The organism is Serratia nematodiphila DZ0503SBS1, assembly GCF_000738675.1.
Taxonomy (GTDB): domain Bacteria; phylum Pseudomonadota; class Gammaproteobacteria; order Enterobacterales; family Enterobacteriaceae; genus Serratia; species Serratia nematodiphila.
The window spans coordinates 1-773,290 of the sequence record NZ_JPUX01000002.1 but is presented as its reverse complement, the minus strand read 5'-3'; the positions used below and the strand labels follow the sequence as shown (position 1 = coordinate 773,290).

Below are 773,290 nucleotides of genomic sequence, written 5' to 3'. Positions count from 1 at the left end.
TCCATCCGCTGGGCGAGAAACACATTGCTGCGATCGCCAAGATTCAGCTGTCGCGTCTGTACAAGCGTTTGGAAGAGCGCGGTTACGAAGTGACCATGACCGAACCGGCCCTGGCACTGTTGAGCAAAACCGGTTACGACCCTGTGTATGGTGCGCGTCCGTTGAAACGTGCTATTCAGCAGGAGATCGAGAACCCGTTGGCGCAGCAAATCCTGTCCGGCAAGCTGATCCCCGGCAAGCTGGTGACGCTGGATGTGGAAAACAACCATATCGTTGCACGCCAATAACGGCAATTAAGCCTATTAAGATGAAAGGGAGCGGGTGACCGCTCCCTTTTCTTTATCTTCTTCTTTATCTTCGTTTGTCCCTATTTACAGAGGTTGCCGCTATTACTGTGCTAAAACCGGTGTTTTTCGACTAATAAACATCCTAAAAAGGCGTTTTTGGTGATTATTTGAGCGCTTGAAAAGTTTTTTGCAATTAGGGGTTGCGGCTCGCCGAGAACTCCCTATAATGCGCCTCCACTGACCGGGACAACGACTGACAAGCCGCCGGGTCAGCGAGAAGAAAGCGAAATAAACGCTTGACTCTCCGGGCGAAAAGCGTAGTATACGCAGCCCGCGCCGATGAGTTTCTCGGCGCTGCTCTTTAACAATTTATCAGACAATCTGTGTGGGCACTCCACAAGACGATATCCAGCATCTTCGGATGCAAAAAATATCAAGTCTTGAAGAGTGACTAACTGAAGTAAAAATTCATGCAGTAAATCTTTGAGCATCGCTTCTCGAGTGGAAGCAAATCAAGCCTTTTAATTGAAGAGTTTGATCATGGCTCAGATTGAACGCTGGCGGCAGGCTTAACACATGCAAGTCGAGCGGTAGCACAGGGGAGCTTGCTCCCCGGGTGACGAGCGGCGGACGGGTGAGTAATGTCTGGGAAACTGCCTGATGGAGGGGGATAACTACTGGAAACGGTAGCTAATACCGCATAACGTCGCAAGACCAAAGAGGGGGACCTTCGGGCCTCTTGCCATCAGATGTGCCCAGATGGGATTAGCTAGTAGGTGGGGTAATGGCTCACCTAGGCGACGATCCCTAGCTGGTCTGAGAGGATGACCAGCCACACTGGAACTGAGACACGGTCCAGACTCCTACGGGAGGCAGCAGTGGGGAATATTGCACAATGGGCCGCAAGCCTGATGCAGCCATGCCGCGTGTGTGAAGAAGGCCTTCGGGTTGTAAAGCACTTTCAGCGAGGAGGAAGGTGGTGAGCTTAATACGCTCATCAATTGACGTTACTCGCAGAAGAAGCACCGGCTAACTCCGTGCCAGCAGCCGCGGTAATACGGAGGGTGCAAGCGTTAATCGGAATTACTGGGCGTAAAGCGCACGCAGGCGGTTTGTTAAGTCAGATGTGAAATCCCCGGGCTCAACCTGGGAACTGCATTTGAAACTGGCAAGCTAGAGTCTCGTAGAGGGGGGTAGAATTCCAGGTGTAGCGGTGAAATGCGTAGAGATCTGGAGGAATACCGGTGGCGAAGGCGGCCCCCTGGACGAAGACTGACGCTCAGGTGCGAAAGCGTGGGGAGCAAACAGGATTAGATACCCTGGTAGTCCACGCTGTAAACGATGTCGATTTGGAGGTTGTGCCCTTGAGGCGTGGCTTCCGGAGCTAACGCGTTAAATCGACCGCCTGGGGAGTACGGCCGCAAGGTTAAAACTCAAATGAATTGACGGGGGCCCGCACAAGCGGTGGAGCATGTGGTTTAATTCGATGCAACGCGAAGAACCTTACCTACTCTTGACATCCAGAGAACTTTCCAGAGATGGATTGGTGCCTTCGGGAACTCTGAGACAGGTGCTGCATGGCTGTCGTCAGCTCGTGTTGTGAAATGTTGGGTTAAGTCCCGCAACGAGCGCAACCCTTATCCTTTGTTGCCAGCGGTTCGGCCGGGAACTCAAAGGAGACTGCCAGTGATAAACTGGAGGAAGGTGGGGATGACGTCAAGTCATCATGGCCCTTACGAGTAGGGCTACACACGTGCTACAATGGCGTATACAAAGAGAAGCGACCTCGCGAGAGCAAGCGGACCTCATAAAGTACGTCGTAGTCCGGATTGGAGTCTGCAACTCGACTCCATGAAGTCGGAATCGCTAGTAATCGTAGATCAGAATGCTACGGTGAATACGTTCCCGGGCCTTGTACACACCGCCCGTCACACCATGGGAGTGGGTTGCAAAAGAAGTAGGTAGCTTAACCTTCGGGAGGGCGCTTACCACTTTGTGATTCATGACTGGGGTGAAGTCGTAACAAGGTAACCGTAGGGGAACCTGCGGTTGGATCACCTCCTTACCTAAAGATATTAGTTCGCGTGGCGTGCTCACACAGATTGTCTGATAGAAAGTAACGAGCAGAAATACCTTTATAGGCTTGTAGCTCAGGTGGTTAGAGCGCACCCTGATAAGGGTGAGGTCGGTGGTTCAAGTCCACTCAGGCCTACCACTTCTCATGAAGTGGAAAAGGTACTGCGCGTGACTGTATGGGGCTATAGCTCAGCTGGGAGAGCGCCTGCCTTGCACGCAGGAGGTCAGCGGTTCGATCCCGCTTAGCTCCACCATATAGTCCGGTATTTCAATACTTCAGAGTATATTGGCGACAGTATGCTGCGAAGTATTTTGCTCTTTAACAATCTGGAACAAGCTGAAAATTGAAACATGACGGCTGAAATTTATCCCTCCGTAGAAGTGCCGGGATAAAGAGTAACCTGTCATAGAGTCTCTCAAATGTTTGCAGCGCGAACGATGGAAACATCTTCGGGTTGTGAGGTTAAGTGACTAAGCGTACACGGTGGATGCCTAGGCAGTCAGAGGCGATGAAGGGCGTGCTAATCTGCGAAAAGCGTCGGTAAGGTGATATGAACCGTTATAACCGGCGATACCCGAATGGGGAAACCCAGTGTGTTTCGACACATTATCATGTCATGAATACATAGTGGCATGAGGCGAACCGGGGGAACTGAAACATCTAAGTACCCCGAGGAAAAGAAATCAACCGAGATTCCCCCAGTAGCGGCGAGCGAACGGGGAGGAGCCCAGAACCTGAATCGGCTTGTGTGTTAGTGGAAGCGTCTGGAAAGTCGCGCAGCAAAGGGTGATAGCCCCGTACACTAAAATGCACAGGTCGTGAGTTCGATGAGTAGGGCGGGACACGTGACATCCTGTCTGAATATGGGGGGACCATCCTCCAAGGCTAAATACTCCTGACTGACCGATAGTGAACCAGTACCGTGAGGGAAAGGCGAAAAGAACCCCGGCGAGGGGAGTGAAATAGAACCTGAAACCGTGTACGTACAAGCAGTGGGAGCACCTTCGTGGTGTGACTGCGTACCTTTTGTATAATGGGTCAGCGACTTATATTTTGTAGCAAGGTTAACCGTATAGGGGAGCCGTAGGGAAACCGAGTCTTAACTGGGCGACTAGTTGCAAGGTATAGACCCGAAACCCGGTGATCTAGCCATGGGCAGGTTGAAGGTTGGGTAACACTAACTGGAGGACCGAACCGACTAATGTTGAAAAATTAGCGGATGACTTGTGGCTGGGGGTGAAAGGCCAATCAAACCGGGAGATAGCTGGTTCTCCCCGAAAGCTATTTAGGTAGCGCCTCGTGAACTCATCTTCGGGGGTAGAGCACTGTTTCGGCTAGGGGGCCATCCCGGCTTACCAAACCGATGCAAACTCCGAATACCGAAGAATGTTATCACGGGAGACACACGGCGGGTGCTAACGTCCGTCGTGAAGAGGGAAACAACCCAGACCGCCAGCTAAGGTCCCAAAGTCATGGTTAAGTGGGAAACGATGTGGGAAGGCATAGACAGCCAGGATGTTGGCTTAGAAGCAGCCATCATTTAAAGAAAGCGTAATAGCTCACTGGTCGAGTCGGCCTGCGCGGAAGATGTAACGGGGCTAAACCATGCACCGAAGCTGCGGCAGCGACGCTTAGCGTTGTTGGGTAGGGGAGCGTTCTGTAAGCCGTTGAAGGTGGCCTGTGAGGGTTGCTGGAGGTATCAGAAGTGCGAATGCTGACATAAGTAACGATAAAGCGGGTGAAAAGCCCGCTCGCCGGAAGACCAAGGGTTCCTGTCCAACGTTAATCGGGGCAGGGTGAGTCGACCCCTAAGGCGAGGCTGAAAAGCGTAGTCGATGGGAAACAGGTTAATATTCCTGTACTTGGTGTTACTGCGAAGGGGGGACGGAGAAGGCTAGGCTAGCCGGGCGACGGTTGTCCCGGTTTAAGCGTGTAGGGGGTGTGACCTGGTAAATCCGGTTGCATGTTAACCCTGAGGCGTGATGACGATGCACTACGGTGCAGAAGTAGTTGATGCCCTGCTTCCAGGAAAATCCTCTAAGCTCCAGGTAACATTAAATCGTACCCCAAACCGACACAGGTGGTCAGGTAGAGAATACCAAGGCGCTTGAGAGAACTCGGGTGAAGGAACTAGGCAAAATGGTGCCGTAACTTCGGGAGAAGGCACGCTGGCATGTAGGTGAAGTCCCTTGCGGATGGAGCTGAAGCCAGTCGAAGATACCAGCTGGCTGCAACTGTTTAATAAAAACACAGCACTGTGCAAACACGAAAGTGGACGTATACGGTGTGACGCCTGCCCGGTGCTGGAAGGTTAATTGATGGGGTCAGCCGCAAGGCGAAGCTCTTGATCGAAGCCCCAGTAAACGGCGGCCGTAACTATAACGGTCCTAAGGTAGCGAAATTCCTTGTCGGGTAAGTTCCGACCTGCACGAATGGCGTAATGATGGCCAGGCTGTCTCCACCCGAGACTCAGTGAAATTGAACTCGCTGTGAAGATGCAGTGTACCCGCGGCAAGACGGAAAGACCCCGTGAACCTTTACTATAGCTTGACACTGAACATTGAGCCTTGATGTGTAGGATAGGTGGGAGGCTTTGAAGCGTGGACGCCAGTCTGCGTGGAGCCATCCTTGAAATACCACCCTTTAATGTTTGATGTTCTAACTCGGCCCCATAATCTGGGGTGAGGACAGTGTCTGGTGGGTAGTTTGACTGGGGCGGTCTCCTCCCAAAGAGTAACGGAGGAGCACGAAGGTTAGCTAATCACGGTCGGACATCGTGAGGTTAGTGCAAAGGCATAAGCTAGCTTGACTGCGAGAGTGACGGCTCGAGCAGGTACGAAAGTAGGTCTTAGTGATCCGGTGGTTCTGAATGGAAGGGCCATCGCTCAACGGATAAAAGGTACTCCGGGGATAACAGGCTGATACCGCCCAAGAGTTCATATCGACGGCGGTGTTTGGCACCTCGATGTCGGCTCATCACATCCTGGGGCTGAAGTAGGTCCCAAGGGTATGGCTGTTCGCCATTTAAAGTGGTACGCGAGCTGGGTTTAGAACGTCGTGAGACAGTTCGGTCCCTATCTGCCGTGGGCGTTGGAAGATTGAGAGGGGTTGCTCCTAGTACGAGAGGACCGGAGTGAACGCACCACTGGTGTTCGGGTTGTCATGCCAATGGCATTGCCCGGTAGCTAAGTGCGGAAAAGATAAGCGCTGAAAGCATCTAAGCGCGAAACTTGCCTCAAGATGAGTCTTCCCTGGGCCTTTAAGGCCCCTGAAGGAACGTTTAAGACTAAGACGTTGATAGGCTGGGTGTGTAAGTGCAGCGATGCATTGAGCTAACCAGTACTAATGATCCGTGAGGCTTAACCTTACAACACCGAAGGTGTTTTGGTGAGACCGAGACAATATTCAGCTTGTTGACAGATTGGATTGACAGGCTTCAGCGATGAAGCGGGTTGATCAAAACGAATTTGCCTGGCGGCAATAGCGCGGTGGTCCCACCTGACCCCATGCCGAACTCAGAAGTGAAACGCCGTAGCGCCGATGGTAGTGTGGGGTCTCCCCATGCGAGAGTAGGACACTGCCAGGCATCAAATAAACGTTATCAGTGTGACGACTGGTAATGCGCAAGTCGCAGAGCGCGATATTGCCGGTATCGAAAGATACAACGTAAAAGAATCGGTGGAGCGGTAGTTCAGTTGGTTAGAATACCTGCCTGTCACGCAGGGGGTCGCGGGTTCGAGCCCCGTCCGTTCCGCCACTTAATTGATAAGCCCTGAGTTTCGACTCAGGGCTTTTTCATATCTGCATTTTGCGCTTTTCAGACTGGAATTGTTCCTCTTTACCGCCTCGCCTTTCTCCATATTATTGCCTTTAGATCAAAAGTCTTATGCCGAACCAGGCGTTTTTGATCAATAAAAAAGTTGCCATAATCTTCCTCATACCACATCTACCTGTTAATGAGAGAAAACATTATGAGCATCCCTGCATTTGGTTTAGGTACTTTCCGCCTTCAGGATCAGGTTGTTATCGATTCTGTCAGCACTGCACTTGAGCTGGGCTATCGCACTATCGACACCGCGCAGATCTATGAAAATGAAGCGGCTGTTGGCCAGGCTATCGCTGCCAGCGGCGTGAAACGTGAAGACCTGTTCATCACCACCAAGATTTGGATCGCGAATCTGGCGAAAGGCACACTGATCCCAAGCCTGCAAGAAAGCTTGAAAAAACTGCAAACCTCCTACGTTGATCTGACGCTGATCCACTGGCCGTCACCCAACGACGAAGTGCCAGTTGCCGAATTTATGGCTGAGTTGCTGGAAGCGAAAAAGCTGGGGCTGACTCGCCAAATTGGCGTATCTAACTTCACTATCGACTTGATGCAGCAAGCGATTGACGCGATTGGCGCCGATGAAATCGCCACCAACCAAATCGAGCTGTCACCGTTCTTGCAGAACCGCAAGGTGGTAGAATTCGCGCAGCAGCACGGCATCGCCATCACCTCTTACATGACGTTGGCCTATGGCAAAGCGCTGCAGGATGAAACGATTAAAAGCATCGCCGCTCGTCACAATGCAACTCCTGCACAGGTTGTCCTGGCTTGGGCATTGAAGCTGGGTTATGCAGTTATTCCTTCCTCGACCAAACGTGAAAACCTGGCGAGCAACCTGTTGGCACAGCAACTGATGCTGACCGACGAAGATATGGCGCAGATCGCCGCACTGGAGTGCAACGGCCGTCTGGTTAGCCCGGAAGGCCTGGCGCCAAACTGGGATTAATCTTTCCTCGCAGTGGTTAGCATAAGGCGTCCATCAGGGCGCCTTTTTTATCGTTTCAGGTATTCACTCACAAAATCAATAAAGCTGCGCAGACGGTTGCTAACGGCGCTGTCGCTGTAATAAACCGCGTTGATCGGCATGGCGACCGGCAGTGTCGCTTCCACCAGAATCGGAACCAAATCTCCACGTTTGATATCTTCGTCGCTCATAAAGTCCGACAGGCAGGCGATACCGTTGCCATGCAGACAGAGATGGCGCTGGGTTTCTCCACTATTAGTGGTCAAGCCGGGAGTGATTTCCAACTGGCTGCCATCTGAACAAGCCAGTGGCCAGCGGTTCAAACTGGGCAGGTCGTTGAAGCCGATGCAGCAGTGATGTGCAAGATCTTCTACCGTTAGCGGCGTGCCGTGCTGAGCCAGATAGGCGGGGGAGGCGAGCACATGCCGGTAGCTGGTCATCAGTTTGCGCGCTTTCAGCGTGGAATCGGTCAGCTCTCCTACGCGGATCGCAATATCCACTTTTCGCTCGATCAAATTGATAAAGTTTTCCGAAGACACCAGCGATAACGACATTTCAGGATAACGTTCGCGGAACTCCGCCACTAAAGGCGTCAGCATGTGCAGCACCACCGGCGTTGCCGCGTCGACGCGCAGCAGGCCTTGCGGGCGTTGACGGCTTTCCATCAGCGCATTTTCTGCCGCGGCCATATCGTTCAGTACCTTCTGCACCTGGCGAAAGTAATTCTCTCCTTCCTGAGTCAGGCTGATTTGGCGCGTGGTGCGGTTGAGCAGCGTAACGCCCAGTTTGCTTTCCAGTTTTTTCACCGTTCGGCTAACCACGGAATTCGCTTGTTCCAGGCGTTCAGCCGCCCGGCTGAAACTGCCGCTTTCCACGACGGTGACAAAGGTGATCAGCTCGTCTGAGTTTGCTTTCATTTTTGCTCCAATGGCAAAGTTAATTTGAAATTTTGAGCATTTTTATCATTTAAGCATAGGCCGATAATAGCCGTCATCAACTTGAATGCTATTTCGGAGTAAAAAATGCCACTCGCATTACTTGCCTTAACCATCAGCGCTTTTGCTATCGGCACGACCGAGTTCGTGATTGTCGGGTTGATTCCGACTATCGCGGAGCAGTTGGGAGTGACTGTACCGTCCGCTGGGTTGCTGGTGACTATCTATGCCCTCGGCGTAGCCATTGGCGCGCCGGTGCTGACGGCCCTGACCAGCCGTATACCGCGCAAACTGCTGCTGGTTGGCCTGATGGTGCTGTTCACTCTCGGCAACCTGCTAGCCTGGCAGTCACCCAGTTATGAATCGCTGGTAGTGGCTCGGTTGTTGACCGGCCTGGCGCACGGCGTGTTCTTCTCTATCGGTTCCACTATCGCCACTAGCCTGGTGGCGAAAGAGAAGGCGGCCTCCGCCATCGCCATCATGTTTGGTGGCCTGACGGTGGCGCTGGTGACCGGCGTACCGCTGGGGACGTTCATCGGCCAGCAGTTTGGCTGGCGTGAGACCTTCCTGGCCGTTTCTCTGATTGGCGCTGTCGCCACGCTGGCCAGCATTATTCTGGTGCCGAGCAATATCAAGAACCAGGGCAGCGCCGGCGTGCGGGAACAGCTGAAAGTGCTGACTCATCCTCGTCTGCTGCTGATTTACGCGATTACCGCATTGGGATACGGCGGGGTCTTCACGACCTTTACCTTCCTTGCGCCGATGATGCAGGAACTGGCCGGCTTCTCTGCTCCGACCGTGAGCTGGATACTGTTGGCTTATGGCGTCGCGGTGGCGGTGGGTAACATCTGGGGAGGCAAGCTGGCCGATCGTCATGGGGCCGTGCGTGCGTTGAGCTTTATCTTTGCCGCGCTGGCCGTTTTGTTGCTGGTGTTCCAGTTTACCGCCAGCCACAGTATTGCCGCTTTGCTGACGGTGATTGTGATGGGCGTGTTCGCTTTCGGCAACGTGCCGGGGCTGCAGGTGTATGTGGTGCAGAAAGCCGCGCAATACACGCCAAATGCGGTGGATGTGGCGTCCGGTCTCAACATCGCGGCGTTCAACATCGGCATTGCGCTCGGCTCGGTGATTGGCGGCCAGACTGTTGCCTCACTGGGGCTGGCGCAGACCCCCTGGATTGGCGCGCTGATCGTGGTGGTTGCATTGTTGCTGGTTAGCCTCAGTGGCCGCCTGGATAAAAAGTCTCAGCTGCAAACGGCTTAATTCGTAAAACCCTTGCTGCCTGGCCCGCATTTTGCGGGCCTTTTCGCATTTTTCACCTATTACCCCTCACCTTTACACAGCTATACCGTCAGAAGATTGAAATCGCTGCAGGCGGCCCCTATAACTGAAAAGGTGATGCCCGCAAAAGCCATGCCCTCTATGCAGGGTAGGCGTATAATCAATTCATCGTTGGCGAGTGTTCATCGCCAGTTTTCATGTTAATGGGTAATAGGCGAATCGCGTGCCGAAACGAACTTATGCAATGAGGTATGTTGCAGGTCAGCCAGTTGAGCGAATCTTTCCTGGCGCCGTTAACCAGCCGTTGCCGCCAGGGGCGGCGCTGCCGACGACCGGCGCCTTGCGCGTTATGGTGTGGAATATTTTCAAACAGCAGCGAGCCGACTGGCTTTCGGTGCTGAAAAACCATGGCAAAGACGCGCAGCTGGTATTGTTGCAAGAGGCGCAAACCACGCCAGAGTTGGTGAGCTACGCTACCGCCAACTATCTGGCGGCCGATCAGGTGCCGGCCTTTGTGCTACCGCAGCACCCTTCCGGCGTGATGACGCTGGCGGCCGCTCATCCTGTTTACTGTTGCCCGCTGCGCGAGCGAGAGCCGCTGCTGCGGCTGTCCAAGTCGGCCCTGATCACCGTTTATCCGCTGTACAACGGCGAGCTGTTGATGGTGGTGAACATCCATGCGGTGAACTTTAGCCTGGGCGTCGACGTCTACAGCAAGCAGTTGGGGCCGATAGGCGAACAGATCGCCAGTCACCGGGGGCCGGTGATCATGGCCGGGGACTTCAACGCCTGGAGCCGCAAGCGCATCAATGCGCTGTATGACTTCGCCGGAGAGATGGCGCTGCGCGAGGTGAGTTTCACCGACGACCATCGCCGCAAGGCCTTCGGTCGTCCACTGGATTTCGTATTTTACCGCAATCTGGGGGTGGTGGAGGCGTCGGTGCTGGTGACCAGCGCGTCGGATCACAACCCGCTGTTGGTGGAGTTTCATCCGGAGAAAGACTCGCCGGTATGGTGAATCGCAGCTAATAAAAAAGCACCCCGAAGGGTGCTTTTTTTGTGCCGAACATTTAAGTATCCGGCGTTAGCTTGTTGCCGACAAACAGGGTCAGCTTCAAACCTGGCTGCAGGTTGCCTTTGGCGAGCGTTGAATTCCAACGCATCACGTCGTTAATATCGACGCCGTGACGACGTGCGATACTGGCGAGCGAATCACCTTTACGAACCTGGTAGGTGATACTGCTGTTACTGCCAGTATTGCTGGCCACTTGCAGGGTTTGCCCAACTTTTATGGCGCTCTTGGCGCGTAAGTTGTTCCAACTCTGCAAATCGCTGGTCTTAACGTTCAGCCGCTTGGCAATGCCCGATAAGGTGTCGCCGGAGCGCACTTTATACGAACTGCCACCGGTCAAACCGCTGTTCTTCGCCAACTGCGTCGTTGGCTGAGTCACGGCGATCTGGCCATCGGCCAGCGAGTCTTTCAGTTGCTCGGCATGTCCTTTGGGAACCATGATGTAATGGGGCCCGTTGGGTGCCGTAACGCCTTTTTTGTAGCCTGGGTTATACGCTTTCATCTTGGTGACTGAAAGCCCTGCCATCTCAGCCGCCTGAGTCAGCTGGATCTGCTGTCCGACATCGATACGCGCCAGCGCACGGGTTTCATCCGTTTTCGGGAGTTTCACGCCGTACTTCTTACTGTTCTTGATGATGTCGCTCAGCGCCAGCATTTTCGGGACATAGATTGACGTTTCACGCGGAAGCGACAATGCCCAGAAATTGGTTGGCTTACCCTGGCGTTTGTTTGCCTTCACCGCTTGCATCACGCGGCCTTCACCACTGTTATAGGCGGCTACGGTCAGTAACCAGTCGCCGTTAAACATGCGGTTCAAGCGCTGCATCATGTTAAGCGCAGCGGTTGTCGAGGCGACGACATCGCGTCGGCCGTCATACCACTGATTGTTTTTCAAACCATAATTGCGACCCGTTTGCGGCACGATTTGCCATAGCCCTGCGGCGTTGGCACTTGACGTGGCGTGTGGGTCAAAAGCGCTCTCCACTATGGGTAGCAGTACCAGTTCCATCGGCATATTACGTTTCTTAATCTGCCCGACTATCCAGTACATGTACGGCTCTGCCCGTAATGTTACATCGTGGAGATAGCTCTTACTTTTTAAGTACTTTCTTTTCTGATCACGGATCCGGGAATTTTCCGGAACCTCCATCTTCAGCTCGTCGCTAATGAAGTTCCACAGGTCCTGTTGCGCGGCGGGACTGTTGTTATCCAACCACCGCGCCGAGCTCGCTCGGCCATTTGCTGTGTACTCTCCTGCTTCACCATCTTGACCAGCCGAAGACAAACTCTGTGCATGCTGTTCTGGCGCCGGTGCGTCCTGCCTGGACGACTGGCAACCCACTAGCAAGACCGAGGCGAGAAATATCGCTTTAGCCTTCATGTGTGTGTCAATGTAGTTGCTTAAAAGACGAGCAATAATACTTTGCTTCGCCAAATAACACAACTAAAAGCTTAGAAGTTATCTTTCCGCAGGCGTAATTCGGAAAAAACTGAATGAAGGCTTTTCGGTGGTGAATTAAAGCCTAATTTCTTTTGTAAATCAGTGTCATGGCAACGTAAAAACAGGTTAATTTTGCGCTCTAATAGCAATGTAGTCGGCACGCTGGCTTGGCCTTTTGCCCTTAACGCTTCAACATGTTGTTGATATGTTTCAATCTCTCGATCTTCCGGCAAAATAGCCCGCGCAAACTTAAGATTTGAAAGAGTATATTCATGCGCGCAGCAAATTAAGGTGTTATCGGGAAGTTGCGCGAGTTGTTGAAATGAGTCGTACATTTGTTTGGCGGTGCCTTCAAACAGCCTGCCGCAGCCGGCGGAGAAAATGGTGTCGCCGCAGAACAGATAAGGGGCACTATAGAATGCCACATGGCCCAGCGTATGGCCGGGAACGGCGATAGTCCTGTATTGGCGGCCATCGATATCAAAGGTGTCGCCGTCATGGACGATGTGGTTGGCGCCTTTGTCCGCGGTTTCCTGCGGCCCATAGACGGCCAGGCCAGGGTACTGCGCGACAATCTGCGCCACGCCACCGACGTGATCGTGGTGGTGGTGGGTCAGCAGGATCGCCGCCGGCGCCAGCTGCAGGCGCTGCAGCGCCTCGAGCACCGGCTGCGCTTCACCCGGATCGACGATAATGCAGCGCCCCTGTCGGTCATCCAATAACCAAATGTAATTGTCCTGGAAGGCGGGAATGCTGATAAGATTCATGGTGTACCTCTCGTTGGCAACGGCTTGAAAGAAGATAATAAATCATGAAACCAGCCCATACTCTACAAAAGCTCACCGGCCCGCAGTCCTGGGCTGAGCTGCCGTGGGGGGAGTACTATCGTGAAGCGCTCGAACGGCAGTTGCAACCCTGGTGGCCCAAGCTGTTCGGTTTCCATCTGCTGAAGATGGGCATGCTCAGCGCTGAGCTGGCCACGGATAAATGCGCAATCTCCCATCAGGTTAACGTAGGGCTGGAGGGGGAAGGGCTGCAGGTGGTCGCCGACGCTTATCAACTGCCGTTTGCCGCCAAGTCGGTAGATGCCTGCCTGTTGGCGCATACGCTGTCCTATGCGGACGATCCGCATCGCATGCTGCGTGAGGTGGACAGGGTGTTGATCGACGACGGCTGGTTGGTCATCAGCAGTTTCAATCCGTTCAGCCTGCTGGGGTTGGGCAAGCTGGCGCCCGGGTTGCGTCGTCGCCAGCCCTATGTCAGCCGCATGTTTACCCAGATGCGGCTGCTGGATTGGCTCAGCCTGCTGAATTACGAGGTGTTGCACCAGGCGCGTTTTCACGTACTGCCGTGGCACCGCAAGGGCGGCAAATTTTTATGCACCCATTTGCCGGCGCTGGGCTGCATGAGCGTGATTGTGGCGCGTAAGCGCACCTTGCCGCTGACGCCCACGCCGATGAAACTGGGGGCGAGAAAGCCGTCTCTCAGCCGCGCGGTGGGCGCGACCAAGAGCTATCGCAAGCTGCCTTAGGCTTCCGGTTGGTAACCGACGTCTTCCTGCGTCGGTTTACCGGCCGCTTCGCGCGCCAGCACGTCACAACGTTCGTTCTCCGGATGGCCGGCGTGGCCCTTGACCCATTCCCATTTCACCTCGTGGCGCTGAATGGCCTGATCCAGCCGCTGCCACAGATCGACATTTTTGACCGGTTTTTTGTCGGCGGTTTTCCAACCGCGTTTCTTCCAGTTATGGATCCAGCTGGTGATGCCCTGGCGCACGTACTGGCTGTCGGTGCTGAGCGTCACGGCGCAGGGCACGGTCAGCGCTTCCAGCGCCACGATCGCCGCCATCATTTCCATGCGGTTATTGGTGGTAAGACGGAATCCTTCGCTGAAGGTTTTTTCCGTCTGCTTATAGCGCAGTATCGCGCCGTAGCCACCGGGGCCAGGGTTGCCAAGGCAGGAGCCGTCGGTGAAAATTTCTACCTGTTTGAGCATCTCTGGTAGACTCTTCCTATCAGTTTTATAAAAGCCAAGTCTGACATAAACGAGCGCTGTGAGCACTGCAATATGATCTCTACAACCACCAGACAGATTGTCCTCGATACCGAAACCACCGGTATGAACAAGCTTGGGGTGCACTACGAAGGGCACCGCATCATCGAAATCGGTGCGGTGGAGGTGATTAACCGCCGCCTGACCGGGCGCAACTTCCACGTATACATCAAGCCGGATCGGCTGGTGGATCCGGAAGCCTACGGCGTACACGGCATCAGCGACGACTTCTTGGCCGACAAGCCGACCTTCGATCAGGTTGCCGAGGAGTTCCTCGACTTTATCCGCGGCGGCGAGCTGGTGATCCATAACGCGGCGTTCGATATCGGCTTTATGGATCACGAATTCCGCATGTTGCAGCAGGGCATCCCGAAGACCGAGACCTTCTGCACCATCACCGACAGCCTGTTGATGGCGCGTCGCCTGTTCCCGGGCAAGCGCAACAACCTCGATGCCTTGTGCAGCCGTTATGAGATAGACAACAGCAAGCGTACGCTGCACGGCGCATTGCTCGATGCCGAGATCCTGGCGGAAGTTTATCTGGCGATGACCGGCGGTCAGACCTCGATAGCGTTCCAGATGGAGGGGGATACCCAGCAAAATGACGCCGCGCAAGAAATACAACGCATTGTCCGCCCGGCGACGGCGATGAAAGTGGTCTACGCCAGCGACGAAGAAGTGAAGGCGCATGAGGCGCGTCTGGATCTGGTGGCGAAGAAGGGCGGTAGCTGCCTGTGGCGCGGAGCGCCGGCGGAATAACGGCGTTTTTGCGTGAAAAAACCTCACCGGATGAATCTTCGTTGAAAAACTGTGCAAACGGTTCATTTGCGGAGAAAAAGGCGTTGACGGAACCGAGAGGCGTCCGTAATATGCGCCTCGTTCCCCCGCAAGAGGGAATGGCGCGGAGCGGTAGTTCAGTTGGTTAGAATACCTGCCTGTCACGCAGGGGGTCGCGGGTTCGAGCCCCGTCCGTTCCGCCACTATTCAGAAGCCCTGAGTTAGCGATAACTCAGGGCTTCGTCGTTTCCGTTCTCTGAAAAACGGCGCGGCCCAATGAACGGGGCCGGCAGACCGGCCCCTTATTCTCAGAATAACACCGAATAGTTCAAGCCGAAGGTGCGTCCGCGGCCTTTATAGCTGTACAGCTCAGGCGATCCGTAGGTCGGGCTGTACAGGATCGGCGCGCGTTGGCCCCAAACGGTGGTGTATTCCTTGTCCAGCAAGTTTTCCACGCTGAAGCTGATTTTCCCTACCGGCAGGGTATAGCTGCCGAGGAAATCGAGGGTGTTGTAGCCATCGATTTTGCGCCCCTGGGTGGAATTGGCCTTGGTGTAATCGCCATCGTCCGACACGTCGAAGGTTTGCTGCGACTGTAAACGCAGATTCCAGTCGCCCGGCGCCCAGCCGACATAAGCGGTGACTTTCGATGGGCTGGCGGTATCGACCACCAGCTTCTTCCATTCGCCGTTGACCTTGGTTTCGGATCGGATAACGTTGAAGTTGGTGCCGGCGCTCCAGTCGCTGTCTTCAAAGAAGTAGTCCACCGCCCCTTCCAGCCCATAGATGCGCCGCTTATCCGCATTGACGTTAATGGTCATGTCGGTTTTGTTGATGGCGATGCTCTTGTCGGACAGCGAGTAGTAGGCGGCGATTTGCGTGCGCAGGTTATCGCCGGTATAGCGCCAGCCCAGCTCGTAGGCATTGACCTTGATGCCTTCCAGCTTGGAGTCGCCGACGTTGACACTCTTCAGCAACTGGTAATGTCCGCCGTTCAACGCGTAGGTGCCGTTACCGTAATATTTGCCCGGATCCGGGATCTCAAAGCCCTGAGAGAAGTTGAACCAGGTTTGCTGGCGCTCGGTCAGGTGCGCCAGCAGGCCGGCATTGAACAGCGCGTTGTTGTAGTCGGTTTTCCCGCCCGGTATAGCGTCGGCGGACGTCGCGGCGCCGGTGGCGATTGCCTGCTGCTGGTTATAACCGACGAAGTCATCGATCTTGTTTTCGGTGTACTGATAACGCACGCCGCCGCTCAGGGTGAAGATCGGGTTGATGTCGTAGCTGGCCTGCAGGAACGACGCCAGGTTGCTGGTGGTATAGCTCGGGTAGCGGCCGGTGCTGTAAGCGTTCTCCAGCGTCATGCCGCCCGACTGCTGAGCCTTCGCCAGGTTGAAGAACTGCTGGTTGGCGTTGAAGCTTTCATGCTCGGCGTCAATGCCGTAAGTCAGCGTCAGTGCGTCGACAGGTTTGCTGTTTAACGTCAGCTTGCCACCGTAGAAATCGGTTTTTTGCTGCGAAGCGCCAATGCTGCTGACGTAATAGTTCGGCGCTTTGCCCGCCAGCGTCGGGAACGGGTAGAAGGTCAACGTTTCGTCGCGGTAGTAGACCTGCGCCACCAAATCCTGGCCGAGGAAATCAGTGTTGGAATACTGCAGGTTGATGAGATGTCGTTCGGTGCCGGGGATGCGATCGGAGTTTAAGTTACCGCTGTTATATGCCTTGGCATTGCCGGTCACCGCCGCAAAGTTCTCTCCCAGGAACAGGCCGTGATCGCCGTCGGATTGGCTTTTGTAGTATTGGGTGGTCAGCTGCAGCTGTTGATGATCGTCGATGTTGAGGGTGCCGGTGCCCATCACGTCGAGGCGATCGGAATACTGCAGGCCGGTTTGGGTATTGTCGATCAATACCTCATTGCCTTTGCCGTCATACCAGCCGCCATAGCGCTGGTAAGAAACGGACAGGCGCCCAGAGGCATTGTCGTTGCCGCCGCTGACCGCCGCCGCCACGTTCTCGTCGTGATCGTTATGGCTGCCAAAGCCGGTTTTACCGCCGACCTGCAACTCGACCTGCTGTTCCTGTTGTCCTTTTTTGGTGACGATATTGATCAGGCCGCCGGTGCTGCCGCCGCCGTACAGCGAGGTCGCGCCGGAAATCACCTCGATATGATCGATATTGAACGGATCGATCGAATCCAACTGGCGGCTGTCGCTGCGCGATGAATTCAGGCGCACGCCGTCAATCATCACCATCATCGAGCGGCCGCGCATATTCATGCCATAGTTGGTGCGGCCCTGGCCGCTGACGTCCATGCTGGGGATCAGCTGCGCCAACATGTCCTTGATCTCTTTGCCGCCCTGAACCTGCTGTTCGATCTCCTGGCTTTCGATCACCCAGGTGGTCTGCGCCATTTCCGCCGTGCTGCGGTGTGAACGGCTGGCGGAGACCACCATCTGCTCTTCGGCGCCGGCTTTCTGATCTTCTGCCCAAGCCGTTGGCGCAAGCATCGCCAGCAGACAAGGATTCAAAACCCAAAGGTGTTTGCGTTTCATCGTTATTTATTTCCCAGGTGATATTGTTATTGCGTTATTTTTGAGAATGATTCTTTTATCAATAACGTTTCTTGTTATCAATAAAATCATGATATGATTTTTTGCGATACATTAACGTAATTAATTAGTTTTATTAACATTTTACTCGCTGCGCGATCGAGCAACCCACGCCGTCAACACGGCAGCCGATCGGCCATACGTTCAAGCGACAGCCGTTGCCGGAGAATCGAGAACATGTCCGCCAGCTACAGAATTTTTGATATCACCTTGAAAAGCAAAACGCTGATTTCACCTTCGCTGGTGCGCTGCGTGTTTGAAGGTGCGGATATTCATCGGATGAAGTTGGAAGCGCCGGATCAGCGCATCAAACTGTTGTTCCCGGCGGCGGACGGCCAGATCCCGCAGTTGGCCAATAGCCCGGACTGGTATGGCGATTACATGGCGATCCCCAAAGAGCGACGCCCGGTGATGCGCACTTATACGCTGCGTGCGCTGCGCCGTGAGCAGAATCAGATGGACGTCGAGTTCGTGCTGCATGGCGTGAACGGCCCGGCCTCCGCCTGGGCGACTCACGCCGAGCCGGGTGATGCCATCCAGACCGTCGCCCCCAACGCTGACTTCGACGGCGACAGCGGCGGCTACGAATGGGCGCCGCCGGCGCAGTTGCAGCAGGCGCTGTTGATCGCCGATGAAACGGCCGTGCCGGCGGCGATGGGCATTCTGGAGCAATTGGCGCAGCAGACCAATCCGCCGCGCGTGCAGGCGTTCTTCGAAGTGCCGCAGGCGGGGGATTGCCTGGATTTGACCCGCTTCCCGTTCGCCGAGGTTTACTGGCTGCCGCGCGATGTGGGCCGCCAGTTGGCGCACGGCACGTTGCTGGTGGAAGCGGTGCGCCAGCGGGTGGATATTCCCGCTTCGGCGTGCGCGCAAGCGCAGTCTCTGGCGGAAAGCAGCCTGAGCGATGAGGTGTTGTGGGAGCGGGCGGCGGGCGGCAACGCTTTCTATGCCTGGGTGGCGGCCGAGTCTTCGGCGGTGAAAACCCTGCGCCGTTATCTGATCGGCGAACGCGATCTGGACCGCGCTACCGTTAACTTTATGGCCTACTGGTGCTGAGTCGGCCGCTGTCGCCGCGCGATTGCATCATGGGTTCTACCGCCTGGAGCCCTGTGAAGGCTAAGGCGCGTCGAGCAGGCTGACGTGCGCCGCTACGATGCGCCAGCCACAGGGCAGTTTGACCCAGGTTTGCATTTGCCGCCCCCTGCGATTGCTGCCCGGCCGATGAAATTCCGTGCTGGCCACCGCCATATCTTCACCAAAAGTCGTGATTTGGGTGTTTTCCAACAGCCGCTCCAGTCCGTTGGCCGGGCGCCGTTGACGAAAATCGCGGATCTCGTCGATACCGTAGAGGCTTTCGGTGGCGCCATAGCGCACCGTGCGCGCGTCGTGCCAGAACAACTCGTCCAGCACATCGATGTCATTGCTGATTAACGCCTGCTCATAGCGGTAAAAGGCGGCGTTGACCTCCGCCAGCACCGCCGGCCGATCGATATGTTCATTGTTCATTGATTACTCCTGTTTGCAGACGCAAGTGGCGATGCCGGCGCATTCCAGCGCATAGGCGGCGCGCAGCGCCAAATCTTCGCGCCACGGCGGGGCGATCAGTTGCAGGCCGATCGGCAGACCGGATGCGCTTTTCAAAGGAACCGTCACGACCGGCAGGCCAAGGAAGGAAATCGGCTGCGTCAGCAGGCCCATACTGGCGCGGATCGGCAGATCGACGCCGTTGATGCGCATCGTTTCCTGGCCGATCGGCGTGGCGCTGCATGGCGTCGCCGGGGCGATCAAAATGTCCCAGTGCTTGAACAGCGGCGCGGCTTGCCGGCGAAACGCGTGACGAAAGCGCTGTGCCTGCAAATACCAGGTGGCGGGGAGCATGGCGCCGGCCAGCAGTCGTTCTCGCGACAGTGGCTCGAAGCGTTCGGGTTGGCTGCGCAACTGCGGCAGATAGCGATGGCCGCCCTCTGAGGCGCTGAGGATAAAGGCCGCCGATCGAGCCAGCTCGGCCTGCGGCAGCTCGACTTCGGCGCTGGCTGCCAGCGCTTGCGCCACCTGGTTGACTGCGGCTTTGGCGTCATCATTGCACCATTGCAGGAAATAGCCGCCTAACACGGCGCAGCGCAGGTTCTGGCTGCCCTGCGTCAGCAACGTTTCGGTGCGGGAAATCGGCCGATCGCTCTGGAACGGATCTCCGGCGTCGATGCCCTGCATCGCGTCATACACCGTCGCGAGATCGTGCACCCGGCGGGCGAACGGGCCGATGTGATCCAGGCTGTCGACAAACGGCTGGCTGCCGCTGCGCGAAAGACGGCCGAAGGTCGGTTTCAGACCATAAATGCCGCACAGCGAGGCGGGCACGCGTATTGAGCCATTGGTGTCGCTGCCGAGCGAAAAGGTCACCAGGCCGGCAGCCACCGCTGCGGCCGAGCCGCCCGAAGAGCCGCCGGCGATGCGTCCGAGGTCATGCGGGTTTCGGGTGGCGCCGTAATGGCTGTTCTCGGTGGTGAAACCGTAGGCGTAGGCGTCCATGTTCAACATGCCGCAAAGCAACGCGCCTTGATCCGCCAGCCGGGAGACGCCCCAGGCGTCGCGGCCGGCCGGTGGCCGCTCGCTGAACAAGCGGGCGCCGGCCAGCGTGGTTTCACCGGCGACGTCGAACAGGTTTTTTACCGCATAGGGAATGCCGGCCAAAGCGGGCAGCGTTTGCCCAAGCGCGCGCGAACGGTCGAGGCGATCGGCTTCTTTTTGCATGCGTTCCCGGGTGATGTGCGTAAAGGCGTTCAGCGCGGGATTCTGACGGTCGATGTGATCGAGCGTATGCCGGACGATCTCGCGCGCCGAGAGCGCGCCGCGTTCAAGGGCCGTACGGATCTCGGCGAGCGACAGGGCGCTTAAGGGGTTCATGGGCGATATACCCCTGCGATTTCCTGGCGCGGATCCAGCGGTAAGGCCATCAGCGGTTCGGCCAGCGCGGCGATGCGTTCGATCTGTTTCAACAGTTCCCGGCGGCGGACATCGTCCAGTTCAACGGCCAGCACGGTTTCCATCTGGTGGATATAGGCCGCCCAATCGGCGGCGTGTTGATTGTTCATAAGCGATCCCGATAAACAAGAGAGTCAGAAGCCGGCGGCGCTGCCGTTGCTTCGTGGATCGAAAGCGCCTTCGAACATGCCGTTGGTGTGGCGTACGATGGCGCCGGCATGGCCGACCGTTTCGCTGAACGCCGGCAGCAGTTCAACGGCGTGGCCGCGCTGTCGCAGATAGTCGAGGGTCGCCGCGTTAAAGCGCCCCTCAAGCTTCAACGAGTCCGAACTTTCTCCCCAGGTTCGCCCCAGCAGCCAGCGCGGCGCGCTGATCGCCTGCTGCAGCGGCAGCCCTTGCACCACATGCCGCACGAATAACGCCGCTTGAGTCTGTGGCTGGCCGTCACCGCCCATCGAGCCGTAGATCAGCGTGCGTCCGTCATACAGCCGGGCGGCGGCCGGGTTCAGCGTATGAAACGGCTGCTTGCCCGGCGCCAGCGCCAGCAGATGATCGGCGTCCAGGCTGAAAGAGGCGCCGCGGTTTTGCCACAGGACGCCGCTGTTCGGCAGAACCACGCCGCTGCCGAATTCGTGGTAGATGCTCTGAATGAAGGAGACCGCCAGCCCGCTGCTGTCCATCACCCCCATCCAGACCGTATCGCCGGGGCCTTTGCCCTGGCCCCAGTCGGCCGCTTTTTGGCCGTCGATGCGCCCGGCCAGCCTATCCAAATGGTCGGCCGCCAGCAGCGCCTGCGGATCCTGCGTCATGTGGCGCGGATCGGTGATGAAACGGTCGCGCAGATCGAACGCCAGCTTGGTGGCCTCGACCACGGCGTGCACCACGGCGCCTTCGCTCTGTCCGACCAGCGGCAGGCGGTCGGTCAGCCCGAGGATGGCAAGCGACACCAGCCCTTGGGTCGGGGGAGCCAGATTGAATATTTCACCTTTTTGGTGTTCCAGGCGCAGCGGAGGACGGCGGCATGGCCGATAACTCGCCAGATCCTGAGCGGTAAGCGGCATGCCCAACATCGCCATGTCCGCCGCCATGCTTTCAGCCAGCGGGCCGCGATAAAAACTGTCGAGCCCGTCCTCACTCAGTGCGATCAGCGTATCGGCCAGCTGCGGTTGGCAGAATCGTTGGCCGGCAAGCGGGATCTTTCCCTGCGGCAGGTAAATGCGGGCGAAGGGGGCGAACTCCTCCAGCTCGTGGCGTTTGCTGCGCGTCGCCGCCTCTTGGGAGGCGGTGACCGGAATGCCGTCGGCGGCGTAGCGTATGGCGTCGGCGAGCAGCCGCGACAGCGGCAGCGGCGTTTCGCCCAGTTCGGCCGAATAGGCCAACGCCTCCTGCCAGCCGCCGACGGTGCCGGCCACGGTCAACGCCGCTTTTGGGCCGCGCTGCGGGATGCGGCTTTCTCCGGCGTACAGCGCCGGCGTCGCCAGCGAGCCGGCGGCGCCGCTGGCGTCGATGGTCAGCGGCTCGCCCTGCGGCGGCACGATCAGCCAGAAACCGTCACCGCCGATGCCGTTCATGTGCGGATAGACCACGGCGATGGTCGCGGCGGCGGCCACCATCGCCTCAATGGCGTTGCCGCCTTCGCGCAGCACCGCCAGCGCGCTTTCGCTGGCGAGATGGTGTGGCGTGACCGCCATGCCCTGTGGCGCGGTATTGCTGTTAATCATGTTTCTGCCCTTGTCTGAGGTGAGCGTTTGGATAACAGAAGCAAGAGGCGTTCCACTTTTAATCAGGACGATTAATTGCTTGTCAGTGAGGGGCCGGGGCGTGCTATGTTCCGGTGAAACAAAAGTTACAGCGAGAGTGATGATGCAGCCCTTCGATGAACGCCTGCGCAACGAATATCCGCAATTGGCGCCGCAGGAACAGCGCGTCGCCGACTTTATCCTCGATCATTTCGATGACCTGATCAGTTACAACAGCGCCGAGCTGGCGCGCTTGAGCGGGGTTTCTAAAGCCACGGTCAGCAGGCTGTTCAAGCGGTTGGGGTATCGCAGCTACAAGGACATGCGCGCTGAGCTGCGCACCCTGCGCCAGAGCGGCATGCCGGTGACCGACGAGAGGCATGCGGTGCAGGGCAATACGCTGCTGGCGCGGCATTACAAGCAGGAAATGGCTAACCTCTCGCACTGGGTGAGCCATCTCGATGTGGAGCAATTCGGCGCGGTGATCGCCGCGCTGGCGCGGGCGCGGCGGGTCGCGCTGCTGGGATTTCGCAACAGCTATCCGATAGCCATGCATCTGCGTCAGCAGCTGATGCAGGTGCGGGAGCGGGTGCTGCTGATGCCGCAGCCCGGCCAGACGCTGGCGGAGGAGCTGGTCGATCTCGCGCCGCAGGATATGGCGGTGGTGGTGGCGTTTCGGCGCCGGCCGCGTCAGCTCAAGGCGATACTGACGCAGCTGCAAACTCGCCGGGTGCCGACGCTGTTGATCTGCGAACCGCAGGCGCAGGCGCTGATCCCGCTGGCGGACTGGCATTTGGCCGCCTCGCTGGACAGCGTCTCCGCCTTCGACAGCTATTCAGCCGCCATGAGCTTATGTAACCTGCTCAGCAACGCCCTGCTGCATGAGATGTTGGAGCAGGGGCGATCGCGTATTCATCATATTGCCGGTCTGTATCAGGATTTGGACGAACTGGAACCGCGCTAACCGGCGCTTTTTTGGTGCTGATGCACATTTTTGGTGCAGCTCTGGCCTGCCTGCCTTCCCTTTCTCCGTCGCCGGCCCGCTGAGGCCGGCAGGTTTTTTCTCGTTAATCAGCGCCAGTTAAGGCATGGGTTCGACGTATTTTCGATTGGCACATTAGTTGCAGAGGTTGTGGTGTAAGAATCTTTTGTTTCATCTTTTCACCATCGGGGATACGCTATGAACATCAAAAAAACGCTGTGGACGGTTTTCACCGGGATCGCCTTGCTGGCGCAGGCCGCGCCGACCATGGCGGATCAATTGCAGGAGATCCGGCAGCGCGGCGTCCTGCGCGTGGCGGTGCCGCAGGATTTCCCGCCATTCGGCTCGGTGGGCACCGATCTGCAGCCCCAGGGTTATGACATCGATATGGCGCGTTATCTGGCCGATAAGATGAAACTTAAGTTGCAGTTGGTGCCGGTCACCAGCGCCAACCGGGTGCCTTATCTGCAGACCAATAAAGTGGATCTGGTGATCTCCAGCCTGGGCAAAAATCCGGAGCGTGAAAAGACCATCGCCTTCAGCCGCGCCTATGCGCCGTTCTTCCTGGGGGTCTTTGGTCCGAAAGACGGCGCGTTGGCGAACATGGCGCAGCTCGATGGCAAGACCGTCGGCGTCACGCGCGGCGCGGTGGAGGATATGGTGCTGAGCGACGGCGCGCCTAAAGGGGCGCAGATCAAGCGTTATGAGGATAACAACACGACGCTGTCGGCCTATCTCTCCGGGCAGGTGCAGTACATCGCCACCGGTAACATGGTGGTGAGCGCCCTTGCGCGCCAGAATCCGGGCAAGGCGCCGGCCGCCAAGTTCATGTTGAAAGATTCGCCGTGCTTCGTGGGGTTGCGCCAGGGAGAACCGGCCTTGAAAGCCACAGTGGATGCGCTGATTGGACAGGCGCTGGCGGACAAGACGCTGAATGGCCTGTCGGAGAAATGGTTGAAGGCGCCGCTGCCCGATGGTTTTGGCGCATAACGGGAGCGGCGGATGACCTATCAGCTGAATTTCTCCGCGCTCTGGCCCTACATGCCTGAGCTGTTGGCGGGGTTACTGACGACGATGGCGCTGACGGCGCTGGCGACGTTGATGGGGGTTGCGTTGGGCATTTGCGGCGCGGCGATCCGCAGCGGCCGGGCCGGCGCGCTGAGCCGCCTCTGGGGCGTTTACGTCGAAGTGGTGCGCAACACGCCGTTCGTCGTGCAGTTGTTCTTCATCGTGTTCGGCCTGCCGAGCCTGGGCTGGAAACTGACGGCCGGGCAGGCGGCGCTGCTGGCGATGGTGATCAACCTTGGCGCCTACAGCACCGAAATTATTCGCGCCGGCATTCAGGTCACGCCGAAGGGGCAGTGGGAAGCGGGACGCGTGTTGGGGCTCAGCCGCAGCCAGACCTTTTTACGCATCGTACTGCCGCCGTCGCTGCAGCGTATTTATCCGGCGTTGGTGAGCCAGTGCATCATCGTGATGCTGGGATCCTCGGTGGTGTCGCAGGTCTCGTTCGAAGAGCTGACCTTCGCCGCCAACCTGATCCAGTCGCGCACCTTCCTCAGCTTTGAAGTCTATCTGGTGACGGCGCTGCTTTATCTGTTGTTGTCGCTGTTGATGCGTCAACTGTTGCTGGCCGCCGGGCGGCGTTTTTTAGGGAGCCGAAACTGATGCTGACGTTTACCGATTGGGACATCGTGCGCAATCTGCTGTTGGCGGCTCGCTGGACGCTGCTGCTGTCGTTGACGGCGTTCTTCGGCGGCACGCTGGTGGCGCTGCCGCTGGTGTTGATGCGCCTGAGCAAGCGCCGCTGGGCAATGCGTTTTGTCCGCGTTTACGCAGAACTGTTTCAGGGCACGCCGCTGCTGATGCAGCTGTTTTTAGCGTTTTTCGGTCTGGCGCTGTTCGGCGTCGACGTCAGCCCATGGACCGCGGCCGCGCTGGCGCTGACGCTATTCACCAGCGCTTTTCTGGTGGATATCTGGTCCGGCAGCATCGCCGCCTTGCCGAAAGGTCAGTGGGAGGCAGCCCGTTGTCTCGGGCTGAGTTTCGCGCAGACGCTGATGCGCGTCATCACGCCGCAGGCGGTGCGTATCGCCATTGCGCCGACCGTCGGTTTCTCGGTTCAGGTGATCAAGGGCACCGCCTTGGCGTCGATCATTGGCTTCGTCGAGCTGACCAAGGCCGGCACCATGCTGAACAATGTGACTTATCAGCCCTTCAAGGTGTTTGGTCTGGTCGCGTTGGGCTATTTCCTGATGTGCTATCCCTTGTCGCGTTACAGCCATTATCTGGAGAAGAAATGCCATGCCGATCATCACCATTAATCAGGTTCAAAAATATTACGGTCAGAATCATGTGTTGAAGGGCGTGGATCTGGATATCGACATGGGACAGGTGGTCTCGATCATCGGCCGCAGCGGGTCTGGTAAAAGCACGCTATTGCGCTGTATCAACGGGCTGGAAGGGTATCAGGAAGGGAGCATCAAACTGGGCGGCATGACCATCACCGAACGCGATTCGCAGGCGCGTGAAATCAGCCGCTCGATTGGCATGGTGTTTCAGAACTTTAACCTGTTCCCGCATATGACGGCGCTGGAAAACGTGATGCTGGCGCCGCGCCGGGTGCTGAAAAAAAGCGCTGCCGAGTGCCGCGAGTTGGCCGAACAGATGCTGAACAAGGTGGGATTGGGTGAGCGCATGCATTACGCGCCGGCCAACCTTTCCGGCGGGCAACAGCAGCGGGTGGCGATCGCTCGGGCGCTGGCGATGAAACCGAAGGTGTTGCTGTGCGATGAGATCACCTCGGCGCTGGATCCCGAGCTGGTGGGTGAAGTCCTGAAGGTGCTGGAACAGTTGGCGCGAGAGGGCATGACGCTGATTCTGGTCACTCATGAAATGAGCTTCGCCCGCGAGGTGGGCGACCGGGTGGTATTCATGCACCAGGGCAAGGTGTGGGAGCAGGGAAATAGCCGCACGCTGTTCGCCAATCCGCAAACGCAGGAATTGAAACAGTTTATCGCTTCTGTGCGCGGGTTGTCAGAAGCCTGATCTCGGCAAATAAAATGACAAGTTATTAAGCTGGTAAGGAAATAACATGCTAACTACTCCGCAGTTCGAACAGATTAACCCGCCGGCGCGCCTGTTGATGGGGCCGGGGCCGATCAACGCCGATCCGCGCGTGCTGCGCGCCATGTCGAGCCAACTGATCGGCCAGTACGATCCGGCAATGACCGGTTACATGAATCAGGTCATGGCGCTGTATCGCGCGCTGTTCCGCACCGAAAACCGCTGGACGATGCTGGTGGACGGCACCTCGCGCGCCGGCATCGAGGCGCTGCTGGTTTCTGCCATTCGTCCGGGCGATAAGGTGCTGGTGCCGGTATTCGGCCGCTTCGGACATCTGCTGTGCGAAATTGCCCGCCGTTGTCGCGCCGAGGTACACACGATCGACGCGCCGTGGGGCGAGGTGTTCAGCGCCGATCGCATCGAAGACGCGATTAAGCGGGTGCGCCCGCGTCTGCTGCTGACGGTGCAGGGCGACACGTCCACCACCATGCTGCAGCCGCTGCATGAGCTGGGCGATATCTGTCGCCGCCACGGCGTGCTGTTCTATACCGATGCGACGGCGTCCTTTGGCGGCAACCCGCTGGAGACCGACGCCTGGGGGCTGGATGCGGTCTCCGCCGGGCTGCAGAAGTGCCTGGGCGGCCCTTCCGGCAGTTCGCCGGTCACCCTCAGCCCGCAGTTTGAAGAGATCGTGCGTCGTCGCAAATGCGTGGAGGAGGGGATCCGCACCGCCGAACATGCCGACGGCGACGACGAGATGATCTACTCCAACTATTTCGACCTCGGCATGATCATGGATTATTGGGGGCCGGAACGCCTGAATCACCATACCGAAGCCACCAGCATGTTGTTCGCGGCGCGAGAATGCGCGCGGGTGATCCTCGAGGAAGGGCTGGATCAGGCCATTGCCCGCCACCGGCTGCATGGCGCGGCGATGCTGGCGGGCATCCAAGGCATGGGGCTGGCGGTGTTCGGCGATCTCGAGCACCGCATGAATAACGTGCTCGGCGTGATGATCCCGCCGCAGGTGCACGGCGAGCAGGTGCGGCAGATGATGCTGAACGATTTCGCCATCGAAATCGGCACCTCGTTCGGCCCGCTGCAGGGCAAGATCTGGCGCATCGGCACCATGGGCTACAACGCGCGCAAAGATTGCGTGCTGCAAACGCTGGCGGCGCTGGAGGCGGTGTTGAACCGGTTGGGCTTCGCCACGCAACAGGGGGAGGCCCTCCAGGCGGCCTGGAAGCTGTACGATGCAGGACGGCCAGAATGACGCCGCAGGAGGCGCAGCAGGCCGCCGCGCGGGTGATGGCGCGCTGTGACGAGCTGGCGGCGATCAGCGCGGAGCCCGGTAAACTGACGCGTCTTTATTTGTCTGCGGAACATCGGCGCGCCAACGTTCTGGTGGGCGAATGGATGCGCGAGAGCGGCATGCGGGTGTGGCAAGACAGCGTCGGCAATATCTGTGGCCGTTATGAAGGGCTAACGCCCGGCGCCTCCGCGCTGCTGCTCGGTTCGCATCTGGACACGGTGCGCAACGCCGGGCGTTATGACGGCATGCTCGGCGTGCTCACGGCGCTGGAAACGGTGGCGCAATACCACCGCCAGGGGCGCCGTTTGCCGCTGGCGCTGGAGGTGATCGGCTTTGCCGACGAAGAGGGCGCTCGCTTTGGCGTGACGTTGCTGGGCAGCCGCGGCTTGACCGGCCAATGGCCGCAGGAATGGCTGGCGCAGACTGACGCGGACGGGGTGAGCATCGCGCAGGCCATGCGCGACTTTGGGCTGGAGCCGACGGCGATCGCGCAGGCGCGCCGCGCGCCGCAGGAAATCCGCGCTTATCTGGAATTGCATATCGAACAAGGCCCATGTCTGGAGGCGGCCGACCTGGCGCTGGGCGTGGTGACGGCGATCAACGGCGCACGTCGGCTTAACTGTGTCTTTAGCGGGGATGCGGGGCATGCCGGTACGGTGCCGATGGGGCAGCGCAAAGACGCGCTGGCGGCCGCGGCGGAATGGATAACGGCGGTTGAAACGTTGACCCGCGACGCCGATCCGCATCTGGTGGCCACCGTCGGCTGCATCGAGAGCCTGCCGGGCGCGGCCAATGTGATCCCGGGCGAAGTGCGATTGACGCTCGACGTGCGCGGCCCGCAGGATGCGCCGCTGGCGGCGCTGTTGGAGATGTTGCTGGCGCAGGCGCAGACGATCTGCGCACGCCGCGGAGCGCGCTTCGCCAGCGAGGAGTTTTACCGCATTGACGCCACCGCCTGCGATAGCGATCTGCAGCGCCGCTGGCAGGCGGCCGTCGAGCAGGTACAGGGGCAGAGCCTGGCGCTGCCGAGCGGCGCCGGTCATGACGCCATCGCCGTGGCGGCGCAATGGCCGGTCGGCATGCTGTTTGTGCGTTGCGCCGGCGGCGTCAGCCATCATCCGGCCGAAGCGGTGCGGCAGGCGGACGTAGCGCTGGCGATCCAGGCCTATTGCCTGACGATCGCCGGCTGGGACCGCGTTTAATCAGTCAAGACGCAGAAAGCTGTCGGCGTCGCGCCAGGCCGGGAAGGCGCTGCGGTAACTTTGCAGGTTTTCCAGCGACAGCTCGGCGTCTAGCCGCGCGGCCGCGCCGGGCTCGGCATCCGCCAGGATCTCGCCCTGCGGGCTGATGATCAGGCTGTCTCCGCTGTAGTTCAGGCCGTTAGGGTCTTCGCCCACCCGGTTGCAGCCCGCCACATACACCTGATTTTCAATCGCCCGCGCCGCCAGCAGCGTTTGCCAATGGCGGCTGCGCGGCGCCGGCCAGTTGGCGACGTACAGCGCCAGATCGTAATCCTGCTGATAGCGCGCCCAGACCGGGAAGCGCAGGTCGTAGCAGATCTGCGGCAGGATGCGCCAGCCGCGCCACTCGAAGATTTCACGCCGGTTGCCGGCCTGGTAGTGCAGGTGTTCGCCGGCCATGCGGAACAGATGGCGTTTGTCATAGGCATGCACCTGGCCGCCCGGCTCCACCAGCAGGAAGCGATTGACCGCGCCTTCGGCGGTTTTCAGCGCCACGCTGCCGCCGATCAACGCGTGGCTTTTCACCGCCCAGCCGTGCAGCCAGTCGATCACCTGCTGTTCGGGCAGGGCGCTCTCGCCGGCATCCATGGCAAAACCGGTGGTGAACATTTCCGGCAAGACGATGAGATCGCGCCCGACGATCGGCGCCAGCAACGCGTCGAAGGCGGCCAGGTTAGCGAGGCCGTCGCGCCAGACCAGCGGTTGCTGCAACAGGGTAATTTTTAAAGTCGACATAACCGCTCCGCAGCTGCATCCAGCGTGGCGTCCTGTTTAGCGAAGCACAGCCGGATCAATTTATGAGGGAAAGGATCGGCACAGAAGACCGACAGCGGAATGGCCGCCACGCCCACGTGCTCAGTTAACCAATGGCAGAACGCCACATCGTCCAGATCGGAGATGGCGCTGTAGTCCGCCAGCAAGAAGTATGTACCGGCGCAGGGTAAAATTTCCAGTCGGCTGCTCGCCAGCGCCTGCACAAAGCGATCGCGCTTGGCGCGATAGAACGCCGGCAGCTGTCGCCAGTGCTCCGGTTCGGTGCGCAGGCTATCCGCCAGCGCCAACTGCGCCGGAGTATTGACCGAAAAGGTCAGGTATTGATGCACCTTGCGCACCTCGGCGCTCAGCGCGGCGGGCGCCACGCAGTAACCCACTTTCCAGCCGGTCATGTGGAAGGTTTTGCCGAAAGAGGAGACCGCGATCGCGCGTTGGCGCAGCTGCGGGTGGGCCAACACGCTGGCGTGGCCGCCTTTGGCGAAGCAGATATGTTCGTAAACCTCGTCGCTGAGTACGTAGATTTCGCGTTCGGCGATGGCGTGCCACAGCTGCTGCATGTCTTCCGCCTGCCAGGCGGTGGCGGACGGGTTGTGCGGCGTGTTGACGATCACCAGGCGGGTGCGCGGCGACAGCGCGGCGGCGAACCGGTGCCAATCCACGGCAAACGCGGGCGGCTGCAGGGCGAGGCGTTTGAGTACGCCGCCGGCCAGCGTCACCGCCGGCGCGTAGCTGTCGTAGCTCGGATCGAAACAGACCACCTCATCGCCGGGGCGCACCAGTGCCGTGATGGCGGCGAACAGCGCTTCGGTAGCGCCGGCGGTGACGGTCACTTCGGCGGTGGCGTCCGGCTGCCAGCCATACAGCTCGGCAGTTTTGTCGGCGATGGCTTCGCGCAGCGCCGCCACGCCGGTCATCGGGGCATACTGGTTGGCGCCCTGGGCGACATGCCAGGCCAGGCGTGCTTTCAGGTAGTCCGGCCCGTCGAAATCGGGGAAGCCCTGCGACAGGTTGATCGCCTGATGCTGCTGCGCCAGCGCGCTCATCTGGGTGAAGATGGTGGTGCCCAGGGCAGGCAGTTTACTTTCGGGAATCAATGCGGAAGTGCTCATAGCAGGTGAATACTCCAGGCGCTTATATTGCCGTCAATATAACACGATGCTAGTATTTGGCAATCAAGACGCTTAGATGGCTAAATGCGAAAAAGTGCTTAGCCTGTCGCGCAGCCGGCTAAGCCTCACCTGCTGACCGCTATACCGAACGGGAAACGATAACAATGACGGAGAATCCGCAACTTACCGCATTACTGGCGGTCTGCCACTGGATTGGCGACAAAGGCTGGTGTCCGGCGACCGGCGGCAACATGTCGTTGCGCCTCGACGAACGCCAGTGCCTGGTCACCGAATCCGGCAAAGACAAAGGCAGCCTGAGCGCCGCCGATTTTCTGCGGGTGGATATTGCTGACAATCACGTGCCGAGCGGCCGTACGCCATCGGCGGAAACCGGGCTGCATACGCTGCTCTATCGCTTGTACCCGCACCTTGGCGCGGTGCTGCATACCCATTCCGTCAACGCCACCGTGTTGTCGCGGGTGGAACGCGGCGATGCGTTGGTGCTGCAGGGGTACGAAATGCAAAAGTCGCTCGCTGGCCAGCGCAGCCACCTGGACAGCGTGGCGATCCCCATTTTCGATAACGATCAGGACATCCCCCGGCTGGCGGCGCGCGTGGCGGCCTATGCCGAGGTCACGCCGCTGCAGTACGGTTTTCTGGTGCGCGGCCACGGTCTCTATTGCTGGGGAAGCCAGGTGGCGGAAGCCCGCCGCCATCTCGAAGGGCTGGAATTCCTGTTCCAGTGTGAACTGCAACGTCGTTTGCTGGAGGCGAAATGATCCGCGCTATCGTGACCGATATTGAAGGCACCACCAGCGATATTCGCTTCGTGCATCAGGTGCTGTTTCCCTATGCCCGTGAACGGCTGGCGGATTTTGTTCGCCGTCACGCCACGGAGAGCGAAGTCGCCGCGCCGCTGGCGGCGCTGCGCGCTGAAATTGACCAGCCACAGGCGGATCTCGACGCGCTGATCGCCGCGCTGTACCGCTTTATGGATGAAGACCGCAAATCCACCGCGCTCAAGGCGCTGCAGGGCATCATCTGGCGTAGCGGCTATCGCGAAGGGGATTTCCGCGGGCATCTGTACCCGGAGGTCGCGGGGCAGCTGGCCGCCTGGCAGCGTCAGGGGCTGCAGCTTTACGTCTATTCCTCCGGTTCGGTGGAGGCGCAGAAGCTGCTGTTCGGCCACAGCGACGCCGGCGATCTGCAGCCGCTGTTTAGCGGCTATTTCGACACGCACGTCGGCGCCAAGCGTGAAACCGCGTCGTACCGCAACATTGCGCAGGCTATCGGCATCGCGCCCGACGAACTGCTGTTCCTGTCCGATATCCACCAGGAGCTGGACGCGGCGCAGGCCGCCGGCTGGCATACCTGCCAGCTGATCCGCGATGAGGCGGACGCACAAAGCCGGCATCCACAGGTCAGCCGTTTTGATCACATCGATTTAGGGGAGTTTGTCTCATGAGTGGATTGACCATTTTCAGTGATACAGCGCCGCAGCAGCCGCTGTGGCAGAGCCGCGACGCGCAGGAAATCCAGCGCCAGCTGGCGCAGATCGGCGTGCGCTTTGAGCGTTGGCAGGCGGATCGCGAGCTGGGCGACAATCCGCAGCCGGAGGCGGTGATCGCCGCCTACCAGCATGAGATCGACCGGCTGGTGGCGGAAAAGGGCTACCAGAGCTGGGACGTGATCAGCATGCGACCGGACCACGAACAGCGCCAGGCGCTGCGTGAAAAATTCCTGTCCGAACATACGCACGGCGAAGATGAAGTGCGCTTTTTCGTTGAAGGGGCGGGGCTGTTTTGCCTGCATCTGGACGGCAAGATCTTCCAGATCCTGTGCGAAAAGAACGATCTGATCTCAGTGCCGGCCAACACCCGCCACTGGTTCGATATGGGCTCGGCGCCGCACTTTACCGCGATCCGGGTGTTCGACAACCCGGAAGGCTGGGTGGCGCATTTCACCGGCGACAAGATCGCCGATGCCTATCCGCGTCTGGACTGATCGTTAACCGGCGGGCGTTAACCCAGCGTCCGCCGGAAAATCCCCGCTTCAACCTGTTGCGGCGTGATCACGCCGCTGTCGAACACCCACCCGCTGATGAGTTTTGCCGGCGTGACGTCGAACGCCGGATTGTAGACCGGCGCCTCGGCCGGCGCCCACTGGCAGGCGCCGAAGCTGCCTGAAACGCCGGTGACTTCGGCTGCTGCTCGCTGCTCGATCGGGATGGCGGCGCCGTCCGGACAGTGCGGATCGTGGGTGGTGTGCGGGGCGGCCACGTAGAATGGAATGCCATGGTAGTGCGCCAGCACCGCCAGGCTGTAAGTGCCAATCTTGTTGGCGACGTCGCCGTTGGCGGCGATGCGATCCGCGCCGACCCACACCGCATCGACCTGGCCCTGCGCCATCAGGCTGGCGGCCATCGAATCGCAGATCAGGCGATAGGGAATGCCCAGCTCGCCCAGTTCCCAGGCGGTCAGACGGCCGCCCTGCAGCAGCGGCCGGGTTTCATCTACCCATACCTGTTGCACCTTGCCCTGCTGGTGGGCGCGCAGCAGCACGCCGATGGCGGTGCCGACGCCGGCGGTGGCCAACCCGCCGGTATTGCAGTGGGTCAGCAGGCGGCTGCCGGGCTTGACCAGACCAGCGCCGCGATCGGCGATGCGATCGCACAGCAGGCGATCTTCCTCCACCAACCGCAGCGCTTCGTTCACCATCGCCGGCGCCCAGTCAGGCTCCGCCAGCGCCAGCTTCATGCGATCCAGATTGTTCATCAGGTTAACCGCCGTCGGGCGGGCGGCGCGCAGCGTGTGCAGCGCCTGCTCCAGCTCGGCGCGCGTCAGACCGCGTTCCGCCAGCAGCGCCAACAACAGGCTGGCGGACAGCCCGATCAGCGGTGCGCCGCGCACCCGCAGGCTGTGAATGTGCCCGACCAACTCCTCCACGCTGTCGCAAGCGCGCCACCGCTTTTCCTGCGGCAGGGCTTGCTGATCGAGGATCCAAAGGCGGTTGTCCTGCAGGGTCAAACTGGTGGTGTTAAGCGCTTGCATCGGCGGTTAATTCCTTGTTGCGAGGTTATTGCATCTGAAACGCTATTCTGCCAACATGACTTCCAGATGTATAGACGTCCAAATGCTTTTACGTCTAAATAAACAGAATCGCTGGGGGCAGCGAGAGAGAACAGAGGGGTTGGGGAATGTCGCTTTATCGTACGTTTACGGCTGCCGATGCCGTTGAATACGCCCGCCAATACGGGCAGGTGGCCGATCCGCAGGCGCTGGTCAGCGCCGACGAGATCGGCGACGGCAACCTGAACCTGGTGTTCAAGATCCGCGATCGCGAAGGCGTGAGCCGGGTGATCGTCAAACAGGCGCTGCCCTACGTGCGCTGCGTGGGCGAATCCTGGCCGCTGACGTTGGATCGGGCGCGCATCGAAGCGGAAACGCTGTTGATCCACGGCGGTTTCTGCCCGCGGCATACGGTAAAAGTCTTGCATCACGATCCCGAGTTGGCGGTGATGGTGCAGGAAGATCTCTCCGATCATCGCATCTGGCGCAGTGAACTGGTGCAGGGGAACTATCATCCGCTGGCGGCCGGGCAGCTGGCGGAATACCTGGCGCAGACGTTGTTTCACACCTCCGATTTTTATCAGCCGGCGCAGCAGAAAAAGGCGGAAGTCAGTCGCTTCACCAACCCCGAGCTGTGCCAGATCACCGAAGATCTGTTCTTTACCGATCCCTATATCGACCATGAGCGCAATCAGTTCGAGGCGGCGCTGTTGCCGCAGGTGCAGGCGCTGCGTGAGGATGCGCCGCTGAAGCTGGCGGTCGCCGGCCTGAAACACCGCTTCCTCAGCAAGGCGGAGGCGTTGTTGCATGGGGATATCCACAGCGGTTCAATTTTCGTGGCGGAAGGGCGATTGAAAGCGATCGACGCTGAATTCGGTTTCTACGGCCCGATCGGTTTTGATGTCGGCACTGCGTTAGGCAATCTGCTGCTCAACTATTGCGGCCAGCCTGGGCTGTTCGGGCCGCGCGACGCCGCCGCCGGGCGCGAGCAGCGTCTGCAGGATGTGCGCGAGCTGTGGCTGATCTTTGCCGATCGTTTCCTGGCGCTGTGCCATCAGCAAAGCCGCGATGCGGCGCTGGCGACGCCGGGTTACGCCGAGCAGTTCCTGCTGCAGGTCTGGACTGATGCGATAGGGTACTGCGGTACCGAGCTGATTCGGCGCACTATCGGCCTGGCGCACGTCGCCGATCTGGACAGCATCGCCGACGCCGACATGCGCCTCGGCTGTCAGCGTCATGCGCTGGGCTTGGGGCGCACGCTGATCGTCAATGCGCCGCAGATCGAGCATATCGATGCGCTGTTGGCGCGTATTCGTCAGCAAGGCTGAAAAGGCGGGTGCTCGTGGATCCTGCCTGACATCATCAGCCAACGGGCGGGGCGAACCCCGCCGTTGGGTTGCCTTACCGTTCGGATTCGTAAGCCAAAGTGGCCGCAACCTCCGAGTCTCCCAACCTGATGCGCAGTTCGCACAGCGAACCGCGGGTGAGCCAGATGAACGCGATCAGCGTCATACAGACGATCACCAGTTTAAGCACGACCCGTTTTTGCTGCATTTTTGACCTCCCTATCCTTGCCTTGCGGCGGGTAAGAGGCTAACCTGATGTTGCTAGGCATCAGAGTGGCCTCGGGTTGATAATATCGACTCGGGGCCTTTCTCTTTCTCTCCTTTGCCAAGGCGCCGGACAGAAAGATCCAGAGCACCCGCTGCGCAGTCTACCCGAACTTCCTTCCCGTTAAATCCGCCGTTGCGCCAACCTGCGGCGCGGTGCGCAGTTTGTCATGAAAGCAAAAGAAAAAGGGGCGATGATGATCGCCCCTTGGATACGTGAAGTGAACCTTAAGCCGCTTCGGTCTGCTGCTGGCGCTTAGACTGCGCCGCCGGCTTTTCCGGCTTGGCGGCCGCCAGCGCATCCGGCGCAAAGTCGTCCACGTTGATGGAGCGCAGGCGGCTCTCTTCGGCTTTCACCAGGATCTTCGCCTCGTCGGCGCTGATCTTGCCTTCTTCCAGCGCGCGCTCCGCCAAACGATCCAGACGGGTGAACGGCAGGTTTTTGCCGACCGCCTTGCACAGGCGTTCGTGAATCGGCTCGGCGGCCATCACGTCGGCCAGCGCCGCTTCCAGCAGGCCGATTGGGTTATGCTCGCTCGGCGTCAGGTACTGGCCGCGTCCCAGACGGCTGCGGGTGGCGGAAGGCACCTGCAGGATCTTGGCCAGCTGATGATCCAGGCGATCGGACGGTGCGGTATGCACGCGGCCGAACGGGAAGACCACGAAGCGCAGCGCGCCGGCGATAAAGCGGTTCGGGAAGTTGCGCAGCAGATCATCCAGCGCCTGTTCGGCTTTATGCAGGCTGTCTTGCACGCCCCAATGCACCAGCGGCAGATCTTCTTTCTGACGGCCTTCGTCGTCAAAGCGTTTCAGCACGGCGGAAGCCAGGTACATCTGGCTGAGGATATCCCCCAGGCGAGCGGAGATGCGCTCACGGCGCTTCAGGCTGCCGCCCAGCACGCCCATGGAAACGTCCGACAGCAGCGCCAGGTTGGCGCTCAGGCGGTTCAACTGTTGATAGTAACGGCGGGTCGCGTCCTTGGTTGGCGTGGCGCTGGTGCGGCCGTTGGTCAGGCCCAGCCAGAAGCTGCGTACCTTGTTGCTGCCGACGTGGCCCAGGTGACCGAACAGCGATTTATCGAAGGCGTTCAGATCGTTGTTCTGCGCCGCCGCCATTTCATCCAGCACATAAGGATGGCAGCGGATCGCGCCCTGGCCGAAGATCATCATGGTCCGAGTCAGGATGTTCGCGCCTTCCACCGTGATGGCGATTGGTGCGCCCTGATAGGCGCGAGCCAGGAAGTTGGATTCGCCCAGCATGATGCCTTTACCGCCGGCGATGTCCATGGCGTCAACGATCGACTGCTGGCCGCGGTGCGTACAGTGGTATTTGACGATGGCCGACAGCACGGCCGGTTTCTCGCCCTGCACCAGCGCATAGGTGATCAGCGAAGCGGCGGCGTCCATCACATAGGTGTTGCCGGCGATGCGCGCCAACGGTTCTTCGATCCCTTCCATCTTGCCGATGGAGATCTTGAACTGACGGCGAATGTGCGCGTAGGCGCCGGTCGCCAGGGCGATGGATTTCAGGCTGCCGGTGGAGTTGGACGGCAGGGTGATGCCGCGACCGACCGACAGACATTCAACCAGCATGCGCCAGCCCTGGCCGGCCATTTTCGGCCCGCCGATGATGTAATCGATCGGCACGAACACGTCGGTGCCGCGGGTCGGGCCGTTCTGGAACGGCACGTTCAGCGGGAAGTGGCGGTTGCCGATTTCCACGCCCGGCGTGCTGGTCGGGATCAGCGCACAGGTGATGCCCGGGGATTCGTTGTCGCTCAGCAGGCGGTTCGGGTCATGCAGTTTGAACGCCAGGCCCAGTACGGTGGCGACCGGCGCCAGCGTGATGTAGCGCTTGTTCCAGGTCAGGCGCATGCCCAGCACCTGCTTGCCTTGCCATTCGCCCATGCACACGGTGCCCACGTCCGGGATCGCGCCGGCATCGGAACCCGCTTCCGGGCTGGTCAGCGCGAAGCAAGGGATTTCGTCGCCGCGCGCCAGGCCCGGCAGGTAGTGGTTTTTCTGTTCTTCGGTACCGTAGTGCTGCAGCAGTTCGCCCGGGCCGAGGGAGTTTGGCACGCCGACGGTGATCGCCAGGATGCCGGAAACGCCGGCCAGTTTTTGCAGCACCATCGCCTGAGCGTAAGGGGAGAATTCCAGGCCGCCGTACTCTTTCTTGATGATCATCGCGAAGAAACGGTGTTCTTTCAGGTACGCCCAGAGTTCAGGCGGCAGATCGGCCAGTTCATGGGTGATCTGGAAGTCGTTGGCCATGCGGCAGGCTTCTTCCACCGGGCCGTCGATAAACGCCTGCTCTTCTTCCGTCAGGCGCGGTTTCGGGTAGCTGTGCAGCTTGTTCCAGTCCGGCGCACCGCGGAACAGATCGCCTTCCCACCAGGTGGTGCCCGCGTCGATCGCTTCCTTCTCGGTGGTGGACATCGGCGGCATCACCTTGCGGAAGGCGCGCAGCGCCGGCGCGGAGAGCAGAGAGCGACGCACAGAGGAAAGGTTCAGCGGCAGCAGCACGATCGCCAGCGGCAGCAACAGCCAGAAGCTCCACAGGCCGATCGCGCCCATGGCGGCGGTGTACGCCACCAGGATCAGGCTGCTGAGGGTAAGGTTCACTCGGTGGTAGAACACCACGCCGAGGAGAGCCAGGAAAACGACGATACTAAGAACCATCATAAGAAGCTCCGAAGTAGTAAGAGGTCTGACCTGTTGTGTGTATGTAATAGGTTTTAGTACAAGGCAGAATTTTTATCAATGCGTTTACAGTTTAATTACAACTCAGGTCACAAACTGACAGCACCAATCATCAAAAACCTCTCCGCTTCCTTAACCGACGCGCTGTTTGGCTGAGAATGCTTCTCGCTGTTTCCGCGATCCGGTACACTGCGGAGCGGAAGATTTGACGATAACAAGAGGTTCCTCATGTACCACGACCTTATTCGCAGTGAACTGAACGAAGCGGCTGATACCCTGGCGAAATTTATCAATGACGACGCCAACATCGACGCCATCCAACGCGCGGCGGTGCTGCTGGCGGATTCCTTCAAAGCCGGCGGTAAAGTGATTTCCTGCGGCAACGGCGGTTCCCATTGCGACGCGATGCATTTCGCCGAAGAGCTGACCGGCCGCTACCGCGAAAACCGCCCGGGCTACCCGGCGATTGCCATCTCGGACGTGAGCCACCTGTCCTGCGTCAGCAACGACTTCGGCTATGAGTATGTGTTCTCGCGCTATGTGGAAGCGGTGGGCCGCGAAGGCGACGTGCTGCTGGGCATTTCCACCTCCGGCAACTCCGGCAACATCATCAAGGCTATCGACGCGGCGCGTGCCAAGGGGATGAAAGTGATCACCCTGACCGGCAAGGACGGCGGCAAGATGGCGGGTTCCGCCGATGTGGAAATTCGCGTGCCGCACTTCGGTTACGCCGATCGCATTCAGGAAATCCATATTAAAGCGATTCACATCTTGATTCAGCTGATCGAAAAAGAGATGGTTAAGGCGTAATAGCCTTCGGGGGGCTGCGGCTCCCCATGAATAAGACTGCGGGCGCCGCATGTATGCCGTGCCCGCACAGCCTGTGTCAGTGTGGTTAAGGAGTGCTGGCGATGTGTGAACTGCTCGGGATGAGCGCAAACGTACCGACCGATATCTGCTTCAGCTTTACCGGCCTGGTACAGCGCGGCGGCCGCACCGGGCCGCATAAGGATGGCTGGGGCATTACCTTCTATGAAGGGAACGGCTGCCGTACATTCAAGGATCCGCAGCCGAGCTTCAACTCGCCGATCGCCCGCCTGGTGCAGGACTACCCGATCAAGTCTTGCGCGGTGGTGTCCCATATTCGCCAGGCCAACCGCGGCGAAGTGGCGTTGGAAAACACCCATCCGTTCACCCGTGAACTGTGGGGCCGCAACTGGACCTATGCGCACAACGGCCAATTGAAAGGCTATCGCCAGCTGGATACCGGCACGTTCCGCCCGGTCGGCCAGACCGACAGCGAATACGCGTTCTGCTGGCTGCTGCACCAGCTGGCGCTGAAATATCCGCGCACCCCGAGCCAGTGGCCGGCGGTATTCCGCTACATTGGCCTGTTGGCGAGCCAGCTGCGCAAGAAAGGGGTATTCAATATGCTGTTGTCGGACGGGCGCTTCGTGATGGCGTATTGTTCCACCAACCTGTATTGGATCACGCGCCGCGCGCCGTTCGGCAAGGCGACGTTGCTTGATCAGGACGTGGAGATTGATTTTCAGCAACAGACCACACCGAACGATGTGGTCACGGTGATTGCCACCCAACCGCTGACCGCCAACGAAACCTGGCACAAGATTGAGCCAGGCGAGTTCGCGTTATTTCACTTCGGTGAGCGGCTTGTTCTGAGCGAAGGGGTTGGTGTTGGGCGTCGGGCTGGCTGACGCGTACTGCGTCATCATGCCGCCGCTGCTCATCAGCGGTTGGCCCAAGACGTACTGGCCATTGACCACGCCCATTGTCGGCGGTTGGCGGTTCTTCGCGAAGTAATCGTAGCCCGGCTTCAGCTGGCGCCAGAAGGCGATATAGCTGGATGACGCATGGCGTTTCAGGTTCTGTTCGGTCATGCGGAACGGGTAGATGCTGATGTCGACGCGGCTTTGGCCATAGGCGAAGGCGGCTTCGACGTAGCGATAGATCTCATCCATATAGGTGTTGGTCATCGCGTAACAGCCGATCGATTTACATTCGCCGTGGATCATCAGATAAGCGCCGGAATAGCCCTGCGACTTATCGTAATCGTTAGGGAAACCGATATTGATCGCCCGATAATACTTGCTGTCGGGTTTCAGATGGCGCGCGTCAACGCTATAAAAGCCTTCAGGACTTTTAAAGTCGCCTTCACGACGTTTAGGACCCAGCCCGCCGGAGAAATTACAGATCGGGAACGTGTTGACCAGGCGGAATTCATTGCCCATTCTGGCATACAATTCCAGCTTGCGTTCCTCTTTGAAGATCTGAATATAGACCGGCGAACCCAATAATTGCTGTTTAACTACCGGCGCTTCGGGTACCTGCTCGCTGGCGCTGCAGGCCGTGATCATCGGCATAGAAACAAGCATCGCAAACAACAGCGCGATTTTGCTCATTATAATTCCTGCTTATATTTATCTGCCGGCGCAATCAACCTGGCCAGCATGCCACTGATTATTGTTTTTACTGCTGCAAAACACCGCCAGATTACCAGCGCGTTTATTTTTAGCAATACGTGATATGTATAAAAAAACGACAAAGCTCGATAAAAGTGAAATGACCGGCAGATTTTAACGATAAGTAGTGAAAAACAGGCGAAATTTAATTGCGTTTGCTTGACCCAAGTCACGACGGAACGCAGAACAATGTTGCGAACAATGTTAATATTCTCTCTTCAATTTAACGCGCGGTAGCGATTGAAGCGGCGGGGGTTATGGCATATAACCCGGCCGTTTCGATGGTTATTTGGCTACAGGCCGTTAACACATCGATTGTCACGCAAATAACGGAGAGGGGGGGAATCAAGGGAATGCGCGTTACCCCATATATTCACTGCGAGAAAGTTCATGTTGGGCGTGCCGTCGTGCGCACTGCCCGGCAATCCTGGCATCGCCCGCACCCGCCTCTGGGGCCGGGCAGACGTGTAAACCAAACTACATCGTATAAATCCTATGATTAAGATCAGAAAAGGGTTAGATCTGCCGATAGCCGGGGTTCCGGTTCAGGCGATCCAAGATGGCCCGAACATTCAGCATGTCGCCCTGCTTGGGGAAGAGTATGTCGGAATGCGCCCCTCCATGCTGGTGCAGGAAGGCGATACCGTTAAGAAAGGCCAGGCGTTGTTCGAAGACAAGAAAAACCCCGGGGTTTTCTTCACGGCACCCGCCAGCGGCCGCATCGCCGCGATTAACCGCGGCGAGCGGCGCGTATTGCAATCGGTGGTGATTGCGCTGGAAAACGGCGGCGACGATCAGCTCGAGTTCGCGCACTACCCGCTGGGTGAACTGAGCCAGCTGCCGCGTGAACAGGTCGAAAGCGAACTGATCGCCAGCGGCCTGTGGACCGCGCTGCGCACCCGCCCGTTCAGCAAAACGCCGAGCCCCGGCAGCGAGCCGCGCGCCATTTTCGTCACCGCGATGGATACCCAACCGTTGGCCGCCGATCCGCAGGTGATCATCGCCGAACAGCAGGCGGCGTTCAACGCCGGGCTGGTGGTGCTGGCGCGCCTGACGGCGGGCAAGGTGCACGTGTGCCATGCCGCCGGCGCCTCGGTTGGCCAGCAGAGCGGCCCGCAGATCGCCTACAGCGAATTTGCCGGCCCGCATCCCGCCGGGCTGGCGGGCACCCACATTCACTTCCTTGAACCGGTCAGCCTGAAGAAAACCGTTTGGCACATCGGTTACCAGGACGTGATCGCCATAGGCACGCTGTTCACCACCGGCAAGCTCGATACCCGCCGTGTGGTGGCGCTGGCCGGGCCGCAGGTGGCGCAGCCGGCGCTGCTGCGCACCCGCCTGGGGGCCAGCCTCGATGAGCTGACCGCCGGCCGCCTGAAAGGCGGCGAGAATCGGGTGATCTCCGGTTCGGTGCTGAACGGCATGCACGCCGCCGGGCCGAACGCCTGGCTCGGCCGCTTCCACTCGCAGGTGTCGGTGCTGGAAGAAGGGCGCGACAAAGAGCTGTTCGGTTGGATCGTGCCCTCGCCGAACAAGTTTTCCATTACCCGCACCACGCTGGGCCACTTCCTGAAGAACAAACTGTTCGCCTTCTCAACCACCACCAACGGCGGCGAGCGCGCCATGGTGCCGATCGGCAACTACGAGCGGGTGATGCCGCTGGATATTTTGCCGACGCTGCTGCTGCGCGATCTGCTGGCGGGCGACAGCGACAGCGCGCAGGCGCTGGGTTGTCTGGAGCTGGACGAGGAAGATCTGGCGCTGTGCACCTTCGTTTGCCCCGGCAAGTATGAGTACGCGCCGGTGCTGCGCGAGGTGCTGACCAAGATTGAGCAGGAAGGATAACCGATGGGCCTGAAGAATTATTTCGAGAAGATAGAGCATCACTTCACGCCGGGCGGCAAACTGGAAAAGTGGTACCCGCTGTATGAAGCGACCACCACGGTGTTTTACACCCCCGGCACGGTGACGCGCGGCGCTTCGCACGTGCGCGACGCCATCGATTTGAAACGCATGATGATCCTGGTGTGGCTGGCGGTGTTCCCGGCGATGTTCTGGGGCATGTACAACGTCGGCCAGCAGGCGATCCCGGCGCTGCACCATCTGTACAGCGGCGACGCGCTGCAACAGGTGTTGGCGGGCGACTGGCATTATCGCCTGGCGCAGTGGCTCGGCGCCTCGCTGGCGGCCGACGCCGGCTGGGTCAGCAAAATGGTGCTGGGCGCCTGTTACTTCCTGCCGATCTACGCCGTGGTGTTCGTCGTCGGCGGCTTCTGGGAAGTGCTGTTCGCCATTATCCGCAAGCATGAGGTCAACGAAGGTTTCTTTGTCACCTCTATCCTGTTCGCGCTGATCGTGCCGCCGACCCTGCCGCTGTGGCAGGCCGCGCTGGGCATCACCTTCGGCGTGGTGGTGGCCAAAGAGATCTTCGGCGGCACCGGGCGCAACTTCCTCAACCCGGCGCTGGCCGGCCGCGCCTTCCTGTTCTTCGCCTATCCGGCGCAGATCTCCGGCGATCTGGTGTGGACTTCCGCGGACGGTTTCTCCGGCGCGACGCCGCTGGCGCAGTGGAGCGCGGGCGGGGCGCACAGTCTGAGCAACGTAGCCACCGGCCAGTCCATCAGCTGGATGGACGCTTTCCTCGGCAACATTCCCGGCTCGATCGGTGAGGTGTCCACGCTGATGATCCTGATCGGCGGGGCGATTATCCTGTTCGGCCGCGTGGCCTCCTGGCGCATCGTCGCCGGGGTAATGCTCGGCATGGTGGCTTCCGCCATGCTGTTCAACGCCATCGGTTCCGATACCAACCCGATGTTCGCCATGCCGTGGTACTGGCATCTGGTGCTGGGCGGCTTCGCCTTCGGCATGATCTTTATGGCGACCGACCCGGTTTCCGCCTCCTTCACCAATAAGGGGAAATGGTGGTACGGCATTCTGATTGGCGTGATGTGCGTGCTGATTAGGGTGGTCAACCCCGCCTATCCGGAAGGCATGATGCTGGCGATCCTGTTCGCCAACCTGTTCGCGCCGCTGTTCGATTACCTGGTGGTGCAGGCCAACATCAAGCGGAGAAAAGCCCGTGGCGAATGAAGCGAAAAATGACGGCATCGGTAAAACGCTGCTGGTAGTGCTGCTGCTGTGTCTGGTGTGTTCAGTGGTGGTGGCGGGCTCCGCCGTCGGCCTGAAGTCCAAACAGCAGGAGCGAAAGCTGCTCGACAAGCAGCGCAATATTCTCGACGTAGCCGGCCTGTTGCAGCCGAAAATGGAGAGCGAGCAGGTCAAGCGCCTGTACAGCGAGCGCATCGAACCGCGCCTGGTGGATCTGAACAGCGGCGAGTTTGTCGCCGGCAAGGCGGCGGCGTTCGATCTGGGCGCCGCGCTACGCGACGACGCCAAAAGCGTGGCGCTGGCGGCGGGCGACGATCCGGCCGGCATCAAGCGCCGCAGCAACCAGGCGGAAATCTATCTGGTGCGCGATGAAAGCGGCCAGGTGAACAAGATTGTACTGCCGGTATACGGCACCGGCCTGTGGTCGATGATGTACGCCTTCGTGGCGCTGGATAACGATGGCAATACGGTCAAGGGCATCACCTACTACGACCAGGGGGAAACCCCGGGGCTGGGCGGTGAGGTCGAGAACCCGTCCTGGCGCCAGCAGTGGGTCGGCAAGCAGCTGTTCGACGACAACGGCCAGCCGGCGCTCCGCGTGGTGAAAGGCGGTGCGCGTCAGGGGGACGTACACGGGGTGGATGGCCTGTCCGGCGCCACGCTGACCTCCAACGGCGTGCAGCATACGTTTGATTTCTGGTTGGGCGAGCACGGCTTCGGCCCGTTCCTGAAAAAAGTTCGTGAAGGAGCGCTGAAAAATGGCTGATTCCAAAGAAATAAAGCGGGTCCTGCTGGGGCCGCTGTTCGACAATAACCCGATCGCCCTGCAGGTGCTGGGCGTCTGTTCGGCGCTGGCGGTGACCACCAAGCTGGAGACGGCGGTGGTGATGACCATTGCGGTGACGCTGGTGACCGCGTTCTCCAGCTTCTTCATCTCGCTGATCCGTCACCATATTCCCAACAGCGTGCGCATCATCGTGCAGATGGCGATCATCGCCTCGCTGGTGATCGTGGTCGATCAGTTGCTGCGCGCCTATGCGTTCGAGATCTCCAAGCAGCTGTCGGTGTTCGTCGGCCTTATCATCACCAACTGCATCGTGATGGGGCGCGCCGAGGCCTACGCCATGAAGTCGCCGCCGATCGAGAGCTTTATGGATGGCATCGGCAACGGGCTGGGCTACGGGGTGATCCTGGTGCTGGTCGGTTTCCTGCGCGAGCTGATCGGCTCCGGTAAGCTGTTTGGCGTGCCGGTGTTGGAAACGGTGCAGAACGGCGGCTGGTATCAGCCGAACGGCCTGTTCCTGCTGGCGCCGAGCGCGTTCTTCATCATCGGCCTGCTGATCTGGGTGCTGCGCACTCTGAAGCCGGCGCAGATCGAAAAGGAGTAAAGGCCGATGGAACACTATATCAGCCTGTTTGTGCGCGCGGTGTTCGTCGAGAACATGGCGCTGGCGTTCTTCCTCGGGATGTGTACCTTCCTGGCGGTGTCGAAGAAGGTCTCGACCGCCTTTGGCCTGGGCATCGCGGTGACCATCGTGCTCGGCATTTCGGTGCCGGTGAACAACCTGGTCTACAACCTGATCCTGCGCGACGGTGCGCTGGTGGAAGGCGTCGATCTGAGCTTCCTCAACTTCATCACCTTCATCGGCGTGATCGCGGCGCTGGTGCAGATTCTGGAGATGATCCTCGATCGTTTCTTCCCGTCGCTGTATAACGCGCTCGGCATCTTCCTGCCGCTCATCACCGTGAACTGCGCCATCTTCGGCGGCGTGTCCTTCATGGTGCAGCGCGACTACAACTTCGCCGAATCGGTGGTGTACGGCATCGGTTCCGGCACCGGCTGGATGCTGGCGATCGTCGCCATGGCGGGGATCCGCGAAAAACTCAAGTATGCCAACGTGCCGGCAGGGCTGCGCGGCCTGGGCATTACCTTTATCACCACCGGACTGATGGCGCTGGGCTTCATGTCCTTCTCCGGTGTTCAGTTGTAAAGGCGGGAAGAATTTATGGAAATTATTTTAGGCGTAGCGATGTTCACCGCCATCGTGATGGTGCTGGTGTTGCTGATCCTGTTCGCCAAATCGAAGCTGGTGAACACCGGCGACATCGCGGTGGAAATCAACGGCGATCTGGATAAGAGCTTCCATGCGCCGGCGGGCGACAAGCTGCTCAACGTGCTCTCCAGCCAAGGGATCTTCGTCTCCTCGGCCTGCGGCGGCGGCGGCTCCTGCGGCCAGTGCCGGGTGGTGATCAAAGAGGGCGGCGGCGATATCCTGCCGACCGAGCTCTCGCACATCAACAAGCGCGAAGCGAAAGAGGGTTGCCGCCTGGCGTGCCAGGTGAACGTGAAGCAGAACCTGAAGATCGAGCTGCCGGAAGAGATCTTCGGCGTGAAGAAATGGGAATGCGAAGTTATCTCCAACGATAACAAAGCCACCTTTATCAAAGAGCTGAAGCTGAAGATCCCCGATGGCGAAGACGTGCCGTTCCGCGCGGGCGGTTTCATCCAGATCGAAGCGCCGGCGCACGACATCAGCTACGCCGACTTCGACGTGCCGCAGGAGTATCGCGGCGACTGGGACAAGTTCAACCTGTTCCGCTACCGTTCGACGGTGAACGACACCACGGTGCGCGCCTACTCGATGGCCAACTACCCGGAAGAGAAGGGCATCATCATGCTCAACGTGCGTATCGCCACGCCGCCGCCGAACAATCCGGACGTGCCGCCGGGCATCATGTCTTCCTATATCTGGTCGCTGAAGCCGGGCGATAAGGTAACCATCTCCGGGCCGTTCGGCGAGTTCTTCGCCAAGGACACCGACGCCGAAATGATCTTTATCGGCGGCGGCGCGGGCATGGCGCCGATGCGCTCACACATTTTCGATCAGCTCAAGCGTCTGAACTCGAAGCGCAAGATCACTTTCTGGTACGGCGCGCGTTCGCTGCGTGAGATGTTCTATGAAGACGACTTCAACCAGCTGCAGGCGGAGAACGAAAACTTCACCTGGCACGTGGCGCTGTCGGATCCGCAACCGGAAGATAACTGGACCGGCTACACCGGCTTTATCCATAATGTTCTGCTGGAGAACTACCTGAAGAACCACCCGGCGCCGGAAGACTGCGAGTTTTACATGTGCGGGCCGCCGATGATGAACGCCGCGGTGATCAAGATGCTCAAAGATCTGGGCGTCGAAGACGAAAATATCATGCTGGATGACTTTGGTGGCTAAATTGCGCGCATTGGCGATGAAGAACTGGCTGACGGGCGTGGCGCTGAGCGCCACCCTGCTGCTGACCGGTTGCGGGCCGGAACAGGTGGATCTGACGGGTAAAACCATGGGCACCTCGTATTCGATCCGTTACGTGACCGGCGACGATACGCCGTCGGCGCGCGAGATGCAGGCGGAGATCGACAAACGGCTGGAACAGGTGAACGATCAGATGTCCACCTACCGGCCGGATTCCGAGCTAAGCCGCTTCAACGCCAGCCGCGACATTGACCGGCCGTTCCCGGTTTCGCCGGCCACCGCCGAAGTGGTGCGCGAAGCGCTGCGCATCAACCGCGTCACCGATGGCGCGCTGGACGTGACCGTCGGGCCGCTGGTCAACCTATGGGGTTTCGGCCCGGAAGGGCGGCCGGACAAAGTGCCGAGCGAGGCGGAACTGGAGCACCGCCGCGCCTGGACCGGCGCCGATAAACTGGCGGTGCAGGGCAGCGCGCTGGTGAAAAGCATCCCCGAGCTGTATGTCGACCTGTCTTCGATTGCCAAAGGATACGGCGTGGACGTGGTGGCGGAGTATCTGCAATCGCAACACGTGAAAGACTACATGGTGGATATCGGCGGTGAAGTTCGTACCCGCGGGCGCAACGGCGAGCAAAAGCCGTGGCGCATCGCCATCGAGCGCCCGACCGCCGGCGCGCAGCAGCAGGCGCAGCTGGTGATCCAGCCGGGGGAGATGTCGATCGCCACCTCGGGTGACTATCGCAACTACTTCGAGCAGGACGGGGTGCGCTATTCGCACACCATCGATCCGGTCACCGGGCGGCCGATCCATCATCGGCTGGTGTCGATCACCGTGCTGAGCCCGACCTGCATGACCGCCGACGGCCTGTCCACCGGCCTGAACGTGATGGGGCCGGAGCGCGGCATGGCGCTGGCCAACCTGCTCGGTATCCCGGTGTTCATGATCGTGAAAACCGCCGACGGGTTTGAGGAGCGTTATTCGGACGCGTTCAAACCCTATCTGAAAAAGCGTTCGTGAGGTTGCTATGTTGACGGTATTCGCCGCTACCTTCGTGTTGTTCCTGCTGATCGTCGGCGGGATGTCGCTGGGTTACGTGTTCAAACGCAAAAGCCTGCAGGGCAGCTGCGGCGGCATCACCGCGCTGGGCATGGAGAAAGTCTGCGACTGCCCGGAGCCGTGCGATGCGCGCAAAAAGCGCGAAGCCAAAGCGGCGCAGCGGCGCGAGCAGTTGGACAAGCACCGCATTCTGTAGCGAAGCGAAAACCCGGCCTTGGCCGGGTTTTTTTATTTGGGGCCTTGCCGAAAGGCGCATGAACGTTTGGCTGGGCGCGATTAACAATGGCGTGAATTTTCAGGGCGTAACGGATAAAACGATCGCCAGAAAATACGAATATACGCTTTCTCAGTTTCTTAAGCAGAGGTAACAGGATGAACCGCATTATTTTGGTTGGAACTCTGGCTTTGCTGCTCGCCGGCTGTATGCACATGAACGATCCGAGGCCAAAAAACTACTTGGCCAACGCCACTGTCGTTGATAACCACGTTTGTGTGCGGGTTCAACCTGAAGGGGACGAGCGGTTGGCCGGCGTTATTATCGAAGAAATCGGCAACGCCAACGCTATCTTCGGCAAGCACTTCACGGATAACGAGATGCCTGCGGTCACCGCAGCTACGTGTATTCCCGACGATAATTATAAATTCGAAGACGGGAAGTCTTATGGGGTATCGGTGACGCTGTTGTCGCCGGATAAACGAAATAAAGGTCTTGAGCCTGCCGCCCGGCTATTCGGCGCTGGGTTTAGTGTTCGCAATGAAAATGGCATCATCCAGGTAGTTTCTGCTCACTAACGGATGTTGAAAGCCATAAGGGCATAAGGTGGGATGTCGAACCGCCTTATGCCGTAGCCGGTTATTTATTTCGCCTTGCGGAAGCTTTTCGCCTCGGCCGGCGAGTTGACCATCACGCCGTCGGCACCCAGCGCCAGCGCCTGCTGATACTCCTGCGGCGTGTTGACGCCGAACAGAATGATGTGCGCCGGGCCCTGCGAGCGGAAACAATCCATCGACTCTTTATCCCAGGTCAGAAACGCCTTCGAGCGCCCTTCGCCGAGGGTGTACTTCTCTACCACTTCCACCTCGCGCTTCAGCTCCAGCCCATACCAGCGCGGCTGTCGGTTGTCCGGTTTGACATCGCACTGGTGCGCCATGGTGACGTTGGCCAGCAGCGTGCGGGTCTCGTCGCGGCTTTCAAAGCGCGGGACGGCCGGCGGCAGCGCCTGCAGGTATTTGGCATCGGTAGAGTAAACGCGGGTGCGGTTCAGGCTGTCGGTGCTTTCCAGCGTCGCCAGCAGCGCCTGGCCAAACTGCGCCGGATCGGCGTCCGGGGATTTGATGTCCAGATAGAAGGTGACGTGCGGAAACGCCTTTAGCACCTCGTCCAGCCGCGGAATGCCGATGCCCTGGCCGCGGAACGGATGCGCATCGCCTTTGGCGAAGGTCCAGCCGGCATCGGTCTCGGCCAATTGCGCGGCGGTATACGCAGAAACCGGGCCCTGCCGGTTGGTCAGCGCCTTCAGATCCGAGGGGCGATACAGCACGATGACGCCGTCTTTGGATGCTTGCAGGGTGATCCAAACGGCGTCGGCACCGTTTTTCAGCGCGGTTTCGATGGCGATGCGGGTGTTTTCCGGCGCATCGGCGGTGCCGCCGCGATGGGCGACGATCGCCGGCGCGTGACCGGCGGCGCTGGCCGCCAGCGCGCTCAGCGACAGCGCGGAAGCCAGCAGCCAATGAGAAAATCTGTTCATGTAGAGTACCTTGTCGTTATCGTTGTGGTGAGCCGCACGGGATGGCGGAAATCATACTATTGAAAAATTAAGCTTTTTTAACAACGCGGAAATATCTGGCGGAAACGGCGCTTTCATCGAAGCCTGCGGCCTTGAGCTTTTGGTATATGACTGTATACTTATACAGTGTTACTGGAGGGTGCGATGCGTAAAATCATTCATGTCGATATGGACTGCTTCTTCGCGGCGGTGGAAATGCGCGACGATCCCAGCCTGCGCGATATCCCGCTGGCGATTGGCGGCAGCGCCGATCGGCGCGGGGTGATCAGCACCGCCAACTACCCGGCGCGGCGCTACGGCGTGCATAGCGCCATGTCCACGGCGATGGCGCTCAAGCTGTGTCCGCATCTCACCCTGCTGCCGGGGCGCATGGCGGCCTACAAAGAGGCTTCGCTGCATATCCGTGAAATCTTCGCCCGCTATACCCCGTTGATCGAGCCGCTGTCGCTCGATGAAGCCTATCTCGACGTGACCGACAGCCCGCAATGCAACGGCTCGGCGACGCTGATCGCTCAGGAGATCCGTCAGGCGATCGCCGATGAGCTGAATCTCACCGCGTCGGCCGGCGTCGCGCCGATCAAGTTTCTCGCCAAAATCGCTTCCGAGATGAACAAGCCGAATGGGCAATACGTGATCACCCCGGCGCAGGTGCCGGCGTTTTTGCAGCAGCTGCCGCTCAGCAAAATCCCCGGCGTCGGCAAGGTGACCGCCAAACGGCTGGAGGAAGTGGGGCTTATCACCTGCGCCGACGTGCAGCAATACGATTTGGCGCAGCTGCTCAAGCGCTTCGGCAAGTTCGGCCGGGTGCTGTGGGAGCGGTGTCAGGGCATCGACCGGCGCGAAATCTCGGCGGAGCGGCTGCGTAAATCGGTGGGCGTGGAGCGCACGCTGGCGGAAGACATTCACGATTGGGAAGACTGCGAAACGCTGATTATCGACAAACTCTACCCCGAGCTGGAGATGCGGCTGCGTAAGGTGAAGCCGGATCTGCACATCGCCCGGCAGGGCGTGAAGCTGAAGTTTCAGGATTTTCAGCAAACCACCCAGGAGCACGTGTTCCCGGTGCTGAACCGGCAGGATTTGCTGGCGGTGGCGCGGCAGGCGTGGCGCGAACGGCGTGAAGGGCGCGGCGTGCGGCTGGTGGGGCTGCATGTGACGCTGCTCGATCCGCAGCTGGAGCGGCAGCTGGCGCTGCCTTGGGAATAAAAAAGCCGGCGATCGCCGGCTTTTTGCGTTAAGCGCGCAGATTACGCGCGCTCAGGGATCGCTTTCAGCAGCGAGGTCAGCAGCTTCCAGTACAGACCGACGCTTTCGATATGCACCTGCTCATCCGGCGAGTGCGGGCCGGTGATGGTTGGCCCGATCGATACCATGTCCATGTTTGGATACGGCTTTTTGAACAGACCGCATTCCAGGCCGGCGTGGATCACCATGATGTTCGGCGTCTTGTTGAACAGATCCTGATACAGCTCGCGCACCAGGTGCATCACCGGCGAGTCAGCGTCCGGCTGCCAGCCCGGGTAGCCGCCCTTCGGCGCCACCTTGGCGCCGGCCAGCTGGCCCAGTGCGGTCAGCATCTCGACCACGTAATCTTTGCCGCTGTCGATCAGAGAGCGGATCAGGCAGATGATTTCCGCTTCGTTTTCGCTGGTGGTGACCACGCCGACGTTCAGCGAGGTTTCCACTACGCCTTTGACCGCGTCGCTCATGCGGATCACGCCGTTCGGCGTGCCGTTCAGCAGCGCCAGGAAGCGTTGCTGGCTGTCGGCGCTCAGTGCCTGCGAAGCGCTGGTGGCCGGCTCCAGCAGCACGGTGATGTTCTTCTCTTTGGCGGAGAGTTCGTTCTGCAGCACCGCCAGGAACTCCTGGCTCAGCGCTTTCAGCGCGTCGGCTTTTTCCGCCGGCACCGCAACCACCGCGGAGGCTTCACGCGGAATGGCGTTGCGCAGGGTGCCCCCGTTCAGATCCAGCACGCGCAGGTTCAGCGCCGCCGCATGGGCGAACAGGAAGCGCGCCAGCAGTTTGTTGGCGTTGCCCAGCCCGACGTGGATCTCGGCGCCGGAGTGGCCGCCTTTCAGGCCCTTGAGGGTCAGCTTCAGGGTTTGATAACCGGCCGGCACCGCTTCGCGCTGCAGCGGCAGGGTGGTGATGAAGTCGATACCGCCGGCGCAACCCATGTAGATTTCGCCTTCTTCTTCGGAATCGGTATTGATCAGGATGTCTGCCTGCAGCCAGTTTGGCTGCAGCCCGAAGGCGCCGTCCATGCCGGCTTCTTCGGTCATGGTCAGCAGCACTTCCAGCGGGCCGTGCTCAACGCTGTCATCGGCCAGCACCGCCAGGGCGGAGGCCATGCCGATGCCGTTGTCGGCACCCAGCGTGGTGCCGCGCGCTTTCACCCACTCGCCGGCGATATAAGGCTGGATCGGATCCTTGGCGAAGTCGTGCACGGTGTCGTTATTCTTTTGCGGCACCATGTCCAGGTGCGCCTGCAGCGCCACCGGCTTGCGGTTTTCCATGCCTTTGGTGGCCGGTTTGCGCAGCAGGATATTGCCGACCTGATCGCGCTCGGCGTGCAGGTTCTTCTCTTTGGCCCAGGTGAGGATGTGCTGCGCCAGCGCTTCTTCATGATAAGAAGGGTGCGGGATAGAACAGATCTTGGCGAAAATATCCCACAGCGGCTGTGGCGAAAGCTGAGACAATTCAGACACTATAAGTCTCCTGTGACGGCAGGCTCCGACAGGACGGGCGTGCCGCGCGGTTGAGGTGAGCGGGTATCTGTGCGTCGTGGCACGATAGTTAGAGAATATCACTTTATTTCCGGCGGCGCGCGCCCCGTATTGTGCGGTTTAAGCGCTTGATCACACGGCTTCGCGGCGGGAACGTTCGCTTTTTCAGCATCAATCACCGAAAAGCCGCGCGGCGGAAATCGCGAGGTTTTCCTCGGTACAGCTGGAATTCAACGCGGCCAGTCTCTATAATCTCGCGCAACCTTTTTTCCCCTGAACTATAAAGTAAGCCGCTTCACCAGCCGGCTGGGACACGATTCTATGAGCGAAAAATACGTTGTTACCTGGGATATGCTGCAAATACATGCACGCAAGCTGGCGCACCGCCTGCTGCCTGCCGACAAATGGACCGGCATCATTGCCGTCAGCCGCGGCGGCCTGGTGCCGGCGGGCCTGCTGGCGCGCGAACTGGGCATTCGCTATGTGGATACCGTCTGCATTTCCAGCTACGACCATGACAACCAGCGCGAAATGAAAGTGCTCAAGCGCGCCGAAGGCGACGGTGAAGGCTTCATCGTAGTGGACGATCTGGTGGATACCGGCGGCACCGCAAAAGCGATCCGCGACATGTACCCGAAAGCGCATTTCGTCACCATCTTCGCCAAGCCGGCGGGCCGTCCGCTGGTGGACGACTATGTGATCGACATCCCGCAGGATACCTGGATCGAACAGCCGTGGGACATGGGCGTCAGCTTCGTTCCCCCTATCGGCGGCCGCTAAGCCCAGCCAGTTCCAAGTCAACGCCCGGTTATGCCGGGCGTTTGTTTAAGGATAAACGTGATGGCGTTGTCAGGCTTACCGAAGACAAGATATAAAAAATAAGGAAAATCAATTTATTGATTTTCGGCCGTTGACCACAAAGGAGGAAAAACCACGTTTTTTCCTCCTTTGTCAGCCGCCTGACGCCCGGTTATGCCGGGCGTTTGCGTTATCTTGGTTTATCCCGCCAGAGTTAGGTACACTACCTCCAGTTAAGTAGGCCTGTTGCGGCCTATCGCCAGATTTACGGAGGCTGTTGTTACCATGGCACAGGCCAACCTTTCTGAAATTCTTTTCAAGCCCAAATTCAAACACCCTGAAACCTCGACGCTAGTGCTGCGCGCGCGCAACAAAGTGAGCGCCGCCATGCATTCCGCATTGGAAGGCGACACCACCGGCAGCTGGTACCGCATGCTGAACCCGCTGCTGTGGGCCTGGCGCGGCGTCAGCCCGATCGAAATCCACGAAGTGCTGGCGCGCATCGCCGCCTCCGACGCCGAGCGCAGCAACCCGCAGCGGCTGGATACCGTGGTGGGCTACCGCAACGGCAACTGGATCTACGAGTGGATCCATCAGGGCATGCAGTGGCAACAGCGGGCGACGGAGCAGCAGGATCCGCTGCTCGGCGGCGAATACTGGCTGAAGGCCGCGAGCCTGTACAGCATCGCCGGCTACCCGCACCTGAAGGGCGACGAACTGGCCGAACAGGCGGAGATGCTGGCTAACCGCGCGTACGAAGAGGCGGCGCTGCTGCTGCCGTATCAGCTGAAAGAGCTGGAGTTTCGCATCGAAGGCGGCGGCAGCGTCACCGGGTTCCTGCACATGCCGGAGAAGGGCGAAGCGCCGTTCCCGACGGTGCTGATGTGCGGCAGCCTCGATACGCTGCAGACCGACTATCATCGCCTGTTCCGCGACTACCTGGCGCCGCACGGCATCGCCATGCTGACGCTCGACATGCCGTCGATCGGTTCTTCCTGCAAATGGAAGCTGACGCAGGACTCCAGCTACCTGCACCAGCAGGTGTTGATCCAGCTGGCCTCGGTGCCGTGGGTGGATCATCAGCGGGTGAGCGCCTTCGGCTTCCGCTTCGGCGCCAACGTGGCGGTGCGATTGGCCTACCTGGAGCCGCAGCGGCTGCGCGGCGTAGCCTGCCTGGGGCCGGTGGTGCATCGCCTGCTGTGCGACAGCAGCACCCAGTTGAACGTGCCGGACATGTATATGGACGTGCTGGCGAGCCGCATGGGCATGGCTAACGCCTCGGACAACGTGCTGAAGGTGGAGCTGAACAGCTACTCGCTGAAAATGCAGGGGCTGCTGGGGCGCCGCTGCCCGACGCCGATGATCTCCGGCTACTGGGAGCGCGATACGCTCAGCCCGAAAGAGGAGTCGCAGCTGATCGTCACCTCCTCGGTGAGCGGCAAGCTGGTCGCCATCCCGCGCACCCCGGTCTACGACAGCTTCCACCGGGCGTTGCTGCAGATGTCCGGTTGGCTGAGGGACAAAATGCGTTAATTAGTTGCTAAATTTTAACAGTTTGTTAAAAAGAGTGGTCTACATTGAGGAGGTGAGAGAATGACGTTACCGAGTGGTCACCCTAAAAGCCGACTAATGAAACGTTTTGCCAGCTTGGGGCCGTACCTGCGTGAAGGGCAATGTGAAAACGACCGTTTTTTCTTTGATTGTTTGGCCGTCTGCGTCAATGTAAAGCCCGCTCCGGAGAAGCGCGAGTTCTGGGGCTGGTGGATGGAGCTGCAGGCGGAAGAGGCGCGCTTCACCTATTCGTACCAATTCGGCCTGTTCGACAAGGAAGGCGACTGGACGGCGCAAAACATTAAGGATGATGAAGTGAACGCCAAGCTGGAAGACACCCTGCGCGACTTCCATCGCCGCCTGGGCGAGCTGCTGGCGACCATGGAGCTGGGGCTGGAACCCGCCGACGATTTCAAAGAAAAACTGATCAAACTCTCCGCCTGACCCCGTTTGACCACGTATTGTGCTGATTTCGCGTTGTGCCTGTTGGCATAACGCGTCTCTCCTGTTACAAAGACCTTTGCACTCTTCTTCTCATCATTACACACGGCAGAAATACTATGAACGGCAGCCAGACATTGGTTGTGAAATTGGGCACCAGCGTGTTGACCGGCGGATCGCTGCGTCTGAACCGCGCCCACATCGTCGAATTGGTGCGCCAGTGCGCGCAGCAACACGCCGCGGGCCACCGCATCGTCATCGTCACCTCCGGCGCCATCGCCGCCGGGCGCGAACACCTGGGCTACCCCGAGCTGCCCGCCACCATCGCCTCCAAGCAGCTGCTGGCGGCGGTGGGGCAGAGCCGGCTGATCCAGCTGTGGGAACAGCTGTTCTCCATTTACGGCATCCACGTCGGGCAGATGCTGCTGACGCGCGCCGATCTGGAAGACCGCGAGCGCTTCCTTAACGCGCGCGACACCATGACGGCGCTGCTGGACAACCGCATCGTGCCGGTAATCAATGAGAACGACGCCGTCGCCACCGCCGAAATCAAAGTGGGCGACAACGATAACCTGTCGGCGCTGGCGGCCATTCTGGCCGGGGCCGACAAACTGCTGCTGCTGACCGATCAGCAGGGCCTCTACACCGCCGATCCGCGCAACAACCCGCAGGCCGAACTGATCCGTGAAGTGCACGGCATCGACGACGCGCTGCGCGCCATCGCCGGCGACAGCGTCTCCGGTCTGGGCACCGGCGGCATGGGCACCAAGCTGCAGGCGGCCGACGTGGCCTGCCGCGCCGGCATCGACGTGGTGATCGCCGCCGGCAGCAAGCCGGGCGTGGTGGCGGACGTGATCGAGGGCAAACCGGTAGGCACCCGTTTCCACGCGCTGGAAACCCCGCTGGAAAACCGCAAGCGCTGGATCTTTGGCGCGCCGCCGGCCGGTGAGATCACCGTCGATGACGGCGCGGTGGAAGCGATGATGGCGCGCGGCAGCTCGCTGCTGCCGAAAGGCATCCGCGAAGTGAAGGGCGACTTCTCGCGCGGCGAAGTGATCCGCATCCGCAACCTGGCGGGGCGCGATCTGGCGCATGGCGTCAGCCGCTACAACAGCGATGCGATGCGCATGATCGCCGGGCACCACTCGCAGGAAATCACCGAAATCCTCGGTTATGAATACGGTCCGGTGGCAGTGCACCGCGACGATATGATTGTCAGTTAAGGAGTGAGCATGCTGGAGCAGATGGGGAAGACCGCCAAGCAGGCCTCCTGGCAGCTGGCGGTGCTGAGCACGGCGAAGAAGAATCAGGTGCTGTCGGTAATGGCCGACAGTCTGGAAGCCAACAGCGAAGCGATCCTGCTGGCGAACGAACAAGACATGGCGCAGGCGCGCGCCACCGGCATGAGCGAAGCGCTGCTCGATCGCCTGCTGCTGACTCCGGCGCGGCTGGCGGCGATCGCCAACGACGTGCGCCAGGTGTGCCGCCTGAACGATCCGGTCGGCCATGTGCTGGACGGCAACCTGCTGGACAGCGGGCTGAAGCTGGAGCGCCGCCGGGTGCCGCTCGGCGTGATCGGCGTGATTTACGAGGCGCGGCCGAACGTCACCATCGACGTCGCCAGCCTGTGCCTGAAAACCGGTAATGCGGTGATCCTGCGCGGCGGTAAAGAGACGCACAACACCAACCAGGCGACGGTGAAAGTGATCCAGCAGGCGCTGGAACAGTGCGGCCTGCCGGCTGCGGCGGTGCAGGCGATCGACAGCCCGGATCGCGCGCTGGTGAACGAACTGCTGCGCCTGGACCGCTATGTCGACATGCTGATCCCGCGCGGCGGCGCCGGCCTGCACAAGCTGTGCCGCGAGCAATCGACCATCCCGGTGATCACCGGCGGCATCGGTGTGTGCCACACCTACGTGGATGCCGACGTCGATTTCGACAAGGCGCTGACGGTGATTGAAAACGCCAAGATCCAGCGCCCCAGCGCCTGTAACTCGCTGGAGACGCTGCTGGTGAACCGCAGCATCGCCGCCGAGTTCCTGCCGGCGCTGAGCGCCAAAATGGCGGCGGCGGGCGTGACGCTGCACGCGGCGGAAAACGCGCTGCCGCTGCTGCAGGGCGGCCCGGCGACGGTGGTGCCAGTGAACGCGGAAGATTACGACGACGAATGGCTGTCGCTGGATCTGAACGTGCTGCTGGTGGACGATATCGATCAGGCCATCGACCACATCCGCACCCACGGCACCAACCACTCCGACGCGATCCTCACCCGCTCGCTGAGCAGCGCCGAGCATTTCGTGCGCGCGGTGGACTCCTCGGCGGTGTACGTCAACGCCAGCACCCGCTTCACCGACGGCGGCCAATTCGGCCTGGGCGCGGAAGTGGCGGTGAGCACCCAGAAACTGCACGCCCGCGGCCCGATGGGCCTGGACGCGCTGACCACCTACAAGTGGATCGGCTACGGCGACGATCTGGTGCGCAGCTAAGGCCGGATTGCGGTCATAAAGAGGTCAGGGCGCAGCGTGCTGCGCCCTGATTGTTTTTGGGGAAGAGAACTTAAGCTGAGAATCCGTTTATCTGAGAAGCGGGCTCCCCTTTATCTCAGCTTTCTAGCGTTACGTCCAATGCGTTCCATAATTGGCCCGGTATTTACATCCAGTAACCGTGCGATCAAGGCAAATTCCACGACATCCAATTTCCTTTCGCCATTTTCAACCTTAGCGATAAAGGATTGTGGGCGGCCAAGTGCTTCGGCTAACTTGACCTGAGTGATGCCTTTTTCTATACGAGCGTCTCGAAGTATTTTTATAACCAATTGATATTCTGCTGAATAAACTGAGGTCATGACGTTTTCCGCGAGTGATATCCCAAAATCGAATATCTGCGATTGTCGTAATTATCCCAAAACGGGATAATTACGAGGCAAGGTAATCAGGAGGATTAAACATGATGGATAAACAAGATTGGCATCCGGCGGACGTCATCGCCGCTTTGAAGAAGAAGGGCACGACTTTGGCTGCTGTTTCCAGAAAAGCCGGATTGGCATCTTCTACGTTAGGCAATGCTTTGGCTCGACATTGGCCAAAAGGGGGAGAGGCTGATCGCTGAAGCATTGGAGTTGGCGCCGGCGGAAATATGGCCTTCAAGATATGGCGGTATGAAGCGCCTTGAGTGAATGACGGGAGCTGCACGAGCCGCGTTGATGCTCGTGTGGTACGACCTTCAAATCGCCACTGATGATAAAACAACCAAACGCCCCGGCGGCTATTGACTCATTTCGTGCACAGGTCTACCTTGTTCAACGCACTTCCGGCTTGCCCCGCAGGCCCGGCTCGATGCCGATATAGCTCAGTTGGTAGAGCAGCGCATTCGTAATGCGAAGGTCGTAGGTTCGACTCCTATTATCGGCACCATCCTCTCTTCCTGTAACGTCCGTAATCATCCAAAAATACATTAAATAACAATGCATTGATTGGGTTTTATGTCCGTGATTGTCCGGCGCCGTCCTGTGGAATCCAATATCAGGTGTGTGTAGAATTGCGTGTACTTCTGTTCGGTCTTGAATTTCTATACACATGCGACTTAATAACTTACAAATCCGGAATGCTAAGCCCACCCCTAAACCTTACACGTTGAGTGATGGGTTGGGCTTATCCCTTTTGGTTGAACCCAATGGCAGCAAGAGCTGGCGCTTTCGTTATCGCTTTGCCGGTAAGCCCAAGATGATTTCATTCGGCGTCTATCCTGCCGTTTCGTTGGCCGATGCTCGGTCAAAGCGCGATGAATCCAGAAAGTTAGTTGCTGAGGGGCAGAACCCCAGCACAGTTCGTAAAGAGAAAAAGCTGGCGCAGCTATACGGGAATGCAAACACCTTTGAAGCGATCGCGAAGGAGTGGCATCAGTCCAAATTGGCGACGTGGTCAGCAGGGTATGCGGCCGATATCATGGACGCGTTCAACATTGATATTTTCCCCTATCTGGGACAGCATCCCATTTCGGCGATAAAGCCGCTTGAGCTACTCACAGTGCTTCGCAAAATTGAGGCGCGTGGGGCGCTTGAGAAAATGCGTAAGGTCAGACAGCGCTGCGGTGAGGTCTTCCGATATGCCACGGCAACCGGGCGGGCGGAGTTCAACCCAGCCGCCGATCTCTCCAGCGTTTTGATTAGCCCAAAATCTACTCATTATCCTTTTTTATCCGTTGACGAAATCCCCGATTTTCTTGCGGCGCTGGAGATGCACTCCGGCAGTCGGTTGGTACAGCTGGCGACGAAGTTACTGATGTTGACCGGAGTCAGGGGGATTGAGCTGCGCATGGCGCAATGGCATGAGTTTGATCTGGATAACGCGCTTTGGGAAATTCCGCAGGAGCGCATGAAAATGCGCCGGGATCATCTCGTGCCGTTATCGACGCAGGCGGCGGCCATCCTGAATGAACTGAGAACCTATACGGGCAACTATCGCTATGTTTTCCCGGGCCGTAATGACGTCAACAAGCCGATGAGCGAAGCGAGTATCAACCAGCTCCTTAAGCGTATCGGCTATCACGGTCGACTCACCGGCCACGGCTTCAGGCACATGATGTCCACGATTTTGCATGAGCAGGACTTCAATACAGCCTGGATAGAGATGCAGCTCGCCCACGTGGACAAGAACGCCATTCGCGGCACTTACAACCATGCTCAGTACCTTGAGAAGCGTCGTGACATGTTGCAGTGGTACGCCGATTTTATCGCGGGCCTTGCTCGCCAGTCTCACAGCCAATAAAGCGTTAAAACCCCCTGGCGCGCAATGCTACCCCCGCCTCGCCTGCGCGCTTTCTGTGTCGCTTTTCATGCACCCGCATGAGAGACCGCAGGCCGCGCCAGTACTGGCTCGGATGGGGATGAAATGTGCATTTTCTTGCATGCAAAATCATGCACCCTATGCATGCACGCGCAATTTGTGGCTGGCTAGCCAGGAAAAAGGCTGTTTTGGGTGAGGCGGAAGGAGAATGCCCCGCGATGCTGGCGAGAGCGGCGGGGCGGAGTGTGATTAGTGCAGAGTAGGATTGCTGTTGTAACGGCGATAGCGCTTCAACGTCCGTTTCTCCGGCGGTGGCAAGGCGTTCTCATCGACCGGTTGCGCTTGTATCGGCTGGCACAGGATTTTATCGACGCTTTCCACCGTCTTGAATGTGCAAGAACAGGTCAGGCTCTGACATTGGTAATACGCCTCTTTCGTCCGCTCCGTGATATAGCGGCTGGTTCGTGTATAGGACGCATGAGTGCACAGCGGGCAGCGCATCATGATTTGGCCCCTTTCTGCTGCATGCATTGACGTTTTTCCGCTAATTCTGTTACCCCTTGCATCTGGCGCATCGGGCATCTTTGTCGTTCCCGCAATACGCCGGTTTCTTGCGGTATCGTCAGGCCAATCTCATTCAGCACCGGGTGGTCGATATTTTGTGTAGCCATGGTAGCGCGAATGCGGCCTTGTAGCGTGCCCAGTACCTGTTGCTCAATCATTTTCATCGGATTGTCCGCATAGACGCCGTAAGCCCGTGAAGCCAGTGCACACGCCTTGATAACGTCAGGGCTGATAAGCGCCTTGCTCAGCGCATCCACTGCCTGATGCATCGCATGAGCCGCAAAGGTCGTGAGGGCGTCTTTGTGCGCGCTCACCACCTTCGGGGCTGTGCCGCCGCAGTTGAGGTGAAACTGCATTTTGTCCAGCTCCATCTCCTCAATCAGGCCGTCGAACTCTTTCGCCAGTTCCCGCTTGGAAATCCGACTGTGGTGCTGCGCTTGCAGTTCCGGCGTCATTTCTCCGCACAGTTTGCGAAACGGAGTGCGCCACTGGCTTTCTGCCTCCTGGCTCTGCACTTCGGTGTCTTTCTTCTGTTGGTGGCAGCGGGCAATGCCGGTTACGACGTCGGTCAACGCCTGGTAGTTTTTGTCGTGGGCGGCGCGAGCGTCGCGCAGGGCTTGCAGTTTATCGGTGATGTATTTCGGTAAGGCGGTGGTGCTCATGGTCGTGTCTCCGGTGTCAGTCAATGTGAGGCTATTCTGCTGACCGCCGTACAACATCGCCATTCATCCCGGTTGGACTGTCCCCAGGACAACAGCCTTGGGCACTGATGAGAAAACCATCAAGCCGTTTTTAGTTTTACCTAAAACTATTCACTACTGTTCACCTAAATAAAAAATATAGATAAATCAGTAAATAAGAGGGTGAACAGTTTTTTATAAACTCTTCATCCAGTGTTCACCACTGTTCACCCGGCCCAAAACGACCTTTTCCCTGGCTAGCGGTGTTTGGCGGTTTTTCCCTATTAATCAACCGTCCATTCATCGTTCAGGCTTTCCGGCCGGTTTGCCAACAAAGGTCAATAAATGCCAATAAAGGCCAGTATCGGCCAACGCTGTCCACTTGATTGAAAAGTAAGCATAAAATCTGTTCCATCACACAACAACGCCTTGTTGCCACCCCGGTAAATATTCACATAATAGGGCGCTACCGAAGTTCACACAGTCCCGGCCAGCGTTGGCCGGACACAAAGAGGTAGCGTTTTATGTTGACCGTTTCCACTCCCACCCCATTTACCCCGTCGCCGGTGCTTCCTGGCGGTTACACCCCGCGCGAACGTTTTATTCGCCTGCCGGAAGTGCTCTACACCACCGGCCTGTCTCGCTCCACCGTGTACGAGATGATGAGCCGCCGGCAGTTCCCGGCTCAGGTCTCCCTCGGCGGTAAAAACGTCGCCTGGCTGGCCTCCGAGGTCGAGCAGTGGATGGACGAGTGTATCGCCAACCGTCACCAGGGGGCCGCCGTATGATGCAGCTAACCTTTGGTCGCCAGCATTTCACCCTCGATGAGCGCGACGCGCTGTTTGTGGCGGAAGCTATCCTGTTGCAGCGTAAAGAGCCTGGCGTCGTCTTGCCGGATCACCGCAGCGAAAAACACGGCGTTATTCGTCTGGCGAGTCGCCAGGCTGAGCCGCGCCTGTTCCGTGCCGGGCCGGTGCCGCTGACTTGCGCGGCGACCGATACCCGCAACGACCAACTGACCGACTGTTGATCACTATGCGATCGATTGAACGTCCGGGGGCGTCTTACGGCTTGCCCCCACGTCCGGCCCTGCGCTATAGTCCTCCCGCTGTCGCAAAATCGGCAGCCGGGCGTAGGAACCCGTGTTTAATCTTGGCGACAAATGAACACGCGCCACGCGTGTTTTTTTATGTCACAGCCTTAGTGCGCTCATTTTTTGCGCGGTGGATGTTATGCTACCGCAGCAGTCAATCAATGGTGGCTCAGGCGGGGCAGCCTTCGGGCTGGCCGGTTTCCAAGGTTGCCGGTATTCCTACCCCCGTCTGGGCTACCACCATTGAGTGTAGGAACTCCGGTGGTAGCGGTAATTCGCTAACCTTGGAGGCTGCCGTTATGGCTACGACCCTCACCCCGACTCACCCGACATTTTGCTTTTTGTTTGCGGCCGTGCGTCGTTCTGCGTTGACTGCCGCCCCGCGTATCGTGCGCACCGTGGCGGATTCTGAGCACAACGCTCGCCGTCTGCTGGCCCGTGATTATGTGTTGTCCTTTGCCGGTCGTCTGCCGGTTAAGGCGGCAGCATGAATACCCTGGCCGACCGCTACTACCGCGACACCCATTACCCAATCCCGCATGCCGATTTTCTGCGTCTCCAGCATGCGCACGCCACCGGCGTGCTGTTCCTTGACCTGCTGGACACCCTCGACCTCGGCGGGCAGCGCCCCGACGCCGTGCAACAGGCATCGTTTGCCTCGGTCATTGCCTTGCTGACCGACCAGCTCGGCCACGTCGTCAACACCTGTGAAACCCAAATCCTTGCCCGCATGGAGGCCACCGCCGCATGAACACTGCATCCTGTTTACCGATTGAAGTCCGTACCGCCGTTTTCCGCCGCGCCGTGGCGCAAGCCTATCTGGATACCTGCGCCTTTTACCGGGTGAGCCTGGGGTACACGCTGGACGAGCTGCAGATGACGATTGCCCTGCGCCTGGAGGGACATTTTGTGCGGCAGTACGGCGTGGATGACGGCATGGACATGGCGTGCACCATGCTGAGCGACATGGTGCAGCCGGACGTTCTGGTGGCCGCACCGCGCTTGACCGCGCTGGGGCAAAAGATGATGGACGAGCTGTGCTGCGAGCGCCTGTCGGCGGCACAGAACGCCACCGTACACTGAGGAGAGAAAGGATGAGCGCCCAGTTCGTTTCCCAGACCGTACGCACCGCCACCGGCCACTGGTCGGTGATACTCCCGGCGCTCGGCATTGCCTTGCAGCCGAACGGCAAGCCGCAGCCGTGCCCAACCTGCGGCGGTAAAGACCGCTTTCGCTTCGACAACCAGGACGGACGCGGCACCTGGTTCTGTAATCAGTGCGGGGCCGGTGACGGCCTCAATCTGGTGGAAAAAGCCCTGTCACTGTCTGCCAGGGCCGCCGCCGAACAGGTGGCCGCCGTGATGGGGAATAACGCCAGCGCCTTGCCACCGGCCGCTGAGGCCCGCCATGCATCACAGAAGGACGGCGGGCAAGACAAGGCCGAGACTCAGCGCAAGACCGCGCGACAGGCACAGGCTCTGGTGGCTGCTGCTCGGCTCCAAACCGGCAACGCCTACCTGAGCGCCAAAGGCTGGCCGGAGGCAGAAACCCTGACTCTGCACGGCCAGCCGCTGCGTGTTGGCGGTATCACCTTCCAGCCCGGCGACCTGCTGTTGCCGCTGCACAATGCCGGGGGCGAGGTGGTTAACGTGCAACTGATTAACGCCAGCGGGGACAAGCGCATGTTGGCAGGCGGGCAGGTGAAAGCCACCTGCCACACCCTCTGCGGCCCGGACAACGCGGTTATCTGGCTCACTGAAGGCTACGCCACCGGCCTCACCGTGCATCGCCTGACCGGCGAAACGGTGTGCGTGGCGCTGAGCGCCAACAACCTGGCCACTGTTGCACAGCAGTTGCGCAGCCACTACCCGGACGCACGGCTGCTGTTGGCGGCCGATAATGACCGCAGCGGCACCGGGCAGACCCGCGCCGCCGAGGCGGCACAATTGACCGGTGGTGTCCCGGCATTGCCGCCCACGGAGGGCGACTGGAACGATATTTACTGCCAGCAAGGCGATGAGACCACGCGCACGCAGCTCCAGGCGCTCAGCCAACCGCCGCAGCCCAGCCCGTTCGACACGCTGAGCGATGCTGACCTGAAAGCCATGAGCGCCAGCGAGAAGGCCGAACTGCTGGCCGAGCATTACGGCAACACCCTGGCGGTGCCGCCGGTGGGGGAAGAGCTGTGCCGCTATGCGCGCGGCGCCTGGCAGGTGCTGCCACACCGACAGCTGAGCCGGGAGATTGCCGCGCTGTTCCAGAAGGTGCGCGCGCCGTTCTCCGCCGCCGGTATCAACAGCATTTTGGACACCCTCAAGCTGATGGTGCCGCAGATGGGCGAGCCTGCCCGCCGGTTGATTGGTTTTCGTAACGGGGTATTCGATACCGTCAGCGGCCAGTTCAGCGCCCACCGCCAGGAACACTGGCTGCGCACCGTCAACAGCGTGGACTACACGCCGCCGCGTGCCGGGGAGAACCTGGCCGATCATGCGCCGCACTTCTGGCAGTGGCTGGCGCGGGCCGCCGGGGGCAATTACGACAAACAGGAACGTATTCTCGCGGCGCTCTTTATGGTGCTGGCCAACCGCTATGACTGGCAGCTGTTCCTTGAAGTGACCGGCCCCGGCGGCAGCGGCAAGAGTGTGATGGCGGCCATCGCCCGGCTGTTGGCCGGTGCCGACAACACTACCTCGGCCACCATCGATAACCTGGAGTCGGCACGCGAGCGTGCCAGTGTGGTCGGCTTCTCGCTGATACTCCTGCCCGACCAGGAAAAGTGGAGCGGTGACGGGGCGGGCATCAAGGCCATCACCGGCGGCGATGCGGTCGCCATCGACCCCAAATACCGCGACGCCTACGCGGCGCACATCCCGGCGGTGATTTTGGCAGTCAACAACAACCCGATGCAGTTCAGCGACCGCAGCGGCGGCATCTCGCGCCGCCGGGTTATTTTGCCGTTCCCGGAGGCTATTGCCCCAGAGGAGCGCGATCCGCTGCTGCTGGCGAAGATCACCGAAGAGCTGGCCGTGATTGTGCGTCACCTGATGCAACGCTTTACCAACCCGAATGACGCCCGCGTACTGCTCCAGGCGCAGCAGAGTTCGGCGGAAGCCCTGGAAATCAAACGGCATGCCGATCCGCTGGTCGATTTTTGTGGTTACCTGACGGTGCTGGGCACCCCGGAAGGGATGATGATCGGCAATGCCAACATCACCCCGCCGAACCCACGTCGCTACCTGTACCACGCCTACCTGTCGTTTATGGCGGCACGGGGCTATCAGCACGTGATGAACCTGACGGCGTTCGGCCAGGCGGTGCCGCAGACGCTGAAAGAGTATGAGCATACGCTGCTGAAACGCCGCACCAAGCAGGGAATACAAACCAACCTGATATTGAGTGACGACTGCGAAGCGGACTGGTTGCCGAAATGTAGTTCACTATGAGCGGATATTTATTCAGCACTTTGGCCAGATTTTTAGGAATTGATGAATCAGGGGCTGCTTTTTAACCAGAGAGAGACAGGGGGATGATATCAAGATGGATTGCGGAATTTGTAACGGAATGGCGGCAATAAATAACCATGTGTTCGCTTTAATTTTAAACTCCTCGGGTGCGGAATTGGTTAAATCTTGGGCGATTTAGGGTTATGTATTAATTAATACCATTGCAGTTGTCGTGTTGGCCACATGATGAGTTTCATGAACAAAGCTCCTCATCGAGTTGAATCCAGCTGAGCTGCCAACGCGACAAAAAACAGAATTAACTTGAGGCGCCAGATATATAACTATAAATAAAATAGTTAAATTTTACGCACTGAGTCAAATTAGAGAGACTATAATCAAGCCACCTATGACTGACAAGTGCTCAAGCGCAATGTTAAATTCAATCTCTCTCTTCTCTCCAGTGAAGGTCCAAAATGGGTGCCCAAGGGGTATTGTCAACAATGTAAATATTATCAATGTGCAGACACCAAGCCACCCTAATCCGTATATATCTAAAATAATTGTTAATGATCCCATTAATTGAATTATTATGGTGAAAATTGAAGATAAAAAAGGAAAAGGGATTCCAATTTTTTTATTGGTTAATACGAACTTGTTGAAATTAAAAGTCAAAATGAAACCGCTAATCCAAAAAAATGATGTCAATAATATTTTAGCTAAAAATAAAATGTGAAATTCTTTTAGAAGGTCAGTAAACATAAGTAGGTCCTATATTAGTGTTATTTACGAAAGTAATCGCATAAGAAATCAATAAATAAAGATGTCTTAGCGGGAGTTAGTTTGTTTTCCGTTAGTATATATACAGATAGATTTTCTACAGAACATGAAGGTAGTATTTGTTTCAATTTACCTAACTGAATTTCTGGCTTTGCAATTTCTTCTGCCATTAATGTTATTCCTTCCCCTAGAATAGCGAATCGACATAGCATACCAACATTATTTATTTTGTAACGACTTTTACCTTTGATTTTATATAGTATGTTGTCAAATACAATATTCCACCCATCGTTTTCCAGAGGAGTATTCATAACTAAACATGAATGCTTTTCCAAATCTAAAGGATGGGCTGGCTCGCCATTTTTTCGTAGATACTCTGGTGATGCGTACAAATATCTATTCATACTTAACATATGTCGAGATATGAGTCCGGAATTTGGCATTTCGCCAATTCTAATAACTAGGTCAAAAGGTTCATTTATTAAGTCAACCTTTCTTGGAGTCATATCCAATTGAAATGTGATATCTGGGTGTTTTTTTGAAAATGCTACTATTGCTGGGGCGATGTAATATATTGAAAAGTCAGTGGGCAATGAAATCCGCAAGTTTCCAACTGGTTTTGATAAAAGGTCATTTAACAGAAAATGTGCATTTCTAGCTTCATCTATAATATTATTGCTACGTTCAAAGTATAGCTTTCCAGCCTCTGTTAATTCTAATTTTCTTGTTGAGCGACGAATAAGGCGTAGCCCAATTTCTTTTTCAAGCAGTGAAATTCTTCTCGATAGTGTCGATGATGGCATACTTAGGATCTCTGCTGCTCTTTTAAAGCTTTTATTTCTTACAACCTCAACAAAAATAGCTATGTCATCAAGTCTAAACATATTCCACACCCATGATTCTATGTATTAATAGGTAGTGCATCTATTTATAACTAAAGGTTACTAATCTGACAATGTCAAGCTAACCATCACTATAGTGTGAGGATTGTTATATTTACTATGAAAAAAGTGTTATTAACTAGATTAATGGAATTGTTTGTTTCAATAATCATCTTTATTAATTTATAAAAAAGGATTGTTGACATTTAATTAATTCGGGATTTATCATGTGGGTAGTATTTAATTTATAAAAGGGTTGAAACTATGAATGGTTATAACATCCTTATTTTATCTGGCTCAACAAGAGCTGGTTCGTACAATCAGCAACTAGCGGATTTATTTGGCGAGTATATAGAATCCAAAGGTGCAAAAGCCATAATGCTTTATCTGAGTAAATATCCATTACCTCTATATGAACAGGATATAGAGGTAAGTTCATTTCCAGAAAATGCATTCATATTGCATGAGATATTTTCACAAAGTGACGGCGTTGCTATTTTTTGCCCAGAATATAATGCTAGTTATCCTCCAATTATTTCAAACTTACTCGCATGGCTTTCACGAGTGGAAGGTGGTGGGGCCGCAATATTTAGTAAGCCCTATGCATTAGGTAGTGCATCACCGGGGAGTTTGGGTGGGTATCGAGGATTAATGTCACTGAGACAATCCTTGGTTTTACAATTAGGTTCAATGGTTTTACCTGAAGTGATTACTTTACCTTTCGCGCATCACGAATTTACAACTCAAGGGAGAATAAAAAATGAAAGAGCTATTGAACATCTTGAAAAAATGGCAATCGCCCTATTAAAATATGTTCAGGTTTTCTCTGGGAAATAAGTAGTCTGGCGCTGTAATATAAAGACAGTGCCTGGCTACATGATATCACATCATATTTTTTGATAATCTTTTAGATAACGCCAATATTTTTGCTATAACTGGATCTCTATTCATCTTTTTCATGAAATTAGCCAAGTTACTATAATTTCTCCAATTCTTGGGAAAACTATCTGTCCATCGTAACATTACAAATGCATATGCATCTGCCACTGTGCGTTTGTTTTTGAATATGTATTCATTTTTACCAATTACCAAATCAAGGTGTTCCATAAAAAAAAGTATCTTGTAGAAAGATGACATGGTTATTTCGTGAATAGAAGATTCATTGCGGAAAATATTAAACGTATCAGGTGAAAAATATGCTTTAAGTATAGGGTGAAACTCAGATGATAAAAAACTCATTATCTCGTCAAATTCAACTTTGTTTAAATAGAGGTCGTGTGCTGATGAATCTATATTAATATATCTGTCGGTAATGAAATTTAATATGGCATGGGTTTGGGTTATAATTTTACCATTTCCAAGATCCAATGCGGGAACTGTAAGTAGTGAGTTTATTTCTTTGTACTCATCTGATTTTGGATCAACCGGAATAATTTCATAATGTTCTACATTAGCCCATTCTAAAGCAATCCAACATGCGAGAGAGCATGTTCCTGGAGAGTGGTATAGTTTCATTTTAATTCCTTGGTTATAAACATTAGTGTATATTTCTAACGTTTTATTGTTTTTTAATTAACAAGTGTGGAATTCGGTTAATCAAAAATTAGTATCAATCCATATTGAATGTGCTAACTCAGGTCTATTTAATGCTGGTGCCATATTTAAGTTTGCGTTAGAAATTGAAAAGTAGAGTAGCAAGAAATCTTTAATTGTAAAATTATCATAAAATAAGACAAGAGTGGTTTGTGGGACTCCATTCCCACATTATACTATTACGAAAGTGAGTCAGCCATTATTGTTACTAATTTTGAACCTTCAGGCGTTGCCCAACTGACCGCTAGCTCAGCAATCAACTGATTAGTACTAGTCAAAACTGCGCCTGCATTCTCCATCCTGCGCAAAGCAATTTCATCAGCTATTTTGCTTGGTGAGCCCCCCGCATCCGCAACAACTTGAACTTCGTATCCCTCTTCCAAAAGCGTGAGAGTAGGATAGACAGTACATACATCGTTCGTCACCCCTGCTACAATAATTTTTTTTCGTCCAGTGTTCTTAACTGCCTGCGCGAAATTTTCATCGTCCATCGCATTAACTATTCCCTCACGTTTCACTCTATTCTTGAAAGATGCAGGAAGAATACTTTCCAACTCGGTTAGTAAAGGCCCTTGCACATTCTCTTCCATACTAGAAGTTAATATTGTAGGGATTCCTAATATTTGAGCTGCTTTTGCCAGCATCAACGCGTTACGTTTCAGTTCTTCAAATTGGATAGATTTAACCCAACTCATGGTTCCGACTTGGTGATCAATCAACAACATTGATGCATTTGATGAGGTAAATTGATTTCTAATCATAGGTTTATCTCTATTGGTTTTTAATTAATGCCTATTGGGTTAGGCTCCGTGCTATGCAAACATTCTACATATTATACAAACGAAACAAACACAAATAATGGATTTTATAATTCCATTTTCATGAGGTTACTCTGTGTCCTTAAATAAATACGACATGATTTTAAACGCAAGAGGCCTAGGTAAGTGCTCTGAATCTCCAGAAAGCTAGTAACACTAAGGAGATAGTTTTATTGCTAGCTTTAGATTGGTGGTTGGAGCCCGTCAAGATTGACGTTTTAGGTCCGGGTAGACGTAGATGGAGCACCGTTCATAGTTAGGAGATTCAATCGGCCTTTTTTGAATCCCTTAACCATGAACGGTGGCGAGGATAATGCAGGCGTTTAAATGCATTCCGGAACAAAGAAATAGACTAACATCAGGACAAAAAATTTCATGTTCCTTACGTCGTATTAATGCGACAGAACCCTAATAGGTTCCAGTTGAACAGAAGAAATCACATGATATCGTGCCAAAAGTTGCCAACCACCTCACAAATTTTTCGCCTTTCTACTGACCTGCTCCCCGTTGATTAATACACCGCGATGTTAGTAATGTCTTCATAAGCCACATGAGGACATCCCCATGAAGAAGCGTTTTTCCGACGAACAGATCATCAGTATCCTCCGCGAGGCTGAAGCCGGGGTTTCTGCCCGTGAGCTCTGCCGTAAGCACGCCATTTCCGACGCCACCTTTTATACCTGGCGTAAGAAGTATGGTGGTATGGAGGTGCCCGAGGTTAAGCGCCTGAAGTCGCTTGAGGAAGAGAACGCCAGACTCAAGAAGCTGCTTGCCGAAGCCATGCTCGATAAGGAGGCACTCCAGGTGGCTCTGGGGCGAAAGTACTGACGACAGACCAGAAGCGGGAAGCCGTTGAGTTTATGTGTGATGCGACCGGTCTGTCGCAACGTCGTGCCTGCAGGCTTACAGGTTTGTCCCTGTCGACCTGCCGCTATGAGGCTCAGCGTCCGGCGGCTGATGCGCATTTATCAGGGCGGAGCGCAGGCGTTTTGGCTACCGCCGCATCTGGCAGTTACTGCGCCGTGAAGGCCTTCATGTTAATCACAAGCGCGTGTACCGCCTTTATCATCTGAGAGGGCTGGGCGTAAAACGCAGACGACGTCGTAAAGGGCTGGCAACAGAACGTCTGCCGCTGCTCCGCCCGGCGGCGCCCAACCTGACCTGGTCGATGGATTTTGTCATGGACGCGCTCGCCACCGGTCGCAGGATCAAGTGCCTGACCTGTGTGGACGACTTCACGAAGGAATGCCTGACGGTCACTGTTGCCTTTGGGATTTCAGGCGTGCAGGTGACACATTCTGGACAGCATTGCGCTGTTTCGGGGCTATCCGGCGACGATAAGAACTGACCAGGGGCCGGAGTTCACCTGCCGCGCACTGGATCAATGGGCTTTTGAGCATGGTGTTGAGTTGCGCTTAATCCAGCCGGGCAAGCCAACGCAGAACGGATTTATTGAGAGCTTTAACGAACGATTTCGCGATGAATGTCTGAATGAGCACTGGTTCAGCGATATCGTTCACGCCAGGAAAGTCATTAATGACTGGCGGCAGGATTATAACGAGTGTCGTCCACATTCAGCACTGAATTATCAGACGCCATCAGAGTTTGCAGCACGGTGGCGGAATGGAAAATGTGAAGGTAAACAAACCGACATTATGGACTGCCCCCACGACAGTAGACAAATTCTGTCCTCACGACGAGGCCTGTTCGAAGGCCTCCGGACTGACGCCGCCGAGATGACTGTGGCGCCGGGCCCGATTGTAGAACACTTCAATGTAATCGAAGATATCGGCCCGGGCCAGATCCCGGGTTTTGTATATTCTCTTCCTGATGCGTTCTTTTTTTAGTGAACTGAAGAACGATTCGGCCACCGCATTATCCCAGCAGTTGCCACGTCGGCTCATGCTCGGAGCCAGGTTATTGGCCCGGCAGAAGCGCTGCCAGTCGTCACTGCCATACTGGCTACCCTGATCGCTATGTACGATGACTTCACTGTCCGGTTTTCGACGCCAGACGGCCATCATCAGCGCGTCGAGCGCCAGTTCGCGTGAGAGAGTCGGCTTCATCGACCAGCCCACCACGTTACGAGCGAAGAGATCGATAACCACCGCCAGATACAACCAGCCCTGCCAGGTGCGGATGTAAGTGATATCGGTGACCCAGACCTGATTGGCCCGGACAACAGTAAACTGCCGTTGCACGCGATTAGGGGCAACCACCGAAGGTCTGCCAACGATACGACGGGGAGCTTGATAGCCGCGTACGGCTTTGATCCGATTCAGCTGCATAATGCGACTTACACGATTTTTACCGCAGGTTTCCCCGATTTCATTCAGATCGCCATGAACCCGGCGATAGCCATATACGCCACCACTCAAGGAATATGAATCGCGGATGAGCGTCAGCAGACGCTGGTTATCTTTATCCCGCGCGGAGACCGGGTGATGCAGCCACGCATAAAACCCGGCCCGGGCAACGCACAACACCCGACACATCGTCATCACACCCCATACAGTGCGGTGCTCATTGATAAAGCGGTACTTTAGTCGGGCTCCCTTGCAAAGTACCGCGCGGCCTTTTTCAGGATATCCCGTTCTTCTTCGGTTCGTTTTAGCTGCGCCCGTAGTTGCAGGATCTCGCTTTTGGCTTCCAGTAAATCCCGGGCATGCTGTTCGCTGTTATCAGGCTTGATGGCCCGTAGCCACTTATAGAGGCTGTGCGCAGAAACGCCCAGACGGTCAGATACTTCAGCAACGGAATAACCGCGTTCCGTTATCTGACGGACGGCTTCTTCCTTAAATTCAGGTGTAAATCGTGGTGTGCCCATACGCTTCTCCTATGCTCAAACTATAGGGCAGGATCGTCTACCGGGGTGGGGTCAGTCCAACTATAGGGCAGGATCGTCTACCGGGGTGGGGTCAGTCCATTACTAACTGATGGCTGTATCTAATACTGGGGGCAGGTCACCATTTTCGAAGTTGACAAGGATCTAGATCTAGTTTCAATGCTAGAGCAACGTCAACGGCCCGTGGCTGGTACTCAAATATATCGGCGCTGAGTTTGGGCGAAAAACGGCTTTTAGTTCGTTTACGTTTAGTCATGAACCACTTAACCCAATTCTATTGTGTTGTATTAGCAATCCACGCAGTAATATGAAATTATGGAAGTTATGCATGATGGCGATATGTTAATGTTATCCCTAGCTAAACTTATGGAAAACTGTATGCCTTACATGTCTAAAAAGATGAAGAGATACAATATATTATTTTCGTTGATGGAGCGATGCTGTAGATTATATGAATTATATGTATATAAAATCATAATGAAACTAAATTTTTAAATCTGTAATGTGATAGTATTGAAAACTCCTCACTCCTCACTCCCCACTCCTCACTCCTCACTCCTCAAGAGTTTATTTATGCCTATGTGTTATTACTCAAACTTATAGAGCAATAGCATGTGTCTTAACGAAAAGGCGTATAGAATGGAAATGATAATTCCATTATTAGGTATTTACTTCATGAACTAAGTAAATGTATGCTTAATAAGCAAGCGTTTTTCATTACGCTGTCTTAACGGCCAAAGGAAAGAATACATGTCATTGTCATTAACTCCAGAACAACGATTTCGTCAATGGACATTATTAGGCATGTTGTTGGGGCTTGCATCTATTATATATTTTGTCATTTCAGACATTTCACACCCATTTACACCTCATTCTAGGCTAATATATAAAGTAATTACTGTGTCGCCAGAAGTCAGCGGCAAAGTGATCAATGTCGCTGTGAAGAATGATCAAAAAGTAAAAAAAGGTGATGTTCTATTTTATATAGATCCTACTGATTATATCTTAAATTTAAATTCGGCAAAGTTAAAACTTGAACAAGCCTATGAAGATAATAAAACATTAGACTCGAAAATTAAAGAGGCCGAAAATGAACTTAATTCTGCGGAAATATCATTGAAATTGGCTAGGGACGATGAGGACAGATATCTAAAACTCAATGCAATTGCTATATCCAAACAGCAAGTAGATAAAGCAATAGGTGACAGAGAAAAAAATGAAGCAAATGTAAAGCAATTGAAATATAATATCCTGTCATTGGTTACGCAACGGGGTTTATATGGTGATGAAAATCTTCAGATTAGGAAGGCTATGAATGATCTGGCTGTTTCTCGAACAGAATTAAATAAAACCACCGTGACCTCCCCCATATCTGGAACGATTAGCAATATGAATCTTAATACAGGACATGTTGTGTCACCTGGCGTTCCATTATTGAGCATAGTTAGTGATTCCGGTGTAATTTATGCCGATTTTCGTGAGAAATCATTATCCAAATTGAAAGAGAAAATTAGGGCTTATGTCGTATTTGATGCTATTCCTGGCAAAGTATTTAACGGCAAAGTTATAGGTAAAGACTCCGGTGTAATTAACGGTCAGTTATATGCTGATGGCAACCTAGCTAGTACAGAGCAAAGTGATCGATGGATTAGGGATGCTCAAAGAATTAGGATATATATAAATCTAGACGATCCTTTGCCTGATGGACTAACATCTGGAGCTAGAGCGACAGTCCAAATTTATTCAAGTAATGATACGCTAACAAAGTACTTATCAAGATTGCAAATAAATGTTATTTCTTGGCTGCATTATATTTATTAAGATGAATATTATGACTGAAAATGACTTGCAGCAAATAAAAAGAGTATTATTTGGTTCGTATTTAGGGTTTATTTTGCCTAAGATTTTCGATTGGGATTATGGTACTTACTTTTCACTATACCCAATACTTATTATGGGCTTATCTCCGGTAATTAATGCTCATATCATAAGACAGTTTTTGTTTAGTGGAGTGTTTAGCGTTGCTGTTGCTTATTTTATAACTGTTAACTCCTCTGTATCTATAGTCACAACAATAACATTATCATTTAGTATAAATGTATTTTGCTTTTGGATTATGTCTACAAATACCGCATTTTTAGCTGGCGCACAATCCTTAATTTCAATACATACATTAACTCATCTGGGCAGTTATCAATCTACAAATTTAAGTGATGTTTATACATCGGTGATTCTGGCAACATTTATTACAGCTGCTATTGTTGCCATTTCATTCTACTTCTTCCCGGATAGACACGAAAGGACTATAATCCAGAAATCTGTGCAGAGTAACATTGATAATATAAAGAAAACCATGTTGGGTTCTGTTGTGTCTTCGGTATCTTTAATGTTTTTTATGCTGTTTGATGAGAAAGATTCAATAGCAGCCCAAGTATCGTCTTTATTAGTGTTGTTTCCTATCAATTGGAATTTGATTTTTCATTCAAGTATAAAAAGAATATATGGGACAATTATTGGTTCATCTACTGCTTTAATTATACAGGTAATAGTTAGTGTCTTTAATGAAAATATTTTCATCATTTCATTTCTATATTGTTTCTGTATTATGCTATATACATCAGCACATATAAAAGAGAATGCTGGACCTGCAAAATGGTTTGTAGCCTTAACTACACTTAGTGTCATTGTTGGCATGAAAACTATGAATAGCGACATATCTTATTCATCATTGTATCGTTTAACGTCAGTTCCAATAGCGATTGTAGTAACCATAATGATAACTTATATAATTCACTTGGTTATTAATCAATTGTACTATTTTTTTTTGAGGATGAATAGATAATGTCTTTTCTAATTTAAGTTTTAATTGCTTGTTTTATAATGGCAGGAATAATGTAAAAGCATACCCATTATTAATACTAAGTTATCTATTGAACTTATAGTCATTGACTTTGAGTCCGCTCCTCTGACTAGCTACTTATACATTTCACTCTGAAGAAGAAATAGATGTCAGGGGCATTAAATGTTAAAATTTTTAGGTGTTAGGAATACTGGGTTAAGGGGAGGGAGTGGTAAAAAGGAATAGAGAGTTATTCAAGATAACTTAGCACGAGGGTACTATAACGTAGGTTGTGGATAAAATATTTTTATATATATCACTTGACGCCAAAATACTTTTCATGTGATGAAATGATAATCATTTTAGGAATTAATCACACACTCAATTACAAGATGTTTATCAAAGTATCCGCTCACTGTAGAAGTGGGTTTTTTATAAAAAAAACCTGCCTCTAGGGCGATTGAGGTAGGCTAAAATACACCAGGTTAATCATGATAAGATATATCATACTGTGCTTTTAAATATTAACATAAAATGCTCAGAAAAGGCCTTAAATAAGGTGATGAAAACCCATGCAAAAGAAAATTTTAATCTTTCCCAAGAGTTGTTAACTAAAGAAATCAAGAAATAACTTTGTTAGCTTTTCTGGTTGCTCTTCTGGAATCCAATGCCCACATTGTTCAATGACCGCCATTTGTACATTTTCAGCAAGTGGGTACATCATTTCGCCCACTCTTTTACCCATTCCATGAGAGCCACCAATCGCTAATATTGGCATGATTAACTTTTTTCGCGCATTTTCACGATTATTTACAGCATCCTCGGGAAATGCACGATAATGTTTCAAGCTTGAGCTTAATGTTCCTGGAGCGCTCATACTTTCAGAGTATTCATTGAAGTCATCATCAGTAAAGGCAGACGTGTTGTAAGATAATTCTTTAATGAAATGGGTTAAGAATATTTTTTCACGGCCGAAAATAAGTGACTCGGCAACACCTGGGGCAATGAAAAAACCGAAATGCCAAAGATGTGGGAATTTTGCCGAGTCTTGCAAAGTCTCAAGGCCTAAACCGGGAATAGCCGCTTCCATCAGGGCAAGTCGTTTCACATCTTCTGGATGAGATGATGCATATTCATACGCAACCATCATTCCAATATCATGCCCAACTAAGTAAATTTTCTTAAAGCCTAATTGATGCACTAATTCATAAATATCTTGTGCCACCTCGCGCTTATTGTAGCCACTTACTGGCTTGTCAGAGTCACCAAAACCGCGCATGTCAGGAGCAATTACAGTAAAAATAGATGACATGCTTTTGATCACATGCCGCCACTCCTTCCAATTTTGTGGCCAGCCATGTAGTAATACTAAAGGCTTCCCCTTACCTGCAATGACATAACGTAACCGGATCCCATTCACTATTGCAGTATGGTAGCTGGGGGCTATATTTCTCTCCATAAATACCTCTGGCTTTAGTTTGAAGTTTTAACATCTATGATAGTGACGTAATTGTTACTAAACAGTTCTAATTAAACTAACCTATAAGGTTAAATTGGTGGGTTAACAAGTAAATGAGTTGATTTCATGATGTTTCCCTAAAACAACCCGCCATTAAGTAACATAGCTAAGTTACAGGGAAGTTCTTCCCCCTTCAGCGTTAATATTACTTGTCAATAAGATTTTATATGTTTTACCATTCAGCGTGTTGCTTGTGATGCTACATATTGGTGCGTTAATGGATTACTGAATTTCAAAGCAATCCTGTTTACTCTAAGTAATAATATTGTTATTGTATATAGTATTTAAATAAATTCTGAGTCATAGGATTTGGAGGCGGTTTGATTCACTCAATATTGAGCCTTATAGGGCTAGCTCCGAAAAGACATGAATATGAAATAGTTGAGAAGCTAGGTAGTACTTATAAAACATTAAAGGTGATAGGGCGAGGTACTGTAACGGTATCAATAGTGGAGGTTGTTAATAATAAAGAGTTTGAGCACTTGCATCTCATCATTGATGAGATCAGGATGAGAATTAACAAATTACCTTAGTCGGTATCATGTTTGTTTTATTGGTTATACCTATATTGGTTAGTGGTTTTTTGCTTATTCATATTCATCCTATATATAAATATAAATTATATCGTTATGAAGGGCAATTTCTTTATCTGAAGAGTGCTTTATGGGGGGGCTTTTATTGCTTGTAAGTATTGGTTTATTGTTGACTACTTCTGGTGAAATAAAAATGCCATTTGTTGAGTATAGGTTTTCTATTATTGATTTTATTTCTGAGACTTTAAACCCCTTTATTCTTGAAGGTGAAAACAAGAAGGCAATTTCAAAAGAATTATCATGCTTGATATTCATTGCTCTATGTACATTAATTATACCAGTGATATGGTCTATATTTCCTACAATTAGACTAATAATAAAATACAAAACTCTTAATACAAAACCATATGTTATTTATGATGCATTAAGAGGAAATTCCTTAGATAGCTGTCTTTTTATATCACTAATAAGTACAAATACGAATGAGGCTTTCATTATGCTAACAATGAAGGACAGAAAGGTCTATGTGGGAAATGTTATTTCTTTAGGGGAACCTAATGAAAAAGGAGGTCCTGAACAGAGTGTGGTTATATCCCCCATTATTAGTGGTTATAGAGATAAAGATACATTAGATATTTTCCTTACCACTAATTACAGTAGGTTGGATGACACTACTAAATTAATCTTAAACAAAAGTGAAATATTATCAGCAATAAATATACCTGTTTTTAAAAATAGACAGACTAATGATTATAATTAGTTTTGTACAACACCAATGTTATTTTATATAACACGATGATTTATAATAGTTAGATGTTTACATTACAAAATAAAATGGTGAATATTTTACTGTTTTTATTTTTAGGTGATGAATTTTGGAAAATGTGGAGTGACCTCTTTCTGTAGATAGTTTCTGTCCTTGCGGAGAGCATTTTTCGAAGATTACAGGATAATACTGTAAGCTTGTTAGGAAATTAGCGGCAGTCGTCTAAGTGATGCCATAGATGCTGAGAGTGATGTTGCTGAAACGTCGTATCAAGCAGGGAATACAAATAACCTGATATTGAATGAGTAATGTGAGGCCGATAGACATACTGAATATGTAAGCGCACCCGTTTTAGTTCCACGCACTTTTTGAGATTTCCGGGGGTTCAGCCATCAGCCGGTACTCTTCCGGCGTCAGGTTGTTCAGGGATTCATGAGGCCGCTCGCTGTTATATTCAGTCAGCCAGCGCTCCGTAATTTCCCGCGTTTCATTCAGGGTTCTGAACAGATAAAAATCCAGTCCGGTATGTCCGATTAAAACGCTCTATAAACGCATTCTGCGTCGGCTTTCCCGGCTTGATAAATTCCAGCAACACACCATGTTCTTCGGCCCATTGCGCCAGTGCCAGTGAGACCAGTTCTGGCCCGTTATCCATACGCATCTTCCGCGGATAGCCGCGGTTTGCCACTATCCTGTCCAGCACTCTCACGACACGTTGCGCCGGGATACTCAGGTCAATTTCGATCGCCAGTGCTTCGCGGTTAAAATCATCCACCACGTTGAACGTCCGGAAGCGTCTGCCGCACACCAGCGCATCGTGCATAAAATCGATGGACCAGCTCTGGTTCATCGCCTCTGGCGTCGCCAGCATCGCCGGATTACGCACCGGCAGGCGCTGTTTTCCCTTACGGCGAAAATTCAATTTCAGCAGGCAGTAAATCCGGTGAACGCGCTTATGGTTCCAGCTGTTACCCTGCCTGCGCAGTAACTGGAACAGTTTCTTAAAGCCGTATCGCGGATAGCGCTCCGCCAGTTCAGTCAGCGCCCGGATCACCGGCTCATCGCGCCGGGTATCAGGCTGGTAAAAATAGACCGTCCTACTCAGCGATAATGTCCTGCATGCCTGGCGTACGCTCATCGAAAACATCTCTTTCACATAGTTGACGAGCTCACGCTTTATCGCTGGTTTTAAAGCTTTTTTTCAATGACGTCTTTTAACGCGCGATTTTCCAGACTCAGGTCGGCAAACATCTGTTCGAGACGGCGGTTTTCGTCCTCAAGATCCTTCATCTTTTTGATATCAGAGGCTTCCATGCCACCATACTTCGCTTTCCAGTTATAGTACGAAGCCTCAGATATTCCCGCTTCGCGGCAGACATCTTTGACGGTACGTCCGGCTTCAACAGACTTCAGAACGGTGATGATCTGGTGTTCGGCAAACCGGGCTTTACGCATGGTGATCTCCTCAGGGACATAATCAGTATGTCGGAAGATCTCTAAAAGTGAATGGTTAGGTTAAGCGGGATACTTACAATACCACCTCCGCCATCATTGATATCCTGGAGTCGGCGCGCGAGCGTGGTCGGCTTCTCGCTGATTATCCTACCTGACCAGGAAAAGTGGAGCGGTGACGGGGCGGGCATCAAGGCCATCACCGGCGGTGATGCGGTCGCCATCGACCCGAAATACCGCGATGCCTACGCGGTAAACATCCCGGCGGTGATACTGGCGGTGAACAACAACCCGATGCAGTTCAGCGACCGCAGCGGCGGCATCTCGCGCCGCCGGGTGATACTGCTGTTCCCGGAGGCTATCGCCCCCGAAGAGCGCGATCCGCTGTTGCTGGCGAAGATCACCGAAGAGCTGGGGGGCATTGTGCGTCACCTGATGCAGCGTTTCGCCATACCCGAATGATGCGCGTGCACTGCTTCAGGCGCAGCAGAGTTCGGCGAAAGCCCTGGAAATCAAACGGCATGCCGATCCGCTGGTTGATTTTTGTGGCTACCTGACGGTGCTGGGCACCCCGGAAGGGATGATGATCGGCAATGCCAAAATCACCCCGGCGAATCCGCGCCGCTATCTGTATCACGCCTACCTGTCGTTTATGGCCGCTAGGGGGTTATCAGCACGTGATAAACCTGACGGCGTCCGGCCCGGCGGTGCCGCAGACGCTAAAAGAGTGTGAGCATGCGCTGCTGAAACGCCGCATCAGGCAGGGAATTATTGAGTGACGAGTGCGAAGCGGGTTGGCTGCCGAAGTGCGGCGCGGTGTGACGATGACCGAGTCGATCGGCCGGGCCGATCAATAGGCAATTATTGATCTGCCGAACCCATTGGACGCTCAATCGCCGCGCCGCTTATAGTGGCAGTGACCCGAATACATGCAGCAACACCAGGGCTTCCTATCGGCCGCTGAACGGCCAATATCATAATGACAAGCGCTCACCAAACCGGCTCAGGCCGGTTTTTTTGTGCCTGCGATTCAAACTGTTCACCCTGTAGGTGAACAGGGGTGTACACCTAGAAGGTGGCTATACACCCATCAATGCATTGAAATAAAAGGATAAAATAAAAAAGTGTATAGGGTGAACAGTTTTCCTATAAATCTCTTTTTAATATGATGAGCACTGGGCGAGTACTAGTTGCTTATAATTTATTCTATGTATTGTGTACCATTTTATTGTGTATAGATATATGTATTCATTGCTGCCTTGTGTTTTTAAAGGTCTTTTAAAACAGCATGATATGCGTTGTATTCCATTCCTATTATCGGCACCACCTCATTTTTTAACTTTTCCTTTCGTACGCTCCGTCACCGACTCTGCCGCAACGCTAAAGCCCATTAATCCGGTGCATGATGCAATACCTGGGCTTGTGTGCCATAAACCGCACAACACACAAACGTCGTAAACGGGAATATGCGTTGCTACGTTGGGACCTCACCGTCTTTTTCTTCTCTGAGAATAAGGCATTGACGCGATTAATTCATTTAAACAAGTGAGGTTGTTATGTGTGAAGATTTAATTTCAAGAACGAAGTGCTTTGTCTTTAATGGTCAAAGATACAGAGTCTTTATCTCTCACCGCAGGGGGACTGGCGGTAATTTGAACCCGCTGTATCTTTTGGATGCTAACTCCCAGTTTTCGGTCGTGACGGAACGTAACAACAGAAAACGCGATGGGGATATTCTTTATATCGGCATTGGCTATCAAGACGGGGTGGATATATTGAAGGCAAGAACCCGTGATTATACGGTTCCCTCAGGAGAGAAAGAGTTTGCGGAGGGGGGCGGAGCGGCAGCGTTTTATCAATTTATTGCCGCATGCGTTAAACCATGGATCGAAGCGCATTATCCTGTCAACGTAGACCAGCAAACGCTGGCAGGCCACTCGCATGGTGGTCATTTTGTGTTGTATACCCTGTTTAATCATCCTGATGCATTTCAAAATTATTTAGCGGCCAGCCCATCCATTTGGTGGGGCAATGGGGCGTTGATTCCTGACGGCAAGTTAACCATTGATGAGCATGTCAATCAGGTCACGCTGATGGTGGGAGAGTATGAAGAAAAACTTCATCCCCAAAGTAATGAAACAGAGAAAATGCAGATCCTTAGAATGAACGCCACGCCTAATCTGCGAGCCAGAAATCTGGCGGAGAAGTTGATCGGTAATGAACAGCGCTGTAGCTTTGTTTTTTGCACCGGGCGGCGCCATCCCGGCGTTATTAAGGATTATGCACAGGTGGCAAACCTGATCGCTGGGCATCGTCCCCAGAATGACGGGCTTTAGAATAGACATCGCGTTATTCAAGATCGATTTTATTGCTGTTAGTCCGGGCTGACGCTGCGAATCCTATCAATGCGAGTCACCTAGATTGCCAGTGGGAAGTCACCAGGGAAAATAAAATAGTCGACAGGATCTGGCCCCCGAAGAGGCAACACGCTTAGCGCGGCGTCAACGGCTGGCGTGATAGTCATGAATGTATGCGAATGATTTAATTTAAAAACAAAAAGATATTAAAGCATTGAGCCTTCGCCGCAGGAATATTCCTCCTCTTGCCGTACGTCTTTTTCCTGCCTTTCCCCGGTTAAACAACCGTTTAATTAATCACTGTTATAATTACCCCTGTTGAGCCTTGATGGGTGAATTTTTTCCTCCTCAAGCATTGCGATGCGGCGCTCTGTGGCGCGGCATCCGTTTTTGGACATGCCGGTGGTTCGGTGAGAAGTAAGGAGAAGTGCACTATGAGCAGAAAAGACAAGCTCGCGGCGGCCCTGCTGGCCATCTTCCTGGGTGGGCTGGGCATTCACAAGTTTTACCTGGGCATGAAGTGGTGGGGGTTGTTCTACCTGCTGTTCTGCTGGACGGGGATCCCGGCGATTGTCGGCTTTATCGAAGGTATTATTTATCTGTTCCAATCGGAAGATAAATTCAACCAGAAATATAATTCTGGCCTGATTTAATGCTTTTATGACGGTGCTTCCTGTTAAGGAACGCGCCGTTTTTCATTCCATTACTGTTTTTTATCATCATCTTACCGTGTATCTCTTTGCTCATCATTTTATTCGAACTGGAGAGCACGCGGGTTGACCATCATAATCCGCCAGGCCCAGCGCGGTGAGATCGGTCGCCAGTTCCATCGGCTGTTTGTCGTTTGGCGTTGGGAACATCGATTTGGCCGACATCATCATGGTGCAGCTGTTGATGGTGTAATCGGTTTTGACCTTCATGCCGATATATTTCGACTCCGGCATTTGCCGGCGACGTCGTGCTGCGGCGCCGGGCTGCCATTTTCCATCACGGCGTGCGCGTGTTCCGGCATTACTTCCGCGCTGCCGGTAGTGGGTTCTGCATCGGCCACGTAGGACGCGCCGCTAAAGGCGGCCACAGAGATAAGGATAATGCCTGTAACGATTTTAATCGTCGCTCCCCAGAATATTGTTGATGAAATATTTTATCGCCCGATAAAAACGGACTTTTTAAATTTCTGCAAGTGTGCTTGCGTGTGTTTGGATACATGTAAATAGTATATCTAAACATAGTCAATGATTGGAGTGTGTACAAATTATTGCGGTTTTTTTTCGCTTTCATTTTCCAGTTTTTTACAAGGAGTAAATGTTATATTGAAATGCGGGGAGTTATCTTTTTACGTTAAAAGCACTCTGTGAAGCGTTATTTATGTGATCTTCATAGTCACAGAAATAATGCTGAAATTACTACCTTTCTATCTAACGGCTAATTATTCATGGCATAGGCTTCAACCCCTTGCGTTTCCTGCGCTAGAATCAGGCGGTTTTCTCTTAGAAAAGGATATCGCCATGGCCGCCTGGGCCCTTTTGATCGTCGGTTGGGTGTTGATTTGGCAGGATCACCCGATTATCGGCGTGCTGTGCATCGCGCTGTTTGCCGTGCTGCAATGGGTGAAGTACGCCGCTAAAGGCGCGCAAGACCCCGCAGAGGCGGCAGAATGGCGCAAGACCGACTGGCATTCGCAGCCGATTGAAATGGCGCACGCCGGCGACAGCGATCGGCAGATTGGCGGCGTGGGGGAGTTGGGCATGGGCGGCCCCAATTTTTGGACGCTGCTGCTGCGCGACGGGGCGATGGTGCATGGCGCCTGTGCCGAGCCACAGGACGTGGACGGCGGCAGGTTGCGCCTGATCCCGACCCGCAGCCGCGAGGGAGAGGGGCTGACGGTGTACGAGCCTGCCGCCCGGGTGATGTACGCGCTGCCCGCGCTGACCGATCGTGAGCAGGGAGCCTTGGCCGCCGGTTCCGCCGAGGCGCTGGCGCGGCTGCGGGTGAAGTGTCGGCAGGTGGAGGCCACGCCGTTGCGGCAGGTGCGCGGTCTGTGGGTGCCGCAGTGGATAGAGGAACCGGCGGATCGTCTGGAGATCACCTTGCCCAGCGGCCGCGCGCTGGCGGCGCGTTTGATGTTGCCGCCCGATCTGCGCTATGCAGACGATCCCGCCGCGCTGCTGCACGCACCGCCTTATGCGTTGTGGCTGGATAACCGGCCGACCGAGCGCTTCGTGTGCGATCTCGAACGCGTGGCGGAATCCCCGGCGGGTGATGCCTTCAGCGTCGGCGGTTGCCAGTTCCGCGGTGAGCATATCGTGGATGGCCTGTACCACCTCTATTTCGCCGGCGAGTGGTTCTGCCTGCTTTCTTATGCGCACAAACCTGCAGGTGGGCGTGGTTCAGACACCACCTTTTTCGTTGAACGGGTCGAGCCGCAAGACGGCGGCGTGTTCGTGATTGAATGGGATGCCTACAGCGTGGGGCCCGACGGGCGTGAGCCGCGCGTGCCGGCCCCGCCGGTCTTGGTTATCGCGGTGAGCTGGCAGGAAGCGCCGCTGCAGCTGCCCACGGCCAATAACCGCGTGACCGTGCGCCTGCCCAACGCTACGGCGTAATGCAACATGGTGAGCTCGCCGGCCTGCAAGGCGCGCGTTAATGCTCACACTTTGATTCGCTTAAGGGCGTTTCTTCCTGATCTTGCCGGGAGACTCGCCAAAATAGGTTTTACACACGCGATTGAAGTGTGAAACATCGACAAAGCCTGCCCGTTTGGCGATATCTGCGATGGAGAGTTCGTCAAATTCTTCGGTATTGAGCATACGTAATGCGGAGTTGGCGCGGTAGTTGATTAACGCCTGGCCGAAACTGGTGCCTTGATTGGCCATCACGCGGTGTAATGTTCTGGTTGAAATGCCGACCTCTCGCGCGATATCCGTTGCGGTCAGAACTAAATTCATGTGTCTTTGATGCAGACTTTCCACGATTTTCTGATAATTTCTATCGCGGCTAAATTTGCGGGACAAGGCATCTTCGCTAACCAAATCGTGATAGAGCAGCGAGAGCAGCATACCGATTTGATCCAATATCATTGGCGGTTGAAAGTCGATTGTGCTCAGATAAGGCGGAGAAATCTGTTCCAGATAGGCGGCTAATACTTTCCCCCAGCCTGAAAGCTCGCTCAGGTTTTGTTCGATCATTTTTTCGGGATTGGCGACCCAGGTGTTGAGCCATTCAGCAGGCAAAGCCAGCGTGCGATTAAGGAAACCCTCCGGCAAAAGTGAAATATATTCCTTGCGCGTATCGAGCAAGATTGCGCTTCCCGCAGGCACGGTGATCTCTTGGCCGTATCGATTAATAAATCGCCATGTGGCGCCGGCATACACGAGGTGGTATTCGTCGCTGGCGCTACGTAGAATATTCTTTCTGTCACGCTGTGAGCGTTTGGCTGAACCATTAATGTCAGTAATGGAGAATTGCCCGGCCTTGAGCGTTGACAGATGGCACCAGAAGCGGGAGTGATCGTCGATGGTGGTTGTAACGCTGATCAGGCTTTGTTTCAGCAGGCGATCAAATTCACTCAGCCGCTCTTCTGCAAGCATGCCGGCAGTTGACCAGTTAAATAAGGAGGACTTGTCCTTTCGCATTGCACCGCTCTCCATTTTACGTTGTCCGTTAACGTTTATTTTTCTCACATTGCCTAAAAAATGACTGTCTGACTGGGAATGTTCCTATTGTCTTCTATTAAAGCTGCACTCCTTTTCCTCTGCGCCGTAAGCCATCATCCTATAATGATAAGAGATAGGTTCCTTCTTAAGATGTAAATATCATAAATTATAGTTGATTGCATCGCTTGAACGGGGATTTATCAGATGATGTTTCTGATGTCATTAAGTTCTCTTATGTAATACAAGGGGGGATTGTTTTAAGGGGCTTAAGTAAACCGCCGTGATGATAATTATTTAAACCGGAATTTGCTTTGGGCGTCACTCAATTGGCTGTGAGTGACAGGTTGCGGGATAATTTGACAGCACATTCTTTTTCTGCCATTGGTTATTTGTGCAATGAAGTTAATTAAATGAGGAGGGAGAAGATGTCTGACGAATTTAACGGAAAGATCAGCGAGCGCGTCGTTCGAGAAATTATTATTTGGATTGATAATAACTTAGGTGGGGATTTGAGTATTGATGCCATATCCAGAAAGTCAGGTTATTCTAAATGGCATCTGCAGCGAGTGTTTAAAATGCGGGCCGGTATCAACCTGGGCGGTTATGTCAGAGAGAGAAGGGCGCTCTTTGCGTACTATGCTTTGACGGAAACGGATATACCAATAATTGATATTGCTTTTATGTTAGGCTTCAATAGTCAACAGGCATTTAGCCGAGTGATTGATAAAACATTCACGCTTTCACCCGGTGTTATTCGTCGGTTAAGCAGAAACGGCACGGTTTCTTTTCCGGCATTGATTAATAACAGCCATTGTTCAACGACCTCCATGAATCCCGCCATGCGGGTCTCTGCCATGGAGGGAATGCGTAAATTATTAATATAGTTAAATTCTAATTTTAATTGACGTCTGGTGATTGCCCCTTTTGCTTTTGATGCCTTGTCACTTTGAGCAAAAAAAATGGCACGTTTAACCCTATTAAAAAGGACGCTCTCCATTAGACTGAAAACAGTGAAATTCACATGGCGATCATGGAAAGGTAACAATTTGATTTTTAAATGTTTTTGTCAATTTTTACCGGATTTTAAGAGCTGATAACCTCCCCTGGTTATATAAGAAAACGTTGATTTTCTTTCAAATTTATTCACAAGACAATTCAATTTTGTTTCAGGGGGAGGTAAATGATTGATGAAGTGGGTTATTTAATCAGCTTTTTGTTAATATTCCGATTTTGTGTCTTCAATTTGCTTCTCTGCTGAAAGAGACTAAAATTGATTCTATGCTTTGTCATCTTTCAGCTTGCCTTAACGCTGTAGTACTGTGCCCAGTCCGTTCAGTCCATTTGAAGGAGTGAGATATGTCAAAGAAATATGTTCGCCTTGATAAAAATGATGCCGCTGTGCTATTGGTCGACCATCAAACGGGGTTGCTTTCACTCGTCCGTGATATCGATCCCGACAAATTCAAGAATAACGTTCTGGCGCTTGCCGATCTGGCAAAATACTTCAATTTGCCTACGGTGTTAACAACCAGTTTTGAGATTGGCCCGAACGGCCCATTAGTGCCTGAATTAAAAGAAATCTTCCCCGACGCTCCGTTTATTCCCCGCCCTGGTAATATCAACGCTTGGGATAATGACGATTTTGTTAAAGCCGTCAAAGCCACCGGTAAAAAGCAATTGATTATCGCCGGGGTCGTTACGGAGGTTTGCGTCGCATTTCCTGCGTTGTCAGCGCTAGAAGAAGGTTTTGATGTATTTGTCGTGACTGATGCATCGGGAACCTTCAATGAAATCACGCGTCATTCCGCATGGGATAGAATGTCTCAGGCCGGTGCGCAGTTAATGACCTGGTTTGGCGTTGCCTGCGAATTGCATCGTGACTGGCGTAATGATATTGAAGGCTTGGGCAAGCTGTTCTCTACGCATATTCCGGATTACCGTAACCTGATGACCAGTTTTGATAAAATGAATGGGAAGTGATATTGACCATTCTCAATGGATGTTAGTGGGAAGGTAATTTGGCATGACGACGATGCTGAACACGTATGCATCATGCCAATATCGTTTCCTTTACCACGAAAATATCCGTGATTGAGCCTAAATCTAAATTTGGCCTTTTTTATTTATATTCATCCATAAAAGTTTCTGGGCATAGGATGGGAAATTATGAATAACAAATTCAGTGTGATGTTCAACGCGATTGCCATATCTCTGATGACCTGCGGTATGGCCTATGCAGCGGATACTTCTCACTCGCCGAAAGGGGAACAAGCGGTTGTTCAAACGGCAGAACCTTTCAAGGCCCATGTTTTGATTAATGGGCTTGATGCGCCCTGGGACATGATTTGGGGGCCGGATGGCGACCTCTGGGTGACGGAGCGCAAGGCTGCGTCAATCGTTCGTATCAACCCGCAAACGGGTGAAAAGCAGGTGGCGATCAAGATTGACGGCGTGCATGTCGGGCCGCAGCATGAAGGGGTATTGGGGCTGGCGCTGTCCCCGAACTTCATGAAGCCGGGAGGGGATAACTATGTCTACGCCTCCTATACCTATATGAATGGCAATGACGAGCACGCAAAAATCGTCCGTTTCGAGTACGACGAGAAAACCAAAAAACTGGGGAATGAGAAAGAAATTCTGGCGGGTTTCCCGGCAGGCAACGATCATAACGGCGGGCGCCTGCGTTTTGGGCCTGATGGCAAGTTGTATTACACGATCGGCGAGCAGGGCCACAACCAGGGTGCCAATTTCTGCAAGAAAATTGACGCTCAGCGAATCCCGACCGAAGCCGAGCTGGCTAAAAAAGATTATTCCTCTTACGCCGGTAAAGTCATTCGCTTAAATGTCGACGGCACTGTTCCAAGTGATAATCCGGTGATTCACGGGATAAAAAGCCATCTTTTCACCTACGGTCACCGTAATCCGCAAGGTCTCGTTTTCGTCGGCAATACGCTGTACGCCACAGAACAAGGGCCTTCATCCGACGATGAGTTGAATATCCTCGAAGCCGGCGGCAACTATGGCTGGCCTCATGTCGCAGGCTATCGCGACGATCAAGCATATGTTTACGCGAACTACTCCGAGGCTAAAAATTGCCCGTCTCTGCAATGGGATCCGAACCATATCCCGGCGGGCGTACCGATCCAGAAAGAGACCGAATGGAGCGCACCTGATTTCAAAGCGCCGTTGAAAACCTTCTTTACCGTAAGAGAAGGGTTTACTTATAACAACGCCAGTTGCCAGGGCGATTCATCCTATATGTGTTGGCCGACAATCGCGCCTTCCAGCATTGCGTATTATCCTGAGAATGGCGTGATAAAAGCTTGGCGCAACTCGGTTATTATCACTTCCATGAAAATGGGGGCATTGTACCGAGTGCCGTTAAATGCGGATAAGAAGGATGTGCAGGGGGATGTGATTAAATATTTCCACACCGCGAATCGTTACCGTACGGTGTTGGTGAGCCCTGATACGCGGAAAATCTATGTAGCGACAGATAATTTTGGCAACGTTATGGATGAAACCAACCATCCTACGCACGATCACAGCAACCCCGGTTCGATTCTGGTCTTTGAATATACCGGGCAGTAGTAGTGAATAAGGGAGATATCTGATGATATCTCCCTGAATTGAGCCGGAATAGAACGGATTTTTTGGCTTAGCTGCCGTTACTTTACATAAAGAGGGTAAACATCATGCTGTTATGGCAAAAACCTGAGTTTGTTGACCTGCGCCTGGGGCTGGAAGTGACGCTGTACATTTCCAACCGTTAATCGCCCGTCTGCCCGCCTTTCGCGCGGGCATTTCTTTCCTTCTTTTTCTGGTTCAGACATGCAGATAAAAGTTCTCGGCTCGGCAGCGGGCGGCGGCTTTCCCCAGTGGAATTGCAACTGCGACAACTGCCGCGGCGTTCGCGACCACAGCATCACCGCCACGCGCCGCACGCAGTCCTCCATCGCCGTCAGCGATGACGGTAAAAACTGGGTGCTGTGCAACGTTTCCCCGGACATTTGCCATCAGCTGCTGGCCTCGCCCGAATTGAACAATCCCGACGTGCTGCGCGGCACCGGCATCGGCGCGATCGTGCTGACCGACAGCCAGATCGATCACTGCGCGGGCTTGCTCAATTTGCGTGAGGGCTGCCCGCATCAGGTCTGGTGCACCCCTGAAGTGCATGACGATCTCAGCACCGGTTTCCCGCTGTTTCCCATGCTCTCCCACTGGAACGGCGGGTTGATTCACCACCCGGTGACGCCCGGCGAACCGTTCCGCACGGCGGTCTGCCCAAGCGTGCGCTTCACCGCCATTCCGCTGCTCAGCAACGCGCCGCCCTATTCGCCGTACCGCGATCGCCCGCTGCCGGGCCACAACGTGGCGCTGTTTATCGAAGATACCGCGCGCGGGGCCGGTCTGCTGTACGCACCGGGCCTGGGTGAGCCGGACGAGGCGCTGATGCCCTGGCTGCGCCGCGCGGATTGCCTGCTGATCGACGGCACGCTGTGGCGCGACAATGAGCTGGCCAACGCCGGCGTGGGGCGCAATACCGGCAAGGACATGGGGCACCTGGCGCTGGCGGAAGAGCACGGGCTGGCGGCCCTGCTCAGCGCCTTGCCCGCCAAACGCAAGATCCTGATCCACATTAACAATACCAACCCGATCCTCAATGAAGACTCCGCGGAACGGCAGAGCCTGACCGCCGCCGGCATCGAAGTGAGCTGGGACGGCATGAATATCGAACTGTAGGGAATCGCCATGACGCAACCACGCCCCCTGACGCCGCAGGCATTTGAAGCGGCGCTGCGCGCCAAAGGCGCTTATTATCATATCCATCACCCGTATCACATCGCGATGCACAACGGCGAAGCGACCCGCGAGCAGATCCAGGGCTGGGTGGCCAACCGCTTCTACTACCAGACCAGCATTCCGATCAAGGATGCGGCGATCATGGCCAACTGCCCGCAGCCGGAAACCCGCCGTAAATGGGTGCAGCGCATCCTGGATCACGACGGCTACGGCGGCAGCGAAGGCGGCATCGAGGCCTGGCTGCGCCTCGGCGAGGCCGTCGGCCTGCAGCGCGACGCCCTGCTTTCTGAACAGCTGGTGCTGCCCGGCGTGCGCTTTGCGGTGGACGCCTACGTCAACTTCGCGCGCCGCGCCTGCTGGCAGGAAGCGGCCTGCAGCTCGCTGACCGAATTGTTCGCGCCGCAGATCCACCAGTCGCGCCTCGACAGCTGGCCGCAGCACTATCCGTGGATCGACGCCGCCGGTTACGACTATTTTCGCAGCCGCCTCGGCCAGGCCAACCGCGACGTGGAACACGGCCTGGCGCTGGCGCTGGACTATTGCGATACCGTTGAAAAGCAGCAGCGCATGCTGGAGATCCTGCAGTTCAAGCTGGACATTCTGTGGAGCATGCTGGACGCCATGAGCATGGCCTATACCCTGAACCGCCCGCCTTACCACAGCGTGACCGCCGCGCGGGTCTGGCACAACCAGAGGCTGGTGTAATGACGCTGAACCCTGAACATACCCCGGTATTCCGCCGTGGCTACCGCCTGCAATGGGAGCCGGTGCAAAACAGCCACGTGATCCTCTACCCGGAGGGCATGGCCAAGCTGAACGACAGCGCCGCCGCCATCTTGCAGCTGGTCGACGGCCACACCACGCTGAACGGCATCATCACGCAGCTGAACGCCCGCTTCCCCGGCGCCGAAGGGTTGGCGGACGACGTGCTGGAATTTTTCCAGCGCGCCTACGAACAAAAATGGGTGACCTTCCGTGACTGAACCACGTGCGCCGGCGGTGAATCCGCCCCTCTGGCTGCTGGCGGAGCTGACCTACCGCTGCCCGCTGCAGTGTCCGTACTGCTCCAACCCGCTCGATTTTGCCGCGCAGGAAAAAGAGCTGACTACCGCGCAGTGGATAGAGGTGTTTCGCCAGGCGCGGGCGATGGGCAGCGTGCAGCTCGGCTTCTCCGGCGGCGAGCCGCTGGTGCGTAAAGACCTGCCCGAGCTGATCGCCGCCGCGCGCGATCTCGGGTTTTACACCAACCTGATCACCTCCGGCATCGGCCTGACCGAGAAGAAACTGCAAACCTTCGCCGACGCCGGGCTGGATCATATTCAGATCAGTTTTCAGGCCAGCGACGAAACGCTGAACGCCGCCCTGGCGGGCTCCGCCAGGGCGTTTCAGCAGAAGCTGGCGATGGCCAGGGCAGTCAAGGCGCTCGGCTACCCGATGGTGCTCAACTTCGTGTTGCATCGCCATAACATCGGCCAGATCGACCGCATCATCGAACTGGCGATCCAGCTGGATGCCGACGACGTCGAGCTGGCGACCTGCCAGTTTTACGGCTGGGCGCACCTGAACCGCGAAGGGCTGCTGCCGACCCGCGAACAGATCGCCGAGGCAGAAGCGGTGGTGAAACGCTATCGCGAGCGCATGGCCGCCGACGGCAAACTGGCCAACCTGCTGTTCGTCACGCCGGATTACTACGAGGAGCGGCCTAAAGGCTGCATGGGCGGTTGGGGGGCCATCTTCATGAGCGTGACGCCGGAAGGCATGGCGTTACCCTGCCACAGCGCCCGTCAGTTACCGATTACGTTTCCGTCGGTGCTGGAGCACGATCTGCAGCATATCTGGTACCACTCCTTCGGCTTTAACCGCTATCGCGGCTATGACTGGATGCCGGAGCCCTGCCGGTCCTGTTCGGAGAAAGAGCAAGACTACGGCGGCTGCCGCTGCCAGGCGTTCATGCTGACCGGCAACGCCGACAACGCCGACCCGGTGTGCGGCAAATCGCCGCACCACGGCACCATTCTGGCGGCGCGTGAAGCGGCGAATCGCTCGCAGATCGGTATCGATCAGCTGCGTTTTCGCAACCAGACCAACTCCCGACTGATCTTCAAGGGATAGCGTTGGTGCTGTCTTCACTGAGATCTGCCGGAACGGCCTTTTGAAAATTACGCCACGGTCTAACGCTTAAGGCAGCACCCTGACTTCGCCGTTGTGCAAGGTCAGCACCGCGATCGGGCTGCCGGAGAAGCACTCCTTAAAGAGCCAGCCGCTGGGACGAAACGCCGCTGCGGGCAGCCCGGCCTGCCACTCCTCCCACTGCGGGGCCGGCTGATCCGACGGCAAAGAGAAAGAGACCAGCCAACCGGCTTCGCAGTGCGCCCTTTGGCCGGTTGGACGGGTGAAGGTATGCGCATCTGCCAGCTCCATCACCGGCGGTAAAACCTCAAAAGCGATGATCGGCACGCCGGCCACGCTTTGCGGCTGAGGGAAGCGCACGGCGGTTACACCGTCCATCGTGATGGGGCTGTCTTCGGTGCCGGGCTGGCGCGGCTCCTGCCGGTTTACCCAGCTTCCCTTTGGCAGGGTGATTTCGCCGAACGGCCTGGCCGCCTCGAGCGTCAGGTAGCTGCGCCGATTCCAGCGTTCTTCCGCCCGCTGGCTCTTGAGATCCTGGATGGCAATGTCGATCAGCATCAGCGCGAACGCTACCGGGTAGATCGCCAGCGCCGAGGCCAATAGATAGCCGCCCCAGGAAAGCGGCGGGCGCGGGCGGCCGCAGCGGGCGGCGGCATATCGCCAGCCCCACCAGGCGAGCAGGATGCCGGCGAGCAGCAGGGCCAATAACAGCGCCAGCAGGCCGGCGACGCCGGCGCCATAACCTAACAGCATGGCAAGTTCCTTATGTTCACGGCGTGGTGGAGCGATAGCGAATGAAGTAGGGCAGCGCCGGGGTCTCCCCGTCATCGCCATAGTGGCTTTCCGGTTCGATCACGGTTTGGCGTGCGTCGTCGCGCCCGTTGTAGCGGTACTCCAACGGCTGTCGGTAGCGCACTTCGGATGAACGCAGATCGAAAATCAGCGAAAGACGGGCATCGCCGTTATCCGTTTGGGCGACCAGCTTATCGTTGCCCGCCCAGAGCTGATACAGCGATTTATCGCCGGTCTCCAGCAGCACCTTCAACTGCCCGTCGGATTGATAACGCAGAAGCTGATACAGTCCTCTGTCCAGCGTTTGGGCGATCAGGTAGATGCCGCCGTCCGGGGCCTGCGCGCTTTCCTCCACGCGCACCAGCAGCCAATGCAGTTCAATCACCTCGCCGGTTTTACCGTTAACGGCGATGTGTAACGCGCCGGATCCGAGCACCGGGTTCATCCAGAAATGCACGCGATCGCCATCAACGGCGGTGAAGATTTCGGGTACGGATTTGCGCTTACCGGAGGCGTAAGCCGTCGGTGAGTCCTCCTCGCCGCGCTCAAAGCCCAGCAGTTGCCGCGCGTCCAGCAGCGCCGGCAGATCCAGCGTCTGCCGCCAATGGGCGCCGAAGTCCGGGCTGTAGAATACGCCTTCGGTGCTGATGAGATACAGCGCGCGTTTTCCCGGTTGCGCCACCAGTTTGCCGCCGACAAAGGAAGGCCGGTTGTCGTCGCCCTCCGGCCAAGGGATCAGCGCCCCGATGGTGCCCCGTTGCACATCGATCAACCGGCGTCCCTCGAATAGAAAAAGCACGCACTCCTGCCCGCCGCAGACCGTACCGTAGATCAAATCGTTAAGTTCCCCCAGCATCTGCACTCCCTTTGGGCCAGCGAACAGCACCTGGTTGACATAGTCGGCTGATGCACGTCTTTTGCTGGTGATCAGCAGAGTGCCGCCCTGAGCCGGGTAGCTGTCGATGAGATCGTAATGGGCTATCGTCGGCAACGCCTGGTCGCCCTGAGTCCATTGCCACTGCGCATAGCGTTGCTCAGGGGCGAGCAAATAGACGCCCAGCGCGCTGGCCAAAAACAGCGTCAGGATAATAAGGGGTCTTTTATAAAGCGCTAACGTCATCATTTCAGCTCCGTCACCTGAGCCTGCCGCCATAAACTGCGGCGCAGATTTCGCAGGTATTTAAACGTTTTAAACGTGCGGTGCTGGTCAAAAGAGTACAGGCGGCAGATCTGGGCGAACCCCTCGATCAACAGCGCCAGGCCGCTGACCATCAGCATCAGCAGCAGAATAATCGGCGGCAATTCGCTGCCGAGACGCTTCAGGGTCCAGGCATCCAGGTGAAAGCCGGCCGGGGTATCGGCGTTATCCACCACCGTCATGCCGATTACAAAACACGCCACGATTGCCCCAAAAATGAAGACAACGCGCGCGCACAGGTTAAGACCGGCTTCGGTGAAGTAGCGGCTGCCGCCGATGAGATAGGTTTGGCGATCGCGATGATTGATGATCCCACGCACTTTGGGCAACTCGGGAATGACGTCGTTCTCGCAATACAGCACCTGCAGCGGATCGCCTTTGGCGATGAAAAGCGGATGTTGCCGACGAAATACCGGATGCAGTTTGGTATTGGGGACATTGAGCGCGCGGGTCGTCAACGCGAAGTGCGTCTCCTTCTGACGCCACGCATACGTATCCAAATACTGCACCTGCCGCGGGATTTCATATTGGCAGAGTTCGTAGTTCAGGGCGTTGACCGTCTCGATGCCGGAGGTCTCGACGCCGTCCGGGAGGGGAGGCGCGGTCTGCAGCAGTGCGGTCGCCGGCACAGCGTCTGCGCGGACGGCCCGGTATTTGATGCCGGGGATTTTCAGGCTGAGCGAGCCGGGCGGTGTGACGTCTTGCCCCAGCAGCACGCGATCCAGCGCCCGGAGCAGGCGCCTGCGGCCGCGGTGCCCGATCAGCAGGAGCTCCGAACCGACGAACAGCGCCATGCCGATGCCGATAAGGCCGGCGATGATGGCGATAAAGAACAGGACGATGGTCAGCCAGGAATCTTCCCCGTCCATGATGAAAAAGGCCGCCGGGAAACCGCCGGCCAGCACCGCGCCCAGCAGCAGCAGGGCGAAGTATTTCAGCTTGTATTTCAGCGTCCTGTCAGGCTCCAGCCGGCCTTTCGTGCCGTGCAGCAGCCAGTGCAGCCAGTAGCTGCCGTCTTGCAGGCGGTGGGCACCGATCTTCACCCGATCGCCGGCGGCGAGCCTGGCCAGCAGATTTTCGCTGTCGCTGAAGTCGTCGCGGTAAAAAAAGAACGTCTGGCCGGAGGCGATGATCCTCACCAGGTTGTCGGGCGCCGTCTGCTGGCAGGCGCATTGTTCGACGGTCACATTAAAAAATTGGGTTTGCATGTCATTCCCTGTCAGTGGGCGTGGCCCGAAAATTCATCCCTGGCGCCGGGTATTCAGCGTTTTTTCATCAGCGGCAGCATGCGCACCAGCGCATTGTCCTTGACGATATAGTGGTGGAACAGCGCGGCGGTGGCATGCAGGCCGATCAGCCAGTAGCCGAATGACGCCAGCGTTTTGTGCCAGCCGATAATCATTCGTGCCTGCGGCCGATCGGCCACGTCGGCGAACGGCATCGACAGGCCGAACAGATACCACTCCTTGCCGCCCAGATAGCGCGAGTACACCCCCAGCACCGGCAGCGTCAGCAGCAGCAGGTAAATCAGGACGTGCATCAGGTGCGCCAGGCCGGTTTGCCACTTCGGCGGTTTGGGCGCGATGGCGGGCGAGGGGTGGCGCCAGCGCAGGAGCAGACGGGCGATCATCAGCGCAAACACCGTTACGCCGCAGCTGAAGTGGGTGACAACCAGCGCGTACCAGGGGGCGCTGCCCGGTTCGGCATAGCCGCGCAGCTCGATGGTGACGCAGGTGATGACCAGCAGGATCGCCACCAGCCAGTGCAGGCGAATTTGCAACGGCATGTAGGTGTTCTGCACCGGGTTACCTTTTGATGTTAAAGGGTCTGTGTGCCGATGGTAACGAAATGTTACATCGGAGGAAAGCGCGTGCGCGCAATTTAGGCAAAACGCCAGGGGTTACGCCGCTTATTAAGCTATGAATTTAGTGGGTTAAGTGCCTGGCGACAGGGGAGGCAGTTAGCATCGTAAGTTGTGAAGTTAATGCGCGGTAGGTTCAGAGGCTGGCAGCTTATTAAGCGATGAAGCGGGTAGCGCCGCAGCCCTCGCTGCGGCGCCCGGGATCAGTTCAATTTGGCCTTGGCGAAGTCGCTGCCGTTCACGTCCACCACGTAGCCGCTCAGGTTGCTGCGGGTGGCGTAGAACACTTTGCCGGTGGCCAGCGGCAGCCACGGTGCCTGTTTGGCGAAGATCACCTGCGCCTGTTGATACAGCCTGGCGCGCGCCTGCGGCTGGTTCTCCTGGATCGCCTGCTGGATCAGTTTGTCGTAATCCTTATCGCACCAGCGCGCCACGTTGGCGCCGCTCTGCACGCCGGCGCAGCCGAGCAGGGTGGCGAAGTTGTCCGGATCGCCATTGTCGGACACCCAGCCGTACAGCGCGCTCTGTTGCTCACCTTTGCGCAGCCCGGCCAGATACTGGCCCCACTCCCAGGTGACGATCTTGGCCTTCACGCCCACCTTCGCCCAGTCGCTCTGAATCATCTCGGCGATGCGCTTCGAGTTCGGGTTGTAAGGGCGCTGTACCGGCATCGACCAGATGTCGGTCTCAAAGCCCTGCTCCAGCCCGGCTTGCTTCAGCAGTTCGCGCGCCTTCTGCGGATCGTAGGCGTACTCCGGCAGTTTATCGTTGTAGCCCAGCATGCCCGGCGGCAGCAGCGAGTTGGCCGGGGTGCCGCTGTCTTTGAACACGGCGGCGACGATCGCTTTCTTGTCTACCGCGTAGCTCAGCGCCTGGCGCACCAGCAGGTTGTCGAACGGTTTTTTCTGGGTGTTGAACGCCAGATAGCCGACGTTCAGCCCGGTAATGTCGTGCAGTTGCAGGTTGCCGTCGGCCTTGATGGCGGCGAATTGCTCCGGCAGCGGTGCCGGGATGATCTGGCATTCGTTGGTTTTCAGCTTGGCCAACCGGGTTTGCGGATCCGGCGTAATCGAGAAGATCAGGTGCTTGCTGGCCACGTCGCCCTGCCAGTAGTGCGGGTTGGCGATGTAGCGGATCAGCGAATCCTGCTTGTACTGCTGCAGCGCGAACGGCCCGGTGCCGATCGGCCAGTTGTCGACGTATTCCGGCGTGCCCTTTTTCAGCATCGCGTCGGCGTACTCGGCGGACAGGATCGAGGCGAAATCCATCGCCCAGTCGGCGACGAAGGCGGCGTTGGGCTGGCTCAGCGTGAAGCGCACGTGGTGTTCGTCCACCGCTTCCACCTTGGTGATCAGCTTATCCAGACCCATGTCGGTGAAGTATTCATAGTTGCCGCCGGAGACCTTGTGATACGGGTTGGCGGGATCCTTCTGCCGCATCACGGTGAACACCACGTCTTCGGCGTTGAAGTCGCGCGTTGGGGTGAAGTATTTGTTGCTGTTGAATTTCACGCCCTGGCGCAGGGTGAAGGTGTAGGTCTTGCCGTCCGGGCTGACGCTCCACTCGGTGGCCAGCGAAGGGGCGGGCGTTTTATCGCTTTCGCGCAGCGTCACCAGGCGGTTGTACAGCACCTGAGAGGTGGCGATAAAGGTCGGCCCGGAGCTGGAAAGCTGCGGGTTGAACGATTCCGGCGAGGCGACGGTGCAGTACACCAGCGCATCGGAAGCGGCCAGCGCGCCGCCCGCCGACAACAGGCCGCAGCCGGCCAGCGCCAATCCGGCGATAGGGTGTTTTAAAAACGTCAAGGCAAGATCCTCAGGTGGAATGAGCCGTTACCGGCGAATTGATTTAACTATAGATAACGGATGGCGAGATGGGGAACAAGCGCCTCATCGGTGCATTCTGTGCGCCCCGCGTTGCCTGCCAAACCGCTTTAATCGGCCTTGCGTTTGCGGTCTGCATCATAGCGTTCGCGGGCGGCGTCCAGCTCGGGGAAGTGGTATTCCGCCCACTTATCCAGCGCCGTCAGCGTCTCGACCAGCGAGCAGGCGACGGCGCTGAGGCGGTATTCCACATGGGCCTGATTCTTTTCACTTAAATCCAGCCGCTCGAGCAGCCCGTTGCGTTCCAGCTGGCGCAGCGTTTGCGTCAGCACCTTCTGCGAAATGCCGTCGATGCGGCGCAGCAGCTCGCCGTTGCGCATCGGCCGCTGCGCCAGCGCGGGCAGGATCAACATCACCCACTTGCCGGAAATCAGCGCCAGCGCATCGCGCGCGGAGCACTTGCTCGAATAGACGTCGCCGGGATAAGCCATTGGGGGTTACCTTCAGGTGCGTAATTGCCAAGGGGGCGATAAAGCCACAGCATAACAGCACCACCTTACAACGGGAGAAACAGGATGAACGTGCTGATTGTGCTGGCTCACCCCGAGCCGCATTCTTTCAATGCCCATTTGGCCGAACAGGCGCGGCAGGCCTGGCTGGCGCAGGGGCATCAGGTGAAAACGGTCGATCTGTATCAGGAGGGGTTTGATCCGCGCGAGGGCGCCGGCCACTACCCCAGCAGAAAGCAGGCGGACAGGTTCGATGCGATGCAGGAGCAGCGCCATCACTGGACGATCCAGGCGCTGCCGGCGGAGATCCGGCGGCATATCGAGCTGCTGCGCTGGGCGGATACGCTGGTGCTGCAGTTTCCTTTCTGGTGGTTCGGCGCGCCGGCCATCATCAAGGGCTGGATGGATCGGGTGTTCGTTTACGGCGGGCTCTACGACAGCCGCCACCGCCATGAGAACGGCGTGATGCGCGGCAAGCGGGCGCTGCTGACCGTCACCGCCGGCGCTTCCGCACAGGCCTGCGCGCCGGACGGGCGCGACGGCGACATGCGGCTGATGCTGTGGCCGATCATGCATGCGCTGCACTATATCGGCTTTAGCGTGCTGGAGCCGTTCCTGGTCTATGGCGTGCGCGGCGGGCTGGCGGGCGAGGAGCGGCAGGCGCAAAACGCCGCGTTGGCGCAGGTGACGCAGGCGTATCGGGCTGGCTTAAGCGACCTTGCCGCCTGGCCGGCGGTGCCGTTCAACCGTAATGAAGATTTTGACGCCGATCTGGCGCTGAAGCCCGGCGCGCCGGTCTACAGTCCGTTCGTGCGGCACCGTGTATAGGCTAAAACCTCATTCGGAGACTATAGAAAGGTGCTGGCGAGGGGCTATTGTTTGCTTTCGGGCGTTTTTCCTGCCTCTGACAATGCCAGTACGGTGCCAAGCAGCATCAATGTGCATAATAGTGTAAAAAACAAAAACAATGTCATCCCGGCATAAAAGTTGAATGGTTCGGTGGCTCGCACGATGTGGGACAGACAAGCTACGTGTGGACGGCAGCCAGAACGGAAAATTAGCTCTCCGGTTTGCAGACCGTGCCAAAATATCCTACCGGATGCCCATAGCCCATATAAAGACAGTGGAGCACACACTACCAGTAATATCGCCATGCCTTTGCCGGTTAACGGGGGAGTGTTTGAACGCATTCTTTTCATCCGCTGCAACCTTTGCGCATTGGAAGCACTCCGTTTTTTTTCACGTTGCGCGTATTTTATTTCAGCGTCCTGCAACATTTTCACATGACGTAATGCAAACTCACGTTGTATTTCCTCCATTGCCACCAGCCTTATAGCGTTGGAGTATTCTTTGATACGCGCTTTTTTTTCTTTCAATATCAGTCCTGCTTGGGCAGATATCATTTGGTGTGCCTGTTTCTGGCTTTCTGCTATGGTTTTCTTTTTGGCGCGGAGGCTGGCTGGTGTGTTGTCCAGTGCGTGCAACTGTTGCTGTAGGTCAGCAGCCCATTCTTCCGGTGTTTTCATTCCCTGTATACCTTATGGTTAGTGTGTGTAGGTAAGCCTTACAATTTATTTAGACTGGAGGGACTGTCGATAAAATTACTACTTTCTTACTCTTTCATATTGCTATGGCTTTTCCAACTCACTGTTGGTGTCTTGCGTTAGTGCGCACTTTGACGTCGATCTGTCGCTGAAACCCGGCGCGCCGGTGTACAGCCCGTTCGTGGGGCACCGGGATATTTGTCAAATACAACCTGGCTACCGAAAACACACTGGGAATCAGAGTGTCATTGTTTTTTTTCAGGCGTATTTCCAGCTTGTGATAAGCTCAGAGCAATGCCGAGCAACATCAATGCGCATAACAGCGTTGCGAACAAGAAAACCGCCATCCCGCTATAAAAATAGAACGGTTCATGGGCTTGCACGATGTGGGAGAGGCAAGACGACAGAGGAGTGCGGCAGGAATTAAAAATTAATTCGCCGGTTTGCAGGCCAGCCCAAAATACAGAGCCGAATTGCCACAATCCGCATAAAGACAGCGGGGCAAATAAGAACAGTAAAATTGCTATGCCGCCGCTGGTTAGCGGAGCTGTATTTGAACGCATTTTTTTCGTGCGACTCAGCCTGCGTGCATTGGAGGCGGCCCATTTTTTTTCTCGCTGTTCACGTTTGGTTTCAGCGCGTTGCAACATTTTAGCGTGCTGCAATGTGAACTCACGTTGCATTTCCTCTATCGCCACCGTTCTGATGGCTTTGGAGTATTCCCTGATGAGCGCCCTTCTTTCCACCCCGGTCAGCGCTTGAGAGCGCACTAATTGATGTGCAAGCCGTTGGCTTTCTTTTATTGTTTTCTTTTTGGCGCGAGTACTGGCAGGCGTGTCGTCCAGCGCGCGCAGTTGTAGTTGCAGGTCAACGGCCCATTCTCCCGGTGTTTTCATTCCCTGAATACCTTATGATTAGTGTATGTAGTAAGCCTTTCGATTTAGCCTGGGGTGTAGAATTATTGGTCTCTCACTTTTTCATAACGCTATGGCCTTTTCAACCCACTATTAGCGCCCTGTGCTAGCGGGCGCTGTGTGCTGAGATATCGCGATCCGGCTTAGAACCCGGCCTTCAGCAGTTCCTCGCGCAAATCGTCGATAATCGCCGGTTCGATGTCGGGGAACTGCTGCTGAATATCGGCGATGGCTTCGGCCACGCTCGGGCCGGCGAAGGTGCCGGAGAAGGGCAGCAGCGGCAGATTCGCGTCGCTGTCCGGCAGTTCACCGCGGATGGTGCCGGTGATCATGCCCGCTTTTTTTTCCGCCGTGAGGTCGTACTCCCCCACGCTTTTGTCGATCGGTTTCATTGGCCGCCTCGCTGTCGGTGAGTGTTTACCCTGTTCTGTTAAAGCATAGTGTTTCAGGCAATGAATACCAATCAATGTATATAATATTAATATAAAACAAAGTGATGCGTATTTTTGTCGTTTGACGTTCACCGGGGGCTGGCGCTATGCTCTTGGCGCTAAAGGAACCTTCCTCACTGACAGGGACAGACGACATGAAAAGACTGAAAAGCGCGGCGCTGCTGTTGCCGCTGTTGGCGCTCAGCGCCTGCACTCACTCCCTCAGCAGCGCAGAGCAGCATGCCAAACACTACGTTTATCAAACCCGCGACGACTTCGATCCGCAATTCCGCACCGATGTGAACGGCAGCATTAAAAACGCCGTGCCGATGTTCGAACAGTTCTATCAGCAGGGGAAAAAGGATCGCGCGGCGGGCGTGGCGCGCAGCGAAGCGCAGAAAAAGGCCGACTACCTGGCCAGCGCGGAATTTCAGCAGAACATGCAACACAAAACCATTTTCATCAATCGCGCCTACAGCAGCACCGACAATCCTAAACGCCGCCAGGTGCTGTCGCAGGAAGCGGTAGGCGCCTATTGGGACGGCTACGAAGGGCGCTGACTTAATCCCACATAAACAGAAGGTAATAAAAACTGGCCTTCTGGCGGTTATTTGATTATAAAAACCGTCGCTAAGGACGATGTTCATAGAAGAAACCAGGAGTGTTTATGTTGGCAAAAGTTAAGCGTTCGTTCGCCGCCGCCGTCGTATTGATGTTGGCGCTGCCCGCGGTGCAGGCCGCGGATTACCGTGCGGGCGAGCAATATACCCGGCTGGATAAGCCGGTGGCCGCCGCACCGGCGGTGGTGGAGTTTTTCTCCTTCTACTGCGGGCCTTGCTATCAGTTCGCCGAAACCTACCGCGTAGGCAGCACCGTGGCGCAGGCGCTGCCCGCCGGTGAGAAAGTCACCAAATATCACGTCAGCCTGATGGGCAAACTGGGCAATGAGCTGACCGAAGCCTGGGCGGTGGCGACGGTGCTGGGCGTGGAAGACAAGATTGAAGGCGCGATGTTTGACGCGGTGCAGAAACAGCGCGCCGTCAACGGCGCCGACGATATTCAGCGGGTGTTCACGGCGGCCGGCATCGATGCCGCCACCTACGAAAACGCGCGCCACAGCCTGCTGGTCAAAGGATTGATCGCCAAGCAGAACGAAGCGGTGAAAGCGTTCGAGGTGCGCGGCACCCCGTCGTTCTACGTGGCAGGCAAATACAAGATAGATAATGCCGGCATGGCCAGCACCAGCGTCGAAGGTTACGCCAAAGAGTACGCGGCGGTGGTGCGCCATCTGTTGGATACGCAGCCTTAAGGCGATGCCTCCCCGGCGCCCGGTGATCTGTGATCGCGGCGCCAAATCCCCCGCTCGCCATTGATTGTGTGTTAACGGATTGTTATGGTGTTTTTCTGTTCAACGGCGCAGCACCGCTGCTGTTTGAAGGGAGAGATCATGACGGCATTGGCAACGCTCCGGGACGTCGGCTTCGAAGAGTGGCTGGGGAAAATCAACACCGCCTGCGGCCGATTCTGCGCGAAAACGTTGGGGCCCGGCTTTCGCGGGGCGATGCAGGAGTTTCGCGCCCATGCCCTGCGCCTGAGTGTGGTCGACGTGTCTCAGGCCCGGTTGTACCGCACGCCGCGTGAGATCGCCCGCAGCGACGGCGCGCACTTTTTCACCGTCATCCAGCTGCGCGGCAGCGCGTTGATGGAGCAGGGCGATCGCCAAACGCTGCTCTCCCCCGGCGACATGACGCTGATCGATGCCTCACGGCCCAGCAGCTTCACCTTCCAGCGCGATTCGCGCCAAATCTCTCTGCTGTTGCCGCGCGGCTGCCTGCCGCTGCCGCCGCCTGGTGCGCAGCGTCTCGGGGCCGAGCTCAGCGCGGTGCGCCTCAGCCGCCAGCTGGTGCTGAGCAGCATGCAGGATCCTCAGCTCGCCGCGGCGGAAAGCGAGGCGGTGCTGAATGCGCTGGCGGCGCTGCTGCGCCCGGCGTTGGCGCTCGAACAGGCGCGTCCGGAGGGGCAACAACCGGTCTTCGACAAGGCGCTGGCGTTGATCGACAGGCATATTCAGTCGGCGCAGCTGCGCCCTGAGTGGGTGGCGGCCGAGTTGGGGGTGTCGCTGCGCAGTCTGTATCGGCTGTTCGCCCGCCAGGGGCTGGTGGTGGCCCAGTACATCAGGAACCGCAGGCTGGATCTGTGCGCGCAGGCGCTGCGCAGCGCCGCCGGGCAAGAAAAGCTGGCCGGAGTCGGCCTCGACTGGGGCTTCGCCGATCACAGCCATTTCTCGACCGCTTTCAAGCAGCGTTTCGGCATGTCGCCGAGCGAGTACCGTCGGCAGTATCAGTAAGTCAGGGCGCGGGCCAGGCCCGCGCCGCTTCACTCAATAGCGAATGCAGACCGATTTCGACTCGGTGTAAGCGTCCAGCCAATCCGGGCCGAAATCACGGCCGCTGCCCGACTGTTTGAACCCGCCGAACGGCATGTTCGGGTCGATCAGCGTATGGGTGTTGACCCACACGGTGCCGGCCTGAATGCGCGGCGTCAGCGCCATCGCCTGCTGCAGGCTGGTGGTCCACAGGCTGGCGGTCAGCCCGAAGTCGGTGTCGTTGGCCTTGCTCAGCGCTTCTTCGGCGCTCGCCACCCGGATCAGGTTGACCACCGGGCCGAACACTTCCTCGCGCGTCAGGTTCAGCCGATCGTCCGGGTTGATCACCAGGGTCGGCGGAATGTAGAAGCCGTTGGCGTCCGGCCCGGCCGCGCCGCCGATAAGCTCGGCGTTTTTCGCCCGGGCGTCGTCCAGGTAGGCCGCCACCTTGTTGCGGTGCGCGAGCGATACCAGCGGGTTGATTTGCGCGCCGGTATCCATCCCCGGCCCGACCGACAGCGATTTCACCGCCTGTTCGAATCCGGCCACCAACCGATCATAAATCGGCGCTTCGATATAGATTCGCGAGCTGGCGGCGCACACCTGCCCCTGGTTGAGGAAGCTGCCGAGCATCAGGCCTTCGATCACCTGCTGCGGATCGGCATCTTTCAGCACGATGGCCGGGTTTTTGCCGCCCAGCTCCAGCGTCACGCGGGTCAGGCGATCCGCCGCTGCGCGCGCGATGCTTTTGCCCACCGGCGTGGAGCCGGTAAAGCTGACTTTGGCGATCAGCGGATGTTCGGTCAGCGCCTTGCCGCACACGGTGCCGCGGCCGGTGACCACGTTGAACGCGCCCGGCGGCACGCCGGCTTCGCTCGCCAGTTCGGCCATGCGCAGCAGGGTGAGCGGGGTGGTTTCCGACGGCTTGATGACGATGGAGCAGCCCGCGGCCAGCGCCGGCATCACTTTCCACATGCCGATCATCAGCGGGAAGTTCCAGGGCACGATGCCGGCGACCACGCCGATCGGCTCTTTGCGGGTATAAACCTGATATTTGGCGCCCGGTGGCATCGGAATGGAGACATCCAGCGTCTGGCCGGTGATTTTGGTCGCCAGCCCGGCGGTGTAGCGCATCCAGTTCAGGGTGCTGCCGACTTCGAAGGCGCGGGCGATGTTGATGGATTTGCCCTGCTCAAGGGTTTCGAGCTGCGCCAACTCTTCGGCGTGCTGCTCCACCAGATCGGCGAAGCGCAGCAGGATGCGCTCGCGCTCGACCGGCAGACGCTGCGCCCAGACGCCTTCGCTGAAGGCTTTGTGGGCGGACTGCACCGCCAGCGCGACGTCGTGTTCATTGGCGTCGGCGGTGGTGGCGATCTGCTGCCCATTGGCGGGGTTGTACACCGCCAGGCGGCCTTCCGCGGCGGACGCGCGCCACTGGCCGTCGATATACAGCCCATGCTGACGATCGAGAAAACGCGACACGCTATCCAGCACGGCTACGGTATTGTCAGACATACATCCTCCGATCAGGCTCATCAGGTTATCGTTAACCCTGAGAGTCTAGATCAGCGGGAAAGCGGCGGCTTTGGTCTGCCTGACATTCGGTTTGTCCTGCGTGTCATTTTGCCGTGACGGGAGAGTAAACCGCGGCCGGCGGGCGCCGGCCGGGAGGGATCACGAGCTCAGGGTCGCCAGACGGGTGGCGAAACCGAGGAACAGCAGGCCGATCAGGCCGTTGCCGAGCTTCGCCAGGCCTTTCTTGTGGTTGAAGAAATGCGCCAGCATCGCGCCGGAGAAGATCAGCGTGCTCATGTAGATAAAGCTGACGGCTTCGAGGATCAGCGCCAGAATGGTGAACGACAGCCCGGTGTGCGCGTAGTTGAAGTCGATGAACTGCACGAAGAACGACACGTAAAACAGAATGGCTTTCGGGTTGGTCAGGCTCAGCGTCAGCGACTTGCGCAGAATGCTGTGGCCGCCTTCAATTTGCTGCTGTTGCGCCTGCGCCTTCTGCACGAAGGTGGCGTAGAGGATTTTTGCACCGAGGAACAGCAGGTAAATCGCGCCGAGAAAACGCACCAGGGTAAACAGGAACGGCGTGGTGCGGATCAGCGACGCCACGCCGATATAGGCGCAGAAGATCAGGATCGCATCGCCGATAAACACGCCCAGCGCCGCGGTGTAGCCGGCGCGCACGCCGCGCGATATGCCGGTTTTCAGCACGTACAGCGTATTCGGCCCCGGCAGAATGATGATGAAGACCACCCCGGCCAAATAGGTCCATAAATTCAGGACGCCAAAACTCTCTAACACAATAACCTCTCCATACGCGCAACTAACAGGCAAAAACACTGGCCACGCCCGTGACCGGCCGCGATCCTAACGCCGTGCAAGCGGGTTGGCAACGTAATAAACTTCATGTTGTTGGTTAAAAATTGTCGAAACATTGTTGAAAACGTCGGCGTCGAATTAAAAAGCAAGAGTCGGCGTGTTTCGCCAACGGCCCGTCACTATGCTGGTTAACATCGAAACCGCAGTGAGGAACGGATGATGAAAAACGTAATCGACAGCGCCGATCCGCGCTGGCTGGCGATCGTCAGCCGCGACAAGCACGCCGACGGCCGCTTTATCTACGCGGTGAAAACCACCGGCGTGTATTGCTCGCCTTCCTGCCCGTCACGCCAGCCGAATCGGCAAAACGTGGAGCTGTTCGACGATGCGGAACAGGCGGAGGCGGCGGGTTATCGGCCCTGCAAACGCTGCCGCCAGGGGCTGACGCCGTTGACGGAGCAGCATGCGCGGCAGATCGCCGAGGCCTGCCGCTATATCGAACGGGCGGAGAAAGCGCCGTCGCTGCAGACGCTGGCGCGCCACATCGGGTTGAGCCAATACCATTTCCACCGGCTGTTCAAAGCGATCACCGGCCTGACGCCGAAAGGCTACGCCGACGCGCAGCGTAGCCAGCGCTTGCGCACCGGTCTTTCGCAGCAGGAGACGGTGACCGACGCGATCTTCGACGCCGGCTATGGCGCCAACGGCCGCTTCTACCAGCAAGCCAACGCCGCGCTGGGCATGACGCCGAAGGCCTACCGGGCGGGCGGCAAAGGCATGCGCATCCATTTCGCCGTCGGGCGCTGTTCGCTGGGCGAGATCCTGGCGGCGCAGAGCGAGGTGGGCATTTGCGCCATTCTGCTGGGGGACGATGCGCAGCAGCTGGTGCAGGATCTGCAGGATAAATTCCCCAACGCCGAGCTGATCGGCGGTGACGCGCAGTATGAAGCGCTGATGGCGCAGGTGGTGGGCCTGATCGAAGCGCCGGAGAGCGGGCTGGCGCTGCCGCTGGATATTCGCGGCACTGCGTTTCAACAGCGGGTCTGGCGGGCGCTGCAGGCGATACCGGTCGGCGAAACCGTCAGCTATGCCGATATCGCCCGGCGCATCGGCGCGCCGAAGGCGGTGCGCGCGGTGGCCGGCGCCTGCGCCGCCAACGTGCTGGCGGTGGCAATCCCCTGTCACCGGGTGGTGCGCAACGGCGGCGCCTTGTCCGGTTATCGCTGGGGCGTCGAGCGCAAGAAAGCCTTGCTGGAAAAGGAGGCGCAGCGATGAGCGGCGCGCTGGCGGCGCGGTTGGCCGAATTGGACTGGGCGGCGATCGAACGCGAACTTGATGCGCAAGGGGGGGCGCGCCTGCCGGGCGTGCTCAGCGCCGAGCTGTGCCGGCAATTGGCGGCGCTTTATCCGCATGGCGAACATTTTCGCAGCCGCATCGTCATGGCGCGCCACGGTTTTGGCCGCGGCGAGTACCAGTATTTTGCGTATCCGTTACCGCCCCCGGTGGCCGAAGTGCGCGGCCTGCTGTACGCGCGGTTGGCGCCGTTGGCCAATCGCTGGAACGCCATGCTGGGTCTGACGGCGCGCTATCCCGCCGAACACGAGGCTTACCTGACTGAATGTCATCAGGCCGGCCAGCGGCGGCCAACGCCGCTGCTGTTGCGTTACACGGAGGGGGATTACAACTGCCTGCATCAGGATCTGTACGGCGAACGGGTGTTTCCGCTGCAGGTGGCGTTCCTGCTTTCCGCCCCCGGGCAGGATTTCACCGGCGGCGAGTTTGTGCTGACCGAGCAGCGGCCGCGGATGCAGAGCCGGCCGGAGGTGGTGCCCTTGCAGCAGGGGGACGCGGTGGTGTTCGCGGTGCACCATCGGCCGGTGGCCGGAGCGAGAGGCTACTATCGGGTCAATCTGCGCCACGGCGTCAGCCGGATACGCACCGGCCAACGCCACACGCTAGGGGTGATCTTTCACGACGCGTTATAGCTTGCGCGCCAGCAGGGTGGCGAAGCGCAGCGAGATGCGGTTGCCGGCGGCGTCGGTCTTGTGCAGTTGGCCGACGTCCTCGTTGTATTTGAGGATCTGCCAGTCGCGGTAATAGTGCTTCAGCTCGCCCGGCTTGAAGGTGAACGGGAACGGCAGCGGGCAGGGATAATCTTCGGTATCCATCGCCGCCACGATCAGATTATGGCCGCCGGGCACGGTGCTGTCCTGCATGTTTTGCACGATATGCGGGATCTGCTGGCGCTCGAGAAACATCAACACCACGGTGGACAGGATGAAGTCGTACTCGCCGCTGAAGCGGTGAGTATTGAGATCCTGCACCCCGGCGCTCAGGCGGGTCAGCTGCTCGGCGTCGATGATCTGATTGAGGCGAGCTATCGACGGCGCGTGCTTGTCCCAGGCGGTGACGTCGAAACCTTTCAGATTGAGATAGAGCGAATTGCGGCCGCCGCCGCAGCCCAGATCCAGCGCCTTGCCCGGTGCGATGCGCGCCGCCGCCTCGATCACTTCGGAGTGGGTGCGCGTCAGTTCGTATTTCTTGTGGTAGTAATCTTCCGGCGTGCAGTAGAACGCCAGCCGGCAGGTCATGTCGTCCGAGAAGGAAACGATGCGATGCCACTGCTGCGGTTCGATAAACGGCGGCTGGCTTTCGGGGCTAAACTGCCAGGTCTCGGTGGTGGCGCCGTCTTCGGTCATCATGGCGAACGTCAGGTTGCCGCTCAGCACGGTGAGCTTCGCCCAGGTGCCGTTCTGGGTGTTGTGGCGCTGGCGAAAGGCTTCCGGCAGTGTGTCGCTGTTCCATTCCGGCAGGGTTTTATAGCAAAGCAGCTGCTGCTCCATAGGGGGCTCCTCTGGCTGGGCAAACAAAGTGATTTATATGATGCATATAAAATACATCTTTATCGATCGTTTGAACATAGCGGCCTGACGGAAAGGCGCGGCGATATCTTTATACTGGATTGTGTGCGGCGGCTGGGCTAATTTCAGTGCTGTTCATGTCATCACGTTCAGGGAAAAGATGCCGATATCTCGTTTATTCCACCCGATGCCCTTCCGTTGGCTGAGCCTGGCCGCGCTGCTGGCGCTGGCGGGCTGTACCAGCAAAACCACCACCACGGCGCCGGCGGCGCGCCCCGCCGACGTCAAAGCCCGACTGATGACGCTGATCCCGGCCAACGCCGGCGATCGTCAGGGCTGGGCCACCGATATTACCGCCGCCTTCGCCGCGCAGGGCATTGAACCGAGCGATGAGAACCTGTGTTCGGTGCTGGCGGTGACCGAACAAGAGTCGACATTCCAGGCTAACCCGCAGGTGCCGGGGCTGCCGAAGATCGCCTGGAAAGAGATCGACCGCCGTGCCGATCAGATGCACATCCCGAACTTTTTGGTGCATACCGCGTTGAAGATCTCGTCGTCGAACGGCCAGAGCTACAGTGAGCGTCTGGATAAGGTGCGCACGGAGAAGGATCTGAGCGATATCTTCGATGACATGATCGACCGCGTGCCGATGGGACAGAAGCTGTTCGGCCATTTGAACCCGGTACATACCGGCGGCCCGATGCAGGTGAGCATCGCCTTCGCCGAGGCGCACGCCAAAGGGTATCCTTATCCGGTCGACGGCTCGATTCGCCGCGAAGTTTTCAGCCGGCGCGGCGGCATGTACTTCGGCATTATGCATTTGCTGGGGTACCCGGCCGATTACAGCCGGCCGATTTACCGCTTTGCCGACTTCAACGCCGGCTGGTACGCCAGCCGCAACGCGGCGTTCCAAAACGCGGTCAGCCGGGCGAGCGCCATTCCGCTGGCGCTGGACGGCGATCTGATCGACTTCAGCAGCGACAAGCCCGGCTCGACCGAGCTGGCGGTGCGCACGCTCGGCAAGCGCCTGAACATGAGCGACAGCGCCATTCGCCGGGCGCTTGAGAAAGGCGATACGGCTGACTTTGCCGATACCGACCTGTATAAGAAGGTCTTTGCGTTGGCGGGCGGCAAGCTGCCGCGTGAGATGCTGCCGGGTATTCAGCTGGAAAGCCCGAAAATCACCCGCAAGCTGACCACCGCCTGGTTCGCCAAGCGGGTGGATGAACGCCGGCAGCGCTGCATGGCGCGCGCCGGCGGGTAACGGCATGAAAAACGCCGCCGGAGGCCTGAACCACCGGCGGCGCGATCATCGCGCCTCAGGCGCTGCGGCGCGGGTTGGTCAGGCCGAAGTTAAAGCTGTTGCAGCGGTTACAGAACTCTTTCATCACCGGCGGCGTGTCCATCATCGGCACTTTCACCTCGATAAACGCCAGCCGATCCTGCCGTGAGGCGTGTTCCAGGGCCATTTCCAGCTGTTGTGTGGTTTCCACCGCCACGCTGAACGGCTGCGCCTGGGTATTCAATACCGCCGGCAGTTTGGCGTAGTCCCACGGGCTGATGTCGTTGTAGGACGAGTTTTCGCCGAGGATATAGCGTTCGATAGTGTAACCGTCGTTGTTGATCAGGAAGATGATCGGCTTTTGTTCGCAGCGCAGCAGAGTGGACACTTCCTGCGCGGTAAGCTGGAAGGAGCCGTCGCCGATGAACAGCAGGTGACGGCGCTCAGGGGCCGCCATCAGGGTTCCGAGCAGCGCCGGCAGGGTATAACCGATCGAGCCCCAAATCGGTTGGTTGACCACCTTGACGCCGCCCGGCATGCGCATGCCGCCGATGGCCGCGCCCGAGGTGCCGTTTTCCACCACCACCACATCATCCGCCTGGATGAAGCGTTGGATCCGCTGCCACAGATAGGCCTGGTCGATAGGCGCGTCGCTCGGCGTCGCCAGCTTGTCACGCGGATCGGCCAGCGGTGATAAAAGCTGCGCCGGCGCGTCTTCGCTCAGATCCAGCAGCGCCTGCAGCAGATCCGCCGTCGCTACCGCCGGGTAGGAGGTGTTGTCCAACGTCATCGAGAACGGCTGAATATCCACCTGAGCGGCGGCGGGAATTTGCTGCGAGAAATAGCCGGTGGTGGAGTCCACCAGACGCACGCCGAAACTCAGCACGCAGTCTGAGTGGGCCATGCGTTCATACAATTCGGGGCGCGACAGGTTGCCGCTGTAGCCGCCCATCCAGCCGGCGGTATTTTCCGGGATAATGCATTTGGCGGTTGGCATGTTGGTCAGCGGTATGGCGAAGCGGTGAGCGACATCGATAACCAACTGCTGCAACCGGTAGCGATCCACCATTTGGTCGACCAATATGATCGGGCGCTGCGCGCGCTTTATTTTGGTTAACAGCGCCATTGCCGCCAATTGCACATTGTATTTATCGCTCGCCGGCAATTGCGGCGCTGCTGCGGCTTCGGCGACTTCAATTTCGATATCGCAAATATCAGACGGCAGCTGTAAATACACCGGTTTCTTCTCTATCCAGGCGCGAGAAATAACGCGTGGAATTTCCTGCGCGGCATTTTCCGGCGTGATAAGAGCCTGAGCGACGGTGAATTGTTTAAAGCAGTTCATGACGTTGTCGAAATTGCCGTCGCCCAGGGTATGGTGCAATAGCTGATGATTCTTCATCGCGTGCAGCGGCGGCGTGCCGGCGATGCAGACCACCGGCGAAGATTCGGCATAGGCGCCGGCGATGCCGGACAGCGCGGCCAGATCGCCGACGCCGTAGGTGACGATCAGCGCGCCGGCGCCTTTCATCCGTGCGTAGCCGTCGGCGGCGTAGGAGGCGTTCAATTCATTGCAGTTGCCGACGAACGCCAGCCGTTCGTCGCTTTCCAACAGCTCCAGCAGGCTGAGGTTATAGTCGCCGGGCACGCCGTAAATACGATCGACGTTCAGGGCGTGAAGCTGTTGCAGAATGAATGACCCGATAGTTATTTTCATTGATTGCTCCGGATTATTTATCTTTATTTTGTCAGGCGAAAATCAGCAAAAATAAATTGCTGGCGATGTTGTGTCGTTAGCATTAACAGTTATTTAAAGTGCCGGCTTGTTCAAGATAGGGGGAGCGGCCGAGGAAGAGGCGGTTTGTATTCGGCGCTTTACGCGATGGGTTTTTCCATAAATAGTGTGGCTATTGTGCATTAGGGCGGGGCGGTATTTTTCGTTGACGGCATATCGGCAGAAAAACGGCGGCGCATTGGTATTTATCATGATGCAGGGTGAATCATCCGGTACTTTTGAAGCCGTGTTAAATCCCATTGAGCGGTGCAACGCTTTTTGCCTGAGAAAGAAAAGCACAACTTCATGTAAAGGTGCATTTTGGTGATCCGCCGCACGCTTATTTAAAGAAACCTTCCAGCAACCAATTAAAAACAAAAAATTAACAATAAGGTTTTTTTATTCGGTCATAGTTGTCAGTTTTGCTTTACAGATGCCGCAATGCGCGCCGCGTCGGGCCGGTGTAAAAATGGGCCGTCACGGGCGCTAATATAACGTGGCGGTCATCACATTCTGTGGGAAGTGATACGTAAACTTTTCTCTACGTGCGCACGGATGGCGTATACCTACCAGAGGGGCTCATGTCCCAGCGGTGCTGGCCTGAGAGGGGGGCGTGTGATGAAAGGCTATCGACATATTCTGGTGCTGATTCATAACGAGCGTGATGGGTTGCCGTTGCTGCGTCAAACGGCGGCGATGGTGCGCGGTAAGCCCATCGCCCTCACCGTCGGCCATCTTAACGCCGACTACGCCGAGCTGGAGTACGGCAGCGATGCGTTAATCAAGGATCGCCAGGCGCAGGAAGTGATCGCCGCCAAGGCGATGCTGAGCCGGTTGGTGAGCGCCGTCGATGTGCCGGTCGCGGTCAAGGAGATTGTCACCATTCGGCGCTTTAAGGACGTGAGCGATTTTATTCACCAGGCCGGCATCGATCTGGTGGTGGTCGGGCACCAAAACCGCCTGTTCGGCCTCTATTCCTCGTATTCCCTGGAGTTTGTGAACCGTCTCGATGTCGATGTGTTGGTCAAGCATCTTGCTCGCGAGTAGCGTGCGACAAAGCGGATTTTTCCCACGGTTTTGCCGCCCGAAAGGCAATAGCATGCGGATACCGGTACGGTTTGTCCTGAATTATTGGGCATTTTCCGGTGCTAAACTTAACCAAAGCACAACGGGCGTTGGATAAATTAGATACGGCTTGATCTTGCCTGGGCTATCGGTAAAAATCTGCGGCCGTATTTTTACAGGAGCTTTACGATGTTTCTAAAACGGACCCTTTTGGCGTGTTCTCTGGCGTTGATATTTCCTGCACTGCCTTCTTATGCTGAGGTTGGTACAGAAAGTGGCAATGCCGCACAGGCTGAAAAACCGGGTTTATGGCAGCGTTTTACCGATAACGTGGCGGAGACCTGGAACAACTCGCCTAACCACGATCTCTATATCCCGGCCATCACCTGGCACAACCGTTGGACTTATGATGATGAGCATATCGATAAGTACAACGAACGTCCGTGGGGCGCCGGTTACGGCATCTCCCGCTACGACAGCGACGGTGACTGGCACGGCATCTACATCATGGCGTTCAAGGATTCCTTCAACAAATGGGAGCCGATCGGCGGCTACGCCTACGAGAAGATCTGGCGCCCGCTGGATGACAAGGATTTCCGCCTGGGGCTGGGCTTCACCGCCAGCGTCACCGCGCGCGATAACTGGAATTACATCCCTATCCCGGCGCCGCTGCCGCTGGCCTCTATCGGCTATCAGCGGCTGACGTTCCAGGCGACCTACATTCCCGGCACCTATAACAACGGCAACGTGTTCTTCGCCTGGCTGCGCTGGCAGTTCTAAACTTCCTGAATTCCGAAAAACGGCGCGGCGGCGAGATAAAAGGAACTTGTCGCCGCAGGCGGCGTCGGAGAGGTATCCCGGCGCGCTGCGCCGATTGCATGCCGTTATGACAGGAGTTTCACCACTATGATCACCAAACATCGTTTATTGCTGGCTTTGGCGCTGTCCGCGACCCTGGCCAGCGGCGCCACCCAGGCCGCCGGGCTGATGGATTCCCTCAGCAGCGCGGCGGGCGAACTGAGCAAGTCGGGCGGCGACAGCAGCGGCGGCATGTCGCTCTCCTCGTTGACCGGCCTGCTGAACGGCGGCGACAAGGCGTTGAGCTCCAGCAGCATGACCAATGCCGCCGGTATCCTGCAGTACTGCGTGAAAAACAACGTGCTGTCGGCTAACGGTGCCGAAGGGGTGAAAGATCAGCTGCTCAGCAAGCTGGGCATCACCAGCACCGAAAACGCCAAGAGCCAGGATTATCAGCAGGGCCTGGGCGGCTTGCTGCAGACCGGCGAAGGCAAGAGCCTGGATCTCAACAGCCTGGGCACCTCGCAGATCACCGAGAAGGTGAAGCAAAAAGCCTGCGATCTGGTGCTGAAACAGGGCAAATCCTTTATTTCATGATCTAAGAACGGCGGAGCGCTCCGCCGTTCGTTTTTGTATAAGCTGGAAAAATGAAAAAAACGTTGATGCTTTCCCTGCTGGCAGGGATGACGATGTTGCAGGGGTGTTCCGTGAAATCTAACGAGGCGCCGCCACCGCCGCAGGTGAAACCGATCGGCATGGCGAACCCGGCCGACGTGTACTGCACCCAAATCGGCGGCAAGCTGAACGCCAAAGAGAATGCGGCAGGCCAGTATTCCACCTGTACCTTGCCGAGTGGGCAGGAAATTGAAAGCTGGGAACTGTTCCGCCGCGATCATCCGGTGAAAAAGTAACCCTATGCGGCGCCGGCTCTGCTGCCCGGCGCCCGCTCAGAATTGGCGATCGCCTATCGGCTGCAGCTGCAGGCTGCCGTCCTTCCGCAGCGTCAGCGGCATGCGCCAATCACGCTGTTTATCCAGGTTGAACGGCCGGGAGCGGAACATGCAGCCGGTCTTGATATTCTTGATTTTCATCACGTGTTCCGCGTTCGCATTGATTTTCACCTCGAAGCTGCCGGCGGGCGGAATAAAGACTTCCGCCAGCTGTTGCGGCGCCGCTGGCGTTTCCAGCTTGACCAGCACCGCGAAATCGTTGCCCTGATTATCCAACGTCAGCCGATGCAGGCCGGATGCGGGCAGCCGCGTTGGCTGATGCAGATAACCCGCTGAGGCGGGCCACGGCTGCCCGGCATTGTCATGCAGCGGCCCGCCGCACTGTTCGCGCGCCTCCCGCAGCGGCATTTCGCGCTTGATGGCGCGATTGTAATCGGCGGGGGCGGCGAGACTGAACTCGTCGTCATATTGGTGGGCGCGCAGATAGCGCTTGGCGCCGAGCACCCCAACGGCGACCAGCATGAAGAACAAAAATATCCTCAGGCGATTTTTGAAAATCAGCCCGAACAGCTTCCCGGGGAGCTGAAACAGCCACCTTGCGATCGTCAATAACATCGTTTTCCCTTAGCGTCCAAGCCGTTACGTCTGCGGTAACTTCGCTTGCCTCAGTATAGCCAACATCCCGCAGGCGAAAATCCTGCCCGGCGATTTTTCTTCCGCTCTGCATTGTACGTTTGTGTTTGTTTGTGTACATTTATGATCACTTTAGCGTCACCGGATTGACATGATGTCCAAACTGTTACCGAATGAGCGTCACCAGGCCATTCTTGACACGCTCCGCCAACAGGGGCGGGTGCTGGCCCTGGAGATGGCGCAGCGGCTGAACACCACCGAAGCGACCATCCGCCGCGATCTGCGCCAGCTGGCGGCGCAGAACTTGTGCAAACGCATCTATGGCGGCGCGTTGGCGCCGACGCCGGCCGAGGGGCCCGTTGCGGCGCGCATTGCGCTCAGCGGTGACGAGAAGCTGGCGCTGGCACAGACCGCGCTGGGGGTGATCGGTGAAGAACAGCTGATCTTCCTCGACGCCGGCAGCACCCACCTGTATCTGGCGGATCTGTTGCCGCGCGACCGGCGTTTGACGGTGGTGACCAATGCATTGAGCATCGCCGGCAAAATGCTGGAGCGGCCGGGGATCCGCACCATCCTGATCGGCGGCGAGTTGGATGCGCAGGTCGGCGGCTGCGTGGACGCCAAGGCCGCGGAAGAGATCGACGGTTTCCATTTCGATTTGGTGTTTACCGGCATCTGCGCCTACGACCCGGCCGGCGGCTTCTCCGCGCTGAGCTACCAGGACGCCACCTTTAAAAAGCGGCTGTTGACGCGCGCCGGCAGCGTGGCGGTGCTGTGCACCCGCGACAAGCTCAATACCTACGCCCCTTACCCCTTCCTGCCCGCCGGGCGGGTGGATCATCTGGTGACGGCGCGCGGCGCGCACCCGCAGCTTGAGCTGCAGGTGGCGCAGGGCGGCGGCCAGGTTTGGCACAGCGATTTACCGACCGGAGAATGATGATGAAAATAGCCCATGTTGCTCTGTGGACCCGTGACATCGACGCGCAGCTGGCATTTTGGCAGCGTTATTTCAATGGTGCCGCGGGGGAGGAGTATGTCAGCCGCAACCGGCCGGGGTTCGTTTCCCGCTTCGTCAGCCTGGCGGCCGGGCCGTCGCTGGAGATCATGCGCGTGCCGACGTTGCTGCTGGCGCAGGAGCAGGAGGAGCGGGTCGGTTGGGCGCACATCGCGCTGTCGCTGGGGGATGAGCGGCAGGTCGATCGGTTGGCGCAGCGCGCGCAGCAGGAGGGCATTTTGCTGTCCGCGCCGCGCTGGACCGGCGACGGCTTCTACGAGGCCGTCATTCGCGATCCAGACGGCAACGCGATCGAAATCACCGCCTGATCACTCTTCTTCAATGCTGGCGAACTGCTCGCCCAGATAGTCGAGCAGCAGCCGCACCGCCGGCAGCAGGCCGCGGCGCGACGGGTAAACCGCATGCACCACGCCGCCCTGCGGCTGCCAGCCCGGCAACAGTTGCACCAGCTCGCCGCGCAGCATGTCGTCGCGCATCATCATCGCCGGCAGTTGTACGATGCCGGCGCCGGCGATGGCGGCGGTGCGCAGCATCAGCATGTCGTCGGTGACCAGCCGCGGCGTGTGTTCCCACTCCACCCGTTCACCCTGTGGGCCGGTCAGCCGCCATTGGTGCTGACCGCGCGCCGGGCCGAGATCGAGCGTCGGGTATTTACGCAGGTCTTCCGGCGTGTGCGCCGGCCCGAGGGTGCGCACTAGTGCCGGGCTGGCGGCGACGCACCAGGTGCGCTGCGCCAGGATTTTCAGCACCAGATCGCTGTCCTCCAGCGGCGGCGGCCGCACGCGGATCGCCAGATCCAACCCTTCCCCCACCACGTCCACCCGGCGGTTGGTGGCCTCCAGATGCACCGTCACCTTGGGATAATCGGCCATAAAGGCCGCCACCATGCTGCCGACGCGGGTGTGCAGGATCGCCACCGGGCAGGACATGCGCACCGTGCCGCAGGGCTCGGCGCGCGTCTGCTCGATCGCCTGCTGCGCCGCTTCCGCTTCCACCAGCATTGCCTTGCAGTGCGCGTAATAAGTTTGGCCGACCTCGGTCACCGAGAAGCGCCGCGTCGAGCGCTGGATCAGGCGCACGCCCAGCCGCTCCTCCAGCAGCGCCACGCGGCGGCTGAGCTTGGATTTGGGAATGCCCAGCGCCCGGCCGGCGGGGGCGAATCCCTGGTGATCGACCACGCTGGCGAAGAAAAACAGATCGTTCAGATCGGTCAGCATCGTATCCCTTATCGTTCTATCAGTAGAACGCTGAGTGTACATCTTGCCTACTACTGCAGCAAACCCCGGCGGATTAAACTTCTGACATCAACTTAAGGCCGTGAGGTCTGAAACGGGAGTTCAAGATGAAAAAAATCCTCGGTATTCACAACAGCCCGGAAGCACACTGGGTCGGTAACGGTTTCCTGGTGAATTCGCTGTTCTCTTATAACGATTTGGGGGCGGAAATGAGCCCGTTCCTGCTGCTGGATCACGCGGCGCCGACCAAATTCCGTTCCGCCTCCGGCACCCGTGGCGTGGGTCAGCACCCGCATCGCGGGTTTGAAACGGTGACCATCGTCTATCAGGGCGAAGTGGAACACCGTGACTCGACCGGCAGCGGCGGGGTGATTGGCCCCGGCGACGTCCAGTGGATGACCGCCGCCTCCGGCATCCTGCACGAAGAGTTCCATTCGCGGGACTTCTCGCGCAACGGCGGCACCATGGAAATGGTGCAGCTGTGGGTCAACCTGCCGGCCAAGGACAAAATGGCCGAGCCGGGTTACCAGACGCTGCTGAACGCCGATATTCCGGTGGTTCCGCTGGCGGACGGCGCAGGGCAAGTGCGGGTGATCGCCGGTGACTTCGGCGGCCATGCCGGCCCGGCGCGCACCTTCAGCCCGCTCAACGTGTGGGATATGAAGCTGAATGCCGGCCATACCACCACGCTGACGGTGAAAGAAGGCCATACGCTGGCGCTGGTGATGCTGCACGGCGCGATCCTGGTTAACGGCGAAGATGTGGTGCGTGAAACCCAGATGGTGCGTTTCGACCGGGCGGGGGATTCGATCACTATCGAAGCCAACAACGATGTCGCGCTGTTGGTGCTGAGCGGCGAACCGATCGATGAGCCTATCGTCGGCTACGGCCCGTTCGTCATGAACAGCGAAGCGGAAATCCAGCAGGCGTTCCGCGATTTCAACAGCGGCAAGTTCGGCAGCATGAACGCCGAAGCGAGCGCCGGTTGAACCTTGGCATCTGGGGCGGGAAGTGTTCTCGGTTCCAGACGCCACACTTAAACCTCAACGCCCCGCCACACCGGTGGGGCATTTCATCCGCAACATCAAACCCCACAGGAGTAAAACCATGACTGCAAATTACAAACGCCTCGACAAAGATCAGGCCGCCGTATTGCTGGTGGATCATCAGGCAGGGCTGCTTTCGCTGGTGCGCGACATCGATCCCGATCGGTTTAAAAACAACGTGCTGGCGCTGGGTGATTTAGCGAAGTATTTCAACCTGCCGACCATTCTGACCACCAGTTTTGAAAACGGCCCCAACGGCCCGCTGGTGCCGGAACTGAAAGCCCAATTCCCCGATGCTCCTTTCATTCCGCGCCCTGGCCAGATCAACGCCTGGGACAACGACGACTTCGTCAAAGCGGTAAAAGCCACCGGCCGCAAGCAGCTGATCATTGCCGGCGTGGTGACCGAAGTGTGCGTGGCATTCCCGGCGCTGTCTGCGCTCAATGAAGGGTTCGAAGTGTTTGTGGTGACCGACGCCTCCGGCACCTTCAATGAACTGACCCGTCAGTCGGCCTGGAGCCGTATGGAAGCCGCCGGCGCGCAGTTGATGACCTGGTTCGGCGTCGCCTGCGAGCTGCACCGCGACTGGCGCAACGATATCGAAGGCCTGGGCACGCTGTTCTCCAACCATATCCCGGACTACCGCAATCTGATGACCAGCTACAACACGCTGACCAACGGTAAGTAACGCGACGGCCCTTTACCCAACCTTTCGTCTTTCATCACGTTAGACGCGGGATGTAAGCAAAGCGCAGCGGGGCGAAAAGGTAGCGAAAAGCGGCTTTCTCATTGGCCGGGGGCGGGGTAGCGTAATCCCGAACCCGGCAAATGAGGCTAATTCAATGAAACAAGCAATCAAGATCCTGGCGCTGCCCTGCATGGGCATGGCGCTGTTGTTCAGCGCGAGCGCGATGTCGGCGCCTGAGAAGCCAGCGGCCAACGCGTTGCCGCCTTTGATGGATGCGCCGATGCGCATGCCACCTTTCCCGGGCGGGCACCAGCCCAAGCCGGGGTTCTGCCACGGCGGCGAGCTGTTCTGCGCCACCTCGGCCAGCGACAATCCGGTGGAAACCATCAACAAACTGACGGCGGTGATCCCGGCGGGCAGCGCCAAACATTACGAAGTGCGCGTCGCGGTGGTGGCCGTGCCTGACGCACCGCCTGCGCCTTAACGGACTCTGTCATCCCGCTCTGGCCTGAGCGCGCCAGGCGCGTTAGGCTAAGGAGAGCGTTTTACGGGAGGCGGGATGACCCCTTTATCACAGTTGCCTTATCTCCAGCCCGGCGAGCGCGCGCTGTTGTTCGACGGCGAATGCAATCTGTGTCACGGGCTGGTGAGATACCTTATTCGCGCCGATCGGCAGCGGCGTATTCTGTTGGCAACGGTGCAATCCGTCGAAGGGCAGGCGATCCTGCTGGCGTTGGGGTTGCCGACCGATCGTTTCGATTCCGTGGTCTATGTTGAGCAGGGGCGCTATTGGCTGCGTTCGGCGGCGCTGTTTCGGTCGCTGCGCCAATTGGCTTGGCCATACCGCGCGCTGGCGCTGGGGCGTTGCCTGCCACCGAAGCTGGCGGACAAGGTGTACGACGCGGTCGCCGGCAATCGCTACCGGCTGTTTGGCCGTAATGACGGCGCCGGTCTGCCGGGTGCCGATCAGCCCGGGCGCTATCTGCCGCGGCGACGGGAACCGCCGGCCTGAGCTTTACGCTTCTTTACCATCCAACCGCTTGAAATATCAGCACTCCAACTCCATATAATGGAACATTCAACCAACAAGGAGCGCGTATGGGAATCAGTGAAGAAGAGCGCATTCGCCGTTTGACCCAGGAGAAAAACGACATGGGCAATACGGCGAAATGGGTGGCGATCGTTTCCGCCGTGTACTTTGCCTTGATGGTGTTTTACGGCCACCCGACCGGCGTGTTGGCGATGTCGGGTGCGGTGTTCATCGTGTCGACCACCACCTGGCTGAAAAAGCGTAAGAAGGTCAAATCTTATCGCATGGCATTGGCCAGAATCAGCGACGATCAGCCCTGATAGTCGCCGCGCTTTAGTGTATACACCAGGCTCGGCGCCGCGCCGGGCACGTCATCCAGCGTATCCACCCGCCGCATGCCGATCTTTTCCAGCACTCGCCACGACGCCTGATTCTCCGCGCGCACAATGGCGGAAATTTCCTCCATCGCCAATCCGACAAAACCATATTGCAGCGACGCCCGCGCCATCTCGGTGGCCAACCCCATGCCCCAGACGCGAGTATCGAATCGATAGCCGAGGTTCACGGTGCGCTGCGCGCCGAGCGGTTTCCAGGACAATCCGCCAAAGCCGATGATCCAATCCGGCCGTTCGCGCAGGGCGATCGCCCAGGAACCGTAACCGTGTTGTTGCCACCCGGAAATTCTCTCTTGCAGCGCCGAGATAGCCTGCGCTTCGCTGGTGAGCGGGCCGGCGGGGTTGAAACGCTGGGTTTGCGGATCGCCGAAGATGGCGTAGAAGCGTTCGAGATCCGCCATCACCGGCGGGCGCATCTGCAGGCGTTCGCTGAAAAAAGGGTCTGAAGGAGTCAGGCTCATCATCGTTTCTCCCGGCTGGATAAATGAACAGTGTTCACTGTAGACCAGATTGGTGAAACGGGAAATCCCCCTCTGCGGGTGAGAGGGGGCGAAGGGAATTACAGGAAGGAGTCGTCGTCGCTGTAATCGTCGTCGGCGTAATCCGTGTCGTCCTGATAGCTGGCGTTCTGGAAGCCGTTGTCCTGGTTCAGGAAGCTGCCACCATCGCCGTTGTTGAAGGTATCCAGGTTGTTGGAGGCGTCGAAATTGCGCATTGCGCTGTCGTCCAGCGGCGCCGGGGTTTCCTCGATAATATTTACGATTTCCTGTGGTTGCGAATGGCGGAACATGCCGGTCAGCATGTCGGCCAACACCACGCCGCCGGCGACGCCCGCCGCCGTTTGCAAGGCGCCTCCCAGGAAGCCGCCGGCGCGTGAGGGCGCCGCCTGCTGCGGTTGGGCATAGGCAGGCTGCTGCTGCGCGTAGCCCCCCTGCTGCGCGTTGTTCCAGGCCGCCGTATTTTGCTGCTGCGCCTGATACTGTTCACGCGGGCTTGGCGTGCGGCTGCCGCCGCCGAACAGACCGGCCAGGAAGCCGCCGCTGCTCTGCTGGCCGTTGGCGGTTTGCTGCAGCTGCGCCACCTGGGCCTCCAGCTCTTTGACCCGCTGATCCATCTGCTTGAGCGCCGCTTCCTGAATGATCATCGCCTGCGCCATGTAATAAGGGGCGGAAGGCTGCTCGCGAATATGCTGGTTGATTTGCTGCTCTGCCTGGAGATCCCGTGGGCCCGTCTTGGTCTCGGCTTCTTTCAGGCGGCCAAACAGACCATCGATAAGGCGTTGTTCTTCGGATTGCATAGGAGTACCTCAGGAGATAAATAACGGTGCTGGATGATCATTATCATCGGTATCAATTACCCTAGCGCGTTTACATGAACCTATAAATAAATGGCGGGTAAACTTGCCTATGAATTTGTTACCAATTGCGGCAGCGGGATCAGCATCACCAGCTTCAGACCGGCGTGCTCTGCCGGGTGGAAGGTCAGTTGGCGATAGCGCAGTGCGCCTTGCCGAGAATGCTCGAACGCGCGTTCGCCGCCTTCGCGCGCCATGACGTCATGTTGCTTCCACCAGTGATTAAAGTCTGCGCTGTTGTGCGTCATGTTGCGCACGAAGGCGCGCATCTCTTCGGTATTTTGATGATGGCTGGTCTCGGCGCGAAACTCGGCCACCACGCGGCGCGCGCGCTCTTCCCAATCGCTGACCAGCGTTTTCGCCAACGGGTGGAAGAACATGAAGTGCAGCAGGTTGGGGCTGTTGGCCACATCCAGCCAGCCGCTGAACAGCGCCGCCGCCTGCGGGTTCCAGGCGACGACATTCCAGGTCACGTCCAGCAGGTAGCAGGGCACCGTCATCTGATGCACGCTTTGCAGCACCGCGTCGTTGGCGGTTTCGCGGTGTGTTTCCTGCTCGGGGTCGGCGATGCGCGCCAGGGTAAACAGGTAATGGCGTTCGGCCGGGCCGAGCCGCAGCGCCTTGGCGATGCGTGCCAGCGTATAGGGGGAAATGGATACCTCGCGGCCCTGTTCGATCCAGGTATACCAGGTGGCGCTGATGCCGCTGATTTGCGCCAGTTCTTCGCGCCGCAGGCCGCTGGTGCGACGGCGCGAGGAGCTGGGCAGGCCGAGCATTTCCGGCGTGATGCGTTCGCGGTGCGCCCGCAGGAACGCGCCGAGGGCCTTTGGCCCGGATAAGGCTTCTGATGTCATAGCGTGGTACCTATTTATACCAGGATAACTGCTCATATTGTACCCGTATAGTAGCCTGATTATAGTAGCCGAAAGCCTTCAGGCACAGGCGCAAGCCGGATAATAACGGGAGCAAACATGAGCATCAGCAACAGCCATAAAAACGCGGTAGACCGGCAGTTCGGCGAGCAGGCCAACGCCTACTTAACCAGCGCGGTACACGCGCAGGGCAAGGATTTGCAACGCCTTGCACAGTTACTGGAACCGCACGCCGACGCGCGCCTGCTCGATCTGGGCTGCGGCGCCGGGCACGCCAGCTTCACGGCGGCGGCCAGGGTGGCGCAGGTGGTGGCCTACGATCTGTCGGCGCAAATGTTGGCGGTGGTGAAGCAGGCGGCGGCGGCAAAAGGCCTGAATAACATTCAGCTGCAGCAGGGCGTGGCGGAGTCTTTACCGTTTGAAGACGCCAGCTTCGATCTGGTCATCAGCCGCTATTCGGCGCACCACTGGCACGACGTCGGCCAGGCGCTGCGCGAGGTCAGGCGGGTACTCAAACCGGGCGGCAGAGCGATCATTATGGACGTGGTCTCGCCGGGGCATCCGCTGCTGGATATCTACCTGCAAACCGTGGAAGTGCTGCGCGACACCTCGCACGTGCGCAACTATGCGCCGGGCGAGTGGTTGAGGTTATTGACCGAAGCCGGGTTGGTGGTGCGTGAGGTGACGGCGGATCGCTTGATGCTGGAGTTCGGTAGCTGGGTGGCGCGCATGCGCACGCCGGCGCATTTCGTTACCGCGATCCGCGCGCTGCAGCAAAGCGTGTCGGAAGAGGTAGCGGCGCATTTCGCCATTCAGCCGGACGGCTCCTTTACCAGCGATATCATGATGTTTGAAGTGACGAAGGGCTGAAAGCAACGGGGCAGCCGATGAAGGCTGCCCCGTGAAACGCGATCGACTGCGATACGCTTATTTTTTGTCTTCCAGCAGGCAGCGGTAGATCAGGCCGCCGATAATGCCGCCGACCAGCGGCACCAGCCAGAATACCCACAGCTGCTGCAGCGCCCAGGTGCCCTGGAAGATCGCTACGCCGGTGCTGCGCGCCGGGTTGACGGAGGTGTTGGTCACCGGGATGCTGATCAGGTGGATCAGCGTCAGCGTCAGGCCGATAGCCAGCGGGGCAAAGCCTGCCGGCGCGCGCTTGTCGGTCACGCCGTGAATAACGATCAGGAAGAAGGCGGTCAGTACCAGCTCAATCACGATCGCGGCTTGCAGAGAATAACCGCCCGGTGAGTGTTCGCCGTAACCGTTGGAGGCGAAGCCGCCTGCGGTGGCGTCGAAACCGGCTTTGCCGCTGGCGATCAAATACAGCACCGCCGCTGCGGCGATACCGCCGATGACCTGAGCGATAACGTAAGGAATAACGTCTTTCGCCGCGAAACGGCCGCCGGCGAATAAGCCGACGGTGACGGCCGGGTTAAAATGCCCGCCGGAAATATGGCCGACGGCATAGGCCATCGTCACCACGGTCAGACCGAAAGCGAGCGCGACGCCGAGGAAACCAATACCCAGCTGTGGGAATGCCGCTGCCAATACTGCGCTACCACAACCACCAAACACCAACCAAAATGTGCCAAAAAATTCAGCAAAAAGTCGCTTTGACATAGATTCCATCCTGCGGAATAGACTAACGGGCGTTAGCACTAAAAACTATAGAACAGCTTTTTGAGTTCATGCAGATATTCTATAGAATTTTCTTAATGCACCTTGAATAACGGCGGTATTAAATCCCCGGTATTTTATTTTGTCTATGAGAAAAACACCGTTTTTCCCCGTGCCGACGCGCGTTTGCCGATTTTTTTATCTTTGCTATAAGAATTTACCCTAAGCAAAATGGCGGGCTATTTTCGGGCGGTTTTTTCCAGCGGTTTTATCCATTCAATACGCTCAGGTTAATTGCTAATTTCTATTTGCCAGCCAACCTTATTGCTTGTTTTACATTTGACGAAGCGCCTGTTGTCATCTAAGTGTCATGCAAAATTAATATCTTCTTCTGCCTGATAACGCTTCATTCAACCTCGGGTAAAAAACATGAGAATAAAATCGCTCTCCCTGCTGTTGGCTTCGCTGTTTCCGGTATTCACCTACGCTGCAGATATTGAGGTGGCGCGTTATGTGGTCGGCTTCCCCGGCGGGGAACGCGTCGCCTATCAGGGGGCGTTTGCCAAGCATTTCCCGCAGGGGTTGCCGGTGGGGATCGGCTCAGGGCTGTCGTTCAATCGCAAGCAGGGCGACGATCTGGTGCTGACGACGCTGACCGATCGCGGCCCGAATGCTGATGCCCCTGCGGTGGGCAAGCAAGAAGCCAAGATTTTCGCCAATCCGCAATTTACGCCTCTGTTGATGGACATTCGTATCGGCGGCGGCAAGGCCGTGGCCGAGAATGCGCGGCCCTTGCATGACGAAAAAGGGCCGATTAGCGGGCTGCCGCTGCCGAGCGAACTGATTGGTTCCACGAACGAAGTGGCGTTGAACGACGCGCTGCAACCGCTGTCCGGCGATCGCCGTGGGTTGGATACCGAAGGCATCATCGGTGACGGCAACGGCGGCTATTGGCTGTGTGACGAGTATGGCCCGTTTCTGATCCATGTCGACGACAAAGGCAAAATTCTCGCCAAATATGGCCCAACGCCGCAGGCCGGCGAGCAGGCGGTGGCGAGCGGTTTGCCGAACATCCTGAAGTGGCGCCAGCCCAACCGCGGTTTTGAGGGGCTGACCCGGATGCCGGATGGGCGCATTCTGGCGGCGGTGCAGAGCACGCTGGATGTCGATGGTAAAAGCAAAAACAAGGCGCAGTTTACCCGGCTGGTGAGCTTCGATCCGCGCAGTGGCAAAACTGCGATGTATGGCTATCCCATCGATATCGACCGCTATAAAAAAGCCAAAGACGCCAAGATTGGCGATATCGTGGCGTTGGACAACCAGCGCATCCTGTTGATTGAACAGGGAACCGATAAAGATAAGACGATGATCAACAAGATCTATCTGGTGGATCTCGCGCAGGCCAGCGATCTGAGTCCGTTTGACGGCCAGGGCAAAGCGCTGGAGTTCGACGACGCGCAAGCTCTGGCTAAACGCGGCGTGAAGCTGGCGCAGAAACGGGAAGTGGCGGATCTGCGCCAGTTGGGCTGGCGCCAGGAGAAAGCGGAAGGGCTGGCGCTGATCGACGATCGCACGCTGGCGGTGATCAATGACAACGATTTCGGCTTGCAGGCGAAGCTGGTGGATGCGTCGCCAAAGAGCAAAAAAATCGGTGACTACCAGCTGGAGAAAGGAGGGCGGTTGAGCCTCGACGGCGACAAGACCGATGCCCGTATCGAATTGCGCCCTCTGGAGCAGCCGGAGTCGCTGAGTGAGCTCTGGGTGCTCACCTTGCCGCAACCTTTGAAGTGATCGAGAGGGGGCGACAGCGCCCCCGTCAGACCGTTGAAAAAGGAGGAAAAAACGTGGTTTTTCCTCCTTTGTGGCCATCAGCCGAAAATCAATAAATTGATTTTCCTTGTTTTTTTATCCGCTGCTCTCTGCAAACCCGGCAATGGCATGAGGTTTGTCATCAATCTCACAGCGGGGGCGGTGACGCCCCCGTTGGCTTCAGGTCTCCGCGTGCCGCTGCGGCGCTCTGCCGCGCGAGATGCTCTCCCACACCGCCACCACCACCATGATCAGCGTCGTCAGGCCATTGACCATCAGCAGATCGGTTAAATAGGCGGCGGGGGCCAATACCGCCAGCGCCAGCAGCCCAACCAGGTGCGACAGCGGGAAGCGGCGATACACCAACCGTTTATACAGCGCGTTGGCGAACAGGTAAATCGCCGGGCCGAGCAGCAGCACCGCCGCCGTGGCGTGTTGGATGCGGCCGTCAGGATGGGCGATCACCAGTTCGTTGGCCACGGCGCAGACGATGATGGCCCCCACCAGCGCGACGTGCACGTAGTGGAAATAAGCGCCCAGCTGGCCGGGGTTTTCCGCCTGGCTGATGGCGTGGCTGCCGGCTTTGCTGCTGGTGTCGAAGTAAACCCACCACATCGCCAGGCTGCCGAGAAAGGCCACCAGCGAAGCGATGAGCACCGGCAGGCTCCAGCTTTCCATTTCGCTCAGGGTGGCGCCGGTGATCAGAATGGTTTCCCCCAGCGCCACGATCACGAACAGCTGGCAGCGCTCCGCCAGATGGTGGCCTTCGATGGTCCATTCGCTGCTGCTGTCCGAGCGCCCCAGCACCGGCAGACGGAAGCCGAACATCGGCGAGACGTATTCGCACAAGACGGCGATCGCCCACAGCGCCAGGCGAGTATGGCCTTCCGCCAGCCCGCCGGCGATCCAGAAGACGGCGGAGATGCACAGCCAGCCGAGGATGCGGCGAAAGTTTTGTTTCAACGGGTGGCCAGGCGCCAGCAGGCGCAATACCGTGGCGGAGCGGCCGACCTGAATAGCGACATAAAACAGCGCGAAGATCAGGCCGCGCTCGCCAAACGCCTGCGGCAGCGCGGCGGCGGCGAACAGCCCCAGCAGCATGATCGCGAACAGCAGCAGGCGGATCTGGCGGGTATCCGGATTGAACCAGTTGGTGACCCAGGCGGTGTATTGCCAGGCCAGCCAGACGGCGAACCACAGCAGCAGGGTTTCCAGCGCGCCGGTCAGCGTCAGGTGATGCAACAGATAGTGGGAAAGTTGGGTCACGGCGAAAACGTAGATCAGATCGAACAGCAGCTCGGAAAATGAGACCGACGCGCCCTGACCGTCACGCACGCGCAGCAGGTTTTGCGACATAAGCGTTCTTCCTTAAAAGGGTAAGCCACAAAATCAGCGTAGCTCAGCGCGCTCCGGCGGGTAAAAAATCTTAAATAGACGCGGCGCGCATGCTTTATCTCGCACCGTCTTTAATTGTTCATCAAATAGGGGTAAGGTGAGGTTTATAAAGTCATTCCCGCCTGAAAATACACACCCGCTCTCACTTCCTCCTTATTCTCCTCACAATGATTGATGTTCTTTACGTTGCATGACGTCCGTTTTCATTGGCTAGCGGATAATTAACATCACTGACCACGAGCTAATAAACAAGAACACCTGGAGTCAATCATGAAACTCATCCCAAGCATCGCAGCCGTATTGATCGCCGCCGCTTCTTTCTCCACTTTCGCCGCGCCGCTGTCGTCGGTAAAACAGGTCAACAGCGAGCAGGCCGCCAATCTGCAAAGCCTCGGCGTTGTGTCGGTTTCCGGCGTTAGCGGCTCACCGCATGACGCCATCACCGCCCTGAAAGAAAAAGCTGCGGCGGACGGCGCCAGTCATTATCGCATTATCGGTCTGGACACCCCCGGGGACTCCAGCAACTGGCGCGGCAATGCGGAAATTTATCGCTAAGCGTTAGCTTTTTACCCTCTGGCCGCGGCAACGCGGCCAATAAAATAAACGGTCGCAATAATTATCTGAATAGTCGGTGTATAAACGACTTATTCTCAGGTCATTATTACGGCCGTTTTTCTTTGCGTGCCGTTGATGAGGTTGCATTTTATTACAACTGTGTCTGCCGCTTTCGGAATCATGTTAATGATTACTTAAGAAATTCGGCTCACATTGAGGGCTTAACCCAAGGAGGCCTCAATGTTAAATGCGACCCGGCTGCAACTGATGAATCACTTCGCTTACCTGCAGCAATTTATGGCTTCACCGCGCACCGTCGGTACGCTGGCGCCTTCTTCCCCGTGGCTGTGTCAGGCGATGCTGAACCAGATTGAATGGACCCGGGCGCTGTCGATCGCGGAACTGGGCGCGGCCGACGGGGTGTTGACCAAACGCATTCTGGGGCGGATGCGCGCCGATGCAGCGCTGGAGGCTTTCGAAATCCAACCCCATTTCGTGCATCGGCTGCGCGGGATAGACGATCGGCGGCTGCAGGTGATGGGCCACTCTGCGACCCGGATGGCCACGGATTACGACGTGGTGTTTTCCTGCCTGCCGCTGCTGTCGATCCCGGTCAGGATCAGCGTGCGCATTCTTCAGCAGGCCCGGCAGCGGCTGCTGGCGCGCAACGGCACGCTGGTGTTGTTTCAATACAGCCACCTGTCGGAAAAATTGCTGTCGCGCTATTTTCACTGGAAGCGCCTGCGGGTAGTGCGCAACTTCCCGCCGGCGCTGGTGTATGTCTGTACGCCGCGTTAGCTACAGCGTTTTCGCCATCACCACCACCTCTTCGTCATGCTGCCGCCGGCGTTCCACGGGATGCCAACCCCAGCCGGCGTACAGCGCTTCCGACTTGTCGGTAATGAGATGCAGAACCGAGTGATGGCGTTGCCGCGCCGCCTCGACGATGGCCATTTCAAGACGGTGGGCGATGCCCTTGCGGCGGTGATCGGGATGCACGAAGACGCCGGCCAGCCACGGAGTGAGATCCTGACGCTGGCGATCGTCGCTGGGCCACAGGCTGGCCATGCCGACCGGACGATCGCCGTCGATCATCATCAGCGTCAGGTGATCGTCGCTTGGCCGGCTGCATTGGGCGAAACGCAGCTGGGTGCGCGCCAGCGAACCGCCGCGCTGTGAACCCCATTGGCCGAAAGCCCAGGCGGCGCACACATCGGCAAACTGCGGGCACTCCGACAGCGGAATGATGCGTTGAGTCATGGAGGTCTCCCGGTTTTTTTGCTGTTTCCCCCTCCTATTTAACCGATTTTTCCGCCATTTTTTTAACTTTTTAAAGCCGCTATTTTAGCGGTTTTACGGTGTTTTACCGCGTGCCCGGCACCGTTTCCCGGATTTCTTTTGGCAATCGCGGCGTGGGATTGCAAGTGCTAATGAGAGTGATTATCATGCGCACACTATTTCCCCCGTTTCGGCTCAATCATGCGCAATTCCCTCATTTTACTGCTGCTTTCCCTGTGGTTCGGCATGTTCTCCGCCCAGGCGAAGACGGTGACCGATATCACCGGCCGCCAGGTCGCGGTGCCGGACAACCCGCAGCGCATCGTGGTGGGGGAGAGCCGCATGTTGTATACGCTGGCGCTGCTGGAGCCGGGCAACCCGGCGCAGCGCATCGTCGGCTGGCCGGCGGATCTGGCGCGCTTTGATGCGCAAAGCTGGCAGCTGTATACGCAGACGTTTCCACAGATAGCCCAGATCCCCGTCATCAGCGGTAATAACTTTCGCCAGGTCAACATCGAAAGCCTGCTGCAGCTGAAGCCGGATCTGGTGATTCTGGCGCGCTACGCGCGTGAAGACGGCGACAACGATCTGCTGGTTTCCGCACTGAGCAAGGCCGGCGTGGCGGTGATCTACGTCGATCTGCGCATCGATCTGCTGAACAACACCGTGCCGAGCGTGCGGCTGCTGGGCGAAGTGCTCAATCGCCAGCAACGCGCCGAGCAGTTCATCGCGTTTTATCAGCAGCATATGACGGTGATCCGGCAACGGTTGGCGGGCTATCAGGGGCCGAAGCCCAAGGTGATGCTGCACCTGCATCTGGGGCGGCGCGACACCTGTTGCACCACCGCCGCGCACGGCAACCTCGGCGATCTGCTGACCTTCGCCGGCGGCGACAACATCGCCAACGCCAGCGTCAAAGGGGTGTATGGCGAGCTGAACCCGGAAACCATTCTGAGCGCCAATCCTGACGTGTACCTCGCCACCGGCATGGCCGGCCCGCAGGGCAAACGGCTGTCCGATCTGCGTCTCGGGCCGCAGGTCAGCCCACAGGAGGCCGCCGACAGCTTCCGCCAACTGATCGCCAAACAGCCGATGCTGGCCAGCCTGCAGGCGGTGAAAAACCACCGCGCCTGGAGCGTCTGGCACAACTTTTACCTCAGCCCGTACCATGTCGTGCTGGTCGAGATGTTCGCCAAAGCGTTTTACCCGGATCTGTTCGCCGACATCAACCCGCAGCAGACCTTCCAACAGTTGTATCAGCAGTTTTTGCCGTTACCTTTTTCAGGGACCTATTGGAGTCAGTTAGATAATGAATAACAACAAGCGCGGCTGGTGGTGCGCATTGCCTTTGGCAGCCTGCGCGACATCGCCGGCGTGGGCGGCGGAAAAAGCCGCGCCGCAAGAAGAGAGCCTGGTGGTGGTCGGCCGCAAAGACGCCGACGGCGTGCAGAGCTATCAGCCGTTGACCAGCGTCACCGGCACCCGCAGCGAAACCAACCTGCTGAACGTGCCGCAGGCGATCGACGTGGTGCCGCAACAGGTGATTACCGATCAGGCGGTCAGCAGCCTGGACGAAGCGCTGTACAACGTCAGCGGCATAACCCAGGCCAACACGCTGGGGGGCACCCAGGACGCGGTAATGAAACGCGGCTTCGGCGACAACCGCGACGGCTCCATTCTGCGCGATGGCGTGCGCTCGGTGCAGGCGCGCAACTTTACGCCGACCACCGAGCGGGTGGAGGTGCTCAAGGGGCCGGCCTCGATGCTGTACGGCATGGGCGAGCCGGGCGGGATGATCAACATGATCACCAAAAAGCCCCAGCTGCAGCAGCATACCCACGTGGAAGGCTGGGGCAGCAGTTTCAACGGCGGCGGTGGCCAGCTCGACGTTACCGGGCCGCTCGGCACGTCGGGATTCGCCTATCGGATGATCGTCGATCACGATGAAACCGATTACTGGCGCAACTTTGGCCGCAATCGTCAGACGGTGATCGCGCCCTCGCTGATGTGGTACGGCGAGAACACCACCGTGCGGCTGGCCTACGAGCATATGGAATATCTGGTGCCGTTCGATCGCGGCACCATTATCGATTCGCGCACCGGCAAACCGGTGAATACGCCGCGCGATCGCCGTTTCGACGAGGCTTATAACGCCACCCGCGGCGATCAGGACAGCGTCACTCTGCAGATCGATCAAACGCTCAATGAGCGCTGGAAAAGCTCGCTGACCTACGCCTACAGCCGCAACAGCTACAGCGACAACCAGGCGCGCGCCACGGCGCTGGACCCGGAGAGCGGCGCATTGAGCCGCCAGGCCGACTCGACCGCCCATGCCGTCAGCCACGCCAACGCGGTGCAGCTGACGCTCAATGGTGACGTGGACTGGGGCAGCATCAATCACCAGATGCTGTTCGGCTTTGATTTTGAAGATAACCGTACCTACCGCGGCGACATGATCCGCGGTAAAAAGAACAGCGATTTCAATATTTATCATCCGGTATACGGCCTGATGCCGCCGTCGACCGCGGTCAGCGCCAAAGACAGCGACCAGCGGGAAAATCTCACCAGCTACGGCTGGTTTATGCAGGATTCCATCCAACTGACCGATAAATGGCTGGTGATGGGCGGGCTGCGCTACGACGCTTTCGACGTCTATGCCGGCAAGGGGCGGCCGTTCCAGACCAATACCGACAGCTCGGACGGCAAGCTGGTGCCGCGCGCCGGGGTGGTCTACAAGCTGACGCCTTACGTGTCGCTGTACAGCAGCTATACCGAGTCGTTCAAGCCGAACTCTTCCATCGCCACCCAGATTGATTCGCTGCCGCCGGAGCAGGGCAAGTCGTGGGAAGTCGGCGGCAAGCTGGCGCTGCCGAACGGTGTTACCGGCACGTTGGCGCTGTTCGACATCACCAAGCGCAACGTGATGGTCAGTGAGCTGGTGGCGGGCGAAACCGTGACGCGCACCGCCGGACGCGTGCGTTCGCAGGGCGTGGAGCTGGACGTGGCCGGTAATCTCACCGACTCGCTGAGCCTGATCGGTTCCTATGCGTATACCGACGCACGGGTGGTGGACGATCCGGACAACAAGGGCAAAGAGATGACCAACGTGGCGCGCCACACCGCCTCGCTGTTCCTGACCCAGAACCTGGGCAGCCCGGGTCTCTACAGCGGCGATGAGGTGCGCATTGGCGCCGGTGCGCGCTACGTAGGGCGCCGCCCGGGTGACGCTGCCAACAGTTTCTACCTGGATAACTACACCGTTGCCGATGCGTTCGCCGCTTACACCATGCCGATCAACGGCTATCGGGTGAAATGGCAACTGAACGTGAAGAACCTGTTCGATAAAACCTACTACCCGTCCAGCGGCGGCAATTTGCGCGTGGCGGTGGGGGAACCGCGTGAGGTGGTGCTGCGCGGCAGTGTCGATTTCTAAGCCACGGGCGGTGAAATTTGCTTAAATAACCGCCCCAACGTTAAGGAGAACCCATGAGCCTGCAGATTCGTTTGGCGCAGCAGCGGGATATCGCGCATCTGATGGCGGTTGAACGCTCGGCGGCGCAGTTGTTTCGCCAACAGCCGGAATGGCGCTTTATTGCCGAAGGCGAGGTGATGGCCCCGCAGCAGCATGCCGCGTTTATCGCCGAGCGCCGTGAATGGCTGGCGGAAAGCGACAACGGCGAGTGCGCCGGTTTCATCGCCGTGCTGGCTCAGGGGGAAGATTGGCACATCGCCGAATTGTCGGTCGCCGGCACCTGGCAGCGGCAGGGCGTCGGCCGCCGCTTGATCGGCGCGGTGGCGGAAGAGGCCAAACGGCAGGGTGCCGGCCGCCTGACGCTCACCACCTTCATTGAGGTGCCGTGGAATGCGCCTTACTACCGGCGGCTGGGATTCCGGCCGCTTGAGGGCGCGCAGCTCACGGCCGCCTTGCGGCGGCATCTGGATGAGGATCTGGCGCACGGCTTTGCCGTCGGCAGTCGCTGTGCCATGGAATTTACACTATCGTAAATATTGAAATACAGAGCGGGCAGGGTATGATGCTGCCACCACGCCATCGCACCCGCTCGGCATTTTGGTATGCAATGCACTCAAGTCACCGCATAAGGGACAACCCGTAATGACACAAACCCTGTTCATGATAGGCGCTCGCGGAGCCGGCAAGACCACGGTAGGCCACGCATTGGCGCTGGCGTTGGGCTATCAATTCGTCGATACCGATCTGTTTATGCAGCAGGCGGCGCAGATGAGCGTGGCGGAAATGGTCGAGCGCGAGGGTTGGCTGGGGTTCCGCCGCCGTGAGACCGTCGCGTTGCAAACCGTGACTAAGCCGTCAACTATAGTTGCCACCGGCGGCGGGGCGATCCTGGCGGAAGAGAATCGTCAGTTTATGCGCCAGCATGGCACCGTTATCTACCTGCGCGCGCCGGCCAGCGTGTTGGCGCAGCGGTTGGAAGAGTACCCGGAAGATGCGCAGCGCCCGACGCTCACCGGCAGGCCGATCGCCGAAGAGATGCGCGAGGTGCTGGCCGCGCGGGAAGCGCTGTATCAGGATGCCGCACATTACGTGATGGACGGCGCCGCCGATCCGCAGCGGGTGGTGGAACAAATCCTCGCGGTGCTGCCGCGTGAGACGGTGAAATAACCTTTTCTTCTCTTCGGGCGCTGTGCGCCCGTTTTTCTATTCCGTTTGCCGAGCGGCCGCAAAGTAGGCTCCGGGCGTGACGCCGAAGCGGCGGCGAAAGGCGGCGATATAGGCGCTGACGTTGTCATAGCCACAGGCGTCGGCCACCTCGCCAACCGCTTTGCCGCGTGATAACTCCTCCAGTGAACGCAATACCCGCGCCTGCTGGCGCCACAGCGCGAAGCTGATGCCGGTTTCCTGCAGAAAACGGCGGCTCAGGGTGCGCGGGCTGAGCCCGGCCCAGATGGCCCAGTCGCGCTGGCTGCGCGGGCTGGCGGGATCGTTCAGCAGCGCCCGGGCGATGTTCAGCAACCGGGCGTCCTGCGGCAGCGGCAATTGCAACGGCGCGCGGCTTGCCGCGTGCATTTCGTCCAGCAGCACCTGCAGCAGCCGCCGTTGCGGCGCACTCAGCGGGCCGGCGGGGAACTGCGCGATGCGCTCCACCAGGGCCTGCAACAACGCAGAGGCCGTGAACAGCTGCGGCAGCGGCGGCATCTCCGGCACGCTTTCCATCGGCAGATACAGGCTCCAGCCCGCCACGTCGCCACAGGCCAGCGCCTGATGGGCGCATCCCGGCGGCAGCCAGCCCAGCGTGCCGCCGGTGATCGCCCATTGCCGGCCCGGGAGTTCCATTGCCAGCATGCCGCGCGTCAAGAGATAGATCTGGCCGCCTTCGTGCCGGTGCCAGGGCGTCAGGTGCTTTTTTTCATGCTGAAGGCGTTGGCTGCGGATCTGCGTCATGTTGGCCGTTTAACGTTATTGAAAGTCTTGATGTGGTTATTATGCCATCGCCTGGCCGGGATAGGATCGCCGTTCACCCTATTTCGGAGAAATGTGATGACTCAACTTACCCCATTGAACCTGGTGCTCGATACGCTGCAGCAGGTGGTCGCCAGCCCGGAGCATCGGCCGACGCAGCTCGCCGCCCGTTTCAGCGCAGGCTACCGCCAGCAGGTGGATGGCAAAGTGCTGAACTTCGAGCAGTTTGAGCAGCATATGGCGCTGCTGAAGCGGCAAACTCGCCGCATGACGCTGAGCGTGATCGCGGCGGCGGAGCAGGGCGAGGCGGTACTGACTCACCATCTGGTCGAGGTGGAAAAGCGTGACGGTTCCCGCTGCCGCGTGCGGGTGCTGGCGCACTTCACCGTACGCGAAGGCCGCATTTGCGCCTGCGACGAATTGACCGAGCTATTGGCGGGCCCCCCTGGCGATCGCGATCTCGGCTCGCGCGTGTCGGAATGAGGACGGCTGCTATACTTGCTACTGTGTGAAACACACGGGAGAACGGCATGCGCGAAAATGATCAACCTGCTTATCCACGGAGCGCCCGCGTCGTAGAGGTGTTTCGGGGGGACCCGAACCTGCATCTGCGCCGTTTTGAGGTGCGCACCGACGACATTGAGCCAAATACGCTGCTCAGTGAACATGAAACCGAGCAGGAAGCGCTCGACGCCAAGCACCGCTATGAAGACGAGGCGCTAGAGCACTGACCTGCAGCCCAGCGGAAACCGGCGCCAGGCCGGTTTCCTGTTTATCCCCCCGCGTTAGCACATATTTCCCAGAACAATATTGATAATGATAATCATTTATGTGATTTTTATCGCCCCTATTGGGTGTTTCACTTCTGGGAAAAGAGATGTCCAATTCCGAGTTGCAGGCGCTGTTTCTGCGCCATATGCGGCCGCTGCAAGCCTATTTGAACGCCAAACTGCGCGACCCTCAGCTGGCCGCGGATTTGGCGCAGGAAAGTTTTACCCGCCTTACCGAGCAATATCCGCAGGGTAACATTCTCGATATCGAAGCCTACCTGTATAAAACCGCCAAAAACCTGATGTTCGACCATCTGCGCCAGCAGCAGCGGCGGCAGACCGAAGCGGTCGAAGACGACATTCTGGCGCAGTATCCCTCCGGTGAACCGGCGCTTGAACAACTGGCGATCGATAGCCAATTGCTGCAGCTGTTGCAGCAGGCGCTGGCGGACATGCCGCCGCGCACGCAGCAGATTTTCCGCCTTAACCGGCTCGATGGCCTGACCCAGGCGCAGGTGGCGGCGCAGCTGGGCGTGTCGCTCAGCACGGTGGAAAAACACCTGGCCAGCGCGCTCGAGCGGCTGATGGCGCGGATGGAAGAACAATAATGGCAATTTTTTTACGGGTTTATCCGCGCTCAGACGTCTTAACCTATAACCAGAAAAAACAGAGGTCCATGCCATTATGAAACCGCTAACCGCACAGGCGCGACAGCAGGCGGCCGCCTGGGCCGTGAGCCTGGCCGAAGGGGCGCTGCCGGCCGATCGGCGGCGAGCGTTGGACGCCTGGCTGGCCGCCGATCCGCAGCATCCGGCGGCGCTGCGTCAGGCTCGCCTGCTGTGGACGACGCTGGGACAGCTGCCGCCTGAGCAGCGGCAGGCGTTACAACCGCAGGTGGCGACGCTGAAAACGTCATCCCATCGCAGGTGGCCCCGCTGGGCGGTGGCGGCGGCGGTGGTGATCGCCGTTTCCTTCGGCGTTTATCGCGGGCCGGATCTATGGATTGGCATGCAGGCGGATTACCAAACCGTTCGCGGCGAGGTGCGCGAAGTTGCGTTGCCGGACGGCAGCCGGGTGGCGCTGGACAGCGACAGCGCGATCGCACTGGCGTATTCCGCAGGCGAACGCAAGGTGCGGCTGCTTAGCGGCGCCGCCTATTTTGTCGTCGCGCCGTTGGGCGGGCCGGAAAGTCGCCCGTTCAGGGTGGAGGCGGAAAACGGCGTCACCCAGGCACTGGGCACCGAGTTCAGCGTGGCGCGCACCGAGCAGGGCGTCGACGTCAGCGTGCATCAGCACAGCGTGCGGGTAACGCTTGAGCGCGGTGAGCGTTCGCTGGTGGTCGCGCAACGCCAGGCGGCGCATTACCGCAACGGGCAGCTGCAGCTGACGCGGCAAACGGCCGGTGATGACGCCTGGCGGCGCGGCTGGCTGGTGATCGACCGCCAACCGCTGACGCAGGCGCTCGCGCAGCTCAACCGCTATCGCGAGACCCGCATCGTAGCGATCAATCCCGAACTCAGATCGCGTACGGTCAGCGGCGTGTTCGCGCTCAATAAACTCGACGACGGCGTCGGCGCCATTCGTCAGGAACTCTCCGCCCGCCAGCTGAATCTCCCCGGCATTACGCTGCTTTACTGAGCGGTGCAGGCGGGCCGGGATGCCCGTCTCGCCGCTATTTTCACTTTCTGTAAAAAATCTTTACGGGTTTTTGCCTCCCGGAACGTCCTTATGTTTAAACGAGATTGATTTCCATTATCACTTGGTTTGACATTCTTTCGGGTGGAACACACACGCATGCTTATTCACAAGGGAACCACGCCGGCCGGCCGCTTGGCCACGGCGGTACGCGCCGCGCTGGCGGCGATGATGTTGACTCAGCCGGCTGTGGCGCTCGCCGTCCAGGCTGAGGCGAACGGTGCGCAGGCTGCACAGCAAAAGCATTTCAACATTGCGGCGCAGCCGCTGCAGAGCGCCATGTTGCGCTTCGCCGAGCAGGCCGGCATGCAGGTGTTTTTCGACGAGGTGAAGCTCGATGGCATGCAGGCGGCGGCGCTGAACGGCAGCATGAGCGTTGAACAGGGCCTGAGGCGCTTGATCGGCGGCAATCCGGTGGCTTTCCGCCTGCAGCCGCAGGGGCAGATCGTATTGAGCCGGCTGCCGACGGCGAACGGCGATGGCGGCGCGCTGGCGCTGGATAGCCTGACGGTGCTGGGCGCCGGCGGCATCAACGCCAACGATTGGGTTTACGACGAACCGCGCTCGGTCAGCGTCATCAGCCGCGAACAGATGGACAACCGCCCGGCGCGGCACGCGGCCGATATTCTGGAGCAGACTACGGGGGCCTATTCCAGCGTCAGTCAGCAAGATCCGGCGCTGTCGGTCAACATCCGCGGCATACAAGACTATGGCCGGGTGAACATGAACATCGACGGCATGCGGCAGAATTTTCAAAAGAGCGGCCATGGCCAGCGTAACGGCACCATGTACATCGATTCTGAACTGCTGTCCGGCGTGACCATCGACAAGGGCACCAGCGGCGGTATGGGCAGCGCCGGCACGCTCGGCGGCATCGCCACCTTCAATACCGTCAGCGCGAGCGATTTCCTGGCGCCGGGCAAAGAGCTGGGCGGCAAGCTGCACGCCAGCACCGGCGATAACGGCACCCACTTCATCGGCAGCGGCATACTGGCATTGGGCAACGAAACCGGCGATATCCTGCTGGCCGCCAGCGAACGCCACCTCGGCGACTATTGGCCCGGCAACAAGGGCGACATCGGCAACATTCGCATCAATAACGACACCGGCAATTACGATCGCTACGCCGAGAGCATCAAGAACAACAAAATCCCCGACACCCATTACCGCATGCACTCGCGGCTGGCCAAGGTGGGCTGGAATCTGCCCGCCAACCAGCGCCTGCAGCTGAGTTATCTGCAGACCCAGACCGCATCGCCGATCGCCGGCACCTTGACTAACCTGGGCACTCGCCCGCCCTACGAACTGGGCTGGAAGCGCACCGGCTACACCGACGTGATGGCGCGCAACGCGGCGTTCGACTACAGCCTGGCGCCGGAAGACGTCGACTGGCTCGATTTTCAGGCCAAGCTGTATTACGTCGATACTCAGGATGACAGCGACACCTACAGCACCAGTTCGCTGCTGGACAACGGCTACGCGACGCGCACCCGCCTGCGTACCTATGGCGCACAGGCGCAAAACACCTCGCGCTTCAGCCTGGCGCCGGGGCATGACTTCCGCGCCAATTACGGGCTGGAGTTCTATTACGACAAAGCGACCAGCGACTCTTCCCGCCAAGGCATGGAAGGGGTGACGCCGGCCGGCAACCGTTCGGTAGCCAGCCTGTTCGCCAACCTGACCTATGACTACGACGGCTGGCTGACGTTGGAAGGTGGGCTGCGTTACGACCGCTATCGCCTGCGTGGCCAGACCGGCCTGAGCTACGCCGACTTCCCGTATACGGCGGAGAATCCCTGCAAACAGCTGCGGCTGCGCAACTGCCTGGCGACGACCACGCAGCAGGAGTGGAACGTCGATCGCGATCAGGGCAAGCTGTCGCCGACGCTGGCGCTGGCTGTGCGTCCCGGCGTGGAGTGGCTGGAGCTGTATACCACCTACGGCAAATCCTGGCGGCCGCCGGCGATCACCGAAACGCTGACCAACGGCAGCGCGCACAGCACCTCTACGCAATATCCCAACCCGTTCCTGCAGGCCGAGCGCTCGCGCGCCTGGGAAGTGGGGTTCAACGTGCAGCAGCCTGACCTGTGGTTTGAGGGCGATCGGTTGGCAGCCAAGGTGGCCTATTTCGACACCAAAGTGGATAACTACATCAACCTGGCGATTAACCGCGACAAGCCGGGGCTGGTGCAGCCGAGCATCGGCAACGCCGCCTACGTCAACAATCTGTCGAAAACCCGTTTCCGCGGGCTGGAGTACCAGCTCAACTATGACGCCGGGGTGTTCTACGCCGACCTGACCTACACCCACATGATCGGTAAAAACGAGTTTTGCTCCAGGAACGCCTGGCTGGGCAATCGCCTGCGTTACGGCGCCAACTCCCGGCCGGGCAATTTCTACGCGGAGCAGGATCCGACGGCGAATGACGCCGTGTCCTGCGACGGCGGCTCGCAGTTCGGCACCGCCGCTTACCTGCCGGGCGATCGCGGCTCGGTGACGCTGGGCGGCCGCGCTTTCGATCGCAAGCTGGACGCCGGGGTGACCGTGCGCTTCGCGCCGGGCTATCAGGACAGCTCGGTGCCGTCCAACTACCCGTATCTGGCCGACTGGCCGAAGTACACCCTGTTCGATCTGTACGCCAGCTACAAACTGACCGACAGCCTGACGCTGCGCGGCTCGGTGGAGAACCTGACCAACCGCGCCTACGTCGTCAGCTACGGCGAGACGCTGGCCAATACCCTGGGGCGCGGCCGCAGCGTGCAGGGCGGGGTGGAGTACCGTTTTTAAGCAGTAAAAGGGCGTTGCTCATCGTTGAGCACAGAGGTCGCCTCGCAAGGGGCGCCGTTCATCAATGGAGATAGAGAAATGGCATTTTCAGTCAACTATGACAGCAGTTTCGGCAGCTACAGCATCCATAACTATCTGAACGAGTGGGCGTCGTCGTTTGGCGATATCAACCACACCAACGGTAATGTCACCGACTCCAACAGCGGCGGTTTCTACGGCGGCAGCCTGTCCGGCAGCCAATATGCCGTGACCAGCACCGCCAACAACATCACCTCGTTCGTGGCGGGCGGCAACCTGACCTACACCCTGTTTAACGCACCGGCGCACACCCTGTACGGTCAACTGGATTCCCTGTCGTTCGGCGACGGCCTGAACGGCGGCGGCTCTACGCCGTACAACATCCAGGTGCCTGACGTCAGCTTCGGCGGCCTGAATCTCAGCAGCCTGCAGGCGCAGGGCCACGATGGCGTGGTGCACCAGGTGGTGTACGGCCTGATGTCCGGCGATACCGGCGCGCTGGAAACCGCGCTGAACGGCATCCTCGACGACTACGGTCTGAGCGTCAACTCCACCTTCGATCAGGTGGCGGCGGCGACGGCGGTGGGCGTGCAACACGCCGACAGCCCGGAATTGCTGGCGGCCTGATCGCGGCCGTTTGCCCGCCGGCGCCGTGTGCCCCGGCGGGCGTTTTCTCGTTTTTAGCCGATGGAAAACGCCATGAAAAACGCCGTCAGGCGCGGAGAAGTGATGAGCGTGCTGGCAGCATACCGGCGCGGATTTTGGGGCATTGCACTGTTTACCGCAGTGATCAACCTGCTGATGCTGGCCCCGGCGCTGTACATGCTGCAGGTCTACGATCGCGTGTTGCCGTCGGGCAACCGCATGACGCTGGCGATGCTGACCCTGATGGTGGTCGGCCTTTACCTGTTTATGGGCCTGCTGGAGTGGGTGCGCAGCCAGGTGGTGATCCGCCTTGGCGCCCAGATGGATATGCGCCTCAATCAGCGAGTCTACGACGCCGCCTTCGAAACCAATTTGAAAACCGGCAACCCGCTGGCGGGGCAGGCATTGAACGATCTGACCAACCTGCGCCAGTTCGCCACCGGCAATGCGCTGTTCGCCTTTTTCGATGCGCCCTGGTTCCCGGTTTATCTGCTGGTGGTTTTCCTGCTCCACCCCTGGCTTGGCGCGTTGGCCAGCGCTGGGGTGATCGTGCTGGTGCTGCTGGCCTGGCTCAACCAGCGGGTGTCGCAGGCGCCGCTGGCGGAGGCCGGCCGCGTCGCGCTGAGCGCCACGCAGCAGGCCAACGGCAACCTGCGCAATGCCGAAGCCATCGCCGCCATGGGCATGTTGACCGACTTGCGCCTGCGCTGGCTGCGGCAGCATCAGCAGTTCCTGCTGCTGCAGAACCGCGCCAGCGAGAAAATCGCCGCGGTCACCGCCTGGTCGAAAACCGTGCGGCTGGCGCTGCAGTCGCTGATGTTGGGCTGCGGCGCGCTGCTGGCGGTCAACGGCGACATTACGCCGGGCATGATGATCGCCGGATCGATCCTGATCGGCAGGGTGCTGGGGCCGATCGATCAGCTGATCGGCGCCTGGAAGCAGTGGTCATCGGCGCGCCAGTCCCTGCAGCGGCTGGAGGTGATGCTGGCCGCTAACCCGCCACGAATACCGAGTCTGCCGCTGCCGGCGCCCGGCGGTAAATTGGCCGTGAATCAGTTGACCGCCAGTGCGCCAGGCGGCACGGCGCCTGTGTTGCACGGCGTCAGTTTTCGCCTGGAGGCCGGCGAGGTGCTGGGTGTGATTGGCGCGTCCGGCTCCGGCAAAACCCTGCTGATGCGCCAACTGGTTGGCGCGCTGACGCCGCTCAGCGGCGACGTGCGGCTGGACGGTGCAGACATTCAGCAGTGGGACAAGCAACAACTCGGGCCGCATATCGGCTACTTGCCGCAGGATATCCAGCTGTTCGCCGGCACCCTGACGGATAACATCGCCCGCTTTGGGCAGGTCGACGCCGAGAAGGTGGTGGCCGCGGCGGCGCTGGCCGGCGTGCATCAGCTGATCCTGCATTTACCGAAAGGCTATGAGACCGAGCTGGGTGAAGGCGGCAGCGGCCTGTCCGGCGGCCAACGTCAGCGGGTGGCGCTGGCGCGCGCGCTGTATGGATCTCCGGCGCTGGTGGTGCTGGACGAACCGAACGCCAACCTCGATCGCGAAGGGGAAGGGGCGCTGCAGCGGGCGATCGAAGCGCTGAAGGCGCGCGGCACCACCATCGTGTTGGTGACCCATAAACCGGCGATCCTGGCGACCACCGACAAATTGCTGGTGCTGAGCGCCGGCCAGATACAGCACTTCGGCCCCAGCGACGCCATCCTGAAAAAACTGCCTGGTTTTGCGCCCGCCGCTGCCGCCGCACCGGCCAATGCCGGGCGCAGCAACGGCGGCTTCAACGTCAATTACGCCAACTTCGCCAAAACGGCCAGCGGTGAACGAAAAGTATGAGCAATCAGAGTGTGATCCCCGGCGATATCGACGCCCTTTCCCGGCAGTTCGACGAAGGCCGTTATCTGCGGCTGGGAGGCTGGCTGGTGCTGTTGGGGTTTGGCGGTTTCCTGCTGTGGGGGCTGTTGGCGCCGCTGGACAAAGGCGTGCCGGTTTCCGGCAGCGTGGTGGTGGCCGGCAACCGCAAGGCGGTGCAGCACCCGAGCGGCGGCGTGGTGTCGCAGATTCAGGTGCATGAGGGCGACCGGGTCATCGCCGGGCAGGTGCTGTTGTTGATGGATACCGTCGACAGCCGCACCCAGCGCGATGCACTGCGCAGCCAGCAGTTGAGCAACGCCGCGCAGCAGGCGCGGCTGCAAGCCGAGCGCGACGGTCTGCAAGCGATCGCTTTCCCGCCATCGCTGCAAGCGCAGCGAGAAGAGCCGGAGGTGATGTCGCTGATGCTGCTGCAGCAACAGCTGTTCACCAGCCGCCGTGCGGCGCTGCAGAGCGAGCTGGCGGCGATCGCGGAAAGCATCGCCGGATCGCAGGCGATGTTGGAAGGGGTTCGGCAGTCTTACGCCAGCAAACAGCGGCAAAAGGCCATGCTGCAGGAGCAGCTGGGCGGCATGCGCAAGCTGGCGGCGCAAGGGTATGTGGCGCGCAATCGGCTGCTGGATCTGGAGGGGCAGCATGCGCAGATCGACGGCCAGGCATCCGAGGACAGCGGCAATATCGGCCGTCTGGGGCGCCAGATCCTGGAGCTGAAACTGCGGGCGATCCAGCGGCGGGAGGAGTATCAGAAAGAGGTCAGCAGCCAGCTGGCCGAGGTGCGGATGAAGCTGGACGAGCTGGATAACCGCCTGGCCAAGGCGGAGGCCGATCTGGGGCATACGCAGGTGAAAGCGCCGGTGGCGGGCACCGTGGTGGGGTTGAGCGTGTTCACCGAAGGCGGCGTGATCGGCGCAGGTCAGCAGCTGATGGAGATCGTGCCCAGCGATCGCGGGCTGCAGGTGGAGGCGCGTATTCCGGTCGAACTGATCGACAAGGTGCAGGTGGGACTGCCGGTCGAACTGTTGTTCTCGGCGTTCAACCAAAGCACCACGCCGCGCGTCGAGGGTGAAGTGACGCTGGTCGGAGCCGATCGCCTGACCGACGAGAAAAGCGGCGCGCCTTATTACAGCGTGCGCGCCAAGGTCAGCGAAGAAGGATTGCAACGCTTGAGCGGGTTGGAGATCCGCCCGGGGATGCCGGTCGAAGGCTTCATCCGCACCGGTGAGCGTTCGATGATGAACTATCTGTTCAAACCGCTGACCGATCGCCTCCATTTGGCGCTGACGGAAGAGTGAGCATGTCGGTTTCGCCGCTGCCTTTCGCCGCGCCCGGCACCGCCATGCCCTGGCGCCGTTGTCTGGTGTTGGTGCTGGCGCTGCATCTGCTGGTTGCCGCGCTGTTTTGGTCCTGGAGATACAAGGCCGAGCCGCCGTGGGTGCCGCCGCCGGCGGTGATGGTGCTGATGGCCGCCGCGCCGCAGGCCCCGGCCGAGGCGAAACAACCGCCGGGACAAAGGACGCCGCCGCCTCAGGTTGAACCGCCGGCGCCACCGGAGCCGTTGCCGCTAGTGAAAGCGCCTGACGCCGCGCAGCCGAACATCGCCGTGCCGCCGAAACAGAAAAAACCGCCTAAGCCGGTGAAGAAAAACAACCTGCCCCGCACGACGCCGCACGAGAGAATCATCGCGCCGCCGAAGGTTCAGGAACAAAGCGTCGGCGCGCCGCCGCCGGGCCGCGCGGATAAAACGGCCGCGCCGCAAACCCGCCTGACGCCCTATGCTCAGGCGGGGGAGGACAACTGGCGCAGCCGCATCAGCGGCCGCCTGAATCGCTTTAAGCGTTACCCCAAAGACGCACTGCGGCTGAAGCGCCAGGGCGTCGGGCAGGTGCGTTTCACGTTGGACAGACAGGGCCACGTGCTGGCGGTGACGCTGGTCAGCAGCGCCGGGCTGCCGTCGCTGGATCGTGAAATCCAGGCGCTGGTCAAACGCGCTTCGCCGCTGCCCACGCCGCCGTCGGACGCCTACGTCAACGGCACGGTGGAATTGACGCTGCCGATCGATTTCAGTTTGCGCGGCGCGGGTTTTTGAGTCGCGACGAGATATCCCCCGAACAAAACCATTTTTCAGCAGCTTGTCCTGCTATTCATTATTTTCAAAGCGTATCGTTATTTTAATCAACGTGACGAAGTTGGCGTTCTGCGCGATATTTTAATTTAAAAAGCACGAATGCCTTTTATTTTTCTGCTGATAAAAAATAAACAGCTTGACGCTGTGGAGTTCGGGTTTTAGTTTTTAATTATAAAACAGGAACTGAGTTCCATATAGTGGAACAAGGCGGATCATGACAACGCTGGAAAATGCCGCTGCGGTATTAAAACTCTTTTCTCAACAACGCGTGATGCATGGCCAGCCGGGTATAGCATTCAGCGACGTGGTGGATCAATTGGCGCTGCCGAAAAGCACGGTGTCGCGCCTGCTGCAGACCATGGAAAATCAGGGCATGCTGGAGCGCGATCCCGATAGCCGGCGTTACCGCATCGGCGCGCTGTTGCTGGCGGTATCCAGCCACTATCTGTCGATGCCGCTGGTGGACAGCCTGGCGGCCAGTATGGCGCAGCTGTGCCGCCAGACGGCGTGTACCGGCTACCTTTCGGTATTGGAGGGGCAGGAGATCATGGTGATGCGCATGTTTCCCGGCCGCCACTTTTTGCAGGTGGTCACTCCGGCGGGTTACCGTTCACCGGCGGCGGAAACCTCGGTCGGCCGGGCGATACTGGCGCGTGAAAGCGACGAGCAGGTTCGAGCGCGTTATGCCGGCGGTTACCGGGCGGCTTCGCCCAATGCGCCGCAAACGCTGGATGCGCTGTTGCAGAAGTTGCAGCAGGTGAGGCACCAGGGATGGTCGTTGGCACGCAATGAAACTTTGAACAGCATCAGTTCGCTGGCGACCGCGCTGGTGAACAAGCACGGCAGCGAGACGGTGGGGCTGTGTCTGTCCTTCCCTTCGCAGGGTGAGGAACAGCCGTTCGTACCGGAAGTTCTGGCCGAATTAACCGCAGTCACCTGCCAACTGGCGGAAAAATATGGCGATGATTATTGGCAGCAGATCAAATAACGCGTCAGAGCTGTAGCATTCCATCATAATTAACGAGTGCCGACACCAGGGAACTCATTAGTTATATTCCACCGTATTTTATTGGTGGGAATAGATAGGCTGAGTAAGAGAATAATAACGTTATGACGCCAGCAGTTCCAAATAATGGAACTGCTGCGGCGAGCTATAGCCTGGCGTTATTTCCGTCATGCGGCAGGGAATATTCAGGGAAACCAAGCATGAAATCAAATAATCCGCTAAAAGCGGCCGGCACGCTGTTGGTCATGGCGCTACTTTCGGTGATGGGGGCGATCATCGGCGTTCAACTGATCACCACGCTGGGCGTGACGCCCAACACTTCGATCATCGGCGCGCTGATCGCCATGCTGTTGGCGCGCATCCCGCTACAGATGTTCCAACGCTATCGTTCGGTGCATACCCAGAACCTGGCGCAAACGGTGATCTCCTCCGCCACCTTCGGTGCAGCCAACTGTCTGCTGATGCCGATTGCGGTGCCTTACGTGATGGGGCAACCGCAGCTTATTTTACCGATGTTCTGTGGCGTGGCGGCGGCGATGCTGCTCGACGCCTATCTGCTTTATCGTCTGTTCGATACCAAAGTGTTCCCCGCCGCCAATGCCTGGCCGCCGGGCGTCGCCGCCGCAGAGGCGATTAAAGCCGGCGATCGCGGCGGCAAGCAGGCCTGGCTCCTGGTGGTGGGCGTAGTGGTGGGCATCGCCGGATCAATGCTCAAGATCCCCATGGCGGCTTTCGGCACCGCCTTTATCGGCAATATTTGGGCGCTGAGCATGTTCGGCGTCGGGCTATTGCTGCGGGCCTACGCCGAGCCGGTGGCCGGATTCGATATTAACGCCCATTTTATTCCGCACGGCGTGATGGTCGGCGCTGGACTGGTGGCGCTGATCCAGGTCGCGCAGGTGATCCGCAGCCGCCGCGCCGATAGCGCCGGTTATACCCAACCCGACAGCGCCGTAAGCAAAGCGCTCGGTCTGGGCGCGGTCGGCTATATCGTCATCGCCGCTTTTTTGGCCCTGGTCGGCGGGCTGTTTAGCGAGATGTCGCTGCCGATGTTGGCGCTGTTCGTGATTTACGCGGCGTTTGCCGCTTTCGTTCATGAGTTGATCGTCGGTATCGCTGCCATGCACTCCGGCTGGTTTCCCGCGTTCGCGGTGGCGTTGATCACCCTGATAGTCGGTATCCTGATCGGTTTCCCACCGCTGGCGCTATGCATCCTGACCGGTTTTACCGCCGCCACCGGGCCGGCCTTCGCCGACATGGGCTTTGATTTGAAAGCCGGCTTCATCCTGCGCGGCTACGGTAAGGATCTGCAGCAAGAGCTGCTGGGGCGTCGCATTCAGCTGTTTGCGGCGTTGATCGCTTTCATCATCGCCATTCCGGTGGTTTACCTCTCTTACCACAGCTATTTCCTGCAGGATCTGATCCCGCCGGTCGCGCGCGTTTACGCCAAAACCATCGAGGCCGGCGCGCAGCCGGGCATCGCCTGGAGTCTGTTGATCTGGGCGATCCCCGGCGCCTTGGTGCAGCTGGTCGGCGGCCCTAAACGCCAGCTCGGCGTGCTGCTGGCAACCGGCCTGCTGATCAACAACGCCTTGGCCGGGTGGGCGGTGCTGGTCGGCATCGCGCTGCGCGTGGCGATCCTGCGACGTTGGGGGGATCGTGGCCGCACGCCGATGGAGATTATGGCGGCCGGGTTTATCGCCGGCGATGCGCTCTACAACTTCTTCAGCTCGATTTTTTCCAGCAAGGGCAAATAGCTCCTGCCGATGACATTGGTGAGGTAAAACGACCATGAGTTTGCAACAAACGCTGCAGGTTTTTGAATTGATTGATAGCGCATTCGTCAGCGGCCAGGACGTCGTCGACCTGTTTGCGTCTTACCCGGCGATCCGGGCCAGCACCTTGCGCGCCGAGGGGCCGAAGGGCGGCACCGATTTCGTGCGTATCGAGATCCCCGGCAGTGCAGGAAAATTCGGCGGTGGTGCGGCGCCGACGCTGGGCATTATCGGCCGCCTGGGCGGCATTGGCGCGCGGCCGACGCGAATCGGGCTGGTGTCCGACGGCGACGGCGCGATCGCCGCCATTGCCGCCGCGCTGAAGTTGGCGGAGATGCAGCGCAAGGGCGACATGCTGCCGGGCGATGTGATCGTCACCACCCATATTTGCCCGAACGCGCCGACCCGGCCGCACGATCCGGTCGATTTTATGGATTCACCGATCGATGACGTGACGATGAACGATAACGAAGTGGTGCCGGAGGCTGACGCCATCCTGTCGATCGACACCACCAAAGGCAACCGCATCATCAATCATAAAGGCTATGCGCTGTCGCCGACGGTGAAAGAGGGGTACATCCTGCGGGTGGCGGAAGATCTGCTGCGCATCATGGAGATGACCAGCGGCCGGCCGGCGGTGACTTTCCCGATCACCACGCAGGACATCACCCCTTACGGCAACGGTGTACATCACCTCAACAGCATCTTGCAGCCCTCGACCGCTACCGCAGCGCCGGTGGTCGGCGTGGCGATCTGCAGCGAATCAGTGGTGCCGGGCTGCGGTACCGGCGCCAGCCACGAAACGGACATCGCGCTGGCGGTCAAATTCGCGGTGGAGGTCGCTAAAGAATTCGGCCGCGGTACCTGCCGGTTCTATGATGCCGCCGAATACGACCGGCTGCTGGCGCTGTACGGCAGTCTGAGCCACCTGCAAAAAAGGAGATAGACCCATGACGGCTTCATTCGCCACGCTGACCATCGGTCAGGCGCCGCGCAGCGATATCATGCCGCTGCTGTCTGCTTATCTGCCGGCGGAGCGAGTGAGGCACGTCGGTTTGCTGGACGGCCTGGATATCGGGCAGATCGCCGAGCGTTATGCGCCGCAACAGGGCGACAAGCTGCTGGTGTCGCGTCTTTTGGACGGTACGCAGGTGACGCTCGGCGCCGCTCGAGTCGAAAGCGGGTTGCAGGAGAAGATCCGCGAACTGGAAGCGACGGGATGCGAGGTGATTCTGTTGCTATGCACCGGCGAATTCGGTCGATTGCAGGCGGAACGGGTGCTGTTGCTGGAACCGGATCGCATTATCCCGCCGTTGATCTCCGCGATCGTCGGCACACACCGTGTCGGCATCGTGGTGCCGGTGGCTGAACAGGTTGGGCAGCAGGCGCGCAAATGGCGGCAGCTGGCGGCGCCGCCGATCTATGCCGTCACCAGCCCCTATCTGGCGGATGACGCTGCGCTGGAGCAGGCGGCTTGCACCCTGCTGCGGCAGGGGGCGGAGGTGGTGGTGCTCGATTGTATCGGTTATCACCAGCGTCACCGCGCTTTTCTGCAGGCGCGTCTGTCGGTGCCGGTGCTGCTGTCGAACGTACTGGTCGCCAAGCTGGCCGCAGAGTTAATCGACTGATTCAAATAGCCATAAATCTGCGCTCGACGCGACTACGGGCGTTTTGCGCCCGTGAGGCGCCCCGGGCTTCAGCAGCCCTGACTGTCGGCGAGAGGGCCTGTAGCATTTTACTCTGCGCCGCGATCGCATTTCGCGCGAAAAACCAGTGACAGATCAACCGCAATCCCCCAATATGGATTTTCCATCAAGATGATTACGCGGGTGCCAGTCTATGCTGAAAGTGAATGAGTATTTTGCCGGAAAAGTGAAGTCTATCGGTTTTGACAGTAGCAGCATCGGTCTTACCAGCGTGGGTGTGATGGAAGAGGGCGAATACACCTTCTCCACCGCGCAGCCGGAAGAAATGACGGTGATCACCGGGGCGCTGAAAGTGCTGCTGCCGGGAGCGCCGGACTGGCAGGTGTTTACGCCGGGCGAGAAGTTCTTCGTGCCGGGGCACAGCGAGTTCAACCTGCAGGTGGCCGACGCCACCGCCTATCTGTGCCGCTACCTGAGCAAATAAATTTTGTTCGCTAGGGGAACGCAGGGCTCAGCGAAGGCTGGGCCCTGGTCGTTTCTGCGGCGAGATTAACGCTGGGCTTCGCCGCCGAGCGCTTCGATGGTGTTTTTGATCAACGCCGCCAGCTCGCTGGTCATCAGGATAAAGTCGGCGTCAAAGCGCTGGGCGAAGTCGTCGCGATCGATATCGTCGTTCTGCTCGCGCAGCGTGTCGGCGAACTTCAGGCGCTTGAGCGAACCGTCGTCCGACAGCATCAGCTGGATGCGCTCCTGCCAATCCACCGCCAGCTTGGTCACCAGCTTACCGGCTTCGATGTGCACCGCGATTTCGTCGCTGATCAGATTCTGTTTCTTGCAGCGGATCACGCCGCCTTCTTCCAGAATCGCTTTCAGTTCCGCTTCATCCTGAATGGCGAAGCCGGCCGGCATCTCACCGGAACGCACCCATTCGGTCAGCGTCAGTTCGATCGGGCTTTCCATGGTCAGCGGCACCACCGGCAGCGAGCCGAGGCTTTTGCGCAGCAGCGCCAGCGTGTCTTCAGCGCGTTTGGCGCTGGCGGCGTCGACCATGATCAGGTCGTTGACGGTGTCTATCCACATGAAGGTCTGGTTGAAGCGGCTGAACGCGCGCGGCAGCAGGCTGTGCAGCACTTCATCCTTCAGCGCGTCCTTCTCGGTTTTCTTCAGTTTGCGGTGTTGCTCCGCCTCCAGGCGCTCAATCTTGGCCTGCAGCTCTTGCTTGATCACCGGCGACGGCAGGATTTTCTCTTCCTTGCGCGCGCAGATGATGATCTGGCCGTTGACCGCGTGCGTCAGCGCATCGCTGTGCGAACCCATCGGGGAGACCCAGCCGGTCTTCGCCATGTCCTGGCTGCCGCACGGCGTGAAGGCGAACGCGCTGAGTTGTTTTTCCATTTCATCCGCGTTTAACGCCACTTCGCGGCTCAAACGGTAAACCATCAAATTCTTAAACCACAGCATAATGTTATCCCTGGCTGGGCGTGCGTTCGGCACGCTGATTCGTCAAAAGCAGGGCGGCATGATAACGAATTGACGCTGAAAAATCGCCCCATTCTCTCCGAATTGCGTCGCTTTGCGCATCGGGAAAGGACGGGACGGAGAATGGGAAACAGGTGATTCATTCGCGCGCTTACATTAGGCTGTGACAACGCTGCGCGGCATCGAGGAGAAAAAATACGTGCGCATTGGCATCGACTTGGGTGGAACGAAAATTGAAGTGATCGCGTTGGCGAATGACGGGCGGGAGCTGTTTCGCCATCGCATCGCCACGCCGCGCCATGACTACCGGCAAACCCTGGCGGCGATCGCCGGGCTGGTGAAACTGGCGGAGGATCATACCGGCGAACGAGGATCGGTCGGGATCGGCATTCCCGGCACGCTGTCGCCGTTTACCGGGCGAGTAAAGAACGCCAACTCGGTGTGGCTCAACGGCCAGCCGCTGGATAAGGATCTGTCGGCGCTGCTGGCGCGCGAAGTGCGCATCGCCAACGACGCCAACTGCCTGGCGGTGTCGGAAGCCACCGATGGCGCCGGCGCCGGCGCGAAAACCGTGTTTGCGGTCATCATCGGCACCGGCTGCGGCGCCGGCGTGGCGCTGAACGGCCAGGCGCATGCCGGCGGCAACGGCATCGCCGGCGAATGGGGCCACAATCCGCTGCCGTGGCAGGATGACGATGAGCTGCGCTACGCCCGCGACGTGCCGTGCTACTGCGGCAAGCCGGGCTGCATCGAAACCTTTATTTCCGGCACCGGTTTCGCCACCGACTATGCGCGCCTGAGCGGCAACGCGCTGCAAGGGCATGAGATCATGGCGCTGAGCGAGCGGGGCGATGCGCTGGCGGCACAAGCGATTGAACGTTACGAAATGCGATTGGCGAAATCGCTGGCGCACGTGATCAACATGCTGGATCCGGACGTGGTAGTGCTCGGCGGTGGCATGAGCAACGTGGATCGTCTGTACCGCACGGTACCGCAGTTGGTGAAAGACTGGGTGTTCGGCGGCGAGTGTGAAACGCCGATCCGCAAGGCGGTTCACGGCGATTCCAGCGGCGTGCGCGGTGCGGCCTGGCTGTGGCCGCAACAGCAGCGCTAAGCGTTGCAACAAAGCGCGAGGCTGCTCGCGCTTTAAACCCTTCGCTGTACAAAAACTGGACGGCGCTTTATGCTTTAGCTAACTTAGCTAAGGAGAACGCGTATGCCGATTCAGGCCAATATGCACGAAGCCAAATCCAATCTGAGCCAACTGGCGGACAGAGCCGCGGAGGGAGAAACCGTGATTATTGCAAAAGCAGGGAAGCCGTACGTACAGCTGGTCGCCATCAAGGGGGAAGCGCGCCGCCCTGGCGCTGCCAAGGGCAGGTTCACCGTGCCGGCGGATTTCAACGCCGGGGATGCGGCCATTGCGGCGCTGTTTGAGGGCGATGAATGAAGCGCCTGCTGCTGGATACCCACGCGTTGCTGTGGTGGCTGATCGATGACGCCTGCCTGGGCGCGAACGCCAAAAGGCAGATCGCCGATCCGGGCAATGCGGTGTACGTCAGCGCGGCCAGCATTTGGGAGATCTCGATTAAGCAGGCGCTGGGCAAGCTGGCGCTGCCGGAAGACATCTTTGCGATCATCGAGGGCGAAGATTTTCTGTCGCTGCCGATGGACGCCTTTCATTGCCAACAGGCCGGGCAGCTGCCGCCACACCATCAGGATCCTTTCGATCGCATGCTGATCGCCCAGGCGCAGGCCGAGGGGCTGACGCTGATTTCCGCCGACGCGGTGTTTCCGCAGTACGGCGTGCGGGTGGCGGACGCCCGCCGTTAAACCGGCTTTTCCTCGCTTTCGCTGCGCACCCGTTCGATATGAATGGTCAGGAACATCATCTCTTCCGTGGTGAGCTGGTGCTGATAGTGCTTTTCGATGTGGCGGTTGATCTTGCCGGCGCAGGCGAATGACTCGCGGTACTTCTCTTTCACCACCTGATACAGCGAGTCGTCGTCGCTGTCGACGTAGTTTTTCCCCAGCAGGCGCTGGGCGAAAAATTTCAAGTGGGTGACGAACCGGTGGTAGCTCAGGGATTCCTCGTTGTAATCAAAGCGGAAATGGTATTTGACCAGGTTGAGGATCTCTTGCATCACGCGGGTAATGTGCAGCGTGTTGTGCATCTCGTCGTTAAGCTGGGCGTTGACCAGGTGCAGGGCGATAAATCCGGCTTCGTCTTCCGGCAGCGCGGTATCCAGCCGCTGGGCGATCAGAGCCAGCGCCTCCAGCCCGACGGCGAATTCGGCCGGGTAGAGCTTTTTAATCTCCCACAGCAGCGCATTTTTGATATCCAGCCCTTGCGCATGGCGCTGCAGGGCGAAATGGATGTGATCGGTGAGCGTGATGTAGACGATGTTATGCAACTTGCCCGGCAGGCGTTCGCGGGCGAGGGTGATGATCCTGTCGGCGGTGGTGACGCAGGCCAATGGGATCTCGGCGAGCAGCTCTTTATAGCGCTCGGCGATTTCACCGCCGTTATGGGTGAACACCTTTTCGATCAGGCTTTCGTCCAGCGTATCGCCGGGCTTCTTTTTAAAGCCGATTCCTTTTCCCATCACCACCGTCTCTTCCTGACGGTCGTCCAGCGTAATCACCACGTTATTATTGAGTATTTTAGCGATTTTCATGGTTTTTCCCGGTGTTTCAGCATCCTGAAAACGAAAAAACCTGACGCCCGGAAGCGATCCCGGGCGTCAGGTTTTGCCTGTATTTTATGTTTCTGTCCTGCGGCCTGAGCGGCGAAGGGGATACAGTAACAATCCTGTTATGCCTGCATAATAACCCGTGCCCGCCGCAGCTCAACGCTTTTCACTGCGGAGTGCCGCCGCGGTCACACTTCTGCGCCGCGCGCGGCGGGATCATTCCAGCCTGAAGTGCGCTTCCAACCGGCTGACGCCGAGCCCGTTGACCTTTTTCACTTTGATCTGCACCGGAATACGCTCTTTCATCGCCTCGACGTGACTGATCACGCCAATGGTTTTGCCGGAGGCGTTCAGACTGTCCAGCGCGTCCAGCGCGGTATCGAGGGTTTCGGCGTCCAGCGTGCCGAAACCTTCGTCGAGGAACAGCGAGTCGATGCTGGTTTTGTGGCTGACCAGATCGGACAACGCCAGCGCCAGCGCCAGGCTGACCAGGAAACTCTCGCCGCCGGACAGGGTGCGGGTATCGCGCAGCGCGTCCGCCTGCCAGGTGTCCACCACCTGCAGCTCCAGCGCGTCGCTGGTCTTGCGCTGCAGCAGGTAGCGCCCGTGCAGCCGGCCGAGCTGAAGGTTAGCCAGATACACCAGATGATCGAGCGTCAGCCCCTGAGCGAAGCGGCGGAACTTGTCGCCTTCTTTTGAGCCGATCAGCTGGTTGAGGTAGCTCCAGTCGTCGTAGTCTTGCTGGCTGCGGGCGATCTGCTCGAACAGCGCCTGCTGATTGAGACGGCGTTCGGCGTCGCTTGCCAGCTGGTTGCGCAGTTCGCCCTGGCGCAGCTGCAGCGCCTTCAACTGCTGCGCCAGCTCGGCCAGCGATTGGGTGAGCGCGTCGAGATCCGCGTTGGCTTCATCCAGCCCTTCAGGGCGGTTCTGCCGGTGCTGCTCCAGCGTTTGCGTCGCCTGTGTCAGCAGGGCGGCGGCCTCCACTTGCCGCTGTTGCAGCTGCTCTTTGCGCTGCTGCAATTCGCGGCGCAGGGCGTCGTCCAGCAGCGCGGCGGCGAAGGCGGTTTCATCGGCGAATTCGCTGTCGGCCAGCGCCTGCTGCCACTGCTGCTGCGCCTGCTGCAGCCGCTCCTGCATCTGGTTGTGTTGCTGTTGCAGCCCGGCCTGCTGGCCGGCCAGGCGCTCGCGCAGTTCCTGCGCCTTTTGCCACTGCTCGGCGGCCTGCAAACTGGCCTGTTCACAGGCGGTTTGTTTGACGCGCAGCTGTTCGCGCACCTCGGCGACCTGCTGTTCGCCGAACAGCGCCAGCCGCTGCGCGCGTCGTTCGGCAAGGGTCTTCTCGCCTTCTTGCCAGCGTTGATGCAGCTCTTGCTGCTGTTGCAGGCTGTCGGCGTGGGCTTTCTGCAGCAGCGTAAAGCGTTCTTCGAGCAACGCCAGCTGTTGCTGCGTCTGCTGCTGCTGCGTTTGCAGAGCGATGAGCGCATCCTTCGCCTGCTGTACCGTCTGCGCCGCCTGTTCATGCTGCTGCAGCGCCTGTTGCCCGCGCCGTTCTTCGTCGTCGCAGCCACTCAGCCAGGCGCTGAGTTGCTCGCCATCCGCCAGCGTAAAATCGAACGCCAGCGGCGCGCTGAGCTGCCGCCACTGCTGCTGTTGGCCGGCCAGCTGTTGTTCATCCTGCGCGATGGTTTGCTGCTGACGCTGCAATTGCTGTTGCAGGTTGTCGTAACGGGCTCGCAGCTCGACGCCTTGTTTTTGCAATGCTTCGGTCTGGACTTTCATTTGCTCCAGACGTTGCGCGGTTTCTGACAGTTTTACCTCTTGGTATTGTTCTACCGCCGGGTGCTCGCATGAGCCGCACAGCGGGCAGGGGGAGCCGGGTTGCAAACGGGCGCGCTCGGCCTCCAGACCCACGATCCGTTGTTCCAGCGCATAGGTTTTTTCAACATCGGCCTGGTGGGCTTTCTGCTGCTTAAATCGCTGACGGATGAGTTCTAGCTGCGGTTCCAACTGGGTAAGTTCATGTTGACCGCTGTTTAGCTCTTGCCGCTGTTGTTCCAGCCGTTTAACGATTTGCTGCGATAAAGAGGATAGAGTAAACAGCTGCTGGCGCGTCGGGCGCAGATCCGCCAGGACGCTCAGGCGCTGGCGCAGCGGGGCCAGCGGCGTTTGCGCCTCCAGCGCTTGCTGCTGCTGTTGTTGAGCGGCCAGCGCTTCGGTCAGCGCGTTCAACTGCTGCTGATGCTGTGCGGTCTGCGTCGTCAGTTGATTGCGCTGGACGGTGAGCTGCTCCAGCGCGGTCTGCTGCTGGGCGCACTGCTGCGCGGCGGCATCGCCGGCCTGTCTACGTTCGGCCTGTGTCGACTGCAGTTGGGCTATTTGATGGTCGAGCGGGGCGACCTGCTCGTCGATCAACTGTTGCTGTTGCCGCATGTGTTCGGCATGCGCTTGCTGCGCCAGACGGGCTTTTTCCACCGTCTGCTGCAGCGGCGCCAGCTGCGCCGACTGCTGTTCCTGCTGTTGCGTCAGCTGGGCTGCCTGCTGTTGTATCGTCTGCAGCTCGGCGCGGCAGCGATCGCGTTCACCGCGCAGCGGCCGCAATTTCTCGGCCGGCTCGCTGAGCGCCAGCCGCTGCAGCTGCGGGGCGGCCTCCGCCTGCTCGCGCTGGGCGGTGTCCAGCCGCAATTGCCCCTCGCTTTGCTGTTGCCGGAGGCGTTGCCATTGTTGCAGCCAGCTCAGCGCCTGTTGCTGCCGCTGGGTTTGTTCGCCGAGAGCGATTTCCTGCGCGCTCAGCGCCGCCAGCTGTTCGGTCAGAGACTGGCGCTGCTCGTCGTTCAGCAGTTCGATGCCGCTGGCGCGTTGGTGCAACGCATCCAGGTCGGTTTTGGCCTGCTTGTGCGACTCGAACACCTGTTCGGACAACCGCCCATAGATTTCGGTGCCGGTCAGCTCTTCCAACAGCTCGGCGCGATCGTTGGCGTCGGCGTTGAGGAACGCGGCGAACTGCCCCTGAGACAGCATCATCGATTTGGTGAAGCGGCCAAAGTCCAGCCCGGTGATGGCGGCGGTAAGCTCCAGCTTGTCGCGCACTTTGTCCGCCAGGATCTTGCCGTCCTCGCGGCGCGCCAGTTCGACCTTCGGCGCCTGCAGATTGCCGTCCGGCGCGTTTTTGGCGCGGCGCTGGCTCCAGAAGGCGCGATAGCCGATGCCCTTGACCTCGAACTCGACCTCCGCCAGCGATTCGGCGGTGTGGCGGGTCATCAGTTCATTCTGGCTTGGCGTGACGTTGAGACGCGGCGTCTGGTGGTACAGCGCCAGGCAAATGGCGTCCAGCAGGGTGGTTTTGCCCGCGCCGGTCGGGCCGGTAATGGCGAACAGACCGTTGCTGGCGAACGGCTCGGCGGTGAAGTCAATTTTCCATTCGCCCTGCAGCGAGTTGAGGTTTTTTAACCGCAGGCTGAGGATTTTCATGGGTTGCTCTCTTCAGGGGTGTGCTGCACCGCCTCGACCACCTGGCGGAACAGTTGGCGCATCCGCTGTTGGCGCGTTTCGGGCATCTCAGCCTCCTGCGCCAACCTGCGTTCGAACACCTCGTTGACGCTCAGCTCGTTCAGCGTTTCCTTATCCTGCTGCGCGATCGCCTGGCGGCGCTGCTCTTTACTGCGCCGCAGCAGCACCACTTCCACCGGCAGCGCATCCGCCAGCAGCTGGATGCGGCGCTGGATATCGCTGAGGTAGTCCTGCGTCGCCACTTCGATATCCAGCCACACCGGCAGCTCGCCGGCATAATCGGCAAATTGCCGCAGCTGCCGTTCGATCTCGGCCAGATCGCCTTTGATCAGTTGCATGGGCTGAAACTGCGGGATCGTTAACGCGTCTACCCGTTGCAAAGCGCCGTCGGCGAAATCCACCAGGAAGACGCTTTTGGCTTTGCCCAGCTCATCGAAGCTGAGCGGGATCGGTGAGCCGCTATAGCGAATATGCTCCGATTTGGCGACGTTCTGCGCGCGGTGAATGTGCCCCAACGCGATATAGTCGGCGGGCGGGAAGGCCTGCGCCGGGAAGGCGTCGAGGGTGCCGATATAGATGTCGCGCACCGAGTCGGAGGTGGTGACGCCGACGGTGGTCAGGTGGCCGGTGGCGACGATCGGCAGCGGCAGGCCCAACTGGTCGCGGCGCTCGCAGGCCGCCTGATACAGCGCTTGATAATGTTCGGCGATGGCTTCCTGCAGCGCCTGCTGTTTCTGTGCGCCGGATTCGCCGGCGCGGCTGGTGAGCAGATCGCGCGGCCGCAAGAACGGGATGGCGCACAGCACCGCGCCCGGCTGGCCGTCGCGTTGGTTAAGCACCACGATCTGCTGCTCGACGGCGCCCTGCGCGCTGGCGATCACCGTGGTGTTCAGGCAGGAAAGCAGTTCACGCGATTCGTTCAGCGTCGCGACCGAATCGTGGTTGCCGCCCAGCACCACCAACTGGCAGCCGGTGCGCTGCAGTTCCACCACGAAGCGGTTGTACAGCTCGCGGGCATAGCTGGGCGGCGAGCCGGTATCGAACAGATCTCCGGCGACGATCAGCGCATCCACCTGCTGCTGATCTACCTGTTCGATCAGCCAGTTCAGAAAAGCCTGGTGCTCGGCGGCGCGGCTTTTGGTGAAAAAGTACTGGCCAAGGTGCCAGTCAGAGGTGTGGATCAGGCGCATGACACTCCCGGATGTAAAGATAATGGCGATGATTATAAAGGCGGCGGCGGCGGCTGTCCCGGCGCAATGATGATGACAACCGGATGATTTTTCGTTACTGCGGGAAATAATCGCTATGCTTACTGCCTATAACAGCCGGTTTTTTTCATAAAAGTGTCACAAAACTGACGCATAATGGCGCCCGAAAAGTCGCTAACACATTGGCAGGATTGACGATGGCAAGACGCATACTGGTGGTGGAAGACGAAGCGCCGATCCGTGAGATGGTGTGCTTTGTGTTGGAACAGAATGGTTACCAACCGTTGGAAGCCGAGGATTATGACAGCGCCGTGACGCGTCTGTCTGAGCCGTTCCCTGATTTGGTGTTGCTTGACTGGATGCTGCCCGGCGGTTCCGGCATTCAGTTTATCAAACATATGAAGCGCGAAGCGCTGACCCGCGATATCCCGGTGATGATGTTGACCGCGCGCGGCGAAGAAGAAGACCGGGTGCGCGGCCTGGAAGTGGGGGCGGATGATTACATCACCAAGCCGTTCTCGCCCAAGGAGCTGGTGGCGCGCATCAAAGCGGTCATGCGCCGCATTTCGCCGATGGCGGTGGAAGAAGTGATTGAAATGCAAGGGTTGAGCCTGGATCCGTCCTCCCACCGCGTAATGGCGAACGATCAGGCGCTGGACATGGGGCCGACCGAGTTCAAGCTGCTGCACTTCTTTATGACCCATCCGGAGCGGGTTTATAGCCGCGAGCAGTTGCTTAATCACGTCTGGGGCACTAACGTTTATGTGGAAGACCGTACCGTTGACGTGCATATCCGTCGGCTCCGCAAGGCGTTAGAAACCAGTGGGCATGATAAAATGGTTCAAACCGTTCGGGGCACCGGCTACCGGTTCTCAACGCGCTACTGATCGCGCCGCGCTGGAGAATATGCCGTGTTAGAACGTCTGTCGTGGAAGAGGCTGGCTCTGGAGCTGGCTCTTTTCTGTCTGCCCGCCTTACTGCTGGGGCTGATTTTCGGTTATCTGCCCTGGTTCCTGCTGGCCTCCGCGCTGGCTGCGCTGGTGTGGAATTTCTACAACCAGCTCAAACTCTCCCATTGGCTGTGGATCGACCGCAGCATGACGCCGCCGCCCGGCCGCTGGAGCTGGGAGCCGCTGTTCTATGGCCTGTATCAGATGCAGCAGCGCAACCGCCGCCGCCGGCGCGAGCTGGCGCTGCTGATCAAGCGCTTTCGCAGCGGGGCCGAATCGCTGCCTGACGCGGTGGTGATGACCACCGTCGAGGGCAACATCTTCTGGTGCAACGGGCTGGCGCAGCATCTGCTCGGCTTTCGCTGGCCGGAAGACAACGGCCAGCACATCCTTAACCTGCTGCGTTATCCGGAATTCAGCCACTATCTGCAACAGCAGGAGTTTTCGCGCCCGCTGACGCTGCAGCTGAACAACGAACACTACGTCGAATTCCGCGTGATGCCGTATTCCGAAGGGCAATTGCTGATGGTGGCGCGCGACGTCACCCAGATGCGTCAGTTGGAGGGCGCGCGGCGCAACTTCTTCGCCAACGTCAGCCATGAGCTGCGTACGCCGCTGACGGTGCTGCAGGGCTACCTGGAGATGATGGGCGACGAAGAGCAGGATGGCTCGCTGCGCAGCAAGGCGCTGAGCACCATGCAAGAGCAGACCCGCCGGATGGACGGGCTGGTCAAGCAACTGCTGACGCTGTCGCGCATCGAGGCGGCGCCCAATGTCGACATGAACGAGCGGGTGGATATTCCGCTGATGCTGCGGGTGTTGCAGCGTGAGGCGCAATCGCTGAGCGGCGGCAATCACGAGATCACCTTCCGGGTGAACGAACAGCTCAACGTGTTCGGCAATGAAGACCAGTTGCGCAGCGCGGTGTCTAACCTGGTGTACAATGCGGTCAACCACACGCCGAAGGGCACCCATATCGAAGTCAGCTGGCAGCAGACGGCGCATGGCGCGCAGTTCCAGGTCAGCGACAACGGGCCTGGCATCGCCGCCGAGCACCTGCCGCGCCTGACCGAGCGTTTCTACCGCGTCGACAAGGCCCGCTCGCGCCAGACCGGCGGCAGCGGGCTGGGGCTGGCGATCGTCAAGCACGCGCTCAGCCATCACGATGCGCGGCTGGAGATCCTCAGCGAACCGGGGATCGGCACCCGCTTTATCTTTACCTTACCCAATCGGTTGATTGTTCCGGCCGCTTTATCAGAGAATGCGGTGAAAAATTAACGCGAGACACCGGTATGACCCGAATCACCCGAGGGCTGTTGCTTTGCCTGGCGCTGCTGGCCGGACGCGGCGCGCTGGCGCAGCCTGACGGCATGTTGGCGGGCAACCTGTCCAGCGTCGGCTCCGACACGCTGGCGAATCTGATGGCGCTGTGGGCGCAGGATTTCAGCCAGCATTATCCCAACGTCAACCTGCAGATCCAGGCCGCCGGTTCGTCGACCGCGCCGACCGCGTTGGCGGCGGGCGCCGCGCAGCTGGGCCCGATGAGCCGGCCGATGAAGGCGGCCGAGGTTTCGGCGTTCGAACACCGTTACGGCTATGCGCCGCTGGCGGTGCCGGTAGCGGTGGATGCGCTGGTGGTGTTGGTGCATCAGGACAATCCGCTGCGCGGCCTCAACCTGCAGCAGCTCGACCGCATTTTCTCCGCCACCCGGCGCTGCGGCGAAAGCCAGCCGCTGACGCGCTGGGGCGAGCTGGGGCTGCGCGGCGACTGGGCGACGCGCTCGCTGCAACGCTTCGGCCGCAACTCGGCGTCCGGCACCTACGGCTATTTCAAACTGCGCGCGCTGTGCGGCGGCGATTTCATGCCGCGCGTCAATGAGCTGCCCGGTTCGGCCTCGGTGGTGCAGGCGGTGGCCGGTTCGCTCAACGGCATCGGCTACGCCAGCATCGGTTTTCGCGCCAGCGGCGTGCGGCTGCTGCCGCTGGCGGAGTCGGGAGAAGACTATGTCGCGCCTACCGCCGCCAACGTGCGCAACGATCGCTACCCGCTGTCGCGCTATCTGTATATCTACATCAATAAAGCCCCCCATCAACCGCTGGAGCCACTGACCGCCGCGTTTCTCGATCGCGTGCTGTCGACACCAGGGCAAAGCCTGGTCAATCACGACGGCTATCTGCCACTGCCGCCGGCCGCCCTGCAGAAGACCCGCCAGGCGCTCGGGTTGCCACCGCTCGCGCCGGCCACGGTGCAATAAGCGACAAAAAGCGGCGTAATTTTCGCCTTTTTTCACGGCAAAACGGAGCTTATGCCACGCGAAAACCGGGCATTTATTGGCGTTTTCGCGCGGTAAAGTGATATATGCTTCACGTTTCGTGAATTCATTGTTCAAAAATGATACAAATCATGTGGTGTATATTTATTGATAGCCAATATGATCGACTGGTGGCTAAAGTTTATATGGTCGATAGCTCTGCTTTTCGCCGTGCGTCTTGCCTTGAAGCGCTATAAACGTTTACCTTAGCCTTCGTTGTCGGATTAAACCTCCATTTTTATAACTCCTAAAATTTTGCCCATCTTCATGAGCGGCCACTTTCGAATAGGGACATAAACGCCGGATCGACTGCGTTTAGGGTGCTTATTTGGCGCTGCGACGATCGGGCATGCCGGCAACCGGGTGGGGCGTTTTGCCACCACGCTATCGGACAATTTTTTTCATTTGAACAGGCAACACGACATCGTATGAGTCATCGTTTAACGTCAAAAGATATCCTGGCACTGGGCTTCATGACCTTTGCCTTATTCGTTGGGGCCGGGAACATCATCTTCCCACCGATGGTCGGCTTGCAGTCCGGTGAACACGTTTGGATCGCTGCGCTGGGCTTCCTGCTCACCGCCGTGGGCCTGCCGGTCATCACCGTCATCGCGCTGGCGCGCGTCGGCGGCGGCATCGACGCCCTCAGTTCGCCGATCGGCCGCGGCGCCGGCCTGCTGCTGGCGACCGTCTGCTACCTGGCCGTCGGCCCGCTGTTCGCCACGCCGCGCACCGCCACCGTGTCCTTTGAGGTGGGCATCGCCCCGCTGACCGGCGACGGCGCCATGCCGCTGTTCATCTACAGTCTGGTGTACTTTGCGCTGGTGATCGGCATCTCCTTGTATCCGGGCCGCCTGCTCGATACCGTCGGCCATGTGCTGGCGCCGCTGAAGATCGTCGCGCTGGCCGTACTGGGCATCGCCGCGCTGCTGTGGCCTGCCGGCGCGCCGATTCCAGCGACGGCGGCTTATCAGAGCGTGCCTTTCTCCTCCGGTTTCGTTAACGGCTATCTGACCATGGATACGCTGGGCGCGCTGGTATTCGGCATCGTTATCGTCAACGCGGCGCGTTCGCGCGGCGTGAAAGACGCCGGTCTGTTGACCCGTTACACCATTCTGGCCGGTTTGATCGCCGGCGTGGGCCTGACGCTGGTTTATCTGAGCCTGTTCAAGCTGGGTTCCGGCAGCGGCGCGCTGGTGCCTGACGCCACCAACGGCGCGGTGATCCTGCACGCTTACGTTCAGAACACCTTCGGCGGCCTCGGCAGCTTCTTCCTGGCGGCGCTGATCTTCATCGCCTGTATGGTGACCGCGGTGGGCCTGACCTGCGCCTGCGCCGAGTTCTTCGCGCAATACCTGCCGTTCTCTTACAAGACGCTGGTGTTTATCCTGGGCCTGTTCTCGATGGTGGTGTCCAACCTCGGCCTGAGCCACCTGATCCAGATCTCCATTCCGGTGCTGACCGCGATTTACCCGCCGTGCATCGTGCTGGTGGTGCTGAGCTTCACCCTGCGTTGGTGGCACAGCGCGCCGCGTATCATCGCGCCGGTGATGCTTGTCAGCCTGTTGTTTGGTATTCTTGACGCGGTGAAAGCGTCCAGTTTCCAGCAGCTGCTGCCGGCCTGGACCACTCATCTGCCGCTGGCGGAGCAGGGGTTGGCATGGTTGCCGCCTTCGCTGCTGATGCTGGCGCTGGTCGCGATTTATGATCGGGTGTGCACGCGTTCCCAAGTGACCGCGCACTGATAATCCCCCGGCTTAATCCAGGGCCACGGACATGTCCGTGGCTTTTTTACGTTTAAAACTATGGGTCATCTTCATGCAACAACAGTCACCCACCACCGCCTCCGACAATAAGCTGAAACGCGGCCTCAGTACGCGCCATATTCGCTTTATGGCGCTGGGATCGGCCATCGGCACCGGGTTGTTCTACGGCTCGGCGGACGCCATCAAAATGGCCGGCCCGAGCGTGCTGCTGGCTTACCTGATCGGCGGCATCGTGGCCTTCATCATCATGCGCGCACTGGGGGAGATGTCGGTCAATAACCCGCAGGCCAGCTCATTTTCCCGCTACGCGCAGGACTACCTCGGCCCGATGGCGGGTTACATCACCGGCTGGACTTACTGCTTTGAAATTCTGATCGTCGCCATCGCCGACGTGACCGCCTTCGGCATCTATATGGGCGTCTGGTTCCCGGAAGTGCCGCACTGGATCTGGGTGCTGAGCGTGGTGCTGATCATCGGTGCCATCAACCTGATGAGCGTCAAGGTATTCGGCGAGCTGGAGTTCTGGTTCTCGTTCTTCAAGGTCGCCACCATCATCATCATGATCGCGGCCGGCATCGGCATCATCATCTGGGGTATCGGCAACGGCGGGCAACCGACCGGCATTCATAACCTGTGGTCGAACGGCGGCTTCTTCAGCAACGGCGTTATCGGCATGATCCTGTCGCTGCAGCTGGTGATGTTCGCTTACGGCGGCATTGAAATCATCGGCATCACCGCCGGCGAAGCCAAAGATCCGAAAAAATCGATTCCCAAAGCCATCAACTCGGTGCCGTGGCGCATTCTGGTGTTCTACGTCGGTACGCTGTTTGTCATCATGTCGATCTACCCGTGGAACCAGGTGGGCACCAACGGCAGCCCGTTCGTGCTGACCTTCCAGCATATGGGCATCACCGTGGCGGCAGGCATCCTCAACTTCGTGGTGATCACCGCTTCGCTGTCGGCGATCAACAGCGACGTGTTCGGCGTTGGCCGCATGCTGCATGGCATGGCCGAGCAGGGCCATGCGCCGAAGATGTTCAGCAAGGTGTCGAAACGCGGCATTCCCTGGGTGACGGTGGTGGTGATGATGCTGGCGCTGCTGCTGGCGGTGTACCTCAACTACATCATGCCGGAGAGCGTATTCCTGGTGATCGCCTCCCTGGCGACCTTCGCCACCGTGTGGGTGTGGATCATGATCCTGTTCTCCCAAATCGCCTTCCGCCGCAGCCTGAGCAAAGAGCAGGTGAAGCAGCTGGCGTTCCCGCTGCGCGGCGGGGTGTTCACCTCGGTGGTGGCGATCGTGTTCCTGGTATTCATCATCGGCCTGATCGGCTATTTCCCGACCACGCGCGTCTCGCTGTACGCCGGCCTGGTCTGGGTGGTGTTGCTGCTGGCGGGGTACTGGTTCAAGGTCAACCGCCAGAAAAAACGCGCGCTGTTGGCGACGCAGCAAGACTAAATGGAAAAACACCGGCTGAGGCCGGTGTTTTTTTAGGGTTTATCTTCCACTTCCTCATCCCCGGCGGCGCGCGCTTCGATGCGCATGCCGCCGTCGTTCAGGCGTTCCTCCTCTTCCTCGCCGGCGCAGCGTGCCAGCACTTCGCGAATGTCCTGCAGATTGCTGCTAAGGGCGCTCAGCGAAGGTTGCAGATTGCGGGGCATGCGGCTTTCATCCAGCGATGCGCTGTGCAGGCAGCCGATAAACAGCAGCGTGGCCATCAGGGTGAACAGCCGATGACGTAACCGTTTCAGCAAGGGCTTTCCCTCTCGGTGGTGAAGGTGATGGCGCATTAACGCCGTTTTCGCCGGGGAAAAGAAGGGGATGGAGATATCTGCTGGCAATTGAAAGCGAATAATTACCAGCAGACACAGTTACGTCAGCTGACGTCAGGAAGCGTTCGCGCTTTGTCGCAGCATGCCGCGCAGGTCGTTGCCGGTCGGCGTCTGATGCACGCGCAGGCCGAACTCGTCGATCACCGCCAGGATATGGTCGAAAATATCCGCCTGAATGCTTTCATACTCCGCCCAAACCGTGGTGTTGGTGAAGGCGTAGATTTCCAGCGGCAGGCCCTCCGGCGTCGGCGCCAGCTGGCGTACCATCAGCGTCATGTTCTGGTGAATACGCGGATGAGCGCGCAGGTAGGCTTCCAGATAGGCGCGCAGCGTGCCGAGGTTGGTGAGACGGCGGCCGTTGAGCGGCGAGGCCAGATCGACGGCGATCTCCTGGTTGTGCTGGCTCAGTTCCTGGGTCTTAACGTTCAGGTAGCTGTGCAGCAGCGGGTTGCGCTGCAGGCGGCGCTGTTCCTCTTCCGACAGGAAGTGCACGCTGCCGGTGTCGATATTCAAGCTGCGCTTGATGCGGCGCCCGCCGGATTCCGACATCGAACGCCAGTTTTTGAACGAGTCGGAGATCAGCGCGTAGGTCGGTATGGTGGTGACGGTGTTGTCCCAGTTACGCACTTTGACCGTGGTCAGGCCGATGTCGGTGACCGCGCCGTCGGCGCCGTATTTCGGCATTTCCAGCCAGTCGCCGATCTTCAGCATATCGTTGGCGGAGAGCTGAATGCCGGCCACCAGCCCGAGGATCGGATCCTTGAACACCAACATCAAGACCGCGGTCATGGCGCCCAGGCCGCTGAGCAGTAGCAGCGGCGATTTGCCCATCAGCAATGAGACGATCATGATGCCGATCAGGATCGCCGCCACCAGTTTCAGGCCCTGGAAAATGCCGCGCAGCGGCAGCTGATTGGAAATCGGGCTTTGGCGCAGCAGCGCCAGCAGCGTATCCAGCAGCGAGAACAGCGACAGCAGGGTGAAGGCGAGGATCCACACCTGTGCGGCGGTAACGATCACCGCCTGAGTCTGGCTGCCGCTCTGCAGCCACAGCGTCGCCTGGATACTGATGATCACCCCTTGCAGCAGCAGCGCCACGCGCTGGAACAGTTTGTATTGGGTGATGGCCTGTTGCCAGACGCGCTGCGATTGCTGGCCACGGCGCTGAAGAGCAGCCAACACCACCCGGTGCAGCACTAGGTGGATCGCCACCGAGATCAGAACAATCAACCCCAATACCATCAACAGCGACATCACTCCGCCGAATTCCAAACCAAACTGTTCCAGCCAGCGCGTTATCTGTTGTTGCATTACCGCTCCTTAAAAAATGCGCAAAAAATATCCTGTAAACTTAAAACGCGTTAGCCTAAGGGGTAACGTGCAGGATTTGTGCCTGTTTACCTTTTTTTACATCAAGTTAGCGCTATTTTTCGGTCTCCGCCCCCCGGCTCATCCCCGGGTTTTGCGGCCAGAGAGGAGGGGGAGTTGCACTTAACGTGGCATTGTTCGTTTCTTGAAGAACGCCGTCGATTTCGTTTGGTACAGCAGGAGAACAGTATGCTTAACGCCTGGCATCAACCGGTCCCGCCTTTTGTGGTGAAGCAAGGGCAACGTTTGGATATCACGCTGTGGTTACAAGGGGATGAACTGCCGGAACGGGTGTTTTTGCGCGCCGAACCGGACAATGAAGAGTGGCTGCTGGTGATGAAAGCGCAGCGCCACGAGGGGATGCGGCGCTACCAGGCCAGCCTGACGCTGAATGAGGGCGAGCCGACGCGGCGTTACTGCTTCAAGCTGCTGTGGGCCGATCGCCAACAGTGGTTCGGCCCGCAGGGCTGGTCGCCAACGCCGCCGGGCCAGCTGGCGCAGTTCGCCGTCGACGATCCTGACAATGGCCCCGAGTGGGTGGCGGATCAGCTGTTCTACCAGATTTTTCCCGATCGCTTCGCCAGCAGCGGCGGCGAGCACGGCATCCAGAGCGGCAGCTATCGCCATCATGCGGCCGGCGCCGAGGTGATTCGGCGCGACTGGCAGCACCCGTTGGAGGATCGCCACGCCGCCTCGACCTTTTACGGCGGCGATCTGGACGGCATCAGCGGCAAACTGCCGTACCTGCAGCAGCTGGGCGTGACGGCGCTGTACCTGAACCCGATTTTTACCGCGCCGAGCGTGCATAAGTACGATACCGAGGACTATTACCAGGTCGATCCGCACTTCGGCGGCAACGCGGCGCTGCAGCGTTTGCGAGTAAGCACTCACAAGGTGGGCATGAAACTGGTGTTGGACGGGGTCTTCAACCACACCGGCGATTCGCACCCGTGGTTTGACCGCCATCGTCAGGGCGAAAACGGCGCCTGTCACCACCCCGATTCGCCGTATCGCGGCTGGTTCAACTTCTACCCGGACGGCCGCGCGCTCGACTGGAAGGGCAACGCCAGCCTGCCGAAGCTCAACTTCGCCGAGCCGCAGGTGGCGGAAGCGATTTATCAGGGCGAAGGCAGCGTGGTGCGTCACTGGCTGCGCCCGCCGTACAGCATCGACGGCTGGCGGCTGGACGTGGTGCATATGCTGGGGGAGAACGGCGGCGCCACCGGCAATCTGCGCCACCTGGCGGGCATCTATCAGGTGGTGAAGCAGGAGAATCCGCAGGCCTATGTCTTGGGCGAGCACTTCGGCGACGCGCGCCGCTGGCTGCACGCCGGCGTGGAGGATGCGGCGATGAACTACATGGGCTTCGCGCTGCCGGTGCGGGCGTTTTTGGCGGGGCTGGACGTGGCCTACCACCCGGTGCGGCTGGACGCCGCCGGGTGCGCGCAGTGGATGGACGGTTACCGCGCCGGGCTGCCGCACAGCCGCCAGCTGATCCAGTTCAATCAGCTGGACAGCCACGATACCGCGCGTTTCCTCACGCTGTTGCAGGGGAACGCGGCGCGCATGCAGATGGCGGCGGTGTGGCTGCTGAGCTGGATCGGTGTGCCTTGCCTCTATTATGGCGATGAGATTGGGTTGGACGGCGGCAACGATCCGTTCTGCCGCAAGCCGTTCCCGTGGGACGTCGGCGACTGGGACCGGCCGCTGCTGGCGCTGTTCCAGCGCATGGCGGCGCTGCGTAAACAGAGCCTGGCCTTGCGCCGTGGCGGCTGCCAGGTGTTGTACGCCAGCGGAGAAACGCTGGTGTTCGTGCGCCTGTATCAGCAGGAGCAGGTGTTGGTGGCGCTGCAGCGCGACGGCAGCGGCCAGGCGCAGCTGCCGCATAACCCGCTGTTGGCGCGCGGCCCGTGGCGGCGTGTGGAAGGGCGGGGAGAGTTGAGCGAAACGGCGGGCGGGTTGCGGCTGCAGTTGGCGGAAGAGTCGGCCACCGTATGGCGCTGCGAGGGCTAAAGGGAGTGCGGGGGCAGAAACGCCCCCGCGATTAAGGTGAGTGGGTATTTACATCAGTAACCGACCGCGGAGCCTGCCGGACGGCGCACGTCGTTGGCGCCGTACAGATAGCCTTCGCGCACTTTGCCGGAAACCGCCGAATCGTTGCCGGAGTTGGCCGGAGTGACGCCCGCCGCGCCCGGCAAGCCGACCAGAATCAGTTCGGCGGCGCCCCACGGCGTTTGCTCGACCATCTTATAGCCCATGCCGCTCAGCAGCTTCAGCGTATCGGCGGAAACGCCGCGCTGTTCGTAGTACACCTCATCCGGCAACCATTGGTGATGGATGCGCGGCGCGTCCACCGCTTCCTGCGGCGCCATGCCGTGGTCGATCACGTTCAACGCGGTCTGCAGGGTGATGGTGATGATGCGCGAACCGCCCGGCGAACCCAGCACCATAAAGATCTTGTTGTCCTTGGTCACCAGCGTCGGGCTCATCGACGATAGTGGGCGCTTACCGGGGGCAATGCTGTTGGCGGTGCCCTGCACCAGCCCGTACAGGTTTTTCTCGCCCACTTTGACCGTAAAGTCGTCCATCTCGTCATTGAGGAAGAAGCCGGTGCCCGGTGCGATGACGACAGCGCCGAAGCGGCCGTTGACGGTATAGGTGGTGGAGACCGCGTTGCCGTCGTGATCGACAATCGAATAGTGGGTGGTTTCCGGCTTCTCATGCGGCTCCATGCCGGGCTGCACGTTTTCCGACGGCGTGGCCTTGTCCGCGACGATTTTCTTGCGGATCTGCTCGGCGTAGCTCTTGCTCACCAGCCGGTCGATCGGGTTCTTGATGAATTCCGGGTCGCCCAGGTAGGTGTTGCGATCCATGTAGGCATGACGCATCGCTTCGGTCATGGTGTGAATGGCCGCCGCCGAGTTGAAGCCCATGCTTTTCAGATCATAGCCTTCCACCACGTTGAGGATTTCGCACAGCGTCACGCCGCCGGAGCTGGGAGGCGGCGCCGACACGAACTTGTAGCCGCGATAGCTGCAGGTGATCGGCGGCGTTTCGGTGACTTTGTAGTTGGCGAAGTCGGCCGCCGTCAAAATGCCGCCGCCCTGTTTGGCTGCCGCCTCCACCGCCTGCGGGATCTTGCCTTTATAGAAGGCGTCGGTTCCGCCTTTGGCGATGGCCTCCAGCGTGTTGGCCAGATCGGTTTGCACCAGTTTATCCCCCGGCTGCAGCGGACTGCCGTCCGGGCGCAGGAAGATTTTGGCCGATTCGGGATCCTGCTTGAAGCGTGCGATGGTGGTGTCGAGGATATCGGTGTCGGCGCGGGTCAGCACAAAACCTTCGCGCGCCAGCTTGATCGCCGGCGCCAGCACCTGTTCGCGGCTCAGCTTGCCGTACTTCTCACGCGCGGTTTCCATCCCCAGCACGGTGCCCGGCACGCCCGCCGCCAGATAGCCGTACAGGCTGGCGTCTTTTTTCACCTTGCCGTCGGCCTCCAGATACATGTTGGCGCTGGCCGCCGCCGGCGCGGTTTCGCGGAAGTTGATGAAGGTATCGGTGCCGTCCGCCAGGTGGACGGTCATAAAGCCGCCGCCGCCGATGTTGCCGCAGCAGGGGTTAACCACCGCTTGCGCATAGCCGACCGCCACGGCGGCGTCGATGGCGTTGCCGCCCATTTTCAGGATATCCACCCCGACCTGCGAGGCCAGATGCTGCGAGGTGACCACCATGCCGTTTTGGGCCTCCACCGCTGGGTTGGATGCCGCGTACAGGCTGCCGCTGACCAGCAGCGCCGCCATGGTCAGGGGTTTGCTCCATTTCTGTAAAAACATAGTTATTCCTACCCTGTCAGTTTTTTATTGTGTTGTGTTTGCTTGCCGTTACTCGCTTGCAAAGCGCGAGCCAGCGTTATTGATAGTAGCCGCAGATGGGCGTACGCGCGGTGAACAGGGTAGGAAATGTGAGCGGAAACAGGGAAATAAAGCACTGAAGGCGGGCGGGCTGCCCCAAAATGGAGCATAAAAAAACCGGCCGCGGGGGCCGGTTGATTCACTATCAGGCTGAAATTACAGCTTGGCAGCGTTTTCAGACAGGTATTTTGCCACGCCGTCTGGGGAAGCGCCCATACCTGCTTTGCCTTTTTCCCACTGAGCCGGGCACACTTCACCGTGCTCTTCGTGGAATTGCAGCGCGTCAACGGTACGGATCATTTCGTCGATGTTACGGCCGATTGGCAGGTCGTTAACCACCTGAGCACGCACGATGCCGTCTTTGTCGATCAGGAAGGAGCCGCGCAGCGCAACGCCGGCTTCCGGGTGTTCGATGCCGTAAGCTTTCTGGATTTCACGCTTAACGTCAGCAACCATTGCGTATTTCACTTCACCGATGCCGCCTTTGTCGACAGGGGTTTTACGCCATGCGTTGTGAACGAATTCTGAGTCGAAGGAAACGCCAACCACTTCAACGCCACGCTTCTGGAACTCTTCATAGCGGTGATCGAAAGCGATCAGCTCGGAAGGGCATACGAAGGTGAAGTCCATTGGCCAGAAGAACAGGACGGCTGGTTTGCCGTTCAGGTGCTTCTTCAGGTTGAAGTTTTCAACGATTTCTCCGCTACCCAGTACGGCAGCTGCAGTGAAGTCAGGGGCTTGACGAGTTACCAGGACCATAATTACTCCTGTAATAGGTGTTAAAGGGTGGATGTAAAAGCAAGGGCCAGTATAGGGGCCGTGACTTGGTGAATAAAGGGTAAAAGACCAATCGATGAGATAGCTTTCACCTATCAAAGTCGTTGATATATTTTATCGAGCTTTAAAAATAACCTTTTCCCACAAAAGGGCAAGCGGCAAAACGTAAATTCTTGCAAGGCGCAGCAATTTCAAACGCTTGGGCTTGACCTCAGAGCGTTTTTTCCTTCGCCTGCCGCATCATTTGCGGATAAAACTGCCAGAATTGTGTTTCAAGCTGATGATAATGTTGTTCGACATCGGCGAACGAGCCGGCCAGCGCTTCGAGGCGCGGGCGGCGGCTGGCCATGCCCTGCAACACTCGGGCGATGAACGGCAATTCGGCGTAGCGTTCCAGCCAGCGCTCCGGCCACAGATAGCCGTTCAGGTTCTGAAAACGCGGCGGCGTGAGCGGCAGGTAAGGTTCGATCTGGCTGCGGGCTTCCTGGGTAAACTGGTGCAGATCGCGCGAGGGCTCCAGCTGCTGCCAGTGGCGCGCCAAAAAATGGTCCCACACCACGTCGAGGGTGATCGGCGCCACGCGGCGGTAGGGGGCGCTGAAATAGTCGCGGCTGGTTTTGACCTGCGGCAGGCTGTCGGTCAACACGTCGACGCGGCGGTGCATCATGATGCCGGCCACCACATCGGGCTGGTAGTCGGCGGCGGGGTTGCCGCGCACGAAGTCGGCCAGCAGGTTGCCCAGCAGCGAGCTGTCCGCCAGCATGGCCAGGTGAAGATGAGCGAGAAAATTCATCCCTCAACTATACCTGAAGTCAGGCAAATCCTCCTTATTTCTTGCCGCTGACCGCCCCCGGCTTTAGACTAGGCCGCCTGTTTTTTACCAACCAGCCCTAAATTGAAGAAGTGAATACCCATGCGCGTCGCTGATTTTTCGTTTGAACTTCCCGAATCCCTGATTGCCCATTATCCCCAGGCCGAGCGCAGCGCATGCCGCCTGCTGCAGCTGGACGGGCCGAGCGGGGCGCTGACGCATGGTGTATTCACCGATCTGCTGGACAAGCTGGAGGCCGGCGATCTGCTGGTGTTCAACAATACCCGCGTGATCCCGGCGCGCATGTTCGGCCGCAAGGTCAGCGGCGGCAAGATTGAAGTGCTGGTGGAGCGCGTGCTGGACGACCATCGCGTGCTGGCGCACGTGCGCGCGTCGAAAGCGCCCAAGCCGGGCGCCGAGCTGCTGCTGGGGGATGACGAGAGCATCGCCGCCACCATGGTGGCGCGCCATGAGACGCTGTTCGAGCTGCGTTTCAACGACGAGCGTGACGTATTCACCATTCTCAACGCGGCCGGCCATATGCCGCTGCCGCCGTATATCGCTCGCCCGGATGAAGACGCCGACCGCGAGCTGTATCAGACGGTTTACAGCGAGAAGCCGGGCGCGGTCGCCGCGCCGACCGCCGGCCTGCATTTCGACGAACCGCTGCTGGCGGCGCTGCGCGCCAAGGGCGTGGAAATGGCGTTCGTGACGCTGCACGTCGGCGCCGGCACCTTCCAGCCGGTGCGCGTGGAAACCATCGAAGATCACGTGATGCACGCCGAATACGCCGAAGTGCCGCAGGAGGTCGTGGATGCGGTGCTGGCCTGCAAAGCGCGCGGCAAGCGCGTGGTGGCGGTGGGCACCACCTCGGTGCGTTCGCTGGAAAGCGCCGCGGCGGCCAGCAAAGAGGCGCTGATTGCGCCGTTCTTCGGCGACACCAGCATCTTTATCTATCCGGGCTATCACTACCAGGTGATCGACGCGCTGGTGACCAACTTCCACCTGCCGGAATCCACCCTGATCATGCTGGTGTCGGCCTTCGCCGGCTATAAAAATACCATGAACGCCTATCAGCAGGCGGTGGCCGAGCAGTATCGCTTTTTCAGCTACGGCGATGCGATGTTCATCAGCCGTAATCCGCAGGCGGAAAACGAGTCCGTCGGCGGCTAAATTCCCGGGCTGCGCGCACGGCGCGGCCCCGTTTCAACGACATCAGACTGTTTCTCTGATGCTGGAGGCTTTGTGAAGTACGAACTACAAACTACCGATGGCCGCGCTCGCCGCGGCCGCCTGATTTTCGACCGCGGCGTGGTGGAAACCCCGGCCTTTATGCCGGTCGGTACCTACGGTACGGTCAAGGGCATGACGCCGGAAGAAGTGAAAGAGACCGGCGCGCAGATCCTGCTGGGCAACACCTTCCACCTGTGGCTGCGCCCGGGCCAGGAGATCATGAAACTGCACGGCGATCTGCACGACTTCATGCAGTGGCCAGGTCCGATCCTCACCGACTCCGGCGGTTTCCAGGTGTTCAGCCTGGGGGCGATGCGCAAGATCAAAGAGGAAGGCGTGTACTTCCGCAACCCGATCAACGGCGACAAGGTGTTCCTGAGCCCGGAAAAATCGATGGAGATCCAGTATGACCTGGGCTCCGACATCGTGATGATCTTCGACGAATGCACGCCATACCCGGCCGACTGGGACTACGCCAAGCGTTCGATGGAAATGTCGCTGCGTTGGGCACAGCGCAGCCGCAAGCGTTTCGACGAACTGGAAAATAAAAATGCGCTGTTCGGCATCATTCAGGGCGGCGTTTACGAAGATTTACGTGATGTTTCCGTCAAAGGGCTGGTGGATATCGGCTTTGACGGGTACGCTGTGGGCGGCTTGGCTGTAGGCGAGCCGAAAGAGGATATGCATCGCATTCTTGAACACGTTTGCCCGCAAATTCCGGAAGATAAGCCACGCTATTTGATGGGTGTCGGCAAGCCGGAAGATTTGGTGGAAGGCGTGCGCCGCGGCATCGACATGTTCGATTGCGTCATGCCGACCCGCAACGCCCGCAACGGCCATTTGTTCGTGACTGACGGTGTGGTAAAAATCCGTAATGCCAAGCACAAGGATGATACTTCTCCGCTGGATAAGGACTGTGATTGCTACACTTGTCGCCATTACAGCCGCGCCTACTTGCACCATCTCGACCGTTGCAACGAAATATTGGGTGCTCGACTGAACACGATTCATAACCTGCGTCACTACCAGCGCCTGATGGCGGGTTTACGCCAGGCTATCGAAGAGGGTAAATTAGAGCAGTTTGTTGCGGATTTCTATGGTCGGATCGGCAAGCCGATTCCGCCTTTAAACGCTTGATCTAATAATTGATAACTTAATGAGGGAATTTCAATGAGCTTTTTCATTTCTGACGCCGTCGCATCCGCAGGGGCTCCGGCTCAGGGAAGCCCGTACTCTCTGATCATTATGCTGGTGGTGTTCGGCCTGATCTTCTACTTCATGATCCTGCGCCCACAGCAGAAACGCGCGAAAGATCACAAGAAGCTGATGGACTCCATCGGTAAAGGCGACGAAGTGCTGACCACCGGCGGCCTGATCGGTCGCGTGACCAAAGTGGCCGACACCGGCATCATCGCCATCGCGCTGAACGACACCACGGAAGTGATGATCAAGCGTGACTTCGTGGCGGCCGTTCTGCCGAAAGGTACCATGAAGGCCCTGTAATCTTTTTTCCCGAAGGGAATTGCCGTGCTAAACCGTTATCCTTTGTGGAAGTATCTGATGTTGATCGTCGTGATCCTCGTCGGTCTGCTTTATGCGCTTCCCAACATCTACGGTGAGGATCCGGCCGTACAAATCACTGGCGCGCGCGGCGTCGCCGCCAGTGAAACTACGCTGGACCAGGTCCGTACCGTATTAGAAAAAGACAACATCGCGAGCAAGTCGATTGCGCTGGAAAATGGCGCCATCCTGGCTCGCTTTAAAGATCCTGACGTTCAGCTGCGCGCCCGCGAAGCGCTGGTGACCGAGCTGGGTGACAAATTCGTCGTGGCGCTGAACCTGGCGCCGGCCACGCCGACCTGGCTGGCCATGCTGGGCGCAGAGCCGATGAAACTCGGCCTGGACCTGCGCGGCGGCGTGCACTTCCTGATGGAAGTGGACATGGACACCGCGCTGAGCAAGCTGCAGGAACAGACCATGGATACCCTGCGCAGCGAGCTGCGCGAGAAGGGCATTCCTTACGCGTCTATCCGCAAGCTGGACAACAACGGCGTGGAAGTTCGCTTCCGCGACGATGCGGCTCGCGACCAGGCCATCAGTTACATCGGCCCGCGTCAGCGCGATCTGGTGCTGTCCGCCAATGGCGCCAACACCATGAAAGCCAACCTGACGGACGCCCGTCTGAGCGAAGCGCGCGAATACGCCGTACAGCAGAACATCACTATCCTGCGTAACCGCGTCAACCAGCTCGGCGTCGCCGAACCGCTGGTGCAGCGCCAGGGCGCCGACCGCATCGTGGTTGAGCTGCCGGGCATTCAGGACACCGCGCGCGCCAAAGAAATTCTGGGCGCCACCGCGACCCTGGAGTTCCGTCTGGTGAACACCAATGCGGACGCCACTGCGGCGGCCAACGGCCGCGTGCCGGGCGACTCCGAGGTGAAATACACCCGTGACGGCCAGCCGATCGTGCTGTACAAGCGCGTGATCCTGACCGGTGACCACATCACCGACTCCACTTCGAGCACCGACGAATACAACCAGCCGCAGGTTAACATCTCGCTGGACAGCGCCGGCGGCACGTCGATGTCCAACTTCACCAAGGACAACATCGGCAAGCCGATGGCGACCCTGTTCGTGGAGTATAAGGACAGCGGCAAGAAAGACGCCAACGGCCGTGCGGTGCTGGTGAAACAGGAAGAAGTGATCAACGTGGCGAACATTCAGTCGCGTCTGGGCAACAGCTTCCGCATCACCGGCATCGGCAACCCGAACGAAGCGCGTCAGCTTTCGCTGCTGCTGCGTGCGGGTGCGCTGATCGCGCCGATTCAGATCGTCGAAGAGCGCACCATCGGTCCAACCCTGGGTCAGCAGAACATCACCCAAGGTCTGGAAGCCTGTCTGTGGGGCCTGGTGGCGTCCATCGTCTTCATGGTGGTCTGGTACCGTAAGTTCGGCGTGATCGCCACCACGGCGCTGGTCGCCAACCTGGTGCTGATCGTCGGCGTGATGTCCCTGTTGCCGGGGGCGACGCTGACCATGCCGGGCATTGCCGGGATCGTGTTGACGCTGGCGGTGGCGGTCGACGCCAACGTACTGATTAACGAACGTATCAAGGAGGAGCTGAAGAACGGCCGGTCCGTTCAGCAGGCGATCCATGAGGGCTATAAAGGCGCGTTCTCCAGTATCGTCGACGCCAACATCACCACCCTGATCACCGCGGTCATCCTGTACGCAGTGGGCACCGGTTCGATCAAAGGCTTTGCGATCACCACCGCTATCGGTGTGGCGACGTCCATGTTCACCGCGATTGTCGGTACCCGTGCCATCGTCAACCTGCTTTACGGCGGCAAACGCATTAACAAGCTGTCTATCTGAGGAGTGCGTTGTGGCACAGGATTATACTGTTGAGCAACTCAACTACGGCCGTAAAGTCTACGACTTTATGCGCTGGGACTATTTGGCCTTCGGCATCTCGTTGCTGCTGTTGGTCGCGTCGATTGTCACCATGTCGGTGCGCGGGTTTAACTGGGGTCTGGATTTCACCGGCGGTACGGTGATTGAAATCAACCTGGAGAAGCCGGCTAACCTCGACCTGATGCGCGATACGCTGGAGAAGGCCGGGTTCCAGGATCCGATCATCCAGAACTTCGGCAGCAGCCGCGACGTGATGGTACGCATGCCACCGGCGACCGGCACCGCAGGCCAGGAACTGGGCAATAAGGTGATCGGCGTGATCAACGACTCGGTGGATAAAAACGCCACCGTGAAGCGCATCGAGTTCGTCGGCCCGAGCGTGGGCAGCGAACTGGCGCAAACCGGCGGCATGGCGCTGCTGGTGGCGTTGATCTGTATCCTGATCTACGTCGGTTTCCGCTTCGAATGGCGCCTGGCGCTGGGGGCGGTTATCGCGCTGGCGCACGACGTGATCATCACGCTGGGCGTGCTGTCGCTGTTCCATATCGAGATTGACCTGACCATCGTCGCGTCCCTGATGTCGGTTATCGGTTACTCGCTGAACGACAGTATCGTGGTATCCGACCGTATTCGTGAGAACTTCCGCAAGATCCGCCGCGGCACGCCTTACGAGATCATGAACGTGTCGTTGACCCAGACGCTGAGCCGTACGCTGATGACTTCCGGTACTACCCTGATGGTGGTACTGATGCTGTACATCTTCGGTGGCGCGATGCTGCAAGGCTTCTCGCTGGCGATGTTGATCGGCGTGTCGATCGGTACCGTTTCCTCCATCTACGTCGCGTCCGCGCTTGCGTTGAAGCTGGGGATGAAACGCGAGCACATGCTGCAGCAAAAAGTGGAAAAAGAGGGCGCGGATCAGCCTTCGATTCTGCCTTAACCGCCGCAGTATTCAGCGAAATGAGAAGGAGCGCCGATGGCGCTCCTTTTTTTTGCCTCGAGTTTTCAGTGTTGCTGCACCACCGCCGGTTGGGCAGTCGAAACCAGACTGTGCAGACGGATATAGCCGAGCTGTTCCGGCGTCAGGCCGCTGAAGCGCAGCTCGAAATCCTGACCGGGTTTCGGCAGCAGCGAGTCGGCGCTGACGATCGGTTGCGACAGCGCCTCGGCGGTCAACGGCCGGCCGGTGGCCTCATCCAGTTGGCCCCACTCCACCACCGCGTTGAACGGCGGCAGCGTGGCCTGTGAGAGGATGCGCACATGCAGCTGCGCCTGCGTGCCGTTGGCTTCGCTCTTGATGTGGCTCAGCGAAACGCTCAGCTCGCCGATGCCGCTCTGCAAACGGGCGGCGCTTCGGGCCGCCGGCAGCAGGTAGACGCCGTTGTCGGAGTGCTGATTGAGCATATTCTGCCGCTCCAACGCGGTGGTTTGATCGGTCAGCACGCTCACTTTCTGGTTCAGCGCGGCGACCTGATGGCGCAGTTGAGGGACGGCGGCGTTGTGCGCGCAGCCTGCCAGCAACACGGCGGCGGCGAGCAGGGTGATTTTGGGGTAACGGGTTGTCATGACGGCGATTTCCTATGCTGAATCTCCTGTTATCAGCTTAGTCCGCCCGGAGGGGAAAGTCATATCGGCGCCGCTTCCCGGCTGCGTGTCGCAACAAATGGCCGCCGCCCTTTGTTGTCGCTGCACTTCGGGGTAAACTGCATTTATCTATAAAAACGTTTATCAGGACGTGTTATGCATTGCCCTTTCTGCGCCGCCGTTGATACCAAAGTCATTGATTCCCGCCTGGTGGGGGACGGTTCGCAAGTGCGCCGCCGCCGCCAGTGTCTGGTGTGCAATGAACGCTTCACCACCTTCGAGGTGGCCGAGCTGGTGATGCCGCGAGTGATTAAAAGCGATGAGGTGCGCGAGCCGTTCAACGAAGACAAACTGCGTCGCGGCATGCTGAAAGCGCTGGAAAAGCGCCCGGTAAGCTCGGACGACGTGGAAAACGCCCTTAATCATATCAAATCCCAACTGCGCGCCACCGGCGAACGCGAAGTGCCGACCAAACTGGTGGGCAACCTGGTGATGGACGCGTTGAAAAAGCTGGATAAGGTCGCCTACATTCGCTTTGCGTCGGTGTACCGCAGCTTCGAGGACGTGCGCGAGTTCGGCGAAGAGATTGCCCGCCTGCAAGACTAAAGGATCTTTCATGCATCACGACGAATTTTATATGGCGCGCGCCTTCGAACTGGCGCGCCTGGGGCGTTTCACCACCGCGCCCAATCCGAACGTCGGCTGCGTTATCGTGCGCGACGGCGAAATTGTCGGTGAAGGCTATCATCTGCGCGCCGGCGAGCCGCACGCGGAAGTGCATGCGCTGCGTATGGCGGGCGACAAGGCGCGCGGCGCCACCGCCTATGTGACGCTCGAGCCGTGCAGCCATCACGGCCGCACGCCGCCCTGCGCCGATGCGCTGGTGGCCGCCGGCGTAACGCGAGTGGTCGCGGCGATGCAAGATCCCAATCCGCAGGTGGCGGGGCGCGGGCTGTACAAGCTGCAGCAGGCCGGCGTCGAGGTGCGGCACGGCCTGATGCTGGCCGAGGCCGAAGCGGTCAACCTGGGCTTCCTCAAACGCATGCGCACCGGTTTCCCCTATGTGCAACTGAAGCTGGGCGCGTCGCTGGACGGGCGCACGGCGATGGCCTCCGGCGAGAGCCAGTGGATCACCTCACCCGAAGCGCGTCAGGACGTGCAGCGCCTGCGCGCGCAGAGCGCCGCCATTCTCAGCACCAGCGCCACCGTGCTGGCGGACGATCCGTCGCTGACGGTGCGTTGGGATGAGTTGGATGCGGAGACCCAGCGCCTCTATCCGCGCGAAAATCTGCGTCAGCCGCTGCGCATCCTGCTCGACAGCCAAAACCGCATTACCCCGCAGCACCGCGTGGTGCAGCAGCCGGGCGCCACCTGGCTGGCGCGCCTGCAGGCGGATGAACAGGCCTGGCCGCAAGACGTTGAGCAGTTTATCTGCCCGGCGCACGGCGGCGGCGTCGATCTGGTGGTGATGATGATGCTGTTGGCCAAGCGCCAGGTGAATTCAATCTGGGTGGAGGCGGGCGCATCGCTGGCCGGCGCGCTGCTGCAGGCCGGCCTGGTGGATGAGCTCATTTTGTACATCGCGCCAAAACTGTTGGGCGATAATGGCCGTGGCCTGTGCCACCTGCCGGGCCTGGAGCGGTTGGCCGACGCGCCGGAATTCGTCTTTAGCGACGTGCGCCAGGTTGGCCCCGATCTGCGTTTGCGCCTGCGGGCGAAACACTGAATCTCGCGCCCGCGCGCCGGTTTTACAAAAGCGCCGCGCAGGCGATGAAAGAATATGATAGAATCCGCCCCCCTGCGGGGTATTGAACCCATTTTTAAGGAAAGCCCATGAAAGTTATCGAAGGTGTTGTTGCTACTCCAAATGCCCGTGTGGCGATCGCAATTGCACGTTTTAACAATTTCATCAACGACAGCCTGCTGGAAGGCGCCATCGACGCGCTGAAACGCATTGGTCAGGTTGCTGACGACAACATCACCGTTGTCTGGGTCCCGGGCGCTTACGAGCTGCCGTTGACGGCGAGCGTATTGGCCAAAACCGGCAAATACGACGCGGTTATCGCGCTGGGCACCGTTATCCGTGGGGGCACCGCGCACTTCGAATATGTGGCGGGCGAAGCCAGCTCCGGCATCGGCAACGTTGCGATGAATGCCGAAATCCCGGTTGCCTTTGGCGTGCTGACCACCGAAAGCATCGAACAGGCGATCGAACGCGCCGGCACCAAAGCGGGCAACAAGGGCGCTGAAGCCGCGTTGACCGCACTTGAAATGATTAATGTTATCAAAGCTATTAAAGCCTGAATTTAGTTAAGGGGAATTCCGTGAAACCTGCTGCTCGTCGCCGCGCTCGTGAGTGCGCTGTTCAAGCGCTTTACTCTTGGCAGTTGTCTAAAAACGACCTTGCCGATGTTGAACACCAGTTCCTGACGGAGCAGGATGTCAAAGATGTTGACGTCGCCTATTTTCGCGAGTTGCTGTCCGGCGCGGCAGTGAATGCAGGTATGCTGGACGAACTGATGGCGCCATACCTGTCGCGTCAGCTCGAAGAGCTGGGCCAGGTGGAGCGCGCAGTGCTGCGCGTCGCGCTGTTTGAACTGAAAATGCGTGAGGATGTCCCTTACAAGGTGGCGATCAACGAAGCGATCGAGCTGGCGAAAACCTTCGGCGCGGAAGACAGCCACAAGTTTGTGAACGGGGTGCTGGATAAAGTGGCGCCAACCCTTCGCAAGAAAAAGTAAAACATTAAGGCCGGCATTCCCGGCCTTAATTTCTTCTCGTGGAATATCGATATGGCATGCGGTGAATTTGACCTCATTGCCCGCTATTTTGACCGGTTTAAGCGCGTGCGCCGGGATGTACAGTTGGGCATTGGAGATGACTGCGCACTGCTGGCAGTGCCGGAAAAACAGCTGGTGGCCGTCAGTACCGATACGTTGGTGGCGGGCGTGCACTTCTTGCCGGATATCGATCCGGCCGATCTCGGTTATAAAGCGCTGGCGGTCAATCTCAGCGATCTGGCGGCGATGGGCGCCGATCCGGCGTGGCTCTCGCTGGCCCTGACCCTGCCGGAGGTGAACGAGCCCTGGCTGAAGGCCTTCAGCGACAGCCTGTTTGATCAGCTCAACTATTACGGTATGCAACTGATCGGCGGCGATACCACGCGCGGCCCGCTGAGCATGACCTTGACCATTCAGGGCTTGATCCCGGCCGGCCGGGCGTTGACCCGCAGCGGCGCGCGCATCGGCGACTGGATCTATGTGACCGGCACGCTGGGCGACAGCGCCGCCGGTTTGGCGATCCTGCAGGATCGTCTGGCGGTGACGGATACGGCGGCGCGCGATTACCTGATCGCTCGCCATCTGCGCCCGCAGCCGCGGGTGTTGCAGGGGCAGGCGCTGCGCGATCTGGCCAGTTCGGCGATCGACATCTCCGACGGCCTGATCTCCGATCTGAAACACATCCTGAAGGCCAGCGACTGTGGCGCACGCATCGTGCTGGACGAGCTGCCGATGTCGCAGGCGCTGAGCAGCCACGCGGATGCCGAGCAGGCGCTGCGTTGGGCGCTGGCGGGCGGCGAAGATTACGAGCTGTGTTTCACCGTGCCGGAAATCAACCGCGGCGCGTTGGAAGTGGCGCTGAGCCACCTCGGGGCCGACTACACCTGCATCGGCCAAATTGGTCCGCTGTCTGAAGGCATTCGCTATTATCGCAACGACGAGGCGGTGGAGCTGGACTGGGTCGGGTTCGACCATTTCAATGCGGAGCCGGGCAACCATGGATGAAGCCAAGCGCCGGCTGCGGATGAGCAATCCGTGGCACCTGCTGGCCACCGGTTTTGGCAGCGGTTTGTCGCCGGTGATGCCGGGTACCATGGGATCGCTGGCGGCGATCCCGTTCTGGCTGCTGCTGATCCAACTGCCGTGGCAGCTCTACTCGCTGACGGTGATGTTCAGCATTTGCATCGGCGTCTATATTTGCCACCGCACGGCAAAAGACATGAAGGTGCACGATCACGGCAGCATCGTCTGGGATGAGTTCGTCGGCATGTGGATCACGCTGATGGCGCTGCCGGTCAACGACTGGCGCTGGGTCGCCGCCGGTTTCGTCATCTTCCGCATTCTGGATATGTGGAAGCCGTGGCCGATCCGCTGGTTCGACCGCAACGTGCATGGCGGCATGGGCATTATGGTCGACGATATCATCGCCGGCGTGCTGTCTGCGGGCATCATCTACCTGATTGGCCACCACTGGCCGATCGGGCTGTTCTGACAGACGGGCGCGGCGTTTCGCGCCCGCTTCCCTTTATTCAAATCCCGTCACCCGATGCGGTACGTAAGCCGTCTCCAGTTCCGCCACCTCTTGCGGCGACAAACTCAAATCGACCGCGGCGATGGCGTCATCCAACTGCTCGCTGCGTGACGCGCCGACGATCGGCGCGCTGACCGCCGGTTTGTTCAGCAACCAGGCCAGCGCGATCTGCGCGCGTGAAACGCCGCGTTCTTCGGCGAGGCTGGCGACGCGTTCGGCGATGATGGCGTCGATGCCTTCAGTTTCCTCGTACAGGCTTTTGCCGAACTGGTCGGAGACCAGCCGCGCGGTGGTTTCGCCCCAGGGGCGGGTCAGGCGGCCGCGTGCCAGCGGGCTCCACGGCAGCACGGCGATGCCTTCGGCGGCGCACAGCGGGTGCATCTCGCGCTCTTCTTCGCGCTGGATCAGGTTGTATTGATCCTGCATGCTGACGAAGCGCGTCCAGCCGTGCAGATCGGCGGTATACAGCGCCTTGGCGAACTGCCAGGCGTACATCGAGGAGGCGCCGATGTAACGAGCCTTACCGGCTTTCACCACGTCGTGCAGCGCTTCCAGCGTCTCTTCCAGCGGCGTTTCGTAATCCCAGCGGTGGATTTGCAGCAAATCGACATAGTCGGTGCCGAGACGGCGCAGGCTGTCGTCGATGGACTGCATGATGTTGGCGCGCGACAAACCGCGCTTCAGATTGCTCAGCGGGAAATAGACCTTGGTGGCGATAACGACGTCCTCGCGGCGTGCATAGTCGCGCAGCGCCCGGCCGAGGATCTCCTCGCTGCTGCCGTCGGAATAGCTGTTGGCGGTGTCGAAAAAGTTGATGCCGGCTTCCAGCGCCTGTTTCAGCAGCGGGCGGCTGCTCTCTTCCGGCAGCGTCCAGGCGTGATTGCCGCGGTTCGGTTCGCCATAGGTCATGCAACCCAGGCAGATGCGCGAGACGTTCAGATCGGTGTTGCCCAGTTTCAGGTACTTCATGCTTGCCTCCCATTCACAGCTCAGACAGTAACTGTAGCGCGGATCCCGGAGGGCGGAAACGAAAACGCCCCCGAAGGCGGAGGCGTTTTATCAGGCGCGGGCGGCGATTACTGCGCCAGCCAGGTTTCGATTTGGCGTTGAATGCCGGCGGCGTCCAGCCCCAGATCGGCGCGCAGTTCTTCCTGGGTGCCCTGTGAGACGAAGCTGTCCGGCAGGCCGAGGTTCAGCACCGGCACCGGACGGCGTTTGGCCATCAGCAGTTCGTTGACGCCGCTGCCGGCGCCGCCCATGATGGCGTTCTCTTCCAGCGTGACCAGCGTTTCATGGCTGGCGGCCAGTTCGAGCACCAGCTGCTCGTCCAGCGGCTTGACGAAGCGCATGTCGACCAGCGTGGCGTTGAGCGCTTCCGCCGCTTGCGCGGCCTCCGGCAGCAGGGTGCCGAAGTTGAGAATGGCGATCTTTTCCCCCTGGCGGCGCACCACGCCTTTGCCGATCGGCAGCATGTTGAGCGGCTCCAGCGCCGCGCCGGTGCCGGTGCCGCGCGGATAGCGCACGGCGCTCGGGCCGTCGTTATAGTGATAGCCGGTATACAGCATCTGGCGGCATTCGTTTTCGTCGCTCGGCGTCATGATCACCATGGTCGGGATGCAGCGCATGAACGACAGATCGAACGCCCCCTGGTGGGTCTGGCCGTCGGCGCCGACGATGCCGCCGCGATCGATGGCGAACATCACCGGCAGGTTTTGGATCGCCACGTCATGGATCAACTGATCGTAGGCGCGTTGCAGGAAGGTGGAATAGATCGCCACCACCGGCTTGTAGCCGCCGATCGCCAGCCCGGCGGCGAAGGTGACCGCGTGCTGTTCGGCGATCGCCACATCGAAATATTGCTGCGGATAGTCGCGAGAGAACTGCACCATGCCGGAGCCTTCGCGCATCGCCGGCGTGATCGCCATCAGTGAGCTGTCTTTGGCGGCGGTTTCACACAGCCAGTCGCCGAAGATTTTCGAATAGGTCGGCAGACCGCCGGCGCTTTTCGGCAGCGTGCCGCTGGCGGGATCGAACTTCGGCACCGCGTGGAAGCTAATTGGGTCCTTCTCCGCCGGCGCGTAACCGCGGCCTTTCTTGGTCATGATGTGCAACAGCTGCGGGCCTTTCAGATCGCGCATGTTTTTCAACGTGGCGACCAGCCCCTGCACGTCGTGGCCGTCTACCGGGCCGATGTAGTTGAAGCCCAGCTCTTCGAACAGCGTGCCTGGCACCACCATGCCTTTCAGGTGCTCTTCGGTGCGTTTCACCAGCTCCTTGATCGGCGGCACGCCGGCCAGCACTTTCTTGCCGCCTTCGCGCAGGGTGGAGTAAAGCTTGCCGGACAGTAGCTGCGCCAGATGGTTGTTCAGCGCGCCGACGTTTTCCGAGATCGACATCTCGTTGTCGTTCAGCACCACCAGCATGTCCGGATTGATATCGCCGGCGTGGTTCATCGCTTCGAACGCCATGCCGGCGGTGATGGCGCCGTCGCCGATCACGCACACCGTGCGGCGGCCCTTGCCTTCACGCTCTGCCGCCACCGCCATGCCGAGGCCGGCGCTGATCGAGGTCGACGAATGGCCGACTGACAGCACGTCGTATTCGCTTTCGGCGCGCCACGGGAAGGGGTGCAAGCCGTTCTTTTGCCGGATAGTGGCGATCCGGTCGCGGCGGCCGGTCAGAATTTTGTGCGGGTAGGCCTGGTGGCCGACGTCCCACACCAGATGATCGAACGGCGTGTTGTAGACGAAATGCAACGCCACCGTCAGTTCGACGGTACCCAGCCCGGAGGCAAAGTGGCCGCTGGAACGACTGACGCTGTTCAGCAGGTATTGCCGCAGCTCATCGCACAGCTTCGGCAAGCTCTCTTTGGGCAGTGAGCGGAGTTCCTCGGGGTTTTCCGCTAGCGCCAGGGTTGGGTATTTGGCTATATCAAGACTCATTCGATACTCATATCAGAGGAGTTAACGTCACACGTTAATTGTCGCGTTCAATAATGAAGCTGGCTAACGCTCGCAATGGCGCTGTGTTATAAGATTGCGCTGCCAAAGTGTCTAATGCAGCTAATGCTTCCTGATAGAGATCCCACGCTTTTGCTTTCGCGCTGTCAAGCCCGAGCAACGCCGGGTAGGTACTCTTTCCGTGTTGTTGGTCCGCGCCCTGGCGCTTGCCGATCTTTTCAGTCTCGCCGACAACGTCCAAAATGTCATCCTGCACCTGGAACGCCAGGCCAACCGCGGCGGCGTAACGATCCAGCTGCGGCAGCGCCGCTCGCCCGGCTTCGCCGGCGCTCAGCGCGCCCAGGCGCACCGCCGCGCGGATCAGCGCGCCGGTTTTGTGGCGGTGGATCTGTTCCAGCGCCTGCAGATCAACGCGCTTGCCTTCAGCTTCCAGATCCAGCGATTGGCCGCCGCACATGCCGGCGACGCCGCTGGCGGTCGCCAGTTCGGAGACCATCGCCAGCCGATCGCGCAGCGCCACGTCGGGCATCTCGGCATCGGCCAGGATCGAAAACGCCAGCGTTTGCAGCGCATCGCCGGCCAGGATCGCGTTGGCTTCGCCGAACTTAATATGACAGGTCGGCTGGCCACGGCGCAGATCGTCGTCGTCCATCGCCGGCAGATCGTCATGGATCAGCGAGTAGGCGTGGATGCATTCCACCGCCGCCGCCGGCGCGTCCAGGTTGCTCAGCGACACGCCGAACATCTGGCCGGTGGTGTACACCAGGAACGGACGCAGGCGCTTGCCGCCCAGCAAGGCGCCGTGACGCATCGCCGCCACCATGTTGCCGTCGTTGAACGGCAGCGGGGCGATGAAGTCCAGCAGCGCGCGATCGGCCCGCTGGCGGAAAATCTGCAGTTGATCGGCAAAAGCGGCCGATGGGGCGATCTCAGACATGTCGGTTACTCGGCATCCGGTGTGAAAGGCGCCAGCGCCGCATCGTCGGCGCTGTCGTTAAGAAGTATCTGCACACGCTGTTCCGCCTGTTGCAGTTTCTGCTGGCCTTGGCGCGCCAGCTGCACGCCGCGTTCGAATTCGTTCAGCGCGTCTTCCAGCGGCAGTTCGCCCGACTCCAGACGCGTCACGATGCTTTCCAGCTCGCCGAGGGCGCTTTCAAAGCTGGCTGTTTGCTCTGTACTGGCTGATTGTGCTGGTTTTTTCGGCATAATTTTCTTTTTACGTCATCATGTGAACCGTGGCGCCAGAGCCTATCCTAGCGGATCTTGATTAGCAAATCATGGCGCTCATGTGTGGTTTTGTGCGCAGAGCGCGGCGATATGGTGATATACTCCGCGCCGTAATTCTTATCTGACAACAAAGACCGCCATGAAGTTTATCATTAAATTGTTCCCGGAAATCACCATCAAGAGCCAATCTGTGCGCTTGCGCTTTATCAAGATTCTCTCGACCAATATTCGCAACGTCCTGAAGCAGTATGATGAAACGCTGGCGGTCGTCCGTCACTGGGATCATATCGAAGTTCGCGCCAAAGATGAAAACCAGCGGCCGATCATCGCCGACGCGCTGACGCGCATTCCCGGCATCCACCATATTCTGGAAGTGGAAGATCGCGCTTATACCGACATCCACCACATCTTCGAGCAGACGCTGGAAGCCTACCGCGCCCAGCTGGAAGGCAAAACCTTCTGCGTGCGCGTCAAGCGTCGCGGCAAGCAGGCGTTCAATTCGCAGGACGTGGAGCGTTACGTCGGCGGCGGCCTGAACCAGCATATCGAGAGCGCGCGCGTTAACCTGACCCGCCCGCAGGTCACGGTAAACCTCGAGATTGAAGACGACAAGCTGATGCTGGTCAAACGCCGCCTCGAAGGCATCGGCGGTTACCCGGTCGGCACCCAGGAAGACGTGATGTCGCTGATTTCCGGCGGTTTCGACTCGGGCGTGTCCAGCTATATGCTGATGCGCCGCGGCTGCCGCGTGCACTTCTGCTTCTTCAACCTGGGCGGCGCCGCGCATGAGATTGGCGTGAAGCAGGTGGCGCACTACCTGTGGAACCGTTTCGCCAGCTCGCACAAGGTGCGCTTCGTCGCCATCGACTTCGAGCCGGTGGTGGGCGAGATCCTGGAGAAGGTCGACGACGGCCAGATGGGCGTGGTGCTCAAGCGCATGATGGTGCGTGCCGCTTCGCAAGTGGCCGAACGCTACGGCGTGCAGGCGCTGGTAACCGGTGAGGCGCTGGGGCAGGTGTCCAGCCAGACGCTGACCAACCTGCGCTTGATCGACAATGCGTCCGATACGCTGATCCTGCGTCCGCTGATTTCGCACGATAAAGAGCACATCATCAAGCTGGCGCGCGAAATCGGCACCGAAGACTTCGCCAAAACCATGCCGGAATATTGCGGCGTGATTTCGAAGAGCCCGACGGTGAAAGCCGTCAAGGCCAAGATCGAAGAGGAAGAGAGCCACTTCGATTTCAGCATTCTCGATCGGGTGGTGAGCGAAGCGAAGAACGTCGATATTCGCTCCATCGCCGAGCAGGCGCAGGAGCAGGTGACTGAAGTGGAAACCGTTGCGGCCTTCGGCGCCGACGAGGTGATCCTGGATATCCGCTCCAACGACGAGCAGGAAGAGAAGCCGCTGCAGCTGGAACAGGTTGAAGTGAAAGCGTTGCCGTTCTACAAGCTGAGCACCCAGTTCGGCGATTTGGATCAGAGCAAAACCTATCTGCTGTACTGCGAGCGCGGCGTAATGAGCCGCCTGCAGGCGCTGTACCTGCTGGAGCAGGGCTTCAGCAACGTGAAGGTTTATCGCCCGTAACGCACAGGCATCGCGTCTTCGATGCCCTGATATTGCTTGCATGAAACTTGCCGCGAACGGCTTTTAACGTCGTTTCGCGGCATATCTCTATATGCGTCTCTGCATTTTATTTCTATAATTATTTAATATATTAAAAAATTATTATCCAATCTTTTTTTTCTGCTCTTATTAATGAATTGGTCGAAAGTATTTCATCTGGTTGTTTTAAGTGTTGCCTTGCGGTTATTGTCGTGCAATTAATGTTTTGCGCTCCAGGCCTATCTTATTTGTAAGTTAGGGGTTTGAAGTGTTTTTTATTTTCTGGGTTTATGAGTTTATCAGTGTTAATAAAACGGATTGTATTAATAAGGAATTATTTAATGAAAAGATCATTTATTCTATTATCGATTGTCGCTTTGGCGGCGCAAAGCGCTAAGGCCGAAATCGTCCCACAAACGGGGGCAGTCAATCAGAATGGTCAGGTTCCGGTAGTAAACATCAATGCGCCGAATTCTGATGGCGTATCGCATAATCGTTACTCGCAATTTGACGTGGGCTCTCAAGGTGCAATTCTCAATAACAGCGTATCCGGCGCGCATACCACATTGGCAGGGGATGTGGCGGGCAACGGCAATCTGGGCGGGCGCAGCGCGACGGTTATTTTGAACGAGATCAATTCCGCCAATAAAAGCATACTTAACGGTATGGTGGAGGTTGCAGGGCAACGTGCCGATGTCGTCATCGCGAATAAATCCGGTATTACCTGCAACGGATGCGGATTTATCAATGCTGGTCAGGGAGTGCTAACCACCGGCGAACTGCAATTTAAAAACGGTGTTTTTGACGGCTACCGCGTTGAACAGGGAAATATCCTAATTGATGGTCAGGGCATGCGTAAAGGCGATGTCGATTATACTGCAATCCTGGCCAGGACTGAGCAGATCAATGCCGCTATTCACGCTAATGACTTGTTGGTTTCAGCCGGGAAAAAAACGATTTCTTCAGATTTATCCAAAACAAAAAATGTGAGTTTTTCTCTCGATAAGCCGGCCGTCTTGCTCGATGTCGCCGAGCTTGGCGGTATGTATGCCGGCAAGATAACGCTGGTCGCTACTGAAAATGGTGTGGGGGTCAACGGCACCGGCACGTTGGTTCCGGTCAGTATCGCCAATCAGGGCAAAATACAGGCGCGTGGCGATGTGTCTGTCATGGCGGATGTGCTGAACAACGGTGGAGCGATGGTTGCTCAGGAACAATTGAGCGTAAACGGAGGCACCTTGAACAACCGAGGACGTATGGAAGCCGATAAGGCGGCGTTTACCTCCGTGGTGTTCAGTAATAGCGGTGACATACGCAGTCGCAGCGGGAATATAGCGCTGGCGGTGAACAGCTTCAGCAATAGTGGCAAGCTTCAGGCGGCTGGCGATCTACATCTTAGCGCCACCCAGTTGAACAACGTCGGTTTGTTGCGAACAGAGGAGGGCTCGATGGTGCTGGCCACCTCCAGCATCAATAATGCTGGTCAGATCGCTGCGGCGAAGGGGATGCATATCAGCGCCATTCAACTGAGCAACATTGGCGATGTCAAAACTGAAAACGGCATGATGACGGTAAGGACGACCAGCCTCAATAATACTGGAAAGATCCGAGCTGGAGGGGCGCTGCAGATCGATAGCTCAAACGTATTGAATATCTTTAATGGCGTTATCGAGGCTCAGAATGAGCTCGGCATTCAAGGGTCTTCCATTGATAACTATGGCCGTCTCGCTTCTCTCTCCTCTTCGGTTAACCTCAATAGTTTGCGTTTCAACCAGCGTGGCGAAGTTGCGGCATTCGGCGATATTCGCTCCCACGGACTGATTTTTGGCAATCACGGAAAAATGACTTCTGAGGCCGGAACAGTGACGCATAACGGTAAAGTCATCAAAAACGCCGTGCGCTGATGCATTCCTAATGGTTTACCGGTATCCAGACAATATTCTCAGGAAACGACAAGGACCCCGCCTTTGGGCGGGGCTAGCGTGTATGTATGAAAAGGAATTTTCCCCTGACGCTTTTGGTGATGCTGTATTGCTTCGGTAGCCAGGCGAAGCCCGCATTACCCTCCATAAAACAGGTTATCGGTCAGGAAAATATTATTAGTGAAACACAGCGACAATTGCTGCCGACGGCGCCAACGACCCTGGTGGCAGCACTTGAGCGGGAGACGATGAGCGATGGGATTGCCAACGAGTCCCCCTGTGTCTTGATCGCCGGTGTTGAGTTGGTCGCGACACCGGCGATGCCGGCTGGTTTCAATACATTGGCGCAATCCGTACAAGGGCGTTGCATGGGGAAGCACGGGTTGATGCGTCTGCAAAAGCAGTTGCAAAATAAGGCGATCCTCCTGGGTTACGTGACCTCACGAGTTCATCTGCTGCTCGATGGGCAAGCACCGGGCATGATCACCGTCAACGTCCAATATGGCCGCGTTGGGCAATTACGCCTGAAGGCCGGCAGCAGTGAATATTTTCATCCCGGTTTTACTTTCCCAATCGTGTCGGGCGAAGTGTTCAATCTGCGACGTGTGGAGCAGGGCGTGGAAAATATTGGCCTGATCCCGGATGTCGACAGCGAGGTTCGCATCGTTCCCGGCAGTTTGCCGGGCGAAAGTGATATTGAGGTGTTTCGCCGGCAAGATAAATATTGGCGCGTTACCGCATGGGCGGACGATGCGGGAGCCAGTTCTACCGGGCGTTATCAGACAGGCGGCGCGTTATATCTCGACAACCCGAGTTCATTGAACGATGTCTTATACCTGTCGCTGGCGGGCAGTGTCTTAGCCCCACACGATCGAGGCAATGAGAGCCGCGCCTGGTTTTATAGCCTACCTTTCGGATTTTGGAACTTCAGCGCATTGGGCGGGGAGAGCCGTTACCATCAGACGATTGCCGGCAGTGCGGTGAGTTATCGCTATCATGGCCGTTCAAAATATTGGGGATTGCAAGCGAGCTACACTCTGGCGCGAGGGATGAGCGATAAAACCTCGTTGAATGCTCAGTGGCTGCAGCGTGACTATCGATATTATCTGAATGATACCGAAATCGCGTTGCAGCGTACGCGCTTGACCAGCCTTAAGTTAGGTGCGAATCATTGGCGCTATGGCTCCCGCGCACGGTTGGCGTTTTCCGCCGATGCTATCGCCAACATCAGGGAAGAAAGTGAGACTCTTGAACCGATGTTGAAACTGGGAGCCAGCGTGTTGAACCCTTTCAACTTATCTGACCATCGCCTGACTTACTTTGCAGAGGTGTCGGGGCAGTTGGGTAAAGCACAGCAGCCAATCCAGGATAAACTATTTATTGGCGATCGTTCAACTGTGCGGGGTTTTCGTGGCGACGATAAACTGCTTGGCAGCAACGGTGGGTATTGGCGTAACACGCTGTTGTGGCAATCGAAGCCACTTCAACCGTATGTCGGCGTTGATTATGGACAATTAGCCAGACAGCAGGGGGAGGGCGGGAGGTTGATGGGGAGCGTTATCGGTTTACGGTTGAATGAGGGGCGTATTGACGCTGACATTTTCGCGGGCGCGCCCGTGATTAAACCCGGCTATTTGCCGGCCGATCGTCTGGTGTTGGGGTTTTCCAGTCAACTCAGCTTTTAAAAAGGCTATAAGGGCCGGATTGCGGCCCTGTTTTATCTCCGGTGCGTCAGCGTTGTTCACTGTCGCGGAAATCGTACATCCCAGGGATCAGCACCAGCTGCGCGGCGATCTCCGCCGCTTTGGCCTTGCCGAGCAGCAGATCGATCAGCTTCAGCGCAAACTCCATCGCGGTGCCCGGCCCCTGGCTGGTGAGCAGGTTGACGCGCGCGTCATACACCACGCGGCGTTCCATCCATTTATCCGCCGGTATCTGGTCTTTCAGGCCCGGGAAACCGGTCATGTTGCCGACCGGGAACAGATCGTGGTGCTGCAGCACCAACGCCGGCGCCGCACAGATGGCGGCGACGATATTCCCCTGCAGGTGCATCTGCCGCACTTTTTCCACCAGCAACGGGCTGTCGCGGAAGCATTCTGCGCCTTTCAGGCCGCCGGGCAGCACGATGGCGTCGAAAGGCTCATCGACGATCGCCACCAGCGGCGCGTCGGCCAGCAGCTTGACGCCGCGCGAACAAACGATAGTCAGCTCGCCGTCACCGGCGACGCTGGCGGTAGTGACTTTAACGCCCGCCCGCACCAGCAGATCGATGGTGGTGACGGCTTCGGTTTCTTCGCTACCAGGTGCCAGGCAAACCAGCGCCGATACGCTCATATTCATTTTCCTTTCGTTTAATCAATTCAAACAGCCGCGCATTCTCCGGCAGCGTGAGGCCGTGACTGCGCGCACGGCGCAGCAGGTAGCCGGTGATGTAGTCGATCTCGGTATGCCGCTGGCTGCGGATATCCTGCAGCATCGACGAAACGTTGTCGGCGGTGCTGTGGATCACGTCCATCACATATTGCATCAGGCCTTCGCAGGAGGTGTGGTAGCCCTCCATCGCCATCACGCTGGCGACTTCACGACACAGCGTTTCGATCTGCTCCGGGTAGCGCTGCAGATCGCCGTTGCGGCAGCCGTACAGCGCCGTCAGCGGGTTGATCACGCAGTTGACCGCCAGCTTGCGCCAGTTGGCCGAGGCGATGTTGTTGTGCCAGGCGACGTCGGGCAGCGCCTGATGCAGCACTTCCGCCAGGTGGCTGAAGTGCTGTGCGGCCGGTGAGGTGGGGCCGATGTGGGTGATGCCGGTGGCGACGTGGATAATGGTGCTGCCTTCGTGGCGCGCGGCGTGGGTGGTGGTGCCCTGCAAGATGGGCTGGCCGTTCGGCGGCAGCTCCTCCTGAGTGCCCATACCGTTGTGCAGCAGCAAGATGGCGCAGCGGGGGTTCAGCTTCGGCAACAGCGCGCCGACCGCGCTGGATACCTGCCAGGCTTTCAGCGTCACCAGCAGCAGTTCGCTCTGCGCGAGGTGCTCCGGATCGTTGGTGGGCAAATTGCGATTAAACGAGACGCCTTCCGGCTCTATCACGTTCACGGCGCAAAAAGGCTGCGGCACTCTTAGCCATCCCTGTACATCGTGGCCCTGCTGATACAGCCGGGAGAGCCACAGTTGTCCGAGCGCGCCGCAACCAAGAATGGTTATTTTCATTCAGTCTCCTTGGAAACACGGGAATACCGCTCAATTACCGTGATCTAACTATAGGCTTTATGGCAGCCTGAAGCGCTATCCCTGCGTGCGTTCAGCAGATTTTGTCTGAGGCGGCAAAGCGGTTATCATGCTCGGCATCAAAATCGCCTAAGCTATTAGGCACTCATTCAGGAGGAAGAAGTATGCCATCTTTCGACATCGTTTCCGAAATTGATATGCAGGAAGTGCGTAACGCCGTTGAGAACGCCACCCGCGATCTCGGCACCCGCTGGGATTTTCGCAACGTGCCGGCCAGCTTTGAGCTAAACGAGAAAAACCAAAGCATCAAGGTTGCCACCGAGTCTGATTTCCAGGTGCAGCAGTTGCTCGACATTCTGCGCGAAAAGCTGAGCAAGCGCAGCATCGACGGCGCCGCGCTGGAGATCCCGGAAGAGTTTACCCACAGCGGTAAAACCTACAGCGTGGAAGCCAAGCTGAAGCAGGGGATTGAAACCTCTGTAGCGAAGAAAATCGTCAAGCTGATCAAAGACAGCAAGCTGAAGGTGCAGGCGCAGATCCAGGGCGAAGAAGTGCGGGTGACCGGCAAGTCACGCGACGATTTGCAGAGCGTGATGGCGTTGGTGCGCGGCGGCGATCTGGGGCAGCCGTTCCAGTTCAAGAACTTCCGCGATTAATCTCGACGGGGCCGGCATTGCCGGCCCCGTTTCTTTACAGCGAATTGACCAGCGCTTCCAACTGACCGCGATTGGTCTGCTTGGTGTCCACCTTGACGTAGGCGCTGCGCTCTTCCGGCACCACGATCGCCTCGGCCACGCCGGGCTGCGCCCTCAGGCGGCTTTCCAGCGCCGAATCCTTCACCGCCAGTTCAGACAGCGTAATGCGCAGGCTGCTGACATACGGCGGCTCTTTCATGGTGCTGCTGACCAGGAACCAAACGGCGGCCAATACCGCGCCGGCGATAAACACCAAGCCTGCCCCCTGCAAACCGTACAGCCAGCCGCCGAGGCTGCCGCCGATCGCCACGCCGATAAACTGGCTGGTGGAGTAGACCCCCATCGCGGTGCCCTTATAGCCGGCCGGTGATTCTTTGCTGATCAGCGAAGGCAGAATGGCTTCCATCACGTTGAAGGCCATGAAGAACAGCTGCACGCCGGCGATGATGCCCCACAGGTGCGCGCCGGAGAGCCACAGCAGCACTTCGGCGAAAAACAGCACCGCCACGCAGCCCATAAACACCTGCTTCATGCGGCGATATTTTTCGGCATAGATGATGAAAGGCACCACGGCAGCGAACGACACCAGCATGGTCACCAGGTAGACGATCCAGTGTTCGCTGGCCGCCAGCCCGGCTTTCTCCATCGCCAGCGGCAGCGCCACGAAGCTCGACATCAGCAGGATATGCAGACACATGATGCCGAAGTTGAGTTTCAACAGGCGCGAGTTGCTCAGCACTTTGCGGAAACTGCCGCGCACGATGCTGGACTCGCGGTTCAACAGGTGAGTATCGGCGGAAGGTACCACCGCCAATGTGATGGCGATCCCGGCCAGCGCCAGCACGGCGATCATCCAGAACAGCGCATGCAGGCCGAAGGCGTGGGTAATTATAGGGCCCAACACCATGGCGATGGCGAAGGTGATGCCGAAGCTGACACCGATGAACGCCATCGCTTTGGTGCGGTTCTGCTCGCGGGTCAGATCGGAGAGCAGCGCCATTACCGCGGCGGCGATCGCGCCGGAGCCTTGCAACGCGCGGCCGAGGATCACACCCCAGATAGAGTCGGTCGCGGCGGCGATCACGCTGCCGAGGGCAAAGATCAGCAGGCCGCCGACGATCAGCGGCTTACGGCCGATGCGATCGGACACCAGACCGAACGGGATCTGAAACACCGCCTGCGCCAGGCCGTAGATGCCGATGGCGATACCGATCAGCGCTTCGCTGGCGCCGTTGAGCGCCATGCCGTAGGTGGTCAACACCGGCAATACCATAAACATGCCGAGCATGCGTAGGGAGAATACGGTGCCCAATCCCCAGGTGGCGCGGCGCTCCTGCGGGGTCATTGAATTATCGTTCACATCAAACCTCGGTAAAAACCATGCCATCAGACGTTGCGACAGCGCCTGATGGCATGATTTCTGTAAAGCTGCGTCATTTTAGTGTGCAGGGCAGGGGGGGTAAATCGAATGTTGTTTAACAGATATTACAGTTTGGCCGCTTTTCGGCGTGACAAATAAAATGGGCCGCATACGCGGCCCATTGACAGATGATTTGGCTTACCAAACGTAGGTCACCAGCGCTTCAGGCGCCGCCGTGGCGCTGAAGTCGATCGACATCATCACGCTCAGCGAGGTGATGGCGACGATGGAGAACACGAACAGTTTACGCGCCCAGACGCTGTCGTTTTCGGTTTTATAACCGCGCAGCGCCATGCCCAGCCACCATACGCTCACCGCCGCAGCGACGATCAGGTATTTGTAGCCGGCGTAGCCCACCAGGGTCAGCATCAGCGTGGCGATCATAAATGCCAGGATGTAGACCGTGATGTGGTTCTTGGCGACGGAAATGCCTTTCACCACCGGTAGCACCGGAATGTTGGCCGCCTGGTAATCTTTAAAGCGGAAGATAGCGATCGCATAAGAATGCGGCATCTGCCACAGGCTAAAGATAGCCAGCAGGATCAACGCGCCGGCGTCGAACTCGTTGGTGACCGCGCAGTAGCCGATAACCGGCGGCGCGGCGCCCGACAAGCTGCCGATCAGCGTGCCGTAGACCGAATGGCGTTTCATGTACAGGCTGTAAACGCCGACATAAACCACGAAGCCCATCACCGCCAGCCACATGGCCAGCGGGTTGGCCGCGATATACAGCAACGCGAAGCCCGCAATACCCAACACGGTCGCATAAACCAGGGTGACACTCGGCGCGATCAGGCCTTTTACCAGCACCCGATTCTTCGTTCTCTCCATTTTCTTGTCGATATCGCGGTCGATGTAGTTGTTAAACACACAGCCCGACGCGACCACCAACGAGACACCCACCAGGGTGGCGAGAAACAGGGGATAGTCGATGCTCCCTTTGGAAGCGAGCAGGAATCCCCCAACGACAGAAATTAAATTGCCGAAAATAATTCCTGGTTTAGTGACTTGCAGGTATTGCTTAATCATCACGTGCAGCTCAGCTCTTAATCGACCATCATATTGATGTTGAGGTTGTACATAATCCAGAGTGAACCTACAACAACGATACCGATGATCATAGCGGTGAACAGCAATGCCACCAGGTTCCAGCGCTCTTCCGATGAGGTGTTCATGTGCAGGAAGTAAACCAGGTGAACAATCACCTGGATAACCGCCATACCGACAACAACCGCCAGGATGGTGGAATGAGAGGCAGTGCCGTTCATTACCATCGCAAATGGAATTACCGTCAGGATGATCGACAGGATAAAGCCGATCAGGTATGACTTCACGCTGCCGTGGCTTGCGCCGCCGTGAGAGGTTTCATGGGATGAATGGCTCATTACATAACCCCCAGCAGGTAGACAACGGTAAATACGCAGATCCAGACCACGTCCAGGAAGTGCCAGAACAGGCTCAGGCACATCAGACGGGTTTTGTTGGTCGCGGTCAGGCCGAACTTGCTCACCTGAATCATCAGCACGATGATCCAAATCAGGCCGGAAGTCACGTGCAGACCGTGGGTGCCGACCAGCGCGAAGAAGCTGGACAGGAACGCGCTGCGATCCGGCCCGAAGCCTTCGACGATCAGGTGATGGAATTCATAGATTTCCATCGCCACGAAGCCCAGACCAAACAGGAAGGTCAGGAACAACCAGGTGTTTACACCGCCAACTTTACCCTTGTTCATGGCGATCATCGCCATGCCGTAGGTGATGGAGCTGAACAACAGCAGGAAAGTTTCGACCAGGACAAACTTCAGGTCGAAGATGTCTTTGCCTGAGGGACCGCCAGCGGTCCCGTTCACCAGGACTGCATAAGTCGCGAACAAGCTCGCAAACAAAATACAGTCGCTCATCAGGTAGATCCAGAATCCGAAGACTTTGGTCTCTCCCGCGTCGTGGTGCCCATGCTCTGCATGGGCTGCGTTATGATTGGTCAGAGTTTCAGTTGACATGGTTCACGCCTGCTTTACGGATTTGTTCGTAGTGTTGGTTCTCAATGCGCTCGATTTCATCAACCTGCACATAGTAGTCAACATCGTGATCGAAGCTCTTGCCGATCCAGACAACGATCATACCGATGAAGCCGGCCAGAGCCATCCACCAGATTTCCCAAATCATTGCGAAACCGAATACCAGGCTGAAGAAGGCGATGATAACGCCGGCGCCGGTGTTCTTAGGCATATGAATCGGTTCGTATTTAGCCGGTTTCTTATAAGCTTCGCCTTTTTCTTTCATGTCCCAGAATTCATCGCGGTCATGAATCTGCGGCACTACGGCAAAGTTATAGAACGGCGGTGGAGACGAGGTTGACCACTCCAGAGTACGAGCACCCCATGGGTCACCGGTCAGATCGCGGTTTTGTTCGCGGTCACGGATACTGACGAAGATCTGGGTCAGCTGGCACAGGATGCCGCAGGCGATCAACGCCGCACCGCCGGCTGCAACCAGCAGCAGAGGGTGGAACTCAGGGTTGATGTTCTGGCTGATACGACGGGTCATGCCCATAAAGCCCAATGCGTACAGCGGCATGAAGGCGGTGAAGAAGCCGATGATCCAGAACCAGAACGCGCGGATGCCCCATTTTTCGTTCAGCGTGAAGCCGAAGGATTTCGGGAACCAGTAGGTCAGGCCTGCGAAGCAACCGAACACCACGCCGCCGATGATGACGTTGTGGAAGTGCGCGATCAGGAACAGGCTGTTGTGCAGCACGAAGTTCGCGCCCGGCACCGCCAGCAGAACGCCGGTCATACCACCCACGGAGAAGGTGATGATGAAGCCAACGGTCCACAGCATTGCGGAGTTGAGCTTGATGCGGCCCTGATACATGGTGAACAGCCAGTTGAAGATTTTCACCCCGGTCGGGATGGAAATGATCATGGTGGCGATACCGAAGAAGGCGTTAACGTTCGCGCCGGACCCCATGGTGAAGAAGTGGTGCAGCCAGACGATGAACGACAGAACGGTGATCGCGATGGTTGCCCATACCAGTGAGGTATAGCCGAACAGGCGTTTTCTGGAGAAGGTCGCGGTGACTTCGGAGAATACGCCGAACACCGGCAGAACCAGAATGTACACCTCTGGGTGACCCCAGGCCCAAATCAGGTTGATGTACATCATCATGTTGCCGCCCATATCATTGGTGAAGAAATGGGTGCCCAGATAGCGATCCAGGGTCAGCAGCGCGATGGTGACGGTCAGAATTGGGAAAGAAACGATGATCAGGACGTTGGTGCACAGCGCCGCCCAGGTGAACACCGGCATCTTCATCATAGGCATGCCAGGGGCACGCATCTTCAGAATGGTGGCGAAGAAGTTCACGCCGGTCAGCAGGGTACCCAGACCGGAAATCTGCAGACTCCAGATCCAGTAATCGACCCCGACGCCAGGACTGTACTCTTTACCCGACAGCGGCGGATACGCCAGCCAACCGGTCTGAGCGAACTCACCGACCCCCAGGGAGATGTTGATCAGCACCACACCCACCACGAAGAACCAGAAGCTCAGGGAGTTCAGGAACGGGAAGGCGACGTCGCGCGCACCGATTTGCAGCGGCACCACGACGTTCATCAGGCCAACCACGAAAGGCATCGCCATGAAGAAGATCATGATGACGCCGTGCGCGGTGAAGATCTGGTCGTAGTGGTGCGGCGGCAGGAACCCGGCTTCACCGGCGGACGCCAACGCCTGCTGGCTACGCATCATGATGGCGTCGGCAAAGCCGCGCAGCAGCATGACCATCGCCACGATGATGTACATGATACCAATTTTTTTATGGTCGACCGAAGTCAGCCATTCGCTCCACAGCCACTTCCATTTACCGAAATACGTCAGCAGCGCCAGCACTGCCAGGCCCCCGACAATAATTGCGGCTACGGTGACCATGATGATCGGTTCGTGGTACGGAACCGCATCAAGTGTTAATTTTCCCAACATCAGTTATTCCTCGGCTCCGGCGTGAGCAGCATGTTCACCCATGTCCATACCTTGGCTCATGTCCATGCCTTCGTGCGCGCCAGCGCCCTTGTGCATATCCATGTCGCCCATGAATTTGGCAATTGTTTCTTTGAACAAATTCGGTTTGACAGCGGCAAAGTACTCAACCGGGTTGTTTTCACTCGGCTCTGCCAGTTTGTTAAAGTCGTCGGTGGTGTTCAGGTTTTTAGACGATGCCTTCACCTTGGCCACCCACTGATCGAAGTCGCCTTCGGTCGGGGTAACGATCGCGGTGAATTTCATACCGGAGAAGCCTGCGCCGCTGTAGCTGCTGGAGATGCCTTTGTAGGCACCGGCTTCGTTGCCGATCAGGTGCAGTTTGGTCTGCATGCCGGCCATCGCATAAATCTGTCCACCCAACTGCGGGATAAAGAACGAGTTCATTACCGAGTTAGAGGTGATCTTGAATTCGACTGGAACATCTTTCGGGAAAGCCAGCTCATTAACGGTCGCAATGCCTTGTTCCGGGTAGATGAACAGCCATTTCCAATCGAGCGACACCACTTCGATCGTCATCGGCTTCTTGTCGGTGACAATCGGCTTGAACGGATCGAGTTCGTGGGTGGTCTTCCAGGTAATGGTGCCAAGGATGGCGATGATAATGATAGGAATGGTCCAGACGACCGCTTCGATCTTGTTGGAGTGGGCCCAGTTCGGACTGTACTTGGCGTCTTTGTTGGAAGCGCGATACTTCCAGGCAAAGGCGAACGCCATGAAGATAACTGGCACCACTACGATCAACATCAATGCGATTGCAGTGATAATCAGTGTCCGTTGCTCAACACCAATTGCTCCTTTGGGATTCATCAAAACCATATCGCAGCCACTGAGCAATACAGTGCCTGCGATTAATGACAGCATCCCAATACTTTTATTGTATTTCTTAAGTCTCATCTAACGACCTCAATAACAAAGGCTCAATTGTCGTTTCATGTGTGCGGGCATTTTACGGGAAGGTTGCAGTACTGTAAACATGCTTAAGGGAGTGTCAGCGGCTTGTTGACACTTTCTGTTAAGGGGGTCACAGATGTAACCCTGCGTGACAATTTACCAATGACAACAACGCGTTGGCACGCTGAATCGTGACGAGCAGCCCGTATGTTAAGGAAAACTAAAGGTATGATGAATTTGGCGAAGAAATGCGCGGCGGGGAAATACGCAGAAAAGGTTTATTTAATGTAAAATAATTGTGTCTTAAAGGTGAATTTAATTTTATTTCCGAGTGCGGCAGTCGGATAAAAAAATAATTTCCGCGCCGATTATCTTTTTTTACCGAAATAAATATACCCCCGGATCGCTTTTTTTTCGGCCGGTGAAATCACCGGCCGGTCAGATTATGCCAAACGGGTGCGGCGCAGGGCGAGGTAATCCAACGTACTGCCCATGGCGACGCCGAGCAGGCTCAGCGCGGCGCCGACCTGCAGCAGCCGATCGGCCAACTGCGGGGCCTGCGTCCAATCCAGCGCATTGGTGATAAGCAACAGCAACCACAGGCCCAACAGCGAACAGCCTAGCGTCAGCAAGCGCAGCGCCCAACGGTAAGATTCTGAAAACTCGGTGCGCGGCATAAAATTGCCATGCTGCTGGGTGTGCTCCAGCGTCTGACGACAGATACCGAGCAGCAGTAAGCCGGGCAGGGCAGCGGCGATAGAGAACAGGTAGAATAACGGCCAACCGTGGGCTTCAACGAACCAGCCGGCGATCGGGCCGACATAGACGCGCCCTACGGCGGACAGCGCCGACAGCAGCGCGAACTGGGTGGCGGAGAACGACCGGTTGCACAGCGTCATCAGCAGCGCCACGAAGGCCGCGGTGCCCATGCCGCCACACAGATTTTCGAGGAAGATGGCGCTGCCCATGGTGAGCAGGCTCTTGTCGGTCACCGCCAGGATCCAATACCCGAGATTGGAGACCGCCTGCAGGACGCCGAACAGCATCAGCGCGCGGAACAGGCTGAGACGCTGCATCAGCACGCCGCCGAACAGGGCGCCGACGATGGTCGCGAACAGGCCGAGGGTTTTGTTCACCAGCCCGACTTCACCGGCGTCGAACCCCACGCCGCGGATCAGGAAGGTGGTACTCAGGCTGCCGGCGAAGGCGTCGCCCATTTTGTACATCACGATCAGCAGCAGGATCAGCCAGGCGTTGTTGCGGCCGAAGAAATCGCGCAGCGGCGCGACGACCGCCTGTTCCATGGTGCGCGGCGCCGGGATGCTTTCATCCGGCTCCGGCGCCAGCAGCGTGGCGGCCACGCCGATCAGCATCAACCCGGCCATTAGCCAGTAGGTGGCTTGCCAGCCGAAATAGCGATCCGCCAGCCACAGCGCCAGGCCGCCGGAAACCAGCATCGCCAGCCGATAACCCAGCACCGAGATCGCCGCGCCCGTGCCGCGTTCTTCGGCTCTCAGCAGATCGGTTTTATAGGCGTCGAACACGATATCTTGCGAGGCGGAGCAGAACGCCACCAGCACCGCCAACGCCGCCAGCCACCATAGGTGCTGCGCGGGTTGCATAAAGCCCATCGCCACAATCGCCGCCACCAGCAACAGCTGGCTGATCAGCAGCCAACCGCGCCGCCGCCCGAGAAACGGCGGGGTATAGCGGTCCATGAACGGCGACCAGAGGAATTTGAAGACGTAGGCCTGGCCCACCAGCGAGAAGATGCCGATGGTTTTCAGATCGATATTTTCGACGGTCATCCAGGCTTGCAGCGTGCCGGAGGTCAATGCCAGCGGCAGACCCGACGCGAAGCCCAGCAGCAGCAGAATGGCGGAGTTACGCTGGGTGAAGATGTTCAGATAGTGTTTCGACATGAGTTCCCTGTCTGCGCCGCCCGATCCGCCGGGCGGCACAAGGCGCGGCGATTAACGCGCGTTTTGCTTGATGAAATCGTTGACGCTGGTGTCCTGAGCCATGTCGGCGATCACGTCGCCCAGCACGGAGTTGACGGCGTCGGTGATCTTCTCGTTGGTCGCCGTGAAGGCGCCCTGCACGTTATAGGTCGAGCGGTAATTCTTCACCTGCTTGTTGCCGTTCTTCGCTTGGGCGATGATCGAAATGTCGGCTTTGGTGGTGATGTTGTAGCGCAGGTTACCTTCGGATACGTCCGCGTACAGATTATTGACGACGATTTGCAGCGCCACCGGGCCGTCGGCACCGATCATGTAGCCGCGTGCGCCCATCTGTTTCTCCAGCACTTCCTGCAGCAGGAAACGCAGATCGCGCGATGGCGTCAGCGTGACCAACTGGCCGTCGCGGTTCACCTTGGCCAGCGCCTGGTCGGTGCGCTGATCCGCGCCGTTGATGCTGACAGTGATGCCCTGCAGGGTAGGATCCTGCTGCGGCAGAACGATTTTCGGCGTGACGTTCAGGGTGTTGCTGCTGGTCGCGCAGCCGGCCAGCAGCAGGGCGGCCAGCAAAGGAAGACAAAGTTTCTTTAACATGTTTTCTGTCTCATTCTCGATGGATTAGCAATAATCAGAGCGGGATAGCCGACAACAAATTGCCGACATCATAGCATCGCCGCCGTGCGGTGGAAGCGCGGAAGGCGTCTGAGTGACAAATTTTTACCTGCCGTTGATAAAAACACGCTTTTTTGGCCCGCTCAATCGGATAATCCCCCAAGCGGCGGGGATGGCGCTCATCATTTGACCGCAGAAAAGAGAAATTTGTCCCGGCGATGGTCTAAACGGGGGAAAACCGGCTAATATTGAACTAGATGGGCACGGTCCTCTGCCGGTGTTGTAAGGAGATCCTATGATTCGCGAGCAAATAGAAGCAAAGTTAAGGGCGGCGTTTGAGCCCGCGTATCTGGAAGTCGTTGATGAAAGCTATCGTCATAACGTTCCGGCGGGTTCAGAAAGCCATTTCAAAGTGGTATTGGTCAGCGATCGCTTCGTCGGCGAACGTTTTTTGACGCGCCACCGCTCCATCTACGGCGTATTGTCGGAGGAGCTGGCGGACGGCGTACACGCGCTGGCGCTGCACACCTATACGCTCAAAGAGTGGGAAGGTCTGCAGGATACCGTGCCGGCCTCGCCGCCGTGCCGCGGCGCCGGCACGCTGGCCTGAGGGGGAAATTTTCAGGTATCAGTGGAACTTTGCCCTTGAATTAGGGTATTACTACTGACGAATTTTGAAACGGCCTGCGGGCCGTTTCTGTTTTTGACGACGACACGGCCGACGCGCAATGTGGCCAACGTTCGGTCTGTTTTGGCGGCCTTTGGGCGATCGAATCGGCAAAAGTGTGAGTTTTAGCGCGCCTGCGCCGCCTAGCTTTCCTCGACTCGCCACGCATGCGCCGCTATAATGTCGCGTCTTATTTTTCCGGAATGGTTTCGGGACGCTTCTGTCATCAGGGAACTCGGTTCTTATCTGTAGCCGTCCTGGTTCTTGGAACGGAGTTGACCGAGCACTGTGATTTTTTTGAGGTAACAAGATGCAAGTTTCAGTAGAAACCACTCAAGGCCTTGGGCGCCGTCTCTCTATTACTGTACCGGCTGATACTATCAAGCAGGCGGTGAAGAAAGAGCTGATCAACGCAGCGAAAAGCGTGCGTATCGACGGCTTCCGCAAAGGCAAAGTGCCGATGAACATCGTGGAACAGCGTTACGGCGCCTCTGTTCGTCAGGACGTGCTGGGCGAAGCGATGCAGCGCAGCTTCGTTGACGCGATCATCAAAGAAAAGATTAATCCGGCTGGCGCACCAAACTACGTGCCGGGCGAGTACAAAGAAGGTGAAGACTTCACTTTCGCCGTTGAATTCGAAGTGTATCCAGAAGTTGAGCTGAAAGGCCTGGAAAACATCGAAGTCGAAAAACCCGTAGTTGAAGTGAACGACGAAGACGTCGACGCGATGCTGGATACCCTGCGCAAGCAGCAGGCCACCTGGAAAGAAACCGATCGCGCGGCGGAAGCTGAAGATCGCGTGACCGTTGACTTCACTGGTTCTATCGACGGTGAAGAGTTCGAAGGCGGCAAAGCGTCCGACTTCGTGCTGGCAATGGGCCAGGGCCGCATGATCCCAGGCTTCGAAGAAGGTCTGGTCGGTCACAAAGCGGGCGAAGAGTTCTCCATCGACGTGAACTTCCCGGAAGACTACCACGCGGAAAACCTGAAGGGCAAAGCGGCCAAATTCGCTATCGTGCTGAAGAAAGTTGAAGAGCGCGAGCTGCCGGAACTGACCGAAGAGTTCATCAAGCGTTTCGGCGTGGCGGACGGTTCCGTTGCCGGCCTGCGCACTGAAGTTCGCAAGAACATGGAGCGCGAGCTGAAAGGCGCCGTGCGTAACCGCATCAAGTCTCAGGCGATCGAAGGCCTGGTGAGCGCGAACGAAATCGACGTGCCTGCTGCCCTGATCGACGGCGAAATCGACGTGCTGCGTCGTCAGGCTGCACAGCGTTTCGGCGGCAACGAGAAGCAAGCGCTGGAACTGCCACGCGAGCTGTTCGAAGAGCAAGCCAAACGCCGCGTAGTGGTTGGCCTGCTGCTGGGCGAAGTGATCAGCACCAACGATCTGAAAGCTGACGAAGACCGCGTGAAGACGCTGATCGAAGAAATGGCCTCCGCCTACGAAGATCCGAGCGAAGTCATCGAGTTCTACAGCAAAAACAAAGAGCTGATGAACAACATGCGCAACGTGGCTCTGGAAGAGCAAGCGGTTGAAGCCCTGCTGGCAAAAGCGAAAGTGACTGAAAAAGCCACTACCTTCAGCGAGCTGATGAACCAGACTCAACAGGCGTAATGCCGGCGTGCCGGGCGCGATGAACGGCGCCCCCTGTTTCGCCTGGCGAACCGGCGCACGATGAAAAAGCCCGCAACCTCAGGTTGCGGGCTTTTCTTTTTGCCACGTTGCTGATTAATCTCAGGTTAAGCGGGGCAATATGCACTATATTTACCCTGTTGCCTGGGGAACTGGCTGGCATGATAACGGTCAGAATAACGGCATCGTTTCCGGCGCGCGGAGAAAATCGGCTCCTGGGCTTGAAATCGCGCCGGGATCCCCCCATCTGTAGTGAATAATTCTGGGGCTGTTTGCCAAAGTGCGCGGGATAAAACAACCGTCGGGTACGTGCGGCGCGGGTCGAATGCTTGAGCATAGTCATCATGGCCGTTCTCAAGTAGAATCGGCGTATTAGGGTGACACCCTGGCCGCCAAGGCAATTTCTATTAGGAGACGGTAATGTCATACAGTGGCGAACGAGATCAATTTGCACCGAACATGGCGCTGGTGCCGATGGTGGTAGAGCAGACTTCACGCGGGGAGCGTTCTTACGACATTTATTCCCGCCTGCTGAAAGAGCGCATCATTTTCCTGACCGGCCAGGTGGAAGATCACATGGCCAACCTGATCGTGGCGCAAATGTTGTTCCTCGAAGCGGAAAGCCCGGAAAAAGACATTTACCTCTACATCAACTCGCCGGGTGGGGTAATTACCGCGGGCATGTCGATTTACGACACCATGAAGTTCATCAAGCCGGACGTCAGCACCATCTGTATGGGCCAGGCGTGCTCGATGGGCTCCTTCCTGCTGACCGCGGGCGCCAAAGGCAAACGTTTCTGCTTGCCGAACTCGCGCGTGATGATTCACCAGCCGCTGGGCGGCTACCAGGGCCAGGCGACGGACATCGAAATCCACGCGCGTGAAATCCTGAAGGTGAAAGCGCGCATGAACGAACTGATGGCCGAGCATACCGGCCAGCCGCTGGAGCAGATCGAGCGCGATACCGAGCGCGATCGCTTTATGACCGCGGACGAAGCCGTGGAATACGGCCTGGTTGACGGCATTCTGACACACCGCAGCTAGAACCACGCGGCGCCGATGGACTATAGTAATCAGAGTGGGCAGGGGCTCGTTCTGTTGCGGTCCCTCGGCGTTCCCGATATGAGTTTGGGCGCACTGCCGCCGTGATTTTCCTGCGGGACAAGACTAAAGAAGAGGTTTGACTGATGACAGATAAGCGCAAAGACGGTTCAGGAAAGCTGCTGTACTGCTCTTTTTGCGGCAAAAGCCAGCATGAAGTGCGTAAGCTGATTGCCGGGCCGTCAGTGTATATCTGCGATGAATGTGTCGATCTGTGTAACGACATTATTCGCGAAGAGATTAAAGAAGTTGCCCCGCATCGTGAGCGCAGTGCGCTGCCGACGCCACACGAAATTCGCCACCACCTGGATGACTACGTCATCGGCCAGGAGCAGGCGAAGAAAGTGCTGGCGGTTGCGGTGTACAACCACTACAAACGCCTGCGCAACGGCGATACCAGCAACGGTATCGAGTTGGGCAAGAGCAACATCTTGCTGATCGGCCCGACCGGCAGCGGCAAGACTCTGCTGGCGGAAACGCTGGCGCGCTTCCTGGACGTGCCGTTCACCATGGCCGACGCCACCACCCTGACCGAAGCCGGTTACGTGGGCGAGGACGTGGAAAATATTATCCAGAAGCTGTTGCAAAAATGTGACTATGACGTGCAGAAAGCGCAGCGCGGCATCGTTTATATCGATGAAATCGATAAGATTTCCCGTAAGTCCGACAACCCGTCGATCACGCGTGACGTCTCGGGTGAAGGCGTGCAGCAGGCGCTGCTGAAGCTGATTGAAGGCACCATCGCCGCGGTTCCGCCGCAGGGCGGGCGCAAGCATCCGCAACAGGAATTCCTGCAGGTCGATACTTCCAAGATCCTGTTTATCTGCGGCGGCGCATTTGCCGGCCTGGATAAGGTGATCGGTCAACGCGTCAACACCGGCTCCGGCATCGGCTTCGGCGCGACCGTCAAGGGCGAGTCCGAGAAGGCTACCGAAGGCGAACTGCTGCTGCAGGCCGAACCGGAAGATTTGATCAAGTTTGGTCTGATCCCTGAGTTCATCGGCCGTCTGCCGGTGGTGGCGACCCTGAGCGAGCTGAGCGAGGACGCGCTGATTCAGATCCTGAAAGAGCCGAAGAACGCCCTGACCAAGCAGTATCAGGCGCTGTTCAATCTGGAAGGCGTGGAGCTGGAGTTCCGCGACGAAGCGCTGAACGCCATCGCCAAGAAAGCCATGGCGCGCAAAACCGGTGCCCGCGGCCTGCGTTCCATCGTGGAAGGCGCGCTGCTCGACACCATGTACGATCTGCCGTCGATGGACAGCGTAGACAAAGTGGTGATCGACGAGTCGGTGATCGCCGGCCAATCCAAACCGCTGCTGATTTACGGCAAGCCTGAAGCCCAGGCGTCTGGCGAATAATTAGCCAGTTAAACCAGCGCGTTATCAGTAAAATGGGGGATTTCATCCCCCATTTCTTTTTCCTGCATTCTTGCCGTTGAATGTAAGAGATTCATCCCCATATACTCATTAACCAGATTTTATGAAACGTTAGATGCTTGCGTCTCATGAGATTCCCCCTCAACCTGGCGGAAATTAAACTAAGAGAGAGCTCTATGAACCCTGAGCGTTCCGAACGCATTGAAATCCCCGTTTTGCCATTGCGCGACGTGGTGGTTTATCCGCACATGGTGATCCCGTTATTTGTTGGCCGGGAAAAATCGATTCGGTGCCTCGAAGCCGCAATGGATCACGATAAGAAGATCATGCTGGTGGCACAGAAAGAGGCCTCAACGGATGAACCTGGCATTAACGACTTGTTCTCGGTCGGCACCGTAGCGTCGATCCTGCAGATGCTGAAGCTGCCGGACGGCACGGTAAAAGTGCTGGTCGAGGGGCTGCAGCGCGCACGCATCACTACGCTGTCCGACAGCGGTGAGCATTTCGCCGCGCAGGCGGAATACCTTGAGTCGCCGGCTATCGACGAGCGCGAGCAGGAAGTGCTGGTGCGCACCGCGATCAATCAGTTTGAAGGCTATATCAAACTGAACAAAAAAATCCCGCCGGAGGTGCTGACTTCACTCAACAGCATCGACGACGCCGCGCGCCTGGCGGACACCATCGCCGCCCACATGCCGCTGAAACTCAGCGACAAGCAGTCGGTGCTCGAGATGTCCGACATCACCGAGCGTCTGGAATACCTGATGGCGATGATGGAGTCGGAGATCGACCTGCTGCAGGTTGAGAAACGCATCCGTAACCGCGTCAAGAAGCAGATGGAGAAGAGTCAGCGCGAGTACTATCTGAATGAGCAGATGAAGGCGATTCAGAAAGAACTGGGGGAGATGGACGACGCGCCGGACGAGCACGAAGCGCTGAAGCGCAAGATCGATGCGGCGAAAATGCCGAAAGAGGCGCGCGAAAAAACCGAAGCGGAACTGCAAAAGCTGAAGATGATGTCGCCGATGTCGGCGGAAGCGACCGTGGTGCGCGGCTACATCGACTGGATGCTGCAGGTGCCGTGGAATGCGCGCAGCAAGGTGAAAAAAGACCTGAACAAGGCGCAGGAAGTGCTCGATACCGATCACTACGGCCTGGAGCGCGTGAAAGATCGCATCCTCGAGTACCTCGCGGTACAGAGCCGCGTCAGCAAAATCAAGGGGCCGATCCTGTGTCTGGTGGGGCCGCCGGGCGTGGGTAAAACCTCGCTGGGGCAGTCGATCGCCAAGGCGACCGGTCGCCAGTACGTGCGCATGGCGCTGGGCGGCGTGCGTGACGAAGCGGAAATCCGCGGTCACCGTCGTACCTACATCGGTTCGATGCCGGGCAAGCTGATCCAGAAGATGGCCAAGGTGGGGGTAAAGAACCCGCTGTTCCTGCTGGATGAGATCGACAAGATGTCTTCCGACATGCGCGGCGATCCGGCCTCCGCTCTGCTGGAGGTGCTGGATCCGGAACAGAACGTGGCGTTCAACGACCACTACCTGGAAGTGGATTACGATCTGTCCGACGTGATGTTTGTCGCCACCTCGAACTCGATGAACATTCCTGCGCCGCTGCTGGATCGTATGGAAGTGATCCGCCTGTCGGGTTATACCGAGGACGAGAAGCTCAACATCGCCAAACAGCACCTGCTGCCGAAGCAGCTCGAGCGCAATGCGCTGAAAAAAGGCGAGTTGACGGTCGACGACAGCGCCATCATCGGCATTATTCGCTTCTATACCCGCGAAGCCGGGGTGCGCAGCCTGGAGCGTGAAATCTCCAAACTGTGCCGTAAAGCGGTGAAAACGCTGCTGATGGACAAGAAGCGCAAGCACATCGAGATCAACGGCGACAACCTGAAGGATTACCTGGGCGTGCAGCGCGTCGATTACGGCCGTGCGGATACCGAAAACCGCGTGGGCGAAGTCACCGGGCTGGCGTGGACGGAAGTGGGCGGCGATTTGCTGACCATCGAAACCGCCTGCGTGCCGGGCAAAGGCAAGCTGACCTACACCGGTTCTCTGGGTGAAGTGATGCAGGAATCGATTCAGGCGGCGCTGACCGTGGTGCGCGCGCGCGCGGAGAAATTGGGCATCAACGCCGATTTCTACGAGAAACGCGACATCCACGTGCACGTGCCGGAAGGGGCGACGCCGAAAGATGGCCCGAGCGCCGGTATCGCGATGTGCACCGCGCTGGTCTCCTGCCTGACCGGCAACCCGGTACGCGCCGATGTGGCGATGACCGGCGAGATCACGCTGCGCGGCCAGGTGTTGCCGATCGGCGGCCTGAAAGAGAAACTGCTGGCGGCGCATCGCGGCGGCATCAAAACCGTGCTGATCCCTTACGAGAACAAGCGCGATCTGGAAGAGATTCCGGACAATGTTATCGCCGATCTGGAGATTCATCCGGTGCAGCGAATCGATGAAGTTTTGAACATTGCGTTGCAAAACCCGGCCTTCGGCGCACTGCCGGTAGCGGCAAAATAGTGACGAATCGCAAAAACCATTGATAAAACTTATACTGGCAAGCCATTTCGGACTTGCCAGTATTTTTTTGTACCGCTAAGTTAGATCTCTGTCGGCCCGCGTTTTGTCACCCAGTCGGTGGCTTGCCAAGGTTCGATGGGATTGATATAACAGCTGCGCTGTCGCAACCGTAGGGATTTTTCGGTGCGACGATAGAATTCTAGAGGGGATGATAGAGTGAATAAGTCACAACTGATCGACAAGATTGCCGCAGGTGCTGATATTTCCAAAGCGGCAGCGGGACGTGCTTTAGACGCAGTAATCGCTTCCGTTACCGACTCCCTGAAAGCAGGGGATGACGTGGCTCTGGTAGGTTTCGGTTCCTTTACCGTGCGTGAACGTTCGGCCCGTACCGGCCGCAACCCGCAAACCGGTAAAGAGATCAAGATCGCGGCAGCCAAAGTACCTGCCTTCCGTGCAGGGAAAGCGCTGAAAGACGCTGTAAACTGATTTAGCGTCTAACCGTTTAGCGTAACAGGGTTTTGTAATAAACAATCACCTGACGCAGCGGTGCTGGTAAGGTAAGATACAAGGCGCATCGGACTGATGCGCTTTTTTTATTTTTGTCGCAGGGAACGCGCCTGCGCAAGGGTTGTTAATCCACATCACAGCGGAGTGTTGTCACACTATGATGGACAATTTACGCGCGGCTGCCAATCACGTCGTGCTCAAAATCATCCTGGCCCTGATCATCCTGTCATTCGTTCTGACCGGGGTGGGTAACTACCTGATCGGCGGCTCCGGCGATTATGCTGCGAAAGTAAATGGTCAGACGATCGAACGCGCTCAGCTGGAACAGGCTTTCCAAAGCGAGCGCAGCCGCATGCAGCAGCAGCTGGGTGACCAGTTCTCTGCGCTGGCCGGCAACGAAGGCTACATGCAGCAGATGCGCCGTCAGGTGTTGTCCCAGTTGATCGACAACATGCTGCTCGACCAGTATGCCAAGAAGCTGGGCCTAGCGGTCAGCGACGATCAGATCAAGGACGCCATCCGCAAGGCGCCTTACTTCCAGACCAACGGCCAGTTCGATAACGCCAAATATCTCGATCTGATTGGCCGCATGGGCTACACCGCCGACAACTTCGCGCAGTCGATGCGTCAGCAGTTGGTCAATCAGCAGGTGATCCAGGCCTTCGGCGAGTCCGGTTTCGTGCTGCCGTCTGAATCGCAAGCCATGGCGGCGCTGGTGCTGCAGGAGCGCGACGTGCGCCTGGCGACCATCGATTTGAAAGCGCTGCAGGCGAAACAAAGCGCCGGCGACGACGAACTGAAGGCGTATTACGATCAGAACAAGAACAGCTTCATCGCCCCGGAGCAGGTGAAGGTGAGCTATATCCCGCTGGACGCCGCGTCCATGCAGGACAAGGTGAAAGTGAGCGAAGAGGACATCAACGCTTACTACGACCAGCACAAGAGCAGCTACGGCCAGCCGGAGCGTAAAAACTACAGCGTGATCCAGCTGAAAACCGAGGCGGAAGCCAACGCGGCGCTGGACGAGCTGAAGAAGGGCGCCGATTTCGCCACCCTGGCGAAAGAGAAATCCACCGACATCATCTCACGCCGCACCGGCGGCGAGCTGGGTTGGCTGGAGCCGGAAACCACCGCCGACGAGCTGAAGCAGGCTAACCTGACCGAGAAAGGGCAGCTGTCCGGCGTAGTGAAATCCTCCGTCGGCTACCTGATCGTGCGTTTGAACGACATCGAACCTGAGAAACTGAAACCGCTGAGCGAAGTGCATGACGCCATCGCCAAGCAGGTGCAGCAGGAGAAAGCGGTAGACGCCTATTACGCGCTGCAGCAGAAGGTGAGCGAAGCGGCGACCAGCGACAACGAATCTTTGGCCTCGGCTGAGGAAGCGGCCGGCGTGAAAGCGGCGCAAAGCGACTGGTTCACCCGCGACAACATCCCTGCCGCGCTGAACTTCAAACCGGTGGTGCAGGCGATCTTCGACGGCTCGCTGATCGGCGAGAACGGCGCGCCGGGCAGCAACTCCGACGTGATCACTGTAGACGGCGACCGCGCTTTCGTGGTGCGCGTGAGCGGCCACAAGCCGGAAGGCATCGAACCGTTCGACCAGGTAAAAGACCGCGTGGCGGAACTGGTGAAACGCAACAAGGCGCTGCAGGCAGCGAAGCTGCAGGGCGAGAAGCTGCTGGTTGAGCTGAAGCAGGGCAAGGGCGACGAAGCGATGAAAGCCGCCGGCCTGAGCTTTGGCGCCGTGCAGAAGATGGCGCGCGCGCCGGAAGACAGCCAGCTGGTGGAGAGCGTATTCGCGCTGCCGCACCCGCAGGACGGCAAGCCGGTGTACGGCATGTCGCAGGATCGTCAGGACAACGTGGTGCTGATTGCGCTTGATGCGGTGAAGCCAGGCACGCTGCCGGAAGATGAAATGAAAACCTTCGTCGGCAAGATGGAAGAGGGCGCGACCGGCGTTTCCTTCGATTCGTTGCTGGCGAGCCTGCGTAAAGAAGCCAAGATCAAAATGGGCGCCGCTGAGCAACAGCCTCAGTAATCGCCGCATTTTTCTGCAACGCAGTGCAACAAACAAAGGCCGCTTTCGCGGCCTTTTCCATATCTGACATCCGTCGATTGCTGAATATTCGCCGCCGCGGCAAGGTAGCCGTGCTGTCACACACAAGGAGGATACAGCATGCAATATTCAGAGAAAAAAGCGTTTTTCGGTTACCGTCGTCACGTTAACGCCGCGCTGACCGCGCTGTTGTTATGCCTGGCCGGGCCGGCCGCCGCGGTGGAAAAAAACGAGGCGCCGATGCTCTCAACACCGGCGAGCCATGGCGGACAATCGGTGATGACCAAGGCAACCGAAGAGGCGGCGGTCAGCATCAATCAGGCCACTGCCGAACAACTGGCCGCCGCCTTGAGCGGCGTCGGCCTGAAGAAGGCGGAAGGCATCGTGCGCTATCGCGAACAGAACGGGCCGTTCACCCAGGTTGAGCAGTTGCAGGAGGTGCCGGGCATCGGGCCGGCGCTGTTTGAGAAGAACCGCACCCGGCTGAAAATGTGATCCCGGTCGCGGCTGCGTGGCAAAATGGCGCTGAGGCCGTGACTCCTCTGCTACATTTTACAGGTCTTACCAGTTTGGCGCGTTGACCAAACGGGCGAGGGAGCCCACGCGGCTCCCTCTTTCTGTAATCACCAGGCAGGAGCGATCGTTCCCTATGCAAACCTTTATCAAAGTTCGCGGTTATCACCTTGATGTCTACCAGCACGTTAACAATGCCCGCTATCTGGAGTTTCTGGAGGAGGCGCGCTGGGAGTGGCTGGAAAACGAGCCAGGGTTCCGCTGGATGACGGAAAACAACATCGCTTTCATCGTGGTGAACATCAATATCAATTACCGCAGCCCGGCGGTATTGGGGGATAAGCTGCGTATCGACAGCCAGATGGTGCAGCTCAACGGCAAGAGCGGGGTACTGAGCCAAAAGGTGACGCAGGATCCGGCGGGGACGCCGGTGGCAGACGCGCTGCTGACTTTCGTGTGCGTCGATCTGAAAACGCAGCGTGCGCTGCCGATCGAAGGAGAATTGCGCGAGCACCTGGAGGCGCTCACGCTGAAGGAGAATCCGCAGTAAGCTCACGGGCGGCATAGGCTGCCGCCGTCACTGCCCTCAGGCCAGGCCGGCTTTCTGTTTCAACGCCGCCATCACTTCCGCCTGGTTGGCCCGGTACTGCGTCAGGCCATTGGCGCGCAGGTTGCAGGCGGCGCACTCGCCACAGCCGTCACCCTTGATGCCGTTGTAGCAGGTCAGCGTATCCTGGCGTACGCGATCCAGCTGGTGGTAATAATCCGCCAGTGCCCAGGTCTCGGCCTTGTTCAGCCACATCAGCGGCGTTTCGAAGCGGATATCGCGGGCGATGCCCAGCGTCACCGCCTTGTTCAGCGCTTTAACGAACTCGTCGCGGCAATCCGGGTAGCCGGAGAAATCGGTTTCACACACGCCGGTGATCACCGCTTCCGCTTCGACCTGGTAGGCGTAGATCGCCGCCAGCGTCAGGAACAGGATGTTGCGGCCCGGCACGAAGGTGCTCGGCAGCGCATTTTTCTGGTTGGGATCGTAGGCGGGAACCGGAATATTGTCGCGCGTCAGGCTGCTGACGGCCAGCTCATTGAGCAGCGTTACGTCCAGCACCTTGTGCGCCTTGGCGCCGAGGGCTACCGACAGCTCTTGAGCCACTTCAATCTCGGCGCGATGGCGCTGGCCGTAATCGAACGTGACGCAGTGAACTTCGTCATACTGTTGCAATGCCTGTATTAAGCAGGTCGTGGAGTCTTGTCCACCGCTGAAAACGACAACCGCGCGCTTCATAAAATCACCTTTTTGGGCTTTGGCCTCTCCCGATACACATTCGGGCGGCAGGATAAAAATTGCGTTGCGGCGACAATAGTAGCAGAAAGGGCCGTCAGACGCAGGGCGGTTCGGTTCAGGCCGCTCCGTCGTCCACCGGCGGCGGCAGCCACGCCTGGCAAAAATCGAACCAGCCGTGGGCGGTCAGCGTGACGCCATGCATGCGCGGCGGCGCGCTGATCTGATACTGGTAGTGAAACAGCGGCGTGATGATGGCGGCGGCCATCAGCTTTTGATAATAGGCCTGCAGCCGTGCGAAACGCGGTTGCTGCGCCTGCAGCTGCTGGATCTGCCGCAGCGTATCCTGTTGCTGCTGCCAGCGGCTTTCCGTCAGGATGCCGCGCCACAGCGTATCCTGCCGCAGCCAGCTCTCCAGCGTCGCCTCCGGCGCTTCGCCGATCAGGTTGTCCGCCAGCAGCAGATCGGCCTGGGCGATCTGCTCCTCGCTTTGCCAGCGCTTGCCGGCATAGTAACGCACTTCCAGCTCGCAGCCGTGCTGCGCGAGCAACCGCTGTAGCGCGGCCGTCACCGTTTCCAGCTCGACCGGCGGCCGATACAGCAGCGTCAGCCGGGCGGGCAGGGCGACATCCTCTTCGACCTGTTGGCGGGGGATGCGCCAGCCGGGCAGCATTTCATGGCTGGGGGTGATCACACTGTTGGGGATCGGCAGATGGCTCAGCAGGCCGGACTGCTGGATCAGCATCAGCAGCTTTTGCCCCTGTGCTTCGTTCAGCACGCCGTGGCGCAGGTTCAGCGCCAGATAACACCAGCCCAGGCTCATGCTGCGCTGCACCGGCCGGGCCTGCGCTAAATCGTCTTGCTGGCCTATGGTGATGCGCACCGGATGCTGGCAACTGGTGTAGGTGCCGGCGGTAGGTAAATCGGGGGTGATCCAGTATTCGATGGTATCCAGATACGGATGCTGCAGATGATAACCGGCGTGCTGTTCCAGCCGCACCAGTTGCGGCTCATTCAGTGTCAGCTTGAACGGGCCGGCGCCGATGGCCGGCAGCTCCGGGTGAGTCATCAGGCAAGGCAGCTCCGCCAGACGGTGGGCCAGCCAGTAGTCCGGCAGGTGTAGATCGAACTGAATGCACAACGGATGCGGCAGGCTGATGCGCGCGACGTTGGCCAGGCTGGGTTGGCTGCGCGGATGGCGCTGCAGTTTTTCCAGCGTTTGCAGCAGTTGGTGGCCGGTCAACGGTTCGCCGTTGTGCCAGCGCAGCTGGCTGCGCAGAAAGAAGCGCCAGCGCAGGCCGCGATCGCTAATCTGCCAATGGTGCGCCAGATCGGGCTGCGGTTCCGGGTTACCGGTCATCAGGCGCGTCAGTCCGGCGTGCAGGGTCGACACCAGATGTTGTTCGGCGCGGCCGGTCAACGTGAGCGGGTCGAGCGCTTCCAGCGTGCGGTAATAGGGAATGCGCAGCGTCGGGCTGCCGGCCTGCCATTGCCCGCCGAGATGCGGGCTGAGCAGATCCTGCAGGTGCTGCGGATCGAGCTGCGCCATCTCCAGCGCCCCCTGATGATTGCCCTGTTGCAGCAGCTGTTGAAGTAGCTGCGCGCGCAGTTCATCCGGGGTTTTCAGGCAGTGCAGGCGAGCGCGCTTACCGCGGCCGGGCTGCGAATGCCAGCTCAGCCAGCCCTGATCCTGCAGCTGCTGCACCAGCGTGCGGGCATGGCGTTCGCTGCAGTAGAACATCGCCGCCAGCTCGCCGATGGTCACGGCGACCGGCGCGCTGCCGAGCTGTTGATACAGGCGTTGATATTGGCTGAGGCGGTGAACCAGGCGCATGGGCAGAAATCCGGAACAGTTTTCTCAAATTGTTCACTATTACTTCCGCAAATGCCATCCCATACTGCAGTGATTGTAATCGTGTTCACATTCATGAGGTCTTTATGTATCGCCTGGCAGCTTTCGATATGGACGGCACGCTGTTGATGCCGGATCACCGGGTTGGCCCGGAAACGCTGGCGGTGCTGAACCAGCTGGTGGAGCGGGAGATGGTGGTGACGTTCGCCACCGGGCGCCACTACCTCGATGCGCAACCGATCATGGCGCAACTGGGGCTGCAGGGGTACCTGATCACCGGCAACGGCACGCGGGTATATGACAACCGCGGCCAACAGCTGCACGCCACCGACCTGCCGGCGGCGGTGGCCGAAGAGGTGCTGCATCATCATTGGCGCACTCGCGCCAGCATGCATGTATTCCGCGACGAAGGTTGGCTGACCGAGTTTCCCGTGCCGGAAGAGATGCTGCGGGCGCATCACCTGAGCGGTTTTCGTTTTCAGCTGGCCGATGTGCGCCGTCTGCCGGCGTTCGGCAACAGCAAGGTGTGCTTTGTCGCGCCACATGAGGAGTTGCTGGCGTTGCAGGTGCAGCTGCGGGCGCAATTGGGCGACGAGGCAGACCTGTGCTTTTCCGCCTACGACTGTCTGGAGGTGCTGCCGCTCGGTTGCAACAAAGGCACGGCGCTGGAGCGGCTGAGCCGTCATCTGGGGCTGACGATGGCCGACTGCATGGCGTTCGGCGACGCGATGAACGACAAAGAGATGCTGGGAGCGGTGGGGCACGGCGTGGTGATGGGCAACGCCCTGCCGCAGCTGAAATCCCTGCTGCCGCAGCTACCGGTTATCGGCCATTGCCAACAACAGGCGGTGGCTCACTATTTACAACATTGGCTGCGTTCACCTTGCCTCACCTATTCCCCCGAAGAATGAGGTTCTCCTTACAGCCGGCCGGGTATGACTACCCGGCTTTTTTTTACCCGAAGCCTGGCGTTACAAATCCGCCAGCTGCGCGAGATACGGCTGCAGATCGCCGATGTTGTTGCTGACCCAATCCGGGTTGTAATAGGTATCCAGATAACGCTCGCCGCTGTCGCACAGCAGGGTGACGATCGCCCCTTGCTCGCCGTTTTCCCGCATCTGCTTCGCCAACTGCAGCGCACCCCAAACGTTGGTGCCGGTAGAGGCGCCAACCTTGCGGCCCAGCACGCCTTCCAGCCAGTGAATGGTGGCGACGCTGGCGGCATCCGGCACGCGCAGCATGTTGTCGACCACCGAAGGGATGAACGACGGCTCGGCGCGCGGGCGGCCGATGCCTTCGATACGGCTGCCGCAGCTGCCGATCAGGGTGCGATCGCCGTGGTGGAAGCAGTCATAGAACACCGAGTTTTCCGGATCAACCACCGTCAATTGGGTGTCGTGCCCCTGATAGCGGATGTAGCGCCCCAGCGTGGCAGAGGTGCCGCCGGTGCCGGCGCTCATCACGATGTGTTTCGGCACCGGGAAAGGTTCGCGCGCCATCTGGCGGAAGATGCTGTCGGCGATGTTGTTGTTGCCGCGCCAGTCGGTGGCGCGCTCGGCGTAGGTGAACTGATCCATATAGTGGCCGTTCAGCTCTTTCGCCAGCTGTTCGGAGGCAGCGTAGATCTGGGCGGCATGATCGACGAAGTGACAGCGGCCGCCGTAAAAGGCGATCTGCTCCACCTTGCGGCGCGCGGTGCAGGACGGCATCACCGCGATGAACGGCAGGCCGATCAGACGGGCGAAGTAGGCTTCGGACACCGCGGTGCTGCCGGAAGAGGCCTCGATGATGGTGGTGTTCTCGGTGATCCAGCCGTTGCACAGGCCATAAAGGAACAGCGAGCGCGCCAGGCGGTGTTTCAGGCTGCCGGTCGGGTGGGTGCTCTCGTCTTTCAGGTACAGGCAGATGCCGGGAAACGCCGGCAGGTTCAGGCGAATCAAGTGCGTATCGGCGGAGCGCTGAAAATCCGCTTCTATTTCACCGATAGCATATTTTACCCAAGAGTTTGTCATGATATGGCCTCAGAATAGGGGGCTGGTTTATGGCGTAGCATAGCCTGTCGGCGGGAAAAAAGGATTGCCATTTTCCCTGTTTAATCGCCTAATGGGAGAAAATTTTTCTCCGGGTGGCCGCTATGTTAGATAAAACAGACCGTAAGCTGCTGTGCATGCTGCAGCAAGATTGCACCCAGTCGCTGCAGGCACTGGCCGATGCGGTCAATTTGACTTCGACGCCATGCTGGAAACGGCTGAAGCGCCTGGAGGACGAAGGCTATATCCGCGGCCGGGTGGCCTTGCTGGATAATGAAAAGCTCGGCCTGGGGTTGACGGCGTTCGTGCTGATCAAGACCCAGCAGCACAGCAGCGAGTGGTATCAGGCGTTTGTGCAGCTGACCAGCCAGATGCCCGAGGTGCTGGCGTTCTACCGGATGGCAGGAGAGTACGACTACCTGATGCAGGTCGAAGTGGCGGACATGAAAAGCTACGACGGCTTTTATAAGCGCCTGGTGAACGGCGTACCGGGCCTTATTGACGTCACCTCGAGCTTTGCCATGGAAAAAATCAAATACACCACCGCGCTGCCGGTGCCGGAGTGAAAAGTTAACCGGACGGGCGGCTCAACGGTGGTATCCTGCTCTGCTGAAGCAGAAAAAGAGACAAATCCCATAAAATCCTGGAATCAAACTGCGTGAGATTATTTGCACAAATCGGCTGGTACTTCCGCCGGGAGTGGCGCCGCTACCTCGGGGCGGTGGTGCTGCTGATCGTCATCGCCATCCTGCAACTGTTGCCGCCTAAGCTGGTCGGCATCATCGTGGACGGCGTCACCGAAAAACAGATGTCCACCGGCGTGCTGTTGGCCTGGCTCGGGCTGATGATCGGCACCGCGATCGTCGTTTATCTGCTGCGCTATGTGTGGCGGGTGCTGCTGTTTGGCGCTTCCTACCAGCTGGCGGTCGAACTGCGCGAAAACTTTTACCGCCAGCTCAGCCGACAAAACCCGGCGTTCTACCTGCGTCATCGCACCGGCGACCTGATGGCGCGCGCCACCAACGATGTGGATCGCGTGGTGTTCGCCGCCGGTGAAGGCGTGCTGACGTTGGTGGATTCGCTGGTGATGGGGGTGGTGGTGCTGGTGGTGATGAGCACCCAAATCAGCTGGCAGCTGACGGTGTTGGCGTTAATCCCGATGCCGCTGATGGCGATCGCCATCAAATATTACGGCGACCAGCTGCACCAGCGCTTTAAATCGGCGCAGGCGGCGTTTTCCAGCCTGAACGATCAGGCGCAGGAAAGCATGACCAGCATCCGCATGATCAAGGCCTTCGGGCTGGAAGATCACCAATCCAACCGCTTCGCCGACGTCGCGGCGCAGACCGGGGCCAAGAACATGCACGTGGCGCGGGTGGATGCGCGCTTCGATCCGACCATTTATATCGCCATCGGCGCGTCTAACCTGTTGGCCATCGGCGGCGGCAGTTGGATGGTGGTGAACGGTTCGCTGACGCTCGGGCAACTGACCAGCTTTGTGATGTACCTCGGCCTGATGATCTGGCCAATGCTGGCGCTGGCCTGGATGTTCAACATCGTCGAGCGCGGCAGCGCAGCCTACAGCCGCATCCGCAGCCTGCTCGACGAGGCGCCGGCGGTGCAGGATGGCCCGCAGGCGTTGCCGGCCGGGCGCGGCGTGCTGGAGGTGGATATCCGCGCGTTCCACTACCCGGAAAACCCGCATCCGGCGCTGCACGATGTGGCGCTGACGCTGAAACCAGGGCAAATGCTGGGGCTGTGCGGGCCGACCGGGGCCGGCAAATCGACGCTGCTGTCGCTGATCCAGCGCCAGTTCGACGTCGATCAAGGGCAGATCCGCTATCACGGCCTGCCGTTGCCGCAGGTCAAACTCGACGACTGGCGTTCGCGGCTGTCGGTGGTGAGCCAAACGCCGTTCCTGTTCTCCGATACCGTGGCGAACAACATCGCACTGGGCCATCCGGGGGCGACGCAGGCGCAGATCGAACAGGCGGCGCGGTTGGCCAGCGTCCATGAGGACATTCTGCGGCTGCCGCAGGGCTATGACACCGAGGTGGGCGAACGCGGCGTGATGCTGTCGGGCGGACAGAAACAGCGCATCTCCATCGCGCGCGCGCTGCTGCTGGATGCGGAGATCCTGATCCTCGACGATGCGCTATCGGCGGTGGATGGCCGTACCGAACACCAGATCCTGCACAACCTGCGCAGCTGGGGCAAGATCGCACGGTGATCATCAGCGCACACCGGCTGTCGGCATTAACCGAGGCCAGCGAAATCCTGGTGATGCAGCATGGCGGCGTGGCGCAGCGCGGCGATCCGGCGGCGCTGGCGGCGCAGCCGGGCTGGTATCGCGATATGTACCGCTATCAGCAGCTGGAAGCGGCGCTGGACGAAGCGCCGGAAAACGGTGAGGAGGCGTTGGCCGATGAATAAAGTGCAAAAGCTGTGGCCGACGCTGAAGCGCCTGTTGGCCTACGGTTCGCCGTACCGCAAACCGTTGGGGGTGGCGGTGCTGATGCTGTGGGTGGCGGCGGCGGCGGAAGTCGCCGGGCCGATCCTGGTGAGCTATTTTATCGATAATTACGTCGCCAAAGGGCAACTGCCGCTGATGATCGTCGGCGGGCTGGCGGCGGCCTACATTCTGCTGGAGCTGCTGGCGGCGGCGCTGCATTACTTCCAGGCGCTGCTGTTCAACCAGGCGGCGGTAGGCGTGGTGCAGCGGCTGCGCACCGACGTGATGGACGCCGCGCTGCGCCAGCCGCTCAGCGCCTTCGACACGCAACCGGTCGGGCAATTGATCTCGCGCGTCACCAACGACACCGAAGTGATCAAGGACCTGTACGTGATGGTGGTCTCCACGGTGCTGAAAAGCGCCGCGCTGATCGGCGCCATGCTGGTGGCGATGTTCAGCCTCGACTGGCGCATGGCGTTAGTGGCTATCTGCATCTTCCCGGCGGTGTTCGTGGTGATGGGCATCTATCAATATTACAGCACGCCGATTGTGCGCCGGGTGCGCAGTTATCTGGCGGACATCAACGACGGCTTCAACGAAGTGATCAACGGCATGGGCGTGATCCAGCAATTCCGCCAGCAGGTGCGCTTCGGCGAACGCATGAGCGCCGCCAGCCAGTCGCACTATCTCGCGCGCATGCAGACGCTGCGGCTCGACGGTTTCCTGCTGCGGCCGCTGCTCAGCCTGTTTTCGGCGCTGGTGCTGTGCGGTTTGCTGATGTTGTTTGGCTTCAGCGGTGAAGGCGTGATTGGCGTCGGCGTACTCTATGCCTTCATCAACTACCTGGGGCGTTTGAACGAACCGTTGATCGAGCTGACGTCACAACAGTCGATCCTGCAGCAGGCAGTGGTGGCCGGCGAACGTATTTTCGAACTGATGGATCGCAGCCAGCAGAGTTACGGTACCGACGATAGTCCGTTGGCTGGCGGCCGCATCGACATCACCGATCTGAGCTTCGCTTACCGCGCGGACAAAAAGGTGCTGCAGCATATTTCGCTGTCGGTGCCGTCGCGCGGCTTCGTGGCGCTGGTCGGGCACACCGGCAGCGGCAAGAGCACCTTGGCCAACCTGCTGATGGGTTATTACCCGGTCAGCGAGGGAGAAGTGCGTCTCGATGGCCGCCCGATCTCCAGCTTGTCGCACCGCACGCTGCGCCAGGGTGTGGCGATGGTGCAGCAGGATCCGGTGGTGATCGCCGATTCGGTGCTGGCCAACGTCACGTTGGGGCGCAATATCGAGGAACACGCCGTTTGGCGGGCGCTGGAAACGGTGCAGCTGGCGGATCTGGTGCGTGGCTTCCCACAGGGTATCCATACCCGGCTGGGGGAGCAGGGCAATAACCTGTCGGTTGGGCAGAAACAGCTGCTGGCGATGGCACGGGTCTTGGTGCAGGCGCCGCAGATCCTGATCCTCGACGAGGCGACCGCCAATATCGACTCGGGCACCGAACAGGCTATCCAGCGCGCGCTGCGTGCGATCCGCGAGCACACCACGCTGGTGGTGATCGCTCACCGCCTCTCGACGATCGTCGATGCCGATTCTATTCTGGTGCTGCATCGCGGCCAGGCGGTGGAGCAGGGCAACCATCAACAGCTGCTGGCGCAGCAGGGGCGCTACTACCAGATGTATCAGCTGCAGCTGGCGGGCGAGCAGTTGGCGGAAGCGGTGCGCGACGAGAGCCAACCCGCCTGATCCCACGGGCCGCGATCGCGGCCCTTATTTTTCACAACGCACCACAAGCAGGCAACTCCGCCAGGCTACGCCCCCTTTCTGCACTTTTTCGACGCGACGCGCACCAAATCAGTGCGCATTATTTAACCCATTCAAGGTATCGGTACTGCACCGCGCCGCGGCGCCGCCCGCGTGCTCGCTAATCCGCTGAATCGCCATGCAAAATAAAATTTGGCACAGCCCTTGCTACATATGAGGCGTACCGGGGTGAGTTTGGGCTTAATTCGTGGAGAGGCAATATGAAGCTGGTGACCGTGGTAATCAAACCGTTCAAGCTGGAGGACGTGCGCGAGGCCTTGTCCTCCGTGGGCATTCAGGGGTTGACCGTAACCGAAGTGAAGGGCTTTGGCCGCCAGAAAGGGCACGCCGAGCTGTATCGCGGCGCCGAATATAACGTCAACTTCCTGCCCAAGGTCAAAATCGATATCGCCATCGCCGACGATCAGTTGGATGAAGTGGTTGATGTCATTAGCAAAGCCGCCTACACCGGCAAAATCGGCGACGGCAAAATTTTCGTTGCCGAATTGCAACGCGTGATCCGTATTCGCACCGGCGAAACCGACGAATCGGCACTGTAACCGCGAACTCAGTTAAGTGATGGGGATGATTGATAATGAAAAGACTGTTATCCATGTTGGGCCTGAGTTCGGTAACCCTGGTTCCTTCTTTGGCCCTGGCCGCCCCGGCGGTCGCCGATAAGGCCGACAACGCCTTTATGATGATCTGCACCGCGTTGGTGCTGTTCATGACGCTGCCCGGCATCGCGCTGTTTTACGGCGGCCTGCTGCGCGGCAAAAACGTGCTGTCGATGCTGACGCAGGTCACCGTCACCTTCGCGCTGGTCTGCGTGCTGTGGGTGTTGTATGGCTATAGCCTGGCGTTCAGCGAGGGCAATGCGGTGTTCGGCGGATTCCAGACGGCGATGCTGAAAGGCATCGGCATCGACAGCGTCACCGGCAGCATCAGCCAGATGATCCACGTCGCCTTCCAGGCCTCCTTCGCCTGTATCACCGTGGCGCTGGTGGTGGGTGGCTTCGCCGAACGCATTCGCTTCTCGGCGGTGCTGATCTTCGCGATCCTGTGGTTCACGCTGTCTTATCTGCCGATCGCGCACATGGTGTGGGGCGGCGGTTACCTGGCCGCCGACGGCGCATTGGATTTCGCCGGCGGCACCGTGGTGCACATCAACGCCGCCAGCGCCGGGTTGATCGGCGCCTACCTGATTGGCAAGCGCGCCGGCTTCGGTAAAGAGGCCTTCAAACCGCACAACCTGCCGATGGTGTTTACCGGGGCGTCTATCCTGTATATCGGCTGGTTCGGCTTCAATGCCGGTTCCGCCAGCGCGGCCAACGGCATTGCGGCTCTGGCATTCCTCAACACCGTGGTTGCCACTGCGGGCGCCATTCTCTCCTGGACCTTCGCCGAGTGGGTGCTGCGCGGCAAGCCTTCATTGCTGGGCGCCTGCTCCGGCATGATCGCCGGGCTGGTAGCAGTGACGCCGGCGGCGGGCACCGTGGGCGTGGGCGGGGCGTTGATCATCGGCCTGGTGGGCGGCGTCGCCGGCCTGTGGGGCGTCGTGACGCTGAAAAAATGGCTGAAAGTGGACGACACCTGCGACGTGTTCGGTGTGCACGGGGTGTGCGGCATCGTCGGCTGCCTGTTGACCGGGGTGTTCACCGCCTCTTCACTGGGCGGCACCGGTTACGCCGAAGGGGTGACGATGGGCCATCAGGTCTGGATCCAGCTGGTGAGCGTGCTGATCACGCTGGTGTGGTCGAGCGTCGCCGCCTTTATCGCCTTCAAGATCGCGGGCGCCATGGTTGGATTGAGAGTGCCGGAGGAGCAGGAACGCGAGGGGCTGGACGTCAACAGCCACGGCGAGAGCGCCTACAACCAGTAAGGCTCAAAGCAGGGCAGTGCGCTAAAGACTAAAATAATGATGAAGCCAAAAGGGGCGATGGAAACATCGCCCCTTTCTTTATGCTGCGGATCAGGCGTCGCGTTGGCGAATCACCCCTTCCTGCACGGTGGTGGCGACCAGTACGCCGTCGCGGGTATAAATCTGGCCGCGCACAAAGCCCCGTGCGCCGGAGGCAGAGGAGCTCTCCACCGCGTACAGCAGCCAGTCATCCATGCGGAACGGACGGTGGAACCACATTGAGTGGTCAATGGTGGCCACCTGCATGCCCGGCTCGAGGAAACCGACGCCGTGCGGCTGCAGCGCCGTCGGCAGGAAGTTAAAGTCCGACGCGTAGCCCAGCAGATATTGGTGGATGCGCTGATCGTCCGGCATGCTGCCGTTGGCGCGGAACCACACGTAGCGATGCGGTTCTTCCACGCTGCCTTTCAGCGGGTTATGGAATTTCACCGGGCGCATTTCGATCGGCTTCTGGCCGATAAATTTTTCGCGCACTTTTTCCGGCAGCATATGCGCCAGCTTCTGGGCGATCTCTGATTCAGACAGCAGCCCCTCTGGCGGCGGCACGTCCGGCATCAGATTCTGATGCTCGAAACCCGCTTCCGGACTCTGGAAGGAGGCGGTCATATAGAAGATAGGTTTGCCGTGCTGGATGGCGCTGACGCGGCGCGCGCTGAAGCTGTTGCCGTCGCGCAGGGTTTCCACGTCGTAAACGATAGGCTTGCTGCTGTCACCCGGGCGCAGGAAGTAGCTGTGGAACGAATGCACGCTGCGTTCGTCCGGCACCGTCTGTTTGGCGGCGTACAACGCCTGGCCGACCACCTGCCCGCCGAACACCTGGCGCAGTCCCAGATCTTCACTCTGACCGCGGAACAACCCTTCTTCGATTTTCTCCAGATCCAGCAGATCGAGGAGGTTTTGCAATGCCTGGCTCATAAAGTTGTTACCTTTCTAATAATCATTTTGCGCAGTGTGCGGAATATCACGGCGCGGCGTCAACATTTTGCGTTAAGGGGCCGATGAGAATGCTCTTAATCATGGACGCCTTGGGCTGTTTAAGTGATTAATAGGCGGGGTAAAGTGGATTTATCAGTGTTTTGTGCTAGGTTTAATAGGTGAGGTGGTGAAAGCCACCAACATGTTGATAATAAAAAAGGAGACCGATCCATGAAACTCTGGCAAATCGTAGGCGGTGCTGCGGCACTGACGATCACGCTGGCAGGATGCGCGCAAAAGAGTGCCGATGTGCCTACACAGACGGCCGGTAACCCGGCGGCTGCGCAAACGCAGATTCAGGGCCCGGCGGTGACAGGTTCGGTTAATATACGTCAGCGCATTGCGCTGCCGCCGGACGCCGTACTGACGGTCACCCTCTCTGACGCTTCGCTGGCAGATGCGCCGTCCAAAGTGATTGCACAGCGCGCGGTGCGTACTGAAGGGCAGCAGGCGCCATTCAGCTTTACGCTGCCGTACAACCCGTCCGACATCCAACCGAATGCGCGCATCATTCTGAGCGCGGCGGTGACGGTCAACGGGCGCCTGATGTTCATTACCGACACCATCCAGGAAGTGGTTAACCGCAACGGCACCCGCGCCGATCTGCTGCTGGTTCCGGTTCAGGGTGTGCCGATTCAGGCTGCGCCAACCGCCATGCAGTAAACTTACTGCGGTACAGCAAGATGAAATAAACAGCCTTTGCGCTTCGGCCAAAGGCTGTTTTGTTTTACCAGCGCCAGCCGTAGCGTTCGAAATCGACCGTGCTGTGCGGGCCGAAAATTATCCCCTCCGCCAGCAGTGCCTGCCGTTGCCGTTGAAAATCCTCCCCCTGCTGCGAGATCTGTCCGTGGCGGTTGATCACCCGGTGCCAGGGCAGTGCGCTGCCTTCCGGCAAACGCCGCAGCACGCCGCCAACCTGACGCGCGGCGCGCGGCGAGCCGGCCAGCCGGGCGACTTCACCGTAAGTGGTGACTTTGCCGAACGGGATGGCGGCCACGATATGGAAAACCCGCTGGCTGAAAGAGGCGTCTTCTGGTTGCATATTGCTGTTCCTGCACGAGTCAAAACCCAGGCGAAGAGTGTGCCACAATGCAGGTGGGCAAGAAAACAGCGGTTGGCCCCGGTTGGCTTGCTATTTGGTGGGGCATCGCCGATAATGCCCACCGCTTCGGAGTACAGAAGCCGTCAATGGGGGCCCTGTTGGTTCTCCCGCAACACTAACTTGTGAACTCGGTCAGGTCCGGAAGGAAGCAGCCGCAGCAGGTGACGTGTGTGCCGGGATGTAGCTGGCAGGGTCCCCACCCATTTGGGCCCCCATTTTCCGCCATCGTTCGCCCTGATTACCGGGCAGGCACGCCGCGCGAACTTTCCCTGATAACCAACCGTGGCTCGAGCTTCAGCGACGCCGGCGTTTCTCCTTTCATTTTTTTCAACAGCAATTCCATCGCGCGGTAGCCCATATCCCGCATTGGCGAGCGCACGCTGCTCAGTGCGATCGGCAACTGAGCGGCCAGCGGCGTATCGTTGAAGCCGACGATGGCGATATCGCGGCCTGGCGTCAATCCGCAGTCTCGCGCAGCGCCCATTAAGCCAATCGCCAGAAAGTCATTGACGGCGAAAACGGCGGTTGGCGGCCGCGGCCCGGAGAGCAGCGAAATGCCGACCTGGTGGCCGGATGCTGTATCGAAATGGCTGGGGATGATGTTGGCGTCCGGCATTTCAATGCCGGCCTGGCGGCAGTAACGGATAAAGCCGGCTGTTCTATCCAGGCCGGTGCTGGCGAAGGGTTCGCCGGAGACGACGGCGATGCGGCGATGACCTTGCTCGATCAGGTGCCGCGCCGCCAGCTCACCGCCGAGATAGTCATCGCACGTGACGGCGCAATGCTCGCCGGCGCGCCGACTGACCAGCACGAAAGGCACGCCTCGCGCGGCGATGTCCGCCAGAAAACGATTGTCCGACGTCAGGTGAGCGTCACCGATGATCAGGCCGTCCACCCGCCTGGCCAGCGCCATTTCCCCGCGCTCTTGTTGCGTGTTCGGCCGATCGTGGGTATTGGAGACAAAGGTGGATATGCGGTTTTTGGCCGCCGCCTCGTCAATGCCCTCGTAAATGGTGGCCAGCACCAGATCGGAAAGGCGAGGCACCAGGACGCCAATCACCTGGCTGCGCTGCGTTTTCAAGCTGGTGGCGTGTGGGTTGGGGCGATAGTTCAATTCTGCGGCGAGCTGTCTGATGCGTTGCACGGTTTCCGGCGAGGCGGCCAGAGAGGCGTCATCTTGCGAGCCGTTCAACACGCGGGAAATGGTGGAAACATGCATGCCCAGGCGAGCGGCGAGCGCTTTCAGCGTAATGGGTTTATCGGTGTTCTCCATGTTTTCCTTCTCGGCTGGGCGAATTGGCGGAAACAGCGCAGGGCGGCATGCCGCCAAGCCTCGACATCATGCCACGAATTCGATCACAACACGGCTCTTGTTTATTTATTAACCATGATGCGGCTCACGTTATTTAACAAAACAACAACAACCCGTATTGACTTGGTTGGCTTACGATCATAAACCTAGCAAACCCAAACGTTTGGGTAAAGGCGTATTGGTTAACCCAAACGTTTGGGTTGATGATAAAAACAATCGGGGAAAAGAGAATGAACGAGAATAACAAAACGTGTGTCAGTCCGGTGCGGGTTGCCGTCGTTCAGTTCGATCCGCAGGTGGGCACGGAGAACCGCGAACGCAACTTGCGATACGGGCTGGGGCTGGCGCAGCAAGCCGCTGCGGCAGGGGCGAATTTGATCGTGCTACCCGAACTGGCCAATACCGGATACCTGTTTACCCACCGGCAAGAGGCGTTCGACCATGCAGAAGAGGTGCCAAACGGCCCCAGCGTTCAGGTTTGGATGGACTTCGCCAGAAAGCACGATGTTTATCTGGTCGCCGGCGTGGCGGAGCGCGATGGCGCACAGCTGTACGACACTGCCGTGCTGGTTGGCCCCGACGGATTCATTGGTCACTACCGCAAGGCGCACCTGTGGAATCTGGAAAAGCTGTGGTTTACTCCAGGCAATTTGGGTTTCCCGGTGTTCGATACGCCGATAGGGCGTATCGGCATGCTGGTGTGCTGGGACATCTGGTTCCCGGAGGTGCCCCGCCTGTTGGCGCAGCAAGGCGCAGATATCATTTGCAGCGTGAACAACTGGGTGTGGACGCCTCCGCCGCTGTTTGATGAAGCCGGCCGCTGTATGGCGTCTTATCTGACGATGACCGCCGCACACGTCAACAATGTCTTTATCGCTGCGGCGAATCGGGTGGGGAGCGATCGCGGCGAACGTTTCCTGGGGTGTTCGCTGATTGCCGGCACCAACGGTTGGCCGATCGGCGCGATCGCGTCGGCGGAAGATGAAACCATTTTATATGCGGATATCGATCTGTGCGCGGCCCGCAGCGCACCAATCTGGAACAGCCTGAACGACCTGCATCGCGATCGCCGCACCGATGTTTACGACGCGATGTTGGGTTATCGCATTCATCCAGCGTTCCCTCGGTGAGGCGGCCCTTATGGAGAACAGGTCGGTTTCAATCCGGGGAATAAAATGCGGGACGGTGGCGCTGAATATCGCGGCGGCCGCCGCGCTGGCGGCCGCATTGGCGCTCGCCGCGCAGCTGGCGACGGCGGTGGGGCGCACGGCGCATTGGCCCGATTACACGTCGATGTTGGCGCAGTGGCCGGCGCCGTTAGCCTGGCTGAGGTGGGTGCTGGGGGATATGAGCGAGGCGACGTTCTACAAACATGAGCTGGCCTCTCTCGGCATGTTGGCTGGCGGCGCGCTGGCCTGGCGGGCGTGCCGCAGGGGCAGTCAATGGCAGGGGTTCGCCATTTCTTATGCGACGGGGCTGTGGCCCTGGCTGCTGCTCAGTTCAACGCTGGGATTGGTGCTCAGCAACCTGTTATGGGGATGGACGATCCGCGACGGGCAAGGGTGGCAACCGACCTTTGTCGCCTTTGTTTCACTGCCGGCCGCGACGGTGCTGATGTATGGCCGGGGATGGAAAATAACCGTCGTTGGCGCGGTGCTGGGGGCATTGTTGGTGACGCCGTCGTCGCTGTTGTTGGTTAATTTTGTCTTTGCGCCGTTGGCGCTGCCGGGCGTGATCGGCAACGTTGGCGGCATGGCGTTGGGAAGCGTGGTTGCGTTTATGCTGTATCGCCGCCTGCCGTGGCTGACGACCCACGACAACGCGCCGCAGATCGTCGCCGCACTGCCTCCCGAACAGGTTTTTGGGCCGGTCTGGACCGTGCGCAGGATGCTGGCGGACTTTACCGAATCACCTTTTTTCGGCAACGAGTGGGCGAGCGCCGGCCTCATTGCGGGGGTATTGTTGGCCACCGCGCTGAACGCCTTGTCGCCCGCTTACGGTTCCGGACTTCTGGCGGAAATCTTGACGGCTCAGGCGCTGGCCGCCGCGATTGCTGTCGTGGTCTGGCGCCGTCAGTGGATTGCCCAAGGCTGGTATCCCACCTACATCCCGGTGGTGTCGGTGGCGCCGGCCGCCGTGTTGGCCTACGGCGGTACCGCGACGGCGATCGTCGGTGGAGCCTTGCTGGGGGCGCTGTTGGGACCTCCTTTGGCCGCGGCGTTTTCTCGCCGTTTGCCCAAGGACTTTCACCCTTATGTGGGCAATGTGTTGTCGATGGCGTTCAGCACGTTGCTGATCGTGCCGGCGTTGGGGCTGTTGCCGGGGAGCGGCGGTCATTAACGGCCGCGTGCATCGTTTTATCTGTAGGAATTCATTATGTCGCTAACGACTCCGAATGTTGCTTTAACAGACGGTTATTTCGCGGGGAAAAGCCTGGAACAGCTGGCGCAGGCGCTGCGCAGCCGGCGAACGAGCGCGGTTGAGCTGACAGAACACGCGTTGGCCGGCATCGCCGCGATCGAGCCTGAGCTGAATACCTTCACCCATATCGCCGCGGAACAGGCCCGGCGCAGCGCTGCCGAGGCGGATACCCTGCTAGCGGCGGGGAAGGATTTGGGCATATTGCACGGGGTGCCCGTCGGCATTAAGGACAACATTATGACGGCCGGTATGCCAACGACCATGGGGTCCGCGCATTTTCGGGACTTTGTGCCGGAACAGGACGCCGACTGCGTTGCGGCCTTAAAAAAAGCCGGCGCCATCATACTCGGTAAGACGACGACGCACGAGTTTGCCTATGGTCCGACCGGCGATTGCGCTTTGCAGGGGGCGACCCGTAATCCCTGGGACAAGTCGAAAATGACGGGGGGCTCGAGTTGCGGCAGCGCCGCTGCGGTGGCCGCCGGCATCGTGCCCGTCGCGTTGGGTACGGATACCGGCGGTTCGGTGCGGATCCCCGCTGCGTTGACCGGCACGGTGGGGTTTAAGCCCAGCTATGGCGCCATCTCAACCGAGGGGGTTTTTCCGCTCTCGCGCAGCCTGGATCATGTGGGGATCATCGCCGGCTCTCCCGCCGACGTCGCCGCCGTTTACGCGATATTGGCGCCCGACGATGCGCCATCGCCTGCGGCCGATGTCGCTGGGCTGCGGCTGCATTGGGTGCCGCCAGCGGCTTTTGGCCCGCAGGATCCGCAGGTCGTCGCGCTGGCGGAGGCTTGGCTGCGCGCAGCCTGTGGGCGGAGGTTGCCGTCTGCCGTCGAGATCGCCCCGTGGGCAAGCGAGATGCAGCTGGTTCTTGGGCAGATACAAAAGAGTGAGGCCTATGAGGTGCACGCCGAGCGCGTGGCCGAGTGGCCGGAGCGCTTTCAACCCGAAGTGTTGCAGCGGCTCATCGCTTCGCGCGAGGTCAGAGGATGGGAATATGTGCGTGCGCTGGCGCGTCGCGAGGCGCTGTCGCGCCGTTTCGCGCGCGTGTTCGAATGCTGCGATGTGCTGCTGATGCCGACGGTGCCCGTTTGCGCGCCTGCGTTGCATGCGCGGACGCTGTTTCTCGGCGGACGTGTCTGCGGCGTTCGCGACGCACTGCTCAGCCTGACCAGCATATGGAATCTGCTGGGGCTGCCGGCGATCACTATCCCGTGCGGGTGGCTGAACGGGCTCCCTGTGGGGTGTCAGTTGATCGCGGCGAAAGGGAGGGATCGGTTGCTGATCGACGCGGCGCGGCAGCTCCTGGCCGCCGCGCGGTGAGTGGACGGCGCAAGGCGATCCGGCAGATCGCCTTGCGTAATGTAATGCGATTACACTTGGTAGTGAGGGTAATCTTCTATGCTGAATCCGCCGTTGAAGTGCGCGCCGGTGTTGTTGCAAAGATTGATGATGGTATCAATGGCGCCGCGCAGCGAAGGCTCCGTCCAGCCGGCATCGACGGAGAAAGACTCGCCGGCCAAATAGAGCCCGGAGTGCGCTGCGGTATCGCGGTTGTAGGCCAGCAGGCTCATGGCATCGGCATAGGTTCCTGCGCGGTAAAGCTTAGCGCAGCCGAGCGAGTTCGGCTCGGTGATCCAACGTACGACGCGCGCGTGCTCAGTTTGAATGTAGGGCGAAATAGGTTGGCCGATATTTTGTGAACGCAACAGGATGCGGTCCAGCTCCGCCACGCATTTTTCGACCAGAGCGGCGTCGCTGAAAGACGCCAGCTTGGTGGCGTCGTCTTCCCAAGTATAGCTGAGAAGAATACAGGGTGTTTCATAACCGCCGACGCTGTATTGATAGGCGTAAACGTCGTGAACGAAGGTATCGGTCACCAGGATTTGAGGGATTTTATTGCCGGGATCGGTGAAAAATGTCGGATCCAACGGCGCATAAACTTTACAGCTGGTTTCCCAGTGGGCGGTTTTGTAAGCGCGGGTGATGGTTTGCGGTAACTGTTGTGGTGAGAAGCCTTGCAGTTCCACGTCGACTTCCAGGATCCAGGATGGCACCGTCACCACGACCGAGTCGAAATCTTCATACGCCATTGCGGTGTCTGCGCCCACGGTATAGTGAACGCGAATGCCGTTTTCCCGCTTCTCGATGCGCTTCACGCGCTGCTGCGTGCCAAACCCGGCCTGGCGCTGCATGGCGTGCTCATAAAACGACAGCGCCTTGCCCTGCGGCGGCAGGAATAGCATGCAGTCGTCAAACGTGCGCACCCCACGATAGCGGGGGCCTTCAAAACGGCGGCCATAGGCATCCGGCAGCGTCAGCGCCTCGGCAAAGGGGCCGGGATTAAAGGCACCGTCTGGATCATAACGCCCGTGGATGAGTTGCAGCTGGCTGCCGAAACCGAATATCGCCGTGCGCAAGGGGTAGAGGGTGCAAACATCGTAGAAGGCGCCCCAACTGCCATCGCCAAAGCCGATGGAGTAAAAAATGTTGGACTCTTCATCGCTCATTGCCAGCCCGCCGAAGTTTCCCGGGTTCTCCGGATCCCAATGCTCGATGGCCGGCGCCTTGACAAAGTCGCGGAAGGCCGTGCGGGAATAGGTCTCGACAATGGCTTGCCACATGACCTCCCAATCGTCTGAACCATAAGTTTCACTGACTTTGTCGACCATTAGTTTTTCAAACGTCTTCCACTTGTCGAATACCGCCTGCAGTTGAGCGGTCGGCGGAGGCGTCGTGCCATCCGGGTTGACCCATACCTGCATGATAGGTTCAGCGCCGCCGTGCACCAAGCCTTCTTGCAGGTAAATGCCGGTTGAAGCGACCCATCGCGTGCCGGGGTTGGGGAAATCTTGAATCGAAAGCCCAAATTCACTGGCGTAGTAGGCCAGCAGCGAGCAGCCATCGTCAGGCGTTTCTCCGGCCAGATTAAAGTAAGGCATGCGCATCGCCGCCATCTCGAAGGGGGCGTAGCGGGTTGCCAATCCCTGGTTTGCGACGTCGGTAATGGTGTAATGGCGGCCGGCGATGCGGTCGCCCGCTTCCATGACGGTCACGTTATTGAAGCCACAGCGATACAGTTCGCGCGCCGCCGTCAGGCCGGTGATGCCTGCGCCTATAATGCAGATTTTATGGTCTGGCGCCGTCGCCTGAGCAATACCGCCGGTTTGCTCTACCAGCCGACGGTAATCGAACGACAAATCGGGCGGGTTTGGATAACGGCCGCCCCAGGCGCCGGAGGTATGCAGTTTTTGCGCGGCGGCCAGTTGTGCGGCGCGCTGTGCGGGATAGTTATAGCTGCTGCCAATCGTCATCGTGTTTCCTTTAGGGTTGGGTTTAGGTTTTTAGACGCTATCAGCAGTTGAATATAGTGATTTTTGTTTATGATTACTTACTTGTTTGGCGCTAAATGATCCAGGTCAACCCGCGTTGAAATTTGGTGATTCTGGCTTGATGAAAGTTATTTAATGTATTACTTGTTGTTATTTTTGTATTTTTTTGATTTTGTGGTGCTGGTTCTGATTTTTTGGTAATTATTTTAATGGTTATAGTTTCTAATGTTTTTGCGGGCGAGTGAAGGGCGCATGTGCGTTGAAAGAAGCGTAGGTGTGATGCGGCTCATCGTGCGGAGACAAGTGAGCCGATGAGACTTTTTGGCACGGATATTCAGGAAAAAGGTAAGGTGGTCGTGTGCAGCTATGAGCGGCTCAATGAGCTGCAGTGCTATCAATTCTTGCTGAACGTGCTGGATGTGTATGACTATGCAGTGATCGGTATGCCGAATAACGTGCTGAAAGTGATTGCGGCCAAAAACATCTCTCCGATCCTGACGCCGTTGATGGCCGTTCGTTTCGCCTGGCGTTTTTACCTGCCTGCGGCTCCCTATAGCGAAATGCTGAAAGGGTATGAGAAGGGCTGATACATTTGCTTCTATCTGCTTATTTGCCTGGTACTGATTAGCGGATTTTTAATGCTGGAGAACGGATTCGCCGTGTTCGGGTTTATCGATTTCCCCTGCCCGGTCAATAATCTCGAGGTGAATCAGTTCTTTCTCGCCGCACACCGTTATTCATGCATTGCGTTATCGGCCATGATGGTGATTCATGTATCGGCGGTGATAAAACACCACTGCTTCGTCAAACGGACTATTCTGCGCCGCATGTTCTAAAGCGCATGGCCTTATATTGACAGGAGAGGTTTTTATCGGCCGTGGCCGCATGAAAATAGGCCACCGCCGCGCGGCTTTGTCGGTTTTGCTTCGGCGCCGCGCAGACAATGCGTATGCGAATCTGACATATTAAGAGTGGCGTTCGGCAATGATTATTAACAATGGAAAAGAGAAGCGTTGGCGTTTTTGTTGTCAATAGGAAAAGTACGTATTCAACTTGAACATTGAAGCCGATAAAAGCATCGGCTCAACGCGTTGGGGGCTGATTATCTGACATATTTCCAAACGGAGGTGGGGATTTTGTCATACAGTTTGTTCATGGTGAGCTCTGCCAGACGATGATCTGCCGCTGAGTAAAACAGCTCCAGTTCATCATCGGAAAGCTCGTACTTATTTTTCTCAATAACACGTTCGAGAGTATCAATCGTGGTGCATTTACGTAAACGCATCAGATAGTCGGTTTTAGTCATGGTGGCCTTTAGTTTAATAACCGTAAAATAGCTTGGGAATAATTATCCCCTAAGTTTTCATTGTCGTACAGATGTCCTCTCCTGAGAACATTCTGAATAATCTCGCCTTGGTTTTTTGCCAGCGGCGCAGGTCGGAATCATTGATACCATAGCTGCTGAACAGCGTATAGGTATCGTCGAGATATTCTTCGACTAACTCCGACAGGTCAGATTCGTCCATGTATTTAATTTTATAACTCATCACAAACGAAGCGATATGTTCGATCAACTCATTAAGCTGCAGGTTGACGGAGGACGTCGGATCGTTGACCCACCCATGATGACTGTCTCCCAGGGTAGCGATACCTTCATCATACAAATTTTCGCACAAGAATTTGAGCTGAGCAATGTCGTGTCGCTTAGGCGAATACTCATCCATATCATCCCCTCCGTAAGTCTTAATTGCGGTGTGATAACACTATGTGAGTAAGCTGATTTACATCATGAACGGAGGCAGCTTAACGGTGGTTAAATAAACTTCCCGTAAAATGAATATAAATCATTTTTTCGCGTTTGGCCTGTAGTTATTACTTAAACTTACAATTCATCCGCAGTTGATGGGCGTGAGTTATCAATGATGTCGAAGATTAAACCCCGCGCCGTCACTCGAAACCGGACGCTGTCGTTGATGATATCTTCGCTGTTGATATCCAGGCAGGCATTAAAAATGCCCCACTTATAACGATAACTCATTGAATAATCGCTGTCACCTTGCTGCACTATATCAAGTATTTCTAATGAATCTTCGGCATAGCGTGCGCTTTCAGAATAAAAGCTGAGTCCGCTGGTCAGCGCCGGCACTAACTCCGCAATATTGTCATGAACCACTTTCTTTAATTTTTTAACAGAAAGTGCGTTGACGTCCAGGTTACAGGCAAGGGTAACAAGCATTAATCTCGGCCAACAACAATGTTATCTGCTTATCTTACTCCTTTTCCGCCCTCGTCGGTAAATTTTTCGATTTACCGCTGTTCTTTACCTTACGCCAACATTCCAACCGAATGGAAATATCCCTGGGTTTTGTAAGGAGGACGGGGGGGAGATCCGCTGTGCTAGGGATTGTTACGTTCCGTTGCATTATTGTCGCGCCCTAGCTTGAGCTACGGCAGTTGTTGTGATGTTATATTGTAACCATTAACCCATCATTTTGGTCATCACATTGATTCCCACTTCACGACATGGCGCCGCGCCGTCACTGAATTCGTTGTTCACCACCTCCGCTGCCGCGCGTTGTGCGGGGGCCGTTGTGCTGCTGGCTCTGCTGTGGCTCGGCATCTTTTGGGCGGTATCGCTGCCATGATCATGCTGCGTCAGCTGGTGCTAGGCTATGGCGCCACGCCGCTTTTCCCGCCGCTGAGCGGGCAGTTTACCGCCGGTTCGTTAACCGCGGTGGTGGGCGTCAATGGGGCCGGAAAATCGACATTGCTGAAAGCGCTCGCCGGTTTGTTACCGCCGATGGGCGGCAGCCTGAATTTCAGCGGCGGAAAGCCGCCGCGCAGAGCTTACTTACCGCAGCAGGCGGAGCTGGATCGGCAGTTCCCGATCGCGGTAAGCGATCTGGTGGCGATGGGCTGTTGGCCGCAAAGCGGCATGCTCGGCGGTATGAACAAGCATGCGGCGAGCCAGGTTAATGAGGCGCTGGCGAGCGTCGGCATGAGTGCGCTGGCGCACAGCCCGGTGGGCGAGCTCTCCGGCGGCCAGCTGCAGCGGGTGTTGTTTGCACGCCTGCTGGTCCAACAGGCGCCGCTGATTTTGCTGGATGAACCTTTCACCGGTATCGACAGCGCCACCACGCAGATCCTGCTGCAGGCGATCGCGCAACTGCACCGGCAGGGGAAAACGGTGATCGCCGTGCTGCACGATATGTCGATGGTCGCCGAGCATTTTCCGCAGGCGCTGTTGCTGACGCCGCAGGCTTGCCACTGGGGCGCGGCCGAGCAAGTGCTGGAACAGGTGCCGAGGTATCACGCCGCCGACCGGCTGCCGGATCTGCGGGCGGTGACGCCATGATGCTATTGCATGGGCTTATCGATCCTTTTCTCTCTTTCGGTTTTATGCGCCGCGCGCTGATGGCCTGCCTGGCGTTGTCGCTCAGCGCAGCCCCGCTGGGCGTGTTTCTGTTGCTGCGCCGCATGAGCTTGGTTGGGGATGCGTTGTCCCACGCGGTGTTGCCCGGCGCGGCGATCGGTTATCTGATTTCCGGCATGTCGCTGGTGGCGATGGGCGTAGGCGGCTTTATCGCCGGGCTGGCGGTGGCGATGCTGTCCGGCCTGGTGAGCCGCCGCACGCCGCTGAAAGAGGACGCCAGCTTCGCCGGATTCTATCTGGGCTCACTGGCGCTGGGGGTCACGCTGGTCTCGTTGCGCGGTTCCAGCGTGGATCTGCTGCACGTGTTGTTCGGTTCGATCCTGGCGGTGGATGCGCAGGCGATGCTGATGGTCGGTGCGATCGCCTCGGTTTCGCTGCTGGCGCTGGCGGCGCTGTACCGCGCGCTGGTTATCGAATCCTTCGACGTCACTTTCCTGCGCGTTAACGCGCCGCGCCGGTTGGCGCTGATCCACGGCCTGTTTTTGTCGCTGGTGGTGGTCAATCTGGTGGCGGGATTCCAGATCCTCGGCACCCTGATGTCGGTTGGGTTAATGATGTTGCCCGCCGCCAGCGCGCGCTTCTGGGCGCGCAATCTGCCGCAGACGCTGGCGACGGCGATGGGCATCGGCGCGCTTTCCAGTCTGATTGGGCTGGTGTGGTCCTATCACGCTTCGCTTCCCGCCGGCCCGGCGATCGTGCTCAGCGCCAGCATCCTCTTTTTTGTCTCGATCCTGTTTGGAACGCGCGGAGGCATTTACGCCTTTGCGCGCCGTTGAGAGTGCCATTTGCAAGGAGAAAATATGAAACGTTTACCTATATCGCTGGCGGTAGCTGCTCTGCTGGCCAGCCCATTGGCGATGGCGAAGACTGTCGACGCCGTCGCCAGCTTTTCCATTCTCGGAGATATCGTCAAGCAGGTGGGCGGCGATCACGTCAAGGTCAGCACGCTGGTGGGGCCGGATGGCGATCCGCACAGTTTCGAGCCTTCACCGCAGGACGGCAAGAAGCTGGCTCAGGCTGATGTGGTATTTGTCAGCGGCCTGGGGCTGGAAGGGTGGATCGATCGCCTGGTCAATGCTTCGGGTTATAAAGGGCAGGTGATCACCGCTTCACAGGGCATCAACACCCGCCAGATGGAAGAGGATGGAAAACCGATTACCGATCCTCACGCCTGGAACAGCATGAAAAACGGCGTGCAGTACGCCACCAACGTGATGAACGCCCTGATCGCCGCCGATCCTGAGGATGCCAACTATTTTCGCCAGCGCGGCGCCGACTACATTCAGCAGCTGCAAAAGCTGGATCTGTGGGCCAAAACCCAGTTCGCCGCAGTGCCGCCGCAGAAACGTAAGGTGCTGACCAGCCATGATGCTTTTGGCTACTTTGGACAAGAGTATGGCGTCACCTTCCTTGCCCCGGTCGGATTTTCCACCGAAGCGGAAGCCAGCGCCAGCGACGTGGCGAGCCTGATTAAGCAGATTAAACAGGAGAAGGTTAACGCTTACTTTATCGAAAACCAGACCGATCCGCGGCTGGTGAAGCAGATTGCCGCCGCCACCGGCGCCAAGGCGGGCGGCGAGCTGTACCCTGAAGCGCTCTCCCGCGCTGGCGGCCCGGCGGCCACCTATGAGCAGGCGTTCAAACACAATGTCGACACGTTGCTGAGCAGCATGAAGTAATCTCTGCCCCCGCCCGCGGGTGGGGGGCAGCTTGCAGGCACTTTCTCGCCATAAAAAAAAGCCCCGTTGAGCAGCAACGGGGCTTTGCGACAGATGACACTTGGGAGTTAACGCTTTTTCTTACGTCCCTGTACCGCTTTGAATCGCGGATTGCTTTTACAGATCACATAGATGCGGCCACGACGACGCACGACTTTGCAATCCGGATGGCGATTTTTCGCCGAACGCAATGAACTCAATACCTGCATGGGGTTTCCTTGTTACTTATTGCCGATAAAGCGGCCAAAGCGCTGCTGGAAGCGCGCCGTGCTGCCTTCTTTGGAATAGTCTTTCTGCTTACCGGTGTAATACGGATGCGAAGCGGAAGAGACGTCGAGGGTGACATACGGCCAGCTTTCGCCGTCCAGTTCGATAGTGCGATCGGTTTTGATGGTCGATCCCACTTTGAAGTAGGCATTGGCACTGACGTCGTGGAACACCACGGTGCGATAATCGGGATGGATGCCGGGTTTCATAATGGTCTTCTCATGCAATGTTATATTATAACAATAATTATGCGCCGACCTGGCATCATGATCAAGCGTAAATTGCACTCACGAGCGAATTAATGAGAACGGTTTGCATTAACCTGCTGAAGCAAAAGAAAAAGGCCGCATGCGCGGCCTTTCGATTATCGGGTGGAGCTCACATCACTGAGCGATCAGTGGTGCTCTACCGGATGGCTGTGTTCCAGGTCTTCGTTCTTCTTGCTGAAGCGGCGGCGAACCACCACGAAGAACACCGGTACGAAGAAGATCGCCAAGACGGTAGCGGTGATCATCCCGCCCATAACGCCGGTACCAACCGCGTTCTGTGCGCCGGAGCCCGCACCGCTGCTGATAACCAGCGGCAGAACCCCGAGGATGAAGGCCAGGGACGTCATCAGGATTGGACGCAGACGCATACGCACTGCTTCCAATGTCGCCTCGATCAGGCCTTTGCCTTCTTTTTCCATCAGGTCTTTGGCGAATTCCACGATCAGGATGGCGTTCTTCGCCGATAGACCAATGGTAGTCAGCAGCCCTACCTGGAAGTACACGTCGTTGTTCATGCCGCGCATTGTCGCGGCCAACAACGCACCGATAACCCCCAGCGGCAATACCAGCATGACCGAGAACGGCACGGACCAGCTTTCATACAGCGCCGCCAGACACAGGAACACCACCAGAATCGAGATAGCGTACAGCGCCGGCGCCTGGTTGCCCGACAGACGTTCCTGATAGGACATGCCGGTCCAGTCGTAACCGATGCCGCTTGGCAGTTTGGACGCCAGCTGTTCCATCAGGTTCATCGCTTCACCGGTACTCTTGCCCGGTGCGGCCTGGCCCAGAATTTCCATCGACGGCAAGCCGTTATAGCGTTCCAGACGCGGTGAGCCGTATTCCCATTTCGCCGAGGAGAAGGCGGAGAATGGCACCATCTGGCCGCTGGTACCGCGCACGTACCACTTGTTGATGTCTTCCGGCAGCATGCGGAACGGCGCTTCGGCCTGTACGTACACCTTCTTCACACGACCGCGGTCGATGAAGTCGTTGACGTACGAGCCACCCAGCGCGGTGCTCAGCGTGCTGTTAATGGTGGTGATGCTGACACCCAACGCCTTGGCTTTCTCCTGATCGACGATCAGTTTGAACTGCGGGGTATCTTCCAGGCCGTTCGGGCGCACGCCCACCAGCACATCCGGATGCTGAGCAACCATGCCCAACAGCTGGTTACGCGCTTCGGTCAGTTTTTCGTGCCCCAGGCCGCCCTGGTCAATCAGCTCGAAGTCGAAGCCGGTTGCGGTACCGAGTTCGATAATCGCCGGCAGGTTGAACGGGAACACCAGGCCTTCTTTAATCTGTGAGAAGGCGCCCATGGCGCGACCGGCGATCGCTTCGACCTTGTTCCCGGCCCCCGGACGCTCGCCCCAGTCTTTCAGGCTGACGAATGCCAAGCCGTTGTTCTGGCCGTTACCGTTGAAGCCGAAGCCCGCGACGGTAAACACCGAAACCACGTTGTCCTTTTCCTTGTTCAGGAAGTAGTCAGAGACTTCTTCCAGCACTTTGTTGGTGCGGGACTCGGTGGCGCCGGCAGGCAACTGCACCATGGTCAACAGGATGCCCTGATCTTCGTCCGGCAGGAACGAGGAAGGCAGGCGCAGGAACAGCAGGCCCATGCCAACCACGATCAGCAGGTAGATGATCAGATAGCGGCCGGTGCTGCGCAGGATGTTGCCCACGCTGTCGGTATAGTGATGCGTGCTCTTCTCGAACATGCGGTTAAACCAGCCGAAGAAGCCTGTTTTAACCCCGTGATCGCCTTTCGGGATCGGTTTGAGCAGGGTGGCGCACAGCGCCGGCGTCAGGATCAAGGCCACCAGCACCGACAGCGCCATCGCGGACACGATGGTGATCGAGAACTGGCGATAGATGGCGCCGGTTGAGCCGCCAAAGAACGCCATCGGCACGAATACCGCTGACAGCACCATGGCGATGCCCACCAGCGCGCCCTGGATCTGGCCCATCGATTTACGGGTGGCTTCTTTCGGCGGCAGCCCCTCTTCGGACATGACGCGCTCGACGTTTTCCACCACCACGATGGCGTCATCCACCAGCAGGCCGATCGCCAACACCATGCCGAACATCGTCAGGGTGTTTATCGAGAAGCCGAACGCCGCGAGTATCGCAAAGGTCCCCAACAGTACTACCGGCACCGCGATGGTTGGGATCAGCGTCGCGCGGAAGTTCTGCAGGAACAGATACATCACCAGGAACACCAGGATGATGGCTTCGATCAGCGTTTTCACCACTTCGTTGATGGAGATTTTAACGAACGGGGTGGTGTCGTACGGATAAACCACTTTCATCCCTTGCGGGAAGAATGGCTCCATCTTGGCCAGCTCGTCTTTCACACCTTTGGCGGTGTTCAAGGCGTTGGCGCCGGTTGCCAGTTTGATACCCAGGCCGGCGGCAGGCTTGCCGTTATAACGCGCGGTAACGGCATAGCTTTCCGCGCCGCGCTCGATGTGAGCGACGTCGCGCAGGCGCACCTGGGAACCGTCGGTATTCACCTTCAGCAGGATCTTGCCGAACTCTTCCGGCGAAGTCAGACGGGTCTGCGCGATGATCGAGGCGTTCAACTGCTGCCCCGGCACCGGCGGCAGGCCGCCCAGCTGGCCAGCGGCGATCTGGTTGTTCTGCTCGGTGATGGCGGAGGTCACGTCCGTGGTCGTCAGCTGGTAGTTGTTCAGCTTGTTCGGATCCAGCCAGATACGCATCGCGTACTGGGCACCGAACAGCTGCACCTCACCCACGCCGGACGAACGGCTGATCGGATCCTTGATGTTGGACGCCACGTAGTCCGCAATATCGTCCTGCGTCATGTTCGGATCGTCGGAAACGAAGCCGGCCACCATCAGGAAGCTGCTGCTGGATTTTTCTACTTTCAGGCCCTGTTGCTGAACTTCTTGCGGCAGCAACGGGGTGGCCAACGACAGTTTGTTCTGAACCTGAACCTGCGCGATGTCAGGATCGGTACCGGATTCAAACGTCAGAGTAATGGTGACGCTACCAGAGGAATCACTGGTGGAGGACATGTACATCAGGTTATCGATACCGTTCATGTTCTGTTCGATAATCTGCGTGACGGTATCCTGCACCGTTTTGGCATCTGCGCCCGGGTAGGTGGCGGAAATACTCACCGCCGGCGGTGCAATAGTGGGATACTGCGCGATCGGCAGTTTCATTATTGCAAGCACCCCCGCCAACATGACGATGATGGCGATTACCCAGGCGAAAATTGGGCGGTCTATAAAGAACTTAGCCATGTATTACAGGCTCCTTTTTATGACTTCTGCGCTTCAGACTGCGGCTGTTTTTGCGCCTGAGTGTCAACTTCCTGCACCTTTACCTGCGCGCCCGGATGCACTTTCATCAGGCCGGAGACGATCACGCGATCGCCGGCTTTCAGGCCATCGGTAACCAGCCATTTGTCGCCAATCGCCTGATCCGCCTTCAGCGTGCGCAGCTCAACTTTATCGTCTGCACCGACCACTAACGCCGTCGCTTCACCACGCGGATTGCGGGTGACGCCTTGCTGCGGCACCAGCAGCGCATCGCTGCGCACGCCTTCGTCCAGACGGGCGCGCACGAACATGCCAGGCAACAGCGTATCGTTCGGGTTAGGGAACAGGGCGCGAATGGTAATGGAGCCGGTGGTCTCATCGACGGTGACGTCAGAGAATTCCAGCGTGCCTTCCTGCGCATATTCGGTGCCGTTTTCCAGCATCAGTTTCACCTTGGCCTTGCCATTTTCCTGCTTCAGCGCGCCGCTGGCCAGTTCTTGCTTCAGGCGCAGGAAGTCGGTGCTCGACTGGGTGACGTCGACATACATCGGATCCAACTGCTGCACGGTGGACAGGGCGGTCGCCTGGCCGTTGCTGACCAGCGCGCCTTCGGTCACGGCGGATTTGCCGATGCGGCCAGAGATCGGGGAGGTCACTTTGGTGTACGCCAGATTAATGCGCGCGGTTTCGACGGCGGCCTTGGCGGCCACCACGGCGGCATCCGCTTGCTGCAGCGTGGAGACGGCGTTGTCGTAGTCCTGCTTACTGATATAGCTGGTACCCAGCAATGGCTTGTAGCGGTTTACCGTCACGCGTGCGATGGAAGCGCTGGCCTGTGCTTTGGCCAAATCGCCTTTCGCGCTGTCGTAGCTGGCTTGATAGGTTGCGGGATCGATTTGGTACAGAGACGTCCCGGCCTTGATATCGCTGCCTTCGACGAAGTTGCGCTTCAGGATGATGCCACTGACCTGAGGGCGAACTTCGGCGATACGATACGCAGCGGTGCGGCCAGGAAGATCGGTAGTGATGTTGAGAGGCTCGGCCTTCAAGGTGACTACGCCCACTTCAGGTGCCTGTTGTTGGGCACCTTGCTGTTGGGTTTCTTTATCGTTACATCCTGTTAGCACTAAGCTGCCTGAAAGCATCAGAACGGCCGCCAGAGGCGTTAACCCTCTGTTTTTGTTCATAGAAAAACCTCAAGTGTCCGATTTTAAAATGATCAATGGATCACAAGCTTTAAAACCCATTGCTGCGTTAATTATATGTGCGTGCTATGGTACATACATTCGCGAATGTATGTAAATCACACTCCCCCTAAATAACAATGCCATGGCACGAAAAACCAAACAGCAGGCGCAAGAAACCCGACAGCAAATCCTCGATGCTGCGGTGAGAGAGTTCTCTGAACGTGGCGTTGCTGCAACGTCACTGACAGATATTGCCACCGCTGCTGGGGTTACGCGTGGAGCCATTTACTGGCACTTCAAGAATAAGGTAGACCTGTTTAATGAAGTTTGGGAATCTACCGAGCCGAAAATTGACCAGCTCGAAACAGAGTATCAGGCAAAGTTTCCCGATAATCCACTGCGGGTTATCCGGGAAATTCTGATTTACATTCTGACGTCTACGGTTGAAGACGGCCGCAGGCGGGCGTTGATGGAAATTATATTCCACAAATGCGAGTTTGTCGGTGAAATGATGCCGCTGCTGGATTCGCGCAAGGTGCTGTACCTCGCCGGTTACGAACGCATCGAAGCGGTGCTGTACAACTGCATTCACCACGGGCAATTGCCGGCCGATCTGCACACTCGTCGCGCGGCGATCATCCTGCGCGGTTATATCACCGGCCTGCTGGAAAACTGGCTGTTTATGCCGGAAAGTTTCGATCTGCGGGCTGAAGCCGAAGCGCTGGTGGATGCGTTTTTGGAGATGCTGCAGTTTTGCCCCACCTTGCGCCTCAGATCCGATATGCCGACGGCAGCACCGTCCAACGCCGGCTCCCTGCCTTTATAAGGAGAGATTTCATGTCATCAGTCGTTCTCATCGCCAACGGCGCCGCCTATGGCCACGAATCCTTGTTCAATGCGCTGCGGTTGGCCATCGCCATGAAAGAGCAGCAGAGCAGTCTCGATCTGCGGCTGTTTCTGATGTCCGATGCGGTGGTGGCCGGGCTGGCCGGGCAGCAGCCGCACGAGGGGTACCACCTGCAGCAGATGCTGGAAATCCTCACCGCGCAGCAGGTGCCGGTCAAGCTGTGCAAGACCTGCGCCGACGCGCGCGGCGTCAGCCGTTTGCCGCTGGCGGACGGCGTGGCGATCGGCACCTTGGTCGAGCTGGCGCAGTGGACGCTGGCTGCGGAGAAAGTGCTGACTTTCTGATTTCGCGACAATGGGACATCACCGGCAACGCTTTTGTTGTTCGTTGCCTGCCGGCTGTCGTGATAATCTTCAGGCTTCTTAACCGATCCGAAGCTAAATCATGCATCGCTGGTTGACTCTGCCTTCTCTGGCGCCGCTCTCGTTTGTCGGCGCATGTCGGCGGCGCATCGCCGCCGCGACACGCCTTTTTTTCCTTATTTGCGCGTTCATCTTTCCGGCGCAGGCGGCGCTGAACGGCGATCTGCCGCAGCGCAGCGACGTGCAAAGCCAGCTGGAAACGCTGAACAAGCAAAAAGCCCTGACGCCGGTCGAAAAGCTGTCCCAACAGGATTTGACCCGCACGCTGGAACTGCTGGATGCCCTCGAGCGCAACCGGCAAGACGCCGCGCAGCTTAAACAGCAGGTGCAGCAGGCGCCGACGAAGCTCAGTCAGGTCACTGCCGAACTGGATGCGCTGAAGCAGCCGGTGGACAATGCGGCGGCGCGCGCTGCGCTGTTGCCGCTGTCGCTGCGCCAACTGGAAAGCCGGCTATATCAAACGCTCGACGAGCTGCAAAGCGCGCAGGAGAGCCTCTCCACCTACAACAGCCAATTGGTGTCGCTGCAAACCCAGCCCGAACGGGTACAAAGCACCATGTACGCCGCCTCGCAGCGCCTGCAGGAGATCCGCAGTCAGCTCAGCGGCCAGACGCCGGGGCAAGATTCGCTGCGCAACAGCCAGCAGGTGATGCTGACCACCGAGCAGGCGTTGCTCAACGCACAGCTTGAGCTGCAGCGCAAAAGTCTGGAAGCCAATACCACGCTGCAGGATCTGCTGCAAAAGCAGCGCGACTACACCACGGCGCATATCGACGCGCTGGATCGGTCAGTGCAGCTGCTGCAGGAGATCGTCAACAGCAAACGTTTGACGCTGTCTGAAAAGACCGCCAAAGAGGCGCAAAACCCGGAAGACGCCACCGATATCCAGCACGATCAGCTGGTCAGCAAGCAGCTGGATGTCAACCGCCAGCTGAGCCAGCGGCTGATCGCCGCCACCGAAGAGAGCAACACCCTGTTCCAGCAGAACATTCGGGTCAAGAACTGGCTCGATCGCGGGCTGCAGGCGGAGCGTAACCTGAAAGAGCAGATCCAGGTGCTGAAGGGCAGCCTGGTGTTGTCGCGCATCCTGTATCAGCAGCAGCAGAGCCTGCCGCAGGGCACGCTGTTGGCGGATATGGATACGCGCATCGCCGATCTGCGGCTGGAGCAGTTCGATATCAATCAGCAACGCGACGATCTGTTCAAGGGCGAGGATTACATCAACCAGCTGGTGGCCGAAAGCAAGGAAAAGGCCGGCCCGGAGGTGATCGACGCGTTAAACGAGATCGTCGATATGCGCCGCGAACTGTTGGATCAGCTGAACAAACAGCTCAGCAACCAGCTGTCGTTGTCGATCAACCTGCAGATCAATCAGCAGCAGCTGACCAGCGTCTACGGTTCGTTGCAGGATACGCTGACCCAGCAGATCTTCTGGGTCAACAGCAACAAGCCGGTCGATCTGGCGTGGGTTAAGGCGATGCCGGAGGCGGTGCGCGATCAGCTCGCCGGGCTCGATATCAAATTCGACGGCGGCAAGCTATTGCAGGGCGGGTTGAATGCGCTGGTGTTCCTGATCCCGATGCTATTGGCGATCGGGGTATTGCGCTGGCGCTACCGGCTGATCGACAACCATTTACAAAAGCTGGCCAACGATGTGGGGCAACTGAAGCGCGACGGCCAACTGCATACGCCGAAGGCCATCGCGCTGACCTCGCTGAAGGTATTGCCCGGCGCCGCGCTGCTGCTTGGCGTCGGTTTCTGGATGTATCGCGCCGATTTCGGCATCAGCGACTTTATCTGGGCATTGTCGCAGCAGCTGGCGCTGTCGTGGCTGGTCTTCGGCTTCAGCTATCGGATGCTGAAACCGGGCGGCATTGCCGAGCGGCATTTCAACTTCGGCGCCAATCTGTGCGCGCATTACCGCCGGCAGACGCTGCGGCTGGGATTGGCGCTGCAGCCGCTGATCTTCTGGTCGGTATTGGGCGAAAAAGCGCCGCTGCGCCTGGTGGAAGACGTTATCGGCCAGATCGTGGTGATGCTGACGCTGGCGCTGCTCGCGGTGCTGGTGTTCCCGCTGTGTCGCGACAGCTGGCGCGAAAAGGGCTCGCACGCCGTGCGGCTGATGGTGGTTACAGCCATCGCCGCCACGCCGCTGATCCTGCTGGGGCTGATGTTCGCCGGTTACTTCTATACCACGCTGCGACTGGCCAGCCGCTGGATAGACAGCCTGTATCTGTTTTTCCTGTGGAATATCGTGTACCTGACCGCGCTGCGTGGTCTGAGCGTGGCGGCGCGGCGTCTGGCCTACCGGCGCGCGTTGGCGCGGCGGCAAAACGTGGCGAAAGAGGGGGCCGAAGGCGGTGAACCGGTGGTGGAAGAGCCGCCGCTGGCGCTCGATCAGATCAACCAGCAGTCGCTGCGCCTGACCACCCTGGTGCTGTTCGCCATCTTCGCCAGCGCCTTCTATGCCATTTGGTCGGATCTGGTGACGGTCATCGCTTATCTGGACAGCATCACGCTGTGGCATTACACCAGCACCGTGGCGGGCAGCAGCGTGGCGCAGGCGGTGACGCTGGGCAACATGATGGTGGCGATCGCCGCAGTGATCGTCGCCTACGTGCTCACCCGCAACTTGCCTGGTCTGCTGGAGGTGGTGGTGCTGTCGCGGCTGCAGCTGCGGCAGGGGGCGTCCTATGCCATCACCACCGTGCTCACTTACCTGATCACCGCCGTGGGCGCCGTGGTTGCGCTGGGATCGCTCGGCGTTTCCTGGGACAAACTGCAATGGCTGGCCGCCGGTCTGACGGTCGGGCTGGGCTTCGGGTTGCAGGAGATCTTCGCCAACTTCGTCTCCGGCCTGATCATTCTGTTCGAACGCCCGATCCGCATCGGCGATACCATCACCATCGGCACCTTCTCCGGTTCGGTCAGCAAGATCCGCATTCGCGCCACCACCATTACCGACTTCGATCGCAAAGAGGTGATCATTCCGAACAAGGCGTTCGTCACCGAGCGGCTGATCAACTGGTCGCTGTCCGACACCATCACTCGCGTGCTGATCAAGGTCGGCGTGGCCTACGGCTCCGATCTCGACAAGGTGAAAAAGGTGTTGCTGCAGGCGGCGCACGACAACCCGCGGGTGATGACCGATCCCGAACCGCAGGTGTTCTTCCTCAACTTCGGCGCCAGCACGCTGGATCACGAGCTGCGGCTCTATGTGCGCGAACTGCGCGATCGCAGCTACACGGTGGATGAACTGAACCGCTCAATCGACCGCCTGTGCCGGGAAAACGACATCGACATCGCTTTCAACCAGCTGGAGGTGTATCTGCATAACCAGCAGGGCAACGAAGTGCAGGAAGTGAAAAGAACGCTGTCGCCGGACGACGGCGGCCAGACGGCGGGCTTATGAACGTTGAAAGACGAAAGGGACAGCGCGGCGCTGTCCCTGGTTACTGTCCGGCGGGCAGATAGGGCGAGGTGACGCCGGCGCGCTGCAGCTTTTCCTGATAATCCCGTTTGACGATATCCAGCGCCGCCAGTGCGGTGACCGGATCGATCTCGTTGCATTCCAGCAGGTAAATCAAGTCTACCGCCAGCTGCAGTTCGGGTGAGGCGTTTTCCAGAGACATAGCACCTGCGCTTATTAATTAATGGGATGAATAACTCGCATACCGGCAGAGTATAGTGAACCCGGCGCGCAACCGGGAATAATCATTAAAATATTGTGATAAATCTTCAAAAACCGTTTTCTTTGCGCTCGATATTGCGCTCGATGCGCGCCAACGCCTGACGACAGCGCATCAGCCGCCCCTCCAGCGCCGCCAGCTCGTGCTGCAGTTTTTGCTGCGCCGCCAGCGTGGTTTGGCGGCCGAGCAGGCTTTCCCGATCCTGAATCATGGCGATCAGCCGGCGTTCGTAGTCCTGATGCTCGGCCAGCTTGTGGTAAAGATCGGCCTCGGGGGCTTCTTTCGGCTGGTTCTTGCGCCGCAGCGCCTGGGTCGCCAGCTCGCGCTGCAGGGCGGCGATCTGAGCCACCAGTTTTTCGGCCAAAAAGGCCACCTGGCTGGTGCGGTTGTCGTTGGCGGCGCTTTGCAGCTGGGCGAAATTCTTCTCCACCTCGGCCAGGTAGTCGCGCAGCCGCGTGCCGCGATTGGCGAACAGGGCGGCGTCGAAGCGCGCCTGCGGGATCGGAACGTCGCCGCGCGGGGTCACTTCGGCCGCCAGCGCCGCGATCTGCTGTGCCAACACCTGTAATAGACGCTGAGTGCTCACATAAGCTCCCTCTTGATTTCAACAGGCGTAAGCTTGCCCGCGATGCTGTTGTGAAACAAGCGCCGCATGCATATTCCGCCGGCGCGGCGCCGATGCTACAGTAGGCCGCAACCGATTGAGGAGCGAAGAGCCGCATGACGCGTGGGTTATTGATCATTTTGGGCTGGTTGGCGGTGGTGCTGGCGACGTTGGGCGTGGTGCTCCCGCTGCTGCCGACCACGCCGTTCCTGCTATTGGCCGCCTGGTGCTTCGCCCGCTCTTCGCCGCGCTTTCATCACTGGCTGCTGTACCGTTCCTGGTTTGGCCCTTATCTGCGCCATTGGCAGCAGCATCGCGCGCTGCCGCCGGGGGCGAAGTGGAAGGCTGTGCTGGTGATCGTGCTGACCTTCGCCTGTTCGCTGTGGCTGGTGAAAATCTGGTGGGTGCGCGGGCTGTTGCTGCTGATGCTGGCCATTTTGCTGACCTTTATGCTGCGTCTGCCGGTTATTGACCTGCCGCAACAAAAACAGCGCTGATTGTACCTTACACTCCTCAATAGCTTTCAAGCCGCAGCCAGGCGACAAACGCAGGCATCCCCGGAAGCTTACTTAGGTAAGTGACCGGGGGGAATGCGTGCAGTCAACAACGCTGCGGGTTGAAAGATGCAGGGGAGAGTTGCATTTGTCCGCCAGTTTGCATAGATTTGGGCGTTTTCGTGCGCGGATCGCCTGCCATTTCTTCTCCGGTGTGTTTCTCCCGGGGGCGGCGGGTGAGCGGCGCGCCGGTTTTCAGGCAGTTTTATCAGGCAACAATTATGACCGCTACTGCGCAGCAGCTTCAGTTTATTAAAGACAGTATCAAAACCATCCCGGATTATCCGAAGCCGGGCATCCTGTTCCGCGACGTGACCAGCCTGCTGGAAAACCCGTTGGCCTATGCCGCCAGCATCGAGCTGCTGGTTGAGCGCTATCGCGAAGCGGGCGTGACCAAGGTGGTGGGTACCGAAGCGCGTGGTTTCCTGTTCGGCGCGCCCGTCGCGCTGGCGCTGGGCGTCGGTTTCGTGCCGGTGCGCAAACCGGGCAAACTGCCGCGCGCCACGCTCAGCGAAAGCTATGAGCTGGAGTACGGCACCGACAAGCTGGAGATCCACACCGATGCCATCACCGCGGGTGACAAAGTGCTGGTGGTGGACGATCTGCTGGCGACCGGCGGCACCATCGAAGCGACCACCAAACTGATCCGCCGTCTGGGCGGTGAAGTGAACGACGCCGCGTTCATCATCAACCTGCCGGATCTGGGCGGGGAAGCGCGTCTGAACAAGCTGGGCATCGATTGCTACTGCCTGGTGGACTTCGCCGGCCATTGATGCGGCATTGCCCCTTGGGCACAACGGCCTCGCGGATCGCCGCGGGGCTGTGTTAGCATGACCCTCCAGATTCCTCGACTTCTCCGGTATTAATGAGCTATCAGGTTCTCGCCCGTAAGTGGCGCCCTCAAACGTTCGCAGACGTGGTCGGCCAGGAACATGTCCTGACCGCGCTGGCCAACGGCCTCTCACTGGGGCGGATCCATCACGCCTATCTGTTCTCGGGCACGCGCGGCGTGGGGAAAACCACCATCGCCCGCTTGCTGGCCAAAGGCCTGAACTGTGAAACCGGCATCACCGCCACGCCATGTGGCCAATGCGACAACTGCCGCGAGATCGAGCAGGGGCGCTTTGTCGATCTGATCGAGATCGACGCCGCTTCCCGAACCAAGGTGGAAGATACCCGCGATCTGCTGGACAACGTCCAGTACGCGCCGGCGCGCGGCCGCTTCAAGGTCTACCTGATCGACGAAGTGCACATGCTCTCGCGCCACAGCTTCAACGCGTTGCTGAAGACGCTGGAAGAGCCGCCGCCGCACGTCAAATTCCTGTTGGCCACCACCGATCCGCAAAAGCTGCCGGTGACCATTCTCTCGCGCTGTCTGCAGTTCCACCTCAAAGCGCTGGACGTCGATCAGATCCGTCAGCAGCTGGAAACGGTGCTGACGGCGGAGCAGATCACCAGCGACGCCCGTGCGCTGCAGCTGCTGGCGCGCGCCGCCGACGGCAGCATGCGCGACGCGCTGAGCCTGACCGATCAGGCGATCGCCATGGGGCAGGGGCAGGTGACCGCCGCTACCGTCAGCCAGATGCTCGGCACGCTCGATGACGAGCAGCCGCTGGCGATCCTCGAAGCGCTGGTCAGCGCCGACGGCGAAAAGGTGATGGCGCAGGTCGCGCAGGCCGCTTCGCGCGGCGTGGACTGGGAAAACTTGCTGGTGGAGACGCTGGCGCTGCTGCATCGCATTGCGATGGTGCAGCTGTTGCCTTCGATGCTCGACAACCACTACGCTGCCGTGGAGCAACGGCTGCGCGAGCTGGCGCGCACCCTGCCGCCGGCCGATGTGCAACTTTACTACCAGACGCTGTTGGTGGGCCGCAAAGAGTTGGCCTATGCGCCGGATCGCCGCATGGGGGTTGAGATGACCCTGCTGCGCGCGCTGGCGTTTCACCCGAAAGCGGTGATCCCGGAGCCGGTGGCGTTGGTGCAGACCGCGCCGGCGCCGATGGCGCAGCCGCAGCAGGCCGCATCGCCACAGCCGCCGCAGTTTCAGGACGCGCCGCCGCCGCTAGGGCAGCCGGCCGCGCCGCAGCGACAATCATCGGCCCCTTTACCGGATGCCACCGCCCAGCTGTTGAAAGCGCGGTCCCAGCTGCAACGGCAGCAGGGGGCATCCACACCAAAAAAGAATGAGCCGGCGGCGCCAGGAATAGCGCGGCCGGCAAACTCGGCGCTGGGGCGTTTGGCTTCGGTGACCGAGCGCAGCCAGCAGCGCCTGGCGGAGAAGAAGGTGCCGGAAAAACCGGCGAAACCGGAAGCCTATCGCTGGCGCGCGCAAACCGAGCCGGAAGCGGCGCCGGAACCGCTGGCGACGCCGAAAGCGCTGCGCACGGCGTTGGAACATGAGAAAACGCCGGAGCTGGCCGCCAAGCTGGTGGTGGAGTCGCTGGAGCGCGATGCCTGGGCGGCAGAAATCGATAAGCTGAAGATCCCGAAATTGGTGCAGCAGCTGGCGTTGAACGCCTTCAAGCAGCAGCCGGAGCCGGGCAAAATTAACCTCCATCTGCGGTCTTCGCAGCGCCATCTGAATTCGCCTTCGGCGCAGAAGACGCTGGCCGACGCGCTCGGTGAGCTGTACGGCGGCCCGATTGAGCTGACCGTGGTGGAGGACGATAATCCGGCGGGGCGCACCCCGCTGGAGTGGCGACAAGCCATCTATGAAGAAAAGCTGGCGCAGGCGCGCCAGTCCATCGAAGCGGATACCAACATTCAGACGCTGCGCCGATTCTTCGACGCGGATCTGGATGAAGAGAGTATTCGCCCCCTTTAAACGCCGCGCGAGGTGCGCGGCCCTAGCGACGAGAGACGACTATGTTTGGTAAAGGCGGTCTGGGCAACCTGATGAAGCAAGCCCAGCAAATGCAAGAAAAAATGCAGCAGATGCAGGAAGAAGTCGCCAAATTGGAAGTGACCGGCGAATCCGGCGCGGGCCTGGTGAAAGTCACCATCAACGGCGCGCACAACTGCCGCCGCGTGGAGATCGATCCTAGCCTGATGGAAGACGACAAAGAGATGCTGGAAGATCTGATCGCCGCGGCGTTTAACGACGCCGCGCGCCGCATCGAAGAGACTCAGAAAGAGAAAATGGCTTCCGTCTCCAGCGGCATGCAGTTGCCGCCTGGCTTCAAGATGCCGTTCTGATGCAAACCAGCCCGCTCCTTGAATCCCTGATGGAGGCGCTGCGCTGCCTGCCGGGCGTCGGCCCGAAATCGGCGCAGCGCATGGCGTTTCAGCTGCTGCAGCGCGATCGCAGCGGCGGCATGCGCCTGGCGCAGGCGTTGACGCGCGCGATGTCGGAGATCGGCCACTGCGCCGATTGCCGCACCTTCACCGAGCAGGACGTCTGCACCATCTGCGCCAATCCGCGCCGCCAGCAAAACGGCCAAATTTGCGTGGTGGAAAGCCCGGCGGATATCCACGCCATCGAGCAGACCGGCCAGTTCGCCGGGCGCTACTTTGTGCTGATGGGGCATCTGTCGCCGCTGGACGGCATCGGGCCGGGCGATATCGGTCTGGATCGCCTGGAGCAACGGCTGGAAAAGGAAAGCATCACCGAAGTGATCCTCGCCACCAACCCGACGGTGGAAGGGGAGGCGACCGCCAACTATATCGCCGAGATGTGCGGCCAGTATGGCGTGCTCGCCAGCCGCATCGCCCACGGCGTGCCGGTGGGCGGCGAGCTGGAGATGGTCGATGGCACCACGCTGTCGCATTCGCTGGCCGGGCGCCACGCCATCAAGTTCTGATGTTTTCCCGGATGGGGCCGCCCGGCCCCATTGTTTTTTGCCAAAAAAATCCCGCCGTCCGCTTGAAAAACAATACCCTGACCCTCATCTGATTCTCATTGTTCGATTTTGGTAGCCATTGTCTTTTGAGGTAATCAATGAGTATGAAAGGTCAAGAAACCCGCGGGTTCCAGTCTGAAGTAAAACAGCTGCTTCATTTGATGATCCATTCGCTGTACTCCAACAAAGAAATTTTCCTGCGCGAGCTGATTTCCAACGCCTCTGACGCCGCCGACAAGCTGCGCTTCCGCGCCCTGTCCGCGCCGGAGCTGTACGCCGGCGACGGCGAGCTGCGCGTACGTTTGTCCTTCGATAAAGAGCAGCGCACCCTGACCATCGCCGACAACGGCATCGGCATGCGCCGCGAAGAAGTGATTGAAAACCTCGGCACCATCGCCAAGTCAGGCACTAAAGCGTTCCTGGAATCCATCGGTTCCGATCAGGCGAAAGACAGCCAACTGATCGGCCAGTTCGGCGTCGGTTTCTACTCGGCGTTCATCGTGGCGGACAAAGTGACCGTGCGCACCCGCGCCGCCGGCGCCGCCGATGACGAAGGCGTGTTCTGGGAGTCCGCCGGCGAAGGCGACTACACCATCGCCGACATCACCAAAGAGACCCGCGGCACCGAAATCACCCTGCATCTGCGCGAAGGCGAAGATGAGTACCTCGACGCCTGGCGCCTGCGTTCGGTGATCGGCAAATATTCCGATCACATCGCCTTGCCGGTGGAGATCGAAAGCAAAAACGAAGAAGACGACACCGTCACCTGGGAGAAGATCAACAAGGCGCAGGCCCTGTGGACCCGCAGCAAGGCTGACGTGACCGACGAAGAGTACAAAGAGTTCTACAAACACATCGCCCACGACTTCACCGATCCGCTGAGCTGGAGCCACAACCGGGTTGAGGGCAAGCAGGAATACACCAGCCTGCTGTACATCCCGGCGCAGGCGCCGTGGGACATGTGGAACCGCGATCACAAGCACGGCCTGAAGCTGTACGTGCAGCGCGTGTTCATCATGGACGACGCCGAGCAGTTCATGCCGAACTATCTGCGCTTCGTGCGCGGCCTGATCGATTCCAACGATCTGCCGCTGAACGTATCGCGCGAGATCCTGCAAGACAGTCGTGTGACGCAAAACCTGCGCGGCGCGCTGACCAAGCGCGTGTTGCAGATGCTGGATAAGCTGGCCAAAGACGACGCCGAAGGCTACCAGAAATTCTGGCAGCAGTTCGGTCTGGTGCTGAAAGAGGGCCCGGCGGAAGACAACGGTAACCAGGAAGCGATCGCCAAACTGCTGCGCTTCGCCTCTACCCACGGTGACAGCTCGGCGCAGACCGTATCGCTGGAAGAGTACGTCGGCCGCATGGCGGAAGGGCAGGAGAAGATTTACTACATCACCGCCGACAGCTACGCCGCGGCCAAGAGCAGCCCGCACCTGGAGCTGTTCCGCAAGAAAGGCATCGAAGTGCTGCTGCTGTCCGATCGCATCGACGAGTGGATGATGAGCTACCTGACCGAGTTCGACGGCAAGCCGTTCCAATCGGTCAGCAAGGCGGATGAAGCGCTGGATAAACTGGCGGATGAAACCGAAGAGCAGAAGGCCGCCGAGAAGCAACTGGAACCGTTCATCGAACGCGTGAAAACCCTGCTGGGCGATCGCGTGAAGGATGTGCGCCTGACGCACCGCCTGACCGATACGCCGGCGATCGTGGTAACCGACGCCGACGAAATGAGCACCCAGATGGCCAAGCTGTTCGCCGCCGCCGGTCAGCAGGCGCCGGAAGTGAAGTACATTTTCGAGCTTAATCCGGAACATGCTCTGGTCAAACGCGCATCTGACGTGGGCGATAACGAACATTTCGCCGAATGGATCGACCTGTTATTGGATCAGGCGCTGCTGGCTGAACGCGGCACGCTGGAGGATCCGAACCTGTTCATCCGCCGCATGAACAAGTTGCTGTCCGCCTAAAGTTGAAGATATGCGCCCTTAACGGCACCGTTAGGGGCGCATTTTCGGTTTTTCCCCGCCTTTTCTCGCCTTTTGTTCGTCGGTTTTTTTGCACATTCCGCAATCGATTTCCTTCGCGCGCCTTGAGCCTGCCCCCCCTGAAATGGTATCGTTGAGCGTTTTCGCAATTTTATAAAAACTACATAGCAAGGGGATTTACGCAATGCGTATCATTCTGCTGGGCGCTCCGGGCGCTGGTAAAGGTACTCAGGCTCAATTCATCATGGAGAAATACGGCATTCCGCAAATCTCCACCGGTGATATGTTGCGCGCAGCCGTGAAGGCCGGCAGTGAACTGGGCAAGCAGGCGAAAGAGATCATGGACGCCGGCAAGCTGGTGACCGATGAGCTGGTGATCGCGCTGGTCAAAGAGCGCATCGCTCAGGAAGATTGCCGCAAGGGCTTCCTGCTGGACGGTTTCCCACGCACCATTCCGCAGGCTGACGCGATGAAAGAAGCCGGCATCAACGTGGACTTCGTGCTGGAGTTCGACGTGCCGGATGAGCTGATCGTTGACCGCATCGTTGGCCGCCGCGTGCACGCGCCATCCGGCCGCGTATACCACGTGAAATTCAATCCGCCGCAGGTGGAAGGCAAAGACGACGTGACCGGCGAAGAGCTGACCACGCGCAAGGACGATCAGGAAGAGACCGTGCGCAAGCGTCTGGTGGAATACCATCAGATGACCGCGCCGCTGATCTCTTACTACAGCAAAGAAGCGGCAGCGGGCAACACCCAATACCGCAAAATCGACGGCACCCGCAAGGTGGCCGAAGTGAGCGCAGAGCTGGCGACCATCCTCGGTTGATCGCAAGCGCATCGTGCATGACGCCGGGCCCGTGGCCCGGCGTTTTTTTTGCCGTTTTGCCGTCAAATTGTGATCGCGGCGGCTTGTTGCAACCGTGCCCGTTAATCGCCCGCGCCAAATGGCGTATAACAAGCCTGCGTTTTCACCCTCAGCAGGGAGCCGGGCATGCTCAGACAAACCATTCTTCTGGCGGAAGCCACCGCGCGCCAGATCGTCCAGCGGGCGATGGGCATCATCAGCCATTCCGTCAACGTGATGGACAGCAACGGCGTGATCATCGCCTCCGGCAATCCGCAGCGTCTGTTTCAGCGCCATGAGGGCGCGGTGCTGGCGTTGGCGGAGAATCGGGTGGTAGAGATCGATCGCGCCACCGCCGAGCATCTGAAAGGGGTGCGGCCCGGCATCAACCTGCCGTTCAGCTTTCGTAACCAGCGAGTGGGAGTGATCGGCATTTCCGGCGAGCCGGCCGAGGTGCGCGCCTACGCCGAGCTGGTCAAGATGGCGGCGGAGATGATGGTGGAGCAGGCGGCGCTGCTGGATCAGCATCAGTGGGAAAAGCGCTACCGGGAAGAGCTGGCGAACCAGCTGCTGCAGCCGCAGCCGAACACGGCATCGCTGGAAGCGATGGCGGCGTATCTGGGATTGGACCTGCGCCAGGCGCGCATCGTGTGGATCGTCGAACTGCAAGAGGCGCAGCCGCACCTGCTGCGCGAACTGTTGGCGGAGCTGGAGGCCACCCAGCGCGATGCGTTGATCGCCATTACCGGCTTCAATGAAATGACCCTGCTGCGCCCGGCCTGCATGGCGCAAGGTGAGTGGAGCCTGAAGCTGGAGCGCCAACAGGCGCAGCGTCTGCAAAACCAGCTTAAACACCGTTTTCGGGTGCGGCTGATCGTCGGCGGTTTCTACGACGATCCGCAAAGCGCCTACCGCTCCAGCCTGACGGCGCGCGCCACCCAGGCAATGGCGCAGCGCCTGAAACTGCGTCACGCCACGCTGTTCTACCACGACTATCCGTTGCCGTCGCTGCTGTGCGATCTGGGAGAGGACTGGCGCGCGCAAGAGCTGGGGCGCCCCTGGCGGAAGCTGGGCGAACAGGATGAAAAAGGCGTGCTGCGCGCCACGCTGCGCCACTATTTTTCGCAGAATTGTGATCAGACGCAGGCCGCCGCGCAGCTGCATATTCACGTCAATACCCTGCGCTATCGCCTGCAGCGCATCGAAGCCATAACCGGCATGAAAATCAATCAATTAACCGACTCTCTGCGGTTGTATATCGGCATGCTGATGCACGACTGAGTTGTGCCAACCCACAAATTCCGCGCCGTTCCCCCGGCGATTTTTTGTTGTTTTCCCTCAGGTCAACGCCGGGCGCGCGGGATATGTTGGCCTGCACATCAACCACGGAGAAAACAACAATGACAACCGTATCCACTCTGGGGGCGCTGGTGGCGTTAGCCGTCGCCATCGTCCTGATTCTACGCAAGGTGCCGCCGGCTTACGGCATGATCGCCGGCGCACTGGCGGGCGGGCTGTGCGGCGGCGCCGATCTGGTGCAGACCGTGACGCTGATGATCGGTGGGGCGCAGGGCATCACCAACGCCGTGATGCGCATTCTGGCGGCGGGGGTGCTGGCCGGGGTGCTGATCGAATCCGGCGCGGCGCACACCATCGCCGAAACTATCGTGCGCAAGGTGGGCGAAACCCGCGCGCTGCTGGCGCTGGCGGTAGCTACACTGATCCTGACGGCGGTGGGGGTGTTTATCGACGTGGCGGTGATCACCGTCGCGCCGATCGCCCTGTCGATCGCCCAGAAGGCCGGCATTTCACGCGCGGCGATCCTGCTGGCGATGATCGGCGGCGGCAAGGCCGGCAACGTGATGTCGCCCAACCCGAACACCATCGCGGCGGCGGACAATTTCCACGTGCCGCTCACCTCGGTGATGATGGCCGGCATCGTGCCGGGGCTGTGCGGCCTGGTGGTGGCCTATCTGCTGGCGCGCCGCCTGAGCGATAAAGGCAGCAAGGTGATGGCCGAAGAGCTGACTCAGCATGCCGAAGGGGCGCGGCCGGGCTTCGCGGCGGCGATCAGCGCGCCACTGGTGGCGATCCTGCTGCTGTCGCTGCGGCCGATCGCCGGGATCGCCGTCGATCCGCTGATCGCGTTGCCGGCCGGCGGTTTGGCGGGCGCGCTGTTGATGGGGCGCATTCGCCAGTGCAATCAGTTCATGGTCTCCGGCCTGTCGCGCATGGCGCCGGTGGCGATCATGCTGCTCGGCACCGGCACATTGGCGGGCATTATCGCCAACTCGGCGCTGAAGGATGTCCTGATTAACGGTTTGACGCATACCGGGCTGCCGGCCTGGCTGCTGGCGCCGCTGTCCGGCGCGCTGATGTCGATGGCGACCGCGTCGACCACCGCCGGCACCGCCGTCGCCTCCGGGGTGTTCAGCTCCACGCTGCTGGAACTGGGGGTGAGCGGGCTGGCCGGCGCGGCGATGATCCACGCGGGCGCCACGGTGCTGGATCACCTGCCGCACGGCAGTTTCTTCCACGCCACCGGCGGCAGCGTCAATATGGCGGTGCACGAGCGGCTCAAGCTGTTGCCGTATGAAACGCTGGTGGGGTTCACCATTGCAGCAATCTCGGCGCTGATGTTTGGCGTATTTAACCTGGCGGGATAAGGAACAGTGATGAAAACGCTGAAAAAAGTGGTTATTGCTCCGGATTCTTTCAAAGAGAGCCTGAGCGCGCTCGGCGTCGCCGACGCCATCGAGCGGGGATTCCGTCAGATTTATCCGCAGGCGCACTACGTGAAGCTGCCGATGGCGGATGGCGGTGAAGGGACGGTGGAGTCGATGGTGGCGGCCACCGGCGGCGAAATCGTCCAGGTGACGGTCACCGGGCCGCTGGGGGAGCCGGTGCAGGGATTCTATGGCCTGCTGGGCGATGGCGAAACCGCGGTGATTGAAATGGCCGCCGCTTCCGGGCTGCATCTGGCGCCGCCCGATCGGCGCGATCCGCGCATCACCACCAGTTACGGCACCGGCGAACTGATGTTGGCGGCGTTGGATCGCGGCGTAAAGGCGATCGTTCTCGGCATCGGCGGCAGCGCCACCAACGACGGCGGCGCCGGGATGATGCAGGCGCTGGGCGTTAAACTGCTGGATAAGGATCGTCGCCCGCTGCCGGTGGGCGGCGCGGCGCTGGCGCAGCTGGCGCACCTCGATCTCGCAGGGCTGGATATGCGCTGGCAACGGGTGAGCGTGACCGCCGCCTGCGACGTCGATAACCCGCTGTGCGGCGAAAAGGGCGCGTCGGCGGTATTCGGGCCGCAGAAGGGGGCGACGCCAGAGATGGTGGCGCAGCTCGATGCGGCGCTGCATCACTACGGCGAGCTGCTGGAACGGGAAACCGGCCGTGCCGTGCTGGCCCAGCCAGGGGCGGGCGCGGCGGGCGGCATGGGGGCGGCGCTGCTCGGCATGCTCGACGCGCGCTTGCGGCCGGGCATCGAGATCGTTACTGAAACCCTGCGCCTGGATGAGGCGGTGCGCGATGCAGATTTGGTGATCACCGGAGAAGGGCGGCTGGATAGCCAGTCGATCCACGGCAAAACGCCGATCGGCGTGGCGCGGGTGGCCAAGCGTTATGGCGTGCCGGTGATCGCCATCGCCGGCAGCCTGACGCCGGATTATTCGGTGGTGCATCAACACGGCATCGATGCGGCGTTTTCGGTGCTCGATCGCATTGTGACGCTGGAAGAAGCGCTGGCGGGCGCCGATCGCAATCTGCAGGTGACGGCGCGCAACGTGGCGGCGGTATGGCAGCTGGCGCAGGGAAGAAGCCCACAGGCATAGCCTGTTGCTGTTATCGGTTTCGATGCAGGACTTTTCCGTTACAATAGCCGGCATTAATGGCTGCTGACATCCCGACCCAGAACGGAATGCCGGCCGGAAAGGAAATGAGGGGAACTGAGATGAAGCAAGAGAAACACGGCGTATTGCTGGTGAACCTGGGCACGCCAGATGCGCCGACCTCGTCGGCGGTCAAACGCTATCTGAAGGAATTCCTCAGTGACGATCGCGTGGTCGACACGGCGCCGCTGATCTGGTGGCCGATCCTCAACGGCGCGATCCTGCCGATCCGCTCGCCGCGCGTGGCGAAACTCTATCAGTCGGTGTGGATGGAAGAGGGCTCGCCACTGTTGGTGTACAGCCGCCGCCAACAGCGGGCGCTGGCGGCGCGCATGCCGAATACGCCGGTGGAGCTGGGCATGAGCTACGGTTCGCCAAGCCTGGCGGAAGCCATCGACAAGCTGCTGGCGCAGGGCGTGACCAACCTGGTGGTGCTGCCGCTCTATCCGCAATATTCCTGTTCCACCAGCGCGGCGGTATGGGATGGCGTGGCGCGGGTGCTGAAAGGCTATCGCCGCTTGCCTTCTGTGGCCTTCATTCGCGATTACGCCGAACACCCGGCCTATATCGCCGCGCTGCAGCAAAGCGTGGAGCGCTCGTTCGCCGAGCACGGCCAGCCGGACCGGCTGGTGTTGTCGTTCCACGGCATCCCCAAGCGCTATGCGCGGCTCGGTGACGACTACCCGCAGCGCTGCGAGGATACGCTGCGTGCGCTGAGCGCCACGCTGCCGCTGGCGCCGGAGCGGGTGATGATGACGTACCAGTCGCGCTTCGGCCGCGAGCCGTGGCTGACGCCGTACACCGATGAAACCCTGAAGGGATTGCCGGCGCAGGGCGTGAAGCACATTCAACTGATTTGCCCCGGCTTCTCGGCAGACTGCCTGGAAACGCTGGAAGAGATCAAAGAGCAGAACCGCGAGATCTTCCTCAAGGCCGGCGGCGAGAAGTTTGAATATATCTCGGCGCTGAACGACGAGCCGGCGCATATCGACATGATGCAGCAGCTGGTGGCGCAGCGTCTGTAATCATCCATAATCTGTCTATTTAGGTGCATCGTGATCGGGCGGGGATGTGTTAACATTCTCCGCTTGTTAAACCGTCACCACCGCCAATCACATGAAATTTCCTGGTAAACGCAAGTCCAAACACTATTTTCCGGTGAGCGCCCGCGATCCGCTTCTGCAGCAGGTCCAGCCCGAAAGTGAAATCAGCACCTCGTATATTGTCGGCATCGACCAGACGCTGGTGGATATCGAGGCAAAAGTGGACGATGCTTTTGTCCAGCGTTACGGCCTGAGCCTGGGCCACTCTTTGGTGATCGAAGACGACGTCGCCGAGGCGCTGTATCAGGAATTGAATGAAAACAACCTGGTCACCCATCAGTTCGCCGGCGGCACCATCGGCAATACCATGCACAACTATTCGGTGCTGGCGGACGACCGTTCGGTGCTGCTCGGCGTGATGTGCAGCAACGTGAAAATCGGCAGCTACGCCTACCGTTATCTGTGCAATACCTCCAGCCGCACCGATCTTAACTATTTGCAGGGCGTTGATGGCGCCATCGGCCGCTGTTTCACGCTGATCGGCGAAAGCGGCGAGCGCACCTTCGCCATCAACCCCGGCCAGATGAACCAGCTGCGCCCGGAAAGCATTCCTGAAGAGGTGATCGCCGGCGCGTCGGCGCTGGTGCTGAGTTCTTACCTGGTGCGCTGCAAGGAAGGGGAGCCGATAAAGGACGCTACCCTGCAGGCGATCGAGTACGCCAAAAAACACGATGTGCCGGTGGTGCTGACCCTGGGTACCAAGTACGTCATTGCCGACAACCCGCAGTGGTGGCGCGACTTCCTGAAGGAAAATGTGACGATTCTGGCGATGAACGAAGACGAAGCGCTGGAGCTGACCGGGCTGAGCGATCCGCTGACCGCCTCGGACATGGCGCTGGAGTGGGTGGATCTGGTGCTGTGCACCGCCGGGCCGAATGGCCTGTATATGGCGGGCTACACCGAAGAAGCCAATAAGCGCCAGACCCAGCACCCGCTGCTGCCGGGGCATATCGCCGAGTTCAACCGCTACGAGTTCAGTCGCGCCATGCGCCGCGAGCACTGTGAAAATCCGCTGCGCGTTTATTCGCATATCGCGCCGTATATGGGCGGGCCGGAGAAGATCATGAACACCAACGGCGCCGGCGACGGCGCGCTGTCGGCGTTGCTGCACGATATCGCCGCCAACGGCTATCACCGCCACAACGTGCCGAACTCCAGCAAGCATGTGCGCAGTTACCTGACCTACTCCTCCCTGGCGCAGGTGTGCAAATACGCCAACCGCGTCAGCTACCAGGTGTTGAACCAGCATTCGCCACGCCTCACGCGCGGCCTGCCGGAGCGGGAAGACAGCCTGGAAGAGTCCTACTGGGAGCGTTAACCCGCTGAAAAAGAAAAGGTCCGGCATGCCGGACCTTTTTTTATGCGCGGTGCCTCAGATCGGGCAGCCGCCCATTTTTTCTTCTTCGCTCAGGGTGTCCAGCTGCAGGATGTTCAGCATGCTGTTGGCGATCTCGCGTTCGCCCATTACCACCTGATTGGCGCCGCGATCGGTGATGTAGGCCACTTCATCGTCGTAGTGGGCGCGGGCGATGATCTCGATGTTCGGCCGCTTGGTGCGCGCCGAGGCGACGATCTCACCGGCCTCGTAGCCATTCGGGATGGTCAGCAGCAGCCAGCGCGCGCAGTCGAGCCTAGCCAGATCCATCACTTCCGGATTGGCGGCGTTGCCCAGCACCGTCTTGATACCCTGTTCGCGCAACGCTTCCACCCGCGGGCGGGAGTTCTCGATCACCACCAGCGGGATGCCTGCTTCGGCCAGTTTGCCGCCCAGCAGGCTGCCGACGCGGCCGTAGCCGACCACCAGCGCGTGATTGCACATATCCACCGGGATCTGTTTCTCTTCTTCCACCGCCTCTTCGAGGATTTGCTCTTCGATGGTTTCGGTTTTGGCCAGATAGCGTTCCAGCAGAGTGAACAACAGCGGGTTGAGCATGATGGACAGAATGGCGCCGGCCAGCACCAGATTGCGGCCGTGCTCCGACATCATGCCGAGCGCGATGCCGAGGCCCGCCAAAATAAAGGCGAACTCGCCGATCTGCGCCAGGCTGGCGGAAATGGTCAGCGCGGTGCGCTTGGAGTGACCGAACATTTTCACCAGCAGGAACGCGGCGGCGGATTTGCCGAACACGATGATCGCCAGCGTCGCCAGCACCGCCAGCGGTTCGTTAATCACGATCATCGGATCGAACAGCATGCCAACCGAGACGAAGAACAGCACCGCGAACGCGTCGCGCAGCGGCAGAGTGTCGTGCGCCGCGCGGTGGCTCAGCTCGGACTCATTCAGCACCATGCCGGCGAAGAAGGCGCCCAGCGCAAAGGAGACGTCGAACAGCTTCACCGCGCCGTAGGCGATGCCGAGCGCCAGCGCCAATACCGCCAGGGTGAACAGCTCGCGCGAGCCGGTGCTGGCGGTTTTCGACAGGATCCACGGCACCAGGCGGCGGCCGACCACGATCATCAGCGCGATGAAGGCGATGACTTTACCGATGGTCAGCGCCAGCTCCATCAGCAACTGGCTGCTGCTGGCATTGTCATTGCCCAGCATATTGCCGAAGGCCGGCAGCAATACCAGCGTCAGCACCATCGCCAAATCTTCGACGATCAGCCAGCCGATGGCGATTTGCCCGCGCTGGCTGTCGATCAGTTGCCGTTCCTCCAGGGCGCGCAGCAGCACCACGGTGCTGGCGGTGGAGAGGCAGAGGCCGAACACCAGACCGGAGATCAGATCCCAGCCGAGCAGCTTGGACAGCCCCATGCCGAGCAGGGTAGCGACGGCTATCTGCGCCACGGCGCCGGGAATGGCGATAGATTTTACTGCGAGGAGGTCTTTCAAAGAGAAGTGCAGGCCAACACCGAACATCAACAGGATAACGCCGATTTCCGCCAGTTCCGGCGCCAGTGAGGTGTCGGCGACGAAACCGGGGGTGAACGGGCCGGCGAGCACCCCTGCGGCCAGATACCCCACCAGAGGGGAGATGCGCAGGCGGTTCGCCAGCATGCCGAGGAGGAAGGCGAGTACTAACCCTCCGACGATGGTGGTGATGAGCGGTGTTGAATTATGCATCCATACTCCTTCTGGCTATGCATCGCGGCACGGGAGAAACGCAACAAAGTTACGAAAAGATACATTTAGTTTATTGCATTTGTTCGCGGCTTGCTTGGCTAATTTGGCCTTTTTTGTAAAAAAGCAGAGGATTTCACTTAAGGCATGGCAATGAGGGGGTTTTGTGGCAGATAAACCAAATAACATTGATTTATCCGTAGGATAACCCGGATGAATAAATAATTTCATCCGGGCAGACAGCGGGGTTATTGCGCTTTATGCTCCATATTGGGCAGTAGCGCGGTAATAATGCCGATCAGTGGCAGGAAAGCACAGATTTGGTAGACCAGTTCGATACTGGTCAAATCGGCGACATAACCAAGAACTGCCGCACCTAACCCGCCCATACCGAAAGCAAAACCGAAGAATAAGCCGGAAACCATGCCCACTTTACCGGGGATCAGCTCCTGAGCGTAGACCAGAATGGCGGAGAACGCCGAGGCGAGAATAACCCCGATGATCACCGTCAAAATGCCGGTCCAATAGAGGGATGCATAGGGTAAAACAAGGGTAAACGGCGCAGCGCCGAGAATAGAGCCCCAAATTACGTATTTACGCCCTATCTTGTCGCCAAGAGGCCCGCCGATAATGGTGCCTGCTGCTACCGCAAACAGAAAGGAGAACAGGTGAATTTGGGCATTCTGCACCGAAACGCCGAACTTATGTATCAGATAAAAGGTGTAATAGCTGCTGATGCTGGCCAGATAGAAGTATTTGGAGAAAATCAGCACCAGCAGGATGCCCAGCGAGTAGGCAACGGTACGTTTTGGCAGCGGTTTCAGCAGCGACGGGCTTTTCGGCTGCCCTTTAGTTGCCCGATGCTGATGTTGATACCACTTGCTGACCTGCAGCAACACCACGATCGCCAGCAGCGCCGCCAGCGAGAACCAGGCGACGTTGCCCTTGCCGTAAGGCGCGATGATCAGCGCCGCCAGCAGCGGGCCGAGCGAGCTGCCGAAGTTGCCGCCGACCTGGAACAGCGACTGCGCCAGGCCGTGCCGCCCGCCGGAGGCCATGCGCGCCACGCGCGAGGATTCCGGGTGGAAGACTGATGAGCCGGTGCCCACCAGCGCCGCCGCCAGCAGCACCAGTGGGAAGGTGCTCGCCACCGACAGCAGCAGCAGGCCGGACAGGGTAAAGCCCATGCCGATCGGCAGCGAGTAAGGCTGCGGGTGTTTATCGGTGTAATAGCCGATCAGCGGTTGCAGCAGCGAAGCCGTTAGCTGATAGGTCAGGGTGATCATGCCGATCTGCACGAAGCTGAGATGGAAATCGGCTTGCAGGATCGGGTAAATCGCCAGGATCAGCGACTGGATCATATCGTTGAGCAGGTGAGACACGCTGATGGCGCCGAGGATGGAGAAAGCGGTCCTCTTTACCGTACTGCCCTTGGCGGGCGGCATCGCGCTTTGGCTACTGTCGGTCATATTATTATTAGCCTGATAAGTTGTTGAGCACAGAGATGACATCTTAGGCAGGGCGTTCAATTTTTACCATATCTGAAATAATCAGACTCACATCGCAAAAAATTGAAATCAGCTGTCATTAATTCGCGCTACAATTTCGCCCTCATCATAAAAGCCATTTAATACACGGAGATCCGCCATGCGTTTTTCGCTGAAAACCACCGCATGCGCGTTGGCCGTATCCCTGACGCTGCTGTCGGGGCCGCCAGTGCCTGGGAAAAGGATAAGACCTACGCCATCACCATTCTGCATACCAACGATCATCACGGTCACTTCTGGCAGAACGATCACGGTGAATACGGTCTGGGCGCGCAGAAAACCCTGGTGGACGGCATTCGCCGCGAAGTGGCGGCGCAGGGCGGCAGCCTGCTGTTGCTGTCCGGCGGCGATATCAACACCGGCGTGCCGGAATCGGATCTGCAGGACGCCGAGCCGGACTTCCGCGGCATGAACCTGGTGGGTTACGACGCGATGGCGATCGGCAACCACGAATTCGACAACCCGCTGAGCGTGCTGCGCCAGCAGGAGAAGTGGGCGACCTTCCCGCTCTTGTCCGCCAACATCTACCAGAAAAGCACAGGCCAGCGCCTGTTCAAGCCTTACGCCTTGTTCGACAAACAGGGTATCAAGATTGCCGTGATCGGCCTGACGACCGACGACACCGCCAAGATAGGCAATCCGGAGTACTTCACCGACATGGAGTTCCGCGTGCCGGCGCAGGAAGCGAAGCAGGTGGTGGAGCAACTGCGCAAGGACGAGAAGCCGGACGTGATTATCGCCGCCACCCACATGGGGCACTATGACAACGGCGAACACGGCTCTAACGCGCCGGGCGACGTAGAAATGGCGCGCAGCCTGCCGGCCGGATATCTCGACATGATCGTCGGCGGCCACTCGCAGGATCCGGTGTGCATGGCCGGCGACAACCGCAAACAGGCGGATTATGTGCCGGGCACGCCGTGCTCGCCGGATCGCCAGAACGGCACCTGGATCGTGCAGGCGCACGAGTGGGGCAAATACGTGGGGCGCGCCGACTTCGAATTCCGCAACGGCGAGCTGAAGCTGGTGCATTATCAGCTGATCCCGGTGAACCTGAAGAAGAAAGTGGAGAAAGCGGACGGCACCAGCGAGCGGGTGTACTACACCCGGCAGATTGCGGAAGATCCGGCCATGATGAAGCTGCTTACGCCGTTCCAGGATAAGGGCAAGGCGCAGTTGGACGTGAAGATCGGCAGCGTCAACGGCAAGCTTGAAGGCGACCGCAGCAAGGTGCGCTTCGTGCAGACCAACCTGGCGCGGGTGATGCTGGCCGCGCAGAGGGAGCGCGCCGACGCCGACTTCGCCGTGATGAGCGGCGGCGGGGTGCGCGATTCGATTGAAAGCGGCGATATCACCTACAAGAATGTGCTCAAGGTGCAGCCGTTCGGCAACACCCTGGTGCATGTCGATATGAAAGGCAGCGAGGTTGAGCAGTACCTGGCGGTGGTGGCCAACATGAAGCCGGATTCCGGCGCCTACGCCCAGTTCGCCAACGTCAGCCTGGTGGCGGACGGCAAGGGCGTCAGCGAGGTGAAGATCAACGGCCAGCCGCTGCAGGCGGATAAAACTTACCGCATGGCGACGCTGAACTTCAACGCGCTGGGCGGCGACGGCTATCCGAAGCTGGACGGGCTGCCGAGCTACGTCAACACCGGCTTTATCGACGCCGAGGTGCTGAAGCAATACATCGAGAAACACTCGCCGCTGGATGCGGCGGCTTACGAACCGAAGGGCGAAATCGTGTATCGCTAGAAGCGTCGCGGAACGGCGCTCTCGCTTGTCGCGGGGCGCCGTTCCCGCCGTCGCTTTTCTCCTCTGAATCAACGCCTTTTGTCAGCGTTGCCGTTTTAAACGGCGTCTTACTTTCTTCTCTCCATATACGCCCTCGGCGGGCAGCCCGCCATATTCTTGAAAAAAGTGGCGAAGGCGCTGTCGCTGGAAAACGCCAGCCGACCGGCGACGTCGGATTGGCTCAGCCCTGCGGCCAGCATCTCTATCGCTTTGATCAGGCGCCATTGCTGACGCCATTGTTGATAACCGAGCCCGGTTTCACGGCGGAAAATCCGGCTGATGGTTTTCTCGGAAGCGCCGCTATAGCGCGATAGCTCGTGCAGCGGCGGAAGCATGTCCAGATTGGCCAGATGGCGCAGGCGGCGGTCGCTGGGCAGCGGCAGCAGCGTCAGTTCGCGCGGCGCGGCGGCGATCTCGTCCAGGCAGACCGCCAGAATATTGGCGTAAGGCCCATGCTGCCAGTCGGTGTCGAAGGCGGCGAACGCGATGCGTTCCAACACCTCGCGCAGCAGCGGCGAGGCTGTCAGTACGGCAAGCTGCGCAGGCAGACAGGCATAGCGATCGGCGTCGAGATAAAGCGAACGGTAGCCGACGACGCCGTTGACCTGAACGCGGTGAGCCACCTGCGGCGGGATCCAGGCGACTCTGCCCGGCGGCAGCATACAGATGCTTTGGTTGAGCGTGATGCGCATGCTGCCTTGCTGACAGAACAGCAACTGCCCCCTGTCATGCCAATGCGTGCCCGAGTCGTGCTGCGCCAGTTCGGCTGCGATCCCGAGCACCTCGTTGTCGAGCGTATCCGGATTAAAACTGTCCTGCGCCTGAAGCCACGCCATAGTCTGTCCGATTTTGTAAATTTATTGTCTTTTATATTGTAATCGGCGATGGGACCAGATGCTACCTTGTGCAGCCTATTCTTGGCTACAGGATCTGTTATGCAACGTAAACTGACGCTGACGTTGGCGACGTCGATGATGATGTTTCCCCAGGTGGTGGAGACCATCTATAGCCCGGCATTGACGCATATTGCGCACGGTTTCCGGGTCAGTGCGGAGATGGCGGCGCAAACGCTCTCTTGCTACTTTTTCGCCTTTGCGCTGGGCGTGGTGGTATGGGGGCGGATGTGCGACGTCATCGGACGCCGTCCCACCATTTTGGCCGGGCTGACGCTCTATCTGCTGGCTTCTCTCGTTGCGCTGTTCAGCGGCAGCTTCAGCGTGCTGCTGGCCGCGCGGGTGCTGGCCGCCTTTGGCGCGGCGGTCGGTTCGGTCGGGACGCAAACGGCGATTCGCGATCGCTTCGACGGTTATGAATTGGCGCGGGTGTTCTCGGTGATGGGGATCGCCATGGCGATCAGCCCGGCGGTTGGCGTGTTGAGCGGCGCAGTGCTGACTCACTATTGGGGCTATCAGGGGGTGTTCGGCGGTTTGGCGCTGTTGGCGGCGCTGTTGCTGGGCTATGCCGGTTGGCAACTGCCGGAGACGCGTCCGCAACAGGTGGTGAAGAATTCATTTTTCGGCACGCTGGGACGGATGGTCAAGGACGGGGATATTTGGCTCAGCGCGCTGTTGGTGGCGTTGTTCAATATTTGCATGTTCAGCTATTACCAGCTGGCGCCATTCCACTTCTCGGCGTTGGCGCTGCCGGCGCAGTGGTTCGGTTATACCGGTTTGGTGTTGGCGGCCGGGGTGGGCATCGGCGCGGCGATCAACAAGTTTTTGATCGGTAAGCACTGGTTGTTCCCCGCACTGTTGATGCTGGCCTGCGGATTATCGCTGATCGGCGGCCTGCTGGTACTGCTGCTGGAAGGGAGCTTGTGGTTCGTTCTGCCGATGATGCTGGTGGTGATGGCGTACGGCATCGCCATTCCCAATATTCTGGCGCGCGCGCTGCGCCATTATAAAGACTGCATGGGCACCGCCGGCGCCATCCTTGGCCTGATGTATTACCTGATGCTCGGCGGTGGCTTGGTGTTGGCGGGGCTTTCGCAGCACCTGGGCGCCGTGCTGTCGCTCTGCAGCCTCTGCGTGCTGCTGTTGGCGTGGCGGGTGGTGCACAACGAGCGTCGTCTGGCGATGCCTGAGAGTGAAAACGCCTGACGGCTATATGCTGGCTGGTTCACTCAGGTGGCCTGCCAGCAACTGGTGAATGCCGGCTATCACGGCGTCGCGCTGCGTGGTGATATACATATGTCCGCCGGCAAAAGTGCGCTGCTGAAAATCGCCTTGCGCGATCCGGCGCCAGTCGAGCAAATCCTGCCGATCGATCAGCTCGTCGTTTTCACCATAAAACATCGCCAGCGGGGCGGGGTAACCCGGCTGCTCAGGAAAAAGCAATTGGCTGGACAGCATCAGATCGGCACGGATCAGCGGCAGATAGTAATCGAGCAGCGCGCTGTCGCCGATGAGCGACGCATCCAGACCCTCGCCGGCACATAGCGCGTTCAACAAAGCGGCACGCGGCATTCTCAGCAACGCACTGTGGCGCGCCAGGAAGGGCGATGAACTGGCGGAAATGATCAACTGCAGCGGCGGCTGAGGCAGCGCTGTCGCTAACGCCAGCGCAACCCGTCCGCCAAGACTGTGGCCGAAAAAGATCAGCGGTTTGTCCTGCAGTGGCTGCAGTGCCGGCATCAGTTGATTGATGAGTGATTGGGGGTGACAGAGCGGCGCTTCGTTTGCCCGCTCCTCTCGACCGGGGTATTGCACGGCATAGAGTTCGATGTCCTGATGCAACGAGGGGCTCCACCCCTGAAAGGCAGTGGCGCCGGCGCCGGCATGAGGAAAAGCGATCAGCCGCAGGCTGCCCTGGCGCCCTGGCGTCAGCGGTTTCAAGCTGCGTGGGGCGTTGGGGAAGTGGGTGCAATGCATGGCGAAATCCGTATTTTCAGGAGGCCAAGGAAGCCTGAGCTTCCTTGGCGTTAAGGAACGCATTCAGTTGATGGCGTTCCACAATTCATCGAAGATCGGCGTGAACAGCGTAGATTTCAGATAGTCCGAACCCGATGAACCGCCGGTACCTTTCCGCTGCCCGATAGTACGTTCCACCAGTTTCACATGGCGGTAACGCCACTCCTGCAGCAGTGAATCCAAATCCAGCAGTTGATTGAGCAGCAGCGACTCGCAGCTCGAACGCGTCAGCGATTGCCTGATGATGTCGTCGAAGCCCCGCGCCGCCTGATTGGGCTGGTCATTGAGACGCATCAAATGGCCGCGTATTGCCTGCCATAGTGAAACCGGTTGGATGATAGCCGCCAATCGGCGCTGTGCCTCTTCATCACCCTGATACTGCTGTAGTTTTTTCGGATTTTCCTTGCCGAGCAGCGCTTCTATGCCGGCGAACTGGTAGGATTGAAAACCGCTGGCGGTGCCGAGATAGCTGCGAAAACGCTGGAATTCGTGAAACTTCAGCGTGCAAATCACGGCGATCTGATTCACCACGGTTTGGGTAATGGCATTGACGCGCGTCATCGTTTCGATCGCCGCCGGTATATCTCCTTCTTCGATCTGCGCGATCGCCAGATGAAGCTCATCGATCAGCTGCTTGAACCAGAGCTCGTAGGTTTGATGAGTGATGATAAACAAGTTTTCATTGCGGTGTTCCGCAGACGGCGAGGCTGGCTGTTGCAGCGACAGCAGCTGGTTTAGCTGCAGATAGCTGGCGTAATTCATGATGTCACTTTCCCTGTAGAAAACGAAAATAAGATGGGCCGGCTGGGAAGGGCATCCCCGCTCAGATCCGGCAGTTGAATGGTCAGAAAATAGTGTCCCGCCGTGGCCTGCGCGGGAACCTGAATCAGCTCGGTCACGGAGGCGTATTTGCGCCCTTCTTGCGGCCTGTCGGGGGCCTCAAGCCCCCAAAAACGGCGATGGTTGTCCATGCGTCCGCCGTCGTATAGTCGGTCGATCGACGGAATGTCCACCAACAGATGCTGGACGCCGAGTTCGACGATGCGCGCCAAGGCTTGATGGCTGAAGTAGGGCGCGCAGGACGCGGCGCGGAATTCGCTCGGCGCCTCGATCGCAATCACCAAAGCCTGCAGGTAGTCGCCCGACAACGGCGCCAATGCGTCATCGAGCGCCGCCCGGGTAATCAGCCAGTCTTCGCAGACAGCGCTGGCGTTATAGCTTTCCGCGGTCGCGTCCGCTCGCTGCGGCCTGACGCGAATCAGGGTGGCGGCGATGAACGGTTCAAGCGGCAAATCAGCCACGTTGTGCGTTTCAGGAAGAATATGGCCGATGCATTCGGTGTGCGTACCATGGCAGTGCGGCACCAGGCTGATGCGCTCGGCGTTGCAGACCCCGCCATGACGCACGCTGGCGACGGTATCACCGTAACTCAGCGGCGCCGAGTCGGCGGGGGCCACACCATAAAGGTTGGTTGAGTTATCGGCGAAGTCCAGCCTGGCCGAGAGCCGCAGCGGCTCTCGGTGGTCAAGGTGATGACAACGCCCTTGGTGGTACACCTCAATGCGTTTCATCGGCGACCTCGGCAGTTTTGCTCAAGGCCAGAGCGGTAAGTTCGCGGATCTGGCTGTGCATGATGAATTCGCGGATAGTCAGCGAGACGCCCATCTGTTGACGAATGGCGTGCAGCAGCTGCGGGATCTGCAGTGAATTTCCACCCAGGCTGAAGAAGCTGTCGCAGACGCTGATCTGCGTCTGCGACAATACTTGTTGCCAGATATGCTGCATGGCGCTTTCCGCCTCGTTGGCCGCAGGCGTGTAGTCCGCTTCGGAAGCCGAGTAGCGGGTTTCCGGCGCTGGCAGCCGACGAATGTCGATTTTGTTGTTGTTGGTGAGCGGGAAGGCCGACAGCACCACAAAACCGGACGGGATCATGATATTCGGCAAACGGGCTTTCAGCGCCGTGCGTACCGCTTTTTCATTCAGCTCTTCGCCCGGCGTTAACTGCAGGTAGCTGACGATGCGGGCCTGCTGGCCTTCACCGACAATTAAACTGAGTGACCGCTCGATATTGTCGAGGGACGATAGACTGAGATCGATTTCGCTCAACTCAATACGGTGGCCGCGAATTTTGACCTGGTGATCGTTCCGGCCGAGATACTCCAGCTGCCCCTGTCGATTAAAACGCACAATGTCGCCGGTGCGGTACATATAGCGCTCGGCGCCGAACGCCTGACGCCGTAGAAAGACCTTATCGCTCAGCGTCGGGTTGCGCCAATACCCCGGCGATACCCCTGCGCCGCCCAGCCACAGCTCACCAAATGCGCCGCTTGGCAGCGGGTTGCCGGCCTGATCCATGACCAGAACCTCAGTCTTCTGGATCGGCGTGCCGATACAGTCGCTTGCGCCTTCGTGAGTCAGATCGGCGCAGGTCGACCAGATGGTGGTTTCCGTCGGGCCATACACCTGCAGCACCCGTGTCGCGATGCGTCGCAATTGCGTCAATAGGGCCGCCGGCATCTTCTCGCCGCCGCATAGCACGGTCAGGGGGCGTTGGCTCGCCGCCGGCAGATGGTGGGCGATGGTACTCCAGACGGTAGGTGTCGCTTGAATCACGCTGGGCTGCTGTCGCTCGATAAAGTGATACAGCTTGACCGGATCCATGGCGGTTTCTCGTGGACACAGCGTGACGTGCGCGCCGCCGGCGAGCGAGCAGAAAAGTTCCAACCCAAAAATATCGAAACTGATGCTGGTCAGGCTGAGCACCTTATCGCGCGCGCTCAGCGCCAGCCGTCCGACGAAGTCGTTGGTGAAATTGTTCAGGTTGCCGTGCGTGATCATCACCCCTTTGGGGTTACCGGTTGAGCCTGAGGTGTACATGATGTAGGCCAGCGTATCGTCGGCTGGGATCGGCAACGCGTCGGCCGCTGCAGGATGAGAAACCAGCGAGTCGAAACCGACGGCGGGACTGGCCCAACCTTGCTCTGGCTCACCATCGGTCACCAGCAACCGGGCTTGCGCGTTCTCGATCATGTAGCTCACGCGGTCGGCCGGGTAGTGTACGTCAATCGGCACGTAGTGTTTGCCGGCTCTCAGCACGCCGAGCAGGAGCACGGCGACGTGGCAACTTTTCTCCATCATGACGCCGACCGAGAAAGGCCGGCTGTCGATGCGCAGCAATGCATGCGCGACGCGCTCAGACTGCGCCCACAGCTGACGGTAGCTGTACTGTTGCCGTTCGCAGCTGACGGCGAGGCTGTCAGGCTGAGTATGCGCCAACCGGCCAATGTGCATCAGCAGCGAGTCACGTGAACCTGCGTCGGCGTTGACGGCCAACTGTTGCAGCCAATGTTGTTCCCGTTCGCATAGCGGGTTGAGGGCAAGCTGCGCCGTATTGGCCGGCAGGGTGAGCAGTTGCCGCAGCGTTTGCTGATAGTTGTCCAACAGCATTTGCATGCTGGCGGGATAAAACAGTTCGCTGGCGTAATCGAGCTCGATGGCGACGGCGTCCTGTTCCACACTGAAGTTCCAGGTCATATCGAACATCGAGAAGCCGGACGAAAGCGGCAAGCGATGCAGCGTGCAATCGCGCAGGTTTTGTTGGCATACGTCACCGGCGTTCTGCAGGATAGCCATGATCTGGAATAACGGATTTTTGTTCGACATCCGTTCGTATTCGATCTGGTGCAAGATCCGGTCGAAGGAGAGCTGCTGATGCTGGTAGGCGCCGATGCAGGTTTCCATCATGTTACCGATCAGTCCGGCCAGAGTGTCCTGTTCGCTCAGTCGGATACGCAGCGGTACGGTATTGACGTGGAAGCCGCTGACCTGCGCCTGATCCAGGTTATCCCGCGCTGCGATGGCGGTGCCGATGACGATATCCTGCTGCTGGGTATAACGGCTGAGCAGCAAACTTAATGCCGCGCAGAGCAAGGCGAAAGGCGTGGCGCCCAGCGCTTTGCCTCGTGACGCCAGCAGACCGGCCACGTCAGGCTGCAGCTGATAATGGATGCGCTCTCCGGCGTGCGTCGGCATCAGCGGGCGCGGTTTATCCAGCGGGAAGTCCAGTTCGCGGCAGTCTTGCAGTTGCTGTTGCCAATAAGCGACATCCGCCGGCGCAGGTGACGCGATGCCGCTATTGACGATGTCGATAGTTTGAATCTGCGGTTGCGGTGCGTCCAAGCCGTGGTGATCGTCAAGCTCGTTATAGCGCTGCCACAGATCGTTAAGGATCAGTTGTTCGCTCCAGGCGTCGGTAATAATGTTGTGTTTTACCCAAATCAAAACATGGTGCTGCTGATGATACTGGACCAGCCGAAGCACCAGCGGCGGGCGAGCGGTGATGTCGAAAGGCGTGGCACACAGTTGGCGCACCCACTTTTCTGCCGACAGCGTTTGGCCGTCCACCCAGTGATCGGCAAGGCGAATCGGGGTATGCGGTTCTGCCAACTGATAGGCGACACCGTCGGTTTCGCTGAAACGAGTGCGCAGGCTTTCATGTTTTTCATAAATAAAATTGATCGCCTGCTCAAAGCGCCCCAGATCAAGCGGGCCCTGGATGTCTATCGCCAGCGGCAGGTTGTAACTGCAATCGTCAGGATTCAATGCGCTCAGGTACCAAAGCAGGTTCTGCTGTGGGCTGAGCGGCGCGCGGCGTTCGTCGCAGATCGCGATGGCGCGCTCTGCGGCAACGGCCTTATTCTCGATATATTCGGCCAGTTTGCGCACCGTATTGTGGCGGAACAGATCGGCGATGCTCAGGTGGCAGCAAAGATCGCGTGCGACGAGCGCGACGATTTTGCTCATTGTCAGCGAGTGCGCGCCCAGGTTGATGAACTCCTGGGTGACGTCGGCTTGCGGACAGCCGATCGCGTTGGCCACGATGCGCTCGAGAATGGCCTCCGTTTCGGTTTCCGGCGGCGTCAGGCGCTCATTCCGCTCATCCAGTGGCCAGTTTTCCAACTGTTGGCGGGCGATCTTGCCATTGATGGTCAGCGGCAGCGCCGGCAAGAAAATAAAGACGCTGGGGATCGCGGCGGGGTGGAGCAGTGTGACCAACGCGTGACGCAGCGCGTCGATCGTCAGCTCAGGCGAAGCGGGTTGCACGAAGGCGGCGAGAATTTTGCCCGAGGGCTGGCTGCGAGCGACCACGCAGGCGCTTTCAACCAGTGGATGACTGCGGACGGCGCTTTCCACTTCTCCCATCTCGATGCGCACTCCGCGTATCTTCACCTGGTGATCACGGCGGCCGACGAAAATAATGTTGCCCTGTTCGTCCCATTTGGCGATGTCGCCGGTTCGATAAAGACGCTCTTCGGCCGCCATATACGGCAGCCGACAGATAATGAACTTCTCTGCGCTCAGCGCCTCTTGATGCAGGTAACCGTGCGCCAGGCCGCTGCCGGCGATGCACAGTTCGCCCTCAAAACCGACCGGCAGTGGATTATGGTGGAGATCAAGGATGTGGCAACGGTAGTTTTTCAGCGGTTTGCCAATGCAGTTCCAGGGAACGCCGGGACGATACTCGCACAGCGAAGTGGCAATGGAAGCCTCGGTCGGCCCGTAACCGTTGCACAATCGGGTGCGCTCGGCCCACCAGGCGACGACGTCCGCAGGCGGGGCGTCTCCCATGACGATCATCGTCCGCAGTCCCGGCCACATTTCGCGGGGCAACAATTCCAGAATTGCCGGCGTAATAGTGATATGGCCGATATCGTGTTGAGTCAGATAGTCGTGCAGCGCGCCGACATCGGTATGCAGCTCCGAGGGCGCAAGATAAAGCGTCGCGCCGCTGACTAACGCGCCATAGACGTCCCAGCCGAAGGCGTCGAAACCCAGCGAGGCGATGGCCAGCACGCGGCTGCCTTGCGCCAGTCCAATGAAATCGCGGTGGTTTTGCGCCACGTTGCTCAGGCCTTCACGCCCGATCATGACGCCTTTGGGCTTGCCTGTCGTCCCGGAGGTATAGCAGACGTAAGCCAGAGCGTCTCGCGATTGAGGGAGTTGCTCCGCATGGATGTTCAGCGAACGGTAATCAATGCTTGATGGCGCAATGCACGGCGCGTCGCCGGAGTGCAATGGCGAGTCGGCCAAAATCAGCGCGGGCTGTACGTCGTCAAGAATGCTTTGATTGCGTGCCGCTGGCGCCTGCGGGTCGAGCAGTACATAGGTTTTATTGCTTTTCAGTATCCCCAACAGCACGATCAGCAGCGTCGCTGACTTGTCCATCGAGACGGCGACGACCGAACTGGCGGCGCCGCTGTGTTCAAGCAGCCAACAGGCAAACTGATCCGAGGCGCGATCGATTTCTCCATAGCTGTATGTCTGGCCATCGGCATGCAGCGCGGCCTGTTGCGGATGAGCGGCGGCGGCGTGGCGGAACAAAGCGATGACGTCGTGCGCCAGGAGCTCGGCATCGTCGGTTGCGTTGAATTGGCTCAGGCGATGTAACGTTTGAGGTTGAGTAACAATGGGCGCGGCGACGGGATCGGCCGGATCTGCCAATAGCGCGTCAAGATAGTCGGTGAACGCGTTGAAACGCATGTCGTCGCCATACAGGGTAAGCTGAGTGCCGTCACCGCAAGCCGCTACGTCGACCATCACTCGTGGCTGGGCGTAGCGTCCCTGTTTGAGCGCGCCGGTTTCATTAAAGAAGAAATGTTGCAGCTGTGCGGGGGACGTGATGTCCGCTACCGGCACCGTATGGAAGTCGGCGCCGGGTTGCCAGGTGAGATGGCAGAGATCGCTGCCGCAACGTCCCTGCATCTGATCGCCAAGACGTTCCATCAGCAATGCAGTCAATTCGCGCATGCGCGTCGGTGATTCGGCATAGTATTTACGCGCCAAGCGGTAGGGAAGTTCTTGTACCGGCGGTATACCGCCACGCGACAGCTCGACCACAATGTCGACAAGCCTTTCCTGCAGCAGGGGAAGTTGGGCGTCAGCGGCCATATCCGACAGCGCATCGCACAGATAAGCGGCCTGGCCGGCGGAGCTAAAGTACAGAGAAAAGTGTTCTTGGTTTTGCAGGGTGTCAATGTCGTTAATATTTTTTTTATTGGTTGCGAGCGTCAGCAGATTTTTTCCCTGCTGTTGCAGTCGTCGTATTGTTTCAGCGTTATTTTCAGTGGTGATAATAAGGTCGAGCTTTTCGGTTGGACGGTGTTCGAGACTGATAAAGCTAACCTGATGGCCGTATTCCCGGATTTCGTCGGTTAATAATTTACCGCAGGCACTGTCGCCGAAATAGCCAATATGAAGTAATTCCATTTTTGCTTCCTGAGAATAATGGTTTCCCTTGCGGAATATCAAAGGTGCTGGATTTTTATACCGGTTAATTAGATTGTTGCATGCAGCGCATCGGCGATAGGCAAATCAGCCAGAATGCCCGATTTATTCAGCGCCACCAACATTTGCTCCGTGACGATATTATTGGTTTCCCACGGTTTAACATGCGTTGCTGGATAAGTGTCTGCGATGATGTCGATAATTTCCGCTTCTGTCAGTCCTAGTTGGCGCAACATGCAGGCGCTGAAATCTTTGGCGATAGCGTCGGTTGCGTAGCCTTCCAGGAAAGCCAAAATCGGTTGTTGCAACGCTTGCTTGGTCGCCGCGTCGCTGTGGCGCCAGATATGGCTCAGCACCTGCTGTGAGAAGCGGGCATGGCGGCCTTCATCCGCAACGTGATCTTTCATCACCAGATAGAAGGTCGGGAAAATATCTTCGTTGTTGATCACATCGATCAGATCGGTCGTCAGCGCCTGCTCCGACAGGGACACGCAAACCAGTCGCAGCAGTTCGCGCAGACGTTCGTCCCCCATTGCCAACGATTGAGCCAGGGCATAGGAGGCCTCGGTATCTTTTGGCATCGGCAGCGGCGCAATGGACGTCATCTGCTCTACCTGATTGATCAGATCCAGCGCCACCAGGGCGTGATAGGACTCATCCACGACCACAGTCAGCGCGTCTAAGCGCATTTCAAGCGGAAAGTCTACGCCGACCGCGTTTTTATAGAGCTTGTAACTGGAATCATTGATGATATCCAACTCGATGTTGGCGATGCCATTCAGGTAATGGTAGAGGGTTTGTACCTGAATATAGCGCAAGGCTTGTTCACCGAGCGCGGCAACGCGCGGATGGAGGCACAGCGGCAGACGTTCGAGGGGGAAGAAAAGGGTTGATTGGCTGTCCTGTTCGTTGAGAAGGCGACGCGGGCGGGAGCGAACAATCGCGGCGCGATCCCATTTTTTCAACGTGGTTTCAATGAGGCTCATCGGTTAATCCTTATTAATAGAGTTCTATTTCAATATCCGATTGTGAATAGGCGCAGCAGGCCAGAATAATATTCTCTTCTAACTCCTCTTCGCATAAGGCACTCTGTTTTTCATGGCGTATATTTCCGCTGATTAGAAGTAATTTGCAACAGCCGCACCTCCCCTTTCGGCATAGGTTGGGAATGTCGATATTTAATCTTTCAAAGTTTTCAAGCAGCGACGTTTCAGGACAAAAGTCACCGATGCCCGCGCCATCAAAAATAACTTGATGACCATCGGGCCCTGTATTTTCAGACATGGCGTGTTATTCCCTATGGAAGTCAGTGAGTGAGATCACATTTTAAAATTCATATAAGTAAATTGTTATTAATAATAGGTTGTGAGTTTTAATGGGGAGTAACGATAGCTTTGGCTTTGTTTATTGTCAACAAGACACATTAAAAACATTAACATTATATTAAAGGTTATTTCACATAATATAGTTCATATTCAAACTTTATTGCCTTGATTGTTTAGCAATTCTTATTATTGCTTGTTTTATAATATCAATAAGCAAAAATCGTTGTTTAGTGAATGGAAAACAGGACGCCGCCGCCTTCCAATGATAGCCTGAGCGACAATTTGGTTTTGATAACGCAAACAGGAAGATGACATGTTGAAAACCGCAGGCTGGCTGCTGCCCGCCATCGTGGCGCTGGCGGGGTGTTCGTCATCCGGCCAACGTCACGAACAAACCCTCAGCCAGGCGCTGGCGGCCCTCGGCCAGGACAAGGCGCTGGTTGGGGCGTCGAGCGGCGTGATGGTGCGCGATGCCGAGAGCGGCGCCGTGCTGTATCAGGCGCACGCGGATCAGCGTTTGGCGCCAGCTTCCAACATGAAGATGTTCACCTCTCTGGCGGCGTTCGGCGTGCTGGGGGCCGATTACCGCTTTGAAACCCGGCTGTTGACCGCCGGTAAACAGCGTGGCGACACCTTGCAAGGGGATCTCTATCTGCAGGGCAGCGGTGACCCGACGCTGCATCCGGACGATCTCGACACCTTCGCCGCAGCGCTGGCACAGCGCGGCATCCGTCATATACAGGGGCGGTTGTTGCTGGATGCCGGCGCCTTCGATCAGACGCCATTCGGCGCCGGTTGGAGCTGGGACGATGAACCTTTCGCCTTCGCTGCGCCGATCTCGGCGCTGAACTACGCCTTTACTCCCGGCGGCGATATCAACGTGGTGCAGGTGGCGGTGCGGCCGGGCGCCCGCGCCGGCGCGCCGGGACGGGTGAGCTTCTATCCCGCCAATGACGCGGTGACGCTGGTCAACCGCACCACCACCGGTAGTGACACCGCGCTGACGTACGAGCGCCGGCCGGGCAGCAACCGGATCGTGGTCAGCGGCACCATCGCCGCGCAGGCGGAGGCCAACTCGCGATTGATTACCGTCGATCAACCGTCCCTCGTCGTCGGCGCCTTATTGCAACATGCTCTGCGCGCGCACGGCATCACTCTGCGCGGCAAGGTTGAAGAGGGCGTGACGCCGGCCGGCGCACAGCTGCTGGCGGAAAAAACCTCTCCGCCGCTCTCCCGCCTGGCCGTCACCTTCCTGAAAGTCTCCAATAACGGCTACGGCGAGATATTGACCAAGGCGATGGGCCGCAAGACGCAGGGTAAAGGGGATTGGGCCGCCGGCCTTCGGGCGATAAACGGATTTGTGCAAAGCCAGGGCGTCGCGGCCGACGCGTATCGCCAGGTGGACGGCTCAGGGCTGTCGCGCATGAACCAGATCACGCCGCAACAGCTGACGACGCTGCTGCTGGCGGCCAGAAAACAGCCGTGGTTCGCCGACTGGTATCACGCCTTGCCCGTCGCGGGCGAGCCGGGGTTGCTGGTGGGCGGCACGCTGCAAAGCCGCATGGTGAACAGCGCGGCGGCGGGGCGCGCCCACGCCAAGAGCGGTTCCATGACCGGCGTATCGTCGCTCAGCGGCTATGTCGATTCGGCGACCGGGCGGCCGCTGGCATTCGCCATCATCAGCAATAACTATCTGGTGCCGGGCGCGCAGGTGAAGGCGCTGGAGGACCGCCTGGTGGAAACGCTGGCGGCCTGTGACGCCACGGTGGCGTGCCGCTGAGCGCGCGGCGTCAGTCGCGTTTGGCGATGTCGGCGAAGCTGCCGGCCAGCAGGCGGCACAGATCGGCGGCGGCCAGTTCGATGTCCAGCCCGCGTTTGCCGCCGGAAACGTAGATGGTGGTGAACGCTTGCGCCGGGCTGTCGATCACCGTCGGCAGCCGTTTTTTCTGCCCCAGCGGGCTGATGCCGCCCACCAGATAACCGGTGACGCGCTGCGCCAACTGCGGATCGGCCATCTCGGCCTTTTTGGCGCCGAGCGCGCGGGCGACCTTCTTCAGATCCAACTGGGTCGCGACCGGCGTGACCGCCACCGCCAGGTGTTTGGCGTCGCCGTTCAGCGCCACCAGCAAGGTTTTGTAAACCCGATCGGCATCCAGCCCCAGCTTTCTCACCGCCTCGTCGCCGAAGTTGGTTTCGTCGCTGTCGTGGTGATAAGGATGGAGGGTGAAGGCGACCTTTTGTTTCTCAAGCAGAACGACTGCGGGCGTCATGATGTGTTGTCCAAAATGTCCCCGGTGGGGAAAGGGTGATAACCAGCCTTAAAAATACAAAAATCCAACCTGCCCGGCAACCTGAGCGGCTGTTACATAAAGCGGGTTGCCAAGATATTCACCGGGTTGCTACCCTGTTTACTGTAACCGTTAACACGGTTGCTATGCGTATAACTAGAATACAAGAAATTCCTCTTTGACTGGCCAATAGCGATATTGGCCTCTTTTTTACCCCTGCGGCTGCAGCATCGCCGGCAGGTTATCCTCGCCGTACAGGTGCAATGCGCCAACCGCCACCACATAGTCACCGGCAGGCAGCGCCTCCAGCTGATGCCGCCAGTCGCGATTGCGCTGATGCATCAGCACGTCATACAGCCCGGCGCTGAAGGTGGCGGGCAGCGTGTCCAGCGTACCGCGCGGTTTGGCGTCCAGCCACCAGCTCACCATGGTTTGCAGCAGCCGCGCGTTGGTATGCCAGTGCTCCAGCGTATCGCGCAGCAGCGCAATGCCGCCCTCCGGCAATTGTTCCAGCATCGCCAGCTGCTGCTGCGCGCCTTCCAGTTCGATCACCGGTTTGTCCTGCGCCCGGGCGGCTTGCAGCAGCTGATAGTCCACGCCATATTCCGCGCGCAGCCCCAAACGCTGAGCCTGGCGCGCCTGCATCATCAGCGCCACCTGCCAGCCGGGCAGGGTAGCGAAGGCGTGCGGGTCGGCACCCAGCTCATGGCACAGCGCCAGCAACCGTTGATATTCTTCGGCGGACAGGCGCTGTTCCAGCTCCGGCTGCAGCTCGGCGTGGTCGAAAGGGGAGGCGGAGTCGGTGATATCGGCTTCGACGATCAGCGCGTCGGCCTGCTGCAGCCGGGCGGCCAGCCGGGGCGGCAACGGCGACATATCGACGGTGCCCATATGGATGCTGCCCACCAGATGCAGCCGACGATCGCCAGGCAGGGTGATGTCCAACGCCGGATAAGCGTAACGCTTGGGCGAGATCAGACCGAGAAAGGCGGCGAGGCGGCGTAACAGTTGACCCATACGGCGTGGCTCCTGAATAACGGGTGCGCGTTTCAGCATGAAAGGCGAGGGGAAATCGTTATTCATGCTAAACGCTATCCGCCGCGCAGGAAAGCCCGGAAAACAGCGGGGCGCCATGACGGCGCCCCGGCGATCACTTCTGCGGTTTAAAACGCAGCAACCGGTTGGCGTTGCTGACCACGGTAATGGACGACAGCGCCATCGCCGCGCCCGCCACCACCGGGCTGAGCAGCGTGCCGGTCAGCGGGTAGAGCACGCCGGCGGCGATCGGAATGCCCAGCGTATTGTAGATAAAGGCGCCGAACAGGTTCTGCTTCATGTTGCGCAGCGTCGCCTTCGACAGCGCTACCGCATCCGCCACGCCGTGCAGGCTGTGGCGCATCAGGGTGATGGCGGCGGTCTCGATGGCGATGTCGCTGCCGCCGCCCATCGCGATGCCCACGTCGGCCTGCGCCAGCGCCGGGGCGTCGTTGATGCCGTCGCCGACCATCGCCACGCGCTGGCCCTGCGCCTGCAACTGTTTGATCGCCGCCGCTTTGCCGTCCGGCAGCACGCCGGCAATCACCCGATCGATACCGGCCTCTTTGGCGATGGCGTTGGCGGTTACCGGGTTGTCGCCGGTCAGCATCACCAGCTGATACCCCTGTTGGTGCAGGCGCTGCAGCGCCGCGACGCTGTCCTCGCGCAGCGGATCGCGAATGGCGAACAGCGCGGCCGGTTTACCGTCCACGGCCAGCAGCACCGGCGTCACGCCGCGTTCGGCCTGGGCGCGCATCGGCGCTTCCAGTTCGGCGGTCGCGACCTGATGCTGTTCCAGCAGCGCGGCGTTGCCCAGCAGCACCTGCACGCCGTCGATCTCCCCGCTGACGCCGGCGCCGCGCAGGGTGCGGAACTGCGCGACCTGCGGCAGCGTTTGCCCAGCGGCGCGTTCCATGATGGCGCGCGCCAGCGGGTGGTTGGAGCCTTGTTCCAGCGCGGCGGCCCAGCCGATCGCCTGCTGTTCGCTGACCTGATTGAAGGTCAGGATCTCCACCACCTGCGGTTTCCCTTCGGTCAGGGTGCCGGTTTTGTCGAACACCAGGGTGTCCAACTGGCTGGCCTGCTGCAGGGCGTCGGCGTCGCGCACCAGCACGCCGAACTCCGCCGCGCGGCCGACGCCTGAAATGATCGACATCGGCGTCGCCAGGCCCAATGCGCACGGGCAGGCGATGATCAGCACCGTGGTGGCGATCACCAGCGTATAGACCAGCTGCGGCTGCGGGCCAAAGAAGTACCATATCGCCGCGCTGAACAGGGCGATCGCCACTACCGCCGGCACGAACACCGCCGAGACGCGGTCAGCCAGTTGGCCAATCGCCGGTTTACTGCTCTGCGCCTGACGCACCAGTTTGATGATGCGCGCCAGCGTGGTTTGGCTGCCGATGGCGGCGGCGCGGAACAGCACGCTGCCGTCGTCGACCACCGTCCCGGCATGCACCGTGTCGCCGGCGCCTTTCTGCTGCGGCACCGCTTCGCCGGTCAGCATCGCTTCATCGAGCCAGACTTCGCCCTGTACGATTTCACCGTCGACCGGCACGCGATCGCCGGTGGTCAGCCGCAGCGTCATGCCGAGCTGCACCTCCGCCAGCGGGATATCGCGCTCGCCGTCGTCGGTCACCAGGCGCGCGGTGGGCGGCGTCAGATCCAGCAGCCGCTCCAGCGCCTGTGAAGAACGCTGACGGGCGCGCTGCTCCAGCGCATGGCCGAGGTTGATCAAACCGATGATCATCGCGCTGGCCTCGTAATAGAGGTGGCGCGCTTCCATCGGGAAGAAATCGGGCCAAACGTTGACGGCGATCGAGTAAAGCCAGGCGGCGCCGGTGCCGAGCGCCACCAGGGTGTCCATGGTGGCGCTGCCGTTCATCAGCGCGCGCCAGGCGTTGCGGTAGAAGTGCCCGCCGGCGAACACCATCACCGCCAGGGTGATGACGCCGACCAGCAGCCAGGGGCGCTGGGTTTCCGGCGTCAGCGTCATGCTGCCGCCGAACAGCCCCCAGGCCATCAGCGGGATACCCAACGCCAGCCCCAGCGCCGCCTGCCAGCTAAAGCGCTTCATGTTGGCGCGTGCGGTCTGCTGCTGGCGTTCGCGGCGTTCGGTTTCGTCCTGAATCATCTCGGCGCCGTAGCCGGCTTTTTCCACCGCCGCCACCAGCGCTTGCGCATCGGCGGCGCCGGTCACCAGCGCGCTGCGTTCCGCCAGGTTGACGCGCGCGTGTTCTACGCCGGGTACGCTTTGCAGCGCCTGCTGCACTTTATTGACGCAGCTGGCGCAGGTCATGCCGCTGAGCAGCAGCTGTACGCTGTCGTCCGCGCTGTCGGTTGCCGGAAGGGAAGGTTGCGCCGCTGGCTGAACGTCCGGCAACGAAGGTGTTGCGTCAGCCAACGGCTCAGTTTTTGGGACGACGGCGCCCGCCACGCTGGCGTGATAACCGGCATCTTCCACCGCAGCGATCAGCGCCTGCGGATCGGCATCGCCGTACACTTTCGCGCTGTCGATCTCGACGTCGGCGGCGAACACGCCCGGCACCGCTTCCAGCGCCTTGCGAGTGGTGCCGACGCAGTGCATGCAGCTCAGGCCGCTCAGCTGCAGTTCGGTATCGGCGTGCGGCGCGACTTCGGCCTGATAACCGGCGGCGATCACGCTGTCGATCAATGCGCTGTCCGGCGCCTCGCCGGTCACTTTGGCGTAATGCACGTTAACGTCCGCCTGTTCGACATCGCTGCGGCTTTCCAGGGCTTTTTTCACCCGCTGCGCGCAGTTCATGCAGGACAGCCCCTGCAATGCCAGCATAGTGGTGTGTGACATGATTGGACTCCTTGCTTAGAAGGCGGTGTTTAAAGGTTGACCGCCTGACCTGTTTTCACTAAGAAGGGAGCTTAAACCTTCCCGCAAGGGTAAGGTCAAGGCGGTTTTTACTTGCGCGGGCGTGACGGTCGTTTTGTGTTGTATAACAAGGTGTTTTATCGGCGGCAACGCGGTCAGCTTGCCCGGACCGCGCTGCCGCCTTGGGGTTACAGCACGAAAGGAATGAAACACTTAACCTGACGTTTATAGTTGCGCCAGACCTCGCCGTAGCGCTTCTCGGCCATTTTCTCGCTTTTGGGAATGGCGTCGGCGAAATACTGCACCAGGTTAGTCAGCGGTGCGATCAGGCCAAACAGGTTGCCGGCAAGCAGCCCGAAGCTGACGAAAATAAGAAAGTCGCCGAAATAATTCGGATGGCGCGCCAACCCCCAAAAGCCACTGTTCAGCAGCCGGCCTTTATTGTTCGGATCCTGTTTGAAGCGCCGTTTTTGATAATCGCTGCCGAAGTGGAACAGCGTGCCTATCAGGTAGACCCCAATGGCCAGCCATTGCAGCGCGCCCCACGGCCCCTGCAGTTGGCTGGCCCAATAGAAGGGCAGGCAGTACAGGCCGCCGAAGATCATGACCATCATCACCGCCAGCCATGGCACCTGCTGCGTGGGCATCACGTCCTTGAGTTTGGCCGCGGCGGTATTGCCGTACCAACGTGTCAGCACGATGTTCATGCGCAGCAGGTACAGGCCGACCATGACAAGGATCAGGGCTTTGTGGCTCAGATCGCCCTCGCCGAAATAGCAATAGACCAAGGTAACCGGCCCCATGGCGTTGAACCCCCACAGAAACATCGGGCGAGTGTCTTGAGCGCCGCGGCTGGTAATAAACGCCAGCAGGGCAAGGATCAACAAAACAGCGGCCAAAGCAATCCATACGTTCATTGTGTTCTCCTCAGCGGATTAGGGGGAATCGTTCCCCGGGGGCGCGCATTCGCCGGATGGCGGCGCGGTCAAAATGCTTTGCCAGCTGCGTCTGGGCGCTGCGCTGCCCCATTGTTGCAGGTGGCCGAAGCGGGCAAAAAACACCGGGGGAGCGCTGAGCGCCAGGGTTGCTGCGAGCTCGCGACGCGCCTCGGCGTGTTGCACCAGAACGCTGATCGGATGCAATCCCCAACCCCAGTGTTGCAGCGTGAGCCACAGACGTCCAAGCCGCATGCCGGTGGCGAACAGGTGCTCGGCACTTTCGTCGTTCAGACACAGCGCCAGGTATTGCGGGCCTTCCGCGACGCGTTGCGCCAGCCCTTGCGCCATATAAGCCGGCAAGCGCAGCCCGGCCGCCAGCCGGCTTAAGCGAGGATGAAACGCCACTTGGAAGAAGCGCTTGAATGCTGGGGATACCGGGCCAAACAGGTGGTGCAGGTGAAAACCGTCGTCGGTAGGCTGCCGTTCGTTGAAGCGGATGTATTGATAGGTTTCGCGCCAGGCTTGGCGATCCGAGAAATCGAGCGCGGCGTGACGAGCGGTGAGCTGCGCGACCCGGCGGCGAGCGCGTTCGTCACCTGCGATACTGAGCGAACTCGCCGTTCCGTCGAACAAGGTTTGCAGCTGCATCCGCTGCGCTTCATTGATTGGCGTAGGCTGATAGGCCGCCCGTGCGGTATGCCGCTCGCCGATCAGCTGCGCCAATTGGCGATGGGCGGCGCGATCGGGCGCGGCAGGCGCGGCAGGCGCGGCGGGGGCAAAGCTCAGTAAATGCGTGGGGCCATGCTCCCAACGCCAGGCGAGAGGCGTGCCTGCACAGTTGAGCAGCGCGCTGAGGTACTCGAAGAAAATCCCGCAGCTCATCAGCATCTCGCGTTCCAGCGAAGGCAGACTCTGCAAGGCGCGACGGCGGTCGATAGCCAACCGGCCACATCGGGCGTCGGCGTCATAGTGGAGAGACCAGGGTTGGCAGTTGTGTGAAGAGGGCGCCTGCCGCGCGATGTCCACGGCCTGTTGCAGCGCCGCGGCGAAAAGGTCTTGGGTCATGATAAGGCTCCGAAAGCGGAAGGGGCGGGCAGGGAAAATACGGTAACGTTCGCTCTGAACGACATGCTTTCCTCCGCCGGAAAGCAGAGTGCGCATGCCCAGTCCAGGCTGCGCCACAGCCAGAAGCGTCTGCTCGCCAAACTGCCGTCTGCGCTTGAGACCAACCCGGTGTGCCAGTCGATGCCGAGCGTCCGCAATTCGTAGGGCAGGCCGCGGCCGTGGCTTTTTAAAAATGCTTCGCGAATGGCCCAGACGGCGCAGGCCTGTATGCGTCCCAATCGCTGCTCCGCCTCGCCAAAGGCCCAGCGCAGCGCCGCGCCGGAGAAGGGGCGATAATGCTGCAGATCGATGCCGAGCGGGATATCGCCGGTGGCGCTGGCGTACCAGGCATGCGAATGGCTGAGAGAAACGTGGCGGCGTCCCAGCAGGAGGTGTTCGCCGAACGGTTGTCCACTCGCCTCATGGCGCAGCGTAAAGCCGGTCGCGTCCCCCCGGCACCATGTCCGGTTCAGCAGCGCGATGGCCTGTGCCCGCGCGTGGTTTTTCACCGCCGACAGATGCCGCAATCCCCGAACGGCGGCGCAGCGGTGGGGGCCGCCCAGCGCGATGACGATACGCGGCGCCACGCTAAGCTCGATAACCATCGGCGATGCGTTCTCCGCTGATTTCGTCAACGACTTCCGCCAACTGATTAAAGCGTTCAACCAGGCTTTGAAACAGCGGGGTTTGCATCTCGCGCTCGAACATTTTCAGCGAGTTCAGCTGAATGATTTCGATAAAGTGAAACGGCGCCTCCGCCGAAGGGCTGACTTCGATGACATCGAAGGCGCGTACCGCATCGAGGTGGCGGCAAGCCTGGTAATCGGTCGTCTCCACCCAGTCGCGAAACGCGGCGCGGTGGGCGATGTCTTTTAGCCGAATCTTATGGACGATAATGTGCATCTGGGCGGCCTTTTTAAATGGGTTGATGGATAAGCAAATGGTAATTGATGCCACCGGTGCCAAAGCCGTTGATCGCCGCCCGACGCCCGTCTTCACCCTGTGGCCAGTCGAGCGCGATTTGCGGGATTTCGGCCGGGATCGCCGCCAGCGGCAGTTCGGCATTCAATGTCGCCACCGGCGTGGGCGGGATTTGACCGTGTTCGAAAGCGCTCAGCACTTTGCACAGGCTGAGCGCGCCGGCGCCGGCGAAACAGTGGCCGAAGTTGTACTTCACTGAACCGATGTACAAAGGGGCGCGCGCGGCGCGGCGATACCCCTGATGCAATGACGCGACTTCTGCCCGATCGCCCAGTTCGGTGCCGGTGCCGTGCGCTTCGAGATACTGTATCTGGCGCGCTTCGACGGCGCTCAGGCTCTGGGTTTTTTCGATTGCCAACGCCTGGCCCTCGGGATCGGGCGCGGTCATGGAATAGCTGTCGCAAGATCCCGATATCGCTTCGATGGTGGCGATGGCCCGCGATGTCGCCTGGCCGGTCAGAATGAAGAAGCCGCCACCGTCGCCGGGAGTAAAACCGTCGGCTTGTCGGGCGAAAGGTCGCATACGCGAAGCGGAAAGCATCATTTGCGCGCTGCACAGCACCATATCGCGTTCGAGCGTCGCCGTTTCTATGCCGCCGACGAGCACCGCATCGTAGCGGCCGGCCTGTAACGCCCTGACCGCATTGTGCAAGGCGGCCAGCGAACTGGCGCAGGCTGCCTCGACCGCGTAGCAGTCCGCCTCGACGCCGAGCTGTTGCGCCAACAGCTGCGCGGTGCCGAGGCCGCAGGCGCCATGCCAGCTCCAGCGGTTGATCGCGGGTTGGGGCGGTGGCGAAAGGGGGACGCCGGCGGAAGGCAATGCCGGCCACAGCGCGCTCATGGCCTGTTGTCGATCGGCGCTCAAAGACAGGTTGCTGGCGACGATAATGGCGATGCGTTCAAAGCGTCGCAGGCTGTCGGGCCACGCCGCGCAGCCGTTGAGGGCGTGCAGTTGTGTGACGTCGAGGCGCTGCTTTTTGGCCGGCATCATAGGCCGCGTCAGCTCAAGCCGCACCGGATCGTGCGTTGGGAAGCACATGGCATGAGCGGTGTAGGCGCTGAGCTTTTGCGGCGTGGGGCGCACGAAGGCGCCGGGGTGCAACTGCTCGGGGCTGTGATCGCGCAGGGCGTCCTCACCGTTGCGCAAGGCCTGCCAGAAACGCGCTTTATCCAGCCCCTGCGCGGTGATGGGCTGATAGTCGATGATGCTGATGCGTGGCGAAGCCGTCGGTTTTAATGAGGGGGGAGACGCCGCGTCAATCCGCCAGCGATAGCCGGTGAACGAGTGGCCGGCGCACGTCTGTTGCCGTTGCAACAGCATGTCGAGGAGATGGCAGAAAACCTGATTGGCGCCGGCAAAATAGCCGGCGCTCGGCGCGGCATCCTGTCGTTCGGCGATCAGGGTCGACAATTGTGCGATCGCTGGCCATCCCTGTTCCTGAGCGACGTCCAGCGGGCAAACGACCAGGCTGATCGCCCCCTCCAGCCAACAGGCCGAAGAGGAAACGCCCTGCGCCAACAGCATGTCCGCCTGGGGTTGATGGTGGAAGCATTGTACGGCGGTCAGCACCGCCATGCGGCTGTCGGCATGGCGAAAACAGTCTTGCGCCAACTGCAGCAAGCGCAGGCCGCCCAGATCGGCGCCGTCGAGGGTTTGGCATTTACCGCGCGTGCGGGCGAAATGGGCGATGCGCGCGGGAATGCTGGAGGCCATTTCCCCTACGCGATCGTGGGATGAACTGCCGAACGCCTGGGCCAGCGGCTGTTTGTAATCGTCAATCCGGCGCATGACCGCTGCCGGTGAGAGCCCCTGAGCGTCAAGCCGTTCGGCCAGCCTGCGCAGCGCGCCGATTTTGGTGGCGTTGCGATAGGCCGCATCACTGCCCAAATGGGTGGCGCAAAATTGATCGCAGCGGTCGCGCAACGCGTCGGATAACGTCAGATGCTGCATGGCGGCGGAGGCGGCCTGCAGCGCCAGGCGGGTCTCGCGGCTGACCGCCAGTCGAAACAGCGGCGGGATGGCGAATTTTTTGAAATCAAACGCGGCGTCGTCGATCTGGCGACCGCGGATCGGCGCGGCCGCATCGCTCCACGGCATCGGCGGCGGGGCGTCGAACAGCGCCGACCAGGCGGCGCCGTTGGACAGATCGATACGATCGATGCCGGGCAGTGCGCAGCCGATGCCGACCAGCGCCAGCGGCGCGGCATGAATTTCCTGGTTCATCGCGCGTTCACCTCGGACAAACGTCCTCTGTCCACCTTGCCGTTGGCGTTGGTGGGCAGGCTGTCGGCGACCACCAGTTGGCTGGGGAGCATATAGGCGGGCAGCCTGGGCTGCAGGAACTGCTTGAGCTCCAGCAGGTTGGGGCGGAGCGCGCCGGGATGGAGGGTGATCACGGCGATCAGTTTTTGCTTCAGCTCGCCGAGCTCGACATACAGTGCGGCCTGGCTGACCGAGGGATGGTGATGAAGGATCGATTCAATCTCACCCAATTCCACCCGGTAGCCGTTGATTTTCACCATGTCGTCCAGCCGGCCGCGGTAGACCAGCCCATTCGCCGTCGTCTCCACCCAGTCGCCGGTCGCGTGGCATTGGCGCGGATGCCATTGCGCTTGCCGCGATGAGGCGACGTTGCTGTAGCCGGGGGTAACGCACGGCCCGCCGATCAGCAATTCTCCGCGTCGGCCCGGCGTACCGTCAATCGGCTGCAGGCGCCCCTGTTCATCGACCAACTGCGCCGTCAAGCCGGGCAACGGATGGCCGATGGGGATCTGCTCCAGCGTCGCCAACTGCGTTCGATCCAGCGCGTAGGCGGTGCAGACATTGGTTTCCGTCGGGCCATACCAGTTGCTGACGCGGCACCGGGCCGGCAGATGCGCAACCAGACGCCTCAGCGCGGCGGCCGGATAAGGCTCACCGGCGAACGTGACCTGGCGCAGCGTTTTCACCGTCGACGGCGCCAGCAACGCGCTCTTTTCCAGCATGGCTAAAATCGAAGGCACGCTGTACCACAGAGTGACGCCGTGCGTTTGCAATCCGCGAACGAGAGCCTGGCAATCTTTCTGTTCATCTTCGCGCACGAGCCAGGTCGCGGCGCCGGCGCAAACGCCGGCGAACAGATCGAAGGTGCTCAGATCAAAGGCGAAACTGGCATGATTGGCCAGCACGTCGCGCGCCGTCAGTTGTGTATCGCTGACGGCCCAGCCGATGAAAAACGTCAGCATGTCATGGGTGATTTGCACCCCTTTCGGGGTGCCTGTGGAGCCTGAAGTATAGAGAATGGCGGCGAGGGGGGAGCCGAGCGCGATGATCGCTTCCGGCCAGGCGCCATCGAGATCGGTGCGGCCATCGAGCGCGCTCAACCAGCCCTCATCGACGATCAGCGCGGGTGAGGCGGCGGCGATAATGCGTTCGATGCGCGCCGTCGGTTGGCTGAAATCGATAGGGACATAGTGGTTGCCGCTCAGCCAACATGCGTACATGGCGGCGACGGCGTCGGGCCCTTTCTGCAGGTTGAGCAGCACGGCCTGCTGCTTCAACCCGGCATGTCGCAGCGCCGCCGCCATCATGCAGGCGCGATCGGCCAGGCGACGATAGCTCCAGCGCCGATCGCCGCACAGCAGAGCGGTGCTTTCCGGCGCTTGGCGGGCGTGCCGGAACAGGGCCTCCAGTATCGGTGAAATGAAGGTTGCCATGATGTCAGACCTCGGCGGCGCGTGCGCGCTCTTCCCGTCGGACATCGCCGTTGACCGGCACGCCGGTCTCCAGCGCCGCCGCCACCAAAATGGCGTAGGCTTCATCCAGATCTTCACGCGTGTGTTCACTGGTCACGCTGATGCGTAAGCGGGCGTCACCCACGCTGACGCCCGGGAAGACCACGGTCTGGCAGAATAGCCCGCGCGCCCGGACGGCGCGGCCGAACAGCAGCGTTTTGGCGTCGTCACCCACCACCACCGGAATGATGGCCGAGTCGGAATGCTCAAGGTCAAAGCCGGCGTTAAGCAGCAGCGTGCGGAAGTAGTAGATGTTGTCCCACAGCTTGGCCAGTCGCTCGGGTTCACGCAGCATCACGTCGATGGAGGCGATCACGCCGGCGGCGACTGCGGCGGGGATGGTGGCGGCGAAAACATAGGAGTTGGAGTAGAAACGCAGGTATTCGACCACTTCGCCATCGGCGCAAACGAAGCCGCCTAATCCCGACAGCGCCTTGCTCATGGTGCCCAGCTCGAGATCCACCCGGCCTTTCATATTGAAGTGTTCCGCCGTGCCCGAGCCGGTTTTGCCCAAGACGCCGGTCGCGTGCGCGTCGTCGACCAATACGCGTGCGCCGTAGCGTTCGGCCAGCTTCATCAGGCGCGGCAGATCGACGATATCGCCGTGCATGCTGAAAACGCCATCGGTGACGATCAGCTTGCCGCCGGGGTGATCGGCGTATTTGGCCAGCGATTTCTCAAGACTGGTCAAAGAGTGATCATAAATTTTCCGCTGCGCGCCCGCCAACTTGCAGCCGTCCTGGATGCTCATGTGGTTGATGGCGTCGGTGAACACCAGGTCGTGTCGGCTGGTCAGAGCCGAGATGCATCCCAGGTTGGCCGAGTAGCCGGACGGATAGACGATGCAGTCTTCGCGCCCTTTGAGCTTGGCCAGTTTGCGCTCCAATTCCAGATGCAGCACGTTGCTGCCGGCGATGATGCGGCACCCGGTATTGGTGGCGCCGTACAGGCCGGCGGCGTCCTGGATGGCGTGGATCACTTCCGGATGGTTCGACAATCCCAGATAGCTGTTGGAGCCGAACATCAGAAATTCGCGGCTTTTGCCGGTGACCTCGTCGAACATGACCGCGCGGTTTTTGCACGGCGTTTCAAGCGGCATGCCGTACCAGTAAAGCTGACGCTGTTTTTTATCGCGATAAAAAGCGCCGAACTCACGCGTTTTATGGAACAAATCCGGGTGCTCGATGCCGACGAAGTCCCGCATGGTGCGCGGATCGCCGAGCTCATCGCGCGCGTCCGGCGACGCGGGCGCCTTGGTGGGCTGCGGCGCAGCGGATGCGGCGGTGTGCTGGCCAAAGCGGCTGAACCACGCTTCGCCCTGTTCCTGAACCAGCCGCGCCGTCAGGTTGTGCTCCAGCTCAGCCAACGTGCGGCACTCCGCCAGCGCTGCGTTATCGTCCAGGCCCAGCGTTTTGAGCAGCTCGTTGCGCGCCATCACCACCGCGACGGAGTCGATGCCCAGGTCGCCTTCGATGGCGGCGTCGGGGGGCAGATCACGCACTTCATATCCGCTGTGGGTGGCGAACACCTGGCGCACGAGAACGCTCAACCAGGCCTGAGGCGTCTCGGGGGCAGGTTGCGCGGCGGCGTTCGGCGTCGGCAGCGTGAAACCGCGCTGCAAAATACCGTCGAGCGCATCCTGAATGGTTTTGATCTCCTGGATCTCCAGCGGCGTATTTAATTGAAACTGACGGTTCAGCACCATGGCAATTTCCGCCAGCGCGATGGAGTCGACGCCCAAATCGTTTTCCAGATGGCTGGTCAGGGCCAGTGCCGACGGTTCATACTCGGTCAGCCGGGCGAAGGTGTGCAGCACCGACTGCCGGACGGCTTCATGCGCGTTTGCGGCGCTATCGACGGCGTGAACGCTCATGCGACACCCCCTGCGGCGACTTGCGCTTGCAACCGTTGCACCAGCGCGACCATCGCCTGCACCGAGGCGAAATTCGCCGGATGGATCTCATGCATGCCGATGGCGACATGAGACTCCTGACGCAGAAAATCCACCAGATCGAAAATGGAGGCGGAATCGACGACGTTCAGTTCAAACAGCGGGGTTTGAGCGTTCAGGCCGTCGTGATCGCCATCCAGATACTGGGTGGCGATATGCTGGATCAATTTGCTTTCTAACATTGCGAGCTCCCGTTGCTAACTGGTTATTTTTCGCCGACGATCAGGGTGCGTGGGCCGGCAATTTTCATGATGCGCGCGTTGCTGAACCCCGCCAGACGGAATCTGTCCAGGTATTCCTGCGCGCTGCTCTCTATGCCACCGTCGGTGGAGACCAGCATGTTCAGCGACAGCAGGGCGGTAAATTCCGGCCCTGATTTGTCTTCGTTCAGCGGCGTTTCGGAAGCGATGAAGCGGCCGCCGGCCGGCATCGCCCGATAGATGTTGCGCAGGATGGTCAGTTGGGTTTCCGGGGCGTAGTCGTGCAGCATCCATCCCAGGTGGATCAGGTCATAGCCGCCGATCGGCAGATCGCCGCTGATGACATCGCCCTCCACGACGTCAATGCGTTCGCCATAGCCTTGCAGCATCAGCTTGTCGCGCAAAAACGCCGAGGCCTGCGGCAGTTCGCAGATCGCCAGTGCGATCCCCGGATAAGCGTCGGCGATCGCCATCGGCAGGCTGCCGATCCCGCTGCCGATGTCCAAAAACGCACGGTGTTGCGAGAAGTCGTAATCGCGAACAAAGCCGGCGATAAAGGGCGCGGCGAATTTACCGAGAAACTCCTGGAAGTCCGCCACGTCGTCCGGATTTTGGTACAGGATGTCGAACCAACTGCGGTCATCGCCGAATACCGTGCGGCGCTGGTGGGCATCGTTTCGCACCGCCGTTTTCAGCTCGCCCCACAGCGGATACAGGAAGGTATCGATGTGGCGGCCCAGCCATCCCAGCCACTGCGGTTCGTCGCTCAACAGAAAAGCCCGGTGGGCGGCGGGCAGATGATAAAGGCCGTCTCGTTGGTCGAGATACCCCATGGCCCGCAGCGCGATGAGCAACTGTTCGGTCGAACGCGCCGGGCAGTCAAGCCGCGCGGCGATGTGCGCCGCGTCGGCGTCCCGATCGCGCAACTGATCGAACAGCTTCAGCGCCAGCGCGGCGGTCAGCGCCTTGGCCTGGAAAAAGCCCATCATCTGATTGACGGCATCTTGCTTGGTTAAAGGCATTGCTGGCTCCCTAGTCTAAAAAGGTGGAGAGTTCCTCGCACACCGTGGCAAAGGCGCCGACGAAACGGTCGATCTCGGCTTTGCTGATGATGAGCGGGGGTTGAATACGGATCACCGTCGAGCTGTTGGCGGTAATGAAGGTCAGGATCTTGTGGTCCTGGCACAGCTTGGTGACGAATTTCATGCAGAACATTTCGCCGAGCGCCTGTTCCATGCGATCCATCGCAGCCCGCAGATGGGCTTGCACCGGATCGGGCAAGAATTTCCAGGTGGTGTGCCAATCGCCGGGCAGCCGGGTGGCGAATTCGCGGGCGGAGGCGTTGACCGCGCCGGTGAACGCCTGGTCGAACTGGATCCCCAGCATCAGGCCGCGGCCGCGCACCTCGCTGACGAACGGATAGCGGGCGGCGATCTCGCTCAGTGCCTGCTTAAAGTAGGCGCCCATCCGTTCGGCATGGCCGACCAAATCCTGCGCCAGGATCTCGCGCAGCGCGCTGAGGGCGACGACCGAGGCGAGGTTGCCGCCGCCGTAGGTGGAGCTGTGCACCAGGAAGCGATCCGCCGTGCCATAGGCTTTTTGCCAAAGATCGGCTCGGCACAGCGTGGCGCCGATGGGGATCAGGCCGCCGGACAGGGATTTCGACAGCATCAGCACGTCCGGCTCGATACCGTCCCATTCGCAGGCGAAAAGTTTGCCGGTGCGCCCAAGCCCGGTTTGCACTTCGTCCACCATCAGCAGCACGCCGGTCTCGCGGCAGAGCTGCTGCACCGCCTGCAGGTAACCGGCGGGCGGGATATGCACGCCGCCTTCGCCCTGGATCGGTTCGATCATCAGCGCGCCGACGTCTTCACGGTTCAGCGCTTCCCGCAGCGCGGCGAGATCGCCGAACGGCACCTCCACCATCGCGTCCAGCAGCGGTGTGAAATAGCGGCGGTGTTTGTCTCGTCCGGTGATGGACAACGCACCCAGCGTTTTACCGTGGTAACTGTTGCGCAGATAGGCGATGCCCGGCTTGCCCGTCGAGGCCTTGGCGATCTTCATCGCGGCCTCGACGGCTTCGGTGCCGGAGTTGCTGAAGAACACCCGGCCCATGTTGCCCGGCGCCAGACGACAGAGCACTTCGGCCAGCTTGGCGGTCTGTTCGGGAATGGAAATGTATTGAATGAAGTTGGGGCCTTGAGCGTCGAGGTAGTTTTTCAGCGCGTTGACCACTGGCTGCGGGTTGTGGCCCAGGTTTAGGCACCCGTAGCCCGCCACCATGTCCAGGAAAGCCTCGCCCGCATCGTCATACAACTGGGTGCCGGCGGCGCTGCGGAAAACGTTGTCGCAGCGCTGCAACTTGAGGAAGTCCACCATCATGGGGTTGATGTATTGATGATAGCGGTCGAGGGTGTCTTCCCTGGCCGGCGTTTGGGCGATGACCGCGTCGATAAACGCCAGGCGCGATGCGGGCAACGCCGCATCAGCCGATTCCCCGGCATAGATGTCATGGTGGTAGTAGCGCTTGAGATTGATCACGCTCTGCCGATCGATGCGCTCGCCGTACGAGGCCAGCGGATAGGCGAAGAACCCGTGGCGCTCGGCGATTTCACCGATCTCCAGCACTTTTTCCGGCGCCAGATAGCGGCCCAGCGAAAAGTTTTCCCGCCGGTTTTCCAGTGCCAGCACAATGGTTTCCGCCATGCAGCCGTTCAATTGTTGCTTGATGGTGACGTTGAGCGATTCTCCTCCCAACTTGACCGCATCGGTGGCGGTGACGCAGCCGCCGTCGATGATCAGAATGTCATCCCGCGCCGGGCGCGTTTCCGAAGCGATATCGCGCGGCAGCGCCACGTCGATGAAGATCGAGCCGGGTTGCAGTCTGGCGGGGTCGATCACGCCGCCGGCGGAGGTCGCGGCGGCAAACAGTTTGCAGCGCGGGTAGAGATCTTCGGGATCGCTGGTCAGGGTGACGCGCGAGTGATACTCCTCGGGCAAATGGCTGAGCAGTTCGCTGCGATCATGGTGGCCGGCGCGGTGCAGCAAATGGAGAGAGAAACCGTGCGCCAGCAGCAGACGGCTTAGCGCCAGGCAGATCGACCCCGGATAGCCGACGATGGCGACGGGTTCCTCCTCCGGGCGGATTTCCAGCCAGGACTGGATCTGCATCAAGGCCTTGTAGCCGGCGTAGGTGGTCAGCGAGTTGCCGGAGGTGACCGGCACCGGCGACTTTTCCGCAGTGGCTTCGCCGCGTCGCCCAACGATAGAGGTAAAACCGCCGAGACCGACCAGTTCGGCGCCATCGCCGGCCAGCTCTTCGATGCCTTGGACCACCCTGGCGGCGATACCGCGTGCGTCGGCCAGCATCTCATCCGCCACCAGCGGCATGTATTTGATCACCCCTTCGCAAGTGGCGCCGGTCGCCGAGGTGATCCTGGCGAAGTTCATAAAGGGAACCAGGTTTTGTCGTTCCCACAGTTCACGCGTATAGCCGCTGTGCTGCTCGGTCGAGTTGCGTTGCAGCAGATCGAGCATTTTGACGTAACGTTTCAACCCCAGCGAGGTGGGATGAGCGATGAATCCGAATTTCATGAGGTGGCTTCCTGTGTAGGATCTTGGTCGAAGGCGGTGCTGGTCGATTCGGGCTGTTGGGCCGCCCAGGCTTTGCGCTCCTGCAGGGCGTCGTGGTCGCTCGGATCGCGCTGCCAGCCTTTGGCGGTGGCCAGCGAGATACCGTCGCCTTCATTGTTGTGCCCCAGCACCACGGAGAACAGATTGAGTCGGTGCGGCGTGGTCAGCGCCTGGCGAATGACGTCTTCGTCGAAATGCGTAAGCGTTTTGCTCTGGATATGGAAGTTATTGACCGTTTGTTCGACGTCCGGCTGTTCGACGTTCACCAACCGCATTTGCCGCGAGGTGCGATTGAACAGAATGCGTTCCTGATAGGTATTGATGACGGACAGCCCGCCGTTGCATAAATAGAAGACGGTGATGCTTTTATTCAGCAACTGCGGATGGGTGAGAATGTTGTCGATAAAGGCCGGCAGGATGTCCGGTACGATCCCTTTAGCACCGTCGCCGATAAACGCCATCACGTGGCTTGGGCTGGTGTAAGCCAGGTAGCCGGTGGCCAGTAGAGCGTCGCCCATCAGGGCGCGGCCATACCAGCCGGAAAAGCCGCGGCGCGTTTTGGCGACGTTGCGCGCGGCGGAGATGCCGCACCGGCCGACGTCATATACGCCGGTAAAATCGAATCCCTCCGTTTCGATCAGTTCTTCAATCACTCGGTTCAACTGGCAGAAGAAGTAGTTGGCCGACATGGGCAGACTGGGAAGCTGGCTGACCACGTCGGAAGGCGAATCGAGATAGGCGGCGATCAGCGCGCGGCGTCTTTCCCGCAATGCCGGATCGACGTCGAGATGCGCTTTCACCGTGCGCAGGAACGCCAGACAGTTCATGTGCAGGTGCAGATCGGCATAGGGCGACAGATGGCGCTCATCGTGCGTAAGCTGCACCAGGTGAACCTTGCGCTCCAGCCTGCCGTCGGAGAAGGGGGTGGTGATCTGAGCGACGCGGCTTTTGATCATAAACAGGCTCTGCTCGCTCATGGCGTTGAGCTTGTCGTTGGTGTGCAGGAAGTTGTAGACGCGCGGGCTGTAGCCGTAAATCGCCAGGGTGCCCAGGTAGTGGGGATTGCGCCGGCCCTGATAATATTTCGGCGCCGAGCCTGGATGGGCCAACGAGTCCACCAGGGCGATGCCGGCGGCGTCGGCGATGTCATGGATCAGGGCGTATTCGTCGTCGCTGACCGGGCCCAGCTGCCACACCAGCCGTTCCGGCCCGCGGTTGATCAGCGCTATCGCCTGTGCCAGGCTTTCGCTCATCGGCAGCGGATCGTCCGCCGACAGAACCGGGATCGGCGAGGGATCGCAGACGGCGCCCTCCAGCGACAGGGTCGACTCCAGCACGTTTTGCGTTGCCAGAATCACCACCGGGCCCTGGCCTTGATGATAAAGGCGGAAGGCTTCCGTCAAACCGGTGCCGATCGTTTCGACGTCATCGATATAAACGAACGGGATGCGGCGGGCGACAAGCACTTCACGCATGTCTTCCGTCGGCGTCAGCGTTCCCTGGAAGCTGTACCATTGATTGCCGCGGTTTTCCGCCGCGACGATGATGCCCTGGGCGGCGGTTTCCTTGAGGTTGGCCAGCGTCCCCTTGAATTCATCCATCATTCCGGAGGTCACTACGCCGAGGAACGGCATGCGATACAGCTGCCAGTTGGCCATGGCGCCGCAGGCGATGGCGTGTTCGTTAGGGCCGCGCAGGATCAGCGCGCCGCGCGCCTCCGCATGCCGATCCAGATAGCCGATCAGATTGGAGATGATCGACCCGGTGTAATAGGACACCAGCCAGCGTTCGGCGGCGGTACGCTCGAAAAATTGAATCAGCTGCTCACCCAGCGTGTTGTGCAGCGCCAGCGCGCCGATCGGCTTGACCCGGCGGTTGGTGTAGTTCATCTCGAAGAAGTCCATCCACAGGCACAACAGCTCGGTTTGGAAAATCGCCGGATCTTCGCTGCGCACGATTTCGCGGTATTGCTGCGGCAGGTAGCGGAAGGGCGATCGCAGCTGGCGAATGAACGCAACGGTGGAGAAGGTGGTGTAAAACGCGGGAATGCCGCTGCGCTGCAAGGCGCTGTAAAAGGCGTCCAGATCGCGATCGATCTGTTCGATGCTGTCATCGACGCCGGCCGGCGTGGTCTGATCGTAGAACAGCATGCCCAAATGAAATTCGGGACGCTGTTCCAGCGCATGGGTATAGATGATCTTGCCGGTGGCCTCGGCCAGGCTGGCGCATTGGATGATGCGAACGTTGATAGCCTTGTTTTGGCCTTTGAGAAAGTGCAGCGCCTTTTCGCGCGCGGCCAGATAAAGCGAGTCCGCCGCCAGATCCAACAGTTTCAGCGGCATCTCGGACTGGATATGCACGCGGTTGAAAACATAATCGCGGATATCGTTCAGTACGCTGAGCCCGGTTTGGAAAAACGCCGGGTTGCGCGTCACCACCACCACGCCGACCGTCAGGGTATCGGGATCTGCGTCGGTGCGGCAGGCCTGGCGTTCCGCTTGCCACACTTGCTCGTAGGCGGCGGAGTTGGTGAGTCTTGCTTGTCCTGTCAGGGTCGTCATGATGAGTTCCTTGTGCAGCCAAAATGGAGTGACGGCTTCAGCCAGGCGGGCAAATTCGGCACGACAAAGCCCGCGACGGTCTCTGCAGGCGGCGGTTGCCGCGCGCATCACCTTCGTTGAATTGTGCTGTTTTCAGGCGGATGGTTTACCTTCGCCGGATGTGGTGCTGACTAGCCATCGGCACGTTCTCCGCGTTGAATAATGACCGTCCCGCTGTCGCCGTCGAGAATCAAGGTGTCGCCGCTGTTGATCAGCTGGGTGGCGTTCTTGAGATTGACCGCCGCGGGGATGCCGAATTCGCGTGCGACGATGCAGCTGTGGGACAGCGCGGAGCCGATATCGGTGACGATGCCCGCCGCCAGCGCGAAGAGCGGGGTCCAGCTGGCGTCGGTAAAGCGCGCCACCAGGATTTCGTTGGGCTGCAGCTCGCCGGCCTGCGCCAGCAGATCGGTGATGACGCGCGCTTTCGCCACCACTTTGCCAGGGCTGGCCGCCAGGCCGGACAGCATGCCGGCGGCGTTTTCCGCCGTGGGGGCTTTCATCCTGGGCTGATACCCCCCGACGATCGCCATCGGCGGCTCTTCCGCATGCAGGTTCAGCAGATGCTGGTGGCGATTGCGCTCGATCAGATCGGCGGCGAACGCCTCCTGCGCCGACTGTTCCCCCGCCATAAACGCGCGGAAGCGCTCGAAGTCCACATAGGGCAGATCGGCCTGTTTGACCAGGCCTTGCGCCTCCAGGCGCCGCAGCACTTCCAACATGATGCGGCGGTAGAACCAGGTTTCGGTGACGAAGGTTGGCCGGGTCGCTTCGCGGCGTTCGGCCATCACGCCATACAGTTTGGTGATGAACTTCAGCTTCATCCGGCCAAACCAGGGCATCGCTTTAAGCAGCGTCTCGCTGTCTTCATGGCGCAGCCGCTCTGTTTCCCGCAGTTTCGTGTGCAGATCCACCGGATGTTGCAGATACATTTTCATCACTTGCAGCAGGTAGCTGGGATCGTCGTTCCAGCGCGGAAGACTCAATTCGAACTCCTGGCGGCCACGGGCGCCGAACTCGAACAGGAAGGCGCTGAAGTCGCTTTGCCAGAAGGCGCGCGATTCGGGATCGATGGGCAGGACGGTGACCAGTTCCTGTGCGCTGTGTCGCTCGAACACGGCCTTCAACGCCGGTTGACGATTGACCGTCTCCACCAGGCTGAGAATGCCCAGCGTGACTTCGATGGTGCGCAGGTTGTTCATCGACGCCTTGATGCGATTTTGCAATCCGTTGCCTCGGCCTTTGAGGTAACGTTCGCAGGTCAGTGCCAGCGCATCGTAGAGCGCGAACGACTGAAGGAAGAAGGGCATATAGGCGGCGCAGCTGTCGAGGAAGTAACCGTCGATGCGGCTGAGTTCCCGCTTCAGCTCCTGATGCGTCATGGTGGTCAGATCCAGCGCCAGAAAGCGGCGCGTCTCGCGCTGGCGCAGGGCGATCATGGCATCGACGGTCGCGCCGGCGCTGCGCAGGTTATGCCTCTGCTGTTTCAGCCAATGCCAGGCGCTCTTGAGATAAGCCCATCCCTGTACGCCGGGGCCATAGGGGTTTTTGTACCCGCTGAAATCGATATCGGCGGTGGCGTAGCGGGTCGTGAACTTCATTTCGTCGCGGGTGGGCGGGCATTGGCGGAGCATGTAGGCCGATCCGGAGATATTCAGATAGACGTAGCCTTGCAAATACCCCATATAAATCTGCCAATCGCCGATATCCGCCAGCCCCATGGTTTTGATCGCCGGGCCATGAATATGCTTTTGGTAGAACTGGCAAAACGACAGCCCCAGCGGCGTCATCAAGCCGGTGACGATCTCGCCGGTGTCCATTCGGGAGAAAAAGGCCTGTTCCTTGATCGTCGGATCGCTTTCCCACGGGTTGGCGTAAAGCATCTGAACCGGTTTGGCCTGCGTGGTGATCGGCCGCGCCTGCAGGAGCCACACGCGATCGTCTTTCACCGCCCATTCGATATCCAGTTCCGCGCCGTAAATCATCCGCGTTTGCCTGGCCAGCCTGGCAAGCTGTTGCAGCTGTTCCGGGGTTAGGCTGGGAGCGTCTCGCCTGGCTTCGGGCGTTTGCAGCAGCGTGACCTGTCCCTGCGGATCGCGTTGGCAATAGTGCGGTTTGTGACGAATTTGCCGCTCGCGGATCTCGCCGCTCGCCTTATCCAAAATGAAGCTGTCGGTGGTGACCTGTCCGGAGACCACGCCTTCCCCCAGTCCCCAGCAGCTGTCGATGACGATGTGGTTGGCATCGCCTGTCAGCGGATCTTGGGTAAACATGACGCCGGCGGCGTCCGCATCCACCATGATTTGCAAGACGACGGCGATATCGCTCTGCGCCGCCGATGTCCGGCTATACTGGGCGGCGCGTTCCGCCCAGAGCGACGCCCAGCAGGATTGCACCTTGCGCACCACCTCGTCATCCCCGCGCACGTGCAGGTAAGTGTCGTATTGCCCGGCGAAAGAGTGGGTCAGGCCGTCTTCTTCCAGCGCCGAAGAGCGCACGGCGAGCGAGGCGCCGTCGCCCAACTGTTTGCAGGCGTGACGGATCGCCAGATCGAGCGGGGCGGGGATGGCGGCGCTCAAAATCATATCGCGCACGTTGCCCGGCGCGCCCGTGTCGAGCAGCGCTCCCGGCACGGCGAATTCGATAAACTGCCGGTAAGCCTGCGCGGTGATGCAAAACGCCGGCGGCACCGGCAAGCCCGCCTGAATCAAATGATTCAACGAATGGGCTTTGCCGCCCAGGCGATGGGGTTCCAGCGTTTTATCGCCGGAAAGCTCAACCACCAGGGTAGGATTCATGACATCACCTCCGCAGGCGTAACGGGCATTGCGAGGCGTTCTCTCACCGCTTTGGCGGCGTTCAACCCGGCTAACACCGCGCTTTCGATATTACCGATGCCCACGCTGTCCTGATTGGCGAAGTGAATATTCTCAAACGGCCTGCTGGCCTGGTGAAACACGCCCTGAGCCTGTTGTCCGGCGACCGAGGTCACCAGACCCGCGGGCCAGAACCAGATTTGAATGTCTTCAATGATGTCGGCGTCAATGCCCATGTTGCCCAGCACTTTGGCGATTTCGATATAGGTCTGTTGCTGCAGCGCCGGGAACTCGTTCTGCGCGGTGCGACCTTGCCGCTCTGGGCGAGTGGTCGGTTTGAGCAGGGTTAATACCCCGGTTTCCGCGCTGAGGCGATTGTCCATCCAATTGGCGATCAGGCAGGTGCCGGCTTTGCTCCAATAGTAAGGTGTGCGGGTGTTTTCCGGCTCGATCAGATAGCCGCCGAACGAGTGTTCGAGGATCGGTTTTTTCAACAGCACGTTCGCCAGGTAGTAATCTTCATGGCGGATCTGACGGATCGCCGCCAATTGCTCTTTGGGCAGGGTGGGCAACCAGGTGGGCAAATGCGTTTTGGGGGCGGCCCAGATCACTTGTTTGGCTCTGATTTCGCTGGCCGCGCCATTGACGCTGAACCGGATCACCGTTTCGTCGCCGCCGGGCGTGATGCTTTGAAGCTGTACGCGGCTTTGCAGCCTGACGTTGTTTTGCTCCTCAAGATAGTCGAGCAGCCCGGCGCTGATGCTGCCGTTACCGCCCGGCAGCGTGACCAGATTGCCGCGTAAATACCCCACCAGGAAGTGCAATCCGACATAGGCGGAGACTTCGCGAATATCGAGACATTCCACGCGCAGCGTGGTGCTGACGGCATTCTCTACCAGCTTGCCGAATTTTCTCGGTGGCCGCAGATCCGCCGGGATCTGATCCAGTTTGTGCGGTTCGAACAGATAAGTGTACAGCGGGATAGTGTCGAGCAGCGCCATATTCGCTTTGCTCCAGGTGCTCTGCGGCGTCCAGGGCAGGCTGGGGTACCGCTCGCCGCGCGGCGAGAAGGTATCGAGGAAGGCGTACAGATCGGCAAAGATCGGATCGCCCAGCTGTTTTGCCGCGATAACATAAGGTTTACCGATCAAGGCATGCAGGAATAGTTGTCCCGTCAGGCGCCAGACGGCAGGTTTCAGCAGGTAGACCGGCTGTTTGAGAAAACCAACGACGACTTCACCCAGGCATCGGAGCAGCAAGAAGGTGTCGAAAAACACCAGCGTGTCCTTTTCATTGGACTTGTAGGCGCCGCTCAGACCGATTTTCTTCAGCAGTTGCAACATGAACGAACCCGGCAATGGCTCCTGGAAGCAGACGCCGGCGATGGGAAACTTCAGGCGATTCACCGCGCGGTAGCGCGCGTTGCCGCCAAAGGAAGCGCTTTTTTCCAGCACCAGAACCCGGCGTTCGGTCAGTTCGCTGGCCGCGGCCAAACCGGAGACGCCGCCGCCGATGATCACCACGTCATACTCGCCGTCCAGCGTGGGGGTTACCGAGCCGCCTGACGCCGGCGTGGGCGTGGAAAAGTCGCGCGTGGGGAACGTGCGCGGCTTGGGTTTGCGGTGGTGTTGCTGCCGCAGCATGTACAGCGCCGCCAGCGCGAAAATCGCATCGAGCAATATGACCTGCGGCTGGGCGCGGTGCAGGATCGTGACAAATCCCGCCATCATCAGCAGCTGGCAGTAGATGATCAATGTCGTCCAACGCGGGTTGAACATCAAGACCGCACCGGAGGCAAACAGCGCCACGCCGATCAGCGCGTTAACCGCTGTACCCTGCGCCGCCAGCCAAGCCGTCGCTCCGGCGTACCAGGTGCCCTGGTTCGCCACGGCCGCCTGCTGCAGAATATCGGCGACGTTTTCCAACTGAGGGAAGGCTTTCGCCAGGCCGGCCAACATATAGAGCACGGCAAAAACGCGTTGAACGATCATCATGCGCCTCCCCGCAGACCCAGCTTGCGGGCGACAATTTCTTTTTGTATCTCGTTGGTGCCGGAGAAGATCCGGCTGGGGATCACGTTCAGCAAGTGGCGCACCAGACCGAGTTCTTGATCCATGCCGGCTCCGCCGAAGATTTGAATCGCGTCCAGCGCGGACTGCACGGCATATTCGGAAATCAACAGTTTGCTCATGGCGATGTCGATCTCGGCGTCCTGGCCCCGATCGTGTTTCCAACAGGCGCGGTAGAGCATTAGCCGACACTGTTCCAGACGCAGTTTCATCTCGATGATGCGGTTGGAGACGGACTGAAATTGGCCGATCGCTTTGCCGAATTGTCGGCGTTGTTTGGCATAGTCCAGCGCACTGTCGAACACGCGCTCCATTGCGCCGATAAACAGAGCCGACAGGCAGCCCTTTTCCCAGATCATTGAATCGTGGAAGATGGCGCCGCCGGCGCCCGGCATGCCGAGCCGTTGGGACTCTGGAATGAAGACGTCGTTGAAGGTCAGTTCGCTCCACGGGCAGTTGGAGAGGCAATCTTTCGGGCTGACGGCGCCTACGTTTAAGCCTGGCATCCCTTTCTCGAGCACAAATGCGGACACGCCCATAAAGCCATGTTCGGGATGGGTTTTCGCATAGACGATGAAGATGTCGGCAATCGGCGCGTTGGTGATGAAAATTTTGTTTCCGTTGAGCCGGTAGCCGCCTTCACAGGGTTGAGCGGTTGATTTCATGGCATAAATATCGGAACCGGCGTCCGGCTCCGTCGCCGCATTCGCCGCGATCAGTTTTCCGGCCGCCAACGCTTCGAGATACTGCGCTTTTAATGCTTCGGAACCGAAGCGGGAAAGCGGGATCACGCAGGCGCACAGATGGGCGCAGAGCGAAAAGGACATGCCGATGTCGCGGCTGCCTTTACCCAGCGCCTCAATCATCAGCGCAGTATCGAGCGCGCTCATGCCCAATCCGCCGAACGCGCTCGCCACGGGGGCTCGGGTAAAACCATAGGCGGCGGCTTGTCGCCACAAATCCAGGCTTAATACCTGCCGTGAAAGCCGATCATGCGCATCCTGATCCAGCACCTCGCGGGCAAAACGCTGAGCGGATTCGCTTAGAGCCTGCTGCTCGCTTGATAAGTTAAAATCCATGACGAACTCCGCCATCGGGTTGAGAGATTAAATTAGCTAATATTTCTAGTTTGGAGGTGGCCAAAACTCAAACAGGCGCAGTAATGGCAAATGTAAACAAATGTTTATTTATGTGGTCTATTATTACAATTTTGTTAATTTGTGTTTTTATTTTGTTGTTTTAATTGTGTTTTATTTTGTGTTATTTATACACAAAAATTTACATATAATAAAAATCTTAATTTGATCAAATTTTAATAGGTTAGATTGTCTATTGTTTTTTGATGAATACTTTGCAAGTGAAGTATCTATCTTTTGGCTGTGGCTATCGGTTTCTCATCGCTATCGACGGTAGGGCGTTGAGGCTTGGTGAGTGGCGGAAAGCGGCTTAAGATAGGAGGTGAGCAGGAGCATTCCGGAGGAAAAAATGAATATTAGCGACGTCGCGAAAAAGACCGGGTTAACCAGCAAGACGATTCGTTTTTACGAGGAGAAAGCGCTGATTACCGCCCCGATCCGCAGCGATAACGGTTATCGCCATTATTCCGCCAGGCACGTTGAAGAGCTGACGCTGCTGCGCCAGGCGCGGCAGGTGGGCTTCAACCTGGACGAGTGCCGTGAGCTGGTGGCCTTGTTCAACGATCCGGCCCGTCACAGCGCCGACGTGAAGGCGCGCACGCTGCAGAAGGTGGCGGAGATCGAAAGGCACATCAGCGAACTGGGAGAAATGCGCCAACGCCTGTTGACGCTGGCGGAACAATGTCCGGGCGACGAGGGGGCCGAGTGCCCCATCATCAATAATCTGGCGGGATGCTGTCGTTCGAATTAACGGCTGATGGCGCGGATCACCAGTGTGACCCCTTCCACCGCCACCACTTCCACTTCGGTGCCGGCGGGCAGATCTTCCGCCGCCTGCGCGCGCCAGCTGCTGTCGCCGATATTGATGCGCCCCATGCCGTTGTGCATCGCCTCCGTCAGCGTGGCGCGGGTGCCGATCAGCTGACGGTTGCGCTGGTTGAGCACCGGTGAACCGCCGGACACGGCCGCCGGGCGGTGACGCAGCCAGTACCACCACAGGTAGGCGACGACGACGGTCAGGACGGCGAAGATCACGCCTTGCCATTCCCAGGTGAGCGTCGGCAGCAGCCAGATCAAGGCGCCGACCAACAGCGCCGCCACGCCGCTCCACAGCAGGTAGCCGCCGGCGCCGAGCATTTCCGCCGCCAGCAACACGCCCCCGAGGGAGAGCCAGAACCACAGCGGATTCGCCGCGATCAGTTCGAGCATGATTATTTGCCTTTGCTTTCTTTCAGCAGTTCGGTAATGCCGCCGATCGAGCCGAGCAGGCTGCTGGCGTCCAGCGGCATCATCACCACTTTGCTGTTGTTGGAGGAACCGATCTTCTGCAGCGCGTCGGTGTATTTCTGCGCCACGAAGTAGTTCACCGCCTGAATGTTGCCGCTGGCGATGGCGTCGGACACCAGCTGGGTGGCGCGCGCCTCGGCCTCGGCGGCGCGCTCACGCGCTTCCGCCTGCAGGAACGCCGACTGGCGTTCGCCCTCGGCCTTCAGGATCTGCGATTGTTTCTCACCCTCGGCGCGCAGAATGGCCGCCTGGCGCACCCCTTCCGCCTCCAGGATGTCGGCGCGCTTGGTTCGCTCGGCCTTCATCTGGGCGTTCATCGAGGCGATCAGTTCCGCCGGTGGGCGCACGTCGCGGATCTCGATACGGGTGATCTTCACCCCCCAAGGATTGGTCGCTTCATCGACGATGTGCAGCAGGCGGCTGTTGATGCTGTCGCGCTGCGACAGCATTTCGTCCAGCTCCATCGAGCCGAGCACGGTGCGGAAGTTGGTCATGGTGAGGTTGACGATCGCCTGTTCGAGGTTGCTGACCTCGTAGGCGGCGCGCGCCGGGTCGACGACCTGGATAAAGCACACCGCATCGATGGCGACGTTGGCGTTATCGCGGGAAATCACTTCCTGCGAAGGGATGTCCAGCACCTGCTCCATCATATTGATTTTACGGCCGATGCGGTCCATGAACGGCACCACCAGGTTCAGGCCCGGCATCAGCGTTTTGGTGTAGCGGCCGAAGCGTTCTACCGTCCATTGGAACCCCTGCGGCACAATTTTGACGCCGGCGAACACCACAATCAGCGCGACGACGATCACGATGGGAATAAAAGTAAGCATGCAAACCTCCTGTCAGACATATGTAAACAGATATTACGCCAGCGCCGGAAAAATGCCTACCGATACCGCGACTTAATCCAGGGCGTTGGTGATTCCGCCATAAGCGGAACCGCTGTTCCGAACAGGGAGAAAAACGTTATTGAAATAAGTCTGGCACAGTTGGCAGATAAGTATGCCTAAATGGCATGATTTCAATAATTTTTATTCATTTCATGATGTTGCTCGCCTTGGCTAGAGTAAAAACACCCCCGTGTTTACCGTCAAAAATTTGTCATTTTTATTTGCGACTATGCTTTTTGAAATGACATTTCGGCCAAGGATTGTTATGGATTCGCTCAGTGTTGATGAACTCGCCCAGAAGAAAGACCGCTGGTATCGCATTGTAGAGGAGATGCTGGCCGAAGCCGGCGTCGCCATCAACGGCCCGCGCGCCTGGGATATCCGGGTGCATAACCCGGCGCTGTTCAAACGCATTTTGCAGGAAGGCTCGCTCGGCTTCGGCGAGAGCTATATGGACGGCTGGTGGGAATGCGAACGGCTGGACATGCTGTTTACCCGCATTCTGCAGGCCGGCGTCGATGAGCGGCTGCCGAAAAGCCTGAGCGACATCGCGCGCATCGCCTATGCCCGGCTGTTCAACCGCCAATCGCGCAAGCGCGCCTGGCAGGTGGGCAAAGAGCATTACGACATCGGCAACGACCTGTTCCGGGCGATGCTCGATCCTTACATGCAATACTCCTGCGGCTACTGGAAAGAAGCGCAGACGCTGGAGCAGGCGCAGCAGGCCAAGCTCAGGATGATCTGCGAAAAACTGCAGCTGAAACCGGGCATGACGCTGCTGGATATCGGCTGCGGCTGGGGCGGGTTGGCGCAGTTTGCGGCGCAAAACTACGGCGTCTCGGTGCACGGCGTGACCATTTCAGCCGAGCAGCAGAAGCTGGCGCAGGCACGCTGCGCCGGGCTGGACGTCGAGATCTTGCTGCAGGATTACCGCGATCTGGATCGTCAGTTTGATCGCATCGTGTCGGTCGGCATGTTCGAGCACGTCGGGCCGAAAAACTACGAGACCTATTTCAGCGTCGCGGCGCGCAACCTGAAGCCCGATGGCCTGTTTTTGCTGCACACCATCGGTTCCAATCAAACCGACCTTAACGTCGACGCCTGGATAGACAAATACATCTTCCCCAACGGCTGCCTGCCTTCGGTGCGGCATATCGCCGAGGCCAGCGAAGGGCGTTTCGTGATGGAGGATTGGCACAACTTCGGCGCCGATTACGATCGCACGCTGATGGCCTGGCTGGAGAATTTCAAACGGGCGTGGCCGGAATTGGCGGGCGGTTATTCCGAGCGCTTCGAGCGCATGTTCACTTATTACCTGAACGCCTGCGCCGGCGCGTTTCGTTCGCGCAACATTCAGCTGTGGCAGGTGTTGTTCAGCCCGGCGGGCGTGGAGGGCGGGGTGCGGGTCTATCGCTAATTCCCGTCATCTTTCAAGCTGCTTCTGTGTTGGCTGTGTTTGCGCGTCCCGGTCACTGACTTGAGTAGGTTCCCGGGGACTTGCAAACACAGCCAACAACGATGCGGCTGGAAAGAAGCAGGGTATATCAGTACAGCAGGGAGTACAGCTGGCGGCGATATTTAGCGGCCAGCGCGTCGCCGGTGCCGAGTGCGGCCAGAATGTCCATCAGGGTCTTGCGCGCGTTGCCGTTGGCGGCGGCCAGATCTTTCTTCAGATGCCCCATCAGCAGTTCCAGCGCTTCTTCGTTACGCCCGACCTGATGCAGTTGCAGCGCCAGCTGCACCGCCAGCTCGACGTTGTCCGGCTCTTGCTGCACCTGCTGTTGCAGCTGTTGGATTTCCGGCGTGTCCGCTGCCTGCTTCAACAGTTCAATCTGCGCCACCAGGCCCTGATAGCGCGTATCGCGATCCTGCAGCGGGATGGTCGCCAGCACCGCTTCGGCGTCTTCGCTGCGGCTGAGGGCGATCTGCGTTTCGGCCAGCGTCAGGCCGATGTCGCTGCGCTGCTGGCTGCTCTGCCAGGCGTCTTTCAGCAGCGGCAGCGCTTCGGCGGCGTTGCCGGCGGCCAGCAGTTCCTGCGCCTGCGCCAGTTTCAGATCTTCTTCCTTCGGCAGGAAACGCTGCAGCAGGTCGCGGATCGCTTCTTCCGGCTGCGGGCCCTGGAAGCCGTCGACCGGTTGGCCGTCTTTAAACAGGTAGACCGTCGGAATGGAACGCAGCCCGAACTGGGAGGCGATCATCTGCTCGGCGTCGCAGTCCACCTTGGCCAGAATGAACTGACCGGCGTATTCCGCCGCCAGCTTGTCCAGCACCGGCGTGAGCTGCAGGCAGTGTTGGCTGCGCTCGGACCAGAAGTAGAACAGCACCGGAATGGACATCGACTGTTCCAGCGTCTGGTGCAGGTTAGTTTCGTTAATATCAACAACAGCTTGAGCTAGCATCTTTTTTCTCTCTGATCGTGCGGAGCCATGGGGTGTAAATGGGGGCGCGCCGCCATTCTTCAACCCCGTCGGGCGAATTAAGCGTTGCTGCGCAGCAGCCAATCCAGACAGCGGCCCGGCAAAATGCGGCGCAGCACGCTCATCGCGTGCGCCAGCAGGGTGACCGGATAGCGCAGTTTGGCGCGCGGGCTTTCCAGCGCGTGGCGCAGTTTGGGCAGAATGGCCTCCGGCGGCAGCGTCAGGCGCTTGGCGATGCCGGGGTTGTGCACCGGCTTGTCGCTCTGCGCCTGGTTGACGTTCTGGCTAAAGTGGGTGGAGATTGGCCCCGGTTCGATCAGGCTGACCTGAATGCCGCTGCCGTGCAGCTCCATGCGCAGCGCGTCCGACCAGGCTTCCAGCGCGAACTTGCTGGCGGCGTAGGCGCCGCGCCCGGCGCTGGAGACCAGACCCATCACCGAGCTGGTTTGAATGATGCGCCCTTCGCCGTGCGGCAGCATTGCCGGCAACAGCAGCTGGGTTAGCTGGTGGGTGCCGAACAGGTTGGTGGCGAACTGCCGCTCCAGCTGGCTGCGCGAAATGCGGCTGAGCGGGCCGTAAACGCCGAACCCCCCGTTATTGAACAGGCCGTACAGGCGGCCGTCGGTCAGCGCGATCACCTCGGCGGCGGCGCGCTCGACGCTGGCGCTGTCGTCCAGATCCAGCTCGATGCCTTCCAGCCCGAGCTGGCGCATGTTTTCCACGTCCTGCGGCTTACGGCAGGCGGCCAGCACCCGGTAGCCGCGGTTGCGCAGATCCTGCGCCGCAATCAAGCCAATCCCGCTGGAACAGCCGGTTATCAATACCGCTTTTTGCATAACTTTACCTAGTGTACGACCCTAATTTAGTGAGACTCATGCTTTACTAGCGGTTCCAGGCGCTTCGCCATCCAGGTGGCGATAAACGGCTGAGCGTCCCCATTGGGGTGCAATCCGTCATCCTGCATCCATTCCGGCTTTACCACCACCTGTTCCATATAGAACGGCAGCAGCGGAATGTTGAACTGCTTGGCCAGCGCCGGGTAGACGGCGCTGAACGCCTCGGTATAGCGGCGGCCGTAGTTAGGCGGGATGCGGATCTGCATCAGCAGCGGCTGCGCGCCGGCCTGCTGCACCCGTGTGATGATTTGGCCGAGATCGCGCTGTACGTCCTGCGCCGGGAAGCCGCGCAGGCCGTCGTTGGCGCCCAGCTCGATCAGCACCCAGTGCGGCTGATGCTGTTTCAGCAGCGCGGGCAGACGCGCCAGCCCCTGTGCGGCGGTGTCGCCGCTGATGCTGGCGTTGACCAGCTGCGGCGCGCCCGGTTTTTTCTGCCACTGTTCGGCCAACAGCGTCGGCCAGGCCCGCTCGATCGGCAGGCGATAGCCGGCGCTTAAACTGTCGCCCAAAATCAATAAGGTATCGGCGGCGGCAGCGCGTAAACTGAATAATCCCAACAGCAAAAGGAAGGGAAGATGCCAGCGGAAAACGTTCTTGAAGTTCATCATCTTAGTAAACACGTTGGTCAGGGTGAGCATCAGCTCACCATCCTCACCGGAGTCGAGCTGCTTGTCAAACCCGCGCAGACGATCGCCCTGATCGGCGAATCCGGATCGGGGAAATCGACCTTGCTGGGCATTTTGGCCGGGCTGGACGACGGCAGCGAGGGCGAGGTGCGTTTGCTCGGCGAGTCGCTGACCGCGTTGGACGAAGAGGGGCGCGCTGCGCTGCGCGCCAGGAACGTCGGCTTTGTGTTTCAGTCGTTCATGTTGGTGCCGACGCTGAACGCGCTGGAGAACGTGCAGCTGCCGGCGCTGCTGCGCGGCGAGAGCGACAGGCAGAGTCGCGAGCAGGCGGTGCAGTTACTGGAACAGCTGGGGCTGGGCAAACGTCTCGATCACCTGCCGGCGCAGCTGTCCGGCGGCGAGCAGCAGCGCGTGGCGCTGGCGCGCGCCTTCAGCGGCCGGCCGCGGGTGCTGTTCGCCGATGAACCGACCGGCAACCTCGATCGTCAGACCGGCGATCGCATCGCCGACCTGCTGTTCTCTCTCAACCGCGATTTTGACACCACCCTGATCCTGGTGACCCATGACGAAACCCTGGCGGCGCGCTGCCAGCGGCGGCTGCGGCTGCGTGAAGGCAAGCTGTGGGAGGAAGCATGATCTGGCGCTGGTTCTGGCGCGAATGGCGCTCGCCGTCGCTGCTGATCGTGTGGCTGGCGCTGACGCTCTCCGTCGCCTGCGTGCTGGCGCTTGGCAGCATCAGCGATCGCATGGACAAAGGGCTCAGCCAGCAGAGCCGCGATTTTATCGCCGGCGATCGGGTGCTGCGCAGCGCGCATCCGGTGCCGGAAGGCTGGCTATTGGACGCGCAGCAGCAGGGGCTGAAGGTGAGCCGTCAGCTGTCGTTCACCACCATGACCTATGCCGGCGATCGGCCGCAGCTGGCGGACGTGAAAGCCACCGATTTGGCCTATCCGCTGTACGGCAAGCTGGAAACGCGCCCGGCCAACATCAAACCCGAACCGGGCAGCGTGCTGGTGGCGCCGCGTTTGTTGGCGCTGCTGAACGTGAAAGTGGGGGATTCGCTGGAGGTGGGCGACACTACGCTTCGCATCGCCGGTGAAATCATTCAGGAGCCGGATGCCGGCTTCAATCCGTTCCAGACCGCGCCGCGCATCATGATCAACCTGGCGGACGTCGATAAGACCGGCGCGGTGCAGCCGGGCAGCCGCCTGACCTACCGCTACATGTTCGCCGGCGCTGAGCCGGATATTCAGCGTTACGAGGAACGGCTGGCGCCGCAGTTGACGCCGGATCAGCGCTGGTTCGGGCTGCAGGAATCCGGCAGCGCGCTCGGCAAGTCGCTGCAGCGCTCCCAACAGTTCCTGCTGCTGTCGGCCCTGCTGACGCTGCTGTTGTCGATCGCCGCCGTGGCGGTGGCGATGAGCCACTATTGCCGCAGCCGTTACGATCTGATCGCGGTGCTGAAAACCCTCGGTGCCGGGCGCGGCGCGCTGCGTAAATTGATCGTCGGCCAGTGGCTGGCGGTGATGGCGCTGGCGGCGGCGTGCGGCGGGGCGATCGGGCTGGCGTTTGAAGCGTTGCTGATCCGCCTGCTGAAGCCGGTATTACCGGCTGCATTGCCTGCCGCCGGCGCCTGGCCGTGGCTGTGGGCGCTCGGCGCGCTGGTGCTGATCTCGCTGCTGGTCGGGCTGCGGCCGTATCGCCAGCTGCTGGCCACCCAGCCGCTGCGGGTGCTGCGCCGAGACGTGACGGCCAACGTCTGGCCGCTGCGCTACTTCTTGCCGGTGACGGCGGCGATCGTGGTGGCGCTGTTGGTGGCGCTGATGGGGGCCAGCACGCTGCTGTGGGCGATCCTGGCTGGCATGGCGGTGCTGGCGCTGCTGCTGGGCGGCATCGGCTGGGGCAGCCTGCTGTTGTTGCGCCGCATCACGCTCAAGAGCCTGGCGCTGCGGCTGGCGGTCAACCGCCTGCTGCACCAGCCGTGGGTGACCATCAGCCAGCTGGCGGCGTTTTCGCTGTCGTTCATGCTGTTGGCGCTGCTGTTGGTGCTGCGCGGCGATCTGCTCGAACGCTGGCAGCAACAGCTGCCGCCGGACAGCCCGAACTATTTCCTGCTCAATATGACCGAGGCGCAGGTGCCGCAGGTGAAAGCCTTCCTGCAGCAGCACCAGATCAAGCCGGAAACCTATTATCCGATCGTCCGGGTGCGCCTGACCGAGATAAACCAGCAGCTGGCGACCGAGCGGGTGCATGAAGACGATCCGGGCGGCGAGGCGGTGAACCGCGAGCTTAACCTGACCTGGTTGGCCGATCTGCCGGATCACAATCCGCTGGTGGCGGGCAATTGGCCGCCGAAAACCGGTGAGGTTTCAATGGATGAAGGCATCGCCGGGCGGCTGAAGATCAAGCTGGGCGATACGCTGACCTTCAGCGGCGATACCCAGGCGTTCAGTGCCAAAGTTACCAGCCTGCGCCAGGTGGATTGGGAAAGCCTGAAGCCGAACTTTTACTTTATCTTCCCGCCGGGCGCATTGGACGGCCAGCCGCAGACCTGGCTCACCAGCTTCCGCTACGACGGTGACGGCCAGATGCTGACCCAGCTCAATCGCCAGTTCCCGACGCTCAGCCTGCTGGACATCGGCGCGATCCTGAAACAGGTCGGCGGCGTGCTGCAACAGGTCAGTCGCGCGCTGGAGGTGATGGTGGTGCTGGTAGTGCTGTGCGGCGGCCTGCTGCTGCTGGCGCAGGTGCAGGTCGGCATGCGTCAGCGGCGGCAGGAGTTGGTGGTGTACCGTACGCTGGGGGCCGGCAAACGGCTGCTGCGCCGCACGCTGTGGTGCGAGTTTGCCCTGCTGGGGTTGGTAGCGGGCATCGCGGCGGCGGTGGGCGCCGAGGCGGCACTGTGGCTACTGCAGAGCCGGGTGTTTGACTTCCCGTGGACGCCGACGCCGGTGCTGTGGTGGGCGCTGCCGCTGGCCAGCGCGCTGCTGCTGTCGCTGTGCGGCGGCTGGCTGGGCGTGCGCCTGCTGCGCGGCAAGGCGCTGTTCCGCAGTTATGAGGGCTAGTTGATATCGAGGCAGGTAGCGGCCGAAAAGGGTGAGTCTCTTTGATCCGGGCAGGGGACTCAGTAAGCGGCGGGCATTTTCCCCGCCGCTTACCTTAATAGAGTTTTGAATGCTTATTAACTGTGAAATCTTCATTTATTAAGTAGTAGTAGTTAAAACAATCTTCGAATGAAAACCCTCCTGTTTTTTGACAGTATTTCGTTATTCTACCTTTTTTATTGCTGAGGGATTGGCTTGTCATTGTCATTAGTAATGTTATTACATTCCGGTTGAATATATCGTTGTGGTTAGAGATAAAAGAATCAGGTACTGAAATGAAATCTATAGGATCGTTGTCGAAACAAGGGAGTCTATCATGGTGATATTGTTCTTTCTGGTGCAGGGTACGGGTACAATAAGAATTAAATTTCCATGGTCCGATAATGCCGGAATTGATAGCTTCCGATATCAATTGCTCAATGTCTAACAGGTCTTCTTTTTTTGATATTTGCGCGGGAATATGGTACTGAGATGTCCTGGTGTCGCTCACGGTATGTTCTTTATTATACATGTAACCCGTGGTAAACATTTTAAAGTTGCCTACCGTTATATCGTCAAGATCCTGCTCTTTTATTTTATATTTTACCCCGAAGTAATCTCTTTCTATCTCTACCTGTGACCATCTTATGTTTTTGCCAAAAAACTGACCTACCGGGAATGCCACGTTGGTAGGGATATCAGCGCGAGAACTGATGACATACATCAGTGACGGCATGGGTTTTCCTTGAGCGCCCAGTCTCATGCTGCTCTCTTTTAAAAGGAGGGCTTGGTTTGCTTCTACCGCAGGGTTTAAAAGAATCAAGCCGTCGCCAAAGGGTTTCAATGTACTATTATTTTCAGCTGTTCTCATTCTCTCCAGCAGGTTATCGTTCAAAGCGGAAAGTAAAATATCGGCACCAAAGCTGTGTCCCACTGTGAGCATAAAATTATTGTTATTTTTACCAACGATTGACTCCAGCTTGATGAGAAAATCTTTTACTCCGTTGCGGCCCACCTCCTCTGCCACGGATTTACGATCCCAAAAAGTGAGGTTTTCAAGCTCTGCGCCATGAAAGCTCATTCCGCGCCAGCCAATGTAGATCCCCAATAGTTTTCTTTTTCCTATTATCCTTGGGGCAGCAACGTAGGAGAGCGTTTTTTGGAAGTTTTTTACATTTTTATCAAGTACGGATGCATTATGCTTCCAGCCATGGATAAACACGATGACACCAACGTCTTCTTTCTCTTCCATACGCGCTATATTTGATAAAAGCTGCGCTGTTTGCTGTGGAGCAAAATCATGGCCGCGCTCACTAAATTCGATAAACCCCAAATCATAGCCGGTGTGTGTCTCATAGTTACTGCCACACCCTCTCCAGTGGTCGCAGTTTTTCCCATCGGAAGTACGAAATGGTGCATTGGCCACACATCCGCTTAGCATTAAAATGAGGGTGAGAAATATAAGCTTCATTTTGTCACTCCGGAAGATATCAGTGCTTCAGTTGTAGCTCAGACCTTTTGGATGGTTGTTTTTAGAATGAATAGGTCAGTATCTATTTTAATGCATATAGTAATGACAATTTTTTATAATTTCATGTCATTAATTATTTTAGGTTTACAGACCCCTCATACTTTTATTTAATTATCATGTATAGTGTAAATTTAGCTCTTGATTTTATTTTTTCAAATTAGAATGATGCAGATTGATAGTGCAATGATTAAATGTTGGTGTTCGTCTTATTTTTGATGTTTTATTCAATATCTCATGCCGATATTGCTCATTGTTTATATATATTATGCTGTTGATAAATGACGCTATCGGGCGGTTTTTTTGATTGTACCAGGCCTAAAAAAGGGTTCAGCCAAAGCTGAACCCTTTTACTTTCGGCGGCGTGCGCTTTAGGCCAGCTTCTGCTGTGCCCAGGCCAGCCCGCTTTGGTATTCGCCCGGCAGCAGCGGTGCCAGCGCTTGCAGCGCCTGGCGCAGATCGGCGGTGTTCGGGTCGTTCAGATTGAGGTGGCCGACCTTGCGGCCAGGGCGCACCTCTTTCTCATACCAGTGCAGATGCACCAGCGGCAGCGACAGCCACTGTTCGTTGACGGCGGTGCCGATCAGGTTGACCATCACCGACGGCGTGCTCACCACCGGCTGCGGCAGCGGCAGGCCGAGGATGGCGCGCAGGTGCAGCTCGAACTGGCTGATGGATGCGCCGTTTTGCGTCCAGTGGCCGCTGTTGTGCACGCGCGGCGCCAGTTCGTTGATCAACAGTCGATCGCCGACGATAAAGCACTCCATCGCCATCACGCCGACGTAGTTCAGCTCGTTCAGGATCGCCGCCAGCATCTGCTCGGCCTGTTGCTGCAGCGCCGGATTGGGCTGCGGCAGCGCCACGCTGGCGCGCAGGATGCCGTCTTCATGCAGGTTGTGGGTCAGCGGGTAGAAGACCGAACGGCCGTCGTGGCCGCGCGCGCCCACCAGCGACACTTCGCCGGAGAAATTGATGCCTTGCTCGACGATGCACTCGCCATAGGCATCGGCCGGCAGTTCGGCTTCCTGGCCCGGGCGCAAGCGCCACTGGCCGCGGCCGTCATAGCCGCCGACCCGGCGTTTGACGATCGCCAGCTCGCCCAGCGCAGCGAACACCTGCGGCCATTCGGCGGCGCTCGCCAGCAGCTGCCACGGCGCGGTCGCCAGGCCGAGTTGATCGAGCAGCTGCTTTTGCGTCAGGCGATCCGCCAAACGCGGGAAGATGTCGCGGTTGACGAAGGCGCTGTGAGTCGCCAGTTCGCGCGTCAGCGCGGTTTCCGGCCAGCGTTCAATCTCGGCGGTAATGACGCTGTTCTGATACGGCACCGCCTCGGGTTCGGCATCGATGCCGACAGGGTAGACGGCGATGCCCAGCGGTTCGCCGGCCTGGCGCAGCATGCGCCCCAGCTGACCGTTGCCCAATACGCAAACCGGCTTCATGCGTCCTCCCGCGGATCGGGGTGGTTCAAAACGTCTTCAGTCTGCGCCTGACGCCAGTCCGCCAAACGCTGCGCCAGCGCGGCATCGTGCAGCGCCAGGATCTGCATCGCCAGCAGCCCGGCGTTGGCGGCGCCGGCTTTGCCGATCGCCAGCGTCCCCACCGGAATGCCGCGCGGCATCTGCACGATGGAGTAGAGGCTGTCCACGCCGCTCAGCGCGGCGCTTTGCACCGGCACACCCAGCACCGGCACCAGCGTTTTCGCCGCCAGCATGCCCGGCAGATGCGCGGCACCGCCGGCGCCGGCGATGATCACGTCAAAGCCGTTGGCGGCAGCCTGCTCGGCGAAGCTGAACAGCTTGTCCGGCGTGCGGTGAGCGGAAACGACTTCGACATGGAAGGGGACATCGAGCTGGGTCAGGACTTCGGCGGCGAACTGCATGGTGGCCCAGTCACTTTTCGATCCCATTACAATTGCGATTTTAGCCCCGGCATTGGCGGCTGAAGCGGCGTTGGCTCCCATGGGTGTAAGGCTCCTGTGATTTGTCTGGCGTCGGCTGAGGGCCGAATGAGGGCGTAGAGCATACCATGAGCGCACGGTAAGGAAAACGGTTGCGTCGCCGGTTTTCACCGGCGAAAGCGCGAATTTTCACCCGCGCGCCAGTGCGGCACTCAGAACGGGAATTGGATCAGCTCGACGGCGTCGGCGCTGACTTTGATCATCGATCCTTCGACGTGCCAGGCGCCCAGCACCGCGCGATGGGCTTCGCCGTTGCTCAACGCCAGCCGGTGCACCGCCGGACGATGGGTATGGCCGTGGATCATCCAGTGCACGTCGTGGCGCAGCATCGTTTGCTCGACCGCCTGCGGGTTGACGTCCATGATGGCTTCCGACTTGTACTGGTTGGATTGCTGGCTGCGGGCGCGCATGTTGGCGGCGATCTTCAGTCGCCAGCGCAGCGGCAGCGCGAGGAACAATTTTTGAATCAGCGGGTTGTGCACTTTACGGCGGAATTGCTGATAGGCTTGATCGTCGGTGCACAGGGTGTCGCCGTGCAGGATCAGGATCCTGCGGCCGTACAGCTCCAGCACTTTTTCTTCCGGCAGCAGCTGCATGCCGCTGGCGCGGGCGAAGCGCTTGCCGAGCAGAAAATCGCGGTTGCCGTGGATGAAATAGCAGGGCACGCCGGCCTGTTGCAGCGCTTTCAGCGCCGCGGCGATCTCCGCGTGCAGCGGCTCGGGATCGTCGTCGCCGATCCAGGCCTCAAACAGGTCGCCGAGGATGTACAGCGCGTCGGCGTGCACCGCTTCGCGCCGTAAAAAACGCAGAAAACCGGCAGTGATTGCCGGTTCCTGTGCGCACAAGTGCAGATCTGCGATGAACAGCGTACTCATGCAGCCGCGATTACTCGCTGACGGTCACGCTGTTGATGACGACGTCTTCTACCGGTACGTCCTGGTGCATGCCGCTGCGGCCGGTTTTCACGCCTTTGATCTTGTTGACCACGTCCATGCCTTCAACCACTTCAGCGAACACGCAGTAGCCCCAGCCCTGTACGTTTTCGCCGCGGAAGTTCAGGAAGTCGTTGTCGGCCACGTTGATGAAGAACTGTGCGGTGGCGGAGTGCGGATCGTTGGTGCGCGCCATTGCCAGGGTGCCGATGGTGTTTTTCAAACCGTTGTTGGCTTCGTTCTTGATGGCCGCGTTGGTCGCTTTCTGGTTCATGCCCGGCTCGAAACCGCCGCCCTGGATCATGAAGCCGTTGATCACACGGTGGAAGATGGTGTTGTCGTAGAAACCGGCGCGGCAGTAGTTCAGGAAGTTTTCAACGGTAACCGGCGCTTTGTCAGCAAAGGTCTTGATAACGATATCGCCGTGATTGGTGTGGAAAGTAACCATAGTTTTAATCCTAACAAGGTGAAGTGAGACGTCACGTAAAGCGAGTGAACATTCAGACCGCCCTTATAACATATCCGCCCCAGCGAGTCAGCAGCGGCTCAACCGCGCACTGTCTGTGGTAATTGCATTTGTGTTATATTATAACAATTGTGCTGGCCGGCGAATTTCGCGCATTTTATTCGCGTGAAGTCAGCAAAGCTTGGCCTTAACCTTGCAATAGATCAGGCTTCAGGTTTCAATACGCTACCGGGCGTAAAACCTGAAGCCCGGTTATCTTTTTTGTTATCACGCACACCACGGAATCTCCCGATGCTAAAGATTTTTAATACCCTGAGTCGTCAAAAAGAGGAATTCAAACCCATTCATGCCGGGAAAGTGGGCATGTACGTGTGCGGGGTAACCATCTATGACCTGTGTCACATCGGCCACGGTCGTACCTTTGTCGCTTTCGACGTGGTGGCACGTTATCTGCGCTATCTCGGCTATTCGCTGAACTACGTGCGCAACGTCACCGACGTAGACGACAAAATCATTCGCCGCGCGGCGGAAAATCATGAGACCTGCGACCAGCTGACCGAACGCATGCTGGCGGAAATGCATGCCGACTTCGACGCGTTGCTGATCGATCGCCCGGACAGCGAACCGCGCGCGACCCAGCACATCGCCGAGATCATCGAGATCACCCAGCGCCTTATCGATCGCGATCACGCCTATGTGGCCAGCAACGGCGACGTGATGTTCTCCATCGACAGCGATCCGCAGTACGGCCTGCTATCGCGCCAGGATCTGGAGCAGCTGCAGGCCGGCGCGCGCGTGGAGATCGACGACGTGAAGCGTAACCCGATGGACTTCGTGCTGTGGAAAATGTCCAAGCCGGGCGAGCCGAGCTGGCAGTCGCCGTGGGGGCCGGGCCGTCCGGGCTGGCACATCGAATGCTCCGCCATGAACTGCAAACAGCTGGGCACCCACTTCGATATCCACGGCGGCGGTTCCGATCTGATGTTCCCGCACCACGAGAACGAGATCGCGCAGTCAAGCTGCGCCCACGACGGCCCGTACGTCAATTACTGGATGCACTCCGGCATGGTGATGATCGACAAAGAGAAGATGTCCAAATCGCTGGATAACTTCTTCACCATTCGCGACGTGCTCGGCCATTACGATGCGGAGACGGTGCGTTACTTCCTGATGTCCGGGCACTATCGCAGCCAGCTGAACTACAGCGAAGAGAACCTTAAGCAGGCGCGCACCGCGCTGGAGCGCCTCTATACCGCGCTGCGCGGCACCGACGCCGATGCCGAGCCGGCCGGCGGTGAAGCGTTCGAAGCCCGCTTCCGCGAAGCGATGGACGACGACTTCAACACTCCGGAAGCCTACTCGGCGCTGTTCGATCTGGCGCGCGAGGTTAACCGCCTGAAGAGCGAAGACATGGCGGCGGCCAACGGCATGGCGGCGGAGCTGCGCAAGCTGGCGAAAGTGCTCGGCCTGCTGCAGCAAGAGCCGGAGCAGTTCCTGCAAGGGGGCGCACAGGTTGACGACGGCGAAGTGGCGGAGATCGAAGCGCTGATCAAACAGCGTAACGAAGCGCGTGCCGCCAAGGACTGGGCGCTGGCGGACGCCGCTCGCGATCGCTTGAACGAGATGAACATCGTGCTGGAAGACGGGCCGCAGGGCACCACCTGGCGCCGTAAGTAAGCCGGCCGAAGTGAAAACAAAAAAGGCGCTGAATTCAGCGCCTTTTTCTATGGCTGCAGGTTAGGGTTTAACCATGACCTTGCCGCCGTTGAACTCCACCACCTGATCGGCGACGATCTTGCAGCGCTTGCGGGTTTCGACCTTGCCGTCGACTTTCACCAGCCCTTCGGCGATGACTTCTTTGGCGGCGCCGCCGCTTTCACACCAGCCCTGGAACTTCAGCAGATCGCACAGTTCGACGTGGGGATGATTGTCCAGATTGAAAATTTCCATACTGCCTTACTTATTTAGGTTGAACGTCGTGATATTCCTCGCAGGCCTGCAAGGTATTTTGGATCAGTGTAGCCACGGTCATCGGGCCAACGCCACCCGGCACCGGGGTGATGTAGGCGGCGCGCTCGCTGGCGGCGTCGAAATCGACATCGCCCACCACTTTACCGCTTTCCAGACGGTTGATGCCGACGTCCACCACGATGGCGCCCGGTTTGATCCAGTCGCCCGGAATGAAGCCCGGTTTGCCGACCGCCACCACCAGCAGATCGGCGTTCTCGACGTGATGACGCAGATTTTTGGTGAAGCGGTGGGTGACGGTGGTGGTGCAGCCGGCCAGCAGCAGCTCCATGCTCATCGGGCGGCCGACGATGTTGGAGGCGCCGACCACCACGGCGTTCAGGCCGTAGGTATCGATGTTATAACGCTCCAGCAGGGTGACGATGCCGCGCGGCGTGCATGGGCGCAGCTTGGGCGCGCGCTGGCACAGGCGGCCGACGTTGTACGGGTGGAAGCCGTCGACGTCTTTGTCCGGATGGATGCGTTCCAGCACTTTGACGTTATCGATGCCGGCCGGCAACGGCAGCTGCACCAGAATGCCGTCGATTTCCTCATCGGCGTTCAGCTGGTCGATCAACGCCAGCAGCTCGGCTTCACTGGTGGCAGCGGGCAGGTCGTAGGAGCGGGAGAGGAAGCCGACTTCATCGCAGGCGCGGCGCTTGCTGGCGACGTAAATTTGCGAAGCCGGATTCTCGCCGACCAGCACAACCGCCAGCCCTGGCGCGCGCTTGCCGGCCGCCAGACGTTGTTTCACTTGCTCAGCCACTTCGTTTCTAACCTGCTGCGCAATCGTTTTACCATCAATAATCTTTGCTGACATCAGTGTGGAAATCCATCAATTAAGAAAAGCGGGGATGCCGCTATTCTGTCAGAAGCTGAGCGCGCTGTCAGGCGCAGAATCACCCTCGCCGCCGTTGGCGAGACCGATTTATGCTTTTTTTATGCCGGCTTCAGGAACCTCTACACCATTTTTACCGGCATTTGCCTACGCTGGGGCCATACACAGGGCGAAAGAGGGCAGGATCATGAGAGCGATAACCCGGCTTTATCCGTTGCATCATCAGCCTGATCAGCAACCGGCGCAGCCTAAACATGTGGGGGAGACGGTGTTCGATTCTTCGCTGCATCCGGCGGACAGTGAGCAACTCACCGCGCTGCATCAGCTCGGCAAGCATGAGGCGGCGCCGTTGTGGCGGGCACGCCTGAATGCGCTGTGGCGGAAGTTATGCGTATGAAGGGCTGCGCCTGGGCAGGCTGCACGCTGTTGCTGGTTTGGGCATCGGGGAGCCAGGCTTCTTTAAACAGCGCACGCCCTGACGCCGCATGGGTTGAAAACGTGGCGGCGACTTGCAACACACGGGTGATTGAGCATGCCGATTGGGGGGACATTGCCGCAGTGGTTATGTCTGCTCGCCTCTGCCAGCGGCGGGACAACGGGCGGCAAGGGCGTGAGCACGCGCCGATTTACGTAGGCGCCGGGCTGGCTCAGCGTAACGGCGCCCGTTGACGAGAACCCTCACCGCGCGGGCGCTGGTGGAAAAAACGCCATAAAGCACGGCCGCCGCCGTAACGTCATGAAAAGGCATTGACTCGCTAACCTCTGACCGTATAATCGCAACCCGCAGCCGCAGGTTGCCGCATCTCAATGCGCCCTTAGCTCAGTTGGATAGAGCAACGGCCTTCTAAGCCGTAGGTCATAGGTTCGAATCCTATAGGGCGTGCCATTAACACTTCTCCTGATGTCTACTACAGTCCATAAATCCCCCGTATTTCTGCAAGTTCTCGATTATTCCTATGTCTGCTCGCATTTATTGATAGCACTTCTTATTTTATTGTATTGGGATATTGTTATCAGGTATATGACGTACAGATGTCCTAAATAAGCGACGCGTAGAGAGGCCTGACTCTTATCTCAAGTATGACAAGAATAATGTCAGTATTTTACTTCGTGATTTTTCGACCTGACTCTACTTAGACACCCGATCGTTTAGACGAGAGAAGGATTAACTCGGTACACGATATGAATGGGAAGAATTTTCCCATGATGATTAACTTGTTATATTATTTTTTGTCATTGTGCTTCATTTTTATTTTTCCGGGAGAGATGCCATAGCATTTTTTGAAGCTCCTAATAAAGGATTGTTGAGTCTTGAATCCTACAGCACAAGAAACAGCAAATACGGATAATTTTGTTGTAGAAAGCAAGTTATAAGATTTTTTTAATTTTCTTTCAAGAATATAGTCACCAAGGTTTTTTCCCGTATGTTTCTTAAATAACCTTTGAAAGTGCCAGTTTGAATAGCCTGATACCTTGGAAATGTCTGCAAGACTGATGCGATGTTCAAGGTTGTTTTCTATCCAACTCATGATCTCTGTGGTGACTTTTTTTTGAAAGCAAGTGTTTTCTTTCATGATATGCCTGAGTCATATTTTCAATTGATTATGCGTGTTTTTTTAATTGATCTATTTTAAATCTAATTATTGCAATTGAGTTTGTTCTTTAAGGAAGTTGGATTAAAGGGCTTAGCATATGCTGCCCTTTGTGATGTTATCATGCTTAGCGCATTGTTTCTTTATGTGATAAAACAAGTGCGCAGGTTGAAAAAATAAATCCAACCGCCCAAAAAAGAGGCCCTAAAATCCCTGGCCAAATAGGCGTGTAACCAGGGATTAGAATGTAAATAATAAAGCCAATATCAGTGGCGCTGACAACGGCTAAATTTATCCACCATCCTCTGATGTCATTGCGCCAATTCAAGAAAATAGACGTCAAGGCAGCGCAAAGTGCAAAGCAAAATAAATTCCATGCATCTTGTTCTACTCGCCCACTTGCCATTCCTGGTGGCATGCTATCGCCTAATTTATAAACTCCCCAGGCAGCTTGAAAATGTAGAAGAGCCCAGATGAAATAAGCAATAGCCCCCCCTTTGGCGAACCAGGAAGATAAGTCTTTTTTCTGCATTGTCATGATACCTCAAGTTTGTTAATTATCGATCATCAACTGTTGACGGCATTCCTATTTACCACTCACTGCTTTTTAAAACTCTGGCTGGGCAGTGTAATAAATATATTTTCTTTTGTTGCTAGTGTTTTAAATGTATTATATGAGTCTGGAAGTATGGCTAATTATTTATGACAAAAACAATCCGATTGAAAAACGTCCTGTGTTCGCTGGTTGTTTTTGATGATGCAATGATGTGACTGAGGATATAGTTTTTAATCAGGTTATATCCTCAATCGTTATATCGCTCTCCCTGTATCAAATTTCCACTGTCGAACCACTGGGATCGGCTTTGATATGGTAGGTTCCACTCTCGCGAAAACTTCGTACTGTGGCGAAGGTATCTTCCATGAACTGTACGAAAGTTAACTTACCGTCCTTGGCGCGAGCCAAAATCGAGAGGGGGGAGGTGACCGTCTTACCCAAAACAGTAGAGCGATAAGTAAAATAACCGAAGACGGCAGCACCGTCGGCATTCTCAAAAGTGTCCTGTAATTCGAATGCCAGTGTAGACCAGTAGGCGTTCACATCCTTGAAGGTCTGGACCAAGCCTTCGGTTCCTGCTGTCGTCCCTGCCCAAGGCATGATGGCTTTTAGTTCCGGATGTTCATAATTGAGTGAAACATAGATGAAATTGTCCGCCGTAAATTGGCGGACATGCTCGAGATCCGCGGGTTTTTTCAGAAGGTCCAGCAGGAGAGCCAAAGGGCTGCTGAACGTGGCCGGCTTCGCGAGGCTACCAGCCTGCGCTTCTTTTATGTTAGCGGTTTTCTTGTAGACGTTTGACATGGTCTCCCCTTATTCCGGGAACGGCACGCTGAAGTGTGCCGTTCCCTTCAATAATCAATCTTCTGCTAAGACAGTTCTCTTGTCTTTTCCAATATGGTGCGCTGAATCGCCGAGTATGGTTGGCTGGCCAGACAGTGTTGACACGACGGCCAGAGGATTCTTCAACCAGCAATTTGCCAACCGCATTTTAGCCTTTGAAATCTTTCTCTGGATTAAAGCCGTCCCAGTTCTCGAATACGTCCATGAAACCAGGAACGGTCTCTTGGCGAGCCCAGTCTCGCTGCAGCTCGCACCAGAGCTGTGTCTTGGAAATCAGTTTGCCACCCGCTTGTTCGACGCGGCGTAGAGCCAACTCATGAGCCGCTACTGAAGTTCCGCCGATGGCGTCGGCGACGACATAGACCTCGTACCCTTCCCTGAGTGCATCCAGAGCGGGGAAGGCCAGGCAGACTTCGGTCCAGAGTGCCGTCATGATCAACTTCCGCCGTCCAGTTGCCTGCACTGCCTGCTTGAATTCGACGTCTTCCCAGGCATTAACCGTCGTACGATCAATAACGGGGTCATTAGGGAGTAGCGCCATGATCTCTTTAATTGGCGGTTTGTTTAAGCCCGTCGCAATATTTACCGCCGAATGAATAATAGGTACGTTATAATTCTTCACAGCTTTAATGCTATGGGTGATGTTGAAAACCAATTCCTTTTGGTCCATCGAACGGATCGAACTCACCTGAATGGGTTGATAGTCGATCACGATGAACACGCAGTTCTCAGGGGTCAGGAGGTGGTCAGCCTTAGGATCACGGATAGATTCACTGGTCATTAGATAACTCTCTTTCACGTTACAGATTAGGTTAGACTCATCGCAATCGCGATAGGCCAAAGAAGGGATCTCAACATCGCCTTCAATGAAAGCAATCTTAATTGGGGTCATGTAATTGTGAGATATCATGCTAAGTCGATACAGCGGACCCGACAATCCCAATTCCGGAGAACATATTGTTCTCATTTTTGGGCTGTGAGAGTAGATCGTAACTTTAGTTGGGTGGGTTTAAGTCCTCGTCATTCACCCAGTCCTAACGCTGTACTTAAATAAGAGAACACAGTGTTCTTTTATTGAGGCTTTCTAATTTTTGTAGAGGAGGTAATGTTTGTCCTTTGTGGGGAGAAAGAACCGTCAGCACAAACGAACATTGTCATCTGCAGTAACGACAGTCATTCCATTGCAAAAAGCGAGTAGATCATGACCCATATCATTGGAATTTCAGGAAGTCTTCGCAGCGCTTCCTTTAACCATTCACTTCTTCAGGCTGCTGTGCAATTGGCACCCGAGAGCGTGACTCTGGATGTTCGTCGAATCAATGGGATACCGCTTTATGATGCTGATGTTGAAGTTAAATCTGGCATTCCCGCTTCTGTTGTCGAATTGAAGGAGGCGATCGCGGTAGCCGATGGCGTGCTCCTTGCCACCCCTGAGTACAATAATGGTATTCCAGGGGTATTCAAAAACGCCATTGATTGGGTTTCGCGTCCAGACAGCGATATACGACGCGTTTTCGGCGGAAAACCTTTCGCCTTGATTGGTGCATCGCCGGGGGGATTTGGCACAATCCTATCTCAGGAAGCTTGGCTACCCGTGTTGCGAGCACTTGGAACCCGACCTTGGTTCGGCGGACGGCTTCTCGTTTCCCACGCCAACCAACAATTCGACGTCGATGGCAATCTGACCGACGAGTCGACGCGTCTTCGCTTGGAGGGATTCTTGAGTGGGTTCGTGGAGTTTATTCGTTCGAACGAGCCTTCCATCCGTTAGAGAGTATCGCGCTACCCTGGATCCAGCAGCGCCTGCGCATAATACATTTTTCGGCATCGTCTGACGTGGGGGGCGGAAAGCGTGCGTCTCGATGCCGTTCCTCGAGAGGAATAGCGGTCGCTAAGTGATGCCGTATCATTGTGATTGACATATTTGGAATTGAAAAGGTTGCGGAAGCATGGCCGATCGCTTTGAGGAACTGAAAACTTATATTGCTGTTGTTGAGGCTGGCGGTTTTGCGGCGGCTTCAAAGCGCTTGGCCTTGGCTAAATCTGCGATCAGTCGCCGCATACGAGATTTGGAAATTCGGCTTGGTGCCCCGTTGCTGAACCGGAGCACCCGACAGATCCATCTGACGGACACAGGGCTGAAGTTTTATGAGCAAGCCAAACGCATACTGACTGAGTTGAATGAGGCTGAAAATGCCGTTGGAGGGCGACATAACGATTTACAAGGGCGGTTGCGAATCGCCGCTCCCGTTTCGCTGACCGTACATTGCCTTAGCCGGGTGGTTGGTCAATTTATCGAGGCGAATCCGAATCTGGCACTGGAGTTTGATGCCGACGACAAGATGGTTGACATCATTCGTGATGGATTTGATCTCGCCATCAGGATTTCTAAATTGCGCGACTCTTCCTTGGTAGCCAGGCGGATCACAACCATTCGCCATGTCTGTTGCGCGAGCCCGTCTTTGCTAGATCGGTACGGTCGTCCAAATAGAGTGGAAGACTTGGCGGCATTGCCGGGCATTCGCTATAGCAACGTTGAAGAAAGTTATTATTGGCGCTTTGCTGGCGGTCATACGCCAATGGTGAAATCGCGGCTCTGTTTTTCCAACGGTGATGCTGTTCGTGAGGCCGCCATCGCGGGTTTGGGGATCGCTATGTTGCCCACTTTCATCGCGCATGAGGCGATCAGAAAAGGTGAGCTCGAAGTTGTATTACGTGAGCATATGCGTCCTCCCATTGGTATGTATGCGGTTTTTCCTTCATCACAAAACATGCCTGCGAAAATGCGCGCATTCATTGATTTTTTACTTGCTAATTTCAGTGATGAGCCTTTTTGGGATCGCGATATATTGACCAATGAGAGATGAATCGCTTTGAAAAGAAGGCGTTTGCTTGAAAGTCGAATTACTCTAGCCGTTATGCTGCCGTCTTTCTGAATGAGCGCGAGGCTCTCGACCCGCCGCCAATTGAACCTTCGTTTAGTTTGTCGCGCTACAATAGGCGAAAATTTCCCCATGGAGCCTATCGTGCGCAAATCCAGATTCTTTCTCGTGACCTTGCTGTGCCTGTGCGCCGCCGCCGTGCTGTACGTGATGGCATATCGGGCGCTGGGGCATTACCTCAGTGACGGCGAGAAGGCCTACCCGGATATCAGCGTTGAAATTCGCTGAGAGCCGTGCGGCCTGAAGGGGACTGCGCCGACTTTTTCGCACTGATTTACCCGCCATTTACCCGCCGTCGGCAATGATGACGCTGCGTCTCCACATTGTGTGGTTCTCTTGGGCGGAATGCGGTTATGTCACTGCAGCAGGTTTCGAATGTCTCTTTAAGCAACAACGGCTTAAAGGGCATCGATTACAAACATTATGCGTTGGTGATCGTGGCGTTTTCGGCGCTCGTACGGTCTATATCCTTAACCGACAGGTATTTTTGGTGCGATGAAGCCTCCAGCGTGCTGACCAGCCGTTACGATGTGGGCGCGTTGCTCTATCACGCTTCTTTCGATGTTCACCCGCCGCTTTATTACCTGCTGTTGCATGGCTGGATGGTGCTGTTTGGCGATGGCATTCTGGCGGCCCGCTCGTTGAGCCTGGCGTTCGGCGTGGTGACGGTGGCACTGGCGATGCGCTTTATCCGTTGGCTGGCCAATGAACGGGCGGCGCTGATCGCGGGCTGGCTGATGGCGATCATGCCGATGGCGGTGCGCTACAGCCAGGAGGCGCGCATGTATGCGCTGATGGGGCTGCTGGCGATCGCCGCCGCCATGGCGTTGGCGAAGTGGCTGAAAACGCCGGATAACCGCCGTTATCTGGCGCTGTATGCGCTGTTGATGACGCTGAGCTTTTATACCCATTACTTCACGATTTTCACGCTGATCGCGCATTGGCTGGTGGTGTTGGCGCTGTCGTGCCGCCGCGAAGGCGAGTGTTATATCAAGCGACCGGCATGGTGGCTGGCCAATGCGGCGATCGGGGTGGCCTACATTCCCTGGCTGCTGGTGTTGTTCAATCTGCTGGCGCATATCGCCGAGCTGAGGGTCGGCGGCGACGTCGGTTGGATCCCTCAGGTTTCCTGGAGCGATCTGCCGGCGATGTTCTGGCGTTTTCTCACCGGCCATGATGGCAGCAACTATCCCACGATCATTCTCTGGCTGTTGCCGGCGATGTTTGTCGCTTTATGTTCACTGCTGCTGTGGCGGCGCCAGATGCCGAGAAAATTCTCTCTGCTGCTGCTCTGCGGCATTCTGATCCCGGTAACGTTGGTATTCGCCATTTCCTGGCGCTCGCCGCTGTTTGTCGATCGCTATCTTTATTCCGCCGCGCTCGGCATTCCGCTGGTGTTGGGCGTGCTGATCGCCGGAACGAAAAACCGGGTGCGCGGGATCTCTTTGCTACTGTTCTTCAGCCTGCTGTTCGGCTACGGCGTACGTAACGACTACCCGGTCGAAAAAGATGAGTTCAAGGTGATGGTGCACTATATCAACAGCCACTATCAGCCTAACGATGCGGTGGTGGTCAGCAACATGTTCAACTACCTGAGCTATGTGTATTACAACAAGCAGGGCTACCGCGCCTTGCTGTATACCCCGGCCAGGCCCAACGGCATTTCAGGCAAGCCCAACGCCTATGGCTTCGGCACCTTTTTCCACGATCGGGCGGCGCAGACTTACGTCGATAAGCTCAGCGTTTTATCGAAAGGCCATCGCCGGGTCTGGCTGGTCAGCGGCGGCGATTTCAATCAGGACTTCGGCCGTTCGCCGCCGGGGTGGGTCAATACCGGCACCTTCAAGAGCGGCGGCTTTGAGTCGCGCCTGTTCGTGGTGCGTTGAGCAAAATGTCATATTTCCCATTCGGCGTTACATCTGGCCGAGCAAACTTACGCGGGGATGACAGTTCTATACATTGAGATTGGTACTGTAGCTCTACCCGATGATGTTGTGTGTTATCCATTCCCTGTAGTGTATTACCCCATCCCTGTTAAGTTTATCCCGCCTTGTGCGGGATTTTTTTTATCTGAGCATGCCTGGCGCGCAACGCGATTTTTTTGAATAACACCGTCAGTTTTATTCGGTATTCAGTCGCTGTGCGCTTGATTAGATTGAACGCGAGAGGGGCGCCGTCGGCGCCTTTGTGCAATGAGTGGAGAATTTCTATGGCGAAGACAGTAGTGGTGTTTCATTCCGGCTACGGCCATACCGAGCGTTTGGCGAAAGTGGTGGCGGAAGGCGCCGGGGCGGAACTGATCGCCATCGATCAGAACGGCGATATCAGCGACGAAGCCTGGCAGACGCTGGATGAGGCGGACGCCATCATCTTTGGTTCGCCGACCTATATGGGCGGCCCATCCTGGCAGTTCAAGAAATTCGCCGACGCCAGCTCCAAAGCCTGGTTCGGCCGCAAGTGGCAGGATAAAGTGTTCGGCGGTTTTACCAACAGCGCCAGCCTGAACGGCGACAAGCAGGTGACGCTGATCGCGCTGCAGACGCTGGCTTCGCAACATGGCGGCCTGTGGGTCAGTCTGGGGCTGCTGCCGGCCAACACCAAATCGGCGCAGCGCACCGACGTCAATAACCTGGGCGGTTCGGTGGGGCTGCTGGTGCAGACCCCGGCGGATGCCGGCGTGGATGAGATGTTGTCGGGCGATCTGGCGACCGCCAAGCTCTATGGCCAGCGCGTAGCGGGCTTTGCCGCCAAACTGGCGTAAGACCTATCGTGTAGATGGGACGGTGGTGCGGTTGAACGGATGCCGCGTTCATTTTCTCTGCACAATTGGCGTGTAATTTACGAAATGTTATTAGCCTGCTTGGGCTAACGCTGCATTTCGTACAAATATTCCCGGTTCCTAGGCCGGGTTTTTTGTTGCTAAGGTCTGCTTAAGCTTTCACCGCTATACTGCGCGTCAGCACGGTCATGCAATGCATGGCCGTGTCGTAACTGTCGATTTGCTGTTGTTCAAGCAAGCCCGCTTCATGCGGGCTTTTTTTGGGTTGTTATTGCACAGGCGGCCCAGTTGCAGGAAAATAATCGCGTAGTCATTCAAATATCATTCAACGAGCAATAACCACAATCTTATTAATGTAATTAACGTCGGTCGGCGGCCTATTACGCTATGCGCTATGCTGACAGCAGAGCTGAGCATTATTTTCCGACGGTATGCGGGGGAGTCCACCGCCGCCACATTAGGTTAAGAAAAGTCTGTTAATTAATTGTTAATGCTTTTTATTATTGATTTGTCTGGCTTTTTTGGTTGAAATCCGGGTTGATTATCCCTCACTGGCCGGGCGAGAGAGTATGCACATTATTATTCTGGTTATTAGCAAAATATGGGCGAGGCGATGAACGCCAGAATAAACGCCAGGCATGGCCTGCCGCTTACGGTTCAGCTCATCAATCTTTTCATGCTGGCCTTTTTACTCTCCCTGGTGGGCATTCTTAGCCGGCCGATTGGCTCGCTTTCTTTATTTTGGCCGGTGAATGCGATTTTGCTCGGCCTGCTGCTGCGCAAACCCGCTTACGCCACGCCGCTCGGCTGGCTCACGACCTACCTGGGCATGGTTGCCGCCGATCTCAGCACCGGCGAGGGCTGGTCTTTGGCGCTGTGGCTGAACGCCTGCAACATGTCGCTGATCGTCGTCGGTTACGGCATCATGCTGATGTTGCCGCAATCTCAACGGCGCATGGGCAAACCCCAGGCGATACTCTATATGTTCAGCGCCAGCCTGGCCGGTGCGGCGGTGGCGTCGACGCTGTCGGTGCTGCGTAACGACAGCCTGTACAACAATACGGTGGTGGTCGCCTGGTTGGCCTGGTTCAGTGAGCAGTTCTCGACGACCTTGTTGCTGTTGCCGGTGCTGATGGCGGCGCCGCGGTTGAAACAGCTGTTTCGCATGCAGGTGCGTTGGCGCCTGAAAGGCTGCCTGCCGCTATTGGCGCTACTGCTGTCGCTGGCGTTCAGCGTCTATATCGGCGGGCCGGGCGCCATCGCCTTCCCGATCCCGGCGCTGCTGTGGTGCGCAGTGCGCTACCAGTTGTTCCCCGTGACGCTGTTGACGCTGTTGACCGGCATGACCGAGATCAGCAACATTTCAGCCAACCTGGTGCTGTATGAAACGCCGAACAATCACAACGCCTTCCTCGACACCCTGATGTCCGCCCGCTTGGGCATCGCCATGCTGGTGATGGGGCCGCTGATCCTCGCCAGCTCTATCGCCGCCAATCGCAAGCTGATGCGGCGTCTGGAGCACAGCGCCAACCACGATTTCCTGACCGGGGTGCTGGCGCGCAGCGCGATGACGCGCAAAGCGGGCGAGCTGCTGGAGCACAAGCACCGCTCGAAAGAGGCGGTGTCGCTACTGCTGATCGACATCGATCATTTCAAGCAGATCAACGATACGCACGGCCACAGCGCCGGCGATCAGGTGTTGGCGTCGTTCGCGCACATCGTGCGGCGCGAGCTGCGGCACGATCAGCTGTTCGGCCGCTTGGGCGGGGAAGAGTTCGCCATCATGCTGCCGCGCGCGCTGGCGGCGCAGGGCGTGGCGCTGGGGGAGCATCTGCGCCGGTTGGTGGAGCAGGCGGAACTGCAGGCGGAAGGCAAACAGACGCTGAAAATCACCATCAGCGTCGGCGTCGCCAGCCTGGCGATGAACGAAGTGAAATCGCTGGAGCAACTGATGAATATGGCGGATATCGCGCTGTATCGCGCCAAATCGCAGGGGCGTAATCGGGTGGAGTCGTTCAACGTGGTGAACGGCAACAGCGTCGAGCATATTCTGTTCCGCTAACCGTTTTCAACCTTGCCTGGGCTCGAAGCGGGTTTCGCAATTAGGGCAAATCAGTATCACGTCTTGCAGCATTGCCGCGCATTTTTGCCGGGTAACATAGCCGCATTTAGGGCAGACGATTTGGGTGGAGCGGTTGATAAAACCTTTGACGCTGCTGGAATCGGACATATCAATAGCCTGTGTCAGGTGAAAACTCACGCTAACACAGGCGACGACAAATTTCGTTGGTTATTTTCTGTACGCAGAGGCTTACAGGCTTTTCAACGCCTTGATGGTTTCATCCATGTCGATCTCGTGCTCGGAGAAGGTATGGGTGGTGTTCTGGAAGGTGGTGATGGTCAGCATGCGCAGCGTTTGCATGGCCTGCGCCTGGTCTTCGGACTGCGGGCGAATGCGGTTCATCAGCAGGCCGACCGACAGCACGGTGTTCTCTTTATCCACATCGGCTTTGACCGGCACTTCCTTGGTGAAGGTATTGAAAGACTTGATGCTGGCGATCTTGATTCTTTCATTGGCGATGATGATGTATTTGCTGGGCGCCAACACTTTGACCGCATAAGCCGACGGGCCTTTGGTGTTGTTGGTCGGTTCGAAGGTCACCGCCGCGTTTTTCTTAATCAGCTCCGGATTCTGCACTTTAATCACGTGAAAATAACGATTTTCTCCGTTCTCGTCGGTAATAAAGCCGAAGCCTTTGTCTTCAAAAAAAGTCGTTATCTTGCCGTTCATCGTTATTCTCACAAAAGGGATCAATACAGCGCTTATGATAGCGCGGAATGCCTTGCAGCGACAGATTGCGCGGGCGGCATTTAGTCATGCGATAACGGCATTTAGCGGCTTTCCCCCCACATGCTATGTTCATGCTGACTTCATTCAATGCGAAAAAGGAATATCGATGGGCATCAAACGTCTCAATCACGCCGTGCTGTATGTCAGCGACGTGCGGCAGAGCGCCGACTTTTATCATCAGGTATTGGGCTTCAAGCTGAAGCCGTCCGACAGCCCCGATCGGGCGGTATTTACCCAGGCCGCCGATTCGGACAACGATCACGATTTGGCGCTGTTCAGCAAGAATCTGGGCCAGCAGCGCGCCGGGGTGTTTCGCGCCAACAACGAGCCGCCGGCAGAGCATGAGCCACCGGCCGGGCTGTACCATCTGGCCTGGGAAGTGGACAGCCTGGAAGAGCTGGAGCGCATTCGTCACCAGCTGGCCGAACGCGGCATTCTCGGGCTGGAAGAGGATCACGGCGTGCACAAAAGCATTTATGGCCACGATCCGGACGGGCTGCTGTTTGAGGTGACCTGGTTTATTCCGCCGGCGCTGCTGACCGAAGAGGATAAAAACCAGCAGGGGATCCGTCCGCTGGATTTCGCCGCCGAGAAGCGGCGTTTCGCCGGTCTTTAACCTGCTCCTGAGCGGGGCGCCGCGGCGCCCCGACGATCACAGCACTTTGTTAAGGAAGTTAACGGTGCGAGGGTGCTGCGGCTGAGCCAGCACCTGCCTGGCGTCGCCCTGTTCGACGATCTGCCCGTCGACCATAAACACCACCCGATCCGCCGCTTCGCGCGCAAAGCCGATTTCATGCGTGACGACCACCAGCGTGACGCCCAGATCTGCCAATCCCTTAATCACGTCCAGCACTTCGCCGACCAGCTCGGGATCGAGCGCGGAGGTCGGCTCATCGAACAGGATCACCTTCGGGTTCAGCGCCAGCGCGCGCGCGATGGCGATGCGCTGCTGTTGGCCACCGGAGAGGTGGCGCGGGTAGGCATCCGCCTTGTGACGCAGCCCGACGGTATCCAGCAGCTCATAGGCCACCGCCTTCGCCCGTTCGCGGGAGTGAATTTTGTGCACCACCGGCGCTTCGATGATGTTTTCCAGCACCGTCAGGTGCGGGAACAGGTTGAAGTTTTGGAACACGTAGCCGACGTTGATGCGCTGCCGGAGGATGGCCTTTTCCTTCAGCTCGTACAGCCGGTTGCCCTTGCGGCGGTAACCGACGTAGTCGCCGTCGATGCGGATAAAGCCTTCGTCCACGCGCTCCAGGTGGTTGATCGCCCGCAGCAGCGTCGATTTGCCCGAGCCGGAAGGGCCGAGGATCACGGTCACGGTGCCCGGCTGCAGCGTCAGGCTGACGTCGTCCAGCGCCTTGTGTTTGCCGAAAAACTTGCTGACATTGCTGATTTCGATCAGGCCGCGCGCCGGCACCGGGGTGAGGTTGCGTGCCGGCTGCTCGGGCAAGGCGTAATAATCAATGGCTTCAGACATGCGGGTCTCCTAACGTTTTAGCCAGCCGGCCAGTTTCTGCCAGGGCGTCGGCGGCAGTTCGCGCACCGCGCCCCGGGCGAAATAGCGTTCGATGTAGTATTGGATCACCGACAGGGCGGTGGTGATGAACAGATACCAGACGGTGGCCACCATCAGCAGCGGTATCACCTGCTGGGTGCGGTTATAGATCACCTGGATGGTGTAAAACAGCTCCGGCAGCGCCAGCACATAAACGATCGAAGTGCCTTTCGCCAGACTGATGATCTCGTTGAATCCGGTCGGAATAATGGAGCGCAGCGCCTGCGGCAGAATGATGCGGAAGGTGCGGCGATAGCCCGGCAGGCCCAGCGCCGCCGCCGCTTCGTGCTGGCCGTAATCCACGCCCAGGATGCCGCCGCGGATGATCTCGGCGGTATAGGCGGACTGCACCAGCGTCAGGCCCAGCACCGCCACGGCGAACTGGCCGAGGATATCGATGGTCGGGTAGCTGGCGAACACCACCGAGGTAAAGGGAATGCCCAGCGAGATGGCGTCGTACAGATAGGAAAAGTTATACAGGATGATCAGCACCAGGATCAGCGGCAGCGAGCGAAACAGCCAGATATACCCCCAGGCCAGTGACGCCAACAGGTAAGAGCGCGACAGCCGCGCCAGCGCCAGCAGGGTGCCGAACAGGATGCTGAACAGCGTGCCGAGCAGCGTCAGCAGCAGAGTTTGCCCCAGCCCGGCCAGCACCGCCGGGGCGAAGAACCACTCGGCGAACACGCCCCATTCCCAGCGCGCGTTGCCCGCTACCGATTGCACGATGGCGGCCAGAATAAACAGCGAGAACAGGGCGCCGATCAGCCGCAGCGGATAGCGGGCGGGCACCACTTTCAAGACTTCTTGTTTGGACATGTCATGTCTCCTGACTACAGATAAAGGGGGTTTAGGCGATTTTCCTTTCCGACGCGCAACAACACGCGTCCTCTGCAATCAGGCTTTTGCGGAACGGCAGGCGGCCATCGTAGGGCGGGTGGCTGTAAACCTCGCTGTCAACGGTGGGATCGAACTGCGGCTGATAACCGTTGCTCAGGTACAGGCCCACCGCTTCGGGCTGGCGAAAGCCGGTGGTCAGGTAGAGCCGGCGATACCCCTGCGCCAGCGCCAGCGTTTCCAACTGCTGCAACACCCGCTGCGCCAGGCCCTGGCGGCGCAGATCGCCCCGGGTCCAGATGCGCTTCAGCTCGGCGGTTTGCGCGTCATAGCGTTTGAAGGCACCCATGGCGATCGGCGCACCGGCGCGCAGCAGCACGATGAAGGCCCCTTGCGGCGGTGCATACAGGTCCAGCGGTTCCGGTTCCTGGTCACCAAAATAGTCGCCGTAACGCTGGCGATACTCGCCGAACAGCCCCTCGATCACCGGGGCGATCAGCGGGTCGGTCGGCAACGTCTGAATGAAGGTGTCTTGCGTCATTGCGCGCTCCTAATCGCCCAGGCCGGGCGGGTTGATTTCCGACTGCGCAAGGCGTTCGACGCTCTCGCCCCAGCGATTGAGCACCTGATCGTACTGTCCGCCGCGGATCGCGCCGTTCAGCGCTTCGTTCACCGCCTGCACCAGTCCGTTGCCTTTACGGGTGGTGACGGCGATGTGCGCCGCCTTGGGCCAACCGCCTTCCACCGTGCCAGCGAGCCGGGTGCGGCCGTTCAGCGCCGCTTTATAGGCGCCCAGCACGTTCGGCCCGAAGTAGGCGTCGGCCCGGCCGGACTGGATCGCCAGCGTGGCGGCCGCATCGTCGGTCACGTAGATCGGCTGGAAGGGTTTGAGCCCCTGTTGCCGGTTCTGTTTGTCCCACTCCAGCAAGATGGCTTCCTGGTTGGTGCCGGAGCCGACGATGATCTTTAATCCGGCGATATCGGCAGGCTGTTTGATCGTTGCGATCTTGCCGCCGGTTTTGACGTAAAAGCCGAGCGAGTCGATGCGGTAGGTGGCGAAGTCGAAGCGGGTTTTGCGCTCTTTGGTCACGGTGACGTTGGTGATGGCCGCGTCATACTTGCCGGAAACCACCCCCAGCGGCCAGTCTTCCCACGACGTTTGCACTACGTTCAGCTCCAGGCCCAGGCTGTCGGCCACCAGCTGCGCGATATCCACTTCGCTGCCGATAAGCCGCCGGTTGTCGGCAGCGAACAGCGCCAGCGGCGGCGTGTTGAGCGCGGCGATTGCAACGGTGAATTGGCCCGGCTTCACGAAGTGGAAATCGGCCGGCAGTTTGGCGATCGCCTGCGGGTTTTTCGGCGCGTGGATCGGGGTTTCATTGGCCTGTAAATCGATGCCGGTGCCCGCCTGCGCGGCGCCGGTCAGGCTCAGCAAGGCCGCCACGAGAGCGGCGGTAACGGTTTTCTGCATAGCGGGTATCCCTGAAAACGATCTTATTATTGGGTGAATCTGTTCAACGGGCGCATGAGGCCCAGGTGTTCGCGCAGCGTATCGCCGTGGTACGCCCGGCGGAACAGGCCACGTTGTTGCAGGATGGGCACCACCCGATCGACGAAGTGCCCGAAGGCGTTGGGCGTACCGCCGCTGATGATGAAGCCGTCGGCGGCTTCGCCGTCGAACCAGCGTTGCAGGCCGTCCGCCACCGCTTCCGGCGTGCCGCTGAACACCGGGCGTGGCGAGGCGGCTTCCAGCGCCACCTGGCGCAGCGTGAGGTTCCGCTCGCGGGCGTTGCGCTTGATGGCGTCGGTGGTGCTGCGGAAGCTGTTTTGCCCCAGATCGCCGATGTCCGGGAAGGGGGCGTCCAACGGATGGCGGGAAAAGTCGTAATGTTCGAAGTAGCGGCCAAGGTAGTTGAGGGCGTTCTCGATGCTGACCAGGCGGGCGGTCTCCTGGTACTGACGCTCGACGTCCGCGTCGTCGTCGCCGACGATCACGCTGACGCCCTGGAAGATGCGCAGATCGTCCGGCTCGCGCCCCTGTTCCACCAGTTGCCGCTTCACGTCCTGGTAGAAATCCTGCGCCTGCTCCAGCGTGTCGTGATGGGTGAAGATCGCATCGGCGTGCTTGGCCGCCAGCCGTTTGCCGTCTTCGGAGGCGCCGGCCTGGAACAGGATCGGGCGGCCCTGCGGCGTGCGGCCGATGTTCAACGGCCCCTGCACCGAGAAGAACTCCCCCTGGTGATTGAGGGTGTGCAGTTTCCCGGCGCGGAAAAATTCGCCGCTGGCCTTATTGCGCACGAAGGCATCGTCTTCCCAGGAGTCCCACAGTCCTTTGGTGACGTCGAGAAACTCGCCGGCGATGCGGTAACGCAGGCTGTGCTCCGGGTGTTCGGCGCGCGAGAAGTTTTTTGCCGAACCTTCCAGCGGCGATGTCACCACGTTCCAGCCCGCGCGCCCGCCGCTCAGGTGATCGAGACTGGCGAACTGGCGGGCGACGGTGAACGGATCGCTGTAGGAGGTGGAGAGCGTGCCCACCAGGCCAATTTTGTCGGTGGCGGCGGACAGTGCGGCCAATAAGGTCAACGGCTCGAAACGGTTAAGAAAATGCGGAATGGACTTTTCGTTGATATATAAGCCATCGGCGACGAAGACGAAATCGAATTTGCCCTGTTCGGCTTTTTTCGCCGAGGCGATATTAAATTCGAGGTTGATGCTGGCGTCGGCGGTGGCGTCCGGGTGGCGCCAGGCGGACATATTTCCCGATGCGCCGTGCAGAATGGCGCCCAGCCGTAATTGCCGTTGATTATTCGCGTTGTCGCTCATCGTGATTATCCTGTCATGCGCCGCAAAGGCGCGCGGTGTCTGATGCGTCCACTATTGATGAGCGGCAACGGGATGTAAAACAACAAAACAGCATATTCAAATGTTGAAAACTGCAAATATCACGGCGAGCGAAAATAATAATCCCCGACGCGGCATCAGCGGCGTCGGAGAAATACTATTTCACGTTATTCAGGCGTTGCTGAGGGCTTTTTTCGCTGCGGTGGTTAATTGTTGCAGCGTGCGCTCCGCCAGCAGCGAAAAATAGTGGGCGGCAGGGAAGAGGGCGCGCTCATCGGGATTGAAACGCGGATGATGCAGTCCGAATTCGCTGGCGGAGCCGATGCTGACGAACGCGCCCGGCACGTGATGCAGATACAGCGCGAAATCTTCGCCGCCCATCTGCAGCTCCGCCTCTTCGACCCGGTAGCCGGCTTCGGCGGCGACGGTTTTGCTGAACGCCGCCCAATGGGCGTCGTTGATCACCGCCGGCGGCCCCGGCTGCCAGTGGAGTTCGGCCTGGGCGCCCAGCGCGGCGGCGACGCCGTCGATCACCTGGCGAATTTTATCCGGCACCTGGCGGCGCACCGCGTCGCTGTGGGTGCGCACCGTGCCTTCCAGCTCGACGGTTTGCGGCAGCACGTTCCAGGTATTGCCGCCTTCGATGCGCGTTACGCTCACCACCAGCGATTCCAGCGAGCTGAAGCTGCGGCTGGGCAGCGTCTGCAGCGCGCCGACGATCTGGCTGGCGGTGACGATGGTATCGACGCCCTGTTCCGGTTTGGCGGCGTGGGCGCCTTTGCCGGTGATGCGGATCTGGAAGCGATCGACGTTGGCGTAGAACGGTCCGGCGCGGGTGGCGAAGGTGCCGGTGGGCAGCTCCGGCGCGTTATGCAGACCAAATACCGCCGCGACGTTATCCAGCGCGCCGGCGTCGATCAGGTGCCGGGCGCCGTTGAAGGTCTCTTCCGCCGGCTGGAAGAAGATGCGCACCGTGCCGGGCAGCTCGGCCTCACGCGCTTTGAGCAGGTGCGCGGCGCCGAGCATCACCGAGGTGTGAAAGTCGTGGCCGCAGGCGTGCATCACGCCGCTGTTTTGCGAGCTGAAGGGCACGTCGGCGATTTCGTCGATTGGCAGGGCGTCGATGTCGCCGCGCAGGGCGATGATCGGCCCCTTGCCGCAGCCGATCTCCGCCACGACGCCGGTTTTCAGCGCCAACGGCAGAATACGAATGCCCGCCTCTTGCAGCCAGCGGGTCAGGCGGGCGGTGGTGGCGAATTCGTGATTGGAAAGCTCCGGGTTTTGGTGCAGTTCACGCCGATAGGCGATGATCTTGTCTGCCAACTGGCTGGTCATAGGCTTGGCTCACAGTGGGAAATAAACCCTAACCCTAGTGCAGGGGGCGCCGAAGCAAAAAGACCATCTGGTTATATTTCATAGCGATTGTGTCTGCACGGCGCGTCAACGATCGGGGGAAGGGGCAGGTTTAGGCGTTCGCGCGTTGTTTGCCGGCGCAGGGAGAGGATTGGCCTGGAACGGTAACGTATCGCAACCGGTGCAATGCATTTACACCGGGCAACACGGATTTTTTCACTCTTTATCGGATTTCTGTGATCGCGGTGGTGGACAAAATCCTGCCTGCTTGCTGTACTGTAATCGACACAGGTTTTGTGTCTTTCATTCACGTTAAAGGTAAGTTTGATGTCTAAGATTAAAGGTAGCGTTAAGTGGTTTAATGAATCCAAGGGCTTCGGTTTCATTACTCCGGAAGATGGTAGCAAGGACGTTTTCGTTCACTTCTCTGCCATCGTTAGCAACGGTTTCAAAACGCTTGCTGAAGGCCAGCGTGTAGAATTTGAAATCACGAACGGTGCCAAAGGCCCATCTGCCGCTAACGTTACTGCTATCTAAGCTGCGTAGCTGAATTTCTTAAAACCCGCTCATTGAGCGGGTTTTTTATTGGGCGCGTTATGCTTCGCTGCGGCGGGCCAACTGGCTGAACAGCAGGATGGCGATGGCGTAACAGCCGACGATGGTCAGCGCCATCGACAGGCCTGAGGTGCCGCCCAGCCCGGTGAGCGGCACGGCGCAGGCGCCGAGCGCGAACATGCACACGCCGATCAAGGCCGACGCGCTGCCGGCTTTGTCCCCCTGGCTTTGCATCGCCAGCGACGAGGCGGTCGGGCCGACGATGCCGATCACCGCCACCGAGAAGAACAGCGGCACCAGCAACACGACCAACGGCGCATGCAGCGCGGCGGCCAACAACAGCAGCAGCGATGCGACGGCCGCCAGCGTTAACCCGCCCCTCAACACCCGGCGTTCCCCCCAACGTGAACTGAGACGGCTGGCCAGCTGCGCCGCAATGATCAGCCCGACGCCGTTAATGGCGAAGCACAGGCTGAACATCTGCGGGCTGAGGCCGTAGATCTGCTGCAAGACGAAAGGCGAAGCGCCGATATAGGCGAACATGCCGGCCATTACGAAGCCCTGCGTCAGGCACAGCCCCATAAAATAGCGCTGGGTCAGCAACCCGCCGAGTGACATCAGCATCGCCAGGATACCGCCCTGGCTGCGGCGCTCTACCGGCAGGGATTCGCGCAGCTTCAGCGCCGACAGGCTGAACAGCAGCACCGCGATGGCCGCCAGTACGCCGAAGATGCCGCGCCAGTTCATCACCTGCAGCATCACGCCGCCCAGCACCGGCGCGACGATCGGCGCCAGGCCGTTAACCAGCATCAGCAAGGCGAAGAAACGGGTCAGCTCATGGCCGGCGTACAGATCGCGGGCAATGGCGCGGGAAATCACCGCGCCACCGGCGCCGGCGATGCCCTGGAGCAGGCGGGCGATCAGCAACTGGTCGATGGTGGGCGCCAGCGCACACCACAGCGAAGCGCCCAGCAGCAGGATCAGCGACAGCAGCAGCGGACGCATACGGCCCAGCTTGTCGCTGTAAGGGCCGAAAATCAGCTGGCCGACGCCCAGGCCGAGCAGCCCGGCGGTCAGGCTGAGCTGCGCGGCGGCGGTGGAGGTATTCAGCTCGCCCGCCATTTCCGGCAGGGCGGGCAGATAGAGATCGGTGCACAGCGGCCCCAGCGCGGCCAACAGGCCAAGCACGACGGCGTACACCAGACGTTGTCTGGCTAAGTGTTTGGTCATGGGAGATTAAGATTTCCTGAACAGGTGAGAAATGGCCTGCTGATACAGATCGCGCAGCAGGGACGCATCGGCTTTTTGCGTGGTAAGGATCCGGTAACCGGTGCCTTCGCTCATGACGGCGATAAACTCCACCCGGGCGGCGATCTCTTCCTCGCTGAAATGGGGGTACAGCCGCTGCAGATTGTGGCACACGTGGCGAAACAGCCGCGCTTCCGCATCGCTGAGCATTTTGGCCACCACCGGGTTGCGCGTGGCCTCGGCGGTCACTTCCAGCATCAGCATGTGATCGGTTTCGCTCTCGCCCGGCTGCTGAAACAGCGTGCGCGCCGCCAACGTGCCGGCGATCAGGTTGATGTGATCGCCAAGGTTTTCCAGCCGCTGCATCTTGTTGGTGATGATGCGGTTGACGATCTCTTCGATGATCGCGTCTTTATTGGCGAAATAGCGATAGATTTGCCCGACGCTAAGCTGCGAGCCCTGGGCGATCTCCGCCATGCTGGCGGCGTGGAAGCCGTGGCGGCGAAAGCTGGTTTTCGCCGCTTCGACGATCTGATCGCGGCGAGCCTGCACTTTGGCCTGTTTACTGTCGTTGGGGGGGAGCATCTGCCCGATCCTTTGCTACGCGTGAGCCGGGTTCACATTTTTGGGTGTGAACGTTCATTCTCAATTGTAGTGTAACCGACCGGAAAGACGCAAGATGAACGCGTGCTGCGATAAAAGGCGTTTAAGCGAACAGGTAGGATTTGATAAAGGCGGCGACGATCAGCACGCACAGCGCAACGGCGATCGCTTCGGCGGCGGTTTTCGGCAGGCTAAACATAGCGATTTCTCATCCAGTCAGGGGTACTGGATGAGATTATGCGCATGCAAGATTAAGGAAACATTAAGGCCTTATCGCCCGTTGACCCACATCACCAGCATAAAGGCCAGCAGCGTCATCGCCAGCGAGCCGGCCAGGTTGAGCAGCATGTTGGCCAGCGCCCAGCCGAAGCGGCCATCCTGCATCAGGTATACCACCTCCAGCGAAAAGGTGGAGAAGGTGGTCAGGCCGCCGCAGAATCCGGTGGTGATCAGTAATTTCCAGGTGGGATCCAGATGCGTCATGCGGGTGAAAATCGCCATCGCCAGGCCGATGATAAAACCGCCGATCAGATTGACCATCAGCGTACCGAGCGGAATGTGGGCGTTCAGCGGATTCATTTTCATACTTACCGCCCAGCGCAAAACGCTGCCGACGCCGCCGCCGATAAATACGGCCAGTAAAGAGCTCAACATGGGACAACTACCTTTCAATCAGAGAAATTCACGAGGCTCGGAAAGGGACAGGCGTAACGCTACGCGCCTCTCTCCGAGAGGTTACGTAGACATCATCAGCCTGTGAAGGCGGTTAGGGAGGAATGTCATCTCCAGCGTGCCGCACGGCCTTTTTCGCCGCACCCGGTGGATGTTACACCTAATGCCGCCTATTTTGTAGTATCGACACTCTGCGAGGTAAAACGGATGGAAATCAGAACGGCGCGTCTGAGCGACCGGCACGCTATCGCTGAATTAATGGCGGCGCTGGATTATCCCGGCACCGAGGCGTTTCTGACACAGCGGATGCACCAACTTCTGGCGCACCCGGACGAGGCGTTGCTGGTGGCGGAGCAGGGCGTGTTGTCGTTGCATTTTCTGCCGCAGTTGGCGTTGGCCGGCGACATTGGCCGCATCAGCTATTTTTGCGTCGACGAACGGGCGCGCGGCGCGGGAGTAGGGCGGCGGTTGCTGGCGGCAGGCGAGACGCTGGCGCACCGTCGCGGCTGCGATCGGCTGGAAGTCCATTGCCACAGCCGCCGCGAGCGGGCGCATGCGTTTTACCGGCGTGAAGGCTTTGTCGAAGCGCCGAAGTATTTTGCCAAGTTATTAAGTCAGTAAGTTACTCCCCTGGCGGCGCCGCCGTTTCCAGCCGGTTGCGGCCATTCTGCTTCGCCCGATAGAGCGCGCCGTCGGCCGCTTTCAGCCAGTCCAGATAACCGCCCAGCGCGGGGTGGAAGTTAGCGATGCCGGCGCTGATCTGCAGCCGCAGCTGCGGCGCCTCCTTGAAGCTGACCGCGTCCAGCCGCTGCTGGATGCGGCGCAGAACGATTTCCGCCTGTTCAGCACTGGTGTTCGGCAGCACTGCGCCAAACTCGTCGCCGCCGTAGCGCCCGACGATATCCACGTTGCGCATGCCGATCAGCAGCTCTTCCGCCAACGCCGCCAGGGCTTCATCTCCCAGCGGATGACCGAAGGTGTCGTTGATGGTTTTGAAGCGATCGATATCCATCAGGATCAGCGTGGCGTTGTCCTGGTAGCGGCGGCAGCTGTCGAACTGGCGATGCAGCAGGTGCTCCCAGTGGCGGCGGTTATATAAGCCGGTCAGCCCATCGCGGGTGCTGATGCGCTGCAGCTCCTGTTTCTTTTCCGCCAACCGTTTGGCGGTGCGGTAGGTCACCAGACCAAGCAGCGTCGGATAAAGGTAGATCATCGGCAGGCACAGATAGATTTGCAGTGCCGTGCTGTGCGGGTGAAACGGGAAGCCGAGCAGCGCGGCGGTGAGCATCGCCGTGGCCAGTTGAATGACCAATCCTTTCACAAACAGCGTTTTGCCGGCTGAAGCGATGTTATTCATGCTCATCATCGACAGGATGACGATGGCGGGCAGCGCGTTGAACGCCATCATCGCCGCCCAGAAGCCGCCGAAGGCGGAGTCGATCAAGAGGTTGCGGATCTCGGCTTTGAACGGATCTTTGGCGCGGCAGGCCAGGCGATAGGCGAGATGCGGCCAGAGAAAGCCGTGAAAGGCCAGCAATAGCCAGACCGCCGTGGGCGGAGCCAAGGGGTAGAGCGCGGCGCAAACGCAGATAAAGCCGAGCCCCAGACCGGCGACGCGGGGCAGATAGGTGCGTTTGGCGAAGCTGAGGCCGGATTTTCGGGCATCGAAAATGGGTGGAGCAATATACATCCGGCATCTCCCTGATAGGCATCACGGCAGAGTAGCATGCGGGTGATAAACTAAGAATAGTCTGGGATTCACGCCGCGGGGGCGCGTGGCATTCCTGCGACCGATCTCACTCTGTTACATGTTGCGGTTGTGCAAGCCGAAGGAAAGTCGCTAAATATTCGCAGGCAAGGTCAGTTTTTCTCGCTGTTCACGCAGCGTTTTATGATAAGAAGGTGAGTATGGAAGGTATCAGCATTACCAAACTTCTGGTGATTGCGGTGTTGGTGATTTTACTGTTCGGCACCAGCAAACTGCGCACGCTCGGCGCCGATCTTGGCGCGGCGCTGAAAGGCTTTAAAAAAGCCGTAGGCGACGACAGTACGCCGCCGGCCGCCGGCAACAATGCCGCCGAAAGCCAGTCCGCGCAGCAGAGCGTCGAGAAGAAAGACGTTTAATCTCGTCTGATGGCGCACAATAAAAAACGGATGCCTTGCGGACATCCGTTTTTTGGCGTTTTCGCCGTCTTTAGCGTAACAAACTATTACGCGTTATTTCACTTCCATCCCTTTGGCCTGCAGATCGGCGTGGTAAGACGAACGCACGAACGGGCCACAGGCGGCATGGGTGAAGCCCATCGCCATCGCTTCTTCTTTCATCTCGTCAAACTCGGCTGGGCTGACGTAGCGCTGCACCGGCAGGTGGTGACGGCTCGGCTGCAGGTATTGGCCCAGCGTCAGCATGGTCACGCCGTGGCGACGCAGATCGCGCATCACTTCAATGATTTCCGCGTTGGTTTCGCCCAGGCCAACCATCAGGCCGGATTTGGTCGGGATATCCGGGTGCGCTTCTTTAAAGCGCTCCAGCAGCTTCAACGACCACTCGTAGTTGGCGCCCGGGCGCACCTGGCGGTAGACGCGCGGCACGTTTTCCAGGTTGTGGTTGAACACGTCCGGCGGCGTGGCGGTGAGGATCTCCAGCGCGCGATCCATACGGCCGCGGAAGTCCGGCACCAACGTTTCAATTTTGATGTTCGGGCTCTTGGCGCGGATGGCCGAGATGCAGTCGGCAAAGTGCTGAGCGCCGCCGTCGCGCAGATCGTCGCGGTCAACCGAGGTGATCACCACATAACGCAGCGCCATGTCGGCGATGGTTTGCGCCAGCTTTTCCGGCTCGTTGGCGTCCGGCGCGATCGGGCGGCCGTGGGCCACGTCGCAGAACGGGCAGCGACGGGTGCAGATGGCGCCGAGGATCATAAAGGTGGCGGTACCGTGGTTGAAACACTCGGACAGGTTAGGGCACGAGGCTTCCTCACAGACGGAGTGCAGGCCGTTTTTACGCATGGCGGCTTTGATGCCCTGAATGCGCGTAGAGTCGGCAGGCAGTTTGATCTTCATCCACTCGGGTTTACGCAACAGCTCCTGCCGTTCGGTGACCACCGTTTTGACCGGGATCAGCGCCATTTTGTCAGCATCGCGGTATTTGACGCCGCGTTCCATCTGAATTGGTTTACTCATAATCGTGCAGGTTCCAGTTACGAAGCTCGACCGTCTGGTAGCCGAGTAAATGAACAAATTCCTGTACCAGGATTGGGTGTATGTCTTCAATGCCAACGCCGGGCGCCAGCGCGCTGACCTGCGTCATCTGCATGCCGGCGTAACCGCAAGGGTTGATGCGTTGGAAGGGGCTGAGATCCATCGCCACATTCAGGGCCAGGCCGTGGAATGAACTGCCTTTGCGGATCCGCAAACCCAACGAACAGATTTTCTGCTCCCCCACGTACACGCCGGGCGCATCCGGACGGGCGCGCGATGCGAGGCGGAAGTGGGCGAGGGTGTTGATAACCGTATCTTCTATCGCCGTGACCAATTGGCGTACGCCGACCTTATTGCGTTTCAGATCGACCATCACGTACATCACCTGCTGGCCCGGCCCGTGGTAGGTCACCTGGCCGCCGCGATCGCTCTGGACAACCGGGATATCGCCGGGCATCAGCACGTGTTCGGCTTTGCCGGCCTGGCCCTGGGTGAATACCGGGTGATGCTGCACCAGCCACAGCTCGTCCGGCGTAGTCTCGGTACGACTGTCGGTGAAGTTATGCATGGCTTGGGATACAGGCGCGTAGGGCTGCAACCCCAGCTGACGCAAAATGATCTTGTCTGGTTGCAAAAGAGTCATCGTCAGGTTACAGAAGTGGTAAAGCCATTATACCGGGCGCTCCGGCTTGCGGCCAGCCTTTCGCTGACCAAAAATGCGCAACCCGGGAAGACGCTGCGCCATCCCGGGTTGATAAGCAGGGTTTTATGCTGGAATTACAGCACCATGCGAACAATTTCAATGTTGCCCAACTCCTCGTACAGGGTTTCGACCTGCTCGATATGAGTGGCGTTGATGGTGATGGAGACCGAGTGGTAGTTGCCTTTACTGCTTGGCTTAACCTGCGGGTTGTAATCGCCCGGCGCATGGCGCTGCACCACTTCAACTACCTGGTCAACCAGCTCAGGCTGCGCCAGGCCCATCACCTTGTAGGTAAACGAGCAAGGGAATTCGAGCAGTTCGTTCAGTTTAGTTTTTTGCATGTGCGTGCGCTCCAGAGTGCTAGCTAATCTATAAATTATAACTCCCGCCGGGGCGGGAGTTAATGTTATTCAGTATATGGGGGCAATTTCGCCCGTTTCAACCGTTAACCGAACCAGTGGTGGAACATCAGTTTGATGTAGTCCACGATGCGGCTGAAGAAACCACCTTCTTTCACTTCGTTCATCACCACCAGCGGACGCTGGTCGATGGTTTTGCCGTCCAGCTGGAAGTTGATGCTGCCCACCACCTGGTTTTTCGCCAGCGGCGCGTGAATTTCCGGCGTGTTCAGCACATAGCTGGCCTTCAGATCTTTCATGCGGCCGCGCGGGATGGTCAGGTAGACGTCTTTATCCACGCCCAGCTCAACGCGATCGGCATCGCCGAACCAGACCGGCTCGGAGGCGAACTCTTTACCGACTTTCAGCGGCGCCACGGTTTCGAAGAAGCGGAAGCCCCAGGTCAGCAGCTTCTTGCTCTCGGCTTCGCGGCCTTTGTAGGTGCGGCCGCCCATCACGGCGGAGATCAGACGCATCTGGCCTTCGGTCGCCGAAGCCACCAGGTTGTAACCCGCCGCGTCGGTGTGGCCGGTTTTGATGCCGTCGACGTTCAGACTGTTATCCCACAGCAGACCGTTGCGATTCATCTGGCGGATATTGTTGAAAGTGAACTCTTTTTCTTTGTAAATCGCGTACTCTTCCGGCACGTCGCGGATCAGCGCCTGGCCGATCAGCGCCATGTCGCGCGCCGAGCTGTACTGGCCCTGGGCATCCAGGCCGTGTACCGTCTGGAAGTGAGTGTTCTGCAGGCCCAGCTTGCTGACGTAGGTGTTCATCAGGTTGACGAACGCGTCCTGGCTGCCGGCGACGTAGTCGGCCATCGCCACGCAGGCGTCGTTACCGGACTGCAGGTTGATGCCGCGGGTCAGTTTGGAGACCGGCACGCGATCGCCCGGCTTCAGGAACATCAGCGAGGAACCTTTGAACACCGGGTTGCCGGTCGCCCAGGCGTCCTGGCCGACGGTCACCAGATCGTCCTGGCCGATTTTACCCGCTTTCAGCGCCTGGCCGATGACGTAGCTGGTCATCATTTTGGTCAGGCTGGCCGGATCGCGACGCGCATCGGCGTTCATCTCGGCCAGCACCTTGCCGGAGTTGTAATCAATCAGGATGTACGCTTCCGCATCGATCTGCGGGACACCTGGGATCATGGTTTTGATGTTAACGTCATCGGCATGTGCAACGGAGGCTGCGCTCATTGCGATAACGGTGCCGAGTGCGATGCTTTTGATTAAGCGAAAAGAAGTTACTTGTTTCATGATCGGGACTACAACATCCGTGAAAGTAAAGTTAAAAAACGAGCCACACTATAGCAGATGCGATCCCGGCAGGCATTATCCATTCATCTGACTAATTGCGGTTAGTGCCCTTTTAGCTGCAAGAAAATGTTTCAGCTAAATAACCGCTTAACAGCCGTGAATGCCCGCCGGGTTTAACGCTCAGGGTGCAGCAGTAACGAAAGACTGTTGTTGCGCTTCGCTGGCCAGGCGTTGTTGCAGTTGGGCCGCCTGCTGACGGCTGCTGAACGGGCCGAGCTGGACGCGGTAAACGTTGCCGCTGGCCGCCACTTTGCCCGGCACGCCAAACTGTTGGCTCAGGCTTTGCTGCCAGCTCTGGGCGCGCTCGGCGCTGCTCAACGCACCGACCTGCACCACGTAGCCGCCGGAGGAGGAAGCGGCAGCCATGCCGGCAGCGGCAGCGCCGGCCGCGACCGGTGCGGCTACTGCGGCGGCTTCAGGCTCGGCACTTTCCAGCACGCCGGCCGGTAATGCGCTTGGCGCGCCGAGGAAACCACTGCGGCCGTTGGCGGCGTTGCCGGCGTTCGCAGGCGCGTCGTCATCGGTGCGCAGGGTGCTGTTATCAATAGGGCGCACCGCCGCGCCGCTGGCGACCGGCACGTCCTGTTGGATCGGGGTGCCCATGCCGCTGGAGCCAAGATCCGGGCGCGCCGGCAATGCGTAGCTCTGTTTCGCCACGATGGTGCCGATGGTGCCAGGGCCGCTCAGCGTGCCGTCCGGCGCCACGTTGATGAAATCGACTTTGACCTTGGTGTTGTTGGACAGGTTGAGACGATCGGCAGCGGCTTTCGACAGATCGATGATACGGCCCTTGGTGTAAGGCCCGCGATCGTTGACGCGCACCACCAACTGACGGCCGTTGGCCAGGTTGGTGACGCGCACGTAGCTTGGGATCGGCAGCGTTGGGTGGGCCGCAGTCAGGCCATTAGGATCGAACTGCTCGCCCAGCGCGGTGGTGTTGCCGTTGGCCTCTTCGCCATACCAGGCCGCCAGGCCGGTCTGCGAGAAGTTCTGCGGATCTTTTACGATGCGGTAAGTATCGCCATTAACCTTATAATCCTGCATGTTATTAGGGTTATAGGGTTCATATTGAGGCTCGACGCCGCCGATTTCCACCACCGGGCCGTTGTACGGCTGCGGAGGGGCTTGCTGTTCCGTGGTCGGGGCGGTACAGGCGGAGAGCAACACCGCCGCGACGCCGATCCAAAGCCATTCCTTACGCATTACTCACCTCTTATAAACTTTTAGACAGCATTTTCCGATGCGTGTGGATCGACATGATGATGCCGAAACCGGCCATCAACACTATCAGCGCCGAACCCCCGTAACTGACCAGAGGCAAAGGTACGCCAACTACCGGCAAAATGCCACTGACCATACCGATGTTAACAAAGACATAAACGAACAAAATCAGCATCAAGCCGCCGACCATCACGCGGCCGAAGGTGGTTTGCGCCTTGGCGGCGATCATCAGCCCGCGGATGATCACCAGCAGGTAGAGCGCCAGCAGCACCAACACCCCGATCAGACCCAGCTCTTCGGCCAACACGGCGAAGATAAAGTCGGTATGGCGCTCCGGCAGGAACTCCAGCTGCGACTGGGTGCCGTGCAGCCAGCCCTTGCCGGACAGGCCGCCGGAGCCGATGGCGATCTTGGATTGAATGATATGATAACCGGCGCCGAGCGGGTCGCTCTCCGGATCGAGCAGCATCATCACGCGGTCGCGCTGATAGCCGTGCATCAGGAAGAACCACAGCACCGGGATGAAGGCCGCCAGCGCGACGGCGGCGACGGCGATCAGCTTCCAGCTCATGCCGGACAGGAACAGTACGAACAGGCCGGAAGCGGCGATCAGGATAGAGGTGCCCAGATCCGGCTGCGCGGCCACCAGCAGCGTCGGCAGGAAGATCAGCACCAGCGCGATGGCGGTGTTTTTCAGCGAAGGCGGGCAGACATCGCGGTTCATAAAGCGCGCCACCATCAGCGGCACGGCGATCTTGGCGATTTCCGATGGCTGGAAGCGCACCACGCCGAGATCCAGCCAGCGCTGCGCGCCTTTACTGATCTGCCCGAAGGCGTCCACCAGGATCAGCAAAATCACGCAGAAAATATACAGATAGGGCGCCCAGCTTTCGTATACGCGCGGCGGGATCTGCGCCATGACGGCCATCACGATCAGCCCCATGACGATCTGCCCGATCTTGCGCTCCATCATGCCGATGTCCTGGCCGCTGGCGCTCCACATCACGAAGGCGCTGTAGACCAGCAGGGCCAGGATCAGCAGCAGGAACGTCGGATCGATGTGGATTTTGGTCCAGATCGAGCCTTTTTGTTGGCTTTCAGTCATGTTCTACCTTAGTCACCTTCTACGCCAGGCGGCAGCGGGGCCTCGCTTGGCAATTGCGTATTGTTGTCGCCCAGCAGAATATGGTCGAGGATCTGGCGGGTGATGGTGCCCACCGCCGGACCGGAGCCGCCGTTTTCCAGAATGATGGCGACCGACACCGTCGGGTTGTTGAACGGCGCAAAGGCGGTCATCAGCTTGTGATCGCGCAGGTGCTCCGCCAGTTTATGGGCGTTGTAGGTTTCGTAACCGAAGACCTGTGCGGTGCCCGATTTCGCCGCGGCTTTATAAGATGCGTCCGCAAAGTACTTGCGCGCCGTCCCGTTCGGACGGTTGGCCACACCGTACATGCCGTCTTTGGCGATTTCCCAGAAGCCGGAGTGAATATCGCCGATCTGCGTGCTTTCTTCCTGTTTGAACGGCACCAGCGCGCCGTTAACGCGGGTGCTCTGCAGCAGGTGCGGCGTTTTGACGGTACCGTCGTTGATCAGGGTGTTCAGCGCCTTGGCCATCTGGATCGGCGTGGCGGTCCAGTAACCCTGGCCGATGCCCACCGGAATGGTGTCGCCCTGATACCACGGTTTTTTATAGCGTTTCAGCTTCCATTCGCGCGTCGGCATCAGGCCGGAGCGCTCTTCGGCCAGATCGATGCCGGTGTACTGGCCGTAACCGAATTTGGTCAGCCAGCTCGACAGCCGATCGATCCCCATATCATAGGCGACCTGATAGAAGTAGGTATCCGCGGATTCTTCCAGCGCTTTGGTGACGTTCAGGCGGCCGTGCCCCCATTTTTTCCAGTCGCGAAAGCGTTTTTCCGAGCCGGGCAGTTGCCACCAGCCGGGATCGAACACTACGGTGTTCTTGGTGATCACCCCGGCGCTGAGTGCCGACACGGCGATATAAGGTTTCACCGTCGACGCGGGCGGATAAACCCCCTGCGTGGCGCGGTTGATCAGCGGGCGATTCGGATCGTTCAGCAGACCCTGATAGTCCTTGCTGGAAATGCCGTCCACGAACAGGTTCGGATCGTAGCTCGGATTGGACACCATCGCCAGGATGGCGCCGGTGCGCGGATCGCTCACCACTACCGCGGCGCGGCTGCCAACCAGCAGCTGTTCGATATAGCGCTGCAGATCAAGATCGAGCGTCAGGTAGACGTCCTGGCCGGCGGAAGGCGGCTGCTCGTGCAATTGGCGGATCACCCGGCCGCGGTTGTTGACTTCAACCTCTTCGTAACCGGTTTTACCGTGCAGCGTGTCTTCGTAATAGCGTTCGATGCCCAGCTTGCCGATATCGTGGGTGGCGGCGTAGTTGGCCAGCTTGCCGTCTTTGTCTAGACGTTCAACGTCGCGGTCGTTGATCTTCGACACATAGCCGGTGACGTGGGTGAGGGCGGATCCGTAAGGATAGTAGCGGCGCTGGTAGCCTTTCACTTCCACGCCGGGGAAGCGGAACTGATTGACCGCAAAGCGGGCGACCTGCACCTCGGTCAGCGCGGTTTTCACCGGAATGGAGACGAAACGGCGCGAGCGCTTGCGCTCTTTTTCGAAATTGGCGATGTCGTCGTCAGTCAGATCGACCACAGTGCGCAGCGCCTGCAGCGTGGCCTTGAGATCGTCGACCTTCTCCGGCATCAGCTCCAGCTGATAAATGGTGCGGTTGAGCGCCAGCGGGGTGCCGTTGCGATCGTAGATAATGCCGCGGCTGGGCGCGATGGGCACCAGTTTGATGCGGTTTTCGTTGGAGCGGGTGCGGTAATCCTCGACGCGGACCACTTGCAGATTATACAGGTTGGCGATCAGGATGCCGGACAGCACCAGGATGACCAGGAACGCCACCAGGGCGCGGCGTACAAACAGGGCGGATTCAGCCGTATAGTCGCGAAAAGGGTTACGTTCTATTTTCATCCCGCTGCTTTATTTCACTCTGTCACGGTCACCACCGGCTATTCCCGGTGGTAAGGATGATTTGTTGTAATACTCCAGGCGCGGTAGAGGCTTTCTGCCACCAGGACGCGCACCAAAGGATGCGGCAGCGTCAACGGAGAAAGCGACCAGCTCTGCTCGGCAGCGGCTTTGCAGGCGGGCGCCAGCCCTTCCGGGCCGCCGATCAGCAAGCTGACATTGCGGCCATCCTGCTTCCAGCGCTCAAGCTGCTGTGCCAGCTGCGGCGTTTCCCACGGCGTGCCTGGGATATCCAGCGTAACGATGCGGTTGCCTTTGCCCACCGCCGCCAGCATCTGTTCGCCTTCCTTGTCCAGAATGCGCTTGATGTCGGCGTTTTTGCCGCGTTTGCCGGCCGGGATCTCGGTCAACTCAAACGGCATGTCTTTGGGAAAGCGGTGCAGGTAATCCATAAAGCCGGTTTGCACCCAGTCTGGCATTTTGGTGCCGACCGCCACCAATTGCAGTTTCACCGCTTAGCTCCAGAGTTTTTCCAGCTCGTACAGGCGACGGCTCTCTTCCTGCATCACGTGCACGATCACTTCGCCCAGATCGACCACGATCCAGTCGGAGGCTTCCTGGCCTTTCATGCCGTACAGCTCCATGCCCGCGGCGCGGGATTCCTGCACCACGTGGCTGGCGATCGACATCACGTGGCGCGTTGAGGTGCCGGTGCAGATGATCATGCAATCGGTGATGCTGGATTTGCCCTGGACGTCCAGAGCGACAATGTCTTGGCCTTTCAGATCATCGATTTTATCGATGACGAAATCTTGGAGCGCTTTACCTTGCAAAGGTTCCCCCTCGGGTGTGTTCTGTTCAGTCGGCTGCGGCGGGCAAAATGCGCGCGCCGCGGCGTAACCGGATAATGGTTTCGGCAGGCTGCCGCTGAAAGCCAGCTAACTGGTGACTGCCCGGCCAGCTAAGGTTTCCGGGGTTTTCAGCGGATACCTGAAAAATAGCGGCGCAGTATATCACGCACCTTTCACTAGCGATATAAACCCTGCAACTCGATATAGCGCTGCACCGGGCGCGGCAGCAGGTCGTCGCAGTTGAGGCCCTGATGGCGGCGCTGGCGGATCTCGGTGGCGGAAATTTCCAGCTCCGGCGTATCGGCCAGATAGATATGGCCGTGCGGGCGACGGCTGAGCAGCGCCGGGTCGGCGGTGCGATGGCGTTCCAGCCACTGCTGCAGTTCCGGCGTGTCCATGCGATCGTTATAGCCCGGGCGCGCCAGCACCAGCAGGTGGCAGACGTCCAACAGCGCCTGCCAGCGGTGCCACTTATGCAGCGTCAGCAGCGAGTCCTGGCCAATAATAAACGCCAGCGGCTGGGCGGCGCCACGCTCTTTACGAATCGTTTCCAACGTCTCGATGGTGTAGGAGGGCGTGGTGCGGTGCAGTTCGCGATCGTCGACCGCAAACAGCGGGTTGCCGGCGATCGCCAGCTCGACCATCTTCAGGCGCTGCTGCGCATTGGCCTCCGGCTGCGGGCGGTGCGGCGGCACATGGTTAGGCAGCAGCGTGACGCGATTCAGGCCCACTTCGGCGGCCAGCGCCTCCACCGGCCGCAGGTGGCCATAGTGGATCGGATCAAAGGTGCCGCCGAACAGCGCGTGCAAAACGGTGGGGTGTTCCGGGTTAGTGGGCATCGCTAAAACTCGTGGCCAGGGGTTTGCCGCACAGCAGCATCGACAGGGTTTCCAGTTCCGGCCAGACCGACTGGCCATAGTCCTGCTTGAGGGTCAGCTCGATTTGCGTCAGCAGCTGTACCGCCTGCTGCAGCTGGGGGCCGGACAGGCGTTGCAACGCCTGGGTCACCAGCGGGCGGCGGTTCTGCCAGACCTTGTGCTGATCGAACAGCGAGCGCAGCGGCGCGGAAGCCATGCGGCGCTGCAGCGTCAGCAATAGCAGCAGTTCGCGCTGCAGGGTGCGCAGCAGGATCACCGGCTCCACGTCCTCTTGCTGCAGCTGCTGCAAAATATGCCAGGCGCGCTTGCTCTTGCCGGCCAGCAGGGCATCCAGCCAGTGGAACGGCGTGAAGTGGGCGGCGTCGTTCACCGCCTGCTCGACGCGCGGCAGGGTGAGCTTGCCGTCCGGGTGCAGCAGCGACAGCCGCTCCAGCGCCTGCGACAGCGCCAGCAGGTTGCCTTCGTAGCAGTAGCACAGCAGCTGATTGGCCGCGTCGTCCAACTCCAGTTTCATCGACTTGGCGCGCGCGGCGACCCAGCGCGGCAGCTGCGCCTGTTCAGGCGTCTGGCAACTGACGAGAGCGCCGTGCGGGCTGAGCGCCTTGAACCAGGCGCTGTTTTCCTGCGCTTTGGTGAGGCGCGGGCCGCGCAGGATCAGCAAAATATCCTCGTGCAGCAGCGTGGCGAGCTTGGTCAGCTGTTCGCCGATCGGCGCCGTCGGGCCGTTTTCCGGGAAGATCAGCAGCAGCGTCTGGCGGCTGGCGAACAGGCTCATCGCCTGGCAGATGCCGAAGATGGCGTCCCAGTCAGTATGGGCGTCGAGGGAAATGCTGTAGTGCTCGCTGAACTGCTGCTGTTGCGCGGCCTGCCGGAGCAAATCCTGGCTTTCCTGCAGCAGCAGCGGTTCATTGCCGCTCAATAAATAACAAGCGCGCAGCCCCTCTCGGAGCTGCGCGGCAAGTTGTTCCGGATAAATGCGGATCATTGTGCGGTTTGGCTTGCCGCTCGTTCGCCGACGGCAGCGGCTTTCTGCCGGTTTTCTTCTTCCGCCGCGTGCACGGTCAGCAGTTTGCGCACCAGTTGCTGCGCCGCCTGCTCACGCATTTCCTGGCGAATGATCTCCTGCTCGGAGTCCTTGGCCAGCGCGGTCAGCGGGTTGTCGAAGAACGAACGGAACACTTTCACCGACAGCGGATACAGGTCGTGGCCCGGGATCAGCACCTGGGCCTGCACGGTCAGCACCAACTGGTACTCGGCGGTTTTACCGTCCTGGAAGATCGAGGCGGTATCCTGGCTTTCCGTCGCGCCGACGATGCGCAGAGAAGGCACGTCTTTACGCTTCGGATCGCTGACGATGGTCACGGCGTTCAAACGCAGTTGCTCACGCACCGCGCGCGTCAATGGCCCGTAAGGATCCGAACTGTCCAGGATCAGCGTTTTCATTTCATTAGGCACCTGCGTGGTGCCACGCAGGTGAAAACCGCAGCCGGCGGTGACCAGCACCGCCAACCCCAGCAACAGCGTCAGAATACGTTGTCGCACAACTCCTCCTTGTGTTAACCCACAACCAGGTTAAGCAGTTTGCCCGGAACGTAAATCACTTTGCGAATCGTGACGCCGTCCAGATATTTAGCCACCAGATGCTCTTCGGCAGCGCGCGCGCGCACTTGCTCTTCGGTCGCATCGGCAGATACGGTGATTTTAGCGCGAACCTTGCCGTTCACCTGCACCACCACCAGCTTGGAGTCTTCGACCATCGCCTGCTCGTCGGCAACCGGCCATGGCGCGGTGTCCACGTCGCCTTCGCCACCCAGCGCCTGCCACAGGGTGAAGCACACGTGAGGGGTGAACGGATACAGCATGCGCACCACGGCCAGCAGCGCTTCTTGCAGCAGCGCGCGATCCTGCTCGCTCTCCTGCGGCGCGCGGGCCAGCTTGTTCATCAGCTCCATCACGGCGGCGATTGCGGTGTTGAAGGTCTGACGGCGGCCGATATCGTCGGTCACCTTGGCGATGGTTTTGTGCAGATCGCGGCGCAGCGCTTTCTGATCTTCGTTCAGCGACGCCACGTTCAGCGGCTGCACCGCGCCTTTTTCCACGTGATCATAGGCCAGTTTCCACACGCGTTTCAGGAAGCGGTTAGCCCCTTCCACGCCGGATTCCTGCCACTCCAGCGTCATTTCTGCCGGTGAAGCGAACATCATGAACAGACGCACGGTGTCCGCGCCGTATTTTTCCACCATCTCCTGCGGGTCGATGCCGTTGTTCTTCGACTTCGACATTTTGCTCATGCCAGCATAGACCAGTTCACGGCCTTGCGGATCCGTAGCCTTGATGATGCGGCCCTTGTCGTCGCGCTCGACGGTGGCGTCAACCGGGGATACCCAGACGCGCTCGCCGCTGTTGCCGGTGTAGTAGAAGGCGTCGGCCAGCACCATGCCCTGACACAGCAGGCGCTTGGCCGGCTCATCGGAATCCACCAGGCCCGCATCGCGCATCAGCTTGTGGAAGAAGCGGAAGTACATCAGGTGCATGATGGCGTGCTCGATGCCGCCGATATATTGATCGACCGGCAGCCAGTAGTTGGCGGCGGCCGGATCCAGCATGCCCTGGTCATACTGCGGGCAGGTGTAGCGCGCGTAGTACCAGGAGGACTCCATAAAGGTGTCGAAGGTGTCGGTTTCGCGCAGCGCCGGCTGGCCGTCGACGGTGGTTTTCGCCCACTCAGGATCGGCCTTGATCGGGCTGGTGATGCCGTCCATGACCACGTCTTCCGGCAGGATCACCGGCAGCTGGTCTTCCGGCGTCGGCATTACGGTGCCGTCTTCCAGCGTCACCATCGGGATTGGCGCGCCCCAATAACGCTGGCGGGAGACACCCCAGTCGCGCAGACGGTAGTTAACCTTACGCTGGCCTACGCCCTTGGCGACCAGTTTGTCGGCGATGGCGTTGAAGCCCGCTTCATTGTCCAGACCGTCGAACTCGCCGGAGTTGAACAGCGCGCCTTTGTCGGTCATCGCTTCGGCGCTCACGTCAGGCTGGCTGCCGTCGAGGTTCAGGATCACCGGTTTGATCGGCAAATCATATTTGGTGGCGAATTCCCAGTCGCGCTGGTCGTGCGCCGGTACTGCCATCACGGCGCCGGTGCCGTATTCCATCAGCACGAAGTTGGCGACCCACACCGGCAGCTTCTCGCCGCTCAGCGGGTGGACCACGAACAGGCCGGTCGGCATGCCTTTCTTCTCCATCGTCGCCATTTCTGCTTCGGCCACTTTGGTGTTGCGGCATTCGTCGATGAACTCGGTCAGCGCCGGGTTGTTGCGCGCGCCCTGTTGCGCCAGCGGGTGGCCCGCGGCGACCGCCACGTAGGTGGCGCCCATGAAGGTGTCCGGGCGGGTGGTGTAAACCGTCAGCTTCTCTTCGCTGTCCGCCACGTCGAAGGTGATTTCCACGCCTTCGGAGCGGCCAATCCAGTTGCGCTGCATGGTTTTCACCTGCTCCGGCCAGCTTTCAAGCGTGTCCAGATCGTTCAGCAGCTGATCGGCGTAAGCGGTGATTTTGATGAACCACTGCGGGATCTCTTTACGCTCGACCTTAGTGTCGCAGCGCCAGCAGCAGCCGTCGATAACCTGTTCGTTGGCCAGCACGGTCAGATCGTGCGGACACCAGTTCACCGCCGAAGTCTTCTTGTAGACCAGGCCTTTTTCATACAGCTTGGTGAAGAACCACTGTTCCCAGCGATAGTATTCCGGCTGGCAGGTGGCGATTTCGCGATCCCAGTCGTAGCCGAAGCCCAGCAGTTTCAGCTGGTTCTTCATGTATTCGATGTTGTCGTAGGTCCACGGGGCCGGCGCGGTGTTGTTTTTCACCGCTGCGCCTTCCGCCGGCAGGCCGAACGCATCCCAGCCGATCGGCTGCAGTACGTTTTTGCCCAGCATGCGCTGATAGCGCGAGATCACGTCGCCGATAGTGTAGTTACGAACGTGGCCCATGTGCAGTCGGCCGGACGGGTAAGGCAGCATGGATAGGCAGTAGTACTTTTCCTTGCTGTCGTCTTCGGTAACTTTGAAAGTCTGCTTCTCTTGCCAGTGAAGCTGTACGTTCGATTCTATGTCTTCTGGACGGTATTGCTCTTGCATGGCGGCCGGTGGTCCTGTAGGTGTAAACCGTTGCCCCGGTCAGAGGCAACGCAATGAACATTTAGTATTCGTAGATCCGCATAGCATAGCTGATAAGACCTCCCGGCAACAACTCCAAGCGCCTGACTCGGCGCATTTAAAAAAAACGCCGTCATGACGCGGCTCACAACCTGCGGATCCCGCGTCTTGCCAAGTGACATCAGTCATTTACGGCTAAAATAAGAACAAGTAGCTTAGGGGGGATCCCTACAGCCAAGTCCGGCGCAGCGTTTATCGAGGAGAGTCTATGAACAAGGTTGCTCAGTATTACCGCGAATTGGTGGCATCGCTGAGCGAACGCCTGAAAAACGGCGAACGCGATATCGATGAACTGGTGGCCAGCGCGGAGCGGCGCTTGAACGAGGCCGAAGATTTGACCCGCGACGAAGTGCGGCAGGTGACGCAGGCGGTGCGGCGCGATCTGGAGGAGTTCGCCCGCAGCTATCAGGAGAGCCGGGACGAGTTTACCGACAGCGTGTTTATGCGCGTGATTAAAGAGAGCCTGTGGCAGGAACTGGCGGATATCACCGACAAAACCCAGCTGGAGTGGCGCGAGGTGTTCAAGGATGTCAGCCACCACGGCGTTTACCACAGCGGTGAAGTGGTGGGGCTGGGCAATCTGGTGTGCGAGCAGTGTCACTACCATCTGGCGTTTTACACGCCGGAGGTGCTGCCGCTCTGCCCGAAATGCGGTCACGACCAGTTCCAGCGCCGGCCGTTTGAACCTTGAGGACGTTCCCCGCCAGGGCGGGGAACGCTAAGGCCGGCGTTTAACGGAACAGTTTCTTCAGCAGGTTGCTCAGGAAACCGCCGCTGACGGTTGCCGGGGCAACGTCCGCCTGCGCCGGTGCGCTGGCCGGTACGGCGACGCCGGCCGGGATTTTCTGCACGACCGCGATGCGGCTGTCCTGGGCGGCTTTCTCCGCCGCTTCCGGGCCATAGGCGAAGCCTTCCGCCAGCACGAATTCAACGTCGGTGATGCCGATAAAGCCCAGGAACAACTTCACGTACGGCGTGATCAGATCCGTCGGCATGTCGGCGTGGATGCCACCGCGGCTGGAGATGACGATCGCTTTCTTGCCCGTCACCAGCCCTTCGGCGCCGGCGGAGGTATAGCGGAACGTCTGCCCGGCGCGGGCGATAAGATCGAAGTAGATCTTCAGCTGCGTCGGGATGTTGAAGTTGTACATCGGGGCGCTGATGATCAGCGTGTCGTGCGATTTCAGCTCGGCAATCAGCTCATCGGACAGCGCCAGGGTGCTTTGCTGATGCGGCGTCAGCGGTTTGTCGCCGGCGGTAAAGCCGGCCATCACTTCACCATCCAGCTCCGGCAGCGTTGGGTTGGCCAAATCGCGCACGGTAAACGTGTCTTCAGGGTGAGTTTCACGCCATTGTTCAACAAAAAAATCGACTAATTTTCCAGACTGGGAATATTCACCCAGAATGCTTGATTTCAGGACCAGTACGCGGCTCATTGGCTTATCTCCAGGCGAAGGCTAATCGGTAACGATGTCAGTCGGTGTAAACGCATGGTAGAGGCAAGCCATGAACAGTGATAGCGCAAAAATTCGCTGAGTTAAATCAAAAAAGTTGAATGAGGGGCGCGAGCGCGCCCCGATAGGATCAATAACGCGCTACGCGCTCGGCCAGCAGATCGATAAAGCCCTCGCGGTTGATGCCGGTCAGCACTTCCACGTTGGCCGCGTTGCCGGTTTGCTGGAAATAGTCCACCACCGTCATGCCGACGGTGTATTCCCCTTTGGTCTCCACGCCGACCCAGCGTTCTACGCCGGTGAACAGCTGTGGCGCCAGCAGCCAGGCGATGGTGCAGGGATCGTGCATCGCTGCGCCGGGCAGGCCGCGCGGATGGCTGAGGTACAGCGGCAGGTAAAAATCGAGCATCTCCGCGACCGCCTGCGCGACCGGATTGTCTATCTGACGAATGCGCTCGATATCCTGCGGCAACACCAGCGCCTGATGGGTGACGTTCAGCCCGGCCATGGTCAGCGGCACGCCGGATTTCAGCACCATTTCGGCGGCTTCGGGATCGACGAAGATGTTGAACTCCGCCACCGGCGTAGTATTGCCGGCGTTCATGCCGCCGCCCATGAATACGATGCGCTCGATGCGGCTTTTCAACTCGGCATGCTGGGCCAGTAGCAGGGCGATATTGGTCATCGGGCCGGTCACCACCAGGGTGATCGGCTGCGGGCTGGCGCGCAGCAGGTCGGCGATCAGCTCGACGGCGCCGCGGGGATCGGGTTTGAGGGTCGGCGTCGGCAGGTGGGTGTTGCCCATGCCGGTTTTGCCGTGGACATAGTCGGCGATCACCAGCTCGCGCATCAGCGGGCCGCCGGCGCCGGCGGCGACCGGGATGTCCTCGCGCTGCATCAGGGTCAGCAGGCCCAGCGCATTATGCAGGGTTTTCTCCGGCGTCTGGTTGCCGGCGGAGGTGGTAATGGCTTTGACGTCCAGCTCCGGCGAACGCAGCGCCATGGCCAGCGCGATGGCGTCGTCGAGGCCGGGATCGCAATCGATGATAATAGGGCGGGGCATGTTCTTTCTCCTCTGTTTGTTATCCAGCGAGCATCGGATCAAAACCGGGGAGAAACAAGCGCTTTTAGTGCCGGGAGAAAAGATGCGCCCCTGGCGGGGCGCATCGAGAGCGTTTAGTGCAGGATCTTGGCCAGGAAGTCCTTGGCGCGATCGGACTCGGGGTTGTTGAAGAAATCGTCTTTGTTGCGGTCTTCGACGATTTTGCCTTCGTCCATAAAGATCACCCGATTCGCCACCTTGCGGGCGAAGCCCATTTCGTGGGTTACCACCATCATGGTCATGCCTTCGTTCGCCAGTTCGACCATCACGTCCAGCACTTCGTTGATCATTTCCGGATCGAGCGCCGAGGTCGGTTCATCGAACAGCATGGCTATAGGATCCATGCACAGCGCGCGGGCGATGGCGACGCGCTGCTGCTGGCCGCCGGACAGCTGGCCGGGGAACTTGTTGGCATGGGCGGAGAGGCCGACGCGTTCCAGCAGCTTCAGGCCCTTCTCGCGTGAGGCTGTCTTATCGCGCTTGAGCACTTTCACCTGCGCCAGCGTCAGGTTGTCGATGATAGACAGGTGCGGGAATAGCTCAAAATGTTGGAACACCATGCCGACTTTGGCACGCAGCTGCGCCAGGTTGGTTTTCTTGTCGTTGACCGGGGTGCCGTTCACCAGGATGCTTCCCTGCTGGATCGGCTCGAGGCCGTTGACGGTTTTGATCAGGGTGGATTTGCCGGAACCTGAAGGACCGCAGACGACGACCACTTCGCCTTTTTTCACTTCGGTGGTGCAATCGGTCAACACTTGGAAGTGACCGTACCACTTGGAAACATTTTTCAGGGATATCATCAAACAGTCCTTTTCTTCAAATAGCTTACCAGCGCAGAGGCGGCGAGGCTGATAACAAAATAGACAAAACCGGCGAACAGGATCATTTCAACCTGGGTGCCGTCGCGTTCGCCAATGGTCGACGCGGTGCGGAAGAAGTCGGCCAGGCTCAGTACGTAAACCAGCGAGGTATCCTGGAACAGTACGATGCCCTGGGTCAGCAGCAGCGGCACCATGGCGCGGAACGCCTGCGGCAGGATCACCAGCCGCATGGACTGCCAGTGGGTCATGCCCAGCGCCAGCGCGGCGGAGGATTGGCCGCGCGAGATGCTGATGATACCGGCGCGGATGATTTCCGAGTAATAGGCCGCTTCAAACAGGGAAAAGGCTACCATAGCCGAGATCAGGCGAATATCGGTTTTCGGCGACAGCCCTAGAACCTGTTGTAATAAGCTTGGAACCACCAGATAGAACCACAGCAGCACCATCACCAGCGGCACCGAACGGAACAGGTTGACGTACAGGGTGGCGAACCAGCTTATCGGCTTGAACGGCGACAGACGCATCACCGCCAGCACGGTGCCCCACAGGATGCCGACCACGATGGCGGTCACGGTGATCTTCAGCGTGATCACCATGCCTTGCAGCAGATAAGGGAAGCTTGGGACGATCGACGCCCAGTCAAATTCGTACATTATTTACTCCCCAGGTTGCCAGGCAACTGCACTTTCTTTTCGACCAGACGCATAAACAGCATGATAACGGCGTTGATGCCGATATAAGCCAGCGTGATGGCGGTAAAGGATTCATAGGCGTGTGCGGAGTAATCCAACAGCTTGCCGGCCTGCGCGGCCATGTCCACCAGGCCGATGGTGGAGGCGATGGCGGAGTTTTTGACCAGGTTGAGCATCTCCGAGGTCATCGGCGGCACGATCACCCGGTAGGCGTTCGGCAACAGCACGTAGCGGTAGGTTTGCGGCAGCGTCAGGCCCATCGCCAGCCCGGCGGCTTTCTGGCCGCGCGGCAGGGACTGAATGGCGGCGCGCACCTGTTCGCAAACGCGGGCGGCGGTAAACAGCCCCAGGCAGAGCATGGAAGAAACAAAGAACTGCACGTTGGGATCCAGCTCGGTTTTGAACCAGGTGCCGATATTGGCCGGTAGCAGCTCGGGGATCACCAGATACCAGGTAAAGAATTGCACGATCAGCGGCACGTTGCGGAACAGTTCGACGTAACAGGTGCCGAGGGTGGAAAGAAAGCGGTTGGGCACGGTACGCAAGATACCGAACAGTGAACCGACGAAGAAAGCGATAATCCAGGCACAGACGGAGAGGGCCACCGTGACCTGAAAGCCGGACCAGATCCAGCCGAGGTAAGTGGTGTTCCCAAACGGGGCCTGCTGCAGGAAGATACCCCAGTTCCAATCTATTGACATAACAAACTCCGATAAACGGGCGCAGGGCGCCGAAGATTGATGACTTGATGAGCTCCGATCGCCGCGCGGCCAGTCTGGCTGGCTTGTTGTGTACGGGTGTCGGTGATGCGCCTTGGGGAAAATGAGGGAGGGGAACGGCCCCCCTCATTTCTGTCTGTCCCAGTCATCAACTGGGCCGGTTTGGCCTGGCGGCCGCGCCGGCTTTTGTTCTATTTAGTTCAACGCTTTGTCGTTTGGCTCTTTGAACAGTTGCTTCATGTCGTCCGACAGTTCGAAGTTCATGTTGAGGTTTTTCGGTGGAATAGGCTGCTTGAACCATTTCTCAAACCACTTGGCCGCTTCACCGGAGGTTTGCGCCTGGGCGATAGTGTCATCGACCAGCTTTTTAAACTCAGGATCGTCTTTGCGCAGCATGCAGCCGTAGGCCTCTTTCGACTGCGGCGTGCCGATGATTTCCCACTGATCCGGTTTCTTGGCCTTGGCGCGTTCGCCCGCCAGCAGGGCATCATCCATCATGAAGGCCACGGCGCGGCCGCTTTCCAGTGTGCGGAAGGAATCGCCGTGGTCTTTGGCGCTGATGATGCGCATGTTCATCTTGTCGCTGTCGTTCAGCTTGTTCAGCAGCACTTCGGAGGTGGTGCCGGAGGTGACCACCACCGGTTTGCCGGCCAGGTCTTTAAAGTCTTTGATGTCGGAGCCCTTTTTCACCAGCAAGCGGGTGCCGACCACGAAAATGGTGTCGGAGAAGGCGGCCTGTTTCTGGCGCTCGAGGTTATTGGTGGTGGATCCGCACTCGAAATCATAGGTTCCGTTTTGCAGCAGCGGGATGCGGTTCTGCGAGGTAATCGGCAGCATTTTCACCTGCAGATTCGGCGCATTCAGCTTTTTCTTAACGGCTTCAACGATTTGGTTGGAGTAGTCCTGAGAGTAGCCCACAACTTTTTGTTGGTTGTCGTAGTAGGAGAACGGCACTGACGATTCGCGGTGGCCGACAACGATCACGCCATTGTCTTTGATTTTCTTCAGCGTACCGGTCAGGTCTTCCGCATGCGCCACGCTACCTGCCGCACCGAGCAGCAGTAACGATAACGCCAATTTACGCATTTGCATGGTCCAACTCCTTTGCTGTTGTTGTGGCTCTGACTAAAGAGCGTCAGGTTAAATCGACTGTTTATTGCTCAAGTTATAAAGATAGTCTTATGAACTGAACGCTGTTAAAAAATAACCGATTGTGAACACCTTGAAACTAAAATGTTTCATTTTTTGAGACGCCGCGCGCACCAAATCAATGCAACAAAACGTCGGCGCACCCGCGCGGTGCGCTTAATGCACCCAAAATGTGCGCAGGTGCGACAAAACGTCAGCAAAAGTAAACCGGCGCGCGATGTCGCCATAGATAAAAGCAAGGAGTGTGCCAGCCGCGTTGATTTAACGACGTTTTCTGACTGAGGCGGGGATATTGACGGGAACGCGGGGCGCGGCGGGCGCGCCCCGGCGAAGAGGATTATTTGCGGCGCAAGCCCAACATCAGCGCCCAGCCGCCCAGCAGCAGGGTAATCACCCACAGCGGTGTGGCGCCGAAGCGCGCATAAGGCGTGACGCCGGTGGTCGGCGTGACCTTCACTTCGAGCACCTGGCGGGTAAACTGCGGGATCTCGGCGATCACCTCGCCGTTTGCATCCACCGCGGCGGTGACGCCGTTATTGGTGCTGCGCAGCAGCGGCCGGCCGAGCTCCAGCGCCCGCATGCGCGCCATCTGGAAGTGCTGCCACGGGCCGATGGAGTGGCCGAACCAGGCGTCGTTGGAGATGGTCAGCAGGAAGTTGGTGTCCGGGCGGAAGTTATCGCGCACCTGCTGGCCCAGCACGATCTCGTAACAGATGGCCGCCGTCAGGTTGTAGCCGCGTACGCTGAGCTGCGGCTGCACGTAGTCGCCGCGGCTGAAACCGGACATCGGCAGATTGAAGAACGGCGCGATAGGGCGCAACAGTTCACCCAGCGGCACGAATTCGCCGAACGGCACCAGGTGATGCTTGTTGTAGCGATCTTTGGCCGGGTAGCTGTACGGCGTCGGTTCGCCCAGCACGATGGCGCTGTTGTATTCCTGCACGCCTTGTGGGGTGGCGCGCGCATCGACGATGCCGGTGATCAGGCTGCTGTTCTTCGCCCGCATCAGGTCATCCATCATGGTCAGGAAGCCGTTCTGACGCGGCTCGAAGTCAGGGATGGCGGACTCTGGCCAGATGATGATCGGCGCCTTGCCCATGTAAGGGCGGGTTTCGTCCAGATAGGTTTGCAGCGTGCTGAGCAGGATGCTCGGATCCCACTTCATTGACTGGGGAATGTTGCCTTGCACCATGGCGACGTTCACCGCTTTCTCCGGCTGCGGGGTAAACCACTGCAGCTGGCGCAGCGGCCACGGCAACAGCAGCAGCGCGGCGGCGATCACGGCTGCCGACAGGCGCCGTTGATTGACGGCGTACACCAGCAGGCCGGCGATGGCCATCAGCACAAAGGTGATGGCGTCAACACCCAGCAGCGGCGCGATGCCTTTCAGCGGGCCGTTGATCTGGCTGTAGCCGAACTGCAGCCACGGGAAGCCGGTCAGCACCCAGCCGCGCAGGAATTCGGTCACCTGCCACAGCGCCGGCGCGGCGATGGCCAGCCGCCACCAACTGGTGGCCGGCCACAGGCGCGTCAGCAGCCCGGCGAACAGCCCGGTGTACAGCGACAGGTAAGCGGCGAGCAGTACCACCAGGAAGACGTTGACGGCGAACGGCATGCCGCCGAAATCGGCGATGCTGACATACACCCAGTTGATGCCGCTGCCGAACAGCCCGAAGCCCCAGACAAAGCCGAGCAGGGCGGACTGTTTGGTGGTGCGATTGAGGGTAACGGCCAGCAGGCCGAACAGGGAGACGATGGCCGCGGGCCAGAAGTCGTAGGGCGAGAACGCCAGCGTCCCGCCGGCACCTGACAACAGCGCCAGCAGGGCGCGAACCCGCTGGCGTTCAAGTAATGAGGCTTTAGCCATGTTGGATTTAATCTTCCAGTTTCGGTGGTGGAGAATCGTCCGGAATTTTTACATGAACCTGGATGATACGTCGACTGTCGGCCATGGCAACTTTAAATAGGTAACCTTCGATTTCAATGGTTTCCCCGCGCGCCGGCAGGTGGCCGAAGGCCTGCATCACCAGACCGCCGATGGTATCGACCTCGTCATCGCTGAAGTGGGTGCCGAAGGCTTCGTTGAAGTCTTCGATCGGGGCCAGCGCGCGCACGGTGTACATGTGGCGGCTGAGCTGGCGGATATCCAGATCGTCTTCGTCGTCATATTCGTCTTCGATCTCGCCGACGATCAGTTCCAGGATATCTTCGATGGTGACCAGGCCGGACACGCCGCCGAATTCGTCAATGACAATCGCCATGTGATAGCGCTGGGAGCGGAATTCTTTCAGCATCCGGTCGACGCGCTTGCTTTCCGGCACCACCACCGCGGTGCGAAGCACCTTGTCGATGCTGAACGGCTCGGAATCTGCGCGCATGAACGGCAGCAGATCCTTGGCCATCAGGATGCCTTCGATGTGATCTTTGTCTTCGCTGATCACCGGGAAACGCGAGTGGGCGGAGTCGATAATCACGTCCAGGCACTCTTCCAGCGTCTGGTTGCGCTTGAGCGTCACCATCTGGGAGCGGGGGATCATGATGTCGCGCACGCGCTGTTCGGCGATATCCATCACCCCTTCCAGCATGTCGCGGGTATCGGGATCGATCAGGTCGTTTTGTTCGGAATCGCGGATCAGCTCGACCAGATCGCCACGGTTTTTGGGCTCGCCGTGGAACAACTGGTTAAGGATAAGAGTAAAGAACCCCTTCTTGGGACTGGGGCTGTCATTGCTTTGTGAATGGTCGTCGCTCATGGCGTTTTCGTTACTGTCACTCATGTCAGAGTTAAGGGGCGTCAGCGACAGCCCCGCAGAGGGGCTGTAGGGTAAACGGCTGACGTCAGACGGGGTCTTTTTCCGCCAGGTACGGATCAGGATAGCCCAGTCCGTGCATGATTTCGGTTTCCAAAGACTCCATTTCTTCGGCTTCATCGTCTTCGATGTGGTCATACCCTAGCAGATGGAGGCTGCCGTGGACAACCATATGCGCCCAGTGGGCCTCCAGCGCCTTGCCTTGCTCAATCGCTTCCTGTTCAACCACCTGGCGGCAGATGATCAGATCGCCGAGCAGCGGCAGCTCGATGCCCGGCGGGGCTTCGAACGGGAAAGAGAGCACGTTGGTCGGCTTGTCTTTGCCGCGGTAGGTCAGGTTCAGCTCGTGGCTTTCCGCTTCGTCCACCAGACGCACGGTCACCTCGGCCTCTTCCTGAAATTGCGGCAGCACGCCTTCCAGCCAGCGCTGGAAGGTGGCCTCGTCCGGCAGGCCGTCGCTGCTTTCACAGGCAATCTGCAAATCCAAAATCACCTGGCTCATGGTGTCTCCTGCTCGGAGGCGGCGAGCGCCTCGCGCTTACGTTGTTCGGCAATCGCGTCTTTGCGTTTCTGTTCGGCCGCTTCCCAGGCCTCATAGGCGATGACCACGCGGGCCACCACCGGGTGGCGCACCACGTCTTCGCTGTGGAAGAAGTTGAAGCTCAGCTCTTCCACGTCCGACAGCACTTCCACCGCGTGGCGCAGGCCGGATTTCTGGTTGCGCGGTAGGTCGATCTGGGTGACGTCGCCGGTGATGACCGCCTTCGAGTTGAAACCGATGCGCGTCAGGAACATCTTCATCTGTTCGATGGTGGTGTTCTGGCTCTCATCCAGAATGATAAAGGCGTCGTTCAGCGTGCGGCCGCGCATATAGGCCAGCGGCGCGACTTCGATCACGTTGCGCTCGATGAGCTTCTCCACGCGCTCGAAGCCCAGCATTTCGAACAGGGCGTCGTACAGCGGGCGCAGATAAGGATCGACCTTCTGGCTCAGATCGCCCGGCAGGAAGCCCAGCTTTTCGCCGGCTTCGACCGCGGGACGGGTCAGCAGAATGCGGCGAATTTCCTGGCGTTCCAGCGCATCCACCGCGGCGGCGACCGCCAGGTAGGTTTTGCCGGTGCCCGCCGGGCCGATGCCGAAGGTGATGTCGTGATCGAGAATGTTGGCGATGTATTGCGCCTGGTTAGGCGTGCGCGGTTTCACCATGCCGCGCTTGGTTTTAATGGTGACCGCCTTGCCGTAATCCGGCACGCTGTCGGCGACCTGTTCCAGCACCCGGCTCTCTTTGATCGCCAGATGGATTTGCTCCGGATCGATATCCGGGATCACGCCGCGAATCGGCGCGGTATCCACGTAAAGATGGCGCAGGATATCGGCGGCGGCGACCACGCACAGGTTCTTGCCGACCAGCTTGAAACGGTTGTCGCGGCGATTGATTTCGATGCCCAATCGGCGCTCGAGTTGCTTGATGTTGTCATCAAACGGGCCGCACAGGCTGAGCAAACGCTGGTTGTCTGCGGGCTCTAACAAAATTTCTTGTGTTGCGACGTTCAAACTATTCCTCTAGGTCACATCGGGCCTGGTTGATGTCACATAGCGCGTCCGGGACGCGCGCGTTCAGGGCGAGCCTGAATACTCTCTTTCTTGAATTATTCATGGTGCGCCGCAACGGCGCAAGTTTACCGCTGATCTATCTGTGCGCCGTCGGCGGAATTCAAGGGAAGACAAGGAAAAAACGCGGCGGGGCGCAAAGCCCGCCGCGTCATCACAGGACAAGACCGCCGGGAATCAGTTCTTTTTCACGAATTCGGACTTCAGTTTCATCGGGCCGAAACCGTCGATTTTGCAGTCGATGTTGTGATCGCCTTCCACCAGACGAATGTTTTTCACCTTGGTGCCGATTTTCAGCATCGAGGAACTGCCTTTGACCTTCAGGTCCTTGATCACGGTGACCGCGTCGCCGTCCGCCAGCAGGTTGCCGTTGGCGTCTTTGACGATCAGCGCGTCCTGATCTTCCGCCGGGGCGCTGTCGCTCCACTCATGGGCGCACTCAGGGCAGATGAACAGGGCATTGTCCTGGTAGGTGTATTCGGAGTTGCACTTCGGGCAGTGTGGGAGTTGCATGTTATGTCGCCTCTTCAACAAAAAAAAATAAAAAAGAACATCACCGAGCGCGGGCGCCCGGCGGAGAAACGGTAAGGAGTAGCGCGAACGGGCGGCGATAAGGCGGCCGCCGCGGCGTCAGGGCTGGTAAATGCCGACGCCCAGCGCGTTTTCTTTGCGGGTACGGGCGATCACCGACTGCGGGGATTCATGTACGCGCAGATCCATCTGCTGTTCGGTGCGCACCACTGCGCCACGCAGGGTGTTGGTCAGCACCTCGGTAATTTCCACGTCGACAAACTGGCCGATCATGTCAGGCGTGCCTTCGAAGTTTACCACACGGTTGCACTCCGTGCGCCCGGCCAGTTCCATTACGCTTTTGCGCGAGGTGCCTTCCACCAGAATGCGCTGGACGGTGCCGAGCATGCGGCGGCTGAACTGCAGCGCCTGCTGGTTGATGCGATCCTGCAGAATGTATAGCCGCTGCTTTTTCTCTTCTTCGCTGACGTCGTCAACCATGTCCGCCGCCGGGGTGCCCGGGCGCGACGAATAGATGAAGCTGAAGCTGACGTCGAAGTTGACGTCGGCGATCAGGTTCATGGTCTGTTCGAAGTCGGCCTGGCTCTCGCCCGGGAAACCGACGATGAAATCGGAGCTGAGCTGAATGTTCGGGCGCGCCTTGCGCAGCTTGCGGATAATCGCCTTGTACTCCAGCGCGGTGTGGGCGCGTTTCATCATGGTCAGGATGCGATCCGAACCGCTCTGCACCGGCAGATGCAGGAAGCTGACCAGTTCCGGCGTGTCTTCGTACACCGCGATGATATCGTCGGTGAACTCGATAGGGTGGCTGGTGGTGAAGCGAATGCGATCGATGCCGTCGATGGCCGCCACCAGGCGCAGCAGTTCGGCGAACGAGCAGATATCGCCGTCATGCGTGGCGCCGCGGTAAGCGTTGACGTTTTGGCCGAGCAGGTTGACCTCGCGCACGCCCTGCGCCGCCAGCTGGGCGATTTCGAACAGCACGTCGTCGCTCGGGCGGCTCACTTCTTCACCGCGGGTGTAAGGCACCACGCAGAAAGTGCAGTATTTGTTGCAGCCTTCCATGATCGACACGAACGCGGTCGGGCCTTCGGCGCGCGGTTCCGGCAGACGGTCGAATTTTTCGATCTCCGGGAAGCTGATGTCGACCACCGGGCTGCGGGTGCCCTGGACGTGGTTGATCATTTCCGGCAGGCGGTGCAGGGTCTGCGGGCCGAATACCACGTCGACGCAGGGCGCGCGGCTGCGGATCAGTTCACCTTCTTGCGAGGCCACGCAACCGCCGACCCCGATGATGACAGACGGGTTCTTTTCTTTCAGCAAGCGCCAGCGCCCCAGCATGGCGAAAACTTTCTCCTGCGCTTTTTCGCGGATCGAGCAGGTGTTAAGCAACAGCACGTCCGCTTCTTCGGCGTTTTCGGTCCACTCGAAGCCGTGCGTGCTGTTCAACAGGTCGGCCATTTTCGATGAATCGTACTCATTCATCTGGCAGCCCCAGGTTTTGATATGTAGTTTTTTCGTCATTGACTTGCCATTACTCAGTGCGGAGCGAAAGTTGCGTTACGCGACATGCAGGGCGCGTATTGTAATCATTTGCCGCCGTTGTGACCAGCGCGGGGGAAAATGGCACGCAACCTGAAGCCGAAGCGAAAATCCGGTACACTGCGCAAAACGCCATGCCGGGTGGGATGGCGAGCATTCACACAGAAAACATAGCCAATATGAAGACATCTCAAAATCGGTATGACGCGGTGGTGGTGGGCGGCGGCATGGTCGGCGCGGCGGCGGCCCTCGGGCTGGCGCAGGCGGGCTGGTCGGTGGCGTTGCTGGAACATCAGGCGCCGCAGGCGTTCGAGGCGCAAAGCCCGCCGGATCTGCGCATTTCCGCTATCGGCTGCACCTCGGTGGGGCTGCTGAAACAGCTTGGCGCCTGGTCCGCAGTGACGGCGATGCGCACGGCGCCGTATCGCCGGCTGGAGACCTGGGAATGGGCATCGTCGCGGGTAGCGTTCGACGCGGTGTCACTGGGGCTGCCGGAGCTGGGCTTTATGGTGGAAAACCGCATTCTGCAGCTGGCGCTGTGGCAGCAGTTCGCGCAGTGCGCCAATCTGACGTTGCTGTGCCCCGCCAGGCTGCAATCGCTGCAGCGGGCGGACAAGGCCTGGCAGTTGACGCTGGACAGCGGTGAAACGCTGCAGGCGCGGCTGGTTATCGGCGCCGATGGCGCCAACTCGCAGGTGCGCAAGCTGGCGGCGATCGGCACCAACGGCTGGCAGTATCGTCAGGCGTGCATGCTGATCACCGTCGATACCGGCGCGCCGCAGCAGGATGTGACCTGGCAGCGCTTCTTCCCGTCCGGGCCGCGCGCCTTCCTGCCGCTGTACGACAGCTGGGCATCGCTGGTGTGGTATGACAGCCCGCAGCGCATTCGCCAACTGCAGGCGATGCCGCCGGCGCAGCTGGAGCGCGAGATCGCCGCCGCTTTTCCAGCGCGGCTGGGCCCGGTCAAGGTGCACGCCGCCGGATCGTTCCCGTTGACGCGGCGTCATGCGCAGCGCTACGTGCTGCCGGGGTTGGCGCTGCTGGGGGATGCGGCGCATACCATCAACCCGCTGGCCGGACAGGGCGTCAATCTGGGATATCGCGACGTGGATGCCTTGCTGAGCGTGTTGAGCGAGGCGCGGGAGCAGGGAGAGGACTGGAGCAGCGAGGCGGTGCTGCTGCGCTATCAACGCCGCCGCCGTACCGACAATCTGCTGATGCAGAGCGGGATGGATCTATTTTATACCGCCTTCAGCAATAATCTGGCTCCGCTGAACGTGGCGCGCAATCTGGCGCTGATGGCCGCGCAGCGGGCGGGCAAGTTGAAAGAACATGCGTTGAAGTACGCCTTAGGATTGTAACCGACAGGGCTCAGCTGCGGCTGGGCCTATTAAGGATGGCAGAACGCCAGACAGCAAAAAGCCCGCCGAAGCGGGCTTTTCTAAATATGGCTGGGGTGCCAGGATTCGAACCTGGGTATGCTGGTATCAGAAACCAGAGCCTTACCGCTTGGCGACACCCCAATTATGGTGGCTACGACGGGATTTGAACCTGTGACCCCATCATTATGAGTGATGTGCTCTAACCAGCTGAGCTACGTAGCCGATGTTACTTTTTACTTCTTTGATTTGCAAGCAGTTTGTTATGGCTGGGGTACCTGGATTCGAACCAGGGAATGCCGGTATCAAAAACCGGTGCCTTACCGCTTGGCGATACCCCACCTGCAAACAAATCTTATGTTGAAACCCCGTTCCCGAAAGAATATGGCTGGGGTACCTGGATTCGAACCAGGGAATGCCGGTATCAAAAACCGGTGCCTTACCGCTTGGCGATACCCCATCAACATACTGCGCCGACGATGAAGAGAAATGGTGCGGGAGGCGAGACTTGAACTCGCACACCTTGCGGCGCCAGAACCTAAATCTGGTGCGTCTACCAATTTCGCCACTCCCGCAAATGCAAAAAAGAGATGGTGGCTACGACGGGATTCGAACCTGTGACCCCATCATTATGAGTGATGTGCTCTAACCAGCTGAGCTACGTAGCCCTCTTTTTTTGCTTTGCCTTCATCGGCGTTGCGGGGCGCATTATGCGTATATGACCGATTTGCGTCAACAAGTTTTTTCCCGAAAAAGCGCCCGGAAGCGCCGTTTGTCTGGGTTGTGAACATTATGGCGATAAAATCGGCAATTCAGGCAGTTGGCGGGCGGAAAAGGCAACAAAAAGGCGGGCCAAGAGGCCCGCCCCAAGGGAAAACGCCGCGCGATTATTTATAGGCGGCCTGGTGCACGCCGACGGCGCGGCCGGAAGGATCGTCCATCTTCTTGAACGATTCGTCCCATTCGATGGCCTTGGCGGACGAGCAGGCGACGGACGGGCCGCCCGGCACGCATTCGGCGGCGCTCGGCAGCGGGAACAGCTCCTCGAAGATTTCGCGGTACAGGTAGCCTTCTTTCGAGGTCGGCGTGTTGTACGGGAAGCGGAAACGCGCGGTTTCGAGCTGTTGATCGCTGATTTGCTGCGCAGCCACCTCTTTTAGCGTGTCGATCCAGCTGTAGCCGACGCCGTCGGAGAACTGCTCTTTCTGGCGCCAGGCCACGCTGGCCGGCAAATAGGACTCGAAACATTCGCGAACGATGTGTTTTTCCATTTTGCCGTTGCCGCACATTTTATCTTTCGGGTTGATGCGCATCGCCACGTCGAGGAATTTCTTGTCCAGGAACGGCACGCGGGCTTCGACGCCCCAGGCGGACATCGCCTTGTTGGCGCGCGCGCAGTCGAACATGTGCAGCGCCAGCAGTTTGCGTACGGTCTCTTCGTGGAATTCGCGGGCGTCCGGCGCCTTATGGAAGTACAGGTAGCCGCCGAACACTTCGTCCGCGCCTTCGCCGGAAAGCACCATCTTGATGCCCATCGCCTTGATTTTGCGCGACATCAGGTACATCGGCGTCGAGGCGCGAATGGTGGTGACGTCGTAGGTTTCGATGTGATAAATCACGTCGCGGATGGCGTCCAGGCCTTCCTGTACGGTGAAGTGGATTTCATGGTGCACGGTGCCCAGATGGTTGGCCACCTCTTGCGCGGCGCGCAGATCCGGCGAGCCCTCCAGGCCGACGGCGAAGGAGTGCAGCTGTGGCCACCAGGCCTCGCTGCGTTCCTGATCTTCCACGCGGCGCGCGGCGTACTTCTTGGTGATCGCCGAAATGACCGAGGAATCCAGCCCGCCCGACAGCAGCACGCCGTAAGGCACGTCGGACATCAGGTGGCTTTTCACCGACTCTTCCAGCGCGGTGCGCAGGGCGGCGGCGTCGGTCACGTTGTCCTTGACGCTGTCGTAATCGAACCAGTCGCGGCGATAATATTCACGAATCTCACCGTCCTGGCTCCACAGGTAGCTGCCGGCCGGGAATTCCTTGATCGTGCGGCACACCGGCACCAGCGCTTTCATTTCCGAGGCGACGTACAGGTTGCCGTGCTCGTCGTGGCCCATGTACAGCGGAATGATGCCCAGGTGATCGCGGCCGATCAGGTAGGCGTCTTTTTCGGTGTCATACAGGGCGAAGGCGAACATGCCTTGCAGATCGTCGAGGAAGTCCGGGCCTTTCTCCTGGTACAGCGCCAGGATCACTTCACAGTCGGAACCGGTCTGGAACGCGTAGCGGTCGCTCAGCTGTTGGCGCAGCGCCTGATGGTTGTAAATTTCGCCGTTGACCGCCAGAACGTGGGTGTGCGCAGCGTTGTACAGCGGTTGAGCGCCATTGTTGACGTCGACGATCGACAGGCGTTCGTGAGCCAGAATGGCTTTGTCGCTGGCGTAAACGCCGGACCAATCCGGGCCGCGGTGGCGCATCAGACGTGACAGCTCCAGCGCTTTCTTACGCAGTTCAACGGGATCGGACTTCAGATCGAGCACACCGAAAATAGAACACATACAACTCTCCTAACGGGCTTTTATGACTGTGATGTTGTTTTTTACTGTTATGGGCAGCATTGCCGATTTATCAGCGATAACCCGGTTTTGCTGCGCTGTGGTTATGAAAATGCGCCAAAAGCTGCGGGAGATGCAAGCGTTTTAGCCATGCGTTGAGAAATAGTTGTTTGCTTAGGTGTGGTTTTTAACGGATGTTCAGTTATCGACGCGAAAAATTATCGATTATGCAATTTTTAGCGTGATGGAGGGATTGCCGGCCAGTTTGACCGGCAATCGATTAGCGATTAGGCGATGAGCTGCCACAGGGTGAAGGCGGCGTCCGGCGTCCAGCCGGCGTTGGAGGTGTGCGCCTGGATACAGGTATATTTCTTGCCTTTATAGCTCACCACGTCGCCAGCCTTGTAACTGTGGTTGTTCTGCCACTCGGGCGCCCCCGGATCGGGCGGCGTGCCGTCGTTGGCGGTTTTGACCGCCAGCGCGCTGCTCGGCAGCGAGGTATTGCCCTGGCTGTCGGTAGCGGTAACGAAGTAGCTGTACTGGGTCGCCGGCGTCAGACCGCCGTCGGCCAGCGACAGACCGGCGGTTTGGCCGATCGGGTTGCCGTTGCGGTAGACGGTGTAACTGGCGATCGGTGAGGCGCCGGTGGCGGCGGCCCAGCTCAGTTTCAGCGAGGTGGCGCCCAGCTCGGCGACCGTCAGCGCCGTCGGCGCATTAGGCTTTCCCGGCGGTGGGGTGACGCCGCCCTGAATCAGCGGCGCATAGCGGGTTTTGAACTCCCAATTGTAGGCGACGCCGGCTTTGCTCTTGCCGTTGTCCCAGTTGATTGACCAGGTCATCAGGCCCTTGATCGACAGGTTTTTGGCGTCGAGACGCGAGAAAGCGTTATACACCGCCTGTTTGTCGATCACGTAGCCAGTGGCGGCGGCATCGTTGTTGCTTGGCAGGCCGATGACGAATTTCGCCGCCGGGATCTTCGCATAGCCGCGGGTGCCGGTGACCAGGCTTTCCGTCAGATAGTAGAGGAAGTCCTCTTTCATGGCGTCGTTATTCTGCGTGATCCAGGCGTTGAGTTCATCCACCCAAATACCGTCGCCGCCCTGATTGTAATATTGCGGCGCGATAAAGTCGTAATAGCCTTCTAGGGCATTAATATAATCCAGGTAGGTGCCGTTGGTGCGTAAATACGGGAATTCCGGCGCCATGCTGATAATAAAGTTTTTTCCCTGCGCGGCGTAATGGTCTTTTACTTTTTTCAATGCCGCAGGCAAGACGGTTTTATTATTGGCTGCACCGATCGCCGCCTGTTCCAGATCGATATCCAGGCCGTCGAAGCCATAGACTTCCACCAGGCGAATAATCTCGTCTTTCAGCTTGTCTTCATCGCCGGTCTTTAGCTCGATATGCGCGTCTGCGCCGCCGAGGGAGATCAGCACCGCGCGGCCCTGGCTGTTCAGCACGCCCACCTGGCGGCGGAACTCGGCGTCGGACAGGTTGTAAGGCTTGAAGGTCGGGATGCCCTGGCCTTTCATAAAGGCGACGGCCACCACGTTGTATTCGGCGGGAATGTCGGTCAGGTTCATCGTGGCGAACTGCCCTTGCTGGTAGCCGTCACTGGCGCCGGCGGCCCAGTTGTGCCAGAAACCCATCAGGATCTTTTTATTGGCGATAGACGGCATAATGGCCGCGTCATCGGCGGCGACGGCATTAATAATGTTATTGGTGCTCATGGTAGCCTCATTAATTAGGGGTAAGAGTTTTCCGCTCGCCGGCAATATCAGCTATTGGCGGGGCGTAAATTTATAATGAGGATTTTTAGCGCAGGCAGGCTGAAACCTTTTGTGGCCATGAACGAATTAAATTCAAACTGACGCTGAGGGAGAAGGAAATAATGGCGGCCGGGCGGCCGCCATGGCCGCATCAGAAGATGGTGATATCGGCGACGGAAGGGTAGACGTAGCTCGGACGGAACGGCATGGTTTCGATGTCGCTCAGCGTGGAGACGCCGGACAGCACCAGCACGGTTTCCAGGCCGGCCTGGAAGCCCGCCAGAATGTCGGTGCGCAGGTTGTCGCCGACGATCACCGTCTCTTCCGAGTGCGCCTGCATTTTGTTCAGTGCGGCGCGAATGATCCACGGGCTGGGCTTGCCGACATAAAACGGCTTGCGGCCGGTGATCTTCTCGATGGGCGCGCACAGGGCGCCGCAGGCCGGCGAGAAGCCGTGGCCGTGGCTATCCGGATTGGTCGCGATAAAGCGCGCGCCGTTACTGACGAAGTAGGCGGCTTTGTGCATCATGTCCCAGTTGTAAGAGCGAGTTTCACCGACGATCACAAAATCCGGGTTGATGTCGGTGATGGTGAAACCGGCTTTGTACAGCTCATGGATCAGCGCGCCTTCGCCGACCACATAGGCTTTTTTGCCTTCCTGACGGCGCAGGAAGTCGGCGGTGGCCATCGCCGAGGTATAGAACGCGCTCTCCGGCACTTCCAGCCCGGCGGCGGCGAAGCGGTTCGCCAAATCCTGTGCGGTCTGTGACGGGTAGTTGGTCAGCACCACCAGCGGCATGCCTTGTTCCTGGATGCGCGCCAGGAACAGATCGGCGCCGGGCACCGGCGTATTGTCATGCAGCAGCACGCCGTCGATATCGCATATAACGTTTTTGATTTTCATTTGTCGCTGTTTCTCATGATTACGGCAGGCAAGAAGTGACGATAACACACCTGCCAGAAGCGGCGGATCAGCTTTCCAGCAATCGCTGCAAGAGCACGCCGTTGAGCATCGCGCGTTTGGCCAGGGCGAAAGCGCCGATCGCCGAGCGATGATTGAGTTCGGAGGTCACCACCGGCAAGTTTTTGCGGAAGTCCTTCAGCACCTGGGTATTGATGCAGCTCTGGATCGCCGGCAGCAGCACCTTGTCCGCTTCGGTGATCTCACCGGCGATCACCACCTTCTGCGGATTGAACAGGTTGATGGCGATGGCCACCGCCTTGCCCAGATAGCGGCCGACGTGCTCGATCACTTCGCTGGCCAGCAGATCGCCGCGGTTGGCGGCCTTGCAGATGGCGTTGATGCCGCAGTCTTCCAGCGTCAGTTTGCTTGGGTAGCCCTGGCTCAGCAGTTGGCGCACGCGCTGTTCGATCGCCGCGTTGGCGGCCACCGTCTCCAGGCAGCCGAAGTTGCCGCAGTGGCAGCGTTCGCCGAGCGGATCGATCTGGATATGGCCGATCTCACCGACGTTGCCGTTGTTGCCGAGAAAAATCTGCCCGTTAACGATGATGCCGGCGCCGGTGCCGCGGTGCAGGCGCACCAGAATCGAGTCTTCACAGTCGCGGGTGGCGCCGAAGTAGTGCTCCGCCAGCGCCAGGCTGCGGATGTCGTGGCCGACGAAGCTGGTGACGTTAAAGCGCTGCTGCAGGTTGTCTACCAGCGCCCAGTTGCTGACGCTGATGTGCGGCATATAGCGCACCACGCCCAGCGCCGGATCCACCAGGCCAGGCAGGATCACCGCGATGGCGATCAGTTCGCGCAGGCGGCGCTGGTTCGCTTCGATGAATTGGGCGATGGCGGCGAACAGCGCATTTTCCAGCGTTTCCTGGGTGCGTTCCGGCAGCGGATAGTGTTCTTCACTGAGCGATTTACCGCTCATGTCATACAGCGTGATGGTGGCGTCGTGGCGGCCGAGGCGCACCGCGACGGTATGGAAATGGCGGGTTTCCGACACGATGGAGATCGCGCGGCGGCCGCCGGTGGAGGCTTGCTGATCGACTTCTTTGATCAGCCCGCGCTCCAGCAGCTGGCGAGTAATCTTAGTGACGCTGGCGGGGGCGAGCTGGCTGAGTTCGGCGATTTGAATGCGCGAGATCGGGCCCTGTTGGTCGATCAGGCGATAAACTGCCGCGCCGTTAAGTTGTTTGACTAAGTCAACGTTCCCTATTTGTGCTTGTCCGCCAGTGCTCATCAATAATGTTACTCGCTGTTCATTGAATTAAACCTCGTTACCGTTAACGAGCGTTTTGGTGATCTTGAAATCACGGGTGAAGGCGGTCAGGTTAGCCACCTTGCCGGCTTCGATGGTGCCCAGACGGCGATCGGCGCCGATCGCGCGCGCCGGGTACAGCGTCGCCATGCGCAGCGCTTCGTCCAGCGCGATGCCGATATGCTCGACGCTGTTTTGCACCGCTTCGATCATGGTCAGCGCGGAACCGCTAAGGGTGCCGTTCTCATCCACGCACAGCCCATCCCGATAGTATATTGTTTTACCGGCGAAAATAAATTGGTCAATATCTGCACCCGCCGGTGCGGTCGCGTCGGTGACCAAGACCAATTTATCACCTTTCAGGCGTTTGGCGTTACGGATACTCGCCCAGGCCACGTGATGGCCGTCGGCGATGATGCCGGTATAGACCTCCGGCGTGTCGAAGATAGCCCCCATCAGCCCCGGTTCGCGGCCGGTGATATACGGCATGGCGTTGTACAGGTGGGTGGCGAAGCTGATGCCGGCGGCGAAGCCGGTGCGCGCCTGATCGTAGGTGGCGTTCGAGTGGCCGGCGGAGACCACGATGCCGGCCTCGGTCAGCTGCTTGATAAAGTGCGGCTCAACCATTTCCGGCGCCAGCGTCACTTTGGTGATCACGTCGGCGTTGGCGCACAGGTAATCGATCATGTCCTGGGTCGGCTTGCGAATGAACGCCGGGTTGTGGGTGCCTTTTTTCACCGGGCTGAGGTACGGCCCTTCCAGGTGCAGGCCCAACGCCTGGTTTTGGTGCTTTTTCAGATAAGCGCGCATCACGTCGACGCTGTGCTTCATGAATTCGTCGCTGCTGGTGATCAGCGTCGGCAGATAGCTGGTGCAGCCGGATTTCTCGTTGGCGCGCTGCATGATCTCCAGCGTTTCTTCCGAGATCGCTTCCAGCGAATCGTTGAACTGGACGCCGCCGCAGCCGTTCAGCTGCACGTCGATAAGCCCGGGGGCCAGGATGGCGCCACCCAGGTCGCGCGTTTCGATGCCGGCGGGCAATTCAGCCACCGGGCAGACTTTCTCGATCAGCCCATCAGCGATAATGACTGCATGGTCATCAAGTACGTCGTGGCCGGTATAGATTCGGCCGTGGGTTAAAGCGAACATCGTAGCCCCCTGCAAAGATTAAAGACTTTTCACGCTTTCCGCTTCTAACTCGCGGAAGTATTTGACGGTTTTGACTTTCAGTTCCATGGTGGCCGGTTCGTCGCACACCACCACCGCTTTGGCGTGCAGCTGCAGGCAGCTGATGGTCCACATGTGGTTGATGTTGCCTTCCACCGCGGCTTCCAGCGCCTGCGCCTTGGCGTGGCCGGTCACCAGGATCATCACTTCTTCCGCGTCCAACAGCGTACCCACGCCGACGGTCAGCGCATATTTCGGCACCAGGCTGACGTCGCCGCCGAAGAAGCGCGAGTTGGCGATGCGGGTGTCTTCGGTCAGCGTTTTGATGCGGGTGCGCGAAGCCAGGGACGAAGCCGGCTCGTTGAACGCGATATGGCCGTCGATGCCCACGCCGCCCATGAACAGGTTAATTTTGCCGTAAGACTTGATCTTCTCTTCGTACTGGCGGCACTCGGCGTCGACATCCGCGGCGTTGCCGTTCAGCAGGTTGATATTTTCACGAGGAATATCAACGTGATCAAAGAAGTTGCGGTACATGAAGGTGTGGTAGCTTTCCGGGTGTTCCTGCGGCAGGCCAACGTACTCGTCCATGTTGAAAGTCACAACATGCTTAAAGCTTACTTCACCTGCTTTGTGCATCGCAATCAGATGTTTGTAGGCTTCCAGCGGCGTGCCGCCGGTAGGCAGGCCGAGTACAAACGGGCGCTCTGCGGTTGGCTTGAATGCGTTGATGCGTTGAACGATATGACGCGCGGCCCATTTGCCGACTTGTGCGGTATCTTTCAGTGGGATAAGTCTCATCTAACACCTCTTGGGATAAGTAAACTAAAGCTATACTGTACGGGCCTGCGGGAGTCCTAAGCGTAACCCAGCTTTATGATTCTCGCGTGAATCGTCCGTCCGGTTGATTTTTTGAATGATAAAATAAGTTTTGTGTGATGGCCAGCAATCTGGGAGGTAAAGACTACTTTTTGGTGATATTTATCACAAAAAGGGAGGTTTTAATTTGCGATACAAAATAAATTTTTTACACTCGGCATGAGTGATACGTGCCATGCGTTTTTTCTAAAAAGGTAGTGAGAGCTCCAAATAAACTACTAATAGGGTCCGTCCGCGGACAACATAGGGGGAAAAGGTGAACATTCTTAGTTATTTGCAAAAGGTGGGACGGGCGCTGATGGTGCCGGTCGCCACGCTGCCCGCCGCCGCCATCTTGATGGGCGTCGGGTACTGGATTGACCCTGTTGGTTGGGGCGGCGACAACGCGCTCGCCGCTTTCTTCATTAAATCCGGCTCCGCTATCATCGACAACATGTCGGTGCTGTTCGCTATCGGCGTGGCCTACGGCATGTCCAAAGACAAGGACGGCGCCGCCGCGTTGACCGGCTTCGTCGGCTTCCTGGTGCTGACCACCCTCTGTTCGCCGGCCGCCGTGTCGATGATTCAGAAGATCCCGCTGGATCAGGTGCCTGCCGCGTTCGGCAAGATCCAGAACCAGTTCGTCGGTATTCTGGTGGGCATCATTTCCGCCGAAGTGTACAACCGCTTCAGCGGCGTCGAGCTGCCTAAGGCGCTGTCGTTCTTCAGCGGCCGCCGCCTGGTGCCGATCCTCATCTCCTTCCTGATGATCCTGGTGGCTTTCATTCTGATGTACATCTGGCCGGTGATCTTCAACGGTCTGGTGAACTTCGGTGAACACATCCAGAAAATGGGCTCGGTCGGCGCGGGCATCTATGCCTTCTTCAACCGCCTGCTGATTCCGGTTGGCCTGCACCACGCGCTGAACTCGGTGTTCTGGTTCGACGTGGCCGGCATCAACGATATTCCTAACTTCCTCGGCGGCCAGCAGTCGATCGAAGCCGGTAAAGCGGTTGTCGGCATCACCGGCCGTTATCAGGCGGGCTTCTTCCCGATTATGATGTTCGGTCTGCCGGGTGCGGCGCTGGCCATTTATCACTGCGCGCGTCCTGAGAACAAAGCCAAAGTGGCGGGCATCATGCTGGCGGCCGCTTTCGCCGCCTTCTTTACCGGTATCACCGAACCGCTGGAATTCTCCTTCATGTTCGTGGCGCCGGTGCTGTACGTGATCCACGCCGTGCTGACCGGTATCTCGGTGTTCATCGCCGCCAGCATGCACTGGATCGCCGGTTTCGGCTTCAGCGCCGGCCTGGTGGATATGGTGCTGTCTTCCCGCAACCCGCTGGCGACTCACTGGTACATGCTGATCCCGCAAGGCCTGGTGTTCTTCGTCATCTACTACGTGGTGTTCCGCTTCACCATCAATAAGTTCAACCTGATGACCCCGGGCCGCGAACTGGCGGTTGCCGGTGACGAAACCGACGGCTACGACGTCAACGTCGACAGCAACGCCGGTAAAGACGAGAACGAAACCACCACGCTGGCCCGTCGCTACGTCGGCGCGATCGGCGGTTCCGACAACCTGACCGGCATCGATGCCTGCATCACCCGTCTGCGCCTGAACGTGAAAGACTCCGCGCTGGTGAACGACGCATTGGCGAAACGCCTCGGCGCATCGGGCGTTATCCGCCTGAACAAGCAAAGCGTGCAAGTGATCGTCGGCACCCGTGCCGAACTTATCGCCAGCGCGATGCGCAACGTGATCGCGTCCGGCCCGGTAGCGGCAGCGGCGGCTCCGGCGGCGGCCCCTGCTGCAGAAGCCAAACCGCAGGCGGTGCCGAACGCGCCGAAAGCCGCGTTTGAAACGCTGGTGGCGCCGGTAACCGGTGAAGTGGTGGCACTCGATCAGGTGCCGGACGAAGCCTTCGCCAGCAAGGCGGTAGGCGACGGCCTGGCGATTCGCCCGACCGACAACATCGTGGTGTCGCCGGCTGACGGCACCGTGGTGAAAATCTTCAATACCAACCACGCCTTCTGCCTGGAAACCGACAAGGGCGCTGAGATCGTGGTGCACATGGGGATCGACACCGTCGCGCTGGAAGGCCAGGGCTTCAAACGCCTGGTGGAAGAGGGCGCGGAAGTGAAAGCCGGTCAACCGATTCTGGAACTGGATCTGGATTACCTGAACGCCAATGCGCGTTCGATGATAAGCCCGGTGGTAGTCAGCAACTCTGACGACTATGCCGGCCTGGCGGCGCTGGCCAGCGGCTCTGTGGTCGCCGGTCAGACCAAGCTGTACGAGATCCAGAAATAAGGCTGTTTTTACCTGAGTAGTACCCGGGGCCGGTCACGCATCATGGCGGAGTTTGCCCCGACTTGGCGGGAAGAGAGCGATCTCTTCCCGCTTTTTTTATCCCATCTCGCTCCACGGCGGTGCGCTGCGCGCCGATGGTGCAATATGCCGCATTTTTCGTGAAACAAACGGTTGTTTCCAGACGTGGCTTGTTGGATCATAGGCGGTTATGTGTAGCGCTTTGCATTGAGGAACAGTGAAATGAGTGAGGCTGAAGCCCGCCCAACCAATTTTATCCGTCAGATCGTCGATGAAGATCTGGCGTCGGGGAAACACACGTCGGTACATACCCGTTTCCCGCCGGAGCCTAACGGCTATCTGCATATCGGCCACGCCAAGTCCATCTGCCTGAACTTCGGCATCGCCAAGGACTATCAGGGCCAGTGCAACCTGCGTTTCGATGACACCAACCCGGTGAAAGAAGACATCGAGTTCGTGGAGTCAATCAAGCACGACGTGGAGTGGCTGGGCTTTGAGTGGAGCGGCAACGTTCATTACTCCTCAGACTATTTCGATCAGCTGCATCAGTATGCGGTTGAGCTGATTACCAAGGGGCTGGCCTACGTCGATGAGCTGTCGCCGGAGCAGATCCGTGAATATCGCGGCACCCTGACCTCGCCGGGCAAAGACAGCCCGTACCGCGACCGCAGCGTGGAAGAGAACCTGGCGCTGTTCGAGAAGATGCGCAACGGCGAGTTCGCCGAAGGCGCCGCCTGCCTGCGCGCCAAGATCGATATGGCTTCGCCGTTTATCGTGATGCGCGACCCGGTGCTGTACCGCATCAAGTTCGCCGAACACCACCAGACCGGCGACAAATGGTGCATCTACCCGATGTACGATTTCACCCACTGCATTTCCGATGCGCTGGAAGGGATCACCCATTCGCTGTGCACCCTGGAGTTCCAGGATAACCGCCGTCTGTATGACTGGGTGCTGGATAACATCACCATTCCTTGCCACCCGCGGCAGTACGAGTTTTCGCGTCTGAACCTCGAATACGCCATCATGTCGAAGCGCAAGCTGCACCAACTGGTGGCCGAGAAGATCGTCGAAGGTTGGGATGACCCGCGCATGCCGACCGTCTCCGGTCTGCGCCGCCGCGGTTATACCGCCGCCTCGATTCGCGAGTTCTGCCTGCGCATCGGCGTGACCAAGCAAGACAACAACGTCGAGATGGTGGCGCTGGAATCCTGCATTCGCGACGATCTGAACGAGAACGCCCCGCGCGCCATGGCGGTGCTGGATCCGGTGAAAATCGTCATCGAGAACATGGGCGATGCGGTGGAAATGGTCACCATGCCTAACCACCCGAACAAGCCGGAAATGGGCAGCCGCGATGTGCCGTTCAGCCGCGAGATCTATATCGATCGCGCCGACTTCCGCGAAGAAGCCAACAAGCAGTACAAGCGTCTGGTGCTGGGCAAGGAAGTGCGTCTGCGCAATGCGTACGTGATCAAGGCCGAGCGCGTCGAGAAGGACGAAGCGGGCGAGATCACCACCATCTTCTGCAGCTACGATGCGGAAACGCTGAGCAAAGATCCTGCCGACGGCCGCAAGGTGAAGGGCGTGATCCACTGGGTGTCCGCGGCGCACGCGCTGCCGGCGGAAATTCGCCTGTACGATCGCCTGTTCAGCGTGCCTAACCCGGGCGCGGCGGAGGATTTCCTCTCTACCATCAACCCGGAATCGCTGGTCATCAAGCACGGTTTCGTTGAGCCGAGTCTGGCGGCAGCCCAGCCGGAGAAGGCCTACCAGTTCGAGCGTGAAGGCTACTTCTGTGCCGACAACCGTTACTCGTCGGCCGACCATCTGGTGTTTAACCGCACCGTTGGCCTGCGTGATACCTGGGCGAAAATCGAAGGCTAATCTTATTCGCCTTGGAAATTAATGAATCAGCGCGGCTTAGGCCGCGCTTTTTTTATGTCTGCCATTGAGCAAATCATCTATTCCTGCAGCGTTATTCCGGGCTGTGCTTAATTAACCTCGGTGCGTTAATCAATAAGTTTTCTGATATTGGACTTAATAGCCTTAATTTTTACTTATATATTCGTGATGCGAATTAATTTCATTTGGAGAGCGCTCTCAATTTTTATTGTCTGAATGACGGATTTGGTCAGGCTGAAACCATTAATCGTCTCTGGTTGACCTTGTATCTCAATTTATTCTGATTTAATTGAATTTTTTATTCGACACCTTCCATGAACACTGGCGTAACAAAATCTCACTGATATGTGCTCCTTGTCATATTTTGACAAATCTCCCGCATTTTTCATTTGATAATTCGCGTCGCGAAAAATAGTCTGTCTGTAGCAATTAGTGCTGTGGGAATAACATCTCGTCGGCAATTTTTTTTACCCGTTCGGGTTTTTTATTGGCAGTCGTGCAGGGCAGTGGTGAACACAGGCGGCTGCAACTTTTAAGTTAAGTCAAAGAGGAATTTCAATATGGGTACGCACGGTGCTCAGCGTAAAACGCTGGCGCTCGCAGTCGCGGGCGCGCTGTTGGGAACAGGGTTTGCCATGGCGCCTGAGGCGAAAGCCGCAGGGTTTATCGATGATTCCACGCTGACCGGCGGCATCTATTACTGGCAACGTGAGCGCGACCGTAAAGATCTCAATCCGGACAGCAAGGATTACAACCAATACACCACCAACCTGTCGCACTCTACCGCCAACCTGAGCCTGGATTTCGCCTCGGGCTACGCCTGGGACATGTTCGGCTTGGATGTCGGTGCCTTTACCGCCATCGAGCTGGCTGAATCCAGCGCCAGCGGCCACCCGAACGAGATCGCGTTCTCCTCAAAAAACCGTACCTACGACGAAGACTATTCCGGTGACAAAGGCGGCGTCAGCCTGTACAAAGCCGCCGCCAAGTTCAAATACGGCCCGGTCTGGGCTCGCGCCGGCTATATTCAGCCGAGCGGCCAAACCCTGCTGGCGCCGCACTGGAGCTTTATGCCGGGCACCTATCAGGGCGCCGAGGCCGGCGCCAAGTTCGACTACGGCGATGCCGGCGCGTTGAGCTTCTCCTACATGTGGGCCGACAAATACAAGGCGCCGTGGCATATCGAGGTGGACGACTTCCGCCAGAACGATAAGAAAACCCGCGTCTCCTACCTGCACTCGCTGGGCGCCAAGTACGATTTCAAAAACGATCTGGTGCTGGAAGCCGCCTTCGGCCAGGCCCAGGGTTACGTGAATCAGTACTTCACCAAGGCGTCTTACAAATTCGATGTGCTGGGCAACCCGCTGACCACCAGTTACCAGTTCTACGGTGCGGAAGATCGCCTCAGCGACAAGAACGATCCGAACAGCATCTACGACGGGCTGGCCTGGCTGCAGGCGCTGACCTTAGGTTACACCACCGGCCAGTTCAACTGGCGTCTGGAAGGCACAATGGTCAAGGCGGAAGGCAACCAGGGCTTCTTCCTGCAGCGCATGACCCCGACCTACGCCTCGTCTAACGGCCGCCTGGATGTGTGGTGGGATAACCGCTCCGACTTTAACGCCAACGGCGAGAAAGCGGTGTACGCCGGCGTGATGTATGACCTCAGCAACTGGAACCTGCCGGGCATGGCGGTCGGCGGCTCCTACGTTTACGCCTGGGACGCCAAGCCGAGCACCAACCCGATCTACGATCAGAGCCAGCGCCTGAAAGAGAGCGCCTGGAGCTTGGACGCGATGTACACCATCCAGGAAGGGCGCGCCAAGGGCACGCTGATCAAGCTGCACTACACCCAGTATGACAACCACACCAACATCCCGAGCTGGGGCGGCGGTTACGGCAACATCTTCCAGGACGAGAAAGACGTCAAGTTCATGGTCATCGCGCCATTCACCATCTTCTGATGCGTTCCCCGGCCTCGTCGCCGGGGGCAGTTAAGGGAATTCAACGATGAAAAAAATCATGCTGATGTTGGCGGCCGCCGCGGCCTTGAGCGCCTGCGCGCAACCCGCCGCGCCGCCGGAAGACGCCAAATTGAAGCAGGCTTACAGCGCCTGTATCAACACCGCCGAAGGTTCGCCGGAGCGTCTGCAGCCCTGTAAGGCGGTGTTGAACGTGCTGAAACAAGAGAAACAGCACCAGCAGTTCGCCGCGCAGGAAACGGTGCGGGTGATGGATTATCAGAACTGCATTATGGCGGTTCACAGCGGTAACGGTCAGGCTTACGACGCCAAGTGCGGCAAGCTGTGGCAAGAAATTCGCGATAACAATAATTAAGAAGGACGAGAAGATGAACACATTCAAACTGAGCGCACTGGCCGCTTTGACGGCAACGATGGGATTCCTGGGCGGCATGGGTAATGCCATGGCCGATCAACAGCTGGTGGATCAGCTGAGCCAGCTAAAGCTGAACGTGAAAATGCTGGATAACCGCGCCGGCGAAAACGGCGTGGATTGCGCGGCGCTGGGCGCCGACTGGGCCTCATGCAACCGGGTGTTGTTCACCCTCAGCAACGACGGGCAGGCGATCGACGGCAAGGACTGGGTCATCTATTTCCACAGCCCGCGCCAGACCCTGCGGGTGGATAACGATCAGTTCAAGATCGCGCATCTGACCGGCGATCTGTACAAGCTGGAGCCGACCGCCAAATTCAGCGGTTTCCCTGCCGGCAAGGCGGTGGAAATCCCGGTGGTCGCCGAATATTGGCAGCTGTTCAGAAACGACTTCCTGCCGCGCTGGTATGCCACCTCCGGCGACGCCAAGCCGAAAATGCTGGCGAATACCGACACCGAAAACCTGGACCAGTTCGTGGCGCCGTTCACCGGCGATCAGTGGAAGCGCACCAAGGACGACAAAAACATTCTGATGACGCCGGCTTCGCGCTTTGTCAGCAATGCCGATCTGCAGACGTTGCCCGCCGGCGCGCTGCGCGGCCAGATCGTGCCGACACCGATGCAGGTGAAGATCCACGCACAGGACGCCGACCTGCGCAAAGGGGTATCGCCGGATCTGAGCACGCTGGTCAAGCCAGCGGCGGACGTCGTCAACCAGCGCTTCGCGCTGCTGGGCGTGCCGGTTCAGGCCAACGGTTACCCGATCAAGACCGACATCCAGCCGGGCAAGTTTAAAGGTGCGATGGCCGTGCCGGGCGCTTATGAGCTGAAAATCGGTAAGAAAGAGGCGCGGGTGATCGGCTTCGATCAGGCCGGGGTGTTCTACGGGTTGCAGTCGATCCTGTCGTTAGTGCCGAGCGACGGCAGCGGCAAGATCGCCACGCTCGACGCCAGCGATGCGCCGCGCTTCCAGTATCGCGGCATTTTCCTCGACGTGGCGCGCAACTTCCATAAGAAGGACGCGGTGCTGCGTCTGCTGGATCAGATGGCGGCTTACAAGCTCAATAAATTCCACTTCCACCTGAGCGATGACGAAGGCTGGCGCATCGAGATCCCCGGTTTGCCGGAGCTGACTGAAGTCGGCGGCCAGCGCTGCCACGATCTGAGCGAAACCACCTGCCTGCTGCCGCAGTACGGCCAGGGGCCGGACGTCTACGGCGGCTTCTTCAGCCGTCAGGACTATATCGACATCATCAAATACGCCCAGGCGCGCCAGATTGAGGTGATCCCGGAGATCGACATGCCGGCGCACGCCCGCGCCGCGGTGGTGTCGATGGAGGCGCGCTATAAAAAGCTGTATGCTGCCGGCAAAGAGCAGGAGGCCAACGAATTCCGCCTGGTGGATCCGACCGATACCTCCAATACCACCTCGGTGCAGTTCTTTAACCGCCAGAGCTACCTGAACCCGTGCCTGGATTCCTCCCAGCGCTTTGTCGACAAGGTGATTGGCGAGATTGCCCAGATGCATAAAGAAGCTGGGCAGCCGATCAAAACCTGGCACTTCGGCGGCGATGAGGCGAAAAACATCCGCCTGGGCGCCGGCTATACCGACAAGGCGAAACCGGAGCCGGGTAAAGGCATCATCGACCAGAGCAACGAAGACAAGCCATGGGCCAAGTCGCAGGTTTGCCAGACGATGATCAAAGAAGGCAAGGTGGCCGACATGGAACACCTGCCGAGCTACTTCGGCCAGGAGGTCAGCAAGCTGGTGAAGGCGCACGGCATCGACAGAATGCAGGCCTGGCAAGACGGCTTGAAAGACGCCGAGAACGCAAAGGCGTTCGCCACCTCGCGCGTGGGCGTCAACTTCTGGGATACGTTGTACTGGGGCGGTTTCGATAGCGTCAACGACTGGGCCAACAAAGGATATGAAGTGGTGGTCTCCAACCCGGACTACGTCTACATGGACTTCCCTTACGAGGTGAACCCGGACGAGCGTGGTTACTACTGGGGCACCCGCTTCAGCGACGAGCGCAAGGTGTTCAGCTTCGCGCCGGACAACATGCCGCAGAACGCGGAAACCTCGGTCGACCGCGACGGCAACCACTTTAACGCCAAAAGCGACAAGCCATGGCCGGGCGCCTACGGTTTGTCCGCTCAGCTGTGGAGCGAAACCCAGCGCACCGATCCGCAGATGGAATACATGATCTTCCCGCGCGCGCTGTCGGTGGCGGAACGCGCCTGGCACCGCGCCGGTTGGGAGCAGGACTATCGCGCCGGACGTGAATACAAAGGCGGGGAAACCCACTTTGTCGACACCAAGGCGCTGGAGAAAGACTGGCTGCGCTTCGCCAATATCCTGGGCCAACGAGAACTGGCCAAGCTGGACAAGGGCGGCGTCGCCTACCGTCTGCCGGTGCCGGGCGCCCGCGTGGCGGGCGGCAAGCTGGAGGCGAATATCGCGCTGCCGGGATTGGGCATCGAGTACTCCACCGACGGCGGCAAGCAGTGGCAGCGTTATGACGCCAAGGCCAAGCCGGCGGTATCGGGTGAGGTGCAGGTGCGTTCGGTCAGTCCGGACGGTAAACGCTACAGCCGCGCCGAGAAGGTCTAAGCCCGGCACATCGGCCTGTCGTCATGGCGGCGGGCCGCTTAACGAAGGGGGAATGCGTTCGCCCCCGCGCGTGCCGGCGTGGGGCGGATGTTGAAGTGAGAGCAGTACGTGGAGTCGCAGTGCCGCTGCAATTGTAGTATTTCATGACATGATCTTTCCCCGGCTGGTCCGGGGATTTTTTTGCCCGTTGTACGGCGGGCATAAAAAAACCGCCTCAATGTGAGGCGGTTTCTCATAGCCGGTGAGGCTTATTTCTTGTCGTGCAGCGTTTCGTCTTCGCGGCAGTCACCGGTTTCACAGTGGCCGTACAGGTACAGACTGTGGTTGGTGAGCTTGATGCCGTGCTGCTTGGCGATATCACGCTGGCGCACTTCGATGGATTCGTCGCTGAATTCGATCACTTTGCCGCAGTCCAGGCAAATCAGGTGATCGTGGTGATGCTGTTGGGTCAGCTCGAACACGGACTTGCCGCCTTCGAAGTTGTGACGTGTCACAATGCCCGCATCGTCAAACTGGTTCAGTACGCGATAAACCGTTGCCAGGCCGATCTCTTCGCCCATATCAATCAGTTTTTTGTACAAATCTTCCGCACTGACGTGATGGCATTCCGGATTTTGCAGTACTTCCAGGATTTTGAGTCGCGGAAGCGTGACTTTTAAGCCGGCCTTCTTCAATGCGATGTTGTTGTCGGTCATGCGAATTCAGTCCTGTTACTATGCTAATCAAGTTGAGGCGTACTCGCCTGTGGCATCGGTCGGCACAAAGAGTTAATGCGTCTCATTATAGAACCGGTTGTACTAAATGGAAACCGCCGGTTGTTAACAAAGATATAATTGCACTATTGCATGTTTTGCATGCAACGCCTTGATGGATGGGATAAACCGATATCTCAGTCTACCGTGACGGGGTGGGAAGTTACAAATCTGTAGCTTCTATCGCAGCAATCCCTGTTGCCGATGACGGCCCTGTCGGCACACTATGCACTTTACAGGGCCTTTGTTCAACCTTTCGCCAGTCCCGGCGTTTAGCCGACGATATCGGCCAGGCTCAGCTCTTCGACGATCTGTTTGACCCAGGCGTCGACGCGCTCGTTGGTCAGCTCCGGCTGACGGTCTTCGTCGATCGCCAGACCGATGAAGTGGTTGTCGTCCGCCAGGCCTTTGGAAGCTTCGAAGTGGTAGCCTTTGGTCGGCCAGTGGCCAACGATGGCCGCGCCGCGCGGTTCGATGATGTCGCGGATGGTGCCCATCGCGTCACAGAAGTATTCCGCGTAGTCTTCCTGGTCGCCGCAACCGAACAGCGCCACCAGTTTGCCGTTGAAATCGACTTCTTCCAGCGTCGGGAAGAAATCGTCCCAGTCACACTGCGCTTCACCGTAGTACCAGGTCGGGATACCCAGCAGCAGGATATCGAACCCTTCCAGGTCTTCTTTGCTGCTTTTGGCGATGTCGTGCACTTCAGAGACGTCGTCGCCAAACTGTTTCTGGAGAATTTTCTGGATCATTTTGGCAATGTTTTCGGTATTGCCAGTGTCGCTGCCAAAGAAAATGCCTACAGTAGCCATATCGCGTATAACCTTTAAATTCAATTAATTGCATTACTCGGCGCCGGCACTGCCGCCGATTAAAATGATGCCATGGCAAGAGCCTTTCGCCACGGTGGCGGGCGCCGACAGGCGCAGTCTCTTACCGGTAAATGCGTATCATGCCAGAAAGTGGCGCCGGGGTTTTATCGCATTTATGCGATGCCGAAGGATGAAGAAAAGCGTGGTCGATCCGGCGTTGTCCTTAACGCCGCGCCGCGCGTGCGGCCGAAGAGATCAATGTTCCGGCTGTTCTTCCGCCAGTTGCGCCAACAGCATCTGCTCGATGAGTTCGCTGCGGCTGATGTTGCGCTGTTCCGCCAGTTTGTTCAGGGCGTCCACCGCATCCGCGTTGATTTTCAGCTCTACGCGCCGCAATCCGCGCACTTTATCGCGCCGTAACTGATTGCGCTTATTGATTCTAAGCTGTTCATCGCGGGAAAGCGGGTTGGTTTTCGGGCGCCCCGGACGGCGTTCATCTGCGAACAGATCCAGCGTCGTGCGATCCGTTTGTTCTTTTGCCATAGGTAGCGGTACTGCAAGGGAGTTTGCATCAAAAAGCGCTCGCACGCTTCCGGAGGCATCGGTTAACACACTTCGGGCCAATAAACCCTAACCCAAATTCACCCCCGAACCGGCGTTCGCGAACGCGCTGGCGCGGCGGCAAAATTATAGCGCGCCATATTACCCCAGCAGATGGAGCGGCGACAATGCCTAACTGCGGGCTAAACGCGCTAAGCCGTTATCTTTAGCGCGTTTTTTCGCCAGGCGAGCGCGTTTTTCAGGCTTCGCTGAGAAAACGGTGGATGGCGCGCAGCACCGCTTCCGGTTTTTCGGCGTGCACCCAATGGCCGGTGCCGGCGACGACGTGCGCGCGTGCCTGCGGGAATTGGCGGGCGATGTCTGCACGGTAGCTGTCCTGCACGTACGGCGACAGGCCGCCGCGAATGAACAGGGTCGGGTGTGGCCAGGCCGGCACGTCCTGCCAGCCGGTGATGTCTTCGTAGCGTTCGATCAGCACCGGCAGGTTGAAGCGCCATTCACCGTTATGGAAGGACTTCAGCAGGAACTGGATCACGCCTTCTTCCTGCAGGTAGTCGCGCATCAACTGGGCGGCCGCCTGGCGCTGGGTAATGCCGGCGGCGCTGACGGCCTTCAGCGCGGCGAAGATCTCGTCATGGCGTCGGGTCTGGTAATCCACCGGCGCGACGTCAATGACGATCAGCTTGGCGATGCGCTCGGGCGCGATGGCGGTCAGCGCCATCGCCGCTTTGCCGCCCATCGAGTGGCCGATGACGATCGCTTTCTCCAGCTGCAGGTCGTCGAGCAGCGCCAGCAGATCCTGCGCCATGGCGGGGTAGTTCATGTCGTCGGCGCGCGGGGAGAGGCCGTGGTTGCGCAGATCGACTTTGATCACAGTGTGCTGTTTATGCAGATCGCGCGCCAGCACGCCCAGGTTGTCGAGATTGCCGAACAGCCCGTGGATCAGCAGCACCGGCAGCGCGTCTGACTCGGCGGCCAGCAGTTGATAATGTAATTTCATGGCGAAGTTCATACTGAGAGAGATTCAGATTAGGGTATCATGATTGAATCGCACGATGAATCATGCGGAATTTTCGCGGCGCGGGCTTGGCAGTGCCGGCTATAGGTATTAGTCTGCATTTGCCGTCCGGAGGCACATTGTTGTGTTCGCCCCAGCGCTTTTAACCTTATAATCCCATGGCTTGAATGCAGGATCTGGCTTCAGGTTCTAAGTAGAAAAAACAGTATTGGATAAAGATGAAAACTATTGAAGTCGACGAAGAGCTTTACCGTTATATTGCCAGCCACACGCAACACATCGGTGAAAGCGCGTCCGATATTTTACGCCGCATGTTGAAATTTACCGCCGGCCAGCCGGTGCGCGCGTTGCCTGCCGCCAGTGCGTCGCCGTCCGTCGAGCTGGAAAAAACGGCGCCGGTTCAGCGTCCGCGCGATCGCGTGCGCGCCGTGCGTGAACTGCTGCTGTCGGATGAATACGCCGAGCAGAACAAAGCGGTCAACCGTTTCATGCTGGTGCTCTCCACGCTGTACACCCTTGATGCCGCCGGTTTTGCCGCCGCCACCGAGGCGTTGACCGGCCGTACCCGCACCTATTTCGCCGGCGATCAGCAGACCCTGCTGGCCAACGGCACGCATACCAAGCCGAAGCATGTGCCGGGCACCCCTTACTGGGTGATCACCAATACCAATACCGGCCGCAAACGCAGCATGATCGAACACATCATGCAGGCGATGCAGTTCCCGGCGGAACTGATCGAGAAAGTTTGCGGTACCGTCTAATTTAGCGAACAGCCCGTCATGATGGCCGTGCGCGACGTATTTGCCCGGTCACCGACAGGGATGAGGGAGATATGTCGATGGCGAATAATCCACGTGCCGGGCAGCCCGCCCGCCAAAGCGATCTGATCAACGTAGCCCAGCTGACGTCGCAGTACTATGTGCTGCAACCGGAAGCCGGCAATGCCGCACATGCGGTGAAGTTTGGCACCTCCGGCCACCGCGGCAGCGCGCAGCGCCACAGCTTCAACGAAGCGCACATCCTCGCCATCGCCCAGGCGATCGCTGAAGTTCGTCATCAGCAGGGCACCACCGGCCCGTGCTACGTGGGTAAAGACACCCATGCGCTGTCCGAACCGGCCTTTATTTCCGTGCTGGAAGTGCTGACCGCCAACGGCGTCGATGTGATCGTGCAGGAAAACAACGGCTTCACGCCAACGCCGGCGGTATCGCACGCCATTCTGTGCCACAACCGCCGCGGCGGCGCGCAGGCCGACGGCATCGTCATTACGCCGTCCCACAACCCGCCGGAAGACGGCGGCATCAAGTACAACCCGCCGAACGGCGGCCCGGCCGACACCAACCTGACGTCGGTGATCGAAAAACGCGCCAACGATCTGCTGGCGCAACAGTTGAAAGGCGTTCAGCGTCAGTCGCTGGACAAGGCCTGGAACAGCGGCCACCTGCACGCCAAAGATCTGGTGCAGCCTTATGTCGAAGGCCTGGTTGACGTGGTCGACATGCCGGCCATTCAACGCGCCGGCCTGAAACTGGGCGTGGATCCGCTCGGCGGTTCCGGCATCGCCTATTGGCAGCGCGTGGCGGAACACTACAAGCTGGATCTGACGCTGGTGAACGACTCCATCGATCAGACCTTCCGCTTTATGCACCTGGATCACGACGGTATCATCCGCATGGACTGCTCGTCCGAGTCAGCGATGGCCGGCCTGCTGGCGCTGCGCGACAAATTCGATCTGGCGTTCGCCAACGATCCGGATTACGACCGTCACGGCATCGTCACGCCGAAGGGCCTGATGAACCCGAACCACTATCTGGCGGTAGCCATCAACTACCTGTTCCGGCATCGCCCGCAGTGGGGCGCCGATGTGGCGGTAGGTAAAACGCTGGTGTCCAGCGCGATGATCGATCGCGTGGTGGCTGACCTGGGCCGCAAGCTGGTGGAAGTGCCGGTCGGTTTCAAATGGTTCGTGGACGGCCTGTTCGACGGCAGCCTGGGCTTTGGCGGCGAAGAGAGCGCCGGGGCCTCGTTCCTGCGTTTCAACGGCCAGCCGTGGTCGACCGACAAAGACGGCATCATCATGTGCCTGCTGGCGGCTGAAATCACCGCGGTAACCGGTGAGAACCCGCAGCATCACTATGACGATCTGGCCAAGCGCTTCGGCGCGCCAAGCTACAACCGTATCCAGGCGCCGGCAACCCATGCGCAGAAAGCGGCGCTGTCCAAGCTGTCGCCGGAGATGGTCAAGGCCAGTACGCTGGGCGGGGACCCGATCACCGCGCGTCTGACCGCAGCGCCGGGCAACGGCGCGTCGATCGGCGGCCTGAAAGTGATGACCGACAACGGTTGGTTCGCGGCCCGTCCTTCCGGTACCGAAGAGGCATACAAGATCTACTGCGAGAGCTTCCTCGGGGCGGAACACCGAGAGAAAATCGAGCACGAAGCGGTTGAGATCGTCAGCGAAGTGCTGGCTTCCGCCAAATAATCGCTGTTCTCGTCTGATAAAAAGCGCTGTTTTTACAGCGCTTTTTTTATGCCTGTAATTTAGATATATCTTTTTTTCGGCGCAGGCTTGCGCATTTAGATATATCGATCTAGATTAGCGTTATCGACGCTGTTTAGATATATCTAAACAACCTCATATTGATGTTCACTGTTAGAGCGAGGTATCACCCTATGTTTCATCGATTAGGTTTACACCGGCATCATCACCATCATGAATGTGAAGAGGGGCGCCGTCATCGCGGTGGGCGCCATCACTTCGGCGGCGACGGCGAAGAGCATGGCCGTGGCGGACGCGGCGGCCGGGGCGGGCGTCATCGTCTGTTCGAACACGGCGATCTGCGCCTGGTGCTGCTGGCGCTGGTGGCGCGCAAGCCCAGCCACGGGTACGAATTGATCAAGGCGATCGAGGAAGCCTCTTCCGGCCTGTATGTGCCGAGCCCGGGGGTGATTTACCCCACGCTGACGCTGCTGGAAGAGCAGGATTTCCTCGAACCGCTCACCACCGGCAACGGCCGCAAAAGCTACCGCATCACCTCGGCGGGCGAGGGCGAGCTGCAAAAGCATCAACAGGTGGTTGAGGTCATTCTGGCGCGTTTGGCGGGCGCCGGCCGCGAGCATCATCGGCACGGCAACCTGGCGGAAGGCATTTACGACGCCATGAACCGTCTGCGCAGTCTGCTGCGCGGCAACGTGATGCGCGCCGATCTTACGCCGCAGCAGGTGGAGCGCATCAACGCTGCACTGTTGACCGCCGTGGCGGCGATCGAAAGCGAAATGCACATTCAACCCACGCAGCAGGAGGAGAACTGATGCCCGGCTACCGTTTTAACATTACCGTTGAAGCCCTGAGCGACCGCCAGGGCAACCCCGTCGAGAAGGCACCGCTGAGTTTTGAGGTGACCAACCATGACGATATTCTCGAGATCGTCGAGCGCATTCGGGCGCGTGACGATCTGAACTTCGGCCCTGAGCAGAGCGCGGCCTTCGCCGTGGGGTTGAAACTGTTCTCCGAAGTGATGATCGAAAACCGCAAACACCCGGTGTTCGCTCCGCTGCGCGAGGCGTTCAAGGAATTTATGGTCGGATTGAAGAAGGGCCCGGCGGCGTAACGGCGCGGCAAACCGCGCCCACCGGGATTAAGGCATGAAACGGTAGCCGACGCCGGTTTCGGTCAGCAGGTGTTTGGGCCGGGCCGGATCGGCTTCCAGCTTCTGCCGCAAATGGCCCATGTAGATGCGCAGGTAGTGGCTGTGCTCCACGTAGTTCGGCCCCCAGACGTGGCTCAACAGCTGGCGTTGGGTGATCACCTTGCCGGCGTTGGCCAGCAGCTCCGCTAACAGGCGAAACTCGATCGGCGTCAGATGCAGATCTTCGTCGTTGCGCAGCACCCGGCGATTCACCAGATCGACGGTGATAGCCGAAAAGCTCACCAGCGGGCTTTCCTGTTGGTTGGCGGAGTGGCGGCGCAGCGCGACCCGCACCCGCGCCAGCAGCTCACCGATGCCGAACGGCTTGCTGAGGTAGTCGTCGGCGCCGGCGTCCAGCGCGGCAATTTTGTCCTCTTCGGCGTTGCGCGCCGACAGCACGATCACCGGAATGGCGCTCCACTGCCGCAGATCGCGGATGTAGCTCAGCCCGTCGCCATCCGGCAAGCCCAAATCCAGGATGATCAGATCTGGTTTGCGCGTGCCGGCCTCAATCAGCCCACGCTGCAGGGTTTCACTTTCAAACACCCGCAGGCCTTCGCTCTCCAGCGCGGTGCGCACGAAGCGGCGGATCTCTTTTTCATCTTCAACAATCAGAATGTTGGTTGGCGTTATGCTCACGTTTCCCCTGCGTTGATTACAGATCGAAGGCGTCGCCGTCGATCTCGGGCGGTTTTTCCAGCGGCAGCACGAAGCGGAAGCTGGCGCCGCCGTTGGCGCCGTTTTCCGCCCAGATGCGGCCGTCATGCACTTCAATAATGGCACGACAAATGGCTAACCCCAAGCCGACGCCGGGGATCGCCGACTCTTTATTGCCGCGTGAAAACTTGTCGAAAATCAGCTGCAGCTGATCGGCGGGGATGCCGGGGCCGTTATCCCAGACCTCGACTTCCAGCCACTCGGGCAGCGTGCGGGCGCGAATGCCGATGGTGGCCTCGGCGCCGGCGTATTTATTGGCGTTTTCCAACAGGTTGGTGAACACCCGTTCCAGCAGGCTGCCGTCGCAGTTGACCAGGATTTGTTCCGGCGGCAGCTCGACCTCGATCGGATGCTGGCTGAGCAGCGGCTCCAGCATGTGCAGCGAAGCGCCGACGATCTCTTCCAGCGACTGCCACTCTTTACGCAGGCTGAAACCGCCGGACTGGATGCGCGCCATATCCAGCAGGTTGTTCACCAGCCGGGTGGTGCTCAGCACCTGCTGGCGGATCTGGCTGGCCTGGGTGGCGTGATTGGAGCCTTCGGCCGCCAGGTCCAGCGTGAGAATTTCCGCCTGGCCGAACAGCACGGTCAGCGGCGTGCGCAGATCGTGCGACAGCGCCGCCAGCAGCGAGTTGCGCAGCTGTTCGCGTTCGGCGTCCAGCTTGGCTTCTTCGGCGCTGCGCGCCAGGTGCAGCCGTTCCAGCGCGCTGGCGATCAGCACTGCGAAGGTTTGCAGCAGCCGCTGTTGTTCCGGCACCATCAGCTGGCGCAGGTTGTTGGGTTCGATCGCCAACAGGCCGAAGGTCTGTTTGGGGGTATTGAGCGGCAGCAGCTGGTAAGGCACGCCGGGCAGAGTGTCGGTGCCGGCGCCGGCCGGCAAGCCTTTATCGAAACTCCAGCGTGCGATGGCTTCGTCTACTGACAGCAGCCCGCCTTCCTCGCCGATCATTTGCTGCAGCCGGCCGTCTTCCTGCGGCAGCAGCAGCACGGTTTTCGCCTGGAAGCTGCTGGAGAGGAAATGACGGCTGGTGTTGGCGATGTCGGCCACGGTCAGCGCGCGGCTCAGCCCGCGTGACATTTCGTACAGATGGCGCGCCCGCTGCTCGCGGTAGCGCGCCACCCGGGCCTGATAACGCACCCCGGCGGTCAGGTTGCCGATGATGATACCGACGGCGAGCATCACGCCGAAGGTCAGCAGATACTGCATATCACTGACGGCGAACGACCATTCGGGCTGGACGAAGAACAGATCGAAACTGGCGACGTTGATCACCGCCGCCAGCACCGATGGCCAGCGGCCGAAGAACAGCGCGACGATCGCCACGCCGAGCAGGTAGACCATCACCAGGTTGGCCTGATCGAAGCCCGGTAGCAGCCACTGCGAGAGCAGGGTGATCAGTGCGCACAGCGCCACCGCCACCGCGCAGCCGCGCAGCTGCATGCGCCATTTCTCATTGAAGCTGCGGCCGTCGTGCTCCTTGCCCGGCGGCGGCTGTGCGGCGTCGCTGTCCAGCGCGACGATCACCAGATCGAGATCCGGGCCCAGCCGGCCGAGGCGATCGGCGAAGCTGCCGCGCAGCTTCCAGCGTTGCTCGCTGCGGCGGCCGATGATGATTTTGCCGAGGTTATGTTCGCGGGCGTAGCGCAGCACTGCGCGCTCTTCGGACGGATCGGCCAGGGTGGCGGTTTCGGCGCCCAGCTCCTGCGCCAGCCGCAGCGCGCGCAGAATGGCGCGGCGCTGGTTTTCCGGCAGCCGGTGCAGCTTGGGGGTTTCCACGTAGACCGCATGCCAGTGGCAGCCGAGCCGCGCCGCCAGGCGGGCGGCGATGCGCACCAGCTTTTCGTTGCCGCTGTTGTGGCCGACGCACAGCAGAATGCTGTCGCGGGTGTGCCACACTTTCTCGCGCCCCTGGGTGTCGCGAAACTCGCGCATCTGGTCATCGACTCGATCGGCGGTGCGGCGCAGCGCCAACTCGCGCAGGGCGATCAGGTTGCCTTTACGGAAAAAATGCTCGATGGCGCGCTCGGCCTGGCCGGGAATATACACTTTGCCTTCGTGCAACCGCCGGCGCAGATCGTCCGGCGGCAGATCGACCAGCACCACTTCGCTGGCCTCGTCAAACACGTGGTCGGGCACCGTTTCGCGCACCCGCACGCCGGTCACGCCGCCCACCACGTCGTTCAGACTTTCCAAATGCTGCACGTTGACGGTAGTCAGCACGTCGATGCCGGCGTCCAGCAGCTCTTCCACATCCTGCCAGCGTTTGGGGTGGCGCGAACCGTGGGCGTTGCTGTGCGCCAGTTCGTCCATCAGGATCAGCGCCGGATGGCGCGCCAGCGCGGCGTCGAGATCGAATTCATGCACCAGCCGGCCGCGATGCTGGATGCGCTTTTGCGGCAACAGCGCCAGGCCATCGAGCAGGGCGGCGGTCTCGCTGCGGCCGTGGGTTTCCACCACGCCGACCAGCACGTCCAGCCCCTGAGCGCGCAAACGCTGGGCCTCCTGCAGCATGGCGTAGGTTTTGCCCACGCCGGCGCAGGCGCCGAAGAATACCTTCAACCGGCCGCGCGGTTTTTCATTGGCCAGCGCCAGCAGGCTATCGGGATCGGGACGCTGCTGTTCTTCTTCGACCATGACAATTCCTTGTGTTACCAAGCAAAAAGGGGTTCGGCATGCCGAACCCTATCACTATGCTGAATACGGCGCGTTACTTCAACGCATCCAGCGCCAGGTTCAGCTTCAGCACGTTGACCACCGATTCCCCCATGAAGTTGGGCGTGGCCCGATCGGTGTTGTCTTCGATCAGTTTGGCGACCTGTTCCGGCGGCAGATGGCGCGCCGCCGCGACCCGCGCCAGCTGATAACGCGCCGCGGCGATCGAAATCTGCGGATCCAGCCCGCTGCCGGAGGCGGTCAGCAGATCCACCGGGATCGGGCCGCTCATGGCCGGATTGGCCTGGCGCAGCTGCGCCGCGCGTTCGACGATAGCCTTATCCAGCGCCGGGTTGGTGGCCGCCAGGTTGCTGCCGGCGGAGGCCTGTGGATTATAAGCCGAATCGCCGGTGGCCGACGGGCGGCCCCAGAAATAGTCGGCGCGCGTGAAGTTCTGGCCGATCAGCGCGGAGCCGACCGCCTTGTCGCCCTGGTACAGCAGCGAACCGTTGGCCGCGCCCGAAAACAGCAGCTGCGCCAGCCCGGTGGTCAGCAGCGGATAGGCGATGCCGGTGATCAGCGTCAGCAGGATCAACATCACCAGCGCAGGTCGTAAATACGTCATGTTCATTTCCCTCAATGGTTAACCGGCGACGTGCAGCGCGACCAGGATCAGGTCGATCAGTTTGATGCCGACGAACGGCACTAGCAGACCGCCGACCCCGTACAGCCACAGGTTGCGGCGCAGCAGGGCCGCGGCGCTCATCGGTTTGTAGCTCACCCCTTTCAACGCCAGCGGGATCAGGAACACGATCACCAGGGCGTTGAAGATCACCGCCGACATGATGGCGGAGGCGGGGGAGTGCAGGTGCATCACGTTCAGCGCGTTCAGCTGCGGATAGGTGGCCGCGAACGCCGCCGGAATGATGGCGAAGTACTTGGCCACGTCGTTGGCGATGCTGAAGGTGGTCAGCGAGCCACGCGTCATCAGCATCTGTTTGCCGATATGCACCACTTCGATCAGCTTGGTCGGGTTGGAATCCAGATCGACCATGTTGCCCGCCTCTTTGGCGGCCTGGGTGCCGGAGTTCATCGCCACCGCCACATCGGCCTGCGCCAGCGCCGGGGCGTCGTTGGTGCCGTCGCCGGTCATCGCTACCAGACGGCCTTCCGCCTGATACTGGCGGATCAGCGCCAGCTTGGCTTCCGGCGTGGCTTCCGACAGGAAGTCGTCCACCCCGGCTTCGGCGGCGATCGCCGCTGCGGTCAGCGGGTTATCGCCGGTGATCATCACCGTTTTGATGCCCATCTTGCGCAGCTCATTGAAGCGTTCCTTGATGCCGCCCTTGACGATATCCTTCAACGCCACCACGCCCAGCACCCGGGCGCCTTCCGCCACCACCAGCGGCGTGCCGCCGGTGCGCGCCACGCTTTCCACCAGATCGTCCACCGCCCGCGGGAAGTGCCCCTGATTGGTTTCGACGTGACGGCGAATGGCGTCCACCGCGCCTTTGCGGATCATGCGCTCCTGCACGTTGACGCCGCTCATGCGGGTCTGGGCGGAGAAGGGCACGAAGGTGGCGTTCAGCGCCTGCAGATCGCGCTCGCGCAGGTTAAAGCGCTGTTTGGCCAGCACCACGATGCTGCGGCCTTCCGGCGTTTCATCCGCCAGCGAAGCCAGCTGCGCGGCGTCCGCCAGCTCTTGCTCTTTCACGCCCGGCGCCGGCAAAAACTCCGAAGCCTGACGGTTGCCCAGCGTGATGGTGCCGGTTTTATCCAGCAGCAGCACGTCCACATCGCCGGCGGCTTCCACCGCGCGGCCGCTGGTGGCGATCACGTTGGCGCCGAGCATGCGGCTCATCCCGGCCACGCCGATGGCGGACAGCAGGCCGCCGATGGTGGTGGGGATCAGGCAAACCAGCAACGCGACCAGTACGGTGATGGTGACCACGCTGCCGCTGCCGGCCGCCTCGACGCTGTATTGCGAGAACGGGAACAGGGTGGCGGTGGCCAGCACGAACACGATGGTCAGCGCCACCAGCAGGATGGTTAAGGCGATCTCGTTCGGCGTTTTGCGGCGCTTGGCGCCTTCCACCATGGCGATCATGCGATCGAGGAAGGTTTCCCCCGGGTTGACGCTGCACTGCACCACCAGCCAGTCGGACAGCACGCGGGTGCCGCCGGTGACCGAGGAGAAGTCGCCGCCGGATTCGCGGATCACCGGGGCGGATTCGCCGGTGATGGCGCTTTCATCCACCGAAGCGCCGCCTTCCAGCACTTCGCCGTCGCACGGGATGGTATCGCCGGCTTCCACCAGCACGATATCGCCTTTGCGCAGGCTCTCGGCGGCCACTTTCTCCGTGGCGCCGTCACGGCGCGGGCCGGCCAGCTTTTTCGCCCAGCTGGTTTTCTTGGTGCCCTTCAGGCTTTCCGCCTGGGCTTTGCTGCGGCCTTCGGCCAGCGCTTCGGCGAAGTTGGCGAACAGCACGGTGAACCACAGCCACAGGGAGACGCTGCCGGTAAAGGCGGCGGCGCCGTCGGTTTGGCCGGTGAGCATCGCCAGCCAGATAGCGGTGGTCAGCAGGCTGCCGATATACACCACGAACATCACCGGGTTGCGCCATTGAACGCGAGGGTCCAGTTTTTTCACCGCATCGATCAGCGCGGTGCGCACCAGAGCCGGTTCAAACAGCGCGCGTTGTTTGCGAGTCATCTCTTATTCTCTCTCTCTGACGTCGGTTAGTTTGCCAACCAAAGCTGCAAATGCTCGGCCACCGGGCCCAGCGCCAGCGCCGGCACGAAGGTCAGCGCGCCCACCAGCAGCACGGTGCCGATCAGCAGGCCGATAAACAGCGGCCCATAGGTTGGCAGGGTGCCGTTGCCCGCCGGCTGGCGTTGCTTGGCGCTCATCGAACCGGCGATCGCCAGCACCGGCAGGATCACCCCGAAGCGGCCGACGAACATGGCGAAGGCCAGCAGCAGGTTGTAGAACGGCGTATTGACGCTCAATCCGGCGAAGGCGCTGCCGTTGTTGTTGGCGGCGGAAGACAGGGCATACAGCACTTCGCTGAAGCCGTGGGCGCCCGGGTTGAGGATGCCGGCGCGGCCAGCGTCGGTGCCGATGGCCAGCGCGCTGCCCAGCAACACCAGCGTCGGCGTGACCAGGATCGCCAGTGCGGTCATCTTCATGTCGTAAACGTCGATTTTCTTGCCCAGGTATTCCGGGGTGCGGCCGATCATCAGGCCGGCGATAAACACCGTCAGCAGCACGAACAGCAGCATGCCGTACAGGCCGGAGCCGACGCCGCCGAACACCACTTCACCGATCTGCATCAGCCACATCGGCACCATGCCGCCCAGCGCGGTGAAGGAATCGTGCATGGCGTTGACCGCCCCACAGGACGCGGCGGTGGTCACCACCGAGAACAGGCTGGTGGCGAGAATGCCGAAGCGCGACTCTTTGCCTTCCATATTGATGTTGCTGTCGGCGCCCAGCGCGCTCAGGTGCGGGTTGCCCGCCAGCTCGGCAACCATCACCACCACCACCGCCACCACGAAGATCAGCGCCATCGCCCAGATCAGCGCATGGCCCTGGCGGTTTTCACCGGCCAGCTGGCCGAAGGAGAAGCACAGCGCGCAGGGGATCAGGAAGATGGCCAGCATCTGCACGAAGTTGGTCAGCACGGTCGGGTTTTCGAACGGGTGCGCCGAGTTGGCGCCGAAGAACCCCCCGCCGTTGGTGCCGAGCATCTTGATCGCTTCCTGCGAGGCGACCGGCCCCATCGGCAGCGTCTGCTGCGCGCCTTCGAGCGTGGTGACGTGCAGGTAAGGCAGGAAGTTTTGCAGCGTGCCCTGGCTGACGAAGAACAGGGCGATCGGCAGCGCGATCGGCAGCAGCACATACAGCGTGATGCGGAACAGATCGGCCCAGGCGTTGCCGACGGTCTTGCCGGCGCGGCGGGTAAAGGCGCGGATCAGCGCAAAGGCCACGGCGATCCCGGTGGCGGCGGAAACGAAGTTCTGCACCGCCAGCCCGGCCATCTGGCTGAAATAGCTGAGGGCGCTTTCGCCGCTGTAGGCCTGCCAGTTGGTGTTGGTGACGAAGCTGACGGCGGTGTTGAGCGCCAGATCCCAGGAGAGGCCCGGGAAGCCTTGCGGGTTGAGCGGCAGCGAGCCCTGCGTCATCAGCAGGGCGAACAGCAGCGCCAGGCCGAGCAGGTTGAACGCCAGGATCGCCAGCGCGTACTGCCACCAATTCATCTCGGTGGCGCGGATGCCGCAGGCGCGCCAGACGCCGGCTTCCACTGCGCGCAGCGCAGGCAGCGGCTCACCTTCGATCAGGCGCGCCATAAAACCGCCCAGCGGCCGGGCCAGCAGCAGAAGCACCAGCAGGAAGCTGGCGATCAGTAAAAAGGCTGAAGCCGCCATCAGAAATCCTCCGCGTTAAACAGGGCGTAGACCAGATAGGCCAACAGCAGCAGGACCAACAGCGCACCACCAATAACGCTGAAACTCACGGGACACCTCCAGAGGTGTTGTTTTTGATAGAGGCAGTGTAGGGAGAGGGGTAGAAAGAAGATGAAAAAATCGCGCGGGCAGGTGTAAAAAAAGTATAAAAATGGCTGAAATTTCAGCGGAAATTGGCCGTTTCAGGCAGCCTGCTTGCGGCGAAATTGCGCCTGATGTGTGAATAAGCCGGGGCTGAGGCGTGGGATGAAGAACCGAATAATAACCACAATGTAACCCATGTTTAGTTAAAAATTAACTTGATTGTAACAAAATTACGAATCACTGCGGTGATTAGCGATTTTTTGTGCGATTTAGTGGTCGGATGAGTAGTAAACTTTCATCAAGTGCGCTAAAATTTTGTCCAGTTACCAAATTACCGATTGTTCATTTGATACGCCGACGCCGTTTTCCCTGACAAATCAACGGCAGGCGTTTTTAAGGAGGTTCGCATGTCTACGACCTATCACGCTTATTCACTGCATCGGATTCTCCTGCGCCGCAGCGCAGTGGTTATCGCGGGCATTTTAGCCCTGCCGGTGATGCTGTTCCGCAGCGATCGCGGGCGTTTTTACAGCTACCTGCACCGCGTCTGGTCAAAAACCAGCGACAAGCCGGTCTGGCTGCAGCAGGCGGAACTGGCGTCCTGCGACTTCTACTGAGTCACTGCCGACTCACGAACAACCCTCGCCCTGCGGCGGGGGTTTTTTTATGCCCCGAGCCCGCTGCCGTCAAGCGCAAGGTCGTATTTGGCAAGCCATTCTTCTACACTTTCCTCAATCGGCTAACAACGCGGGAGAGCGGTATGAGCGACAAGATCCCTATCGGCATCAGCGCCTGTTTACTGGGCGAGACGGTGCGTTTCGACGGCGGCCACAAGCGGTTGGCCTTTGCGGTGGAACAGTTGGCGCCCTATGTGCGCTTTGAGCCCGTTTGCCCGGAAATGGCGATCGGCCTGCCCACGCCGCGCCCGGCGCTGCGCCTGGTGAAACAGACGCAGCCCTGGCCGGCGATGCGCTATAGCAACGACGCGAGCGTGGATCTGACCGAGGAGATGCGCAGTTTCTCCGCGCAGCGCGTGGCCGCGTTGCAGCACCTGTGCGGTTATATTGTCTGCGCCAAGTCGCCGAGCTGCGGCCTGGAGCGGGTGCGGGTCTACAGCGAGAACGGCAAGGACTCGCGTAAAAACGGCGTCGGGCTGTTTACCGCCGAACTGCTGCGTCAGATGCCGTGGCTGCCGGTGGAAGAAGACGGACGATTGCAGGATGCGGCATTGCGGGAAAACTTCATTGAACGGGTGTACGCGCTGTATGAGTTGAATATGCTGTGGCGCCAGGGGCTGACCCGCGGCGGGCTGATCGCGTTTCACAGCCGCTACAAGCTTTCACTGCTGGCGCATTCGCAGCCGGCTTATCGCGAGCTGGGGCGCTTCGTCGCCGATATTCACCGCTGGGACTCGCTGGAGGCCTTCGCCGTGGAATACCGCAGCCGCCTGATGGCGCTGTTGGCGCACAAAGCGACGCGCCGCAACCATACCAACGTGCTGATGCACGTGCAGGGGTACTTCCGCCGTCAGCTCAGCGCGGCGCAGCGCCAGGAGCTGGCGCACCTGATCGACCGTTATCGGCAGGGCATGCAGCCGCTGCTGGCGCCGATCGCGCTGCTTAAGCATTACATGGCGGAATACCCCGACAGTTATCTGGCGGAACAACGCTATTTCGAACCTTATCCGGAGGCGCTGCGTTTGCGTTACGGCCATTGATTGACAAGGAGTTTTATGACCACGCATCTGGTCTGGTTGCGTAACGATCTGCGTATCACCGACAACAAAGCGCTGCACGCCGCCTGCAGCGATCCCAAAGCCCGGGTGCTGGCGGTGTTTATCGCCACCCCGCAGCAGTGGCGGCAGCATGAGATGGCGCCGCGGCAGGCGGCGCTGATCCACGCCAGCCTGCGGGCGGTACAGCAGGCGCTGGCGCAAAAGGGCATTGCGCTGCATTGCCATGCCGGCACGGACTTTGCCGCGTCGATTGACTGGTTGGCGGAGTATTGCCGGCGAGAGCAGGTGGACGCGCTGTTTTACAACCGCCAGTACGAACTGAATGAACGGCGACGCGATGTGCGGCTGGAGCAGCAGTTGAATGGACAGGTAACGTGCCACGGTTTTGATGACAGCCTGCTGTTGCCGCCGGGCAGCGTGCTAACCGGCGGCGGCGAGATGTACAAGGTTTATACGCCGTTTCGCAACGCCTTCATTCAGCGCCTGACTGAGTCCGACGTGAGCTGCCTGCCGGCGCCGAAGATCCGTGCCGATGGCGCGTTGCCTGCGCCTGAAGCGCCGGCGGCGTTCGATTATCCCGCGGCGGACATCGGGGATGACTATCCCGCCGGCGAGGAGGCCGCGCTGCAGCGGCTGCGCGCCTTTTGTCGTGAGCAAGTGCAGGATTACCTTCGCCAGCGCGATCTGCCCGCCATCGCCGGCACCAGCAGCCTGTCGCCCTATCTGGCGATTGGCGCGCTGTCGCCGCGCCAGTGCTTCAATCGCCTGCGCGCCGAATGCCCGCGGTTGCTGGAAGATCGCGAGAGCGGCGCTTTCGCCTGGCTGAACGAGCTGATTTGGCGCGAGTTCTACCGCCATCTGCTGGTGGCCTATCCCGAGCTGTGCCGCCATCGGCCGTTTATCGCCTGGACGGACAAAGTGCGCTGGTGCGATGACGCGGCGAAGCTGCAGGCCTGGCAGCGGGGCGAGACCGGCTATCCGATCGTCGATGCCGCCATGCGCCAGCTGAACGCTACCGGCTGGATGCACAACCGGCTGCGCATGATCAGCGCCAGTTTTCTGGTGAAGGATCTGCTGATTGACTGGCGGGCCGGGGAGCGCTACTTCATGTCGCAACTGCTGGACGGGGATCTGGCGGCCAATAACGGCGGCTGGCAGTGGGCGGCCTCCACCGGCACCGACGCCGCGCCGTATTTCCGCATCTTTAACCCGACCACACAGGGTGAACGTTTTGATCCACAAGGCACTTTCATCCGTAAATGGTTGCCGGAACTGGCGGATGTGCCCGACAATGACATCCATTACCCCCACCGCTGGGCGGAAAAGCAGCGCCGTACGCTGAACTACCCGCTGCCGATCGTCGATCACAAACAAGCCCGCGTGGAGACGTTGGCGGCGTTCGAGGCGGCGAAACGGGGAGAGTCTTGAGGCAACTGCAAGGAGCGACGCAATGATGAAAAAGGTGCTGGCCCTGTGCCTGAGCGGCTATTCCGCGCTGGCGATCGCCGGCTTTGACGTGGTGGCGCTGGGCGTCGACGGCGGCGTCAGCGACGGCAACCTGACTTCCTACCTGATCCGCAGCGATAATCAGCCGCAGTATGTGGCGCTGGACGCCGGCTCGCTGCTGCCGGGCATCGCCAAAGGGCTGGAGAAGGGCAGTTTCCCGCAGGTGACGCCCGAGCTGGCCGCGCCTTACACGCCGCAGGGCTACGTGTTCCGGCAGTTGATCGGCAGTTACTTTATCAGCCACGGCCATCTGGACCACGTGGCGGGGCTGATCGTCGGCTCGCCGGAAGACAATAAAAAAACCGTTTACGCCCAGGCGGACACCGTGCTGACCCTGCGCAACCATTACTTCAACTGGAAGGCCTGGCCGAACTTTACCGACGCCGGCAATGGTGCGCGGCTGGGCACCTACCGGCTGCAAACGGTGCGGCCGCAGCAGCGATTTACCCTCGGCCTGACCGGGTTGACCGGCGTGATGTATCCGCTCAGCCACGATCGCTATCCGTCGTCGATGCTGCTGATTTCCAACGGCAACGAGTTCTTCGCCTATTTCGGCGATACCGGGCCGGACAAGGTGGAGCAGTCGCGCGATCTCGATACCGTCTGGCGCGCGCTGGGGCCGCTTGCCGAGCAGAAAAAGCTCAAGGGCATGATTATCGAAACCTCTTACCCTAACGGGGTGGAGGACAAACATCTGTACGGCCATTTGACGCCGGCCTGGCTGCTGAAGGAGCTGAAGAATCTGACGCAGTACAGCGGCGGCGAAGGCTCGCTGAACGGTCTGCCGGTGGTCATCAGCCACATCAAGCCCAGCCTGAAGCAGGGCGAAGAGGCGCGCGCCGCCATTGCGCAGCAGCTGGCGCAGGGCAACGATCTGGGGGTGAGATTCATCCTGATGGCGCAGGGCGACCGGCAGACATTTTGACTATGAAGAGAGAAGAGAATGCGTAACCTCGATCTGGAACAACTGATCAACACAGAACTGAACGCCGCGGCGTTTCAGGACTACGCCCCCAACGGTTTGCAGGTAGAGGGGCGTGCGCATGTACAGCGCATCGTGACCGGCGTCACAGCCTGTCAGGCGCTGCTGGACGCCGCGGTGGCGCATCAGGCCGACGCGATCATCGTGCATCACGGCTATTTCTGGAAAAACGAGGCGCCGGCGGTGCGCGGCATGAAGCGCAACCGCCTGAAAACGCTGTTGACCCACGACATCAACCTGTACGGCTATCATTTGCCTCTGGACGCGCATCCGGTGCTGGGCAACAACGCGCAGCTGGCGCAGGCGCTGGGCATTCGGGTGATTGGCGAAGTCGAGCCGCTGGTGCCGCACGGGGAATTCGAACAGCCGCTGACCGGCGAAGCGCTGCAACAGCGCATCGAAAGCCGGCTGGGGCACGCGGTGCTGCACTGCGGCGATAACGCGCCTGAGCATATTCGCCGAGTGGCCTGGTGCACCGGCGGCGGCCAGGGCTTTATCGACAGCGCGGCGCGCTTCGGCGTCGATGCGTTCATCAGCGGTGAAGTCTCTGAGCAGACCATTCACAGCGCGCGCGAAATGGGCGTGCATTTCTTCGCCGCCGGTCACCACGCCACCGAGCGCGGCGGCGTGAAGGCGTTGGGGGACTGGCTGGCCCAGCACCACGGCTTTGATGTGACCTTTATCGATATCCCGAATCCCGCCTGATCTTTTTCTTCCCCGGATCCAGCCCGGCCTGCGCGCCGGCTGAATCCTTTTATCGCGCTATTTCCTTATTTTCCTTATGGTTGCGTTCTATTGACAGCCGGGGCCGCGTCACGCATAACTGGTGTGTTTTTCAGCGCGATAATAAGGAGAATAAGGGTGCAACAAGCACGTTATTACCTGTTGGGTGAAAGAGCGGTAGTGCTTGAACTGTCGCCGCCGGTGACGTTACCGAGCCAGCAGCGCATTTGGGCGCTGGCGGAAAAGCTGAATCACCACCCCGACGTGCGGGAAGTGGTGCCGGGGATGAATAACCTGACGCTGTTGCTGCATACGCCGCAGGCCGACGCCGAGGCGATGCTGGCATTGCTGCAGCAGGGGTGGGAGAGCAAAGAGCGCCTGACGCCGGAATCGCGTCAGGTGGATATTCCGGTTATCTACGGCGGGGAACAGGGCCCCGACCTGGATGAGGTGGCGCGTCATACCGGCATGACGCCGCAACAGGTGGTGGAATGCCACGCGGCGGCGGCCTATGTGGTCTATTTCCTCGGCTTTCAGCCGGGCTTCTCCTATTTGGGCGGCATGCCGGAACAACTGGCGACGCCGCGCCGCGCTGAACCGCGTCTGGCGGTGGCGGCCGGTTCCGTCGGTATCGGCGGCGGCCAGACCGGCATCTATCCGCTGGTGACGCCCGGCGGCTGGCAGCTGATTGGCCGCACGCCGCTGGCGCTGTTCAATCCGCATGAAATGCCGCCGACGCTGCTGCGCCCGGGCGATAACGTACGCTTCGTGCCGCAGAAGGAGGGCGTATGCTGATTATTCTGCGCGCCGGCATCTATACCACGGTGCAGGATTTGGGCCGCGAGGGATTCCGCCGTCTGGGCATCAGCACTGGCGGAGCGCTGGATCAACCGGCGCTGAAGATCGCCAACCTGCTGGTGGGCAATGCGCCGGAGGCCGCCGGGCTGGAGATCACCCTCGGCCAGTTCAGCGCCGAGTTTACCCGCGCAGGCTGGATCGCCCTGACCGGCGCCGGCTGCGACGCGCAGCTGGACGGCAAACCGCTGTGGACCGGCTGGCGCTATCCGGTGAAAAAGGGGCAGCGGCTGGCGCTGGGCACGCCGAAACGCGGCATGCGTAGCTACCTGGCGATCGCCGGCGGCATCGCCGTGCCGGAAATGCTGGGCTCGCGCAGCACCGACATGAAAGCCGCCTTTGGCGGATGCGAGGGGCGTAATCTGAAGGACGGCGACCGGTTGCCGCTCGGCAACTCCGCCGCTGAACCGCAACATTCCTGTGGCGTGAAACAGCTGCTGTTCACCAACCGCATCCGCGCGTTGCCGGGGCCGGAGTACGCTGAATTCAGCGAAGAGGCGCAAGATACGTTCTGGCGCGCCGCCTGGCAGCTCAGCCCGCAGAGCAACCGCATGGGCTACCGTCTGCACGGCGGCACGCCGCTGGCACGCACCACCGAGAGAGAGATGCTGTCGCATGGCCTGATGCCCGGCGTGGTGCAGGTGCCGTACAACGGCCAGCCGATCGTGCTGATGGCCGATGCGCAAACCACCGGCGGTTACCCGCGCATTGCCTGCGTGATCGAAGCCGATCTCTACCATTTGGCGCAGATCCGGCTCGGCGAACCGATCCACTTCGTTCTCTGCTCACTGGCCGAGGCGCAGCGCGCCAAGGCCGAGCAGGATCTTTTCCTTCGACAGATTGCCTGGGGGTTACATGATCGTTGATTTGAACGCCGATCTCGGCGAGGGCTGCGCCAACGACCAGGCGCTGCTGCAATTGGTGAGTTCGGCCAACATCGCCTGCGGCTTCCACGCCGGCGATGCGCAGACCATGCGTCAGTCGGTGCGCTGGGCATTGCAGTACGGCGTGGCGATCGGCGCCCATCCGAGTTTTCCCGATCGGGAGAATTTCGGCCGCACTCGCATGCAGCTGCCGCCGGAAACGGTCTACGCGCAGGTGGTGTATCAGCTCGGGGCGCTGGCGGCCATCGCCCGCGCCGAGGGCGGGGTGATGGTGCACGTTAAGCCGCACGGCATGCTGTACAACCAGGCGGCGGTTGAGCCGGCGCTGGCGGAAGCGATCGCCCGGGCGGTGCAGGCGGTCGATCCGGCGCTGCGGCTGGTGGGGCTGGCCGGCAGCGAGCTGATCCGCGCCGGGCAACGGCTCGGTCTGACCACCCGGCAGGAGGTGTTCGCCGATCGCGGTTATCAGGCCGACGGCACGCTGGTGCCGCGCGGTTTGCCGGGGGCATTGATCGAGGATGACGAACAGGCGCTGGCGCAAACGCTGGAGATGGTGCGCCATCACCGGGTGCGCAGCGTGGATGGCGTCTGGGCCCCCGTACAGGCGGAAACCGTCTGTCTGCACGGGGACGGCGAGCATGCGCTGGCGTATGCGCGCAAGCTGCGTGACAGTTTTGTTCAACAGGGGATCCGCGTCAGCGCGGAGCAGTAAAGCCGTAAAGCAAGACACAACATCACAAGCAAAAAACTATTAGAAAATATCGAGGGAAGACTATGGAACAGGCCGTGAATCTCTGGCCACTGATCGGCATCGCCGCTATCGTGGTCGGGTTTGTATTGCGTTTCAACCCGGTGCTGGTGGTGATCGCCGCCGGCATCATCACCGGTCTGGCGGCGCTGATGCCGCTGGACGTCATTCTGGAAAAGCTCGGCGAGGGCTTTCTCAATACCCGTAACCTGCCGCTGATCCTGCTGCTGCCGCTGGCGGTGATCGGCCTGCTGGAGCGCCACGGGTTGAAAGAGCGGGCGCAGGCGTGGATCGCCAGGATCAAAAGCGCCACCGCCGGCCGTTTGCTGATCGTATACCTGTTCGTGCGCGAGATCACCGCGGCGATGGGGTTGACCAGCCTGGGCGGGCACCCGCAGATGGTGCGGCCGCTGCTGGCGCCGATGGCGGAAGGAGCGACGGAAAACCGTTACGGCGAGCTGCCGGAGCGCACCCGCCACCGCCTGCGCGCCATGTCGGCCGCTACCGACAACGTCGGGCTGTTCTTCGGCGAGGATATCTTCGTGGCCTTCGGCGCGATCATCTTCATGCACAACTTTATGCTGGAGTCCGGCGGCATTCAGACCGAGCCGCTGCATATCGCGCTGTGGGGCATTCCGACCGCCATTTTCGCTTTCCTGATCCACGCCTTCCGGCTGTATCGGATGGATAAACAGCTGAGCGCCGAGCTGGCGCAGCTGAATCAGGCGGCGCTGCAGGCGAAGGGGGAAGCACGATGAACTTCCAGCAACAATATCTCTACTGGCTGGCCGGCGCGGTGCTGCTGATTGTGGCGGTGATGTCCTTCCGCGATCGCGCCAACCCGCGCCGCATCACCACCGGGCTGTTTTGGGGGCTGTACGGCCTGGTGTTCCTGGTCGGCGACTGGACTTACCGCCTGCTGGGTGACGTGCTCGGCGAAGGCAGCAACGAGAAACGCATGCTGCACATCATCGTTGGCGTGGTGGTGGTGGTGATGGCCCTGATCGCCGGCTTCGGCGGCGTGCGCCTCGGCAGCTATCATCAGCGAACGCCGCAGGAGCGCGAGGCCAGCGCCAAGCGCCTGGGCAACAAGCTGTTTATCCCCGCATTGGCGATCCCGGTGGTGACGGTGATCGGCGTGCTGCTGTTCAACAACATTCCGGCGTTGCAAAGCGCGGTGTTCGGCAGCGGTAACCATGCGACGCTGATCACCCTGTTCTCTATGACCGTCGGCTGCCTGATTGGCCTGGCGATCGCGGTGAAAATGACCCATGAGAAGGCCTTGCAGCCGGTGCAGGAAGCGCGGCGCTTGCTGGATTCGATCGGCTGGGCGTTCATTCTGCCGCAGATCCTCGCCACGCTTGGCCTGCTGTTTACCGTCGCCGGCGTCGGCACCGCAATCTCGCATTTGACCCAGGAGTATTTGGCGGTGGATAACCGCTTTATCGCCGTGGCGGTCTACGCTATCGGTATGGCGGTGCTGACCATGGTGATGGGTAACGCCTTCGCCGCGTTCCCGATCGTCACCGCCGGCATCGGCATTCCTATCCTGGTGTTGCAGCACGGCGGCAACCCGGCGGTGATGGCGGCGATCGGCATGTTCTCCGGCTATTGCGGCACCCTGATGACGCCGATGGCGGCGAACTTCAACATTGTGCCGGCGGCGCTGCTGGAGCTGCCGGACAAGAATGCGGTGATCAAGGCGCAGGTGCCGACCGGCGTGCTGCTGCTGTTGGTTAACGTGTTCCTGCTGTATTTCCTGATGTTCCTGTAGGAGTAAGGATGCAAAAAGTATTGATTACCGGCTTCGAGCCGTTTGGCGGCGAACGGCTCAACCCCTCCTGGGAAGTGGTGAAGCAGCTCAACGATTTGGAGCTGGTGGGTACGCGCATCGTGGCGCGCCAGCTGCCGTGCGTGTTCGGCGCGGCGCTGGAGGCGCTCAATGCGGCGATCGACGAGGTGCAGCCGCTGATGGTGCTGGCTGTCGGCCAGGCCGGCGGCCGCACCGATATCACGATTGAGCGGGTGGCGATCAACGTCGACGACGCGCGCATTCCCGACAATCAGGGGCAGCAGCCGGTGGATGAGCCGATCGTCGCCGGCGGTCCGGCGGCCTATTTCAGCAACTTGCCGATCAAGGCGATGGTCAGCTCGATGCGCGAGGCCGGCATTCCGGCCTCTGTTTCGCAGACCGCCGGCACCTACGTGTGCAACCATGTCATGTACGGCCTGCTGCACCGGTTGAGCGGCCAGCGCGAGGTGAAGGGCGGGTTTATTCATATCCCGTACCTGCCGGAACAGGCGGCGGCGCACCCCGGCGCACCGAGCATGGCGGCCTCGACGGTGCTGTTTGCGCTGGAGCTGGCCGTTTCCATCGCGTTGCAGGTGGAACACGATCTGAAAGTGGCGGGCGGCGCAACGCATTAATCAAGAGAATCCCCGGCGCATCGGGCTGCGCCGGGTCTACGCAAGGAGTGGTCTATGCCGGAAGGACCGGAGATCCGCCGGGCGGCGGACAAACTGGCGGCGGCGGTGATCGATCAGCCGCTGACCGCCGTCGATTTCGCTTTTCCCCAGTTGAAGCACTATCGCCAGCGTCTGCTCGGCGAGCGTATCGTCGCCATCGAGCCGCGCGGCAAGGCGCTGCTGACCCATTTCTCCAATGGGTTGACGATGTACAGCCACAACCAGCTGTACGGCGTGTGGAAAGTGGCGGCGGCGGGGGAGGCGCCGGAGACCAAACGCGATCTGCGGGTGCGGCTGGAAACCGCTCATAGCGCGATTTTGCTCTACAGCGCTTCCGACATTACCGTCGGGCCGCGCGAGGAAATAGAGCAACACCCGTTTTTGCAACGCATCGGCCCCGACGTGTTGGACATGTCGCTGACGGTGGATGAGGTGCAGGCGCGTTTGCTGATGCCGCGTTTTCGCCGCCGGCAACTGGGCGGCATGCTGCTCGACCAGGCGTTTCTTGCCGGATTGGGCAACTATCTGCGCGCCGAAATCCTGTGGCAGGCCGAGTTGGCGCCGCAGCACAAACCGCAGGATCTGGCGCCAGATGCGCTGCGCCACCTGGCGGAGGCATTGCTGGCGGTGCCGCGCCTTTCCTACCAGACGCGCGGGCAGGCGGATGACAACCGGCATCACGGCGCGCTGTTTCGCTTCAAGGTGTTTCATCGCAGCGGCGAGCCCTGTGAACGCTGTGGTGGGATGATCGTGCGTACCGAGCTGTCTTCGCGGCCGTTTTATTGGTGCCCAGGCTGCCAGAAATAGCCAAAAAAAACGCCGCCCGAAAGGGCGGCGCTGTGCGTTTCAGCCGGTAAAACGGCTTACTTGTTTTTCAGCTGGGATTTGAAATCACGCTCGGCATAGCCGGTGTACAGCTGACGCGGACGGGCAATTTTGATGCCTTCGTCGTGCATTTCGTTCCAGTGGGCGATCCAGCCGATGGTGCGCGCGATGGCGAAGATCACGGTGAACATGGAAGAAGGAATGCCCATCGCCTTCAGGATGATGCCAGAGTAGAAGTCGACGTTCGGGTACAGTTTCTTCTCGATGAAGTACGGGTCGTTCAGCGCGATGTGTTCCAGCTCCATCGCCACCTGCAGCAGGTTGTCGTCCTTCTTGTTCAGCTCTTTCAGCACTTCGTGACAGGTCTCGCGCATCACGGTGGCGCGCGGATCGTAGTTCTTGTACACGCGGTGGCCGAAGCCCATCAGGCGGAAGGAGTCGTTCTTGTCCTTGGCGCGCTTGATGAATTCCGGAATGTGCTCGACGGTCTTGATCTCTTCCAGCATTTTCAGCGCCGCTTCGTTGGCGCCGCCGTGCGCCGGCCCCCACAGAGAGGCAATGCCGGCCGCGATGCAGGCGAACGGGTTGGCGCCGGAAGAGCCGGCGGTGCGCACGGTTGAGGTAGAGGCGTTCTGCTCATGGTCGGCGTGCAGGATCAGGATGCGATCCATGGCGCGTTCCAGCACCGGGTTCACCACGTACTCTTCGCACGGGGTGGCGAACATCATGTGCAGGAAGTTGCCGGCATAGGACAGATCGTTGCGCGGATAAACGAACGGCTGGCCCAGGGAGTATTTGTAGCACATCGCGGCTACGGTCGGCATTTTGGACAGCAGACGGAACGCGGTGATTTCACGGTGACGCTCGTTGTTGACGTCCAGCGCATCGTGGTAGAACGCCGCCAGCGCGCCGGTCACGCCGCACAGCACCGCCATCGGGTGCGAGTCGCGACGGAAGCCACGGAACAGATGGGTGATCTGGTCGTGGATCATGGTGTGACGGGTCACGGTGGTCTTGAAGGTTTCGAATTCTTCCGGCGTTGGGGTCTCGCCGTACAGCAGGATGTAGCACACTTCCAGGTAGGAAGATTCTTTCGCCAGCTGCTCGATAGGGAAGCCGCGGTGCAGCAGCACGCCTTTGTCGCCGTCGATGAAGGTAATCTTGGATTCGCAAGAAGCGGTGGAGGTAAAGCCGGGATCAAATGTGAAATAACCTTTGGAACCCAGAGCGCGGACATCGAGGACATCGGGGCCCAGTGTCGGTGTCAATACGCCCAGTTCGATCGGAGCTTCGCTGTCGTTAATGGTTAGCGTCGCTTTCTTATCAGTCATTTACTGTCTCCTTAGCGCCTTATTTTAAAAACCACTAACAACTGAAATACCTTAAATCTCTGCAGGTTGCCCGCAAAAAAATGGTGCGGACGCTAACTCTGTGAGCGACTGCGCAACTGTGCGCGGGTAGGGTACAGAGTGCTGACCAGGCGAACGAGACGGGTGACCAGTTGTTAACGATTCATAGTAATTCGTTATAGTCTGTTAATCTTACCTATGAGCTGTTCGAAGAGATGTGAACCTATCCCAATAATCTGTTTTTGTGTGCTTTATTTGCTTTTGACGCCGGCAAACTCGAGCGGGAAACAACGGCTATTGGGATAGGTTCGCCAAATACACTGTTGCATAACTCGAACCCGGGAGGAAGTGTATCTGCTGACCCATAGCGCATCATAGGACCGTTTGTGCCCCTATATGTAATGGAAATGTTGATCTCTTGTCAAATCAGATAATTAATTTTGCACTAATTGTGAAATCCGTGATCTGAATCACTGTTCGGGGGAAATGTTATCAAAGCGGTTGTATGAGAATTGTAATCAGAATGTGATCCTCCTATACTGCCGCCAGGTCTCCGGATTACCCTGAAGTAGGAGCACCCAGCGTTATAAATGCGCGCCGTTTGAGCACAGAGGATGTTGATGTTTGAGCGCGTGACGTGTAAGGGTTTTAGGCTCTTAACGCTGTCTGATCCCCGCCCAGGCCCGGAGGAAGGAAAATAATAAGAGCTGTGTGGGCAAATACGTGAAAAAACAACGACCTGTCAACTTGGATCTGCAAACGATCCGGTTCCCCGTAACTGCGATAGCGTCTATCTTACACCGAGTCTCTGGCGTAATTACCTTCGTTGCCGTGGGTATCCTCCTCTGGCTGCTGGGCCTGTCACTCTCTTCCCAAGAGGGATTCCTGCAGGCGGCCGCCATCATGAATAGCTTCATCGTCAAATTCATATTCTGGGGCATCCTCACGGCGCTGGCCTATCACATTTGCGGTGGCATCCGTCACTTGTTAATGGATTTTGGCTACATCGAAGAGAGTTTGGCCGCCGGCACCCGTTCCGCCCAGGTGGCGATCGGTCTGACCGTCGTGCTGTCAGTTCTGGCTGGAGTCCTCGTATGGTAAACAACGTTTCTGCATTAGGGCGCAACGGCGTGCACGATTGGCTGCTGCTGCGCGCTTCCGCTATCATCATTACCCTGTACGTCCTGTATATCCTGGGCTTTTTCGTCACGGCTCCGGAACTCACTTATGACATCTGGCGCGGTTTCTTCGCCACTTCCATTACGAAAGTGTTCACTCTGCTGACCCTGCTGTCGATTCTGGTGCACGCCTGGATCGGGCTGTGGCAGGTGCTGACGGACTACGTCAAGCCGCTGGCGGTTCGCCTGGTGTTGCAGCTGGCTGTCGTGGTCGCGTTGCTGGTCTATTTACTGTACGGAACAATCGTAGTGTGGGGTGCTTAAATGAAACTGCCAGTCAGAGAGTTTGATGCCGTCGTAATCGGCGCCGGCGGTGCGGGCATGCGTGCCGCGCTGCAAATTTCCCAAGCGGGCTCGACCTGTGCCCTGCTGTCCAAAGTTTTCCCGACCCGTTCCCATACCGTGTCCGCACAGGGCGGCATCACCGTCGCGCTCGGCAACAGCCACGAGGACAACTGGGAATGGCATATGTACGACACGGTGAAAGGTTCCGACTATATCGGTGACCAGGACGCCATCGAATATATGTGTAAAACCGGCCCGGAAGCGATTCTGGAACTGGAACACATGGGTCTGCCGTTCTCTCGTCTGGACGACGGCCGCATCTATCAGCGCCCGTTCGGCGGCCAGTCGCTGAACTTCGGCGGCGAGCAGGCGGCGCGTACCGCAGCCGCAGCCGACCGTACCGGCCATGCGCTGCTGCACACCCTGTATCAACAGAACCTGAAAAACCACACCACCATCTTCTCCGAGTGGTATGCGCTTGATCTGGTGAAAAACCAGGACGGCGCGGTGGTCGGCACCACGGCTATCTGCATCGAAACCGGTGAAGTGGTTTACTTCAAAGCCAAGGCCACCGTGCTGGCGACCGGCGGCGCTGGCCGCATTTACCAGTCCACCACCAACGCCCACATCAACACCGGCGACGGTGTCGGCATGGCGCTGCGCGCCGGCGTGCCGGTGCAGGACATGGAAATGTGGCAGTTCCACCCGACCGGCATCGCCGGCGCGGGCGTGCTGGTGACCGAAGGCTGCCGCGGCGAAGGCGGCTACCTGCTGAACAAGCACGGCGAGCGCTTCATGGAGCGTTATGCGCCGAACGCCAAAGATCTGGCTGGCCGCGACGTGGTTGCCCGTTCGATCATGATCGAAATCCGCGAAGGCCGCGGCTGCGACGGTCCTTGGGGCCCGCACGCCAAGCTGAAGCTGGATCACCTGGGCAAAGAGGTGCTGGAATCCCGTCTGCCGGGCATTCTGGAACTGTCCCGCACCTTCGCGCACGTCGATCCGGTGAAAGAGCCGATCCCGGTTATCCCAACCTGTCACTATATGATGGGCGGCATTCCGACCAAGGTGACCGGCCAGGCGCTGACCGTGAACGAGAAAGGCGAAGACGTGGTGATCCCGGGGCTGTTCGCCGTGGGCGAAATCGCCTGCGTATCGGTGCACGGCGCCAACCGCCTGGGCGGCAACTCGCTGCTGGATCTGGTGGTGTTCGGCCGTTCCGCCGGCATGCACCTGCAGGAATCGCTGGAAGAGCAGGGCGTGAGCCGTGACGCCAGCGACTCCGACGTGGAAGCCTCGCTGGATCGTCTGAACCGTTGGAACAACACCCGTTCCGGCGAAGACCCGGTCGAAATTCGCAAAGCGCTGCAGTCTTGCATGCAGCACAACTTCTCGGTATTCCGCGAAGGCGATGCGATGGCCAAGGGCCTGGAAGAACTGAAAGTGATCCGTGAACGTCTGAAGAACGCACGCCTGGACGATACCTCCAGCGAGTTCAACACCCAGCGCATCGAATGCCTGGAGTTGGATAACCTGATGGAGACCGCGTATTCCACCGCCGTGTCGGCCAACTTCCGTACCGAGAGCCGTGGCGCACACAGCCGCTTCGACTATCCGGAACGCGATGACGCCAACTGGCTGTGCCATTCGCTGTATCTGCCGCAATCGGAAAGCATGACGCGCCGCGAAGTGAACATGCAACCGAAGCTGCGCCCGGCATTCCCGCCGAAAGTGCGTTCTTACTAATTGCGGAGATCGACAGATGAAACTCGAATTTTCCATTTATCGCTACAACCCGGATGTCGATGACGCGCCACACATGCAGGATTACACCCTGGAAGCGGAAGAAGGTCGCGACATGATGCTGCTGGATGCGTTGATCCAGCTGAAAGAAAAAGACCCGACCCTGTCATTCCGTCGCTCATGCCGCGAAGGCGTGTGCGGTTCCGACGGCCTGAACATGAACGGTAAAAACGGCCTGGCGTGCATCACTCCGGTTTCGTCGCTGCGCAAAGGCAACGGCAAGATCGTGATCCGTCCGCTGCCGGGCCTGCCGGTGGTGCGCGATCTGGTGGTGGATATGGGCCAGTTCTATACCCAATATGAAAAGATCAAGCCATACCTGCTGAACGACGGCAAGAACCCGCCGGCGCGCGAGCACCTGCAGTCGCCGGAGCAGCGCGCCAAGCTGGACGGTCTGTACGAGTGCATCCTGTGCGCCTGCTGTTCGACCTCTTGCCCATCGTTCTGGTGGAACCCGGACAAGTTCATCGGCCCGGCCGGTCTGTTGGCGGCGTATCGCTTCCTGATCGACAGCCGTGACACGGAAACGCAAGAACGTTTAGATGATCTGGACGACGCTTTTAGTGTTTTCCGCTGCCATAGCATTATGAATTGTGTCAGTGTATGTCCTAAAGGCTTGAACCCGACGCGTGCGATCGGGCATATCAAGTCCATGCTGCTGCAACGCGGCGCATAAACGGAATGAGATGCTGCGCCGGGCTCTTTTCCGGCGCACATCCCATAGGGGAGGGAACCTCTAAAAACTGACCCGCGGCTGCGGCGCTATGCAGCCTGGTTCTTCCGCCGGTTTTTAGAGGTTCCTTGTAAGGGACCGCAAGGTCCATAACAGAACGTATCGGGCCGACATGGCCGCAAGTACGTCGAGTGAACCGTTTTACGGCAAACCGTATTCATCACGGTAATTATGTTAACCACGGCGAAAACTAAAGCTTCAAAGCTTAAGGGATCATGATGCAGAACGGCGCAATGAAGGCCTGGCTGGATTCCTCCTATCTGGCGGGCGCGAACCAGTCTTACATAGAGCAGCTCTATGAAGACTTCTTAACCGATCCGGGTTCCGTTGAAGATAGCTGGCGTTCCATTTTTCAACAGCTACCAACCGCGGGTGTCAAACCCGATCAGCTTCACTCTCAAACGCGCGATTACTTCCGCCGCCTGGCGAAAGACTCCGCGCGCTACAACACCACCATCACCGATCCGGAAACCGACGCCAAACAGGTCAAGGTACTGCAGCTGATCAACGCCTTCCGCTTCCGCGGGCATCAGCATGCCAACCTCGATCCGCTCGGCCTGTGGCAGCGCGAGCAAGTTCCTGACCTTGATCCCGCTTACCACAACCTGACCGAAGCCGATTTCCAGGAAACCTTCAACGTGGGCTCTTTCGCCATCGGCAAAGAAACCATGAAGCTGGGCGATCTGTACGCCGCGCTGAAGCAGACCTATTGCGGGTCGATCGGCGCTGAGTACATGCACATCACCAACACCGAAGAGAAACGTTGGATCCAGCAGCGCATCGAGTCGGTGGTGGGGCGCGCCAGCTTTACCGCCGACGAAAAACGCCGTTTCCTGAACGAGCTGACCGCGGCGGAAGGCCTGGAGCGCTACCTGGGCGCCAAATTCCCGGGCGCCAAACGCTTCTCGCTGGAAGGCGGCGACGCGCTGGTGCCGATGCTGAAAGAGATGGTGCGCCACGCCGGCAAGAACGGCACGCGCGAAGTGGTGTTGGGCATGGCCCACCGCGGCCGTCTGAACGTGCTGATCAACGTGCTGGGCAAAAAGCCGGCCGATCTGTTCGACGAATTCGCCGGCAAGCATAAAGAACACCTCGGCACCGGTGACGTGAAATATCACCAGGGCTTCTCCTCCGACGTGGAAACCGAAGGCGGCATGGTTCACCTGGCGCTGGCGTTCAACCCGTCGCACCTGGAGATCGTCAGCCCGGTGGTCATGGGGTCGGTACGCGCCCGTCGCGATCGTCTGGACGAAGCGCGCAGCAACATGGTGCTGCCGATCACCATCCACGGCGACGCCGCCATCACCGGCCAGGGCGTGGTTCAGGAAACCCTGAACATGTCTCAGGCTCGCGGCTACGAAGTGGGCGGCACCGTGCGTATCGTCATCAACAATCAGGTTGGCTTCACCACCTCCAACCCGCTGGATGCGCGCTCTACCGAATACTGCACCGACATCGCCAAAATGGTTCAGGCACCGATCTTCCACGTTAACGCGGACGATCCGGAAGCCGTGGCCTTCGTCACTCGCCTGGCGTTGGATTTCCGTAACACCTTCAAGCGTGACGTGATGATCGATCTGGTCTGCTACCGACGCCATGGGCACAACGAGGCCGACGAGCCGAGCGCCACCCAGCCGGTGATGTATCAGAAGATCAAGAAACACCCTACGCCGCGCAAAATCTATGCTGACGTTCTGACCGAACAGAAAGTGGCCAGCCTGGAAGATGCCACGGAAATGGTCAACCTGTATCGTGATGCGCTCGACCGCGGCGATTGCGTGGTTGAAGAGTGGCGTCCGATGAACCTGCACTCCTTCACCTGGTCGCCGTACCTGAACCACGAGTGGGACGAAGAGTACCCGAGCAAGGTTGAGATGAAGCGCCTGCAGGAGCTGGGCCGCCGCATCAGCACCGTGCCGGAAGCGATCGAAATGCAATCGCGCGTGGCGAAAATCTACGCGGACCGCGCCGAGATGGCCGCAGGCAACAAGCCGTTCGACTGGGGCGCTGCCGAAACGCTGGCTTACGCCACCATGGCGGATGAAGGCATTCCAATCCGCATCTCCGGCGAAGACGCCGGCCGCGGCACCTTCTTCCACCGTCACGCGGTGGTGCACAACCAGAAAAACGGTTCGGTCTATGTTCCGCTGGCGAACATCCACAGCGGCCAGGGCGAATTCAAGGTCTGGGACTCCGTGCTGTCTGAAGAAGCGGTGCTGGCGTTCGAATACGGCTACGCCACGGCGGAACCGCGCACGCTGACCATCTGGGAAGCGCAGTTCGGCGACTTCGCCAACGGCGCACAGGTCGTTATCGACCAGTTCATCAGCTCCGGCGAGCAAAAATGGGGCCGTATGTGCGGCCTGGTGATGCTGCTGCCGCACGGCTATGAAGGCCAGGGCCCTGAGCACTCTTCCGCGCGTCTGGAACGCTATCTGCAGCTGTGCGCAGAGCAGAACATGCAGGTGTGCGTCCCGTCTACGCCGGCGCAGGTTTACCATATGCTGCGTCGTCAGGCGCTGCGCGGTATGCGCCGTCCGTTGGTGGTGATGTCACCGAAGTCACTGCTGCGTCACCCGCTGGCGATTTCTTCGCTGGACGAGCTGGCTAACGGCACCTTCCTGCCGGCGATCGGCGAGATCGATGACTTGGATCCGAAAGCGGTCAAGCGCGTCGTGCTGTGCTCCGGCAAGGTCTACTACGACCTGCTGGAACAGCGTCGCAAGAACGAGCAGAAAGACGTGGCCATCGTGCGCATCGAGCAGCTGTATCCGTTCCCGCATCAGGCCGTGCAGGCCGTGCTGGAGCAATACTCGCATGTGCATGACTTCGTCTGGTGTCAGGAAGAGCCGCTGAACCAGGGAGCCTGGTACTGCAGCCAACACAACTTCCGTGAAGTGGTGCCGTTCGGGGCTTCTTTACGTTACGCAGGACGTCCGGCCTCCGCTTCTCCGGCGGTGGGCTATATGTCCGTACACCAGAAGCAGCAGCAGGCTCTGGTGAACGACGCGCTGAATATTGACTAATGTTCGCTCGCTTGCCGGCCGAGGGGCCGGCAAGCAGATGATAAAAAACTTAAGGGAAAGCTAAATGAGTAGCGTAGATATTCTGGTTCCTGACCTTCCTGAATCGGTTGCCGATGCGACCGTAGCCACCTGGCACAAAAAACCGGGCGACAGCGTGCAGCGTGATGAAGTTCTGGTTGAAATCGAAACCGACAAAGTGGTGTTGGAAGTGCCGGCCAGTGAAGCGGGCATTCTCGATGCTATCGTGGAAGAAGAGGGCGCGACCGTGCTGTCTCGCCAGCTGCTCGGCCGCATCCGCCCAGGCGACAGCTCCGGCAAACCGACCGCCGAGAAGAGCCAGGAGAAAGAGTCCACGCCTGCACAGCGCGCGACCGCGAGCCTGGAAGAAGAAAGCAATGACGCGCTCAGCCCGGCGATTCGCCGCCTGATCGCCGAACACGACCTCGATGCCGGCGCCATCAAAGGCACCGGCGTGGGTGGCCGCATCACCCGTGAAGACGTGGAAGCGCACCTGGCCAAAGGCGGCGCCGCCGCCAAACCGGCCGCCGCCGTTGAAGCCGCACCGCAGCCGGCTCTGGCCGGCCGCAGCGAAAAACGCGTGCCGATGACCCGCCTGCGCAAACGCGTCGCCGAGCGTCTGCTGGAAGCGAAGAACAGCACCGCGATGCTGACCACCTTCAACGAAATCAACATGCAGCCGATCATGGATCTGCGCAAGCAGTACGGCGAAGCCTTCGAGAAACGCCACGGCGTGCGTCTGGGCTTCATGTCCTTCTACATCAAGGCGGTGGTTGAGGCGCTGAAGCGCTTCCCGGAAGTGAACGCGTCGATCGACGGTTCCGACGTGGTTTACCACAACTACTTCGACATCAGCATCGCGGTTTCTACCCCGCGCGGCCTGGTGACGCCGGTACTGCGCGATGTAGACGCCATGAGCATGGCTGACATCGAGAAGAAAATCAAAGAGCTGGCCGTTAAGGGCCGCGACGGCAAACTGACCGTGGAAGAGCTGACCGGCGGTAACTTCACCATTACCAACGGCGGCGTATTCGGCTCCCTGATGTCCACCCCGATCATCAACCCGCCGCAGAGCGCCATCCTGGGCATGCACGCCATCAAAGATCGCCCAATGGCGGTCAATGGTCAGGTGGTGATCCAGCCGATGATGTATCTGGCGCTGTCTTATGACCACCGCCTGATCGACGGTAAGGAATCCGTCGGTTATCTGGTGACGGTCAAAGAGATGCTGGAAGATCCGGCTCGTCTGTTGCTGGACGTCTAGTAACCCTTGCCGGGCGCGGCGTGCCGCGCCCGCACTCTGTGCTATGTGGCCGGAAAACCATGCGGTTTACCGCGTAATAATGGTCCGGCTAAAAACCTTCAGAACTGAATGGATAGAACATCATGAATTTACACGAATATCAGGCAAAACAGCTGTTTGCTCGGTATGGCATGCCGGCACCGACCGGTTACGCCTGTACCACTCCGCGTGAAGCAGAAGAAGCCGCATCCAAAATCGGCTCCGGCCCGTGGGTGGTGAAATGTCAGGTTCATGCTGGCGGCCGCGGTAAAGCGGGCGGCGTTAAAGTCGTCAACAGCAAAGAAGATATCCGTGCTTTCGCGGAAGCCTGGTTGGGCAAGCGTCTGGTGACTTACCAGACTGACGCGCTGGGCCAGCCGGTTAACCAGATCCTGGTTGAAGCGGCGACCGACATCGATAAAGAACTGTACCTGGGCGCCGTCGTAGACCGCGCGACCCGTCGCATCGTATTCATGGCGTCTACCGAAGGCGGCGTGGAAATCGAGAAAGTGGCGGAAGAAACCCCAGAACTGATCCACAAAATGACCATCGATCCGCTGGCGGGTCCACAGCCTTATCAGGGCCGTGAGTTGGCCTTCAAACTGGGCCTGACCGGCAAGCAAGTCAGCCAGTTCGCCAAGATCTTCATGGGTCTGGCGACGCTGTTCCTGGAGCGCGACCTGGCGATGGTTGAGATCAACCCGCTGGTGATCACCAAGCAGGGCGATCTGGTGTGCCTGGACGGCAAACTGGGCGCCGACGGCAACGCCCTGTTCCGTCAGCCTGAACTGCGTGAAATGCGTGACCCTTCTCAGGAAGACGAGCGTGAATCCCGTGCGGCCCAGTGGGAGCTGAACTACGTTGCCCTCGACGGCAACATCGGCTGCATGGTGAACGGCGCCGGTCTGGCGATGGGCACCATGGACATCGTTAAACTGCACGGCGGCGAACCGGCCAACTTCCTGGACGTGGGCGGCGGCGCGACCAAAGAGCGCGTGACCGAAGCGTTCAAAATCATCCTGTCCGACGACAAGGTGAAAGCGGTTCTGGTTAACATCTTCGGTGGTATCGTACGTTGCGATCTGATCGCCGACGGCATCATTGGCGCAGTGGCTGAAGTGGGCGTTAACGTCCCGGTCGTGGTGCGCCTGGAAGGGAACAACGCCGAACTGGGCGCCAAGAAACTGGCGGACAGCGGCCTGAATATCATTGCTGCGACCAGCCTGACTGATGCGGCTCAGCAAGTTGTTGCAGCAGTGGAGGGTAAATAATGTCCATCTTAATCGATAAAAACACCAAAGTAATTTGTCAGGGCTTCACCGGTAGCCAGGGGACTTTCCATTCCGAACAAGCTATCGCTTACGGCACCAAAATGGTTGGCGGCGTCACCCCAGGCAAAGGCGGCACTCAGCACCTGGGTCTGCCGGTGTTCAACACCGTGCGCGAAGCGGTTGAAGCGACCGGCGCGACGGCCTCTGTCATCTACGTTCCAGCGCCGTTCTGCAAAGACTCCATTCTGGAAGCGATCGATGCCGGCATCAAACTGATCATCACCATCACCGAAGGCATCCCGACCCTGGACATGCTGACCGTGAAAGTGAAGCTGGACGAAGCCGGCGTGCGCATGATCGGGCCGAACTGCCCTGGCGTGATCACCCCGGGCGAGTGCAAAATCGGCATCATGCCTGGTCACATCCACCTGCCGGGCAAAGTGGGCATCGTTTCCCGCTCCGGCACCCTGACCTATGAAGCGGTGAAACAAACCACCGATGCCGGTCTGGGCCAGTCCACCTGTGTGGGCATCGGCGGCGACCCGATCCCGGGCTCCAACTTCATCGATATCCTGAAGATGTTCCAACAGGATCCGCAGACCGAAGCGATCGTGATGATCGGTGAGATCGGCGGCAGCGCTGAAGAAGAAGCGGCGGCTTACATCAAAGAACACGTCACCAAACCGGTTGTCGGCTACATCGCCGGCGTGACCGCGCCGAAAGGCAAGCGTATGGGCCACGCAGGCGCCATCATCGCCGGCGGCAAAGGCACGGCGGACGAGAAGTTTGCTGCGCTGGAAGCGGCGGGCGTGAAAACCGTTCGCAGCCTGGCGGACATCGGCGATGCGGTAAAAGCGGTGCTGAAGCGCTAAGAACCTAGTACGAAATAACAATATCTCGACATGTTTGGCCACCCATTGGGTGGCCTTTTTTATGGGCGAAACTCAGAAAACGTTGAGCGCCTTGATCAGCGCGATCCGATCCTGCAGGCGGCGCTGCTGCACCGGATCCGCGGCGGCTTGCCGCTGCTGCTCCAGCGAGGCGAGGGCGGCGCGGTAATCGTCGGCGTTGCGGAACAGCGCGTCTTTGACGTTGATCGACGCGACGTTGGTGTAGCGGCCATCGTCGGTGGTCGGCACCTGGATAACGCCTTCATTCAGCAGCCGTTTAACGATCGCCCGCTGCGGTTCGTATCCCTCTATGCCGATCAGTTTCCAGCGCTGCGGCGGCACGCCCTGGTATTGGCCGTGTTTCACTTCCGTCAGGTAGCGCAGGGCCAGGTGGCGAATGGTGCCTTCTTCTTCACCGTACTGCGCTTTGCTGTCGAACAGCAGCGGGAAGGATTGCCCTTCCAGCGCGCCGCCCTTTTGCGTCAGGTGGCCCATGCGGTAACTGTTCATGCCCAGACGGATCGGCATATCGTCCGTGACCGGCGTGCCGTCCGCCAGGCGCAGATCGACGATGCGTGAACCGGCGGGTTGGCGCAGATCAATGGTATAGGTGACGCCATCGAAGAAATCGTTGGTGGAATATTTGGACGAACGCCGCGCCGGGTTAAAGCTGTAGGTGACGTCGCCCGGCTGCAGCTGATTGAAGTAGCCGGCGGACCACTCCATGTAGCGTTTAAGCGCTTTACCGTTAAGCTGATAAACGGTGATCTCGCCACCGGCGTATTGGTAGTTAAAGGCGATATCCTTGGCCTTGATGTCGCCGACGTCCAGTTTGGCGCGATCGTTGTCGATCTGCAGGGCGATCACCTGCGCCAGCGGCGCATAGTGCCGGGCGGCTTGCTGGAACAGCGCGCTGATGCCGGTGTCCTGCACGTGCACCTGAGGAATGCCGCGGAACTCGTCGGCAGGCACCAGATCGCTGCCGCTCAGCTTCGCTACCACCCGGTTGGCGTTGGCGCGCAAAATGTCATGATACGGCTGGTAGAGAGCCTGCATGGCGCTGTCCGGCGTCAGCCCTTTGATCGGGTAGGTGTAGCTGTTTTTGTCGATCAGCGTGAATTTGCCGTCGCGGCGTTCAAATTGCAGATCGATGCGTGACAGCGCGCGGCCGTATTTGTCCGGTTCGGTGATGATGACGCCGTTGACCACCGCCTTGTCGATCTTCACATGCATGTGGCCGGCGACGATTGCCGCCAGTTCCGGGTTGGCGTTGGCAATGTCGGCCACGCCGGTGCCCGGGCGCTGGTTCTCGTTGTCGATGCCCATATGCGCCACCAGTACGATGGCGTCGACCTGGCCGTCGATTTGTTTGATGACCTGTTTCACCGCCTGCACCGGATCGGTGAAGTTCAGCCCTTTGATGCGATCGGTGCCCTTGGCGAATTCAGCGGTCATCGGCGTGTCCATGCCGATAATGCCGATCTTCACGCCCTGGCGTTCGAGGATGGTGTAGGCCGGCAGATAAGGCTTGCCGTTGTCCCAGACGATGTTGCCCGCCAGCGCCGCGCCCTTGAACTGCTTGAGCGGGGTGGCCAGCACCGGCAGGCCGAAGTCGAACTCGTGATTGCCCATCACCCAGACGTCGTAATTGAGCGCATTGAGGCCCAGCATCATCGGGCTGACGGCCTCATGCTTGAAGGTTTCAACGAAGTTGCCCTGAATAGTGTCGCCGGCGTCCACCAGGATCAGGTTAGGCTGCTCGGCGCGCACCTTTTTGACTTGAGTGGCTATCTGGCTCAGGCTGCCCGCCAGGTTTTCCGTGTCGCTGGCGTAGTCCCAGGGCACGAAGGTGCCGTGCAGATCGGAGGTGCCCAGCAGGGTGATGTTTACCGTTTCGGCGGCCATGGCGTTTCCCGAGAGTCCCAAGACAGAGGCAAAGATGATTTTTTTCATAACTTATTGTCACTCAATGGAATTTTAACATAAGTGGTCATTTTGCTACAAAATCGCAACCTTTACGATCCCATCGCGAGAAATAGACTAATATTGGAGAGAGATTTGTTGTTTTGTGACTGCAATCACTGTCACGGCTTAATGGAAATAAAAGGTTAATTATGTCGCAGAATAAGCGCGTAATAATACAATGGTGGCTCTTTTAAATTACATTTATTTAACACAAAAATATCATTAAAAAACAATTAAACCATTGCGCAACATGCCCTCAAGAAAAATAGGCGAAATGTGCTGATGAATATGGAAATAATATGCGGATAGGCTTAAATTGTCTCAGATCAAATTAGCCCGAAGTACCTCTTTCGGCTAAGATTTGACCTGTAACCAAAAGTCCAACCCACGTCACGTAAAAACCTATTTATTGTGTGGGATTGGGCGAGTATCATCCATGTTGTGATTATGGATGGTTGATCTTGTTGCATTTGTTACCCGTTGTCGGTTTTCAGTGGCGTGCTTGTCGGCGGCCCGAGGGGCTATTGGCCGAGTGTGCGGTTGAAAGCGGAGAAGCTGGATCAAATTTGTTGTGTTTAAGGGCATTCACTGCGGGGCGTTACTGGCGGCTTTGAAAGAAGTATGCCGATAACCGCGTGTCGGAGTCTTCCTGCGAGGAGCAAGGAGTCAAGATGTTTGATATTGTCGAACTGTCGCGCTTACAGTTTGCTTTAACGGCGATGTACCATTTCTTATTTGTCCCATTAACGCTCGGTATGGCGTTCTTGCTGGCAATTATGGAAACGGTATATGTCCTGTCTGGCAAACAAATCTATAAAGACATGACCAAATTCTGGGGAAAGTTATTTGCGATTAACTTTGCTCTGGGTGTGGCCACCGGTTTGACCATGGAGTTCCAGTTCGGGACTAACTGGTCGTATTTCTCTCACTACGTCGGCGATATCTTCGGGGCCCCACTGGCCATCGAAGGTCTGATGGCGTTCTTCCTTGAATCGACGCTGGTCGGCCTGTTCTTCTTCGGCTGGGATCGTCTGAGCAAGGTGCAGCACATGGCGGTAACCTGGTTCGTGGCCCTCGGCTCAAACCTGTCCGCGCTGTGGATCCTGGTCGCCAACGGCTGGATGCAGAACCCGATCGCGTCGGATTTCAACTTCGAAACCATGCGCATGGAGATGGTCAGCTTCTCCGAGCTGGTGCTTAACCCGGTTGCGCAGGTGAAATTCGTTCACACCGTGGCTGCAGGCTACACCACCGGCGCCATGTTCGTGCTGGGCATCAGCGCTTACTACCTGCTGAAGGGCCGCGACATCGCTTTCGCCAAACGTTCCTTCGCCATCGCCGCCAGCTTCGGCATGGCTGCTGTGCTGTCGGTGATCGTGCTGGGTGACGAATCCGGTTACGAAATGGGCGACGTACAGAAAACCAAACTGGCCGCCATCGAAGCGGAGTGGGATACCCAGCCGGCGCCGGCGTCCTTCACCCTGTTCGGCATTCCCGATCAGGACAAGATGGAAAACTCCTTCTCTATTCAGATCCCGTATGCGCTTGGCCTGATCGCCACGCGTTCCACCGACACGCAGGTCACTGGCCTGAAAGATCTGCTGGCGCAACATGAAGTGCGTATCCGCAACGGCATGAAAGCCTACCAGCTGCTGGAAGAGCTGCGCGGCGGCAATACCGATCCTGCGGTGCGTGCGGAATTCAACAAAACCAAGCAAGACCTGGGCTACGGCATGCTGCTGAAGCGTTATACCCCGAACGTCAGCGACGCGACGGAAGCGCAGATCCAGCAGGCGACCAAGGACTCCATTCCACGCGTGGCGCCGCTGTACTTCGCCTTCCGCATCATGGTGGCCTGTGGCGTGCTGATGCTGCTGATTATTGGCCTGTCCTTCCTGAGCGTGGTGCGCGGCCGCATCGGCCAGAAGAAATGGCTGTTGCGTGCGGCGCTGTATGGCCTGCCGCTGCCGTGGATCGCGGTGGAAGCCGGCTGGTTCGTGGCGGAATACGGCCGTCAACCGTGGGCGATTGGTGAGGTGCTGCCGACCGCAGTCGCCAACTCTTCGCTGACCGCGGGCGACATTCTGTTCTCGATGGGGCTGATTTGCGGCTTGTACACCCTGTTCCTGGTGGCTGAAATGTACCTGATGTTCAAGTTTGCGCGTCTGGGTCCAAGCAGCCTGAAAACCGGCCGCTACCACTTTGAACAACCGACTGCCGCCGTGCAGGAAGCGCGCTAAACAGGAGTCCACGTATGTTTGACTATGAAGTACTGCGATTTATCTGGTGGGTGCTGGTTGGCGTACTGCTGATCGGCTTCGCCGTCACCGACGGTTTCGACATGGGCGTCGGCATCCTGGTGCGCATCATCGGTAAAACCGATACCGAGCGCCGGGTGATGATCAACTCCATCGCCCCGCACTGGGACGGTAACCAGGTGTGGCTGATCACCGCCGGCGGCGCGCTGTTCGCCGCCTGGCCGATGGTCTACGCAGCGGCCTTCTCGGGCTTCTACGTCGCCATGATCCTGGTGCTGGCGGCGTTGTTCTTCCGCCCGGTCGGTTTTGACTACCGTTCCAAGCTGGAGAGCAGCCGCTGGCGCAACATGTGGGACTGGGGCATCTTCATCGGTTCCTTCGTGCCTGCGTTGGTATTCGGCGTGGCGTTCGGCAACCTGCTGCAGGGCGTGCCGTTCCATGTGGACGAATACCTGCGTCTGTTCTACACCGGCAACTTCTTCCAGCTGCTGAATCCGTTCGGTTTGTTGGCGGGCGTGGTCAGTCTGACCATGCTGGTCACTCAGGGCGCGACCTACCTGCAGATGCGCACCACCGGCGAGATCCACCTGCGGTCACGCGCCGCAGCGCAGATCGCGACGCTGATCATGGCGGTATGCTTCCTGCTGGCGGGTGTATGGCTGGTGAAAGGCATCGACGGCTACGTGATCACTTCGGCGCTGGACACCATGGCGGAATCCAACCCGCTGCGTAAAGAAGTGGCGCATCAGGCCGGCGCATGGCTGATCAACTTCAACAAGTATCCGCTGCTGTGGGCATTGCCTGCACTGGGCGTGGTGCTGCCGTTGTTCACCATCCTGTTCTCGCGTCTGGAGAAAGGCGCGCTGGCGTTCGTCACTTCGTCGCTGACCATCGCCTGCGTCATCCTCACCGCCGGGGTCACCATGTTCCCGTTCGTGATGCCGTCCAGCACCGTGCCTAACGTCAGCCTGACCATGTGGGACGCGACGTCGAGCCTGTTGACGCTGAAAGTGATGACCGTCGTGGCGGCGATTTTCGTACCTATCGTTTTGGCGTACACCAGCTGGTCGTACTACAAAATGTTCGGTCGCCTCGACAAGAACTACATCGAAAACAACAAGCATTCGCTGTACTAAGGATAAGGAGCTAAACCATGTGGTATTTTGCCTGGATTCTCGGAACGCTTCTTGCCTGCGCCTTCGGCATCATCACGGCGCTGGCGCTTGAGCAGAGCGAAGCGACCAAAGCTCAGCAAGACGGTAAGTAATGAGCTCGTCCGTGATTGACAAGCTGTACGCTGTCACCGACAAGGGCCCGGTTCGGGCCCTTTCCCTGGTGCTGGCGTTGATTTTGGCGGGGTGCGTGTTCTGGGATCCGACGCGTTTCGCCGCCAAAACCAGCTCGCTGGAGATTTGGGAAGGGCTGTTGCTGATTTGGGCAGTGTGCGCCGGAGTGATCCACGGTTTCGGATTCCGCCCGCAGCGCAGCGTCTGGCGCGCTTTTTTCGCGCCGCTTCCTGCAATTGTGATCTTGTGCGCAGGATTACTTTACGTTTCTTTATAATCTCCCTGATGTCCCCACGTTATGGGCCCTCACGGCCCATAATTATTTTCATTCCCATCTTGTAACCCATTCCCAACCCGATCCGTCTTGCGTATAGTAGCAGCGTTAAATTGCATTGCTGGGAAGTAGAGTGAGTAATACGTTGTTTCGATGGCCGGTTCGCGTTTACTACGAGGATACCGATGCCAGTGGTGTGGTCTATCACGCCCGCTACGTCGCCTTTTTTGAAAGAGCGCGCACAGAGATGCTGCGTCAGCACAACTTTCATCAACAGCAGCTGCTCAGTGAACAAGTCGCTTTTGTCGTCCGGCGCATGACGGTGGATTATCTGGCTCCGGCTCGTCTCGACGAGCAACTGGAGGTCCAAAGTGAAATCACCTCTCTGCGCGGGGCTTCTCTCACGTTTGCTCAACGCATTGTCAATTCTGACGGGGCCCTACTGAGCCAGGCAGATGTCCTGATTGCCTGTATTGATCCACACCAAATGAAGCCAAGAGCGCTTCCTAAGTCTATTGTCGCGGAGTTTAAGCAGTGACTGACATGAACATCCTAGATTTATTCTTGAAGGCGAGCCTGCTGGTTAAGCTTATCATGTTGATTTTGATATGCTTCTCGGTAGCCTCCTGGGCGATCATCATTCAGCGCACCCGCATCCTCAATGCGGCGACGCGTGACGCCGAAGCCTTTGAAGACAAATTCTGGTCCGGTATCGAGCTTTCCCGTCTGTACCAGGAAAGTCAGGCGCGTCGCGATAGCCTGACCGGTTCCGAGCAGATCTTCCATTCCGGGTTCAAAGAGTTCGCCCGCCTGCACCGCGCCAACAACCATGCGCCGGAGTCGGTGATCGAAGGGGCGTCGCGCGCGATGCGCATTTCGATGAACCGCGAGCTGGAAACGCTGGAAACCCATATTCCGTTCCTCGGCACCGTCGGTTCGATCAGCCCGTACATCGGCCTGTTCGGCACCGTGTGGGGGATCATGCATGCCTTTATCGCGCTGGGCGCGGTGAAGCAAGCCACGCTGCAGATGGTGGCGCCGGGTATCGCCGAAGCGCTGATCGCCACCGCGATCGGTCTGTTCGCCGCCATCCCGGCGGTTATGGCCTATAACCGTCTCAACCAGCGCGTCAACAAGCTTGAGCAGAATTACGACAACTTTATGGAAGAGTTCACCGCTATTCTGCATCGTCAGGCCTTCTCCAGCGACAGCAAATAAGTAGGAGGTAGCATGGCGAGAGTACGTGGACGTAGTCGGCGTGAGCTGAAGTCCGAAATTAACATCGTTCCGCTGCTCGACGTGTTGCTGGTGCTGCTGCTGATTTTTATGGCAACCGCGCCAATCATCACGCAGAGCGTGGAGGTTGACCTGCCGGACGCCACCGATTCCAAGACGGTGTCCAGCGATGACAATCCGCCGGTGATCCTCGAGGTTTCCGGCGTAGGTCAATACACCCTGGTGGTGGATCACAACCGTATGGAGCTGCTGCCGCCTGAGCAAGTCGCGGCCGAAGCCAAGTCGCGTTTGGCGGCTAACCCGAAAACGGTCTTTTTGATCGGCGGTGCGAAGGAAGTCCCTTACGATGAGATTATCAAGGCATTGAATATTCTCCATCAGGCGGGCGTGGCTTCCGTGGGGCTGATGACCCAGCCGATCTGACCGTAAGGCCAACGGCAACCCGGTTCCTGCGCTGCGGCCCAGGAACCCCGTATAAGCAACACCAGTTTTTGGGAATCTATTTTGGTAAAGGCAACTGAGCAAAACGATAAGCTGAACCGCGCCGTTATTGTTTCGGTCGTTCTGCACTTCATACTGATTGCCCTGCTGATTTGGGGATCGCTGCAGGAAAAGGTCGACATGGGCGCCGGCGGCGGCGGCGATGGCACCGTGGTGGGGGCGGTGATGGTCGATCCCGGCGCGGTGGTGGAACAGTACAACCGCCAGCAGCAGCAGAGCAACGATGCGCAGCGTGCCGAGAAGCAGCGCCAGAAAAAAGCGGAGCAACAGGCCGAAGAGCTTCAGCAGAAGCAGGCGGAGCAGCAGCAGCGCCTGAAAGAGCTGGAGAAAGAGCGTTTGGCGGCGCAGGAGAAAGCCGCGCAGGACGCCAAGGCGCAGGCTGAGCAACAGCAGAAGGCGGCGGAGCAGCAAAAACAGGCCGCCGAGCAGCAAAAAGCGGCGGAAGCCGCCGCAGCCAAGGCCAAAGAACAACAGAAGGTCGCCGAAGCCGCTGCCGCCAAGGCGAAGGCCGAAGCGGACAAGGTCGCCAAGGCGCAGGCGGAAGCCCAGAAGAAAGCCGAAGCGGAAGCCAAGAAAGAAGCGGCCGCCGCCGCCGCCGCCAAGAAACAGGCGGAAGAGGCGAAGAAAGCCGCCGCCGCTGCGGCAGAAAAGAAAGCCGCAGAGGCCGCGGAGAAGAAAGCGGCCGCTGAAGCTGAGAAAAAAGCCGCAGCGGAAGCCGAGAAGAAGGCTGCCGCCGAGGCAGAGAAGAAAGCGGCCGCCGCTGAGAAAGCTGCGGCAGCCAAGAAAGCCGCTGCAGAGAAGAAAAAAGCCGCCGCCGAGGCTGCGAAGCAGTCGGCGGAAGTTGATGACCTGTTTGGTGGCCTGGCGGATGGCAAGAACGCGCCGAAAGGCGGCGGTGCCAAATCGAAGGGCGACGGTAAACCGGCCGGCCAGGGCAATGCCAAGACGGCTGGCGCCAGCGGGGCGGATATCAACGGTTATATTGGGCAGGTTAAAAGCGCGATTGAAAGCAAGTTCTATGACGCCAGTTCGTTCGCCGGTAAAACCTGTGACCTGCGTATCAAGCTGGCGCCGGACGGCCTGCTGATAAGCGTACAACCGGCTGGTGGCGATCCGGCATTGTGTCAGGCCGCGGTCTCTGCCGCCAAGTTGGCGCACATACCTAAGCCGCCGAGCGATGCCGTTTATCAGCATGTTAAGAATGCTACCCTTGAATTCAAACCTTAATAATGGTTGTTTGAGCTGAGTGACATCACAGGGATGTACTAAGGTAACCAACAGGGATTATGTAGTTTTGCGTAAGTTGGTTTGTTAAAATTCTGCTAATTTATCGCAGGCATCCCGCCTGGATAAGGGAGATGAGATGAAGCAGGCATTTCGAGTAGCGCTAGGTTTTTTAATTCTGTGGGCGTCCGTGCTGCACGCGGAAGTTCGCATTGAAATCACCCAAGGGGTCGACTCCGCTCGCCCGATTGGCGTGGTGCCATTTAAATGGGCGGGCCCAGGCACGCCGCCGGAAGATATCGGCAAGATTGTCGGCGCGGATCTGCGCAACAGCGGCAAATTCAACCCGATCGACGTGGCGCGCATGCCGCAGCAACCGACCTCCGCGTCTGAAGTGACGCCGGCGGCCTGGACTGCATTGGGCATCGACGCCGTGGTGGTCGGCCAGGTTCAACCTGGCGCCGACGGCAGCTACCTGATTTCCTACCAACTGGTGGACACCTCGGGTTCGCCGGGCACCGTCTTGGCGCAGAACCAGTATAAAGTGACCAAACAGTGGTTGCGTTATTCTGCCCATACCGCCAGCGACGAAGTGTTCGAGAAGCTGACCGGCATCAAGGGCGCGTTCCGCACCCGTATCGCCTACGTGGTGCAGACCAACGGTGGAAAATTCCCGTACGAGCTGCGCGTAGCGGATTACGACGGTTACAACCAGTTCACGGTGCACCGTTCGCCTGAGCCGCTGATGTCGCCGGCCTGGTCGCCGGACGGCAGCAAACTGGCTTACGTGACCTTCGAGAGCGGCCGCTCTGCGCTGGTGGTGCAGACCCTGGCTAACGGCGCTATCCGCCAGATCGCCTCGTTCCCGCGCCACAACGGTGCGCCGGCGTTCTCGCCGGACGGCAGCAAGCTGGCCTTCGCGCTGTCCAAGAGCGGCAGCCTGAACCTGTACGTGATGAACCTCGGCTCCGGCCAGATCACGCAGCTGACCGATGGCCGCAACAACAACACCGAACCGACCTGGTTCCCGGATGGCCAGTCGCTGGCGTTTACCTCCGACCAGGGCGGGCGTCCGCAGATTTATAAAATCAGCGCCAGCGGCGGTGCCGCGCAGCGTCTGACGTGGGAAGGCTCTCAGAACCAGGATTCTGAAGTCAGCTCCGACGGTAAATTCCTGGTGATGGTGAGCACCAACAGTGGTGCACAACACATCGCCAAACAAGATCTTGGATCGGGCGCCGTTCAGGTTTTGACCGGCACCTTCCTGGATGAAACGCCTAGTATTGCGCCAAACGGCACCATGGTGATCTATAGCTCCACGCAAGGTATGGGCTCCGTGCTGCAGTTGGTGTCAACTGATGGGCGTTTCAAAGCGCGTCTTCCGGCAACTGATGGACAGGTCAAATTCCCTGCCTGGTCGCCGTATCTGTGATGCATGTGTAAATATGTATGGCAAACTATAAAAGGATCAAAGAAATGCAACTGAACAAAGTGCTGAAAGGGCTTCTGCTGGCACTGCCAGTTCTGGCTGTAGCAGCTTGTAGTTCTAACAAAAGCGCGAACAACGACCAATCTGGTATGGGCGCTGGCGCCGGCACTGGTATGGAAAACGGCAGCAGCAACCTGTCTTCCGAAGAACAAGCTCGTCTGCAGATGCAAGAACTGCAGAAGAACAACATCGTTTACTTCGGCCTGGACAAGTATGACGTAAGCTCCGAATTCGCTCAGATGCTGGACGCGCACGCTGCATTCCTGCGTAACAACCCGTCTTACAAAGTGACCGTTGAAGGCCACGCTGACGAACGCGGCACGCCGGAATACAACATCGCTCTGGGTGAGCGTCGTGCTAACGCCGTTAAAATGTACCTGCAAGGTAAAGGCGTTTCCGCTGACCAGATCTCTATCGTTTCTTACGGTAAAGAAAAACCAGCAGTACTGGGCCACGACGAAGCGGCTTATGCTAAAAACCGTCGTGCCGTTCTGGTTTACTAAGAGAATCGCATGAACAGTAACTTCAGACGTCACCTGTTGAGTCTGTCGTTACTGGTTGGCGTAGCGGCCCCTTGGGCCGCTACTGCCCAAGCGCCAATCAGTAATGTCGGCTCCGGCTCGGTCGAAGACCGTGTCACCTCGCTTGAGCGCATCAGCAATGCTCAAGGCCAGCTTTTAAACCAACTCCAGCAGCAACTCTCTGACAATCAACGCGACATTGATTCTCTCCGTGGGCAAATCCAGGAAAGCCAGTATCAGTTGAATCAGGTCGTTGAACGCCAGAAGCAAATCTATCAACAGATGGATAGCCTCAGCCAGGGCGGCGCTCAGAGCGCCTCTGCGGCAGCAGGCGCTGCCGGCGGGGCAGCCGCAGGCGCATCTTCCGATGCGGGCAGCAGCGCGCCTGCAGCCGCTTCTGCAACGCCGAGTGGCGGTGATGAGAACAGTGACTACAACGCCGCTGTTTCTCTGGCGCTGGAAAAAAAACAGTATGATCAGGCGATTTCCGCCTTTCAGTCCTTCGTAAAACAGTACCCGAAGTCTACTTACCAGCCCAACGCCAACTATTGGCTGGGTCAGTTGTTCTACAACAAGGGTAAAAAAGACGATGCGGCCTATTATTTTGCGGTGGTGGTGAAGAATTACGCTAAATCACCGAAGGCGCCGGACGCCATGTACAAGGTGGGTATCATCATGCAGGAAAAAGGGCAGGCTGATAAAGCCAAGGCCGTGTTCCAGCAGGTGATTAAACAATACCCAACCAGTGCGGCGGCCAAGCAGGCGAAAAGTCGCGTAGGCGGTTAACGGTTAGAAAAATGAGCCCAGAAGTTAGTCGATTTGACCGATTTCTGGGCTCATTCGCGTGAAGAACAAGCAGTTGAACGCATCAGTAAAAAATTTAGGTTGCGCTGCCAAGATAAATTAGTAATATATGCCGCCGTTGCCAAGACATCTTGCAAGATGTTAAAGCGGCAGGGAAATTGGGTCGTTAGCTCAGTTGGTAGAGCAGTTGACTTTTAATCAATTGGTCGCAGGTTCGAATCCTGCACGACCCACCAATTTCTGAAGTAGCAGTAACCACAACAGTGGGTGATTAGCTCAGTTGGTAGAGCATCTCCTTTACACGGAGGGGGTCGGCGGTTCGAGCCCGTCATCACCCACCACTGTTATGGGTCGTTAGCTCAGTTGGTAGAGCAGTTGACTTTTAATCAATTGGTCGCAGGTTCGAATCCTGCACGACCCACCATTCTTAGAGAATGGCAGCTTCAGAATCGGTTTGATGTGGCAAAGTAAAGGTCCGAGTCGAGTACCCGTCGAGTTGTCCTGAACATCCCCATCCTTGTTTTCCGCGAGTCGGTTTTTGTAACCTATTCGCCATCAGCAGTAAACCACATCAGTGGGTCGTTAGCTCAGTTGGTAGAGCAGTTGACTTTTAATCAATTGGTCGCAGGTTCGAATCCTGCACGACCCACCACTCTTTGATAGAGCAAGGTGTTAAATCGTCAGGATGAGACAAAAGCGTTTACGCTTTTGAACAGCGCTTGCGCTGGCCCGAAGGGGCCGTCTATGAAATAGACGGATAGCCGTAGAGGTTCGAGTCTCGCGAAGCGAGACAACATCACCCCGGTGATGGCCCGTTAGGGCGAGGCCAAAGGCCGAGTTATCCTGCACGACCCACCACTCTTTGAGAACAGGATGTGAAAAATAGCAGTACCACAGCAGTGGGTGATTAGCTCAGTTGGTAGAGCATCTCCTTTACACGGAGGGGGTCGGCGGTTCGAGCCCGTCATCACCCACCACACTGCGGGTCGTTAGCTCAGTTGGTAGAGCAGTTGACTTTTAATCAATTGGTCGCAGGTTCGAATCCTGCACGACCCACCAATTCAGAGAAAAGCGCCTTTTGGCGCTTTTTTCGTTTCTGTAACACCCAAACCTGACTTATCCTCTTGCCAACAGAGTTTACCGAGTTGTGCAGGATGAGACAAAAGCATTTATGCTTTTGAACAGCGCTTGCGCTGGCCCGAAGGGGCCGTCTATGAAATAGGCGGATAGCCGTAGAGGTTCGAGCATCGCGCAGCGATACGACAACGCGCAGCGTTGCCCGCAGGGTGAGGCCACAGGCCGAATCAATCCTGCACGACCCACCCATTCAGAAAAAGCGCCTTTTGGCGCTTTTTTCGCATCTGTAATCCCGCACCCGAATCTTCTGCTTTCTCGTTTCAACACCGCAACGTTCTGCATCTCGTCGTTCTCTGAACGCTATACGTTCTCTCCGGGGCATTATCTGCAGCGATTTGCGTGGTCAACGCCTATGTTTTTTAATCCATTAAACACTGAGTGCGCAAATATGAAAATATCAGCGGACTTTTCGCGCGATTTTAGGTATTTTGTTTAGTATATAAAACGATGGGCGTTGCGGCAGGCGATATTCACGCGGCAGGCGCCTAGCCTAGCATGAGATTGCAGCGATGAGTGAAATGTTTGATGTCAACGCGGCGGTGTATCCCTTCCCGCCGAAACCGGTACCGCTGGACGTAGCGGAAAAAGCCTTTTATCGCGAGAAGATCAAAACCCTGCTCAAGCAGCGCAATGCGGTGATGGTCGCCCACTACTATACCGATCCGGAAATCCAGGCGCTGGCGGAAGAAACCGGTGGCTGCGTGGCGGATTCGCTGGAAATGGCGCGCTTCGGCAGCGCCCATCCGGCTTCCACGTTGTTGGTGGCCGGCGTGCGCTTCATGGGGGAGACCGCCAAGATCCTCAGCCCGGAAAAACAGGTGCTGATGCCGACCCTGTTTGCCGAATGTTCGCTTGACCTGGGTTGCCCGGAAGAGGAGTTCCATGCGTTTTGCGACAGCCATCCCGATCGCACCGTGGTGGTCTATGCGAACACCTCGGCGGCGGTCAAAGCGCGCGCCGACTGGGTGGTGACCTCCAGCATCGCCGTCGAACTGATCGAGCATCTGGATAGCCTGGGCGAGAAAATTATTTGGGCGCCGGATCGCCATCTCGGCAGCTATGTGCAGAAGCAGACCGGCGCCGACGTGCTGTGCTGGCAAGGCGCCTGCATTGTCCATGACGAGTTCAAGACCCAGGCGCTGCGGCGCATGAAGGCGCTCTATCCGCAGGCGGCTATCCTGGTGCATCCCGAATCGCCTCAGGCGGTGGTCGAGCTGGCGGATGCGGTGGGGTCTACCAGCCAGTTGATTCAGGCGGCGAAAACATTGCCGCATCAACAGCTGATCGTTGCTACCGATCGCGGTATCTTTTACAAGATGCAGCAGGCCTGTCCGGACAAGGAGCTGTTCGAAGCGCCGACCGCCGGAGAAGGCGCGACCTGCCGCAGCTGCGCGCATTGCCCGTGGATGGCGATGAATGGCCTGAAGGCGATTGCCGAAGGGCTGGAGCAGGGGGGCGCGCAGCATGAGATCCACGTGGACGCTGCGTTGCGTGAAAAGGCGCTGGTGCCGCTGAACCGCATGCTGGATTTCGCCGCTCAGCTTAAGATGCAGGTTAAAGGCAACGCTTAACCGTTTAAAAGGATGACCTCATGAGCTTCTTCAGTACCAGCAATATTCTGGTGCATATTCCGCTTGGCGCGGGCGGTTACGATCTGTCGTGGATCGAAGCCATCGGCACCCTGTTCGGATTGCTGTGCATCTGGTACGCCAGCAAGGAAAAAATCATCAACTACCTGTTCGGCCTGATCAACGTCACGCTGTTCGCGGTGATTTTCTTCCAGATCCAGCTGTACGCCAGCCTGCTGCTGCAGCTGTTTTTCTTCGGCGCCAATATTTACGGTTGGTATGCCTGGAGCCGCCAGACGCAGGATAATCAGGCTGAGCTGCAGATCCGCTGGCTGCCGCTGCCGAAAGCGCTGGCTTGGGCGGCGGTGTGCGTCATCGGCATCGGCCTGATGACCTTCAACATTGACCGCGTGTTCGCCTGGCTGACGCAGATTGCGGTGGCGGTGATGCAAGGGCTGGGGCTGAACGTACAGATGCCGACGCTGCAGCCGGACGCTTTCCCGTTCTGGGATTCGGCGATGATGGTGCTGTCCATCGTGGCGATGATCCTGATGACGCGCAAGTACGTGGAAAACTGGCTGCTGTGGGTGGTGATCGATGTCATCAGCGTGGCGATCTTCGCTTACCAGGGCGTTTACGCGATGGCGCTGGAGTACGTCATTCTGACGTTGATCGCGCTGAACGGCTCCTGGCTGTGGATCAAGAGCGCCGGGCGCAACCATTCCAATCCGCTATCTTCCGCGCCGTAACAATGCAGAGGGCGCCGTGATGGCGCCCTCTTGGCTTAGTGGCGATGCCCCAGGTGCGAATGCGCTTCGGCATGTGAGTGTTCACTCGGCTCCGGCGCCCGATTGATACCGCAGTCCGGCGTCTCGCAATGCCGGTACTCCATCTGAATGGTCACGTGGCCGATCTTGTAGTGTTGCAACAGATAAGCCTGGATGCGTTGCAACAGCCCATCGTGGTCATGTGGCGGGATCACCTGCGCATGCAGCGTCATCAGCTTCTGTTCGCCGATCTGCCAGACGTGTACGTGGTGGATATTGCGCACTTCCGGGATGTTCAGGCACAGGTCTTTTTGCAGCTTGGCGATATCGAACTCCTGCGGTGTGCCTTCCAGCAGCTCGTGGAAGCTCTCCTTCAGCAGCCGCCAGGCGCTGCGCAGTACCAGACAGGAGACCAGTACCGACAGGATCGGGTCAATCGGCGTCCAGCCGGTGGCGAGAATAACGATGGCCGCGACGATAGCGCCCACCGAGCCGAGCAGGTCGCCCAGCACATGCAGCGCGGCGGCGCGCACGTTGATATTTTTCTCTTCGCTGCCGCGATGCAGCAGCCAGAAGGCGAACAGGTTCGCCAGCAGCCCCGCTATGGCGATGATCAGCATCGGGGTACCCATCACCGGCTGCGGTTCGAAGAAACGCCGTATCGCCTCCCACAGGATGAATACCACGATCACCAGCAGCGCTGCGGCGTTGAGGAAGGCCGCCAGCGTGGTCAGGCGCAGGTAGCCGAAGGTGTGGCGCGCGTTGGGTTTGCGCTGGGAGAAGTGTACCGCCATCAGCGCCACCAGCAGCGCGGCGGCGTCGGTCAGCATATGGCCGGCGTCGGCCAACAGCGCCAGCGAGCCGGACAACAGGCCGCCGACCACCTCGGCCACCATAAAGACGGCGGTGACTAAAAAAGCGGTCAGTAGGCGTTTACTATTACTGTCTTTCGGCAGGTGTACGTGTGGAGTGTCCGACATTATTCATCCTTATGCATAGCGAAAGAGGGGGCAGCGGCGAGCAGAGCGCCCAGCTCCGGTTCTATCTGCGCCACTAACGCCTTTAATTTAGTATAAGCGGCGGCGGCAAGCTCGCCCCGACGTGCGGTATCCACCAGCTGTTGGCACAGTTGCGCAGCTTCCGGCAGCTGCAGCATCAGCAGGCTGCCCTTGATGCGGTGTGCCGCCTGCTCCAGGCGAGGCCAGTCGTTCGCGGCGACGGCGTCCGCGAGCCGCTGCCGGTCTTGCCGCAGCGTATCGCCGAGGGTCTGCGCCAGCCGCTGCATCATGGCGCGATCGCCGCCCGCCATTTCGGCCAGCGTTTGCCGCAGGTCAGTAAGGACTGACTTTTCTTCCTGAACCTGCGGTTGCTGAGCCAATACCTGGCCGATCGCCGCCAGTGAAATCGGCTTGGTCAGGAAGTGGTCGATCGCCACCAGCCCTGGCGGGATGCGGGTAAACTCCTGCACGTCTGCCGAGCAGAGCACGATGCGGCAAGGCGGGCGCCGTAGCCGCTGTTCGTCGCGGCGGATCAGCCTGGCCAGCGTCAGGCCGTCCGGGCGCGGCATGTTATAGTCGATAAACAGCAGATCGAAAGGTTGCCGGCGCTGAGCCTTCAGCAGCGCATAGCCTTGTTCAAAGCGGGCCGGCTGCAGCCCGAAGTGGCGCAGCTGGCGTTCCAGCAACAACAAATTGGTGGGATGGTCGTCGATCAGCGCGGTACGCAAGGTGGAAGACGGCAGAGCAAAGGTGTGCTCCTCCTGGGCGCCAGCCGTCGCGGCGCCGCTCAGCTCGACCGGTATCGCGACCTCGACGCGGGTGCCGACGCCCGGCTGCGAGTGCAACTCGATGCGGCCGCCCATCTGTTCGACGATTTCTTTGCAGATCGACAGGCCCAAACCGGTACCTTGCACCGAGATGCGTTGCGCGCCGCGCGCGCGGTAAAACGGTTGGAACAGTTTGCCTATTTCATCGGCGGCGATGCCGCAGCCGCTGTCGTTCACCGTTAATCGCAATTCCCCCTGCCGCTCATCCTGCGCGCGCCAGCCGACGTAGACCTGAATGGCGCCGCGCGGCGTGAACTTTATCGCGTTGTTTATCAGGTTGTTAGCCACCTGAAGTAAACGCTCACCATCAATAATCACCGCCTCCGGCAGAGCCGGATCCGCCACCACGCTCAAGGTCAACGGCCGTTCGCCGATCAGCGGCCGGTAAAGGGCGTCGATGCGCGCGACCCAGGGGCGCAGCGCCACCGGTTTCGGCGCCAGCGTCAACGACCCGGTTTCCAGCCGCGCGTGATCCTGCAGGTCGTTGAGCAGGTTGAGCAGCGATGAGGCCGAACTGTAAATCACCGGCAGGCCTTCCGGCGCAGGTTGGCGTTTGAGCTCCAGTTCCAGCAGGCCGAGGATGGCGTGCATCGGCGTGCGCAGTTCATGGCTGACGGTGGCGAGGAATTTGCTCTTCATGCGGTTTTCCGCTTCGGCGCGGCGGCGCGCCTGCTCGAGCTCTTCGCGTTCGCGTTTTTCACGGCGCTGCAGCATGAAACGGCGCAGCGTCAGCGCCAGCAGCAGCACGGTGGCGGCGGCCAACAGCGCCAGCAACCAGGTGGTCTGCGGCGGCATGCGGTTGTCGTTCACCGCGTCGATCAGGTTGCTGCGGTCGACGATCCACTCGTCGCGCAGCGATTGCAGGGTATCCGCCGGGATCTGCATCAGGTTCTTATCCAGGATCGCCAGCAGCAGCGGCCGATCGCGGCGCACGCCGAAGGCCACCGGATAGGGGATGTTGTTGGCGGCGAAGGCCAGCTTGATGGCGCCGGAATAGCGCGACAGCGCCAAAAAGTTGGCGGAGATGACGTTATCCACCAGCGCATCCAGCTGGCCGTTGGCCAGCGCGTCGTACATCGACTTGCTGTCGGCGAAGCTGACGGTCTGTTCCTGCTCCGGCACCAGCCCCTGAGCCAAATCGCCCTGCAGCACGCCGATGCGCTTGCCGGCCAGATCGCTCCAGGTCGAGACGCCGTTGGCATACTGGCCGACGTAAACGCCCCACAGCGAACGGTGGATCGGCATGCTGGCGCCGTAGCGCGCCTTGACGCCGCGCGCCAGCGGCAGGGCGGCGCGGAAGCTGGCCTGGCCGGACTGCACCAGCTGATCGGCCTGCTCGGCATTGCGCGCCCACAGCGGCGCGAAACGCAGCCCGGTGTTTTGCGCGATGATGTTGAGAATATCGATGGCGTAGCCGCGCGGCTGGCCGTCGGAACCGCGGTAGGCGAACGGGAAGTTGTTCTCGATGGCGGCGTAGTAAACCACGCGGTGGCTCGCTACCCAATTCTTCTCCATCGTCGTCAGATCGGCATTGCCGGTATCGAGGTAGCTGGGGATCTTTTTGCTCCAGCGGCTCTGCAGGGCATTCATCAGTTCCATCGGCGCGTCGGCGATGGCGGTGTTCAGCGTGTCTATCAGCCGCGGATCGGCGGCGGCGAACACGAAGGAGAGGTTGCCCAGGTTCTCGTTGCTTTCAATCTGATAGAGCTGGCCAAGCTGCAGCTGGTCGATGATAAAGCTGGCGCTGGCCTCGTCGGCGATAAAGTAGTCGCTGCTGCCGTTCAGCAGCGAATAGACCGCCTGCAGGTTGTTGTCGTAGCGCTGGATCTGCGATGCCACCGCCTGCAGGGCGCCGCCGGACTGCATGTCGGTCAGCGCGCCGATCGCGACGCGGGCGTTGGCGGAATTGAGCATCACCGGCCGATCGTTGCTGCGATCGCGCAATACGCGCAGGTTGCTGACGTAGTAAGGCTGGGAGATCTCCAGCCCGTGCAGCGCTTCGCTCTGCGGGATGCCGTACAACAGATCGACCTTGCCGTCGTGCAGCGCCTGCTCCAACTGGGTCAGGTCGGCGAAGCCGTAAATGGCGAAGCGGATGCCGGTCACCTGCTGAATATAGCCGAGGTAGTCGGCGTTCAGCCCATACAGATCGTCATCCACAATGATGTTGTACGGGCTGGTGTTCTCACTGATGATGCCGACGCGCAGCGTGCGATCGCGCCAGGGATTTTTCTCGCCGACGATCAGCATATTCTCGGGGGGATTCAGGTTGCTGACCAACTGATAGCGCACCGGCTCCCCCGCCTGCGCCAGGCCGCACCACAGGATCAGCAGCAGCAGGGCGCGGCGCATCATGGCGCCAGCTCTTTAAACACCGCTACCAGCTCCAGCAGATTACCGGCGCCGGTTTTGCGCTGGATGTTTTTCTTGTGGGTGCTGACGGTCTTGTTGCTGATGTGCAGCCGGTCGGCGATCTGCAGGTTGGACAGCCCCTGGCTCAGCAAACCCAGCACCTCGAGCTCCTTGGGCGTGAGCAGCCCGCCGTCCGCCGTCGGCGCTTCTTCGGCCAGCGCGGCGGCGGGGAAACTGGTTTCACCGTCCAGCACCTGCTCGATCGCCTGCACCAACTCCGCCAGCGAGCTGCCTTTGTTGACGAAACCGTCGGCGCCGGCGGCATGCGCCATGCGCGCATACACATCGGCCTCTTGCGCGGTATAGATCAGGATCTTCTGTTGCGGGTAGCGGCGGCGGATTTTTTTCAACAGCTGCAGCCCGTCGACCTGCGGCAGGCCGATATCCAGGATCACCAGGCTGAAAGCGGTCTCGGCCAGCAGAGCCAGCGCCTGGACGTCGTCCTGCGCCGCCTGCAGACGGTAGGGGCGGGATGATTTCATTAGCGCCGCTTCCAGTGCGACATGAACCACCGGGTGGTCATCAACTAATAACAGAGAAGGCATGTTCAACTCGGGTCGCTTTATATTCCGATCGCTAGCATAGCGAAAAAGGAGGCTCTGCGCTCCCCTGATGAAACAGCACAATCTGCTGTTAATTTGGCGGTTCCAGCGGAGGGGGGCAAAGGTGATTTACAGCGCCATTCCCACAGGCTAGATTGTTGGGATCTACACCGTTACGCACTGCGAAATACCCCTCGATACCGAATGGAAAAGCTATGAATTACCAAAACGACGACTTACGCATTAATGATATTAAGGAACTCCTGCCGCCGGTGGCTCTGCTGGAGAAATTCCCGGCCACTGAACGCGCGGCAAAGACGGTGTCCCAGGCCCGCAGCGCAATTCACAATATCCTTCGTGGCAGCGACGATCGCCTGCTGGTGGTGATTGGTCCTTGCTCCATCCACGATACCCAAGCCGCCAAAGAGTACGCGGGGCGCCTGCTGGCGCTGCGTGAAGAACTGAGCGGCGAGCTGGAAGTGGTGATGCGCGTATACTTCGAAAAACCGCGCACCACCGTGGGCTGGAAAGGCCTGATCAACGATCCGCAGATGGACAACAGCTTCAACATCAACGACGGCCTGCGCCTGGCGCGCAAGCTGCTGGTGGAGATCAACGACAGCGGCCTGCCGGCCGCCGGCGAATTCCTCGACATGATCACGCCGCAGTACCTGGCGGATCTGATGAGCTGGGGCGCCATCGGCGCGCGCACCACGGAATCGCAGGTGCACCGCGAGCTGGCCTCCGGCCTCTCGTGCCCGGTCGGTTTCAAGAACGGTACCGACGGCACCATCAAGGTGGCGATCGACGCCATCAACGCCGCCGGCGCGCCGCACTGCTTCCTGTCGGTGACCAAGTGGGGCCACTCGGCGATCGTTAACACCAGCGGCAACGGCGACTGCCACATTATCCTGCGCGGCGGCAAAGAGCCGAACTACAGCGCGGCGCACGTGAAGGACGTCAAAGCCGGCCTGAGCAAAGCCGGGCTGCCGGCGCAGGTGATGATCGACTTCAGCCACGCCAACAGCAGCAAACAGTTCAAAAAGCAGCTGGACGTGAGTGCGGACGTGTGCGGGCAGATCAGCGGCGGTGAAAAAGCGATTATCGGCGTGATGATCGAAAGCCACCTGGTGGAAGGTAACCAGAGCCTCGAAAGCGGCGAGCCGCTGGTTTACGGCAAGAGCGTCACCGACGGCTGCATCGGCTGGCAGGACACCGAAACCGTGCTGCGCGATCTGGCGGCGGCGGTGAAAGCGCGCCGCGGTTAATCGCGTAAAGAGGGGCTCGCCAGCGGGCCCTTTTTCTATTTACCTTAAAATTTTATATCTCCTGTCAATTTAAGGCCTACAGTCAATAGGCTTACTAAATCTTTAAGCGACCCCCTTCGCATTATTCCTATTTAAGAAAAGAATAATTGTCACTGCTCGCGGCATTGTGCTTATATAAGACGCTTTTTTTATTCCATAAACCCCGCAGGCCTAATAAGCGGGGAGTGGTATGACCTTATTCCTTTCAGGATGAAAGAATTATGACAAACAATACCTCGCAGCCGCTGGGGCTGCACCGGATTAAATTCCATGGGAAAGGTGGTGAGTACTTCGCTATTTGGTTAGTCAATGCATTATTGACCGCCCTGACCCTGGGAATCTATTCCGCCTGGGCGACGGTGCGCCGTCGCCGCTATTTTTACGGCAACACGGAATTGGACGGCGATCGTTTCGACTACCATGCACAACCGCTGCAAATTCTGAAAGGGCGGCTGTTGGTGATCGGCGGCATCATCGTGTTTTATATCTTGCTGGCGATAACGCCACTGTTGGGGCTGCTGGCTTTGCTGGTGTTGCTTGCCCTGCTGCCGTGGATCGTTATCCGCAGCTGGCGCTACAATGCGATTATGTCGAGCTATCGCGGCGTGCGTTTTAATTATGTCTGCCGCACCGGGCGCGCCTATTGGGCTTTACTGTTCTGCCCGTTATTGCTGATTATCGGGCTGTATGTCGGTCTGATCATCTTGCTCGGCATTGGCAGCGGTCTTGGCAGCATCAACGCCATCGCTTTTATGCTGGTGCTGACGCTGATTTTGGCCGTGCCGGCATTTGCGGCGGTAAATGGTATTATTAGCGCACTGCAGCATGATTTGTACGTTAATAACCTGTTCTTCGGGCGCACTCCGTTTATTGCCGAACTGAAGAAATCGGCCTTTATCAAATTTGCCTTGATCGGCCTGCTCATATTCCTGCCATTCATGTTGGTCGCGTTGGTGTGCATCGGTTCGTTCTTCTTTACTCTCTATCAGATGGTGTTGATGGGGATGTTAACCAACGAAGCCATTGATGTGCTGGTGCTGGACAATATCAGCAGCCTTCTGCTGATGATGGTGGTGCTGTTAATCGGCGCGCTGGTGGCCAGCAGCTACCAGGTCGTTGCCCAGCGCAACTATCTGTTTAACCAGGCAAGGCTGAACGGCGACATCAAGCTGCATTCCTCAATGAAAACGCTGCCATACATGGGATTGTTGATCACCAATACCCTGATTACCCTGTTCTCGCTCGGTTTGGCGGCGCCGGTGGCGGAAGTGCGTCATGCCCGTTATCTGGCGGCCTGCACGGCGGTTGAAGGCGATCTGGCGCTGCTGGACATTACGGCGCATCAGGAAAGCGCCAACAGCGCGGTGGCCGAAGAAGCGCTGCAGGCGCTGGATCTGGGCGGCAACTTCTGAGGCGCCGATGATCCTTGAAGGCGCTTATCAGTTGCCGGGACGGGCCGCACGTGAGGCGGCTCGTCTGCTGGTGAACGAAAGCGGCGAAGGCGTGACGTTGCAGCGGCAGGATGAACAGCGTTACATCCCGCTGACGGACATTACCGTTTCTGCCGCGCTGGGTAATATTCCGCTGACGCTCACCTTCAAGGGCGGCGGGCGCTTTGTGCCTGACGACGACGCAGCCTTTCGCCGCTGGTTCTATCAGCGCCGTTCGCCAGGGTGGGTGCATCGCCTGGAACGCCATAAACGCGGCGTCGCTCTGGCGCTGCTGATGACGCTGCTGGCGGTAGTGGCTTACGTTTACGTGGTGCTGCCGTGGGCGAGCAGCGAGATCGCCATGCGCATCCCCACCTCGGTGGAACAGACGCTGGGCAAACATACGCAGACGTTTTTGGACCAGAGCGGCTTCGCGCCCTCTGCACTGCCGGCCGAGCGGCAACGGGCGTTGCAGCAGCTATTTCGGCAGGTGATGCCGGCCGAGATGCGCCAGGAGCGCACGCCGCTCTCGCTGAAGCTGATGGCGGCGCTCGGTGCGCCGAACGCCTTTATGTTGCCCGACGGCACGCTGGTGCTCAGCGATAGCCTGGTCACCTTGTCAAAAAACGACGATGGCCTGGCGGCGGTGATGCTGCATGAGATGGGGCATCACGCTCATCGTCACCCGATGCGCATGTTGGTGCGTTCGTCACTGGTGGCGTTGACGCTGATGTGGATGACGGGTGACGTCAGCGGCATCGGCGATACGCTGCTGCAGTCTGCGTCCTTCGTGAATGAGATGCAGTTTTCTCGCGGGATGGAGCGTGAGGCGGATGCGTTTGCGATAGCGGAAATGCAGCGCCAGGGGCGTTCGCTGGCGGAAATGGCGGCGATCTACCGCGCGTTGGCGCAGGCGCCTGAACGAGAAAAGACCGATGACTGGGCGCTGCCGGCCTGGCTCAGCACCCATCCGGCGATGCAGGAACGGCTGGACGCGGTGAATGAGGCGATGGCGCAGCAGCAATAAAAAAGCCCCCGGTGAAAACCGGGGGCTTTTTCGTGAACGGGCGAAATTACTTCGCTTTACCCTGGTTCGCTACGGCCGCTGCTTTTGCTGCGATCTCGTCGGCGTTACCCAGGTAGTAACGTTTGGTCGGCTTGAAGTTCTCGTCGAACTCATACACCAACGGCACGCCGGTTGGGATGTTCAGCTCGAGGATTTCATCTTCGCTCAGGTTATCCAGGTATTTCACCAGCGCGCGCAGCGAGTTGCCGTGCGCCGCAACGATCACGCGCTCGCCGCTCTTGATGCGTGGCAGGATCTCTTCGTCCCAGTAAGGGATAACGCGATCGATGGTCAGCGCCAGGCTTTCGGTCAGCGGCAGCTCTTGCTCGGTCAGAGAAGCGTAGCGCGGATCGTGGCCAGGGTAACGTTCGTCTTCTTTGGTCAGCTCAGGTGGGGTCACCGCGAAGCCGCGACGCCATTGTTTCACCTGCTCGTCGCCGTATTTTTCTGCGGTTTCCGCTTTGTTCAGACCCTGCAGCGCGCCGTAGTGACGTTCGTTCAGCTTCCAGGATTTTTCGGTTGGCAACCAGGCCTGATCCAGCTCGTCGAGGATGTTCCACAGGGTGTGGATCGCGCGCTTCAGTACGGAGGTGTAAGCGAAGTCGAAAGTGAAACCTTCTTCTTTCAACAGCTTGCCTGCTGCTTTCGCTTCGGTGCGGCCCTTGTCGGACAGATCAACATCATACCAACCGGTGAAGCGGTTTTCTTGGTTCCACTGGCTTTCGCCGTGACGCACCAGAACCAGCTTAGTTACAGCCATAGCTTAACTCCTTAATAATCTGACATTTCAATGATAACGAAAATCATTATATTGCCGCGGGCCGGGGCTCGGCAATCGATAGTGTCTAACCATAGCCAATTTCTTGCCGCAAAGTAAGGGCTGGCGAAAGGAAAAAGCTGAATCGTTCAGGCTGATGCGGAAGGGGGAGAAACGGCACGTCGGAATCGCTCCGGACGCGCCGTGGCGTGGGGAAAATCAGGCCGATTTTTTCAGGCAGTTGCTCATGAAGGTTTTACGCGCGTCGCCCTTCAGATCCTTGGTCTTGGCGTCGGCATTGCAGCTTTTCATTTTCTGCTGCTGCGGCGTCAGGGTTTTGCCGGACGCAGCGGTGCCTTCGGACTTCAGGCAGGTGCTCATAAAGGTGGAGCGATCGGCGCCTTTCAGCGACTTGGTGGATGCCTGCTGGTTGCAATCGGTCATGCGTTTCTGTTGGGCCGCCTGCGCCGGCGAAGGCGTTTTCGTCGCCGTCGTCGCGTCGGCCGCCATCAGATTGGTGCTCAGCATTAAGCCCGCCAGCAATGGAAGTGCAGTAATCAGACGCATAGGTGTTCCTTCAGCTATTGATTGGCCGCCATCGGCCGAAAATTGTGACGTTGCACAAGGCGTTGTGCTTATCACGGTAGCCTGAGTGTAGTGTGCGCTTTGGAATAAGGGAAGGTGGGCGCCGTTGGGGGGATGGCGCTAAAAGGTAAGCATTTATAACAAATTGCCCCCGGCCGCGCGGCGAGGGGCGTAGCGGGTCAGATAGGATAAAACTGATAATGCGTGGCGCTGCGGTAGCGGCTCCCCGGTTGCAGCCAACAGTCCGGCTGCGGCCACTCGGGATGGTGCGGGCTGTCCGGCAAAAACTCGCTCTCCAACGCCACGCCGGCATGGTTGGCGTAGCTGCCGCCATCGCGCGCCGGCGTGCCGGCCAGATAATTGCCGCTGTAGAGCTGCAGCGCAGGCGCGTCGGTGAACACGCTCATTTGCACTTGCCCGTCGGCGGACCACAAATGCGCCGCCGGGCTCTCCAGCGCCCCGCAGGTACGATGCAGCAGAAAGGCGTGATCGTAGCCTTGCACCCGCTGCTGGTCGCGATCGCGCAGGAAATCCTGCAGCAGCGTTTTCGGCTGGCGGAAATCCATGCCGCTGCCGTCCACCGGCGTCAGATCGGCGCAGGGAATGCCCTCGGCGTCGACAGGCAGGTAGCGATCGGCGAACAGCTGCAACCGTTGGGCGCGGGCGTCGGTGCCGGCGCCGTCCAGATTGAAATAGGCGTGGTTGGTCAGATTGACCGGGCAGGGGCGATCGACCTGCGCCAGATAGTTGATTTCCAGGCGATTATCCGAGGTCAGGCGGTAACAAACCTGCACGTCGAGATTGCCGGGGAAACCCTGATCGCCCTCCGCCGAATGCAGCGCATAGCAGACCTGCTGCGCATCATGCTGCACCCGGCGCCAGCGGCGGGCATGAAAACCGTCGGGGCCACCGTGCAGCTGATGGGCGCCCTGATTGGCGGCCAGCGCATGGGGTTTCCCGCCGATGGGCAGACTGGCGTTGGCGATGCGGTTGGCGTAACGGCCGACGGTGGCACCCAGATAGGCGCCCTGACGTGGGTAGTCCGCCGGGCTGTGGCAGCCCAGCAACAGCTCGCGCTTTTCACCGGATTTGAGCGGCAAGACGGCGGACAGCCAGGTGGCGCCCCAGTCCATCAGCGTCACCGTCATGCCGCCGGCGTTTTGCAGCAGTGTCAGCTGGTAAGGTTGCCCATCGGGCGCCGCTGCCGCGGTTGCCGTCAGCATGTACCGGCTCCCTGCGAAGCCTGGCAGACATAGAACGTTTCCTGCAATCCGCCGGTTTGCCGCGGATACTCGTGCGCCACGGCGGCACGCACCGTCTCCACGAGATCCTGCGGCATCAACGCGACGATGCAGCCGCCAAAGCCGCCGCCGGTCATGCGCACGCCACCGCGCGGGCCGATCGTCGCTTTGACGATCTCGACCAACCGATCGATCGGCGGTACGGTGATTTCAAAGTCATCGCGCATCGAGGCGTGGGATTCCGCCATCAGCCGGCCCATGCGCTGCAGGTCGCCGGCCGCCAGCGCGTCGGCCGCCGCCAGCGTGCGGGCGTTCTCGCTGATGACGTGCCGCGCGCGTTTGGCCACCAACGGATCCAACTGATGTTGACGCGCTGCAAACTGTTCGGGGCTGACGTCGCGCAGCGCCTTGACGCCGAAGAACCGCGCCGCTTCTTCGCACTGTGTGCGGCGGGTGTTGTACTCGCTGTCCACCAGCCCGCGTTGCACATTGGAGTTGATGATCACCACCGCGACGCTGCCCGGCATCGGCACCGCACGGGTCTCCAGCGAGCGGCAGTCGATCAGCAGAGCGCTGTCGCGCCGGCCGAGCGCGGAGATCAACTGGTCCATGATGCCGCAGTTGCAGCCGACGAACTGGTTCTCCGCCTCCTGGCCGTTCAGCGCCAGCGCCACGCCGTCCAACGGCAGCTGATAGAGCGCCTGCAGCGCCTGGCCCACCGCCACCTCCAGCGCGGCGGAGGAGCTGAGCCCCGCCCCTTGCGGCACATTGCCGGCGATCACCAGATCCGCGCCGCCGAAGTCGGCGTTGCGGCGCTGAAGATGTTTCACCACGCCGCGCACATAGTCGGACCAGCGCTGATCGGGGTGGCTGACGATCGGCTCGTCGAGCGAGAATTGATCCTGCTGATTCTGATAATCGGCGGCCAGCACGCGGATCTGACGGTCGTCGCGCTTGGCGCAGGCGATGACGGTTTGGTAATCGATGGCGCAGGGCAGCACGAAGCCGTCGTTGTAATCGGTATGCTCGCCGATCAGGTTCACCCGCCCCGGCGCCTGGATGGTCAACGCCGGCGCGTAGCCGAAGTGTTCGGTAAACAGGGAATGGGTAAGCGGTTTCAGGCTCATGCTTGGGCTCCGGCTTCACGGTAATGTATATCGCTGACGGCGCGCAGACGCTCTGCGGCCTGTTCAGCGGTCAGATCGCGCTGGGTTTCCGCCAGCATCTCGTAACCGACCATAAACTTGCGCACGCTGGCTGAACGCAGCAGCGGCGGATAGAAATGGGCGTGCAGCTGCCAGTGCCGGTTGTCGGCACCGTTGAACGGCGCGCCGTGCCATCCCATCGAATAGGGGAAGGAACACTGGAACAGGTTGTCGTAGCGGCTGGTCAGCTTCTTCAGCGCCAGCGCCAGATCTTGGCTTTGCGCCGCGCTGAGATCGGTGATGCGCTGCACCGCCGCTTTCGGCAGCAGCAGCGTTTCAAACGGCCAGGCGGCCCAGTAGGGCACTACCGCCAACCAGTGTTCGGTGTTCACCACGATGCGTTCGCCTGCGGCCAGCTCGCGCTGCGCATAATCCAGCAGCAGCGGGGAGGCGTGTTCCCGAAAATAGTCGTGCTGCAGGCGATCTTCGCGTTCGGCCTCGTTCGGCAGAAAGCTGTTGGCCCAGACTTGCCCGTGCGGGTGCGGGTTGGAGCAGCCCATCGCCGCGCCTTTGTTTTCGAACAGCTGTACCCAGGGATAGTGCTTGCCCAGCTCATCGGTTTGCGCCTGCCAGGCGGCGACCACCTGTTCCAGCGCCGGCAGCGCCAGTTCGGGCAGGGTCTTGCTGTGATCGGGAGAGAAGCAGATCACCCGGCTGACGCCGCGCGCGCTCTGGCTGCGCATCAGCGGATCCTGGCTATCGGGCGCCGGTGGCGTATCGCTCATCAGCGCGGCGAAATCGTTGGCGAAAACATAGGTACCGCGATAATCCGGATTGCGATCGCCGGTGACGCGCGCATTGCCCGGGCACAGGAAACAGTCGGGATCGTGCGTTGGCAGCGTTTCCGTCGGGACGGCTTCTTGTTGGCCCTGCCAGGGGCGCTTGGCGCGGTGCGGTGAAACCAGCACCCACTGGCCGCTGAGCGGGTTGTAGCGGCGGTGCGGATGATCGATAGGGTTAAATTCCGTCATACGGTTCCTTTCTAGGCGCCGACGAAAGTGTAATCGCTTCCAATTACCGTCTTGAGACGCCCGTTGCTGAACAGGGAGAGGCTATTGCGCAGAAAGATAGCACGCCTGCGGCGGTAAAAAGGTGATCTAACGCGAAAAAATGGAATCGTTTACACTTCATAGAAAAGCGCAGGAAGGGCGAAGAAAAGCGGGCGACAACGTGATTGAGGGCATTGCGGTGAGGTGCTGGTGATAGCGTTTTCACCCGACCAGCCGGCAGAGAGGGGGCTCTCTGCCGGCTTCAGCCGTTAAGAATGCTGGTACAGCGGATAGGTGAAGAACAGCAGATGGGTCAGATTAAGCCCGAAATGGAACAGAATCGGCACCCACAGACGGCCGCTCCACATCCACGCCAGGCCGTAGATCACCCCGGCGAGGGTCGCGAAGATCACCATCAGCGTACCGCCCGCCAGATGCGCGGCGCCGAACACCAGGGAGGCGACGATCAGCGCCGGCCAGGCGCCCAGCCACTGGCTGAGACGCTGTTGCAGGTAGCCGCGAAACAGCGCTTCCTCGGCCATGCAGACGAAGAACAGGTTTGCCATCACGAAAGGCAGGATCCAGGCGGGCGCATGCAACTCGATTTTTAAGCCGCCCAGCGCGACGGCCAGCAGCAACAGCGCCGGCACGGCCAGCAGCAGCGCAATCCAGCCCGCTTTGCCAGCGTTGCCGCAGCGTTCGGCGGAAAACAGCGTGGGCAAGCAGGCGAACAGCAGGAAGGGCACCATCGCCTTATCGAAGTTGTAATACATCGTGAACGGCGCGCTGAGCGGGCCGGCTTTTTCGCCGTCGATCATCAGTTGATTGTGGATGCCCGGCACCAGATGCAAGAACAGCGCCACGCAGCCGGCGACCACCAGCCCTTCGAGCGCAATCGCCAGATTACGCTGCTCGCGAAAATGGTGGCGCAGCCCCGCCAACGCCACGATGGCCAACAGGCAACCCAGGCTGAGCGGCGTCAGTACCCCATGATAAAGCCCCATGCCCGCCGAGGCGGCCAGGATCACCCAGGCTATCAGCCGATTAAACGGCAAGAAAAATAACGAAGCAGCCAGTACGCCCCACATAATATGTCCCTTTAAATATGTACACGGCGCTCAGCGCCTTTGCGGCGTGCGATGATGGCGAAATTGAGCGCTAGAGCGGATAGTAGCACACCAAGATGACGCTAAAGGTCGGGGCAGTGATGCATTTGTGCATGATGCTGGCCCACACGACCGGCGGCGATGAGGGTTAGCCTTTCATCCAGGCCTGCGAACGGGTGATTTCGGCCAGGTTTTGCAGGGTATCCAGGCTCTGCTGGTGGATCTCCTGCGTGGGGGCTGCGCACAGATCGTGCAGTACGGTCACCTGGAAACCGGCGTCATGCGCCTGCCGCGCGGTGCTCTCGATGGCGAGCGGCGTGCTGACGCCCGCCAGCAGCAGATGGTGGCACCGATGTTGCCGCAGCCAGGCTAACAAATTGTTACCGGAGAAAGCGCTGACTGCCGTTTTTTCAAACAGCAGATCGGTCTCTTCCTGATGCAGTTCGGGCATCCAGCGGCAGCCCGGGCCGTTTAACCGCAGTGCGCCGATCTGCTTGAGATGGTTGAACAGCGGCGAATGGGGCGGAATGTCATGATAATCGTCGGCGAATCCCACCCGCACCCAAATCACCGGGATTTTTCGCACCCGGGCATAGGCCGCGGCGGCATTGACGTTGGCGAGCAGGTGGGTCGCCGCCACCTGTTCGCGGCAGTGGTTGGCGCGCCCTTTGGGCCCGATCAGATCTTCGATCAGGTCGATGATAATCAACGCAGCGGACATGGCGTCTCCAAAAATGGCCTTCTTCCTTTCTATGATAAAAGGCCAAATGTGATGTGCTGCGGTGAAGTGTTGCCGGATATGTTTACGCCGCGTTTCAGGCGGAGGCCGCCTCCAGCCGTTGCTGTTGGTAACCATAGCCGCCTTCGCCGTCGGGCACGAAGCTGAGGCGGTGAGTGATGCACTGCGGCGCATCTTCGGCATGGTGCGAGACGAACAGCAGCTGGGTGGCGCCCTGGCCGATCAGCACGTCGATGAAGCGGCGCACCAGCTGGCGATTGAGCGGATCCAGCCCCTGCAGCGGCTCGTCGAGGATCAGCAGTGCCGGGTGTTTCACCAGCGCGCGGGCGATCAGCGCCAGCCGCTGTTGGCCCCAGGAAAGGCTGTGGAACGGGGCGTCACCGCGCGCGCCGTTGAGCCCGAGCAGCGCCAGCCATTGTTCGGTCAGCTGCCGCTGACGATCCGAAACCGCCTGATAAATGCCGATCGAATCGAAAAACCCTGACATCACCACGTTGCGCACGCTGGTGTTGACGCGATAATCCAGATGCAGGCTGCTGCTGACGTAGCCGATATGGCGTTTGATTTCCCAGATGGTTTCCCCGCTGCCGCGGCGGCGGCCGAATAGCGTCAGATCGTTGCTGTAGCCCTGTGGATGATCGCCGGTGATCAAGCTGAGCAATGTGGATTTGCCGGCGCCGTTCGGGCCGACGATCTGCCAGTGTTCGCCGGGATTTACCTGCCAGTCGAGGTGATTGAGGATCGGCCGATCGTCATAACTGACCACGCCGTCACGCAGGACGATCAGCGGCTGATCCGCCTGCAGGGCTACTTTTTGCGTCGGATCCTCGGTTTCCGGCAGCGCCAGCCCGCTGAGATTTTCGCTGTGCGCCAGCTGCGCCACCAGCGCGTCCGCCATCACCTGGCTGCGCGGCCCGCGGCTGGTCAGGGTGCAGTCCGCCAGCACGCCCACCCGCCGGACAAAATCCGGGATTTCGTCGAACCGGTTGAGCACCAGCACCAGGGTCTGGCCCTGGGCGGAAAGCTCGCTCAGCAGCGTGGCGAGCTGCGCGCGCGAGTGCACGTCCAGCCCGTCGAAGGGTTCGTCGAGGATCAGCAGGTCGGGCTCGGGCATCAGCGCCCGGCACAGCAGGGTCTTGCGCGTTTCGCCGGTGGAGAGGTATTTGAAGCGGCGCGTCAGCAGGGCGGTGATGCCGAACTGTGCGGCCAGCCGCTCACAGCGCGCGGCGTCTTTCACCTCTTCCTGAATGATCTCAGCCGCGGTGCGGCCGGTGTCGTCCTCGTCCGCGCTGAGCAGATCGGTGTTGTTGCGTTGCCACTCGTCGCTGACCATTTTTTGCAGCTGTTCGAAGGAGATGCGCACCGCGTGCTGAAAGTCGCTGCAACGCTCGCCGCCGAGCAGAACCAGTTCGTCGGCCAGCGCCCGCGCCAGGGCAGATTTGCCGCTGCCGTTGGCGCCGACGAAGGCCCAGCTGTCGCCGGCCTGGATTTCCAGCGCGTCCAGCGTCAGGGTGCGGGTATCGCTTAAGCGGAATGAACCTTGCGAAATGTGCAACGACGACATCACCTGTTCCTTTTTTTGCAATTATTTGCCTTAGAAATAGGCGCATTGCAGGGGGATGTCAATCAACAAAAATGCAACGTTACGTTGCGCTTAACACAACGTGGCGACAATCACGTGGTCGGCGTTGAACAGGGCGTGTACGGTGGCGCCGACGCTCAGCTGCAGACGCTGCAGCTCCGCCGTCGTCAGCGTGGCGCACAGGGTTTCGCCGCCCGCCAGCGTCACCAGCACCTCACTGTGTTCGGTGCCTGGCTGAATGCCGGCCACCACGCCCGCCAGCGCGTTATCCGCGCCGGCATGTTCCGCCGTCTCGACGCTTAACCGCACCCAGGGCGCCTTGATCAGCGCCAGCACCTCTTTGCCCGGCGTCAGCTGCAGCCGGTCGGCGCTTTGCTGGGTAATGGCCGCCGTCAGACGAGTGCTGCCGTCGTTCAACAAAATCGCCAGGTGCTGCTGCACCTGCTGATGATCGCGTTCGATGACGGTACCGAAGAACTGATTGCGCGCGCTGGTTTGCAGCGAGAAGCGCGAGATGGCCGCCAGCAGGCTGTCGAGCGGCAGATCGTCCTGCTGCAACACGTCGAAGGCCTTTTGCTGCACCTGGCCCAGCAGGTCATACAGCTGGATCAGCCGCTGGCCATAGTGCGTCAGCTGTGCGCCGCCGCCGCCTTTCCCGCCGGTGGCGCGGTCCACCACCGTTTGTTCCGCCAACTGGTTCATCTCATTGATGGCATCCCAGGCGCTTTTGTAGCTGATGCCCGCCAGTTTGGCGCCCTGGCTGATGGAGCCGGTGTACTGCACCTGTTTCAGCAGCGCGATGCGGCGCGGATCGGCGAACAGCTTTTGCTGGAGTTTGAGAGTCAGAAGAATTTCGGCCTGCATAGCGCATCCTGTCGGCGGCAAAAATCTTATTGTCGCCGATTTGGCGGCAAAGCGCCAAACGCAGTGCGCTGGAGAGCGGGGTAATAAAGACTGGCATTGCCTTATTGTTATAATATAACATAACAGAAAAACGATAAGGCTTTACGCCGGCTACGGCCGGTTTTTATTTCACCACAGGGATGCTCCACATGAGTACGACACGCCGGCGCCTTCGCGCGCCCAGGAAATCTTTATGCCTCGCCGCCGCCTGGGTCGGCGGTGCACTGGCGGCGCCGCTGGCTTTCGCCGCCGACTGCGATAAAGCCCGCAATGCCACGGGATGCGAAGAACATCTCACCGTGGAGGCGGCGGCCTCCGCCGGGCGCTACGATGCGTTGAACGCCGTGAGCCGCAGCGCGTCACAGCTCGGGCTGACCGCTCGGGAGACGCCGCGCAGCGTCGACATCATCAGCGCGCGGGCGATCCAACAGCGGGGCGATCGCTCGCTGGCCGCCGCCGTCGAGCACGCCACCGGCCTGTCCGGCGTCGCTTCGCCAACGTTGTCCAACAACTTTTCCGCGCGCGGTTTCCGGCCGATCGCCTGGCTGTATAACGGCGTAGAAATGCCCGGCAGCACGCTGCAGCTGGGCGATCCGGCGCATTACGACAGCATTGAGGTGCTGCGCGGGCCGGGATCGGCGCTGAACGGCCTGAGCGCCGCAGGCGGCAGCGTCAACCTGATCTCGCGGCGGCCGACCTTCAGCCGCCAGCCGGTTGAACTCGACTATGGCTTCGGCAGCTACCGCAGCCAGCGTTTGCATCTGGGAGCCGGCGGCGCGCTGGTGGACGATGCGGTGGCGTACCGGTTGGACGTCAGCGGCAACGACAGCGGTAGCAACGTGCAGGACGAGCGCGATCGGCAGAAGCGGGTTTCCGGCTCGCTGCTGTTTAAGCTGACCGACGATGCGCTGTTGACGCTGAGCCTGGACCGCATGCTCAACCGCACCAATAACCCTTACTACGGCACGCCGCTGCTGGATGGGCGCATTGCCGGCGAGCTGCGCGACATCAATTACAACAACCTGACCGACAGCCGCATCCAGAGCAACGCCACCGCATTTCAGGCCAGTCTGGACTGGTTTATGACGCCTGAAGTGGAGTGGCATAACCAATTCTATTACTACAGCGGCTTTCGCGAATGGCGCAACGTCGAGCGTTTCCGCGTCGCGGCGGCGGCCCGGCCCGGCGACGTCAACCGCGACTCTTTCGGCGCCCTGGCACACGACGACGATCTGATTGGCAACCGCAGTTCGCTGGTGTTCGATCGCGCCATTGCCGGTTTCGATAACCGGTTGCTGGTCGGCTTCGATCTGAGCAAGCGGCATTTTCAGTACTACTCCAACGGTTTCCCCGGTTCCGAAGACGTGCCGCTCGGCGCGCCGCCCAGAGAGCCGTTCGCGCAGGGTACCGATCGCCAACGCGCGCCGGTGCGCCACGTCACCCAGAATCAGTACGCCGCCTTTCTTGAAGATCGCTTCAGCCTGACCGAGCGTTTAGCGTTGCTGGGCCAGTTGCGCTACAACCATATGGACATGGACTGGCGCTTCCAGGGGCCGCAGGAAGAGAGCCGCGCGCGCACCTACGTTTTCAGCACCTGGAGCCTGGGCCCCAGCTATGCATTGACCGATAACCTCACGCTCTACGCCAACTACACCACCGGCCAGGAGCCGGGCAACGATCTGTTCTTCCTCAGCCCGACGCAGACCGATCTGCCGCTGACGCGAGCGCGCCAGTGGGAGGCCGGTGCCAAAGGGCAGTTTTGGGGTAACAAGGGCGAGGCGACGCTGGCGCTGTACGAACTGCGCAAGGACAACCTGTTTGTGCCCGACGCGCAGCGGCCGGATGCGTTGAACGCGGTAGGCAGGCAGACGTCACGTGGCATCGAACTTGGCGTGGTGCTGCGTCCCGACGATCGCTGGGAGCTGGCCGGCAACGCCGCCTACACGCACGCCCGCTACGACGACTATCGCGGCGGTAGCCCGCTGCGCAGCTACAACGGCAATCGCCCGGCCTATATCCCGGACTGGACCGCCAACCTCAGCGTGCATTATCAGGCGACGGAACGTTTGGAGCTGGCTTCTTCGCTGCGCTACGTCGGCAGCAGTTACAACGACGATGCCAACCGGCGCAAGATGCGCGCGTACACCACGCTTGATCTGGCGGCGGACTATCAGCTGACGCCGATCGTCGATGTCGGTTTCCGCATTCGCAACGCCACCAACCAGCTGTACGCCTATCAGCGCACCTACCCGGATCAGGCGCTGATCGCGCCGCCGCGCAGCTATGAAACCTTCGTGTCGGTCAGGTTCTGACGGCGTGAAACGTTCGCTTTACCTGTTGTTGTGCGCCCTGGGATTGGGCTGGGGCGCGCCGCTGCGTGCCGATGCCGTCAGCCTGCACAATTGCGGGGTAACGCGTGATTACCCGCAGCCGCCGCAGCGGGTGCTGGTTTACGCCAACCCGGCGCTGGAAAACCTGCTGGCGCTGGGGCTGGCCGGCCGTGCGATCGGCGTGGTCGGGTATGACCGCGCGCGCGATCTCGCGCCGACGGCGCCGGCCGAGGCGCTGCGGGTGCCAGCCAGCCCGGCGCCGCCCACGGCGGAAGCGTTGCTGCTGATGCGGCCGGATTTTGTCTATTCGGCCAGCTATTACTGGCTGCACAGCCCGGAAACGCCCGATCGGGCGCGGCTGGCGGAATGGGGCATCGGCACTTATCTCTCTCCCGGCGCCTGCAGCGGCCAGCAAAGCGCGATCGCCGCCGCGCTGACGTTCGAAGACATTTTCACCGAGCTGCGGGAGCTGGCGCGTATCTTCAACGTCAGCCGCGCCGGTGAAGCGCTGATCGAACGGCTGCGCGGGCAGTTGAGGGCGCTTGAGCCGCAGCGCGCACAGCTGCCGCATTGGCGGCTGCTGTGGTGGTATGCCGGCGCGCAGACGCCCTATGTGGCCGGCTGCTGCGGCGCGCCAGGCTTGCTGAGCCGCAGCGTCGGCAGCGAGAACCTGTTCGGCGATCTGCCCGAGCTGTGGCCGACGGCGTCCTGGGAGGTTATCGCCGCCCGCGATCCGGATGCGATCGTGCTTGGCGATCTGCCGCGCGGCGGCTTCGGGGACAGCGCGGCCGACAAGATCGCCTTTCTGGAGCATCATCCGCTGACCGCGACGCTGCGCGCCGTGCGTCAGCGGCGCTACGTGATCCTCCCCGGTTACGACATGGACCCTTCCGCCCGCACCGTGGCGGCGCTGGGCCGTTTGATTCGGGGCCTGGCGGCCTTGCCGCCGCAGGCTCCGACGCTTTCCAACAAGGAACCTTGATATGACTGCCGTTTCATTCTCTTCGCTGCTGGACTCCTGGGATCGCCAGCAGGCGGCCTACATCGCCGAACGCGAAGCGCGTTTTAACGCCCAGCTGGACGTGCTGGCGCTGGCCGTCGGCCAGGATTTTCACGTGCTGGATCTGGCCTGTGGCCCGGGATCGCTGAGCCTGCGTATTTTGCAGCGCTTTCCGCAGGCCAGGGTGACCGCCATCGATCTCGATCCGCTGCTGCTGGCGGTGGCGCGCGGCGCACTGGCGGAGTATGGCGATCGGATCCGTATCCTGCAGGCCGATCTGGCGGATCCGGCCTGTTTTTCCGTGCTGTCCGGCCCCGCGCCGCAGGCGGCGGTGTCCAGCACGGCGCTGCACTGGCTGATGCCGGAGCAGCAGCTGGCGCTGTTCCGCAACGTCGCCGGGCTGCTGGCCGCCGGCGGCGTATTCCTCAATGCCGATCATCAGCGCTATGACCATCGCCATCCGCGGCTGAAAGCGTTGGCGGAGCGGCATGATGAGCAGACCCAACAATGCGCCTGGGACAGCGGCGTTGAGGATTGGGATCGTTGGTTCGCCGGCGCACTGCAATCGCTGGCCTTGGCCGCTTATCAGGCCGAGCGCGAAGCGCTGTTCGCCGGCCGCCCGGTACCGCCGCCGACGCCGGTGGGTTTCCAGCTTGCGGCCCTCAGACAGGCCGGTTTCAGCGAGGTGGGGACGGTATGGCAGCTGTTGGACGACTATGTGATTGCAGGCTGGAAATAGCATGAGCCGGCGGTTACTGCCCGGCCGTGAGAGCGGCTGGTTGTTGCTGCTGGCGGCGGCGCTGCCGCTGGCCCTGCTGGGCGCCACCTTGTCGGGGCCCGCGCCGATCGCGTGGCGCGACGCCTGGCGCATTGTACTCGGCGTCAGCGGCGGCGCAGCGTCCGATGCCGAGGTGTATCAGCGCATCATCTGGTCGCTGCGGATGCCGCGCGCGCTGTTGGCGGCGCTGGCCGGCGCGGGGCTGGCGTTGGCGGGCACCGTGCTGCAGTCGCTGACCCGCAACCCGCTGGCCGATCCCTGGGGGCTGGGGATCTCCTCCGGCGCCGGCGTGGGGGCGGTGACGGTGTTGGTGTTGGGGCTGGGGGCGGCCTGCTGTCGGTGTCCGGCGGGGCGTTTATCGGCGCGCTGGGAGCGTTTGCGTTGGTGATGTTGCTGGCCGGGCGTTCGCTGCAGGGGGAGTCCACGCTGTTTATTCTGGCCGGGGTGGCGGTGACGCAGCTGCTCTCCGCGCTGACTTCGCTGATCACCCTTTGGCAGGCGGACGCCAACGCCACGCGCGGCGTGATGTTCTGGCTGCTGGGATCGTTCAGCGACGCGCGCTGGCCGCAGGTCGGGCTGTGCGGGCTGGCGCTGGCGGCGACGCTGCTGCTTTGCTGGCTGCGGGCGGGCGAACTGGACGCGCTGGCGTTTGGCGGCGTGACCGCCGCTTCGCTGGGGGTGACGGTGGCCCCGCTGAAGCTGCTGCTGTATGTGGCGGCCACCGCGCTGACGGCGGCGATCGTCGCGTTCAGCGGCGCGGTGGGGTTTATCGGGCTGACGGTGCCGCATGTCGCCCGGCGGCTGGTGGGCTCGCGGCATCGGCTGCTGTTGCCGGCCAGCGCGCTGTGCGGCGCCCTGTTCGCCGTGGCGGCGGACACGCTGGCCAGAACGCTGTTTGCCCCGCGCGAGCTGCCGGTCGGCGTGCTGACGGCGCTGCTGGGGGTGCCGATATTCCTGCTGTTGCTGTATCGAAAGGTCAATGCATGACGATTGAAAAAGCGCGATCCGGCCTGTGCGCCGAGGCGGTGAGCTGGCGAGCGGGGGCGCGTACGGTGCTGGAAAATCTCAGTTTCTGCGCCTTGCCCGGTGAGGTCACCGGCGTGCTCGGCGTCAACGGCAGCGGTAAATCGACGCTGCTTAAGCTGCTGGCCGGGCTGCAGACCGCCGCCGGGGGCCGCGTTTGGCTGGAAGGGCGCGAAATTACCGCGTTTTCCGGGCGGGAGCGCGCCAGGCGCATCGCCTTTCTCGAGCAATCCGCCCCCGGCGCCTTCGCGCTGCCGGTGAAGGAGGCGGTGCTGCTGGGGCGCCTGGCCCATACCGGCCGCTGGCGCGGTTTCGGCGCCGAGGATCGCCGCCTCGCCGGGCAGGCGATGGAGCAAGTGGGCATCAGCCACCTGGCCGACCGCGATTGGCAGCGGCTGTCCGGCGGCGAACGGCAGCGGGTGCATCTGGCGCGCGCGCTGGCGCAGCAAACGCCGTGGCTGCTGCTGGACGAGCCCGCCAATCATCTGGATATCGCCCATCAACAGCAGTTTATGGCCTTGCTGCGGCGGCTGAAACTCAGCGTGGTGGTGACGCTGCACGACCTTAATCTGGCGGCCTGTTATTGCGATCGGGTCGCGCTGCTGCAGCGGGGCGGGATCTGTGCGGCAGGCGCGCCGCGGCAGGCGCTGACGCCGGAGAACATTCACGCGGTATACGGTGTGGAGGCCAGGCTGGCGGCGCCCGCCGGCTATGCGCCGCCGTTGATCTATTATCCCGCGCCGGGATGAGGGCGGCTGAAAGGGCACGTTTGGCCGATCACAATTTCGCCTCGCTGGCTAAAATAACTCCGTTTTACCGATTTTTTTGGGTTAGAATAACCGGATATGCGGTGAAAGGCATTTGCCGCTCAATGGGCAGTTAAGCGAGGCTATCATGTTGGAATTATTGAAAAGTCTGTTGTTCGCCGTGGTGATGGTGCCGGTGGTCATGGCGCTCATTCTCGGCCTGATCTACGGTTTTGGCGAAGTGTTCAACGTCTTCTCCAAAGTGGGCCGTTCGAAAGAAAACCGCGCCCAGCACTGACCGTTCCCCATCCCGATACCCGCCGGCATTCCCCGGCGGGCATTCCTCAAGTTATCTCACGCTTTGCCGATAAACCGCATGACAAGCTTTCGCGCAACGTTATATTATTTTTTATATAACGAAGAGTGATAATGCACGTTAACTTGCGGAGAAAAACAATGAAACAGCAATGGACCAAATGGGTTGGCGGGATCGTTCTGGCATCGGGCCTGGTGGCTCAGGCTTCTGCGGCGGAAAAGATCACCGTGTTCGCCGCCGCGTCGCTGACCAACGCGCTGCAGGACATCGCCACCCAGTATCAAAAAGGCAAGGACGTGCAGGTGGTTTCCTCCTTTGCGTCGTCCTCGACGCTGGCGCGCCAAATTGAGCAGGGCGCTCCGGCCGATCTGTTTATCTCCGCCGATCAGCAGTGGATGGATTACGCCATCGACAAGCAGCAGATGGTAAAAGACACCCGTTACACGCTGCTGGGCAACGAACTGGTGCTGATCGCCGCCAAGAGCGATAAGCAAGACAAGATCGCCATCGACAAGCAGACCGACTGGGCCAAGCTGCTCAACGGCGGCCGCCTGGCGGTGGGCGATCCGGATCATGTGCCGGCCGGCATCTACGCTAAGGAAGCGCTGGAACACCTGGGCGCCTGGAGCGCATTGGAGCCGAAACTGGCGCGCGCCAACAATGTGCGTAGCGCCATGGCGCTGGTGGAGCGCGGTGAAGCGCCGCTCGGCATCGTCTACGGCTCCGACGCGGTCGCCAGCGACAAGGTGAAAGTGGTGGGCGTGTTCCCGGAAGACAGCCACAAACCGGTTGAATATCCGATGGCGATGGTGAAAGATCGTCAAAATCCGACGGTCAGCGCTTTCTATACCTATCTGAAGAGCCCGGAAGCGGCCGCTATTTTCGAACATTATGGATTCACCCCGCGTAAATGATTCTGAGTGAGTACGAGTGGCAGGCGGTTGAGCTGAGCCTGAAAGTCTCCGGTTTGGCGGTGGTCTGCAGCCTGCCGTTCGGCATTCTGATGGCCTGGGTGCTGGTGCGTTGCCGCTTCCCCGGCAAGGCGCTGCTGGACGGCGTCATTCACCTGCCGCTGGTGCTGCCGCCGGTGGTGGTCGGCTATTTGCTGCTGATCGCCATGGGGCGGCGCGGCGTTATCGGCGAGTGGCTGTATGACTGGTTCGGTTTCAGCTTCAGTTTCAGCTGGCGCGGCGCCGCGCTGGCATCGGCGGTGGTGGCGTTTCCGCTGATGGTGCGCGCCATTCGGCTGGCGCTGGAGGCGGTGGATACCCGGCTGGAGCAGGCGGCGCGCACGCTGGGCGCCAACCCGTGGCGGGTGTTTTTCACCATCACGCTGCCGCTGTCGCTGCCCGGCGTCATTGTCGGCGTGGTGCTGGCCTTCGCCCGTTCGCTGGGGGAGTTTGGCGCCACCATCACCTTCGTTTCCAACATTCCCGGTGAAACCCGCACCATTCCGCTGGCGATGTATACGCTGATTGAAACGCCGGGGGCGGAGGCCGCCGCCGCGCGTCTGTGCGTGATCGCCATCGTGCTGTCGCTGGCTTCGCTGATGGTGTCCGAATGGCTGGCCCGCTGGGGCCGCAAACGGATGGGGGTGTAAATGCTGGAGCTGGATTTCTCGCAGCAGCTGGGCGACCTCAATCTCAACGTCCGCGCCGATTTGCCGGCGCAGGGCATCACCGCGATTTTCGGCCTGTCCGGCGCGGGCAAAACCTCCCTGATCAACGCCATCGGCGGCCTGACCCGTTTGCAGCAGGGGCGTATCGCGCTCAATGGCCGTACGCTGGTGGATACTGCCTCCGGCCTCTGCCTGCCGCCGGAAAAGCGCCGTATCGGCTATGTGTTTCAGGATGCGCGGCTGTTCCCGCACTACCGGGTGCGCGGCAACCTGCAGTACGGCATGGCGGCCGGCATGCGCGCGCAGTTCAATACCATCGTCGAGCTGCTGGGCATCGGGCCGCTGTTGCACCGGCTGCCGCTGACGCTCTCCGGCGGTGAAAAACAGCGGGTGGCGATCGGCCGCGCGCTGCTGACCGCGCCGGAACTGCTGCTGATGGATGAACCGCTGGCCTCGCTCGATCTGCCGCGCAAACGCGAGCTGCTGCCGTATCTGGAGCGGTTGGCGCAGGACGTGAACATCCCCATCCTTTACGTCAGCCACAGCCTGGACGAGATCCTGCGCCTGGCCGAGCAGGTGATGGTACTGGATCGCGGCGAGGTGCTTGCGTTCGGCGGGCTGGAAGAAGTCTGGGCCAGCAGCGCGCTGCGGCCGTGGCTGCAGCGTGAAGATCAGAGCAGCGTGCTGCGCGTCAGCGTGATTGAGCATCATCAACGTTATGCCATGACGGCGCTGGCGCTTGGCGATCAAAGGCTGTGGGTCAGCGGCATCGACGCTGAATTGGGCACCCAACTGCGCATCCGCATCAACGCCGCCGACGTCTCGCTGGTGCTGCAGCCGCCGGTCAACAGCAGTATTCGCAACGTCTTGCCGGCCAAGGTGAGCGAGTGTCTGGACGTGGACGGGCAGGTGGAAGTGAAACTGGCGGTCGGCGAACACGTGCTGTGGGCGCGCATTACGCCGTGGGCGCGCGATGAACTGGCGATCCGCCCTGGGCAGTGGCTGTATGCGCAGGTGAAGAGCGTGTCTATCAGCCGCGAGAGCCGCTGAGGCAGGCCCTCCCGGCGGGAGGGCGAAAAGATTACAGCACGCGGGTGCGGATCACCTCGGCGATGCCCGGCTGCAGGTTATCGGCGATCACCAGATCGGCGCGTTCCTTGATGGCGTCATCGGCGTTGCCCATCGCCACGCCCAAACCGACCGCTTCCAGCATGCTGATGTCGTTGTAGTTGTCGCCGAACGCCACCACCTGATCCATGCTCAACCCCTGCGACTCCACCCATTGGCGCAGGCGCTTGCCTTTGCTGTTGCCGCCTTTGGCGATATCCACCTGATCGTGCCAGGACCATTCGCACGCCAGCCCCAGCTCTTTTTCCACCGTGTCGGCAAACTCGCGCAGCGCCGGAATATCGGCGTGCGAGGTGGCGAATTTCCAGATCGCCTGCGCGTCGTCGGCCGCCTGCGTCAGGCTGCCGACCTGCAGCAGCGTCGGGCGCTGCGCCGCCGGCAGGGTTTCGGCCCAGGCCAGCGAGCGAATCACGTGGCCGCTCGGTTCCTGATACAGCATGGCGTCGTCAACGTACATCAGCCCGTGAATGTCGGTCTGCTTGAGCATCTGCAGCACCTGCTTGGCCTGATCTTTCGCCAGCGGATCGGCGGCCAGCACCTTTTTCTGCTGAAAATCATACAGGTAGGTGCCGTTGCAGCAGATGGCCGGGGTATCTATCTGCAGCGCCTGGTAAAACGGATGGATGGCGACGTGGTGGCGGCCGGTGACCACCACCACCTGGACGCCGGCGGCGCGCGCCTGCGCCAGCGCTTCCAGCGACTGCGGTAAGATGCGTTTTTGGTTGTCCAACAGGGTGCCGTCAAGATCGAGGGCGATGACGCGGTAGCTCATAGGGTTCTCGTTATCGTTAGCCATAAAATTAATCCGATGGTACCTCTTCGCTCTGATGCAAACAATTCGGTCTGCCTGCTATCGCCGACCGATGACTTATTTGGACGCTGATGAGAACAGAGTTTTGAACATCGGTACCAGAAGTTTGTTGCCATATTCGCTAAGATGGTTATCGTCAAAATAGATGGGCCGCCCATTGTGAGTTCCCGCGCACTTGCCGTCTTCGCACAGGTAAGGAAGCGGATCCAAAATTTTTACGCCACATTTTTTCGCCGCTTCATCTTGAGCTTGCCAGACAAAAGCATGACGTTGTCGGTAATCTGTTTCGGAGATGGATATGTCGGGCTCTGAACCGCCAAAACTCAGCAGGCGCGACAGTGTTTTTGGCACATTGACGAGCATTTCCGGCACCGGACGCACAACATAAATTTGCCGTTCTGTAGCCATTTCACACAGAGTGTCGACGAGTGAAGTTTTGAACTCGGACAAAAATCCCGGCTCAGGGGTACGATATACCTTCGAAAAATACACCGATGGTTGGTTCTGCTTCGCGCCCGCAATTTGCTGGCCGAAGGCGTAAGCACTGGTTCGGTTAATCACGACTGCGGGGATATTGTTGTCCAGCGTGGATAGTTTTTCTTTTATCCACTGATTGAATGCGCTGCACTGAATATTATCGTCAAGCGCGCCGGGAACAACGTTGGCTCCGAAGAGCGTTGGGCAGCCTGCATAAGTGAGATTGAGAAGCCCATCAGTTTGATTTGGCAGGGCGGACTCGACTGCAGAGATCATCGCATCGCCGTGGCTATCGCCAACGATGATAACCCGAATATTTTCGCCTCCATAGATACAGGATGGCGAGCTGAAGCCGGACTTGGCGAAGCATTCATCTCTGTTGGCGAGCATGTTGGTACTTTCGTTGGCGATCAGATCGATTTGCTGCGGTAACCTGCCGGAGAAATTAACGGTAAACAGTGTGACACACAGCGCAGCAACCAGCATGGTAGCGATTCCGATTGTACACACTGATTGACGCGTTGTTTGCCTTGAAAGCCACTTGCGGACAGGGGTTTCTATAAGACGAAGCGACAACTCGCCAAGCAACACGCTGGCCAGTAATCCCGCAACTACCCATTTCATCTCGGATTGAGCATTGGTGTAGACAAGCAGCACCACAATCGGCCAATGCCAAAGGTAAATAGAGTAGGATGAAACACCCAGACGTGCAGCGACGGGGTTTGAGGTCAAGGGGGAATCCTGGCGGCCGGCGGCAAGCACCAACATGGCGCCGATAACCGGCAACAGGGCGTTGTAACCGGGCCAGGGTTTACTGGCATCACATCCCACGATGGCTATCGCGATGCATAGCATCCCAAGCCATTCCGTATAAATACGTCTTTTTCCGCTGAGCGTTCGGTTTTGCGTTAACCGCCAGACGATTCCTCCGGCAAGCATTTCCCAGGCTCGGGATGGGATAAGAAAAAACCCGGCGGAGGGCGCGAGGGAAGACATGATGATTGATAAGCCAAAGGAGACCGCGCCGGCTAAAATGATGAAGCGCATGAAGCCATTTTTGCCCCCCAATCGCCATATCAACATAAGGGCCAGCGGCAGGATAATATAGAACTGCCATTCTACGGATAACGACCAAGTATGCAGCAGCCATTTTTCATGGGATACGCTGTCAAAATAGCCGGCTTCTTTCCAAAACTTCACGTTAGACAGGAAGAGTATGGCGGTAAAGGCATGTTTTGCCAGTTGACTGTAATCCAGCGTTGGTAACCAGAACCATCCCAGGCACAGTAAGGTCGAACAGAGCGCAAGTAGGGCGGGAATGATGCGACGGGCTCGAGCCAGGTAAAAGCGCCAAAGTGAAAAACGATCTTGTTCCAGGCCGGTAATGATGATCTGCATCATCAGGAAACCGGATATGACGAAGAATACATCTACGCCGACAAAGCCGCCGGCAAAACCCGGGATGCCGAAATGAAAAAGTACGACAGCGATCACTGCCCAGGCTCTAAGCCCGTTGATGTCATGTCTGAAATTCTGTGAAGAAGAAAGCATATCTATTACTCAGTAAATGTATTTTGGGTTTTTATAGTCATCCATAAGGAGTGCGGGCACGCTTTCCCATGGTGTTATTGCAATCGCGATTGAAGTTTTTATTCATTCCTCTTAATTATTTTTCATTTGTATTTATGTAATCATTCAAATTAATTCATTAGGTGAATTATTAAAGGGGCACGCCACTGGCATAGGAGGCATGCCAAACTCGACATAACTGCTATGTCCAGCGAGTCATGGGCGTGTCTGTGTCGACCTTGGGCGGCAATATGTTATGTATAGATTAATTGATATTTTTTATATTATTAATATATCTATATCTATATCTATATCTATTATGATTTGTTTCTTGTTATTTATATTAATTATGTTTTTAGTGACGCCAGGTGGTTATATGTATTGCTAATGTAAAGAGGATTAACCGTTCGGCGGCAAATTCTATTTTAAATTTTGAGCAGGCCTTTTAATTTATCAATAATTCGTGAGTCTGTCTTCCATTCTCTATGACTGCTCGTTTCCGCTAAGAAAATCGCAGCAGACGCTAGGATGATGGCTTTTGGCATTTTGAACGTAGATGTTGTCTGGGGGGAAAGAATGTGGCTTGGGGATTTAAGCGTAATGCGGTAGTGCCATGCGACGGATGTGCGGTAAGCTAGGGGCAAGCGAACGGCCTGAAACCGGTTCCTCTTTTACCCTTTGCAAGGAGAACACATGAAGCAAATCGTTTATGTCGCCAGCCCGGAGAGCCAGCAGATCCACGTCTGGCAGTTGGACGACGCCGGCGCGCTGGCGCTGTTGCAAACCGTTGACGTGCCGGGCCAGGTGCAGCCGATGACCCTTCATCCGGACAAGACTCACCTGTACGTCGGCGTGCGTCCGGCGTTCGGTATCGTCAGCTACCGCATCGAGGCGGATGGCACGTTGCAGCAGGCGGGCATGGCGCCGCTGCCGGGCAGCCCGACCCATATCTCGACCGATTTGCAGGGGCGTTACCTGTTCTCCGCTTCCTACAGCGGCAACTGCGCCAGCATCAGCCCGATCGGCCACGACGGCGTAGTAACGGCGCCGATCCAGCAGATCGACGGCCTGAGCGCGCCGCACTCGGCGAACATCGATCCGACCAATCAGCTGGTGCTGGTGCCGTGCCTGAAAGAAGACCGCATCCGTCTGTTTAACCTGAGCCTGGCGGGCCAGCTGACGCCGCACGCGCAGGACGCGGTGGATATCGCCGCCGGCGCCGGCCCGCGCCATATGGCGTTCCACCACAACGACAAGTTCGCCTACTGCGTCAATGAGCTGAACGGCACGGTAGACGTGCTGGCCATTTCGGAAAACGGCGGCAAATACAGCGTGACGCAGACGCTGGACATCATGCCGAGCGATTTCGACGGCACCCGCTGGGCGGCGGACATTCATATCACGCCGAACGGCCGCTTCCTGTATACCAGCGATCGCACCGCCAGCATTCTGACCCTCTTCAGCGTTTCCGAAGACGGCGGCACGCTGAGCGTGGCCGGCTATTATCCGACCGAAACGCAGCCGCGCGGTTTCAATATCGATCACAGCGGCCGCTTCGTGATTTCGTCCGGCCAGAAGTCCGATCACATCGCGGTGCATGAAATTGATCAGGCCAGCGGTAAGCTGACTACGCTGGCGCGTTATCCGGTGGGCAAAGGCCCGATGTGGGTAAGCGTGCTGGCGAAGTAATTAGTCAGCCAGACTCGAGTGGAAAGCGCGGTGCGGTTGACCGCGCTTTTTTATTGGCGGGGGATCAGTTGAACATCACCGTCAGCGTGGCGCTGCCGAGACTGTGGAAATGGACGTTAAAGCCCACCAGAGCGCCGCTGGACTCTTCATCCACCTCGATGCTTTCCACGTCCAGTGCGTGCACGGTGAACTGATAGCGGTGGCTTTCGCCATTCGGCGGCGCGGCGCCGCCGTAACCGGCCGAGCCGAAGTCGGTACGGGTTTGCAGCGCGGCGCTCGGCAGCGGCGCTTTGCCGGAGCCTGCGCCCTGCGGCAGCTCACGCACGTCGGCCGGGATATTGGCCACCACCCAGTGCCACCAGCCGGAGCCGGTTGGGGCATCAGGATCGTACAGGGTGACGACGAAGCTCTTGGTGCCCTCGGGCACGCCGTCCCAGGCCAGGTGGGGCGACAGGTTATCGCCGTGGTAGCCCATGCCGTTGAAAACCTGCGTCTGCGGCATTGTGCCGCCGTCCTGCAGATCGTTGCTGTACAAACGAAAAGCCATAATGACTCCCAGTTGCGATAAAAGCAGAGCCCTTAAGCTAGATCTTTTTGGTGGAACAATACAACCCCTTGCGCCAGCGGCGGGCGGTTGATCTCGACGGTAACATGCACCAGTTCGGGATGAACGGCCAACAGTTGGCGCACCCGGTCGGCGGTGAGGGCGCGATCGGCGCTGCTCAGGGCGATGACGCAATGATATTTTCCTTTGCCGATGCGGCCTAAATGCAAATCTGTCAGCGTGAGCGAGTGGCCGGAGGTGGCCAGGGTCTGACGCATCTCTTGCGCCACGGGGGCGTCCATTTCGGCATCCAGCAAAATCTTCCCGCTATCGCGCATCAGGCTATAGGCCCAGGCGGCCACCATCATCGCGCCGACGATGCCCATCAACGGATCGAGCCAGGCGGCGCCCCAAAGCTTGCCGCCGAACAGCGCGACGAGGGCCAACACCGAGGTGGCGGCGTCGGCGATGACGTGGATATAGGCGGAGCGCAGGTTGAGGTCATGATGATGGTCATCGTGGTGATCCCCGTGGTGGTGATGGTGGCCGCCGCCGCGCAACAGCCAGGCGCAGAGCAGGTTGACGGCCAGCCCGATCGTACCGATGGCGATGGCTTCGTTATAATGAATCGGGCTGGGATTCAGCAGCCGCTGCGCTGACTGAAACAGCATCAGCGCCGCCACCAGCACCAACAACACCGCGCTGGTGTAACCGGCCAGCACTTCTATCTTCCAGGTGCCGAGGCTGAAGCGGCGATCCTTGGCCAACCGGCGTGCGGCGCCGTAAGCCAGCAGCGACAGGCCCAGAGCCAGCGCATGCGAGCTCATGTGCCAGCCGTCGGCCAGCAATGCCATCGAGTTAAACAGCCAGCCCCCGGCTATCTCGATGACCATCATACTGGCGGTGAGTATCACCGCCCATCTGGTGTTTCTTTCGGCCAATGGGTTACCATCGTCAAAAACGTGGCTGTGCTCGCGGTGCAAAGCGGGCGCGTGAGACGTCATGGTGAAGTTCCTCAGCAAAAGGTAGCGTGCTGAAATATACTATACTCCAGTATAGTAAATAACAATCAGGCGGAAATAATGAGCCATACCCTCAGAGATCAAAAGAAGCTGTTGGCGCGGGTGCGCCGCATTAAAGGGCAGGCCGAAGCGCTGGAGCGCGCGCTGGAGAGCGGCGGCGAATGTTCTGCTGTGCTGCAGCAGATCGCGGCGGTGCGCGGCGCGGTCAACGGTTTAATGGCGCAGGTGCTGGAAGGGCATGTGCGCGAACATCTGGCTGCCGCGGACGCGACGCCGCAGCAGCGCGAGCAGGACATCGAGCAATTGATGACCGTTTTACGTTCTTATATGAAGTAATCATGATTTCACTGAAAAAACGCACGCCGTGGTTCGGCTGGCTGCGCCGTTGGGCCAAAGGCATCAAGCGCGATATTTACGCGCTGTGGCTGGCCGCCCGTGATAAGCGCACCCCGTGGTATGCCAAGCTGATCGCACTGCTGGTGGCCGGCTATGCGATCTCGCCGATCGATCTGATCCCGGACTTCATTCCGGTATTGGGCTATCTAGACGACGTGATTATCGTACCGTTGGGCATCATGCTGGCGGTGCGCCTGATCCCCAAGCCGCTGATGGCCGAGCTGCGCGAGAAGGCGCAACAGCGCGTCGACAACCCCACCGGCCGCATGGCGGCGGCGATGATCATTTTACTCTGGCTGCTGTGCCTGGGATTGCTGGCCCGCTATCTCGACCAGCATTGGTAAGGCATTAACGCGCGGCGGCAGCCACGGCGGCGGTCAGGCGGCTGAGCTGGTCCGCTTCGATGATGTAAGGCGGCATCAGGTAAATCAGCTTGCCGAACGGCCGGATCCATACCCCGCGCTCGACGAACCCGCGCTGCAGCTCGGCGACATCCACCGGTTCGCGCATCTCCACCACCCCAATCGCCCCCAGCACCCGCACGTCCGCCACCTTCGGCAGCGCCGCCAACGGCAGCAGTTCTTGCTTCAGCTGGGCCTCGATGGCGCTCACCTGCGCCTGCCAGCGATTTTCCGCCAGCAGCGCCAGGCTGGCGTCCGCCACGGCGCAGGCCAGCGGGTTGCCCATAAAGGTCGGCCCGTGCATAAAGCAGCCGGCCGCGCCGTTGCTGATGGTCTCCGCCACGTGGCGGGTGGTCAGGGTGGCGGAAAGGGTCATGTAACCGCCGGTCAGCGCCTTGCCCAGACAGAGAATGTCCGGCACCACCTGCGCGTGTTCGCAGGCGAACAGCTTGCCGGTGCGGCCGAAGCCGGTGGCGATCTCGTCGGCGATCAGCAGCACCTGATGGCGGTCGCACAGCTCGCGCACCCGCTTGAGGTAGGTTGGGTGGTAGATGCGCATGCCGCCGGCGCCTTGCACCACCGGCTCCAGGATCACCGCCGCTACTTCACCGGCGTGCTGCTCCAGCAGCGCGGCGAACGGCGCAATGTCTTCTTCGCGCCATTCCTCGTCGAAGCGGCACTGCGGCGCGGTGGCGAACAGGTGCGGCGCCAGATAGCCCTGATAGAGGCTGTGCATCGAGTTGTCCGGATCGCAGACCGACATCGCGCCGAAGGTATCGCCGTGATAGCCGTGGCGCAGAGTGAGGATGCGCTGCCGGCGCTCGCCGCGCGCCTGCCAGTACTGCAGCGCCATCTTCAGTGACACTTCCACCGCCACCGAACCGGAATCTGCCAGGAACACGCACTGCAGCGCTTCCGGCGTCATTTCCACCAGCCGACGGCACAGCGAGATGGCGGCCGGATGGGTGATGCCGCCGAACATCACGTGCGACATCTTCTCCAACTGCTGGCTGGCGGCCTGATTCAGACTCGGATGGTTGTAACCGTGGATCGCCGCCCACCAGGAGGACATGCCGTCCACCAGGCGCCGGCCATCCGCCAGCTGCAGCTCGACGCCGCTGGCCGACTCGATCGGGTAACAGGGCAACGGGCGGCTCATGGAGGTGTAGGGGTGCCAGATATGACGTTGGTCAAACGCCAGGTCGGAAGCGGTGACAGACATGCTTGTAAACCAAATTGAATTAAGATTGGTTGACAGTATATCCGCAATATTTAAACTGGCGACACTTTTTCGTTTTGGAGACGCCATGATGGCCGACCGCATTCACTGGACAGTAGGGCAAGCCCAGGCCCTGTTTGATAAACCGCTGCTGGAACTGCTGTTCGAAGCGCAAACCGTACACCGTCAGCACTTCGACCCGCGTCAGGTGCAGGTCAGCACACTGCTGTCGATCAAAACCGGCGCTTGCCCGGAAGACTGTAAATACTGCCCGCAGAGCTCACGCTACAAGACCGGCCTGGAGTCGGAGCGGTTGATGCAGGTCGAGCAGGTACTGGAATCGGCGCGCAAAGCTAAAGCGAACGGCTCGACCCGTTTTTGCATGGGCGCGGCGTGGAAGAACCCGCACGAGCGCGATATGCCTTATCTGCAGCAGATGGTGCAGGGCGTGAAAGCGATGGGCATGGAAACCTGCATGACGCTGGGCACGCTTGACGGTACTCAGGCCGAGCGGTTGGCGGAGGCCGGGCTGGATTACTACAACCATAACCTCGACACCTCGCCGGAGTTCTACGGCAGCATCATCACTACCCGCAGCTACCAGGAACGCCTGGATACGCTCGACAAGGTGCGCGACGCTGGCATCAAAGTGTGCTCCGGCGGCATCGTCGGGCTGGGTGAAACGGTGCGCGACCGCGCGGGGCTGCTGGTGCAGCTGGCCAACCTGCCGAAACCGCCGGAGAGCGTGCCGATCAACATGTTGGTGAAGGTGAAAGGCACGCCGCTGGCGGATAACGATGACGTCGATCCGTTTGATTTCATCCGCACTATCGCGGTGGCGCGCATCATGATGCCGGCCTCTTATGTCCGTCTCTCCGCCGGCCGCGAACAGATGAACGAACAGACGCAGGCGATGTGCTTCATGGCCGGCGCCAACTCCATCTTCTACGGCTGCAAGCTGCTGACCACGCCGAATCCGGAAGAAGACAAAGACCTGCAGCTGTTCCGCAAGCTGGGGCTCAACCCGCAGCAGACCGCAACCGAACACGGCGACAACCAGCAACAGCAGGTGCTGGCCAAGCAACTGCTGAACGCCGATACCGCCGAGTTTTACAACGCGGCGCCGTGATGAGCTGGCCACAACGCATCGAGCAGGCGCTGGCGGAGCGGCGTTTGAACGCCGCCTACCGCCGGCGACAGACCACCGAGGGCGGCAACGGCCGCCAGATCCGGCTCGGCGATCGTCTCTACCTGAACTTCTCCGGTAACGACTACCTGGGGCTGAGCCAGGATGCGCGGGTGATCGCCGCCTGGCAGCAGGGCGCGCAGCGTTACGGCGTCGGCAGCGGCGGTTCGGGCCACGTCACCGGCTTTAGCGCGGCGCATCAGGCGCTGGAGGAGCAACTGGCGGCGTGGCTCGGCTATCCGCGCGCGCTGCTGTTCATCTCCGGCTACGCCGCCAACCAGGCGGTGCTGGCGGCGTTGATGCAAAAGGGCGATCGCATTTTGGCCGATCGCCTCAGCCATGCCTCGCTGCTGGAGGCGGCGGCTCAGTCGCCGGCCGAGCTGCGTCGCTTCCAGCACAACCAGCCGCAGGCGCTGGCGGATCTGCTGGCCAAACCCTGCGACGGGCAGCGGCTGGCGGTGACCGAAGGGGTGTTCAGCATGGACGGCGACGGCGCACCGTTGGCGGAGCTGCATCGCTTAACCCGCGCGGCGGGCGCCTGGCTGATGGTGGACGATGCCCACGGCGTCGGCGTGCGCGGCGAGCAAGGCCGCGGCAGCTGCTGGCAGCAGGGCGTGCGTCCTGAACTGCTGGTGGCGACCTTCGGCAAGGCGTTCGGCGTCAGTGGCGCGGCGGTGCTGTGCGATGAGGCGACCGCCGAATATCTGCTGCAGTTCGCTCGCCATCTGATCTACAGCACCGCGATGCCGCCGGCGCAGGCCTGCGCGCTGCAGGCGGCGCTGGCCTGCATTCGAGAGGGCGATGAACTGCGCGCCCGGCTGCAGGACAACATCCGGCGTTTCCGCCAGGGCGCGGCGCCGCTGGCGCTGACCCTGACGGATTCCGACACCGCCATCCAGCCGCTGCTGGTGGGGGACAATCAGCGTGCGCTCGATCTGGCGACCCGTCTGCGCGATCGCGGCCTGTGGGTGAGCGCCATCCGTCCGCCGACGGTACCGCCGGGCGGCGCGCGGCTGCGCATTACCCTGACGGCGGCGCACCAGCCGCAGGATATCGATCGCCTGCTGGAGGTATTGCATGACGTCAGCCAATGACACAGTGAACAAACAGGCGGTCGCCTCGGCCTTCAGCCGCGCGGCCGGCAGCTACGACGCCGCCGCCGCGCTGCAGCGTGATGTTGGCGAGCGCTTACTGGGGATGGGGAGTTCCCACCCGGGCGAACGGCTGCTGGATGCCGGCTGCGGCACCGGCTATTTCAGCCGTCTGTGGCGCGAGCGCGGCAAGCAGGTGACGGCGCTCGATCTGGCGCCGGGGATGTTGGCATTCGCCCGCCAGCAACAGGCGGCGCACCATTATCTGCTGGGCGATATCGAGCAGGTGCCGTTGCCCGACGCGGCGATGGACATCTGTTTCAGCAGCCTGGTGGTGCAGTGGTGCAGCGATCTGCCCGCCGCGTTGGCGGAGCTGTATCGCGTCACCCGGCCCGGCGGTGTGATCCTGTTCTCCACGCTGGCGGCGGGCTCGCTGCAGGAATTGGGGGACGCCTGGCAACAGGTGGACGGCGAACGTCATGTGAACGCCTTCCTGCCGCTGGCGCAGATCCGCGCCGCCTGCGCCGACTATCGACACGAGCTGGTGACGGAGCTGCGCACCCTGAATTACCCGGACGTGATGACGCTGATGCGTTCGCTCAAGGGCATCGGGGCGACGCATCTGCACCAGGGACGCGAGGGCGGCCTGATGTCGCGCGGCCGCCTCGCCGCGCTGCAGGCGGCTTACCCGTGCCGGCAGGGGCAGTTCCCGCTCAGCTATCATCTGGCTTATGGAGTGATTTATCGTGATTAAACGTTGGTTCGTGACCGGCACCGACACCGAAGTGGGGAAAACCGTCGCCAGCAGCGCCTTGCTGCAGGCCGCCAATCTGGCGGGCTACCGCAGCGCCGGCTATAAGCCGGTGGCCTCGGGCAGCGAGATGACCGCCGAGGGGCTGCGCAACGGCGACGCGCTGGCGCTGCAGGCCAACAGCGGCGTGGCGCTGGGGTACGACGAAGTGAACCCTTACGTGTTTGCCGAACCGACCTCGCCGCATATCGTCAGCGCCGATGAAGGCCGGCCGATCGACGCGGCGCGGCTGTCCGACGGCCTGCGCCGGCTGGAACAGCGCGCCGACTGGGTATTGGTCGAGGGCGCCGGCGGGTGGTTTACTCCGCTGTCGGCGCAGTACACCTTCGCCGACTGGGTGCAGCAGGAGCAACTGCCGGTGATCCTGGTGGTGGGCATCAAACTGGGCTGTATCAACCATGCGGTGTTGACGGCGCAGGCGGTGCAACAGGCGGGGCTGACGTTGGCCGGTTGGATCGCCAACGACGTGGCGCCGCCGGGGCGGCGGCATCAGGAATACCTGGCCACGCTGCGCCGCATGCTGCCGGCGCCGCTGCTAGGCGAAATCCCGCACCTGCCGCAGGCCGAACGAGCGCCGTTGGGGCAGTATCTGGATATCAGCCTGTTATAAACTCTCAATGAGGGAGCCTCGCTCCCTCATCCTCCGTTCTGTTCCGCCAGCCCGGCGCCGATCAGCGCCTCATCCAGCTGCGTCAGCGCGCCGTGCGCCACGGTGCGCCCGCTATCGAGCAGACAAAAGCGGTCCGCCACCCGGCGCACGAACGGCAGCTGATGCTCTACCAGCAAAATGGTCATGCCCAACTCAAAGTTGAGCCTGCGGATCACGTTGCCGATGTCGGCGGCGATCGAAGGTGGCATGCCCGCCGTCGGTTCGTCGAGGATCAGCAGTGCCGGTTCCTGCGCCAGCGCACGGCCGATCGCCAACTGGCGTTGGGCGCCTTCGCACAGATCGCCGGCGCGGCGGGTACGCATCTGGCGCAAATTGGGAAACAGGCTGTAGATCAGCGGCGGAATGCGGCGAGGGGCGCCGCGCACGGCCATCTGCGCCACCTGCAGATTCTCTTCCACGCTCAGCTGCGAGAAGAGTTGCCGCCCTTGCGGGACGTGGCTGATGCCGAGTGCGGCGCGGCGCTCCATCGGTTGCAGCAGCAGGTTTTGCGGCGGCTGATCTGCCGGCTGCCAGGTCATGCTGCCGCTCACTACCGGCAAATGCCCCATGATGCAGTTGACCAGCGTGGTCTTGCCCACGCCGTTGCGCCCGAGCAGCACGGTGCACTGGCCGCGCGGCAGCTCCAGGTTGATGTCCCACAGGGTGTGGTTTTGACCGTAGAATTGATTGACCGATCTCAGGCTCAGCATTTGGCATTCTCCTCATAGACGCTCGTTTCACTCGTTGGCGGGGGACAGCAAAGGCCGCATGCGCGGCGAATTTCCCGAGTGTGGCAATGTCTGGAACAAGATGCCGTCCGTCCGATGAGCCAGAGCAAGGTCTGCGGTGGACGGAATGACAGTCAATATGTCGTTAAAAACGACGCTTGTGACGACTTGGTGTCGTTCTTGCGCTTTTACAGGCGATAGCACCGCGAGGCGTACACGCTGCGGCTGGCAGCGCATCACGCCGCCGCACCGCATTGATACGCAGGAAGATAAAGCAACTCCCAGGCCAATTTTGTCGCCGGGTGAAAACGGGAGGTTGTTATCGTCTTGTTAACCGCTAATCAGGCCTGACGCGCTCTGCCGCGGCGGCCTGAAAATACGCCGGGAAGTTAACCCGGACGTTTTTTGCACTCTTGTGGTGCTCTGCGGTGAGGGCATGGTGCAAGGCATTGCGCCGCCGTCAAGCGCGATCCGCGAGAAAGGGGGCAATGCGATTTTAGCAATGGGGATTTTTAGTATTAATCGGCATAAACAAAGCGATATTTTTATGAAAAAATAACTAAAAAAGCCATTTTGGCGAGTGTAAAGGGCGAAAAGCTTTCTTTCTGTAACTCCCGCCCCGGGCGGGGCGGTGAGAGTTATCCACTATTCCTGTGGATAACCTTGTGCATTAGATTTAGAAAAACGCTGTAAAGCGAGAGCCGACGCGGGTTCTGTTCGCTTTGCCCGCATTCTCGTCTTTTTATTAAATATCTTATATATCAATAGATTAATTAAAATCAAGACACAAGGGTATTGATCAGGTCTCTATGTATGATTTTTCGACGCGGTGCTATCAATAAGTTAATTCGCGGCAAGTTCTGGGGATAAATCTGTTATTGACAATAAAAATGTCACCCGGCTGTAACCTCACGGTGCAACGGCATCGCCGCCGTGCCGGGCGCAGCGACGAATCCGCTTGAAGCTGGTTTTATATCCAGTATCATGGGCACTGGCGCAAATCGCCGACACTTTCCATAATTAGGGGCCATATCCGGCGCAGAGCCGGCTGGCCGCCTGAGCGCGCGCATCTCCACAGGGTAGCCGAGCAATGAGTAAACTTTTCAAACTGCATTCCGAGTTCAAACCGGCCGGCGATCAGCCGGAAGCCATCCGCAAGCTGGAAGAGGGGCTGGAAGACGGCCTGGCGCACCAGACGCTGCTGGGGGTCACCGGTTCGGGCAAAACGTTCACCATCGCCAACGTGATAGCCGATCTGAATCGGCCGACCATGGTGCTGGCGCCGAACAAGACGCTGGCGGCGCAGCTGTACGGCGAGATGAAAGCGTTTTTCCCTGAGAATGCGGTGGAATACTTCGTCTCCTACTACGACTACTACCAGCCGGAAGCCTACGTGCCCAGCTCCGACACCTTCATTGAAAAAGACGCTTCGGTGAACGAGCACATCGAACAGATGCGTCTTTCCGCCACCAAGGCGTTGCTGGAGCGGCGCGATGTGGTGGTGGTGGCGTCGGTGTCGGCGATCTACGGTCTGGGCGATCCGGATCTTTACCTGAAGATGATGCTGCACCTGACCCAGGGGATGATTATCGATCAGCGCTCCATTTTGCGCCGCCTGGCGGAGCTGCAGTATTCCCGTAACGATCAGGCTTTCCAGCGCGCCACCTTCCGCGTGCGCGGCGAGGTGATCGACATCTTCCCGGCGGAATCGGACGAGCTGGCGCTGCGCGTCGAGCTGTTCGACGAAGAAGTGGAACGGCTGTCGCTGTTCGATCCGCTGACCGGGCAGATTGAGCAGGTGGTGCCGCGTTTTACCATTTACCCGAAGTCGCACTACGTGACGCCGCGCGAGCGGATCATGCAGGCGATGGAAGAGATCAAGGTCGATCTGGCGGACCGCCGCAAGGTGCTGTTGGCCAACAACAAGCTGCTGGAAGAGCAACGCCTGACGCAGCGCACCCAGTTCGATCTGGAGATGATGAACGAGCTGGGCTACTGCTCGGGCATTGAAAACTACTCGCGCTACCTTTCCGGGCGCGCCGAGGGTGAGCCGCCGCCGACGCTGTTCGACTACCTGCCGGCGGACGGCCTGCTGGTGGTCGACGAATCCCACGTCACCATTCCGCAGATCGGCGCGATGTTCAAGGGCGACCGCGCGCGCAAGGAAACGCTGGTGGAGTACGGCTTCCGTCTGCCGTCGGCGCTGGACAACCGCCCGCTGCGCTTCGAGGAGTTCGAGGCGCTGGCGCCGCAGACCATCTATGTTTCCGCCACGCCGGGCAAATATGAGCTGGAGAAATCCGGCGGCGATCTGATCGATCAGGTGGTGCGCCCGACCGGACTGCTGGATCCGATCGTGGAAGTGCGGCCGGTCGCCACTCAGGTGGACGATCTGCTCTCCGAGATCCGCAAGCGCGCGGCGATCAACGAACGCGTGCTGGTGACCACCCTGACCAAACGCATGGCGGAAGACCTGACCGAATACCTGGAAGAGCATGGCGAGCGCGTGCGCTACCTGCACTCGGACATCGATACCGTGGAACGGGTCGAAATCATCCGTGACCTGCGTCTGGGCGAGTTTGACGTGCTGGTGGGCATCAACCTGCTGCGTGAGGGCCTCGACATGCCTGAGGTGTCGCTGGTGGCGATTCTGGACGCCGACAAGGAAGGTTTCCTGCGTTCCGAGCGTTCACTGATCCAGACCATCGGCCGCGCGGCGCGTAACCTGAACGGCAAGGCGATCCTGTATGGCGATCGCATCACCGATTCGATGGCCAAGGCGATCGGTGAAACCGAGCGGCGCCGCGCCAAGCAGCAGGCCTATAACGAAGCCAACGGCATCGTGCCGCAGGGGCTGAACAAGAAGATCGGCGATATTCTGCAGATCGGCCAGCCGGTCAACCGCGCCAAGGCTAAAGGCAAGGGCAAGGCGGCGGACAGCGGCGCTCAGCTGCAGAACCTTACGCCGAAAGCGCTGGATCAGAAAATCCGCGATCTGGAAGCGCAGATGTACACCCATGCGCAAAACCTGGAGTTCGAGCAGGCGGCTGCGCTGCGCGACGAAATCCACCAGCTGCGCGAGCAGTTCATCGCGATTTCCTGACCGTTGGACGGCGCCCGCGCTGTGGGCGTCAAAATTCCTTGTCGGCCGCGTCAAAGCTGTTATGGTGTGCGGCCCGATTTGACCACGAAGAGTACCGAACATGAGCCAACACCAGTCTAAAGACCCGCTGCACGGCGTGACGCTGGAGCAACTGCTGAATAAACTGGTGGATCACTACGGTTGGTCCGAACTGGGCGCGCGCATTCGCATTAACTGCTTCCGCAGCGATCCGAGCATCAAGTCCAGCCTGAAGTTTTTGCGTCGCACGCCCTGGGCGCGCAAAGAGGTGGAAGAGCTGTATATCGATATGGTCAGCCATCCCGCCCCGACCAGCGATAATCCCTGGCTGCGCGAGCGCGACGGCTAAATTCGGTCAGCGGCGGGCGGCCAGCTCCACCAGCGCGTGATCCAGCGCCTGGCGCAGCAGCTGGCGATCGTGGCGGTAGGGGATGTCGCTCGCTTCCAGCGGCTGTTGAATCACCACCCGATCCTGCACTTCACTGGTGTCCACCGCCGGGCCGACAATCAGCGCATCGATCATCCGGCGGCCGATCTTCTCTTCCATCAGCGTCAGCTTATCCTTTAACGACAGCGCCGCGGCGGCCACGCTCAGTTCGCGGCCGAGGTTGCCGATATAGATCATGCTGGCGCTGCTGCGGCGCAGCGCCTGGGTGAGATCGTCCAGCAGCAGCAGCGGCATCAGGCTGGTGAGGAAGCTGCCCGGCCCGATCAGGATCACGTCGGCTTGCGCGATGGCGTCCAGCGCTTCGCGCGTGGCGTTGACCGGGGGCGACAGCATCAGCTCCTGCGGCATAAGAGTCAGTTGATCGACATTCACTTCACCGTAAACGTGATTGCCTTCGTGATCGTGCGCCATCAAATCCACCGGCTGCTCCGACATCGGGATCAGCGCCGCGTCCACCTTCAGCAAGCTGCGCACCAGGTTGATCGCTTCCAGCGGGCGCACGCTCAGGTGATCCAGCGCTTTCAGCATCAGGTTGCCCAGGTTATGGCCGGCCAGCTCACCGTTGCCGCTGAAACGGTATTCGAACATCGCCGAGGCGACGCTCGGTTCGGTGATCAGCTGGTTGAGGCAGTTGCGGGTATCGCCCCAGGCAATGCCGCCTTCCGAACGGCGGATGCGGCCGGTGGAACCGCCGTTGTCGGTGGTGGTGACGATGCCGGTCAGGCGGGAGCCTAAGGACGACAGGGCCGACATCACACGGCCCAGACCGTGTCCGCCGCCCAACGCCACCACGCGGTCGAGATCGGCCAGGGTACGATTACGCATAAATTTCCTTACAAAGGGGCTGAACTGCCGGCATAAGGTAGCGGATCCGGCATAAAAACGCGATAAAGAGTGTCATTTGCGTGATTCTGGTCAATTCGTCCACGCAAGCGATGTTTATCATGGTTTACCCGAATAGACGGCGTCTAAAAACGCTGTATAGACAATTATATAGCGAATTAACGCGTTGGCTATCGTTGCCGATTAGCGCTAGAATTCTGCTGAAAACCACGGTTTCATTCCGGCTACTCAAGGTAGCGGGAAGAGAAATCAAACTCCTAGCCCCTGCGCCTACGTTGTTCATCCGGAACGATATGGCGCCTGGGCCGTGGCGAAGTCAGCCACCAGGGTGCAGAGGGGAAACGCTCGCATCTCCCGACTTTGGAAAGGTGTTATGGTACCGCAACTCATTGATGCTTATGAGCGCAAGTTCTATTACCTGCGCTTGTCGATCACCGACGTGTGCAACTTTCGTTGCACCTATTGTCTGCCCGATGGCTACAAGCCGAGCGGCAGCCCGAAAAGCTTCCTGTCGCTGGATGAAATCCGCCGCGTCAGCCGCGCGTTCGCCGAACTGGGCACCGAAAAGGTGCGCCTGACCGGCGGCGAGCCTTCGCTGCGCCGTGATTTTACCGAGATCATCGCCGCCGTGCGGGAAAACCCGGCCATCCGCACGCTGGCGGTCACCACCAACGGTTACCGTCTGGCGCGCGACGTCGCCGCCTGGCGTGAGGCCGGTCTGACGGCGATCAACGTCAGCATCGACAGCCTGGATCCCCGTCAGTTTCACGCCATCACCGGCCAGGACAAGTTCCGCCAGGTGATGGACGGCATCGACGCCGCCTTCAGCGCCGGTTTCAGCAAGGTCAAGGTCAACGCCGTGCTGATGCGCGACGTCAATCACCAGCAGCTCGGCGCCTTTCTCGCCTGGATCAAGGATCGGCCGATCCAGCTGCGTTTTATCGAACTGATGGAAACCGGCGAGGGCGGCGAGCTGTTTCGCAAACACCACGTTTCCGGCGAAGTGATTCGCCGGCAGCTGGAACAGCAGGGCTGGCAGCGCCAGGCGCGCGGCCGCAGCGACGGCCCGGCGCAGGTGTTCAGCCACCCGGACTACCAGGGTGAGGTGGGTCTTATCATGCCGTATGAAAAAGACTTCTGCGCCAGCTGCAACCGGCTGCGCGTTTCTTCCATCGGCAATCTGCACCTGTGCCTGTTCGGCGAGCAGGGGGTGCCCCTGCGCGATCTGCTGGCGGACGACGGCCAGCTCGACGCGCTGAAGGCGCGCATCCAGAGCGGGCTGCTGAGCAAGAAGCAGACCCATTTCCTGCATCAGGGCAACAGCGGGATCACCCAGAACCTGTCGTTTATCGGCGGCTGACAGCCAATAGGAGCTTATTGAACCATGAGCCATGCGAGCAGCGAGTTTATTCCGGCGCATATCGCCATCCTGACCGTGTCCGACAGCCGCGGCGAGGCGGAAGACACCTCCGGCCAATATCTGCAGGACGCGGCGCGGGAAGCCGGCCATCAGGTGGTGGATCGCGCCATCGTCAAAGATGACATTTACCAGATCCGCGCGCGGGTTTCCGCGTGGATTGCCGATGACAACGTGCAGGCGGTGCTGATCACCGGCGGCACCGGTTTTACCGCGCGCGACAACACGCCGGAAGCGCTGTTGCCGCTGTTTGACAGAGAGGTGGAAGGGTTTGGCGAACTGTTCCGCATGGTGTCGTACGAAGAGATCGGCACCGCGACGATCCAGTCGCGCGCGCTGGCCGGCCTGGCCAACCGCACGGTGATTTTCGCCATGCCGGGCTCCACCCGCGCCTGCCGCACCGCCTGGGAGCGGATTATCGAAGAGCAGTTGGACGCGCGCCATCGCCCGTGCAACTTCCAACCCCATTTGAAGAAGCCCTGAGTCATGACACAGCTAACCCATATTAACGCCGCCGGCGAAGCCCATATGGTCGACGTTTCCGCCAAGGCCGAAACGGTGCGCGAGGCGCGCGCCGAAGCCTTCGTCGAGATGCTGCCCGCCACGTTGGCGATGATCGTCGACGGCAGCCATCACAAGGGCGACGTGTTCGCCACGGCGCGCATCGCCGGCATTCAGGCGGCCAAACGCACCTGGGAACTGATCCCGCTGTGCCACCCGCTGATGTTGAGCAAAGTCGAAGTGCAGCTGGAGGCGCAGACGGAGCACAGCCGGGTGCGCATCGAAACCTGCTGCCGGCTGACCGGCAAAACCGGCGTCGAGATGGAGGCGCTGACCGCCGCCTCGGTGGCGGCATTGACCATCTATGACATGTGCAAAGCGGTACAGAAAGACATGGTGATCGGCCCGGTGCGCCTGCTGGCGAAAAGCGGCGGCAAATCCGGCGATTTTAAGGTGAACGCATGATCGATATTCTTTTCTTCGCGCAGGTGCGCGAACTGGTGGGCACCGGCGCGCTGTCGATGCCGGCGGATTATCCCACCGTTGAGGCGTTGCGTCAGGCGCTGTGCGCGCGCGGCGATCGCTGGGCGCTGGCGCTGGAGTCCGGCAAGCTGCTGGCGGCGGTCAATCAGTCGCTGGTGGCGGCGGATCACCCGCTGCGCGCCGGCGATGAAGTGGCCTTCTTCCCGCCGGTCACCGGGGGGTAAGCATGGAAAACACCCGCATTCGCGTGGGCGAAGCGCCGTTCAACGTCGGCGACGAGTATCAGTGGCTGGCGCAGTGCGACGCCGACGGCGCGGTGGTGACCTTCACCGGCAAGGTGCGCAACCATAACCTTGGTGACGACGTCAGCGCGCTGACGCTGGAACACTACCCCGGCATGACCGAGAAGGCGCTGGCGGAGATCGTGGCCGAGGCGCGCAGCCGCTGGCCGCTGCAGCGCGTGACGGTGATCCACCGCGTCGGCGCGTTGTATCCCGGCGACGAGATCGTGTTCGTTGGCGTGACCGGCGCGCACCGCGGCATGGCGTTCGCCGCCAGCGAGTTCATCATGGACTACCTGAAGACCCGCGCGCCGTTCTGGAAGCGCGAAGCGACCGGCCAGGGCGATCGTTGGGTGGACGCTCGCGACAGCGATCGCGAGGCCGCGCAGCGCTGGCACGACGCGGCTAAATAACGCGTCAACAGCGGAAACAAATCAAGACCTTTGCCGCTTTCGCGCGGCCTATTCTGTGGTACGCTTATAGCAGGCGAAGCCCCGTTCGCGGGGCTTCGGAATCTTGTTTACAACGCAAAAGGTAACCGTCATGGACCGATATCCACGCTCTAATGGTTCAATCGTCGAACGTGCCAACAGCGGCATTCAGGCCTACATGGCGCAGGTTTACGGCTGGATGACCTGCGGTCTGCTGCTGACGGCGTTCGTTTCCTGGTATGCGGCCAATACGCCCGAGATCCTTAACTTCATCTTCTCCAGTCAGATCACCTTCTTCGGTCTGATCATCGCCCAGTTGGCGCTGGTGTTCGTGATTTCCGGCATGGTCAACCGCCTGAGCGGCGCGGTGGCCACCTCGCTGTTCATGCTCTACTCGGCGCTGACCGGGCTGACGCTGTCGAGCATCTTCATCGCTTATACCTACAGCTCGATCGCCAGCACCTTCGTGGTCACCGCCGGCATGTTCGGCGCCATGAGCCTGTACGGCTACACCACCAAGCGCGATCTGAGCGGCTTTGGCAGCATGCTGTTCATGGCGCTGATCGGCATCGTGCTGGCCTCGTTGGTGAACATCTGGCTGAAAAGCACCGCGCTGATGTGGGCGATTACCTACATCGGGGTGGTGGTGTTCGTCGGTCTGACCGCGTACGACACGCAAAAACTCAAAGCGATGGGCGAGCAGCTGAACGCCGATGATAAAGACGGCTTCCGCAAGTACGCCATCGTCGGCGCGCTGACGCTGTATCTCGACTTCATCAACCTGTTCCTGATGTTGCTGCGCATCTTCGGCAACCGCCGCTAAATCCGTCGTCTTTCAAGCCTTAGGGTATCTGGCGATCAAAAAGCTCTGCATGTGATATGCAGAGCTTTTTTTATGCGATCTTGCGGCGGAACAGCGCGTAGGCGGCGCTGCCGGTGGTGGCGGTGATCACCAGCAGCGGCCACAGGCTGCGCCAGATAATGCTGAAGCTGGCGTCCTTCAGGTAGATCTGCTTGGTGATGTCGGTGAAGTGGCGTATCGGGTTCACCCAGGTCAGATCCTGCAGCCACATCGGCATATTCTCCACCGGCGAGACATACCCCGAGAGCAGGATCGCCGGCATCATGAACACGAACACGCCGATAAACGCCTGCTGCTGAGTGGCGCACAGCGACGAGATCAGCAGGCCGAAACCGACCAGCGACAGCCCGTAGAGCAGCATGGTGGCATAGAACAGCAACAGCGATCCGGCGAACGGGATCTGGTACAGGAAGATGCCGATCAACAGCACGATGCTGGACTGGAAGCTGGCGACGATCAGCGCCGGCACCGCCTTGCCGATAAAGATCTGCCAGGTGGTGAGCGGCGAGACCAGCAGCTGTTCCAGCGTGCCCTGTTCGCGTTCGCGCGCCACCGACAGCGAGGTGACGATCAGCACGCCGATGGTGGTGATCATGGCGATCAGCGACGGTACCACAAACCATTTGTAGTCCAGATTCGGGTTATACCAGTTGCGCACCACCAGTTCGCTGTTGTTGGGTTTGGCGCGGTTGCCGAGCAGCTCGTTCTGATATTCCTGCACGATCTGCTGCACGTAGTTGGCGGCGATCTGCGCGCTGTTGGAGTTGCGCCCGTCGAGCAGCAGCTGCAGCGGCGCGGTGTGGCCGGCGGCGATATCGCGCGAGAACTGCGCCGGGAAGCGGATCAGCAGCAGCGCCCGCTGGTTGTCGATGGTGGTCTTTATCTCCTGCGGATTGCGCAGCAGCAGCACATGGGAGAAGGCTTTGGCCTTGGCGAAGCGTTGGGTCAGCTCCACCGAGGCCTGGCCGCTGTCCTCACTGTAGACCGCGATGGTGGCGTTGGTGACTTCCAGCGTCGCGGCGAACGGGAACAGCAGCACCTGCAGGATCACCGGCATGATCAGGATGGCGCGGGTTTGCGGATCGCGCAGCAGCGCCTGCATTTCCTTGATGATAAGCGTCAACAGACGGTGAAACATCGCTCTTTCTCCTTAATCCAGCCGGCGCTGGGTTTTCCAGGCCGTCAGGCCGATGAACACCACGGCGGAAGCGATCAGGAACAGCAGATTGATCGCCAGCACGGTGCCGACGTTGCCCGCCAGGAACAGCGTTTGCAGCGTGCTGACGAAGTAACGCGCCGGAATGATGTAGGTCACCGCGCGCACGATGGCCGGCATGCTGTCGATTTGGAAAATGAAGCCGGACAGCATGATCGACGGCAGAAAGGCGGCGTTCAGCGCCACCATCGCCGCGTTGAACTGGTTGCGGGTGAGGGTGGAGATCAGCAGGCCCATGCCGAGGGTGCTGGCGAGGAACAGGCTGCTGATCAGCAGCAGGATCGGCAGCGAACCGCGATAGGGCACGCCGAGCACCCACACCGCCACCGCCATGCACAGCGCCATGGCGATCATGCCGAGGAAGTAATAGGGGATCAGCTTGGAGAGCAGCAGCTCGCTGCGCGTCACCTGGGTGGACAGCAGGGCCTCCATGGTGCCGCGCTCCCATTCGCGGGCGATCACCAGCGAGGTGAGAATGGCGCCGATCACCGTCATGATGATGGTGATGGCGCCGGGAATGATGTAGTGCCGGCTGATGGCCGCCGGGTTGAACCAGTAGCGCATCTGCACGTCAATCAGCGGCTTGTCGCTGCTTCCCCGATCGGCGGCGCGTTGCTGCTGCCAAACTTGCCATACGCCCTGGGCATAGCCCTGCACGAAGTTGGCGGTGTTCGGCTCGCTGCCGTCGGTGATCACCTGGATAGGGGCGCTGTCGTGCGGGCGCGCCATGCGCTGGTCGAAATCCACCGGGATCACCACCAGGCCGCGGATCGTGCCGGCCTGCATCTGCTGGATCAGCTGCTGGCGGTTGTCGCTGATGGTCGGTTCGATATAGGGCGAGCCGGCGAAGGCGTGGGCCAGATCGCGCGCGTCTTCGCTCTGTTGCTCCATCAGAATGCCCAGATGCAGCTTGCTGGAGTCCAGGTTGATGCCGTAGCCGAAGATAAACAGCAGCATCAGCGGGATGACGAAGGCGATCAGGCCGCTGCTGGGATCGCGCAGTATCTGCCGCGTCTCCTTCAGGCACAGCGCGCGCAGCCGGCGCCAGGAGAAGCCGCCGTCGTCGATTGGGGGTCGGTTATCGCTCACCGCGTTTCCTCCTCGTCGTAGCCCTGCACCAGCTCGATAAACGCCTGCTCCATCGAAGGGCTGGGATTGTCGTCGCGCGCCACCTGTTGTTTGAGATCGTCCGGCGTGCCGGCGGCGATGATCTTGCCGCGATACACCAGGCCGATGCGGTCGCAGTATTCCGCCTCGTCCATAAAGTGGGTGGTCACCATCACCGTGACGCCCTTGTCGACCATGCCGTTGATGTGCAGCCAGAACTCGCGCCGCGTCAGCGGATCGACGCCGGAAGTCGGTTCGTCGAGGAACAGAATATCCGGTTCGTGCATCAGCGCGCAGGCCAGCGCCAGGCGCTGTTTGAAGCCGAGGGGCAGCGCGTCCGGCGTCTGATCGAGGATCGGCGCGAAGTTGAAGGCGCGCGACATCTCGTCGATTTTGTCGCGCTGCGCCTTGCCGCCCAGGCCGTAGACGCCGGAGAAGAACTTCAGGTTCTGCGCCACCGTCAGGTTGCCGTACAGCGAGAATTTTTGCGCCATGTAGCCGAGGCGTTGGCGCGCCTTGCCGGAGCTGGTCTTCAGATCCATCCCCAGCACCAGCGCCTTGCCGCCGGACGGCACCAGCAGGCCGCACATCATTTTGAAGGTGGTGGACTTGCCGGCGCCGTTCGGGCCGAGCAGGCCGAAGATTTCTCCGCGCCGCACCTGAAAGTCGACGTGATCGGTGGCGGCGAAGTCGCCGAATTTTTTGGTCAGCTGCACCGCTTCGATCACCGTTTCGCCGCTTTCACCGTTGACGGTCGGCATGATCTCCGCCAGCGCCGAGCGATGGTTGGGGCCGCCGCCGAGCAGATCGATAAACGCATCCTCGAAGCGCGGATCCGCTTCGTCCAGTTCGGCGTCCGGCAGATCCAGCGCCTGCAGCAGCTGCCGGTGATCTTCGCCTTCTTTCAGGATCAGGCGCAGGTATTTGCCCTGGATCACGCCGTCGGTGACCGCCGGCAGGCAGATCGCCCGCTGCAGCAACGATCGATGGCTGCCGGGCGGCGCGGCGATCAACACCGTGCGTCCGGCCATGCGCTGGGTCAGATCCTGCGGCGCGCCGCTGAACAGCAGCTCACCCTCGTTGAGCAACAGCACTTCGCGGCACTGCTCGGCCTCGTCGAGATAAGAGGTGCTCCACAGGATCAACATGCCGTCGTTGGCCAGCTCGTGCACCATGCGCCACAGCTCGCGGCGCGAGATAGGATCGACGCCGACGCCCGGCTCATCCAGCAGCAGCACCTGGGGTTCGCCCACCAGCGTGCAGGCCAGTCCCAGTTTTTGCTTCATGCCACCGGACAGCTTGCCCGCCAGGCGCTCGGTGAAGCGGGTCAGATCGGTGAATTTCAATAGCCGTTCGAAGGTTTGGCGCCGCAGATCGCCGGTGACGCCGCGCAGATCGGCGTACAGCGTCAGGTTCTCCATCACCGTCAGATCCTCATACAGCCCGAACTTCTGCGGCATGTAGCCGAGGATCGCATGCAGTTGACGATCCTGCGCGATCGGATCCAGCCCGGCGACCCGCAGCTTGCCGCTGCTGGGCTGCAGCAGCCCGGCCAGCATGCGCAGCAGGGTGGTTTTGCCGGCGCCGTCCGGGCCGACCAGCCCGATCACCGCGCCGCTGCGCAGGGTGGTGGTCAGGCTGGCGACCGCCGGTTTCTCAAGCGACGGGAAGCGTTTTTCCAGCCCTTCCAGCTCGATGGTGTGCGCCTGTTCCATGGCCGGCCTCAGGGTTTGGCGAAGCGCAGGGTGACCGGCATGCCCTGGCGCAGCGCGTCGTCGGCGTCGGTGACGATCACCCGCAGGCGGTACACCAGATCGGTGCGCAGATCCGGCGTTTCAACGCTTTTCGGCGTGAACTCCGCGGTCGGCGAGACGAAACCGATCTTGCCGTGGTAAGGCTTGTCGGGGCGGCCGTCGGTGTAAATTTCCAGCTCGGTGCCGGGCACCGCCTGGTTCAGGCTGGTCTCGTTGACGTAGGCGCGCACCCACACCGGCCGGGTCAGCGACAGGGTGAATACTGTGCCGCCGGCGCCGAGCATGGTGCCCGGCTCCACCGCGCGGGTCAGCACCGTGCCGGCGGACGGGGAGACCAGCGTGGCGTCTTGCAGATTCAATTGCGCCTGCGCCAGCGCCGCTTCGCTTTGTGCCACCTCGGCCTTGGCCTGTTCAATCTCTTGCGGGCGATTGCCGCTGCGGTATTGCGACAGCTTGTCCTTCGCCGCCTGCAGATTGGCCAGCGCCTGATTGCGGGCGGTGCGCGCATCTTCCAGCGCGTCGGCGGACGTGGCGTTTTTCGCCCACAGCCCTTGCTGGCGCTTCAGGAAGCTGTCGGCGTAGGCGAAGGCGGACTGGCGCTGCGCCATTTCTGACTGCACCTGGGCGATCTCTTCGCTGCGATAGCCGGCCTGCAGCAGCGACAGTTTGGCACGCGCGCTGCCGACGTTGGCCTCGGCCTGCTGCAGTGCGTTGCGATAGGGGGCATCGTCCAGTTTGCCGAGCAGCTGGCCCGGCTGAACGGCATCGCCTTCATCCACCGTCAGCGACGCCAGGCGGCCGTCGACGCGGAAGCCGAGGTTGACCGTGCGGATATCGACGTTGCCGTACAGCGTCAGCGGCTTATCCTGCTGCTGTTGGTAATGCCAGACCGCGTAAGCGGCGGCCGCGATCAGCAGAATTAACAACACGATCAAGGCACTGCGTTTTTTGTTCATAACACTCCCTGCCTGAATTTACGCGCCGTGACGTTGGCGCAGCCCAATAACCAAAATCTCGATATGCTCGCTCAGCACCGCCGCGATCTGCGCAGCTTCACTTTCACCAATCTCTTGCCAGCCGGCCTGGCGGCGGATGGTCTCTCGCGCTACGCGGAACGACAGCACCTCGCCGATCAGCGCGTGGGTATGCAGCACCAGGCGAGTGGCGTGCTCGTCAATGCCGGTGGCGGCAGACAGCAGGCGGCACAGCCGCTCGTGCATCGGCGCGATCACCTGGCGGTGGATCAGCGGATAGGCCTCGGTCGGGGCGAGCTGTTCGCGCGACATGATTTTGCTCAGGTTCAGCGTGTGCGGCTGGGTCATCAGCTCACTGAAGGCCAGCAGGCCGCGCTGCAGCAAGCGCAGCGCCGCGTCGGGTGAGCGTTGTTCGGGCGCTTCTTGCCCAAAGCGATCGACCTCTTCGGCCAACGGGGCGAACGCCTGCTGGATGAAATCGGCGAGCGACTGCGCCACGGCCAGATACAGCCCCTCTTTGGAGCTGAAGTAGTAGGTGATGGCGGCGATGTTCTGGCCGGCGCGCTGGGCGATATCGCGCGTGGTGGCGCCCTGCAGGCCGAGTTCGCCGAACAGTTCGGTCGCCGCGGCGAGCAGTTGCCGGCGCGTTTGCTCGCCGCGCGCCCGGCCGGCGGCCTGATGAGGTACGGAAGCTGGCATGGGTCACGCTCGAAGTTAATCAATCATATGATTAACTTTATGCCAGATTGTCTAAAACGCAACCGCTAACCACAATGAGTTATGTGATCGGCTTCAGACAATGCTGAATTTACGGCAGATTGTGCTCTGGGTGCGTAAAAGTGCTTTTTATTGCGCGACTTCTGTTACAATCGCCGCCTGGTGCACTGCAGTTTGTGCCAATCCCTCGTGGTCATGCTTAATGCCCCGTCTGATCATCCTCCCAGGAAACTGCACCGAACACCGTTAGGTTAGGGGGGATCTGGAGTTTTTCTCTTTATGTCATTTGAAACCCTCGGCTTAAGTGCTGAAATTGTGCGCGCTGTTGAAGAACAGGGCTATCGCGAACCGACGCCAATCCAGCGTCAGGCTATCCCTGTCGTGCTTGAAGGTCGTGACCTGATGGCCAGCGCCCAGACCGGCACCGGTAAAACCGCCGGTTTTACCCTGCCGCTGTTGCAGCTGCTGAGCAAGCATGACCATCCGGTCAAGGGCCGTCGCCCGGTGCGCGCGCTGATCCTGACGCCAACCCGTGAGCTGGCGGCGCAGATCGGCGAAAACGTCGATGCCTACAGCAAACACCTGCGCCTGCGTTCGCTGGTGGTGTTTGGCGGCGTGAGCATCAACCCGCAGATGATGAAGCTGCGCGGCGGCGTCGATATCCTGGTGGCGACGCCGGGCCGTCTGCTGGATCTGGAGCATCAGAACGCGGTTGACCTGTCCAAAATCGAAATTCTGGTGCTGGATGAAGCGGACCGCATGCTGGACATGGGCTTTATCCACGACATCCGCCGCGTGCTGGCCAAGCTGCCGGCCAAGCGCCAGAACCTGCTGTTCTCCGCGACCTTCTCCGACGACATCAAGGCGCTGGCCAACAAGCTGCTGCATAACCCGGCCTCGGTGGAAGTGGCGCGCCGCAACACCGCGTCCGAGCAGATTGAGCAGAGCGTGCACTTCGTCGACAAGAAGCGTAAGCGGGAACTGCTGTCGCAGATGATCGGCGAAGGCGACTGGAAACAGGTGCTGGTGTTTACCCGCACCAAGCACGGCGCCAACCATCTGGCGGAACAGCTGAACAAAGACGGCATCACCGCCGCGGCGATCCACGGCAACAAGAGCCAGGGCGCCCGTACCCGCGCGCTGGCCGATTTCAAAGACGGCCGCATCCGCGTGCTGGTGGCGACCGACATCGCGGCGCGCGGTCTGGATATCGACCAGCTGCCGCACGTGGTGAACTACGAGCTGCCTAACGTGCCGGAAGACTATGTGCACCGTATCGGCCGTACCGGCCGTGCGGAGCGCACCGGCGAAGCTATCTCGCTGGTGTGCGTGGATGAGCACAAGCTGCTGCGCGACATCGAACGTCTGCTGAAGCGTGAAATTCCGCGCATTGCGCTGCCGGGCTACGAGCCGGATCCGACCATCAAGGCCGAGCCGATCATCAACGGCCGTCAGGGCGGCGGACGCGGCGCGCCGCGCGGCAACGGCGGCGGCCAGCGTTCCGGTAACGGCGGCGGTCAGCGCAGCGGTAACGCGAACGGCGGCCAGCGTGAAAACCGCGGCAACGGCAACGGTAACGCCCGCCCGCAGGGTGATGGCCAGCGTCGTTCCGGCGCGCCGTCTTCGCGCCGCCCGCGCAACCGCAAACCGGCCGAATAAGCCTGATTGCTCAAAGAGTAAGCCGCCGATACGGGCGGCTTTTTTTTTGCCTGGCGGAACGGCATTTTCGTACTAGGCTGGACGGTGGCTACCCCTAGATTCCAGGAGACGGAGATGAAATTGAAGTGCGCAATTCTCGATGATTACCAGCAGGTGGCGCTCAAGATGGCGGACTGGTCGGCGCTGGCCGATCGGGTGGAGGTGTCGGCCATCAGCGCGCACTTTACCGATGAAGCGGAGCTGGCGGTGCATCTGCAGGAATGCGACATTTTGGTCATCATGCGCGAGCGCACGCCGATGACCGCCTCGCTGCTGGCGCGGCTGCCGAAGCTGAAGCTGCTGATCACCTCCGGCATGCGCAACGCCGCTATCGATCTGGCCGCCGCCGCCGAGCGCGGCGTGGTGGTGTGCGGCACCGCCAGCGGCTCGGCTGCGCCGATGGAACTGAGCTGGGCGCTGCTGCTCGGGCTGGCGAAGCATATCGTGCCGGAAAACGTCGGGCTGCGGAACAACGGCCCGTGGCAGCTGGGCTTGGGCGTCACGCTGCAAGGAAAAACGCTGGGGCTGCTGGGGCTGGGCAAGATCGGTGGCCAGATGGCCCGGGTGGCGCAGGCGTTCGGCATGCGGGTGCTGGCCTGGAGCCAGAACCTGACGGCGGAACGGGCGGCGCAGGAGGGCGCTGAGCTGACGCCGTCCAAGCGGGCGCTGTTTGAGCAGAGCGATTTTGTCTCCATTCACCTGGTGCTGAGCGATCGCAGCCGCGGGTTGGTGGGGCGTGATGAATTGGCGGCGATGAAGCCCACCGCGTACCTGATCAATACCTCGCGCGCAGGCATCGTCGATCGGGCGGCGTTGGTGGACGTCCTGCAACAGCGGAAGATCGCCGGCGCCGGGCTGGACGTGTTCGAGACGGAGCCGCTGCCGGCCGACGACGTGTTTCGCCAGTTGCCCAACGTGCTGGCGACGCCGCATGTGGGTTACGTGGCGGACGACAATTACCGCGCCTACTTCACCGAGGCGGTCGAGGACATTGCGGCGTTCCTTGCCGGCCAACCGATCCGCCGGCTGGGCTGACGGCATTTTTAATGCCCGCAGAGGCTTGTCTGGCGCGGGCATTCACCCGTATCATTGCGGGTCTTTTTTTGCTGGGATTGGTCATGCGCGTATTATTGGCTCCGATGGAGGGCGTTCTCGATTCTTTGGTGCGTGAGTTACTCACCGAAGTGAACGACTACGATCTGTGCATCACCGAATTTTTGCGCGTGGTCGATCAGCTGCTGCCGGCCAAGTCGTTCTACCGGCTGTGCCCGGAGCTGCGTCGCGCCAGCCGCACGCCGTCGGGCACGCTGGTGCGGGTACAGCTGCTGGGGCAGTATCCGCAGTGGCTGGCGGAAAACGCCGCGCGTGCGGTGGAATTGGGCTCTTACGGCGTCGATCTCAACTGCGGCTGCCCGTCCAAACTGGTGAACGGCAGCGGCGGCGGGGCGACGCTGCTCAAAGATCCGGAATTGATCTACCAGGGCGCCAAAGCGATGCGCGCGGCGGTGCCGGCCCATCTGCCGGTCACGGTGAAGGTGCGCCTGGGCTGGGACTCCTCCAATCGCAGCTTTGAAATCGCCGATGCGGTGCAGCAGGCGGGCGCCAGTGAGCTGACGGTGCACGGCCGCACCAAAGAGGACGGCTACAAGGCGGATCGCATCAACTGGGCGGCGATCGGCGAGATCCGTCAGCGGCTCAGCATCCCGGTTGTCGCCAACGGCGAGATCTGGGATCACCAGAGCGCGCAGGATTGCCTGCAGGCGACCGGCTGCGACGCCATCATGCTGGGGCGCGGCGCGCTCAACGTGCCGAATCTGAGCCGGGTGGTGAAGTACAACGAACCGCGCATGCCCTGGCCGCAGGTGGTTGAGCTGCTGCAGAAATATGTTCATCTGGAAAAGCAGGGCGACACCGGCCTGTATCACGTGGCGCGCATCAAACAGTGGTTGGGTTATTTGCGTAAAGAATATGATGAAGCCACCGAACTGTTCAGCGAAATACGCGCGTTGACGACATCCGGGGATATTGCGCGCGTCATCTGCCGCAGCTAAAAATAAACCCGCGCGCGGCGGGTTTATTTAAATTGGTATTATCAGGCGGCTTTGTCGAGACGGTTCAATTCTATCTCGATATCCTGAATGGTTTTTTCCAGCCCTTCCAGACAGGCGCCCTGTTTATTCAACAGGTCGTTAATGGCTTCGGCGAATGCCTTATTTTTGCATTCCCCCTGATCGAAGGCCAGCCAGTGTGCGGAGAGCGTCTCGGTATTCGCCTGTGCATAGTGGCGCATTTCCTTCAGCTGGGAAGCGACGTTGCGTAAATTATCCAGCTGCGCCTGTGCGTTTGCATTGTTGCTCATGAATTTCTCCTTGAGTTGGCCGTTAAATAATTTCGACTGCGGGACTAAGCTTACCCTATCCAAATAAAAATATCACCCTCGGTGGCCTTGTTGGTTATTTTTCAATGAATGCGGCTATATTTATTATTCGGCTGAACAAGGACTTGGGTGGAATTGTAAAAATAGATAAATACGGTATTTTTGGCGATTATTTCCGGCCATCCCATACGGGATGACCGTTATTCTAACGCTTAAGAGTGATGCTTATTATGCCGCGTCCGCCAGCATAAACATGCCGTAGGGGTGAATTTCCAGATAATAGCGCTCGCCGACGTTCGGCTGCAGGCGGGTGGCGTTGACCTGCAGCAAAATCTGCTGCCCGTGCCACGCCACCGTCACCTCATACTGCGGCCCCATGTAGGCGACATGTTCGATCACGCAGCGCTGGCTTTCATCGCCATGCTCGCTCAGCGTGATCGCCTCCGGGCGCACGCCCACCGTGCCGGCGCCCTGGGCGGCAAAGTGCGTGGGGCGCGGCAGGCGATAGCCGCTGATATCGACATGGTCGGCGCTGAAGCTGGCCGGGAACAGGTTGGCGTCCCCCATAAAGCTCGCCATAAAGCGCGAGGCGGGCTGCCGATAGAGATCCTGTGGCGAGCCCATCTGCATGATATGCCCCTTGTTCATCACCAGCACGGTGTCGGAGACCGCAAAAGCCTCGCTCTGATCGTGGGTGACGTACAGCGACGTGATATCAAACTGCTTTTGCAGCTCGCGGATCTTTTCACGCATGCTGCGGCGCAGGTTGGCGTCGAGGTTGCTCAACGGCTCGTCGAATAGCAGCACTTTCGGCTTGAGGATCAGCGCGCGCGCCAGGGCCACGCGCTGCTGTTGGCCGCCGGAGATCTGATCGACATAGCGATCGTCGAACCCCGCCAAGTCCACCATCGCCAGCGCTTCCTGCACGCGCGCTTTCACTTCGGCGCGCGGAATGCCGAGCATCTTCAGGCCATAGCCGACGTTCTCCCCCAGCGACATGTGCGGGAACAGGGCATAAGACTGGAACACCATGCAGATATCACGCTGCTGTATGGAACGATGAGTGACGTCTTCACCATCAATGAATATCTGCCCGTCGCTCGGCTTTTCCAGCCCGGCGACCAGGCGCAAAATGGTGGTCTTGCCGCAGCCGGAAGGGCCGAGCAGCGTCACCATTTGCCCCCGCGGGATGGTGAGCGTGATGTTATCGATTACCGTGTTGTTGCCGAACCGTTTGGAGACGTTGCGCAGTTCAACGAAATTTTTCTGGCTCATCATGGGCTCCATTACGCCTGGTTTTTGGCTTTTGAACGGGAGATGCGTGCCTCGCCGATCAGCCAGTCAAAGAGGAAAATAATCGCCAGCATCACCACGATCAGAATTGAACCGTAGGCGATCGCCACGCCGTATTCGCCGTCTTCCACGCGGTTGAGGATGTAGGCGGTGGCCACGCGGGTATCGGGGGTGACCAGGAAGACGATGGCGCTGACGGTGGTGATGGCGCGCACGAAGCTGTAGATCAGCGCCGACAGGATCGCCGGGCGCAGCAGCGGCAGCAGGATGTGCGTGATGGTGCGCAGCGAGCCGGCGCGCAGGCTGAGCGAGGCTTCGTCCAGCGATTTGTCTATCTGGCCCAGCCCGGCGATCCCGGCGCGAATGCCCACCGGCACGTTGCGCATCACCATCGAGATAATCACGATGGCGGCCGTGCCGGTGAGGTACACCGGCGCGCCGTTAAAGGCGAGAATGTAAGAGACGCCCGCCACGGTGCCCGGCACCGCAAAGCACAGCATGGTGGTGAACTCGATGGTCTTTTTGCCCTTGAACTGCTGGCGCACCACGATCCAGGCGATCAACAGGCCGAACGCGGCGGTGATCGGCGCGGCGATCCCGGCGTACAGCAGCGTGTCGAGCAGCGAAGGCCACGCGCCGTCGCTCATGCCCTGGCCGAACAGCTTGATGAAGTTATCCAGCGTCAGCGTGTAATCCACCCCCCAGTTGACGGTGAAACTGCCGTAGAAAATGCTGCCGTAAAGCAGGGCGTTAAAGGCTACCCACACCGCCAGCAGCGCGATCACGCTCCACACCAGCGTGACCGGCAGCGGCTGTACGTCGCCGCGATAGGATTTGCCGGACACGGTGACGTAGGAACGCTTGCCGATCCACATATACTGGATGCAGAACACCAGCAGCGAGAACAGCAGCAAGAAGGCGCCGAGGGTGCTGGCGGCCTGATAATCGAGCTGCGAACCGGTGATGTAAAAATAGATTTGCGTCGCCAGCACGTCGAAGTTGCCGCCGAGCACCAGCGGGTTGCTGAAGTCGGCCAGCGATTGCACCACCACGATCAGAAACGCGTTGGCCAGCGCCGGTTTCAGCAGCGGCACGAACACGCCGTTAAAGGTTTGCCAACGGCTGGCGCGCAGGGTGTAGGAGGCCTCTTCCAGCGAAGGATGAATGGTCTTGATCGCGCCGTCGAGGATCATGAACGCCATCGGGGTGAACGCCAGCACCTGCGCCAGCCAGATGCCGGTAAAGCCGTACAGCCAGTTGGTGTTGGTCAGGCCGAACCAGGCCACCATCCACTCGGTCACGTAGCCGGAGCGCCCCATCATCAGCGTGACGCCCAGGCCGACGACGAACGGCGGCGTGACGATGGGCAGGATGGAGAAGATGCGGCCGATAATGGCGCTGCGCCTGGCGATGCGGGTGGTGTAAATCGCCAGCACCAGGCCGAAGAAGGTGCAGCCGGCGCCTACCGCGATCGACAGGGCGATGGAGTTGAGGATCACCTGGACGATGTGCGCCTGCGACAGCACGTTCATAAACGCCAGCGGCGCGAAGGCGCCCGTCTGGTCGGTGAACATCGGAATGAAAATCGCGATGCTCGGCCAGACGATGAAGACGCCGATCAGCGCCACGATGGTGACCAGCGCGCCGATAACGAAGCGGTCGCCGCCCAGCCAGTCGAGGCGGGTCAGCGCCAACGTCATGATGGCGCCCAGCGCGGTCAACTGCACCAGGGTGGCGTAGCCTAAACCGCGTCCCGCCAGCGTGGCGCTGACGACGATAAAGGCCATGCACAGCAGCGCCCAGCCGGCGTCGAACGCGTGGCGCCGCCGCCGTTCACCGCCCGCCGCAGCGTAAGGGCGCAGCAGCAGCAGGCTCGGCAGCAGGCACCAAAGCCAGCTGATATTGCGATTTGACCAGCCGTAGGCCGCGAGGATCTCTTCGCCGGTGGACTCCAGCAGGCCGTAATCCAGGCTCCAGCTCGGCAGCAGGGCGAACGCCAGCCAGCCGAGCAAAACCCAAAGGAATATCGCATCTCGTTTTTTCACGAGATGGAGTGCATGTGTATGTGACATAAGTTTCCCGGATGTTCAGGCCGGGCAAACCGTGAGGCTTACCCGGCAACAGGCGCAGAATGTGGGCTTATTTACCCATCTTGACTTCGCTGACCCATTTGTTGATCAGCGCCTTGCGGACCTCGGTCGAACCGTACTTGTCCATGTCGTAGTTGATCAGCTTCAGGTCGTCGAGCTTCAGCGAGTTCGGCGAGGTATCGGCGGTGGTGTTGGTCAGGATCTGATAGGATTTGCCTTGCTTCCACGCCAGCTCCTGCGCCTCTTTCGACAGCACCCAATCCACGAACAGCTTGGCGTTGTCGAGGTTGCGCGCGCCTTTGAGGATGCTGACGCCGCCGATTTCATAGCCGGTGCCTTCGCAAGGCGAGATCAGCTCCAGCGGCGCGCCCTGTTCCTTTTCGAGCGAGTAGTCATGCAGGAAACCGATGCCGATCGCCGTTTCACCGCGGGCGGCGTTGCGCGCCGGGGCAATGCCGGACTTGGTGTACTGCGAGACGTTGGCGTTCAGCTGCTTGAGGTAATCGAACGCCTGATCGTCTCCCCACAGCTGGGCAAAGGTCGCCAGCGCGGTGTAGGCGGTGCCGGAGCTTTGCGGATCGGCGATTTGAATCTCGCCCTTGTATTCCGGCTTGGTCAGGTCTTTCCAGCATTTTGGCACCGGCAGGTTTTTCTCTTTCAGGCGCTGGGTGTTGACGCCAAAGCCGAGAATGCCGACGTAGACCGCCGAGGAGTAGTTGCCTTTCAGCTTGGCCGGATCGCGGAATTGCGTCATCACCTGTTCGAGGTTCGGCGATTTGTACGGCTGCAGCAGCCCCATTTCACCGGCCTGGGATTGCGGATCGAGGGTGCCGCCGTACCAGACGTCCGCCTGCGGGTTCTTCTTCTCGGCATCCACTTTCGCCAGCGTGCTGCCGGATCCGTTGCGGATGAACGAGGTTTTCACGTCATATTTCTCGCCGAAGGCTTTGGTTTCCGCTTCGCACATTTCATTGGTGGCGCTGCAGTAGACCACCAGGCGGCCCTTGGCGTGCGCGCCGCCGCTCAGAGTCGCCAGCGCGATGCCGGACGCTATCAGGGTAGTGACCCACGTTTTTTTCATTGTTTTATCCTTCTCTCGGTAGAGGTGGTAACGCTCGCCATCAGCAGCGGCATCAGCAATAAACCCATAAGAACGGCGGCGATGGACAGCAAACTGAACATGCCCGACCAGCCGTAGCCTTCGATGACCCGCGACAGCGGCCAGCCCGCCAGCGCCGCCCCCAGGTAGGCGAACAGGCCGAGAAAGCCGGTGATGGAGCCCGCGGCGCCTTTGTGCCCGCACTCCACGGCGGCGAGGCCAATCAACATCTGTGGGCCGAAGACAAAAAAGCCCACCGTAAAGAAACAGCCCGCCAGCAGCGCGTAGTGATGCACCGGCGCCAGCCACAGCGCGGCGACGGAAACCATCAGCCCGAGCGTGAACAGCAAAATCATCGGCGCGCGCTGCCCGCCGAACAGCACATCCGAGCCCCAGCCGGCGAACAGCGCGCCGAGCAGGCCGCCTATCTCGAACAGCATCACCGTCGCGTTGGCGCTGAGCAGGTTGACGCCGTGGCTTTCCGTCAGCCACAGATTGCCCCAGTCGTTCAACGCAATGCGGATCAGGTAGACCAGCACGTAAGAGACGCCCAGCAGCCAGATCATCGGGTTCTTCAGCATCGTGGTGCGCAACATCCGCCACAGCCCCATTGGCGGGCTTTGCTGTTCCTGGCGCAGCTCCAGCGGATCGTGGCGCCACCGGCCGACCGACGGCAGGCCTTCTTCCTGCGGCGTGCCTGTCAGCCGCCGCGTGAGCCAGAGGCCCAACGCCATGCTGACGGCCCCCGGGATCAACATCGCCGCCTGCCAGCCCCAGCGCTGGGCGGCGAAGGCGCTGATCAGCGGCACGATCGCGCCGCCGAGGTTGATCGACATATTCCAGCAGCCCCACCAGAAGCCGCGCTCGTTGCGCGAATACCAGTGGGTCAGCAGCCGCGCGCAGGGCGGCCAGCCCCAGCCCTGAAAGAAGCCGTTCAGCGCCCAGACCGCCAACAGCAGCGTCAGCGATTCGCCGAAGGCGAACGCCACGTTCAGCACGCCGGTGGCGAACAGGCCGATCCCCATAAACCTGCGCTGCCCGTGGCCGTCGTGCCACAATCCGGCGCTGAATTTCGACAGGCCGTAGCTCAGGTAAAACAGCGAGCCGAGCAGGCCGATGTCCCCTTTATCCAGCCCCAAATCCGTTTGCAGCGCCGGCAGCACGTAATTCACGCTTTTGCGCGTCAGGTAAAAGGCGGCGTAGCCGATGACCATGTACAGCAGCAGTCGCGGGCGCAGCGCGCGGTAACGATGATCGATTTCAGATGCCGAGCGTGTCTGCATAGCCGTCTCCCTGGTGATGACTATAAGAAGGTGAAAGGGAAAGGGGATGAGAGAAAGTCCGGACTGGCTAAGACTTTTTCCTAGTTAGTCGGCGGTTTGTTGCAAATTTGTGGGCAGGTTAACAATTACCCGCGTGCCGCGCTGTGTGTCCAGCGTCAGTTCGCCGCCGAGCGCGCTGACCCGTTCGCGCATCCCCTGAATGCCGAGGCCGGGTACCTTGTCCGCCCGGATGCCGATGCCGTTGTCCCGCACCTCGAGGTGCAAAAGTGCCCCCTGTTGATACAAAACGATGGCGACTTCGCTGGCTTCGGCGTGTTTGCACACGTTGTTGAGCAGCTCTTGCAGCAGTCGGTAGAGGGTAAAACGCACCGTCTCGCCGGCGGGCGTGTTGATGAGCCGGTAGTCGAAACGGCAACGGATGCCCCGTTCGCTGAAGGCGAATTCATTCAGCAGGTGGTGAAGCGCGTCTTTGAACGCCAGCTCGTCCAGCGCGGGCGGGCGCAGCTGGCGCAGCAGCTGGCGCGTGGAGTGATGTATGCGCCGGGCGAGATCGGCTATCTGGTTCGCGGCGGCCTGGGTTTGCGCCGGATCGCGCGCCCGTTTGACCAGCTGCGACTGAATTTGAATCGCGGTGATGTTCTGGCCGATTTCATCGTGCAGCTCGCGCGCCAGGTTCTTTCGCGTGTCTTCTTCGGTGTGGATCAGTTTTTCGGTCAACGCCCGCCGCGCCGCCAACTCTTCTTCCAGGCGTCGGCGATAGTGGTGCAGGTTTTGCGCCAGGTGCTGCTGACGGCTGATGGCGATGCCCAGACCGATGCCGAGCAGCGCCTGCGTCGCCAGAAAGATTTCCAGCTCGATCAGATTGCCGAACCCCACGCCGACCTGCCGCGCGATGGTGATCATCATGCTGCCGAGCAGGCCGGACAGCACGCCGCCCTGCCAGCCGAACTTCCACGCCATCACCACGTTCGGCAAAAACACCACGATCAGCAGCAGGCGTTCGATTTCCGGCGACAGCACCATCTGGGTGCCGATGCCGATAACGAAAAACAGGCTGCACCAGATGATTAAGGACGCGCGCAGCGGCGGGTTGCTGGTGTCCAGCCCCAGCAGATGGTAGCGGTGTTGCTGGCGCAGAAATTCAAAAATCAGGTAGACGAACGGGGTCAGCAAGACGCCGCCGGTAAATGACGCCAGGCCGAGCAGCATCGCCGGGCTGTGCGCGAAAGGCGCAAGCAGGGCGGTATTGAGCAGCGAGGCGGCGGTCACTGCGGCCAGCAGCAGCGTCAGCCGCTGCCAGTAGAGTGGAAAACGGCGCCAGAATCGCTGTGCGAGCGCGGCCGGGAGCAGGGTGATGAACGGCGCGGCCAGCAGGCTGTAGCCGCTCAGCAGGCGTTCGCCGTGCAGCCAGAACAGCAGCAGCACCGGCGGTATTATCAGGGCGGGCCAATAGCGGCGCGCCAGCAGGATCAGCAGCGCGAGATAGACGCCGTGAGGCAGAAACAGCGCCGCCTGATTGCCGTTGTGGGTCAGGTAGAAACCGAGCGTCCACAGCATCAGCCAGCCGCTCCCCCAGGCCAACAGGATAAACAGCGAGATAACCCAGGGCCGGAAGCGGGGCGACATCAATGCCCCGCCAGCAGCTGATGGTCGAGGGCGAAATGCACCAGTTCAATGGTGCTGCTGCACTGCAGTTTGCCCAGGACGTTGGCGCGATGCACGTGCACCGTTTTATGGCTGAGATCGAGCTTGAAAGCGATCTCCTTTACGCTGTCGCCTTTGACCAGCAGATCGAAGATCTCGCGCTCGCGCGGGGTCAACGCCTCCAGCGCCGTGGCCGGCTGCTCGCCGCCGCGCAGCGCCCGCAGCGCGTCGGCGCACAGGTAATGGCCGCCCATATCGACGGAGCGCACCGCCTGCACCAGTTCTTCCGGCCCGCAGCGTTTGGTCAGATAGCCGCTGGCGCCGGCATCCAGTGCGCTCTGTACGAAGGTCGGGGTATCATAGATACTGAGGATGATCGCGCGAAACTGCGGCTTTTGCGCCCGCAGGCGTTTCAACAGGCTCAGGCCGTTTTCATCCGGCATGGCGATGTCCATCACCGCGACGCTGACGTCGTCGCGCAGCAATGCCGGCCAGGCCGCCGCCGCGCTGCTGTATTGCCCCACCACGTCGAGATCGTCCTCGAGGCTGAGCAATTGCGCAAAGCCGGAGCGCACCACCACATGGTCATCCACCAGTATCACACGGATCATTTTTCGCACTCTGTTGCCGAATCATGATCCTATGATGCCTGCCGTCGCGGTGCTGGCAATCAGCCAAGCGCGGTTATGCAATCGGTGTAACAGAATCGCAATAAAAGGGCGCCGCCGGCGCCGTCAACGCTCCAAATCGATGGCGAAATGCTGCCACAGCGCGGCGCGCCGTTCCTCTTCCGAATGCAACGTCGTTTCGTGGCGCTGGTGATCTTCGGTCACGATCAGCTTCATGTCGCTGAGGGTCACCCGGCCGTGCTCCGTCGGCCGTGAACACACCAGGCGCTGGGTGAAGTGCGACTGCGGCGAGGTGCTGTGGAATCGGCACATCTCGTCGAACTCAGGCAACTCGCGCGGCTGAACGGTAAAGCGATACAGCGTTTTGGCATGTGAGCGTTGGTCGCCGTTGCGGCGCTCCAGCAGGTAATAGTCGCCTTCCCGTTCCAGGTGGAAAGTGCCGCTGGCCTGCGGTTGCGGCTCGGCGACGACGATCTTCAGCGGCGTCAGGAAGGAATCGCCGAAACCGACATCCACCAGCCAGGCCTGCCCCGCCAGATCCACCCGCAGCGCCAGATGATCGTAGGGTGGGCCGAAATGGCCGTCGCGCGCGCGGATCTCGCCGGAGATGAAGCTCACCTTGAAACCGATCTCTCGCAGCAGCAGGGCGAACAGCGTGTTCAGCTCATAACAGAAACCGCCGCGGTTACGCTCGACCACCTTGCTGAACAGCGCTTCGGGCGCCAGCTGAATACCCTGATGATAAATAATGCTCAGGTTCTCGAACGGGACGCTCAGCATGTGGCGATGGTGCAGCTGTTGCAACGTGGGGAGGTCAGGGCGGGCGGTGCCGGCAAAGCCGATATGCTGCAGGTAGCGTTGGGTATCCACAGGGTGTCTCGCATGAGAAAAAGTAGGCATAAAATAGCGGGCTTTGCGGCGTTTGTGAGCGCATTACGTGCTGCGTTGTCGGCATAACTCATAACCAAATCGACTCAGATGTCAGCATGGCTGCCGTTAGACTGAATCGATATGGATAAGGAGAAAGTATGGATTTAACCTTGAAAGCGCAGCGATTTGCCAATGACGCTCACCATGCCTGCAATCAGCGGCGCAAGTTCACCGGGGAGCCGTATATCGTGCACCCAGCGGCGGTGGTGGATTTGCTGCGGCGGGCTAAGCCGACGCCAGAAATGGTCGCCGCTGCCTGGCTGCATGATACGGTAGAAGATACGGCGGTGACCCTGGCGGATATCCGGCGAGAATTCGGTCCGACGGTCGAGCGTTATGTGGAAATGTTGACCGACGTGCAGCCTCGCAGCTACGGCGGTGAGCGTCTGCACCGTAAAAATGCCAATCTGCGGCACAGCGCGCAGGCCTGTGCGGAAGCGCAGACCATCAAACTGTGCGACTTGATTGACAACAGCAAAAACATTACCGATTACGATGTCTCCTTTGCCCGTCACTATCTGGTGGAAATGGCGCGCTTATTGGCTGTTTTATCGGCGGGCGAGGCCGGCCTGTTGGCCTTGGCCCGCCGACAGTGTGCGGAAGCGGTCGAGCGCATCAACGATCGTCATGGAGACGACGGCTGGTTCGACGCGTTGTGGCGGAAGTATGAGGCCCATCTTAAGCTGGATGAGCTGAAAACTGGGTCAACAGCAAAATAACAGGAATGGTGACCGCCGCCAGCAACGTTTGGATCGTGATGATACCGGCCGACAAGCGATGATCGCCGCCCAGCAGTTTCGCCATGATGTAGGCGGAAGGTGTACAGGGTAAGGCGTTAAACAGGACGATAGTCGCCAGCACCGGGCCGGAGATGCCCAGGGTGATGCCGATTCCCAGCGTCAACAGCGGTACCAGCAGTAACTTGACGAAGGTCGATTGCAGTACGGGGCCCTGTGCCGTACGCGCCGCCTTGATATCCAGCCCCGCGCCGACCGCCAGCAACCCCAACGGCAGAGAGGCGCCGCCGAGAATGGTGAGAATGTTCTCCAGCGCCGTGCCGAGCGACCAGCCGCTGGCATTGAAGGCCAGACCGGCCAAGACCGAAAGGATCACTGGGTTTTTCCCCAGCGCTTTGGCGATCTGTCTGCCGCCGGGGCGGGAGCCCTGGCCGTAATGCATCAGTATGACAATCGAGGCCACGTTCAACAGCGGGATGGCGACGGCGATGCTGATTGAGGTCACCGTCAGGCCGGTGTGGCCGAAAGTCGCCGCTGCTGCGGCAACCCCGATGTAGGTATTGGGGCGCAGAGCGCCCTGTATGACGGAAGAGAAAACCGGCCCGGGCTGTTTTAGCCAGATTCGCCAGAGGTACAACGACAAGGCGCCGATCAACACGGCGCCCAGGACCGACAGGGCGATCGGCCGTACCGGAAACTGGCTCAGGTCGGCTTTGCCGACCTGAATAAACATCAGCGCCGGGAAGAGATAAAAGTAGTTCAGCTTCTCGCAGGGCAGCCAGAAAGCCCGATCGATCAGGTTTTTGTGCCGCAGAGTGAATCCCATGGCGATTAAAAATATCACCGGGATCAGAGAAAAGAGAGTCGTCGTCATGGGGAGCCTATAAATAGCCTTTAGTGAGAACGGCCACGCCATAGAAGGCAATAAAGCCGGTTACCATTTTTTCATAAACGGGAGCGCTGGTTCTCTTGAACAGCAGATTGCCGACGACCAGATACACCAGCAGAGCCAGCGGTGCCGCGGCGAAACCGTCGAGGTTCAGGGCTTGCCATTTAATGCAGGCCAGCGTGGCCAATTGGATTAAACCGAACATCAGGTAATAACGGGAGACGGTGGTTCTTATCTCCAGTTTCTCGCGATGGCTGGCGGTAGCGTAGAGTGCCAGCAAGGCGCCACCCATGTTGGTGACGCCATGTATCAGGCCCATGACTGCGATATAAGCGCGCTGATGTTTGCCGAGATAATGCTTCACGGTTTCCTGCAGTGACAGACGAAAGCGCATCAAGGCGGAAAACAGCAGGATGGCGCCCACCAGCAGATCGACATTCATCTTCAGCGTCGAATGCAAGACCAGGCTCAGCGCCAGAATGACGAAAATGGCGCAAATCAGCATATTGACCTTTTCGCGAGCGGGAAAAGCAATTCGTCGGGCGCCAAGCGTCTGCGTCAGAGAGATCAGCACCGACGACGGCAGCAGTAGCCCAAGTACGGAGGAGAAATCAACGCCCAGCATTAATAGCGTCGGTGTACCGAACACCAAGATGCCCATGCCGAAAACCGATTGGATCACGGCAAATAGCGCAATCACCAGATAGAACAACGCATGATTATCCATCAGGCCACCTCTTCTTTCCGGTGAGGTTCCCGCGCCGCGTCAGATTGCAGGTAGGCATCGGCGCTGAGCGTGCGCAAAATATTCCCGCTGATATGCTGATTGTCTTGCTGGGCGCTGACCAGCAGCAAAACATCGTGCCGATTTATCAATCCATTGTCTGACAGGACATTCAGAGCCAAACGTTCGGTTTCCGGCTGTGTCAGATCGATCCGAGGCAATGTCAGGCCGGTGATGCCTGGCAGCATATTCCAGCTGCGCACCGTCGCCGCATCGTTGCCGAATGCGACGATCGGGAGGCCGATGTTGGCCATGGCGGCGATGCGCACGCTGTAACCTGTGCGAGAAAACACCACCACCCGGGAGATCGGCAAGGCGCGGATAAGGGCGCCGACAGCCTGTCGAATATCGTCAACCTGCGCAGGGGGGGATGAGTGGGGCGCATGCGCTAAATGCTGTTCCGCCTGATGGGCTACGCTGGCGATACGGGCAACGGCCTCCAGAGGATAGCGGCCTACGGCGGTTTCACCGGAGAGCATCACCGCCGCGGCGCCATCCAGCACCGCGTTGGTGATGTCGCTGACCTCCGCTTTGGTTGGCAGCGGGTTCTCTATCATGCTGTGCAGCAATTCCGTCGCCACGATGGTGGGTTTGCCCGCATGGGAGGCGGCTCGGAGGATCTGTTTTTGGTAGAGAGAAACGCGGTCGATCGAGGTTTCCACCGCCAGATCGCCGCGATCGATCATGATAACGTCGGCGGCGGCGATGACTTCCTCCAGATGCTCTATGCCGCCGCTGTTTTCCACTTTCGCCACGATGCGGGGCGTATCGCCTCCGATCAGCGTTCTGATCGCGTTGATGTGTGCCGCGCTTTCGACGAAGCTTATGCCGATGTAGTCCACTTGATGCGCTTTGGCGAAGGCGATCATGTCGCGATCTTTCTCCGTTATCAGCGCCTGCCCGAGATCGATGCCAGGCACATTGATGCCTTTGCGGCTTTTCAGTTGGCCGTCCATGTCGGCCCGCAGGTGGATGTCCCGATCGACGATGTTAACGACCTGAAACGAGAGGGTGCCATCATCGGCGAAAACCTTATCGCCCACCGTCAGCCGTTCATGCAACCGGCCGTACCCCACCGGGACTTTTTCCTCCCCGTTATGCGAGGTATCGGTCGTGAGGATCAGCGTTTGCCCTTTAGTGAATGAGGGTTCGTGTTTCAGTTGCAATGTGCGGATTTTTCTACCGGGAATGTCCAACAGCACCGGCGTATCCGGCAACGTTTTACGCAGCAGGGCGATGGTTTCCGCATGCCAGTCGAGCGTGTTGTGCGAACCGTTCAATCGGGCGACGGACATGCCGGCTTTTTCCAGCGCTGCCAACGTGTTGATGTGGCGAGAGGCGGGGCCGATGGTAGCGATAATGCGAGTCTTTGCCATGATAAATGCTCCGAAAAGTTAAGATGCGTTTATCTATGACAGTTTTGTGACAGCGGGGAAAATAGGGGTTTAATCTAACTAATATATAAAAAGTTATAATGAGTTTTGGCGTCAGAGTGGGTGCGCCTTACACATTTAATGATGAAAATAAAATGGTTATACAATTTACTTCCATCGTATAGATAAAATATTGATAAGCATTACTCCTTTTATTCCTCGCCGCGTTGGGCATCACTGCTGCCGCAAACTGTCACTTGCCGGCGCTAGCCTGTTCCCCTTGAACTCAACTTTGCAGGAGAACGGCTATGCAAGATTTCAAACATCGGGTGGCGCTGGTGACCGGCGCGTCCACCGGCATTGGCGAAGCGATCGCCGCCGAGCTGTTTCGGCGCGGAGCCACGGTGGTGATGACCGGCCGCCATGCTGCGCCTCTCGCCGCCGCCGCCGCGCGGCTCGATCCCGACGGCCGGCGGGTGATGATGTTGCGGATGGACGTGCGCGACGCGCAGTCGGTGCAGCAGGGTATTGAAGAGATCGTGCGGCGCTGCGGCGCGCTGCATCTGCTGGTCAACAACGCCGGGATCACCGGCCCGCACGAGGTGGATATCGATCGGTACGCGGTCGAAGATTGGCATGAGGTGATCGCCACCTGCCTGGGCGGCACGTTTTTCGGCATGAAGTACGGCCTGCCGGCGATCGTCGCCGGCGGCGGGGGGCGGTGGTGAACCTCTCTTCCGCCAACGGCGTGGTGGGCATTGCCGGGATTGCGCCCTATACCGCCGCCAAGCATGGCGTGCTGGGCCTGACGCGCTCGGCGGCGCTGGAATTCGCTACGCGCGGCGTGCGCGTCAACGCCGTCGGGCCGGGTTATGTAGATACGCCGGCGATGGGGGAACTGCCGGCGTCGGCGCGGGCGCAGATGGCCGCTTCGCACCCGATGGGGAGGATGGCGACGCGGGAAGAGGTGGCGAAAACGGTGGCCTTCCTGCTTTCGGACGACAGCAGTTTCACCACCGGCGCGTTTTACAGCATCGACGGCGGTTATACCGCGTGCTGAGCCAGCGCCTGCAACCAGCTCAGAAACGCCGCTGCGCCGGGTTTTTCCAGCGTGCGCGGCGGGTAAACCACGTAGTAGGGTTTGCTGAGCGGCAGCGCCGGTTCGGCCAGGGTGACCAGCCGGCCCTCCGCCAGTTCACGGGCGATCAGCCGCCGCTGGCCGAGCAGCACCCCGCGCCCTTGTACGGCGGCGTCGATGGCCAGCGAGGTCAGGTTATAGGTCAGCCCGCGCCGCGGCGGCGGCGACCGATCGGCGGCGGTGAACCACTCGTGCCAGCCCGGCAGAAACTGGCTCTCCTTGCCCCAGTCGACGTGGATCAGCGGCAGCTGCGTCCAGTCGCCGCGATCGCGCAGCGCCGGGCTGCATACCGGCTGCACCCGATCCTGAAACAGCTGCACCTTTTCCAGCAGCGGGTAATCCTGATCGCCGAAGCACAGGGCGAAATCCGCCGCCGAATGGGCGAAATCGACCGCCGCATGGGTCGCGTGCAGCCGCAGATCGCCGTCGGGGCACTGCGCCAGCCAGTCGCCCAGCGCCGGGTTCAGCCACTTGGAGGCCAACGCCGGCAGGGCGAACACCGTCAGCGCCTGTTTGCCGCGCTGGCGTTCGACGTGTTGCTGCGCCACGCGCAGCGTTTCAAACGCCTCCTGCACGTAGGCCAGGTAGTCCGCGCCCTGTTCGGTCAGCGTGACGCCGCTTTTGGCACGAATGAACAGCGTGATGCCCAGATGTTGTTCGAGCTGGCGGATCTGCTGGCTGACGGCGGCGGCGGTCAGCGCCAGCGCATCCGCCGCACGGGCCAGGCTGCCGGTGCGAGCGGCGGTTTCGAACGCCAGAATGGCGCTCAGCTTGGGCAAGCGCGCACGGGACGGTGAGTGCATGAGCAGGGCTTATCGCTAAGAATTCGTTAGCTTATCCATAACGTATTTTTGTTATGGCGGCAATGCGGCATTCGCTACAGTGAGAGGCATCCGGCTTTCGCACACGAGGGGAACGTCATGCCGCCACTTGCCGATATTATCGATCTGTCCGCCCATCCCATCGATGACGCCGCGTTCCGCGCCCGCTGCCAGCAAACGCTGGCGCGCGCCGGCGCGCTGGTGCTGCCGGGATTTCTGCGTGAAGCCGCGCTGGCGACGGTGCGGCTGGAGGGCGCTGAACAGCACCATGCGGCGTTTTACGCCACCAGCAAACACAACGTGTATCTACGGCCGCAGGACGACGCGCTGCCGGCCGACCATGCGCGCAACCGGCTGGTGGTGTCGTCCAAGGGCTGCATTACCGACGAGGATATTCCGCCGCAGTCGCCGCTGCGCGCGCTGTACGATGCCCCGGCGTTTCGCGCGTTCCTGTGTGCGGTGCTGGGCGAGGCGCAGCTCTACCCCTACGCCGATCGGCTGTCGTCGATCAATCTGCATTACGCCCATACCGGTCAGGAGCTGGGCTGGCATTTTGACAACTCCTCGTTCGCCATCACGCTCTTGATCCAGAAACCGCAGGCGGGCGGGCGCTTCGAATACGTGGAGAACCTGCGCGACGCCGATCGCGGCGAGATGAACTATGCCGGGGTCACGCAGGTGCTGGACGGCGAGCGGGCGGTCAAACGGCTGGCGATGGAGGAGGGGGATTTGGTGCTGTTTCGCGGGCGCAACGCCATGCACCGGGTGACGCCGACCGAAGGCGACACCACGCGCATGCTGGTGGTGTTGGCCTACAATGCGCAGCCGGACGTGATGCTGTCGGAAAGCGCCAGAATGACGTTCTACGGCCGGTTATAGCGGATAAAAAAACCGCCCCGGAGGGCGGTTTGTCGATTCAGCGTTGGCTCTGTTCTTCGTGAGCCTGCTGTTCCAGCTTCACTTCCTGCGCGCGTTTGCGCAGGCCGAACCAGCCCAGCGTCAGCAGCACCGCCAACACCGGAATGGTGGCGATGGTCCAGGTGCCGTTCGGGTAGTCGAAGGCCATCATCACCACCACGACCAGCAGGAACGCCAGCGTCAGCCAGGAGGTGAACGGCGCGCCCGGCATTCTGAACGAGACCGGCTGCGCGCGGCCTTCGCGCACGGCTTTACGCAGGCGCATCTGGCAAACGATGATAAACGCCCAGGAGGCGATGATGCCCAGCGAGGCGATGTTCAGCACGATCTCGAACACCTGCGCCGGCACCAGGTAGTTGAGCACCACGCCGATCACATAGATGCCGCAGGTGACCAGGATGCCGGCGTAAGGCACCTGCTGGCTGCTCATTTTGGCCATCAGCTTCGGCGCGGAGCCGCCCATTGCCAGCGAACGCAGGATGCGGCCGGTGGAGTAGAGGCCGGAGTTGAGACTGGACAGCGCGGCGGTCAACACCACGATGTTCATGATGGTGCCGATGTAAGGCACGCCCAGCTTGCTGAAGAAGGTGACGAACGGGCTTTGGCCGGCCTGATAGGCGTTCCACGGCAGCAGCAGCACCAGCAGCACCACGGAGCCGACGTAGAACAGGCCGATACGCCAGATCACGCTGTTGATCGCTTTGGGCATCATTTTGGCCGGATCTTTACACTCGCCGGCGGCGGTGCCGATAAGCTCGATGCCGGCGAAGGCGAAGATCACCCCTTGCACCAGCACCAGCGCCGGCAGCAGGCCGTGCGGGAACATGCCGCCGTTTTCGGTGATCAGGTGCATGCCGGTGGTGTGGCCGGCGACCGGGGTGCCGGTGCCGAGGAAGACGACGCCGACAATCAGGAACAGCGCGATGGCGGCGACCTTGATCAGCGCGAACCAGAACTCCATCTCGGCGAACCATTTCACGCCGATCATGTTCATGGTGGCGACGATACCGAGCGCGCCGAGGGCGAACAGCCATTGCGGCACGTCGGCGAAGGTGCCCCAGTAGTGCATGTACAGCGCCACGGCGGTGATGTCGACGATGCCGGTCATCGCCCAGTTGAGGAAATACATCCAACCGGCGACGTAAGAGGCTTTTTCGCCGAGGAATTCGCGGGCGTAAGAAACGAAGCTGCCGCTGGAAGGGCGATGCAGCACCAGTTCGCCCAGCGCGCGCAGGATGAAGAAAGAGAAGATCCCGCACACCAGATAGACCAGCGCCAGCGCCGGCCCGGCCAGTTCGAGACGGCCGCCGGTCCCGAGGAACAAGCCGGTGCCGATGGAGCCGCCGATGGCGATCATTTGGATTTGCCGGTTGCCCATGCTTTTGTGATAACCGGATTCATGAGAGTCTAGCCAGCGTCTTCTGGCGGCGTGTTTGTCATCCGCCGACTTTTTTTGTGAGTGCATTATCCGTCCTGTTTACCTGTCTATGTTAACCCTGCTCTTAATGAGAGCAAACGATTGCTATGACCAATCGTTATGAGAATGAGGTCGTGGCATCATTCCGCTGTTTATTGTGTATACAGCCATCATTAAAATAACGGCGAAGCATGCTACCTTTTCTCCGTAATGGTGGCAAAAAATACTGCGCATAAAACGTGAACAAGTGTGTTTATTTTTTAATCCAAATATAAAAGGATATATTATTCAAAAAGATGTGATGTTTTATCAAGACGGAAATATCGAGGAATAAAAAGTGATTAAAATCACAAAATAATAATTACCGTGCAAATTACAGGGTGTTGTTCTTATATTTCGCGGTGAGAAATAAGGGGGGAAGGAAATGGCGACCCGCGCAGAAAATGGGATAAAGCAGCGGGTCGGTTGGCGCGTAACGAATCTTAGGCCGATTCACCGGCCGGCAGGGCCGATGCGGGCAGACCGAACAGCTTGTCGAACGCCCAGTTAAACAGGAAGGTGTAGCAAGGAATGATGACGATCAGCGCCATATCCAGCAGCAGCGCCTGCCACAGCGTGATGCCCATCCACCAGGCGATCAGCGGGATCAGATACACCACCAGCGTTAGCTGAAAGCCGACGGCGTGCAAAATGCGGCGTTTGAGCGTGCGGGTGCGCGACGCCTGGCGGCTTTCCCACCACTCGAATAAATAGTTGTAAATAAAGTTCCAGCTGACCGCGATGGTGGTGATCACCACCGCCAGCGGCCCGGTGCTGCTCGGCGCATGGCCCGACAGCAGCGCCAACCCCAGCGCCGAGATCGCCATGCCGATGATTTCATAAGCGGTGACATACACCAGTTTGCGTTTGACGCCTTGCATCGTTTTCTCCCGATCTGTTTTTAGTTGCCTCTGTGGCGACGGCGGCTAAGATAACGTCAACCACATTGATAGAAAAAGTCAGGAGTTGTCAGTTTTACTGACAGATAAAACAATGAATTTCTCCAGCGACAATATCGAACTGTTTTTGGCGGTGCTCGATCGCGGCTCGTTTTCCGCCGCCGCCCGCGCGCTGCGGCGCGTGCCCTCCGCCGTCAGCATGGCCATCGCCAACATGGAGGCGGAGCTCGGTTTCGCCTTGTTCGACCGTTCTCACCGTGAACCGACGCCGACCGCGCTGGCGCTGGCTCTGGCGCCGCATGCCCGCCTGATCGCCGGGCAGCTCAAGCAGCTGCAGGTGCACGCCATCGAACTGTCCCAGGGGCTGGAGAGTCGGCTTTCGATCGGCGTGGCGTCGGATATCAACGGCGCCGGCCTGCTGGCGGCAGTGAAAACGCTGTCGCAGCGTTATCCGCTGCTGAACATTGAAGTGCTCAGCGCGCCGCAGGACGACGTGCTGCACATGCTGCACGAGGGGCGCATCGGTGTTTGTCTGGCGTTCGGCGGGCTGAACATCAATAGCGCGGAGCAGTTCCACTTCGTCGGCGCGGAGTCGCTGGTGGCGATGCTGTCGCCGCAGCACCCGGCGCTGGACGGCGCGGCGGGCGAGCTGTTTCTCGAGGATCTGGTCAACGTGCGGCAGATCATGGTGGCCAGCCGCGATCTGCCGATCGGCGATCTGCGTCCGCAGGTGGCGGAGGCGTACTGGCGCACCGACAGCCTGCCGATGGCGCTGAACATGGTGGAGGCGGGCCTGGGCTGGGGCAACTTCCCGCTGTCGCTGGCCGAGCCGCTGCTGGCGCAGGGGCGTCTGGTGCGGCTGAAATTCAAAAACACCAAGAACGAGCTGCGCTTGCCGATGCATTTGATCTGGCTGAAGAACCGCCCGTTGGACAAAGCGGCGCGCGAGCTGGTCGAGCTGATGCGCGCGGCGCCGCAGGAAAGCTGACGCCCGCTGCGTTTGCTCACTCCGCGTGGCGTTTGCGCCACCAGAAGCGCACCAGCAGAATGGCGGCGATCGCCAGCGCGACAAACAGCAGGCTGGAGAGCTTTTTGTCGAAGCCGGTAACGAAGCGTTCGATCGCCTGGCCGCCAAAATAACCGAGCATGACGAAGATCGTCGCCCATAAAATGGCGCCGAGGATATTGAGCGGCACGAAGCGCGACGGCGGCAGGCGGCTGGCGCCGATCAACACCGGGCCGATGATGCGGAAACCGTACATGAAACGCACCCCGATAACGAACAGCATCGGGTGGCGGGCGATCAGCCTTCTGGCGCGCGCGATGCGCTTTTCCTGTCCCTTGAGCCGCGAGATGACGCGGCCTTCAAACCGGCGGCCGGCGAAGTACAGCAGTTGGTCTCCCATCATGCCGCCCAGCGCCACCACTGCGATCACCCACGGCCAGTGCAGCAGCCCTTCATGGGCGGCGATGCCGCCCAGCAGCGTGATGGTTTCCCCTTCCGCCAGGCAGCCGATAAACAACGCCCAGTAGCCATAGTCCGTAATGTAGTGGGCCAAATCGGTCATTCCTTACTCCTTATGTGGCTGACGCATAAGGGCAAGTATACGCCCGATTGCTAACCTTGGGCGATCTGGGCCACCAACGCTCTGCGCCGCTGCTGGCTCTCCGCCATCTGCGCCTGTATCCTGGCGTAAATGTGCGGCGGGGCCAATTCCGGCGTGCCGCCCTCGAACGGCGGCGCCGGGGCGTATTCCAGATAGAGCTGGATCATTTGGGCGGTGTCTTCGCCGTGCAGTTCGGCGATCAGCGCCAGCGCGAAATCGATGCCGGCGGTGACGCCGCCGCCGCTGATCACGTTGCCGTCACGCTCTACGCGTGCAGCGCTGGGTATGGCGCCGAACAGCTTCAGGCTGTCGCGCATCGACCAGTGGCAGGCGGCGCGTTTGCCCGGCAGCAGGCCGGCGGCGGCCAGGATCAGCGAACCGGTGCATACCGAAGTCAGATAGCGGGCATCGGCGCCCAGCCGCCGGATTTGCTGCATGAATGCTTTATCCTGCAGCGCCTGGGTGCAGCCGCTGCCGCCCGGCACGCACAGCACATCGCAGCGTGCGATCTCCGGCAGCGGGCGCAGCTGGGTGAAGTGCAAGCCTTCCGACTCGACATCCGCGCCGTCTACTGAAGCGACGATGATTTCCGCGCCCGGCATGCGGCGCAGAAACTGCAGTGGGCCAGTGAAGTCGAGCTGGGTGACGCCTTGATAGATGGGAAATACAATCACGAGTGGTTCAGACATGACATTCGCCTCATTTTTATCGTTGGACCTGAGCCATAATAGCCGCCCTGCATTTGGCTGATATGACAGATAACCCTCAAAAAGCGCCATCATGAAAACGATCGGTTTTGTGGTTTTTCCCGGTTTCAACCTGCTGGACTTTGCCGGCCCGCTGGCGGCGTTCGATAACGTCAACCAGTTCACTGACCCGTCGGCCTACCGCTGCGTGGCGATTTCGCCGCAGGGCGGTATGGTCGCCAGCTCGGCCGGGGTGGAAATCGCCACGCAGCCGTGCGGCGACGAGCGTTTTGATACGTTGGTGGTGTCCGGCGGCAGCGGCAACGTGATGGCGGCGCAGTCACCGGCGCTGGCGGCGTTCCTGGCCAACCAACGCCGACGAGCGCGGCGCATCGCCAGCGTGTGCACCGGGGCGTTTATTCTGGCGGCCTGCGGGCTGCTGGACGGCAAACGCGCCACCACTCACTGGTATCATGCGGCGCGGCTGCAGCAGAGTTATCCGCGTATCCGCGTCGACAGCAACCGCATTTTCATCCGCGACGGCGATATCTGGACCTCGGCGGGCATCAGCGCCGGCATCGATCTGGCGCTGGCGCTGATCGAGGACGATCTGGGCGCCACCCTGGCGGCGGCCGTGGCGCGGCAGCTGGTGGTCTATCACCGCCGCCCCGGCGGGCAGTCGCAGTATTCGCTGTTGCTGGCGCTGAACCCGTCGTCGGATCGCATGCGCGCCGCGCTGTCGTACGCGCGCGAACATTTGCACCAGCCGCTGTCGGTGGCGGATCTGGCCGACGTCGCCTGCCTGAGCGAGCGTCAGTTCGGTCGGCTGTTCCGCGCTGAAACCGGGCAGACGCCGGCCAAGGTGGTCGAGCAATTGCGGGTCGAGGCGGCCAGGGTGCGCATCGAAGAGAGCGCCGAGCCGCTGGAAGCGATCGCCCGTTCGGTGGGGTTCAGCGATCCGGAACGCATGAGGCGGGCGTTTATCCGCGTATTTGGCCTGTCGCCGCAGGCGATCCGCCGGCTCGGCCGCGCGGGATAACTTTTTTGCCACGCCTGGCGGCGGGGCGCATCAGAGGAGCAACGGATGTATCAGGATTTTGAGAGCGAATTGAGCTGGGCGACGCGTCATATGCCGCGCACCCGGGCGGCGGTGGCGGCGTTGCCGGACCTGCACGGGGTGCGGCTGGCGTGCAATATGCACCTGGATCTGAAAATGGCGCCGCTGGTGGCCGGCCTGCTGGACAAGGGCGCAGCGATCTTCCTGACTACCTGCAATCCCACTACGGTGCAGGACGACGTGGTGGCCTGGCTGGAACGGCGGGGCGCGCAGGCCTATGCCTGGCGTGACATGAGCGCCGGCGAATGGTCGGAATCTTTCGATCGCGCGTTGGCCTGGCAGCCGACCCACCTGTGTGAAATGGGAGCGGATTTGACCACCCGTTTGCACCAATCGCCGAACGGCCCGCAGATCGTCGCCGGGCTGGAGGCCACCGGATCGGGCATCAATCGGTTAAACGGCGTGGCGCCGCGCTACCCGATCTTCAACTGGGACGATCTGCCGGTGAAAGAAGGGCTGCACAATCGGCATATGGTTGGGCTGACCGCCTGGCACACCTTCTTCCAGACCACCCATTTGACGCTGCATGAAAAGCGCGTGCTGGTGATTGGCTACGGTCTGGTCGGGCAGGGAACGGCGGCCGCGGCCAGGGCCTACGGCGGCCAGGTGATGGTGGCGGAAATCGATCCGGCGCGTGCGCTGCAGGCGCGTTATGACGGCTGGCAGGTGGTGGATCTGGCGAGCGGGGTCGCGCAGGCGGACGTGATCGCCACCGCGACCGGCGCGAAAAACGTGCTCTCGGCGCAGCATCTGCAGCAGGCGCAGGACGGCGTGTTTATCCTCAACGTCGGACACGTGGCGGAAGAGATCGACGTCGGCTTCCTCAAAGGCCTGCCGCACCACGAGCCGATGCCTTATGTGAACGCTTACCAACTCAATGAGAAGACGGTCTATTTGCTGGCCAACGGTTCGATGTTCAACCTGACCGCCGGCTACGGCGACAGCCTCAATGCCTTCGACGTCACGCTGGCGGTGATGGCGGCCGGCATCGGCCATATCGTCGGCGCAGGGGCGCGGCAAACGCCGGGGTTGTACCTGTTGCCGCAGTCGGCCTGGCAGCCGGCGCTGTAACTTTTTCTACGCGGGCGTTCATCCCAGAGCGCCCGCGGGCTGTGCCGATTTTCGGCCGACAGAATTTGTCACAAATCCGCCCTATAATCCCAGTGCCAAGCGCTGAACCCTCACATATAATTCGCTGAGTTCAAGCCCCCATTTCAGAGTAATGCCTGTGAAAATACGTGTTTTGGTTCTGACCCTGCTCGCTTTGCAGGCGGGCGCAGGCTTTGCGCCGCGCGCGCTGGCCAGCGACAACGCTGCCGCCCTGCACGCCACCCAGCCTGAGCTGGCCTCCGGCAGCGCGATGGTCGTCGATATGCAAACCCATAAGGTGATGTACGCGCGCAACCCGGATGAAGTGGTGCCGATTGCCTCGATCACCAAGCTGATGACCGCCATGGTCACGTTGGACGCGCACCTGCCGCTCGACGAGATGCTGTCGGTGGACATCCACCAGACGCCGGAGATGAAAGGGGTGTATTCACGGGTGCGGCTGAACAGCGAAATCAGCCGCAAGGATATGCTGCTGCTGGCGCTGATGTCGTCGGAAAACCGCGCGGCCGCCAGCCTGGCGCACCACTATCCGGGGGGCTACAACGCCTTCATCAAAGCGATGAACGCCAAGGCCAGGGCGCTGGGTATGACCAACACCCATTACGTGGAACCGACCGGGCTCTCTATTCATAACGTGTCGACGGCGCGCGATCTGACCAAACTGCTGATCGCCACCAAGCAATATCCGTTGATCGGCCAGCTCAGCACCACCACCGAACGCATGGCCAGCTTCAAGGATCCGAACTACACGCTGCCGTTCCGCAACACCAACCACCTGGTGTACAACCCGAAATGGAACATTCAGCTGACCAAGACCGGCTTCACCAACCAGGCGGGGCACTGCCTGGCGATGCGCACCATGATCGGCAACCGCTCGGTGTCGCTGGTGGTGCTGGACGCCTTCGGCAAATACACTCACTTCGCCGATGCCAACCGGCTGCGCAGCTGGATTGAAACCGGCAAGGTGACGCCGATCCCGGCCGCCGCCCGCGACTATCGCCGCCAAAAAGACGCCCGTCTGGCGAAGAACGACAGCGAATAACCCGCCTGGCGGCCTGCTCTTTTGCTGCAGGCCGCTATCGGCCCTCGGGCCGCCTGATGACAAATCCCCGCTCGCGATCGCCGTCGAAACCCGCTTTGAGATAAAGCTGGTGCGCGCCGGTGCGTTGCTGCCCCGACAGCAGCATCACCTTGTAACAGCCCTTGCGCCAGGCCAGCTGCAGCGCGTATTCGACCATCGCGAGCGCCACGCCGTGGCCGCGATAGGGCTCCGCCGTCACCACGTGCTCGATGACGCCGAACGGCTGCGCCTGATGCGCCAGCCCCGGGATCAGCGCCAGCATGCAGGTGGCGATCGGCTGTTCCTCGTCCGCCGCCACCACCAGGCGGATCGCCGGATCGTCCAGCAGGCGTTGCAGGGCACGGCGCGCGTCGTCGGCGCGCAGCGGCGCGTCCTGCGGGCGCAGCTCGCGATACAAGGCTAACAGGCCGTTGAGATCGTCCGGCTGCGCCAGGCGATGAATGATGCTCATGATTGCTCCTTTCCGCCGCTTCAACGGTAATCCGCTATCCTCCATTAATACCACAACGATTGTCGGAGGGGATGTTATGAGTCAGGTTTCGACCTTTGTCATGTTCCAGGGAGAGGCGCAGCGGGCGATCGACCTTTACAGCCAGGTGTTCGAGCGTTTTCGGCTCATGCAGGTGCAGCATTACGATCCGACGCCGGACGGCCGGCGGTTGATCAAGCATGCGTCCATCGATTTTGATCGGCAGAACCTGGTGTTTACCGATAGCCCGATCAGCCATGACTTCAGCTTTACCCCGGCGGTGTCGTTGTTCATCAACCTGCCTAACGAAGAGGCGCTTGAACAGGCCTTTCACCGGCTGGCGGAGGGCGGCAAGGTGCTGATGCCGCTCGATGACTACGGCTTCAGCGCCCGTTTCGGTTGGCTGAACGATCGTTTCGGCCTCTCCTGGCAGCTCAATGTGCCGGCGGGCGATCTGCCCTGAACTCAGCGCGCGGCGTGCAAAAGGCATGGTAGCGCCTGCTGTTGTTTCATATGTTTATCGCCATGGCGGCAGGGTTCTCTGCCGTAGGAAATACCGACAACATCATGGAAAGGTGCGCTTTGATTGATTTTGACCGCTATGTTGAGCAAGCGAAGTCTTACGGCGAGTGGCCGGGCGGGCATGTGGACATGTCGCCCGGTTGCGTCGAGGGGGTGAGCTATCGCCTGTATCGGCACGCTGCCGAGAGTGAAGACGCGATCGTGGTTTATCACGGCGGCGGGGTTAACAGCGCCGCCGGGTATGACGTTCTTGCGCGCCAGTTGGCCGCCGTGCCGACGCTCGCGGTGTGCCTGGTGGACATCCGCGGGCACGGCGATTCCGCGGGAGAGCGGGGGACGGTTGAGCGGCCTGAGCGTATTTGGCGCGATGTCGATGTCATCCTGGCGGAAATGCGCCGCCGTTTTCCGTTGGCGCGCAGGCACCTGCTGGGCCATTCCAGCGGCGCCGGGATGTTGCTCAACTACCTGACCCGTTATCCTGGCGAGCAGCAGGCGGACAGCCTGATCATGCTGGCGCCGGAGCTGGGGCCATTTTCCGGGATAGCCCGCGATCTGACGGCGGCGGCCCGTTTTGCTCAGGTGCGCCAATGGCCCTTTGTGGCCAATGCGCTCAGCGGTGGGCGATGGTTTGGGCAATCTCGGGCGGTCAGCCTGAATTTTCCCCCGCCTGTGCTGGCCGCCGCCCCCGATTTTGTCTGCCAATACAGCGTCAATATGGCTAACGCGCTGACGCCGCGTGCCCCGGCGAAGCAGCTGGCGGCGCTGCGATTGCCGACCTTGCTGCTGGCGGCAGCGCAGGATGAGTTGTTCAATGCGCAATCCATGCAGCGCTTCGTCGAACAGCATGGCAGCGTGCATGTGGCATTTGGTTTGCTTGAAGGCAGCACGCATTTATCGTGCGTCTTTGATGCCCATCGCCTTGTCCTTCAACATATCTCGCGTGTGTCCGCTATCGGATCCGATGAGGGGCTGGCGGGCGAGGGGGCTTAACGCCCGCCCGGCATTTTCCGAGATCCTCCCATATCCTTTTATGACGCTTTACCGCTATGCTAAACATAGAATGGCCCGTGAATATGAAAAGGATGAATCATTTTGGCAGGAAGTAGCTTACTTACCCTTATCGACGACATCGCCTCGTTGTTGGACGACGTCTCTTTAATGAGCAAGATGGCGGCAAAAAAAACCGCCGGGGTGCTGGGGGACGATCTGGCGCTCAACGCGCAGCAGGTCACCGGCGTTAAAGCCGACCGTGAACTGCCGGTGGTGTGGAGCGTCGCCAAAGGCTCGTTGATCAACAAGGCGATCCTGGTGCCATTGGCGCTCTTGATCAGTGCCTTCGCGCCCTGGGCGATTACGCCGCTGCTGATGGTGGGCGGCGCCTACCTGTGCTACGAAGGGTTCGAAAAGGTGTTCCACAGCCTGAGCCCCGGCAAGGCGGTGCAGGAGGAGAAATCGGACGGGCCCGGCGCCAATGAGGATGCCGCAGCCTATGAGAAGCGCAAGGTGAAAGGGGCGATACGCACCGACTTTGTGCTGTCTGCCGAGATCATCGCCATCACGCTGGGCACCGTCGCCGGCGCCACCTTCAGCCAACAGGTGATCGTCTTGTGCGGCATCGCCGTCGTGATGACGCTCGGCGTGTACGGCATTGTTGCCGGCATCGTCAGGCTGGACGATCTGGGGCTGTATCTGAGCCGCAAAGGCAGCGCGTTGGCGCGCGCCATCGGCAGCGGCATCGTGCGCGCCGCGCCTTATCTGATGAAAACGCTGTCGATCGTCGGCACTGTCGCCATGTTTATGGTCGGCGGCGGTATTCTGACCCACGGTTTGCCGCCGGTGCATCACCTGTTCGAAGATTGGGCCTCGTACACCACCGTGGTGCCGACGTTTGGCCATCTTTTGCAGGGTGTGGTTCCGGCCCTGCTGAACGTGGCGTTCGGGCTGGTGGCCGGCGGCGTGGTGCTGGCGGTGGTATCGGCGCTGGGGGCGGTACGCGCGCGTTTCAAGGCATGATGAAAAGTCTCGCCCCGGAAGGGGCGGGACGTATTAAGCGCATTAAAAGATCAGTTTGAGAACGCCGGTAATCGTCAACAAACCCACGATAAAGATGATGGCGACTATCCACAGAATAATTTTCATTTGATTCTCCCTTACCGGTTAAAGCTGGCGCGCGATTGGCGTTAACTCAATGAAATCACTCTTCACTATAGACGCTAACTCCCTATCGTGCGTCGCCATGCCTTCAAGGATGCTGATTGTCGCCCGCGCCCAGCGTGCGCTGCATGATGTGGGTGTCGCGCCATTCCCCCAGCTTGAATCCCACGGCCTTTAACGTCCCGACGCTGGTAAAGCCGAGCGACTGGTGCAGCGCCAGCGAGCCGCGGTTGGCGGCGGAATCGCCGACGATCGCCAGCATCTGGCGCCAGGGACCTTGCTCGCAGCGGGCGATCAGCGCGCTCAGCAGCGCCTTGCCGACGCCTTTGCCCTGCTGCCCTTCGGCGATATACACCGAGTCTTCCACGGTAAAGCGATAGGCCGGCCGGGGGCGATACGGCGTGGCATAGCAGTAGCCCACAATACGGCCTTCGCTTTTCGCCACCAGCCAGGGCAGCCCGGCTGCTTGCACCTTGGCCAACCGCAGCTGCATTTCCGCCCGCGTCGGCGGTTGTTCTTCAAACGAGGCGGCTCCGTGCAGCACGTGGTGGGTGTAAATACGCTGCACGGCGGCCATATCGTCCGGTGTGGCGTCAAGGAGGCTGAGTACGGGAGCGGAGAGCGTCATGGCGGGTCTGTTCACCTTGAAAATCAGCGGATAAACGCCATTATGCGCGCCGCTCGCCGTCGGGGTAAATCGGGTTTTCTTATGGTGAGATAAGAAAACCCTATGGGGTCGTCAACCGCGCATCAGCCGGGTCACGGCCTGGCGCAGATAGGCCAGAAGCGGCGGAGTCATCCAGGTGCCCTCGGTCAGCGAGGGTTCCCGTTCCATCGCTTCGCGGATCTTCATTTGCGTCGCCGGGTTGGTGCCTGCATAGGATTGGAACAGCGCCAGCCAACTGGCCGCCAATCGCACCGCCTCCGGCGAATCGGACGGTATGCCGTCGTTCATCGCTTGATGGAATTGAGCGATCAGAGCCGGCCACTCCTGCAGGCGGGTGAAATAGTGTTGACGCACATAGGCGTACTCTTCCGCCGACAGGTATTTTTGATAGACAGCCAGCTTGGTTTCGGCAAAGGCGCGGGTGATGTAGTCCGTCATCGTCGGTGTAATGCCGGTCTGTTCGCGCATCGACGGTTCGTCGGCGTGCATGGCGTTCAGCCGGGTGAGAAAGGCCGGGTTGCCGGCGGTGTCGCGCTCCAGCATCAGCATCCAGCGGCGCGCCAGCGCCTGTGCCTGTGGCGCCTGAGGTTCGACGCCTTCCGCCATCAGTTGTCCCACGCTGCTCACCAATGCAGCCCATTCCTGATTGCGGGCGGGATCGGCCTGGTAGAACGGCAGTTGCGCCAGCTCATCGGCGGTAAAGTATTTATCGTACATGGTCATTAACTCCAACGTAGTTAGCCAGTCGTTCAGTTCTGGTTCGTGCCCGGTGGAGAGTTGGGCATGCATGTATTGCAGCCGGCCGCGCAATGCGGCGATCTGTGCCAACTGCTGGTCCAACATGGCGATCTGCTGCTCAATCACCGCCGGAAGCGCCAGCCCTGAACGCGCCAGAATTGCCCCGACTTCCGCCAGCGAAACGCCCATCCGGCGCAGCGCCTGGATGTGGTGCAAGCGGGTGATGTCAGCCCGGTTGTATAAACGATAACCGGCGTCGGAACGCGCAGAAGGGACCAGCAAGCCAATGCTGTCGTAGTGATGCAGTGTGCGAACGGTAATGCCGGAACGGCGCGCCAGTTCGCCGACTTTCAATAACATATGTAGCTCCTCCCTTGTGCGTGCCGGGATACTAAAGCCTGACGCCACGTAAGGGTCAAGAGCGGGAAGAAAAGATGACGTTTTAAAAATCGGTGGGCGCTTGATAGGCAAAAGCCCAGCTGGATGGCTGGGCTTCGCAGGTCCCTGAAAGGGAGGGTATAGCATAAGGGCCTTTATCGGCTACGGCGACAATTTCACCTGATTTGTCTGTTTTGTCAACAACAGCGTACTGGTCAGAACAGCATATTTTTGGCATTGATCGACTTAATGACGGCGCGTTGTATGTCAGCAACAAGCTCGCGCGACAGACACTGGGTAAGAAAGCCTCTCTCTTTACGGGCTCTGTTCAGCCGTTGGCGGCTGACTTGCTGCACCAGATCGCCCTTTGCCCAGCGGGTTTGCGGATGAAAGAATCTCATATCTTCGATGAGTTCACGCGTAATTTCGATGTGCAATCCCCGTTCGATCTTGTTCGAATCTCTGGTGGTCGACAGCGGTACGATAATGCAGGCATTGCCGTTAATTTTGCCGTTTAACACAACAACTAAACGGTTCTTCACCATTTCTGGTGGAATGTGGCCATCATAAAAGCCGGCTTCATGCGGTTGGCAGACTGATAGGGGATAGTTGCCATAGTTGCACTCAAGAATTTCCCCGACCTTGGGGGCAAATTTGATCGGCATCGAGACACTCCTTTGTTGTGAACAATCCGTGTTATGGAGGAATGAGCATGCGGGCGTTTTGCTTTTAGAGAAAGGTGTGGCTAAGGAAACGGGGAATGAAAGTGAAATATTGCGGATTCGTACGCAGAATCCGCCTTGATGGTGGCCGAATTTACCAGTCTTTCACCGCGCCGCCGTTGAAGATTTTTTCGGCGGCTTTGGCCACTTCATCCGACTCATAGGCCTTGATGAAGTTCTGCACGTTCGGCGCGTCCTTGTTGTCTTCGCGGGTGACGATGATGTTGGTGTACGGTGAGTCTTTATCCTCGATGAAGATGCCGTCTTTGGTCGGCGACAGGCCGGTCTGGTTGATGTAGGTGGTGCTGATGACGGCGACGGTGACTTTCGGATCGTCCAGCACGTGCGGCAGTTGCGCGCCTTCCAGCTCCATGATCTGATAACGATGCGGGTTGGCGCTGATGTCCAGGGCGGTAGGCAGCAGCCCCTTACCAGGCTTCAGGCTAATCAGCCCGGTTTTTTCCAGCAGCAGCAGGGCGCGCCCCAGGTTGGTCGGATCGAGCGGGATGGCGATCACCGCGCCGTCCGGCAGCTCTTTCAGCGATTTTATCTTTTTGGAGTAGCCGGCCATCGGGAAGACGAAGGTATTGCCGACCGCCACCAGCTTGTAGCCGTGATCTTTGTTTTGCTGTTCGAGGAATGGGCGGTGTTGGAACACGTTGGCGTCCAGTTCGCCCTTGTCGGTGGCGTCGTTCGGCAGCAGCGAGCCGCTGAAGCCGACCAGCTCGACGTCCAGCCCATATTTCTCTTTCGCCACCTGCCTGGCGACTTCCGCCACGTCCTGTTCCGCGCCGTTGATGACGCCGACTTTGATATGGTTTTGGTCGGTTTTTTGATCGCAGCCCTGTAGCGCCAATACGGCGGCGAAGGCCGCCGCCAGAGGGGTGATACGCCAGCGTAAGGTCATCGAAGTCTCCCTGAAAAGAACAATAAAATCAGTTGGTTTTTGTTCTTACAGCTAAGCCTGAACCGCCGATGAAGTCAAACGCTCGTTCAGCATAAACGGCTATAGCTTATAGCCGTTTATGCTGCGGGGAGTTATCGGCTGAGCGAACGCAGCACGACGATGCCCGGCGTAGCCATCACGTAATCCATAAAGGGCGAATCGACCACCCGCATGTTGGCTTTGCGCGATGAGGCGTTGCGCAGCACCGGGCCGTTGTCGGTCATCACGAAGATGCCGGTGTGGGTCACGTCCAGCCCGGCGAGATTGGTGTAAATGCCGATGTAATCGCCGGTGCGCAGTTGGGCCAGCACCTTGTCGTCGACGCTGTCGCTGGGGATATAGGTCACGCTGCGCTGTACGTCGGGCAAGCCGGGCAGGTAGCTGCTGCCGTCCGCCTTCTGGTTGAGGGTTTTCACGAGGCTGACGGCGTGCGGGCTGAGCTGCGCGGTGATGTCTTCGGCCACCTGGTGCGGCCGCTGCGCCCAGTCGGTGAAGAAGTGCTTGCGTTGCGGGAAGGCGATTTTGCCATCGACGTAGCGGATGTCTATCAGCCGCTGTACGAACTCGCCCTCGCTGCGGGCGGTGCTGAGCGCTTCCACATAATCGATGTAGGTGAAGCAATCCAGCCCGCGGAAGTCGATCACCAGCTGCTCGGGCGTGCTCTGCGAGCCGATCAGGCGGTTGGCGAGGTAGGGCGTGCCGAGGAATTCGCGCGAAATCAAATCGACGGTGCGGCCATGCGGCTGCGCGGCGGGCCAACCGGCGCGCAGCGCGAGGATCTCACGCAGCTTGCTGCGGGTGCTGGCGTCCATCTGCGGCTGCAGGTTCGGCGGCGCAACGGTGGCGTCGGTCGGCGGCGTTGCCGGGGTGGGGGGCTCGGCGCATCCGCTCATGGCGATAGCTAACATCAGTAAAACAGCCTTGTTCTTGTTCATACGGCCCTCCATGGGTGTCGCTGGCTTATCAGAGTAAGTGATAACAGTTCTCATCCGATGGTAGGGGTTAAAAAGTAAACATAACCTCAATGAGGCCCGATAAATCAGTAACCGATTTCGTTATTGAACGGCAAATACCAGAACAGCGCGATCTCGTGATCGGCGATCTCCGGCTCGGCGCGGTACAGCAAACGATCGATGCCGCCGAGGATAAACCCATAGTGCTGGTAGCAGCGGCAGGCCGCCAGATTGTTGTTCTGCGTTTCGAGCATCATACCTGAGGTTTCCTGCTGCCGCGCCCACTGTTTGGCGCAGTCCAGCAGCGCCCCGGCGATGCCCTGGCGGCGCGCGTCAGCGCTGACGGCGATCTCGTCGATCAGGGTGTAGCCGTTCCAGTTTTTGCTCAGCGTGATGTGGCCAACGGCGTCGTCCTGGCGATAAGCCAGGAAGGTCACGCTGTCTTCGTTGGCGAACGGCGCCAGGGGATAGCGTTTGCGAAACGGCGCCACCGGGCGGGTTGGCCAGCTGTCGACCGGGCTGTCGAACTGCGGCAGGGCGTAACAGGCGATGGTAAAGCCGAAATCGCCGCGCGTCAGGTAATCATCGGGCAGCGCCTCAATGGCCACGATGCGGATGGCCGGGATCATTACGGCAGCTCCCGCAGCAGGCGCGCCGGGTTGCCGGCGTAGATCCCCTTGCGGGTGATGTCGCGGGTCACGACCGCCCCGGCGCCGATCACCGCGTCGCTGCAGATCTCCACCGCCAGGATCGTGGCGCCGGAGCCGATGGACACCCGATCGCCGATGCAGGTGCGCCCCCAGCTGGCCGGATCGGCATTGGGCGCGCCGTCTTTGAACAGATCGTTGGCGAAGGTGACGCCATGGCCGACAAAGCACGCTTCGCCGAGGGTGACGTATTCGCAGATAAAGCTGTGCGACTGAATTTTACTGCGCGCGCCGATGCTGACGTGGCGCTGGATCTCGACGAACGGGCCGACGAAGACATCGTCACCGAGCCGGCAACCGTACAGATTGCAGGGTTCGATCACGGTAACGTTGCGCCCGGCTTCGACGTCGACGATCCCCGCCTGGCGGGTGGTGATAACGGATGACATGACCTTCCTCACAGCCTGGTTTTCATGGTGGGAGTATAAGACAAAGCGCCGCGGCGTTGCGCTTTCCGCACGTTTTTTCGCCGAAAGACTATAATTAGTACAGGGGAGAGAGCCCCGTGGCCGCAATCCTCGCACGGGTAGCAGTCCGTCAGAGGTGTGAAATTCGTTCGCCGATCGCGGCCTACGGCGAGATTGGAGGTGTCTCATGGTCAGTCATGTTTGGGGACTTCTGGCGCATCCCAGCGCCGAGTTCGAACAGATCAAAAGCGAGAATGAAAGCGTCTCGCACCTATACACCCATCACGTGTTGCTCTTGGCAGCCATCCCGGTGGTCTGCGCCTTTATCGGCACCACCCAGTTGGGCTGGCTCTCCGGCGAGGGACATGCCATCAGGCTCGACATGTTTACCGCGCTTTATACCGCCGTGGCGTTCTACCTGCTGATGCTGGCGGGCGTAGCGGCCATGGGGAAAGTCATTCACTGGATGGCGCGGCGTTATGAATCGCGCCCCAGCCTGCACCGCTGCATGGTGTTCGCCGGCTACGTGGCGACCCCGATGTTCCTCAGCGGGGTAGTGGCGCTTTATCCGGTCGTCTGGCTGTGTCTGTTTGTCGGCATTATCGGCCTGTGCTATTCGGGCTATCTGCTGAATCTGGGGATCCCGCACTTCCTGAATATCGACAGTAAGGAAGGGTTCATCTTCTCCAGCTCGACCTTCGCTATCGGCATTCTGTTGCTCGAGCTGCTGCTTGGGGTGACGGTGCTGCTGTGGGGGTACGGTTCCTGGTTATTCTGAGTTAACGGCTGTTGTTGTCGCCCCCGCGCCGGTGGAACGGCGCGGGGGCTTTTGCTTTTATGCGCGGCGGAAAACCAGCATCACGCCGAGCACGATGCCCGCCATCCCCAACAGGCTCAGCGCGGCCAGCGCGTGGCCGAGCAGCAGATAATCCAGCAGGGCGGTCACCGCCGGGATCAGATAGAACAGGCTGGTGACCTGCACCAGGTTGCCGCGCTGGATCAGGTGATACAGCAAGAACGTCGCCAGCACCGAGATCACCACCGCCATCCACAGCAGCGGCCGCACGAACTCAGGCCGCCAGTCGACCCGCAGCGGCTCAAACGGCAGCGCCAGCGTACACATCAATAGCCCGATGGCATACTGCAGCGGCAAGACCGCCAGCGGCGGCTGCGTCATGCCCTTTTGCAGCAGGGTGCCGGCGGTCATGCTCCCCAATGCGATAAAGGCGAACAGCATGCCGCTCGGCGAGAAATGAGCCACCATCAGGCTTTGGTACACCACCAGCGTCAGCCCGGCCATCGCCAGCGCCAGCCCGAATGCGCGCAGCCCGGTGCAGCGCCGTTCGGTGATGAACTGGGTGAGGATCGGCTGTACGCCGAGCAATGTGGCCAGCACGCCGGGCGTAATGCCCTGTTCCAACGCCAGCAGATAGCAGATCTGATAGCTGCCGATCATCAACACGCCGATCAGCGCGACGCGCCGGCGGGTGCCGGGGGCGGGCAGGCACTGGCGCCGCCACAGGCCGATGGCCAACAGCACCGCCAGCGCGATGGCGCAGCGGAAGAACAGAAAAGCGAAGGCGGAGGCGTGCTCCAATCCCCAACGGGAGAAGATCGCGCCGCTGCTCCAGAGCAGGACGAACAGCGTAGCCAGGCCGGCATTGGCCCAGAGAGAAGGTAATCGCATATCAATTTCACCTGTCGTGAAAATTACAGGCTCCGGCGCGCGCGGCGGTCTACGCATGAACGCAACAGATCACTAAGCCGGAGGTAAAAAGTCGGTTTGGCTTAACGCACAACCACAAGGCGTGGCGGGTAAGCGGCAACCGCAGAAACGACAGAAGAAACGGCGGGTGGGGCGGAGGAAGCACACAGCAAAACGACGGCCGGAACGGTCGCGTTTGTCGGATCTGTGCTGTGCGCCAGGTAGGTCATGTGAGTTCCTGAAAACCGTGAATGAAACCAGTCGCCTCAAACATAACCAAGTTCAGCGGGGCGTGCAATCGGAAATCACAGAGATATTAATGATAATGAAAATCATTATCATTAATAAAAAGGTGTGCTATGTTGCTTTAATCACGCCGTTTTGACGCAGGGCGCGGCTTGCCCTCTGCCTTGCTTCACGCAGCGCGTGCGGCAGAAGAGTTTGCGATTCGCTTTTGCAGAAGGCGAGCAATCGTGGTAAAAAACACTGATATGTTATAATATAACAATTTATGCATGATGAATTCAGCTCACGACATCCTCCATGTTGATGGAGTTAGCCTGACCGGCCACGGCGGGGAATTGATACTCGACAACATCCATTTCGCGCTCCGCGCCGGTGAGAAGCTGGCGGTGATCGGCCCCAACGGCAGCGGCAAGTCCAGCCTGTTGCGCACCCTGATCGGCGAAACGCGGCCGGACAGCGGCGGCATTTACTGGCGAGGGCGCGCCTTGTCCGCGTGGCCGGCGGCGGAGCGCGCCAGAAGCATCGCCTTTCTGGCGCAAAACGATCTGCCGGATTTGCGGCTGTCGGTTGAGGATTACGTGGCGTTGGGCCGTTTACCGCATGGCGAACGCTCTGCGACGGGAAGGCGCATCGTTGACGAGGCCATCGGGGAAACCGGGCTGGCGCCGCTCAGGCACCACCCGTTAGGGCGGCTCTCGGGCGGCCAGCGCCAGCGCGCCGCACTGGCCCGGGCGTTGGCGCAGTCTCCCGAGCTGTTGTTGCTGGATGAACCGACCAATCATCTCGATCCGCCCGGGCGCTCGGCGCTGCTGTCGTTAGTGAAAAATAAAGATATCGCCGTGATTGCGGTGCTGCACGATTTGCCCGTGGCGGAGGCGTTTGCCGATCGGATCCTGGTGCTCAACGAAAGCCGCCAGGTAGCCTGTGGTACGCCCGAGGCGGTGTTGCAGACCCCGGTGATTTTGCCGGTGTTCGGCATGAACAGTTTCAAGGTGGCGCACCCCGTCAGCGGGAAAACGCTGCGTATTTTTGACGTTCCCCATTGCGCTTGATAAACCAGAGAGAAATATGAACACACGCGTATTCCCCCTGCTCCTGCTCCTGCTGCTGGCCGGTGGGGCGGCGGCGGCCGAAAAATTTCCCGTCACCGTAGACAGCTGCGGTTCGCCGATCACCTTCAACCAGGCGCCTCAACGCGCCGTCATCAACGACATCAACATGGCCGAGATGGCCTTTGCGCTCCATCTGCAGGATCGCATTGTCGGGCTGACCGGTATCACCGGCTGGTACAAACTGACGCCCGACTTCAAGGCGGCGATGGGCGCCATTCCCGAACTGGCGCCGAAATATCCCGCTTTGGAAACGTTGCTGGCGGCGCAGCCGGATTTCTTCTTCGCCGGCTGGAATTACGGTATGAAGATCGGCGGCGACGTCACGCCGGAGAAGCTCGCCCCGTTCGGCATCAAAACGCTGGTGTTGAGCGAGAGCTGCGTGCAGGCCGGCGGGCGGCCGCAGAAGGCCGATATGAACCTGCTGTATGACGATGAGCTGAAGCTCGGCAAGATTTTCGGCAAGCCGCAAGAGGCCGCCGCGTTGGTTGAAGGCTGGCGGCGCCGGTTGGCCGCGCTGCCAGTCAGACCGGCGGGTCAGACGCCGCTCAAGGTGTTCGTCTATGACTCGGGGGAGGAGAAGCCTTTTACCAGCGGCAATTACGCCATGCCGACGGCGATCATCGAAGCGGCGGGCGGCCGCAACGTGATGGACGATTTGCCGGCGAGCTGGACGACGGCGTCCTGGGAGGCGGTGGCGGCGGCCGAGCCCGACTTCATTATTCTGCTGGATTACCAGACCGGTTCGGGGGCCGATGCGCTGCGGCGCTTCCTCGAGTCTCACCCGTTGATGAAATTGACCCCCGCGGTACGGCACCACCGTTATCTGAAACTGCAGTATGCGGAGCTGACGCCGGGGCCGGCCAACATCGGCGCGGTGGAAAAGCTGGCGCGGGCGCTGTACGCGCCGGAGGCTGAATGAACTCGCCGACCCGGCGATTTATGCTGCTCGCGCCGCTGGCGCTGTCGGTATTGTGTGGGCTAATGATCTGGAGCCTGCAGCTGGGCAGTGTCGCGCTGTCATGGCGGCAGGCATTGGCGGCGTTAGGGCTCGGTTCGGCGCCCCTCTCCGGCATGCTGGATACCATCGTCGTGCAACTGCGAATGCCCAGAGCCCTGTTGGCGGCGTTGACCGGCGCCGGGCTGGCGATGACCGGCGCGTTGCTGCAGACCACCACCCGCAATGAGCTGGCCGATCCTTTTCTGTTTGGGCTCTCCTCCGGCGCCTCCGCCGGCGCGGTGCTGGTCATCACGCGCTTCGGCGATGCGCTGGGCGCGCTGACGTTGCCGCTGTCCGCTTTCGCCGGCGGCATTTTGTCCGCGATGGCGGTGATGATCCTGTTTCGCGTCAGCCGGGTCAGGCGCGCCGAGCAGCTGATCGTCTGCGGCCTGGCGGTCTCGTTTTTGTTCAGCGCGCTCACCAGCTACCTGGTGTTTTCCGGCGATCAGCGGGCGGCCGGTTCGGTGTTGTTCTGGTCGCTGGGCGGGCTGGGGCTGGCGCGTTGGGATAATCTGTTCATTCCGTTGGCGAGTTTCGCGCTGCTGGCCGGGTTTACGGCGCTGCGTTGGCGGGCGCTGGACGCGCTGCTGGCGGGCGAGCACACCGCCCATTCGATGGGGGTCAACGTCGCGCGCCTGCGCACCGAGACCTTTCTGTGCTGCGCACTGTCCACGGCGTTTCTCGTTTCGCTGACGGGCGTGATCGGTTTTGTCGGGCTGATGGTGCCTTATCTGGCCCGGCGCCTGGTGGGCGTGCGCCACCGCTTGTCCGTGCCGATGTGCGGCCTGCTGGGGGCGATGCTGCTGACCGGCGGCGACATGCTCAGCCGCAGCCTGATCCCCAATCAGGAGCTGCCCATCGGCATCATTACGGCGGGGCTGGGGGGCGCGTTCATCGTCTCCTTGCTGCTGCGCGCGGAACGCTGAATGGGTCATTGAAGGTCAACAGGAAGGTGAGGTGGCCCGCGTCGGCAGGCCAATCGGGCGCTCTTAGCGGGGGTCTTCGGCCCAGCCTTTGCGTTTGCTGGTTTTGCCGATGCCGGGGTTGAAGCTGTTGGTCGGATCGGCGGTGCGGTAGAACGCCTGCAGATCCGGTTTGGCGTGGTACAGGTGGCCGACGTTATGCTCCGCCGGGTACTCGGCGCCGCGCCGGTTGAGGATCTCGAGCATCTTTTCCTTCAGCGCGTGGCTGTCCACGCCTTTTTTCACCACGTAGTCCTGGTGGAAGACGTGGCACATAAAGTGGCCGTAATACAGCTTATGCACCAACTGACTGTCGATTTCCGGCGGCAGCGTTTCGAACCAGTCGGTGTCGTTGCGGCGCAGGGCGATGTCCAGCGCCAGAATATCCTCCACCTTGTCGGCGTGCACCGCGTGGTAGCGCACCGCGGCGCCGGCGGCGGCGAAGCGGTGCAGGAAGGCCTTTTTGCCTTCGTCAGGCGTGCAGGCGAAGAAGGCGCCTTCGGCCTGGGCGAAATAGTCGGTCAGGTAGCGCTGCGCTTCGTCTACGCCGGGGCCGGCCATCTTCAGCAGCAGGTGGTGTTCGAAACGTTCGCGGTATTCCTTCATGCGCCTCGGCAGGTGGCTCGGCGCCAGATGGCTCAGGCCCTGCATCAGCCGATCGGTCAGGTTGTGCGGCAGCAGCGGCAGCTTGTTGAGGCTGGCGTCCATGCGGCCTTTCAGGGTGAAGAAGCGCGGCATCTGATCGGTGCCGAGCTTGTCGATCATCATGAAGGTGTCTTTGCCGTACACCTCGGCGATGTCGAAGATATCGCGGTGCATGTATTCACCGGCCACCGGCAGGTTTTCGAATTTGCTCAGCATGTGGCGGCGCAGTTCGGTCAGCACCGCGGTGTCGTTGGTGCCGATATAGAACACCTGTTCTTTGCCCTCTTTCTCGAAGGTGTCAAGCCGCACCGCGAACACTGCCAGCTTGCCGGCGCAGCCGGAGGCCTCGTACAGGCGGCGTTTGTCGGCGTTGAAGCGGGAAGGGGTGTCGGCATCGACGTCGCGCACCCGGCTGGCGTATTCGTTATCCGAGGCGCGCAGCTCACCGTATTCGACGTCCTCCGGGCGATAGTCGCCTTTTTCCAGCCGGGTGAGGATCTCTTCCGGCGTGTCGCCAAGCCGGATGCCCAGATGGTTCACCAGGCGCAGCTGGCCGTCTTCCCCTAGCTGGGCGTACAGCGCCATTTCGGTATAGGCCGGGCCGCGTTTCACCAGCGAGCCGCCGGAGTTGTTGCACACGCCGCCAATCACCGAGGCGCCGATGCAGGAAGAGCCGATCACCGAATGCGGTTCGCGGCCGTAGGGTTTGAGCAATTTCTCGAGGTGGTGCAGGGTGCTGCCGGGAAAACCGACCACCTGCTTGCCGTTGTCCAGCACCTGAATATGATCGAGGCGCAGGGTGCTGACGATGACGATATCACGGTCATAGTCGTTGCCGCTGGGGGTTGAGCCTTCGGTCAGGCCGGTATTGGCGGCCTGCATGATGACGATTTTGTCGGCGGCCACGCAGGCCTGCAGAATGCGCCACAGCTGCAGCAGGCTGGTGGGAAACACCACCGCCAACGCCTGGCCTTCGCCGGAGCGGAAGCCCTTGCGATAACGCTCGGTGTTGCGATCGCCGGTCAACAGCTGCGGGCCGCCGACGATGTCCTTGAGCTGATTGATAAACGTCTGATTGCCTGACTGCATGCTGCCTGTCTCCCTGTCATCCCCGTCGCCTTAACCGCGGCGCCGGAGTGCCGCGCAATAAGCTAAGAGGTTATCAATTAAATAACTTATTAAGCTATCAGCTTAGTGGGCTAATGGCTTGCGGGTTTAGTAGCGCTCGGCGTAGCCGGCCCGGCGCTCTTCGTCGCGCAGCGTCAGGATCTCCACGCCGTCGGCGGTGACCGCCACGGTGTGCTCCCACTGCGCCGACAGTTTTTTGTCGCGCGTCACCACCGTCCAGCCGTCCTTCTTCTGCTTGATGCGGCGGTCGCCCTGATTGATCATCGGCTCGATGGTGAACACCATGCCTTCCTGCAGCGCCATGCCGCTGCCGGGTTGGCCGTAGTGCAGCACCGCCGGCTCTTCGTGCATGTCGCGGCCGATGCCGTGGCCGCAATATTCCCGCACGATGCTGTAGCCGGCCTGTTCGGCGTGGCGCTGGATGGCGTGGCCGATATCCCCCAGAGTGGCGCCCGGTTTGACCGCGCGAATGCCTTGCCACATCGATTCATAGACGTTGTTCACCAACCGTTTGGCCAGCGGCGTCACCTGGCCGATGCAGTACATCTTGCTGGAGTCGGCGATATAGCCGCCGTTTTCCAGCGTGATATCCACGTTGACAATCATGCCGGAACGCAGGATCTTGCTGGCCGACGGCACCCCGTGGCACACCACGTCGTCTACGGAGGTGTTGAGCACATAGGGGAAATCATACTGCCCCTTGCTGGCCGGGCGTGACTTCAGTTCTTCGACGATAAACGCCTCGGCGCGTTCGTTGATCTCCATGGTGGAGATGCCTTCGACGATGACCTCATCGAGCATAGCAAACACTTTGGCCAGCAGAGCGCCGGAATGGCGCATTTTGGCAATCTCTTCCGGCGTTTTAATCACAATCTGTTTCACCCGACAATCTCCTTCAGCGTCAGCGCATTATCTTTCATCATTTTTTTTACCAGTTGCGGGTAAGTCAGTTCCGGATGGAACTCTGCCAGCATGCCGATCCTGATCCAGTACTCGGCCTGCGCGTTGATCGAACGCGTCATGGTCAGGCTGGCGAGGCGCAGATCGTCATGCAGCACGTCCGAAATTTTTACGATGCCCATCGGCGTCTCCATAAATGAACAATATACGAAGTGTATACGTTTTGGATGGTTGCGATGTGGCATTCTGTGGCGTAAGAAGATTCTGGCAACAACGATTGCCGCCGCCAGGCAATGCGTTTATTGTGATGAACGACTTTTTTGCCATGATTTTTCAGAAGGATTTAAGGCGTGACTAAACTACGTGTTGGGGTGATTTTTGGCGGTAAATCGGCGGAGCATGAGGTGTCGCTGCAGTCAGCCAAAAACATTGTGGATGCAATCGACAAAGAGAAGTTTGACGTCACGCTGCTGGGGATCGACAAACAGGGGCAGTGGCACATCAACGACGCCTCCAATTACCTGCTCAACGCCGAGAATCCGGCGCTGATCGCGCTGAACCGCTCGAACAAGAACGTGGCGCTGATCCCGGGCCAGGAAAAACAGCAGCTGATCGAAGCGGGCAGCGCCGGCGCGCTGGGCCAGCTCGACGTCATTTTCCCGATCGTGCACGGCACGCTGGGGGAGGACGGCTCGCTGCAGGGGCTGCTGCGCATGGCCAATATGCCGTTTGTCGGCGCCGGCGTGCTCGGCTCGGCGGTCAGCATGGATAAAGATGTGACCAAACGCCTGCTGCGCGACGCCGGGCTGGCGGTGGCGCCGTTCGTCACCCTGACGCGCGCCAACCGCGCCGGGTTCACGTTTGAGCAACTGAGCGAGCGTCTCGGCCTGCCGCTGTTCGTCAAGCCGGCCAACCAGGGCTCGTCGGTCGGGGTCAGCAAGGTGGAAAACCGCGCCGAGTTTGACGCGGCGGTGGCGCTGGCCTTCAGTTTCGATCACAAGGTGCTGGTGGAGTCGGCGATCGTCGGCCGCGAGATCGAGTGCGCGGTGCTGGGCAACGACGATCCGCAGGCCAGCGTGTGCGGCGAGATCGTGCTGAGTGACGCCTTCTACTCCTACGACACCAAATACATCAATGAGCAGGGCGCTCAGGTGGTGGTGCCGGCGGCGATCGCGCCGGAAGTAAGCGACCACATCCGCGAGGTGGCGCTGAAGGCGTTCCGCGCGCTGGAGTGCTTCGGGCTGGCGCGGGTGGATGTGTTCCTGACGCCGGACAACCAGGTGGTAATCAACGAGATCAACACGCTGCCGGGCTTCACCAACATCAGCATGTATCCCAAGCTGTGGGCTGCCAGCGGCGTCAGCTACCAGGCGCTGATCACGCGCCTGATAGAATTGGCGCTGGAGCGCCACCAGCAGGATCGCGCGCTGAACAGCTCGGTGTTCGATCGCTAAACGCGGCAGGGGGCGGCGGTGCCGCCCCCGTCCATCACTTCACCGTCACGTCGATATCGCCGAAATACTTCTTCGACAGCGCCGTCACCGTGCCTTGCTGTTTCACTTTGGCGATGGCGGCATCCAGTTTCTTCTTCAGCGCCTCATCCCCTTTGCGCAGGCCGAAGGCGATGCCTTCACCGAGGATCTTGTCGTCGCGCACCGCCTCGCCGACGAAGGCGAAGCCTTTCCCGTCCGGCTGCGACAGGAAGCCGCTTTGCCCCGAGGGCGCCATCACCAGCGTGGCGTCGAGCCGACCGGCCGCCAGATCGAGATACACCTGATTCTGATCCTGATAAGACACCACATCCACGCCCGCCGGCGCCCAATGGGTTTTGGCGTAAATCTCCTGAATCGAGCCTTGCAGCACGCCCACGTGTTTGCCCGCCAGCGCTTTGGCGTCCGGCAGCAGGCCGCTGTCGGCCTTGGCGATCAGGCGGTTCGGCACCTGATAGATGGCGTCAGTAAAGGCGATCGCCTGGCGCCGCTGTTCGGTCACGTTCATCGCCGAGTTGATGGCGTCGAACTTGCGCGCCTGCAGCGCCGGGATCAGGCTGTCGAACGAGGTTTCCACCCAGCTGCATTGCAACTGCGCGGCGGCGCACACCGCGTCGCCCAGTTCAATGTCGAACCCTTCCAGTTTGCCGCTGGCGGATTTGGATTCGAACGGCGGATAGAGCGCTTCCAGACCGAAGCGCAGGCTGTTTTCCGCCGCCAGAGAAGAGCCGGCGGCCAGCAGGCATCCGGCGGCGAACAGCGTTTTCAAAGCTTTCATAGGCAGTGCCCCTTTCCCATGGTCGGACAAAAAATTACACCTGGCTCAGGCGGCGCGCGCCTTCCAGCAGGGTCTCGTTATCTTTGGAAAAACTCAGCCGAATAAGGCCGGTATCGGTGCCGTCGCTGTAGAACGCCGACAGCGGGATCGTCGCCACCTTCGCTTCGCGGATCAAGCGCACGGCGAAATCATTGTCGCTTTCGTGACTGAAGCCGCTAAAGCGGGCCAGCATGAAGAAGCTGCCGCGGCTGGGCAGCAGCTCAAAGCGCGAATCCTGCAGGGCGCTGGCCAGCAGATCGCGCTTTTGTTGGTAAAACGCCGCCAGCCCCAGGTAACTCTGCGGGTTGGCGAGCGCGGCGGCGAAGGCGTGCTGCATCGGCGTATCGGCGGAGAACACCATGAACTGGTGCACCTTGCGGATCTCGTCCATCAACGCCGCCGGCGCCAGGCAATAGCCGACGCGCCAGCCGGTGACGTGGTAGGTTTTGCCGAACGACGACACGATCACGCTGCGTTCCGCCAGCTGCGGATAGCGCGCCATGCTGTGGTGAATTTCACCGTCGAACACCACGTGCTCGTAGACCTCGTCGGACAGGATCACGATGTCGGTGTCGCGGGTCAGGGCGGTCAGGCGGTCGATATCCTGCGCGTCAAACACCGCACCGGTCGGGTTGTGCGGCGTGTTGACGATGATCATGCGCGTTTTGCCGTTGATGGCGGCGGCCACTTCGTCCCAGTCGACGCGAAAATCCTGCAGCGACAGTTTGATCGCCACCGGCGTGGCGCCCTGCAGGCGCACGATCGGCGCATAGCTGTCGAACGCCGGTTCGAAATAGATCACCTCGTCGCCGGGGTGTACCAGCGCGCTGATCGCCGAGTACAGCCCTTCGCTGGCGCTGGCGATCACCGTGATTTCTTCGTCGGCGTCATAGCGCGCGCCATACAATCGTTCAGCTTTTTCCGCCAGGGCAGCACGTAATGCCGCCACGCCGCTCATCGGCGCGTATTGGTTATGACCTGCGCGCATGGCTTGCGCCGTTGCCTCGATCAGCTGCGGATCACCGGCGAAGTTGGGCGCGCCCTGCGACAGGTTGAGGGCCTGATGTTCGGCGCTGAGTTGGCCAATGACGGTGAAGATAGTGGTGCCGACGTCCGGCAGCTTCGAGCGGGATGAGCAGGCGCTCTGCATGATGGGCTCCAGGCAAACAGGGAAGTGTTGAGCGATTAAGCATCAGGCGGCGTAGGCGGACAAGGGAAAGTTTGTCATACTTGCCATGCACTACGATCATACCTAATCGAGGCACGCTATGCCGATATCCCTGCCGTCGCTCGACGTGTTGAAAACCTTCGTGGTGGTGGCGCAACGCCTTAACTTTACCCATGCCGCCCGGCAGTTGCACCTGACGCAGGGAGCGGTCAGCCGGCAAATCCTCGGGCTGGAACAGCGCCTGGGCTATCCGCTGTTCAGCCGCCAGGCGCGTGGTCTGGCGCTGACGCCGCAGGGCGCGCAGCTGCTGGCGCCGGTACAGCAGGCGCTGGGGCAGTTGGATGAAGCCCTGACGCGGGCCGCCGCTCCGCCGGGGGCGCTGCGTATCAAATGCCCGACCTGCGCCATGCGTTGGGTGCTGCCGCGCATCATTCGCCTGCAAAATGAACGGCCGGACATGCATATCGAGCTGACCGCCTCGGTGTCGCACGGCCTGGATTTCAGTACCGAGCAGTTTGACGCCGCGGTGGTATTCGGCCGGCCGCCGGGTAAAAAGCTGACCGCGCACTTGCTGTTCGATGAAATCCTCACGCCGGTCTGCACGCCGACGTTCCTGCCTCCGGCGGCCCGGTTGACGGACTTGACGGACAAAACTCTGCTGCACCCGACGCGCGATCGGCGCGACTGGCTGCGCTGGCTGAAGGCGGCGGGCGCCGATGCGTTGCCGTCCGGTAAGGCCCAGCATTTCGATACCCTCGATCTGGCGATGAGCGCCGCGCTGCAGGGATTCGGCATCGCCATCGGCGATCTGTGCCTGCTGGAGGAAGATATTCAGGCGCAGCGCATCGTCACGCCGTTCCCGCTCTGCGTCAGCAGCGGCGCGGCCTATTATTTGGTCTATCCTGAACGCACGGTGGCGCCGCCGATGTTAACCGCGCTGGTCGATTTTCTGGCGGCGGAGGCCGCCGACAGCCGCGCCCGGCTGCAGAATTACCTGCCGATAACCTGTAATGCTTTGTAAACATTAGCGATGCGAATTCCCTTGGCGATGAAACAGAGTGTGGCAAACTGTTTCTTCACTCCGATTAAACTCCGCGGCGTTGGCGGCGGAAACACGCCTGAGATAAAACAAGATGAAATGGCTTTGTGTGGTGAGTATGTTGTCCGGTCTGGCCCTCAGCCCGGCTTTTGCGCAGGAAACGCCGATAACGCAGGGCATTCACGCCCAGCAGCGCGACGCCTTCGTGTCCAATTTGATGAAGCAGATGACGCTGGAAGAGAAGATCGGCCAGCTGCGGCTGATCAGCGTCGGGCCGGATAACCCGAAAGAAGCGATCCGCGAGGGGATCCGCAAAGGGCAGATCGGCGCCATCTTCAATACCGTCACCCGGCCGGATATCCGGGTGATGCAGGATCAGGCGATGCAGCTCAGCCGCCTGAAAATCCCGTTGTTCTTCGCCTATGACGTGGTGCATGGCCAGCGCACCGTGTTCCCGATCAGCCTGGGGCTGGCGGCCAGTTTCGATCTGGAAGCCATTGCGCTCAGCGCCCGCGTGGCGGCGCAGGAGGCCAGCGACGATGGCCTGAACATGACCTTCGCGCCGATGGTCGATATTACCCGCGATCCTCGCTGGGGCCGGGTCTCCGAAGGCTTCGGCGAAGACACCTGGCTGGTATCGAAAATCGCCAAGGTGATGGTCGACGGTTTCCAGAACGGCGATCCGGCCAAACCCGGTTCGGTGATGGCCAGCGTCAAGCACTTTGCATTGTACGGCGCCGTCGAAGGCGGCCGCGATTACAACACCGTCGACATGAGCCCGCTGCGCATGCATCAGGACTATCTGCCGCCTTACAAAGCGGCGGTGGACGCCGGCAGCGGCGGGGTGATGGTGTCGCTCAACGCGATCAACGGCGTGCCGGCCACCGCCAACCCGTGGCTGCTGAAAGATCTGCTGCGCGACCAGTGGGGCTTTAAAGGCATCACCATCAGCGACCACGGCGCGATCAAAGAGCTGATTAAACACGGCGTGGCCGCCGACGCGCGCGACGCGGTGCGCCTGGCGATCACCTCCGGCGTCGACATGAGCATGAGCGACGAGTTCTACGACAAATACCTGCCGGGTCTGGTGAAGGACGGACTGGTGTCTGAAAGCGATATCGACCGCGCCTGCCGCGACGTACTGAACACCAAATACGACATGGGGCTGTTCACCAATCCTTACGTGCATCTGGGCCCGGCGGGTTCCGATCCGCAGGACACCAACGCCGAAAGCCGCCTGCACCGCGCCGAAGCGCGGGTGGTGGCGCGCAAGACGATGGTGCTGCTGAAGAACGATAAGCAGACGCTGCCGCTGAGCAAGCAGGCGACCATTGCGCTGGTCGGGCCGATGGCCGACAGCCAGCACGACGTGATGGGCAGTTGGTCGGCCGCCGGGGTGGTCAAGCAGTCGGTCACCCTGCGCGAAGGGCTGGAGCGGGCGGTGGGCGACAAGGCGCGCATTCTGTACGCCAAGGGCGCCAACGTCACGCAAGATAAAGGCATCATCGACTATCTGAACGAGTATGAGCCGGCGGTGGCGTTCGATACCCGCTCGCCGCAGCAGATGATCGACGAAGCGGTGCAGGCGGCGAACAAGGCCGACGTGGTGGTGGCGGTGGTGGGGGAATCGCAGGGCATGGCGCATGAGGCCTCCAGCCGCGCCGACATCACTATTCCGCAGAGCCAGCGCGATCTGATCGCCGCGCTGAAAGCCACCGGCAAGCCGCTGGTGCTAGTGCTGATGAACGGCCGGCCGCTGGCGCTGAGCTGGGAGAGCGAGCAGGCGGACGCGATGCTGGAAACCTGGTACAGCGGCACCGAAGGCGGCAACGCGGTGGCGGACGTGCTGTTCGGCGACTACAACCCGTCGGGCAAGCTGCCGATGACCTTCCCGCGCTCGGTCGGCCAGATCCCGATGTACTACAACCACCTGAACACCGGCCGGCCGTTCGGCAAGGAGAATCCGGGCAAGTACACCTCACGCTACTTCGATTCGCCGAATGGCCCGCTGTATCCGTTTGGTTACGGCCTGAGCTACACCACCTTCAGCCTGTCGGATCTGAAATTGTCCAGCCCGACGATGGCGCGCAACGGCAAGTTAACCGCCAGCGTCACGCTGAAGAATACCGGCAAGTACGACGGCGCCACGGTGGTGCAGCTGTATCTGCAGGACGTCACCGCGTCGGTCAGCCGCCCGGTGAAAGAGCTGCGCAACTTCAAGAAAGTGACGCTGAAGGCCGGTCAGTCGCAGCAGGTTGAGCTGCCGATTAGCGAAGAGGATCTGAAGTTCTACAACGCCAGCCTGAAGTGGGGGACGGAGCCGGGCAAATTCAACGTGTTTGTCGGCCTGGATTCCGACAACGTGCAGTCGCAAAGCTTTACCCTGAAGTAAGTCTTCCCCCTCTTTCACTGCGGTGGGAGAGGGGTACCATCCATTCCCGCCAACGTCATCGGAGCCTGTCTCATGAAACGTTATCTGGACTGCAGCGCCAGCGATCTGGCCGATATCGGCAAAGCCGATCTGCTCTATGCCATCCGCGCCAGCGAAGGGCGCATCTTGGTCAGCGAAACCATCGCGGTCACTCAGCCGCTGCTCAATAACGTCACCAACGCCGAACTGGCGGCCAGCCAGGGCGCCGATCTGCTGCTGTTGAACCTGTTCGACGTCGATCGTCCGCACATCGCGGGCCTGCCCGCCGACGTGCCGCCGCAGGAGGCGCTGCGCACGCTGCAGCGGCTGACCGGACGAGTGATCGGGGTGAATCTGGAGGCCGTCGATCCGGCCTTCGCCACCGAACATAACGACTTCTGGCAGATGACGGCGGGCCGCGCCGCCACCGCCGAGAATGCGCGCAAGCTGTATCAGCTCGGCGCGCGCATGCTGGTGCTGACCGGCAACCCGAACAACGGCGTCAGCAATCAGGCGATCGCCGCCGCGCTGAAAGCGATCCGCGATGAGGTAGGCGACGAGATGGTGCTGGTGACCGGCAAGATGCACGGCGCCGGTATCGTGCGCGAAAGCGGCAGCCAGCTGATCGGCGAGCAGGATATCGCGCTGTTCGTGGAGAACGGCGCGGACATCGTGCTGTTGCCGGCGCCGGGCACCATTCCCGGCATGTCGCAGGAGAAAGTGGCGGCGCTGATCGCCTATGCCCAGCGGCAGGGCGCGCTGGCGATGACGGCGATCGGCACCTCGCAAGAGGGGGCCGACGTGCAGACCGTGCGGCAGATTGCGCTGATGAGCAAAATGGCCGGCGCCGATCTGCACCATATCGGCGATACCGGCTATCTGGGGTTGGCGCTGCCGGAAAACATCTTCGCCTACAGCGTGGCGATCCGCGGCGTGCGCCACACCTACAGCCGCATGGCGAGATCGGTGAACCGCTAAGCCTGGGGTTTTTGCGCCGTGACGATGCTGAAATAGCCGAGCGACGGCAGCACCTGAGCAGGCCCGAAGCCGACGTCGCGCAGCAGGTCGCCGATTTCCTTGCCGGAGTATTGGCGGCCCTGCGTCCATCCCATCATCATCAGGCTGTACCCCGCGGCGGCAGGTGGGCCGTCGCCGTCATCGTTGTACAGCACTTCGTGGATCACGATCCTGCCCCCGGGCGGGAGGGCCGCATAGCTCTTTTGCGCCAGGAAGCGGTTCTTGTTCATCGGCCAGTCGTGGAAAATATTGGAGTACAGGTGCAGATCCGCCGCCGGGTAGGGATCGCGCCACATATCGCCGCTGTGGGTGCCGATGCGCTGACTGAGGCCGTAATCGTGCGCGTAGTCGGCGGCGAGCGGGCACACCTCCGGCAGATCGAACACGGTGCACGTGAGTGCCGGCCAATGGGTCGCCAGACTGATGGCATGGGCGCCGGAGGCGCCGCCGATATCCAGCGCCGTGCGGCAGGCACCGAGGGGCAACAGCGTAGGCCAAACGCTGGCCGATCCCATGCTCAGGCTGTGCATGGCGTGGGTAAACAGCCGCATTCTGTCGGCGTCGAGCGTATGGGTTTCAAACAGCCCCTGCTCGCCGTACACCTGCGAGGCATTCTTTCTGATGGCGCTTTCCAGGTTTTTCAGCGTGAAAATCTCGCTGTTTTCAATCATCAAATCCCAAAAATAGCCGAAATAATGCGGGTTGTTTTTTAACAAAAAGGTTTCCGCTTCCGGCGTCAGAGAGAATGTTTCGCTGTCTCTGTCTATCAATTTCAATGCCACTAGCGCCATGACCAGCGTCTCTGCCGGGCGTCTTTCCACATTGGCCTGAGCGCATATATCGGTCAGGTTGCGGGGGTGCAATGCAATAAATTCAAAGATGCCCAGGCGGTGCGCAATAAGCGCCGCCGGATAGAGATATAAATTCATCGTGATATCGAGAATGGTTTTGTCGTCGCATTGCGGCGGCCGGACGGAATGGTTCATGTGAATCCTCTCCCACTAAGGCATGGCGCGTCTTAACAGGCTATGTTACGCCTGTGGTTTTAGCAAAGGACGGGGGCGCGATTGACCGCAGGCCAACGCTTACGTTGTAAATAATTCCATAGTGAGACTATTTTAAAATTGAATTGGGCGCGGTTAATGTCGAACGTAAAAACTGACGTCGGGCGGAGTAATAACCCCATCATGCATTTTTATTTTACTGGAGGTTAACTTAATCACAGTTATTAACGCGTTAGGGTTGTGTTAATCTGAGTCGCCGTTATACCGTACCGATATTCACATTATTTTTGTGAATAATTCAAAGCTAAATAATTCATTATTAAAACGAGATAACAATGAAAAAGAGCATTCTGACCGGCATGATTGCCGCGATTCTGGGCCTGTTCAATACCGCTAATGCCGAAGGGATGGACCCTGCTGCATTGAAAAACGTCTATGACATTACGCGTAATACCAGCGGGCTGATGTCTTACTGCGTCGATAAAGGTTTTCTGAAAGCGGACAGCATCGACAACGCCAAGAAAATGGTGGCCTACGTGGCGGCTATTCCCGGCGGCGTCGACACCCGCGACGGCGACAAGCGTGAAGCGATGGGCCGTGAAGGCAATGTGCTGAACGACGACGGCAACGTGGTTGCGTTGGAAAAGGAAGCGCCACAGGGTCTGCAGACATGGTGCCAGCAGGCTGACGAAGGGATCCGCCAGGGTCTGACGTCTATTGGTCAATAAACGCCGGATGTAGCCTCCCCCTCCCTAAGGCTTCGTCTGAAGGGAATCTCCGGGCCAGGCGGCCCGGAGAATCTTACCAGAATAGTGGCGTAGTGTTTTCAGCCAGAAACGCCAGCAGCGTTTCATTGACCGCCGCCGGATTTTCCTTGTTGCTGATATGCCCGGCGTTGGGGATCAGCACATGTCGGCAGCCGAGAATATCCGCCATGCGCTGGCCTTCCGCCGGCGGGCGCGGCTTATCCTGCGCGCCGGTGATGACGATGCTGGCGGCAGTGATGTTTTCCAGCAGCGCCAGCTTGTCGGGGCGGCCGAAGATCATCCGGCCCAGTGGCACGATGCTGTCGCGCAGGCGCTCGGCGGGCAGGCTTTGCAGATGGGCCAGCAAAGGCTGCGACAGAGCAGCGGGCACGTCGTCGGAATAGAACTGCGCGGCGATATATTCCAGCAGCGGTGACGTGATGGCGCCGGCCTGTTCCACGGCGGCCAGCATGCCCATATAGCGCTGCCGCGCCTCCGGCGTTTCGTCGCCCAGGTAGCTGTCCAGCAGCGCCAGCACTTTCACCCGCTCCGGCGCCAGCGCCGCCAGTTCCGCGCCCCACATGCCGCCGACGGACAGGCCGACGATGCCGAACTCTGCAATATCCAAATGATCCATCAGCGCCAAATGATCGGCGGCGATATCCGACAGGCTGTTTCGTCCAGGCGGCAGCGCCGGGGAGTCGCCGTGGCCCCAGAGATCAGGCACGATCAGGCGGTAGCGTTTCGCCAGCGCCTCGAACTGCGGTGCCCACATGTTCAGATCGAACAGATAGCTGTGGCCCAGCAGCAACGGAAAGCCCGAACCCACGTCGAGGTAATGCAGGGATTTGCCCATCGTTGGCATCTTGTCGGTTCCTTATATAAAGAGAGTCCGGCTGCTTATATCACACTCATATTCAACCTGCGGTATTAATTTACCTTAAATTACTTAGGTAAACCCTTATTTTTAATTTTTATTGATAACAAGACGTCAATGAAAGGTGACGCTAAGGATAATATTCTGGTGACGATAAGAGCCTTGGTTTATGCTGGCGCTTCTTTCAAGATGGAATAGGTAAGCAGGGCGTCGCGATGAAAAGACTTTTCAGACTATTAATTATTTTGCTTGTCATTTTGCTGCTGGCGGCGGTGCTGTGGTGGTTCTTCGGGCGCGGTAATCCGAATGCGCTGTGGCAAATCGTCAGCCAACAGTGCGTGCCCAATCAGCAGCAGAACAACGATCCGGCGCCCTGCTTAAAGGTTGATTTAACCGAGGGTTATGTGCTGTTTAAGGACAGCAAAGGCCCCTATCACGATCTGGTGATGCCGACCGAAAAGGTCAGCGGCATCGAGAGCCCGATATTGCAAGCGGAGCGAACGCCGCCTTATTTCGCCCAGGCCTGGAATAACCGCGAACATATATCCAGCGAGCTGGGTAAACCGTTAAAAGACGCATGGGTTTCTCTGGCGGTCAATTCGAAATATGGTCGCTCTCAGAATCAGCTGCATATTCACGTTGCCTGCTTGCGCCAGGATGTCTATAACGCGCTGGGGCAGCAGGCGGAACAATTAGATCAACAGTGGCGGCCGCTGGCGGTGAAATTGGTCGGCCACCAATATCTGGCCAGAAAATTGGCGGGCACCGATTTAACCCAGGAAGATCCTTTCCGTTTACTGCAGAACTATGTGGTCGAGCAGGGCGACAGCATCGGCAATTACGGCCTGGCGCTGGCGGTCAGCCCGCAGGGCGAGATGCTGCTGTTGGCGAACCGTTTGAAGCTGACCGATCTGAACCTGGGCTCGGCCGGCGAAATTCAGGACTACCGGTGCGAGGTCGCGGGGAACTGAGTTTTTCTTATCGCTCCCCCGTCGTTGGGGAGCGTATGCCGTGCGATATGAACTAACCAAATGTATTAAATCGTTTTTATTTTATTCTCCCTCATCTGCTTGATCCCGTCATAACGTCCGATCTATTATTTGTTTGCACAAGCAAATAAATAATCGAGAGCAATCCGGTATGTCACAACCACGCAAACTTCCTGCTGCACTGGGCATCCATCTGGATGTCACCAATCGCCTGTGGCGCACGGCGATGGACCAGTCGGTGAAAATGACCAATCTAACGCGCCCGCACTGGCTGGCGCTGAGTGCGATTGCCGATCTGGGTGATGGCTGCACGTTGAAAGACGTTTCGCAGCATTTGAACGCCGAAGTTTCGACGATGTCGCGTGCGTTGCTGTTTTTGGAAAAAAATCGGCTGATCGCTCGCGATGCCCTGTCTGAAGATAAGCGCGCTAAAGGCGTGAGAATGACCGTGGCCGGGCAGGAGATGCTGGCGCAGTTGGATCACTCCAGCCAACAGGCGCGGCAAAAGCTGCTTAGCGGCATTTCGGCCGACGATCTGGAGGCTTTTTATCGCGTATTGTTTGGCATCAAACATAACGCGATAGCGATGCTCGAACAGGAAAATCTATTGCCGGACGAGTTTGCGCTGCTGGCGGAGGAGCGCGTGGGAGCGATGAAGCCGGAAGGTGAAGCGTGATCGGCCGCTGGCGGAGAGCACAACAGCTGTGCGTTATCGCGTTGGGGATCTTCTCCTGCTCGGTCTTCGCCAGCCAGAATGACCAACAGGTCATCGCACGCGGAAAATACCTGGCGATCGCCGCAGATTGCGCGGCTTGTCACCGCGGCAGCAGCCAACAGGACGCCCCCTACGTCGGCGGTTATGCCATCGCTTCGCCGATGGGCGATATCATCGCCAGCAATATCACGCCCGCCAAAGGAACCGGCATTGGCGACTACAGTGAACCCGAGTTTCGCCGCGCGTTAACGCAGGGCATCCGGCGGGACGGCCAACCCTTGTATCCCGCCATGCCTTATACCGCTTATCAGGGGTTGAGCGATGACGATCTGCACGCGCTGTATCGTTATTTTATGACCGGGGTCGCACCGGTCGATCGTGCGGTGCCTGAGACCCAACTGACGTTCCCTTTTTCCTGGCGTTATGCGATCCACGGCTGGAACTGGCTGTTTCTGAAAAAAAGGCCCGGCGATGAAGATGAGAAAAAAGCGCGGGGTCGCTATCTGGTGGATGTTTTGGGGCATTGCTCGGCGTGTCACAGCCCGCGTAACGGGATGATGGCCGAACGCGACGATCGCTATCTGGCGGGAGGGGAGGCCGGCGGTTGGATCGCGCCGAATATCACCTCGGATCCCGTCAGCGGCATCGGCGGCTGGAGCCGGAAAGAGTTGGTGCAGTATCTGCGCACCGGGCGCAATGACAAAGCCCAGGCGGCCGGCGGCATGGCGGAGGCGGTGGAGCATAGCCTGCGTTTCCTGAGTGACGACGATCTCAACGCCATCGCCGACTGGCTTAAACAGACGCCGCCGATCGTCACCGTGCAAGGAACGAAAGCGGCCTATGACTATCAGGGAGGCGGTGAAGGCCGTGCAGCCGGGCAGGCGCTGTATGCCGCTGCCTGCGCCAGCTGCCATCGCCTGGGCGGCGAAGGCGCCTATGACGGCCATTTCCCTGCTTTGACTCACAATTCCACCGTAGGCAGCGAGCGGGTCAATAACCTGATCATGGTGATGCTGCATGGCGTGCAGCGCCAGGGAGAGACGCTGCAAACCTGGATGCCGGGATTCGCCGATAGCCTGGATGACCGACAACTGGCCGAGTTGGGCAACTATGTATTGCAGCAATTCGGCAATCCGGCAGTCAGGATAACGCCGGAGCAAGTGGCTCGGCAGCGGGCGGGCGGTGAAAAACCGCTGTTGATCGCGTCATTGCCTTATGTGTTCTGGGGCGGTGTATTGCTGGCATTGATCGTCATCGGGGCGTGGGTGAAACGTCGGATGAAGCATTGATCTAAGAGAGGATGGCATGAAGTTCAATCTGAACGGCCAGGCGGTCGAATTTAACGGCGAGCCGGATACGCCGCTGCTATGGGTGATCCGAGAACATTTTAAGTTGACCGGCACCAAGTTCGGCTGCGGTATCGGCGCCTGTGGCGCCTGTACGGTACATGTCGACGGTAAGGCAGTGCGTTCATGTTGCTATCCGCTGCAATTGGTACGCGACCGGCAGGTGACCACTATCGAAGGGTTGTCCACCGATCGCAGTCATCCGGTGCAGCAGGCCTGGATTGCGGAGGACGTGCCGCAGTGCGGCTACTGCCAATCAGGCATGATCATGGCGGTCAGCGCGCTGCTGGCGGAACACCCGAGGCCGGACGATCGACAGATAGATACGGGCCTGACCAATCTGTGCCGCTGCGCCACTTACCACCGTATCCGTGCGGCGGTGCACCGCGCCGCCGACAAGGGAGAACCCTGAGTATGGCGATCACCCGCAGAACCTTGTTAAAAGGCAGCACGTTGGCAGTGGCCGCCATGCTGCTGCCGATATCGACGCGCAGCCTGGCGGCCGTGGTTTCACAGGACGCGGCGCCACCGGACGGTCAGTACGAATTGAACGATTGGATCTGGATCGATCGCGGTGGCCGCATCGTCATCGGCGTGTCGCAATGTGAGGTCGGGCAGGGGATTTACACCGGCCTGGCCGAAGTGGTGGCGGCGGAGATGGATGCCGATTGGGCACAGGTGACGGTGAAATTCGTCACCGGGCGTGATGCTTACCGTCAGGTTGCCGGGGGCGAGGCTTTCGCGCAATTTGTCGCCGCTTCAACCTCAATGACCAAATTTTATCAGCGCACCCGGCTGGCCGGTGCACAGGCGAGAGATTTCTTTCTGCGCGCCGGCGCAAAACATTTCGCGCTTTCACCGCAGCAGTGCCGCACGGAGAAAGGCTGGGTGCTTGAGGAGGGCGGGCAGCGCAAGGTCGCCTATGGCGATCTGGTGCGCTATGCCGCCGAGCTGCCGTTGGATCCGCAGCCTGCTTTAAAGAGCGAAGCGCAAGAGCAAGAGAGTTTCATCGGCAAGCCGCTGTTGCGGGTCGATACGCCGGAGAAAGTGGACGGCAGTGCGATTTACGGTATCGATATCGATCTGCCGGAGATGCTGATCGGCGTCCCCTGGATGGTGCCCGACCTCAGCGGAAAGCTGGTCGCCGTGCGTAATGAACGGCAGATTCGGGCCATGCCGGGCGTGGTGGATCTGGTGCTGACCCGGCAGTGGTCGATGAACAACATGGTCGGATTGGATCACGATATGTCACTCAATACGGTGATCGTGGTGGCGGCGAGCTACTGGCAGGCCAAAAAGGCGGCGGATTTGCTGGAGGTCGACTGGCTGCCGGGCGCAGGGCAAGCGCTGACCGGCAGCGCGATTGCGGCGGAGAATCTGGCGATGCTGGACGGCGATACCTTGGTGCCGGCGGTCGATCGCGGCGAGGCGTCGGCGTTGATTCATAACGCTGAGCAGGATTCGCGCCTGCATGAGGCGCGTTACAGCGCGCCCTATGTGGCGCATGCCACCCTGGAGCCTTGCAACGCCACCAGCCATTATGAAGAGGGCCGTATCGAAACCTGGGGCCCTTTCCAGGGGCAGGACATGGTGCGCAACGTTCTGGCGAAAATGTTCGGGCTGAAGCCGACGGATGTGGTGGTGAATACGACCTACCTGGGGGGCAGCTTTGGGCGCAAATATCTGCCGGATGCCGTGATGCATGCTACCGCCGCCTCCCGGGCGGTGGGGAAACCGGTCAAAGTGATCTATCCGCGCGAGATCGACATGCGGCATGAATACTATCGTCCGGCCTGCATCAGCCATTATCGGGCGCTGTTGGATGAAAACGGCTACCCGCAGGCACTGTGGGCGCGCTATGCCGGGCAGTCGCTCTTCTGGCAAATGCGGCGCGAAACGGTACACGAGGCCGGGGGATGGGATGAAAGTATGGTGGAGTGCGTTTACAGCACGCCGTATTGCATCCCTCATCTGAAAGTGGAGGCCGGCATCGTCGAACAACCGATTTCCCTGAGCTATCTGCGCGGCGTCGGCAGCGTCGCCAGCCTATTCTTTTTGGAAAGCTTTATCAGCGAACTCAGCCATAAGGCCAACCGGGACGAGTACCAGTATCGGCGGCATCTGTTGCAGGACACCCCGGAAGCGTTGCGCGTACTGGACGCCACCGCGGCGGCGTCTGGTTGGCAGCATGAACCGCCGCCGGGCGTTTATCGCGGGATGTCGTGCAATATTTGGGTTGGCCGCAATAACGCTTTCACCACTTACGTCTGTTTGGTGGTTGAAATCGCCATTCAAGAGGGGCGACTGCGGGTGCTCCGCGCGATATGCGCGATTGACTGCGGCAAGGTGATAAACCCGAACCTGGTGCGCGCCAACGTAGAGGGCGGCATCGGCTTTGCGCTGACCACCTGTCTGCACAGCGAACTGCATTTTGAACGGGGCGGCGTGGTGGAAGGGAATTTCGATCGTTATCCGCTGCTCGCGATCGCCGAAATGCCCAAGGTGGAAGTGGTGGTGCTCGACAGCGCGCGTGCGCCGCAGGGATGCGGGGAAGTGTCGACTGCGGTGGTCGCTCCGGCGATGGCCAGCGCGCTGCATAAGGCCACAGGCAAAACCTATCGTACTATGCCGTTCCCGCGCCAGTTTTCATCCGTTTAACGGCCCGCCGGCGTAGTCAGCCGGCGGCTGCCGTGCGGTCAGAGTTTTTTCAGCAATGCCAGCAGCTGCGTTTCGCTTTTCTCCGCCAGCCCGTCGATGGCGAGCTTGATGATGTCGGAGCGGGTGATGCGCACGATGCCGTTGCGCGCCGCCTGCACGATCACCTCATCGATGGCTTCGATGTGATTGTCCGTCAGGCTGACGGAAATCGCCTTATAGGTGCGCTTGCGGCCGGCCGGCTTGGCTTCCGGCGCGGGCGCCGCAACCGGCAACGTATGCGAGGTGGCGCTGTTGATGAATTCGTCTTCCGACATGCGGTGGGTGGGGGTGCGCTTCTTCACAGGATCACCTCTTTCACCAGGCATTCGATCTCGGCCTGCGCCTTTTCGTTGTTCGCCTCATGCACGGTGATGGCTTCGCCCCAGGCGTCGCGGTAAATTTTGCGATCGCACAGGCGGTGGCTCACCAGGGTGAACTCCGGGTATTCGCTCAGCACCTGCGCCGCTTCGTTGGCTTCATTAATGAAGATATTGGTCGGGCACATGTTCAGCACGATGTAGCCTTTGACCTTCTCGTTATATTCCTGCGCGGTGGAGAACATCTCCGACAGGTAGCCGATGGTGTCGAGATCCATCTGCGAAGGGCGCAGCGGCGAGAGGAACAGATCGGCGGCCAGCAGGCCTGAGCGCAGTTCGGCGCTGTCGCGGCCGGCGGTGTCGACGATCACGTAGTCGTAATGGCGATCTAGCTCCAGCAGCGTTTCCTTGATTTTGCCCGACGCGGCCACCACCGGAATGTGCGGCAGTCCCTCGACGTTCTGACGGTCGTTGTACCAGGTCATGATCGATTTCTGGTCGTCGGCATCGACGATGATCGCCGTCTTGCCTTGCTTAAGAATCAGATACCCGGCGATATTCACCGCTTTCGTCGACTTGCCGACACCGCCTTTTTGCGAGCCAATCAGAACAATCATGCTGCCATCTCTCAAGTTATTAAGCAGGTAACTTATTAAGTTAATGTGCTTATTAGGTTGATAATCAAACAGGTTAACAAGAACAACTCGCGAACAATATGCACCAACTGCGGCGGCTTGCCAAGCCAGTATGTCGTTAACTGTGCAGCTTATTTTGCGCTGGATGGCCCGGATGGGTAAGTAGGAATTCTCTGGGAAGTGGCGATGCGGAGGGGGATTTTATTAATTTAACAGCTTAATAAGTTAGTAGCTCATTAAGCTGTTGTCGACATTATTTCTTCATCATCGCCTTCAGGTTGGCGAACGGGTTGTGGGTGGCGACGCCGATATCTTTTTGCGCATCTTCACCGGCCACCACCGTCGAACCGTATTGATCGGCCTCGGTGTATTTCGAGTGTTCGTGGTCGTGGCAATACAGGCACAGCATTTCCCAGTTGCTGCCGTCTTCCGGGTTGTTACTGTGATCGTGATCGATATGGTGCACCGTCAGCTCGCGCAGGTTGGAATAAACGAATTCGCGTGAGCAGCGCCCACACACCCAGGGGAACAGTTTCAGCGCTTTTTCGCGGTAGCCGGTTTCCAGCTTCGCATAGTTTTTGGGGATATAGGCCATGGTGGTTGTCCGTCGGGAATCAATATGCGGCCAATAATACCACAGTGCGTGCGGCTACAACGTGCGGCTCATCTTGCCGCTGTCAAAAGTCTCCACCGCCCAGTCGATGAACGCCCGCAGCTTGCCGCTGAGGTGGCGATTGGACGGGTAGACCACGTACATCTGCTCCGGCGGCGGCTGCCAGTCGTGCAGCAGGCTGATCAGCTCGCCGCGCTCGAGGTGTGGCTGCGCCATAAACCGATAAATCTGGATGATGCCTAATCCGGCCAGGCTCGCCGCCAGCAGCGCGTTGCCTTCATTGATGCTGACCGGGTAGCGCTGCTGGATGGCGATCTCTTTGCCGCGCTCGACATAGCGTTGCGGATGGATGCGGTCGTTGACCGGATGGCGGTAGTGCACCATCGGAAAGCCCTGTTCCAGATCGCACGGGTGGCGCGGAGTGCCGTGGCGCGCCAGATAGGCCGGGGTGGCGCAACTGACCCAGTCCAGATCGAACAGACGCCGGGCGATCAGGCTGGAGTCGGCCAATGGGCCGCTGCGGATCACGCAGTCGGCGCTGTCGCTGATCAGATCGATAACGCGATCGCCGATGCTGAGATCGATTTGGATTTGCGGGTAGCGTTCCAAAAAGCCGGGCAGCGCCGGCAACAGCAGTTGGCGAGCGGTGCCGCTGCCGGTGTCGATGCGCAGCACGCCCTGCGGAGAACTTTGCGACTCGGTCAGGCAGCCTTCCATCTGCTCCAAATCCGCCAGCCATTTCACCGTATTTTGGTAATAGCATTCGCCTTCGCGGGTGACCGACACGCTGCGAGTGGTGCGCTGAAACAGCTTGGTCTGCAGGTGATCCTCCAGATTTTGGATCAGCTTGGTGACCGTCGCTTTCGGCATGCCCAGCGAATCGGCGGTGCGGGTAAAGCCGCCGGTTTCCACCACGCGGTTAAATACCCGGATAGCGAGCAAATGATGGTCCATAGGATTCTCAACGCCATGCCCCGGCGGTGACCGGGGCATGTTTCTGCAGATAGATAATGATTAACACTGTTTAGCGCCAATCGCGCCGGAGCGCAAGCTGAGGCCGAACACCAGCGTGGCGGAGAGGATCAGCGCGCCGCCGAACAGCATGGCGCTGCTGACGCCCTGCCAGTCCACCACCTCGCCGCCCAGCAGCGCGCCGGAGGCCAGCGCGATCTGGATGACGCACACCAACAGCGCCTGGCCGGCTTCCGGCGCCTGCGGCACCGCGGCGAACATCCAGTTGGTGGCGCACACCGGGACGGCGCCAAAGGCCAGCCCCCACACCAGCACCATCAGCGTGGCGCCGGCGAGGCCGCTGAGCAGCGGCGAAACGATCAAAATGCCCGCCAGCATGGCGGCGATCAGAATAAAGGTGGCGCGCAGGCTGTATTCCCCCAGACGCTCGCCGAGGAAAGTGCCCAGCAGGCCGATGGCGCCATAGGCCAACAGCTGCAGCGAGATCGCCGACGGGCTGAGCACGAACACCTGCTGCAGCAGGGGCCGCAGATAGGTGTAGGCGGCGAAGTGGCCGATGAACAACAGCACGATGGCGATCAGGCCGATGCGCGCCATCGGCAGGCGCAGCGGCAGTACCAGATCGCGCGGCGTGACCGGCCGGGACGGTGGCACCGAGGTCAGCAAACGCAGCTGCGCCAACAGTACGCCGACCGCCAGCGCCGCACCGCCGAAGAAGGCGGCGCGCCAGCCAAACAGATCGCCGATCAGCGCCCCGGCCGGCACGCCGCACACCGCGCCGACCGAGATGCCGCTGAGGATCAGCGCGGTGGCGCGGCCCTGGCTGGCTTCCGGCACCAGATGGCGGCCGTAGTTGGCGGCGAACGACCAGAAGCCGCCGACGCAGATGCCCAGCAGCACGCGGCCCAGCAGCATCATCGGGAAGTTGACGGCCAGCGCCGCCACCAGGTTGGACACCATCAGCAGCAGCGACAGCCCCAGCATCAGCAGGCGTCTGTCCAGCCGGCCGGAAGCCAGGCTCAATACCGGTGCGGCCACCGCCGCCACGATGCCGGGCATGGTGACCATCAGCCCGGCGGTGCCGGTGCTGACACCGAGCGAAGGGGCGATGTTGGTCAGCAGGCCGATCGGCAGAAACTCGGTGGTGACCATGACAAAACAGGCGACCGTCAGCGAGAAGATCGCCGGCCACGGGGATGATGCAGGGTTATCTTTATTATTCAGCATAATGCCGCTCGTCTCAGGTGAATGCGCAGGCCGCGCGCGGGGCGCGGTGTGACCGAAGTCACAATCTACGGCAGGTGCAAGTCGCGGATAAATCCATCTGCGGTGGTTACACTGTTTCTGAGGGGAAACAATCGCGGCAGTGAGTTAAAGCGCGGCTTGCGCCGCGCCGAGGGGAAAGGAATAAAACGGCATAAGGTTATGACCGAATGCCGCGTGGCGCTTACAGCCCCGGCGCTTTCCACAGCGAGGTGGTCAGGCCGTTGTCCACCAGCGTCAACTGATCGGCGTAGACCCGCCGCCAGGTTTCTTTCTGTTCCTGATACAGCGCGTGGTGGGTCATGTCCGGCTGATGCTCGCGCTCCCAGCGCACCAGGCGCTCGCCGGTTTCGGCCAGCGATGCATACAGCCCGGCGCCGACGCCGGCGGCGATCGCGCAGCCCAGCGCGGTGGCCTCTTTCACCACCGGCACCCGCACCGTCAGCCCGGTGACGTCGCTGAGGATTTGGCTCCACAGCTTGCCCTTGGCCCGCCGCCGGCGAACACCAGCGAACGGGCCTGCACGCCGGAGAAGGCGGCGATCTGTTCCAGATTGCAGGCGGAGACGATGGCGGCATTCTCCTCCAGCGCGCGAAACAGCGTCTGTTTGTTGCAGCGCTCCGGGTCGATCGACATGTTGATGAACGACGGCGCCGCGTGATACCAGGTTTTGAAATGCATGGCGTCGGAGAAAATCGGCATCACGCCGTAGGCGCCCGGCGGCACTCTGGCCGCCATCTCTTCCAGCAGGCTGTAGGCGTCGACCCCCAGCCGCTCCGCCAGCAGTTTTTCTTCCGCGCAGAAGGCGTCGCGGAACCAGCGCATGGTCAGGCCGGTAAAGAAGCTGATGGATTCCGCCTGCGCCATGCCGGGAATGACGTGGGGGTTGATGCGGATGTTCATCTCCGGATCGATGGCCGGCTCCGGCAGGTTGACGATTTGCTGCCAGAAGGTGCCGCCGAGCACCGCCGTCTGCCCGGCGCGCACGATGCCGAGCCCCAGGCTGCCGAGCTGCACGTCGCCGCCGCCCATCACCACCGGGGTGCCGCGCAGCAGCCCGCTCTCCTGCGCCGCCTGTTCGGTGACGCGCCCCAGCACGCTGCCGGTCTCTTTCACCGGCGACAGAATATCGGCGCGCAGGCCGGCCATGTCGAGCAATGCCGGCCGCCAATCGCGGCTGGTCAGATCCAGCATGCCGGTAGTGCCGGCGTTGGAAGGATCGACCGCCAGTTCGCCGCTCAGCATGTTGGCCAGCCAGTCGCTGATCATGGTCAGCGTCGCCGCCTGGCGGTAGATGTCCGGCCGATGGTGCGCCAGCCACAGCAGACGCGGCATGGCGCTCAGCGCCAGCGTCTGGCCGGAGTGCTGGTACACCTCGCGTTCGAAGCCGTGGTTGTGCAGCTCTTTCAGCTCGCTGACTTCGTGGCTGGCGCGTGCGTCGACGTTGGCGCAGGCCCAGATCGGCACGCCGTTGCGGTCGTACAGCACGATGCCTTCACGCATCGAGCAGCAGGCCACCGCGCGGATCGCCTGAGCGCTCAATCCTGCACGTTGCATCGCCTGGCGGATGCACTGGCAGGCCAGCTGCCAGTTGCGGCTGAGGTCAAACTCCATCGAGCCGGGCACGCCCGGCACCGCGAGGTGTTGCCACTCCGCCTGGCCGTGCGCGATCTGGTTACCCGCCAGATCGAAGATCACCGCGCGAATGCTGCCCGTTCCTGCGTCCAGCGCCATCAAGTAGTTATCCATAGCCTATGCTCTCAGGGGGAGGAATGTTAACTATAGATGCCGCCGCCTTACCCCGCCGGGGGAGGAGTGGGCGTCGCCGACGCGATTTGTGAGCCAGGCGGCAAAATTGCCGTTGCGGCAGGGCAATCGACGGGAATAAACCTATGGTTGGAAAGCGCCATGTTACGGCGCGCCGTTTAAACAAGGAGTTGCCATGCACGTCACATTGGTTGAGATCAACGTTAAACAAGACAAAATCGACGAATTTATCGATGTTTTCCGCGCCAATCACCTGGGCGCGATCGAAGAGCCGGGCAACCTGCGCTTCGATGTGCTGCAGGATGAACAGATCCCGACGCGGTTTTACATCTACGAAGCCTATCGCGACGAGCAGGCGGTGGCGGCGCACAAGCAGACCCCGCACTACCTGCAGTGCGTGGAGAAGCTGGAAGCGCTGATGACCGGCCCGCGCAAGAAGACCACCTTTATCGGCCTGATGCCGGAATAATCGCCGGCGTTTGCCGGTGTCCATGCGCCCGGTTTGGTTGTAACCTGCAAGGCAAAGCGAATTTTCAATGGGATAAGCGGGGCGAGGATGACATTGCGCGATCGGCTGTTGGCGCTGTTGGTGGTGGTGATCTGGGGCGTGAATTTCGTCGTGATCAAGTTCGGTTTACAGGGTATGCCGCCGTTTCTGCTGGCCGGGATGCGTTTTTTGCTGGTGGCGTTGCCGGCGATCTTCTTTATCCCGCGCCCGACTATTCCGTGGAGATGGCTGCTGCTGTACGGCATGACCATGAGCTTCGCGCAGTTCGCGTTTTTGTTCGTCGCCATCAAGGTGGGCATGCCGGCGGGGCTGGCCTCGCTGGTGCTGCAGGCGCAGGTGTTCTTCACCCTGCTGTTGGGCGTTGTGCTGATGGGCGAAAAGCTGCGGATCAACCATTTCGTCGGCATCGCTATCGCCAGCGGCGGCATGCTGGTGCTGGCGCAGGCCAGCCTGCATAAGCCGGGCAGCGGCGCGGTCCCCCTGGCGGGCCTGCTGTTGACGCTGGCGGCGGCGTTTTCCTGGGCGCTGGGAAACCTGACCAACAAGAAGATCCTGGCCGGTTTCCCGCAGCGTAATATCTTATCGCTGGTGGTGTGGAGCGCGCCGATCCCGGTCGTGCCGTTCCTGGCCTGCAGCTGGCTGTTCGACGGCCCTGAGGTGGTGCTGAGCAGCCTGAGCCATGTGCAGGTTGGCACCTGGCTGGCGGTGGCCTATCTGGCGTTCGCCGCCACGCTGTTCGGTTATTCGGTGTGGGGCAGCCTGCTGGGGCGCTATGAAACCTGGCGCGTTGCGCCGCTGACGCTGCTGGTGCCGCTGGTCGGGCTGTTCGCCGCCTGGCTGCTGCTGGACGAAGCGTTGTCGCCGGCGCAGTTCGGCGGCGCATTGCTGGTGCTGGCCGGCATGGCGGTCAACACCTTCGGGCTGCCGCGCCGCCGGGCCGTCGCCGTGCGCTAAACCGAATAGGGTAATTCTGTTCAATACGCTGTCGGCGGCGGTCGGCATTCTGGCGCCTGTGAATATTTTCTCAGGTGTCCATCATGAATATCTACCTTTCCATGGCCGCGTTTGCGCTGGCGGCCTCCATCACTCCCGGCCCGGTCAACATCGTCGCATTGAGCGCCGGGGCGCAATTCGGCTTTGGCGCGACCCAGCGCCATGTGTTTGGCGCCACGCTGGGGTTTACCCTGTTGCTGGTGCTGTTGGGATTGGGCATGCACCAACTGCTGATCCTGTGGCCGGGGCTGACCCGCTTGATCCAGTGGGCCGGCGTGGCCTTTCTGCTGTTTATGGCCTATCGGCTGGCGTTTGACGATGGCAGGCTGGGCAACGGCGCGGCGCAAGCGCCTTCCTGCTGGTACGGCGCGCTGATGCAATGGCTGAATCCCAAGGCATGGCTGGCGTCGGTGGCCAGCCTCGGCGCCTTTGTCGGCGATGGCGACATGCTGTTGCTATGGCAGTTCGCCGGGCTCTACTTCGTGATTTGCTATGCCTCGGTAGCCTGCTGGGCCTATGTCGGCGCGATGCTGCGCGGCCTGTTCGGGCAGGCGCGCAACGTACAGCGCTTTAATCGCGCGATGGCGGCGTTGCTGGCGGCCAGCGCTTGCTATCTGTTGGCGGAGGGTTTTTGATACTGGCCGGGCGTGGCGGCCAACAGCTGTTTGAAGGTGCGCTGAAAGTGCGCCTGATCGGCAAAGCCGCTTTCGCTGGCGGCCGCGGCGATCGGCAGGCCGCTTTTCAATAGCCGATGGCCGTGCTGTACGCGGCGGTTGACCAGATAGGCGTGCGGCGTCATGCCGTAACGCTGGCGGAAGGCGCGGATCAGGTAAGAAGGGGAGAGCGCGGCGGCGCGGCAAATGTCGTCCAGCGTCAGCGGCCGGGTGCAGTGCGCGTCGATAAACGCCGCCGCCGTCTCCAGCCGGGTATGTGGCGGCGTCTCCGGCTGGCGGACATCGCCCAGCCCGAGCTGCAGGGCGCTGAAATACTCCACCATGGCGATCTGTTTTTCCAGCGCGCTGCACAGCGGATCCGTCAGCAGCGCATAAAGCCGGTTCAGCCCGTGGAACAGCGCCGGATCGCGGCTGAGCGGCTGGCTGAACGGAACAAAACGGTCGCCCTCACCGCCGAGCAGCTCCTGCTGCAGCGCGCCGAGCCAGGCGAGATCGAGATAGAACATGACGTACGACCAACGGCGATCGGCGATGGGGTTGCAGGCGTGTGCCTGCTGCGGGTTGATGACAACCAGATCGCCGGCGCTGACCTGCATGCGTCGTTCGCCGTTGACATAGGTGCTGACGCCGCCGGTGATGGCGCCGATGGAAAAGAATTCGTGGCTGTGCAGGCTGTAGCACACCTGGCGGCCATCCGCGATGGCGCGGGCTTCGACGAACGGCAACTGCGGATCGCGCCAGAACTGCGGCGTTTTTTCACTCATACGCTTTCCTTTTCACTGCGGCGGCATCACAGTGTTATAGCCTGAAAGCGACGAGTGGGGGAATGGCGGATGATGATTTTTAACGTGTTCGGCCGTCTGCTGGGCGTGAAGCGCATCGGGGGCGAATGGCGGCTGTTCCGCGTGACGCTGCCGGAGCGCAAATATGCTCCCAGCTACGATATCGTGCTGCCGGCGGATCTGCGCGAAGAGGAGATCGCCGGCTATCTGGGGGATATTTATCACGAGGCCGCGACGCCGCAGCGGCCGGAGGTGTTTCGCGTCGAATAGCGCGGGCGTTACTCTTCCGTATTGCGCGCCATGAGGCGGCGCTGGTGTTCCTCGCTGGCGGCCTGGATTTCTTCCAGCACCGAGCCGACGTCGGCGCGCTTCTGGATTTCGTTGAATCGGCCGCTGAGGGCGCTGTCCGGCGTCAGGTTGCCTTCCTGATACAGCGCCCAAATCTCTTTGGCGTATTGGCTGTCGCGCAGTTCCGGCGCGAACTGGCCGTAATATTCGGCCAGATTGCCGATATCGCGCTCGAACATGCTTTTGGCGTGGTTGTTGGCGGCGGCGTCCACCACCTGCGGCAGATCGATGATCACCGGTCCGTCTTTATCCATCAGCACGTTGAATTCCGACAGGTCGCCGTGCACCAGCCCGGCGCACAGCATGCGCACCGCGTAGTTCATCATCAGGGCGTGATCGGCGCGCGCCTGTTCCGGCGTCAGGATGACATCGCTCAGGCGCGGCGCCACCAGGCCTTCTTCGTCGGTGATCAGCTCCATCAGCAGCACGCCGTCCAGGCAGATATCCGGCTGCGGCACCCGCACCCCGGCCTTGGCCAGCAGATACAGCGCGTCCACTTCGGTGTTTTGCCAGGCTTCTTCCTGCTGCTGGCGGCCGAATTTGGAGCCTTTGCTCATGGCGCGCGCGTCGCGGCTGTTGCGCACCTTGCGCCCTTCCTGATAGTGGACGGCCTGCTTGAAGTTGCGCTTCTCGGCCTCTTTGTACACTTTGGCGCAGCGGATCTCATCGCCGCAGCGCACGATAAACACGTCGGCTTCTTTGCCGCTTTTCAACCGGCGGATTACGTCGTCGATTAACCCGTCATCCACCAGCGGCTGGAGTCGTTTTGGAATTTTCATGCAGCCTTGTACCCTATTTAGGCTCCGGTGTGAATGGCTTGCGCAGTTGATAGCGTAAGTTAGACCCGAAAGGCAAACATTAGTTTTGCCGCCGCGTCATCATTACGCGGCGGCGGGCGCTCAGAGGCTGGCGGCCGGCACCCAGACGCTGACGCTGCCGGCGTTAACCGGGAAATGGGCGCTGCCCTGGTCGTCGGCGGTGATTTCCTCCGGGCGGTTGCCGAGGAAATCGCGCCAGGCGGTGTGCGCGAGATCGGCGCCGAGCGTAACCGTCTTGCCGCTCTCGCCGCCGTTGGTCAGCACCACCACGCAGCCGGGAGCCTCGGCAGTGCCGGCGCGGCTGAAGGCCACGCAGTGGCTGTCGTCGAAGTAGTCGGTTTGCGGGCCGTTGGCGAAGCGCTGGCGGGCGGCAATCAGCTTCTCCAGTTCCGGGATCGCCGGCATGTCGATCTGGTATTCGCCGCCGTCGCGCCCCTTGTCGCGGTAGCTGGCGCCATACAGGTCGGGGTAAAACACGCAGGGCACGCCCTGTTCGCGCAGCAGGATCAGCGCGTAGGCCAGCGGTTTGAACCAGGGTTCCACCGGCGCTTCCAGCGATTGCAGCGGCTGGGTATCGTGGTTGGCGACCAGCGTCACCGCGTGGGCCGGATCGGCGGCGGTCAGGGTATCGGTGAAGATCTGCGCCATGTCGAAGCCGTCGCCCTGCTTCGACGCCTGATGAAACTTCAGGTGCAGCGCCACGTCGAACAGCATCACCTTGCCGTCCACCAACTCGATGTATTGTTGCAGCGCGCCGAGATCGTGCGACCAGTATTCAGCAACGATAAACAGGTCGCGTTGCGCGCTGCCGCGCACGTGATCCGCCCACTCTTTGAAGAACCAGGCGGGAATGTGTTTGGCGGCGTCGAGGCGGAAGCCGTCGCACGGCAAGGTTTCCAACAGCCAGCGCGCCCAGTATTTGAGTTCCTCCGTCACGGCGGCGTTGCGGAACTCCACGTCGGCGCCCATCAGATAGTCGTAGTTGCCTTTCTCGTCGTCGACCTGATCGTTCCAACCGTCGTCGCCATAGTCGTTGGCGATTTTGAACACCCCTTTGTCGTCCGGCTGCTCAACATAGTCGACGCCGCTGAAGCATTTGTAATCCCAGATAAATTCGGAATGCACGCCCTGGCGGCCGGGGAAGGTGAAGCGGGTGTAGGCCAGCGCGTCGAAGCCCTGATCGTCGATGTCGTTGCGGTTGTTGGCGTCCACCTTGAACACGTGCACCCGTTCTTTCTCGTCCGCGCCGAGCTTGTGGTTGAACACCACATCGTAAATCACGCCCACGCCGTGTTCGCGCAGCGTATTGGCGGCGTGTTCCAGCGCCGCCTTGTCGCCGTATTTGGTCGCCACGCTGCCTTTCTGGTCAAACTCGCCCAGATCGAACAGATCGTAAGTATCGTAGCCGACGGAGTAGCCGCCGGAAGCGCCCTTGCAGGCGGGCGGCAGCCACAGATCGGTGATGCCCAGTTCGGCCAGGTGCGGGGCGCGCTCGGCGGCCTCCTGCCACAGTTTGCCGCCGTCGGGGTAGTACCAGTGGAAGAATTGCAGCAGGGTGGTTTTTTTCGTCATGAGCCAGCGTCCCGGTTAGCCAGAAGGAGAGAAGCAGTTAAAGCATGGGCTACTTTTGGCAAAAGGGACAATGGCGCAGGGAAGCGCGCGAAGGCAGGCGTAAATATGTAACCGACGTTGACGAGGTAGCGCTTGAGTTGTTGCTATCAAGTTTTTACGTTTTAAATATTATCTTTTAAATTTCAAATAGATATTTGTTTTATTTTTTGTTTTACCCACTTTTGCCGTTTTTATGCTCACTTTTATTGGGTTTTTATTTCAGCCTTAAATCTTAATATGATTTTTAATTTTATTAATTTGTTTTTAGTTAGATTTAAATGCTGTTGCATGAAATATTTTGACATATTCAGGTGCCGGATTGGTTATTAATTCGCAATTGTTTATGCGTTATCGTTATGTTTAAAATTAGATAACACTATCAACCAATAACCCATCCAACGTAGCCTGAAGGTGGGAGAACAGGGGAGCATAACGCCGTGAACATCAGGGATTTCAGAGCATTGGCGCGCAGTTTGGTCAGAGAATTCGGCATGTTGAACAAGCAGAGCAACGGCTCGCGCTTTTCGCCGCTGCAGATCCATCTGATGATCGAAGTCAGCGAGCAGCCGCTGGGCGTCACTGAACTGGCGGCCCGGCTTTGCATCGACAAGGCCAGCGCCAGCCGGGCGCTGCGCAGCCTGGTGGCCGCCGGCGTGATAGAAACGGTGGATCATCCTGATGACAAGCGGCACAACCTGCATCGGCTGAGTAAGCAGGGCGGCAAGACGCTGGCCGGCATCGAGAGCGACGCCGACGGTTTTATGCAGGCGGCGCTGGCGCAGTTGGACGACGATGAGCTGGCGAGCACCACCGCGGCGATGAAAAAGATGACCGCGGCGCTGCGCAGCGCGCGCAAACAGCGCGACGCCAATCTGCGGGTGCGGCCGATCGCCGAGCGCGACGATGCGGCGATGGCGGCGATCATTCGCGACGTGTTTCGCGAGTACGGCATGGACAAAATGGAAGGGGTCAGTCTGCACGATCCGGATCTCGATCGGCTGACCGGTCTGTATCGCGACAACGGCGGCCACTACTGGGTGCTGGAGCGGGACGGACAGGTGGTGGGGGGCGTCGGCATGGCGCCGCTGGCCGGCGAAGAGCCCGGCTATTGCGAGCTGCAAAAACTGTTTTTCAAACCCGGCGCGCGCGGGTTGGGCATGGCGCGCCATATGGTGGTGCAGGCGCTGAAGGCGGCGCGGGCGGCGGGGTATCGCTACTGCTACCTGGAAACCACCGAACAGTTGAAAGAGGCGATCGGGTTGTACTATGCGCTGGGGTTCACGCTGTTGACGGAACGGCGCGGCAATACCGGCCACCACGGCTGCAACGTATGCATGCTGAAAAATCTCCAGAGCGACGATATGTGAGCGGTTTCAAGGTTAGCGCCCGCGCCTTGTGTCACCCTGTTAACCGTTTGATAACAATCACAACGTTTTATCAGGGAGGAAACTATGTTGGGGGATCCGATGGCGCTGCCCGCGCTGGTCACGCTGGTGGTCATCGCGCTATGGGCCAGCGCCCGCTTGCCGGAGTATGTGGTCGCGCTGCTATTCTTTACGGCGGTGATGGTCTTGCAGCTGGCGCCCGCCGCGGTGACCTTTTCCGGTTTCGCGTCTTCCGCATTCTGGCTGGTGCTCAGCGGTTTCGTGCTGGGCTCCGCCATCCGCAGCACCGGTTTGGCGGATCGCCTGGCCAACCGACTCTTGCCGCATCTGGCCGGTTCCTGGCCGCGCCTGGTGGGCGGCGTGGTGGCGATAAGCTACGCGCTGGCGTTTGTCATGCCTTCCAATATGGGGCGGATTACGCTGCTGATGCCGATCGTTATGGCGTTGGCCGAGCGCGCCGGCCTGGCGGAAGGCTCGCGCGGCCGCATCGGTTTGGCGCTGGCGGTGGGGTTCGGCACCTTCCAGCTCTCCGCCAGCATCCTGCCGGCCAACGTACCCAATCTGGTGATGAGCGGCGCGGCGGAAAGCGCCTATGGCAGCCACTTCGCTTATCTTTCTTACCTGCTGCTGCACGCCCCGGTACTCGGGGTAGCCAAAGGCGCGCTGCTGACGCTGTGCATCTGCGGCCTGTTCCGTGCGCGGCCGCAGCCGGTGGCGGCCGAGGCGGCGCAAACCCCGCTCAGCGCCGCCGAATGGCGGCTGATCGCGCTGTTGGGCGCCACGGTGCTGTTGTGGATGACCGACAGCTGGCACGGCATCGCTCCCGCCTGGATAGGGTTGGCGGCAGCCTGCTTCTGCCTGCTGCCGCGCATCGGTTTTCTCAACGGCGAGCAGTTCGCCGCCGGGGTTAACGTGCGCACCTGTATCTACGTGGCGGGGATCCTGGGGCTGACCGCATTGGTCAGCCACTCGGGGCTCGGCGATCGGTTGGGCGGCGCGCTGCTGGCGATGATGCCGGATCTGCACGGCAAGCCGTTCGCTGCGTTCGGTTCTCTGGTGGGGATCACCGCACTGTTGAATTTCGTGGTGACCGCCAACGGCGTGCCGGCGCTGTTTACCCCGCTGGCGCAGGCGTTGTCCGCAGGCAGCGGCTTGCCGCTGCTGACGGTGCTGATGACCCAGGTGATCGGTTACGCCACGCCGCTGCTGCCGTATCAGGCTTCGCCGATCGTGGTGGCGATGGGGATGGGCAAAGTGCCGGCGCGTGAAGGGTTGAAGCTGTGTCTGCTGTTGGCCGCGCTCAGCTTCGCACTGCTGGTGCCGTTGGACTATCTGTGGTTCAGGCTGCTGGGGTGGATCCCGTAAACAGCCCTGCGCCGCCGGCGAAACAATCTTCGTCCAGCGTCAGAGTGGCGATTTTATGCACCGGTCCGCGCATGCTGACCTGAAAATCGCCGCTGAAGGCGATCTGCAGCTCGCCGCCTGGCATCCGCACGCTAACCCGATCGCCGACTCGTCCCAACTTGCGCATCACGCTGGCGGCGGCGCAGCTGCTGCTGCCGGAGGCGAGGGTAAAACCGGCGCCGCGCTCCCAGATGCCGATGCGCAGCGTCTGGCGATCGACCACTTCCACCAGTTGTACATTGGTGCGTTTCGGGAACAGCGGATGGCGTTCAATCTGCGGTCCGAGCCGATGCACCTGCGCCAGATCCAGTTTTTCCACCGGCACCACGCAGTGCGGGTTGCCCATCGACACCAGCGAAACGCTTAACGTCTCCTCCCTCAGGGGCAGCGGATAGTTCAGCGCCTCCGGCAGATCGATCAACGCCGGCAGCGCCGCCGGGCTGAAATTGGCGCGCCCCATTTCCACCGTTATCTGATGCGCGTCTTGCGCCACCTGGCAGCGCACGTCGCCGCCGGCGGTGTGCACCAAAAACGGTTGATGGCCCACGCGGCCGCTGTCAAACAGATAGCGCGCGTAGATGCGCAGGCCGTTGCCGCTCTTCTCCGCTTCGGAACCGTCCGGGTTGATGATGCGCAGGGTGGGATTGACGGCGTCGCCGCTGTCGATCAGCAGGCCGTCGGAACCGATGCCGTAATGCGGGTGGCACAGCAGACGGATCTGTTCATGGCTCAGCCGATCGGCGACCGAACGGTGGCATACCAGGTAGTCGTTGCCCAGACCGTGATATTTGTGGAACAGCAGGGGAGTCATGGCGTTGCTCGGCTCAGCGGAAAAAGGTCGCTACAGCTTACAACAGAACGTTGGCGTTAAAGCAAACAAAAGGCGGCCTGAGCCGCCCTTTTGCACGATTGCCGATCCGGCCATTAATTGTAGATGATCGCGGTGCCGTGCAGTTTATTGTCACCGGTAGTGGCGATGATCTGGAAGGATTTTGCGCCCGCCGCATCGGCTTTGGCCGCCAGTTTGTTTTCCAGGCTGCTCAGGTCGGACGCGCCGCTGACGGTGACGACGCCGGCTTTTTGCAGGTCGGCGGGTTGTGCGTTAACCAGTTCGGCGGCGAAGCTGCCGAAGGAGACGGAAGCCAGTGCGATGGCGGCGATGGTCATTTTCAGGTTTTTCATGGTCTTATTTCCTATCTTTGTTCTTTACGATGTTTGTTTTGTAAGGTCGTTAAATTAATTAACGATCGATAATTTAATGTTAGATGCCGGTTTGACGGATTGCAAGTATTTTTTTAATGCTCGTTAATTAATTTTTTTTGACGCCCTGGCGTCGGGAGCACAACTTATCGCGATCCGCTGGTTTAATCCCTTGTTATTGATAGATTTCTGCGGTGCCGTGCAGCTGGTTGTTACCGCCGGCGCCGATGATACGGAAGGATTTTGCACCGGCCTGATCGGCTTTGGCGGCCAGGCTGCTTTCCAGCGAGGTCAGATCGGATGCGCCGCTGACGGTGATGACGCCCACTTTCTGCTGGTCAGCCGGTTGGTTCTGGACCAAATCAGCGGCGAAGCTGCCGAAGGAAATGCTGGCCAGAGTGAGGGCTGCTAAGGTTAATTTTAAGTTTTTCATAATGTTAATTCCTTTCCGATAACGGTGAATAGAGGGGTTTAATCCGCTTCGCTAAATTATCTTAACGATCGATAACTAAATGCTAATCGGTTCTCGACGAGGGCGCAATATTTTTTTATAATGATCGTTAAGTTATTTGTGCTAACCCTGCTGTGGAGCGGGACAGGAGAGAATGATGAGCATCAATGAAGAGGTCTGCGGCAAAAAGAGCCGTGGCAGGCCGAAACAATTTGATCGCGACCGGGCGCTGGAAAGCGCGCTCGATCTGTTCTGGCGGCACGGCTATGAAGCCACCTCGCTGGCCGATCTGGTGGAAGTGACCGGCGCCAAAGCGCCGACGCTGTATGCGGAATTCGGCAACAAGGAAGGGATGTTCCGCGCGGCGGTGGAACGCTATCTGCAAAAATACACCACCTGCACCAACCAACTGTTGGAACAGGCGTTGCCGGTAGCCGAGATCGTCGAGGCCTACGTGCGTTCTTCCGTCGAAGTGTTTACCGATCCCGATACGCCGTCAGGTTGTTTTATGGTGTGCGCCTCGGCCGCGCTGTCGTCCGCGTCCGACGACGTCGCCCAGATGCTGCGCAAAAAACATCATGCCCAGGAAGCGGCGCTGAAAGCCTGTTTCGATCGCAAGGTGCAGCAGGGTGAACTGCTGGCGAAGACCGACACCGCGCTGCTGGCGAAATACGTCATTTGCACCATTGAAGGCATGTCGGTGCAGGCGCGCGAAGGGGCAAGCCGCAGCGATCTGCTGCGGTTGCTGGAGGCGTTGATGCTGGTGTGGCCGCGGCTCAGCCAGATTGGCAATAAGGTGTGACAACCGGCCCGGCTTTTACCGGGCCGTTTAACCCATTACTGATTGACCGGGATCACCGCGCCCTGGTACTTCTCGCGGATAAAGTCCTGAATCGGTTTAGAGTGCAGCACTTTGACCAGCGCCACGATCTCCGGCTTGTTCACGTCGGCTTTGTGCACGGTGATGATGTTGGCGTACGGGTTGTTTTCGCCGCTTTCGACCGCGATCGGATCCTTGGTCGGATTCAGCCCGGCGTCGATGGCGTAGTTGGCGTTGATCACCACCGCGTCGCCTTCGTTGTTGTTATACATCTGTGGCAGCAGCGCGCCCTCAACGTTGGCCTGGAACTTCAGGTGTTTCGGGTTTTCCACCACGTCGGTGATGCGCGCGTCCACTTTGCTCACCCCCGGCTTCAGCTTGATCACGCCTTCCCGTTCAAAAATAGACAGGATGCGGCCTTCTTCCGCCACCGCGTCGCGCATGATGATTTTGCCGTTTTCCGGCAGATCTTTCAGGCTCTTGTACTTCTTCGAGTAGATACCGATAGGCTCAATATGGATCGCGCCGGCGCTGACGAAGTCGTAGCTCTTGTCGTCGGCGTGGTCTTTCAGCACCGAGTTCAGGTAAGGCACATGCTGGAAATAGTTGGCGTCAATGTCATGGCTGGCCAGCGCAGTGTTCGGCAGGATGTAGTCCTGGAAGCGCTTGATCTGCAGATCGATGCCTTCTTTTGCCAGTATCGGTTTAGCCTGTTCGAGGATCTCGGCGTGCGGCACGTTGGAGGCGCCGACCACCAGCTTGGTCGCCGCGGCGGCGCCAAAAGAAGCCAGAGTGGCGACGGAGGCGAAAGCCAACATCAGTAGGTGCTTTTTCATCATCGTTTTCCTTGGTTAATTAACGTTTATCGAGCGTTCTTGTCAGGGTGTCGCCAATGAACTGAATGACGAAAACGATCAGCAGGATCGTCAGCGTCGCCACCAGCGTCACGTCACTGTGGTTGCGTTGGAAGCCTTCCAGATAGGCCAGGTTGCCCAGGCCGCCGGCGCCGATCACCCCGGCCATCGCGGTGTAGCTCACCAGCGCGATCAGGGTGACGGTGATGCCGGAAACCAGCGCCGGCGAGCTTTCCGGCAGCAATACGCGGAAAATCAGGGTGCGGTTTTTGGCGCCCATCGAGCGCGCCGCTTCGATCACTCCTTTGTCGACCTCGCGCAGCGCGATCTCCACCAGCCGGGCATAGAACGGCGCCGCGCCGACGATCAGCGCCGGCAGGGCCGCATCCGCGCCGAGAATGGTGCCGATAAGCGACTTGGTGAACGGGATCAGCAGCACGATCAGAATGATGAACGGAATGGAGCGGAAGACGTTGACCAACACGGAGATCAGCGAGTAGACCGCCCGGTTCTGCAACAGCTGGCCCTTCGAGGTTAAAAACAGCAGCACGCCGAGCACGATGCCCAGCACCAGCGTGGCCAAACCGGCGATGCCGGTCATGTACAGCGTTTCCCAGGTGGCGTCCCACAGTTGGTCCAGACGCAGGTGGGGGAACAGGGATTCAATCATGTTGGATAACCTCGACGGCGATGTCTCTTTCGTTCAGCAACTTGAGCATGTCGGCGACTTGTTGTTCGTTGCCTTCGGCGTGGATGTACAGTTCGCCGAACGAACCGTTGAGGGTGTGGCTGATCTTGCCGTGCAGAATGTTGACGGTCAGGGCGTAGCGCCGGATCACTTCAGAAATCACCGCCTGATGGGTTTGCACGCCGACGAAGGTCAACTTGAAAATCGCCCCCGGCAGGTGGGCGGTGAGCTGCGGGTTGAAGCTCTCTTCGGTGTCCGCATACTGCGACACCTGTTTGACGAACTGCCGGGTGATCGGCTGCTGCGGCCGGGTGAACACGTCGAGCACCGGGCCTTCTTCGACGATGCGGCCGTTTTCCATCACCGCCACGCGGTGGCAGATTTTGCGCACCACGTGCATCTCGTGGGTGATCAGCACGATGGTCAATTTCAGCTGACGGTTGATGTCCAACAGCAGGTCGAGAATGGCGTCGGTGGTCTGCGGATCGAGCGCCGAGGTGGCCTCGTCGCACAGCAGCACGCTCGGGTTATTGGCCAGCGCGCGGGCGATGCCGACGCGCTGCTTTTGGCCGCCGCTGAGCTGCGACGGGTAGGCGTTTTCGCGCCCCTGCAGGCCGACCAGCGCGATCAGTTCCGCCACGCGCGGCGCAATCTGCGCCTTGGGCACGCCGGCGATCTGCATGGAAAACGCGATGTTCTGGCTGACGGTGCGCGACCACAGCAGATTGAAGTGCTGAAACACCATGCTGATTTTCAGCCGTGCCTGGCGCAGATGGCTGCCTTTGGCGCGGGCGATATCGAAGCCGCCGACGTCGATGCGGCCGCTGGTGGGCGTTTCCAGGCCGTTGAGCAGGCGGATGAGGGTGCTTTTGCCGGCGCCGCTGTAGCCGATGATGCCGTAAATTTGCCCGGCCTCTACCGCCAGGCTGACGTTGTCTACCGCTACGACGCGGCCCTGTGTGCTGTCAAAAGTTTTGCAAACGTTCGAAAGAACGATCATAGCGAAGCGGATCCTTATCGATACATCACAGCATTCCGTCCAGAGCGCGGTGCGCCGGACAGAGATCGTTCGGCTTTTCGGCTGACGGAACCTCTGTTGCGGGTGAATACCGGGCAATCCTACCGAGGGTTGATAGTGACAGGAAGAATGTAAAATCTATTACTTATTCTGATTTGATATATAAGGCGGCGGGGGAGGCGGGGGAAGAAAACCGGCCGCAGGGCGGCCGTCGAGATTGATGACAAACCTTATACCCTTGCCGGGTTGGCAGAGAGCACCGAATAAAAAACAAGGAAAATCAAATTATTGATTTTCGGCTGATCACCACAAAGAGGGGAAAAACCACGCTTTTTCCCCTCTTTGTCAATAGACTGACCGGCCGCAGGGCGGCCGGCGGAGGGCTAGCGTTTGTCCAGCTTCATGTGCAGCAGCGGGAACGGGTTGCCCTGGCCGTCGAGCGGCGAGCGGCCGGTGATGACAAACCCGTAGTGGCGGTAGAAACCGCTGGCCTGCGGATTTTGCTCGTTCACGTCCAGCTGCAGCTCATCGTGCAGCGTTTCCGCGTGGGTCAACAGCGCTTTGCCCACGCCTTGGCCGCGCTGATCGGCGTCGATAAACAGCATCTCCACCTTGTTGCCGTTCAGGCCGATAAAGCCGCAGGGATGCCCCGGTCGGTCTTCGGCCACCCAAACGTTGACCGCCGGCAGGTAGTCGTTCAGCACCAGCGGGAACAGCTGCGCGATGTTGTCTTCGGTTAAAAAATGGTGGGTGGCGCGCACCGAACGCAGCCAGATATCTGCCAATTGCGCGTTGTCTTCCGCCGCGCGTGCTCTGATGGTAATCATCGAACTCTCTGCTATCTAAGTTGAAGGAAAAGAAACTAGATAGAGGTTTTGTGGGGTTAGTGCCGAATTAACGTGGGTTAACGCCCTGCAAAGCGCCTCTGCAGTGGATCGAATAGGCCCGCCTTCTCGCAAGCGGTATAACAACTGTAATTCAGCAAGTTAATGCTTTCAACCGCCGCAGGGCGCAATGAGGCGCCCGTCGCGTGATACACTGGCCGCTGAACCAGCAAGAGGGCGGCAGGATGGAAGCGGTACGCGCAGCGATAGAAAAACAGGTGCTCAGCCTGACCGGGCTGGCGCTCGGCGGCGTCGATTTTGAGAACCCGCCGGGCGATCCGGGCTTGTTCGGCCCGCAGTCTGTCATCTGGCAGGTACACCGCGACTTCACCCCGATGCTGTGCGGCGGCGTCAGCGCCTTGCTGCTGCAAATGCTGCACCCGCTGGCGCTGGCCGGAGTGTGGGATCACTCCAATTTTCGCGAAGATATGATCGGCCGCCTGCGCCGCACCAGCCAGTTCGTGTCGGTCACCACCTTCGGCCCGACCGCCGAGGCGCAGCGGCTGATCGCCAAAGTCAAAGCCATCCATCTGCGGGTGACCGGCGTCGGCAGCGACGGCACGCCTTATGCCGCCAGCGATCCGGCGCTGCTGACCTGGGTGCACGTGGCGGAGAGCAGCCGTTTTCTGGCCAGCCACCTGCGCTACCGCAACCCGCACCTTTCCCGCGATTTGCAGGATCAATACTATCGTGAAGCGGCGCGCGTGGCCGCCGCGCTGGGGGCGACGGCAATTCCTCAGTCCTGCGCGGAGGTCGAAGAATACCTGCAAGCGATGCGGCCGCAGCTGGTGTGCGATGAACGCACGCAAGAGGTGGCGCGCATTCTGCTGAAGGCGCCGGCGCCGAGCGCATTGGCGCGCCCCCTCGGCGGGGTGGTGATGCAGGCGGGCATCGATCTGTTGCCCGATTGGGCGCAGCGGCAGTTCGGTTTTCATCCGGGCGCGCTGCGGCGGCGGCTGGTGCGAACGGGCGCCGCCGGTTTGGGCAAGGTGCTGGGCGCGTCGATGCGCAACGGTTCCTATCAGCGTGCGGTGCGGCGCATCACTCAGCCGTCATGAGCCGCAGCCGCTATAATTAGCCTTTGTTTATCTTCGTTTACGGCCGTTTTTGAGACTTTTACGGGTGATCCGGCCAGTAATGCGTTTTACACTTGGGGCAAAGCCACATTCCATTTTTGGCGCGCAGCCGATTCTGCCGCGCCCTGACCCTATTGAGGTGATATGAACGAGTCATACGTACTTGCTGAAGTCAGCAATGAGAACCAGACGCTGGTCGCGGTGGTTCAGCAAGATCACCGGGCAGCCTATTTTTACATTTATCCCGCCGAAGCCTACAGCGATCGCTATCAGGTGCGCGCCTGCTGGCTGCGCAATCTGGCCGCCGCGCCGCTGCAGGAAGATCGCGCCGCGCTGGAGCAGGGGCAGCCGCCGATGCTGGCGGCGGAGTTTTGCCGCAACCTGGAAGGGGAAGCGCCGCTGAACCCGGAAGGGCTGATGGTGGTGTGGAGCGAAAGCGACGACGGCGCGGCCCTGTGGTATTACGGCCAACTGTTGGCGGTGATCCCCGGCTGGAGCCTGTATATCGATCATTCGGTGTGCTACTCGGCCAGCTGTATCAAGGAGAGCCCACTGGCCTATCCGCTCGGTTCGGCCTCGACCAACACGCAATATGCGCTGGCGGAAAGCACCCGCCAGTTTTGGCGCAGCTGGCAGCGTGAAGAGGGCAATCCTTGGCCGAAGATGCAGCGCGATTTTCAGGCGCGCTATGAGCCGCATTTCGGCCCTTCGGTAAAATACTACGCCATCGATCAGGGCAAGTGGCCGCCGATGGCCATCACCCAGCACGAACGCGACGGCATCTATTACTTCCTCACCATGGGGGTCAGCATCCGGCCGATGCCGTGGGTGGAGATCCTGTTCAACGACGAGGCTTCGCGCTATCGCCGCATGGAGATGGCGATCGCCATCGACAGCCAATACATGACTGAAGACAACGCGGTGCAGATGGCCAGCGCGCTGGCCGGTTTCGCTCATGCGCCGTGGGCGCGGCTGACCTGGATCGGCGAAGGGCATACGCTGGAGTCCGACGTGGCGCCGCTGGGCTATGAGGGCTATATTTTATCGTCGTCCTTCTACCCGCATCACGCGCACCTGGCTCTGCCGCAGCAGTATGGCGATCCGGTTAACCTGTTCTGGGCCAGCCCGGTGTTTACCGCCGAGCGCCAATTGGCGCACGCCACGCCGAATGGCGGGCACGATCTGGTGAACAGGCTGCGCGAGCAGGGCGTCGACCATATTTTCCGCCCGCGCCAGCCGGTGTGCTGACGCGCTTATCTTTTCTTCAGGAGCCGCCATGACCACCGCGCTGTTGATTATCGATGTGCAGGAAGGGTTGTTTACGCCGCCGCCGGCGGATGCCGCGGGCACCGTTGCGCGCATCAATCAGCTGAGCGAGCGCGCCCGCCGGGCCGGTGCGCCGGTTGTCGTCATTCAGCACCATACGCCGGACGAGGAGTTGCCGCACGGCAGCGCCGCCTGGCAAGTGCTCGCGGCGCTGACGGTGGCGCCGGGCGACCATCGGGTGGAGAAAACCACGCCGGACTCGTTCCTGCGCACCTCGCTCGGCGCGTTACTGATCGCCAACGGCGTATCGCAGCTGGTGGTTTGCGGCTACTCCACGCCGTTTTGCATCGATACCACGGTGCGCAGCGCGGCGGCGCGCGGCTATCCGGTGACGCTGGCGGCGGATGCGCATACCTGCCACGACGAATCCTATGCCGATGGCCTGCTGATCCGCACCCACCATAACGAGACGCTGTCGAACATCGACAGCTTCGGCGTGCCGATCCGCGCGGTGCCCGCGGCGGACATCGTGTTCTGATAACGGAAAACGGGGGCCAACGCCCCCGTTCGTTATTTCAGGCCCGCCCGCCGCGCCGCCACCTTGGCCAGCGCCGCCCAGTCCAGATCCGCATCCCCCTGCGCCATCGCGTCGAGGAAGTTGTCTTTCAGCACCCCGGCGAACGGCATCGGCGTATGGCTGTCGGCGCCGGCGGCCAGCGCCAGCCCGACGTCCTTCAGCCCCAGCGCCAGCCGGAATCCGGCGGGTGAATACTTCTCGGCGGCGATCAGCGCGCCATAGCCCTGATAGGCCGGGGCGGCGAAGACGGTGCTGCTCAGCATCTGCAGGTAGTCGGCGCCGGACACGCCGTAGTTGCGCACCAGCGCGCTGCCTTCCGCCATCGCTTCAATGGCGCTGGCCAAGGTAAAGTTGGTGGCGATTTTGACCACGTTAGCCTGCGCCGGATCGGCACCGAAGTGCCAGGTTTTCTGGCCAAGGGCATCGAACAGCGGCTGCGCTTGCTTCAGCCGCTCGCTATCGCCGGCCGCCAGAATATTCAGCTTGCCGGCGGCGGCCACGTCGACCCGGCCCAGCACCGGCGCGGCGAGATAGCCGATGCCGTGTTCCGCATGCAGCGTCGTCAGGCGTTTGGCGAGTTCGACCGAGATGGTCGCCATATTGATATGCAGCGCGCCCGGTTTCATTCGCTGCAGCAATCCGCTGTCCACCACCACCTGTTGCGTGGCGGCATCGTCAGCCAGCATGGTGATCAGCACCTCGGCATCGGCCAACTGTTCCGGCCGTTCGGCCTGCCGCGCGCCGGCGCTCACCAGCGGCTGCGCCGCCTGCGGCGAGCGGTTCCATACCGTTAAGGCGAAGCCCGCCTGCAACAGGTTGGCCGCCATGGCGCTGCCCATCCCACCCAGTCCGGCAAATCCGATCTTCATCATGCGCTCCTTTTTCAGGTTGAAGGTTTTACCCTAGCGCGCCAGGCCAGGAACGCAAATGCCGGAGTGTAACGTCGTCTTACGCACCGGCGGCGGGTTATTGACGTGCTGCCGCAGCGGGTATACCTTGATGCCATGAATATATCGATGCACTCCACCCACAATCAGTCATGGTGGCGCCTCTTCTGAGGCGGCACGAGTATTCACATCTCTTTTTAATGCCGCCGGTTTGGCGGCATTATTTTTTGTGGCGTTGATCCGGCGGTCTACAGACCTTCAGGAGCACTGTCATGAGTTACACCATTCTTACCGGCGATCGCGCCACCGGCCCACTGCATTTAGGCCACTTCGTCGGCTCGCTGCGCCAGCGCGTGGAACTGCAGCACCAGCATAACCAAACGGTGATGGTGGCGGATCTGCAGGGCCTGACCGACAACGGCAACAATCCGCAAAAAATCAGCGCCAACGTGCTCAACGTAGTAGCCGATTATCTGGCGGTGGGCATCGATCCGCACAAGACCACCATTTGCCTGCAGTCGGCGCTGCCGGCGTTGGCCGAGCTGACGATGTACTACCTCAATCTGGTCAGCGTGGCGCGGCTGGAACGCAACCCGACGGTGAAAAACGAAATCGCCGAGAAGGATTTCGCCCGCAGCCTGCCGGCCGGCTTTTTGATCTATCCGGTCAGCCAGGCGGCGGACATCACCGCCTTCGGTGCCACCCACGTGCCGGTCGGCGAGGATCAGCTGCCGATGCTGGAGCAAACCAACGAGATCGTGCGGCGCTTCAACCACATCGTCGGCCAACCGGTGCTGACGGAGTGCCAGCCGCTGTTGAGCAACGTCGGGCGTCTGCCGGGGCTGGACGGGCAGGGCAAGATGTCGAAATCGCGCGGCAACGCGATCCCGCTTGGCGCCGGCGCCGACGAGGTGCACAAGGCGGTGATGAGCATGTTCACCGATCCCGGTCATCTCAACGTCAGCGATCCCGGCCGGGTGGAGGGCAACATGGTGTTCACCTATCTGGACGCCTTCTGCGAAGACGCCGCGCTGGTGGCGGAGCTGAAGGCGCACTACCGGCGCGGCGGATTGGGGGACGTGAAAATCAAACGGCTGCTGGAGGATTGCCTGCAGAGCCTGCTCGAACCGATCCGCACCCGCCGCGCCGAATTCATCGCCGATAAAGGCGAGCTGACGCGCATCCTGCAGCACGGCACCCGCCGCGCGCATCAGGTCAGCCAGCAGACGCTGCAGCAGGTCAAGGCGGCGCTGGGGCTGGACTTCTTTAGCCTGGAATGATGCGCACGCCGGGGCGGCACGCGTCACGCCCCGGCCATAAAACCATCATCCCACTGTCATAAACTTATCCGTTAATAGGTGCCCATAATGATTAGCCACTGAAACCAGAGAAATCATATGGCTCAGGCACTGTTAAAATTGGCGCAGCACGACTTTCCAGGGCAGCACGCCGCCGCATCCCGCAAAGTGTTATCGGTAAAGGGGCTCGGCAAGGCCTACAAAGCGCAGCAGCGCGTGCTGGATGACATCAATTTCGATCTGCACGCCGGCGAATTCGTGGCGGTGATCGGCCGTTCCGGCGCGGGCAAGTCCACGCTGCTGCATACCCTCAACGGCACTATTCCTTCCAGCTGCGGCGAGATGCTGCACTTCGAAGACGATGGCGTGGCGCAGGATATCGCCCAGCTTGCCGGCCGCCAGATGCGCCAGTGGCGCGCGCGCTGCGGCATGATCTTCCAGGACTTCTGCCTGGTGCCGCGGCTGGACGTGATGACCAACGTGCTGCTGGGGCGCCTGAGCCACACCTCCACCCTGAAATCGTTCTTCAAACTGTTCGATGACGCCGATCGCGCTCGCGCCATTGAGCTGTTGCAGTGGCTCAACATGCTGCCGCACGCGCTGCAGCGCGCCGAGCACCTCTCCGGCGGCCAGATGCAGCGCGTCGCCATCTGCCGCGCGCTGATGCAAAATCCGCAAATCCTGCTGGCCGATGAGCCGGTGGCGTCGCTCGATCCGAAAAACACCCGCCGCATCATGGATGCGCTGCAGAAAATCAGCGAAGACGGCATCGCGGTGATGGTGAACCTGCACTCGGTCGAACTGGTGAAAGAGTATTGCTCGCGGGTGATCGGCATCGCCCACGGGAAGATCGTGTTTGACGGGCATCCTTCGCAACTGAACGAACGGATCCTGCACCAGCTGTATGGCGAAGAAGCCAATCAGATCCATTGAAGCACTTTGACCTTTATCCTTTACACACAAGGCACACCTAATGAAAAAAGTATTGAGTCTGACCACCCTGATGGCCGGCGCGATGATGGTATTTAATGCTGCCGCAGCGGATGCGCCGAAAGAGCTGAACCTGGGCATTCTCGGCGGCCAGAACGCCACCCAGCAGATCGGCGATAACCAGTGCGTGAAGCAGTTCCTGGATAAAGAGCTGAACGTCGATACCAAGCTGCGCAACTCGTCCGACTATTCCGGCGTGATCCAGGGCCTGCTGGGCGGCAAGATTGACCTGGTGCTGAGCATGTCGCCGTCGTCGTTCGCCTCGGTCTACATCAAGGATCCGAAAGCGGTGGACATCGTCGGCATCGCGGTCGATGACGTCGACCAGTCGCGCGGCTACCACTCGGTGGTGGTGGTGAAGGCCGGCAGCCCGTACCAGAAACTGGAAGACCTGAAGGGCAAGGCCATCGGCTTCGCCGATCCGGATTCCACCTCCGGCTTCCTGATCCCGAACCAGGCGTTTAAAAAGCTGTTCGGCGGCACGGTCGACAACAAATACAACAACACCTTCTCCAGCGTCACCTTCTCCGGCGGCCACGAGCAGGACATCCTCGGCGTGCTGAACGGCCAGTTTGAAGGCGCGGTGACCTGGGCGTCGATGATCGGCGACTACAACACCGGCTACACCAGCGGCGCGTTCACCCGCATGATCCGCATGGATCACCCGGACCTGATGAAGCAGATCCGCATCATCTGGCAGTCGCCGCTGATCCCGAACGGCCCGATCCTGGTGAGCAACTCGCTGCCGGCCGACTTCAAGGCCAAAGTGGTCACCGCCATCAAGAAGCTGGATAAAGACGATCACGCGTGCTTTATCAAAGCGATGGGCGGCAAACAGCACATCGGCGACACTACCCTGGCGGAATACCAGACCATCATCGATATGAAGCGCGAGCTGACCAAAGGCGACCGTTGATTCCCGGCTGCCTCGGCCGCCCGAATGAAGGGGTTCAGCATGCTGAACCCCTTGTTCCATAACGATGGAAGACCTGTTTTGAATACCGATTTCGCACACTATTACCAACGGATCCGCCGCAAGCAAAAGCGCGAAGCGCTGCTGTGGTCGCTCGGGCTGGTGGTGCTGTACCTGGGCGCCGGCAACTTCGCCGAGTTCAACCTGCACACCGTCTGGGTGTCTATTCCGCACTTCTTCGACTATTTGGCCGAAACCGTGCCGACGCTGCACTGGCACCTGCTGTTCGCCGACGGGCGCACCGAAGGCTCGCTGGCCTATTGGGGCTATCGCCTGAACATCCAGCTGCCGCTGATCTGGGAGACCCTGCAGCTGGCGCTGGCGGCGACCATTTTTTCGGTGCTGGTAGCGACCGTGCTGGCGTTTCTGGCGGCCGGCAACACTTATACCCCGGCCTCGGTGCGGCTGGCGATCCGCACGCTGGTGGCGTTCTTGCGCACCATGCCGGAGCTGGCGTGGGCGGTGATGTTCGTGATGGCGTTCGGCATCGGCGCCATTCCCGGCTTCCTGGCGCTGGCGCTGCACACCATCGGCAGCCTGACCAAGTTGTTCTACGAATCGATCGAAACCGCCTCCAACAAACCGGTGCGCGGGCTGGCGGCCTGCGGCGCCACGCCGCTGCAGCGCATGCGCTTTGGCCTGTGGCCGCAGGTGAAGCCGGTGTTTCTCTCCTACAGCTTCATGCGGCTGGAGATCAACTTTCGCCAGTCGACCATTTTGGGGCTGGTGGGGGCGGGCGGCATCGGCCAGGAGCTGATGACCAACATTAAACTCGACCGCTACGATCAGGTCAGCATGACGCTGCTGCTGATCATCGTGGTGGTTTCCGTGCTCGACTACGTGTCAGGCGAGCTGCGCAAGCGCGTGGTGGAGGGGGCAAAATGACAGCGGGCACTCCGGCGTCGGCGGAAACGCTGCGCCAGCTAAAACAGCAGCATCCGGCGATCTTCGCGCAGCAGGGGCGTTACCTGCGCACCGTCGGCCTGATCGCCTTGGCGATCGTGCTGTACTACGTGTTCTTCTTCCTGGTCTTCGGCATTAGCTGGCCGCAGTTTATCAACGGCTGCCAGCAGCTGGGACGCTATTTCCTGCGCATGTTCGTCTGGCATGACTTCGCCAACTGGCCGTTCATGTACTACTTCCAGCAGATTGGCATCACCATCGCCATCGTGTTCGCCGGCACCATCACCGCGTCGCTGATCGCGCTGCCGCTGTCGTTCTTCGCCGCGCGCAACGTGATGTCGACGCCATTGCTGCGGCCGATCTCCGTGCTGGTGCGCCGCTTGCTCGACGTGCTGCGCGGTATCGATATGGCGATCTGGGGGCTGATCTTCGTGCGCGCCGTCGGCATGGGGCCGCTGGCCGGGGTGTTGGCTATCGTGATGCAGGACGTCGGGCTGCTGGGAAAACTGTACGCCGAAGGGCACGAGGCGGTGGACAAGTCCCCGAGCCGCGGCCTGACGGCGGTAGGCGCCAACGGGTTGCAGAAGCACCGCTACGGCATCTTCACTCAGTCGTTCCCCACCTTTCTGGCGCTCAGCCTGTACCAGATCGAATCCAACACCCGCTCTGCGGCGGTGCTGGGCTTCGTCGGCGCCGGCGGCATCGGCCTGGTGTACGCGGAGAACATGCGGCTGTGGAACTGGGACGTGGTGATGTTCATCACCCTGATCCTGGTGGTGGTGGTGATGATCATGGACAAGGTCTCTTCGCTGCTGCGCAACAAGTACATCATCGGCGAAGATATCCCGCTGTATCAGCAAAAAAGCCAAATCGATTGAGAAACCCCTTGCCGATCCCTATACTGCCGCACATTCAAGGTGTGCGGCCATACCCGTCATACTTGGAGCTGCCTCTTTGTTGGCTGCATTTGCGCGCCCCGGTCACATAGTTAACTATGCTCCGGGGGCTTACAAATTTGCCGCCGCGATGCAACTCCAATTATTTTGGGTATGGGGCATTTTTTTACAATGCGCACGTCCCCGTTAGACAAGTAAAGGCAATGCAATCCCATGATGAACAACGACGTGCTGCGCAGCGTGCGCTATATGCTGAGCATTAACAACGCCAAAATGGTCGAGATTATCAAACTGGACGATTTCGAGGTGGCGGTGTCGGCGATGGACGCTTACGTGATCAAAGAAGGCGAGCCGGGCTACGAGAAGTGCCCGGACGAAGTGATGGCGCACTTCCTCAACGGCCTGGTGTTCTTCAAACGCGGCAAGGACGACAAGTTCCCGGCGCCGGCGGTTGAGCTGCCAATCACCAACAACCTGGTGCTGAAAAAGCTGCGCGTGGCGTTCGAGCTGAAAGACACCGACATGCACCAGATTTTCACCGCGGTGGATTTCCGCATCTCCAAGCCGGAGCTGAGCGCGCTGTTCCGCAAAGAGGGCACCAAGAACTACCGCCCGTGCGGCGATCAGATGCTGCGCTACTTCCTCAAAGGGCTGGCGCAGCGCGTTCGCGGCGAGTAACGCGCAGCGTTCATCGAACATCAGGCGCAATCGCAAGGTTGCGCCTTTTTTATTGTAAGCCTTAAACCACCTCCTAAGGAGGTGGTGATTGAACCTGTGAGGCTCTAGCCTGAAGGAAACCCATGCCGGAATATTCCAGCTTACTCACCACAAGTAAGAAGGAAATCACCAACATGGGTTTATACAGGAGTTCATCACATGTGTTCTGGCGTTGCAAATACCACCTGGTTTGGACGCCAAAGTATCGATTTAAAATCCTCCGCGACAAGGTGGGCAAAGAGCTCTACCGAACAATTTATATCCTCTGCAACATGAAGGACTGTGAAGTTCTTGAGCTAAATATTCAGCCAGATCATGTGCATCTGGTCGTGATAGTCCCCCCGAAGCTATCGATTTCGACGTTGATGGGCGTCCTGAAAGGACGCAGTGCAATCCGGCTTTACAATCGTTTCCCACATATACGAAAGAAGTTGTGGGGCAATCATTTTTGGGCAAGGGGATACTTTGTCGATACGGTAGGGGTAAACGAAGAAATTATCAGGCGATACGTGAAGTATCAGGATAAGAAGGACCAAGAGATCGAACAGCAGATGGAGCTGTTGCAGGATTAACTCGAAAATGGCCCCCTTTTAGGGGGCGTCGTGTAAAGCCACCTCCTCAGGAGGTGGTCTTTTACTGCCGCTCTCCCGCCCGCCGTTGTTGTACAGGCCCTCAGCCATCCGTCATCGATGGAGGGCGTGCCGCCCATCCGGTTACTTTTCCAGGGTTCGTTCAATGTCGATTGAAACGTAAAATCCAGAGGAGTAATTCAATGGCTCAAATGTCAAAAGAAGATCCGCAGTTCAACACAAAAAATACCGCAGCTCAGGTCAATGACGGCGGCGAATTCGCTGAATATACCCCTGAACAGTTTGGCGCCGTAGGCGATGGCCTGGCCGATGATCGAGATGCTGTTAGCGCCATGTTCGCTAAAGTGGCGATTGACGCCGCTAAATCGATGAAAAAACGCCAGGTCAGAATGGCGAATGTCTATCGGTTGACGTTGGGTTCGGCTTGGCAGCCTCTGCAGATCCCCAGCAACTGCCATATTTATGGCGGTGGTGAAATTCACCTGGATGACGATACGCCTCAAATCAACATTTTTAATACCGTTGAACAGTCGAATTTCATCGTGGAAGATCTGAGGATTACGAGAAAGGTGACTCAGAAAGATACAGATCCTATTTGGTGGTATGCCACACGCGCGTGTACCGGCATGGCTTTCACCCGTTGTGAAAACTTCACCGTGAGAAATTGTGTCATCAGTATGCATACTGATGCTTTGGGCCTTTCTGACTGTACGTCAGTTACCCTTGAGAACAATTTACTTAAAGATTTGGGAGAGGAACCTATCGCGGTTCGTGGCGGCCGCCATATTACGATCCAGAATAACGAGCTGACGAATCACCAGGGTGATGGGATCCTGCTGAAAACGGGTGTGAACAGAGAGGCTTATGACATCTTAATCGTGAACAATCATATTCACGATGGGCACAAGCCTGCGAAACCGGCAGGGGCAGGGCACACGCAAAGAGGGGGCGGGGTGACGCTCAATAACGAGGTGACCGGCACGCCTCATTCATTTACTAACCTGACCGTTGCCAATAACCATATTGTTAATACCAGCTATGGCATCGCGCTGGGTGGAATCAGTGACATTAATATCTCTAATAACTACATCAAGACGATCGAAAGGTTCGGCATTCAGATAGACTATTCCTTAGTAAATAACCCCACCAAAATTCCTACGAATAATTCCCGAATTATCGGGAATCACGTTGAGGATACCGTTGAGAATGGCATCGATTATCATGGTAACAATGATATTTCTGTCACGGAGTCTGTTATCGCAGATAACTTTTTAAATTTCTGTGGTACCTCCACGACGTCGGCCTTCAATGGCATTGCCGCAACGGAGGCGACCCTTTCAGGCAATATTATCAATAACTGCAAGGTTGCCCTGTTCGCTAATAGCTGCGTGATGACCGGCAATAAGATAACCAACTCCGGATGGGGCGCCAGTCAGGTATGGATCAAGTTGTATGGCGACCGTACGGTGTTTTCCGGCAATCGGGTGACGGACTCTGGGTTTGGTTATATCCGTTTCTTGAATGGGAAAAACGCCATTATTGAAGGGAATGTGATTAAACTGGCTGCGCCTGCTCGGGCGCTGGAGTTAGGCGGGGAATTTGACGAAACGACCCTCATTGGCAAGAACGCCTGGGATTGCGCTTTTAAACCTATTCTCTCTACGATTGCTGGGGTGACGGGCAATCAACTCATTCAGTATTCCTTCCCGAACGAAGGCGTGGCCCACATTACCCCGCAGATGTTCGGCGCGAAGGGTGATTGGAATGATCTCGCTGGCGTTGGTACGGATGATACGCAGGCATTTAAACAGGCTATCGCTTATGCGATTAGCCAAGGCTGCAAGAAGCTCTATGTGCCTGCCGGCAACTATTACATTACGGATACGTTAAATTTAGGGGGAGAAAACTACACCGGAGATAAAGGCATTGCGATAGAGGGTGAAAATTGGATTAGTACAAAATTCTTCTTTAAGCCGACGTCTAATGATCATGCGTGTTTTGAGTCGAAAGGCGGTTCCGGGATCCATACCAACAGATATATCAGCGACCTGACGATTACGCCGGCCAAGGGCGCGTTATATACGGGCACCGGCTATCGGATTAATGGTTCCTGCTTCATGCGGCATGAAAGATTGCTGATTATGAAGTTTTTTGTGAACCTACATCTGTTGAACGGCTATGCCGGTGCGTTTACCGAGTTCGTCAGTTTTCACTCTTGCCGGTTCCACCGTGGCTTGTCGAACATCTTGATGGAAAGCAATGGCGGGGATAGCTCCTTCCACGGCGTGGGGTTCCATGAAATTCAATGTCAGATCAAAGTTTCCGGCAATCCGGGCGATGGCGGCACAAATATGGATGCCGGCGTGGGGCTGGAGCTGAGAGGAAACGCCAACAGAGCAACCTGGTACAACGGTTTCTGCTATATCCACCTGTTCGGCGGCGTCGGCGCAACGGCGATCAAACTCACCCGGACCAACACCGATAACATCCTGGGGCAGTTTACTTGCGAAGGTGAAGCCATTCTTCAGAGTGATGGAAGCACTTTTGAATGTCGAGGCGGTTTCTATAACGTGAGTACTACCACTTACAATGTGGCGGCAGAGCCGGTAAACGGCATTGCGGCGGCATTTGTGTTTGATAACATGATGAGCAATACGACAAGATTCGCCAACGCGGCAATCGCCGATATGGCTCCAAGGCAGCTTCCGTGGTCCTTGGCGGACAGGGCCAGTAATGGCGCTTATCCGGCGATTTTCCATGGCATCAAGGGCGACTCCGATAACCTGTTCTATGCAGCCAGAGGGGGAAGTACCAACTATCATTACTTTGGCGGTATTTCTCCAGGCAATAACCTTCAGGGGTTTGAACCGGGCGTCAGGTTGGCTCAGGACGGGGCTTCTTTCATTAGTTTTGCACCTAAGTTTACGCTTGGCGCGAATAACAATACGACCAGCAGCGGCGTATCCATCTCCCCTGCTGATTTTTCGCCGCAGAAGGATATCGCGACAGCCTTAGGACAGCCCTCATTCAAATGGAGCGGGTTGTACACTAAGCAGTTAACGGTCGCTGACAATGGCGTTTATCCTGCCGGTAACGGCGCTTACCCTATTGGTGGGCCGAATAACCAATTCTCCTCTGGCCACATAAAAGTGTTGAATATTTATGATTCAGCGAACGTGAACGGAGATCCCGTAGGTGTCAGAGTTGCCGTCCCCGCTTCGGCCGTTGCGCCCGGTAAAATAGGCCAATGGTCGGCAGACTCCGCATTCTTTTATGTTTGCACGGCGGCCAATACCTGGAGAAGGGTGGCGCTCACCACATGGTAGGTACTGAACTTGCGGCTGATGGCTGACCTATCCATATCATCCTTCCGGGGCGGCGAGTGTCGCCGCCCCGTTTTTTCCTCTGCGTCATCCCGCCATTGCACTCTTTTTGTTCTCCCGCTGCGCACCGCTGGTGCAGCCCGTTTGCCGCCGCTGTCATAAGTTTTAATTATAATTTATTGAAATCATGAGATTAAAAATTGGCACGCCGGTTGCTCTGTTGGATCCCATCTTGTGTACCAGATGGAATTCAGCCGATGAGCGAACCTGTTGAAGCGTGCGGTTTTACCCTCAGTGAATGGCAGCACCATTATCAAACCCGTCCGGCGGGCGAGCGCCTTGCCTGCGTCAGTGCGACGATCGAAACGCTGGTCGCCGGCCTGAACCCGGACGATAACGCCTGGCTGTATCTCGCCACGCCGGCGCAGCGCGAGCAGCAGTATCGGCAGCTCGCGCAGAGGCTTGAGGCGGTCGCCGGCGATCTCAGCCGCCTGCCGCTGTTCGGCGTGCCCTTTGCCATCAAAGACAATATCGACGTCGGCGGCTGGCCGACCAGCGCCGCGTGCCCGGCGTTCACCTATCAGGCCGCGGCGGACGCCACCGTGGTCGCCCACCTGCGCGCCGCCGGGGCGATCGCCCTCGGTAAAACCAACCTCGACCAGTTCGCTACCGGGTTGGTGGGCACCCGCTCACCTTATGGCGCGGTGGTCAACAGCTTCGACAGCCGTTACGTCAGCGGCGGTTCCAGCTCCGGCTCCGCTTCGGTGGTGGCGCGCGGCCTGGTGCCGTTCGCGCTGGGCACCGATACCGCCGGTTCGGGGCGCGTGCCTGCCGGGTTCAACAACATCGTCGGGCTGAAGCCGACCAAAGGGCGGTTGTCCAACCGCGGCGTGGTGCCGGCCTGCCGGTTGAACGATACGGTGTCGGTCTTCGCGTTGACGGTGGCCGATGCCGCGCAGGTGGCGGAGCTGGCGAGCGGCTTTGACGCGGCAGACCCGTATTCTCGTGCCGATCCGCATACCGCGCCGGCGGATATCCCCGCCGCGCCGCGTTTTGCCGTTCCCGCCCAGCTGGAGTTTTTCGGCGACGTGCAGGCCGAGCGGGCGTTTCATCGTGCGCTGGCGCAGCTGCAGGCGGGCGGCGCCACGCTGGAACCCCTCGATTTCGCGCCGTTTCGCACCCTGGCGGAACAGCTGTATTACGGCCCCTGGGTGGCGGAGCGCACCGTGGCGATTGAGCAGGTGCTGGAAGCGAGCCCGCAGGCCATCGATCCGGTGGTGCGCGGCATCGTTGGCAACGGCCTCGGCTACAGCGCCTGCGACGCCTACAAGGCGGAATACCTGCGCGCCGAGCTGGCGCGGCAGATCGCCCAGCGGCTGGCGCCGTTTGACGCGCTGGTGGTGCCGACCGCGCCCACTATCCGCACCCTGGCGGAGATGGCGCAGGAACCGGTGCTGTTCAATTCGCAGTTCGGCACTTACACCAATTTCACCAACCTGGCCGATCTGAGCGCGCTGGCGCTGCCGGGGCCGCTGCGCGAAGACGGCCTGCCGGCGGGCATCACCCTGATTGCGCCCGCCTGGCATGACCGGGCGCTGGCGGCGTTTGGCCTGCGCTGGCAACGGCAATGCGCCTTGCCGCTCGGCGCTATCGGCCGGGCATTGCCGCCGCAGCCGGCGCTGGCCCCGTCTTCGGGACACGTGCGTTTGGCGGTAGTGGGCGCTCACCTCAGCGGCATGCCGCTCAACGTCCAGCTGACGCAGCGCGACGCGGTGCGGGTGGAACAAACCGTCACCGCCCCCTGTTACCGCCTGTACGCGCTGGCCGAGACCGAGCCGCCGAAGCCGGGGCTGGCGCGCGCGGCGCAGGGGCGGCGATCCGCGTAGAGCTGTGGGACATCCCGCTGGCCCGTTTCGGCGAGTTTGTGGCGGAAATCCCGGCGCCATTGGGCATCGGCACGCTGCTGCTGGCGGACGGCCGGCGGGTGAAGGGGTTTATCTGCGAAGCCTGGGCGCTGGAAGGCGCCACGGATATCACTGAGTTTGGCGGCTGGCGCGACTATCTCGCCAGCGTTAAGGGGGCATGAACATGTTTACTACCGTACTGATCGCTAACCGCGGCGAAATTGCCTGCCGCGCCATTCGCACCCTGAAACGCCTGGGCATAACCAGCGTGGCGGTCTATTCAGACGCCGACCGCAATGCGCCGCACGTCACCGAAGCCGACAGGGCGGTGGCGCTCGGCGGCGACAAGGCCGCAGACAGCTACCTGCGCATCGACAAGATCCTTGCGGCGGCCGCCGCCACCGGCGCGCAGGCGATCTACCCCGGCTACGGCTTTTTGTCCGAGAGCGCCGAGTTTGCCGAAGCCTGCGAGGCGGCGGGCATCGCCTTTATCGGCCCGACGGCGGCGCAGATGCGCGAGTTCGGCCTCAAGCACCGGGCGCGCGAGCTGGCGGCGTTGGCCGGGGTGCCGATGACGCCGGGCACCGGCTTGCTGGAGAGCGTTGAGCAGGCGGTCGCCGCCGCCGCGCGCATCGGCTACCCGGTGATGCTGAAAAGCACCGCCGGCGGCGGCGGCATCGGCCTGACGCGCTGTGACGACGAGGCGGCGCTGCGCGACGCCTACGACAGCGTCAAACGGCTGGGGGAGCAGTTCTTCCGCGACGCCGGCGCCTTTATCGAACGCTTCGTCGATCGGGCGCGCCACGTCGAGGTGCAGATTTTCGGCGATGGCCAGGGGCGGGTGGCGGCGCTCGGCGAGCGCGACTGTTCGCTGCAGCGCCGCAACCAAAAGGTGGTGGAGGAAACCCCGGCGCCGCATCTGCCGGCGGCGACCCGCCAGGCGCTGCATCGGGCGGCGGTGGCGCTGGGCGAGTCGGTGAATTACCGCAGCGCCGGCACGGTGGAGTTCATTTACGACGCCGCGCGCGACGAGTTTTATTTCCTGGAAGTGAACACCCGCTTACAGGTAGAGCACCCGGTTACCGAGATGGTCACCGGCCTGGATCTGATCGCATGCATGCTGCAGGTGGCGGCGGGCGACGCGTTGGATTGGGCGGCGTTGCGCCGCGCGCCGCAGGGCGCGGCGATCGAGGTGCGCCTCTATGCCGAAGATCCGCTGAAAAACTTCCAGCCCAGCCCCGGCGTGCTGACCGAGGTGCATTTCCCTGACGACGTGCGCCTCGACGGCTGGGTGGCGACCGGCAGCGAAGTTTCGGCGTTTTACGACCCGATGATCGCCAAGCTGATCGTGCACGGCGCTGACCGGGCGCAGGCGCTGGAAAAACTGCGCGTGGCGCTGGCGGCGACCCGTTTGCACGGCATCGCCACCAACCTCGACTATCTGCGGCAGGTGATCGCCACGCCGCAATTTCAGCGCGGCGACGTCTGGACGCGCCTGCTGGACGATTTGCGTTTCCAGCCGCACTGCCTCGAAGTGCTGCAACCCGGCACCTACAGCAGCGTGCAGGATTATCCCGGCCGCCTCGGCTATTGGGACATCGGCGTGCCGCCGTCCGGCCCGATGGACGACTTCGCGTTTCGGCTGGCCAACCGCATCGTCGGCAACCACCCGGCGGCGGCCGGGCTGGAGTTTACCCTGCAGGGGCCGACGCTGCGCTTTCACTGCGACGCCACCATCGCGCTGACGGGCGCCAGCTGCCCGGCCGATCTGGACGGCGAGGCGGTTGCGTATTGGCGGCCGATTACGGTGCGGGCCGGGCAGGTGCTGACGCTGGGGCGCGCTACGCACGGCTGCCGCACCTATCTGGCGGTGCGTAACGGCTTCGACGTGCCGGTGTACCTCGGCAGCCGCTCCACCTTCGCGCTCGGGCAGTTCGGCGGCCACGCCGGGCGCACCTTGCGCGTGGCGGACATGCTGGCGATCGCCCAACCGGCGCTGGCGGCCAGCACCACGCCGGTGCCGATCGCCGCGCCGCAGGCGATGGACGACAGCCTGATCCCGCACTACGGCGATCAATGGCACATCGGCGTGCTGTACGGGCCGCACGGCGCGCCGGACTTTTTCACCGCTGAATCGATAGAGGCCTTCTTCGCCACCGACTGGCAGGTGCATTACAACTCCAACCGCCTCGGCGTGCGCCTGGCGGGGCCGAAGCCCGAGTGGGCGCGGGAGGACGGCGGCGAGGCCGGTTTGCATCCTTCCAACGTGCACGACTGCGAGTACGCCATCGGCGCGATCAACTTCACCGGCGACTTCCCGGTGATCCTGACCCGCGACGGGCCGAGCCTCGGCGGCTTCGTCTGCCCGGTGACCATTGCCAAGGCCGAACTGTGGAAAGTGGGGCAGGTGAAGCCGGGCGACCGCATCCGGTTCCATCCGATCGGCTTCCGGCAGGCGCAGTCGCTGGAGCAGGCGCAGCTTGGCAGCATCGAAGCGCTGGCGGCGGTGAAGGCCATCACCCTGCCGCCGCCGGATCTGGCCCCGGCGGACAGCGTTTCCGCCGCGGTACTGGCAGCGCTGCCGGCGGCGGAGGGGCGCCCGGCGGTGGCGTATCGCCAGGCGGGGGACGGTTACATCCTGATGGAGTACGGTGACAACGTGCTCGATCTGGCGCTGCGCCTGCGCATTCATCTGCTGATGCAGTCGCTGCGGCAGGAGGCGATCCCGGGCGTGGCGGAGCTGGCGCCGGGCGTGCGTTCGCTGCAGATCCGCTACGACAGCCGGCAGATAAGCCAGGCCGACCTGTTGCAGCGCCTGCTGGCGCGCGAACGGGCGCTGGGGGACGTCAGCCGGCTGAAGGTGCCGACGCGTACCGTCTGGCTGCCGATGGCGTTCGAGGATTCGGCCACGCTGGGGGCGGTGGATCGCTATCAGCAGACGGTGCGCGCCTCGGCGCCCTGGCTGCCGAACAACGTCGATTTCATTCAGCGCATCAACGGCCTGAGCCGACGCGAGCAGGTGCGCGACATTCTGTTCGACGCCAGCTACCTGATCCTCGGGCTGGGAGACGTGTACCTCGGCGCGCCCTGCGCGGTGCCGCTCGATCCGCGCCATCGCCTGCTGAGCTCCAAATACAACCCGGCGCGCACCCACACCGCCGAAGGGACGGTCGGTATCGGCGGCATGTACATGTGCATCTACGGCATGGACTCGCCGGGCGGTTACCAGCTGGTGGGGCGCACGCTGCCGATCTGGAACAAATTCCTCAAAAACCCGCAGTTCACCGCCGGTGAACCCTGGCTGCTGCGCTTTTTCGATCAGGTGCGCTTCTACCCGGTCAGCGAGCAAGAGCTGGACGAGCAGCGCGAAGCGTTCCGCGAAGGGCGCATGCAGGTGCGCATCGAAGAGAGCGAGTTCGACTTCGCCGCCTACACCCGTTTCCTGGCCGACAACGCCGGGGAGATCGCCGATTTCCAGCATCGTCAGCAGCAGGCGTTCAGCGCCGAAGTGGCGCGCTGGCGCAGCGATGACGACGAGGCCGAGGCGCAGCTGTTGCCGCCGGAGGAAGAAGACGCCGTCGATGGCGATCTGGTCAGCGCCGATCTGAACGGCAGCGTGTGGAAGATCCTGGTGGAACCGGGGCAGGCGGTGGCGGCCGGGCAGCCGCTGATCGTGGTCGAGGCGATGAAAATGGAGCTGGCGGTCACCGCGCCGCGCGCCGGGATCGTTAAGCGCATCAGCTGCCGGCAGGGGCGGCCGGTCGGGCCGGGCGACGCCCTGCTGTGGCTGGAAAAGGCGGTCTGAACGGAGGAGCGATGATGCAAATCACCAACGGAGAGCACAAGGCGCGCCCGGAGGGGCTGGCGGAGCGCATTTATCTGCAGCTCAAGGCCGACATCTTCGAGTTTCGCCTGCTGCCGGGCGATCGCTTCAGCGAAAGCGAGGTGGCGCAGCGCATGGCGGCCAGCCGCACGCCGGTGCGCCAGGCGCTGTTCCGGCTGGAGCGCGAAGGCTATGTCGAGGTGTTGTTTCGCAGCGGCTGGCAGGTGCGGCCGTTCGATTTCGCCTACTTCGAAGAGCTGTACGACCTGCGCATCGTGCTGGAACAAGAGGCGGTGAAACGGCTGTGCGAACGCCCGGCCGGGGAAACGCCAGGCGCGCTGGCGGCGCTGAGCCGTTTTTGGGCCGAAGCGCCGCGACTGGCGGACGGCAAGGCGGTGTCGCAGCACGATGAGCAGTTTCATCAGGCGTTGGTGGCCGCGGCGGGCAACGGCGAAATGGCGCGCATTCACCGCGAACTGACCGAAAAGATCCGCATCATTCGCCGGCTGGATTTCACCCAGCAGGCGCGGGTGGACGCTACCTACCGCGAACACGCCGCCATTTTGCAGGCGATCCTGCAGCGGCAAAGCGGGGCGGCGCAAACGCTGCTCGGCGAGCACATCGCCGTCAGCAAGGCAGAGGTACGAAAAATAACGCTGCACATGTTGCACCAGGCGCGGGCTCAGCAGCCTGCGCGCTCGGCGTAACGATTTTGATTTCACACACATCAGGAGTTTGAACTATGCAACGTCGTCGTTTTATCAAAGCTTTTGCGCTGTCCGCCGCCGCGATCGGCCTGGGCCTGGCCTGGAGCGCGCAGGCCGCCGACACCATCAAGGTCGGCATTCTGAGTTCGCTCTCCGGCACCATGGCGATTTCCGAGACGCCGCTGAAGGATGTGGCGCTGATGACCATCGACGAGATCAACGCCAAAGGCGGGGTGCTCGGCAAAAAGCTGGAGCCGGTGGTGGTGGATCCGGCCTCCAACTGGCCGCTGTTCGCCGAAAAGGCGCGCCAGCTGCTGAGCCAGGACAAGGTGGCGGCGGTGTTCGGCTGCTGGACTTCAGTGTCGCGCAAGTCGGTGCTGCCGGTGTTTGAGGAGCTTAACGGACTGTTGTTCTATCCGGTGCAATACGAAGGCGAAGAGATGTCGCCGAACGTGTTCTACACCGGCGCGGCGCCGAACCAGCAGGCGATCCCGGCGGTGGAATACCTGCTGAGCGAGGACGGCGGCGGCGCCAAGCGCTTCTTCCTGTTGGGCACCGATTACGTCTATCCGCGCACCACCAACAAGATCCTGCGCGCTTTCCTGCACAGCAAAGGCGTGCAGGACAAGGATATCGAAGAGGTCTACACGCCGTTCGGCTACAGCGATTACCAGACCATCGTCGCCAACATCAAAAAATTCGCCGCCGGCGGCAACACCGCAGTGATCTCCACCATCAACGGCGATTCCAACGTGCCGTTCTACAAAGAACTCGCCAACCAGGGCGTCAAGGCCACCGACGTGCCGGTGATCGCCTTCTCGGTCGGCGAGGAAGAGCTGCGCGGCATCGACACCAAACCGCTGGTGGGCAACCTGGCGGCCTGGAACTACTTCGAATCGCTGGATAACCCGACCAACAAACAGTTTGTCAGCCAGTGGAAAGCCTACGCCAAGGCGCACAACCTGCCGAATTACGCCACTGCGGTGACCAACGACCCGATGGAGGCCACCTACGTCGGCCTCCACATGTGGGCGCAGGCGGTAGAAAAGGCCGGCACCACCGACGTCGATAAGGTGCGCGCGGCGATGGCCGGGCAAACCTTCGCCGCGCCGTCGGGCTTCACGCTGACCATGGACAAAACCAACCACCACCTGCACAAACCGGTGATGATTGGCGAAATCGAGAGCAACGGCCAGTTCAACGTGGTGTGGCAGACCGAAGCGCCGGTGCGCGCGCAGCCGTGGAGCCCCTATATCGCCGGCAACGACAAAAAACCGGATTACCCGGTGAAAGGCGGCAAGTAACGTCACTCAGCGCCGGCGCGGCCCAACGCCCGCCGGCCCAACAGAAGAGGCAGCTGATGCAATCTCCGTTTTTATCCTTTTTGCGCGTCGGGCTGTGGCTGCTGTGCGCCTGGCCCCTGCTGGCGCAGGCCGGGCCGGCCGATGAGTTCGCGGCGGCCACTCGCGCGCAGCAGGCCAAACTGCTGCAGGCGTGGGCGGCCGAGCCGGATCCCGCGCGCCTGCCGTTGCTGCAGGGGCTGCAGCAGGAAACCGTGGCGATCGACGAAGCGAAGCGCGCCTTTATCCGCCAGGGCGATCGCTATCTGCCGCTTGAAGGTGAGGCGGCCCCGGTTGGCGAACCGAAGAAGGTGTGGCTGAACAACCGGCTGCGCATTCTGATCGCCAACGCGTTGTCGGCGCAGCGGTTGGTCAGCGCGGACGCGGCGGTGCGGCTGCAGGCGGCGACCGCGCTGCAGCGCGAGGCGCAGGGCGAGCAGTTGCCGCTGTTGACCCGGCGGCTGGCGCAGGAGAAAGACCCGCAGGTACGCGATGCGCTGAGCATTGCGCTGGCCAACCTGCAATTGACTGACGCCAGCCCGCAGGTGCGCTTCAATGCGGTGCGGCTGCTGGGGGAATCGGGCGAGCCGGAAACCCGCGCGCGGCTGCAGGCGTTGACCGACGCGGCCAATGAGCCGGACGCCGCGGTGCGCGCCGAGGCGCAACGCAGCCTGCAGCGCGTGCAGCATCGCCTGATGATCGGCGATCTGCTCGGCCAGGCGTTCAGCGGCCTGTCGCTCGGTTCGATCCTGCTGTTGGCGGCGCTTGGTCTGGCGATCACCTACGGCCTGCTCGGCGTCATCAATATGGCGCACGGCGAAATGCTGATGCTCGGCGCCTATTCGGCCTATCTGGTGCAGGGGCTGTTTCAACAGTTTGCGCCGCAGTGGCTGGCGCTCTATCCGTTGGCGGCGCTGCCGGTGGCGTTCGCCATCACCGCCGGGATCGGCATGGCGCTGGAGCGCACGGTGATCCGCCACCTGTACGGCCGGCCGCTGGAAACCCTGCTGGCTACCTGGGGCATCAGCCTGGTACTGATCCAGCTGGTGCGGGTGCTGTTCGGCGCGCAGAACGTCGAGGTCGCCAACCCGGCGTGGCTGTCGGGCGGCGTGCAGCTGTTGCCGAACCTGGTGTTGCCGTGGAACCGCATCGCGGTGATCGCGTTCGTGCTGCTGGTGCTGGCGTTGACCTGGCTGCTGCTGAACAAGACCCGGCTCGGCATGAACGTGCGCGCGGTGACGCAAAACCGCGCGATGGCGGCCTGCTGCGGCGTGCCTACCGGCCGGGTGGACATGCTGGCCTTCGGGCTGGGATCCGGCATCGCCGGGCTCGGCGGGGTGGCGCTGTCGCAGCTGGGCAACGTCGGGCCGGAGCTGGGGCAAGGTTACATCATCGATTCGTTCCTGGTGGTGGTGCTCGGTGGCGTCGGCCAGCTGGCGGGGACGGTGGCGGCGGCCTTTGGCCTCGGCATCGTCAATAAGATCCTCGAACCGCAGATCGGCGCCGTGCTGGGCAAGATCCTGATCCTGGTGCTGATCGTTCTGTTTATTCAAAAGCGTCCGCAGGGGCTGTTCGCCCTTAAGGGCAGGGTGATTGACTGATGAGCCAACCATTGACCGTAACCGGCGTGCAGAAAGCGCCCCGGCTGGCGTTGAGCATCGGCGGGTTGGCGTTGCTGGCGCTGCTGGTGATGCCGTTCATGACGCTGTTGCCGGCGGATCATCCGCTGGCGGTGTCCACCTATACCCTGACGCTGGCGGGCAAGATCCTGTGCTACGCGGTGGTGGCGGTGGCGCTCGATCTGGTGTGGGGCTATGCTGGGCTGCTGTCGCTCGGCCACGGGCTGTTCTTCGCGCTCGGCGGCTACGCCATGGGCATGTACCTGATGCGGCAGGCGGCGGGCGACGGGCTGCCGGCGTTTATGGCATTCCTCTCCTGGAATGAGCTGCCGTGGTTCTGGAGCGGCACCCAGCATTTCGCCTGGGCGCTGTGCCTGATCGTGCTGGTGCCGGGCCTGCTGGCCTTTCTGTTCGGCTATTTCGCCTTTCGCTCGAAAATCAAAGGGGTGTATTTCTCGATCATGACCCAGGCGCTGACCTATGCCGGCATGCTGCTGTTCTTTCGCAACGAGACCGGCTTCGGCGGCAATAACGGCTTTACCGGTTTCACCACGCTGCTCGGCTTTCCCATCACCGCCGCCGGCACGCGGGTGGCGCTGTTCCTGGCGACGGTGCTGCTGCTGGCCGCCAGCCTGGCCATCGGCTTTGCCCTGGCGCGCAGCAAGTTCGGCCGGGTGCTGACTGCAGTGCGCGATGCGGAAAACCGCCTGACCTTCTGCGGCTACGATCCGAAGGGCTTCAAGCTGTTCGTCTGGACGCTGTCGGCGGTGCTGTGCGGGCTGGCCGGCGCGCTCTATGTGCCGCAGGTCGGCATCATCAACCCCGGCGAAATGTCGCCGACCAACTCGATCGAGGCCGCCATCTGGGTGGCGCTCGGCGGGCGCGGCACGCTGGTGGGGCCGCTGCTCGGCGCCGGCATCGTCAACGGCGCCAAGAGCTGGTTCACCATGGCCATTCCCGAATACTGGCAGTTCTTCCTCGGCCTGATGTTTATCGTCGTCACGCTGTTTCTCCCGAAAGGGGTGATCGGCCTGCTGCGGCGGAGGAAAAGCTTATGAAGGCGATGCAAGTGACCGACGAACTGTTTACCCATCCGCTGCCGGCGGACAAATACCGGCAGCAAACCGATCCGGTGTTGCAGCTCGACAACGTCAACGTCAGCTTCGACGGTTTTCGCGCGCTGACCGATCTGTCGCTGCGCATTGGCGTCGGCGAACTGCGCTGCGTGATCGGCCCCAACGGCGCCGGCAAGACCACGCTGATGGATGTGATCACCGGCAAAACCCGGCCGGACAGCGGCAGGGTGTTTTACGATCAGACCGTCGATCTGACCCGGCTGGCGCCGATGCAGATCGCCCACGCCGGCATTGGCCGCAAGTTTCAAAAACCGACGGTGTTCGAGGCGCTGACGGTGTTCGAAAATCTGGAGATCGCCCAGAAAACCCGCAAGTCGGTGTGGGCCTGCCTGCGCGCCCGTTTAAGCAGTGAGCAGCGCGACCGCATCGACGAGATGCTGAAGACCCTGCGGCTGGGGCATGAACGCCACCGGCCCGCCGGGCTGCTGTCCCACGGGCAGAAACAGTTTCTCGAGATCGGCATGCTGCTGGTGCAGGAGCCGCACCTGCTGCTGCTCGACGAGCCGGCGGCCGGCATGACCGACGCCGAAACCGACTACACCGCCGAACTGTTCCGCGAGCTGGCGGGCAAGCATTCGCTGATGGTGGTGGAGCACGATATGGGGTTTGTGGAGACCATCGCCGATCGCGTGACGGTGCTGCATCAGGGGCAGGTGCTGGCGGAAGGATCGCTGGCGCAGGTGCAGGCCGATGAACGGGTGATTGAGGTATATCTGGGGCGCTGAGGAGGCGTAATCATGCTGCAGGTAGAAGAATTGAATCAATATTACGGCGGCAGCCACATTCTGCGCGGCTTGTCGTTCGAGGCGCGCATCGGCGAGGTGACCTGCCTGCTGGGGCGCAACGGCGTGGGCAAGACCACGCTGCTGAAATGCCTGATGGGGCTGATCCCGGCGCGCAGCGGCAGCGTCCGTTGGCAGGGCGAAACCATCACCGCTAAAAAGCCGCACCAGCGGGTGCAGGCGGGCATCGCCTATGTGCCGCAGGGGCGGGAAATCTTCCCGCGCCTGACGGTGGAGGAAAATCTGCTGATGGGGCTGGCGCGCTTTTCCGGCGCCGACGCGCGCGCGGTGCCGGATCCGATCTATGATTTGTTTCCGGTGCTGCGGCAGATGAAGGATCGGCGCGGCGGCGATCTCTCCGGCGGGCAGCAACAGCAGCTGGCGATCGGCCGGGCGCTGGCCTGCCGGCCGCAGCTGTTGATCCTCGACGAACCGACGGAAGGGATCCAACCTTCGGTGATCAAGGAGATCGGCGCAGTGGTCAAACAGCTGGCGGCGCGCGGCGATATGGCGATCCTGCTGGTGGAGCAGTTCTATGACTTCGCCGCCGATCTGGCGGACAGCTATCTGGTGATGTCGCGCGGCAGCATCGTGCAGCGTGGCGCCGGCAGCAATATGGAACAGGACGGCGTACGCGGGCTGGTGGCGATTTGACGTTGGGTCAGCTGAAAAAGGATTGGCTGAGCGGATCGCGGGAATGATGCAGCACTCTGATGATATTCACCTCCCGCCTGTGCTGTCGAAAATAAATCAGGTGGTTGGCGACGGGCAATACCCCTAGGCCGGGGCCGATTGCATCGAGGTTTCTGCCGAGTTGGTGGTGGCCAAGGTTATCGAAAGCCTGATGCAGGCGGCGCAGATAATCTTAGCCACCTGTAAGCCAAAGTGCGCCAACCCGTAAAAATAGATCTCTTCCATATCGTCCAAGGCTTTTGGACGAACGGTTACTCTCCTGCGCATCCTTTTGCTTTGCTGCGTATTCTTTCCATGAACACATCACGATCCCATTCGACGGCTTCGCCGCTGTTCTCTCCTTCAGCGATCAAGCGCCTAAGCTCTTCCAGCTTTGAGGCGGCGGTACGTTCGCGCAAAGTGCGCACGGATTCGCGGATGACTTCGCTGGGCGTGCGGTAATCGCCGCTGGCCACCAGGTCTTCGACGAAGCTACGCAGTTCGTCACCCAGATCTACCGTTAGTGTTCTGCCCATTGTTCCTCCTCACTTTCGGCTATGCTGCGTCATTGTAAGATTAGTTCTTACATTGTGCACGTCAAACTATCAGGATCTCAATAGCGGTCCCGTCATGAGGACGGGAGCCACTCGTTTATTCATTAAGGATAACCATGAACGAAATCACTGTGTCACGCCTCGGTTGCATCGTCCTGTCTCTGTTTCCGGCCCTGTGGGGGCTGTTCAGCCTGTTGAACAATACGGCGGATTTCGCTGGCACCGCGCGCAATGCGGTCGGGCCGCTGCTTGCCATGCAGGATACTTATCAAACGCCGGGGCTAATGTGGCGCGCGATCCGCGCCGACTGGGCCTGCATGTTGGGGTTGGCGGTCATCACCACGCTGGAAACGCTGGCCGGCCTATTCGCGGCCGCGGGCGTGGTGCTGATGATCGGGCGATTGAAAGGCCCTTACGCCGCCTTCGCCAAGGGCAAAGCCTGGGCGATGCTGGGAGCGCTTTGCGCGATCGCGGTGTGGGGCGTCGGCTTTATGGTGGTCGCCGGCGACTGGTTCATGGCCTGGCAGGCCAAGAAGGATCCGTTGGCGGTGCAGCTGGGGGCGCTGATCTACCTGGCGCCCAATGCGTTTGCCTTGCTGTTCCTGATGTTGCAGCGGGAGCCGCGCTAACGCAGGCGGAGCGAGGCTCGGTTACAGCGCCTTGCTCATATACCAGATGCCTATCGAGCCCTGGGCGCTGGTGTAGCAGGTCTCGCCACACATGCTCAATCCCTGGCGCTGATAAAAACGTTGGGCGCGGGTGTTGCGTTGCAGCACCTCCAGCCACAGCGTTTTTTGCCGGCGCTCGATAGCCCGCTGCTGCACCTGTTCGTACAGGCGCTGGCCATAGCCGTTGCCGGCATGGCCCGGCAGGAAATAGATTTTCTGCAGCTCTGCGCCGATTTGTTCGGTTGGTGCCAGCAGGCTGTCGAAGTTCACCCGCGCATAGCCGACCAGGGCGTCATTCTCATAGGCCAACAGCCAGCACACGTCGGGCTGGCGCAGCGTCTGTTCCAGCGCGGAGACGGAAAAATCCTCCGCCAGAAAGGCCTCCAGCTCGTGCGGGTAGCGCCACAGCTCACCAAAGTGGGCGCGATAGGTGCGGATGCCGATATCGCGCACCAGGGTTAAATCTTCCAGCAATGCCTGACGGACGGTGAACATGAGTGCCCCTTTGAGTAAGAAAAATTACAGCCGTTGTTCCAGATGCCGGTGGGGCACCATCGCCTGATGCAGAATGGCGAGAACGGTGATGCCGGCAGGGCGGCTGCGGTAATAGATCCTATGGCTGGCGTAAGGAAAACTGCGTATCTCTTCGCCCAGATCGTGAAAGTGGGCCTTACCCGCTTCCGGCATATCCGCCAGATGATGCATGACCTCTCTCAACTGCTCAAGATAGCGGCGAGATTGCGCTTGGCCCCAGTGCTCGACGGTGAAATGGCGAATAGCCAGCAGATCTTGTTGCGCCTGCGGGGTGAGGCGAAACGCGGGCATCTCAGTCGGTTTCATCGGTGAGCAGACGGTTGAAGAAGGCATCGCCGTCTACCGCCTTACCGGCGTCTTCCTCGGCGGTAGCCTGCGCGATTTTTTGCTGCAGCGTGCGTAATTTGAGATCTTCCAGCGCCTGGTAATCTTCTACTGACATGACGACGGCGACCGGTTTGCCGTTGCGATTGATTTGCACCGGTTCACGCTGCGCCTTGAGCAGCAAATCGCCGAATTGGGTTTTGGCCTCGTTCGCGGTGAGTGCGTACATTTAATCGCTCCAGTTAATTAAATCGTTCGATTCAATCATTATACGGCGCGATGAAAAAATCACCAATGTTATTCCGGCGGGCAGGTTTCGTTGGACAGATGCCGCGGCGTTTCGCGGCGAAAGCCCAGGCCGATGATGCGGCCGAACAGGCGAGGCAGCCAGCGGCTGTTGCCGACGCGGGCGATCAGGCGTGAGCCGCCCGCCGCGCGGCGCTGGCCCGGCTTACGCTGACTCATTTTGATCTGCAAAAACTGGATGGCCCGGGTGGGAAATTCGCGCCGGCGCTGCACGCTCAGCAGATGCTTCAGCTGCAGCCGATGCTGGCGCAGCGGCGGGATCAGGGCGTTGGCGGCGGCCACCGCGTCCTGAATCGCCAGGTTGACGCCCACGCCGCCGATCGGCGACATGGCGTGCGCGGCGTCGCCGATGCACAGCACGCCCGGTTTGGCCCAGCGATCCAGACGATCGATGCGAATGCTCAGCAGTTTTACCTGATCCCACTCGAGGATCTCCTGCAGGCGATCGTCCTGGAATGGCGCCACCTCGGCGAGGTGCAGCAAAAATTTCTCCAGCCCGCTGCGGCGGATCGCGTCGAAGCTGCCTTTGTCGATCGAATAGCCGCACTGCCAGTAGTCGCCGCGATCGATCATGATGAAGTTTTGCTTCGGCCCGGTGTGGCCCATCGACCAGGCCGGATCGCCCGGCTGCTTGCTGAGTTTCATCCACAAGACGTCGCGCGGGGCGCCGAAGGAGCGGCTGCTGAGCGCCGCCTGCTCGCGCACCACCGAGTTGCGGCCGTCGGTGCCGATCACCAGCCGGCTGCGCACGCGGATCGGGCCCTCCGGCGCGTCGGCCAGCACGCCGCATACCTGGCCGCGGTCATACAGCAGCTTATGAACCTGCGTCGAGGTGAGCAGCCTGAAATGGGGGAAGGCGGCGGCCTGCTGCGCCAAAAAGTTGAGAAACTCCCACTGCGGCATAAAGGCGATAAATTTGCAGCGCGTCGGCAGGCGGCTGAAATCCGCCAGTTTGATGTCGCGGCCGGCGACTTCGGCATGCAGGGATTCCGCGCGTTGGTGCGGCAACGTCAGCAGTTCGTCGAGCAGGCCCAGCTGATGCATGACTTCCAGCGTCGACGGGTGAATGGTGTCACCGCGAAAATCACGCAGAAAGTCGGCGTGCTTCTCCAGCACCGTCACGTCGATCCCCGCCCGCGCCAGCAGATAGCCGAGCATCAGCCCGGCGGGGCCACCCCCCACGATGCAGCAGGTGGTGGCGTAAGGTGTGATCGGTGATGACGGCATGGTGGTTGACCCCGGAGAGCGGCCCGCATCCCGTGAGCCGCAAGTGAACGTTTAGTGTTGATAATGATTATCAATATCAAGTTTGGCTGTCAACCCGCGGCGCAGTGTGGTCAAAGGGGGCGGACAGATGGCCGACGCGGAACAGCTGGCCGTTTTGCGGCCCTACCTGCGGCGGTTCACGCCATAAATCCAGCCGCACTAACCGCCACTCGGCGGGGTCGAACGCCACGATGGAGGCCAGCGCGCCGGGCGCCGCCTGCTGTTGCCGACGCAATGCAGGCAGATCGCTGTAGGGGATGATGGCCTGTTCCTGGCAGGTTGCCCAGGCGGCCTCGGCCAGATGAGGGCGATCGAAATGCGTCAGCCACGGCAGCCAATGATTGACGCGCGGCCAGCCGAACGCCTGGCTGAGGCCTCTGAAACCTTCGCCGGCCAGGAAATCGTTCATGCCGGCGCTGCTGTTCCACAGGTAGAAGGGAGCGTAGAGATTTTCGGCGCTGCCTTCGCTGCGCTGCGCGTACAGATAGGCTTTGACGATCAGCTGCGGGCAGGCGTCGAGCCGATGGCCGAAATCGGCGATGCGGCGGCGGACGATCGCCATGTCGTAATCGGCGGGCAGGGTGAAACGGTATTGCATCGCGAGCATAAGGATTCTCCGCAAAGACATTGACCGGGAGAGCGTGACACGCCATCTTTATCAGTAAAATCGGTATTATTTTGATTGATGGTTCAGAAAATCAGGATGGTCAGCATGGGGCGAATCACGTTCGATCTCGAGGATTTGCGCAGCTTCGTCACCGGCGTCGAGCTGGGCAGCTTCGCCAAGGCGGCGGAAAGGCTGGGGCGTTCGACGTCGGCGGTCAGCGCTCACCTGAAAAAGCTGGAGCAGCAGGTCGGCGCGCCGATCCTGCGCAAGGCCGGACGCGGCATGGTGATGACCGAGGCGGGGGAAACCCTGCTCGGTTACGCGCGCCGCCTGCTGGAGCTTAATGACGAAGCCGCCGCCGCGGTGCGCGGGTTGGATCTGCAGGGCACGGTGCGGCTGGGGCTGCAGGAGGATTTCGGCGAGACGTTTCTGCCGCAGGTGTTGGGCAGCTTTGCGCGCGCCAATCCGAAGGTGCGCATCGAGGCGCGCATCGCCCGCAATGCCGAGCTGATCGACTGGGTGCTGAAAGGCCAGCTGGATCTGTCGCTGGCGTGGGACGGCGGTCTGAGCACGCCGTTTCATCAGGCGCTGGGGCAGCGGCAGTTGCACTGGATCGCCTCGCCCGGCTTCGCGCTGGCGCCGTGGCGAGAAGGGGATGAGCCGTTGCCGTTGGTGATGTTCGACGCACCCTGTCTGATGCGCAGCGCGGCGACGCAGGCGCTGGATCGCGCCGGCATTCCCTGGCGCATCGCCTTTACCAGCCGCAGCCTGAACGGCGTTTGGGCGGCGGTGAGCGCCGGGTTGGGCGTCACGGTGCGCACGGCGGCGGGTTTGCCGCCCGGCCTGTCACCGTTGGCGCCCGAACTGCTGCCCGTTCTCGGCCAGCTCGGCGTGGTGCTGCACCGCGCCGAGGATCAGCCTTCAGCCGCCGTGCAGCGGCTGGCGCAGATCGTGGTCGAGCGGATCGAAACCTAATCTTTGGCGATGGGCTGTTTGCCGCTCAGCTGGCCCCATTCGCTCCAGGCGCCGTCATACAGCTTGACCTGCGGGGCGCCGAGCGACAGCAGGCCGAACGCCAGCACCGCCGCCGTCACGCCGGAGCCGCAGCTGGTGATGATCGGGCCGTTGATATCCACGCCCTTGTCGCTGAAGGTTTGGCGCAGCGCCTCCAGCGATTTGAAGCGGCCGTTTTCCAGCAGCTCGCCGTACGGAATGTTGATGCTGCCGGGAATGTGGCCGCGGTGCAGGCCGGGGCGCGGCTCCGGCGCTTCGGCATAAAAGCGCGGCGCGGCGCGCGCGTCGAGAATTTGCACCGGCGTGCCTAACGCCTGTTCCACTTGCCGCATATCCACCACCGCGTCGGCGTTGAACCGGGCGTTGAACGCCTGCGGTTCAGGCTGCGCCGGGCCGGTTGCCAGCGCCTGGCCCTGCGCCGTCCAGCCGTTCAGCCCTTCGTCCAGTACGTAAACATGCTGGGCGCCGAAATTGCGGAAGGTCCACCAGCCGCGCGGCGCGGAGAACTGGTTACCCTCATCGTAAATCACCAGGGTATCGCGCTCGCTGATGCCCAGCTTGCCCACCGCCGCGCCAAACTCCGCCGCCGTCGGCAACATGTGCGGCAGCGCGGTATTTTTGTCCGCCACTTCGTCGATGTCGAAATAGACCGCGCCGGGGATATGGCCGCGTTCGAACTCGGCAAGCATGTCCTTTTTCGGCGTTAGCCCCACCGGCGACATCCGGACGTCGATCACCACCAGATTTTCATCGTTGATATGTTGCGCAAGCCATTGAGGGGTCACCAGAAACGGAGAGTTCATCGTTATTGTTCGCCTGTTGTGAAAACGGATTTTCACTATACACCAGGCCGCGCGGGGATGAAGTATGATGTTCAGTCAAAGGCAATGGGCAGGGAGCGGAAAAATCATGACGGACGAGGCGTTTGGCGGGGCCAAGATCGCGCTGCTGTGCGATGGTTTCCTGCTGGTTTACCAACGGGACGATAAACCGGGCATTCCGTGGCCCGGCCTGTGGGATCTGCCCGGCGGCGGGCGGGAAAACGGCGAAACGCCGCTGCAGTGCGTGCAGCGGGAGACGCAGGAAGAGTTCGGCGTGGCGATCGCCGAACGTCAGGTTGTCTGGCGGCGGCGCTACGACGGCATTTTGCCCGGCTATCCGCCGACCTGGTTCATGGCCGGGATGATCACTCCGGTGCAGATCGCCGCCATACGTTTCGGCGACGAGGGGCAGCGTTGGCGGATGATGCCGGTGGAGCAGTTTATTCACCATCCGCAGGGTATCGAACACCTGCGCCGCCGGGTGGCGGAGTATTGGCGGCAGGGTGGTTAACCCCCGTTGTTGCAGGATGCCGCCAGCCGGTTGATCTGCGCCGGTTCGATGATGCGCAGCGCGCTTTCCCGTCGCGCCACCGCCAGCATCGCCCGCCCTATTCGTTCGGTGCTGCTTACCCGGGCGGGAAACAGCCGCAATGCGCCGAGCCACAGCGGCTTGAATAGCCGATAGGCCAGATCGTAGAGGCGGGTTTTGGAGCGAATGCCGTGCAGCGGCACAATGGCGCCAGGGCGGAACATCACCGCGTGGAACGGCAGCGCCAGCAGCGCGTTTTCGGTGGCACCCTTGACCCTGGCCCACATGCTGCGGCCGCGTTCGCTGCTGTCGGTGCCGAGGCCGGAGACGTAGACGAAGACCATCGACGGATTCAGCGTCGCCAACGGGCGGGCGGCGGCCAGCGTCAGATCGTAAGTCACCGCGCGATATTCAGCTTCACTCAGGCCGGAGGACGAAATCCCCAGGCAGAAGAAGCAGGCGTCGTAGCCGGCGAGCTGCGGCTCCAGCGCCGACAGATCACGCAGATCGGGCACAGAAAGCTGGCGCAGTTTGGCGTGGCTCTGGGCCAACGGGCTTCGGCCGATGCTGAGCACTTCGCTGACGCGCGGATCGCGCAGGCATTCCCGCAGTGCGCCCTGGCCCACCATGCCGCTGGCGCCGAAAATCATCACTTTCATGCTCTGTTCTCCCACTGGCCGGCGGCGCGCTGCGTGCGCCAGCGGCTGGGCGTCAGCGTTTCCCACTGAATAAAGGCGCGGCTGAACGAATTCAGCTCTTCGAATCCCAGCACAAAGGCGATTTCGCCCGGTTCAAGGTCGGTTTCCGCCAACAGCCGGCAGGCGGTGCGGTGGCGGGTTTTGTCCAACAATTGCTGGTAGCTGTAGCCGTGCTGTTGCAAGCGGCGCTGCAGCGTGCGCGGGCTGAGATAGAGTTCAGCGGCCACGCTGTTGACGCTGGGGCGCTGGCCGCGCATGCTGCGGCTGAGGATCGCCATCACCTGCGTGGGCAGATCGTGCGCCGACTGAGATTTGGCCAGCTCCGCCTCCAGCCCAGGCAGCAGCACCGCCAGCATGGCCTGGTTGTAGGTGACGAAGGGTTGACGCATCAACGCGCGATCGAACACCAGCACGTCCAGCGGGGCGTTGAATGTCACCGGGCAGCCGAAATAGCGCGCCAGCGGTGAGGCGGCGTCCGCTCGCCGGGTCAATTCGATCGCCTGCGGCTGCAGGGGCAAGCCGGTGCCGCGCCGACACAGGGCCGTGATGGCGGCGAACATGGCGTCGATCAGCAGCGCCGGCGCGTGGCCCTCGCTCATGGTCCAGCGGGTGTGCAGGCGCATGCTGTCGCCGTCTTCCACCAGCATCAGCTCTTCCGGGCAAACCAGCCGTTTATAGCGCGCCACCTTTTGCAATGCTTCGCCCAGCGTGGCGGAATGCAACGCGGCGACCAAGGCAATGTCATAGTGTTCCGGCGCCGCCTCGCCGCCCAGACGCAGACCGAAGGCGGGATCGTCGTTCAACTGCGGCAGACTGCGCCAAAGAGAGAAGAATTGTTGCGTAGTGAGTTTAATCTTGTCGCGCCGTTCGCCGAACAGCCCGGCGGGCAACCCGGCCAATCGGCCGAGCTGCTCAATATCGACGCCCTGCGCCGCCAGGTGTACCGCCAGCGCGCCGGAAACCGGAATTTGATCGCTGCTCAATGCGGGCTCCTTAGGATTTTCCCGTCACCACCGCCGCCATCGCGGCGTGATCCGGCGAGCTGTCGTCGTGGTCGGTGCTGAGACTGAGGGCGCGAAACGCGGCGTCCTCCGCCTGGCGTTCTGCCAACACCTGCGCCGCCATATGCACCGCGTCGCTGCCGAGCAGCAGGCGTAGCGGAGGGGCTTCCAGCGCCGCCAACTGCAGGATCGCCTGCGCCGCCTTGGCCGGATCGCCGGTTTGGCTGCCGTTATGCTGCTGCAGGAAGGCCAGCATCGGCCCCAGCGTCGGCTGATAGGCTTCGCCGATCGGCGCAATGGTCATTGAAGAACCGGCCCAGTCGGTGCGGAAGCCGCCGGGTTCGACCATCGTCACCTTGACGCCGAAGGGGGCCATCTCTTTGGCCAATGATTCGGAGAACCCTTCGACCGCCCACTTGGCGGTATGGTAGGCGCTGAGGCCGGCAATGCCGAGGCGAGCGCCGATGGTGGCGATCTGGATGATGTGGCCGCTGCCCTGCCGGCGTAATATCGGCAGCGCCGCGCGGGTGACGTTGAACACGCCGAAGAAGTTGGTTTCGAGCTGCGCGCGAAAATCGGCTTCATCGGCTTCCTCCACCGGCGCGATATTGCCGTAGCCGGCGTTGTTGACCAGCACGTCCAGCCGACCGAAGCGTTCAATCGCCGTGCGCACCGCGCGTTCGGCGGCGGCGGCGTCGGTGACGTCGAGCGCGATCGTGGCGACCCGATCGCCGTAGCGTTCCACCAGCGGCTGCAGCTGTTGCGGCTGACGGGCGGTGGCGACCAGACGGTGCCCGGCGGCCAACACCGCCTGCGCCAGCTGTTGGCCCAGGCCGCGGGAACTGCCGGTGATTAACCATACCTGTGACTGAGACATCATGACCTTCCTGATTGCGAGTGGGTGTGATGCCACTTTAGAGCGCTGGGCAGCGCAGCGATAATCCGATCGCGTCAAGATTTAATCCGATTGCGCCAAACTGTCGGCCGGCATCAGCCGCTGGATGGTGGCGCCGACCTTCTGCACTGCCATCTCGATCTCTGTCGTCAGCGTCGGCGCATAGTTGATGCGCAGGCAGTTGCGGTACTTGCCGGCGGCGGAAAAGATGCTGCCGACGGCGATTTGTACGCCTTGCTGTTCAAGATGGCGGTTCAGCCGCAGGGTGTCGAACGCCTCGTCCAGTTCGATCCACAGCATAAAACCGCCGCGCGGCCGGCTGACGCGGGTGCCGGCCGGGAAGTGTTTCAGGATAAGATCGGTCATGCGGTCGCGGTTCTGCTGGTAGCGGGCGCGCATGCGCCGCAGGTGCTGCAGGTAATGCCCGCCGCGGATAAATTCGGCGATCGCCAGCTGCGGCTGGGTAGCGGTGGCGCCGGAGCCGATGAACTTCATGTGCAGCACCCGTTCCAGGTAGCGGCCGGGCGCGATCCAGCCCACGCGCAGCCCCGGCGCCAGCGTTTTGGAAAACGAGCTGCACAGCAGCACGCGGCCGTCGTCGTCGAATGACTTGATGGTGCGCGGCCGCGGGTAGTGATAGGCGATGTCGCCGTAGACATCGTCTTCGATGATCGCCGCGTCGTGGCGCTGCGCCAGCGTCAGCAGCCGCTGTTTGTGGGCGTCGGGCATGATGTAGCCCAGCGGATTATTGCAGTTGGGCGTCAGCAGGATGGCCTTGACCGGCCACTGTTCCAGCGCCATCTCCAGCGCGGCCAGGCTGACGCCGGTGAGCGGATCGGTGGGGATTTCCAGCGCCTTGATGCCCAGCCCCTTCAGCGTCTGCATGGTGCCGTGGAAGCAGGGCGAATCGACCGCCACGATGTCGCCGGGTTGGCAAACGGCGCGCAGCCCGGCGGAGATTGCTTCCTGACAACCGGTGGTGATCAGCAGCTGATCGGGGCCGATTTGGCAGCCGGAGTCCAGCAGCAGACGGGCGACCTGTTCGCGCAGCGCGGCCACGCCCTGAATGCTGTCGTAATACAGACTGCGCAGGTCGCCGTGGCGGGCGGCGTTGCGCAGGGCGACGATCAGCGGTTTCATCGTCGGTTCGGCGATATCCGGAATGCCGCGCCCCAGCTGGATCAGGCCTTCGCGCGGCCGGCTGCGCACCAGTTCCAGCACCTGCTCCCATTGCGAAATGTCCACCGGCCGCTGCACCGGCGCCGTCATGGCGGGCAGCTCGGCCTGCGCGCGCCGCGTATGCACGAAGTAGCCCGACTTCGGCCGCGCTTCCACCAGGCGCTGTTCCTCGAGCAACCGGTAGGCTTGCTGCACCGTGCTGATGCTGACGCCGTGCTCCTGGCTCAACGCGCGCACCGAAGGCAGGCGATGGCCGGCCGGATACAACCCTTGCTGAATGCGTTGGCTGAGAATGGCGGCCAGCGTGGCGTAGCGTGTCATACAGAGGCCTCTCATCGGTGGTCAGGATTAAAAAACCGGTACAGATACGTTCAAAATAAACCATTCAGCGGGTTTTTTGGCGCAGCTGTATGAAAAAAATAGCGCTAGCGTGAATCTGTATTGTTTTTTGCCTGGCGCGCATCATCACTACCAGGCGAAAACATCAGGGGGAATAATAAGATGGCTCTGTTTGATGGCATGACGATGTGGCGACGGGTAGGCTGGTCACGCTGGCGTTGGTATTTGTTGCGTCGCAGAACGCGCAGAGAGTTACTGCTGCTGAACGACAGGCAGCTGGCGGATATCGGCCTGACGCGGGCGGATGCCTGGCGGGAAGGGTATAAACCGTTCTGGAGAGAATAAGGAAAGTGAATGCTGAAATTATTGGGTAAAGCCTCATCGATCAACGTGCGCAAAGTGTTATGGACCTGTCAGGAGTTGGGGCTGACGCTGGAACGGGAGGACTGGGGCAGCGGTTATCGCTCCACGCAGGAGCCGGCGTTTTTGGCGCTCAATCCCAACGGCCTGGTGCCGGTGCTGATCGACGGCGAGCGGGTGCTGTGGGAGTCGAATACCATTTGCCGCTATCTGGCGGGGCGGGAGGGGCGGCAAGATCTGCTGCCGCAGGCACCCGGCGCGCGCGCGGCGGTGGAGATGTGGATGGACTGGCAGGCCACCGATCTGAACGGCGCCTGGCGCTACGTGTTTATGTCGCGGGTGCGTGGGCATGCGGATTATCAGGATGCCGCCAGCCTGGCAGCCGCCGAGCGCGAATGGAACCGGCTGATGGGCTTGTTGGACGCACATCTTGCGCAGCACGGCCCTTATGCCGCCGGCGCCGCCTTCACGCTGGCGGACGTGGTGCTGGGGCTGTCGCTGAACCGCTGGCTGATGACGCCGTTCGAGCGGCCGCATTATGCGGCGCTGGCGGCCTATCAGCAGCGCCTGTTGCAACGCCCTGGCTACGTGCAGCACGGTGCTAACGGTTTACCGTGATATGAAATAAACGGTTCATTTCATCTTGTCCGGATACGCCGGCCGTGTCCGGACTTTCCTCATTGCATCATCCCGTCAACGTTTCATGAACGGCATCACGAATATGAACTTTATTTTCCTGTGTGCTTGTTATTGAAATTTATATTCCATATAAACCCGTTATCAACCGGCGCGTTTCATTGAGCGACGCCTGGTTCTACGCAGAATTTTGGTCACGGGAGAAAATGATGAAACAGGTACGCGTTGGGTTAATCGGCACCGGTTATATCGGGCGTTGTCACGCTATCGCCTATGCGCAGGCCGCCACGGTCTTTCCTCTGAAAGGGGACCTGGTGCTGGAGATGCTGGCGGAAGTGACGCCCGAGCTGGCGGCGCAGCGCGCGGCCGAATTCGGCTTTGCGCGCTCGACCGGCGACTGGCGGCAGCTGGTCGCCGATCCGGCGATCGATGTGGTGGACATCTGCGCCCCCAACTTTTTGCATAAAGAGATGGCGCTGGCGGCGATCCGCCACGGCAAGCACGTGTATTCGGAAAAGCCGCTGGCGCTGGACGCCGCCGACGCGGCGGAGATGGTGCAGGCAGCGCGCGCCAAGGGGGTGAAAACGCTGGTCGGTTTTAACTACATGAAAAACCCCACCAGCCAACTGGCGCGCGAAATTATCGCCAACGGTGAAATCGGCGAGGTGGTGCATTTTTACGGCACCCACAATGAGGATTATCTGGCCGATCCGCGCACGCCGATCGACTGGCACTGCCGCCGCGCCAGCGCCGGGTTAGGCGCGCTCGGGGATCTGGCGGCGCACATCGTCAATATGGCGCACTACCTGGTGGGCGATATCGTGGCGGTTTCCGGCGATATGCAGACCGTGATCAAACAGCGCCCGGATCCGCAGGACCCGACGCGCCTGCACCCGGTGGAAAACGAAGATCAGGCCAGTGCGTTGCTGCGTTTCGCCGGCGGCGCGATGGGCACTATCGAAACGTCGCGCATTGCCTGCGGGCGCAAGATGGGGCTGACCTATGTGGTTACCGGCACCAAAGGCACGCTGAGTTATACCCAGGAACGGATGGCGGAGCTGAAGCTGTATCGGCACGATGAACCGGCGGAGCGGCAGGGGTTCAAGACGCTGCTGGTGGGGCCGAAGCACCCGGACTATGCGGCGTTTTGCATCAGCGCCGGGCACGGCATCGGCTTTAACGATCAGAAGACGGTGGAGATCCGCGATCTGGTCAACGGCATCGCCGCGGGCGATCGCATGTGGCCGGACTTTGAAGAGGGCTGGAAGGTGTCGTGCGTGCTAGACGCGATAGCCGCCTCCGCCGAACAGCGGCGCTGGCTGGAGATCAACCGCGATTGAAAATGAAATGGCGCTCTCCCGTGGATAGCGCCATTAATTTATTATGTTGCCATCTTAATAGCTTATTAAGTTAACTTTATAATAAGTTATTAGCTTGATAACTTAGAACGAGAAACACGAACAGCCGAACGCGCCCCAGAAGGCATTCTCGTCCGACACCGGGATGCTGGAGCGGCGCGCGATGTCATGCTGGTGTGCATGCACGCCGCACGGACCGCAGCATTGATGCGCCTGGCTCACTACCCCGACGCGGGCCGCCGCCGACGGCGGTGCGGAGCGGTAATGGCCCGGCACCTGGGTGACCGGCGACCACTCCGGCAGCACCGGCAGCGGGGGCGGCGCCAGCGGCGAGAAGCTGCCGGCGGCGTAGACCACTTTGCCGTCCACCACCGTCATCACCGACTCGATGCCTTTGATCTGCTCTTCCGGCACGCTGAAGTAGTCCTGCGACAGCACCGCCAAATCCGCCAACTGGCCGACCTTGATCTGGCCTTTCTTGCCCTGCTCGGTGGAGAACCAGGCGCTGCCTTGCGTCCACAGCATCAGCGCCGTTTCGCGATCCAGCCGCGCGCTGTCGTCGTACATCGCCATGCCGCCGACGGTGCGGCCGGAAACCAGCCAGTACAGCGCCGTCCACGGGTTGTAGCTGGCGACGCGGGTGGCGTCGGTGCCCAGCCCGACCGGCAGCTCGGCCGCCAGCATTTTCGCCACCGGCGGCGTATGTTTGGCGGCTTCGATGCCGTAACGGTCGGCGAAATACTCCCCCTGGAACGCCATGCGGTGCTGGACTGCAATGCCGCCGCCCAGCGCCTTGACGCGCTCGATATTGCGCTCGGTAATGGTTTCGGCGTGGTCGAACAGCCAGTGCAGGCCGTTGAACGGAATATCGCGGTTCACCTTCTCGAACACGTCCAGCATGCGGCTGATGGATTCGTCATAGGTGGCGTGCAGGCGGAACGGCCAGCGGTGCTCGACCAGATGGCGCACCACTCGCTCCAGTTCGTCTTCGGTGCCCGGCGGCAGATCCGGGCGCGGCTGCAGGAAGTCTTCGAAGTCGGCGGCGGAAAACACCAGCATCTCGCCGGCGCCGTTGTGGCGATAGAAGTCGGTGCCCTGGCCCGGCTTGAGCATGTCGGTCCACAGCTCGAAGTCTTCCAGCTCCTGTTTAGGCCGCTGGGTGAACAGGTTATAGGCGATGCGGATGGTCAGCTGCTTTTTCTCGTGCAGCTCGGCGATCACCTGATAATCCTCCGGGTAGTTCTGGAAGCCGCCGCCGGCGTCGATGGCGCTGGTGAGACCGAGACGGTTCAGCTCACGCATAAACTGGCGGGTAGAGTTGACCTGCTGCTCCAGCGGCAGCTTCGGCCCTTTCGCCAGCGTGGCGTACAGGATCATGGCGTTGGGTTTGGCGATCAGCATGCCGGTCGGGTTGCCGTTGGCGTCGCGCTGGATCTCGCCGCCCGGCGGGTTCGGCGTGTCTTTGGTGTATCCGACCACTTTCAACGCCGCACGGTTAAGCAGCGCGCGATCGTAGAGATGCAGAATAAATACCGGCGTGTCCGGCGCCGCCTGGTTGATTTCGTCCAGCGTCGGCATGCGGCGCTCGGCGAACTGGAATTCGGTCCAGCCGCCGACCACCCGCACCCATTGCGGGCTCGGGGTGCGCAGCGCCTGTTCTTTCAACATGCGCAGCGCGTCGGCCAGCGAGGGCACGCCTTCCCAGCGCAGCTCCAGGTTATAGTTCAGGCCACCGCGGATCAGGTGCAGGTGCGAGTCGTTCAGGCCCGGAATGGCGGTGTGGCCGTGCAGATCGATCACCTGGGTTTCCGGCCCGGCGTGCTGCATGACTTCGCTTTCGCTGCCGACCGCCAGAAACTTGCCGTCGCGGATGGCGACCGCTTGCGCGGTGGGGTGTTGGCGATCGACGGTGTGAAACTTGCCGTTGGTGATGATCAATGAAGCGTGGTGGTTCATAACATTCTCCCGGCGAACCGCCTAACGGCGGGTCAGCCATTGATGAAAAACGCGAGTCACGATAGGCATCCACAGGTACACCACCAGGGCGACCACGGTGGCGTCATTGAGAAAATGGCCGAGCAGCGAGCCGTCCAGCTGCGGCAGCACCCGTCCCCAAAACCAGGGCACCAGATTGGTGGATGGAAAGATCACCAGCAGGGTGATGATGAACTGCTTCCACTGGGGCGGCTGGCGCACGCTGGGGTTGGGCGGGGTAAACCAGAACTCTGCGCCGGGGCGGATCTCGATATGGTCGTTCTCCAGCAACAGCGGAGTGACTTCTTCGATGTATTGCTTGCGCTGCGGCGAGTTGAGCCAGCGGTAGAGATTGTCGAGATTGTCGAAGCGGACCAGCACCGTATAGGCCTGTTCGTCGCCGGAAGGGCGAATCACGTTGACGCCTAAATGGCCGGTGAAGCCTGCGGCGTCGGGCATGATGCGGTTCAGCCAGGCCTCATAGGCCTGTTCGTTCCCCGGCGCCAAACGGTGGGTGATCACCAGCGTGACATGCTGCGGATGGGCCATAAAACCGACTCCTGAAAATACCCCGGCGCGAGGCCGGGGCAAGGGGAATTATTTCACCGTGCGGGCCGGTGCGTGGTGCACCATGGTGTAAGCGTAGTCGACGCCCATGCCGTACGCGCCGCTGTGTTCGCGCACCAGCGCCATCACCGCGTCGTAGGTATCTTTGCGCGCCCAGTCGCGTTGGTACTCCAGCAGCACCTGCTGCCAGGTCACCGGTACGGCGCCGGCCTGCACCATGCGGTCGATCGAACGTTCGTGCGCATCGACGGAGGTGCCGCCGGAGGTGTCGGTCACCACATACACTTCATAGCCGGCTTCCAGCGCCATCAGCGCCGGGAAGGTCAGGCACACCTCGGTCCACAGCGCGGAGATCACCAGCTTTTTACGGCCGGTGGCTTCCACGGCTTTAACGAAGGCCGCGTCTTCCCAGGAGTTCATCGAGGTGCGTTCAATCGGGGTGATTTCAGGGTGTACCGCCAGCAGTTCCGGCCAGATATAGCCGCTGAAGCTTTCGGTTTCGACCGAGGTGAAAAGGGTGGGAACGTTGAAAATCTTGCCTGCCTTCGCCAAACCAACAACGTTGTTTTTCAGTTGCTGACGATCAATATTAGCCACGCCGAAGGCCATTTGTGGTTGATGATCGATAAAAATCAGTGCGGAATTGTCTTTATCAAGCAGTTGAAACTTGGACATAATTTACCTTCCCAGTGATATTTCGGTTGAACATCTGATGAGTGTAACGCCGATAAAACCCATGGTAGGCAGAGGGCGATTTCAAAGATACCGCAGAATTTTTGCCGACTTGTTGAGTTTTTTTATACACGGGAGAAAGCATGAGATTAAACCTGGAAGCGCTGCTGATTTTGGACGCGCTGGACCGGCACGGATCTTTCGCCGCCGCGGCCGCCGCACTGTTTAAAACCCCTTCGGCACTGAGCTATATGGTGCAAAAGCTGGAGAACGATCTCGACATCACCCTGCTCGATCGCTCCGGGCATCGGGCGAAGTTCACCGATACCGGCAAGCTGATGCTGGAAAAGGGGCGGGTGCTGCTGCGGGCGGCGCAGGATCTGGAGCAGCAGGCGCGCTATGTCGAAAACGGCTGGGAAAGCGAAATCACGCTCGGGATTGACGCCTCTTTCCCGTTTGCCCGCCTGTTGCCGCTGATCGACGAGTTCTATCGGCAGCATCACCATACCCGGCTGCGTTTCAGCCACGAAGTGCTGGCCGGCTCCTGGGAGTCGCTGGTCTACGGTTGCGCCGACATTATCATCGGCGCCATCTGCGAGCCGCCGTCACGGGTGGGCTATGCGTTCAGCAGGCTGGGGCAGCTGGATTACGTGTTCGCCGTCGCGCCGCAGCATCCGCTGGCGGCATTGCCGGAACCGTTGCCGAAGGACGAAATCCGTCAGCACCGGGCGGTGGTGGTGCGCGACACTTCGCGCGTCAACGCGCCGCAGAGCCTGAATCTGCTGGAAGAGCAGGATACGCTGACGGTCTTCGGTTTCGACGCCAAGCTGCAGGCGCAGCTGGCCGGGCTGGGCTGCGGCTATCTGCCGCGTTCTTTGGCGGAACCTTACCTGAACAGCGGCGAACTGGTGGCGAAACGCGTCGAATCGGAACGCTGCAGCGACATCGCCTATTTCGGTTGGCGGGAAAGCGCCAGCGGCCTGGCGGCCAAATGGTGGCGCGAACGGCTGCAGCGCTACGCGGACGACGGCGAGGCCTACCCGGCGGCGCAGTGAGGGCCGCCCGATAAGGATAAATCCCCCAATAAGGACATCGGGAATGAAAAAGACACTAAGCCTGTTGGCGTTGTTGTTGCTGAGCGGCTGCGGCGCCGGGCGCGAGGCCGGCATGCCGTTGCCGCAGGCCCCGGCACTGGCCGCAACGCAGCTCAGTTATCCGGAGCGGGTACATAACGCGGTGAGCCGTGAGCTGCGCTTGCCGGAACATGCGCACGGTCAGCGTTGCACCCTTGCTATCCGTTTGCAGCCGGACGGCAAGCTGGCGAGCAGCAAGATCGTAAGAGGCGATGCGCCCCTGTGCGCAGCGGCGAGCGCTGCGGTGCAGCGCGCGCAGTTTCCGCCGATGGCCAGCGCCACTGAATACGCATTGTTCAACGCTGTGGTGCTCGATTTCGTTCCCTGAAAGCATGTGATCGACGGGCCGCTTGCGCGGCCCGTTTTTTCTCGTTTCGCCGTTTGCATCTTCGCGCTTTTCCGCCAATAGTGTTCTCCGGGCATGCAGCAAGGCGATTTTTCATTGGCCGGCCAACGGGAGACAAGGCATGAAAGGTGAGCATCATTATCAGGTGGCGGTCACCTGGCAGGGGAATTTGGGGGCAGGCACCGAGGATTACCGCGCCTATGGGCGCGATCACCTGATCGGCGCAGTGGGCAAGGCAGACATCGCCGGTTCAGCCGATCCGGCCTTTCGCGGTGACGCGACGCGTTGGAACCCGGAGGATTTGCTGGTGGCTTCGCTCAGCGCCTGTCACAAATTATGGTATCTGCATTTATGCGCTACCTCGGGCATTTCCGTACTGGCCTATCAGGACAACGCCGTCGGGGTGATGCGCGAAGATGCGGCGCGCGGTGGCTTTTTCACCTCGGTGACGCTGCGGCCGCAGGTCACGGTGCGCGACGGCGACGATCTGCAGCTGGCGCAACAGCTGCACGAGCAGGCGCATCACCTGTGCTTTATCGCCAACTCGGTGAATTTCCCGGTGGCGTGCGAACCGCAGACCGAGTACGCAACCCGCTGAATTTTCACTTAGCTTTGCCATTTTCGTTATTTTGAACGTCACTGCGGCTCACCGATACTGGGGGAAAATCCCCAACCGCGAGCCGCAGCATGTCCCACGCCCACTATTTGCACCCTGAACAACGCGACCGCATCCGGCGGCTTCATCGGCGCTGGCACTGGCGGCTGGAGTTGCCCACCTGGGGGATCATGGCGGCAGTGTACGGCGGCTGGTTCGGCGTGGCGCATTATTGGCAGGCGCTGGGCCCGTGGCTTGGCGCGCCGCTGCTGATCCTGCTGACCACCGGGTATATGTCGCTGCAACACGAGCTGATCCACGGCCATCCGACGCGCTGGCCGCGCGTCAATCAGCTGTTCGGCCTGTTGCCGCTGGCGGTGTGGTATCCCTATGGGCTGTATCGGGATTCGCATCTGCGCCACCACCGCAACGACCACCTGACCGATCCGCATGAAGATCCCGAAAGTTACTACTTCAGCGCCGCGCAGTGGCGGCGTTATCCCCGCCTGCTGCCGTTATTGGCCGCGGTGCGCAATACGCTGATCGGCCGGGTGCTCCTCGGCCCGGCGCTGGATATCGTCACCACGCTGTTCGGCGCAGTGAAGACGCTTGCAGCGGGCGATCTGCGCGCCTGGGCGATGTGGCTGGCGCATCTGTCGCTGTTGGCGGCGCTGCTGCACTGGCTGCAGATGCAGGGCATCGGCGCGGCGTTTTACCTGTTGGCCATCAGCTACCCGGCGCTGGCGCTGACCAAGGTAAGATCGTTTTTTGAGCATCGCGCCGTGGACGCACCGCAGGCACGTTCTATTATTAATGAGGCGGGCTGGCCGTGGCGGCTGCTGTTTCTCAATCTGAACTACCATTTAGTGCATCACGATTTGCCCGGCCTGCCCTGGTATGGCCTGCGCGAAGTCTATCTGGCGGAACGCGAGGCGTATCAGCGCCGCAGCCAGGGATTCGTCGCGCAGGGTTATGGCGAGTGGCTGCGCGATTACGCACTGACGCCGATCGACGTCGGCGTGCATCCGCTGAGCGCCGGCGAACGGCGGGAGGAACGTGATGTCCTGCCGAAGAAAAAACTTATTGCGCGCTGGAAGCGCGTTTCTCAGGATTTTCCAACCGAACTGGCCCATGAGCCGGAAAACATATAACCAGAGGAAAAGTATGGCAATCACCTTATCACGCGGACGTTCCTTTGCCGTCGCGCTGGCTCTGCTGGCCGTCGGCGGTCTGGCACAGGCGGCCGACTCGGTGCGCGTCGGCTCCAAGATCGATACCGAAGGTTCGCTGCTCGGCAACATCATCGTGCAGGTGCTGGAAGCCAACGGCATCAAAACCACCAACAAGCTGCAGCTCGGCACCACCAAGGTGCTGCGCGGCGCCATCACTTCCGGCGAGATCGACATCTACCCGGAATACACCGGCAACGGCGCGTTTTTCTTCTCCGATGAGAAAGATCCGGCGTGGAAGAACGCCCAGGCCGGCTTCGAGAAGGTGAAGCGGCTCGACTACGACAAAAACAAAATCGTCTGGCTCGATGCGGCGCCGGCCAACAACACCTGGACCATCGCCATTCGTCAGGACGTGGCGGACGCCAACCATCTCAAAACGTTGGCGGATCTCGGCAAGTGGATCAACGGCGGCGGCAAGTTCAAGCTGGCGGCCTCGGCGGAATTTATCGAGCGGCCGGATGCGCTGCCGGCGTTCCAGAATGCCTACGGCTTCAAACTGAATCAGGATCAGCTGCTGTCCCTGGCCGGCGGCGATACGGCGGTGACCATCAAGGCGGCGGCGGAGCAGACCTCCGGCGTCAACGCGGCGATGGCCTACGGCACCGATGGCCCGGTGGCGGCGCTGGGGCTGCAGACGCTGGCGGATCCGAAAGGCGTACAGCCGATCTACGCGCCGGCGCCGATCGTGCGTGAAGCGGCGCTGAAGGCGCACGCCAATCTGCCTGAGCTGCTGAAGCCGGTGTTCGCCTCGCTGGACGGGCCGACGCTGCAAAAACTCAACGCGCAGATCGCTGTGGAAGGCCAGGACGCCAAACAGGTGGCGGCCGCTTACCTGAAAGAGAAAGGGTTTGTTAAGGGATAATGCCGAGGTGCCCCCTTTGCCGTCGGGAGAGGGGGTAAACCGAGGGAGCCGGAGCGTTTCTTTGACTATCGCCGTAAAACATCGCGTCTTGTTGACGCTGTTCATGCTGTTGCTGCTGGCCGCGTTCGGCTTGCCGTTCCTCAGTTATGCCCCCAATCGCCTGTTGTCGGGCAAAAGCCTCTCCTTGTTCTCCCTGCTGCACGGCCCGGCGCTGTGGTTGCTGTTGCCGCTGGCGGCATTGGCGATCCTCAGCCTGTTGCCGCCGACGCGGGGCGGGCGCTGCTGGCGGCGCTGGCCGCCTGCGGGGTGCTGACGCTGGCGTTCTGGATCAGCGGGCAGGCCGCCGGGCGTCTGGCGCAGGAGGGATCGCGCCTGGCGCGCACCTCCTGGGGCAGCGGCTGCTGGTTGACCATGGCGCTGAGCCTGCTGATCGCCGCCGACGCCATGGCGCGTCTCACCGCGTCGCACCTGCGGCGGATGCTCGGCAACGCGCTGGTGCTGGTGCCGCCGGCGCTGCTGCTGTTCGGCCATCAGCTCGATCAGCTGTCGCTGCTGAAGGAGTACCATAATCGGCAGGAGGTGTTTGACGCCGCGTTGCTGCAGCACCTGACCATTCTGCTGGCGACGATGGCGCCGGCGCTGGCGATCGGTGTGCCGCTCGGGGTGCTGTGTTTTCGTTCCGAGCGCTGGCAGCGGCCGATCTTCTCCGTGTTGAACATTATCCAGACCGTGCCGTCGATCGCGCTGTTCGGCCTGCTGATCGCGCCGCTGGCGGGGTTGGCGGTGGCGGTGCCCTGGCTGGCGGAACACGGCGTCAGCGGTATCGGCATGGCGCCGGCGATCGTGGCGCTGGTGCTGTACGCGCTGTTGCCGCTGGTGCGCAGCGTGGTGGCGGGGCTGCAAAGCGTGCCGGCCGGCGTGATTGAGTCCGCCACCGGCATGGGGTTGACGCGCGGGCAGATCTTCCTGCGCGTGCAGCTGCCGTTGGCGCTGCCGCTGTTCCTGACCGGCGTGCGCATTCTGGCGGTGCAGACCGTCGGCATGGCGGTGGTGGCGGCGCTGATCGGCGCCGGCGGTTTTGGCGCCATCGTATTTCAGGGGCTGCTCAGCAGCGCGCTGGATCTGGTTTTGCTGGGGGTGATCCCGGTGGTCATGATGGCGGTCATCGTCGATTCGCTGTTTAAATTTTGGGTTTCAATCCTGGACGTATCGCGCCGATGATTCACTTTGAGCAAGTCAGCAAAATTTTTCAGGGCAAGCCGGCGGTGGACGATCTCACGCTGCACATCGCCGAGGGCGAATTCACCGTGTTGATCGGCACCTCGGGTTCCGGCAAGTCCACGACGTTAAAAATGATCAATCGCCTGATCGAACACGATCGGGGCAAGATTCTCTTTGCCGGCGAAGAGATCCAGTCGTTCAAACCGCAGGATCTGCGGCGGCGCATGGGCTATGCGATCCAATCGATCGGCCTGTTTCCGCACTGGACGGTTGAGGAGAACATCGCCACCGTGCCGCAGCTGCTGAAATGGCCGCGCGCGCGCATTCGCGATCGGGTGACCGAACTGTTGGAGCTGCTGCATTTGGAGCCGGATCTGTTTCGCCGCCGCTATCCGCACCAGCTGTCCGGCGGGCAGCAGCAGCGGGTGGGGGTGGCGCGCGCATTGGCTGCCGATCCCGAGGTGTTGCTGATGGACGAACCGTTCGGCGCGCTGGATCCGGTCACCCGTGCGGCGCTGCAGGCGGAGATCGCGCGCATCCATCAGCTCTCCGGCCGCACTATCGTGCTGGTGACGCACGACATCGACGAAGCGCTGGGCCTGGCGGATCGTCTGGTGCTGCTCGATCAGGGGCGGGTGGTGCAACAGGGCACGCCGCTGACGCTGTTGACCGCCCCGGCCAACGATTTCGTGCGTGATTTCTTCGGGCGCAGCGATCGCGGCATCAAGCTGCTGTCGCTGGGGACGGTGGCGGAGCGGGTGCGACCCGGTGTCGCCGGGGGCGAGCCGATCGCCGCCGCCATGAGCCTGCGCGAGGCGCTGTCGGTGTTTGTGGCGCGCGGCAGCGACTGTCTGCCGGTGGTGGATGAACGGGGCGAAGCGTTGGGGGTGTTGCACTTCAACGATCTGATCGCCGGGCAGGCGCTGTCATGAGCGGGCGCATCGGGCGCCTGCTGCGCGATCCTTTGCCCTGGACGCTGGCGCTGCTGTTGGCGCTGGTGTTCGGCATGGATCATCTGCGCGGCCTGTTCGCCGCCTGGTTCCCCGATCTGGAGCGGCCCATTTACCAGCAGGACAGCTTTATCGCGCTGGTGGGGGCGCACCTGTCGCTGGTGGCGATCTCCAGCCTGATCGCGGTGGCTCTCGGCGTGGCGGCAGGCGTGGCCGTGACCCGACGCAGCGGCCGGGAGTTTCGTTCGCTGGTGGAAACGGTGGTGGCGGTGGGGCAGACCTTCCCGCCGGTGGCGGTGCTGGCGGTAGCGGTGCCGGTGATGGGCTTCAGCGAACAGCCGGCGATCATTGCGCTGGTATTGTACGGCCTGCTGCCGATCCTGCAGGGCACGCTGGCGGGCATCGAATCGGTGCCGCCTGCCACGCGCGAGATCGCCCGCGGCGTGGGGATGAGTGCCTGGCAAATTCTGTGGCGGGTTGAACTGCCGCTGGCGGCGCCGGTGATCGTCGCCGGGATCCGCACCTCGGTGATCATCAACATCGGCACGGCGGCCATCGCTTCCACCGTCGGCACCAAGACGCTCGGTTCGCCGATCATCATCGGCCTGAGCGGCTTTAACACCGCCTATGTGATCCAGGGCGCGGCGGTTGTGGCGTTGTTGGCTATTATCACCGATATGCTGTTCGAACGTTGGGTGCGTTATCTCACCGCCTGGCGTCAGCAGACGCTGGCGACCACTCCGGCGGGGTAAGGGGGAAATGATGCAGGTGTCTCTACCGATGTACGGCGTTGGCCGGGAGCAGGCCGAATCCTTCTGGCAGGTGTTGCGCGACAAGCTGCTGCGGCTGGGGTTGCCGGCGGCGCCGGAACGGCTCAGCTGGCCGGACGATCTGGCGCAGCACTGGCGACGCGAGGATCTCTTGCTCAGCCAAACCTGCGGTTATCCGTTGGTCAGCAGTCTGCCGCAGGTACAGTTGATCGGCACCTATCATTATCGGGTGGAAGGGTGCGACGGGCCGAATTACCGCAGCTGGCTGGTGGTGCGCGCGGACGACCCCGGCGAGCGGCTGGCGGATTTTCGCGGCCGAACGGCGGCGTATAACAGCACCGATTCCCAGTCTGGCTACAACGGCCTGCGCGCGCTGATCGCGCCGCTGGCGCAGGACGGGAAATTCTTCGGTGCGGCTATCGCCTCCGGCGCGCATTATCAGTCGCTGCAGCTGATCCGCAGCGGGCAGGCGGATATCGCCGCCATCGATTCGATCAGCATGGAACTGCTGCGCCGCGCACAGCCGCAGGCGTTGGAGGGGCTAAAAATCATCGGCCGCACGGCGGCGGTGCCGGGCCTGCCGCTGATCAGCGCAGCCGGCACGCCGCCGGAACAGGTGGAAATCCTGCGCGCCGGCGCCCGAGCGATGCTGGATGAGGCGGTCAGCGACCGCCTGCTGATCGGCGATTTCAGCCTGGTGCCGCGTTCGGCCTACCAGATTATCACCGTGCTGGAACAGCAGGCCGCCACGCAGGGCGTGACGGCGCTCTAGCCGCCGTTACAGCAGGCCGCCGCCGTCGATGTCGATCACGCTGCCGGTGACGAAGCCATTCTCCATCGCCAGCAGATAACCCGCCGCGACGTCGGCCGCCTGCCCGACCCTACCGACCGGCAGGCTGACGCCAACCCGTTCGAACAGCGCCTGACGCTGTGCGGCGCTCATGCCGTCGTAGGCTTCGGTGGCGGTGATGCCGGGGCTGACTACGTTCACCCGCCGCGGCGCCAGCTCCTTCGCCAGCTGTTTGCCGACCGCTTCCAGCGCGGCGTTGATGGCGGTTTTGACCAACTGACCGCCGAGGTATTTGCGCGACAGCTGGCCGGAGGTCAGGGTGATCGAGCCCTGCGGCGCCAGCGTCGGCAGCGCCGCCTGCACCGCGCGCAAACTTCCCCAGAATTTGACGTTGAAGTCGGCCTGCGCCTGTTCAAGGACGGTCTCCGCCAGCGGCTTCGCGTCCACCAACGGCCCGGCGGTGATCACCAAATGGTCGAAAGCGCCGACGGCGGCGAACAGCGCGCGTAGCGACGCGTCATCGGTCAGATCGGCCTGCATCAGGCGCAGCGCGTCGTTCTTCTCCCCGGCGTGAGGGAGACGACGCGAAGCCAGCACCACTTCAGCGCCGCGCGCCGCCGCCGCGTAGGCCACCGCGGCGCCAATGCCGCTGGTGCCGCCCAGGATCACCAGCTTTTGTCGTTTCAGGGGGGAGTCAGGAATCGTCATGTTAAGGCCTCTTTTTAGGTAAGTTTCAACGGGATCTATCTTTCCTGATTGAAAATGAGGAAAAAAGCCCGCCTAATAGCAAACACTTGTAAATTAATATTAATAATTGATTGGGCTAAAAAGAGAGGGAGCAGATGACCTCATTTGTCGATCTCGAGGTGTTTGTCCGCACGGTGGACGGCGGCAGTTTTTCCGCCGCGGCGCGCGCGCTGGATATCACGCCGGCGGCGGCCAGCATTGCGGTGAAAAGGCTGGAGCAGCAGTTGGGCGCGCGGCTGCTGGTGCGCTCCACCCGCAGCCTGAGGCTGACGGAGGAGGGGGCGCGCTATCTCGACAGCGCGCGCCTGGCGCTGGGGGCGTTGGCCGAAGGAGAGCAGGCGATCCGCGAGAAGCATCAGGGGCTGTCCGGGGTGCTGCAGATTTCCGCGCCGTCGGATTTTGGCCGCAATCTGCTGCTCGGCTGGCTGGACGAGTTTCGGCAACAGCATCCCCACATTCAGCTGCAGCTTCTGATCAACGATCGGCAGGCGGATCTGTTCCGCGAACCGGTGGATGTGGCGTTGCGCTTCGGGCCGCTGGCCGACTCTTCGCTGGTGGCGCTGCCGATCCTGCCGCAGCATCGGCGGCTGATCTGCGCCAGCCCGGATTATCTGCGGCGGCATGGCGCGCCGCAAACGCCGGCCGATCTGGTTCGGCACAGCATTCTGGTGTATCAGCCCAGCGGCAAACGGCAGGTGGAATGGCGGCTGTGGCGCGGTGAGGAGCTGGTCGAGCTGCCGCTGAACGGCAGCTATTTTACCGATGACGGTGAGGTCGCGCGGCGATGGGCGCTGGCCGGGCACGGCGTGGTGCGCAAGTCGGCGATCGACGTGGCGGCGGATATTCGCGCCGGGCGGTTGATGCAGCTGTTACCGGAATGGCGCAGCGACGCGGTGCCGATCAGTTTGGTCTGCCCGCATCGTTCGCAGGTGTCGGAGCGCGTCAGGCAACTGCAGCGCTTTTTACAGCAGCGCTGCCAGCGCTGGATGGACGATCACTTGGCCTGAAGAGTTTCGGTTTGCGCCGGCGTAGCGGCGGTATCCCCGGCAGGCGCGCTTTCTTCGTGCGGGGTGGTGGAACGGGTGTAGATGTTCAGCCCGGCGAGGAATACGCCGCCCAGAGAACCGAAGGCGCACAGGGCGATGACGATGACGAACGCTTTTTTCAGCATAGGAATAATTTCGCAGGTTGCTTGGAACAGCGGGAATTATAGCCCCTTCGCCGGGTGAAACAAGAATCGTTTTTAACGGCGGCCCGCAGACCGCCCTTTGTGATCATCGCCGTTCGCAGTCGATGGCCTGCACGTTGGCCGGGCGGGCGAACAGGTATTTTCCCAGCGTCACCAGCACCACCGCCGCCACGATGATCACCAGCGCCAGCCACTCGCGCGGCGCCAGCGATTCGCCGGCAAAACCGATGCCGAGCAGCACCGCCACCACCGGATTGACGTAGGCGTAACTGGTGGCGACCGCCGGGCGCACATTCTTCAACAAGAACATATAGGCGCTGATCGCCAGCATCGAACCGAAGACGATCAGATAGCCCAGCGCCAGAAAGCCGCCGGTGCTCGGCATCTGAGTGAGGCGCTCGCCGCTCAGCTGGCTGGCTGCCAATAACACCACGCCGGCGACCAGCATCTCCGCCGCGCCGGCCATCGGCCCGGCCGGCAGCGAGATGCGCGATCCCAACACCGACCCAAAGGCCCAGCTGGCCGAAGCCAGCAAAATCAGCAGCGCGCCGGTCGGGTTGCCCACCAGGTTGTTGCCGGTGTTGAGCAGCACGATGCCCACCAACCCGAGCGCGATGCCGGCCCATTCCAGCTTGGTGTTGCGCATGCCCCACAGCAGGCTGAAGCAGAGGGTGAACAGCGGCACCGTCGCCACCATCACCGCGGCGATGCCGGATGGCACATGTTGGTGTTCCGCCACCGTCACCAGGCCGTTGCCCACCGCCAGCAGCAGAATGCCGATGGCGCCGGCGGCCAGCCACTGCTTCAGCGTCGGCAGCGCGTGGCCGCGCCAGGCCAGGAAACTGAACAGCACGATACCGGCTGTCAGAAAGCGAATGCCGGCCATCATCAGCGGCGGCCACTGCGCGACGCCGAGGCGAATGACGAAATAGGTGGAACCCCAAACGATATATAACGTGAACAACGCCCCGATCAACGGCAGGACGCTACGGCTTTGTTGGCTAAGCATAGGATTGTATTTTGCGGGAATGATTATTATTAGAACGCTCAGTAAACCCGATCGGGCAACCGATAAGCAATGGCCTTCGGCATTATTTTTCCGGCTGCTGAAAGCCGTTCAATGGCCTTGCTGTTTCCACTGCAGCCAGCTGACGGCCGGCAGGTAAATCGACCAGCCGACGGCCAGCAGCAGCAGCATGAACTCGGGCGGCACGCCGGGCAACAAGGCGTCCAGCTTCCAGGACACGGCGTAGGCGAAGGGGCCGACGGCGGCGCCCAACACCGCCAGCGGCCAGGGGGCCGCTCTGACCACGTCCAGCAACCAATACCACCAGCAACCGAAGCCGATCCACAGCGCGATGGTCCAGAGCGGCAGGCCGTGTTGCCCGCTGTAGTGCAGCACGCCGCTGTAGCTCCACAGCCCATCCATGCCGATACCGCCGAGGGCGGCCAGGGCCGCGCCTTTGCGGCGGGCGGCAGGGGTAAAGATCAGCGCCAGCGCCGCGCCGGCCAGCAGTATGCCGTTGAGCCGATCGCGAGTCAGCAGCGCCAGCAGCCAGCAAACGCCCAGTCCCAGCGTCGCCAGCCAGAATCCGGCATGCGGCTTCTTCATCGTTCAACTCCCGTGGGGTTACTCTGCCGCTGCGCTAAGCGCCGACGGATTTGCCAGAGCGGGCGCGAGGCCCGCTGTTTGCCTGAATGTTCGTTAGTTCAACCTTAGAAGGGAAGGTGCGGGGTGCACAAGCAGAATAATCTGTACCGGTTGAAAACGTGGGCAAAAACCGGTGTTACAGGCGGGAAATCCGGTAGGCGCAGCGGCGCGAGCCGGCCAGAATGTGTTCGGCGCGCTCCACCTGCGCCTGCAGCACTTCGGTGAAGATGCTTAATTCCGCCCGGCAGAAGCCCTGGCAGACGGTGGCGGCGGCGCAGATCGGGCAGTGGTTTTCCACCAGCAGATAGGAACCGTCCTCCTCCTGGCGCCATTCGGCCATATACCCTTCGCGGCAGCGGATCTCGGTCAGGCGCGCCACGCGTTCGCGCAGCTCGGTGGCGCCGATCATCGCCTGCTTGTAGTTGATGCGGTTTTCCTGTTCGCGGGTCTCGATCAGCACGTCGATCGCCTGTTCGCCCAACTTGTCGCGCACGGTGCGCAGCAGTTGCACCGTCAGATCCGCATGGGTATCGGGAAAGCGCGCGTTCCCGGCAGAGGTCAAATGCCACAGCTGCACCGGGCGGCCCACGCCGCGCGTTTCCGCCACCGCTTCGACCAACCCCTCTTTCGCCAGCTTGACGAACTGCTGGCGGGCCGCCTCACCGGTGGTGCCGAGCACCTTTCCTGCGTCAGAAGCTAGCTGCGGGCCGCGGGTTTTCAATAACGTCAGCAAGCGGTCACTGACCGATTGTGCGGTGCTGCCGCTATTTTCCAAGTTTATTCTTGACATATTTCTCCGCCTCGCCCTAACTTATTCCAAGATAACTCTTGTTAAATTTAACGCAATCTTATGACCAACTCAATGCCATTCCTCTGAAAACAGGACGACAACCGTGATAACCCATGACGACAGCCGCTGGAGCGACCTTTTCTCCGGCAAAAATGCGGCCAGTGCGATTGCGCTTTCGCTCGGCGTGGCGCTGCATGCCATCAATATTCTGGTCGCCACCACCATTCTGCCCTCGGTGGTGCAGGATATCGGCGGGCTGGATCTCTATGCCTGGAACACCACGCTGTTCGTGGTGGCGTCGATCCTCGGCTCCGCGCTGTCGGCCCGGTTGCTCAGCGGCTATGGCGCACGCAGCGCCTATCTGGTGGCTTCGCTGTTCTTTATCGTCGGGGCGGCGCTGTGCGCGCTGGCGCCGAGCATGCCGGTGATGCTGATCGGCCGCACGGTGCAGGGCTTCGGCGGCGGGCTAATCTTTGCGCTCTCCTACGCGATGATCAACCTGGTGTTCGAGCAGCGATTGTGGCCGCGCGCCATGGCGCTTATCTCGGCGATGTGGGGCATCGCCACCCTGGTGGGGCCGGCGGTGGGCGGCATTTTTGCCGAGCTGCACGCCTGGCGTTGGGCCTTCGGCATTCTGCTGCCGATCATGGCGCTGTACGCGGCGTTTACCTTCCTGATCCTGCCCAAGGGCAAGGCGCAGCAGGCGGCCGCGCCGTTGCCGACGGCGCAACTGCTGTTGCTGACCGTGGCGGTGCTGGTGGTGTCCGCCGGCAGCCTGGCGCACAGCGTCTGGATCAATCTGGCGGGCATCGCGCTTTCGCTGGTGCTGATGGCCTGGCTGATGAAGCGCGAGGCGCACGCACGCGCGCGTCTGTTGCCGCATGGCTCGCTGCGGCGCGGCTCATCGTTGGCGGCGCTCTATATTACGGTCTCGTTGCTGGTGATCGGCATGACCAGCGAAATCTTCGTGCCCTATTTTCTGCAGCTGTTGCACGGCCAGTCGCCGCTGATCTCCGGCTATATCGCCGCCACCATGGCCGCCGGTTGGACGTTGTCCGAAATCCTCAGCTCCGGCTGGCGCGGGGCGGGCATTCGCCGGGCGATCGTCAGCGGGCCGCTGTTCGTGCTGGTGGGCCTGCTGGCGCTGGCGATCCTGATGCCGACGCCCTCCGGCGGTGGCTGGCAGGCGCTGACGCCGATCGTCATCGCGTTGTCGCTGGTGGGGTTCGGCATCGGCTTCGGTTGGCCGCATCTGTTGACGCGCATTTTGCAGGTGGCGCCTGAAGCGGACAAAGATATCGCCGGCGCTTCAATTACCACGGTGCAGCTGTTCGCCACCGCATTCGGCGCGGCGCTGGCCGGGATGATCGCCAACCTGGCGGGGCTGAACGATCCGGGCGGCGCGGCGGGCGCGGCATCGGCGGCGCGTTGGCTGTTCCTGGCGTTCGCGCTGGCGCCGCTGCTGGCGGTATTCAGCGCCTGGCGCTGCGCGGCGATCGCGCCGCCGGGCGCCGAGACGGGCAATTTTGTACAAACTCCGCCCTCGCGCGAGTGCTAGAACGCTTCTCCTCATTCGGCGATGTTTGCGGTGATCCTGGCGTTCTTCCTGCGCGATATTTTTTAAAATCCGCTTGCTATATCTCTTATTTGAGATTATTTCTCTTATATGGGATTTTAAAGCGGAGTGTGAGCGGTGGATAACGGTTTGGACAATGCCGATCTGAGGTTGGCGCAGCGGCTGGCGGATTTGCGCCAGCAGCGGGCGTGGTCGCTGGAGGAATTGGCGCAGCGCACCGGTCTTAGCCGGGCGACGCTCTCGCGGGTGGAGCGCGCCGAGACCAGCCCGACGGCGTCGTTGCTGAACCGGCTGTGCGCCGCCTACGGGTTGACCATGTCGCGCCTGTTGAGCGAAATCGAAGACGAGCCGCCGGAGCTGCTGCGGTCGCAGCAGCAACCGGTGTGGGTCGATCGCGCCAGCGGTTTTCACCGTCGCTCCGTTTCCCCGCCCGCTGCGCTGTATAAGGCCGAGTTTATCGAAGTCCGGCTTGATGCCGGCGCGCAGATCGATTACGACCTGCCGTCGATTCCGGCGCTGGAACATCACCTCTGGTTGCTGTCCGGGCAGTTGGAATTGACCCTGGAAGGGCGCGTTTTCCGGCTGTCGGCCGGCGACTGCCTGCGCTACCGCCTGTTCGGTGCCTCCCGTTTCCATGTCCCCGGCGATGAGCCGGCTCATTACACGCTCGTTATCTGTAGGCCATAGCCATGATTGAATTGCAACAGTGGGATGCCGCTGCGGCGCAAAGCGCCATTGCCGACTTGGCCGAGATGCTGCACGCCAGCGTGGCGCACGGCGCCAGCATCGGTTTTGTCATGCCCTTTACGCAGGAACAGGCGCAGGCATTTTGGCAGGGGGTGCTGCCGGCTCTGGCGCGGGGAGAGCGTGCGATGCTGGTGGCGCTCGCGAACGGCCGACCGGTCGGCACCGTGCAACTGCTGCTGGCGATGCCGGACAACGGCCGCCACCGAGCGGAAGTGGTCAAGCTGATGGTGCACCCGCAGGCGCGGCGGCAGGGCGTTGCCCGGCTGTTGATGCAGGAAGTGCAGGCGCTGGCGGCGCGTCATCGCCGCAGCCTGTTGGTGCTGGATACCCTGAGCGGCAGCGCGGCGCAGGGGCTGTACCGCCAATTGGGGTTCGAGGCGGCGGGCGACATCCCGCAATACGCCCGCGCCAGCGACGGCGGGGCGTTGGAGGCCACCTGCTATATGTACAAACTGCTGTGAGGGTTAGCGCCCGCGCCAGGCTTTGAGCGCCTGTTGGCGCACCTGCAGCTTCTGTTGCGGCGTCAGCTTGTTGTAGTCGCGAGCCAGGCCGCTCTCCCAATCGCCGTACAGCGGGTTGGGCAGCACGATGAATTCGGTGCCGAATTTGTTCTGGTTCTCGCTGACAAACGCCCGGCGCTGCGCATTATCTTGGTGGTAGGTCGCGGCGCCGAAGTCGTTCAGGTTGTCGCCCGCGTACACCACGATGTCATAGCCGGCTTGTTTGATGGCGTCGAAGCGCGCCTGCTTATTGGACGTGTCGGTACTGAGCAAGACGGTTTTATCCGACATGCCGGTGAAACCGAGCTTCTGCATGTTGGCCACCGTGGCGGCGTATTCGCTCTGCTTGCGGTTCGAGACGTAGAACATCGTCCCCTGGTGGGCGTTAACGTAGCGGGCGAACGACACTGCCCCCGGCACCGCGCCGGCCTGTTCGGCCTGCGTCCATTGGGCCCAGGTGGCGCCGTCATACGGCTGGCCCTGCTGCGCCTGCCAGGCGGAGTAGGCGCTGTTGTCCAGCATGGTTTCATCCAGATCGACCACCACCGCCTTTTTGCGGCCCGGCGCGGCCCTGGCCCGATCGAAGGCGCGTTGCGCGCTGTTGAACGCTTGGTGGGCCAGCGCCTGGTATTCACCGGACTGTTGGAACCAGTTCACCGCCAGCACCGACTGATCCGCCAGCCGCTGCTGGGCCTGGGCGTCGGTGTGCGGCGGCTGCGCGCAACCGGCCAACGTCAGCAGCGCGACGCCAACCGCCGCGCCGAGGGTGAGTTTCCTTGCCTGTTTTCCTGCCATCGTTATCTCTCTCGGTTTTATTTTTGTGGGCTGTCCAGCAGCATATCCATCTCGAACTGGCGCAGGGGATCCTGCCGCCAGCCAAGATGCGTAAAGAAGGGGGCGGCCACCTCGGGCACAAAAACGTTGGCGGTCAGCGGCAAAGGGGCGAACTGCGCTTGCAGGGCGGCCAGCAAGGCGCGGGCATGCCCCTGACCGCGGTGCTGCGGCGGCACGTAGATCAGGCGCAGCCAGCAGTGCTCGGCGCCGGGCATCACCACGGCGTAGGCCTGACGATTGAGCGTATAGGCTTGCGGTGTGCCCGGCAGCTTGAACAGCGATTCGGGAGCGATCAACCAGGGCAGATCGGTGGCGCCTTCCGCCGTCAGGCGATGGCTGACGGTCAGCGGATCGACCGCCTGCAGCGCCGCCGTGCCTGGCGGCACTTCCGCCGGCGCCTGATGGCCGGTCAGGGTGCGCACGATGCGCAGCCCGGCGCGGTGGTACAGCGCCAGCGCGGCTTCGTTGCCTTCGATCACCTCCAGCGACAGCCGACGGTCGCCGCGCTGACGGGCATCCGCCACCACGCGCTGCATCAGCGCCTTGCCCAGCCCCTGGCCGCGCATCTCGGGGCGTACGGAAAAGGCCGCCACCCGGCTGTGCCGGCCGCGGCGGGCGATCAGCGCCACCGCCACCGGTTCATGGCGGTGGGTGACGATCAGGCTGTCGTTCAGGCTGAGATCTTCGGCGCCGAAGCGGGCGGCGAAGGTCGGCCCGTCGAGCACGAAACGCACGATGTAGTTTTCAAAACAGTGGTTGAGGATGTTGGCCAGTTCGTCGCTGCTGTAGCGCAAGGCGTTGTGGTAGTCGAAGCGTCCGTCGTTATGCATGGCTGATTCCGCTCGGGGGAAAGCTATACATGTAGACCCGTTTGTTTTGCAAGGCAAGCGGGGGGATTCGCCGGCGGGGAAAATAAAAACAAAAAAGCCGGACGCAGCCGCCCGGCGAAATAAAACTCTGGGTATCAAGTGACGCTAAAGTTTGCAGTGGTGGTTATTCATTCATCACATCAGAACTGGTAGGTCAGGGCGACAACAACGACGTCGTCGTTTTTCAGACCCAGCTTGTTGTCGTCATCAAGCTGGTTGATTTTATATTCGACATAAGTGGACATGTTTTTGTTGAAGTAATAGGTCGCCGCCACGTCGAAATATTTCACCAGATCGACGTCGCCGATGCCTTCAATATCTTTGCCTTTCTGCTGAACGTAACCCAGCGATGGTCGCAGACCGAAGTCGAACTGATATTGCGCGACCAATTCAATCCCTTCCGCTTTATTGGCGAAGCCGCTAACGGAGGTCGAGTTATTATTGATGGTGGCGGTGCCGGAAATAGGCGCGATATTGCGGCTCTGCGAATAAGTCGCGGCCAGGTAGACATTGTTGTTGTCGTATTTCAGACCGCCGGCCCAGATATCGGCCTTGTCGCCTTTACCGAAGGTGCCCGCCTTTTGCGTGGCGGTGCGGTTGGAAGAGGCATAGGCGGCGCCCACGCTCAGGCCGTCAATGATTTCATAGCTGGAGGAGAGACCCCAGCCGTCGCCGTTCGCCTTGCTGGCGGAGCGGCCGTCGTTTTCGTTCTTGCCCTGGTACTGCACGGCAAATTTCAGGCCGTCAACCAGACCGAAGAAGTTGTTATTACGGTAGGTGGCGACGCCATTGGTACGGCCGTTCATAAAGTTGTCGGTCTTGATATAAGCATCGTCGCCGAATTCAGGGATCATATCCGTCCAGGCGCCAACGTCGTAAATGATGCCGTAGTTGCGACCGTAGTCGAAGGAGCCGAGGTCCTTATATTTCAGACCGGCGAAGCCCAGACGCGTTTTGGTGTCTTTGGTGCCGTCGGATTCAGAATGGTTGGCGGCGATCTGATATTCCCACTGGCCATAGCCGGTCAGCATATCGTTAATCTGAGTCGCGCCTTTAAAGCCGATACGGACGTAGGTTTTATCACCATCATTGCCGGCATCATCAGAGAAATAATGCAGGGCTTTCACACGGCCGTAAAAATCGAGTTTGTTGCCGTCTTTATTGTAGATTTCTGCTGCCTGTGCCGCTTGCGCAAGTAAAAGTGCCGGAATAATAACGGCCAGAAGATTACGTTTCATGGGTTACCCTGCTTTATTCGATTGAAAGACGCTTATCATCAGTTGCATTGCTGTTTTACTGTGCCGCCTGATTGTTGGCGGCGGAGAATTTTTACCGTAGTAATGTGATCTATTTATGACAAAAAATTCATTTTCATGTCGAACGATTAAAAAAGTCGCGCAAAGGGTGAATTTTTTCTTCAGCCGATGGTCGGCGGCTGGTCTACAGTTACCGATACCTTGTTCCGCTGCGGGAGGAATCATGCACGATACTTATACTTTGTTCGGTACGCAGGGCTGCGGTTCGACCATCGTGGCCGCCGCGTTGGCGTTGACCGCTTTCCCCTGGGGCTATGAGGAGGTGGATTACACGCAGGACGGCCCGGAGCGCGATCGCCTGTTGGCGCTGAACCCGCTGGGTCAGGTGCCCACCTTAGTGCTGCCCAATGACGAAGTGATGACGGAGAGTGCGGCGATTATCCTGCTGCTGCACGATCGCGCACCGCATGCCGAGCTGGCGCCGCCCGGCGGTTCGCCGTTGTTGCCGCGTTTTCTGCGCTGGCTGCTGTTCATCAACGCGGAGATTTACCCCACTTTCACCTATGCCGACCATCCGCAGCGCTGGCAGCCGCAGGCGGCAGGGGCGGAACAGCTGAAAAACGCGGTAATGGATTATCGCGAGCGTTTATTGCGGCAGTTGAACGCCGCCGCAGGGGGGGCTGGCCCGTGGTTTCTCGGCAAGAGCTTCAGCGCGTTGGATCTGTACGTGGCGGTAATGTGCAACTGGCGGCCGGGCCGCGCGTGGTTCCGGCAACACTGCCCGCGACTGTACGCCATTGCCGAACGGGTGGAGCGGCGGCCGGAGCTGAATGCGCTGCTGAGCGCCCATTTCGACGGCGTTGCCTCGCTGGAACCGTGAAATCGCCCCGCCGCCTGGCGGGGAACCATCCCGTTTTTCTGAACTGAGAGTGCCGAAAATCCCGATTTTCACTCGCCTCGGCGGCGGGTAGCGTAAGGCTATCCGCAACTGACAGGAGAGTGTGATGCCATCAAAATCCCAGGCCGGGCAACAGGCGTTCGGCGATATCGCCCCCAAGCTGGCGCAGCTCAGCGACAGCGTCTTGTTTGACGATGTCTGGCAGCGGCCAGAGCTGAGCCCGCGCGAGCGCAGCCTGATCACCGTCGCCGCGCTGGTGGCGCTCAACCGCGTGGAACAGCTGCCGTTTCATCTGCAGCTGGCGCAGCGCAATGGCGTGGCGCATCAGCAACTGGCGGAGCTCATCACCCACCTGGCGTTTTACGCCGGCTGGCCCGCGGCGGCGTCGGCCGTGGCGCGCTTGCGCGAGCTGGAACCGGAGGCGCCCCATGCCGTTTAGCCGCATCGCCCTGCATCAGGGCAAGTCCGCCGACTATCTGCAAACCTTGTCCGACAGCCTGCATCAGGCGCTGGTGGAGGCGTTCGACGTGCCGCCGGCAGACAGGTTTCAGGCGATCGATCAATACCGCCCCGGCGAGCTTATCTACGATCGCGACTATCTCGGCGGGCCGCGCAGCGCGGATTTCGTGCTGTTTTACATCACCGCCGGGCGGCCGCGCGACAGCGACACCAAGCGGCGCTTCTACGGGCGGCTGGCGGCGCTGCTGGCGGAAAACCTGCGGCTGAACCCCGAGGATGTGATGGTGGTGATCGCCACCACCCAGTTGGACGAGTGGTCATTCGGCGGCGGGCGCGCCTCAATGATCGATCCGCAGACGTAACTCGGGCTGACGTCGTCGGCGGTCTGTGGGACAATAGCGCCATCATTTCGTTTAGATAAGAGTTGAATGGCGCTCTCCTCCGCAGTTAAAGATCAGATTGGCCAGTGGTACAAAGCCCTGCAGCAGCAAATACCGGATTTTATTTCCCGCGCGCCCCAGCGCCAGATGATCGCCGAGGTGGCCAAGACGCTGGCCGGCGACTACCCGCGCCATCTGGCGATCGAGGCGCCGACCGGCGTCGGCAAAACGCTGTCTTACCTGATCCCGGGCATCACCGTCGGGCGGGCGGAGAGCAAGCCGCTGGTGGTGAGCACCGCCAACGTGGCGCTGCAGGATCAGATTTACAGCAAGGATTTGCCGCTGCTGAAGAAGATTATCCCCGATCTGAAATTTACCGGCGCCTTTGGCCGCGGGCGTTACGTCTGCCCGCGCAACCTGGCGGCGATGAGCACCGACGTCAGTCAACAGGGCGATCTGACGCTGTTCCTCGACGACGAGCTGGCGCCGTCCAGCGGCGAAGAGCAGGCGCTGTGCCAGAAACTGACCAAGGCGCTGGCCCGCTTTGAGTGGGACGGGCTGCGCGATCACTATCAGCAAAGCATCGACGATCCGCTGTGGGCCAAGCTGAGCACCGACAAGGCCAACTGTCTGGGGCGCAACTGTCACTACATTCGCGAATGCCCGTTCTATATCGCCCGCAAAGAGATCGAGAGCGCCGACGTGGTGGTGGCCAACCACGCGCTGGTGATGGCGGCGCTGGAGACGGAATCGGTGCTGCCGAACCCGAAAGAGTTGCTGCTGGTGCTGGACGAAGGCCACCATTTGCCGGAGGTGGCGCGCGACGCGCTGGAGATCGACGGGGAAATCACCGCGCTGTCGACCAACCTGCAGCTGGACATGATCGTGCGCCAGGTCGAACAGTGCATGACGCAGTACCGGCCGAAGAATCCGCCGGGGCTGGCCAACAGCGAACGGCTGAAAAACCATTGTGAGGAGCTGCGCGAACTGGTGCAGATCTTCGAGCATCAGGTCAGCGCCTACCTGTCTGGCGACAGCGTGGCGGCCGAGCATCGTTTTGAAATGGGCGAGCTGCCGGCGGAGATGGTGGAGAGCTGCGCGCGGCTGTTTAAACTGACCGATGCGCTGCGCGGGCTGGCGGAGTTCGTGCTTAACGATCTCACTGAGCAGACCGGCAAGCACGACATCATGCGCCTGCACCGCGCCATCCTGCAGATGAGCCGCACGCTGGGCTATCTGGAAGCGATGAGCAAGCTGTGGCGGCTGGCGGCGCTCGACAAGTCGTCCAATGCGCCGATCTCCAAATGGGTCACGCGCGAACTGCGCGATAACGTCACCCATCTGTATTTGCACTGCGTCGGCATCCGCGTCAGCGATCAGCTGGAGAAGCTGCTGTGGCGCAAGGTGCCGCACGTGGTGGTCACCTCGGCCACGCTGCGTTCACTGAACAGCTTCGCGCGTTTGCAGGAGATGAGCGGGCTGAGCGAGAAGGCCGGCGATCGCTTCGAAACGCTCTCTTCGCCGTTCAATCACGTCGAACAGGGCAAGATTGTTATTCCGCAGATGCGCTACGAACCGGCGCTCGCCAACGAGGCGGAGCACCTCGAGGAAATGGCGCGGTTTTTCCGCGCCGAGCAGGCGAGCGGCAAGCACAAAGGCATGCTGATCCTGTTCAGCAGCCACCGGGCGATGCAGACTTTCCTCAGCTACGTGACCGATCTGCGGCTGATGCTGCTGGTACAGGGTGACCAGCCGCGCTACCGGCTGGTGGAAGAGCACCGCAAGCGGGTGGAGAAGGGCGTCGCCAGCGTGCTGGTGGGGCTGCAATCGTTCGCCGAAGGGCTGGATCTGAAAGGCGAACTGCTGACCCAGGTGCACATTCACAAAATCGCGTTCCCGCCGATCGACAGCCCGGTGATCATCACCGAAGGCGAGTGGCTGAAATCGCTGAAGCGCTATCCGTTCGAAGTGCAGAGCCTGCCGAGCGCCTCGTTCAACCTGATCCAGCAGGTCGGCCGTCTGATCCGCAGCAACCAATGCTACGGCGAGATCGTGATCTACGATCGCCGGTTGCTGACCAAAAATTACGGTTCGCGGCTGTTGGCGTCGCTGCCGGTGTTTCCGATCGAGCAGCGCGGGGTACCGGAGGCCGACAAGGCGCATCTGGCGGCGTTGAAATCCGCCGCCGACGCGGCCAAAAAAGAGAAGAAGCGCGGCAACCCGTTCGCCCGCAAGCGGCGGCGTTAATCAGAGCAGCGGCGGCAGGCGGCGCTTGACCGGCGTGGTTTTCACGATCGAGGTGTTGCTCTGCGCATGCTCGGCCAGCCGATCGAGGGTGTGGTCGAGCTGTTCCATCGAGTGCGCCACCAGCCGCACGATAAAGCAGTCTTCGCCGGTCACCTTATCGCATTCGACCACTTCCGGGATCGCCTGAATCAGCTGCTCGACCTTCTTCAGCATGCCCGGCAGCGGCTTGATGCGCACCAGCGATTCGAAGGCGTAGCCCACCGCCTGCAGATTGACGTTCAGGGTATAGCCCTGGATCACGCCGTTTTCCTCCAGCCGCCGCAGTCTTTCCGACGTGCTTGGCGACGACAGGCCCACCTGCGCGCTCAGCGTCTTCAACGATGCGCGCGCATCGTCCGCCAGAATGGTCAGGATTTGGCGATCGATATCATCCATAACGCCTCCGTTAGGTATTTTCATTATTATAACTGCGAGAAAAAGGCAGTTAAGCATATCTGCCTTTTTTATGCTATGGAAAGCCGCCCTGCGAAGCCGCAAGCTATGTCTCTGGGCAAGCTTCGAGGAACGCAGAATGAATGCAGAGATAAAACGCGGATCGCTGGAGATGGCGGCGGCGATGTTGATTTCCGGCTCTATTGGCTGGTTTGTGTTGATGTCCGGCCAGCCGGTTATCAACGTGGTGTTTTGGCGCTGCGCGGTAGGCGCGCTGACGCTGCTGGCGGTGTGCGGCGTATTGGGGCAGCTGCGACGCGATGCGCTGACGCGCGCCACGCTGCTGCTGGCGATCGCCGGCGGCGTCGCGCTGGTGATCAACTGGCTGCTGCTGTTCGCCGCCTATTCCTATGCGTCTATCTCCATCGCTACCGCGGTGTACAACACCCAGCCGTTTATGCTGGTGGGGCTGGGGGCGCTGTTTCTGGGGGAACGGCTGACCGCCCGCAAGCTGCTGTGGCTGGGGCTGGCGTTCGGCGGCATGATGCTGGTGGTGCTGGCGCAGCCGCGGCAGGCGGGGGAGCAGAGTCATTATCTGGCGGGCATCGCGCTGGCGCTCGGCGCGGCGTTTTTCTACGCCCTGATGGCGCTGGCGGCCAAGCGGCTGAAGGGCACGCCGCCGCATCTTATTGCGCTGATCCAGGTGACGGTGGGGGCGGTGATGCTGTTGCCGCTGGTGGATTTCCACGTTTCGGCCAGCGTGGGGCAGTGGGGGATGTTGGCGACGCTCGGCGTGCTGCACACCGGCCTGATGTACGTGTTGATGTACGGCGCCCTGCAGAAGCTGCCCACCAATCTGATCGGCTCGCTGTCGTTCATCTACCCGATCGCCGCCATGCTGGTGGATCGCCTGGCGTTTGGTCACCGGCTGTCTGTGTGGCAGCTGCTGGGCGCGGCGATCATCCTGCTGGCGGCGGCGGGCATGAACCTGCTGGGCGAGCGGCGAGCGCGGCTGCTGCCGGCCTCGGACGGCCGGCGCGCCGGCTGATGCTCAGCGCGGTTTTTTCAGCCGGCGCCATAAAGTGGTGCGGCTGATCCCGAGCAACCGGGCGGCGGCGGCGTGGTCGCCTCCGCACCGCGCCAGGGCTTCGTGGGCGGAGACGGGCGCCGCCTGCGTCTCGGGCGGCGGCGCCACCGCCAGCTCCGGCAGCAGCCACTGCAGGGTCTCGCCGCTCGGCGCAGCGCCGGTGCTCAGCATCAGCGCCACCCGCTCCATCATGTTGCGCAGCTCGCGCAGGTTGCCGGGCCAGGCGTAATGACTCAGCGCGGCGTAGCAGCCGGCCAGGGCGGTGCGCAGCGGCTCCGTCAGCGGCACGTCGAGCGCCGCCAGCGACTGTTTCAGAAAGTGTTCCGCCAGCATCGCAATATCGTCGCCACGCGCCCGCAACGGCGGCAGCTGCAGCCGCAGGGCGCTCAGACGGTAAAACAGATCGGCGCGAAAATCGCCCTGTTGAATCGCCTGCTCCAGGCGATTGTGGGTGGCGCTGATAACGCGAAAATCGACCGTTACCGGCTGTTGCCCGCCGACCCGGGTGATGGTTTTCTCTTCCAGCGCGCGCAACAATCGGGTTTGCAGGTGCAGCGGCATTTCGCCGATCTCATCCAGAAACAGGGTGCCGCCGTTGGCGGTTTCCAACAGCCCGCGTCGGCCGCCGCGCCGTGAGCCGGTGAAGGCGCCTTCCTCATAGCCAAACAGCTCCGCCTCCAGCAGCGATTCGGCGATGGCGCCGCAGTTGATGGCGACGAACGGCGGCGTCGCGCCGCGCCGGGAAAAGTATTCGCGGTGGATCGCCTGCGCCGCCAGCTCTTTGCCGGTGCCGGTTTCGCCTTCGATCAACACCGCCGCCGGCGATCGGGCGTACAGCATGATGGTGCGCCGGGTCTGCTCCATCTGCGGGGAATCGCCCTGTAAATCGCTCAGCCCATAGCGCGGTTGCAGGGTATTGCGCGCGGCGTAGTCGCCGCCGCGTTTGGTGCCGCCCAGCATCAGGCGCGTCACGTCCAGCGCGTCGCTGAAGGCGGCGCGCAGGGTGGCGGCGGAATAGAGAAAAATGGCGGTGAGCCCGGCCTCTTCCGCCAGATCGCTGATGAGGCCGGCGCCGACCACCGCCTGAATGCCGGCGGCTTTCAGCTCGGCGATCTGGCCGCGCGCGTCCTCTTCGGTGACGTAGCTGCGCTGCTCCAGCGGCAGATCGAAGGTTTGCTGGAACTCCAGCAGCGCGGGCAGCGGCGTTTTGTAGGTGATGACGCCGATTCGATCGGCGGTTCTGCGCGCCTTGCTCAGCGCCTGCAGCAGATCGAAGCCGCCGGGTTTGACCAAAATGACCGGCACCGACAGGCGGCTTTTCAGGTAGGCGCCGTTGGAGCCGGCGGCGATGATGGCGTCGCAAGGCTCGGTCGCCAGGCGAGCGCGGATATGCTGCACCGCCTCCTCAAAGCCGAGGCGGATCGGGGTGATGACCGCCAGATGGTCGAACTCGAGGCTGATATCCCGGAACAGATCGAACAGGCGGGTGATGGAGACGGTCCAGATCACCGGTTTGTCCGGCGTGCGGGACGGCGTGATGTGATCGCTCATGGTGGGTTACCGAATGAAAGTGGCTGCATTAGGTGTAGCCTTGTTTCAGTCATGTTTCAAATATGCCGAGTGAAACCGCGATTGAAACGTTAACTGAAACGTTTTTTATCGCCTGGTCTGCCCAATGGCGACGCGAATTTTATAACTCACTTATTTTTATCGCTTTTAATTTTTTCCTCGCCAAAGTGCAACCTGGCCCGCCCCTTGCTCTGTCTGTTCCATCTAGCTAATCGGAGAGAACGTCATGACGCTGCGCTCACCCGGGCTCGCCTTTCGTCAGGCCCTGAGTAAAGAGAAACCCCTGCAAATCGCCGGCGCGATCAACGCCAACCATGCCCTGCTGGCCCAGCGGGCGGGGTTCCAGGCCATCTATCTCTCCGGCGGCGGCGTGGCGGCCGGTTCGCTGGGGCTGCCGGACCTGGGCATTTCGACGCTGGACGATGTGTTGACCGATATTCGCCGTATCACCGACGTCTGCCCGCTGCCGCTGCTGGTGGATGTCGACAGCGGTTTCGGCGCATCGGCGTTCAACGTCGCCCGCACGGTGCGCTCGGTGAGCAAGGCCGGGGCGGCGGCGCTGCATATCGAAGATCAGGTTGGCGCCAAGCGCTGCGGCCATCGGCCCAATAAGGCCATCGTTTCCACCGAAGAGATGGTGGATCGCATCAAGGCGGCGGTGGATGCGCGCAGCGATCCTGACTTCGTGATCATGGCGCGCACCGATGCGCTGGCGGTGGAGGGGCTGGAGGCGGCCATCGAGCGCGCTCAGGCTTACGTGGCGGCCGGGGCCGACATGCTGTTCCCGGAAGCGATCACCGAACTGGGCATGTACCGCCGCTTCGCCGAAGCGACGCAGGTGCCGATCCTCGCCAACATCACCGAATTCGGCGCGACGCCGCTGTTCACCACCGACGAGCTGCGCAGCGCCCGGGTGGATATGGCGCTGTATCCGCTGTCGGCCTTCCGGGCGATGAATCGGGCGGCGGAGCGGGTGTACCGCGCCCTGCGCGAAGAGGGCACGCAGAAAAGCGTCATCGACACCATGCAGACCCGCAACGAGCTGTATGAAAGCATCAACTACTATTTGTTCGAAGAGAAACTCGACGCTCTGTTCGCTCGCCAACGCGACGAATAAGCGCCATTCACGCAGAAGCCAAATGAGGACAGTATGAGCCAAGCGATCCCCCCGCAAAGCCCGACTGGCGTTAAGCCGAAAAAATCCGTGGCGTTATCCGGCGTGCCCGCCGGGAATACCGCGCTGTGTTCCGTAGGACGCAGCGGCAACGATCTGCACTATCGCGGTTACGACATTCTCGATCTCGCGCGCCACTGCGAGTTTGAAGAGGTCGCCCATCTGCTGATCCACGGCAAGTTGCCCAACCGCGACGAGCTGCAGGCCTATAAACACCGTCTCAAAGCGCTGCGCGGCCTGCCCGCCAGCGTGCGCACGGTGCTGGAGGCGCTGCCGGCGGCGTCTCACCCGATGGACGTGATGCGCACCGGCGTTTCGGCCCTCGGCTGCACCCTGCCGGAAAAAGAACAGCACGGCGCAGCCGGCGCGCGCGACATCGCCGATCGGCTGCTGGCGTCGTTGGGATCGATGCTGCTCTATTGGTATCACTACAGCCACAACGGCGAGCGCATTCAGCCGGAGACCGACGACGATTCCATCGGCGGCCACTTCCTGCACCTGCTGCACGGCGCAGCGCCTTCCGCCAGCTGGGAACAGGCAATGCATGCGTCACTGATCCTGTACGCCGAGCATGAGTTCAACGCCTCGACCTTCGCCGGCCGGGTGATCGCCGGCACCGGATCCGACGTCTATTCGGCGATCGTCGGCGCCATTGGCGCGCTGCGCGGGCCGAAGCACGGCGGCGCCAACGAGGTATCGCTGGAGATCCAGCAACGCTATGAAACGCCGGACGAAGCGGAAGCCGACATTCGCCGCCGCATCGACAACAAAGAGGTGGTGATCGGCTTCGGACACCCGGTGTACACCGTCTCCGATCCACGCCATCAGGTGATCAAAGAGATCGCGCTGCGCCTGTCGCAGGATGCGGGCGCGATGAAGCTGTATGACATCGCCGACCGGCTGGAAAGCGTGATGCGCGACACCAAAAACATGTTCCCCAACCTTGACTGGTTCTCGGCGGTGTCTTACCACCAGCTGGGGGTGCCTACCGAAATGTTCACGCCGCTGTTTGTCATGGCGCGGGTGAGCGGCTGGTCGGCGCACATCATCGAGCAACGGCAGGACAACAAAATCATTCGCCCGTCCGCCAACTATACCGGGCCGGAAGCGCGGGCGTTCGTACCGCTGGATCAGCGCTGAGCGCCGATCGTTATCGTGTCGTTTTCACTATGGAGCCTTTGGAAATCATGATGCTTGAGTCTGCCAACACCGGCCGTCCGCCGTTCGATCGCGAAATGGTCGATATCGTCGATTATGTGATGAAAGAGGCCGTCGATACCCCGGCGGCGTACCGCACCGCTCACTATTGCCTGCTCGATACCCTCGGCTGCGGGCTGGAGGCGCTGAGTTACCCGGCCTGCAAGAAACTGATGGGGCCGGTGGTGCCGGGCGCCGAGGTGCTGAACGGCAGCCGGGTGCCGGGCACCCGTTTCCAGCTGGATCCGGTGCAGGCGGCGTTCAATATCGGCGCCATGATCCGCTGGCTCGATTTCAACGACACCTGGCTGGCGGCGGAGTGGGGCCACCCGTCGGACAACCTGGGCGGGATCCTGGCGGTGGCCGATTGGCTCTCTCGCCAGGCGGTGGCGGCGGGCAAAGCGCCGCTGACCATGCGGCAGGTGCTGATCGCCATGATCAAGGCGCACGAGATCCAGGGCTGCCTGGCGCTGGAAAACGCCTTCAACCGGGTGGGGTTGGATCACGTGCTGCTGGTGAAGGTGGCGTCCACCGCGGTGGTGGCGCAGCTGCTCGGCCTGAGCCGCGAGGCGATCCTGAACGCGGTATCGCTGGCGTGGGTGGACGGGCAGTCGCTGCGTACTTATCGCCATGCGCCGAACGCCGGCACCCGCAAATCCTGGGCGGCGGGGGATGCGACCGCCCGCGCGGTGCGGCTGGCGCTGATGGCCGCCACCGGCGAGATGGGTTATCCCTCGGCGCTCACGGCGCCGACCTGGGGATTCTACGACGTCTCGTTCAACGGCGAACCTTTCCGCTTCCAGCGGCCGTACGGCGCGTATGTGATGGAGAACGTGCTGTTTAAAATTTCGTTCCCGGCGGAGTTCCATGCCCAGACCGCCGTGGAGGCGGCCATGACGCTGCACCGCCAGATGCTGGCCGCCGGCAAAACCGCCGCCGATATCGCCAGGGTGAGCATCCGCACCCACGAGGCCTGCCTGCGCATTATCGACAAGCAGGGGCCGCTGGATAATCCGGCGGATCGCGATCACTGCATTCAGTATATGGTGGCGATCCCGCTGCTGTTCGGCCGGCTGACGGCGGCCGATTACGAGGATCGGGTGGCCGAGGATCCGCGCATCGACGCATTGCGCGGCAAGATCCACTGCCATGAAGATCCCGCCTTCACGCGCGATTATCACGATCCGGAAAAACGCTCGATCGCCAATGCGCTGACGGTGGAGTTCACCGACGGCAGCCGCCTGGATGAGGTGGCGGTGGAGTACCCTATCGGCCATGCGCGGCGGCGCGAAGCGGGCATCCCGCTGCTGATCGAGAAGTTCAAAACCAATCTGGCGCGCCAGTTCCCGGCCCAGCAGCAGCAGCGCATTCTCGAGGTGTCGCTGGATCGGCAGCGGCTGGCGCAGATGCCGGTCAACGAGTACCTCGATTTGTGGGTGATCTGACGCGAGCGGCGCTGACAAGCCACGTCGGCGTCGCTATGATGGAGGCTCCATCCCCGTCCGTCTTCTTATCAGGTGATTCATGATTGATGCCGCAACGCTGTTGTTGTTTTCCGGCGCCTGCGTGGCGCTGGCGCTGACCCCCGGCCCGGATATGCTGCTGATCGCTTCGCGCAGCGTCAGCCAGGGGCGGCGCGCCGGTTTCGCTTCGCTGGCGGGCATTCAGCTCGGCACTTACTGCCACGCGCTGGCGGCGGCGCTGGGGTTGTCGCAACTGTTCGTCGCGGTGCCGCTGGCTTACGATGCGGTGAGAATGTTGGGCGCGGCCTATCTGCTCTATCTGGCGTGGAAAACGCTGCGATCCGGCAGCAGTCTGCAGGCTTCCGCCGGGTTGCAGGCGGTGCCGACCGCGCGCATTTTCCGTCAGGGATTGTTCACCAACATCCTCAACCCGAAGATGGCGCTGTTCGTGCTGGCGCTGTTTCCGCAGTTTATCGATCCGCGCGCCGGCTCGGTGGTAGTGCAGATGCTGGCGCTGGCGACGGTGCTGAATCTGGTCGGCTTGCTGATTAACGGCGGGGTGATCCTGGCGGTCAGCGGCATGAAAAGCCGTTTCGCCGGCCGTCGCTTCAGCGCCCGCTGGCCGAACTACCTGCTGAGCGGCGTGTTCGCCGGGCTGGCCTGCAAACTCATTTTCGACAGCCGTCGTTAATCCTCGCGCAGCAGCGCTTCAAACGCCGCGCTGGCCGGTTCGTCCGGCAGCGCGCTGTACATCACCAGCCGCAGATGGTTCTCTTCGTCGACGATGAAAGAGGCGTGGTCAAAGGTGACCGGGCCGATCTCCGGGAGGGTGAAGCTGCGCCGCCCCTGGCAACGTCCGTGAATATCATGCTGCCGCCAGAGCTGGCGGAACTGCGGCGATACCTGCTCCAGCGCCTGTACCCGTTGGCGCATCACCTCATCCTCCGGCGCACGGGCGTAGTCGCGGCGGAAGCTGGCCAGGATTTGCGGCGCCTGCGCCCGCCACTCCAGCAGGCGCGCATTGAGCTGCGGATCGGCAAACAGCATCCACAACATGTTGCGCTCTTGCGCCGGGCGCTCGCCGATGGCGAACAGCCGCTGCGCCGCCGGATTCCAGGCGATGATGTCCCAACTGAGGTTCATGACGTAGGCCGGCCGCAGCGTCAGGTCGTCCAGCAGGCGCCGCACCAACGGCGAAACCTGGCACCACTGATGGCCGACCGGCACCGGCGGGCGCTGATGCGCCAATAAAAACAGGTGGTAGCGGCCGGCGGCATCGAGCTGCAGCACCCGCGCCAGATTTTCCAAAAACGTCACCGACGCATTGATTTCCCTGCCTTGCTCCAGCCAGGTGTACCAGGTGAGGCCGACGCCGGCCAGCGCCGCCACCTCCTCGCGCCGCAAGCCCGGCGTGCGGCGGCGGCTGCCGCTGCCGCTCGGCAAGCCGACTGCCTCCGGCGACAGTTGTTCTCGCTTTTGCCGCAGAAAATCCCCCAGTTCGTGGCGGGTGCGTTCGAGGGTGCGTGGGGGCATGTCGACCGTCCTGTTGCTGTCAGTAATAGTATAAATGGCTATATAGTAACAGTTTAAACGCTATTCCATACTGCGACCATCATAATCTCTGGAGGTGGTATGGAACATTTATTATCTGTTGAACGGCGGGGATTGCCCGGCCTGCCGGTGCTGCTGTTGGGCGGCTTCGTCACGGTGTTCGATCTGTTTGTGGTCAACGTGGCGGCGCCGGTGATCCAGCAACAGTTCGCCGCCGATTTCGCCGGTATCGGTTTGATCGTCGCCGGTTATGAACTGGCGTTTGGGGTGCTGTTGATCGCCGGTGGGCGTCTGGGCGATCGCTTCGGGCGTCGGCGTCTGTTCAGCCTCGGCATGCTGGGATTCACGCTGAGCTCCCTGTTGTGCGGGCTGGCGGGATCGCTCAGCCTGTTGATCGCCGCGCGTATCCTGCAGGGGGCGGCGGCGGCGCTGTTGTTCCCGCAAATTTACGCCTTGATGCGGGTGCTGTACGCGCCGCAACAGCGGCGGCGCGCCTTCGCCTGGCTGGGCATGACGCTGGGGTTGGCGGCAATCTTCGGCCAGATCCTCGGCGGATTTATCATCGAGGCCAACCTGTTCGGCAGCGGCTGGCGCATGATCTTTTTGATCAATTTGCCTATCGGCGCGCTGGCGCTGTGGGCGGCGCGGCGCATTCCCGAATCGCGAGTGGCGCAGGCGCAGCGGCTGGACGGCGTTGGCCTGTGGCTGGCGGCGGCCGGCCTGTCGCTGTTGCTGCTGCCGTTGCTGGAAGGCCCGGCGCGCGGTTGGCCGTGGTGGATCGCGCCGATGTTGGCATTGGCGTTGCTGACGCTGTGGGGCTTCCTGCGTTGGGAGCGCCGCCTGGCGCAGCGCGGTGATGATGCGGTGCTCGATCCGGCGCTGTTCCGCCAGGCGGGCTTCGCGCCGGGCATGGCGGTGGTGCTGGCGATTTATGCCACCGCCTCCTCGTTTTTCTTGTGCTTCGCGCTGCTGCTGCAGGCGGGGGCGGGGCTGACGCCTTTTCAGGCGGGCAGCCTGTTCGCCCCGGCCAGCGCGGCCTTTATGCTGGCCTCGATGCTGGCGCCCCGGCTGACGTTGCGTTGGGGCAACGGCGTGCTGAGCGCGGGCGTGGCGATTTACGCCGCCGGGTTGGCGCTATTGATGGCGCAGGCGCTGTGGGGCGGGGCGCTGGCGCATCCGCTGCGGCTGCTGCCGGGGTTGGTCGTGCTGGGATTCGGCCAGGCGTTGAGCATGACGCCGCTGCTGAATCTGGTGCTCGGTTTGGCGCCGGAGCGGCAGGCGGGCATGGCGGCGGGTCTGGTGGCCACCGTGCAGCAGGTGGGGGGCGCGCTGGGTATCGTGGTCAGCGGCGTCGGTTTTGTGCCGCTGTTGGCGAGCGGCGGCGCGGCGGAACGCTATGCCCAGGCCTTTGCCGGTGCGATGCTCTGTAATTTGGTGGCGATGGGCGTCGCCCTGATCTTGTTAAACCGGATCACTCGAAATACTCAGAAAGCGGATCTTAAGTAGGCCGCCGGCGGGTGCTTTACTGTCGTCATTATGAGAGAGCGATAAGGAGCCACACTGATGTTTCAGCCCGCCGCATTTCGCGAAGACGATCTGGATGCCCAACTGGCGTTGGTGCGCGCCCACCCGCTGGGGCTGTTGGTCAGCCACGGCGAGCAGGGATTGACGGCCGATCCGCTGCCGTTTCTGGCCGATGTCGAACAGGGGCAGATCCGGCTGCGGGCACACCTGTCGCGCGCCAACGAGCACTGGCGACGGTTGCAACAGGCGGCGGAATGTCTGGTGATTTTTCAGGGCCAGGGGGGCTATGTGTCGCCCGGCTGGTACCCGAGCAAGCGCCAGACCGGCAAGGTGGTGCCGACCTGGAATTACAGCGTGGTGCAACTGCATGGCGTGCCGACGGTGACGGACGACCCGGCCTGGCTGCGCCGCCAACTGATCGATCTCACTGCGCAGCAGGAAGGGCGGCGTCCTGAACCCTGGCGGCTCGAGGATGCGCCGGCCAACTACATCGCCGCACAGCTTAAAGGCATCGTCGGCATTGAGATCGCCGTCACCCGGCGCGAAGGCAAATGGAAAATGAGCCAAAACCGCAGCGCCGAGGATGCCGGCGGGGTGATCGCCGGGCTGCGCGAGGGCGATGAAGCGCAGCAGCGACTGGCGGCGGAGGTTGAGCGGCGGCGCGGATAGGGTATGCTAACCGAAGAGTGAGCTGAGGGAACCTTCGGATGGATTACACCAAAATTATCAAAGAAATAGGCCGCGGCAAAAACCATGCGCGCGACCTGGACCGACAGACCGCCTTTGAGCTGTATCAGGCGATGCTGGCCGGGGAGGTCCCCGAGCTGGAGTTGGGCGGCATTCTGATCGCGCTGCGTATCAAGGGCGAAGCCGAAGAAGAGATGCTGGGTTTTTACCAGGCGATGCAACAGCAGGTCTTGCCGTTGCAGGCGCCGCAGGGGAGGCCATTACCGGTGGTGCTGCCGAGCTACAACGGCGCGCGCAAGCAGGCCAACCTGACGCCGCTGCTGGCGCTGCTGCTGGCGAAAGTGGGCCTGCCGGTGGTGGTGCACGGCGTGCTGGACGACAGCACCCGCGTGACCAGCGCCGAGATTTTCCGCGCGCTTGGGCTGCCGTGGTCGGAACAGGCCGCTCACGCCCAACAGCGTCTCGATAACGGCGAGGCGGTATTCATGCCGGTTTCCACGCTGTCGGCGCCGCTGGCGCGGCAGCTCGGGTTGCGTTGGCGCATGGGAGTGCGCAACAGCGCCCATACGCTGGCCAAGCTGGCGACGCCGTTTGGCGAACAGGATGCGCTGCGCCTCGCCAGCGTCTCACATCCGGAGTATGTTGGCCGAGTGGCGTCGTTTTTCCGCCAGATCGGCGCCCGCGGGCTGTTGATGCACGGCACCGAAGGCGAAGCCTACGCCAACCCGCTGCGCTGCCCGCAGATTCACCATATCGTCGGCGGCGAACAGCGCGTATTGCTGGAGCGCACCTTGCAGGATGAAACGCCGGCATTGCCGGCGGCGAAAGACGCGGCAACCACCGCGCGCTGGACCGAGCGCTGCCTGGCGGGCGAGGTGGCGATCCCGCAGGCCATCCAGCGGCAGGTCGCCTGTTGCCTGGTGGCCGCCGGCGAGAGCGAGACGCTGGAGCAGGGGCTGAAACGCCTGCATCAGGCCTGAGCGCGACTATACTGGGATATTTCCTCATCGGCTGAGAAGGACGGTTATGCAACAGGCTCTCGATTACTTCAATCAATTGAACCAGGATTACCTCGACGTACACCGCGCCAAAGAAGAGCTGTTCTGGCAAAACTACATGGGCACCGGCGGTGAAGACGTCTCGGCGCGCTTTTCCGCCGCCGAAAGCGCCTATAAGCGCTTCGTCGCCGAACCGCGCCGGCTCGGGGAGATCCGCACTCTGCTGGCCGGGCTGGAGGCGTTGCCGCAGGAGGCGCAGCGCGATGCGCTGATCCACGGCCTGCAGGGTTGGCTGCGCTTTTTCGACTGCAACGCCATCGAAGATCCTCAGGCGCAGGCGCTGTTGGATCAGATCATCCACGCCGAATCCGATCTCTACTCGCGCCGCAAGGGCTATCAGGTCACCCATCTGAACGCCGACGGCCGACGCGTGGCGGCTTCGCTCGGCGAGCTGTTGACCAATCAGGCGACCAACCCGAACGAAGACTATCGCCGCAGCTCGCAGCAGGCGCTGCGCGATCTGGAGCAATGGCTGCTGCATAACGGCCTGCCGGAGCTGATTGGCCTGCGCAACCGCTTTGCGCGCCAGATGGGCTATCGCAACTATTTCGACTACAAGGTGAACAAAACCGAGCGCATGACGCCGGAGCAGCTGTTCGCCATTCTGGATCGTTTCGAGCGGGAAACCCGCGAGGCCAACGCGCGCAGCCTGCAGCAGCTGGCGGCCGAGAAGGGCAGCCAGGCGCTGGAGCCATGGAACGTCCGCTTCGCCAGCGCCGGCGACGTCACCCGCCAACTGGATCCTTACTTCCCGTTTTCCCGTTCGTTGGAACGCTGGGTCGACAGCTTCAAACGCCTGCACATCGGTTTTGGCGGCGCGGAGATGAATCTCGATCTGCTGGTGCGCAAAGGCAAGTATGAGAACGGCTTCATGCACGGCCCGGTGCCGCCGTTTGTACGCCAGGGGGAATGGGTGCCCGCGCGCATCAACTTCACCAGCCTGGCGCAGCCGGGGCAGGTGGGCAGCGGCGCTTACGGGCTAAACACCCTGTTCCACGAGGGCGGCCATGCGGCGCACTTCGCCAACATTCGCCAGAATGCGCCGTGCTTCTCGCAGGAGTTCCCGCCGACTTCGATGGCCTATGCCGAAACCCAGTCGATGTTCTGCGACAGCCTGCTGGACGACGCCGATTGGCTGAAACGCTATGCGAAAAACGCCGCCGGCGAAGCGGTGCCCGATGCGCTGATCGAAGCCGGCATCGCGGCGCGCCAGCCGATGCGCGCGTTCAACGAACGCCATATCCTGCTGGTGCCGTACTTCGAGTGGGCGCTGTATCAGTGGGATGACGAGCAGCGCACGCCGGAAGCCATCACCGCGCTGGCGCGTGAGGTTGAGCAGAAGATCCTCGGCATCAGCGGCAGCCCGCGCCCGACGTTGGCGATCCCGCACCTGCTGTCGCTGGAGTCCGCCTGTTCCTATCAGGGTTATTTGCTGGCGATGATGGCGGTGGAGCAAACCCGTCACTTCTTCCTGCAGCGCGACGGTTATCTGACGGACAACCCGGCCATTGGCCCGGATCTGGCGCAACACTACTGGTTGCCGGGCAACAGCGTCAGCCACGACGACACGCTGCGCAGCCTGACCGGCGAAGGGTTTAATCCGGACTATCTGGCGCAGGCCTGCAACCAGACGGTGGCGCAGGCGTGGCATGAGGCGCAGCAGACGATGGCCGCCGCCGCTGCACGCCCGCAGCCGCCGGCGGATTTCGATTTGCAGGCGCATATTCGGGTGGTGGATGGCGAGACGGTATTGGCAGACAACGCCGACGGTGACGAACGGATGTGCCGCGGCTTCGCTGCGGCGATAGAGGCGCGTTTGGTTTAAGGCTGACAGTAAAATCCACGCGGAAGCGTGGATTTTATTTAATGGTTAAAACCAGGCGTGATTTTATTCGAAATAGACGTCGGGATTATCGGCCAAAGACACGAAGCTCTTGGTGTTTCTATCCAGCGTGCGAATTTCGCCGCTTTCGATATCGTACACCCAGCCGTGCAGGCGCAGCCCGCTGTTGCGCAGACCCACCGCCACAGAAGGGTGGGTTTTGATATTATTTAGCTGAGCTATAACGTTCTCTTCCACCATAGCGTTAACTTTGTCTGTTTCGCTATGCCACGTTTTCTTCTCGACCACCGCTTTTGCCGCATCGGCATAGTGCAGCCAGTGAGCTACCGCAGGCATGGGGTCGAGGCACTGGCAGGACGCGATAGCCTTCATGGCGCCGCAGTTCGAGTGGCCACAAATCACGATATCGGTAACTCCCAACGCCACCACTGCATACTCGATGGTGGCAGAGACGCCGCCCGGCTCCGGGCCGAAGGAAGGGACGATGTTGCCGGCGTTACGGATAACGAAAAGCTGCCCAGGTTCTTGCTGTGTGACCAGCTCGGGCACTAAACGGCTGTCAGAGCATGAGATAAACAGCGCTTTGGGATTTTGGCTGGAGGCAAGGCTGCGGAACAGTTCCTTGCGCTGCGGGAAAATCTCTTTCTGGAAACTGAGGAAACCTTCAATGATATGTTGCATACAACGCTCTCTGCATCTGTAGTCTGCGTAACATGATAATCATCCTCTCCCGTTAGTCCAGCTATGGGCAGGTAAAAAAATGTGTGTGCAAACCCCACTGAATACAGGGGTTCTGCCTGTTGGTGACAGAATTTTCCGGCTCGTTTACGCGTGGGGTGCGGACAAAGCGGACGGCAAAAAACTCGCTGTCGTACCCATTCAGCGCTGACGCACGCGAACATAAAAAAAGCCCGCCGGGGTGATAGCCGGCGGGCTTTTTGACGTCTGGGGCGGCGATTATTTGTAGATAACCGCGGTGGCGTGCATCAGGTTATTGCCGCTGGTGGAGGTGATGGTGAAAGCCTTGGCGCCCGCCGCATCGGCTTTGGCGGCCAACTGGGATTTCAAGCTGCTCAGGTCGGTCGCGCCGCTGGCGACGATCACGCCGGCTTTTTCGAATTGGGCGGCATCCTGCGCGCTGACGTGTTCAGCGGCGAAAGTGGTGAAAGAAACGGTAGCTAGGGCGATAGCGGCAGCAAAAGTTTTGATGGTTTTCATGTTGGTCATTCCTGTCAAAGTGAATTAGGGAGAAAGGGTGTTGCCTTTCGATGGGAAGATTATTGCGCAGTGACAGGCGGGATGAAATCGGAGAGTGTTGATAGTTTTGTTCAGATTTTTTGATTGTTAATCCCCCGTTTACATCCGAGATAAACGGGGGGAGACGATCAGCGCGTCGGGCGCGTCAGGTCGAACCGGTGCTGTTCCGAAATGCCGTAGTAGGCGCTCGGGCCGCCGGCGCGCAGGATCGGTTCGGCGGCGGCGGTCTGGTAAACGCCGTGTTCATCCAGCAGCGCCGGATCGAGATGCACCGCCACCACTTCGCCCAACACTAGCCAGGTCTCCACCTGTTCCCCTGCGGCGGTTTGCAGCTGAATGCATTGGGTCAGGCGGCATTCGAAGTTCACCGGGCTTTCGGCCACGCGCTCGGCTTTGACCCGGCGCCCGGGCAGCGGCGTGACGCCGGCGAAGGCGAATTCGTCCTCACCGCGCGGCAGGTTGATGGAACTGTTGTTCATCGCTTCCGCCAACGGGCGCGTCGCCAGGTTCCAGACGAACTCGCCGGTTTCCACGATATTCGCCACGCTGTCTTTCCAGCCGGTGCTGGCGAAACCGATGATTGGCGGGCGGTAGTTGAAGCAGTTGAAAAAGCTGTAGGGCGCCAGATTACGCAAGCCGGCGGTGCTGCGGGAAGAGATCCAGCCGATGGGGCGCGGGCCGACGATGGCGTTCAGCGGATCGTGCGGCAGGCCGTGGCCGGCGGCGGGTTCATAATAATAACGAGATTCACGGCTCATGGGGGCCCCTGTGGCAATCGATGAAGCTTTCATTGTGCCGGGTTTCCCGCCGCTGCGCCATTCCGGGCCGGATGTGTTATCTTACGCGCCGGAAATACCTTCAAGAGAGCCCGTCACGGTGGAAAAAAAGAAAACCTTCCCGCAGCAGAAAAGCGGCCTGCATCCGCGCAACCGTCATCGTTCGCGCTACGACTTCCCGGCGCTGATCGCCAGCTGCCCGGCGTTGGCGCCGTTCGTAAAACCGAACGCCTGGGGCGATGTCTCGGTGGACTTCGCCGATCCGGCGGCGGTGAAAATGCTCAACCGTGCGTTGCTGCAACACTTTTACGGCATCGAACACTGGGATATTCCGGCTGATTACCTGTGCCCGCCGATCCCCGGCCGCGCCGACTATCTGCACCACCTGGCGGATCTGCTGGCGACCAGCAACGGCGGCGAGATCCCGCGCGGCAAGGGCGTGGCTATCCTCGACGTCGGCGTCGGCGCCAACTGCATTTACCCGATCGTCGGCCTGCGCGAATACGGCTGGCGTTTCACCGGCTCCGAAATCGATCCGGTGTCGCTGAACGCCGCCAAAATGATCGTCGAGATGAACCCGACGCTGCGCAACAGCGTGCGTCTGCGGCTGCAAAAACAGCCTGAGCTGATTTTTAGCGGCATCATCGGCGCGGCCGAGAAATTCGACGCCACCTTGTGCAACCCGCCGTTCCACGCGTCCGAGCAGGAAGCGCGCGCCAGCACCCGCCGCAAGCTGCATAAACTGGGCAAAGGGGAAGTGGCCGACAAGCCGGTGCAAAACTTCGGCGGCAAGAACAACGAGCTGTGGTGCGAAGGCGGCGAAGAAGCCTTTGTGCGCAAGATGGTGGAAGAGAGCGTCAGCAAGGCCAACAACTGCTTGTGGTTCACCTCGCTTATCTCGAAAAACACCACGTTGCCGGCCATCTACCATGCGCTGAAAGTGGCGGGGGCGGCCGAGGTGCGCACCGTCGAGATGGCGCAAGGGCAGAAGATCAGCCGCTTCGTCGCCTGGACCTTCCACGACGCCGAGCAACAGGCCGCCTGGGCAGCCGAACGCTGGCGCTAGGTCTTCAGGTGCTTCGGTATGGGAGCAAAGTCCCATACCGAGGATCGGTTTTCCCCGTTTTATTGACTTATCGCATCAGCATTTCTTAACTGTAGTCATACCTATAAAAACCCCTCCAGGCAGTGTGCAATGTCTCTCTTCGCGATGTAGGAGACAGGCCGCGGCGCAGCCATGCCGCGAACTTAGTCCATTACACTGACGGGATTTATTATGATTCCTTTAGCTACGCAACAAGAGGTCGGCGCCTTAATCATCGGCATTTTCGGGCGTTTGCCGACGGCGGCGGAAATCGATTACTACGACAGCGCATTTGATATCGGCAGCCAGCCGCCCGCCTATATGGCCAGCATTTTAATGAGCCAACCCGATGCCGGTTGGATGAGCGGCCAAAGCGAATACGACATTCTCAGCCAGGTTTATTTCTCCGTTTACAATACCGCTCCCGATCCGGATTACATCAATGCCTTACTGCAACAGGGGCATTTCAACAGCGCTGTCGCCAGCGTCGTCATCGACCTCTTCAACTATCTGGGGGACGATCCGGTGATGCTGGCGCAGCGTGATGCGCTCGATCAGCGCATTGCTGAAGGTTTGTACCCCGGCACGGCCGCCGATGCCGCCGGCGGAAGCGGCGACGCGCAGGCGATGTTTTATCTGCTGCGAGCGCCCTGGCAGACCGATGAAATTGCGCATGACGGCAAGCTGCTCAATCAGGGGGGCGATCTGGCTGGGTTGGCGCAGAGCAAGATTGCCACCCTGCCGCTTAACGATCTTTCCGATCATGACTTCATTTTGCATCTGTTCGCACAGGGATTCGAACGGCCGCCGACGGCGCCTGAACTGGCCGCTTACCAGCAACGGCTGGCGGAAGGCGCGACGCGCGGCGATCTGCTGGTGGATATGATCGCGCAGTTGCGCGGGGTGGTGGCGCCGGAAGATGCGGCGGCTCAACAGCATTTCAATGCGGCGGGCCAGGAATATTCACCGGGCGAACTGCCGGCGACCGAGTATCTGGAGCAGATAGCGGCGCTGTTCCGTGCATTGCCCGAGCGGGCGGTGGACAGCGTCTCGCTGGACAATTGGAGCAAAACGCTGGCCTCCGGCACCTTGAGCTATACCGAATTGGTCTCGGCCCTTCTGGCGACGCCGGAATTTCAGGCGCAGATCGGTGGTTTGCAGGGGGACGACTTTATTCAGCACGTCTATCAGGCGGTGCATGGCCGGGCGGCGGATGAACAGCAGTTGGAACACTATCGGGCGTTGGGCGGCGACAAGGCACTGGTCACGCAGGCGGTGATCGCCGATCTGATCAATGCGCCGCCGGCAGGTGACGTTCAGTATGAACAGTGGATGTTCGCGCGCGATGTCGGCGCCAGCCTGGCGTATAAAACGACTGCTTCTCTCGCCACCAGCGAGGGCGGCGGCAACGCGTCGGGTACGGTGAATACGCATGCTCACCATACGCTGAGCAATGCGGAAACCGCCGTGCTGTTCAGGGTGTTCCTGGATGCTGACGCGGACGTTACGGTTGACCTGAGCTATGCCTCGCAGCTTTCTTACCTGATCGTCAATGGCGACGCTGCGGCGGATATCCGGCTGCATAATAACCCTGCGGCTCGGTATGGGGTGGAGATGACGGTAAACAATGCCAATGTGACATTGCATGGCACCCATGGCGACGATCGGGTGCAGCTCACTTCGCAGGCCGATCTCGCCGCCGCCCAAGGGCACTTTTCTCTGAACAACGGCAATGACAGCCTACTGTGGGGAGGCAATGCCGATGGCGGCGCCAATCATGTGGGGTGGATATTCAGCGCCGATGGCGGTGACGGGCACGATATTTTGTCCGCCAACCTGATCGTCAAAATGACCTCGACGCTCGATCTTTTTGGCGTGCGCATCAGTACGGTGAGCAGCAATGCCGCCAATTTCAGTCATTTCGAACAGATAGATATGGCGGGTTACATCGGCCAGGCGGAAGCTACGCTGACGCAAATCGGTTGGAACGGTTACAGCACGAAAGCGCTGGCGACGAGCGCTCATGTGTTTGACTACGGGGTGCTGAGCGGCAACGCCACCGTAGAGGGAACGGACGGAGGGACGGTCGTGCAGAGCCGGGCGGCGCAGGCGCTTGGCCGTGAGGGATTGTTGCTGTCCGGGTGGGCGGATAACGTCAAGGTGATCAACGCCAATGCCGATGCGGCGCGCCTTGAAATCAGCGGCATCGGTGATCATGCGGACAGCCGGCTGGAGATAGCCTTCCTTGAGAATGCCACCGATCGTTTCGACCTGTTGTTCTCCGGGCGCGGTAATGCCGGCTCATTGGCGCTTGACTCGCATGGCGATGAAAATCCATTGACATTGGTTGCCATTAACACCGGCGGCTGGGGAAATGGCGCCTTGACGCTTACGGGGCAAAATGATCAGGTGCAAGACATTACGTTGTCCGGCGGCGCGAATTTCAACCTGACGCTAACGGAGGGGTACACTCAGGTCCGCCAGGTTGACGCTTCGGCCTTTGCCGGTAATGGGTTCACCCTGACGTCCTCTCATGGCGGCAGCGGTGACGGCACGATCATTCAAATGTTGGGCTTGCTGCCGTTAAGTGGTGGCGCGCAGGCCAAATTGGCGCCGCTGCTGGAAGATCTTGGGCTACAGGGCGAACAGCTGTTGGTCAAAGGCGGAGGAGGCAGCGATCAATTTAACGTGCAGGGAGACACGACGATCGTCGCCGGCGCAGGGAAAAGCCACGTTACGCTGCAGAGCAGCACGGCGGCGTCAGGCGTGACGTTAAAAGACTTTTCGCTGACGCAGGGCAGCATCGACGATGTGCTTTCAGGTCTGCGGATCGCTCAGGGGGCCGGCGGCGGGAAGCTGGCGGATTATGGCGTCAGCGATGCGCAAGGCGTGGAGGCGAGAATCGGCGCCCTGACGGCCGAACAGGGCAGCAGCGCCAGCCAGCTGTTGGCCGCGTTGCTCGATCTCGGTCAGCCTGGAGCATTGAGCGCCAAGGTCGGGGTCAGCAGCGTTCTCGGCGAGCAAAACAGCAGCTACCTCATTGTCGATAACAATGATGACCACCGTCTGGATGCCGCGGACAGCGTCATCCTGCTCTTGGGGCAGGACCATCAAAGTTTGCTCAATGAACTGCGCTATGTGCCGGAAATCATGCTCAACGGCACGGTGGTCGAGCCGGAGCCGCTGGTCGCGTAAGAGGCGATGTGTTAGCTCAACGGCGCCGGTTATCCTGCCGGCGCCGACAAAAATCCGCATTTTACCTTTCAATTTTCATCACTTACGTTATTCTCATTACGCATTTAATAATAAAAATCTTAGGTTATTGGTTTATTTAAATTCGAATAATTACTTTACTGAATAAATAAATTTAATCCGGTTAAGAGCAATAACCAGAAGGTTCGGCGCTGCCCGTACCTTCCGCGATGGCACGTCTGCGTGTGGGCGCGGCATGTGGCCAGACAAAATAAGAAAAGCGCCATCATCTGCCACAAGGACTACACCCTATGCTGTTACGATTCAGTCAGTTAACTACCCACAAAGGCGCCGAACTGAGCGCGATAGAACACGCCGTTCCCATGATTGTATTCTCGCCCGACGGCACGGTATTGCGCGCCAACGATCTCTTTCTCAGCACGCTCGGATTTCAACGCGATGACGTGATAGGCCGGCATCACCGTATTTTCTGCGATCCTAATTATGTCGCCAGCCCGTTATATCGCGAACATTGGGAGACGCTGAATAAAGGGCAACCCATCACGGACACGATAAAGCGCATCGCGAAAAACGGCGAGGCGGTGTGGCTGCAGGGCACCTATGCGCCGGTGCTGAATAAACAGGGTAAGGTGGTGGAAATCGTCAAGATCGCCAGCGAAGTGACCGAGCGAGTGACCCAGGCGCAGGAACACCGCAGCCTGCTGGCGGCGCTGAATCGCTCGATGGCGATGATTTCTTTCACGCCGCAGGGCGACATTGTCAGCGCCAACGACAATATGCTGGCGCTGATGGGCTATCGGCTGGATGAGGCGTGCGGGCAGTCGCATGCGGTGCTGTGCCCGCCGGCGTTCGCCGCTTCCGACGACTATCGGCGGCACTGGCAGCGCCTGGCGCGCGGCGAGTTCATCACCGGGCGTTTTGAGCGCGTCAACCGGCGCGGCGAACGGGTCTGGCTGGAGGCCAGCTATAACCCGATCCTCGACAACGACGGCCAGGTGGTGAAAGTGGTGAAGATCGCCCAGGACATCACCCGGTTGATGCAACAGCAGCAGCACGAAGAAGAGATGGTGCGCAACGCGCATCATCTGTCGCTCGATACCGACCGGCAGGCGGCGCAGGGCGCGGTCATCGTGCAGCAGGCGGTGAAGGGCATGCAGCAGGTCGAAGCGGCGGCGCGCGAAACGTCGGACGTGGTCACCGAGCTTGGCAAGTGCTCTCAGCAGATCGGCACCATCGTCGAAGCCATTCGTAAAATTGCCTCGCAAACCAATCTGCTGGCGATTAACGCCTCCATTGAAGCCGCCCATGCCGGTGAGCACGGGCGCGGTTTTGCGGTGGTGGCCAACGAGGTGCGCACGCTGGCGGAACAGTCGCGCAAGGCGGCGACCGAGATCGAACGCATGACCAAGTCTATCCAGCAAGGCGTGGCGGCGGCGATCGCCGGTATGGCGACCTGCGTGGAACAGGCCGGCGGCGGTGTGGCATTGACCCATGACGCCGGAGAAGTGATCAACCAGGTCAACATCGGCATGCATGACGTCGTGAAACTGATGCAGGCGTTTACGTCGGTGAAGCAGGGCGACGCGCTGCACTGAGTTTGCCGGGCACCGCCCCTGAAAGCGGGGCGGCGTTTGTCTCTTCCCACCGATCTCTGCGCCGTTGAGCCGCGGTTCAATTTTACCGGCCTATGCTATTCTTAAATATGAACGAACGTTCGTTCATATTTATTCGATGGCGCCAGGCGCCCCCCTTCACCGTTTCGGGAGCTGCCGATGGGAAACCGAGAAAAGATTGTCGACGCTGCGCTGCACAGCTTTACCCATAAGGGATTTCACCAGACCAGCATGCGGGATATCGCCCAGGCGGCGGGCGTCAGCGTGGGCAACCTCTATAACCATTTTTCCGGCAAGGAGGCGCTGATCGGCGAGATCGCGCTGCTGGAAAACGGCGTATTCGCCGAGTTCGCCGCCGCATTGCTGGCCGAGAAAAAGCGGCCGAAACAGGCGCTGTCGGCTTTTTTCACCGCCTATCACGCTTTTGTCGCCGAACCGGACAATGTGCAACTGTCGGCGGAAATTGTGGCTGAAGTGGCGCGCAACCCGGCATTGGCCGAGCCGTTCAGCGCCAACCAGCGGCAGTTGATTGAGGCGCTGGCGACGACGATCGCCGAGGCTCAGCAAATCGGCGAGATCGCGCCGGCGATAGCGCCCTTGCCGCTCGCGCAGCTGGTGCTGGACGTGATCGAAAGCCAGGCCTGGCGGCAGGCTATCTTCGCGTCGCCTTCGCCGGAGGCGATCACGCCGGTGCGGCTGTTGGAGCAACTGCTCTACCGCCAACTCTAGTCGAGGTTGATATGTTGCACATTGAGCCTTATCGCGACGCTGACCGTCTGCAAACGGCGGCGTTGATCTACGCCGCGTTCTGCGACAAATTCCAGCGCGCGCGCCATCTGAGCGCCCGCCTTCAGTGGCGTCTGTTCTATCGGCTGTGGAGTTGGAAGCAAAGCGGCAGCCGGGAGCGCAGCTTCGTGGTGAAACAGGATGAACAGGTGGTGGCGGCCTTTGCCCTGAATGCCATCGATGGCGAGAACCGCGCCGGGCTGCGTCCGCGCGCCTTGCCGATTTGGCGGCTGTGTCGCCGCTATGGCTGGCTGAACGTTTGGCGCATGTATCTGCAAATTGCGGTGTTGCAGCACACCCCGGCGGCCGATGAGCTGTATCTTTCCTACCTGGCGGTGGCCGAGAGTCAGCGTGGCAAAGGGGTGGGCAGGCGACTGCTGCAGTGGATGAATGACTACGCCGCCGAACAAGGCGCAGGCCGGCGCCTGAGCCTGCACGTCAGCCGGCGCAACGTCGATGCGCAGCGTCTGTATCAGCGCTGCGGTTTTCAGGTGCGGCGCGAAGAACATTACGCCTCGCTGGGCTTGCTGTTCGGCCAGGCCGACTGGGTGTTGATGGAGAAACGCAGCGGGGAGGCGACGTGCGCAGAATAGGGCTGTTCATCGTGGCGCTGCTCCTGCCGGCGCTCGGCTGGGTGATTTACGTCAACGACTTTCGCTTTGTCACCGAACCGGTGGTGGTGACCGCCGGCGGCAATCGGCTGACCGGCACGCTGGTGCTGCCGGAGCATGCGCCGGTGAAGCCCGGCGTGGTGGTGTTCGTGCACGGCGATGGGCCGGCCAACGCCAGCCGCGACGAAGGCTATTACGGCATTTGGGAGACGATGGCGCAGCAGGGCTATGCGGTTTTAGCCTTCGATAAGCCGGGCGTGGGCGGCTCCGGCGGCAACTGGCTGCATCAGACCATGGCGGATCGCGCGCGGGAAACCGCCGATATCATCGACTGGGCCCGGCAGGACGGGCGCTTCGATGCGCGCTGCGTGGGGCTGTGGGGCACCAGCCAGGCGGGGTGGGTGATGCCGGAGGTGGCGCGTTTGCGCCCCGACATCGCGTTTACGCTGGCGGTGGCGCCGGCGATCAACTGGCTGCGGCAGGGGCGCTACAACACCCGGGCGGCGATGGTGGCGGCAGGGGACGATGAAGCGTCGATCGCCGCGCGCGAGGCGCACTGGCGCCACATCCAAACGCTGCTCGAACAGCCGGACGGCTACGAACAGTACCGCCGTGAGTTTGGCGCCGCCGCTGCATTGAGCGCCGACCGCTGGCGCTTTATCCGCGCCAACATGGCCAGCGACGCGACGGCGGGATTGCGGTATTTCGTCACGCCGGTGCACCTGATCCTGGGGGGGCGCGACGTCAACGTGGACGCGGACGAAACCGAGCGCGTGTATCGGCAAACGATCCCGGCCTCGCTGCTGACGGTGACGCGCATCGACGAGGCCGATCATGTGATGGTCAAGCCGCTGTTCGCCCGCCATCCGTGGCTGATCAACGTGGTGGGCCTGTTTGCCCCGCGCTCGGTGCAATACGACGCCTACCGGCAGGATGTGGCGGCCTTCCTGGCCGCTCAGCCCTGCGGGCGCGGGCGCTAACCTCAGATCGCCGCGGGCGGCGCCTGCTCGTCATGCGGCTGCGGTGCGCGGGAAATCTGCATCGCCTGCTGCGGCATGCCGATGCCGGCCCGATCGAAATGGATTTTCACCAGCCGGTCGAGGGCGTATTGCACCACCCACTGTTTCAGCGCCTGCGTGCGCACCGTCACGCGGGTGGTGAACGAGCGATCGCCCAGCGCCACCACGCCGTTGAAGACCGGCTCGCCAATCAGGAAATGCTTCACCTGTTCATCCTGCTTCAGCGCCTCGATGGCCTGATGCAGCACCTCATTGACCCGATCGATGTCCTCGTCGCGGCTGACGGTGTAATTGGCGCGGTATACCCCGAACTCACGCGCATAGTTGGCCAGCGTGGTGATCGAAGAGTACGGCACGATGTGATAGACGCCGTAGTCGTCGCGCAGGCCGATCGAGCGGATGGTCATGCGCTCCACGGTGCCGGTGATGCCGCTGACGGTGACGTACTCGCCGGTGTTCATGCCGTTTTCGAACTGGATGAACACGCCGGTAATCACGTCTTTCACCAGCGTCTGGGCGCCGAAGCTGATGGCCAGCCCCAGCGCGCCGGCACCCGCCAGCAGCGGCGCGATGTTCAGTCCGATCTGCGACAGCACGATCATCACGGTGATGGTGCTGATAACGATAGCCAACACGTTGCGAAACAGCGTCAGCAGCGTGCGTTCGCGCGCGCTCGGCCGCACGCCGTTGCTCAGCTCCAGCGCCAGGCGGTGCTCGATGATGCTGGCCATCAGCGTCCAGCTGAACACGGCGATCAACAGGATCAGCAGAATATGCACCAGCCCGCCGAGCGTCCGCTGGCCATTTTCGCTGCCCGCCCATTGATACAGGTTGATCAGATGCCAGGCATCGAGCAGAAACAGCGTCACTGCCAGCACCACCATCACCCGCAGTATCTTCAACCCGTTGGGGATGTAAGAGTTGATGCGCCGCTCGAGCATCGGATAGCGCAGATTGACGTCGGTCGGCAGCGAAATGCGGCGGAAAATCCAGCGGGTCAGCATGCCGGACAGCAGCGCGCCGACGCCGACCACCAACAGGCTTTTCACCGTGGCGCTCATCATAAAGCGCAGGCTGTTGCCGATGTCGAACTGGGACAGCACGAACAACACCAGAAAATAGGCGATCGCCAACAGATGCCAGACATGCCCCAGCCCGCGCAGGATCACGCTGAAAAACGCCATCGACCGTTCGGCCAGCAGGTTGATCTGTTGCTGTATCGGTTTGCGGTTGTGCAGGATCAGCCAAATGGCGTACAGCGTCAGCGCCAGCATCACCACCAGGTTGACGGCGGCGGCGGCCGAATAGCTGATCTGCACCGCCACCACCGGCACCACCACCATCAGGCCATAGCCGATCAGGCCGCTGAGCCAGGCGAGGCGGGTGTTCCAATAGCGCGCGCTCCGATCGCTGAAGGGGAATGGGCGCAGATAGTCGAAGCTGGGGGCGAAAATCAGCCGCAGCACCGCCTTGAAAAATTCAATCACCGCGAAGGCGCTGAGAAACAGGGTCTGCAGCCGCAGGATGGTGGCGCTGTCGGCGTGGACGTGGCGGGCAAACAGGTTGCCTGCCGCCAGCGCCAGCAGCAGCACTAGCAGATCGATGGCGAAAGCGCCGAGAATGGCGGCGGGGCGCTTATACCACGGGCCGCGCTGCAGCCTGGCGTTGTGCCCCCAACTGCCCATGCGCTTGTACAGCGGCGCGATCAGCCGCCGGATCAGGTGGAACAGCGCAAAGGTGACCGCCACCGTCAGCAGAAAGTAGCCCAGCGCGCGGAAAAAGCCGGCGGGATTGAAAACGCGCTTCGGGCCGGAGTCGATCAGCTTTTGCAGCGCGCCGAGCTTTTGGTTAAAGGTGCCGATGCCTTCCTGCGCCAGCGAGTTCAGGCTGTCGCTCAGCGTAGCGGGCGTCGATTCCTCCGGCGTTGCCGGCGCGGCGGCGGGGGCGTCGCCGGCGGTCTGTTTCAGGTGGTTAATGAGTTCCGCGCGCGCTTTGTCGTCTTGCAGCAGCTCAGCCAGCGCGGCGTAGGCGGCTTTCTGTTGCTCGCTCTTGTCGGCGGGCGCGGGCGGCGCATTTTGCGCCAGCGCCGGTGGTGCGAAGACGTTCAGGGTCAACAGCAGCAGCAGGAAAAGCAGGTGTTCTCGCAGATGAGAACCTCGTCGGGAGTCTGCGTTTGGCGGCATGGTTCCTCTCTTTGGCGTTCTGTGATCGGCGGATGTAAAAGCAATACGATGAAAAACAATCAATATAGTAGGAAAGGTGGCGCGACGGGGCGTGGGAGAGCGTGCGGAATGAAAGCGGCGGGCGCGTGCAACGCCCGCCGTGAAACCGCCAGGATCAGGACACGTGCTGCAGGAATTCCTGCAGACGCGGGCTTGGCGGATGGTTGATCAGATCGTGCGGGTTGCCGTCTTCGGCAATCCGGCCCTTGTCGATAAAGATCAGGCGCGACGCCACTTTTTCGGCAAAGCCGACTTCATGGGTAACGATGACCATCGTCATGCCTTCCTCGGCCAGATCCTGCATCACCTTCAGCACTTCGTGGCGCAGCTCCGGATCGAGCGCGGAGGTCGGCTCGTCGAACAGCATCATTTTCGGCTTCACCGCCAGCGCGCGCGCGATCGCCACGCGCTGCTGCTGGCCGCCCGACAGCTCGGACGGGTAGTGGTGGGCGCGCTCCGCCAGACCGACCTTGGCCAGCAGCTCGCGCGCCAGCTTTTCCGCATCGGACTTCTTCGCGCCGCGCACGCGGATCGGGCCGAAGGCGACGTTTTCCAGCGCCGTCAGGTGCGGGAACAGGTAGAACTGCTGGAATACCATACCGGCTTCCTGGCGGATCAACCGATCGTCCACTTTCGGATCGTTGGCTTTCAGGCCATCGACGATCAGATCGCCGCTGGTCACCTCTTCCAGCTTGTTGATGCAGCGCAGCAGGGTGGATTTGCCGGAGCCGGACGGCCCGATGATCACCACCACTTCGCCTTTGTCGATCTTCAAATCGATGTTGTGCAGCACCTGGGTTTGGCCAAAATGCTTGGAGACGTTTTTAAATTCAATCACAGGATTTTCATCCTTCTTTCCAGACGACGCAGCACGAAGCTCAGCACCAGGGTAATAATCAGGTAGATAACCGCCACGGCGCTCCAGATTTCCAGCGCGCGGAAGTTACCGGCAATAATTTCCTGACCCTGACGGGTCAGCTCCGCCACGCCGATCACGATGAACAGCGAGGTATCTTTGATGCTGATGATCCACTGGTTGCCCAGCGGCGGCAGCATGCGGCGCAGCGCCAGCGGCATAATGACGTAGCGGATGGTTTCGCGGCGCGACAGGCCGAGCGCCAGCCCGGCTTCGCGGAAACCGTTATGGATAGACAGCACCGCGCCGCGGGTGATTTCCGCGATGTAGGCGCCGGAGTTGATCATGATGGTCACCACCGCCGCGGTGAACGGATCGATGCGCAAATCGGTGAACGCCATCGGCAGGGCGAAGTAGATGAACATCACCTGCACCACGATCGGCGTGCCGCGGATCACTTCGATAAACACCAACGCGATGTGGTTGGCGATCCATCCGCCGTAGGTGCGGGCAAAGCCGGCGACGAGGCCGATGATCAGGCCGCCAATCAGACCGAGGACCGAAATCCACAGGGTCATTTTGGCGCCCTCTAACAAGATAGGAATGGCGGGCCAGATGGCGCTCCAGTCGAACTGCATGATATTTCTCCCGGTGATCCCAAACGTGGGTATCAGATACAACGAAGCGCAGGGGGTTAAGCGACCCCCTGTGCTTAAGTTAATAGCGTGCCAAGTTCACCGCTTACTTAGGTTCGGTGCCGAACCACTTCTTGTAGATTTCGTTATAGGTGCCGTTCTCACGCAGGGTTTTCAGCGCGCCGTTCACCTTCTCGCGCAGCGCATCGCTGCCTTTAGGGAAGGCGATGCCATACTGCTGCGCTTCCAGCGAATCGCCGACGGTTTTGAACTTGCCGGCGCCGGCCGTTTTGATGAAGTATAGGATGTTTGGCGTGTCGTGCAGCACCGCGTCGGCGCGCTTGGTGCCCAGTTCCATATAAGCGTTGTCAATGTTCGGGAACTGACGCAGATCCTTGGTTTTGATGTGCTGCTTGGCGTAATCCACCGAGCCGGTGCCGCTCTTCACCGCCACCACTTTACCATTCAGATCGTCGATGCCTTTCACGCTGTTGTTGTCGGCATTGACCATGACCAGCAGGCCGCTCTTGTAGTAACCGTCCGAGAAGTCGATGGCTTTCTTGCGCTCATCGGTGATGGTTATGCCGGCCAGCGCCAGATCGACGTTTTTGGTCTGCAGCGCCGGAATGATGCCGCCGAAGTCCATCGGTTTCAGGGTGTAGTCCAGCTTCAGCTCTTTGGCGACGGCGGCCCACAGGTCGATGTCGAAGCCGACATATTTGTCGCCTTGCTTGAACTCAAAAGGAACGAAAGCGGTGTCGGTGGCGACCACCAGTTTGTCTGCTGCGTGGGAACTTACGGCAAAGGCCAGGGAGAGTGCGGCCAGGGAGACTTTAAAAATCGACTTCATGAGAGGAATTCCTGTACAGGTTGCGGATTACCCATTTTTTATATTGCAGTTGGTACCATGAAAAAATCGTGCCATGTTTTCAACTACTATAAAAACAAAGAGTTACTGCGTGATGTTGTGCCGTGACGGCGAATAGTTATGGTTGTGCACCACAATGAGGCACCGAAATGGTGCGTAAGAATTATCTTGGTGCACGAGGCTATCATTAACCAAATTTTGGCTGTGAAACAACCGTTCTTTAACGTTTTTGCTTCAATATTGATAACTAACTCTAACTTTCATGATGCACTGACGGTGCAAGCGTGACTGCGAGAGGGGAAAAAGGGGAGCAGATGATAATGCTAGCGCAACTGGCTGTCTTTGCTGCCGCGCCGGTTGTACAGGCTGGTGGCCGCGTGTTTTTTGTCTTGTTCGGCCTGGCAGGCGACGCAAAAACGCACCCCCTTCAGCGCCTGGCGGCGCGCCTCGGGGATCGGTTCTCCGCATTCCTGGCAATAGCGTTCGCTCTCGCCATGCCCGAGCGCATCACGCGCGCGCTGCACCGCATCGTCGACGGTGGAATCAATTTGATCTTGTACGGCGCCGTCCGCCGCCCAGCCGCTGGCCATCATCACCTCCTGACAAGGGAAACCTACCGTTTAATATGGGCCGTTTTTTGCACAATTCAACGGCCGCACAAAAGAAAACAGGCCGGGCGAAGCCCAGCCTGTTCTGCCCGGCACGACGGGCGGTCTGCAACGCGTTGCGGCGTTATTCGATGTTGGATTCGATGAACCACAGGAACTTGTCCAGATCGCGCGAGGCGGCGGTGAACATATCGGCGGTGTCTTCGTCTTCCACTTCGGTAATGGCTTTACGGATGTCGTTCGCTACCGCGCCATAGCGATCGGCCAGCGCTTTCAGGTGTTCTTGCACGCTGTGGATATTGGTCGGATAGCTTTTCAGCGGCGTGCGATCGTTCACCACCTGTACGGTGCCCAGCGCCACGCCGCCCAGCTGCACCACGCGCTCGGCGAAGGTGTCCTGGTGCTCGATGATGGCGGTGCGGAAGCCGTCCAGCATTTCATGAACCGCGATAAAGTTCGCGCCACGCATGTTCCAGTGCGCCTGTTTGGTGATCAACGAAAGATCGATGAATTGCACGACCTGGTGGTTCAGCGCCTTGATGGCGGCCAGTTTGATTTTTTCGTCCAGATCGTTACGGGTATACAGCAGATCAGAAGATTTCGTTTTCACCAGTTTAGCGGTACTCATATCAGATATCCTCTTGATTAGTCGTTGTCCTATTTCGTTACGGGATCAATTATAGCAGGGCTGTTTATTTTTGCCGGACGAAAATGGCTATTGTACAAATAGGGTTAGCCTACGGATAATGGGTCTGGTTGAATTTTTATTTAATGCAATAGCATGAAAAATATAATTATTTGTCATTTACTGATTTGTTATTTATGGCTGTGAAAATTTACCTTGGTTATTTTATTTTTTCGCCTGCGGGTTTCGGCTAAATATCCGCTTTGTTATCGTGGTGTTAATTTCTCATCCATTCATATTGATAGCGGTAATTGATGCCGCTACAGTAGGGTAATTATCCTCTCTCTTTATAGGGCGAATAATGAAAATTAACGTCGTCGGCACCAGCGGCAGCGGTAAAAGCACCCTGGCGCGTCAACTGGCGGAACGGCTTGGCGTGCCCTATATCGAGATGGACAGGCTGTATTGGCGGCCTGAATGGCAGGGAACGCCCGATGATGAGTTCCTGGCGCGGCTTGAACAGACGCTGGCCGAAGCGGGGGATGGCTGGGTGCTGGACGGCAATTACAGCCGCACGCAGCCGGTCAAGTGGCGCGAGGTCGATTATATTCTGTGGCTGGACTACGGTTTCGGCCGCACGTTGTGGCAGGCCGTGCGCCGCGCGTGCCGACGCGCGGCCGGCAAAAGCGAGCTGTGGCCGGGCACCGGCAATCGGGAAAGCTTCCGCCGTTCTTTCTTCAGCCGCGAGTCGATCGTGCTTTGGACGATCCGCACTTACTCGAAGAACCGGCGAAAATACCTGGCGGAGATGGCTCGTCCCGACGCCGGGCGCCGTTTCGTGCGCCTGCGTTCACCCCGCCAGGCCGCCGATTTTCTACGGGCGCTGCTGCAGGTTCACAGCAGCAGACGGTGATGGATCCTCACCACCGCTTTCTTGATGTGCTGCGGCCGCTGCCACACGCAGCCGGTCTTGTGCGGTTCCATCTGGAAAAAGAGGGCGAACATGCCGTGCGTCATGTGCAGCGTTTGCGGGTGGCGTTTGATGTCCAGCAGCAGCAGATCGCTATTCTCCGTGTGGGGTTGTTCGCGATGCCCATTGCCCGCCAGGCCGTATTCGATGCGCTCTTCACCGCTGATCAGCAGATGCAGCGCGATGTATTCCTGATGCATTTCGGCGCGCTTTTCCGCCGCCGGCGCGGTGGTCAGCGTCATCACGTCCATAAAGATGTTGTCGCCGTCGATCGGGTGATGCCCCAGCGCCAGTTCTGGCAGGTCGCATCGGCGCAATTCGGTCAGGGTTGAAACCAGCGCCGGCGCGAGTCCGCGGCCGAAGCGTGGGTTGAACAGGCTGTTGTGAATCACTGTTATTCTCCATGTGAGCGAAAGTCCAAAGAGCCTGCGATACAGGCTAAGGGGAAGTATGCCGACTTGTCACGAGGAAAACAGTTAACCCGCCTGCATTCCGACGTTGCGGTCTGCAGGCGAGTCGGGTCATCAGGAAAGGCTTTCGAGGCGAGGTTTGGGGCGAATGGTGAGGGCGGAGCCCATGGAGGCGGCGATGATCGCCGCCAGCGCCAGCCATTGCACGCCGCTCAGGTGTTCGCCGAGGAACAGCATGCCGGATAACGCCGCCATCGCCGGTTCCAGGCTCATCAAGGTGCCGAAGGTGCGCGCCGGAATTTTGGGCAGCGCGATGATCTCCAGCGAATAAGGCAGCGCGGTGGAGAGGATCGCCACCGCCAGCGCTATCGGCAGAATCTCAACGTTGAACAGCACGCTGCCGGTTTGCCAGGCGCCGATCGGGCAGAACACCAACGCGGCGATCAGCGAGCCGAGCGCCACCGTGCCGGGGCCGTGATCGCCGCCGGCCTTCTGGCCGAAGATGATATACACCGCCCAGCAGGCGCCGGCGCCGAGTGCGCAGGCGGCACCCAACGGGTCGATTCCGCCTACGTCGTGACCAAGCGGCAGCAGGAACCACAGCCCGGCGATCGCCAACGCCACCCAAAGGAAGTCAATCGGCCGCCGCGACGAGAACATGGCCACCGCCAGCGGGCCGGTAAACTCCAGCGCCACGGCGATGCCGAGCGGCACGGTGCGCAACGACAGGTAGAACAGGTAGTTCATCGCGCCGAGCGACAGGCCGTAAATCAACAGCGGCAAGCGGCTGCCGGCGACGATGCGCATACGCCACGGGCGGAAGATAATGAACAGAATCAGGGTGCCGATGAAAAGACGCAGCGTCGTAATGCCTTCCGCGCCCACGATCGGGAACAGGCTTTTGGCTAACGAGGCACCGCTTTGGATAGACACCATGGCGATGATTAACAGACAGATGGGCAGCAGCGCGGAGGGCGCTCTGCCGGAAGTAGATAACGACATCCTTAACGGGCCTTTTTTGCGCCGTTCCTCAGCCTTGAGAAAACGGTCGAAACGGGGATGCGAGCAGTGTAAATGAAATGGCGAAAATCTGTCTGAGAAAAGCGCGCATCGCGGTGAAATCCGCCGATCCTCGGATGAGATGTGGCGGATTTGGTCAAAAAGTGCGCTTTTTCTTAAGAATTATCTGGATATTAAATTGGTGATTTTTGTCACAGAAAGCCGTAGAATACGGCCGAAAATAGAGCGAAAAGAAGCAGATACACTGTTCTTGAAATCTTCTGTTACACGATATAAAGCATTAGACACTCATTTCAAGGCAGAGTTTCACGCTAATTTTTGTTATATTTTCAAAGCATGAACAAATGGATGTACTTAATAATAAAACGCGTTTGAGGTGGTTATGAAAAAAATTGCATGTCTTTCCGCAGTAGCAGCTTGCGTATTAGCAGTTAGCGCAGGTACCGCATTCGCTGGTCAGAGCACCGTATCCGCTGGCTATGCGCAGGGTGATCTCCAAGGCGTTGCTAACAAGGCCAACGGTTTCAACCTGAAATACCGTTACGAGTTCGACAACAACCCACTGGGTGTGATCGGCTCCTTCACCCACCTGGAAAAAAATCGTTCTGAAAGCGGTTTCTACAAGAAATCTCAGTACGATTCTATCACCGCAGGTCCAGCTTACCGCTTCAACGACTGGGCGAGCATCTACGGTGTGATCGGTGTTGGCTACGGCAAAAACATCGACAACGCCCAGGCTGGCGGTAACAAAGGTGGCAACAGCGACTACGGCTTCACCTACGGTGCAGGTCTGCAGTTCAACCCAATCGAAAACGTTGCCCTGGACGTTGGCTACGAGCAGAGCCGCATCCGCAGCGTGGACGTTGGCAGCTGGAACGTTGGCGTAGGCTACCGCTTCTAAGATTTCTTCATGCCTGCGGGCGTGAATGCGCGGCACAGGTTGCCGCGCGGATAAAAAATCCGCCTTCGGGCGGATTTTTTTTATCTGTCATTAGCCGCTGCGCCCCGTAGGCTGCGTCGAAAAGCGCGCGCTGCGGGCATCGCGCTCATAGCCTTGCGGTTCGGTCAGTAAACCGTACAGCTCGGGGCGGCGTCCGTAAATCCAGCGGCGTCCGGTACTGAGCGGGATCAGCGTCAGATCGAGATCGGCACTGACCAGCCGGTCTTCCGCCGCCCAGGTCTCCGCTACGATGCGGCCGTAGGGATCGAGGATCATCGCATTGCCTGTGCGTACCTCATCGTCATCGCGGCCCACGCCGTTGCTGAATAACAAAAACAGCCCGTTGTCATGAGCGCGCGAGGGCAGCCAGCGCATCAGCCAGCCGCGGCCGTGTTCGCCGCGAAAGGCGGCCTCTATCGCCTGCGGATCTTCCGCTCGCCGCTGCCACAGCGCCTGTGGGATCGGCTTCATGCCGTGCGGGCTGCGCGAATGGGTGCCGCCGGTCTGGTGCGGGGCCATCAACACCTCCGCGCCCAGCAGCGCCGTCGCGCGCACATTCTCCACCAGATTGTTGTCCCAACAGATCAATACGCCCACGCGCACGCCCCAGGGAGTGTCGAACACCGTATAGCGATCGCCGCTAGCGATAGCCGGGTGTTCGAAGGCGTGCAGTTTACGGTGCACATGCAGCGCGCCGTCCGGCAGGCATACGGCGTAGGCGTTGTAGCAACGGCCGTCGTCGCCCAGTTCGATCAGCCCGACGCCGATCGCCATATTGTAACGCTCAGCCAGCGGGCGAATGCGCGCCAGCGAAGGGCTGGACGCGATCGGTTCCGCCAGCGCCCGCACTTCGGCGGCGGACAGATGGCGCACGTGCCAATAGCCGGTGATACACATTTCCGGGAAGGCCAGCAGCTGTACCTGCTGCTCGGCCGCCTGAGCGATAAAGCGCTCGATAGTCGACAGGTTGTAATTCTTATCGTTGGCGCGATGCTGGAATTGCACCGTGGCGGCGCGTAATGAGATGGTCATGGTGTCTCTCCGATTAGGGTCTGCGTTGATTACAGCAGGTGGTTTGATTACTGTATAATCAATTAAATTCCCTATTCGATAACCTAATGGAATGGATATAAAACAACTGCGCGCCCTGGTGGCGCTGGCTGAACAGGGCAACTATCGGCAGGCGGCGAGCCGGCTATGCATCAGCCAACCGGCGCTGAGCAAGCAAATTCAGGCGCTGGAAACCCAGCTCGGCGTTCGAGTGTTCGAGCGTGGCCGACAGGGGGCGGTGCTCACCGCCGGCGGGCAGCGGCTCTACCCGGAAGCGCAGGCGCTGGTGGAGCAGTACCAGCAGTTTCAGCGGCGCGCGCGGCGGGTGGCGCTCGGGGAAGCGGGGCGGCTGGCGCTGGGGTTTGGCCTTTCCAGCTTTCATCTGGCGCCGCAGCTGGTGGCAGCCTTTCGCCAACGGTTTCCCGAGGTGGCGATCGGCCTGGAGGACTTGCCGTCGGAACGCCAGTATCAGCTGTTGCTGCAGGGAGAGTTGCAGGCGGGGTTCGTGCGCTTGCCGGTCAATACGCCGCTGTGCGGCGTGGCATTGCTGAGCGATCGGTTGGTGCTGGCCGCGCCGGGCGCGCTGGCGCTGCGCGCCGACGATCTGATGGCGCGTTTCAATCAGCTGCCGCTGTTGCAGTTGACTCCCAAACGCGGGCGCGGGCTCAGCGATCAGTCGCTGCGGTTTATCGCCGCCCACCGGTTGACGCCGAACGTGGTGCAGCAGGCCGGCGATATCCAGACGTTGCTGGCGCTGGTTGCCGCCGGCGTCGGTGTCGCGCTGCTGCCGCACAGCATCACGCATATCGCGCCGGCCGGCATCGACATTTTACCGCTGAGCGGCGAGGAGACGGAGTGGCAGGTCGGTATCGCCTGGGATCCGCAGCGCGCCGATGCGCTGCGGGACAACTTCATTCAGACGGCGTTGGCGGCGCAACGCACTTAGGCATTCAAAGCGGGCAATGCATCACGACGATCGGGCTCTGGTGATACTCGCTGCGGTGGCTTTCGCTAAAGCCGACTTTTTTCGCCAGCGCCAGCGAAGCCTGGTTTTCCGGTGAGATGATGCAGACGGTTTGCTTGCCAGGCAGGTGCGTTTTACCCCAGGCCAGCGCCGCCCGCAGCGCCTCGGTGGCGTAGCCTTTGCCGTGCGCCGAGCTCACCAGCGTCCAGCCCATTTCCGGCGCGTCGAGCGCCGGGGTGATGTCGCGCAGGAAGTTGGAGAAGCCGATGCTGCCGAGATACTCGCCGCTCTGTTTGTCACGCACCGCCCAATACCCGTATCCCAACAGCGCCCAGTGGCCGACGTAGCGCATCAGGCGCCCCCAGGAGTCTTCCCGGTCGCGCGGCGTGCCGCCGATATAGCGCACCACCAGCGGATCGGCCCACAGCGCGGCCAGCGAGTCGAAGTCGTCCAGCGTGTGCGCGTCCAGCCGCAGGCGTTCGGTGATAAGCGTTGGCGCGGTGTTGATTACGGTCATGTTGCTGCTCCTGCACAGGGTGAAAGGCGATGAAAAACAACGGCGTTCAGTATGCCAGAGAAATCACACCGCCAGCCACAACAGCCAGGTGAACAGAAAGCCGCTCAGGCCGAGCAGGGTGGTCAGCACCGTCCAGGTCTTCAGGCCATCGGCCACCGACAGCCCCAGATAGCGCGTGACGATCCAAAAACCGGAGTCGTTGACGTGGGAAAGCCCCAGCCCGCCAAAACAGGTCGCCAGCGTCACCAGCACCAGCTGCAGCTGATTCAACCCGCTGACCGCTTCCGACAACAGGCCGCCGGTGGTCAGGATCGCCACGGTGGCGGAACCCTGCGAAGCGCGCAGCGCCAGCGAAATGATAAACGCGGCGGGCACCAGCGGCAGGCCGATGGCCGTCAGCACTTCCGCCAGCGCCTTGCCGACGCCGGATTCCACCAGCACCTTGCCGAACACGCCGCCCGCGCCGGTCACCAGGATCACCACCGCGGCGGTCGGCAGCGCGGCGCCCATTACGTCACCGGTGTGTTGCAGGCTCCAGCCGCGGCGCAGCGCCAGGAAGTAGAAGGCCAGCAGCAGGGCTATCATCAGCGCCACCGCCGGCGACCCCAGCAGCGACAGCGCATCGCGCAGCGCCGAGCCTGCCGGCAACAGCGTGGCGGAGACGGTGCCGAGCATGATGATGGCGATCGGGATGACGATCAGCGCCGCCACCAGGCCAGCGCCGGGCGGGTTGATGCGATCGCTGAGCGGCGCTCGCCCTTCCGGCCGCGGCTCCGGCGCCGCCAGCTGCAGCTGTTCCAGCACCTCTATCGATAACGGATAGGTTTTGCGGTTGAGGTAGTTGGCGGCGAAATAGCCGATCGCGCCGACCGGAATACAGATCGCGAGGCCGATGATGGTCAGCCAACCGATGTCGGCGTTGAGCAGGCCGGCGGCGGCGACCGGGCCGGGGTGCGGCGGCAGCGCGACGTGTACCGTCAACATCACGCCGGCCATCGGCAGGCCGAACTTCAGCGGCGACACTTTGGCGACCTTGGCGAAGCCGTAAATAATCGGCGCCAGAATGATAAAGCCGACATCGAAGAAGACCGGAATGCCGAGGATAAATGCGGCGAGGGTCAGCGCGGCGACGGTATGTTTCGGCCCCAGCCCCTGGCTGAAACGTTGCGCCAGCGACTCGGCGCCGCCCGAGTGTTCGATCATGCGCCCGAGCATCGCCCCCAGACCGATGATGATGGTTACCGAGCCGAGCACGCCGCCCATCCCGGCGGTCATCACTTTCATCACTTCACCGGTCGGAATGCCGCTGGCCAACGCCACCAGCAGACTGACCACCAACAGCGCGACAAAGGGTTGCACCTTCGCCTTAATCACCATCAATAACAGCAGCACCACGCCGAGTACGGCAATCAGCAACAGCAGAGAGGTAGACATGAAAAAAGCCTTTCGTTGGGTAAGCGTTGGGCACCGCGATCGCCGCGTGGCGATACGGGTGCGTTTCATTGTTATAAAATCGTTTTCCTGGTGTCGGCGTGCGACGTTAGCGGTAAGGCTTCAGCCAGCCGAGCCCGGCGGCGGTGTCGCCGCGCGGCCGGTATTCGCAACCTATCCAGCCCTGATAGCCGAGCGCATCCAGCCTGTCGAACAGCCATGGGTAATTCAGTTCGCCCTCGTCCGGTTCGTGACGATCCGGCACCGAGGCTATCTGGATATGCGCGTAGCGCCCGGCCAGCGTCTCCAGCAGCCCGCTGATATTGCCGCCCACTAACTGCGCGTGGAAAAAGTCGAACTGAATGAACACGTTCGGTCTCTCGATCGCCGTCACCACCTCCGCCGCCTGATGTTGACTGGCGAACAGGTAGTCGGGCTTGACCGGTGGGCTGAGCGCTTCGATCAGCACCTTGACGCCGTGCGGGGCGAAGGCGTCGGCGGCATAGCGCGCATTGGCGATAAAGGTGTCGAGATAACGTTGCCGATCCGCGCCCGCGGGCACCACGCCGGCCATCAGGTGCACGCAGGGACAGGAAAGGGCGATGGCGTAGGCCAGCGCGCGATCGATATCAGCGCGCGCATCTTGCTCGCGGCCCGGCAGCGCCGCCAACCCCCATTCGCCGGCGGCGACATCGCCGGGCGCGGTATTGAACAGCACCTGTTGCAGGCCGTGCTCGCGCAGCTTTTCGGCCAACAGCTCAGCGGGATGCTCGTAAGGGAACAGGAATTCCACCGCGCTGAAGCCTTGTTCGGCAGCGGCAGCGAAGCGCTCGAGGAACGGCACTTCGTTAAACATCATCGATAAATTGGCGGCAAATTTAGGCATGGGTCAGCTCCGTAATTCGGCAATTTCATCATCGGTCAAATAGCGGATCGGACGATCGCCGAGGGTGAAGATCAGCCGCGCCGCATCTTCCATCTCTTCGGTATTGTCCGCCGCCGCTCGCAGGTCTTTACCGGTCACCACCGGCCCGTGGTTGGCCAGTAAAAAGGCGCGGTGGGCCGGCGCCAGGCGCGCCAGATCCTGCGCCAGCCTTTCGTCGCCAGGGCGATAGTAGGGCACCACCGGCACCTTGCCGACGCGCATCACCACATAGGGGGTGAACGGTTTGATGGCGTTGTCGACGTCCAGCCCTTGCAGGCAAGAGAGCGCCGTGAGGTAGGTGCAATGCAGGTGCACCACCGCTTTGCATTCCGGATTGTTCAGATACAGCGCTCGGTGAAAGCTGATCTCTTTCGACGGCTTGTCGCCGGACAGCCAGTCGCCGTTCAGGCTCACTTTAGACAGGCGATCGGCCTGCAGCTCGCCCAGGCAAGAGCCGGTCGGCGTCGCCAGCAGCGCGCCGTCCGGCAGCAACAGCGAGAGGTTGCCGGCGGAACCAGTGGCGTAACCGCGTTGAAAAAACGAGGCGCCGAGACGCACCATCTCTTCGCGCGCTTGCTGTTCGGTCGTCATGCTCATACTGGAAACTCCGTTTGCGCGCGCGAGAAGAAGGCTTCATCGCCAAAATTGCCTGATTTCAGCGCCAGGGAAATCGCCCGATCGCTGGCGCGCACCCAGGGAACGCCGGGAGAAATACCGGGGCCAATATGGAAGCCGCGAATGCCCAGCGCCTGCGTGACCACGCCGGAGGTTTCGCCGCCGGCGACGATAAAGCGGCTGAATCCCAACCGGTGCAGTTGCACCACCAATTCGGCGAACAGCGCTTCCACCGCCTCGCTGGCGGCGCCACCGTGCTGCCGTTGCGTTTGCTGCAGCGCTTCCGGCGGCGCAGTGGCGTAGATCAGCGGGGCAAGCGCCTCCCCGGCGTGATGCTGCGCCCAGTGCGCCAACTCGGCGGCGTAGGCGGCGCGTGCCTGTGGTTCGAGGCAACGGCCGATATCGATGGCCTGCGCCGAAGCGCGCTCGCGGTAGTGCGCCACCTGCCGGTTAGTCATCACAGAACACGAGCCCGACAGCACTGCTGCCTTTTCCCCCTGCGGCGCGCCGGCTGCCTCTGCCGAACGAGCGCCGCTTTGCGCCCATTGCCGCGCCAGACCGATCGCCAGGCCCGAACCGCCGGTCACCAGCTTCATCGTTTTCAACGCTTCACCCTGAATGAGCAGATGCCGCTCGTTGAGCGTATCCAGCACCGCGTAGCGCACGCCTTCCTGCGCCAATTGGCGCAGCTTCTCGCTGACCGCCTCGGCGCCGCGATCCATTTCCGCCGCCGTCACCAGCCCGCAGCGCCCGGCGGCCTGGGATTCCATCAGGCGCAGCAGGTTGCTGTCGGTCATCGGCGTGACCGGGTGATGACGCATGCCGGATTCAGACAGCAGCTGTTCCCCGACGAACAGGTGGCCCTGATAGACCGTGCGGCCGTTTACCGGCAACGCCGGTGAGACAACCGTGAAATTTTCCCCCAGCGCAGTGAGCAGGGCGTCGGTCACCGGGCCGATATTGCCCTGTGCGGTGCTGTCGAAAGTGGAGCAGTATTTGAAGTAGAACTGGCGGCAGCCCTGTTTTTGCAACCAGGCCAGGGCTTGCAACGACAGTTCGACCGCCTGTTCTGCCGGGCAGGAACGCGATTTCAGGCTGATGACCGCCGCCTGTGCGTTTACCTGCGTTTCGTCCTGCGGCACGCCGTTCAGCTGCACCGTCGGCAGGCCGTTTTGCACCAGAAAACTGGCGATGTCGGTCGCGCCGGTAAAGTCATCCGCGATTACGCCAAGCAGCATCAGAGCGCCTCCTTTTTTTGCGGCAGATCGATGCCGGCAAAGATTTTGATTACCGCACTGTCGTCTTCTTTACCGTAACCGGCGTTGCTGGCGGCGGTAAACATGGTGAAAGCGGTGGAGGCCAGCGGCAGCGGGAAGTGCAGCGCCCTGGCGGTATCCGCCACCAGCCCCAGATCCTTGACGAAGATATCCACCGCCGATTTGGGCGTATAGTCGCCGTCGACCACGTGGCGCATGCGATTTTCGAACATCCAGGAGTTGCCGGCGGCGTGGGTGACCACGTCGTACATCACGTCCAGCGGGATGCCGGCGCGGGCGGCCAACGCCATGGCTTCCGCTCCGGCGGCGATGTGCACGCCGGCCAACAGCTGGTGGATGATTTTTACCGTCGCGCCCAGACCGATGGTCTCGCCGATGCGATAAACCTTGCCGGCGATGGCGTCCAGCACGGGTTGCAGACGCTCGAAGGTGGCGTCGGCGCCGGCGGCCATCACCGTCATCTGGCCTTCCTCCGCCTTGGCCGCTCCGCCGGAAACCGGCGCGTCCGGCATCGGTAGCCCGTAGTCCAGCAGCCGTTGCTCGATCTGTTTGGCGTCATCGGCGGAAATGGTCGAAGAGACCATCACCGCAGTGCCTGGCTTGAGCTTTGGCGCCAGGCCTTGTTCGCCGAACAGGATCTGTTTCACTTGGACGGCGTTCACCACCAGCAGCAGCACGGCGTCCAACTCGGCCGCGAAGTCGCACGCGCTGGTAGACGCTTGTTGCGCGCCGGCCTGCTGCAGCGTCGCCAGCGCCTGCGGATTCAGGTCCGCCCCGTAGGTGGCCAATCCGGCGCGAAGGCACGAACGCGCCGCGCCCATGCCCATCGCGCCCAGTCCGATGATGCAGACGGCATAATTCCCTGGGTGTGTCATACTGCACTCCTGTTAATTTTAGTGATAATTTGTTTTGTTGTGTTAAATGTAAGCGCTTGACGACGGTTTATCCGCGATCGATATCACAATAATTAACAATATGTGAAACGGATTTTTCGTCTGATTTCTGGCCTGAATTAACATTACTATTCTGTTTTTAAATAAGTTTATGTTTACCTGGCCTAACTGCGTGCGCCGTCACGCCGCGAAAAATTAGGGCTATCGGCGAACGAAAATTGACGTAAAATCACAATTATTATCACCGCAGCAACGAGAGGGAACCGTGATACCTGTAGAACGCCATCAACAAATTCTTGCGCTGGTATCCGAACGCGGCGTCGTCAGCATTGCCGAGCTGACCGAACGGCTGGGGGTGTCGCACATGACGATCCGCCGTGATTTGCAAAAACTGGAGGAACAGGGCTCGGTGCAGTCGGTCTCGGGCGGCGTGCAGGCGCCCGAGCGGGTGGCGAGCGAACCTTCGCACCAGGCCAAAGAGGGGATGTTCGGCCGGCAGAAAATCGCCATTGGCCGGCTGGCGGCGCGGCAAATTCCCGCCAACAGCTGTATCTATCTGGATGCCGGCACCACCACGCTGGCGCTGGCGAAACAGATCGGTGAACGTGACGATTTGACGGTAGTGACCAACGACTTTGTCATCGCCGGCTTCCTGATCGAACACAGCCAGTGCCGAATCATCCACACCGGCGGCACCGTGTGCCGGGAAAACCGCTCCTGCGTCGGCGAAGCGGCGGCGCAGGCGCTGCGCGGTCTGTTTATCGATCTGGCGTTCATCTCCGCCTCTTCGTGGAGCATGCGCGGCCTGTCGACGCCGAACGAAGACAAGGTGATGGTGAAGAAGGCCATCGTCGAGGCCAGCCGCCGCCGCATTCTGCTCAGCGATACGTCCAAATACGGCAAGGTCGCGACTTACCTGGCGCTGCCGATCGCCGCCTTTGACGCCGTCATTACCGACGAGGGGTTGCCCGCCGCCGCGCGGGAGGCCATTGAGCACGCGGGGATTGCATTGCTGACGGCGGGAGAAGAGGAATAAGAACGAAGCGGGATCAGGATGAAAGTTCGGTATCGATGCCACGTGCGGGCGGTTCACTGGCTTCAACGCCGCCGCGTTCACGCCATTCGCGGCGCCTTTGTTCCCACCACTCTTCGTGGAAAGCTTGCATCTCTTTCAGGCGCTGTTCCTTAACGTGCTGCTGGTAAGTGTGGGATGCTATGGGGGTTACGCGGGATTTCGATGACATAGAGGCCGTCCTTTATAAACTCTATTTTGTATAAATAATGCCCTTTGTGGGCGTATTTTTTCAACAATAAATCATAAATTTTAGCTAATGCTGGCCTTAACGGTGCGCTTAAGATGAGCCTGGCATGATACTGATAGGCAAACTTGAGAAGGGTTTCCCCGATGCCAACTACGAATAAGCGTTCGCGTTGGAAAAGGGTATAACGCATTGCGGTATAGGTATCGAAAGCTGAGCGCCGATGCCTGTTTGCGTCGCTCAACGCCTTAACATCATAAAACTCCAGAGAGAAAGCATTATTGAGGAGAGCAGTGTCCACATACACTGGGGCAAACCAATGGTGCATGTTTTGCCCAATTTTCTTGAAATCCAAATGATAGATGGCCGATTTACCATCACCTTTTCTGACAGCAATCTGATATCTGTATGTGTCTGCTATTCCAGTGTGTGACTCCCTCACATCAATCTCCATGATAAAATCCTTTTTACTATTATTTTTCCTATAGTTATCCCCTTTGTGACGAACTGATTATTAACCGCGACGGAGAGGCTCCTCCAGCCGCCGATGAGGCTTATGCGCAGCGCCGCGCAAAACTAAATACCGCTGAACCAGTTGTAGCCCTGATCTTCCCAATAGCCGCCCGGATTGACGTCGCTGACGAAGATCGCGGCGATATGTTTGGCGTTTTTGAACCCCAACTTGGTTGGCACGCGCAGCCGCAGCGGGTAGCCATAGTCCGCCGGCAGCGCCTTGCCGCCGAAATCCAGCGCCAGGATGGTCTGCGGGTGCAGCGCGGTGGCCATGTCGAGGCTGGAGTAGTAACGATCGGCGCATTTGAAGCCGACGTAACCGGCATTCAGATCCGCGCCGACGTGCTGCAGAAAGGTGCGCAGCGGCACGCCGCCCCATTGGCCAATGGCGCTCCAGCCCTCAATGCAGATCAGGCGCGTGATCTGGCTTTGCTGCGGCAGCCGCTGCAGCTGTTCCAGCGTCCAGGGCGCTTTTTTCTCCACTTTCCCCGCGACCTCAAGCCGATAGCCGGCGAGATCGATCTCGGGGACGTTATATTCCGGGTAAAACGCGTTGAAGGGGAAAGGGTGGGTGATCTGGTCCGGCCGATAAGTTTGCGCCAGCCGCTGGCCGCTGAACAGCCAGGCCTGCACCCGGTCGTTCCAGCGCGACATGGCCCACAGCACCTTATCCACCCGATCGCCGTCTTGCAGGTTGCAACCGGTAAGCATGGCGATGCCGCCCAGCGTCAGGCCGGAACGCAGCATCAGGCGGCGCTGCAGATTGACCAACTGCTTTTTTTGGTCCGGTTCCAGTTTTGGCGCGGTTGCCCGCGGTTTTTTCTCATTCATGTTTGCCACCCGTTATCATCGCCCACAGCGTTTTGGGCACGACGATCACCATGAAGACGTGGATCGCCACGAACAGACCGATGCCGGCCATGGCGAAGAAATGCACGTAGCGCGCGAAATCGAAGCCGCCAAACAGGGCGACCAATCCCTGCAGCTGAACCGGCTTCCAAATCGCCAGGCCGGACAGTACCAGCAATAGGCCCAGCGCCAGTACGCCGAGGTACATCAGTTTCTGAATGGCGTTATAGTGGCCATGCCGGTGGCGCAGGCGCAGCGTCAACGCCAGCCAGATATCCTGCCGCAGCGCGCCGATACGAAGCGGCAACAGATCGCGGCGAAAATGACCGCTGAACAGGCTCCACAGCAGATAGCAGACGGCGTTGAGCGCCAATAGCCACATCACCGCCAAATGCCAACCAATCGCGCCGCCCAGCCAACCGCCCAGCGTCATCTGCGGCGGAAAGCGGAAATCGAACAGCGGCGAGGCGTTGTAGATTTCCCAACCGCTCATGAACATGCACACCATGGCGAACAGATTGATCCAATGAGTGATGCGAACCGGCCAGCGATGCACCGGCGGCGACGCGTTGGTCTTCATGGCATTCCTCCGGTTACATCGGCGGCACGGTGCCGTCTTTGCCGGCGGAAATGCGGGTGGCGATGCGCTCGCCCTTTTCGTTGGCGGCGGAGAACAGCACGATGTGCACGCCCGGTTTCAGCAGGCTCAGATCGCCCGGATCCAGCGTCACGATCGGCACGTCTTCCGGCACGACGACGGTTTTCTGCTGGTTGCCGTAGGTGACGGTCAGGGTGCGGCCGTTGGATTTCACCAGTTTGCCGACGGTGCCGTTGGTCATGGTGTCCACTTTGCCGTCGGCGGATTCCCAGGCCGAGTGCCCTTCGCCGGTGCCGCGCAGGCTGGCGGCGAACACATGCACCTCCAACGCCTTGAGCGTGCCGTCCGGCTGCGGCACGGCGGCGGTGCCGATGAAGCTGTCCGGTTTGATATCGTCCAGCGTGGCTTTGGAAACGCTGAGCACTTTGGTCTGATCGTTCAGCTTGACGCTGAGGGTCTCGCCCTTGCGATCGGTCAGCTGCAGATTGCCGTCGGCAACCTGGCTGATGGTGCCGCGCAGCGGCGCAATCACCTTGCCCGGCGGTTGGGCGGCGGCGGCCAAGCCGCTGGACAGCAGCAAGGTGGATAACAGTAAACCGGCTATACGATGACGGGTAATCATAACGTTCTCCTGAAATGAGTTTGCCGGTTAAGCATGGTTGAGCCATTGGGTCAGCGCCATGGCCGTTTGATGACATTAATGTCATCAAGTTTGTCCGCCGAAGCTGCTAGTATTTTTGCAGACGTAACGAGGTGGCGAGCATGCGAATACTGGTAGTTGAAGACGATATCGGCACAGGGGATTACCTGAAGAAAGGGCTGGGGGAAGCGGGCTACGGCGTCGATTTGGCGCGCACCGGCACCGACGGGCTGTTTCGCGCGTTGGAGCAGGACTACGATGCGATCGTGCTCGACGTGATGCTGCCGGGGCTGGACGGCTGGCAGATCATCGAGGTATTGCGCAAGAAAAGCGACGTGCCGATCCTGTTTCTCACCGCCCGCGATGGCGTACAGGATCGCATCCACGGTCTGGAGCTGGGCGCGGACGACTATCTTATCAAACCCTTTTCCTTTACCGAGCTGGTGCTGCGTTTGCGCACCTTGCTGCGCCGCGGGCCGGCGCGCGAAGCCGATCATTACGCCATCGCCGATCTGCAGTTGGACGTGCTGCGCCGCCGGGCGGTGCGCCAGGATCAGGTGATCCCGTTGACCAACAAGGAGTTCATGCTGCTGCATCTGCTGGTGCGGCGCGAAGGCGAAGTGCTGTCGCGCACGCAGATCGCCTCCCAGGTGTGGGACATGAATTTCGACAGCGACACTAATGTGGTTGATGTGGCGATCAAACGCCTGCGCGCCAAAATCGACCGGCCGTTCGACGTCAAGCTGATCCACAGCGTGCGCGGCATCGGCTATGTTTGCGAGCCGCGCCCGTGAACGCCCGCGCTTCACGTCGGCCGGTGTCGCTGACGCTGCGCACCGCCATGCTGTTCGCGCTGGTGGCCGCCTGCGTGGTGAGCGGGGCGGGCTGGTATCTGTTCGGCGCCATGCGTCAGGAAATGACGCTCCGCAGCGATCTGCAGGTGACCGGGCGCGTAGAGTATTTCCGCCATTTATTGGGGCAGCGCTTTCCTTTGGCGCGCCTGACGGCTAATAACGGCCTGTTCGAAAATATGCTGGGCAATGAACAGGATGTGTTGATTTTCCAAATGCCGGGGCAAAAACCGCTCATCAATGTGAATCCGGCCAGGGTGGCCCTGCCGCCGATCGCGCCGACGCCGCCCGAACAGGCGCAGACGCTGGCCGCCGTGCGCGGCGGGGAAACGGCGCAGAGGGTGCCGCTGCGCGCGGCGTCGGCAATGGTGCGCCTGGAAGACGGCAGTTTGCTGCAGATTTCCGCCGCGCACGTGATGGTCAACGAACAGAAAATGCTGGCGCGTTACCTGTGGCGCATTGTCGCGGCGGTCATTGTGGCTTTCCTGCTGATTGCGCTGCTGGGCTATGGGGTCATGCGCCGCGGATTGCGGCCGCTATGGCGCATGGCGGCGCAGGCGTCGGAGATCGCGCCCAATACATTGTCGACGCGCCTCAGTGAACAGGGGGCGCCGAAGGAGTTACAGCAATTGACCCGGGCGTTTAATGCGATGCTCGATCGGTTGAATGAAGGCTATCAGCGGCTGACGCAGTTTTCCGCCGATCTGGCCCATGAGATCCGCACCCCGGTGGGCGCGTTGATGGGCCAGTGTCAGGTGGCGCTGTATCAACCCCGCAGCGTGGAGGAGTACGAAACCCTATTGTCGAACAATATGGATGAGCTGGAGCGTATTTCGCGCATGGTGGAAAACATCCTGTTTCTGGCGCGCGCCGGTGAGGCGCAGTCCGCGCTGAACTACAGTCGTCTGGATGTGGCGGCCGAGCTGCGGCGGGTGGCGGATTACTTCGAAGGGCTGGCGGAAGAACGCGGCATCGCGCTGAACTGCGAAGGGGAAGGCGAGCTGAAGGCGGACGCGATGTTGTTCCAGCGGGCGCTGAGCAATCTGGTGGCCAATGCGGTGCGCTATGCCGATGAAAACAGCCTGATCGTATTGCGGGCTGAACGGCGCGCCGATGCCTGGTGGGTGCAGGTCATCAATCAGGGGCCGCCGATCGCGCCGGCACAGCTGGAAAAACTGTTCGATCGTTTCTACCGCGCCGATCCCGCGCGCAGCGCCGGCAGCCATGCCAGCGGCCTCGGGCTGTCTATCGTGCGCGCCATCATGACGCTGCACGGCGGTGAGGTGCGCGCCGAATGTACCGGGCGCGCGTCTGCCGCCAGCCTCATTTTCAGCCTGTGGTTCCCGTTAGCGCAATAACCGTTAAGCCGGATTAACGCGGCGGAATGGCAAAGCGGAAGCAGGCGCCGCTTTGCGGTTGTTCGATCAGCTGAATATCGCTGTCGTGCAGCTGCAGAATGCGCCGCACGATCATTAACCCCAGCCCGCCCGCAGGGCGCCGGGCGCCGCTCAGGACAGACGGCCGCACGAACAGATCGGCGCGCAACGTCTGCGGAATGCCGGGGCCGCTGTCGCTGACCTGCACCATCACCCGATCTTCCTGCCGCCACAGCCGCACGCCGATGTCGCCGCCGGGCGGCGTATGGCGAATGGCGTTGTCCAGCAGATTGGTCAACACCCGCTCAATCATGCTGAGATCGGCGAATACCGGCGGAATGCCGGGAGCAATATCGGCGTGCAGCCGCTGATTACGCGCCTCCGCCGCCAGCTCGAACTTTTGGAACACGTCCTGCAACAGCTCGCTGAGGGAGAAGGGCTCTTTCTGCGGTTTCACCACGCCGTATTCCAGCCGCGCCAGCTCGAACAGCTCCTGCGCCAGCTTGCCCACTTTGCGGCTCTGCGCCAGGGCGATCTCCAGATAGCGGCGCCGATCGGCGTCGCTCAGGGTGGCGGCCTTGACCGACAGCGTTTCCAGATAGCCGTGCAGCGAGGTGAGCGGGGTGCGCAGATCGTGCGAGACGTTGGCGATGAATTCGCGCCGCAGCCGATCCTGTTGCGCCAGCGTTTGCCACTGTTCGGCGAGACGCTGCGCCATGCGGTGAAAGGCCTGTTGCAGCTGGCTGACCTCGTCGCGCCCGGCCGGCGCCGCCGGCAGCGCCGCGTAGGCCTGCACCGCCTCGATGCCGCCGCTGTCCAGCGCATTGACCTGGCGGGTCAGGCGCCGGATGGGGCGAGTGACCCAGTAAAACGCGAAACCGCCGGCCAGCAGGCTGAACAGCACCATTACTCCGGAGGTCCACAGCGCCATCCTGGCCGCCGAATTGAACTGGGCGTTGCTGGCCAGCGCCGTGTACTCCTCACCGAGCAAGACCACATACAGGTAACCTTCGATCCGGCCGTCGACCTTCAGCGGCGCAACGCTGAACACCTTGCGCCCGTCCGCGCTGCGCGGATCGTCGCCGTACACCGGCATCTGCGCACCATCGAGCAGCGCCTGCAGCGGCGCCAGCGCGACCCGCTGCCGCTTCAGATGCCCGGCCGGCGCGGCGTTGCCGATAATCGTGCCCTGTTTGTCGAGCAGGTAAACCTCAACGCTGGGATTCACCGCCATCAGTTGGTCGAACAGGGTATGCACCGCCTGCGGCTCCGGCCCGTTCACCCCCAGCAGCGGATTGCTGTCGGCGATATGCTGCGCCAGGTTGCCGGACAGGCGCTGGATCACCGCCTGGCTGTACTGAGTATTGCTGCGCACCTGCATCCAACCGGAAAAGGCGCAGCCGATGACGATCAGCAGCGCGAAGATAATCGTGAGGCGTTGCGCTAACGTAAGGTTTTTCATGGCTCACTCTTGCGGCGCGGCCGCGAATTTATAGCCCATGCCCCACACCGTGAGGATGCGCTCGGGTTCCGCCGGATTGCGCTCAATCTTGATGCGCAGCCGGTTGATATGGGTGTTGACGGTGTGCTCATACCCTTCGTGCTGATAGCCCCAGACCTGATTCAACAGGCTGAGGCGCGAGAATACCTGGCCCGGGTGGCGGGCGAAAAAGTACAGCAGGTCGAATTCGCGCGGCGTCAGCTCGATCGGCTGTTGGTGCAGGCGCACCTCGCGGGCGATAGGATCGATGGTCAGATCGTTGAAGCTGAGCGCGCCGGCGTCCAGACGCAGGTTGCGGCTCATCGCCTCCTGGCGGCGAAACAGCGCCTTGACCCGCGCCACCAGCTCCAGCATGGAAAAAGGTTTGGCCAGATAGTCGTCGGCGCCCAGTTCCAGCCCCAGCACGCGGTGCACCTCGCTGGAGCGCGCGCTGGTGATGATGATCGGCGTGTAGCGCGTCATGGTGCGCGCCCGGCGGCAAATCTCCAATCCGTCGACGCCCGGCAACATCAGATCGAGGATGAGGGCGTCCCAGCCGCCCTGTTCCAGCATCGCCATGCCCTGATTGCCGTCGGCGGCGTGGCTGATGGCGTAACCCTCGTCACGCAGATGCAGCTGCAGCAGATCGGCGATGTCGCCGTCGTCTTCGACGATCAAAATTCGTTTTGGCTTGTCCATTCTCATTACCGCTGATTGCCCGATTCTCTCTGAAGTCTACACAACCGCCACCGGCGGAGTTATCACATTTTATTTAACTTTGCGTGAGGTCTTGGGGAACAAATCCGGGGAATACTGGGCTCATCGCATCGTTAGCTGGCAGGAATCGCTATGAGCTTCACCCTCACCCCGGAACAACGACAGACGGTACATCCTCTCTGGCTGCGGTTGACGCATTGGCTGAATGCGCTGGCGATGCTGATCATGGTCACCAGCGGCTGGCGCATCTATAACGCCTCGCCGCTGTTCAACTTCAGTTTTCTCAACGAGCTGACGCTTGGCGGCTGGCTGGGCGGCGCGCTGCAGTGGCACTTCGCCGGCATGTGGCTGTTTGGCGTCAACGGGTTGTGTTACCTGCTGCTGAACCTCGCCAGCGGGCGCTTCAAACGCAAATATTGGCCGCTCAGCCCGAAGCAGTTTCTCGCCGATGTCGGCGCGGCGCTGCGCGGCAGGCTGCAGCACGCCGACCTGCGCCACTACAACATGGTGCAGCGCGTGGCCTATCTGTCGGTGATGCTCCTCGGCGTGATAAGCGCGCTGTCCGGACTGGTGCTGTGGAAATCGGTGCAGTTTCCGCTGCTGCGCACGCTGCTCGGCGGCTATGAGGCGGCGCGATATATCCACTTTTTCGCCATGTCGGCGCTGGTGGCCTTCGTCGCGATCCATCTGGTGATGGTGGCGCTGGTGCCCCGCACGCTGCTGGCCATGCTGCGCGGACGTTAAGGAGTTCACGATGAAAAAGGATAAACCGATCATGACGATCGTTGAAGGGCAGGCGATCGTCAAAGAAGCGCAGCGCTTGTTGACCGCGTCGTCCCGCCGCCGCTTTCTGCGCAACGGCCTGACGCTGGGCGGCATCGCCATGCTCACCGGCTGCGATCTCAGCGGCAACGCCAACGTTGAACAGGCGCTGAGCCGCATTTCGCGCCTCAACGATCGGGTGCAGGGCTGGCTGTTCAACGGCGATCGCCTGGCGCCGGTCTACCCGGAATCGATGATCACCCGGCCATTCCCGTTCAACGCCTTTTACGCCGAGGAGGACGCGCCCGACATCAACGGCGACGACTATCGGCTGGAGGTGGCGGGGCTGGTGCAGGACAAGCGCGCCTGGAGCCTGCCGCAGCTGCACCAAATGGCGCAGGTCAGCCAGGTGACGCGTCATATTTGCGTCGAGGGTTGGAGCGCCATCGGCAAGTGGGGCGGCGTGCCGTTCGCCACCTTTCTTAAGGTAATCGGCGCGGATCTGAGCGCCCGCTACGTCAGCTTCAAATGCGCCGACGACTATTACACCAGCATCGATATGGCCACCGCGCTGCATCCGCAGACGATTATCGCGCTGACCTACGACGGCCAGATCTTGCCGCGCAAGTACGGCTACCCGATGAAGCTGCGCATGCCGACCAAGCTGGGTTACAAGAATCCGAAGCACATTCAGGTGATCGAGGTCACCAACCGCTTCCCGGGCGGTTACTGGGAAGACCAGGGCTACAACTGGTTTGGCGGCAGCTGAGGCGGCCGCCGGCCATTCTCCGGCACTCCGGTGCCTTTGACATGACGGAAGGAAATACCATGAAAAAGTTATTCGCAATGATGATGTGCAGCGCGCTGATGCTGGGTGTGGCCGGCGCCAACGCCGCCGATGGCATGAGCAAAGACGCGATGAAAAAGGACGGCATGAGCCAGATGTCGCACGACGGCATGAAGAAAGAGTGCATGGGCAAGGACTGCATGAAGAAAGACAAGATGGGCCAAGACGCCATGAAAAAGGATGGCATGGCGAAAGACGGTATGGCCAAAGACGGCATGAAGAAAGATGAGATGAAGAAGGATGCGATGGGGCACTAAGCCGCCGTACCCCGTGGCCGCAAGCGGCAGATCCGCTGCGGCTGCGGGCAACATAAGGAGAGAGGATGATGCTGGCGACATGGCTGCGGCGCTTTCAGCGCTCGAACGGGGACGTTATGTTTATGCGCGCGGCTTTGGTGGTGATTTTCGCCGCCTTCGGCTATGCCAAATGGTTTGATTACGAAGCGCAGGGGCTGGTGCCACTGATCGGCAACAGCCCACTGCTGAGCTGGATGCACCAGGCGTTCGGCATTCGCGGCGCCAGTTATGCGCTGGGCGTCGCCGAGTGGAGCTTCGGTTTGCTGCTGCTGGCGGGATTCTGGTCGCGGCGGTTGGGGTTGCTGGGGGCGATCGGATCGACGGTGACCTACCTGACCACGCTGACGCTGATCTTTTCCACGCCGGGCGCCTGGGAGCCCTCCGCCGGCGGTTTTCCCGCCATGGCCGGCGCCACCAGCTTTTTAATCAAGGATCTGGTGTTGTTGGCCGGCTCCCTGGTGCTGCTGAAAGCCGACTTGCCGGCCGAGCAGGCATAAAAAAGGGCGTAGCCTGGCTACGCCCTCTGGTTATTGATTGACCGTCACATATCCGGGAAGGTCAGGGTGCCCCCCGGCGCTTCGCGATGAATGTGCAGGAAGTTCAGGTGCTTCTCGTACTGGTCGAGAATATCGCCAATCACCTGTTCCTTGCTGTAGTCCATCAGGTCGTTGCCCTGGGTGCCTTCCATCAGGAAGGTTTCCAGCCGGTAGTAGTGCGACTTGCCGGAGCGGGCGCGGTAGGTGAAGCCCGGCACCGAGTAGCGCATCGGCCAGATCTGATAGATGAAGTTCTGTTCCTCGCCCAGGTGCACCAGCAGCTCCAGGTGGTTCAGGCGTTCGTCTTCGGTCGGCGGCACTTCGCTGAACTCCACTTTCGCGCCGCGCAACTCCAGCTCGCGCGCCACGTCCTGCATCGCCGGGCGGCAAACCTTATCCAACATTTTCTGCGTGTACTGCGTGCCCGGGTAGTTCATCACCCGCGACAGGCGCTGTTTCCAGTTGAGCACGTCGTGGCTGGAGACCGGCACCGGCGCCAGGGTGCTGAGCGCGCTGGCCTTGCGGTAGTCCTCCACCCGCAGCGATTTGTACAGCCCGGCCATCACGAAGAAGATCACGAAGCTGAACGGCAGACCCATGATCACCGTGGTTTTCTGCAGCGCCGGCACGCCGTCGGTCATCAGCATGCCGATGGTCAGCAGGCCGATGGCCACCGACCAGAAAATCCGCAGCCAGTTCGGCGCATCATTATTGATGTCGGCCAGGCGCGAGGTGAAGTTACCCAGCACCAGCGAGCCGGAGTCCGCCGAGGTGACGTAGAACAGCAGGCCGGTGATGGTGGCGACCGAGGCGCTGAAGGTGAAGCCGGGGTATTGCGCCAGCAGGCTGTAGAAGCCGCGCTCCGGGAACTGCATCACTTCCTGAGCAAACTCGGCGTTGCCGTGGATGATCTGGTACAGCGCGCTGTTGCCGAAGATAGACAGCCACAGCAGGGTGAACACGAACGGTATGATCAGCGTGCCGACCACGAACTGGCGAATGGTGCGCCCGCGCGAGATGCGCGCCAGGAACAGGCCGACGAACGGCGACCACGCCACCCACCAGGCCCAGAAGAACAGCGTCCAATTGTTCATCCACTCCACCGGCCGATCGAAGGCGAAGCTGTTGAGCGTCATGCCCATAAAGCGATTGACGTAATCGCCGACGTTGAGCACCAGCGCGTTGAGCAGGAACTCGGTGTCGCCGAAGAACAGCACGAACAGGATCAGGCCCAGCGCCAGCAGCACGTTCAGCTCGGACAGGATGCGGATGCCCTTGTTAACGCCCGAAGTCACCGAGATGGTGGCCATGATCACCGACAGCAGGATCAGCGAGCCCTGCACCGTCAGGTTTTCCGGGATCTCGAACAACACCTTGAGGCCGTAGTTGAGCTGCACCACGCCGATGCCCAGCGTGGTGGCGATGCCGAAGATGGTGCCTAGCACCGCGGCGATGTCCACGCTGTGGCCGATCGGGCCGTTGATGCGCTTACCGAAGATTGGGTACAGCGCCGAGCGGATGGTCAGCGGCAGATTGTAGCGATAGCTGAAGTAGCCGAGGGCGATGCCCATCAGCGCATACATCGACCAGCCGGTCAGGCCGTAGTGGAACAGCGTCCAGACCATGGCCTGGCGCGCGGCCTCCAGCGTTTGCGCGTCGCCTTCCGGCGGCATCATGTACTGGGTCACCGGCTCGGCGACCGAAAAGAACATCAGGTCGATGCCGATGCCGGCGGCGAACAGCATCGCCGCCCAGCTCATCAGGCTGAACTCCGGCTTGGACTGCTCCGGCCCGAGCTTGATGGAACCGAAGCGCGAGGCGGCGATAAACACCACGAACACGATGTACAGCGTCGCCGCCAGCAGGTAGTACCAACCGAAGGTGGTCGACACCCAATTCAGCGTGCGGGTGATCCACTGCCCGGAGAAGTCGGTGAAAAAGATGGTCATCAGCGAGAAGGCCAGGATCAGCCCCGCCGAGGTGAAGAAAACCACAGGGTTGAGGCGGTCCTGCTGCGGTTTGGAGGAGGTTTCGCGTGTTGTCATCGTCATCCTCTGAACTGAGTAAAATCGTGCCGCTCCGCATTTCGGGGCGCGTTGGCGCCGCCGAAAAACGGGCGAATGAAGGCGGCGACCATCCCCATCGGAATGGCCTGAGTAACGCCGCTTTCGCCTGTTGCCGAAGCACCGGAGCGCTTCGCGGTGGGAACCGCTTACAGCCACTGATTTTGGTCAGATTCGTTAATTACCTCACAAAAATCAGCCAGTTCCACAACCAGATAGTACAAATTTTTAACCAGGCGGCAATAAAATATATGCAATTTTTATTGAACGTTCAATCAAAAAAAAGTTTAATAGTCCGCATGATGACCTGAATCACGGGCGAAACGGCAGTGAAATTTGCCCGCTGAGATAAGGCCGAAGTCGGTTTTGTGAGAGTCGAAATATGCCAAAGGTAGGAATGCAGCCAATCAGAAGGCAGCAGTTGATTGATGCCACGCTCGCCGCGGTAAACGAAGTGGGAATGCATGACGCCACCATCGCGCAGATCGCGCGGCGGGCCGGCGTTTCCAACGGCATCATCAGCCATTATTTCAAGGACAAGAACGGCCTGCTGGAAGCCACGATGCGCTATCTGATCAGCCACCTGGGCGAGGCGGTGAAGCTGCGGTTGCAGGCGCTGACCGATAACAGCCCGGCGGCGCGGCTGCAGGCGATCGTCGCCGGCAACTTCGACGACAGCCAGATCAACAGCGCGGCGATGAAGACCTGGCTGGCCTTTTGGGCCAGCAGCCTGCACCAGCCGCAGCTCAACCGACTGCAACAGGTGAACGGCCGCCGGCTTTATTCCAACCTGTGCGCCGAGTTTCGCCGCGTCATGCCGCAGCCGCAGGCGCGGTTGGCGGCCAAGGGGCTGGCGGCGCTGATCGATGGGCTGTGGCTGCGCAGCGCGCTGCGCGGCTCCGCGTTCAATCAGGCGCAGGCGCTGGCGCTCACGACCGAATACATCACGTTCCAACTCCGGGGGCAAACGCTGCCCGGAGGATAACTCAAGGAGATCCTATGTCCCGTTTTGGCTTGCAGAAGCTCTATATTCATGGCGCCTATGTAGACAGCACCGCTGGAAAAACCTTCAACGCCATTAATCCGGCGAACGGCGAAGTTCTGGCTGAAGTCCAGTCCGCCGGCGCTGAAGACGTCGATCGTGCGGTGGCCAGCGCGGCCAGCGGGCAGAAGGTGTGGGCGGCGATGACGGCGATGGCGCGTTCGCGCATCCTGCGTCGCGCGGTGGATATTCTGCGCGAGCGCAACGATGAGCTGGCGGCGCTGGAAACGCTGGATACCGGTAAAGCGATGTCGGAAACCACCGCGGTGGACATCGTCACCGGCGCCGACGTGCTGGAGTACTACGCCGGCCTGATCCCGGCCATTGAAGGCGAGCAGATCCCGCTGCGCGATACCTCGTTCGTCTACACCCGCCGCGAACCGCTGGGCGTGGTGGCCGGCATCGGCGCCTGGAACTACCCGATTCAGATTGCGCTGTGGAAGTCCGCGCCGGCGCTGGCGGCGGGCAATGCGATGATTTTCAAACCGAGTGAAGTCACGTCGCTGACGGCGCTGAAGCTGGCGGAAATCTACACCGAAGCCGGCCTGCCGGACGGCGTGTTCAACGTGGTGACCGGCAGCGGGGCGGAAGTGGGGCAATATCTGACCGACCATCCGGGCATTGCCAAAGTCTCTTTCACCGGCGGGGTGAAAACCGGCAAGAAGGTGATGGCCAACGCGTCGGGTTCGACGCTGAAGGAAGTCACCATGGAGCTGGGCGGCAAGTCGCCGCTGATTATCTTCGACGACGCCGATCTGGATCGCGCCGCCGATATCGCCATGATGGCCAACTTCTACAGTTCCGGCCAGGTGTGCACCAACGGCACCCGCGTCTTTGTGCCGGCGGCGCTGCAGGCGCAGTTTGAGGCGAAAATTCTCGAGCGCGTGAAGCGCATTCGCCTCGGCGATCCGACCGATCCGCAAACCAACTTCGGGCCGCTGGTCAGCTTTGCGCACATGGAATCGGTGCTGCGCTTTATCGAGAGCGGCAAAAACAGCGGCGCGCGCCTGCTGTGCGGCGGCGAACGCGTCACCCACGGCGAATTCGGCAAGGGCGCTTACGTGGCGCCGACGGTATTCAGCGACTGCCGCGACGACATGGAAATCGTGCGCGAAGAGATCTTCGGGCCGGTGATGAGCATTCTCAGCTACCAGAGCGAAGAGGAAGTGGTGCGCCGTGCCAACGACACCACCTTCGGCCTGGCCGCGGGCGTGGTGACCCACGATCTGGCCCGCGCGCACCGCGTGATCCACCAGCTGGAAGCCGGCATTTGCTGGATCAACACCTGGGGCGAGTCGGCGGCGGAAATGCCGGTCGGCGGTTACAAGCAGTCCGGCGTCGGCCGCGAAAACGGCCTGACCACGCTGGAGCACTACACCCAGATCAAATCGGTGCAGGTTGAGCTGGGCGAATACGCCTCGGTATTTTAACTATCCCCGTCGTCTTTCGAGCCGCAGCCGGGTTGGCTGCGGCCGACACTCCCCGAGAGCCAAATACACCGCCTGTTGCGGATCCGCGTTTCGCGTTTTCGTCTCATGCAGGCCAATAAAGTAAGGAGATAATGAATGGAATTTGACTACATCATTATCGGTGCCGGTTCCGCCGGCAACGTGTTAGCCACCCGATTGACTGAAGACGCCGACGTCAGCGTCCTGCTGCTGGAAGCCGGCGGCCCGGATTACCGGATGGATTTCCGTACCCAGATGCCGGCCGCGCTGGCGTTTCCGCTGCAGGGCCGCCGCTATAACTGGGCGTATGAAACCGATCCTGAGCCGCACATGAACAACCGCCGGATGGAATGCGGCCGCGGCAAAGGTCTGGGCGGTTCGTCCCTGATCAACGGCATGTGTTACATTCGCGGCAACGCGATGGATTTCGACAACTGGGCCAAGGCGCCGGGTCTGGAAGACTGGACCTATCTGGACTGTCTGCCGTATTTCCGCAAGGCGGAAACGCGCGATATCGGCCCGAACGATTACCACGGCGGTGATGGCCCGGTGAGTGTCACCACGCCGAAGGCCGGTAACAACGAACTGTTCCACGCCATGGTGGAAGCCGGCGTGCAGGCGGGCTATCCGCGCACCGACGATCTGAACGGTTACCAGCAGGAAGGCTTCGGCCCGATGGATCGCACCGTGACGCCGAAGGGGCGCCGCGCCAGCACCGCCCGCGGTTATCTGGATCAGGCGCGTTCCCGGCCGAACCTGAAGATCGTCACCCATGCGCTGACCGACCATATCGTGTTCGACGGCAAGCGCGCAGTGGGCGTCAACTATCTGCAGGGCGACAGCAATCAGCTGACCCATGCCAAAGCGCGCCGCGAAGTGCTGCTGTGCGCCGGCGCCATCGCCTCGCCGCAAATTCTGCAGCGTTCGGGCGTCGGCCCGGCGGCGCTGCTGAAAAGTCTGGACATCAACGTGGTGCACGATCTGCCGGGGGTAGGGGAAAACCTGCAGGACCACCTGGAGATGTACCTGCAGTACGCCTGCAAGAAACCGGTGTCGCTGTACCCGGCGTTGCAATGGTTCAATCAGCCGAAGATCGGCGCGGAATGGCTGTTCAACGGCACCGGCGTCGGCGCCAGCAACCAGTTCGAGGCCGGTGGTTTCATCCGCAGCCGCGCAGAGTTTGCCTGGCCGAACATTCAGTATCACTTCCTGCCGGTGGCGATTAACTATAACGGCAGCAACGCGGTGAAAGAGCACGGCTTCCAGGCCCACGTCGGCTCGATGCGTTCGCCGAGCCGCGGCCGGGTGCAGGTGAAGTCGAAGGATCCGCGCCAGCACCCGAGCATTCTGTTCAACTACATGTCGACCGAACAGGATTGGCAGGAGTTCCGCGACGCTATCCGCATCACGCGCGAAATCATGGCGCAGCCGGCCCTGGACGAATACCGCGGCCGCGAGATCAGCCCAGGGCCGGAGGTGCAGACCGACGAGCAGCTGGACGCCTTCGTGCGTGAGCACGCCGAAACCGCCTTCCACCCGTCCTGCTCGTGCAAGATGGGCGAAGACGAGATGGCGGTGGTCGACGGCCAGGGCCGGGTGCACGGCATGGAAGGATTGCGGGTGGTGGATGCGTCAATCATGCCGCTGATCATCACCGGCAACCTGAACGCCACCACCATCATGATCGCCGAGAAGTTAGCCGACCGCATTCGCCAGCGCGCGCCGCTGCCGCGCAGCACTGCCGACTACTACGTCGCCGGCGATGCGCCGGTGCGCAAGCAGTAACCGACACGCCCTCTCGCCGTTGAGGGGGAGGGCCGCCGTAGCAAGCAACCCCTCTCCATATGCTCTTCCCCAAGGCGAGGGGGCAACTCTCTTTTATCCCTTATCCCATCATGCCGCCGGCAGCGAGATCGCCTGATCGAAACTGGTGGGCGTCGCCATGCGCCACATGCGGGCGTAGAACTCGCTTTTGATCTCCGGCTGCAGCAGCGCGCCCGGCTCCAGGTAATAATAGATATCGGCGTATACCTTGATCTCGGTCGGCGTGATGCGGCGCAGCATATGGTGCGAGGTCAGCTGCTCCGGGCGGCTGACGCCGGCCGCCGCCAGCATGTCCGCCAGCGCTTTCACCGTATTCTGATGGAAGTGGTAGACGCGTTCCGCCTTGTTCGGCACCACCAGCGCCTTTTGCCGCAGCGGATCTTGCGTCGCTACGCCGGTCGGGCAGTGGTTGGTGTGGCAGCTTTGCGACTGGATGCAGCCTACGGCGAACATAAAGCCGCGCGCCGAATTCACCCAGTCGGCGCCGAGCACCAGCACGCTGGCGATGTCAAAGGCGCTGATGATCTTGCCGCTGGCGCCAATCTTGATTTGGTCGCGCAGGCCGCAGCCCACCAGCGTGTTATGCACGAACAGCAGCCCTTCGCGCAGCGGCATGCCCATATAGTTGGAGAGTTCGAGCGGCGCGGCGCCAGTGCCGCCCTCCTTGCCGTCCACCACGATGAAATCCGGCAGGATGCGGGTGTGCAGCATCGCCTTGACGATGGCGACGAACTCCCACGGGTGGCCGATGCACAGCTTGAAACCGACCGGTTTGCCGCCTGACAGCTCGCGCAGCTGTTGGATAAATTGCATCATTTCCAGCGGGGTGGTGAAGGCGCTGTGCGAGGCCGGCGAGATGCAATCCACGCCTTCCGGCACGCCGCGGGTGGCGGCGATTTCCGCATCTACCTTCTTCGCCGGCAGAATGCCGCCGTGGCCGGGTTTAGCGCCCTGGCTGAGCTTGATTTCAATCATTTTCACCTGCGGGCTTTGCGCCTGTTCGGCAAAGCGGCGCGGATCGAAATGGCCGTCGGCGGTGCGGCAGCCGAAATAGCCGCTGCCCAGCTCCCACACCAGATCGCCGTTGTTTTCGCGGTGATAGCGGCTGATGCTGCCCTCACCGGTGTCGTGGTAGAAGTTACCCTTGGCCGCGCCGAGGTTGAGCGCGCGGATGGCGTTGGCGGAGAGCGCGCCGAAGCTCATGGCCGAAATGTTGAAGATCGACGCGGAGTAGGGCTGGCGGCAGTCGGCGCCGCCGATGGTGATACGGAAACTGGTTGGGTCGGCGGCTTCCACCGGCCGCATGGAGTGGCCGATGCACTCATAGCCGGTTTGGTAGACGTCCAGCAGGGTGCCGAACGGTTTGTCACCCATCTCGTTTTTCGCCCGGCGATACACCAGCGTGCGCTGGGTGCGCGAAAACGGGATCTCTTCATTATCCTGCTCGAGGAAATACTGGCGCAGTTCCGGACGGATGAACTCGAAGAAGAAGCGCAGGCGGCCGATGATCGGGTAGTTGCGGCAGATGGCGTGGCGCTGCTGCGTGAGATCGTAGATACCCAGTACCATCAGGCAACCGCAGGCCAGGGCCGGCAGCCAGAACCAGGGATGGTTGTGCATCATGATCAAGAAAACCAGGGTGAGCAAGATGCTCAGCACAAAGCAGGTATAGCGGCTGAATAAGGACGACTTCATAACATCTCCTGATGTTTATTTTAATCCACACGACATGACTCACGGATAATCCGTGTGCAAATCGTAACCAACAGGAGAGGATGTTGTGTGTCTGTTGCTGCTTTGTCGCCGGTTGTTACATTAATTTAACCTGGCGGAAGGGAGGGGTTGCCGCGCGGCGTGCCGCGCAACAAGCCAAGATGTTTATTTGCCGGCGACGAAGATGGTGCTCATGCTGCGCAGCCGCAGCTTTTTCATCGCGCTGTATTTTTGCGAGAAGATGGTTTTCGGGTGCGTGCCGCGCTTTTCCGCAATGTGCAGCAGGCTGTCGCCGCGCAGCAGATTGAAGATCACGTCGCTTTCCGCCGGGCTAAGCTCGCGGGTTTTCTGCACTCTGATGCCGCCCGGTTCTTTGCTTTCCAGCAGCCGCTGGATTTTTTCCTGCAGCGAATAAAGCGGAATGCGGGTAGAGACCAATTCAACGGAAATCCCCAGGATCGACAGCAGTTTCACGACGCGCTCGTCGTCATAGAACACCAGCAGGCGCGTCTTGCTGTTGTATTGCTGGTGCAGGGACACCAGGCTTTCGATCACGTTGACGCTCTGTTCCAGGTTTTGCGAGGTGAAAATCAGCGCGATATCGTGCTTGGTGATCTTCTCTGCTTTAGCGCCGCCGTGCATGAAATCGGAAAACAGGCGGATATCGTAGGCGCCGTAATGTTTCTTCAGCAGCACCGACAGGCCAACATAGCTGTACTTACACTCACTAATCACAAGAACGTTGTTTTTAGACATAGGGCAAACACCAATACCGAGTTAAAAGTATTCAGCTGTAAGAAGCGAGTTCAAATCCTTGATGCTGGATTCCTTCCACAGCTTTCCCTGCAGTGCGTAATATGGCATTTCATCCAGCCATTTCTTGTGTTCGGGAGTTTCAACTCCTTCGATAATTACCTTGTAATGATTAAGGTAAAAGAAGCGCAGTAACGCGCGCATCAAGCCCTCGCCGCCGGACTTTTTCATAAAGTCCCAGAGCAGAAAACGATCGAGCTTAACGAAGCGGAACTGGCTGTTGTACAACGCGGAAAAACCCGCATAGCCAGAACCAAAATCATCGAGCCAAAATGAATAACTATTCAATGACGGATCGCCGTGCACGCGATCTTTCACCAGCCGGGTTGAATTCTCGCTGATCTCAAAATGAATACAGCGCAGGGCATTAATTCTTTCGGCAAAGTGACTATTCGCCAGCGATTGCAGGGAATAATCGTCAACATTCAAAGTGGCTATCACTTGGTTTTCATGAAACCAGTGTTTGTATTTATCGATCAGATTGATCTGATCCATCAAAATCTCAATCCGGGTGGCGCTGTCGGCGTGACGAAAGAACTGTTCAGGAGAAAAATGGGCATATTCGCTATTAAACGTAAAGCGAGACAGACATTCAACGGCCAGCAATTGTCCCGATTTCGCGAACATTGGCTGAAAAACATAATTAATGCCGTTATTTTTCTCTCTGAAAGAACCGCTCATTTCCCAATCCTTGGATTGATATTTAACTTGTTGATTTTAAATGATTAAAAAGAAAGTTACTCCAGGTTTATTGGTAAATTTCTTATTTAAAGCGTCAGGATGGCCGAAACGTGTCGACAGACCATTAAACGCGTAATTCGTGCCAAAGTCCAAACGTCGCAATCTGTTACTAAATGTAAATATCCGGGATAATATTCTGATTTTCAGGCCTTAACGCAAAATCTTGAACTCTGCAGCTTTCCCAAACACAGATTATTCCTATTCATATGAATCGTCAACATCGATCGATAGGTATCCGCCGATAGTTTATTCCTATCAAGAGGGGGCTTATGAATGTTTTAAACGATTTAACATTAAGAATATGCTTAGTCTATATTTCGTCCGGCAATGAGTTCATCGAGGCAACGCTCCTTTTCAGCAAGGGAGTGCTATCGCTGAGTGTATGCTCAGTGGCGGCAATATATATATAAGCCCGCCACTGAATCGATTATTTTATTGTTCTATGGAGCTGGAAATGAAAAAAGTATTATTGCCTTTGGCTGCCCTGGTATTGTCTGCAACTGCTTCCAACGCAATGGCAGCAAACGGCAACGTTAAATTCACCGGTGAAATTGTACAGTCCACCTGTAAAGTTGTTGATAAAGACCAGAATAAAGAAGTTTACCTGGGTAAATATCCTACCACCGCTTTCCCAACTGCCGGTTCTACCAGCGGTGCTAAAGCTTTCGATATCAGCCTGGAGAAATGTGAAGCGGGTAACTACACCCTGCGTTTCGACGGTAACACCCCAGCCGGCCACCCAGAGCTGTTGGCTGTAACTGGCGGCGCGACTGGCGTTGGCGTTGAAATTCTGGATAACAACGGTTCTACTCTGCCAATCTCTCAGGAAGTGGCTACCCCAGCTACCGTAACTGTTGCTGCTGATGGCGATAACCCAGGCGCTGCGACTTTCAACCTGCGCGCTCGTTACAAATCCTTCCAGGATCTGGTAACTGCCGGTCAGGCAAACTCTAACGCTACCTTCACCATCGAATACAAATAATTCGCTGGCAGGATAGATAGAGTTATTGGCCAAGGATGGCTAAATTTTGAGAGTTGAGACATTCCGATGAAAAAAATTCTGACTGGTATTTTATTCGCATTCTCTGTTAATGCCTTTGCCGGCATTCAGGTTGATGCGACGCGTGTCATCTATAACAGTGCAAGTAAATCCGCATCGCTCTCAATCAGCAATGACAGCGACGATACCTACATGGTGCAAACCTGGCTGGATACTGGCGATGCAAGCCAGATGCCTAAGAATTTGCCGATCGTGGTGACGCCACCCATTTTGAAGCTGGCTGCCAAGAAAGACGCCATTTTGCGTTTTATCTATTCCGGCAGCGGTTTGCCGCAGGACAGAGAATCTCTGCTCTGGGTCAACGTACAGGAAATTCCGCCAACGCCTAAGCAAGATAACGTGCTGCAGGTGGCGATCCGTACTCGTATCAAACTGTTCTATCGCCCGGATTCGTTGAAAACCAACCTGCAACAGCAGGCGGAAGCGCTGAAGTGGAAGCGCCAGGGCGGCAATTTAGTCGTGACTAACGATGGCCCGCTGTTCGTCACGCTGGGCGTCTTGAACCTGAAGAGCGGCGGCAAGAGCTGGAAAGTGAACGCCGACATGGTCAAGCCACACGACAGCCTGCGTATTTCCCTGCCTCAGGGGGCGCAATCAGCCAACAATATGTCGTTTACCTATATCAACGACTATGGCGGTCACACCGAGATTAAAAACGTCGCACTGAATTGATTTGAAGCACTTCAAGGAATGAAAGAAATGGCACACAAAAGAATAACAACCCTCGCGCCAAAACGTTTGGTGAAGCTGATTAATGGTGTAATTTATTTTTCTGCTGTGCCTTTTTCATTCTCACATATGGCCATGGCGGAGGAGCAGTTCAACACCTCCTTCATCCATGGCGATGACAATATCGCCCAGGTGGCGTCGTTGGCCAGCGGGGATGACATTCTGCCGGGTAAATATCCGTTTGATATCTATCTCAACGGGCAGCGTATCGATCACCGCGAAATCGAATTCAAGAAAGAATCCAAAGACTCTCCGGTAGCGCCGTGCCTGACGGCCGCGGACTATCAGGATTACGGCGTAAAGCTGCCCGGCGATCTGACCACCGCCGGTGCCGCGCAATGCTACGCATTGCCACAACAGATCTCCGGCGCCAAGCTGAGCTATGACGCCGCCGTACAGCGTATGGATCTGGAAGTGCCGCAGGTGTTTCTGATCCCGCGCCCGCAAGGCGCCATTTCGCCGAAAGTTTACGATCGCGGCATCAATGCCGGCTTTGTTAACTATAACTTTAGCGGCACTCATAACCGCTACGGCAACAACCAGAACGACAAGACTTCCGACTATTACTTCCTGAGCCTTAACAATGGCCTCAATATTGGCGATTGGCGCCTGCGCAACAACTCGACGTTGAACCAACAGTCGGGCGCCGGTACGCATTGGAAGAACATTTCCAGCTGGGCGGAAACGGACATCGTTTCTCTGCGCAGCCGTCTGGTGATCGGCCAGACCAACACCAATAACAATGTGTTCGACAGCATTCAGTTCCGCGGTGTGCAGATGTCCAGCGCCGACGACATGCTGCCGGAAAGCCAGCGCGGCTATGCGCCGGTGGTGCGCGGTGTGGCGACGACCAACGCGCGCGTTGAAGTGCGTCAGAACGGCTATACCATTTACAGCACCAACGTGCCGCCAGGGCCGTTTGCACTGACGGACATTTTCCCAAGCACCCTGAGCGGTAACCTGGACGTGACGGTTATCGAAGCCAACGGTTCGAGAACCTCTTTCGTCGTGCCGTTCTCCTCGGTGCCGAACATGCTGCGCGAAGGGATTTGGAACTATCAGCTGACCGCCGGTAAATACCACGACGGCACCAGCCGCTATCAGCCCAAGTTTGTCCAAGGCACCTTGTCGCATGGTATGGCGTATGACATCACGCCTTACGGTGGCGTGCTGGTGGCGGAAAACTACCGTTCAGCGGTCGTGGGCCTCGGTAAAAACCTGGGGAACTGGGGGGCTGTCTCTTTTGATATGTCCTATTCCGACACCAACCTGGTGAACGGCGATGACAAGCAGGGGGAGAGTTTCCGTTTCCTGTATTCCAAGTCGCTCAACGATTGGGGGACGGAATTCCGCATTGCCGGTTACCGTTACTCGACCTCCGGTTATTATGATTTCTCCGATGCGGTTGCCGAGCGCGAACGCTATGAGAACGGTTATTACCGTAACGATTACTACGATCAAAACGATCGCAACCTGGGCGTGCCGGACTGGGCGGAATCTCGCCGCCGCAGCTATTACACCAGCCGTTTCAACAACAAACGCCAGCGCGTTGAGCTGTCTGTCAACCAGCGCATCGCCGGTAATTCGACGCTGTACGCCAACCTCAGCAACCAGTCTTACTGGGGCGGATCCGGCGAAGACCGCACCGTACAAACCGGTTTTAACAGCAGCTATAAAAATATCAGCTATGGCGTCTTTTATCAGGACAGTCGCAGCAACTACGGCTATAAAGACCGCAGCGTCAACCTGACCGTATCGATTCCGTTCAGCTTCTTCAGCAAGGATTCGTCGGACATGACCGCCAGCTTCAACGCCGGCCACAGCAAGCAGAGCGGCAACACCTACAGCGCCGGCCTGAGCGGCACCGCGCTGGATGACAACCGCTTGAACTATGCGGTGCAAAGCGGCCATGATCGTTATTCGGGCCAAACCAGCTCGGCCAACGTCGGTTATCAGGGCAGCATGGGGACCATCAATGCCGGTTATAGCTACAGCAAAGATTATCAGCAGTCTTCGTTGGGCGTGGCGGGCGGTATCGTCGCACACTCCGGCGGCGTGACGTTGACCCAGCCGCTGCAGAATACGTTTGTGCTGGTGGAAGCCAAAGACGCCAAGGGCGTTCGTATCGAAAACCAACCCGGCGTCGCCATCGACCGCTTCGGTTACGCGGTGATGACCTCTGCGTCGCCATACCGCCATAACCGCGTGGCGTTGCGCACCGAAGATATCGGCAACGGCCTGGATATCCCGATGGCGGCAAGAGACGTGGTGCCGACTTACGGCGCAATCACCCGCGTGAAGTTTGAAACGCACACGGGCCAAAGCCTGTTGGTACACAGCAAGATGGCCGACGGCAGCGTACCGCCGATTGGCGCCAACGTCTTCAGTGCGGACGGCAAGAACAACGGTACTGTCGGTACCAACGGCGATATTTATATCTCAGGTGCCTCCGCAGGGGATCGTCTGCTGGTGAAATGGGGCAACGACGCGGGCGAAAGCTGCTCACTGGTGGTGCCGGAATTGAAAGCGGCGACCGAACAGTTGATGGGTTATCAGGAACTTTCGCTGACCTGCGGAAAACCGTAAAAGGAAAGGATATGTCTTCTTTGTTAAAGCATAAGAATCTCGGGTTGGCGGCTGGGCTGCTGGTCACGCTGGGCGCGTTTTCGCAGAGCAGCTATGCGCTGTCGTGTAAGCAGAACGGCAGCATTCGCCAGGATATCGTGCTGGATAAAGCCATCAAGGTGTCGACCGCCAATACCGCGCCGGGCGCGTTGCTGTGGCGTTCGCAGACCTTTACCTCGACCTTCCAATGTACGGATGACTGGAACAACCCGAAAGGGGAAAATGCCTACCTGTACTGGGATCCGCAGTCCCGGATGAGTCAGATCCATAATTCGATCGAAGTGGGTGTCACTTATCAGGGGATCGATGTCAAGCCGACTAAAGGCGCACGTCAGGACGTCGGTCCCGGCACGGAATGCCGCCGTTCGGGCAACCGCTGTTTGTCTCCGGCCAGATCGCTGACGGTAACCGTGTCTTACGCCATCTATATTAAAGCAACCGGCAAGGCGCCGCCGGCCGGCGGCAAGATCAACGACAACAACTCGTACTCGGTATTTCAGGTTGATGGCGTCGGCGGCTTGAACGGCACGCCGAACAGCAACTTTAACGCCTACATTTCCGGGCTGGGCAACATTCAGTTTATTTCCTGCAACCCGAAAATCACCGTGGTGGCCAACAACGGTTCGACGGTGAATTTCGGCACTATCCCGCGTCAGAATGCGGTGGTGGGCAAAATCGAGAAACAGGTGCCATTCTCGGTTGCCGCCAATATGTCCGATCCGACGACCGGACAGGACTGCCAGGGGGAGACGCTGCAGGCCAGCTTCAGCAGTACTTATCCGCTGCAGGATAACAGCGTGATCCTGCCGACCAGCGACAGCGGCTTCGGTATTTTGATCTCGCAGGCGGCGACGCCAAATACGCCGATCATGATGAACAGCCCGGTCGATCTGGGCCTGGTCAACGGCACCATCGTTGAAAAGAACTTTATGGCCAGCCTGAAATGGTTGAGCACCAACCCGAAAGTGGGGCCGTTCAGCGCATCGGCGAATATTGACGTCACCTTCAAATAATTCGGTGCCTGGTCAATAAAAGAAAGGGTTCAGTTCTCGCGAACTGAACCCTTTTTTGTGCCTTATACCGCGCTGATTAACGCAGCCCCATCCAACTGGTGCAAACGCCTTCCGGCGGTTTGCCGGCGTACCAACGGGGCAGCGTGGGGGCATCATGGCGCGGTTCGGCCTGCATTTCTATCGGCTGCGCCGGCCATTCTGCGACGTCCCAGCGGGTGGTGCGGCGATACACTGCCGGGGTTTTGCCGAACTGTTTCTTGAAGGCGCGCGAGAACGAAGGCTGAGAGTCGAAATGGTATTGCAGGGCGATATCCAGGATCGGGCGTGGGGTGGAGCGCAACGCCTGCGCCGCCTGCGACAGGCGCCGCTCGCGGATATAGCTGCCGAGCGCGTGGCCGGTGGTGCTGCGGAACATGCGCTGCAGGTGCCATTTGGAGTAGCCCGACTTGGCGGCGACGTTATCCAGCAGCAGCGGCTGATCCAGATGAGTTTCAATCCAGTCTAGTAAATCGTGAATGATATTGACGCGATCCATGGTTTTAGTTCTCCCGCAAAAACGACATTCAGGTCACAGTGGCTTAGCTTAATTATCCAAGAATATGCTTTGATAATAGGCGTGACTACGCCGTTACGCAAGGGTAAGCCGGGGATAAAAAGGTGGCCAAAAATGCTCTTTGAACGGCAGGGGAATAAAAGAAAGGCCGCATAAAGCGGCCTTTTCAGTAGGAAGTGACGGAAAATCAGTTAGTTTCCGGTTTCACTTCAATGTAGTTCAGATCCAGCACGCTGCTGGTGTAACCGCGGATCTTGTTGGTCATCTCGATATCGCCGTTCAGCTTGTGGCCGTAGGACGGGATGATCTCTTTCAGCTTGCTCTGCCATTCCGGCGTCGCCACTTTGTCTTTGAACACGGTTTCCATCAGGTGCAGCATGATTGGCGCAGCGGTGGAAGCGCCCGGCGAAGCGCCCAGCAGAGCGGCGATGCTGCCGTCTTCAGAGCTGACGACTTCGGTGCCGAACTGCAGCACGCCGCCTTTATCCGCGTCTTTCTTGATGATCTGTACGCGCTGGCCTGCGGTCCACAGCTTCCAGTCTTCCTGCTTGGCGTCCGGGAAGTACTCTTTCAATGCGGCGAAGCGATCGTCGTCGTTCATCATCAGCTGGCCGACCAGATATTTCACCAGATCGAAGTTATCCAGACCGACGTGGGTCATCGGCATCAGGTTCGAGGTGCTCAGCGAGTGCAGCAGATCAAACAGCGAACCGTTCTTCAGGAACTTGCTGGAGAAGGTGGCGAACGGCCCGAACAGCAGCACGCGCTTGCCGTCCAGCATGCGGGTATCCAGGTGCGGCACGGACATCGGCGGCGAACCTACGCTGGCCAGGCCATACACTTTGGCCAGGTGCTGGTTGGCGATCTCCGGGTTGGTGGTGACCAGGAACTGGCCGCCGACCGGGAAGCCGCCGTAACCGTCGGCCTCAGGGATGCCGGATTTCTGCAGCAGGGTCAGGGACGCGCCGCCTGCGCCGATGAACACGAACTTGGCGTTAACGGTGGTTTCTTTACCGTCGCGGTTCAGATCGGCAACGGTTACGCTCCAGGTCTGGTCGGCGTTGCGCTTGATGTCGCGCACTTCGTGGCTCAGGTTCAGCTTGAACTTGTCGCTGGCGCTCAGTGCGTCAACCAACTGGTGGGTGATCACGCCGAAGTTAACGTCGGTGCCCAACGGCATGCGGGTCGCGGCGATTTTCTGCGCCGGATCGCGGCCGTTCATCACCAATGGCGCCCACTGTTTGATTTGCGCAGGGTCTTCGGAGTATTCCATGCCGCGGAACAGGGTGCTGTGCTGCAGCGCCGCGTAGCGTTTACGCAGGAAGTTGACGTTGTCGTCGCCCCACACGAAGCTCATGTGCGGCACGCTGTTAATGAAGGATTTCGGATCTTTCAGGACATTGTTTTTCACCTGATAAGACCAGAACTGACGGGAGATTTCGAAAGACTCGTTGACCTTCACCGCCTTGCTGATGTCGATGGTGCCATCGGCTTTTTCCGGCGTGTAGTTCATTTCGCTGAAGGCGGAGTGGCCGGTACCGGCGTTGTTCCAGCCATTGGAGCTCTCTTCCGCCACGCCGTTCATGCGCTCGTACATGTCGATGGTCCAGGTCGGCTCCAGCTCATGCAGATAGGTACCCAAGGTGGCGCTCATGATGCCGCCGCCGATCAACACCACGTCGACGGTTTTATTCTTCTCTTCAGCCGCCGCCTGTTGCGTAACGCCAAACAGGCTGAGACTGAAAATCAGGACGAGTAATTTTCTCATTGAATTAAATCTCTTGTGTGTAAATTCTACTCATTGCAGGTGAAAGAATTTAGCGGGAGTTACCCTGGAAATAATGAAGCCGACCGCCCGGCGTGAGCCGATAGGCAGCAATAATGCCTTTTTGTTAATAGGGTTTTTAACGAAAAGTGAACTATTGCAGGCCGTCCGGGTGCAAATTGATCGGTTCACGTTACTGGCGGGGTATTATTGTTTGCGAGAATGTTAAAAACTACTTTTGTAACTAAAAAAAATGAATATAAGCAAAAATAGGCCGGTTGTTGTCGCAGTAATAAACAAAGAGGGAGGAGATGCTGTATAACCGCGTTATTTTCGGGGGTTAATTGTGCGCAATTAAACGTTATTTCGTTATCACACAATAATTGCGGTTAAATTGCAAATACCTATCGGTAACCAATAATAAATGGCCGCCGTTGCGGGCGGCCATCGTGCAGAAGGCGGTTATTTGATGCCCATCGCATCGCGCATGGTGAAGAACAGATCGGTCTGATCGGTCAATCCCACCACGTTGGCGGCGTGCGGGCCGTAGGCCGCGACGCGCAATTGGGTGCCAGTGTGCCCCTGCGACTCTTCTTCCGAGTTGCCGTAGCTGAGGGTCATCGGCGCGCCGTCTTTGGTGGTCAGCATCTGGGTCAGGCCCGGCGCTTTGGCGTCGGCGGCGACGATCTGGCTGGCGTGCGCATGGTCGGCGGTGACGATCACCAGCGTGTTGCCGTCGGCGCGGGCGAAGGCCAGCGCTTTTTGCACCGCTTCGTCCAGATCGACGGTTTCACCAATCTGCCCGCACGGGTTAGCGGCGTGATCCTGCTTATCGATCGACGCGCCCTCTACCTGCAGGAAGAAGCCGTTCGGGTTATCTTTCAACAGCGCGATCGCTTTTTCGGTCATCGCCGCCAGCGTTGGCGTGGCCGCGGTGCGCGCCGGGTTGTTTTCGCAGGTTACCGCCGGCTTGTCGAGGTTGCCGTGATAGCTGGCTTTCGGCCCCAGCCAGCGCACCGGCATGTTGCCGTCGGCGAACAGACCCAGCAGCGGTTTTTGCTGGTTGGCCAGCGTAACGGCCTGCAGCTCATCCGCGTTGCTCACCCACTGGTAACCCTGCGCTGCCGCCTGATCTTTCAGCGATTTTCCTTGCCATTCGCCGCTTTTCGCCAGCTGGTTGAAGGACTTTGCGCCGCCGCCCAGCGTGACGTCGGCGCGGGTTTTCAGCAACTGCTCGGTGATGGAGCCGCGGCCACCGTTTTCCAGCGCGTTAGCGGCGCATTTCTCGCTGGTTTCCTCCGGGCCGTAGCATTTGCGCGAGGTGACGTGCGACACCAGCGCCGCCGGCGTAGCGTCTTGCAACTCGGCGGTGGAGACGTTGCCGGTGGCCTTGCCGGCCGCCTTGGCGATCTCCAGCAGCGTCGGCTGATCTTTGCCGTTCACGTCCACGCCGAGCGCGCCGTTATAGGTTTTCACCCCGGTGGCCCAGGCGGTGGCGGAGGCGGCGGAATCGGTCACGTAATCCGGCTTGTGGGTTTTCTTGTCCAGCGAGTAGTGGGTGTATTGCCCGGTCAGCGGCAGAGCGTCGATGCCCTTGAAGTAACCGCCTGCGCCTTCAGCGTAGTTGCGCGCGGCGGTGATCTCGGAATCCCCCATGCCGTCGCCGATCAGCAGGATCACGTTTTTCGCCGTTTTGTCCGACAGCGACGCCTTCAGCGCGGCGGTCTGATCGCCGGCCAGACGACGGGCGCCGCCCGGTTCGGCGAGGTTGCCGCGCGCGGCGCGCTCGGTCAGGCCATCGGCATTGGCCGAGGTTTCCGCCGCGATGGCGGAGGAACAGAGCAGGGCGGACAGCACGGCGCCGGCGATCAGAGATACAGCAGGTTGCATGGGGTAAGCTCCTTGTCGTAATACAACAATGTAAATAACATCAAATTGTTACGAAAGGAGAGTAGAGCAGAGGGATGACAATTTTATGACAATGAAAGACGGGACGGCCCGGCGGCCATCCCGTTTGACGATCAGGCCGCGCGCGCCGGGATAGCCAGCCCGCGCTGCACCGCCGGCCGCGCCAAACCGCGCTCCAGCCACTGCGCGACGCGCGGGAAACTGTCGAACGCCACCAGCTCGCGCGCCTCATAGAAGCCGATCAGGTTACGCACCCAGCCCAGCAGCGAGATATCGGCGATGGTGTAGTCCGCGCCCATGATCCAGTCGCGGCCGTCAAGGCGCGTTTCCAATACGCCGAGCAGGCGTTTCGATTCATTCTTGTAACGCTCCAGCGGCCGCTTGTCTTCATATTCGCGCCCGGCGAATTTGTGGAAGAAACCGAGCTGGCCGAACATTGGGCCGACGGCGGCCATCTGGAAGAACACCCACTGAATGGTTTCGTAACGCTGCGCCGGATCCTGCGGCAAGAAACGCCCGCTCTTTTCCGCCAGGTAGAGCAGAATGGCGCCGGATTCGAACAGCGGCAGCGGCCGGCCGCCGGGGCCGTCGGGATCGATGATCGCCGGGATCTTGCCGTTCGGGTTCAGCGCCAGGAATTCCGGCGTCCAGGTCTCGTTGTTGCCGATGTCGATCAGGTGCGCTTCATAAGGCAGGCCGATCTCTTCCAGCATGATGGACACTTTGACGCCGTTCGGCGTCGGCAGAGAGTAGAGCTGCAGCCGTTCCGGGTGCTGAGCCGGCCAGCGTTTGACGATCGGGAATTGGGTGGAATCGAGCATGGAAACTCCTCGGGTTGGCGGGGTCGCTTAAGCGTACCCCTTGAGTATTGCAGTAAAACTACCCCGCCGCCGGGTTACACCGTGAGGTCAAAATGTGCGGCCAGCGCTTTTTTACCGGCGGGGGGCAGCTGCAGTTCGCGGCTGTCGAGCCGGCGGACGATCCAGCCGCGTTGGATAAAGGCGGCTAACAGCGCGGCGCCCAGCGCGCCACCGAGGTGAGAGCGGCGTTCGCTCCAGTCCAGGCAGCCGCAGGCGAAGCGGCGGCGGGTGGGAGCGGGGGAGCAATCGACGCCCAGCCGCGCCAGCGCGGCCTGACCGACGTCGCTTAACCGGTAGTCTTCTTCGCCGGTCAGCCAGTTCAGCGCATGCAGCCGATCGTGCAGCTTCACCGCCACCTCGCCCGCCATATGGTCGTAACAGGTGCGGGCATATTGCAGCGAGGTGGGCGTGCTGCTTTTCACCGACGGGCGCGGCACGCCCGCCAGCGCCATCAGACCCTCCAGCGCTGCGGCCACCGGTTGCCCGGCCAGCCGAAAATAGCGATAGCGCCCCTGTTTGACGCAGGCAATCAGCCGCTGCTCCAGCAGCTTCGCCAGGTGTGCGCTGGCGGTAGACGGGGCGACCTCGACCGCCGCGCTGAGCTCGGTGGCGGTGTAGGCGCGCCCGTCCATCAACAGGCACAGCATGCGCGCCCGGGTGCGGTCGGCGATGGCGGCGCTCAGCGCCGCTAAACGATCTTCTATCTCGATGTTATGCATACTTCGAGGTTAGACGAAGTATGACGGCGCGTCCATCGCTAGCCTGTGGCTATCGCATTCTGGTGCTGTGCGCCCGTGTCCGCTGGATATTGATGAGCGGGCGCTGAAATCGGTGCAGTGGCGCCGTTCGCTCAATGCGCGCGTGCCGGAATTTTACCGTTGAGAGGAGACGAGGATGATTGCCGTGATTTTTGAACTGCAGGCTGCCGACGGGCAGCGCGATACCTATCTGACGTTGGCGGCGGAGCTGAAGCCGCTGCTGGCGCAGATCGACGGATTCATTTCCATCGAGCGCTTTCAAAGCCTGGCCGATCCTGCGCGCCTGCTGTCGCTCTCCTTCTGGCGCGACGAGGCGGCGGTGCAGCAGTGGCGCAATCTCGAGCAGCACCGGGCGGCGCAGGCGCGCGGCCGTGGCGAGGTGCTGGCGCAGTATCGCCTGCGGGTGGCGGAGGTGGTGCGGGACTACGGGCTGGAAAGTCGCGACCAGGCGCCGCAGGATAGCCGTTGTTATCACCGTACCTGAGAAAAAGCCCGCCGCTGGCGGGCTTTCACCCGCTATTTCGCCTCGCTGCCCACCTTCATCGCCCCGGCGTAGCTGGCGCCCATCCCCCAGGCGGCGCCGTGGTCGCGAGCGATCTGCAATACGCCCCCCGCCGTGGCTTTACGGCTCCAGTCCTGCTGCCATTCCAGCATCAACGCTACCCAGTTGATGGGCGTGGCGCCCGCCTGAACCAGACGCTGCATGGCGTTGTTTTGGCTGTCTGGCGTAATGTCGCCGGTGACGTCCGACAGGATATAAACCTCATACCCCTCGCCCAGGGCGGACAGCGCCGGCAACATCACGCAACTGGCGGTCCACAGCCCGCCGATGATGATTTTCTTGCGGCCGGATTGTTTGATCAGATCCACCACGCGCCGATCCTGCCAGACGTTGATGGCGGTGCGGTCGTACACCTGCAGGTCCGGGCGTGCCTGCGTCACCTGCTGGAATACCGGCCCGGCGAAGCTTTTGGCGTTGGCCGAGGCCAGAATGGTCGGCACGTTGAACACTTTGGCGGCCTTGGCGATGCCGGCGGCGTTATTCACCAGATTGGTTTGATCGATAGAGGAAATGGTCATGCCGAACATGTCCTGCAGATCGACCAACAGCAACAGGCTGTTGTCGGCGGTCAGCGGCTGCACATAACCCGCCTGGCGGCTATCGGCGGCGGGGGATTGCGCCAGCGCGGCGACGGGGGCGGTGGCGGTGGCGGCGCTCAGGCCGAGCATCAGGGCGAACAGGGTCTTTTTCATTATTAATTCCATGATTATCAGTAGATTAAATTCACTTACCACTCAGGGAAGCGGTTGGATAAAGTCTACTTAGGTTGTTGGGGTTAATAATCTGTGTTTTATTGAATTTATAATTAACTATCAGGACATAATATGGACGTGCTACTGACGATGCGCGCCTTTCGCCGCGTGGTTGAGCGCAACAGTTTCTATAAGGCGGCGGAGGATCTGGCGATCACCCCGGCGGCGTTGAGCAAGCAGATTAAGCAGTTGGAAAGCCGGTTGGGGACGCTGTTGCTCGTGCGCACCACCCGCAGCATGAGCCTGACCGAAGCCGGGCAGATCTATTACCAGGAAGCCTGTCGGTTGCTCGGCGAGTTCGACGCGCTGGAACAGACGGTTGCCGCCAGCGCGCAGCAGGTCTCCGGCACGCTGCGGGTCAATGCGCCGCTCTCATTCGGCCTGACGGTGCTGTCGCCGCTGTTGCCGCTGTTTATGCAACGTTACCCGCAGTTGCAGGTGGAACTGACGCTGGACGACAGGGTATTGGACGTAGTGGCGGCTGGTTTCGATATTTCCTTGCGCATTCGCCGACGGCTGCCGGACTCTTCCCTCAGCGCCCGGGCGCTGGGTGAAGTGCACCAGCGAATTTGCGCCGCGCCCGGCTATTTGGCGCAGCACGGCATGCCGCAAACGCCGAATGAATTACAGCGACACAGCTGTCTGGCCTATTCCCTGGCGGAAAGGCCGGGGCAGTGGCAGTTCACCGCCGGCGAGGAGAGCCTGAGCGTGGCGTTCACTCCCCGGTTGATCGCCAACAACAGCCTGATGCTGCGGGATATGTTGGTGGCGGGATTGGGCATCGGTTCGCTGCCGTCGTTCGTGGCGGATCCCGAGATCGCCGCCGGCAGGCTGGTGCGGCTGTTCCCTGAACAGATTGCCGACGTGCATCAGGTCTTCGCGGTTTACCCGACGCGCCGGCATGTGCAGCAGAAAGTGAGTTTATTCACCGAGTTTGTGCGAGAACAGGGATTGATGACGGCGAATTGACAACGGCGTACGGTTGTCATATTCATTAACTATGAAAAAATCCTACCGCTCATTCGCGCTAATTATTATCACCCTTCTCCAAAGGGTGGGGTAGCGCGTGTGTCGCCAATAAAAACCCGCCGGCAGGCGGGTTTTTTTATCCCCCTCCGGCAACGACCGGAGAACGTTATGCAAACCCATCCTGCAACCCGTTTGCACTGAGCGAAACGGAGTTTGAGCGCCTGGCACAGTACTTTTTTCCCGGCGGAAGAAGAAGGGATGACCGTCTTGCGTTATGGCGAACGGGACTGAAAACCGGCGCCATGACGGCGCCGGCAACAGGGTTACGCTTTGGCGTTAAACGCAGCGTGGAATGCGACTTCCGCGCACGGCAGAACGCCCTGGAAGGCGATGGCGCGGAAGTAGGCTTGCGGTACGCCCGGCAGGGTCAGCGCGGTCTGCGCCTGGAAGCCGAAACGGCCGTAATAGTTCGGCTCGCCCAGCACTACGCAGCCTGCGGCGCCGCGTTCCTGCAGCTCGGCCAGCAGTTGGCGGATCAGGCGGCTGCCGATCCCCTGGTTCTGACAGGCCGGCAGCACCGATACCGGCGCCAGCCCGTACCAACCGACGGCGCCGTTGCTGAGCACGACCGGTGAGACGGACGCGTGCCCGATCGGTGTGCCATTGCGTTCGGCGACCAGCGACAGGGTGAGGGCTCCCGCCGCGCGTAGCGCATTGACGATAAACTGCTCGGTGTGGCTGCTGTGTTCGGCGTGCAGGAATGCGGCGGCGGTCAGGGTGGCGATGGCGCCGACGTCGGCCGGCGTTTCGTGGCGTAACGTGATGTTCATGGTTGTATCCTGATTCAATAAGGCTGAGCCGACCGGGCTGGCTGCCCGGCCGGTATCGATGATTAACGGTTATCCAGCTGCGCACGCACGGCCTTGAGCCCGGTGAAGGTGACGCGATAAGGGCGCCCCAGGCGAGAGAGGATCAGGCGTTTGGTTTTGAGCTTGGTGAAAACGGCCAGCGAGCAGTCGGCCAGGCCGAGCCCTTCGCGGGTGTAGCATTCGACGTGGGTGACGCGACCGGCGTCGTTGCGGGTGAAGGCGATATAGCCGCCTTTGGCCAACACGTGCAGCACGCGTTGTTCCGCTTTGGAAATGTTCATGTTGGGAGATCCTGTAATAACCCCAGATACGCGCATCCCCGCGCAAACGCGCGTCGGATACGTCAGAGTCCCTCGCCATGCGGCAAGGAAGCGACTATCGGGTGGTTACAATCTCCAACATACAGGCCTCGGGCAGTGAAAAACGCCAGGACGGCGTTTAAGCGCAGTTAATGTAGTCAATGGCCGGTTGGCTGTCAATTTGCCGGCGACGCGGGCCGCCGGCGAAAGGCCAATCAGAAAGGCTTGGTCGGCAGGTATTTGCCGTCCAGGGTGATCACCGCGCGTTCGCCGCCGTCCGGATCGGCGACCTTCTTGATATCCAGCTTGAAGTTGATGGCGCTGATGATGCCGTCGCCAAACTGCTCGTGCACCAGCGCTTTCAGCGTGGAGCCGTAGACCTGCAGCATTTCATAGAAACGATAAATGGTCGGGTCGGTCGGCACGCCGCCGGGAATGCTGCCGCGCAGCGGGATGGTTTGCAGCAGCTGCACCGCTTCTTCATCCAGCCCCAGCTTGGCCGCCACGGTGCGCGCTGCCGGTTCCGGCAGCGCATGCTGCCCCAGCAGAGCGGCGGTGACAAACGCCAGGCTGAAGCCGGTGCCCTCGGCCAGCGCTTCGAACGTCAGATTAAGGCGGATCTTGGCGGCCATGATGGTGTCGGTGAGCGCTTCGCGCGGGGCGGCGTTATGCAGAGAGTGTGTCATATTGGCTCCTTTTGTTGGCTTAAAAACGGGCGATCGCCGGGGTGGCGGTCACCTCGGAATGGGTGGCGAGCGGCACGAAGCGGCGGGTTTCGCCGTCCAGCGCCTCGATAGCGCCGCTGGCGATGTCATAGACCCAGCCGTGCAGCGTCAGGCGGCCCTGATCCAGCGCCAGGGCGACGGAAGGGTGCGTTTTGATGTTGTTGAGTTGGGCGATGACGTTCTCGCGCACCATCGACGCGACCCGGGCCTCGTCGGAGACATGCGGATAAGCCTGATTGACCGCCTTGGCGGAATCGGCGTAACGCAGCCAGCCGGCGACCGTCGGCAGGTGATCCAGACACTGACAGGTGGCGATGGCGGTCATCGCGCCGCAGTCGGAATGGCCGCAGATCACGATATCTTCCACGCCCAGCGCGGCGACCGCGTACTCGACCGAGGCGGTCACCCCGCCGGGTTCGGGGCCGAAAGAAGGCACGATGTTACCGGCATTGCGGATCACGAACAGATCGCCCGGCTCGCGCTGGGTGACCAGCTCCGGCACCAGGCGGCTGTCGGAACACGAGATAAACAGGGTGCGCGGATTTTGGCGGGTCGCCAGCCGCTGAAACAGCGCCGTGCGTTCAACAAAGGCTTCGCGCTGGAACTTCAGGAAACCCTCAATCACCTCTTTCATTGTTTTTCTCCCTGGGGGGGTAAGCGATGACGGCATGATGAACGCTTCTGGCTATAGGGTCTAAGACCCATTTATAATGATGGCTATAGGTATTACTAATAGTTGGGGCGCTATGCTGCTGCGACATATCCGTTATTTTCTGGCCGTGGCCGAACAGGGCAATTTCACCCGCGCCGCTGAAGCGCTGCACGTCTCGCAACCGACCTTGTCGCAGCAGATCAAACAGCTGGAGGATGCGCTGGGAGCGCCGCTGTTCGATCGCAGCGGCAGAAGGGTGCAGCTGACCGACGCCGGTGAGGCCTGGATGCGCTATGCGCGGCTGGCGCTGCAGGATCTGGACGCCGGCGCGCGGGCGATCCATGACGTGGCGACGCTGGCGCGCGGCCATCTGCGGCTGGCGATGACGCCGACGTTCACCGCCTATCTGGTGGGGCCGGCGATCGATGCGTTCTACCGCCGCTATCCGGGGATTACGCTGAGCATTGAGGAGATGGCGCAAGAGCGGATCGAGGTGTTGCTGGCGCAGGATAGGTTGGATCTGGGGATTGCCTTCGAGATGGCGCAGTCGGCGGAGGTGGAAGCCACGCCGTTGTTCAGCGAGACGCTGGAGCTGATGGTCGGCGCCGATCATCCCCTGGCTGCGCGGCGTCGGCCGCTGACGCTGGCGGAGTGGCGACATCTGCCGCTGGCCTTGCTGAGCGGCGATTTTGCCACGCGCCAGTTTATCGATCGCTACTGCACGCAGCTCGGTTTCCGGCCGCTGGTGGCGGTGGAAGCCAATGCGCTGGGTGCCATCGTCGAGATCGTGCGGCGGGGGCAGCTCGCCACGCTGTTGCCGGCCGCCATTGCGCGTGAGAACCGGCAGTTGAAAAAGGTGGCGCTGGTCAACGCCATGCCGGCCCGGCAGGCGGTGTTGCTGCAGCGCCAAGGCGCTTACCGCAGCGCCGCAGCGCAGGCGTTTATTGCCGTATTGCAGCAACAGGGCGTTACGCCAACGCCCCCCAGCGCTGCATCATCCCCAGCAGATGCACCAGTCCGAAACCGAGGCAAATCAGCGAGCTGACGACGATGAAGCGTTGGCTGCGGCCGGTATCGCGCAGGGCGAAAGGGCCGGCGACGCCGCGCAGCAGGTAGATAAAGGTGATGATAAACAGCGCGGGCCGCAGAAGCGGCAGCGGCGCGATCAGGCCCGCGCCGGATAGCGCATACAGCGCCCAAATAAACAGCACCAGCGCGATGCCGGCGGTGACGACGGCCGGGAACTTTTTACCCGCTTCCGCCGCCTTAATGAAGCGATCGCCGGCGCCGCACAGCCGATAGCCGCGCGGCCCGGCGGCGATCACCCAAATATGCAGCAGGGCGGCGATGGCACTCAGCGCAGCGCCGATCAGCAGCGCGGTGTTATAGAGGTGTGGCATGGTGCAGCATCCTTGTCCTAAATCAGTCTGGTATCAAGCGTAGACCAGAATGGGTAAGTCAGGCCGGAGGGAGCTCAATGGCCGACATTTGCAGCGCGTCTTCAGGCACTACGCGGGCCTGCGCATCGATAAATGCCAGCTGCACCGGCAGCCCGCTGTGTTTATCCACCAGTTGAACGTGGGGGGTGTCATGCAGAATATGCCGGTGGCCCCATGCCATCAGCGCAACCAGGATGGGCCCCAGGCTGCGTCCCTTGTCCGTCAAGACATATTCATGTCGCTCACGCTCGCCCGGCTCCCGGTAAGCGCGTTTGGCCAACAGTTCTTGTTCTACCATGGCATTCAGACGGTTGCTCAACGCCTGGCGCGAAGCGCCGATATTCTCGCGCAGCTCTTCAAAACGGCGAACGCCGTAGAATGATTCGCGCAGGATCAGTAACGTCCAGCGATCGCCAAGCAGGTCCGCGGCCTGCGCCAGCCCGCACAGGGCAAGAGAAACGGTAGGGAGATCGGGAGATTTTGACATGGGCATTTTCCTTCGCTAGTCTAAGTCTTGTTTTTAGACTTATCTATATTCAAGGAGAGTATAATGCCATTTGTTAATGTGCAAACGGTGAAAGGCATGCTGGATGAACGGCAAAAAAGCGAATTGCTGTCCCGCATTACCGATCTGTTGGTGGAGATAGAAGGGCGAGGCGATCCGGCGTTCAGGCAGTCGGTTTGGGTCAGAATCGATGAACATGCGCCCGAACAATGGAGCCTGGGCGGTGTGAAGCCGACGGCGGCGATGATTGCCGCGAAGTTCCCGCCGCGTTAATTCAACTATGCCGCCTGCGAAAAGGATAGGATGCCGCAGGCGCTCAAAATGTCACCGAAACTTCCCGCGATCTCTGTACCCCGTTGTGGCATAATGCGCGCCAAATCACATTCCCTATGTATAAAGAGCGAGCGCTGTGTTAAGCACTAACAACATCACCATGCAGTTCGGCAGCAAGCCGTTGTTTGAAAACATCTCTGTCAAATTCGGCGGCGGCAACCGTTACGGCCTGATTGGCGCCAACGGCTGCGGCAAGTCCACCTTTATGAAAATCCTCGGCGGCGATCTGGCACCGAGCGGCGGCAACGTGTTCCTCGATCCGAACGAACGCCTGGGTAAACTGCGTCAGGATCAGTTCGCCTTCGAGCAGTACAGCGTGCTGGACACCGTGATCATGGGCCACACCGAACTGTGGGCGGTGAAGGAAGAGCGCGACCGCATCTACGCCTTGGCGGAGATGAGCGAAGAAGACGGCTATAAAGTGGCCGATCTGGAAGTGGCCTACGGCGAAATGGACGGCTACAGCGCCGAAGCGCGCGCCGGCGAACTGTTGCTCGGCGTGGGTATTCCGGTTGAGCAGCACTACGGTCCGATGAGCGAAATCGCGCCGGGCTGGAAGCTGCGCGTGTTGCTGGCGCAGGCGCTGTTCTCCGATCCGGAAATCCTGCTGCTCGACGAACCGACCAACAACCTGGACATCGACACCATTCGCTGGCTGGAAAACGTGCTCAACGAGCGCAACAGCACCATGATCATCATCTCGCACGACCGTCACTTCCTGAACATGGTCTGCACCCACATGGCGGATCTGGACTACGGCGAACTGCGCGTTTACCCGGGTAACTACGACGAATACATGACCGCCGCCACCCAGGCGCGCGAGCGTCTGCTGGCGGACAACGCCAAGAAGAAGGCGCAGATCAATGAGCTGCAATCGTTCGTCAGCCGCTTCAGCGCCAACGCCTCCAAATCCAAGCAGGCCACCTCACGTGCCCGCCAGATCGACAAGATCCAGCTGGAAGAGGTGAAAGCCTCCAGCCGCCAGAACCCGTTCATCCGTTTCGAACAGGATAAGAAGCTGTTCCGTAACGCGCTGGAAGTGGAAGCGCTCACCAAGGGCTTCGATGAGGGCCCGCTGTTCAGCAAGCTGAACCTGATGGTGGAAGTGGGCGAGAAGGTCGCGGTGCTGGGCGCCAACGGCATCGGTAAAACCACCCTGCTGAAAACGCTGGTGGGCGACGCGCAGCCGGACAGCGGCACCGTCAAGTGGTCAGAAAATGCCCGTATCGGTTACTACGCGCAGGATCACGAATACGAGTTCGACGACACCCTGAGCGTGTTCGACTGGATGAGCCAGTGGAAGCAGGAAAAAGACGACGAGCAGGCGGTGCGCAGCGTGCTGGGCCGTCTGCTGTTCAGCCAGGACGACATCAAGAAGAAAGTGAAGGTGCTGTCCGGTGGCGAGAAGGGCCGCATGCTGTTCGGCAAGCTGATGATGCAACGCCCGAATATTCTGGTGATGGACGAACCGACCAACCACCTGGATATGGAATCCATCGAATCGCTGAACATGGCGCTGGAGATGTACGAAGGCACGCTGATCTTCGTCTCCCACGACCGTGAGTTCGTCAGCTCGCTGGCGACGCGCATTCTGGAAATCACCCCGAACAAGGTGATCGACTTTACCGGCAACTACGAAGACTATCTGCGCAGCCAGGGTATCGTGTAACCCTCGCGGCAACGCATCAGGGCGGGAATTATCCCGCCCTTTTTTTATCCGTCATTCCCCGCCGCACACCTCGCAGTGCGGATCCTTCGGTAGTTTCATCTCGCGGAACTGCAGGCTCATCGCATCGAACATCAACAGCTTGCCGCGCAATGGCTGACCATACTCGGCTAGCAGCTTGATGGCTTCCATCGCCTGCAGGGTGCCGATAGTGCCGACCAGCGGCGCCATCACGCCCGCTTCGACGCAGGTGAGGGCGCTGTCGCCGAACAGCCGGCTCAGGCAGCGGTAGCAGGGCTCGCCCGGCTGATAGGTGAACACGCTGAGCTGGCCTTCCATGCGGATCGCCGCGCCGGAAACCAGCGGTTTGCGCTGTGCGTGGCACAGGCGGTTCAGGGCGTCGCGCGCCGCCACGTTGTCGGTGCAGTCCAGCACCAGATCGCAGGCGGCGATCTCTGCCGCGACCGCGTCATCTTCCAGACGACCGTCGATGGCATCGATGCGGATATGCGGATTGATGGCGCTCAGCTCCTGTCTGGCGGAGGCGACTTTGCTCTGGCCGATGCGATCGTCGCGGTGCAGGATCTGGCGCTGCAGATTGGAGAGCGAGACGGTGTCGAAATCCACCAGCACCAGATGGCCGACGCCGGCCGCCGCCAGATAAGGCGCGGCGGCGCAGCCCAGCCCGCCCAGCCCGGCGATCAGCACGCGGGCGGCCTTCAGCTTCTCCTGGCCGTCGAAGTCAAAGCCGCGCAGGACGATCTGGCGGTTGTAGCGCAGCGCTTCGGCGTCGGTCAATTCCGGCAACATGTTCAGCTCCTCAGCAGGGCGTTGAACGGCTCGATCTCCACCGTTTCACCCGCCGCCACCGAACCGCGTTCGCGCTCCAGCACGATGAAACAGTTGCCCTGGCTGTAGGAGCTGAAGACGTGCGAGCCCTGGTGGCCGGTGGTGCTGACCTCCAGTTCGCCCGCGGCGTTGCTGCTGAACACGCCGCGCTGAAAATCGAGGCGCCCCGGCGATTTCTTCAGCGGCGTCAGCGCCCGCGCGCGCAGGCGCGGCGGCAGGCGCCAGTCGCTGTGGCCGGCCAGCTTCGCCAGCAGCGGTTGCACCAGCTGGTAGAAGGTCAGGGCGGCGGAAACCGGGTTGCCCGGCAGGCCGCAGAACCAGGCGTGGCCCAGTTTGCCGAAGGCGAACGGTTTGCCGGGTTTGATCGCCAGCTTCCAGAAGCTGACCTGGCCCAGTTCGTCGAGCATCTGTTTGGTGTAGTCGGCTTCGCCGACCGAGACGCCGCCGCTGCTGATCACCACATCGGCCTGGCTATCCGCTTGTTCGAAGGCGGCGCGCAGCGCATCGCGATCGTCGCGGATAATGCCGAGATCGAGCACGTCACAGCCCAGCTGCTCCAGCATCAGGCGCACCGCGAAACGATTGGTGTCGTAGATCTGGCCTGCCTGCAGCGGCTGGCCGACCGGCTGCAGTTCGTCGCCGGTGGAGAACACCGCGACCTTCAGCTTACGCATCACCTGCACTTCGGCGACCCCGAGCGAAGCCAGCAGCGGCAGCTGCGCGGCGCCCAGCCTCACGCCGGCCGGCAACACGCTGGCGCCTTGGCGAATGTCTTCACCCGCCAGACGGATATTCTGGCCGGCTTCTACCGGGGCGGTAAAACGCACGCCCTGGTCGCTCACTTCGGCCTGCTCTTGCATGACAACCGCTTCCGCCCCGGCCGGGATCGGCGCGCCGGTCATGATGCGCACGCAGCTGTTGGCTGGCCATTGGCCGTCGAACGGCGCGCCGGCGAAGGCTTTCCCGGCGATCGGCAATGGCGCATTGGCCGCCAGATCGGCGAGGCGTACCGCATAACCGTCCATCGCCGAGTTGGCGAATGGCGGCACGTCGAGCGGTGAGACCACCGGCGCGGCGGTGATGCGGCCGGCGGCGGCGGTCAGCGCGACGGATTCGGTTTGTTGCAGCGGTGCGATCTGCCCGAGCATTTTTTCCAGCGCTTGCTCCAGGGAGATGAGATCGGAAGTATGGCAATGATCCATAAGGGGAACTCCGTAATCAGGGTGCGCAATGATAGCGACAAAGTGCGGCTATTATGGCAGAGAACGCCGGGGGGGAGAACGGGTTATGCCCGCCATCTTTCGCACTGCGCCGGAAGCGCGAACGGGTATAAACTGCGTAAAACAGAGGAGGATCATGATGCATAAACAGGTTATCGAGTTCTGGTTCGACGAGATCGAACCGGTGATGTGGTTCAAAAAGGACGATGATTTCGATCGTCTGCTGCATAGCCGCTTCGGCGAAATCTGGCGGGCGGCGGCGGCGGGGGAACTGGCGCACTGGCGCGACACCATCGAAGGGCGCCTGGCGGAGGTGATCGTGCTCGATCAGTTCAGCCGCAACCTGTTTCGCGGCACGCCGCAGTCGTTCGCCTGCGACGGCATGGCGCTGGTCCTGGCGCAGGAGGCGATCCGCAGCGGCGAGTGCGAACGGCTGAGCCGTGAGCAGCGCGGCTTCCTTTATCTGCCGTTCATGCATTCGGAATCGCCGCTGATCCACCAGCAGGCGCTGGTGTTATATACCGAGCTTAATAACGGCGACCAGCTGGAGTTCGAGCTACGGCATAAGGCGATCATCGATCGTTTCGGCCGCTACCCGCATCGCAACGCAATATTGGGGCGCATCAGCACGCCGGAAGAAGAGGCCTTTTTACGGCAGCCCGGCTCGGGTTTTTAATCGTCGGATCATCTGCGCCCGGCCGGGGAAAAAACAGCAGGCCGGGCGCCACAATAAGCGTGACTCAGCGCGAACGTTTATTTCATTACGCCATGCCGCTATTTCCTCTCGCGAAATTACCAATAATCCCAGCCGCACTGTCAGCGGTTTGCCGCTTTTTATAACCTGCTGTTTTTATTCCAATAAGCTATTTCAAGGTGCGAAATGGTCTAAGCGCGCTACGCTAAAAGCGGGACGTGGACGTTATGCTGTACTTCCACTGTAGGACTAAATAGAGTCGAAAAAGACTGAATAATAATGATACCGCGCTCAGCTTATTCGCTGCGCAACGGCGGGATTAACACAGGGTGTCAGGCAAATGAGCAAACCAGTGATTGCCATTCATGGCGGCGCGGGCGCAATTACCCGGGCGGCGCTGAGTGCGGAAAAAGAACGGCAGTATATCCAGGCGCTGTCCGAGATCGTGGCCGCCGGGCAGGCGATATTGGCACAGGGCGGCAGCGCGCTGGACGCGGTGACCGAAGCGGTGCGGCTGCTCGAAGAGTGCCCGCTGTTCAACGCCGGTAAAGGCTCGGTGTTTACCCATCAGGGCACCCACGAGCTGGATGCCTGCGTGATGGACGGCCGCACCTGTGATGCCGGCGCCGTCGCCGGCGTCAGCCGCATCCGCAACCCGGTGCTGGCGGCGCGCGCGGTGCTGGAAAACAGCGAACACGTGCTGTTTACCGCCGAAGGCGCCGAGAAGTTTGCCGCCGCCCACGGCTTGGAAATGGTCGCCCCCGACTTCTTCTTTACTCAGGAACGCTTTGATCAGTTGCACCGCGCCCAGGCGGAGCAGGGGCGGGTATTGCTCGATCACGACGGCGCGGCGCAGGCCGCCGATCCGCTCGATCCCGATCGCAAATTCGGCACCGTCGGCGCGGTGGCGCTGGATGCGCTGGGCAACCTCGCCGCCGCCACTTCCACCGGCGGCATGACCAACAAGCAGGCCGGGCGGGTGGGCGACACGCCGATCATCGGCGCCGGTTGCTATGCCAATAACGCCACCGTGGCGGTCTCCAGCACCGGCACCGGCGAAATCTTCTTGCGCGGCGTGGCGGCCTATGACGTCTCCGCCCTGATCGAATACGGCGGGCTCAGCCTGCAAGAGGCCAGCGATCGGGTGGTGATGGAGAAGTTGCCGGCGCTGGGCGGCAGCGGCGGCATGATCGCCGTCGATCGCCACGGCAATATCGCGCTGCCGTTCAACAGCGAGGGGATGTACCGCGGTTTTGGCTATGTCGGCGATGCGCCGTCCGTCGGGATTTATCGCTAAGCGTTCACCGGGAGGGTGTATGACCGACGTTTCATTCCGGCCCGCCGGCGACGGGCTGCCATTGCCGCCGCAGCGGGTGCTGACGGTGCGCGATCTGAGCATCAGCTTTCCTCAAGCGGACGGCGCCGTAGAAGCGGTGCGCAACCTGTCGTTCGATCTCGATCGCGGCGAGACGCTGGCGATCGTCGGCGAGTCCGGCTCCGGCAAATCGGTCACTTCACTGGGGCTGATGCGTCTGGTGGAGCAGGGCGGCGGGCGCATCGTCGGCGGCGCCATGACGCTGCGCCGGCGCGACGGCGCGTTGCTCGATCTGGCGCGCGCCTCGCAGCACACGCTACGCACGGTGCGTGGCGCCGACATGGCAATGATCTTCCAGGAGCCGATGACCTCGCTCAACCCGGTATTTCCAGTCGGCGAGCAGATCGCCGAATCGCTGCGTTTGCATCAGGGCATGGACCACCGCAGCGCGCGCCAGGAGGCGCTGCGCATGCTCGATCTGGTGCGTATTCCGGAGGCTAAAGAGGTGTTGGGGCGCTACCCGCATCAGCTTTCCGGCGGTATGCGCCAGCGGGTGATGATCGCCATGGCGCTCTCCTGCAAGCCGGCGCTGTTGATCGCCGATGAGCCCACCACCGCCCTCGACGTCACCATTCAGGCGCAGATCCTGCAGCTGATCCGCGTGCTGCAACAGGAGATGCAGATGGGGGTGATCTTCATCACTCACGACATGGGCGTGGTGGCGGAGATCGCCGATCGGGTGTTGGTGATGCGCCGCGGTGAGCAGGTGGAACAAAATCGGGTGCGCGAGCTGTTCGCCGCACCGCAACAGGCCTATACCCGGGCGCTGCTGGCGGCGGTGCCGAAGCTGGGGGCGATGGCCGATCGGCCGCTGCCGGCGAAGTTTCCGCTGCCGGATGGCGAGGGCGATGCCGCGCCGCAGGATACCGTGCCGCCAGACGCCGCGCCGATCCTGCGGGTGGAGCATCTGGTCACGCGTTTTGATCTGCGCGGCGGGCTGTTCAATCGGGTCACTCGCCGGGTGCACGCGGTGGAAAACGTCAGTTTCGATCTTTACCCCGGCGAGACGCTGGGGCTGGTGGGCGAGTCCGGCTGCGGCAAGTCCACCACCGGGCGTTCTTTGCTGAAACTGGTGGACAGCCAGAGCGGCACCATCACCTTCGTCGGGCGGCGAATCGATCGGTTGAAGGGGCCGGCGCTGCAGCACCTGCGGCGCGATATTCAGTTCATCTTTCAAGATCCTTACGCCTCGCTCGATCCGCGCCTGACGGTCGGTTTTTCCATCATGGAGCCGCTGCTGGTGCACAACGTGATGCGCGGCCGGGAGGCGGAAAGGCGGGTGGCCTGGCTGTTGGAACGCGTCGGCCTGTTGCCGGAACACGCGCGCCGCTACCCGCACGAATTTTCCGGCGGCCAGCGCCAGCGTATCTGCATCGCACGCGCGTTGGCGTTGAACCCGAAAGTGGTGATCGCCGACGAGGCGGTTTCGGCGCTGGACGTGTCGATTCAGGCGCAGATCGTCAATCTGCTGCTCGATCTGCAGCGCGAGTTCGGCATCGCTTTTCTGTTCATTTCACACGACATGGCGGTGGTGGAGCGCATCAGCCACCGGGTGGCGGTGATGTACCTCGGGCAGATCGTGGAAATCGGCCCGCGGCAGGCGGTGTTCGACAACCCGCAGCACCCCTACACCCGCAAGCTGATGGCGGCGGTGCCGGTGGCCGATCCCGCTCACGCCCACAAACGGCAGCCGCTGCCGGCCGATGAGATCCCGAGCCCGGTGCGCGCGCTGGGCGATGAACCCGTTACCGCACCGCTGGTGCAGGTTGGCGCCGGACACTTTGTCGCCCGCCACCCGATCGCCGGTGCTTTTTAAACACCTCAGGAGAGACAAGCGACATGAAGCACACATTCAAACGCAATGCGCTGTTGGCCGCCGTACTGCTGGCGGCGGGAACCGGCCCGGTCTGGGCGGCGAAGGACGCGGTGATCGCCGTGGCGTCCAACTTCACCACCCTCGATCCCTACGACGCCAACGACACGCTGTCGCAGGCGGTGGCCAAGTCTTTCTATCAGGGGCTGTTCGGCTTCGACAAGGACATGAAGCTGGTGAACGTGCTGGCGGACAGCTATGAGGTCAGCAAAGACGGCTTGACCTATACCGTCAAACTGCGCCAGGGCATTAAATTCCACGACGGCACCGCGTTCAACGCCGAGGCGGTGAAGGTCAACCTCGACCGCGCCAGCAACCCGGACAGCCACCTCAAGCGCTACAACCTGTTCAAGATGATCGACAAAACCGAAGCGGTGGACGCCAATACGGTGAAAATCGTGCTGAAGGCGCCGTTCTCGGCGTTCGTCAACAATCTGGCGCACCCGGCGGCGGCGATCATCTCCCCGGCGGCGCTGAAGCAATACGGCAAGGAGATCGGTTTCCATCCGGTCGGCACCGGGCCGTATCAGTTCGTGACCTGGAACCAGACCGATTTCGTCAAGGTGAAGAAGTTCGACGGCTACTGGCAGCCGGGGCTGCCGAAGCTCGACAGCATCACCTGGCGCCCGGTGGTGGATAACAACACCCGCGCGGCGATGCTGCAGACCGGCGAGGCGACCTTCGCCTTCCCGATCCCTTACGAGCAGGCCAAAGTGCTGGAAGGCAACGCCAAGCTGGACGTGGTGGCCGCGCCGTCGATCCTGCAGCGTTACATCAGCATGAACGTTACCCAAAAGCCGTTCGACAACCCGAAGGTGCGCCAGGCGCTGAACTACGCGATTAACAAGGACGCGCTGATCAAGGTGGCGTTTGCCGGTTACGCGGTGCCGGCGGAAGGGCCGGTGCCGCCGGCGATCGATTTCGCCGCGCGCTATAAGCCGTGGCCGTACGATCCGGCCAAGGCGCGCGAGCTGTTGAAAGAGGCCGGTTACCCGAACGGCTTCACCACCACGCTGTGGTCGTCCCACAACCACAGCACCGCGCAGAAGGTGCTGCAGTTCACCCAACAGCAGCTGGCGCAGGTGGGGGTGAAAGTGACGGTGACGGCGATGGATGCCGGGCAGCGCGCGGCGCAGGTGGAGAGCGTCGGGGTGAAAGACACCGGCGTGCGGCTGTTCTACACCGGCTGGTCGGCCTCGACCGGGGAAGCGGACTGGGCGCTGTCGCCGCTGTTCTCCACCCAGGCGGCGCCGCCGAAGCAGTTCAACACCGCGTTCTACAGCAATCCGCAGGTGGACAAGGATCTGACCGACGCGCTGGCAACCACCGATCGCGCCGAGAAGCAGAAACTGTATCAGGACGCGCAGGATCGCATCTGGGCCGACGCGCCCTGGATCTTCCTGGCGACCGAACGCTTGCTGTCGGCCAACAGCAAACAGCTGAGCGGTTTCTACGTGATGCCGGATACCTCGTTCAACTTTGATAACGCCGATCTGAAATAAGGCGCCCATCCCCGCCTGCGGCCACGCGGCTGCGGGTGGGGGAAGGAATGAGATGCTCAATTATTTTCTGAAACGACTGCTGGGCCTGATCCCGACGCTGCTGATCGTAGCGGTGCTGGTGTTCCTGTTCGTCCACCTGCTGCCGGGCGATCCGGCGCGGCTGGCGGCGGGGCCGGAGGCCGACGAGGCGGTGGTGCAGCTGGTGCGCAAGGATTTGGGGCTGGATAAGCCGCTGCCGCAGCAGTTCGCGCACTTTTTCGTCAACGCGCTGCGGGGCGACTTCGGCATCTCGATGGTGTCCAAGCGCCCGGTGAGTGAAGAGATCGCCTCGCGCTTTCTGCCGACCTTCTGGCTGACCGTCACCAGCATGCTGTGGGCGGTGGCGTTCGGCCTGGCGATCGGCGTGGTGTCGGCGGTGTGGCGTAACCGTTGGCCGGATCGCCTCGGCATGACGCTGGCGGTGTCGGGGATCTCGTTCCCGGCCTTTGCGCTCGGCATGCTGTTGATGCAGGTGTTCTCGGTCGAGCTGGGGTGGCTGCCGACGGTGGGCGCCGACAGCTGGCGGCACTACATTCTGCCTTCGATCACTTTGGGGGCGGCGGTGGCGGCGGTGATGGCGCGTTTCACCCGCGCTTCGTTCGTCGAGGTGTTGCAGGAAGACTACATGCGCACCGCGCGCGCCAAGGGCGTGAGAGAAAGCGTGGTGGTGATGAAACACGGCCTGCGCAATGCGATGATCCCGGTGGTGACCATGATGGGGCTGCAGTTCGGCTTCCTGCTCGGCGGTTCGATCGTGGTGGAGAAGGTGTTCAACTGGCCGGGGCTGGGCGCTTGCTGGTGGACTCGGTGGAGATGCGCGATTACCCGGTGATCCAGGCCGAGGTGCTGCTGTTCTCGCTGGAGTTCATCCTGATCAACCTGCTGGTGGATATGCTGTACGCGGCGATCAATCCGGCGATTCGTTACCAATGAGGATGCGGCATGATTAAGCATTGGCGGCGCAGCGCCGCACTGAAGGCGATGCCGCTTATTGACCCCAACGCGGTACGCACGCCGTGGGGTGAGTTTTGGCGGCGTTTTCGCCGCCAGCGGGCGGCGCTGGTCGCCGGTCTGTTGGTGCTGCTGCTGATTGCGGCGGCGCTGCTGGCGCCTTATCTGGCACCGTTCGATGCGGAAAACTATTTCGATTACGATCGGCTGAACGAGGGGCCTTCGCTGATGCACTGGCTGGGGGTGGATTCCCTCGGGCGCGATATCTTCAGCCGCATCCTGATGGGCACGCGCATTTCGCTGGCGGCCGGGGTGTTCTCGGTGCTGGCGGGCGGGGCGATCGGCACCCTGCTGGGGCTGCTGGCCGGTTACTATGAAGGCTGGTGGGATCGCCTCACCATGCGCGTCTGCGACGTGCTGTTCGCGTTTCCCGGCATTCTGCTGGCGATCGGCGTGGTGGCGATCATGGGCAGCGGCATGGCCAACGTGATCGTCGCGGTGGCGATCTTCAGCATTCCGGCCTTTGCTCGCCTGGTGCGCGGCAACACGCTGGTGCTGAAGCACCTGACCTATATCGAGTCGGCGCGCAGCATCGGCGCCTCGGACTGGACCATCATTCTGCGGCATATTCTGCCGGGCACGTTGTCGTCGATCGTAGTCTATTTCACCCTGCGCATCGGCACCTCGATCATCACCGCCGCCAGCCTGTCGTTTTTGGGTCTGGGCGCCCAGCCGCCGACGCCGGAGTGGGGGGCGATGCTCAACGAAGCGCGCGCCGATATGGTGATCGCGCCGCACGTGGCGATCTTCCCCAGCCTGGCGATATTCATCACCGTGCTGGCGTTCAACCTGTTGGGGGACGGATTGCGCGACGCGCTGGATCCGAAGCTGAAGGGGTGAGGGTATCGCTGAATTGGCATACCCCTGTTTTACGAGTATAATTGATGAAAATTTGACCCGTGTATGTTACAGGGATGAGGAATGGATATGGCAAATAACAATGTGACGAAAAAGACAGTCAACGTAACCATCGATCGCGATCTTTTCCAGCGCGCAAAATCCCTGGGCGTCAATGTGTCATCCGTATTGACGGACGCATTGAGCGTTCGTGTCAGGGACATTGAGATTCAACAGTGGCGCGAGCAAAATCGTGCGGCGTTAGAAGAACTTAATCGTATCACTGAAGAAAATGGTTTGTTGTCTGATGAATATCGGACATTTTAAATATGCAGTTTACCGTATATGACAATACATATCCGGCATCAGCCTATCCCTACTTACTGGACGTTCAAAGCGATCTTATTGATGCCCTCTCGACCCGGTTAATGATCCCTCTTTATGCTTTGGATAACGTCAGGGTTAAAATTTCTGCACGCTTATGCCCGGAGATTGAGGTAAACGGCGAAAAGTTTCTCGTTATGACGCATGAGATGGCTGCCGTACGTATTTCACAGCTCGGGAAGGCCGTTGGTAATGCCAATGAGCACAGGAATCAAATTAAAGCTGCCATCGATTTTCTGATTGATGGCTTTTGAAGAAATCCGGGCGGTTTAACCGCCCGGATTTTTTTATCAGCGGAACAGGTGCTCGGCGTGGAAGCGCAGGTGATCTTCCACGAAGGTGGCGATGGTGAAGTAGCTGTGATCGTACCCCGGCTGAATGCGCAGCGTCAGCGGCCAGTCGCGCTGGCGCGCCAGTTCGGCCAGCCGCGCCGGCTGCAGCTGATCGGCCAGGAACTGGTCGTCGTCGCCCTGATCGATAAGGACCGGCATTTTCTCCGCGCCGCTGGCCAGCAGATGGCAGCTGTCGTACTGCAGCCACTGGCTTTCGTCGCTGCCCAGATAGGCGGTGAAGGCTTTGCGGCCCCACGGCACCTGGCACGGGTTGACGATCGGCGCGAAGGCCGATACCGAGCGGAAGCGCTGCGGATTGCGAAACGCCATCATCAGCGCGCCGTGGCCGCCCATCGAGTGGCCGAAGATCGACTGACGATCGCTGACGCTGAAGTGCTGTTCGATCAGCGCCGGCAGTTCGGCGCTGATGTAGTCGTACATGCGGAAGTGACGATCCCACGGCGCCTGGGTGGCGTTCAGGTAGAACCCGGCGCCCTGGCCCAGATCGTAGCCTTCGTCGTTCGGCACCTCGTCGCCGCGCGGGCTGGTGTCCGGCATCACCAGCACCAGGCCCAGCTCGGCGGCGATGCGCTGCGCGCCGGCTTTCAACGTGAAGTTCTCGTCGTTGCAGGTCAGCCCCGACAGCCAGTACAACACCGGCGGCGGGTTGTCATCGCGCGGCGGCGGCAGGTAGATGCTGAATGTCATGTTGCAATTCAGGCTCTGCGCCGCGTGGCGATAACGCTGTTGCCAGCCGCCGAACATGCGGTGCTCTTCGAGAAGTTCCAATGACAACGTCATCTCTGCCTCCTGGCTTATTGGTCGAAGTGGATGACGGAACGGATCGATTTGCCTTCGTGCATCAAATCGAACGCTTCGTTGATCTGCTCCAGCCCCATGGTGTGGGTGATAAAGTCGTTCAGCGCGAATTCGCCGTCCAGATAGCGCTCGACGATGCCCGGCAGCTGCGAACGGCCCTTGACGCCGCCGAATGCCGAACCGCGCCAGACGCGGCCGGTGACCAGCTGGAACGGCCGGGTCGAGATCTCTTCGCCGGCGCCCGCGACGCCGATGATCACCGATTCACCCCAGCCCTTGTGGCAGCACTCCAGCGCGGAACGCATCACGTTGACGTTGCCGATGCACTCGAAGGAGAAGTCGACGCCGCCGTCGGTTAGCTCGACGATCACTTCCTGAATCGGTTTGTCATAGTCTTTCGGGTTGATCAGATCGGTAGCGCCAAGTTTGCGCGCCAGATCGAACTTGCTGGTGTTGATGTCGATGCCGATGATGCGGCCCGCGCCGGCCATCTGCGCGCCGATGATCGCCGACAGGCCGATGCCACCCAGACCGAAGATCGCCACGGTGTCGCCCGGCTGCACTTTGGCGGTGTTGATCACCGCGCCCATGCCGGTAGTGACGCCGCAGCCCAGCAGGCACACTTCCTCCAACGGCGCTTCCTTGTTGATTTTCGCCAGTGAAATTTCCGGCACCACGGTGTATTCGGAGAAGGTGGAGGTGCCCATGTAGTGGAAGATCGGTTTGCCGTCCTTGAAGAAGCGGGTGGTGCCGTCCGGCATCAGGCCTTTGCCCTGAGTGGCGCGGATCGCCTGGCACAGGTTGGTCTTGCCGGATTTACAGAATTTGCACTCGCCGCACTCCGGGGTGTAGAGCGGGATCACGTGGTCGCCGACCGCCACGCTGGTGACGCCTTCACCGACCGCTTCCACCACGCCGCCGCCCTCATGGCCGAGGATCGCCGGGAACACGCCTTCCGGATCTTTGCCGGACAGGGTGTAGGCGTCGGTATGGCAGACGCCGGTAGCGACGATCCGCACCAGCACTTCGCCTTTTTGCGGTGGCATCAGATCGACTTCCTCAATCTTCAGCGGCTGGTTCGGGCCCCAGGCAACGGCGGCGCGGGTTTTGATCATCTCCATCATAGTCTCCTCAGTGGTTTTCTTTTAAATCAGGCGATATCGCTAACGTCTGATAAATCGTTGGGGGTGCTTTCATCAACAGCGGCGGTTTCCGTCTGTTCAATAATCAATTCTTTCAGCGCGCGCACGTTCGGCCCGAACGCGTCGCGGCGCCACAGCAGCCAGGTGGCGGTGTCGGCCACGTCCGGCGGCAGAGTGTGAACCCGAACCCGCTCATGGCCCGGCAGCAGGCTGAGCACCGAATGCGGGATCATCGCCAGCCCGGCGCCGCTGGCGACGCAGGCCAGCATGGCGTGATAGGACTGGATCTCCATGATCTGCCCCGGCCGTGCGCCTTCGCGCTTGAACCAGGCCTCCAGCCGCAGGCGGTAGGAGCAGCTGGCGCGAAAGGCGAACAGCGTCTCGCCGTTGGCGTCTTTGGCGCTGTGGATCGGCGCGTGATCGAGACAGGAGATCACCACCATATGTTCAGGATAGGCGATACAGCCGTTCAACTCGTCATAAGGCACCGGGCCGTCGACCAGCGCCGCCGCCAGCGTGCCGGCGCGCACCCGATCGGCGATTTCGCCGGAGGTGCCGGTGGTCAGCGACAGAGACACCTGCGAGAAGCGCTGGTGGTAAGCCGCCAGCAGCGAGGGCAGGCGGGTGGCGGCGGTGCTCTCCATCGAGCCGAGAGCGAAGTTGCCCGCCGGTTCGCCGGCATGGGTGATGCTCATCGCCTCGTCGCTCAGCGCCAGGATGCGGTTGGCGTAGCACAGAAAGTTATGGCCCATCGGCGACAGGCGCAGGCGCTGTTTTTCGCGGATAAACAGATCGGCGCCCAGCTCCTGCTCGAGCTGGCGCAGCCGGGTGGTCAGATTCGACGGCACGCGGTGCAGCTGCTCGGCGGCGCGGGCGACCGAGCCGGTTTCCGCTACGCAGCAGAACATGCGAAGCTGGGTCAGATCCATAATGTTCTCGTTTCGTGATGAACTTGATTAGTATTATTCAGTTTTTGTGAGTTTAATACTGCGGCATGATACTGGCAACTTTCTTTTAACCTTTTGGATGCCGATATGGCTTTACGTATTGCCTTGAGCGGGTTTGCCGCGCTGATCGTGGCGATGGGCATTGGCCGCTTCGCTTTCACCCCTCAGGTGCCGCTGATGATCGCGGAACATCAGTTCAGCCTGACCGGTGCCGGGCTGGTGGCGGCGATCAACTATTTGGGCTACCTGTGCGGCGCCTACGACGCGATGCGCGCTACGCGCCACGTCGAGCGGCGTCTGTGGCTGGGCGTATGGGGCGCGATGGCGCTGACGCTACTGTCGGCGCTGGCGCAGGATGAATGGACCCACGGCGCGCTGCGCTTCGTCATCGGCTGGGCCAGCGGCTGGGCGATGGTGCTGGTGGCGGCCTGGACCAACGAGCGGTTGGCGCACTACGGCCGGCCGGCGCTGAGCGCGGCGGTGTTCGCCGGGCCGGGCGCCGGCATCTTCCTCAGCGGCATGCTGGCGGTGGGCATCAACGCGCTGGGGCTGACGGCGGCGCAGGCCTGGTTGGTGTATGGCGGGCTGGCGCTGGTGCTGGTCGGGGGATTAGCGCCTTTCTGCCGCGCAGCGGCGAGCTGCATCGCCCGGACGTGGCTCCGGAGCCGCTGCTGCTGACGCCGGCGCTCAAACGCCTGGTGTGGAGCTACAGCCTGGCCGGCTTCGGCTATATCCTGCCGGCGACCTTTTTGTCGCAGATGGCGGCGGCGCGTTTTCCCGCCAGCCTGTTCGCACAGTTCGTCTGGCCGGTGTTCGGCGGTGCGGCGGTGCTGGGGATTGTCATCGGCATTCTGACCCGCCATCGGCTGACCACCCAGACCCGGCTGGCGATCACGCTGTGGATACAGGCGCTCGGCGTACTGAGCGCCGAAGTGGTGCCGGGCGTGGCCGGCCTGGCGCTCGGGGCGTTGCTGACCGGCGGCGGTTTCCTCTGCGTGGTGCAGCTTGCTCTTCAGCACGGGCGTGAGCTGGCGCCGCGTCATGCGCGTTACATGGCCGGATTGCTGACCACCGGTTATGCGATCGGCCAACTGGTCGGGCCGATGCTGTCGGCGCTGTCGACCGCCTTGACCCATCGGCTGGAGCCGGCGCTGTATGTGGCGGTGGCGGCGCTGTTGGCGGCCGGAGGGCTGGTGGTGAATACCCCGGCGCGGCGGTTGGCGCAAAAAACGGCGACTCGGTGATTAAAATCCATACAAAACGCATGGAAACCCGCAGCCGGCCTGATTGTGCTAAATGCGAATATTTCACCTGCGGATGAAGCACTATCGCTGGATAATCGCCGCGCTCTCATCTACAGTGGGGGCAAAATCTTGACCGGGTTCACGTTATCCACCACGAAAACTCTGCCGTCACGAGAGCAAGCAATTCGCCGGCCGCACGCCCTATCAGGCCGCCGGCGGGTTCCGTCCGCAGGAGAACAAATACATGACATCATTAAGTAAAGAAGCCGCGCTGGTGCATGCGGCACTGGAAGAGCGTGGTCTGGAGACACCGCTGCGCGGGGAAGTGCTGGATCGCGAAACGCGCAAGCGTCGCATCAAAGAGCACATGACCGAAATCATGCAGCTGCTGAATCTCGATCTGTCCGATGACAGCCTGGCGGAAACGCCGCATCGCATCGCCAAAATGTATGTCGACGAGATCTTCTCCGGGCTGGACTACGCCAACTTCCCGAAAATCACCGTCATCGAGAACAAGATGAAGGTGGATGAGATGGTGACGGTGCGCGATATCACGCTGACCAGCACCTGTGAACACCACTTCGTGACCATCGACGGCAAGGCTACCGTGGCCTATATCCCGAAAGACTCGGTGATCGGCCTGTCGAAGATCAACCGCATCGTGCAGTTCTTCTCCCAGCGTCCGCAGGTGCAAGAGCGCCTGACCCAGCAGATCCTGGTGGCGCTGCAGACCCTACTCGGCACCAATAACGTGGCGGTATCGATCGATGCGGTCCATTATTGTGTCAAGGCGCGCGGTATCCGCGACGCGACCAGCGCCACCACCACTACCTCGCTGGGGGGGCTGTTCAAGTCCAGCCAGAATACCCGCCAGGAGTTCCTGCGTGCGGTGCGTCATCACCAGGGGTGATGGCGTTGCGGGGCGACCCGCAAGACGACAACAGGCGCCTGCGGGCGCCTTTTTCATGAGCGGAAGCAGCGATAAAAAATGAACAGTCATCCTCTGCCGCGCATTGCCACGCTGGACTGCGTGCGCGGCATCGCCATCCTCGGCATTTTATTGCTGAACATCAGCGCCTTCGGCTTGCCGAAGGCCGCCTACCTCAATCCGGCCTATCTGGGGATGCCGTCATCGCGCGATGCCTGGACCTGGGCGCTGCTGGATATCTTCGCCCAGGCCAAGTTCCTGGCGATGTTCGCGCTGCTGTTCGGCGCCGGGCTGCAAATGCTGCTGCGGCGCGGCAAAAGCTGGATCCGCGCGCGGCTGTCGTGGCTGGTGTTGTTCGGCCTCGCGCACGCCATCTTCCTGTGGGACGGTGACATTCTGCTGGCCTACGGGCTGATCGGCCTGGTGTGCTGGCGCATGATCCGCGAGGCCAAAGACACCTACCAGCTGCTGAAAACCGGCGTCGTGCTGTACCTGATTGGCGTGGCGGTGCTGCTGCTGCTCGGTTTTGTCTCGCACGGTGAGCCGGGCAGCTTCTGGCAGCCGGGCGTGGCGGAGTTGCAGTACGAGAAGTTTTGGAAGCTGCAGGGCGGTTTCGAAGCCTGGCGCAGCCGCGCCGATCTGCTCTCGTCCAGCCTGCTGGCCATCGGCGCGCAGTATGGCTGGGAGCTGGCGGGGCTGATGCTGTTCGGCGCCGGGCTGATGCGCAGCGGCTGGCTGCGCGGCAGCTATTCCTCCGGCTATTACCTGCGGCAGGCGGCGTGGCTGCTGCCGCTTTCGGTGCTGATCCAACTGCCGGCGGTGGCGCTGCAATGGCAGGTACACTGGGACTATCGCTGGAGCGGTTTCCTGCTGCAGGTGCCGCGCGAGCTGGGCGCGCCGCTGCAGGCGATGGGCTATCTGGCGCTGTGTTACGGTTTCTGGCCCGCGCTGTCGCGCCTGCGCATCGCCCGCTGGCTGAGCCAGGTGGGGCGTATGGCGTTAAGCAACTACCTGCTGCAAACGCTGATCTGCACCACGCTGTTTTATCGCTTTGGCCTCTATGAGCAGTTTGACCGGCTGCAGCTGCTGGCGTTTGTGCCGCTGGTCTGGTTGGTCAACCTGGTCTTTTCCGCACTGTGGCTGCGTTACTTCGAACAGGGGCCGATGGAATGGCTGTGGCGCAAATTGACGCAGATGGCCGCCGGCGAAGCGGAATCCAAAGCGCTGAAGTGAGCGCCCGTCGGCAGGTTAAAAAAATGTATGTAAACGTTTTCTTTCCTGTGACGTAATTCACGCAGAGCAGCGGGCCAATCGGGGTAGGATAGCGCCACCGGCCACTACCCCGATTTCAGGATCTCGCATGCCTCCAGTTCATCCGATCACCATTCGCGACGTGGCGAAACGCGCCGGGGTCTCCGTGGCGACCGTCTCCCGCGTGCTGAACCACAGCGCGCTGACCAGCAAAGAGACGCGCGAGCAGGTGCTGCAGGCGGTGGCGGATCTGGGCTATCGCCCCAATGCCAACGCGCAGGCGTTGGCGACCCAAAGCAGCGATACGTTGGGCGTGGTGGTGATGGACGTCTCCGATCCGTTCTTCGGCGCGCTGGTGAAAGCGGTAGACACGGTGGCGCAGAAACACCACAAGTATCTGCTGATCGGCAACAGCTATCATCAGGCGGACAAAGAGCGCCACGCGATCGAAGTGCTGATCCGCCAGCGCTGTAACGCCCTGATTGTTCACGCCAAAGCCCTGAGCGACGCCGAGCTGATCGGTTTTCTGGAGCAGGTGCCGGGCATGGTGCTGATCAACCGGATTATCCCCGGCTATGAGCCGCGCTGCGTCGGGCTGGATAACGTCTGCGGCGCAGAAATGGCGATGCGTCTTTTGCTGTCGCAGGGCCACCGGCGCATCGGCTATTTGGGCTCCAATCACCCGATCGAAGACGGGCCGCTGCGCCAGCAGGGCTATGCGCAGGCGATGGCCGCCGCCGGGCTGGCCACGCCCGACAACTGGCGTGCCTACGGTTCGCCGGATCTGCAGGGCGGCGAGGCGGCGATGGTCGAGCTGCTGGGGCGCAACTTACAGCTGAGCGCGGTGTTCGCCTACAACGACGCTATGGCCGCCGGCGCTATGGCGGTGTTGAAAGAAAACGGTATCACGGTGCCGCAGCATTTCTCGCTGATCGGCTTCGACGACATTCCCATCGCGCGTTATACCAGCCCCAAACTCACCACGGTGCGCTACCCGATCGTCTCGATGGCCACGCTGGCGACCGAGCTGGCATTGCAGGGCGCAGCAGGCCTGGCGGAGCCGCAGGCCGCTCACCTGTTCATGCCGACGCTGGTGCGGCGCCATTCTGTCGCCCCCTGGCAAAGTGAGGCGACGGTCACTCTCTGACGATTTAATCTTGTGTAACCGTTTTCAATCTGTGAGAAAATTCACAGAATATTAACATCGCGCCGTCTATGCTCTAGGCGTTTTCCGGCGCAAAGGCCCTTGCCGCTGCAACCTTTATCTCGCGCTGACACAGCATTTCTCGGAAATAACAAGATCCACGGACGACAGGTGTTGAGTGGAAATCGCCAGGCCTGGGGTGTACGCACTGCCGGTGACCATTGGCTCAAAGACGAGTAATACCCTACACAGAACCGGAGACTGACAATGAATAAGAAGGTTTTCACCCTGGCCGCCATGGCCGCTGCCATGATGTTTGGCGCCGCAGCCCATGCTGATACCCGTATTGGCGTCACGATTTACAAATACGACGACAACTTCATGTCGGTGGTGCGTAAGGCGATCGAGAAAGACGCCAAGGCTTCACCGGACGTTACCCTGCTGATGAATGATTCGCAGAACGACCAGTCCAAGCAGAACGATCAGATCGACGTGCTGCTGGCCAAGGGCGTGAAAGCGCTGGCGATCAACCTGGTCGACCCGGCCGCGGCGCCGGTGGTTATCGATAAGGCGCGCGCAAACGATATCCCGGTGGTGTTCTACAACAAAGAACCTTCCCGCAAGGCGCTGGACAGCTATGACAAGGCATATTACGTCGGCACCGACTCCAAAGAATCCGGCGTGATCCAGGGCGAACTGATCGCCAAACACTGGCAAGCCAACCCGGCCTGGGATCTGAATAAAGACGGCCAGATCCAGTTCGTGCTGCTGAAGGGCGAGCCGGGCCACCCGGATGCCGAAGCGCGCACCACCTACGTGGTGAAAACGCTGAACGAAAAAGGCATCAAGACCCAGCAGCTGCAGATGGATACCGCGATGTGGGATACCGCGCAGGCGAAAGACAAGATGGATGCCTGGCTCTCCGGCCCGAACGCCAACAAGATCGAAGTGGTGATCGCCAACAACGACGCCATGGCGATGGGCGCGGTGGAAGCGCTGAAAGCGCACAACAAGACCAGTATTCCGGTGTTCGGCGTCGATGCGCTGCCTGAAGCGCTGGCGCTGGTGAAATCCGGCGCGATGGCGGGCACGGTGCTGAACGACGCCGACAACCAGGCGAAGGCCACCTTCGAGCTGGCGAAAAACCTGGCGGCGGGCAAGCCGGCCACCGAAGGCACCCAATATAAAATCGAAAATAAAGTCGTGCGTATTCCTTACGTCGGCGTAGATAAAGACAACCTGTCTCAGTTTGTTAAATAAGAATTGAGATCCCGCTAAGACCCCGCCTGCGGCGCCAACACCAGGGATACCGCCGGCGGGGATGTTTACGACTGCAAGATCGTTAAGCCAGGTGTATTTATGGCCGATAGCTCACGCGAATTTTTGCTGGAAATGACGGATATCTGTAAGTCATTTCCCGGCGTCAAAGCCTTGGACAATGTCAATTTACGCGTCCGTCCGCACTCGATTCACGCCCTGATGGGGGAGAATGGCGCGGGGAAATCGACGTTGTTGAAATGCCTGTTCGGCATTTACAAAAAAGACAGCGGCAGCATTGTATTTCAGGGCCGGGAAATCGATTTCAAGAGCTCGAAGGAAGCGCTGGAACACGGCGTTTCGATGGTGCATCAGGAGCTGAACCTGGTGCTGCAACGCACCGTGATGGACAACATGTGGCTGGGGCGCTACCCGACCAAAGGCCTGTTCGTCGATCAGGACAAGATGTTCAAAGACACTCAGGCGATCTTCGACGAGCTGGATATTGACATCAACCCGCGCGAAAAGGTGGGCAACCTGTCGGTGTCGCAGATGCAGATGATCGAGATTGCCAAGGCGTTTTCCTACGACGCCAAGATCGTCATCATGGATGAACCGACCTCTTCGCTGACGGAGAAAGAGGTCAATCACCTGTTCACCATCATCCGCAAGCTGAAAGAGCGCGGCTGCGGCATCGTCTATATCTCGCACAAGATGGAAGAGATCTTCCAGCTGTGCGACGAGATAACGGTGCTGCGCGACGGCCAGTGGATCGCCACCCAGCCGCTGGAAGGGCTGGATATGGACAAGATCATCGCCATGATGGTCGGCCGCTCGCTGAGCCAGCGTTTCCCCGACAGGCAGAACACGCCGGGTGAGGTGATCCTCGAGGTGAAGAACCTGACATCGCTGCGCCAGCCTTCGATCCGCGATGTTTCCTTCGATTTGCATCAGGGCGAGATCCTCGGCATCGCCGGGCTGGTGGGCGCCAAGCGCACCGATATCGTCGAGACGCTGTTCGGCATTCGTGAAAAGGTGGCGGGCACCATCAAGCTGCACGGCAAGGCGATCGACAACCACAGCGCCAACGAAGCGATCAACCACGGCTTTGCGCTGGTGACCGAAGAGCGGCGATCCACCGGGATTTACGCCTACCTCGACGTGGGTTTCAACTCGCTGATCTCCAATATCCGCAATTATAAAAACAAGCTCGGCCTGCTGGATAACGCGCGGATGAAGAGCGACACCCAATGGGTGATCGACGCCATGCGGGTGAAAACGCCGGGGCATCACACCCATATCGGCTCGCTGTCCGGCGGCAATCAGCAGAAGGTGATCATCGGCCGTTGGCTGCTGACGCAGCCGGAGATCCTGATGCTGGATGAACCGACGCGCGGCATCGACGTGGGTGCCAAGTTCGAGATCTATCAGCTGATGACCGAGCTGGCGAAGAAGGGCAAGGGGATCATTATCGTCTCGTCCGAAATGCCGGAGCTGTTGGGGATCACCGACCGTATTTTGGTGATGAGCAATGGTCAGGTTGCGGGCATCGTTAACACCAAACAGACCTCGCAAAATGAAATCTTACGTCTCGCCTCCCTGCACCTTTAAGGATCGGAATTATGAACGCGCTAAATAAAAAAACCTTATTTACCTATTTCAAGGAAGGCGGCATTTACGTGGTGTTGCTGGTGCTGTTGGCTATCATCATCATTCAGGACCCGACTTTCCTCAGCCTGATGAACCTGAGCAATATCCTGACGCAGTCTTCGGTGCGCATCATCATCGCGCTGGGCGTGGCGGGGCTGATCGTCACCCAGGGCACCGACCTGTCCGCCGGGCGGCAGGTGGGGTTGGCGGCGGTGGTGGCGGCCACGCTGCTGCAATCGATGGATAACGTCAACAAGGTGTTCCCGCACATGGAAACCTGGTCGATTCCCCTGGTCATCCTGCTGGTATGTGCGGTCGGCGCGGTGATCGGCCTGGTTAACGGCCTGATTATCGCCTATCTCAACGTGACGCCGTTCATCACCACCTTGGGCACCATGATCATCGTCTACGGCATCAACTCGCTGTATTACGATTCGGTCGGCGCGTCGCCGGTCGCGGGCTTTGATCCGAAGTTTTCCACCTTTGCCCAAGGCTTCTTGCGCTTCGGCGATTTTAAGCTGTCGTATATTACCTTCTACGCGCTGATTGCCATCATTTTCGTCTGGATCCTGTGGACCAAGACCCGCTTCGGCAAGAACATCTTCGCCATCGGCGGCAACCCGGAAGCGGCCAAGGTCTCCGGCGTCAACGTGCCGCTGAACCTGATCATGATCTATGCGCTGTCCGGCGTGTTCTACGCCTTCGGCGGCCTGCTGGAAGCGGGGCGTATCGGCAGCGCCACCAATAACCTTGGCTTTATGTATGAGCTGGACGCCATCGCCGCCTGCGTGGTGGGGGGCGTATCCTTCGCCGGCGGCGTGGGTACGGTGTGGGGCGTGGTGACAGGGGTGATCATCTTTACCGTCATCAACTACGGCCTGACCTATATCGGCATCAACCCGTACTGGCAGTACATCATCAAGGGCAGCATCATCATCTTCGCCGTGGCGCTGGACTCGTTGAAATACGCCAAGAAGAAGTAGAGCTACCGCAGCACAGACGACAAGGCCGGCAAAATATGCCGGCCTTTCTTTTTGGGGCATTACCTGTCAGGGCTGTTTGGCTTTCTGCTTCTCTTCTTTCAGCTTGTGCTCCAGCTCAACCAACTGTTCCGGCGAGACGGCGGGATAGCCCTGGGCGTCTTCCGGCACGGTGTGCATGGCGGAGATCGGGATCAGCGGGCCGAGGAAGCGCGGCTCGCGCTTGAGGATGTACAGATCGGTCAGCGCGCCCAGACGGGCGAAGATCTCGCGGGCGCGCACCGTCATCATGTCTTTCGGCGACGGCACCGCGTAACACTGCGCCTGAATGCCCATGTGCAGGGCGATGAACAGTGCGCGCTCGCAGTGGAAGCGCTGGGTGATGATGATGAAATCGTTGGTGTCGAACACCTTGCGGGTGCGCACGATGGAATCCAGGGTGCGGAAGCCGGCGTAATCCAGCACGATATCGCTCGGCGCCACGCCGGCGGCGATCAGATCGCGCCGCATGGTCATCGGTTCGTTATAGCTTTGCTGGGCGTTGTCGCCGCTCAGCAGCAGGTATTTCACCTTGCCGCTGTTATAGGCGTTGATCGCTCCCTGAATGCGGTAACGGTAATACTGGTTGATCACGCCGGTGCGGTAATACTTGGCGGTGCCGAGCACCACGCCGACCTGGCGATGCGGCAATTCCTGCAGTTCGTCGTAGACGTAAGGCGCGGTTTTCCAACTGATCCAGCGATCGAGCGCAATAGCCGAACCCATCAACACCGCAATGATGATGAACAGGCTGATGATCAGGCGTTTCCACATGTTGTTGCCTTACGCGCGCCGGGCTGAAAAAGATGGATCAAGGCTACTTTACCTGACCGACCGACGCAAGACGCGAACCGCCTGAAGCACGCGCGCCGCCGCATTTTTCGGCGGTTTTGCCGCACAAAAAAGCCCGGCGGAGCCGGGCTGGGTCATTTCAGCTCACCATTCAGAACGAGGTGCGCTTGTAGCTGCGGTACTGCGGCCGCCAGAAGTTGTGCTCGATGGCTTTCGACAGCGCATCTTCGGAGGTGACGATCGCCACGCCCTGCAGCTGGGCGGCTTTACCCACTTCCATGGCGATGCACTTCGACACGCCCTGAATATCGTCGATATTCGGCAGCAGCGCGCCGTGGCCGTCGGTAGCCAGCGGCGAACAGTCCGCTAGTGCGCGGCTGGCGGCCATCAGCATGGCGTCGGTGACGCGAGTGGCGCCGGAGGCCAGCACGCCCAGACCGATCCCCGGGAAGATGTAGGAGTTATTGCACTGGGCGATCGGGTACAGCTGCTCTTTGTAGCTTACCGGCGCGAACGGGCTGCCGGTCGCCACCAGGGCGGCGCCGTCGGTCCAGTTGATGATGTCTTCCGGGCGGGCTTCCACGCGCGAGGTCGGGTTGGACAGCGGCATCACGATAGGGCGTTCGCAGTGCTTGTGCATCTCGCGGATCAGCTCTTCGGTAAACAGCCCCGGCTGGCCGGACACGCCGATCAGAATGGTCGGCTTGGCGTTGCGCACCACGTCCAGCAGCGAGATGGCGTCGCTGGCGGTTTCCCAGCCGGCCAGGTTGTCGCTCTTCTGCACCAGCTTGCTCTGGAAATCGAGCAGGTTCGGCAGTTTGTCGGTCAGCAGGCCGAAACGGTCGACCATGAACACGCGGGCGCGCGCTTCGTCTTCGCTCAACCCTTCGGACTTCATCTGCGCGATGATCTGCTCGGCGATGCCGCAGCCCGCGGAACCGGCGCCGAGGAAGGTGACGGTTTGATCGCGCAGCTGGCTGCCGGCTGCGCGGCTGGCGGCGATCAGGCTGCCGAGGGTGACCGCGGCGGTGCCCTGGATGTCGTCGTTAAAGCAGCAGATCTCGTCGCGGTAGCGGTTCAGCAGCGGGGTGGCGTTGTTCTGCGCGAAGTCTTCGAACTGCAGCAGCACGTTCGGCCAGCGGCGTTTGACCGCCTGAATAAACTCTTCGACGAAGGCGTGGTACTCCTCGCCGGAGATGCGTGGATGGCGCCAGCCCATGTACAGCGGATCGTTGAGGCGCTGCGGGTTGTTGGTGCCGACGTCCAGTACCACCGGCAGGGTGTAGGCCGGGCTGATGCCGCCGCAGGCGGTGTACAGCGACAGCTTGCCAATTGGAATCCCCATGCCGCCGATGCCCTGATCGCCCAGGCCGAGAATGCGCTCGCCGTCGGTGACCACGATCACCTTGACGTTCTGCTTGGTGGCGTTTTGCAGCATGTCATCGATGCGATCGCGGTTCGGGTAGGAGATGAACAGCCCGCGCGCGCGGCGGTAGATATCGGAGAAGTGTTCGCAGGCCTCGCCGACGGTCGGGGTGTAGATGATCGGCATCATCTCACTCAGGTGTGAGTCCAGCAGGCGATAGAACAGGGTTTCGTTGGTGTCCTGGATGTTGCGCAGATAGATATGCTTATCGTTATCGTTCTTGAAATCCTGATACTGACGGTAGGCGCGTTCCACCTGTTCTTCGATGGTCTCCACCGCTTCCGGCAGCAGGCCGTGCAGGTTGAAGTGGCTACGTTCTTCCTCGGTGAAAGCGCTGCCTTTGTTCAGCAGCGGAAATTCCAGCAGAATCGGGCCGGCGTAAGGGATATAGAGCGGGCGTTTGCTTTCGTATTCTAGTTCCATCAGTTTTACTCTTCACGTATCAGATAACTTTATTGCCGACGATCCTAAGAGATAAAGAGAAGATGTACAGCATTTGTTGCCAGATGATGAACCAGGTTGGCGTAATTATCGACAATCAAATGATTTTTTAACTAAAGAAAGTGTCTCTGGCGGCGTCGGGGCATTGTATTTGGCGGGCGGGGCTGTTAACGGCGGAACCGGATGGCCCCGCCGTGGCGCGCTTAGAAAGCGGCGCGGCTGACGTTCTGGCAGCCCAGCGCCGCCAGGGTAGCGCGGGTGGCGTCCCACTGGCTGAGGATCGCCTTCTGCGGCTCGGCCAACACGGCGCGGCGGATGTTCAGGCAATCGCCGCCGGAGAGGTTCAGCAGGATCAGCGCAGCCTGCAGCGGCGGCAGGCTCGGGTTGAAGGCGGCGTTTTCTGCATAGCGGCCGGCGTAGAGGCTGCCGTCCTGCGTTTCCAGCGCTACGCCGCTGTGGGCGTTGCTGTACGGAGCATGGCTCTGATTGGCCGCCGCCAGCGCCGCCTGCGCCAGCGCATCGTCCAGCGCCAGCCGGTGGCCGTGATCGACCTTGTCCATCAGCAGCGAAGCGATATCCAGATCTTTCGGGCCGAAGGCGTCCGGCAGATAGTCCGCCAGCGTGGTCGGCGCGCGGCCCGGCAGACGGATCTGCAGCTCGCCGCCGCTGTTCAGTTCATTCATAAACTGGCGGCAATGGCCGCACGGCGTGTAGTTGACGGTGACCGAGGCCAGCGCCGGCTCGCCGCGCAGCCAGGCATGGGTAACCGCGCACTGCTCTGCATGCACGGTTTGCTGCAGCGGCGCGCCGCTGAACTCCATATTGGCGCCGAAATAGAGGTTGCCGCTTTGCCCGCGCGCGATGGCGCCGACGTGAAAGTGCGATATCGGGGTTAACGAGCAGGCCGCCGCCAGCGGCAGCAGCGCGAATGCCAGCGCATCATCGTCCAGCCCGCAGCCTGTGCGGATCGCCGCCGCTTGCTCGGCCGTGAACATCGCCGGAAAGTCTGGCGCGTCCAGATAGGGCCGCAGGGCGGATTGCAGTGTCGCGGGCAGTGCGCTGAAAGCGGTGTGAAAACGCGGATGCATAGAAAGTCTCTCTACGGGTTAACGGGATAACATTCTAGGCAGGCCAGAGATATTAAAGTGTGATTAATGTCTCTTAATTGATGAAATTAATGCAATGAAATACATAAATGCGAGACGTATCGCAAGTTTCACCCTATTCAGCCGAACAGGCGCAGCAGCACCGGGAACAGGAACGGTGCCAGCAGCGAGGTGATGATGCCGCAGATCACCAACGCCAGCGAGCCGAAAGCGCCTTCCTGGTAGTCCATCTCGGCGCAGCGTGCGGTGCCCAGCGCGTGGGATGCCGTGCCCATCGCCAGGCCGCGCGCCGAGTGGGTGGTGATTTTCAACAGGTTGAACAGCGTATGGCCGAACACGGCGCCAAGGATACCGACGAAAATGACGCAGACTGCGCTGATCGCCGGAATGCCGCCGAGCGAGTCCGCGACGGCCATGGCGATCGGCGTAGTGACCGATTTCGGCAGGATAGAGGCGGCGATTTCCGGCGTGGCGCCCAGCCACAGGGCGATGGCGCCGCCGCTGATCATGGCGGTCAGGCTGCCGATGAAGCACACCGCGATAATCGACTTCCAGCGCGCGCGGATCTGGTGCAGCTGCTCATAGAGCGGGAAGGCCAGCGCGACGACCGCCGGCTGCAGCAGATCGTTGAGGATTTTGCTGCCCTGAAAGTAGCGTTCATAGGGAATACCGGTGAGCAGCAGCAGCGGGATGATCACCGCCATGGACACCAGCAGCGGGTTGAGCAGCGGCATATTCAGCTTGCGCGCCAGCCAGCGCGCGGCGAAATAGACCGCCAGCGTCAGCGGCAACGACCACCAGATTTCATGGATCATGAATTGTCCTCCGTGTCGTCGGGCTTGCCGGCGATGCGGCGCTCGCGATGAAAATAGTGTGAGGTATAGCCGACCACCACCAACACCATCAGCGTGCTGATGAGGCAAGAGATAACCAGCGGGCCCAGATGCGCGACGATCTGGTCGTAGTATTTCATCACCCCGACGCCGATCGGCACGAACAGCAGTACCATATAGCGGATCAGCAAATGGCAGCCGGGTTTAACCCATTTGGCCGGCATAATCTGGGTAGAGAGCAGGGCGAACAGCAGCAGCATGCCAATGATGCTGCCGGGAATGGCGAACGGCAGCAGCGCCGCCACCGCGTTGCCGACGAACAGACACAGGTAGATAAGGAGCAGGGCCCTCAGGTATTTCCAGCACAGTGTGAGCACGTTGGCCATTGTCTTTTCCCGTTTAACTGATGTATTCATCATACAATTAAACTGTGAGCCATGCCACAGATCGCACTATGAATTCTCGCTATGCCCGCCATGCGCGATCGGCGGGTTGACAGCCCGGAATGGCCGCTACGCGCGGATTCAGCGCGCGTCTTCGGCGGTTGCCGCAGCCTGTTCTGCCAGCCGATGGCCAAGGAAGAAAAACAGCAGGCTAAGCAGCGCGCAAACGATCAACATCACGAACATCAACGGCGGCGCGGCATAGCTGAGCAACATACCGCTCAGAACCGGGTTGATGGCGCCGCCCAGCGCGCTGAGGTTTTGTACTCCATAGTAACTGCCTTTCAGGTGCGGCGGCGCAATGAAGTCGATGAACATGTATTCCACCGGGATAACGATGATTTCACCGAGGGTAAACACCGCCATCGCCGCCAGCCACAGCCAGACCGCCTGGCCAGCCGCCATGAAACCGAGCAGCCCGACGATGAAAAACAGCGTGCCCAGCACCAGCCAGCGCAGCATGTTTTCCTGGCGCATGCCGCGGCTGATCAGGTATTGCAGGGCGATGACGATGCCGGCGTTGACGATCATCACCAACCCAATGATTTTGTAGGCGAACTCGGCGCTGGAGACGGTGATCAGATACTGTGACAGATAGCCGGTGAACTGACCGAACACCACGGCGCCCAGGGTGCTGCCGAGGGTGAAGTAGATAAGCCGCCGATCGTTTCGCAAGATAGTCACCGTCTGGCGGAAGTTGGGGAGTGCCGCCGGTGCGGCGGCGGTTGTTGTCGGGCGCTGTTCCCGGCCGCGCAAGCGCAGGCTTAGCGCCGTCACCGTCGCCAGCGCCAACCCGCCCGACAGGTAAAACGGCAGCAGCGGGCTAAGCCCGGCCACCAGCACGCCGAGCGCAGAGCCGATCGCCCAGCCGACGTTGACCAGCGTGTAGTTGATTGAGAAAGCCTTGATGCGCTGCTCGACCGGCAGCCAGTCGGCGAAGCAGGCCTTTATGGTGATGCTTAACACCGAATAACAGGTATGCAGGATCGCCAGCACCACGATCACGCCGCCGGGGCGCGGGATCCAGGGAATGGCGAAGAAACTCAGCGCGAACAATAAAATCGACAGCAGGATCAGGCGGTTTTTGCTGAATTTGTCCACCAGATAGCCGCCGTACAGGCTGGCGATGATGCCGAGGGTCAGGCTGACGCCCAGGATCACGCCCACGCTCTTCGGCAGCAGATGGAAATGTTCGGTGAGGTAGATGGTGATGAACGGCAGCGTCACGCCGCGGCCGATGGTCAACACCAGCGAACTGGCCAGCAGTACGTTGATCAGCGGGGGGAATCCCTTCATTCGAGGCCTGTCTATGCATACAGTTATTGGGCGATGCAGATAACATAGCGCATTTTGGCGAGGACGGAAGGGGAAAGCCGATAATTAGTTTAAAAACAGAGGCTGCGTCGCCAGCCTCGTCAAAAACAGCATTATTTACCGTGTTCGGCCTGCAGCGTGGCGAACCACGGCTGAACGAAATCGCTGCTGGTGCCCCAGCCGGGGATGATCTTCGCCAGCCCGGCGACGTTGACCGGCCCCGGTTGCGCCAGCAGCAGCGCCTGCGGAATGACCGCCGCTTTGAACTGATAGCTGTCCGGCGTGCTTTCCCCGGCGATCTTGTTGGCCACCAGGCGCAGGTTGACCGCGCCGATCAGCTTCGGATCCACCGCCACGCTGACCTGCCATGGGCTGCCGGCCTCGCGCATCAGCTGCAAATCCTGGTTGGAGATATCGATGCTGTACAGTTTGATTTCGGTGCGGCCGTTCTCTTTCAACGCCTTGTAAGCGCCCTGGGTGAAAGCGTCCCAGGTGCCCCAGATGGCGTCAATCTTGCCTTTCGGGTATTTCGCCAGTATCGCACCCACTTTATTGGCGGTATCTCCCTGCACGTCGGATGAAACCGCGCCAATCGATTCCAGCTCATGAATGCCCGGATGCTGTTTCAGCAACTGCTGGTAAGCGGCCTGGCGGCGCTCCATCGGCGGGAAGCCCGCCACCCAGAGTTTGATGATGTTGGCCTGCCCGTTGAAATCCTTCACCAACTGGCCGAACGAGGCGTTAGCCAGCGAAGCGTCGTCCTGCTGCGAGACGGTGACGCCGGGAACGCGGCCGCTGACGTCGGTATCGAAAGCCGCGACGGCGATACCGGCCGCCGCGATGCGCTTGACCAGGTCGGTGGAATAGGGGGCTCGCCCCTGCGAGAGAATGATGCCGTCATATTTCTGGCTGATAGCCTGGTTGACGAAGTCCTGAAAACGCGCGTCGTCGCCGTTGCTGAGGAAGGTGTCCACCTTGAAGCCCAGCTTGCGCCCTTCCTGAATGGCGCCCGCCAAAAATTGCGTGGTGTTGTCGTCGGATCCGAGGTTGCGGATCACCGCGATGCGCACCGGCCCCTGATGTTGAGCGATGGCGGCCGGCACGGCGGCGTTTTCCGCCGCCTGCAGCGGCAGGGCGGCCAGCAGACTGAGGGCGAGCAGCGAAGTCTTGAGGTTTTTCATTATTATAGGCTCCAAAAAAGCAGGGAAACGATCCCGGTGAAGGTCTGTTATAGCAGTCTTTCTGTCTGGACGTCTATTTTGGGTTTCGGAGCATCATAGCCGGATGCGGCGGGCAGGGGAATCAGGGCGGTTATGACTTTTTCTTCATGCTTATAACGTGGGGGTTGGGGCAATAAAAAAGGGCCGAGCAAGCTCGACCCTCCCTATGCCACGCATCTGCGCGATTACTTGACCTGCATGCCAGGCTGCGCGCCGCTGTCCGGGCTCAGCAGGAAGATCTCTTTCCCGCCTGGGCCTGCCGCCATCACCATGCCTTCTGACACGCCGAAGCGCATTTTGCGCGGCGCCAGGTTGGCGACCATGATGGTCAGACGGCCTTCCAGCGCTTTCGGGTCCGGGTAAGCGGAGCGAATGCCGGAGAAGATTTGGCGCGATTCGCCGCCCAGATCCAGCTGTAGTTTCAGCAGCTTGTCGGAGCCCTCGACAAAGTCGGCGCTCTTGATCAGGGCGATGCGCATGTCCACCTTGGCGAAGTCGTCGAAGGTGATGGTTTCCTGAATGGGATCATCGGCCAATGGACCGGTCACCGGCTTGGCGGCGGCCATGTCTTCCTTCGAGGCATTGACCATCTCGTTGACCTTGTCCAGATCGATGCGGTTGAACAGCGCTTTGAACGCGTTCACCTGATGGCCCAGCAGCGGCTGCGGGATCGCGTCCCAGCTGAGCTCGGCGTTGAGGAACGCTTCGGCGCGTTCGGTCAGCGAAGGCAGCACCGGCTTCAGGTAAGTCATCAACACGCGGAACAGGTTAATGCCCATCGAGCAGATGGCCTGCAGATCGGCATCGCGGCCTTCTTCCTTCGCCACCACCCACGGCGCCTGCTCATCCACGTAACGGTTGGCCAGATCGGCCAGCGCCATGATTTCGCGGATCGCGCGGTTGAACTCGCGGCCGGCGTAGGCTTCGGCGATGCTCTGCGCCGCGTCGACGAAGGTCTGGTACAGCGCCGGATCGGCCAGGCTGTCGGCCAGCTTGCCGCCGAAGCGCTTGTTGATAAAGCCGGCGTTGCGTGACGCCAGGTTCACCACCTTGTTGACGATGTCGGCGTTCACGCGCTGCACGAAGTCTTCCAGATTGAGATCGATGTCATCAATGCGTGAAGAGAGCTTGGCGGCGTAGTAATAACGCAGGCAGTCGGCGTCCAGATGCTGCAGGTAGGTGCCGGCCTTGATGAAGGTGCCGCGCGATTTGGACATCTTGGCGCCGTTCACCGTCACGTAGCCGTGCACGAACAGGTTGGTCGGTTTGCGGAAGTTGCTGCCTTCCAGCATCGCCGGCCAGAACAGGCTGTGGAAGTAGACGATGTCCTTGCCAATAAAGTGATACAGCTCGGTGGTGGAGTCTTTGCGCCAGAACGCGTCGAAGTCCAGATCGCCGCGCTTGTCGCACAGGTTCTTGAAGGAACCCATGTAGCCGATCGGCGCGTCCAGCCAGACGTAGAAGTATTTGCCCGGCGCATCCGGGATTTCGAAGCCGAAGTAAGGCGCATCGCGGGAGATGTCCCACTGCTGCAGACCGGATTCGAACCACTCCTGCATCTTGTTCGCCACCTGCTCTTGCAGCGCGCCGGAGCGCGTCCACGCCTGCAGCATTTCGCTGAAGGCCGGCAGATCGAAGAAGAAGTGCTCCGAGTCGCGCATCACCGGCGTCGCGCCGGAAACGACGGACTTCGGATCGATCAGTTCCGTCGGGCTGTAGGTGGCGCCGCACACTTCGCAGTTGTCGCCGTACTGATCCGGCGATTTGCATTTCGGGCAGGTGCCTTTCACGAAACGGTCCGGCAGGAACATGCCTTTCTCCGGATCGTACAGCTGAGAAATGGTGCGGTTCTTGATAAACCCGTTTTCTTTCAGGCGGCTGTAAATCAGGGTGGACAGCTCACGGTTTTCATCGCTATGGGTCGAATGATAGTTGTCATAGCTGATGCCAAAGCCGGCGAAATCCTGTTGGTGCTCCTGGCTCATCTCCGCGATCATTTCTTCCGGTTTCACACCCAGTTGCTGCGCTTTCAGCATGATCGGCGTGCCGTGCGCGTCGTCCGCGCAGATGAAATGCACTTCGTGGCCGCGCATTCGTTGGTAACGCACCCAGATATCCGCCTGGATGTGCTCGAGCATGTGGCCGAGATGGATGGAACCATTTGCGTACGGTAGCGCGCACGTCACCAATAATTTTTTCGCGACTTGAGCCATAGTGAGAACTTGCTTTCTGTAATGAATAAAAGGGCCTTCGATGTTAACCGATCGCGCCCTTCGCTGCTAGGGCGGTTTCTTACAGGTTATACGCGCCAGCTACCGGGCAGTTCTGATATGCTTAGCCGGAAGCGACTCATTCAAAATCAAGGAGCCGGGATGAACGCAAAATCCCCTGAGCAGACCAACCCCGAAGTTCTGCGCGCCCTGGTGACCGGTGTACTGGCCGCCTTTGAACACCCGACGTTGAAAAACAACCTGACTGCGCTGAAGGCTATTCATCACTGCGCATTATTGGACGACGTACTGCATATCGAACTGACGATGCCGTTTGCCTGGCAGAGCGGTTTTGAAGCGCTGCAGGCGAGCGTCGGCCCTGAGCTGTTGCGCGTGACCGGCGCCGCCGCCATCGACTGGAAGCTGAAACACGATATCACGACGCTGAAACGCGCCAACGGCCAGGCCGGGATCAAAGGCGTGCGCAACATCATCGCCGTCAGCTCCGGCAAAGGCGGGGTGGGGAAATCCAGCACTGCCGTCAACCTGGCGTTGGCGCTGGCCGCCGAAGGCGCCAAGGTCGGCATTCTGGATGCCGACATTTATGGCCCGTCGATCCCCAATATGCTGGGCACCGAACATGAGCGGCCGACTTCGCCGGACGGGCAGCACATGGCGCCGATCATGGCGCACGGCCTGGCGACCAACTCCATCGGTTATCTGGTGACCGACGACAACGCCATGGTGTGGCGCGGCCCGATGGCCAGCAAGGCGCTGATGCAGCTGCTGCAGGATACGCTGTGGCCGGATCTGGATTATCTGGTGCTGGACATGCCGCCGGGCACCGGCGACATCCAGCTGACGCTGTCGCAGAACATTCCGGTGACCGGCGCGCTGGTGGTCACCACGCCTCAGGATATCGCCCTGCTGGATGCCGCCAAGGGCATCGTGATGTTCGAGAAAGTGCATGTGCCGGTGCTGGGCATCGTGGAAAATATGAGCGTGCACATCTGCAGTAACTGCGGCCACCATGAGCCGATCTTTGGCACCGGCGGCGCCGAGAAGTTGGTGCAGAAATATAACAGCCGTCTGCTGGGGCAGATGCCGCTGCATATCTCGCTGCGCGAAGACCTGGATCGCGGTACGCCGACGGTGATCAGCCGTCCGGACAGCGAATTCGCCGACATGTATCGTCAACTGGCCGGCCGTGTGGCGGCGCAGATGTATTGGCAGGGTGAAGCGATCCCGACGGAGATTGCCTTCCGCGCGCTGTAATCTGTTTGCGGCAGTGAAAGAACCCGGCTTAAGCGCCGGGTTTTTTTATCGGATAGGGGTAGGCTTGTGCAGGTCGGCACGGGTATAAGGGCGTTCGATCTGCGCCAGCGTTTTGGCGATATGCTCCAACAATCCCTGGGTGGGGGCCGGCTGCCGCTGCCCCATCAGCGCCAACGGCAAGGCCAGCGCGATGGCGAAGTGTGACCAGGAGAGATGCGGGCGCGTTTTGCTCCGCTGCAACCGCAGGAACAGGGCGCTGGCCAGGTAGCCTAAAATCAGCCCGCTGATCACCTCGGATACCGAATGCACGCGAATTTCCAGCCGCGAAACGCCGATGGCGAAAGGCAATATCCACCCGGTCAGCAAAGCGATGCTACGTATCGGGTGGGAAAATCGGCCGGTCAACGTCCACAGCAGTGGCGGCCAGATGCTGGCCGCGAGGGCGGAATGACCGCTGAATCCGGTGAAATCATAGCGCTCGCTGCCGATGCCCCAGCCCATAAAGGCCAGTTTGGACAGGCAGACCACCCCGCCGGTGAACCCGAAGATCAGCGCCCACTGCCAACCCGCCGCGCGGGTGGCGGGAGACATGAGCAGCAATAAAAACAGAATCAGCGCGCAGGGCAGCAGCAACATGCTGTCGCCGAAAAAAGTCAGAAAATACCAATCCAGCACATCAATCTCCGATGAAAGGGGGGCGGGGAGCAAAAGTCAGCGCCGGGGAGTGTAACCCGTTACGGTGCGTTGCCCTAGCCGCGAGATTCTTAAAATGCCGCGTGCCCGTGGCGTGGTAGCCCGAATTCGCCCGCCGCCGCGCAATATACAGTGGCGCAATCCCCGGCGACTCCCTATAATTGTCGCGTTTTAGTTCCCCCCTTCACACTATGAAATCAGGTCTTTAATTTTATGACTGACAATCCGCATCAGTGCGTCATTATTGGTATAGCTGGCGCATCTGCCTCCGGAAAAAGCCTTATCGCCAGCACGTTGTACCGCGAACTCCGCGAGCAAGTCGGCGATGAGCACATCGGCGTTATTCCAGAAGACAGTTACTATAAAGACCAGACTCACCTGACCATGGAAGAACGGGTCAAAACCAACTATGACCACCCGAGCGCCATGGATCACAACCTGCTGTTCCAGCATCTGCAGATGCTGAAGGCCGGTAAGGCGATCGAGCTGCCGCTGTACAGCTACACCGAACACACGCGCAAGAAAGAAACCGTCCACCTGGAACCTAAAAAAGTGATCATTCTGGAAGGGATCTTGCTGCTGACGGATATCCGTTTGCGCCAGGAGATGAACTTCTCGATCTTCGTCGACACGCCGCTGGATATCTGCCTGATGCGCCGCATGAAGCGCGACGTCAACGAGCGCGGCCGCTCGATGGATTCGGTGATGGCGCAATACCAGAAGACCGTGCGCCCGATGTTCCTGCAGTTTATCGAACCTTCCAAACAATACGCCGATATCATCGTTCCGCGCGGCGGCAAAAACCGCATCGCGATCGATATTCTGAAAGCCAAAATCAGCCAATTCTTTGAATAATGCCGCTTAATGGCCGGAAATGCGCATTTCCGGCCGACGGCCAACTATTTGCACCCTGGCGTAGACCTTTCGCCCGTTGTGTGGCAATTTTTGTTTAGTTACGCGTTTTGATGGAGAAGAAAGACATGAGACTGTGCGACCGCGATATAGAAGCCTGGCTGGATAGCGAGAAACTGGTGATTTCGCCGCGCCCACCGCTCGAACGCATCAACGGGGCCACAGTAGATGTCCGTTTGGGCAATCAGTTCCGCGTGTTCCGCGGCCATACCGCGCCGTTTATCGATCTCAGCGGGCCGAAAGATGAAGTCAGCGCCGCGCTGGATCGCGTGATGAGCGACGAGATTGTCCTGCCGGAAGGCGAGGCGTTCTTCCTTCATCCCGGCGAACTGGCCCTGGCGGTGACGTTCGAATCCGTGACGCTGCCGAACGATCTCGTGGGTTGGCTCGACGGCCGTTCTTCTCTGGCGCGTCTGGGGCTGATGGTGCACGTCACCGCGCACCGGATCGATCCGGGCTGGCACGGGCGCATCGTGCTGGAGTTTTACAACTCCGGCAAGCTGCCGCTGGCGCTGCGGCCGGGGATGCTGATTGGCGCCTTGAGCTTTGAGCCGTTGTCCGGCCCGGCGGCCCGGCCATATAACAGCCGGCAGGACGCAAAATATCGCGATCAGCAGGGCGCAGTAGCCAGTCGAATCGACAAGGACTAACGGCGCGAGATGCACCGTCGGTGTGGCGCTGACAAGAGGGTGGCATGAGAAGATTACTGACGACATTGGCGATTTTACTGGTGGTCGTGGTGGCGGGAATGTCCGCGCTGGTACTGCTGGTCAATCCGAATGATTTTCGCGGTTACATGGTCAAAAAGGTCGAGCAGAAGAGCGGCTACCAGCTAACGCTTGAAGGCGACCTGCGTTGGCATATCTGGCCGCAGCTCAGTATTTTGGCCGGGCGCATGACGCTGACCGCGCCGGGCGCCAAGGCGCCGGTGGTGAGCGCGGAAAACATGCGCCTTGACGTCAAACTGTTGCCGCTGCTGTCGCATCAGCTGTTTGTGAAACAGGTGATGTTGAAAAATGCCGTCATTCGCCTCACGCCCGACAGTGAAGAGCACTCGCAAGTGGACGCCCCGATTGCGCCGGCCGGCAGCGGCGCTGATGCGGCAGACACGGCCTGGAAGTTCGACATCGATAACTTGCGCGTCGTGGACAGCTTGCTGATTTGGCAGCGCGCCGACAACGCGCAAATCAATGTCCGGGACATCAATCTTACCCTGCAGCAAACGGAGAAACGGCAGGCGCAGCTGGACATTTCCAGCCGGGTCAACCGCGATCAGCGCGACCTGGCCTTCAGCATGGCGGCCGATATCGATCTGCAGCAGTTCCCGCACCAGATCGGCGCCAAGGTGACCCAGTTCAATTACCAATTGGTGGGAGCGGATATTCCGAACGGCGGTATTCAAGGCGAGGGGAATGCTCAGGTGGTCTATCAACAGACGCCGGCGCACATTGCCGTCACCCAACTGAACGTCAGCGCCAATAACAGCCAGTTGACCGGCGATATCAGCGCCAGCCTGGGAGCGGTGCCCGGCTATGTGGTGAACCTGAATTCGGCTAATCTCGATCTTGACGCGCTTTCCGGTTGGCAATCCAGCACCAATACCGCCGAACAGCCCGCCGTGACCGCCGCGCCGGTGATCGCCAGCCAGGTCGACGATCGGCAGCAGAACCTGGAGGCGCTGCGCGATTTCAATGCACAGTTGAATCTGCAGGCGGCGCAGTTGACCTACCGCGGTATGAACGTTACCCAGTTAGCCGTCGCGGCAGATAATCAACGCGGCCTGCTGACGCTGCATAAACTTGCCGGGCAATTGGCCGGCGGTGATTTCTCTTTGCCGGGATCGCTCGACGCACGCGGCAATAAACCGGTGATAAACGTGCAGCCGACCCTGAACCAGGTTGAGCTCGGCGCGGTGCTCAAAGCCTTCGAGATGCCGCAGATGCTGACCGGAAAATTCAGCATGAAAGGGGATTTGACCGGCGATCGTCTTTCTTCAGAGTCATTTGAGCACCGTTGGAGCGGTACGGCGCAGCTGGCGATGCAGGATGCGCAGCTGCACGGCCTGAACATTCAGCAATTGATCCAACAGGCGGTGGCGCGCAACGATAACAGCGTGCGCGGGCAAGACAGCTATCAGCGCTATACCGAAGTCAAAAGCGTCTCGGCGCGGGCCAGCCTGAGCCAAGGCACTGTCAAGCTCAGCAGCCTGACGGCGGATTCGCCGTTGCTGGCGCTGACCGGCGCCGGCAGTATCGATATGCCGGGAAAACAGTGCGATATGGCGCTTAATGTGCGCGTCACTGGCGGTTGGCAAGGGCGCGGCGAACTGATCGAGCAACTGCAAAAAACGCCGATCCCGCTGCGGGTCTATGGGCCTTGGCAACAGCTGAATTACCAACTGCAGGTCGATCAGGTGCTGCGTAAAACGCTGCACGATCGGGCCAAAGATGCGCTGAACAAATGGGCTGAAAAGAACAAGGATTCGCGCGAGGGTCAGGATCTGAAAAAGCTGCTCGACAAGCTGTAATCCCTCCTGACGCGGGCCGTCTTGCGGCCCGCGTCAGTATCGACGTTTCCCGCGATAATTTCCCTCCGTTACCTTGATGAAGGTCATGAAGACCCGCGCTCAATTTGTGCAGAGTAAGGGCGCATTCTGCTATGACTATGCGCCTAAGCGCGAAAAAATGACGAGTTGAGGAAACATGATAGAGCTTCTTATTGGCGCGGCGGTGGCGGCGGGCGTGGGCCGTTACATCATCAAAGGGTATTCCGCCACGGGCGTCTTGATGGTGGGAGGGCTGCTGCTGCTTGGCATCAGCGCCCTGATGGGGAAAACGCTGTTGCCGTCCGGCGCCGCATCTACCGGCTGGCGCGCGACCGATATGATCGAGTACGTCAAGATTTTGCTGATGAGCCGCGGCGGCGATCTGGGCATGATGATCATGATGCTGTGCGGTTTCGCCGCCTATATGACGCATATCGGCGCCAACGACGTGGTCGTCAAGCTGGCCTCGCGCCCATTGCAGATGATCAATTCGCCTTATCTGCTGATGGTGGCGGCCTATTTTGTCGCTTGCCTGATGTCATTGGCGGTCTCTTCCGCTACTGGACTCGGCGTATTGCTGATGGCGACGCTGTTCCCATTGATGGTGAACGTTGGCATTAGCCGCGGCGCCGCTGCGGCCATTTGCGCTTCGCCGGCGGCGATTATCCTGGCGCCGACTTCCGGCGACGTGGTACTGGCAGCCAAGGCGGCGGAAATGCCGCTGGTGGACTTCGCGTTCAAAACCACGCTGCCTATCTCGATTGCCGCCATCGTCTGCATGGCCGTAGCGCACTTTTTCTGGCAGCGTTATCTCGATAAGAAGAGTGATGAACAGCACCACATTATGGACGTCAGCGAGATCAAAACCCATGCGCCGGGGTTCTACGCGATATTGCCGTTTACGCCGATCCTCGGCGTGCTGATCTTCGACGGTAAATGGGGGCCGGAACTGCACATTATTACCGTGCTGGTAGGGTGCATACTGTTGGCGGCAGCGATCGAGTTTGTGCGCAGCTTCAGCGCCAAACAGGTATTCAGCGGCCTGGAAGTGGCGTATCGCGGTATGGCGGACGCTTTCGCCAGCGTGGTGATGCTGTTGGTGGCCGCGGGTGTCTTCGCGCAAGGGTTGAGCACCGTCGGCTTTATCAGCGGGTTGATCGGGTTGGCGCAGTCGTTCGGTACCGGCGGTTTGATCATGATGCTGGTGTTGGTGGTGATCACCATGCTGGCGGCCATGACAACCGGCTCCGGCAATGCGCCGTTCTATGCGTTTGTCGAACTGATCCCGAAACTGGCGGCACAGATGGGCGTGAATCCTGCCTATCTGGTGATCCCGATGCTGCAGGCCTCGAATCTCGGCCGTACGCTGTCGCCGGTTTCCGGCGTGGTGGTGGCGGTCTCCGGCATGGCGAAAATCTCGCCGTTTGATGTGGTGAAGCGTACTTCAGTGCCGGTAATTGTCGGGTTGGTGGTGGTGATTGTGGCGACGGAGCTGCTGGTTCCCCAGTAAAGGAAGGCCGGGCGATGCCCGGCCTCGATGTTAAACCTCGTACTCCTCCGGTGGAGGAGGCGGGGTGATCTTCACTTTCAGGATGCGGTGGCTGTTGACCTCCAATGGTTCGAACAGGTAGTCACCGATCTTGATTTGTTCTCCTTCTTGCGGCACGCGCTGGCTGTGTTCCATCAACAGCCCCGCCAGCGTATGGTATTCGCGCTTTTCTTCCAGCGGCATCGGCAGGTACAACACCAGATCTTCCAGCGGCATATAGCCGTTGGCGATCCAGCTGCCGTCCTCGTTTTGCTGAATGTCGTGGCGTGCGTCCACCTCTTCACCGGCCTCCGGCAGGTTGCCGGCGATGGTTTCCATCACGTCCGTCAGGGTGACGACGCCTTCGACGGAGCCGAACTCATCGACCACGAAGGCGAAGTGCGTCTGCGCCTGGCGGAATTGCTCCAGGGCGCTTAACAGCGTGAGCTGCTCCGGGAAGATCAACGGTTGGCGTATCAGCGCACGCAGATCCAGCGGCGCCTGTGCCAGTTGCTGTTTGAGAACGTCGATGGTGTGGATCACGCCCAGCGGTTCGTCGCTGGCGCTGCTTTCCACCACCACGATGCGCGTGTGCTGATTACGTTCCAGCAACTGCGTCAGCTTTTCCTGCGGATCGTTCAGCTCAAGGTATTCGACGTCGTGACGCGAGGTCATGATGCTACTGACCGTGCGCTGCGCCATGCCGAGTACGCGTTCGATCATGCGCCGCTCTTGCTGATTGAAGATCTCGCCGTTTTCGCTGTCGCTGTCCGCCAGCAGGTTGGCGGAATGGCTGTCGACTTCCGCTTCTTCATGTTTGCCGCTCAGCATGCGCAGCACCGCTTCGGCGGTGCGTTCACGTAGTGGCCGGACCTTCGACAGGAAGCGACGGCGGTTGAACTGCGCCAGCTGGTTCAGCGCTTCGATCATGACCGAGAAGCCGATCGCCGCGTAGAGGTAGCCTTTAGGAATGTGATAGCCGAAGCCCTCCGCCACCAGGCTAAAGCCAATCATCAGCAGGAAACTCAGGCACAGGATAACGATAGTCGGGTGCGCGTTGACGAAGCGCGTCAGCGGTTTGCTGGCCAGCAGCATCAGACCGATGGCGATACAGACCGCGATCATCATCACCGCCAGGTGATCGACCATCCCCACCGCGGTGATCACCGAGTCGAGCGAGAAAACGGCGTCCAGCACCACGATCTGCGCCACGACCGGCCAGAAACGTGCGCCTTTGCGCGCGCCGTGCTGCTCTTCGTCCTTGCCTTCCAGCCGCTCATTGAGCTCCATGGTGGCTTTGAACAGCAGGAATATCCCGCCGACCAGCATGATCAGATCGCGGCCGCTGAAGGGGTGCTCCGCGACGATGAACATCGGTTTGGTCAGCGTCGCCAGCCACGAGATGGAGGCGAGCAGCGCCAGACGCATGACCAGCGCCAGCAATAAACCGACGACACGGGCCTTATCTCTTTGTTGTTTTGGTAATTTGTCCGCCAGAATGGCGATGAAGACAAGGTTGTCTATACCCAGCACGATTTCCAGCACGACCAAAGTGGCCAGGCCGGCCCAAATTGTTGGATCAGCGATCCATTCCATACGCCCAATTTCACCTGTAAGTTCTACGGCTTATGCCGCACGGGAATGATGGGCGTTGAGGCGGCAAAATTCAACTTTAATCGGGTGGATGTGGTTCAGAACAGGAGGATTACCATAAACATCGATCGGCGCCGAGCGGCCAAAGGAATCACGGGCCTGGGGAGCAAATATCTACCGGGATGCCATGCGCTCAGAAAAGAAACGCCTTATTAAATTTATTTAAATCAAAACATTAAAACAATTTTCTTTGACTATGATTCTTATCGGTATGCGGCACGAGTAGTCTTATTCTGAAAACGTCTGACTGGGGGGATCTAAGGCTTGTATCACTTAGACATTAGTATAAGAATCTTAGTCATATAACGGCAGTAACTAACATTGTTTGGTTATAAAGGCACCGTTTTTTTTATTTTTTTGTGAACAGCATGACAGTTCAAACTAAGAATGAGTGCCGCTTTGCATAAAAATTGCCTGGCTCATGCAATGACGTGGGGGGATACGCCATTAACAGTACTTTGGTAGCTGCAAGCCAAGGGCGGTAGCGTGCCCGATTGAATCCCCTTGTTCACGCTGCACAGATGAATGCAGCGCTACGATGAATTGGAATGAAAATGCAAACAAGACTTAAGGCAGTGATCCCCGTTGCGGGCTTGGGAACCCGTATGTTGCCGGCGACCAAGGCTATCCCTAAAGAAATGTTGCCCGTGGTCGATAAGCCCTTAATCCAGTACATTGTTGCTGAATGCGTGGCGGCGGGGATTAAAGATATCGTATTGGTCACGCATTCATCGAAAAACGCGATTGAAAACCATTTTGACACTTCGTTTGAGCTGGAGGCGATGCTCGAAGCGCGTGTGAAGCGCCAGCTCCTGAGCGAAGTGCAAAGCATTTGTCCGCCGGACGTTACCGTGATGCAGGTGCGTCAGGGACAGGCGAAAGGGTTGGGGCATGCGGTGCTGTGCGCCAAACCTATGGTAGGTGATTCTCCTTTCGTGGTGCTGCTTCCGGATGTTTTGCTGGATGATTCTACGGCGGATCTGCGCAAAGAAAATCTGGCTAAAATGATCCAACGTTTTGGCGATACGGGTTACAGCCAAATCATGGTTGAACCTGTGCCGGAACAAGATGTGTCCAAATACGGTGTGGTAGATTGCGCAGGTGCGACGATCGCAGCGGGAGAAAGCGCACCGATGACGGCGGTGGTTGAGAAGCCGGCCCGCGAGGATGCCCCTTCCAACCTGGCCGTCGTCGGCCGGTATGTGCTTGCCGCCGATATTTGGCCGTTACTTGAGAAAACCCCTCCCGGCGCGGGTGATGAGATTCAACTGACCGATGCGATTGCGATGCTGATGGATGAACAAACGGTGGAAGCGTTCCATATGAGCGGTAAGTCCCATGATTGTGGTGACAAGCTTGGCTATATGAAGGCGTTTGTGCAGTATGGGGTGCGTCACGGTTCCGAAGGCGAAAACTTCACCCGCTGGTTGAAGCAGACGTTGGGAAAGTAACAGGCTGTCGCCACTGCGGCTGAAAGCGATCACGAGATTGAATGAGGTCTACCATGACGAAGTTGAAAGCGGTTATTCCCGTTGCCGGATTGGGCATGCGTATGCTGCCGGCGACCAAAGCGATTCCGAAAGAGATGTTGCCAATCGTTGATAAACCGTTGATTCAATACATTGTCAACGAATGCGTCGCGGCGGGGATTAAAGAGATCATCCTGGTGACGCATTCTTCCAAGAACGCCATTGAAAACCATTTCGATACCTCATTCGAGCTGGAGGCGATGCTGGAGGCACGCGTGAAACGGCAACTGCTGGATGAGGTACAGTCGATAACGCCAAAAGGCGTAACGCTGATGCACATTCGCCAGGGGCAGCCAAAAGGACTGGGACATGCCGTTCTCTGCGCTAAACCGTTGGTCGGTGATTCTCCATTTGTCGTTCTGTTGCCGGACATCTTGCTGGATGACGCAAAGGCCGATTTGAAGAAAGACAACCTGTCACACATGATTGCGCGCTTTGAGCAGACCGGTCTGAGCCAGGTTTTGGTGCAAAAGGCAGACGAACACGTGCTGCATGATTATTCCGTGGTTGAGTGTGAGGCCAGCAATCTGAAACCTGGCGAAAGTGCCCGTATCACATCGATTATTGAAAAACCGGCACCGGAAACCAAGTTGGAATCCAACTACTCTGCGGTAGGGCGCTATGTCTTGTCTGCCGATATTTGGCCGCTGCTGGAGACCACGGAACCGGGAGCCTGGGGGCGTATTCAACTGACCGATGCGATTGCAGAATTGTTGAAACGCAAACCGGTCGAGGCGACAGAGCTGGTGGGTGAATCGTTCAACTGCGGTGAAAAACTGGGTTACCTTCGCGCTTTTGTCACTTATGGGTTGCGTCACCCAACTCAAGGCAAAGCTTTCCGTGAATGGGCAGAACGGCTTTCATTATAAATACGTTTGGCTGGAACGTTGTGCCCAGGCATAGCGCTTTCCAAAATCACTTCTCTCTGTGCGTATTGAGGTAATCGTGCGCTATTGCGAGGTAATTGTGTAATAATGCTTTTAGGCCATTTCCAGCATAGCGTATTGGGATTCAACGTGGGCTCAATGAAAGTTTAATCAGTATTGAAACCCATCGACAAATTCTTTTCCGAGTACAACGGCCTGTGCCAGGGTTGGCCGGGAGGGCTCAGTACAGCAAACTTTTTACTTTGATAGTGATGATAATTCGATGGCAAATAAACAGTGGAAACTGATACCGCTCTTGGTATCGATCAGTGTAATCAGCGGTTGTACAATCGTGCCTGGTTCTCACCTTTCAACTAGTGGGAAAGAGGTTGTAAAACAGCAAGATAGTGATTTCGATATCGACAATCTGGTTAATGTCTATCCAATGACGCCTGGTTTGGTTGAGAAAATGAGACCTAAACCCGTTGTCGCGCAACCAAACTCGTCCTTAGAGCGTGAATTGCAAAATTACGAATACCGGATTGGTATCGGCGACGTGTTAATGGTGACTGTCTGGGATCACCCTGAACTGACTACACCGGCGGGGCAATATCGCAGTGCCAGCGATACGGGTAACTGGGTGAATTCGGACGGTACAATTTTTTATCCGTATATCGGTAAGATAAAAGTTGCCGGTAAAACGATGAGCCAAGTCAGAAATGAGATCGCAGGACGATTGGCGCAATACATCGAAAGCCCACAGGTTGATGTGAGTATCGCCGCTTTCCGCTCTCAAAAAGCGTATGTGACGGGGGAAGTAGCAAAGTCGGGACAGCAACCGATCACGAACGTTCCCCTTACTGTGATGGATGCAATCAATGCGGCTGGCGGGCTTTCAGAAAATGCAGACTGGCGTAATGTCATTCTGACACATAATGGAAAAGAACAGCGAATCTCTTTGCAAGCCTTGATGCAAAGGGGGGATTTGACGCAAAACCACCTACTTTATCCGGGCGACATCCTCTACATTCCCCGTAATGACGATTTAAAAGTTTTCGTTATGGGGGAAGTGAAAAAACAGACTACGTTGAAAATGGATCGCAGCGGTATGACACTAACGGAAGCATTAGGTAATGCTGAAGGAATGGATCAGAACTTTGCCGATGCGACGGGGGTGTTTGTCATTAGACCATTACGTGGTATGGAAGGTAAAAAGCTGGCCAATATCTACCAACTTAATGCGTCTGATGCTACTGCGATGGTAATGGGGACTGAGTTTCACCTTCAGCCATATGACATTGTATACGTAACTACCGTACCGATTGCTCGTTGGAACCGCGTCGTCAGCCAATTGTTACCGACTATCGTTGGTTTCAACAACCTGACCGAAGGTACACAGCGTATTCATAATTGGTAGTTAAGGTAAAAGATGATGTTTGATTCTATTCTGGTCGTTTGCGTCGGCAACATATGCCGTTCTCCTACAGGAGAACGGCTGTTGAAGGAAAAACTGCCACATAAGAAAATTGCCTCTGCCGGGATTTCTGCCTTGGTTGGCAAGCCTGCTGATGCTCAGGCTGCAGAAGTGGCTAGAAAGCATGATTTATCATTGGATAATCACCAAGCACAACAGCTGACAGCTGCATTGTGCCGTGAATATGATCTGATATTAGTCATGGAAAAGGGACATGTTGATGCTGTCTGCAGGCTAGCCCCTGAAGTCAGAGGCAAAACAATGCTATTTGCCCATTGGCTGGGTCAACAAGATATCCCAGATCCTTATCGCAAAAGTTCTGAGGCTTTTGAATTCGTCTATAGCCTACTAGCTGAAGGTGCTCAGAAGTGGGCGCTAGCATTAAATCGCTAAACAGAGATTACAATGATTGATAAAAACCGAACGAGTTCCTTGGCAAGTAAGGAAAATGACGAGATCGATTTTGGACGGCTGTTAGGGACGCTAGTCGATCACAAATGGTTAATTGTTAGCATTACATCATTATTTGCCGTCATCGGCATTATATATAGTCTTTTTGCGACACCTATATACCAGGCTGATGCAACTGTTCAGGTCGAGCAAAACGAAGGTAATATGCTGGTAAGTAACCTGTCCCAAATGTTGCCTAACTCTTTGCCAGCATCATCTACAGAGATTGAACTGATTTCCTCTCGCATGATCGTGGGGAAAACTGTCGAAGATCTCCATTTAGATACTGTCGTCACTCAGAAATATTTTCCGATTTTTGGCCGCGGTTGGGCAAGGCTCATGGGTAATAAACCGGGGCAGGTTGCCTTATCCAGGCTCACTGTAGCTGAGCCTCTAGTCGAGAGTGCTATCGAGCTGGAAGTTATTGATGATCAAAACTACGTCGTTACCGTAGATAAAGATAAAATCTTTCAAGGCAAAGTTGGGCGCTTGGAGAATGCAAGCGGCGTTTCTATGTTGGTTAGCGAAATCTCAGCGAAGCCAGGAACAGTGTTTAATGTCAAAAAGCTCACAACGCTGGCAGCAACGGTACAACTTCTTGACGATCTTACAGTAGAAGACAAAGGTAAGGACACGGGGGTTCTTTCACTCACCCTGATGGGGGATGATCCTGTTCTAATCAAAAGAATTATTGAAAGTATCAGCAATAATTACTTGATCCAAAATGTTGAGCGAAAATCAGAAGAAGCGGCCAAAAGCCTTGCTTTTTTGAAGGAACAATTACCGCAGGTTCGCGATTCTTTAAATACGGCTGAAGACAAATTAAACAGTTTCCGCCAAGCGAACGATTCTGTTGATCTGTCTTTGGAAGCAAAGTCTGTTCTTGATACTATTGTCGGGGTTGAGGCTCAGCTTAATGAGTTGACTTTCAAAGAGTCTGAAATTTCGAAATTATACACAAAAGAGCACCCTGCTTATCGTGCTTTATTGGAAAAAAGAGCAACCCTGCAAAAGGAAAAAGATAAGTTAAACCAGCGAGTCAGTAAGATGCCGCAAACACAGCAGGAGATCTTGCGCTTAACTCGTGATGTTGATGCTGGTAAAGAGATTTACATGCAGTTGCTCAACCGTCAACAAGAGCTTTCGATAACGAAAGCGAGCACCGTGGGTAATGTCAGAATCATTGATACCGCTGTCACTCAACCGAAACCGGTTAAGCCGAAGAAGACGTTAATCGTTATCATCTTTACGTTGCTTGGCGGGATCGCTTCCGTTGCCGTAGTACTGCTGAAAAGCGTTCTGCATCGAGGTATTGAAAGCCCAGAACAGCTGGAAGACCAAGGCATCAACGTTTATGCAAGTATTCCGTTGTCTGAGTGGCAACAGAAAAAAGACATAGAGACGTTGATGCGCGGCAATAAAAAAACCAACACGCGTTCAAAAACGTTGTTGGCCGTTGGGAACCCTGCGGATTTGGCGATCGAGGCAGTACGAAGCTTAAGAACCAGTTTGCATTTCGCTATGCTCGAAGCTAAAAATAATGTTCTGATGGTCTGTGGTGCAAGCCCAAATATTGGTAAAACTTTCGTCAGCATCAACTTGGCCGCGGTCATTGCTCAGGCTGGGCAACGTGTTTTAGTCATTGATGCTGATATGCGTAAGGGCTATTCACACTCATTGTTGAATACCGATTGGCATAATGGTTTATCTGATATCTTATCTGCTCAGACCACGATGGCTAACAGTGTCCGCAAAACAGAAATTGAAAACCTGGATTTTATTCCGCGTGGACAGATACCGCCAAATCCTTCAGAGTTGCTCATGGGGGCACGCTTCAATGAGCTGATTGATTGGGCGAGTAAGAATTATGATATCGTGATGATTGATACGCCACCTATTCTAGCAGTTACTGATGCCGCTATTATAGGGCACAGGGCGGGGACTAGTCTGATGATCGCACGTTTCGCATCCAACACGGTCAAAGAAATAGAGGTGAGTATTCGCCGCTTTAATCAAAATGGCATCGATGTTAAAGGCGTTATTCTGAATGCTGTTGAGAAACGGGCCAGCAGCTACTATGGTGATTATGGCTACTATCAATATGAGTATCGTTCAAACGATAAAGCATAGTTGTTAGCAACACATCAGTGCCATACCGGGAAACCGGTATGGCATATGTTCATATATTTGCTATTTGTAATAAGAAAAATGGATGTAATCGGCAAATATATGCATTTATAAATACATTCGATTTGTTTTTTTAAATTTGTCTTCATTTTGAATGATTTTTGATTACCATTCAGACGACAGTCAAATGTTTACATAGAATATTTAAGGTGTATAAGAAATGAAGATAATGATGATCAATACACTTTATCATCCTTATAAGGTTGGAGGCGCAGAGGTATCTGTGCAGTTATTAGCTGAAAAACTCGCTAATATGGGGCATACAGTAAGTGTTGTTACATTGCATAACAAATCCGAACGAGAATGTAAAACCATTAATAATGTAATGGTCACTTATTTGCCTCTCAGTAATGTCTATTGGCCATATGGCGGAGAGAACGTGTCGCCATGGAAGAAAATAGTATGGCATGCAAAAGATCAGTACAATTTCTCAATGAAGCATGCGGTGAAAGAGGAAATAAAAAACTTTCTTCCAGACGTTGTGCATACTAATAACCTGGGCGGTTTTTCAATTTCTGCGTGGGATGCGGTGAAAGAGTGTAAGGTGAAACTGGTTCATACCGCGAGAGATTACTATCTCTTTCATCCTAACTCGACCTTGTTCAAACATGGCAAGGTGATGAGTACGTCAGAATTGAGTGTGAGGTTTTTCTCATTTTTTAAAAAGTGGAAGAGCAAAGCCGTTTTCAGTTTTGTTGGAATCAGTCGTTATATTTCTGATTTGCATACGACAAACGGATTTTTTAATGAAGATAGATGTTCGGTTATCTATAATCCGATAGAACCGCTTCGCTTTGAAGATAGAGAAAGTTCAACTTTTAGAGTCGGATTTATAGGTCGCCTTACTAGCGATAAAGGATTCGATGAATACTGTCGCCTTGCAGATGAATATAAGAATAGGGCAGATGTCAAGTTTTATGCGGCAGGTAGGTTTAATGGCGATGAAGGTAATGCCATGAAAATTTTGGCGGAAAAGTCAAATGTTGAACTGCTTGGTTTTATTGCGGTAGAAGAATTTATGGCAAATGTTGATGCAGTTATACTGCCAACAAAATGGAATGAACCATTTGGGCGTTCAGTTGCGGAGTGTGCGCTTTCTGGGAAGATTGTCTATACTAATTTCATGGGGGGAATTTCAGAAATAGCTGCCATGAGTAGTAATGTTAGGCCGCTAAACTCTTTCAAAGTTGAAGATACACGCACGCACAAAGAACGCAGCGTCGTGGAGAGTTTTGATATTGATAATATCGCGAAACGATATGTAGAGGTTTACAATAACTAAAATGAACACATCAACCTCAAAGATATTTATATTTTTTATTCTGACGTACCTGGCATTAGCTTCATTAAATGGGCTGGTTACAATTTTTGCTTATAATACTACTCGTTTGATCTTACTCTATAAAGATTTCTTCTCGATAGTATTTCCGTTGTTGATGATTTTCTTTTTTGTTGCAAATGGATATAAGGCAGGTAGGCAGTTCACCACATTGATGCTAACGCTTTTAGCGATTTGTTTTTTTATCCTTTCGTATATTTTGGCGACCTTACTCTTTTCAAAATTTGATATGACAAGGATTGCTATACAGTTTCGAGTTGAACTCTTCGCAATTTCGGCAATATTGATCGCAGCGTTAGCGAGTATGTTTAGCACTGAAGAGAAAAAAAACATAGTATCTGTTTTTATTAAGTTTTATATTATTTTTTGTTCGATTAATGCGTTAGCCACTATTGCTGAGTTCTTCTCGGCAGAGCTTATTTTCCAGGTTCTGGGGTTCAATCCTGGCCCGATGTTAACCGCGTTTGGTAAAGACAATGGCCTTGTTTTACGCACTACAGATGGTTATTTAAGAGCTCTGGGTTTATTGACAACACCTTTCAGCCTCAGTGAATATCTTTTCTTTGGCCTCGCTCTTGCCTCATTTGTTTCAGTCAAGCGAAGAGCGCTATTTACATTCTTAATGATCGCAGGCATTCTTTGCTCTACATCAAAAACAGCTTTCGTGATGATGGTAATTTATGTTCTTTATATGATTATTAATAGACTTGTCTCGAATCAGAGAGCGTTGAGATTCATTACTTGGATTACTGTTGTTGTTTCCATTGTTTTTTTCCTTTCCGTTACTAACACATTTATATATGAAGTGTTTTCTTCAAAGGAAAATACATACGCCGAAAACAGTATTTTCTTGCGTATTCTTTATATTGAGCAAGTGTTAGATTCAGCCTACTCTATTTACTTTGGCTCTGGTTATGCTGTGAACGGTAGTGGTATGGTTGGGGTTGAAGATAATACAACGGCGATTCCGCTAGACAGTTTGTACATTTACCTTCTCTCAAATTATGGATTTGTTGGCGTACTGGTATTTGTTTTCGGTGCTTTTTTACTGTTGGTTAGTTTGTATAAGAAGACATCTACCGTATTACCACACGGTGTCTATTTGTACTGGTTGATATCATTGCTAACAAACTTTGCCTATAATAATCCATTTACCAACTATCCTGGTTATATATTCCCGATAATAATAACTGCGCTTTTAGTTTCACTTAAACCGGAAGAATACTCCGATGAGGAGGGCAGTGCTAATC

General features: G+C 59.7%; 727 protein-coding genes, 18 tRNA genes, 3 rRNA genes, 2 other RNA genes, 12 pseudogenes, 2 riboswitches and 1 other annotated feature. Of the genes and pseudogenes, 414 read left to right on the top strand and 348 right to left on the bottom strand.

Translation table 11 applies throughout. The annotated features are described in order from the left end of the window. The 8 genes from JL05_RS24290 to dkgB all read left to right on the top strand — a co-directional run. Positions 1 to 287 (top strand): ClpB D2-like domain containing protein (locus tag JL05_RS24290; RefSeq protein ID WP_033634123.1); only part of this gene is annotated, 287 nt, incomplete at its 5' end. A 522-nt stretch (positions 288 to 809) separates the two neighbouring features. Continuing rightward, positions 810 to 2,352: ribosomal RNA gene (locus JL05_RS24285) — 16S ribosomal RNA — on the top strand. A gap of 74 nt (positions 2,353 to 2,426) precedes the next feature. Further along, positions 2,427 to 2,502 (top strand) — tRNA-OTHER (locus JL05_RS24280). Between the two features lie 39 nt (positions 2,503 to 2,541). Then, positions 2,542 to 2,617, top strand: a tRNA-Ala gene (locus JL05_RS24275). Between the two features lie 207 nt (positions 2,618 to 2,824). After that, positions 2,825 to 5,731, top strand: a 23S ribosomal RNA gene (locus JL05_RS24270). A 103-nt stretch (positions 5,732 to 5,834) separates the two neighbouring features. Continuing rightward, positions 5,835 to 5,950 (top strand): 5S ribosomal RNA (rrf, locus tag JL05_RS24265). The 16S, 23S and 5S rRNA genes sit together here with 3 tRNA genes alongside, the layout of an rRNA operon. 94 nt (positions 5,951 to 6,044) lie before the next feature. Further along, a tRNA-Asp gene (locus tag JL05_RS24260) sits at positions 6,045 to 6,121 on the top strand. 214 nt (positions 6,122 to 6,335) lie between these two features. Next, entirely contained in the window at positions 6,336 to 7,139 is an 804-nt protein-coding gene (dkgB, locus tag JL05_RS24255) for a 2,5-didehydrogluconate reductase DkgB (protein WP_033634122.1), read from the top strand. 47 nt (positions 7,140 to 7,186) lie between these two features. On the opposite strand, the gene yafC is transcribed toward dkgB, so the two are convergent. Beyond that, positions 7,187 to 8,074, bottom strand: a complete 888-nt coding sequence (gene yafC, locus JL05_RS24250) for a DNA-binding transcriptional regulator YafC (protein ID WP_004930183.1) — start codon at positions 8,072 to 8,074, stop codon at positions 7,187 to 7,189. 105 nt (positions 8,075 to 8,179) lie between these two features. Between yafC and JL05_RS24245 the strand changes: the two genes are divergently transcribed. Then, entirely contained in the window at positions 8,180 to 9,355 is a 1,176-nt protein-coding gene (locus JL05_RS24245; protein ID WP_004930185.1) for an MFS transporter, read from the top strand. Between the two features lie 241 nt (positions 9,356 to 9,596). Further along, on the top strand, positions 9,597 to 10,391 hold the full coding sequence (locus JL05_RS24240; RefSeq protein ID WP_025160092.1) for an endonuclease/exonuclease/phosphatase family protein: 795 nt from the start codon (positions 9,597 to 9,599) through the stop codon (positions 10,389 to 10,391). Between the two features lie 52 nt (positions 10,392 to 10,443). Here JL05_RS24240 and mltD read toward each other — a convergent pair whose 3' ends face one another. Both mltD and gloB read right to left on the bottom strand, forming a co-directional pair. Continuing rightward, the gene (gene mltD / locus JL05_RS24235) at positions 10,444 to 11,826 is read right to left on the bottom strand and encodes a murein transglycosylase D (protein ID WP_004930188.1); all 1,383 of its coding nucleotides are present in this window, start codon (positions 11,824 to 11,826) and stop codon (positions 10,444 to 10,446) included. Between the two features lie 71 nt (positions 11,827 to 11,897). Beyond that, a complete protein-coding gene (gene gloB, locus JL05_RS25135) occupies positions 11,898 to 12,653 on the bottom strand; it encodes a hydroxyacylglutathione hydrolase (RefSeq protein ID WP_072010135.1) in 756 nt (251 codons plus the stop codon). A gap of 44 nt (positions 12,654 to 12,697) precedes the next feature. Here gloB and JL05_RS24225 point away from each other — a divergent pair, with 44 nt between their 5' ends. Further along, the gene (locus tag JL05_RS24225) at positions 12,698 to 13,417 is read left to right on the top strand and encodes a class I SAM-dependent methyltransferase (RefSeq protein WP_004930191.1); all 720 of its coding nucleotides are present in this window, start codon (positions 12,698 to 12,700) and stop codon (positions 13,415 to 13,417) included. Here the strand turns inward: JL05_RS24225 and rnhA are convergent. Then, positions 13,414 to 13,881, bottom strand: a complete 468-nt coding sequence (rnhA, locus tag JL05_RS24220; RefSeq protein WP_004930193.1) for a ribonuclease HI — start codon at positions 13,879 to 13,881, stop codon at positions 13,414 to 13,416. The two genes, JL05_RS24225 and rnhA, sit on opposite strands and share 4 nt — an antisense overlap. 72 nt (positions 13,882 to 13,953) lie before the next feature. Between rnhA and dnaQ the strand changes: the two genes are divergently transcribed. Further along, positions 13,954 to 14,697 carry a DNA polymerase III subunit epsilon gene (gene dnaQ / locus JL05_RS24215; RefSeq protein WP_004930195.1) on the top strand — a complete coding sequence of 248 codons (744 nt, stop codon included), beginning with the start codon at positions 13,954 to 13,956 and terminating at the stop codon, positions 14,695 to 14,697. Positions 14,698 to 14,841: 144 nt separating this feature from the next. Next, positions 14,842 to 14,918: transfer RNA gene (locus tag JL05_RS24210), tRNA-Asp, on the top strand. A 105-nt stretch (positions 14,919 to 15,023) separates the two neighbouring features. On the opposite strand, the gene JL05_RS24205 is transcribed toward JL05_RS24210, so the two are convergent. Beyond that, a complete protein-coding gene (locus JL05_RS24205) occupies positions 15,024 to 17,264 on the bottom strand; it encodes a TonB-dependent siderophore receptor (protein WP_033634118.1) in 2,241 nt (746 codons plus the stop codon). A 234-nt stretch (positions 17,265 to 17,498) separates the two neighbouring features. On the opposite strand from JL05_RS24205, the gene JL05_RS24200 reads away from it, so the two are divergent. Further along, entirely contained in the window at positions 17,499 to 18,377 is an 879-nt protein-coding gene (locus JL05_RS24200) for a siderophore-interacting protein (RefSeq protein ID WP_004930199.1), read from the top strand. A gap of 60 nt (positions 18,378 to 18,437) precedes the next feature. On the opposite strand, the gene hpxZ is transcribed toward JL05_RS24200, so the two are convergent. From hpxZ to JL05_RS24180, 4 genes are read right to left on the bottom strand one after another with little or no spacing between them, the layout of a single operon-like run. Beyond that, positions 18,438 to 18,827: an oxalurate catabolism protein HpxZ gene (gene hpxZ / locus JL05_RS24195; protein ID WP_033634117.1), complete on the bottom strand. Its 390-nt coding sequence runs from the start codon at positions 18,825 to 18,827 to the stop codon at positions 18,438 to 18,440. 3 nt (positions 18,828 to 18,830) lie between these two features. Next, positions 18,831 to 20,225, bottom strand: coding sequence for an AtzE family amidohydrolase (locus JL05_RS24190; protein ID WP_033634116.1), 1,395 nt, complete (start codon positions 20,223 to 20,225; stop codon positions 18,831 to 18,833). Further along, positions 20,222 to 20,413, bottom strand: coding sequence for an oxalurate catabolism protein HpxX (gene hpxX, locus JL05_RS24185; protein ID WP_033634115.1), 192 nt, complete (start codon positions 20,411 to 20,413; stop codon positions 20,222 to 20,224). Before hpxX ends, JL05_RS24190 begins: the two co-directional genes overlap by 4 nt. Positions 20,414 to 20,437: 24 nt before the next feature. Further along, positions 20,438 to 22,024: a gamma-glutamyltransferase family protein gene (locus tag JL05_RS24180; protein ID WP_033634114.1), complete on the bottom strand. Its 1,587-nt coding sequence runs from the start codon at positions 22,022 to 22,024 to the stop codon at positions 20,438 to 20,440. Positions 22,025 to 22,166: 142 nt separating this feature from the next. On the opposite strand from JL05_RS24180, the gene JL05_RS24175 reads away from it, so the two are divergent. The 7 genes from JL05_RS24175 to hpxK all read left to right on the top strand — a co-directional run bounded on the left by JL05_RS24175 (position 22,167) and on the right by hpxK (position 28,604). Further along, entirely contained in the window at positions 22,167 to 23,006 is an 840-nt protein-coding gene (locus tag JL05_RS24175; RefSeq protein WP_033634154.1) for a MurR/RpiR family transcriptional regulator, read from the top strand. Positions 23,007 to 23,222: 216 nt separating this feature from the next. After that, entirely contained in the window at positions 23,223 to 24,014 is a 792-nt protein-coding gene (locus tag JL05_RS24170; protein WP_033634113.1) for a transporter substrate-binding domain-containing protein, read from the top strand. Positions 24,015 to 24,026: 12 nt separating this feature from the next. Further along, entirely contained in the window at positions 24,027 to 24,692 is a 666-nt protein-coding gene (locus JL05_RS24165; protein ID WP_033634112.1) for an amino acid ABC transporter permease, read from the top strand. Then, complete coding sequence (locus JL05_RS24160) at positions 24,692 to 25,348, top strand: amino acid ABC transporter permease (RefSeq protein ID WP_033634111.1); 657 nt, start codon at positions 24,692 to 24,694, stop codon at positions 25,346 to 25,348. The genes JL05_RS24165 and JL05_RS24160 overlap by 1 nt, the downstream gene beginning before the upstream one ends. Further along, complete coding sequence (locus JL05_RS24155; protein WP_033634110.1) at positions 25,329 to 26,072, top strand: amino acid ABC transporter ATP-binding protein; 744 nt, start codon at positions 25,329 to 25,331, stop codon at positions 26,070 to 26,072. The genes JL05_RS24160 and JL05_RS24155 overlap by 20 nt, the downstream gene beginning before the upstream one ends. 46 nt (positions 26,073 to 26,118) lie before the next feature. Further along, positions 26,119 to 27,363 (top strand): pyridoxal-phosphate-dependent aminotransferase family protein, encoded by a 1,245-nt coding sequence (locus tag JL05_RS24150; protein ID WP_033634109.1) that lies wholly within the window; start codon positions 26,119 to 26,121, stop codon positions 27,361 to 27,363. Beyond that, complete coding sequence (gene hpxK / locus JL05_RS24145; RefSeq protein ID WP_033634108.1) at positions 27,360 to 28,604, top strand: allantoate amidohydrolase; 1,245 nt, start codon at positions 27,360 to 27,362, stop codon at positions 28,602 to 28,604. The genes JL05_RS24150 and hpxK overlap by 4 nt, the downstream gene beginning before the upstream one ends. On the opposite strand, the gene JL05_RS24140 is transcribed toward hpxK, so the two are convergent. Further along, positions 28,605 to 29,378, bottom strand: a complete 774-nt coding sequence (locus JL05_RS24140) for an amidohydrolase (protein WP_033634107.1) — start codon at positions 29,376 to 29,378, stop codon at positions 28,605 to 28,607. After that, positions 29,366 to 30,526, bottom strand: coding sequence for a pyridoxal phosphate-dependent aminotransferase (locus JL05_RS24135; RefSeq protein ID WP_033634106.1), 1,161 nt, complete (start codon positions 30,524 to 30,526; stop codon positions 29,366 to 29,368). Before JL05_RS24135 ends, JL05_RS24140 begins: the two co-directional genes overlap by 13 nt. A 164-nt stretch (positions 30,527 to 30,690) precedes the next feature. Here JL05_RS24135 and JL05_RS24130 point away from each other — a divergent pair, with 164 nt between their 5' ends. Genes JL05_RS24130 through JL05_RS24120 form a run of 3 tightly spaced genes read left to right on the top strand, consistent with a single transcriptional unit; the run spans position 30,691 to position 32,530 of the window. Further along, positions 30,691 to 31,305 (top strand): methylthioribulose 1-phosphate dehydratase, encoded by a 615-nt coding sequence (locus JL05_RS24130; protein ID WP_033634104.1) that lies wholly within the window; start codon positions 30,691 to 30,693, stop codon positions 31,303 to 31,305. Continuing rightward, complete coding sequence (gene mtnC, locus JL05_RS24125) at positions 31,302 to 31,991, top strand: acireductone synthase (protein ID WP_021505012.1); 690 nt, start codon at positions 31,302 to 31,304, stop codon at positions 31,989 to 31,991. The genes JL05_RS24130 and mtnC overlap by 4 nt, the downstream gene beginning before the upstream one ends. Continuing rightward, positions 31,988 to 32,530, top strand: a complete 543-nt coding sequence (locus JL05_RS24120) for a 1,2-dihydroxy-3-keto-5-methylthiopentene dioxygenase (protein ID WP_015376726.1) — start codon at positions 31,988 to 31,990, stop codon at positions 32,528 to 32,530. Before mtnC ends, JL05_RS24120 begins: the two co-directional genes overlap by 4 nt. 17 nt (positions 32,531 to 32,547) lie before the next feature. Here JL05_RS24120 and mtnA read toward each other — a convergent pair whose 3' ends face one another. Beyond that, entirely contained in the window at positions 32,548 to 33,576 is a 1,029-nt protein-coding gene (gene mtnA / locus JL05_RS24115) for an S-methyl-5-thioribose-1-phosphate isomerase (protein ID WP_033634103.1), read from the bottom strand. A 146-nt stretch (positions 33,577 to 33,722) separates the two neighbouring features. On the opposite strand from mtnA, the gene mtnK reads away from it, so the two are divergent. Beyond that, entirely contained in the window at positions 33,723 to 34,922 is a 1,200-nt protein-coding gene (gene mtnK / locus JL05_RS24110; protein ID WP_033634102.1) for an S-methyl-5-thioribose kinase, read from the top strand. 73 nt (positions 34,923 to 34,995) lie between these two features. Here the strand turns inward: mtnK and JL05_RS24105 are convergent, their stop codons facing one another. Together JL05_RS24105 and fadE are read right to left on the bottom strand one after the other, a co-directional pair. Then, positions 34,996 to 35,148, bottom strand: coding sequence for a Hok/Gef family protein (locus JL05_RS24105; RefSeq protein WP_004930217.1), 153 nt, complete (start codon positions 35,146 to 35,148; stop codon positions 34,996 to 34,998). A 284-nt stretch (positions 35,149 to 35,432) separates the two neighbouring features. Beyond that, entirely contained in the window at positions 35,433 to 37,889 is a 2,457-nt protein-coding gene (fadE, locus tag JL05_RS24100; protein WP_033634101.1) for an acyl-CoA dehydrogenase FadE, read from the bottom strand. Positions 37,890 to 38,135: 246 nt separating this feature from the next. On the opposite strand from fadE, the gene lpcA reads away from it, so the two are divergent. Beyond that, positions 38,136 to 38,717, top strand: a complete 582-nt coding sequence (lpcA, locus tag JL05_RS24095) for a D-sedoheptulose 7-phosphate isomerase (protein ID WP_004930220.1) — start codon at positions 38,136 to 38,138, stop codon at positions 38,715 to 38,717. A 101-nt stretch (positions 38,718 to 38,818) separates the two neighbouring features. Continuing rightward, positions 38,819 to 39,622, top strand: a complete 804-nt coding sequence (locus JL05_RS24090) for a class II glutamine amidotransferase (RefSeq protein WP_004930222.1) — start codon at positions 38,819 to 38,821, stop codon at positions 39,620 to 39,622. Here JL05_RS24090 and dpaA read toward each other — a convergent pair. Continuing rightward, positions 39,557 to 40,327, bottom strand: coding sequence for a peptidoglycan meso-diaminopimelic acid protein amidase (dpaA, locus tag JL05_RS24085; RefSeq protein WP_004930225.1), 771 nt, complete (start codon positions 40,325 to 40,327; stop codon positions 39,557 to 39,559). The genes JL05_RS24090 and dpaA overlap by 66 nt on opposite strands. 555 nt (positions 40,328 to 40,882) lie before the next feature. On the opposite strand from dpaA, the gene JL05_RS24080 reads away from it, so the two are divergent. The 9 genes from JL05_RS24080 (at position 40,883) to JL05_RS24040 (ending at position 48,589) form a co-directional block, all read left to right on the top strand. Beyond that, on the top strand, positions 40,883 to 42,232 hold the full coding sequence (locus JL05_RS24080) for a Na(+)-translocating NADH-quinone reductase subunit A (protein WP_033634100.1): 1,350 nt from the start codon (positions 40,883 to 40,885) through the stop codon (positions 42,230 to 42,232). A 3-nt stretch (positions 42,233 to 42,235) separates the two neighbouring features. Then, complete coding sequence (locus JL05_RS24075; protein WP_015376730.1) at positions 42,236 to 43,477, top strand: NADH:ubiquinone reductase (Na(+)-transporting) subunit B; 1,242 nt, start codon at positions 42,236 to 42,238, stop codon at positions 43,475 to 43,477. Then, on the top strand, positions 43,467 to 44,261 hold the full coding sequence (locus JL05_RS24070; protein ID WP_033634099.1) for a Na(+)-translocating NADH-quinone reductase subunit C: 795 nt from the start codon (positions 43,467 to 43,469) through the stop codon (positions 44,259 to 44,261). The genes JL05_RS24075 and JL05_RS24070 overlap by 11 nt, the downstream gene beginning before the upstream one ends. Then, positions 44,254 to 44,883, top strand: coding sequence for an NADH:ubiquinone reductase (Na(+)-transporting) subunit D (locus JL05_RS24065; RefSeq protein ID WP_004930232.1), 630 nt, complete (start codon positions 44,254 to 44,256; stop codon positions 44,881 to 44,883). The genes JL05_RS24070 and JL05_RS24065 overlap by 8 nt, the downstream gene beginning before the upstream one ends. 6 nt (positions 44,884 to 44,889) lie before the next feature. Continuing rightward, complete coding sequence (gene nqrE, locus JL05_RS24060; protein WP_015376732.1) at positions 44,890 to 45,486, top strand: NADH:ubiquinone reductase (Na(+)-transporting) subunit E; 597 nt, start codon at positions 44,890 to 44,892, stop codon at positions 45,484 to 45,486. A 15-nt stretch (positions 45,487 to 45,501) separates the two neighbouring features. After that, positions 45,502 to 46,725, top strand: a complete 1,224-nt coding sequence (gene nqrF, locus JL05_RS24055; protein WP_033634097.1) for an NADH:ubiquinone reductase (Na(+)-transporting) subunit F — start codon at positions 45,502 to 45,504, stop codon at positions 46,723 to 46,725. Next, complete coding sequence (locus tag JL05_RS24050) at positions 46,709 to 47,758, top strand: FAD:protein FMN transferase (protein ID WP_033634096.1); 1,050 nt, start codon at positions 46,709 to 46,711, stop codon at positions 47,756 to 47,758. Before nqrF ends, JL05_RS24050 begins: the two co-directional genes overlap by 17 nt. Before the next feature lie 7 nt (positions 47,759 to 47,765). Continuing rightward, entirely contained in the window at positions 47,766 to 47,993 is a 228-nt protein-coding gene (nqrM, locus tag JL05_RS24045) for a (Na+)-NQR maturation NqrM (RefSeq protein WP_004930244.1), read from the top strand. A gap of 176 nt (positions 47,994 to 48,169) precedes the next feature. Further along, positions 48,170 to 48,589, top strand: a complete 420-nt coding sequence (locus JL05_RS24040) for a putative T6SS immunity periplasmic lipoprotein (RefSeq protein WP_033634095.1) — start codon at positions 48,170 to 48,172, stop codon at positions 48,587 to 48,589. Positions 48,590 to 48,654: 65 nt separating this feature from the next. Here JL05_RS24040 and JL05_RS24035 read toward each other — a convergent pair whose 3' ends face one another. Beyond that, positions 48,655 to 49,548 (bottom strand): glycerophosphodiester phosphodiesterase family protein, encoded by an 894-nt coding sequence (locus JL05_RS24035; RefSeq protein ID WP_033634093.1) that lies wholly within the window; start codon positions 49,546 to 49,548, stop codon positions 48,655 to 48,657. A gap of 183 nt (positions 49,549 to 49,731) precedes the next feature. Between JL05_RS24035 and dinB the strand changes: the two genes are divergently transcribed. After that, positions 49,732 to 50,793 carry a DNA polymerase IV gene (dinB, locus tag JL05_RS24030; RefSeq protein WP_033634092.1) on the top strand — a complete coding sequence of 354 codons (1,062 nt, stop codon included), beginning with the start codon at positions 49,732 to 49,734 and terminating at the stop codon, positions 50,791 to 50,793. A gap of 41 nt (positions 50,794 to 50,834) precedes the next feature. Here dinB and pepD read toward each other — a convergent pair whose 3' ends face one another. Then, positions 50,835 to 52,295 carry a beta-Ala-His dipeptidase gene (pepD, locus tag JL05_RS24025; RefSeq protein ID WP_033634091.1) on the bottom strand — a complete coding sequence of 487 codons (1,461 nt, stop codon included), beginning with the start codon at positions 52,293 to 52,295 and terminating at the stop codon, positions 50,835 to 50,837. Positions 52,296 to 52,634: 339 nt separating this feature from the next. On the opposite strand from pepD, the gene gpt reads away from it, so the two are divergent. The 5 genes from gpt (at position 52,635) to proA (ending at position 57,589) form a co-directional block, all read left to right on the top strand. After that, positions 52,635 to 53,093 (top strand): xanthine phosphoribosyltransferase, encoded by a 459-nt coding sequence (gene gpt / locus JL05_RS24020; RefSeq protein WP_004930253.1) that lies wholly within the window; start codon positions 52,635 to 52,637, stop codon positions 53,091 to 53,093. A gap of 303 nt (positions 53,094 to 53,396) precedes the next feature. Then, positions 53,397 to 54,644 carry an esterase FrsA gene (frsA, locus tag JL05_RS24015; protein ID WP_021504999.1) on the top strand — a complete coding sequence of 416 codons (1,248 nt, stop codon included), beginning with the start codon at positions 53,397 to 53,399 and terminating at the stop codon, positions 54,642 to 54,644. A gap of 60 nt (positions 54,645 to 54,704) precedes the next feature. Beyond that, positions 54,705 to 55,106 carry a sigma factor-binding protein Crl gene (crl, locus tag JL05_RS24010; protein ID WP_004930258.1) on the top strand — a complete coding sequence of 134 codons (402 nt, stop codon included), beginning with the start codon at positions 54,705 to 54,707 and terminating at the stop codon, positions 55,104 to 55,106. A 116-nt stretch (positions 55,107 to 55,222) separates the two neighbouring features. Continuing rightward, a complete protein-coding gene (proB, locus tag JL05_RS24005) occupies positions 55,223 to 56,326 on the top strand; it encodes a glutamate 5-kinase (protein WP_033634090.1) in 1,104 nt (367 codons plus the stop codon). 9 nt (positions 56,327 to 56,335) lie between these two features. Then, the gene (gene proA / locus JL05_RS24000; protein ID WP_033634089.1) at positions 56,336 to 57,589 is read left to right on the top strand and encodes a glutamate-5-semialdehyde dehydrogenase; all 1,254 of its coding nucleotides are present in this window, start codon (positions 56,336 to 56,338) and stop codon (positions 57,587 to 57,589) included. 110 nt (positions 57,590 to 57,699) lie between these two features. Here the strand turns inward: proA and JL05_RS23995 are convergent, their stop codons facing one another. Beyond that, positions 57,700 to 57,948, bottom strand: coding sequence for a helix-turn-helix domain-containing protein (locus JL05_RS23995; RefSeq protein ID WP_033634088.1), 249 nt, complete (start codon positions 57,946 to 57,948; stop codon positions 57,700 to 57,702). Between the two features lie 104 nt (positions 57,949 to 58,052). Between JL05_RS23995 and JL05_RS23990 the strand changes: the two are divergent. The 3 genes and pseudogenes from JL05_RS23990 to JL05_RS23980 all read left to right on the top strand — a co-directional run bounded on the left by JL05_RS23990 (position 58,053) and on the right by JL05_RS23980 (position 59,869). Next, positions 58,053 to 58,278, top strand: a pseudogene (locus JL05_RS23990) (helix-turn-helix domain-containing protein). Between the two features lie 162 nt (positions 58,279 to 58,440). Beyond that, positions 58,441 to 58,516, top strand: a tRNA-Thr gene (locus JL05_RS23985). Between the two features lie 162 nt (positions 58,517 to 58,678). Further along, positions 58,679 to 59,869 (top strand): tyrosine-type recombinase/integrase, encoded by a 1,191-nt coding sequence (locus JL05_RS23980; RefSeq protein ID WP_033634086.1) that lies wholly within the window; start codon positions 58,679 to 58,681, stop codon positions 59,867 to 59,869. Positions 59,870 to 60,136: 267 nt separating this feature from the next. Here the strand turns inward: JL05_RS23980 and JL05_RS23975 are convergent, their stop codons facing one another. Then, positions 60,137 to 60,391 (bottom strand): ogr/Delta-like zinc finger family protein, encoded by a 255-nt coding sequence (locus JL05_RS23975; protein WP_033634085.1) that lies wholly within the window; start codon positions 60,389 to 60,391, stop codon positions 60,137 to 60,139. Further along, a complete protein-coding gene (locus JL05_RS23970) occupies positions 60,388 to 61,113 on the bottom strand; it encodes a hypothetical protein (protein WP_033634084.1) in 726 nt (241 codons plus the stop codon). Before JL05_RS23970 ends, JL05_RS23975 begins: the two co-directional genes overlap by 4 nt. A 542-nt stretch (positions 61,114 to 61,655) precedes the next feature. Between JL05_RS23970 and JL05_RS23965 the strand changes: the two genes are divergently transcribed. The 7 genes from JL05_RS23965 to JL05_RS25515 all read left to right on the top strand — a co-directional run bounded on the left by JL05_RS23965 (position 61,656) and on the right by JL05_RS25515 (position 66,400). After that, complete coding sequence (locus tag JL05_RS23965) at positions 61,656 to 61,919, top strand: helix-turn-helix transcriptional regulator (RefSeq protein ID WP_033634083.1); 264 nt, start codon at positions 61,656 to 61,658, stop codon at positions 61,917 to 61,919. Then, positions 61,916 to 62,161: a hypothetical protein gene (locus tag JL05_RS23960; protein WP_033634082.1), complete on the top strand. Its 246-nt coding sequence runs from the start codon at positions 61,916 to 61,918 to the stop codon at positions 62,159 to 62,161. The genes JL05_RS23965 and JL05_RS23960 overlap by 4 nt, the downstream gene beginning before the upstream one ends. Before the next feature lie 5 nt (positions 62,162 to 62,166). Continuing rightward, on the top strand, positions 62,167 to 62,715 hold the full coding sequence (locus tag JL05_RS25125; RefSeq protein ID WP_072010137.1) for a host cell division inhibitor Icd-like protein: 549 nt from the start codon (positions 62,167 to 62,169) through the stop codon (positions 62,713 to 62,715). Then, positions 62,712 to 62,975 carry a hypothetical protein gene (locus JL05_RS23950; RefSeq protein WP_016928972.1) on the top strand — a complete coding sequence of 88 codons (264 nt, stop codon included), beginning with the start codon at positions 62,712 to 62,714 and terminating at the stop codon, positions 62,973 to 62,975. Before JL05_RS25125 ends, JL05_RS23950 begins: the two co-directional genes overlap by 4 nt. Next, positions 62,972 to 63,307, top strand: a complete 336-nt coding sequence (locus JL05_RS23945; protein ID WP_033634081.1) for a DUF5375 family protein — start codon at positions 62,972 to 62,974, stop codon at positions 63,305 to 63,307. Before JL05_RS23950 ends, JL05_RS23945 begins: the two co-directional genes overlap by 4 nt. Positions 63,308 to 63,318: 11 nt before the next feature. Continuing rightward, entirely contained in the window at positions 63,319 to 65,667 is a 2,349-nt protein-coding gene (locus tag JL05_RS23940; RefSeq protein ID WP_033634080.1) for a primase-helicase zinc-binding domain-containing protein, read from the top strand. 589 nt (positions 65,668 to 66,256) lie between these two features. Further along, a complete protein-coding gene (locus JL05_RS25515) occupies positions 66,257 to 66,400 on the top strand; it encodes a hypothetical protein (RefSeq protein WP_156106909.1) in 144 nt (47 codons plus the stop codon). 46 nt (positions 66,401 to 66,446) lie between these two features. Here JL05_RS25515 and JL05_RS25115 read toward each other — a convergent pair whose 3' ends face one another. Further along, the gene (locus tag JL05_RS25115) at positions 66,447 to 67,328 is read right to left on the bottom strand and encodes a LysR family transcriptional regulator (protein WP_072010133.1); all 882 of its coding nucleotides are present in this window, start codon (positions 67,326 to 67,328) and stop codon (positions 66,447 to 66,449) included. 261 nt (positions 67,329 to 67,589) lie between these two features. Between JL05_RS25115 and JL05_RS25110 the strand changes: the two genes are divergently transcribed. Further along, positions 67,590 to 68,162 carry an NADPH-dependent FMN reductase gene (locus JL05_RS25110; protein WP_072010132.1) on the top strand — a complete coding sequence of 191 codons (573 nt, stop codon included), beginning with the start codon at positions 67,590 to 67,592 and terminating at the stop codon, positions 68,160 to 68,162. 45 nt (positions 68,163 to 68,207) lie between these two features. Here the strand turns inward: JL05_RS25110 and JL05_RS25105 are convergent, their stop codons facing one another. Together JL05_RS25105 and JL05_RS23935 are read right to left on the bottom strand one after the other, a co-directional pair. Then, positions 68,208 to 68,840 carry a glutathione S-transferase family protein gene (locus JL05_RS25105; RefSeq protein ID WP_072010131.1) on the bottom strand — a complete coding sequence of 211 codons (633 nt, stop codon included), beginning with the start codon at positions 68,838 to 68,840 and terminating at the stop codon, positions 68,208 to 68,210. Between the two features lie 257 nt (positions 68,841 to 69,097). Continuing rightward, positions 69,098 to 69,679 carry an isochorismatase family protein gene (locus tag JL05_RS23935; RefSeq protein ID WP_033634079.1) on the bottom strand — a complete coding sequence of 194 codons (582 nt, stop codon included), beginning with the start codon at positions 69,677 to 69,679 and terminating at the stop codon, positions 69,098 to 69,100. Positions 69,680 to 70,300: 621 nt separating this feature from the next. Between JL05_RS23935 and JL05_RS25510 the strand changes: the two are divergent. Further along, positions 70,301 to 71,391, top strand: a pseudogene (locus tag JL05_RS25510) (IS3 family transposase); the annotation flags it as partial. 36 nt (positions 71,392 to 71,427) lie between these two features. Here JL05_RS25510 and JL05_RS23920 read toward each other — a convergent pair. Then, a protein-coding gene (locus JL05_RS23920) for an IS3 family transposase (RefSeq protein ID WP_202963937.1) occupies positions 71,428 to 72,563 on the bottom strand; the annotation gives its coding sequence in 2 pieces (ribosomal slippage) (positions 71,428 to 72,317 and positions 72,317 to 72,563; 1,137 coding nt in all). A 768-nt stretch (positions 72,564 to 73,331) separates the two neighbouring features. On the opposite strand from JL05_RS23920, the gene JL05_RS25095 reads away from it, so the two are divergent. After that, positions 73,332 to 74,402: an HlyD family secretion protein gene (locus JL05_RS25095; protein ID WP_080353185.1), complete on the top strand. Its 1,071-nt coding sequence runs from the start codon at positions 73,332 to 73,334 to the stop codon at positions 74,400 to 74,402. Between the two features lie 10 nt (positions 74,403 to 74,412). Beyond that, a complete protein-coding gene (locus JL05_RS25090; protein ID WP_160125727.1) occupies positions 74,413 to 75,423 on the top strand; it encodes a DUF2955 domain-containing protein in 1,011 nt (336 codons plus the stop codon). A gap of 604 nt (positions 75,424 to 76,027) precedes the next feature. On the opposite strand, the gene JL05_RS23910 is transcribed toward JL05_RS25090, so the two are convergent. After that, a complete protein-coding gene (locus JL05_RS23910; protein WP_033634076.1) occupies positions 76,028 to 76,879 on the bottom strand; it encodes an alpha/beta fold hydrolase in 852 nt (283 codons plus the stop codon). Positions 76,880 to 77,602: 723 nt separating this feature from the next. Between JL05_RS23910 and JL05_RS25505 the strand changes: the two genes are divergently transcribed. Continuing rightward, positions 77,603 to 78,232 (top strand): hypothetical protein, encoded by a 630-nt coding sequence (locus JL05_RS25505; protein ID WP_139182649.1) that lies wholly within the window; start codon positions 77,603 to 77,605, stop codon positions 78,230 to 78,232. Between the two features lie 357 nt (positions 78,233 to 78,589). On the opposite strand, the pseudogene JL05_RS25230 reads toward JL05_RS25505, so the two are convergent. Continuing rightward, positions 78,590 to 79,693 (bottom strand): annotated as a pseudogene (locus JL05_RS25230) (IS3 family transposase). A gap of 77 nt (positions 79,694 to 79,770) precedes the next feature. Between JL05_RS25230 and JL05_RS25225 the strand changes: the two are divergent. The 3 genes and pseudogenes from JL05_RS25225 to JL05_RS23885 form a co-directional block, all read left to right on the top strand. Beyond that, positions 79,771 to 80,512: pseudogene (locus JL05_RS25225) on the top strand (primase-like DNA-binding domain-containing protein); the annotation flags it as partial. Between the two features lie 734 nt (positions 80,513 to 81,246). Then, entirely contained in the window at positions 81,247 to 82,026 is a 780-nt protein-coding gene (locus JL05_RS25075; RefSeq protein WP_072010129.1) for an alpha/beta hydrolase, read from the top strand. Positions 82,027 to 82,481: 455 nt separating this feature from the next. Continuing rightward, a complete protein-coding gene (locus JL05_RS23885; protein WP_004930265.1) occupies positions 82,482 to 82,700 on the top strand; it encodes a TM2 domain-containing protein in 219 nt (72 codons plus the stop codon). Between the two features lie 93 nt (positions 82,701 to 82,793). Here the strand turns inward: JL05_RS23885 and JL05_RS25815 are convergent, their stop codons facing one another. Then, positions 82,794 to 82,991: a hypothetical protein gene (locus JL05_RS25815; protein ID WP_064581121.1), complete on the bottom strand. Its 198-nt coding sequence runs from the start codon at positions 82,989 to 82,991 to the stop codon at positions 82,794 to 82,796. Positions 82,992 to 83,555: 564 nt separating this feature from the next. On the opposite strand from JL05_RS25815, the gene JL05_RS23875 reads away from it, so the two are divergent. Next, positions 83,556 to 84,653: a hypothetical protein gene (locus tag JL05_RS23875; RefSeq protein ID WP_033634072.1), complete on the top strand. Its 1,098-nt coding sequence runs from the start codon at positions 83,556 to 83,558 to the stop codon at positions 84,651 to 84,653. 60 nt (positions 84,654 to 84,713) lie between these two features. Here the strand turns inward: JL05_RS23875 and JL05_RS23870 are convergent, their stop codons facing one another. Continuing rightward, positions 84,714 to 85,682 (bottom strand): helix-turn-helix domain-containing protein, encoded by a 969-nt coding sequence (locus JL05_RS23870; protein WP_004930273.1) that lies wholly within the window; start codon positions 85,680 to 85,682, stop codon positions 84,714 to 84,716. 446 nt (positions 85,683 to 86,128) lie between these two features. Between JL05_RS23870 and JL05_RS23865 the strand changes: the two genes are divergently transcribed. The 8 genes from JL05_RS23865 (at position 86,129) to pqqE (ending at position 92,618) form a co-directional block, all read left to right on the top strand. Next, positions 86,129 to 86,587, top strand: coding sequence for a helix-turn-helix domain-containing protein (locus tag JL05_RS23865; RefSeq protein WP_033634152.1), 459 nt, complete (start codon positions 86,129 to 86,131; stop codon positions 86,585 to 86,587). 472 nt (positions 86,588 to 87,059) lie between these two features. Continuing rightward, a complete protein-coding gene (ycaC, locus tag JL05_RS23860) occupies positions 87,060 to 87,683 on the top strand; it encodes an isochorismate family cysteine hydrolase YcaC (RefSeq protein ID WP_033634071.1) in 624 nt (207 codons plus the stop codon). A 186-nt stretch (positions 87,684 to 87,869) separates the two neighbouring features. Next, positions 87,870 to 89,294, top strand: coding sequence for a glucose/sorbosone family PQQ-dependent dehydrogenase (locus tag JL05_RS23855; RefSeq protein ID WP_033634070.1), 1,425 nt, complete (start codon positions 87,870 to 87,872; stop codon positions 89,292 to 89,294). A 104-nt stretch (positions 89,295 to 89,398) separates the two neighbouring features. Next, positions 89,399 to 89,476, top strand: coding sequence for a pyrroloquinoline quinone precursor peptide PqqA (pqqA, locus tag JL05_RS25070; RefSeq protein ID WP_004930284.1), 78 nt, complete (start codon positions 89,399 to 89,401; stop codon positions 89,474 to 89,476). A 58-nt stretch (positions 89,477 to 89,534) separates the two neighbouring features. Then, positions 89,535 to 90,446: a pyrroloquinoline quinone biosynthesis protein PqqB gene (gene pqqB, locus JL05_RS23850; RefSeq protein WP_033634069.1), complete on the top strand. Its 912-nt coding sequence runs from the start codon at positions 89,535 to 89,537 to the stop codon at positions 90,444 to 90,446. A 9-nt stretch (positions 90,447 to 90,455) separates the two neighbouring features. After that, positions 90,456 to 91,211: a pyrroloquinoline-quinone synthase PqqC gene (gene pqqC, locus JL05_RS23845; RefSeq protein WP_033634068.1), complete on the top strand. Its 756-nt coding sequence runs from the start codon at positions 90,456 to 90,458 to the stop codon at positions 91,209 to 91,211. Beyond that, positions 91,211 to 91,489 (top strand): pyrroloquinoline quinone biosynthesis peptide chaperone PqqD, encoded by a 279-nt coding sequence (gene pqqD, locus JL05_RS23840; RefSeq protein ID WP_033634066.1) that lies wholly within the window; start codon positions 91,211 to 91,213, stop codon positions 91,487 to 91,489. Before pqqC ends, pqqD begins: the two co-directional genes overlap by 1 nt. Continuing rightward, on the top strand, positions 91,482 to 92,618 hold the full coding sequence (gene pqqE / locus JL05_RS23835; protein WP_033634064.1) for a pyrroloquinoline quinone biosynthesis protein PqqE: 1,137 nt from the start codon (positions 91,482 to 91,484) through the stop codon (positions 92,616 to 92,618). The genes pqqD and pqqE overlap by 8 nt, the downstream gene beginning before the upstream one ends. A 66-nt stretch (positions 92,619 to 92,684) precedes the next feature. Here pqqE and JL05_RS23830 read toward each other — a convergent pair whose 3' ends face one another. From JL05_RS23830 to JL05_RS23805, 6 genes are all read right to left on the bottom strand, one after another. After that, complete coding sequence (locus tag JL05_RS23830) at positions 92,685 to 93,389, bottom strand: hypothetical protein (RefSeq protein ID WP_033634063.1); 705 nt, start codon at positions 93,387 to 93,389, stop codon at positions 92,685 to 92,687. A gap of 16 nt (positions 93,390 to 93,405) precedes the next feature. After that, positions 93,406 to 94,551, bottom strand: a complete 1,146-nt coding sequence (locus JL05_RS23825; RefSeq protein WP_033634062.1) for a hypothetical protein — start codon at positions 94,549 to 94,551, stop codon at positions 93,406 to 93,408. Beyond that, the gene (locus JL05_RS23820; RefSeq protein WP_033634061.1) at positions 94,548 to 95,834 is read right to left on the bottom strand and encodes a hypothetical protein; all 1,287 of its coding nucleotides are present in this window, start codon (positions 95,832 to 95,834) and stop codon (positions 94,548 to 94,550) included. Before JL05_RS23820 ends, JL05_RS23825 begins: the two co-directional genes overlap by 4 nt. A gap of 53 nt (positions 95,835 to 95,887) precedes the next feature. Then, positions 95,888 to 96,412, bottom strand: a complete 525-nt coding sequence (gene cybB, locus JL05_RS23815; RefSeq protein WP_033634151.1) for a cytochrome b561 — start codon at positions 96,410 to 96,412, stop codon at positions 95,888 to 95,890. Between the two features lie 278 nt (positions 96,413 to 96,690). After that, positions 96,691 to 98,292, bottom strand: a complete 1,602-nt coding sequence (locus JL05_RS23810; RefSeq protein ID WP_033634060.1) for an ABC transporter substrate-binding protein — start codon at positions 98,290 to 98,292, stop codon at positions 96,691 to 96,693. Between the two features lie 128 nt (positions 98,293 to 98,420). Then, on the bottom strand, positions 98,421 to 98,801 hold the full coding sequence (locus JL05_RS23805) for a winged helix-turn-helix transcriptional regulator (RefSeq protein WP_033634059.1): 381 nt from the start codon (positions 98,799 to 98,801) through the stop codon (positions 98,421 to 98,423). 84 nt (positions 98,802 to 98,885) lie between these two features. Between JL05_RS23805 and JL05_RS23800 the strand changes: the two genes are divergently transcribed. Next, complete coding sequence (locus tag JL05_RS23800) at positions 98,886 to 99,647, top strand: NAD(P)H-dependent oxidoreductase (protein WP_033634058.1); 762 nt, start codon at positions 98,886 to 98,888, stop codon at positions 99,645 to 99,647. Between the two features lie 44 nt (positions 99,648 to 99,691). On the opposite strand, the gene JL05_RS23795 is transcribed toward JL05_RS23800, so the two are convergent. From JL05_RS23795 to JL05_RS23785, 3 genes are all read right to left on the bottom strand, one after another. Beyond that, on the bottom strand, positions 99,692 to 100,345 hold the full coding sequence (locus JL05_RS23795) for a hypothetical protein (protein ID WP_033634057.1): 654 nt from the start codon (positions 100,343 to 100,345) through the stop codon (positions 99,692 to 99,694). 263 nt (positions 100,346 to 100,608) lie between these two features. Then, on the bottom strand, positions 100,609 to 101,259 hold the full coding sequence (locus JL05_RS23790) for a hypothetical protein (protein WP_033634056.1): 651 nt from the start codon (positions 101,257 to 101,259) through the stop codon (positions 100,609 to 100,611). Positions 101,260 to 101,420: 161 nt separating this feature from the next. Continuing rightward, positions 101,421 to 101,669, bottom strand: coding sequence for a hypothetical protein (locus JL05_RS23785; RefSeq protein ID WP_004940639.1), 249 nt, complete (start codon positions 101,667 to 101,669; stop codon positions 101,421 to 101,423). Between the two features lie 194 nt (positions 101,670 to 101,863). Between JL05_RS23785 and JL05_RS23780 the strand changes: the two genes are divergently transcribed. The 3 genes from JL05_RS23780 to feaR all read left to right on the top strand — a co-directional run bounded on the left by JL05_RS23780 (position 101,864) and on the right by feaR (position 104,055). Continuing rightward, positions 101,864 to 102,268 carry an Exc2 family lipoprotein gene (locus JL05_RS23780; protein ID WP_033634055.1) on the top strand — a complete coding sequence of 135 codons (405 nt, stop codon included), beginning with the start codon at positions 101,864 to 101,866 and terminating at the stop codon, positions 102,266 to 102,268. Positions 102,269 to 102,375: 107 nt separating this feature from the next. Further along, positions 102,376 to 103,017, top strand: coding sequence for a protein disulfide oxidoreductase DsbA (locus JL05_RS23775; RefSeq protein ID WP_015376779.1), 642 nt, complete (start codon positions 102,376 to 102,378; stop codon positions 103,015 to 103,017). Positions 103,018 to 103,155: 138 nt separating this feature from the next. Continuing rightward, on the top strand, positions 103,156 to 104,055 hold the full coding sequence (feaR, locus tag JL05_RS23770) for a transcriptional regulator FeaR (protein ID WP_015376780.1): 900 nt from the start codon (positions 103,156 to 103,158) through the stop codon (positions 104,053 to 104,055). Between the two features lie 33 nt (positions 104,056 to 104,088). Here feaR and JL05_RS23765 read toward each other — a convergent pair whose 3' ends face one another. Further along, a complete protein-coding gene (locus JL05_RS23765) occupies positions 104,089 to 105,588 on the bottom strand; it encodes an aldehyde dehydrogenase family protein (protein ID WP_033634054.1) in 1,500 nt (499 codons plus the stop codon). A 159-nt stretch (positions 105,589 to 105,747) separates the two neighbouring features. Continuing rightward, the gene (gene leuE / locus JL05_RS23760) at positions 105,748 to 106,386 is read right to left on the bottom strand and encodes a leucine efflux protein LeuE (RefSeq protein WP_004940625.1); all 639 of its coding nucleotides are present in this window, start codon (positions 106,384 to 106,386) and stop codon (positions 105,748 to 105,750) included. 237 nt (positions 106,387 to 106,623) lie between these two features. Here leuE and ada point away from each other — a divergent pair, with 237 nt between their 5' ends. Further along, a complete protein-coding gene (gene ada, locus JL05_RS23755) occupies positions 106,624 to 107,679 on the top strand; it encodes a bifunctional DNA-binding transcriptional regulator/O6-methylguanine-DNA methyltransferase Ada (protein ID WP_033634052.1) in 1,056 nt (351 codons plus the stop codon). Beyond that, the gene (locus JL05_RS23750; protein WP_033634050.1) at positions 107,676 to 108,389 is read left to right on the top strand and encodes a 2OG-Fe(II) oxygenase; all 714 of its coding nucleotides are present in this window, start codon (positions 107,676 to 107,678) and stop codon (positions 108,387 to 108,389) included. The genes ada and JL05_RS23750 overlap by 4 nt, the downstream gene beginning before the upstream one ends. Here JL05_RS23750 and tehB read toward each other — a convergent pair. Beyond that, positions 108,384 to 109,247 carry an SAM-dependent methyltransferase TehB gene (gene tehB / locus JL05_RS23745; protein WP_033634049.1) on the bottom strand — a complete coding sequence of 288 codons (864 nt, stop codon included), beginning with the start codon at positions 109,245 to 109,247 and terminating at the stop codon, positions 108,384 to 108,386. The two genes, JL05_RS23750 and tehB, sit on opposite strands and share 6 nt — an antisense overlap. Positions 109,248 to 109,425: 178 nt before the next feature. Between tehB and JL05_RS23740 the strand changes: the two genes are divergently transcribed. Beyond that, complete coding sequence (locus JL05_RS23740; RefSeq protein WP_050501289.1) at positions 109,426 to 110,529, top strand: DUF1615 domain-containing protein; 1,104 nt, start codon at positions 109,426 to 109,428, stop codon at positions 110,527 to 110,529. Positions 110,530 to 110,584: 55 nt separating this feature from the next. On the opposite strand, the gene JL05_RS23735 is transcribed toward JL05_RS23740, so the two are convergent. Next, positions 110,585 to 112,264: an alpha-keto acid decarboxylase family protein gene (locus tag JL05_RS23735; RefSeq protein ID WP_033634047.1), complete on the bottom strand. Its 1,680-nt coding sequence runs from the start codon at positions 112,262 to 112,264 to the stop codon at positions 110,585 to 110,587. Between the two features lie 675 nt (positions 112,265 to 112,939). Here JL05_RS23735 and JL05_RS23730 point away from each other — a divergent pair. From JL05_RS23730 to JL05_RS23715, 4 genes are all read left to right on the top strand, one after another. Further along, positions 112,940 to 113,368 carry a universal stress protein gene (locus JL05_RS23730; RefSeq protein WP_004940605.1) on the top strand — a complete coding sequence of 143 codons (429 nt, stop codon included), beginning with the start codon at positions 112,940 to 112,942 and terminating at the stop codon, positions 113,366 to 113,368. 207 nt (positions 113,369 to 113,575) lie between these two features. Beyond that, positions 113,576 to 114,166, top strand: a complete 591-nt coding sequence (gene pagP / locus JL05_RS23725; protein WP_004940603.1) for a lipid IV(A) palmitoyltransferase PagP — start codon at positions 113,576 to 113,578, stop codon at positions 114,164 to 114,166. A gap of 126 nt (positions 114,167 to 114,292) precedes the next feature. Next, positions 114,293 to 114,781, top strand: a complete 489-nt coding sequence (locus JL05_RS23720; RefSeq protein WP_015376789.1) for a YjjA family protein — start codon at positions 114,293 to 114,295, stop codon at positions 114,779 to 114,781. Positions 114,782 to 114,831: 50 nt separating this feature from the next. Beyond that, complete coding sequence (locus tag JL05_RS23715; RefSeq protein WP_016928925.1) at positions 114,832 to 115,095, top strand: putative hemolysin; 264 nt, start codon at positions 114,832 to 114,834, stop codon at positions 115,093 to 115,095. Between the two features lie 36 nt (positions 115,096 to 115,131). Here the strand turns inward: JL05_RS23715 and JL05_RS23710 are convergent, their stop codons facing one another. Beyond that, positions 115,132 to 115,749 (bottom strand): hypothetical protein, encoded by a 618-nt coding sequence (locus JL05_RS23710; protein ID WP_033634046.1) that lies wholly within the window; start codon positions 115,747 to 115,749, stop codon positions 115,132 to 115,134. A gap of 172 nt (positions 115,750 to 115,921) precedes the next feature. On the opposite strand from JL05_RS23710, the gene JL05_RS23705 reads away from it, so the two are divergent. Together JL05_RS23705 and JL05_RS23700 are read left to right on the top strand one after the other, a co-directional pair. Then, on the top strand, positions 115,922 to 116,704 hold the full coding sequence (locus tag JL05_RS23705) for a DeoR/GlpR family DNA-binding transcription regulator (RefSeq protein ID WP_004940586.1): 783 nt from the start codon (positions 115,922 to 115,924) through the stop codon (positions 116,702 to 116,704). Between the two features lie 2 nt (positions 116,705 to 116,706). Then, positions 116,707 to 117,090 carry a VOC family protein gene (locus JL05_RS23700; protein ID WP_033634045.1) on the top strand — a complete coding sequence of 128 codons (384 nt, stop codon included), beginning with the start codon at positions 116,707 to 116,709 and terminating at the stop codon, positions 117,088 to 117,090. Here JL05_RS23700 and JL05_RS23695 read toward each other — a convergent pair whose 3' ends face one another. Then, entirely contained in the window at positions 117,091 to 117,999 is a 909-nt protein-coding gene (locus tag JL05_RS23695) for a LysR family transcriptional regulator (RefSeq protein ID WP_033634044.1), read from the bottom strand. It abuts the gene before it with no gap. Positions 118,000 to 118,124: 125 nt separating this feature from the next. Here JL05_RS23695 and JL05_RS23690 point away from each other — a divergent pair, with 125 nt between their 5' ends. The 5 genes from JL05_RS23690 (at position 118,125) to JL05_RS23670 (ending at position 121,101) form a co-directional block, all read left to right on the top strand. Further along, positions 118,125 to 119,006 carry a pirin family protein gene (locus JL05_RS23690; RefSeq protein ID WP_015376795.1) on the top strand — a complete coding sequence of 294 codons (882 nt, stop codon included), beginning with the start codon at positions 118,125 to 118,127 and terminating at the stop codon, positions 119,004 to 119,006. Positions 119,007 to 119,124: 118 nt separating this feature from the next. After that, positions 119,125 to 119,751, top strand: coding sequence for an isochorismate family cysteine hydrolase YcaC (gene ycaC / locus JL05_RS23685; RefSeq protein WP_004928476.1), 627 nt, complete (start codon positions 119,125 to 119,127; stop codon positions 119,749 to 119,751). Positions 119,752 to 119,905: 154 nt separating this feature from the next. Next, entirely contained in the window at positions 119,906 to 120,235 is a 330-nt protein-coding gene (locus JL05_RS23680; protein WP_033634042.1) for a hypothetical protein, read from the top strand. Positions 120,236 to 120,310: 75 nt separating this feature from the next. Further along, positions 120,311 to 120,763 carry a thiol-disulfide oxidoreductase DCC family protein gene (locus JL05_RS23675; RefSeq protein ID WP_033634041.1) on the top strand — a complete coding sequence of 151 codons (453 nt, stop codon included), beginning with the start codon at positions 120,311 to 120,313 and terminating at the stop codon, positions 120,761 to 120,763. 86 nt (positions 120,764 to 120,849) lie between these two features. Next, positions 120,850 to 121,101 carry a hypothetical protein gene (locus JL05_RS23670; RefSeq protein WP_004928468.1) on the top strand — a complete coding sequence of 84 codons (252 nt, stop codon included), beginning with the start codon at positions 120,850 to 120,852 and terminating at the stop codon, positions 121,099 to 121,101. Here JL05_RS23670 and JL05_RS23665 read toward each other — a convergent pair. From JL05_RS23665 to JL05_RS23655, 3 genes are all read right to left on the bottom strand, one after another. Beyond that, positions 121,092 to 121,640: a GNAT family N-acetyltransferase gene (locus JL05_RS23665; RefSeq protein WP_015376798.1), complete on the bottom strand. Its 549-nt coding sequence runs from the start codon at positions 121,638 to 121,640 to the stop codon at positions 121,092 to 121,094. The genes JL05_RS23670 and JL05_RS23665 overlap by 10 nt on opposite strands. A gap of 95 nt (positions 121,641 to 121,735) precedes the next feature. Then, positions 121,736 to 122,473 carry a DUF2076 domain-containing protein gene (locus JL05_RS23660; protein ID WP_021504712.1) on the bottom strand — a complete coding sequence of 246 codons (738 nt, stop codon included), beginning with the start codon at positions 122,471 to 122,473 and terminating at the stop codon, positions 121,736 to 121,738. A gap of 107 nt (positions 122,474 to 122,580) precedes the next feature. Continuing rightward, complete coding sequence (locus JL05_RS23655; protein WP_033634040.1) at positions 122,581 to 123,384, bottom strand: helix-turn-helix transcriptional regulator; 804 nt, start codon at positions 123,382 to 123,384, stop codon at positions 122,581 to 122,583. 117 nt (positions 123,385 to 123,501) lie between these two features. On the opposite strand from JL05_RS23655, the gene JL05_RS23650 reads away from it, so the two are divergent. After that, a complete protein-coding gene (locus tag JL05_RS23650) occupies positions 123,502 to 124,272 on the top strand; it encodes a class I SAM-dependent methyltransferase (protein ID WP_033634038.1) in 771 nt (256 codons plus the stop codon). Positions 124,273 to 124,329: 57 nt separating this feature from the next. On the opposite strand, the gene aqpZ is transcribed toward JL05_RS23650, so the two are convergent. Beyond that, positions 124,330 to 125,025, bottom strand: a complete 696-nt coding sequence (gene aqpZ, locus JL05_RS23645) for an aquaporin Z (RefSeq protein WP_004940529.1) — start codon at positions 125,023 to 125,025, stop codon at positions 124,330 to 124,332. A gap of 426 nt (positions 125,026 to 125,451) precedes the next feature. On the opposite strand from aqpZ, the gene JL05_RS23640 reads away from it, so the two are divergent. Then, on the top strand, positions 125,452 to 126,813 hold the full coding sequence (locus JL05_RS23640; RefSeq protein WP_033634037.1) for an esterase-like activity of phytase family protein: 1,362 nt from the start codon (positions 125,452 to 125,454) through the stop codon (positions 126,811 to 126,813). 198 nt (positions 126,814 to 127,011) lie between these two features. On the opposite strand, the gene JL05_RS23635 is transcribed toward JL05_RS23640, so the two are convergent. Further along, entirely contained in the window at positions 127,012 to 128,187 is a 1,176-nt protein-coding gene (locus JL05_RS23635; RefSeq protein ID WP_033634036.1) for a low temperature requirement protein A, read from the bottom strand. Positions 128,188 to 128,496: 309 nt separating this feature from the next. Here JL05_RS23635 and JL05_RS23630 point away from each other — a divergent pair, with 309 nt between their 5' ends. After that, positions 128,497 to 128,781: a YdgH/BhsA/McbA-like domain containing protein gene (locus tag JL05_RS23630; protein WP_033634035.1), complete on the top strand. Its 285-nt coding sequence runs from the start codon at positions 128,497 to 128,499 to the stop codon at positions 128,779 to 128,781. Between the two features lie 240 nt (positions 128,782 to 129,021). Then, positions 129,022 to 129,579: a class I SAM-dependent methyltransferase gene (locus JL05_RS23625; RefSeq protein ID WP_004940516.1), complete on the top strand. Its 558-nt coding sequence runs from the start codon at positions 129,022 to 129,024 to the stop codon at positions 129,577 to 129,579. On the opposite strand, the gene JL05_RS23620 is transcribed toward JL05_RS23625, so the two are convergent. Beyond that, complete coding sequence (locus JL05_RS23620) at positions 129,580 to 130,041, bottom strand: GNAT family N-acetyltransferase (protein WP_033634034.1); 462 nt, start codon at positions 130,039 to 130,041, stop codon at positions 129,580 to 129,582. 219 nt (positions 130,042 to 130,260) lie between these two features. Here JL05_RS23620 and JL05_RS23615 point away from each other — a divergent pair, with 219 nt between their 5' ends. The 4 genes from JL05_RS23615 (at position 130,261) to aroL (ending at position 134,698) form a co-directional block, all read left to right on the top strand. Beyond that, complete coding sequence (locus JL05_RS23615; RefSeq protein ID WP_033634033.1) at positions 130,261 to 131,376, top strand: ABC transporter substrate-binding protein; 1,116 nt, start codon at positions 130,261 to 130,263, stop codon at positions 131,374 to 131,376. Next, positions 131,369 to 133,492 (top strand): TonB-dependent siderophore receptor, encoded by a 2,124-nt coding sequence (locus tag JL05_RS23610; RefSeq protein WP_033634032.1) that lies wholly within the window; start codon positions 131,369 to 131,371, stop codon positions 133,490 to 133,492. The genes JL05_RS23615 and JL05_RS23610 overlap by 8 nt, the downstream gene beginning before the upstream one ends. A gap of 53 nt (positions 133,493 to 133,545) precedes the next feature. Then, on the top strand, positions 133,546 to 134,064 hold the full coding sequence (locus JL05_RS23605) for a GNAT family N-acetyltransferase (protein WP_004940503.1): 519 nt from the start codon (positions 133,546 to 133,548) through the stop codon (positions 134,062 to 134,064). Between the two features lie 109 nt (positions 134,065 to 134,173). Then, on the top strand, positions 134,174 to 134,698 hold the full coding sequence (aroL, locus tag JL05_RS23600) for a shikimate kinase AroL (protein ID WP_033634031.1): 525 nt from the start codon (positions 134,174 to 134,176) through the stop codon (positions 134,696 to 134,698). Between the two features lie 36 nt (positions 134,699 to 134,734). Here aroL and JL05_RS23595 read toward each other — a convergent pair whose 3' ends face one another. Continuing rightward, positions 134,735 to 135,478, bottom strand: a complete 744-nt coding sequence (locus tag JL05_RS23595; protein WP_033634030.1) for a helix-turn-helix domain-containing protein — start codon at positions 135,476 to 135,478, stop codon at positions 134,735 to 134,737. Positions 135,479 to 135,574: 96 nt separating this feature from the next. Between JL05_RS23595 and JL05_RS23590 the strand changes: the two genes are divergently transcribed. From JL05_RS23590 to ppnP, 14 genes are all read left to right on the top strand, one after another. Next, positions 135,575 to 135,979, top strand: coding sequence for a nuclear transport factor 2 family protein (locus JL05_RS23590; RefSeq protein ID WP_033634029.1), 405 nt, complete (start codon positions 135,575 to 135,577; stop codon positions 135,977 to 135,979). Between the two features lie 47 nt (positions 135,980 to 136,026). Then, entirely contained in the window at positions 136,027 to 136,227 is a 201-nt protein-coding gene (locus tag JL05_RS23585; protein WP_015376810.1) for a YaiA family protein, read from the top strand. A gap of 146 nt (positions 136,228 to 136,373) precedes the next feature. Beyond that, positions 136,374 to 136,874, top strand: coding sequence for an RNA polymerase sigma factor (locus JL05_RS23580; RefSeq protein ID WP_004940490.1), 501 nt, complete (start codon positions 136,374 to 136,376; stop codon positions 136,872 to 136,874). 76 nt (positions 136,875 to 136,950) lie between these two features. Continuing rightward, entirely contained in the window at positions 136,951 to 137,904 is a 954-nt protein-coding gene (locus JL05_RS23575) for a FecR family protein (RefSeq protein ID WP_015376811.1), read from the top strand. A 156-nt stretch (positions 137,905 to 138,060) separates the two neighbouring features. Beyond that, a complete protein-coding gene (locus tag JL05_RS23570) occupies positions 138,061 to 140,748 on the top strand; it encodes a TonB-dependent receptor (RefSeq protein WP_033634028.1) in 2,688 nt (895 codons plus the stop codon). A gap of 78 nt (positions 140,749 to 140,826) precedes the next feature. Further along, a complete protein-coding gene (locus tag JL05_RS23565) occupies positions 140,827 to 141,393 on the top strand; it encodes a heme acquisition protein HasA (protein ID WP_004940479.1) in 567 nt (188 codons plus the stop codon). Between the two features lie 72 nt (positions 141,394 to 141,465). Beyond that, positions 141,466 to 143,250: a type I secretion system permease/ATPase gene (locus JL05_RS23560; protein WP_033634027.1), complete on the top strand. Its 1,785-nt coding sequence runs from the start codon at positions 141,466 to 141,468 to the stop codon at positions 143,248 to 143,250. Continuing rightward, entirely contained in the window at positions 143,247 to 144,578 is a 1,332-nt protein-coding gene (locus JL05_RS23555) for an HlyD family type I secretion periplasmic adaptor subunit (RefSeq protein WP_033634026.1), read from the top strand. Before JL05_RS23560 ends, JL05_RS23555 begins: the two co-directional genes overlap by 4 nt. A 2-nt stretch (positions 144,579 to 144,580) precedes the next feature. Then, positions 144,581 to 145,372, top strand: a complete 792-nt coding sequence (locus JL05_RS23550; RefSeq protein ID WP_033634025.1) for an energy transducer TonB — start codon at positions 144,581 to 144,583, stop codon at positions 145,370 to 145,372. Between the two features lie 253 nt (positions 145,373 to 145,625). Continuing rightward, entirely contained in the window at positions 145,626 to 146,399 is a 774-nt protein-coding gene (locus JL05_RS23545) for an IclR family transcriptional regulator (RefSeq protein WP_015376816.1), read from the top strand. A gap of 218 nt (positions 146,400 to 146,617) precedes the next feature. Further along, positions 146,618 to 148,174 (top strand): OPT/YSL family transporter, encoded by a 1,557-nt coding sequence (locus tag JL05_RS23540; protein ID WP_033634024.1) that lies wholly within the window; start codon positions 146,618 to 146,620, stop codon positions 148,172 to 148,174. 34 nt (positions 148,175 to 148,208) lie between these two features. Next, the gene (locus tag JL05_RS23535; RefSeq protein WP_004940468.1) at positions 148,209 to 149,138 is read left to right on the top strand and encodes a DUF1177 domain-containing protein; all 930 of its coding nucleotides are present in this window, start codon (positions 148,209 to 148,211) and stop codon (positions 149,136 to 149,138) included. 4 nt (positions 149,139 to 149,142) lie between these two features. Next, positions 149,143 to 149,820, top strand: coding sequence for an AroM family protein (locus JL05_RS23530; RefSeq protein ID WP_033634023.1), 678 nt, complete (start codon positions 149,143 to 149,145; stop codon positions 149,818 to 149,820). A gap of 211 nt (positions 149,821 to 150,031) precedes the next feature. After that, positions 150,032 to 150,322, top strand: a complete 291-nt coding sequence (gene ppnP, locus JL05_RS23525) for a pyrimidine/purine nucleoside phosphorylase (RefSeq protein WP_004940463.1) — start codon at positions 150,032 to 150,034, stop codon at positions 150,320 to 150,322. 65 nt (positions 150,323 to 150,387) lie between these two features. On the opposite strand, the gene rdgC is transcribed toward ppnP, so the two are convergent. Beyond that, on the bottom strand, positions 150,388 to 151,299 hold the full coding sequence (gene rdgC, locus JL05_RS23520) for a recombination-associated protein RdgC (protein ID WP_033634022.1): 912 nt from the start codon (positions 151,297 to 151,299) through the stop codon (positions 150,388 to 150,390). Positions 151,300 to 151,516: 217 nt separating this feature from the next. On the opposite strand from rdgC, the gene mak reads away from it, so the two are divergent. The 3 genes from mak to JL05_RS23505 all read left to right on the top strand — a co-directional run bounded on the left by mak (position 151,517) and on the right by JL05_RS23505 (position 153,150). Next, a complete protein-coding gene (gene mak, locus JL05_RS23515) occupies positions 151,517 to 152,431 on the top strand; it encodes a fructokinase (protein ID WP_033634150.1) in 915 nt (304 codons plus the stop codon). 102 nt (positions 152,432 to 152,533) lie between these two features. Next, the gene (locus JL05_RS23510) at positions 152,534 to 152,767 is read left to right on the top strand and encodes a type II toxin-antitoxin system Phd/YefM family antitoxin (RefSeq protein ID WP_004940455.1); all 234 of its coding nucleotides are present in this window, start codon (positions 152,534 to 152,536) and stop codon (positions 152,765 to 152,767) included. Next, positions 152,764 to 153,150, top strand: a complete 387-nt coding sequence (locus JL05_RS23505) for a type II toxin-antitoxin system VapC family toxin (RefSeq protein ID WP_033634021.1) — start codon at positions 152,764 to 152,766, stop codon at positions 153,148 to 153,150. The genes JL05_RS23510 and JL05_RS23505 overlap by 4 nt, the downstream gene beginning before the upstream one ends. On the opposite strand, the gene licT is transcribed toward JL05_RS23505, so the two are convergent. From licT to sbcD, 3 genes are all read right to left on the bottom strand, one after another. Further along, on the bottom strand, positions 153,147 to 153,995 hold the full coding sequence (licT, locus tag JL05_RS23500) for a BglG family transcription antiterminator LicT (RefSeq protein ID WP_004940446.1): 849 nt from the start codon (positions 153,993 to 153,995) through the stop codon (positions 153,147 to 153,149). The genes JL05_RS23505 and licT overlap by 4 nt on opposite strands. Before the next feature lie 231 nt (positions 153,996 to 154,226). Then, on the bottom strand, positions 154,227 to 157,478 hold the full coding sequence (gene sbcC, locus JL05_RS23495; RefSeq protein WP_033634020.1) for an exonuclease subunit SbcC: 3,252 nt from the start codon (positions 157,476 to 157,478) through the stop codon (positions 154,227 to 154,229). Beyond that, positions 157,475 to 158,707 (bottom strand): exonuclease subunit SbcD, encoded by a 1,233-nt coding sequence (sbcD, locus tag JL05_RS23490; RefSeq protein WP_033634018.1) that lies wholly within the window; start codon positions 158,705 to 158,707, stop codon positions 157,475 to 157,477. Before sbcD ends, sbcC begins: the two co-directional genes overlap by 4 nt. Before the next feature lie 215 nt (positions 158,708 to 158,922). Between sbcD and phoB the strand changes: the two genes are divergently transcribed. The 5 genes from phoB (at position 158,923) to proY (ending at position 165,212) form a co-directional block, all read left to right on the top strand. Next, positions 158,923 to 159,612 (top strand): phosphate response regulator transcription factor PhoB, encoded by a 690-nt coding sequence (phoB, locus tag JL05_RS23485; RefSeq protein WP_004940438.1) that lies wholly within the window; start codon positions 158,923 to 158,925, stop codon positions 159,610 to 159,612. 24 nt (positions 159,613 to 159,636) lie between these two features. Continuing rightward, positions 159,637 to 160,953 (top strand): phosphate regulon sensor histidine kinase PhoR, encoded by a 1,317-nt coding sequence (gene phoR, locus JL05_RS23480; RefSeq protein ID WP_004940434.1) that lies wholly within the window; start codon positions 159,637 to 159,639, stop codon positions 160,951 to 160,953. A 14-nt stretch (positions 160,954 to 160,967) separates the two neighbouring features. Then, positions 160,968 to 161,930, top strand: a complete 963-nt coding sequence (locus tag JL05_RS23475) for a PstS family phosphate ABC transporter substrate-binding protein (protein WP_004940432.1) — start codon at positions 160,968 to 160,970, stop codon at positions 161,928 to 161,930. A gap of 485 nt (positions 161,931 to 162,415) precedes the next feature. Continuing rightward, positions 162,416 to 163,732 (top strand): branched-chain amino acid transport system II carrier protein, encoded by a 1,317-nt coding sequence (brnQ, locus tag JL05_RS23470; protein ID WP_033634017.1) that lies wholly within the window; start codon positions 162,416 to 162,418, stop codon positions 163,730 to 163,732. A 73-nt stretch (positions 163,733 to 163,805) separates the two neighbouring features. Further along, a complete protein-coding gene (gene proY / locus JL05_RS23465; protein WP_004940425.1) occupies positions 163,806 to 165,212 on the top strand; it encodes a proline-specific permease ProY in 1,407 nt (468 codons plus the stop codon). Between the two features lie 32 nt (positions 165,213 to 165,244). Here proY and JL05_RS23460 read toward each other — a convergent pair whose 3' ends face one another. Both JL05_RS23460 and JL05_RS23455 read right to left on the bottom strand, forming a co-directional pair. Beyond that, on the bottom strand, positions 165,245 to 165,508 hold the full coding sequence (locus tag JL05_RS23460; RefSeq protein WP_015376826.1) for a hypothetical protein: 264 nt from the start codon (positions 165,506 to 165,508) through the stop codon (positions 165,245 to 165,247). 132 nt (positions 165,509 to 165,640) lie between these two features. Continuing rightward, a complete protein-coding gene (locus JL05_RS23455; protein WP_016928882.1) occupies positions 165,641 to 166,897 on the bottom strand; it encodes a mechanosensitive ion channel family protein in 1,257 nt (418 codons plus the stop codon). Positions 166,898 to 167,143: 246 nt separating this feature from the next. On the opposite strand from JL05_RS23455, the gene malZ reads away from it, so the two are divergent. Next, entirely contained in the window at positions 167,144 to 168,967 is a 1,824-nt protein-coding gene (gene malZ / locus JL05_RS23450; protein WP_033634016.1) for a maltodextrin glucosidase, read from the top strand. A 53-nt stretch (positions 168,968 to 169,020) separates the two neighbouring features. On the opposite strand, the gene ggt is transcribed toward malZ, so the two are convergent. From ggt to JL05_RS23435, 3 genes are all read right to left on the bottom strand, one after another. Further along, positions 169,021 to 170,784 (bottom strand): gamma-glutamyltransferase, encoded by a 1,764-nt coding sequence (ggt, locus tag JL05_RS23445; RefSeq protein WP_033634015.1) that lies wholly within the window; start codon positions 170,782 to 170,784, stop codon positions 169,021 to 169,023. A 234-nt stretch (positions 170,785 to 171,018) separates the two neighbouring features. Further along, positions 171,019 to 171,621: a peroxiredoxin C gene (locus tag JL05_RS23440; protein ID WP_004940403.1), complete on the bottom strand. Its 603-nt coding sequence runs from the start codon at positions 171,619 to 171,621 to the stop codon at positions 171,019 to 171,021. 229 nt (positions 171,622 to 171,850) lie between these two features. Beyond that, a complete protein-coding gene (locus JL05_RS23435; RefSeq protein ID WP_004940396.1) occupies positions 171,851 to 172,432 on the bottom strand; it encodes an ACP phosphodiesterase in 582 nt (193 codons plus the stop codon). 120 nt (positions 172,433 to 172,552) lie between these two features. Between JL05_RS23435 and queA the strand changes: the two genes are divergently transcribed. The 5 genes from queA to secF all read left to right on the top strand — a co-directional run bounded on the left by queA (position 172,553) and on the right by secF (position 178,037). Then, positions 172,553 to 173,623 carry a tRNA preQ1(34) S-adenosylmethionine ribosyltransferase-isomerase QueA gene (gene queA, locus JL05_RS23430; protein ID WP_004940394.1) on the top strand — a complete coding sequence of 357 codons (1,071 nt, stop codon included), beginning with the start codon at positions 172,553 to 172,555 and terminating at the stop codon, positions 173,621 to 173,623. 72 nt (positions 173,624 to 173,695) lie between these two features. Further along, on the top strand, positions 173,696 to 174,820 hold the full coding sequence (gene tgt, locus JL05_RS23425) for a tRNA guanosine(34) transglycosylase Tgt (RefSeq protein WP_033634014.1): 1,125 nt from the start codon (positions 173,696 to 173,698) through the stop codon (positions 174,818 to 174,820). A gap of 33 nt (positions 174,821 to 174,853) precedes the next feature. Further along, complete coding sequence (gene yajC / locus JL05_RS23420) at positions 174,854 to 175,186, top strand: preprotein translocase subunit YajC (protein ID WP_004940391.1); 333 nt, start codon at positions 174,854 to 174,856, stop codon at positions 175,184 to 175,186. 24 nt (positions 175,187 to 175,210) lie between these two features. Next, positions 175,211 to 177,058 (top strand): protein translocase subunit SecD, encoded by a 1,848-nt coding sequence (gene secD, locus JL05_RS23415; RefSeq protein ID WP_004940390.1) that lies wholly within the window; start codon positions 175,211 to 175,213, stop codon positions 177,056 to 177,058. A 10-nt stretch (positions 177,059 to 177,068) separates the two neighbouring features. Further along, positions 177,069 to 178,037 (top strand): protein translocase subunit SecF, encoded by a 969-nt coding sequence (gene secF / locus JL05_RS23410; RefSeq protein WP_004940389.1) that lies wholly within the window; start codon positions 177,069 to 177,071, stop codon positions 178,035 to 178,037. A 65-nt stretch (positions 178,038 to 178,102) separates the two neighbouring features. Here the strand turns inward: secF and JL05_RS23405 are convergent, their stop codons facing one another. After that, on the bottom strand, positions 178,103 to 178,663 hold the full coding sequence (locus JL05_RS23405) for a SadB/YajI family lipoprotein (RefSeq protein ID WP_033634012.1): 561 nt from the start codon (positions 178,661 to 178,663) through the stop codon (positions 178,103 to 178,105). Positions 178,664 to 178,837: 174 nt separating this feature from the next. Between JL05_RS23405 and nrdR the strand changes: the two genes are divergently transcribed. The 6 genes from nrdR to pgpA all read left to right on the top strand — a co-directional run bounded on the left by nrdR (position 178,838) and on the right by pgpA (position 182,953). Continuing rightward, positions 178,838 to 179,287: a transcriptional regulator NrdR gene (gene nrdR, locus JL05_RS23400; protein ID WP_004940387.1), complete on the top strand. Its 450-nt coding sequence runs from the start codon at positions 178,838 to 178,840 to the stop codon at positions 179,285 to 179,287. 10 nt (positions 179,288 to 179,297) lie between these two features. Further along, a complete protein-coding gene (ribD, locus tag JL05_RS23395) occupies positions 179,298 to 180,407 on the top strand; it encodes a bifunctional diaminohydroxyphosphoribosylaminopyrimidine deaminase/5-amino-6-(5-phosphoribosylamino)uracil reductase RibD (RefSeq protein WP_021504683.1) in 1,110 nt (369 codons plus the stop codon). A 107-nt stretch (positions 180,408 to 180,514) separates the two neighbouring features. Further along, the gene (gene ribH / locus JL05_RS23390) at positions 180,515 to 180,985 is read left to right on the top strand and encodes a 6,7-dimethyl-8-ribityllumazine synthase (protein WP_004940385.1); all 471 of its coding nucleotides are present in this window, start codon (positions 180,515 to 180,517) and stop codon (positions 180,983 to 180,985) included. Between the two features lie 20 nt (positions 180,986 to 181,005). Then, the gene (gene nusB / locus JL05_RS23385; protein ID WP_004940384.1) at positions 181,006 to 181,422 is read left to right on the top strand and encodes a transcription antitermination factor NusB; all 417 of its coding nucleotides are present in this window, start codon (positions 181,006 to 181,008) and stop codon (positions 181,420 to 181,422) included. Between the two features lie 51 nt (positions 181,423 to 181,473). Continuing rightward, complete coding sequence (thiL, locus tag JL05_RS23380) at positions 181,474 to 182,466, top strand: thiamine-phosphate kinase (protein WP_033634011.1); 993 nt, start codon at positions 181,474 to 181,476, stop codon at positions 182,464 to 182,466. Continuing rightward, positions 182,459 to 182,953 (top strand): phosphatidylglycerophosphatase A, encoded by a 495-nt coding sequence (gene pgpA / locus JL05_RS23375; RefSeq protein WP_033634010.1) that lies wholly within the window; start codon positions 182,459 to 182,461, stop codon positions 182,951 to 182,953. The genes thiL and pgpA overlap by 8 nt, the downstream gene beginning before the upstream one ends. Before the next feature lie 33 nt (positions 182,954 to 182,986). Here pgpA and JL05_RS23370 read toward each other — a convergent pair whose 3' ends face one another. From JL05_RS23370 to xseB, 4 genes are all read right to left on the bottom strand, one after another. Further along, a complete protein-coding gene (locus tag JL05_RS23370; protein ID WP_033634009.1) occupies positions 182,987 to 183,961 on the bottom strand; it encodes an aldo/keto reductase in 975 nt (324 codons plus the stop codon). A gap of 107 nt (positions 183,962 to 184,068) precedes the next feature. Beyond that, complete coding sequence (gene dxs, locus JL05_RS23365) at positions 184,069 to 185,934, bottom strand: 1-deoxy-D-xylulose-5-phosphate synthase (protein WP_004940380.1); 1,866 nt, start codon at positions 185,932 to 185,934, stop codon at positions 184,069 to 184,071. A gap of 34 nt (positions 185,935 to 185,968) precedes the next feature. Beyond that, positions 185,969 to 186,889, bottom strand: coding sequence for a (2E,6E)-farnesyl diphosphate synthase (gene ispA / locus JL05_RS23360; protein ID WP_033634008.1), 921 nt, complete (start codon positions 186,887 to 186,889; stop codon positions 185,969 to 185,971). A gap of 5 nt (positions 186,890 to 186,894) precedes the next feature. Then, positions 186,895 to 187,158: an exodeoxyribonuclease VII small subunit gene (xseB, locus tag JL05_RS23355; RefSeq protein WP_015376838.1), complete on the bottom strand. Its 264-nt coding sequence runs from the start codon at positions 187,156 to 187,158 to the stop codon at positions 186,895 to 186,897. A 160-nt stretch (positions 187,159 to 187,318) separates the two neighbouring features. Between xseB and thiI the strand changes: the two genes are divergently transcribed. From thiI to JL05_RS23340, 3 genes are all read left to right on the top strand, one after another. Then, positions 187,319 to 188,767: a tRNA uracil 4-sulfurtransferase ThiI gene (gene thiI, locus JL05_RS23350; RefSeq protein WP_004940377.1), complete on the top strand. Its 1,449-nt coding sequence runs from the start codon at positions 187,319 to 187,321 to the stop codon at positions 188,765 to 188,767. 359 nt (positions 188,768 to 189,126) lie between these two features. Beyond that, positions 189,127 to 190,689 carry a filamentous hemagglutinin N-terminal domain-containing protein gene (locus JL05_RS23345; protein WP_050501288.1) on the top strand — a complete coding sequence of 521 codons (1,563 nt, stop codon included), beginning with the start codon at positions 189,127 to 189,129 and terminating at the stop codon, positions 190,687 to 190,689. 86 nt (positions 190,690 to 190,775) lie between these two features. Then, the gene (locus JL05_RS23340) at positions 190,776 to 192,392 is read left to right on the top strand and encodes a ShlB/FhaC/HecB family hemolysin secretion/activation protein (RefSeq protein WP_064581120.1); all 1,617 of its coding nucleotides are present in this window, start codon (positions 190,776 to 190,778) and stop codon (positions 192,390 to 192,392) included. Between the two features lie 46 nt (positions 192,393 to 192,438). Here JL05_RS23340 and yajL read toward each other — a convergent pair whose 3' ends face one another. Then, positions 192,439 to 193,041 (bottom strand): protein deglycase YajL, encoded by a 603-nt coding sequence (gene yajL / locus JL05_RS23335; protein ID WP_033634006.1) that lies wholly within the window; start codon positions 193,039 to 193,041, stop codon positions 192,439 to 192,441. Beyond that, positions 193,004 to 193,915, bottom strand: coding sequence for a 2-dehydropantoate 2-reductase (gene panE, locus JL05_RS23330; protein WP_033634005.1), 912 nt, complete (start codon positions 193,913 to 193,915; stop codon positions 193,004 to 193,006). The genes yajL and panE overlap by 38 nt, the downstream gene beginning before the upstream one ends. Positions 193,916 to 194,097: 182 nt before the next feature. Between panE and JL05_RS23325 the strand changes: the two genes are divergently transcribed. Next, positions 194,098 to 194,589: a YajQ family cyclic di-GMP-binding protein gene (locus JL05_RS23325; RefSeq protein ID WP_004940373.1), complete on the top strand. Its 492-nt coding sequence runs from the start codon at positions 194,098 to 194,100 to the stop codon at positions 194,587 to 194,589. Between the two features lie 34 nt (positions 194,590 to 194,623). Here JL05_RS23325 and JL05_RS23320 read toward each other — a convergent pair whose 3' ends face one another. The 8 genes from JL05_RS23320 to JL05_RS23285 all read right to left on the bottom strand — a co-directional run bounded on the left by JL05_RS23320 (position 194,624) and on the right by JL05_RS23285 (position 203,531). Further along, complete coding sequence (locus tag JL05_RS23320) at positions 194,624 to 195,988, bottom strand: MFS transporter (RefSeq protein ID WP_033634004.1); 1,365 nt, start codon at positions 195,986 to 195,988, stop codon at positions 194,624 to 194,626. Between the two features lie 198 nt (positions 195,989 to 196,186). Then, positions 196,187 to 197,077: a heme o synthase gene (gene cyoE, locus JL05_RS23315; RefSeq protein WP_015376842.1), complete on the bottom strand. Its 891-nt coding sequence runs from the start codon at positions 197,075 to 197,077 to the stop codon at positions 196,187 to 196,189. 17 nt (positions 197,078 to 197,094) lie between these two features. Beyond that, positions 197,095 to 197,433: a cytochrome o ubiquinol oxidase subunit IV gene (locus tag JL05_RS23310; protein WP_004940369.1), complete on the bottom strand. Its 339-nt coding sequence runs from the start codon at positions 197,431 to 197,433 to the stop codon at positions 197,095 to 197,097. Then, a complete protein-coding gene (locus JL05_RS23305; RefSeq protein WP_033634003.1) occupies positions 197,433 to 198,047 on the bottom strand; it encodes a cytochrome o ubiquinol oxidase subunit III in 615 nt (204 codons plus the stop codon). The genes JL05_RS23310 and JL05_RS23305 overlap by 1 nt, the downstream gene beginning before the upstream one ends. Then, the gene (cyoB, locus tag JL05_RS23300) at positions 198,037 to 200,028 is read right to left on the bottom strand and encodes a cytochrome o ubiquinol oxidase subunit I (protein WP_004940366.1); all 1,992 of its coding nucleotides are present in this window, start codon (positions 200,026 to 200,028) and stop codon (positions 198,037 to 198,039) included. Before cyoB ends, JL05_RS23305 begins: the two co-directional genes overlap by 11 nt. A gap of 3 nt (positions 200,029 to 200,031) precedes the next feature. Continuing rightward, positions 200,032 to 200,982, bottom strand: a complete 951-nt coding sequence (gene cyoA, locus JL05_RS23295; protein ID WP_004940365.1) for a cytochrome o ubiquinol oxidase subunit II — start codon at positions 200,980 to 200,982, stop codon at positions 200,032 to 200,034. A 440-nt stretch (positions 200,983 to 201,422) separates the two neighbouring features. Next, positions 201,423 to 202,901: a muropeptide MFS transporter AmpG gene (ampG, locus tag JL05_RS23290; RefSeq protein ID WP_033634002.1), complete on the bottom strand. Its 1,479-nt coding sequence runs from the start codon at positions 202,899 to 202,901 to the stop codon at positions 201,423 to 201,425. A 51-nt stretch (positions 202,902 to 202,952) separates the two neighbouring features. After that, positions 202,953 to 203,531 (bottom strand): lipoprotein, encoded by a 579-nt coding sequence (locus JL05_RS23285; RefSeq protein WP_033634001.1) that lies wholly within the window; start codon positions 203,529 to 203,531, stop codon positions 202,953 to 202,955. A 313-nt stretch (positions 203,532 to 203,844) separates the two neighbouring features. Between JL05_RS23285 and bolA the strand changes: the two genes are divergently transcribed. The 9 genes from bolA to JL05_RS23240 all read left to right on the top strand — a co-directional run bounded on the left by bolA (position 203,845) and on the right by JL05_RS23240 (position 214,489). After that, positions 203,845 to 204,159: a transcriptional regulator BolA gene (gene bolA / locus JL05_RS23280; RefSeq protein ID WP_004940361.1), complete on the top strand. Its 315-nt coding sequence runs from the start codon at positions 203,845 to 203,847 to the stop codon at positions 204,157 to 204,159. A gap of 367 nt (positions 204,160 to 204,526) precedes the next feature. After that, positions 204,527 to 205,831, top strand: coding sequence for a trigger factor (gene tig / locus JL05_RS23275; RefSeq protein ID WP_031300019.1), 1,305 nt, complete (start codon positions 204,527 to 204,529; stop codon positions 205,829 to 205,831). Between the two features lie 438 nt (positions 205,832 to 206,269). Next, positions 206,270 to 206,893: an ATP-dependent Clp endopeptidase proteolytic subunit ClpP gene (gene clpP / locus JL05_RS23270; protein WP_015376845.1), complete on the top strand. Its 624-nt coding sequence runs from the start codon at positions 206,270 to 206,272 to the stop codon at positions 206,891 to 206,893. A 143-nt stretch (positions 206,894 to 207,036) separates the two neighbouring features. Continuing rightward, a complete protein-coding gene (clpX, locus tag JL05_RS23265; protein WP_004940354.1) occupies positions 207,037 to 208,308 on the top strand; it encodes an ATP-dependent protease ATP-binding subunit ClpX in 1,272 nt (423 codons plus the stop codon). A gap of 194 nt (positions 208,309 to 208,502) precedes the next feature. Then, positions 208,503 to 210,857, top strand: coding sequence for an endopeptidase La (lon, locus tag JL05_RS23260; RefSeq protein WP_004940352.1), 2,355 nt, complete (start codon positions 208,503 to 208,505; stop codon positions 210,855 to 210,857). Between the two features lie 216 nt (positions 210,858 to 211,073). Next, entirely contained in the window at positions 211,074 to 211,346 is a 273-nt protein-coding gene (hupB, locus tag JL05_RS23255) for a nucleoid-associated protein HU-beta (protein WP_004940351.1), read from the top strand. A 178-nt stretch (positions 211,347 to 211,524) separates the two neighbouring features. Continuing rightward, entirely contained in the window at positions 211,525 to 213,408 is a 1,884-nt protein-coding gene (ppiD, locus tag JL05_RS23250; protein WP_004940347.1) for a peptidylprolyl isomerase, read from the top strand. A gap of 138 nt (positions 213,409 to 213,546) precedes the next feature. Beyond that, on the top strand, positions 213,547 to 213,921 hold the full coding sequence (locus JL05_RS23245) for a ComEA family DNA-binding protein (protein WP_004940345.1): 375 nt from the start codon (positions 213,547 to 213,549) through the stop codon (positions 213,919 to 213,921). Between the two features lie 154 nt (positions 213,922 to 214,075). After that, entirely contained in the window at positions 214,076 to 214,489 is a 414-nt protein-coding gene (locus JL05_RS23240; RefSeq protein WP_033634000.1) for an acyl-CoA thioesterase, read from the top strand. Between the two features lie 36 nt (positions 214,490 to 214,525). Here the strand turns inward: JL05_RS23240 and queC are convergent, their stop codons facing one another. Further along, a complete protein-coding gene (queC, locus tag JL05_RS23235; protein ID WP_004940343.1) occupies positions 214,526 to 215,224 on the bottom strand; it encodes a 7-cyano-7-deazaguanine synthase QueC in 699 nt (232 codons plus the stop codon). A 115-nt stretch (positions 215,225 to 215,339) separates the two neighbouring features. Continuing rightward, the gene (locus tag JL05_RS23230) at positions 215,340 to 217,055 is read right to left on the bottom strand and encodes an SgrR family transcriptional regulator (RefSeq protein WP_033633999.1); all 1,716 of its coding nucleotides are present in this window, start codon (positions 217,053 to 217,055) and stop codon (positions 215,340 to 215,342) included. 104 nt (positions 217,056 to 217,159) lie between these two features. Here JL05_RS23230 and cof point away from each other — a divergent pair, with 104 nt between their 5' ends. Continuing rightward, positions 217,160 to 217,984, top strand: a complete 825-nt coding sequence (gene cof / locus JL05_RS23225; RefSeq protein ID WP_004940341.1) for an HMP-PP phosphatase — start codon at positions 217,160 to 217,162, stop codon at positions 217,982 to 217,984. Between the two features lie 60 nt (positions 217,985 to 218,044). Here the strand turns inward: cof and JL05_RS23220 are convergent, their stop codons facing one another. Continuing rightward, positions 218,045 to 219,085 (bottom strand): PLP-dependent cysteine synthase family protein, encoded by a 1,041-nt coding sequence (locus JL05_RS23220; protein WP_033633998.1) that lies wholly within the window; start codon positions 219,083 to 219,085, stop codon positions 218,045 to 218,047. 122 nt (positions 219,086 to 219,207) lie between these two features. Here JL05_RS23220 and JL05_RS23215 point away from each other — a divergent pair, with 122 nt between their 5' ends. From JL05_RS23215 to amtB, 5 genes and pseudogenes are all read left to right on the top strand, one after another. Further along, complete coding sequence (locus JL05_RS23215) at positions 219,208 to 219,669, top strand: Lrp/AsnC family transcriptional regulator (RefSeq protein ID WP_004940330.1); 462 nt, start codon at positions 219,208 to 219,210, stop codon at positions 219,667 to 219,669. 92 nt (positions 219,670 to 219,761) lie between these two features. Next, positions 219,762 to 221,536: pseudogene (gene smdA, locus JL05_RS23210) on the top strand (multidrug efflux ABC transporter permease/ATP-binding subunit SmdA). Next, on the top strand, positions 221,529 to 223,307 hold the full coding sequence (gene smdB / locus JL05_RS23205; RefSeq protein WP_033633996.1) for a multidrug efflux ABC transporter permease/ATP-binding subunit SmdB: 1,779 nt from the start codon (positions 221,529 to 221,531) through the stop codon (positions 223,305 to 223,307). Before smdA ends, smdB begins: the two are co-directional and overlap by 8 nt. A 278-nt stretch (positions 223,308 to 223,585) precedes the next feature. After that, the gene (glnK, locus tag JL05_RS23200; protein WP_004940327.1) at positions 223,586 to 223,924 is read left to right on the top strand and encodes a P-II family nitrogen regulator; all 339 of its coding nucleotides are present in this window, start codon (positions 223,586 to 223,588) and stop codon (positions 223,922 to 223,924) included. 35 nt (positions 223,925 to 223,959) lie between these two features. Beyond that, positions 223,960 to 225,246: an ammonium transporter AmtB gene (amtB, locus tag JL05_RS23195; RefSeq protein ID WP_033633994.1), complete on the top strand. Its 1,287-nt coding sequence runs from the start codon at positions 223,960 to 223,962 to the stop codon at positions 225,244 to 225,246. Positions 225,247 to 225,336: 90 nt separating this feature from the next. Here the strand turns inward: amtB and tesB are convergent, their stop codons facing one another. Beyond that, positions 225,337 to 226,200, bottom strand: a complete 864-nt coding sequence (gene tesB / locus JL05_RS23190; protein WP_004940320.1) for an acyl-CoA thioesterase II — start codon at positions 226,198 to 226,200, stop codon at positions 225,337 to 225,339. Between the two features lie 231 nt (positions 226,201 to 226,431). Here tesB and JL05_RS23185 point away from each other — a divergent pair, with 231 nt between their 5' ends. Continuing rightward, a complete protein-coding gene (locus JL05_RS23185; protein ID WP_004940318.1) occupies positions 226,432 to 226,923 on the top strand; it encodes a YbaY family lipoprotein in 492 nt (163 codons plus the stop codon). Between the two features lie 64 nt (positions 226,924 to 226,987). Here JL05_RS23185 and JL05_RS23180 read toward each other — a convergent pair whose 3' ends face one another. Then, positions 226,988 to 227,302: an MGMT family protein gene (locus JL05_RS23180; protein WP_033633993.1), complete on the bottom strand. Its 315-nt coding sequence runs from the start codon at positions 227,300 to 227,302 to the stop codon at positions 226,988 to 226,990. A 156-nt stretch (positions 227,303 to 227,458) separates the two neighbouring features. Here JL05_RS23180 and ffs point away from each other — a divergent pair. Continuing rightward, positions 227,459 to 227,555, top strand: an RNA gene (gene ffs / locus JL05_RS24510) — signal recognition particle sRNA small type. Positions 227,556 to 227,600: 45 nt separating this feature from the next. On the opposite strand, the gene JL05_RS23175 is transcribed toward ffs, so the two are convergent. Continuing rightward, positions 227,601 to 228,635: a LacI family DNA-binding transcriptional regulator gene (locus JL05_RS23175; RefSeq protein WP_033633992.1), complete on the bottom strand. Its 1,035-nt coding sequence runs from the start codon at positions 228,633 to 228,635 to the stop codon at positions 227,601 to 227,603. A gap of 269 nt (positions 228,636 to 228,904) precedes the next feature. On the opposite strand from JL05_RS23175, the gene JL05_RS23170 reads away from it, so the two are divergent. The 3 genes from JL05_RS23170 to JL05_RS23160 are packed head-to-tail and all read left to right on the top strand — an operon-like array spanning position 228,905 to position 232,421. Further along, a complete protein-coding gene (locus JL05_RS23170; protein ID WP_033633991.1) occupies positions 228,905 to 229,804 on the top strand; it encodes a nitrilase family protein in 900 nt (299 codons plus the stop codon). A 55-nt stretch (positions 229,805 to 229,859) separates the two neighbouring features. Then, positions 229,860 to 231,014, top strand: coding sequence for a hypothetical protein (locus JL05_RS23165; protein ID WP_202963936.1), 1,155 nt, complete (start codon positions 229,860 to 229,862; stop codon positions 231,012 to 231,014). 36 nt (positions 231,015 to 231,050) lie between these two features. Continuing rightward, positions 231,051 to 232,421, top strand: a complete 1,371-nt coding sequence (locus JL05_RS23160) for an amidase (protein WP_033633990.1) — start codon at positions 231,051 to 231,053, stop codon at positions 232,419 to 232,421. Positions 232,422 to 232,471: 50 nt separating this feature from the next. On the opposite strand, the gene JL05_RS23155 is transcribed toward JL05_RS23160, so the two are convergent. Continuing rightward, positions 232,472 to 234,412, bottom strand: a complete 1,941-nt coding sequence (locus JL05_RS23155; RefSeq protein WP_033633989.1) for a flavin monoamine oxidase family protein — start codon at positions 234,410 to 234,412, stop codon at positions 232,472 to 232,474. A 329-nt stretch (positions 234,413 to 234,741) separates the two neighbouring features. Between JL05_RS23155 and JL05_RS25810 the strand changes: the two genes are divergently transcribed. Continuing rightward, positions 234,742 to 235,017: a hypothetical protein gene (locus JL05_RS25810; protein ID WP_050501286.1), complete on the top strand. Its 276-nt coding sequence runs from the start codon at positions 234,742 to 234,744 to the stop codon at positions 235,015 to 235,017. A 3-nt stretch (positions 235,018 to 235,020) separates the two neighbouring features. Beyond that, entirely contained in the window at positions 235,021 to 235,266 is a 246-nt protein-coding gene (locus JL05_RS25805; RefSeq protein WP_302848139.1) for a cytochrome b, read from the top strand. 266 nt (positions 235,267 to 235,532) lie between these two features. Here the strand turns inward: JL05_RS25805 and hha are convergent, their stop codons facing one another. The 3 genes from hha to JL05_RS23135 all read right to left on the bottom strand — a co-directional run bounded on the left by hha (position 235,533) and on the right by JL05_RS23135 (position 236,666). Continuing rightward, positions 235,533 to 235,736, bottom strand: a complete 204-nt coding sequence (gene hha / locus JL05_RS23145; protein WP_004940313.1) for a hemolysin expression-modulating protein Hha — start codon at positions 235,734 to 235,736, stop codon at positions 235,533 to 235,535. Positions 235,737 to 235,785: 49 nt separating this feature from the next. Next, on the bottom strand, positions 235,786 to 236,154 hold the full coding sequence (gene tomB, locus JL05_RS23140) for an Hha toxicity modulator TomB (RefSeq protein WP_004940312.1): 369 nt from the start codon (positions 236,152 to 236,154) through the stop codon (positions 235,786 to 235,788). 158 nt (positions 236,155 to 236,312) lie between these two features. After that, positions 236,313 to 236,666, bottom strand: coding sequence for a hypothetical protein (locus JL05_RS23135; protein ID WP_004940311.1), 354 nt, complete (start codon positions 236,664 to 236,666; stop codon positions 236,313 to 236,315). Positions 236,667 to 237,071: 405 nt separating this feature from the next. On the opposite strand from JL05_RS23135, the gene JL05_RS23130 reads away from it, so the two are divergent. From JL05_RS23130 to JL05_RS23120, 3 genes are read left to right on the top strand one after another with little or no spacing between them, the layout of a single operon-like run. Then, on the top strand, positions 237,072 to 237,785 hold the full coding sequence (locus JL05_RS23130) for a metal ABC transporter ATP-binding protein (RefSeq protein ID WP_033634146.1): 714 nt from the start codon (positions 237,072 to 237,074) through the stop codon (positions 237,783 to 237,785). Further along, positions 237,782 to 238,639 carry a metal ABC transporter permease gene (locus JL05_RS23125; RefSeq protein ID WP_033633988.1) on the top strand — a complete coding sequence of 286 codons (858 nt, stop codon included), beginning with the start codon at positions 237,782 to 237,784 and terminating at the stop codon, positions 238,637 to 238,639. Before JL05_RS23130 ends, JL05_RS23125 begins: the two co-directional genes overlap by 4 nt. A 24-nt stretch (positions 238,640 to 238,663) precedes the next feature. Beyond that, positions 238,664 to 239,542 (top strand): metal ABC transporter substrate-binding protein, encoded by an 879-nt coding sequence (locus tag JL05_RS23120; protein ID WP_021504668.1) that lies wholly within the window; start codon positions 238,664 to 238,666, stop codon positions 239,540 to 239,542. Positions 239,543 to 239,649: 107 nt separating this feature from the next. Here the strand turns inward: JL05_RS23120 and ykgO are convergent, their stop codons facing one another. From ykgO to sdeX, 4 genes are all read right to left on the bottom strand, one after another. Then, positions 239,650 to 239,790: a type B 50S ribosomal protein L36 gene (gene ykgO, locus JL05_RS23115; protein ID WP_004940304.1), complete on the bottom strand. Its 141-nt coding sequence runs from the start codon at positions 239,788 to 239,790 to the stop codon at positions 239,650 to 239,652. Positions 239,791 to 239,802: 12 nt separating this feature from the next. Beyond that, the gene (locus tag JL05_RS23110) at positions 239,803 to 240,057 is read right to left on the bottom strand and encodes a type B 50S ribosomal protein L31 (protein ID WP_004940303.1); all 255 of its coding nucleotides are present in this window, start codon (positions 240,055 to 240,057) and stop codon (positions 239,803 to 239,805) included. A gap of 185 nt (positions 240,058 to 240,242) precedes the next feature. Continuing rightward, entirely contained in the window at positions 240,243 to 243,389 is a 3,147-nt protein-coding gene (gene sdeY, locus JL05_RS23105; RefSeq protein ID WP_033633987.1) for a multidrug efflux RND transporter permease subunit SdeY, read from the bottom strand. A gap of 17 nt (positions 243,390 to 243,406) precedes the next feature. After that, the gene (gene sdeX, locus JL05_RS23100) at positions 243,407 to 244,594 is read right to left on the bottom strand and encodes a multidrug efflux RND transporter periplasmic adaptor subunit SdeX (protein WP_004940290.1); all 1,188 of its coding nucleotides are present in this window, start codon (positions 244,592 to 244,594) and stop codon (positions 243,407 to 243,409) included. Positions 244,595 to 244,736: 142 nt separating this feature from the next. On the opposite strand from sdeX, the gene acrR reads away from it, so the two are divergent. From acrR to mscK, 3 genes are all read left to right on the top strand, one after another. Then, positions 244,737 to 245,420 (top strand): multidrug efflux transporter transcriptional repressor AcrR, encoded by a 684-nt coding sequence (gene acrR, locus JL05_RS23095; protein ID WP_048322347.1) that lies wholly within the window; start codon positions 244,737 to 244,739, stop codon positions 245,418 to 245,420. A gap of 11 nt (positions 245,421 to 245,431) precedes the next feature. Next, entirely contained in the window at positions 245,432 to 245,785 is a 354-nt protein-coding gene (locus JL05_RS23090) for a DsrE/DsrF/TusD sulfur relay family protein (protein WP_004940282.1), read from the top strand. 100 nt (positions 245,786 to 245,885) lie between these two features. Continuing rightward, positions 245,886 to 249,275: a mechanosensitive channel MscK gene (gene mscK, locus JL05_RS23085; RefSeq protein ID WP_033633986.1), complete on the top strand. Its 3,390-nt coding sequence runs from the start codon at positions 245,886 to 245,888 to the stop codon at positions 249,273 to 249,275. Positions 249,276 to 249,315: 40 nt separating this feature from the next. Here the strand turns inward: mscK and rsmS are convergent, their stop codons facing one another. Both rsmS and priC read right to left on the bottom strand, forming a co-directional pair. Next, on the bottom strand, positions 249,316 to 249,495 hold the full coding sequence (gene rsmS, locus JL05_RS23080) for a pleiotropic regulatory protein RsmS (RefSeq protein WP_004940278.1): 180 nt from the start codon (positions 249,493 to 249,495) through the stop codon (positions 249,316 to 249,318). Between the two features lie 106 nt (positions 249,496 to 249,601). Continuing rightward, the gene (priC, locus tag JL05_RS23075; RefSeq protein WP_004940276.1) at positions 249,602 to 250,138 is read right to left on the bottom strand and encodes a primosomal replication protein PriC; all 537 of its coding nucleotides are present in this window, start codon (positions 250,136 to 250,138) and stop codon (positions 249,602 to 249,604) included. 134 nt (positions 250,139 to 250,272) lie between these two features. Here priC and JL05_RS23070 point away from each other — a divergent pair, with 134 nt between their 5' ends. From JL05_RS23070 to JL05_RS23015, 12 genes are all read left to right on the top strand, one after another. Continuing rightward, positions 250,273 to 250,653: a DUF454 family protein gene (locus JL05_RS23070; RefSeq protein WP_016928835.1), complete on the top strand. Its 381-nt coding sequence runs from the start codon at positions 250,273 to 250,275 to the stop codon at positions 250,651 to 250,653. A 278-nt stretch (positions 250,654 to 250,931) separates the two neighbouring features. Then, complete coding sequence (gene apt / locus JL05_RS23065; protein ID WP_015376864.1) at positions 250,932 to 251,483, top strand: adenine phosphoribosyltransferase; 552 nt, start codon at positions 250,932 to 250,934, stop codon at positions 251,481 to 251,483. A gap of 92 nt (positions 251,484 to 251,575) precedes the next feature. Beyond that, complete coding sequence (dnaX, locus tag JL05_RS23060; RefSeq protein WP_033633985.1) at positions 251,576 to 253,534, top strand: DNA polymerase III subunit gamma/tau; 1,959 nt, start codon at positions 251,576 to 251,578, stop codon at positions 253,532 to 253,534. Then, positions 252,867 to 252,931 (top strand) — a sequence feature (DnaX frameshifting element). Its footprint overlaps the gene before it by 65 nt. A gap of 41 nt (positions 253,535 to 253,575) precedes the next feature. Continuing rightward, on the top strand, positions 253,576 to 253,905 hold the full coding sequence (locus tag JL05_RS23055; RefSeq protein ID WP_004940264.1) for a YbaB/EbfC family nucleoid-associated protein: 330 nt from the start codon (positions 253,576 to 253,578) through the stop codon (positions 253,903 to 253,905). Beyond that, positions 253,905 to 254,510 (top strand): recombination mediator RecR, encoded by a 606-nt coding sequence (gene recR / locus JL05_RS23050; RefSeq protein WP_004940263.1) that lies wholly within the window; start codon positions 253,905 to 253,907, stop codon positions 254,508 to 254,510. The genes JL05_RS23055 and recR overlap by 1 nt, the downstream gene beginning before the upstream one ends. Before the next feature lie 143 nt (positions 254,511 to 254,653). Continuing rightward, on the top strand, positions 254,654 to 256,519 hold the full coding sequence (gene htpG, locus JL05_RS23045) for a molecular chaperone HtpG (RefSeq protein WP_004940262.1): 1,866 nt from the start codon (positions 254,654 to 254,656) through the stop codon (positions 256,517 to 256,519). Positions 256,520 to 256,721: 202 nt separating this feature from the next. Then, positions 256,722 to 257,366 carry an adenylate kinase gene (gene adk / locus JL05_RS23040; RefSeq protein ID WP_004940261.1) on the top strand — a complete coding sequence of 215 codons (645 nt, stop codon included), beginning with the start codon at positions 256,722 to 256,724 and terminating at the stop codon, positions 257,364 to 257,366. 165 nt (positions 257,367 to 257,531) lie between these two features. Next, positions 257,532 to 258,665 carry a sugar diacid recognition domain-containing protein gene (locus JL05_RS23035; protein WP_033633984.1) on the top strand — a complete coding sequence of 378 codons (1,134 nt, stop codon included), beginning with the start codon at positions 257,532 to 257,534 and terminating at the stop codon, positions 258,663 to 258,665. Positions 258,666 to 258,784: 119 nt separating this feature from the next. Continuing rightward, entirely contained in the window at positions 258,785 to 260,050 is a 1,266-nt protein-coding gene (locus JL05_RS23030) for a GntP family permease (protein WP_015376868.1), read from the top strand. Between the two features lie 9 nt (positions 260,051 to 260,059). Further along, positions 260,060 to 261,223: a glycerate kinase gene (locus JL05_RS23025; protein WP_033633983.1), complete on the top strand. Its 1,164-nt coding sequence runs from the start codon at positions 260,060 to 260,062 to the stop codon at positions 261,221 to 261,223. A 119-nt stretch (positions 261,224 to 261,342) separates the two neighbouring features. Next, positions 261,343 to 262,305, top strand: coding sequence for a ferrochelatase (gene hemH, locus JL05_RS23020; protein WP_004940253.1), 963 nt, complete (start codon positions 261,343 to 261,345; stop codon positions 262,303 to 262,305). 91 nt (positions 262,306 to 262,396) lie between these two features. Continuing rightward, positions 262,397 to 263,701, top strand: coding sequence for an inosine/guanosine kinase (locus JL05_RS23015; RefSeq protein ID WP_033633982.1), 1,305 nt, complete (start codon positions 262,397 to 262,399; stop codon positions 263,699 to 263,701). 54 nt (positions 263,702 to 263,755) lie between these two features. Here JL05_RS23015 and ybaL read toward each other — a convergent pair whose 3' ends face one another. Continuing rightward, the gene (gene ybaL / locus JL05_RS23010) at positions 263,756 to 265,447 is read right to left on the bottom strand and encodes a YbaL family putative K(+) efflux transporter (protein WP_033633981.1); all 1,692 of its coding nucleotides are present in this window, start codon (positions 265,445 to 265,447) and stop codon (positions 263,756 to 263,758) included. A 245-nt stretch (positions 265,448 to 265,692) separates the two neighbouring features. Next, positions 265,693 to 266,913: an MFS transporter gene (locus tag JL05_RS23005; RefSeq protein ID WP_033633979.1), complete on the bottom strand. Its 1,221-nt coding sequence runs from the start codon at positions 266,911 to 266,913 to the stop codon at positions 265,693 to 265,695. A gap of 178 nt (positions 266,914 to 267,091) precedes the next feature. Here JL05_RS23005 and ushA point away from each other — a divergent pair. Next, positions 267,092 to 268,743 (top strand): annotated as a pseudogene (gene ushA, locus JL05_RS23000) (bifunctional UDP-sugar hydrolase/5'-nucleotidase UshA). 107 nt (positions 268,744 to 268,850) lie between these two features. Here the strand turns inward: ushA and JL05_RS22995 are convergent. Then, positions 268,851 to 269,618, bottom strand: coding sequence for an AraC family transcriptional regulator (locus JL05_RS22995; RefSeq protein WP_033633978.1), 768 nt, complete (start codon positions 269,616 to 269,618; stop codon positions 268,851 to 268,853). A gap of 99 nt (positions 269,619 to 269,717) precedes the next feature. Here JL05_RS22995 and JL05_RS22990 point away from each other — a divergent pair, with 99 nt between their 5' ends. Next, positions 269,718 to 270,881 (top strand): multidrug effflux MFS transporter, encoded by a 1,164-nt coding sequence (locus JL05_RS22990; protein ID WP_033633977.1) that lies wholly within the window; start codon positions 269,718 to 269,720, stop codon positions 270,879 to 270,881. A gap of 3 nt (positions 270,882 to 270,884) precedes the next feature. On the opposite strand, the gene JL05_RS22985 is transcribed toward JL05_RS22990, so the two are convergent. From JL05_RS22985 to JL05_RS25065, 6 genes are all read right to left on the bottom strand, one after another. Then, a complete protein-coding gene (locus tag JL05_RS22985; protein ID WP_033633976.1) occupies positions 270,885 to 271,652 on the bottom strand; it encodes a thioesterase II family protein in 768 nt (255 codons plus the stop codon). A gap of 63 nt (positions 271,653 to 271,715) precedes the next feature. Beyond that, a complete protein-coding gene (locus JL05_RS22980) occupies positions 271,716 to 272,453 on the bottom strand; it encodes a tryptophan 2,3-dioxygenase family protein (protein WP_033633975.1) in 738 nt (245 codons plus the stop codon). Then, on the bottom strand, positions 272,450 to 273,262 hold the full coding sequence (locus tag JL05_RS22975) for a cyclase family protein (protein ID WP_048322355.1): 813 nt from the start codon (positions 273,260 to 273,262) through the stop codon (positions 272,450 to 272,452). The genes JL05_RS22980 and JL05_RS22975 overlap by 4 nt, the downstream gene beginning before the upstream one ends. Further along, on the bottom strand, positions 273,249 to 278,957 hold the full coding sequence (locus JL05_RS22970) for a non-ribosomal peptide synthetase (RefSeq protein WP_033633972.1): 5,709 nt from the start codon (positions 278,955 to 278,957) through the stop codon (positions 273,249 to 273,251). Before JL05_RS22970 ends, JL05_RS22975 begins: the two co-directional genes overlap by 14 nt. Positions 278,958 to 279,025: 68 nt before the next feature. Then, positions 279,026 to 279,961, bottom strand: coding sequence for a diiron oxygenase (locus JL05_RS22965; RefSeq protein ID WP_033633971.1), 936 nt, complete (start codon positions 279,959 to 279,961; stop codon positions 279,026 to 279,028). Positions 279,962 to 279,974: 13 nt separating this feature from the next. Further along, on the bottom strand, positions 279,975 to 280,259 hold the full coding sequence (locus JL05_RS25065; protein WP_072010128.1) for a 2Fe-2S iron-sulfur cluster-binding protein: 285 nt from the start codon (positions 280,257 to 280,259) through the stop codon (positions 279,975 to 279,977). Between the two features lie 354 nt (positions 280,260 to 280,613). Between JL05_RS25065 and dacB the strand changes: the two genes are divergently transcribed. Then, positions 280,614 to 282,080 carry a D-alanyl-D-alanine carboxypeptidase/D-alanyl-D-alanine endopeptidase gene (gene dacB, locus JL05_RS22960; protein WP_033633970.1) on the top strand — a complete coding sequence of 489 codons (1,467 nt, stop codon included), beginning with the start codon at positions 280,614 to 280,616 and terminating at the stop codon, positions 282,078 to 282,080. A gap of 10 nt (positions 282,081 to 282,090) precedes the next feature. Here the strand turns inward: dacB and ybaK are convergent, their stop codons facing one another. The 17 genes from ybaK to pigA all read right to left on the bottom strand — a co-directional run bounded on the left by ybaK (position 282,091) and on the right by pigA (position 307,613). Then, positions 282,091 to 282,570 (bottom strand): Cys-tRNA(Pro)/Cys-tRNA(Cys) deacylase YbaK, encoded by a 480-nt coding sequence (gene ybaK, locus JL05_RS22955; RefSeq protein ID WP_033633969.1) that lies wholly within the window; start codon positions 282,568 to 282,570, stop codon positions 282,091 to 282,093. Between the two features lie 228 nt (positions 282,571 to 282,798). Next, positions 282,799 to 283,605 (bottom strand): TraB/GumN family protein, encoded by an 807-nt coding sequence (locus JL05_RS22950; RefSeq protein ID WP_015376874.1) that lies wholly within the window; start codon positions 283,603 to 283,605, stop codon positions 282,799 to 282,801. A 133-nt stretch (positions 283,606 to 283,738) separates the two neighbouring features. Further along, the gene (gene copA / locus JL05_RS22945; RefSeq protein WP_033633968.1) at positions 283,739 to 286,450 is read right to left on the bottom strand and encodes a copper-exporting P-type ATPase CopA; all 2,712 of its coding nucleotides are present in this window, start codon (positions 286,448 to 286,450) and stop codon (positions 283,739 to 283,741) included. 206 nt (positions 286,451 to 286,656) lie between these two features. Further along, the gene (locus JL05_RS22940; RefSeq protein WP_021504656.1) at positions 286,657 to 287,385 is read right to left on the bottom strand and encodes a DUF1295 domain-containing protein; all 729 of its coding nucleotides are present in this window, start codon (positions 287,383 to 287,385) and stop codon (positions 286,657 to 286,659) included. Positions 287,386 to 287,403: 18 nt separating this feature from the next. Beyond that, positions 287,404 to 288,471, bottom strand: a complete 1,068-nt coding sequence (locus tag JL05_RS22935) for a nitroreductase family protein (protein ID WP_033633967.1) — start codon at positions 288,469 to 288,471, stop codon at positions 287,404 to 287,406. Next, positions 288,468 to 289,115 carry a 4'-phosphopantetheinyl transferase family protein gene (locus JL05_RS22930; RefSeq protein WP_033633966.1) on the bottom strand — a complete coding sequence of 216 codons (648 nt, stop codon included), beginning with the start codon at positions 289,113 to 289,115 and terminating at the stop codon, positions 288,468 to 288,470. The genes JL05_RS22935 and JL05_RS22930 overlap by 4 nt, the downstream gene beginning before the upstream one ends. Beyond that, positions 289,099 to 289,413, bottom strand: a complete 315-nt coding sequence (locus JL05_RS22925) for a RedY-like protein (RefSeq protein WP_004940233.1) — start codon at positions 289,411 to 289,413, stop codon at positions 289,099 to 289,101. Before JL05_RS22925 ends, JL05_RS22930 begins: the two co-directional genes overlap by 17 nt. Positions 289,414 to 289,426: 13 nt before the next feature. After that, positions 289,427 to 291,715 (bottom strand): prodigiosin MBC biosynthesis protein PigJ, encoded by a 2,289-nt coding sequence (pigJ, locus tag JL05_RS22920; RefSeq protein WP_033633965.1) that lies wholly within the window; start codon positions 291,713 to 291,715, stop codon positions 289,427 to 289,429. Further along, positions 291,712 to 293,187 (bottom strand): L-proline--[L-prolyl-carrier protein] ligase PigI, encoded by a 1,476-nt coding sequence (pigI, locus tag JL05_RS22915; protein ID WP_228392557.1) that lies wholly within the window; start codon positions 293,185 to 293,187, stop codon positions 291,712 to 291,714. The genes pigJ and pigI overlap by 4 nt, the downstream gene beginning before the upstream one ends. Positions 293,188 to 293,191: 4 nt before the next feature. Beyond that, complete coding sequence (locus JL05_RS22910) at positions 293,192 to 295,138, bottom strand: aminotransferase class I/II-fold pyridoxal phosphate-dependent enzyme (protein ID WP_033633963.1); 1,947 nt, start codon at positions 295,136 to 295,138, stop codon at positions 293,192 to 293,194. Beyond that, the gene (locus JL05_RS22905; RefSeq protein WP_004940224.1) at positions 295,135 to 295,398 is read right to left on the bottom strand and encodes an acyl carrier protein; all 264 of its coding nucleotides are present in this window, start codon (positions 295,396 to 295,398) and stop codon (positions 295,135 to 295,137) included. Before JL05_RS22905 ends, JL05_RS22910 begins: the two co-directional genes overlap by 4 nt. 23 nt (positions 295,399 to 295,421) lie before the next feature. Continuing rightward, positions 295,422 to 296,438 carry a methyltransferase gene (locus tag JL05_RS22900; protein ID WP_033633961.1) on the bottom strand — a complete coding sequence of 339 codons (1,017 nt, stop codon included), beginning with the start codon at positions 296,436 to 296,438 and terminating at the stop codon, positions 295,422 to 295,424. Between the two features lie 10 nt (positions 296,439 to 296,448). After that, positions 296,449 to 299,010, bottom strand: a complete 2,562-nt coding sequence (gene pigE, locus JL05_RS22895; protein WP_033633960.1) for a prodigiosin MAP biosynthesis aminotransferase PigE — start codon at positions 299,008 to 299,010, stop codon at positions 296,449 to 296,451. Further along, a complete protein-coding gene (pigD, locus tag JL05_RS22890; RefSeq protein WP_033633958.1) occupies positions 299,007 to 301,610 on the bottom strand; it encodes a prodigiosin MAP biosynthesis protein PigD in 2,604 nt (867 codons plus the stop codon). The genes pigE and pigD overlap by 4 nt, the downstream gene beginning before the upstream one ends. Before the next feature lie 170 nt (positions 301,611 to 301,780). Beyond that, positions 301,781 to 304,447, bottom strand: a complete 2,667-nt coding sequence (gene pigC, locus JL05_RS22885) for a prodigiosin ligase PigC (protein WP_033633957.1) — start codon at positions 304,445 to 304,447, stop codon at positions 301,781 to 301,783. Next, the gene (gene pigB, locus JL05_RS22880; protein ID WP_228392558.1) at positions 304,444 to 306,459 is read right to left on the bottom strand and encodes a prodigiosin MAP biosynthesis oxidoreductase PigB; all 2,016 of its coding nucleotides are present in this window, start codon (positions 306,457 to 306,459) and stop codon (positions 304,444 to 304,446) included. The genes pigC and pigB overlap by 4 nt, the downstream gene beginning before the upstream one ends. Next, the gene (gene pigA, locus JL05_RS22875) at positions 306,456 to 307,613 is read right to left on the bottom strand and encodes a prodigiosin MBC biosynthesis dehydrogenase PigA (RefSeq protein WP_033633955.1); all 1,158 of its coding nucleotides are present in this window, start codon (positions 307,611 to 307,613) and stop codon (positions 306,456 to 306,458) included. Before pigA ends, pigB begins: the two co-directional genes overlap by 4 nt. Before the next feature lie 406 nt (positions 307,614 to 308,019). Between pigA and cueR the strand changes: the two genes are divergently transcribed. Further along, complete coding sequence (cueR, locus tag JL05_RS22870) at positions 308,020 to 308,421, top strand: Cu(I)-responsive transcriptional regulator (RefSeq protein ID WP_015376888.1); 402 nt, start codon at positions 308,020 to 308,022, stop codon at positions 308,419 to 308,421. On the opposite strand, the gene JL05_RS22865 is transcribed toward cueR, so the two are convergent. Together JL05_RS22865 and JL05_RS22860 are read right to left on the bottom strand one after the other, a co-directional pair. Further along, complete coding sequence (locus JL05_RS22865) at positions 308,418 to 308,879, bottom strand: NfeD family protein (RefSeq protein ID WP_033633954.1); 462 nt, start codon at positions 308,877 to 308,879, stop codon at positions 308,418 to 308,420. The genes cueR and JL05_RS22865 overlap by 4 nt on opposite strands. Before the next feature lie 2 nt (positions 308,880 to 308,881). Beyond that, the gene (locus tag JL05_RS22860) at positions 308,882 to 309,787 is read right to left on the bottom strand and encodes an SPFH domain-containing protein (protein ID WP_004940203.1); all 906 of its coding nucleotides are present in this window, start codon (positions 309,785 to 309,787) and stop codon (positions 308,882 to 308,884) included. A gap of 325 nt (positions 309,788 to 310,112) precedes the next feature. Between JL05_RS22860 and cfa the strand changes: the two genes are divergently transcribed. Further along, entirely contained in the window at positions 310,113 to 311,264 is a 1,152-nt protein-coding gene (cfa, locus tag JL05_RS22855) for a cyclopropane fatty acyl phospholipid synthase (protein WP_015376906.1), read from the top strand. Between the two features lie 127 nt (positions 311,265 to 311,391). On the opposite strand, the gene JL05_RS22850 is transcribed toward cfa, so the two are convergent. The 3 genes from JL05_RS22850 to tesA all read right to left on the bottom strand — a co-directional run bounded on the left by JL05_RS22850 (position 311,392) and on the right by tesA (position 313,765). Then, positions 311,392 to 312,246 (bottom strand): co-chaperone YbbN, encoded by an 855-nt coding sequence (locus JL05_RS22850; RefSeq protein ID WP_004940198.1) that lies wholly within the window; start codon positions 312,244 to 312,246, stop codon positions 311,392 to 311,394. A 77-nt stretch (positions 312,247 to 312,323) separates the two neighbouring features. Continuing rightward, positions 312,324 to 313,100 (bottom strand): SDR family oxidoreductase, encoded by a 777-nt coding sequence (locus JL05_RS22845; RefSeq protein WP_004940195.1) that lies wholly within the window; start codon positions 313,098 to 313,100, stop codon positions 312,324 to 312,326. Positions 313,101 to 313,126: 26 nt separating this feature from the next. After that, positions 313,127 to 313,765, bottom strand: a complete 639-nt coding sequence (tesA, locus tag JL05_RS22840; RefSeq protein ID WP_162180466.1) for a multifunctional acyl-CoA thioesterase I/protease I/lysophospholipase L1 — start codon at positions 313,763 to 313,765, stop codon at positions 313,127 to 313,129. Here tesA and ybbA point away from each other — a divergent pair. Continuing rightward, on the top strand, positions 313,736 to 314,422 hold the full coding sequence (ybbA, locus tag JL05_RS22835; protein ID WP_004940192.1) for a putative ABC transporter ATP-binding protein YbbA: 687 nt from the start codon (positions 313,736 to 313,738) through the stop codon (positions 314,420 to 314,422). The two genes, tesA and ybbA, sit on opposite strands and share 30 nt — an antisense overlap. Then, positions 314,419 to 316,851, top strand: coding sequence for a putative ABC transporter permease subunit YbbP (ybbP, locus tag JL05_RS22830; protein ID WP_033633952.1), 2,433 nt, complete (start codon positions 314,419 to 314,421; stop codon positions 316,849 to 316,851). The genes ybbA and ybbP overlap by 4 nt, the downstream gene beginning before the upstream one ends. A 94-nt stretch (positions 316,852 to 316,945) precedes the next feature. Here the strand turns inward: ybbP and JL05_RS22825 are convergent, their stop codons facing one another. The 5 genes from JL05_RS22825 to ppiB all read right to left on the bottom strand — a co-directional run bounded on the left by JL05_RS22825 (position 316,946) and on the right by ppiB (position 321,734). Then, positions 316,946 to 318,340, bottom strand: a complete 1,395-nt coding sequence (locus JL05_RS22825) for a hypothetical protein (RefSeq protein ID WP_050501284.1) — start codon at positions 318,338 to 318,340, stop codon at positions 316,946 to 316,948. A gap of 428 nt (positions 318,341 to 318,768) precedes the next feature. Continuing rightward, positions 318,769 to 319,836 (bottom strand): 5-(carboxyamino)imidazole ribonucleotide synthase, encoded by a 1,068-nt coding sequence (gene purK, locus JL05_RS22820; RefSeq protein ID WP_033633951.1) that lies wholly within the window; start codon positions 319,834 to 319,836, stop codon positions 318,769 to 318,771. Then, a complete protein-coding gene (purE, locus tag JL05_RS22815) occupies positions 319,833 to 320,357 on the bottom strand; it encodes a 5-(carboxyamino)imidazole ribonucleotide mutase (RefSeq protein ID WP_004940188.1) in 525 nt (174 codons plus the stop codon). The genes purK and purE overlap by 4 nt, the downstream gene beginning before the upstream one ends. A 149-nt stretch (positions 320,358 to 320,506) precedes the next feature. Continuing rightward, a complete protein-coding gene (locus tag JL05_RS22810; RefSeq protein WP_015376912.1) occupies positions 320,507 to 321,229 on the bottom strand; it encodes a UDP-2,3-diacylglucosamine diphosphatase in 723 nt (240 codons plus the stop codon). A 10-nt stretch (positions 321,230 to 321,239) separates the two neighbouring features. Next, positions 321,240 to 321,734, bottom strand: coding sequence for a peptidylprolyl isomerase B (ppiB, locus tag JL05_RS22805; protein ID WP_016928800.1), 495 nt, complete (start codon positions 321,732 to 321,734; stop codon positions 321,240 to 321,242). Between the two features lie 309 nt (positions 321,735 to 322,043). Here ppiB and cysS point away from each other — a divergent pair, with 309 nt between their 5' ends. After that, positions 322,044 to 323,429 carry a cysteine--tRNA ligase gene (gene cysS / locus JL05_RS22800; RefSeq protein WP_033633950.1) on the top strand — a complete coding sequence of 462 codons (1,386 nt, stop codon included), beginning with the start codon at positions 322,044 to 322,046 and terminating at the stop codon, positions 323,427 to 323,429. A 60-nt stretch (positions 323,430 to 323,489) separates the two neighbouring features. On the opposite strand, the gene ybcJ is transcribed toward cysS, so the two are convergent. Continuing rightward, complete coding sequence (gene ybcJ / locus JL05_RS22795) at positions 323,490 to 323,702, bottom strand: ribosome-associated protein YbcJ (protein WP_015376914.1); 213 nt, start codon at positions 323,700 to 323,702, stop codon at positions 323,490 to 323,492. Between the two features lie 10 nt (positions 323,703 to 323,712). Then, entirely contained in the window at positions 323,713 to 324,579 is an 867-nt protein-coding gene (folD, locus tag JL05_RS22790) for a bifunctional methylenetetrahydrofolate dehydrogenase/methenyltetrahydrofolate cyclohydrolase FolD (RefSeq protein ID WP_004940177.1), read from the bottom strand. 205 nt (positions 324,580 to 324,784) lie between these two features. On the opposite strand from folD, the gene JL05_RS22785 reads away from it, so the two are divergent. Then, positions 324,785 to 324,994, top strand: coding sequence for a hypothetical protein (locus JL05_RS22785; protein ID WP_033633949.1), 210 nt, complete (start codon positions 324,785 to 324,787; stop codon positions 324,992 to 324,994). Between the two features lie 412 nt (positions 324,995 to 325,406). Continuing rightward, positions 325,407 to 325,483: transfer RNA gene (locus tag JL05_RS22775), tRNA-Arg, on the top strand. A gap of 337 nt (positions 325,484 to 325,820) precedes the next feature. Here JL05_RS22775 and JL05_RS25060 read toward each other — a convergent pair. The 4 genes from JL05_RS25060 to JL05_RS22765 form a co-directional block, all read right to left on the bottom strand. Further along, positions 325,821 to 326,171 (bottom strand): helix-turn-helix domain-containing protein, encoded by a 351-nt coding sequence (locus JL05_RS25060; RefSeq protein ID WP_072010127.1) that lies wholly within the window; start codon positions 326,169 to 326,171, stop codon positions 325,821 to 325,823. Between the two features lie 145 nt (positions 326,172 to 326,316). Next, complete coding sequence (locus JL05_RS25495) at positions 326,317 to 326,721, bottom strand: hypothetical protein (RefSeq protein WP_135637859.1); 405 nt, start codon at positions 326,719 to 326,721, stop codon at positions 326,317 to 326,319. Positions 326,722 to 327,018: 297 nt separating this feature from the next. Further along, entirely contained in the window at positions 327,019 to 327,549 is a 531-nt protein-coding gene (locus JL05_RS22770) for a nuclear transport factor 2 family protein (RefSeq protein WP_064581119.1), read from the bottom strand. Between the two features lie 187 nt (positions 327,550 to 327,736). After that, positions 327,737 to 328,369, bottom strand: coding sequence for a hydrolase (locus JL05_RS22765; protein ID WP_033634142.1), 633 nt, complete (start codon positions 328,367 to 328,369; stop codon positions 327,737 to 327,739). A gap of 420 nt (positions 328,370 to 328,789) precedes the next feature. Between JL05_RS22765 and JL05_RS22760 the strand changes: the two genes are divergently transcribed. From JL05_RS22760 to JL05_RS22740, 6 genes are all read left to right on the top strand, one after another. Further along, positions 328,790 to 329,359 carry an NADPH-dependent FMN reductase gene (locus JL05_RS22760; RefSeq protein WP_033633947.1) on the top strand — a complete coding sequence of 190 codons (570 nt, stop codon included), beginning with the start codon at positions 328,790 to 328,792 and terminating at the stop codon, positions 329,357 to 329,359. A 178-nt stretch (positions 329,360 to 329,537) separates the two neighbouring features. Beyond that, positions 329,538 to 330,455: a LysR family transcriptional regulator gene (locus JL05_RS22755; RefSeq protein WP_033633946.1), complete on the top strand. Its 918-nt coding sequence runs from the start codon at positions 329,538 to 329,540 to the stop codon at positions 330,453 to 330,455. 159 nt (positions 330,456 to 330,614) lie between these two features. After that, positions 330,615 to 330,758, top strand: coding sequence for a hypothetical protein (locus JL05_RS25630; RefSeq protein WP_015376917.1), 144 nt, complete (start codon positions 330,615 to 330,617; stop codon positions 330,756 to 330,758). A gap of 125 nt (positions 330,759 to 330,883) precedes the next feature. Next, positions 330,884 to 332,416 carry a glycosyltransferase family 39 protein gene (locus tag JL05_RS22750; protein WP_033633945.1) on the top strand — a complete coding sequence of 511 codons (1,533 nt, stop codon included), beginning with the start codon at positions 330,884 to 330,886 and terminating at the stop codon, positions 332,414 to 332,416. A 323-nt stretch (positions 332,417 to 332,739) separates the two neighbouring features. Next, positions 332,740 to 333,291, top strand: a complete 552-nt coding sequence (locus JL05_RS22745; RefSeq protein ID WP_004940045.1) for a flavodoxin family protein — start codon at positions 332,740 to 332,742, stop codon at positions 333,289 to 333,291. A gap of 631 nt (positions 333,292 to 333,922) precedes the next feature. Beyond that, positions 333,923 to 335,371 carry a GGDEF domain-containing protein gene (locus JL05_RS22740; RefSeq protein ID WP_033634141.1) on the top strand — a complete coding sequence of 483 codons (1,449 nt, stop codon included), beginning with the start codon at positions 333,923 to 333,925 and terminating at the stop codon, positions 335,369 to 335,371. Between the two features lie 6 nt (positions 335,372 to 335,377). Here JL05_RS22740 and JL05_RS25800 read toward each other — a convergent pair whose 3' ends face one another. After that, entirely contained in the window at positions 335,378 to 335,539 is a 162-nt protein-coding gene (locus tag JL05_RS25800) for a YnfU family zinc-binding protein (RefSeq protein ID WP_015376921.1), read from the bottom strand. 81 nt (positions 335,540 to 335,620) lie between these two features. After that, on the bottom strand, positions 335,621 to 336,100 hold the full coding sequence (locus tag JL05_RS22735; protein ID WP_015376922.1) for a cold-shock protein: 480 nt from the start codon (positions 336,098 to 336,100) through the stop codon (positions 335,621 to 335,623). A 166-nt stretch (positions 336,101 to 336,266) separates the two neighbouring features. On the opposite strand from JL05_RS22735, the gene JL05_RS22730 reads away from it, so the two are divergent. Beyond that, the gene (locus JL05_RS22730; RefSeq protein WP_004940041.1) at positions 336,267 to 336,776 is read left to right on the top strand and encodes a VOC family protein; all 510 of its coding nucleotides are present in this window, start codon (positions 336,267 to 336,269) and stop codon (positions 336,774 to 336,776) included. A gap of 36 nt (positions 336,777 to 336,812) precedes the next feature. Here the strand turns inward: JL05_RS22730 and JL05_RS22725 are convergent, their stop codons facing one another. The 6 genes from JL05_RS22725 to JL05_RS22700 form a co-directional block, all read right to left on the bottom strand. Further along, positions 336,813 to 337,640, bottom strand: a complete 828-nt coding sequence (locus JL05_RS22725; protein ID WP_015376924.1) for an amino acid ABC transporter ATP-binding protein — start codon at positions 337,638 to 337,640, stop codon at positions 336,813 to 336,815. A gap of 9 nt (positions 337,641 to 337,649) precedes the next feature. Further along, entirely contained in the window at positions 337,650 to 338,537 is an 888-nt protein-coding gene (locus JL05_RS22720; protein ID WP_004940038.1) for an amino acid ABC transporter permease, read from the bottom strand. Positions 338,538 to 338,568: 31 nt separating this feature from the next. Next, positions 338,569 to 339,096 carry a GNAT family N-acetyltransferase gene (locus JL05_RS22715; RefSeq protein ID WP_004940037.1) on the bottom strand — a complete coding sequence of 176 codons (528 nt, stop codon included), beginning with the start codon at positions 339,094 to 339,096 and terminating at the stop codon, positions 338,569 to 338,571. A gap of 9 nt (positions 339,097 to 339,105) precedes the next feature. Continuing rightward, on the bottom strand, positions 339,106 to 340,026 hold the full coding sequence (locus tag JL05_RS22710) for an ABC transporter substrate-binding protein (RefSeq protein WP_033633944.1): 921 nt from the start codon (positions 340,024 to 340,026) through the stop codon (positions 339,106 to 339,108). 26 nt (positions 340,027 to 340,052) lie between these two features. After that, entirely contained in the window at positions 340,053 to 341,378 is a 1,326-nt protein-coding gene (locus tag JL05_RS22705) for an LLM class flavin-dependent oxidoreductase (RefSeq protein ID WP_033633942.1), read from the bottom strand. Between the two features lie 189 nt (positions 341,379 to 341,567). Beyond that, positions 341,568 to 342,731, bottom strand: coding sequence for a M20 peptidase aminoacylase family protein (locus JL05_RS22700; RefSeq protein WP_033633940.1), 1,164 nt, complete (start codon positions 342,729 to 342,731; stop codon positions 341,568 to 341,570). Between the two features lie 345 nt (positions 342,732 to 343,076). On the opposite strand from JL05_RS22700, the gene cspE reads away from it, so the two are divergent. Further along, complete coding sequence (gene cspE, locus JL05_RS22695) at positions 343,077 to 343,286, top strand: transcription antiterminator/RNA stability regulator CspE (protein ID WP_004940030.1); 210 nt, start codon at positions 343,077 to 343,079, stop codon at positions 343,284 to 343,286. A gap of 57 nt (positions 343,287 to 343,343) precedes the next feature. Here the strand turns inward: cspE and JL05_RS22690 are convergent, their stop codons facing one another. The 3 genes from JL05_RS22690 to crcB all read right to left on the bottom strand — a co-directional run bounded on the left by JL05_RS22690 (position 343,344) and on the right by crcB (position 345,809). Beyond that, on the bottom strand, positions 343,344 to 344,534 hold the full coding sequence (locus tag JL05_RS22690) for a multidrug effflux MFS transporter (protein ID WP_033633939.1): 1,191 nt from the start codon (positions 344,532 to 344,534) through the stop codon (positions 343,344 to 343,346). A gap of 6 nt (positions 344,535 to 344,540) precedes the next feature. After that, positions 344,541 to 345,137 carry a TetR/AcrR family transcriptional regulator gene (locus JL05_RS22685; protein ID WP_033633938.1) on the bottom strand — a complete coding sequence of 199 codons (597 nt, stop codon included), beginning with the start codon at positions 345,135 to 345,137 and terminating at the stop codon, positions 344,541 to 344,543. Positions 345,138 to 345,425: 288 nt separating this feature from the next. Continuing rightward, a complete protein-coding gene (gene crcB, locus JL05_RS22680; RefSeq protein WP_004940022.1) occupies positions 345,426 to 345,809 on the bottom strand; it encodes a fluoride efflux transporter CrcB in 384 nt (127 codons plus the stop codon). A gap of 79 nt (positions 345,810 to 345,888) precedes the next feature. Next, a riboswitch (Fluoride riboswitch) is annotated at positions 345,889 to 345,951 on the bottom strand. 83 nt (positions 345,952 to 346,034) lie between these two features. On the opposite strand from crcB, the gene JL05_RS22675 reads away from it, so the two are divergent. Further along, entirely contained in the window at positions 346,035 to 346,448 is a 414-nt protein-coding gene (locus JL05_RS22675; protein ID WP_033633937.1) for a GNAT family N-acetyltransferase, read from the top strand. A 1-nt stretch (position 346,449) separates the two neighbouring features. On the opposite strand, the gene JL05_RS22670 is transcribed toward JL05_RS22675, so the two are convergent. After that, entirely contained in the window at positions 346,450 to 347,517 is a 1,068-nt protein-coding gene (locus JL05_RS22670; RefSeq protein ID WP_033633936.1) for a diguanylate cyclase, read from the bottom strand. Between the two features lie 218 nt (positions 347,518 to 347,735). Between JL05_RS22670 and tatA the strand changes: the two genes are divergently transcribed. Continuing rightward, positions 347,736 to 347,951 carry a Sec-independent protein translocase subunit TatA gene (gene tatA / locus JL05_RS22665; protein ID WP_004940019.1) on the top strand — a complete coding sequence of 72 codons (216 nt, stop codon included), beginning with the start codon at positions 347,736 to 347,738 and terminating at the stop codon, positions 347,949 to 347,951. A 93-nt stretch (positions 347,952 to 348,044) separates the two neighbouring features. Here the strand turns inward: tatA and lipA are convergent, their stop codons facing one another. The 13 genes from lipA to leuS all read right to left on the bottom strand — a co-directional run bounded on the left by lipA (position 348,045) and on the right by leuS (position 361,543). After that, on the bottom strand, positions 348,045 to 349,010 hold the full coding sequence (gene lipA / locus JL05_RS22660; protein WP_004940018.1) for a lipoyl synthase: 966 nt from the start codon (positions 349,008 to 349,010) through the stop codon (positions 348,045 to 348,047). Next, positions 349,003 to 349,671: a lipoyl(octanoyl) transferase LipB gene (gene lipB / locus JL05_RS22655; RefSeq protein WP_015376934.1), complete on the bottom strand. Its 669-nt coding sequence runs from the start codon at positions 349,669 to 349,671 to the stop codon at positions 349,003 to 349,005. Before lipB ends, lipA begins: the two co-directional genes overlap by 8 nt. Positions 349,672 to 349,805: 134 nt before the next feature. After that, on the bottom strand, positions 349,806 to 350,072 hold the full coding sequence (ybeD, locus tag JL05_RS22650; RefSeq protein WP_004940012.1) for a DUF493 family protein YbeD: 267 nt from the start codon (positions 350,070 to 350,072) through the stop codon (positions 349,806 to 349,808). A gap of 104 nt (positions 350,073 to 350,176) precedes the next feature. Beyond that, positions 350,177 to 351,388, bottom strand: a complete 1,212-nt coding sequence (dacA, locus tag JL05_RS22645) for a D-alanyl-D-alanine carboxypeptidase DacA (protein WP_004940010.1) — start codon at positions 351,386 to 351,388, stop codon at positions 350,177 to 350,179. Between the two features lie 180 nt (positions 351,389 to 351,568). Further along, positions 351,569 to 352,651 carry an endolytic peptidoglycan transglycosylase RlpA gene (gene rlpA, locus JL05_RS22640; protein WP_033633935.1) on the bottom strand — a complete coding sequence of 361 codons (1,083 nt, stop codon included), beginning with the start codon at positions 352,649 to 352,651 and terminating at the stop codon, positions 351,569 to 351,571. Between the two features lie 10 nt (positions 352,652 to 352,661). After that, complete coding sequence (gene mrdB / locus JL05_RS22635) at positions 352,662 to 353,774, bottom strand: peptidoglycan glycosyltransferase MrdB (RefSeq protein ID WP_004940006.1); 1,113 nt, start codon at positions 353,772 to 353,774, stop codon at positions 352,662 to 352,664. A gap of 8 nt (positions 353,775 to 353,782) precedes the next feature. Further along, positions 353,783 to 355,678, bottom strand: a complete 1,896-nt coding sequence (mrdA, locus tag JL05_RS22630) for a peptidoglycan DD-transpeptidase MrdA (protein ID WP_004940004.1) — start codon at positions 355,676 to 355,678, stop codon at positions 353,783 to 353,785. Positions 355,679 to 355,716: 38 nt separating this feature from the next. Then, positions 355,717 to 356,187: a 23S rRNA (pseudouridine(1915)-N(3))-methyltransferase RlmH gene (rlmH, locus tag JL05_RS22625; RefSeq protein WP_004940002.1), complete on the bottom strand. Its 471-nt coding sequence runs from the start codon at positions 356,185 to 356,187 to the stop codon at positions 355,717 to 355,719. A 3-nt stretch (positions 356,188 to 356,190) separates the two neighbouring features. Then, positions 356,191 to 356,508 (bottom strand): ribosome silencing factor, encoded by a 318-nt coding sequence (gene rsfS, locus JL05_RS22620; protein ID WP_015376937.1) that lies wholly within the window; start codon positions 356,506 to 356,508, stop codon positions 356,191 to 356,193. Positions 356,509 to 356,702: 194 nt separating this feature from the next. Next, the gene (nadD, locus tag JL05_RS22615) at positions 356,703 to 357,365 is read right to left on the bottom strand and encodes a nicotinate-nucleotide adenylyltransferase (protein ID WP_015376938.1); all 663 of its coding nucleotides are present in this window, start codon (positions 357,363 to 357,365) and stop codon (positions 356,703 to 356,705) included. After that, positions 357,355 to 358,389 (bottom strand): DNA polymerase III subunit delta, encoded by a 1,035-nt coding sequence (holA, locus tag JL05_RS22610; protein WP_033633934.1) that lies wholly within the window; start codon positions 358,387 to 358,389, stop codon positions 357,355 to 357,357. The genes nadD and holA overlap by 11 nt, the downstream gene beginning before the upstream one ends. Further along, positions 358,386 to 358,946: an LPS assembly lipoprotein LptE gene (gene lptE, locus JL05_RS22605; RefSeq protein ID WP_033633932.1), complete on the bottom strand. Its 561-nt coding sequence runs from the start codon at positions 358,944 to 358,946 to the stop codon at positions 358,386 to 358,388. The genes holA and lptE overlap by 4 nt, the downstream gene beginning before the upstream one ends. A gap of 14 nt (positions 358,947 to 358,960) precedes the next feature. Next, positions 358,961 to 361,543 carry a leucine--tRNA ligase gene (leuS, locus tag JL05_RS22600; RefSeq protein WP_031299996.1) on the bottom strand — a complete coding sequence of 861 codons (2,583 nt, stop codon included), beginning with the start codon at positions 361,541 to 361,543 and terminating at the stop codon, positions 358,961 to 358,963. 286 nt (positions 361,544 to 361,829) lie between these two features. On the opposite strand from leuS, the gene JL05_RS22595 reads away from it, so the two are divergent. Then, a complete protein-coding gene (locus JL05_RS22595; protein WP_004939988.1) occupies positions 361,830 to 362,312 on the top strand; it encodes a zinc ribbon-containing protein in 483 nt (160 codons plus the stop codon). A 40-nt stretch (positions 362,313 to 362,352) separates the two neighbouring features. On the opposite strand, the gene JL05_RS22590 is transcribed toward JL05_RS22595, so the two are convergent. From JL05_RS22590 to miaB, 12 genes are all read right to left on the bottom strand, one after another. Beyond that, positions 362,353 to 363,057: an FMN-dependent NADH-azoreductase gene (locus JL05_RS22590; RefSeq protein ID WP_033633931.1), complete on the bottom strand. Its 705-nt coding sequence runs from the start codon at positions 363,055 to 363,057 to the stop codon at positions 362,353 to 362,355. Positions 363,058 to 363,205: 148 nt separating this feature from the next. Further along, positions 363,206 to 364,138, bottom strand: a complete 933-nt coding sequence (gene rihA / locus JL05_RS22585; protein ID WP_015376943.1) for a pyrimidine-specific ribonucleoside hydrolase RihA — start codon at positions 364,136 to 364,138, stop codon at positions 363,206 to 363,208. A 113-nt stretch (positions 364,139 to 364,251) separates the two neighbouring features. Continuing rightward, complete coding sequence (locus tag JL05_RS22580; RefSeq protein WP_004939983.1) at positions 364,252 to 364,977, bottom strand: amino acid ABC transporter ATP-binding protein; 726 nt, start codon at positions 364,975 to 364,977, stop codon at positions 364,252 to 364,254. Then, entirely contained in the window at positions 364,977 to 365,651 is a 675-nt protein-coding gene (gene gltK, locus JL05_RS22575) for a glutamate/aspartate ABC transporter permease GltK (RefSeq protein WP_004939982.1), read from the bottom strand. The genes JL05_RS22580 and gltK overlap by 1 nt, the downstream gene beginning before the upstream one ends. Beyond that, positions 365,651 to 366,391: an amino acid ABC transporter permease gene (locus JL05_RS22570; protein WP_004939979.1), complete on the bottom strand. Its 741-nt coding sequence runs from the start codon at positions 366,389 to 366,391 to the stop codon at positions 365,651 to 365,653. Before JL05_RS22570 ends, gltK begins: the two co-directional genes overlap by 1 nt. Before the next feature lie 213 nt (positions 366,392 to 366,604). Further along, entirely contained in the window at positions 366,605 to 367,501 is an 897-nt protein-coding gene (locus tag JL05_RS22565) for an amino acid ABC transporter substrate-binding protein (protein WP_004939976.1), read from the bottom strand. 394 nt (positions 367,502 to 367,895) lie between these two features. Beyond that, entirely contained in the window at positions 367,896 to 369,425 is a 1,530-nt protein-coding gene (gene lnt, locus JL05_RS22560; protein ID WP_015376946.1) for an apolipoprotein N-acyltransferase, read from the bottom strand. Between the two features lie 7 nt (positions 369,426 to 369,432). Next, positions 369,433 to 370,311, bottom strand: a complete 879-nt coding sequence (gene corC, locus JL05_RS22555; protein ID WP_004939973.1) for a CNNM family magnesium/cobalt transport protein CorC — start codon at positions 370,309 to 370,311, stop codon at positions 369,433 to 369,435. Between the two features lie 85 nt (positions 370,312 to 370,396). Then, on the bottom strand, positions 370,397 to 370,870 hold the full coding sequence (gene ybeY / locus JL05_RS22550) for an rRNA maturation RNase YbeY (protein ID WP_004939970.1): 474 nt from the start codon (positions 370,868 to 370,870) through the stop codon (positions 370,397 to 370,399). Continuing rightward, complete coding sequence (locus JL05_RS22545; protein ID WP_004939969.1) at positions 370,867 to 371,922, bottom strand: PhoH family protein; 1,056 nt, start codon at positions 371,920 to 371,922, stop codon at positions 370,867 to 370,869. The genes ybeY and JL05_RS22545 overlap by 4 nt, the downstream gene beginning before the upstream one ends. 234 nt (positions 371,923 to 372,156) lie before the next feature. Next, positions 372,157 to 372,492, bottom strand: coding sequence for a zinc ribbon domain-containing protein YjdM (locus JL05_RS22540; RefSeq protein WP_004939967.1), 336 nt, complete (start codon positions 372,490 to 372,492; stop codon positions 372,157 to 372,159). Positions 372,493 to 372,609: 117 nt separating this feature from the next. Beyond that, positions 372,610 to 374,034 carry a tRNA (N6-isopentenyl adenosine(37)-C2)-methylthiotransferase MiaB gene (miaB, locus tag JL05_RS22535; RefSeq protein ID WP_033633929.1) on the bottom strand — a complete coding sequence of 475 codons (1,425 nt, stop codon included), beginning with the start codon at positions 374,032 to 374,034 and terminating at the stop codon, positions 372,610 to 372,612. A gap of 197 nt (positions 374,035 to 374,231) precedes the next feature. On the opposite strand from miaB, the gene ubiF reads away from it, so the two are divergent. Further along, complete coding sequence (gene ubiF / locus JL05_RS22530) at positions 374,232 to 375,413, top strand: 3-demethoxyubiquinol 3-hydroxylase (protein ID WP_033633927.1); 1,182 nt, start codon at positions 374,232 to 374,234, stop codon at positions 375,411 to 375,413. Positions 375,414 to 375,500: 87 nt separating this feature from the next. On the opposite strand, the gene JL05_RS22525 is transcribed toward ubiF, so the two are convergent. The 12 genes from JL05_RS22525 to nagB all read right to left on the bottom strand — a co-directional run bounded on the left by JL05_RS22525 (position 375,501) and on the right by nagB (position 383,927). Next, positions 375,501 to 375,575, bottom strand: a tRNA-Gln gene (locus JL05_RS22525). A 4-nt stretch (positions 375,576 to 375,579) separates the two neighbouring features. Next, a tRNA-Met gene (locus JL05_RS22520) sits at positions 375,580 to 375,656 on the bottom strand. Between the two features lie 41 nt (positions 375,657 to 375,697). Further along, a tRNA-Gln gene (locus JL05_RS22515) sits at positions 375,698 to 375,772 on the bottom strand. Between the two features lie 44 nt (positions 375,773 to 375,816). Further along, a tRNA-Gln gene (locus JL05_RS22510) sits at positions 375,817 to 375,891 on the bottom strand. A gap of 30 nt (positions 375,892 to 375,921) precedes the next feature. Next, a tRNA-Leu gene (locus JL05_RS22505) sits at positions 375,922 to 376,006 on the bottom strand. Positions 376,007 to 376,022: 16 nt separating this feature from the next. Beyond that, a tRNA-Met gene (locus tag JL05_RS22500) sits at positions 376,023 to 376,099 on the bottom strand. Between the two features lie 219 nt (positions 376,100 to 376,318). Then, positions 376,319 to 377,983, bottom strand: coding sequence for an asparagine synthase B (asnB, locus tag JL05_RS22495; protein WP_004939961.1), 1,665 nt, complete (start codon positions 377,981 to 377,983; stop codon positions 376,319 to 376,321). Positions 377,984 to 378,267: 284 nt separating this feature from the next. Then, positions 378,268 to 379,710: a chitinase ChiC gene (gene chiC, locus JL05_RS22490; RefSeq protein ID WP_033633926.1), complete on the bottom strand. Its 1,443-nt coding sequence runs from the start codon at positions 379,708 to 379,710 to the stop codon at positions 378,268 to 378,270. A 190-nt stretch (positions 379,711 to 379,900) separates the two neighbouring features. Beyond that, positions 379,901 to 380,653 carry an HAD-IIA family hydrolase gene (locus tag JL05_RS22485; RefSeq protein ID WP_004939957.1) on the bottom strand — a complete coding sequence of 251 codons (753 nt, stop codon included), beginning with the start codon at positions 380,651 to 380,653 and terminating at the stop codon, positions 379,901 to 379,903. Between the two features lie 67 nt (positions 380,654 to 380,720). Continuing rightward, entirely contained in the window at positions 380,721 to 381,941 is a 1,221-nt protein-coding gene (nagC, locus tag JL05_RS22480; protein WP_004939956.1) for a DNA-binding transcriptional regulator NagC, read from the bottom strand. A 27-nt stretch (positions 381,942 to 381,968) separates the two neighbouring features. Then, entirely contained in the window at positions 381,969 to 383,108 is a 1,140-nt protein-coding gene (gene nagA / locus JL05_RS22475) for an N-acetylglucosamine-6-phosphate deacetylase (protein WP_015376951.1), read from the bottom strand. Between the two features lie 18 nt (positions 383,109 to 383,126). Then, complete coding sequence (gene nagB, locus JL05_RS22470) at positions 383,127 to 383,927, bottom strand: glucosamine-6-phosphate deaminase (protein WP_004939952.1); 801 nt, start codon at positions 383,925 to 383,927, stop codon at positions 383,127 to 383,129. A gap of 334 nt (positions 383,928 to 384,261) precedes the next feature. On the opposite strand from nagB, the gene nagE reads away from it, so the two are divergent. The 5 genes from nagE to JL05_RS22445 all read left to right on the top strand — a co-directional run bounded on the left by nagE (position 384,262) and on the right by JL05_RS22445 (position 393,229). Then, complete coding sequence (gene nagE, locus JL05_RS22465) at positions 384,262 to 386,298, top strand: N-acetylglucosamine-specific PTS transporter subunit IIBC (RefSeq protein ID WP_033633925.1); 2,037 nt, start codon at positions 384,262 to 384,264, stop codon at positions 386,296 to 386,298. 240 nt (positions 386,299 to 386,538) lie between these two features. Beyond that, positions 386,539 to 388,203 carry a glutamine--tRNA ligase gene (gene glnS, locus JL05_RS22460; RefSeq protein WP_033633924.1) on the top strand — a complete coding sequence of 555 codons (1,665 nt, stop codon included), beginning with the start codon at positions 386,539 to 386,541 and terminating at the stop codon, positions 388,201 to 388,203. Between the two features lie 578 nt (positions 388,204 to 388,781). Beyond that, positions 388,782 to 390,185, top strand: coding sequence for a chitoporin ChiP (chiP, locus tag JL05_RS22455; RefSeq protein ID WP_033633923.1), 1,404 nt, complete (start codon positions 388,782 to 388,784; stop codon positions 390,183 to 390,185). A 46-nt stretch (positions 390,186 to 390,231) separates the two neighbouring features. Then, a complete protein-coding gene (gene chiQ / locus JL05_RS22450) occupies positions 390,232 to 390,558 on the top strand; it encodes a ChiQ/YbfN family lipoprotein (protein ID WP_004939944.1) in 327 nt (108 codons plus the stop codon). 13 nt (positions 390,559 to 390,571) lie between these two features. After that, a complete protein-coding gene (locus tag JL05_RS22445) occupies positions 390,572 to 393,229 on the top strand; it encodes a beta-N-acetylhexosaminidase (protein ID WP_033633922.1) in 2,658 nt (885 codons plus the stop codon). A 248-nt stretch (positions 393,230 to 393,477) separates the two neighbouring features. On the opposite strand, the gene fur is transcribed toward JL05_RS22445, so the two are convergent. The 4 genes from fur to ybfF all read right to left on the bottom strand — a co-directional run bounded on the left by fur (position 393,478) and on the right by ybfF (position 396,366). Next, positions 393,478 to 393,924, bottom strand: coding sequence for a ferric iron uptake transcriptional regulator (gene fur, locus JL05_RS22440; protein WP_019454058.1), 447 nt, complete (start codon positions 393,922 to 393,924; stop codon positions 393,478 to 393,480). A gap of 329 nt (positions 393,925 to 394,253) precedes the next feature. Beyond that, positions 394,254 to 394,793, bottom strand: a complete 540-nt coding sequence (gene fldA / locus JL05_RS22435; protein ID WP_004939938.1) for a flavodoxin FldA — start codon at positions 394,791 to 394,793, stop codon at positions 394,254 to 394,256. Positions 394,794 to 395,048: 255 nt separating this feature from the next. Next, complete coding sequence (gene ybfE, locus JL05_RS22430) at positions 395,049 to 395,336, bottom strand: LexA regulated protein (protein WP_004939936.1); 288 nt, start codon at positions 395,334 to 395,336, stop codon at positions 395,049 to 395,051. A gap of 256 nt (positions 395,337 to 395,592) precedes the next feature. Then, a complete protein-coding gene (gene ybfF, locus JL05_RS22425; protein WP_081877852.1) occupies positions 395,593 to 396,366 on the bottom strand; it encodes an esterase in 774 nt (257 codons plus the stop codon). Positions 396,367 to 396,590: 224 nt separating this feature from the next. On the opposite strand from ybfF, the gene seqA reads away from it, so the two are divergent. The 4 genes from seqA to JL05_RS22405 all read left to right on the top strand — a co-directional run bounded on the left by seqA (position 396,591) and on the right by JL05_RS22405 (position 399,983). Next, positions 396,591 to 397,133, top strand: a complete 543-nt coding sequence (gene seqA, locus JL05_RS22420) for a replication initiation negative regulator SeqA (protein WP_033633921.1) — start codon at positions 396,591 to 396,593, stop codon at positions 397,131 to 397,133. A gap of 77 nt (positions 397,134 to 397,210) precedes the next feature. Beyond that, entirely contained in the window at positions 397,211 to 398,854 is a 1,644-nt protein-coding gene (pgm, locus tag JL05_RS22415; protein ID WP_033634139.1) for a phosphoglucomutase (alpha-D-glucose-1,6-bisphosphate-dependent), read from the top strand. Positions 398,855 to 399,045: 191 nt separating this feature from the next. Next, positions 399,046 to 399,684, top strand: a complete 639-nt coding sequence (locus JL05_RS22410; RefSeq protein ID WP_015376959.1) for a PadR family transcriptional regulator — start codon at positions 399,046 to 399,048, stop codon at positions 399,682 to 399,684. After that, positions 399,684 to 399,983: a DUF3861 domain-containing protein gene (locus JL05_RS22405; protein WP_033633920.1), complete on the top strand. Its 300-nt coding sequence runs from the start codon at positions 399,684 to 399,686 to the stop codon at positions 399,981 to 399,983. The genes JL05_RS22410 and JL05_RS22405 overlap by 1 nt, the downstream gene beginning before the upstream one ends. A gap of 27 nt (positions 399,984 to 400,010) precedes the next feature. Here the strand turns inward: JL05_RS22405 and kdpE are convergent, their stop codons facing one another. The 6 genes from kdpE to JL05_RS22375 form a co-directional block, all read right to left on the bottom strand. Beyond that, positions 400,011 to 400,700, bottom strand: a complete 690-nt coding sequence (gene kdpE, locus JL05_RS22400; RefSeq protein ID WP_016928747.1) for a two-component system response regulator KdpE — start codon at positions 400,698 to 400,700, stop codon at positions 400,011 to 400,013. A 16-nt stretch (positions 400,701 to 400,716) separates the two neighbouring features. Continuing rightward, positions 400,717 to 403,413 carry a two-component system sensor histidine kinase KdpD gene (kdpD, locus tag JL05_RS22395; protein WP_033633919.1) on the bottom strand — a complete coding sequence of 899 codons (2,697 nt, stop codon included), beginning with the start codon at positions 403,411 to 403,413 and terminating at the stop codon, positions 400,717 to 400,719. Positions 403,414 to 403,486: 73 nt separating this feature from the next. Then, positions 403,487 to 404,056, bottom strand: a complete 570-nt coding sequence (gene kdpC, locus JL05_RS22390; protein ID WP_033634138.1) for a potassium-transporting ATPase subunit KdpC — start codon at positions 404,054 to 404,056, stop codon at positions 403,487 to 403,489. 18 nt (positions 404,057 to 404,074) lie between these two features. Beyond that, positions 404,075 to 406,144, bottom strand: a complete 2,070-nt coding sequence (kdpB, locus tag JL05_RS22385; RefSeq protein ID WP_033633918.1) for a potassium-transporting ATPase subunit KdpB — start codon at positions 406,142 to 406,144, stop codon at positions 404,075 to 404,077. A 26-nt stretch (positions 406,145 to 406,170) separates the two neighbouring features. Next, entirely contained in the window at positions 406,171 to 407,859 is a 1,689-nt protein-coding gene (gene kdpA / locus JL05_RS22380) for a potassium-transporting ATPase subunit KdpA (RefSeq protein WP_033633917.1), read from the bottom strand. Then, on the bottom strand, positions 407,859 to 407,948 hold the full coding sequence (locus JL05_RS22375; RefSeq protein ID WP_016928742.1) for a K(+)-transporting ATPase subunit F: 90 nt from the start codon (positions 407,946 to 407,948) through the stop codon (positions 407,859 to 407,861). Before JL05_RS22375 ends, kdpA begins: the two co-directional genes overlap by 1 nt. Positions 407,949 to 408,389: 441 nt before the next feature. Between JL05_RS22375 and JL05_RS22370 the strand changes: the two genes are divergently transcribed. The 12 genes from JL05_RS22370 to nei all read left to right on the top strand — a co-directional run bounded on the left by JL05_RS22370 (position 408,390) and on the right by nei (position 418,688). Continuing rightward, a complete protein-coding gene (locus JL05_RS22370) occupies positions 408,390 to 408,599 on the top strand; it encodes a YbfA family protein (protein WP_004939916.1) in 210 nt (69 codons plus the stop codon). 143 nt (positions 408,600 to 408,742) lie between these two features. Then, positions 408,743 to 409,699, top strand: a complete 957-nt coding sequence (locus tag JL05_RS22365) for a YbgA family protein (RefSeq protein WP_033633915.1) — start codon at positions 408,743 to 408,745, stop codon at positions 409,697 to 409,699. Between the two features lie 15 nt (positions 409,700 to 409,714). Then, on the top strand, positions 409,715 to 411,145 hold the full coding sequence (gene phrB / locus JL05_RS22360; protein WP_033633914.1) for a deoxyribodipyrimidine photo-lyase: 1,431 nt from the start codon (positions 409,715 to 409,717) through the stop codon (positions 411,143 to 411,145). A gap of 22 nt (positions 411,146 to 411,167) precedes the next feature. Next, complete coding sequence (locus JL05_RS22355) at positions 411,168 to 412,148, top strand: MBL fold metallo-hydrolase (protein ID WP_033633913.1); 981 nt, start codon at positions 411,168 to 411,170, stop codon at positions 412,146 to 412,148. A gap of 18 nt (positions 412,149 to 412,166) precedes the next feature. Beyond that, positions 412,167 to 412,910: a type 2 GTP cyclohydrolase I gene (locus JL05_RS22350; protein ID WP_033633912.1), complete on the top strand. Its 744-nt coding sequence runs from the start codon at positions 412,167 to 412,169 to the stop codon at positions 412,908 to 412,910. A gap of 156 nt (positions 412,911 to 413,066) precedes the next feature. Beyond that, positions 413,067 to 413,723 carry a 5-oxoprolinase subunit PxpB gene (gene pxpB, locus JL05_RS22345; protein WP_099982407.1) on the top strand — a complete coding sequence of 219 codons (657 nt, stop codon included), beginning with the start codon at positions 413,067 to 413,069 and terminating at the stop codon, positions 413,721 to 413,723. Further along, positions 413,717 to 414,649 (top strand): 5-oxoprolinase subunit PxpC, encoded by a 933-nt coding sequence (gene pxpC, locus JL05_RS22340; RefSeq protein WP_033633911.1) that lies wholly within the window; start codon positions 413,717 to 413,719, stop codon positions 414,647 to 414,649. Before pxpB ends, pxpC begins: the two co-directional genes overlap by 7 nt. Beyond that, positions 414,639 to 415,379, top strand: a complete 741-nt coding sequence (pxpA, locus tag JL05_RS22335; RefSeq protein WP_033633909.1) for a 5-oxoprolinase subunit PxpA — start codon at positions 414,639 to 414,641, stop codon at positions 415,377 to 415,379. The genes pxpC and pxpA overlap by 11 nt, the downstream gene beginning before the upstream one ends. Positions 415,380 to 415,441: 62 nt before the next feature. After that, positions 415,442 to 416,173, top strand: coding sequence for a DUF969 domain-containing protein (locus JL05_RS22330; RefSeq protein ID WP_015376970.1), 732 nt, complete (start codon positions 415,442 to 415,444; stop codon positions 416,171 to 416,173). Next, positions 416,170 to 417,189 carry a DUF979 domain-containing protein gene (locus tag JL05_RS22325; protein WP_004939900.1) on the top strand — a complete coding sequence of 340 codons (1,020 nt, stop codon included), beginning with the start codon at positions 416,170 to 416,172 and terminating at the stop codon, positions 417,187 to 417,189. Before JL05_RS22330 ends, JL05_RS22325 begins: the two co-directional genes overlap by 4 nt. Before the next feature lie 8 nt (positions 417,190 to 417,197). Next, entirely contained in the window at positions 417,198 to 417,842 is a 645-nt protein-coding gene (gene pcp, locus JL05_RS22320; RefSeq protein WP_033633908.1) for a pyroglutamyl-peptidase I, read from the top strand. A gap of 54 nt (positions 417,843 to 417,896) precedes the next feature. Further along, a complete protein-coding gene (gene nei / locus JL05_RS22315) occupies positions 417,897 to 418,688 on the top strand; it encodes an endonuclease VIII (RefSeq protein ID WP_033633907.1) in 792 nt (263 codons plus the stop codon). Positions 418,689 to 418,744: 56 nt separating this feature from the next. Here nei and JL05_RS22310 read toward each other — a convergent pair whose 3' ends face one another. Next, positions 418,745 to 420,037: a citrate synthase gene (locus JL05_RS22310; RefSeq protein ID WP_016928730.1), complete on the bottom strand. Its 1,293-nt coding sequence runs from the start codon at positions 420,035 to 420,037 to the stop codon at positions 418,745 to 418,747. A gap of 729 nt (positions 420,038 to 420,766) precedes the next feature. Here JL05_RS22310 and sdhC point away from each other — a divergent pair. The 8 genes from sdhC to sucD all read left to right on the top strand — a co-directional run bounded on the left by sdhC (position 420,767) and on the right by sucD (position 430,523). Next, positions 420,767 to 421,156 (top strand): succinate dehydrogenase cytochrome b556 subunit, encoded by a 390-nt coding sequence (gene sdhC / locus JL05_RS22305; RefSeq protein WP_004939893.1) that lies wholly within the window; start codon positions 420,767 to 420,769, stop codon positions 421,154 to 421,156. Beyond that, a complete protein-coding gene (sdhD, locus tag JL05_RS22300; RefSeq protein ID WP_004939891.1) occupies positions 421,150 to 421,497 on the top strand; it encodes a succinate dehydrogenase membrane anchor subunit in 348 nt (115 codons plus the stop codon). Before sdhC ends, sdhD begins: the two co-directional genes overlap by 7 nt. Beyond that, positions 421,498 to 423,264 carry a succinate dehydrogenase flavoprotein subunit gene (gene sdhA / locus JL05_RS22295; protein ID WP_015376974.1) on the top strand — a complete coding sequence of 589 codons (1,767 nt, stop codon included), beginning with the start codon at positions 421,498 to 421,500 and terminating at the stop codon, positions 423,262 to 423,264. Between the two features lie 16 nt (positions 423,265 to 423,280). Beyond that, the gene (locus JL05_RS22290) at positions 423,281 to 423,997 is read left to right on the top strand and encodes a succinate dehydrogenase iron-sulfur subunit (RefSeq protein ID WP_015376975.1); all 717 of its coding nucleotides are present in this window, start codon (positions 423,281 to 423,283) and stop codon (positions 423,995 to 423,997) included. 275 nt (positions 423,998 to 424,272) lie between these two features. After that, positions 424,273 to 427,080 (top strand): 2-oxoglutarate dehydrogenase E1 component, encoded by a 2,808-nt coding sequence (gene sucA, locus JL05_RS22285; protein WP_015376976.1) that lies wholly within the window; start codon positions 424,273 to 424,275, stop codon positions 427,078 to 427,080. Positions 427,081 to 427,144: 64 nt separating this feature from the next. Next, positions 427,145 to 428,362, top strand: coding sequence for a 2-oxoglutarate dehydrogenase complex dihydrolipoyllysine-residue succinyltransferase (gene odhB, locus JL05_RS22280; protein ID WP_033633906.1), 1,218 nt, complete (start codon positions 427,145 to 427,147; stop codon positions 428,360 to 428,362). A gap of 122 nt (positions 428,363 to 428,484) precedes the next feature. Beyond that, a complete protein-coding gene (sucC, locus tag JL05_RS22275) occupies positions 428,485 to 429,651 on the top strand; it encodes an ADP-forming succinate--CoA ligase subunit beta (protein ID WP_015376978.1) in 1,167 nt (388 codons plus the stop codon). Further along, entirely contained in the window at positions 429,651 to 430,523 is an 873-nt protein-coding gene (sucD, locus tag JL05_RS22270; RefSeq protein ID WP_004939878.1) for a succinate--CoA ligase subunit alpha, read from the top strand. The genes sucC and sucD overlap by 1 nt, the downstream gene beginning before the upstream one ends. A 72-nt stretch (positions 430,524 to 430,595) precedes the next feature. Here sucD and JL05_RS22265 read toward each other — a convergent pair whose 3' ends face one another. Beyond that, positions 430,596 to 432,494: a bifunctional metallophosphatase/5'-nucleotidase gene (locus JL05_RS22265; RefSeq protein WP_033633905.1), complete on the bottom strand. Its 1,899-nt coding sequence runs from the start codon at positions 432,492 to 432,494 to the stop codon at positions 430,596 to 430,598. A gap of 683 nt (positions 432,495 to 433,177) precedes the next feature. Here JL05_RS22265 and cydA point away from each other — a divergent pair. The 20 genes from cydA (at position 433,178) to pnuC (ending at position 445,553) form a co-directional block, all read left to right on the top strand. Next, positions 433,178 to 434,746 carry a cytochrome ubiquinol oxidase subunit I gene (cydA, locus tag JL05_RS22260; protein ID WP_004939873.1) on the top strand — a complete coding sequence of 523 codons (1,569 nt, stop codon included), beginning with the start codon at positions 433,178 to 433,180 and terminating at the stop codon, positions 434,744 to 434,746. 14 nt (positions 434,747 to 434,760) lie between these two features. Further along, positions 434,761 to 435,900 (top strand): cytochrome d ubiquinol oxidase subunit II, encoded by a 1,140-nt coding sequence (cydB, locus tag JL05_RS22255; protein WP_015376980.1) that lies wholly within the window; start codon positions 434,761 to 434,763, stop codon positions 435,898 to 435,900. Between the two features lie 17 nt (positions 435,901 to 435,917). Continuing rightward, positions 435,918 to 436,031, top strand: coding sequence for a cytochrome bd-I oxidase subunit CydX (gene cydX, locus JL05_RS24505; protein WP_004939868.1), 114 nt, complete (start codon positions 435,918 to 435,920; stop codon positions 436,029 to 436,031). Beyond that, positions 436,031 to 436,327 carry a cyd operon protein YbgE gene (gene ybgE / locus JL05_RS22250; protein ID WP_004939866.1) on the top strand — a complete coding sequence of 99 codons (297 nt, stop codon included), beginning with the start codon at positions 436,031 to 436,033 and terminating at the stop codon, positions 436,325 to 436,327. The genes cydX and ybgE overlap by 1 nt, the downstream gene beginning before the upstream one ends. A 130-nt stretch (positions 436,328 to 436,457) precedes the next feature. After that, on the top strand, positions 436,458 to 436,862 hold the full coding sequence (gene ybgC, locus JL05_RS22245) for a tol-pal system-associated acyl-CoA thioesterase (RefSeq protein WP_004939863.1): 405 nt from the start codon (positions 436,458 to 436,460) through the stop codon (positions 436,860 to 436,862). After that, positions 436,859 to 437,542 carry a Tol-Pal system protein TolQ gene (tolQ, locus tag JL05_RS22240; protein WP_004939862.1) on the top strand — a complete coding sequence of 228 codons (684 nt, stop codon included), beginning with the start codon at positions 436,859 to 436,861 and terminating at the stop codon, positions 437,540 to 437,542. Before ybgC ends, tolQ begins: the two co-directional genes overlap by 4 nt. Before the next feature lie 12 nt (positions 437,543 to 437,554). Continuing rightward, complete coding sequence (tolR, locus tag JL05_RS22235) at positions 437,555 to 437,983, top strand: colicin uptake protein TolR (RefSeq protein WP_004939859.1); 429 nt, start codon at positions 437,555 to 437,557, stop codon at positions 437,981 to 437,983. A gap of 81 nt (positions 437,984 to 438,064) precedes the next feature. Next, the gene (tolA, locus tag JL05_RS22230; RefSeq protein ID WP_033633904.1) at positions 438,065 to 439,288 is read left to right on the top strand and encodes a cell envelope integrity protein TolA; all 1,224 of its coding nucleotides are present in this window, start codon (positions 438,065 to 438,067) and stop codon (positions 439,286 to 439,288) included. 136 nt (positions 439,289 to 439,424) lie between these two features. Continuing rightward, complete coding sequence (gene tolB / locus JL05_RS22225; RefSeq protein ID WP_004939856.1) at positions 439,425 to 440,717, top strand: Tol-Pal system beta propeller repeat protein TolB; 1,293 nt, start codon at positions 439,425 to 439,427, stop codon at positions 440,715 to 440,717. Positions 440,718 to 440,761: 44 nt separating this feature from the next. Then, positions 440,762 to 441,277: a peptidoglycan-associated lipoprotein Pal gene (gene pal, locus JL05_RS22220; RefSeq protein ID WP_004939853.1), complete on the top strand. Its 516-nt coding sequence runs from the start codon at positions 440,762 to 440,764 to the stop codon at positions 441,275 to 441,277. A gap of 9 nt (positions 441,278 to 441,286) precedes the next feature. After that, positions 441,287 to 442,081, top strand: coding sequence for a cell division protein CpoB (gene cpoB, locus JL05_RS22215; protein ID WP_004939852.1), 795 nt, complete (start codon positions 441,287 to 441,289; stop codon positions 442,079 to 442,081). Between the two features lie 178 nt (positions 442,082 to 442,259). Continuing rightward, positions 442,260 to 442,335: transfer RNA gene (locus tag JL05_RS22210), tRNA-Lys, on the top strand. Between the two features lie 29 nt (positions 442,336 to 442,364). Beyond that, positions 442,365 to 442,440: transfer RNA gene (locus tag JL05_RS22205), tRNA-Val, on the top strand. A gap of 7 nt (positions 442,441 to 442,447) precedes the next feature. Next, a tRNA-Lys gene (locus tag JL05_RS22200) sits at positions 442,448 to 442,523 on the top strand. Positions 442,524 to 442,675: 152 nt separating this feature from the next. Beyond that, a tRNA-Lys gene (locus JL05_RS22195) sits at positions 442,676 to 442,751 on the top strand. A gap of 69 nt (positions 442,752 to 442,820) precedes the next feature. After that, a non-coding RNA gene (locus JL05_RS24500) (RtT sRNA) lies at positions 442,821 to 442,957 on the top strand. Positions 442,958 to 443,000: 43 nt separating this feature from the next. After that, a tRNA-Val gene (locus JL05_RS22190) sits at positions 443,001 to 443,076 on the top strand. A 6-nt stretch (positions 443,077 to 443,082) separates the two neighbouring features. Further along, positions 443,083 to 443,158, top strand: a tRNA-Lys gene (locus tag JL05_RS22185). A gap of 587 nt (positions 443,159 to 443,745) precedes the next feature. Beyond that, entirely contained in the window at positions 443,746 to 444,807 is a 1,062-nt protein-coding gene (nadA, locus tag JL05_RS22180; RefSeq protein ID WP_015376982.1) for a quinolinate synthase NadA, read from the top strand. A 20-nt stretch (positions 444,808 to 444,827) separates the two neighbouring features. Then, positions 444,828 to 445,553 carry a nicotinamide riboside transporter PnuC gene (pnuC, locus tag JL05_RS22175; RefSeq protein ID WP_021504601.1) on the top strand — a complete coding sequence of 242 codons (726 nt, stop codon included), beginning with the start codon at positions 444,828 to 444,830 and terminating at the stop codon, positions 445,551 to 445,553. A 35-nt stretch (positions 445,554 to 445,588) separates the two neighbouring features. Here pnuC and zitB read toward each other — a convergent pair whose 3' ends face one another. Genes zitB through JL05_RS22160 form a run of 3 tightly spaced genes read right to left on the bottom strand, consistent with a single transcriptional unit; the run spans position 445,589 to position 450,353 of the window. Beyond that, positions 445,589 to 446,551, bottom strand: a complete 963-nt coding sequence (gene zitB, locus JL05_RS22170; RefSeq protein ID WP_033633903.1) for a CDF family zinc transporter ZitB — start codon at positions 446,549 to 446,551, stop codon at positions 445,589 to 445,591. Further along, positions 446,551 to 449,751 (bottom strand): ATP-binding protein, encoded by a 3,201-nt coding sequence (locus tag JL05_RS22165; RefSeq protein ID WP_033633902.1) that lies wholly within the window; start codon positions 449,749 to 449,751, stop codon positions 446,551 to 446,553. Before JL05_RS22165 ends, zitB begins: the two co-directional genes overlap by 1 nt. Beyond that, the gene (locus tag JL05_RS22160; RefSeq protein WP_033634136.1) at positions 449,748 to 450,353 is read right to left on the bottom strand and encodes a response regulator; all 606 of its coding nucleotides are present in this window, start codon (positions 450,351 to 450,353) and stop codon (positions 449,748 to 449,750) included. The genes JL05_RS22165 and JL05_RS22160 overlap by 4 nt, the downstream gene beginning before the upstream one ends. Before the next feature lie 212 nt (positions 450,354 to 450,565). Between JL05_RS22160 and aroG the strand changes: the two genes are divergently transcribed. The 3 genes from aroG (at position 450,566) to JL05_RS22145 (ending at position 454,114) form a co-directional block, all read left to right on the top strand. Continuing rightward, on the top strand, positions 450,566 to 451,618 hold the full coding sequence (gene aroG, locus JL05_RS22155; protein WP_033633901.1) for a 3-deoxy-7-phosphoheptulonate synthase AroG: 1,053 nt from the start codon (positions 450,566 to 450,568) through the stop codon (positions 451,616 to 451,618). Between the two features lie 260 nt (positions 451,619 to 451,878). Further along, entirely contained in the window at positions 451,879 to 453,069 is a 1,191-nt protein-coding gene (locus tag JL05_RS22150; protein WP_033633900.1) for a YjgN family protein, read from the top strand. A gap of 7 nt (positions 453,070 to 453,076) precedes the next feature. Next, on the top strand, positions 453,077 to 454,114 hold the full coding sequence (locus JL05_RS22145) for a M48 family metallopeptidase (RefSeq protein ID WP_033633899.1): 1,038 nt from the start codon (positions 453,077 to 453,079) through the stop codon (positions 454,112 to 454,114). A 46-nt stretch (positions 454,115 to 454,160) separates the two neighbouring features. Here JL05_RS22145 and gpmA read toward each other — a convergent pair whose 3' ends face one another. The 9 genes from gpmA to modE form a co-directional block, all read right to left on the bottom strand. Next, on the bottom strand, positions 454,161 to 454,913 hold the full coding sequence (gpmA, locus tag JL05_RS22140; RefSeq protein ID WP_004939834.1) for a 2,3-diphosphoglycerate-dependent phosphoglycerate mutase: 753 nt from the start codon (positions 454,911 to 454,913) through the stop codon (positions 454,161 to 454,163). A 216-nt stretch (positions 454,914 to 455,129) separates the two neighbouring features. Next, entirely contained in the window at positions 455,130 to 455,477 is a 348-nt protein-coding gene (locus JL05_RS22135; protein WP_033633898.1) for a PsiF family protein, read from the bottom strand. A 197-nt stretch (positions 455,478 to 455,674) separates the two neighbouring features. After that, on the bottom strand, positions 455,675 to 456,718 hold the full coding sequence (gene galM, locus JL05_RS22130) for a galactose-1-epimerase (RefSeq protein ID WP_033633897.1): 1,044 nt from the start codon (positions 456,716 to 456,718) through the stop codon (positions 455,675 to 455,677). Continuing rightward, positions 456,712 to 457,863: a galactokinase gene (gene galK, locus JL05_RS22125; RefSeq protein WP_033633895.1), complete on the bottom strand. Its 1,152-nt coding sequence runs from the start codon at positions 457,861 to 457,863 to the stop codon at positions 456,712 to 456,714. The genes galM and galK overlap by 7 nt, the downstream gene beginning before the upstream one ends. Beyond that, positions 457,860 to 458,912 (bottom strand): galactose-1-phosphate uridylyltransferase, encoded by a 1,053-nt coding sequence (gene galT, locus JL05_RS22120; RefSeq protein ID WP_033633894.1) that lies wholly within the window; start codon positions 458,910 to 458,912, stop codon positions 457,860 to 457,862. Before galT ends, galK begins: the two co-directional genes overlap by 4 nt. 287 nt (positions 458,913 to 459,199) lie before the next feature. After that, on the bottom strand, positions 459,200 to 460,018 hold the full coding sequence (locus JL05_RS22115; RefSeq protein ID WP_033633893.1) for a CPBP family intramembrane glutamic endopeptidase: 819 nt from the start codon (positions 460,016 to 460,018) through the stop codon (positions 459,200 to 459,202). Between the two features lie 166 nt (positions 460,019 to 460,184). Continuing rightward, entirely contained in the window at positions 460,185 to 460,757 is a 573-nt protein-coding gene (locus JL05_RS22110) for a cysteine hydrolase family protein (RefSeq protein ID WP_033633892.1), read from the bottom strand. Between the two features lie 94 nt (positions 460,758 to 460,851). Continuing rightward, positions 460,852 to 462,339, bottom strand: coding sequence for a molybdate ABC transporter ATP-binding protein ModF (modF, locus tag JL05_RS22105; RefSeq protein ID WP_033634135.1), 1,488 nt, complete (start codon positions 462,337 to 462,339; stop codon positions 460,852 to 460,854). A 90-nt stretch (positions 462,340 to 462,429) separates the two neighbouring features. Continuing rightward, a complete protein-coding gene (gene modE / locus JL05_RS22100) occupies positions 462,430 to 463,221 on the bottom strand; it encodes a molybdenum-dependent transcriptional regulator (protein WP_033633891.1) in 792 nt (263 codons plus the stop codon). 188 nt (positions 463,222 to 463,409) lie between these two features. Between modE and JL05_RS22095 the strand changes: the two genes are divergently transcribed. The 10 genes from JL05_RS22095 (at position 463,410) to modC (ending at position 472,121) form a co-directional block, all read left to right on the top strand. Continuing rightward, complete coding sequence (locus JL05_RS22095; RefSeq protein ID WP_033633890.1) at positions 463,410 to 465,572, top strand: TonB-dependent receptor; 2,163 nt, start codon at positions 463,410 to 463,412, stop codon at positions 465,570 to 465,572. A gap of 4 nt (positions 465,573 to 465,576) precedes the next feature. Continuing rightward, positions 465,577 to 466,572 carry an ABC transporter substrate-binding protein gene (locus JL05_RS22090; RefSeq protein WP_033633889.1) on the top strand — a complete coding sequence of 332 codons (996 nt, stop codon included), beginning with the start codon at positions 465,577 to 465,579 and terminating at the stop codon, positions 466,570 to 466,572. A gap of 1 nt (position 466,573) precedes the next feature. Continuing rightward, on the top strand, positions 466,574 to 467,329 hold the full coding sequence (locus JL05_RS22085; RefSeq protein ID WP_033633888.1) for a class I SAM-dependent methyltransferase: 756 nt from the start codon (positions 466,574 to 466,576) through the stop codon (positions 467,327 to 467,329). A gap of 1 nt (position 467,330) precedes the next feature. After that, positions 467,331 to 467,756 carry an iron chelate uptake ABC transporter family permease subunit gene (locus JL05_RS25870; RefSeq protein WP_274519008.1) on the top strand — a complete coding sequence of 142 codons (426 nt, stop codon included), beginning with the start codon at positions 467,331 to 467,333 and terminating at the stop codon, positions 467,754 to 467,756. Beyond that, positions 467,708 to 468,355 carry a FecCD family ABC transporter permease gene (locus JL05_RS25865; RefSeq protein WP_274519007.1) on the top strand — a complete coding sequence of 216 codons (648 nt, stop codon included), beginning with the start codon at positions 467,708 to 467,710 and terminating at the stop codon, positions 468,353 to 468,355. Before JL05_RS25870 ends, JL05_RS25865 begins: the two co-directional genes overlap by 49 nt. Further along, a complete protein-coding gene (locus JL05_RS22075) occupies positions 468,352 to 469,140 on the top strand; it encodes an ABC transporter ATP-binding protein (RefSeq protein ID WP_033633887.1) in 789 nt (262 codons plus the stop codon). The genes JL05_RS25865 and JL05_RS22075 overlap by 4 nt, the downstream gene beginning before the upstream one ends. Before the next feature lie 145 nt (positions 469,141 to 469,285). Then, on the top strand, positions 469,286 to 469,435 hold the full coding sequence (locus JL05_RS24495) for an AcrZ family multidrug efflux pump-associated protein (RefSeq protein ID WP_033633886.1): 150 nt from the start codon (positions 469,286 to 469,288) through the stop codon (positions 469,433 to 469,435). 158 nt (positions 469,436 to 469,593) lie between these two features. Next, positions 469,594 to 470,367: a molybdate ABC transporter substrate-binding protein gene (gene modA, locus JL05_RS22065; RefSeq protein ID WP_015377002.1), complete on the top strand. Its 774-nt coding sequence runs from the start codon at positions 469,594 to 469,596 to the stop codon at positions 470,365 to 470,367. Then, on the top strand, positions 470,364 to 471,053 hold the full coding sequence (gene modB, locus JL05_RS22060) for a molybdate ABC transporter permease subunit (RefSeq protein ID WP_015377003.1): 690 nt from the start codon (positions 470,364 to 470,366) through the stop codon (positions 471,051 to 471,053). Before modA ends, modB begins: the two co-directional genes overlap by 4 nt. Next, complete coding sequence (gene modC, locus JL05_RS22055) at positions 471,054 to 472,121, top strand: molybdenum ABC transporter ATP-binding protein ModC (RefSeq protein WP_033633885.1); 1,068 nt, start codon at positions 471,054 to 471,056, stop codon at positions 472,119 to 472,121. A 31-nt stretch (positions 472,122 to 472,152) separates the two neighbouring features. On the opposite strand, the gene JL05_RS22050 is transcribed toward modC, so the two are convergent. Both JL05_RS22050 and JL05_RS22045 read right to left on the bottom strand, forming a co-directional pair. Then, complete coding sequence (locus JL05_RS22050; RefSeq protein ID WP_033633884.1) at positions 472,153 to 472,971, bottom strand: pyridoxal phosphatase; 819 nt, start codon at positions 472,969 to 472,971, stop codon at positions 472,153 to 472,155. A gap of 96 nt (positions 472,972 to 473,067) precedes the next feature. Further along, positions 473,068 to 475,038, bottom strand: coding sequence for an acyltransferase family protein (locus JL05_RS22045; RefSeq protein ID WP_033633883.1), 1,971 nt, complete (start codon positions 475,036 to 475,038; stop codon positions 473,068 to 473,070). A gap of 711 nt (positions 475,039 to 475,749) precedes the next feature. Here JL05_RS22045 and pgl point away from each other — a divergent pair. Then, positions 475,750 to 476,745, top strand: coding sequence for a 6-phosphogluconolactonase (gene pgl, locus JL05_RS22040; RefSeq protein WP_033633882.1), 996 nt, complete (start codon positions 475,750 to 475,752; stop codon positions 476,743 to 476,745). 64 nt (positions 476,746 to 476,809) lie between these two features. Here pgl and JL05_RS22035 read toward each other — a convergent pair whose 3' ends face one another. After that, a complete protein-coding gene (locus JL05_RS22035) occupies positions 476,810 to 477,292 on the bottom strand; it encodes a kinase inhibitor (RefSeq protein ID WP_033633881.1) in 483 nt (160 codons plus the stop codon). Between the two features lie 32 nt (positions 477,293 to 477,324). Next, positions 477,325 to 478,293, bottom strand: a complete 969-nt coding sequence (gene dmeF, locus JL05_RS22030; protein WP_072010126.1) for a CDF family Co(II)/Ni(II) efflux transporter DmeF — start codon at positions 478,291 to 478,293, stop codon at positions 477,325 to 477,327. A 78-nt stretch (positions 478,294 to 478,371) separates the two neighbouring features. On the opposite strand from dmeF, the gene JL05_RS22025 reads away from it, so the two are divergent. Both JL05_RS22025 and JL05_RS22020 read left to right on the top strand, forming a co-directional pair. After that, positions 478,372 to 478,647 (top strand): metal/formaldehyde-sensitive transcriptional repressor, encoded by a 276-nt coding sequence (locus JL05_RS22025; RefSeq protein WP_004939805.1) that lies wholly within the window; start codon positions 478,372 to 478,374, stop codon positions 478,645 to 478,647. Positions 478,648 to 478,649: 2 nt separating this feature from the next. Continuing rightward, positions 478,650 to 479,051, top strand: a complete 402-nt coding sequence (locus JL05_RS22020) for a YkvA family protein (protein WP_004939804.1) — start codon at positions 478,650 to 478,652, stop codon at positions 479,049 to 479,051. Positions 479,052 to 479,055: 4 nt separating this feature from the next. Here JL05_RS22020 and bioA read toward each other — a convergent pair whose 3' ends face one another. Further along, the gene (gene bioA, locus JL05_RS22015; protein WP_033633879.1) at positions 479,056 to 480,330 is read right to left on the bottom strand and encodes an adenosylmethionine--8-amino-7-oxononanoate transaminase; all 1,275 of its coding nucleotides are present in this window, start codon (positions 480,328 to 480,330) and stop codon (positions 479,056 to 479,058) included. 88 nt (positions 480,331 to 480,418) lie between these two features. Here bioA and bioB point away from each other — a divergent pair, with 88 nt between their 5' ends. From bioB to bioD, 4 genes are read left to right on the top strand one after another with little or no spacing between them, the layout of a single operon-like run. Then, positions 480,419 to 481,456: a biotin synthase BioB gene (bioB, locus tag JL05_RS22010; RefSeq protein WP_025160023.1), complete on the top strand. Its 1,038-nt coding sequence runs from the start codon at positions 480,419 to 480,421 to the stop codon at positions 481,454 to 481,456. Further along, complete coding sequence (gene bioF / locus JL05_RS22005; protein ID WP_033633878.1) at positions 481,456 to 482,607, top strand: 8-amino-7-oxononanoate synthase; 1,152 nt, start codon at positions 481,456 to 481,458, stop codon at positions 482,605 to 482,607. The genes bioB and bioF overlap by 1 nt, the downstream gene beginning before the upstream one ends. Continuing rightward, the gene (gene bioC, locus JL05_RS22000) at positions 482,591 to 483,358 is read left to right on the top strand and encodes a malonyl-ACP O-methyltransferase BioC (RefSeq protein ID WP_015377013.1); all 768 of its coding nucleotides are present in this window, start codon (positions 482,591 to 482,593) and stop codon (positions 483,356 to 483,358) included. The genes bioF and bioC overlap by 17 nt, the downstream gene beginning before the upstream one ends. Beyond that, on the top strand, positions 483,351 to 484,025 hold the full coding sequence (gene bioD, locus JL05_RS21995; protein ID WP_021504003.1) for a dethiobiotin synthase: 675 nt from the start codon (positions 483,351 to 483,353) through the stop codon (positions 484,023 to 484,025). Before bioC ends, bioD begins: the two co-directional genes overlap by 8 nt. A 26-nt stretch (positions 484,026 to 484,051) precedes the next feature. Here bioD and JL05_RS21990 read toward each other — a convergent pair whose 3' ends face one another. Beyond that, positions 484,052 to 484,774, bottom strand: coding sequence for an ATP-binding cassette domain-containing protein (locus JL05_RS21990; RefSeq protein WP_033633877.1), 723 nt, complete (start codon positions 484,772 to 484,774; stop codon positions 484,052 to 484,054). 454 nt (positions 484,775 to 485,228) lie between these two features. On the opposite strand from JL05_RS21990, the gene JL05_RS25860 reads away from it, so the two are divergent. The 3 genes from JL05_RS25860 to JL05_RS21980 all read left to right on the top strand — a co-directional run bounded on the left by JL05_RS25860 (position 485,229) and on the right by JL05_RS21980 (position 488,262). Continuing rightward, a complete protein-coding gene (locus JL05_RS25860) occupies positions 485,229 to 485,351 on the top strand; it encodes a hypothetical protein (RefSeq protein ID WP_254901096.1) in 123 nt (40 codons plus the stop codon). Between the two features lie 531 nt (positions 485,352 to 485,882). Further along, positions 485,883 to 487,895, top strand: a complete 2,013-nt coding sequence (gene uvrB / locus JL05_RS21985) for an excinuclease ABC subunit UvrB (RefSeq protein ID WP_033633875.1) — start codon at positions 485,883 to 485,885, stop codon at positions 487,893 to 487,895. Positions 487,896 to 487,995: 100 nt separating this feature from the next. Then, a complete protein-coding gene (locus tag JL05_RS21980; RefSeq protein WP_033633874.1) occupies positions 487,996 to 488,262 on the top strand; it encodes a VF530 family protein in 267 nt (88 codons plus the stop codon). Positions 488,263 to 488,268: 6 nt separating this feature from the next. On the opposite strand, the gene JL05_RS21975 is transcribed toward JL05_RS21980, so the two are convergent. Continuing rightward, positions 488,269 to 489,186 (bottom strand): gluconeogenesis factor YvcK family protein, encoded by a 918-nt coding sequence (locus JL05_RS21975; RefSeq protein WP_004939781.1) that lies wholly within the window; start codon positions 489,184 to 489,186, stop codon positions 488,269 to 488,271. A gap of 260 nt (positions 489,187 to 489,446) precedes the next feature. Continuing rightward, positions 489,447 to 489,591: riboswitch (molybdenum cofactor riboswitch) on the top strand. Here JL05_RS21975 and moaA point away from each other — a divergent pair. The 6 genes from moaA (at position 489,578) to JL05_RS21945 (ending at position 493,140) form a co-directional block, all read left to right on the top strand. Further along, positions 489,578 to 490,564: a GTP 3',8-cyclase MoaA gene (moaA, locus tag JL05_RS21970; RefSeq protein WP_033633873.1), complete on the top strand. Its 987-nt coding sequence runs from the start codon at positions 489,578 to 489,580 to the stop codon at positions 490,562 to 490,564. Its footprint overlaps the riboswitch before it by 14 nt. Before the next feature lie 24 nt (positions 490,565 to 490,588). Beyond that, positions 490,589 to 491,104 (top strand): molybdenum cofactor biosynthesis protein B, encoded by a 516-nt coding sequence (gene moaB / locus JL05_RS21965; protein WP_033633872.1) that lies wholly within the window; start codon positions 490,589 to 490,591, stop codon positions 491,102 to 491,104. A 3-nt stretch (positions 491,105 to 491,107) separates the two neighbouring features. After that, positions 491,108 to 491,587: a cyclic pyranopterin monophosphate synthase MoaC gene (gene moaC / locus JL05_RS21960; protein ID WP_004939770.1), complete on the top strand. Its 480-nt coding sequence runs from the start codon at positions 491,108 to 491,110 to the stop codon at positions 491,585 to 491,587. Then, a complete protein-coding gene (moaD, locus tag JL05_RS21955) occupies positions 491,584 to 491,829 on the top strand; it encodes a molybdopterin synthase sulfur carrier subunit (RefSeq protein ID WP_004939768.1) in 246 nt (81 codons plus the stop codon). Before moaC ends, moaD begins: the two co-directional genes overlap by 4 nt. Before the next feature lie 2 nt (positions 491,830 to 491,831). Further along, complete coding sequence (gene moaE / locus JL05_RS21950; protein ID WP_033633871.1) at positions 491,832 to 492,299, top strand: molybdopterin synthase catalytic subunit MoaE; 468 nt, start codon at positions 491,832 to 491,834, stop codon at positions 492,297 to 492,299. 130 nt (positions 492,300 to 492,429) lie between these two features. Further along, the gene (locus JL05_RS21945) at positions 492,430 to 493,140 is read left to right on the top strand and encodes a Bax inhibitor-1/YccA family protein (protein WP_021503998.1); all 711 of its coding nucleotides are present in this window, start codon (positions 492,430 to 492,432) and stop codon (positions 493,138 to 493,140) included. 70 nt (positions 493,141 to 493,210) lie between these two features. Here the strand turns inward: JL05_RS21945 and JL05_RS21940 are convergent, their stop codons facing one another. Genes JL05_RS21940 through JL05_RS21920 form a run of 5 tightly spaced genes read right to left on the bottom strand, consistent with a single transcriptional unit; the run spans position 493,211 to position 498,929 of the window. After that, entirely contained in the window at positions 493,211 to 494,317 is a 1,107-nt protein-coding gene (locus JL05_RS21940; protein WP_033633870.1) for an ABC transporter permease, read from the bottom strand. Between the two features lie 12 nt (positions 494,318 to 494,329). Further along, the gene (locus JL05_RS21935) at positions 494,330 to 495,484 is read right to left on the bottom strand and encodes an ABC transporter permease (RefSeq protein ID WP_033633869.1); all 1,155 of its coding nucleotides are present in this window, start codon (positions 495,482 to 495,484) and stop codon (positions 494,330 to 494,332) included. Next, positions 495,481 to 497,217 carry an ATP-binding cassette domain-containing protein gene (locus JL05_RS21930; protein ID WP_033633868.1) on the bottom strand — a complete coding sequence of 579 codons (1,737 nt, stop codon included), beginning with the start codon at positions 497,215 to 497,217 and terminating at the stop codon, positions 495,481 to 495,483. The genes JL05_RS21935 and JL05_RS21930 overlap by 4 nt, the downstream gene beginning before the upstream one ends. Positions 497,218 to 497,225: 8 nt before the next feature. After that, the gene (gene hlyD, locus JL05_RS21925; protein ID WP_033633867.1) at positions 497,226 to 498,212 is read right to left on the bottom strand and encodes a secretion protein HlyD; all 987 of its coding nucleotides are present in this window, start codon (positions 498,210 to 498,212) and stop codon (positions 497,226 to 497,228) included. Between the two features lie 18 nt (positions 498,213 to 498,230). Further along, complete coding sequence (locus JL05_RS21920; protein WP_033633866.1) at positions 498,231 to 498,929, bottom strand: CerR family C-terminal domain-containing protein; 699 nt, start codon at positions 498,927 to 498,929, stop codon at positions 498,231 to 498,233. A gap of 297 nt (positions 498,930 to 499,226) precedes the next feature. On the opposite strand from JL05_RS21920, the gene rhlE reads away from it, so the two are divergent. From rhlE to dusC, 3 genes are all read left to right on the top strand, one after another. After that, on the top strand, positions 499,227 to 500,606 hold the full coding sequence (rhlE, locus tag JL05_RS21915; protein ID WP_033633865.1) for an ATP-dependent RNA helicase RhlE: 1,380 nt from the start codon (positions 499,227 to 499,229) through the stop codon (positions 500,604 to 500,606). 114 nt (positions 500,607 to 500,720) lie between these two features. Next, on the top strand, positions 500,721 to 501,680 hold the full coding sequence (locus JL05_RS21910) for a D-2-hydroxyacid dehydrogenase family protein (RefSeq protein WP_033633864.1): 960 nt from the start codon (positions 500,721 to 500,723) through the stop codon (positions 501,678 to 501,680). An 83-nt stretch (positions 501,681 to 501,763) separates the two neighbouring features. Beyond that, positions 501,764 to 502,696, top strand: a complete 933-nt coding sequence (gene dusC, locus JL05_RS21905; protein WP_033634134.1) for a tRNA dihydrouridine(16) synthase DusC — start codon at positions 501,764 to 501,766, stop codon at positions 502,694 to 502,696. Between the two features lie 41 nt (positions 502,697 to 502,737). Here dusC and JL05_RS21900 read toward each other — a convergent pair whose 3' ends face one another. The 8 genes from JL05_RS21900 to JL05_RS21865 form a co-directional block, all read right to left on the bottom strand. Further along, on the bottom strand, positions 502,738 to 503,004 hold the full coding sequence (locus JL05_RS21900) for a hypothetical protein (protein ID WP_004939738.1): 267 nt from the start codon (positions 503,002 to 503,004) through the stop codon (positions 502,738 to 502,740). Between the two features lie 246 nt (positions 503,005 to 503,250). Continuing rightward, positions 503,251 to 504,297 carry a ferric ABC transporter ATP-binding protein gene (gene fbpC / locus JL05_RS21895; protein ID WP_033633863.1) on the bottom strand — a complete coding sequence of 349 codons (1,047 nt, stop codon included), beginning with the start codon at positions 504,295 to 504,297 and terminating at the stop codon, positions 503,251 to 503,253. An 11-nt stretch (positions 504,298 to 504,308) separates the two neighbouring features. Further along, complete coding sequence (locus tag JL05_RS21890) at positions 504,309 to 506,387, bottom strand: ABC transporter permease (protein ID WP_033633862.1); 2,079 nt, start codon at positions 506,385 to 506,387, stop codon at positions 504,309 to 504,311. A 67-nt stretch (positions 506,388 to 506,454) separates the two neighbouring features. Beyond that, a complete protein-coding gene (locus JL05_RS21885) occupies positions 506,455 to 507,486 on the bottom strand; it encodes an ABC transporter substrate-binding protein (protein WP_033633861.1) in 1,032 nt (343 codons plus the stop codon). Beyond that, positions 507,483 to 508,805, bottom strand: a complete 1,323-nt coding sequence (uhpC, locus tag JL05_RS21880) for an MFS transporter family glucose-6-phosphate receptor UhpC (RefSeq protein ID WP_254901100.1) — start codon at positions 508,803 to 508,805, stop codon at positions 507,483 to 507,485. The genes JL05_RS21885 and uhpC overlap by 4 nt, the downstream gene beginning before the upstream one ends. A 66-nt stretch (positions 508,806 to 508,871) precedes the next feature. Next, a complete protein-coding gene (locus tag JL05_RS21875) occupies positions 508,872 to 510,413 on the bottom strand; it encodes an MASE1 domain-containing sensor histidine kinase (protein ID WP_033633859.1) in 1,542 nt (513 codons plus the stop codon). Further along, positions 510,413 to 511,042, bottom strand: coding sequence for a response regulator transcription factor (locus tag JL05_RS21870; RefSeq protein ID WP_033633858.1), 630 nt, complete (start codon positions 511,040 to 511,042; stop codon positions 510,413 to 510,415). The genes JL05_RS21875 and JL05_RS21870 overlap by 1 nt, the downstream gene beginning before the upstream one ends. A 123-nt stretch (positions 511,043 to 511,165) precedes the next feature. Continuing rightward, positions 511,166 to 511,930, bottom strand: coding sequence for an arylamine N-acetyltransferase family protein (locus tag JL05_RS21865; protein WP_033633857.1), 765 nt, complete (start codon positions 511,928 to 511,930; stop codon positions 511,166 to 511,168). A gap of 158 nt (positions 511,931 to 512,088) precedes the next feature. Here JL05_RS21865 and JL05_RS21860 point away from each other — a divergent pair, with 158 nt between their 5' ends. Then, positions 512,089 to 512,709, top strand: a complete 621-nt coding sequence (locus tag JL05_RS21860) for an HD domain-containing protein (RefSeq protein WP_033633856.1) — start codon at positions 512,089 to 512,091, stop codon at positions 512,707 to 512,709. Here JL05_RS21860 and JL05_RS21855 read toward each other — a convergent pair. Genes JL05_RS21855 through pyk form a run of 3 tightly spaced genes read right to left on the bottom strand, consistent with a single transcriptional unit; the run spans position 512,669 to position 515,776 of the window. Further along, on the bottom strand, positions 512,669 to 513,601 hold the full coding sequence (locus JL05_RS21855; protein ID WP_015377036.1) for an AEC family transporter: 933 nt from the start codon (positions 513,599 to 513,601) through the stop codon (positions 512,669 to 512,671). The two genes, JL05_RS21860 and JL05_RS21855, sit on opposite strands and share 41 nt — an antisense overlap. A gap of 7 nt (positions 513,602 to 513,608) precedes the next feature. Further along, complete coding sequence (locus tag JL05_RS21850; RefSeq protein WP_033633855.1) at positions 513,609 to 514,343, bottom strand: TSUP family transporter; 735 nt, start codon at positions 514,341 to 514,343, stop codon at positions 513,609 to 513,611. After that, positions 514,343 to 515,776 carry a pyruvate kinase gene (gene pyk / locus JL05_RS21845; RefSeq protein WP_033633853.1) on the bottom strand — a complete coding sequence of 478 codons (1,434 nt, stop codon included), beginning with the start codon at positions 515,774 to 515,776 and terminating at the stop codon, positions 514,343 to 514,345. The genes JL05_RS21850 and pyk overlap by 1 nt, the downstream gene beginning before the upstream one ends. 305 nt (positions 515,777 to 516,081) lie before the next feature. Between pyk and JL05_RS21840 the strand changes: the two are divergent. Next, positions 516,082 to 516,833, top strand: a pseudogene (locus JL05_RS21840) (SDR family NAD(P)-dependent oxidoreductase). On the opposite strand, the gene JL05_RS21835 reads toward JL05_RS21840, so the two are convergent. Further along, positions 516,818 to 517,714 carry a LysR substrate-binding domain-containing protein gene (locus tag JL05_RS21835; protein WP_033633852.1) on the bottom strand — a complete coding sequence of 299 codons (897 nt, stop codon included), beginning with the start codon at positions 517,712 to 517,714 and terminating at the stop codon, positions 516,818 to 516,820. The pseudogene JL05_RS21840 and the gene JL05_RS21835 sit on opposite strands and share 16 nt — an antisense overlap. 117 nt (positions 517,715 to 517,831) lie before the next feature. Here JL05_RS21835 and JL05_RS21830 point away from each other — a divergent pair, with 117 nt between their 5' ends. Next, the gene (locus JL05_RS21830) at positions 517,832 to 518,611 is read left to right on the top strand and encodes a HalD/BesD family halogenase (protein WP_033633851.1); all 780 of its coding nucleotides are present in this window, start codon (positions 517,832 to 517,834) and stop codon (positions 518,609 to 518,611) included. Between the two features lie 37 nt (positions 518,612 to 518,648). Here JL05_RS21830 and ansP read toward each other — a convergent pair whose 3' ends face one another. After that, positions 518,649 to 520,115 carry an L-asparagine permease gene (gene ansP / locus JL05_RS21825; protein ID WP_004939697.1) on the bottom strand — a complete coding sequence of 489 codons (1,467 nt, stop codon included), beginning with the start codon at positions 520,113 to 520,115 and terminating at the stop codon, positions 518,649 to 518,651. 434 nt (positions 520,116 to 520,549) lie between these two features. Beyond that, entirely contained in the window at positions 520,550 to 520,987 is a 438-nt protein-coding gene (locus JL05_RS21820; protein WP_016928654.1) for a PACE efflux transporter, read from the bottom strand. Between the two features lie 112 nt (positions 520,988 to 521,099). Here JL05_RS21820 and JL05_RS21815 point away from each other — a divergent pair, with 112 nt between their 5' ends. Further along, positions 521,100 to 521,993 (top strand): LysR family transcriptional regulator, encoded by an 894-nt coding sequence (locus JL05_RS21815; protein WP_033633850.1) that lies wholly within the window; start codon positions 521,100 to 521,102, stop codon positions 521,991 to 521,993. A 16-nt stretch (positions 521,994 to 522,009) separates the two neighbouring features. On the opposite strand, the gene JL05_RS21810 is transcribed toward JL05_RS21815, so the two are convergent. Together JL05_RS21810 and JL05_RS21805 are read right to left on the bottom strand one after the other, a co-directional pair. Beyond that, positions 522,010 to 522,573: a DedA family protein gene (locus JL05_RS21810; RefSeq protein WP_033633849.1), complete on the bottom strand. Its 564-nt coding sequence runs from the start codon at positions 522,571 to 522,573 to the stop codon at positions 522,010 to 522,012. Positions 522,574 to 522,623: 50 nt separating this feature from the next. Further along, on the bottom strand, positions 522,624 to 523,301 hold the full coding sequence (locus JL05_RS21805) for a DJ-1/PfpI family protein (RefSeq protein ID WP_033633848.1): 678 nt from the start codon (positions 523,299 to 523,301) through the stop codon (positions 522,624 to 522,626). Positions 523,302 to 523,392: 91 nt separating this feature from the next. On the opposite strand from JL05_RS21805, the gene JL05_RS21800 reads away from it, so the two are divergent. From JL05_RS21800 to pbpG, 3 genes are all read left to right on the top strand, one after another. Next, complete coding sequence (locus JL05_RS21800; RefSeq protein ID WP_033633847.1) at positions 523,393 to 524,337, top strand: GlxA family transcriptional regulator; 945 nt, start codon at positions 523,393 to 523,395, stop codon at positions 524,335 to 524,337. A gap of 45 nt (positions 524,338 to 524,382) precedes the next feature. Next, positions 524,383 to 525,486, top strand: coding sequence for an adenosylhomocysteinase (locus tag JL05_RS21795; RefSeq protein WP_033633846.1), 1,104 nt, complete (start codon positions 524,383 to 524,385; stop codon positions 525,484 to 525,486). A gap of 151 nt (positions 525,487 to 525,637) precedes the next feature. Then, a complete protein-coding gene (pbpG, locus tag JL05_RS21790; protein WP_015377045.1) occupies positions 525,638 to 526,567 on the top strand; it encodes a D-alanyl-D-alanine endopeptidase in 930 nt (309 codons plus the stop codon). Between the two features lie 34 nt (positions 526,568 to 526,601). Here the strand turns inward: pbpG and JL05_RS21785 are convergent, their stop codons facing one another. After that, complete coding sequence (locus JL05_RS21785; RefSeq protein ID WP_015377046.1) at positions 526,602 to 527,057, bottom strand: GNAT family N-acetyltransferase; 456 nt, start codon at positions 527,055 to 527,057, stop codon at positions 526,602 to 526,604. Positions 527,058 to 527,133: 76 nt separating this feature from the next. Here JL05_RS21785 and JL05_RS21780 point away from each other — a divergent pair, with 76 nt between their 5' ends. The 3 genes from JL05_RS21780 to JL05_RS21770 all read left to right on the top strand — a co-directional run bounded on the left by JL05_RS21780 (position 527,134) and on the right by JL05_RS21770 (position 529,610). Continuing rightward, positions 527,134 to 527,538: a VOC family protein gene (locus JL05_RS21780; protein ID WP_033633845.1), complete on the top strand. Its 405-nt coding sequence runs from the start codon at positions 527,134 to 527,136 to the stop codon at positions 527,536 to 527,538. A 119-nt stretch (positions 527,539 to 527,657) separates the two neighbouring features. After that, the gene (locus JL05_RS21775) at positions 527,658 to 528,587 is read left to right on the top strand and encodes an alpha/beta fold hydrolase (protein WP_033634133.1); all 930 of its coding nucleotides are present in this window, start codon (positions 527,658 to 527,660) and stop codon (positions 528,585 to 528,587) included. A gap of 102 nt (positions 528,588 to 528,689) precedes the next feature. After that, complete coding sequence (locus tag JL05_RS21770) at positions 528,690 to 529,610, top strand: DUF808 domain-containing protein (protein WP_033633843.1); 921 nt, start codon at positions 528,690 to 528,692, stop codon at positions 529,608 to 529,610. 42 nt (positions 529,611 to 529,652) lie between these two features. On the opposite strand, the gene JL05_RS25935 is transcribed toward JL05_RS21770, so the two are convergent. The 8 genes from JL05_RS25935 to JL05_RS21735 form a co-directional block, all read right to left on the bottom strand. Beyond that, positions 529,653 to 529,736, bottom strand: coding sequence for a small membrane protein YohP (locus tag JL05_RS25935; protein WP_016928643.1), 84 nt, complete (start codon positions 529,734 to 529,736; stop codon positions 529,653 to 529,655). Between the two features lie 103 nt (positions 529,737 to 529,839). Then, positions 529,840 to 530,379, bottom strand: a complete 540-nt coding sequence (locus JL05_RS21765) for a GNAT family N-acetyltransferase (protein ID WP_033633842.1) — start codon at positions 530,377 to 530,379, stop codon at positions 529,840 to 529,842. A 111-nt stretch (positions 530,380 to 530,490) separates the two neighbouring features. Next, positions 530,491 to 531,516, bottom strand: coding sequence for a MerR family transcriptional regulator (locus tag JL05_RS21760; RefSeq protein WP_033633840.1), 1,026 nt, complete (start codon positions 531,514 to 531,516; stop codon positions 530,491 to 530,493). Positions 531,517 to 531,749: 233 nt separating this feature from the next. Beyond that, a complete protein-coding gene (locus JL05_RS21755; protein WP_004939660.1) occupies positions 531,750 to 532,199 on the bottom strand; it encodes a type II toxin-antitoxin system PemK/MazF family toxin in 450 nt (149 codons plus the stop codon). 151 nt (positions 532,200 to 532,350) lie between these two features. Then, a complete protein-coding gene (locus JL05_RS21750) occupies positions 532,351 to 533,163 on the bottom strand; it encodes a MetQ/NlpA family lipoprotein (protein ID WP_033633839.1) in 813 nt (270 codons plus the stop codon). 131 nt (positions 533,164 to 533,294) lie between these two features. Next, entirely contained in the window at positions 533,295 to 534,137 is an 843-nt protein-coding gene (locus JL05_RS21745; protein ID WP_033633838.1) for a DUF1460 domain-containing protein, read from the bottom strand. Positions 534,138 to 534,241: 104 nt separating this feature from the next. Next, positions 534,242 to 534,784, bottom strand: a complete 543-nt coding sequence (locus JL05_RS21740; RefSeq protein ID WP_033633837.1) for a GNAT family N-acetyltransferase — start codon at positions 534,782 to 534,784, stop codon at positions 534,242 to 534,244. Further along, entirely contained in the window at positions 534,784 to 535,251 is a 468-nt protein-coding gene (locus JL05_RS21735) for an acyltransferase (protein WP_004939644.1), read from the bottom strand. Before JL05_RS21735 ends, JL05_RS21740 begins: the two co-directional genes overlap by 1 nt. A 205-nt stretch (positions 535,252 to 535,456) precedes the next feature. Here JL05_RS21735 and JL05_RS21730 point away from each other — a divergent pair, with 205 nt between their 5' ends. Beyond that, positions 535,457 to 536,047 carry a Yip1 family protein gene (locus JL05_RS21730; RefSeq protein ID WP_033633836.1) on the top strand — a complete coding sequence of 197 codons (591 nt, stop codon included), beginning with the start codon at positions 535,457 to 535,459 and terminating at the stop codon, positions 536,045 to 536,047. A gap of 57 nt (positions 536,048 to 536,104) precedes the next feature. Here JL05_RS21730 and JL05_RS21725 read toward each other — a convergent pair whose 3' ends face one another. After that, a complete protein-coding gene (locus JL05_RS21725; protein ID WP_033633835.1) occupies positions 536,105 to 536,956 on the bottom strand; it encodes a DMT family transporter in 852 nt (283 codons plus the stop codon). Between the two features lie 599 nt (positions 536,957 to 537,555). Here JL05_RS21725 and JL05_RS21720 point away from each other — a divergent pair. From JL05_RS21720 to JL05_RS21710, 3 genes are read left to right on the top strand one after another with little or no spacing between them, the layout of a single operon-like run. Then, on the top strand, positions 537,556 to 538,272 hold the full coding sequence (locus JL05_RS21720) for an ABC transporter ATP-binding protein (protein ID WP_033633834.1): 717 nt from the start codon (positions 537,556 to 537,558) through the stop codon (positions 538,270 to 538,272). Between the two features lie 16 nt (positions 538,273 to 538,288). Then, the gene (locus tag JL05_RS21715; RefSeq protein WP_033633831.1) at positions 538,289 to 539,251 is read left to right on the top strand and encodes an ABC transporter substrate-binding protein; all 963 of its coding nucleotides are present in this window, start codon (positions 538,289 to 538,291) and stop codon (positions 539,249 to 539,251) included. Beyond that, positions 539,248 to 540,255 carry a FecCD family ABC transporter permease gene (locus JL05_RS21710; RefSeq protein WP_033633830.1) on the top strand — a complete coding sequence of 336 codons (1,008 nt, stop codon included), beginning with the start codon at positions 539,248 to 539,250 and terminating at the stop codon, positions 540,253 to 540,255. Before JL05_RS21715 ends, JL05_RS21710 begins: the two co-directional genes overlap by 4 nt. Positions 540,256 to 540,318: 63 nt before the next feature. Here JL05_RS21710 and dld read toward each other — a convergent pair whose 3' ends face one another. The 3 genes from dld to JL05_RS21695 all read right to left on the bottom strand — a co-directional run bounded on the left by dld (position 540,319) and on the right by JL05_RS21695 (position 543,146). Continuing rightward, positions 540,319 to 542,025 (bottom strand): D-lactate dehydrogenase, encoded by a 1,707-nt coding sequence (dld, locus tag JL05_RS21705; protein WP_033633829.1) that lies wholly within the window; start codon positions 542,023 to 542,025, stop codon positions 540,319 to 540,321. A gap of 126 nt (positions 542,026 to 542,151) precedes the next feature. Continuing rightward, the gene (gene map / locus JL05_RS21700; RefSeq protein WP_033633828.1) at positions 542,152 to 542,946 is read right to left on the bottom strand and encodes a type I methionyl aminopeptidase; all 795 of its coding nucleotides are present in this window, start codon (positions 542,944 to 542,946) and stop codon (positions 542,152 to 542,154) included. Beyond that, positions 542,943 to 543,146 (bottom strand): ParD-like family protein, encoded by a 204-nt coding sequence (locus JL05_RS21695; protein WP_033633827.1) that lies wholly within the window; start codon positions 543,144 to 543,146, stop codon positions 542,943 to 542,945. Before JL05_RS21695 ends, map begins: the two co-directional genes overlap by 4 nt. A 168-nt stretch (positions 543,147 to 543,314) precedes the next feature. Between JL05_RS21695 and ddlA the strand changes: the two genes are divergently transcribed. Further along, positions 543,315 to 544,418 (top strand): D-alanine--D-alanine ligase, encoded by a 1,104-nt coding sequence (gene ddlA / locus JL05_RS21690; protein ID WP_015377061.1) that lies wholly within the window; start codon positions 543,315 to 543,317, stop codon positions 544,416 to 544,418. A 34-nt stretch (positions 544,419 to 544,452) separates the two neighbouring features. On the opposite strand, the gene JL05_RS21685 is transcribed toward ddlA, so the two are convergent. Both JL05_RS21685 and JL05_RS21680 read right to left on the bottom strand, forming a co-directional pair. Beyond that, positions 544,453 to 545,232, bottom strand: a complete 780-nt coding sequence (locus JL05_RS21685) for an ABC transporter substrate-binding protein (protein ID WP_033633826.1) — start codon at positions 545,230 to 545,232, stop codon at positions 544,453 to 544,455. 34 nt (positions 545,233 to 545,266) lie between these two features. After that, positions 545,267 to 546,421, bottom strand: a complete 1,155-nt coding sequence (locus tag JL05_RS21680; protein WP_033633825.1) for a pyridoxal phosphate-dependent aminotransferase — start codon at positions 546,419 to 546,421, stop codon at positions 545,267 to 545,269. A 118-nt stretch (positions 546,422 to 546,539) separates the two neighbouring features. Between JL05_RS21680 and JL05_RS21675 the strand changes: the two genes are divergently transcribed. The 3 genes from JL05_RS21675 to JL05_RS21665 all read left to right on the top strand — a co-directional run bounded on the left by JL05_RS21675 (position 546,540) and on the right by JL05_RS21665 (position 550,866). Next, positions 546,540 to 547,460: a LysR substrate-binding domain-containing protein gene (locus tag JL05_RS21675; protein WP_033633824.1), complete on the top strand. Its 921-nt coding sequence runs from the start codon at positions 546,540 to 546,542 to the stop codon at positions 547,458 to 547,460. Positions 547,461 to 547,572: 112 nt separating this feature from the next. Further along, entirely contained in the window at positions 547,573 to 549,870 is a 2,298-nt protein-coding gene (gene bglX / locus JL05_RS21670) for a beta-glucosidase BglX (RefSeq protein ID WP_033633823.1), read from the top strand. A 72-nt stretch (positions 549,871 to 549,942) separates the two neighbouring features. Next, positions 549,943 to 550,866: a DUF7916 family protein gene (locus JL05_RS21665; RefSeq protein WP_033633822.1), complete on the top strand. Its 924-nt coding sequence runs from the start codon at positions 549,943 to 549,945 to the stop codon at positions 550,864 to 550,866. On the opposite strand, the gene JL05_RS21660 is transcribed toward JL05_RS21665, so the two are convergent. Then, a complete protein-coding gene (locus JL05_RS21660) occupies positions 550,863 to 551,891 on the bottom strand; it encodes a methyltransferase (protein WP_033633821.1) in 1,029 nt (342 codons plus the stop codon). The genes JL05_RS21665 and JL05_RS21660 overlap by 4 nt on opposite strands. Before the next feature lie 353 nt (positions 551,892 to 552,244). Between JL05_RS21660 and JL05_RS21655 the strand changes: the two genes are divergently transcribed. Next, on the top strand, positions 552,245 to 552,637 hold the full coding sequence (locus tag JL05_RS21655) for a hypothetical protein (protein ID WP_033633820.1): 393 nt from the start codon (positions 552,245 to 552,247) through the stop codon (positions 552,635 to 552,637). 73 nt (positions 552,638 to 552,710) lie between these two features. On the opposite strand, the gene JL05_RS21650 is transcribed toward JL05_RS21655, so the two are convergent. Next, positions 552,711 to 553,511, bottom strand: coding sequence for an alpha/beta fold hydrolase (locus JL05_RS21650; protein ID WP_081877851.1), 801 nt, complete (start codon positions 553,509 to 553,511; stop codon positions 552,711 to 552,713). Positions 553,512 to 553,747: 236 nt separating this feature from the next. On the opposite strand from JL05_RS21650, the gene JL05_RS21645 reads away from it, so the two are divergent. The 5 genes from JL05_RS21645 (at position 553,748) to JL05_RS21625 (ending at position 559,240) form a co-directional block, all read left to right on the top strand. Beyond that, positions 553,748 to 554,503 (top strand): CDP-diacylglycerol diphosphatase, encoded by a 756-nt coding sequence (locus JL05_RS21645; RefSeq protein ID WP_033633818.1) that lies wholly within the window; start codon positions 553,748 to 553,750, stop codon positions 554,501 to 554,503. Between the two features lie 169 nt (positions 554,504 to 554,672). Next, positions 554,673 to 555,197 (top strand): MarR family winged helix-turn-helix transcriptional regulator, encoded by a 525-nt coding sequence (locus tag JL05_RS21640; RefSeq protein WP_050501283.1) that lies wholly within the window; start codon positions 554,673 to 554,675, stop codon positions 555,195 to 555,197. Continuing rightward, on the top strand, positions 555,194 to 556,525 hold the full coding sequence (locus JL05_RS21635; protein WP_228392561.1) for a c-type cytochrome: 1,332 nt from the start codon (positions 555,194 to 555,196) through the stop codon (positions 556,523 to 556,525). The genes JL05_RS21640 and JL05_RS21635 overlap by 4 nt, the downstream gene beginning before the upstream one ends. 16 nt (positions 556,526 to 556,541) lie before the next feature. Further along, positions 556,542 to 556,994: a (2Fe-2S)-binding protein gene (locus JL05_RS21630; protein WP_033633817.1), complete on the top strand. Its 453-nt coding sequence runs from the start codon at positions 556,542 to 556,544 to the stop codon at positions 556,992 to 556,994. Positions 556,995 to 556,996: 2 nt separating this feature from the next. Continuing rightward, a complete protein-coding gene (locus tag JL05_RS21625; RefSeq protein ID WP_033633816.1) occupies positions 556,997 to 559,240 on the top strand; it encodes a xanthine dehydrogenase family protein molybdopterin-binding subunit in 2,244 nt (747 codons plus the stop codon). Between the two features lie 38 nt (positions 559,241 to 559,278). Here the strand turns inward: JL05_RS21625 and JL05_RS21620 are convergent, their stop codons facing one another. The 6 genes and pseudogenes from JL05_RS21620 to lsrK all read right to left on the bottom strand — a co-directional run bounded on the left by JL05_RS21620 (position 559,279) and on the right by lsrK (position 564,828). Next, positions 559,279 to 559,581 (bottom strand): hypothetical protein, encoded by a 303-nt coding sequence (locus JL05_RS21620; protein ID WP_004939584.1) that lies wholly within the window; start codon positions 559,579 to 559,581, stop codon positions 559,279 to 559,281. Continuing rightward, positions 559,578 to 560,213, bottom strand: coding sequence for a division plane positioning ATPase MipZ (locus tag JL05_RS21615; RefSeq protein WP_015377071.1), 636 nt, complete (start codon positions 560,211 to 560,213; stop codon positions 559,578 to 559,580). Before JL05_RS21615 ends, JL05_RS21620 begins: the two co-directional genes overlap by 4 nt. A 271-nt stretch (positions 560,214 to 560,484) precedes the next feature. After that, on the bottom strand, positions 560,485 to 560,826 hold the full coding sequence (gene yajD / locus JL05_RS21610; RefSeq protein ID WP_004939576.1) for an HNH nuclease YajD: 342 nt from the start codon (positions 560,824 to 560,826) through the stop codon (positions 560,485 to 560,487). Positions 560,827 to 560,880: 54 nt separating this feature from the next. Continuing rightward, a complete protein-coding gene (locus JL05_RS21605) occupies positions 560,881 to 561,798 on the bottom strand; it encodes a LysR family transcriptional regulator (protein ID WP_033633814.1) in 918 nt (305 codons plus the stop codon). A gap of 60 nt (positions 561,799 to 561,858) precedes the next feature. Continuing rightward, entirely contained in the window at positions 561,859 to 563,043 is a 1,185-nt protein-coding gene (locus JL05_RS21600) for an MFS transporter (RefSeq protein WP_033633813.1), read from the bottom strand. A 220-nt stretch (positions 563,044 to 563,263) separates the two neighbouring features. Continuing rightward, positions 563,264 to 564,828, bottom strand: a pseudogene (lsrK, locus tag JL05_RS21595) (autoinducer-2 kinase). 193 nt (positions 564,829 to 565,021) lie between these two features. Here lsrK and lsrG point away from each other — a divergent pair. From lsrG to JL05_RS21580, 3 genes are all read left to right on the top strand, one after another. Beyond that, the gene (lsrG, locus tag JL05_RS21590) at positions 565,022 to 565,315 is read left to right on the top strand and encodes a (4S)-4-hydroxy-5-phosphonooxypentane-2,3-dione isomerase (protein ID WP_004939559.1); all 294 of its coding nucleotides are present in this window, start codon (positions 565,022 to 565,024) and stop codon (positions 565,313 to 565,315) included. A gap of 87 nt (positions 565,316 to 565,402) precedes the next feature. Then, on the top strand, positions 565,403 to 566,308 hold the full coding sequence (locus JL05_RS21585; protein ID WP_033633812.1) for an EamA family transporter: 906 nt from the start codon (positions 565,403 to 565,405) through the stop codon (positions 566,306 to 566,308). Between the two features lie 83 nt (positions 566,309 to 566,391). Beyond that, entirely contained in the window at positions 566,392 to 566,982 is a 591-nt protein-coding gene (locus JL05_RS21580; RefSeq protein WP_033633811.1) for a LysE family translocator, read from the top strand. Here JL05_RS21580 and JL05_RS21575 read toward each other — a convergent pair. After that, positions 566,958 to 567,785 carry an AraC family transcriptional regulator gene (locus JL05_RS21575; protein ID WP_033633810.1) on the bottom strand — a complete coding sequence of 276 codons (828 nt, stop codon included), beginning with the start codon at positions 567,783 to 567,785 and terminating at the stop codon, positions 566,958 to 566,960. The genes JL05_RS21580 and JL05_RS21575 overlap by 25 nt on opposite strands. Positions 567,786 to 567,854: 69 nt before the next feature. Here JL05_RS21575 and JL05_RS21570 point away from each other — a divergent pair, with 69 nt between their 5' ends. Next, on the top strand, positions 567,855 to 568,073 hold the full coding sequence (locus tag JL05_RS21570; RefSeq protein WP_033633809.1) for a DUF7661 family protein: 219 nt from the start codon (positions 567,855 to 567,857) through the stop codon (positions 568,071 to 568,073). 8 nt (positions 568,074 to 568,081) lie between these two features. Here the strand turns inward: JL05_RS21570 and JL05_RS21565 are convergent, their stop codons facing one another. Together JL05_RS21565 and amyA are read right to left on the bottom strand one after the other, a co-directional pair. Then, positions 568,082 to 568,930 carry a PA4780 family RIO1-like protein kinase gene (locus tag JL05_RS21565; protein WP_015377080.1) on the bottom strand — a complete coding sequence of 283 codons (849 nt, stop codon included), beginning with the start codon at positions 568,928 to 568,930 and terminating at the stop codon, positions 568,082 to 568,084. A 120-nt stretch (positions 568,931 to 569,050) separates the two neighbouring features. Next, entirely contained in the window at positions 569,051 to 570,541 is a 1,491-nt protein-coding gene (amyA, locus tag JL05_RS21560; RefSeq protein ID WP_033633808.1) for an alpha-amylase, read from the bottom strand. A 500-nt stretch (positions 570,542 to 571,041) separates the two neighbouring features. On the opposite strand from amyA, the gene JL05_RS21555 reads away from it, so the two are divergent. Together JL05_RS21555 and JL05_RS21550 are read left to right on the top strand one after the other, a co-directional pair. After that, positions 571,042 to 571,947 carry a bifunctional helix-turn-helix transcriptional regulator/GNAT family N-acetyltransferase gene (locus JL05_RS21555; RefSeq protein WP_033633807.1) on the top strand — a complete coding sequence of 302 codons (906 nt, stop codon included), beginning with the start codon at positions 571,042 to 571,044 and terminating at the stop codon, positions 571,945 to 571,947. An 84-nt stretch (positions 571,948 to 572,031) separates the two neighbouring features. Then, the gene (locus JL05_RS21550) at positions 572,032 to 573,330 is read left to right on the top strand and encodes an SLC13 family permease (RefSeq protein ID WP_033633806.1); all 1,299 of its coding nucleotides are present in this window, start codon (positions 572,032 to 572,034) and stop codon (positions 573,328 to 573,330) included. On the opposite strand, the gene dapF is transcribed toward JL05_RS21550, so the two are convergent. From dapF to bhsA (JL05_RS21535), 3 genes are all read right to left on the bottom strand, one after another. Continuing rightward, complete coding sequence (gene dapF, locus JL05_RS21545) at positions 573,305 to 574,180, bottom strand: diaminopimelate epimerase (RefSeq protein ID WP_033633805.1); 876 nt, start codon at positions 574,178 to 574,180, stop codon at positions 573,305 to 573,307. The genes JL05_RS21550 and dapF overlap by 26 nt on opposite strands. 113 nt (positions 574,181 to 574,293) lie before the next feature. Then, positions 574,294 to 574,551 carry a multiple stress resistance protein BhsA gene (bhsA, locus tag JL05_RS21540; RefSeq protein ID WP_004939517.1) on the bottom strand — a complete coding sequence of 86 codons (258 nt, stop codon included), beginning with the start codon at positions 574,549 to 574,551 and terminating at the stop codon, positions 574,294 to 574,296. Between the two features lie 193 nt (positions 574,552 to 574,744). Further along, a complete protein-coding gene (gene bhsA, locus JL05_RS21535; protein WP_015377085.1) occupies positions 574,745 to 575,002 on the bottom strand; it encodes a multiple stress resistance protein BhsA in 258 nt (85 codons plus the stop codon). A 175-nt stretch (positions 575,003 to 575,177) separates the two neighbouring features. Here bhsA (JL05_RS21535) and JL05_RS21530 point away from each other — a divergent pair, with 175 nt between their 5' ends. Then, on the top strand, positions 575,178 to 575,822 hold the full coding sequence (locus tag JL05_RS21530) for a TetR/AcrR family transcriptional regulator (protein ID WP_004939509.1): 645 nt from the start codon (positions 575,178 to 575,180) through the stop codon (positions 575,820 to 575,822). 35 nt (positions 575,823 to 575,857) lie between these two features. On the opposite strand, the gene JL05_RS21525 is transcribed toward JL05_RS21530, so the two are convergent. The 4 genes from JL05_RS21525 to JL05_RS21510 all read right to left on the bottom strand — a co-directional run bounded on the left by JL05_RS21525 (position 575,858) and on the right by JL05_RS21510 (position 579,227). Next, positions 575,858 to 576,676 (bottom strand): MetQ/NlpA family ABC transporter substrate-binding protein, encoded by an 819-nt coding sequence (locus tag JL05_RS21525; protein WP_004939506.1) that lies wholly within the window; start codon positions 576,674 to 576,676, stop codon positions 575,858 to 575,860. 19 nt (positions 576,677 to 576,695) lie between these two features. Further along, positions 576,696 to 577,364 carry a methionine ABC transporter permease gene (locus JL05_RS21520; RefSeq protein WP_004939505.1) on the bottom strand — a complete coding sequence of 223 codons (669 nt, stop codon included), beginning with the start codon at positions 577,362 to 577,364 and terminating at the stop codon, positions 576,696 to 576,698. After that, the gene (locus JL05_RS21515; RefSeq protein WP_033633804.1) at positions 577,357 to 578,382 is read right to left on the bottom strand and encodes a methionine ABC transporter ATP-binding protein; all 1,026 of its coding nucleotides are present in this window, start codon (positions 578,380 to 578,382) and stop codon (positions 577,357 to 577,359) included. The genes JL05_RS21520 and JL05_RS21515 overlap by 8 nt, the downstream gene beginning before the upstream one ends. A gap of 401 nt (positions 578,383 to 578,783) precedes the next feature. Then, positions 578,784 to 579,227, bottom strand: a complete 444-nt coding sequence (locus JL05_RS21510; RefSeq protein WP_004939500.1) for an acetyltransferase — start codon at positions 579,225 to 579,227, stop codon at positions 578,784 to 578,786. Positions 579,228 to 579,469: 242 nt separating this feature from the next. On the opposite strand from JL05_RS21510, the gene JL05_RS21505 reads away from it, so the two are divergent. The 3 genes from JL05_RS21505 (at position 579,470) to JL05_RS21495 (ending at position 582,164) form a co-directional block, all read left to right on the top strand. Beyond that, positions 579,470 to 580,342 (top strand): oxygenase MpaB family protein, encoded by an 873-nt coding sequence (locus JL05_RS21505; RefSeq protein WP_004939498.1) that lies wholly within the window; start codon positions 579,470 to 579,472, stop codon positions 580,340 to 580,342. Positions 580,343 to 580,504: 162 nt separating this feature from the next. After that, positions 580,505 to 581,608, top strand: coding sequence for a suppressor of fused domain protein (locus JL05_RS21500; RefSeq protein WP_033633803.1), 1,104 nt, complete (start codon positions 580,505 to 580,507; stop codon positions 581,606 to 581,608). A gap of 28 nt (positions 581,609 to 581,636) precedes the next feature. Beyond that, complete coding sequence (locus tag JL05_RS21495) at positions 581,637 to 582,164, top strand: cysteine hydrolase family protein (protein ID WP_033633802.1); 528 nt, start codon at positions 581,637 to 581,639, stop codon at positions 582,162 to 582,164. 32 nt (positions 582,165 to 582,196) lie between these two features. On the opposite strand, the gene JL05_RS21490 is transcribed toward JL05_RS21495, so the two are convergent. Continuing rightward, positions 582,197 to 583,072, bottom strand: a complete 876-nt coding sequence (locus JL05_RS21490) for an NAD(P)-dependent oxidoreductase (RefSeq protein WP_033633801.1) — start codon at positions 583,070 to 583,072, stop codon at positions 582,197 to 582,199. A 290-nt stretch (positions 583,073 to 583,362) separates the two neighbouring features. Here JL05_RS21490 and trpS point away from each other — a divergent pair, with 290 nt between their 5' ends. The 16 genes and pseudogenes from trpS (at position 583,363) to urtE (ending at position 604,745) form a co-directional block, all read left to right on the top strand. Beyond that, positions 583,363 to 584,370, top strand: coding sequence for a tryptophan--tRNA ligase (gene trpS, locus JL05_RS21485; protein WP_033633800.1), 1,008 nt, complete (start codon positions 583,363 to 583,365; stop codon positions 584,368 to 584,370). A gap of 117 nt (positions 584,371 to 584,487) precedes the next feature. Next, complete coding sequence (gene phnC, locus JL05_RS21480) at positions 584,488 to 585,321, top strand: phosphonate ABC transporter ATP-binding protein (RefSeq protein WP_019454697.1); 834 nt, start codon at positions 584,488 to 584,490, stop codon at positions 585,319 to 585,321. Positions 585,322 to 585,361: 40 nt separating this feature from the next. Continuing rightward, positions 585,362 to 586,294 carry a phosphonate ABC transporter substrate-binding protein gene (gene phnD / locus JL05_RS21475; RefSeq protein ID WP_004939482.1) on the top strand — a complete coding sequence of 311 codons (933 nt, stop codon included), beginning with the start codon at positions 585,362 to 585,364 and terminating at the stop codon, positions 586,292 to 586,294. Positions 586,295 to 586,372: 78 nt separating this feature from the next. Continuing rightward, the gene (gene phnE, locus JL05_RS21470; RefSeq protein WP_033633799.1) at positions 586,373 to 587,236 is read left to right on the top strand and encodes a phosphonate ABC transporter, permease protein PhnE; all 864 of its coding nucleotides are present in this window, start codon (positions 586,373 to 586,375) and stop codon (positions 587,234 to 587,236) included. Further along, positions 587,233 to 588,132 (top strand): phosphonate ABC transporter, permease protein PhnE, encoded by a 900-nt coding sequence (phnE, locus tag JL05_RS21465; protein ID WP_033633798.1) that lies wholly within the window; start codon positions 587,233 to 587,235, stop codon positions 588,130 to 588,132. The genes phnE (JL05_RS21470) and phnE (JL05_RS21465) overlap by 4 nt, the downstream gene beginning before the upstream one ends. 231 nt (positions 588,133 to 588,363) lie before the next feature. Next, a complete protein-coding gene (locus JL05_RS21460; protein WP_004939471.1) occupies positions 588,364 to 588,828 on the top strand; it encodes a YehS family protein in 465 nt (154 codons plus the stop codon). Between the two features lie 173 nt (positions 588,829 to 589,001). Beyond that, positions 589,002 to 589,439, top strand: coding sequence for an IS200/IS605 family transposase (gene tnpA / locus JL05_RS21455; RefSeq protein WP_033633558.1), 438 nt, complete (start codon positions 589,002 to 589,004; stop codon positions 589,437 to 589,439). Positions 589,440 to 589,639: 200 nt separating this feature from the next. Next, the gene (locus JL05_RS21450) at positions 589,640 to 592,783 is read left to right on the top strand and encodes a right-handed parallel beta-helix repeat-containing protein (RefSeq protein WP_033633797.1); all 3,144 of its coding nucleotides are present in this window, start codon (positions 589,640 to 589,642) and stop codon (positions 592,781 to 592,783) included. 254 nt (positions 592,784 to 593,037) lie between these two features. Then, positions 593,038 to 594,866 (top strand): annotated as a pseudogene (atzF, locus tag JL05_RS21445) (allophanate hydrolase). A 2-nt stretch (positions 594,867 to 594,868) separates the two neighbouring features. Next, the gene (gene uca, locus JL05_RS21440; RefSeq protein ID WP_033634129.1) at positions 594,869 to 598,489 is read left to right on the top strand and encodes an urea carboxylase; all 3,621 of its coding nucleotides are present in this window, start codon (positions 594,869 to 594,871) and stop codon (positions 598,487 to 598,489) included. A 14-nt stretch (positions 598,490 to 598,503) separates the two neighbouring features. Beyond that, positions 598,504 to 599,214, top strand: coding sequence for a GntR family transcriptional regulator (locus tag JL05_RS21435; protein ID WP_033634128.1), 711 nt, complete (start codon positions 598,504 to 598,506; stop codon positions 599,212 to 599,214). 35 nt (positions 599,215 to 599,249) lie between these two features. Continuing rightward, the gene (urtA, locus tag JL05_RS21430; protein ID WP_033633796.1) at positions 599,250 to 600,518 is read left to right on the top strand and encodes an urea ABC transporter substrate-binding protein; all 1,269 of its coding nucleotides are present in this window, start codon (positions 599,250 to 599,252) and stop codon (positions 600,516 to 600,518) included. Between the two features lie 56 nt (positions 600,519 to 600,574). Further along, a complete protein-coding gene (gene urtB / locus JL05_RS21425) occupies positions 600,575 to 602,155 on the top strand; it encodes an urea ABC transporter permease subunit UrtB (protein ID WP_033633794.1) in 1,581 nt (526 codons plus the stop codon). Further along, positions 602,155 to 603,231, top strand: a complete 1,077-nt coding sequence (gene urtC, locus JL05_RS21420) for an urea ABC transporter permease subunit UrtC (protein ID WP_033633793.1) — start codon at positions 602,155 to 602,157, stop codon at positions 603,229 to 603,231. The genes urtB and urtC overlap by 1 nt, the downstream gene beginning before the upstream one ends. Then, positions 603,228 to 604,034, top strand: a complete 807-nt coding sequence (gene urtD / locus JL05_RS21415) for an urea ABC transporter ATP-binding protein UrtD (RefSeq protein ID WP_015377102.1) — start codon at positions 603,228 to 603,230, stop codon at positions 604,032 to 604,034. The genes urtC and urtD overlap by 4 nt, the downstream gene beginning before the upstream one ends. A 12-nt stretch (positions 604,035 to 604,046) precedes the next feature. Next, positions 604,047 to 604,745 (top strand): urea ABC transporter ATP-binding subunit UrtE, encoded by a 699-nt coding sequence (urtE, locus tag JL05_RS21410; protein WP_033633792.1) that lies wholly within the window; start codon positions 604,047 to 604,049, stop codon positions 604,743 to 604,745. Between the two features lie 7 nt (positions 604,746 to 604,752). Here urtE and JL05_RS25795 read toward each other — a convergent pair whose 3' ends face one another. Together JL05_RS25795 and JL05_RS21405 are read right to left on the bottom strand one after the other, a co-directional pair. Next, positions 604,753 to 604,941 carry a type II toxin-antitoxin system RelE/ParE family toxin gene (locus JL05_RS25795; RefSeq protein WP_238545871.1) on the bottom strand — a complete coding sequence of 63 codons (189 nt, stop codon included), beginning with the start codon at positions 604,939 to 604,941 and terminating at the stop codon, positions 604,753 to 604,755. Between the two features lie 94 nt (positions 604,942 to 605,035). After that, entirely contained in the window at positions 605,036 to 605,299 is a 264-nt protein-coding gene (locus JL05_RS21405) for a type II toxin-antitoxin system ParD family antitoxin (protein ID WP_004939442.1), read from the bottom strand. Between the two features lie 134 nt (positions 605,300 to 605,433). Here JL05_RS21405 and JL05_RS21400 point away from each other — a divergent pair, with 134 nt between their 5' ends. Then, positions 605,434 to 605,946, top strand: a complete 513-nt coding sequence (locus JL05_RS21400) for a DUF2165 family protein (RefSeq protein WP_004939438.1) — start codon at positions 605,434 to 605,436, stop codon at positions 605,944 to 605,946. 21 nt (positions 605,947 to 605,967) lie between these two features. Here the strand turns inward: JL05_RS21400 and JL05_RS21395 are convergent, their stop codons facing one another. From JL05_RS21395 to JL05_RS21375, 5 genes are all read right to left on the bottom strand, one after another. Then, positions 605,968 to 606,480 carry a GNAT family N-acetyltransferase gene (locus JL05_RS21395; protein ID WP_033633791.1) on the bottom strand — a complete coding sequence of 171 codons (513 nt, stop codon included), beginning with the start codon at positions 606,478 to 606,480 and terminating at the stop codon, positions 605,968 to 605,970. Positions 606,481 to 606,504: 24 nt separating this feature from the next. Further along, positions 606,505 to 606,852 carry a type II toxin-antitoxin system RelE/ParE family toxin gene (locus tag JL05_RS21390; RefSeq protein ID WP_015377105.1) on the bottom strand — a complete coding sequence of 116 codons (348 nt, stop codon included), beginning with the start codon at positions 606,850 to 606,852 and terminating at the stop codon, positions 606,505 to 606,507. Next, positions 606,812 to 607,072 (bottom strand): type II toxin-antitoxin system Phd/YefM family antitoxin, encoded by a 261-nt coding sequence (locus JL05_RS21385; protein WP_033633790.1) that lies wholly within the window; start codon positions 607,070 to 607,072, stop codon positions 606,812 to 606,814. The genes JL05_RS21390 and JL05_RS21385 overlap by 41 nt, the downstream gene beginning before the upstream one ends. A 68-nt stretch (positions 607,073 to 607,140) precedes the next feature. Next, complete coding sequence (locus tag JL05_RS21380) at positions 607,141 to 608,376, bottom strand: FAD-dependent oxidoreductase (protein WP_015377107.1); 1,236 nt, start codon at positions 608,374 to 608,376, stop codon at positions 607,141 to 607,143. A gap of 76 nt (positions 608,377 to 608,452) precedes the next feature. Further along, positions 608,453 to 609,022, bottom strand: coding sequence for a DUF4865 family protein (locus JL05_RS21375; protein WP_015377108.1), 570 nt, complete (start codon positions 609,020 to 609,022; stop codon positions 608,453 to 608,455). A gap of 105 nt (positions 609,023 to 609,127) precedes the next feature. Between JL05_RS21375 and JL05_RS21370 the strand changes: the two genes are divergently transcribed. Continuing rightward, the gene (locus JL05_RS21370) at positions 609,128 to 609,997 is read left to right on the top strand and encodes a LysR substrate-binding domain-containing protein (RefSeq protein WP_015377109.1); all 870 of its coding nucleotides are present in this window, start codon (positions 609,128 to 609,130) and stop codon (positions 609,995 to 609,997) included. On the opposite strand, the gene sseA is transcribed toward JL05_RS21370, so the two are convergent. Beyond that, complete coding sequence (sseA, locus tag JL05_RS21365; RefSeq protein WP_015377110.1) at positions 609,994 to 610,839, bottom strand: 3-mercaptopyruvate sulfurtransferase; 846 nt, start codon at positions 610,837 to 610,839, stop codon at positions 609,994 to 609,996. The genes JL05_RS21370 and sseA overlap by 4 nt on opposite strands. Positions 610,840 to 610,945: 106 nt before the next feature. Here sseA and JL05_RS21360 point away from each other — a divergent pair, with 106 nt between their 5' ends. Then, entirely contained in the window at positions 610,946 to 611,368 is a 423-nt protein-coding gene (locus tag JL05_RS21360) for an NUDIX hydrolase (RefSeq protein ID WP_004939419.1), read from the top strand. Here JL05_RS21360 and JL05_RS21355 read toward each other — a convergent pair. The 4 genes from JL05_RS21355 to JL05_RS21340 form a co-directional block, all read right to left on the bottom strand. Beyond that, positions 611,365 to 612,045 (bottom strand): Rossmann-fold NAD(P)-binding domain-containing protein, encoded by a 681-nt coding sequence (locus JL05_RS21355; RefSeq protein ID WP_033633789.1) that lies wholly within the window; start codon positions 612,043 to 612,045, stop codon positions 611,365 to 611,367. The two genes, JL05_RS21360 and JL05_RS21355, sit on opposite strands and share 4 nt — an antisense overlap. After that, complete coding sequence (locus JL05_RS21350) at positions 612,042 to 613,067, bottom strand: AraC family transcriptional regulator (protein ID WP_033633788.1); 1,026 nt, start codon at positions 613,065 to 613,067, stop codon at positions 612,042 to 612,044. Before JL05_RS21350 ends, JL05_RS21355 begins: the two co-directional genes overlap by 4 nt. Before the next feature lie 10 nt (positions 613,068 to 613,077). Continuing rightward, entirely contained in the window at positions 613,078 to 613,965 is an 888-nt protein-coding gene (locus JL05_RS21345; protein ID WP_100245537.1) for an oxidoreductase, read from the bottom strand. A gap of 78 nt (positions 613,966 to 614,043) precedes the next feature. Beyond that, positions 614,044 to 615,480, bottom strand: coding sequence for an aminotransferase-like domain-containing protein (locus JL05_RS21340; protein ID WP_033633787.1), 1,437 nt, complete (start codon positions 615,478 to 615,480; stop codon positions 614,044 to 614,046). Positions 615,481 to 615,660: 180 nt separating this feature from the next. On the opposite strand from JL05_RS21340, the gene JL05_RS25050 reads away from it, so the two are divergent. The 3 genes from JL05_RS25050 to JL05_RS21330 all read left to right on the top strand — a co-directional run bounded on the left by JL05_RS25050 (position 615,661) and on the right by JL05_RS21330 (position 617,834). Next, positions 615,661 to 615,843: a DUF1127 domain-containing protein gene (locus JL05_RS25050; RefSeq protein ID WP_072010125.1), complete on the top strand. Its 183-nt coding sequence runs from the start codon at positions 615,661 to 615,663 to the stop codon at positions 615,841 to 615,843. Between the two features lie 9 nt (positions 615,844 to 615,852). Continuing rightward, the gene (locus JL05_RS21335; RefSeq protein WP_004939402.1) at positions 615,853 to 616,476 is read left to right on the top strand and encodes a glutathione S-transferase family protein; all 624 of its coding nucleotides are present in this window, start codon (positions 615,853 to 615,855) and stop codon (positions 616,474 to 616,476) included. A gap of 227 nt (positions 616,477 to 616,703) precedes the next feature. Continuing rightward, on the top strand, positions 616,704 to 617,834 hold the full coding sequence (locus JL05_RS21330) for a Gfo/Idh/MocA family protein (RefSeq protein WP_015377116.1): 1,131 nt from the start codon (positions 616,704 to 616,706) through the stop codon (positions 617,832 to 617,834). A 102-nt stretch (positions 617,835 to 617,936) separates the two neighbouring features. Here the strand turns inward: JL05_RS21330 and JL05_RS21325 are convergent, their stop codons facing one another. From JL05_RS21325 to JL05_RS21315, 3 genes are read right to left on the bottom strand one after another with little or no spacing between them, the layout of a single operon-like run. Continuing rightward, on the bottom strand, positions 617,937 to 619,808 hold the full coding sequence (locus JL05_RS21325; protein ID WP_033633786.1) for an amidohydrolase: 1,872 nt from the start codon (positions 619,806 to 619,808) through the stop codon (positions 617,937 to 617,939). Positions 619,809 to 619,829: 21 nt separating this feature from the next. After that, entirely contained in the window at positions 619,830 to 620,375 is a 546-nt protein-coding gene (locus JL05_RS21320; RefSeq protein ID WP_004939393.1) for an antibiotic biosynthesis monooxygenase, read from the bottom strand. Positions 620,376 to 620,423: 48 nt separating this feature from the next. Continuing rightward, the gene (locus JL05_RS21315) at positions 620,424 to 621,068 is read right to left on the bottom strand and encodes a hydrolase (RefSeq protein WP_004939390.1); all 645 of its coding nucleotides are present in this window, start codon (positions 621,066 to 621,068) and stop codon (positions 620,424 to 620,426) included. A 140-nt stretch (positions 621,069 to 621,208) separates the two neighbouring features. On the opposite strand from JL05_RS21315, the gene JL05_RS21310 reads away from it, so the two are divergent. From JL05_RS21310 to JL05_RS21270, 9 genes and pseudogenes are all read left to right on the top strand, one after another. Next, positions 621,209 to 622,120: a LysR substrate-binding domain-containing protein gene (locus JL05_RS21310; RefSeq protein ID WP_004939387.1), complete on the top strand. Its 912-nt coding sequence runs from the start codon at positions 621,209 to 621,211 to the stop codon at positions 622,118 to 622,120. Between the two features lie 43 nt (positions 622,121 to 622,163). Further along, on the top strand, positions 622,164 to 622,526 hold the full coding sequence (locus JL05_RS21305; RefSeq protein WP_033633785.1) for a cell envelope integrity TolA C-terminal domain-containing protein: 363 nt from the start codon (positions 622,164 to 622,166) through the stop codon (positions 622,524 to 622,526). A 139-nt stretch (positions 622,527 to 622,665) separates the two neighbouring features. After that, on the top strand, positions 622,666 to 623,142 hold the full coding sequence (locus JL05_RS21300) for an OsmC family protein (protein WP_033633784.1): 477 nt from the start codon (positions 622,666 to 622,668) through the stop codon (positions 623,140 to 623,142). Positions 623,143 to 623,231: 89 nt separating this feature from the next. Beyond that, complete coding sequence (locus JL05_RS21295) at positions 623,232 to 624,290, top strand: fatty acid desaturase (RefSeq protein WP_031299703.1); 1,059 nt, start codon at positions 623,232 to 623,234, stop codon at positions 624,288 to 624,290. Positions 624,291 to 624,303: 13 nt separating this feature from the next. Continuing rightward, a complete protein-coding gene (gene osmF, locus JL05_RS21290; protein WP_033633783.1) occupies positions 624,304 to 625,233 on the top strand; it encodes a glycine betaine ABC transporter substrate-binding protein OsmF in 930 nt (309 codons plus the stop codon). 67 nt (positions 625,234 to 625,300) lie between these two features. Continuing rightward, positions 625,301 to 626,454 (top strand): annotated as a pseudogene (locus tag JL05_RS21285) (ABC transporter permease). Further along, a complete protein-coding gene (locus JL05_RS21280; protein WP_016928556.1) occupies positions 626,451 to 627,386 on the top strand; it encodes an ABC transporter ATP-binding protein in 936 nt (311 codons plus the stop codon). Before JL05_RS21285 ends, JL05_RS21280 begins: the two are co-directional and overlap by 4 nt. Then, entirely contained in the window at positions 627,383 to 628,156 is a 774-nt protein-coding gene (locus tag JL05_RS21275; protein WP_004939366.1) for an ABC transporter permease, read from the top strand. The genes JL05_RS21280 and JL05_RS21275 overlap by 4 nt, the downstream gene beginning before the upstream one ends. 28 nt (positions 628,157 to 628,184) lie before the next feature. Continuing rightward, positions 628,185 to 628,946 carry a phosphate/phosphite/phosphonate ABC transporter substrate-binding protein gene (locus JL05_RS21270; protein WP_081877850.1) on the top strand — a complete coding sequence of 254 codons (762 nt, stop codon included), beginning with the start codon at positions 628,185 to 628,187 and terminating at the stop codon, positions 628,944 to 628,946. Positions 628,947 to 628,952: 6 nt separating this feature from the next. Here JL05_RS21270 and JL05_RS21265 read toward each other — a convergent pair whose 3' ends face one another. Further along, the gene (locus JL05_RS21265; RefSeq protein WP_033633781.1) at positions 628,953 to 629,672 is read right to left on the bottom strand and encodes an SDR family oxidoreductase; all 720 of its coding nucleotides are present in this window, start codon (positions 629,670 to 629,672) and stop codon (positions 628,953 to 628,955) included. Positions 629,673 to 629,806: 134 nt separating this feature from the next. Between JL05_RS21265 and JL05_RS21260 the strand changes: the two genes are divergently transcribed. Then, complete coding sequence (locus JL05_RS21260) at positions 629,807 to 630,718, top strand: LysR family transcriptional regulator (RefSeq protein WP_033633780.1); 912 nt, start codon at positions 629,807 to 629,809, stop codon at positions 630,716 to 630,718. On the opposite strand, the gene JL05_RS25625 is transcribed toward JL05_RS21260, so the two are convergent. The 4 genes from JL05_RS25625 to JL05_RS21245 form a co-directional block, all read right to left on the bottom strand. After that, on the bottom strand, positions 630,706 to 630,882 hold the full coding sequence (locus tag JL05_RS25625) for a hypothetical protein (RefSeq protein ID WP_004939348.1): 177 nt from the start codon (positions 630,880 to 630,882) through the stop codon (positions 630,706 to 630,708). The two genes, JL05_RS21260 and JL05_RS25625, sit on opposite strands and share 13 nt — an antisense overlap. A 103-nt stretch (positions 630,883 to 630,985) precedes the next feature. Beyond that, positions 630,986 to 631,909, bottom strand: a complete 924-nt coding sequence (yedA, locus tag JL05_RS21255) for a drug/metabolite exporter YedA (protein WP_015377127.1) — start codon at positions 631,907 to 631,909, stop codon at positions 630,986 to 630,988. Positions 631,910 to 632,017: 108 nt separating this feature from the next. Beyond that, positions 632,018 to 632,512 (bottom strand): DUF2878 domain-containing protein, encoded by a 495-nt coding sequence (locus JL05_RS21250; RefSeq protein WP_015377128.1) that lies wholly within the window; start codon positions 632,510 to 632,512, stop codon positions 632,018 to 632,020. Between the two features lie 175 nt (positions 632,513 to 632,687). Next, entirely contained in the window at positions 632,688 to 633,341 is a 654-nt protein-coding gene (locus tag JL05_RS21245) for a helix-turn-helix transcriptional regulator (protein WP_015377129.1), read from the bottom strand. A 103-nt stretch (positions 633,342 to 633,444) separates the two neighbouring features. On the opposite strand from JL05_RS21245, the gene JL05_RS21240 reads away from it, so the two are divergent. The 3 genes from JL05_RS21240 (at position 633,445) to JL05_RS21230 (ending at position 636,125) form a co-directional block, all read left to right on the top strand. Continuing rightward, positions 633,445 to 634,899, top strand: coding sequence for an MFS transporter (locus JL05_RS21240; protein ID WP_033633779.1), 1,455 nt, complete (start codon positions 633,445 to 633,447; stop codon positions 634,897 to 634,899). Positions 634,900 to 635,034: 135 nt separating this feature from the next. Further along, a complete protein-coding gene (locus JL05_RS21235; RefSeq protein WP_033633778.1) occupies positions 635,035 to 635,604 on the top strand; it encodes a helix-turn-helix domain-containing protein in 570 nt (189 codons plus the stop codon). Between the two features lie 2 nt (positions 635,605 to 635,606). After that, the gene (locus JL05_RS21230) at positions 635,607 to 636,125 is read left to right on the top strand and encodes a GNAT family N-acetyltransferase (protein WP_004939331.1); all 519 of its coding nucleotides are present in this window, start codon (positions 635,607 to 635,609) and stop codon (positions 636,123 to 636,125) included. Positions 636,126 to 636,128: 3 nt separating this feature from the next. On the opposite strand, the gene JL05_RS21225 is transcribed toward JL05_RS21230, so the two are convergent. From JL05_RS21225 to ompC, 3 genes are all read right to left on the bottom strand, one after another. Then, a complete protein-coding gene (locus tag JL05_RS21225) occupies positions 636,129 to 636,959 on the bottom strand; it encodes a 5'-nucleotidase, lipoprotein e(P4) family (protein WP_033633777.1) in 831 nt (276 codons plus the stop codon). 17 nt (positions 636,960 to 636,976) lie between these two features. Then, positions 636,977 to 637,828: a GNAT family N-acetyltransferase gene (locus JL05_RS21220; RefSeq protein WP_033633776.1), complete on the bottom strand. Its 852-nt coding sequence runs from the start codon at positions 637,826 to 637,828 to the stop codon at positions 636,977 to 636,979. A 179-nt stretch (positions 637,829 to 638,007) separates the two neighbouring features. Next, positions 638,008 to 639,105, bottom strand: coding sequence for a porin OmpC (gene ompC, locus JL05_RS21215; RefSeq protein ID WP_004939326.1), 1,098 nt, complete (start codon positions 639,103 to 639,105; stop codon positions 638,008 to 638,010). 241 nt (positions 639,106 to 639,346) lie between these two features. On the opposite strand from ompC, the gene JL05_RS21210 reads away from it, so the two are divergent. The 4 genes from JL05_RS21210 (at position 639,347) to dinG (ending at position 643,107) form a co-directional block, all read left to right on the top strand. Next, positions 639,347 to 640,003 carry a glutathione S-transferase family protein gene (locus tag JL05_RS21210; RefSeq protein ID WP_033633775.1) on the top strand — a complete coding sequence of 219 codons (657 nt, stop codon included), beginning with the start codon at positions 639,347 to 639,349 and terminating at the stop codon, positions 640,001 to 640,003. Between the two features lie 124 nt (positions 640,004 to 640,127). Continuing rightward, positions 640,128 to 640,460 (top strand): carboxymuconolactone decarboxylase family protein, encoded by a 333-nt coding sequence (locus JL05_RS21205; protein WP_004939319.1) that lies wholly within the window; start codon positions 640,128 to 640,130, stop codon positions 640,458 to 640,460. Then, positions 640,450 to 640,842 carry a tautomerase family protein gene (locus JL05_RS21200; RefSeq protein WP_033633774.1) on the top strand — a complete coding sequence of 131 codons (393 nt, stop codon included), beginning with the start codon at positions 640,450 to 640,452 and terminating at the stop codon, positions 640,840 to 640,842. The genes JL05_RS21205 and JL05_RS21200 overlap by 11 nt, the downstream gene beginning before the upstream one ends. Positions 640,843 to 640,908: 66 nt before the next feature. After that, positions 640,909 to 643,107 (top strand): ATP-dependent DNA helicase DinG, encoded by a 2,199-nt coding sequence (gene dinG, locus JL05_RS21195; RefSeq protein WP_033633773.1) that lies wholly within the window; start codon positions 640,909 to 640,911, stop codon positions 643,105 to 643,107. On the opposite strand, the gene JL05_RS21190 is transcribed toward dinG, so the two are convergent. Next, on the bottom strand, positions 643,108 to 643,542 hold the full coding sequence (locus JL05_RS21190) for an Lrp/AsnC family transcriptional regulator (protein ID WP_033633772.1): 435 nt from the start codon (positions 643,540 to 643,542) through the stop codon (positions 643,108 to 643,110). Positions 643,543 to 643,678: 136 nt separating this feature from the next. Between JL05_RS21190 and JL05_RS21185 the strand changes: the two genes are divergently transcribed. Then, positions 643,679 to 644,587: a DMT family transporter gene (locus JL05_RS21185; protein WP_033633771.1), complete on the top strand. Its 909-nt coding sequence runs from the start codon at positions 643,679 to 643,681 to the stop codon at positions 644,585 to 644,587. A 3-nt stretch (positions 644,588 to 644,590) separates the two neighbouring features. On the opposite strand, the gene prpR is transcribed toward JL05_RS21185, so the two are convergent. Next, positions 644,591 to 646,177 carry a propionate catabolism operon regulatory protein PrpR gene (prpR, locus tag JL05_RS21180; protein WP_033633770.1) on the bottom strand — a complete coding sequence of 529 codons (1,587 nt, stop codon included), beginning with the start codon at positions 646,175 to 646,177 and terminating at the stop codon, positions 644,591 to 644,593. 244 nt (positions 646,178 to 646,421) lie between these two features. On the opposite strand from prpR, the gene prpB reads away from it, so the two are divergent. The 4 genes from prpB to JL05_RS21160 all read left to right on the top strand — a co-directional run bounded on the left by prpB (position 646,422) and on the right by JL05_RS21160 (position 650,720). Beyond that, positions 646,422 to 647,312, top strand: coding sequence for a methylisocitrate lyase (gene prpB, locus JL05_RS21175; protein ID WP_016928535.1), 891 nt, complete (start codon positions 646,422 to 646,424; stop codon positions 647,310 to 647,312). Positions 647,313 to 647,345: 33 nt separating this feature from the next. Then, entirely contained in the window at positions 647,346 to 648,509 is a 1,164-nt protein-coding gene (gene prpC, locus JL05_RS21170; RefSeq protein WP_016928534.1) for a bifunctional 2-methylcitrate synthase/citrate synthase, read from the top strand. Between the two features lie 50 nt (positions 648,510 to 648,559). Beyond that, positions 648,560 to 650,011: a bifunctional 2-methylcitrate dehydratase/aconitate hydratase gene (locus tag JL05_RS21165; RefSeq protein ID WP_033634127.1), complete on the top strand. Its 1,452-nt coding sequence runs from the start codon at positions 648,560 to 648,562 to the stop codon at positions 650,009 to 650,011. 79 nt (positions 650,012 to 650,090) lie between these two features. Beyond that, a complete protein-coding gene (locus tag JL05_RS21160) occupies positions 650,091 to 650,720 on the top strand; it encodes a LysE family translocator (RefSeq protein ID WP_025302070.1) in 630 nt (209 codons plus the stop codon). Here JL05_RS21160 and JL05_RS21155 read toward each other — a convergent pair. Then, positions 650,717 to 651,562, bottom strand: coding sequence for a helix-turn-helix transcriptional regulator (locus JL05_RS21155; protein WP_033633769.1), 846 nt, complete (start codon positions 651,560 to 651,562; stop codon positions 650,717 to 650,719). The genes JL05_RS21160 and JL05_RS21155 overlap by 4 nt on opposite strands. Before the next feature lie 99 nt (positions 651,563 to 651,661). Here JL05_RS21155 and JL05_RS21150 point away from each other — a divergent pair, with 99 nt between their 5' ends. The 4 genes from JL05_RS21150 to JL05_RS21135 are packed head-to-tail and all read left to right on the top strand — an operon-like array spanning position 651,662 to position 656,674. Next, positions 651,662 to 653,086: an MFS transporter gene (locus JL05_RS21150; RefSeq protein WP_033633768.1), complete on the top strand. Its 1,425-nt coding sequence runs from the start codon at positions 651,662 to 651,664 to the stop codon at positions 653,084 to 653,086. A gap of 57 nt (positions 653,087 to 653,143) precedes the next feature. Beyond that, positions 653,144 to 653,773 (top strand): FMN-binding negative transcriptional regulator, encoded by a 630-nt coding sequence (locus JL05_RS21145; RefSeq protein WP_033633767.1) that lies wholly within the window; start codon positions 653,144 to 653,146, stop codon positions 653,771 to 653,773. Between the two features lie 38 nt (positions 653,774 to 653,811). Beyond that, positions 653,812 to 654,771, top strand: coding sequence for a DNA-binding protein YbiB (gene ybiB / locus JL05_RS21140; protein ID WP_033633766.1), 960 nt, complete (start codon positions 653,812 to 653,814; stop codon positions 654,769 to 654,771). A 46-nt stretch (positions 654,772 to 654,817) separates the two neighbouring features. Then, positions 654,818 to 656,674: a M3 family metallopeptidase gene (locus JL05_RS21135; protein ID WP_033633765.1), complete on the top strand. Its 1,857-nt coding sequence runs from the start codon at positions 654,818 to 654,820 to the stop codon at positions 656,672 to 656,674. 63 nt (positions 656,675 to 656,737) lie between these two features. Here JL05_RS21135 and JL05_RS21130 read toward each other — a convergent pair whose 3' ends face one another. From JL05_RS21130 to JL05_RS21120, 3 genes are all read right to left on the bottom strand, one after another. After that, complete coding sequence (locus JL05_RS21130) at positions 656,738 to 657,373, bottom strand: carbonic anhydrase (protein WP_033633764.1); 636 nt, start codon at positions 657,371 to 657,373, stop codon at positions 656,738 to 656,740. Between the two features lie 276 nt (positions 657,374 to 657,649). Then, entirely contained in the window at positions 657,650 to 657,910 is a 261-nt protein-coding gene (gene bhsA / locus JL05_RS21125) for a multiple stress resistance protein BhsA (protein WP_015377148.1), read from the bottom strand. A gap of 167 nt (positions 657,911 to 658,077) precedes the next feature. Beyond that, a complete protein-coding gene (locus JL05_RS21120) occupies positions 658,078 to 658,707 on the bottom strand; it encodes a flavin reductase family protein (protein ID WP_033633763.1) in 630 nt (209 codons plus the stop codon). Between the two features lie 118 nt (positions 658,708 to 658,825). Here JL05_RS21120 and rlmF point away from each other — a divergent pair, with 118 nt between their 5' ends. The 6 genes from rlmF (at position 658,826) to JL05_RS21090 (ending at position 667,012) form a co-directional block, all read left to right on the top strand. Then, on the top strand, positions 658,826 to 659,791 hold the full coding sequence (gene rlmF / locus JL05_RS21115) for a 23S rRNA (adenine(1618)-N(6))-methyltransferase RlmF (protein ID WP_167333741.1): 966 nt from the start codon (positions 658,826 to 658,828) through the stop codon (positions 659,789 to 659,791). Between the two features lie 210 nt (positions 659,792 to 660,001). Further along, a complete protein-coding gene (locus JL05_RS21110; RefSeq protein WP_033633762.1) occupies positions 660,002 to 663,004 on the top strand; it encodes a DUF4214 domain-containing protein in 3,003 nt (1,000 codons plus the stop codon). Positions 663,005 to 663,312: 308 nt separating this feature from the next. After that, on the top strand, positions 663,313 to 664,617 hold the full coding sequence (locus JL05_RS21105) for a methyl-accepting chemotaxis protein (RefSeq protein ID WP_033633761.1): 1,305 nt from the start codon (positions 663,313 to 663,315) through the stop codon (positions 664,615 to 664,617). A gap of 177 nt (positions 664,618 to 664,794) precedes the next feature. Beyond that, positions 664,795 to 665,364, top strand: a complete 570-nt coding sequence (locus tag JL05_RS21100; RefSeq protein WP_033633760.1) for a TetR/AcrR family transcriptional regulator — start codon at positions 664,795 to 664,797, stop codon at positions 665,362 to 665,364. Positions 665,365 to 665,375: 11 nt separating this feature from the next. Next, on the top strand, positions 665,376 to 666,014 hold the full coding sequence (locus tag JL05_RS21095; RefSeq protein WP_033633759.1) for a GNAT family N-acetyltransferase: 639 nt from the start codon (positions 665,376 to 665,378) through the stop codon (positions 666,012 to 666,014). Continuing rightward, positions 666,002 to 667,012 (top strand): alpha/beta hydrolase family protein, encoded by a 1,011-nt coding sequence (locus JL05_RS21090; protein WP_033633757.1) that lies wholly within the window; start codon positions 666,002 to 666,004, stop codon positions 667,010 to 667,012. Before JL05_RS21095 ends, JL05_RS21090 begins: the two co-directional genes overlap by 13 nt. A gap of 2 nt (positions 667,013 to 667,014) precedes the next feature. On the opposite strand, the gene ybiO is transcribed toward JL05_RS21090, so the two are convergent. From ybiO to dps, 6 genes are all read right to left on the bottom strand, one after another. Next, entirely contained in the window at positions 667,015 to 669,234 is a 2,220-nt protein-coding gene (gene ybiO / locus JL05_RS21085) for a mechanosensitive channel protein (protein ID WP_033633756.1), read from the bottom strand. Positions 669,235 to 669,388: 154 nt separating this feature from the next. Then, entirely contained in the window at positions 669,389 to 670,111 is a 723-nt protein-coding gene (gene glnQ, locus JL05_RS21080) for a glutamine ABC transporter ATP-binding protein GlnQ (RefSeq protein WP_004939230.1), read from the bottom strand. Then, on the bottom strand, positions 670,108 to 670,767 hold the full coding sequence (gene glnP / locus JL05_RS21075; RefSeq protein WP_004939229.1) for a glutamine ABC transporter permease GlnP: 660 nt from the start codon (positions 670,765 to 670,767) through the stop codon (positions 670,108 to 670,110). The genes glnQ and glnP overlap by 4 nt, the downstream gene beginning before the upstream one ends. A 103-nt stretch (positions 670,768 to 670,870) precedes the next feature. Beyond that, a complete protein-coding gene (gene glnH / locus JL05_RS21070; protein ID WP_016928516.1) occupies positions 670,871 to 671,614 on the bottom strand; it encodes a glutamine ABC transporter substrate-binding protein GlnH in 744 nt (247 codons plus the stop codon). 341 nt (positions 671,615 to 671,955) lie between these two features. Continuing rightward, positions 671,956 to 672,222, bottom strand: a complete 267-nt coding sequence (locus JL05_RS21065) for a DksA/TraR family C4-type zinc finger protein (protein WP_033633755.1) — start codon at positions 672,220 to 672,222, stop codon at positions 671,956 to 671,958. Between the two features lie 142 nt (positions 672,223 to 672,364). Then, a complete protein-coding gene (gene dps / locus JL05_RS21060) occupies positions 672,365 to 672,868 on the bottom strand; it encodes a DNA starvation/stationary phase protection protein Dps (protein WP_016928514.1) in 504 nt (167 codons plus the stop codon). A 358-nt stretch (positions 672,869 to 673,226) separates the two neighbouring features. On the opposite strand from dps, the gene JL05_RS21055 reads away from it, so the two are divergent. Continuing rightward, positions 673,227 to 673,778 (top strand): AAA family ATPase, encoded by a 552-nt coding sequence (locus JL05_RS21055; RefSeq protein WP_033633754.1) that lies wholly within the window; start codon positions 673,227 to 673,229, stop codon positions 673,776 to 673,778. Here JL05_RS21055 and nanQ read toward each other — a convergent pair. Next, positions 673,760 to 674,227, bottom strand: a complete 468-nt coding sequence (nanQ, locus tag JL05_RS21050) for an N-acetylneuraminate anomerase (RefSeq protein WP_033633753.1) — start codon at positions 674,225 to 674,227, stop codon at positions 673,760 to 673,762. The genes JL05_RS21055 and nanQ overlap by 19 nt on opposite strands. Positions 674,228 to 674,359: 132 nt before the next feature. Beyond that, positions 674,360 to 675,247, bottom strand: a complete 888-nt coding sequence (gene rhtA / locus JL05_RS21045; protein ID WP_033633752.1) for a threonine/homoserine exporter RhtA — start codon at positions 675,245 to 675,247, stop codon at positions 674,360 to 674,362. A 400-nt stretch (positions 675,248 to 675,647) separates the two neighbouring features. Here rhtA and ompX point away from each other — a divergent pair, with 400 nt between their 5' ends. Further along, positions 675,648 to 676,166: an outer membrane protein OmpX gene (gene ompX, locus JL05_RS21040; RefSeq protein ID WP_004939201.1), complete on the top strand. Its 519-nt coding sequence runs from the start codon at positions 675,648 to 675,650 to the stop codon at positions 676,164 to 676,166. A 90-nt stretch (positions 676,167 to 676,256) separates the two neighbouring features. Here the strand turns inward: ompX and JL05_RS21035 are convergent, their stop codons facing one another. Beyond that, positions 676,257 to 677,237: a nitrilase family protein gene (locus tag JL05_RS21035; RefSeq protein WP_015377158.1), complete on the bottom strand. Its 981-nt coding sequence runs from the start codon at positions 677,235 to 677,237 to the stop codon at positions 676,257 to 676,259. Between the two features lie 91 nt (positions 677,238 to 677,328). On the opposite strand from JL05_RS21035, the gene JL05_RS21030 reads away from it, so the two are divergent. Further along, the gene (locus JL05_RS21030; protein ID WP_021504266.1) at positions 677,329 to 678,201 is read left to right on the top strand and encodes a LysR family transcriptional regulator; all 873 of its coding nucleotides are present in this window, start codon (positions 677,329 to 677,331) and stop codon (positions 678,199 to 678,201) included. Positions 678,202 to 678,205: 4 nt separating this feature from the next. Here JL05_RS21030 and JL05_RS21025 read toward each other — a convergent pair whose 3' ends face one another. The 6 genes from JL05_RS21025 to ltnD form a co-directional block, all read right to left on the bottom strand. After that, the gene (locus tag JL05_RS21025) at positions 678,206 to 678,736 is read right to left on the bottom strand and encodes a GNAT family N-acetyltransferase (RefSeq protein ID WP_004939196.1); all 531 of its coding nucleotides are present in this window, start codon (positions 678,734 to 678,736) and stop codon (positions 678,206 to 678,208) included. Positions 678,737 to 678,799: 63 nt separating this feature from the next. Beyond that, positions 678,800 to 680,170 carry a GntP family transporter gene (locus JL05_RS21020; protein WP_033633751.1) on the bottom strand — a complete coding sequence of 457 codons (1,371 nt, stop codon included), beginning with the start codon at positions 680,168 to 680,170 and terminating at the stop codon, positions 678,800 to 678,802. Between the two features lie 106 nt (positions 680,171 to 680,276). Next, on the bottom strand, positions 680,277 to 681,053 hold the full coding sequence (otnI, locus tag JL05_RS21015; protein WP_033633750.1) for a 2-oxo-tetronate isomerase: 777 nt from the start codon (positions 681,051 to 681,053) through the stop codon (positions 680,277 to 680,279). Positions 681,054 to 681,056: 3 nt separating this feature from the next. Further along, on the bottom strand, positions 681,057 to 681,689 hold the full coding sequence (otnC, locus tag JL05_RS21010) for a 3-oxo-tetronate 4-phosphate decarboxylase (protein WP_015377162.1): 633 nt from the start codon (positions 681,687 to 681,689) through the stop codon (positions 681,057 to 681,059). Next, a complete protein-coding gene (otnK, locus tag JL05_RS21005) occupies positions 681,686 to 682,945 on the bottom strand; it encodes a 3-oxo-tetronate kinase (RefSeq protein ID WP_080347682.1) in 1,260 nt (419 codons plus the stop codon). The genes otnC and otnK overlap by 4 nt, the downstream gene beginning before the upstream one ends. Beyond that, a complete protein-coding gene (gene ltnD, locus JL05_RS21000) occupies positions 682,945 to 683,859 on the bottom strand; it encodes an L-threonate dehydrogenase (RefSeq protein WP_033633748.1) in 915 nt (304 codons plus the stop codon). The genes otnK and ltnD overlap by 1 nt, the downstream gene beginning before the upstream one ends. A 283-nt stretch (positions 683,860 to 684,142) precedes the next feature. Here ltnD and ygbI point away from each other — a divergent pair, with 283 nt between their 5' ends. Then, positions 684,143 to 684,913, top strand: a complete 771-nt coding sequence (gene ygbI, locus JL05_RS20995) for a DNA-binding transcriptional repressor YgbI (RefSeq protein WP_033633747.1) — start codon at positions 684,143 to 684,145, stop codon at positions 684,911 to 684,913. 149 nt (positions 684,914 to 685,062) lie between these two features. Here the strand turns inward: ygbI and JL05_RS20990 are convergent, their stop codons facing one another. The 4 genes from JL05_RS20990 to JL05_RS20975 all read right to left on the bottom strand — a co-directional run bounded on the left by JL05_RS20990 (position 685,063) and on the right by JL05_RS20975 (position 687,718). Continuing rightward, positions 685,063 to 685,590: a hypothetical protein gene (locus JL05_RS20990; protein WP_050501282.1), complete on the bottom strand. Its 528-nt coding sequence runs from the start codon at positions 685,588 to 685,590 to the stop codon at positions 685,063 to 685,065. A gap of 122 nt (positions 685,591 to 685,712) precedes the next feature. Next, positions 685,713 to 686,480, bottom strand: coding sequence for a molybdopterin-dependent oxidoreductase (locus JL05_RS20985; protein ID WP_004939173.1), 768 nt, complete (start codon positions 686,478 to 686,480; stop codon positions 685,713 to 685,715). Beyond that, positions 686,473 to 687,078: a cytochrome b/b6 domain-containing protein gene (locus JL05_RS20980; RefSeq protein WP_033633746.1), complete on the bottom strand. Its 606-nt coding sequence runs from the start codon at positions 687,076 to 687,078 to the stop codon at positions 686,473 to 686,475. The genes JL05_RS20985 and JL05_RS20980 overlap by 8 nt, the downstream gene beginning before the upstream one ends. Before the next feature lie 13 nt (positions 687,079 to 687,091). After that, positions 687,092 to 687,718 carry a hypothetical protein gene (locus JL05_RS20975; protein ID WP_033633745.1) on the bottom strand — a complete coding sequence of 209 codons (627 nt, stop codon included), beginning with the start codon at positions 687,716 to 687,718 and terminating at the stop codon, positions 687,092 to 687,094. Between the two features lie 140 nt (positions 687,719 to 687,858). Between JL05_RS20975 and JL05_RS20970 the strand changes: the two genes are divergently transcribed. Further along, on the top strand, positions 687,859 to 688,530 hold the full coding sequence (locus tag JL05_RS20970; protein ID WP_015377170.1) for a heavy metal response regulator transcription factor: 672 nt from the start codon (positions 687,859 to 687,861) through the stop codon (positions 688,528 to 688,530). Further along, positions 688,527 to 689,945 (top strand): heavy metal sensor histidine kinase, encoded by a 1,419-nt coding sequence (locus JL05_RS20965; RefSeq protein ID WP_033633744.1) that lies wholly within the window; start codon positions 688,527 to 688,529, stop codon positions 689,943 to 689,945. Before JL05_RS20970 ends, JL05_RS20965 begins: the two co-directional genes overlap by 4 nt. 13 nt (positions 689,946 to 689,958) lie before the next feature. Here JL05_RS20965 and JL05_RS20960 read toward each other — a convergent pair whose 3' ends face one another. Together JL05_RS20960 and JL05_RS20955 are read right to left on the bottom strand one after the other, a co-directional pair. Then, positions 689,959 to 691,425 carry a sensor histidine kinase gene (locus JL05_RS20960; RefSeq protein ID WP_033633743.1) on the bottom strand — a complete coding sequence of 489 codons (1,467 nt, stop codon included), beginning with the start codon at positions 691,423 to 691,425 and terminating at the stop codon, positions 689,959 to 689,961. A 3-nt stretch (positions 691,426 to 691,428) separates the two neighbouring features. Then, positions 691,429 to 692,142 (bottom strand): response regulator transcription factor, encoded by a 714-nt coding sequence (locus JL05_RS20955; protein WP_021504276.1) that lies wholly within the window; start codon positions 692,140 to 692,142, stop codon positions 691,429 to 691,431. 150 nt (positions 692,143 to 692,292) lie between these two features. On the opposite strand from JL05_RS20955, the gene JL05_RS20950 reads away from it, so the two are divergent. The 4 genes from JL05_RS20950 (at position 692,293) to JL05_RS20935 (ending at position 694,562) form a co-directional block, all read left to right on the top strand. After that, positions 692,293 to 692,904 (top strand): cytochrome b/b6 domain-containing protein, encoded by a 612-nt coding sequence (locus tag JL05_RS20950; RefSeq protein ID WP_033633742.1) that lies wholly within the window; start codon positions 692,293 to 692,295, stop codon positions 692,902 to 692,904. 10 nt (positions 692,905 to 692,914) lie between these two features. After that, positions 692,915 to 693,691 carry a molybdopterin-dependent oxidoreductase gene (locus JL05_RS20945; protein ID WP_033633741.1) on the top strand — a complete coding sequence of 259 codons (777 nt, stop codon included), beginning with the start codon at positions 692,915 to 692,917 and terminating at the stop codon, positions 693,689 to 693,691. Positions 693,692 to 693,750: 59 nt separating this feature from the next. Then, positions 693,751 to 694,026: a pentapeptide MXKDX repeat protein gene (locus JL05_RS20940; protein ID WP_033633740.1), complete on the top strand. Its 276-nt coding sequence runs from the start codon at positions 693,751 to 693,753 to the stop codon at positions 694,024 to 694,026. 65 nt (positions 694,027 to 694,091) lie between these two features. Beyond that, complete coding sequence (locus JL05_RS20935; protein WP_033633739.1) at positions 694,092 to 694,562, top strand: YkgB family protein; 471 nt, start codon at positions 694,092 to 694,094, stop codon at positions 694,560 to 694,562. A 44-nt stretch (positions 694,563 to 694,606) separates the two neighbouring features. Here JL05_RS20935 and JL05_RS20930 read toward each other — a convergent pair whose 3' ends face one another. Further along, positions 694,607 to 696,646, bottom strand: coding sequence for a choline transporter (locus tag JL05_RS20930; protein WP_004939112.1), 2,040 nt, complete (start codon positions 696,644 to 696,646; stop codon positions 694,607 to 694,609). Here JL05_RS20930 and JL05_RS25490 point away from each other — a divergent pair. The 4 genes from JL05_RS25490 to betA all read left to right on the top strand — a co-directional run bounded on the left by JL05_RS25490 (position 696,637) and on the right by betA (position 700,939). After that, positions 696,637 to 696,975, top strand: coding sequence for a hypothetical protein (locus tag JL05_RS25490; RefSeq protein WP_134954089.1), 339 nt, complete (start codon positions 696,637 to 696,639; stop codon positions 696,973 to 696,975). The two genes, JL05_RS20930 and JL05_RS25490, sit on opposite strands and share 10 nt — an antisense overlap. A gap of 71 nt (positions 696,976 to 697,046) precedes the next feature. Further along, positions 697,047 to 697,649 carry a transcriptional regulator BetI gene (betI, locus tag JL05_RS20925; RefSeq protein WP_033633738.1) on the top strand — a complete coding sequence of 201 codons (603 nt, stop codon included), beginning with the start codon at positions 697,047 to 697,049 and terminating at the stop codon, positions 697,647 to 697,649. Between the two features lie 14 nt (positions 697,650 to 697,663). After that, a complete protein-coding gene (betB, locus tag JL05_RS20920; RefSeq protein ID WP_016928486.1) occupies positions 697,664 to 699,136 on the top strand; it encodes a betaine-aldehyde dehydrogenase in 1,473 nt (490 codons plus the stop codon). A gap of 135 nt (positions 699,137 to 699,271) precedes the next feature. Beyond that, positions 699,272 to 700,939, top strand: a complete 1,668-nt coding sequence (gene betA, locus JL05_RS20915; RefSeq protein WP_033633737.1) for a choline dehydrogenase — start codon at positions 699,272 to 699,274, stop codon at positions 700,937 to 700,939. Positions 700,940 to 701,047: 108 nt separating this feature from the next. Here betA and JL05_RS20910 read toward each other — a convergent pair whose 3' ends face one another. The 3 genes from JL05_RS20910 to JL05_RS20900 form a co-directional block, all read right to left on the bottom strand. Then, positions 701,048 to 702,673, bottom strand: a complete 1,626-nt coding sequence (locus JL05_RS20910; protein ID WP_015377182.1) for an FMN-binding glutamate synthase family protein — start codon at positions 702,671 to 702,673, stop codon at positions 701,048 to 701,050. Between the two features lie 183 nt (positions 702,674 to 702,856). Continuing rightward, entirely contained in the window at positions 702,857 to 703,447 is a 591-nt protein-coding gene (locus tag JL05_RS20905; RefSeq protein WP_004939094.1) for a LuxR family transcriptional regulator, read from the bottom strand. A gap of 21 nt (positions 703,448 to 703,468) precedes the next feature. Beyond that, positions 703,469 to 704,185, bottom strand: coding sequence for an EAL domain-containing protein (locus JL05_RS20900; RefSeq protein ID WP_004939091.1), 717 nt, complete (start codon positions 704,183 to 704,185; stop codon positions 703,469 to 703,471). Between the two features lie 514 nt (positions 704,186 to 704,699). Here JL05_RS20900 and JL05_RS20895 point away from each other — a divergent pair. From JL05_RS20895 to JL05_RS20880, 4 genes are all read left to right on the top strand, one after another. Beyond that, on the top strand, positions 704,700 to 705,227 hold the full coding sequence (locus JL05_RS20895) for a fimbrial protein (RefSeq protein WP_004939088.1): 528 nt from the start codon (positions 704,700 to 704,702) through the stop codon (positions 705,225 to 705,227). 66 nt (positions 705,228 to 705,293) lie between these two features. Next, complete coding sequence (locus tag JL05_RS20890; RefSeq protein WP_004939085.1) at positions 705,294 to 705,977, top strand: fimbrial biogenesis chaperone; 684 nt, start codon at positions 705,294 to 705,296, stop codon at positions 705,975 to 705,977. A 27-nt stretch (positions 705,978 to 706,004) separates the two neighbouring features. Continuing rightward, positions 706,005 to 708,620 carry a fimbria/pilus outer membrane usher protein gene (locus JL05_RS20885; protein ID WP_033633736.1) on the top strand — a complete coding sequence of 872 codons (2,616 nt, stop codon included), beginning with the start codon at positions 706,005 to 706,007 and terminating at the stop codon, positions 708,618 to 708,620. Positions 708,621 to 708,631: 11 nt separating this feature from the next. Beyond that, positions 708,632 to 709,672, top strand: coding sequence for a fimbrial protein (locus tag JL05_RS20880; RefSeq protein ID WP_033633735.1), 1,041 nt, complete (start codon positions 708,632 to 708,634; stop codon positions 709,670 to 709,672). 76 nt (positions 709,673 to 709,748) lie between these two features. Here the strand turns inward: JL05_RS20880 and JL05_RS20875 are convergent, their stop codons facing one another. From JL05_RS20875 to JL05_RS20855, 5 genes are all read right to left on the bottom strand, one after another. After that, entirely contained in the window at positions 709,749 to 710,207 is a 459-nt protein-coding gene (locus tag JL05_RS20875) for a helix-turn-helix domain-containing protein (protein ID WP_004939075.1), read from the bottom strand. Between the two features lie 205 nt (positions 710,208 to 710,412). Further along, on the bottom strand, positions 710,413 to 711,993 hold the full coding sequence (gene mqo, locus JL05_RS20870; protein ID WP_033633734.1) for a malate dehydrogenase (quinone): 1,581 nt from the start codon (positions 711,991 to 711,993) through the stop codon (positions 710,413 to 710,415). Positions 711,994 to 712,452: 459 nt separating this feature from the next. Next, positions 712,453 to 713,880, bottom strand: coding sequence for an alkaline phosphatase (phoA, locus tag JL05_RS20865; protein WP_033633733.1), 1,428 nt, complete (start codon positions 713,878 to 713,880; stop codon positions 712,453 to 712,455). Positions 713,881 to 714,011: 131 nt separating this feature from the next. Continuing rightward, entirely contained in the window at positions 714,012 to 714,719 is a 708-nt protein-coding gene (locus JL05_RS20860) for a glutathione S-transferase N-terminal domain-containing protein (RefSeq protein WP_033633732.1), read from the bottom strand. A gap of 74 nt (positions 714,720 to 714,793) precedes the next feature. Next, entirely contained in the window at positions 714,794 to 715,477 is a 684-nt protein-coding gene (locus tag JL05_RS20855) for an ArsR/SmtB family transcription factor (RefSeq protein WP_033633731.1), read from the bottom strand. Positions 715,478 to 715,652: 175 nt separating this feature from the next. Here JL05_RS20855 and JL05_RS20850 point away from each other — a divergent pair, with 175 nt between their 5' ends. Further along, complete coding sequence (locus tag JL05_RS20850; RefSeq protein WP_033633730.1) at positions 715,653 to 716,000, top strand: antibiotic biosynthesis monooxygenase family protein; 348 nt, start codon at positions 715,653 to 715,655, stop codon at positions 715,998 to 716,000. A 32-nt stretch (positions 716,001 to 716,032) separates the two neighbouring features. Here the strand turns inward: JL05_RS20850 and JL05_RS20845 are convergent, their stop codons facing one another. After that, positions 716,033 to 716,770, bottom strand: a complete 738-nt coding sequence (locus JL05_RS20845; protein ID WP_033633729.1) for an isochorismatase family protein — start codon at positions 716,768 to 716,770, stop codon at positions 716,033 to 716,035. Between the two features lie 132 nt (positions 716,771 to 716,902). Between JL05_RS20845 and JL05_RS20840 the strand changes: the two genes are divergently transcribed. Beyond that, complete coding sequence (locus tag JL05_RS20840; RefSeq protein WP_033633728.1) at positions 716,903 to 717,799, top strand: LysR family transcriptional regulator; 897 nt, start codon at positions 716,903 to 716,905, stop codon at positions 717,797 to 717,799. Between the two features lie 323 nt (positions 717,800 to 718,122). Here the strand turns inward: JL05_RS20840 and JL05_RS20835 are convergent, their stop codons facing one another. From JL05_RS20835 to JL05_RS20820, 4 genes are all read right to left on the bottom strand, one after another. Beyond that, a complete protein-coding gene (locus JL05_RS20835; RefSeq protein WP_033633727.1) occupies positions 718,123 to 718,629 on the bottom strand; it encodes a GNAT family N-acetyltransferase in 507 nt (168 codons plus the stop codon). 62 nt (positions 718,630 to 718,691) lie between these two features. Next, on the bottom strand, positions 718,692 to 718,949 hold the full coding sequence (locus tag JL05_RS20830) for a YjhX family toxin (RefSeq protein WP_033633726.1): 258 nt from the start codon (positions 718,947 to 718,949) through the stop codon (positions 718,692 to 718,694). Positions 718,950 to 719,182: 233 nt separating this feature from the next. Then, positions 719,183 to 719,653 carry a cyanase gene (gene cynS, locus JL05_RS20825; RefSeq protein ID WP_033633725.1) on the bottom strand — a complete coding sequence of 157 codons (471 nt, stop codon included), beginning with the start codon at positions 719,651 to 719,653 and terminating at the stop codon, positions 719,183 to 719,185. Between the two features lie 19 nt (positions 719,654 to 719,672). Further along, positions 719,673 to 720,326 carry a carbonic anhydrase gene (locus JL05_RS20820; protein WP_033633724.1) on the bottom strand — a complete coding sequence of 218 codons (654 nt, stop codon included), beginning with the start codon at positions 720,324 to 720,326 and terminating at the stop codon, positions 719,673 to 719,675. 112 nt (positions 720,327 to 720,438) lie between these two features. On the opposite strand from JL05_RS20820, the gene cynR reads away from it, so the two are divergent. Then, positions 720,439 to 721,389: a transcriptional regulator CynR gene (gene cynR / locus JL05_RS20815; protein ID WP_033633723.1), complete on the top strand. Its 951-nt coding sequence runs from the start codon at positions 720,439 to 720,441 to the stop codon at positions 721,387 to 721,389. Here the strand turns inward: cynR and JL05_RS20810 are convergent. Together JL05_RS20810 and JL05_RS20805 are read right to left on the bottom strand one after the other, a co-directional pair. Continuing rightward, positions 721,313 to 721,744: a hypothetical protein gene (locus tag JL05_RS20810; RefSeq protein WP_033633722.1), complete on the bottom strand. Its 432-nt coding sequence runs from the start codon at positions 721,742 to 721,744 to the stop codon at positions 721,313 to 721,315. The genes cynR and JL05_RS20810 overlap by 77 nt on opposite strands. A 58-nt stretch (positions 721,745 to 721,802) precedes the next feature. Beyond that, a complete protein-coding gene (locus tag JL05_RS20805) occupies positions 721,803 to 722,270 on the bottom strand; it encodes a winged helix-turn-helix transcriptional regulator (RefSeq protein WP_033633721.1) in 468 nt (155 codons plus the stop codon). 63 nt (positions 722,271 to 722,333) lie between these two features. On the opposite strand from JL05_RS20805, the gene JL05_RS20800 reads away from it, so the two are divergent. Both JL05_RS20800 and JL05_RS20795 read left to right on the top strand, forming a co-directional pair. Next, positions 722,334 to 722,561: a tautomerase family protein gene (locus JL05_RS20800; protein ID WP_015377198.1), complete on the top strand. Its 228-nt coding sequence runs from the start codon at positions 722,334 to 722,336 to the stop codon at positions 722,559 to 722,561. Between the two features lie 136 nt (positions 722,562 to 722,697). Continuing rightward, the gene (locus JL05_RS20795; protein ID WP_004939011.1) at positions 722,698 to 724,290 is read left to right on the top strand and encodes an ABC-F family ATPase; all 1,593 of its coding nucleotides are present in this window, start codon (positions 722,698 to 722,700) and stop codon (positions 724,288 to 724,290) included. 51 nt (positions 724,291 to 724,341) lie between these two features. Here the strand turns inward: JL05_RS20795 and moeB are convergent, their stop codons facing one another. After that, positions 724,342 to 725,097 carry a molybdopterin-synthase adenylyltransferase MoeB gene (moeB, locus tag JL05_RS20790; RefSeq protein WP_021504287.1) on the bottom strand — a complete coding sequence of 252 codons (756 nt, stop codon included), beginning with the start codon at positions 725,095 to 725,097 and terminating at the stop codon, positions 724,342 to 724,344. A 2-nt stretch (positions 725,098 to 725,099) separates the two neighbouring features. Next, the gene (gene moeA / locus JL05_RS20785) at positions 725,100 to 726,338 is read right to left on the bottom strand and encodes a molybdopterin molybdotransferase MoeA (RefSeq protein ID WP_021504288.1); all 1,239 of its coding nucleotides are present in this window, start codon (positions 726,336 to 726,338) and stop codon (positions 725,100 to 725,102) included. Between the two features lie 157 nt (positions 726,339 to 726,495). On the opposite strand from moeA, the gene JL05_RS20780 reads away from it, so the two are divergent. The 8 genes and pseudogenes from JL05_RS20780 to JL05_RS20745 all read left to right on the top strand — a co-directional run bounded on the left by JL05_RS20780 (position 726,496) and on the right by JL05_RS20745 (position 734,325). After that, positions 726,496 to 727,032 (top strand): DUF924 family protein, encoded by a 537-nt coding sequence (locus tag JL05_RS20780; protein WP_004938999.1) that lies wholly within the window; start codon positions 726,496 to 726,498, stop codon positions 727,030 to 727,032. Between the two features lie 358 nt (positions 727,033 to 727,390). Continuing rightward, positions 727,391 to 728,347, top strand: a complete 957-nt coding sequence (locus JL05_RS20775) for an isoaspartyl peptidase/L-asparaginase family protein (protein WP_033633719.1) — start codon at positions 727,391 to 727,393, stop codon at positions 728,345 to 728,347. Between the two features lie 19 nt (positions 728,348 to 728,366). Then, on the top strand, positions 728,367 to 730,241 hold the full coding sequence (locus JL05_RS20770) for a dipeptide ABC transporter ATP-binding protein (RefSeq protein ID WP_033633718.1): 1,875 nt from the start codon (positions 728,367 to 728,369) through the stop codon (positions 730,239 to 730,241). Positions 730,242 to 730,264: 23 nt separating this feature from the next. Then, the gene (gsiB, locus tag JL05_RS20765) at positions 730,265 to 731,800 is read left to right on the top strand and encodes a glutathione ABC transporter substrate-binding protein GsiB (RefSeq protein ID WP_004938996.1); all 1,536 of its coding nucleotides are present in this window, start codon (positions 730,265 to 730,267) and stop codon (positions 731,798 to 731,800) included. A gap of 52 nt (positions 731,801 to 731,852) precedes the next feature. After that, positions 731,853 to 732,772 (top strand): annotated as a pseudogene (gene gsiC, locus JL05_RS20760) (glutathione ABC transporter permease GsiC). A gap of 9 nt (positions 732,773 to 732,781) precedes the next feature. Continuing rightward, positions 732,782 to 733,690: a glutathione ABC transporter permease GsiD gene (gene gsiD, locus JL05_RS20755; RefSeq protein WP_015377211.1), complete on the top strand. Its 909-nt coding sequence runs from the start codon at positions 732,782 to 732,784 to the stop codon at positions 733,688 to 733,690. A gap of 81 nt (positions 733,691 to 733,771) precedes the next feature. Further along, a complete protein-coding gene (locus JL05_RS20750) occupies positions 733,772 to 734,014 on the top strand; it encodes a type II toxin-antitoxin system CcdA family antitoxin (protein WP_078061989.1) in 243 nt (80 codons plus the stop codon). A 2-nt stretch (positions 734,015 to 734,016) separates the two neighbouring features. Next, positions 734,017 to 734,325 carry a CcdB family protein gene (locus JL05_RS20745; protein ID WP_033633716.1) on the top strand — a complete coding sequence of 103 codons (309 nt, stop codon included), beginning with the start codon at positions 734,017 to 734,019 and terminating at the stop codon, positions 734,323 to 734,325. A 36-nt stretch (positions 734,326 to 734,361) separates the two neighbouring features. Here the strand turns inward: JL05_RS20745 and fghA are convergent, their stop codons facing one another. Genes fghA through ptrR form a run of 3 tightly spaced genes read right to left on the bottom strand, consistent with a single transcriptional unit; the run spans position 734,362 to position 737,293 of the window. After that, positions 734,362 to 735,204 carry an S-formylglutathione hydrolase gene (fghA, locus tag JL05_RS20740; RefSeq protein WP_015377214.1) on the bottom strand — a complete coding sequence of 281 codons (843 nt, stop codon included), beginning with the start codon at positions 735,202 to 735,204 and terminating at the stop codon, positions 734,362 to 734,364. A gap of 14 nt (positions 735,205 to 735,218) precedes the next feature. Next, positions 735,219 to 736,343: an S-(hydroxymethyl)glutathione dehydrogenase/class III alcohol dehydrogenase gene (locus JL05_RS20735; RefSeq protein ID WP_015377215.1), complete on the bottom strand. Its 1,125-nt coding sequence runs from the start codon at positions 736,341 to 736,343 to the stop codon at positions 735,219 to 735,221. A gap of 29 nt (positions 736,344 to 736,372) precedes the next feature. After that, positions 736,373 to 737,293 carry a putrescine utilization regulator PtrR gene (ptrR, locus tag JL05_RS20730; protein ID WP_004938975.1) on the bottom strand — a complete coding sequence of 307 codons (921 nt, stop codon included), beginning with the start codon at positions 737,291 to 737,293 and terminating at the stop codon, positions 736,373 to 736,375. A gap of 105 nt (positions 737,294 to 737,398) precedes the next feature. On the opposite strand from ptrR, the pseudogene JL05_RS20725 reads away from it, so the two are divergent. From JL05_RS20725 to mglC, 7 genes and pseudogenes are all read left to right on the top strand, one after another. Further along, positions 737,399 to 738,555 (top strand): annotated as a pseudogene (locus tag JL05_RS20725) (YbfB/YjiJ family MFS transporter). Between the two features lie 244 nt (positions 738,556 to 738,799). Continuing rightward, entirely contained in the window at positions 738,800 to 739,465 is a 666-nt protein-coding gene (gene folE / locus JL05_RS20720) for a GTP cyclohydrolase I FolE (protein ID WP_004938969.1), read from the top strand. 78 nt (positions 739,466 to 739,543) lie between these two features. Next, positions 739,544 to 740,716, top strand: a complete 1,173-nt coding sequence (gene yeiB / locus JL05_RS20715) for a DUF418 domain-containing protein YeiB (RefSeq protein WP_033633715.1) — start codon at positions 739,544 to 739,546, stop codon at positions 740,714 to 740,716. A gap of 127 nt (positions 740,717 to 740,843) precedes the next feature. Further along, positions 740,844 to 741,881: an HTH-type transcriptional regulator GalS gene (gene galS, locus JL05_RS20710; RefSeq protein ID WP_004938964.1), complete on the top strand. Its 1,038-nt coding sequence runs from the start codon at positions 740,844 to 740,846 to the stop codon at positions 741,879 to 741,881. A 264-nt stretch (positions 741,882 to 742,145) separates the two neighbouring features. Next, positions 742,146 to 743,138, top strand: a complete 993-nt coding sequence (gene mglB, locus JL05_RS20705; RefSeq protein WP_004938962.1) for a galactose/glucose ABC transporter substrate-binding protein MglB — start codon at positions 742,146 to 742,148, stop codon at positions 743,136 to 743,138. A gap of 99 nt (positions 743,139 to 743,237) precedes the next feature. Next, complete coding sequence (gene mglA / locus JL05_RS20700; RefSeq protein WP_004938959.1) at positions 743,238 to 744,746, top strand: galactose/methyl galactoside ABC transporter ATP-binding protein MglA; 1,509 nt, start codon at positions 743,238 to 743,240, stop codon at positions 744,744 to 744,746. Positions 744,747 to 744,757: 11 nt separating this feature from the next. Beyond that, positions 744,758 to 745,768: a galactose/methyl galactoside ABC transporter permease MglC gene (mglC, locus tag JL05_RS20695; protein WP_004938953.1), complete on the top strand. Its 1,011-nt coding sequence runs from the start codon at positions 744,758 to 744,760 to the stop codon at positions 745,766 to 745,768. 66 nt (positions 745,769 to 745,834) lie between these two features. Here the strand turns inward: mglC and sanA are convergent, their stop codons facing one another. From sanA to metG, 8 genes are all read right to left on the bottom strand, one after another. Then, entirely contained in the window at positions 745,835 to 746,578 is a 744-nt protein-coding gene (sanA, locus tag JL05_RS20690; RefSeq protein ID WP_004938948.1) for an outer membrane permeability protein SanA, read from the bottom strand. Positions 746,579 to 746,747: 169 nt separating this feature from the next. Further along, the gene (locus tag JL05_RS20685) at positions 746,748 to 748,445 is read right to left on the bottom strand and encodes an NAD-dependent malic enzyme (RefSeq protein ID WP_004938945.1); all 1,698 of its coding nucleotides are present in this window, start codon (positions 748,443 to 748,445) and stop codon (positions 746,748 to 746,750) included. Between the two features lie 221 nt (positions 748,446 to 748,666). Then, entirely contained in the window at positions 748,667 to 749,551 is an 885-nt protein-coding gene (gene cdd, locus JL05_RS20680) for a cytidine deaminase (RefSeq protein ID WP_033633714.1), read from the bottom strand. Between the two features lie 137 nt (positions 749,552 to 749,688). Next, positions 749,689 to 750,384 carry a CidB/LrgB family autolysis modulator gene (locus tag JL05_RS20675; RefSeq protein WP_004938941.1) on the bottom strand — a complete coding sequence of 232 codons (696 nt, stop codon included), beginning with the start codon at positions 750,382 to 750,384 and terminating at the stop codon, positions 749,689 to 749,691. Beyond that, positions 750,381 to 750,788, bottom strand: coding sequence for a CidA/LrgA family protein (locus JL05_RS20670; RefSeq protein ID WP_033633713.1), 408 nt, complete (start codon positions 750,786 to 750,788; stop codon positions 750,381 to 750,383). Before JL05_RS20670 ends, JL05_RS20675 begins: the two co-directional genes overlap by 4 nt. A 138-nt stretch (positions 750,789 to 750,926) precedes the next feature. After that, complete coding sequence (locus tag JL05_RS20665) at positions 750,927 to 752,141, bottom strand: MFS transporter (protein WP_033633712.1); 1,215 nt, start codon at positions 752,139 to 752,141, stop codon at positions 750,927 to 750,929. Between the two features lie 131 nt (positions 752,142 to 752,272). Continuing rightward, positions 752,273 to 753,340 carry a sugar ABC transporter substrate-binding protein gene (locus JL05_RS20660; protein WP_033633711.1) on the bottom strand — a complete coding sequence of 356 codons (1,068 nt, stop codon included), beginning with the start codon at positions 753,338 to 753,340 and terminating at the stop codon, positions 752,273 to 752,275. A gap of 224 nt (positions 753,341 to 753,564) precedes the next feature. Beyond that, positions 753,565 to 755,592, bottom strand: a complete 2,028-nt coding sequence (gene metG / locus JL05_RS20655) for a methionine--tRNA ligase (RefSeq protein WP_033633710.1) — start codon at positions 755,590 to 755,592, stop codon at positions 753,565 to 753,567. Positions 755,593 to 755,751: 159 nt separating this feature from the next. On the opposite strand from metG, the gene apbC reads away from it, so the two are divergent. Then, a complete protein-coding gene (gene apbC / locus JL05_RS20650; RefSeq protein WP_033633709.1) occupies positions 755,752 to 756,864 on the top strand; it encodes an iron-sulfur cluster carrier protein ApbC in 1,113 nt (370 codons plus the stop codon). Between the two features lie 45 nt (positions 756,865 to 756,909). Here the strand turns inward: apbC and JL05_RS20645 are convergent, their stop codons facing one another. Then, a complete protein-coding gene (locus JL05_RS20645; protein WP_033633708.1) occupies positions 756,910 to 757,539 on the bottom strand; it encodes a phosphatase PAP2 family protein in 630 nt (209 codons plus the stop codon). A gap of 231 nt (positions 757,540 to 757,770) precedes the next feature. Here JL05_RS20645 and udk point away from each other — a divergent pair, with 231 nt between their 5' ends. The 4 genes from udk to dcuC all read left to right on the top strand — a co-directional run bounded on the left by udk (position 757,771) and on the right by dcuC (position 762,524). Continuing rightward, positions 757,771 to 758,412 carry a uridine kinase gene (gene udk, locus JL05_RS20640; protein ID WP_004938922.1) on the top strand — a complete coding sequence of 214 codons (642 nt, stop codon included), beginning with the start codon at positions 757,771 to 757,773 and terminating at the stop codon, positions 758,410 to 758,412. A 125-nt stretch (positions 758,413 to 758,537) separates the two neighbouring features. Beyond that, positions 758,538 to 759,119: a dCTP deaminase gene (gene dcd / locus JL05_RS20635; protein WP_004938917.1), complete on the top strand. Its 582-nt coding sequence runs from the start codon at positions 758,538 to 758,540 to the stop codon at positions 759,117 to 759,119. Positions 759,120 to 759,163: 44 nt separating this feature from the next. Then, positions 759,164 to 760,996, top strand: coding sequence for an outer membrane assembly protein AsmA (gene asmA / locus JL05_RS20630; protein WP_033633707.1), 1,833 nt, complete (start codon positions 759,164 to 759,166; stop codon positions 760,994 to 760,996). A gap of 175 nt (positions 760,997 to 761,171) precedes the next feature. After that, positions 761,172 to 762,524, top strand: a complete 1,353-nt coding sequence (gene dcuC / locus JL05_RS20625; RefSeq protein WP_015377222.1) for an anaerobic C4-dicarboxylate transporter DcuC — start codon at positions 761,172 to 761,174, stop codon at positions 762,522 to 762,524. Between the two features lie 30 nt (positions 762,525 to 762,554). Here dcuC and JL05_RS20620 read toward each other — a convergent pair whose 3' ends face one another. Next, positions 762,555 to 764,138, bottom strand: coding sequence for a TerC family protein (locus tag JL05_RS20620; RefSeq protein WP_033633706.1), 1,584 nt, complete (start codon positions 764,136 to 764,138; stop codon positions 762,555 to 762,557). Positions 764,139 to 764,749: 611 nt separating this feature from the next. Between JL05_RS20620 and galU (JL05_RS20615) the strand changes: the two genes are divergently transcribed. The 7 genes from galU (JL05_RS20615) to JL05_RS20590 all read left to right on the top strand — a co-directional run. Beyond that, positions 764,750 to 765,646 (top strand): UTP--glucose-1-phosphate uridylyltransferase GalU, encoded by an 897-nt coding sequence (gene galU, locus JL05_RS20615; RefSeq protein WP_033634124.1) that lies wholly within the window; start codon positions 764,750 to 764,752, stop codon positions 765,644 to 765,646. A gap of 53 nt (positions 765,647 to 765,699) precedes the next feature. Then, complete coding sequence (gene galU / locus JL05_RS20610) at positions 765,700 to 766,593, top strand: UTP--glucose-1-phosphate uridylyltransferase GalU (protein ID WP_033633704.1); 894 nt, start codon at positions 765,700 to 765,702, stop codon at positions 766,591 to 766,593. Between the two features lie 280 nt (positions 766,594 to 766,873). Continuing rightward, positions 766,874 to 768,007 (top strand): polysaccharide export protein, encoded by a 1,134-nt coding sequence (locus JL05_RS20605; protein WP_025302165.1) that lies wholly within the window; start codon positions 766,874 to 766,876, stop codon positions 768,005 to 768,007. 15 nt (positions 768,008 to 768,022) lie between these two features. Beyond that, positions 768,023 to 768,457, top strand: a complete 435-nt coding sequence (locus JL05_RS25045) for an arsenate reductase/protein-tyrosine-phosphatase family protein (RefSeq protein ID WP_044032106.1) — start codon at positions 768,023 to 768,025, stop codon at positions 768,455 to 768,457. A 12-nt stretch (positions 768,458 to 768,469) separates the two neighbouring features. Next, positions 768,470 to 770,644: a tyrosine-protein kinase Wzc gene (wzc, locus tag JL05_RS20600; RefSeq protein WP_033633703.1), complete on the top strand. Its 2,175-nt coding sequence runs from the start codon at positions 768,470 to 768,472 to the stop codon at positions 770,642 to 770,644. A gap of 226 nt (positions 770,645 to 770,870) precedes the next feature. After that, positions 770,871 to 771,983, top strand: a complete 1,113-nt coding sequence (locus tag JL05_RS20595) for a glycosyltransferase family 4 protein (RefSeq protein ID WP_228392563.1) — start codon at positions 770,871 to 770,873, stop codon at positions 771,981 to 771,983. A 1-nt stretch (position 771,984) separates the two neighbouring features. Then, the coding region (locus JL05_RS20590; RefSeq protein ID WP_033633702.1) for a hypothetical protein at positions 771,985 to 773,290 on the top strand (1,306 nt) is incomplete at its 3' end.

Bases quoted from the DNA above. Each gene is read 5' to 3' on its own strand.
- dkgB (WP_033634122.1), top strand. From the start codon at position 6,336: ATGAGCATCCCTGCATTTGGTTTAGGTACTTTCCGCCTTCAGGATCAG.
- yafC (WP_004930183.1), bottom strand. From the start codon at position 8,074: ATGAAAGCAAACTCAGACGAGCTGATCACCTTTGTCACCGTCGTGGAA.
- JL05_RS24245 (WP_004930185.1), top strand. From the start codon at position 8,180: ATGCCACTCGCATTACTTGCCTTAACCATCAGCGCTTTTGCTATCGGC.
- mltD (WP_004930188.1), bottom strand. From the start codon at position 11,826: ATGAAGGCTAAAGCGATATTTCTCGCCTCGGTCTTGCTAGTGGGTTGC.
- gloB (WP_072010135.1), bottom strand. From the start codon at position 12,653: ATGAATCTTATCAGCATTCCCGCCTTCCAGGACAATTACATTTGGTTA.
- JL05_RS24225 (WP_004930191.1), top strand. From the start codon at position 12,698: ATGAAACCAGCCCATACTCTACAAAAGCTCACCGGCCCGCAGTCCTGG.
- rnhA (WP_004930193.1), bottom strand. From the start codon at position 13,881: ATGCTCAAACAGGTAGAAATTTTCACCGACGGCTCCTGCCTTGGCAAC.
- dnaQ (WP_004930195.1), top strand. From the start codon at position 13,954: ATGATCTCTACAACCACCAGACAGATTGTCCTCGATACCGAAACCACC.
- JL05_RS24205 (WP_033634118.1), bottom strand. From the start codon at position 17,264: ATGAAACGCAAACACCTTTGGGTTTTGAATCCTTGTCTGCTGGCGATG.
- JL05_RS24200 (WP_004930199.1), top strand. From the start codon at position 17,499: ATGTCCGCCAGCTACAGAATTTTTGATATCACCTTGAAAAGCAAAACG.
- hpxZ (WP_033634117.1), bottom strand. From the start codon at position 18,827: ATGAACAATGAACATATCGATCGGCCGGCGGTGCTGGCGGAGGTCAAC.
- JL05_RS24190 (WP_033634116.1), bottom strand. From the start codon at position 20,225: ATGAACCCCTTAAGCGCCCTGTCGCTCGCCGAGATCCGTACGGCCCTT.
- hpxX (WP_033634115.1), bottom strand. From the start codon at position 20,413: ATGAACAATCAACACGCCGCCGATTGGGCGGCCTATATCCACCAGATG.
- JL05_RS24180 (WP_033634114.1), bottom strand. From the start codon at position 22,024: ATGATTAACAGCAATACCGCGCCACAGGGCATGGCGGTCACGCCACAC.
- JL05_RS24175 (WP_033634154.1), top strand. From the start codon at position 22,167: ATGCAGCCCTTCGATGAACGCCTGCGCAACGAATATCCGCAATTGGCG.
- JL05_RS24170 (WP_033634113.1), top strand. From the start codon at position 23,223: ATGAACATCAAAAAAACGCTGTGGACGGTTTTCACCGGGATCGCCTTG.
- JL05_RS24165 (WP_033634112.1), top strand. From the start codon at position 24,027: ATGACCTATCAGCTGAATTTCTCCGCGCTCTGGCCCTACATGCCTGAG.
- JL05_RS24160 (WP_033634111.1), top strand. From the start codon at position 24,692: ATGCTGACGTTTACCGATTGGGACATCGTGCGCAATCTGCTGTTGGCG.
- JL05_RS24155 (WP_033634110.1), top strand. From the start codon at position 25,329: ATGCCGATCATCACCATTAATCAGGTTCAAAAATATTACGGTCAGAAT.
- JL05_RS24150 (WP_033634109.1), top strand. From the start codon at position 26,119: ATGCTAACTACTCCGCAGTTCGAACAGATTAACCCGCCGGCGCGCCTG.
- hpxK (WP_033634108.1), top strand. From the start codon at position 27,360: ATGACGCCGCAGGAGGCGCAGCAGGCCGCCGCGCGGGTGATGGCGCGC.
- JL05_RS24140 (WP_033634107.1), bottom strand. From the start codon at position 29,378: ATGTCGACTTTAAAAATTACCCTGTTGCAGCAACCGCTGGTCTGGCGC.
- JL05_RS24135 (WP_033634106.1), bottom strand. From the start codon at position 30,526: ATGAGCACTTCCGCATTGATTCCCGAAAGTAAACTGCCTGCCCTGGGC.
- JL05_RS24130 (WP_033634104.1), top strand. From the start codon at position 30,691: ATGACGGAGAATCCGCAACTTACCGCATTACTGGCGGTCTGCCACTGG.
- mtnC (WP_021505012.1), top strand. From the start codon at position 31,302: ATGATCCGCGCTATCGTGACCGATATTGAAGGCACCACCAGCGATATT.
- JL05_RS24120 (WP_015376726.1), top strand. From the start codon at position 31,988: ATGAGTGGATTGACCATTTTCAGTGATACAGCGCCGCAGCAGCCGCTG.
- mtnA (WP_033634103.1), bottom strand. From the start codon at position 33,576: ATGCAAGCGCTTAACACCACCAGTTTGACCCTGCAGGACAACCGCCTT.
- mtnK (WP_033634102.1), top strand. From the start codon at position 33,723: ATGTCGCTTTATCGTACGTTTACGGCTGCCGATGCCGTTGAATACGCC.
- JL05_RS24105 (WP_004930217.1), bottom strand. From the start codon at position 35,148: ATGCAGCAAAAACGGGTCGTGCTTAAACTGGTGATCGTCTGTATGACG.
- fadE (WP_033634101.1), bottom strand. From the start codon at position 37,889: ATGATGGTTCTTAGTATCGTCGTTTTCCTGGCTCTCCTCGGCGTGGTG.
- lpcA (WP_004930220.1), top strand. From the start codon at position 38,136: ATGTACCACGACCTTATTCGCAGTGAACTGAACGAAGCGGCTGATACC.
- JL05_RS24090 (WP_004930222.1), top strand. From the start codon at position 38,819: ATGTGTGAACTGCTCGGGATGAGCGCAAACGTACCGACCGATATCTGC.
- dpaA (WP_004930225.1), bottom strand. From the start codon at position 40,327: ATGAGCAAAATCGCGCTGTTGTTTGCGATGCTTGTTTCTATGCCGATG.
- JL05_RS24080 (WP_033634100.1), top strand. From the start codon at position 40,883: ATGATTAAGATCAGAAAAGGGTTAGATCTGCCGATAGCCGGGGTTCCG.
- JL05_RS24075 (WP_015376730.1), top strand. From the start codon at position 42,236: ATGGGCCTGAAGAATTATTTCGAGAAGATAGAGCATCACTTCACGCCG.
- JL05_RS24065 (WP_004930232.1), top strand. From the start codon at position 44,254: ATGGCTGATTCCAAAGAAATAAAGCGGGTCCTGCTGGGGCCGCTGTTC.
- nqrE (WP_015376732.1), top strand. From the start codon at position 44,890: ATGGAACACTATATCAGCCTGTTTGTGCGCGCGGTGTTCGTCGAGAAC.
- nqrF (WP_033634097.1), top strand. From the start codon at position 45,502: ATGGAAATTATTTTAGGCGTAGCGATGTTCACCGCCATCGTGATGGTG.
- JL05_RS24050 (WP_033634096.1), top strand. From the start codon at position 46,709: ATGACTTTGGTGGCTAAATTGCGCGCATTGGCGATGAAGAACTGGCTG.
- nqrM (WP_004930244.1), top strand. From the start codon at position 47,766: ATGTTGACGGTATTCGCCGCTACCTTCGTGTTGTTCCTGCTGATCGTC.
- JL05_RS24040 (WP_033634095.1), top strand. From the start codon at position 48,170: ATGAACCGCATTATTTTGGTTGGAACTCTGGCTTTGCTGCTCGCCGGC.
- JL05_RS24035 (WP_033634093.1), bottom strand. From the start codon at position 49,548: ATGAACAGATTTTCTCATTGGCTGCTGGCTTCCGCGCTGTCGCTGAGC.
- dinB (WP_033634092.1), top strand. From the start codon at position 49,732: ATGCGTAAAATCATTCATGTCGATATGGACTGCTTCTTCGCGGCGGTG.
- gpt (WP_004930253.1), top strand. From the start codon at position 52,635: ATGAGCGAAAAATACGTTGTTACCTGGGATATGCTGCAAATACATGCA.
- frsA (WP_021504999.1), top strand. From the start codon at position 53,397: ATGGCACAGGCCAACCTTTCTGAAATTCTTTTCAAGCCCAAATTCAAA.
- crl (WP_004930258.1), top strand. From the start codon at position 54,705: ATGACGTTACCGAGTGGTCACCCTAAAAGCCGACTAATGAAACGTTTT.
- proB (WP_033634090.1), top strand. From the start codon at position 55,223: ATGAACGGCAGCCAGACATTGGTTGTGAAATTGGGCACCAGCGTGTTG.
- proA (WP_033634089.1), top strand. From the start codon at position 56,336: ATGCTGGAGCAGATGGGGAAGACCGCCAAGCAGGCCTCCTGGCAGCTG.
- JL05_RS23995 (WP_033634088.1), bottom strand. From the start codon at position 57,948: ATGACCTCAGTTTATTCAGCAGAATATCAATTGGTTATAAAAATACTT.
- JL05_RS23980 (WP_033634086.1), top strand. From the start codon at position 58,679: ATGCGACTTAATAACTTACAAATCCGGAATGCTAAGCCCACCCCTAAA.
- JL05_RS23975 (WP_033634085.1), bottom strand. From the start codon at position 60,391: ATGATGCGCTGCCCGCTGTGCACTCATGCGTCCTATACACGAACCAGC.
- JL05_RS23970 (WP_033634084.1), bottom strand. From the start codon at position 61,113: ATGAGCACCACCGCCTTACCGAAATACATCACCGATAAACTGCAAGCC.
- JL05_RS23965 (WP_033634083.1), top strand. From the start codon at position 61,656: ATGTTGACCGTTTCCACTCCCACCCCATTTACCCCGTCGCCGGTGCTT.
- JL05_RS23960 (WP_033634082.1), top strand. From the start codon at position 61,916: ATGATGCAGCTAACCTTTGGTCGCCAGCATTTCACCCTCGATGAGCGC.
- JL05_RS25125 (WP_072010137.1), top strand. From the start codon at position 62,167: ATGCGATCGATTGAACGTCCGGGGGCGTCTTACGGCTTGCCCCCACGT.
- JL05_RS23950 (WP_016928972.1), top strand. From the start codon at position 62,712: ATGAATACCCTGGCCGACCGCTACTACCGCGACACCCATTACCCAATC.
- JL05_RS23945 (WP_033634081.1), top strand. From the start codon at position 62,972: ATGAACACTGCATCCTGTTTACCGATTGAAGTCCGTACCGCCGTTTTC.
- JL05_RS23940 (WP_033634080.1), top strand. From the start codon at position 63,319: ATGAGCGCCCAGTTCGTTTCCCAGACCGTACGCACCGCCACCGGCCAC.
- JL05_RS25515 (WP_156106909.1), top strand. From the start codon at position 66,257: ATGGTGAAAATTGAAGATAAAAAAGGAAAAGGGATTCCAATTTTTTTA.
- JL05_RS25115 (WP_072010133.1), bottom strand. From the start codon at position 67,328: ATGTTTAGACTTGATGACATAGCTATTTTTGTTGAGGTTGTAAGAAAT.
- JL05_RS25110 (WP_072010132.1), top strand. From the start codon at position 67,590: ATGAATGGTTATAACATCCTTATTTTATCTGGCTCAACAAGAGCTGGT.
- JL05_RS25105 (WP_072010131.1), bottom strand. From the start codon at position 68,840: ATGAAACTATACCACTCTCCAGGAACATGCTCTCTCGCATGTTGGATT.
- JL05_RS23935 (WP_033634079.1), bottom strand. From the start codon at position 69,679: ATGATTAGAAATCAATTTACCTCATCAAATGCATCAATGTTGTTGATT.
- JL05_RS25095 (WP_080353185.1), top strand. From the start codon at position 73,332: ATGTCATTGTCATTAACTCCAGAACAACGATTTCGTCAATGGACATTA.
- JL05_RS25090 (WP_160125727.1), top strand. From the start codon at position 74,413: ATGACTGAAAATGACTTGCAGCAAATAAAAAGAGTATTATTTGGTTCG.
- JL05_RS23910 (WP_033634076.1), bottom strand. From the start codon at position 76,879: ATGGAGAGAAATATAGCCCCCAGCTACCATACTGCAATAGTGAATGGG.
- JL05_RS25505 (WP_139182649.1), top strand. From the start codon at position 77,603: ATGGGGGGGCTTTTATTGCTTGTAAGTATTGGTTTATTGTTGACTACT.
- JL05_RS25075 (WP_072010129.1), top strand. From the start codon at position 81,247: ATGTGTGAAGATTTAATTTCAAGAACGAAGTGCTTTGTCTTTAATGGT.
- JL05_RS23885 (WP_004930265.1), top strand. From the start codon at position 82,482: ATGAGCAGAAAAGACAAGCTCGCGGCGGCCCTGCTGGCCATCTTCCTG.
- JL05_RS25815 (WP_064581121.1), bottom strand. From the start codon at position 82,991: ATGCCGGAGTCGAAATATATCGGCATGAAGGTCAAAACCGATTACACC.
- JL05_RS23875 (WP_033634072.1), top strand. From the start codon at position 83,556: ATGGCCGCCTGGGCCCTTTTGATCGTCGGTTGGGTGTTGATTTGGCAG.
- JL05_RS23870 (WP_004930273.1), bottom strand. From the start codon at position 85,682: ATGCGAAAGGACAAGTCCTCCTTATTTAACTGGTCAACTGCCGGCATG.
- JL05_RS23865 (WP_033634152.1), top strand. From the start codon at position 86,129: ATGTCTGACGAATTTAACGGAAAGATCAGCGAGCGCGTCGTTCGAGAA.
- ycaC (WP_033634071.1), top strand. From the start codon at position 87,060: ATGTCAAAGAAATATGTTCGCCTTGATAAAAATGATGCCGCTGTGCTA.
- JL05_RS23855 (WP_033634070.1), top strand. From the start codon at position 87,870: ATGAATAACAAATTCAGTGTGATGTTCAACGCGATTGCCATATCTCTG.
- pqqA (WP_004930284.1), top strand. From the start codon at position 89,399: ATGCTGTTATGGCAAAAACCTGAGTTTGTTGACCTGCGCCTGGGGCTG.
- pqqB (WP_033634069.1), top strand. From the start codon at position 89,535: ATGCAGATAAAAGTTCTCGGCTCGGCAGCGGGCGGCGGCTTTCCCCAG.
- pqqC (WP_033634068.1), top strand. From the start codon at position 90,456: ATGACGCAACCACGCCCCCTGACGCCGCAGGCATTTGAAGCGGCGCTG.
- pqqD (WP_033634066.1), top strand. From the start codon at position 91,211: ATGACGCTGAACCCTGAACATACCCCGGTATTCCGCCGTGGCTACCGC.
- JL05_RS23830 (WP_033634063.1), bottom strand. From the start codon at position 93,389: ATGCTGTTAGGTTATGGCGCCGGCGTCGCCGGCCTGCTGGCGCTGTTA.
- JL05_RS23825 (WP_033634062.1), bottom strand. From the start codon at position 94,551: ATGATGACGTTAGCGCTTTATAAAAGACCCCTTATTATCCTGACGCTG.
- JL05_RS23820 (WP_033634061.1), bottom strand. From the start codon at position 95,834: ATGCAAACCCAATTTTTTAATGTGACCGTCGAACAATGCGCCTGCCAG.
- cybB (WP_033634151.1), bottom strand. From the start codon at position 96,412: ATGCCGTTGCAAATTCGCCTGCACTGGCTGGTGGCGATCCTGCTGGTC.
- JL05_RS23805 (WP_033634059.1), bottom strand. From the start codon at position 98,801: ATGGCTTATCCCGGCGACGTCTATTCGAGCAAGTGCTCCGCGCGCGAT.
- JL05_RS23800 (WP_033634058.1), top strand. From the start codon at position 98,886: ATGAACGTGCTGATTGTGCTGGCTCACCCCGAGCCGCATTCTTTCAAT.
- JL05_RS23795 (WP_033634057.1), bottom strand. From the start codon at position 100,345: ATGAAAACACCGGAAGAATGGGCTGCTGACCTACAGCAACAGTTGCAC.
- JL05_RS23790 (WP_033634056.1), bottom strand. From the start codon at position 101,259: ATGAAAACACCGGGAGAATGGGCCGTTGACCTGCAACTACAACTGCGC.
- JL05_RS23785 (WP_004940639.1), bottom strand. From the start codon at position 101,669: ATGAAACCGATCGACAAAAGCGTGGGGGAGTACGACCTCACGGCGGAA.
- JL05_RS23780 (WP_033634055.1), top strand. From the start codon at position 101,864: ATGAAAAGACTGAAAAGCGCGGCGCTGCTGTTGCCGCTGTTGGCGCTC.
- JL05_RS23775 (WP_015376779.1), top strand. From the start codon at position 102,376: ATGTTGGCAAAAGTTAAGCGTTCGTTCGCCGCCGCCGTCGTATTGATG.
- feaR (WP_015376780.1), top strand. From the start codon at position 103,156: ATGACGGCATTGGCAACGCTCCGGGACGTCGGCTTCGAAGAGTGGCTG.
- JL05_RS23765 (WP_033634054.1), bottom strand. From the start codon at position 105,588: ATGTCTGACAATACCGTAGCCGTGCTGGATAGCGTGTCGCGTTTTCTC.
- ada (WP_033634052.1), top strand. From the start codon at position 106,624: ATGAAAAACGTAATCGACAGCGCCGATCCGCGCTGGCTGGCGATCGTC.
- JL05_RS23750 (WP_033634050.1), top strand. From the start codon at position 107,676: ATGAGCGGCGCGCTGGCGGCGCGGTTGGCCGAATTGGACTGGGCGGCG.
- tehB (WP_033634049.1), bottom strand. From the start codon at position 109,247: ATGGAGCAGCAGCTGCTTTGCTATAAAACCCTGCCGGAATGGAACAGC.
- JL05_RS23740 (WP_050501289.1), top strand. From the start codon at position 109,426: ATGCCGATATCTCGTTTATTCCACCCGATGCCCTTCCGTTGGCTGAGC.
- JL05_RS23735 (WP_033634047.1), bottom strand. From the start codon at position 112,264: ATGAAAATAACTATCGGGTCATTCATTCTGCAACAGCTTCACGCCCTG.
- JL05_RS23730 (WP_004940605.1), top strand. From the start codon at position 112,940: ATGAAAGGCTATCGACATATTCTGGTGCTGATTCATAACGAGCGTGAT.
- pagP (WP_004940603.1), top strand. From the start codon at position 113,576: ATGTTTCTAAAACGGACCCTTTTGGCGTGTTCTCTGGCGTTGATATTT.
- JL05_RS23720 (WP_015376789.1), top strand. From the start codon at position 114,293: ATGATCACCAAACATCGTTTATTGCTGGCTTTGGCGCTGTCCGCGACC.
- JL05_RS23715 (WP_016928925.1), top strand. From the start codon at position 114,832: ATGAAAAAAACGTTGATGCTTTCCCTGCTGGCAGGGATGACGATGTTG.
- JL05_RS23710 (WP_033634046.1), bottom strand. From the start codon at position 115,749: ATGTTATTGACGATCGCAAGGTGGCTGTTTCAGCTCCCCGGGAAGCTG.
- JL05_RS23705 (WP_004940586.1), top strand. From the start codon at position 115,922: ATGTCCAAACTGTTACCGAATGAGCGTCACCAGGCCATTCTTGACACG.
- JL05_RS23700 (WP_033634045.1), top strand. From the start codon at position 116,707: ATGAAAATAGCCCATGTTGCTCTGTGGACCCGTGACATCGACGCGCAG.
- JL05_RS23695 (WP_033634044.1), bottom strand. From the start codon at position 117,999: ATGCTGACCGATCTGAACGATCTGTTTTTCTTCGCCAGCGTGGTCGAT.
- JL05_RS23690 (WP_015376795.1), top strand. From the start codon at position 118,125: ATGAAAAAAATCCTCGGTATTCACAACAGCCCGGAAGCACACTGGGTC.
- ycaC (WP_004928476.1), top strand. From the start codon at position 119,125: ATGACTGCAAATTACAAACGCCTCGACAAAGATCAGGCCGCCGTATTG.
- JL05_RS23680 (WP_033634042.1), top strand. From the start codon at position 119,906: ATGAAACAAGCAATCAAGATCCTGGCGCTGCCCTGCATGGGCATGGCG.
- JL05_RS23675 (WP_033634041.1), top strand. From the start codon at position 120,311: ATGACCCCTTTATCACAGTTGCCTTATCTCCAGCCCGGCGAGCGCGCG.
- JL05_RS23670 (WP_004928468.1), top strand. From the start codon at position 120,850: ATGGGAATCAGTGAAGAAGAGCGCATTCGCCGTTTGACCCAGGAGAAA.
- JL05_RS23665 (WP_015376798.1), bottom strand. From the start codon at position 121,640: ATGATGAGCCTGACTCCTTCAGACCCTTTTTTCAGCGAACGCCTGCAG.
- JL05_RS23660 (WP_021504712.1), bottom strand. From the start codon at position 122,473: ATGCAATCCGAAGAACAACGCCTTATCGATGGTCTGTTTGGCCGCCTG.
- JL05_RS23655 (WP_033634040.1), bottom strand. From the start codon at position 123,384: ATGACATCAGAAGCCTTATCCGGGCCAAAGGCCCTCGGCGCGTTCCTG.
- JL05_RS23650 (WP_033634038.1), top strand. From the start codon at position 123,502: ATGAGCATCAGCAACAGCCATAAAAACGCGGTAGACCGGCAGTTCGGC.
- aqpZ (WP_004940529.1), bottom strand. From the start codon at position 125,025: ATGTCAAAGCGACTTTTTGCTGAATTTTTTGGCACATTTTGGTTGGTG.
- JL05_RS23640 (WP_033634037.1), top strand. From the start codon at position 125,452: ATGAGAATAAAATCGCTCTCCCTGCTGTTGGCTTCGCTGTTTCCGGTA.
- JL05_RS23635 (WP_033634036.1), bottom strand. From the start codon at position 128,187: ATGTCGCAAAACCTGCTGCGCGTGCGTGACGGTCAGGGCGCGTCGGTC.
- JL05_RS23630 (WP_033634035.1), top strand. From the start codon at position 128,497: ATGAAACTCATCCCAAGCATCGCAGCCGTATTGATCGCCGCCGCTTCT.
- JL05_RS23625 (WP_004940516.1), top strand. From the start codon at position 129,022: ATGTTAAATGCGACCCGGCTGCAACTGATGAATCACTTCGCTTACCTG.
- JL05_RS23620 (WP_033634034.1), bottom strand. From the start codon at position 130,041: ATGACTCAACGCATCATTCCGCTGTCGGAGTGCCCGCAGTTTGCCGAT.
- JL05_RS23615 (WP_033634033.1), top strand. From the start codon at position 130,261: ATGCGCAATTCCCTCATTTTACTGCTGCTTTCCCTGTGGTTCGGCATG.
- JL05_RS23610 (WP_033634032.1), top strand. From the start codon at position 131,369: ATGAATAACAACAAGCGCGGCTGGTGGTGCGCATTGCCTTTGGCAGCC.
- JL05_RS23605 (WP_004940503.1), top strand. From the start codon at position 133,546: ATGAGCCTGCAGATTCGTTTGGCGCAGCAGCGGGATATCGCGCATCTG.
- aroL (WP_033634031.1), top strand. From the start codon at position 134,174: ATGACACAAACCCTGTTCATGATAGGCGCTCGCGGAGCCGGCAAGACC.
- JL05_RS23595 (WP_033634030.1), bottom strand. From the start codon at position 135,478: ATGACGCAGATCCGCAGCCAACGCCTTCAGCATGAAAAAAAGCACCTG.
- JL05_RS23590 (WP_033634029.1), top strand. From the start codon at position 135,575: ATGACTCAACTTACCCCATTGAACCTGGTGCTCGATACGCTGCAGCAG.
- JL05_RS23585 (WP_015376810.1), top strand. From the start codon at position 136,027: ATGCGCGAAAATGATCAACCTGCTTATCCACGGAGCGCCCGCGTCGTA.
- JL05_RS23580 (WP_004940490.1), top strand. From the start codon at position 136,374: ATGTCCAATTCCGAGTTGCAGGCGCTGTTTCTGCGCCATATGCGGCCG.
- JL05_RS23575 (WP_015376811.1), top strand. From the start codon at position 136,951: ATGAAACCGCTAACCGCACAGGCGCGACAGCAGGCGGCCGCCTGGGCC.
- JL05_RS23570 (WP_033634028.1), top strand. From the start codon at position 138,061: ATGCTTATTCACAAGGGAACCACGCCGGCCGGCCGCTTGGCCACGGCG.
- JL05_RS23565 (WP_004940479.1), top strand. From the start codon at position 140,827: ATGGCATTTTCAGTCAACTATGACAGCAGTTTCGGCAGCTACAGCATC.
- JL05_RS23560 (WP_033634027.1), top strand. From the start codon at position 141,466: ATGAAAAACGCCGTCAGGCGCGGAGAAGTGATGAGCGTGCTGGCAGCA.
- JL05_RS23555 (WP_033634026.1), top strand. From the start codon at position 143,247: ATGAGCAATCAGAGTGTGATCCCCGGCGATATCGACGCCCTTTCCCGG.
- JL05_RS23550 (WP_033634025.1), top strand. From the start codon at position 144,581: ATGTCGGTTTCGCCGCTGCCTTTCGCCGCGCCCGGCACCGCCATGCCC.
- JL05_RS23545 (WP_015376816.1), top strand. From the start codon at position 145,626: ATGACAACGCTGGAAAATGCCGCTGCGGTATTAAAACTCTTTTCTCAA.
- JL05_RS23540 (WP_033634024.1), top strand. From the start codon at position 146,618: ATGAAATCAAATAATCCGCTAAAAGCGGCCGGCACGCTGTTGGTCATG.
- JL05_RS23535 (WP_004940468.1), top strand. From the start codon at position 148,209: ATGAGTTTGCAACAAACGCTGCAGGTTTTTGAATTGATTGATAGCGCA.
- JL05_RS23530 (WP_033634023.1), top strand. From the start codon at position 149,143: ATGACGGCTTCATTCGCCACGCTGACCATCGGTCAGGCGCCGCGCAGC.
- ppnP (WP_004940463.1), top strand. From the start codon at position 150,032: ATGCTGAAAGTGAATGAGTATTTTGCCGGAAAAGTGAAGTCTATCGGT.
- rdgC (WP_033634022.1), bottom strand. From the start codon at position 151,299: ATGCTGTGGTTTAAGAATTTGATGGTTTACCGTTTGAGCCGCGAAGTG.
- JL05_RS23510 (WP_004940455.1), top strand. From the start codon at position 152,534: ATGCCGATTCAGGCCAATATGCACGAAGCCAAATCCAATCTGAGCCAA.
- JL05_RS23505 (WP_033634021.1), top strand. From the start codon at position 152,764: ATGAAGCGCCTGCTGCTGGATACCCACGCGTTGCTGTGGTGGCTGATC.
- licT (WP_004940446.1), bottom strand. From the start codon at position 153,995: ATGAAAATCGCTAAAATACTCAATAATAACGTGGTGATTACGCTGGAC.
- sbcC (WP_033634020.1), bottom strand. From the start codon at position 157,478: ATGAAAATCCTCAGCCTGCGGTTAAAAAACCTCAACTCGCTGCAGGGC.
- sbcD (WP_033634018.1), bottom strand. From the start codon at position 158,707: ATGCGCCTGATCCACACCTCTGACTGGCACCTTGGCCAGTACTTTTTC.
- phoB (WP_004940438.1), top strand. From the start codon at position 158,923: ATGGCAAGACGCATACTGGTGGTGGAAGACGAAGCGCCGATCCGTGAG.
- JL05_RS23475 (WP_004940432.1), top strand. From the start codon at position 160,968: ATGACCCGAATCACCCGAGGGCTGTTGCTTTGCCTGGCGCTGCTGGCC.
- brnQ (WP_033634017.1), top strand. From the start codon at position 162,416: ATGAGTCATCGTTTAACGTCAAAAGATATCCTGGCACTGGGCTTCATG.
- proY (WP_004940425.1), top strand. From the start codon at position 163,806: ATGCAACAACAGTCACCCACCACCGCCTCCGACAATAAGCTGAAACGC.
- JL05_RS23455 (WP_016928882.1), bottom strand. From the start codon at position 166,897: ATGCAACAACAGATAACGCGCTGGCTGGAACAGTTTGGTTTGGAATTC.
- malZ (WP_033634016.1), top strand. From the start codon at position 167,144: ATGCTTAACGCCTGGCATCAACCGGTCCCGCCTTTTGTGGTGAAGCAA.
- ggt (WP_033634015.1), bottom strand. From the start codon at position 170,784: ATGTTTTTACAGAAATGGAGCAAACCCCTGACCATGGCGGCGCTGCTG.
- JL05_RS23440 (WP_004940403.1), bottom strand. From the start codon at position 171,621: ATGGTCCTGGTAACTCGTCAAGCCCCTGACTTCACTGCAGCTGCCGTA.
- JL05_RS23435 (WP_004940396.1), bottom strand. From the start codon at position 172,432: ATGAATTTTCTCGCTCATCTTCACCTGGCCATGCTGGCGGACAGCTCG.
- queA (WP_004940394.1), top strand. From the start codon at position 172,553: ATGCGCGTCGCTGATTTTTCGTTTGAACTTCCCGAATCCCTGATTGCC.
- yajC (WP_004940391.1), top strand. From the start codon at position 174,854: ATGAGCTTTTTCATTTCTGACGCCGTCGCATCCGCAGGGGCTCCGGCT.
- JL05_RS23405 (WP_033634012.1), bottom strand. From the start codon at position 178,663: ATGACAACCCGTTACCCCAAAATCACCCTGCTCGCCGCCGCCGTGTTG.
- nrdR (WP_004940387.1), top strand. From the start codon at position 178,838: ATGCATTGCCCTTTCTGCGCCGCCGTTGATACCAAAGTCATTGATTCC.
- ribD (WP_021504683.1), top strand. From the start codon at position 179,298: ATGCATCACGACGAATTTTATATGGCGCGCGCCTTCGAACTGGCGCGC.
- ribH (WP_004940385.1), top strand. From the start codon at position 180,515: ATGAAAGTTATCGAAGGTGTTGTTGCTACTCCAAATGCCCGTGTGGCG.
- thiL (WP_033634011.1), top strand. From the start codon at position 181,474: ATGGCATGCGGTGAATTTGACCTCATTGCCCGCTATTTTGACCGGTTT.
- pgpA (WP_033634010.1), top strand. From the start codon at position 182,459: ATGGATGAAGCCAAGCGCCGGCTGCGGATGAGCAATCCGTGGCACCTG.
- JL05_RS23370 (WP_033634009.1), bottom strand. From the start codon at position 183,961: ATGAAGTACCTGAAACTGGGCAACACCGATCTGAACGTCTCGCGCATC.
- dxs (WP_004940380.1), bottom strand. From the start codon at position 185,934: ATGAGTCTTGATATAGCCAAATACCCAACCCTGGCGCTAGCGGAAAAC.
- ispA (WP_033634008.1), bottom strand. From the start codon at position 186,889: ATGTCTGAGATCGCCCCATCGGCCGCTTTTGCCGATCAACTGCAGATT.
- xseB (WP_015376838.1), bottom strand. From the start codon at position 187,158: ATGCCGAAAAAACCAGCACAATCAGCCAGTACAGAGCAAACAGCCAGC.
- thiI (WP_004940377.1), top strand. From the start codon at position 187,319: ATGAAGTTTATCATTAAATTGTTCCCGGAAATCACCATCAAGAGCCAA.
- JL05_RS23345 (WP_050501288.1), top strand. From the start codon at position 189,127: ATGAAAAGATCATTTATTCTATTATCGATTGTCGCTTTGGCGGCGCAA.
- JL05_RS23340 (WP_064581120.1), top strand. From the start codon at position 190,776: ATGAAAAGGAATTTTCCCCTGACGCTTTTGGTGATGCTGTATTGCTTC.
- yajL (WP_033634006.1), bottom strand. From the start codon at position 193,041: ATGAGCGTATCGGCGCTGGTTTGCCTGGCACCTGGTAGCGAAGAAACC.
- panE (WP_033634005.1), bottom strand. From the start codon at position 193,915: ATGAAAATAACCATTCTTGGTTGCGGCGCGCTCGGACAACTGTGGCTC.
- JL05_RS23325 (WP_004940373.1), top strand. From the start codon at position 194,098: ATGCCATCTTTCGACATCGTTTCCGAAATTGATATGCAGGAAGTGCGT.
- cyoE (WP_015376842.1), bottom strand. From the start codon at position 197,077: ATGATTAAGCAATACCTGCAAGTCACTAAACCAGGAATTATTTTCGGC.
- JL05_RS23310 (WP_004940369.1), bottom strand. From the start codon at position 197,433: ATGAGCCATTCATCCCATGAAACCTCTCACGGCGGCGCAAGCCACGGC.
- JL05_RS23305 (WP_033634003.1), bottom strand. From the start codon at position 198,047: ATGTCAACTGAAACTCTGACCAATCATAACGCAGCCCATGCAGAGCAT.
- cyoB (WP_004940366.1), bottom strand. From the start codon at position 200,028: ATGTTGGGAAAATTAACACTTGATGCGGTTCCGTACCACGAACCGATC.
- cyoA (WP_004940365.1), bottom strand. From the start codon at position 200,982: ATGAGACTTAAGAAATACAATAAAAGTATTGGGATGCTGTCATTAATC.
- ampG (WP_033634002.1), bottom strand. From the start codon at position 202,901: ATGTCGAAACACTATCTGAACATCTTCACCCAGCGTAACTCCGCCATT.
- JL05_RS23285 (WP_033634001.1), bottom strand. From the start codon at position 203,531: ATGTTAAAGAAACTTTGTCTTCCTTTGCTGGCCGCCCTGCTGCTGGCC.
- bolA (WP_004940361.1), top strand. From the start codon at position 203,845: ATGATTCGCGAGCAAATAGAAGCAAAGTTAAGGGCGGCGTTTGAGCCC.
- tig (WP_031300019.1), top strand. From the start codon at position 204,527: ATGCAAGTTTCAGTAGAAACCACTCAAGGCCTTGGGCGCCGTCTCTCT.
- clpP (WP_015376845.1), top strand. From the start codon at position 206,270: ATGTCATACAGTGGCGAACGAGATCAATTTGCACCGAACATGGCGCTG.
- clpX (WP_004940354.1), top strand. From the start codon at position 207,037: ATGACAGATAAGCGCAAAGACGGTTCAGGAAAGCTGCTGTACTGCTCT.
- lon (WP_004940352.1), top strand. From the start codon at position 208,503: ATGAACCCTGAGCGTTCCGAACGCATTGAAATCCCCGTTTTGCCATTG.
- ppiD (WP_004940347.1), top strand. From the start codon at position 211,525: ATGATGGACAATTTACGCGCGGCTGCCAATCACGTCGTGCTCAAAATC.
- JL05_RS23245 (WP_004940345.1), top strand. From the start codon at position 213,547: ATGCAATATTCAGAGAAAAAAGCGTTTTTCGGTTACCGTCGTCACGTT.
- JL05_RS23240 (WP_033634000.1), top strand. From the start codon at position 214,076: ATGCAAACCTTTATCAAAGTTCGCGGTTATCACCTTGATGTCTACCAG.
- queC (WP_004940343.1), bottom strand. From the start codon at position 215,224: ATGAAGCGCGCGGTTGTCGTTTTCAGCGGTGGACAAGACTCCACGACC.
- JL05_RS23230 (WP_033633999.1), bottom strand. From the start codon at position 217,055: ATGCGCCTGGTTCACCGCCTCAGCCAATATCAACGCCTGTATCAACAG.
- cof (WP_004940341.1), top strand. From the start codon at position 217,160: ATGTATCGCCTGGCAGCTTTCGATATGGACGGCACGCTGTTGATGCCG.
- JL05_RS23220 (WP_033633998.1), bottom strand. From the start codon at position 219,085: ATGACAAACTCTTGGGTAAAATATGCTATCGGTGAAATAGAAGCGGAT.
- JL05_RS23215 (WP_004940330.1), top strand. From the start codon at position 219,208: ATGTTAGATAAAACAGACCGTAAGCTGCTGTGCATGCTGCAGCAAGAT.
- smdB (WP_033633996.1), top strand. From the start codon at position 221,529: ATGAATAAAGTGCAAAAGCTGTGGCCGACGCTGAAGCGCCTGTTGGCC.
- glnK (WP_004940327.1), top strand. From the start codon at position 223,586: ATGAAGCTGGTGACCGTGGTAATCAAACCGTTCAAGCTGGAGGACGTG.
- amtB (WP_033633994.1), top strand. From the start codon at position 223,960: ATGAAAAGACTGTTATCCATGTTGGGCCTGAGTTCGGTAACCCTGGTT.
- tesB (WP_004940320.1), bottom strand. From the start codon at position 226,200: ATGAGCCAGGCATTGCAAAACCTCCTCGATCTGCTGGATCTGGAGAAA.
- JL05_RS23185 (WP_004940318.1), top strand. From the start codon at position 226,432: ATGAAACTCTGGCAAATCGTAGGCGGTGCTGCGGCACTGACGATCACG.
- JL05_RS23180 (WP_033633993.1), bottom strand. From the start codon at position 227,302: ATGCAACCAGAAGACGCCTCTTTCAGCCAGCGGGTTTTCCATATCGTG.
- JL05_RS23175 (WP_033633992.1), bottom strand. From the start codon at position 228,635: ATGGAGAACACCGATAAACCCATTACGCTGAAAGCGCTCGCCGCTCGC.
- JL05_RS23170 (WP_033633991.1), top strand. From the start codon at position 228,905: ATGAACGAGAATAACAAAACGTGTGTCAGTCCGGTGCGGGTTGCCGTC.
- JL05_RS23160 (WP_033633990.1), top strand. From the start codon at position 231,051: ATGTCGCTAACGACTCCGAATGTTGCTTTAACAGACGGTTATTTCGCG.
- JL05_RS23155 (WP_033633989.1), bottom strand. From the start codon at position 234,412: ATGACGATTGGCAGCAGCTATAACTATCCCGCACAGCGCGCCGCACAA.
- JL05_RS25810 (WP_050501286.1), top strand. From the start codon at position 234,742: ATGAGACTTTTTGGCACGGATATTCAGGAAAAAGGTAAGGTGGTCGTG.
- hha (WP_004940313.1), bottom strand. From the start codon at position 235,736: ATGACTAAAACCGACTATCTGATGCGTTTACGTAAATGCACCACGATT.
- tomB (WP_004940312.1), bottom strand. From the start codon at position 236,154: ATGGATGAGTATTCGCCTAAGCGACACGACATTGCTCAGCTCAAATTC.
- JL05_RS23135 (WP_004940311.1), bottom strand. From the start codon at position 236,666: ATGCTTGTTACCCTTGCCTGTAACCTGGACGTCAACGCACTTTCTGTT.
- JL05_RS23130 (WP_033634146.1), top strand. From the start codon at position 237,072: ATGATCATGCTGCGTCAGCTGGTGCTAGGCTATGGCGCCACGCCGCTT.
- JL05_RS23125 (WP_033633988.1), top strand. From the start codon at position 237,782: ATGATGCTATTGCATGGGCTTATCGATCCTTTTCTCTCTTTCGGTTTT.
- JL05_RS23120 (WP_021504668.1), top strand. From the start codon at position 238,664: ATGAAACGTTTACCTATATCGCTGGCGGTAGCTGCTCTGCTGGCCAGC.
- ykgO (WP_004940304.1), bottom strand. From the start codon at position 239,790: ATGCAGGTATTGAGTTCATTGCGTTCGGCGAAAAATCGCCATCCGGAT.
- JL05_RS23110 (WP_004940303.1), bottom strand. From the start codon at position 240,057: ATGAAACCCGGCATCCATCCCGATTATCGCACCGTGGTGTTCCACGAC.
- sdeY (WP_033633987.1), bottom strand. From the start codon at position 243,389: ATGGCTAAGTTCTTTATAGACCGCCCAATTTTCGCCTGGGTAATCGCC.
- sdeX (WP_004940290.1), bottom strand. From the start codon at position 244,594: ATGAACAAAAACAGAGGGTTAACGCCTCTGGCGGCCGTTCTGATGCTT.
- acrR (WP_048322347.1), top strand. From the start codon at position 244,737: ATGGCACGAAAAACCAAACAGCAGGCGCAAGAAACCCGACAGCAAATC.
- JL05_RS23090 (WP_004940282.1), top strand. From the start codon at position 245,432: ATGTCATCAGTCGTTCTCATCGCCAACGGCGCCGCCTATGGCCACGAA.
- mscK (WP_033633986.1), top strand. From the start codon at position 245,886: ATGCATCGCTGGTTGACTCTGCCTTCTCTGGCGCCGCTCTCGTTTGTC.
- rsmS (WP_004940278.1), bottom strand. From the start codon at position 249,495: ATGTCTCTGGAAAACGCCTCACCCGAACTGCAGCTGGCGGTAGACTTG.
- JL05_RS23070 (WP_016928835.1), top strand. From the start codon at position 250,273: ATGACGCGTGGGTTATTGATCATTTTGGGCTGGTTGGCGGTGGTGCTG.
- apt (WP_015376864.1), top strand. From the start codon at position 250,932: ATGACCGCTACTGCGCAGCAGCTTCAGTTTATTAAAGACAGTATCAAA.
- dnaX (WP_033633985.1), top strand. From the start codon at position 251,576: ATGAGCTATCAGGTTCTCGCCCGTAAGTGGCGCCCTCAAACGTTCGCA.
- JL05_RS23055 (WP_004940264.1), top strand. From the start codon at position 253,576: ATGTTTGGTAAAGGCGGTCTGGGCAACCTGATGAAGCAAGCCCAGCAA.
- recR (WP_004940263.1), top strand. From the start codon at position 253,905: ATGCAAACCAGCCCGCTCCTTGAATCCCTGATGGAGGCGCTGCGCTGC.
- htpG (WP_004940262.1), top strand. From the start codon at position 254,654: ATGAAAGGTCAAGAAACCCGCGGGTTCCAGTCTGAAGTAAAACAGCTG.
- adk (WP_004940261.1), top strand. From the start codon at position 256,722: ATGCGTATCATTCTGCTGGGCGCTCCGGGCGCTGGTAAAGGTACTCAG.
- JL05_RS23035 (WP_033633984.1), top strand. From the start codon at position 257,532: ATGCTCAGACAAACCATTCTTCTGGCGGAAGCCACCGCGCGCCAGATC.
- JL05_RS23030 (WP_015376868.1), top strand. From the start codon at position 258,785: ATGACAACCGTATCCACTCTGGGGGCGCTGGTGGCGTTAGCCGTCGCC.
- JL05_RS23025 (WP_033633983.1), top strand. From the start codon at position 260,060: ATGAAAACGCTGAAAAAAGTGGTTATTGCTCCGGATTCTTTCAAAGAG.
- hemH (WP_004940253.1), top strand. From the start codon at position 261,343: ATGAAGCAAGAGAAACACGGCGTATTGCTGGTGAACCTGGGCACGCCA.
- JL05_RS23015 (WP_033633982.1), top strand. From the start codon at position 262,397: ATGAAATTTCCTGGTAAACGCAAGTCCAAACACTATTTTCCGGTGAGC.
- ybaL (WP_033633981.1), bottom strand. From the start codon at position 265,447: ATGCATAATTCAACACCGCTCATCACCACCATCGTCGGAGGGTTAGTA.
- JL05_RS23005 (WP_033633979.1), bottom strand. From the start codon at position 266,913: ATGACCGACAGTAGCCAAAGCGCGATGCCGCCCGCCAAGGGCAGTACG.
- JL05_RS22995 (WP_033633978.1), bottom strand. From the start codon at position 269,618: ATGGCGTGGCTTCAGGCGCAGGACAGTTTTAATCCGGATACGCTCGAC.
- JL05_RS22990 (WP_033633977.1), top strand. From the start codon at position 269,718: ATGCAACGTAAACTGACGCTGACGTTGGCGACGTCGATGATGATGTTT.
- JL05_RS22985 (WP_033633976.1), bottom strand. From the start codon at position 271,652: ATGCATTGCACCCACTTCCCCAACGCCCCACGCAGCTTGAAACCGCTG.
- JL05_RS22980 (WP_033633975.1), bottom strand. From the start codon at position 272,453: ATGAATTACGCCAGCTATCTGCAGCTAAACCAGCTGCTGTCGCTGCAA.
- JL05_RS22975 (WP_048322355.1), bottom strand. From the start codon at position 273,262: ATGAAACGCATTGAGGTGTACCACCAAGGGCGTTGTCATCACCTTGAC.
- JL05_RS22970 (WP_033633972.1), bottom strand. From the start codon at position 278,957: ATGGAATTACTTCATATTGGCTATTTCGGCGACAGTGCCTGCGGTAAA.
- JL05_RS22965 (WP_033633971.1), bottom strand. From the start codon at position 279,961: ATGAGCCTCATTGAAACCACGTTGAAAAAATGGGATCGCGCCGCGATT.
- JL05_RS25065 (WP_072010128.1), bottom strand. From the start codon at position 280,259: ATGTCTGAAAATACAGGGCCCGATGGTCATCAAGTTATTTTTGATGGC.
- dacB (WP_033633970.1), top strand. From the start codon at position 280,614: ATGTTGAAAACCGCAGGCTGGCTGCTGCCCGCCATCGTGGCGCTGGCG.
- ybaK (WP_033633969.1), bottom strand. From the start codon at position 282,570: ATGACGCCCGCAGTCGTTCTGCTTGAGAAACAAAAGGTCGCCTTCACC.
- JL05_RS22950 (WP_015376874.1), bottom strand. From the start codon at position 283,605: ATGGGTCAACTGTTACGCCGCCTCGCCGCCTTTCTCGGTCTGATCTCG.
- copA (WP_033633968.1), bottom strand. From the start codon at position 286,450: ATGTCACACACCACTATGCTGGCATTGCAGGGGCTGTCCTGCATGAAC.
- JL05_RS22940 (WP_021504656.1), bottom strand. From the start codon at position 287,385: ATGAACGTATGGATTGCTTTGGCCGCTGTTTTGTTGATCCTTGCCCTG.
- JL05_RS22935 (WP_033633967.1), bottom strand. From the start codon at position 288,471: ATGACCCAAGACCTTTTCGCCGCGGCGCTGCAACAGGCCGTGGACATC.
- JL05_RS22930 (WP_033633966.1), bottom strand. From the start codon at position 289,115: ATGGTTATCGAGCTTAGCGTGGCGCCGCGTATCGTCATCGCGCTGGGC.
- JL05_RS22925 (WP_004940233.1), bottom strand. From the start codon at position 289,413: ATGCACATTATCGTCCATAAGATTCGGCTAAAAGACATCGCCCACCGC.
- pigJ (WP_033633965.1), bottom strand. From the start codon at position 291,715: ATGAACCAGGAAATTCATGCCGCGCCGCTGGCGCTGGTCGGCATCGGC.
- pigI (WP_228392557.1), bottom strand. From the start codon at position 293,187: ATGGCAACCTTCATTTCACCGATACTGGAGGCCCTGTTCCGGCACGCC.
- JL05_RS22910 (WP_033633963.1), bottom strand. From the start codon at position 295,138: ATGAGCGTTCACGCCGTCGATAGCGCCGCAAACGCGCATGAAGCCGTC.
- JL05_RS22905 (WP_004940224.1), bottom strand. From the start codon at position 295,398: ATGTTAGAAAGCAAATTGATCCAGCATATCGCCACCCAGTATCTGGAT.
- JL05_RS22900 (WP_033633961.1), bottom strand. From the start codon at position 296,438: ATGCCTTTAACCAAGCAAGATGCCGTCAATCAGATGATGGGCTTTTTC.
- pigE (WP_033633960.1), bottom strand. From the start codon at position 299,010: ATGAAATTCGGATTCATCGCTCATCCCACCTCGCTGGGGTTGAAACGT.
- pigD (WP_033633958.1), bottom strand. From the start codon at position 301,610: ATGACGACCCTGACAGGACAAGCAAGACTCACCAACTCCGCCGCCTAC.
- pigC (WP_033633957.1), bottom strand. From the start codon at position 304,447: ATGAATCCTACCCTGGTGGTTGAGCTTTCCGGCGATAAAACGCTGGAA.
- pigB (WP_228392558.1), bottom strand. From the start codon at position 306,459: ATGATGATCGTTCAACGCGTTTTTGCCGTGCTCTATATGTTGGCCGGC.
- pigA (WP_033633955.1), bottom strand. From the start codon at position 307,613: ATGGATTTTAACTTATCAAGCGAGCAGCAGGCTCTAAGCGAATCCGCT.
- cueR (WP_015376888.1), top strand. From the start codon at position 308,020: ATGAATATTAGCGACGTCGCGAAAAAGACCGGGTTAACCAGCAAGACG.
- JL05_RS22865 (WP_033633954.1), bottom strand. From the start codon at position 308,879: ATGCTCGAACTGATCGCGGCGAATCCGCTGTGGTTCTGGCTCTCCCTC.
- JL05_RS22860 (WP_004940203.1), bottom strand. From the start codon at position 309,787: ATGCTTACTTTTATTCCCATCGTGATCGTCGTCGCGCTGATTGTGGTG.
- cfa (WP_015376906.1), top strand. From the start codon at position 310,113: ATGGATTCGCTCAGTGTTGATGAACTCGCCCAGAAGAAAGACCGCTGG.
- JL05_RS22850 (WP_004940198.1), bottom strand. From the start codon at position 312,246: ATGCTAGCTCAAGCTGTTGTTGATATTAACGAAACTAACCTGCACCAG.
- JL05_RS22845 (WP_004940195.1), bottom strand. From the start codon at position 313,100: ATGCAAAAAGCGGTATTGATAACCGGCTGTTCCAGCGGGATTGGCTTG.
- ybbA (WP_004940192.1), top strand. From the start codon at position 313,736: ATGCCAGCGGAAAACGTTCTTGAAGTTCATCATCTTAGTAAACACGTT.
- tesA (WP_162180466.1), bottom strand. From the start codon at position 313,765: ATGAACTTCAAGAACGTTTTCCGCTGGCATCTTCCCTTCCTTTTGCTG.
- ybbP (WP_033633952.1), top strand. From the start codon at position 314,419: ATGATCTGGCGCTGGTTCTGGCGCGAATGGCGCTCGCCGTCGCTGCTG.
- JL05_RS22825 (WP_050501284.1), bottom strand. From the start codon at position 318,340: ATGAAGCTTATATTTCTCACCCTCATTTTAATGCTAAGCGGATGTGTG.
- purK (WP_033633951.1), bottom strand. From the start codon at position 319,836: ATGAAGCCGGTTTGCGTATTGGGCAACGGTCAGCTGGGGCGCATGCTG.
- purE (WP_004940188.1), bottom strand. From the start codon at position 320,357: ATGGGAGCCAACGCCGCTTCAGCCGCCAATGCCGGGGCTAAAATCGCA.
- JL05_RS22810 (WP_015376912.1), bottom strand. From the start codon at position 321,229: ATGAGTACGCTGTTCATCGCAGATCTGCACTTGTGCGCACAGGAACCG.
- ppiB (WP_016928800.1), bottom strand. From the start codon at position 321,734: ATGGTTACTTTCCACACCAATCACGGCGATATCGTTATCAAGACCTTT.
- cysS (WP_033633950.1), top strand. From the start codon at position 322,044: ATGCTAAAGATTTTTAATACCCTGAGTCGTCAAAAAGAGGAATTCAAA.
- ybcJ (WP_015376914.1), bottom strand. From the start codon at position 323,702: ATGGAAATTTTCAATCTGGACAATCATCCCCACGTCGAACTGTGCGAT.
- folD (WP_004940177.1), bottom strand. From the start codon at position 324,579: ATGTCAGCAAAGATTATTGATGGTAAAACGATTGCGCAGCAGGTTAGA.
- JL05_RS22785 (WP_033633949.1), top strand. From the start codon at position 324,785: ATGAGAGCGATAACCCGGCTTTATCCGTTGCATCATCAGCCTGATCAG.
- JL05_RS25060 (WP_072010127.1), bottom strand. From the start codon at position 326,171: ATGAAAGAAAACACTTGCTTTCAAAAAAAAGTCACCACAGAGATCATG.
- JL05_RS25495 (WP_135637859.1), bottom strand. From the start codon at position 326,721: ATGCAGAAAAAAGACTTATCTTCCTGGTTCGCCAAAGGGGGGGCTATT.
- JL05_RS22770 (WP_064581119.1), bottom strand. From the start codon at position 327,549: ATGTCAAACGTCTACAAGAAAACCGCTAACATAAAAGAAGCGCAGGCT.
- JL05_RS22765 (WP_033634142.1), bottom strand. From the start codon at position 328,369: ATGACCAGTGAATCTATCCGTGATCCTAAGGCTGACCACCTCCTGACC.
- JL05_RS22760 (WP_033633947.1), top strand. From the start codon at position 328,790: ATGACCCATATCATTGGAATTTCAGGAAGTCTTCGCAGCGCTTCCTTT.
- JL05_RS22755 (WP_033633946.1), top strand. From the start codon at position 329,538: ATGGCCGATCGCTTTGAGGAACTGAAAACTTATATTGCTGTTGTTGAG.
- JL05_RS22750 (WP_033633945.1), top strand. From the start codon at position 330,884: ATGTCACTGCAGCAGGTTTCGAATGTCTCTTTAAGCAACAACGGCTTA.
- JL05_RS22745 (WP_004940045.1), top strand. From the start codon at position 332,740: ATGGCGAAGACAGTAGTGGTGTTTCATTCCGGCTACGGCCATACCGAG.
- JL05_RS22740 (WP_033634141.1), top strand. From the start codon at position 333,923: ATGAACGCCAGAATAAACGCCAGGCATGGCCTGCCGCTTACGGTTCAG.
- JL05_RS25800 (WP_015376921.1), bottom strand. From the start codon at position 335,539: ATGTCCGATTCCAGCAGCGTCAAAGGTTTTATCAACCGCTCCACCCAA.
- JL05_RS22735 (WP_015376922.1), bottom strand. From the start codon at position 336,100: ATGAACGGCAAGATAACGACTTTTTTTGAAGACAAAGGCTTCGGCTTT.
- JL05_RS22730 (WP_004940041.1), top strand. From the start codon at position 336,267: ATGGGCATCAAACGTCTCAATCACGCCGTGCTGTATGTCAGCGACGTG.
- JL05_RS22725 (WP_015376924.1), bottom strand. From the start codon at position 337,640: ATGTCTGAAGCCATTGATTATTACGCCTTGCCCGAGCAGCCGGCACGC.
- JL05_RS22720 (WP_004940038.1), bottom strand. From the start codon at position 338,537: ATGTCCAAACAAGAAGTCTTGAAAGTGGTGCCCGCCCGCTATCCGCTG.
- JL05_RS22715 (WP_004940037.1), bottom strand. From the start codon at position 339,096: ATGACGCAAGACACCTTCATTCAGACGTTGCCGACCGACCCGCTGATC.
- JL05_RS22710 (WP_033633944.1), bottom strand. From the start codon at position 340,026: ATGCAGAAAACCGTTACCGCCGCTCTCGTGGCGGCCTTGCTGAGCCTG.
- JL05_RS22705 (WP_033633942.1), bottom strand. From the start codon at position 341,378: ATGAGCGACAACGCGAATAATCAACGGCAATTACGGCTGGGCGCCATT.
- JL05_RS22700 (WP_033633940.1), bottom strand. From the start codon at position 342,731: ATGACCAGCCAGTTGGCAGACAAGATCATCGCCTATCGGCGTGAACTG.
- cspE (WP_004940030.1), top strand. From the start codon at position 343,077: ATGTCTAAGATTAAAGGTAGCGTTAAGTGGTTTAATGAATCCAAGGGC.
- JL05_RS22690 (WP_033633939.1), bottom strand. From the start codon at position 344,534: ATGACCAAACACTTAGCCAGACAACGTCTGGTGTACGCCGTCGTGCTT.
- JL05_RS22685 (WP_033633938.1), bottom strand. From the start codon at position 345,137: ATGCTCCCCCCCAACGACAGTAAACAGGCCAAAGTGCAGGCTCGCCGC.
- crcB (WP_004940022.1), bottom strand. From the start codon at position 345,809: ATGTTGAGCTCTTTACTGGCCGTATTTATCGGCGGCGGCGTCGGCAGC.
- JL05_RS22675 (WP_033633937.1), top strand. From the start codon at position 346,035: ATGGAAATCAGAACGGCGCGTCTGAGCGACCGGCACGCTATCGCTGAA.
- JL05_RS22670 (WP_033633936.1), bottom strand. From the start codon at position 347,517: ATGTATATTGCTCCACCCATTTTCGATGCCCGAAAATCCGGCCTCAGC.
- tatA (WP_004940019.1), top strand. From the start codon at position 347,736: ATGGAAGGTATCAGCATTACCAAACTTCTGGTGATTGCGGTGTTGGTG.
- lipA (WP_004940018.1), bottom strand. From the start codon at position 349,010: ATGAGTAAACCAATTCAGATGGAACGCGGCGTCAAATACCGCGATGCT.
- lipB (WP_015376934.1), bottom strand. From the start codon at position 349,671: ATGACTCTTTTGCAACCAGACAAGATCATTTTGCGTCAGCTGGGGTTG.
- ybeD (WP_004940012.1), bottom strand. From the start codon at position 350,072: ATGCAAAAAACTAAACTGAACGAACTGCTCGAATTCCCTTGCTCGTTT.
- dacA (WP_004940010.1), bottom strand. From the start codon at position 351,388: ATGAAACAAGTAACTTCTTTTCGCTTAATCAAAAGCATCGCACTCGGC.
- rlpA (WP_033633935.1), bottom strand. From the start codon at position 352,651: ATGCGTAAGGAATGGCTTTGGATCGGCGTCGCGGCGGTGTTGCTCTCC.
- mrdB (WP_004940006.1), bottom strand. From the start codon at position 353,774: ATGACTGAAAGCCAACAAAAAGGCTCGATCTGGACCAAAATCCACATC.
- mrdA (WP_004940004.1), bottom strand. From the start codon at position 355,678: ATGAAAATAGAACGTAACCCTTTTCGCGACTATACGGCTGAATCCGCC.
- nadD (WP_015376938.1), bottom strand. From the start codon at position 357,365: ATGCCCACTAACCCGGAACACCCCACCGTTTTGCACGCGCTGTTCGGC.
- holA (WP_033633934.1), bottom strand. From the start codon at position 358,389: ATGATCCGCATTTATCCGGAACAACTTGCCGCGCAGCTCCGAGAGGGG.
- leuS (WP_031299996.1), bottom strand. From the start codon at position 361,543: ATGCAAGAGCAATACCGTCCAGAAGACATAGAATCGAACGTACAGCTT.
- JL05_RS22595 (WP_004939988.1), top strand. From the start codon at position 361,830: ATGAACAAGGTTGCTCAGTATTACCGCGAATTGGTGGCATCGCTGAGC.
- JL05_RS22590 (WP_033633931.1), bottom strand. From the start codon at position 363,057: ATGAGCCGCGTACTGGTCCTGAAATCAAGCATTCTGGGTGAATATTCC.
- rihA (WP_015376943.1), bottom strand. From the start codon at position 364,138: ATGCCCCGCCCTATTATCATCGATTGCGATCCCGGCCTCGACGACGCC.
- JL05_RS22580 (WP_004939983.1), bottom strand. From the start codon at position 364,977: ATGATATCCCTGAAAAATGTTTCCAAGTGGTACGGTCACTTCCAAGTG.
- gltK (WP_004939982.1), bottom strand. From the start codon at position 365,651: ATGTACGAATTTGACTGGGCGTCGATCGTCCCAAGCTTCCCTTATCTG.
- JL05_RS22570 (WP_004939979.1), bottom strand. From the start codon at position 366,391: ATGTCAATAGATTGGAACTGGGGTATCTTCCTGCAGCAGGCCCCGTTT.
- JL05_RS22565 (WP_004939976.1), bottom strand. From the start codon at position 367,501: ATGCAAATGCGTAAATTGGCGTTATCGTTACTGCTGCTCGGTGCGGCA.
- lnt (WP_015376946.1), bottom strand. From the start codon at position 369,425: ATGGCTAAAGCCTCATTACTTGAACGCCAGCGGGTTCGCGCCCTGCTG.
- corC (WP_004939973.1), bottom strand. From the start codon at position 370,311: ATGAGCGACGACCATTCACAAAGCAATGACAGCCCCAGTCCCAAGAAG.
- ybeY (WP_004939970.1), bottom strand. From the start codon at position 370,870: ATGAGCCAGGTGATTTTGGATTTGCAGATTGCCTGTGAAAGCAGCGAC.
- JL05_RS22540 (WP_004939967.1), bottom strand. From the start codon at position 372,492: ATGCAACTCCCACACTGCCCGAAGTGCAACTCCGAATACACCTACCAG.
- miaB (WP_033633929.1), bottom strand. From the start codon at position 374,034: ATGACGAAAAAACTACATATCAAAACCTGGGGCTGCCAGATGAATGAG.
- ubiF (WP_033633927.1), top strand. From the start codon at position 374,232: ATGAAGACATCTCAAAATCGGTATGACGCGGTGGTGGTGGGCGGCGGC.
- asnB (WP_004939961.1), bottom strand. From the start codon at position 377,983: ATGTGTTCTATTTTCGGTGTGCTCGATCTGAAGTCCGATCCCGTTGAA.
- chiC (WP_033633926.1), bottom strand. From the start codon at position 379,710: ATGAGCACCAATAACATTATTAATGCCGTCGCCGCCGATGACGCGGCC.
- JL05_RS22485 (WP_004939957.1), bottom strand. From the start codon at position 380,653: ATGAAAATCAAAAACGTTATATGCGATATCGACGGCGTGCTGCTGCAT.
- nagC (WP_004939956.1), bottom strand. From the start codon at position 381,941: ATGAGCACTGGCGGACAAGCACAAATAGGGAACGTTGACTTAGTCAAA.
- nagA (WP_015376951.1), bottom strand. From the start codon at position 383,108: ATGTTCGCTTTAACCCACGGCCGAATCTATACCGGCCACGACGTACTT.
- nagB (WP_004939952.1), bottom strand. From the start codon at position 383,927: ATGAGACTTATCCCACTGAAAGATACCGCACAAGTCGGCAAATGGGCC.
- glnS (WP_033633924.1), top strand. From the start codon at position 386,539: ATGAGTGAGGCTGAAGCCCGCCCAACCAATTTTATCCGTCAGATCGTC.
- chiP (WP_033633923.1), top strand. From the start codon at position 388,782: ATGGGTACGCACGGTGCTCAGCGTAAAACGCTGGCGCTCGCAGTCGCG.
- chiQ (WP_004939944.1), top strand. From the start codon at position 390,232: ATGAAAAAAATCATGCTGATGTTGGCGGCCGCCGCGGCCTTGAGCGCC.
- JL05_RS22445 (WP_033633922.1), top strand. From the start codon at position 390,572: ATGAACACATTCAAACTGAGCGCACTGGCCGCTTTGACGGCAACGATG.
- fur (WP_019454058.1), bottom strand. From the start codon at position 393,924: ATGACCGACAACAACATCGCATTGAAGAAGGCCGGCTTAAAAGTCACG.
- fldA (WP_004939938.1), bottom strand. From the start codon at position 394,793: ATGGCTACTGTAGGCATTTTCTTTGGCAGCGACACTGGCAATACCGAA.
- ybfE (WP_004939936.1), bottom strand. From the start codon at position 395,336: ATGGCAAAAGAACAAACGGATCGCACGACGCTGGATCTGTTCGCAGAT.
- ybfF (WP_081877852.1), bottom strand. From the start codon at position 396,366: ATGAACTTCGCCATGAAATTACATTATCAACTGCTGGCCGCCGAGTCA.
- seqA (WP_033633921.1), top strand. From the start codon at position 396,591: ATGAAAACTATTGAAGTCGACGAAGAGCTTTACCGTTATATTGCCAGC.
- pgm (WP_033634139.1), top strand. From the start codon at position 397,211: ATGGCGAATAATCCACGTGCCGGGCAGCCCGCCCGCCAAAGCGATCTG.
- JL05_RS22410 (WP_015376959.1), top strand. From the start codon at position 399,046: ATGTTTCATCGATTAGGTTTACACCGGCATCATCACCATCATGAATGT.
- JL05_RS22405 (WP_033633920.1), top strand. From the start codon at position 399,684: ATGCCCGGCTACCGTTTTAACATTACCGTTGAAGCCCTGAGCGACCGC.
- kdpD (WP_033633919.1), bottom strand. From the start codon at position 403,413: ATGGTCGAAGAAGAACAGCAGCGTCCCGATCCCGATAGCCTGCTGGCG.
- kdpC (WP_033634138.1), bottom strand. From the start codon at position 404,056: ATGACGTATTTACGACCTGCGCTGGTGATGTTGATCCTGCTGACGCTG.
- kdpB (WP_033633918.1), bottom strand. From the start codon at position 406,144: ATGACTCGCAAACAACGCGCGCTGTTTGAACCGGCTCTGGTGCGCACC.
- kdpA (WP_033633917.1), bottom strand. From the start codon at position 407,859: ATGGCGGCTTCAGCCTTTTTACTGATCGCCAGCTTCCTGCTGGTGCTT.
- JL05_RS22370 (WP_004939916.1), top strand. From the start codon at position 408,390: ATGTCTACGACCTATCACGCTTATTCACTGCATCGGATTCTCCTGCGC.
- JL05_RS22365 (WP_033633915.1), top strand. From the start codon at position 408,743: ATGAGCGACAAGATCCCTATCGGCATCAGCGCCTGTTTACTGGGCGAG.
- phrB (WP_033633914.1), top strand. From the start codon at position 409,715: ATGACCACGCATCTGGTCTGGTTGCGTAACGATCTGCGTATCACCGAC.
- JL05_RS22355 (WP_033633913.1), top strand. From the start codon at position 411,168: ATGATGAAAAAGGTGCTGGCCCTGTGCCTGAGCGGCTATTCCGCGCTG.
- JL05_RS22350 (WP_033633912.1), top strand. From the start codon at position 412,167: ATGCGTAACCTCGATCTGGAACAACTGATCAACACAGAACTGAACGCC.
- pxpC (WP_033633911.1), top strand. From the start codon at position 413,717: ATGCTGATTATTCTGCGCGCCGGCATCTATACCACGGTGCAGGATTTG.
- pxpA (WP_033633909.1), top strand. From the start codon at position 414,639: ATGATCGTTGATTTGAACGCCGATCTCGGCGAGGGCTGCGCCAACGAC.
- JL05_RS22330 (WP_015376970.1), top strand. From the start codon at position 415,442: ATGGAACAGGCCGTGAATCTCTGGCCACTGATCGGCATCGCCGCTATC.
- JL05_RS22325 (WP_004939900.1), top strand. From the start codon at position 416,170: ATGAACTTCCAGCAACAATATCTCTACTGGCTGGCCGGCGCGGTGCTG.
- pcp (WP_033633908.1), top strand. From the start codon at position 417,198: ATGCAAAAAGTATTGATTACCGGCTTCGAGCCGTTTGGCGGCGAACGG.
- nei (WP_033633907.1), top strand. From the start codon at position 417,897: ATGCCGGAAGGACCGGAGATCCGCCGGGCGGCGGACAAACTGGCGGCG.
- JL05_RS22310 (WP_016928730.1), bottom strand. From the start codon at position 420,037: ATGACTGATAAGAAAGCGACGCTAACCATTAACGACAGCGAAGCTCCG.
- sdhD (WP_004939891.1), top strand. From the start codon at position 421,150: ATGGTAAACAACGTTTCTGCATTAGGGCGCAACGGCGTGCACGATTGG.
- sdhA (WP_015376974.1), top strand. From the start codon at position 421,498: ATGAAACTGCCAGTCAGAGAGTTTGATGCCGTCGTAATCGGCGCCGGC.
- JL05_RS22290 (WP_015376975.1), top strand. From the start codon at position 423,281: ATGAAACTCGAATTTTCCATTTATCGCTACAACCCGGATGTCGATGAC.
- sucA (WP_015376976.1), top strand. From the start codon at position 424,273: ATGCAGAACGGCGCAATGAAGGCCTGGCTGGATTCCTCCTATCTGGCG.
- odhB (WP_033633906.1), top strand. From the start codon at position 427,145: ATGAGTAGCGTAGATATTCTGGTTCCTGACCTTCCTGAATCGGTTGCC.
- sucC (WP_015376978.1), top strand. From the start codon at position 428,485: ATGAATTTACACGAATATCAGGCAAAACAGCTGTTTGCTCGGTATGGC.
- sucD (WP_004939878.1), top strand. From the start codon at position 429,651: ATGTCCATCTTAATCGATAAAAACACCAAAGTAATTTGTCAGGGCTTC.
- JL05_RS22265 (WP_033633905.1), bottom strand. From the start codon at position 432,494: ATGAAAAAAATCATCTTTGCCTCTGTCTTGGGACTCTCGGGAAACGCC.
- cydA (WP_004939873.1), top strand. From the start codon at position 433,178: ATGTTTGATATTGTCGAACTGTCGCGCTTACAGTTTGCTTTAACGGCG.
- cydB (WP_015376980.1), top strand. From the start codon at position 434,761: ATGTTTGACTATGAAGTACTGCGATTTATCTGGTGGGTGCTGGTTGGC.
- cydX (WP_004939868.1), top strand. From the start codon at position 435,918: ATGTGGTATTTTGCCTGGATTCTCGGAACGCTTCTTGCCTGCGCCTTC.
- ybgE (WP_004939866.1), top strand. From the start codon at position 436,031: ATGAGCTCGTCCGTGATTGACAAGCTGTACGCTGTCACCGACAAGGGC.
- tolR (WP_004939859.1), top strand. From the start codon at position 437,555: ATGGCGAGAGTACGTGGACGTAGTCGGCGTGAGCTGAAGTCCGAAATT.
- tolB (WP_004939856.1), top strand. From the start codon at position 439,425: ATGAAGCAGGCATTTCGAGTAGCGCTAGGTTTTTTAATTCTGTGGGCG.
- pal (WP_004939853.1), top strand. From the start codon at position 440,762: ATGCAACTGAACAAAGTGCTGAAAGGGCTTCTGCTGGCACTGCCAGTT.
- cpoB (WP_004939852.1), top strand. From the start codon at position 441,287: ATGAACAGTAACTTCAGACGTCACCTGTTGAGTCTGTCGTTACTGGTT.
- nadA (WP_015376982.1), top strand. From the start codon at position 443,746: ATGAGTGAAATGTTTGATGTCAACGCGGCGGTGTATCCCTTCCCGCCG.
- pnuC (WP_021504601.1), top strand. From the start codon at position 444,828: ATGAGCTTCTTCAGTACCAGCAATATTCTGGTGCATATTCCGCTTGGC.
- zitB (WP_033633903.1), bottom strand. From the start codon at position 446,551: ATGTCGGACACTCCACACGTACACCTGCCGAAAGACAGTAATAGTAAA.
- JL05_RS22165 (WP_033633902.1), bottom strand. From the start codon at position 449,751: ATGATGCGCCGCGCCCTGCTGCTGCTGATCCTGTGGTGCGGCCTGGCG.
- JL05_RS22160 (WP_033634136.1), bottom strand. From the start codon at position 450,353: ATGCCTTCTCTGTTATTAGTTGATGACCACCCGGTGGTTCATGTCGCA.
- aroG (WP_033633901.1), top strand. From the start codon at position 450,566: ATGAATTACCAAAACGACGACTTACGCATTAATGATATTAAGGAACTC.
- JL05_RS22150 (WP_033633900.1), top strand. From the start codon at position 451,879: ATGACAAACAATACCTCGCAGCCGCTGGGGCTGCACCGGATTAAATTC.
- JL05_RS22145 (WP_033633899.1), top strand. From the start codon at position 453,077: ATGATCCTTGAAGGCGCTTATCAGTTGCCGGGACGGGCCGCACGTGAG.
- gpmA (WP_004939834.1), bottom strand. From the start codon at position 454,913: ATGGCTGTAACTAAGCTGGTTCTGGTGCGTCACGGCGAAAGCCAGTGG.
- JL05_RS22135 (WP_033633898.1), bottom strand. From the start codon at position 455,477: ATGCGTCTGATTACTGCACTTCCATTGCTGGCGGGCTTAATGCTGAGC.
- galM (WP_033633897.1), bottom strand. From the start codon at position 456,718: ATGCTGACGGCAACCGCGGCAGCGGCGCCCGATGGGCAACCTTACCAG.
- galK (WP_033633895.1), bottom strand. From the start codon at position 457,863: ATGAGCCTGAAACCGCTTACCCATTCCCTGTTTACCGAACACTTCGGC.
- galT (WP_033633894.1), bottom strand. From the start codon at position 458,912: ATGACGGAATTTAACCCTATCGATCATCCGCACCGCCGCTACAACCCG.
- JL05_RS22115 (WP_033633893.1), bottom strand. From the start codon at position 460,018: ATGTGGGGCGTACTGGCTGCTTCGTTATTTTTCTTGCCGTTTAATCGG.
- JL05_RS22110 (WP_033633892.1), bottom strand. From the start codon at position 460,757: ATGTCCGCTGCGTTGATTATCATCGACCTGATCGAAGATCTGATCGGG.
- modF (WP_033634135.1), bottom strand. From the start codon at position 462,339: ATGTCGTCGTTGCACATTTCGCAAGGTTCATTCCGCTTAAGCGATACC.
- modE (WP_033633891.1), bottom strand. From the start codon at position 463,221: ATGCAGGCCGAAATTCTTCTGACTCTCAAACTCCAGCAAAAGCTGTTC.
- JL05_RS22095 (WP_033633890.1), top strand. From the start codon at position 463,410: ATGAGTACGACACGCCGGCGCCTTCGCGCGCCCAGGAAATCTTTATGC.
- JL05_RS22085 (WP_033633888.1), top strand. From the start codon at position 466,574: ATGACTGCCGTTTCATTCTCTTCGCTGCTGGACTCCTGGGATCGCCAG.
- JL05_RS25870 (WP_274519008.1), top strand. From the start codon at position 467,331: ATGAGCCGGCGGTTACTGCCCGGCCGTGAGAGCGGCTGGTTGTTGCTG.
- JL05_RS22075 (WP_033633887.1), top strand. From the start codon at position 468,352: ATGACGATTGAAAAAGCGCGATCCGGCCTGTGCGCCGAGGCGGTGAGC.
- JL05_RS24495 (WP_033633886.1), top strand. From the start codon at position 469,286: ATGTTGGAATTATTGAAAAGTCTGTTGTTCGCCGTGGTGATGGTGCCG.
- modA (WP_015377002.1), top strand. From the start codon at position 469,594: ATGAAACAGCAATGGACCAAATGGGTTGGCGGGATCGTTCTGGCATCG.
- modB (WP_015377003.1), top strand. From the start codon at position 470,364: ATGATTCTGAGTGAGTACGAGTGGCAGGCGGTTGAGCTGAGCCTGAAA.
- modC (WP_033633885.1), top strand. From the start codon at position 471,054: ATGCTGGAGCTGGATTTCTCGCAGCAGCTGGGCGACCTCAATCTCAAC.
- JL05_RS22050 (WP_033633884.1), bottom strand. From the start codon at position 472,971: ATGAGCTACCGCGTCATCGCCCTCGATCTTGACGGCACCCTGTTGGAC.
- JL05_RS22045 (WP_033633883.1), bottom strand. From the start codon at position 475,038: ATGCTTTCTTCTTCACAGAATTTCAGACATGACATCAACGGGCTTAGA.
- pgl (WP_033633882.1), top strand. From the start codon at position 475,750: ATGAAGCAAATCGTTTATGTCGCCAGCCCGGAGAGCCAGCAGATCCAC.
- JL05_RS22035 (WP_033633881.1), bottom strand. From the start codon at position 477,292: ATGGCTTTTCGTTTGTACAGCAACGATCTGCAGGACGGCGGCACAATG.
- dmeF (WP_072010126.1), bottom strand. From the start codon at position 478,293: ATGACGTCTCACGCGCCCGCTTTGCACCGCGAGCACAGCCACGTTTTT.
- JL05_RS22025 (WP_004939805.1), top strand. From the start codon at position 478,372: ATGAGCCATACCCTCAGAGATCAAAAGAAGCTGTTGGCGCGGGTGCGC.
- JL05_RS22020 (WP_004939804.1), top strand. From the start codon at position 478,650: ATGATTTCACTGAAAAAACGCACGCCGTGGTTCGGCTGGCTGCGCCGT.
- bioA (WP_033633879.1), bottom strand. From the start codon at position 480,330: ATGTCTGTCACCGCTTCCGACCTGGCGTTTGACCAACGTCATATCTGG.
- bioB (WP_025160023.1), top strand. From the start codon at position 480,419: ATGGCCGACCGCATTCACTGGACAGTAGGGCAAGCCCAGGCCCTGTTT.
- bioF (WP_033633878.1), top strand. From the start codon at position 481,456: ATGAGCTGGCCACAACGCATCGAGCAGGCGCTGGCGGAGCGGCGTTTG.
- bioC (WP_015377013.1), top strand. From the start codon at position 482,591: ATGACGTCAGCCAATGACACAGTGAACAAACAGGCGGTCGCCTCGGCC.
- JL05_RS21990 (WP_033633877.1), bottom strand. From the start codon at position 484,774: ATGCTGAGCCTGAGATCGGTCAATCAATTCTACGGTCAAAACCACACC.
- JL05_RS25860 (WP_254901096.1), top strand. From the start codon at position 485,229: ATGGTGCAAGGCATTGCGCCGCCGTCAAGCGCGATCCGCGAGAAAGGG.
- uvrB (WP_033633875.1), top strand. From the start codon at position 485,883: ATGAGTAAACTTTTCAAACTGCATTCCGAGTTCAAACCGGCCGGCGAT.
- JL05_RS21980 (WP_033633874.1), top strand. From the start codon at position 487,996: ATGAGCCAACACCAGTCTAAAGACCCGCTGCACGGCGTGACGCTGGAG.
- JL05_RS21975 (WP_004939781.1), bottom strand. From the start codon at position 489,186: ATGCGTAATCGTACCCTGGCCGATCTCGACCGCGTGGTGGCGTTGGGC.
- moaA (WP_033633873.1), top strand. From the start codon at position 489,578: ATGGTACCGCAACTCATTGATGCTTATGAGCGCAAGTTCTATTACCTG.
- moaB (WP_033633872.1), top strand. From the start codon at position 490,589: ATGAGCCATGCGAGCAGCGAGTTTATTCCGGCGCATATCGCCATCCTG.
- moaC (WP_004939770.1), top strand. From the start codon at position 491,108: ATGACACAGCTAACCCATATTAACGCCGCCGGCGAAGCCCATATGGTC.
- moaD (WP_004939768.1), top strand. From the start codon at position 491,584: ATGATCGATATTCTTTTCTTCGCGCAGGTGCGCGAACTGGTGGGCACC.
- moaE (WP_033633871.1), top strand. From the start codon at position 491,832: ATGGAAAACACCCGCATTCGCGTGGGCGAAGCGCCGTTCAACGTCGGC.
- JL05_RS21945 (WP_021503998.1), top strand. From the start codon at position 492,430: ATGGACCGATATCCACGCTCTAATGGTTCAATCGTCGAACGTGCCAAC.
- JL05_RS21940 (WP_033633870.1), bottom strand. From the start codon at position 494,317: ATGTTTCACCGTCTGTTGACGCTTATCATCAAGGAAATGCAGGCGCTG.
- JL05_RS21930 (WP_033633868.1), bottom strand. From the start codon at position 497,217: ATGGAACAGGCGCACACCATCGAGCTGGAAGGGCTGGAAAAACGCTTC.
- hlyD (WP_033633867.1), bottom strand. From the start codon at position 498,212: ATGAACAAAAAACGCAGTGCCTTGATCGTGTTGTTAATTCTGCTGATC.
- JL05_RS21920 (WP_033633866.1), bottom strand. From the start codon at position 498,929: ATGCCAGCTTCCGTACCTCATCAGGCCGCCGGCCGGGCGCGCGGCGAG.
- rhlE (WP_033633865.1), top strand. From the start codon at position 499,227: ATGTCATTTGAAACCCTCGGCTTAAGTGCTGAAATTGTGCGCGCTGTT.
- JL05_RS21910 (WP_033633864.1), top strand. From the start codon at position 500,721: ATGAAATTGAAGTGCGCAATTCTCGATGATTACCAGCAGGTGGCGCTC.
- dusC (WP_033634134.1), top strand. From the start codon at position 501,764: ATGCGCGTATTATTGGCTCCGATGGAGGGCGTTCTCGATTCTTTGGTG.
- JL05_RS21900 (WP_004939738.1), bottom strand. From the start codon at position 503,004: ATGAGCAACAATGCAAACGCACAGGCGCAGCTGGATAATTTACGCAAC.
- fbpC (WP_033633863.1), bottom strand. From the start codon at position 504,297: ATGAGCCAGAAAAATTTCGTTGAACTGCGCAACGTCTCCAAACGGTTC.
- JL05_RS21890 (WP_033633862.1), bottom strand. From the start codon at position 506,387: ATGTCACATACACATGCACTCCATCTCGTGAAAAAACGAGATGCGATA.
- JL05_RS21885 (WP_033633861.1), bottom strand. From the start codon at position 507,486: ATGAAAAAAACGTGGGTCACTACCCTGATAGCGTCCGGCATCGCGCTG.
- JL05_RS21875 (WP_033633859.1), bottom strand. From the start codon at position 510,413: ATGTCGCCCCGCTTCCGGCCCTGGGTTATCTCGCTGTTTATCCTGTTG.
- JL05_RS21870 (WP_033633858.1), bottom strand. From the start codon at position 511,042: ATGATCCGTGTGATACTGGTGGATGACCATGTGGTGGTGCGCTCCGGC.
- JL05_RS21860 (WP_033633856.1), top strand. From the start codon at position 512,089: ATGGATTTAACCTTGAAAGCGCAGCGATTTGCCAATGACGCTCACCAT.
- JL05_RS21855 (WP_015377036.1), bottom strand. From the start codon at position 513,601: ATGACGACGACTCTCTTTTCTCTGATCCCGGTGATATTTTTAATCGCC.
- JL05_RS21850 (WP_033633855.1), bottom strand. From the start codon at position 514,343: ATGGATAATCATGCGTTGTTCTATCTGGTGATTGCGCTATTTGCCGTG.
- pyk (WP_033633853.1), bottom strand. From the start codon at position 515,776: ATGGCAAAGACTCGCATTATCGCTACCATCGGCCCCGCCTCTCGCCAC.
- JL05_RS21835 (WP_033633852.1), bottom strand. From the start codon at position 517,714: ATGCACTCACCGTCCCGTGCGCGCTTGCCCAAGCTGAGCGCCATTCTG.
- JL05_RS21830 (WP_033633851.1), top strand. From the start codon at position 517,832: ATGCCGCCACTTGCCGATATTATCGATCTGTCCGCCCATCCCATCGAT.
- ansP (WP_004939697.1), bottom strand. From the start codon at position 520,115: ATGCACTCACAAAAAAAGTCGGCGGATGACAAACACGCCGCCAGAAGA.
- JL05_RS21820 (WP_016928654.1), bottom strand. From the start codon at position 520,987: ATGCAAGGCGTCAAACGCAAACTGGTGTATGTCACCGCTTATGAAATC.
- JL05_RS21815 (WP_033633850.1), top strand. From the start codon at position 521,100: ATGAATTTCTCCAGCGACAATATCGAACTGTTTTTGGCGGTGCTCGAT.
- JL05_RS21810 (WP_033633849.1), bottom strand. From the start codon at position 522,573: ATGACCGATTTGGCCCACTACATTACGGACTATGGCTACTGGGCGTTG.
- JL05_RS21805 (WP_033633848.1), bottom strand. From the start codon at position 523,301: ATGTCTGAACCACTCGTGATTGTATTTCCCATCTATCAAGGCGTCACC.
- JL05_RS21800 (WP_033633847.1), top strand. From the start codon at position 523,393: ATGAAAACGATCGGTTTTGTGGTTTTTCCCGGTTTCAACCTGCTGGAC.
- JL05_RS21795 (WP_033633846.1), top strand. From the start codon at position 524,383: ATGTATCAGGATTTTGAGAGCGAATTGAGCTGGGCGACGCGTCATATG.
- pbpG (WP_015377045.1), top strand. From the start codon at position 525,638: ATGCCTGTGAAAATACGTGTTTTGGTTCTGACCCTGCTCGCTTTGCAG.
- JL05_RS21785 (WP_015377046.1), bottom strand. From the start codon at position 527,057: ATGAGCATCATTCATCGCCTGGCGCAGCCGGACGATCTCAACGGCCTG.
- JL05_RS21780 (WP_033633845.1), top strand. From the start codon at position 527,134: ATGAGTCAGGTTTCGACCTTTGTCATGTTCCAGGGAGAGGCGCAGCGG.
- JL05_RS25935 (WP_016928643.1), bottom strand. From the start codon at position 529,736: ATGAAAATTATTCTGTGGATAGTCGCCATCATCTTTATCGTGGGTTTG.
- JL05_RS21765 (WP_033633842.1), bottom strand. From the start codon at position 530,379: ATGACGCTCTCCGCTCCCGTACTCAGCCTCCTTGACGCCACACCGGAC.
- JL05_RS21760 (WP_033633840.1), bottom strand. From the start codon at position 531,516: ATGTTATTGAAAGTCGGCGAACTGGCGCGCCGTTCCGGCATTACCGTT.
- JL05_RS21755 (WP_004939660.1), bottom strand. From the start codon at position 532,199: ATGCCGATCAAATTTGCCCCCAAGGTCGGGGAAATTCTTGAGTGCAAC.
- JL05_RS21750 (WP_033633839.1), bottom strand. From the start codon at position 533,163: ATGACCTTACGCTGGCGTATCACCCCTCTGGCGGCGGCCTTCGCCGCC.
- JL05_RS21745 (WP_033633838.1), bottom strand. From the start codon at position 534,137: ATGAACAAGAACAAGGCTGTTTTACTGATGTTAGCTATCGCCATGAGC.
- JL05_RS21740 (WP_033633837.1), bottom strand. From the start codon at position 534,784: ATGATCCCGGCCATCCGCATCGTGGCCATTGAGGCGCTGCCCGATGAT.
- JL05_RS21735 (WP_004939644.1), bottom strand. From the start codon at position 535,251: ATGTCATCCGTTATCACCACCCGCCAGGCGGGGATCGTCGACGTCGAA.
- JL05_RS21730 (WP_033633836.1), top strand. From the start codon at position 535,457: ATGGTCAGTCATGTTTGGGGACTTCTGGCGCATCCCAGCGCCGAGTTC.
- JL05_RS21725 (WP_033633835.1), bottom strand. From the start codon at position 536,956: ATGCGATTACCTTCTCTCTGGGCCAATGCCGGCCTGGCTACGCTGTTC.
- JL05_RS21715 (WP_033633831.1), top strand. From the start codon at position 538,289: ATGAACACACGCGTATTCCCCCTGCTCCTGCTCCTGCTGCTGGCCGGT.
- JL05_RS21710 (WP_033633830.1), top strand. From the start codon at position 539,248: ATGAACTCGCCGACCCGGCGATTTATGCTGCTCGCGCCGCTGGCGCTG.
- dld (WP_033633829.1), bottom strand. From the start codon at position 542,025: ATGCAGTCAGGCAATCAGACGTTTATCAATCAGCTCAAGGACATCGTC.
- JL05_RS21695 (WP_033633827.1), bottom strand. From the start codon at position 543,146: ATGGGCATCGTAAAAATTTCGGACGTGCTGCATGACGATCTGCGCCTC.
- JL05_RS21685 (WP_033633826.1), bottom strand. From the start codon at position 545,232: ATGAAAGCTTTGAAAACGCTGTTCGCCGCCGGATGCCTGCTGGCCGCC.
- JL05_RS21680 (WP_033633825.1), bottom strand. From the start codon at position 546,421: ATGCAGAGCGCCTGCTCATCCCGCTCGAAGCTGCCGGACGTCGGCACC.
- JL05_RS21675 (WP_033633824.1), top strand. From the start codon at position 546,540: ATGCCGATATCCCTGCCGTCGCTCGACGTGTTGAAAACCTTCGTGGTG.
- bglX (WP_033633823.1), top strand. From the start codon at position 547,573: ATGAAATGGCTTTGTGTGGTGAGTATGTTGTCCGGTCTGGCCCTCAGC.
- JL05_RS21665 (WP_033633822.1), top strand. From the start codon at position 549,943: ATGAAACGTTATCTGGACTGCAGCGCCAGCGATCTGGCCGATATCGGC.
- JL05_RS21660 (WP_033633821.1), bottom strand. From the start codon at position 551,891: ATGAACCATTCCGTCCGGCCGCCGCAATGCGACGACAAAACCATTCTC.
- JL05_RS21655 (WP_033633820.1), top strand. From the start codon at position 552,245: ATGAAAAAGAGCATTCTGACCGGCATGATTGCCGCGATTCTGGGCCTG.
- JL05_RS21650 (WP_081877851.1), bottom strand. From the start codon at position 553,511: ATGGGCAAATCCCTGCATTACCTCGACGTGGGTTCGGGCTTTCCGTTG.
- JL05_RS21645 (WP_033633818.1), top strand. From the start codon at position 553,748: ATGAAAAGACTTTTCAGACTATTAATTATTTTGCTTGTCATTTTGCTG.
- JL05_RS21640 (WP_050501283.1), top strand. From the start codon at position 554,673: ATGTCACAACCACGCAAACTTCCTGCTGCACTGGGCATCCATCTGGAT.
- JL05_RS21630 (WP_033633817.1), top strand. From the start codon at position 556,542: ATGAAGTTCAATCTGAACGGCCAGGCGGTCGAATTTAACGGCGAGCCG.
- JL05_RS21625 (WP_033633816.1), top strand. From the start codon at position 556,997: ATGGCGATCACCCGCAGAACCTTGTTAAAAGGCAGCACGTTGGCAGTG.
- JL05_RS21615 (WP_015377071.1), bottom strand. From the start codon at position 560,213: ATGATTGTTCTGATTGGCTCGCAAAAAGGCGGTGTCGGCAAGTCGACG.
- yajD (WP_004939576.1), bottom strand. From the start codon at position 560,826: ATGGCCTATATCCCCAAAAACTATGCGAAGCTGGAAACCGGCTACCGC.
- JL05_RS21605 (WP_033633814.1), bottom strand. From the start codon at position 561,798: ATGGACCATCATTTGCTCGCTATCCGGGTATTTAACCGCGTGGTGGAA.
- JL05_RS21600 (WP_033633813.1), bottom strand. From the start codon at position 563,043: ATGCTGAATAATAAAGATAACCCTGCATCATCCCCGTGGCCGGCGATC.
- lsrG (WP_004939559.1), top strand. From the start codon at position 565,022: ATGCACGTCACATTGGTTGAGATCAACGTTAAACAAGACAAAATCGAC.
- JL05_RS21585 (WP_033633812.1), top strand. From the start codon at position 565,403: ATGACATTGCGCGATCGGCTGTTGGCGCTGTTGGTGGTGGTGATCTGG.
- JL05_RS21580 (WP_033633811.1), top strand. From the start codon at position 566,392: ATGAATATCTACCTTTCCATGGCCGCGTTTGCGCTGGCGGCCTCCATC.
- JL05_RS21575 (WP_033633810.1), bottom strand. From the start codon at position 567,785: ATGAGTGAAAAAACGCCGCAGTTCTGGCGCGATCCGCAGTTGCCGTTC.
- JL05_RS21570 (WP_033633809.1), top strand. From the start codon at position 567,855: ATGATGATTTTTAACGTGTTCGGCCGTCTGCTGGGCGTGAAGCGCATC.
- JL05_RS21565 (WP_015377080.1), bottom strand. From the start codon at position 568,930: ATGAAAATTCCAAAACGACTCCAGCCGCTGGTGGATGACGGGTTAATC.
- amyA (WP_033633808.1), bottom strand. From the start codon at position 570,541: ATGACGAAAAAAACCACCCTGCTGCAATTCTTCCACTGGTACTACCCC.
- JL05_RS21550 (WP_033633806.1), top strand. From the start codon at position 572,032: ATGTTGGGGGATCCGATGGCGCTGCCCGCGCTGGTCACGCTGGTGGTC.
- dapF (WP_033633805.1), bottom strand. From the start codon at position 574,180: ATGACTCCCCTGCTGTTCCACAAATATCACGGTCTGGGCAACGACTAC.
- bhsA (WP_004939517.1), bottom strand. From the start codon at position 574,551: ATGAAAAACCTGAAAATGACCATCGCCGCCATCGCACTGGCTTCCGTC.
- bhsA (WP_015377085.1), bottom strand. From the start codon at position 575,002: ATGAAAAACTTAAAATTAACCTTAGCAGCCCTCACTCTGGCCAGCATT.
- JL05_RS21530 (WP_004939509.1), top strand. From the start codon at position 575,178: ATGAGCATCAATGAAGAGGTCTGCGGCAAAAAGAGCCGTGGCAGGCCG.
- JL05_RS21525 (WP_004939506.1), bottom strand. From the start codon at position 576,676: ATGAAAAAGCACCTACTGATGTTGGCTTTCGCCTCCGTCGCCACTCTG.
- JL05_RS21520 (WP_004939505.1), bottom strand. From the start codon at position 577,364: ATGATTGAATCCCTGTTCCCCCACCTGCGTCTGGACCAACTGTGGGAC.
- JL05_RS21515 (WP_033633804.1), bottom strand. From the start codon at position 578,382: ATGATCGTTCTTTCGAACGTTTGCAAAACTTTTGACAGCACACAGGGC.
- JL05_RS21510 (WP_004939500.1), bottom strand. From the start codon at position 579,227: ATGATTACCATCAGAGCACGCGCGGCGGAAGACAACGCGCAATTGGCA.
- JL05_RS21505 (WP_004939498.1), top strand. From the start codon at position 579,470: ATGGAAGCGGTACGCGCAGCGATAGAAAAACAGGTGCTCAGCCTGACC.
- JL05_RS21500 (WP_033633803.1), top strand. From the start codon at position 580,505: ATGAACGAGTCATACGTACTTGCTGAAGTCAGCAATGAGAACCAGACG.
- JL05_RS21495 (WP_033633802.1), top strand. From the start codon at position 581,637: ATGACCACCGCGCTGTTGATTATCGATGTGCAGGAAGGGTTGTTTACG.
- JL05_RS21490 (WP_033633801.1), bottom strand. From the start codon at position 583,072: ATGAAGATCGGATTTGCCGGACTGGGTGGGATGGGCAGCGCCATGGCG.
- trpS (WP_033633800.1), top strand. From the start codon at position 583,363: ATGAGTTACACCATTCTTACCGGCGATCGCGCCACCGGCCCACTGCAT.
- phnC (WP_019454697.1), top strand. From the start codon at position 584,488: ATGGCTCAGGCACTGTTAAAATTGGCGCAGCACGACTTTCCAGGGCAG.
- phnD (WP_004939482.1), top strand. From the start codon at position 585,362: ATGAAAAAAGTATTGAGTCTGACCACCCTGATGGCCGGCGCGATGATG.
- phnE (WP_033633798.1), top strand. From the start codon at position 587,233: ATGACAGCGGGCACTCCGGCGTCGGCGGAAACGCTGCGCCAGCTAAAA.
- JL05_RS21460 (WP_004939471.1), top strand. From the start codon at position 588,364: ATGATGAACAACGACGTGCTGCGCAGCGTGCGCTATATGCTGAGCATT.
- tnpA (WP_033633558.1), top strand. From the start codon at position 589,002: ATGGGTTTATACAGGAGTTCATCACATGTGTTCTGGCGTTGCAAATAC.
- JL05_RS21450 (WP_033633797.1), top strand. From the start codon at position 589,640: ATGGCTCAAATGTCAAAAGAAGATCCGCAGTTCAACACAAAAAATACC.
- uca (WP_033634129.1), top strand. From the start codon at position 594,869: ATGTTTACTACCGTACTGATCGCTAACCGCGGCGAAATTGCCTGCCGC.
- JL05_RS21435 (WP_033634128.1), top strand. From the start codon at position 598,504: ATGCAAATCACCAACGGAGAGCACAAGGCGCGCCCGGAGGGGCTGGCG.
- urtA (WP_033633796.1), top strand. From the start codon at position 599,250: ATGCAACGTCGTCGTTTTATCAAAGCTTTTGCGCTGTCCGCCGCCGCG.
- urtB (WP_033633794.1), top strand. From the start codon at position 600,575: ATGCAATCTCCGTTTTTATCCTTTTTGCGCGTCGGGCTGTGGCTGCTG.
- urtC (WP_033633793.1), top strand. From the start codon at position 602,155: ATGAGCCAACCATTGACCGTAACCGGCGTGCAGAAAGCGCCCCGGCTG.
- urtD (WP_015377102.1), top strand. From the start codon at position 603,228: ATGAAGGCGATGCAAGTGACCGACGAACTGTTTACCCATCCGCTGCCG.
- urtE (WP_033633792.1), top strand. From the start codon at position 604,047: ATGCTGCAGGTAGAAGAATTGAATCAATATTACGGCGGCAGCCACATT.
- JL05_RS21405 (WP_004939442.1), bottom strand. From the start codon at position 605,299: ATGGGCAGAACACTAACGGTAGATCTGGGTGACGAACTGCGTAGCTTC.
- JL05_RS21400 (WP_004939438.1), top strand. From the start codon at position 605,434: ATGAACGAAATCACTGTGTCACGCCTCGGTTGCATCGTCCTGTCTCTG.
- JL05_RS21395 (WP_033633791.1), bottom strand. From the start codon at position 606,480: ATGTTCACCGTCCGTCAGGCATTGCTGGAAGATTTAACCCTGGTGCGC.
- JL05_RS21390 (WP_015377105.1), bottom strand. From the start codon at position 606,852: ATGCCTTCTTCAACCGTCTGCTCACCGATGAAACCGACTGAGATGCCC.
- JL05_RS21385 (WP_033633790.1), bottom strand. From the start codon at position 607,072: ATGTACGCACTCACCGCGAACGAGGCCAAAACCCAATTCGGCGATTTG.
- JL05_RS21380 (WP_015377107.1), bottom strand. From the start codon at position 608,376: ATGCCGTCATCACCGATCACACCTTACGCCACCACCTGCTGCATCGTG.
- JL05_RS21375 (WP_015377108.1), bottom strand. From the start codon at position 609,022: ATGCTCGCGATGCAATACCGTTTCACCCTGCCCGCCGATTACGACATG.
- JL05_RS21370 (WP_015377109.1), top strand. From the start codon at position 609,128: ATGGGGCGAATCACGTTCGATCTCGAGGATTTGCGCAGCTTCGTCACC.
- sseA (WP_015377110.1), bottom strand. From the start codon at position 610,839: ATGAACTCTCCGTTTCTGGTGACCCCTCAATGGCTTGCGCAACATATC.
- JL05_RS21360 (WP_004939419.1), top strand. From the start codon at position 610,946: ATGACGGACGAGGCGTTTGGCGGGGCCAAGATCGCGCTGCTGTGCGAT.
- JL05_RS21355 (WP_033633789.1), bottom strand. From the start codon at position 612,045: ATGAAAGTGATGATTTTCGGCGCCAGCGGCATGGTGGGCCAGGGCGCA.
- JL05_RS21345 (WP_100245537.1), bottom strand. From the start codon at position 613,965: ATGATGTCTCAGTCACAGGTATGGTTAATCACCGGCAGTTCCCGCGGC.
- JL05_RS21340 (WP_033633787.1), bottom strand. From the start codon at position 615,480: ATGACACGCTACGCCACGCTGGCCGCCATTCTCAGCCAACGCATTCAG.
- JL05_RS25050 (WP_072010125.1), top strand. From the start codon at position 615,661: ATGGCTCTGTTTGATGGCATGACGATGTGGCGACGGGTAGGCTGGTCA.
- JL05_RS21335 (WP_004939402.1), top strand. From the start codon at position 615,853: ATGCTGAAATTATTGGGTAAAGCCTCATCGATCAACGTGCGCAAAGTG.
- JL05_RS21330 (WP_015377116.1), top strand. From the start codon at position 616,704: ATGAAACAGGTACGCGTTGGGTTAATCGGCACCGGTTATATCGGGCGT.
- JL05_RS21325 (WP_033633786.1), bottom strand. From the start codon at position 619,808: ATGAACCACCACGCTTCATTGATCATCACCAACGGCAAGTTTCACACC.
- JL05_RS21320 (WP_004939393.1), bottom strand. From the start codon at position 620,375: ATGGCCCATCCGCAGCATGTCACGCTGGTGATCACCCACCGTTTGGCG.
- JL05_RS21315 (WP_004939390.1), bottom strand. From the start codon at position 621,068: ATGTCCAAGTTTCAACTGCTTGATAAAGACAATTCCGCACTGATTTTT.
- JL05_RS21310 (WP_004939387.1), top strand. From the start codon at position 621,209: ATGAGATTAAACCTGGAAGCGCTGCTGATTTTGGACGCGCTGGACCGG.
- JL05_RS21305 (WP_033633785.1), top strand. From the start codon at position 622,164: ATGAAAAAGACACTAAGCCTGTTGGCGTTGTTGTTGCTGAGCGGCTGC.
- JL05_RS21300 (WP_033633784.1), top strand. From the start codon at position 622,666: ATGAAAGGTGAGCATCATTATCAGGTGGCGGTCACCTGGCAGGGGAAT.
- JL05_RS21295 (WP_031299703.1), top strand. From the start codon at position 623,232: ATGTCCCACGCCCACTATTTGCACCCTGAACAACGCGACCGCATCCGG.
- osmF (WP_033633783.1), top strand. From the start codon at position 624,304: ATGGCAATCACCTTATCACGCGGACGTTCCTTTGCCGTCGCGCTGGCT.
- JL05_RS21280 (WP_016928556.1), top strand. From the start codon at position 626,451: ATGATTCACTTTGAGCAAGTCAGCAAAATTTTTCAGGGCAAGCCGGCG.
- JL05_RS21275 (WP_004939366.1), top strand. From the start codon at position 627,383: ATGAGCGGGCGCATCGGGCGCCTGCTGCGCGATCCTTTGCCCTGGACG.
- JL05_RS21270 (WP_081877850.1), top strand. From the start codon at position 628,185: ATGTACGGCGTTGGCCGGGAGCAGGCCGAATCCTTCTGGCAGGTGTTG.
- JL05_RS21265 (WP_033633781.1), bottom strand. From the start codon at position 629,672: ATGACGATTCCTGACTCCCCCCTGAAACGACAAAAGCTGGTGATCCTG.
- JL05_RS21260 (WP_033633780.1), top strand. From the start codon at position 629,807: ATGACCTCATTTGTCGATCTCGAGGTGTTTGTCCGCACGGTGGACGGC.
- JL05_RS25625 (WP_004939348.1), bottom strand. From the start codon at position 630,882: ATGCTGAAAAAAGCGTTCGTCATCGTCATCGCCCTGTGCGCCTTCGGT.
- yedA (WP_015377127.1), bottom strand. From the start codon at position 631,909: ATGCTTAGCCAACAAAGCCGTAGCGTCCTGCCGTTGATCGGGGCGTTG.
- JL05_RS21250 (WP_015377128.1), bottom strand. From the start codon at position 632,512: ATGAAGAAGCCGCATGCCGGATTCTGGCTGGCGACGCTGGGACTGGGC.
- JL05_RS21245 (WP_015377129.1), bottom strand. From the start codon at position 633,341: ATGTCAAGAATAAACTTGGAAAATAGCGGCAGCACCGCACAATCGGTC.
- JL05_RS21230 (WP_004939331.1), top strand. From the start codon at position 635,607: ATGATTGAATTGCAACAGTGGGATGCCGCTGCGGCGCAAAGCGCCATT.
- JL05_RS21225 (WP_033633777.1), bottom strand. From the start codon at position 636,959: ATGGCAGGAAAACAGGCAAGGAAACTCACCCTCGGCGCGGCGGTTGGC.
- JL05_RS21220 (WP_033633776.1), bottom strand. From the start codon at position 637,828: ATGCATAACGACGGACGCTTCGACTACCACAACGCCTTGCGCTACAGC.
- ompC (WP_004939326.1), bottom strand. From the start codon at position 639,105: ATGAAACGTAATCTTCTGGCCGTTATTATTCCGGCACTTTTACTTGCG.
- JL05_RS21210 (WP_033633775.1), top strand. From the start codon at position 639,347: ATGCACGATACTTATACTTTGTTCGGTACGCAGGGCTGCGGTTCGACC.
- JL05_RS21205 (WP_004939319.1), top strand. From the start codon at position 640,128: ATGCCATCAAAATCCCAGGCCGGGCAACAGGCGTTCGGCGATATCGCC.
- JL05_RS21200 (WP_033633774.1), top strand. From the start codon at position 640,450: ATGCCGTTTAGCCGCATCGCCCTGCATCAGGGCAAGTCCGCCGACTAT.
- dinG (WP_033633773.1), top strand. From the start codon at position 640,909: ATGGCGCTCTCCTCCGCAGTTAAAGATCAGATTGGCCAGTGGTACAAA.
- JL05_RS21190 (WP_033633772.1), bottom strand. From the start codon at position 643,542: ATGGATGATATCGATCGCCAAATCCTGACCATTCTGGCGGACGATGCG.
- JL05_RS21185 (WP_033633771.1), top strand. From the start codon at position 643,679: ATGAATGCAGAGATAAAACGCGGATCGCTGGAGATGGCGGCGGCGATG.
- prpR (WP_033633770.1), bottom strand. From the start codon at position 646,177: ATGAGCGATCACATCACGCCGTCCCGCACGCCGGACAAACCGGTGATC.
- prpB (WP_016928535.1), top strand. From the start codon at position 646,422: ATGACGCTGCGCTCACCCGGGCTCGCCTTTCGTCAGGCCCTGAGTAAA.
- prpC (WP_016928534.1), top strand. From the start codon at position 647,346: ATGAGCCAAGCGATCCCCCCGCAAAGCCCGACTGGCGTTAAGCCGAAA.
- JL05_RS21165 (WP_033634127.1), top strand. From the start codon at position 648,560: ATGCTTGAGTCTGCCAACACCGGCCGTCCGCCGTTCGATCGCGAAATG.
- JL05_RS21160 (WP_025302070.1), top strand. From the start codon at position 650,091: ATGATTGATGCCGCAACGCTGTTGTTGTTTTCCGGCGCCTGCGTGGCG.
- JL05_RS21155 (WP_033633769.1), bottom strand. From the start codon at position 651,562: ATGCCCCCACGCACCCTCGAACGCACCCGCCACGAACTGGGGGATTTT.
- JL05_RS21150 (WP_033633768.1), top strand. From the start codon at position 651,662: ATGGAACATTTATTATCTGTTGAACGGCGGGGATTGCCCGGCCTGCCG.
- JL05_RS21145 (WP_033633767.1), top strand. From the start codon at position 653,144: ATGTTTCAGCCCGCCGCATTTCGCGAAGACGATCTGGATGCCCAACTG.
- ybiB (WP_033633766.1), top strand. From the start codon at position 653,812: ATGGATTACACCAAAATTATCAAAGAAATAGGCCGCGGCAAAAACCAT.
- JL05_RS21135 (WP_033633765.1), top strand. From the start codon at position 654,818: ATGCAACAGGCTCTCGATTACTTCAATCAATTGAACCAGGATTACCTC.
- JL05_RS21130 (WP_033633764.1), bottom strand. From the start codon at position 657,373: ATGCAACATATCATTGAAGGTTTCCTCAGTTTCCAGAAAGAGATTTTC.
- bhsA (WP_015377148.1), bottom strand. From the start codon at position 657,910: ATGAAAACCATCAAAACTTTTGCTGCCGCTATCGCCCTAGCTACCGTT.
- JL05_RS21120 (WP_033633763.1), bottom strand. From the start codon at position 658,707: ATGAGCCGTGAATCTCGTTATTATTATGAACCCGCCGCCGGCCACGGC.
- JL05_RS21110 (WP_033633762.1), top strand. From the start codon at position 660,002: ATGATTCCTTTAGCTACGCAACAAGAGGTCGGCGCCTTAATCATCGGC.
- JL05_RS21105 (WP_033633761.1), top strand. From the start codon at position 663,313: ATGCTGTTACGATTCAGTCAGTTAACTACCCACAAAGGCGCCGAACTG.
- JL05_RS21100 (WP_033633760.1), top strand. From the start codon at position 664,795: ATGGGAAACCGAGAAAAGATTGTCGACGCTGCGCTGCACAGCTTTACC.
- JL05_RS21095 (WP_033633759.1), top strand. From the start codon at position 665,376: ATGTTGCACATTGAGCCTTATCGCGACGCTGACCGTCTGCAAACGGCG.
- ybiO (WP_033633756.1), bottom strand. From the start codon at position 669,234: ATGCCGCCAAACGCAGACTCCCGACGAGGTTCTCATCTGCGAGAACAC.
- glnP (WP_004939229.1), bottom strand. From the start codon at position 670,767: ATGCAGTTCGACTGGAGCGCCATCTGGCCCGCCATTCCTATCTTGTTA.
- glnH (WP_016928516.1), bottom strand. From the start codon at position 671,614: ATGAAGTCGATTTTTAAAGTCTCCCTGGCCGCACTCTCCCTGGCCTTT.
- JL05_RS21065 (WP_033633755.1), bottom strand. From the start codon at position 672,222: ATGGCCAGCGGCTGGGCGGCGGACGGCGCCGTACAAGATCAAATTGAT.
- dps (WP_016928514.1), bottom strand. From the start codon at position 672,868: ATGAGTACCGCTAAACTGGTGAAAACGAAATCTTCTGATCTGCTGTAT.
- JL05_RS21055 (WP_033633754.1), top strand. From the start codon at position 673,227: ATGAAAATTAACGTCGTCGGCACCAGCGGCAGCGGTAAAAGCACCCTG.
- rhtA (WP_033633752.1), bottom strand. From the start codon at position 675,247: ATGTCGTTATCTACTTCCGGCAGAGCGCCCTCCGCGCTGCTGCCCATC.
- ompX (WP_004939201.1), top strand. From the start codon at position 675,648: ATGAAAAAAATTGCATGTCTTTCCGCAGTAGCAGCTTGCGTATTAGCA.
- JL05_RS21035 (WP_015377158.1), bottom strand. From the start codon at position 677,237: ATGACCATCTCATTACGCGCCGCCACGGTGCAATTCCAGCATCGCGCC.
- JL05_RS21030 (WP_021504266.1), top strand. From the start codon at position 677,329: ATGGATATAAAACAACTGCGCGCCCTGGTGGCGCTGGCTGAACAGGGC.
- JL05_RS21025 (WP_004939196.1), bottom strand. From the start codon at position 678,736: ATGACCGTAATCAACACCGCGCCAACGCTTATCACCGAACGCCTGCGG.
- JL05_RS21020 (WP_033633751.1), bottom strand. From the start codon at position 680,170: ATGTCTACCTCTCTGCTGTTGCTGATTGCCGTACTCGGCGTGGTGCTG.
- otnI (WP_033633750.1), bottom strand. From the start codon at position 681,053: ATGCCTAAATTTGCCGCCAATTTATCGATGATGTTTAACGAAGTGCCG.
- otnC (WP_015377162.1), bottom strand. From the start codon at position 681,689: ATGAGCATGACGACCGAACAGCAAGCGCGCGAAGAGATGGTGCGTCTC.
- otnK (WP_080347682.1), bottom strand. From the start codon at position 682,945: ATGCTGCTTGGCGTAATCGCGGATGACTTTACCGGCGCGACCGACATC.
- ltnD (WP_033633748.1), bottom strand. From the start codon at position 683,859: ATGACACACCCAGGGAATTATGCCGTCTGCATCATCGGACTGGGCGCG.
- JL05_RS20990 (WP_050501282.1), bottom strand. From the start codon at position 685,590: ATGGAGATTGATGTGAGGGAGTCACACACTGGAATAGCAGACACATAC.
- JL05_RS20985 (WP_004939173.1), bottom strand. From the start codon at position 686,480: ATGAATGAGAAAAAACCGCGGGCAACCGCGCCAAAACTGGAACCGGAC.
- JL05_RS20980 (WP_033633746.1), bottom strand. From the start codon at position 687,078: ATGAAGACCAACGCGTCGCCGCCGGTGCATCGCTGGCCGGTTCGCATC.
- JL05_RS20975 (WP_033633745.1), bottom strand. From the start codon at position 687,718: ATGATTACCCGTCATCGTATAGCCGGTTTACTGTTATCCACCTTGCTG.
- JL05_RS20970 (WP_015377170.1), top strand. From the start codon at position 687,859: ATGCGAATACTGGTAGTTGAAGACGATATCGGCACAGGGGATTACCTG.
- JL05_RS20960 (WP_033633743.1), bottom strand. From the start codon at position 691,425: ATGAAAAACCTTACGTTAGCGCAACGCCTCACGATTATCTTCGCGCTG.
- JL05_RS20955 (WP_021504276.1), bottom strand. From the start codon at position 692,142: ATGGACAAGCCAAAACGAATTTTGATCGTCGAAGACGACGGCGACATC.
- JL05_RS20950 (WP_033633742.1), top strand. From the start codon at position 692,293: ATGAGCTTCACCCTCACCCCGGAACAACGACAGACGGTACATCCTCTC.
- JL05_RS20945 (WP_033633741.1), top strand. From the start codon at position 692,915: ATGAAAAAGGATAAACCGATCATGACGATCGTTGAAGGGCAGGCGATC.
- JL05_RS20940 (WP_033633740.1), top strand. From the start codon at position 693,751: ATGAAAAAGTTATTCGCAATGATGATGTGCAGCGCGCTGATGCTGGGT.
- JL05_RS20935 (WP_033633739.1), top strand. From the start codon at position 694,092: ATGATGCTGGCGACATGGCTGCGGCGCTTTCAGCGCTCGAACGGGGAC.
- JL05_RS20930 (WP_004939112.1), bottom strand. From the start codon at position 696,646: ATGACAACACGCGAAACCTCCTCCAAACCGCAGCAGGACCGCCTCAAC.
- betI (WP_033633738.1), top strand. From the start codon at position 697,047: ATGCCAAAGGTAGGAATGCAGCCAATCAGAAGGCAGCAGTTGATTGAT.
- betB (WP_016928486.1), top strand. From the start codon at position 697,664: ATGTCCCGTTTTGGCTTGCAGAAGCTCTATATTCATGGCGCCTATGTA.
- betA (WP_033633737.1), top strand. From the start codon at position 699,272: ATGGAATTTGACTACATCATTATCGGTGCCGGTTCCGCCGGCAACGTG.
- JL05_RS20910 (WP_015377182.1), bottom strand. From the start codon at position 702,673: ATGAAGTCGTCCTTATTCAGCCGCTATACCTGCTTTGTGCTGAGCATC.
- JL05_RS20905 (WP_004939094.1), bottom strand. From the start codon at position 703,447: ATGTCTAAAAACAACGTTCTTGTGATTAGTGAGTGTAAGTACAGCTAT.
- JL05_RS20900 (WP_004939091.1), bottom strand. From the start codon at position 704,185: ATGAGCGGTTCTTTCAGAGAGAAAAATAACGGCATTAATTATGTTTTT.
- JL05_RS20895 (WP_004939088.1), top strand. From the start codon at position 704,700: ATGAAAAAAGTATTATTGCCTTTGGCTGCCCTGGTATTGTCTGCAACT.
- JL05_RS20890 (WP_004939085.1), top strand. From the start codon at position 705,294: ATGAAAAAAATTCTGACTGGTATTTTATTCGCATTCTCTGTTAATGCC.
- JL05_RS20885 (WP_033633736.1), top strand. From the start codon at position 706,005: ATGGCACACAAAAGAATAACAACCCTCGCGCCAAAACGTTTGGTGAAG.
- JL05_RS20880 (WP_033633735.1), top strand. From the start codon at position 708,632: ATGTCTTCTTTGTTAAAGCATAAGAATCTCGGGTTGGCGGCTGGGCTG.
- JL05_RS20875 (WP_004939075.1), bottom strand. From the start codon at position 710,207: ATGGATCGCGTCAATATCATTCACGATTTACTAGACTGGATTGAAACT.
- mqo (WP_033633734.1), bottom strand. From the start codon at position 711,993: ATGAGAAAATTACTCGTCCTGATTTTCAGTCTCAGCCTGTTTGGCGTT.
- phoA (WP_033633733.1), bottom strand. From the start codon at position 713,880: ATGCAACCTGCTGTATCTCTGATCGCCGGCGCCGTGCTGTCCGCCCTG.
- JL05_RS20860 (WP_033633732.1), bottom strand. From the start codon at position 714,719: ATGCTCGATTCCACCCAATTCCCGATCGTCAAACGCTGGCCGGCTCAG.
- JL05_RS20855 (WP_033633731.1), bottom strand. From the start codon at position 715,477: ATGCATAACATCGAGATAGAAGATCGTTTAGCGGCGCTGAGCGCCGCC.
- JL05_RS20850 (WP_033633730.1), top strand. From the start codon at position 715,653: ATGATTGCCGTGATTTTTGAACTGCAGGCTGCCGACGGGCAGCGCGAT.
- JL05_RS20845 (WP_033633729.1), bottom strand. From the start codon at position 716,770: ATGAAAAAGACCCTGTTCGCCCTGATGCTCGGCCTGAGCGCCGCCACC.
- JL05_RS20840 (WP_033633728.1), top strand. From the start codon at position 716,903: ATGGACGTGCTACTGACGATGCGCGCCTTTCGCCGCGTGGTTGAGCGC.
- JL05_RS20835 (WP_033633727.1), bottom strand. From the start codon at position 718,629: ATGAACATCACGTTACGCCACGAAACGCCGGCCGACGTCGGCGCCATC.
- JL05_RS20830 (WP_033633726.1), bottom strand. From the start codon at position 718,949: ATGAACATTTCCAAAGCGGAACAACGCGTGCTGCACGTGTTGGCCAAA.
- cynS (WP_033633725.1), bottom strand. From the start codon at position 719,653: ATGACACACTCTCTGCATAACGCCGCCCCGCGCGAAGCGCTCACCGAC.
- JL05_RS20820 (WP_033633724.1), bottom strand. From the start codon at position 720,326: ATGAAAGAGGTGATTGAGGGTTTCCTGAAGTTCCAGCGCGAAGCCTTT.
- cynR (WP_033633723.1), top strand. From the start codon at position 720,439: ATGCTGCTGCGACATATCCGTTATTTTCTGGCCGTGGCCGAACAGGGC.
- JL05_RS20810 (WP_033633722.1), bottom strand. From the start codon at position 721,744: ATGCCACACCTCTATAACACCGCGCTGCTGATCGGCGCTGCGCTGAGT.
- JL05_RS20805 (WP_033633721.1), bottom strand. From the start codon at position 722,270: ATGTCAAAATCTCCCGATCTCCCTACCGTTTCTCTTGCCCTGTGCGGG.
- JL05_RS20800 (WP_015377198.1), top strand. From the start codon at position 722,334: ATGCCATTTGTTAATGTGCAAACGGTGAAAGGCATGCTGGATGAACGG.
- moeB (WP_021504287.1), bottom strand. From the start codon at position 725,097: ATGTTGCCGGAATTGACCGACGCCGAAGCGCTGCGCTACAACCGCCAG.
- moeA (WP_021504288.1), bottom strand. From the start codon at position 726,338: ATGGATCATTGCCATACTTCCGATCTCATCTCCCTGGAGCAAGCGCTG.
- JL05_RS20780 (WP_004938999.1), top strand. From the start codon at position 726,496: ATGCATAAACAGGTTATCGAGTTCTGGTTCGACGAGATCGAACCGGTG.
- JL05_RS20775 (WP_033633719.1), top strand. From the start codon at position 727,391: ATGAGCAAACCAGTGATTGCCATTCATGGCGGCGCGGGCGCAATTACC.
- JL05_RS20770 (WP_033633718.1), top strand. From the start codon at position 728,367: ATGACCGACGTTTCATTCCGGCCCGCCGGCGACGGGCTGCCATTGCCG.
- gsiB (WP_004938996.1), top strand. From the start codon at position 730,265: ATGAAGCACACATTCAAACGCAATGCGCTGTTGGCCGCCGTACTGCTG.
- gsiD (WP_015377211.1), top strand. From the start codon at position 732,782: ATGATTAAGCATTGGCGGCGCAGCGCCGCACTGAAGGCGATGCCGCTT.
- JL05_RS20750 (WP_078061989.1), top strand. From the start codon at position 733,772: ATGGATATGGCAAATAACAATGTGACGAAAAAGACAGTCAACGTAACC.
- JL05_RS20745 (WP_033633716.1), top strand. From the start codon at position 734,017: ATGCAGTTTACCGTATATGACAATACATATCCGGCATCAGCCTATCCC.
- fghA (WP_015377214.1), bottom strand. From the start codon at position 735,204: ATGACGTTGTCATTGGAACTTCTCGAAGAGCACCGCATGTTCGGCGGC.
- JL05_RS20735 (WP_015377215.1), bottom strand. From the start codon at position 736,343: ATGGAGATGATCAAAACCCGCGCCGCCGTTGCCTGGGGCCCGAACCAG.
- ptrR (WP_004938975.1), bottom strand. From the start codon at position 737,293: ATGGATCTGACCCAGCTTCGCATGTTCTGCTGCGTAGCGGAAACCGGC.
- folE (WP_004938969.1), top strand. From the start codon at position 738,800: ATGACATCATTAAGTAAAGAAGCCGCGCTGGTGCATGCGGCACTGGAA.
- yeiB (WP_033633715.1), top strand. From the start codon at position 739,544: ATGAACAGTCATCCTCTGCCGCGCATTGCCACGCTGGACTGCGTGCGC.
- galS (WP_004938964.1), top strand. From the start codon at position 740,844: ATGCCTCCAGTTCATCCGATCACCATTCGCGACGTGGCGAAACGCGCC.
- mglB (WP_004938962.1), top strand. From the start codon at position 742,146: ATGAATAAGAAGGTTTTCACCCTGGCCGCCATGGCCGCTGCCATGATG.
- mglA (WP_004938959.1), top strand. From the start codon at position 743,238: ATGGCCGATAGCTCACGCGAATTTTTGCTGGAAATGACGGATATCTGT.
- mglC (WP_004938953.1), top strand. From the start codon at position 744,758: ATGAACGCGCTAAATAAAAAAACCTTATTTACCTATTTCAAGGAAGGC.
- sanA (WP_004938948.1), bottom strand. From the start codon at position 746,578: ATGTGGAAACGCCTGATCATCAGCCTGTTCATCATCATTGCGGTGTTG.
- JL05_RS20685 (WP_004938945.1), bottom strand. From the start codon at position 748,445: ATGGAACTAGAATACGAAAGCAAACGCCCGCTCTATATCCCTTACGCC.
- cdd (WP_033633714.1), bottom strand. From the start codon at position 749,551: ATGCATCCGCGTTTTCACACCGCTTTCAGCGCACTGCCCGCGACACTG.
- JL05_RS20675 (WP_004938941.1), bottom strand. From the start codon at position 750,384: ATGATCCATGAAATCTGGTGGTCGTTGCCGCTGACGCTGGCGGTCTAT.
- JL05_RS20670 (WP_033633713.1), bottom strand. From the start codon at position 750,788: ATGGCCAACGTGCTCACACTGTGCTGGAAATACCTGAGGGCCCTGCTC.
- JL05_RS20665 (WP_033633712.1), bottom strand. From the start codon at position 752,141: ATGAAGGGATTCCCCCCGCTGATCAACGTACTGCTGGCCAGTTCGCTG.
- JL05_RS20660 (WP_033633711.1), bottom strand. From the start codon at position 753,340: ATGAAAAACCTCAAGACTTCGCTGCTCGCCCTCAGTCTGCTGGCCGCC.
- metG (WP_033633710.1), bottom strand. From the start codon at position 755,592: ATGGCTCAAGTCGCGAAAAAATTATTGGTGACGTGCGCGCTACCGTAC.
- apbC (WP_033633709.1), top strand. From the start codon at position 755,752: ATGAACGCAAAATCCCCTGAGCAGACCAACCCCGAAGTTCTGCGCGCC.
- udk (WP_004938922.1), top strand. From the start codon at position 757,771: ATGACTGACAATCCGCATCAGTGCGTCATTATTGGTATAGCTGGCGCA.
- dcd (WP_004938917.1), top strand. From the start codon at position 758,538: ATGAGACTGTGCGACCGCGATATAGAAGCCTGGCTGGATAGCGAGAAA.
- asmA (WP_033633707.1), top strand. From the start codon at position 759,164: ATGAGAAGATTACTGACGACATTGGCGATTTTACTGGTGGTCGTGGTG.
- dcuC (WP_015377222.1), top strand. From the start codon at position 761,172: ATGATAGAGCTTCTTATTGGCGCGGCGGTGGCGGCGGGCGTGGGCCGT.
- JL05_RS20620 (WP_033633706.1), bottom strand. From the start codon at position 764,138: ATGGAATGGATCGCTGATCCAACAATTTGGGCCGGCCTGGCCACTTTG.
- galU (WP_033634124.1), top strand. From the start codon at position 764,750: ATGCAAACAAGACTTAAGGCAGTGATCCCCGTTGCGGGCTTGGGAACC.
- galU (WP_033633704.1), top strand. From the start codon at position 765,700: ATGACGAAGTTGAAAGCGGTTATTCCCGTTGCCGGATTGGGCATGCGT.
- JL05_RS20605 (WP_025302165.1), top strand. From the start codon at position 766,874: ATGGCAAATAAACAGTGGAAACTGATACCGCTCTTGGTATCGATCAGT.
- JL05_RS25045 (WP_044032106.1), top strand. From the start codon at position 768,023: ATGTTTGATTCTATTCTGGTCGTTTGCGTCGGCAACATATGCCGTTCT.
- wzc (WP_033633703.1), top strand. From the start codon at position 768,470: ATGATTGATAAAAACCGAACGAGTTCCTTGGCAAGTAAGGAAAATGAC.
- JL05_RS20595 (WP_228392563.1), top strand. From the start codon at position 770,871: ATGATGATCAATACACTTTATCATCCTTATAAGGTTGGAGGCGCAGAG.